Annotated in this window: 822 protein-coding genes, 24 tRNA genes, 24 pseudogenes and 1 riboswitch (1 of these 871 running past the window's edge); of the genes and pseudogenes, 469 read left to right on the top strand and 401 right to left on the bottom strand. The window is 58.2% G+C overall.

Going from position 1 to position 913,794, the window contains the following annotated elements:
- The 27 genes from ihfB to AC0J6G_RS10455 form a co-directional block, all read left to right on the top strand.
- Positions 1-268 carry the 3' portion of an integration host factor subunit beta gene (ihfB, locus tag AC0J6G_RS10585; protein ID WP_475247527.1) on the top strand. It extends 17 nt beyond the left edge of the window, so only the last 268 of its 285 coding nucleotides appear in the window; its start codon lies beyond the left edge, outside the window; its stop codon occupies positions 266-268.
- Positions 269-751: 483 nt separating this feature from the next.
- Positions 752-2,041: a UDP-N-acetyl-D-glucosamine 6-dehydrogenase gene (wbpA, locus tag AC0J6G_RS10580; protein WP_475253687.1), complete on the top strand. Its 1,290-nt coding sequence runs from the start codon at positions 752-754 to the stop codon at positions 2,039-2,041.
- Between the two features lie 17 nt (positions 2,042-2,058).
- Positions 2,059-3,009 (top strand): UDP-N-acetyl-2-amino-2-deoxy-D-glucuronate oxidase, encoded by a 951-nt coding sequence (wbpB, locus tag AC0J6G_RS10575; RefSeq protein WP_475247525.1) that lies wholly within the window; start codon positions 2,059-2,061, stop codon positions 3,007-3,009.
- Between the two features lie 7 nt (positions 3,010-3,016).
- The gene (wbpD, locus tag AC0J6G_RS10570; protein ID WP_475247522.1) at positions 3,017-3,601 is read left to right on the top strand and encodes a UDP-2-acetamido-3-amino-2,3-dideoxy-D-glucuronate N-acetyltransferase; all 585 of its coding nucleotides are present in this window, start codon (positions 3,017-3,019) and stop codon (positions 3,599-3,601) included.
- Positions 3,598-4,689, top strand: a complete 1,092-nt coding sequence (locus AC0J6G_RS10565; protein WP_475247520.1) for a DegT/DnrJ/EryC1/StrS family aminotransferase — start codon at positions 3,598-3,600, stop codon at positions 4,687-4,689. The genes wbpD and AC0J6G_RS10565 overlap by 4 nt, the downstream gene beginning before the upstream one ends.
- The gene (gene wecB / locus AC0J6G_RS10560) at positions 4,686-5,780 is read left to right on the top strand and encodes a non-hydrolyzing UDP-N-acetylglucosamine 2-epimerase (RefSeq protein WP_475247519.1); all 1,095 of its coding nucleotides are present in this window, start codon (positions 4,686-4,688) and stop codon (positions 5,778-5,780) included. The genes AC0J6G_RS10565 and wecB (AC0J6G_RS10560) overlap by 4 nt, the downstream gene beginning before the upstream one ends.
- Before the next feature lie 90 nt (positions 5,781-5,870).
- Entirely contained in the window at positions 5,871-6,860 is a 990-nt protein-coding gene (locus AC0J6G_RS10555) for an NAD-dependent epimerase/dehydratase family protein (protein WP_475247517.1), read from the top strand.
- 2 nt (positions 6,861-6,862) lie between these two features.
- A complete protein-coding gene (locus AC0J6G_RS10550; protein WP_475247516.1) occupies positions 6,863-7,972 on the top strand; it encodes a DegT/DnrJ/EryC1/StrS family aminotransferase in 1,110 nt (369 codons plus the stop codon).
- A 3-nt stretch (positions 7,973-7,975) separates the two neighbouring features.
- Positions 7,976-8,515: an acyltransferase gene (locus AC0J6G_RS10545; RefSeq protein ID WP_475247515.1), complete on the top strand. Its 540-nt coding sequence runs from the start codon at positions 7,976-7,978 to the stop codon at positions 8,513-8,515.
- A complete protein-coding gene (locus AC0J6G_RS10540) occupies positions 8,508-9,743 on the top strand; it encodes a glycosyltransferase family protein (protein ID WP_475247513.1) in 1,236 nt (411 codons plus the stop codon). Before AC0J6G_RS10545 ends, AC0J6G_RS10540 begins: the two co-directional genes overlap by 8 nt.
- Positions 9,736-11,157 carry a lipopolysaccharide biosynthesis protein gene (locus AC0J6G_RS10535; protein ID WP_475247512.1) on the top strand — a complete coding sequence of 474 codons (1,422 nt, stop codon included), beginning with the start codon at positions 9,736-9,738 and terminating at the stop codon, positions 11,155-11,157. The genes AC0J6G_RS10540 and AC0J6G_RS10535 overlap by 8 nt, the downstream gene beginning before the upstream one ends.
- 11 nt (positions 11,158-11,168) lie before the next feature.
- A complete protein-coding gene (gene asnB / locus AC0J6G_RS10530) occupies positions 11,169-13,052 on the top strand; it encodes an asparagine synthase (glutamine-hydrolyzing) (RefSeq protein WP_475247511.1) in 1,884 nt (627 codons plus the stop codon).
- 18 nt (positions 13,053-13,070) lie between these two features.
- Positions 13,071-14,195: a glycosyltransferase gene (locus tag AC0J6G_RS10525; RefSeq protein WP_475247510.1), complete on the top strand. Its 1,125-nt coding sequence runs from the start codon at positions 13,071-13,073 to the stop codon at positions 14,193-14,195.
- 74 nt (positions 14,196-14,269) lie between these two features.
- Complete coding sequence (locus tag AC0J6G_RS10520) at positions 14,270-15,466, top strand: glycosyltransferase family 4 protein (protein WP_475247509.1); 1,197 nt, start codon at positions 14,270-14,272, stop codon at positions 15,464-15,466.
- A gap of 3 nt (positions 15,467-15,469) precedes the next feature.
- Positions 15,470-16,702 (top strand): glycosyltransferase family 4 protein, encoded by a 1,233-nt coding sequence (locus AC0J6G_RS10515; RefSeq protein WP_475247508.1) that lies wholly within the window; start codon positions 15,470-15,472, stop codon positions 16,700-16,702.
- 1 nt (position 16,703) lies between these two features.
- Entirely contained in the window at positions 16,704-17,564 is an 861-nt protein-coding gene (locus AC0J6G_RS10510) for a dTDP-4-dehydrorhamnose reductase family protein (RefSeq protein ID WP_475247506.1), read from the top strand.
- A 69-nt stretch (positions 17,565-17,633) separates the two neighbouring features.
- Positions 17,634-18,644, top strand: coding sequence for a polysaccharide biosynthesis protein (locus AC0J6G_RS10505; RefSeq protein ID WP_475247504.1), 1,011 nt, complete (start codon positions 17,634-17,636; stop codon positions 18,642-18,644).
- Entirely contained in the window at positions 18,637-19,764 is a 1,128-nt protein-coding gene (gene wecB / locus AC0J6G_RS10500; RefSeq protein ID WP_475247502.1) for a non-hydrolyzing UDP-N-acetylglucosamine 2-epimerase, read from the top strand. Before AC0J6G_RS10505 ends, wecB (AC0J6G_RS10500) begins: the two co-directional genes overlap by 8 nt.
- Positions 19,765-19,768: 4 nt before the next feature.
- Entirely contained in the window at positions 19,769-20,731 is a 963-nt protein-coding gene (locus tag AC0J6G_RS10495; protein ID WP_475247500.1) for a UDP-glucose 4-epimerase family protein, read from the top strand.
- Positions 20,728-21,744 carry an MraY family glycosyltransferase gene (locus AC0J6G_RS10490; RefSeq protein WP_475247498.1) on the top strand — a complete coding sequence of 339 codons (1,017 nt, stop codon included), beginning with the start codon at positions 20,728-20,730 and terminating at the stop codon, positions 21,742-21,744. The genes AC0J6G_RS10495 and AC0J6G_RS10490 overlap by 4 nt, the downstream gene beginning before the upstream one ends.
- 20 nt (positions 21,745-21,764) lie before the next feature.
- Entirely contained in the window at positions 21,765-22,154 is a 390-nt protein-coding gene (locus AC0J6G_RS10485; RefSeq protein ID WP_475247496.1) for a PglD-related sugar-binding protein, read from the top strand.
- Between the two features lie 183 nt (positions 22,155-22,337).
- Positions 22,338-24,344, top strand: coding sequence for a polysaccharide biosynthesis protein (locus AC0J6G_RS10480; RefSeq protein WP_475247494.1), 2,007 nt, complete (start codon positions 22,338-22,340; stop codon positions 24,342-24,344).
- A gap of 262 nt (positions 24,345-24,606) precedes the next feature.
- On the top strand, positions 24,607-24,927 hold the full coding sequence (locus AC0J6G_RS10475; RefSeq protein ID WP_475253685.1) for a ComEA family DNA-binding protein: 321 nt from the start codon (positions 24,607-24,609) through the stop codon (positions 24,925-24,927).
- 124 nt (positions 24,928-25,051) lie between these two features.
- Positions 25,052-25,423 carry a DUF2784 domain-containing protein gene (locus AC0J6G_RS10470; protein ID WP_475247492.1) on the top strand — a complete coding sequence of 124 codons (372 nt, stop codon included), beginning with the start codon at positions 25,052-25,054 and terminating at the stop codon, positions 25,421-25,423.
- 104 nt (positions 25,424-25,527) lie between these two features.
- Positions 25,528-26,334 carry an SDR family oxidoreductase gene (locus AC0J6G_RS10465; RefSeq protein WP_475247490.1) on the top strand — a complete coding sequence of 269 codons (807 nt, stop codon included), beginning with the start codon at positions 25,528-25,530 and terminating at the stop codon, positions 26,332-26,334.
- Positions 26,335-26,463: 129 nt separating this feature from the next.
- A complete protein-coding gene (locus tag AC0J6G_RS10460) occupies positions 26,464-27,627 on the top strand; it encodes an MFS transporter (protein ID WP_475247487.1) in 1,164 nt (387 codons plus the stop codon).
- A 109-nt stretch (positions 27,628-27,736) separates the two neighbouring features.
- Entirely contained in the window at positions 27,737-28,165 is a 429-nt protein-coding gene (locus AC0J6G_RS10455) for a hypothetical protein (RefSeq protein ID WP_475247485.1), read from the top strand.
- An 8-nt stretch (positions 28,166-28,173) separates the two neighbouring features.
- On the opposite strand, the gene AC0J6G_RS10450 is transcribed toward AC0J6G_RS10455, so the two are convergent.
- From AC0J6G_RS10450 to AC0J6G_RS10430, 5 genes are all read right to left on the bottom strand, one after another.
- The gene (locus AC0J6G_RS10450) at positions 28,174-28,422 is read right to left on the bottom strand and encodes a YheU family protein (protein ID WP_475247483.1); all 249 of its coding nucleotides are present in this window, start codon (positions 28,420-28,422) and stop codon (positions 28,174-28,176) included.
- Positions 28,423-28,535: 113 nt separating this feature from the next.
- Positions 28,536-31,286: a hybrid sensor histidine kinase/response regulator gene (locus tag AC0J6G_RS10445; protein ID WP_475247481.1), complete on the bottom strand. Its 2,751-nt coding sequence runs from the start codon at positions 31,284-31,286 to the stop codon at positions 28,536-28,538.
- A gap of 81 nt (positions 31,287-31,367) precedes the next feature.
- Positions 31,368-32,558: an osmoprotectant NAGGN system M42 family peptidase gene (locus AC0J6G_RS10440; protein ID WP_475247480.1), complete on the bottom strand. Its 1,191-nt coding sequence runs from the start codon at positions 32,556-32,558 to the stop codon at positions 31,368-31,370.
- Positions 32,559-32,619: 61 nt separating this feature from the next.
- Positions 32,620-34,359, bottom strand: coding sequence for an N-acetylglutaminylglutamine synthetase (gene ngg / locus AC0J6G_RS10435; RefSeq protein ID WP_475247478.1), 1,740 nt, complete (start codon positions 34,357-34,359; stop codon positions 32,620-32,622).
- A gap of 88 nt (positions 34,360-34,447) precedes the next feature.
- The gene (locus AC0J6G_RS10430; RefSeq protein ID WP_475247476.1) at positions 34,448-36,217 is read right to left on the bottom strand and encodes an N-acetylglutaminylglutamine amidotransferase; all 1,770 of its coding nucleotides are present in this window, start codon (positions 36,215-36,217) and stop codon (positions 34,448-34,450) included.
- A gap of 111 nt (positions 36,218-36,328) precedes the next feature.
- Here AC0J6G_RS10430 and AC0J6G_RS10425 point away from each other — a divergent pair, with 111 nt between their 5' ends.
- Positions 36,329-36,802 carry a MarR family winged helix-turn-helix transcriptional regulator gene (locus tag AC0J6G_RS10425; RefSeq protein ID WP_475247474.1) on the top strand — a complete coding sequence of 158 codons (474 nt, stop codon included), beginning with the start codon at positions 36,329-36,331 and terminating at the stop codon, positions 36,800-36,802.
- Here the strand turns inward: AC0J6G_RS10425 and dacB are convergent.
- Entirely contained in the window at positions 36,799-38,253 is a 1,455-nt protein-coding gene (gene dacB / locus AC0J6G_RS10420) for a D-alanyl-D-alanine carboxypeptidase/D-alanyl-D-alanine endopeptidase (protein WP_475247472.1), read from the bottom strand. The genes AC0J6G_RS10425 and dacB overlap by 4 nt on opposite strands.
- Positions 38,254-38,487: 234 nt before the next feature.
- Between dacB and AC0J6G_RS10415 the strand changes: the two genes are divergently transcribed.
- On the top strand, positions 38,488-38,829 hold the full coding sequence (locus AC0J6G_RS10415) for a YggL family protein (protein WP_475247470.1): 342 nt from the start codon (positions 38,488-38,490) through the stop codon (positions 38,827-38,829).
- 53 nt (positions 38,830-38,882) lie between these two features.
- Here the strand turns inward: AC0J6G_RS10415 and AC0J6G_RS10410 are convergent, their stop codons facing one another.
- The 7 genes from AC0J6G_RS10410 to AC0J6G_RS10380 form a co-directional block, all read right to left on the bottom strand.
- Positions 38,883-41,846 carry an HD domain-containing phosphohydrolase gene (locus tag AC0J6G_RS10410; RefSeq protein WP_475247468.1) on the bottom strand — a complete coding sequence of 988 codons (2,964 nt, stop codon included), beginning with the start codon at positions 41,844-41,846 and terminating at the stop codon, positions 38,883-38,885.
- Positions 41,847-42,056: 210 nt separating this feature from the next.
- Positions 42,057-43,133 (bottom strand): FUSC family protein, encoded by a 1,077-nt coding sequence (locus tag AC0J6G_RS10405; RefSeq protein WP_475247466.1) that lies wholly within the window; start codon positions 43,131-43,133, stop codon positions 42,057-42,059.
- Positions 43,134-43,136: 3 nt separating this feature from the next.
- The gene (locus tag AC0J6G_RS10400) at positions 43,137-44,468 is read right to left on the bottom strand and encodes a deoxyguanosinetriphosphate triphosphohydrolase (protein WP_475247465.1); all 1,332 of its coding nucleotides are present in this window, start codon (positions 44,466-44,468) and stop codon (positions 43,137-43,139) included.
- Positions 44,469-44,544: 76 nt separating this feature from the next.
- Positions 44,545-45,708: an EAL domain-containing protein gene (locus AC0J6G_RS10395; protein WP_475247463.1), complete on the bottom strand. Its 1,164-nt coding sequence runs from the start codon at positions 45,706-45,708 to the stop codon at positions 44,545-44,547.
- A gap of 74 nt (positions 45,709-45,782) precedes the next feature.
- Positions 45,783-46,139, bottom strand: a complete 357-nt coding sequence (locus AC0J6G_RS10390) for a hypothetical protein (RefSeq protein ID WP_475247461.1) — start codon at positions 46,137-46,139, stop codon at positions 45,783-45,785.
- Positions 46,136-46,519, bottom strand: coding sequence for a phage holin family protein (locus AC0J6G_RS10385; RefSeq protein WP_475247459.1), 384 nt, complete (start codon positions 46,517-46,519; stop codon positions 46,136-46,138). The genes AC0J6G_RS10390 and AC0J6G_RS10385 overlap by 4 nt, the downstream gene beginning before the upstream one ends.
- 11 nt (positions 46,520-46,530) lie before the next feature.
- On the bottom strand, positions 46,531-46,848 hold the full coding sequence (locus AC0J6G_RS10380; RefSeq protein WP_475247457.1) for an ElaB/YgaM/YqjD family protein: 318 nt from the start codon (positions 46,846-46,848) through the stop codon (positions 46,531-46,533).
- 377 nt (positions 46,849-47,225) lie between these two features.
- Between AC0J6G_RS10380 and AC0J6G_RS10375 the strand changes: the two genes are divergently transcribed.
- Complete coding sequence (locus tag AC0J6G_RS10375) at positions 47,226-48,434, top strand: ammonium transporter (RefSeq protein WP_475247455.1); 1,209 nt, start codon at positions 47,226-47,228, stop codon at positions 48,432-48,434.
- A gap of 78 nt (positions 48,435-48,512) precedes the next feature.
- Here the strand turns inward: AC0J6G_RS10375 and AC0J6G_RS10370 are convergent, their stop codons facing one another.
- Positions 48,513-49,763 carry an OprD family porin gene (locus tag AC0J6G_RS10370; protein WP_475247453.1) on the bottom strand — a complete coding sequence of 417 codons (1,251 nt, stop codon included), beginning with the start codon at positions 49,761-49,763 and terminating at the stop codon, positions 48,513-48,515.
- Between the two features lie 256 nt (positions 49,764-50,019).
- Between AC0J6G_RS10370 and AC0J6G_RS10365 the strand changes: the two genes are divergently transcribed.
- Genes AC0J6G_RS10365 through AC0J6G_RS10355 form a run of 3 tightly spaced genes read left to right on the top strand, consistent with a single transcriptional unit; the run spans position 50,020 to position 52,397 of the window.
- A complete protein-coding gene (locus tag AC0J6G_RS10365; protein WP_475247451.1) occupies positions 50,020-51,174 on the top strand; it encodes a DUF5610 domain-containing protein in 1,155 nt (384 codons plus the stop codon).
- 47 nt (positions 51,175-51,221) lie between these two features.
- Positions 51,222-51,464, top strand: coding sequence for a glutaredoxin family protein (locus AC0J6G_RS10360; RefSeq protein ID WP_475247449.1), 243 nt, complete (start codon positions 51,222-51,224; stop codon positions 51,462-51,464).
- Between the two features lie 48 nt (positions 51,465-51,512).
- A complete protein-coding gene (locus tag AC0J6G_RS10355; RefSeq protein WP_475247447.1) occupies positions 51,513-52,397 on the top strand; it encodes a chemotaxis protein CheW in 885 nt (294 codons plus the stop codon).
- 152 nt (positions 52,398-52,549) lie between these two features.
- Here AC0J6G_RS10355 and AC0J6G_RS10350 read toward each other — a convergent pair.
- The 3 genes from AC0J6G_RS10350 to AC0J6G_RS10340 form a co-directional block, all read right to left on the bottom strand.
- Positions 52,550-52,626, bottom strand: a tRNA-Pro gene (locus AC0J6G_RS10350).
- A 9-nt stretch (positions 52,627-52,635) separates the two neighbouring features.
- Positions 52,636-52,711: transfer RNA gene (locus tag AC0J6G_RS10345), tRNA-Asn, on the bottom strand.
- Between the two features lie 64 nt (positions 52,712-52,775).
- Entirely contained in the window at positions 52,776-53,972 is a 1,197-nt protein-coding gene (locus tag AC0J6G_RS10340; RefSeq protein ID WP_475247445.1) for an amino acid aminotransferase, read from the bottom strand.
- Between the two features lie 187 nt (positions 53,973-54,159).
- Here AC0J6G_RS10340 and uvrB point away from each other — a divergent pair, with 187 nt between their 5' ends.
- Complete coding sequence (gene uvrB, locus AC0J6G_RS10335) at positions 54,160-56,175, top strand: excinuclease ABC subunit UvrB (protein ID WP_475247443.1); 2,016 nt, start codon at positions 54,160-54,162, stop codon at positions 56,173-56,175.
- Between the two features lie 76 nt (positions 56,176-56,251).
- On the opposite strand, the gene AC0J6G_RS10330 is transcribed toward uvrB, so the two are convergent.
- Positions 56,252-57,148, bottom strand: a complete 897-nt coding sequence (locus tag AC0J6G_RS10330; protein ID WP_475247441.1) for an EamA family transporter — start codon at positions 57,146-57,148, stop codon at positions 56,252-56,254.
- Between the two features lie 240 nt (positions 57,149-57,388).
- Here AC0J6G_RS10330 and gltX point away from each other — a divergent pair, with 240 nt between their 5' ends.
- The 5 genes from gltX (at position 57,389) to AC0J6G_RS10305 (ending at position 59,498) form a co-directional block, all read left to right on the top strand.
- A complete protein-coding gene (gene gltX / locus AC0J6G_RS10325; protein WP_475247439.1) occupies positions 57,389-58,870 on the top strand; it encodes a glutamate--tRNA ligase in 1,482 nt (493 codons plus the stop codon).
- Positions 58,871-59,016: 146 nt separating this feature from the next.
- Positions 59,017-59,092, top strand: a tRNA-Ala gene (locus AC0J6G_RS10320).
- 63 nt (positions 59,093-59,155) lie between these two features.
- Positions 59,156-59,231: transfer RNA gene (locus tag AC0J6G_RS10315), tRNA-Glu, on the top strand.
- A 51-nt stretch (positions 59,232-59,282) separates the two neighbouring features.
- A tRNA-Ala gene (locus AC0J6G_RS10310) sits at positions 59,283-59,358 on the top strand.
- A 64-nt stretch (positions 59,359-59,422) separates the two neighbouring features.
- Positions 59,423-59,498, top strand: a tRNA-Glu gene (locus tag AC0J6G_RS10305).
- A 200-nt stretch (positions 59,499-59,698) separates the two neighbouring features.
- Here AC0J6G_RS10305 and AC0J6G_RS10300 read toward each other — a convergent pair.
- Positions 59,699-61,567 (bottom strand): sensor domain-containing diguanylate cyclase, encoded by a 1,869-nt coding sequence (locus AC0J6G_RS10300; protein ID WP_475247437.1) that lies wholly within the window; start codon positions 61,565-61,567, stop codon positions 59,699-59,701.
- Positions 61,568-61,662: 95 nt separating this feature from the next.
- Between AC0J6G_RS10300 and AC0J6G_RS10295 the strand changes: the two genes are divergently transcribed.
- From AC0J6G_RS10295 to AC0J6G_RS10270, 6 genes are all read left to right on the top strand, one after another.
- Positions 61,663-62,343, top strand: a complete 681-nt coding sequence (locus AC0J6G_RS10295; protein ID WP_475247435.1) for a 6-phosphogluconolactonase — start codon at positions 61,663-61,665, stop codon at positions 62,341-62,343.
- Positions 62,344-62,391: 48 nt separating this feature from the next.
- On the top strand, positions 62,392-64,200 hold the full coding sequence (edd, locus tag AC0J6G_RS10290; RefSeq protein ID WP_475253683.1) for a phosphogluconate dehydratase: 1,809 nt from the start codon (positions 62,392-62,394) through the stop codon (positions 64,198-64,200).
- A 36-nt stretch (positions 64,201-64,236) separates the two neighbouring features.
- Positions 64,237-64,887: a bifunctional 4-hydroxy-2-oxoglutarate aldolase/2-dehydro-3-deoxy-phosphogluconate aldolase gene (locus tag AC0J6G_RS10285; RefSeq protein WP_475247434.1), complete on the top strand. Its 651-nt coding sequence runs from the start codon at positions 64,237-64,239 to the stop codon at positions 64,885-64,887.
- Positions 64,884-65,333, top strand: a complete 450-nt coding sequence (locus AC0J6G_RS10280) for an acyl-CoA thioesterase (RefSeq protein ID WP_475247432.1) — start codon at positions 64,884-64,886, stop codon at positions 65,331-65,333. The genes AC0J6G_RS10285 and AC0J6G_RS10280 overlap by 4 nt, the downstream gene beginning before the upstream one ends.
- Before the next feature lie 111 nt (positions 65,334-65,444).
- Complete coding sequence (locus tag AC0J6G_RS10275; RefSeq protein WP_475247430.1) at positions 65,445-66,425, top strand: tRNA dihydrouridine synthase; 981 nt, start codon at positions 65,445-65,447, stop codon at positions 66,423-66,425.
- Positions 66,426-66,685: 260 nt separating this feature from the next.
- Positions 66,686-67,132, top strand: coding sequence for an Hsp20 family protein (locus AC0J6G_RS10270; protein ID WP_475247428.1), 447 nt, complete (start codon positions 66,686-66,688; stop codon positions 67,130-67,132).
- A gap of 48 nt (positions 67,133-67,180) precedes the next feature.
- Here AC0J6G_RS10270 and AC0J6G_RS10265 read toward each other — a convergent pair whose 3' ends face one another.
- On the bottom strand, positions 67,181-70,480 hold the full coding sequence (locus tag AC0J6G_RS10265) for a sensor domain-containing protein (protein ID WP_475247426.1): 3,300 nt from the start codon (positions 70,478-70,480) through the stop codon (positions 67,181-67,183).
- 103 nt (positions 70,481-70,583) lie between these two features.
- Complete coding sequence (locus tag AC0J6G_RS10260; RefSeq protein ID WP_475247424.1) at positions 70,584-71,477, bottom strand: LysR family transcriptional regulator; 894 nt, start codon at positions 71,475-71,477, stop codon at positions 70,584-70,586.
- Between the two features lie 230 nt (positions 71,478-71,707).
- Here AC0J6G_RS10260 and leuC point away from each other — a divergent pair, with 230 nt between their 5' ends.
- From leuC to AC0J6G_RS10190, 14 genes are all read left to right on the top strand, one after another.
- Positions 71,708-73,135 (top strand): 3-isopropylmalate dehydratase large subunit, encoded by a 1,428-nt coding sequence (gene leuC / locus AC0J6G_RS10255; protein ID WP_475247422.1) that lies wholly within the window; start codon positions 71,708-71,710, stop codon positions 73,133-73,135.
- 10 nt (positions 73,136-73,145) lie between these two features.
- Positions 73,146-73,793 carry a 3-isopropylmalate dehydratase small subunit gene (gene leuD, locus AC0J6G_RS10250; RefSeq protein ID WP_475247420.1) on the top strand — a complete coding sequence of 216 codons (648 nt, stop codon included), beginning with the start codon at positions 73,146-73,148 and terminating at the stop codon, positions 73,791-73,793.
- A 109-nt stretch (positions 73,794-73,902) separates the two neighbouring features.
- Positions 73,903-74,985 (top strand): 3-isopropylmalate dehydrogenase, encoded by a 1,083-nt coding sequence (gene leuB, locus AC0J6G_RS10245; protein WP_475247418.1) that lies wholly within the window; start codon positions 73,903-73,905, stop codon positions 74,983-74,985.
- Positions 74,986-75,039: 54 nt separating this feature from the next.
- Positions 75,040-76,152 (top strand): aspartate-semialdehyde dehydrogenase, encoded by a 1,113-nt coding sequence (gene asd / locus AC0J6G_RS10240; protein ID WP_069521323.1) that lies wholly within the window; start codon positions 75,040-75,042, stop codon positions 76,150-76,152.
- A 143-nt stretch (positions 76,153-76,295) separates the two neighbouring features.
- Positions 76,296-77,306, top strand: a complete 1,011-nt coding sequence (locus AC0J6G_RS10235; protein WP_475247415.1) for an aspartate-semialdehyde dehydrogenase — start codon at positions 76,296-76,298, stop codon at positions 77,304-77,306.
- 154 nt (positions 77,307-77,460) lie between these two features.
- The gene (locus tag AC0J6G_RS10230) at positions 77,461-80,247 is read left to right on the top strand and encodes a motility hub landmark protein FimV (RefSeq protein ID WP_475247413.1); all 2,787 of its coding nucleotides are present in this window, start codon (positions 77,461-77,463) and stop codon (positions 80,245-80,247) included.
- Positions 80,248-80,250: 3 nt separating this feature from the next.
- On the top strand, positions 80,251-81,117 hold the full coding sequence (gene truA / locus AC0J6G_RS10225) for a tRNA pseudouridine(38-40) synthase TruA (RefSeq protein ID WP_475247412.1): 867 nt from the start codon (positions 80,251-80,253) through the stop codon (positions 81,115-81,117).
- 51 nt (positions 81,118-81,168) lie between these two features.
- Positions 81,169-81,789 (top strand): phosphoribosylanthranilate isomerase, encoded by a 621-nt coding sequence (locus AC0J6G_RS10220; protein WP_475247410.1) that lies wholly within the window; start codon positions 81,169-81,171, stop codon positions 81,787-81,789.
- 223 nt (positions 81,790-82,012) lie between these two features.
- Positions 82,013-82,897, top strand: coding sequence for an acetyl-CoA carboxylase, carboxyltransferase subunit beta (gene accD, locus AC0J6G_RS10215; RefSeq protein ID WP_475247408.1), 885 nt, complete (start codon positions 82,013-82,015; stop codon positions 82,895-82,897).
- Positions 82,894-84,201 carry a bifunctional tetrahydrofolate synthase/dihydrofolate synthase gene (folC, locus tag AC0J6G_RS10210; protein ID WP_475247406.1) on the top strand — a complete coding sequence of 436 codons (1,308 nt, stop codon included), beginning with the start codon at positions 82,894-82,896 and terminating at the stop codon, positions 84,199-84,201. Before accD ends, folC begins: the two co-directional genes overlap by 4 nt.
- On the top strand, positions 84,185-84,796 hold the full coding sequence (locus tag AC0J6G_RS10205) for an SPOR domain-containing protein (RefSeq protein WP_475247404.1): 612 nt from the start codon (positions 84,185-84,187) through the stop codon (positions 84,794-84,796). Before folC ends, AC0J6G_RS10205 begins: the two co-directional genes overlap by 17 nt.
- Positions 84,797-84,943: 147 nt before the next feature.
- A complete protein-coding gene (locus AC0J6G_RS10200) occupies positions 84,944-85,498 on the top strand; it encodes a CvpA family protein (RefSeq protein ID WP_475247402.1) in 555 nt (184 codons plus the stop codon).
- 43 nt (positions 85,499-85,541) lie between these two features.
- Positions 85,542-87,047 (top strand): amidophosphoribosyltransferase, encoded by a 1,506-nt coding sequence (purF, locus tag AC0J6G_RS10195; RefSeq protein ID WP_475247400.1) that lies wholly within the window; start codon positions 85,542-85,544, stop codon positions 87,045-87,047.
- A 46-nt stretch (positions 87,048-87,093) separates the two neighbouring features.
- On the top strand, positions 87,094-88,305 hold the full coding sequence (locus tag AC0J6G_RS10190) for an O-succinylhomoserine sulfhydrylase (RefSeq protein WP_475247398.1): 1,212 nt from the start codon (positions 87,094-87,096) through the stop codon (positions 88,303-88,305).
- Positions 88,306-88,378: 73 nt separating this feature from the next.
- Here AC0J6G_RS10190 and gspD (AC0J6G_RS10185) read toward each other — a convergent pair whose 3' ends face one another.
- From gspD (AC0J6G_RS10185) to gspD (AC0J6G_RS10160), 6 genes are all read right to left on the bottom strand, one after another.
- On the bottom strand, positions 88,379-90,322 hold the full coding sequence (gspD, locus tag AC0J6G_RS10185; RefSeq protein ID WP_475247396.1) for a type II secretion system secretin GspD: 1,944 nt from the start codon (positions 90,320-90,322) through the stop codon (positions 88,379-88,381).
- Positions 90,323-90,326: 4 nt separating this feature from the next.
- The gene (locus tag AC0J6G_RS10180) at positions 90,327-90,965 is read right to left on the bottom strand and encodes a type II secretion system protein N (RefSeq protein ID WP_475247394.1); all 639 of its coding nucleotides are present in this window, start codon (positions 90,963-90,965) and stop codon (positions 90,327-90,329) included.
- A gap of 100 nt (positions 90,966-91,065) precedes the next feature.
- Positions 91,066-91,539, bottom strand: a complete 474-nt coding sequence (locus AC0J6G_RS10175) for a type II secretion system protein N (RefSeq protein WP_475247392.1) — start codon at positions 91,537-91,539, stop codon at positions 91,066-91,068.
- Positions 91,540-91,596: 57 nt separating this feature from the next.
- A complete protein-coding gene (locus AC0J6G_RS10170; RefSeq protein ID WP_475247390.1) occupies positions 91,597-92,043 on the bottom strand; it encodes a hypothetical protein in 447 nt (148 codons plus the stop codon).
- An 11-nt stretch (positions 92,044-92,054) separates the two neighbouring features.
- Positions 92,055-94,715, bottom strand: coding sequence for a M66 family metalloprotease (locus tag AC0J6G_RS10165; protein ID WP_475247388.1), 2,661 nt, complete (start codon positions 94,713-94,715; stop codon positions 92,055-92,057).
- A gap of 389 nt (positions 94,716-95,104) precedes the next feature.
- Positions 95,105-97,354 carry a type II secretion system secretin GspD gene (gene gspD / locus AC0J6G_RS10160; protein WP_475247386.1) on the bottom strand — a complete coding sequence of 750 codons (2,250 nt, stop codon included), beginning with the start codon at positions 97,352-97,354 and terminating at the stop codon, positions 95,105-95,107.
- Between the two features lie 292 nt (positions 97,355-97,646).
- Between gspD (AC0J6G_RS10160) and gspE the strand changes: the two genes are divergently transcribed.
- The 12 genes from gspE to AC0J6G_RS10100 all read left to right on the top strand — a co-directional run bounded on the left by gspE (position 97,647) and on the right by AC0J6G_RS10100 (position 105,565).
- Complete coding sequence (gspE, locus tag AC0J6G_RS10155; RefSeq protein WP_475247384.1) at positions 97,647-99,134, top strand: type II secretion system ATPase GspE; 1,488 nt, start codon at positions 97,647-97,649, stop codon at positions 99,132-99,134.
- The gene (xcpS, locus tag AC0J6G_RS10150) at positions 99,134-100,351 is read left to right on the top strand and encodes a GspF family T2SS innner membrane protein variant XcpS (RefSeq protein WP_475247382.1); all 1,218 of its coding nucleotides are present in this window, start codon (positions 99,134-99,136) and stop codon (positions 100,349-100,351) included. Before gspE ends, xcpS begins: the two co-directional genes overlap by 1 nt.
- Positions 100,352-100,448: 97 nt before the next feature.
- Positions 100,449-100,868, top strand: coding sequence for a type II secretion system major pseudopilin GspG (gspG, locus tag AC0J6G_RS10145; protein WP_475253681.1), 420 nt, complete (start codon positions 100,449-100,451; stop codon positions 100,866-100,868).
- Positions 100,869-100,874: 6 nt separating this feature from the next.
- Positions 100,875-101,417 (top strand): type II secretion system minor pseudopilin GspH, encoded by a 543-nt coding sequence (gspH, locus tag AC0J6G_RS10140; protein ID WP_475247380.1) that lies wholly within the window; start codon positions 100,875-100,877, stop codon positions 101,415-101,417.
- Complete coding sequence (gene gspI, locus AC0J6G_RS10135; protein WP_475247378.1) at positions 101,414-101,803, top strand: type II secretion system minor pseudopilin GspI; 390 nt, start codon at positions 101,414-101,416, stop codon at positions 101,801-101,803. Before gspH ends, gspI begins: the two co-directional genes overlap by 4 nt.
- Positions 101,800-102,447 carry a type II secretion system minor pseudopilin GspJ gene (gene gspJ, locus AC0J6G_RS10130; protein WP_475247376.1) on the top strand — a complete coding sequence of 216 codons (648 nt, stop codon included), beginning with the start codon at positions 101,800-101,802 and terminating at the stop codon, positions 102,445-102,447. Before gspI ends, gspJ begins: the two co-directional genes overlap by 4 nt.
- Positions 102,444-103,409, top strand: a complete 966-nt coding sequence (gspK, locus tag AC0J6G_RS10125; protein ID WP_475247374.1) for a type II secretion system minor pseudopilin GspK — start codon at positions 102,444-102,446, stop codon at positions 103,407-103,409. The genes gspJ and gspK overlap by 4 nt, the downstream gene beginning before the upstream one ends.
- Positions 103,406-104,542: a type II secretion system protein GspL gene (gspL, locus tag AC0J6G_RS10120; RefSeq protein ID WP_475247372.1), complete on the top strand. Its 1,137-nt coding sequence runs from the start codon at positions 103,406-103,408 to the stop codon at positions 104,540-104,542. Before gspK ends, gspL begins: the two co-directional genes overlap by 4 nt.
- Complete coding sequence (locus tag AC0J6G_RS10115) at positions 104,539-105,060, top strand: type II secretion system protein M (protein ID WP_475247371.1); 522 nt, start codon at positions 104,539-104,541, stop codon at positions 105,058-105,060. Before gspL ends, AC0J6G_RS10115 begins: the two co-directional genes overlap by 4 nt.
- A gap of 144 nt (positions 105,061-105,204) precedes the next feature.
- Positions 105,205-105,280, top strand: a tRNA-Val gene (locus AC0J6G_RS10110).
- A gap of 33 nt (positions 105,281-105,313) precedes the next feature.
- Positions 105,314-105,390: transfer RNA gene (locus AC0J6G_RS10105), tRNA-Asp, on the top strand.
- 98 nt (positions 105,391-105,488) lie between these two features.
- Positions 105,489-105,565: transfer RNA gene (locus AC0J6G_RS10100), tRNA-Asp, on the top strand.
- Positions 105,566-105,926: 361 nt separating this feature from the next.
- Here AC0J6G_RS10100 and AC0J6G_RS10095 read toward each other — a convergent pair.
- Entirely contained in the window at positions 105,927-106,967 is a 1,041-nt protein-coding gene (locus AC0J6G_RS10095; protein WP_475253679.1) for an AraC family transcriptional regulator, read from the bottom strand.
- Between the two features lie 236 nt (positions 106,968-107,203).
- On the opposite strand from AC0J6G_RS10095, the gene AC0J6G_RS10090 reads away from it, so the two are divergent.
- The 5 genes from AC0J6G_RS10090 to AC0J6G_RS10070 all read left to right on the top strand — a co-directional run bounded on the left by AC0J6G_RS10090 (position 107,204) and on the right by AC0J6G_RS10070 (position 113,526).
- On the top strand, positions 107,204-109,237 hold the full coding sequence (locus AC0J6G_RS10090; RefSeq protein ID WP_475247369.1) for an oxidoreductase: 2,034 nt from the start codon (positions 107,204-107,206) through the stop codon (positions 109,235-109,237).
- A gap of 63 nt (positions 109,238-109,300) precedes the next feature.
- The gene (locus AC0J6G_RS10085) at positions 109,301-109,732 is read left to right on the top strand and encodes a nuclear transport factor 2-like protein (protein WP_475247367.1); all 432 of its coding nucleotides are present in this window, start codon (positions 109,301-109,303) and stop codon (positions 109,730-109,732) included.
- Positions 109,733-110,066: 334 nt separating this feature from the next.
- Positions 110,067-111,437, top strand: a complete 1,371-nt coding sequence (locus AC0J6G_RS10080; RefSeq protein WP_475247365.1) for a chromosome partitioning protein ParA — start codon at positions 110,067-110,069, stop codon at positions 111,435-111,437.
- A gap of 2 nt (positions 111,438-111,439) precedes the next feature.
- Positions 111,440-112,375, top strand: a complete 936-nt coding sequence (locus AC0J6G_RS10075) for a 1-aminocyclopropane-1-carboxylate deaminase/D-cysteine desulfhydrase (RefSeq protein ID WP_475247363.1) — start codon at positions 111,440-111,442, stop codon at positions 112,373-112,375.
- A 41-nt stretch (positions 112,376-112,416) separates the two neighbouring features.
- A complete protein-coding gene (locus AC0J6G_RS10070; protein ID WP_475247361.1) occupies positions 112,417-113,526 on the top strand; it encodes a cyclic nucleotide-binding domain-containing protein in 1,110 nt (369 codons plus the stop codon).
- A 10-nt stretch (positions 113,527-113,536) separates the two neighbouring features.
- Here AC0J6G_RS10070 and AC0J6G_RS10065 read toward each other — a convergent pair whose 3' ends face one another.
- The gene (locus AC0J6G_RS10065; protein WP_475253677.1) at positions 113,537-114,481 is read right to left on the bottom strand and encodes a DUF1853 family protein; all 945 of its coding nucleotides are present in this window, start codon (positions 114,479-114,481) and stop codon (positions 113,537-113,539) included.
- 97 nt (positions 114,482-114,578) lie between these two features.
- On the opposite strand from AC0J6G_RS10065, the gene AC0J6G_RS10060 reads away from it, so the two are divergent.
- The 10 genes from AC0J6G_RS10060 to AC0J6G_RS10015 all read left to right on the top strand — a co-directional run bounded on the left by AC0J6G_RS10060 (position 114,579) and on the right by AC0J6G_RS10015 (position 128,845).
- Entirely contained in the window at positions 114,579-115,466 is an 888-nt protein-coding gene (locus AC0J6G_RS10060; RefSeq protein ID WP_475247359.1) for an NAD(+) kinase, read from the top strand.
- Positions 115,466-116,440, top strand: coding sequence for a metallophosphoesterase (locus AC0J6G_RS10055; protein ID WP_475247357.1), 975 nt, complete (start codon positions 115,466-115,468; stop codon positions 116,438-116,440). The genes AC0J6G_RS10060 and AC0J6G_RS10055 overlap by 1 nt, the downstream gene beginning before the upstream one ends.
- The gene (locus tag AC0J6G_RS10050; RefSeq protein ID WP_475247356.1) at positions 116,437-117,306 is read left to right on the top strand and encodes a rhomboid family intramembrane serine protease; all 870 of its coding nucleotides are present in this window, start codon (positions 116,437-116,439) and stop codon (positions 117,304-117,306) included. The genes AC0J6G_RS10055 and AC0J6G_RS10050 overlap by 4 nt, the downstream gene beginning before the upstream one ends.
- A 45-nt stretch (positions 117,307-117,351) precedes the next feature.
- Positions 117,352-117,615, top strand: a complete 264-nt coding sequence (locus tag AC0J6G_RS10045; RefSeq protein WP_475247354.1) for a YeaC family protein — start codon at positions 117,352-117,354, stop codon at positions 117,613-117,615.
- Positions 117,615-118,451, top strand: coding sequence for a DUF2797 domain-containing protein (locus AC0J6G_RS10040; RefSeq protein WP_475247352.1), 837 nt, complete (start codon positions 117,615-117,617; stop codon positions 118,449-118,451). The genes AC0J6G_RS10045 and AC0J6G_RS10040 overlap by 1 nt, the downstream gene beginning before the upstream one ends.
- A 54-nt stretch (positions 118,452-118,505) precedes the next feature.
- Positions 118,506-121,181, top strand: a complete 2,676-nt coding sequence (pepN, locus tag AC0J6G_RS10035) for an aminopeptidase N (RefSeq protein WP_475247350.1) — start codon at positions 118,506-118,508, stop codon at positions 121,179-121,181.
- A 631-nt stretch (positions 121,182-121,812) separates the two neighbouring features.
- Complete coding sequence (locus AC0J6G_RS10030) at positions 121,813-123,756, top strand: DUF1302 domain-containing protein (protein ID WP_475247348.1); 1,944 nt, start codon at positions 121,813-121,815, stop codon at positions 123,754-123,756.
- Positions 123,757-123,822: 66 nt separating this feature from the next.
- The gene (locus tag AC0J6G_RS10025; RefSeq protein ID WP_475247346.1) at positions 123,823-125,193 is read left to right on the top strand and encodes a DUF1329 domain-containing protein; all 1,371 of its coding nucleotides are present in this window, start codon (positions 123,823-123,825) and stop codon (positions 125,191-125,193) included.
- 196 nt (positions 125,194-125,389) lie between these two features.
- Entirely contained in the window at positions 125,390-126,475 is a 1,086-nt protein-coding gene (locus AC0J6G_RS10020; protein ID WP_475247344.1) for a WD40/YVTN/BNR-like repeat-containing protein, read from the top strand.
- Positions 126,476-126,490: 15 nt separating this feature from the next.
- Positions 126,491-128,845, top strand: coding sequence for an efflux RND transporter permease subunit (locus AC0J6G_RS10015; RefSeq protein ID WP_475247342.1), 2,355 nt, complete (start codon positions 126,491-126,493; stop codon positions 128,843-128,845).
- Between the two features lie 336 nt (positions 128,846-129,181).
- Here the strand turns inward: AC0J6G_RS10015 and AC0J6G_RS10010 are convergent, their stop codons facing one another.
- The 10 genes and pseudogenes from AC0J6G_RS10010 to AC0J6G_RS09965 all read right to left on the bottom strand — a co-directional run.
- Positions 129,182-130,822, bottom strand: coding sequence for a BatD family protein (locus tag AC0J6G_RS10010; RefSeq protein ID WP_475247340.1), 1,641 nt, complete (start codon positions 130,820-130,822; stop codon positions 129,182-129,184).
- Positions 130,819-132,582: a VWA domain-containing protein gene (locus AC0J6G_RS10005; RefSeq protein ID WP_475253675.1), complete on the bottom strand. Its 1,764-nt coding sequence runs from the start codon at positions 132,580-132,582 to the stop codon at positions 130,819-130,821. Before AC0J6G_RS10005 ends, AC0J6G_RS10010 begins: the two co-directional genes overlap by 4 nt.
- Before the next feature lie 5 nt (positions 132,583-132,587).
- Complete coding sequence (locus AC0J6G_RS10000) at positions 132,588-133,619, bottom strand: vWA domain-containing protein (protein ID WP_475247338.1); 1,032 nt, start codon at positions 133,617-133,619, stop codon at positions 132,588-132,590.
- Positions 133,612-134,106: a DUF4381 domain-containing protein gene (locus AC0J6G_RS09995; protein WP_475247336.1), complete on the bottom strand. Its 495-nt coding sequence runs from the start codon at positions 134,104-134,106 to the stop codon at positions 133,612-133,614. Before AC0J6G_RS09995 ends, AC0J6G_RS10000 begins: the two co-directional genes overlap by 8 nt.
- Entirely contained in the window at positions 134,103-135,044 is a 942-nt protein-coding gene (locus tag AC0J6G_RS09990; RefSeq protein ID WP_475247334.1) for a DUF58 domain-containing protein, read from the bottom strand. Before AC0J6G_RS09990 ends, AC0J6G_RS09995 begins: the two co-directional genes overlap by 4 nt.
- 5 nt (positions 135,045-135,049) lie before the next feature.
- Positions 135,050-136,030, bottom strand: coding sequence for an AAA family ATPase (locus AC0J6G_RS09985; RefSeq protein WP_475247332.1), 981 nt, complete (start codon positions 136,028-136,030; stop codon positions 135,050-135,052).
- A gap of 31 nt (positions 136,031-136,061) precedes the next feature.
- Positions 136,062-137,126, bottom strand: a complete 1,065-nt coding sequence (locus tag AC0J6G_RS09980; RefSeq protein WP_475253673.1) for a tyrosine-type recombinase/integrase — start codon at positions 137,124-137,126, stop codon at positions 136,062-136,064.
- A complete protein-coding gene (locus tag AC0J6G_RS09975; RefSeq protein WP_475247330.1) occupies positions 137,027-137,362 on the bottom strand; it encodes a hypothetical protein in 336 nt (111 codons plus the stop codon). Before AC0J6G_RS09975 ends, AC0J6G_RS09980 begins: the two co-directional genes overlap by 100 nt.
- A gap of 140 nt (positions 137,363-137,502) precedes the next feature.
- Positions 137,503-138,114, bottom strand: a complete 612-nt coding sequence (locus tag AC0J6G_RS09970; RefSeq protein WP_475247328.1) for a hypothetical protein — start codon at positions 138,112-138,114, stop codon at positions 137,503-137,505.
- Positions 138,115-138,626: 512 nt separating this feature from the next.
- A pseudogene (locus AC0J6G_RS09965) lies at positions 138,627-139,764 on the bottom strand (DNA cytosine methyltransferase); the annotation flags it as partial.
- A gap of 109 nt (positions 139,765-139,873) precedes the next feature.
- Between AC0J6G_RS09965 and AC0J6G_RS09960 the strand changes: the two are divergent.
- Positions 139,874-140,644: a hypothetical protein gene (locus tag AC0J6G_RS09960; protein WP_475247326.1), complete on the top strand. Its 771-nt coding sequence runs from the start codon at positions 139,874-139,876 to the stop codon at positions 140,642-140,644.
- 28 nt (positions 140,645-140,672) lie between these two features.
- On the opposite strand, the gene AC0J6G_RS09955 is transcribed toward AC0J6G_RS09960, so the two are convergent.
- From AC0J6G_RS09955 to AC0J6G_RS09915, 9 genes are read right to left on the bottom strand one after another with little or no spacing between them, the layout of a single operon-like run.
- Positions 140,673-140,990, bottom strand: coding sequence for a hypothetical protein (locus AC0J6G_RS09955; protein WP_475247324.1), 318 nt, complete (start codon positions 140,988-140,990; stop codon positions 140,673-140,675).
- Positions 140,990-141,388 carry a hypothetical protein gene (locus tag AC0J6G_RS09950; protein ID WP_475247322.1) on the bottom strand — a complete coding sequence of 133 codons (399 nt, stop codon included), beginning with the start codon at positions 141,386-141,388 and terminating at the stop codon, positions 140,990-140,992. Before AC0J6G_RS09950 ends, AC0J6G_RS09955 begins: the two co-directional genes overlap by 1 nt.
- Positions 141,389-141,434: 46 nt before the next feature.
- Positions 141,435-141,902 (bottom strand): single-stranded DNA-binding protein, encoded by a 468-nt coding sequence (locus tag AC0J6G_RS09945; RefSeq protein ID WP_475247320.1) that lies wholly within the window; start codon positions 141,900-141,902, stop codon positions 141,435-141,437.
- A 20-nt stretch (positions 141,903-141,922) separates the two neighbouring features.
- Positions 141,923-142,540 (bottom strand): lambda exonuclease family protein, encoded by a 618-nt coding sequence (locus AC0J6G_RS09940; protein ID WP_475247319.1) that lies wholly within the window; start codon positions 142,538-142,540, stop codon positions 141,923-141,925.
- 1 nt (position 142,541) lies between these two features.
- The gene (locus AC0J6G_RS09935) at positions 142,542-143,291 is read right to left on the bottom strand and encodes an ERF family protein (RefSeq protein WP_475247317.1); all 750 of its coding nucleotides are present in this window, start codon (positions 143,289-143,291) and stop codon (positions 142,542-142,544) included.
- A 7-nt stretch (positions 143,292-143,298) separates the two neighbouring features.
- A complete protein-coding gene (locus AC0J6G_RS09930) occupies positions 143,299-144,336 on the bottom strand; it encodes a hypothetical protein (protein ID WP_475247315.1) in 1,038 nt (345 codons plus the stop codon).
- Positions 144,320-144,481: a hypothetical protein gene (locus AC0J6G_RS09925; RefSeq protein ID WP_475247313.1), complete on the bottom strand. Its 162-nt coding sequence runs from the start codon at positions 144,479-144,481 to the stop codon at positions 144,320-144,322. Before AC0J6G_RS09925 ends, AC0J6G_RS09930 begins: the two co-directional genes overlap by 17 nt.
- Positions 144,478-144,687: a hypothetical protein gene (locus AC0J6G_RS09920; protein ID WP_475247309.1), complete on the bottom strand. Its 210-nt coding sequence runs from the start codon at positions 144,685-144,687 to the stop codon at positions 144,478-144,480. Before AC0J6G_RS09920 ends, AC0J6G_RS09925 begins: the two co-directional genes overlap by 4 nt.
- Positions 144,684-144,998, bottom strand: coding sequence for a hypothetical protein (locus AC0J6G_RS09915; RefSeq protein WP_475247303.1), 315 nt, complete (start codon positions 144,996-144,998; stop codon positions 144,684-144,686). Before AC0J6G_RS09915 ends, AC0J6G_RS09920 begins: the two co-directional genes overlap by 4 nt.
- Positions 144,999-145,113: 115 nt before the next feature.
- On the opposite strand from AC0J6G_RS09915, the gene AC0J6G_RS09910 reads away from it, so the two are divergent.
- The 4 genes from AC0J6G_RS09910 to AC0J6G_RS09895 all read left to right on the top strand — a co-directional run bounded on the left by AC0J6G_RS09910 (position 145,114) and on the right by AC0J6G_RS09895 (position 147,987).
- Complete coding sequence (locus tag AC0J6G_RS09910; protein WP_475247301.1) at positions 145,114-145,368, top strand: hypothetical protein; 255 nt, start codon at positions 145,114-145,116, stop codon at positions 145,366-145,368.
- Between the two features lie 1,604 nt (positions 145,369-146,972).
- Positions 146,973-147,281 carry a DUF1654 domain-containing protein gene (locus tag AC0J6G_RS09905; protein ID WP_475247299.1) on the top strand — a complete coding sequence of 103 codons (309 nt, stop codon included), beginning with the start codon at positions 146,973-146,975 and terminating at the stop codon, positions 147,279-147,281.
- 99 nt (positions 147,282-147,380) lie between these two features.
- The gene (locus AC0J6G_RS09900; protein WP_475247297.1) at positions 147,381-147,563 is read left to right on the top strand and encodes a type II toxin-antitoxin system HicA family toxin; all 183 of its coding nucleotides are present in this window, start codon (positions 147,381-147,383) and stop codon (positions 147,561-147,563) included.
- A 19-nt stretch (positions 147,564-147,582) separates the two neighbouring features.
- Positions 147,583-147,987, top strand: a complete 405-nt coding sequence (locus AC0J6G_RS09895) for a type II toxin-antitoxin system HicB family antitoxin (RefSeq protein WP_475247295.1) — start codon at positions 147,583-147,585, stop codon at positions 147,985-147,987.
- 48 nt (positions 147,988-148,035) lie between these two features.
- On the opposite strand, the gene AC0J6G_RS09890 is transcribed toward AC0J6G_RS09895, so the two are convergent.
- Positions 148,036-149,166 (bottom strand): hypothetical protein, encoded by a 1,131-nt coding sequence (locus tag AC0J6G_RS09890; protein ID WP_475247293.1) that lies wholly within the window; start codon positions 149,164-149,166, stop codon positions 148,036-148,038.
- A 445-nt stretch (positions 149,167-149,611) separates the two neighbouring features.
- Between AC0J6G_RS09890 and AC0J6G_RS09885 the strand changes: the two genes are divergently transcribed.
- The 3 genes from AC0J6G_RS09885 to AC0J6G_RS09875 all read left to right on the top strand — a co-directional run bounded on the left by AC0J6G_RS09885 (position 149,612) and on the right by AC0J6G_RS09875 (position 150,782).
- Positions 149,612-149,971, top strand: a complete 360-nt coding sequence (locus AC0J6G_RS09885; protein ID WP_475247291.1) for a lysozyme inhibitor LprI family protein — start codon at positions 149,612-149,614, stop codon at positions 149,969-149,971.
- An 88-nt stretch (positions 149,972-150,059) separates the two neighbouring features.
- On the top strand, positions 150,060-150,293 hold the full coding sequence (locus tag AC0J6G_RS09880; protein WP_475247289.1) for a hypothetical protein: 234 nt from the start codon (positions 150,060-150,062) through the stop codon (positions 150,291-150,293).
- A 78-nt stretch (positions 150,294-150,371) separates the two neighbouring features.
- Positions 150,372-150,782 (top strand): hypothetical protein, encoded by a 411-nt coding sequence (locus tag AC0J6G_RS09875; RefSeq protein ID WP_475247288.1) that lies wholly within the window; start codon positions 150,372-150,374, stop codon positions 150,780-150,782.
- A 503-nt stretch (positions 150,783-151,285) separates the two neighbouring features.
- Here AC0J6G_RS09875 and AC0J6G_RS09870 read toward each other — a convergent pair.
- From AC0J6G_RS09870 to AC0J6G_RS09840, 7 genes are all read right to left on the bottom strand, one after another.
- Positions 151,286-151,723: a hypothetical protein gene (locus tag AC0J6G_RS09870; RefSeq protein WP_475247287.1), complete on the bottom strand. Its 438-nt coding sequence runs from the start codon at positions 151,721-151,723 to the stop codon at positions 151,286-151,288.
- Positions 151,689-152,582: a DUF6731 family protein gene (locus tag AC0J6G_RS09865; RefSeq protein ID WP_475247285.1), complete on the bottom strand. Its 894-nt coding sequence runs from the start codon at positions 152,580-152,582 to the stop codon at positions 151,689-151,691. Before AC0J6G_RS09865 ends, AC0J6G_RS09870 begins: the two co-directional genes overlap by 35 nt.
- 24 nt (positions 152,583-152,606) lie before the next feature.
- Complete coding sequence (locus AC0J6G_RS09860) at positions 152,607-152,999, bottom strand: hypothetical protein (protein ID WP_475247283.1); 393 nt, start codon at positions 152,997-152,999, stop codon at positions 152,607-152,609.
- A gap of 108 nt (positions 153,000-153,107) precedes the next feature.
- The gene (gene yecR, locus AC0J6G_RS09855) at positions 153,108-153,602 is read right to left on the bottom strand and encodes a YecR family lipoprotein (RefSeq protein WP_475247281.1); all 495 of its coding nucleotides are present in this window, start codon (positions 153,600-153,602) and stop codon (positions 153,108-153,110) included.
- Between the two features lie 113 nt (positions 153,603-153,715).
- Entirely contained in the window at positions 153,716-154,408 is a 693-nt protein-coding gene (locus AC0J6G_RS09850; RefSeq protein ID WP_475247279.1) for a thermonuclease family protein, read from the bottom strand.
- A 74-nt stretch (positions 154,409-154,482) separates the two neighbouring features.
- The gene (locus AC0J6G_RS09845) at positions 154,483-155,016 is read right to left on the bottom strand and encodes a hypothetical protein (RefSeq protein ID WP_475247277.1); all 534 of its coding nucleotides are present in this window, start codon (positions 155,014-155,016) and stop codon (positions 154,483-154,485) included.
- A gap of 100 nt (positions 155,017-155,116) precedes the next feature.
- Positions 155,117-155,983, bottom strand: a complete 867-nt coding sequence (locus tag AC0J6G_RS09840) for a LexA family transcriptional regulator (protein ID WP_475247275.1) — start codon at positions 155,981-155,983, stop codon at positions 155,117-155,119.
- Positions 155,984-156,091: 108 nt separating this feature from the next.
- Between AC0J6G_RS09840 and AC0J6G_RS09835 the strand changes: the two genes are divergently transcribed.
- Entirely contained in the window at positions 156,092-156,286 is a 195-nt protein-coding gene (locus tag AC0J6G_RS09835; protein ID WP_475247273.1) for a Cro/CI family transcriptional regulator, read from the top strand.
- Between the two features lie 73 nt (positions 156,287-156,359).
- Positions 156,360-156,653 (top strand): CII family transcriptional regulator, encoded by a 294-nt coding sequence (locus AC0J6G_RS09830; protein WP_475247271.1) that lies wholly within the window; start codon positions 156,360-156,362, stop codon positions 156,651-156,653.
- A 150-nt stretch (positions 156,654-156,803) separates the two neighbouring features.
- On the opposite strand, the gene AC0J6G_RS09825 is transcribed toward AC0J6G_RS09830, so the two are convergent.
- The gene (locus tag AC0J6G_RS09825) at positions 156,804-157,127 is read right to left on the bottom strand and encodes a hypothetical protein (protein ID WP_475247269.1); all 324 of its coding nucleotides are present in this window, start codon (positions 157,125-157,127) and stop codon (positions 156,804-156,806) included.
- 322 nt (positions 157,128-157,449) lie between these two features.
- Here AC0J6G_RS09825 and AC0J6G_RS09820 point away from each other — a divergent pair, with 322 nt between their 5' ends.
- From AC0J6G_RS09820 to AC0J6G_RS09715, 22 genes are all read left to right on the top strand, one after another.
- On the top strand, positions 157,450-158,244 hold the full coding sequence (locus AC0J6G_RS09820) for a helix-turn-helix domain-containing protein (RefSeq protein ID WP_475247267.1): 795 nt from the start codon (positions 157,450-157,452) through the stop codon (positions 158,242-158,244).
- Positions 158,231-159,034, top strand: coding sequence for an ATP-binding protein (locus tag AC0J6G_RS09815; RefSeq protein WP_475247265.1), 804 nt, complete (start codon positions 158,231-158,233; stop codon positions 159,032-159,034). Before AC0J6G_RS09820 ends, AC0J6G_RS09815 begins: the two co-directional genes overlap by 14 nt.
- Positions 159,034-159,546 (top strand): hypothetical protein, encoded by a 513-nt coding sequence (locus AC0J6G_RS09810; protein ID WP_475247263.1) that lies wholly within the window; start codon positions 159,034-159,036, stop codon positions 159,544-159,546. Before AC0J6G_RS09815 ends, AC0J6G_RS09810 begins: the two co-directional genes overlap by 1 nt.
- Positions 159,543-160,154 carry a recombination protein NinG gene (locus AC0J6G_RS09805; protein WP_475247261.1) on the top strand — a complete coding sequence of 204 codons (612 nt, stop codon included), beginning with the start codon at positions 159,543-159,545 and terminating at the stop codon, positions 160,152-160,154. Before AC0J6G_RS09810 ends, AC0J6G_RS09805 begins: the two co-directional genes overlap by 4 nt.
- A 93-nt stretch (positions 160,155-160,247) precedes the next feature.
- Complete coding sequence (locus tag AC0J6G_RS09800; RefSeq protein WP_139213961.1) at positions 160,248-160,766, top strand: hypothetical protein; 519 nt, start codon at positions 160,248-160,250, stop codon at positions 160,764-160,766.
- 162 nt (positions 160,767-160,928) lie between these two features.
- Positions 160,929-161,132 carry a hypothetical protein gene (locus AC0J6G_RS09795; protein WP_475247259.1) on the top strand — a complete coding sequence of 68 codons (204 nt, stop codon included), beginning with the start codon at positions 160,929-160,931 and terminating at the stop codon, positions 161,130-161,132.
- A 99-nt stretch (positions 161,133-161,231) separates the two neighbouring features.
- Complete coding sequence (locus AC0J6G_RS09790; RefSeq protein ID WP_475247257.1) at positions 161,232-162,077, top strand: terminase small subunit; 846 nt, start codon at positions 161,232-161,234, stop codon at positions 162,075-162,077.
- Positions 162,077-163,660 (top strand): terminase, encoded by a 1,584-nt coding sequence (locus AC0J6G_RS09785; RefSeq protein ID WP_475247255.1) that lies wholly within the window; start codon positions 162,077-162,079, stop codon positions 163,658-163,660. The genes AC0J6G_RS09790 and AC0J6G_RS09785 overlap by 1 nt, the downstream gene beginning before the upstream one ends.
- Before the next feature lie 9 nt (positions 163,661-163,669).
- Positions 163,670-165,970: a portal protein gene (locus tag AC0J6G_RS09780; RefSeq protein WP_475247253.1), complete on the top strand. Its 2,301-nt coding sequence runs from the start codon at positions 163,670-163,672 to the stop codon at positions 165,968-165,970.
- Positions 165,971-165,972: 2 nt separating this feature from the next.
- The gene (locus AC0J6G_RS09775) at positions 165,973-166,335 is read left to right on the top strand and encodes a Gp49 family protein (protein ID WP_475247251.1); all 363 of its coding nucleotides are present in this window, start codon (positions 165,973-165,975) and stop codon (positions 166,333-166,335) included.
- Between the two features lie 219 nt (positions 166,336-166,554).
- Complete coding sequence (locus tag AC0J6G_RS09770; RefSeq protein ID WP_475247249.1) at positions 166,555-167,562, top strand: hypothetical protein; 1,008 nt, start codon at positions 166,555-166,557, stop codon at positions 167,560-167,562.
- A 33-nt stretch (positions 167,563-167,595) separates the two neighbouring features.
- Positions 167,596-168,888, top strand: a complete 1,293-nt coding sequence (locus AC0J6G_RS09765; protein WP_090242842.1) for a phage capsid family protein — start codon at positions 167,596-167,598, stop codon at positions 168,886-168,888.
- A gap of 56 nt (positions 168,889-168,944) precedes the next feature.
- Positions 168,945-169,424, top strand: coding sequence for a hypothetical protein (locus AC0J6G_RS09760; protein WP_475247247.1), 480 nt, complete (start codon positions 168,945-168,947; stop codon positions 169,422-169,424).
- Between the two features lie 47 nt (positions 169,425-169,471).
- Positions 169,472-170,323 carry a RyR domain-containing protein gene (locus tag AC0J6G_RS09755; RefSeq protein ID WP_475247245.1) on the top strand — a complete coding sequence of 284 codons (852 nt, stop codon included), beginning with the start codon at positions 169,472-169,474 and terminating at the stop codon, positions 170,321-170,323.
- The gene (locus AC0J6G_RS09750; RefSeq protein WP_475253523.1) at positions 170,323-170,994 is read left to right on the top strand and encodes a phage adaptor protein; all 672 of its coding nucleotides are present in this window, start codon (positions 170,323-170,325) and stop codon (positions 170,992-170,994) included. Before AC0J6G_RS09755 ends, AC0J6G_RS09750 begins: the two co-directional genes overlap by 1 nt.
- The gene (locus AC0J6G_RS09745) at positions 170,991-171,281 is read left to right on the top strand and encodes an HP1 family phage holin (protein WP_475253521.1); all 291 of its coding nucleotides are present in this window, start codon (positions 170,991-170,993) and stop codon (positions 171,279-171,281) included. Before AC0J6G_RS09750 ends, AC0J6G_RS09745 begins: the two co-directional genes overlap by 4 nt.
- Positions 171,278-171,841, top strand: coding sequence for a glycoside hydrolase family protein (locus AC0J6G_RS09740; RefSeq protein ID WP_475253519.1), 564 nt, complete (start codon positions 171,278-171,280; stop codon positions 171,839-171,841). The genes AC0J6G_RS09745 and AC0J6G_RS09740 overlap by 4 nt, the downstream gene beginning before the upstream one ends.
- A 1-nt stretch (position 171,842) precedes the next feature.
- Complete coding sequence (locus tag AC0J6G_RS09735) at positions 171,843-171,983, top strand: hypothetical protein (RefSeq protein ID WP_475253517.1); 141 nt, start codon at positions 171,843-171,845, stop codon at positions 171,981-171,983.
- On the top strand, positions 171,971-172,462 hold the full coding sequence (locus AC0J6G_RS09730) for a lysis system i-spanin subunit Rz (protein WP_475253515.1): 492 nt from the start codon (positions 171,971-171,973) through the stop codon (positions 172,460-172,462). Before AC0J6G_RS09735 ends, AC0J6G_RS09730 begins: the two co-directional genes overlap by 13 nt.
- Entirely contained in the window at positions 172,455-173,087 is a 633-nt protein-coding gene (locus AC0J6G_RS09725) for a hypothetical protein (RefSeq protein WP_475253513.1), read from the top strand. The genes AC0J6G_RS09730 and AC0J6G_RS09725 overlap by 8 nt, the downstream gene beginning before the upstream one ends.
- Complete coding sequence (locus tag AC0J6G_RS09720) at positions 173,084-174,574, top strand: hypothetical protein (RefSeq protein ID WP_475253511.1); 1,491 nt, start codon at positions 173,084-173,086, stop codon at positions 174,572-174,574. Before AC0J6G_RS09725 ends, AC0J6G_RS09720 begins: the two co-directional genes overlap by 4 nt.
- A 23-nt stretch (positions 174,575-174,597) precedes the next feature.
- The gene (locus tag AC0J6G_RS09715) at positions 174,598-175,305 is read left to right on the top strand and encodes a hypothetical protein (RefSeq protein WP_475251893.1); all 708 of its coding nucleotides are present in this window, start codon (positions 174,598-174,600) and stop codon (positions 175,303-175,305) included.
- Between the two features lie 494 nt (positions 175,306-175,799).
- On the opposite strand, the gene AC0J6G_RS09710 is transcribed toward AC0J6G_RS09715, so the two are convergent.
- Entirely contained in the window at positions 175,800-176,030 is a 231-nt protein-coding gene (locus AC0J6G_RS09710) for a hypothetical protein (protein WP_475251895.1), read from the bottom strand.
- Between the two features lie 23 nt (positions 176,031-176,053).
- Between AC0J6G_RS09710 and AC0J6G_RS09705 the strand changes: the two genes are divergently transcribed.
- The 9 genes from AC0J6G_RS09705 (at position 176,054) to AC0J6G_RS09665 (ending at position 195,030) form a co-directional block, all read left to right on the top strand.
- Complete coding sequence (locus AC0J6G_RS09705; RefSeq protein WP_475253509.1) at positions 176,054-177,337, top strand: hypothetical protein; 1,284 nt, start codon at positions 176,054-176,056, stop codon at positions 177,335-177,337.
- Complete coding sequence (locus AC0J6G_RS09700) at positions 177,327-177,845, top strand: hypothetical protein (protein ID WP_475253507.1); 519 nt, start codon at positions 177,327-177,329, stop codon at positions 177,843-177,845. The genes AC0J6G_RS09705 and AC0J6G_RS09700 overlap by 11 nt, the downstream gene beginning before the upstream one ends.
- Positions 177,846-177,875: 30 nt before the next feature.
- Positions 177,876-178,295 carry a hypothetical protein gene (locus AC0J6G_RS09695; protein WP_475253505.1) on the top strand — a complete coding sequence of 140 codons (420 nt, stop codon included), beginning with the start codon at positions 177,876-177,878 and terminating at the stop codon, positions 178,293-178,295.
- A 303-nt stretch (positions 178,296-178,598) separates the two neighbouring features.
- On the top strand, positions 178,599-180,158 hold the full coding sequence (locus tag AC0J6G_RS09690) for a hypothetical protein (RefSeq protein ID WP_475253503.1): 1,560 nt from the start codon (positions 178,599-178,601) through the stop codon (positions 180,156-180,158).
- 1 nt (position 180,159) lies between these two features.
- Entirely contained in the window at positions 180,160-181,092 is a 933-nt protein-coding gene (locus AC0J6G_RS09685; RefSeq protein WP_475253501.1) for a hypothetical protein, read from the top strand.
- A gap of 85 nt (positions 181,093-181,177) precedes the next feature.
- Positions 181,178-182,956: a hypothetical protein gene (locus tag AC0J6G_RS09680; RefSeq protein WP_475253499.1), complete on the top strand. Its 1,779-nt coding sequence runs from the start codon at positions 181,178-181,180 to the stop codon at positions 182,954-182,956.
- Between the two features lie 2 nt (positions 182,957-182,958).
- Complete coding sequence (locus AC0J6G_RS09675; RefSeq protein ID WP_475253497.1) at positions 182,959-183,882, top strand: hypothetical protein; 924 nt, start codon at positions 182,959-182,961, stop codon at positions 183,880-183,882.
- A gap of 76 nt (positions 183,883-183,958) precedes the next feature.
- The gene (locus AC0J6G_RS09670; RefSeq protein WP_475253495.1) at positions 183,959-186,001 is read left to right on the top strand and encodes a DNA polymerase III subunit gamma/tau domain-containing protein; all 2,043 of its coding nucleotides are present in this window, start codon (positions 183,959-183,961) and stop codon (positions 185,999-186,001) included.
- The gene (locus tag AC0J6G_RS09665) at positions 186,001-195,030 is read left to right on the top strand and encodes an LPD1 domain-containing protein (protein ID WP_475253493.1); all 9,030 of its coding nucleotides are present in this window, start codon (positions 186,001-186,003) and stop codon (positions 195,028-195,030) included. Before AC0J6G_RS09670 ends, AC0J6G_RS09665 begins: the two co-directional genes overlap by 1 nt.
- A gap of 32 nt (positions 195,031-195,062) precedes the next feature.
- Here AC0J6G_RS09665 and AC0J6G_RS09660 read toward each other — a convergent pair whose 3' ends face one another.
- Positions 195,063-195,305, bottom strand: a complete 243-nt coding sequence (locus AC0J6G_RS09660; protein ID WP_475253491.1) for a hypothetical protein — start codon at positions 195,303-195,305, stop codon at positions 195,063-195,065.
- A 228-nt stretch (positions 195,306-195,533) separates the two neighbouring features.
- On the opposite strand from AC0J6G_RS09660, the gene AC0J6G_RS09655 reads away from it, so the two are divergent.
- The 3 genes from AC0J6G_RS09655 (at position 195,534) to AC0J6G_RS09645 (ending at position 196,576) form a co-directional block, all read left to right on the top strand.
- Positions 195,534-195,734 carry a hypothetical protein gene (locus AC0J6G_RS09655; protein WP_475253489.1) on the top strand — a complete coding sequence of 67 codons (201 nt, stop codon included), beginning with the start codon at positions 195,534-195,536 and terminating at the stop codon, positions 195,732-195,734.
- 2 nt (positions 195,735-195,736) lie between these two features.
- Entirely contained in the window at positions 195,737-196,216 is a 480-nt protein-coding gene (locus AC0J6G_RS09650; protein ID WP_475253487.1) for a type II toxin-antitoxin system YhaV family toxin, read from the top strand.
- A 201-nt stretch (positions 196,217-196,417) separates the two neighbouring features.
- Positions 196,418-196,576, top strand: coding sequence for a YHYH domain-containing protein (locus tag AC0J6G_RS09645; RefSeq protein ID WP_475253485.1), 159 nt, complete (start codon positions 196,418-196,420; stop codon positions 196,574-196,576).
- 47 nt (positions 196,577-196,623) lie between these two features.
- On the opposite strand, the gene AC0J6G_RS09640 is transcribed toward AC0J6G_RS09645, so the two are convergent.
- On the bottom strand, positions 196,624-197,139 hold the full coding sequence (locus AC0J6G_RS09640; protein ID WP_475253483.1) for a hypothetical protein: 516 nt from the start codon (positions 197,137-197,139) through the stop codon (positions 196,624-196,626).
- Positions 197,140-197,538: 399 nt separating this feature from the next.
- On the opposite strand from AC0J6G_RS09640, the gene AC0J6G_RS09635 reads away from it, so the two are divergent.
- Entirely contained in the window at positions 197,539-202,395 is a 4,857-nt protein-coding gene (locus AC0J6G_RS09635; RefSeq protein ID WP_475253481.1) for an NAD-glutamate dehydrogenase, read from the top strand.
- A 103-nt stretch (positions 202,396-202,498) separates the two neighbouring features.
- On the opposite strand, the gene rnt is transcribed toward AC0J6G_RS09635, so the two are convergent.
- Both rnt and pyrC read right to left on the bottom strand, forming a co-directional pair.
- Positions 202,499-203,173: a ribonuclease T gene (gene rnt / locus AC0J6G_RS09630; RefSeq protein ID WP_475253479.1), complete on the bottom strand. Its 675-nt coding sequence runs from the start codon at positions 203,171-203,173 to the stop codon at positions 202,499-202,501.
- Positions 203,170-204,216: a dihydroorotase gene (gene pyrC, locus AC0J6G_RS09625; RefSeq protein ID WP_475253477.1), complete on the bottom strand. Its 1,047-nt coding sequence runs from the start codon at positions 204,214-204,216 to the stop codon at positions 203,170-203,172. Before pyrC ends, rnt begins: the two co-directional genes overlap by 4 nt.
- Positions 204,217-204,410: 194 nt before the next feature.
- Between pyrC and AC0J6G_RS09620 the strand changes: the two genes are divergently transcribed.
- The 3 genes from AC0J6G_RS09620 (at position 204,411) to gloA (ending at position 207,262) form a co-directional block, all read left to right on the top strand.
- Positions 204,411-205,328, top strand: coding sequence for a flagellar protein MotY (locus AC0J6G_RS09620; protein WP_475253475.1), 918 nt, complete (start codon positions 204,411-204,413; stop codon positions 205,326-205,328).
- A gap of 247 nt (positions 205,329-205,575) precedes the next feature.
- On the top strand, positions 205,576-206,793 hold the full coding sequence (locus AC0J6G_RS09615) for an argininosuccinate synthase (RefSeq protein ID WP_475253473.1): 1,218 nt from the start codon (positions 205,576-205,578) through the stop codon (positions 206,791-206,793).
- A 76-nt stretch (positions 206,794-206,869) separates the two neighbouring features.
- Positions 206,870-207,262, top strand: a complete 393-nt coding sequence (gene gloA, locus AC0J6G_RS09610) for a lactoylglutathione lyase (RefSeq protein WP_475253471.1) — start codon at positions 206,870-206,872, stop codon at positions 207,260-207,262.
- 85 nt (positions 207,263-207,347) lie between these two features.
- On the opposite strand, the gene AC0J6G_RS09605 is transcribed toward gloA, so the two are convergent.
- The 9 genes from AC0J6G_RS09605 to metG form a co-directional block, all read right to left on the bottom strand.
- Positions 207,348-207,527 (bottom strand): PA3496 family putative envelope integrity protein, encoded by a 180-nt coding sequence (locus AC0J6G_RS09605; RefSeq protein WP_475253469.1) that lies wholly within the window; start codon positions 207,525-207,527, stop codon positions 207,348-207,350.
- A 107-nt stretch (positions 207,528-207,634) separates the two neighbouring features.
- Positions 207,635-208,273, bottom strand: coding sequence for an endonuclease III (gene nth, locus AC0J6G_RS09600; RefSeq protein ID WP_475253467.1), 639 nt, complete (start codon positions 208,271-208,273; stop codon positions 207,635-207,637).
- Entirely contained in the window at positions 208,270-208,983 is a 714-nt protein-coding gene (locus AC0J6G_RS09595; RefSeq protein ID WP_475253465.1) for an electron transport complex subunit E, read from the bottom strand. Before AC0J6G_RS09595 ends, nth begins: the two co-directional genes overlap by 4 nt.
- Entirely contained in the window at positions 208,976-209,590 is a 615-nt protein-coding gene (gene rsxG / locus AC0J6G_RS09590; RefSeq protein ID WP_475253671.1) for an electron transport complex subunit RsxG, read from the bottom strand. Before rsxG ends, AC0J6G_RS09595 begins: the two co-directional genes overlap by 8 nt.
- A 29-nt stretch (positions 209,591-209,619) precedes the next feature.
- Complete coding sequence (locus tag AC0J6G_RS09585) at positions 209,620-210,651, bottom strand: RnfABCDGE type electron transport complex subunit D (RefSeq protein ID WP_475253463.1); 1,032 nt, start codon at positions 210,649-210,651, stop codon at positions 209,620-209,622.
- Between the two features lie 39 nt (positions 210,652-210,690).
- Positions 210,691-213,378, bottom strand: coding sequence for an electron transport complex subunit RsxC (rsxC, locus tag AC0J6G_RS09580; protein ID WP_475253461.1), 2,688 nt, complete (start codon positions 213,376-213,378; stop codon positions 210,691-210,693).
- Positions 213,375-213,950 carry an electron transport complex subunit RsxB gene (gene rsxB / locus AC0J6G_RS09575; protein ID WP_475253459.1) on the bottom strand — a complete coding sequence of 192 codons (576 nt, stop codon included), beginning with the start codon at positions 213,948-213,950 and terminating at the stop codon, positions 213,375-213,377. The genes rsxC and rsxB overlap by 4 nt, the downstream gene beginning before the upstream one ends.
- Positions 213,947-214,531 carry an electron transport complex subunit RsxA gene (rsxA, locus tag AC0J6G_RS09570; protein WP_475253457.1) on the bottom strand — a complete coding sequence of 195 codons (585 nt, stop codon included), beginning with the start codon at positions 214,529-214,531 and terminating at the stop codon, positions 213,947-213,949. The genes rsxB and rsxA overlap by 4 nt, the downstream gene beginning before the upstream one ends.
- 155 nt (positions 214,532-214,686) lie before the next feature.
- The gene (metG, locus tag AC0J6G_RS09565; RefSeq protein ID WP_475253455.1) at positions 214,687-216,729 is read right to left on the bottom strand and encodes a methionine--tRNA ligase; all 2,043 of its coding nucleotides are present in this window, start codon (positions 216,727-216,729) and stop codon (positions 214,687-214,689) included.
- Between the two features lie 167 nt (positions 216,730-216,896).
- On the opposite strand from metG, the gene apbC reads away from it, so the two are divergent.
- On the top strand, positions 216,897-217,988 hold the full coding sequence (gene apbC / locus AC0J6G_RS09560; protein WP_475253453.1) for an iron-sulfur cluster carrier protein ApbC: 1,092 nt from the start codon (positions 216,897-216,899) through the stop codon (positions 217,986-217,988).
- A 110-nt stretch (positions 217,989-218,098) separates the two neighbouring features.
- Here the strand turns inward: apbC and AC0J6G_RS09555 are convergent, their stop codons facing one another.
- On the bottom strand, positions 218,099-218,308 hold the full coding sequence (locus tag AC0J6G_RS09555) for a cold-shock protein (protein ID WP_090242762.1): 210 nt from the start codon (positions 218,306-218,308) through the stop codon (positions 218,099-218,101).
- A 326-nt stretch (positions 218,309-218,634) separates the two neighbouring features.
- Between AC0J6G_RS09555 and dcd the strand changes: the two genes are divergently transcribed.
- Entirely contained in the window at positions 218,635-219,201 is a 567-nt protein-coding gene (dcd, locus tag AC0J6G_RS09550; RefSeq protein WP_090384763.1) for a dCTP deaminase, read from the top strand.
- 57 nt (positions 219,202-219,258) lie between these two features.
- On the opposite strand, the gene nadE is transcribed toward dcd, so the two are convergent.
- The 5 genes from nadE to AC0J6G_RS09525 all read right to left on the bottom strand — a co-directional run bounded on the left by nadE (position 219,259) and on the right by AC0J6G_RS09525 (position 224,277).
- Complete coding sequence (nadE, locus tag AC0J6G_RS09545) at positions 219,259-220,086, bottom strand: ammonia-dependent NAD(+) synthetase (protein ID WP_475253450.1); 828 nt, start codon at positions 220,084-220,086, stop codon at positions 219,259-219,261.
- Positions 220,087-220,440: 354 nt separating this feature from the next.
- Entirely contained in the window at positions 220,441-222,954 is a 2,514-nt protein-coding gene (locus AC0J6G_RS09540; protein ID WP_475253669.1) for a penicillin acylase family protein, read from the bottom strand.
- 160 nt (positions 222,955-223,114) lie between these two features.
- A complete protein-coding gene (locus AC0J6G_RS09535; protein ID WP_475253448.1) occupies positions 223,115-223,570 on the bottom strand; it encodes a DUF2489 domain-containing protein in 456 nt (151 codons plus the stop codon).
- 6 nt (positions 223,571-223,576) lie between these two features.
- Entirely contained in the window at positions 223,577-223,774 is a 198-nt protein-coding gene (locus AC0J6G_RS09530) for an SEC-C metal-binding domain-containing protein (RefSeq protein WP_475253446.1), read from the bottom strand.
- Positions 223,775-223,779: 5 nt separating this feature from the next.
- Complete coding sequence (locus tag AC0J6G_RS09525) at positions 223,780-224,277, bottom strand: LEA/WHy family protein (RefSeq protein WP_475253444.1); 498 nt, start codon at positions 224,275-224,277, stop codon at positions 223,780-223,782.
- A 112-nt stretch (positions 224,278-224,389) separates the two neighbouring features.
- On the opposite strand from AC0J6G_RS09525, the gene AC0J6G_RS09520 reads away from it, so the two are divergent.
- Complete coding sequence (locus tag AC0J6G_RS09520; RefSeq protein WP_475253442.1) at positions 224,390-224,965, top strand: hypothetical protein; 576 nt, start codon at positions 224,390-224,392, stop codon at positions 224,963-224,965.
- 60 nt (positions 224,966-225,025) lie between these two features.
- On the opposite strand, the gene AC0J6G_RS09515 is transcribed toward AC0J6G_RS09520, so the two are convergent.
- Positions 225,026-225,493 (bottom strand): YchJ family protein, encoded by a 468-nt coding sequence (locus AC0J6G_RS09515; protein ID WP_475253440.1) that lies wholly within the window; start codon positions 225,491-225,493, stop codon positions 225,026-225,028.
- A 4-nt stretch (positions 225,494-225,497) separates the two neighbouring features.
- The gene (locus AC0J6G_RS09510) at positions 225,498-225,995 is read right to left on the bottom strand and encodes a DUF6231 family protein (protein WP_475253438.1); all 498 of its coding nucleotides are present in this window, start codon (positions 225,993-225,995) and stop codon (positions 225,498-225,500) included.
- A 436-nt stretch (positions 225,996-226,431) separates the two neighbouring features.
- Between AC0J6G_RS09510 and AC0J6G_RS09505 the strand changes: the two are divergent.
- From AC0J6G_RS09505 to AC0J6G_RS09490, 4 genes and pseudogenes are all read left to right on the top strand, one after another.
- Positions 226,432-226,785 (top strand): annotated as a pseudogene (locus tag AC0J6G_RS09505) (OmpA family protein); the annotation flags it as partial.
- A gap of 126 nt (positions 226,786-226,911) precedes the next feature.
- Positions 226,912-227,658, top strand: coding sequence for a PA1041 family peptidoglycan-binding anchor lipoprotein (locus AC0J6G_RS09500; RefSeq protein WP_475253436.1), 747 nt, complete (start codon positions 226,912-226,914; stop codon positions 227,656-227,658).
- A 179-nt stretch (positions 227,659-227,837) separates the two neighbouring features.
- Complete coding sequence (locus AC0J6G_RS09495; RefSeq protein ID WP_475253434.1) at positions 227,838-228,155, top strand: DUF1145 domain-containing protein; 318 nt, start codon at positions 227,838-227,840, stop codon at positions 228,153-228,155.
- Positions 228,148-228,909, top strand: coding sequence for a collagen-like protein (locus tag AC0J6G_RS09490; RefSeq protein ID WP_475253432.1), 762 nt, complete (start codon positions 228,148-228,150; stop codon positions 228,907-228,909). The genes AC0J6G_RS09495 and AC0J6G_RS09490 overlap by 8 nt, the downstream gene beginning before the upstream one ends.
- A 53-nt stretch (positions 228,910-228,962) precedes the next feature.
- On the opposite strand, the gene AC0J6G_RS09485 is transcribed toward AC0J6G_RS09490, so the two are convergent.
- On the bottom strand, positions 228,963-229,427 hold the full coding sequence (locus AC0J6G_RS09485; protein WP_475253430.1) for a CopD family protein: 465 nt from the start codon (positions 229,425-229,427) through the stop codon (positions 228,963-228,965).
- Positions 229,428-229,526: 99 nt separating this feature from the next.
- Between AC0J6G_RS09485 and dinG the strand changes: the two genes are divergently transcribed.
- Together dinG and AC0J6G_RS09475 are read left to right on the top strand one after the other, a co-directional pair.
- On the top strand, positions 229,527-231,671 hold the full coding sequence (dinG, locus tag AC0J6G_RS09480; protein ID WP_475253428.1) for an ATP-dependent DNA helicase DinG: 2,145 nt from the start codon (positions 229,527-229,529) through the stop codon (positions 231,669-231,671).
- Between the two features lie 171 nt (positions 231,672-231,842).
- Complete coding sequence (locus tag AC0J6G_RS09475) at positions 231,843-234,005, top strand: beta-agarase (RefSeq protein ID WP_475253667.1); 2,163 nt, start codon at positions 231,843-231,845, stop codon at positions 234,003-234,005.
- 6 nt (positions 234,006-234,011) lie between these two features.
- On the opposite strand, the gene mnhG is transcribed toward AC0J6G_RS09475, so the two are convergent.
- Genes mnhG through mbhE form a run of 6 tightly spaced genes read right to left on the bottom strand, consistent with a single transcriptional unit; the run spans position 234,012 to position 239,767 of the window.
- Positions 234,012-234,353 carry a monovalent cation/H(+) antiporter subunit G gene (gene mnhG / locus AC0J6G_RS09470; RefSeq protein ID WP_475253426.1) on the bottom strand — a complete coding sequence of 114 codons (342 nt, stop codon included), beginning with the start codon at positions 234,351-234,353 and terminating at the stop codon, positions 234,012-234,014.
- Positions 234,350-234,658 carry an MrpF/PhaF family protein gene (locus tag AC0J6G_RS09465; RefSeq protein ID WP_475253424.1) on the bottom strand — a complete coding sequence of 103 codons (309 nt, stop codon included), beginning with the start codon at positions 234,656-234,658 and terminating at the stop codon, positions 234,350-234,352. The genes mnhG and AC0J6G_RS09465 overlap by 4 nt, the downstream gene beginning before the upstream one ends.
- Positions 234,655-235,143, bottom strand: a complete 489-nt coding sequence (locus AC0J6G_RS09460; protein ID WP_475253422.1) for a Na+/H+ antiporter subunit E — start codon at positions 235,141-235,143, stop codon at positions 234,655-234,657. Before AC0J6G_RS09460 ends, AC0J6G_RS09465 begins: the two co-directional genes overlap by 4 nt.
- Complete coding sequence (locus AC0J6G_RS09455; protein WP_475253420.1) at positions 235,144-236,637, bottom strand: proton-conducting transporter transmembrane domain-containing protein; 1,494 nt, start codon at positions 236,635-236,637, stop codon at positions 235,144-235,146. It lies immediately after the preceding gene.
- Complete coding sequence (locus AC0J6G_RS09450; protein WP_475253418.1) at positions 236,634-237,050, bottom strand: sodium:proton antiporter; 417 nt, start codon at positions 237,048-237,050, stop codon at positions 236,634-236,636. Before AC0J6G_RS09450 ends, AC0J6G_RS09455 begins: the two co-directional genes overlap by 4 nt.
- On the bottom strand, positions 237,050-239,767 hold the full coding sequence (gene mbhE, locus AC0J6G_RS09445; protein WP_475253416.1) for a hydrogen gas-evolving membrane-bound hydrogenase subunit E: 2,718 nt from the start codon (positions 239,765-239,767) through the stop codon (positions 237,050-237,052). The genes AC0J6G_RS09450 and mbhE overlap by 1 nt, the downstream gene beginning before the upstream one ends.
- Before the next feature lie 242 nt (positions 239,768-240,009).
- Between mbhE and AC0J6G_RS09440 the strand changes: the two genes are divergently transcribed.
- The 3 genes from AC0J6G_RS09440 (at position 240,010) to pdxH (ending at position 242,671) form a co-directional block, all read left to right on the top strand.
- On the top strand, positions 240,010-241,155 hold the full coding sequence (locus AC0J6G_RS09440; RefSeq protein ID WP_475253414.1) for a serine hydrolase domain-containing protein: 1,146 nt from the start codon (positions 240,010-240,012) through the stop codon (positions 241,153-241,155).
- Positions 241,156-241,248: 93 nt separating this feature from the next.
- Complete coding sequence (locus tag AC0J6G_RS09435) at positions 241,249-241,935, top strand: OmpA family protein (protein ID WP_475253412.1); 687 nt, start codon at positions 241,249-241,251, stop codon at positions 241,933-241,935.
- Positions 241,936-242,023: 88 nt separating this feature from the next.
- The gene (pdxH, locus tag AC0J6G_RS09430) at positions 242,024-242,671 is read left to right on the top strand and encodes a pyridoxamine 5'-phosphate oxidase (RefSeq protein WP_475253410.1); all 648 of its coding nucleotides are present in this window, start codon (positions 242,024-242,026) and stop codon (positions 242,669-242,671) included.
- Positions 242,672-242,678: 7 nt separating this feature from the next.
- Here the strand turns inward: pdxH and AC0J6G_RS09425 are convergent, their stop codons facing one another.
- Positions 242,679-242,915, bottom strand: a complete 237-nt coding sequence (locus AC0J6G_RS09425) for a hypothetical protein (RefSeq protein ID WP_475253408.1) — start codon at positions 242,913-242,915, stop codon at positions 242,679-242,681.
- 175 nt (positions 242,916-243,090) lie between these two features.
- On the opposite strand from AC0J6G_RS09425, the gene AC0J6G_RS09420 reads away from it, so the two are divergent.
- From AC0J6G_RS09420 to AC0J6G_RS09385, 8 genes are all read left to right on the top strand, one after another.
- Positions 243,091-243,552, top strand: a complete 462-nt coding sequence (locus tag AC0J6G_RS09420) for an outer membrane lipoprotein (protein WP_475253406.1) — start codon at positions 243,091-243,093, stop codon at positions 243,550-243,552.
- Between the two features lie 329 nt (positions 243,553-243,881).
- Positions 243,882-246,674 (top strand): monovalent cation/H+ antiporter subunit A, encoded by a 2,793-nt coding sequence (locus AC0J6G_RS09415; protein ID WP_475253404.1) that lies wholly within the window; start codon positions 243,882-243,884, stop codon positions 246,672-246,674.
- A complete protein-coding gene (locus AC0J6G_RS09410) occupies positions 246,674-247,000 on the top strand; it encodes a Na+/H+ antiporter subunit C (RefSeq protein ID WP_475253402.1) in 327 nt (108 codons plus the stop codon). The genes AC0J6G_RS09415 and AC0J6G_RS09410 overlap by 1 nt, the downstream gene beginning before the upstream one ends.
- On the top strand, positions 247,000-248,505 hold the full coding sequence (locus AC0J6G_RS09405) for a monovalent cation/H+ antiporter subunit D (RefSeq protein ID WP_475253400.1): 1,506 nt from the start codon (positions 247,000-247,002) through the stop codon (positions 248,503-248,505). Before AC0J6G_RS09410 ends, AC0J6G_RS09405 begins: the two co-directional genes overlap by 1 nt.
- Positions 248,502-249,014 (top strand): Na+/H+ antiporter subunit E, encoded by a 513-nt coding sequence (locus AC0J6G_RS09400; RefSeq protein WP_475253398.1) that lies wholly within the window; start codon positions 248,502-248,504, stop codon positions 249,012-249,014. Before AC0J6G_RS09405 ends, AC0J6G_RS09400 begins: the two co-directional genes overlap by 4 nt.
- Positions 248,999-249,268 carry a K+/H+ antiporter subunit F gene (locus tag AC0J6G_RS09395; RefSeq protein ID WP_475253396.1) on the top strand — a complete coding sequence of 90 codons (270 nt, stop codon included), beginning with the start codon at positions 248,999-249,001 and terminating at the stop codon, positions 249,266-249,268. The genes AC0J6G_RS09400 and AC0J6G_RS09395 overlap by 16 nt, the downstream gene beginning before the upstream one ends.
- A 155-nt stretch (positions 249,269-249,423) precedes the next feature.
- The gene (locus AC0J6G_RS09390) at positions 249,424-249,756 is read left to right on the top strand and encodes a Na+/H+ antiporter subunit G (protein ID WP_475253394.1); all 333 of its coding nucleotides are present in this window, start codon (positions 249,424-249,426) and stop codon (positions 249,754-249,756) included.
- An 82-nt stretch (positions 249,757-249,838) separates the two neighbouring features.
- On the top strand, positions 249,839-250,744 hold the full coding sequence (locus AC0J6G_RS09385) for a DMT family transporter (protein WP_475253392.1): 906 nt from the start codon (positions 249,839-249,841) through the stop codon (positions 250,742-250,744).
- Positions 250,745-250,955: 211 nt separating this feature from the next.
- On the opposite strand, the gene AC0J6G_RS09380 is transcribed toward AC0J6G_RS09385, so the two are convergent.
- The 3 genes from AC0J6G_RS09380 to AC0J6G_RS09370 all read right to left on the bottom strand — a co-directional run bounded on the left by AC0J6G_RS09380 (position 250,956) and on the right by AC0J6G_RS09370 (position 254,508).
- Entirely contained in the window at positions 250,956-252,572 is a 1,617-nt protein-coding gene (locus AC0J6G_RS09380) for an NAD(P)/FAD-dependent oxidoreductase (RefSeq protein WP_475253390.1), read from the bottom strand.
- A 154-nt stretch (positions 252,573-252,726) separates the two neighbouring features.
- Positions 252,727-253,734, bottom strand: coding sequence for a type I glyceraldehyde-3-phosphate dehydrogenase (gap, locus tag AC0J6G_RS09375; protein ID WP_475253388.1), 1,008 nt, complete (start codon positions 253,732-253,734; stop codon positions 252,727-252,729).
- 102 nt (positions 253,735-253,836) lie between these two features.
- Positions 253,837-254,508 (bottom strand): COG3650 family protein, encoded by a 672-nt coding sequence (locus tag AC0J6G_RS09370; RefSeq protein WP_475253386.1) that lies wholly within the window; start codon positions 254,506-254,508, stop codon positions 253,837-253,839.
- A 442-nt stretch (positions 254,509-254,950) separates the two neighbouring features.
- Here AC0J6G_RS09370 and earP point away from each other — a divergent pair, with 442 nt between their 5' ends.
- Together earP and efp are read left to right on the top strand one after the other, a co-directional pair.
- Positions 254,951-256,084 carry an elongation factor P maturation arginine rhamnosyltransferase EarP gene (earP, locus tag AC0J6G_RS09365; RefSeq protein WP_475253384.1) on the top strand — a complete coding sequence of 378 codons (1,134 nt, stop codon included), beginning with the start codon at positions 254,951-254,953 and terminating at the stop codon, positions 256,082-256,084.
- Positions 256,085-256,131: 47 nt separating this feature from the next.
- Complete coding sequence (gene efp, locus AC0J6G_RS09360) at positions 256,132-256,704, top strand: elongation factor P (protein WP_475253382.1); 573 nt, start codon at positions 256,132-256,134, stop codon at positions 256,702-256,704.
- A gap of 146 nt (positions 256,705-256,850) precedes the next feature.
- On the opposite strand, the gene AC0J6G_RS09355 is transcribed toward efp, so the two are convergent.
- A complete protein-coding gene (locus AC0J6G_RS09355) occupies positions 256,851-257,807 on the bottom strand; it encodes a LysR family transcriptional regulator (RefSeq protein WP_475253380.1) in 957 nt (318 codons plus the stop codon).
- 106 nt (positions 257,808-257,913) lie between these two features.
- Between AC0J6G_RS09355 and AC0J6G_RS09350 the strand changes: the two genes are divergently transcribed.
- On the top strand, positions 257,914-258,669 hold the full coding sequence (locus tag AC0J6G_RS09350; protein ID WP_475253378.1) for a sulfite exporter TauE/SafE family protein: 756 nt from the start codon (positions 257,914-257,916) through the stop codon (positions 258,667-258,669).
- Here AC0J6G_RS09350 and AC0J6G_RS09345 read toward each other — a convergent pair.
- Complete coding sequence (locus tag AC0J6G_RS09345; RefSeq protein WP_475253376.1) at positions 258,659-259,513, bottom strand: LysR substrate-binding domain-containing protein; 855 nt, start codon at positions 259,511-259,513, stop codon at positions 258,659-258,661. The genes AC0J6G_RS09350 and AC0J6G_RS09345 overlap by 11 nt on opposite strands.
- A gap of 97 nt (positions 259,514-259,610) precedes the next feature.
- On the opposite strand from AC0J6G_RS09345, the gene AC0J6G_RS09340 reads away from it, so the two are divergent.
- The 4 genes from AC0J6G_RS09340 to queF all read left to right on the top strand — a co-directional run bounded on the left by AC0J6G_RS09340 (position 259,611) and on the right by queF (position 262,097).
- A complete protein-coding gene (locus tag AC0J6G_RS09340) occupies positions 259,611-259,844 on the top strand; it encodes a DUF1127 domain-containing protein (protein ID WP_475253374.1) in 234 nt (77 codons plus the stop codon).
- Between the two features lie 94 nt (positions 259,845-259,938).
- Positions 259,939-260,409 carry a DUF3291 domain-containing protein gene (locus AC0J6G_RS09335; RefSeq protein WP_475253372.1) on the top strand — a complete coding sequence of 157 codons (471 nt, stop codon included), beginning with the start codon at positions 259,939-259,941 and terminating at the stop codon, positions 260,407-260,409.
- Positions 260,410-260,535: 126 nt separating this feature from the next.
- On the top strand, positions 260,536-261,237 hold the full coding sequence (gene pyrF / locus AC0J6G_RS09330) for an orotidine-5'-phosphate decarboxylase (RefSeq protein ID WP_475253370.1): 702 nt from the start codon (positions 260,536-260,538) through the stop codon (positions 261,235-261,237).
- Positions 261,238-261,266: 29 nt separating this feature from the next.
- The gene (gene queF, locus AC0J6G_RS09325) at positions 261,267-262,097 is read left to right on the top strand and encodes an NADPH-dependent 7-cyano-7-deazaguanine reductase QueF (protein ID WP_475253368.1); all 831 of its coding nucleotides are present in this window, start codon (positions 261,267-261,269) and stop codon (positions 262,095-262,097) included.
- Positions 262,098-262,228: 131 nt separating this feature from the next.
- Here the strand turns inward: queF and AC0J6G_RS09320 are convergent, their stop codons facing one another.
- Together AC0J6G_RS09320 and AC0J6G_RS09315 are read right to left on the bottom strand one after the other, a co-directional pair.
- A complete protein-coding gene (locus AC0J6G_RS09320) occupies positions 262,229-262,495 on the bottom strand; it encodes a DUF4404 family protein (protein WP_475253366.1) in 267 nt (88 codons plus the stop codon).
- 145 nt (positions 262,496-262,640) lie between these two features.
- Positions 262,641-263,351, bottom strand: coding sequence for an HAD family phosphatase (locus AC0J6G_RS09315; RefSeq protein ID WP_475253364.1), 711 nt, complete (start codon positions 263,349-263,351; stop codon positions 262,641-262,643).
- 233 nt (positions 263,352-263,584) lie between these two features.
- Here AC0J6G_RS09315 and AC0J6G_RS09310 point away from each other — a divergent pair, with 233 nt between their 5' ends.
- Positions 263,585-264,286, top strand: a complete 702-nt coding sequence (locus AC0J6G_RS09310) for an MlaA family lipoprotein (protein ID WP_475253362.1) — start codon at positions 263,585-263,587, stop codon at positions 264,284-264,286.
- A 259-nt stretch (positions 264,287-264,545) separates the two neighbouring features.
- Here the strand turns inward: AC0J6G_RS09310 and rimO are convergent, their stop codons facing one another.
- From rimO to AC0J6G_RS09285, 5 genes are all read right to left on the bottom strand, one after another.
- Positions 264,546-265,868, bottom strand: a complete 1,323-nt coding sequence (gene rimO, locus AC0J6G_RS09305) for a 30S ribosomal protein S12 methylthiotransferase RimO (RefSeq protein ID WP_475253360.1) — start codon at positions 265,866-265,868, stop codon at positions 264,546-264,548.
- 250 nt (positions 265,869-266,118) lie between these two features.
- Positions 266,119-266,195 (bottom strand) — tRNA-Met (locus AC0J6G_RS09300).
- Between the two features lie 122 nt (positions 266,196-266,317).
- Positions 266,318-266,394: transfer RNA gene (locus AC0J6G_RS09295), tRNA-Met, on the bottom strand.
- Positions 266,395-266,516: 122 nt separating this feature from the next.
- A tRNA-Met gene (locus AC0J6G_RS09290) sits at positions 266,517-266,593 on the bottom strand.
- 123 nt (positions 266,594-266,716) lie between these two features.
- A tRNA-Met gene (locus tag AC0J6G_RS09285) sits at positions 266,717-266,793 on the bottom strand.
- A 201-nt stretch (positions 266,794-266,994) separates the two neighbouring features.
- Here AC0J6G_RS09285 and AC0J6G_RS09280 point away from each other — a divergent pair.
- Positions 266,995-267,210 carry a hypothetical protein gene (locus tag AC0J6G_RS09280; protein WP_475253358.1) on the top strand — a complete coding sequence of 72 codons (216 nt, stop codon included), beginning with the start codon at positions 266,995-266,997 and terminating at the stop codon, positions 267,208-267,210.
- 16 nt (positions 267,211-267,226) lie between these two features.
- A complete protein-coding gene (dinB, locus tag AC0J6G_RS09275; protein ID WP_475253356.1) occupies positions 267,227-268,288 on the top strand; it encodes a DNA polymerase IV in 1,062 nt (353 codons plus the stop codon).
- Positions 268,289-268,370: 82 nt separating this feature from the next.
- Here the strand turns inward: dinB and AC0J6G_RS09270 are convergent, their stop codons facing one another.
- Genes AC0J6G_RS09270 through purM form a run of 3 tightly spaced genes read right to left on the bottom strand, consistent with a single transcriptional unit; the run spans position 268,371 to position 270,816 of the window.
- Complete coding sequence (locus tag AC0J6G_RS09270) at positions 268,371-269,087, bottom strand: DUF3108 domain-containing protein (RefSeq protein ID WP_475253354.1); 717 nt, start codon at positions 269,085-269,087, stop codon at positions 268,371-268,373.
- An 8-nt stretch (positions 269,088-269,095) separates the two neighbouring features.
- Entirely contained in the window at positions 269,096-269,746 is a 651-nt protein-coding gene (gene purN / locus AC0J6G_RS09265) for a phosphoribosylglycinamide formyltransferase (protein ID WP_475253352.1), read from the bottom strand.
- A gap of 11 nt (positions 269,747-269,757) precedes the next feature.
- On the bottom strand, positions 269,758-270,816 hold the full coding sequence (purM, locus tag AC0J6G_RS09260) for a phosphoribosylformylglycinamidine cyclo-ligase (RefSeq protein WP_475253350.1): 1,059 nt from the start codon (positions 270,814-270,816) through the stop codon (positions 269,758-269,760).
- A 321-nt stretch (positions 270,817-271,137) separates the two neighbouring features.
- On the opposite strand from purM, the gene AC0J6G_RS09255 reads away from it, so the two are divergent.
- The 3 genes from AC0J6G_RS09255 to hda all read left to right on the top strand — a co-directional run bounded on the left by AC0J6G_RS09255 (position 271,138) and on the right by hda (position 274,107).
- On the top strand, positions 271,138-272,187 hold the full coding sequence (locus tag AC0J6G_RS09255) for a DUF2066 domain-containing protein (protein WP_475253348.1): 1,050 nt from the start codon (positions 271,138-271,140) through the stop codon (positions 272,185-272,187).
- Between the two features lie 127 nt (positions 272,188-272,314).
- Positions 272,315-273,406, top strand: coding sequence for an AI-2E family transporter (locus AC0J6G_RS09250; protein ID WP_475253346.1), 1,092 nt, complete (start codon positions 272,315-272,317; stop codon positions 273,404-273,406).
- Positions 273,403-274,107 (top strand): DnaA regulatory inactivator Hda, encoded by a 705-nt coding sequence (gene hda / locus AC0J6G_RS09245; RefSeq protein WP_475253344.1) that lies wholly within the window; start codon positions 273,403-273,405, stop codon positions 274,105-274,107. Before AC0J6G_RS09250 ends, hda begins: the two co-directional genes overlap by 4 nt.
- Before the next feature lie 45 nt (positions 274,108-274,152).
- Here hda and AC0J6G_RS09240 read toward each other — a convergent pair whose 3' ends face one another.
- Genes AC0J6G_RS09240 through arsC form a run of 3 tightly spaced genes read right to left on the bottom strand, consistent with a single transcriptional unit; the run spans position 274,153 to position 275,511 of the window.
- On the bottom strand, positions 274,153-274,563 hold the full coding sequence (locus AC0J6G_RS09240; protein WP_475253342.1) for a DUF2069 domain-containing protein: 411 nt from the start codon (positions 274,561-274,563) through the stop codon (positions 274,153-274,155).
- The gene (gene wrbA, locus AC0J6G_RS09235) at positions 274,556-275,161 is read right to left on the bottom strand and encodes an NAD(P)H:quinone oxidoreductase (protein ID WP_475253340.1); all 606 of its coding nucleotides are present in this window, start codon (positions 275,159-275,161) and stop codon (positions 274,556-274,558) included. Before wrbA ends, AC0J6G_RS09240 begins: the two co-directional genes overlap by 8 nt.
- Positions 275,158-275,511, bottom strand: coding sequence for an arsenate reductase (glutaredoxin) (arsC, locus tag AC0J6G_RS09230; RefSeq protein ID WP_475253338.1), 354 nt, complete (start codon positions 275,509-275,511; stop codon positions 275,158-275,160). The genes wrbA and arsC overlap by 4 nt, the downstream gene beginning before the upstream one ends.
- A gap of 99 nt (positions 275,512-275,610) precedes the next feature.
- On the opposite strand from arsC, the gene AC0J6G_RS09225 reads away from it, so the two are divergent.
- Positions 275,611-276,840: a virulence factor BrkB family protein gene (locus tag AC0J6G_RS09225; protein ID WP_475253336.1), complete on the top strand. Its 1,230-nt coding sequence runs from the start codon at positions 275,611-275,613 to the stop codon at positions 276,838-276,840.
- Positions 276,841-277,099: 259 nt separating this feature from the next.
- Here the strand turns inward: AC0J6G_RS09225 and AC0J6G_RS09220 are convergent, their stop codons facing one another.
- On the bottom strand, positions 277,100-278,509 hold the full coding sequence (locus AC0J6G_RS09220) for a PilZ domain-containing protein (protein WP_475253334.1): 1,410 nt from the start codon (positions 278,507-278,509) through the stop codon (positions 277,100-277,102).
- A 30-nt stretch (positions 278,510-278,539) separates the two neighbouring features.
- On the opposite strand from AC0J6G_RS09220, the gene AC0J6G_RS09215 reads away from it, so the two are divergent.
- Positions 278,540-279,019, top strand: coding sequence for a TlpA disulfide reductase family protein (locus tag AC0J6G_RS09215; RefSeq protein ID WP_475253332.1), 480 nt, complete (start codon positions 278,540-278,542; stop codon positions 279,017-279,019).
- A 3-nt stretch (positions 279,020-279,022) separates the two neighbouring features.
- Positions 279,023-279,298, top strand: coding sequence for an acylphosphatase (locus AC0J6G_RS09210; protein ID WP_475253330.1), 276 nt, complete (start codon positions 279,023-279,025; stop codon positions 279,296-279,298).
- A gap of 18 nt (positions 279,299-279,316) precedes the next feature.
- Here AC0J6G_RS09210 and AC0J6G_RS09205 read toward each other — a convergent pair.
- A pseudogene (locus AC0J6G_RS09205) lies at positions 279,317-279,490 on the bottom strand (lytic transglycosylase domain-containing protein); the annotation flags it as partial.
- 561 nt (positions 279,491-280,051) lie between these two features.
- On the opposite strand from AC0J6G_RS09205, the gene AC0J6G_RS09200 reads away from it, so the two are divergent.
- Positions 280,052-281,293, top strand: a complete 1,242-nt coding sequence (locus tag AC0J6G_RS09200; protein ID WP_475253665.1) for an O-antigen ligase family protein — start codon at positions 280,052-280,054, stop codon at positions 281,291-281,293.
- Between the two features lie 94 nt (positions 281,294-281,387).
- Here the strand turns inward: AC0J6G_RS09200 and AC0J6G_RS09195 are convergent, their stop codons facing one another.
- From AC0J6G_RS09195 to AC0J6G_RS09105, 19 genes and pseudogenes are all read right to left on the bottom strand, one after another.
- Positions 281,388-281,801 carry a hypothetical protein gene (locus AC0J6G_RS09195; RefSeq protein ID WP_475253328.1) on the bottom strand — a complete coding sequence of 138 codons (414 nt, stop codon included), beginning with the start codon at positions 281,799-281,801 and terminating at the stop codon, positions 281,388-281,390.
- Between the two features lie 156 nt (positions 281,802-281,957).
- Complete coding sequence (locus AC0J6G_RS09190; RefSeq protein WP_475253326.1) at positions 281,958-282,311, bottom strand: VanZ family protein; 354 nt, start codon at positions 282,309-282,311, stop codon at positions 281,958-281,960.
- Positions 282,312-282,518: 207 nt separating this feature from the next.
- A complete protein-coding gene (galE, locus tag AC0J6G_RS09185) occupies positions 282,519-283,541 on the bottom strand; it encodes a UDP-glucose 4-epimerase GalE (RefSeq protein ID WP_475253324.1) in 1,023 nt (340 codons plus the stop codon).
- Between the two features lie 32 nt (positions 283,542-283,573).
- The gene (locus tag AC0J6G_RS09180) at positions 283,574-284,722 is read right to left on the bottom strand and encodes an NAD-dependent epimerase/dehydratase family protein (RefSeq protein ID WP_475253322.1); all 1,149 of its coding nucleotides are present in this window, start codon (positions 284,720-284,722) and stop codon (positions 283,574-283,576) included.
- A gap of 133 nt (positions 284,723-284,855) precedes the next feature.
- Complete coding sequence (locus AC0J6G_RS09175) at positions 284,856-285,929, bottom strand: glycosyltransferase family 4 protein (RefSeq protein WP_475253320.1); 1,074 nt, start codon at positions 285,927-285,929, stop codon at positions 284,856-284,858.
- A 58-nt stretch (positions 285,930-285,987) separates the two neighbouring features.
- Entirely contained in the window at positions 285,988-286,788 is an 801-nt protein-coding gene (locus AC0J6G_RS09170) for a glycosyltransferase (RefSeq protein WP_475253318.1), read from the bottom strand.
- Between the two features lie 30 nt (positions 286,789-286,818).
- Positions 286,819-288,090, bottom strand: coding sequence for a hypothetical protein (locus tag AC0J6G_RS09165; RefSeq protein WP_475253316.1), 1,272 nt, complete (start codon positions 288,088-288,090; stop codon positions 286,819-286,821).
- Between the two features lie 990 nt (positions 288,091-289,080).
- Positions 289,081-290,271, bottom strand: a complete 1,191-nt coding sequence (locus AC0J6G_RS09160; RefSeq protein WP_475253314.1) for a capsular polysaccharide export protein, LipB/KpsS family — start codon at positions 290,269-290,271, stop codon at positions 289,081-289,083.
- Between the two features lie 8 nt (positions 290,272-290,279).
- Entirely contained in the window at positions 290,280-291,491 is a 1,212-nt protein-coding gene (locus AC0J6G_RS09155; protein WP_475253312.1) for an oligosaccharide flippase family protein, read from the bottom strand.
- A gap of 51 nt (positions 291,492-291,542) precedes the next feature.
- Positions 291,543-292,892, bottom strand: coding sequence for an undecaprenyl-phosphate glucose phosphotransferase (locus AC0J6G_RS09150; protein WP_475253663.1), 1,350 nt, complete (start codon positions 292,890-292,892; stop codon positions 291,543-291,545).
- A 326-nt stretch (positions 292,893-293,218) separates the two neighbouring features.
- Complete coding sequence (locus tag AC0J6G_RS09145; RefSeq protein ID WP_475253310.1) at positions 293,219-293,986, bottom strand: hypothetical protein; 768 nt, start codon at positions 293,984-293,986, stop codon at positions 293,219-293,221.
- Complete coding sequence (locus AC0J6G_RS09140; RefSeq protein WP_475253308.1) at positions 293,983-294,708, bottom strand: tyrosine-protein phosphatase; 726 nt, start codon at positions 294,706-294,708, stop codon at positions 293,983-293,985. The genes AC0J6G_RS09145 and AC0J6G_RS09140 overlap by 4 nt, the downstream gene beginning before the upstream one ends.
- 176 nt (positions 294,709-294,884) lie before the next feature.
- Positions 294,885-297,125, bottom strand: a complete 2,241-nt coding sequence (locus tag AC0J6G_RS09135) for a GumC family protein (protein WP_475253306.1) — start codon at positions 297,123-297,125, stop codon at positions 294,885-294,887.
- An 81-nt stretch (positions 297,126-297,206) separates the two neighbouring features.
- On the bottom strand, positions 297,207-297,749 hold the full coding sequence (locus AC0J6G_RS09130) for a polysaccharide biosynthesis/export family protein (protein ID WP_475253304.1): 543 nt from the start codon (positions 297,747-297,749) through the stop codon (positions 297,207-297,209).
- Between the two features lie 82 nt (positions 297,750-297,831).
- Positions 297,832-298,995: an outer membrane beta-barrel protein gene (locus tag AC0J6G_RS09125; protein ID WP_475253302.1), complete on the bottom strand. Its 1,164-nt coding sequence runs from the start codon at positions 298,993-298,995 to the stop codon at positions 297,832-297,834.
- Positions 298,996-300,440: 1,445 nt separating this feature from the next.
- On the bottom strand, positions 300,441-301,265 hold the full coding sequence (locus AC0J6G_RS09120; protein ID WP_475253300.1) for a PilZ domain-containing protein: 825 nt from the start codon (positions 301,263-301,265) through the stop codon (positions 300,441-300,443).
- Positions 301,266-301,588: 323 nt separating this feature from the next.
- A pseudogene (locus AC0J6G_RS09115) lies at positions 301,589-301,801 on the bottom strand (lytic transglycosylase domain-containing protein); the annotation flags it as partial.
- A gap of 6 nt (positions 301,802-301,807) precedes the next feature.
- Positions 301,808-302,761: a hypothetical protein gene (locus AC0J6G_RS09110; protein ID WP_475253298.1), complete on the bottom strand. Its 954-nt coding sequence runs from the start codon at positions 302,759-302,761 to the stop codon at positions 301,808-301,810.
- Between the two features lie 26 nt (positions 302,762-302,787).
- Positions 302,788-304,503 (bottom strand): proline--tRNA ligase, encoded by a 1,716-nt coding sequence (locus tag AC0J6G_RS09105; protein ID WP_475253296.1) that lies wholly within the window; start codon positions 304,501-304,503, stop codon positions 302,788-302,790.
- A gap of 63 nt (positions 304,504-304,566) precedes the next feature.
- Here AC0J6G_RS09105 and AC0J6G_RS09100 point away from each other — a divergent pair, with 63 nt between their 5' ends.
- Complete coding sequence (locus AC0J6G_RS09100; protein WP_475253661.1) at positions 304,567-305,025, top strand: PaaI family thioesterase; 459 nt, start codon at positions 304,567-304,569, stop codon at positions 305,023-305,025.
- 67 nt (positions 305,026-305,092) lie between these two features.
- Here AC0J6G_RS09100 and AC0J6G_RS09095 read toward each other — a convergent pair whose 3' ends face one another.
- A complete protein-coding gene (locus AC0J6G_RS09095) occupies positions 305,093-306,328 on the bottom strand; it encodes an OprD family outer membrane porin (RefSeq protein ID WP_475253294.1) in 1,236 nt (411 codons plus the stop codon).
- A 753-nt stretch (positions 306,329-307,081) separates the two neighbouring features.
- Here AC0J6G_RS09095 and AC0J6G_RS09090 point away from each other — a divergent pair.
- On the top strand, positions 307,082-307,507 hold the full coding sequence (locus AC0J6G_RS09090) for an HIT family protein (protein ID WP_475253292.1): 426 nt from the start codon (positions 307,082-307,084) through the stop codon (positions 307,505-307,507).
- Positions 307,508-307,510: 3 nt separating this feature from the next.
- A complete protein-coding gene (locus tag AC0J6G_RS09085; protein ID WP_475253290.1) occupies positions 307,511-307,714 on the top strand; it encodes a SlyX family protein in 204 nt (67 codons plus the stop codon).
- Positions 307,715-307,774: 60 nt separating this feature from the next.
- On the opposite strand, the gene AC0J6G_RS09080 is transcribed toward AC0J6G_RS09085, so the two are convergent.
- The 5 genes and pseudogenes from AC0J6G_RS09080 to AC0J6G_RS09060 form a co-directional block, all read right to left on the bottom strand.
- Complete coding sequence (locus AC0J6G_RS09080; protein ID WP_169852850.1) at positions 307,775-307,999, bottom strand: cold-shock protein; 225 nt, start codon at positions 307,997-307,999, stop codon at positions 307,775-307,777.
- 57 nt (positions 308,000-308,056) lie between these two features.
- Positions 308,057-308,377: pseudogene (locus AC0J6G_RS09075) on the bottom strand (cold shock domain-containing protein membrane protein); the annotation flags it as partial.
- Positions 308,378-308,541: 164 nt separating this feature from the next.
- A complete protein-coding gene (locus AC0J6G_RS09070; RefSeq protein WP_475253288.1) occupies positions 308,542-309,609 on the bottom strand; it encodes a GGDEF domain-containing protein in 1,068 nt (355 codons plus the stop codon).
- A gap of 265 nt (positions 309,610-309,874) precedes the next feature.
- Entirely contained in the window at positions 309,875-310,345 is a 471-nt protein-coding gene (locus AC0J6G_RS09065) for a Dps family protein (protein WP_475253286.1), read from the bottom strand.
- A 217-nt stretch (positions 310,346-310,562) separates the two neighbouring features.
- The gene (locus AC0J6G_RS09060; RefSeq protein ID WP_475253284.1) at positions 310,563-311,681 is read right to left on the bottom strand and encodes an HD-GYP domain-containing protein; all 1,119 of its coding nucleotides are present in this window, start codon (positions 311,679-311,681) and stop codon (positions 310,563-310,565) included.
- 292 nt (positions 311,682-311,973) lie between these two features.
- On the opposite strand from AC0J6G_RS09060, the gene aspS reads away from it, so the two are divergent.
- From aspS to nadA, 16 genes are all read left to right on the top strand, one after another.
- Positions 311,974-313,749: an aspartate--tRNA ligase gene (gene aspS / locus AC0J6G_RS09055; protein WP_475253282.1), complete on the top strand. Its 1,776-nt coding sequence runs from the start codon at positions 311,974-311,976 to the stop codon at positions 313,747-313,749.
- Positions 313,750-313,854: 105 nt separating this feature from the next.
- Positions 313,855-314,604 carry a YebC/PmpR family DNA-binding transcriptional regulator gene (locus AC0J6G_RS09050; protein WP_475253280.1) on the top strand — a complete coding sequence of 250 codons (750 nt, stop codon included), beginning with the start codon at positions 313,855-313,857 and terminating at the stop codon, positions 314,602-314,604.
- Positions 314,605-314,843: 239 nt separating this feature from the next.
- Positions 314,844-315,368, top strand: coding sequence for a crossover junction endodeoxyribonuclease RuvC (gene ruvC, locus AC0J6G_RS09045; protein ID WP_475253278.1), 525 nt, complete (start codon positions 314,844-314,846; stop codon positions 315,366-315,368).
- A 21-nt stretch (positions 315,369-315,389) separates the two neighbouring features.
- A complete protein-coding gene (ruvA, locus tag AC0J6G_RS09040; protein ID WP_475253276.1) occupies positions 315,390-315,995 on the top strand; it encodes a Holliday junction branch migration protein RuvA in 606 nt (201 codons plus the stop codon).
- Positions 315,995-317,047 carry a Holliday junction branch migration DNA helicase RuvB gene (gene ruvB / locus AC0J6G_RS09035; protein WP_475253274.1) on the top strand — a complete coding sequence of 351 codons (1,053 nt, stop codon included), beginning with the start codon at positions 315,995-315,997 and terminating at the stop codon, positions 317,045-317,047. The genes ruvA and ruvB overlap by 1 nt, the downstream gene beginning before the upstream one ends.
- Positions 317,048-317,098: 51 nt before the next feature.
- Positions 317,099-317,551, top strand: a complete 453-nt coding sequence (gene ybgC, locus AC0J6G_RS09030) for a tol-pal system-associated acyl-CoA thioesterase (protein WP_475253272.1) — start codon at positions 317,099-317,101, stop codon at positions 317,549-317,551.
- A 2-nt stretch (positions 317,552-317,553) separates the two neighbouring features.
- Complete coding sequence (tolQ, locus tag AC0J6G_RS09025) at positions 317,554-318,249, top strand: protein TolQ (RefSeq protein ID WP_475253270.1); 696 nt, start codon at positions 317,554-317,556, stop codon at positions 318,247-318,249.
- Positions 318,250-318,283: 34 nt separating this feature from the next.
- Positions 318,284-318,736, top strand: a complete 453-nt coding sequence (gene tolR, locus AC0J6G_RS09020; RefSeq protein ID WP_475253268.1) for a protein TolR — start codon at positions 318,284-318,286, stop codon at positions 318,734-318,736.
- Positions 318,736-319,722, top strand: coding sequence for a cell envelope integrity protein TolA (gene tolA, locus AC0J6G_RS09015; protein WP_475253266.1), 987 nt, complete (start codon positions 318,736-318,738; stop codon positions 319,720-319,722). The genes tolR (AC0J6G_RS09020) and tolA overlap by 1 nt, the downstream gene beginning before the upstream one ends.
- Positions 319,719-321,017, top strand: coding sequence for a Tol-Pal system beta propeller repeat protein TolB (gene tolB / locus AC0J6G_RS09010; protein ID WP_475253264.1), 1,299 nt, complete (start codon positions 319,719-319,721; stop codon positions 321,015-321,017). The genes tolA and tolB overlap by 4 nt, the downstream gene beginning before the upstream one ends.
- Before the next feature lie 63 nt (positions 321,018-321,080).
- Positions 321,081-321,578 (top strand): peptidoglycan-associated lipoprotein Pal, encoded by a 498-nt coding sequence (gene pal / locus AC0J6G_RS09005; protein ID WP_090237783.1) that lies wholly within the window; start codon positions 321,081-321,083, stop codon positions 321,576-321,578.
- A gap of 6 nt (positions 321,579-321,584) precedes the next feature.
- Entirely contained in the window at positions 321,585-322,394 is an 810-nt protein-coding gene (gene ybgF, locus AC0J6G_RS09000) for a tol-pal system protein YbgF (protein WP_475253261.1), read from the top strand.
- A 192-nt stretch (positions 322,395-322,586) separates the two neighbouring features.
- The gene (queE, locus tag AC0J6G_RS08995; protein ID WP_475253259.1) at positions 322,587-323,234 is read left to right on the top strand and encodes a 7-carboxy-7-deazaguanine synthase QueE; all 648 of its coding nucleotides are present in this window, start codon (positions 322,587-322,589) and stop codon (positions 323,232-323,234) included.
- 1 nt (position 323,235) lies between these two features.
- Positions 323,236-323,910, top strand: a complete 675-nt coding sequence (gene queC, locus AC0J6G_RS08990; protein WP_475253257.1) for a 7-cyano-7-deazaguanine synthase QueC — start codon at positions 323,236-323,238, stop codon at positions 323,908-323,910.
- Positions 323,911-323,968: 58 nt separating this feature from the next.
- Positions 323,969-324,044: transfer RNA gene (locus tag AC0J6G_RS08985), tRNA-Lys, on the top strand.
- 182 nt (positions 324,045-324,226) lie between these two features.
- The gene (nadA, locus tag AC0J6G_RS08980; protein ID WP_475253255.1) at positions 324,227-325,285 is read left to right on the top strand and encodes a quinolinate synthase NadA; all 1,059 of its coding nucleotides are present in this window, start codon (positions 324,227-324,229) and stop codon (positions 325,283-325,285) included.
- A gap of 55 nt (positions 325,286-325,340) precedes the next feature.
- Here the strand turns inward: nadA and AC0J6G_RS08975 are convergent, their stop codons facing one another.
- Positions 325,341-326,774: a M48 family metalloprotease gene (locus AC0J6G_RS08975; protein ID WP_475253253.1), complete on the bottom strand. Its 1,434-nt coding sequence runs from the start codon at positions 326,772-326,774 to the stop codon at positions 325,341-325,343.
- Positions 326,775-326,880: 106 nt separating this feature from the next.
- Here AC0J6G_RS08975 and AC0J6G_RS08970 point away from each other — a divergent pair, with 106 nt between their 5' ends.
- On the top strand, positions 326,881-327,132 hold the full coding sequence (locus tag AC0J6G_RS08970; RefSeq protein ID WP_475253251.1) for a sulfurtransferase TusA family protein: 252 nt from the start codon (positions 326,881-326,883) through the stop codon (positions 327,130-327,132).
- A 69-nt stretch (positions 327,133-327,201) separates the two neighbouring features.
- Entirely contained in the window at positions 327,202-328,266 is a 1,065-nt protein-coding gene (locus AC0J6G_RS08965; RefSeq protein WP_475253249.1) for an AI-2E family transporter, read from the top strand.
- A 52-nt stretch (positions 328,267-328,318) separates the two neighbouring features.
- On the opposite strand, the gene AC0J6G_RS08960 is transcribed toward AC0J6G_RS08965, so the two are convergent.
- Both AC0J6G_RS08960 and AC0J6G_RS08955 read right to left on the bottom strand, forming a co-directional pair.
- Positions 328,319-328,792, bottom strand: a complete 474-nt coding sequence (locus AC0J6G_RS08960) for a peroxiredoxin (RefSeq protein WP_475253247.1) — start codon at positions 328,790-328,792, stop codon at positions 328,319-328,321.
- Between the two features lie 11 nt (positions 328,793-328,803).
- Positions 328,804-329,361 carry a glycine cleavage system transcriptional repressor gene (locus AC0J6G_RS08955; RefSeq protein ID WP_475253245.1) on the bottom strand — a complete coding sequence of 186 codons (558 nt, stop codon included), beginning with the start codon at positions 329,359-329,361 and terminating at the stop codon, positions 328,804-328,806.
- Between the two features lie 228 nt (positions 329,362-329,589).
- On the opposite strand from AC0J6G_RS08955, the gene dapA reads away from it, so the two are divergent.
- The 4 genes from dapA to AC0J6G_RS08935 all read left to right on the top strand — a co-directional run bounded on the left by dapA (position 329,590) and on the right by AC0J6G_RS08935 (position 332,845).
- Positions 329,590-330,468 carry a 4-hydroxy-tetrahydrodipicolinate synthase gene (gene dapA / locus AC0J6G_RS08950; protein ID WP_475253243.1) on the top strand — a complete coding sequence of 293 codons (879 nt, stop codon included), beginning with the start codon at positions 329,590-329,592 and terminating at the stop codon, positions 330,466-330,468.
- A gap of 17 nt (positions 330,469-330,485) precedes the next feature.
- The gene (gene bamC / locus AC0J6G_RS08945; RefSeq protein WP_475253241.1) at positions 330,486-331,604 is read left to right on the top strand and encodes an outer membrane protein assembly factor BamC; all 1,119 of its coding nucleotides are present in this window, start codon (positions 330,486-330,488) and stop codon (positions 331,602-331,604) included.
- Positions 331,605-331,691: 87 nt separating this feature from the next.
- The gene (locus tag AC0J6G_RS08940) at positions 331,692-332,561 is read left to right on the top strand and encodes a phosphoribosylaminoimidazolesuccinocarboxamide synthase (protein ID WP_475253239.1); all 870 of its coding nucleotides are present in this window, start codon (positions 331,692-331,694) and stop codon (positions 332,559-332,561) included.
- Positions 332,562-332,755: 194 nt separating this feature from the next.
- A tRNA-Ser gene (locus AC0J6G_RS08935) sits at positions 332,756-332,845 on the top strand.
- Between the two features lie 52 nt (positions 332,846-332,897).
- Here AC0J6G_RS08935 and AC0J6G_RS08930 read toward each other — a convergent pair.
- From AC0J6G_RS08930 to AC0J6G_RS08920, 3 genes and pseudogenes are all read right to left on the bottom strand, one after another.
- Positions 332,898-333,539: pseudogene (locus tag AC0J6G_RS08930) on the bottom strand (phage integrase); the annotation flags it as partial.
- Between the two features lie 82 nt (positions 333,540-333,621).
- Complete coding sequence (locus AC0J6G_RS08925; protein WP_475253237.1) at positions 333,622-334,404, bottom strand: OmpA/MotB family protein; 783 nt, start codon at positions 334,402-334,404, stop codon at positions 333,622-333,624.
- Positions 334,385-335,215 carry a motility protein A gene (locus AC0J6G_RS08920; RefSeq protein WP_475253235.1) on the bottom strand — a complete coding sequence of 277 codons (831 nt, stop codon included), beginning with the start codon at positions 335,213-335,215 and terminating at the stop codon, positions 334,385-334,387. The genes AC0J6G_RS08925 and AC0J6G_RS08920 overlap by 20 nt, the downstream gene beginning before the upstream one ends.
- A 556-nt stretch (positions 335,216-335,771) precedes the next feature.
- Between AC0J6G_RS08920 and AC0J6G_RS08915 the strand changes: the two genes are divergently transcribed.
- The 29 genes and pseudogenes from AC0J6G_RS08915 (at position 335,772) to AC0J6G_RS08775 (ending at position 373,247) form a co-directional block, all read left to right on the top strand.
- Complete coding sequence (locus tag AC0J6G_RS08915; protein ID WP_475253233.1) at positions 335,772-336,728, top strand: AraC family transcriptional regulator; 957 nt, start codon at positions 335,772-335,774, stop codon at positions 336,726-336,728.
- A 258-nt stretch (positions 336,729-336,986) separates the two neighbouring features.
- Positions 336,987-338,348 carry a benzoate 1,2-dioxygenase large subunit gene (benA, locus tag AC0J6G_RS08910; RefSeq protein WP_475253231.1) on the top strand — a complete coding sequence of 454 codons (1,362 nt, stop codon included), beginning with the start codon at positions 336,987-336,989 and terminating at the stop codon, positions 338,346-338,348.
- Positions 338,349-338,837, top strand: a complete 489-nt coding sequence (gene benB / locus AC0J6G_RS08905) for a benzoate 1,2-dioxygenase small subunit (RefSeq protein ID WP_475253229.1) — start codon at positions 338,349-338,351, stop codon at positions 338,835-338,837. It begins immediately after the preceding gene.
- A gap of 109 nt (positions 338,838-338,946) precedes the next feature.
- Positions 338,947-339,957, top strand: a complete 1,011-nt coding sequence (benC, locus tag AC0J6G_RS08900; protein ID WP_475253227.1) for a benzoate 1,2-dioxygenase electron transfer component BenC — start codon at positions 338,947-338,949, stop codon at positions 339,955-339,957.
- A gap of 94 nt (positions 339,958-340,051) precedes the next feature.
- Positions 340,052-340,822, top strand: a complete 771-nt coding sequence (locus AC0J6G_RS08895; RefSeq protein WP_475253225.1) for a 1,6-dihydroxycyclohexa-2,4-diene-1-carboxylate dehydrogenase — start codon at positions 340,052-340,054, stop codon at positions 340,820-340,822.
- A gap of 67 nt (positions 340,823-340,889) precedes the next feature.
- Entirely contained in the window at positions 340,890-342,230 is a 1,341-nt protein-coding gene (locus tag AC0J6G_RS08890) for an MFS transporter (protein WP_475253223.1), read from the top strand.
- Positions 342,231-342,258: 28 nt separating this feature from the next.
- Entirely contained in the window at positions 342,259-343,380 is a 1,122-nt protein-coding gene (locus tag AC0J6G_RS08885; RefSeq protein WP_475253221.1) for a muconate cycloisomerase family protein, read from the top strand.
- 17 nt (positions 343,381-343,397) lie between these two features.
- Positions 343,398-343,688 (top strand): muconolactone Delta-isomerase, encoded by a 291-nt coding sequence (gene catC / locus AC0J6G_RS08880; protein ID WP_475253219.1) that lies wholly within the window; start codon positions 343,398-343,400, stop codon positions 343,686-343,688.
- Between the two features lie 30 nt (positions 343,689-343,718).
- On the top strand, positions 343,719-344,660 hold the full coding sequence (catA, locus tag AC0J6G_RS08875) for a catechol 1,2-dioxygenase (RefSeq protein WP_475253217.1): 942 nt from the start codon (positions 343,719-343,721) through the stop codon (positions 344,658-344,660).
- 117 nt (positions 344,661-344,777) lie between these two features.
- Positions 344,778-345,995, top strand: a complete 1,218-nt coding sequence (locus tag AC0J6G_RS08870; RefSeq protein WP_475253215.1) for a benzoate/H(+) symporter BenE family transporter — start codon at positions 344,778-344,780, stop codon at positions 345,993-345,995.
- A gap of 142 nt (positions 345,996-346,137) precedes the next feature.
- Entirely contained in the window at positions 346,138-347,427 is a 1,290-nt protein-coding gene (locus tag AC0J6G_RS08865) for an OprD family porin (RefSeq protein WP_475253213.1), read from the top strand.
- 107 nt (positions 347,428-347,534) lie between these two features.
- The gene (locus tag AC0J6G_RS08860; protein WP_475253211.1) at positions 347,535-348,728 is read left to right on the top strand and encodes an ABC transporter substrate-binding protein; all 1,194 of its coding nucleotides are present in this window, start codon (positions 347,535-347,537) and stop codon (positions 348,726-348,728) included.
- 240 nt (positions 348,729-348,968) lie between these two features.
- Positions 348,969-349,829, top strand: coding sequence for a branched-chain amino acid ABC transporter permease (locus AC0J6G_RS08855; RefSeq protein ID WP_475253209.1), 861 nt, complete (start codon positions 348,969-348,971; stop codon positions 349,827-349,829).
- 22 nt (positions 349,830-349,851) lie between these two features.
- Positions 349,852-350,883 carry a branched-chain amino acid ABC transporter permease gene (locus AC0J6G_RS08850; protein ID WP_475253207.1) on the top strand — a complete coding sequence of 344 codons (1,032 nt, stop codon included), beginning with the start codon at positions 349,852-349,854 and terminating at the stop codon, positions 350,881-350,883.
- Entirely contained in the window at positions 350,880-351,638 is a 759-nt protein-coding gene (locus AC0J6G_RS08845; protein ID WP_475253205.1) for an ABC transporter ATP-binding protein, read from the top strand. The genes AC0J6G_RS08850 and AC0J6G_RS08845 overlap by 4 nt, the downstream gene beginning before the upstream one ends.
- On the top strand, positions 351,638-352,366 hold the full coding sequence (locus AC0J6G_RS08840) for an ABC transporter ATP-binding protein (protein ID WP_475253203.1): 729 nt from the start codon (positions 351,638-351,640) through the stop codon (positions 352,364-352,366). The genes AC0J6G_RS08845 and AC0J6G_RS08840 overlap by 1 nt, the downstream gene beginning before the upstream one ends.
- 635 nt (positions 352,367-353,001) lie before the next feature.
- Positions 353,002-353,397: pseudogene (locus AC0J6G_RS08835) on the top strand (methyl-accepting chemotaxis protein); the annotation flags it as partial.
- A gap of 121 nt (positions 353,398-353,518) precedes the next feature.
- A complete protein-coding gene (locus AC0J6G_RS08830; protein ID WP_475253201.1) occupies positions 353,519-354,370 on the top strand; it encodes a CoA transferase subunit A in 852 nt (283 codons plus the stop codon).
- A complete protein-coding gene (locus AC0J6G_RS08825; RefSeq protein ID WP_475253199.1) occupies positions 354,370-355,152 on the top strand; it encodes a CoA-transferase subunit beta in 783 nt (260 codons plus the stop codon). The genes AC0J6G_RS08830 and AC0J6G_RS08825 overlap by 1 nt, the downstream gene beginning before the upstream one ends.
- Positions 355,149-356,354: a 3-oxoadipyl-CoA thiolase gene (pcaF, locus tag AC0J6G_RS08820; protein ID WP_475253197.1), complete on the top strand. Its 1,206-nt coding sequence runs from the start codon at positions 355,149-355,151 to the stop codon at positions 356,352-356,354. The genes AC0J6G_RS08825 and pcaF overlap by 4 nt, the downstream gene beginning before the upstream one ends.
- Positions 356,355-356,477: 123 nt before the next feature.
- Complete coding sequence (pcaD, locus tag AC0J6G_RS08815) at positions 356,478-357,266, top strand: 3-oxoadipate enol-lactonase (RefSeq protein ID WP_475253195.1); 789 nt, start codon at positions 356,478-356,480, stop codon at positions 357,264-357,266.
- A 435-nt stretch (positions 357,267-357,701) separates the two neighbouring features.
- Positions 357,702-358,544 (top strand): IclR family transcriptional regulator domain-containing protein, encoded by an 843-nt coding sequence (locus AC0J6G_RS08810; protein ID WP_475253193.1) that lies wholly within the window; start codon positions 357,702-357,704, stop codon positions 358,542-358,544.
- Positions 358,545-358,821: 277 nt separating this feature from the next.
- Positions 358,822-359,949 (top strand): HDOD domain-containing protein, encoded by a 1,128-nt coding sequence (locus AC0J6G_RS08805; protein WP_475253191.1) that lies wholly within the window; start codon positions 358,822-358,824, stop codon positions 359,947-359,949.
- Positions 359,950-359,970: 21 nt separating this feature from the next.
- Positions 359,971-364,458 carry a PAS domain S-box protein gene (locus AC0J6G_RS08800; RefSeq protein ID WP_475253189.1) on the top strand — a complete coding sequence of 1,496 codons (4,488 nt, stop codon included), beginning with the start codon at positions 359,971-359,973 and terminating at the stop codon, positions 364,456-364,458.
- Positions 364,459-364,484: 26 nt separating this feature from the next.
- Positions 364,485-366,374, top strand: a complete 1,890-nt coding sequence (locus AC0J6G_RS08795) for an ATP-binding protein (RefSeq protein ID WP_475253187.1) — start codon at positions 364,485-364,487, stop codon at positions 366,372-366,374.
- Positions 366,371-368,329, top strand: a complete 1,959-nt coding sequence (locus AC0J6G_RS08790) for an ATP-binding protein (protein WP_475253185.1) — start codon at positions 366,371-366,373, stop codon at positions 368,327-368,329. Before AC0J6G_RS08795 ends, AC0J6G_RS08790 begins: the two co-directional genes overlap by 4 nt.
- Positions 368,326-371,196, top strand: coding sequence for a CHASE domain-containing protein (locus AC0J6G_RS08785; RefSeq protein ID WP_475253183.1), 2,871 nt, complete (start codon positions 368,326-368,328; stop codon positions 371,194-371,196). The genes AC0J6G_RS08790 and AC0J6G_RS08785 overlap by 4 nt, the downstream gene beginning before the upstream one ends.
- Positions 371,189-371,575, top strand: a complete 387-nt coding sequence (locus AC0J6G_RS08780; RefSeq protein WP_475253181.1) for a response regulator — start codon at positions 371,189-371,191, stop codon at positions 371,573-371,575. Before AC0J6G_RS08785 ends, AC0J6G_RS08780 begins: the two co-directional genes overlap by 8 nt.
- Positions 371,568-373,247, top strand: coding sequence for a diguanylate cyclase (locus AC0J6G_RS08775; protein WP_475253179.1), 1,680 nt, complete (start codon positions 371,568-371,570; stop codon positions 373,245-373,247). The genes AC0J6G_RS08780 and AC0J6G_RS08775 overlap by 8 nt, the downstream gene beginning before the upstream one ends.
- A gap of 103 nt (positions 373,248-373,350) precedes the next feature.
- Here the strand turns inward: AC0J6G_RS08775 and cysB are convergent, their stop codons facing one another.
- The 5 genes and pseudogenes from cysB to AC0J6G_RS08750 all read right to left on the bottom strand — a co-directional run bounded on the left by cysB (position 373,351) and on the right by AC0J6G_RS08750 (position 377,296).
- On the bottom strand, positions 373,351-374,325 hold the full coding sequence (gene cysB, locus AC0J6G_RS08770) for an HTH-type transcriptional regulator CysB (RefSeq protein WP_475253177.1): 975 nt from the start codon (positions 374,323-374,325) through the stop codon (positions 373,351-373,353).
- A gap of 108 nt (positions 374,326-374,433) precedes the next feature.
- Complete coding sequence (locus tag AC0J6G_RS08765) at positions 374,434-374,934, bottom strand: universal stress protein (RefSeq protein WP_475253175.1); 501 nt, start codon at positions 374,932-374,934, stop codon at positions 374,434-374,436.
- Positions 374,935-375,086: 152 nt separating this feature from the next.
- Positions 375,087-375,992, bottom strand: coding sequence for a 5'-nucleotidase (locus tag AC0J6G_RS08760; RefSeq protein ID WP_475253173.1), 906 nt, complete (start codon positions 375,990-375,992; stop codon positions 375,087-375,089).
- A 9-nt stretch (positions 375,993-376,001) separates the two neighbouring features.
- Positions 376,002-376,949 (bottom strand): putative 2-dehydropantoate 2-reductase, encoded by a 948-nt coding sequence (locus AC0J6G_RS08755; RefSeq protein ID WP_475253171.1) that lies wholly within the window; start codon positions 376,947-376,949, stop codon positions 376,002-376,004.
- Positions 376,949-377,296 (bottom strand): annotated as a pseudogene (locus AC0J6G_RS08750) (YbbN family protein). The gene AC0J6G_RS08755 and the pseudogene AC0J6G_RS08750 overlap by 1 nt, the downstream one beginning before the upstream one ends.
- Positions 377,297-377,333: 37 nt before the next feature.
- On the opposite strand from AC0J6G_RS08750, the gene AC0J6G_RS08745 reads away from it, so the two are divergent.
- Together AC0J6G_RS08745 and AC0J6G_RS08740 are read left to right on the top strand one after the other, a co-directional pair.
- Complete coding sequence (locus AC0J6G_RS08745; protein ID WP_475253169.1) at positions 377,334-377,756, top strand: PilZ domain-containing protein; 423 nt, start codon at positions 377,334-377,336, stop codon at positions 377,754-377,756.
- Between the two features lie 164 nt (positions 377,757-377,920).
- A complete protein-coding gene (locus tag AC0J6G_RS08740; protein ID WP_475253167.1) occupies positions 377,921-378,997 on the top strand; it encodes a 3-deoxy-7-phosphoheptulonate synthase in 1,077 nt (358 codons plus the stop codon).
- Positions 378,998-379,143: 146 nt separating this feature from the next.
- On the opposite strand, the gene AC0J6G_RS08735 is transcribed toward AC0J6G_RS08740, so the two are convergent.
- From AC0J6G_RS08735 to AC0J6G_RS08725, 3 genes are all read right to left on the bottom strand, one after another.
- On the bottom strand, positions 379,144-380,340 hold the full coding sequence (locus AC0J6G_RS08735; protein ID WP_475253165.1) for a benzoate/H(+) symporter BenE family transporter: 1,197 nt from the start codon (positions 380,338-380,340) through the stop codon (positions 379,144-379,146).
- Positions 380,340-380,951, bottom strand: a complete 612-nt coding sequence (locus AC0J6G_RS08730; protein WP_475253163.1) for a LysE family translocator — start codon at positions 380,949-380,951, stop codon at positions 380,340-380,342. Before AC0J6G_RS08730 ends, AC0J6G_RS08735 begins: the two co-directional genes overlap by 1 nt.
- Before the next feature lie 137 nt (positions 380,952-381,088).
- On the bottom strand, positions 381,089-381,532 hold the full coding sequence (locus AC0J6G_RS08725) for a MarR family transcriptional regulator (protein WP_475253161.1): 444 nt from the start codon (positions 381,530-381,532) through the stop codon (positions 381,089-381,091).
- Between the two features lie 110 nt (positions 381,533-381,642).
- On the opposite strand from AC0J6G_RS08725, the gene AC0J6G_RS08720 reads away from it, so the two are divergent.
- The 3 genes from AC0J6G_RS08720 (at position 381,643) to AC0J6G_RS08710 (ending at position 385,481) form a co-directional block, all read left to right on the top strand.
- A complete protein-coding gene (locus tag AC0J6G_RS08720; RefSeq protein WP_475253159.1) occupies positions 381,643-382,800 on the top strand; it encodes an aminotransferase-like domain-containing protein in 1,158 nt (385 codons plus the stop codon).
- A 29-nt stretch (positions 382,801-382,829) separates the two neighbouring features.
- Positions 382,830-383,432: a glutathione S-transferase family protein gene (locus tag AC0J6G_RS08715; protein ID WP_475253157.1), complete on the top strand. Its 603-nt coding sequence runs from the start codon at positions 382,830-382,832 to the stop codon at positions 383,430-383,432.
- A gap of 114 nt (positions 383,433-383,546) precedes the next feature.
- Positions 383,547-385,481 (top strand): UvrD-helicase domain-containing protein, encoded by a 1,935-nt coding sequence (locus AC0J6G_RS08710; protein WP_475253155.1) that lies wholly within the window; start codon positions 383,547-383,549, stop codon positions 385,479-385,481.
- 1 nt (position 385,482) lies between these two features.
- On the opposite strand, the gene AC0J6G_RS08705 is transcribed toward AC0J6G_RS08710, so the two are convergent.
- From AC0J6G_RS08705 to AC0J6G_RS08695, 3 genes are all read right to left on the bottom strand, one after another.
- On the bottom strand, positions 385,483-386,007 hold the full coding sequence (locus AC0J6G_RS08705; RefSeq protein ID WP_475253153.1) for a cytochrome b: 525 nt from the start codon (positions 386,005-386,007) through the stop codon (positions 385,483-385,485).
- Positions 386,008-386,035: 28 nt separating this feature from the next.
- Positions 386,036-386,326, bottom strand: coding sequence for a DUF2218 domain-containing protein (locus tag AC0J6G_RS08700; protein ID WP_475253151.1), 291 nt, complete (start codon positions 386,324-386,326; stop codon positions 386,036-386,038).
- Between the two features lie 181 nt (positions 386,327-386,507).
- Positions 386,508-387,323, bottom strand: a complete 816-nt coding sequence (locus AC0J6G_RS08695) for a DODA-type extradiol aromatic ring-opening family dioxygenase (protein ID WP_475253149.1) — start codon at positions 387,321-387,323, stop codon at positions 386,508-386,510.
- A gap of 109 nt (positions 387,324-387,432) precedes the next feature.
- Here AC0J6G_RS08695 and AC0J6G_RS08690 point away from each other — a divergent pair, with 109 nt between their 5' ends.
- Complete coding sequence (locus AC0J6G_RS08690) at positions 387,433-388,347, top strand: LysR family transcriptional regulator (RefSeq protein WP_475253147.1); 915 nt, start codon at positions 387,433-387,435, stop codon at positions 388,345-388,347.
- 217 nt (positions 388,348-388,564) lie between these two features.
- Positions 388,565-389,062: a hypothetical protein gene (locus AC0J6G_RS08685; RefSeq protein WP_475253145.1), complete on the top strand. Its 498-nt coding sequence runs from the start codon at positions 388,565-388,567 to the stop codon at positions 389,060-389,062.
- A gap of 44 nt (positions 389,063-389,106) precedes the next feature.
- On the opposite strand, the gene AC0J6G_RS08680 is transcribed toward AC0J6G_RS08685, so the two are convergent.
- Positions 389,107-389,508, bottom strand: a complete 402-nt coding sequence (locus AC0J6G_RS08680; RefSeq protein ID WP_475253143.1) for a hypothetical protein — start codon at positions 389,506-389,508, stop codon at positions 389,107-389,109.
- Positions 389,509-389,656: 148 nt separating this feature from the next.
- On the opposite strand from AC0J6G_RS08680, the gene AC0J6G_RS08675 reads away from it, so the two are divergent.
- The 6 genes from AC0J6G_RS08675 to AC0J6G_RS08650 all read left to right on the top strand — a co-directional run bounded on the left by AC0J6G_RS08675 (position 389,657) and on the right by AC0J6G_RS08650 (position 394,402).
- On the top strand, positions 389,657-390,037 hold the full coding sequence (locus AC0J6G_RS08675; protein ID WP_475253141.1) for a hypothetical protein: 381 nt from the start codon (positions 389,657-389,659) through the stop codon (positions 390,035-390,037).
- A 121-nt stretch (positions 390,038-390,158) separates the two neighbouring features.
- Positions 390,159-390,476 (top strand): hypothetical protein, encoded by a 318-nt coding sequence (locus AC0J6G_RS08670; protein ID WP_475253139.1) that lies wholly within the window; start codon positions 390,159-390,161, stop codon positions 390,474-390,476.
- The gene (locus AC0J6G_RS08665) at positions 390,415-391,890 is read left to right on the top strand and encodes a TolC family protein (RefSeq protein ID WP_475253137.1); all 1,476 of its coding nucleotides are present in this window, start codon (positions 390,415-390,417) and stop codon (positions 391,888-391,890) included. Before AC0J6G_RS08670 ends, AC0J6G_RS08665 begins: the two co-directional genes overlap by 62 nt.
- Before the next feature lie 16 nt (positions 391,891-391,906).
- The gene (locus tag AC0J6G_RS08660) at positions 391,907-393,319 is read left to right on the top strand and encodes a multicopper oxidase family protein (protein WP_475253135.1); all 1,413 of its coding nucleotides are present in this window, start codon (positions 391,907-391,909) and stop codon (positions 393,317-393,319) included.
- A gap of 129 nt (positions 393,320-393,448) precedes the next feature.
- Entirely contained in the window at positions 393,449-393,949 is a 501-nt protein-coding gene (locus AC0J6G_RS08655; protein ID WP_475253133.1) for a cupredoxin domain-containing protein, read from the top strand.
- 120 nt (positions 393,950-394,069) lie between these two features.
- The gene (locus tag AC0J6G_RS08650) at positions 394,070-394,402 is read left to right on the top strand and encodes a copper-binding protein (protein ID WP_475253131.1); all 333 of its coding nucleotides are present in this window, start codon (positions 394,070-394,072) and stop codon (positions 394,400-394,402) included.
- A 38-nt stretch (positions 394,403-394,440) separates the two neighbouring features.
- On the opposite strand, the gene AC0J6G_RS08645 is transcribed toward AC0J6G_RS08650, so the two are convergent.
- Complete coding sequence (locus tag AC0J6G_RS08645) at positions 394,441-394,812, bottom strand: glutaredoxin family protein (RefSeq protein ID WP_475253129.1); 372 nt, start codon at positions 394,810-394,812, stop codon at positions 394,441-394,443.
- 146 nt (positions 394,813-394,958) lie between these two features.
- Between AC0J6G_RS08645 and AC0J6G_RS08640 the strand changes: the two genes are divergently transcribed.
- From AC0J6G_RS08640 to AC0J6G_RS08625, 4 genes and pseudogenes are all read left to right on the top strand, one after another.
- Positions 394,959-395,195 carry a DUF3820 family protein gene (locus AC0J6G_RS08640; protein ID WP_475253127.1) on the top strand — a complete coding sequence of 79 codons (237 nt, stop codon included), beginning with the start codon at positions 394,959-394,961 and terminating at the stop codon, positions 395,193-395,195.
- A gap of 611 nt (positions 395,196-395,806) precedes the next feature.
- Positions 395,807-396,088: pseudogene (locus AC0J6G_RS08635) on the top strand (PAS domain-containing protein); the annotation flags it as partial.
- Between the two features lie 162 nt (positions 396,089-396,250).
- On the top strand, positions 396,251-397,372 hold the full coding sequence (locus AC0J6G_RS08630; RefSeq protein ID WP_475253659.1) for a methyl-accepting chemotaxis protein: 1,122 nt from the start codon (positions 396,251-396,253) through the stop codon (positions 397,370-397,372).
- Between the two features lie 21 nt (positions 397,373-397,393).
- Positions 397,394-399,145, top strand: coding sequence for a putative bifunctional diguanylate cyclase/phosphodiesterase (locus AC0J6G_RS08625; RefSeq protein ID WP_475253125.1), 1,752 nt, complete (start codon positions 397,394-397,396; stop codon positions 399,143-399,145).
- 63 nt (positions 399,146-399,208) lie between these two features.
- On the opposite strand, the gene AC0J6G_RS08620 is transcribed toward AC0J6G_RS08625, so the two are convergent.
- Positions 399,209-399,745, bottom strand: coding sequence for a DUF3087 domain-containing protein (locus AC0J6G_RS08620; protein WP_475253657.1), 537 nt, complete (start codon positions 399,743-399,745; stop codon positions 399,209-399,211).
- Between the two features lie 194 nt (positions 399,746-399,939).
- Here AC0J6G_RS08620 and AC0J6G_RS08615 point away from each other — a divergent pair, with 194 nt between their 5' ends.
- Positions 399,940-400,512, top strand: coding sequence for a COG3904 family protein (locus tag AC0J6G_RS08615; protein WP_475253123.1), 573 nt, complete (start codon positions 399,940-399,942; stop codon positions 400,510-400,512).
- A 19-nt stretch (positions 400,513-400,531) separates the two neighbouring features.
- On the opposite strand, the gene AC0J6G_RS08610 is transcribed toward AC0J6G_RS08615, so the two are convergent.
- Entirely contained in the window at positions 400,532-400,747 is a 216-nt protein-coding gene (locus tag AC0J6G_RS08610) for a CsbD family protein (protein WP_475253121.1), read from the bottom strand.
- A gap of 244 nt (positions 400,748-400,991) precedes the next feature.
- On the opposite strand from AC0J6G_RS08610, the gene AC0J6G_RS08605 reads away from it, so the two are divergent.
- Positions 400,992-401,720: a S1 family peptidase gene (locus tag AC0J6G_RS08605; protein ID WP_475253119.1), complete on the top strand. Its 729-nt coding sequence runs from the start codon at positions 400,992-400,994 to the stop codon at positions 401,718-401,720.
- A gap of 12 nt (positions 401,721-401,732) precedes the next feature.
- Here AC0J6G_RS08605 and AC0J6G_RS08600 read toward each other — a convergent pair whose 3' ends face one another.
- A complete protein-coding gene (locus AC0J6G_RS08600; RefSeq protein ID WP_475253117.1) occupies positions 401,733-402,287 on the bottom strand; it encodes a hypothetical protein in 555 nt (184 codons plus the stop codon).
- Between the two features lie 355 nt (positions 402,288-402,642).
- On the opposite strand from AC0J6G_RS08600, the gene AC0J6G_RS08595 reads away from it, so the two are divergent.
- From AC0J6G_RS08595 to AC0J6G_RS08585, 3 genes are all read left to right on the top strand, one after another.
- Entirely contained in the window at positions 402,643-402,783 is a 141-nt protein-coding gene (locus AC0J6G_RS08595; RefSeq protein WP_475253115.1) for a hypothetical protein, read from the top strand.
- Between the two features lie 135 nt (positions 402,784-402,918).
- Positions 402,919-403,293 carry a DUF4398 domain-containing protein gene (locus AC0J6G_RS08590; RefSeq protein ID WP_475253113.1) on the top strand — a complete coding sequence of 125 codons (375 nt, stop codon included), beginning with the start codon at positions 402,919-402,921 and terminating at the stop codon, positions 403,291-403,293.
- Positions 403,290-404,081 carry an OmpA family protein gene (locus AC0J6G_RS08585; RefSeq protein ID WP_475253111.1) on the top strand — a complete coding sequence of 264 codons (792 nt, stop codon included), beginning with the start codon at positions 403,290-403,292 and terminating at the stop codon, positions 404,079-404,081. The genes AC0J6G_RS08590 and AC0J6G_RS08585 overlap by 4 nt, the downstream gene beginning before the upstream one ends.
- A 66-nt stretch (positions 404,082-404,147) precedes the next feature.
- Here the strand turns inward: AC0J6G_RS08585 and AC0J6G_RS08580 are convergent, their stop codons facing one another.
- From AC0J6G_RS08580 to AC0J6G_RS08520, 13 genes are all read right to left on the bottom strand, one after another.
- Complete coding sequence (locus tag AC0J6G_RS08580) at positions 404,148-404,363, bottom strand: TOBE domain-containing protein (RefSeq protein WP_056842174.1); 216 nt, start codon at positions 404,361-404,363, stop codon at positions 404,148-404,150.
- 36 nt (positions 404,364-404,399) lie between these two features.
- Positions 404,400-405,200 carry an aliphatic sulfonates ABC transporter ATP-binding protein gene (ssuB, locus tag AC0J6G_RS08575; RefSeq protein ID WP_475253108.1) on the bottom strand — a complete coding sequence of 267 codons (801 nt, stop codon included), beginning with the start codon at positions 405,198-405,200 and terminating at the stop codon, positions 404,400-404,402.
- Positions 405,197-405,991 carry an aliphatic sulfonate ABC transporter permease SsuC gene (gene ssuC, locus AC0J6G_RS08570; protein ID WP_475253106.1) on the bottom strand — a complete coding sequence of 265 codons (795 nt, stop codon included), beginning with the start codon at positions 405,989-405,991 and terminating at the stop codon, positions 405,197-405,199. The genes ssuB and ssuC overlap by 4 nt, the downstream gene beginning before the upstream one ends.
- A 107-nt stretch (positions 405,992-406,098) precedes the next feature.
- On the bottom strand, positions 406,099-407,247 hold the full coding sequence (gene ssuD, locus AC0J6G_RS08565) for an FMNH2-dependent alkanesulfonate monooxygenase (protein WP_475253104.1): 1,149 nt from the start codon (positions 407,245-407,247) through the stop codon (positions 406,099-406,101).
- Between the two features lie 77 nt (positions 407,248-407,324).
- Positions 407,325-408,317 carry a sulfonate ABC transporter substrate-binding protein gene (locus tag AC0J6G_RS08560; protein ID WP_475253102.1) on the bottom strand — a complete coding sequence of 331 codons (993 nt, stop codon included), beginning with the start codon at positions 408,315-408,317 and terminating at the stop codon, positions 407,325-407,327.
- Positions 408,318-408,407: 90 nt separating this feature from the next.
- Positions 408,408-409,001: an NADPH-dependent FMN reductase gene (ssuE, locus tag AC0J6G_RS08555; RefSeq protein ID WP_475253100.1), complete on the bottom strand. Its 594-nt coding sequence runs from the start codon at positions 408,999-409,001 to the stop codon at positions 408,408-408,410.
- A gap of 9 nt (positions 409,002-409,010) precedes the next feature.
- The gene (locus AC0J6G_RS08550) at positions 409,011-409,649 is read right to left on the bottom strand and encodes a peroxiredoxin (RefSeq protein WP_475253098.1); all 639 of its coding nucleotides are present in this window, start codon (positions 409,647-409,649) and stop codon (positions 409,011-409,013) included.
- Positions 409,650-409,944: 295 nt separating this feature from the next.
- The gene (locus AC0J6G_RS08545; protein ID WP_475253096.1) at positions 409,945-411,276 is read right to left on the bottom strand and encodes an OprD family porin; all 1,332 of its coding nucleotides are present in this window, start codon (positions 411,274-411,276) and stop codon (positions 409,945-409,947) included.
- Positions 411,277-411,944: 668 nt separating this feature from the next.
- Positions 411,945-412,778 (bottom strand): sulfate ABC transporter permease subunit CysW, encoded by an 834-nt coding sequence (gene cysW, locus AC0J6G_RS08540; RefSeq protein WP_475253094.1) that lies wholly within the window; start codon positions 412,776-412,778, stop codon positions 411,945-411,947.
- Complete coding sequence (cysT, locus tag AC0J6G_RS08535) at positions 412,775-413,623, bottom strand: sulfate ABC transporter permease subunit CysT (protein WP_475253092.1); 849 nt, start codon at positions 413,621-413,623, stop codon at positions 412,775-412,777. The genes cysW (AC0J6G_RS08540) and cysT (AC0J6G_RS08535) overlap by 4 nt, the downstream gene beginning before the upstream one ends.
- A gap of 69 nt (positions 413,624-413,692) precedes the next feature.
- Positions 413,693-414,706 (bottom strand): thiosulfate ABC transporter substrate-binding protein CysP, encoded by a 1,014-nt coding sequence (gene cysP, locus AC0J6G_RS08530; RefSeq protein WP_475253090.1) that lies wholly within the window; start codon positions 414,704-414,706, stop codon positions 413,693-413,695.
- A gap of 163 nt (positions 414,707-414,869) precedes the next feature.
- Positions 414,870-415,550 carry a sigma 54-interacting transcriptional regulator gene (locus tag AC0J6G_RS08525; protein ID WP_475253088.1) on the bottom strand — a complete coding sequence of 227 codons (681 nt, stop codon included), beginning with the start codon at positions 415,548-415,550 and terminating at the stop codon, positions 414,870-414,872.
- Positions 415,551-415,636: 86 nt separating this feature from the next.
- On the bottom strand, positions 415,637-416,218 hold the full coding sequence (locus tag AC0J6G_RS08520) for an alpha/beta hydrolase (protein ID WP_475253086.1): 582 nt from the start codon (positions 416,216-416,218) through the stop codon (positions 415,637-415,639).
- Between the two features lie 261 nt (positions 416,219-416,479).
- Between AC0J6G_RS08520 and oscA the strand changes: the two genes are divergently transcribed.
- The 5 genes from oscA to AC0J6G_RS08495 all read left to right on the top strand — a co-directional run bounded on the left by oscA (position 416,480) and on the right by AC0J6G_RS08495 (position 420,718).
- Entirely contained in the window at positions 416,480-416,662 is a 183-nt protein-coding gene (gene oscA / locus AC0J6G_RS08515; RefSeq protein WP_233684666.1) for a sulfur starvation response protein OscA, read from the top strand.
- A 177-nt stretch (positions 416,663-416,839) separates the two neighbouring features.
- Entirely contained in the window at positions 416,840-417,850 is a 1,011-nt protein-coding gene (locus AC0J6G_RS08510; protein ID WP_475253083.1) for a sulfate ABC transporter substrate-binding protein, read from the top strand.
- Between the two features lie 170 nt (positions 417,851-418,020).
- Positions 418,021-418,839, top strand: coding sequence for a sulfate ABC transporter permease subunit CysT (gene cysT, locus AC0J6G_RS08505; protein WP_475253081.1), 819 nt, complete (start codon positions 418,021-418,023; stop codon positions 418,837-418,839).
- A 10-nt stretch (positions 418,840-418,849) separates the two neighbouring features.
- Positions 418,850-419,722 carry a sulfate ABC transporter permease subunit CysW gene (gene cysW, locus AC0J6G_RS08500; protein ID WP_475253079.1) on the top strand — a complete coding sequence of 291 codons (873 nt, stop codon included), beginning with the start codon at positions 418,850-418,852 and terminating at the stop codon, positions 419,720-419,722.
- Positions 419,723-419,725: 3 nt separating this feature from the next.
- The gene (locus AC0J6G_RS08495) at positions 419,726-420,718 is read left to right on the top strand and encodes a sulfate/molybdate ABC transporter ATP-binding protein (protein ID WP_475253077.1); all 993 of its coding nucleotides are present in this window, start codon (positions 419,726-419,728) and stop codon (positions 420,716-420,718) included.
- A gap of 192 nt (positions 420,719-420,910) precedes the next feature.
- On the opposite strand, the gene AC0J6G_RS08490 is transcribed toward AC0J6G_RS08495, so the two are convergent.
- From AC0J6G_RS08490 to AC0J6G_RS08480, 3 genes are read right to left on the bottom strand one after another with little or no spacing between them, the layout of a single operon-like run.
- Positions 420,911-421,255 (bottom strand): YdbL family probable chaperone protein, encoded by a 345-nt coding sequence (locus AC0J6G_RS08490; protein ID WP_475253075.1) that lies wholly within the window; start codon positions 421,253-421,255, stop codon positions 420,911-420,913.
- Positions 421,256-421,266: 11 nt separating this feature from the next.
- Positions 421,267-421,458 carry a YnbE family lipoprotein gene (locus tag AC0J6G_RS08485; RefSeq protein ID WP_475253073.1) on the bottom strand — a complete coding sequence of 64 codons (192 nt, stop codon included), beginning with the start codon at positions 421,456-421,458 and terminating at the stop codon, positions 421,267-421,269.
- Positions 421,459-421,480: 22 nt separating this feature from the next.
- Positions 421,481-424,069, bottom strand: coding sequence for an intermembrane phospholipid transport YdbH family protein (locus AC0J6G_RS08480; protein ID WP_475253071.1), 2,589 nt, complete (start codon positions 424,067-424,069; stop codon positions 421,481-421,483).
- A 553-nt stretch (positions 424,070-424,622) separates the two neighbouring features.
- On the opposite strand from AC0J6G_RS08480, the gene AC0J6G_RS08475 reads away from it, so the two are divergent.
- Together AC0J6G_RS08475 and AC0J6G_RS08470 are read left to right on the top strand one after the other, a co-directional pair.
- Complete coding sequence (locus AC0J6G_RS08475) at positions 424,623-425,030, top strand: tetratricopeptide repeat protein (RefSeq protein ID WP_475253069.1); 408 nt, start codon at positions 424,623-424,625, stop codon at positions 425,028-425,030.
- Between the two features lie 176 nt (positions 425,031-425,206).
- The gene (locus AC0J6G_RS08470) at positions 425,207-426,571 is read left to right on the top strand and encodes a DNA recombination protein RmuC (RefSeq protein WP_475253655.1); all 1,365 of its coding nucleotides are present in this window, start codon (positions 425,207-425,209) and stop codon (positions 426,569-426,571) included.
- A gap of 79 nt (positions 426,572-426,650) precedes the next feature.
- On the opposite strand, the gene AC0J6G_RS08465 is transcribed toward AC0J6G_RS08470, so the two are convergent.
- Complete coding sequence (locus AC0J6G_RS08465; protein WP_475253067.1) at positions 426,651-427,907, bottom strand: MgtC/SapB family protein; 1,257 nt, start codon at positions 427,905-427,907, stop codon at positions 426,651-426,653.
- A gap of 149 nt (positions 427,908-428,056) precedes the next feature.
- Here AC0J6G_RS08465 and AC0J6G_RS08460 point away from each other — a divergent pair, with 149 nt between their 5' ends.
- The 8 genes and pseudogenes from AC0J6G_RS08460 to AC0J6G_RS08425 form a co-directional block, all read left to right on the top strand.
- Complete coding sequence (locus AC0J6G_RS08460; protein ID WP_475253065.1) at positions 428,057-428,770, top strand: AzlC family ABC transporter permease; 714 nt, start codon at positions 428,057-428,059, stop codon at positions 428,768-428,770.
- Positions 428,770-429,099, top strand: coding sequence for an AzlD domain-containing protein (locus AC0J6G_RS08455; protein ID WP_475253063.1), 330 nt, complete (start codon positions 428,770-428,772; stop codon positions 429,097-429,099). The genes AC0J6G_RS08460 and AC0J6G_RS08455 overlap by 1 nt, the downstream gene beginning before the upstream one ends.
- A 106-nt stretch (positions 429,100-429,205) precedes the next feature.
- Complete coding sequence (locus tag AC0J6G_RS08450; RefSeq protein ID WP_475253061.1) at positions 429,206-431,080, top strand: MFS transporter; 1,875 nt, start codon at positions 429,206-429,208, stop codon at positions 431,078-431,080.
- Between the two features lie 172 nt (positions 431,081-431,252).
- Positions 431,253-434,888 (top strand): PAS domain S-box protein, encoded by a 3,636-nt coding sequence (locus AC0J6G_RS08445; protein WP_475253059.1) that lies wholly within the window; start codon positions 431,253-431,255, stop codon positions 434,886-434,888.
- Complete coding sequence (locus AC0J6G_RS08440) at positions 434,885-435,883, top strand: HD-GYP domain-containing protein (protein WP_475253057.1); 999 nt, start codon at positions 434,885-434,887, stop codon at positions 435,881-435,883. The genes AC0J6G_RS08445 and AC0J6G_RS08440 overlap by 4 nt, the downstream gene beginning before the upstream one ends.
- Positions 435,884-435,997: 114 nt before the next feature.
- A pseudogene (locus AC0J6G_RS08435) lies at positions 435,998-436,540 on the top strand (dienelactone hydrolase family protein); the annotation flags it as partial.
- A gap of 63 nt (positions 436,541-436,603) precedes the next feature.
- A protein-coding gene (locus AC0J6G_RS08430; protein WP_475249676.1) for an IS3 family transposase occupies positions 436,604-437,754 on the top strand; the annotation gives its coding sequence in 2 pieces (ribosomal slippage) (positions 436,604-436,847 and positions 436,847-437,754; 1,152 coding nt in all).
- A 17-nt stretch (positions 437,755-437,771) separates the two neighbouring features.
- Positions 437,772-438,017 (top strand): annotated as a pseudogene (locus AC0J6G_RS08425) (dienelactone hydrolase family protein); the annotation flags it as partial.
- 41 nt (positions 438,018-438,058) lie between these two features.
- Here the strand turns inward: AC0J6G_RS08425 and AC0J6G_RS08420 are convergent.
- The 5 genes from AC0J6G_RS08420 to AC0J6G_RS08400 all read right to left on the bottom strand — a co-directional run bounded on the left by AC0J6G_RS08420 (position 438,059) and on the right by AC0J6G_RS08400 (position 441,612).
- Positions 438,059-438,850, bottom strand: coding sequence for a DUF4394 domain-containing protein (locus AC0J6G_RS08420; protein ID WP_475253055.1), 792 nt, complete (start codon positions 438,848-438,850; stop codon positions 438,059-438,061).
- Between the two features lie 154 nt (positions 438,851-439,004).
- A complete protein-coding gene (locus AC0J6G_RS08415; protein ID WP_475253053.1) occupies positions 439,005-439,718 on the bottom strand; it encodes an anti-sigma factor in 714 nt (237 codons plus the stop codon).
- Positions 439,715-440,263 carry a sigma-70 family RNA polymerase sigma factor gene (locus tag AC0J6G_RS08410; RefSeq protein WP_475253051.1) on the bottom strand — a complete coding sequence of 183 codons (549 nt, stop codon included), beginning with the start codon at positions 440,261-440,263 and terminating at the stop codon, positions 439,715-439,717. Before AC0J6G_RS08410 ends, AC0J6G_RS08415 begins: the two co-directional genes overlap by 4 nt.
- 90 nt (positions 440,264-440,353) lie before the next feature.
- Entirely contained in the window at positions 440,354-441,214 is an 861-nt protein-coding gene (locus tag AC0J6G_RS08405; protein WP_475253653.1) for a pirin family protein, read from the bottom strand.
- Positions 441,214-441,612: an OsmC family protein gene (locus AC0J6G_RS08400; protein WP_475253049.1), complete on the bottom strand. Its 399-nt coding sequence runs from the start codon at positions 441,610-441,612 to the stop codon at positions 441,214-441,216. The genes AC0J6G_RS08405 and AC0J6G_RS08400 overlap by 1 nt, the downstream gene beginning before the upstream one ends.
- A 180-nt stretch (positions 441,613-441,792) precedes the next feature.
- Between AC0J6G_RS08400 and AC0J6G_RS08395 the strand changes: the two genes are divergently transcribed.
- The 4 genes and pseudogenes from AC0J6G_RS08395 to AC0J6G_RS08380 all read left to right on the top strand — a co-directional run.
- Positions 441,793-442,815: an amidohydrolase family protein gene (locus AC0J6G_RS08395; protein ID WP_475253048.1), complete on the top strand. Its 1,023-nt coding sequence runs from the start codon at positions 441,793-441,795 to the stop codon at positions 442,813-442,815.
- Positions 442,816-442,881: 66 nt separating this feature from the next.
- Positions 442,882-443,346: a DUF3859 domain-containing protein gene (locus tag AC0J6G_RS08390; RefSeq protein ID WP_475253047.1), complete on the top strand. Its 465-nt coding sequence runs from the start codon at positions 442,882-442,884 to the stop codon at positions 443,344-443,346.
- 184 nt (positions 443,347-443,530) lie between these two features.
- Positions 443,531-444,010 (top strand): annotated as a pseudogene (locus AC0J6G_RS08385) (MCP four helix bundle domain-containing protein); the annotation flags it as partial.
- 27 nt (positions 444,011-444,037) lie between these two features.
- Positions 444,038-445,156, top strand: a pseudogene (locus AC0J6G_RS08380) (methyl-accepting chemotaxis protein); the annotation flags it as partial.
- 139 nt (positions 445,157-445,295) lie between these two features.
- Here AC0J6G_RS08380 and fabB read toward each other — a convergent pair.
- From fabB to AC0J6G_RS08355, 5 genes are all read right to left on the bottom strand, one after another.
- Positions 445,296-446,516 (bottom strand): beta-ketoacyl-ACP synthase I, encoded by a 1,221-nt coding sequence (gene fabB / locus AC0J6G_RS08375; protein ID WP_475253046.1) that lies wholly within the window; start codon positions 446,514-446,516, stop codon positions 445,296-445,298.
- 12 nt (positions 446,517-446,528) lie between these two features.
- The gene (gene fabA, locus AC0J6G_RS08370; protein WP_274088616.1) at positions 446,529-447,044 is read right to left on the bottom strand and encodes a 3-hydroxyacyl-[acyl-carrier-protein] dehydratase FabA; all 516 of its coding nucleotides are present in this window, start codon (positions 447,042-447,044) and stop codon (positions 446,529-446,531) included.
- Positions 447,045-447,254: 210 nt separating this feature from the next.
- Positions 447,255-449,162, bottom strand: coding sequence for a response regulator (locus tag AC0J6G_RS08365; protein ID WP_475253045.1), 1,908 nt, complete (start codon positions 449,160-449,162; stop codon positions 447,255-447,257).
- Entirely contained in the window at positions 449,159-450,040 is an 882-nt protein-coding gene (locus tag AC0J6G_RS08360; protein ID WP_475253044.1) for an ABC transporter substrate-binding protein, read from the bottom strand. Before AC0J6G_RS08360 ends, AC0J6G_RS08365 begins: the two co-directional genes overlap by 4 nt.
- 38 nt (positions 450,041-450,078) lie before the next feature.
- Entirely contained in the window at positions 450,079-452,232 is a 2,154-nt protein-coding gene (locus AC0J6G_RS08355) for a TonB-dependent receptor plug domain-containing protein (RefSeq protein ID WP_475253651.1), read from the bottom strand.
- Positions 452,233-452,354: 122 nt separating this feature from the next.
- Here AC0J6G_RS08355 and AC0J6G_RS08350 point away from each other — a divergent pair, with 122 nt between their 5' ends.
- The 11 genes from AC0J6G_RS08350 (at position 452,355) to AC0J6G_RS08300 (ending at position 462,836) form a co-directional block, all read left to right on the top strand.
- On the top strand, positions 452,355-453,377 hold the full coding sequence (locus AC0J6G_RS08350) for an NAD(P)H-dependent glycerol-3-phosphate dehydrogenase (RefSeq protein ID WP_475253043.1): 1,023 nt from the start codon (positions 452,355-452,357) through the stop codon (positions 453,375-453,377).
- Between the two features lie 35 nt (positions 453,378-453,412).
- Positions 453,413-453,760: a DUF4389 domain-containing protein gene (locus AC0J6G_RS08345; protein WP_275962814.1), complete on the top strand. Its 348-nt coding sequence runs from the start codon at positions 453,413-453,415 to the stop codon at positions 453,758-453,760.
- Positions 453,761-453,785: 25 nt separating this feature from the next.
- Complete coding sequence (gene sixA / locus AC0J6G_RS08340) at positions 453,786-454,250, top strand: phosphohistidine phosphatase SixA (protein ID WP_475253041.1); 465 nt, start codon at positions 453,786-453,788, stop codon at positions 454,248-454,250.
- 113 nt (positions 454,251-454,363) lie between these two features.
- Positions 454,364-456,031: an AMP-binding protein gene (locus AC0J6G_RS08335; protein WP_475253039.1), complete on the top strand. Its 1,668-nt coding sequence runs from the start codon at positions 454,364-454,366 to the stop codon at positions 456,029-456,031.
- A gap of 58 nt (positions 456,032-456,089) precedes the next feature.
- On the top strand, positions 456,090-456,536 hold the full coding sequence (locus AC0J6G_RS08330) for a hotdog fold thioesterase (protein ID WP_475253037.1): 447 nt from the start codon (positions 456,090-456,092) through the stop codon (positions 456,534-456,536).
- A gap of 245 nt (positions 456,537-456,781) precedes the next feature.
- Positions 456,782-457,591 (top strand): alpha/beta fold hydrolase, encoded by an 810-nt coding sequence (locus AC0J6G_RS08325; protein ID WP_475253035.1) that lies wholly within the window; start codon positions 456,782-456,784, stop codon positions 457,589-457,591.
- Positions 457,588-458,451, top strand: coding sequence for an alpha/beta fold hydrolase (locus AC0J6G_RS08320; RefSeq protein ID WP_475253033.1), 864 nt, complete (start codon positions 457,588-457,590; stop codon positions 458,449-458,451). Before AC0J6G_RS08325 ends, AC0J6G_RS08320 begins: the two co-directional genes overlap by 4 nt.
- Before the next feature lie 50 nt (positions 458,452-458,501).
- A complete protein-coding gene (locus AC0J6G_RS08315; protein ID WP_475253031.1) occupies positions 458,502-459,164 on the top strand; it encodes a glutathione S-transferase family protein in 663 nt (220 codons plus the stop codon).
- Positions 459,161-459,973: a DUF4892 domain-containing protein gene (locus AC0J6G_RS08310; protein WP_475253029.1), complete on the top strand. Its 813-nt coding sequence runs from the start codon at positions 459,161-459,163 to the stop codon at positions 459,971-459,973. Before AC0J6G_RS08315 ends, AC0J6G_RS08310 begins: the two co-directional genes overlap by 4 nt.
- A 90-nt stretch (positions 459,974-460,063) precedes the next feature.
- On the top strand, positions 460,064-461,143 hold the full coding sequence (locus AC0J6G_RS08305; RefSeq protein WP_475253027.1) for an AI-2E family transporter: 1,080 nt from the start codon (positions 460,064-460,066) through the stop codon (positions 461,141-461,143).
- A 127-nt stretch (positions 461,144-461,270) separates the two neighbouring features.
- A complete protein-coding gene (locus AC0J6G_RS08300; RefSeq protein WP_475253025.1) occupies positions 461,271-462,836 on the top strand; it encodes a YdgA family protein in 1,566 nt (521 codons plus the stop codon).
- Between the two features lie 72 nt (positions 462,837-462,908).
- Here AC0J6G_RS08300 and AC0J6G_RS08295 read toward each other — a convergent pair whose 3' ends face one another.
- Entirely contained in the window at positions 462,909-463,934 is a 1,026-nt protein-coding gene (locus AC0J6G_RS08295; protein WP_475253023.1) for a patatin-like phospholipase family protein, read from the bottom strand.
- Between the two features lie 231 nt (positions 463,935-464,165).
- On the opposite strand from AC0J6G_RS08295, the gene AC0J6G_RS08290 reads away from it, so the two are divergent.
- On the top strand, positions 464,166-464,444 hold the full coding sequence (locus AC0J6G_RS08290) for a hypothetical protein (RefSeq protein WP_475253021.1): 279 nt from the start codon (positions 464,166-464,168) through the stop codon (positions 464,442-464,444).
- Positions 464,444-465,049: a flavin reductase family protein gene (locus AC0J6G_RS08285; RefSeq protein ID WP_475253019.1), complete on the top strand. Its 606-nt coding sequence runs from the start codon at positions 464,444-464,446 to the stop codon at positions 465,047-465,049. Before AC0J6G_RS08290 ends, AC0J6G_RS08285 begins: the two co-directional genes overlap by 1 nt.
- Here the strand turns inward: AC0J6G_RS08285 and AC0J6G_RS08280 are convergent.
- Positions 465,046-467,733 (bottom strand): HAD-IC family P-type ATPase, encoded by a 2,688-nt coding sequence (locus AC0J6G_RS08280; protein WP_475253017.1) that lies wholly within the window; start codon positions 467,731-467,733, stop codon positions 465,046-465,048. The two genes, AC0J6G_RS08285 and AC0J6G_RS08280, sit on opposite strands and share 4 nt — an antisense overlap.
- Positions 467,734-467,900: 167 nt before the next feature.
- Here AC0J6G_RS08280 and AC0J6G_RS08275 point away from each other — a divergent pair, with 167 nt between their 5' ends.
- The 5 genes from AC0J6G_RS08275 to AC0J6G_RS08255 all read left to right on the top strand — a co-directional run bounded on the left by AC0J6G_RS08275 (position 467,901) and on the right by AC0J6G_RS08255 (position 473,511).
- Entirely contained in the window at positions 467,901-468,818 is a 918-nt protein-coding gene (locus AC0J6G_RS08275) for an AAA family ATPase (RefSeq protein WP_475253015.1), read from the top strand.
- The gene (locus AC0J6G_RS08270; RefSeq protein WP_475253013.1) at positions 468,815-469,771 is read left to right on the top strand and encodes a DUF58 domain-containing protein; all 957 of its coding nucleotides are present in this window, start codon (positions 468,815-468,817) and stop codon (positions 469,769-469,771) included. The genes AC0J6G_RS08275 and AC0J6G_RS08270 overlap by 4 nt, the downstream gene beginning before the upstream one ends.
- A complete protein-coding gene (locus tag AC0J6G_RS08265) occupies positions 469,768-471,762 on the top strand; it encodes a transglutaminase TgpA family protein (protein ID WP_475253011.1) in 1,995 nt (664 codons plus the stop codon). The genes AC0J6G_RS08270 and AC0J6G_RS08265 overlap by 4 nt, the downstream gene beginning before the upstream one ends.
- Positions 471,763-471,831: 69 nt before the next feature.
- A complete protein-coding gene (locus AC0J6G_RS08260; protein WP_475253009.1) occupies positions 471,832-472,602 on the top strand; it encodes a CHAD domain-containing protein in 771 nt (256 codons plus the stop codon).
- A gap of 111 nt (positions 472,603-472,713) precedes the next feature.
- Positions 472,714-473,511: an acyl-CoA thioesterase gene (locus AC0J6G_RS08255; protein ID WP_475253007.1), complete on the top strand. Its 798-nt coding sequence runs from the start codon at positions 472,714-472,716 to the stop codon at positions 473,509-473,511.
- A gap of 18 nt (positions 473,512-473,529) precedes the next feature.
- On the opposite strand, the gene AC0J6G_RS08250 is transcribed toward AC0J6G_RS08255, so the two are convergent.
- From AC0J6G_RS08250 to AC0J6G_RS08240, 3 genes and pseudogenes are all read right to left on the bottom strand, one after another.
- Positions 473,530-474,285, bottom strand: coding sequence for a methyl-accepting chemotaxis protein (locus AC0J6G_RS08250; RefSeq protein WP_475253649.1), 756 nt, complete (start codon positions 474,283-474,285; stop codon positions 473,530-473,532).
- Positions 474,286-474,399: 114 nt separating this feature from the next.
- Positions 474,400-474,561 (bottom strand): annotated as a pseudogene (locus AC0J6G_RS08245) (HAMP domain-containing protein); the annotation flags it as partial.
- A gap of 632 nt (positions 474,562-475,193) precedes the next feature.
- A complete protein-coding gene (locus AC0J6G_RS08240; RefSeq protein ID WP_475253005.1) occupies positions 475,194-476,018 on the bottom strand; it encodes a TatD family hydrolase in 825 nt (274 codons plus the stop codon).
- A gap of 235 nt (positions 476,019-476,253) precedes the next feature.
- On the opposite strand from AC0J6G_RS08240, the gene AC0J6G_RS08235 reads away from it, so the two are divergent.
- Together AC0J6G_RS08235 and AC0J6G_RS08230 are read left to right on the top strand one after the other, a co-directional pair.
- A complete protein-coding gene (locus tag AC0J6G_RS08235; RefSeq protein ID WP_475253003.1) occupies positions 476,254-477,639 on the top strand; it encodes an MltF family protein in 1,386 nt (461 codons plus the stop codon).
- 123 nt (positions 477,640-477,762) lie between these two features.
- Positions 477,763-478,197, top strand: a complete 435-nt coding sequence (locus AC0J6G_RS08230; protein WP_475253001.1) for a DoxX family protein — start codon at positions 477,763-477,765, stop codon at positions 478,195-478,197.
- A 164-nt stretch (positions 478,198-478,361) separates the two neighbouring features.
- Here the strand turns inward: AC0J6G_RS08230 and AC0J6G_RS08225 are convergent, their stop codons facing one another.
- Positions 478,362-479,225, bottom strand: a complete 864-nt coding sequence (locus AC0J6G_RS08225) for a universal stress protein (protein ID WP_475252999.1) — start codon at positions 479,223-479,225, stop codon at positions 478,362-478,364.
- A gap of 261 nt (positions 479,226-479,486) precedes the next feature.
- Here AC0J6G_RS08225 and AC0J6G_RS08220 point away from each other — a divergent pair, with 261 nt between their 5' ends.
- Complete coding sequence (locus AC0J6G_RS08220) at positions 479,487-480,092, top strand: MiaE family protein (RefSeq protein WP_475252997.1); 606 nt, start codon at positions 479,487-479,489, stop codon at positions 480,090-480,092.
- A gap of 38 nt (positions 480,093-480,130) precedes the next feature.
- On the opposite strand, the gene AC0J6G_RS08215 is transcribed toward AC0J6G_RS08220, so the two are convergent.
- Together AC0J6G_RS08215 and AC0J6G_RS08210 are read right to left on the bottom strand one after the other, a co-directional pair.
- Positions 480,131-480,853: a UDP-2,3-diacylglucosamine diphosphatase gene (locus tag AC0J6G_RS08215; protein WP_475252995.1), complete on the bottom strand. Its 723-nt coding sequence runs from the start codon at positions 480,851-480,853 to the stop codon at positions 480,131-480,133.
- A complete protein-coding gene (locus AC0J6G_RS08210; RefSeq protein ID WP_475252993.1) occupies positions 480,850-481,344 on the bottom strand; it encodes a peptidylprolyl isomerase in 495 nt (164 codons plus the stop codon). Before AC0J6G_RS08210 ends, AC0J6G_RS08215 begins: the two co-directional genes overlap by 4 nt.
- A 305-nt stretch (positions 481,345-481,649) precedes the next feature.
- Between AC0J6G_RS08210 and AC0J6G_RS08205 the strand changes: the two genes are divergently transcribed.
- Together AC0J6G_RS08205 and cysS are read left to right on the top strand one after the other, a co-directional pair.
- Positions 481,650-483,314, top strand: coding sequence for a glutamine--tRNA ligase/YqeY domain fusion protein (locus AC0J6G_RS08205; RefSeq protein WP_475252991.1), 1,665 nt, complete (start codon positions 481,650-481,652; stop codon positions 483,312-483,314).
- A gap of 62 nt (positions 483,315-483,376) precedes the next feature.
- Entirely contained in the window at positions 483,377-484,759 is a 1,383-nt protein-coding gene (gene cysS / locus AC0J6G_RS08200) for a cysteine--tRNA ligase (protein ID WP_475252989.1), read from the top strand.
- A gap of 57 nt (positions 484,760-484,816) precedes the next feature.
- Here the strand turns inward: cysS and AC0J6G_RS08195 are convergent, their stop codons facing one another.
- Both AC0J6G_RS08195 and folD read right to left on the bottom strand, forming a co-directional pair.
- Positions 484,817-485,302: a polysaccharide deacetylase family protein gene (locus AC0J6G_RS08195; RefSeq protein ID WP_475252987.1), complete on the bottom strand. Its 486-nt coding sequence runs from the start codon at positions 485,300-485,302 to the stop codon at positions 484,817-484,819.
- A gap of 365 nt (positions 485,303-485,667) precedes the next feature.
- Complete coding sequence (gene folD, locus AC0J6G_RS08190; RefSeq protein ID WP_475252985.1) at positions 485,668-486,522, bottom strand: bifunctional methylenetetrahydrofolate dehydrogenase/methenyltetrahydrofolate cyclohydrolase FolD; 855 nt, start codon at positions 486,520-486,522, stop codon at positions 485,668-485,670.
- 268 nt (positions 486,523-486,790) lie between these two features.
- Between folD and AC0J6G_RS08185 the strand changes: the two genes are divergently transcribed.
- From AC0J6G_RS08185 to AC0J6G_RS08145, 9 genes are all read left to right on the top strand, one after another.
- Positions 486,791-486,867 (top strand) — tRNA-Arg (locus AC0J6G_RS08185).
- Between the two features lie 34 nt (positions 486,868-486,901).
- Positions 486,902-486,977, top strand: a tRNA-His gene (locus AC0J6G_RS08180).
- A 52-nt stretch (positions 486,978-487,029) separates the two neighbouring features.
- A tRNA-Leu gene (locus AC0J6G_RS08175) sits at positions 487,030-487,114 on the top strand.
- Positions 487,115-487,244: 130 nt separating this feature from the next.
- A complete protein-coding gene (gene tig / locus AC0J6G_RS08170; RefSeq protein WP_475252983.1) occupies positions 487,245-488,555 on the top strand; it encodes a trigger factor in 1,311 nt (436 codons plus the stop codon).
- 90 nt (positions 488,556-488,645) lie between these two features.
- Positions 488,646-489,281, top strand: coding sequence for an ATP-dependent Clp endopeptidase proteolytic subunit ClpP (gene clpP, locus AC0J6G_RS08165; protein ID WP_090241800.1), 636 nt, complete (start codon positions 488,646-488,648; stop codon positions 489,279-489,281).
- A 108-nt stretch (positions 489,282-489,389) separates the two neighbouring features.
- Positions 489,390-490,670, top strand: a complete 1,281-nt coding sequence (gene clpX, locus AC0J6G_RS08160; RefSeq protein WP_475252980.1) for an ATP-dependent Clp protease ATP-binding subunit ClpX — start codon at positions 489,390-489,392, stop codon at positions 490,668-490,670.
- Between the two features lie 149 nt (positions 490,671-490,819).
- On the top strand, positions 490,820-493,213 hold the full coding sequence (gene lon, locus AC0J6G_RS08155; RefSeq protein WP_475252978.1) for an endopeptidase La: 2,394 nt from the start codon (positions 490,820-490,822) through the stop codon (positions 493,211-493,213).
- A 137-nt stretch (positions 493,214-493,350) separates the two neighbouring features.
- Positions 493,351-493,623: a nucleoid-associated protein HU-beta gene (gene hupB / locus AC0J6G_RS08150; protein ID WP_010490206.1), complete on the top strand. Its 273-nt coding sequence runs from the start codon at positions 493,351-493,353 to the stop codon at positions 493,621-493,623.
- Between the two features lie 218 nt (positions 493,624-493,841).
- Positions 493,842-495,719 carry a SurA N-terminal domain-containing protein gene (locus AC0J6G_RS08145; RefSeq protein ID WP_475252976.1) on the top strand — a complete coding sequence of 626 codons (1,878 nt, stop codon included), beginning with the start codon at positions 493,842-493,844 and terminating at the stop codon, positions 495,717-495,719.
- Between the two features lie 66 nt (positions 495,720-495,785).
- Here AC0J6G_RS08145 and fabI read toward each other — a convergent pair whose 3' ends face one another.
- From fabI to AC0J6G_RS08115, 6 genes are read right to left on the bottom strand one after another with little or no spacing between them, the layout of a single operon-like run.
- Positions 495,786-496,580, bottom strand: coding sequence for an enoyl-ACP reductase FabI (fabI, locus tag AC0J6G_RS08140; protein ID WP_475252974.1), 795 nt, complete (start codon positions 496,578-496,580; stop codon positions 495,786-495,788).
- Positions 496,581-496,611: 31 nt separating this feature from the next.
- Positions 496,612-498,219: an ABC transporter ATP-binding protein gene (locus AC0J6G_RS08135; RefSeq protein ID WP_475252972.1), complete on the bottom strand. Its 1,608-nt coding sequence runs from the start codon at positions 498,217-498,219 to the stop codon at positions 496,612-496,614.
- 1 nt (position 498,220) lies between these two features.
- Entirely contained in the window at positions 498,221-499,240 is a 1,020-nt protein-coding gene (locus tag AC0J6G_RS08130; protein ID WP_475252970.1) for an ABC transporter permease, read from the bottom strand.
- A 1-nt stretch (position 499,241) separates the two neighbouring features.
- Positions 499,242-500,315 carry a microcin C ABC transporter permease YejB gene (locus AC0J6G_RS08125; protein WP_475252968.1) on the bottom strand — a complete coding sequence of 358 codons (1,074 nt, stop codon included), beginning with the start codon at positions 500,313-500,315 and terminating at the stop codon, positions 499,242-499,244.
- A gap of 1 nt (position 500,316) precedes the next feature.
- The gene (locus tag AC0J6G_RS08120) at positions 500,317-502,170 is read right to left on the bottom strand and encodes an extracellular solute-binding protein (RefSeq protein WP_475252966.1); all 1,854 of its coding nucleotides are present in this window, start codon (positions 502,168-502,170) and stop codon (positions 500,317-500,319) included.
- A complete protein-coding gene (locus AC0J6G_RS08115) occupies positions 502,167-503,996 on the bottom strand; it encodes an extracellular solute-binding protein (RefSeq protein ID WP_475253647.1) in 1,830 nt (609 codons plus the stop codon). The genes AC0J6G_RS08120 and AC0J6G_RS08115 overlap by 4 nt, the downstream gene beginning before the upstream one ends.
- A 327-nt stretch (positions 503,997-504,323) precedes the next feature.
- On the opposite strand from AC0J6G_RS08115, the gene AC0J6G_RS08110 reads away from it, so the two are divergent.
- Positions 504,324-505,748 (top strand): HDOD domain-containing protein, encoded by a 1,425-nt coding sequence (locus tag AC0J6G_RS08110; protein WP_475252964.1) that lies wholly within the window; start codon positions 504,324-504,326, stop codon positions 505,746-505,748.
- Here the strand turns inward: AC0J6G_RS08110 and AC0J6G_RS08105 are convergent, their stop codons facing one another.
- Together AC0J6G_RS08105 and gloB are read right to left on the bottom strand one after the other, a co-directional pair.
- A complete protein-coding gene (locus AC0J6G_RS08105; protein ID WP_475252962.1) occupies positions 505,749-507,326 on the bottom strand; it encodes a lytic transglycosylase domain-containing protein in 1,578 nt (525 codons plus the stop codon).
- Positions 507,327-507,424: 98 nt separating this feature from the next.
- Positions 507,425-508,198 carry a hydroxyacylglutathione hydrolase gene (gloB, locus tag AC0J6G_RS08100; protein WP_475252960.1) on the bottom strand — a complete coding sequence of 258 codons (774 nt, stop codon included), beginning with the start codon at positions 508,196-508,198 and terminating at the stop codon, positions 507,425-507,427.
- Positions 508,199-508,395: 197 nt separating this feature from the next.
- Here gloB and AC0J6G_RS08095 point away from each other — a divergent pair, with 197 nt between their 5' ends.
- From AC0J6G_RS08095 to nudC, 7 genes are all read left to right on the top strand, one after another.
- The gene (locus AC0J6G_RS08095; protein ID WP_475252958.1) at positions 508,396-509,157 is read left to right on the top strand and encodes a methyltransferase domain-containing protein; all 762 of its coding nucleotides are present in this window, start codon (positions 508,396-508,398) and stop codon (positions 509,155-509,157) included.
- Positions 509,158-509,194: 37 nt separating this feature from the next.
- The gene (gene rnhA, locus AC0J6G_RS08090) at positions 509,195-509,647 is read left to right on the top strand and encodes a ribonuclease HI (RefSeq protein WP_475252956.1); all 453 of its coding nucleotides are present in this window, start codon (positions 509,195-509,197) and stop codon (positions 509,645-509,647) included.
- Positions 509,640-510,383, top strand: a complete 744-nt coding sequence (gene dnaQ / locus AC0J6G_RS08085) for a DNA polymerase III subunit epsilon (RefSeq protein ID WP_475252954.1) — start codon at positions 509,640-509,642, stop codon at positions 510,381-510,383. The genes rnhA and dnaQ overlap by 8 nt, the downstream gene beginning before the upstream one ends.
- Positions 510,384-510,512: 129 nt before the next feature.
- Positions 510,513-512,771 (top strand): Orn/Lys/Arg family decarboxylase, encoded by a 2,259-nt coding sequence (locus AC0J6G_RS08080; RefSeq protein WP_475252952.1) that lies wholly within the window; start codon positions 510,513-510,515, stop codon positions 512,769-512,771.
- A 237-nt stretch (positions 512,772-513,008) separates the two neighbouring features.
- Positions 513,009-513,821: a crotonase/enoyl-CoA hydratase family protein gene (locus AC0J6G_RS08075; protein WP_475252950.1), complete on the top strand. Its 813-nt coding sequence runs from the start codon at positions 513,009-513,011 to the stop codon at positions 513,819-513,821.
- Positions 513,822-513,871: 50 nt separating this feature from the next.
- Positions 513,872-515,551, top strand: coding sequence for a FimL-related protein (locus AC0J6G_RS08070; protein WP_475252948.1), 1,680 nt, complete (start codon positions 513,872-513,874; stop codon positions 515,549-515,551).
- A 2-nt stretch (positions 515,552-515,553) separates the two neighbouring features.
- The gene (gene nudC / locus AC0J6G_RS08065; RefSeq protein ID WP_475252946.1) at positions 515,554-516,381 is read left to right on the top strand and encodes an NAD(+) diphosphatase; all 828 of its coding nucleotides are present in this window, start codon (positions 515,554-515,556) and stop codon (positions 516,379-516,381) included.
- On the opposite strand, the gene AC0J6G_RS08060 is transcribed toward nudC, so the two are convergent.
- Complete coding sequence (locus AC0J6G_RS08060; RefSeq protein ID WP_475252944.1) at positions 516,349-517,134, bottom strand: TSUP family transporter; 786 nt, start codon at positions 517,132-517,134, stop codon at positions 516,349-516,351. The genes nudC and AC0J6G_RS08060 overlap by 33 nt on opposite strands.
- Before the next feature lie 189 nt (positions 517,135-517,323).
- On the opposite strand from AC0J6G_RS08060, the gene AC0J6G_RS08055 reads away from it, so the two are divergent.
- The 5 genes from AC0J6G_RS08055 (at position 517,324) to guaD (ending at position 524,730) form a co-directional block, all read left to right on the top strand.
- Positions 517,324-517,971, top strand: coding sequence for a hypothetical protein (locus AC0J6G_RS08055; protein WP_475252942.1), 648 nt, complete (start codon positions 517,324-517,326; stop codon positions 517,969-517,971).
- A 455-nt stretch (positions 517,972-518,426) separates the two neighbouring features.
- Positions 518,427-519,866, top strand: coding sequence for a xanthine dehydrogenase small subunit (gene xdhA, locus AC0J6G_RS08050; protein WP_475252940.1), 1,440 nt, complete (start codon positions 518,427-518,429; stop codon positions 519,864-519,866).
- Positions 519,859-522,258 (top strand): xanthine dehydrogenase molybdopterin binding subunit, encoded by a 2,400-nt coding sequence (gene xdhB, locus AC0J6G_RS08045; RefSeq protein ID WP_475252938.1) that lies wholly within the window; start codon positions 519,859-519,861, stop codon positions 522,256-522,258. The genes xdhA and xdhB overlap by 8 nt, the downstream gene beginning before the upstream one ends.
- A gap of 247 nt (positions 522,259-522,505) precedes the next feature.
- The gene (xdhC, locus tag AC0J6G_RS08040) at positions 522,506-523,342 is read left to right on the top strand and encodes a xanthine dehydrogenase accessory protein XdhC (protein WP_475252936.1); all 837 of its coding nucleotides are present in this window, start codon (positions 522,506-522,508) and stop codon (positions 523,340-523,342) included.
- A gap of 59 nt (positions 523,343-523,401) precedes the next feature.
- Positions 523,402-524,730, top strand: a complete 1,329-nt coding sequence (gene guaD / locus AC0J6G_RS08035) for a guanine deaminase (RefSeq protein WP_475252934.1) — start codon at positions 523,402-523,404, stop codon at positions 524,728-524,730.
- Positions 524,731-524,796: 66 nt separating this feature from the next.
- Here the strand turns inward: guaD and AC0J6G_RS08030 are convergent, their stop codons facing one another.
- Both AC0J6G_RS08030 and AC0J6G_RS08025 read right to left on the bottom strand, forming a co-directional pair.
- A complete protein-coding gene (locus tag AC0J6G_RS08030) occupies positions 524,797-525,108 on the bottom strand; it encodes an SCP2 sterol-binding domain-containing protein (protein ID WP_274086652.1) in 312 nt (103 codons plus the stop codon).
- Between the two features lie 59 nt (positions 525,109-525,167).
- On the bottom strand, positions 525,168-525,878 hold the full coding sequence (locus AC0J6G_RS08025) for a histidine phosphatase family protein (protein WP_475252932.1): 711 nt from the start codon (positions 525,876-525,878) through the stop codon (positions 525,168-525,170).
- Between the two features lie 210 nt (positions 525,879-526,088).
- Here AC0J6G_RS08025 and sohB point away from each other — a divergent pair, with 210 nt between their 5' ends.
- The gene (gene sohB / locus AC0J6G_RS08020) at positions 526,089-527,108 is read left to right on the top strand and encodes a protease SohB (RefSeq protein WP_475252930.1); all 1,020 of its coding nucleotides are present in this window, start codon (positions 526,089-526,091) and stop codon (positions 527,106-527,108) included.
- 25 nt (positions 527,109-527,133) lie between these two features.
- The gene (locus AC0J6G_RS08015; RefSeq protein WP_475252928.1) at positions 527,134-528,123 is read left to right on the top strand and encodes a YhdH/YhfP family quinone oxidoreductase; all 990 of its coding nucleotides are present in this window, start codon (positions 527,134-527,136) and stop codon (positions 528,121-528,123) included.
- Between the two features lie 57 nt (positions 528,124-528,180).
- On the opposite strand, the gene AC0J6G_RS08010 is transcribed toward AC0J6G_RS08015, so the two are convergent.
- From AC0J6G_RS08010 to AC0J6G_RS07990, 5 genes and pseudogenes are all read right to left on the bottom strand, one after another.
- Positions 528,181-528,678 carry a DUF934 domain-containing protein gene (locus tag AC0J6G_RS08010; RefSeq protein ID WP_475252926.1) on the bottom strand — a complete coding sequence of 166 codons (498 nt, stop codon included), beginning with the start codon at positions 528,676-528,678 and terminating at the stop codon, positions 528,181-528,183.
- The gene (locus tag AC0J6G_RS08005) at positions 528,662-530,320 is read right to left on the bottom strand and encodes a nitrite/sulfite reductase (protein ID WP_475252924.1); all 1,659 of its coding nucleotides are present in this window, start codon (positions 530,318-530,320) and stop codon (positions 528,662-528,664) included. Before AC0J6G_RS08005 ends, AC0J6G_RS08010 begins: the two co-directional genes overlap by 17 nt.
- A 487-nt stretch (positions 530,321-530,807) precedes the next feature.
- Positions 530,808-531,425, bottom strand: coding sequence for a hypothetical protein (locus tag AC0J6G_RS08000; RefSeq protein ID WP_475252922.1), 618 nt, complete (start codon positions 531,423-531,425; stop codon positions 530,808-530,810).
- Between the two features lie 7 nt (positions 531,426-531,432).
- Positions 531,433-532,203 (bottom strand): annotated as a pseudogene (locus AC0J6G_RS07995) (methyl-accepting chemotaxis protein); the annotation flags it as partial.
- Between the two features lie 135 nt (positions 532,204-532,338).
- Positions 532,339-533,001: pseudogene (locus AC0J6G_RS07990) on the bottom strand (cache domain-containing protein); the annotation flags it as partial.
- Between the two features lie 399 nt (positions 533,002-533,400).
- Between AC0J6G_RS07990 and AC0J6G_RS07985 the strand changes: the two are divergent.
- The 3 genes from AC0J6G_RS07985 to AC0J6G_RS07975 all read left to right on the top strand — a co-directional run bounded on the left by AC0J6G_RS07985 (position 533,401) and on the right by AC0J6G_RS07975 (position 536,035).
- On the top strand, positions 533,401-534,231 hold the full coding sequence (locus tag AC0J6G_RS07985; RefSeq protein WP_475252920.1) for an undecaprenyl-diphosphate phosphatase: 831 nt from the start codon (positions 533,401-533,403) through the stop codon (positions 534,229-534,231).
- An 84-nt stretch (positions 534,232-534,315) separates the two neighbouring features.
- Positions 534,316-535,284: an alpha/beta fold hydrolase gene (locus tag AC0J6G_RS07980; protein ID WP_475252918.1), complete on the top strand. Its 969-nt coding sequence runs from the start codon at positions 534,316-534,318 to the stop codon at positions 535,282-535,284.
- Positions 535,285-535,315: 31 nt separating this feature from the next.
- A complete protein-coding gene (locus AC0J6G_RS07975) occupies positions 535,316-536,035 on the top strand; it encodes a DUF1294 domain-containing protein (protein ID WP_475252916.1) in 720 nt (239 codons plus the stop codon).
- A 293-nt stretch (positions 536,036-536,328) separates the two neighbouring features.
- On the opposite strand, the gene AC0J6G_RS07970 is transcribed toward AC0J6G_RS07975, so the two are convergent.
- From AC0J6G_RS07970 to AC0J6G_RS07940, 7 genes are all read right to left on the bottom strand, one after another.
- Complete coding sequence (locus tag AC0J6G_RS07970; RefSeq protein WP_475252914.1) at positions 536,329-537,915, bottom strand: ABC-F family ATPase; 1,587 nt, start codon at positions 537,913-537,915, stop codon at positions 536,329-536,331.
- Between the two features lie 198 nt (positions 537,916-538,113).
- Positions 538,114-539,304, bottom strand: a complete 1,191-nt coding sequence (locus AC0J6G_RS07965; RefSeq protein WP_475252912.1) for an MFS transporter — start codon at positions 539,302-539,304, stop codon at positions 538,114-538,116.
- 101 nt (positions 539,305-539,405) lie between these two features.
- Entirely contained in the window at positions 539,406-540,335 is a 930-nt protein-coding gene (locus AC0J6G_RS07960) for a LysR family transcriptional regulator (RefSeq protein ID WP_475253645.1), read from the bottom strand.
- Positions 540,336-540,467: 132 nt separating this feature from the next.
- Positions 540,468-540,776: an AzlD family protein gene (locus AC0J6G_RS07955; protein ID WP_475252910.1), complete on the bottom strand. Its 309-nt coding sequence runs from the start codon at positions 540,774-540,776 to the stop codon at positions 540,468-540,470.
- Positions 540,773-541,483, bottom strand: a complete 711-nt coding sequence (locus AC0J6G_RS07950) for an AzlC family ABC transporter permease (protein WP_475253643.1) — start codon at positions 541,481-541,483, stop codon at positions 540,773-540,775. Before AC0J6G_RS07950 ends, AC0J6G_RS07955 begins: the two co-directional genes overlap by 4 nt.
- Before the next feature lie 224 nt (positions 541,484-541,707).
- Positions 541,708-542,745, bottom strand: a complete 1,038-nt coding sequence (locus AC0J6G_RS07945; protein ID WP_475252908.1) for an AraC family transcriptional regulator — start codon at positions 542,743-542,745, stop codon at positions 541,708-541,710.
- Positions 542,746-542,755: 10 nt separating this feature from the next.
- Positions 542,756-543,673, bottom strand: coding sequence for a GGDEF domain-containing protein (locus tag AC0J6G_RS07940; RefSeq protein WP_475252906.1), 918 nt, complete (start codon positions 543,671-543,673; stop codon positions 542,756-542,758).
- Between the two features lie 401 nt (positions 543,674-544,074).
- Here AC0J6G_RS07940 and AC0J6G_RS07935 point away from each other — a divergent pair, with 401 nt between their 5' ends.
- The 6 genes from AC0J6G_RS07935 (at position 544,075) to AC0J6G_RS07910 (ending at position 552,665) form a co-directional block, all read left to right on the top strand.
- Entirely contained in the window at positions 544,075-546,582 is a 2,508-nt protein-coding gene (locus tag AC0J6G_RS07935) for a TonB-dependent receptor (protein WP_475252904.1), read from the top strand.
- A 71-nt stretch (positions 546,583-546,653) separates the two neighbouring features.
- A complete protein-coding gene (locus tag AC0J6G_RS07930; protein ID WP_475252902.1) occupies positions 546,654-548,579 on the top strand; it encodes a phytase in 1,926 nt (641 codons plus the stop codon).
- A gap of 99 nt (positions 548,580-548,678) precedes the next feature.
- On the top strand, positions 548,679-549,389 hold the full coding sequence (tolQ, locus tag AC0J6G_RS07925) for a protein TolQ (protein WP_475252900.1): 711 nt from the start codon (positions 548,679-548,681) through the stop codon (positions 549,387-549,389).
- Between the two features lie 10 nt (positions 549,390-549,399).
- On the top strand, positions 549,400-549,843 hold the full coding sequence (tolR, locus tag AC0J6G_RS07920; protein ID WP_475252898.1) for a protein TolR: 444 nt from the start codon (positions 549,400-549,402) through the stop codon (positions 549,841-549,843).
- A gap of 11 nt (positions 549,844-549,854) precedes the next feature.
- Complete coding sequence (locus tag AC0J6G_RS07915; RefSeq protein ID WP_475252896.1) at positions 549,855-550,646, top strand: energy transducer TonB; 792 nt, start codon at positions 549,855-549,857, stop codon at positions 550,644-550,646.
- Between the two features lie 63 nt (positions 550,647-550,709).
- Positions 550,710-552,665 carry a PhoX family protein gene (locus AC0J6G_RS07910; RefSeq protein ID WP_475252894.1) on the top strand — a complete coding sequence of 652 codons (1,956 nt, stop codon included), beginning with the start codon at positions 550,710-550,712 and terminating at the stop codon, positions 552,663-552,665.
- Between the two features lie 140 nt (positions 552,666-552,805).
- Here the strand turns inward: AC0J6G_RS07910 and AC0J6G_RS07905 are convergent, their stop codons facing one another.
- Positions 552,806-553,174 carry an MmcQ/YjbR family DNA-binding protein gene (locus tag AC0J6G_RS07905; RefSeq protein WP_475252892.1) on the bottom strand — a complete coding sequence of 123 codons (369 nt, stop codon included), beginning with the start codon at positions 553,172-553,174 and terminating at the stop codon, positions 552,806-552,808.
- A 17-nt stretch (positions 553,175-553,191) separates the two neighbouring features.
- A complete protein-coding gene (locus AC0J6G_RS07900) occupies positions 553,192-553,470 on the bottom strand; it encodes a peptidylprolyl isomerase (RefSeq protein ID WP_090253882.1) in 279 nt (92 codons plus the stop codon).
- Between the two features lie 142 nt (positions 553,471-553,612).
- Between AC0J6G_RS07900 and AC0J6G_RS07895 the strand changes: the two genes are divergently transcribed.
- Positions 553,613-554,839, top strand: coding sequence for a PilT/PilU family type 4a pilus ATPase (locus tag AC0J6G_RS07895; RefSeq protein ID WP_475252889.1), 1,227 nt, complete (start codon positions 553,613-553,615; stop codon positions 554,837-554,839).
- Between the two features lie 18 nt (positions 554,840-554,857).
- Here AC0J6G_RS07895 and AC0J6G_RS07890 read toward each other — a convergent pair whose 3' ends face one another.
- The 10 genes from AC0J6G_RS07890 to AC0J6G_RS07845 all read right to left on the bottom strand — a co-directional run bounded on the left by AC0J6G_RS07890 (position 554,858) and on the right by AC0J6G_RS07845 (position 566,727).
- Positions 554,858-555,586: a substrate-binding periplasmic protein gene (locus tag AC0J6G_RS07890; protein WP_475252887.1), complete on the bottom strand. Its 729-nt coding sequence runs from the start codon at positions 555,584-555,586 to the stop codon at positions 554,858-554,860.
- A gap of 70 nt (positions 555,587-555,656) precedes the next feature.
- A complete protein-coding gene (locus AC0J6G_RS07885) occupies positions 555,657-557,612 on the bottom strand; it encodes an acetoacetate--CoA ligase (protein ID WP_475252885.1) in 1,956 nt (651 codons plus the stop codon).
- A gap of 295 nt (positions 557,613-557,907) precedes the next feature.
- Positions 557,908-558,810 carry a hydroxymethylglutaryl-CoA lyase gene (locus tag AC0J6G_RS07880; protein WP_475252883.1) on the bottom strand — a complete coding sequence of 301 codons (903 nt, stop codon included), beginning with the start codon at positions 558,808-558,810 and terminating at the stop codon, positions 557,908-557,910.
- A 137-nt stretch (positions 558,811-558,947) separates the two neighbouring features.
- Entirely contained in the window at positions 558,948-560,909 is a 1,962-nt protein-coding gene (locus AC0J6G_RS07875; RefSeq protein ID WP_475252881.1) for an acetyl/propionyl/methylcrotonyl-CoA carboxylase subunit alpha, read from the bottom strand.
- Positions 560,910-560,973: 64 nt separating this feature from the next.
- Positions 560,974-561,768: a gamma-carboxygeranoyl-CoA hydratase gene (locus AC0J6G_RS07870; protein WP_475252879.1), complete on the bottom strand. Its 795-nt coding sequence runs from the start codon at positions 561,766-561,768 to the stop codon at positions 560,974-560,976.
- Between the two features lie 91 nt (positions 561,769-561,859).
- On the bottom strand, positions 561,860-563,467 hold the full coding sequence (locus AC0J6G_RS07865) for a carboxyl transferase domain-containing protein (RefSeq protein WP_475252877.1): 1,608 nt from the start codon (positions 563,465-563,467) through the stop codon (positions 561,860-561,862).
- 104 nt (positions 563,468-563,571) lie between these two features.
- Positions 563,572-564,735: an isovaleryl-CoA dehydrogenase gene (locus AC0J6G_RS07860; protein WP_475252875.1), complete on the bottom strand. Its 1,164-nt coding sequence runs from the start codon at positions 564,733-564,735 to the stop codon at positions 563,572-563,574.
- A 29-nt stretch (positions 564,736-564,764) separates the two neighbouring features.
- Positions 564,765-565,166: a MerR family transcriptional regulator gene (locus AC0J6G_RS07855; protein WP_475252873.1), complete on the bottom strand. Its 402-nt coding sequence runs from the start codon at positions 565,164-565,166 to the stop codon at positions 564,765-564,767.
- A gap of 291 nt (positions 565,167-565,457) precedes the next feature.
- Positions 565,458-565,679, bottom strand: coding sequence for a hypothetical protein (locus AC0J6G_RS07850; RefSeq protein ID WP_475252871.1), 222 nt, complete (start codon positions 565,677-565,679; stop codon positions 565,458-565,460).
- 130 nt (positions 565,680-565,809) lie between these two features.
- A complete protein-coding gene (locus AC0J6G_RS07845; protein WP_475252869.1) occupies positions 565,810-566,727 on the bottom strand; it encodes a LysR family transcriptional regulator in 918 nt (305 codons plus the stop codon).
- Positions 566,728-566,884: 157 nt separating this feature from the next.
- Between AC0J6G_RS07845 and AC0J6G_RS07840 the strand changes: the two genes are divergently transcribed.
- Positions 566,885-568,114 carry an acyl-CoA dehydrogenase gene (locus AC0J6G_RS07840; RefSeq protein ID WP_475252867.1) on the top strand — a complete coding sequence of 410 codons (1,230 nt, stop codon included), beginning with the start codon at positions 566,885-566,887 and terminating at the stop codon, positions 568,112-568,114.
- Between the two features lie 74 nt (positions 568,115-568,188).
- Here the strand turns inward: AC0J6G_RS07840 and AC0J6G_RS07835 are convergent, their stop codons facing one another.
- Complete coding sequence (locus AC0J6G_RS07835; RefSeq protein WP_475252865.1) at positions 568,189-569,568, bottom strand: phosphate ABC transporter substrate-binding/OmpA family protein; 1,380 nt, start codon at positions 569,566-569,568, stop codon at positions 568,189-568,191.
- Between the two features lie 103 nt (positions 569,569-569,671).
- Positions 569,672-570,487: an exodeoxyribonuclease III gene (gene xthA, locus AC0J6G_RS07830; RefSeq protein WP_475252863.1), complete on the bottom strand. Its 816-nt coding sequence runs from the start codon at positions 570,485-570,487 to the stop codon at positions 569,672-569,674.
- A 143-nt stretch (positions 570,488-570,630) separates the two neighbouring features.
- On the opposite strand from xthA, the gene AC0J6G_RS07825 reads away from it, so the two are divergent.
- From AC0J6G_RS07825 to AC0J6G_RS07785, 9 genes are all read left to right on the top strand, one after another.
- The gene (locus tag AC0J6G_RS07825) at positions 570,631-571,272 is read left to right on the top strand and encodes a GNAT family N-acetyltransferase (protein ID WP_475252861.1); all 642 of its coding nucleotides are present in this window, start codon (positions 570,631-570,633) and stop codon (positions 571,270-571,272) included.
- A 93-nt stretch (positions 571,273-571,365) separates the two neighbouring features.
- Entirely contained in the window at positions 571,366-573,093 is a 1,728-nt protein-coding gene (locus AC0J6G_RS07820) for an autotransporter assembly complex protein TamA (protein WP_475252859.1), read from the top strand.
- Complete coding sequence (locus AC0J6G_RS07815) at positions 573,090-576,758, top strand: translocation/assembly module TamB domain-containing protein (RefSeq protein WP_475252857.1); 3,669 nt, start codon at positions 573,090-573,092, stop codon at positions 576,756-576,758. The genes AC0J6G_RS07820 and AC0J6G_RS07815 overlap by 4 nt, the downstream gene beginning before the upstream one ends.
- A 292-nt stretch (positions 576,759-577,050) precedes the next feature.
- Positions 577,051-578,394: an alanine/glycine:cation symporter family protein gene (locus AC0J6G_RS07810; protein WP_475252855.1), complete on the top strand. Its 1,344-nt coding sequence runs from the start codon at positions 577,051-577,053 to the stop codon at positions 578,392-578,394.
- A 141-nt stretch (positions 578,395-578,535) separates the two neighbouring features.
- A complete protein-coding gene (gene tpx / locus AC0J6G_RS07805) occupies positions 578,536-579,036 on the top strand; it encodes a thiol peroxidase (RefSeq protein ID WP_475252853.1) in 501 nt (166 codons plus the stop codon).
- A 160-nt stretch (positions 579,037-579,196) separates the two neighbouring features.
- Positions 579,197-580,426, top strand: coding sequence for an MdtA/MuxA family multidrug efflux RND transporter periplasmic adaptor subunit (locus AC0J6G_RS07800; RefSeq protein WP_475252851.1), 1,230 nt, complete (start codon positions 579,197-579,199; stop codon positions 580,424-580,426).
- Entirely contained in the window at positions 580,423-583,521 is a 3,099-nt protein-coding gene (locus AC0J6G_RS07795; RefSeq protein WP_475252849.1) for an MdtB/MuxB family multidrug efflux RND transporter permease subunit, read from the top strand. The genes AC0J6G_RS07800 and AC0J6G_RS07795 overlap by 4 nt, the downstream gene beginning before the upstream one ends.
- Complete coding sequence (locus tag AC0J6G_RS07790) at positions 583,518-586,625, top strand: efflux RND transporter permease subunit (RefSeq protein ID WP_475252847.1); 3,108 nt, start codon at positions 583,518-583,520, stop codon at positions 586,623-586,625. The genes AC0J6G_RS07795 and AC0J6G_RS07790 overlap by 4 nt, the downstream gene beginning before the upstream one ends.
- Positions 586,622-588,121, top strand: a complete 1,500-nt coding sequence (locus AC0J6G_RS07785) for an efflux transporter outer membrane subunit (RefSeq protein WP_475252845.1) — start codon at positions 586,622-586,624, stop codon at positions 588,119-588,121. Before AC0J6G_RS07790 ends, AC0J6G_RS07785 begins: the two co-directional genes overlap by 4 nt.
- On the opposite strand, the gene AC0J6G_RS07780 is transcribed toward AC0J6G_RS07785, so the two are convergent.
- Positions 588,069-588,920, bottom strand: coding sequence for a LysR family transcriptional regulator (locus AC0J6G_RS07780; protein WP_475252843.1), 852 nt, complete (start codon positions 588,918-588,920; stop codon positions 588,069-588,071). The genes AC0J6G_RS07785 and AC0J6G_RS07780 overlap by 53 nt on opposite strands.
- 108 nt (positions 588,921-589,028) lie before the next feature.
- Between AC0J6G_RS07780 and AC0J6G_RS07775 the strand changes: the two genes are divergently transcribed.
- Positions 589,029-589,487 (top strand): nucleoside deaminase, encoded by a 459-nt coding sequence (locus tag AC0J6G_RS07775; protein ID WP_475252841.1) that lies wholly within the window; start codon positions 589,029-589,031, stop codon positions 589,485-589,487.
- Complete coding sequence (locus AC0J6G_RS07770) at positions 589,471-590,712, top strand: cyanate transporter (protein ID WP_475252839.1); 1,242 nt, start codon at positions 589,471-589,473, stop codon at positions 590,710-590,712. Before AC0J6G_RS07775 ends, AC0J6G_RS07770 begins: the two co-directional genes overlap by 17 nt.
- A 59-nt stretch (positions 590,713-590,771) precedes the next feature.
- Here AC0J6G_RS07770 and AC0J6G_RS07765 read toward each other — a convergent pair whose 3' ends face one another.
- Both AC0J6G_RS07765 and AC0J6G_RS07760 read right to left on the bottom strand, forming a co-directional pair.
- The gene (locus AC0J6G_RS07765) at positions 590,772-591,272 is read right to left on the bottom strand and encodes a disulfide bond formation protein B (RefSeq protein WP_475252837.1); all 501 of its coding nucleotides are present in this window, start codon (positions 591,270-591,272) and stop codon (positions 590,772-590,774) included.
- A gap of 302 nt (positions 591,273-591,574) precedes the next feature.
- On the bottom strand, positions 591,575-591,766 hold the full coding sequence (locus tag AC0J6G_RS07760; protein ID WP_475252835.1) for a hypothetical protein: 192 nt from the start codon (positions 591,764-591,766) through the stop codon (positions 591,575-591,577).
- Positions 591,767-592,020: 254 nt separating this feature from the next.
- Here AC0J6G_RS07760 and katG point away from each other — a divergent pair, with 254 nt between their 5' ends.
- Together katG and AC0J6G_RS07750 are read left to right on the top strand one after the other, a co-directional pair.
- Complete coding sequence (gene katG / locus AC0J6G_RS07755) at positions 592,021-594,231, top strand: catalase/peroxidase HPI (protein WP_475252833.1); 2,211 nt, start codon at positions 592,021-592,023, stop codon at positions 594,229-594,231.
- A gap of 156 nt (positions 594,232-594,387) precedes the next feature.
- Entirely contained in the window at positions 594,388-594,939 is a 552-nt protein-coding gene (locus AC0J6G_RS07750; protein WP_475252831.1) for an ATP-dependent zinc protease family protein, read from the top strand.
- A gap of 218 nt (positions 594,940-595,157) precedes the next feature.
- Here AC0J6G_RS07750 and AC0J6G_RS07745 read toward each other — a convergent pair whose 3' ends face one another.
- The 3 genes from AC0J6G_RS07745 to AC0J6G_RS07735 form a co-directional block, all read right to left on the bottom strand.
- Positions 595,158-596,408, bottom strand: coding sequence for an OmpP1/FadL family transporter (locus AC0J6G_RS07745; RefSeq protein WP_475252829.1), 1,251 nt, complete (start codon positions 596,406-596,408; stop codon positions 595,158-595,160).
- Between the two features lie 161 nt (positions 596,409-596,569).
- Complete coding sequence (locus AC0J6G_RS07740; protein ID WP_475252827.1) at positions 596,570-597,049, bottom strand: hypothetical protein; 480 nt, start codon at positions 597,047-597,049, stop codon at positions 596,570-596,572.
- Between the two features lie 230 nt (positions 597,050-597,279).
- Positions 597,280-598,134, bottom strand: coding sequence for a sulfurtransferase (locus AC0J6G_RS07735; RefSeq protein WP_475252825.1), 855 nt, complete (start codon positions 598,132-598,134; stop codon positions 597,280-597,282).
- A gap of 164 nt (positions 598,135-598,298) precedes the next feature.
- On the opposite strand from AC0J6G_RS07735, the gene AC0J6G_RS07730 reads away from it, so the two are divergent.
- The gene (locus AC0J6G_RS07730; RefSeq protein WP_475252823.1) at positions 598,299-598,976 is read left to right on the top strand and encodes a spermidine synthase; all 678 of its coding nucleotides are present in this window, start codon (positions 598,299-598,301) and stop codon (positions 598,974-598,976) included.
- A 42-nt stretch (positions 598,977-599,018) separates the two neighbouring features.
- Here the strand turns inward: AC0J6G_RS07730 and AC0J6G_RS07725 are convergent, their stop codons facing one another.
- Together AC0J6G_RS07725 and AC0J6G_RS07720 are read right to left on the bottom strand one after the other, a co-directional pair.
- Complete coding sequence (locus AC0J6G_RS07725) at positions 599,019-599,846, bottom strand: HDOD domain-containing protein (RefSeq protein WP_475252821.1); 828 nt, start codon at positions 599,844-599,846, stop codon at positions 599,019-599,021.
- Positions 599,847-600,028: 182 nt separating this feature from the next.
- Positions 600,029-601,090, bottom strand: a complete 1,062-nt coding sequence (locus tag AC0J6G_RS07720) for an SMP-30/gluconolactonase/LRE family protein (protein WP_475252819.1) — start codon at positions 601,088-601,090, stop codon at positions 600,029-600,031.
- A 138-nt stretch (positions 601,091-601,228) separates the two neighbouring features.
- On the opposite strand from AC0J6G_RS07720, the gene rnd reads away from it, so the two are divergent.
- From rnd to AC0J6G_RS07680, 8 genes are all read left to right on the top strand, one after another.
- Positions 601,229-602,362, top strand: a complete 1,134-nt coding sequence (gene rnd / locus AC0J6G_RS07715; RefSeq protein ID WP_475252817.1) for a ribonuclease D — start codon at positions 601,229-601,231, stop codon at positions 602,360-602,362.
- Complete coding sequence (locus AC0J6G_RS07710) at positions 602,359-602,652, top strand: YcgL domain-containing protein (protein WP_475252815.1); 294 nt, start codon at positions 602,359-602,361, stop codon at positions 602,650-602,652. Before rnd ends, AC0J6G_RS07710 begins: the two co-directional genes overlap by 4 nt.
- A 29-nt stretch (positions 602,653-602,681) precedes the next feature.
- The gene (locus AC0J6G_RS07705; protein ID WP_475252813.1) at positions 602,682-603,614 is read left to right on the top strand and encodes a D-2-hydroxyacid dehydrogenase; all 933 of its coding nucleotides are present in this window, start codon (positions 602,682-602,684) and stop codon (positions 603,612-603,614) included.
- An 85-nt stretch (positions 603,615-603,699) separates the two neighbouring features.
- The gene (locus AC0J6G_RS07700; protein ID WP_475252811.1) at positions 603,700-604,149 is read left to right on the top strand and encodes a YcgN family cysteine cluster protein; all 450 of its coding nucleotides are present in this window, start codon (positions 603,700-603,702) and stop codon (positions 604,147-604,149) included.
- Positions 604,150-604,213: 64 nt separating this feature from the next.
- Positions 604,214-605,440, top strand: coding sequence for a hypothetical protein (locus AC0J6G_RS07695; protein ID WP_475252809.1), 1,227 nt, complete (start codon positions 604,214-604,216; stop codon positions 605,438-605,440).
- Between the two features lie 18 nt (positions 605,441-605,458).
- The gene (locus tag AC0J6G_RS07690; protein WP_475252807.1) at positions 605,459-606,343 is read left to right on the top strand and encodes a LysR substrate-binding domain-containing protein; all 885 of its coding nucleotides are present in this window, start codon (positions 605,459-605,461) and stop codon (positions 606,341-606,343) included.
- 100 nt (positions 606,344-606,443) lie between these two features.
- Positions 606,444-607,556, top strand: a complete 1,113-nt coding sequence (gene aguA, locus AC0J6G_RS07685) for an agmatine deiminase (RefSeq protein WP_475252805.1) — start codon at positions 606,444-606,446, stop codon at positions 607,554-607,556.
- Positions 607,556-608,647: an extracellular solute-binding protein gene (locus AC0J6G_RS07680; RefSeq protein WP_475252803.1), complete on the top strand. Its 1,092-nt coding sequence runs from the start codon at positions 607,556-607,558 to the stop codon at positions 608,645-608,647. The genes aguA and AC0J6G_RS07680 overlap by 1 nt, the downstream gene beginning before the upstream one ends.
- Before the next feature lie 15 nt (positions 608,648-608,662).
- Here AC0J6G_RS07680 and AC0J6G_RS07675 read toward each other — a convergent pair whose 3' ends face one another.
- Together AC0J6G_RS07675 and AC0J6G_RS07670 are read right to left on the bottom strand one after the other, a co-directional pair.
- A complete protein-coding gene (locus AC0J6G_RS07675) occupies positions 608,663-609,133 on the bottom strand; it encodes an RNA methyltransferase (protein ID WP_475252801.1) in 471 nt (156 codons plus the stop codon).
- A gap of 174 nt (positions 609,134-609,307) precedes the next feature.
- Positions 609,308-609,679: a YajD family HNH nuclease gene (locus AC0J6G_RS07670; protein WP_475252799.1), complete on the bottom strand. Its 372-nt coding sequence runs from the start codon at positions 609,677-609,679 to the stop codon at positions 609,308-609,310.
- A gap of 127 nt (positions 609,680-609,806) precedes the next feature.
- Between AC0J6G_RS07670 and AC0J6G_RS07665 the strand changes: the two genes are divergently transcribed.
- A complete protein-coding gene (locus tag AC0J6G_RS07665) occupies positions 609,807-610,106 on the top strand; it encodes a hypothetical protein (protein ID WP_475252797.1) in 300 nt (99 codons plus the stop codon).
- Positions 610,107-610,142: 36 nt separating this feature from the next.
- Here the strand turns inward: AC0J6G_RS07665 and AC0J6G_RS07660 are convergent, their stop codons facing one another.
- Positions 610,143-612,173: a S9 family peptidase gene (locus AC0J6G_RS07660; protein WP_475252795.1), complete on the bottom strand. Its 2,031-nt coding sequence runs from the start codon at positions 612,171-612,173 to the stop codon at positions 610,143-610,145.
- Between the two features lie 353 nt (positions 612,174-612,526).
- On the opposite strand from AC0J6G_RS07660, the gene AC0J6G_RS07655 reads away from it, so the two are divergent.
- The 3 genes from AC0J6G_RS07655 to AC0J6G_RS07645 all read left to right on the top strand — a co-directional run bounded on the left by AC0J6G_RS07655 (position 612,527) and on the right by AC0J6G_RS07645 (position 614,512).
- Positions 612,527-613,000 carry an MFS transporter gene (locus tag AC0J6G_RS07655; RefSeq protein ID WP_475252793.1) on the top strand — a complete coding sequence of 158 codons (474 nt, stop codon included), beginning with the start codon at positions 612,527-612,529 and terminating at the stop codon, positions 612,998-613,000.
- 196 nt (positions 613,001-613,196) lie between these two features.
- Positions 613,197-613,973, top strand: coding sequence for a class II glutamine amidotransferase (locus AC0J6G_RS07650; protein WP_475252791.1), 777 nt, complete (start codon positions 613,197-613,199; stop codon positions 613,971-613,973).
- 14 nt (positions 613,974-613,987) lie between these two features.
- A complete protein-coding gene (locus tag AC0J6G_RS07645) occupies positions 613,988-614,512 on the top strand; it encodes a DUF2937 family protein (RefSeq protein WP_475252789.1) in 525 nt (174 codons plus the stop codon).
- Between the two features lie 108 nt (positions 614,513-614,620).
- Here AC0J6G_RS07645 and AC0J6G_RS07640 read toward each other — a convergent pair whose 3' ends face one another.
- From AC0J6G_RS07640 to AC0J6G_RS07630, 3 genes are all read right to left on the bottom strand, one after another.
- On the bottom strand, positions 614,621-615,799 hold the full coding sequence (locus AC0J6G_RS07640) for a vWA domain-containing protein (RefSeq protein WP_475252787.1): 1,179 nt from the start codon (positions 615,797-615,799) through the stop codon (positions 614,621-614,623).
- A 250-nt stretch (positions 615,800-616,049) separates the two neighbouring features.
- Complete coding sequence (locus AC0J6G_RS07635) at positions 616,050-616,895, bottom strand: AAA family ATPase (protein WP_475252785.1); 846 nt, start codon at positions 616,893-616,895, stop codon at positions 616,050-616,052.
- Between the two features lie 139 nt (positions 616,896-617,034).
- Positions 617,035-618,099 (bottom strand): DUF748 domain-containing protein, encoded by a 1,065-nt coding sequence (locus AC0J6G_RS07630; protein ID WP_475252783.1) that lies wholly within the window; start codon positions 618,097-618,099, stop codon positions 617,035-617,037.
- Between the two features lie 121 nt (positions 618,100-618,220).
- Between AC0J6G_RS07630 and cysK the strand changes: the two genes are divergently transcribed.
- Entirely contained in the window at positions 618,221-619,195 is a 975-nt protein-coding gene (gene cysK / locus AC0J6G_RS07625) for a cysteine synthase A (protein WP_475252781.1), read from the top strand.
- Between the two features lie 270 nt (positions 619,196-619,465).
- On the opposite strand, the gene AC0J6G_RS07620 is transcribed toward cysK, so the two are convergent.
- Together AC0J6G_RS07620 and metH are read right to left on the bottom strand one after the other, a co-directional pair.
- A complete protein-coding gene (locus AC0J6G_RS07620) occupies positions 619,466-620,791 on the bottom strand; it encodes a leucine-rich repeat-containing protein kinase family protein (RefSeq protein WP_475252779.1) in 1,326 nt (441 codons plus the stop codon).
- Positions 620,792-620,894: 103 nt separating this feature from the next.
- Positions 620,895-624,611, bottom strand: a complete 3,717-nt coding sequence (gene metH / locus AC0J6G_RS07615; RefSeq protein WP_475252777.1) for a methionine synthase — start codon at positions 624,609-624,611, stop codon at positions 620,895-620,897.
- A 167-nt stretch (positions 624,612-624,778) separates the two neighbouring features.
- On the opposite strand from metH, the gene AC0J6G_RS07610 reads away from it, so the two are divergent.
- Positions 624,779-627,058 (top strand): fatty acid cis/trans isomerase, encoded by a 2,280-nt coding sequence (locus AC0J6G_RS07610; protein WP_475252775.1) that lies wholly within the window; start codon positions 624,779-624,781, stop codon positions 627,056-627,058.
- A 43-nt stretch (positions 627,059-627,101) separates the two neighbouring features.
- Here AC0J6G_RS07610 and AC0J6G_RS07605 read toward each other — a convergent pair whose 3' ends face one another.
- Positions 627,102-628,667: a methyl-accepting chemotaxis protein gene (locus AC0J6G_RS07605; protein ID WP_475252773.1), complete on the bottom strand. Its 1,566-nt coding sequence runs from the start codon at positions 628,665-628,667 to the stop codon at positions 627,102-627,104.
- A gap of 360 nt (positions 628,668-629,027) precedes the next feature.
- Here AC0J6G_RS07605 and rlmM point away from each other — a divergent pair, with 360 nt between their 5' ends.
- Complete coding sequence (gene rlmM / locus AC0J6G_RS07600; protein ID WP_475253641.1) at positions 629,028-630,083, top strand: 23S rRNA (cytidine(2498)-2'-O)-methyltransferase RlmM; 1,056 nt, start codon at positions 629,028-629,030, stop codon at positions 630,081-630,083.
- A gap of 84 nt (positions 630,084-630,167) precedes the next feature.
- Positions 630,168-630,419 (top strand): sulfurtransferase TusA, encoded by a 252-nt coding sequence (gene tusA, locus AC0J6G_RS07595; protein WP_475252771.1) that lies wholly within the window; start codon positions 630,168-630,170, stop codon positions 630,417-630,419.
- Positions 630,420-630,469: 50 nt separating this feature from the next.
- Here tusA and AC0J6G_RS07590 read toward each other — a convergent pair whose 3' ends face one another.
- Both AC0J6G_RS07590 and AC0J6G_RS07585 read right to left on the bottom strand, forming a co-directional pair.
- Entirely contained in the window at positions 630,470-631,549 is a 1,080-nt protein-coding gene (locus tag AC0J6G_RS07590) for a DUF3080 family protein (protein ID WP_475252769.1), read from the bottom strand.
- Positions 631,549-632,928, bottom strand: coding sequence for an MATE family efflux transporter (locus AC0J6G_RS07585; RefSeq protein ID WP_475252766.1), 1,380 nt, complete (start codon positions 632,926-632,928; stop codon positions 631,549-631,551). Before AC0J6G_RS07585 ends, AC0J6G_RS07590 begins: the two co-directional genes overlap by 1 nt.
- Positions 632,929-633,095: 167 nt before the next feature.
- On the opposite strand from AC0J6G_RS07585, the gene pdxB reads away from it, so the two are divergent.
- Positions 633,096-634,250, top strand: coding sequence for a 4-phosphoerythronate dehydrogenase PdxB (gene pdxB / locus AC0J6G_RS07580; RefSeq protein WP_475252764.1), 1,155 nt, complete (start codon positions 633,096-633,098; stop codon positions 634,248-634,250).
- Between the two features lie 31 nt (positions 634,251-634,281).
- Here pdxB and AC0J6G_RS07575 read toward each other — a convergent pair whose 3' ends face one another.
- Positions 634,282-634,443, bottom strand: a complete 162-nt coding sequence (locus AC0J6G_RS07575) for a PA1571 family protein (RefSeq protein WP_475252762.1) — start codon at positions 634,441-634,443, stop codon at positions 634,282-634,284.
- A gap of 154 nt (positions 634,444-634,597) precedes the next feature.
- Between AC0J6G_RS07575 and AC0J6G_RS07570 the strand changes: the two genes are divergently transcribed.
- The 3 genes from AC0J6G_RS07570 (at position 634,598) to AC0J6G_RS07560 (ending at position 639,295) form a co-directional block, all read left to right on the top strand.
- Positions 634,598-635,713, top strand: a complete 1,116-nt coding sequence (locus tag AC0J6G_RS07570; RefSeq protein ID WP_475252760.1) for an ATP-NAD kinase family protein — start codon at positions 634,598-634,600, stop codon at positions 635,711-635,713.
- A 120-nt stretch (positions 635,714-635,833) separates the two neighbouring features.
- Complete coding sequence (locus AC0J6G_RS07565; RefSeq protein ID WP_475252758.1) at positions 635,834-637,609, top strand: ABC transporter transmembrane domain-containing protein; 1,776 nt, start codon at positions 635,834-635,836, stop codon at positions 637,607-637,609.
- Positions 637,610-637,741: 132 nt separating this feature from the next.
- Entirely contained in the window at positions 637,742-639,295 is a 1,554-nt protein-coding gene (locus AC0J6G_RS07560) for a phospholipase D family protein (protein ID WP_475252756.1), read from the top strand.
- 15 nt (positions 639,296-639,310) lie between these two features.
- On the opposite strand, the gene rhtA is transcribed toward AC0J6G_RS07560, so the two are convergent.
- From rhtA to puuE, 9 genes are all read right to left on the bottom strand, one after another.
- Complete coding sequence (rhtA, locus tag AC0J6G_RS07555; protein ID WP_475252754.1) at positions 639,311-640,183, bottom strand: threonine/homoserine exporter RhtA; 873 nt, start codon at positions 640,181-640,183, stop codon at positions 639,311-639,313.
- A 243-nt stretch (positions 640,184-640,426) separates the two neighbouring features.
- Complete coding sequence (locus tag AC0J6G_RS07550; protein ID WP_475252752.1) at positions 640,427-641,194, bottom strand: SDR family oxidoreductase; 768 nt, start codon at positions 641,192-641,194, stop codon at positions 640,427-640,429.
- A 38-nt stretch (positions 641,195-641,232) separates the two neighbouring features.
- Entirely contained in the window at positions 641,233-642,300 is a 1,068-nt protein-coding gene (locus AC0J6G_RS07545) for a phosphotransferase family protein (protein ID WP_475252750.1), read from the bottom strand.
- 310 nt (positions 642,301-642,610) lie between these two features.
- A complete protein-coding gene (locus tag AC0J6G_RS07540) occupies positions 642,611-643,462 on the bottom strand; it encodes an outer membrane protein OmpK (protein ID WP_475252748.1) in 852 nt (283 codons plus the stop codon).
- Positions 643,463-644,114: 652 nt separating this feature from the next.
- Positions 644,115-645,464, bottom strand: a complete 1,350-nt coding sequence (locus tag AC0J6G_RS07535) for a nucleobase:cation symporter-2 family protein (RefSeq protein WP_475252746.1) — start codon at positions 645,462-645,464, stop codon at positions 644,115-644,117.
- A 140-nt stretch (positions 645,465-645,604) separates the two neighbouring features.
- Positions 645,605-646,906 carry a urate hydroxylase PuuD gene (locus tag AC0J6G_RS07530; RefSeq protein ID WP_475252744.1) on the bottom strand — a complete coding sequence of 434 codons (1,302 nt, stop codon included), beginning with the start codon at positions 646,904-646,906 and terminating at the stop codon, positions 645,605-645,607.
- A gap of 48 nt (positions 646,907-646,954) precedes the next feature.
- Positions 646,955-647,458 (bottom strand): ureidoglycolate lyase, encoded by a 504-nt coding sequence (locus AC0J6G_RS07525; RefSeq protein WP_475252742.1) that lies wholly within the window; start codon positions 647,456-647,458, stop codon positions 646,955-646,957.
- 120 nt (positions 647,459-647,578) lie between these two features.
- The gene (gene uraD / locus AC0J6G_RS07520; RefSeq protein ID WP_475252740.1) at positions 647,579-648,094 is read right to left on the bottom strand and encodes a 2-oxo-4-hydroxy-4-carboxy-5-ureidoimidazoline decarboxylase; all 516 of its coding nucleotides are present in this window, start codon (positions 648,092-648,094) and stop codon (positions 647,579-647,581) included.
- The gene (puuE, locus tag AC0J6G_RS07515) at positions 648,091-649,035 is read right to left on the bottom strand and encodes an allantoinase PuuE (RefSeq protein WP_475252738.1); all 945 of its coding nucleotides are present in this window, start codon (positions 649,033-649,035) and stop codon (positions 648,091-648,093) included. Before puuE ends, uraD begins: the two co-directional genes overlap by 4 nt.
- A 412-nt stretch (positions 649,036-649,447) precedes the next feature.
- Here puuE and uraH point away from each other — a divergent pair, with 412 nt between their 5' ends.
- Entirely contained in the window at positions 649,448-649,801 is a 354-nt protein-coding gene (gene uraH / locus AC0J6G_RS07510) for a hydroxyisourate hydrolase (protein WP_475252736.1), read from the top strand.
- Between the two features lie 138 nt (positions 649,802-649,939).
- Here the strand turns inward: uraH and AC0J6G_RS07505 are convergent, their stop codons facing one another.
- Positions 649,940-650,566, bottom strand: a complete 627-nt coding sequence (locus AC0J6G_RS07505; RefSeq protein ID WP_475252734.1) for a LysE family translocator — start codon at positions 650,564-650,566, stop codon at positions 649,940-649,942.
- Between the two features lie 66 nt (positions 650,567-650,632).
- A complete protein-coding gene (locus tag AC0J6G_RS07500; protein WP_475252732.1) occupies positions 650,633-651,982 on the bottom strand; it encodes an NCS2 family permease in 1,350 nt (449 codons plus the stop codon).
- Positions 651,983-652,603: 621 nt separating this feature from the next.
- Between AC0J6G_RS07500 and AC0J6G_RS07495 the strand changes: the two genes are divergently transcribed.
- The gene (locus AC0J6G_RS07495; protein WP_475252730.1) at positions 652,604-653,362 is read left to right on the top strand and encodes a GntR family transcriptional regulator; all 759 of its coding nucleotides are present in this window, start codon (positions 652,604-652,606) and stop codon (positions 653,360-653,362) included.
- Between the two features lie 227 nt (positions 653,363-653,589).
- On the opposite strand, the gene AC0J6G_RS07490 is transcribed toward AC0J6G_RS07495, so the two are convergent.
- The 4 genes from AC0J6G_RS07490 to AC0J6G_RS07475 all read right to left on the bottom strand — a co-directional run bounded on the left by AC0J6G_RS07490 (position 653,590) and on the right by AC0J6G_RS07475 (position 660,506).
- Positions 653,590-654,993, bottom strand: a complete 1,404-nt coding sequence (locus tag AC0J6G_RS07490; protein WP_475252728.1) for an efflux transporter outer membrane subunit — start codon at positions 654,991-654,993, stop codon at positions 653,590-653,592.
- Positions 654,990-658,169 (bottom strand): efflux RND transporter permease subunit, encoded by a 3,180-nt coding sequence (locus AC0J6G_RS07485; protein WP_475252726.1) that lies wholly within the window; start codon positions 658,167-658,169, stop codon positions 654,990-654,992. Before AC0J6G_RS07485 ends, AC0J6G_RS07490 begins: the two co-directional genes overlap by 4 nt.
- 13 nt (positions 658,170-658,182) lie before the next feature.
- Positions 658,183-659,424, bottom strand: coding sequence for a multidrug efflux RND transporter periplasmic adaptor subunit MexE (gene mexE / locus AC0J6G_RS07480; RefSeq protein ID WP_475252724.1), 1,242 nt, complete (start codon positions 659,422-659,424; stop codon positions 658,183-658,185).
- A gap of 164 nt (positions 659,425-659,588) precedes the next feature.
- Positions 659,589-660,506 carry a LysR family transcriptional regulator gene (locus AC0J6G_RS07475; RefSeq protein ID WP_475252722.1) on the bottom strand — a complete coding sequence of 306 codons (918 nt, stop codon included), beginning with the start codon at positions 660,504-660,506 and terminating at the stop codon, positions 659,589-659,591.
- A 259-nt stretch (positions 660,507-660,765) separates the two neighbouring features.
- Here AC0J6G_RS07475 and AC0J6G_RS07470 point away from each other — a divergent pair, with 259 nt between their 5' ends.
- Entirely contained in the window at positions 660,766-661,779 is a 1,014-nt protein-coding gene (locus AC0J6G_RS07470) for a zinc-dependent alcohol dehydrogenase family protein (protein ID WP_475252720.1), read from the top strand.
- A 61-nt stretch (positions 661,780-661,840) separates the two neighbouring features.
- Here AC0J6G_RS07470 and AC0J6G_RS07465 read toward each other — a convergent pair whose 3' ends face one another.
- The 4 genes from AC0J6G_RS07465 to gorA form a co-directional block, all read right to left on the bottom strand.
- Complete coding sequence (locus AC0J6G_RS07465; protein WP_475252718.1) at positions 661,841-663,094, bottom strand: dicarboxylate/amino acid:cation symporter; 1,254 nt, start codon at positions 663,092-663,094, stop codon at positions 661,841-661,843.
- Positions 663,095-663,495: 401 nt separating this feature from the next.
- Complete coding sequence (locus AC0J6G_RS07460; RefSeq protein ID WP_475253639.1) at positions 663,496-664,341, bottom strand: site-specific integrase; 846 nt, start codon at positions 664,339-664,341, stop codon at positions 663,496-663,498.
- 283 nt (positions 664,342-664,624) lie between these two features.
- Positions 664,625-665,248 (bottom strand): trimeric intracellular cation channel family protein, encoded by a 624-nt coding sequence (locus AC0J6G_RS07455; protein WP_475252716.1) that lies wholly within the window; start codon positions 665,246-665,248, stop codon positions 664,625-664,627.
- Between the two features lie 7 nt (positions 665,249-665,255).
- On the bottom strand, positions 665,256-666,614 hold the full coding sequence (gorA, locus tag AC0J6G_RS07450) for a glutathione-disulfide reductase (protein ID WP_475252714.1): 1,359 nt from the start codon (positions 666,612-666,614) through the stop codon (positions 665,256-665,258).
- A gap of 81 nt (positions 666,615-666,695) precedes the next feature.
- Here gorA and AC0J6G_RS07445 point away from each other — a divergent pair, with 81 nt between their 5' ends.
- Positions 666,696-667,118, top strand: coding sequence for a VOC family protein (locus AC0J6G_RS07445; protein ID WP_475252712.1), 423 nt, complete (start codon positions 666,696-666,698; stop codon positions 667,116-667,118).
- Positions 667,119-667,171: 53 nt separating this feature from the next.
- On the opposite strand, the gene galU is transcribed toward AC0J6G_RS07445, so the two are convergent.
- Complete coding sequence (galU, locus tag AC0J6G_RS07440) at positions 667,172-668,011, bottom strand: UTP--glucose-1-phosphate uridylyltransferase GalU (protein ID WP_475252710.1); 840 nt, start codon at positions 668,009-668,011, stop codon at positions 667,172-667,174.
- A gap of 641 nt (positions 668,012-668,652) precedes the next feature.
- Between galU and AC0J6G_RS07435 the strand changes: the two genes are divergently transcribed.
- A complete protein-coding gene (locus tag AC0J6G_RS07435; protein ID WP_475252708.1) occupies positions 668,653-670,146 on the top strand; it encodes a hypothetical protein in 1,494 nt (497 codons plus the stop codon).
- A 148-nt stretch (positions 670,147-670,294) separates the two neighbouring features.
- Here AC0J6G_RS07435 and AC0J6G_RS07430 read toward each other — a convergent pair whose 3' ends face one another.
- Positions 670,295-670,522, bottom strand: a complete 228-nt coding sequence (locus AC0J6G_RS07430) for an antitoxin Xre/MbcA/ParS toxin-binding domain-containing protein (protein WP_475252706.1) — start codon at positions 670,520-670,522, stop codon at positions 670,295-670,297.
- Between the two features lie 13 nt (positions 670,523-670,535).
- The gene (locus AC0J6G_RS07425) at positions 670,536-672,944 is read right to left on the bottom strand and encodes a hypothetical protein (protein WP_475252704.1); all 2,409 of its coding nucleotides are present in this window, start codon (positions 672,942-672,944) and stop codon (positions 670,536-670,538) included.
- A gap of 220 nt (positions 672,945-673,164) precedes the next feature.
- On the opposite strand from AC0J6G_RS07425, the gene AC0J6G_RS07420 reads away from it, so the two are divergent.
- The 12 genes and pseudogenes from AC0J6G_RS07420 to AC0J6G_RS07365 all read left to right on the top strand — a co-directional run bounded on the left by AC0J6G_RS07420 (position 673,165) and on the right by AC0J6G_RS07365 (position 685,111).
- Positions 673,165-673,249: transfer RNA gene (locus AC0J6G_RS07420), tRNA-Leu, on the top strand.
- Between the two features lie 976 nt (positions 673,250-674,225).
- Positions 674,226-675,713 (top strand): SulP family inorganic anion transporter, encoded by a 1,488-nt coding sequence (locus tag AC0J6G_RS07415; protein WP_034023912.1) that lies wholly within the window; start codon positions 674,226-674,228, stop codon positions 675,711-675,713.
- Between the two features lie 14 nt (positions 675,714-675,727).
- Entirely contained in the window at positions 675,728-676,579 is an 852-nt protein-coding gene (locus AC0J6G_RS07410) for a universal stress protein (RefSeq protein WP_475252702.1), read from the top strand.
- On the top strand, positions 676,579-676,938 hold the full coding sequence (locus AC0J6G_RS07405; protein ID WP_475252700.1) for a TraR/DksA family transcriptional regulator: 360 nt from the start codon (positions 676,579-676,581) through the stop codon (positions 676,936-676,938). Before AC0J6G_RS07410 ends, AC0J6G_RS07405 begins: the two co-directional genes overlap by 1 nt.
- A 46-nt stretch (positions 676,939-676,984) precedes the next feature.
- A complete protein-coding gene (locus AC0J6G_RS07400) occupies positions 676,985-677,947 on the top strand; it encodes an SdiA-regulated domain-containing protein (protein WP_475252698.1) in 963 nt (320 codons plus the stop codon).
- 218 nt (positions 677,948-678,165) lie between these two features.
- Entirely contained in the window at positions 678,166-680,724 is a 2,559-nt protein-coding gene (locus tag AC0J6G_RS07395; RefSeq protein WP_475252696.1) for an NERD domain-containing protein/DEAD/DEAH box helicase, read from the top strand.
- A 1,196-nt stretch (positions 680,725-681,920) separates the two neighbouring features.
- Positions 681,921-682,217, top strand: a complete 297-nt coding sequence (locus tag AC0J6G_RS07390) for a hypothetical protein (protein WP_475252694.1) — start codon at positions 681,921-681,923, stop codon at positions 682,215-682,217.
- Between the two features lie 241 nt (positions 682,218-682,458).
- A complete protein-coding gene (locus tag AC0J6G_RS07385) occupies positions 682,459-682,806 on the top strand; it encodes a hypothetical protein (RefSeq protein WP_475252692.1) in 348 nt (115 codons plus the stop codon).
- A gap of 821 nt (positions 682,807-683,627) precedes the next feature.
- Positions 683,628-683,816 carry a hypothetical protein gene (locus AC0J6G_RS07380; RefSeq protein WP_475252690.1) on the top strand — a complete coding sequence of 63 codons (189 nt, stop codon included), beginning with the start codon at positions 683,628-683,630 and terminating at the stop codon, positions 683,814-683,816.
- 108 nt (positions 683,817-683,924) lie between these two features.
- Positions 683,925-684,497 carry a hypothetical protein gene (locus AC0J6G_RS07375; protein WP_475252688.1) on the top strand — a complete coding sequence of 191 codons (573 nt, stop codon included), beginning with the start codon at positions 683,925-683,927 and terminating at the stop codon, positions 684,495-684,497.
- 59 nt (positions 684,498-684,556) lie between these two features.
- Positions 684,557-684,859, top strand: a pseudogene (locus AC0J6G_RS07370) (helix-turn-helix domain-containing protein); the annotation flags it as partial.
- A gap of 51 nt (positions 684,860-684,910) precedes the next feature.
- Positions 684,911-685,111 carry a hypothetical protein gene (locus AC0J6G_RS07365; RefSeq protein ID WP_475252686.1) on the top strand — a complete coding sequence of 67 codons (201 nt, stop codon included), beginning with the start codon at positions 684,911-684,913 and terminating at the stop codon, positions 685,109-685,111.
- Between the two features lie 82 nt (positions 685,112-685,193).
- Here the strand turns inward: AC0J6G_RS07365 and AC0J6G_RS07360 are convergent, their stop codons facing one another.
- The gene (locus AC0J6G_RS07360) at positions 685,194-685,553 is read right to left on the bottom strand and encodes a hypothetical protein (protein ID WP_475252684.1); all 360 of its coding nucleotides are present in this window, start codon (positions 685,551-685,553) and stop codon (positions 685,194-685,196) included.
- 201 nt (positions 685,554-685,754) lie between these two features.
- Complete coding sequence (locus AC0J6G_RS07355) at positions 685,755-686,528, bottom strand: hypothetical protein (protein ID WP_475252682.1); 774 nt, start codon at positions 686,526-686,528, stop codon at positions 685,755-685,757.
- Between the two features lie 377 nt (positions 686,529-686,905).
- Here AC0J6G_RS07355 and AC0J6G_RS07350 point away from each other — a divergent pair, with 377 nt between their 5' ends.
- The gene (locus tag AC0J6G_RS07350) at positions 686,906-691,789 is read left to right on the top strand and encodes a DEAD/DEAH box helicase (RefSeq protein WP_475252680.1); all 4,884 of its coding nucleotides are present in this window, start codon (positions 686,906-686,908) and stop codon (positions 691,787-691,789) included.
- A 154-nt stretch (positions 691,790-691,943) separates the two neighbouring features.
- Here the strand turns inward: AC0J6G_RS07350 and AC0J6G_RS07345 are convergent, their stop codons facing one another.
- Complete coding sequence (locus AC0J6G_RS07345; protein WP_475252678.1) at positions 691,944-692,366, bottom strand: type II toxin-antitoxin system YafO family toxin; 423 nt, start codon at positions 692,364-692,366, stop codon at positions 691,944-691,946.
- A 10-nt stretch (positions 692,367-692,376) separates the two neighbouring features.
- Positions 692,377-692,538, bottom strand: a complete 162-nt coding sequence (locus AC0J6G_RS07340) for a hypothetical protein (RefSeq protein ID WP_475252676.1) — start codon at positions 692,536-692,538, stop codon at positions 692,377-692,379.
- Between the two features lie 85 nt (positions 692,539-692,623).
- On the opposite strand from AC0J6G_RS07340, the gene AC0J6G_RS07335 reads away from it, so the two are divergent.
- Genes AC0J6G_RS07335 through AC0J6G_RS07315 form a run of 5 tightly spaced genes read left to right on the top strand, consistent with a single transcriptional unit; the run spans position 692,624 to position 695,536 of the window.
- Positions 692,624-693,148, top strand: a complete 525-nt coding sequence (locus AC0J6G_RS07335; RefSeq protein ID WP_475252674.1) for a LexA family protein — start codon at positions 692,624-692,626, stop codon at positions 693,146-693,148.
- A complete protein-coding gene (locus AC0J6G_RS07330; RefSeq protein ID WP_475252672.1) occupies positions 693,145-693,345 on the top strand; it encodes a hypothetical protein in 201 nt (66 codons plus the stop codon). The genes AC0J6G_RS07335 and AC0J6G_RS07330 overlap by 4 nt, the downstream gene beginning before the upstream one ends.
- Positions 693,342-694,616: a translesion error-prone DNA polymerase V subunit UmuC gene (gene umuC, locus AC0J6G_RS07325; protein WP_475252670.1), complete on the top strand. Its 1,275-nt coding sequence runs from the start codon at positions 693,342-693,344 to the stop codon at positions 694,614-694,616. Before AC0J6G_RS07330 ends, umuC begins: the two co-directional genes overlap by 4 nt.
- Positions 694,617-694,670: 54 nt before the next feature.
- Positions 694,671-695,039 (top strand): hypothetical protein, encoded by a 369-nt coding sequence (locus tag AC0J6G_RS07320; RefSeq protein WP_475252668.1) that lies wholly within the window; start codon positions 694,671-694,673, stop codon positions 695,037-695,039.
- Positions 695,006-695,536: a hypothetical protein gene (locus AC0J6G_RS07315; protein ID WP_475252666.1), complete on the top strand. Its 531-nt coding sequence runs from the start codon at positions 695,006-695,008 to the stop codon at positions 695,534-695,536. Before AC0J6G_RS07320 ends, AC0J6G_RS07315 begins: the two co-directional genes overlap by 34 nt.
- Positions 695,537-695,892: 356 nt before the next feature.
- Here AC0J6G_RS07315 and AC0J6G_RS07310 read toward each other — a convergent pair whose 3' ends face one another.
- Positions 695,893-697,704: a DUF4365 domain-containing protein gene (locus tag AC0J6G_RS07310; protein WP_475252664.1), complete on the bottom strand. Its 1,812-nt coding sequence runs from the start codon at positions 697,702-697,704 to the stop codon at positions 695,893-695,895.
- Positions 697,705-698,070: 366 nt separating this feature from the next.
- On the opposite strand from AC0J6G_RS07310, the gene AC0J6G_RS07305 reads away from it, so the two are divergent.
- Entirely contained in the window at positions 698,071-700,629 is a 2,559-nt protein-coding gene (locus AC0J6G_RS07305; protein WP_475252662.1) for an AAA family ATPase, read from the top strand.
- 357 nt (positions 700,630-700,986) lie between these two features.
- Here the strand turns inward: AC0J6G_RS07305 and AC0J6G_RS07300 are convergent, their stop codons facing one another.
- Together AC0J6G_RS07300 and AC0J6G_RS07295 are read right to left on the bottom strand one after the other, a co-directional pair.
- Entirely contained in the window at positions 700,987-702,099 is a 1,113-nt protein-coding gene (locus AC0J6G_RS07300; RefSeq protein WP_475252660.1) for a M48 family metalloprotease, read from the bottom strand.
- A gap of 342 nt (positions 702,100-702,441) precedes the next feature.
- Positions 702,442-703,164, bottom strand: a complete 723-nt coding sequence (locus tag AC0J6G_RS07295; RefSeq protein WP_475252658.1) for a DUF5677 domain-containing protein — start codon at positions 703,162-703,164, stop codon at positions 702,442-702,444.
- Between the two features lie 309 nt (positions 703,165-703,473).
- Here AC0J6G_RS07295 and AC0J6G_RS07290 point away from each other — a divergent pair, with 309 nt between their 5' ends.
- Positions 703,474-703,695, top strand: a complete 222-nt coding sequence (locus AC0J6G_RS07290) for an AbrB/MazE/SpoVT family DNA-binding domain-containing protein (protein ID WP_475252656.1) — start codon at positions 703,474-703,476, stop codon at positions 703,693-703,695.
- On the top strand, positions 703,679-703,897 hold the full coding sequence (locus AC0J6G_RS07285; protein ID WP_475252654.1) for a hypothetical protein: 219 nt from the start codon (positions 703,679-703,681) through the stop codon (positions 703,895-703,897). The genes AC0J6G_RS07290 and AC0J6G_RS07285 overlap by 17 nt, the downstream gene beginning before the upstream one ends.
- 140 nt (positions 703,898-704,037) lie before the next feature.
- Here AC0J6G_RS07285 and AC0J6G_RS07280 read toward each other — a convergent pair whose 3' ends face one another.
- From AC0J6G_RS07280 to AC0J6G_RS07265, 4 genes are all read right to left on the bottom strand, one after another.
- Positions 704,038-704,769 (bottom strand): hypothetical protein, encoded by a 732-nt coding sequence (locus tag AC0J6G_RS07280; protein ID WP_475252652.1) that lies wholly within the window; start codon positions 704,767-704,769, stop codon positions 704,038-704,040.
- A 451-nt stretch (positions 704,770-705,220) separates the two neighbouring features.
- Positions 705,221-705,694 carry a hypothetical protein gene (locus AC0J6G_RS07275; protein ID WP_475252650.1) on the bottom strand — a complete coding sequence of 158 codons (474 nt, stop codon included), beginning with the start codon at positions 705,692-705,694 and terminating at the stop codon, positions 705,221-705,223.
- A 70-nt stretch (positions 705,695-705,764) separates the two neighbouring features.
- Positions 705,765-707,189, bottom strand: coding sequence for a relaxase/mobilization nuclease domain-containing protein (locus tag AC0J6G_RS07270; RefSeq protein WP_475252648.1), 1,425 nt, complete (start codon positions 707,187-707,189; stop codon positions 705,765-705,767).
- Between the two features lie 24 nt (positions 707,190-707,213).
- A complete protein-coding gene (locus AC0J6G_RS07265; protein ID WP_475252646.1) occupies positions 707,214-707,576 on the bottom strand; it encodes a hypothetical protein in 363 nt (120 codons plus the stop codon).
- Positions 707,577-708,142: 566 nt separating this feature from the next.
- On the opposite strand from AC0J6G_RS07265, the gene AC0J6G_RS07260 reads away from it, so the two are divergent.
- Complete coding sequence (locus tag AC0J6G_RS07260) at positions 708,143-709,075, top strand: hypothetical protein (RefSeq protein ID WP_475252644.1); 933 nt, start codon at positions 708,143-708,145, stop codon at positions 709,073-709,075.
- A 72-nt stretch (positions 709,076-709,147) separates the two neighbouring features.
- Positions 709,148-709,513, top strand: coding sequence for a histone-like nucleoid-structuring protein, MvaT/MvaU family (locus AC0J6G_RS07255; protein WP_475252642.1), 366 nt, complete (start codon positions 709,148-709,150; stop codon positions 709,511-709,513).
- A 49-nt stretch (positions 709,514-709,562) separates the two neighbouring features.
- On the opposite strand, the gene AC0J6G_RS07250 is transcribed toward AC0J6G_RS07255, so the two are convergent.
- The 8 genes from AC0J6G_RS07250 to AC0J6G_RS07215 all read right to left on the bottom strand — a co-directional run bounded on the left by AC0J6G_RS07250 (position 709,563) and on the right by AC0J6G_RS07215 (position 715,013).
- Positions 709,563-710,429 carry a DUF5677 domain-containing protein gene (locus tag AC0J6G_RS07250; RefSeq protein ID WP_475252639.1) on the bottom strand — a complete coding sequence of 289 codons (867 nt, stop codon included), beginning with the start codon at positions 710,427-710,429 and terminating at the stop codon, positions 709,563-709,565.
- Positions 710,426-710,914, bottom strand: coding sequence for a hypothetical protein (locus AC0J6G_RS07245; RefSeq protein WP_475252637.1), 489 nt, complete (start codon positions 710,912-710,914; stop codon positions 710,426-710,428). Before AC0J6G_RS07245 ends, AC0J6G_RS07250 begins: the two co-directional genes overlap by 4 nt.
- Positions 710,915-711,263: 349 nt before the next feature.
- Positions 711,264-711,337 (bottom strand) — tRNA-Cys (locus tag AC0J6G_RS07240).
- Between the two features lie 38 nt (positions 711,338-711,375).
- Positions 711,376-711,451: transfer RNA gene (locus tag AC0J6G_RS07235), tRNA-Gly, on the bottom strand.
- 67 nt (positions 711,452-711,518) lie between these two features.
- On the bottom strand, positions 711,519-712,079 hold the full coding sequence (gene pgsA / locus AC0J6G_RS07230) for a CDP-diacylglycerol--glycerol-3-phosphate 3-phosphatidyltransferase (RefSeq protein ID WP_475252635.1): 561 nt from the start codon (positions 712,077-712,079) through the stop codon (positions 711,519-711,521).
- A gap of 33 nt (positions 712,080-712,112) precedes the next feature.
- Positions 712,113-713,954 carry an excinuclease ABC subunit UvrC gene (gene uvrC / locus AC0J6G_RS07225; protein ID WP_475252633.1) on the bottom strand — a complete coding sequence of 614 codons (1,842 nt, stop codon included), beginning with the start codon at positions 713,952-713,954 and terminating at the stop codon, positions 712,113-712,115.
- Complete coding sequence (gene gacA / locus AC0J6G_RS07220; RefSeq protein ID WP_475252631.1) at positions 713,941-714,585, bottom strand: response regulator transcription factor GacA; 645 nt, start codon at positions 714,583-714,585, stop codon at positions 713,941-713,943. Before gacA ends, uvrC begins: the two co-directional genes overlap by 14 nt.
- 340 nt (positions 714,586-714,925) lie before the next feature.
- A tRNA-Ser gene (locus tag AC0J6G_RS07215) sits at positions 714,926-715,013 on the bottom strand.
- 235 nt (positions 715,014-715,248) lie between these two features.
- On the opposite strand from AC0J6G_RS07215, the gene AC0J6G_RS07210 reads away from it, so the two are divergent.
- The 7 genes from AC0J6G_RS07210 (at position 715,249) to AC0J6G_RS07180 (ending at position 719,546) form a co-directional block, all read left to right on the top strand.
- Complete coding sequence (locus AC0J6G_RS07210; protein WP_475252629.1) at positions 715,249-715,917, top strand: Bax inhibitor-1/YccA family protein; 669 nt, start codon at positions 715,249-715,251, stop codon at positions 715,915-715,917.
- Positions 715,918-716,098: 181 nt separating this feature from the next.
- On the top strand, positions 716,099-716,491 hold the full coding sequence (gene tusD / locus AC0J6G_RS07205) for a sulfurtransferase complex subunit TusD (protein WP_475252627.1): 393 nt from the start codon (positions 716,099-716,101) through the stop codon (positions 716,489-716,491).
- 1 nt (position 716,492) lies between these two features.
- Entirely contained in the window at positions 716,493-716,852 is a 360-nt protein-coding gene (tusC, locus tag AC0J6G_RS07200) for a sulfurtransferase complex subunit TusC (RefSeq protein WP_475252625.1), read from the top strand.
- Positions 716,852-717,151: a sulfurtransferase complex subunit TusB gene (tusB, locus tag AC0J6G_RS07195; protein ID WP_475252623.1), complete on the top strand. Its 300-nt coding sequence runs from the start codon at positions 716,852-716,854 to the stop codon at positions 717,149-717,151. The genes tusC and tusB overlap by 1 nt, the downstream gene beginning before the upstream one ends.
- Entirely contained in the window at positions 717,148-717,483 is a 336-nt protein-coding gene (locus AC0J6G_RS07190) for a TusE/DsrC/DsvC family sulfur relay protein (protein ID WP_475252621.1), read from the top strand. The genes tusB and AC0J6G_RS07190 overlap by 4 nt, the downstream gene beginning before the upstream one ends.
- The gene (locus AC0J6G_RS07185) at positions 717,480-718,463 is read left to right on the top strand and encodes a glycosyl transferase family protein (RefSeq protein ID WP_475252619.1); all 984 of its coding nucleotides are present in this window, start codon (positions 717,480-717,482) and stop codon (positions 718,461-718,463) included. The genes AC0J6G_RS07190 and AC0J6G_RS07185 overlap by 4 nt, the downstream gene beginning before the upstream one ends.
- Before the next feature lie 84 nt (positions 718,464-718,547).
- Complete coding sequence (locus AC0J6G_RS07180) at positions 718,548-719,546, top strand: glutathione S-transferase family protein (protein WP_475252617.1); 999 nt, start codon at positions 718,548-718,550, stop codon at positions 719,544-719,546.
- 43 nt (positions 719,547-719,589) lie between these two features.
- Here AC0J6G_RS07180 and cysG read toward each other — a convergent pair whose 3' ends face one another.
- The 6 genes from cysG to ftsK all read right to left on the bottom strand — a co-directional run bounded on the left by cysG (position 719,590) and on the right by ftsK (position 727,247).
- A complete protein-coding gene (gene cysG, locus AC0J6G_RS07175) occupies positions 719,590-720,984 on the bottom strand; it encodes a siroheme synthase CysG (RefSeq protein ID WP_475252615.1) in 1,395 nt (464 codons plus the stop codon).
- Positions 720,985-721,056: 72 nt separating this feature from the next.
- Positions 721,057-722,337, bottom strand: coding sequence for a serine--tRNA ligase (gene serS, locus AC0J6G_RS07170; protein ID WP_475252613.1), 1,281 nt, complete (start codon positions 722,335-722,337; stop codon positions 721,057-721,059).
- A 113-nt stretch (positions 722,338-722,450) separates the two neighbouring features.
- Positions 722,451-722,831 (bottom strand): fluoride efflux transporter CrcB, encoded by a 381-nt coding sequence (crcB, locus tag AC0J6G_RS07165; protein WP_475252611.1) that lies wholly within the window; start codon positions 722,829-722,831, stop codon positions 722,451-722,453.
- Complete coding sequence (locus tag AC0J6G_RS07160; protein WP_475252609.1) at positions 722,828-724,153, bottom strand: replication-associated recombination protein A; 1,326 nt, start codon at positions 724,151-724,153, stop codon at positions 722,828-722,830. The genes crcB and AC0J6G_RS07160 overlap by 4 nt, the downstream gene beginning before the upstream one ends.
- A gap of 33 nt (positions 724,154-724,186) precedes the next feature.
- On the bottom strand, positions 724,187-724,813 hold the full coding sequence (gene lolA / locus AC0J6G_RS07155; protein WP_475252607.1) for an outer membrane lipoprotein periplasmic chaperone LolA: 627 nt from the start codon (positions 724,811-724,813) through the stop codon (positions 724,187-724,189).
- 28 nt (positions 724,814-724,841) lie between these two features.
- Entirely contained in the window at positions 724,842-727,247 is a 2,406-nt protein-coding gene (gene ftsK, locus AC0J6G_RS07150) for a DNA translocase FtsK (RefSeq protein ID WP_475252605.1), read from the bottom strand.
- 232 nt (positions 727,248-727,479) lie between these two features.
- Between ftsK and trxB the strand changes: the two genes are divergently transcribed.
- The 4 genes from trxB (at position 727,480) to infA (ending at position 730,256) form a co-directional block, all read left to right on the top strand.
- A complete protein-coding gene (gene trxB / locus AC0J6G_RS07145) occupies positions 727,480-728,430 on the top strand; it encodes a thioredoxin-disulfide reductase (RefSeq protein WP_475252603.1) in 951 nt (316 codons plus the stop codon).
- Positions 728,431-728,493: 63 nt separating this feature from the next.
- Positions 728,494-729,174: a leucyl/phenylalanyl-tRNA--protein transferase gene (aat, locus tag AC0J6G_RS07140; RefSeq protein WP_475252601.1), complete on the top strand. Its 681-nt coding sequence runs from the start codon at positions 728,494-728,496 to the stop codon at positions 729,172-729,174.
- Between the two features lie 55 nt (positions 729,175-729,229).
- Entirely contained in the window at positions 729,230-729,937 is a 708-nt protein-coding gene (locus AC0J6G_RS07135) for an arginyltransferase (protein WP_475252599.1), read from the top strand.
- 100 nt (positions 729,938-730,037) lie between these two features.
- On the top strand, positions 730,038-730,256 hold the full coding sequence (gene infA / locus AC0J6G_RS07130; protein ID WP_002553999.1) for a translation initiation factor IF-1: 219 nt from the start codon (positions 730,038-730,040) through the stop codon (positions 730,254-730,256).
- 98 nt (positions 730,257-730,354) lie between these two features.
- Here infA and clpA read toward each other — a convergent pair whose 3' ends face one another.
- The gene (clpA, locus tag AC0J6G_RS07125) at positions 730,355-732,625 is read right to left on the bottom strand and encodes an ATP-dependent Clp protease ATP-binding subunit ClpA (protein ID WP_475252597.1); all 2,271 of its coding nucleotides are present in this window, start codon (positions 732,623-732,625) and stop codon (positions 730,355-730,357) included.
- Positions 732,626-732,654: 29 nt separating this feature from the next.
- Positions 732,655-733,017, bottom strand: coding sequence for an ATP-dependent Clp protease adapter ClpS (clpS, locus tag AC0J6G_RS07120; RefSeq protein WP_475252595.1), 363 nt, complete (start codon positions 733,015-733,017; stop codon positions 732,655-732,657).
- A gap of 227 nt (positions 733,018-733,244) precedes the next feature.
- On the opposite strand from clpS, the gene cspD reads away from it, so the two are divergent.
- Entirely contained in the window at positions 733,245-733,508 is a 264-nt protein-coding gene (cspD, locus tag AC0J6G_RS07115; RefSeq protein WP_475252593.1) for a cold shock domain-containing protein CspD, read from the top strand.
- 73 nt (positions 733,509-733,581) lie between these two features.
- Here the strand turns inward: cspD and icd are convergent, their stop codons facing one another.
- Complete coding sequence (gene icd / locus AC0J6G_RS07110; RefSeq protein WP_475252591.1) at positions 733,582-734,838, bottom strand: NADP-dependent isocitrate dehydrogenase; 1,257 nt, start codon at positions 734,836-734,838, stop codon at positions 733,582-733,584.
- A gap of 363 nt (positions 734,839-735,201) precedes the next feature.
- On the opposite strand from icd, the gene AC0J6G_RS07105 reads away from it, so the two are divergent.
- From AC0J6G_RS07105 to AC0J6G_RS07060, 10 genes are all read left to right on the top strand, one after another.
- Entirely contained in the window at positions 735,202-737,427 is a 2,226-nt protein-coding gene (locus AC0J6G_RS07105) for an NADP-dependent isocitrate dehydrogenase (protein ID WP_475252589.1), read from the top strand.
- 121 nt (positions 737,428-737,548) lie between these two features.
- The gene (locus AC0J6G_RS07100) at positions 737,549-737,989 is read left to right on the top strand and encodes an NUDIX hydrolase (protein ID WP_475252587.1); all 441 of its coding nucleotides are present in this window, start codon (positions 737,549-737,551) and stop codon (positions 737,987-737,989) included.
- Positions 737,990-738,049: 60 nt separating this feature from the next.
- Positions 738,050-739,168: a tRNA 2-thiouridine(34) synthase MnmA gene (gene mnmA / locus AC0J6G_RS07095; protein WP_475252585.1), complete on the top strand. Its 1,119-nt coding sequence runs from the start codon at positions 738,050-738,052 to the stop codon at positions 739,166-739,168.
- On the top strand, positions 739,165-739,785 hold the full coding sequence (gene hflD, locus AC0J6G_RS07090; protein WP_475252583.1) for a high frequency lysogenization protein HflD: 621 nt from the start codon (positions 739,165-739,167) through the stop codon (positions 739,783-739,785). Before mnmA ends, hflD begins: the two co-directional genes overlap by 4 nt.
- Positions 739,786-740,033: 248 nt before the next feature.
- The gene (gene purB, locus AC0J6G_RS07085; RefSeq protein WP_475252582.1) at positions 740,034-741,404 is read left to right on the top strand and encodes an adenylosuccinate lyase; all 1,371 of its coding nucleotides are present in this window, start codon (positions 740,034-740,036) and stop codon (positions 741,402-741,404) included.
- A 78-nt stretch (positions 741,405-741,482) separates the two neighbouring features.
- The gene (locus AC0J6G_RS07080) at positions 741,483-742,649 is read left to right on the top strand and encodes a ribosomal protein uL16 3-hydroxylase (protein WP_475252580.1); all 1,167 of its coding nucleotides are present in this window, start codon (positions 741,483-741,485) and stop codon (positions 742,647-742,649) included.
- Positions 742,642-743,067: a GNAT family N-acetyltransferase gene (locus tag AC0J6G_RS07075; RefSeq protein ID WP_475252578.1), complete on the top strand. Its 426-nt coding sequence runs from the start codon at positions 742,642-742,644 to the stop codon at positions 743,065-743,067. Before AC0J6G_RS07080 ends, AC0J6G_RS07075 begins: the two co-directional genes overlap by 8 nt.
- 8 nt (positions 743,068-743,075) lie before the next feature.
- The gene (locus AC0J6G_RS07070) at positions 743,076-743,717 is read left to right on the top strand and encodes a DUF7931 domain-containing protein (protein WP_475252576.1); all 642 of its coding nucleotides are present in this window, start codon (positions 743,076-743,078) and stop codon (positions 743,715-743,717) included.
- On the top strand, positions 743,714-744,523 hold the full coding sequence (locus AC0J6G_RS07065) for a secretin N-terminal domain-containing protein (protein ID WP_475252574.1): 810 nt from the start codon (positions 743,714-743,716) through the stop codon (positions 744,521-744,523). The genes AC0J6G_RS07070 and AC0J6G_RS07065 overlap by 4 nt, the downstream gene beginning before the upstream one ends.
- A 628-nt stretch (positions 744,524-745,151) precedes the next feature.
- Positions 745,152-746,747 (top strand): isocitrate lyase, encoded by a 1,596-nt coding sequence (locus AC0J6G_RS07060; RefSeq protein WP_475252572.1) that lies wholly within the window; start codon positions 745,152-745,154, stop codon positions 746,745-746,747.
- A gap of 237 nt (positions 746,748-746,984) precedes the next feature.
- Here the strand turns inward: AC0J6G_RS07060 and AC0J6G_RS07055 are convergent.
- Together AC0J6G_RS07055 and AC0J6G_RS07050 are read right to left on the bottom strand one after the other, a co-directional pair.
- Positions 746,985-748,271 (bottom strand): annotated as a pseudogene (locus AC0J6G_RS07055) (methyl-accepting chemotaxis protein); the annotation flags it as partial.
- A gap of 130 nt (positions 748,272-748,401) precedes the next feature.
- Positions 748,402-749,721 carry a Na+/H+ antiporter family protein gene (locus tag AC0J6G_RS07050; protein WP_475252570.1) on the bottom strand — a complete coding sequence of 440 codons (1,320 nt, stop codon included), beginning with the start codon at positions 749,719-749,721 and terminating at the stop codon, positions 748,402-748,404.
- Between the two features lie 272 nt (positions 749,722-749,993).
- On the opposite strand from AC0J6G_RS07050, the pseudogene AC0J6G_RS07045 reads away from it, so the two are divergent.
- From AC0J6G_RS07045 to AC0J6G_RS07035, 3 genes and pseudogenes are all read left to right on the top strand, one after another.
- A pseudogene (locus tag AC0J6G_RS07045) lies at positions 749,994-751,280 on the top strand (PDC sensor domain-containing protein); the annotation flags it as partial.
- 102 nt (positions 751,281-751,382) lie between these two features.
- Positions 751,383-752,138 (top strand): methyl-accepting chemotaxis protein, encoded by a 756-nt coding sequence (locus tag AC0J6G_RS07040; protein WP_475253637.1) that lies wholly within the window; start codon positions 751,383-751,385, stop codon positions 752,136-752,138.
- 104 nt (positions 752,139-752,242) lie between these two features.
- On the top strand, positions 752,243-752,839 hold the full coding sequence (locus AC0J6G_RS07035) for an NADPH-dependent FMN reductase (RefSeq protein WP_475252568.1): 597 nt from the start codon (positions 752,243-752,245) through the stop codon (positions 752,837-752,839).
- Between the two features lie 26 nt (positions 752,840-752,865).
- On the opposite strand, the gene AC0J6G_RS07030 is transcribed toward AC0J6G_RS07035, so the two are convergent.
- The 4 genes from AC0J6G_RS07030 to AC0J6G_RS07015 are packed head-to-tail and all read right to left on the bottom strand — an operon-like array spanning position 752,866 to position 755,476.
- Positions 752,866-754,185 carry an ATP-binding protein gene (locus tag AC0J6G_RS07030; protein ID WP_475252566.1) on the bottom strand — a complete coding sequence of 440 codons (1,320 nt, stop codon included), beginning with the start codon at positions 754,183-754,185 and terminating at the stop codon, positions 752,866-752,868.
- Positions 754,182-754,850 (bottom strand): response regulator transcription factor, encoded by a 669-nt coding sequence (locus tag AC0J6G_RS07025; protein ID WP_475252564.1) that lies wholly within the window; start codon positions 754,848-754,850, stop codon positions 754,182-754,184. Before AC0J6G_RS07025 ends, AC0J6G_RS07030 begins: the two co-directional genes overlap by 4 nt.
- The gene (locus AC0J6G_RS07020; RefSeq protein WP_475252562.1) at positions 754,851-755,168 is read right to left on the bottom strand and encodes a PepSY domain-containing protein; all 318 of its coding nucleotides are present in this window, start codon (positions 755,166-755,168) and stop codon (positions 754,851-754,853) included. It abuts the gene before it with no gap.
- Entirely contained in the window at positions 755,168-755,476 is a 309-nt protein-coding gene (locus tag AC0J6G_RS07015) for a PepSY domain-containing protein (RefSeq protein ID WP_475252560.1), read from the bottom strand. Before AC0J6G_RS07015 ends, AC0J6G_RS07020 begins: the two co-directional genes overlap by 1 nt.
- A 197-nt stretch (positions 755,477-755,673) precedes the next feature.
- Here AC0J6G_RS07015 and AC0J6G_RS07010 point away from each other — a divergent pair, with 197 nt between their 5' ends.
- The 4 genes from AC0J6G_RS07010 to AC0J6G_RS06995 all read left to right on the top strand — a co-directional run bounded on the left by AC0J6G_RS07010 (position 755,674) and on the right by AC0J6G_RS06995 (position 757,923).
- Complete coding sequence (locus tag AC0J6G_RS07010) at positions 755,674-756,753, top strand: patatin-like phospholipase domain-containing protein (RefSeq protein WP_475252558.1); 1,080 nt, start codon at positions 755,674-755,676, stop codon at positions 756,751-756,753.
- A gap of 284 nt (positions 756,754-757,037) precedes the next feature.
- Positions 757,038-757,307, top strand: a complete 270-nt coding sequence (locus AC0J6G_RS07005; protein WP_475252556.1) for a hypothetical protein — start codon at positions 757,038-757,040, stop codon at positions 757,305-757,307.
- Positions 757,308-757,425: 118 nt separating this feature from the next.
- Complete coding sequence (locus tag AC0J6G_RS07000; RefSeq protein ID WP_475252554.1) at positions 757,426-757,653, top strand: DUF1272 domain-containing protein; 228 nt, start codon at positions 757,426-757,428, stop codon at positions 757,651-757,653.
- A gap of 54 nt (positions 757,654-757,707) precedes the next feature.
- Positions 757,708-757,923, top strand: a complete 216-nt coding sequence (locus AC0J6G_RS06995; protein ID WP_475252552.1) for a DUF2970 domain-containing protein — start codon at positions 757,708-757,710, stop codon at positions 757,921-757,923.
- A 1-nt stretch (position 757,924) separates the two neighbouring features.
- On the opposite strand, the gene AC0J6G_RS06990 is transcribed toward AC0J6G_RS06995, so the two are convergent.
- Positions 757,925-759,037, bottom strand: a complete 1,113-nt coding sequence (locus AC0J6G_RS06990) for an ABC transporter substrate-binding protein (RefSeq protein ID WP_475252550.1) — start codon at positions 759,035-759,037, stop codon at positions 757,925-757,927.
- Between the two features lie 145 nt (positions 759,038-759,182).
- Here AC0J6G_RS06990 and pnuC point away from each other — a divergent pair, with 145 nt between their 5' ends.
- Both pnuC and AC0J6G_RS06980 read left to right on the top strand, forming a co-directional pair.
- Positions 759,183-759,749 (top strand): nicotinamide riboside transporter PnuC, encoded by a 567-nt coding sequence (pnuC, locus tag AC0J6G_RS06985; RefSeq protein ID WP_475252548.1) that lies wholly within the window; start codon positions 759,183-759,185, stop codon positions 759,747-759,749.
- Positions 759,746-760,297 carry an AAA family ATPase gene (locus tag AC0J6G_RS06980; protein WP_475252546.1) on the top strand — a complete coding sequence of 184 codons (552 nt, stop codon included), beginning with the start codon at positions 759,746-759,748 and terminating at the stop codon, positions 760,295-760,297. The genes pnuC and AC0J6G_RS06980 overlap by 4 nt, the downstream gene beginning before the upstream one ends.
- Here AC0J6G_RS06980 and AC0J6G_RS06975 read toward each other — a convergent pair.
- Positions 760,265-760,732: a DUF3429 domain-containing protein gene (locus tag AC0J6G_RS06975; protein WP_475252544.1), complete on the bottom strand. Its 468-nt coding sequence runs from the start codon at positions 760,730-760,732 to the stop codon at positions 760,265-760,267. The two genes, AC0J6G_RS06980 and AC0J6G_RS06975, sit on opposite strands and share 33 nt — an antisense overlap.
- Before the next feature lie 250 nt (positions 760,733-760,982).
- Here AC0J6G_RS06975 and queD point away from each other — a divergent pair, with 250 nt between their 5' ends.
- Positions 760,983-761,339: a 6-carboxytetrahydropterin synthase QueD gene (gene queD, locus AC0J6G_RS06970; RefSeq protein WP_090241991.1), complete on the top strand. Its 357-nt coding sequence runs from the start codon at positions 760,983-760,985 to the stop codon at positions 761,337-761,339.
- Between the two features lie 123 nt (positions 761,340-761,462).
- Here the strand turns inward: queD and ligA are convergent, their stop codons facing one another.
- The 4 genes from ligA to AC0J6G_RS06950 form a co-directional block, all read right to left on the bottom strand.
- Positions 761,463-763,832 carry an NAD-dependent DNA ligase LigA gene (gene ligA / locus AC0J6G_RS06965; RefSeq protein WP_475252541.1) on the bottom strand — a complete coding sequence of 790 codons (2,370 nt, stop codon included), beginning with the start codon at positions 763,830-763,832 and terminating at the stop codon, positions 761,463-761,465.
- 61 nt (positions 763,833-763,893) lie between these two features.
- Positions 763,894-764,715: a cell division protein ZipA gene (zipA, locus tag AC0J6G_RS06960; RefSeq protein WP_475252539.1), complete on the bottom strand. Its 822-nt coding sequence runs from the start codon at positions 764,713-764,715 to the stop codon at positions 763,894-763,896.
- Positions 764,716-764,897: 182 nt separating this feature from the next.
- Positions 764,898-768,386, bottom strand: coding sequence for a chromosome segregation protein SMC (gene smc / locus AC0J6G_RS06955; protein WP_475252537.1), 3,489 nt, complete (start codon positions 768,384-768,386; stop codon positions 764,898-764,900).
- An 11-nt stretch (positions 768,387-768,397) separates the two neighbouring features.
- Positions 768,398-769,057, bottom strand: coding sequence for a GntR family transcriptional regulator (locus tag AC0J6G_RS06950; RefSeq protein WP_475252535.1), 660 nt, complete (start codon positions 769,055-769,057; stop codon positions 768,398-768,400).
- Positions 769,058-769,307: 250 nt separating this feature from the next.
- On the opposite strand from AC0J6G_RS06950, the gene AC0J6G_RS06945 reads away from it, so the two are divergent.
- Entirely contained in the window at positions 769,308-770,447 is a 1,140-nt protein-coding gene (locus tag AC0J6G_RS06945; protein ID WP_475252533.1) for an alkane 1-monooxygenase, read from the top strand.
- Positions 770,448-770,494: 47 nt separating this feature from the next.
- On the opposite strand, the gene AC0J6G_RS06940 is transcribed toward AC0J6G_RS06945, so the two are convergent.
- From AC0J6G_RS06940 to ttcA, 20 genes are all read right to left on the bottom strand, one after another.
- On the bottom strand, positions 770,495-771,046 hold the full coding sequence (locus AC0J6G_RS06940; RefSeq protein ID WP_475252531.1) for a glutathione peroxidase: 552 nt from the start codon (positions 771,044-771,046) through the stop codon (positions 770,495-770,497).
- A gap of 40 nt (positions 771,047-771,086) precedes the next feature.
- Positions 771,087-771,212, bottom strand: coding sequence for a hypothetical protein (locus AC0J6G_RS06935; RefSeq protein WP_475252529.1), 126 nt, complete (start codon positions 771,210-771,212; stop codon positions 771,087-771,089).
- Positions 771,209-772,417 (bottom strand): MFS transporter, encoded by a 1,209-nt coding sequence (locus tag AC0J6G_RS06930; RefSeq protein ID WP_475252527.1) that lies wholly within the window; start codon positions 772,415-772,417, stop codon positions 771,209-771,211. Before AC0J6G_RS06930 ends, AC0J6G_RS06935 begins: the two co-directional genes overlap by 4 nt.
- A gap of 128 nt (positions 772,418-772,545) precedes the next feature.
- On the bottom strand, positions 772,546-773,271 hold the full coding sequence (locus tag AC0J6G_RS06925; RefSeq protein WP_475252525.1) for an adenosylcobinamide-GDP ribazoletransferase: 726 nt from the start codon (positions 773,269-773,271) through the stop codon (positions 772,546-772,548).
- Positions 773,268-773,843, bottom strand: a complete 576-nt coding sequence (gene cobC / locus AC0J6G_RS06920) for an alpha-ribazole phosphatase family protein (RefSeq protein WP_475252523.1) — start codon at positions 773,841-773,843, stop codon at positions 773,268-773,270. The genes AC0J6G_RS06925 and cobC overlap by 4 nt, the downstream gene beginning before the upstream one ends.
- Positions 773,840-774,895: a nicotinate-nucleotide--dimethylbenzimidazole phosphoribosyltransferase gene (gene cobT / locus AC0J6G_RS06915; RefSeq protein ID WP_475252521.1), complete on the bottom strand. Its 1,056-nt coding sequence runs from the start codon at positions 774,893-774,895 to the stop codon at positions 773,840-773,842. Before cobT ends, cobC begins: the two co-directional genes overlap by 4 nt.
- Positions 774,892-775,413, bottom strand: coding sequence for a bifunctional adenosylcobinamide kinase/adenosylcobinamide-phosphate guanylyltransferase (gene cobU, locus AC0J6G_RS06910; protein ID WP_475252519.1), 522 nt, complete (start codon positions 775,411-775,413; stop codon positions 774,892-774,894). The genes cobT and cobU overlap by 4 nt, the downstream gene beginning before the upstream one ends.
- A gap of 87 nt (positions 775,414-775,500) precedes the next feature.
- A complete protein-coding gene (locus AC0J6G_RS06905; protein ID WP_475252517.1) occupies positions 775,501-776,949 on the bottom strand; it encodes a cobyric acid synthase in 1,449 nt (482 codons plus the stop codon).
- Positions 776,949-777,938, bottom strand: a complete 990-nt coding sequence (cobD, locus tag AC0J6G_RS06900; protein ID WP_475252515.1) for a threonine-phosphate decarboxylase CobD — start codon at positions 777,936-777,938, stop codon at positions 776,949-776,951. Before cobD ends, AC0J6G_RS06905 begins: the two co-directional genes overlap by 1 nt.
- Positions 777,931-778,839, bottom strand: coding sequence for an adenosylcobinamide-phosphate synthase CbiB (cbiB, locus tag AC0J6G_RS06895; RefSeq protein ID WP_475252513.1), 909 nt, complete (start codon positions 778,837-778,839; stop codon positions 777,931-777,933). Before cbiB ends, cobD begins: the two co-directional genes overlap by 8 nt.
- Positions 778,836-779,489 (bottom strand): 5,6-dimethylbenzimidazole synthase, encoded by a 654-nt coding sequence (gene bluB / locus AC0J6G_RS06890; RefSeq protein WP_475253635.1) that lies wholly within the window; start codon positions 779,487-779,489, stop codon positions 778,836-778,838. The genes cbiB and bluB overlap by 4 nt, the downstream gene beginning before the upstream one ends.
- Positions 779,480-780,793 carry a cobyrinate a,c-diamide synthase gene (locus tag AC0J6G_RS06885; RefSeq protein ID WP_475252511.1) on the bottom strand — a complete coding sequence of 438 codons (1,314 nt, stop codon included), beginning with the start codon at positions 780,791-780,793 and terminating at the stop codon, positions 779,480-779,482. The genes bluB and AC0J6G_RS06885 overlap by 10 nt, the downstream gene beginning before the upstream one ends.
- Positions 780,793-781,404, bottom strand: coding sequence for a cob(I)yrinic acid a,c-diamide adenosyltransferase (cobO, locus tag AC0J6G_RS06880; RefSeq protein WP_475252509.1), 612 nt, complete (start codon positions 781,402-781,404; stop codon positions 780,793-780,795). The genes AC0J6G_RS06885 and cobO overlap by 1 nt, the downstream gene beginning before the upstream one ends.
- 107 nt (positions 781,405-781,511) lie before the next feature.
- Positions 781,512-781,756: riboswitch (cobalamin riboswitch) on the bottom strand.
- A 72-nt stretch (positions 781,757-781,828) separates the two neighbouring features.
- On the bottom strand, positions 781,829-782,149 hold the full coding sequence (locus tag AC0J6G_RS06875) for a hypothetical protein (RefSeq protein ID WP_475252507.1): 321 nt from the start codon (positions 782,147-782,149) through the stop codon (positions 781,829-781,831).
- A gap of 6 nt (positions 782,150-782,155) precedes the next feature.
- A complete protein-coding gene (locus AC0J6G_RS06870) occupies positions 782,156-782,818 on the bottom strand; it encodes an O-methyltransferase (RefSeq protein ID WP_475252505.1) in 663 nt (220 codons plus the stop codon).
- A 27-nt stretch (positions 782,819-782,845) separates the two neighbouring features.
- Positions 782,846-783,367: a C40 family peptidase gene (locus AC0J6G_RS06865; protein WP_475252503.1), complete on the bottom strand. Its 522-nt coding sequence runs from the start codon at positions 783,365-783,367 to the stop codon at positions 782,846-782,848.
- 159 nt (positions 783,368-783,526) lie between these two features.
- Positions 783,527-784,141, bottom strand: coding sequence for a C40 family peptidase (locus AC0J6G_RS06860; protein WP_475252501.1), 615 nt, complete (start codon positions 784,139-784,141; stop codon positions 783,527-783,529).
- 76 nt (positions 784,142-784,217) lie between these two features.
- On the bottom strand, positions 784,218-784,976 hold the full coding sequence (locus AC0J6G_RS06855) for an NAD-dependent deacylase (protein ID WP_475252499.1): 759 nt from the start codon (positions 784,974-784,976) through the stop codon (positions 784,218-784,220).
- A gap of 137 nt (positions 784,977-785,113) precedes the next feature.
- Positions 785,114-785,785: a DNA-3-methyladenine glycosylase I gene (locus AC0J6G_RS06850; RefSeq protein ID WP_475252497.1), complete on the bottom strand. Its 672-nt coding sequence runs from the start codon at positions 785,783-785,785 to the stop codon at positions 785,114-785,116.
- A 30-nt stretch (positions 785,786-785,815) separates the two neighbouring features.
- A complete protein-coding gene (ttcA, locus tag AC0J6G_RS06845) occupies positions 785,816-786,640 on the bottom strand; it encodes a tRNA 2-thiocytidine(32) synthetase TtcA (RefSeq protein WP_475252495.1) in 825 nt (274 codons plus the stop codon).
- A gap of 97 nt (positions 786,641-786,737) precedes the next feature.
- On the opposite strand from ttcA, the gene AC0J6G_RS06840 reads away from it, so the two are divergent.
- From AC0J6G_RS06840 to AC0J6G_RS06830, 3 genes are all read left to right on the top strand, one after another.
- Positions 786,738-787,340 (top strand): DNA-J related domain-containing protein, encoded by a 603-nt coding sequence (locus AC0J6G_RS06840; RefSeq protein ID WP_475252493.1) that lies wholly within the window; start codon positions 786,738-786,740, stop codon positions 787,338-787,340.
- Between the two features lie 158 nt (positions 787,341-787,498).
- Positions 787,499-788,098, top strand: a complete 600-nt coding sequence (locus tag AC0J6G_RS06835) for a Yip1 family protein (protein WP_475252491.1) — start codon at positions 787,499-787,501, stop codon at positions 788,096-788,098.
- Positions 788,099-788,212: 114 nt separating this feature from the next.
- Positions 788,213-788,707, top strand: a complete 495-nt coding sequence (locus AC0J6G_RS06830) for a SprT family zinc-dependent metalloprotease (RefSeq protein ID WP_475252489.1) — start codon at positions 788,213-788,215, stop codon at positions 788,705-788,707.
- Positions 788,708-788,719: 12 nt separating this feature from the next.
- Here AC0J6G_RS06830 and trhA read toward each other — a convergent pair whose 3' ends face one another.
- From trhA to AC0J6G_RS06810, 4 genes are all read right to left on the bottom strand, one after another.
- The gene (gene trhA, locus AC0J6G_RS06825; protein ID WP_475252487.1) at positions 788,720-789,337 is read right to left on the bottom strand and encodes a PAQR family membrane homeostasis protein TrhA; all 618 of its coding nucleotides are present in this window, start codon (positions 789,335-789,337) and stop codon (positions 788,720-788,722) included.
- 105 nt (positions 789,338-789,442) lie between these two features.
- On the bottom strand, positions 789,443-790,624 hold the full coding sequence (locus AC0J6G_RS06820; protein WP_475252485.1) for a CaiB/BaiF CoA transferase family protein: 1,182 nt from the start codon (positions 790,622-790,624) through the stop codon (positions 789,443-789,445).
- Positions 790,625-790,713: 89 nt separating this feature from the next.
- The gene (locus AC0J6G_RS06815; protein ID WP_475252483.1) at positions 790,714-792,351 is read right to left on the bottom strand and encodes an AMP-binding protein; all 1,638 of its coding nucleotides are present in this window, start codon (positions 792,349-792,351) and stop codon (positions 790,714-790,716) included.
- Between the two features lie 57 nt (positions 792,352-792,408).
- Positions 792,409-793,548, bottom strand: coding sequence for an acyl-CoA dehydrogenase family protein (locus AC0J6G_RS06810; RefSeq protein WP_475252481.1), 1,140 nt, complete (start codon positions 793,546-793,548; stop codon positions 792,409-792,411).
- Positions 793,549-793,708: 160 nt separating this feature from the next.
- On the opposite strand from AC0J6G_RS06810, the gene AC0J6G_RS06805 reads away from it, so the two are divergent.
- Positions 793,709-794,707 carry an AraC family transcriptional regulator gene (locus AC0J6G_RS06805; RefSeq protein WP_475252479.1) on the top strand — a complete coding sequence of 333 codons (999 nt, stop codon included), beginning with the start codon at positions 793,709-793,711 and terminating at the stop codon, positions 794,705-794,707.
- A 72-nt stretch (positions 794,708-794,779) separates the two neighbouring features.
- Positions 794,780-796,117, top strand: coding sequence for a serine hydrolase domain-containing protein (locus AC0J6G_RS06800; RefSeq protein ID WP_475252477.1), 1,338 nt, complete (start codon positions 794,780-794,782; stop codon positions 796,115-796,117).
- Between the two features lie 141 nt (positions 796,118-796,258).
- Here the strand turns inward: AC0J6G_RS06800 and AC0J6G_RS06795 are convergent.
- Positions 796,259-796,693 (bottom strand): annotated as a pseudogene (locus AC0J6G_RS06795) (methyl-accepting chemotaxis protein); the annotation flags it as partial.
- Positions 796,694-796,843: 150 nt separating this feature from the next.
- Positions 796,844-797,482: pseudogene (locus AC0J6G_RS06790) on the bottom strand (PAS domain-containing protein); the annotation flags it as partial.
- A 375-nt stretch (positions 797,483-797,857) separates the two neighbouring features.
- Between AC0J6G_RS06790 and AC0J6G_RS06785 the strand changes: the two are divergent.
- The gene (locus AC0J6G_RS06785; protein WP_475252475.1) at positions 797,858-798,430 is read left to right on the top strand and encodes an SOUL family heme-binding protein; all 573 of its coding nucleotides are present in this window, start codon (positions 797,858-797,860) and stop codon (positions 798,428-798,430) included.
- 73 nt (positions 798,431-798,503) lie between these two features.
- On the opposite strand, the gene AC0J6G_RS06780 is transcribed toward AC0J6G_RS06785, so the two are convergent.
- Positions 798,504-799,688 carry an MFS transporter gene (locus AC0J6G_RS06780; RefSeq protein WP_475252473.1) on the bottom strand — a complete coding sequence of 395 codons (1,185 nt, stop codon included), beginning with the start codon at positions 799,686-799,688 and terminating at the stop codon, positions 798,504-798,506.
- 373 nt (positions 799,689-800,061) lie between these two features.
- On the opposite strand from AC0J6G_RS06780, the gene AC0J6G_RS06775 reads away from it, so the two are divergent.
- Both AC0J6G_RS06775 and AC0J6G_RS06770 read left to right on the top strand, forming a co-directional pair.
- Positions 800,062-800,772 (top strand): 4'-phosphopantetheinyl transferase family protein, encoded by a 711-nt coding sequence (locus AC0J6G_RS06775; protein WP_475252471.1) that lies wholly within the window; start codon positions 800,062-800,064, stop codon positions 800,770-800,772.
- A gap of 71 nt (positions 800,773-800,843) precedes the next feature.
- Positions 800,844-802,133, top strand: coding sequence for a M18 family aminopeptidase (locus tag AC0J6G_RS06770; protein ID WP_475252469.1), 1,290 nt, complete (start codon positions 800,844-800,846; stop codon positions 802,131-802,133).
- 105 nt (positions 802,134-802,238) lie between these two features.
- Here AC0J6G_RS06770 and AC0J6G_RS06765 read toward each other — a convergent pair whose 3' ends face one another.
- Positions 802,239-802,955 (bottom strand): UTRA domain-containing protein, encoded by a 717-nt coding sequence (locus AC0J6G_RS06765; RefSeq protein ID WP_475252467.1) that lies wholly within the window; start codon positions 802,953-802,955, stop codon positions 802,239-802,241.
- Positions 802,956-803,295: 340 nt separating this feature from the next.
- Here AC0J6G_RS06765 and AC0J6G_RS06760 point away from each other — a divergent pair, with 340 nt between their 5' ends.
- Genes AC0J6G_RS06760 through AC0J6G_RS06735 form a run of 6 tightly spaced genes read left to right on the top strand, consistent with a single transcriptional unit; the run spans position 803,296 to position 808,475 of the window.
- On the top strand, positions 803,296-804,354 hold the full coding sequence (locus AC0J6G_RS06760) for an ABC transporter substrate-binding protein (RefSeq protein ID WP_475252465.1): 1,059 nt from the start codon (positions 803,296-803,298) through the stop codon (positions 804,352-804,354).
- A gap of 55 nt (positions 804,355-804,409) precedes the next feature.
- Positions 804,410-805,216 carry an alkaline phosphatase family protein gene (locus tag AC0J6G_RS06755; protein ID WP_475252463.1) on the top strand — a complete coding sequence of 269 codons (807 nt, stop codon included), beginning with the start codon at positions 804,410-804,412 and terminating at the stop codon, positions 805,214-805,216.
- Positions 805,216-806,055, top strand: coding sequence for an ABC transporter permease (locus AC0J6G_RS06750; protein WP_475253633.1), 840 nt, complete (start codon positions 805,216-805,218; stop codon positions 806,053-806,055). The genes AC0J6G_RS06755 and AC0J6G_RS06750 overlap by 1 nt, the downstream gene beginning before the upstream one ends.
- Positions 806,042-806,836, top strand: a complete 795-nt coding sequence (locus AC0J6G_RS06745; RefSeq protein ID WP_475252461.1) for an ABC transporter permease — start codon at positions 806,042-806,044, stop codon at positions 806,834-806,836. The genes AC0J6G_RS06750 and AC0J6G_RS06745 overlap by 14 nt, the downstream gene beginning before the upstream one ends.
- On the top strand, positions 806,833-807,822 hold the full coding sequence (locus tag AC0J6G_RS06740) for an ABC transporter ATP-binding protein (protein WP_475252459.1): 990 nt from the start codon (positions 806,833-806,835) through the stop codon (positions 807,820-807,822). The genes AC0J6G_RS06745 and AC0J6G_RS06740 overlap by 4 nt, the downstream gene beginning before the upstream one ends.
- The gene (locus AC0J6G_RS06735; RefSeq protein WP_475252457.1) at positions 807,822-808,475 is read left to right on the top strand and encodes an HAD family hydrolase; all 654 of its coding nucleotides are present in this window, start codon (positions 807,822-807,824) and stop codon (positions 808,473-808,475) included. The genes AC0J6G_RS06740 and AC0J6G_RS06735 overlap by 1 nt, the downstream gene beginning before the upstream one ends.
- Here AC0J6G_RS06735 and AC0J6G_RS06730 read toward each other — a convergent pair.
- On the bottom strand, positions 808,472-809,341 hold the full coding sequence (locus AC0J6G_RS06730; protein ID WP_475252455.1) for a LysR substrate-binding domain-containing protein: 870 nt from the start codon (positions 809,339-809,341) through the stop codon (positions 808,472-808,474). The two genes, AC0J6G_RS06735 and AC0J6G_RS06730, sit on opposite strands and share 4 nt — an antisense overlap.
- A 162-nt stretch (positions 809,342-809,503) precedes the next feature.
- On the opposite strand from AC0J6G_RS06730, the gene AC0J6G_RS06725 reads away from it, so the two are divergent.
- Positions 809,504-810,340: a bifunctional allantoicase/(S)-ureidoglycine aminohydrolase gene (locus AC0J6G_RS06725; RefSeq protein ID WP_475252453.1), complete on the top strand. Its 837-nt coding sequence runs from the start codon at positions 809,504-809,506 to the stop codon at positions 810,338-810,340.
- A gap of 108 nt (positions 810,341-810,448) precedes the next feature.
- On the opposite strand, the gene ahpF is transcribed toward AC0J6G_RS06725, so the two are convergent.
- From ahpF to AC0J6G_RS06710, 3 genes are all read right to left on the bottom strand, one after another.
- A complete protein-coding gene (gene ahpF / locus AC0J6G_RS06720; protein WP_475252451.1) occupies positions 810,449-812,002 on the bottom strand; it encodes an alkyl hydroperoxide reductase subunit F in 1,554 nt (517 codons plus the stop codon).
- Between the two features lie 162 nt (positions 812,003-812,164).
- A complete protein-coding gene (ahpC, locus tag AC0J6G_RS06715) occupies positions 812,165-812,728 on the bottom strand; it encodes an alkyl hydroperoxide reductase subunit C (protein ID WP_475252449.1) in 564 nt (187 codons plus the stop codon).
- A 116-nt stretch (positions 812,729-812,844) separates the two neighbouring features.
- Complete coding sequence (locus AC0J6G_RS06710; protein ID WP_475252447.1) at positions 812,845-813,819, bottom strand: NAD(P)H-quinone oxidoreductase; 975 nt, start codon at positions 813,817-813,819, stop codon at positions 812,845-812,847.
- Positions 813,820-813,947: 128 nt separating this feature from the next.
- Between AC0J6G_RS06710 and AC0J6G_RS06705 the strand changes: the two genes are divergently transcribed.
- A complete protein-coding gene (locus tag AC0J6G_RS06705) occupies positions 813,948-816,026 on the top strand; it encodes a carboxy terminal-processing peptidase (protein ID WP_475252445.1) in 2,079 nt (692 codons plus the stop codon).
- A gap of 95 nt (positions 816,027-816,121) precedes the next feature.
- Complete coding sequence (locus AC0J6G_RS06700; protein ID WP_475252443.1) at positions 816,122-817,882, top strand: bifunctional diguanylate cyclase/phosphodiesterase; 1,761 nt, start codon at positions 816,122-816,124, stop codon at positions 817,880-817,882.
- Between the two features lie 15 nt (positions 817,883-817,897).
- On the opposite strand, the gene AC0J6G_RS06695 is transcribed toward AC0J6G_RS06700, so the two are convergent.
- The 7 genes from AC0J6G_RS06695 to AC0J6G_RS06665 form a co-directional block, all read right to left on the bottom strand.
- The gene (locus AC0J6G_RS06695; RefSeq protein WP_475252441.1) at positions 817,898-818,368 is read right to left on the bottom strand and encodes a sel1 repeat family protein; all 471 of its coding nucleotides are present in this window, start codon (positions 818,366-818,368) and stop codon (positions 817,898-817,900) included.
- Positions 818,368-818,733, bottom strand: a complete 366-nt coding sequence (locus tag AC0J6G_RS06690) for a hypothetical protein (protein WP_475252439.1) — start codon at positions 818,731-818,733, stop codon at positions 818,368-818,370. The genes AC0J6G_RS06695 and AC0J6G_RS06690 overlap by 1 nt, the downstream gene beginning before the upstream one ends.
- Positions 818,730-819,059 (bottom strand): helix-turn-helix domain-containing protein, encoded by a 330-nt coding sequence (locus AC0J6G_RS06685; protein WP_475252437.1) that lies wholly within the window; start codon positions 819,057-819,059, stop codon positions 818,730-818,732. Before AC0J6G_RS06685 ends, AC0J6G_RS06690 begins: the two co-directional genes overlap by 4 nt.
- A gap of 247 nt (positions 819,060-819,306) precedes the next feature.
- A complete protein-coding gene (locus AC0J6G_RS06680; RefSeq protein WP_475252435.1) occupies positions 819,307-819,762 on the bottom strand; it encodes a YkvA family protein in 456 nt (151 codons plus the stop codon).
- 370 nt (positions 819,763-820,132) lie between these two features.
- A complete protein-coding gene (locus AC0J6G_RS06675; protein ID WP_475252433.1) occupies positions 820,133-820,840 on the bottom strand; it encodes an FKBP-type peptidyl-prolyl cis-trans isomerase in 708 nt (235 codons plus the stop codon).
- Between the two features lie 197 nt (positions 820,841-821,037).
- Positions 821,038-821,114, bottom strand: a tRNA-Asp gene (locus tag AC0J6G_RS06670).
- Positions 821,115-821,133: 19 nt separating this feature from the next.
- Positions 821,134-821,209 (bottom strand) — tRNA-Val (locus AC0J6G_RS06665).
- Between the two features lie 264 nt (positions 821,210-821,473).
- Here AC0J6G_RS06665 and rdgC point away from each other — a divergent pair.
- Together rdgC and sugE are read left to right on the top strand one after the other, a co-directional pair.
- Entirely contained in the window at positions 821,474-822,394 is a 921-nt protein-coding gene (gene rdgC / locus AC0J6G_RS06660) for a recombination-associated protein RdgC (protein WP_475252431.1), read from the top strand.
- A 154-nt stretch (positions 822,395-822,548) separates the two neighbouring features.
- Positions 822,549-822,863, top strand: a complete 315-nt coding sequence (sugE, locus tag AC0J6G_RS06655; RefSeq protein WP_475252429.1) for a quaternary ammonium compound efflux SMR transporter SugE — start codon at positions 822,549-822,551, stop codon at positions 822,861-822,863.
- 190 nt (positions 822,864-823,053) lie between these two features.
- Here the strand turns inward: sugE and htpG are convergent, their stop codons facing one another.
- The 4 genes from htpG to AC0J6G_RS06635 form a co-directional block, all read right to left on the bottom strand.
- Positions 823,054-824,958: a molecular chaperone HtpG gene (htpG, locus tag AC0J6G_RS06650; protein ID WP_475252427.1), complete on the bottom strand. Its 1,905-nt coding sequence runs from the start codon at positions 824,956-824,958 to the stop codon at positions 823,054-823,056.
- Positions 824,959-825,136: 178 nt separating this feature from the next.
- Complete coding sequence (locus tag AC0J6G_RS06645) at positions 825,137-826,387, bottom strand: MFS transporter (protein ID WP_475252425.1); 1,251 nt, start codon at positions 826,385-826,387, stop codon at positions 825,137-825,139.
- A gap of 58 nt (positions 826,388-826,445) precedes the next feature.
- On the bottom strand, positions 826,446-826,892 hold the full coding sequence (locus tag AC0J6G_RS06640) for a PaaI family thioesterase (RefSeq protein ID WP_475252423.1): 447 nt from the start codon (positions 826,890-826,892) through the stop codon (positions 826,446-826,448).
- Positions 826,889-827,353, bottom strand: a complete 465-nt coding sequence (locus tag AC0J6G_RS06635; protein ID WP_475252421.1) for a PaaI family thioesterase — start codon at positions 827,351-827,353, stop codon at positions 826,889-826,891. Before AC0J6G_RS06635 ends, AC0J6G_RS06640 begins: the two co-directional genes overlap by 4 nt.
- A 189-nt stretch (positions 827,354-827,542) precedes the next feature.
- Here AC0J6G_RS06635 and AC0J6G_RS06630 point away from each other — a divergent pair, with 189 nt between their 5' ends.
- A complete protein-coding gene (locus tag AC0J6G_RS06630) occupies positions 827,543-827,833 on the top strand; it encodes a hypothetical protein (protein ID WP_475252419.1) in 291 nt (96 codons plus the stop codon).
- Between the two features lie 57 nt (positions 827,834-827,890).
- Here AC0J6G_RS06630 and AC0J6G_RS06625 read toward each other — a convergent pair whose 3' ends face one another.
- The 12 genes from AC0J6G_RS06625 to sdhC all read right to left on the bottom strand — a co-directional run bounded on the left by AC0J6G_RS06625 (position 827,891) and on the right by sdhC (position 842,124).
- Positions 827,891-828,283: an MAPEG family protein gene (locus tag AC0J6G_RS06625; protein WP_475252417.1), complete on the bottom strand. Its 393-nt coding sequence runs from the start codon at positions 828,281-828,283 to the stop codon at positions 827,891-827,893.
- Positions 828,280-829,014: a DUF599 domain-containing protein gene (locus AC0J6G_RS06620; RefSeq protein ID WP_475252415.1), complete on the bottom strand. Its 735-nt coding sequence runs from the start codon at positions 829,012-829,014 to the stop codon at positions 828,280-828,282. The genes AC0J6G_RS06625 and AC0J6G_RS06620 overlap by 4 nt, the downstream gene beginning before the upstream one ends.
- Positions 829,015-829,127: 113 nt before the next feature.
- The gene (gene brnQ / locus AC0J6G_RS06615; protein WP_475252413.1) at positions 829,128-830,441 is read right to left on the bottom strand and encodes a branched-chain amino acid transport system II carrier protein; all 1,314 of its coding nucleotides are present in this window, start codon (positions 830,439-830,441) and stop codon (positions 829,128-829,130) included.
- Between the two features lie 297 nt (positions 830,442-830,738).
- Positions 830,739-831,626 carry a succinate--CoA ligase subunit alpha gene (gene sucD, locus AC0J6G_RS06610; RefSeq protein WP_475252411.1) on the bottom strand — a complete coding sequence of 296 codons (888 nt, stop codon included), beginning with the start codon at positions 831,624-831,626 and terminating at the stop codon, positions 830,739-830,741.
- Positions 831,626-832,792, bottom strand: coding sequence for an ADP-forming succinate--CoA ligase subunit beta (sucC, locus tag AC0J6G_RS06605; protein WP_475252409.1), 1,167 nt, complete (start codon positions 832,790-832,792; stop codon positions 831,626-831,628). The genes sucD and sucC overlap by 1 nt, the downstream gene beginning before the upstream one ends.
- A gap of 210 nt (positions 832,793-833,002) precedes the next feature.
- Positions 833,003-834,439 carry a dihydrolipoyl dehydrogenase gene (lpdA, locus tag AC0J6G_RS06600; protein ID WP_475252407.1) on the bottom strand — a complete coding sequence of 479 codons (1,437 nt, stop codon included), beginning with the start codon at positions 834,437-834,439 and terminating at the stop codon, positions 833,003-833,005.
- A gap of 66 nt (positions 834,440-834,505) precedes the next feature.
- The gene (gene odhB / locus AC0J6G_RS06595; protein WP_475252405.1) at positions 834,506-835,729 is read right to left on the bottom strand and encodes a 2-oxoglutarate dehydrogenase complex dihydrolipoyllysine-residue succinyltransferase; all 1,224 of its coding nucleotides are present in this window, start codon (positions 835,727-835,729) and stop codon (positions 834,506-834,508) included.
- A gap of 69 nt (positions 835,730-835,798) precedes the next feature.
- A complete protein-coding gene (locus tag AC0J6G_RS06590; RefSeq protein ID WP_475252403.1) occupies positions 835,799-838,630 on the bottom strand; it encodes a 2-oxoglutarate dehydrogenase E1 component in 2,832 nt (943 codons plus the stop codon).
- A 247-nt stretch (positions 838,631-838,877) separates the two neighbouring features.
- On the bottom strand, positions 838,878-839,585 hold the full coding sequence (locus AC0J6G_RS06585) for a succinate dehydrogenase iron-sulfur subunit (RefSeq protein WP_475253631.1): 708 nt from the start codon (positions 839,583-839,585) through the stop codon (positions 838,878-838,880).
- A 26-nt stretch (positions 839,586-839,611) separates the two neighbouring features.
- Positions 839,612-841,384, bottom strand: a complete 1,773-nt coding sequence (sdhA, locus tag AC0J6G_RS06580; RefSeq protein ID WP_475252401.1) for a succinate dehydrogenase flavoprotein subunit — start codon at positions 841,382-841,384, stop codon at positions 839,612-839,614.
- A gap of 3 nt (positions 841,385-841,387) precedes the next feature.
- Complete coding sequence (gene sdhD, locus AC0J6G_RS06575) at positions 841,388-841,756, bottom strand: succinate dehydrogenase, hydrophobic membrane anchor protein (RefSeq protein ID WP_475252399.1); 369 nt, start codon at positions 841,754-841,756, stop codon at positions 841,388-841,390.
- A complete protein-coding gene (sdhC, locus tag AC0J6G_RS06570; protein WP_475252397.1) occupies positions 841,750-842,124 on the bottom strand; it encodes a succinate dehydrogenase, cytochrome b556 subunit in 375 nt (124 codons plus the stop codon). The genes sdhD and sdhC overlap by 7 nt, the downstream gene beginning before the upstream one ends.
- Before the next feature lie 361 nt (positions 842,125-842,485).
- Between sdhC and gltA the strand changes: the two genes are divergently transcribed.
- Complete coding sequence (gene gltA, locus AC0J6G_RS06565) at positions 842,486-843,760, top strand: citrate synthase (protein ID WP_475252389.1); 1,275 nt, start codon at positions 842,486-842,488, stop codon at positions 843,758-843,760.
- A gap of 74 nt (positions 843,761-843,834) precedes the next feature.
- Here gltA and AC0J6G_RS06560 read toward each other — a convergent pair whose 3' ends face one another.
- Both AC0J6G_RS06560 and AC0J6G_RS06555 read right to left on the bottom strand, forming a co-directional pair.
- The gene (locus tag AC0J6G_RS06560) at positions 843,835-844,098 is read right to left on the bottom strand and encodes a YkgJ family cysteine cluster protein (protein ID WP_475252387.1); all 264 of its coding nucleotides are present in this window, start codon (positions 844,096-844,098) and stop codon (positions 843,835-843,837) included.
- A 175-nt stretch (positions 844,099-844,273) separates the two neighbouring features.
- Positions 844,274-845,152: an NAD(P)-dependent oxidoreductase gene (locus AC0J6G_RS06555; protein WP_475252385.1), complete on the bottom strand. Its 879-nt coding sequence runs from the start codon at positions 845,150-845,152 to the stop codon at positions 844,274-844,276.
- Positions 845,153-845,489: 337 nt separating this feature from the next.
- Between AC0J6G_RS06555 and ppnP the strand changes: the two genes are divergently transcribed.
- Together ppnP and AC0J6G_RS06545 are read left to right on the top strand one after the other, a co-directional pair.
- On the top strand, positions 845,490-845,771 hold the full coding sequence (gene ppnP / locus AC0J6G_RS06550) for a pyrimidine/purine nucleoside phosphorylase (protein WP_475252383.1): 282 nt from the start codon (positions 845,490-845,492) through the stop codon (positions 845,769-845,771).
- A gap of 372 nt (positions 845,772-846,143) precedes the next feature.
- On the top strand, positions 846,144-846,788 hold the full coding sequence (locus AC0J6G_RS06545; RefSeq protein WP_475252381.1) for a TetR/AcrR family transcriptional regulator: 645 nt from the start codon (positions 846,144-846,146) through the stop codon (positions 846,786-846,788).
- 163 nt (positions 846,789-846,951) lie between these two features.
- On the opposite strand, the gene AC0J6G_RS06540 is transcribed toward AC0J6G_RS06545, so the two are convergent.
- Positions 846,952-847,392, bottom strand: coding sequence for a GlcG/HbpS family heme-binding protein (locus AC0J6G_RS06540; protein WP_475252379.1), 441 nt, complete (start codon positions 847,390-847,392; stop codon positions 846,952-846,954).
- A 338-nt stretch (positions 847,393-847,730) separates the two neighbouring features.
- On the opposite strand from AC0J6G_RS06540, the gene gcl reads away from it, so the two are divergent.
- The 7 genes from gcl (at position 847,731) to AC0J6G_RS06505 (ending at position 856,300) form a co-directional block, all read left to right on the top strand.
- Complete coding sequence (gene gcl / locus AC0J6G_RS06535; protein WP_475252377.1) at positions 847,731-849,506, top strand: glyoxylate carboligase; 1,776 nt, start codon at positions 847,731-847,733, stop codon at positions 849,504-849,506.
- A gap of 110 nt (positions 849,507-849,616) precedes the next feature.
- Positions 849,617-850,399 (top strand): hydroxypyruvate isomerase, encoded by a 783-nt coding sequence (gene hyi / locus AC0J6G_RS06530; protein ID WP_475252375.1) that lies wholly within the window; start codon positions 849,617-849,619, stop codon positions 850,397-850,399.
- A gap of 26 nt (positions 850,400-850,425) precedes the next feature.
- A complete protein-coding gene (locus tag AC0J6G_RS06525; protein WP_475252373.1) occupies positions 850,426-851,316 on the top strand; it encodes a 2-hydroxy-3-oxopropionate reductase in 891 nt (296 codons plus the stop codon).
- 309 nt (positions 851,317-851,625) lie between these two features.
- Complete coding sequence (locus tag AC0J6G_RS06520) at positions 851,626-852,900, top strand: glycerate kinase type-2 family protein (protein ID WP_475252371.1); 1,275 nt, start codon at positions 851,626-851,628, stop codon at positions 852,898-852,900.
- Positions 852,897-854,312: a pyruvate kinase gene (gene pyk / locus AC0J6G_RS06515; RefSeq protein ID WP_475252369.1), complete on the top strand. Its 1,416-nt coding sequence runs from the start codon at positions 852,897-852,899 to the stop codon at positions 854,310-854,312. The genes AC0J6G_RS06520 and pyk overlap by 4 nt, the downstream gene beginning before the upstream one ends.
- Positions 854,313-854,449: 137 nt before the next feature.
- Positions 854,450-855,403: an urea transporter gene (locus AC0J6G_RS06510; protein ID WP_475252367.1), complete on the top strand. Its 954-nt coding sequence runs from the start codon at positions 854,450-854,452 to the stop codon at positions 855,401-855,403.
- A 60-nt stretch (positions 855,404-855,463) separates the two neighbouring features.
- Entirely contained in the window at positions 855,464-856,300 is an 837-nt protein-coding gene (locus AC0J6G_RS06505) for an ion transporter (RefSeq protein ID WP_475252365.1), read from the top strand.
- Between the two features lie 60 nt (positions 856,301-856,360).
- Here the strand turns inward: AC0J6G_RS06505 and argR are convergent, their stop codons facing one another.
- The 9 genes from argR to AC0J6G_RS06460 form a co-directional block, all read right to left on the bottom strand.
- Positions 856,361-857,341 carry a transcriptional regulator ArgR gene (argR, locus tag AC0J6G_RS06500; RefSeq protein WP_475252363.1) on the bottom strand — a complete coding sequence of 327 codons (981 nt, stop codon included), beginning with the start codon at positions 857,339-857,341 and terminating at the stop codon, positions 856,361-856,363.
- A 67-nt stretch (positions 857,342-857,408) separates the two neighbouring features.
- Positions 857,409-858,173 (bottom strand): ABC transporter ATP-binding protein, encoded by a 765-nt coding sequence (locus AC0J6G_RS06495; protein ID WP_475252361.1) that lies wholly within the window; start codon positions 858,171-858,173, stop codon positions 857,409-857,411.
- Positions 858,174-858,191: 18 nt separating this feature from the next.
- Positions 858,192-859,304 carry a succinylglutamate desuccinylase/aspartoacylase family protein gene (locus AC0J6G_RS06490; protein WP_475252359.1) on the bottom strand — a complete coding sequence of 371 codons (1,113 nt, stop codon included), beginning with the start codon at positions 859,302-859,304 and terminating at the stop codon, positions 858,192-858,194.
- 10 nt (positions 859,305-859,314) lie between these two features.
- Positions 859,315-860,013, bottom strand: a complete 699-nt coding sequence (locus AC0J6G_RS06485) for an ABC transporter permease (protein WP_475252356.1) — start codon at positions 860,011-860,013, stop codon at positions 859,315-859,317.
- A 15-nt stretch (positions 860,014-860,028) separates the two neighbouring features.
- Complete coding sequence (locus AC0J6G_RS06480) at positions 860,029-860,718, bottom strand: ABC transporter permease (protein ID WP_475252354.1); 690 nt, start codon at positions 860,716-860,718, stop codon at positions 860,029-860,031.
- A 118-nt stretch (positions 860,719-860,836) separates the two neighbouring features.
- Complete coding sequence (locus AC0J6G_RS06475; protein ID WP_475252352.1) at positions 860,837-861,616, bottom strand: ABC transporter substrate-binding protein; 780 nt, start codon at positions 861,614-861,616, stop codon at positions 860,837-860,839.
- A gap of 571 nt (positions 861,617-862,187) precedes the next feature.
- Entirely contained in the window at positions 862,188-864,143 is a 1,956-nt protein-coding gene (gene acs, locus AC0J6G_RS06470; protein ID WP_475252350.1) for an acetate--CoA ligase, read from the bottom strand.
- 255 nt (positions 864,144-864,398) lie between these two features.
- Positions 864,399-865,307, bottom strand: coding sequence for a DUF4824 family protein (locus AC0J6G_RS06465; protein ID WP_475252348.1), 909 nt, complete (start codon positions 865,305-865,307; stop codon positions 864,399-864,401).
- Entirely contained in the window at positions 865,304-866,377 is a 1,074-nt protein-coding gene (locus AC0J6G_RS06460) for a DUF2157 domain-containing protein (protein WP_475252346.1), read from the bottom strand. The genes AC0J6G_RS06465 and AC0J6G_RS06460 overlap by 4 nt, the downstream gene beginning before the upstream one ends.
- Positions 866,378-866,561: 184 nt before the next feature.
- On the opposite strand from AC0J6G_RS06460, the gene AC0J6G_RS06455 reads away from it, so the two are divergent.
- Positions 866,562-867,119, top strand: coding sequence for a nucleoside deaminase (locus tag AC0J6G_RS06455; protein ID WP_475252344.1), 558 nt, complete (start codon positions 866,562-866,564; stop codon positions 867,117-867,119).
- A gap of 4 nt (positions 867,120-867,123) precedes the next feature.
- Here the strand turns inward: AC0J6G_RS06455 and AC0J6G_RS06450 are convergent, their stop codons facing one another.
- Positions 867,124-868,677 carry a sigma-54-dependent transcriptional regulator gene (locus AC0J6G_RS06450; protein WP_475252342.1) on the bottom strand — a complete coding sequence of 518 codons (1,554 nt, stop codon included), beginning with the start codon at positions 868,675-868,677 and terminating at the stop codon, positions 867,124-867,126.
- 257 nt (positions 868,678-868,934) lie between these two features.
- Here AC0J6G_RS06450 and phhA point away from each other — a divergent pair, with 257 nt between their 5' ends.
- The 6 genes from phhA (at position 868,935) to ggpS (ending at position 876,702) form a co-directional block, all read left to right on the top strand.
- On the top strand, positions 868,935-869,720 hold the full coding sequence (phhA, locus tag AC0J6G_RS06445; RefSeq protein ID WP_475252340.1) for a phenylalanine 4-monooxygenase: 786 nt from the start codon (positions 868,935-868,937) through the stop codon (positions 869,718-869,720).
- A gap of 81 nt (positions 869,721-869,801) precedes the next feature.
- Entirely contained in the window at positions 869,802-870,155 is a 354-nt protein-coding gene (locus AC0J6G_RS06440) for a 4a-hydroxytetrahydrobiopterin dehydratase (RefSeq protein ID WP_475252338.1), read from the top strand.
- The gene (locus AC0J6G_RS06435; RefSeq protein ID WP_475252336.1) at positions 870,152-871,348 is read left to right on the top strand and encodes an amino acid aminotransferase; all 1,197 of its coding nucleotides are present in this window, start codon (positions 870,152-870,154) and stop codon (positions 871,346-871,348) included. The genes AC0J6G_RS06440 and AC0J6G_RS06435 overlap by 4 nt, the downstream gene beginning before the upstream one ends.
- A 97-nt stretch (positions 871,349-871,445) precedes the next feature.
- Complete coding sequence (locus tag AC0J6G_RS06430; protein ID WP_475252334.1) at positions 871,446-872,834, top strand: DUF2254 domain-containing protein; 1,389 nt, start codon at positions 871,446-871,448, stop codon at positions 872,832-872,834.
- A 217-nt stretch (positions 872,835-873,051) separates the two neighbouring features.
- Positions 873,052-874,338, top strand: coding sequence for an MFS transporter (locus AC0J6G_RS06425; protein ID WP_475252332.1), 1,287 nt, complete (start codon positions 873,052-873,054; stop codon positions 874,336-874,338).
- Between the two features lie 96 nt (positions 874,339-874,434).
- A complete protein-coding gene (gene ggpS, locus AC0J6G_RS06420; RefSeq protein WP_475252330.1) occupies positions 874,435-876,702 on the top strand; it encodes a glucosylglycerol-phosphate synthase in 2,268 nt (755 codons plus the stop codon).
- A gap of 62 nt (positions 876,703-876,764) precedes the next feature.
- On the opposite strand, the gene arfB is transcribed toward ggpS, so the two are convergent.
- Positions 876,765-877,178 carry an alternative ribosome rescue aminoacyl-tRNA hydrolase ArfB gene (gene arfB, locus AC0J6G_RS06415; protein ID WP_475252328.1) on the bottom strand — a complete coding sequence of 138 codons (414 nt, stop codon included), beginning with the start codon at positions 877,176-877,178 and terminating at the stop codon, positions 876,765-876,767.
- Positions 877,179-877,450: 272 nt separating this feature from the next.
- On the opposite strand from arfB, the gene AC0J6G_RS06410 reads away from it, so the two are divergent.
- Positions 877,451-877,672 carry a co-regulatory protein PtrA N-terminal domain-containing protein gene (locus tag AC0J6G_RS06410; protein ID WP_475252326.1) on the top strand — a complete coding sequence of 74 codons (222 nt, stop codon included), beginning with the start codon at positions 877,451-877,453 and terminating at the stop codon, positions 877,670-877,672.
- A gap of 148 nt (positions 877,673-877,820) precedes the next feature.
- Here AC0J6G_RS06410 and AC0J6G_RS06405 read toward each other — a convergent pair whose 3' ends face one another.
- Positions 877,821-878,246 carry a hypothetical protein gene (locus AC0J6G_RS06405; RefSeq protein WP_475252324.1) on the bottom strand — a complete coding sequence of 142 codons (426 nt, stop codon included), beginning with the start codon at positions 878,244-878,246 and terminating at the stop codon, positions 877,821-877,823.
- Between the two features lie 39 nt (positions 878,247-878,285).
- On the bottom strand, positions 878,286-878,543 hold the full coding sequence (locus AC0J6G_RS06400) for a heavy-metal-associated domain-containing protein (protein ID WP_475252322.1): 258 nt from the start codon (positions 878,541-878,543) through the stop codon (positions 878,286-878,288).
- A gap of 320 nt (positions 878,544-878,863) precedes the next feature.
- Between AC0J6G_RS06400 and AC0J6G_RS06395 the strand changes: the two genes are divergently transcribed.
- Positions 878,864-880,117 carry a ferredoxin reductase family protein gene (locus AC0J6G_RS06395; RefSeq protein ID WP_475253629.1) on the top strand — a complete coding sequence of 418 codons (1,254 nt, stop codon included), beginning with the start codon at positions 878,864-878,866 and terminating at the stop codon, positions 880,115-880,117.
- Between the two features lie 161 nt (positions 880,118-880,278).
- The gene (locus AC0J6G_RS06390; RefSeq protein ID WP_475252320.1) at positions 880,279-881,559 is read left to right on the top strand and encodes a sensor domain-containing diguanylate cyclase; all 1,281 of its coding nucleotides are present in this window, start codon (positions 880,279-880,281) and stop codon (positions 881,557-881,559) included.
- A 142-nt stretch (positions 881,560-881,701) separates the two neighbouring features.
- On the opposite strand, the gene AC0J6G_RS06385 is transcribed toward AC0J6G_RS06390, so the two are convergent.
- From AC0J6G_RS06385 to AC0J6G_RS06370, 4 genes are read right to left on the bottom strand one after another with little or no spacing between them, the layout of a single operon-like run.
- Positions 881,702-882,430, bottom strand: coding sequence for an LrgB family protein (locus tag AC0J6G_RS06385; RefSeq protein WP_475252318.1), 729 nt, complete (start codon positions 882,428-882,430; stop codon positions 881,702-881,704).
- On the bottom strand, positions 882,423-882,791 hold the full coding sequence (locus AC0J6G_RS06380) for a CidA/LrgA family protein (RefSeq protein ID WP_475252316.1): 369 nt from the start codon (positions 882,789-882,791) through the stop codon (positions 882,423-882,425). The genes AC0J6G_RS06385 and AC0J6G_RS06380 overlap by 8 nt, the downstream gene beginning before the upstream one ends.
- Positions 882,792-882,802: 11 nt before the next feature.
- Positions 882,803-883,315, bottom strand: a complete 513-nt coding sequence (locus AC0J6G_RS06375) for a DUF934 domain-containing protein (RefSeq protein WP_475252314.1) — start codon at positions 883,313-883,315, stop codon at positions 882,803-882,805.
- The gene (locus tag AC0J6G_RS06370; protein WP_475252312.1) at positions 883,312-884,982 is read right to left on the bottom strand and encodes a nitrite/sulfite reductase; all 1,671 of its coding nucleotides are present in this window, start codon (positions 884,980-884,982) and stop codon (positions 883,312-883,314) included. The genes AC0J6G_RS06375 and AC0J6G_RS06370 overlap by 4 nt, the downstream gene beginning before the upstream one ends.
- 395 nt (positions 884,983-885,377) lie before the next feature.
- On the opposite strand from AC0J6G_RS06370, the gene AC0J6G_RS06365 reads away from it, so the two are divergent.
- Positions 885,378-886,034 (top strand): DsbA family oxidoreductase, encoded by a 657-nt coding sequence (locus AC0J6G_RS06365; RefSeq protein ID WP_475252310.1) that lies wholly within the window; start codon positions 885,378-885,380, stop codon positions 886,032-886,034.
- Between the two features lie 66 nt (positions 886,035-886,100).
- Here AC0J6G_RS06365 and AC0J6G_RS06360 read toward each other — a convergent pair whose 3' ends face one another.
- The 3 genes and pseudogenes from AC0J6G_RS06360 to AC0J6G_RS06350 form a co-directional block, all read right to left on the bottom strand.
- Positions 886,101-886,814: a methyl-accepting chemotaxis protein gene (locus AC0J6G_RS06360; RefSeq protein WP_475253627.1), complete on the bottom strand. Its 714-nt coding sequence runs from the start codon at positions 886,812-886,814 to the stop codon at positions 886,101-886,103.
- Between the two features lie 141 nt (positions 886,815-886,955).
- Positions 886,956-887,888, bottom strand: a pseudogene (locus tag AC0J6G_RS06355) (methyl-accepting chemotaxis protein); the annotation flags it as partial.
- Between the two features lie 428 nt (positions 887,889-888,316).
- Positions 888,317-889,507 (bottom strand): GGDEF domain-containing protein, encoded by a 1,191-nt coding sequence (locus AC0J6G_RS06350; protein ID WP_475252308.1) that lies wholly within the window; start codon positions 889,505-889,507, stop codon positions 888,317-888,319.
- 384 nt (positions 889,508-889,891) lie between these two features.
- Between AC0J6G_RS06350 and ccoG the strand changes: the two genes are divergently transcribed.
- The 5 genes and pseudogenes from ccoG to AC0J6G_RS06325 all read left to right on the top strand — a co-directional run bounded on the left by ccoG (position 889,892) and on the right by AC0J6G_RS06325 (position 895,984).
- Positions 889,892-891,307, top strand: a complete 1,416-nt coding sequence (gene ccoG, locus AC0J6G_RS06345) for a cytochrome c oxidase accessory protein CcoG (protein ID WP_475252306.1) — start codon at positions 889,892-889,894, stop codon at positions 891,305-891,307.
- A 64-nt stretch (positions 891,308-891,371) separates the two neighbouring features.
- A complete protein-coding gene (gene mapR, locus AC0J6G_RS06340; protein WP_475252304.1) occupies positions 891,372-892,781 on the top strand; it encodes a GntR family transcriptional regulator MpaR in 1,410 nt (469 codons plus the stop codon).
- 349 nt (positions 892,782-893,130) lie between these two features.
- Positions 893,131-893,646 (top strand): annotated as a pseudogene (locus AC0J6G_RS06335) (MCP four helix bundle domain-containing protein); the annotation flags it as partial.
- Between the two features lie 240 nt (positions 893,647-893,886).
- Positions 893,887-894,768, top strand: coding sequence for a methyl-accepting chemotaxis protein (locus AC0J6G_RS06330; protein ID WP_475253625.1), 882 nt, complete (start codon positions 893,887-893,889; stop codon positions 894,766-894,768).
- A gap of 154 nt (positions 894,769-894,922) precedes the next feature.
- Positions 894,923-895,984, top strand: a complete 1,062-nt coding sequence (locus AC0J6G_RS06325) for a metal-dependent hydrolase (RefSeq protein ID WP_475252302.1) — start codon at positions 894,923-894,925, stop codon at positions 895,982-895,984.
- A gap of 11 nt (positions 895,985-895,995) precedes the next feature.
- On the opposite strand, the gene AC0J6G_RS06320 is transcribed toward AC0J6G_RS06325, so the two are convergent.
- The 12 genes and pseudogenes from AC0J6G_RS06320 to AC0J6G_RS06265 all read right to left on the bottom strand — a co-directional run bounded on the left by AC0J6G_RS06320 (position 895,996) and on the right by AC0J6G_RS06265 (position 908,702).
- Complete coding sequence (locus tag AC0J6G_RS06320) at positions 895,996-896,709, bottom strand: methyl-accepting chemotaxis protein (RefSeq protein ID WP_475253623.1); 714 nt, start codon at positions 896,707-896,709, stop codon at positions 895,996-895,998.
- 144 nt (positions 896,710-896,853) lie between these two features.
- Positions 896,854-897,012: pseudogene (locus AC0J6G_RS06315) on the bottom strand (HAMP domain-containing protein); the annotation flags it as partial.
- A 1,383-nt stretch (positions 897,013-898,395) separates the two neighbouring features.
- A complete protein-coding gene (locus tag AC0J6G_RS06310) occupies positions 898,396-899,856 on the bottom strand; it encodes a sodium-dependent transporter (RefSeq protein WP_475252300.1) in 1,461 nt (486 codons plus the stop codon).
- Positions 899,857-899,937: 81 nt separating this feature from the next.
- Positions 899,938-900,597, bottom strand: coding sequence for a maleylacetoacetate isomerase (maiA, locus tag AC0J6G_RS06305; protein WP_475252298.1), 660 nt, complete (start codon positions 900,595-900,597; stop codon positions 899,938-899,940).
- Positions 900,587-901,570, bottom strand: a complete 984-nt coding sequence (locus AC0J6G_RS06300; RefSeq protein WP_475252296.1) for a fumarylacetoacetate hydrolase family protein — start codon at positions 901,568-901,570, stop codon at positions 900,587-900,589. The genes maiA and AC0J6G_RS06300 overlap by 11 nt, the downstream gene beginning before the upstream one ends.
- A complete protein-coding gene (locus tag AC0J6G_RS06295; protein ID WP_475252294.1) occupies positions 901,570-902,709 on the bottom strand; it encodes a homogentisate 1,2-dioxygenase in 1,140 nt (379 codons plus the stop codon). Before AC0J6G_RS06295 ends, AC0J6G_RS06300 begins: the two co-directional genes overlap by 1 nt.
- Before the next feature lie 55 nt (positions 902,710-902,764).
- The gene (gene hppD / locus AC0J6G_RS06290) at positions 902,765-903,847 is read right to left on the bottom strand and encodes a 4-hydroxyphenylpyruvate dioxygenase (protein WP_475252292.1); all 1,083 of its coding nucleotides are present in this window, start codon (positions 903,845-903,847) and stop codon (positions 902,765-902,767) included.
- A 380-nt stretch (positions 903,848-904,227) separates the two neighbouring features.
- Positions 904,228-906,006: an ABC transporter ATP-binding protein gene (locus AC0J6G_RS06285; RefSeq protein ID WP_475252290.1), complete on the bottom strand. Its 1,779-nt coding sequence runs from the start codon at positions 906,004-906,006 to the stop codon at positions 904,228-904,230.
- Positions 905,999-906,631, bottom strand: coding sequence for a DsbA family protein (locus AC0J6G_RS06280; protein WP_475252288.1), 633 nt, complete (start codon positions 906,629-906,631; stop codon positions 905,999-906,001). Before AC0J6G_RS06280 ends, AC0J6G_RS06285 begins: the two co-directional genes overlap by 8 nt.
- A gap of 2 nt (positions 906,632-906,633) precedes the next feature.
- Entirely contained in the window at positions 906,634-907,572 is a 939-nt protein-coding gene (gene trhO / locus AC0J6G_RS06275) for an oxygen-dependent tRNA uridine(34) hydroxylase TrhO (protein ID WP_475252286.1), read from the bottom strand.
- A 323-nt stretch (positions 907,573-907,895) separates the two neighbouring features.
- Positions 907,896-908,189, bottom strand: a complete 294-nt coding sequence (locus AC0J6G_RS06270) for a BolA family protein (RefSeq protein WP_475252284.1) — start codon at positions 908,187-908,189, stop codon at positions 907,896-907,898.
- 12 nt (positions 908,190-908,201) lie between these two features.
- On the bottom strand, positions 908,202-908,702 hold the full coding sequence (locus AC0J6G_RS06265; RefSeq protein ID WP_475252282.1) for a DUF2059 domain-containing protein: 501 nt from the start codon (positions 908,700-908,702) through the stop codon (positions 908,202-908,204).
- A 246-nt stretch (positions 908,703-908,948) separates the two neighbouring features.
- Here AC0J6G_RS06265 and AC0J6G_RS06260 point away from each other — a divergent pair, with 246 nt between their 5' ends.
- From AC0J6G_RS06260 to AC0J6G_RS06245, 4 genes are all read left to right on the top strand, one after another.
- Positions 908,949-909,959, top strand: coding sequence for a DUF2804 domain-containing protein (locus AC0J6G_RS06260; protein WP_475252280.1), 1,011 nt, complete (start codon positions 908,949-908,951; stop codon positions 909,957-909,959).
- Between the two features lie 109 nt (positions 909,960-910,068).
- A complete protein-coding gene (locus AC0J6G_RS06255) occupies positions 910,069-911,463 on the top strand; it encodes a class II fumarate hydratase (protein WP_475252278.1) in 1,395 nt (464 codons plus the stop codon).
- The gene (locus AC0J6G_RS06250) at positions 911,456-912,076 is read left to right on the top strand and encodes an NAD(P)H-dependent oxidoreductase (protein WP_475252276.1); all 621 of its coding nucleotides are present in this window, start codon (positions 911,456-911,458) and stop codon (positions 912,074-912,076) included. The genes AC0J6G_RS06255 and AC0J6G_RS06250 overlap by 8 nt, the downstream gene beginning before the upstream one ends.
- 188 nt (positions 912,077-912,264) lie before the next feature.
- Entirely contained in the window at positions 912,265-912,474 is a 210-nt protein-coding gene (locus AC0J6G_RS06245; RefSeq protein ID WP_475252274.1) for a DUF6316 family protein, read from the top strand.
- Positions 912,475-912,536: 62 nt separating this feature from the next.
- On the opposite strand, the gene AC0J6G_RS06240 is transcribed toward AC0J6G_RS06245, so the two are convergent.
- Positions 912,537-913,721, bottom strand: coding sequence for a thiolase family protein (locus AC0J6G_RS06240; RefSeq protein WP_475252272.1), 1,185 nt, complete (start codon positions 913,719-913,721; stop codon positions 912,537-912,539).
- Positions 913,722-913,794 lie beyond the last annotated feature (73 nt).

The raw sequence follows: 913,794 nt of genomic DNA, 5'->3' as shown, positions 1-913,794 counted from the left end.
GATCGAGCGCATCGTCACGCAGCAAGGGCAGCTTTCGTCCAAGGATGTAGAGTTGGCGATCAAGACCATGCTTGAGCAAATGTCGCAGGCGCTCTCGACAGGTGATCGTATCGAAATCCGCGGCTTTGGCAGCTTCTCACTGCACTACCGTGCGCCGCGCGTGGGGCGTAATCCGAAGACCGGTGACTCGGTTCGGCTAGATGGCAAGTTTGTGCCGCACTTCAAGCCTGGCAAGGAATTGCGTGATCGGGTGAATGAGGATGAGTAGTTGCTGCGTTGGTTTTCTGATCTAAGATTGCGCATCGTCCTGATTCTATGAGGCTGCATTTATAAGTGCCGTAGCCCGATTTTCTGATTTTCGTCAAAATATCTGTCTACTCATATCGCTCTCCGGCTTTGGATGCTGGTGTGATTGCTCGCTCATCTGGTGATTTCTTGTGAGTTCACTGCTGTCCTCGTCTTCTGTCTTTTTGCGATTTCTCTGAAGGCAGGGTCGATGCAAGTGCTGGGTCGGGTTAGGGGGCTTGAATGCATGCCGTGAACCGGTATTTTTCGAAAGTGGTTGGTGTGTGTTGTGGTTGATATGCGAAAATTGGGTTCAGGAAATTTCGTGCATTGGGTGTTGGGTTAGGCTGGTTGCCTAGTAGGGTCGTTTTCGGCAGTGAACTGCACACCGCTAGCCGTGTTCGTGTATTTTTAAAGAATTAGAAATGGAGTGTTATCTGTGAAGGCTGATTTACGACAGGCGTGTATTGATAAATTCAAGAGTAGGAATGCGCTGATTGGTATCGTTGGTCTGGGTTATGTCGGCCTTCCATTGATGTTGCGTTATAACTCCATCGGCTTTCGTGTGCTAGGTATTGATATCGATGAGCATAAGGTTGCTAGGCTCAATTCAGGGGAAAGTTATATTGAGCATATACTTGGCGAACATATTGCTAAAGCGCGTAGCAGTGGGTTTGAAGCAACTACTGATTTCATACGAGCAAGTGAGTGCGATGCACTGATTCTTTGTGTGCCTACGCCGTTGAATAAATATCGCGAGCCTGATATGAGCTTCGTGATTGATACTACAAATGCGATTAAGCCTTATTTTCGAGCAGGTCAGGTTGTCTCCCTCGAGAGTACAACATATCCAGGAACAACCGAGGAAGAGTTGTTGCCACGTGTGCAGGAGAGTGGGCTAGTAGTAGGGCAGAATATCTTCCTGATCTATTCCCCGGAGCGTGAAGATCCAGGTAATCCAAACTTTGAAACTCGCACCATACCCAAGGTGATCGGCGGTCATACGCCTGCATGCTTGGAAGTCGGGATTGCATTGTATGAACAAGCAATCGACCAAGTGGTACCGGTCAGCTCAACCAAAGCTGCCGAAATGACCAAACTGTTGGAGAATATTCATCGGGCGGTCAACATTGGTCTGGTCAACGAAATGAAGATCGTAGCCGACCGTATGGGCATTGATATTTTCGAAGTTGTCGATGCTGCGGCTACCAAACCGTTCGGCTTCACTCCTTATTACCCCGGGCCAGGCCTTGGCGGCCATTGTATTCCGATTGACCCTTTCTATCTGACATGGAAGGCCCGCGAGTATGGCTTGCATACTCGCTTTATCGAGCTTTCTGGTGAGGTCAACCAGGCTATGCCTGATTACGTCGTCAATAAGCTGATGGATGGTCTAAACGACAGTGCCAAAGCTCTGAAAGGCAGTAGGGTGTTGGTGCTGGGCATCGCTTATAAGAAGAACGTTGACGATATGCGTGAGTCACCGTCGGTTGAGATCATGGAGCAGCTCGAAGCCAAGGGTTGTGTCGTCGCCTACAGCGATCCTCATGTGCCGGTGTTCCCGAAAATGCGCGAGCATCATTTTGAGCTGTCCAGTGAACCGCTGAGTGCGGAGAATCTTGCGAGCTTCGACGCAGTGGTTCTTTCGACTGACCATGATAAGTTCGACTACGAGCTGATTCGTCAGCACGCTCGCTTGATTGTCGACAGTCGCGGCAAGTACCGCACCCCTGAAGCTCACATCATCAAAGCCTGATTGCCGGAGAGTCGCTCTTGAAACGTTTTGCCCTTATTGGTGCTGCGGGCTACATCGCCCCGCGGCACATGCGTGCCATCAAGGACACCGGTAACGAGCTGGTTTTGGCCTACGATATAAATGATTCGGTCGGTATCATTGATAGCCTGTCACCACAAAGCGAGTTTTTCACCGAGTTTGAGCGTTTCGTCGAACATGCAAACCGTATCAAACGTGATTCGGCGACTGCTCTGGATTATGTAGCAGTCTGCTCCCCGAACTATCTGCATCATGCGCACATCGCTGCCGGCCTACGTCTCGGTTGTGATGTGATTTGCGAGAAGCCTCTGGTGCCAACGCCAGAGGTGTTGGATGAGCTGGCTCGTGTAGAAAAAGAGACTGGCAGGCGCGTCTACAACATTCTGCAATTGCGTCATCACCAGGCGATCCTAGACCTTAGGGCGAAGGTTGCTGGTGAAGACCGCGATGGCAAATATGATGTTGAACTTACGTATATTACATCCCGTGGCAAGTGGTACATGGAGAGCTGGAAGGGTGACCCACGCAAATCCTACGGTGTGGCCACCAATATCGGCGTGCACTTCTACGATATGTTGCACTTCATCTTTGGCAAATTGCAGCGCAACGTGGTGCACTTCGCCAATGACTACAAGGCGGCTGGCTATCTAGAGTACGAAAAGGCGCGCGTGCGCTGGTTCTTGTCGATTGATGCCGATGATTTGCCGGAGTCGGTCAAGGGCAAGAAGCCGACCTATCGCTCAATCACTGTCGATGGTTCCGAGATAGAGTTCTCGGAAGGTTTCACCGATCTACACACTACAAGCTATGAGGAAATTCTCGCAGGTCGTGGTTACGGTATTGAGGATGCACGTCATTGCGTCGAGACGGTTAACACGATCCGTTCTGCCCAGATCGTTGTACCACTGGAGGGTGAAGGTCACCCATTCCTTGACATCTTAAAGCGCTGAGGTTGGCATGAATTATCAGGTCCATACCTCAGCCATCGTCGACGATGGTGCGCAGATCGGCGACGGTTCCCGAGTCTGGCACTTTGTGCATGTCTGTGCTGGGGCGCTTATCGGCAAGGAGGTGTCTCTTGGGCAGAACGTTTTCGTCGGTAACAAGGTATTGATCGGCGATAACTGCAAAATTCAGAACAACGTCTCGGTTTACGACAACGTGACCTTGGAAGAGGGCGTTTTCTGTGGTCCGAGTATGGTGTTCACCAACGTTTATAACCCACGCTCGTTGATTGAGCGTAAGAGTGAATACCGCGATACCCTGGTCCGCAAAGGTGCAACTTTGGGTGCGAATTGCACCATCGTCTGCGGCGTGACAATTGGCGAATTTGCCTTTGTTGGCGCTGGTGCGGTTATTAACAAGAATGTTCCGGCATATGCCTTGATGGTCGGTGTGCCGGCACGACAGATCGGCTGGATGAGCGAGTTCGGCGAACAGCTGGAACTGCCGTTGGAAGGCGAGGGCAGTGTTGCCTGCATTTATACTGGTGCACGTTACGTGCTGCGCGGTAAAGAGCTGATCAAGGAGAACGGTGCGTGATCGAGTTTATCGACCTCAAGGCGCAGCAGGAGCTGATCAAGGAAAAGATCGACGCCGGCATCCAACGCGTTCTTGCGCATGGCCAGTACATCCTCGGCCCTGAGGTGAGCGAGTTGGAAGAAAAGCTCGCGGCTTTCGTCGGCGCGAAGTACTGCGTTAGCGTGGCCAACGGCACCGACGCCGTGCAGATTGCCCAGATGGCGCTGGGCATCGGACCGGGCGACGAGGTCATCACCCCCGGCTTCACCTATATCGCCACTGCCGAGACCGTCGCGTTGCTGGGAGCCAAGCCGGTTTACGTGGATGTCGATCCGCGCACCTACAACCTCGATCCGACGCTGCTTGAAGCTGCTATCACCTCGCGCACCAAGGCGATCATCCCTGTGTCGCTGTATGGCCAGTGCGCTGACTTCGATGCGATTAACGCTATCGCTGCCCGGCATGGCATACCCGTGATCGAGGACGCCGCGCAGAGCTTCGGTGCCACGTACAAGGGCAAGCGCTCCTGCAACCTGACCACCATTGCCTGCACCAGTTTCTTCCCAAGTAAGCCCTTGGGGTGCTATGGCGACGGTGGAGCAATCTTCACTAACGATGACGAATTGGCCAAGGTAATGCGCCAGATCGCCCGTCATGGGCAGGATCGTCGCTACCACCATATTCGTGTGGGCGTGAACAGTCGTCTGGATACCCTGCAGGCGGCCATCCTGCTGCCCAAGTTAAAAATCTTCCCGCGCGAGCTTGAGCAGCGCGAGCGGGTTGCTCAGGGTTATTCCCGCCTGCTCGGCGAGGCCGGCCTCGCCGCGCCGTTCCTCGAGGCGCACAACCTCAGTGCCTGGGCTCAGTACACCGTGCAGGTCACCGACCGTGACCAGGTGCAGGAGCACCTCAAGGTTGCCGGCATTCCGACTGCGGTACATTACCCGATTCCGCTCAACCGCCAGCCGGCGGTGAAGGATGACGCCGCGCGCCTGCCGGTGGGCGATGCTATTGCCGAGCGGGTGATGAGCCTGCCGATGCATCCTTACCTAGGCGTGGAGCAGCAGGCCACTATCATTCAGTCCTTGCAGGATAGCCTGCGCGCATGAGCAAGAAAATTGTCACCATCGTCGGGGCGCGCCCGCAATTCATTAAGGCTGCTGCGGTCTCGCGCGAGATTCTCAAGCATCCTGGCCAGCTCGAAGAAGTCATGGTGCACACCGGCCAGCACTACGATCCGAACATGTCCCAAGTGTTCTTCGACGAGCTGGAGATCCCTGCGCCCAAGTACAACCTGGAAGTCTCCGGCGGCGGCCACGGCGCCATGACCGGGCGCATGCTCGAAGGCATCGAGCGCATCCTGCTCGACGAGAAACCGGACTGGGTGCTGATCTACGGCGACACCAATTCGACCCTGGCCGGCGCTTTAGCGGCGGCCAAGTTGCATATCCCGGTGGCGCATGTTGAGGCAGGCTTGCGCTCGTTCAATATGCGTATGCCCGAGGAAATCAACCGCATTCTAGCCGATCGTGTATCGAGCCTGCTGCTTTGTCCGACAGATGTGGCCGTTGAAAACCTAGCCCGCGAAGGCATGATCCAGGGGGTAAACAATGTAGGCGACGTGATGTACGACGTTGCCCTCTATTATCGTGAGCGCGCCCGGGTTGGTAGCTGTATCATGCAAGCGCTCGGTTTGAGTGAAAAGTCATTTGCTCTGGCGACCTGCCATCGGGCCGAGAATACTGATGATCCCTTGCGCCTGGAGGGCATTCTCAGCGCCTTGGAGCAGATTGTCAGGGACATGCCAGTGGTTTTGCCGCTGCACCCGCGTACCCGTAAGCTACTAAAGCAGTTCGGTCTGGAGCGATATCTGGATGCGCTCACGATTGTCGAGCCGCTGTCCTATCTCGATATGGTGGCGTTGGAGCAGGCCGCTAAGGTTATCCTTACCGACTCCGGCGGTGTGCAGAAAGAGGCGTTTTTCTACCGAGTGCCGTGCATCACCATGCGCGATGAAACCGAGTGGGTCGAGACGGTCCAGCTGGGCTGGAATCAATTGGTGGGTGCAGACCCCGAGCGTATTGGGGCAGCCTATAAGCAGATTGAGCACCTTGTTGCTTGCAACAGTCTTGCACCTTACGGTGAGGGTATTGCTAGCGAGAAGATTATCGAGGTTCTGATTTCAACTAGCTTGAGTTGAACGCCTTTTGGTGCTTCTATTTTTTAATTTGGCTTCCCCTATGCAACAGGTGGGGGAACTCTACGGCTTTAAACCTATCGGAGTGTATGAATGATTACGGGCAAGAAAATCTTTATTACCGGCGGCGCGGGCTTCATTGCCAGCATGCTTATTTCTCGCCTTGCAGATCAAAACGAGATTGTGGTGTATGACAACTACACCCGTAACACACTAAAGGACACTGCCTTTGCTAATCATCCAAACGTACGCCAGATCCAGGGTGACGTTTTGGATTATCCGGCTCTCAAAGCAGCTATGACTGGTGCTCAGCTTGTTGTGCATGCAGCAGCGATTGCTGGTATCGAATCGACGGTTCGCAATCCCGTTACCACCATGCGGGTCAATATGATTGGTGCTGCCAATGCTATGGAAGCTGCCCAGGAGCTGGGCGGCGTGGAACGATTCGTCGACTTTTCGACCTCGGAAGTATTTGGCTCCCATGCGTTCAAGGTGGACGAAGGCCAGCAGACCGTCACCGGTGCGGTCGGTGAAGCACGGTGGACCTATGCGGTCAGCAAGTTGGCCGGCGAACATCTGGCGCACGCTTATTATAAAGAGTTCGGGCTGCCTACTGTTACCGTGCGGCCTTTCAACGTCTATGGCCCGGGTCAAACCGGCGAGGGGGCCTTGTCAATCTTTGTGCGTAAAGCGCTTAAAAATGAAGATATTCTGATCTTCGGTGATGGCAGCCAGATTCGTGCCTGGTGCTACGTCGATGACATGGTTGAGGGTGTGCTTTGTGCACTGGAGCATCCTGATGCAATAGGCGAGTCCTTCAATATTGGTAACTCACGCGCAGTCACTACTGTGTATGGCCTGGCTCAGGCTGTTTGCCGGATTGTCGGTAGCTCTTCGAAGATTCTTTTCCGTGATGCTCTGTCGGCTGATATCGAACTGCGCATTCCCAAGGTTGGTAAGGCCCGTGACCTTATAGGCTTTGAGGCCAAAGTTGATCTGGATGAAGGGCTGCGCCGCACAGCAGCCTGGGTTGCCGAAAATGAGGCTTCCTTACCGCAACTCTCAAACCTGTTTAAGAGCTGACCATGCTTAAGTTATCCCTGCCCAATATCAGTGAAGCGGCCATCGCAGCGGTTGGTGATGTGCTCCGTTCCGGCCAACTTGTGCATGGTCCCGAGTGCGAGGCCTTCGAACGCGAACTGGCGGCCTACCTGGGCTGCCGCGAGGTGATCCTGGTATCTTCCGGCACGGCGGCGCTGCATGTGGCACTGTTGGCGCTGGATGTTGGTCCTGGGGATGCCGTGGTGGTGCCGGACTTTACCTTTCCGGCCACTGCTAACGTAGTGGCGATGACCGGAGCAAAGGCGGTCATCGTGGACGTGATGCCAGGCACCTATGCCCTGGATGCTGTCCAGTTCGAAGAGCTGGTGCGCAATTGGAAGGGCCCGGAGCGCTTGCGTGCCGTGATGCCGGTGCACGAGTTCGGCTGTATGGCCGATATGCCGGAAATCAACCGGATCGCCCGCGAACACGGCCTGGCCGTGGTGGAGGACGCCGCGTGTGCTCTGGGCGCCAGCCTGACGGATCGCAAGGCGGGCACCTGGGGGGATGTCGGTTGCTTCTCGTTCCACCCGCGCAAGACGTTGACCACTGGCGAGGGTGGTGCCATCTCCACCGATAACGCCGAGTTGGCCGCACGTATGCGCCGCCTGCGGAACCACGGCATGGAGCGCACCGAAGAAGGCATGCGCTTCTTTGAACCGGCCACCAACTATCGTCTGACCAACTTCCAGGCTGCACTTGGACGGGCTCAATTGCCGATGCTGGATAGCTGGATTGGACAGCGTGAACTTTTAGTCGCGGCTTATGCGCGTTTGCTAGCACCGCTTCATGAGGAAAGGTTGCTTACGTTGCCTGATCTGGTGCCTGGCCATAGTTGGCAGACTTTTATGGTCGTTCTGGCTGATTCGTATAATCGAGATGAGGTGATAGCCAAGCTCCGTGAGCAAGGTATCGAAACCAATCTCGGTGCTCAGAGCCTTTCGGGAGTTGGAATATATGGGGAGCCAGGCGCTTATTCCGCCCAAGGTAAGGTTCTCTATTCTCAAGGTTTGGCATTGCCTTTGTTCGAACGAATGACCATGTCTGACGTTGAATGCGTCGTGGCGAAAATAGCGGCCGTTCTGCGAGGCTAGTTCATGTTGGATTTCTTCAAAGAACTCAAGAGCTTCTGGTTATCCCGGCGGCGAGAGATCAACGAGAAATACACGCGTACGCTGCCCTTTGGCGATTACGTTGTTGACCGATGGGAAAAAGCTCAGGAGTTGGGGTTCGGCAAAGGGACGTCCATATACGACAGCAGTTTGGTTTTAGGTGATGTCCGCGTGGGCGAAAACACTTGGATCGGACCGTACACCATTCTGGACGGGACTGGCGGGGGCTTGCAGATAGGTTCCAATTGCTCCATTTCTGCAGGGGTCCAGATTTATACGCATGACACCGTAGAGCGCTCGTTGAGCGGAGGTGTTCACTCTATAGTCACTGCTCCCACTTCGATTGGTTCGAACTGTTATATCGGACCCAATGTGGTGATTGTCAAAGGTGTGACTATCGGTGATGGGGTTGTTGTTGGCGCAAATAGTTTGGTCCTCAAAGATATTCCGGCAGGTTGTAAGGCCTATGGGACTCCCTGTGCCATAGTTTCTTCCGAGGTTAAAGGGATGTGCCAGCATGGCTGATGGCGGTTGCGAGCGCTCCTTTGCTGTGTTTCTTACAGCAAAGGCATATAAGAATAACCCAATGCTAAAGATGTATGGTGCAGCTTTAAGCTGTAGCTATGGGAACGTTTTTTCGTGCATTGATTACGCACGCCAAGTAGTGCCGGGTTCCCGTTTTATTTCATCGCCTCGTTTTCTATGGGGCTATTTTATTTATGTCTTGGCGAAAATTCCGTTTGGAGCGAAGCATCAGTGTGCCCCCAAAAAAAACAGTGTTAAACTTTTTGCTTGGTTGGTTTCGCCAGTATTTTTTTTGGATTACATAATTGCAAATCTGCGTCAGTTGTACGTTGCGCATGTTCGTGTGCGTAATCAGAAAGTGGATTTTGTTGTGGCGGTAGACGGGGACTTCTTACTCGCTGCTTTCATGCTTGCCAAATTCAAGCGCGCCCGATTTCTCTACTCGGTGTACGAAGTCTGGCCCGATCAGATAGCACCCTCTGGAGTGTGGGAGCTTTCCGCGAAATATGCCAGAACTTGCATTGAGGCCTTTTTTTGTCGGAGGGCGTTTAGCATTATTACTGTAACTCGGGCTTGGAGTAAGCTCGTACGTAGGCGATATGCATTGCCTCAATCAAAGTTTATTGAGGTCCCAGTTTGCCCTGAGCCTGTCTCGTTGCTGGATGAGACGGTTTATGACCCTGTTCGGTTTCACTACCATGGTGCGTTTTTACTGTCCAGAGGGTTGACCGAACTTCTGCGTGCTTTTCAAGGGGTGCAAGGCGCTCATTTATATTTGCGCGGATTTGGTCCGGATGAACAGAAACTCAAAGAACTCGTGGCCGAGTTAAAGCTTGATGATCAAGTCTTCTTTTTGCCACCTGTAGATGTTGGTGAGTTGGTTGCTCAGGGGCGAGAGTACGATGTTGGTGTAATTATAGCTAAGCCAGATACGGCGAATGGTCGAATGTGTACGGGGTTTAAATGTTTTGAATATTTGAATTCTGGATTAGCACTGCTCGCGCCCTCATCTTTACCATTGTTAGCGTTAATTAAAGATAATGGTTGTGGATTGAATTATGGGTGGCCTGATGAATTTGCCTTTCGCGATATAATTCAGCACACAGTCGCGCATAGGTCGGATTTGCTTGGTCTAAAGAGGGCGGCCCGTAGCGCATCTACTAAATTCAATGCTGAAATTCAGGCTGCATCTTTGCGCGCTGCTTTGCATGGTGTGGTCGATGGTTAAGGCATACAAGGAAATGGCTCTGTATGCGTTGGCAGAGCTGTTATTTAAGGCGGCTCCGGTTGTAATTATTCCTTTTTTGCTTAAGTTAATATCGCCCTCTGAGTTTGGGGTGATAGAGCTTTTTTTGACAGTGTTTTCTGGTGTTCTAGGTTTTTTGGGGTTGGGGGCAGGTAGCGCGATCCATCGTTATTATTATGATGAGGGGTATGTTGAAGATGATAGGCAATCTATTGTTGCTTCCGGTTTGTTTTGTGTTGTGCTCGCTTCTTTTTTATTTTCTATAACTTTTTTTTTGACCTTTGACGATTTTGTTGATTACTTAGGCGTGGTGGTAGGTCGAGAGTTTAAGTTTTTTTTGTACGGGTACGCGCTGTTTTCTTTGTATACCCAAGTTCTATTGGATTTGGTGAGGGTGGGGCGGGGTGCAGCAAGTTATCTGCTAGCGGCTGGCGTGAGTAAGATTCTTGGGCCGATATTGGCTCTTCTGTTAGTGGCGTATTTTTCAACAGGCCCGTCTGGCTATTTTCTGGCGCTGGCGTTGGCTGCAATTGCGGGTTTTCTTGCGGCTTTTTATTTTTCGTTGCCCTTGTTAAAGGGTGTCGTTGTACGGCGCAAGAATATATTACTCGTTCTAATATATGGCTGGCCGTTTGCTGTGATGGCGCCCTTGCAGTGGTCGATATCGGGTTTCGACCGTTTTTTCTTGGCTAGGGAGGCAGGCTTTGAAATTATGGGTGGCTATGCTTTAGCTGCGAAGTTTTCATTCGTAGGGGTGGCTTTATTTTCTGCTTTCCTAGCTGCGTGGGGGCCGGCCGCGTTTCGGTACCGAAATAGTGGCGAAGCTGTTTTTCGAGTGCTTCATGAACTAATATATGCATGTCTGACATGTGTTTTCTTTGTAGGGCTTGCGTCGGTAGCCGTTTTTGGGGAGTGGTTTTTTGATATCATGTTTCCGGCGGGCTACTCTGGATCTGTCGCATATCTCCTGTTATTAGTGTATGGGTCCGTTGTTCCACTTATTTCGGCCTCGCTATATGCGTATATTTCCATTTTTGGGCGTACCCATGTTTTTCTGATCATCACTGCGATTGGCGGTATTTTTTCATTGCTTTTGAATTACACCCTAATCGGTTTGTATGGCGGTATAGGCGCGGCGGCAGCAGTGGCATTGGTAGGGTGTTTGTTGTTTGGCCTAAATCTTTTTTTCTGCTTTAAATCCGGCGCGCCGAAGCCCCCGTTCTATCTTTATGCGTTAAAAATTTTGTGTCTCTTAATGCTGTTCGTTTCTGTGTTGTGTGGCGGTATTTTTGATCATCTATTGTTGGCCTTTTGTGTCGTCGCGGGCGCTTTGGCTTTCCGTCGATTTTATCATTTGGCCAGTAATAACAAACAGATGCTAATTTCCATCGGCTGAGAGAAACTTGTATGTGCGGTATAGCGGGCGGATGGTGGAAAGAGGCCGGACAGCTGGATGCGCGCCTGTCCGGGGCGCTTGAGAAAATCCGCTATCGCGGGCCCGATGACAGGGGCTATGAGCTCTATCCCATGGGTGATTCGGTGGTCGCCCTGGGTCATACCCGTCTGTCAATTTTGGACCTGTCTTCTGCCGGGCATCAGCCGATGTTGTCGGCGGACAAGCGTTTTTCGATCGTCTTCAATGGCGAGATCTACAACTATCGAGAACTGCGTACAGAACTGCAGGGTCTGGGGCACCGCTTCGTCTCCGACTCGGACACCGAAGTGCTGCTGGCTGCCTGGATCCAGTGGAGGCAAGCCTGCCTGATGCGGCTGATCGGTATGTTCGCCTTTGTCGTGCTGGATCGGCATGCAGGCACACTGACCTGCGTGCGCGACGCATTCGGCATAAAACCCTTCTTCTACGCGGCGAAAGGCGGAGAGTTTTACTTCGCCTCGGAGATGCCGGCGCTCAAGGAACTGCTGCCAGGCAAGCCGACGCTGGACTGGCAACGTGCCTACGATTACCTGGTACACGGGGACTACGACAGCGGGACCGGCACCTTCTTCGAAGGCATCCATCATCTGCTGCCCGGCCACCTGTTTATCGTCGATCTGCAGGAAGGGCGGGTTACCGAACCTGAACGCTGGTGGGCGCCGAGCATTGTCGAGCGCACCGATCTCTCGTTCGATAGCGCGACTGAGCTGGTCCGCGAGCAGTTCCTGCAGAATATCCGGCTGCACTTGCGCAGCGATGTTGCCTTGGGCGCTGCGCTGTCAGGGGGTATTGATTCCTCTGCGGTGGTCTGCGCGATGCGTCACGTCGAGCCGGACCTGCCTATCCATACCTTCAGCTATATCGCCGCGGGCAGCGATATGAGCGAAGAGGTTTGGGTAGATCGCATCAACGCTCATGTCGGCGCGGTGCCGTACAAGATTTCGGTGGGCTCCGATGAGCTGGTGCGCGACCTGGATTCGATGATACTGGCCCAAGGTGAGCCATTCGGCAGCACTAGTATTTATGCACAGTATCGGGTCTTCCAGTTGGCGCGCGAGTCGGGGGTTACCGTTACCCTCGACGGGCAGGGCGCCGATGAAATGCTGGCTGGCTACAACGGTTACCCCGGGCATCGGCTGCGTAGTTTGGTCGAAAAGGGACGGCTCGCCGAGGCGCTGAGCTTCCTTAACGAGTGGGCCAAGTGGCCGGGACGAGACCGCATCGGCGGTGCCAAGCGGCTGGCTGCGGAAATGACCGAAGGCTGGCTCTACGCGCTGCTGCGCAAGATCAATGGCTCCGATGCGCTGCCCAGCTGGATCAACGGCGAGCCGTTGGTGGAGCGCGGCGTCATCAGCCACTTCCCCAGGCAGCGTTCGCCGCAGAGCGAAGCGGGGCGCCGCGTAGTTGCCGAGCTGGCACTGTCGCTGATACGGCGCGGCCTGCCGGCACTGCTGCGGCACGGCGACCGCAACTCGATGCGTTTCTCGGTGGAAAGCCGCGTGCCCTTCCTGACTCTGGATATGGTCAATCTGCTCTTGTCGCTACCCGAGTCCTACCTCATTTCTTCCAAGGGCGAGACCAAGCACGTCTTTCGTGCTGCAATGCGCGGCATTGTGCCGGATGATGTTCTTGATCGGCGCGACAAGATCGGATTTGCAACGCCGGAGCAAGCCTGGCTGATTTCGATGGCGGACACCGTGCGCGGCTGGCTGCGTGAAGATTTGCAGTTGCCGTTCTTCAATCAGGCGCAAGTGCTACGCGAGTTTGAGCTGATCATCGCGGGCAAGAAACCCTTCTCTTGGCAGGTCTGGCGCTGGATCAATTTCTGCCGCTGGTACAGCCACTTTATTGCATGACATCGGATCTATAAAACCTTGAAGTCTGTTCTGATCATTTCGTTTTCGGTCATTCATAGCGATCCGCGCGTAATGCGCCAGGTGCGCCTGCTCGAGCATGGCTATCAGGTGACCGTAGCTGGTTTTGGCCGTGCGCCGGACGCGAATATCGAGTTCCTGGCTCTCGACAAACCGCCGGCCGGGCTCGTGCGAAAGGGCATCTGGGCCGGCAAGCTGCTGTTGGGTGCCTTCGAGAGCTACTACTGGAACCTGCCGCTGGTGCGACACGCCGTGCGTCTGCTGAGCGAGCGTCGGTTCGACCTGATCGTCGCCAATGATATCTCCGCGTTGCCGCTGTCCCTGCAGCTGGCGCAAGGCCGGCCGGTACTCATGGATGCGCACGAATATTCGCCCCGGGAGTTCGATGACAAGCTGCTCTGGAAGCTGCTGTTCGGCCGCTATCACCACTCCCTGTGCAAGCGCTACCTGCCCCAGGCGGCGGCCATGACCACCGTCTGCCAGGGTATAGCCGAGCAGTATGAACGTGAATATGGCGTGCCGTGCAACGTCATCCATAACGCGCCGCTGGACCAGAAGCTCTCGCCGTCAGGGGTGAATGCCCAATGCATTCACCTGGTCCACCATGGTTCAGCCATACGTTCTCGCCACCTGGGTGTCATGATCGATATGATGAAGCACCTCGATGCGCGCTTTACGCTGGATTTCATGCTGGTCGAAACCGATGCGGCCTACATGGCTGAGTTGCGGACGGCGGCCAAGGCGAACCCGCGGATCCGCTTCATCGAGCCGGTGGCTATGCAGGACATCTGTCAGCGTCTGAACGAGTTCGATATCGGGGTCTATCTATTGCCCCCGGTCAACTTCAATCATGAACACGCCTTGCCGAACAAGTTCTTCGAGTTCATCCAGGCCCGTCTGGCCGTGGCGATTGGACCATCCCCGGAAATGGCGACATTGCTCCGTCAGTATGGTTGTGGCGTGGTAGCCGAATCCTTCGAGCCTCATGCGCTGGCGGCTGTGATCCAGCAGCTGGATGCTGCGGCTGTCAGTGGCTTCAAACAGGCATCGGATGTCGCCGCGCAGGAGCTCAACTACGAGCGCGGCGGTCAGCTTCTGCTGGCGGAAGTCGAGAGGCTGGTATGACCTTCGGGCAACGCTCGCCTGTCTCTGCAAGGCGGGCTCGGACGGTATTGGGTTATGGAGTACGGGGTTAGCCTATGCGAGTGCTCTACTTGCATCCAGCCGGGGCCTTCGGCGGCGCCTCGAAAAGTCTTATCGAGCTGTATCGGCAGTCGGCCGGATATGGTGTCAGTGGTACTGTCCTGACTCCGGCCGGCTCGGCCCAGGGGGCGTTTGCAGCGGCTGGGCTGGATGTGCAGACTGTGCGAGGACTGAGTCAGTTCGATAACACGCGCTACGGCTTCTACCGGCGCCTACGCTGGCTGATTCTGTTGCGTGAGCTCTATCTGCTGCCGTTTTCGCTCCGGGCACTCTGGCGCCTGCGCCATCAGACCTTCGATCTGATCCATGTGAACGAGTTGACCTTGCTGCCACTCGGTATCGTTTCCAAGTGGCTTTTGCGCGTGCCGATGGTGGTGCATGTGCGTTCGCTGCAGCGCCCGCCTGGCGAGGGGCGGCGCACGCGCTTGCTTACCGGCCTGCTTCGGCGCCACGCCGATGCGGTGGTGGCGATCGATCAAACGGTGGCGGCGACGCTTGCCGACGATCTGCCGCTGAGCGTCATCCACAATGGGCTGAGTATCGATGCCGCCACATCCCTCGCCCGCCCGGTATGCGAAGTCAAGCCGGTTAAGGTCGGTTTTCTCGGTGTGCTGGTCGAGTTGAAGGGTATCTTCGAGTTGCTTGAAGCCATGCGTATTCTCAAGCAGCGAGGGGTTAATATCCGTTGCCTGGTGGCCGGCGAGAACGCCCGCCAGCTGTCACGCTGGAAGGCTTGGCTATTGGCGCAGTTTGGCTTCGGACGTGATGTCCGGGTCGAGTTGGAGGCATTGATCGAACGCCACGGTCTTCACCAGCAGGTCGAGCTGCTTGGGTTTGTCACGGATGTGCGGACGTTGTACCCACAGCTGGATATTCTCTGCTTTCCATCGCACCTGAACGCTGCAGGTCGGCCGGTTTTCGAGGCGGCCTTCTATGGTATTCCCAGTGTCGTTGTGGTGTGTGATCCGGTTGCGGATGCTGTGATTCATGAGGTAACAGGGTTGGCGGTTGCGGAGCCGCAGCCACTGTTGATTGCGGACGCGTTGCAGCGGCTGGTCGAGGACGCCGAATTGCGCAGACGGCTTGGCGCTCAGGCTAGGGTCTGGGCGAAACAGACCTTCACTATCGAGTCCAATGCGGCGCGTATGATAGAACTCTACCAAGCCATTGTCTCTCCAGCGAGGAGGCCCTAAATCATGCGGATTCTGGTGCTTTCCCAGTACTTCTGGCCGGAAAGTTTTATCATTAATGACATCGTGCGCACGCTCGACGAGCAGGGCCACGACGTGGTGGTCGCCACCGGTAAGCCCAACTATCCCGATGGCAAGGTCTTCGATGGCTACCACGCCGCAGGTACCCAGCGCGAACGCTACCTAGGGCGCATCGAAGTGCTGCGGGTGCCGCTGTGGCCGCGAGGGCAGGGTGGATCGAAGAGTCTGATCCTCAATTACCTGTCCTTTGTTTTCAGCGGTCTATTGTGCCTGCCGTGGATGCTTCGGAGGCGCGAGTTCGATGCGATTATGGTATTTGCGCCATCGCCGATCACTCAGGCGATTCCGGCTATCCTCCTCAAGTGGTTGAAGAAGGCGAAGCTGGCCCTGTGGGTGCAGGACCTGTGGCCGGAGAGCCTCTCGGCCACAGGCTTCGTGCGCAACCCGCAACTGCTGCGTGCGGTAGGCTGGATGGTGCGCGGCATTTATAGCCAGTGCGACACTCTGCTGGTGCAGTCACGGGCGTTCGTTGAGCCGGTGGCGCACTATGCTGACCGTGGGAAGATCCAGTACTACCCCAATTCTATGGACGTCAGCAGCAAAGCCGTGGTGCCGGTGCCTGGCGAGCTGCTTGAACTGCTTGAGCAGAACTTCTGCGTGGTATTCGCCGGTAACCTGGGTACTGCGCAGTCGCTGGAAACCATTGTGCAGGCGGCGGTCCTTCTGCGTGACGATCCGCAGATCCGCCTGGTGCTGGTGGGCAGCGGCAGTCGCCTGGCGTGGCTCAAGGCACAACAGCAGGCGCATGTACTGGACAATCTGATTATGCCCGGCCGCTTTCCGATGGAGTCGATGGCGCAGATCTTCGAGCGATCTTCCGCGTTGCTGGTGTCGCTCAATGATGAGGAAGCCTTTGCTCAGACGGTGCCGAGCAAGATTCAGGCGTATCTTGCGGCAGGGCGGCCGATCATCGCCTGTCTTAACGGCGAAGGCGCGCGAGTGGTCAGCGAGGCACGTGCCGGGCTGTCTTCGCCGGCTGAGAAAGTGCTGCCGCTGGTGGCGAACATTCGCTGCATGAAGGCGCTGGGCGAGGTCGAGCGGGCCTCAATGGGGTGCTCCGGCAGGGCCTATTTCGATGGCAACTTCGAGATGGGGCGGCAGGTTAAAATTCTGGTGAAACATTTGGCGGGAACGCCTTCCAGCAAAGGTTTTGAGTGACATGAAGATTCTGATTCTTGGCGCCACCGGCATGCTTGGCAATGCCGTTTTTCGCGTGTTCGGTGCTGATGCCGCGCACCAGACCTGGGGTACGCTGCGAAGTGCTTCAGCCCTTCGCCAATTTTCGCAGGATAGCCAGGCACGCTTGCTTTGCGGTGTCGATGTACTCGACCAGGATGTGCTGACTGCAGTGATGGCAAAGGTTCAGCCGGATGTGGTAATCAACTGCGTCGGCCTGATCAAGCAGTTGGCCGATGCCCAGGACCCACTCACCGCATTGCCTATCAATGCCATGCTGCCGCATCGGCTGGCGCGACTGTGCGAGCTGGGTGGTGCGCGGTTGATTCATGTCAGCACCGACTGTGTATTCTCTGGGCGTAAGGGCCTGTACCAGGAGAGTGATTTGTCTGACGCGGAAGACCTCTATGGCAAATCCAAGTACATCGGTGAGCTGCATGACCTGCCACATGCGATCACTCTGCGTACCTCAATTATCGGCCACGAACTGGGCTCGAACCACGCTCTGATGGATTGGTTCCTCTCCCAGGAGGGTAGGGTCAAAGGTTTCACCAAGGCGATTTTCTCTGGGCTGCCGACGGTCGAACTGGCTCGGGTGATGAAGGACTTCGTTGTTCCGCACCCCCAGCTCAATGGCCTGTATCATGTCGCCGCTAAGCCGATCGACAAGTTCCGGCTGCTCAGTCAGGTAGCTGCTCAGTATGACAAGACAATCGATATCCGGCCCGACGATGCGTTGGTGATTGATCGTTCGCTGGATGGTTCTCGGTTCCGCGAAGTGACCGGTTATGTGGCACCTGAGTGGCCGGAGCTGATCCGGCGTATGTACGAGCAGTGCCGGTAAGCACTCCGGCGTGCTGGTGAAAAGGAATCCACGCAGCCTCCGGGCTGCGTTCACGTTCTGGAAGGTTATATGTTTGATAACAAGGTATTGATGATCACCGGAGGCACCGGCTCCTTCGGTCATACGGTGTTGCGGCGATTCCTCGATACCAATGTGCGCGAGATCCGCATCTTCTCCCGTGACGAGAAGAAGCAGGAGGACATGCGTATCGCTCTGGCCAGCGACAAGGTCAAGTTCTACATCGGCGATGTACGTGACTACGACAGCCTCAAGCAGGCAATGGTCGGGGTGGACTATATCTTCCACGCGGCGGCGCTCAAGCAGGTACCGTCCTGTGAGTTCTATCCGATGGAAGCAGTGCGTACCAACGTCAATGGTACTGAGAACGTGCTCAATGCTGCCATCGCCAGCGGCGTCAAGCGCGTGGTGGTGCTTTCTACCGACAAGGCCGTGTATCCGATCAATGCCATGGGCATTTCCAAGGCTATGTCTGAAAAACTGATGGTCGCCAAGTCGCGGATGATTCCTGTCGGCGGCACAGTGGTGTGTGCCACTCGCTACGGCAACGTTATGGCCTCCCGAGGCTCGGTTATCCCTTTATTTATTGATCAACTGCGCAGTGGCGAACCGCTGACCGTCACCGATCCCAACATGACGCGTTTCCTGATGTCGCTTGAGGACTCCGTCGATCTAGTGCTGCATGCCTTCGAACATGGCGAACAGGGCGATCTGTTTGTGCAGAAAGCACCGGCATCCACCGTCGGTGACCTAGCCCAGGCGCTTAAGGAGTTGTTCGGGCATGGCAATGCCGTGCGTGTGATCGGCACCCGTCATGGTGAGAAACTCTACGAGTCCTTGGTCTCCCGTGAGGAGATGGCCAAAGCCGAGGACATGGGCCGCTACTACCGTATTCCTGCGGACAATCGCGATCTGAATTACAAGAAGTACTTCGTCGAAGGTGAGGAAAAGATCGCCGAGTTCGATGATTACACCTCGCACAATACCGAGCGCCTGGACATTGAGGGCATTAAGCAACTGCTGCTCAAGCTCGACTACATCAAGGAGCAGCTCGATGCTTAAGGTTATGACCCTGGTAGGGACGCGTCCGGAACTGATCAAAATGAGTCGGGTGATTGCCGAACTTGACCACCAAGTTAATCATGTGTTGGTGCACTCCGGGCAGAATTACGACTACGAGCTGAACCAAGTCTTCTTCGATGACCTAGAAATCCGTAAGCCTGATCACTTTCTTGGCGCTGCCGGTGAAACTGCTGCACAGACTATTGCAGAGGTAATCGCCAAGGCTGATGCCGTGTTCGAGCTGGAAAAACCCGATGCACTGTTGCTGTATGGTGACACCAATACTTGTCTCGCGGTCATTGCGGCCAAGCGTCGGAAGATTCCTGTGTTTCATATGGAAGCAGGAAATCGATGCTTCGATCAGCGCGTGCCGGAAGAGCTCAACCGCAAGGTGCTCGACCATCTCTCTGACATCAACATGGTGCTCACCGAGCATGCTCGCCGTTACCTGATCGCCGAGGGCATTCGCCCCGAGACCATCATTAAGACCGGTTCGCACATGCATGAAGTGCTGGACTACTACCGGCCAAAGATCGAGGCCTCTGACGTGCTTGCTCGCGAGGGGCTGGAGGCTGGCAAGTTCTTTATTGTCAGCGCCCATCGCGAGGAGAACGTCGATACTCCGGATAATCTTCGCGATCTGCTTGCCACTCTGCGTGCACTGGCCGATGAATATGGTTATCCGCTGATCGTGTCGACCCATCCGCGTACTCGCAAGCGTCTGGAGGCGCTGGGTGAATCACTGGAGCACCCACTGATTTGCTTCTCCAAGCCATTCGGTCTTTTGGACTACATAAAGCTGCAGGTGAATGCGTTCTGTGTGCTATCCGACAGCGGCACTATTACTGAAGAAGCCTCTCTACTCAACCTGCCGGCAGTGACCCTGCGCAACGCTCACGAACGTCCGGAAGGCATGGACCAGGGCACTCTGATAATGAGTGGATTAAAGAAGGATTCGGTGTTGTCGGCGGTCAAGGTTATTACCAGTCAACATCAACCCGTATCGCGTCGTATTCCGCTAGTTCCTGATTATGAAGGTGGCCCGGTTTCGTTGCAGGTTGTGCGAGTTGTGCTCAGCTACACCGACTATGTAAATCGTACTGTCTGGCACAAGGGCTAAAACCATGCGTGTTTTGCTTACGGGTGCCAGCGGTTTCGTTGGGTGCGCAGTGCAGGCACGCCTGCTAGTCGACGGTGTACATGATTTGCGCTGCGCCATGCGCCAGTTACCGCCTACTTTCCCGGCTAATTGTGAAGTTTGCCTGTCCCCAGGGCTGGCTTTGGATGCGGATTGGTCGGCGGCATTGGCCAATGTCGATGCTGTCATCCATTGCGCCGCTCGGGTGCATGTGATGAGCGAGCAATCCATTGACCCGCTTGGCGAGTTTCGTCAGGTCAACGTTGAGGGCACTCTGCGGCTGGCTTGCCAGGCAGTGGAGGCTGGCGTACGTCGTTTCATCTTCGTCAGCTCGATCAAGGTCAATGGTGAGCAGACCTTGCCAGGGCATGCCTATTGTGCAGATGACTTGCCTGAGGCTGTAGACCCATATGGCATATCCAAATATGAGGCCGAAGAAGCGTTGAAGGCGTTGTCCTCCGAGACAGGGCTGGAGGTGGTTATTGTTCGTCCACCGCTGATTTATGGGCCAGGCGTGAAAGCAAACTTCCACAGCATGATGCGTTGGCTGCATCGCGGCATACCACTGCCCTTGGGGGTCATCAACAATCATCGTAGTTTTGTGGCGCTGGATAATCTGGTGGACTTACTGGTGTTGTGTCTTACACATCCGGCGGCAAGTGGTCAGCGTTTTCTTGTGAGCGATGGTGAGGACCTGTCCACTACTGAGTTGTTGCGCCGCTTGAGTAGCGCCTTGGGACGCCCGGCTAGATTAATTCCTATTCCTCAATCATGGATCGAGCATGGCGCGGCTTTATTGGGGCGTCGAGCACTGAGCCAACGGTTATGCGGCTCGCTACAGGTGAATATAGATAAAACTCGCGAGCGTCTAGGCTGGGTGCCACCACTTACTGTGGAGCAGGCGCTGGCCAAGACTGCTGCGCACTTCCTGGAGGACACCCGTTCATGAGTGTTCTGATCTTTAGCTTTTTAGTGGCTGTCCTTGCTTGGATATTGACAGCTTGGTTGCGGCGTTATGCGTTGTCCCGCAGCTTGATGGATGTTCCCAATGCGCGCAGCTCCCATAGCCAGCCCACGCCGCGGGGCGGTGGAATGGCCATTGTAGTAGCGTTCCTGTTTGCGCTGTGCGTAGCGTTCTTTATGGAGATGGGAGTTCAATCTGAGTATTTTTATGCGCTGATCGGTGCTGGTACGGTTATCGCGGCCCTTGGTTTTCTTGATGACCATGGTCATATAGCTGCTCGCTGGCGTCTGCTTGGACATTTTACGGCTGCTGCTTGGGTCCTGTTCTGGCTCAATGGTTTGCCGCCTTTGCAAGTGTTAGGCCATATAGTTGATTTGGGCTGGCTCGGCTATTTGCTGGCCTCACTCTATTTGGTATGGCTGCTCAATCTGTACAACTTTATGGATGGTATTGACGGTATTGCCAGTGTCGAGGCGATCAGCATTTGCCTTGGTGGTGCCCTGATGTATGGCCTGCTTGGGCATTTAAATATGCTTCTCTTACCGCTATTGCTGGCAGCTGCGGTTGCAGGTTTTTTGTTCTGGAACTTTCCGCCCGCCCGTATTTTTATGGGGGATGCAGGCAGTGGCTTCCTCGGCGTAGTGTTGGGCATCCTCTCTTTGCAAGCTGCGTGGACCAACGCATCATTACTCTGGGGTTGGTTGATTCTGTTGGGGGTCTTTATTGTCGATGCGACCTTCACCCTTTTCCGGCGGTTGTTACGTGGAGATAAGGTTTATGAAGCCCACCGTAGCCATGCCTATCAATACGCATCACGTCACTTCGGTCGTCACTTACCAGTGACGTTGACAGTCGTTGCGATTAATTTGTTCTGGTTAATACCAATTGCACTCTGGGTTGCATCAGGTGGTAACGGCTTGTTTGGGCTGTTGCTGGCCTATACCCCTTTGCTGATCTTGGCTGTCAGGTTTCGAGCTGGAGCGCTTGAGCGAGTATAGGCCCGTTACGAACGTTGTTAGTGCTTAGCGCGGACGGAAATGGCAAGGCTGTTGCCGAGGCTGCATTGCTATCTGGTGAGCGGCAACGCGTCTGTTTTCTCGATGATCGCTGGCCGCAATTAAAGGTGGTCTGCGGAATTGAGGCAGTTGGTGACCTGAATAGTTTGCTGGCTTTGGGTTTGTCAGTCGCGGGAGGTATTGCCGCTGTGGGTAATAAGTCTTTGCGTGAAGCTTGGGTTGCGCGGATTAAAGCTGCAGGTATTGAGTTGGTAAGCATTGTACACCCGCGCGCCTGGGTTAGTCCGTCCGCTCACATCGGGCAGGGATCGGCTGTACTTGCGATGGCAGTGATTGGGACTGACGCTAGGCTTGGGTCAAAGTGCAATTGTCAATGTCGGCGCTGTGGTTGATCACGATGTTTGCATCGGTGACTTTGCCCATCTTGGGGCGGCGTCAATTTGGTTAGTGGTGTTCAGGTGGGTGCTTCAGCATGGCTGCAGGCCGGTTGTAGTGCAGGCTATGGTGTTAGCGTTGCATCAGGTGATGTAGTTGTCCCGGGCACCGCATTGCAAGCCAGATATTAAGGAATAAATATGATTCGCCAGCGGATAGACGCTCTACGTCAGGGACTCTTGCAGTTACCGCGTAGACAAAAGCGGTTTTTGCAAGTGGTAACTGATGTCGCGCTGATCTGGTTAGCGCTTTGGCTTTCATTTGCTCTGCGCCTAGGAGAGCTGGATGCAGCCCAACCGTTTGACGGTCATAGCTGGCTATTCCTCCTGGCACCCATTATTGCTTTGCCGATCTTTATTCGTTTGGGTATGTATCGGGCGGTGATGCGCTATGTGGGTAATGATGCTCTGATCACTATCGCTAAGGCCGTGACGTTATCGGCCTTGGTGCTGGCTTTGGCGGTCTACTGGTATCGCGGCCCTACGGCTCTGGTACCGCGCTCGATGGTATTCAATTACTGGTGGTTGAGCCTTTTACTTTTAGGCGGTTTACGCCTTGCCATGCGCCAGTATTTTGTAGGTAATTGGTTCGAGTTAAATCCAGGGCGAACAGCTGCAGTAGCTCCGCTTCTGCCTAGAGTTGCGGTTTACGGTGCTGGTTCAGCGGGTAACCAACTGGTGGCTGCCTTGCGTCTTGGGCGTGCCATGCGCCCAGTGGCTTTTATTGATGATGATTCAGGCATCGCTAATCGCACCATTGCTGGGCTACAGGTTTACACCTCCAAACACATTCTGCAGATGATCAATGAAACCGGCGCCGATGAAATTCTCTTGGCTATGCCTTCAGCCTCGCGTGGGCGGCGACGGCAGATTCTTGAGGAGCTAGAGCGTTTTCCACTTCACGTGCGCAGCATTCCTGGTTTTATGGACCTGGCCAGTGGGCGGGTCAAGGTTGAGGATGTTCAGGAGGTGGATATCGCTGACTTGCTGGGGCGCGATTCCGTCCCTCCGCAGCAGGTTCTGTTTGAGCGCTGCATCCGTAATCAGGTGGTGATGGTAACCGGCGCCGGTGGCTCGATTGGTGCTGAGCTTTGTCGGCAGATTGTGTTGAATGAGCCTGCAACCCTTATGCTGTTTGAGCACAGTGAGTTCAATCTATACAGCATCCACAGTGAGCTTGAGGCTAGGATCAAGCGTGAGTCTTTGCCGCTGCGCCTGGTGCCTATTCTTGGCTCCATTCGCAATCCTGATAGGTTGTTGGATGTTATGCAGGCTTGGAAAGTGGATACGCTCTATCACGCTGCAGCCTATAAGCATGTGCCGATGGTGGAGCACAATATTGCCGAGGGTGTGCTGAATAATTTGGTGGGCACGCTGAATACTGCACAAGCAGCGATTAGGGCTGGCGTGAGTAACTTTGTGCTGATCTCCACCGACAAGGCAGTCCGTCCTACCAATGTTATGGGCAGCACTAAACGTTTGGCTGAGATGGTGCTCCAGGCCCTTAGTCGCGAGTCTGCGCCAGTCTTGTTCGACGATGACAAGGCGCTGCGTCAGTTAAATAAAACGCGCTTTACCATGGTGCGCTTTGGCAATGTGCTGGGCTCATCCGGCTCGGTAATACCTCTGTTCCATGAGCAGATTCGTAAAGGCGGGCCGGTTACGGTCACCCATCCCAATATCACTCGGTACTTTATGACCATCCCGGAGGCCGCTCAGCTGGTGATCCAGGCGGGCGCCATGGGTAAAGGCGGTGACGTATTCGTGTTGGACATGGGCGAGCCGGTTAAGATTGCTGAGCTGGCGGAAAAGATGATCCATCTCAGTGGCTTGAGTGTTCGGTCGGCGAAGAGTCCACAGGGCGATATTGCTATCGAGTTTTCCGGCCTGCGCCCGGGTGAGAAGCTCTACGAGGAGTTGCTGATCGGCGATAACGTCAGCCCTACCGAACATCCGATGATCATGCGGGCGAACGAAGAGCATCTTTCCTGGGATGCTTTCAAGGTGGTGTTGGTTGATCTGCTGGCAGCGGTTGCGCGTGATGACTATGATCGGGTACGCCAGTTGCTGCGTGAGACTGTTAGCGGCTATAAACCCGAAGGCGATGTTGTCGACTGGATTTATCAGCAGCGGAGAATTGAGCCATAAGTGGAGTTACACAGCAAATTTTCACTGCAGGGGTGAATTCGGTCGTTGGTGTTTTTTGTCTTTCGCCAGCAATTCCGTTGCTACAGGTTTGCTGGAGTTCTAATTTCAGGATCAGTTAGTTTTTGCGTGACGCATATCAGTTTCGCGGAGTGAAAATTTTAGTTAGGTCAGTTTGACAGTTTCGTAACAGCGTCTAGTTTTGAGAAAGCGTGGAGTGGAATACCCCATGCGTTTCTATAAAACTAACGAAAGGACGCACACGATGCTTAACACTAAACTCTCGTCTCTACTTTTTGCTCTGCTGGCCACCTTCTCGCTGATGGTTTCAGCTGCGGAGGTGTCCAGTCCATCTGGCGCTGAAGCACCGAGTGCTGAAGTCGCTGTCACCAAAGTCAACCTGAATACGGCCGATGCTGTCACTCTGCAACGCGAGTTGACGGGGATTGGTGAGGTCAAGGCGCAGGCGATTGTTGCTTATCGGGAAGAACACGGCGACTTTGCTTCGGTGGATGAGTTGCTAGAGGTCAAGGGGATTGGCGAAGCAACGCTTGAGAAGAATCGCGACAAATTGAGTATTAACTAACGCGCTCAGTTGTTTTAACGAAGGCCGGTTACCAACCGGCCTTTTTGCTTTCTGGCGATCATCTTTTTAATACTGTTTGCGTGTGCCGCTGCAATAGGCGCGAGCGTTAACAGCGAGGCGGTTTATGTTTTGGGTAGCGATGGCGGCAGATGCGCTGGTGATTGTGCATCTGCTGTTTATTCTGTTCGCGGTTTTAGGTGGGTTGTTAGTGTGGCGTTGGCGCGGGTTGGGCTGGCTGCATGTGCCGGCGGCCGTGTGGGGTGTGTTAGTGGAGTTGATGCGTTGGCCCTGTCCGCTGACGCCGTTGGAGCACAGCTTGCGTGTGGCGGCGGGGCAGGCCGGGTACAGCGGTGGTTTTGTTGAGCACTATCTGTTGCCGATCATCTATCCGGCTGGGCTGACGCCGCATGTTCAGATTGGTTTAGGGGTATTTGTTCTGCTGCTCAATGGCCTGATTTATGGCGTGTTGCTTTGGCAGCGCAGGCGTCGGCCGTGAGTTGAGCTTAGGCCGCCTTATTCAGATGGATGATGGTATGCCGGCTCGATAATTTACCCGGCTACACTGGACCCACCAATCACAGCAGCAAAGGCAGTCTCCGTATGCAAAATCGCATGATGATCACGGGCGCAGGTTCAGGTTTGGGGCGTGAGATGGCCTTGCGTTGGGCGCGTGAGGGCTGGCAGTTGGCGCTCTCGGATGTCAACGAGCCAGGCCTGGCGGAAACCCTGCAGATGGTGCGTGAGGCGGGCGGCGATGGTTTTACCCAGCGCTGTGATGTGCGTGACTATAGCCAGTTGACCGCGTTTGCTCAGGCCTGCGAGGAGAAGCTTGGCGGTATCGATGTGATCGTCAACAACGCCGGTGTGGCTTCAGGTGGCTTCTTCAGTGAGTTGTCACTGGAGGATTGGGAGTGGCAGATTGCGATCAACCTGATGGGGGTGGTCAAGGGGTGCAAGGCCTTCCTGCCGTTGCTGGAAAAGAGCAAAGGCAAAATCGTCAACATCGCCTCCATGGCGGCTTTGATGCAAGGCCCAGCAATGAGCAACTACAACGTAGCCAAGGCCGGCGTGGTGGCGTTGTCGGAGAGCCTGCTGATTGAGCTGAAGATGCAGGAAGTCGGCGTGCATGTGGTGTGTCCCTCGTTCTTCCAAACCAATTTGCTGGACTCCTTCCGCGGCCCAACGCCGGCGATGAAGGCTGCGGTGGGTAAGCTGCTGGAAAGCTCTCCGATCAGCGCGGCGGACATTGCCGATTACATTTACCAGGCGATTGCCAAGGGCGAGTTTATGATTCTGCCGCATGAGCAGGGCCGCATGGCTTGGGAACTGAAGCAGAAGAACCCACAGCTGCTGTACAACGAAATGACCGCGATGGCCGATAAGATGCGTGCGCCACGCAGTAAATAATAGTGCCCTGCTGAGGCGAGATTATTGATTTGACGGTCAGCTTAATCATCGTTCGGGCTTGTTTACGATGAGTTCGCGCTCTAAGGTTTGCGGTCATGTCGGCATGGCCGCGTAACTGATGGATGTTCTGTGAAACCTTTCCCCCGGGCCTTACTGTTGCTGGCCCTCGTTCTGGCTGCAATCAACTTGCGGCCCGGTATCACTTCCCTGGCTCCGCTGATTGAGCGGATTGCTACCGAAATGGCCCTGAGCCGAGGCTTGATCAGCCTAACCACTGCGCTGCCTGTGTTGTGTATGGGTTTGCTGGCACCTTTCGCGCCACGCTTGGCGCTACGACTGGGGCTTGAGCGCACGATAGCCGTGTGCATGGCGCTGATTGCGCTGGCATTGCTGCTGCGCGTGATGGCCCATGCCAGTGTGGTTTTGATTGGCAGTGCGGTGCTTTTGGGCGCCGCTATTGCGGTCGCCGGGCCGTTGCTTTCGGGCTTTATCAAACGCCATTTTGCCGGGCGTATGGGCAGTGTGGTGGGCTGGTATTCGTTGAGCATGGCCATTGGCGGCGCTGGAGGTGCGGTGCTAACCGTGCCTGCTACGCAGTGGTTGGGCGATGACTGGGCCCGAGGGCTGGCCTTTTGGGCGGTGCCGGCGTTAGTCGGGCTGGTGTTATGGCTGTGCCTGCCCAATCGCATTGAGAGCGATACGGGCGCTGCAGAGGGTTTGCCCTGGCGGCAGCCACGGGCATGGTTGATCAGTGGCTTCTTCGCGCTTCAGGCTGGGTTGTTTTATGCCCTGGCCACTTGGGCGGTGGCGCGCTATCACGAAGCTGGGCTGAGCCTAATCCACAGTAACAGCCTGTTCAGTGTGTCGATGTTGATGGGCTTGCCCAGCTCGTTTCTGTTGCCCTGGTTGGCGCAGCGCTTCCAGAACCGGTATGCCTTGTTGATGGGGTGCGGCTTGTTGTCGTCGATCAGTCTGATGATGATCACTTTTCAGCCCACTGTTTTGCCTGAGCTGTGGGCGGTCACTGTTGGTTTCGGTTTGGGGGGCTCGTTTGCGTTGTCATTGGTGTTGCCGCTGTATGAGGCAGCATCGCCGATCGCCGTCAGTCGCTGGACCGCGATGATGCTCTGCATGGGCTACAGCCTGGCCTGCCTGACGCCCGTCTTAACAGGGCTGGCGCGAGATCTGGCCGGTAACTATCAGCTGCCGTTTATGGTGTTGACGGCGCTGGCGCTGATGATGACGTTGCTGGCTTGGGTGTTGGGGCATGGGCGTGCTCGCAAGTCCGGCTGAAATGAGTTGCGCGTGGTTTTTTGCGGCAATACCCCTTATTTAGCCGCCGTTCCTTCCTTGGCTTTTACGACTGTGGTAGAAGGCAGCCTTGATTTGCTGGAGTGCCTGCGTGGAGTCCGAATCCATCGTTTATGGTTGTATCCGTGACTGGCCGTCGGACAGCCCAGCGGAAAGCCGTTTGCGCCGTGACATCAATCGGCAGGTACTTGCCGACCTGCCGGCGGGTGACGCTTGGGGCTTGCTGGGGGGGGGAATGTTCGCCTGTTGTGAGCAGCCGGGCGATGGCGTGTATCAAACCCAAGTGATCCATTTCGGCGCCAGCTATCGCACGGTGGAGTACGAGTGGAGCCTGTGGATCAAGCAGTTCGAGGCACTGCTCAAACGCTTGTATTGGGCCAGCGCGGTGGTGCATCTGGAAACCGAGCTGAACGGCACGCACACCTTTCGCTGGGAGTCGGATAACGGCTTTCACAGCCCACAAGAAGGTGAGTTGCGCGTGCGCTGCGCGTGGGAGCGCGAAGGCGGCTTGCGCGGTTAGCTGGCTACTTAACCCTCTAGATCTTCAAGTGCATCCAGCCATTCTTTAGGCACATCGCGTTTTAGCGCCAGTTGGCATTGCTGGCTTTCTGCGTCAAAAACAATCACGGCCTGGCCTTTGCTCAGGGCATGGCGTACCCGTTCGATGCGGGTATCCAGCGGGGTTTCGTCGCCGTTGTCGGTGCCGTCGCGGGTGACAAAATCTTCGATCAGGCGGGTCAGGGTGTCAGCTTCGAGCAGGTGATAAGGGATCAGCACGGCATGGCCTCCAAAGCGCAGCGGCAATGCTAACAGGCCGTTGCAAAACTACCTATGTCAGGCGCATGAGGGTTATGTGAGCGGCCTGCTAAAGCATCTTGGCAGCGTGTTACTTAGGTGCCCGCAACAGTGGGTTGTAGGTAGGCGTCGAGGGTGAGGTAGAGCTTGGCGCTGTCCAGCGGTTTACCGAGAAAGTCATTCATCCCAGCTGCGAATCCGTGCTGGCGGTGTTCATCGAGAATGTGCGCAGTGAGGGCGATAATCGGCACCGCAGGCAGGTTGTTCTGGCGCTCTAGGCGACGAATCTGCCGAGTGGCCTCAAAGCCATCCATTTCCGGCATTTCACAGTCCATCAAAATCAAGTGCGTTGCGCTTGGGTCGCGCTGGTATTCATTGAGGGCAGCCAAGCCGTTGGTCACCAGGCGCACGTTGTAACCGCGTTTCTTTAAAAAGCCCTGCACCACCAATTGATTTACCGGGTTGTCTTCAGCCACCAGAATGCACGGCGCACTGTCTGTGTGGTAAGTGCGTTTCGGCAATGGTTCGGCTTCGACAATGCGCGGCTCCTCGTAGAGCTCCACCAGGGCATTACGCAGTGCGTTGATCGCCAGCGGTTGCGCCAGGGTCAGCACCTGCAGGCCAGCGGCGTTAGTTAGTTGCTGGCACTGCTCGGGCGCGCAGAGCAGCAGCACACGTTGGCGCGGTTGCAGCAGCGGGCGCAGCGAATCGAGCCAGTGTTGGAGGCTACCTGGCCAGGGCGCCATCAGTACCAATAACGGCGGGGCGGCGAAATCCTCCAGGTAGCTGAGCAGGCGTTCGGGGTTTTGGCAACGCTCGGTGCGCATGCCCCAGCGCCCTAGCATGCGGCTCAGTGCGTCCAGGCCGAGGCCATCAAGGGAGGTGAGCAATGCCGTGTGCCCCTTGAGCAGTTCATACAACGGGTCGACCTGCACAGACTCATCGGTCAGCGGTATCTCGAAAGCGAAGCGCGTACCTTGGCCGGGTGTGCTCTGCACTTCGATGCGCCCACCCATCATCTCCACCAGCTCCTTGCTGATCGACAGCCCCAGGCCGCTGCCGCCGTAACGGCGGGTGGTGCTGGAGTCGCCCTGGACGAATGATTCAAACAGCTGGCTAAGGGCTTGATCGCCGATACCGATACCGCTGTCACTGATGGCAAATACCAGGTTAGGGTTGCCCTGAGAGTCATTGCGCCTGCTCACATTCAGCGCCACGTGGCCTTCTGCGGTGAACTTGAGGGCATTGCTGAGCAGGTTCATCAGCACCTGTTTGAGCCGCGTCGGGTCACCTGTGATGCGCCGGGGTACGCCATTTTCTAGGCTGACGTAGAGGCGCAGGCGCTTGTCCAGTGCCTGGCCGGTAAACAGGCTGAGGGTGTCGGAAATCAATTGCTCAAGGTCATACTCAATGTTTTCCAAGCTGAGCTTGCCGGATTCGATCCGCGCGTAATCGAGGATGTCGTTGATCACCGCCATCAGCGAGCTGCCGGAGCTGGAAATGGTGTCGACGTAAAAGCGCTGGCTGCGGTCCAGCGCGGTTTCCTTGAGCAGTTGCAGCATGCCCAACACGCCATTGAGTGGGGTGCGGATTTCGTGGCTCATCTTGGCCAGAAAACGGCTCTTGGCGCGGTTTTCGATTTCCGCCTGTTCAGCGGCGCGCCGTGACTGGAAGCCTTCCTCTTTCAGCAGGTTGATGCGGTCGGCAAGGCCAATGGACAGGGTGAGCAACTCAATGGTGACGCCGATCTTGACCACTGCGGCGCCATACAACCCAAACAGCTCAACCCCCAATGAACCAGAGGTGGCGATTATGAACGAAGCCAGCAAAACGCCCCAAGCCAGGATGTAGTAAGAACCGTAGCGCAGCCCTTGCCGCCAGACATAGGCGCCGCAGAGCAGCAGCGCCAGCGACACCGCCAGCACGGTTAGGCTGGCCAGGATATTCCAAGCTTGCAGGCCGATCAGTGGCACCGAAACCAGGCAGGCGCCCACCAGCAACATAAATAGACGCAAGCCTAGGTCCAGGCGCGGGAAGTATTGCGCGGTGTGCAGAAAGTGGCGGCTGAACTGGGTGGCCGTCAGGCAGTGGATATACATCAGGATGTAGATGCTCACCGACTGCAGGCCGACATGTTCGGGTAACAGTTTGAACAGCATGCCGTCGAAGCTGGCGGCGAACAGCCCAATATTCAGGTTGTACACCAGGTACCAGAAATAGGCCGACTCACGCAGTGAGATAAACAAAAACAGGTTGTAGCAGAACATCGCAAACAGCACGCCGTAGAACGCACCGTTGATGCCCATCTGGCTTTCCTGGGCGGCAGCGCTGGCTTGGTAGGTGCTGAAAAACAGGGGGATAAAAATTGTGCTGGTGGTTTCCACGCGCAGTAGCAAGGCGCTCTCGCCAGGAGCCAGGGTTACCGGAAACCAAAAGTTGCGCACTTGCACCGGGCGCTGGGAGAAGGCGAAGTGGTCACCGCTTTCCTGCACTTGCCACTGGCCGTTGTTGGCGGCAGAGAAAACCTGCAAGTGATCGAGCAGCGGATAGTTAACTTCCAAATAGCCGGTCAGGTTTTGCGTCAGGCTGTTGTTAAACCGTACTTTGAACCACCACACCGAAGCATTCTTGCCAAGGTTGGCGTGTTCGCCGTTAACCGGAGTAAAGCGCTCATCGGCCAGTGCGCCGACCTGCTCAATACTCAGCTCACCTTTGGGGTCCTCCAAGTAGGCCATGGAAGGCCCCAGTGATAAGCGCAGGTTGGTACTGTCCAGTGCTGCAGGCAATAGCGCCCAAGCCGGCCCACACAGCCAGAAGAGCACCACCGCCAGCCATATCCGAGGCATTTACTGACCTCATTATTCTTATCCAGCAGGCCTGACCAGGCACCGCGTTGGCCGTCACTTTGCCCGGATGCGCGCAGCCCTTCAAGCGTCCTGATCGCGTGGGCGCAGCAGGCTATCGACAGTCGGGACGCGGGTATCACTTTCCATCTGCGCATCGTGCTCCAGTTGGTGGCTAAAGCGCTCTAGCGAGCCCTGCGCGGGCTGGGCATCGCTGGAGAATACCGGCGGGCTGAGCACGTAAGCGGCAAGCAAACGGCTGAGAGACTTGAGGCTGTCGATATGCGTGCGTTCATAGCCGTGGGTGGCGTCGCAGCCGAAGGCCAGCAGGGCGGTGCGGATGTCGTGGCCGGCGGTGACCGCCGATTGTGCGTCGCTGTGGTAGTAGCGAAACAGGTCGCGGCGTACCGGGATTTCATGTTCGCTGGCCAGGCGCAGCAGCTGGCGTGACAGGTGATAGTCGTAAGGCCCGCCGGAATCCTGCATCGCCACGCTGACGGTGTGTTCGCTGGACTGCTGGCCCGGCGCAACCGGGGCGATGTCGATGCCGACAAATTCGCTGACATCCCAGGGCAGGGCGGCTGCGGCTCCGGAGCCAACTTCCTCGGTGATGGTGAATAGCGGGTGGCAGTCGATCTCCGGTTCCAGGCCGCTTTCCTTGATGGCCTTGAGCGCGGTAAGCAGGGCAGCGACGCCGGCCTTGTCGTCCAGATGGCGGGCGCTGATATGGCCGCTTTCGGTGAACTCGGGCAGTGGGTCGAAGGCGACAAAATCACCTACCGAGATGCCCAGTGATTCGCAGTCGGCGCGGGTGCTGCAGTAAGCATCCAGGCGCAGTTCGACGTGGTCCCAGCTGATCGGCAACTGGTCCACTGCGGTGTTGAAGGCGTGCCCTGAAGCCATCAGCGGCAGTACGCTGCTGCGAATCACGCCGTGATCGGTAAACACGCTGACGCGGCTGCCTTCGGCGAAACGGCTCGACCAGCAGCCGACTGCGGCCAGGCCAAGGCGGCCGTTGTCCTGCAGTTCGCGGACGATCGCGCCAATGGTGTCCAGGTGCGCCGACACTGCGCGGTCGGGGCTGCTCTGCTTGCCTTTGAGGGTGCCGCGAATGGTGCCGCGACGGGTCATCTCGAAGGGGATGCCAATCTCCTCCAGGCGCTCAGCGACGTAGCGCACGATGGTGTCGGTAAAGCCGGTGGGGCTGGGAATGGCGAGCATTTCCAACAGCACTTTCTGCAGATAGGCGAGGTCGGGTTCGGGGAGTTGCTGCATGGAGTCTCCTCTGGGGCGATTGCGCCCCTCAGCCGTTTCCGGAGAGGGGCTGGGGAAGGGGTTAGCTAGGCGTTTGGCTCAAGGGGAACAGCAGGTCGATAAAACGCTCTGCCGTGGGTTGCGGCTGGTGGTTGGCCAGGCCGGCGCGCTCGTTGGCTTCGATAAACACGTACTCGGGTTGATCGGCCGCAGGCACCAGTAGGTCGAGGCCGACCACCGGAATATCCAGGGCGCGTGCGGCTTTTACTGCAGCATCGGCCAGCACCGGGTGGAGGATATCGGTTACGTCCTTCAGGCTGCCGCCAGTGTGCAGATTGGCGGTCTTACGCACGGGCAGGCGTTGGCCGGCGGGCAACACGCTGCTGTAGTCCACCCCGGCGGCATGCAGGGTGCGCAGGGTTTCGCCATCTTTGGGGATACGGCTTTCGCCCTCGGTGGCGGCTTGCCGGCGGCGGCTTTGCGCATCAATCAGCTCACCAATGCTGTGCTGGCCATCGCCGATCACTTCGGCCGGGCGGCGAATGGCGGCGGCCACGACGGCAAAGCCGATCACCAGAATGCGCAGATCAAAGCCTGGGTGAAAACTCTCAAGCAATACGCGGCTGTCGAAGGTGCTGGCGCGTTCGATGGCGTCCTGCACATCTAGCGGTGCGCGCAGGTCTACCGCCACCCCCTGGCCCTGTTCGCCATCCACCGGCTTGACCACCAGGCTGCCATGCTCGGCGAGAAACGCGGCGTTGTCCTCGGCGCTGCCGGCCAGGCGCTGGGCGGGCAGGTGCAGACCGGCGCGGGCCAGGGCGCGATGGGTCAGGCGCTTGTCCTGACACAGGGTCATGCTTACCGCGCTGGTCAGGTCGCTCAGGGATTCCCGGCAGCGGATGCGCCGGCCGCCGTGGCTCAAGGTGAACAGCCCGGCGTCGGCGTCGTCGACCTGCACTTCGATGCCACGGCGCAACGCTTCATCGACGATGATCCGCGCGTAAGGGTTCATCGGTGTATGCGGGCCAGGGCCGAGGAACAGGGCTTCGTTGATGCCGTTTTTGCGCTTGATGCTGAAGGTCTGCAGCTCGCGAAAGCCCAGCTTGGCGTAAAGGCTCTTAGCCTGTTCGTTGTCATGCAGTACGGACAGGTCGAGGTAGCTCAGGCCGCGGCTCATAAAGTGTTCGATCAGATGACGCACCAGCACCTCGCCGACCCCTGGCCGGCTGCAGCGTGGGTCGACTGCCAGGCACCATAGGCTGCTGCCATAGTCCGGGTCCTGATAGGCCTTGTGGTGATTGAGGCCCATCACGCTGCCGATCACCGCGCCGCTATCCTCATCCTCGGCCAGCCAATACACCGGCCCGCCAAGATGGCGCGGAGTGAGCTTGCCGGGGTCGATCGGCAGCATGCCGCGCAGTTGATACAGCTCGTTGATCGCCTGCCAGTCCTCGGCATTCTGTGCACGGCGTACTCGGTATCCGCGAAAGCCGCGGCGTGCCGGGCGGTAGTCGGTAAACCACAGGCGCAGGGTATCGGAGGGATCGAGAAACAGCTGCTGCGGGGCTTGCGCCAGCACCTGGTGCGGCGCGGCGACATACAGGGCGATATCGCGCTCGCCGGGCTGCTCGGTCAGCAGATCACTGGCCAGGGCGGCAGCATCCGGGTAGGTGTGGCCGAGCAGCAGGCGGCCCCAGCCGCAGTGCACGGCTTGCGGCTCGCTGCGCGGGGCGTTGTGATCCTCGGCCAGGCGCGCCTGCAGGCGCTCGTAGGAAGGCGCTTGGCCGCGCAGCAGGCGTTGATTAAAGGCAGTGGCACGCATTGGAGAGTTTCCTTTGCCGTGAGCAGATTGCATATTTCAGGGTTTAAACACTGCGGTGGATGCGCTTGTGCTCATCCACCGCAGCGCTCTACAGGCCGTGTTCGTTCAACCAGAGATTCAGCGCGGCTAACTGCCACAGCTTGGAGCCGCGCAAGGGCGTCAGTTGACCGTGCGGGTCACTCAGCAAACGATCCAGCATGGCCGGGTTGAACAGGCCGCGATCCTGGCTGGGGTCGAGCAGCAGGTCACGCACCCAGCCGAGGGTTGCGCCTTCCAGGTGCTTGAGGCCAGGCACCGGGAAATACCCTTTGGGTCGGTCGATGACGGCGCTGGGGATCACCTTACGTGCCGCTTCCTTGAGCACATGCTTGCCGCCATCGGGCAGCTTGAAACGCCCAGGGATACGTGCCGAAAGCTCGGCCAGGCGATAGTCGAGGAACGGTGTGCGCGCCTCCAGGCCCCAGGCCATGGTCATGTTGTCGACCCGTTTGACCGGGTCATCGACCAGCATCACCGTGCTGTCCAGGCGCAGCGCCTTGTCCACTGCCGCTAGGGCGCCGGGCTGGGCGAAATGCTCACGGACAAAGTCTCCGGCCATGTCGCCGGTCAACCAGGCGGGCTGCACGCAGGCGGCGTATTCGTCGTAATCACGGTCGAAGAACGCCGCGCGGTAAGCGCCGAAGGCATCTTCGGCGGCGTCCACCTGCGGATACCAGTGGTAGCCAGCGAACAGCTCATCGGCGCCCTGGCCGCTCTGTACCACTTTGCAGTGCTTGGCTACCTCGCGTGACAGCAGGTAGAAGGCGATGCAGTCGTGGCTGACCATCGGCTCGCTCATGGCGCGAAAGGCCGCTGGCAGTTGTTCGAGAATCTCGTGCTCACCGATACGCAGCTGATGGTGGTGGGTGGCGAAGTGCTCGGCGATCAGGTCGGAATACTGGAACTCGTCGCCGCGCTCGCCGCCGGCATCCTGAAAACCGATGGAGAAAGTGGAGAGGTTTTCCACCCCGGTCTCGCGCAGCAGGCCGACCAGCATGCTCGAGTCGACGCCGCCGGACAGCAGCACGCCGACGTCCACGGCAGCGCGCTGGCGGATCGATACCGCCTCGCGCATGCCGTCGAGCACGCGTTCTTGCCATTCTTCCAGGCCGAAGGCGATTTCCTCGCGCTGCGGGCCGAATGTCAGGTTCCACCAGGTCTGCTGTTCACAGTTGCCCTGGGCGTCGATACGCATCCAGCTGGCAGGCGGCAGTTTTTCCACCCCAGCCAGCAGGGTGCGCGGCGCGGGCACCACGGCGTGGAAGTTCAGGTAGTGGTTGAGGGCGACGGGGTCGAGGGTCTTGCCGATATCACCGCCGGCCAGCAGCGCCGGCAAGCTGGAGGCAAAGCGCAGGCGCTCGCCCGTGCGTGACACGTACAGCGGCTTGACCCCGAGGCGGTCGCGGGCGATGAACAGCTGCTGGCTGTCACGCTCCCAAATGGCGAAGGCGAACATGCCATTGAGCTTGGGCAGCATGTCTGCGCCCCAGGCGTGGTAGCCCTTGAGCAGCACTTCGCTGTCGCCATCGGAGAAGAAGCGATAGCCGAGGGCTTTCAGCTCTTCGCGCAGTTCCGGGTAGTTGTAGATGGCGCCGTTAAACACCATCGTCAGGCCCAGTTCGCTGTCGATCATCGGCTGGCCGGAGGCTTCAGCCAGATCCATGATCTTCAGGCGGCGGTGGCCGAGGGCTAGCGGGCCCTGGCTGTGAAAGCCGTGGGCATCGGGGCCGCGGGCGGCCATGTGGTGGGTGATTCGCTCGACTGCAGCCAGGTCGGCCGGTCGTTGATCAAAACGTAATTCTCCAGCGATTGCGCACATAATTCCTTACCGGTATAGCCGTTGGGGAGTGATTCGGGGTTGCCGAACCTTTTACACCAAAACAAAATAATGATTTCATGTCAAAGTTTTATATCGAATTAAAAGGCATATATGGTCGATAAAAAGGTTTCTACTGAAATAGATTTGTCATCTATTTCGGCCTTCGAACTGCCGCTGTTTCAGGCCTTGCGGCGTTTGCAGCAGGCCGGTGAAGTGCATGCCAAACGGCTCGGCCGCTTTGGTGGGCTGACGCCGATGCAATTGATGATTCTGCAGGTGTTGGCGGGGGAGACGCGGCTGACTGCCAGCGACCTGAGTGGTCGTGTCAGCCTGACGGCGGCCACCTTGTCGGGCATGCTTGATCGGTTAGAGGAGCGCGGGTTATTGCAGCGTCAACGCGACGACCAAGACCGGCGCAAGCAATGGTTATTGCTCAGCGAGCAAGGCCGCGCGCTGCTAGAACAAGCGCCCAGCTTGCTGCCGCCGGAGTTTGTTGAGCACTTTGCCGGGTTGGCAGAATGGGAGCGCCACAGCCTGACCGCCGCGCTGTTACGCGCGGCGCAGCTGTGTGGGGAGATGGATTAACGCTGGGCGCTGAGTTTGCTTTTCGGCTGGCGATAGAGATCCAGCAGCACCTGATCGAGAATCGACGAGGCGCCCCACGGGCGTGGGTCGTTAAGGATGGCGACCACGGCCCAGCTGTTGCCATTGCTGTCGCGGCTAAAGCCGGCGATGGCGCGCACGTTATTCAACGTACCGGTCTTGATCCGCGCCTCGCCCACTAGCGGGGTGCGGTGCAGGCGTTTGCGCATGGTGCCGTCCATTGCCACCAACGGCAGCGAGGCCATGAACTCGGCGGCATAAGGGCTCTTCCAGGCCGCTTGCAGCAGTTGCGCCATTTCCCGCGCGCTGACGCGTTCAGCGCGTGACAGCCCGGAACCATTCTCTATGACCAAGTGCGGCGCGGTGATGCCCTTACGCGCCAGCCAGCTGCGAATTACCCGTTGCGCCGCCTTGCTGTCGTCCTGATCGGCGCTGGTGCGAAATTGCGCCCCGAGGCTGAGGAACAGCTGTTTAGCCATGGTGTTGTTACTGTACTTGTTGATGTCGCGGATGATCTCCACTAGGTCCGGGGAGTAGGCGCGGGCCAACAGGCGGGCTTTTTCTGGCACCGGGGCGAGGCGGTCCTTGCCCATGATGTTGCCACCCAGTTCCTGCCAGATGGCGCGGATGGCGCCGGCGGCGTAACTCGGGTGATCGAGCAGTGACAGATAGGTCTGTGAGCTGCAGCCCTGAGCCAACTTCCCGGTGACAATCACCGTAGTGCCGTCGAACTCGGTCACCGGGTTATAGCGTACATCCGGCCAACCCGGGCATTTGGCCGCAGGTAAGGCTTTGACGCGGTTGTCGATGCGGATATTAGCGATGGGCGGTTCTGCCACGATAAATACGTTGCCGCCTTCGTTGCGCGCAATAAAACGCAGCGCTTTGAGGTTAACCAGCAGCGAATCGGGCGTTACCAGGAAGGGCTTGTTACCGTCGCCACCGTCGTCGTTAAAGCTGGGCAGCTGCGGTTGCACAAAGTGGCTGCGGTCGAGTACCAGGTCACCGTTGACCTGCTGCACGCCATTGGCGCGTAAGTCGCGCAGCAGCAGCCAGAGTTTCTCCATATTCAGCTTGGGGTCGCCGCCGCCTTTGAGGTACAGGTTGCCGTTGAGCACGCCATTTTTTAGCTGACCGTCGGTGAAAAATTCGGTTTTCCACTGGTGGGTCGGCCCTAGCAGCTCAAGCGCGGCGTAGGTGGTGACCAGCTTCATGGTGGACGCTGGGTTGACGGAAATATCAGCATTGAAAAAGTTGCTACTGCCGGGGCCATTGAGCGGCACGGTGGCCACCGATAGCGACTGGCTGCTGATCTTGTTGACCTTCAGCGATTGCTGAACCTTGTTGGAAATACCACTGGTGGCGGCTGCCAGCGGCAGACAAACAGGCAGCAGCAGGCCGGCGATGGCCAGTTGACGTAGGGTTTTGATCATGGGCGGTTACCCTCCAGCTGAGGGGCAAAAGTGACGCGAGGCATGTAAAGAGGTTCCGTCGCGGATTGAGAAGATGTTGGCAATTATGCCCTAGGAAAGGACCGGCTGACTGGCAGTAAATGCCCTTGGCAGGGCTTTTCTGTGGCTAATCGAGCGACCTGTCGTCTTCGAAGCGGGCGCGCAGGCCGCGAAACTGCTAGAGTGCCGCGCGTTATCACTTTTGAGGATTGTTCCATGGCTACTAACCGTTCCCGCCGTCTGCGCAAAAAACTCTGCGTGGATGAATTCCAGGAGCTGGGTTTTGAGCTGAACCTGACCTTCAAAGAAGATCTGGCTGATGAAGCCATTGATGCCTTCCTTGAAGCGTTCTTGCACGATGCCATGACCGCTAATGGCCTGGGCTATGTTGGCGGCGATGACTTCGGTCTGGTGTGCCTGGCCAAGCGTGGCTCGGTCAGCGAAGAGCAGCGCACTGCTGTTGAAGCCTGGCTGAAAGGCCGTGACGAGTTGGTGGAATTCACCGCCAGCCCGCTGATCGACGTCTGGTACCCAGATAGCCCGATCAAACAGGCTTAATGGTTTAAGCCGAGTATGCATCGCGCATGCTCGGCTGCACTTCCTCCTGCGCTCTAGTTATTCCCGCCTGTCAGGCCAGCCTCGGCCAGTAACCCCGCCTCATCCACCGGATCAATCTGCTCGCCACGCAGAAAACGCTCGGCGTAGTGGCGATAAATCTTCTGACGTACAAACAGTTCAAATAGCTGTACGTCGATGTGCTCATTGCGGCACATGCCCGCCATGATATGCAGCGATTCAGACAAGGTTTTGCCCTTTTTGTAGGGGCGGTCAACGGCAGTCAATGCCTCAAAAATATCCGCTATCGCGATCATCCGTGCCGGTAAGCTCATCTCGGCGCGCGTCAAGCGTTTCGGGAAACCACTGCCGTCCATTTTCTCGTGATGGCCGCCGGCAATTTCCGCAACAGTTTGCAGGTGCGGCGGGAAGGGCAAGCGCTTGAGCATCTGGATGGTTTGTACGATGTGGTGGTTGATGATGTAGCGCTCTTCGCCGGTCAGCGTGCCGCGGGTGATGCTCAGGTTGTGTAGCTCGCCACGGTTGAACTTGTAGCGGGGCACCTCCAGCTTGAAACCCAACGGGTTATCCGTGGGGATAAGCTCATGAACTGAGTGTTCGAGTAAGTGCTCGACCTTGTCGGCCAGTAGGTTTTCCTCGGCGGGTAGCGGTTGTGGCGGGGTGTGTTGATGGCGCAGGCTTTCTTCCCAAGACAGCCCCAGGCGATCATCCAAGGTGCGCAGCCAAGTTCGTGCCGCAATTTGCTGCAAGCGTTGCAGGTCCTCCTCGGCCATGCTTTCGCCGCCCAGGTTGATCCGCGCAATAAAGGCGAACTCATCGTCCAACGTGCCGAGTAACTGGTCGCGGCTGGTGGCCAACGGCTCGGGATTTTCCCCTTCAGCGCAGCCTTGCCAATAACGAACCCAGGCATCACGTTTGAGCACTTCAAAACGCATGCGCACCTCGTGGATGCGGTCGTACAGGGTTTCCAGTTTGGTGGCCTTGTCGACGACATATTCGGGTGTGGTGACTTTGCCGCAGTCATGCAGCCAGGCGGCAATATGCAAGGCTTCCCACTCATCGTCTGTGGGGTGGTAGTCGAGAAATGCTGGGGCGTTACTCTCTGCCGCCGCGCGGGCGATCATCAGGGCAAGCTCCGGCACCCGTTCACAATGACCGCCCGTGTGCGGGCTTTTGGCATCGATGGCGCCTGCCAGTAGCTGGATAAAGGCATTCAGCAGGTCTTTCTGCCGTTCCAATAAACGCTGGCTTTCAATACAGGCTGCAGCCACCCCCGATACGGCCTCGATAAAGGCAATGCGTTGCGGGTTGTGTGCCAGCATTTTCGCGTCATCACCCTCGTCCTGGTGCAGCAATACCAGTACGCCCAGCGTTTCCCCCAGGCGGTTGTGTAGGCCGGTGGCAACCAAATGAATCAGGGGACTATCGAGGGCCTGCAACACGCGTTGGAAGTCTCCCGCCTTATCAAACCCGATGGTGCATACGGCGCTATCGCCACCACTGGCGGGCTGCCGCAGCCAATGCGGCATTTGCGCGTGGCTCAAGTCGTAAGGTTGGATGCCATGTAGATCAAGGTTGCACTGTTTGCCGTTGATGATCAGCACGTGCGGCTCAAGCACGTTGTTGTCAGTGTTGATGAGGTAGATCAAACCGCTGTCTGCGGCGCTGATGGCGACGGTTTCTTCAAGTACGCGTTTTATCAGGGTGTCGAAGCGTGTTTGCGCGGACAGGCTCGCGGTGATTTCCAGGAAGCTGGAAATGGTTTCCTTCATCTTTTGCATGGCAACCGCCAGTTGATCGACTTCGAGTATGGGTGAAGGCGTTCTCGCGGGGCTGTTGAAGTTGAAGCTGCGAATGGCCTCAGACTCGCGCACCAGTGCCTGCAGGGGCTTAACAATAAGCCGGGAGCTGAACCAGCCCAGCGGCAAACACAGCAACAAGATGGTGAGGGTGACCAAGGCATTTTGCCAACGAATGCGATAGGCATCGCTGAGCAGTTCGTCTTCGGGCACCAGCAAGGCCAGGTTCAGCCCCTCAGGGCCGCCTTCCTGCAGATGGCTGCGTGAAACCACCCAGCGACGGTTATCCAACTCCAGCGTGATTTGCTGCTGATCGCCTGTATTGTTGGCTAAAAGCGCCGCAAATACCGGGCTGATATCGCGGGCCAGCGCCAGGCGCTGTTTGCCGTCATTTACGACCAGGCGGGTGCTATCTGGGTAGGCCACCGCCTGGCCTTGGCCATCGAACAGGATGACTTCAGCGGAAGGGGTAATCTTGTGCGCCGCCAAGGTGCTGGATAAATCCTTGAGGGTCAGGTCAGCCCCCAACACGGTGGTCAGCCCCGTATACCTGGCCAGGGTGGTGCCGACTTCGGCTGTGGAGAAAAACGCATAAGGGGTGGTGGTGATTTGTCCGCCGTTGGCACGGGCATTGGTGTACCAACTGCGGATGCGTGGATCGTACTGTTCCTGCAGCCGTTGGCGGCGGCTCAGCAGTTGCAGTGAGTCATCAAAAAACAAGTAGTGGCTATCCGTGCCGCTGTCACTGCGGTCAATCGACCAGACCTGAAAGGCGGCATTGCTGGGGGCTTCGAAGCGTTGCTTGAGTGCATCGCTGCGCAGTGGGCGGAGCATAAAAAAATCGCCGTCGGCATACCCCAAATAAAGCGATGCCAGTTTGGGGTTGTCACGCAGCGCTTGCGCCATGGGCTTGAGCAGGGCCAGCCGCGCCTCAAGATTGGTGGCTTGGGTCGCGTCGTGCAGGGCTAGCCAGCTCAGCAGGTGGCGGATGGGTTGATAGGTTTGCCGCACATCTTGCTGCACCTGCTGTTCAATCCGCTGGAATAGCACGTTGCTGCCGGAGAAGATGATTTGCGTGGTTTGCAGGTAGTTGAAGGTGCCTAAGATAATCCCGCTGAACAGCAACAGCGCGGTAAACAATGCGCTGATGTGGATATGCAGTGGCACACGCCACTTACCATCACGGGCTTTAACAGGCATACCTTCACTCCTTGTAGTGTGCGTGCTCAGCATAGTGTGCTGGCGGTGACCTGGCGGTCAACGCGCAGGTTGAGGGCCTGTTTTCATCGGCTGTTGTGCTACCTGTGTGGCGCCGGCGCTTGAGTAAACGCCGCCTGATTTACCTGCTGAGTACAGGGTCGCCCCGTGAGGGCGACAACTCAGGAGAATGCTGAAAGATACGGGGCTGGATTACTGATCGGTTTCGGTTTGCGGGTGTTTGCCTTGGGCGTGCTCGCTGCGGTTGTGAAGCAGCTGACGCAGCCCATGGGTGATCAGGGCAATCAGCACGGCCACCACCACGCCGATCAAGGCGTTGAGCAGACGAACCTCGGCCAGGTGCCAGTCTTGCGACAGGCTTTCGGCCAGCAGCACAAAACACACGGTGGTTTGCATCACATACAGGCCGTAATGGTTTGCCTGTACTGCGCGGCTGAGGGCTATCAACGGCAGCAACAGCATGACCATCAACGCGGGGCTCTGCACGCTGTGGCCGAGCAAAATCAGCAGCCCGGCAGCCGCTACCCCCGCGAGTATCGACTGCAGCGCGCGCACCAGGCTGCCCTGGAAATCCAACTGCAAAGTAGTCACCACGGTCAGCGTGAGCCAGTAGCCACGTTCCAGGCCCGCCAGGTTGACGATTAAGCCTGCCAGGGCAAATGCCACGGTACAGCTCAGCGCATGCAGCTGCCATTGCTGCTGTGGCAGCCGTTTGGCGTGGCGTTTGAGCACTTTGAAGATGCTGATAAAGCGCGGCATGTAAGGCCACATGCGCAGCCCGTGCATGCCGCGCAGGCCGAATGCCAGGAGCATTACCCAAAGCCCACCGAGAATAAACAGCATGGCGATGGCGTAAGGATTACCCAAGGTGCCCAAGCCCTGTTGGCCTTGGCCCATGCACAAACAAATGGCCAGACCGATGCCCAGCTTGCCGGCTTCACTGCCGAAACGTTGCAGCCACGCCAGCAAAAAGCCAAAGCAGGCGAACAGCCCCAGGCTCACCAGCGGGTGGCTGGCTGACCAGAACCCCAGGCCTGCACTGCAAGCCCCCAGCCCGCACAGCAGCAGCATGCGCAACATGCCAAAGCGGTGCAGCGGGTTGGCTTGAGCCGCCTGGAACGCGCCGACAGAGGCCCAAAGAAAACCGGGGTGAGCGCTGAACAGCCCCAGCAGCAAGGGCAGCGCACAGCCTAAGCCCGCCACCATCGCCGGCCCCCAGGCGGGAGGGCCCGCGTGCCAGCTAAAGGCTTGTCGTAGCAGTTGTTTCATGGGCTATACCGGGCTTGAGCGGCCGGTCATTTCCCGGGCCATTTCAGTTGCGTAGCTGTCAGTCATGCCCGCGATAAAGTCGATCATGCGCAGGAATGATTTATACAACGGCCAATCAGGATTTGGCGCGTTGTTGCCGAGCAGGTCGAGAATACGCCGGTTCTTGAAGGACGGCGTGCGCCCACCATGCTGCTCCAGCGCCGCGCCGCAAAAAGCGTTGAGCAGGATTTCCAGGGTGGTGTAGGCGCCGATCTCGTGCAGGGTTTTGCGCTTGTCCTGGAAGATTTTCTGCCGGGCCATGTCCTTGGCGCTCTGCACGCAGCGCTTGGCGGTGCCGTGCATATGCTCGACCAGATCGCCCTGCAAGGTGCCGGCGAGCAAGGCATCTTGCTGCTCAACAAAAGCCTCGGCGGCGGCATTGGTCAGGTGTTCGATGGCTTTGCCACGCAGAATCGCCAGCTTGCGCCGTTTGGAGTCATCCGGGCCGAGCTGGCGGTAGGTTTCCGGCAGGTCGTCGCCCACCAGGTCCAGCAGCAGCGACTCGACCTCGCCATACTCAAGCAGCTCCATTTCCAGGCCGTCTTCCAGGTCGATCAGGCCGTAGCAGATGTCATCCGCCGCTTCCATCAAGTACACCAGCGGGTGGCGCGCCCAGCGCTGTTCTTCCAGCTGTGGCAGGCCGAGTTTGCTGGCGATTTGCTCAAGCAGCGGCAGCTCGCTCTGGTAGCAGCCGAACTTGTGCTTCTTATAGCCTAGGGCTTCCGCGTGGCGGGCGGTCCAGGGGTATTTCAGGTAGGTGCCGAGGGTTGCGTAGGTCAGCCGGGTACCGCCGTCGAACTGATGGTATTCCAGTTGGGTGAGTACACGAAAGCCTTGGGCATTGCCCTCGAAACTGAGGAAGTCACCGCGCTCGGCCGCGCTCATTGAGTCCAGCCAGCCGCGCCCGGCGGCCTGCTGAAACCAGTGGCGGATGGCATCTTCACCGGAGTGGCCGAAGGGCGGGTTGCCAATGTCGTGGGCCAGGCAGGCGGACTGCACAACCATGCCCAAATCGCTGGGCTCACACCAATCGGGCAGGGCATCGCGAATCATCTCGCCAACGCGCATACCCAGGGAGCGGCCCACACAGCTGACTTCCAACGAGTGGGTCAGGCGGGTGTGGATATGGTCGTTGCTGGACACCGGGTGTACTTGGGTCTTGCGCCCCAAACGACGGAACGCCCCAGAGAAAATGATGCGGTCATGGTCTTTATGAAACGGGGTGCGGCCCAATTCGGCGACGCTGTGCGTCGGTTTGCCGAGTCGTTCACGGTTGAGCAGGGTTTGCCAATCCAAGATAAATCCTCGCCGTTACCTGGCTAATGTCGGCTAGCTTCGGGGTTCTATGCCGCTGATGCAAGGCGAGGCACCGTTAAAACCCGGCGGCATCAATATCGATCAGCAGCAGCCGTTTGCCGTTGTCGATAAATTGCCCGGCCGTCAGGCAATACTGGTTGGTGGTGGCATCACGGTAGGTGCTGGAGAGAATCAGCCGGCGGTCATCCCAGCCTTCAGCCAGCAGCTGGTAAAAATACGGCCGCCACGACCAATTGTGCCCAACGTAGCGCGCATCGCTGTGCCAGCCATGCCCACGCCACTCCAGGTTGGCCGTGAGCTGGGTGCCGTGGCGGTCACACTGGAAGATGCGCAGCAGCCAAGGATGGGCGTGCGGTTGCGGCAGCTGAGCAAGGTGGGAGCCGCCGTCGATCCAGCTTTTGAAGCTGTTCATCAGTTCACCCAGTTGCTGACGAAGGCTCATCAGGCACGCGCGTTCGGCGAGTTTTTGCTGCACATAATGATCACGCAATTGGGCAAAGCGTTTAACGAAGGTATCACTGCTGTAAAAAGCCTCTTCGGGCTTGGCAAACAGGTAGCCCTGCACATAGCGCGCCCCGCACTCCAGAGCAAAATTCAGCTCGGCCTCAGTTTCCACACCTTCGGCGATGATCCAGCAACCGGTCTTTTCCGCCATCTGCGCCAGGGCTTTAACGATCTCACTGCTTGGCCCGCCACGGGCAGCCTGTTGAAACAGGCGCATGTCCAGTTTGAGGATGTCCGGTTGCAGGGCCAGCACGCGGTCGAGCTGCGAGTAGCCGGCGCCGAAGTCGTCGATGGCAATGCGTGCGCCGGCTTGCCGATAGCGTTCCACCACGCCCGGCAGGCGCGTGCTGGCGCCACCCAGTTCGGTGATTTCAAAGACGATACGCGCCGGGTCGATGCCGCTGCGTTGCAGCTGTTTAAGGCTCGGCAGGGCTTGCTCGGGGCGCAGCCGGCTGATCCAGCGTGGGGAAATATTCAGGCTGAGGAACCAGTCCTGCGGCGCTTCATGGAAGCGCGTCAGGGCTTGTTCGCGCACCTGACGGTCGAGACGGCGCAAAGCGGTCGGTGGGGTTTTCGGGTCGCTGAACAAGGGGCCTGCGGAGTGCAGCTGGCCATCACCACTGCGCAGGCGCGCTAATGCTTCGACACCGGCAATGCGGCCGGTGGCGGTATCGATAAACGGTTGGAAAACAGCAAGGGGATAACCGTTGAACACTGCGCAGTTCCTTAGCCCGGCAAGACGCCCTAGCGGGCGACGTAGCCGGGTGACTAAGCAAGATCGTGGCCAGTTTAATCCCCTGTGCGGGGATCTTTGCTTGTGTCTGCCGATGTGTCCGAGTGTTGCGGTGGGTTGCGTCTTAGCAACGGAAAGGCGATCAGGGCGATGCGTAGCCAGCGTCGCCAATGGCCACGACGGATACCGACGGTGGCCATTAGCAGCGCACTGCCGGCGACCCAAAATGGAGCGTTACTATCGCCGAGTTCTTCACGCCAGTGATGGCGCCAGTAGTTTGCCTGGCGCAGGGGTTGCAGCATCACCAGGGTTTCGTGGCGCAGTTCTTGGCGGTGCATTTGCAGTCGCATGCGCAGCAGGGTTTTACGCAGCTCGCGGCGCGAGGCCTTGGCAGGTAGTTCAGGCAGGGTCATGGCAGCAGTTGCTCACGGTCACGGGCCAGTTCTTCAAGGCTGGCACTGAAAGGGGCAGGCGCATTGCGTACACGCTGTAACAGCGTGATCAGGGTGCCGAGCATGCCCAGCGCATAAAAAACGCACAGGCCGCTGATGACCAGCAGGCGATGTTCGTCCCAGAAGACAATCAACAGCGCTGCCGATGCGCCGATGATGAGCAGCAGGCCAAACAGCAGGCTCAAACTGGTGAGTACCAGCAGGCTGACTGTGTGGCTTTGCTGCTCTTTGAGTTCTTCACCAAACAGCGCAATGTGGCCCTGCAATAACCCCAGCAAGGCGCTGGCAAATCGCCGTGGCGAGTTGCCGCGACTTGGCGGGGTAGGCGGTGTTGCATCCATTGATGTTCTCTTTAACGGCGGGTAATCAGCATGCCCAGCAGCAGGCCGATAGCGGCAGCAATGCCGAGGGTTTGCCAGGGGTGAGTCTGTACATAGCCTTCGGTGGCTTCAATCGCCGCCTTGCCACGTGCATGCAGGGCCTCTTCAGCGCTATGCAGGGTGCCGCGCGCACGGCCCAGGCTGCTGCGAATCTGCTCACGCAGCTCCTCTGCCTGCTCGCCCGCGAGGCTGGCGGAGTGCTGCAGTAGGCTTTCGGTGTCGCGTACCAGTGCCTGGAATTCGTTAAGTAACTGATCTTGGCTGGACGAAGCTGGAATTTTACGGGCCATGGTGTCTCTCCTTATGACGTGAGCAGTGTAGGGGTTCTGAGTCGTGAGCGTATCAATGGTTCCGTTTTTCTTCGCTGCGCGGCGAGCGTGATGGCGGCTACGGCTGGTACAGCGCTTGCATTGTGCTGGTGCGCGCCCTTACGCGTACGCGCTCTTATGGGGCTGTACAAGGGTTGGCCAGGACGCCGTGGTGCATCAATAACTGACTAATAACTATGGAATAAGTACCTGGATGTCAGGTTTCGGCAGCGCTCATTTAGGGCAGTGCTAGGCCTGCAGCGAAAAGTGGACTGGGATAATTGCTGCTATCTGGTGCGCATTTATTCGTGTGTGACCCGCTTTGGTGCTTTTTCCCCGCGACGGAGTTTTCTTTGCAAATGGAAAACATCAACAGTGCTGTGGAAACCCTGATTCACGGCTCCAATACCCTGTTTATCCTGCTCGGTGCGGTGATGGTGCTGGCCATGCACGCCGGCTTTGCCTTCCTTGAAGTGGGGACGGTCAGGCAGAAGAATCAGGTCAACGCCTTGTCGAAGATCATTTCCGACTTTGCCGTGTCGGCCCTGGCCTATTTCTTTGTCGGCTATTGGATTGCCTACGGCGTGACCTTCCTTGAGCCGGCCAGTGTGCTGACTGAAGGCAATGGTTACGCGCTGGTGAAGTTCTTCTTCCTGCTGACCTTTGCAGCAGCCATCCCGGCGATCATTTCTGGCGGCATCGCCGAGCGCGCCAAGTTCGGCCCGCAGCTGTGTGCCACGGTGCTGATCGTGGCCTTTATCTACCCCTTCTTCGAGGGGATGATCTGGAACGGCAACTACGGCGTGCAGGCCTGGCTGGAGGCGCAGTTTGGCGCCACCTTCCATGACTTTGCCGGTTCGGTGGTGGTGCATGCGATGGGCGGCTGGCTGGCCTTTGGCGCGGTGATTTTGCTGGGGCGTCGTGATGGGCGTTACCGCGAGGGCCGTTTAGTGGCCTTTGCCCCGTCGAATATTCCGTTCTTGGCGCTGGGCTCGTGGATTCTGATTATCGGCTGGTTTGGCTTTAACGTGATGAGCGCACAAACCCTGGGCAGCGTCAGCGGCTTGGTGGCAGTCAACACCTTAATGGCGATGGTTGGCGGTACGGTGGCGGCGCTGCTTGTTGGTCGTAATGACCCAGGCTTTCTGCACAACGGTCCGCTGGCGGGACTGGTGGCGGTGTGTGCGGGTTCCGACCTGATGCACCCAGTCGGCGCTTTGATGACCGGGGCCATTGCCGGTGCACTGTTCGTGTGGGCGTTTACCGCCACGCAGGTGAAGTGGAAAATCGACGACGTGCTCGGCGTTTGGCCACTGCATGGCCTGTGCGGTGTGTGGGGCGGGATTGCGTGCGGCATCTTCGGTCAGCAGGCGCTGGGTGGTTTAGGCGGCGTTAGCCTGGCCAGCCAATTTATCGGCACCGCGCTGGGTGTGGTGGTGGCCTTGATCGGTGGCGTGCTGGTATACGGCGTGCTGAAAGCCACCGTGGGTATTCGCCTAAGTCAGGAGCAGGAGTACTACGGCGCCGACCTTTCGGTGCATAAGATTGGCGCGCTCAGCCAGGACTAGCCAGGACTAATAGTTACGCGGCAATGCAAAAGGCCCGGACAGTGTCCGGGCCTTTCTAGTTCAGCCGCTGAAAGGGTTTTACAGCAGCGGCAAGGTGTAGCTGACAATCAGGCGGTTTTCGTCGAGGTCGCCGATGCTGGCATTGGAGCGCACCATCGCATTACGCCAGCGGAACGCTAGATTTTTGAATGTCCCTGCCTGAACGGTGTAGCTGACGTCCAGGTCGCGTTCCCATTCCTTGCCATTTTGGCCACCCGCAACATCGAAGCCATCACCGGTGACGTAGCGCACAAACGCGGTCAGGCCTGGCAAACCATAGGTGGCAAAGTTGACGTCATAGCGCGCCTGCCAGGAGGTTTCATCCGCGCGGGTGAAGTCGAGAATTTGCAGGTAGCTGGCAATGGCCGGGTCGGTTTCGTTCAGGAACGGGAAGGGGTTATCGCCGTTGCTGTCCTGGTAGCCCAAGCGGAAAGTATGCGCACCAATACCCGCTGAAAGCATCAGCGAGGTGAGGTCGTTATCAATCGTACCGGCTAGGTTGCGGCCGTTTTCCGATGAGTCGAAGTACGCCAGGTTGGCGCCCAGCTTCCAGTCGCCAATGGGCTGGGTATGGATCAGGTTGTACATCTTTTGGTCGTAGACATCTTGTAACTCGCCGTACCACAGACCTGCCGTGGTGTTGCCTGAGTTGAATAGGTAGGTGCCGCCGCCAAAGTTGTAACGGTCGCTGACGACACCCGCGTAGTTAGTGGCGCTGATATCTTCGCTGTTAGTCGAGTTACGGAAGTTGGTTTTTCGCAACTGACCGCCATTAAGCGTCAAGCCTTCGATTTCCTGCGAGGTGATCATGGCGCCTTCGAATACCTGAGGCAGCAGGCGTGAATCACCGGAAGAGACGATCGGCAGCTTAGGCATCAAGCCGCCCACTTTGAGTACGGTATTGGACAGTTTGGCTTTGACGGCCGCAGTGGCTTCGCCGAAGCTATCGGGGCCCTCATTCCCAAAACTGTTGGGCAGCAGGTTGGTGCCGGCGCGCGCATCAGATGAGTCGAGCTTTAGCCCCACCCCAGCATAGGCATCCAAGCCAAAACCCACTGTGCCTTCGGTGAAGCCCGACTCAGCCTTGAACAGAAAACCCTGCGCCCATTCTTCGCGCTTGGATTGCTGAATAGCGGTGCTGTTGCGCAGATCGCGGTTCATGTAGAAATTGCGCGCTTCAAGGCTGGCTTTGCTGTCCTTGATAAATTCAGCCTGGGCCAGTGAAGGCAGGGTAAGGCTGGTGCCCAGTGCGGCGAGTGCCACAGCGCGGGCGAGGTGAGATTGAGTCATTATTATTAGCTCCTCATGTGTGCGGGTCGGCTTGTTGCCGATCTATTACATCGGGGCGCAATAAAACATAGGACGGCCAGAGGCAGCCTTTAGACTTTGGTCTGCTGTCCCGGCTTGATGTGGCTGGGCTTACGCGTGTTGGCGTTGCAGCCGCTCTAGCCGGCTGGCCTTGCCATTGATCGGACAGCCTAGTGCCGAGCTAAAGTTTCATGCCACGCAGCCGCCAACCTGACATACACCGCCTCGGAACTTTGCCATGAACCCCCTGGCCGCAAACTTATCCTCTGCTTCACGCCTGTCTTCCGCTACTGCTCAGGCTGCTACGCGCAATGCGCCTGATGCCCAAGCAACGCTGGCGAATCGCTTGGCTGAGCGTCTTGGTCTTGAGCCCGGCGCTCTGGCCGGAAAGGCGAATGACTACTCCCCGGAGAAAGTCGCCGAGCGCATTCTTGGGTTTATCGAGCAACGCCTTCAAAGCGAACAAGCGGCAGGCGCTGATCCCGACAAACTGAAAAAGCTACTTGATCAAGCCCGTGATGGGGTCGAAAAAGGTTTTGCCGAAGCGCGCAAGATTCTTGATGGCATGGGCGTGCTGCAAGGCAAGGTGGCGAGCGATATCGACGACACCTACCAGAAAATCCAAGATGGTTTCAGTGGCCTGGATAAACGCTTTAATCCGGACGCAGCCTTGGTTGAGGGTTCAACCAATATTGCTGCCTACAGCGAGCGCTTTAGCGCTCAGGCAGAAACCTTCGAAATGTCGGTCACCACTCGTGATGGCGATCGCCTGCGTATATCCATCGCCCAGGCCTCGGCTAACTGGTCGCAAAGTGGCGTTGTCGCCAGCAGCAATGGCAACGGCAGCTCGGTCGTTGCCAGCAGCCAGTCGGGCAGCGTGCAGATCGGCGCTTGGCAGGTCAGTGTCGAAGGCGAACTGGATGATGAAGAGCGCGCCGCGCTAGAGAAGCTCTTCGGCCAGGTGCAGGATCTTTCCAATAAATTCTATGCCGGTGATATGTCAGGGGCCTTCGATCGCGCCATGGCACTGGAGCTAGATGGCGAGCAATTGGCCTCGATGTCTTTGCGTCTCACGCAAACCACCGTACGCCAGGCTACCGATGCTTATAGTGCCGTCGCGCAAGACGGTGGCCAGGCCGCTAGTGCAGTCAACGGTTCGCTGATTGAGTACGCCCAAGGATTGCTTGAAGCCTTGCGCAGCGCTAACGAGCTGGTTGAGGAGGGCGGTGCCAAGTCCAGCCTGCTGGATCTGCTCAAAGGTGGTTTCTCGCTGGATGAGCGTTTCGACAGTGCGCGCCTGGACAAGGCGCAACAGCTCAACAGTCGCTTACTCGATGGGCTGCAAAACCTGCTTAGCCCCGCCCTAGAGAGCGGTAAGTCCGCAGGCGTCTAGGGCTTGGGCGGTGTTAAACTGCACCACCCGTCGTCCGAGGTGCGCAGATGCTCCCTGAATGCCAATTGTTCGGAACCCTAGGCTGCCACCTCTGTGAGGTGGCGGAAGCGTTGCTAATGCCATTTGTCGAGAATGGCCTGCTGGTCGAGTTGGTCGATATTGCCGAGCATGAACATTGGGTGGAGGACTACGGTCTGCGTATTCCAGTGCTGCGGCGCAGCGATAGCGGGGCCGAGTTGAACTGGCCATTCGATGCGGAGCAAATTGCTAACTTCCTGCGTAGCGCCTGACGTTTAATGGGCGTGTGCGGGTCAATGCGTTATTGAAGGAAAAGATTGATGAGCGTGGTGCACGGAGACGCCTTGTCGCTGCTGCTGTTTCGTTTGCACAGTGGTCGCCTGCTGGGGATTAACCTGCTCAAAGTGCAGGAAATTATTCCCTGCCCGGCGCTGACCAAATTACCCAGCCGCCATCCGCATGTGCGTGGTGTGACCACCTTGCGAGGGTCGGCTTTGACGGTGATTGATCTGTCCAAAGCCATTGGTGAGCAAGGTGTGCCGGGTAATAACGACGGCTGCCTGATCGTCACCGAGCTCAGTCGCTCGCGACAGGGTCTGCATGTGCAAAGCGTAGAGCGCATTGTGCAGTGCTACACCCGCGATGTAAGGCCGCCGCCTGCTGGCGCTGGCAGTAAAGCGTTCATCACCGGCGTAACGCAGATTGACGGCAAGATTGTGCAGATCCTCGACATCGAGAAAGTGCTGCACGAGCTGGCCCCTGCGATTGTTGAGGAACTTGACGAGCAACTGCTGTCAGAGAGTGAGCGTGCGTTGCTCAGAGGCCGCCGCGTGCTGGTGGTGGATGACTCCCACGTGGCGTTGCACCAGACCATGATTACCCTGCGCAAGCTGGAGCTGGATTGCCAGATGGTGCGCAGCGCTGCTGACGCGCTCGTGCTCCTGCAGGCTCAATATGATGCCGGGATGCCCATTGAGGTGCTGGTGTCGGACATCGAAATGCCGGAAATGGACGGCTACGACTTGGTACGTACCCTGCGCCAAAAGCCGGATATCGGGCAAATCTATGTGCTGCTGCACACCTCGCTCGACAGCACCATGAACACCGAAAAAGCCAAAGCGGTCGGCGCCAATGATGTACTGACCAAATTCTCCATCGTCGACCTGAGCAAGTCGCTGGTGCGCGCGTTCGAGAGCCTGCAATAGCGTTCACTCGCGGAAAATAGCCAATAAAAAACCCGCACTAGGCGGGTTTTTTATTTTCAAGCGGGCTTGAAGGTGTGGGTATTGCGAGTGTCAGCTTGCGGCTAATTGCTTGAAAACCAATTACTCTGCTGGCTGAGCTAACGACCCAAAAATGGTCGGGGTAGGGGGATTCGAACTCCCGACATCCTGCTCCCAAAGCAGGCGCGCTACCGGACTGCGCTATACCCCGATGAACTACTGGCTCCGCGACCTGGACTCGAACCAGGGACCCAATGATTAACAGTCATTTGCTCTACCGACTGAGCTATCGCGGAACATTTGCGCGTATCCTACTGATTAGAAAGGGGAAGTCAAGCCCTGATCGACTTCCCTTGCGCGTCAGAGGACGGCTGCAATCGCCTGAGTAACAGCAGGCAGGTTGCGCTGGTTGAGTGCGGCGACGCAGATACGCCCTGTGCCGACGGCATAAATGCCGAATTCGTTGCGCAGGCGTTCTACCTGTTCGGTGGTGAGGCCGGAATAAGAGAACATGCCGCGTTGTTGCGCCACAAAGCTAAAGTCGCGCTTGGCGCCCAAGGCCGTCAGCTGCTCGACCATGGCCATGCGCATGCCGCGAATGCGCTCACGCATTTCACCCAGCTCGGCTTCCCACATGGCGCGCAGCTCAGGGCTGTTGAGCACGGTGGCTACTACGCTGGCACCGTGAGTCGGCGGGTTGGAGTAGTTGGTGCGGATCACGCGCTTAACCTGCGACAGCACGCGACCGGTTTCTTCTTGCGAACCGGTAACGATGGACAATGCGCCCACACGTTCGCCGTACAAGGAAAACGACTTAGAGAACGAACTGGAGACGAAGAAGGTCAGATCGGACTCAGCGAACAGGCGCACGGCCTCGGCATCCTGCTCGATGCCATCGCCAAAGCCCTGGTAGGCGATGTCGAGGAAGGGCACGTGCTCGCGTTCACGAAGGATTTCCAGCACGGCTTTCCAGTCGTCCAGCGTCAGGTCGACACCGGTCGGGTTGTGGCAGCAAGCATGCAGCACCACGATGGAGCGCACCGGCAGATTTTTCAGGTCTTCGAGCAGGCCGCCACGGTTAACTCCGTTGCTGAACGCATCGTAATAGCGGTAGTTACGTACCGGGAAACCAGCCGCCTCAAACAGGGCGCGATGGTTTTCCCAGCTTGGGTCGCTGATGGCTACGGTGGCATCAGGCAGCAAGCGCTTGAGGAAGTCTGCACCCACTTTCAGTGCGCCCGTGCCGCCAATGGCTTGGGTGGTGATCACGCGGCCTTGCTCCAGCAATGGCGAACCCTTGCCGAAAAGCATGGTCTGTACGGCTTGGTCGTACGCGGCAATGCCTTCGATCGGCAAGTAACCACGGGGCGCATGCGCGGCCGTCAGGATGGTTTCTGCTTCGGCGACGGCGCGCAGTAACGGTATGCGCCCCTCTTCGGTGGTGTAAACACCGACGCCCAGATTGACCTTGGTGGTGCGAGGGTCGGCGTTAAATGCTTCGTTGAGGCCCAGGATTGGGTCGCGCGGCGCCATTTCGACGGCAGAGAACAGGCTCATGGGATGCGGCAACTCGAAGAGGAAGGTAAGTATCAAGCAACACCCCGCTACGACTGGGGCTAGGGGTTGCGTAAGTGGCCCGGTAGTATAACGGGCCATAACGCGTGTCGCGACAGCGCGAGCACGCATTTCAGCAGTTATGACGTAGGCGTTTAGATCGCGTCACAGCCGCTTGTCGAGGTCAGTCATGTCCGAGTTTCAATTGGTCACCCGTTTCCAGCCGGCCGGCGATCAGCCTGAAGCCATTCGGCAGATGGTCGAAGGCCTGGAGGCTGGCTTGTCTCACCAGACCTTGCTGGGCGTAACGGGCTCGGGCAAGACTTTTTCCATCGCCAATGTGATCGCCCAGATCCAGCGGCCAACCTTGGTGCTGGCGCCGAACAAGACCCTGGCGGCGCAGCTGTATGGCGAGTTCAAGAGCTTCTTCCCGAACAACGCGGTGGAGTATTTCGTTTCCTATTACGACTACTACCAGCCGGAAGCCTATGTGCCGTCCTCGGATACCTTTATCGAGAAGGACGCCTCAATCAACGATCACATCGAGCAGATGCGCCTGTCGGCGACCAAGGCGCTGCTGGAGCGGCCAGATGCGATCATCGTCACTACGGTGTCGTGCATCTATGGTTTGGGTAGCCCCGAGAGCTACCTGAAGATGGTGTTGCACGTCGACCGTGGCGACAAAATGGACCAGCGCGCGCTGCTGCGCCGCCTGGCTGACCTGCAATACACGCGCAATGACATGGACTTCGCCCGCTCCACCTTCCGTGTGCGTGGTGATGTGATCGATATCTTCCCGGCCGAGTCGGACTTGGAAGCCATTCGCATCGAGCTGTTCGATGATGAAGTGGAAAGCATCTCGGCTTTCGATCCGCTGACGGGCGAGGTGATCCGCAAGCTGCCACGCTTCACCTTCTACCCCAAGAGCCACTACGTCACCCCACGCGAAGTGCTGCTGGAAGCGGTGGAGAAGATCAAGGTCGAATTGGTCGAGCGCCTGGAGTACCTGCGTAGCAATAACAAGTTGGTCGAAGCTCAGCGCCTGGAGCAGCGTACCCGCTTTGATCTGGAGATGATCATTGAGCTGGGTTATTGCAACGGCATCGAAAACTACTCGCGCTACCTCTCGGGGCGTGATTCTGGCCAGCCGCCACCGACGTTGTATGACTACTTGCCGGACGAAGCGCTGCTGGTGATCGATGAATCCCACGTCTCAGTGCCGCAAGTGGGCGCGATGTACAAAGGTGACCGTTCGCGCAAAGAAACCCTGGTCGAATACGGCTTTCGCCTGCCCTCGGCGCTGGATAACCGGCCGATGAAATTTGAAGAGTGGGAGGCCGCCAGCCCACAGACCATCTTCGTTTCCGCGACGCCTGGCAATTACGAAGCCGAGCATGCCGGGCGGGTGATTGAACAAGTGGTGCGGCCGACTGGCTTGGTCGACCCGCAGATCGAAGTGCGTCCGGCGTTGACCCAGGTCGATGACCTGCTCTCGGAAATTCACAAACGCGTGGCCATCGAGGAGCGCGTGCTGGTGACCACCCTGACCAAGCGCATGGCCGAGGATTTGACCGATTACCTGGCTGATCACGGCGTCAAGGTGCGTTACCTGCACTCGGACATCGACACCGTGGAGCGGGTGGAGATCATCCGCGATCTGCGCATTGGTGCCTTTGATGTGTTGGTGGGCATCAACCTGCTGCGCGAAGGCCTGGATATGCCGGAGGTGTCGCTGGTGGCAATTCTCGATGCGGACAAAGAGGGTTTCCTGCGCAGCGAGCGTTCGCTGATCCAGACCATCGGCCGCGCTGCGCGTAACCTCAATGGTCGCGCCATTTTGTATGCCGACCGCATGACGGGTTCGATGGAGCGGGCCATTGGCGAAACGGAGCGCCGGCGTGACAAGCAGATTGCCTTCAACCTGGCAAATGGCATCACCCCTAAAGGCGTGTTCAAAGACGTTAAGGACATTCTCGAAGGCGCCGTTGTGCCGGGTGCGCGTAGCAAGAAGCGCAAGGGCATGGCCCAGGCCGCGGAAGAAAGCGCGCGTTATGAGAACGAGCTGCGCTCGCCGAGCGAGATCACCAAACGCATTCGCCAGCTCGAAGAAAAAATGTATGCCCTGGCCCGCGATCTGGAGTTCGAAGCCGCGGCACAGCTGCGTGACGATATTCAAAAACTGCGTGATCGACTGCTGCAGGTTTGATCGAACGAGTGTGGGGGGCTTTAGCCGCGACAGGGTTTTTCTTTGATCGCGGCTAAAGCCCTCTCACACATACTGTTTAGCGCCTACCGAAAATAATCAGCATCACCCCACCGAGGGTGATCCCGCAGGCCAGCAGAGCCATCAGGCTGAGTCGTTCACCGAGCAGCAGGTAGCCCAGCAGCAACGCCACCACCGGATTAACGAAGGCAAAGGTCGACACCAGGCTCGGCCGCACCTCGCGCAGCAACCAGAAATATGCCGGGTACACGCCCAGGCTCACCGGCAGCACCAGATACGCCAACCATAACCAGGCATTGCTGCTGATGGCGCGCAGGTCGAGTGCTTGCCAATCGCCATGCCATAGGCCGAGCAGTGCCAGCAGCAACGCGCCGATCAGCATTTGCAGGCTCAGCCCTAGCCAGCTGGAGCGGAACGGTGGCCGTTGGCGCATCAGCCAGGCGCCAACAGCCCACAGCAGCGTGGCAAATACCACCAGCAGCCCAGCGAACCACTGCTCGATGGACGCGCTGTGGTCCAGCGCGTTATTCATCAGCAGCACAATGCCCGCGCAGGCCAGTGCCAGGCCGCTCATCACCCACAGCGGCGGGCGCTCGCCGAGCAGCCATTCCAGCGCCACGCTCCACAGCGGCAGGGTGGTGTAGAGCATCGCCAGCATGCCTGTCGGTAAATACTGGTTGGCGTAGATCAGCGCGCCCTGGCCCACCGCAATCAAGGCCAGGCTGCCAATCAGTACGCCGCCCCAATCACTACGCTGCATGCGCAGCTGGCCGCTGAGTACCACCCAGGCCAGGGCGAGCAGGCCGGCAATCGAGAAGCGCAGGCTGCCGATGACAAAGGGCGGCACTTCCAGCAGAAGAAAGTGGTTGGCCAGGTAGGTGGTGCCCCAGCCGATATAAATAGTGGCAAAGGCGACGATCAGCAGCAGGCTGCGGGTGCGTGATGGCGTGGACATGGCGATCTGATTTGACGAGTCGGCAGGGGGCGGAAAGAGCTGCAGGACCCGCCGTAGAGGGCGTCAGTCTAAGCGGGCTGGCGTTGTTGTCCAACCTGCTGCGCACTACAAGACAACGTCTTAACCCGCCACAGGCGCTGACACAGCTGAAATAGCCGCGCTGGCTGGAGCCGTTGGCGGCCAGCCTGTTAATATCGCGGCCTTGAAAGATTGCCCGTTGCACATTCTCTGAGAGCCGCCATGACCACCGTTCGTACCCGTATCGCGCCGTCGCCCACTGGTGATCCGCACGTAGGCACCGCCTATATCGCCCTGTTTAACCTGTGCTTTGCCCGTCAGCACGGTGGCGAATTTATCCTGCGTATCGAAGATACCGATCAGGTGCGTTCGACCCGCGAGTCGGAACAACAGATCTACGATGCCCTGCGCTGGTTGGGCATCGAGTGGAGCGAGGGCCCGGACGTCGGCGGCCCACACGGTCCGTATCGGCAGAGTGAGCGCGGCCCTATTTATCAAAAATACAGTGCTGAGCTGGTGGAGAAGGGCCATGCCTTCCACTGCTTCTGCAGCGCCGAGCGCCTGGATAAAGTCCGCGCTGAGCAGACAGAAGCCAAGCAAACGCCGCGTTACGACGGCCATTGTATGAACCTGTCGGCTGCCGAGGTGCAGCAGCGCTTGGCCGCCGGTGAGCCGAACGTGGTGCGCATGAAGGTGCCGACTGACGGCGTGTGCGTGGTGCCAGACATGCTGCGTGGCGACGTGGAGATCCCGTGGGATCGCATGGACATGCAGGTGCTGATGAAGACCGATGGCCTGCCCACTTACTTCCTGGCCAACGTGGTCGATGACCACCTGATGGGCATCACCCACGTGCTGCGCGGCGAAGAATGGCTGCCGTCAGCACCCAAGCTGATTTTGCTTTATGAATACTTCGGCTGGGACAAGCCGCAGCTGTGCTACATGCCGCTGCTGCGCAACCCGGACAAAAGCAAGCTGTCCAAGCGTAAGAACCCGACTTCGATCACTTTCTACGAGCGCATGGGCTTCTTGCCCCAGGCAATGCTCAACTACCTTGGGCGTATGGGCTGGTCGATGCCGGATGAGCGCGAGAAGTTCAGCCTCGACGAGATGGTTGAGCACTTCGATATCAATCGGGTTTCCTTGGGCGGGCCGATCTTCGATCTGGAGAAGCTATCCTGGCTCAACGGCCAGTGGATGCGCGAACTGAGCGTCGAAGAATTCGCCGCTGGCGCGCAGAAGTGGGCATTCAACAGCGACTACCTGATGCAGATCGCCCCGCATGTGCAGGGCAGGGTGGAAACCTTCAGCCAGATCGCGCCATTAGCCAGTTTCTTCTTCGCTGGCGGCGTGGCGCCAGATGCCGCGCTGTTCGCGCACAAGAAGCTCTCGGCTGAGCAGGTGCGTCAGCTGATGCAGCTGATTCTGTGGAAGCTCGAAGCGCTGCGCCAGTGGGAAAAAGACAAGATCACTGGCTGCATTCAGGCCGTGGTTGAACACCTGGAGCTGAAACTGCGTGACGCCATGCCGCTGATGTTTGCCGCGATTACAGGCCAGGCCAGTTCGGTGTCGGTGCTCGATGCCATGGAAATCCTGGGCCCGGACCTGACACGTTTCCGTCTGCGTCAGGCCGTCGAGCTGCTTGGCGGCGTGTCGAAGAAAGAGAACAAAGAGTGGGAGAAGCTCTTGGTGGCTATCTCCTAAGCAGCTACTTGCCCCGCCCGATCGTGATTAATGCGTGTCGGGGTGGGGTAAGTGGTTGTTCTGTCAGCATAAAGAATAAGCATGTGGGTGAAAATTTTGTTGACAGGTGAGGGGCGTGCTCTTAACATGCGCCCCGTCCTTGAGATGGGGCTATAGCTCAGCTGGGAGAGCGCTTGCATGGCATGCAAGAGGTCAACGGTTCGATCCCGTTTAGCTCCACCATCTTCAAAGCCGAAAGGCTTGCCACAACTAGCTCTTGTAGCTGGTTGGTTGTAGAAGGGTTACGTCCCCTTCGTCTAGTGGCCTAGGACACCGCCCTTTCACGGCGGTAACAGGGGTTCGAGTCCCCTAGGGGACGCCAGTATTAAAAAGCAGTGCCGGTTTGGGCTGTGAGCCGAGAGGCGATAAATCTGGGGGTATAGCTCAGCTGGGAGAGCGCTTGCATGGCATGCAAGAGGTCAACGGTTCGATCCCGTTTATCTCCACCAATTTTGCAGTCGTAACAACTGCCACGGGGCCAGCGTAAAGCTGGCCTTGTTCTTCGAAGGTTTCGTCCCCTTCGTCTAGTGGCCTAGGACACCGCCCTTTCACGGCGGTAACAGGGGTTCGAGTCCCCTAGGGGACGCCATTTTTCCCGTTTTGCGGGATTTTGAAGGGTCATTCTTAATTGAATGGCCCTTTTGTTTTTCTAGCGCCTGATAAGTCTTACGACGAAAAATGCGTTGCGTTTGGCGCGTGTTCAATTCCCTGCGCCGCTCGATTGCCTCTGCCGCTTTATAAGCGCTCGTTTCGTTCATAGCACTGCAAGCCGCGATGCAACGGCGCTTTTTAGTTTAAGGCGTCATCCAGCGCACTGCTTTCCTGGCCAATTACTTGGTTGCGCCCAGCGGCTTTGGCCCGGTAAAGCGCTTGGTCGGCTTGCTGCAGCAGGTGCTCGCGACTGCTCTTGGCGTTTGGAATCTGCGCATAAACACCAATGCTCAGGCTGAGGCTGATGCTCAGCCCCTGGTGAAGGCACGGATGCGTGGCCAGGTCGTCACGTAACTGCTCAGCCAGGTCCATCGCCCCGAGTAGGTCAGTGTCACAGAGCACCACTGCAAACTCTTCACCGCCAAAACGAACCAGTAGGTCGTTGCTGCGCATGCGCTGCAGCATGCGCTGGGCGGCATGGTGAAGGCAGGCGTCGCCAACCAAGTGGCCGTATTGATCGTTGACCCGTTTAAAGTGATCCAGGTCCATCATCAACACGGCGATTGGCTGCCGGCTGCGCCTGGCTTGCGCGAGCATGCGCTCCAGTTCTTCGTTGAGCACCTGGCGATTGAACAGGCCGGTCAGGTTGTCCCGGCGGCTCAGTTCGGCCAGTTGTTGGTTGGCGGTTGAGAGTTCTTCGAGGGCATGTTCCAGCGAAGACGTGCGTTCCTGTACGCGCGCTTCCAGCCCTTCATTGATCTCTCGTTGCAAGCCTAGGCTTTTGGCTTGCTCCATGCGCAGTTGGTGCTCTTTGGTGAACAGGCGTACCTGAGCCAGTTGGTAATCGTTCTGGGCCTGGCGAATACGTGAGCCGAGGGCAATCGAGAAAATCACCAGTTCGATCAGGCTGCCGATCTGCTGGGCGTGCAGGGTCAGCAGTGAATTGGCAATCACCCCGGTGCCGCTGAGCACGCTAAACAGGCTGGCGAAAATCAGTACAAACCAGCCCAAGGCAAACAGCTTGGCTTGGGCATATCCCGCGCGCCAGCGCAGCGCGGTGATGATGCAGCCGGCAATCGCGCAGGCTATCAACAGTGCAAAACTGCCGAAGAGCGCCACTTGGTAAGGCGCCGTCAGCGCCAGGGCCATTACCAGCAGGCTGCAACCCAGTAGGGTGCGAGTGGTCCAGGTATAGGCTGGGTGTTGGCTCTTGAGATCGAGAATGCCGTAGGTGAAATAGATGCCGAACAGGGTCGCCAGGGCTGAGCTGAAGGGGAAGCTCAGCTGGTGCCAGGCCAGTGCGTTTGGCCAAAGCCACTGGAAGGCAAACCCCAGCTGAATAAATTGATAGAAACTGAAGCTGGCGACAAACAGGCTGTACCAGAGGTAGTTGCGATCACGGGTGATGCTGAAGATCGATAGGTTGTAGATCATCATCACCAGCAGGGCACCAAAAAATAACCCTTGCAGCATGAGCATGCGCTGTTCGTGATGATTGAAGGCTTCTGCGCTCATCAAGCTGGCGCTGAGATTGGCAGCGCCTTCGGTTTGCATGCGCAGTATGAGTTCGCGCTCCTCCCCGGCGGCCAGGCTAAACGGCAGCACCAGTTGGCGGTTATCGACCCAGCGCTGGTGAAAGGGGCGCTGATCACCGGCTTTATAAACGCGCTCGCCGTCTAGTCCGTAAGCATCCAGCCGGTCCAGCAGCGGGTTGCCGATCAACAGGACCCAGTTGATCGCCTCATTGGTAGGGTTTTGAAGGGAGATGCGCAGCCAGTAGGCGTATTGGCTGTAGCCGAAGCTGGCATCGCGACGCGCCACCGGTTGCCAGGCGGACTCTGGCAGTTGGCGTACCGTGTGAATATCTGCTGTGCCCTCAGGGTCGACCCAGACTTGCATGCTGGGGCCTGCCAGCAGCGGCGCATTGCTGGCAATCAGGGGCAGGCTTTTGGCCTGAACCAGCGTCGGCAGCAGCACCACTAAGAGGACACGCAGTAACAAAGTCAAAACAGGTTTCTCATGGCAAGAACGTTAGCTACGTCTGCAAAAGGTGCATTATTGCGGGTGCTTGTGACAGGTCGTTAGCTTAGACGAGGTTACTTATGGGCTGTAATTTGTGGCATCGCCATGCCGAGCGCAATCTTTGTTTACAGGCGCTGGCTGTCGACCTGTCAGCGCACATTCAGGCTACATTGGCGCAGCAGGCCCGCGCCGGGTTGATCCTACCCGGCGGCAGCAGCCCGCAAGCGTTGCTGCCGTTGTTGGCGCAGCAGCTGGAGGGGCGACGTATTGATCTCAGCCCCAGCGATGAGCGCTGGGTGCCGGCGCAGGCGGCCGAGAGCAATTGGCAGTTGTTGCGCCAGGGTTTACCTGAGGCCAACTGCCTTGACCCGCGCCAAGGCTCGACGCTGGCGCAGGCGGCGTTGGCCTGGGGTGAGCAATTGCAGCAGTGGCAGCCGTTTAGCGCGGTGCTGCTGGGCATGGGCGAAGATGGTCACATTGCCTCGTTATTTCCCGCCATGCCGGGCCTGGCGGCGGCGCTCGATCCAGCGGCAGAGCCGGCAGCATTGCCCGCGCAGGCACCCCACGCGCCCCGTGAGCGCTTATCGCTGAACCTGGCCATGCTGCAACGTGGGCAATGGCTGGGGTTGCTGGCGTTTGGCGAGCGCAAGCGTGAATTAATTGAAGCCGTGTTGGCAGACGAGGCAGCGGCCCGAGACCTACCCCTTTATGCCTGGCTGCAGTGCAGCCCCACGCCGGTAAACATCTACTGGGCACCTTGAGTCGTTACACTGCACGCCTGTACCTCGCAAATAAAGGAAGCCGCCATGTTGCATCCGGTTGTTGAGCAGGTTACCGCTGCGCTTGAGCAGCGCTCTGCCAGGCGCCGCGAGCGCTATTTACAGCGCTTAGCGCAAGCCGCCGGACGTAGCGCGCATCAAGCACTGGGTTGCTCCAATCTGGCCCATGCGCTGGCGGCGCAGCCGGATGAGGCGCGGTTGATTATGAAGCATGGGGGCTCGCCGCATGTGGCGATTATTTCCAGCTACAACGACCTGCTCTCGGCCCACGCGCCGCTCAGGGACTATCCCGAACGCCTGAAAGTGGCGTTGGCCAAGGCAGGCGCGACTTCGCAGTTCGCCGCCGGGGTGCCGGCCATGTGCGATGGCATCACTCAGGGGGAGGGCGGCATGCAGCTGTCGCTGTTTTCCCGCGACCTGATTGCCCAGGCCACAGCCATCGGCCTGACCCACGGTATCTTCGACGGCGCGTTGTACCTGGGCGTGTGCGACAAGATCGTTCCGGGTCTGCTGATCGGCGCGCTGCACTTCGGCCATCTACCGGCAATATTTGTACCGGCCGGGCCCATGCAGTCGGGGTTGCCTAACAAGGAAAAAGCCGCTGTTCGCCAGCGTTACGCCCGTGGCGAAGCCAGCCGCGATGAGCTGCTCGCCGCCGAGCTGGCCGCTTATCATCAAGCCGGAACCTGTACCTTCTATGGCACCGCCAATACCAACCAGTTGCTGATGGAAGCCATGGGGCTGCATGTGCCAGGCAGCGCCTTTATCCACCCTTACACGCCGCTGCGCGACGCGCTGACCGATGAGGCCGCGCGCCTGGTGGCGCATAACAGTCGCCAGGGCGAGCGCTATCTGCCGGTTGGCCAGCAGATTGATGCTCGGGCGCTGATCAACGCAGTGGTGGCGTTGCTTGCCAGTGGTGGTTCGACCAACCACACCCTGCACCTACCGGCTATTGCGCGCGCAGCGGGTTATGAGTTGAGCTGGGACGATTTTGCCGCGCTGTCCAAGGTGGTGCCTTTATTGGCGCGGGTGTATCCGAATGGCGCGGCGGACGTTAACCAGTTCCAGGCTGCCGGTGGGCCGGCCTGGTTGCTGCGTGAGCTGCTAGGCGCCGGCCTGCTACATCACGATGTTGCCACCGCTGCCGGCCATGGTTTACGCGCCTATACCCGCGAGCCTTGGCTGGATGGTGAGTATCTGGCCTGGCGTGAGCTGCCGGCACAGAGCCCGGCTCCGGATATTGTCCGTCACGCGGCCGAGCCGTTTGCCGAGGAAGGCGGGCTGGTGCTGCTGGCGGGTAACCTGGGCCGCGCCATTCTAAAAACCTCAGCGGTGGACCCAGCGTTCTGGCAGATCCGCGCCCAAGCGCGCGTTTTTGATTCAGAAGCCGCTGTGCAAGCGGCCTACAGCGCCGGCGAGCTGCAGGGCGATCTGGTGCTTGTGGTGCGTTTTCAGGGGCCGCAAGCCAATGGCATGCCTGAGCTGCATAAGTTAATGCCCCTGTTGGCCAATCTGCAGCAGGCGGGCCAGCGTGTTGCGTTGGTGACTGATGGGCGTATGTCCGGCGCATCCGGGCAGGTTTGCTCAGCCCTGCACGTAACCCCGGAAGCCGCAGCGGGCGGGGCCTTGGCGCGGTTGCAGGATGGCGATTGGCTGGTGCTGGACGCACAGCAAGGCTTGTTGCTCGTGGAGTTAAGTGAGCCGCAACTGGCTGCGAGACCACTGGCATCGGCCAGTGCCGAATTGGAATTGGGCTATGGTCTGGAAATGTTCGCTGCTCAGCGCCGCCTGGTCGGTTCGGCCGAGCAAGGCGCCAGCAGCCTGTTTGAAGAATGAGCGCGACGATTGAACTTTGAAAGCGGGGAGTAACGTATGAACCTGACAATGGATGCAGTGCTGCAACAGGCACGCCCGGTACTGCCGGTGTTGGTGATTGAAGACGTCAGCCTGGCAGTGGAGTTGGCGCGCGCACTGCACGCGGGTGGTATTCGTGTACTGGAAGTGACCTTGCGCACGCCACATGCGCTGGACGCGCTGGCGGCCATGCGCAAGGAACTGCCGGACCTGTTGATCGGTGCCGGTACGGTGATTCATGCCGAACAATTTGGCGAAGCCCGTGATGCCGGTGCCCAGTTCGCCGTCAGCCCAGGTTGCACGGAGCGCCTGGCGGCGGCGGCGGAAGATTCCGGCTTGCCTTATCTGCCAGGCGTGATGACGCCGTCCGAAGTGCTGTTGGCGTTGGAATATGGCTACCGCTCGCTCAAGCTATTTCCGGCTGACGGTGCCACCAGCATCAAAATGCTCAAAAGCTTCAAAGGGCCGTTCACCGGTATCCGTTTCTGCCCGACGGGCGGCGTTACCTTGGACAATTTGTTGGGCTTTTTGCGCCTACCGAATGTGGCCTGTGTTGGCGGCACCTGGATCGCGCCCAGCAACTTAGTGCGCGCCCGCGCCTGGGATCAAATCACCCAGTTGGCCGCCGAGGCGCGCGCCTTGGCGGGCAGCCTAGAGCAGTCAGCATGAACTGGGATCGACCGGACCCCTTTGTCATTGATATCGAGGTTGTCGCGGACGATATCGATGGCCTTGGTCATGCCAATAACGCGGTGTATGTCAGCTGGCTAGAGCGTTGCGCCTGGCGCCATTCACAGTTTCTTGGCCTGGATTTGGCCGAATACCGCCGTCTGGACCGCGCCATGGCCGTGCTGCGCCACGAAATCGACTACCTGGCCAGCACCTATGAAGACCAGCAGCTGCAGATGGCCACTTGGATCGTTGAGTCCGATCAGCGCTTGAAAATGGATCGCTGTTTTCAGCTGATTCGGCCTGCAGACGGCGTGACGCTGTTGCGTGCGAAAACCACCTTTGTCTGCATTGAGCTCTCCAGTGGTAAGCCCAAGCGTATGCCGCCAGAGTTTGTTGACGGCTACGGCGCTGCGCTGCAGCCCGCGTTTCCTGTGGCGCTATGAGTGGCCGTTGAGCTAAAGCCTGACCGCTGATCTGCAACGCCGCGTACACTGCGCGGCGTTTTTCTACCGGCAGCTTTCAACGTGCTGCACAGAATATTCAAGAGACTGCCTATGCAAATCGCCCTGGCCCCGATGGAGGGCCTAGTCGACGAAATCCTCCGTGATGTGCTGACCCAGGTCGGCGGCATTGATTGGTGCGTGACGGAATTTATTCGGGTAACCGAGCGTGTGTTGCCCGTCAGCAGCTACGAGAAGCTTGCACCGGAATTATTCAGCGGTGCGCAAACGGCCGCTGGCACGCCGCTGCGCGTGCAGTTCCTCGGTTCCGATCCAAGTTGTTTGGCGGATAACGCCGCCTTTGCCTGCAGCCTGGGTGCGCCGGTGATTGACCTCAACTTCGGTTGCCCCGCCAAAACAGTCAACAAATCCCGTGGCGGCGCGGTGCTGCTCAAAGAGCCCGAGTTGCTCCATGCCATTGTGCGTGAGGTGCGTCGCACCGTACCGCCCGCCATCCCGGTGACGGCCAAGATGCGCCTGGGCTTCGACCACAAGGACGATGCCCTGGAATGCGCGCAGGCCTTGGCCGAGGGTGGCGCGGCGCAGATCGTGGTGCATGCGCGGACCAAGGTCGAAGGTTACAAGCCGCCAGCGCATTGGGAGTGGGTGGCGCGCGTGCAGGAAGCGGTGAACGTGCCGGTGTTCGCCAATGGTGATATCTGGGATCTGGACGATTGGCGACGCTGCCGGCAGATCAGCGGCGTAGAGGACATCATGCTTGGCCGTGGCCTGGTGGCGCGACCGGACCTGGCGAGGCAAATCGCCGCCGCCAGGGCCGGGCAGGATGTTGCACCCATGAGCTGGGTTGAGCTGCAGCCGTTGCTGGCGGGCTTTTGGCTGCAGGCGCGGCGCAAGATGTCGCCACGCTACGCGCCGGGCCGGCTCAAACAATGGCTGGCGATGCTGACTCGCAGCTATCCCGAGGCCACTGAGCTGTTCAACCTGCTGCGCCGCGAGAATGATTGTCTGCGTATCGACGGCTTGCTGGGTATCCAGTTTGTCGACGCGCCAACGCACCAATCCGCGAGCGCTTGAGGGGGCTGCGAATTGCTACTGCGATGAGCGTTCGCCGACGACACCAAGCCCCGCAAAGCCCTTCGGCTCAAGGACTGCTGGGTGACGCACTGCCGTTGCCGGCTGTGATATTCAGCACGATCATGTTCATCACGCGCCTTGCCTGTAAGAAAATTTTGCAGAGGCTTGAAATCTTTCTGAGTAGCCACATTTTCGGTGATGTGGGATGCCGAAGCCGGGTCCTGCGATTATCCACTCGCTGATATTCAGGAGATTTCACGATGAGCACTGCATTTTCCATGACTCCACTGCTGCGTCAGTCCGTTGGTTTCGACCGTTTCAATGACTTGTTCGAGTCGGCCATGCGCAATGAGGCGGGCAGCAGCTATCCACCCTACAACGTTGAAAAGTATGCCGATGACCAATACCGCATCGTGGTGGCGGCGGCAGGCTTCCAGGAAGATGACCTGGAGCTGCAAGTCGAGCGTGGCGTGCTGACGGTGACCGGTGGCAAGCGTGAGACCAACACCGAGAACGTCACCTACCTGTACCAGGGCATCGCCCAGCGGGCGTTCAAGCTGTCGTTCCGTTTGGCTGACCATATCGAGGTCAAGGCGGCGAGTCTGGTCAACGGCCTGCTGAATATCGACCTGGTGCGCCTCGTGCCGGAAGAGGCCAAGGCTAAGCGCATCCCGATTGGGGCAAGCCGTCCGGTACTTAACAACTAACGAGTAAGCGGCATGCAATCAAGGGCACCTTCGGGTGCCCTTGTTGTTTTAACGGGCTGCAGGCGTTGGGTTGTTGTCCAGCAGTTGGCGGAACTGCTCCAGCGGTACGGGCTTGCTGAACAGGTAGCCCTGGTAATGATGGCAGCCCTGTTGCTGGAGAAATTCCAGCTGGTCGGCGTGTTCAACGCCCTCAGCAATAATGCCCAGGCCCAGGCTGTGGGCCATGGCGACGATGGCGCGGATAATTTCCGCATCGTTGGCATCCAGGGTGGCGTCGCGCACAAAGGATTGGTCGATCTTCAACACATCCACCGGCAAGCGTTTGAGGTAGGTCAGCGAGCTGTAGCCGGTGCCAAAGTCGTCCATGGCGAAGGTTACGCCGCCGCGCTTAAGGCGGTTCATCTTGGCGATGGTGTCGTCGATATTCTGGATCACGATGCCTTCGGTGATTTCCAGTTTGAGCATGTGCGGCGGTAGATGACTGTTGGCCAGGCTGCTTTCTACGCGGTCGACAAAATCGTTTTGGCGGAACTGCCTTGGGCTGATGTTCACACACAGGCTGAACTGCGTGGCGTCGACCATGCCCTGCTGGAGCAGTTGCGCGCAGGCATGGCAGGCTTCGGCAAGCACCCAGCCGCCGACTTCGAGAATTAATCCGCTTTCTTCCAAAATATGGATAAACAGTGCGGGCGACTGCGCGCCGAGCGTCGGGTGCAGCCAGCGCAGCAGCGCTTCAGCACCAATGATCTGGTTGGTGCGGGCGTCCACCTGGGGCTGGAAATACAGCTCAAATTCGCCGCGGGCTAGCGCCAAGCGCAGGTCGTTTTCCAGGCGCAAACGCTCGCTGGCGGCCTTCTGCATGGTGTGGCGGAACAGCTGGATGCAGTTACGCCCCGAATCCTTGGCGCGGTAAAGGGCAATATCGGCACGCTTGAGCAGGTCGGACGGGGTGTCGCCGTGGTCGGGAATCAGGGCAATGCCGATGCTCGGGGTGACTTGCAGTTGGTGCCCGTCGAGCGGCATCGGCTCGGCCAACAGATGGCGCAGTTTCTCCCCCAGGCTGCGGACCTGGTTGACGACCATCGAGCGATTGCCTTCCAGGCCAGATATCAGCACGACAAATTCGTCGCCGCCCAGGCGCGCCACGGTGTCTTCCTGGCGTACGCTGGCTTCCAGTCGCGCGGTGACCAATTTGAGCACGGCATCGCCAACCGGATGGCCGAGCGAGTCATTGATGTGTTTGAAGTGATCCAGGTCGATAAACAGCAAGGCGCCGCGCAACTCGTGGCGTTTTAGCAAGGCAATTTGCTGAGTGAGGCGGTCGAGCAGCAGCGCGCGGTTGGGCAGGTTGGTCAGCGAGTCATGGTAAGCCAGATGCTGCACCTGGGCCTGGGCTTCTCTGAGTTCAGTGGTGTCGCGGGCGGTCAGCAGCAGGCAAGGGGTGTTGTTGAGCTCAATCGGCTCGACCGACACCTCGACCAACTTGATCGTGCCGTCGCGGTGTTTACCGTGCATTTCCATGTGGTAGACGTGGCCGTCACGCCGGAGGGTTTCCAGCATCAGCTCACGCTCTGTTATGTCGGCCCAGACGTTGAGCTCTATGGCGCTGCGCCCGATCACATCCTCGGTGTTGTAGCCGGTCAGCCGGCCAAAGCCTTCGTTGACCTCGATGTAGCGGCCGGTGTCGCGTTCGGTGATGGTGATGGCGTCAGGACTGGAGTGGAACGCCAGGGCAAATTTCTCTTGGCTGGCCTGGAGGGCTGCCTGGGCTCGTTGCCGCTCGCTGATGTCGCGGAAGGTGGTCAGGATGCAGGTTTGATTATTCAGCCGCATGGGCCGTGAGGAGATCACGCAGGTAATCACCTTGCCCTGTTTGTCGAGGTAGTCGGCCAGTTCATTGTCCAGGCATTGCTCGCGCTCCAGTTTGCTGTACAGCGCGGTGCGTGTATTGAGGTCTGCCCAGAAGTTCAGGCTGGTCAACGTGTTCCCGATCACCTCGTCCTGCTTCCAGCCGAAGGTCTGGCTGAAACTGGTGTTGATTTCCAGAACAACGCCGTCCGGTAGGGTAGTCAGGGCCACAGGGTCGGGGCTGGCTTGGAACAGGTTGGCAAACTTGGCTTCTGAGGCGGCCAGACGCTGTTGGCGGCGAACCCGTTCGCTGATGTCGATAAGGATGCCAGCCATGCGCTCAGGCTTGCCATTGGCATCGCGGTAGAGCTTGGCCGTGCTCTCCAGGTAATGCACTTCCTGGTTATCGTACAGCGCCCGGTAAGTGACCTGATAATCCTCGCCAAGGCCCTGCACCAGTTCGTTGTAGTGCGTGCGCATGGCGTGGCGATCTTCCAGTGGAACGCAGCTGAAGAACAGGCGGAAGTCATCATGGAAGGGCTCGTCGGCTAAGCCATGCAGTTTGGAGGCGCGTGCCGAGCCAAACAGCATATTGCTGGGGATGTGCCAGTCCCAGGTGCCCAGGTCGGCCGAGTCTATTGCCAGGTTAAGGCGCTCTTGGCTGTCGCGTAGCGCCTGCTCCTGCTGGCGTTGCTGGGTGATATCGCGCAGCGAAAGAACCAGGCAGGGCGAGCCTTGCAGCACTATTTCACCGCCGAATAGCAGGTTGCGGCGAATGCTGCCGTCGCGGTGATACAGCGACACTTCTAAGCCGTTAAGGCTGTTGCTGTTGATTGCATCCATCATCCGCCGACGGTCTTCTAGGCATGCCCAGATGCCGATTTCCAGCGAGGTGCGGCCAAGGGTTTGTGCGCTGCTCCAGCCAAACTGATGCTCGAAACCGGCGTTAACTTCGATAAAACGGCCGCTGGCTTTGTCGGTGATGACCACCGCGTCCGGGCTGTAGTTGAAGGCTTGGGCGAACTTGTCCTCGCTACTGCGCAGGGCTTGCGCGCGGGCCTGCTGCTGGGTGATGTCGCGAATGACGCCCACGACGCGCTGTTTGCCATCAGCATCCAGTTGCAGGCTACCGCTGATCTCTAGCCAGTGTAGGCTGCCGTCCGGCCAGCGCACACGGTGACGAAACGTGCTGTTGCTGGAGTTGCCTGCGAGCAATTGCTCGAAGAGCTGCAAGACTTCGGCGCGATCTTCGGCGGGGATCAGCTCGATGTAGTCGACCTGCTTTTGCAGAGGCTGTTTGGGGTCAAGACCGAAAAGCGCCTGAGCGCCGCGTGACCAACTGACTCGACCACTCTCGATGTCCCAGTACCACGTGCCCAGTTTGGCGCTGTTCAGTGCATGCAGCAGACGTGGTGCATCATTCCAAGAACTTTCAAATTCGGCAGGGTCCAGTGCTGGAATAAATGGCAGGGGGGGACGGCGATCACTGGATTTAGCCACGACCAACTCTTCCTTTATCTACATGGGTTTCGTGGTTGCTGGCTGAGCGGTTGGGCTGAGTCATGCTGAACCCCTTTTTATCGTTATGGGGTCACGTTAGCCGTTAGTCACCGGCCAGTGCAAGGCCATCACGCTGTGCATCTAGCAGGTTCATAAACGCCCGTGCGGCATTGGATAAGGTGCGTTCGGTGTGGCAGATATAGCCCAGTTGGCGTGTCAGCTGGATACCGGCCAACGGCAGCCGCGCGACCTGATCATCAAGCATGGTGCGCGGCAGTACGCTCCAGGCCAGGCCGATGGAGACCATCATTTTGATGGTTTCCAGGTAGTTGGTACTCATGGCGATATTCGGCGTCAGCCCCTGGGCTTCGAACAGACGCTGCACAATGTGATGGGTAAAGGTATTGCCGCCTGGGAAGACCGCTGGATGATGCGCGATATCGGCCAGGCTGATTGCACCCTGGCGCGCCAGCTCGTGCTCGGGGGCGGCGACAAAATCCAGCGGGTCGTCCCACACGGCGACGGCATGTACGGGCTCGCGGGTTTCCGGGGCGAGGGTAATCACCGCCAGTTCGGCGCGGCCGTGTAGCACCTCTTCGTAGGCCACTTCGGAGTCGAGAAACTGAATATCCAACGCCACTTGCGGGTGCGCGCGGGTAAAGGCGCGCAGCAGCGGCGGCAGGCGATGCAGGCCGATATGGTGGCTGGTGGCCAGGGTCAGGCGTCCGCTGATCTCGCCATTCAAGTTGGTCAGCGCGCGGCGTGTATCGTCGAGCACGTTGAGAATTTGATACGCGCGCGGTAGCAAGGCACGGCCAGCCTCAGTGAGGCTGACCTCGCGGCCCAACCGGTCGAACAGGCGAACATTGAGCTGTTGCTCCAGGCTGGCGATGCGTTTGCTTACCGCCGGCTGGGTCAGGTGCAGGCGTTCTGCCGCTTCAGAGAAGCTGCCCAGCTCGGCGATGGCGATAAAGGCGTTGAGGGTGGCGAGATCCATGCGATGGGCCCTGATGATGGTTTTGGGGGGGCGGCAGTGTGCGCGTCATAATCTATTAATATTCCATTGTGGAATCCAATGAATAAAAAATATGAATTTGAGTAATTTAACTCAAGCCCATAGGATTACCTCATAAGCCAAAGGGCTATTTGCCCAGGCATAGAAAGGGCACCTCTAAAAACGCAGATAGTTTTAGAGGTGGCCGAAAGACGTTGATGAGGAAACCGCTGATGGCCGGCAAAACGCTCTACGACAAGCTCTGGGAAATGCACGAAGTGAAGCGCCGCGACGATGGTTCGTCGCTGATCTATATCGACCGGCATATCCTCCACGAAGTGACCTCGCCCCAGGCCTTTGAGGGCTTGCGTCTGGCCAGCCGCAAACCGTGGCGCATCGACGCCAACATCGCCACCCCGGACCACAACGTGCCGACCACCAAGGCTGAGCGTCAGGGCGGCCTGGAAGCCATCGCCGATGAAGTCTCGCGGATTCAGGTGCAAACCCTGGATGAGAACTGCGATGACTTCGGCATCCTCGAATTCAAGATGAACGACATCCGTCAAGGCATCGTCCACGTGGTTGGTCCGGAGCAGGGCGCGACCTTGCCGGGCATGACCGTGGTCTGCGGCGACTCGCACACCTCCACCCACGGTGCCTTCGGCGCGCTGGCCCACGGCATCGGCACCTCTGAGGTCGAGCATGTGCTCGCCACACAGTGCCTGGTGGCGAAGAAGATGAAGAACATGAAGGTCGCGGTCGAAGGCAAGCTGCCGTTCGGCGTGACCGCCAAGGACATCGTGCTCGCCGTAATCGGCAAGATTGGTACCGCCGGTGGTAACGGCCACGCGTTGGAGTTTGCGGGCAGCGCGATCCGCGACCTGTCGCTAGAAGGGCGCATGACCATCTGCAATATGTCGATCGAAGCCGGTGCCCGCGTGGGCCTGGTGGCGGTGGATGAGAAAACCATCGCCTACGTCGAAGGTCGTCCGTTTGCCCCGAAAGGCGCCGATTGGGCCGCCGCTGTGGCGCAGTGGCAAGATCTGGTGTCCGACGCCGATGCGCATTTTGACACTGTGGTTGAGCTGCGCGCTGAAGACATTAAGCCGCAAGTCAGCTGGGGCACTTCGCCGGAAATGGTCTTAGCCGTCGATCAGAACGTGCCGGACCCGGCTGCTGAGAGCGATCCGGTGAAGAAGGACTCGATCACCCGTGCCCTAAAATACATGGGGCTGACCGCTAACCAAGCGATCACCGATATCCAGCTGGATCGCGTATTTATCGGCTCCTGCACTAACTCGCGCATCGAAGACCTGCGCGCTGCTGCTGAAGTGGCCAAGGGTCGTAAGGTCGCCAGCACCATCAAGCAGGCGATGGTGGTGCCGGGCTCCGGCCTGGTCAAAGCCCAGGCGGAAAAAGAAGGGTTACACCACATCTTTATCGAAGCCGGTTTTGAATGGCGCGAGCCGGGCTGTTCCATGTGCCTGGCGATGAACCCGGACAAACTCGGCAGTGGCGAGCATTGCGCGTCCACCTCCAACCGCAACTTTGAAGGCCGTCAGGGCGCCGGTGGACGTACTCATCTGGTCAGCCCGGCAATGGCTGCTGCTGCTGCGGTGACCGGCCGCTTTATCGATGTGCGCGAATTGATCCAGGCCTAAGGAGCTGACGATGAAAGCCTTTACTCAACACACCGGCCTGGTCGCTCCACTGGATCGTGCCAACGTCGACACCGACCAGATCATCCCCAAGCAGTTCTTGAAGTCGATCAAGCGCAGCGGTTTCGGCCCCAACCTGTTCGATGAGTGGCGTTACCACGATGTTGGTCAACCGAACCAGGATAACTCCAAGCGCCCGGTGAATCAGGAGTTCGTACTGAACTTCGCCCGTTATCAGGGTGCCAGCGTGCTGCTGGCGCGGGAGAATTTTGGTTGCGGTTCATCCCGCGAGCACGCGCCATGGGCGCTTGAGGAATACGGTTTCCGCACGATCATCGCGCCGAGCTTTGCCGATATCTTCTTCAACAACAGTTTCAAGAACGGTCTGCTGCCGATCATCCTCAAGGAGGATGAAGTCGATGCGCTGTTCCAGCAGGCCGAAGCCACTGTCGGCTATCAGCTGACCGTCGACCTGGCCGCGCAAACCGTGACCCGTCCGGATGGCGTGCAGTACAGCTTCGAGGTTGATGCCTTCCGCAAGCATTGCCTGCTCAATGGCCTGGACGATATCGGCCTGACCCTGCAGGACAGCGACGCGATCAAGACTTTTGAAAGCACTTACCAGCAGCGCAGCCCCTGGCTGTTCGGCGCCATCAAGTAATACATGAAAGTAGGGTGGATAGGGCGCGTAGTTGGCGCTTCATCCACCGTGCTGGGTTTCGGTGGATGAAAACAGCGTCATCCACCCTACGGATAGATTGAGGGATGCAATGAGCAAACAGATTCTGATTCTCCCCGGTGACGGTATTGGCCCGGAAATCATGGCCGAAGCGGTCAAGGTGCTGAACCTGGCCAATGACAAGTACAATCTGGGTTTCGAGCTGAACTTCGATGACCTCGGTGGCGCAGCCATCGACCGCTACGGCGTGCCGTTGGCTGACGAAACCCTCGCTAAAGCTCGCGCCGCCGACGCCATTCTGCTGGGCGCTGTCGGTGGCCCGAAGTGGGACGCCATTGATCCGGCGATCCGTCCAGAACGCGGCCTGCTGAAGATCCGTTCGCAGCTCGGCCTATTCGGCAACCTGCGTCCGGCGATTCTCTACCCGCAACTGGCCGATGCCTCCAGTCTCAAGCGCGAAATCGTCGCTGGCCTGGATATCCTGATCGTGCGTGAGCTGACCGGCGGGATCTATTTCGGCCAGCCGCGCGAGAGCAAGGTGCTGGAAAATGGCGAGCGCATGGCTTACGACACTCTGCCGTACAGCGAGAGTGAAATCCGCCGTATCGCCCGCGTCGGCTTCGACATGGCCCGCGTGCGCGGCAAGAAGCTCTGCTCGGTGGACAAGGCCAACGTGCTGGCCTCCAGCCAACTCTGGCGCGCCGTGGTGATTGAGGTGGCCAAGGATTACCCGGACGTCGAACTCAGCCACATGTACGTCGACAACGCTGCCATGCAGCTGGTGCGTGCGCCGAAGCAGTTCGACGTGATGGTCACCGACAACATGTTTGGCGACATTCTTTCGGATGAAGCCTCGATGCTCACCGGCTCCATCGGCATGCTGCCGTCGGCGTCGCTGGACGCCAATAACAAGGGCATGTACGAGCCGTGCCACGGCAGCGCGCCGGATATTGCCGGGCAGGGCATTGCTAACCCCTTGGCGACCATTCTGTCGGTGTCGATGATGCTGCGTTACAGCTTCAGTCAGACGGCAGCAGCCGATGCCATTGAACTGGCCGTGAGCAAGGTGCTGGATCAAGGCCTGCGCACCGGCGACATCTACAGCGCGGGTACGACCAAGGTCGGCACTGCCGCAATGGGTGATGCGGTAGTCGAAGCGCTGCGTAGTCTGTAATCTTCCTGGCCCGCCGGAGGTCTCCGGTGGTCAGCTTATATAGGTGTAGTGGTTATGAAACGTGTAGGTCTGATCGGTTGGCGCGGCATGGTCGGTTCCGTGCTGATGCAACGCATGCTGGAAGAGCAGGATTTCGACTTGATCGAACCGGTGTTCTTCACCACCTCCAATGTCGGCGGCCAAGGCCCTGCTATTGGCAAGGAAACGGCGCCCTTGAAGGACGCCTACAGCATTGACGAGCTGAAAAGCCTGGACGTGATTCTCACCTGCCAAGGTGGCGACTACACCAGCGAAGTCTTCCCCAAGCTGCGCGAAGCCGGCTGGCAGGGTTACTGGATCGATGCCGCCTCGTCGCTGCGCATGGATGACAGCTCGGTTATCGTGCTCGATCCGGTTAACCGCAAGGTGATTGATCAGCAGCTGGATGCTGGTACCAAGAACTACATCGGCGGCAACTGCACCGTCAGCCTGATGCTGATGGCGCTGGGCGGCCTGTATGAGGCTGGCCTGGTCGAGTGGATGAGCGCCATGACCTACCAGGCAGCTTCTGGTGCTGGTGCGCAGAATATGCGCGAGCTGATCAAGCAGATGGGCGCGATCAACGCTTCCGTGGCTGATGAACTGGCCGACCCGGCCAGCGCCATCCTGGATATCGACCGCAAAGTGGCCGAGGCCATGCGCGGCGAGTCCTTCCCGGTCGACAATTTCGGTGTGCCGCTGGCTGGCAGCCTGATCCCCTACATCGACAAGGAGCTGCCGAACGGCCAGAGCCGTGAAGAGTGGAAAGGCCAGGCGGAAACCAACAAGATTCTCGGTCGCTTCAAGAACCCGATCCCGGTCGACGGCCTGTGCGTGCGCATCGGCGCCATGCGCTGCCACAGCCAGGCGCTGACCATCAAGCTGAACAAGGATGTGCCGCTGTCGGATATCGAAGGCTTGATCAGCCAGCACAACCCTTGGGTCAAGCTGGTGCCGAACCAGCGTGAAGCGAGCATCCGCGAGCTGGGTCCGACGGCTGTAACGGGTACTCTGAGCGTGCCGGTCGGTCGTCTGCGCAAACTCAATATGGGTTCGCAGTACCTCGGTGCGTTTACCGTTGGTGACCAGCTGCTGTGGGGTGCGGCCGAACCGCTGCGGCGCATGCTGCGTATCCTGCTGGAGCGTTAATCGCGCTGCGCTAATACATAATCAGGCTGTCCAAAGGGGCGGGCTGTTGGGTATTCGAGTCAAATCGAGCGCCCGGCAGTCCGCTCCTTTGCATTTGGCGGGTGCGCCTATACAGTGCTGGGCTTATTTATTCGAGCCTTGTCATGACCCGTACTTTTGATACTGCCATTATCGGCGCCACCGGTAGTGTTGGCGAAACCCTGGTGCAGCTGCTGGAAGAGCGCGAGTTCCCGGTAGCTAATCTGCACTTGGTCGCCAGCGGCGAGTCGGCCGGGCGCTCGTTGTCCTATAAGGGTAAGAACCTGCGTGTACGTGATCTGGACACCTTCGATTTTTCCAGCGTGCGCATAGTTTTTTTTGCCGCCGGCAGCAAAGTGACGCAGAAATACGCGGCGCAAGCCGCTGCGGCGGGTTGTGCGGTGATTGATCTGGCCAGCGGTTTGCCCGCTGCGCAGGCGCCGCGGGTGATCCCCGAGGTCAACCCTGCCGTATTGGCGAACCTGTCCGCGCCCTATCTGTTGACCAGCCCAAGTGCCCCCGGTATTGCGCTAGCCGCCGTGCTGGCGGCGTTGCCTGAGCAAGTCAGCATTAAGCGAGTAACCGTGACGGCCTGCCTGGCGGTTTCCAGTCGTGGACGGGAAGGGGTGTCCGAGCTCGCGCGACAAACCGCCGAGCTGCTCAATGGCCGCGCGTTCGAGCCGCAACTGTTTGATCGGCAAATGGCCTTCAATCTGCTGGCGCAGGTCGAGCAGACTGATGGCGCAGGGCACGCCGCGTTGGAACGGCAGATTGCCGGCGAGCTAAAGGAGTTGCTGGCCTTGCCCGATTTGCAGGTCGCGGTGACCTGTATTCAGGTGCCGGTGTTTTTTGGCGACAGCCTGAGTGTTTCACTGCAGACCGAATCGGCTATCGACCTGAAGCGGGTGTACGCTGCTCTCGATGCAGCTTCAGCGCTGGAATTGGTTGAGCTGGACGATTATCCAACGGCTGTGGGCGATGCCGTTGGTCAGGATGTGGTCTATGTCGGCCGAGTCCGTGTTGGTTTAGATGATCCCGCCGAACTCAATTTGTGGATTACGTCTGATAACGTGAGAAAAGGCGCTGCTCTGAATGCTGTGCAATTGGCCGAGTTGTTGATAAAACACTATCTGTAAAAGATACTTACCTAGAAATTTGAAGAATCTTTCGAGCTTGGCAATACTGGCCGAACTGATTGCTGAATGGGGTTGCGCGTTCGCGCGTAATAGGCGGCAAGTTTCAGGATCCTCTCGCCAGTCGAGAAAAAAAGATAAAACAAGGGATAACGCTATGGTTCGGGTTCGCAAACTGGTGCTGGCAATCGCAGCTGCTTCGGCTCTGTCATCCGGTATGGCGCACGCACTGGGGCTGGGTGAAGTCACTCTGCAGTCAGCGCTCAATCAACCGTTAGTGGCCGAAATCGAGTTGCTGGAGGTGCGTGACCTCACTTCCAATGAGCTCTTGCCGACCTTGGCGTCCCCAGAAGCATTTACCAAAGCCGGTGTGGATCGTCAGTACTTTCTGACTGATCTGAAATTCACCCCGGTACTTAAACCCAATGGCAAAAGCGTCATTCGGGTCACTTCCAGCAAACCCATGCGTGAGCCTTACCTGAATTTTCTGGTTGAAGTGCTCTGGCCCAATGGCCGCTTGCTGCGTGAGTACACCGTGCTGCTTGATCCGCCGCTGTATACCCCACAAAACGTGACGCCAGCTGCTGCCCGCTTACCCGTTGCCGCAGCTGCTCCTGTGCAGCGCGTGCAGACTCCAGCTGTTGCACCGCGTCCCGTTGTAACTGCTCCGAACCCTGTACGCCCAGCCGCACCGGTTGCGCCAGCGGCTAGATCGCTGGATGGCAATCAATATAAAACCACCGCCAACGATACCCTCTGGGAAATTGCCCAGCGCACTCGCGCAGGCGGTAGCGTGCATCAAGCCATGTTGGCGATTCAGGACCTCAACCCTGATGCCTTTATTGGCGGCAATATCAACCGCCTGAAAAGTGGCCAGGTGCTGCGCCTGCCTGATGAGCAGCAGGTTAAGAGCCGTGCCCAAGGTGACGCCATCGCTCAGGTCGCTGCGCAAAATGCAGCCTGGCGTGAGGGTCGCAGCGTTGCTGCCAGCGCCCGTCAGCTGGATGCCACCAAACGCACCAGTGCTGCAGCCACTCCGACGCAGGTTGAAACGGGCGATAGCTTGAAGCTTGTTGCTGCAGACAGCGGCAAAGCCACTGCTGGCAGTGACAAAGGTGCCGCCGACAGCAAGGCGTTGACTGACAAGCTGGCTGTGACCCAGGAAAGTTTAGACTCCAGCCGTCGTGAAAACGATGAGCTGAAAGGTCGTATGACGGATCTGCAGAGCCAGCTCGACAAGCTGCAGCGCCTGATTCAGTTGAAAGACAGTCAGATGGCCAAGCTGCAAGCTGACCTGGCGGCGCAGGGCAATGCTCCAGCTGCCGCGGTTGTACCTGACGTTGCTGAGGCGCCGGTTGAACCCGCTCCCGTTGTTGAAGCCCAAGAACCTGTTCCGGCCACCCCTGAAACGCCCGTAGCCCCTGTTGCTACAGGCGAGGCCGACTTTAATTACAGTGAAGAGCCTGCTGCAGCGCCAGAAGCTGCTGCGCCGGTCGTTGAGCCGGCGCCGGTTGTGGCCGCTCCGGTGGTTGATACCCCTGCAGTTGAACCTCAGGCCGAAAGCAGCACCATTGATGAACTGTTGGCCAATCCGATGTTGCTGGGCGCTGCCGGTGGTGGTGCGCTGCTGGTATTGCTGATCGCGCTGATGATGCTGTCGCGCCGTAATGCGCTCAAAGAAGCCGAACTTCAGCAAAACTTGGCTGCTGAGAATCGTCCGTCCGATTTGGGTGCTGATCTGGATTTGCCGGACGATGGTTTTGCCGACCTGGTTGACGACCTCGAGGGTCGTGCAGACGAGTTGCCAAAAGAAGAACGTGTTACCGCACAAACCGCCGATGCCCTAGGTGAGGCAGATATTTACATCGCCTATGGCCGCTTCCCTCAGGCCGCGGAACTGCTGCAAGGGGCTATCAACGAAGAACCGCAGCGCAGCGATCTGCGCCTGAAGTTGATGGAGGTCTACGCCGAAATGGGTGACCGTAATGGCTTCGCCCGTCAGGACAGCGAATTGCGTGAAATTGGCGGGAGCGCCGCCGAGCTGGATCAAATCAATGCTCGCTACCCAGCCATGGCTGCTGTGGCTGCCGTCGGTCTAGCGGCTGTGGCTGCTGACGATGGGCTGGATAGTTTCAGCCTGGATGACCTGGCGCTGGACGAGCCAAGCCCGAAAGCAGTAACTGGCGATCAGGACGATGCATTCGATCTGAGCCTGGATGATCTTGAGTCCGAGTTGGACCGCGACCTGCAGGCCGCAGGCAATACTGCGGCGTTGGATGATCTGGACAGCTTATCGCTCGACAGCGACTTGGATTTCAGCTCGCCGGTTGAGCAGGCTGAGAGCAAAGATGGCGTCCTAGACTTTGATCTGGACCTAATGGGCAGCAGTGACAGCGCGGGTGGTTTGAGCCTGGGTGATGATCTGGCTGACTTCAGCCTAGATCTGGATGAGCCCGCCAAACCAGCAGCCGTTGCCGAAGACGATTTCCTGCTCAGTTTGGATGACGAGCCAAGTGCTGCGCCTGCCGCTGCTGAGCCCAGTTTTGAGCTGCCACTAGATGCATTGGGCAGCGAATTCGACCTGTCGGCTGATTTCGACTTGTCGTTGAATGATGAAGCGCCTGTGCAGCCTTCGAGCGATAGCTTTGCTGCTCAGTTGGACGAGGTAAGCGCTGAGCTTGATCTGCTATCTGACGATATGGAGCAACCGGATAGCCTGGAAATGCCGACAAGCGCTGCACCTGCCAGTGCCGCACTGGATAATGACGATGACTTCGACTTCCTTTCGGGTACGGACGAGACGGCCACTAAGCTTGATCTGGCTCGTGCCTACATCGATATGGGTGATACCGAAGGTGCTCGCGATATCCTCGATGAAGTCATCACTGAAGGTAACGAAGATCAGCAATTAGAAGCGCGTGAGCTGATCACTAAATTGGTTTGATACATGTCTGATGGTTCTACTACGACGGCAGCCGAATTGGCTGCCGTTGGCGTTTTCAAGATAGCCCTGGGTGTTGAATACAAAGGTTCGCGCTATCGCGGCTTTCAGCGCCAGCGCGCTGGTGTGCCTTCAATTCAGGAATCACTGGAAAAGGCCTTGGCCAAGGTCGCTGGCGGCGTTCCCGTAACCCTAAGTTGCGCAGGGCGTACCGATGCACTGGTGCATGCCAGCGCTCAGGTCGTGCATTTCAATACGCCGGTTGAGCGCTCCATGCATGCTTGGGTGATGGGGGCGAATATGAACCTGCCCGGCGATATCAGCGTGACTTGGGCCAAGTCGATGCCGGCGCACTTTGATGCGCGTTTTTGCGCCCAGGCACGGCGTTACCGTTATGTGATCTATAACGACCAGATTCGCCCGGCGCATATGGCCGAAGAGGTCACGTGGAATCATCGGCCGCTGGATATCGAGCGCATGCGCCAAGCCGCGCAGTGTTTTATTGGTACCCATGATTTCAGTGCGTTCCGCGCACGGCAATGTCAGGCCAAGTCGCCGATCAAAACGGTGCATCACCTCGAGTTATTGCATCACGGACGGTTTATCGTGCTGGATATCCGCGCCAATGCCTTTCTGCATCATATGGTGCGCAATATCGCCGGGGTGCTGATGACCATTGGCGCCGGTGAGCGACCGATTGAGTGGGCGCAGGAAGTGCTGGAAACCCGAGTGCGGCGTACCGGTGGGGTAACGGCGCATCCTTATGGGTTGTATCTGGTGCAGGTCGACTACCCTCAGGAGTTCGACTTGCCCAAGCGCTACCTCGGGCCGCACTTTCTTTCCGGTCTGCCGGATGTTGCGGCTGACGCTTGAAAGGCTATTTGCTAGCATCCGATTTTCACTGAGTTAGCCGAGGTCATCCCGTTGCCAGTCGTTCGCAGCAAGATTTGTGGCATTACCCGCATTGAGGATGCATTGTCGGCTGTCGAGGCGGGCGCCGATGCACTTGGCTTGGTGTTTTACGCCAAGAGCCCGCGGGCTGTGACGGCGCAGCAGGCACGTTCGATCATTGCCGCGTTACCCCCCTTTGTGACCACGGTGGGCTTGTTCGTCGATGCCACTCGGTGTGAGCTGGGTGAAATCCTTGATGCAGTGCCGCTTGATTTGCTGCAGTTCCATGGCGATGAGAGCCCGGCGGACTGCGAGGGTTACCATCGTCCCTACATCAAGGCGCTGCGCGTCAAGCCGGGTGATGATATCGCCGCGCAAGTCGCGCGTTTCAAGAATGCCAGCGGGGTATTGCTGGATACCTATGTGCCAGGTGTTCCGGGTGGTACAGGTGAGGCATTCGATTGGTCGCTGGTGCCAAATGATTTGGCTAAACCGGTGATTCTGGCTGGTGGCCTGAGCGCGGCGAATGTTGCACAGGCTATTGCGCGCGTGCGCCCCTATGCGGTGGATGTCAGTGGCGGTGTAGAAATTGCCAAGGGCATTAAGGATGCCGAGAAGATTCGCGCTTTTATGCGGGCAGTAAAAGCCGCTTGAGTTGTGCTGGGTTGATGTGACGGCGCTGCAGGCTGGGCCGTCCATACCCCTGTTGCAGGTTATATGAAGACTGCAGGCGGTCGTTCGAGGTGGTGGGTGCGCTCGCACTGTTGTACGGGCAATACACCGGCCCCTGAAACGGCTGTACTCATGAATTTTCCCGGACAGGCCTGGTCGCACAGCGCGTAGCCCCTTCGGTAAACAGCTTTGGAGAGTTAAGAGCATGAGCAACTGGTTGGTAGATAAACTGATCCCTTCGATCATGCGTTCCGAGGTCAAAAAGAGTTCGGTGCCTGAGGGGTTGTGGCACAAGTGCCCGTCCTGCGATGCAGTGCTGTACAAGCCTGAGCTGGAAAAGACCCTTGATGTTTGCCCCAAGTGCAACCACCACATGCGCATCGACGCGCGCGCACGCTTGGATATTTTCCTGGATGCTGAGGGGCGCGAAGAGCTGGGCGCCGATCTGGAGCCGGTTGATCGTCTGAAGTTTCGCGACAGCAAAAAGTATAAAGATCGCCTCGCCGGTGCACAGAAGCAGACCGGTGAGAAGGATGCTCTGATTGCCATTCGTGGCACATTAGAAGGCATGCCGATCGTGACCTGTGCCTTTGAGTTTTCCTTTATGGGCGGCTCGATGGGGGCGATTGTTGGTGAGCGCTTCGTTCGTGCGGCCAATGCGGCGCTGGAGCAGCGTTGCCCGCTGGTGTGCTTCGCTGCCTCCGGTGGTGCGCGCATGCAGGAAGCGCTGATTTCACTGATGCAGATGGCCAAGACGTCGGCCGTACTGGCGCGCCTGCGTGAAGAAGGTATTCCGTTTATTTCTGTACTGACCGACCCGGTGTACGGCGGCGTATCTGCAAGCCTGGCCATGCTCGGTGATGTCATTGTTGCCGAGCCTCGCGCCCTTATCGGCTTTGCCGGCCCGCGTGTGATTGAGCAAACCGTGCGCGAGAAACTGCCGGAAGGCTTCCAGCGCAGTGAGTTCCTGCTGGAGCACGGCGCTATCGATATGATCATTCATCGCGCCGAGCTGCGCCCGCGCTTGGCGCGTCTTCTGGCGCAGTTTATGGGTCTGCCATCACCTGTCTCGCTGCCGGCGACGGCATGAGCGAGCGCTCCCTTGCCGATTGGCTGAGCTACCTCGAGCAACTGCACCCAAGTGCCATCGACATGGGTTTGGAGCGAGCGCGCGATGTGTTGCAACGCATGGGGCTGAGCAAATTGGCGCCGCGGGTGATTACCGTCACCGGCACCAATGGCAAGGGTTCGACCTGCGCATTTATCGCCGCGTTGTTGCAGGCGCAGGGGCTCAAGGTTGGCGTTTACAGCTCGCCGCACCTGCTGCGTTATAACGAGCGCGTGCAGATTGCGGGTGTTGAGGCCAGCGATGCCGAGCTTTGTGAGGCCTTCGCCGTGGTCGAAGCGGCGCGCGGTGAAACCTCACTGACCTATTTTGAAATGGGTACCTTGGCGGCGTTCTGGCTTTTTCAGCAGGCTGGCTTGGATGCTTTGGTGTTGGAAGTTGGCCTGGGCGGTCGATTGGATGCAGTGAATCTGTTGGATGCCGACATTGCGGTTGTCACCAGTATCGGCATTGATCACATCGACTGGCTGGGCGACAGTCGCGAGTCGGTAGCGTTTGAAAAAGCCGGCATCTTTCGCGCAGGCAAGCCAGCATTGTGCGGCGACCTCGATCCCCCGCAGCCGTTGTTAGACCAGGTTGCATTGCTCAATGCGCCATTTTTTTTGCGCGGTCGAGACTATGACCTGAGCATAAACGCGCAGGATTGGTCCTGGTTCGGTCTCGATCACCAGAGTGCAGTTGTGCGCCTTGCGCACCTGCCGCTGCTTGATCTGCCCATGGAAAACGCTGCTCTGGCTTTGCAGACCTATGCCGTGATGCAGTTGCCCTGGCAGCCAGAGGTGATCGCCCAAGCCTTACAACAAACACGCGTAACCGGGCGTCTGGACCGCAGGGTGCTGAATTGGCAGGGCAAGTCACTCACGCTGTTGCTCGATGTTGGGCATAATCCTCACGCGGCTGAGTATCTTGCAAGGCGTCTGGCTAGCCGGTCGATACTAGGTAAGCGTTTGGCAGTCTTTGGTTTGCTGGCGGACAAGGATTTGCCGGGTGTTGTGGCGCCCTTGTTGAGTGCGGTGGATAGCTGGGCGGTAACGGCCTTGCCGATCAGCCGCACACGATCAGCCGCCGAGCTGCACGCGCACTTGCATGAAACTGGGGCGCAAGTGGCTGCTTACAGCAGTGTGCAAGCGGCGCTTGAGGCGCAGTGTGAGCAGGCTGCCGATGGCGATGAAGTGTTGCTGTTTGGATCTTTTTACTGCGTGGCTGAAGCCCTGGGTTGGCTGGCCCGCCAAGCCAATGGGGGCGTGCAGGATGGCTTTGCTGGATAAGGGATTGAAACAGCGCATGGTGGGTGCGCTGGTGCTGCTGGCGTTGGCAGTAATTTTTTTGCCGATGTTGCTGTCGCGTGAAGATGAGTCGCAGCGGGTTCAGGTTGATGCGCCGGCAATGCCGGTTGCACCCGAGGTTGCAGAGGTGGAATTGAAACCGGTGGCCGTTCCCCAGCCGCAAATATTGCCCGATGAGCCCGTGGGGGCCGAGGCTACGCAAAGCCTGGAGCCAGCCGAGCCCGCCGTGGTTGAGCAACCGGCGGTGCCAATCACTCCGGCTGCGCCGGCTGCAGTGCCTGAGCCAGTGGTAACCCCGCCTCAGCCTGCTGCGCCGAGTAAGCTGGATGCCAACAGCCTGCCAATCAGCTGGTCGGTGCAGCTGGCGAGTTTGTCCAGCGGTGATGGTGCACAAAAGCTGCAGAAAACTTTGCGCAGCCAGGGCTACAACGCCTATATCCGCACCTTTGACGGCATGAATCGTGTGTTTGTTGGGCCATTGATCGAGCGTGCTGAAGCCGATCGCCTGCGTGATCAGCTCAACCGTCAGCACAAGCTCAATGGTTTTGTAGTGCGTTTTCAGCCTGAAGCTGGCTGACCATATGGATCACACTCAGCCTTAGATCGATGTGTTGGGCCTGCTGTGAGGCTGGCCTGACATTTCAGGGGTTGGCGAATCCTTTGCTTACTCCCCGCACAGGTGCTCTGCTAAAATGCAGCGCCTTTCTTGTCGGTAGCCTGCATCGTGGCATTCACTTGGGTCGATTGGGCGATTATCGCCGTTGTCGCCGTTTCAAGTTTAATCAGTCTGAGCCGAGGCTTCGTTAAAGAGGCCCTGTCACTGCTGACCTGGATTATTGCTGGCGTGGTCGCCTGGATGTTTGGCGGTGCAATGTCGCAGCATCTCGTGGATTTTATTGAAACGCCCTCGGCGCGGGTAATTGCAGGGTGCGCCATTCTGTTTGTAGTCACTTTGTTGGTCGGCGCCTTGGTTAACTACCTGATCGGTGAGTTGATTCGGGTGACGGGGCTGTCAGGGACTGACCGTTTTCTTGGCATGGTCTTCGGCGCAGCACGCGGTGGCCTGTTGGTGGTGGTGCTGGTTGGCCTGGTTAGCCTAGCCCCGGTTCAGCAAGACAGCTGGTGGCAAGAATCAGCGCTCATGCCGCATTTTCTGATGGTCGCCGATTGGTCGAAAAATCTGATTCTCAGCTTGTCCAGTCAATGGCTTGCCAGCGGTATTAGTGCGCCGGCGGAGTTACCGTTCAAAGAGGCGCTGCTGCAGCCAAAGCTGCCGTAGCGCATACAGAATTTCTTGTTCCATTGCGTAGGGGTTGCGTTACATGTGCGGCATTGTCGGTATCGTCGGTAAATCGAACGTCAATCAGGCGCTGTATGACGCGCTCACCGTCCTTCAGCACCGCGGCCAGGATGCTGCCGGTATTGTCACCAGCCATGACGGCCGCCTGTTCCTGCGTAAGGACAACGGTCTGGTCCGTGACGTGTTTCAACAGCGCCATATGCAGCGCCTGGTCGGCCATATGGGCATCGGCCATGTGCGTTACCCGACAGCCGGTAGCTCCAGCTCCGCTGAGGCGCAGCCGTTCTATGTCAACTCGCCGTATGGCATCACTTTGGCGCACAACGGCAATCTGACCAACGTTGAGCAGCTGGCCAAAGAGATTTACGAATCCGACCTGCGCCACGTCAACACCAATTCCGATTCGGAAGTGCTGCTTAACGTTTTTGCCCATGAGTTGGCGCAGCGCGGCAAGTTGCAGCCCACCGAGGAAGACGTGTTCGCAGCTGTGACGGATGTGCATGAGCGCTGTGTCGGTGGTTATGCGGTGGTAGCGATGATCACCGGCTACGGCATTGTCGGCTTCCGTGACCCCAACGGCATCCGCCCGATCGTCTTCGGTCAGCGTCATACCGACGAAGGCGTGGAATACATGATCGCCTCGGAAAGCGTGTCGCTCGACGTACTCGGCTTCACCCTGATTCGTGACCTGGCTCCGGGCGAAGCGGTGTACATCACTGAAGACGGCAGGCTCTACACCCGTCAGTGCGCCACGAATCCCAAATATGCCCCGTGTATTTTTGAGCACGTCTACCTGGCCCGTCCGGACTCGATCATGGACGGTGTGTCGGTGTACAAAGCGCGCCTGCGCATGGGTGAAAAACTCGCCGAGAAGATTTTGCGCGAGCGCCCTGAGCATGACATTGATGTGGTGATCCCTATTCCGGACACCAGCCGCACGGCGGCCCTGGAGCTGGCCAATCACCTGGGTGTGAAGTTCCGCGAAGGCTTTGTGAAGAACCGCTACATCGGTCGTACCTTCATCATGCCGGGCCAGGCAGCGCGCAAAAAATCCGTGCGGCAGAAGCTCAACGCCATCGAACTGGAATTTCGCGGCAAGAACGTGATGCTAGTGGATGACTCTATTGTGCGCGGTACTACGTGCAAGCAAATCATCCAGATGGCCCGCGAAGCCGGGGCGAAGAATGTGTACTTCTGCTCAGCGGCGCCGGCGGTGCGTTACCCGAACGTGTACGGTATCGACATGCCCAGCGCCCATGAACTGATTGCGCACAATCGCAGCACCGAAGAGGTGGCCGAGCTGATTGGTGCTGATTGGCTGATTTACCAAGACCTGCCGGATCTGATCGAGGCGGTCGGCGGCGGCAAGGTGAAGATCGAGAATTTCGATTGCGCGGTGTTTGACGGCAAGTACGTCACTGGCGATGTTGACGAGGCCTACTTGAACAAGATCGAGCAGGCGCGCAACGACATGTCGAAGATCAAGTCCCAGGCGGTCAGTGCGATTATCGGCCTGTATAACGACTAATTACGCTGCACAGCCTGCTTAGGCAGGCTGGTTGAGGGGATGGGCAATGACGATTGAATGGCAGGCCGGGCGCCTAGACAGCGATCTTGATGGCGTTGGTTTTGACACCCTGGCCGTGCGTGCAGGGCAACACCGTTCGCCGGAAGGTGAGCACAGCGAGGCGATCTACCCAACCTCCAGCTATGTATTCCGCACCGCTGCCGATGCTGCCGCACGGTTTGCCGGTGAAGTGCCGGGCAACGTCTATTCGCGTTACACCAACCCTACAGTGCGCGCCTTTGAAGAGCGCATTGCGGCGCTGGAAGGCGCCGAACAGGCGGTGGCCACCTCATCTGGGATGTCGGCCATCTTGGCCATGGTCATGAGTCTGTGCAGCGCCGGCGATCATGTGTTGGTATCGCGTAGCGTGTTTGGTTCGACCATCAGCTTGTTCGAGAAGTACCTCAAGCGCTTTGGCGTGCAGGTCGATTACGTGCCGCTGGCCGATCTGGAGGCCTGGTCGGCTGCATTCAAGCCCAATACCAAGTTGCTGTTTGTCGAGTCGCCGTCCAATCCGTTGGCCGAGCTGGTTGATATTGCGGCCTTGGCGGATATCGCCCACAGCAAAGGCGCTTTACTGGCCGTTGATAACTGCTTCTGCACCCCAGCGCTGCAGCAGCCGTTGAAGCTGGGTGCGGACATGGTGATGCACTCAGCGACCAAATACATCGACGGTCAGGGCCGCAGCATGGGCGGCGTGGTGGCCGGTTCAGCCAAGCTGATGAGCGAAGTCGTTGGTTTTCTACGCACCGCCGGGCCAACGCTAAGTCCGTTTAATGCCTGGATCTTCCTCAAGGGCTTGGAAACCCTGCGCATCCGCATGCAGGCGCATTGCGCCAGCGCGCTGCAACTGGCGCAGTGGTTGGAGCAACAACCGGGTATCGAGCATGTGTATTACGCCGGCTTGCCCAGCCACCCGCAGCATGAGTTGGCCAAGCGTCAGCAAAGTGCTTTCGGTGCGGTGGTGAGCTTTGAGGTTGAGGGCGGTAAAGAGGCTGCCTGGCGCTTTATTGATGCCACGCGGGTGATCTCCATTACCACCAACCTTGGTGATACCAAAACGACCATCGCGCACCCGGCGACCACCTCCCATGGTCGTTTGAGCCCAGCCGAGCGGGCTAATGCCGGTATTCGCGATAACCTGATCCGCGTTGCGGTTGGCCTCGAAGACTTGGCTGATTTGCAGGCCGATCTGGCCCGAGGCTTGGCAGCGCTCTAAGCAGCCTTTCTGTTAGGTGAGGTCAACAGACAAGGCCCTGCTTTTAATTGAGCAGGGCCTTTTTCTTGCGGGTCTATTCGCGCAGATCGATAGCGGCTGGGTCGGCCTGGTCGAATAGCTGCAAGGCGTCGCGGGGCAGGGCGCCGGGGCGATAACTCTCGCGGATGTCGCCCAGCACGCGGATATCGCTGTATTTCTTCCCGGACAACGCCGCCATACCGGCCGCATCACGGATGACGGTGGGCCGTAGAAACACCATCAGGTTGCGCTTGATCCGCGTTTCCTTGGTTGAGCGGAACAGCCGGCCGAGCAGGGGAATGTCGCCCAGCAGCGGGACCTTGGAGTCGGCTTGACTGACGTCATCCTGAATCAAGCCGCCCAGCACGATAACCTGGCCGTTTTCGGCGAGGATGGTGCTCTTGATTGAGCGTTTGTTGGTGATCAGATCAACCGCGTTGACCCCTTGGCTAGTGGGAGCGATGGAGGAAATCTCTTGCTCGATTTCCAGGCGCAGGCTGGCACCGTCGTTGATGTGCGGGGTGACTTTCAGGGTTACGCCGATGTCTTGGCGCTCGATGGTGGTGAAGGGGTTGTCGGCACCCGAGGCACTGGTGGTGAAAGAGCCGGTTTGAAAAGGCACGTTTTGCCCGACCAAGATTTCAGCTTTTTGGTGGTCCAGGGTCAGCAGGCTGGGCGTCGACAGCAGGTTGCTCTTGCTGTTAGCGGACAGCGCCGTCACCAGCACGCCAAAGCTGTCAGTGCCCAAGCCGATGATTGCGCCATCCGGCAGGTTACTCAGGGTGTTGTTGTCGGTGTCGTTCTTATTGTCCTGTATGGCTTGCAGGACTCGGCCAATCGATAATCCGCTGCCGCTGAAATTGGTACCGCCCAGGCCCCCGCTACCGCCACGGGCATCCACCGCCCACTGCACGCCCAGCGCATCGCTGATATCGCCTGATACTTCGACAATCGCCGCCTCGACCATCACCTGGGCGCGCGGCACATCGAGCTGGCGCACGATGTCTTCCAAGGTTGCCACTACATCCGGTTCTGCCAGCAACACCAAGGCGTTAAGGCTTTCGTCGGCGCGAATCAGGATGGCTTGCGGTTTACCTGGCGTTTCGCTGGTGGTTTCGGGTGTGAGCTTTTCGGAAATCTCCCCCAGAGTTTGCGCCATGCTTTTCGCATCGCCATGGCGCAGGCGGATCACTCGGGTGTTGGCTGAGCGGCTGGTGGGGCTGTCCAATGATTGTGCCAAGGCCAGCAGTTTGGCGCGTGCACCGGGCGGGCCGAGCAGGATCAGGCGATTGGTACGACCGTCCGCAATCACTTGCGTACTGGCTGCCCCTTTGGCCTGGCCACGCTCAAGGGTGTTGCGCAGCACCTCGGCCGTGTCCATGACCCAGGCATGCTGCAAATTGAGCACGCTGTAGTCGTGCTGGCCTTTTTGGTCGAGCTGGCGCAGCAAGTTTTCAATCCGCTCAATGTTGGCGCTGCGGTCGCTGATGATGATCGCGTTGGCGCCAGTCATTGCCGCCAGGTGGCCGTAGGGCGGTACCAACGGGCGGATTAGCGGGATCAATTCGGCCACTGAGCCGTGTTGAACCTGGATCAAACGGGTTTCCAGAAGATTTGGTGCGGGCCGGCCAGCGCCTGCATCCGATTTGGCCTCGGCATTGGGCACGATGCGCACCTGCTCGCCCTGAGTGATCACACTGAAACCGTGAGTGGCCATCACCGACAGGAACAGCTGATAAACCTCTGACAGCGTCAGCGGGCTGCTGGAGATCACGCTCACGTGGCCTTTGACCCGGGGGTCGATAACCATGGTTTGCCCGCTGATCTGCGCCACCTGCTCGATAAATTCCCGGATATCGGCGCCCTTAAGGTTGATGGTCCAGCTCTCTTCCTGTTGGCTGGCGCTTGGCGCCGCGGCGGTTACGGCAGCGCTCAGTGGCAGCGGGCCGCAGGCGAGGCCGGCAAGCAAAACGGCGAAGTTAAGGCGCAAGAATGTCATCGGCTCAGTTGTCTTCCGTAGGCTGTTCGGTGGATTCAACAGTCTCTGGCAGGCTGTCCGCGTCTTGCAGCTGCTGGCGCAGTGCTTCCAGGCGCTCGTGCAGTGAGGTCAAGTCGTCAGTGGGCCTATCGTTGAGTTGTTCAGCCGCGTCGGCCCTGTCGTCCTGAGGGGTGTTTGGCGGGCTATCGGCGGTCGAGCTGTGCTGGGGGAAACGCAGGCTCTCACGACGGCCATTGCGCATCAGCTCAACGTGATCAACAGCCACCGAGTGCAGGCTTACGCCGCTGCTGATTTCGCTATTGAGGCGATAACGCTGAGCGGCACTGCCTTCGCGGCGGATAATCGCGCTGGAGCGCTGCGGGTCCGCATGCACAAAGCTGCCCAGCAGGGTCAGCTGTAAGTGGGTGTCGGGGGCAGGCTGATCACGGGCGACGCGGCTGGCGAATAATTGACCGATTTCAGGGGCGCTTGCGGTTACCGCAGGTGTGGCGGCGCTGTTGCTTGTTGCTTCGGGGGCACGCAATGTGCGCAGCCAGTCGGCGCTTTGCCAAGCAAAGCTGATGCTCATGGCAGCCGCCAGCACAAGGCTTACCGCGCTGGCGGCGTGGCGCTGGAACCAGGGTTGGCGAGCCAAAAGGGGCAAGGGCGTCACTCCGAAACGTGTGACTATGCGGCGCGTCCTTCGCGCGGGTCATAGGCCGTACGGATGTTCGACAGTCCTGTTGCAGTAATGTGCGGTTGCTTTACTGAGTTTCAGCGAAGTAGAGCGTTTCGCTGCGGTTATTGCGCGTCAGCGTGACGTGTTTGGGGAAGACGCCACTGAGCACGATTCCATCGCGAATGGTCTCGCCCACCCTAATTCGCCGCGCCGGTTCGTCGGGTTGGCCGATGATGGCGCTGGAGCGGGCTATGTCCGGGTGGGTGAAACTGGCCAGAAGCGTCAGGTGCAGAGGCGTGGCTGGCGGCGCGTTGTTTGCGCGGGTTTCGCCGAATAATTCGGCCATGTCGGCCCATCGGAATGTTGTCGGCGCCTGCCGTTCGGCGTGTGGCGGTGTTATGGCGACAGGTTGCAGTTGCTGCCAAAACTGCTGCGCCTGCAGGGCCAGGGATGTGCCACAGGCACAAAGTACGAGCACGCCCACAAAGGCTGCCGTGCGGCTGGAAGTTGGTCGTGGGGCGGCTGGGGCAATAGACAATGGACTGTTCCTGATAAACATCTAACACCATCAATTGGAGCAAGCGGGCGGTGGGTGGGGGCCGGCAAAAGCCTTCATTTATTGCGTGGCCAGGCACAGCCCTAAGGCTTGCAGCTCCTCGCGTTGCGCTGGGCTCATGGCAGCTTGTTGCTGCGCTGTGCATAAGGCCGGTGGAGGCTCAGGCGGGTTGACCGGCGCTCGGGTGAACTGTGCCAACGGTTTATCCAGTGGCTGCAACCGGCTTTGCAGCCGTAGTTTGGCCGTCTCGTGAGTGCTGAGACGCACCAGGATGTAGTCACGGCCAATGTGCAGCACTTCACCTCCTGCTGGCAGGGGCTGGCCGACGCTGAGGCGCAGCGGGGCGGCGCTACCAACCTGCAGCAGCGCCGAAGAGCGCGCTTGGGTGGCATGCACCATGGTCCCCAGCAGGCGCCAGTCAGCTGAACCGGCCATGCTGGTGACACTGCCGCTAAGCAAGGTAAGCCCCACCAGAGCAGGCAGGCCATGGCTACGCCACAGCGCCATACGCCTGCGCTTCATTCGGGTTGAGCCAATTGCGCAATAACGGCCATGTGTCTGGCCTCAACCAAGGGCAGCAGCAAATTGTTGTTTTGGCTCAGGTTGCTCCATTGTTGATTGCCGCCACCGCTGCAGCCGTAGGTGATCAGCTTGCCGCGACCATTGGTGAGAAAGCCACCGGACAGATCGAGGCAGCGTTCGGCGCGCTTGATTCGGGGCAGAGCACTGATGTCCCAGCGTTGGTTTTGTTTGCGGCTATCACAGCGGGTGAGCGTGACCGAGCCATGATCAGTAAGGCATTGGCTGAGGTCTAGAGCGCTGCGGATACGCCCGTTGGCGTCAGTGACCCACTGCTCGTTCGCGCCTTTGGTGCACTGCGCTTTCGCGGACACATACACCGACTCGGTGGCATCCCCCGGCTGGGCCTTGATGCAGTTGCCGTTCACCATGCTAAACAACTCGGCGGCGGGCAATAACGGTTGCGGGTTCAGTTGCAGGTGTTCGAGCAGGTCGCGCAAGGCTTGTTCAGCGTCCGGGTCGCGGGCATCAAGTTGGGCTTTGTAGGCATCCATCCAGCGATTGAGGCGCAGGCCCAGGCTTTGTTGTTGCTGGTAGCGCTGCGCTACACCGGCCGCCGCAGTCGACAGACCGCGCAGGTCGTCGGCATAGCTGTCGAGCAGCACTTGAGTGGCATCGCTCAGGCTGATGAAGGGCTGATCGACAGCCGCCTGCAGGCCCGCCTCAAGGGTCGGAAGTTCGACTGCGCGCAGCGCATCAAAGGCGTTTTCCTTGCCCACAATAATGGCTGGTGCCATGGCTGGCAGGCCCTGGGGGAAGTCTACTCGGGCTAACTCCTCAGCAACGCCGGCGGCTTCTTGGCAAGACAGCGCGGCGTTTAAAGGCTGTTCATCTTGAGCCAGGTTGATGTGCAGTTTGTTGGCATTACTGCCCATGCGATTCGGCGCTACGGCAATATTCTGGTTTGTGCCATTGGCAAAATTCACGCTGACCCAGCAGGTTTTGCGGGTGTCTTGGTTAATCGGGGCGGGCAGCGCGAATACATGGCCCCAGTTGCCGCGTGCTGGCGGGTAAAGAATCGCCGCCTTGCTGACCGGGTCATAGCCGCCCAACAGGGTAAATACCGCTACGCCAATGCGGCGTGGCGCCAGGTAGTTGCCGTCGGCGCTGTTGTACCAAATGTTAGTTGAGTTCGGCACGCGAGCCGCGAACACCTCCATGCGGCGTGTGCTGGCGTTCCAATTGCGATAGCCGGTGGGCGAGCTGGCGCTGACCATGGCCTTGTCCATCGCCGGCTGAATTTTATTTTTAGTGCTGTAGCCGGTGTAGTGGGTGTAACTCGACAGGCTACTGGCGTAATGCCCGCCCGACATGGCATCAGTGCCAAAACTGTAGGCATCGGCGTACACAGGCATGCCGCTCATGCCGGCGTTTTTGTCGCGGTTCCAGTGCAGGTTGGCGCGCATGCGTTTGCGGTAAGCGATATAGCCCCAGCCGCTGTCGTGGTGATGCCCGGCCCAAAAGTAATTAGTGCCTTGTTGGCCTGGGTAATGGCCAAGGCCATAGTGATGACCAATCTCATGGCTGAATTCGTTACCCACCGAGTCGATCAGCGTCAGCTGGCCATTGCCGCCACTCAGGCCATGGTTGTGTACACCGTTTATATAGCGCCCACGGGCATGGTGAATAACGGCCGACTGAGTCAGGTGGGGGTTTTCCTGGCTGACCATGCCGGCGCTGGTGACGCCAATATTGGCCAGGTTGATGCCCGTACTGAATGTCGATTTGGCGGTGTTTTCACGCATGTCGCCTTCGTACACGCCGCCGTTGGACGCGCTGCTGCCGTCGATATCGACATCGTAGATTTTCCCGCTGCCGATCATGACCCGTGGCAGGTACATGTCCTCGTACTGGCTGGCTACCAGGCGTGCAATGGGCAGTGTCTGGAAGTAGTCCGTGGCGGCGCGAGCGGGCTGAGTGAGAAACCAATGGCCGTTGCTGACGGGCGGCGGTGTAAGTAGGCCCAAGCGAATGGACTGCACCACTAATTCGCCGGGCGGGGCAAAGTCGATGGCGCTGTCATCAATCTGGCCGCTGCGGCCTTGGCCGTCATTCAGGCGCAGTGTGATGCCGGGTTGCACCCAGTTCCACGGCAATACCGCTGACCAAGCGCGGCGCGAATAGACCACGTCGGGGCGCGCATCGGCGCTGCTGCGATCGGCCCTGAACAACTCATCGGGGTGGCGCATCGCCAGTTTGCCCAGCGGCTCGCCGTCGAGCGCAACCTCAATCTCAAGTTGCTGCAGGGTGCCTAGGCTGGGGTCTGGCGTGACCAGCAGCAAGGCCTCACGTTCGCTGGTCAGGCGCGGCATATTGCGCGCTTCGTTGCCGCTGGGGTCTACCGAATGGCTTTGCACAAACTGCAGCATGGCCGGCAGGTTGCCGGTCAGGTCATTGCGGACCGGACGTGGCTGGCCGTTTTGATCCTGATCATAAAAGCCCAGCGCGTTGACCTCATCGATCACCGCAATCGTGGGCTCGGGGAACTCCGGTTTTGCCAAGGGCGGAGGAACCGGTACAGGGTCCGGCGTGAGCGGCTTGTCGGCCTCCGGAGGCGTCGGATCGGTGGGGGTATCCGGTTTATCTGTCGGCTCGTCCACGTCAGGTTGCGTTTGTTCCGGAGGTGTTTGCGGGGCATCTGCCGATGCGCCGCCGCCTCCGCCGCCTTTTTCTAGGCAGCCCCCCAATAAGCAAGCCAAACACAACACTGAGAGAACATTCACATAAGCAGGCATGGCCAAATCCGCAGCTAAAAATATGGCCGGCATACTGCCTATGTCGCCGGCAAACATACCTCTACTGGTTCACGTTCAGAAAGCTTGCGATAGTTTATTTAGATCGTTTTTAGGTCGCTGATAGCGTTACTTGTTAGTAAGTGTCATTTTTTGTCAGCGGCGTGCAGGGGGCGGGTTTAACGCCAGCACACCCGGCGAAACCGTCGCTTGCCGTGACAGGCGCCGAGGTTAACCAAGGCGCCTGTCACGCGGCGTTATTCGGCGATGATTACTGCGCGGCGCTTGGGCAATTGTTGCGGCAATGCCGCCAGGGCTTGCTCGGCCAGCGTGCGGTTGGGGTAGCGGCCGTAACGCACGGCGTAGTGACCGCTACCGCCTGTTTGCGGTTCGTGCAGGCGCAATGGCAAACCGGTATTGCGCTCCAGCAAGGCCTGCATAAAGTCAGGATTGCTGCCCTGTATCAGCTCAATGGTGTACTGCTCAGGGGCGCTTTTAGGCGGGCTCAGCGTTTCACCCCCGAGGCCATTACCCAGGGTGTTGGGGTCGACCGGTTTGGGTTTTTCAATCAGGGTTGCGCTGGGTACGGCGAAGCTTTTGGGGGCTTCTTGGCGCACGTCCACCGAAGGCTCGGCGCTGCCGGGGTTGAACAGCTGGTTAGCATGTTCGGGCAGGTTATTGTGGCCGCCGGCGTTGCCCAGCAGCCTGAGGTCGCGGTATTTGCCCAGGCTCAAGTTGGCCAGGCCCACACCGTCACGCGCCACGCTGGGGCGTAAAAACACCATCAAATTACGCTTTTGCCGCACATCGCGGGTTGAGCGAAACAACCGGCCAAGCCCGGGAATATCACCCAGCAGTGGCACCTTGCTTACGGTGCTGGTGACATCGTCCTGAATCAACCCCCCGAGGACGATGACCTGACCGTCATCGGCCAATACGGTGCTCTTGATTGAGCGTTTATTGGTGACCAGGTCCACAGCTTGGGCGTTCAGCCCCGAGCTTGGGGCGATGGAGGAGATTTCCTGCTCAATGACCAGGCGCAGCGTCGCACCTTCGTTGATATGCGGCGTGACCTTAAGCGTCACGCCGATATCTTTACGCTCGATTGTGGTGAACGGATTGCTGGAGCCCGCAGCATCGGTGGTGTAAGACCCGGTTTGAAAGGGCACGTTCTGCCCAACCAGGATCTCGGCAGCCTGATTGTCGAGGGTCAGCAGCGTTGGTGTGGACAACAAATTGGTCTTGCTGTTGGCCGACAGCGCCGTTACCAATGCGCCGAATTTGTCATTGCCCAGGCCCAGAATAGCGCCGCTGGGTAAGCCGGCAGCCAATGCGGCGTCCTCACCGCTGGCAATTGCACCGAGCAGGGTGCCGACGGACAGGCCCGTGTCATTGAAGTTGACCCCGCCCAAACCCGCCGTGCCGCTGCGCCCATCAATCGCCCATTGCACGCCGAGGGCATCGCTGATGTCGCCCGACATTTCCACAATCGCCGCCTCAACCAGCACCTGAGCACGCGGCACGTCGAGCTGGCGCACCAAGTCCTCGAACATGCTTACGGTATCGGCTTCAGCCATGATCACGATGGCGTTCAGGCTTTCGTCAGCGCGAATCATCAGTTTGAGTGGCGCAGCGCCGGGGCCCTCACTTTGCTGCAGGTTTTCGCCGAAGTCGCCCAAGGTGCTGGCCATTTCTTTGGCATCGCCATAGCGCAGGCGAATCACCCGGGTATTGGCTGAGCGCGAGCTGGGGGTGTCGAGGCTCTGGGCCAGTTTCAGCAGGCGTGCGCGGGCGTCGTGTGGGCCGAGCAGCAGCAGGCGTTTGGCGCGGGTGTCGGCAATCACCTGAGCGCCGCTGGTTTGGCTGTTTTTCAGCGAGCGGTTGATCACCTCGCTCATGTCGTGTACCCAGGCATGGCGCAGTTCGTAAACGCTGAAGTCGTCCTGATTGCTGCTGTCGAGCTGCGCAATGATGGTGCTGATGCGGCTGATATTGGCCGGTGTGTCGCTGATGATCAGTGAGTTAGAAGCGCTGACCGCTGCCAGGTGCCCATAGTTAGCCACCAGCGGGCGGATTAGCGGGATCAGATCATTGGCCGCGCCATGCTGCACTTGGATAACCCGGGTTTCCATAGTGCCCTGAGTGCCCGCCGCCGCACGGGCCTCGGTGCTGGGAATAACACTGAGTTGATTGCCGTCGGGCATCACCGCGTAGCCATGGGTGGTCATGACCGAAAGGAATAATTTGTACACCTCCGCCAGCGCCATGGGCTCTTGAGCGATGACCGTGACGTGGCCTTTGACCCGTGGATCAATCACAAACGTTTGATTGCTGATTGTGGAGATCTGTTCGATGAAGTCGCGGATGTCCGCATCCTTCATGTTGATCGTCCAGCTGTCCGCCGTCTGTGGTTCTGCGGCATGGGCCAGAGAAAGTGCAGTGCTGGCCAAAAAAGCAATAAGCGGCAGAGCCAGGCGCAGAACAGGTCTGCTGGAAAGTTTGATCATGGGGCGTGTTGTCTCTTTTGTCCGCGCGTGGGCGGTGCTTGCTCAGCCAAGATGGGGTGTTAAAAACGTCGGGTCGAGGGCCGGTATGTCATGTGTTTGAGTGCAGGGACTTAGTCTGCTGCCGGCGGGTCTAAGGGTTAATTGCGCGGATAATATCAGCTGTGGGCAACTTTCTAAGTTGGCTTCCGCGATCTGCGATGTAAATCGCATTTTGCAGTTTATTCTGCGCAAAGCGCGAGAATGCCGGCAAGATAGCCGCCCTTTTACGTACAGACAGCTCTGGTGTCCCCGCATGCGGTCCTCCGTTTTAACCGTTCAGCCGCCGCGCTTGCCGTTTGCTTTTGCCCGTCGTCAGGGGGTGTTTTTCGTTCAGCACGCGCAGCAGTGGCAGTTGTGCGTGCGTGAGGGCAGCGACCTGTGCGCGGTTCAAGAAGCGCAGCGCATCGCCGCTTCGGTGCTGGCGCTGCGGTGGTTACCGGCGGATGCTTTTGAGCAGGCCTTAAGCAAGGCCTACCAACACGATTCAGCCTCCATGCAATTGGCCGAAGAGCTGGGCGGAAGCCTGGATTTGGCCTCCCTGGCCGAGCAGATTCCAGAAACCGAGGACCTGCTGGAGCAAGCAGACAACGCGCCGATCATCCGGTTGATCAACGCCATCCTCGGTGAGGCGATTAAGGAAAACGCCTCGGATATTCACCTGGAAACCTTTGAAAAACGCCTGGTCGTGCGCTTTCGCGTGGATGGCATTCTACGTGAGGTGCTGGAGCCCAAGCGCGAGCTGGCGGCCTTGCTGGTGTCGCGGATCAAAGTCATGGCGCGCCTGGATATTGCCGAAAAGCGCATCCCCCAAGACGGGCGAATTTCCCTGAAGGTCGGCGGCCGTGAGGTGGATGTGCGGGTATCAACCCTGCCGTCGGCCAATGGCGAGCGGGTGGTGCTGCGCCTGCTCGATAAGCAAGCCGGCCGCCTGAATTTGCAGCACCTGGGCATGAGCGCGCGTGACCGTGATCTGATGGAAGCCACCGTGCGTAAACCACACGGCATTCTGCTGGTCACCGGGCCCACCGGCTCGGGTAAAACCACCACGCTGTACGCCAGCCTGGTCAGCCTGAATGACCGCACGCGCAACATTCTTACCGTCGAAGACCCGATCGAATACCACCTCGAAGGCATCGGCCAGACCCAGGTCAACACCAAAGTCGACATGACCTTCGCCCGCGGCCTGCGCGCCATCCTGCGCCAGGACCCGGACGTGGTGATGGTCGGCGAGATTCGCGACCAGGAAACTGCCGAAATCGCCGTACAGGCTTCCTTGACCGGTCACCTGGTACTTTCGACGCTGCACACCAACAGTGCCATCGGCGCGATTACCCGTCTGGTGGACATGGGCATTGAGCCGTTTCTGTTGTCATCATCCTTGCTCGGCGTGCTGGCCCAGCGCCTGGTGCGGGTGCTGTGTCCGCACTGCAAAGCGGCCTACCTAGCCGATGAAGCCGAGTGCACCTTGCTCGGCGTGCCGTTCACACCGCCACCAACCCTGTACCGCGCGCGCGGTTGTGTTGAGTGTCATCAGCAGGGCTATCGCGGCCGAACCGGCATTTATGAGGTGGTGGTGCTTGATGATCACTTGCGCACGTTGATCCACAACGCCGCCTCTGAGCAGGACATGACCCGCCACGCCCGCAGCCTCGGCCCGAGCATCCGTGAAGACGGACGGCGCAAGGTGCTGGACGGCGTGACCACGGTTGAGGAAGTGCTGCGCGTGACTCGAGAAGAATAATGGCCGCGTTCGAATACCTCGCCCTCGACGGTAAAGGCCGCCAGCAGAAAGGTGTGCTGGAAGCCGACAGTGCGCGTCAGGTACGGCAGATTCTGCGTGAGCGACAACTGGCGCCGCTGGACGTTAAAGCCACCCGCACGCGTGAATATGCCGGCGCCGGCTCACATTTTAGTTTTGCCCGCAGCATGTCGGCGCGTGATCTGGCGTTGATTACCCGGCAACTGGCGACGCTGGTGCAAGCCGCTTTGCCTATTGAAGAGTCGTTGCGCGCGGCGGCTGCGCAGGCCAGCTCGCCGCGCATCCAGAGCATGTTGCTGGCGGTGCGTGCGCGGGTGCTGGAAGGCCATGACTTGGCCAGCAGCCTGAAAGAATTCCCTTCGGCTTTCCCAGAGTTGTACCGCGCCACCGTAGCGGCCGGGGAGCATGCCGGCCACCTTGGACCGGTATTGGAGCAGCTGGCTGACTACACCGAGCAACGTCAGCAGTCGCGGCAGAAAATCCAGCTGGCACTGCTGTATCCGGTGATTCTGATGTGCACCTCATTACTCATCGTCGGGTTTCTGCTCGGTTATGTGGTGCCGGATGTTGTGCGCGTGTTTATTGACTCGGGCCAGCAACTGCCGGCGCTAACCCGCGGTCTGATTGCGTTGAGTGACTGCGTTAAAGGCTGGGGCTGGCTGGCGGTACTGGTCGTCATGTTGGCCGTGTTCACCCTGCGCTGGGCGTTGCGTGATGATGCAGTCAAGGTGCGCTGGCATGGCTTCTTGCTGCGCATTGCGCTGGTGGGGCGCTTGATTCGCGCCACCGACTGCGCGCGGTTTGCCTCGACTTTGGCGATTCTGACGCGCAGCGGTGTGCCGTTGGTGGAAGCGCTCGGCATCGCCGCGCAGGTGATCGCCAACCGGGTGATCCGCGCCGAGGTGGTGATTGCCGCGCAGCGGGTACGTGAAGGCGGCAGCCTGACCCGCGCGCTTGAGGCCAGCGGCCAGTTCCCGCCGATGATGCTGCACATGATTGCCAGCGGTGAGCGCTCGGGCGAGCTGGACCAGATGCTGGCGCGCACGGCACGCAATCAGGAAAACGATTTGAGCGCTCAGGTGGCGCTGCTGGTGGGGCTGTTTGAGCCTTTTATGTTGGTGTTTATGGGGGCGGTGGTGCTGGTGATCGTACTGGCCATTCTGCTGCCGATTTTGTCGCTCAATCAGTTGGTGGGGTAACCACGTGGATAACAGACCGTTGCAACCTATGGGCGACGCCGTCTTGGCGGTTACTCACCTCCGCCCGACGGCGCAGGTGGCCGGGCAACGCTCTGCCATGCGCCAAGCAGGGTTCACCTTGATTGAAATCATGGTGGTGGTGGTGATCCTCGGCATCCTTGCCGCGCTGGTGGTGCCGCAAATCATGAGCCGGCCTGACCAGGCCAAGGTCACCGTAGCCAGGGGGGATATCAAGGCTGTGGCGGCCGCGCTGGATATGTACAAGCTCGATAACCATGGCTACCCCAGCACCCAGCAAGGCTTGGAGGCGCTGGTGAAAAAGCCCCCCGGCAACCCGCAGCCAAAAAACTGGAACCGCGATGGCTACCTCAAGCGTATGCCGGTCGATCCGTGGGGCAACGTCTACCAATACCTGGCGCCCGGCACTAAAGGGGCTTTCGACCTGTACTCGCTGGGCGCAGATGGCAAGGAAGGCGGCAGCGACCACGATGCCGACATCGGTAACTGGGACCTCTGATCAGTCATGCGTCCGTCAGCGAACCCGGCCCATGGCTTCACCCTGATAGAGCTGCTGGTGGTGCTGGTGATTCTGGGCAGCCTGCTCGGCCTGGCTGTCTTCAGCCTGGGCATTGCCGGGCCTGAACGTGAGCTGCGCAACGAAGCCGAGCGGCTGGCCGGTTTAATTGGCGTGTTGGCCGAGGAGGCCGTTCTGGATAATCAGGAATACGGCCTGCTGCTGAGCCGCGATGCCTATCAGGTGCTGCGCTATGACGCGCTCACGCAAAGTTGGCTGGCCCTGGCCGAGCAGCCCCATCGGTTACCGGGCTGGGCCGAGTTGAGTCTTGAGCTGGACGGCGCGGCGCTGGCCCTGCCGCTGCCTGCAGGGCAGACGCCTGGTGAGGAGGCGTTGACGCCGCAATTGTTGCTGCTGTCGAGTGGTGAGATCAGCCCGTTTCGCCTGCGGTTGGCCGAGCGCCGTGCCGATGGCTTGCGTTTGCGCCTGGTCAGCGATGGTTTCCAGTTGCCTGCGGTCGAAAGCGAGCAGCCTGCGGTGCATGCGCCATGAGGCGTGCTGGCGGTTTTACCTTGCTTGAGGTGTTGGTTGCCCTGGCGATTTTTGCGCTGGTGGCGGCCAGTGTGCTGACGGCCACTGCGCGCAGTCTGCAAATCGCTGCGCGGCTAGAAGATAAAACCCTGGCGATGTGGGTTGCTGATAATCGGTTGACCGAGCTGCAGCTGGAAAAGCAGCCCGTCGCCACTGGTGATGAGCAAGGCGAAGTGATGTTGGCCGGGCGTCGCTGGCAATGGCAAAGCGAGGTGAAAACCACCAGCGAAGCGGATATGCGCCGGGTCACCCTCTGGGTCGCGCCTGTGGATCTGTCGGGTGCCACCGGGGGTGTACGCGAGCGTGCGGTGGTCAGCCTCAACGGATTTATTGGGGGGATGCAATGAAGTGGCAGCGCGGCTTCACGCTGCTCGAACTGCTGATTGCCATCGCCATCTTTGCCCTGCTTGGGCTGGGCACCTACCGCATGCTCGACAGCGTGCTGCGTACCGACCAAGTCACCCGCGCGCATGAGCTGCAGTTGCGTGAGCTGGTGCGCGCCATGGCCGCATTTGAACGCGATGTGCTGCAGGTGCAAGCCCGGCCGGTGCGTGACGCCTGGGGCGAGCCGCGCGCCGCGTTGCTGAGTGACGATGGCGACAACGCCGCCATCGAGCTAACCCGCAGCGGCTGGCGCAACCCGTTGGCGCAACCTCGGGCCGACTTACAGCGGGTGCGCTGGCAGCTCAGTGGTGAGCAATGGCAGCGCCACTACTGGTCGGTGCTTGACCAGGCTCAAGACAGCCAGCCGCAGATCCAGCAGGCGCTAAATGGCGTGACAGCGTTGCAGTTTCGTTACCTGGATCAGCAAGGCGCTTGGCACGCGAGCTGGCCCCCGCTGGATCAAAGCCCACAGGCCGCACTTAAACTGCTGCCGCAGGCCATCGAACTCGTGCTGCAGCACCGCCGCTATGGTGAGGTGCGGCGCGTGTTGCGCCTGCCCGAAGGCTTACCTGAACAACCCGTAGTGCAGTCGGAGCGGCAACCATGAACCGGCAGCGTGGTATGGCGCTGATCACCGTGCTCTTGGTCGTGGCGGTGGTAACGGTGATCAGCGCCGGCATTATCGCCCGGCAGCAGTTGTCGATCCGCAGCAGTGTCAACCAGCTGCATGTGCGTCAGGCCTGGCATTACGCGCTGGGGGGCGAAACCTTGGCCAAGGCGCTTTTGCAGCGTGATTGGCGCCAGGGTGACCCGCAAGCGCCAGTCGACCACTTGGCTGAAACCTGGGCTAAGCCGCGAGCGCCGTTTGCCCTGGAGGAGGGGGGCGCGCTGCAGGTGCAGATCGTTGACCTCAGCGGCCGTTTCAACCTCAACAGCCTGTTGCAGCAAGGGCAGCCCGATGAGGCTGCCGTGACTCAATTTCGTCGTTTATTGCTGGCTTTACAGCTCAACGCAGCCTACGCCGAGCGCTTGCTTGACTGGCTGGATGGCGATGATCAAGCCACCGGCGGCTATGGCGCGGAAGACAACCAATACGGGCTGGCGCAACCGCCATACCGCGCGGCAAACCGTGAGCTGAGTGACGTTTCCGAGCTGCGCCTGCTGCTGGACATGACCGCAACGGATTATCAGCGCCTGCTGCCCTACGTCAGCGTTTTGCCGGCAGCGGCCCCCCTTAACGTCAACACTGCCAGTGCGCAGGTGCTTGCTAGCTTGGCTGATGGCCTGACAGTGGCGCGTGCCCAGCAGCTGGTCAGCACTCGCGGCAGCGAAGGTTACCGTGACGTGCCACGTTTTATGGCGCAGCTCACCGGTTTGCAGGTGCAAGGCCAGAACTTGGCCGTTGCCAGTGAGTATTTTCAGGTGCTCAGCGAGGTCACAGTCGGCGAGCGCCGCCAGGTTTTGCGCAGTTTTTTGCAGCGTGCCAGCGATGGCCAGGTGTATGTCCTGGCGCGTGATTTGGGGCAGAGCGGTTTACCGCCGGTGCCCGTTGAGGAAGCCCAACCATGAGTCAAGCCTATGTGTTTCTGCCGCCCGCTGCTTGTGCCGGGGCGCAGGCGGAGCTGCCCGTGCAATGGGTGGCCGACGGGGTGAGCAAAACCCTGACATTCACTGAAGCACAAACCCAGTTAAGCGGCAGCTGGACCCTGGTCCTGCCGGTTGAGGCCGTAACGTCCTGCGCGGTCAAGCTGCCCACGCGCAAAGCGCGTTGGTTGCGTCAGGCGCTGCCCTTTGCCGTGGAGGAACAGCTGGCTGAGGAGGTCGAATTACTGCACCTGGCGTTGGGCGAGCAATTGGCTGATGGTCGGCATCGAGTGTTTGCCATGCGCCGCAGTTGGTTAGCCGGTTGGCTGGCGTTGTGCCCGGCTGCGCCCCAGGCGATTGCCGTGGATGCTGATCTGTTGCCAGGGCCTGGCACTGCACTTCTGCCGCTGCACGGCCGCTGGCTGCTGGGCGGCGAGAATGTCACGCGAATGGCGCTGCAGGCGCCGGACTGGCCGCAGCTGAGCCCTCTCTGCGCGCAACCGCAGCTTGCCTGGTGTGATGCCCAGCACCCGGCACTGCAGCCGGTGGATGAATGCATGTTGGTGGCCGAGCCCTGTGTGTGGCTGAGCCAGCAGCCGTTGCGCAACAACCTGGCGCAGGGTGAGTTCGCCGTGCACAGCAAGGGGGGGCGATGGCGGCGCTGGCGTCCAGTGCTAGGCCTGGTGGGCCTATGGCTGGTGCTGCAGTGGGGCTTTAATTTCGCACAGGGCTGGTACCTGCAGCGTCAAGCCGATGATTACGCGGCGGCCAATGTCGCTCTCTATAAGGCGCTGTTTCCGCAGGACAGCAAATTGGTCAACCTGCGTGCGCAGTTTGATCAGCATCTGCAAGCCGGCGCGAGCAGTGGGCAAAATCGTTTGCTTGGCCTTCTGGCACAGGTCAGCGGCGCGCTGGCAGCTGAGGGCGGCCAGGTGCAAATCAGCCAGGTGGATTACAGCGCTGCGCGCGGCGATCTGGCCATGCACGTACAGGCTGCCGGCTTTGCCGAGTTGGAGCGTTTGCGTGAACGCCTGCAGGAAAGCGGCTTGGCAGTGCAGTTGGGGTCGGCCAGCCGCGAAGGGGCGGGTGTCAGTGCGCGCGTGGTGATCGGAGGATGAGCATGCTAAACCACGGTAAAGGCTTTACCGCCCAGTTGGATAATTCACAACTGCTGCGGCGTTGGCGAACCCTGGCGCGGCGTGAGCAGTTCGCGCTCGGCAGCCTTGGGGCGTTTCTATTGGTGGTGCTGCTTTACCTCATGCTTTGGCAGCCGACGCAAACGCGCTTAATCGCCGCGCGCCATGCATTTGAGGCGCAGCGTGAGTTAAACGCTTATTTACATCGCCAGGCGCCGGCAGCACGCAATTTGCTCAGTACACCTTCGCAGGTTATTGATCCTGTTCGGTTGCAGGGCATGGTTACGGCCACGGCTGCGACTCAGGGCTTAACCATCGAGCGTTTGGACAATGCGGGTGACGGTGCCCTGCAACTCAACTTGCAACCCGCGCCCTTTACCCAGTTGCTCCGTTGGTTCACGGTGCTGCAGGAGCAGGGCGTACAGATCGTTGAAGCTGGGTTGGATCGCGCTGAAGACAACAAGGTGGCCGCTCGGCTAAGCCTGCGTGTGGGGCAGTAGCGACCGGGCTAGCTGCATATTGGTGCAGGGCCTGTGTACCTATGCCAAAGGCGGTCAGCATTTTTTGCACTTTTTTAGAAAAACTTGAGGCGGGGTATTGACTTAGGTGCGGCCCTTGCGTAAATTTCGCGCCTCACAAGCAGCGGGTGATTAGCTCAGCTGGGAGAGCAGCTGCCTTACAAGCAGCGGGTCGGCGGTTCGATCCCGTCATCACCCACCACTCTTGTGAAACCGGACGAAAGTCCACCGACGCGCAGCGGTAGTTCAGTCGGTTAGAATACCGGCCTGTCACGCCGGGGGTCGCGGGTTCGAGTCCCGTCCGCTGCGCCACATTTTCCAACCTGAGTCGCTTCAGGTTGAGATGAAAAGCCCTAAAAAGCAGCTCATCAGATGAAGCAAGAGTTGTACGGACGAAAGTCCACCGACATGCAGCGGTAGTTCAGTCGGTTAGAATACCGGCCTGTCACGCCGGGGGTCGCGGGTTCGAGTCCCGTCCGCTGCGCCATATAGGAAGCCCGCTGATAGCGATATCAGCGGGTTTTTTATTGCCTGTCATCCATGGTGGCCACCCTTCGGGCCGTCGCTGCGCGACGTTACAAATGGCTCCCAGCCATTTTTTATGGCCTGTAATTTCCCGTGATTGGCCTGAATCTGCTTGTGCGACACTCTGTCATCTTGCCTTCATCGATCTCCTCTAGCCTGATTGGCATGCTCTTTGTAAAGGCAATGAGCAGTCACTGACCTATCGAGTGGGGGAACAAACAATGGATGACTATCAAGAAGAGCTGCTGGAAGCCCGCGCCACCGAACAGGATGTGCCGGAGCGTGATGAAGACGCGACCGAGCTCTGATCTGTTTTAAGGCTGTCACAGCGCCCGCCGTTGTTCGCGGCGATAATCCCCTGGGGTTTGCTGCTTCCAGCGTTTAAATGCGCGTTGGAAGGCTTCGGCTGAAGCAAAGCCCAGCAGGTAGGCGATTTCCCCGAATGCCAATTCGGTGTCGCGAATGTAAGCCATGGCCAGGTCGCGGCGAGTGTCGTTGAGGATGCTGCGAAACTGCGTGCCTTCCTCGGCCAGCTTGCGCCGCAGGGTCCAGGTTGGCAGCTGGAGGCGCGCCGCCACTTCGGCCAGATCTGGCTCGCGGCCATGCAGTAGCGGGCCGAGCAACTGCGTAATGCGTTCGCGCAGGTTGCGTGTGCGGGTCAGTTGCTGCAGTTCTTGTTCACAAATTTCCAGCAAATGTCGCCAAGTGCTCGGGCAATGTTCGGGGTTACGCAGGTTTAGGCTCTGTTGATTCAACCGCAGCTGGTTATGCGCGCAGGCAAACTCCACCGGGCCGGCAAACAACTCGCCGTACTGCGCCGCGTACTCGGGTGCGGGGAATTCGATCTGTACTTTTTCTACAGGCAACCGTTGCTGCGCCAGTGCCCCCAGATGCTGTGCCCAACTTGCCAGTACCGAGTCGACAACAAAGCGGTTGTAGGCGTTATAGGGGCTGATTGAGTAGAAGCGCAGCCAGGCCCCGCGTGCGTCTTCGTGCAGGCTGGACTGGCCGCGGTAGTTGGCGGCATATAAGGGCTCAAAGCGGGTCAGTGCGCGCGCGGCTTCGCGCACTGTTGGTGCTTGCATCGCCGTAACACCCGCCAGGCCCAGTTGGCTCAGGCGGCTGGTCTTACCCATGAGCAGCCCGAGTGCTGGCTGCGAACATTGCTCAATTGCGGCATGGCCTAAGCGCATATAGCGCGGGATCGACAGCCGTGCGCGTGGCTCGGCCAGGCGCGCCGCATCCAGGCCGTAGCTATCGAGCAGCGGTTGTGGGTCTTGGCTGCAGCAGCGCATGGCGTCCGCCAAGCTGCCGACAAAACCGACCGACAGATCGCCGAGTTTGACCCGCGTATTTTTTATCATCACGACGTAATCCGGTTTGCGCTCAGTTTTTGCTGGTGCAGAGCTTTGACAGAGGTCGTCAGGGTAGGTAGACACTCAGCGTTTGCCAAGCCTTGCTGCACTTTATGATCAGTAGGTTGTTACTTTAAGTCATTGAGGCGTTGGGCTTGGCTGATTATCGTCTAGACCATATCGACCGCGACCCATTAAGAGGTTGCGGCATCCGTGTAATGCCTTTGTTCGATGTGGAGATTTTCATGACTGCTCACTACCCGCACTTGCTGGCCCCGCTTGATTTGGGCTTCACCACGCTTAAGAACCGCACCCTGATGGGGTCGATGCACACCGGGCTGGAAGAAAAGCCAGGTGGTTTTGAGCGCATGGCGGCCTATTTCGCTGAGCGTGCTCGTGGTGGTGTTGGCTTGATGGTCACCGGCGGCATTGGCCCGAACGAAGAGGGCGGTGTGTACTCCGGTGCAGCCAAGCTGAGTACTCCTGAAGAAGCGGAAAAGCACAAGATCGTTACCCGTGCAGTGCATGAGGCGGACGGCAAGATCTGCATGCAGATCCTCCACGCTGGCCGCTACGCCTACAGCCCGAAATCGGTGGCGCCGAGCGCGATTCAGGCACCAATTAACCCGTTCAAGCCCAAAGAGCTGGACGAGGAAGGCATCGAGAAGCAGATCCAGGACTTTATCAACTGCTCCGTGTTGGCTCAGCAAGCTGAATACGACGGCGTGGAGATCATGGGCTCGGAAGGTTATTTCATTAACCAGTTCCTTGCCGCGCATACCAACCACCGCACCGACCGTTGGGGCGGCTGTTACGAAAACCGCATGCGCTTGCCGGTGGAAATCGTGAGCCGTGTGCGTGAGGCCGTTGGCCCGAACTTCATCATCATCTATCGCCTGTCGATGCTTGATCTGGTTGAGGGTGGCAGCACCTGGGATGAAATCGTGCTGCTGGCCAAGGCCATTGAGAAGGCGGGCGCAACCCTGATCAACACCGGTATCGGCTGGCACGAAGCGCGTATCCCGACCATTGCCACCAAGGTGCCGCGGGCAGCGTTCACTAAAGTTACCGCCAAATTGCGTGGCGAAGTCGGCATTCCGCTGATCACTACCAACCGCATCAATACCCCGGAAATCGCCGAGCAGGTACTGGCCGAAGGCGACGCCGACATGGTGTCGATGGCGCGGCCGTTCCTGGCTGATCCGGAGTTCGTTAACAAGGCCGCAGAAGGCCGCAGTGATGAAATCAACACCTGCATCGGCTGTAACCAGGCCTGTTTGGATCACACCTTCGGCGGCAAGCTGACCAGCTGCCTGGTCAACCCGCGTGCCTGCCACGAGACCGAGCTGAACTACATCCCGACTACCACGGTGAAGACGATTGCGGTCGTGGGCGCGGGACCCGCTGGGCTGTCTGCGGCCACGGTTGCGGCGGAGCGTGGCCACAGCGTGACCTTGTTCGATTCGGGCAGCGAGATTGGCGGCCAGTTCAACGTGGCCAAGCGTGTGCCGGGCAAAGAAGAGTTCTTTGAAACCCTGCGTTACTTCAAGCGCAAGCTGGAAACCACAGGTGTCGATCTGCGTCTGAATACCCGCGTATCAGCTGACGATCTGGTCAAGGGTGGCTACGACGAAATTATTCTGGCCACCGGCATCGCACCGCGCACCCCGGCTATTCCGGGTATCGAGCATGCCAAGGTGATCAGCTACCTGGACGCCATCCTGCAGCGTAAACCGGTCGGCCAGAAGGTTGCGGTGATCGGGGCTGGTGGTATTGGTTTTGACGTCTCCGAGTTCATTACCCATCAGGGCGAGGCGACCAGCCTCAATCGCGATGCATTCTGGAAAGAGTGGGGGATCGATGCTTCGCTTGAGGCCCGTGGCGGTGTGGCAGGTATTCAGGCGCATCCGCACCCGGCCGCGCGTGAAGTGTTTCTGCTACAGCGCAAAAAATCTAAAGTCGGCGACGGCCTGGGCAAAACCACCGGCTGGATTCACCGTACCGGTTTGAAGAACAAGAATGTGCAGATGCTCAACGCGGTCGAATACCTCAAGGTTGACGATGCTGGTTTGCACATCCGCATCGGTGAGGGCGAGCCACAGCTGCTGCCGGTCGATACCATCATTGTGTGTGCTGGGCAGGACCCGTTGCGCGAGCTGCAGGATGATCTGGTTGCGGCTGGGCAACATGTGCATTTGATTGGCGGCGCCGATGTAGCCAGTGAGCTGGATGCGAAACGTGCGATCAATCAGGGCTCGCGCCTCGCTGCCGAACTCTGACAAGCAACGCCCCGCCTAGTGCGGGGCGTTTTGCATGTGGTCTAAAACAATAAGGAGACGCCCATGTCCAGCCATTCATTACTCAACCCTGCAGCGGCCGCCACACTCGCGCAGTGGCATGCTTTGATGCAGAAAAACGACCTCGGCCAGCTGCCAGAACTGCTGCACCTGCAGGCCATATTCCGTTCGCCCATGGCTTTCAAGCCTTACGTGGGGGCGCCTGTGGTGTCGCTGATTCTCAACACCGTGAGTCAGGTGTTTGCCGACTTTACTTACCACCGTGAGTTGGCCAGTGCCGATGGCCTCAGTGTGGTGCTGGAATTCAGCGCCAAGGTGGCCGAACGCGAGCTAAAGGGCATCGACATGATTCGCTTTGATGAGGCCGGCAAGATTGTTGAGTTCGAAGTGATGATTCGCCCCATGAGCGGCTTGCAAGCCCTGGGCGATGAAATGGGGCGGCGACTGGCGCCTTTGTTGGCAGCGGCGAAAGGCTGAGCGCCTGCTCCAGCTCTTTTACCCGTGGGCTCGGTCGCTGTAAAACAAGCGGCGGGGCGTTGAGCTGATGCCGTAGGTTGCACCAAACCCATCACAGTTTTGCTCTGTCTGTCAGCATTAATCACGCGCTGGCCGGACGACTGCCAACCCAGTCACATTGCTGGGGTTGTCTTTTCCCCTAGACTTGCCCGCACACAGGTAGGGCGTCTGACAGCTAGGCCTTGCTTAACCCGCCAGAATGTTGGCAGTCTTGCCCTGTGCGCCAGTTTTGCGCACCCTAGCGCGATACGCCACACGCCGGGCGCAACGCCCGTTTCGGCCTAGAGGACAACCCATGAGCATGCAGAACAAGCCGAAAATGGTTGAGGCCGTACTGTTCTTCAGTGAGCGCGGCGGCATCTGTAAGCAGATGTTTTTCCCCGAGTTCGAGGCCCTGCTCGATGGCGTGGTGAATATGCCAGAGTTCGCCGACCAACAAATGCGTGTGGCTTACGTATCCATCAACCCGCGTTTGCTGATCAAGGCACTGGTGTTTTTCTACTTGGACTTCGACGAAAAGGGTGCGCCGGACTCCGGTTGGAATATCCCTTTGCAGGCATTGGCCGAGCGTGCCGGGCGCGGGCCTGACCTCGGCGCTGGGCCGATTCGCCTGGCCTGCCGCAGCCAGTGTCCGGTGTCTTGGCACCAGATGCACCTGTGGGACCCCAGTTTGGCGCCGGGTAATAACGACTTAGCCCTGCTACGTGATGTGATCAAACGCAATAGCCTTGGCTTACTGGTTGAAGATGAACACAGCCAGGCGGTTGCACCCGAGCGGCTGCAAATGGCCTCTGAGGATAAGTGGTACGCGGCCGATTCCGCCCAAGAAGACAGCGCCAAGGCCAGCCACAAAGATGATCAGGCGCAGCGCCTGAAGGCCGCGCAGCTGATTAAACAACAGCGTTTACGCATCAGCAGCCTGACCCAGCAACACGAGGAAGAGCTGGCCAAGTTCAAGCTGGCCAGCGAGGAGCAGAGCAAGAATCTGCAGGCGCAACTTCACGGCTTGCACCAGGCGCTGCGCCAGCAACAAGAACATAACGCGGTACTGAAGGCGCAATTGGCGGCGCAGGCGGCGAGTTTCCAAACGGCTCGTGAGGAGATGACCGAGCAACTGCGTGCACTGGAGCACGATGGTCGCAGCGAGAGCGACAGCCTGCGTGCGCAATTTGAAGGTGAAATGCAGGCCAAAATTGCCTCGGCAGTGGCCGATTACAAAGAGCAGATAGCCATTCGCGACGTTGAACTGGCCTATCGCAGTGAGCAAGACACCCACTCGCTGCAGGAAATTAATCGTCTCAAGCGTGCTTACACTGACTTGGCCAGCCAAGGGGGGGATCAGATTCTTGAGCGCCTGGCCAAGCTCGGTGTGGTTTTTGTGGTGTATCACCCCGGAGCCGGCCATCTGACCATTGCGCTGCAGGACATTGCGGCCTACCAGGACAATCCGCTGGCCTTTGCCGCCGCCAAATGCTTTGTCAGTGAAGAGCAGTACCGCCAGTGGTTAGCGCATTATCAGCAGCCGAGTTGCGAGGCCCTGCTGCCCAGTGGCGAGCGTTGTGCCATTCCAATTGACCGGGTTGATACGCCCAGCCGTTTCACCCTGGCGGAATCCAATTGTTGCGCCCGGCACAAAGCCAGTAGCCGCTTGCGGACTGTCAGTTAACCTTGTCTGTTGTCCTGCCTGACTGGTCGCCGCGCGCGCCCTTGCAACCCCTGCGGCTGGCCTGGTCGGTTGCGGCCGGTGTCGAACTGGCGGTGCTGCGCCTGGACCTGATTGATCCGCTGATCAGCGGCAATAAGTGGTTCAAACTTTCCCATCATCTGCGTGCAGCGCAAGCCAGTGGCGCATCCGGTGTCATCAGCCTGGGCGGTGCGCACTCCAATCACCTGCATGCCCTGGCCGCTGCCGGTAAACGCTTCAATTTCCCGACCGTCGGGCTTTTGCGTGGTCATCCACAGCAGACGCCGACTGTGGCGGATCTGCAAGCCTTTGACATGCAGCTGCATTGGCTGGGGTATGCCGGCTACCGCGCGCGGCATGCGGCCGACTTTTGGTTGCCTTGGCAGGCGCACTATCCCGGGTTTTATCCGTTGCCTGAAGGTGGCGGCGGGCTGCCCGGTGCTTTGGGCTGCATGGGGTTGGTGCAGCAGGTTCGAGAGCAGTTGCCAGGCTTGGGTTGGCGCGATTACGACGGCTGGTGGGTGGCGGCGGGCACGGGCACCACTGTGGCCGGCCTGCTGTTGGGCGAAGCCGCGGCGCATCCGGTGCACGCGGCGCTGGCCGTACCGGCTGACCATGGTGTTGAGCAACAGCTGCAGGCGATTATGCAAGCGGCCGGTGTGCCAGTCGGGCGTTATCAGTTGCATGAGGCCAGCCGTGGCGGATTTGCCAAAGTGGATGCCGACTTACTCAACTTTATGCACGCTGCAGAGGCCGAAAGCGGCGTGCTGCTGGAGCCGGTCTATACCGCCAAGGCCTTAATGGCGTTGCGCCAGCAGGTGGCGGCCGGTTACTTTGCTCGCGGCAGCCGTTTGGTGTTCGTCCACACGGGCGGCTTGCAAGGCCGTGCGGCGGCGTTGTTGCAGCCGTCGTGGATCTAACGTGGCTACACTGAACTCCACCCGCGGAGCCTTGATATTCCATGAGCGAACCCCTTAACCCCGAGCAGTTACGCAGCCTGACGCCACTCAACGTGCTGTCTGACCAGCAGTGGCGCGAGCTGCGCGGGCAATTGGTGCCGCAGCCGTTGCTGGCAGGGCAGCTGCTGTTTCGTTCGGGGGATCAGGCACGCCTGACCTATTACCTACTGGCGGGCGAATTACTGCTGCAATCGGCCGATGGGCAGGCGCAGCGCTTACAGGCAGGCAGCGAGGCCAGTTGCCATCCGCTATCGCCAAGCCTGCCGCGTTTGCATGAAGCCCGCGCGCTGACCGATGCCAGTGTGCTGGCGCTGGATACCGCCACCCTCAACCGTTTGCTCACCTGGCGCTTGGCTTATCAGGACCTGTTGCTGGAGTTGGGGCAGGGTGATGAAGAGGTTGAGTGGCTGGAGCGTTTGCTGGAAAACCCGCTGTTTGCCAAGGTGCCACCTTCTAACGTGCGCGCCATGCTCGAGCGTTTGCAGCGTGTTGAATTGGCCGCTGGCAGTACCGTGCTGCAGGAAGGCGATATGGGCGACTGCTGCTACTTTCTGAAAAATGGCCGGGCTGAAGTGATTCGCGGTGCCGGCAGCGCCCAGCAAGTGTTGGCCGAGCTCGACATTGGTGCGTGTTTTGGTGAAGAAGCGTTGCTGGCGGACAGCCCACGCAATGCCACTGTCACCATGCTGGATGGTGGGGTTGTATTGCGCCTGGATCGTCAGGATTTCTTTGCCTTGCTCAAAGCGCCGGTAGTCAATGAAGTGTCGCTGGGTGAGGCGTCGAGATTGCTGGCCGCTGGCGCGCAGTGGCTGGATGTGCGCCTGCAGGAAGAATACGAACGCGCCCATGCACTGCAATCGCTGAACATGCCGCTGCAGCTGTTGCGCCTTAAAGCTCGTCTGCTGGATAAAGCGCGCACTTACCTGTGTTACTGCGACAGCGGCAAACGCAGTACCAGTGCGGTGTTTCTGCTTACGCAGCTTGGCTACAGTGCTTACGCCTTGCGTGAGGGCGTGGATGCCTTGCCGGCGATCCAGCGTGATGCATTGTTGTGTGAGAGTGGTTCGGGGTATTTGGCCCGTTCGGGTGGCCGGACCGAGCGCAGCCAGTAAGCATTCCTGCCTAGCTATCCGGCTGTGCAGGCCAGCGATCATTAACCAAAAATACCCGCTCGGCTTCTAGCCAGTCTTTCTCTGGGCCTTCAATCAGGCGTACGAGCAGTTGCGCGTTGGCATCACTCGGCAGGGTGTTGAGCCACTGGCTGAGCTGTTCGCGGGTGAGCACGTGCTGCTCTTCAATACGCGCAGGCGCCAGCCACGCGTGGCGTTGCAAGGGCTGCCAATGGCCTGGGTTTTGGCTGGCAAAGTGTGCCCAGTCAGCGCGATGCAGCCAGCGGCCACGCAAATGCGCTGGGTTGCTGCCTTGCGGTGCGCTATAGGTGTGCTGCCAGGGGGCGAACAAATAGCCCGCGAGCCACAACGCTGCCTGAGGGCGGTGAATATCCAGTTCAGCCAGCCTGTGTTGGGCGTGCACATTGGCCGACAGCGGCAGTTGGTGCTGGCCCAGGTGTGCCAGTTTGATATCCAGCCGATCACGGCTGCCTGGGCCGAGCCAGTGCGTGAGGTCGGCGCCGCTGCAGCGCGGCTGGCCCAGGTACAGCTTGATGGCCAGCTCCAGATGATGCACGCCTTCCTCATCACGCAGCAGCATATCCAGCTCACCCAAGGTATGGCCCTGCTCGCGGATGGGCAGGTTGGCGGCTAACACCTCGATACCGGGCGCGGCATGCAGCGCAAATTGCCAGAGCCGCTCGTAATAAAGGCCCAGTCGGCGCACCGAGCGTTGGCTGAGCCACTGCTGCAGCTCGTGGCTGTTGGCATCCAAGCCCATTAACCAGTCAGCCAGTTTTTCGGGTTGCTGGCTCCAGTTGCAGGCTTTGAGTGGATGACGTTGTGGCCACGGCGACTGCGCCAGCAGCGGTGGTGAAAGCAGCGTCCAGGCGAGGTCTCGCACAGCGGGTTGGCGCAGGTGCGAGGGCAGCTCGGTGAGTGAGTGGAAGGGCATCATGGTGCGAGCATAGCGCAGTGCCGGTTCGCGGTTTGCCGCGTCCATAGGCTTTCACCCATAATCCGAACCACTAGATACAGAGCCTTGTGGGAGCAACATGGAGCAATTTCGTAATATCGGCATCATCGGTCGACTGGGCAGTACCCAAGTTCTCGACACCATTCGCCGGCTGAAGAAGTTTCTGCTTGCTCGACACTTGCATGTGATTCTTGAGGACACCATCGCCGAAGTGTTACCGGGCCATGGCCTGCAAACCTCGTCACGGAAAATTCTCGGCGAGGTGTGTGACCTGGTGATTGTGGTCGGCGGTGATGGCAGCATGCTCGGCGCGGCACGCGCTTTGGCGCGGCATAAGGTGCCGGTGTTGGGCGTTAACCGCGGCAGCTTGGGGTTTCTGACCGATATTCGCCCCGACGAACTGGAAATGAAGGTCGCTCAGGTGCTCGAAGGGCATTACCTGACCGAAAACCGCTTTCTGCTGGAAGCAGAGGTGCGTCGTCATGGCGAGGCCATCGGTCAGGGCGATGCGCTCAATGACGTGGTGCTGCACCCTGGTAAATCGACACGGATGATCGAGTTTGAGCTGTACATCGACGGTCAGTTTGTTTGCAGCCAAAAGGCAGACGGCTTGATTGTCGCGACGCCGACCGGCTCCACCGCGTATGCCCTGTCTGCCGGCGGGCCGATCATGCACCCCAAGTTGGACGCCATCGTTATTGTGCCGATGTACCCGCACACCTTGTCCAGCCGGCCGATTGTGGTGGATGGCAAGAGCGAGCTGAAAATCGTTGTGTCTAAGGATCTGCAGCTGTATCCGCAGGTGTCTTGCGACGGGCAGAATCATTTCACCTGTGCGCCGGGCGACACCATCACCGTGGCCAAACGGCCACAAAAGCTGCGCTTGATTCACCCCCTTGATCACAATTTCTATGAGGTCTGCCGCAACAAGTTGGGTTGGGGTAGCCGGCTCGGCGGGGGTGACTAATGCACCTCGACCCCGCGCGCGGCTATGACCTGATTGGCGACATTCACGGCTGTGCGAAAACCCTGGAGCATTTACTCAGCACCCTCGGCTATCGCCGGCAGGCGGGGGTATGGCGTCACCCACAGCGCATGGTGATTTTCCTCGGTGACCTGGTCGACCGTGGTCCGCGCATCCGTGAGGCGCTGCACCTAGTGCGTGATATGGTCGTGGCCGGCCAGGCGCTGTGCATTATGGGTAACCATGAATTCAATGCGCTGGCCTGGAGCACGCCGGCCGCGCCTGGCAGCGGTCGGCAGTTTGTTCGCGAGCACACGCCGCGGCACGCCCGGCTGATCAAGGAAACCCTGGAACAGTTCGAGGCTTACCCAGCGGAGTGGCAGGCATTCCTCGACTGGTTCTACGAGCTGCCGCTATTTATCGATGCTGGGCGTTTCCGCGTGGTGCATGCCTGCTGGGACGACAGCCTGATTGAGCCGTTGCGCGCGCAGTTTGCTGATGGCTGCATCGACGAGCATTTTCTCCAAGCCGCTGCCGTGCATGGCAGTTTTGCCAATACCGCGCTGGATCGCCTGCTGCGCGGCACCGACATGCGCCTGCCGCATGGTATGACCCTGACCAGCGATGACGGCTTTACCCGCGCGCACTTTCGCACCAAGTTCTGGGAAGAAGACCCACAAACCTACGGCGATATCGTCTTCCAGCCCGATGCATTGCCGGAGCTGGCAGCGCAGATGCCGCTCAGCGAGATGCAGAAAACTGAACTGCTTAAATACGGCGCTGATCAGCCGCTGCTGTTTGTTGGCCACTATTGGCGCAGCGGCAAGCCCGCGCCGATTCGCAGCAACTTGGCCTGCCTGGATTACAGCGCGGTATTGAATGGCAAACTGGTGGCGTATCGACTCGATCAGGAAGCGCGTCTGGATGCCAGCAAGTTCGTTTGGGTCGATGTTGAAAGCCCGGAGGCACGACCATGAGTGCAGTAGCGGCGATGCGTCTGCCTGAACAGGTTGATTTGCGCGGCTTTATCACCTTATTGCAGCGCCTGCAGGTGCCGCATCGGGTGTCGGAAGAAGCGGGCGAGCAGGTGCTTTGGGTGCCCGACGAGCAGATAGCGGAGCAGGTGAGTGCGCTCTATGCGCGCTACCCGCAAGGTGATGCTGCCGCGGCCCTTGAACCACCTCAGTGCGCGACCAATAGTTCCTCTGGGTTTATCCAGCAAGTGCGCGCCAGCCGCATGACCTCAGCTGTTCTACTGCTGACGTTTATTGTCGCGGCCATCACCTTGTTGGGCGATAACCTGACGACGGTGAGCTGGCTGAGCTTTGTTGATTACCGCCTCCAGGGCGACTACATCTACTTCAGTTACCTCACCGAAACCTTGGCCAGCGGCCAGTGGTGGCGGCTGCTGACGCCGATGCTGGTTCACTTCGGCATGCTTCATCTGGCCATGAATACCCTGTGGTATTGGGAGCTGGGGCGACGAATTGAGGCGCGACAAGGGCCGTGGATGCTGCTCTGGCTGACGCTGTTATTCAGTTTGGCAGCCAACTTTGCGCAATACCTGTATGCCGGCCCGTCGGTGTTTGGCGGCTTGTCCGGGGTACTTTATGGTTTGCTGGGGCATTGCTGGATTTTCCAACGTATGGCGCCCTGCAATGCTTATCGACTACCGCCCGGTGTGCTGGTGATGATGCTGGCGTGGTTGCTGATCTGCATGACGGGTATTTTTGAGTTGCTGCAATTCGGTGCTATTGCCAATGCCGCCCACGTCGGCGGCCTGCTGGCCGGTTGCCTGAGCGGGCTGCTGGGCGGTGTGCTGGCACGTCGCCAACGCAGTTAGTTAATCAACAGGCTGGTAAACTGCCACTTTGCATTTGGAGGCGCTATGTCGTCCTTTATCGAAGCGATTGAAAACATCACCCCTGAGATTTATCAAAGCCTCAAGCTGGCCGTCGAAATCGGCAAATGGCCCGATGGCCGCAAGCTGACTCAGGAGCAGAAGGAGCTGACCTTGCAAGCCCTGATTGCCTGGGAACTCCAAAACCTGCCGGAAGAAGAGCGCATCGGTTACATGGGGCCGCAGGAATGCAGCTCCAAGTCTGCGCCGGTTCCCAACCTGTTGTTCAAGTCCTCGGATACCCTGCATTGATGAATGAGCTAGGCCGTGGTGCCCTGAGCAAAATGGCGGCGCAGTTGGGCGCGCCGGTGCAGTACAGTTTTCGCCTGGGTGATGAGCTGTTACCGGTTAATCCGCTGATCGGTAAGGCTCTGCGCTTGGAGTTCTTGGGGGCCATCCATTGCAGCCATTGCGGGCGCAAAACCAAGAGCAGCTACAGCCAGGGCTATTGCTACCCCTGTATGCAAAAGCTGGCCCAGTGCGACATCTGCATCATGAGCCCGGAGCGCTGCCACTATGAGGCCGGCACCTGCCGCGAGCCGAGCTGGGGCGAGCAGTTTTGCATGACCGATCACGTGGTCTACCTGGCCAATTCCAGTGGCGTGAAAGTCGGTATCACCCGCGCCACGCAGATCCCGACGCGCTGGATCGACCAAGGTGCGACCCAGGCACTGCCGATTCTGCGCGTCGCCACCCGTCAGCAGTCCGGGTTTGTCGAAGACCTGCTGCGCAGCCAGGTGGCGGATAAAACCAACTGGCGCGCGCTGCTCAAGGGTGATGCTGCGCCGGCTGATCTGCTCGCCGTGCGCGAGCAGTTGTTTGCCCATTGCAGCAGCGGGCTTACCGAGTTGCAGCAGCGCTTTGGCATCCAAGCCATTCAGCCGCTCAGCGATCAAGCCGTGGTGCAGATTGCCTACCCGATTGAGGCTTATCCGGCCAAGATCACCAGCTTCAATCTGGATAAGAACCCGCTGGCCGAGGGCACGTTGCTGGGCATCAAGGGCCAGTACCTGATGTTCGACACCGGCGTGATCAATATCCGCAAATACACCGCTTATCAGCTGGCCGTCCACGAACTGGCCGCCTGAGTTACTTATTCGCGAACCCGGCGCCCGCGCGCCGCAAACAAAGGGCCACAAGCCATGCGCACCGAACAGCCGAAGATGATCCACCTCAAGGACTACCAGGCCCCGGATTATCTGATCGATGAAACGCACCTGACCTTCGAGTTGTTCGAGGACCACACCCTGGTGCACGCGCAACTTGTGATGCGCCGCAACCCGGCTGCCGGCAGCGGTCTGTCGGAAGCCCGCATGCCGCCGCTGGTGTTGGACGGTCAGCAGCTTGAGCTGCTCAGTGTGGCGCTCGACGACCGCGAGTTGACTGCGGACGATTACCAGCTAACGGACAGCCACCTGATCCTGCAGCCCACTAGCACTAGCTTTGTGATTGACAGCAGCGTGCGCATCCACCCGGAGAGCAACACCGCGCTGGAAGGGCTGTACAAGTCCAGTGGCATGTTCTGCACCCAGTGCGAGGCGGAGGGCTTTCGCAAGATCACCTATTACCTCGACCGCCCGGACGTGATGAGTAAATTCACCACCACCCTGAGCGCGGAGCAGCACCGCTACCCGGTGCTGCTCTCCAACGGCAACCCGATTGCCAGCGGCAGCGAGGAAGGCGGTCGTCACTGGGCGACCTGGGAAGACCCGTTTATGAAACCGGCCTACCTGTTTGCCCTGGTCGCCGGTGATCTCTGGTGTGTCGAAGACAGCTTCACCACCATGAGCAAACGCGACGTGGCGCTGCGCATTTATGTCGAGCCGGAAAATATCGACAAATGCCAGCACGCCATGGACAGCCTGAAAAAATCCATGAAGTGGGATGAAGAGGTCTACGGCCGTGAATACGACCTCGACATCTTTATGATCGTCGCGGTCAACGACTTCAACATGGGCGCCATGGAAAACAAGGGCCTGAATATCTTCAACTCCAGCTGCGTACTGGCCCGCGCCGAAACAGCGACCGACGCCGCCCACCAGCGCGTTGAGGCTGTGGTGGCCCACGAGTATTTCCACAACTGGTCGGGCAACCGCTTGACCTGCCGTGACTGGTTCCAGCTGTCGTTGAAAGAAGGCTTTACCGTATTCCGCGATGCCGAGTTCAGTGCTGACATGCACTCGCGCACGGTTAAGCGTATTGAAGACGTAGCCTACCTGCGTACTCATCAATTCGCCGAAGATGCCGGCCCAATGGCCCACCCGGTTCGCCCGGATGCGTACATGGAAATCTCCAACTTCTACACCCTGACGATTTATGAAAAGGGCTCGGAAGTGGTGCGCATGATCCGTACCTTGGTCGGTGCTGAGGGCTTCCGCAAAGGCAGCGACCTGTATTTTGCGCGACATGATGGCCAGGCCGTGACCTGTGATGACTTTATTCGCGCGATGGAAGAGGCCAATGGCATCGACCTGACCCAGTTCAAGCGCTGGTACAGCCAGGCCGGCACGCCGCGTCTGGAAGTCAGTGAAAGCTACGACGCCGCTGCCAACAGCTATCGCCTGCACTTCCGTCAAAGTTGCCCCGCCACGCCGGGGCAGGCGGAGAAGCTGCCTTTCGTGATTCCCGTTGAGCTGGCGCTGCTTGATGTACAAGGCCGTGAGCTGGGCCTGCAGTTAGTCGGTGAAGATGCCGCAGTAGGAACTGCTCGTGTACTGCAGGTGACCGAGGCCGAGCAGGCGTTCACCTTTGTCAATCTGGCAGAGCAACCGCTACCGTCCCTGCTGCGTGGCTTTTCCGCGCCGGTCAAACTGAGCTTCCCCTACAGTCGCGATCAACTGATGTTCCTGATGCAACACGACAGTGATGGCTTTAACCGCTGGGAAGCGGGGCAGCAACTGGCCGTGCAGGTGCTGCAAGACTTGATCGGTCAGCATCAACGTGGCGAGCCGCTACTGCTCGACCCGCGCTTGGTTGAGGCTTTCCGTAGCCTGTTGGCGGATGACTCGCTGGATCAGGCCATGGTCGCCGAAATGCTTTCCCTCCCAGGGGAGGCGTATCTGACTGAAATCAGCGTGGTGGCCGACGTTGAGGCGATCCACGCGGCGCGAGAGTTCGCCCGTCAGCAACTGTCGGATGCGCTGTTTGATCTGCTGTGGCAGCGTTATCAGCGCAACCGTGAGGTTTCCCGTACCAGTACGTATGTGGCGGCAGCGGAGCATTTTGCCCGGCGCAGTCTGCAGAACATCGCGCTGTCCTATCTGATGCTCAGTGGTCAAGCCGAGGTGTTGGCGGCGTGTTTGGAGCAGTTCGAGAACGCGGACAACATGACCGAGCGCCTGGCGGCCTTGGCCGTGCTGGTCAACTCGCCGTTTGAGGTCGAAAAGGCCGTTGCTTTGACCAGCTTTGCTGATTTCTTCAAAGACAACCCACTGGTCATGGATCAGTGGTTCAGCGTGCAAGCAGCTTGCGCCTTGCCGGGTGCGCTACAGCGTGTTGAGCAGTTGATGCAACACCCGGCATTTACCCTGAAAAACCCGAACAAGGTGCGTGCCTTGATCGGTGCATTTGCCGGGCAAAACCTACAGGGCTTCCATCAGGCCGATGGCAGTGGCTACCGCTTCCTGGCCGATCAGGTGATCACCCTGAATGCCCTCAACCCGCAGATCGCTTCGCGGCTGTTGGCTCCACTGACCCGTTGGGCTAAATATGGCAGCGCCCGTCAGGCTCAGATGAAAGCTGAATTGCAGCGCATTCTGGCCTCGGGGGAGTTGTCCAGTGACGTCTATGAAGTGGTGAGCAAGAGCCTGGCGGATTAGTAGCAGCGCCGTAACAGGGTGGGGTGTCAGCACCCCACATAAAGGTCTGCGCCAGTCGCTGGTCTGCTTTTTGAACCACTGTCGTAATACTTAAGACCTATGCAGCGGATCTATGTGCAATGCATAGATCCGCAGGTTTTCATTCAGGCCTCATTAATCACAGAAAAGTGTTACTCGCTCAGGGCAGGTAACACTTTTTTGTTACCTGCCCAAGTACAAGATAAGCCTATGTGGTTTTTATTGGCTGTTCAGCTTGACCTCAGCTGAATAGCTTGAAGCGTCTGGCCGCTCTATCTGGAGGGTGAGTGGCAGAATGCGCCAGATCGTAGGACAAAATAAGCTAAATACGGTTTTGTCATTCGTCATTTGTTTGCTGGATGATCAGTCAGGTTACGGTTTGTCGGTGCTAGTTATGCATCAGGTTATTTTTTATACGCTTGTTTGAATTGGCACCATGGTTGCAGATGCTAAGCGGATTTGACCTCGTCATGGTGCATGCCAGCAGTGAGGTGCGTGTAAGCGCGTTGGGGTTGCCCTCCAATCAACATGTAAGGTCGTCATCAGTACGGCCATAACGTACCCCGGCAGTTGGGGTGCAAAAAAGATGATCCGTACACGGAGAAGCGTTTCGATGGAATTTAAGTCCCGTAAGCCCGTATTGCGTTTTGCGCCTGCCAAGGCAGGTTTTGCTTTTGTTGGCATTCTTCCTTTGCTGGTGGCCGCCCATGCCCAAGCTGTGGAATTCAGCTTCGCCGACAATGAAATCACCGGCTCCATCGACTCAACCGTGTCCTACGGTCAACTCTGGCGCGTACAGGGTCAGGACAAGACTAACAACGACATCAACACCAACGACGGTAACCGTAACTTCGATACCGGCCTAGTTTCTGAAGTGTTCAAGATCACCACTGACATGGAAGCGCGCTATCAGAACTACGGCGTTTTTGTCCGTGGTACAGCGTTCTATGACACCCAGATCATGGATAAACGCAACGATTATCTGAGCCAGAACAACCCCTCGCAGCCAAGCCAGAGCTTTCCGCGCGACAACAGCTTTACTTATGAGACTCGCCATAAGGCCGGCCGTGGCGCACAAATTCTTGATGCCTACCTATATGGTAATTGGGATATTGCGGATATGCCGGTCACTGGGCGTATTGGTAAGCAGGTGTTTAACTGGGGCGAAGGCTTGTTTTATCGCGGTGGTATCAACACCACCAATCCTCTGGACGCGGCTAAGTTTCGTCTGCCGGGTTCAGAACTGAAAGAAGTACTAGTGCCAGTCGAGGCACTGAGCTTTAACCTCGGCCTGAGCGATAACCTGTCGATGGAGACTTTTTACCAGTTCAACTGGAAAGAAAGTGCTATTGACCCGGTTGGGACTTTCTTTTCTGAAACTGATCTATTTGCCGATGGCGGTAATACGGCTTACAACGAGAGTGGCGCATTGGCCGGGTTGTTGACGCCTAATCCTTTACTTGGGGGTGGGACGGTTTATGGCCTTGCCTCCCAAAATCCTCTTACTGGTTTGAGAGGCAGTAAATATGCCAATGCCAATGCATTTAAGGTTGCAGAAATTGGTAGTGATATAAATGCAAAAAACGATGGTCAGTATGGTGTTAACTTCAAATATATCGCCGAAGAGTTAAATTCGACGGAGTTCGGTGCTTACTTTGTCAACTACCACTCCAAAGAGCCTTATATCTATGCAGATGTAAATAGCGCCTATGATGGTATTACACTCGCTGAGTATGGGCAGATTTTGGCTTCGCCAGGGGTGGGAGGTAGTGCAACTACTGCAGGCGGTCTGTTGGCGATAGATCTTGGTAATCAGATCCAGGCGCGTCGCGAATACGCAGAAGATATTCGGATGTACGGTTTCAGTTTTAACACCACTGTTAACGAGACCTCAGTGTTTGGTGAAGTTGCTTATCGCCCGAATATGCCAATTGGCATTGCAGCCACTAACGATGCTCTAGGGCAGTTCCTTGGGCAGGCTACTCGTTTCGCTCTTGGCCAAAAAATCAATGTTGCTGGTCAGGAACTGTCCATGGGTGGACAGTTGCATAATAATGAACGCGTAGAGGCCTTCAATACCTCCTTGGGCGCGATCCATAACTTTGGCCCAGTCTTGAGTTTTGATTCTCTTTTCGGTATTGCTGAGTTGGCGTCCGAGCATTTGCGTGGTAGTGATCTGAAATACACGGATTACGAAGGTGAACTTCGCTACTATGCTGGCCGCGGGAATAGCTCCTATATCAGTGGTGCGGATCGCGATGATCAAGTTAACAAGAATGCCTATGGGTATACCTTGGTACTCTCGGGTACTTGGAACGACGTATACGCTGGCGTGAACGTTTCTCCTTATGCTGTGTACAAGGACGACTTCGAGGGTAATTCGCATCAGACCGGTAACTTCATCGAAGGGCGCAAGGCGTATACCCTTGGTGTAAAAGCCAGCTACCTGAATAGCTTGGAGGCTGAACTGGCGTATACCGAGTTCTTCGGCGGTGGTCAGAACAACGGCAGCCGCGACCGCGATAATGTCGGCGTCAACGTCAAGTACTCCTTCTAAACATAACTGGAAAATACCGAGTGCCCACGGGCGCTCGGTTGATGACTTATTTCACGGAGAATTAAGATGCTGAAAAAGCACACGCTGATAGGGGCTGCTATTGCGCTGGCCTTGTCCGCAGGCAGCGCGCTGGCTGCAGTTTCGCCTGCAGAGGTGGCCAAGTTGGGCGCAAGCCTCACCCCGTTTGGTGCAGAAAAAGCCGGTAACGCAGCCGGTACCATTCCTGAGTGGACTGGCGGTATTACTAAAGCCCCGGCCGGTTACACCAAGCCTGGCCAGCACCACGTTGATCCTTTTGCTGATGACAAGCCGTTGTTCACCATCACCAAAGCCAACTTGGACCAATACAAAGACAACCTGACCCCAGGTCAGGTTGCGATGTTCAACACCTACCCCAATAGCTACCAGATGCCGGTCTACCAGACCCGTCGTTCCGGTTCGGCGCCGCAGTGGGTGTATGACAACACCATCAAGAACGCCAGCACCGCCAAGTTGCTCGATGGCGGTAACGGCTTCTCCGACGCCTACGGCGGCATCCCGTTCCCTATTCCACAAAATGGCGTTGAAGCGCTGTGGAACCACATCGCACGCTACCGTGGTACCTACATTGTGCGTCGCGCATCGGAAGTGGCCGTGCAGCGTAATGGCAGCTACTCGCTGGTGACCTCGCAGCAGGAAGCCATGTTCAAGTTCTACGACCCAAAAGGGACGGCAGCTGACCTGAACAACATCATGTTCTACTACCTGTCCTTCACCAAGAGCCCGGCGCGTTTGGCTGGCGGTGCAGTACTGGTACACGAAACTCTGGATCAGGTAAAAGAGCCACGTCAGGCGTGGGGTTATAACGCCGGTCAACGTCGCGTGCGCCGTGCGCCAAACCTGGCTTATGACACCCCGATCGCGGCGGCTGATGGCTTGCGCACTGCAGACGACACCGACATGATCAACGGCTCGCCAGATCGTTATGACTGGAAGCTGGTGGGCAAGAAGGAAATCTACATTCCCTACAACAGCTACAAAGTCACCAGCCCAGACGTTAAGTACAAGGACCTGTTACAAGTGGGTCACCTGAACCCAGCCATGACGCGCAACGAATTGCACCGTGTGTGGGTGGTTGAGGGCACGTTGAAGTCAAGCGCGCGCCACATCTACTCAAAACGTACCCTGTTCCTTGATGAGGACAGCTGGCAAGCGGCAGTGGTTGATCAGTACGACGGTCGTGGCGAGCTGTGGCGCGTCTCGATTGCCTACCTGAAAAACTACTACGACCTGCCGACCACGTGGTCTGCGCTGGATACCTTCCACGACCTGCAGGCGCGCCGTTACCACGTGCAGAACTTGGATAACGAAGAGCCAAGCACCATCGACTTCAGCCAGGCTGTGCCGGATGACGGTTATTTCAAGCCTGCTGCACTGCGTCGCCGTGGCACGCGTTAATTCGCGACTCGATTAAGCAAAAGGCCGCTACTGTTGTAGCGGCCTTTTGCTATTTGTCAGTCGAACAGGGCATGGTAGACGGCCGGGTTTAACAAAACATAACGTCGCGCTGATTGTCAGGCCTTTTGAAAGCTCAGTAGGATAGGTGCACTGCAATTAAGCCTAGTGCGACCTATAAGAATAAGGGGGAAGGTATATGAGTGAGCCCGTTATGCGGCGCACCCGAACCGGTCATGCTGTGGGGTTTTCCCGCACGCCGGTGCTCCGCCACTCACCGATAGCCAAAGCGTTGTCGCTGTGCGGTGTGCTATCCATGCTGATGCTTGCCAGTGCGCCACTGCAAGCGGCCAGCGATGAAAACAGCAAGTTTTCAGTCATGTCTGCCAAAGCCTCACACACGCTTCTGCTCGATGTAGCCAGCCTCGGTAAGCGCCTGGTCACCGTCGGTGATCGCGGGCACATCCTCTTCTCCGATGACAATGGCGCGAGCTGGGTTCAGGCCAAGGTGCCAACCAAGCAGATGCTCACTGCCGTGTTTTTTATCGATGACAGCCATGGTTGGGCGGTGGGTCACGATGCACAGATTCTTGCCAGCACCGATGGTGGCGCTACCTGGGTCAAGCAGTTTGAAGACCTTGAGCGTGAAGCACCGCTGCTGGATGTCTGGTTCAAGGACCACAACACCGGTTATGCCGTCGGTGCTTACGGCGCCTTGTTGGAAACCACCGATGGTGGTGCCAACTGGGAAGACGTCAGCGACCGCATGGACAACGAAGACGCCTATCACCTCAACGCCATTGTCGAAGTCAAAGACGCCGGCCTATTTGCGGTGGGCGAGCAGGGCGTGATGTTCCGCTCCCCAGACTGGGGGCAAACCTGGGAAACCCTCGAAGGCCCTTATGAAGGTTCACTATTCGGTGCCCTAGGCACTGATGAGGCCGGCGCGCTGCTGGTGTATGGCCTTCGTGGGCATCTGTTCCGTTCGGCCGACTTCGGTACCACCTGGCAGGCGATCAGCCTGAATACTGCGAACAACGGCCCGTTGGAATTTGGTCTGGCTGACGGCAATCGTCTGCCCGATGGTTCCATTGTGGTGGTTGGGCATGGCGGTACGGTACTCAAGAGCACCGACAACGGCCGCACTTTCAATGTGACCAATCGTGCCGACCGGCTTTCGCTGGCAGGCGTTGCAGCAATGGAAAACGGCAATCTGATTCTGGTAGGGCAGGGTGGCGTTCACGCGGCTGCGCCTACTGGCGCCGATCTGGGCCAACAACAATAAGCCGGGAGCCTTTGCATGAGTAAGCATCAACAACAACCTGCCTCCTTTTTGGAGCGGTTGATCTTCAACAATCGTCCGGCCGTGATTCTGCTGTGCTTGTTGATCAGTCTGTTTCTGTTCTTCCAAGCGGCGCAAGTGCGCCCGCAAACCAGCTTCGAGAAGATGATTCCGCTGGGGCATCCCTACATCCAGAAGATGCTTGAGCACCGCAACGACCTGGCGAACCTGGGCAACACCGTGCGTATTTCGGTGGAAGCGGTGGATGGCGACATCTTCAGCAAGGAATACATGGAGACGCTGCGTCAGATCAACGACGAAGCCTTCTATATTTCGGGTGTCGACCGTTCCGGCCTGAAGTCGCTGTGGAGCCCAAGCGTTCGCTGGACCGAAGTGACTGAGGAAGGCTTTGCCGGCGGCGAAGTGATCCCGCAAACCTATGACGGTTCCTCCGAAAGCCTTGAGGAGCTGCGCAGCAACATTCTCAAGTCCGGGCAGATTGGTCGTCTGGTGGCTAACAACTTCAAGTCCAGTATCGTCGACTTGCCGTTGCTGGAGACCTACGCCGACCCTGAAGACCAGAGCAAGCAGATCCCGCTGGATTACCAGAAGTTCTCCCACGAGCTGGAAGAGAAGATCCGCGACAAGTACGAAGCGCAGAACCCCAATGTCAAAATTCACATCATCGGTTTCGCCAAGAAAGTTGGCGACCTGATCGATGGCCTGATGGGTGTGGCGCTGTTCTTTGCCGTGGCGATTGCCATCACCTTCGTTCTGTTGCTGTGGTTCACTCACTGCTTCAAGAGCACACTAGCAGTGGTTTTGACGACACTGATCGCGGTGGTTTGGCAGCTGGGTCTGTTGCATACCTTGGGCTTCGGGCTTGACCCCTACTCGATGCTGGTGCCGTTCTTGGTCTTCGCCATCGGTATTTCCCACGGCGTGCAAAAGATCAACGGCATCGCCATGGCCTCTGGCGAGGCAACGGATTCGTTGTCAGCCGCGCGGATGGCTTTCCGCCAGCTGTTTATCCCGGGCCTGGTGGCGCTGCTGTCGGATGCTGTGGGCTTTATCACGCTCTTGCTGATCGATATCGGTGTAATCCGCGAGCTGGCCATCGGTGCATCCATGGGTGTGGCGGTTATCATTCTGACCAACCTTATTCTGTTGCCGGTGATGATCTCCTACGTCGGCATCAGTAAGAAGGCGGTGAGAATCAGCCGTGAAGACGCTGAAAAAGATCATCCGTTCTGGCGCTTTATCTCCAACTGCGCGCACCCGATGGTGGCGCCGATTTCCGTAGTGGTAGCAGTCATCGCCCTGGCGGGTGGCGTCTGGTACGGGCAGAACCTGAAGATCGGTGACCTCGATCAGGGCGCGCCTGAGCTGCATCCGGATTCGCGCTACAACCTGGATAACGATTTCGTCATCCGCAACTACTCCACCAGCTCCGATGTACTGGTGATCATGGTCAAGACGGCGGCTGAAGGCTGCTCGACTTACCCGACGTTGTCGGCCATGGATGAGTTGATGTGGAAGATGGAGAACACCGAAGGCGTGCAGTCGGCCATCTCTATGGTCACCGTGTCGCGCCAGGTGATCAAAGGCATGAACGAGGGCAACCTGAAATGGGAAACCCTGTCGCGTAACCAGGACGTGCTGAACAACTCCATTGCCCGCGCCGACGGCCTGTACAACGGCGATTGCTCGGTGGCGCCGGTGCTGGTGTTCCTCACCGACCACAAGGCAGAAACCCTGTCGCGTGCGGTCAAGGTGGCGGAAGACTTTGCCAAGGAAAATAACAAGGACGGTCTGGAGTTCATCCTGGCAGCTGGTAACGCCGGTATCGAAGCGGCTACCAACGAAGTGATCGCCAAGTCTGAGACCACCATGCTGCTGGCGGTATACGCTGCAGTCGGCATCATGTGTCTGCTGACCTTCCGTTCCTTCGCGGCGACGCTGTGCGTGATGCTACCGCTGGTACTGACATCGGTGCTGGGTAACGCCCTGATGGCCTTTATGGGCATCGGTGTGAAGGTGGCAACCCTGCCGGTAATCGCCCTGGGTGTGGGTATTGGTGTTGACTACGGCATCTATATCTACAGCCGTCTGGAGACTTACCTGCGTCAGGGGCTGTCGCTGCAGGACGCCTACTACGAAACCCTCAAGTCGACCGGTAAAGCCGTGTTGTTCACCGGCGTCTGCCTGGCGATCGGCGTAGCGACCTGGATCTTCTCGGCGATCAAGTTCCAGGCCGATATGGGCCTGATGCTGACCTTTATGTTCCTCTGGAACATGATCGGCGCGATCTGGCTGCTGCCTGCACTGGCCCGCTTCCTGATCAACCCGGAGAAGCTGCGCAACAAGGCCTAAGCCGACTACGCAGTAGCAACACTAAAAACCGCGGCCTTTGGGTCGCGGTTTTTTATTGCCTGGGCGTTAGGTTGGTATTTGGTTGTGAGGTGCGCCGCGCCGGCGTGTGGTCCGGATTGAGGGAGAGGGCGTGCAGGTGAATGGTGTCAGGCCTAAGCAGCTGATTGGACAAATTCGCTCCCACATGGGCTATGTGCCACTTATTGTTCGAGGTAAACGCGCTTAGCGTTCGCTGGGTTATTCGGCACAGCGTTTACAGCCGCATTCAACCGCGGTGTAGAGCAGCACTCCAACCCAAACATAGCGGCGCTGCGGCCTGCGCTGCAAGGCTAGCGCTTAGCGCGGGTACAGCGGAGGCAATGCGCTGCTGTCTGGGTTGGTGGTGCTTTCGAGGTCCTCAATGGCAGGCAGGCTGCGAATCGCCAGCCACAGATTACGGCCTTGCCAATGCTGGCCGCTCTCGCTGTACAGCGCGCCATTCAGGCCGTCGAGCGCGTCAGACAGCGGGGTAAAACGTGCTGCCATATCGGCGAGGGTTTCCGGTTGTTGCCGGGCCCAGGCGTCCAGCGCGTGGCGGGTGGCTTGCGAGTCGTTAGCCAGGCAGGTGCGCTTGAGGTCTTCGAGTAAGTCGCGCGGGCTGGGGCCTGTTTGCTGGTTGGGCATTACGGCAGGCTGCCGGCGTGCGCGCCACCAGAGGGTAAAGCCGAGCAGGGTGGTCAGGCTCAGCAGCCCCGTACTCAACTGCCAGGGCCACAGCGGCACTGTCGGGGCGCTAACGGGGGCAGTTTGTACTGCATCGACTGTTAGGTTTTCCAAGCTTGGGTTGGCGGCCACTTGCAGGGTGCGCGCCGGCACGCTGCTGCGCTCCAGTTGATCGGTCGCGGTATTCCACCACAGCACTTCCACAGCCGGTAGGGCGATGGTGCCCTCACGATTGGCCACCAGCGCTTCGCGTTCTTCACGGCTGGCGACCAGCCCGTTGTCATTGGCCTGGTTGGCCAACTGCGGTTGATCGGGGTAGCGCCGCAGGCCGGCAACCTCTGTGGCCGGTAGGGGCGGCAATTGCGCGCTGGACAGGCCTTCAACTTTGAGCAGCAAGCTGCGAGTCAGTGATTCTCCAACGCGGGCGGCCTCCGGTTGCGGGCTCCATACTTCACTCAAGCTGAGGGCTCGCGCTGGTAGCCAAGGGGCATTCGCCGGGTAGCTGGCCGGTTTGGCTTTGACCGTCAGTGGGATTTGCGGTGACCTGACCCGTACCACCTTGCCCGGGCGCGGGCCGAACGGGTTGTAAGCGTTACTGGCGGTACGATCAACCGCTGTCGCGGAGAAAGCCTGCGACGGGATCATCAGTGCGCCACTTTGCTGGGGGAAAATCGCGTAGCGCAGCTCGATTACGCCATGGCGTATGCCATTGATGTCTTTCTCATAGGTGCGTGGTTCACCCAGCGGTTCAATCCGCGCCTGAGGCATTTCCAGGGGGCTTAGGCTGCTGTCGTCATACAGCGAAACGGAGTGGTAAATACGCAGCGTGAGCACGGTTTGCGCCTGCACGTAGACGCTTTCCTGATCCAGGCTGGCATCGATAAATACCGGCGCCATCCGGTTGTTATCAGCCTCTGTAGCCTGCTGTACGTGTAGGGTGATCGGTGCGCTTTGCAGTTGCCCCAGGCTCAGCGGCGGGATCACCACGTAACCACTGTGCTTGGGTTGCAGGGTGATGATCCAGCGGGTACTGGCCTGAGCACCACTGCCATCGTTAGTCAGGCGATTGACTTGGCGGGTGCCGAGGACCTCGAATAACTCGTTGAGGGGCTGCAGGTCCGGTTTACCGAATAGCGTGGTGTCCTGTGACTCCAGGGTGAGTTCTACGCTTTCACCGGCATTCAGGCGGGTGCGGTCGACAGTGGCGTTCAGGCTCTGCGCGCTGGCGTTCAGGGCCAGCAGGCCGAGTAAAAGGGTACAGAGCAGTCGGCTCATTGCAGTTGTTCCTGGCGCTGTTGTTGTTCCAGCCTGAATTTACGCCGCAGCAGCTCACCCGGATCGTCGGGGATCTGCCGCAACCATTGTTCTAATGCCTGACGCCGCTCGCCGTCGAGAGTCGGTTCGGCGTTGGCGATTTGTTCTTCCTTGCTCTCGCTGTCGTCTTCGGCGGGCGAAGCAGGTGGTGTCTCGGTGCCATCGTCGTCAGGGCTGGGTTGTGCGGGCTGTTGGCTCGGTTCTGCCGGTCCTTGCTGAGCTTCTGCCGGCGAGGCGGGCGGTTGTTCGCTCTGCTGCTGAGCATTCTGTTCGGGCTGGCCCGTTTGCGGCTGCTCAGTCGGCAGATTTTGCGCGGCGCTGGAGGATTCTGAGCTGTCTGGTTGATCGGGTTGCTGCTGCTTTTGCTGCAACAAGCTTTCTACCAGGGCTTTGTTTTTTTGCGCCTGGCTCAGATCTGGCTGCAACTCCAAGGCTTGGGTATAGGCCTCGATGGCAGCTTCTAACTCATTACTGCGCGCCAGGGCGTTGCCACGGTTGTAGTGGTCGCTGGCGCTTTCGGCATGGGCGAAACGCTCTGCGGCCGCCGCGTAATCACCCGCTTGATACAGCGCCAGGCCTTGCCAGCGCGGGTCGTTAAAGCGTTGCGCGGCTGCCGCCGGTTGTTGCGCCTCAAGCAGGCGCAGGCCTTGTTGGTCGGCACGCAGCCAGAGGTCGTCGAAGCTGAAGGCGTAGCTGTTCTGCGGCAGGCCTAGCAAAAACAGTGGCAAACACAGCAGCCAGCCCCGACGCGCGGCACAGGCAGCGAGTAATAACAGCGGCAACAGCAGCCAGTGGCTTTGGTCAGCCCAGGCTTGTAGGCGGGTTAGTTCGCCATCGCGGCGCAGCTGTTGCGGTGCATCGAGCAGGCCCAGGTTGCGCAGGTCGCGATCATCCAGTGTCATGCCCTGGTATTGCCCGCCGAGTTCATTGGCAACGCGTTTGAGGCCATTGCTGTCCAAACGCGGCAGAAGAATGGTGCCCTGAGCATCCTTGAGGAATGAACCGTCTTCCTGAATGATCGGCGCGCCCTGGGCGCTGCCGATACCGAGAATACGCAGGCGTTCACCACGGCGGCCAAGCGCCTGGCTCATACCCTGACGCTCCGTTTCGCTGATGCTGCTGGTCAGTAACACCATACGGCCGTTGCCCTGGGCGCCTTGTTCGAGTAGCTGCAGCGCCTTGACCACGGCCAGATCGGCGCGTTTGCCAGGCTCCGGCATGATTCCTGGGCTTAGTGCGTCAAGTAGGTTACGGCTGGTGGCCAGGTCATCGGAGAGCGGTACCACGGTGTGTGCGCTACCGGCGTAGACGACGATGGCGGTTTGCGCATCTTGTCGCGTCGTCAGCAAATCGAGCAGTTTGCGTTTGGCCTGGGCCAGGCGATTGGGTGAGGCGTCGCTGGCGAGCATCTCGGGAGTCAGTTCCAGCAGTACCACCAGCGGGTCGGCCGGCTTGGGGTTTTGCTGCTCGATGCGTTGCCAGCTCGGGCCGAGCAGCGCCAACAATGCCAGCAGCCAGGCCAAACCGAGGGCCAGCCAGGGCAAGCGACTGTTGCGCCCGCCGGTTGCCGTCAACAGGGCCGCCTGGAATGCGGCTGGCAGCAGGGCTTGCCAGCGACCTGCGCGTTTTTTTCGGTGCCAGAGCTTCCACAGCAACACGCCCAGTAGCGGGGCCAGCAATAACCAGAAAGGGCGCTGCCAGTAAGGCCAGAGGCTGCTCAGTTCACTCATGACTGTTTGCCCCGCAGCGCTGCCAGTGGGTTACGCCAGCGTTGATGCAGTGTTGGCCAGAGCGTTTGGCTGACCAGCAGCACGCTCAATACCAAGGCCAAAGCCAGCGGCCAAGGGTAGAGAGGCAGTGTCGGGCGCGCCAGGGTTGGTTTTTGCGCCACCGGCTCCAGGCGGTCGAGGGTGGCTTCGATGGCTTGCAACTCTTCGCTGTCGCGCGCACGGAAGTATTCGCCGCCGGTGGCGTCAGCAATCGCGCGCAGGCTCGGTTCGTCCAGGTCTATGCCGGGGTTAAAGCCCAGCATGCCGAGTACGCCGCCTTGTTCGGGGTCGGCGCCGATGCCAATAGGGTAAATGACGATGCCTTCTTCGGCAGCCAGGCGTGCGGCGGTCAAGGGGTCGATTTCGCCGCCATTGTTGGCGCCGTCGGTGACCAGCACCAGCACGCGGCTCTGCGCTGGGCGCTCGCGCAGTCGCTTGACCGCCAGGCCAATGGCATCGCCGATGGCGGTCTGCGGCCCGGCGATGTTCTTCTGCGCTTCATCCAGCCAGGTGTGCACGGTCTGCCGGTCGAAGGTGAGTGGCGACTGCAGGTAGGCACGGCTGCCGAACAGGATCAGGCCGACCCGATCGCCCTCGCGGCCATCGATGAAATCGCCGAGCAGGTGTTTGACTAGGGTCAGGCGACTGACTTCCTGGTCTTCCCAGATCATGTCGGCGTAATCCATGGAGCCAGAGACATCCACCGCCAATAGCAGATCACGGCCGCTGGCGGGTAATGGCAAGGGTTCGCCCAGCCATTGTGGGCGGGCGCAGGCGAGCAACAATAGGAGCCAGATCAGCCCAAAGGGCGCTTGTTGGCGTAAGGCCGGTAGACGCGGCCGCGCGCGGCGGCCGCTGAGGCTTTCCAGTTCCGCCAGAAAGCTGACCTTCAAGGCGGCCTCACCACTGTCTGCAGGCGGCAACCAAGCACGCAGTAGCCACGGCAGCGGCGCAAGAAGAAAGACCCAGGACCAGGCAAACTCAAACATGTTTGCGAATCCATATCGCTACGGCCTGGTTCAGCCCGGCGATGGCCTTGTCATCCAAGCTGCAATGCGGGCGATAGGCCCCTTCAACCAGGATCATCCAGCGGGTTAAACCGGCTGCGGGGCAGCGGCTGTCGAGAAAGGCCAGCCAGGCGCGGCTACTCAGTGTGTGGCTGTGGCTTTGCGGGTAACGCTCGCGGCACAGGCGCTTAAGAATCGCGTTGAGGTGTTGCAACCAAGGCCCGGCATCAACGCCGTCGTAAGGTTTTTTCAGTTGGTCGAGTTCCACCAGTGCGGCTTGGCGCAAGGGATCAAGAGGCGCTTCAGCCTGCGTGCCCGCTGTTTTGCGCGGCAACTGTTTAAGTAACTTAACGCCCCCCCACAGTAGCAACGGCAGCAGCAGTGCCAACAGCCACCAGCCGGGCGCCGGTGGCCACCAATTGATGGGCGGCGGGGTGATCAGGGGTTCGAGCTGATCCAGCGGGTTCACAGGGTTTTCCTCGCCCGCTGGGCATTTAGATGCTCACGCAGCTGCTCAACCATTTCGCTTTGAGTATTCAGGGCCAGTAACGGCACGCCGAGCTTTTGCGCCAAGCGCTGCCAGCGCGCCTGCCGTGCATCGGCCAGGCTGCGGTAGGCCTGGCGCAGTTCGGCGTCTTGGGTATCCAGTTCCAGCTGCGCACTGTGTTCGGTAAAGCGCAGCAGGCCGGCGTTGGGCAGTGCATGGTCGAGGGCATCAGAAAGCGGCAGCAGCAGCAGGTCGGTATGCCGTGCCAGCAGCTGTAACTGCTGTTCGCTGCTGTCATTAAGGGTGCGCTCATCACACAGCACCACCACCAGGCTCCCCGGGCGCAGCACTTCGCGCGCACGGCGCAGGGCCAGGCCGAAACTGTCGCGCACGCCCTGGCCGTCGTTGTTTAACGCCTGATTGGCTTTAGCCAAGCGGCTAAGCAGTTGCAAGAGGCTTTGCTTGCTGCGCCGCGGTTTGATTTCGTGGTGTTCCAGGTCGCCAAACACCAAGCCGCCGATGCGGTCGTTGTGGCCCAGCGCCGCCCAGCCAATCAAGCTGGCGGCCTGGGCGGCGAGTACTGACTTGAACATCAGCCCCGAGCCGAAAAACAGTTGCCGGCTTTGTTCGACCATAATGTAGATCGGCCGCTCGCGTTCCTCATGGAACAGCTTGGTGTGCGGTTCTTGAGTGCGCGCGGTCACGCGCCAGTCGATGGTGCGCACATCGTCGCCGGGCTGATAAACCCGCACCTGGTCGAAGTCCACACCGCGCCCGCGCAGTTTGGAGTGGTGCAGGCCAATCAGCGGGCTGCGCTGCGCTGGGGTAGAAAACAGCTGCACCTCACGCACACGGTGACGCATCTCGATCAGTTCACCGAGGCTGACGCGGATGCCGTGTTGGGTGGGCTGGTCGTGCATGACGATTAGGCGACCGCTACAACGTCGAGAATGCGCTGCACCACACGGTCTTGGTCGATGCCGGCGGCTTCTGCTTCAAACGACAGAATGATGCGGTGACGCAGCACGTCGAACAGTACGGCCTGGATATCTTCCGGGCTGACGAAATCCCGCCCGGCCAGCCAGGCATGCGCGCGCGAACAACGGTCCAGGGCAATTGAGCCGCGCGGGCTGGCGCCGTAGGCAATCCACTCCGCCAGCTCGGGGTCGAACTTGGCCGGGGTGCGCGAGGCCATTACCAGTTGCACCAAATACTCTTCCACGGCATCGGCCATGTACAGGCCAAGGATTTCCTGGCGCGCGGCAAAGATTGCCTGCTGGCTGACTAACTGCTCTGGCTTGGTTTCGCCGTTGAGCGCCTCGCCGCGAGCTTGGGCAAGGATTTTGCGCTCCACGCTGGCGTCGGGGAAACCAATCTTCACGTGCATCAGGAAACGGTCGAGCTGGGCTTCGGGCAGCGGGTAGGTACCTTCCTGCTCGATGGGGTTCTGCGTGGCCATCACCAGAAACAGTGGCGACAAATTGTAGGTGCTGCGTCCAACACTGACCTGGCGCTCGGCCATGGCTTCGAGCAGTGCCGATTGCACCTTGGCCGGCGCGCGGTTGATCTCGTCGGCCAGCACCAGGTTGTGAAAAATCGGCCCTTGCTGGAAGACAAAACTGCCGGTCTCCGGGCGATAAATCTCGGTGCCGGTGATGTCGGCGGGCAGCAGGTCCGGGGTGAACTGAATACGGTGAAACTCGGCCTCGATACCTTCAGCCAGTTCCTTAATCGCCTTGGTCTTGGCCAGCCCAGGAGCGCCTTCAACCAGCATGTGGCCATCGGCAAGCAAGGCAATCAGCAGCCTTTCGATGAGTTTTTCCTGGCCGAGGATCTGGCTTGAAAGAAAATGTCGCAGCTCAAGCAATGCGCCCCGATGGTTCGGGCCTTTCACGTCATCTGTCATTTTCTAAATACCAATTTTGTACCAATTCGCCTTAAAGCTTGTTCAGCTCGGTCCAATCTGACGCAGAGCTGAGCCACTTGGCATATGTCGTGAGAAGCATCTGAACGCTATGGCCAAGCTGGCCGGCGATAAATGCAGGGTTCATGCCCGCCATAAGGCACATGGTCGCATAAGTGTGGCGGGCATCGTACTGACGCCGTGCGCGAATTTTCAATGCGGCCAGTGCCAGTTGGAAGTAATGCTTGGGCGTGTTCTCGGAGCGGATGTATGGACCACTGCCGTCGACGGGTGCGAAAACAAACTCTCCGTCGTGCAGCTGCTTGGCCACGCCAAGCGCGTGAAGTGCCCGCTCATTCAGCAGAACCTCGCGCGTGTACTTGGTTTTAATCCGTTCTTCGATGTTGCCGTCGGACACCAGGCGGCAGATATGTGCGCGGCGCTCGGCCTCCTTGACCTCTGAACGCTTGAGCGCCAATTGCTCGCAGGGCCGCAGCCCAGTGTAGAAAGCAAACTCAAAGTAAGCCGCATACATGCGGAGCGGCCCCGCCAGGTTGTCGTACAGCCAGGCGATCATCCTGTCGGCTTCCTCGCGCGTAAATGGGTCGACCGGCCGACGCGGCACCTTTGACCGAGGGATCGAGGCTGCCGGGTTGCGGCCGGTCAACTCGTCAGCCACTGCAGAGCGGAAGATGCTGGCGAGAAGTACCGTGCTGTTTTTACGGTGCGACGGTGACGCCCAGGATATAGCAGCCGCCACCTTGCGCAGATCGGCCGCACTGATCATATCAATGCGCTTACTGCCCAGGTGCGGTACCCATATGTTGTTGAGGATGCTGCAGTAATTGCGGCGGGTTGCTTCGACTATCTGCCGGCTGTCTATCCACAGCTGGGCGTACTCAGTGAAGGTTGGCTTGAGTGACGCCACGGCATAGCTGGAGTTGGGGAAAAGCTCAGCGTACTTATCTTCGCTGAGCATGTTCAGTTTCTTGAGCTGGGCTACTTGATCACGGATTGCGACGGCCGCGGCAATACCCTTTGGCGTTTGCGGATAGGGGAGGGTTTCACAGCGACGCGAACCTGCCCAGGTGAACCGTATCCGGAGTTTATCGCCGACGGGCTCGATGCCAGCAGGCCACTCCATTGGCTTTCTAGCCATTCGTTATACCTCGCGATGCTAAACATGATGCGACCATGTACTAGGAGCCATACCCCTTCTGGAATGAGGCCGCGCTGGCGACGTCGCTCCAGTGCTTTCTGTGTGGTGCCAATGATTTCGGCCATCTTGCCTTCAAAGACAAAGCCGGCTGCCTCCACCTTTTCTGCTGTCTTCATAGCTCTCTCCACCCAGCGCGGCTGGGGAGTGTGGGTTAATCCATTCGTTGGAATGAGTTACTTGTTGGTGATGGGTGTGCAGCGCAGGCACTGGCATTCGGCTGCAGGCAGGCGCTGGGTGCGGCAGTAGGTGGGGCGGCTCATGGGCGGTTCTCTGCTCCGCAATTCGGGCATGTGGTGTAGTTCTGGTATTCGGTGATGAATCGCCCGCACGGCTCGCAGCGATAGCGTTGGCGCCTGAACTTCTGCGGCTTGATCTTCTTCAGTTTCAAGCTGACCTCAGCTAGCGCCTGCGGATGGTCAAGCAGTCGGGCCTGCACAACGCGCCGGCTTTTGCTGTCGATGTAGCTCGCCGGCCAGATGACGCTGCCGCCGATTGCTTCGGAGGTGCTGAAGATTCGGGCATGCTTCAGGTTGGCGGTGTAGCCGTTATCCAGCGAGCTGCGCCACAGCAGATCGTTACCGTCCCAGTCGCGTGGCGCTGCGGCGTAGTAGCCGGCCGTGAGGTCAGCTTGTTCTGCTTCGAGGCGGGATATGTACTGGTGATCTACGCCCACATCAGCCCAGCGGCGAACGTATGCGACCGGCCACGGCAGGTCGGTTTCGCGGCATTCGTACTGACTAACCGCCTGCTCGCGGCTGAATTGCTCGGCTTCGTCCAGGTTTGAGGTGTAACCGCCGCCGTTGCGCCAGAACATCGCCCGGCTTCCGACGTTGCTACGGCTGTCTTGCAAGTAGAAGAGGTCGGTCATGCGGCAATGCCTGCGCGATATGCTTTCAGTTCATCCCGATGAGCCTTGAGCGCTGCTTTATAGCTGGCCTTCGCCTCTTTCTTAGTGCGGCACCATTCACCGCCCACTTCGGAATGAACGCGACTGTAGCGGCAGCGTGACATGCGGTATTCGAACGAACCCCAGCGGCCTCTTTGCTGATACTCCGGTTTCATCGGCCCCAAGAGCCAGTCACCGAATGGGTCGTTCGATTCGTATGCGCAATACTCATCCCAGTTGGTGCGTTTCTTTGGGGGCGGTGCTTCCGGGCTCAGAAGCGCAACAGCATCAACGCCAGCCGGCGTTACGTTGAACCAAGGATCGCCACCGCTAAGTGCCGAACCTGCGCGCTCCCTCATGTAGCCAAGTGACATAAGCTCTCGGCAGCGCTCAACATCGATGCCGCCGGCAACATAGTGATTGCGGAATTGATTACCCTGACCGTACTCATCGACGCCAAGCTCTGCGGTTGCGCCACCTTCCCGGCCACGCAATGCGACCGAGACAATCGGCTGCCCCCGTCCAGTGCCATCCTCGCTGCCATCGAAGCCATCGGCTTTCAGTGTGTGGGTAATGTCGCCGGTTACGCATACAGCGTGCTGGCTAGCTTGATCAAGCGTGTACATCGGCGCATCACTGGTGATGCCCAAGCCGTTCTGATCCTTCCCGCGTGTGGCGTTCTGGATTGCGAAGACTGCATTCTCCTGCCCGCTGTTACGACCAAGTGTGTGCGCTTGCTCATAGCGAAGGTCGGGGTCTTGGGTGCCGTGAACGCAAAATGTCTCGACTTCAAAGTCGCACTTCTGCCCTTTCGCCACCAAGCAAGCAGCCACGTCTACAGGGCCGCTAGTTCTGCCCCCCCCCGTATGCGCTGACCGATTGAAGCTGGCCGGCTGTGCTTCCGCAGTCTGGTGTTCCGCCACGCCGGCCAAGGCTTGCCGTAATTGATCCGGCAACGTCTTCCCCCTCGCCTCGGCGCGGCGCAGTATCCCGGCGCACGCCTTCGCGCTCAAAAAGTACCGCGGCGGGATCGAACCCTGCTCTAGCACTTGCGATAACGAACACACGGCGGCGGCGTTGGGCCAGGCCGAAATATTGGGCGTCAAGAACCCTCCACGCGATTGTTCTTTTGGGTCCATACACACAACCAGCGTCCGCCCACCTTTTCCCTGCTGGCTGCAGCTCACAGTCTTCCCCAGCAAGCGCGCCAAGAAAGCATCCGAAGGCGTTGCCTTTGTCGGAAAGGACACCAGGGACGTTTTCCCAAACGATAACGGCCTCGGGCTCACCTCTTCGAGTGCGAATAAGGTCTGTTGCATCGGCTAGCTCCACGTATTTAATTGTCAGGGCACCGCGCGGATCAGCAAGGCCTTCGCGCATGCCTGCCACGCTGAATGCCTGGCAGGGCGTGCCACCAACCAGAATGTCAGGAGCTGATATGCGGCCCGCCAGCACCTGCGCGGCCAGCTTGGTCATATCGCCCAGGTTCGGCGTGTTCGGGTAGTGATGAGCAAGAACTGCAGAGGGGAATGGCTCAATTTCTGCGAACCATTCAGCCTGCCAGCCCAACGGGTGCCAGGCGCAGGTGGCCGCTTCGATGCCGCTGCATACTGAGCCGTATGTGATCGGCATAACTTTCTCCAAGCAATAGCAGCCCGTTGCGCTGCTGGCGCTGGGCTTGTTAATTGAAAATTGGGGGTGGCAATATGCCGGCTATAAACCAACGATCAGGGATAGATAAATGATTCTGAAAACATTGCTTCCGCTAATACTGCTTAGCCTTTCTCTGAAAGCATTTGCGGCTCTACCTTCTGCGACGTTTGATCAGCGCTCCTTCGAAGCTATCGAGTATGCATGGGCGCAGAACCAAGCTGGCTTCGCCGCTGACTTGGCCGGCCTGCAGCCCGGATCTCCAGAGGCCAGTTTCATCCTTGGGCGTTACATGGCTGCTGCTTTCGAGGGTGCTGGGTACAGTCTCGATGAAACGCTTTACACATACACCTCGCAGGCTGGGCCAGGCTCCATCAACATGCACCAATTCATGCAGGCGCTTAATCTTGGGAGCATATTGATTCAGCTAGGTCAGCCAGAGCTGGAAGCGGCCTATCTTCAGTCAGGAGCCGTATCCCAAAGGACGATCCAGACTATTGCCAAATTTAATCCTGATGCCCCTATCACAGAGGCCGATTACTTCATTGAAGGCGATACCAACCCGTTCCCGATTGCTGAAGATGCCAGCCGTAATAGCTACCGCAAAATTGGCCGGATAATTCATGGTGAGGACGAATGGCAGGGCTGGATTGTCTTTGCTCCTGGTCAGTTGGCTAGTGGCAGTACTTACGCAATCGGGATTGTTGAGACCGCCACAATGGATGAGGGTCTGACCTCTATTCTCGGGCGATTAGCTGATGCGAAGAGCTTAGTGAAGGTCCAAGGCGCTACTGTTCGAAATCCCGGGGCAGATGTTTTTATTGATCGCTCCCAAGATTTCCTTATCCAAACCCTTAGATAAGTCGCGGCATTTTCTTTTGCTAAATCGATCAGCGCTGGTCGATTGCATCAAGTGCTGCGCTTCGCATCGCACCCTGGTGGTATAGGTCTCGCGCCACGTTTTCGGTTATCTCGAAAGTGTGGCGCGGGGTTTTGAGTGCATGGGCTGAGCCTTCCGGACCGAGGGCATGCAGGTTGATGATCATGTTCTGGACGGCTTCGGATATAACCGTGATGCCGTGCCAGCGCATGAGGTCGGCAAGCATGGCGCGCGTGCCAGGGCGTACCTTGTTGCGCAGTTCTTCCTCGCCGGCTGCTGCCGCCTTTTTTGCCGAGTTCGCTGAGCGCTCCTGGGTGGACTTGGCCATCACGCCTCCAGATCAGTTTGGCGGCCGCGTGGGATGCGGTGGGTCCAGATCATGTTGAGCACGTACTTGGGCGTGAGCTTTGGCGTGAAGGGCGCTTGGTCGGCGATGTCTTCAATGGTCAGGCCCTTGCCGGCCAGCTCGGTGATGGCGGCGATCTTTCTTTGCTTGAGCACCATGTTGGGCCGTGGCTTGCGCTCGCCTGCCGTCTTGCGCACACGCACCACCGGGATTGCCTTGGGCTTGTCGGGGCAGTTGATGCGGAAAGCCGGCATGGGCTCGTTGCCGATGCGGATGGGCAGCGTTTGAACGGGGCCGTTGTGGGCTTCGAATGCGGCCATTTTGGCGGCCAGGTTGTGGCGCAAGCTGTTGCGCGCCTCGATGCTTGATTGGTCGATCATGGGGTGACTCGCAAAGAAAAGGGCGCTGTGTGCGCCCTGGTGTTGGTTAGATGAGAAGGCAGCGGATGCCCCGATAGGGGTCCGCGAAGGGAATGTCGTCATCGAAGCTGTCGAAGTCAGAGGCCGCTGCTTGCTGGGCTGGCTGAGGGCGCGGCGCCTGCTGGCGTTGCTGCTGCGGCTGCTGCCCTTGCTGCTGTGGCGGGCTGCCGGCGAACTCGATGTTGCTCACCCGGCCCACCAGCTTGAAGCCCTGGGAGTGGTCTGCCTTGGTGAAGGTTTCGATATGCACCTCATCCAGGGTCACGCCGACCTGCTGGCCTTTAAGCAGGTAAGGCGCCATGGCCTCGCCGCGTTTGCCCCATAGCGCCGCATCAACCCACTGCACAGGCTTCTTGTTGTCTACCTTCTTGCCATACTCAAAGGCCAGCGAAAGCGACACCACCGCATCGCCAGCAGCGGTATAGCGAACCTCTGCATCCCGACCGATCCGGGCAACTCCGAACATCTGGGCCATGCGGCCTCCTACTTGACTGATTAAGCTGCAATGCCGAGAACGCGATGCATGCGCTCTTCGAGCAATTCGTGGAAGGTTTTGACGCGCTCAGCGATCTTGCGAATCAGAACCTCATCCCGGTAGGCGCGCTTTACAAACATCGGCATTCCAGGCCAGTAGCTGATGAAGTCGATCCACTCGCGCTCGGCCACCCACAAACCGCCCTGGCACTGCGCGATGTGATCTTTCGGCACCTCGCCAGCCAGGATCACGCCGACTTGAAACTTGGGTAGCTTGGTTTTGATTTCAGTCAGCCCATCAGGGCCGACAAGCGCGTCTGGCGAGTAGCCAATGCCGTGATTGAGGATGATCCCGACAGCCTGTGTCGTGACTTCTTCGCGCGCCTCGTACAGGCCGCGTGCTACGCCTTCCAACTCATGACCGCGAATCGTGGCCTTGGTCTGGAATGGAAGCTCAGCCGCCTCACCAGTGATTCGCTCGCCGATCAGTTGGTCCATATAGGTGAACGCCGCCACGCCAAAGCCTGCTTCACCCTTGCCAGCCACCAGCAGGGCGTCCAGCTCGGAACAGGTGACGATGCCAAGTCGCATTGCCAGCCATTCAGGCGTGCCCTGATCAATGTCGGTAATTATCTGCATATCAAGACTCCTGAGTGTTTTGCTTGGCCGACTTGGAAAGCATGCCCAGTACTTGGTCAAAGGCAGCTTTCTCGACGCTGGCCGGTGTGCCGTGGATGCCAGCAAACGCCGCCTTGGCCTTGTCGCTGCACTTTTCCAGCAGCTCGGCCAATTGGGCGGCCTGCACTGATGTGACGCGCGGCGTAACCACCGCGCCGTTGCCGTCATCATCCTCGCCGGTAGTGGTGAAGTTGAGCAGCGCACCTGCCGTGTAGCGCTTGCCGTAGCTGACGCTGGAGGCAACCGCCTGTACGCCGTTTTTGCTTCCGGTAGTGTCTGCTGGCAGAACAAGGGAGGTTGTTTCACGGTGGCCGCCGCGATGGCTCAACACTCCCTCGACCTCAATGCCTCGCTCGTTGCGTGGCGTGCGGAATGAAAGGGCAAACCCGTACTTGGCCAGCACCGGCTTGATCATTTCGTTAATGTCTTCCCACAGCGCATAGGTGCTCTGGATGCGACCGCTTTTGTCGCGGATACCTCCACGTTCGCCTATTACAGGCAGCTCTTCCTGCATCTGCGCCAGTGCTTCGTCGTACTGCTGCTTGGCTTGTTGAGCTTGGAAGCGCTCATGCATGGCCATTAGCCGCTCCATCTTGTCGATGTCGGCGGTTGGGCTCATAGCGACTTGCTGGATGATCTGCAGGATGGTGGCGGACTCGCCAACTACAGCGACCGCGCCTTCCTGTTGGTTTACCCGAGATACTTGGTTCATGGCGACCTCAGTATTGAATGCTGATGTTTGGAACCTGGCGCTTGGCGATCAGGGTGATGGCCTGCTTGGCGCAGTCTTCAGGCATGCCGCCTGCGATAAATGCGGCCAGCGCTGCGTTATTGATGGCCTTCTTGTGCTCAAGGTCCGCCTCGCGGCGTTTGGCTTGACGTACTTCATCAGCCACCGCGTCGGCGTGACGCTGGCGTTCAGCCGCTGCTGCTGCGTCGGCCTTTGCCTGGGCGTTGCGCTCTGCCTGTTCGGCACGTTGCTGGGCTTCAAGGTTTTCACGTTTGGCGCGCTCAGCCTGCAGCTCAAGATCGCGCTCGCGCTGTGCTGCTGCGTCACGTTCAGCCTGTGCGCGCTGCTCGGCTTCTCGGGTTGCGCGCTCCGCCGCCTCTCGAGCAATGCGGTCGCGCTCATCTTGAGCGTCACGCTCGGCCTGCTGTCGGCGCAGCTCGGCAAGTTCAGCCTGCTCGGCTTCCTGCTTCTCGCGAGCAGTCAGGGCGGTGCGCAGTGCGACAAGCGCCTTATCCTTGGCTCGGGCGGCTTCGGCCTCAAACTCTTCCAAGTGCTCGCCGATAACGACTGATTCAACCGTCGCTATAGAGCCGCGCAGGTATTCAGCGTCATAGGTGCCTGCCTCTGCGCCGCGTTCATTCAGTTCATCGATCAACGCCTGGTGGCGATCAATCCGCGCGTCTTCGGCGGCTTGCCAGTCGTCCAGCGGTTTGCGTGTTGCATCGCGCAGTGCGTCCATGGCGCCGGTGAACTCGCGCAGCTCTGCCTCAACTACCTTGGGCAGCTCCTTTAGCCGCTTCAAGTATTCACGGCCAGGCTTCTCTACAGCCGTCTTGGACTTGCTGACTTTCGCGGCCAGGGAGGCAATGCGCTCACGGCCCTTGCGTGTGGTGGTGTCAGGAACCTCGGTAGAAACCTCGGCAGCCACCGCATCCAAAAACTTCTTGAGGCCGCCAGTGACATAAATGGTCGGGGCGCTCGCTTCGCTAATATCTTCGATCAGCTGCACGTCAGTTGCTGCGTTCATTGTGTTCTCCCTGCGCTGGGCGCTGGCTTGCTGGCTCATCGTCGACGTAATCAAGTGCGAAGGCGAAGGCGGTAAAAACGAGAAGGGCCAGCGCGAAGCCGCGCCAGATACCACAGCGAGGTTGACGCTGGCGGGCGGTGCTCATGGCCGCACCTCATAAACCAGCGTCCACTGCCCACCTGAGCAGTATTTGAAATCAGGCTCGCGGCGCGGCTCGATACCTTGTTGGTAGGCCAGCGACTTAGCGCCAAGAAGGCTGCTGGCGCTGACGGCTATGCGCTCAACAACGCGACCAGCCTCAATGGCGGCCAACTGGTCTTCGATCAGGGTAGGGAAGGGCATGCGGCTCATAGGTCAAACTCCTTTCTGACTTGGGCGTCGACGGCCAGGGCGACGGCTTCTTGAAGCGGCCCAGCGATCAGTGACACGTTCTGCTTGGCGATGAATCGAGGGTCTGTATCGATGAACCCGAGCATCTGCGACCAGAACTCTTTGCGCTGAGCGGTGGGTGCTTCTGCCATGGCTTCTTCGATCTGCAGCCAGGTAAGCCCGTCGCGGGCGCGGTCACAGAGCTGGCCAAACGAACGTGCGCGGCTGTCGCTGGTTTCATCTGCGGCGTAGCGGCCAGCCTCAAGCGCGCCGGCATTGCTGATTGCGTGCATGGTGATTACCTCGGTGCATGGTTGCCGGTGATGGCGTGGCGAAACGAGCCCTTAAGGCTTCCGCAATCCTGCGATCGCTCTGCATATCTGCGTATGCGCATGCAAGGGAATGCTTATGCTTTCGCCATGCCTCGTGCGCATCTTCTGGAGTGCCGAATCGGCCAAGATGATCATTTCTGCCAGTGAACGGATTGCTGCATTGGGCTATGAACGCCCCGGTTTTTCTGCCTTTGTCCCAATGGACGCCTACTGGCCATTTCCTGCGCAGCGCCTCATTGGCGTTAAGGAATCTATTCAGCTGGAGGGGGATAAAGACGCAATTCTCAGGGCTGTATATTTTGTTGCCGGGAACCAGAATGTCTTTGTCTAGCTCCTTACCCTGATAATCCTGGGTGAGCACCCAGGCCCTGAAAGCCGAAAACTTAAACCACTCAGGCGTAACAGAGCAGCTGGCGTATGTTGGCCTGTATGTGTCAGGGCTTTTCCCGTAACACCGGTCAATCATTCCCTTCCAGAGCGAGTAAATCGGGCATATCCAGGCGCGCCTAGATCTGCCGTTAATAACTGAGTAAGAGGTCACCTTGTAGTCGGCGTCGTTTATTCCGACGCCGCACATCAGTTTCCTTTCAGTAGGCATGCGCGCCTCCAAAGCCTTTAGGCTTTCTGCTTATGGGTACGGGGTAGGGAGGGGAAAAGAGCCCGCCGAGTGCAGATTGGCGGGCCTTAATGTCCGGTTACGCTGTCCGGATGCCGTGGGTCATCTAATCCCAATGGCCGCGCATCATGCTTGGCCTGGCTCGGTGTGCGTGTCGCCTCTCGGCGAGGCTGCCCTGTTCGGAATGAACGATTCGTCTAGGGTTGTGATGCGCGAAAGTGCGCATCGGGGTGTGATCTTGCCGGTCGCTAATCCGGCTCGGGGTCACTTTTATCCCCGTGGCTGCCCGGCCTTCACCCAATGGTTTGGGAGGTGCATGCCGAGTAATCGTCGGTCGCTTACGCCAGAACTACGTTTCACTTCGTTGAGGTCCTGTGGCCACAGGTTTTCCTCACCCCCGATCAAACGCCGTAACGAAACCGGACTTACACCGCTTCTGGTTGCATTTGTCACAACGACTCCCGATGCGTGTCTGCTTTCCACGCCGAAGATCACACCCCGATACGCCCTGCATGCAGGTGATCGGTGCCTTATGCCCAGGCGGCAAACCTGCTTATTACCGGGCGCTGCTTCATGCATTGCCCGGTGGCATCCCGGTCGTGTTGCGGGATTGGTTAATCGTCACAGGATCGGCGCTGAGGACAGCATGTCTTGCCCTTGCACTGTTCTGGTCGATAGCAAAAGGAAGGGCAGGTAACACCCTCCCGGTAGCTGTGTGTGTTGATTCGCGGGTTAGCTGGGTAAGGGAGGCGGTCGCACTCCAGCACCGCAACGCCCATCGATTCGGCGCCAATACGCTTGGCGTCTTCTTCGCTCGCTGCTTCAACGCAGCCGGGCGGCTTACCTTCAAATTTCAGCCAGTACGCTTGCATGGTCATTGCTCCGGTTGTTTTCCCAATGCGCCCTGTTGCCAAGGCGCATCAGTGAAAACTTGGTGTTGCTCTCCACTACGCGCATCGCCTCGATTTCCCCATCTGCCAACGTCACGCATTTCGTGTACGGCGTTCTTCGTTGGTGGCTTGCGTAGCTTCGCGTGACTGCATATGGAGTCACGGCCAGTTCCAGAGCTGGCATGGACGACGGTTTAGCTTTTCGCCACCCAGGTGATTGCCTGGGTACGTCGTTGGTTTCGTCAGGTTGTGAAAGAGCGTTCCGGTTGCCCGAGGCATCGCTGCCTTTCCTGCTGCCGGTGTTGGCCGGCGATGGAGTGACATTAACCGCCGGTATATTTGCAGTCAATACCGGCGGTTAATTATTTTTCAGAAAGAAGCGGTTATGATTCTGTTTTGCTGTATGTATATCCAGTATTGGAGTTTTGAATGGCCAGGACGAAAACACAGCAACAAGAACCGCGAGAGATGACTGGGCTGGAAAAGCTGGGACTGCGGGTGTCCGCGATGATCGGGTCCCCCAAGGCTCAGCTAGAGCGCCAAGCGAGGATTCACCGATTGGATTCAGATACGGATGAGGCTTGGGATGGCGTGATGGAGTTACTAGGGGAGACAGACGGCTTGTATTTAGAGTTTGCGGACGATGGTGACGTTATCGTGCGTTGGGATTTGCTGGCCGATGATGATCGGGTTGCGGATGTTGAAGAGACTGCGCCGGAGGAGGCCGCACCTTTTTGAGGGCACAAAATGCCCGCTCGATGAAAGGCTGCCAGGCTTGATCTTTTAGGTGGTGTGTATAGTGTGTATTATTGCGAAAGAGCAGCAGTTGGGACACCTATGAAAAGCCGCGAGGTGATTGAGCTGCTTGAAGCGGACGGCTGGTATGAGGTGGCAGTAAAAGGCAGCCATCACCAGTTTAAGCACCCGACGAAACCCGGGCGGGTGACGGTTCCGCACCCAAAGTCAGATATGGCTAAGGGAACGCTCAACAGCATATTGAAGCAGGCCGGTTTGAAATAAGGCCGGTAGGAGGGCAGGTATGAAATTCCCAGTGGTGCTGCACAAAGACGCCGATAGCGATTACGGGGTGACCGTTCCGGACGTGCCAGGTTGCTTCTCCGCAGGGGAGACAATGGCCGAGGCGCTAGACAACGTGCGTGAAGCTCTTGAGCTTCACTTTGAAGGCCTGGTGGTTGATGGCGAGCGCTTGCCGCAACCTCAAGAGATAGACGTTCACGCGACCAATCCTGACTACGCGGGCGGTGTGTGGGCGCTTGTTGATTTTGATGTGACGCCTTACCTGGGTAAGGCTGTGCGCTTCAATGCAACCCTGCCAGAACACTTGCTGGCCCGCATTGATGCTTACGTGAAGAACCACCCGGAGCAAAGAAGTCGGTCAGGCTTTTTGGCAGACGCCGCCATGCGGGTTTTGCAGCACGGTTGATAGTAAAAAGCCCGCTCATGTAGCGGGCTTTTTTGAGTGTCTTGGTGGCTACAAAGAGCCAGTTGCCCGAGTGTTTTGCTCGTCGGTGCAGGTCTTATAGTTGGAAAACGAATACTGAAGCGCAACGTATCCTTCGCTGCCGTTTTGAGCTCGGGCGACCATGGTTATGCCTTCAATTCCGTTCTTAAGGGGTGATGCTGGCGTGCTGTTCCATTCAGCAATCAGCGAACGATCGTTTTTGTGCAACCCCATCATCCAGTCCCTACCATCATCCCAAATACTACCCGGCATAAGATGGTCGAGAACCTGCGGCTGTCCGTAAACGGATGACAAGGAGGTTTGGAGGGTGGAAAACTCATCCTTTAGTTGGTGCCCGAAATTATTCGTGTCGATGGTCTTGCCAATCGCTCTAATCTGACAAAGGCCAACAGTAGGTGAAATGACCAGTGCATATTGCTCAAATGCATTGTTGGGCTTAGGAGGTGTTGTTAGAAGGTAGAGGCTTTGCACTTTGTCAGTCAGCACAAGAGCTTGGCCGCTCATTTTCTCGATCAGATCATTGCTCAAGCCGGCCTCAAGGCCAAACGGCCCATTGCCCGGAGGAATGTCTGGAACTTGCTGAGGAGCTGCCGGTGCAGGCGTGCTTGCTACCGGTTGGCTTTCTTGACCAGCTTTTGGGGCTGCAGGGTTCAGGCCATACTTAGCTACTAGATACCTGTGCTCGAGCATAGCCAGGGTCTGCTCTTGGGTCGCTGCCGCTACCGACTTCATGGCGCCGACTAGACCGCCATGAGTCAATGCGTCGAGCTTGGCCTCTGCAAGTTCTTCGCGAGCAACTGAGATTTCGGCTTCAAGCTGTTTGGCCAGCTCCGGGTCTGCCAGCGAAATTTGTGTGACCTGCTCAACAGGTGATCCGCTCTCGATTGCGTTGATACGCTGCTTTAGCAGCTCTGTATTGGTCGAGAGTAATTCCACTCTAACGGCAACTAGGGCTTTAACTAATCCCCCTGCTAGGCCTGCATCTTTTGCTTTTGCTTCTTCGAGCTCACTCTGAGTCTCAGTAAGCTCACTGCGGAGCACATCTACCAGCGCCTTCTCCTCTGGAGTAAGTTCCTTTTTTAGACAACCTGACGTGAATGCCGCGATGGCAATCAGCAGTGCTACCCCTAGCTTCCGCATGACCAGCTCCTTGTGATGTTAGGTGGCTATCATAATCAGTTCAGGGCTAAATGAGGAACAGGTTGGCTTATGTCAGAGGTGTGGTGGTGCGATGCGGCATCTTGAAGACCGCTATGGCGGCTACAGCAAGTTGAATCGCCCCTAGTTTCGTAGGCGCATCTGGGATCGATTCTCGGCTAACTGCACTCTAATCGGCACTGGCCGCTTTTGGCCGTCTCCCGCCTGATACGACAGGCTAGTCCCGGCCAGAAGCAGTCCTCCGAATATGTCTACGAAACCGGTGGCGGTTCATTCCACCCATGGTGCATAACTCCTTATACGGTCATCCGGCCACTGTAACACCCGGACTAGATAGGGAACGCAAAGAGGACAAGGAATGTTATCCACCAAACCCGTGAAAGCGTTATCACACCAATTGGTGTCTATTTATAGTTGGAGGCAAAAAATGTCTGACCGCAAAGCCTCAACAATTGCCGTCGCCATCTGCATATTTTTAACAAGTAATTACGCACTGGCTGAGTCACAGGCTGAGTACTCTGAAGTCTCAAATAACTCATGGCAAAAACAGAACGAGGTAACGGAAAAAAGTTACCAGCGCCTCTTACTAGAAACTGGTGCAGAACAAAATAAAGAAGCAGTTAAACAGCTTAAAGAAGCAAAAGAAAAGTGGGAAGAGTTTAGAACTCTACTTTGTAATTCCGTAAGCAGTACATACGGCGGGCAATGGACTTCCGTCCACAAGTCCGAGTGCAGGGTAAAAATTGCAGCGCAGCTACAAAGCACTACCGACAGTTACGGGTGGTAGCCTCTAACTAGTGGTTCAAGCCGTTCGCTTCGCTCACTGGGACGGGCTAAAGCCCGCCCCTTAACCAAACGTTATACGCTGGAGACACATGGAAGATCTTCTCAGCCTCGCAGTCCGATTTTTTGGCTACTTAGTAACGGAAATAATACTTGGAACATTTTTCTACGCCATAGGGTGGCCATTTGTAAAAGCGGCCACACTTGGGAAATACCCCAAAAACGAGTGGTTAAGCGGCTCCAGAAATGAGGCTTATGTATGCTGCGTTGGAGTACTCGTATTTGCCCTTTTGCTAATGGTCGTTCTTGGGCAGTTCAGCGCATAACAATTGATTCAAACCGTTCGCTGCGCTCACTGGGACGGGCTAAAGCCCGCCCCTTAACCAAACGTTAGGTTCTACAACATGGAAGTATCAGCAACATCACCATCTCTACAGAAAATTAGCTTTATTCGTGGGAGTCAACCGCTATGGAAGGCATTCTGGGTTTTGTATGTTCTAGGTAGCCTTTCTTTCACGGCCATTTTCGTAGTGTTAATAAAATCTCTCTCTACAAGCTATTTGCTATTACCAGCAAGTCATATTTTAAATCTACAAAAAGAAACAGCTTTATTGATGGCCGCAACTACAGTTGTAGTTATCTACGTTATGTATTTCTTGGTTTGTTCAATTTCTGTCTGGCGTTGCGCCAAAAATACCATGAGAAAATTATGGTCTAATCTTGCAAAAATAATAATCTCAATAAATTTTGCGTGGATTTCTTGGAAAGCATTTGTCGCCTTCGGCTCTTTATTAACGTATTTTTCTCATCAGTGAATTGCGTAAAGACCTAACAAGTGGTTAAAACCGCTCGCTTCGCTCACTGGGACGGGCTAAAGCCCGCCCCATAACAAAAGCGTTAAGCAAAAACCGGTTGGGTCGAAAGCGGCCTGATGTGACTGGCTGCTTCTGGCCGAAAGCGGCTGATTACGAGAGGCTGCTTTGGGTCGCTCTCTGCCAGTCAGGGCTACAAAGCATGCCGGTCAAATCCGATGCAAATGGCTGGTCAGGTCGAAGGCAAATGGGCGGGCATGTCTGTGCAATTAACCACCCAGCGCTTCAATGGCTGAGCCCCGGGCGTTCTGGTTTTGATTGAGGCGATAGAGCAGGGCGGGGAGCAGATCAGGGCTGGCCATGCATACCTCTGGGGTGGAGGTGTCTGTGTAGATCGGAGTGCAACAAGGGGCAGAAAAAAGCCTCGCTGGGCGGGACTTAGCAGGTCATGGTACTAGGATGTAGTGGTGGCGCCAGGAGGAATGGTCGATAGCTCGTCATTAGGGCTATAGCTTGCTGATCGTAACAATGATCCTGCAAAACGATATGCCGGTGAGGAAAAGATGGATTGATGCTAGAGCGCCAGTGAATACGATTGCCAGCAGTAGCGACTTGCTTTCAACTCCCCATGGCAGCAAAAGACAGAGAGATAGGACCAAGAGAATAAGGTAGAGGGCCGCACAGACGAAGCTCCGCACTATCAGTACCTTGTAGCCGCCGGTAGCTCGAAGGTTCTGCATCAGGTCGCGATCCATGATAGCCGCCAGCAATGCAATGGCGGTTATTAGGAACCCTAGGATTGTTCCAGAGCTGCTTGCAATTGCACTTGCAAGCGTAGTGATATCGCTAGGAATAAAATTGAAATCGCGCTTATAGAATGCGACTGCAATTAAGGCGGCAGCCAGTATCTTAAATGATTCTTTTAATTTTACCGAAATACGCATTTAGCGATTCTCTCTTCTCTGCCCTAGATTTGTCAGCAAGTTCGTACATTACTGTGCTTGCAGGGAACTGTGAGTTTGAGTTGGTATATTGTGTTGAGTATAGGCGATCGGCAATTAAATCAATAGGGTATATTTTACCATTTTCATCGGTTTCTAATTTTGCTTTAGTCGCGCCAAAGGCGAGCAGGCTACGCACTGCCGACTGAATAGCCCCTGTTAACCTTCCTGCGCTTGACTCCACCTTGGAGTCAATTGAGAAAGTTACCTCAAGTGTATCGGCCCCAGACTTGTTCAATAGCTCAATAGTACGGGCACCTATATCATCTGCTGGATAGCGATCAGGGTTGGTAGGTCTAGGTATCTTGAATGAGAAGCGCTTTATCTCAAGATTGTCTTTTATCAACATCTCCGCTTGCTCAGGCCTTATTACTGGAGTCGCATGGTAGGGCACGCCGCCGGCAGCCATTAAGACAGCAGCAAGATGGCTTGCAGTATTACCGTCATCGTTTCTATGCATTACAAGCAAAGATTCATCGACGTAGTATACGAAGAAGTTCTTTTCAATCACTCCCTCGTCCGACTCAAGCTGGAGTTTTTTGCCATCTTTTCCAATTGTGCCAATTTCAGGTAAGTCGGCTTTGCGTATTTTTCTTATCTGACCAGTGTAAGAGTTGCTTTCATCTCGAAACTTAAGTCCAAATACTTCTCTGGTAGAACCGTAATGGGTATGGCTAGACTGTTTGGTGTCAGCAATTATTCCGTCGAATATCTCTCGAACAGATAAGGCAAACAGATCGTCGCCGTCTGGGCTCAGTAAGAAAAAATCAAAGTGGTAACTGCGCCGCCTTTCCTTTCGCACTGACAACTCCTTACTTGAGTGAAATTAATTAATTAGCAAACTCTTGGCTAGCGTACTAGTCTGCGGGACGTTACAGGCCCCACCCACCAATTCATCCCGCAACACCAGCAAATCTCTCGGCGCTTTAACCCTCAAGGCCGCCTGGATGCTGTGACTCTCTGCGAGCCCAACAAGCACGCCACCCTCTACTAGGGCTGCCATTGCGTCAGCCGGCACAGCGCCTGGCTTAATGGTGATCACTATCTCTTCGCTGCAGGCACGGTTCAGCGCCAGGCTACCCTGCATATTAGCCTCCCCAACAAACTCAGAAGTTAAGCCGGAAGGTGCTCGGGTGTTGATTTTGGTACGGCCTGGCTTGTGGGATGCAACGCGGATACGGATGCCGTCGATCTGCATCCGCTGCTCCAGTTCGGCCATATCCGCATCCTCATTCACGCAGATGCGGATTGCTTGGCCAGGGGTGAGGCTTTTTGACAAGAAGCCCATAAGTAACACCTCCCTGTGCACTAATTACCGGTGAGAGGCTTACTGCCCCATGATCTGCCGGTACCGCTTCTGGTATTCCTCGTAAGACAGCCCTGACTCTTGCTTGAGCTGGTTGAGTTGGATCTGTTGCCATTCGCCTTTGCTGAGGCTGCCTGCTGCTGCAGGAGCTGCTGATAGTGGGGCGGCCGCTGGCTGGATCATCGGCGCTTCGCTGAGGTTGCCGATGCACTGGTATTTGTGAACGATCTGGCCGGCAATACAGGTTCCGTAGCCATTGGTCTGGTGACAGTTCTGCTGCCTACCACCAAATGCCTCTGCATCGTTGTAGCCCCACACCCGACACTTTGACTTGGCCACAGCTTTAGCCTGAGCAATGTCGATCACAGGCTGCTCGAATTGAGCAAAGTCATATGCCATATCGACCGTGCCGTCTGCTCGGCTTCCGTCAGTGGCGTAAAAATCCTTTTTGGTGGCGCAGCCGGAGAGGGTGGCTAAGACGGCGGCGAGAACCAGTAATTGTTTGACTGTTGGCATAGCTACTTCCTTGTTTTGTTGTTCATTTTTGGATTTATGTTCACTGCTGAAACTAGGCCGAGGCCTTTTTTGAACTGGGAGACCCTTCCACGCGGATCAAGCAAAGCAGAGCCTTAACGGCATATCGCTTCGCAAGGTACTCCGTCCCGATCCCCATCAATTTGCGGGTTTCTGCAGACTCGTAACTGGTGCATGGCTTCAGCGCAGCCGCTCATTTGTGAGCAGCGCTTGATCTTGCTGCAAGAAAAGCCACCGGCCGCACTACTCGCAACAGACCCTGCTCTAGGAAAGGACGGTTTGCGCTCCGACTCTACCTGAGGTGCTGCTGCGACTCGTTTGCCTGCTCGCCAATCCCAGGGTGCGACCTTAGAGCCATCGGGAAGCGCCCAAAGGCCCTGCTCCATATTTCTGGCCAAGGTTTGAGCGTCTTGCAGTTTTTGGTCTTTCAGGTACTTCGTGTAAGCCCATGCCGCGCCGCGCGCTACCAGCTCATAGTTGACGTCGACACTGCCTGATTGCACGCGAGCGACTGTCCTGCCGTAGCGGTCTGTATCTTGAATGCTCAAGACAACCAGCTTGCCGAAAACAAGGTCGGAAAGGATTCGTTTCGACTTCGCACCATATGGCTGCTTCGACTCAGGCGCATCAATCTCTGCCAGCCGAACCTTGATCTGCTTGTTTCCTGATGCAAGGCAGGTGAGGGTATCCCCGTCACTGATGCCCACAACCTTACAGCTGATTTGCTCGGCTGAAGCCAGTGACGGGAAAAGCACAGCAAACAGAAAAGAGATAATCAGTGACCGCACGCGATGTCCTTATCTATGGCCTTGTGGCGGTTAACGCTAACTGGAGCCATTTACGATGCCCCAGGTGTAATCAGTCAGGACTTGGTGAAAGAAAAGCCGTCCAGATTCTGCGCATCGATGTACAGCTCGCCGTTCTCAACACCGATTGTCATCGTAATGCCCTTCTTCATAGCCTCCTTGAAGGCTTCAATATCAGGTTCGCCGCGCAGGCTTAACGTGACGGGCTGACCTTCGGTGAGGACCAGGGGGACTTTGGCAGGGCGCACAGGTTTAAGTAGGGTTAAAAGGAGTGCAAAAGATGTTGCCAAGTAGGCGAGTAAATTGAAGGCGCTTAGGAGAAGCATAAATACGTCTTTCCTGGCGAGTGGCTCCACACTTGTCTGGAAGTCGTAAATTTCTCGAGCTGATAAGTACACAATGCTGGCAGTCAGAGCGAATGCCAGTAGAAGGCCCAAGCGAGTTAGCAGTTTTAGGGTTAGAGGCTTAGCACGCTCAAAGTGCTCTGCTACCCATTGCCTAAAGTCAGCGCGCCGAGCTTCTCCAGCCGAGCCATAGGTCCAAGCCAGAGCTGCAATGGCAGCAAAGGCTGATATTGCTTCCAAAATCATCGCAACGATCCTTGTCGTTCGGTCAATTGATGCCTATCTGAAAAAACGCCGGTCAATTAACGGCAATCAAGGAAGCTGGGTTGCCAAATATGGTGAACCGCTACAGCTTCTGCGCATTCCAGACCAACAGAATACGTGCCTGGATGTACGTTTCATCGATCCTGATTATCTCGGGGTCGTGATGCTTGTTATCCGAGATCATTTTGAAATGATCAGAGTCTTTGATCTGTAAGCGCTTGATGTAAAAAAGCCCCTGCCAAACAAATGCGTAGATGCCGTCACCGGTAAACTCACGGATGCTGGCGTCCGCGATAAGCGGGTCTTTGTCCTGAATCGTCGGCTCCATGGACTGGCCATCGCCGGTGATCAGCTTCAGGTGCGCAGGGTCTTGGTACTTTACGCCGAGCTCTTTCAGGTGCTGCTGGCTCACTGTCACGTCGCGGAACATTTCCGGAAAATCGTGGACGAGCTTGCCATTCCCCATCGCGCCCTGGACGTCATAGTGCGCGATTCGGATTTCATCGCCGACCATGCCGGTGCGGCGGAAGTCGCCAGTGACGACGTTAGAGCTGCCACGATCAGCATCCACTGAGGCCGCGCGGATGATCTGCTCACGCGCATCGTCTGTCAGGCTTTTCCCTACCTTATCTAGCATCTGACGGACTTTGTCCGCAGCGCCAACGCTTTGCGACTGAGGCGCGCTCTGCATTTGCTTGAGCTCACTTGCCAGTCGCGGGCTGAACTTCTCAACCGGCTCGCCAATAAGGCGCGACAGGACAGCGGCAAATTTCGCGTTCAGCGGGTTTTGGCCATTCAGGTACATCGCCACTGCGGCGGGCGAAATATCAGCCGCCTCTGCGATCTTGGCCTGAGTCAATCCCAGGGAATTTTTCCGAGAGGTGAAAAGGGCTTTGGCCGCGTCGCATTCAGCTTTCATGGCTGGGGATAGATCTTTCTTTTTACTCATTGGCTGAATTTAACCGGAGGTTAATTAATTCACATCAACCGCCGGTATTGCCACAATAATAACCGCCGGTTAATATTGGCATTAATGGACCTGCTCCCGAGGCATGAAATGAAGAAAGTAGTGTTGAAAGACGTTGTTGCTCGGCTCGGCCAGGCGGCGGTGGCCAAAGGGCTCGGCGTAAGTGCCCCCGCGATTACCAAGGCGCTAAAAGCCAAGCGCGAGATTTTCGTTACAGAGCACTCAGACGGCTCCCTGACTGCAACAGAAATCAGACCGTTCCCACACCAGGCTGCACCAAATTAGTCCGCCGCTTAGCCGCCAATGAAAACAGACCCACCTAAAAGGCAGCAAATCAGCCTGCTTGAGGCCATTAAAGATGATCACCACCGACAAAGCACGCAAGAACGAAGCGGCAATCTTGAAGGCACTTGCAAGCCTTGGGCAGGTGCATCTGGCAAAGCTGATGGGTGTGGATGAAACCCTGATTAGCAAGCAGAAGTCGAGCGGCCAGCTGGCCAAGACCGCCGAAATGCTCGCGCACCTAGGCCTAAAGGTCGTGCCGGTCAGCATGAAGTGCTTTGACCCGGAGTACGTCGAGCACTTGCGGGCACTTGCACAGATCGGCCTCAAACAGCCGTCGAGTGGGCAAGAGCTGAGCTGGGAAGAGTAGGGCCTGAATCGCATGCACAAAAAAGCCGCTGGTCTTGAGCGGCTTCTTCACAACAACTTGGAGGTATGAGGCGAATGAGTAGCAATGAGAATCACGCAGGCGTAAAGGCTGCCATTGCCTCATGCGAGCTGTGCCAGTGCCCTGGCGGCGCTATTGCTCGACTGGCCGATTTACTTTCAGGTCGCCAAAAATCCGTAACTCTTCTGTTGCAGATCGATCTGACATCGCCCAAAGCACCTGTTTCAAGGGGAGCAGAAAGTGGTGCCCTGTGTGCGGATCAAGACCCGGATTGGCGTGTTTGATGATGCGCTCGACTTTCTCTGACAAGCCTTGCACGTCCACTGCTGTGGATTTTTTCAGCGCTTCGGCCAGGGCAAATATTGCAAGCGCCGTGCCTTCCTGGGTGGCTTTCAGGGCTGCCGCCAAGTCCGGCTCGTCGCCACTTGATTCGCTCAAATCGTTTTCTTGGTTCATGCCTGGCCTCCGTGGCCTTTTCGTGTGGAAACAAAAAGTTATCACGGATGCGCCAGGCGCCTACATCGCCTGAATCGCAGGCACAAAAAAGGCGCCGGACAGGGCGCCTAGTTCGTTACAACAATCAGGCAGGAATTATGGCCAACGACAATCCAAACAGCAATACCAGTAGCAGTCAGTGCGCAGCTATCCGGCGACACCTGGAAGCCGGTAAGACGATAACGGCCATAGGGCTTGCGGTTGAACGCACCCTGGTGGCAGTCATTAACCGCGACGGTAAGAAGGTCAGGGTAGCCGAGTACAGCATGCGGAGTGCCATGCAATGAGTGTTCAGGCAATGACCTGGGCGCTTGAGCAGCGCGTCGTTACTACGCCATCCGCGCGTCACGTTCTGCTGTGCCTGGCCAACTATGCCGACAAGAACGGGAAGGCGGCATTCCCTTCGGCCAACAGTTTGAGCGAGGACACCGGGCTCTCTGTTCGCACCATTCGCACCGCCCTGGAAGTCTTGCGCGAAGCTGGCGTGATAAGCCTTGGCAATCAGGCCATTGCCGCTGCCTATATCGACCGCCACGACCGTCGCCCAGTGGTTTATGACCTGGCTATGCAACGGGGTGCAGCTACTGCACCCGGAGTAGAGCGGGGTGCAACTGCTGCACTCGGTAGCGCCGAACGGGGTGCAATTGACGCAGCAACGGGGTGCAATCCTTGCACGAACGGGGTGCAACTGACGACCGAACGGGGTGCAGCAGCTGCACCCAATCCGTCCTTTAACCATCCATTAACCATCAATAAACCAAAGAGCAGTAGCGCGAAGGGTTCGCGCCTCGCTGCAGATTGGATAATTCCTGCTGACTGGCTCGAGCAGAGCGCAGCGAATCACCCCGAGTTTGACCAGCAGGCATTGCTCGCCATCGCTGAAGACTTTCGCGACTACTGGACGGCGAAGACTGGCAGCCAGGCAACAAAGCTCGACTGGCATGCAACCTGGCGCCGATGGATGCGAAGCCAGAGGCCGCACCGCCAGCCGCCAACTCGCCGCCTCGTTACCCATGGGCCGAGCGCAGCGCCAGAAGGACTAGTACCCAGGGAGGACGGCAGCTATGGCTTCGCTTGATCTGAATATCAGCGACATTGAGCGCAATCTCTGCGGCGTGATCGACAAGCAGCTCGGCCATTGCGAGCTCCACGGCGATTTTGTGTCGGTCACTTCTAGCAAGACCGATCACCCAAGCGGATGCCCGGCCTGCGCCGAAGAGGATCGCCGCCGTCGTGAAGATAGGCAGGTGCTTGAGCAGGCAGCCAGGGCTAAGGCTAAGAAGCTGGAGCAACGCCTGGGCTCAGCAATGATCCCCAAGCGGTTTGCTGAGAAGTCATTCACCGAGTACCACTGCGCGAGCAAGAAGCAAGAGGCGAACCTGGCAGCATGCCGCGCCTATGCGCAGCACTTTGTCGAACACGCTGCAGCTGGCCGTTGCCTGGCGATGTTGGGCAACCCCGGCACTGGCAAAACCCACTTGTCCGCTGCTATTTCGCGTCACCTGATTCACCGCCTTGGTATGGCCGCGGTTTATCGCACCGTCAGTAGCCTGCTGCAGTACGTCAAGGGTAGCTATGACCGCAACTCCGACTACACCGAGGCGCAGGCTTTCGCCAGCTTGGTCGAGCCAGACCTTTTGATCATCGATGAAGTGGGTGCGACCAAAGCCAATGACTTTGAGCAGGCAACCCTTTTCACCGTGATCAACGGACGCTACGAGGCGATGCGTCCAACCGTTGTGATAAGCAACCTGTTCCCGACAGACCTACGCGAGGTACTTGGCGAGCGCAGTTTTGACAGGCTGAGCGAGGCGAGCGGGATTGTTCTGGTGTTTGACTGGGCATCTGCCCGTAAGGACATCCTGTAATGGCTGACCGCAAGCCCAAACAGATGCCGGTTTATCTGGTGCTGCGTCGTTTGGTTGACCCAGTAACAGGCAAGGAAGTGGCCGCATTCGTCGCCGCCTCCGATGCCGATCGATCATTACTGCGCGAGCGCGATTACAAACTCAACGCGAAGATTCGCGCCGAACTCAAGCAGCCTCGCAATCCGCGTTTTAACGGCTTGGTGCACGGGCTGGGCAAGGTTCTGACCCAGAACATCGACCGGTTCACTGGCAAGCAATCACACGACGCGATCAAAGCGCTGCAGCTGGAGTCGGGTGTGTATTGCGATCAGGAGGTTTTCGATCTGCCGGGCCTGGGAAGGCTGACCCGCCAAACCCCGAGAAGTTTGAGCTATGACTCGATGGGCGAGGAGGCATTTCAGGACTTTTGGCGGCAGTGCTGTTCGTATCTGGTGGCGAAAGACTGGCCAACTTTGACCGAGGAAAGGTTGACCGAAATGGCCGAATTTGAAGCATTTAGGGAGGTTGCATGATCGCCGCCCGCAAGCCCCTGAGGGCGGTCAGCGAGAAACCGAAGAAGTGTGCTGTGCGCGCATGCCGGGCGCCGTTCATACCCAAGCAGAGCTTTCAGACCTGGTGCAGCCCTGACTGCGGCGTGCTGATCCTTCAGGCCAAGGAGGCCGAGAAGCGCCTGGCTTTTGAGCAGCGCGAGCGCCGGGAAATCAAAGTGCGCAAAGAGAAGCTGAAGTCTCGCAGCGACTTTATGCGTGAGGCTCAGCAGGCGTTCAACGAATACATCCGTTGGCGCGACCGTGCTGCCGGGCATGCCTGCATATCCAGTGGCCGTCCGCTCGACTGGGCTGGTAATGCGGTGGACGCGGGGCACTACCGCAGCGTGGGTTCTGCCCCACACCTGCGTTTTGATGAGCGCAATTGTCATGCGCAGAGCAAGCAGGACAACCGCTACCTATCGGGCAATGCCGTGGATTACCGGATTGGCTTGATTGTCCGCATTGGCTTGGATGCTGTTGAAACGCTGGAGGCTGATCAACGCCCGCGCAAGCACACCATCGAAGAACTGAAGGCCATCACGGCTGATTACCGCGCGAAGGTGCGCGAGTTGAAGAAGGCGGTCCAGTGATTGCTCAAGTCGGAATTGCCCTGAAAGCCACGTCTTTACTGGCTTTAAAGGTGTTTTTTTAGTGAAATTCAGCATGAGATTTTGGGGGTGTGCATGACCACAAGCCGGATAGTTGCAACGTCCGATCTGAGCAGCCAGTCGTCGACCGGGCGCGTGCTTGAAGCGGTGCAAGAGCTGCACGCGCTGGAGCAGATCGTGACCCGCGAAGCGCTGATTGAGCTGCTTGATCTGCCGGCGACGACCATCGACGATCGGGTGGGCACGCTGGTGAATGCCGGCATGATTGTCAGGGTGCGCCGTGGCATCTATGCCCCTGCCGAGGTCCATGACGCCGCCCGCGTGATCAGCAAAACGATCCTGCCGTGCGGTACGGTCAAGATCGACATAGGCGACGACGTGCTCACGCTCACGCCGAAAGAGGACCGCATGCTGGCCGCAATGCTGGCGGGTGTAGCAATGCAGGCCGTCGGTATCGAGCAGAGCCGTAACGTGGCGATGATTGCCGCTGACTTGTCGTTGCAGGTCAAGAGCCTGCGCCGGGAGTTGCGTGCAGTGAAGACGGCGCTCAAGGGGAAGGGGTGCGACGAGCAGCTAGGACTGGCAGGGTTCTAGGTTGGTCGTGATGGTGCCGTAAGGCGTCGTCATTCCTGCGCATTTGCTACGACTGAATGATCCTGCATAGAAAGAAAGCCTGCCTAGTGCGGGCTTTCTAATCATTGTCTTTATTTTTTCCAAACATATAGGCTGGAGGTCCAATCATTAGGAGTTGCCTGTATGTCGCTTGTATTGTTGGATGATGAGAAATCGGTGTGGGACCAATTCGTATGTGCTGCTTTGCCCTCTGTGTTGGCATCCCGGCCAATTAACGGTGATGAAGCAGCTCGCATCTCAGCCAAGGTCGCCGACATGCTAATCCTCGAACGCCGAGAACGAGGTGGTGAGCCGAAGAAGGCAACGTTCACCCGCGATATGTTGTAACCATTTCAATGAGCCCGCCTGATGCGGGCTTTTTCATGCATGACCCCTCACCCCCTGTAGGGTTCGACACCCGCTCTGCCTCCCGTGAACACTCGCGGCATGAAGACAGAGCAAGCGGCCAAGAAGTCCGCCACCCCGAAAGCGAAGAAGACGCCAATAGCCAAGAAGGCCGCTGGTGCGTCTGTGCGTGCGCGCAATACCGTGAAGGTGCAGAGCGCTGAGGTAGCGCTGACGGATAAGGAACAGCAGTTCGTAGATGAGTACCTGGTAGACCTGAACGGTACGCAGGCAGCTATACGAGCTAAGTACGCTGAGAGTTCAGCACGCCAGACTGCTACCAAGCTGCTGTCAAAAGCTTACATTCAGGCCGCAATCGCTGAAGCCAGGGTGAAACAGCAGCAGCGCACAGGAATCACCGCTGACCGAGTGCTGCGTGAAGCCTGGAACCAGGTGACAGCAGATGCTCGCGAGCTAACCGAGCTGATTGTCGTGTGCTGCCGACATTGCTATGGCCTTGGCCACCAGCGGCAGCGTACTGAGATTGAGCGCGACTATGCCTTTGACCAGTGGTTGAGCGATGGAGAAGACCCCGACAAATTCCCCGAAGAGGGCGGCTTAGGCTTCGACCCTAATCGTGAGCCGTTCCATAGCTGCCCTGAATGCGGTGGCCACGGCCACCCACGTGTTGTGCTCAAGGACACCAGAAAGCTATCTGCCGGCGCAGCTTCGCTGTTCGCAGGCGTGAAACAGACTAAGTTCGGCATTGAGGTGCAGACGCACTCGAAAGACGCCGCCATGGAGAAGTTGTTCAAGCACCTTGGCCTTTACGAGCTGGACAACCAGCAGCGCGTCGACCCGCTCGTGGCCGTGCTGGACCGGATCAATGCAGCCGGCAACGTCGGCTTTATGCCTGTGGCGCACGACCCTGAACACGGCGAGGGTTGATGATGGCCGCGACTGTCTCCAAGCCGCTGGCCGAGCTGCCATCTAACGCCGAAGAGCTGGAGCGCTGCCTGTCTGATCCTGAATGGCGACTGTTCAGCGGCTGCCTGTACAAGATCATGATTAAGGGCGATGACGGCGAGGACAACCTGGTCATGCCGTTTGCGCCCAACCGCGCACAGAAGCGGTTTATTCGTCGGCTGTGGCACCGCAACCTGATCCTGAAGGCACGCCAGCTGGGTTTCACCACGCTGATTGCCGTGATGTGGCTGGATCACGCCCTGTTCAACGCCAACCAGCGCTGCGGCATCATCGCCCAGGATCGCGAGGCAGCCGAAACGATCTTTCGGGATAAGGTCAAGTTTGCCTACGAGAATCTGCCGCCAGAGATTCGTGAGCGATTTCCGCTGGCCAGGGATAGCGCGGTAGAGCTGCTTTTCGCGCACAACAACAGTTCGGTGCGCGTGGCCACGTCAATGCGTTCGGGCACCATCCACCGCCTGCACATAAGCGAGTTCGGCAAAATCTGCGCGAAGTACCCGGACAAGGCGCAGGAAGTGGTGACCGGTTCGATACCGGCTGTGCCAACCAACGGCGTGCTGGTGATCGAGAGTACCGCTGAAGGCCGTGAAGGCGAGTTCTTCAACATGGTCGGCATCGCGCAGGCCAACCATGCCAGCAAGAAAGTGCTGACGCCCAAAGACTACCGCTTCCACTTCTACGCCTGGTGGCAAGAGCCGCGCTATCGCCTGCCCGTCACAACCGTGGCTATCACCCGCGATGAGCACGACTACTTCGACAAGATCGAAGCTGAAATGGATTGCAGGATCGACCCGGACCAGCGCGCCTGGTACGTCGCGACCAAGCAGGCCGACTTTGCCGGCGCTGAAGAACGGATGTGGCAAGAGTATCCGTCGACACCGGCTGAGGCCTTCCAGGTCAGCACCGAAGGCAACTACTACGCCAAGGATATGATCGCTCTGCGCAAGCGTGGTGGCGTCACGCGCTTGCCGGTCCTCGATGTGCCGGTCAACACCTACTGGGACATTGGCAAGAAGGACGGTTGCGCGATCTGGTTCCAGCAGGAGAGCCGTGGCGACGACCGCTTTATCGACTACTACGAAGACCACGACAAGGACTTGCGCCACTACGTCGCCGAGCTGCGCGCCAAGGGCTACATCTTCGGCACGCACTTCCTGCCGCATGACGCCGCGCATGAGCGCCTGAGCGATTACAACAAGAGCACAGAACAGATGCTGCAAGACCTGATGCCAGGTGAGCGGTTCTTTGTGCTGCCCCGCATAAGCGAGCTGATCACCGGTATCCATGCCGTGCGCAAGCACCTGAAGGGCGCCTACTTCGACGAGGTGCGCTGCAAGAAGGGCATCGAGCGGCTGGAAGGCTACAAGAAAGTATTTAGCCGCGCCGCCAACGGTTACATCGACACGCCCAACAAGGCCAACGGCTGCAGCGAGGGCGCCGACGCCTATCGCCAGTACGCCCAGGCCAAAGAGCTGAACCTTATCGACGGCGCGACCCGCGCAACCACTTACCAAGAAGCCCCGCCGCCCGACTGGCGCACTTGAGGAATCACCATGGACGCCACCGCGATTAAGTCGCCAGACACCCAGGCCGCCGACGAACTGGCAATCACCCTGGAAGAGTACGCCGAGTTCCTGATGGAAATCGAAGAACAGCCGCACTGGCGCGCTACGGCTGACAAGGAAATGGACTACGCCGACGGCAACCAGCTGGCCAGCGACTTGCTGCAACGCCAGCGCGAGCTGGGCATTCCGCCTGCTGTTGAAGACTTGGTAGGCCCGGCGCTGCTGTCGATCCAAGGCTACGAGGCGACCATCCGCAGCGACTGGCGCGTGACGGCTAACGGCCAGACGGGCGGCCAGGACATAGCGGATGCGCTGAACTTCAAGCTGAACGAGGCTGAGCGACACAGCAAGGCCGATGCCGCGTGCAGTAACGCCTTTCGGCCGCAGATCGCCGTTGGCCTGGGCTGGGTGGAAGTGAAGCGCGAGAGCGACCCATTCAAGTACCCGTACCGCTGCACGGCTGTGCATCGCCGTGAAATCGATTGGGACTTTGCCGCTACGGAAGATGACCTGAGCGATGCCCGCTACCTGCGCCGCAAGCGCTGGCTGGTGCCCAAGCGCATTGCGATGGTGTTCCCGCAGCATAAGGAGCTGATCTTGTCGATTGACCGCCATGGTCCGAGCTGGTGGGCTGAGCAGTCGATTGAGGCTGTAGACGGTGGATCATCGACAGGCTTGGGCAATGCTTGGGGCGAGGCGCGCAATCGAACCGTGCAGGAAGACCGCTGGTACAACCCGGTGAGCAAGCAGGTGTGCCTGGTGGAATTGTGGTACCGGCGCTGGGTGAGCGTGGCCGTGATCACCAGCCCCGACGGCCGCGTGGTCGAGTACGACGAGAACAACCTGGCACACAACGTCGCCGTGGCCAGCGGCACCGTGAAGCACAGCATGGCCGTGGTTGCCCGCGTGCGCCGCAGCTACTGGCTTGGGCCGCACCTGATGCACGACGGCCCGACGCCTTACACCCACAACCACTTTCCTTATGTGCCGTTTTGGGGCTTCCGCGAGGACAGCAGCAGCGTGCCGTATGGCTATGTGCGCGGCATGATTTTTCCCCAGGACAGCCTCAATAGCGGCATATCGAAACTGCGCTGGGGCATGGCGGTGGTCCGTACCGAGCGTACCAAGGGCGCAGTGGATATGACCGATGCACAGTTCCGCCGCCAGGTTGGGCGCGTGGATGCTGACATTGTGCTCAACGCTGATCACATGGCTCGCCAGGGCGCACGCTTCGAGGTGAGGCGCGACTTTCAACTCAACGCCCAGCACTTCCAGCTGATCCAAGACAGCCGCCAGGCCATTCAGCGTGTATCGGCGGTGACGGCCGGCTTTATGGGCAAGGAGGGCACCGCACGCAGTGGACTGCAGGAGCAGACCCAGGTAGAGCAGAGCAACCAAAGCCTGGCCCGGATGATGGACAACTTCAGGGTGGGCCGTTCCATGGTCGGCGAGCTGCTACTGGCGATGATCGTTGAAGATCTGGGCGATAAGCCGCAGACCATCATCATCGAGGGCGATGCCGTGCGTGAGGATCGCGAGGTGGTGATCAACAAGCCCGAGGTTGACGAGCTGGGCTATGCGTACCTGAGCAACGACCTGCAGCGCACTCGCCTGCAAGTGGCGCTTGAAGACGTGCCGAGCACCAAGAGCTATCGCGGCCAGCAGCTCAACGCTATGTCCGAGGCGGTCAAGTCGCTGCCGGCGCAGTACCAGGCGGCCATGCTGCCGTTCATGGTTTCGCTCATGGACGTGCCGTTCAAGAAGGATGTGGTCGAGGCCATCCGCGCCGCTGCCGAGCAGGAGTCTCCCGAGTCTGTCGAGAAGCGCATCGAGCAGGCCGTGAAGGACGCACTGCAAAAGTCGGGTGTGGACGTGAAGATGCGCGAGCTGGCGATGAAGGAGCGCAAGACCGAGAGCGAGATTGCCGAAATCCAGGCGCGTGCTGTGCAGATCGGTGTGCAGGCTGCGTACTCCGCGATGCAGGCCGGCGCACAGGTGGCGCAGATGCCGCAGATCGCGCCGATTGCCGATGCTGTGATGCAGGGCGCTGGCTACCGCGAGCCGACACCAGGCGGCGACGACCCCAACTTCCCGACGGCAGAAAAGGCCGCGGCGATGAACATTCGCAGCCCCTACATCCAGGGCGAAGGCGCGCAGCCAGGCAGCGAGCAACTGCCGCCAGACGTGCAGCAGAACACCAGCCCGGCTTATCCCCCGGTACCGCAGCAAGGCGGATCGCCCATGCAGGGCATTGAGACACCCACCACCACTGACAACTTAGGAGCATGACCATGAATGACAACGCCATCGAGCAGGAAATTATCGCCAAAGGCCTGACCGCGCCGCGCATCACGCCGGCTGATATTGAGGCAGCCATTGCCAGTGAGCACTGTTTCACTGCAGCCGAGGCGGCCAAGTGTGGCGGTACCGGGCCGCACCCGCTCGACCTGCTGACGATTTGCGTGCTGGTACTGCGTAACGGCTTCACCGTCACCGGTGAGTCAGCGTGCGCCAGCCCGGAGAACTTTGACGCCGAGATTGGCCGCCAGATCGCTCGCCAGAATGCCGTCCAGAAAATCTGGATGCTGGAAGGCTATTTGCTGAAAGAGCGCCTGCATGCCCGTCGTGATGTGGGCGAGTGCGGCACTGCTTAAAACGAACAGCGTGCAAGACCTTGACCCGCTTCGGCGGGTTTTTTTTCGCCTGCAATTTGACCTGGCAAAACCCTGTCCCCCTGTAGGGTTCGCTCGGAAAACCCCCTGTCTTGACACTTGTTCGCAAGTTGAGCGCACCGCGCGCAGCGATGAGTAGGCCGTGGTTTGGCCTGCATTGCTAAGCCCCAAGCGGCCACGGCGATATGTGGCGGGACAGGCATGAATACCGAACAAGAAGCGTTTTTACAGCAGCACGCCAGTGGCGAAATGACTCCGCAACAGGCCGCCCAGCTTTTAGAGCTAGGCGAGGGCGATACCGGCTTGCCGGAAATTGGTGGCGAGCCCAGCGCCACCCCTGCGAACGACCAGATGCCAGGCGATGCAGCGGCCAGCGACGAGCCCGAGCTAACACCGGATAACGCGGTGATTTTGGCGCGGGACGGCAAGCACACCATCGACTACCAGAAGTTAGTGGATGAACGCGAAGCCGCGAAGACAGCCCGCGAGGGTGAGGAACGGGAGCGGCAGCGAGCAGAGGCCGCCCTGCAGGAGTTAGCCGAACTAAGAGCCCAGTCTCAACAGCGTGCGGACGCCGGGATAGCGCCCACCAAAACCGACAACCAAGTGGCTGCTGCTGAAGCGGCTATCGAGGCCGGTGTTGATCCTGAGTTGTTCGGCGACTTCAGCGTGGAAGACATTGCCAAGGGCGTCACGCACCTGGTTCGGCAGCAGACCGCAGCACTGCAACAGCAGTTTGACGAGAAGCTGGCGAACGCCCTCAGCCCCTTGCAGCAGGAAAAGGTGCGCACCGTCGAGGACGCCCACTTTGGCGCGATCTACGCCGCCCACCCTGACCTCGACTCAATCACCGAAAGCAAAGAGCTGGCCGACTGGCTCAAGGCTCAGCCCGCGTATGTACGCGCCGGGTATGACCACCTGAGCCAGAAAGGCACCGCCGCCGAAGTGATCGAGTTCTTCGACACGTTCAAGCAAGCCACTGGAAAAACGCAGGCCGCGCCATCGGCTGACCCGAAGGCCGCCGCCAAAGCCGTTATCGCCCAATCACGCCCCGCTGTGCCAGCAAGCCTCTCGGACATTCCGGGCGGCACCGCAGGACCAGCTTCGCGTGATGAGGCGCTGGCGCAAATGGGGAGCGTGGAAATGGCTGAAGCCATGGCCTCGATGACCCCCGAACAAATCGAAGCCTATTTGAACCGGCAGCTTTAACGCGCCGCCGTCCCGACTACAGGAGGTCATCACATGACCAACAAAACGAATACCCCTTACGGTGATAAGACCGCGCAGATTCAACAGGCCGTTGGCTTGTTTGCATCGCACAACCAGCGCAATACCACCATGAACCGCCTGACCGGCAAGATGCCGACGGGCACGGCCGGCGCCGAAATGACCCTGCGCAAGCAGAGTTCTTCGCATATGCCCATCGTCAAGTGTATGGACCTGGGCAAGAGCACTGGCGACGAGGTGACGTTCCACCTGCTGAACCCGGTGGGTGCCAAGCCGATCATGGGCAGCGCCAACGCTGAAGGCCGTGGCGTCGGCATGAAGCTGTCCGAAGACCGTCTGCGCGTGGATCAAGCGCGTTTCCCGGTTGACCTGGGCAACGCCATGACCAGCATCCGCAGCCCGGCCGACTTCCGCAAGCTGGGCCGCCCAGTAGCGCAAGGCCTGGCTGACAAGTACGTCGACCAGAGCAACCTGGTTCACATGGCGGGTGCGCGCGGCTTTAACGACAACATCGAGTGGGTGGTTCCGACCACCGCCGACTCGGACTTCGCCGCCATCATGGTCAACCCGGTGAAGGCGCCGACCAAGAACCGCCACTTCATCGCTGACGGCGGCAATGGCGTGAAGCCGTTCACCGTCAACGCTGGCGAAGTCGACCTGGTATCGACTGACCTGCTGAAGATGGACACCGTGGACGGTATCCGCACCTACATGGAGCAGATCGCGCTGCCGCCGCCACCGGTCATTTTCGAGGGCGACGAAGCCGCCACCGACTCGCCGCTGCGCGTGTTGCTGGTTTCGCCGGCGCAGTACAGCACCTTTGCCACCGACCCGAACTTCCGTTCGTTCCAGGCCAGCGCTATGGCGCGTGCCAGCCAGGCGAAAGGCCACCCGCTGTTTAAGGGTGACGCGGGCCTGTGGAACGGCGTGTTGATCGTCAAGATGCCGAAGCCGATCCGCTTCTATGCGGGCGACACCATCAAGTATTGCGCCTCCTACACCAGCGAAGCGGAAACCAGCTGCATCGTGCCGGCCTCCTTTGGCACTACGCACGCGGTGGACCGCGCCATCCTGCTTGGCGGCCAGGCCGTTGCTGAAGCCTGGGCCGCCTCGGACAAGTCGAAGATTCCGTTCTTCTGGTCTGAGAAGGAGCTGGACCACGGCGACAAGTGCGAGCTGCTGCTGGGCATGATCCGGGGCGTTTCCAAGATTCGCTTCGATGTGGATCACGGCGACGGCAGCCAGTTCACCGACTACGGCGTGACGGTATTCGATACCGCCGTGCCGATCATCGGCGCCCGCAAGTAATGCGATGGGCCTGCTAGCCAGGCCCATCCGTTCCATCTGATTTGAAGGAGGCCATCATGGCTAAGGTAACGATTAACCAGTTTCGCGGTCGCCAATTCGGCGGCGCTTCCCCGTTCGGCAACCTGTCGGTGCTGACCTACGCGCTGGCCACTGCTGCCAATGGCGGCGCGGTTGGTGCTGACTCTGCTGCGCCACTGGCAGTCGATGACAAGGTAGTCCTCGGCACTCTGCCGGCTGGCATGCGCCTGGATGACTGCACGCTGGTGATTTCCACTGCAATGTCCGCCACCGTCACCGGCTCGCTCGGCTTTGAGTACGAGGATGGTGAAAACAGCGCTGCTGTGCCGCAGGACGCGGCGTACTTCGGCGCCGGCATTGCCCTGAGTTCTGCCGCTCGCCTGCGCAACGCATCGAGCAAGGCCGTCGTGACGCTGCCCAAAACGGCGAATCTGGTCCTGACCATCGCAGGCGCCCCAAACGCCAAGTCGAGCAAGATCGACGTAGCGGTCATCGGCGAGCTGCTTGGCCCGAAGTAATCCACTAGCGGGAGGGCTTCGGCCTTCCCGCGCTCAGGAGTAATGCCGTGTCTAAGTTAATGAGTGTTGCGCTGATGGCGATGGTTTGCCATGAAGCGAATCGCGCGTACTGCCAGTCGCTCGGCGATGACAGCCAGCCTGCATGGGCAGACGCACCGCAATGGCAGAAGGACAGCATCGAGGCGGGTGTGAAAATGAACCTGGCCAACCCGGATGCAACCCCGGCTGACTCGCACGCTTCCTGGCTGGCGGGTAAAGAGGCCGACGGCTGGACCTATGGCCCGGTCAAGGATGCCGACGCCAAGACCCACCCTTGCTTCATGCCGTATGACGAACTGTCGCCCGAGCAGAAGGCCAAGGACTTCATCTTTCGTGGCGTAGTGCATGCACTGGCAGCCGTGCCGATCACCGTCGAGGCAGAGCCTGAACAGCGGCCGAGCAGCGCTAAGGTGCTGATCGTAGACGACGTGCAGACGGGCTATGCACTGGTGGAATACATCGGCCGCCGCGAGTCGTGGAAGGACCACCTGTACCAAACCGGCCTGACCTTTGAGCGTGGCCAGGTGCGTTCTGTGCCTCACGACATTGCGCGCAAGCTGCTGCGCCACGGCGATATGTTTGCTGTTGGCAAGACGGCCCCGCGCACCGCTAAGGCGCCCAAGGCGGCCAGCACGGACGATACCGCCGCCCTACTGGAAGAAGCCGGCAAGCGGCAGGAAGAGCAGCGCAACGAGCTGTCTGACCTGCAAGACCTGCGCGACCGCGTGATGCTGATGGACAAGGCCGCCCTGCGCGAGTTTGCCACCAACAACTACCGGCAGACGCTCGGCAGCCGGGACACGGTAGACGTTATGCGCACCAAAGCTATTGGTTTCATTGACCAGTACGGGGCTGTCTGATGACGCGCGACGAGCTGACCAAGGCGTTTCGCATCGACGTGCAGGACACGGTTAAGCCGTACCTGTTCAACGACAGCACGGTGCATGGCTGGCTGGCTGAGGCCGAGGCAGAAGCGGCTATTCGTGGGCGCTTACTGCATGAGTCGAGCAATGCGCTTGTGTGCGAAATCGACGCCGAGGTCGGCACGTCGGTGTATCAGCTGCATCCGGCGCTGTACGAGATAAGCAGCATTGGTTTCCGCCTGGCCGGTGCGCCACGGCGCGAGCCGGTCAAGCTGGTGTCCGTCGAGTACCTGGATGACCGGGTGCGCGATTGGCGCGATCTGGACGGCACGCCGACTTACGCCATTCAGTCCGAAACATCTATCCGCTTGGTGCCGCGCCCATTGGCGGCCGGCACTTTGCTGATGGAGTGCTACCGCCTGCCGCTGAAGTCGCTCGCCGAGAACGGCACGGCCAAGCCAGAGATTCATGTGGCGCACCATCGTCACCTGGTCGACTGGGCGTTGTTCCGTGCCTACGGCTTGCCTGACTCCGAAACCATGAACCTGGGCAGCGCTGATGCAGCTGAGCGCCGCTTTACCAACTACTTCGGTGTACGTCCGGACAGCAATCTGCGCCGGATCACGCGCGAAGACGGACCACACCACAACCAGGCGCACTTTCTATGAGTCAGACAGCCGACAAAGTAATGAGCGCGGTCAGTTATGCAGGCGGCGCTGTGTCCGTGGCAGCAGGGCTGACGCTGACCGAGTGGGGCATCATCGTCGGCATCGTGACAGCGCTGCTTACGTTCCTGGCCAATCAGTGGTGGCAGGCGCGCAAGTACCGGATGGAGCTGCGCATGCAGGAGGCTGCTAATGCTCGGGCACAGCGCATCCATGACCTTGAGGTCCAGCGCCTGTGTCGCCAGCTGCCAGGCTCAAACACTTGCGAGCTGCAGGGAGGTGGCGAGTGACAGGGCGCGTTAGGACGCTTGCTGCTGCTCTTACGTTGAGCGCGATAGGGTTTGCCGGATGGATTGCCAGCGAAGGCAGTAGCCCCGCAGTCAAGCAGGATGGTGCTGAGTTACTGGCGCCGCACATCCCTACCAAGGGCGATGTGCCCACCATCGGGTATGGCTCAACCCGCTATGAGGACGGTACGCCTGTCACGCTGGCTGACCGCCCGATTACCCGCGAGCGCGCTGACCAATTGGCGCGAGCACTTCACAGCGAGGAAGAGCGGCGTTTCCGCGCCACGCTTCCTGGCGTGAAGCTGTACCAAGAGGAATACGACCTGTACCTGGATTTTACGGGCCAGTACGGCATTGGCAATTGGAGCCGGTCAGCCATGCGCCGTGAACTGCGTGCAGGAAATTACGGCAAGGCCTGCGCCGCGCTGCTGTCGTATCGACGCGCCGCAGGTTACGACTGCTCAACCCTGGTCAACGGCAAGCCTAACCGGCGCTGCTGGGGCGTGTGGGAGCGGCAATTGAAACGCCATGCCAAGTGCATGGCGGCTCAAGGAGGGGAGTGATATGCGCCTACGTCAACGCAAGCGCGTAGTCGCTCGCCGAAAGCCAGTGCTGACGCCTGAGAAAGTGCAGGTGCCCACTGACGAAATGCCGGTAGGCCTGACCTACCCAATCGCCAAAGGAGCAAAGCCATGCGCGTATTGATCGCCATTGCGGCCGCTCTTGGCGTCCTGTTGATCCTGGCGCTGTGGCGTATCGATAGCGTCACCAGTGAGCGCGATAGCGCGGTAACGGCGGCCGACCAGAGTGCCGCTAAGGCGGAATCACTGCGCGTCACGCTGCGTATCAGTCGTGAGCTGATCACCGACTACCAGGCCGCCGAGGCCGAATACCAGAAGGAAACGACCGATGCTCAAGATGAGGCTGATCGTCTGCGCCGCTGTCTTGCTGATGGCACTTGCGGGCTGCGAGTCAATGCCACCTGCGTGCGAGTGGACCGACCCACCGCCACTGCCGGCGAGTCTGATGGAGGAACCGCAGAACTTACAGCCGCTGCTGGATGGGATTATTCAGCCCTACAGCAAGGGCTCAAAGAGCAGCGCGCCCAAATAAAGAGGCTGCAGAAAACGCTTAGCGGCCTGCACAGCAGATGCAAGATTATCGGAGTTGGCAGCAATGGCTGAGCAGATCGATTTAACCATCACGCGCGGTAAGACGTTTGAGTTCGGCTTTCTGTATGCCGGGGATGAGCCGCGCCAGATGTTGATCACTGGCATGCCGAGCAAGGTGCCGCTTCGACTCACTGTCCCCGGGCACGGCCTGCCTGACGGTTGGCCGTTTTGGGTATCGTGCGTGAAAGCGCCGGCCGAGCTGAACACCGCCATCGATTCCGACGATGCGCATGAGGTGATGAGCGCTGACCCGTACTTTGTGAAGGTGGTCGATGCGGACACCATCGAGGTGCCTGGCGTTATCGCTGCCTGCTGGAAGTCGCTGAATGGTTCAGGGGTGCTGCTTACCTTGCCGCCCGTTGACCTGACAGGCTGGCAGTGCCGCGCCCAGGTACGGGACAAGGTAGGCGGTGAGGTGCTGTTCAGCTGGCATAGCGACCCGGCAGAAAACCCTGACGGCGAAGCGGTTGTCGATGTTGCGCTGAGCACCTTCTTTCTCAAGATGGATGCAGCCACGGCAACAGCGCTGACCTGGAAGAAAGGCGTCTATGACTTCGAAGCCATCGCCCCGGGCGGTGAGGTGTACCCGCTGACGGCGATCAGCAGTATCACCGTAGAAGATGAGGTGACTGCATGAGCCGGGTAATCGTGGTGCGCGGGGGCAGTCGGCGGTCTGTTATCAAGGCCGGCATGCGTGGTGCGCCCGGTGCTGGTGGCGGTAGTGCTGGTGTAACTAAGTTCAACAACAGAACGGGTGCTGTGGCCCTGACTGGCGCCGATGTGACCGGTGCTCTCGCGTACACGCCAGCCAACAATGCCAGTCTGGCCGCTGTTGCGTTCAGTGGCGAATACGGTGATTTGTCGGGAAGGCCATCGCTGGCAGCTGTGGCGCTCAGTGGTGCCTATGCAGACCTGTTGGGCGCGCCGTTCATTCCGGCAGCACCTGGTGATATAGGCGCTGCATCTGCTGCCCAGGGCGCGAAGGCAGATACAGCCCTTCAGCCTGGGTCACTTGCAGCAGTGGCTACTAGCGGCAGTTACGCTGACCTGGCAGTCAAGCCGTTTATCCCTTCGACACCGGGTGATGTAGGGGCTGCGACAGTGGCGCAGGGAGCGCTTGCTGATTCAGCGGTACAGCCGCCCGCACTTACTTCCGGATTAGCTCTGAAGGTAGATAAGGCTGTGGGTTACGGCCTTAGCCAAGAGAATTTCACACCTGCGGAGAAGTCGAAGCTGGCCAGCCTTGAGGCTGCACTGTATCTCGGCACCTACACCAGCCTGGCCGCACTGCAAGCAGCGCATGCGTCGGCGGCTCCTGGGGCTTATGCCGACGTTGATGCTGGGGTTGGCTCGCCGGTACTACGCTACATATGGGATGACAACGACAGCGAGTGGGTAGCGCAGGCAGGCAGCGCTGATCCGGTAACGGCGGCGCAGGTAAAGGTGCTGTATGAGGCCAATCCGGACACTAATGCGTTTGGCGATGCCGACAAGACCAAGCTGGCCGGGATTGCAGCCGGCGCCACCGCCAACGCAGACACAGACAGCCTGAGCGAAGGCAGCAGCAATCTCTACCACACGGCCGCGCGCGTCATTGCTGCCGTGCTAAGCGGCCTCAGCCTTGCGACTGGAGAGCCGGTAGTAAGCACCGACAGCGTATTGGTCGCTATCGGCAAGCTGCAGAAGCAAATCAGCGACCTGACTACAGTGGTGGAGGGCAAGCAGGCCGCGCTGGTCAGCGGCACCAATATCAAGACCGTCAACGGCCAGTCGCTACTGGGGGCTGGCAACCTGACCGTTTCAGCAGCGCCGGCACCCGTCACCACCGAGTCAACCACCGCTCGCACCCTTGGCGTGAACGATGCGGGCGCTTACATCCGGTTCACAAACGCAGCAGCATCCACCGTCACGGTTGCTCCGCAAGGCCAAGCGGCATGGGCTGCCGATACCGAGGTACACATTCGGCGCGCTGGCGCCGGCAATCTAACCCTAGCCGCAGGCGCAGGCGTAGCCCTAAACGCTCCGAGTGGAGGAACCTTAGTTATGACGGATCGCATGAGTGCAACCATTAAGCGCGTAGCGCCTGATGTGTGGGATGTGATCGGCCATACGGTGCCGGCATGATCCCCGGCATAACAGCGGGTCAAATGCGCCTGACAGCCGCCGCAACGGACTCTTTGTGGGCTTCCGTAATGGGCCTGTGGCATTTTGATGGTGCCGCCGGGGGCACTACCTTCATCGATAGTAAGAATGGCCAGATTGCAGAGAGAGTCGGAGCCTGTGTCTTGGACGATACAGTTAAGGTTTTCGGGCCGACAGCACTAAGGCATCCGACTGGAACATACCTGCGCGCCCCTAAGAGCCCGAACACGGCTGGGTTCGGCTATTCGGACGCTTGGACGGTAGAGGGTCGGGTTTACTTCGATGTCGAGGGAACGGGGGATGTTGACGCCGGTGTTTTTGAGCTTTCCGCTAGCGGCCCTTACCAGGCGGGAATGTATTTCAGCCGGTATCTCGGTAACTGGTCTGCCTTTTGCTATGCTCAGGGGTCCGCGACCGCTTACGCGGCGTATAATTTGCCCATATCGCATAGGCAATTTTTCTCCTTCAGACTAGTTAGCACTGGCAGCAGTTTTGCTATTTTGATTAACGGTGTATTGATTCCGCTAACTCCGTTTTCTTTCGGAGCCCGGAATTCTTCCGATTACGGTTTGCTAATCGGAACGGCCAAGGCTTCACTGGCCAGCGAAGGAAATTTAGCGGTAAACGGTGTGATTGACGAACTGCGAATTACTAAAGCATCTCGCGGGGTTGAGGCATATACACCGGACGCCGTGCCGTTCCCGAACGGGTAATAGCCGTTGTGTAAAATCGGGTATATCTGCCCGCCCCGCGCGGGCCTTTTACGATGTGGATGTTTAGCGCTTACGGGTAGAGCGTGATCGGCTCGGCATAGTAGCCTTCCTCGCCCACGGCGAAGCCTTCGGGCGCGGCGTTTAGTTCAGGCGTCTGCTGAGTTTCGTAGGCTCTTATAGGTTTTGGGCCGTCGCCTGCTCTGAGCGGACAATCCAGATTTGTTTGCTCACGTTCGCTCCGTGGGTGCCTGGAGGCCCCCAGAATATACCCCTACAAGATAACTACTAAGGCCCAGAGTAGTCCGTTTGATGATTTATTAAGTGCCCGCACAAGTGCTATTGTCCAAGCAACATCGCCAAGACAGGAAGTCACGTGCGCACGTTTATCATCACCGCTGCCCTAAGCCTTATTCTTCTCCGGGTCATCCTGAGTATCGCCGGTTATCACGTAATGCCGCCGTTCTAGCGCCTCGCGCTACGTTGTATCGGGTGCGTTAATCCGTTGGCATCTGCAGCCTGGCCTCGATCTGCTCAGCTTCAAGTAGCAGCTTGTTAGAGATCGATCTGATCTCTGCATAAATGGCCACGCGCTCTTCTGCCGTGAGCCGGTCTTCTTTGTTGAAGTCGTGTTCGTTCAGGTCGATATCGGCCAGTGCCTCGGCTGCGAGCCTGGTTGCTGTTGCGCGTATCAGGCTCGTTCGCTTTCGCCCAAATCTGAGTGCCATTACCACCTCTTATCAATGCCCGCTTGTTCGGGCTTTTTATTGTGTGCACGGCTGTAGGGTTCGCTGCAATCCAGTCGGCAAGAACAGAATCTCGCCATCATTGGGTGAGATGCAGCATGAAACCAATACGCACCGACAACTGGTCGAAGGGAGCGAATAACGTCGCCAATCCTGAGCGGCTGCCTGACGGCTTTGTGCGCGAACTGGTGAACCTCGATCCAACCGAGGGCGGCCAGCTTGAGCTGCGCGCCCAGGAAGAGCTTATTTATCCAGCGGGCAATATGCGCCTGGCGGTTGCACTGCCCGGGCGTGTGGTTTTCGTGGATGGCGACAGCGTGCAGTGTTTCTCCGAAGAGACAGGCATGGCCGCACCGCTTGGGAGTCTGTCGCCAGCAGGCCCGGTGGCTGGCGCTGTGCTCAACGGGCAGGTTTATCTGAGCGGCACCTACGACAGCCTGCGTACAGATGGCCGCACCCTGAAGCCGTGGGCAATTCCTGCGCCCGCGTTCGACGTCGAGTTGATTGGCGGGGCGTTACCAGCCGGTTATTACAAAGTAGCAGTGACCGCGTTTGGCGTAGACGGCGAAGAGTCAGGCGCCGAGCCCTTACTTGTTCGCATTGCTGAGGGCCAGGCGCTGCGTGTTAGTAGCACCGATAGCCGCGCCCTGCGCGTATATGTGAGTCCGGCAAACGCTGCAACGCTCTACAGCCAGGGGCCGCTTATTGGCGGCGCAATGGCCATCACGAAAGTAGATGATCACCTTGCCGCACTGACGACCGCAGGCCTAGTACCGCTGCCGGCGTGCTCGCAACTCACGGCGCATCACTCAGTTCTTATAGGTATTGCCGAGCGCTGCGTGGTGTTTACATCGCCCATGTGCCCACACCTTATGGACCCGGTAGACGGGTTTTTTCAATACCCCGAGCAGCCGTCCCTAATCGCCTCGACCGAGGGCGGCGTTTATGTCGTCGCTGATCAGACCTACTTCATTACTGGCCTGGGCACACCTCAGCCCAGCCAGGTTGTCGTGCTCGATTTGAGGGGCGTGCCTGGCTCAGCCGTGCAACTACCGGATAAGCGTGTTGCCTGGTTTACCCGCTACGGGCAGGCCATCGGTAATAGCAATGGCGAAGTGTCGCTGCCGAACAGACAGACATATGCGCCCGACCTGGCGAGTAGCGGCGCTGCAGGCGTGATTGAAAACAACGGCATCCCAATGGTGGTAACCACCATGCGCGGCGCTGCCAAGCCAAACAACCTTGCTACCGGCGACTTCGCCGATTTGGAGATAGGCGATGAATTTTGACGGCCTGAAAGTATTGGGTTTTCGCCATGATTTTGAGCAGTTCTGTGCTGCTACGGGCGAAGTGATACACCGCGAGGTGAAATACAACCGCATACCGCAACAGGGGATAGATTTCCTGATTCAGTCACCATTTGGCGACGTGGCTGCGATACCTAATTTTTACTGCGCCTTGTTCCGAAATAACGTGCTACCGACGGCGGAAATGACTGCTGCAGACCTGCCAAGCGTACTGGGTGAATTTACTGAATACAGCGAAACCACTCGCCCTGCATGGGAGCGCATCTACAACGGCGCAGGTACGTGGGACAACGTGGCCAGCAAGGCGCTTTTTACAGCGACTGCAGAGCGTGACATTTACGGCTCAGTAATTGTTTCCAGCCCAGTTAAGGGCTCAAGCACGGGCCTGCTTCTGTCCGTTGTGCGCTTCTCAACCGTCAAGAAAATCAGCCCTGAGCATCCGGGACGGCTGGTTTGTGGCTTGACATACATCCCGACTAACGTGCTCTGAGGCCTGACCATGATCAAACAAAGTACCGGCATGCGCGTGGCGCTTGCCATCACCGGCTCCATGAAGCAAACCCTGGACGGCGGCTTAATTCGGGTTTACTCCGGTCCCGTTCCTGCCAATGCCGATGCGGCGCTTGGCGGTGCTGTGCTGCTGAACGAAATCAGTGCTGGTGGTAATGGTGCACCGCTAACCTTTGAGGACACCGCGCCGCTCGGGGTCTTGAAGAAATCAGCCGCGCAAAACTGGACCGGAAATAACTCGGCTGGCGGTTCGCCTAGCTTCTTTCGTTATGTGCTTGCGGGTGACGCGGGCGATGCAAGCGCTACTGCCGTGCGCTTTCAGGGCACGGCCGGGCCGCTTGGCAGCGATATGTTTATCTCGTCCTTGCCATTGGTTCAGGCCCAGCCGCTCTCGTTCCAGCAGTTTGAGCTGGCCATGCCAGAGCAATAAGCCATGGCTAACCGCCTTCAGAGAACTCCGCGCCTAGTCTACATTCCAGGCGTACCAGCCGTGCCTGCCCGCGCGCCGTATTGCATTACGCGCCAAGTGATTAGCAGCTCAAGCGGGGGGCTTTTTTTTGGCGGCGGACCAGACTCTGGCGCATATCAGCCGTTCGGTGATATTCCAGAGGGCTGGTCTGGCGTAAAGCTTGAGGGTGGATACGGCTCCAGCTTCAGCTCGCTGAGGCCTGTCACCCGAACCGAGCAGGTCTGCTACCCCGGCGTTATCGGAAAGCCGGCGATAGAAGCGCGCATGGATCAGCTTGATCACGTTGGGTGGACCGCAGGTGGGCGCTCGGTGAGCCAGGTGCCAAATGACGGATATTTCCAGTGCAGCCTGCCAGGCTCTCCGGTTGGCGTGCAGGTAGGCCTGTGCGGCAGGCAGTTGCAGCATAACTATGCAGACATGAAGCACAGCCTGGTAGCGCGCCGAGAAACATTCAGTATTGTTGAGTCTGGGTCCACGGTGTTTGGCCCTGGCGTACTGCCAGCTGGCGCTCAGGTGGAAATTCGGCGGGGTCGCGGGGTGGTGACGTACTGGGTCAATGGCGCCCAGGTGTATGAGTCGGGCGTGTCATCCGCTGGCGAAGCATACGCAGGAGTTGTGCTTTATAGCGTGGGCGACTTTGTTGATTCGCCCAGGATCGAATCAACTATTGCGCCCGTCTCATTCGCCGCCCGACTGCCGGCGCTGGTTGCAGCAATAAGCGATGAGGGCGGCCAGAACGCCATGCTGGGGCGCTTGCCCTCCATCCACCTCAACGCCCAACTTGACCCGGTTGCGGGGACCGCCTCGTTCTCGATTGTCATGCCAGCACTGGTAGTAGCTATCAGCGAGGCGGGCGGGATAAACCGCATGCTTGGCACCTTGCCTTCTCTTGTATTGACCGCAACGCTTGGGCTTGCAGAGGAAATACCATCCAGCATGGTTGCAATCATGCCGCCGCCGATTCTTTCTACAGTGGGGCTGGCAGGCCAGAGCATATCGTTCTCCGCGCAGCTGGCCCCAATGATTGCGGCGGTTGCCGATGCGCCCCTCAACCGCGTGATCGCTACGATGACAACCAGACTGATGGCTAACATCGTAGAGCCGTACATGCCAGCAGGCGAGACAGACGGCAGCGATGCGATGTTTTTGAATGAGACGGCTGTGCTGGAGACGGCGCTGCTGCTGATTGCAATGGATTCACTGGAGGCATCCAGCACCCAGGCAACACTGACGTTAATTCTTGAGCTGTCGGGCTTAGACTCGCTCGGCGTCAGCAGTGATGCCTCTATTGGGTGGGTTGTTGAAATGCTGGCCCTGGAGCAGGTGGCCATCGTAAGTCGCGCCGGCGCGGCCCGCCAGCAAGCGCTGCAGTATGCGGTCAATTTTATGACCGGCGCCCTGACCACTTACCGCGACTTCGACTTTCTTGGCTTCACCTATGACGATGGCCATGCCTACGGCTGGCGCAAAGATGGGCTGTATCGCTTGGGGGTTGAAGGCGAGAGCGGCGATGTAATTCGCGCCTTAGTGGACTTTGGTGCTTCTGACTACGGTGACGCGCACAGAAAGCGTATGTCCACCGCATTTGTTGGCGTGCGCACTGACGGTGATTGCTATCTCAGGCTGTGCGCAGATTCGGGGCCTGAGCAGGTCTACAGGCTGATCGGCACCGAGCCGCAGAAGCGGGCATTGCTGGCAAAGGGGGTCACTGGCCGAACGTGGAATGTGCGCCTGGAATTGACGGATGCGTCGTATGCGTCAGTAGACAATATTGAGCTGGAAGTCGGGGTGTCTCAACGTCGCGGCTACGGCAGGGGTAAGTGATATGGCAGGCATAGACGATAACGTCACTCGGTTGTTCGAGTTCGCCAATGATGCGTTAGGGCGGGCGGGAGCTGCATCAGGACGAGTCAGCACCTTTATTCCGAATATAGGCGGGGCGAATCTGGATTTCACGGCCAGCGTGCCGCAGATGACAAGGCCTACCGCGATTGCAGATTTTCTGCCGGTGGACAACAGCAGCAGTACGCTGCAGTTTCTCAGCGCTGAAACTGAAGGGCTCGTTGACCAGTACTTTCCTGAGATTAACGGCTGCTTGCGCTATCCGCCAGAAGAGTGGCTGTGCGGAATTATTACCGGGCAGAAGCCATTTGGCTTGAGCAAGGAAGTCTTTGAGGCTGTGTGGCATGAAAGTCGCGACCGTGAGTATCGTGCGCGCAACAGTGCTGTTGAGCAGATTCGCTCGGAGTTCTCTGCGCGAGGGTTCAGTTCTCCGCCAGGAGCAATGTTCAAAGCGATTATGCGCACCGAAGAGCGTGCAAGTGATGCCATTGGCGAGGTAAATCGCGCGCAGACCGTGCGCGACGCAGAGATTAAATTGGACCTGCTAAAGTTCGCTGAAGAGCAAGCTATACGGCTGAAACTGGGTATCTTCCAGTCCATTGCGGATTACTACCGCGTATTGATGGACCTGCCGAGCAAGGACATTGAGGCTTCGCGCATGAAGGTGGCGGCCTATGCCTCCCTCAATGATTCTCTGTCGCAGTATTACCGTGTGCAGCTTGGCTTTGAAGAGCTGCGCTTGCAGGCCGCAAACCTGCGAATGAATGGAAAACTGGATGAAAACCGCCTGCGCGTAGCGGCGGCGGACGGGTCGAAGAATGGCGCGCTCGGTCAAATTACCAGCGCCTTTGCATCGGCTGCCGAGGGCGCGGTGAACGCTGCCGGTACGCTAAATGCAAACATCGTGAGTCAATAGCATGGGCAAGCGTGTGGCCGGTGGTCTTGCCTCGGGCCGCTCGATCACGCCAATGGGAGCGGTGTGGGTTGGCAGAGCCAGGGCGATGGCTAAGTCGCTACTGGATTACGGCCGGCACCGTACCAGCGAAATCCACGATGGCTACCTGATCCGCGCAACGCGCAGCGGCAGGTATGCGCGCGGTACGGTTATCGACATGCCGCAAATGATTGCATGCCCCAGCGGCATGCGCGTTCCGCTTGGGGATGGCCAGGCTGTTTCTGGCGGGCTGTTGTTCCCTGCTGGCATGCGTGACGCATGGCAGGCCGGATACTCCCCAGCTGCAGGCGGACCAGCCTTGCCTTCCCCCAGGATCGAGGAGTGGCGCATCGCGGCGAATGTCGGCTATTCGTTTGGCGGCGAAGGGGCGGCCTGGAGTGGCGCTGTATCCATACAGTTTTCCGCATTGACTCCGCGCGGCACCGGCTATGAGCAAACAGCTCAGCAGCGCGATCTGGCCAATGTGGCCGGGTTTTACAATGCGTCTAACCCTTCCAAGCAGCGCTTTATAACCCGGCTATGGGCATCGCCAAGTAGTGCATCTCGCGAAGTAACGGAAGCGGGGGGCGGCAATATACCGATCCCCGCCATCCATGCAGGCAGCCTGACGTTTAGTACCGACTATCTCGACACGCTATTGACGGACTGGGTTGCAGTTCCGCGCGCCAGTGCCGATTTTGACCGAGCCAGCCCGCCAGGATGGGCTAATCCCGCGGGGGTATGGGGGCGCTCATATCGGGTTGCGCAGGATGAGTCAGGGCGTGTGCGCTATTTGGTGCTGGCGCGGCTTTTTGATAATGCAACCTACGACAGCAACGGACGGCCCTACTTTGAGCCTGGCGCGGCATGGGTGGCGACCGCCGACGTTATACCGACCCTAGTAGATGGCACTTACAGGCATGCTGGCTCGATACTCAGCACGCAGGTATACAAGGCGGCACTGCCGTCCCGGTTTCGAAACCCTGATGCTTGCGATGTTGATAACGGAGTTCATGTACTCATGCACGCCGAGGTCGTGAACAACCCTGCCCAGCCGAACGCCTGGGACGGCGGCAACATTTATACGGTGGTTCATGCGAAAGCTGATGGCGAGTCTGTTTCGATCAGCTATGCCCCAGCTACTAGCGCGAATGACAACCGGCAGGCACGTCATTTCTATGGTGGCGTATCGCTGGATGGCGTGACAAGCACATGGCTTTACCCGCATTACAACGATGTGCCAGCGGAGAGCCCTGGCGGGATAATGCGAGTCTTACTGTCTGACGGTGTGACGGCGACGATAATCGATCTTGCCACGCCTGTGCAGTTTCAGGCGCCAGGCTGGGGCATACCCGCCATCACTGGCCTTGTCTGTGATGTGGGCGTCGGCTGCATAGGGTTTCTGGTTACGCTGGCGCCAATACCAGCATCCGGCAGCCTTCTGCTTGCCCCTTTTGACGTGAGTTTCTGCACCTATGAGACCGCAACGGGCGTGGTTACTGTGCGCGGAGTGATCGCGCAAGCGACCATTGGATTTGTAGAGGGATTCCCTTCAGCAGCCGGAGGCATCGGCGCGGTCACAGTTGTACAGCGTGCTTTTTATGATCCAAACGCAGCGCCAGGAGCCGCCAGGACCGAGGCAGTGCTGTTGTGGTCAACAAACAGCGGGGGTAATCCGCCCAATGGCGGCGCTAGCTTCGTAGGCGCTACTTACGTTAGCTACGACTCAGGTTACAACTGGCACCAGATCAGCGACACCATAGGTGATTTTCGCGGGGCCGTGCTTGCGGGAAGCCAGTTGCGGCCAGTGAAGCCCGGCATGGCATGGAACAAAACAGAGGTATAACCATGGAATACATTGTACTTGTCGACATGGGGGCTTCCGTAGAGGTCCACCGCCACAACACAGAGGGCGGTAGCCAGTTTGTCGGCGTCGCGGTGAAGCCCAATGGGTATACGGTCGAACGAGCTTACATAGCCCCAGCGTGCAGCGAGGTTGTTTGGTTCGGCAAGGAGTTAGATGAAGCGTCGGGCAGAAACATGCTCTTTCCGGCGTGGCGCTCACAGGTCAGCTCTGGCCTTCCGCCAGTCCCAGTCAGTTTTGCTGGATACTATCAAACGGGTTTAATCCAGGCCGATGACGTTCTTGTGCTTTGGAACTCTCAATTTTCAACGTCGTCAACAGTTGAGCTAGACCCGCCGTCCTTGCTGCAGCCGTCAAGCCTGGCTGTTGAGTTTGGTCGACGCGTGAACGCTAATCAGGCCATTCCCGCCAGGTGCGCAGACGGCGCTATTCGGCTGGTCGCCCTCAATGCCTCGGGCACCACCGGCTATGTATCAACCGATGTTAGTGTGGCCCCGATAAGCGTGGCGGCATCATTCGTAGTGCCGCCCGTGAGCGGCCCTAGCAGCATAGCCATGGGGGCCGCTGTGATGCTGGCCGCGTCCGCGGCTTCGCCCAGCCCATTTACAGTGGTGGGGAGCTGCCGGATTTACGATGGCGAATCTACTGAGTCGGGCTGGCCTGAACTTGGCGGCCTCTTTGGCTTCGGGCACGATATAGCGGCTGGCACCGTTGAGATTGTAGCGGCGGTCGGCTTTTTTCCGCCGCTCACTTATACCTATGAGAAATACGCGGTTGACACCACTGCCATGACGCAAACACTGGTCAGGTCGCAGGTTATCGATCAGCCAAGTAACGCTTACTACGCAACCCCTCCCGCTGTGCCACCTTTCTGGACCAGCCTAGTGTCGGCAGTGGAGGTCATTTAGCGGTGCTCCCCTTGTAGGGTTCGCCCCCAAAACGCCCGGCCAGCACACTCCCTCTATACACATAGAGGGCTTCCCCATGTTTGGCTTCCCCAGCGCTAAGCGCGCAAAGCAAAAGGGCGGCGGCCCTATCGTCGGCCAGGGCACTGGCACATCTGACTCCATCGACAAGCGGGCGCCGGTTGGCAGTTACATCATGCCAGCCGACTCAACTGCTGCCGTTGGTCATGACGGCCTGGCCAAGCTGGGCTTGAGCAAGAAAAGCGCCCCGATCAGCGTCAGCAATGGCGAGCATGAAATGCCGCCCGAGCAGGTGCATGCCGTGGGCGTGCAGGCGCTCAACCAGCTTAAAGCAGCCACACACCAGCCCGTTGCAGCGAATGACCAAGGCCCGCGCCAGTTCTTTGCCAATGGCGGCCTGGTCGTAGACCCTGAAGAGCTGAAGCAGCGTGCCGGGCTCGGTATTCCCTCTGCGCGCCCAGGCTACGACATGAGCCCGGCCATTCGCGGCGCCCAGGCGGCTGCAGATCGCAATATGCAGGCCGGCGCCATGCCGGCAGCGACCGCACCCGGGGCGAGCAGCGCCAATGGCGCCGTTGACTCGGCCATGCAATCCGGCTCGGTGCGCAATGCTGAAACGGCCCAGCGCGGCCTGCTGGGCGAGGCTGTTACCACTGCCGCAGGCCAGCAGGCCATACAGACGGCGCTGACGCCCACCATGCCAACGCCGGGCAACCCTGAGCGCGCTGCACGCATGCAAGCGCAGTTCGATCAGCCGGTCACCAAGGGCGGTCAGCCAACAGCGAATCAGCCTGTGGCAGCCGGCATTCCATCACCCAAAGCTGGCGGGCCGGTTAGCGAAGGCTTGCGGGGCGCCGCTGAAGCAGGGCTGGGCATCGCTGCCTATCCGGCATCTACCGTTTGGGACGGCGTGCGCAATGCGGCTGGCTACCTATCGGGCGGTGATACAGACCAGCTGACGCAGTACCGCGATGGCGTGGCTGACTTAATTGGCGCTGGCGTGGACCGCATGAGCGATAGCGCTGCGCAGTTGCGCGAGTCAGCGGGAGCCACTGTGCGCGGCGCGCTTGGTATCGAGAAGCGCACTCAGGCTGCCAGCACTGGCCAGCCATCGGCCGGCAACCCATACAGCGGCGAGCCGTTTGACCAGTGGGCGAAAAGCCAGGGCGCAACGCCTAGCGCCTCACCTACTACGCCTAATAACTCACCCGTTAGCGCTGACGCACCCGGCGAGCAGGGTAATGGCTACACCCGCACCGGCATTGGCCAGGGGCGCCAGGGTGGCGAAATCGTCGGTCGTATGGGCGCCAATGGCGTGCCTGAGTTCACCAACGAGGCGGCAACACTTGGAGCTGTTACTGGAGCCGGATCGGTTGGCGGCATTGGTCGCGTGGGCAATGGCCAGGGCGGCACCTTCTCGGTCGGCACTGCAGGCGATGCGCAGTTGGCCTATGACCGCAACGAGCGCGCTATTTCCGAGCGCGACAAGATGATTGGCCTAAGTCGACGCGGCGAAATTGGCGAGGGCGGCGGGCGCGTGACCGTGGTGCGCGATAGCTCGCGTTCCCCAACAACTACCGACATACAAAACGCCCGCCTCGATGGGCGCAAAGCTGAAACCGAAGCGCTACGCACCGACGCTCAGCTGGGCCTCAAGCGTGAAGCCCGAGAGGCGGCAGATAGCCAGCTCAATCAGAACGTACAGCAGCAACAGCTGCAAGTGGGCAACCTGGATATGGCGGACCGCCAGCGCATCCAGAACCTCTACGCACAGTACGAGAGTGCCGCCCCGGGCGAGCGCGCTGCGCTGGCTGAGCAGATTCGCGTGCTCACCGGCAAGGATCAACCAGCTCGGTTCACCGTTGCGGCTGGCGGCCAAGAGTTCGATGCAAAAGCAAATGCCCTAGTTAATCGGCCTGCGCGAGTATTCAACAGCCAGACAGGCGAGTTTGTTGATCAGCAGGGCGACCAGGCGGCGACCAGCGACGCTCAGCCTTTGGCTAATCACGTAAAGGCACTCAAAAGTAACCCGTCGCAAGCCGCGCAATTTGATGAAATTTACGGACAAGGCGCCGCTGCGCGCATCTTGGAGGCGCAGTAATGGCTGGTGAAAACCCGTTTAGCAACCCGTCGTATGGTCTTGAGCCGGGCGATGAAAGCGCTCCCAACCCGTTCGCGGATAGCGAGTACGGCAAAGAGACAGAGCTGGGTATAAAGGGCACGCTATGGCAGGGCGCCAAGAGCGCCGCGCGCGCGCTTGATTCTGCCGGGCGCACCTACACCGGCAACGGTGATGCGGTTGTCGATAACGCACAAGCACAGCAGGAAGCGCCGAAGGATTACCGGCTGGAAAACTTCTACGCCGACGTGCAGCGCAACAAGGAAGACGATGCTGAAGACGCCGGCCTATGGGACGGCATAAAGAACGTAGGCGGTGCCATTGGCGACAACCCGGCCGGCGCTGGGCTGGCCATTGTTGAGCAGCTGCCCAACTCGGTCCCAACCCTGGCGGGCGGCTTTGCGGGCTTTAAGGCCGGCGCATTGGCAGGCGGCGCACTGGGCACCGCGGTACCGGTTGTGGGTAACGTCGCGGGCGCGGCGGTCGGCGGCGTCATTGGCGGCCTGACCGGTATGTTCATCGGTAACACCGCCATCGAAACCGGGCACAAGGCGATGGCAGCCTCTGATGACGGCCAGTTCACCCCGGACGAAATGGACCAGGTTCAGCGCGAGGGTGCAATCAAGGGTGGCGTGATTACCGCCATTGACGGCCTGACCCTTGGCCTTGGCGGCAAGGTCGCCAGCGCTATGCAGCGCACCGTAACAACCGCAATGGAAACCGCAACGCGCAAGGTGCTGGTTGATCGCGGCATTGATGTGGCGGACGAGGCGGCCGTGCTGGCTGCGCGCCAGAGCCCTGAAATCTCCGCTGCAGTGCGCGCCGCACAAGACGGCGCAATTAAGGTGACCGACACGCTCAAGCGTCGCGCCACTGAAGCCGGCACCTTGCTCGGCATGGAAAGCGTGGGCGAAGGCCTGGGCGAGTATCTGGGCGAACTGGCGGCAACCGGCGAGGCTGACGTTACTGACGCCGTGATGGAGGCGGCGCTGTCGCTTGGCCAGTCCGGCGCTGAGGCGGCCTGGACCATAAGCCGCAACCGAGCGGATCGAGGCCAATGGGAACCGGCGAAGATTCAGCCCATGCCCACGGCTGACAACCCAAACCCGGCACCGATTGATCGGCCAGACCCAAACGCGGGAAGCCTGTCACGCGCCGCCAACCTGCTGCCGGCGCCAGAAGCCCAGGGTGACGTATTTGTCGACGGCAGCGGCAATGCTTCGACCAATCGACCAGCATGGGTAAACCCCGACAACGACCCGAACGCACAGAGCTTTGGCCCAGGCATGGACCAGCAGGCTACGCGCGGTGAGCCTGTACTGCAGGGCGATTACATGGCGCGTCCGCGTTTTGCGGAAAAGCCAGGCCTTCGCGCCGGCGCTGTGGAGGTGGCAGACGCAGCATTCCCAGCGCTGACCGACCAGCGCGAGCGGGTTTTCTTCACTGACGAGCAGGGCAATACCACGCAAGGTCGCTCGCCGAGTGTGCCGCCGCGCGATTACGTCCAGGGCGGGCGCGGCATGGATCAGCAAACCCCGGCCGGCAAGACCTTCAGCAACGTACTGGCCGCCAAGAACGCGATCAGCAAAGCGGCGCAGCCGGGCGCGCTGGAAGTGGTCAAGCTGGGTGATAAGCAGTTTGAGGTGCGGCCGACTGCTGAAGCACAGGAGCAGACGAAGCCGGTCCTGCAGAACCGCGACCGCTCAACCCCGGCCAGCGTTACGCAGATGCGTGGCATTGCTGCCAAGCCGGATTACCAGCGCGTGAGCATATCCCGCGACTTCGCCAACGGCGCACCAGTGGTTGAGCCTGGCGCCTCGGTACCCGCCAGCCGCAAGGGCCGCTCCGAAGTGGTCAGCACGGCCAGCGGGCGCAAGATCAACGCGCAGTACGCCGTGATCGAGGCCGCCGACCTGTTGCCGAGCCACGACATTAACGGCAGCCAGAATGCTGACTATGAGAACGGCGCCCCGGGCAAGAGTCGCGCAATTGCGGGCAACGGTCGCGTAACCGGCATCAGTCACGCCTACACCCAAGGCACAGCCGGCGAGTACCGCCGAGAGCTTGAGGCGGACGCAGGCGGGCACGGCATCAGCCCGGCAGCCATCAAAGGCATGAAGAACCCGGTACTGGTGCGGATCATGCCGCAGGACCAGATCACCCAGGACATTGGCGACGAATCGAACACTGCCACCGTGTCGGCGCTATCGGGGGCCGAGCAGGCACGCAACGACGCCAAGCGCATCGACGCTGGCAGCATGGCGTTTGACGACAATGGCGAAATCAGCGAAGCCACTGTGCGCCAGTTTATTCAGGCTATGCCCGAGGCTGAGCGCAGCGCTTTGTTGGATGGCGGGCGCCCGAGCCGTCAAGCCTATGAGCGCGCGGCGTCTGCTGTATTTGCCAGCGCCTATGAAAGCGATGAGCTGGTGCGCCTGCAAGCGCAGGCCACAGACCCCGAGGCGCGCACCGTGCTGGCGGGCTTGTTGGCTGCTGCTTCCAAAATGGCACGCTTGAAAGGCCAGGGGCAGTGGGATATTCGCGGCCTGGTGGTTGAGGCGGCACAGGCTGCCGTGAACGCCATGCGCAACGGGCAGACGCTTGCCGCCTACGCGCAGCAGCTCGACATTGAGCGTAACCCTGAAGCCACTTACTTTATTGACCTGTTTGCGGCCAACAGCCGTTCGGGCAAGCGCATTGGCGAAGAGCTGTCAGCCATCGCTGATACCTTCTATGCTGAAGCCTCAAAGGCCGAAGCCGATATGTTTGGCGCAGTCCCGCGCCGTAACCGCCAAGAGATACTGGGAGAGTTAAATGGAGCCGCCGAAGGTCAGCCAGGCAGTGCGCAACCTACTGGGCAGCAAGCAGGGCCAGGAGCTACTGAAGCAAGCCGGCCAGCAGCAGCCATTGAGCGACCAGAGCAAACAAGTGCTGGAGGAAATGCACAAGCTGAAACCTTCCAGCTAAACCAGCAGACCGAGGAAGAGTTGGCTGCTGCCGATGCGGCCAACAAGGCGCGCATCAAGGCAGAGGAAAAGGCCCAGGCCGAGGCCGACGAGAAGCAGCGCAAGGCCGATGAGCAGGCGCAGATCAAGGCGCAGAGCGAAGCCCAGGCCGATAACTTCACCCTTGGCGCGAATGCGGAAGACAGCCTGTCCGGGCAGGGCGGCATGTTCGACAGTCAGCCAAGTCTGACCGAGCTGGGCGGCAAGCCTGGCGTGTCAGCCAAAGACGCGATTCCAGCGGAGCCAAAACAGACGCCTACAGCTGAGCCTGGTCCGCTAAAAGCAGCTGCGACCAAACCAGAAAAAACTAAACCCCAAGTAATGCCTGCAGCCAAGGTCGAGGACTTTGGCGAGAAAATTGGTGGCGCGAGAAAAGACACGTCTACCCCAGGTAAGAAGAAGGCCGCCAAGGAAACGGACAGCCGCCCAGCCTGGCAGCGCCGCTATGAAGTCACTCAGGTGGTCACCAGCACTACGCCTGGGGAAGCTGGCCGCTGGGTGATCAGTGACAAGCGCAAACTCGACTGGAAGAAGCAGCCTAGGCAGTTGCGCGGTAACTACGCGACCGAAGAAGAAGCCATGCAAATGCTGCCGGTAATTGCGGTGGCGCAGAAGCATCGTGTTCTGTCTGTTCGCGACGGTGATGGTACCGGCTTTGAAATCTGGCGGGATGTGACTGACCGCAAGCGCGTTAAGGTTGTTGACCAAGTGTTCCCGTCCAGAGAGGCCGGGATGGAGTACATGGCGAAGAACGCCGAGGCCATCATCGAAACCAACACCACGTTCGGTGAGGCCGACTTGCCGCGGCCTGATAGCACTGTGCGCCAAGGCGCTGAGCGCCGCACTGGCCCGGTGAAGGACAGTGCATTTACCGAGGCCTTTGGCTTCCGTGGCGTGGAGTTCGGCAACTGGAACAATCAGGAAGAACGTCAGCAGCTTCTGGATGATGCATTCGATGGTCTGATGGATCTGGCTGAAGTGATGGGTATCCCGCCGCGCGCTATCAGCTTGAATGGCGATTTGGCATTGGCGTTTGGTGCGCGGGGTCAAGGTCTGAGCGGTGCCAGGGCACACTATGAACCTGGCAAGGTGGTTATCAACCTCACCAAAATGAACGGTGCCGGCTCGTTGGCGCATGAGTGGTTCCATGCACTCGATCACTACTTTGCCCGTCAGGATGGAAAATCATCGTCGGCATGGGCGGTTGATAAGGACGGCACGCGGTCGCTCAAGATTACGAGCAACTTCGAGAACGATGCTGCCAGTTCTGGCTTTTTGCGTAACAACTCTGGTGTGCGCGAAGTGCTGCGCGATGCGTACACCGAGCTGATGAAAACCATGTTCAGCAAGGGCGAAAGCTATGTTGAGGACACGGCCCGCGTTGATGAGTTTGTGGGGCGCGCCCGTAAGGAACTGACTGACCGCCTTGATGAAATCCGCCGTGACCTAGCTGAGCAGAAAGATCCAAAGTATTGGAAGCGCAACAATAAACCGGCCAGCGCTGAGCAGCTTGCCGAGTTCGATACCGTTGCCCAGCTTGTGCGGGATGGCACAGCGCTAAGTACCGAGCTGCGCGCGAATCCTGGTAAATCGCGCTCCGTTCTAACCAGCATGCGCTGGACCAACGATGCCTTGGAGAAGATGAGCGAAATCTACAAGGCTGTGCGTGGTCGCACCGGTTTTAACGCAGAAACTAATGGTGTGTTCGACCGGCTGCGCCAAACCATGGGTGCGTATTCATCACGCCTCAAGATGCTTGCCGATGCTCAGACTGGCGAGGAAAAGGTCAAGAAGGTGCCAACCCAGTTTGCCATGGATGCCAAAGAGCTGGATCAGGGGCGAGGCACCGACTACTGGACCACTCCGCATGAAATGGCAGCGCGGGCTTTCCAGGGGTATGTGGAAGATAAGGTTGCAGAGCGGGGCGGCCAGAGCCCGTTCCTGAACTTCGGCCCAGAGAATGTGGGAATCCTTACGCCGTGGGGCTGGAAGCGACCGTTCCCTTCAGGTGAGGAGCGGAAGGCAATCAACAAAACCTTCGATAAGCTGATTGGTGTTATCCAAACCCGTGAGACTGAGAGCGGCAATGTAGCCCTGTACCGGCTGAGCCCTGAGCAGGAATCTGGTATCCCGCTGTTCAGCGCCCGAGCCATCGCCAAGAAGGTCATGGCTGCCACTGGCCTTAACGCTACGGTAGTGAATACCGAAGCCGATCTACCGGCTGACCTGCAGGCGCAGATCAAGCGCGACAAGGCGACCGGCCGAGTGGCGGGCATCTACCACAACGGCACCGCTTACTTAGTGGTCAGTAACCTACGCGATACCCAGCATGCCATTAGCGTGATGCTGCATGAGGCCATTGGCCATGGCGGTGTGCAAAGTGTCCTGGGCGATAAGCTAGGCGCGGTGATGCGTGAGATTTACCGCGATATGCCCAAGGCCATGCGTGCCGAGCTGGAACGCCGCTATGCCGGGCAAATGGCGGGCATGAGTCAGGCTGAAGCTGAAAGCATGATTGCTGAGGAATACGTCGCTCACCTGGCCGAGACTGATCCGCAGCACAGCGTTATCAATCGCTTGGTGGCGCTGCTGCGCAAATTCATCCGCGCTACCTTTGGCGATGCGGCCGCGCTCAAGTGGTCGCGCAATGACCTGGTGCAGCTGTTGGCAGAGGCCCGCATGGCCGCTCGCAGCAATGACAGTGGGCCGAAAGGCTCCAGCCGTTACCGTGAAACCAACGCCGCCATGGCGCTGGCAGAGCTACCTGACGTTTCTGAAGCCGACGAATCGGCATTCGTGACCAGCCTCAAGGGCGACGCTGCCACACGCAGCTTTGCCAACGCCATGTACCAGGCTCGCCGTACGGAGTCGCCATTCTTCAAGGGCTGGTTTGGCAAGAGCCGCATGGTCGACAAGCAGGGGCAGCCGATTGCCTTTGTGCATCGCAGCTACGGCGAGCGAGACACCTTCGCCGACGTCGACCTGGGCAAGAATACCGGCACTCCGACTGCTGCACTCGGTCACTTCCTAGCACGCAAGGACGTGGGCAACGTCGAGCGCTACGGCCCGGTGGTCGAGCAGTTCTATATCCGCATGACCAAGCCGAAGGTGGTGACCCAAGCGCAGTTTGAGGCCATGGGTGACTGGTCGTTGACCCAAGTGCAGGCGTATCGCAAGACCCTGATGGAGCAGGGGCATGACGGTCTGTACATTCAAGGCCTGGCCTGGCCAGTAGTGTTTGAGGGCAAGAACATCAAGGCCCGGCGCAACCAAGGTACATTCGATGAAACGGCCAGCACCCGCTACAGCCTGACCGGAGCCCGCGACCTATTCGACCGCGCCACCGGCCCGGCCCCGCTGGAAAATAACGACCCGTTTGCAGAAGAGAACCGCCGTCTGCGCGAGGGCGACAAAACCCTGTGGCAGAAAGCCAAAAAGGTGTTTGCCCGCCAGTTCGCCCCGGGCGGCCTGCTGCCTGAAGCGGTATTTAACGAGAAGATCACCCGCGACAGCGAGTTCCAGGCAGTCGAGTTTGATGTGCGCCACCTTTCCAGCACGCTGAGCAAGGCAGTTAAGGGTGACTTCGGCGTGGATATTGAGAGCCTGACCCCGGCGCAGATGAAACCTCTGGCCGAAGCCTTGGCTGGGCGCGTTGATCCAACCATCCCTGAGTCGACTAAGGTGGCCATTGTGGCCATGCGCCAATACATCGACAGCCTGTCTGGTGAGTACCTGAGCATCCTGCAGCGGCAGGTTGAGGCCAACATGGAGGGCGCTGACCAGGCGCTGATCGACAAGATCACCGGCAACCTGGGCGCTTACGTCAACCGTTCGTACCAGGCGTTCGATGATCCTAAGTGGTTCAAGACGGTGCCAACTGAAGTAGTTAATGCTGCCCGTTCCTACTTGGCCAACGGCTACATGGAGCAGGGCGAAACCGCTGCAGAGGCGCGCCGCCTGGCGGACGTGACCGTGAATGAAATGCTCAAGAACGGCACCGCCTACGACTCGATGGGCGCATTCATCGCCGAGGGTAAGCTGGGTGCCAAAGACCTGACCGTGCTGATTAAGCGCAAGGAGATTGTTCCGGAGATACGCGCGCTGCTTGGCGAGTACATGGACCCGCGCCTGAACTTCGCCAAGTCAGCAACCAAGATGGGACGCCTGGTGTGGAATCAGCGCTTCCTTGACCGCGTGCTGGACTTCGGGATGGGCACCCTGTTTTTCGAGGGTAAGAACCGCCCGGCCGACGCAACCACACAGATTGCCGGCGACCAGTCGGAAACCTACGCGCCGCTCAATGGCCTATGGACCTTCCCCGAAGTGGCTCAAGCCTTCCAAGATGCGCTGGGCAAGGAGCAGATGAGCGATCTGTACCGCACCGTTGTGCGCCTTAACGGCATGGTGAAGTACGGCAAGACCATCCTGTCGCCCACTACCGCGATGCGTAACTGGCAGTCGGCGATGTTCTTCAGCCTGGCCAACGGTCACTTTGACCTGACACAGATGAAAAAGAGCTGGGCCGCTATGCGCGAGCAGGTGACGCAGAACGCGACCGGCGAAGACCTGGTGTACCTGCGCAAGCTGAAGCAGCTCGGCGTGGTCTATGACACGCCTTACGCCGGTGAAATGATGGCGCTGCTGCAGGATGCCCGTATGGACGAACTGCTGAGCAGCAAGAGCGGTACCGGGCTCAAGTGGCTGCGCAAGGCCAACCAGTTTGCCCAGGGCTTCTATTCGTTCGGTGACGACTTCTGGAAGATCATCGGCTACGAGAACGAGAAAGCCAGCCTCATTGGCGCGGGTATTGCCGAGGCCGAGGCGGAAGTGATGGCGGCCAAGCGCATCCGCGACACTTATCCAACCTACTCGATGATCGGCAAGGCCGTGCAATGGCTACGCCGGTTCCCGCTGGCTGGTACGTTTGTCAGCTTCCCGTCGGAGATTATTCGCACCAGCGTCAACATGTTCCAACTGGTGCAGGCCGACTTGAAGAGCGACAACCCGAAAATCCGCGCCCTTGGACGCAAGCGCGCACTCGGTATGGTGATGGTGTCAGGCGGTTTCTATGCCCTGGCAGCGCTTAGCGCGGCAGCGGCAGGTGTCGGTGATGATGAAGAAGAGGCGTTGCGCGATCTGGCCGCGCCTTGGTCGAAGAACTCCACGTTCCTCTATACCGGGCGCGATGCCGACGGCAAGTTGCGTTACTTCGACTTGAGCTTCCTTGACCCCTACGGGTACTGGAAGCGACCTCTCACTGCGATGATGCGTGACCAGCCTTGGGAGAAAGCGGCCGTAAGCGGGCTCAGCGATCTGCTGTCTCCGTTCTTTGGGGCCGACATTACCGCTGGTGCCATCTTTGAGGTGTTGGCCAACAAGAAACCCACAGGCGGCGCGGTGTTCAACCCGGACGCTGGCAGCGTTGATCAGCTGCAGGACATTACCAACCATATGCGCAAGGCTTTGCAGCCTGGCTTTGTGAGCAACGGTGAGCGCCTATGGCTGGCCTTAAAGGAGGCGCGGCGCGAAGGAAGCGGTCAGCCTTACGATATGCGCGACGAGCTGGTCAGCCTGCTTGGCTGGCGCGCGTCCACGCTGGATACGCAAACCGGCCTGTACTACCGATCGTTCGATTTTACGGACGGCCTGGCCAATGCGAAGAAAACACTGACGCGCAAGCTACGCAGCAGTAATAAGGTTTCAGAGGGTGATATTCGTGAGGCGAAGCAGGCGGCGGATGCGCAGTATCAAAAGGCATTCACCGAAATGGGCAGGCTGGTTAGCGCTGCAGGGGCTGCCGGTATGAGTCGTTCTGAAATTGTGCAGACGCTCAAGCTAAGCGGTGTAGCGCAGCGCAATATTGCTGCACTGGTCAATGGCAGGGTTCCGCCGATGGACATTGGCTTGCAGGCGCAAACCAAGGCGGTGCGTCAGGCGGTGGTGATGCGTGACCAGGAGCATGGCGCAGAGATTGCGCGGCGCTTCAGGTTGGCTAGGGAGGAATAAAAATGGGCACCGCAATGGCGCCCCTTCTTGTTTTAGTAGCAGCTGCTGGCGCCGCGCGCGGGATTGCAGTCGCCGTCCATGCCTTCATCGAAATCTGGGCCGCGCTCAATTACAGCCAGGGTAAGCAACAGGGAAAGAGCGGCTGCCACGGAGAGGATTATTTTGTTGCGGTTAGCATTGCGCGGCATGAGCCAAGCCATAAACGAACCCACTACCAACAGCACCCAAACGAAGTTAGCGCCCCAATAGAGTAAAAAGCCGAAAACAAGCAGCATGAAGCCTCCGAGAAATCTAGGATAAAAGTAGTTGGTGTTGGGTTTGGTGTGAGCGTAGCGGCGCCGCAGTGGCGGGCCAGTTATGAGCTTGCGGGCCAGAAGAGAGTCGAGTCTTTGTGCGCTGTGACGACTTATCGTGACGCGTCTACTTGATCAATCCTGCCGCCACTACGATAATCAGGGCGCAACTATTTGCTAATGGTTGTTTCTTCATCAAGGATTTTGATCATGTCCCGAGGCAAAGTCGTCTCTTTTGCTGACCATAAAGCCGCTGCTCTTGAGCAGACCGCTTTCCTGCAGCTATTGGATGCTGATATTGCAGCGAACCCTGAGCAGGTGCAGCCATTGGCGCCCAGCCTGTTTCGGCGCATGGACGCCATTCGTGCGCGCGCTGAGGCGAATCGCCGCGAAGAGCTGTTAGAGGGCTAGGCTTGACCGATAGCGAAATCAGAGTATCGAACGGGTGGGCACTTTACGGCCACCCGTTTTTTATTGCCCGCCTAACAGCGCTCATTGAGGATGTTGAGTCTTTGATGGAGTCTGACCCGCACGAGTTTCATCACCACCCAAACTACAAGCTGTTTGAGTGCGTGCAAGAGCAAGTCGAGATGGTCGTGCCGATAAACCCAGGCGCTGACAGGTTTGTGCAGGGCAATACGCTGGGGAAAGACCATCGACACTGGCGCCGGGTTAAGAAAGGACTGCCGAACAGGTATCGCCTGTTCTTCCAGTTTAGATCCAGTGCACCACAGACAATCATCTACGCATGGCTGAATGATCGGGCCACGCTGCGCAAATCTGGCAGCCGCAGTGACGTATATGTCGTTTTCCAAGCCATGCTGCGCTCTGGAAAAATGCCAGGCTCATACATCGAGCTGCTCGATGCGGCCAAGGCTCTGCCAGCGTCCTAGCAAAGAATAGGCACCGAAACGCCTATCGCCCTTAGACGCGCTGCGCGAGGGCTAGTTAAGCTCGCAAACCTGACGCCCGCATCTGCTTGAGCAGCAAACTCTGGTTGCCCAGCCCTGTCATCTGGTTCTTTAGATCTGCGCAGCTGGCCAAACGCCATTGCGTCATGTGTGGTCAGAAGCTAAATTCGGTGTGCGCTACTTATGGCGCGTCAATGGATCGACAAAATGAAAAGACTATCAGCCGCTTTAATGGCCACCTTGATCGCTCTAGCAGCCTCATCGGCTTTTGCACACGGTGGTGGCACTGACTCTAAAGGCTGCCACCGTAACCACAAAACTGGCGACTACCACTGTCATTAACCAGCAGGTTGATCGCTGCCGGCGCTTGGCCCGGCAGCGATACTCAGCTATTTAAGACCGTGCTTGGATCGCAGTAATTCGTTAGTGGTTACCGGTGCGGAGCTGTCTTTAATGACGGTTATGCCAGGCGTCTTGTTGGAATCGCCTCGCATTGCTTCTCGTTGTGCCATGCGCGATCGCAGTATTTCGTCTCTTGTCACGGACCTGCCGCTGTCCTTGATAACGCTAACCTTTGTTTTTTCTGCTTTTGGTTTTGGTTGGCCCATTATATTGGTTGAAGCCTGATTCCTCAGGTGCGCCACCTCCGACTCTAGCCTGTCTATCTCATTAGGCTGAGACTGTCGCTTGACCGCCAGGCTTGCATCCCCCTCGTCAGCGTTGCAAGGGATCGAAGAAAACTCCATGGCGCCATCTGGCTTCACGCACTTGAAGATCTGCGCATTGGCTGCGCCAGACAGGCCAAGCAGTATTCCGACAAAAGCTACCGACCTCAATAAGCTGCGCTCCCGCTCAATACTGCCAGCCTTCTCACTGGTACGCAGGTTGTCATAGTGTGTACGCATACAGACTCCTTTCTGATTTGTCGGGCAAAGATAACAGCAACGCCAGACGGCTTATCTCTCACAGATTCCTGTACCAATTCCTGTACCAATTAATGGGTTTTAAGGGGTGTCCATGTTTGCCAGATGCCTCTCCAGCCCAGCAAACACGTTTAGGCACTTACCCCTAAATACCCCCTAATCTAGAAAGAAAATGTCGCAGCGCGATAAGCGCTTCACGGTGTTCCATCGTTAAGCTCACTCGATGAATGTGACCGGCGAGTCTTGAATCTCGCCTGAGTTATGTGGCGGCCACTTTAATGCAATCGCGGCCTCCTAGACTAACGTTGAACAACAAGGTTGTGGCGAAGGTCCTTTTCGCGGCTGCCCCTAGTCGAATCACAAGCCAAATGGAGTACACCCATGGCGTTCTTTACGGCGGCCAGCAAAGCCGATTTTCAGCATCATCTGCAAACGGCACTGGCGCAGCACGTTAGCGAACAGGCACTGCCACAAGTAGCCCTGTTCGCCGAGCAATTCTTCGGCATTATCGCCCTTGAGGAGCTGACCCAGCGTCGCCTCTCTGACTTGGTTGGCTGCACCCTGTCGTCCTGGCGGCTGTTGGAACGGTTTGCCGCGAGCAAGCCCGAAGTGCGGGTTTTTAACCCTGATTATGAAAAGCACGGTTGGCAGTCCACCCACACGGCCGTAGAAATTCTGCACAGCGACATCCCGTTCTTGGTTGACTCCGTGCGCATGGAGCTCAACCGCCGTGGTTACAGCATCCACACCCTGCAAAACAGCGTATTCAGCGTGCGCCGCAACAAGAGCGGTGAGCTGCAGGACATTCTGCCCAAGGGCGCCCAGGGCGCTGATGTACAGCAAGAAGCTCTGATGTTTCTGGAGATCGATCGCTGTTCTAACGTCGGCGAACTGAAGGCTCTGGAAAAAGCCCTGCAGGAAGTCTTCGGCGATGTGCGCCTGAGTGTGGCCGACTTCCAGCCGATGAAAGCCAAGGCCAAGGAGCTGCGCGCCTGGTTGGACAAGGTCAAGCCAGGTCAAGCCGGGCTCAAGGTTGAAGGCGCCGAGCTGGAAGAGGTCAAGGTGTTCATGAGTTGGTTGCTCGATGACCACTTTACCTTCCTCGGCTATGAAGAATTCACCGTGGCTGACAGTGCCGACGGCGGCAGTCTTGTTTATGACGAAAAATCCCTGCTGGGTTTGTCCAAGCGTCTGCGCACGGGGCTAAAGGCCGAAGACACGCACATCGAGCCGGAGGCCGTCAGCTACCTGCGTGAAGCGCAGTTGCTGTCGTTTGCCAAGGCGGCGGTACCGAGCCGGGTGCATCGTCCGGCTTATCCGGACCTGGTGTCGATTCGTGAGCTGGACAGCAGTGGCAAGGTCATCAAGGAATGCCGCTTTATGGGGCTCTACACCTCGTCGGTGTACGCCGAGAGCGTGTGGAACATCCCCTATATCCGCCGCAAGGTCGATGAAATTGAACGCCGTTCTGGCTTTGACAGCAGCGCGCACCTGGGTAAAGAACTGGCTCAGGTGCTGGAAGTGTTGCCCCGTGACGACTTATTCCAGACCTCGGTGGATGAGTTGTTCAGCACCACCATGGCGATTGTGCAGATTCAGGAGCGCAACAAGATTCGCGTGTTCCTGCGCCGCGACCCTTATGGCCGTTTCTGCTACTGCTTGGCCTATGTGCCGCGCGATGTTTACTCCACCGAAACCCGCATGAAAATCCAGCAGGTGCTGATGGAGCGCTTGCAGGCCACCGATTGCGAGTTCTGGACTTTCTTTTCCGAGTCGGTGCTGGCGCGGGTGCAGTTTATCCTCAAGGTCGACCCGAAAAACCGCGTACAGATCGACCCGGTGCGCCTGGAAAAAGAAGTGATCCAGGCTTGCCGTTCGTGGAAGGACGATTACACCAGCCTGATCGTCGAAAGCCTCGGCGAAGCCCAGGGCACCGAAGTGCTCAGCGAATTCCCCAGCGGCTTCCCGGCCGGTTACCGCGAGCGTTTTGCCCCGCACTCGGCAGTGGTGGACATGCAGCACCTGCTCAGCCTGAATAACGACCGTCAGTTGGTGATGAGCTTCTACCAGCCGCTGACCCAGGGCGAGCCGCAGTTGCACTGCAAGCTGTACCACGCTGACACGCCGCTGCCGCTGTCAGACGTACTGCCGATTCTGGAAAACCTCGGCTTGCGTGTACTCGGCGAGTTTCCCTACAAACTGCGCCGCGCCGATGGTCGTGAGTTCTGGATTCATGACTTCGCCTTCACCTATGCCGAAGGTCTGGATGTCGACATCCAGCAACTCAACGACACCCTGCAGGATGCCTTCGTTAACACCGTCGGCGGCGCGGCGGAGAACGACGGCTTCAACCGTCTGGTGTTGATGGCGGCTATGCCATGGCGTGACGTGGCGCTGCTGCGTGCCTATGCCCGCTACCTCAAGCAGATTCGTCTGGGCTTTGACCTCAGCTACATCGCCAGCACCCTGGTCAACCATGCCGACATCGCCAAGGAACTGGTACGCCTGTTCAAAACGCGTTTCTACCTGGCGCGCAAGCTCACCGCCGATGATTTGGAAGATAAGCAGCAGAAGCTTGAGCAGGCGATTCTCGCTGCGCTGGACAACGTTGCGGTGCTCAACGAAGACCGCATCCTGCGTCGCTACCTGGACCTGATCAAAGCCACCCTGCGTACCAACTTCTACCAGAACGATGCCAGCGGTGCGCCGAAGAGCTACTTCAGCTTCAAGCTCAACCCACGGGCGATTCCGGAGATTCCACGGCCGACACCGAAGTTTGAAATCTTCGTTTATTCGCCGCGTGTTGAAGGCGTGCACCTGCGCTTTGGCGACGTGGCCCGTGGCGGCCTGCGTTGGTCTGACCGCGAGGAAGACTTCCGCACCGAGGTGCTGGGCCTGGTCAAGGCGCAGCAGGTGAAGAACGCGGTCATCGTGCCGATGGGCGCCAAGGGTGGTTTTATCCCACGGCGTCTGCCGCTGGGCGGCAGCCGTGATGAGGTATTGGCCGAGGGCATTGCCTGCTACCGCATCTTTATCAGCGGCCTGCTGGATATCACCGATAACCTCAATGAAGGGGCCGTGGTTCCGCCGCAGAACGTGGTACGTCACGATGGCGACGATCCGTATCTAGTGGTGGCGGCTGACAAAGGCACGGCGACCTTCTCAGACATTGCCAACGGCATTGCGGCTGAATACGGCTTCTGGCTGGACGACGCCTTCGCCTCGGGCGGCTCGGCCGGTTACGACCACAAAGGCATGGGCATTACCGCCAAAGGCGCTTGGGTGTCAGTGCAGCGTCACTTCCGCGAATGCGGCATTGATGTGCAAAAAGACAACGTCACCGTGATTGGCATCGGCGATATGGCCGGCGACGTGTTCGGTAACGGCCTGCTGCTCTCGGAAAGCTTGCAACTGGTCGCGGCCTTTAACCACATGCATATCTTTATCGATCCCAACCCGGATGCTGCCAAAAGTTTTGTTGAGCGTCAGCGACTGTTTGACCTGCCGCGCTCCAGCTGGGCCGATTACGACGCCAAGCTGATTTCGGCTGGCGGCGGCATCTTCCTGCGCAGCGCCAAGAGCATCGCCATCAGTGCGCAAATGAAAGAGCGCTTCGACATCAGCGCTGACAAATTGGCGCCGACTGAACTGTTGAATGCCTTGCTCAAAGCACCGGTGGATCTGCTGTGGAACGGCGGTATCGGCACCTACGTGAAATCCAGCAAGGAAAGCCACGCCGATGTTGGCGACAAGGCCAACGACCTGCTGCGCGTGGATGGCCGCGAACTGCGCGCCAAGGTGGTGGGTGAGGGCGGTAACCTCGGCATGACCCAATTGGGCCGCGTCGAGTACGGTCTCAATGGCGGTAAGAGCAACACCGACTTTATCGACAACGCCGGTGGGGTGGACTGCTCCGACCATGAGGTAAACATCAAGATCCTGCTCGGCGAAATCGTCGGTGCCGGCGACATGACCGGCAAGCAGCGCAACAAGCTGCTGGTGGAAATGACTGATGCAGTAGGCGGTCTGGTGCTGGGCAACAACTACAAGCAGACCCAGGCGTTGTCGCTGGCCGAGCGCCGCGCCCGCGAGCGGGTGGGTGAGTACAAACGCCTGATGAGCGCCCTGGAAGCGGCCGGCAAGCTGGACCGCGGCCTGGAGTTCCTGCCCACTGATGACGAGCTCAACGAGCGCGCTGCCAATGGTTTGGGCCTAACTCGGCCGGAGCTGTCGGTGCTGATTTCCTACAGCAAGATCGACCTCAAGGAGTCGCTGCTCAAATCTCAGGTGCCGGACGATGAGTACCTGGCGCGGGAAATGGAAACCGCGTTTCCGCCGCTGTTGGCAGAAAAGTTTGGCGAGTCGATGCGGCGTCATCGCCTCAAGCGTGAAATTGTCAGTACGCAGATTGCCAACGATCTGGTCAACCACATGGGTATTACCTTTGTGCAGCGGATGAAGGAGTCCACGGGCATGAGCGCGGCGAATGTCGCAGGCGCTTATGTGATTGTGCGCGACCTGTTCCGCTTGCCGCATTGGTGGCAGCAGATCGAGTTGCTGGACTCCAAAGTCCCCGCTGAGCTGCAGCTGCAATTGATGGATGAACTGATGCGACTGGGCCGTCGGGCCACCCGCTGGTTCCTGCGCAGCCGCCGTAACGAGCTGGATGCAGCCCGCGATGTGGCGCATTTCGCACCGCGCATCGAAGCGCTGGTTGGCCGTCTCGACGAACTGCTCGAAGGCCCGGCCCGTGAACAGTGGCTGGCACGTTTCCAGGGTTATGTCGAAGCCGGCGTGCCGGAAGAGCTGGCGCGTGTGGTCGCCGGTACCAGCCATCTGTACACCTTGCTGCCGATCATCGAGGCGTCGGACGTGACCGGGCAGGTGCCTGACCGTGTCGCGGCTGTGTACTTCGCCATTGGTGGCTCGCTGGAGCTGTCGTGGTACTTGCAGCAGATCACCAGCCTGCCGGTGGAAAACAACTGGCAAGCGCTGGCCCGTGAAGCGTTCCGCGATGACCTGGATTGGCAGCAGCGCGCCATCACCGTGTCGGTCCTGCAAATGGCTGAAGGCCCGGCGGATATCGAAGAGCGCGTCGGCGTGTGGCTGGATCAGCATCGCCGTCTGGTGGATCGCTGGAAGGTCATGCTGGGCGAGTTGCGTGCCGCCACCAACACCGATTACGCCATGTACGCTGTGGCTAACCGTGAGTTGATGGATCTGGCGCAAAGCGCCTGATACAAGCAGCGCAGGCCTGGCCTGCGCTGTTCCTGACCCAATAAAAAGCCCCGCCAAGTGCGGGGCTTTTTTATGTGCGATGGTTATGCTGCGACCGAGGCTATCAGTCGTCGAAATCCATCCAGCCGCCCATCTCTTTCCAGCGATTGACGATGCCGCAATACAGCTCGGCGGTTTTCTCAGTGTCGTAGCGGGCTGAGTGTGCTTCCTTACCGTCGAAATCAATGCCAGCCGCTTGGCAGGCCTTGGCCAATACGGTCTGGCCATAGGCAAGGCCAGCCAGGGTGGCAGTGTCGAAGCTGGAGAACGGGTGGAACGGATTACGCTTGATGCCGGTACGCGCTACTGCCGCGTTGAGGAAGCCCAGGTCGAAGCTGCTGTTATGCCCGACCAGAATCGCCCGCTTGCAGCTGTTGGCTTTGAGCGACTTACGCAGGCTACGGAAAATCTCCGTCAGGGCGTGCTCTTCGCTTACGGCCATACGCAGCGGATGATCCAGTTTGATCCCGGTGAAGTCCAGTGCTGCCTGCTCAATATTGGCGCCAGCGAAGGGCTCAACACGGAAGAACTGGGTGTGCTCTGGATAAAGGAAGCCGCCCTCGTCCATGCCGATGGTGGTGGCGGCGATTTCCAGCAGGGCATCGGTGGCACAGTTGAAACCACCGGTTTCTACGTCCACGACTACCGGCAGATAGCCACGAAAGCGCGCGGCCATTGGATGGCGCGGGCCTGAATGGCCAGTGTTTTCCGGCTCGTCGTCGTACAAGTCTTCACTCACGCTTGGCTCTCCAGCAGGCGCCAGCGCAGGGTTTCACCGGCGCGCAGCGGAATAACGGTTTGCTCGCCCAATGGCAAGCTGGCAGGTGCGGTCCAGTCTTCACGCACCAACGTGATGCTGTCGCTGTTGCGCGGCAGGCCGTAGAAATCTGGGCCGTTCAAGCTGGCAAAGGCTTCCAGCTTGTCCAGGGCATCACGTTGCTCGAAGGCTTCGGCATACAGCTCAATGGCGGCATAGGCGCTGTAGCAACCGGCGCAGCCGCAGGCGGCTTCCTTGGCGTGCTTGGCGTGCGGCGCTGAGTCGGTGCCGAGGAAGAACTTGGCGTTACCGCTGGTGGCCGCATCCAACAGCGCGTCCTGGTGGGTGCTGCGCTTGAGAACCGGTAAGCAAAAGAGGTGCGGACGAATACCGCCAACCAGCATATGGTTGCGGTTGTACAACAGGTGATGGGCGGTGATGGTCGCGCCGACGTTGGCCGAAGCACCCTGCACGAACTCCACCGCATCACGGGTGGTGATGTGTTCGAACACTACTTTTAGGCTCGGGAAGCGCTCGACCACACGGCTCAGGTGCTCACCGATAAAGATTTTTTCGCGGTCGAATATATCGATCTCGCTGCGTGTCACTTCGCCGTGTACCAGCAGCGGCATACCGACGTCGGCCATGGCCTCCAGCACCGGGAAAATCTTGTCGATGCTGGTCACGCCAGAATCAGAGTTGGTGGTCGCGCCAGCCGGGTAGAGCTTGGCTGCATGCACAAAGCCCGAAGCCTTAGCTGTGCGTACATCGTCAGGTTGGGTGAGGTCGGTGAGGTACAGCACCATCAGTGGTTCGAAGCGGCTACCGGCGGGACGCGCGCTGAGAATGCGCTGGCGGTAGGCATCGGCTTCGCTGGCGTTGCGCACGGGCGGCACCAGGTTGGGCATGATGATGGCGCGGCCAAAGGTGCGGGCTACATCGGCGACGGTATGGGGTAGAACGCCACCATCGCGCAGGTGGATGTGCCAGTCGTCGGGACGCAGCAGGGTAAGGCGGTCAGTCATGGAAGCTTCCAGGCGGGCAAAACGTGGCGAGAATGCTACCGGAAAAGCCCCGTGGCAGCACGTTGAAAGCAGGCGTAGCGGACAAAGGTAGATGCAAGGTCGCGGTTCGCTGCTTAGGCGCGCTAAAGCGCTGCTCAAGTTTTCCGCCAGTGCACCGATAGACACAGGGTAAGCCGTATTCCCTGGAGCCTGTTGTGCGACCCTATTCACTCGCAGTGCTTTGCCTGCTGGCCAGCCAGCCCGTCCTTGCGATCAGCTTCCAGACCCGCCTAGAGAAAATTGAGTGGCAGGTCGACGGTGATCAGTTCGAGTGCCGTCTGTCGCAGCCCGTCACCGACTTTGGCCACGGAGTATTCGTGCGCCGGGCTGGCGAGCAGGTCACCTTTAGCCTGAAAGCTCGCGAACGCTGGCTAGGCGCTGGCAACGCAACTTTGCTGGCGGCCGCTGCGCCCTGGCAGCCTGGGCGGGGCGATATCAACTTGGGTTCGGTCAACGTGCTACCCGCCGAGGTGCTGTTCAACAGTTCCCAAGAGCAAGGCGTGCGTTTACTCACCGGGCTGCTTGAAGGGCGCAGCCCCGTGGTACGCCACCGTGCGGCAATGGGCGGTGATGCGGTTGAAGTGCGTTTGCTGCCGGCCAAATTCAACAAGGCCTACAACGACTACCTGGCTTGCACGGCCAAGCTACTGCCCGTGAACTTTGATCAGGTGCGCAAAAGCCAGGTGGGCTTTCCGGGGGGCGGTGTCGCGCTGGAGCCGCTGGCTCAGGCCAAGCTGGATATCATCCTGAGCTTTCTTAAGGCCGACCCCAGCGTTAACCGCATCCAGCTCGATGGGCATGCTGACAACAGTGGCAATCGTCTGACTAATCGTGATCTGTCGCGCCGCCGTGCCCTGGCTGTGATGGAATACCTCAAGGCGAGTGGCATTCCGGCTGAGCAGATCACCATGCGCTTTCACGGCGAGCGCTATCCGCTGGCACCCAATACCAATGAATCCAACCGAGCGAAGAACCGCCGGGTAACCCTTGTTCTTGATCGGGTACCTGAAGCGGCAGTGCCGCCGGCCTCTGCTCCAGCGCCTGCTGCGGCTGATCCTGCGGCGACCTCCTAGCCAGCCGGAGCTGCCTGCGTTGGCGTCAAGGCTCATTTAAAACGAGTAGACGCCACTTTACCGCCCATTACTGGCCTGTCCTGCCCGCTTCGTTTGCATTTTTAACGACCTGCTAGCGGCTACGATTCGCCTGTTGTCGAACAATTATCCGTCGCTTGTTCGTCACAAGCTGTCGCGCCTCTGTAAATCAGGCGGCATGGGCAGTAGAATCGTCGGTTTTCCCGCACAACCCCGTGGAGTTGATGGCATGGCCGACGTAAACAAGGTAGTCCTGGCATATTCCGGTGGCCTGGACACTTCCGTGATCCTCAAGTGGCTGCAAGACACCTATAACTGCGAAGTGGTGACCTTCACCGCTGACCTCGGCCAAGGTGAGGAAGTCGAGCCGGCACGCGCCAAGGCACAGTCCATGGGCGTCAAGGAAATCTATATCGACGACCTGCGTGAAGAGTTCGTCCGCGATTTCGTCTACCCAATGTTCCGCGCCAACACCGTCTACGAAGGCGAGTACCTGCTGGGCACGTCCATCGCTCGCCCGCTGATCGCTAAGCGTTTGATCGAAATCGCCAACGAAACTGGCGCCGACGCTATTTCCCACGGCGCGACCGGCAAGGGTAACGATCAGGTGCGTTTCGAGCTGGGTGCCTACGCGCTCAAGCCCGGCGTTAAAGTCATCGCCCCATGGCGTGAGTGGGACCTGCTCTCGCGTGAGAAGCTGATGGATTACGCCGAGAAGCACGCCATCCCAATCGAGCGTCACGGCAAGAAGAAGTCGCCGTACTCCATGGATGCCAACCTGCTGCACATCTCCTATGAAGGCGGCGTGCTGGAAGACACCTGGACCGAGCACGAAGAAGACATGTGGAAATGGACTGTCTCCCCTGAGGCCGCGCCAGATGCACCGACCTATATCGAGCTGACTTACCGCAAGGGCGACATCGTTGCCATCGACGGCAAGGACATGAGCCCCGCCACCGTACTGGCTGAACTCAACCGCATCGGCGGTGAAAACGGTATCGGCCGTCTGGATATCGTCGAAAACCGTTTTGTCGGCATGAAGTCCCGTGGCTGCTACGAAACCCCGGGCGGCACCATCATGCTCAAAGGCCACCGCGCCATTGAGTCGATCACGCTGGACCGCGAAGTCGCTCACCTGAAAGACGAGCTGATGCCGAAATACGCCAGCCTGATTTACAACGGTTTCTGGTGGAGCCCTGAGCGTCTGATGTTGCAGCAGATGATCGACGCTTCCCAGGCCAACGTGAACGGCGTGGTGCGCATGAAGCTGTACAAAGGCAACGTCATCATCACCGGCCGTAAGTCCGATGATTCGCTGTTCGACGCCAATATCGCGACCTTCGAAGAAGATGGCGGCGCGTACAACCAGGCTGACGCGGGTGGCTTTATCAAGCTCAATGCACTGCGCATGCGCATCGCTGCGGGCAAAGGGCGCAAGATGCTCTGATAGACTTGAACACCTGAGCCATATCAAGCCCCGGCCATAAGCCGGGGTTTGCATTTATACGATGAGGAGATACCTGATGAGACTGCTGCATACCATGCTGCGCGTCGGCGATATGGATAAATCCATCGCGTTCTACACCGAAGTACTCGGCATGACCCTGTTACGCCGTAAGGACTATCCAGACGGTAAGTTCACCCTGGCATTTGTCGGCTATGGCGATGAAGCGCACAACAGCGTGATCGAGCTGACCCATAACTGGGGCGTGGAGAGCTATGAGCTGGGCACGGGTTACGGCCATATCGCCCTGGAAGTGGCTGATGTGTACAAGGCCTGTGAGGATATTCGCACCCGCGGCGGCAAGATCACCCGCGAGCCGGGTCCGATGCAGCATGGCAGCAGTATCCTGGCCTTTGTTGAGGACCCGGATGGCTACAAAATTGAGCTGCTTTCGCCTTCGCGTGCTGATTGAAGCCAGTGCCAGGCAAGATGTTCGTCACGGCCGGTGAGTAACAAAAAGCCCCGCAATCTAGCGGGGCTTTTTGTTGTTAGCGTGCCTAAAGGTCGAAGTCGTATTCGGCCAATTGCTTGTGCAAACGGCGTTCCTCGAGGAAGTTGTCGATAATACGGCGCTTGGTCAGGTTGGTTTTAGCAACCTCTACCGGGACTTCAGCGTCATCCGCTTCTTCGGCAACAAAATCTTCGTCGAGCTCAAGTTCTTCTTTATCAGTGCTCATCAATTCAACTCCAGGCGACTAAGGCCATTTGCGCACCTTATAACGGCAAAACCTGGGCGGGTAAAAAAGATTTTTTCAATCAGCCGATTGAGCGGCTGAATAGCGGCTCAATCGTCGGAGGTTTTCTGTTTGTATTCGCACAGATCTTCGATGCGGCAGCTGCCACAGCGCGGCTTACGCGCTTGGCACACGTAGCGGCCATGCAGGATCAGCCAGTGGTGTGAGTCGAGGAGAAATTCTTTGGGCACAAACTTCATCAGCTTCTTTTCCACCTCCAGCACATTCTTGCCAGGGGCGATGCCGGTACGGTTGCTGACCCGGAATATATGTGTATCTACCGCCATGGCCAGCTGGCGGAACGCGGTGTTGAGCACCACGTTGGCGGTCTTGCGCCCAACCCCAGGCAGCGCTTCGAGGTCTTCGCGGTTGTCCGGCACCTGGCTGCCATGCTTCTCGATCAGGATGCGACAGGCTTCGATAACGTTCTTTGCCTTGCTGTTGTACAGGCCGATGGTCTTGATGTATTGGCTCAACCCCTCGATACCCAAGGCGTAAATCGCCTCGGGCGTATTGGCCACCGGGAACAGTTTGGCGGTGGCCTTGTTGACGCTGACGTCGGTGGCCTGAGCGGACAGGGTGACCGCGACCAGCAGCTCGAAGGGCGTGCTGTAGGCCAGCTCGGTTTTCGGCTCGGGGTTGTCTTCATGCAGGCGGCGGAAGATTTCGTAGCGCTTGGCGGCGTTCACTCTATCACTCCGGTCACCCGCACGCGGCGGCTTTGCACCGGGGTATCGACCTGCTGCGCTTTGGCTCGCTCAGCTAGCACCTCGTCCACACGGTTTTTGCAGGCGATCAGCAAGCCCAGCACGATAAATGCGCCCGGCGGTAGGATGGCCAGCAGGAAGCCCTTGTACTCGGGGATCAGCGTCAGCTGCCAGTTGGCGGCGATAGGCCCGAACAGCAGGTGCATATTGGCGAACACCGCACCGGTGCCGAACAGCTCGCGTAGGGCGCCGATCATCACCAGCACCACGCCAAAGCCCAGGCCCATCATCAGGCCATCATAGGCGGCGCGGGCCGGGTCGTTCTTCGCCGCGAAGCCATCGGCGCGGCCGAGGATTACGCAGTTGGTGGTGATCAACGGGATAAAGATGCCGAGAATCTGGTACAGCTCGTAGGTGAAGGCTTGCATCAGCAGTTCGATGCAGGTGGTCAGGGCGGCGATGATCATCACAAAGGCCGGTAGGCGCACTGCGGTGTTGACCACGCCGCGCACCAGCGAAACTGCGGTGTTGGAGCACACCAGCACCACGGCGCTGGCCAGCGCCAGGCCGAGGGCGTTGACCGCCGAGTTGCTCACCCCGAGCAGCGGACAAAGGCCGAGCAGCTGCACCAGCGCCGGGTTGTTCTTCCACAGGCCGTTAAGGGTGATTTCGCGGTAGCTGGGACTAGCCATTGGACTTCACCTGGGCTGCGAACAGCTGCTCTTGATTGGCATCGAAATACTGCAGGGCCTTATGCACGGCTTTGACCACCGCGCGCGGGGTGATGGTGGCGCCGGCGAACTGGTCGAACTCACCGCGATCTTTCTTCACGGCCCAGCCGTCTTCGTTGGGGTTGCTCAATGACTTGCCGTCGAAGCTACGAATCCATGCACTCTTGGCCAGCTCGATCTTGTCGCCCAGGCCGGGGGTTTCCCGATGGCCTAGTACACGCACGCCGGCCAGGCGACCATCTGCGTGGATGCCGATCAGCAAATGGATCGCACCGCTGTAACCGTCCGGCGCGGTGGCGCGCAGGATCACCGCGCTGGGTTTGCCGTCTTTCAGGGCGATATAGGCAGTCTGTGGCGACTTGCTGCCGAGCAGCGGGTCGTGCAGCTGGATGCTGTTATCCAGCAAGTGGTTGTCGTAGCTACCCTGGGGCAGGATTTCGCTCAGGGCGCGCACTTGGGCTTCGCGCTCGGCGTTGGCGATGCGCCCGGCAGTGGCTTGTTGCAGCACGGCCACCAGGCCCACAGTGGCGATGGCAAACAGCCCGAGCACTAGGGCGTTCTTCAGCATCGAGCGGCTAATTTCAGGCAGGGCCACGGTTACTCTCCCAACTTGAAGCCGCGTGTCGGCTTGCGGTGGCCGTAGGTGCGCGGCCGCGTGTAATAGTCGATGGTCGGGGCTGCCAGGTTCATCAGCAGCACGGCGAACGCCACACCATCCGGGTAGCCGCCCAAGGCGCGGATCACATAGATCAACACGCCAACGCCTATGCCGAAAATCAGCCGGCCGAGGTTGCTGGTGGCGCCGCTGACCGGGTCGGTGACGATAAAAAAGGCGCCGAGCATGGTCGCGCCGGTCAGCAGATGAAACAGCGGCGAGCCGTTAGAGTCCGAGCCTGAGCCGTTCCAGAACAGCAGGCTCATCACGGCCAGGCCCGCGAGCATGCCCACTGGCGCATGCCAGGTGATCAGACGCTTGTGCAGCAGGTACAGGCCGCCAGCGAGAAAGGCCAGATTGACCGCCTCGGTGGCGGCGCCGCCGAGGTAGCCGAACGCCGGGTTCTGCGCCCACAGCTCATCCACAGTCAGGCTCTTATTGACCTTCAGTGCGTCCAGCGCAGTGGCCTGGGCCCAGCCGTCAGGCAGGTTGGCGATGCCGAGAATTTGTTGCAGCCCCTCAAGCAGGCCGACCGTATGCGGCGCTGGCCAGCTGGTCATCTCCACCGGGAAGGAAATCAGCACCACCACATAACCGAGCATGGCCGGGTTGAAGGGGTTCTGCCCGAGGCCGCCATACAGCTGCTTGCCGAACACCACGGCAAAGCCGGTGGCCACCAGGGTCAGCCACCAAGGCGAGTAGGGCGGCAACGCCAGAGCCAGCAACACGGCGGTGACCAGTACGCTGTAGTCCTTGAGGAAGAACAGCACCGGGCGTTTACGCAGGGCCAGGATAGCCGCTTCAAAACCCAGTGCGCAGGCGCTGGCCCACAGCAGGTTGATCAACGTGCCGGCGCCGAACAGCCAGGTCAGGGCGAGAATCCCCGGCACCGTAGCCAGCAGCACCTGCAGCATCACTTGCTGGGTGCGATTGCTGCCCTTGGCGTGGGGCGATGTGATGCGGGGCAGGGCCATTGGCACTCCGGTTGTTGAGTTGGCTACGCAGGGCTGTTATCAGCTGCCAGCGTGCTCCTGTAATTGGCGTTCGGCATCGGCCAGGCGTTGACGTGCAGCCGTCAGGGCGTCTGCTGGGCTGTTGGCGTCACGTTCAAGCTTGCGCAGATCCGCACGGGCAAAGGCCACTTCGGTCTTCAACGCACGAGTGGTTTCATCAATCGGTTTTTTGTCGGTGCGCACCAGCTCAGGTGCCGGCTTGCCGGATGCGTCCTCGGCCTGGTGCAGCGCTTGCTCGGCGGCTGCCAATGCCTCGCGCAGGCTGATAAGCGCGGCTTCATCGCTGCCGGATTTTTCGGCCTTTTTCAGTTCGGCGCGTTTCATCGCCAGTTCGATCTTGGCTTTTTTCAGCGGATCGGAGGCTTCTGCATCGGGCGCTTTTGCGGGGGCGGTCGGTGCCTGGGCTTCCAGGCTGGCCAGCAGTTTTTCGGCGGCTTCCAGCTGGCTGCGCAGCTGCTGCAGTTCGCTTTGTTGTTCGTCGCTGGGTGATTCAAGTTTTTCCAGTTTGCGCACCTGAGCGCGGAGCATGGCAGCGTCAATCTTGGCCTTTTTCAGTGCGCCATTGTCGGCAGCCGGTTTGGCGGCTGGTGCTGGCGCCTGGGCCTCCAGGCTGGCCAGCAGCTTCTCTGCTGCTTCCAACTGGCTGCGTAGTTGCTGCAGTTCGCTTTGTTGTTCGTCGCTTGGTGATTCAAGTTTTTCCAGTTTGCGCACTTGGGCACGCAGCATGGCAGCGTCGATCTTGGCCTTTTTCAATGCGCCATCGTCGGCAGCGGGCTTGGCGATTGGTGCTAGCGCCTGGGCTTCCAGGCTGGCCAGCAGCTTTTCTGCGGCTCCCAGCTGGCTGCGCAGTTGTTGCAGTTCGCTTTGCTGTTCGTCGCTTGGCGCTTCGAGCTTTTCCAGCTTGCGCACTTGGGCGCGCAGCATGGCGGCGTCGATTTTGGCTTTTTTCAGTGCACCATCGTCGGCAACTGGGGCAGCAGCCGGGGCAGGCGGGTTGGCGGCCATGGCGCTGTCGAGCGCTTGCTGGGCGATGGCTGCAGCGCTGCGCAGTTCGTCGACCTGGGCCTGTAGCTCGGGACTGGCGTGGGTTGCCAGCTGCTTTTCGGCTTTTTTCAGGGCGACTTGGGCCATGCTGGCTTCGATCTTGAGTTTCTTCTGTTCATCACTCAGCCCGGCCGGTTTGGCCGCTGCTGTATCACTGCTAGCCGCCGCTGGTGCAGCTTGGGCTTGAGCGGCCTTGGCTTGGGCTGGTTTGGCAGCGCGGGCCTGGCGTTCGGCTTCCTTCTGTTCTTCGGCGCGGCGCAGGCGTTCCTGACGGAGCTCAAAGCGCTGCTTGGACTGCTCGGCCTTGAGCTGCTTCTGCTCCAGGTCGCGAATCTCGCCCTTGGCGGCGCGGTAGTACTGCACCAGCGGAATGCTCGACGGGCAGACATAGGCGCAGGCGCCGCACTCGATGCAGTCGAACAGGTTGTGTGCCTTGAGTTGCTCGTGTTCCTGGCCGATGGCGAAGAAGTGCAGCTGCTGCGGCAGCAGGCTGGCCGGGCAGGCTTCGGCACACTCACCACAACGAATGCACGGCATGGCAGGCGGTGGTGGCGGCAGCTCGGCGCTGGTCGAGGCCAGTAGGCAGTTGGTGGTCTTGATCACGGGGACGGCGAAGTCGGGCAGGGTAAAGCCCATCATCGGGCCGCCTATGATCAGGCGGTTCAACTTGCTGCGGTCGAGGCCGGCAAACTCCAGCAATTCACCCACCGGGGTACCGAGCAGCACCTCGACGTTCATCGGTCGGGCCAGGGCCTCACCGGTCAGGGTGGTAATGCGCGAGATCAGCGGTTTGCCGTGCATCACCGCGTCATGGATGGCTACGCAGGTGCCAACGTTCTGGCAGAGCATGCCGATATCCGCCGGCAGACCACCGCTGGGCACTTCCACGCCGGTGAGAATTTGGATCAGCTGTTTTTCGCCACCGGACGGGTATTTGGTGGGGAATACCTTGAGCTGATAGCTGCGCTCGTTCAGCGCGCTGCGCACGGCGGCGATGGCTTCGGGCTTATTGTCTTCGATGCCGATCAGCACCTGATCCGGCTGAATCAGCTGCATCAGTATGTCGATGCCGCTGATCATCTCGTTGGCGCGTTCGCGCATCAGCAGATCGTCGGCGCTGATATAGGGTTCGCACTCGGTGCCATTGATGATCAGCGTGTGGATCTTCTGCGTCGGCCGCGCGTTGAGTTTCACAGCGGTGGGGAAGCCCGCGCCGCCCAGGCCGCTGATCCCTGCCTGGCGAATCAGCTCAACCAGAGCGCTGCTTTCCAGGTGACGATAGTCAAGCTGTGGCGTCAGTGCGATCCACTCATCCAGCCCATCGCTGTCGATGACGATGGCTGGGGCGAGCATGCCCGAGGCATGCGGGTAAGGCTGCGAGCCGATAAAACTCACGGTGCCAGAGGTCGGCGCATGCACGGGCACGCTGACAAAACCATTGGCAGCGGCGATCAGCTGGCCTTTCAGCACGCGCTCACCCACGGTGACCACAGGTTCTGCGGGCGCGCCGATATGCTGGTTGAGCGGCAGCGTAAGGCGCTTGGGCAGCGGCGCCGGCTGGATCGGCGTGCGGTTGGACAGCTCCTTGCGCTCGGCCGGATGAATGCCGCCGGGGATATCCCAGATACGTTCCTGCGCACTCATGCCGCTTGCTCCCGGTCACTGGCAATCAATTGGCCGGGGGCCAAGGGTTTTTCCCATTTCCAGCTTTGCACGGTGCTGCCCACTTCGATCATGTCGATGCAGTCCACCGGACAGGGTTCGACGCACAAATCGCAGCCGGTGCACTCGCTGACGATCACCGTATGCATTTGCTTGGCCGCGCCAACGATGGCGTCCACCGGGCAGGCCTGGATGCATTTGGTGCAGCCGATGCACTCGGCTTCGCGAATGTAGGCGACCATCTGCGGTTTTTCGCCTTCGACAGCGTCGAGCGGCTCGGCTTCAACGTCGAGCAGGTCGGCCAGGGCCTGGATGGTGGCTTCGCCGCCGGGCGGGCATTTGTTGATCTTGTCGCCGCCAGCAATTGCCTCGGCGTAGGGTTTGCAGCCGGGGTAGCCGCATTGGCCGCACTGGGTTTGCGGCAACAGGGCATTGATCTGCTCGGCAATCGGGTTGCCCTCGACCTTGAAGCGCACGGCGGCGAAACCAAGGATGGCGCCGGCTACCAGGCACAGGGCGAGCAGGGCGATAACGGCGATCAGCACCAGGCTCATAGCTTGATCAGCCCGGTAAAGCCCATAAAGGCCAGGGACATCAGCCCAGCGGTGATCATGCCGATGGCCGCGCCCTGGAAGGATTTCGGCACGTCGGCGATGGCGATGCGCTCACGCATGGCGGCAAATAGCACCAGCACCAGGGAGAAACCGAGGCCGGCGGCAAAACCGTTGGCGGTAGCGGTGATAAAGGTGAATTCGGCCTTGTTGGCGTTGAGCAGGGCCACGCCCAGAACGATGCAGTTGGTGGTGATCAGCGGCAGGAAGATGCCCAGCACGCGGTACAGCAGGGGGCTGGTCTTGTTCACCACCATTTCGGTGAACTGCACCACCACAGCAATCACCAGAATAAAGCTGATGGTGCGCAGGTATTCGATATCCAGCGGCTTCAACACGAACTGCTGCACCAGGTAGCTGCACATGGCGGCCAGGGTCAGCACGAAGGTGGTGGCCAGCGACAGGCCGATAGCCGTCTCGATCTTCTTCGAGACGCCCATAAAAGGACACAGGCCAAGGAACTGGACCAACACGAAGTTGTTGACCAGGATGGCGCTGACCATGATCAAGGCGAGTTCGGTCATTGCAGGTTCCGTGAATGGACGGGCAAAGGCCGCAGGAAAGGGGTGGCTATTATCGGTAAGCCGATCCTGCCATACAAGCCGGATCAGCCTTCCTGAGGTGCTGCCATAAGGCTAGCGCAGCCTGATCAGAGTGGCTGCGCTATTGGGTCGCAGGTTTACTTGACCCGCTGACCCGGTTTGGCACCGCTGTCCGGGCTGAGCAGGTAGATTTCCTCGCCGCCAGGGCCGGCCGCCAACACCATGCCTTCGCTGATGCCGAACTTCATCTTGCGCGCGGCCAGGTTGGCCACGTACAGGGTCAGGCGGCCTTCCAGCTTGCTCGGGTCCGGGTAGGCGCTCTTGATGCCGCTGAACACGTTGCGCTTGGCGTCACCGATATCCAGGGTCAGGCGCAGCAGCTTGTCGGCACCTTCAACGAACTCGCACTTCTCGATCAGGGCGATGCGCAGATCGACCGCAGCAAAAGCGTCAAAGGCGATTTCGGCGGCCAGTGGGTCTTTCGTCAGCTCGCCATTGCCAGTGGGTGCTGGAGCGGCTTCGCTGGCAGCTAGGTCTTCTTTGGAGGCTTCGATCATGGCGTCGATTTTCGCAGGCTCGATACGGGTCAGCAGGGCGCTGAACGGGTTCAGTTGGTGGTCGGCCAGCAGCGTCTGGTGATCGTCCCAGGTCAACGGCGCGACCTTAAGGAAGGTCTCGGCGTCGCTGGCCAGCTGCGGCAGCACTGGTTTCAGGAAGATCACCAACTGGCGGAACAGGTTAACGCCAAGGGCGCAGATGGCCTGCACTTCATCCTGCTTGCCGTCCTGTTTGGCCAGGGACCAGGGCGCTTTGTCGGCGATCCAGGCGTTGGCGCGGTCTGCCAGGGCCATGATCTCGCGCATGGCGCGGGCGAAGTCGCGGGCCTCGTAGGCTTCGGCGATGCTCGGTGCGGCGGCCTGGAAGGCTTCGGTCAGTTCCGGCGCGGCATTGCCGGCCACCAGCAGGCCGTTATTGCCTTTGTGAATAAACCCGGCGCAGCGGCTGGCGATGTTGACCACCTTGCCGACCAGATCCGAGTTGACCTTCTGTACGAAGTCTTCCAGGTTCAGGTCGAGGTCATCCACGCCACGGCCCAGCTTGGCCGCGTAGTAGTAACGCAGGTACTCGGGATTCAGGTGATCCAGGTAGGTACGCGCCTTGATAAAGGTGCCGCGCGACTTCGACATCTTCTGCCCGTTGACGGTCAGGTAACCGTGTACGGCCACGGCGGTGGGTTTGCGGTAGCCCGCGCCTTCGAGCATGGCCGGCCAGAACAGGGTGTGGAAGTTGACGATGTCTTTGCCGATAAAGTGGTACAGCTCTGCGGTGGAGTCTTTGCCCCAGAACGCATCAAAATCCAGCTCCGGGCGCTTTGCGCAGAGGTTCTTGAAACTGGCCATGTAGCCGATCGGCGCGTCCAGCCAGACGTAGAAGTACTTGCCCGGCTCGTCGGGGATTTCAAAGCCAAAGTACGGCGCGTCGCGGCTGATGTCCCATTCCTGCAGGCCGGAATCCAGCCACTCGGCGATTTTGTTGGCCACGGCATCTTGCAGGGCGCCACTACGGGTCCATTGCTTGAGCATGGCCTCGAAGTCCGGCAGTTTGAAGAAGAAATGCTTGGAGTCGCGCAGCTCCGGCACCGCGCCAGAGATGGCCGAGCGCGGGTTCTTCAGCTCGGTCGGCTCGTAGGTGGCACCACACTTTTCGCAGTTATCACCGTATTGGTCTTCGGCTGCACACTTGGGGCAGGTGCCTTTGATAAAGCGGTCGGCGAGGAACATGCCCTTTTCAGGGTCGAAATACTGGGTCACCGAACGGGTGGCGATATGGCCTTTGTCGCGCAGAGCGAGGTAAATCGAAGACGCCAGCTCGCGGTTTTCGTCCGAGTGAGTCGAGTGGTAGTTATCGAAGGCCACGCTAAAGTCGGCGAAGTCAGCGGTGTGTTCCGCCTGCACGTTGGCGATCAGCTGTTCTGGCGTGATGCCTTCTTTCTCGGCGCGCAACATGATGGCTGAGCCATGCGCATCGTCGGCGCAGACGTAGATGGCCTGGTTGCCGCGCAGCTTCTGGAAACGCACCCACATGTCGGTCTGGATGTACTCGAGCATGTGGCCAAGGTGGATGGAGCCGTTGGCGTAGGGCAGGGCGCTGGTAACGAGAATCTTGCGGGCTTGGCTCATGGGGATCGACTGCGCTGGTGACTCAAGGAAGCCGGTAACTATAAAGCAGCTGCAAGCTGCAAGCCATAAGCCACCGGTAAAAGCCGGTGAGGTTGCTGCTTGAAACCGCCGGCTTGTCTCTGCTGGTATGATGCCCGCCTGATTTACTCAGTCTTTCGGAGCCTTGCATGAGTGTCGTTACCCGAGCAGCAGTCGAAGCCGCGTTGTCCCAATACACCGATCCGCACCTGAATCAGGACCCGGTCAGTGCCGGCTGTGTGCGTGACGTGGACATTCAGGGTGGGCAGGTCAAGGTGCGCCTGCAATTGGGTTACGCCGCCGGCCTGTTCAAAAGCGGCTGGGCGCAGATGCTGCAGATGGCCTTGGAAAATCTCGACGGTGTTGAGCGTGCTCAGGTGCAGGTCGATTGCGTGATCGAGGCGCACAAAGCGCAGGATCAGGTGCCGGCGCTGGCCAATGTGAAGAACGTGATTGCCGTAGCATCCGGCAAGGGCGGCGTGGGCAAATCCACCACGGCGGCCAACTTGGCGCTGGCGCTGGCACGCGAAGGTGCCAAGGTCGGCATTCTCGATGCCGATATCTATGGGCCGAGCCAGGGCATCATGTTCGGCATCGCGGAAGGCACGCGGCCGCAGGTGAAGGATCAGAAATGGTTCGTGCCGCTCAAGGCCCACGGTGTGGAAGTGATGTCCATGGCCTTTCTCACCGACGAAAACACCCCGGTGGTGTGGCGCGGGCCGATGGTTTCCGGCGCGCTGCTGCAGTTGATCACCCAGACCGCCTGGGATGACCTGGATTACCTGGTGGTCGATATGCCGCCAGGTACCGGCGATATCCAACTGACCCTGGCGCAGAAGGTACCGGTGGCCGGCGCTGTGATTGTAACCACTCCGCAGGATCTGGCGCTGCTGGATGCGAAAAAGGGCGTGGAGATGTTCCGTAAAGTGAATATCCCGGTGCTCGGTGTGGTGGAAAACATGGCCGTGCATATCTGCTCGAACTGCGGGCATGCCGAGCATCTGTTTGGCGAAGGCGGCGGCGAGAAACTCGCTGCGCAGTTTGGCGTCGATCTGCTGGCCTCGCTGCCGCTGTCGATGGCTATCCGTATGCAGTCCGATGGCGGCAAGCCAACTACCATCGCCGACCCGGAAAGCCAGATTGCGATGATCTATCAAGAAACGGCGCGTAACGTCGGTGCGCGTATCGCTCAGGGCGCAGCGCAGCAGGCGATGCCGAGCATTGTGATCAGCGAAGACTGATTCGGATGTGACGCACGCACGTGCGCCACATACTGCTCGCAGATAAATTAAGCGCCCATAAAAAAGCCCCACACTAGGTGGGGCTTTTTATCAAGCGGGGTTAGTGCAGGTTATACAACCTGAACTTCCTCAGCTTGCATGCCTTTCTGACCGCGGGTAGCGACGAAAGTCACTGCCTGGCCTTCTTTCAGGCTCTTGAATCCATCGCTCTGGATAGCTTTGAAGTGTACGAAGAGGTCGTCACCGGACTGTGGGGTGATGAAGCCGTAGCCTTTTTCATCGTTGAACCACTTAACGGTGCCATTCTGACGATTCGACATGTTATGTCTCCTAAAAATAATATTAACAGCCCTGGAAAAGCCCAGGCCGGGACTGAGTTGCAACGAGTACTAGGAGTCGTACGATGTTTGGATCGAAATCTAGGCATCATGAAGCGATTCGCGGTGACACATGCAGCACAGTGAGGAACACCATACCCGCTTTTAGCGCTAAGCGCGAATGCTCTGTGCATCTTTTTGTTATTTCGCCACAGGCTGATTCTGAGTGGGGTGTGCTCTGGGTGTTTTCAACAGTCTTTGAACCCAATCGCCCGGCCCGGTAAGATGCCTGCACTTTCAATTCTTCGCCTATAAGTAGGACACCCGCCATGAGCATCAAATCGGATAAGTGGATTCGCCGCATGGCTCAAGAGCACGGCATGATTGAGCCCTTTGTTGAGCGTCAGGTACGTGCCGAAGGTGCACAGCCACTGATCTCCTACGGTGTTTCCAGCTACGGCTACGATGTGCGCTGCGCCGATGAGTTCAAGGTGTTCACCAATATCAACTCGGCGACTGTAGACCCGAAGAACTTCGACGAAAAAAGCTTTGTTGATGTGAAAAGCGATGTCTGCATCATTCCGCCAAACTCCTTCGCTTTGGCGCGTACCGTAGAGTTCTTCCGTATTCCTCGTGATGTGCTGACCATTTGCCTCGGCAAAAGTACTTACGCGCGCTGCGGCATTATCGTCAACGTCACCCCGCTGGAACCTGAGTGGGAAGGCCACGTGACCTTGGAATTCTCCAACACCACCACTTTGCCGGCGAAGATCTACGCCAACGAGGGGGTGGCGCAGATGCTGTTCCTGCAGTCCGATGAAGCCTGTGAAGTTTCCTACAAGGATCGCGGTGGCAAGTACCAAGGGCAGCTGGGCGTTACTTTGCCTAGAGCCTAAGCAACCGATACAACAAAAAAGCCGGGCAATGCCCGGCTTTTTTGTTGGGCGCAGAAGTTACGGTGCTAGTGGCAATTCACGCTTGTGGCGGGTGTTGTCATAGGTGCGCACGATGATGGCATAGGCTTCCTCGCGTACTGGCTGGCCATGCAGGAAGGCGTCGATTTCGGCGTAGCTAACGCCGTGGGCTTCTTCATCGGGCTTGCCGGGGCGCAGTTCTTCCAGATCTGCGGTTGGAACTTTGAATACTAAGTTGTCTGGAGCGCCAAGATGCTTGGAAATGGCGCGCACCTGATTTTTTACCAGGCCGGACAGTGGTGCGAGGTCACAGGCACCGTCGCCGAATTTGGTGAAGAAACCCATCACCGCTTCGGCGGCGTGGTCGGTGCCGATCACCAGGCCGCTGTTAGCGTTGGCGATGGCGAACTGAGCAACCATGCGAATGCGCGCTTTGATATTGCCGGTGACAAAGTCGCGCCGGGCGTCGCTAAGCTTCTGCAGGTGAGTAACTTGTTCGCCGAGGCCCTGTACGCTGTCCGCGATATTCACGGTGTCTTCTTCATCGGCGCGAATGAACTGCAGCGAGGCCTGGGCGTCGTGCTCGTCGTGCTGAGTGCCGTGAGGCAGGCGCACGGCGATAAAGCGATAGGCGTTGTCGCCTGTCTCGCTGCGCAACTCTTCCACCGAAAGCTGCGCCAGACGGCCTGCGGTCAATGAATCGACGCCGCCACTGATGCCCAGTACCAGCACCTTCAGCCCAGAGTTACGCAGGCAGTGCTTGATAAACGTTTTGCGGCGCTCAATTTCAGCGACGAGCGTGCCTTCGTCAGTAAAAGGAGGCACCACATCGAGGGCGGCGGCAATTTCGGCTTGGCGGTTGCTCATTTCAAAGTCCTCATAGGGAGCAGAACACAGCTTATGCGGTCACGCGGCAGAAATATCCGGCTGTGTGGCATAAAGCCTTATCAAGTCGCAAAGCTTACGCTGAACGGGCTACAAAGTGCATGCCAGAGCTGCATGCACGTAGGTGGCTAATTCGCAGTAAAGTTACTCCAAGCCATTTTTAACCTAGCGATGCAACAGCCCGAAGGGCGGCTGCCGTGGATGGCAAGCATAAAAAAAGGGCGCTAAAAGCGCCCTCAAATGATCATCTGTGGAGTAAGTCCACTGTTTCGGAGTAGCAACTCATGCGGTGGTTCAATCACTGCCGACGAGCGGTCATTTAGCGATCGCTGCGCTTCAGTTTGTCGGCGTCAGCAGCAGGCGCTTGTTGCCATACACCTTGTCGAGGTTTTGCGACTGGAACGGGAAGCTCATATAGCCGCCCTTGAGCCAGGCATCGATGCCATCGGCATAGTGTTTGCTGGCGGGGTTGCCGGATTGTCCGGAGCTATTGAGGCCGATTAGCGGCTCTTCGCGGCCGAAATCGACGACAATGCGCATGGCCGGAATCAGCCAGGTGTCGAAGTTCTCGCCCCAGTTGTAAGCCGCCACGTTCAGCGTGCTGTGATCGCCGCCTGCCGGATAGGGGCCGCGATCCAGATAGCCTTTGATGGCGTTGATGCTGCTGCGTTGGCTGGAACTCATGTACTGCGCCAGTTGACTGGTTTCGGTGGTCCAGTTGTAAGTGTGCAGTTTGCCCCATTGCCAGGTGCTGCGTTCGCTGCCCAGTTTGCTTTCCAGTAGCGTCACTGCCCCAGCAAGGCTGCGAGCGAGGATGGTCGGTTTGTCTTCACGCTGCGCGGTGCGGGTGTCGTTCCAGAACGGGCTGTCTTCGCGGCCCAGTAAGTGGTCGGCCTGGGCGGAGTAGGAGCTGTTGGCGGTCTCGACCAAAGCCTTCCAGGCAGGTGTGCTGTCTGGCCCCAGTTCATCGAAGAAGGTGTCCCGTGCGCTCTGGTAGAGGAAGACGCTGTACAGCGCTGCGTCTGCCGAAGTGGCGGCCATTTTGCCGTCGAACTTCATCAGACGGCTGTGTGCTTCACGGGCTTTGCTGCGCTCGGCTGTCGGTAATGCGTCGATAGCCGCTTGCAGGCCTTCGGCCATGCCCGGCGCGCTGAACATGCTCTGTAGCTTGGCGACAAAGGGCGAGGTTTGGTCGTACTGCATGGCGATCATGCTTTGGGTGTCGTGCCGGCCAGTTGCGGCCAGCGCAGCGATGCGCTCGGCGCGTTCCGGGTAGAACCAGGAGTTGGACAGTTGCATGCCATAACCGCGCGGCACGGTGCGCTGGTTGGCGGTGCCCAGCCAGCCCTCTGGCGGGTCCTGGTCGTAGGGATGCAGCATCGGGTCGGCGAAACCGTCCCACTCATATTGGCTATCCCAGCCTGGGGAGGGCATCAGACCCAGGCCCGCACGGCGATTGGGGAAGCGTCCGGTGACTTGCCAGCCGATATGCTGGGCATCGGCAAACACGATGTTCAGCGGCATGGCGCGTACTTCGCGAGTGGCTTCAAAGGCCTGCTCGACCGACTGCGCGCGCGACAGGTCGAAGAAGGCATCGAGGGTTTTATCCGCTTCGAACTGGGTGGTTTTCAGCGCTAGGCCATAACCGCTGCTCAGCTGCATGGGTTGCAGCATATGTTTGCGTTCGCCAAGCACCGAATTCAACAGCGGGCCGTGGCGGGTTTCGAAAATGGTTTCGCGGATTGGCCGCTGGCCTTTGATAAAGAAGGTTTCCTGGCGTTCCTGCGCGGGTAGCCATTTGCCGTCGGCCAGGTAGTGCAGGCGGCCGCCCTGGCGTCTGACCTGCTCGAGGAACAGGTCCTGGTTGTCGCCCATGACCATGGTCATGCCCCAGCCCAGTTTGCCGTTGAAGCCGGCCACCACTGCCGGTACACCGGCAATCGACACACCGGCTGCCTGGTATTTGGGTGAGCGGATCTGTACGAAATTCCACACCGAGGGCATCGATAGCGGCAGGTGGGTGTCGTTGGCCAGCAGGCTTTTGCCGCTGCGCGTGCGCTGCGGGGCAAAGGCCCAGTTGTTCGACGCTGCCACGCCGAGCATATGCGCATCGGCAAACTGGCTGACGGCCGCGCTGACGTTGCTCAGGCCAGCCAGCTGGCCCTTGAGGTCGAGGCCTTTGAGTTTGGCAGCTTCTTCAACTGGCAGCGGCTCATCAGGGTAGGTTGGCAGCAGCCAGGCCAGTTGCTCGCTGCCGACTTTCTGCGCGAGCACCAGTGAGGCGATTTCTTCCTGCAGATTGACCGCCAGGCCGAAATTCAGCAGGCAGAACACCAGCACCGAATCTTCGGCCTTCCAGTAGGCCGGGCGATAGCCGGACTCGGCCAGGTCCATCGGCAGTTTGTCGCGGTAGCGGAACAGGTAGGCGTTGACCCCGCGGGCATAGACCTCGAAGAAACGTTTGATCCGCGGCGAGGCGTTGCTATAGAGCACTTCGGCGCTTTTCTTCAGGTTGACCGTACGCATGAAGCGGTCCATTTCCAGCACGCCGGGGCCGGCCATTTCGGCAAGGCGCCCCTCGGCCATCAGACGCAGGCCGACCATCTGGCTGAGACGGTCGCTGGCATGCACATAGCCCAGGGCGAACAGCGCGTCATGGAAGGTGGTGGTTTCGATCAGCGGCATGCCCAGCGGGTTGCGACGGATGACCACGCTCTGCGCCAGGCCCTTGACCTTTACGATGCCGTGGTCAGGGTGCACGCTGTCGCTGTAACGGCCGTTGAGAAATGACTGGCAACCCGTTAGCGCGACAACGGCCGTAAGAACGGCGGCGAGGCTGAGATGGGCCATGGGGCGAAACACGCGCGCTAGCATGCAGCAGGCTCCTTACGGATGAGTAGGGTCTATGGGGGCGCCTTCCGGCAAGTGCCTTGGCGTGCAGAGGCCGACGCTCTACGTTAGCCAGCGACCCCGCGACTGACAAGGCGCAGGGGTGGTGAATTCATGCGTTTTAGCGGGGTTGCGGCAGCGCGTCATCAAGCAACCAACGAGCCGCCGCGCGAGCCGCGGCTTTGTGCTGCAGTTCCAGTTCGCTGAAACGCTGCTCATGCTGGCGACGCACGCTTTTGTCCAGAGCCTTCCACTCGGCGTGGGTTGGCACTTGCGCGGTTGCCGCGAACAGTTGGTGAAAAACCTCACACTGCGGATTCTGGCTGAGGCTGCTGTCGTAATTATCCAGCAGCACCTTGATCCGGATCGCGCCTTCGATCAGCGGTAACTGGCCCTCGAGCAAGCTGCCTACCAGGATGCGCAGATCGCCCCCAATGCGGTCGCGCTGCGCGTTGAGCGCTTCGGCCTGGGCTTTCTCCCTGCGCCACACGCGCCGCCATAAATACAGGGCATACAGCGCCAGCCCGGCAATTAGTAAGGTGCTGGCGATCAAAGCGAGCAGAGTGAGGTCATTCATTTGTGTTTATGCACCGTGGCATTTTTTGAATTTCTTCAAGCTGCCGCAAGGGCAGGGATCGTTGCGGCCAACGTCTTTCAGGGCGTTGCGAACAGGCTCTTGATGGCCGTGATTGCAATCCGGGCCATGGACGTGGCCATGATCATGGTTGTGAGCGTGGTCGTGATTGCAGTCAGGGCCGTGAACGTGATCGTGCTGGGTCATGCGAATTACTCCGGGATAAAGTCACCGGGAATTATCTCGCCATTACGCGACATGTGCACGCTCCGTCCGAACATCCAGCCGGTTTTTACCGCACCTTGCAGCCGGTAGGGGATCGGTTCGTCGGGTTTTTCCAGCGCTTTGACGATTTGCCGCAGGTGTCGCCAAAGATTGGTGCGCACAGGAACGTTAAAGCTGTGGTGGCTGTGAGCCGGCACAGTGAAGGATACGTTTGACTCGCCCTCGGCGAGCTTTACCTGGTTTAGATGCACCACGTAGTCCAGCCCGCGCACGGGCAGGCTGAAGCTGTTGGGGTTATCGATACGAAAGCGCAGCGTGAAGTGCTGCTCCAGCAATTTGGCCTTGACCACATCGACTTTGACCAAGCGGACCTCAGGGTCTTTAAAATCCCCCGATGACCATGAGGAGCAACCGCCGAGGCCAGAAAGTAGGCCGAAATAGAGTAAAAGGCTGAGAATTCTTATCGTTTGCGCCTGATAAAACATTGCATACTCCGAATGACGCATCAGTGTAACAAGCAAGTGCTTGGCTGCAACCTGTTGTGAGGGTAAAAAAACCTGCGCCATACTGGGCTTCAAATAGGACAGGAGTGTGACCATGGCTCGCTATGAAATTGCCTTTAGTGCGCAACTGGTTCCAGGGGCTCAATTGACATTGGTCAAAGCCAACCTGGCGAAGTTGTTTCAGGCCGATGAACAGCGTCTGGCGTTGTTGTTTTCCGGGCGGCGTATCGTGATCAAAAGCAACCTGGATGCAGCCGGGGCGGAGAAATATCGCTCGACCCTAGAGCGCGCTGGAGCGGTGGCCGAAGTAACTTGCCTGGACGATGAGATCGAGGAAATCGAATTGGCACCGCCGCCTGTTGTAGCCTCCGCTCCAGTTGCTATGCCGGTTGCGGCGTCCGTTCAGGCTGTGGTTCCCAGTAAGCCCGCGGGGCGTCTAGAGGTGACGCCGCGCGATGAATACATGGCCGCATTCGCTGAGGTGGATGCGCCGGATTTCGGCATTGCGCCGTTGGGTGATGATGTACAGGACGGGAAGCCACAGGTGCAGGCTCCAGCCTTGGATTTGTCGCAGTTCAGTCTGGCGCCAGCCGGCAGCGATATGGGCGAGGCGAAAAAAGCCCCGGCTGCGCCTGCGCCGGATATTTCCCATCTCAAATTGCAGGATTAGTCTGCTGCGTGCAGAGAGTGTCTACGCGGTGCTTTTTGCGGGATTGATCCGCTTCAGCAGTCAAAAATAACTGGCGCAGCACTTCTTGAATTTCTGCCCGCTGTCGCAGGGGCATGCGTCATTGCGGCCACATTTCAACTCGACTGTGGGGTCAATGAAATACCAGCGGTCACTACGCACGAATGCCGAACGTTCGCGGTGGCTGTGCGCGCCGCTTCCGTCACGCCAGTGCGCGGTGAACGTGACATAGGCGTGCTGAGGTTCGCCCTCGACCAGTTGCGCCTCCTCAACCTCCAGGCTTAGCCAGGTGCTGCCCAGGCTCCAGGCCCGGATGGCGTCGTGGTCGAGCCCCGCTTGTTGGGCCGGTAGTGTGCTGCGCACAAGATAATCGACTAGCCCTAAGGCGTAGGCGCTATAGCGTGAACGCATCAAGGCTTCGGCGCTGTTTGGTGCCGCGCCTGCGTGATAGCGGCCGCAGCAATGCGTTAGCGATTGGGCGCTGCCACAGGGGCAGAGTGGGGTGTTCATGGGTTCACCACCAAAACTTGCCAAAGTTTTCCGGGTTGGCCCAAAACTTGGCATTCAGCCAGTCCGGCACTTGCTTGTAATCGAGTAGGTCATACGTGAACAGGTTCAGTGTCTGTTCATTGCGCTGGAAGCACTCACTGGCCTGCAGAGCCAGAGCAAAAAAGTCGGTCTCTTGCCATTCGCAGGCCTGCAGATCGACCAGTACCGCCATACGGCTGGCATTCAAGTTGCGAATACCGCCGAGTAATTGTAGTGCTGCCCGTTTGGGCAGGTGTTCGAGGCAATCGACCACTAACGCTAGATCAAACCGTTGTGCGGCCACCTCGTCTGGCAGTGTTGCTAAATTTGTGTGGGCAATATGACAGCTGGGATGTGCTTGGATAAATGCATCAATAGCCGGTAGTTCGCGGCTTCCAACGAGAAGCAGGCGTTCAGGGGTATAGCGCGCCAATAAGGCGGCCAGGGCTTGTTGGGGTGTTCGGGATGATAGCGCTGCAGGCATTACGACTCCTCACTTAATGCATAAAGACTAACGCGCGACGACTCCTTGGCCTAGCGTGGGTCGCATTACTAATGTGTGTGCATGTTCTCTGGCGTATTCAGTTTCTGGCGTCTTTACTTTGTCAGTATCGGTTTTTGCCGATTTACCAATGGGAGACGTATATATGAGCATCACCAGGAAAGCATTACCCCTGATTGTCGCAAGTACTTTTTTGACCGGCTGTGCCGGGGTGCAGAAAACGGATTGGCCAACCTGTGCCGCAGTCGGCGGTGTGGGCGGTGCTGCTCTGGGGGCGATTGAAAGCTCTAGCTGGGCGGGTGGTGGCGCAGTAATCGGCGCTGGCATGGCTGCTGCGTATTGCTGGGTGCATGGCGCCAGTGATGAGCAGGTTGTGGTGATTGAAGAAGTAGTTGAAGAAGTGGTGGTTGCCGAACCGGCCGAAGCCGTGCGCGTTGAGCTGGACGTTAAGTTTGACTTTGACAAGGCTCAGGTCAAACCAGAAAGTTATGGCGATATCAAAAACCTGGCTGACTTCCTGACCCAATACCCGCAAACCACCACGGTGGTTGAAGGTCATACCGACTCTGTGGGTAGCGATGCCTACAACCAGACCTTGTCTGAGCGCCGCGCCAATGCAGTACGTGACGTGCTGGTTAATCAGTACGGTGTAGGCAGTGATCGTGTCAATGCTGTGGGCTATGGCGAAACTCGTCCGGTTGCGGACAACGCCACTGCTGACGGTCGCGCTGTCAACCGCCGTGTAGAAGCTGAAGTAGAAGCTCGTCCTTGATCGTCTGGTCCCAGATGCTCTGAAGAAAACAAGCCAGACCCTCAGGGGTCTGGCTTGTGCAGCTTGAAGGGTAGGTCTTTACTCCTAAGTGACCGGCAGTAGCCGGTACTACAGGAGATTTCTACCATGAGAGTTAGAACCATCATGGGGGTAGCCCCCATTCTCTTGGTCAGCAGTGTTCTTTCAGGTTGCGTCACAACTTCCAGTACGGGAGATGCGCCACTCAACCAAGGGAACTGGCCCCTGTGCAGTGCAATTGGCGGTCTGACCGGTGCGGGTCTGGGCGCAATTGAAAGTTCTACGTGGGCAGCAGGTGGAGCCGTGGCCGGTGCGGTCATTGGTACGCTTATTTGTTACGCCCAAGATGGTGATGAAGACGGCGATGGCGTGTTTGATCGTCGTGACCGATGCCCAGGAACCCTTGCCAATACGCCGGTGCATCACAACGGCTGTCCGATCAAAGAATATGCCAGTACGCCAGCTGAAGCAGAGCCTGACCCCATCGAAGTTGTGGACCCGGTTCGGGTAGAACTGGATGTGAAGTTCGATTTCAACAAATCCGATGTTAAAGAAGACAGCCAGGCTGATATCAAGAGCCTTGCCGACTTTATGAAGCAGTACCCACAAACCACCACAACCGTTGAAGGCCATACCGACGCCATAGGTAGCGATGCCTATAACCAAGGATTGTCCGAGCACCGGGCCAATGCGGTGCGCGATGTGTTGGTCAATCAGCACGGTATCGACAGCGGTCGGGTTTCTTCTGTCGGATACGGTGAGTCGCGGCCCGTCGCCGATAATGACAGCGAGTCTGGGCGGGCGATTAATCGCCGGGTTGAAGCGCAGGTCGAGGCGCAGCCATCACCGATGTGACGTGCTGGTAAGCCGTTGCGAACGTACCCGCTGATTCGTCACGGCCTGCCAGGTAAAGGTAGCGTTAACCCAGTAAAAGCCATGAAGGTACTCAACTTTCATGGTTTTTACTGGGCTTCTGGCAGCACACACCCAAAGCAGATAAGGTGCAGCGAAATAAAAAACTGCTGGGGGGAGATATGAAAACATTTCTGACGTTGGGTAAAGCCCTGACGGCATTGTTCTGGGGCGTCGTAGTGGCAAATCTGCTGCAACCTTTTGCACAGCCTTTCGCGCTGCTGTTGAACAGCGCTGGAACTTTTATTCTGCTGGTCCATGCACTTGAGCTGTGGTTTTTTGATAAGCGCATCGCCGCTTGCCCCAAGCCAGTTCAAGAACAGGTTCAAGTCATGTTGTTCGGGATTTTTCAACTGCTTGGCTTGCCCACTGCGCAAACGGCTGTTGACGGCGCAGCAGAGCCTGAGCAATCGCTGCAGATGGAGGCAGAAAATGCGTAAGTTGCTCGCCCTCGCTGCGCTCTTCAGTCCACTGGTGCTCGCCCAAGCGGTGATTGAAGTTGACTCCCATACGGTTATGCGTCTGCCGAGTAATACCAGCGTGCTGCTGCTGGACCGCTTGGAGATTGCCGATCACGGCACCTTGTTGATTCCGGCTGGTTTAACCGAAATCCGTGTGGCGCAGCTAAGCCTGGGGCGCGATGCGCGGCTGGCGATAGCGCCCAGTGATCAAGCACTACGCCTTGAAGTGGCTGCTGCCGAGATTGCCAGCGGCGCACAGATCAGTGCGCGCGGCGCCAAAGGCAGTGCTGAAAAACCGGCGTTGCCGGGGCGTAACCTAAGCCTGCGTTTGCAGGCCGTAACTCTGGAAAGCCTGGTGCTGGATGCCCGCGGCGGTCCAGGTGCGCCTGGCTATGCCGGCCTTGCCGGTGCCGATGGCAAAGCGGGTGGCTGCACCTGGGGTGAAGCCAGTCGCGGTCACGATGGCCTGAATGGCGGTGACGGCCAGCCGGGTGCTGCCGGCGCACAGGTGCGCTTGGAAGTCCCGCAAGGTTTCCCGGTTGAGCAGGTCCAGGTGCGTTTGGACGGCGGCAGCGGCGGTCAGCCGGGTGCGCCGGGTGCGGGTGGCGAAGGTGGCGTGAGCAAAGGGTGCTGGTTGTACAGCACCGATGGCGCTCGTGACGGCAAACCCGGGCGGGCAGGGCGGGCGGGTGAGCCAGGCCCGGCAGGCGCTCTGAATGTGGTGCAGTTCTAATCGATCATGTGTGCCCAACCGCTGTCGCTCGGGCAGCGGTTGCCAAAGCCTAGTTAGAACGTAGGACGGATGCCGGCGACTGCCACCACTAACATCCCGATCAGCAAGTTGATACCGACCAGCCGACGAATACGGCCAAGAACCGCGCCGCCGTTCGGCCAATCCTCCGCTGCAACTGCGCGGCGCAATTCAGGCAATTGCAGTATCTGAATGCGCAGAAACAGCGCCAGCATGACGATATACAGCCCCATCATGATGTGCACATAGCGCGGCGCGGTGTCGAAGCCGCTAAAACGTAAATGCAGCATGCCCACGCCGGTCACCGGCAGCACAAGCACCGCCGCCCATACCCAGTAGAAAAATCGCGGGAAGACTTCCAGCCAGAGTTTCAGGCGGGGCGGGGCTTCTAGTGCGGCAACGGCGGCCGGGCGCAGAATCATCCAGGCGAAGAACATGCCGCCCACCCAGACCAGAGCGGCCAGCAGGTGTAGGCTGTAAATGAAGGCGTAAGGGGTCATGCGGCACTCCTGATTCTCAGCGCTGTATCGATTAGCGCGCTATGATAGCCGCCGCTTACAAACACTGAAAATTTATCCAGCCTTTCGCACCTAGATCCCATGCTCAGTACCGAACTAAAGTCCCAGATCCAGGGCGCCTATTCTCGTTTTCTCGAAGCCAAGTCGCTTAAACCGCGCTATGGCCAGCGCCTGATGATTGCCGAAATCGCCAAGGTGCTGGGTGCGATCAAAACTGATGAAGAGGGCCGCCGCCTGGGTGATCCCGCGGTGGTGGCAGTGGAGGCAGGCACCGGTACGGGCAAGACTGTGGCCTACAGTTTGGCGGCGATCCCCACCGCCAAGGCAGCAGGTAAGCGCCTGGTGATCGCTACGGCCACCGTGGCTCTGCAAGAGCAGATTGTGCACAAGGACCTGCCGGACCTGATGCGCAACAGCGGTCTTAACTTCAGTTTCGCCCTGGCCAAGGGGCGCGGGCGTTATTTGTGTTTGTCCAAGCTGGATATGCTGCTGCAGGAAGGCCAAGCGCAAAGCGCCACCGCTCAGCTGTTCGAGGAAGAAGGTTTCAAAATTGATGTGGATGAGCAGAGCCAGAAGCTGTTCACCGCGATGATTGAAAAACTCGCCGGCAATAAATGGGACGGTGATCGCGACAGCTGGCCGGAAGAGCTGGAAGACGTTCGCTGGTCGCAACTGACTACCGATCACAGCCAGTGCACCAGCCGCCACTGCCCTAACTTTCAGCAGTGTGCTTTTTATAAGGCGCGCGAGGGTATGGGCAAGGTTGACGTCATCGTCACCAACCATGACATGGTCCTGGCTGACCTGGCGCTCGGCGGTGGCGCGGTGCTGCCGGACCCGCGCGACACCCTTTATGTGTTCGACGAAGGTCATCACCTGCCGGACAAGGCCATCAGCCATTTTGCTCATTTCACTCGCCTGCGATCGACCGCTGACTGGCTTGAGCAGACGGCCAAGAACCTCAGTAAATTGCTTGCCCAGCATCCGTTGCCGGGTGACTTGGGCCGTTTGATCGAGCAAGTGCCAGAGCTGGCGCGGGAGCTCAAGACCCATCAGCAGTTCATGTTCGCCGCCTGCGAGCAGGTCGCTGAATTTAAGCCGGGTGAGGATATGCAGGGGCGTGAGCGGCCGCTGCACCGCTTTGTCGGTGGTGTGGTTCCGCCGCACTTGATCGAGCTGGGCGTGGAACTGAAGAAAGGCTTCTCCAAGCTGACCGAACTGTTTACTGGTGTGACCGAGCAGCTCAAGGAAGCCATGGACGGCGAGGCCACCGTTGGCATTGCTAGTCATCAGGCCGAAGAATGGTATCCGCTGTTCGGCAGCTTACTGGCCCGTGCTCAGGGCAGTTGGGAGTTGTGGCTGGCCTTTACCGCCGAAGACCCGGAGGAAAGTCCGCCGATGGCGCGTTGGCTGACCCTGGCTGACAGCGGAGCGTTATTCGATATTGAGGTGAACGCCAGCCCCATTCTGGCGGCTGAAACCTTGCGCCGAAATTTATGGAATGTCGCCTACGGTGCCCTGGTGACCTCGGCGACTCTTACGGCGCTGGGCACCTTTGATCGCTATCGCATGCGCGCAGGCTTGCCCAAAGTGGCGGTTACCGCCGTCGTCCCCAGTCCGTTTCACCATGCCGATGCCGGCGTACTGCGGGTGCCCAACCTCAATGCAGACCCGCGGGATGCGGTGGCACACACGGCCGCGATTATCCGTGAGTTACCGAGTTTGGTTGAGGGCTCGCGCGGCACCCTGGTGCTGTTTTCCTCGCGCAAACAAATGCAGGACGTTTTCGAGGGGCTGGATCGTGATTGGCGCAAGCGGGTGTTTATCCAGGGCAACCTGTCTAAACAGGAAACCCTCAACAAGCACAAAGCGCGGGTCGATTCCGGTGAGGAAAGCGTGCTGTTTGGTCTGGCCAGCTTTGCCGAGGGCGTCGATCTGCCGGGTGCCTACTGCGAGCATGTGGTGATCGCGAAGATCCCCTTTGCGGTGCCGGATGACCCGGTGGAAGCGGCGCTGGCCGAGTGGATCGAAGCGCGCGGCGGCAACCCTTTTATGGAGATTGCCGTGCCGGATGCTTCTTTGCGCCTGGTGCAGGCATGCGGCCGCTTACTGCGTACTGAAGCGGATCGCGGCATTATTACCTTGCTGGATCGGCGTGTGGTTACGCAGCGCTACGGTAAGTCGATTCTTAACGCCTTACCGCCGTTTCGGCGGGAAATCAGCTAGTACCCGCCTGTCGGTATAGAGCAACTCGGAGCGCTGCGCACGCTCCAAATGGCACATGTACAACGCCCTGATAGCTTCAGGGCCAGAATTTCGCTCCGGGCATTCTTGCCTGGAGCGGTCGAAACAATGGGGGAGTGGTTCGTGAAGGTTAAACGCAGGCTGCAGACAGGTGTGTTGCTATCAGCGCTGTTGGGGTATTGCGGTGTTGTGCTGGCGGCTGAACAGCAGGAGTTGTTCAACTTTGTCCGGCCGATGGATGCCGTACAGGTGACCACGCAGGATGCTGATCTGCCCAATCGCATCGGCGAACCGACTCCGCAAGGCGAGGTGCTGCGCCGGGTAACCTTCCACCCTGCCGATCAGCCGAGCCTACGGCTGACCCCGCAAAACGCTAGCTGGGACTGGTCGCAGCAGGCATCGGTTAGCCTGCGCGTACAAAACGCCATGGATTGGGCGCTGACCCTGGATGTGCTGATTGAGAGCGCGGACGGCCAGCGGCTGAGTACGCGTATCGCCCTGCCAGCCGGCCCTGCGCAAACCCTGTTGATTCCTTTGCAGGCGACCTCGCCCCGTGATCAGGGTATGCGTGCCGGCGTGCCGATGCCTTGGACGCATAAAGGTCAGCGCCTGCTGTTGGCGGATACGGTCGCTGGTGCACTGGACCTGAGCAAGGTCAGCGCGGTCACCCTGTCCATGCCGCAGCCGAAAGCGGCGCAACATATTCTGATCAGTCAGTTTGGCGTGAGCACCGAGCCGCTGTCGGCGGCAGCCTATGCCGGAATCGTCGACCGTTACGGCCAGTTCACGAGGGCCGATTGGCCGGGCAAGGTCAAGAACGATGAGCAGCTGAAGCAGGCGGTGGCTCAGGAACAGAAGCAACTAAATGCCTGGCTGGCTCAACGTCCGGCGCAGGACAAATTTGCGGGCTGGACTGGTGGGCAGCCGTTTGAAGCGAGCGGCTTCTTCCGTACCGAAAAGCGCGACGGCCGTTGGTTTCTGGTGACGCCTGAGGGTAACCCGTTCTATTCACTCGGCGTCAATGCGGTGACCGCGCAGCAGAGCGCTACCTACGTTGAGGGGCGTGAGGCGATGTTTGCCGGCTTGCCGCAGCAGGGCGAGGCGCTTGCGGCTTATTTCGGCACCTCTGACAGTCGCAGCGATACGGGCGCCAACCAGGGCCGGGCTTTTGCCAGCGGGCGCTGGTTTGATTTCTACAAGGCCAACCTGCAGCGCAGTTATGGCCAGGTTGACCCGGTTGCCTGGCGTACGCTGAGCCAGGACCGCCTGCAGGCCTGGGGTTTCAATACCCTGGGTAACTGGAGCGAGCCTGCCTTTGGCGGCGATACGCGCATGCCGTTCAGCATTCCGCTGTCGATCCATGGTGATTACGCCACCATCAGCACTGGCGTCGATTGGTGGGGCGCGATGCCTGACCCGTTCGACCCGCGGTTTGCCATGGCTACCGAGCGCGCGGTGGCAATCGCTTCGCGCGATCACCGCGACAACCCCTGGCTGCTCGGCTATTTCGCCGATAACGAGCTGGCCTGGGCCGGCCCTGCGGAGGACCCCAACGGTCGTTACGCCCTGGCGTACGCCACGCTGCGCCTGACCACCGATGTGCCGGCCAAGCGTGCGTTCCTCAAGCAGCTACGCGACAAATACCGCAATCAGAATGGCCTGTCCCGTGCCTGGGGCATCGAGCTGCCGGCCTGGGAACTGATGGAAGATCCGGGCTTTAAAGCGCCACTGCCAAGTGCCGAATTCCCGGCCATCGAGAAGGACATGCAGGCATTCTTGCGCCTGTATGCCGACACCTACTTCAAAACCATCGCCGACTCGCTTGATTGGCACGCGCCCAATCACTTGCTGCTGGGCGGCCGTTTCGCCAGCAGCATTCCCGAGGCGGTGAATGCCTGTGCAAGTTTCTGCGATGTGTTGAGCTTCAACTTCTACACCCGCGAGCCACAGCACGGTTATGACTTCGCCATGTTGCGCCAGCTGGACAAGCCGCTGATGGTCACCGAGTTCCACTTTGGTTCGCGTGACCGTGGGCCGTTCTGGGGTGGCGTTGCCGAGGTATACAAGGAAGAGGAGCGCGGCCCGGCCTATGCGCATTTTCTGAGCAAGGCTCTGGAAGAGCCGCAGATCGTAGGCTTGCACTGGTTCCAGTACCTCGATCAGCCGGTTACTGGGCGTTTGCTGGACGGTGAGAATGGTCACTTGGGCCTGGTCGGGATCACCGATCGGCCGTGGGAGTGGTTTGTCAAAGCCGTGCGCCAAGCCAATCTGGACGTGCCGGAAGCCCTGCTCAAGCCAGCTGCGGCGACGCCGTAGCTGAGCTTATTCCGTGTTCCGCTTCTGCTGCAGTTCGTCGCCCAGGCTGCCGCACTGCGGTTTGATTCCTGCCCGGTAGGCCGCCCGCGACAGCACGTGGGCTGCCAGCGGACCGCTGGCCAGCAGCACCAGCACACCCAGTAGCACTTCCAGCGCGACCTCGGCGTTACTTGCCACCGCGACGCCAGACAGCACCAGCACCGCGCCCAGCCCCCCAGCCTTGCTCGCCGCATGCATACGGCTGTAACTGTCTGGCAGGCGCACCACGCCTATGGCCCCGAGCAGGGAAATCAGCGCTCCGGCGAGCACTAAAAACGAGGCCAGCCATGCCAGCAGAGGGGCAGTCATTTGGGCTCCTTGTCGTAGGACTTTGGCTCGGGGGCATCACCAAACAGAAAGGCGAAGGCAGCGGTGCCAAGGAACGACACCAGCGCCAGCAACACCGCGACATCAACCAGTGCCGCCTGGGCACTGAACAGCGCAGCCAAGGCCATGGCCGCGACGGCCAGCAGGGTCAGCGCATCGATGGCCACTGCGCGGTCGGGGCGGCTGGGGCCGCGCAGCAGGCGGTAGACAATCAACAGACCGCTCAGCCCCAGCAGCGCGGCGGCCAGGGGCAGCACCCAGAAGGCGCCAGCCAGTTCGACAGTCATTGGCGTTCTCCATCATCGGCGGGTTCAAGCCAGTCCAGCAGGCGGCTTTCCAGGTCGCGCACCATGCTTTCGACCTCGATCTGCTGACGGGCATCGAGGGCGTGGACAAACAGGGTGCCATCGGCTGCCCGATACTCCAGGGCCAGGGTGCCGGGGGTCAGGGTCAGCAAGCCGCCGAGCAGAGTCACTCTATTCGCGTCGCGGCTGCGCAGACGCACCGCGACTATCGCTGGCTCGACGGCTACTTGGCGCGCCAGTACCAGCCTAGCTACCTGCAGGCTGGAGAGAAACACTTGGCCGATAAACCAGGGGATAAAGCAGCTACCCCGTTCCACTCGGCGTGCGTACTGGCGCAGCCGTAAGCTGGGCCAGGCCAGTTTGCACAGCAGGTAGAGCAGGGCGAAGGCGCTCAACACGCCCCAGCCGTGCAGATGCCCGGTAAGTGCAGCCAGCGCCAGGCTCAAAAACAGGTGCAGCAAGAACATTCAGTCACCTCCCGGCGGCGTGAAGCCCTGGAAATAGGCCTGCGGGTCGGCCAGTTGCGCGGCGGCTGCGCTGGCGTAGTCGATCACCGGGCCCGCTGCCAGGCCGATGGCGACGGTAAGCAGGGCTAGCGCGCTGATACTCCACCAGGCCGAACGCAGGCCGATGGCGCTCTGCAGGCTGTCGTCGCCATCCGGGTGGGATTTAAGGAAGGCCTCGTTCCAGATCTTGTTCATCGACAGCAGGGTGAACACCCCGGTAAGCAGGGCGATGGCAGCGGCCCACCAGGCGGCGCTGTCGAGGCTGGCTTTGACCAGCAGAAACTTGGCCCAGAAACCCGACAGCGGCGGAAAGCCGGCCAGCGACAGCGCCGGTATGGCGAACAACAAGGCCAGCCAGGGCCAGCGCGCATACAGCCCGCCCATGGCGGCCAGGCGCTCGGAGCCGCAGATACGTGCGGCCAGGCCGCCGATAAAGAACAGGTTGGCCTTCACCACAATATGGTGGATCAGGTAGAACACCGCGCCGGTCAGGGCCAGCGGGGTGGCCAGGGCCAGGCCGAGGATCATGTAGCCGACCTGGCTGACGATATGGAACGACAGGATTCGCCGTATCTCGGTCTGCGCCGCCGCCCCCAGCACGCCCACCAGCATGGTGGCGCAGGCGACCCACAGCAGCACCTCGTGGACCAGGCCGTAATCGGGCCAGAGCAGCGTCACCAGACGGATCAGCGCATACACCCCGACCTTGGTCAGCAGCCCGGCGAACATCGCCGACACTGCGGTAAAAGCCACGTGGTAGGTGGCCGGCAGCCAGCCAAATACCGGAAACAGCGCCGCCTTGATCGAGAACGACAGCAGCATCAGCAGCAAGGCCGGGGTGGTGCCCGGTGGTGCTTCGCCTGAGCGTACTAGCAACGCCAGCTGGCCCATATTCAGGGTACCGCTGGCGCCATAGATCATCCCCGCCGCCAGGAGAAACAGCAGGGTGGCGAACAGATTGAGGATCACATAGGTCATGCAGCCGGACAGCCTACGTTTGCCGCCACCCAAGGCCATCAGGGCGAAGGAGGCGATCAGCAGCACCTCGAACCAGACGTACAGGTTGAAGATGTCGGCGGTGATAAAGGCCCCGCCGATACCGGTCAGCAGACCATGCACGAACAGGTGGAAATCGCCGCTCAGCTGTTCGTCGCTGTCGCGGCTGATGCCGTAGACCAGGGTGGCCAGGCCGATCAGCGCGCTGATCGCGATCATCGCGGCGGACAGTCGGTCGATCACCAGGCTGATACCGAAGGGCGCTTGCCAATCACCCATTTGTCCGCTCAGTACGGCACCGCCGGCGGCCAGCCAGACCAGCCCCAGGCCTAGACACAGAAGCAGCACCGAACCGCCCAGACTGACCAGTTTCAGCAGGCGCGCGTGGCGGCGCAGTAGCAGACACAACACTAGGGTGAGCAGGGGCAGCAACACCGGCCCGACCAATAGTGCGCTCATGAGCGAGGCTCCGCATGTTCGCTGGCGATTTTCGCGTTCTCGTGCTCGCTGGCGGGCCAGTCTGGGGCAGGCTGCTCGGTGACTGAGCTGATCGAATCGGTCGAGTTGTCGCCATGCAGTTCGCGGGTGCGCTTGAGTAGCGCCAGGGCGAAGATAAACAGGCTGAAGCCGATCACGATGGCGGTCAGCACCAGAGCCTGCGGTAACGGGTTGGCCAGTTCGCCGGTTGCACCACTGGTGCCGATGAAGGCCGCCTGCTGCGCGCCGAAGCGCCCAGCGGTGAGCACGCCCAGGTTGATGGCGTTACCCAGCACTGCAACCCCGAGCACTACGCGCTTGAGGTTGCGGTCTAGCAGCATCCAAATGCCGAAGCCGGCCATGCCGCCGGTGGTGATGGCCGCGATCCATTCCATTAGCGTTGCGCTCCCGTCAGTTGTTTCAGCATGTGCATAGCCGAACCGAACACGGTCAGAAATACCCCCACATCGAATAACAGCGGAGTGCCCAGCGGCAGCCCACCCGGGAAGACCCATAGGCCGGTGAGAAATGGCTGGTCGCTAAACAGCGCGAGGATGCCGGCCAGGGCGGCGCAGCCCAGACCAAGGCCGATCAACGTGTTCGGACTTATGGCATAACGGCGCGGACTCTGGCTGTTACCGAAGGTCAGCAGTAGCAGGGTCATGCCACAGGCAGCGACCAGGCCACCGATAAAGCCACCGCCGGGCAGGTTATGGCCGCGCCACAGCAGCAGCAGAGCGACGATCAACAGCAGGGCCGCGAGCGGGCGCATGCATTGCTGCAGCAGCAGCGAGGTGAACTCTGCAGCTCCCGCGGCTTGTTGGGGGTGCTTGCCGCACCCCAGCAAGGTGGCGGCGGCCAGGGCCGAGAGGGCCACCACCAGGATCTCGCCGAGGGTATCGAAGGCGCGGAAGTCCACCAGGATCACGTTGACCACATTGCGGCCATGGCCGCCGCTCAGGCTGTTGTCCAGGTACCAGTCGGCGATAGTGCCCGGCAGCGGCAGGCTGACAGCGAGGATCAGCGCACCGGCCACGCTGACGCCAAAGAGAATCGCCACCGCAGCATGCAGGCGGCGCTTCCACGGCCTGCGCGCGCCGCTGCTGGGCATGCTCGGCATGCGCCGAAACACCAGGGCGAGAAAGATCACGCTGAGGGTTTCCACCATCAGCTGGGTCATGGCCACATCCGGTGCATTGACTGCGACAAAGAACAGCGCCAGACCCAGGCCGCAAGCCCCCAGCGCGGCTACCAAGGTTAGGCGGCCGGGCAGCAGGGCTGCGGCCGCGGCACCGGCCAGGGCCAGCAGGCAACCGGCTATGCCGAGCGGGGAAATCGGCGAGAAACTGGCGTCGCTCAATACCTGGCTGGCCGGCACCAAACTGAACAGCAACAGGCCACCGATGGTCACCCCCAGGAGCAGTAGATGCTGGCGCAGTGAACCATGCTGGAAGCGTGCGGCGAGCATCCCGGCAAACAGGAAGATGCGCTTGAGCAGGCGATCCCAGAGCAGGTCACCGCTGAAATTCCAGGCGCTGTTGATCCGCTCGATCAGCGCGCGTAACGGGTCGCGCAGGCAATAGAAGAGGGTGCCTAGGCCAATGGTCAGCAGGCTGGCCAGCAGCGCCGGGGTGATGCCGCCCCATAAGTACAGGTGGACATCCACCGAGCCGCGCGCCACGGCCTGCACCGCAGTATTCACCAGCCAGGTTTCCGGCCAGGCATTCCAAGCCCCGAGCAAAAAGCCGCCAACGGCCAAGAGCATCGGACCGATCCACATGGCCAGGGAAACCTCGTGGGGCGTTTTCGGGTAATCGCCTTGGCGGCCGAGAAAGCTCTGGATAAACACCAGGCAGGCGGCGGCGAACAGCAGGGCATTGGTCAGGATCATCACCAAGGTGACCGCCCAACCGATGGTGCCCATTTCAATCAGGCCGCTGTACTTGAACTCCTTGGCGATAAAGCCGAAGAACGGCGGCAGGCCGGCGTTGGAGAAAGCCGCTAGAGCAACCGCCGCACCGGTTAGCGGCATAAAGCGGATCAAGCCGCCCAGGCGTGCCAGTTCGCGGGTACCGGTGGCGTGGTCGATGGCGCCCACGGCCATAAACAACGCGCCCTTGTACAGCGAGTGGGCCACCAGATAGAGCACGAAGGCCTGCAGGCCGTAGCTGGTGTTGGTGCCGATCAGCATGGTCAGCTGGCCCAGCACGGTGACTGTGGTGTAGGCCAGCAGGCGTTTCAGGTCGGTCTGGCGAAACGCCAGAAAAGCCCCGAGCACGGCGGTCGCAGCACCGAAGGTAATCAGCAGGGTGCCCCAGCCGACGGAGCCGCCTAGCACCGGGTTGAGGCGCGCCAGCAAGTAGATGCCGGCTTTAACCATGGTCGCCGAATGCAGGTAAGCAGACACCGGGGTCGGTGCATTCATCGCATTGGGCAGCCAAATATGGAAAGGCACCTGGGCCGATTTGGTAAAGCAGCCGAGCAACACCAGCAGCATGATCGCCGGCAGCAGCGCGTGCTCTTCCACCTGGCTGGCATCAAGCTGGGAGAACTGCCAGGTTTCACTGACGCTGCCCAGCAGGATTAGCCCCGCGAGCAGGGCCAGGCCGCCGCCACCGGTGATCAGCAGCGCCTGCAGGGCCGCGCGGCGTGATTCGCCTTTCTTATGATTGAAGCTGATCAGCAAAAAGGAGGTGATGCTGGTCAGCTCCCAGAACACGAACATGGCGATAAAGTCATCGGCCAACACCAGTCCGAGCATCGCCAACATAAACAGCAGCAGGTAGGCATGAAAGCGCCCGAGCTGATGGTGATCCACCAGGTAGGCTCCGGCATAAAGCACGATCAGCGCCCCGATGCCGCTGATCAGCAGGGCAAATAGCAGTGATAAACCATCCAGGCGCAGGCTCAGTTGGATGCCCAGGGCTGGCACCCAATCGAGGGTCTGGAATAACACCTCACCGCCGGCGATCAGGGGCATCTGACTGGCCAACCAGGCGAAGGTGACTAGCGGCGCGAGCATCAGTACCCAGCCGGCCCGTTGCGGCAGTCGCTGTGTCAGCCAGGGTGCCAGCAGAGCCGCCAGCGCAATGATGGCTAACAGGTAAAACACGGCAGTCTCCTGTGTCGTTTTTCTACGGTAGCCGGTGCGCAATGGCCTGTCGGCACGCTCGGCAAGTGCCCCGTATTTGAGCCTCGGTTAAGGCAAGTCTTTTTCAGCATAGAGAATTGTGCAGGCGCATCGCTATTTCGTGAGGTTTCAGAACGTTGCATGATTGGCCCACTTTGCCGCTGGCATCTTGTGCAAGGCTCGTTCAAGGTCGCGGTATTTCGGGATTCAAGGAGTGTAGGTTGATGCAGGTTCAGGGTTATTTCGACCTCAAGTTCGAGGCGGTCAAAGAGGCATTCGCGGCGCTGTTCGATGATCCGCAGGAGCGCGGCATGGCGCTTTGTGTGCAAGTGGGTGGCGAAACGGTGCTGGATATCTGGGCCGGCACGGCGGACAAGGATGGCCAGCAGGCCTGGCACAGCGACACCATCCTCAACCTGTTTTCTTGCACCAAGACCTTTACTGCGGTGACTGCGCTGCAACTGGTGGGCGAGGGCAAGCTCGAACTGGATGCACCGGTCGCACGTTACTGGCCCGAGTTCGCCGCCGCCGGTAAGGACAAGATCACCCTGCGTCACTTGCTCAGCCATCAGGCCGGGCTGCCAGCTTTGCGCCACATGTTGTCGGCCGAAGCGCTGTATGACTGGCAGACCATGACCACGGCACTGGCCGCCGAACAGCCCTGGTGGCCATTGGGCGAGGGCCATGGTTACGCGCCGATTACCTACGGCTGGCTGGTCGGCGAAGTATTGCGCCGGGTCGAGGGGCGCGGGCCTGGGGAATCCATCGTTGCGCGTACGGCTAAACCGTTGGGCCTGGATTTCCACGTCGGTCTGGCCGATGAAGAGTTCGACCGCGTGGCGATGATCTCCCGCGGCAAGGGCAACTTCGGCGATGCGGCGGCTCAGCGTTTGCTCAAAACCATGATGAGCGAACCAGCAGCCATGAGCACGCGGGCCTTCACGAACCCGCCGTCGATCATGACCAGCACCAACAAACCTGAGTGGCGGCGTATGCAGCAGCCGGCGGCGAACGGCCATGGCAATGCCCGCAGCCTGGCCGGTTTTTACAGCGGCCTGCTCGATGGTCAGTTGCTGGAAAGTGAGTTGCTGGCCGAGCTAACCCGTGAACATGCGGTGGGTGAGGATAAGACCTTGCTGACCCGCACTCGCTTCGGTTTGGGGTGCATGCTCGATCAGCCGCAGGTCGCCAATGCCACCTACGGCGTGGGGCCGCGTGCCTTTGGCCACCCGGGTGCTGGCGGTTCTATCGGCTTTGCCGACCCGGAACGGGACGTAGCGTTCGGTTTTGTCACCAATAATCTAGGACCGTTCGTCCTGATGGACCCCCGAGCGCAGAAACTTGCGCGTCTATTGGCTGCCTGTTTATAACTCGCTCAGCTAAACTGCTGCGCAACAAGGCATGGCCTGCGGTATCTGCAGGCTGCCGACCGGCTCATTTTGTTTATCACGTGTGGATTCCCGATGCTCGCCAACAAAACTCTCGCCATCGCTTTATGTGTGCTGATCAGCGGTTGCAGCCTTTTCGAAAAATCTGCAAAGCCTGCGCCGAAAGCAGTGCCCATGCCGCCACCGGCAGTCACCCAGGCTTGGTTGGATGTGTATGAGCCGAAGGTTAAGGAAGCAATTAAAGGCACCCACTTTGAGTTTGAGCGCCGTGAAAACCTGCTCGTCGTTACCGCTCCAGTGCACGGCTCGTTTAACCCGGACCGCCCGAACATGATGCTGCCCAGCACCCTCGGCCCACTGAGCCGCATGGCTAAGTTGCTGGAAAGTGATGAAACCATCGGCGTACTGATTCTTGGCCACGCTGACAGTAGCGGCCAGGTGACAGCTAACCGTGATCTGAGCCAGCAGCGTGCTCGTGCGTTCACCTCGATTTTTCGCCTCAGTGGCCTCAAGCAAAACCGTCTGATGGTCAAAGGCCTCGGTTCGGATATGCCTCGCGCCGCCAACGACAGTCAGGAAGGTCGTGCGCTGAACCGTCGGGTTGAGATCATGCTGACCTCTAAGTCGACCCTCAACGCGCTGATCGCCAAGTACAGCCAGCCCGCAGCTGCGCCCACAACCGCTGTCGCTGCGGCTAAATCTGTCACTGATAAAGGTGCGAAAACCGTAGCCAAGGCGGATAAGCCCGCTAGCGGCCAATAATCCACGGCAAGCGGCGTGTTGCCGCAGATCAAGCCAGTTTGAGTGCTCGCAGGTAAGCTAGGCACTACCTGATCGAGAGGATTTGCCGATGACTCAAACCTTGGCTGATATGCGCCGTGACTACACCCGTGATGGCCTAAGCGAGGCGCAAGCGCCCGATGAGCCATTTACCTTGTTCGAGCAATGGTTTGCCGATGCGGTAAAAACCGAACAACTGCCGGTTGAACCCAATGCCATGACCCTGGCGACTGTTGATGCTGAAGGGCGTCCGCATTGCCGGGTGTTGCTGCTCAAGGGGTTAGATGAGCGCGGCTTCACCTTCTTCAGTAACTATGAAAGCGCCAAAGGCCAACACATGGCGGCCAACCCCTTCGCGGCCATGACGTTCTTCTGGCCCAGCCTGGAGCGGCAGGTGCGTATCGAGGGGCGCGTCGAGCGGGTGAGTGCCGAAGAGTGCGATGCCTACTTTCAAGTCCGCCCGCTGGGCAGCCGCCTCGGCGCTTGGGCTTCTCCGCAGAGCCGGGTGATTGCCGACCGCGCTGAGCTGGAAGGCTTGCTGGCCGAAACCGAGCAGCGCTTTCTCGACCGTGCGCCGCACTGTCCACCGCATTGGGGTGGTTATCGCCTGCTGCCAGAGCGCATTGAGTTTTGGCAGGGACGTTCCAGCCGTCTGCATGACCGCCTTAATTTCCGCCTGCAAGACGGCGCCTGGTTACGTGAGCGTCTGGCGCCTTAAGCGCGCTTTAGTTACCGGCGTATTGCGCAGCGGCCTGCTCCAGCCAGGAGGCCAGGTCGCTGCGTTTGATGCCAGCGGTATGCGCTTCAGTCAGGCGGGTGAGCATGTAGCTGCGCTTGGCAGGTGAGTCGCCTGCCAGTGACAGGGCCAAATCGCGGTCCATCCAGCGTTTGATCCGCACATACAACCACCAGTGAAAGTACAGCCCAGCCACGCTGGTGATGACGACGATAAAGTAATCCATAAATCCCCCTAGCCAAGCCTAAGCTTAGGCTGATTGGATGCTGCAATTGCACGCGGCGAAGTGTCGCGCCAAAGCCCTGCGCTGACACTGAAGTAAAGCCTTGCCGCATATTGGCGGGTGACAGCGGCGCTGCGCAGGCGGTTTAATGAGTATCTGCCTAACTGGAGAAATAATCATGCGTAAACCTTTTCTGTTGGCCGCCTCGTTCGCTGCGCTGGCCCTGTTGGGCGGCTGCGCTTCCAGCCTGACGGGCGACACCTACTCGCGCGATGAAGCACGCACCGTGCAAACCGTACGTATGGGCACCATCGAAGCGTTGCGCCCAGTGAAAATCGAAGGTACGAAAACCCCGATCGGCGCAGGTGCTGGTGCGGTTATTGGTGGTGTTGCGGGTAGCGGTGTTGGCGGCGGACGCGGCAGTGCGGTAGCAGCGGTAATTGGCGCAGTAGCCGGCGGTTTGCTCGGCGCGATGACTGAGGAAGGTCTGACCCGTACTCAGGGTGTTGAAATCACCGTGAGGGAAGACGACGGCAGCATGCGCGCCTATGTCCAAGCGGTCGAAGAAAATCAGGTTTTCCGGGTCGGCGAGCGTGTACGCATCCTGACTGTGAATGGCACCAGCCGCGTTAGCCACTGAGTACTCGAGAAACCGGATCAGTCCTGGCTGATCCGGTTTTTTATTGTCTTTTTTCTAGTCAAAGCAGATTTTTTATCGGTGTTTTTCGGTTTTTTTAGGCAAGCTCGCGGTAAGCACAGTCTTTAGTAATAATTCTATCCATGACTGTTGACCGATAGTTATGGATAATCGCGCACGCTTTTGTGCCGAAGGGCCTTTAGTCGCCTGGCGGTGCAATACCCATACGTCGGTTGCAGCATAGGCGAGTGTCTGTGCTGGGCCGCCAGTGAGCAGGTTAAGGAGTCAGCCGGGTACGGATACGTGCCGGGTTCGTATTAAGGGGTTTTTCTATGACGCTTGCGCTGATCATCGCCTTGCCATTTCTCGGCATCTTTCTGCCGCTGCTGGCTGAGCGCCTGGGCCGTTCCGCTTGCGCCGCAGCCGCTGCGCTGGCGCCGCTGACGGCCATGGTGTTGTTGCTCTCGCAACAGTCTTCGGTGTTTGCTGGCGATCTGCTCAAATTCAAACTGGAGTGGTTGCCAACGCTGGGACTGAACCTCAGCCTGCGTCTTGATGGCTTGGGCTTTCTGTTTTCCCTGCTGATTTTGGGTATCGGCCTGCTGGTGATCCTCTACGCCCGCTATTACCTGAGCAAGAGTGAGCCGGCGGGGCGCTTTTATGCCTTCCTGTTGCTGTTTATGGGCGCCATGCTCGGCGTGGTGCTCTCGGAAAACCTGCTGCTGATGCTGATGTTCTGGGAGCTGACGAGCCTGTCCTCGTTCCTCCTGATCGGTTTCTGGAACGCTCGCTCGGATGCCCGCAAGGGCGCGCGCATGGCCCTGGTCGTCACCGGCGGCGGCGGTCTGGCGCTGCTCGCAGGGATTTTGCTGCTTGGGCATATCGCTGGCAGCTTCGAGCTGTCCCAGGTGTTGGCTGCCGGGCACGCGATTCGCGCCCATGAGTTATATCCCCTGGCGTTGATTCTGGTGTTGCTGGGGGTGTTCACCAAGTCGGCGCAGTTTCCGTTTCACTTCTGGTTGCCCCATGCCATGGCGGCGCCCACCCCGGTTTCGGCCTATTTGCACTCGGCGACCATGGTCAAGGCCGGGGTGTTTCTGCTGGCGCGGCTGTACCCGGCGCTTGCGGGTTCGGAGTGGTGGTTCTATCTGGTCAGCATCACCGGCCTGGTGACCCTGCTGTTCGGCGCGGGCATGGCCCTGTTTCAGCATGACCTTAAAGGTTTGCTGGCCTATTCGACCATCAGCCATCTGGGCTTGATCACTCTGCTGTTCGGTCTGGATACGCGCCTGGCGGCGGTCGCAGCGGTGTTTCATATCATCAACCACGCCACCTTCAAGGCTTCGCTGTTTATGGCTGCGGGGATCATCGATCACGAAACCGGCAGCCGCGATATGCGGCGAATAAACGGTATGTGGAAGTACATGCCGCATACGGCGGTGCTGGCGATGGTCGCGGCTTCGGCGATGGCGGGGGTGCCGCTGCTCAACGGTTTCCTGAGTAAGGAAATGTTCTTTACCGAAACGCTCAACCAGCACCTGCTGGGCAGCTTCAGCTGGGTGATCCCGGCCGGGGCGACGCTGGCCGGGGTGTTCTCGGTGGCTTACTCGCTGCGCTTTATCCACGATGTGTTCTTCAATGGCGAGCCGGTGAACCTGCCGCATTACCCACCGCATGAGCCACCGCGTTATATGAAGGTGCCGGTGGAGGTGCTGGTCTTCCTTTGCCTGCTGGTGGGCATCGTGCCGGCCTATACCGTGGCGCCCTTGTTGGCAGCGGCGGCGGCGTCGACTCTGGGCGGTCCGCTACCCGAATACAGCCTGTCGATTTGGCATGGGTTCAATTTGCCGCTGTTGATGAGCTTTATCGCCCTGTTTGGCGGCATTTTGGTCTACATATTCCGTCAGCCGCTGTTTCGCTGGTACGCCGGCCTGCCGCAACCAGACGCCAAGTTGGTGTTCGAAAATGCCATGCAGTGGCTGGTAATGGCCGCCAAGTGGATCACCCACTTGCTGGAAAACGCCTCGCTGCAACGCTATCTGGCGCTGATGCTGCTGGCATCTCTGGCCGTGGTGACGGTGGCGCTGGGGCCGCTGTCCAGCCTGCAGGGGCCGCAAGATTTGAGCCCGGTGGATGTGGTGACCGGCTTGAGCATGGGCATGCTGGCGTTGTCGGCGGTGATTACCGTGGTGTTCCACCGTCGCCGCTTGGTCGCTTTGCTGATGCTCAGTGTGGTCGGTTTGCTGGTGGCCCTGGCCTTTGTGCGCTTCTCCGCGCCGGACCTGGCGCTGACTCAGCTGTCGGTGGAAATGGTCACCATGGTGTTGCTGATGCTGGCGCTGTTCTTCCTGCCGGCTACCACGCCGGCTGAGTCCAGCAGCTTGCGTGGCCTGCGCGACTTTATCCTGGCCGGCGGCTTCGGCACCCTGGTGGCGCTGCTGGTGTATGCGGTGCTGACCCGTCCTTACGAGAGCATTGCCGACTACTTTATCGCCAACAGCGTGCCGGGCGGCGGCGGTACCAACGTGGTCAACGTCATCCTGGTGGACTTCCGCGGTTTCGATACCCTCGGTGAAATCAGCGTGCTGGCCATTGCCGGCATGGGCATTTACGCCTTGCTCGGCGGCCTGCAGTTGTTCCAGCCCAAACAGGATGCCGACGGTCACGAGTGGGCGCGTGATCGTCATCCGCTGATCCTTGCCACCTTGTCACGCCTGTTGCTGCCGCTGGCACTGTTGATTTCCGCGTTTATCTTCCTGCGCGGGCACAACCTACCGGGCGGCGGCTTTATCGCGGGCTTGATCACCTCCATTGCCTTGATCCTGCAGTACGTGGCCAATGGCGTGCAGTGGACGCGTTCGCGTCTGGCCCTCAACTATCACCAACTGGCCGGAGCCGGGGTGCTGATTGCGGGTATCACGGGCTTGGCCAGCTGGCTATTTGGCTATCCGTTCCTGACTACCACTTTCGGCCATTTCAATATTCCGTTGGTGGGTGAGGTTGAGCTGGCCAGCGCCATGTTGTTTGACCTGGGTGTGTACCTGACCGTGATCGGCGCCACCCTGTTGATTCTGGCCAACCTGGGCAAACTGACCCAGGACGACACCGCCAAGGAGGTGCATTGATGGAAGCGCTATTTGCCGCAACCCTGGGCATTCTGGCCGCCAGCGGCGTCTACCTGCTGCTGCGGGCGCGTACTTTCCCGGTGGTGATGGGGCTGATTCTGCTGTCCTACGCCGTCAACCTGTTCCTGTTTGCCATGGGCCGGCTGAAGACCGGTATGCCGGCGGTGATAGGCCGTAGCGCCGAGTACGCCGACCCGCTGCCCCAGGCTCTGGTGTTGACTGCCATCGTCATCGGCTTTGCCATGACTGCCTTTATTTTGGTGTTGGCCCTGCGCGGGCTGGGTGAGCTGAAAACCGACCATGTTGATGGCAAGGAGCCGCGTTGATGAATCACGTTTTGATTCTGCCGGTGCTGTTGCCGATGTTTATCGCCAGCGTGCTGCTATTCGCACCGCGTCTGTCGCTGGCCGTGCAACGCAGCTTTAGCTTGGCGTCGGCCGTGCTGTTGGTGTTGATCAGCGTCTATCTGCTGGGTGTGGCCGATCAGGGGGCGCTGCACACTTATGCAGTGGGCAACTGGCAGGCACCGTTCGGCATTATCCTGCTGCTCGACCGCCTCAGCGCGTTGCTGCTGATGGTTACGGCGGTGCTGGCGCTGTTTGCCCTGATCTATGCGGTGCGCGGTGATGATCAGCGTGGCAGCAACTTCCATTCGCTGTTTCAGTTTCAGCTGATGGGGATCAACGGTGCTTTCCTTACCGGCGATCTGTTCAACCTGTTCGTGTTTTTCGAAATCCTGTTGATCGCGTCCTACGCCTTGCTGCTGCATGGCGGCGGCGCTGAGCGCGTACGTGCCGGTATCCACTATGTGGTGCTCAACCTGCTCGGTTCCAGCCTGTTTCTGCTGGCGGTGGGGGTGATGTATGGCATTACCGGCACTCTGAACATGGCCGATATGGCGGTTAAGGTGGCAGCGGCCTCTGCGGATGACGCCGCGCTACTCGGCGCCGCCGGCCTGCTGCTGTTGGTGGTGTTCGGTCTCAAGGCGGCGTTCCTGCCGCTGTATTTCTGGCTGCCACGGGCTTATGCCTCGGCCAGTGCGCCGGTGGCCGCGTTGTTCGCGATCATGACCAAGGTTGGCCTGTACTCGATCATGCGCGTTTACATCCTGATCTACGGCGAACAGGCTGGCAGCATCGCCAACCTGGCCGCCGACTGGCTGTGGCCATTGGCATTGTTGACCATCGTTTGCGGGGTGATCGGCGCTCTGGCGGCGGTGACCGTGCAGGGCCTGTTGGCCTATCTGGTGGTGGCCTCGGTGGGCAGCCTGCTGGCCGGTATCGCGCTGGGCACACCCGAGGCACTGAGCGCGGCATTGTTCTACCTGATCCACAGCACCTGGGTTGCCGGCGCGATGTTCCTGGTCGCTGACCTGATCAGCCGCCAGCGCGGCGAAAAAGCCGGCGCCCTGGTACAGGGGCCGATGCTGCTGCAGCCGTTGCTGCTCAGCGCGCTGTTCTTTATCGGCGCCATTGCCCTGGCGGGGCTGCCGCCGTTCTCCGGCTTGTTCGGCAAGCTGTTGCTGCTGCGCGCTGTCGAGCCCGGCTCGCAGGCGCTGTTGTTGTGGTCCGCCCTGTTACTTGGCGGCCTGGTCACCCTAGTGGCGCTGAGCCGTGCCGGCAGCACCCTGTTATGGCGTACCGGGCGCGATGTGCTGGGCAGTGCCGAGCGTGACGGCGTGCGTACCTTGGCGGCGGCGGGCTTGTTGTCGAGTTGCATGCTGCTGGTGGTGTTTGCCGCCCCCGTGCTGGCGTATGTGCAAGCCACTGCCGCGCAACTGCTCGATCTCGCACCCTATATGCAATTGGTGCCAGCTGGAGAAACGCCATGATGACTGTGTTCGCCAATCGCTGGCTGCCACAGCCGCTACTTAGCCTGTGCCTGCTGTTTATCTGGCTACTGCTAATGAACGACCTTGGTCTGGGCCACTGGCTGTTGGGCGCCTTGCTCGGCTGGGGGATTCCGATGCTGACCCAGCTGTTCTGGGAGCGCACGCCACGCCTGTATAAGCCGGTCAAACTGTGTCTGTTCTTCCTGCGTATCCTTGGCGATATCGTCTTCGCCAACCTGGAGGTGGCCAAGCTGATCATCGGTTCCAGTAGCAAGCTGCGCCCCGCCTTTGTTGAAGTGCCGCTGGAGCTGGAAGACGACCTTGCCCTGACCATGCTCGCCAGTATCGTTTCCCTGACCCCCGGCACCGTCTCCGCCGACCTCAGCGACGACCGCAAGACCCTGCTGGTGCATGGCCTGGATGTGGCTGATGAAGCCGAGCTGATCGCCCAGATCAAACAGCGCTACGAGGCCCCATTGAAGGAGGTGTTCACATGCTCTACTACGTGATTCCCCTGTGCTTGGCGATCATGACAGTGGCGCTGGTACTGACCCTGCTGCGCCTGATCAAGGGCCCGGATTTACCAGATCGCATCCTTGCCCTCGACACCCTGTATATCAACGCCATTGCCCTGATCGTGCTGTTCGGCATCTGGCTGGGCTCTGATCTGTATTTCGAGGCGGCACTGCTGATTGCTGTTATGGGCTTTGTCGGTACGGTGGCGGTGGCCAAGTACTTGCTGCGCGGTGACATCATCGAATGAGAACGAGCTTACGATCTGCTGCGCGTCGGCCCTGCTGCGTTAAAAACAGGCTCGGAATGCTCATTTACAGCTCGTAAACTCCGCTTCCTCGCCTGTTTTTGCCTTGCATGGCTTTAGCTCGCCAGATCGTAAAAACGTTCTACGGAGACTGCTTAATGAATACATGGATCGAAGGCTTGGTGGCCATCAGCCTGCTGATTGGCAGTCTGTTTGCGTTTGTCGGCGCATTGGGGCTCTACAAACTACCGGATTTCTTCATGCGCCTGCACGGACCGACCAAGGCCACCACTCTGGGGGTGGGCGGCATGGTGGTGGCGTCGATGCTGTATTTCAGCAGCCAGGGCAACGGTATCAGCCTGCATGAACTGTTGATCACTCTGTTTTTGTTTATCACCGCACCGGTTAGCGCCCATATGCTGGCCAAGGCTGCCCTGCAGCAGAAGCTGCGCGTGAGCGACAAGACCCGCGGCAAGCCCTGGGATCAATAAGCCTGCACAGTTAGCGGCGTTGACTGTACCTGTCGGCGCCGCGCCGGCCTCTCTACACTGCAGCCTTTGATCAGGAGGCTATATGCAGGAGCAGGGTAGAAGTGTGGCGGTGATCTACCTGGTGATCGCCATGGCACTGTGGGGCAGTTCCTTTATCGCACTAAAACTGGCCTTCGCCGAATTGCCGCCGCTGTGGGTGATCTTCGGCCGCATGGCCTTGGGCAGCCTGGTGTTTCTGCTGGCCTGGCGCTGGCGTGGACAGATGCACTACCGCGCCGGTGATTGGAAGTACCTGCTCGGCTTGGCCGCCTGCGAACCCTGTTTATATTTCCTCTTCGAAGCCCTAGCCCTGCAGCACACCAGCGCTGCTCAAGCGGGTATGGTCACGGCCTTGTTGCCGCTGCTGGTGGCGGTTGGCGCGTTTATTTTCCTGCGTGAACGGATTAGCCGCATGACTCTGGCAGGTTTTTTTCTAGCCCTGATCGGTGCCGTTTGGCTGAGCCTGGCCGGCAGCGCCGATGAGCATGCCAGCAACCCCATTCTTGGCAACTTCTACGAGCTGCTCGCGATGCTCTGCGCCATGGGTTACACCTTGCTGCTCAAGCACCTGTCATCGCGCTATTCGCCCTTTTTGCTGACGGCAATGGTGGCGTTTGTTGGCACGCTTTTCTTTCTGCCGATGGCCTTCCTCAGTGCGCCGCTACCCACCAGCGTCAGTGCGATGGGCTTAGGCGCAGTGGCTTACCTGGGCATCGTGGTGACTGTGGGGGCATACGGGCTTTATAACTTTGGTGTCAGCCGTTTGCCGGCCAGTCAGGCGTCGGGCTTTACCAACCTAATTCCGGTATTCACCTTGCTCTTCGCCATCGTGCTTTTGGGGGAGCGTTTAAATACGACCCAAATGCTGGCTGCGGCTTTGGTGTTTACCGGCGTAGTGCTGAGTCAGTGGCGCGGTACTCGCGTGGTTCCGGCAGGCGTGCTGGATTAAGCGTAACTAACCGCCAGGCGGCGTTTTATGCGGCTCAACGTGCCGCCGTTTGCCCGGTGATGCCTGGTTATGGCTTACGTATGGAAGATGCCTGCCGGCGACGACTCGCCGGCTCAGCGTGTTGGCTTTGTTGCACGGATGGCTGCCGCTTGCAGCGGCAGCTCAGTTGACCCGCGTCGTTAGGCCGGCGCAATGCCAGCCGTTCCACCAATCAGGCTTCGGCAATGCCCAGCATGTCGCGAATCAGCGCTTCCGCCACGCGTATGCCGTCCACGCCGGCGGAGAGAATGCCACCGGCGTAACCGGCGCCTTCACCCGCCGGGTACAAGCCACGCACGTTCAGGCTCTGCATGTCCGCGCCACGGGTGATGCGCAGCGGTGAGGAGGTGCGGGTCTCGATGCCGGTCAGCACCGCATCATGCAGGTCGAAGCCCTTGATCTGCTTGCCGAAGGCCGGCAGCGCTTCGCGGATCGCCTCAATGGCAAAATCCGGCAGCGCCAGGGCCAGGTCGCCCAGTTTAATCCCCGGTTTGTAGGAGGGCTCGACACTGCCCAGCTCGGTGGACGGCCTGCCGGCGATAAAGTCGCCAACCAGCTGCCCCGGCGCCTCGTAGGTGCTGCCGCCGAGCAAGTAGGCCTGGGATTCCAGGCGCTCTTGCAGCTCTACGCCCGCCAGCGGACCACCGGGGTAATCCTGCTCCGGGGTGATGCCGACGACGATACCAGCGTTGGCGTTGCGCTCGTTACGCGAGTATTGACTCATGCCGTTGGTCACTACACGGTTCGGCTCCGAGGTCGCTGCCACCACGGTGCCGCCTGGGCACATGCAAAAGCTGTAGACCGAGCGGCCGTTTTTGGCATGGTGCACCAGCTTGTAGTCGGCGGCGCCCAGCTTCGGGTGGCCCGCATATTTGCCCAGGCGGGAGCGGTCGATCAGCGACTGTGGGTGTTCAATACGAAAGCCCACTGAGAACGGCTTGGCTTCCATAAACACGTTGCGCTTGTGCAGCATGCGGAAGGTGTCGCGCGAGCTGTGGCCGAGTGCCAGGATCACCTGGCGGCTGAGAATCTGCTCACCACTGTCGAGCACCACCCCCTTGAGTTGACCCTCTTCAATCAGCACATCGCTGACACGCTGCTGGAAGCGCACTTCACCGCCCAGTGCCTTGATTTCTTCGCGCATGGTGGCGACCACGCCGGTGAGGCGGAAGGTGCCGATATGCGGTTTGTTGACGTAGAGGATTTCTTCCGGCGCGCCGGCTTTGACGAACTCCTGCAGCACTTTACGGCCGTAATGCTTGGGGTCTTTGATCTGGCTGTAGAGCTTGCCGTCGGAGAAGGTACCGGCACCGCCTTCGCCGAACTGCACGTTGGATTCGGGCTTGAGTATATTCTTGCGCCACAGGCCCCAAGTGTCCTTGGTGCGCTGGCGCACTTCGGTACCGCGCTCCAGCACAATCGGCTTGAGCCCCGCCTGAGCGAGAATCAGCGCAGCAAAAATCCCGCACGGGCCAAAGCCGACCACCAGTGGGCGCTCGGCCAGGTCTTCTGTAGCCAGGCCGACGGGTTTGTAGGCGGTGTCCGGGGTGATGTTGATATGCCGGTCATCGGCCAAGCGATTCAGCAGCGCCGCTTCATCCTGCAGGCTGCAGTCGATGGTGTAGATGAAGTGTATTTCGCTGGATTTCTTGCGCGCATCGTAGCTGCGCTTGAACAGGCTGAAGTCGAGCAGCTCGCTGTCGGCAATCCCTAAACGCTGGATGATGGCGGGGCGCAGGGCCTCTTCGGGATGGTCGAGCGGCAGCTTGAGTTCGGTGATGCGTAACATGAGGGGGCGATCCACTATCAGGGCCGGAGGCAACCCGGCAGCATTTTAGGACCGGCGATTATACCTGCGATTACCCTACCTGCGCCGCCCCTGCGCACGGTGCCCGCCGTATGGCGTGTGCCGGCTGGGGGCGGCTAGACCAGGCTAATGCGGGCTAGCGGGCGTGCGGCTTCACCCAGGCCAGCATTACATCGAGCATGCGGTTGGCGAAGGCCCACTCGTTGTCATACCAGGCCAGCACTTTGACCAGATCGCCCTGTACGCGGGTGTGATTGAGGTCGACCACGCAGGACATTGGGTAGCCGTTGAAGTCACTGGAGACCAGCGGCAGTTCGTTGCACTCCATGACCCCTGCCGGCAGTTGCGCGGCCCCACGTTGCAGCGCGGCGTTGATTGCCTCGCGGCTGGTTGGGCGCTCGCAGGTGAAGGTCAGGTCAACGAGTGACACGTTGGGCGTGGGGACGCGCACTGACAGGCCATCCAGGCGACCCGCCAGCTCGGGCAACACCAACCCGATGGTTTTTGCCGCGCCGGTGCTGGTGGGGATCATCGACAGCGCGGCCGCGCGGGCGCGATACAGGTCGCTATGGGTCTTATCCAGCAGGTTCTGGTCGTTGGTGTAGGAGTGAATGGTGTTGAGCAACCCCTGGCGAATGCCCACGGCTTCGTGCAGCACCTTGGCCAAGGGCGCCAGGCAATTGGTGGTGCAGGAGGCGTTAGAGACAATTTGCTGATCGCCCAGCAATTGGTGGTTAACCCCGTACACCACGGTCAAGTCGGCGCTGTCGAGCGGATGCGAGAGCAACACGCGCGGGCTACCGGCCCTGATGTGCTGTTCAACCAGCTCACGCTTCTTCAATTTGCCGGTGCATTCAAGCACCAGATCGACCGCGTGTTCACGCCAGGGCAGATTCGCCACCTCGCGTTCACGCATTAGTTGGATTGAATGACCATCAACCTGTAATACATCGCCGTCCAGGCTGATATGCCCAGGAAAGCGGCCGAAGGTGGAGTCGAAGCGAGTGAGGTGGGCGAGGGTGCTTTGCTCACCCAGGTCATTGATTGCAGTGAGGTGAATCTGCTGCTGTAAGTTGCGCTCAAACAACGCGCGAACCAGGCAGCGACCGATACGTCCATATCCATTGATGGCAATGCGCAGCATAGTGATCTTCCTTTGGCTGACTTCCCTGTCAGCTTAGGCCAATCGTCTAGCGGCCGGCTGATCTATCGTAGCTCGCTGTGCATTGTGTGTTTGCCGATGTGTCTAGTCGTTGCGCGCGCCGCCGAGGTAAGCACAGCCGCGCATGGCTTGCCCATTGAGGCGCAATTCGGCGCTCATGTGCTGCACCGCACCACTCATGCCGTCGACACAGCGTTGTGGTGCGAGCCACAGCTCAAGACGTTGGCCGTTGGCCTCGCTGCTGAGGTTGATACGGCCTTCCGGCAGCTGCTCCTCTAAGTAGGGCAGCGCTTGGGGTTCCTGACCAGCACGGTTGAGGACCAACCCTTGATTGCTCACGGCGATATTCCAGTCCGGCTCATAGCCGCTGGCGCGCAGTACGGTGCGGGCAAAGTTGATATCCGTGCAGCCATGGCCTTCAGCCTGAACGCGGTAGACCTTGCTGGGGGTAACGGTGCCGTCCACTCCCGATTTACTACTGCCCGATAATGCGCCCTGCATGTCGACATACAGCTGCTGTGCGCCGTCGCTAAACAGCCCTGCCGCATCGCTGGTTAAGGCGGTTTGCCCGCCGTTGGCGATTACAAAGCGGCGTTGCTCTTGGCAGGGGCGAAACAGCAATTGCCCGTCAACCTGACTGAGTTCGCCCTGCAGGCGAGTGTGTTCTAAGGCGTTTTCATGCGGTTTTTCGCTGAACACCTGGCAGCCAGCAAACAACGGCAACAAGGCAAAGACTAAGGTACGGCTAACGCGCATGGGGCTCTCCTGGCTAGAGCGGGTAAGTTACCGAGGCGCTTGAGTGATCACAAGCGCAAGCAAAGGCATTCCCCGAATGCCGACCTAGGCGAAGGTGAAGCGCTTTTGCAGTGGTGGGACACCTCGCAATGCCACGATAAAGACCGTCCCTCAGATACAGCTGGGTGTTTATGCCGCATGTGCTGCTGGCGGTAGCGTCAAAATTTACAAAATGGCTGGCCAGTAAAGGCTGTTAATCGCCAAAATGGCGCCCTGAAAGGCTCCACCAACTGATCTTTCACCGCAGGTTGGCAGTAGCTGAGTGTTGCAAAGGGTTTACGGCGCTCCTGCGCTGCCCGATCAACTGAAAAAAGCTCGACGCCGTGTCGGGCTTTTTCGTTTCTGTTGATTGTTGCGGGCTGGTTGGTCTTTATCGTGTGTTGAACATTTGACGGAGCGGCGCATGCGTGCAACCTGGGATATTTTCTGCAGCGTTGTCGATAACTACGGTGATATCGGTGTTACTTGGCGCTTGGCGCGGCAGTTGGTCGCCGAGCATGGCCTGGCGGTGCGGCTGTGGGTGGATGACTTGGCGGCCTTTGTACGCCTGTGTCCGCAGGCTGATGCACTGGCGCTGCGGCAAAGCCAGCAGGGCGTTGAGGTGTGTTTATGGCGCACCGAGTGGCAGGCCGTTGAGCCTGCTGATGTGGTGATTGAAGCCTTTGCCTGTGAGCTCCCTGCCGCCTATATCGCGGCAATGGCGGCGCGCCAGCAGAAAGTGCTCTGGCTTAATCTGGAGTACCTCAGCGCCGAGGCGTGGGTGGAGGGCTGCCATGGCTTGCCGTCGTTGCAGGCCGGTGGATTAGCCAAGTTTTTCTTCTTCCCAGGTTTTACCGCTGGCAGTGGTGGATTGCTGCGCGAGCGTGAACTGCTGACGCAGCGCCGCGCATTTCAGGCAGACCACAGCGCTTGCGATGACTTTCTGCGCAGTATTGGCGTTGCCCCGGTGGCAGGCGCCCGGCGAATTTCCTTGTTTGCATATGAAAATACAGCGCTGGGCAGCTGGCTCCATGCCCTGTCACAAGGCGCGCAGCCTACGCAATTGCTGGTGCCTGAGGGGCGCATTTTGAGCAGCTTGCAAGGTTGGTTGGGCGGCCCTGAACTGCAGGTCGGCGACACCTATCAACGTGATCAGCTGCATATTCAAGTGCTGCCATTTTTGCAGCAAGACCAGTATGACCGGCTGTTGTGGAGCTGCGACTTCAATGCGGTGCGCGGTGAGGATTCCTTCGTTCGGGCGCAATGGGCCGGGCGGCCGCTGCTTTGGCATATCTACCAGCAGGCTGATGATGCCCATCTGGAAAAGCTCGATGCGTTTTTAGCACTTTATAAAGAAGGCCTGTCACCAACCGCGCAGGAGGCCCTGGCCGACTTGTGGCTGGCTTGGAATACTGGACGGGCGGTCGAGGAAAGCTGGAATAGGCTGCTGCAAAGCTGGCCTGAGCAGCTGCAACACGCACAGGAGTGGTCTCTAGGGCGGGGCTCTCAGCCGGATCTTGCGGCTGCGCTGGTGCAGTTTTACCTAAATTGGCTATGATACGCGGCCAAGAATTTTGTAATTCCATCCAATACCCGGATATTCGTATGAAAACCGCACAAGAAATGAAGCCCAACAGTGTGGCCCTGATCGACGGCCAACCGTGGCTGATCCAGAAGGCCGAATTCACCAAATCCGGTCGTAACAGCGCCATCGTTAAAATGAAGTTGAAGAACCTGCTGAGCGGTTCCTCGACCGAAACCGTTTACAAAGCCGACGACAAAATGGAGCCGGTGATCCTTGATCGCGTAAACGTGACCTACTCGTACTACAGCGAGCCGAACTACGTCTTTATGGACGAAGAGTTCAACCAGTACGAACTGAACAAAGACGATCTGGAAAGCGTTATGCCGTACATCGTCGACGGCATGACTGACGTCTGCGAAGCCGTGTTCTTCGAAGGTAAAGTGGTTTCGGTTGACCTGCCGACCACCATCGTTCGCCAGATCACTTACACCGAAGGTTCCGCCCGTGGTGACACTTCCGGCAAAGTGATGAAGCCAGCCAAGCTGAGCAACGGTACCGAGATCAAAGTCGCTGACTTCTGCAACATCGACGACTGGATCGAAATCGACACCCGTACCGGTGAGTACAAATCCCGCGCTAAAGCTCCGGTCTAAGATCGGCTTTAACGGCGAGAGTAAAAAGCCCGACCTTGAGTCGGGCTTTTTTATGGCCAGCCATTCATGGCGGCCACCCTTCGGGTTGTCGCTGCGCAACGTTAAACATGATTCCCGATCATTTTTTGTGCCTGCTGTTTCAGCCTTTAACCACGTTGTAGGCCGCTTTGCAGCGCCAGGTCCCAGGGCGCTACCGGGCCGAAGCGGGCCTTGAGAAACTCCAGCAACAAACGGCTGCGCGAGTCGGTTTCACGTTCTAAGCGCAGGGCGTAGATGCCGCTGGGCTCGGGAGCGGGCAGGCCGTTTTCGCAGAACAGCGGCAGCAGTTCGCCGCGCAGCAGGTAGTCGCTGATCAGCCAGGTGGGTAAATGAGCAATGCCCAAGCCGGCGAGGGCGCTGAATAGAAGCGCTTCGGCGTTGTTGGCGGTCATGCGCAGGCGCTTGGGGCGGCACAGCTGCAGTTTGCCGTCCTGCTCGAAGCGCCAGGCGTAGGGCGGCGCTAGGCTGTCCCAGTCGAGACCGTCATGCTCCAGCAACTCATCAGGGCTGCGCGGTACGCCGCGACGCGCTAGGTAGTCGGGGCTAGCGCAGACGACCCGGACCATGGGCGATAGCGCGGTGGCGACCAGGCGGGTGTCGGCCAGGGGACCGATGCGCAGCACCAGGTCGACTTCACCCAGGTGCGTGCCATGCAGATCGACAAAGCTGTCGATCAAGCGCAACTGCACATCCAGCCCCGGATAGGCGACCAGAAACTCAGCAATTGCCGGGGCCAGGTGGCGCCTGCCGAACGGTGCCGGCGCGTCGATGCGAATCAACCCTTCCGGGGCGCTGCTCAACGATACGGCTTCAGCGCGGGCCAGATGTAACTCGGCAAGAATGCGCCTGGCCCGTTCTGCAAACGCCAAACCGGCGGAGGTGGCGCGCACGGCATGGGTGCTGCGGCTGAACAGGTTGCTGCCCAGCGAGCGTTCCAGGGCATCGATGCGCCGGGCCACGGCCGAGGGCGTCAGTGGGTGGCGGCGGGCCGCAGCGGAAAAGCTGCCGGTTTCCAGCACATCAAGAAACAGGCTGAGTTGGTCGGTCAGGCTATCGGGGTTCATGGTCAGCCTCTGTTGTGCGTTGAATGCACAGCCATTTTGCGTTGCTGTGCGTTTCGCGGCCAGTGACGAATCACTAGGCTGTGCAGCCTCACTTTGGAGCCTATCAATGATCTTGCTCGACGTTGCCTTGAACCTACTGCTGGGATTGGCCCTCGGCACCTTGGGCGGTCTGTTTGGGATTGGCGGTGGGCTGATCGCCATTCCGGCGCTTGGCGTGCTGTTTGGCCTGGATCAGCAATTGGCCCAAGGCACGGCGCTGGTGATGGTGGTGCCCAATGTGCTGTTGGCGCTGTGGCGTTATCACCAGCGCAACCGCATCGATTGGCGGCATGCGTTGGCCCTGGCGGTGCCCAGCCTACTATTTGCCTTACTGGGCGCAGGCTGGGCGGTCACGGTGGATGCCGAGCGCATGCGCCTGGGGTTCGTAGTTTTCCTGGTGCTGCTGGCGGCCTACAACCTCGCTCGGTTGTACAGCCAGCCGGCCATGCTCTCGGCTGGCCTGCGTTACCCCTGGCCCTGGCTGACGCTGCTGGGCAGTGGCGCCGGCTTGCTCGGTGGGTTGTTTGGTGTGGGCGGCGCGGTGCTGGCGACACCGGTGCTGACTTCGCTGTTCGGTGCCGGTCAGGTGATGGCGCAGGGGCTTTCCCTAGCTCTTGCCGCGCCGAGCACGGCCGTAACGCTGGCGACCTACGCGGCCCATGATCACGTTGATTGGCTGATGGGGGCGCCCCTGGCATTGGGCGGTTTGCTCAGCATCAGTTGGGGCGTGAAGTGTGCCCATGCGCTGCCAGAGCGCGTTCTGCGCGGGCTGTTCGCGGGCTTTCTGCTGCTGTGCGCGGTGTTGCTCGCGCTTAAAGCCTGAAACCTTCGACGATTTGTTCGGCCAGGGTTTCGGTGACCTGGGTTTGCGTGTTGCTGTTGCGCAGCAGCACGATACTGGCGGAGGGCAGGGCGGGCATGCCTTCGGCTTCACCAATCACCTGCAAGTCCGGGGTGATCAGGCTTTGCAGCTGAGCAGTAATCGCCAGGCCGGCGCTGACCGCCGCCATAATCGCCGACAGGCTGGGGCTGGTGTAGGCAATACGGAAGTTGCGCCCCAGCGCGTCCAGGCCATTGCAGGCCCAGGAGCGGCAGAAACACTGTGAGTTGAACATCGCCAGCGGCAGGGTTTCCAGCTCATGCAGATTGGTGTTGCGCGCTTGTGCCCAGACCAGATGTTCCTGGCGCAGCAGTTGGCCGATCTCGGTGCCCGGCTCGCGGGTGACGATGGTCAGGTCGAGGTCCTGGCGCTGCAGCAGTTGGAAGGATGGTTCGCAGTGCAGCTCGACCTGCACCAGCGGGTAGGACTGGGCGAACCGTACCAGAATGCCCTGCATAAAGCGCATCACATAGTCGTCCGGGGTGCCGATGCGCACGGTGCCGACCATATGCGGCTCACGCATGCTGTTCATCACTTCGGCGTGTAACTTGAGAATGCGCCGCGCATAGCTCAAGAGCAGCTGGCCCTCGGCGGTGAGGCTGAACTGGCGCCCGTCGCGTAGAAACAACGGGCGCTGCATCACGTCTTCTTCCAGGCGCTTCATCTGCATGCTGACGGCTGACTGGGTGCGATTGACCATTTCTGCGGCGCGGGTAAAACCGCCGTGATCGGCAATTGCAACAAAGGTGCGCAGCAGTTCGCTGTCGATGCTCGGGTAGCTGGCCATGCATCAATCTCCGAGATGTATAGCATAAGAAACATTCGTTGGATTGATCATAAGTCGAGCGCGAGACTGTCGCCAACCCCACAAGGAGGGTGACGAGATGAACAGTCAAAAAGGTTACGCATTAGCCAGTGCCGGGCACTTACAGGGCCGCCGGCTGTTTGAAAGTTTGCGTGCAGTTGGCCGCCAGCTTCTGCGTTGGTGGCAGCTGGCTGAACAACGGCGGCGCCTGGTCATGCTCGATGACGCGGCGTTGAAAGATATGGGTATAAGCCGCGCGGATGCGATCCAGGAAAGCGAGCGCTCATTCTGGGACGATCCTCTTGTGCGCTGAGTCGCGGACTATGTGCATCTAAACGGTGATGCGCGTGTAAGGCTCAGTCAGGGCCGTGGTTATTCAGGGATTTATAGAGATAAGGAGAGCATGGATGTCTAGCTATCAACTCGCGCAGTTGAATATCGCCGCAATGAAAGCGCCGCTGGAGTCGCCAAGCATGGCCGACTTTGTCGCCAATCTGGAGCGCATCAATGCGCTGGCGGAAGCCTCACCCGGTTATATCTGGCGTTTGCAGGACGAGGCGGGCGATGCCACGATGTTTCGCCCGTTTGGTGATGAGGTGCTGGTGAATCTGTCGGTATGGCGCGATATGCAGGCGCTCAGTGATTACGTCTATAAATCCGCCCATACCGAGATGCTCAAGCGTCGCCAGGAGTGGTTCAGCAAAGTTAGTGCGGCGCATATGGTGCTGTGGTGGGTGCCAGCGGGGCATCGCCCTAGTGTCGAAGAGGCCGCCGAGCGCCTGGCATTACTGCGTGAGCAGGGTGCCAGCGCACAGGCGTTCAGCTTTCGTCAGGCATTTGCGGCGCCGGATGCGCGCGTGGCTGAGCCTGCTGAGTAGCGCTCAGTCATGGTCGGCCGCGGCTCTGGGTGAGCCGCAGGCGAGGTGCGCGGATCACCGTAGCGGCAAGCGTGCGGCGCATCCGCTACAATGCGCGCCGAATTTGTCTTGCCCGAGAGCCCACCCATGTCCGCTTGCCAGACCCCGATCATTGTTGCCCTGGATTTCCCGACCCGTGATGCCGCGCTGGCATTGGCTGATAAGCTCGATCCCAAGTTGTGCCGGGTAAAAGTGGGCAAGGAGCTGTTCACCCGTTGCGGGCCGGAGATCGTCAACGTGCTGGCCGGCAAAGGTTTCGAGGTGTTCCTCGACCTGAAATTCCACGATATTCCCAACACCACTGCCATGGCGGTTAAGGCTGCGGCGGAGATGGGCGTGTGGATGGTCAATGTGCACTGCTCGGGTGGCCTGCGCATGATGGCGGCCTGCCGCGAAACCCTGGACAAGCTCACCGGGGCCAAGCCGCTGCTGATCGGGGTAACCGTGCTGACCAGCATGGAGCGTGAAGACCTGGCGGGCGTTGGTCTGGATCTTGAACCGCAGGCGCAGGTGCTGCGTCTGGCTGGGCTGGCGGCGCAGGCCGGTCTGGACGGCCTGGTGTGTTCGGCTCAGGAGGCGCAGGCACTGAAAGCCGCTTACCCGGCGCTGCAACTGGTGACGCCGGGGATTCGTCCCGCCGGCAGCGCTCAGGATGACCAGCGCCGTATCCTTACGCCGCGCCAAGCGTTAGATGTAGGGTCGGATTACTTGGTAATCGGCCGGCCGATTAGCCAGGCTGCTAATCCCGCCCAGGCCTTGGCGAGCATAGCCGCCGAACTGGGCGCCTGAATTTCCTTCTTTTTGATCAGGTGATTACCATGCATCCCGCCGCCGAAGATTCGCCTCTGGGCAAATCCAGCGAGTACATCGCTACTTACACTCCGTCACTGCTGTTCCCCATCCCGCGTGCGGCGAAATGGGCCGAGCTGGGCCTGAGCGCCGACACGCTGCCGTATCAGGGCTTGGATTTCTGGAACTGCTTCGAGTTGTCCTGGTTGTTGCCGTCCGGCAAGCCGGTGGTGGCCATGGGTGAGTTCGCCATTCCCGCCGACTCGCCCAATATCATCGAGTCGAAATCCTTCAAGCTGTACCTCAACTCGCTGAACCAATCGGTGTTCAATACGGCGGATGAACTGGTTGCAGTGCTGGTGCAGGACCTCTCGGTGGCGGCTGGTAAGCCGGTCGGTGTGCGCGTGCGCAGCTTGGCCGAGGTAACGGCTGAGGGCGTTGCAATAGCCCCGGGTACCTGTATCGATGAGCTGGATGTGGCTATCAGCAACTATGCGCAGCCGCAGCCCGAACTGCTGCGCTGTGATGCCGCGCGGGTGGTGGAGGAGAGCCTGCACAGCCATCTACTCAAGTCCAATTGTCCGGTTACCGGCCAGCCGGACTGGGGCACGCTGGTGGTGCAATACCGTGGTTTGGCGCTGGATCACGCCAGTCTGTTGGCCTACTTGGTGAGCTTTCGTCAGCATGCGGATTTTCATGAGCAGTGCGTGGAGCGGATATTCCTCGACCTGCAGCGCCTGCTCAAGCCTGAGCACCTGACGGTGTATGCGCGTTATGTTCGCCGTGGTGGATTGGACATTAATCCTTATCGCAGCACCGCTGCTATCCATCCGGATAATCAGCGATTGGTGCGCCAGTAATGCAAAACCCCAGCTGATGCTGGGGTTTTTGTTAGGGCCTGGCTTGGATCAGCTGCGCGTCGGCGCGGTTGCGATAAACCTGCCTTGTCTTGCACGGGTACGCGAGATCTCAAAGGCTCTGTGCAGGTGGTTTAAATGCCCATGTTGGCCAGGCTCTGCACGATATTGCGCAGTGTGCCAGCAATGGTCGGATGGCTGGCTTCGAAGCGCTCTACCGCTAAATTAACCCCGTCGACCAGGGTGGCGTCGGGCGCAGCAGCGGCCTGGCGGGCTAGCTGCAGCTCGATTTCCTGAGTCAGTACAAACAGTTCGGCGCGTTCTTCTTCAGTCAGCGGTGGTTGCTCGGCCAGTTGGTCGCGCAGGTCTTGCAGTTGTTGCTGCAGACGGCTTGCAGGCATGGAATTCTCCCTTGGTTAATCGATAAATTGACTGACCCTGCGCCAAGGCGAAGGGGCTACATGGGTTTAGGGTAATCCAAGCTCGTCAGCTTTGCTTGCTTTGGGTCAAATGCAGGAGCTGGCTGATAAGCAGTCTGCTGCTGGCTTAGGGTTTTTCACCTTTGTGGCGACGCAGGCTGAGGTCATCTAGGCAGGTGGGGAGGTCACTGAGTTGATCAATTACCGAGTGCACCCCAAGTCGATAAAGGCTCAGTGTGGCTTGGCTGCGTAATTGATCGCGCGCACTCATGCTAAGGCTCTGCCAGTCCGCAAGTGCCAGGCCGCACAGCGGTCCGCTGATGGCCAGGCCGATGGTCCAGATGCCCGCATTCAGCGCTGCCTGAAGCAGGCGCGGCTCGCCACTGATTAACACGCAGCCTTCAAGCTGATTAACCTGTAGCGCCATCAGGCTAAGCCAAATGGCGTCGGGCGCCGGCCACGGGCGACAGGTGTAGTCAGCGGTGCCATGCAGCCAGCCCGGCAGCAGATTGGCTAGACGCGCGCTTGCATCGTCTGGCAGCTCATCCAGCCAGGTGCACGGCACTGTTTGCTGGTGCAATTGCTCCAGCACAGATAACGCGCCAGGGGTGGCCTCAGCATGCTCACGTGCGCTCTCGCAAAGGGCTTGCCGATAGGCCAGCAATTCTTCGGGCCGAGCTTCACGACCGAGCAGCTGGTTTAGGTTGTGGTGACTCTCTGCCGTTGGATGCAGACGCTGCAGCGCCAATGGACGAGTGCGTGCGCCAAAATCAACCAGGCACCCGGAGAGGCTAAACAAGATGGCATTGAAGGAGGATTTAGTGACGGGCGTTTGCATGGGCCTTCCTTGGGACATATCCGTCAGGTTATCCGGCGCAGGTTGCAGGAAGATGAACGCGATACTCACAGGAGGCTTGGCTATCCACCGCTTAAGGCTGAGGCAGTGGGCGGCAAGGTTTTTCAGGTGCTTGTTCGTTCGCTATGCTGCCTATTCAGCCAGTTGCCGACTTATACTGCGCTGCCTGATTTAGCTGCCTGCAGCAGCCTGAGCATTTTCAAGGAGTAACTGTGATGCGTGTAAGCGGTGCGAGCTGGACTAAACGTATAAGCCTGTTGGTTGCCTGTACTGGCGTGCTACTGCTGCCTGCACTGGCGCAGGCCAGCGAGGATGACCCTTGGCAGGGCTACAACCGGTTTATGTTCCGAATCAACGACAACATTGATCGGTATACCCTCAAGCCGTTGGCCAAAGGCTATCAAGCCGTTACGCCGCAGTTTCTTGAAGATGGCGTGCACAATGTTTTTAGCAATATTGGCGATGTCGGCAACCTGGCCAACAACCTGCTGCAAGGCAAAATGCATGATGCCGGGGTCGATACTGGGCGCTTGATTTTCAACACCACGTTCGGCCTGCTGGGCTTCTTCGATGTGGGCACTCCTATGGGTCTGAAGCGCAACGATGAAGACTTTGGGCAGACCCTTGGCGTTTGGGGCTTGGGCAGCGGCCCTTACGTTGTATTGCCACTGATGGGGCCGAGCACTGTGCGCGATGCCTTCGGCAAGGTGCCGGATGGTGCGCTGGCTGCGAATGGCTACATCAACCATGTGCCGACACGTAATGTGGTGCTGGGCGTCGACCTGATCGATACCCGTGCGCAACTGCTGTCGGTGGAGCGTTTGGTTAGCGGCGATAAGTACATATTTGTGCGCAACGCCTACCTGCAGAGTCGCGAGTTCAAGATGCGCGATGGGCAGGTCGAAGACGATTTTTAAGCCAGTTGTCTGAGCAACAAGCAAGGCCAGTCATTGACTGGCCTTTTTTATAGCCGTTGCCCGGCCTGTAAGGAGTTCACAGGCCGTACCCTTTAAGCGAAGAGCCTTGTTGAGTGTTGCGTTTTAAGGGGTATCTGATCCGCTTTCAGCGCTAGCCTAAACGAACAATCCCCGGCAGCGCAGGGCTGGCCGGGGATTGCAGATGTTGCGGTTGGGCGTGGCGCTGCAGTTCTACAGCTGTACCAGGCTGCGCCTTGGGTCAGATCAGCTCGGCCCACATGTCGTATTCATCTGCATCAACGATACGCACACGAACTTTGTCGCCAGGGTTGATGGCGGTGCTGTTGATAAACACGCTGCCATCAATTTCTGGGGCGTCGGCGTAGCAACGGGCGACTGCGCCCTGGTCGTCGACTTCATCGATCAGCACGTCCATTTCTTTGCCAATCTTCAGTTGCAGGCGTGCAGTGCTGATGGCTTGTTGATGGGCCATAAAGCGGTCCCAGCGATCCTGCTTGATCTCATCCGGCACTGGGTTTTCCAGCAGGTTGGCCGGGGCGCCTTCTACTGGCGAGTATTGGAAGCAGCCAACGCGGTCGAGCTGGGCTTCGGTCAGCCAGTCGAGCAGGTACTGGAAGTCTTCTTCGGTTTCGCCAGGGAAACCAACGATAAAGGTCGAGCGAATGGTCAGTTCCGGACAGATTTCGCGCCAGTTCTTGATCCGCGCCAAGGTCTTGTCTTCGAAGGCCGGGCGCTTCATGGCCTTGAGCACTTTCGGGCTGGCATGCTGGAAGGGGATGTCCAGGTACGGCAGGATTTTACCAGCTGCCATCAGCGGGATCAGCTCGTCGACGTGCGGGTAGGGGTAAACATAGTGCAGGCGTACCCAGACCCCCATGCTTGAAAGCGCTTCGCAGAGTTCGGTCATGCGGGTTTTCACCGGTTGGCCGTTCCAGAAATCGGTTTTGTACTTCATGTCTACGCCGTAGGCGCTGGTGTCCTGGGAGATCACCAGCAGCTCTTTGACGCCTGCTTTGACCAGGCGCTCGGCTTCACTCAACACTTCACCGACCGGGCGGCTGACCAGCTTACCGCGCATGGACGGGATAATGCAGAAGCTGCAGCTGTGGTTGCAGCCTTCGGAAATCTTTAAGTAGGCATAGTGGCGCGGGGTAAGTTTGATGCCTTGCGGCGGCACCAGATCAATCAGCGGATTGTGTTCGGTGTTTGGTGGCACAACTTCATGGACGGCATTAAGCACCTGCTCATACTGCTGTGGGCCGGTTACCGAGAGCACGCTGGGGTGAACGTCGCGAATGGCGCCTTCTTCCACGCCCATGCAGCCGGTCACGATGACTTTGCCGTTTTCCTTAATCGCCTCACCGATCACTTCGAGCGATTCAGCTTTGGCGCTGTCAATAAAACCGCAGGTATTAACCACCACAACGTCGGCGTCCTGGTAGGTCGACACCACTTCATACCCTTCCATGCGCAACTGGGTCAGGATGCGTTCGGAGTCGACCAAAGCTTTCGGGCAACCGAGGCTTACAAATCCGACTTTCGGCGTGGCGGGGGTAGACATGGTGGCAACCTCAGGCGTGTACGTATGGATGCTGGGCGCTTGGCGCGCCTCTGATCAAAAAGTGCGCAATTCTAGCGGCGCGCTCCGGCCTTTTCCAGCGTTACCGTCGTCTATTGTGCTGCGGGCGCCGGCTGCCGTTCGCCCCTTTGGGCTTGCAGCAGGGGAGGACTGAGCGCTGGCCCGTTTTTTTCAATGGGATAATGGCAGCCACAAAAAAGGCCACTCGATTGAGTGGCCTTTTTTGAGTATCTGGTTGCGGGAGCCGGATTTGAACCGACGACCTTCGGGTTATGAGCCCGACGAGCTACCAGACTGCTCCATCCCGCGCCGGTAATTCTATAGCGATAGGATCTTTTGTCAATCGATTATTGCTGATTAATCAATAACTTAAATCGCTGGGGTGCAGAAGCAAAAAAGGCCACTCGATTGAGTGGCCTTTTTTGAGTATCTGGTTGCGGGAGCCGGATTTGAACCGACGACCTTCGGGTTATGAGCCCGACGAGCTACCAGACTGCTCCATCCCGCGCCGGCAATTCTATAGCGATAGGATCTTTTGTCAATCGATTATTGTTGATTAATCAATAACTTAAATCGCTGGGATGCAGAAACCAAAAAGGCCACTCGATTGAGTGGCCTTTTTTGAGTATCTGGTTGCGGGAGCCGGATTTGAACCGACGACCTTCGGGTTATGAGCCCGACGAGCTACCAGACTGCTCCATCCCGCGCCGGCAATTCTATAGCGATAGGATCTTTTGTCAATCGATTATTGCTGATTAATCAATAACTTAAATCGCTGGAATGTAGAAACAAAAAAAGGCCACTCGATTGAGTGGCCTTTTTTGAGTATCTGGTTGCGGGAGCCGGATTTGAACCGACGACCTTCGGGTTATGAGCCCGACGAGCTACCAGACTGCTCCATCCCGCGGAGCACATATTAGCGTTTAAATATGATCTGTCAACCTAAAGGAGGAAAGGCTCTTTTTATTCAGGTGTTGACCATATTCGTCATCACCTGAGCCGATAAACCTGTGGGCGTGTGCTGGGCAGGGGCGGTACAAATATTTTCGCCATAGCCTGTAACGAGGCTGTTGGGCTAGAGTCCGTGCCCATTGAATAGGAGCAAATTATGCGTAGTGAATGTAAAGCCTGTGGGGCCAGCGTTACAGGCGACGGCAAGACCTGCCCAGGCTGTGGTGCTGCGCTGGCGGCGAAGACCAAGTTATTGCCGCTGGCGGCTTTTATGCTGATTGTTATCTTGATTATTCAGTCCTATATCAGCAAACCGGACGATGCCGAGGCTGAGATCAAGCCGGTCGCCCCTGTGAGCTCGGCTGCGCAGTAGCGACAGGGCGATGGCGATGAACAGCCGCAAGATCATCCACGTGGACTGTGACTGCTTTTATGCTGCTATCGAGATGCGTGACGACCCACGCCTGGCCAGCAAACCTTTGGCAGTAGGCGGCTCGGCAGATCGGCGTGGGGTGATTGCCACTTGCAACTACGAGGCGCGCAGTTATGGTGTGCGATCGGCGATGGCCTCAGGGCAGGCGCTGAAGTTGTGCCCCGACCTCGCGATCGTTAAACCGCGCATGGAGGTTTACAAAGCGGTTTCGCGGGAGATTCAGGCGATCTTTCGGGATTACACCGAGCTGATCGAGCCCCTGTCGCTGGATGAAGCCTACCTGGATGTAACTGACAGCCCGCATTTTGCTGGTAGCGCTACGCGCATCGCCCAAGATATTCGCCGGCGGGTGTCGCAGGCATTACACATCACCGTTTCCGCTGGTGTGGCGCCGAACAAGTTTCTGGCCAAGATCGCCAGTGACTGGAAGAAGCCTAACGGCTTGTTTGTCATCACTCCGGATCAGATTGATGACTTTGTGGCCGCGCTGCCGGTGAACAAACTGCATGGTGTAGGCAAGGTCACAGCCGACAAGCTTGGGCGTTTGGGCATTCGTACCTGCAGCGACCTGCGCGAATGGAACAAGCTGGCGTTGGTCAAGGAGTTCGGCAGTTTCGGTGAGCGCTTGTGGGGGCTGGCGCGTGGCATTGATGAGCGTGCGGTGCATAACGACAGCCGGCGACAGTCGGTCAGTGTGGAGAATACCTTCGATAAGGATTTGCCGGATCTGGCTGCTTGTCTGGAGCAGTTACCTGAATTGCTCGAGCAGCTGCATGTGCGCATGGCGCGACTCGATCCGAGTTATCGAGCGGACAAGCCCTTTGTCAAAATCAAGTTTCATGATTTTAGCCAGACCACGCTGGAGCAGGGCGGTGCGCGGCTTGATCTGGAAGGCTATACACGACTGATGAGCGCAGCCTTCGTCCGTGGTAACAAGGCTGTGCGTTTGCTGGGCGTTGGCGTGCGCTTGCATGACCTGCGCGGCAAGCATGAACAGCTGGAGTTATTCGCGCCCTGATGGCGGGCGTTGGGTTGAGGTTCTAGCGTGTTGTGAAATAAAAAAGCCGAGCTGTTTGCTCGGCTTTTTTAGTCTGGCCGTGTCAGTTCAATCGGCCTTCAACCGCTTTACTGCCAACAGTGCCCTGTTTGAGCATGATCTGGTATTCCTTGCCGTCGGTCTCAACTTGATGCAAGCGGACCAGCAGGAAATCCCAATCCTTGGCGAACCAAAGGATGGTCTTGCGGCTGCTTTGGGTGGGGTCGCGCACGCGTTCAACTTTTATCGCGTCAATTAAACCGGCTTTGGTGCGTACGGTTTCTTCGCCGAGGACGCGGAAGTCATAGGTTTCCACTTCATCGCCATCGACTACCTGGTAGCTCATGCTTTTCTTGCCGGCCGCTACGTCGTATTGCAGTGCGAGCTGGTAAGTCGATTTGTCGAGCAGGCCGCGGTTAAGCGGTAGGCGCACCGGGGTGTCGCGGTCACTGCCGATCACCTGTTTGGCGTCCCAGTCGAAGTCATGCTCGATCTTCTTGCCTTTGCCCAGGCCGTTGCGTTCGTACAGATAGGTCTGCGGCAGGAACACATCGTTATCCACGCGCAGGATACTTTCCTCAGTCAGGCTGGCAACCAGCATGGAGGCTTCGAAGTTGAGCTGCCACAGGCCGTTATCCAAGGCTTGCAGGCTGCGTTCGGCGCTGCCGCTGACTGGCAATTGCTTCCAGTCGGCGGTGTAGCTGGCAGAGAAGGGTTTCAGCTCGATGGCCAGTGCCGGCAGGCTAAACAATGCAAGTGCGAACAGTAAGGTGCGACCCATGGTGTCTCCTAAGTTCGAATAAGGTGTCCGGTGCCCGGTAGCAGTTGTTCGTCCAACATGGCCCCTTGCGGCGTGATCTGCAAACGACCTTCGGCAAACCAGCGTACGGCCAGCGGGTAAATCACATGTTCTTGCTCGTGTACGCGCTGCGCCAGGCTGGTCGCCGAGTCATTCGACTGTACCGGTACCACAGCCTGTACGACCAGTGGTCCGCCATCGAGTTCCTCGCTGACGAAGTGCACGCTGCAGCCATGCTCGCTGTCACCGGCGTCTAGCGCCCGCTGGTGGGTGTGCAAACCTTTGTATTTGGGCAGCAAGGATGGGTGGATATTCAGCAGGCGTCCGGCGTAGTGACGAACGAAGCCAGGCGTCAGGATGCGCATAAAGCCGGCGAGCACCACCAGCTGCGGGTTAAACGCATCAATCGCCTCAACCAACGCCGCATCAAAGGCTTCGCGGCCGTCGAATTGCTTGTGGTCGAGCACGGCAGTAGCGATGCCAGCCTGTTTTGCGCGCTCCAAGCCGAAGGCATTTGCGCGGTTAGAGATCACCGCGCTGATGCGTGCCGGGTTGCCATCGTGGGCGATGCTGTCGATTAGCGCCTGCAAGTTACTGCCGGAGCCGGAAATCAGCACCACCACATTGCAGTCTGTTGACATCGGTGCCGACATTAGTGCTGTTTCAGGTTGTTCAGTACGACCTGGGCAGCACCTTCGGCCGCTTCACCGATCTGGCCGATCACCCAGGGTTGCTCGCCAGCGGCGGCCAGGGTTTGCAGGGTCAGCTCGACGTGATCCTGCGCTACGCAGATAACCATGCCGACGCCGCAGTTCAACACGCGGTGCATCTCGTGCTCATCGACGTTGCCTTTTTCCTGCAGCCAGTCAAATACCGCTGGGCGCGTCCAGCTGGCTACGTCGACCACGGCCTGAGCGCCTTTTGGCAGTACGCGCGGGATATTGTCGAGCAGGCCACCGCCGGTGATGTGGGCCATGGCTTTAACTGCGCCAGTGTCCTTGATCAGCTTGAGCAGCGGTTTGACGTAAATACGCGTCGGTGCCATCAGCAGGTCGGTCAGCGGTTTGCCGTCGACCTGGGTGGTTTCGATTTCAGTGCCGGAGACTTCGATGATCTTGCGGATCAGCGAGTAGCCGTTGGAGTGCGGGCCGGAAGACGGCAGGGCGATCAGCGCGTCACCGGCGGCGACTTTCGAACCGTCGATGATTTCAGCTTTTTCCACCACACCGACGCAGAAGCCGGCCAGGTCGTAGTCTTCGCCTTCGTACATGCCTGGCATTTCAGCGGTTTCACCGCCAACCAGGGAGCAGCCCGCCAGTTCGCAGCCTGCGCCAATGCCGGTGACCACGGTGGCGGCAACGTCCACATTAAGCTTGCCGGTGGCGTAGTAATCGAGGAAGAACAGCGGCTCAGCGCCACACACCACCAGGTCGTTAACGCACATGGCGACCAGATCCTGGCCGATGCTGTCGTGCTTGTTCAGGTTCAGCGCCAGGCGCAGTTTGGTGCCCACGCCGTCGGTGCCGGAAACCAGTACCGGTTGCTTGTAGCCCGCCGGGATCTCGCACAGAGCGCCGAAGCCGCCCAGCCCACCCATGACTTCCGGACGCGCGGTGCGCTTGGCCACGCTTTTGATGCGTTCAACCAGGGCTTCGCCTGCGTCGATGTCTACACCTGCGTCCTTGTAGCTGATGGAGGGTTGCTTGCTCATAGATCCAGGCCTTTAGGGGGAAATTCGGATGGGCATCGCCGCATGCAGCGGCGGTCTGCGAAGGCGCGCGATTTTATCAGGCTTACCCGGCAGCGGCCACCCGCGAAGGTTGCGGCTGTTGGAGCGGCTGTTTAAGGTGGCCACGCGTTCACAATCTCGCCGCTACAGGTAATGGACGGCTGAAATGGCTTTGGTATGCCCCTTACCAGCCCCTAAACTCATGCCCCTGAGCAATGGCCGGCCGTCTTGTGTGATGTAGGCTGAGCGCTGTTGTTGCTACGTTTGCCCTGTGCTCCACTTACCACCCGTCGAGAGTTCTCCATGCGCGTGATTGTTCGCCTGATTGTTGTCTGTTTTTCACTGTATGGCCTGCCAGCCCTGGCCGCGCCCGTGAATGATCTGTACCAAGTTCGCGAAACGGTTAGCGGTCAGCTGCCACAAGAGCGTGCAGCTGCCTTGAGCCGTGCAATGGATACCCTGGTGCTGCGTTTAACGGGTAAGGCTGATGCGCCGCAAAGCCCAGCATTGGCGGCGCTGCGCAAGGACCCACAAAAAATTGTCAGCCAATATGGCTACGAGGGTGATCAGTTGCTGGTCGACTTTGACCCGCTGACCACCGACCGCAGTCTGCGGCAGGCGGGGTTGGCGCTGTGGGGGGCGAATCGCCCAAGCATTCTGCTGTGGTGGTTGAGTGATGCCAGCGATGGCAGCCGCCTGATTGGTGATGGGCAAGCCGCTGCTGCATCGCTCAACCAGGCCGCACAACACCGTGGTCTGCCGCTGCGTCTACCCCTGGCTGATTTATCCGAACAGCTGCTGGCCGTGCCCGAAAACCTCACGGCCAATCAACCCGTTGCCTTGCGTGAGGCTTCCGAGCGTTACGCGGCTGATGCGCTGTTGGCCGTTGTGGCGCGCGAAGCAAATGGCCAATGGCAGGCCGAGTGGCGCTTGTGGCTGGGGGATGAGCGTGAGCAGGGCACTGTGCAGGGCGCGGATGAAGCAGCGCTAGCCGACGCCATTCTATTAGCGGTCAATCAGCGGCTGGCCCCGCGCTTTATTGTTGCGGCTGGGGCGGCCAGTGGTCTTAGCGTAGAAGTGCAGGGCGTTGACCTCGCACGTTACGCCGAATTGCAGCGCATTCTCGAACCCTTTGCCGCGCAGCTGCGCAAGGTGCAGGGCGATACGCTGACCTTTGCGGTCAATGCCAATGCCGAGCAGCTGCGGGCGCAACTTAGCCTGGCACGGTTACAGGAAGTGCCAGCAGAGGCGTCGGTGGTTGATGTCAATCAGGCGGTTACGCCGTCCGTCAGCGGCACTGCGCCTGTTGCGCCAGCAGCGCCCAGCCCCACTGTGTTGAGGTTCCGTTGGTAAGCGGCGGTTATTATAAATGTTCCCCTGACGTAAAAGCTGCAGCTACAGTGCGGCGGCTTATTTTTGCCGTGAGCGCCACGCGCTTGGATATTTTCTGGATAAAGCGCGGGCATATGGAGTGCAAGGCATGATTGATTCACACCGTTGGATATGGATAACCGCCGCATTGCTGCTGGCAGGTTTGCTGTACCTGCTGACGCCCATTCTTTCGCCGTTCTTAATTGGCGTGCTGTTGGCGTATATGGGCGACCCGCTGGTAGACCGGCTGGAGCGCTGGAAGCTCTCGCGAACGTGGGGCGTGGTGGTGGTTTTTGCCTTGATTAGCTTGGCCATGGCCATCCTGTTACTCGTGCTGCTGCCCATGCTCGGCAAGCAGCTGGTGCGCTTGTATGAACTGGTTCCGCAAATGCTTGATTGGCTGCAGCATCAGGCGTTGCCGTGGGTTCAGCTCAAATTCGGATTAAACGAAGGCTTCTGGCGCTTTGATCAGTTAAAGGAAGCCCTGTCCGGACAGCTGGGTAAAACCACCGATATTGTCGGCATGTTGCTGTCCACGGCAACGTCTTCTGGTCTGGCGCTACTGGCCTGGTTGGCCAACCTGCTGCTGATACCGGTGGTGAGCTTTTACCTGATGCGCGACTGGGACTTGATGGTCGGCAAACTGCGCAACCTGTTGCCACGCGGCCGTGAAGGCTTGGTTGTGCAATTGTTCGGCGAGTGCCATGAGGTGCTCGGTGCCTTCCTGCGCGGGCAGTTGTTGGTGATGCTGGCGCTGGGCGTGATGTATGCCACCGGCCTGATGATGATTGGCCTGGAGCTGGGGTTGCTGATCGGCGTGTTGGCTGGTCTAGCCAGCATCGTGCCTTACCTCGGCGTCGTGGTAGGCATAGGCGCCGCATTAACAGCTGGCCTGTTCCAGTTTGGCGTGGATTTTTATCCATTATTGGGCATTGCGGCGGTATTTGTTGTTGGGCAAATGCTCGAAGGCATGCTGCTGACACCGCTGCTGGTGGGCGATCGTATCGGCCTGCACCCGGTTGCAGTGATCTTTGCGATCATGGCTGGCGGCCAACTATTTGGCTTCACCGGCATCCTCCTGGCCCTGCCAGTGGCTGCGGTGATTATGGTTTTAGTGCGTCATCTGCATGATTTCTATAAACTTTCCGATCTTTACGGTGAGCCAGCCCACGGTTCCGACGAGCCGCCCAAATCAGCATGACCCCCATACAACTGCCTTTAGGTGTGCGTCTGCGTGATGACGCCACTTTCGCCAATTACTACCCCGGAGCCAATGCTGCGGCGCTGGGCTATGTCGAGCGTTTGTGCGAAGCCGATGCCGGCTGGACGGAAAGTCTGATCTATCTGTGGGGGGCTGCGGGGGTGGGGTGCAGTCACCTGCTGCAGGCGGCATGTCTAAGGTTTGAGCAGCGCGGTGAGCCAGCGGTTTACCTGCCGTTGGCCGAATTGGTCACGTACGGCCCGGGCCTGCTGGATAACTTGGAACGATGCGAGCTGGTGTGCCTGGATGACCTCGAGGCGGTAGCCGGTGACGCTGAGTGGGAAGAGGCGCTTTTTCACCTGTTTAATCGCCTGCGTGACAGTGGCCGGCGTTTATTGCTCGGCGCCCGAAGCTCGCCGCGTGAGTTACCGGTCAAGCTGGCTGACCTGCAGTCGCGCCTGACCCTGGCGTTGGTGTTCCAGCTGCGCTCGCTGTCTGATGAAGACAAGTTGCGCGCTCTACAGCTGCGCGCCTCACGTCGCGGTCTGCATCTGAGCGATGAGGTTGGTCGCTTTATCCTGACCCGTGGTGAACGCAGCATGAATGCGTTGTTCGATTTGCTTGAACGTCTCGACCAGGCCTCGCTGCAGGCTCAGCGTAAGCTGACTATTCCCTTCCTTAAGGAAACGCTCGGTTGGTAAAGCCTGATTGAGCGGGTGTTTGCGCTCAATCAGAGCTTTTCAGGCTTAGTTTTCACCTGCCAATTTACGCTCGAACTGGAAGCGCCAGCGGGTGTACATCAGTGCCGCGCAGAACAGGCTCACGCTCAGCGCCGTCAGCAGCCAACCGTAGAGTGCCTTGCTCGGGTCGAAGGCCGCGAGTACGCCCTGGATAAAGTACAGGTTAACCACAAAACAGGCCCAGGCGTGGGCGCGGGCGTGGCCGAGAATGATCCCCGGAGCCAATAGCAGCAACGGCACGAGTTGAACGCCGAGGATCACCCAAAGCAGGTTGCCGGGCACGTTGGCGAACTTCAGGTTCCACACCACCAGCAAAATAGCCAGGCCCAAAAAACTCACCAGGCTGGCTACGCGGCTGATGTTCAGGCGCGGCTGGAGCCATTCCAGACTCGGTAACGGTTTGGCGGTTTTAGCCACGGGTACTCTCCAGTTTTACCGCGATGTGCGCCAAGCGCTGGCCAAGTGCACGGCACAGTGCGGTTTCATGTTCGTCGAGGGCGCGCTTGCCGTCAGCGCCGGCATGGTGACTGGCGCCATACGGTGTGCCGCCGCCGTGGGTTTCCAGCAGGGCGGCTTCACTGTAGGGCAGGCCGGTGATCAGCATGCCATGGTGCAGCAACGGCAGCAGCATCGACAGCAAGGTGCTTTCCTGACCGCCATGCAAGCTGGCGGTTGAGGTGAACACGCCGGCAGGTTTGCCGACCAGGGCTCCGGTGAGCCACAGGCCGCTGGTGCCATCAAGGAAGTATTTGAGCGGCGCAGCCATATTGCCGAAACGGGTCGGGCTGCCGAGAGCCAGGCCGGCGCAGTTCTTCAGGTCATCCAGGCTGGCGTAGAGTGCGCCCTCTGCTGGAATGTCCGCTGCAACCGCCTCGCATTCGGCCGATACTGCTGGCACGGTGCGCAGGCGGGCTTCTAAACCGCCCAATTCCACGCCGCGCGCAATCTGCCGGGCCATTTCAGCGGTTGCGCCATGGCGGCTGTAATACAACACCAGGATGTAAGGTGCGCTCACGGCAGAATCTCCAGGATATTTTCCGGTGGTCGGCCGATAGCCGCTTTGTCGCCGACGACCAGAATGGGTCGTTCAATCAGTTTGGGGTGGCTGACCATGGCAGCAATCAGCTGTGCGTCAGTCAGTTGTGGGTTGTCGAGGCCCAGGCTGGTGTATTCATCTTCGCCACTGCGCAACAGCTGCCGAGGGCTGATGCCGAGTTTATCCAGCAACGCTTGCAGTTGTGCGGTGCTCGGAGGTGTTTCCAGGTAACGCACCACAACCGGGCTCAGCCCGCGCTCTTCAAGCAGTTGTAATGCGTTGCGTGATTTTGAGCAGCGCGGGTTATGGTAGAGCGTCATATCGGCCATGTTCAGGTCGCCTGTTACCGTTGATGGCGGCTATTCTACCCGCTTACGGTAGTTGCGCCTGTAGCAGGTTGCCGCGGTTCAAATGGCTAAGGAGAGGGCATGCTGCAGCGTGTTAAAAACCTGTTGGAATTCTGGCGTTTTTTATTGCAGCGCTTCATTGCCGACCAAGGCACCAGTAATGCCGCAGCGTTGACGTACACCACCCTGTTTGCGGTGGTGCCGATGATGACGGTGACGTTTTCCATGCTCTCGGCCGTTCCGGCGTTCCAGGACACGGGCGAGCAAATCCAACACTTTATCTTCCATAATTTTGTGCCCTCAGCCGGTGAAACCTTGCAGCAATACCTGCGTGATTTCACCACGCAGGCGCGCCAGCTGACGTGGATTGGTGTGGCAGTGTTGGCCGCCACGGCGTTCTGGATGTTGGTGACCATTGAGAAAACCTTCAATAGCATCTGGCGTGTACGCCAGCCGCGCCGTGGCGTATCGAGCTTTCTACTGTATTGGGCGATTCTCAGCCTGGGGCCGTTGTTGCTGGGTGGCGGTTTTGCGATCAGTACCTACTTCACCTCGCTGTCGCTGATTTCCGGGCCGGATGCCTTGCTCGGCGTGCAGGCGTTGCTGAAATTTATGCCGCTGCTGTTTAGCGTGGCAGCGTTCACCTTGTTGTACGCCACGGTGCCGAATGCACAGGTGCCGATTCGCCATGCGTTGCTGGGTGGGTTGTTTGCGGCGGTTCTGTTTGAAGTGGCCAAGATGCTGTTTGGCCTGTATGTGCGGTTGTTCCCCGGCTACCAACTGATCTACGGCGCGTTTGCCACGGTGCCGCTGTTTCTTTTGTGGATTTATTTGTCCTGGCTGATCGTCCTGTTCGGTGCCGAGTTGGTCTGTAACCTGGGCTTTTCCCAGCAATGGCGCCGGCGTGCAGTGCCGCGGTTGTTGATGGCGCTGGGTGTTTTGCGGGTGTTCTACGAGCGTCAGCAGTCGGGTTTGAAGGTGCGCTTGCTGGATGTGCAGCGTCAGGGTTGGTCGCTGGCTGAGCATGAGTGGGAAGAAATTTTGGTCTTTCTTGAGCAGCAGAAGTTGATTGCCCCGACCGGTTCCGGTACCTGGGTACTGAGCCGCGATCTTGGTCATTATTCGCTGCAGCAATTGCTGAGCAGTAGCCCTTGGCCGCTTCCGCGAGCCGAGAATCTGCCTGAGCAGCTTGATGAAGCCTGGTACCCAGCGCTGCGCAGCGGGTTGGTCAAACTGCAGGAAGAACAGGCTGTGTTATTCGGTGAGGACTTGGCGACGTGGTTGCAAGCCGAGGCTGAGCCAGCAACGTGACGTAAAACATCAACTTACGGCCTTGTACTGGCAGCGCATGCGTTTACTGGCGTAGATGGGGCGATAAACGCGGTCGCAAAGAGGCGGGCACGTGTACGGCTGTCGGTATTGCGCTTAGCAGTGGGCATTGGCGGCATGCGAGCGCGTTATGACAGCCAGCAGCAACGGACTATAAGCCCGGCTCACCTGATGAAGCTGCGCACGTCAGACGATGGTCGGCGTGACCTCTCTCGCAGGTTTAGTGCATGCGCAGCAATGCTTAGGCCAGTTGCATTGGGTAGCGCGTGACGGATGCGGTGATGAGATTGGCTGCCGGCAGCGGCAGAATCGCCTGGTTGTGCGCGCTGGCCAGTTGAAGCCAGACATTTTCCCCCTCAACAAACTGACCATTAGGCAGCCATAGGCCATGGTGCCAGCCGTTACCCGGCGCCGGGGTGCTTTGTAATACGCCTGGGTGAGTTTGTGCGCTGGGCGCTCGACGTAGCCAAACGGGTCGAGGCAGGCCTTTTAAATAGCGCAAACCAAGGTGCAGGCCTTCGCTATTCAAATGACGCCAGCGCACCAGGGCTAGGGTGGGTGTATCACTGCCCGTGAGCAGCAGTACCAGCTGACCAATAGTCAACTGCGCTGCTTGCTCGGCCGTGGACAATAAACGCGCACCGCCCGCGCTTGAGTCCAGCATCTGGGCCGTGGTGCGCCGTGGGCGCTGTTCCAGCAGGTGCGCATGGATGCCACTCAGCCCTATAACCAGTTCGCATTCAATGCTTTGATCCGCGCGGATATGGCGCCGTTGCTGGCGACCCAGCCAGTGCGGCTGCACCCGCTCCAGAATCAGGCGCTCAGCGGTGCTTTGCAGGGGCGCCGGGTCATGCAGCGCAACCAGCAAGGCGCCCAACTCAAAACGGCGTAAGTAAGCAGCGCCACCTTCGGGCACCTGGTTAACGCTCAGGCACGGCTGGGCTTCAGTCAGGTCGACGGTTGGGCCTTCAATTTCATCGTCCTCATCCCAGGGTAGCAAGCGCGCCAGCCCAGCCAGCGGCGAGAGGGCTCCAAACAGCAGCGCACATTCACCGTCAGCAAGGTGGAAGGGATTACTCAGCGCCAGGAGCAGCATTTGTTGGTAGAGGCCACGCAGTGTACTGGCGGGTTGCGGGGTAAAGGCTGCCGCCACCGGTTCATCCAGGCAGTCCTGATGCTCGCCCATCCAATACAGCAGGTGACTGTCTCGCCACAGGCTGGGCGGTGGTTCCTGGTACAACTGATAGTGGCGCAGCATGCTTTGCGCGAGAAAATGCTGGGCCATATACAGGCACCACGCCAGATGCGGACGTGACGGCTGGCGGCCTTGAAGGATTTGCAGCAGCAAACGTTTAAAGCCAATGGCCAGTTCATTGCACAGGTGCACGAACAATGCCGTAGGAGGATTTTCGCCTTGATAAGCCTTGCTGTAGTGACGGTACTGGTCGCTGAAGCTTTGCAGGGCGCGCTGCCTTTCGAGTAAGGTCATGGCGCTGCGGTTCAGCTTGAAGAGCAGGCCAAGCGCCTGCTGCAAGGCCAGTTCTGCCGGCTGCAGGCGGGCTTGGCTTAGTTGCTCGTTAAGGTCAGCCAGTGACGCAACGTCTGTTTCGAGGATGTCTGGCACTTCCAGGCGCAAGGCATCTAATGTCATATCAACCTTATGAAATCAGGGAGCGAATGCATGGGAATGCGTTTCCAAGCGATCATTCGTGCTGTTGCAGGGGTAGGCATAGGTCTGATTCTGGCCGGTTGCGCCGAAGACCTCGGCGTCGATCAACATGGACGAAAGGTAGCGGTTGAGCGTCTGGAAGGCCAGTGGTTAGTGATTAATTACTGGGCACAGTGGTGCGCACCGTGCCGCACTGAAATTCCCGAACTCAATGCCCTTGAACAACAGCTCAAGGAGCAATCCGTACAGGTACTCGGGGTGAATTTCGATGCGCTGCAGGGGGAGAAGCTCAGCGAGGCGACGCAAGACATGGGCATCAGTTTCACGGTGTTGGCGCAAGACCCCGCAGAGCGCTATCAGCTGCCACGCGCTGAGGTGTTGCCAGTGACCTATATCGTCGACGATCAGGGGCGAATGCGTGAGCGCCTGCTGGGTGAGCAAACAGCTGCCGGCTTAACGGCTCTCCTCGCGGCACTCAAGGCAGAGGACTAAGCCGTGGCGCGTGTTTGCATGCACGGTTACGTCAGCGGCCGTGTTCAGGGCGTGCGCTTTCGTCAGGCCACAGCAGAGCAGGCTGAGCGGCTTGATCTTGATGGCTGGGTACGCAACCTGGCCGATGGCCGGGTCGAGGTGCTGTTCGAGGGTGACGAAACTGCGGTGGCTGAATTGGCCAGCTGGCTGCAGCGCGGACCGCAGACTGCCGAAATTACCGCGCTGGAGCTGCAAGAGCAGGCGCAGCAGGGCATTGTCGGGTTTGTCGTACGGCGTTGAGTTTGAGCGCTAATTGACTCAGGGCTTTACGTACCAGAAGTCGTGCCAGAACCCGACCACCTTAGCTGAGTAGGTGTGCTTGCCCAGGCTGCCGTTATAGCGCGCCAGTGCGCGGTTCAGGTCGCCATTTTCCTTGCGTAAATAGAAGCTAAGGCTGGTGCAGCCATAACGCAGATTTGTGGCGTTGCCGGTAAAGCCGGCTTATGGTTGTAATCATGTTAAATTATTGATTTTATTGTATTTTTATTGGTGGAAAGGTCTTTGCCCCCCGTCCGTTCCCCCATTTAAATGGTGCATGGTAAGCGGAACATGACCGGCTTTATTTCGCTTGGCGCTGCTGCCTTTACGCCACGCAAAGGCCAAGCATTATTCGCTACGTGGTCGTGAACATGCAGCTCGATGAAGATGCTCATGAAAGACTGCTCACGGTCATAAATAGCGCCTCGAAGAGGCGCCTATCGCTGTTCAATCAAAAGATCCGCCATGCCTCCACGTGCAGGTTGGCTCCTGCGCGTGTGTCAGCTTCGGGGCATGGTTATCAGCGCTGGAAGCCCCTACAATTGCAGCCCTTTTGAATCCGCTGGGCATCTGCTGCCTGCCGGTCATGTTTCTAACGGATTAGGCCTTTATATGCCCCAGCCGACTAGCCGTCTTGAGCGATTCCTGGTTGTTGCAACCCTCATTGTTTTGGTTTTTCTTCCCTTACCGATAGGCAGTAATCGTGACTGGTCCATAGGCGTATTTGTGTTGCTCATGGGCGCGCTGGGCAGCGTTTGGGCAGCCACTCAGCTGCGCAGTGCTACGCCCCAAGCCAGCCAGTCGTTAAGCGCTGGGCTGCCTTTGCTGGGGTTGCTATTGCTGACGCAAGCCTGGGTTGCCATCCAATGGCTGGCCGGGCTGTCGGTAGACAATGGTGCGACGTTCCAATACCTAATGCTCGGGCTGGCTTACAGCCTGCTGTTCTTGCTTGTGATCAGCCTTTTTCACACGCGTAAACGACTGAGTCTGTTGCTTGGCACACTGGTGGTCAGTGGCGCGCTGCAAGCTTTTTGGGGTGCATTCATGACCCTGTCTGGGGTTGAGTGGCTGCTTTTTGCTCCCAAAACCAGTTACATCGGCGACGCCACCGGCACCTTTGTTAACCGTAATCACCTGGCCGGATACCTGGAAATGACCTTGGCCTGCGGCATCGGCCTGCTGCTGGCCCTGCGTGATAACCGCCCCTTCAGTTGGGTCAACCTGCTGGAGCTCCTCATGGGGCCCAAAGCGCGCCTGCGTTTGGCCTTGGTAGTGATGGTCATCGCCTTGGTCATGAGCCACTCGCGCATGGGCAATGCCGCGTTCTTCGTCAGCCTGTTGCTCGTGGGCGGTTTGTTTGTGCTGCTGGAAAAAGAGCACCGTGTGCGCAACAGCCTGATTTTGGTCAGCATTATCCTTATCGACGTGTTGGTGATCAGCCAGTACTTCGGCCTGGAAAAACTCAAGGACCGACTGCTCAACACCCGCCTGAACGATGTGATGGTCAATGGCGAAGTGGTGCAACAAGCCAACGAAGTGCGCGACGACGTGTTTGGCTACGCCATCCCGCTGCTAAAAGAGCGGCCACTGGTCGGTCAGGGCGCGGGGAGCTTCGAGGCCGTCTTCCCGAAATACCCAGGCGAAGACATTCGCCTGCACTTTGACCACGCCCATAACGACTACCTGCAATTTGCCATTGAGTTCGGGCTGCTCGGCACGCTGCCATTAGCAGCCTTTATCTTGCTGGCGCTGTGGTATGCGCTAAAGGCCTTATGGCGCCGCGAGTCGGTGTATCGCAGCGGCGTTGGTTTCGGCGCTGCCATGGGCATCATCGCCTTGCTGATTCATTCCAGTACCGACTTTAACCTGCAAATCCCCGCCAACGCTGCCACCCTGGTGGTGCTCTGCGCGATAGCCGTGCTGGCTGGCAGCCATAGTAAGCCGCGCGTGCGTAAACGCCGCACGGCGCAGGACTAAACGAGTGGGGCGCCTAACAATCATCGAGGGTTTCCCGGCCCTTGTGCCAATCGCCCTCAAGTGCATGGCGCAGCGCGTGCAGCAGGCAAAATGGCTAACGTTCGCGCAGCACGTGCAGCACACACACGCCATTGACGCAGCGCGACAAACCAAAGGCCTCAGTGCCAGGTTTGTAGACGATGTGATCGACCAAATGCACATGGGTCAGTCCATCGTCACGTAGAACTACAGGCAGGGGCTGGTGGTTAGCACAGCCAGGCAACGGCACAAACGCTAATGCCGATAAACCGGGAGCCGGCCCAAAGCGCCTTAGCCAATAGCTGCAGCCGTGAGCCATTGCCGCCAAGCGCACAGCAGTGGCGCTCAATAGGCTGGCCTTGAGAACTACACCGGTGAAATAGGTACGCTGTGAAAGCCTAATGCCGGCTGGTGCAGCTGGCTCAACGGACGGACAACGCACCACTAGCCACAACGGCTGGACGTTAGTGTCACCAGGGCTCAGGTTCATGACGGATACGCTCGCTGTAAAGCACGGCCAGGGCAGCTCTATCCATTACTACTCTCAGCCACCCGCCTGTGACGCTAGGTGTAGCCGGATGCAGGGGCGTTCAAGGTTACGCAGGCAACGCGCCGCTGAACGGCATGCAAGGCTTGGTGTTTATCATCAAGCGCGCTGCAGAAGCGCAAAGCGCTTGCGCAAAGCGCACCAGCCCCACCAAGCGATCAGCCCTAGCAGTACACCAAGCAGATTGGCCAGTATGTCCTCCAGGCTGAACTGGCGGCTCGGTTGCAGGCGATGCTGCAGCCACTCCAATAACGGCGCAAGCAAAAACAACAGCCCCCAGAACAGCCACGCTGAAACTCGCGGAAATGCCAACCGACTGTTAAACGCCACCGCGCCAAATGCCAACAGATGCAAGAACTTGTCAGATTGTTCGAATAAATCTGGCGGTGATTCCGGGCGGAATAGGCCATAACAAAGCGCCAAAATACAGGCCGTGAACAGTACATACCTCACGCTAATACCCCGCCAATATTGCTCGGCTGTCCTTGCACGGTTAACGGCCGCTGCGGCCTGTAACCCCACTTCGCAGGCGCAGCAACAGGGGCTACGCGGTAGGGCGCAGCAGCATTACAGGGGCTGCTCAATCGCGCGGGCAGGGCAGGGGGCTTTAAGCTGGTTGGGCTGTTCATCAAACGCATCATTCTCTATTTAATAACCGGCTTACTGCGAATACCCCTGAGGGTTGGCGCACTGCCAGCGCCAGGTGTCAGCCATCATTTGCGGCAAGTCGCGTTCAGCTTTCCAGCCCAACTCTTTGGCTGCTTTTGCGGGGTTTGCCCAGCACTCGGCTATGTCACCAGGGCGACGCTCGACCACCCTGTAAGGCACCGGCTGGCCGCTGGCAAGTTCGAACGCACGAATCATCTGCAGCACGCTGTAGCCGGTGCCAGTGCCCAAGTTCCAGATATTCACCCCAGTTCGCTGGCTGATTGCCTGCAGCGCCTTCAAGTGTCCATCGGCCAGGTCCACCACGTGTATGTAATCACGCACTCCGGTGCCGTCTACTGTCGGGTAGTCGCCACCAAACACCGATAACTGTTTGAGCTTGCCGATTGCCACCTGGCTAACATAGGGCAGCAAGTTATTGGGGATACCATTTGGGTCCTCGCCGATCAGCCCGCTAGCATGTGCGCCCACCGGGTTGAAGTAGCGCAGCAGGGCGATGCTCCAGCGCGGGTCTGAATGCGCCAAATCCCGCAACAACTCCTCAACCATCAGCTTGGAGCGGCCATAGGGGTTGGTCGGTACGCCTGCGGGGAAGTCCTCGCGGATCGGCATCTGCGTTGGCTCGCCATACACAGTGGCAGACGAGCTGAACACAAGGCGGAACACTCCAGCCTGTGCCATGGCCTGGCACAGGGTCACACTGCCGGCAACGTTATTCGCGTAGTAATCGAGGGGCTGTTGCACGCTCTCGCCCACCGCCTTCAAACCGGCAAAGTGCAACACCGCGCCGATCTTGTGCGAGACGAACAACTCATCCAGCAAGGCGCGGTCGCGAATATCACCTTGAATAAACAGCGGCGTCTTACCGCAAATGCGTTCGACCCGGCGCAGCGACTCCAGCGAGCTATTGCACAAGTTGTCCAGCACCACTACGTCGAAACCGGCTTCGAGCAAGGCCAGGGTCGTGTGCGAACCGATATAACCAGCGCCGCCGGTTACCAGAATTTTGTCAGTCAAAAGTCAGCATCCATAAAAAGCAAGGGATATGGTCAGCGCCACTCTTCTGGGCAATCAGTTTTCCAGTCGGCTAGCGCAGACTCTAGGGTGTATTGGTAGGTATAACCCTGCTCAACCAAATATCCCGGATGGATGTTATTGGAGCGCACCAGTTTGCGAATACGCACCGGGCTAAACGGGTGCTTGATACCCAGCGGACGGGCAATCAGGTCGATGCCATAGGCGATGGTCAGCAGCAGAGGGTAAGGAATGCCCGGCACCCTGCGCTGAACACCAGCCACTTTGCAGATCGCCTGCACATATTCCTGGATGGAAGGACCGGGATTCATCGACATATTGAATAGGCTGAAATGCTGGCCCTGCGCCTTCTGACGCTGCAGCACCCAGCACATGGCAGCGCACAGCTCTTTAACATAGGTACCGGCTTTGCGGGTGTCGCGGTTGCCCATATAAAAGAAGTAGCGATTGAGCACGGCCTTAACCAGACGCGAGACATTGCCGCCTTCGCCGGGGCCGAACACTACGCCAGGGCGAACGATCACTAGATGGCGATGCACCCGGTCGGCTGCCAGCCATGTCTGGTGGATCTTCTCAGCTACCAGCTTTGAGCCGCCGTAGGCAGTGAGTGGAACCGGCAGGGAGCGTTCGTCCTTCTGCTGCTCACTTGCGCCATAAGGCGAGATGGAGCTGGTAAAGATGATCTCGTTACAACCGACCCGTTCAGCCCAGGCGCAGACATTCTCGGCGCCCAGTAGGTTGGTTTCGTAGTACTCGAAATCTTCGTGTCCCGGCTCGCGATGCACAGCTGCGAAGTTGGCGATCAGGCAGACCTTTTCCTCCGGCTGCCAAGCAATCGCCTGACGCACATCACCGCTGACCTCGACGATGAAAGGCTCTGCCCTGATCAACTGGGTACGGTAAGCAAAAGTTTTGTCGGCGACCTGTTGTTGGTCAAACAGGTAAACCTTGTTAACACCCAACTGAGAAAGGAGTTGATTGGCAAAGAAAGCGCCAATAAAACCGGAGCCTCCGAAAATGACAGCGCAGTTCATCTGAATCCTTATTTGATAGTAGTTTTTTGGGCGGACGTAAGGCCTGCCAACACAACCAGTACCGACCTCAACTCTCCACGCCAGAACGGTTGGAGGAGAGTCGCGCGGCTTGCAGTTTGCCGCAACCATACTCAGACCAGGCAGAGTCCTCAGAGTAAATGGCCTGAAAGATGCCAGCAGATGTATTACACCCTAACCGGATCAATTTTACTTGCTGCTGAAATGCAGAATTTCATTTGCTAATGAATACGAGATAAAATATTTATTCTGCTCGTTTTTTCTCTAGTAATGCTTTATATATTTCTTCGAAAGAATAAATCATTTGCTCAAGCGAGAATTTGGGTAGAGTGTTCAGTTTTTTTTCTCTTGATGGTGATTGAAGTGCATCATCTATTGATAACGCCAATGAATAGGGGTTCTCTGGGGTGAAAAAATATACGCCGTCATAATCCGAAAGAGTTTCTTCGAATGCTGGGATCTTAGAGGCTATAATTTTGTTGTTGATCATACGTGCTTCGATCGGCACATAACCAAACGATTCAGCCCTAGACGGTATTACGATTGCATCGCTGTATGTATAGAAAGGTAGAAGATCAGTCTCATCGCCCCATAGTTTGTGATCAACACCCTCTAGTAATGGTCGAATTTCTTCTAAATAGTCTGGTTCGCTGGGCCCTACAATTAATAAAAAAATATTATTTTTAGTAAGAGAGCATGCATTTAGAAGTGTGTCATGTCCTTTTATATGGCGCACTCTGCCAATAATGGTTATGATTTTTTTTGATTGAGCTGATTTTGATTTAATAAACTCTTCAGCTTTAATTGGGTTTTTTCCTGTTTTTGAAATCTCGACAAAGTTGTAAATGACGTTGCACTTGTTAGGGTTTGTGTTGATGATATCCAAGTACATTTTTTTTGCGTAAAAGCTTTCGAAAATTAATGCTGTAGTTAGCTTCTCGAGTATTTTTTCAAGGGTAGATATTATATATGACATTTTCCCTTGGTTTTGTTTATGGAAAGCCCCCCCGTGAGGACTATAAATAACATTAAGGTTCCATTTAAATATTTTCGCTAAGCGAAGATATAGGCCTGCTTTAGCACAATGGCAGTGCGCGACGGTGACTTTGAATGAATATAGGTAAAAAAGTATTAAGAAAAAATTGTAAGCATCCCTGGGTCCCAGCGATTTATTTATATACAGTCCTCTCCATTGGTATATCCCTTTTTTCCTGGTGGCAAACAATTCATCTTGCTGGTTCTTAGGGAAAACGATAAGTCTGCATCTGTCGTTAAGTAATTTGCTGTTTTCAAGAAGATCAAGTACGTGTTTGCGCACGCCACCTTCGGCGGATGATATGAAGAAAGCTATCATAATAATATAATGCTTATTTATGTTAATGGGTTTTTGAATCGACCAATTTTTTTATCTTTAAGCTAACGGTTCTTGGGACTAATAGCAGCGCAGTAGATCGAGCTATGCCGAGGAATGCATAAGGTGTGAATGAGAAATTCGCTAGCATAATCTTTATTCTGGAAGCTATCTGGCGATGCCTCTTCTTTGTTGATATCCCTAGCGGGTTAACAGTGCATTTAACTAATATCTCGCCGATGTTGGCCATTTTATGGGTTTTGATTATTTTTGAAAAAAGCGCATAGTCCTCGGCTGCCGGCGTATCAGTTGGGTAGAATCCAACTTGTTTAAAAATTGATGCTCTGAACATTGCAGACACATGGACTATCATTGAATTGATCATAAATCCTTTCTTGATTTCATTGTGTTCAATTGGATGCCTAATAGTTAGTATGTGGCGCCCTTCCATGTCAGTGAACTCTGCCCAAGACCCAACAACCTGACACTCGGGATTGGCGTCAAGATAAGATATTTGTTTTTGTATTCTGTTGTTCACGCAGGTGTCGCCACAATCTAATCGTGCAATGTATTCGTAATTATCTGAAAATAGCTTTAATCCAGAATTTAATGCATGTTCGATACCTTGGTTTAATGGAAGCACAACTAGATTTATTTTCAGCGTTCCTTTGTACTCTTTAAGTACGTCTTTTGCTTTGATTTCCTTGCTGCCATCATCCACAACTATTACGTCGACTTGTGTGCTCGCTTCGTTCACGCTATCTAATGATGATATTAGTGCCGGTCCATCGTTGAAGTAAGGTATGAGTACGCAGCATTTTTTCATAATAAACTTCCAAGTGATTGGTTTTAATAATCAATCTGTCGTGTTGCGTGGTATATTATTCTGCCTATGGTTTTTAATAATTTCGGGTCGCCTAAATTTCGATATGTTTGATAAATATATGAATGTCAAAAGAATCCAGAATGTACCCTGTAGTATGTGGAATTTGAAAAGCAAAATCACCAGCACGCAGAGTAGTGGCAAAAAGTCACCTCTAAGTGATGTAAAAATAGTAATAAAAAATAACCCGCTGCCTATAGCTCCCACAGTATAAAATATATAAACATAAAAAGAAGAGTCTCTAATTTGGGCACCAGAAAGTGAGTATTTACCTACCGGGTGACGATCGTCCCAAAGTATACCGCCCCCAAATAAATTTTTGATTAAAGGTCTTTCTTGGATCTCTTTAAATACTAGTGTTCTGCTTCCCAGAGCATCATAGTCAGTTGATTTGTTAATGCGTGCGTCATAGTAATTATACAGGTGGGGTGCGATGAATAATGAAATTAGTAGAGCGCTAATTTTTATAGTTTTATGTTCTTTAAAATTAAGAAGAAAGATTAAGAATAAAGTTGATGTAATAATTATCGCGGCTACTGAAAGGCTTAGAAGTGATGTGATAAAAGCTAAAATAACTACTTTAGATATTTTTCTCTCCTGTAGCACTAATACGATTGCAGAGGTTAGAACAGTCATTGAATAAAAAGAAGGCTCGGTAAAAGCGCCTGTAGCCCTTATGGGAATCAAAAGTCCTTCTAGTGCTTTTGATTGGTATAATGAAATTGCTTGGCTATCACTTATAATTAAATTTATGTCCAAATATTCCCTGAATAGTAAGAAGTAAGATAGCTGGTAAATAAAAATAAAAGAATGAGCGAGTATTGTGAATCGTGCTGCAAGATTAATAGCTCCTGGTTTTATAAGTCCGCTCTTAAAACAGGCTATGACTAGAAGTGAGTAAGCCTGTAACCCCAATAGTTTGACCAGATTATTGGCATGGAAATCCTGCCAAACAGCATTCAATATTATAAAAGCATTAACCGACAAAAGGAGTAATATTTCTTTTTTTATTTTTGGTCGTGCAATAGTTCTCGGTTTGATTAGCACAATCAGAAGAAGGAGAGAATAAGCTGTCGCGGTGGCTACTATGCTAAATGTATTAATTGTTATAAGAAATATACTGAGCGAGAAGGTTAGTAGAATAAATTTATCTTTAGGCGGCAGCTCACTAATTTTATATTTTTTTGGTCTGCGACCTATCATTGAAAGCTCTTGCATGTGTTTATCTTCTGCTATCACATTCATTTAAAAGTTCACCATTATCAGTTGTAGCGTGAAGCTTTGCTGGGAATTCTGTACGTAGGCTATGATCGAAAAATCGGCAAGTCCATGAAATTTAAGCTGCAGTAGGAATCTAATATACGATGCACATTGGGCGATTTAAATAGCTAAAAAAATTACGTTGTACTTGTGTTTAAGGTTTTTCGTCGATTCGATGAAGACCTAATAAATACTCACCGTGAATAATTACTTAATATAATCCTGGTCGCCGATCGTAGCGCTGACAATACTGGCGTATGGGCTACTGTCATCATGCTTAGGGGAATGTACTCGTGCCTGAGTGAGTAAAATTGATTACAACCATCCAGTACCTCTAGTAAAGCTCTATCGAGGGCAAGACTTACATGGGGTTTCTCACTAAATAACCCGAAAAATATCTCAGCCGCAAAGTAAGTTACCTTCCAGACGGAAACGTATAGCTTTCTACTAAAGAATGCCCTACATGTTTAACTTCAAGAATTACGAGTTAATCTACTCTTCGATTATTTTCTGTTTCCACTGCCCCTAAGTTCGATACTGTTAACAGGCTAATCTGCTGAGTGATTTTTTACTACATCGAAAATGTGCACCTGTTTAGTCGAATGAGTTTTTTCAACGCCTATGATTGTTCTGCTTGCGCTTCGTCCGGACGTTTAATTTGCCACTATCATTTTTTGCGATTCGCTTGGCTAAAAAGGGAGCTACTCGTAATATTAATAAAAACTGGGTCTGAAGGCGCTCGGCGTTATTGTCTCGGGGCTAATGTAGGTTCCAGTTTATCCGCTTACCCTGCAACGGAGAAGAGCGTCTGCTTTATTGATTTTTCAGGAAATCGCATACTACATATCTCGTCAGATCAGGTCAGCCTACAAAGTTGTAGAGCCCTCCAAGGGCTCAAGTCCGGTTAAAAAATTGGACTTATACAGGTCGGAAATCGGTGCGCTTGATATGAAGTTAAAATTTTTAAAATGATAATTAGATTCCAATAAGTTTCTGTGCGCTTATATTACTTATCTGTTCGGAGCTAAAATAATTGATGTCGCTGACCAGATAATGATGGATATATTTTTTTAAACTTTCTTCGTTGAAATTTTTGTATAAGCTTCTTCCGAGTGTCGTGACTTGCTTTCCATATAATAATGCTTCCATTCCAACAGTTGAATTTATAGTTATTATAGTGCTGGCCCCTTTTATTAGTTCAACTGTGTTCTTGGTGCTTAGTAGAAATCCGAGCTTTTTCTGCAGTCTCGTTATTTTCTCGATTTCATCGGGGTCATCTTCAGCAGGATGGATTTTAACTATTAATAAAAGGCCTTTTTTTTGAACTTCCGAATGGGAGTAGCGAATAGCATCGATATTGTTATATTCAGAGTGAAGCTTTATTTGTGTGTCAGACGATACTTGCAGGGGTAAGAATATGTAGTCGCTCGACCGTGCATTCGAATTTATTCCAACTTCTGGAGTCGGAGATCGAAAAGATGGTTTTCTCTTTTTGCTGAGAGGAACCAGGCATGCACTATTGAAAAGATATTTAGCCCCATAGTTAACTATGGATAATATTTCTTCTTTAATATTTTTTTTAGATTGTGGTAATATTTTTTTCTTTTCGTTCTCATAAAGAACAAGCCAGTTTTGATGGTCTTTCTTGTTTACAGTAGGTAATCGATCGATTATTGCTATATCGTGAGCTATGCTAGAAAGAGCATTAACTCCCTTAGGGTCAGAAAATATTTTTCCAGGTAGGTTAGATAGTTCTAAGTATTGGCAAGATATGCTGGCCTTAAGTGCAGAAAGCTTAACTGCGCGCCCTATGATTTGCTGGCCATTCCAAATTATAATTTTTTGAATTTTTTGTTTTTTTATGTACGCGTACAAGCCTTCAGCAATGAGTTCTATTTGTCGGGCAGCTTCACTTACTGTAAATGCACCATTCAATACCTCAATTGATTTCTCCGAAGCTTCGATAAGCGCTGCTCTAGAGAAACTCCCTTGGCACTGTTCGTTTTGCGTGAGATGTTTTCCATCTATTCCTCCAAGCCGTGCTAGGAAAATAGATAGTGGCTCTGAGCTTGAGAAGAAAATCTGATGATCGTTCTTTAATGCAGTAGCAACTCTAGAGAAAAAAAGATGGCGCTGCATTGAGTCGACAATAAATAGAATTCGCATATTTCGGCTTAACGGTTAGTTACTTGGCTGTTTGAGAATGTATGAATTGCTTTGTAAGTTGTCAATATTCCTAGAATTAGGGTCGCTGTACTGGATGCAGAGAATATTAGCAATGTTGTCTGGATGTCGAGGGACAGTTTGAAAGAAAAATAGAGAGAACCTGCTGCAGCAAAGAAGATAATTACCTGGATTGCCAAGTCCTTTTGCTGGCTGTTTGTAGAAATAAATACTTGTGATAAAGGGATGTATATAATTTGAATTGCGTAAAGAGGTGATAATATTCTGAAGTATGTAGCTGCGTCCCCCCAGTCCTCGCCTAGTAGAAATATAATTAGCGGCTCAAAAAAAACGTTGCCTATTACTAGATATGACAGAGCTAATAATGCTAATAATTTAGCATGGCTTTTGTAGATTTTTATGCCGGAGTTGCTATTTGATTGTGCTGCTGCGATTAGTTCTCTTCTAAATATACCGCTTATGCTTTGCGCAGCTAGTGATACTGGGAAAAAACCAAACCGCTGTGCGGCAGCAAAAAAACCAGCGGTAACTGAGCCAAATAAAAAAGGTATTATGATTGGTAGCGAGTAAGTCAAAGTTGCGTTTAGTATAGTTGCTGGGAGGGTGTACTTCGGGAACTTGACGTTTTTCTTGAAGAAGTCTAGTTTTAAATTAGGCTTTTTAGATTTTTTCATGATTATTACAAGTAGCCCGAAGCTGACAAAAAGATTGATATAAGTGTAGATTTCAAATGTGGTTGATGTGTGCTCTACTACTGTTAAAGTAATTAAAGAAATAGCGAATCCAAATGATGTTGTGATCTTTATTAATGCTATATTTTTATATTCTCTTAGGGTGTTAAGGTAAAGGCTGCACGACTGCTGTGTTATAAAGGTCCCTGCGAATATAAGGATTGTAGTGGCTTCGGCTAAGCTCCAGATTTGGGTGAGTAGATATAGAAAAATCAATGTCGATAAGCTTATCAGTAGTGTATGCACAAGTGCGCTGTATGACTCTTTGCAGTTGTCTTGTATGCAGGCAAGCTCATATCTAAAGGCTATTGTTGTACCAATAAAAACCCCAAGGCTTAAATTTAAGTTTAAATTACCAAGTTCCTCTGCTCCCCAGTTTCGTCCAACCAAAATGAAACATGCAAAAAGTAGAGCTTGACTAACTACTACGCCTGCTAGGGAAATTGTTGTTTCTTTCTTTTGGATGGTCATGTTTTATTGTGCCGATATATTGTGCGGTTTTATGTTGCGCACGGACTGCTTTTAATAAACATCTTTGGATAACAACGTAAACGGCGTCTTGATTAGTATTTTGATATCCAGCCACAGCGACCAGTTGTTGATATAGGCCAGGTCCAGCTCTACGCGTTTTGCCATTTTGTCGAGGGTTTCGGTTTCCCCTCTATAGCCATTGATTTGTGCTAAGCCGGTGATACCCGGTTTGATGCGGTGGCGGGCCATGTAGGCGTCGATTTTGCCGGTGTAGTAGTCGTTGTGGGCCACGGCGTGCGGACGCGGGCCAACCAGGGACATGGTGCCCTGCAACACGTTAAACAGCTGCGGCAGTTCGTCGATGGAAGTGCGGCGGATAAAGCGGCCGACGCGGGTGATGCGTGGGTCTTCACGGCTGGCCTGCTTGACCTGGGCGTCGTCGTGCACGCGCATAGAGCGGAACTTCCACACCTTGATGATGGTGCCGTTCCAGCCGTGGCGTTTTTGTTTGAACAGCACCGGGCCGGGCGATGAGCGCTTGACGGCAATTGCAGTGCCCAGCAGCAGCGGGCTAAGGGCAACTATGGCCAGTAAGGCGATTACACGGTCCAGCACGGCTTTGGTGGTGGCGGCTGTGGGGTAGGCGGTGAGCGGGCTTTCATTCAGGTGAATAGCTGGCAAGCCTTCAATCTCAGAAACTGAGTGGTTGAGCAGGGTGAGGCTTTGTAAATCCGGTATCCACACCACGTCGACGTTGGCATCGAGCAGGTCGATATACAGGCCTTCAACCAATTCGGCTTCGGCCAAGGGTAGGGCGATATACAGGCGACGGATGCGATGGCTGGCGATCAGGTCACGCAGGTGGGCGAGGGTGCCGATAATCGGGTACAGGTTAGTGTCAGGCGGCAGTTCATCATTGGAGGCCACCAGGCCGAGCATGGGCTCTTTTTTATGGCGCACCAATTTATCGGCTAGGTTTATGGCCAGTTCGCCGGTGCCAATAATCAGCGAGGTGAGGGTGGCTTGCTGATTCTGCTGATAGCGCCGGGAGAGATGATGCAGTGGCACATAGCTGGCCGCCTGCAGCACAAAACCCAGCAGGCTCCAGGTGAGGATTACTTCACGGGAGAACAGCTCACTGGTTTTAGTGGCGAAAGCGGCGGCGATCAGGCACGCCAGCAGGATTAACCAAGCGCCGAGCAAGCGACTAAGGCCTATCAGGTAACCATGCTGTTTGTGGTAAACGCGCATCAGCGAATACACCGGTACTGAGGCGAGCAGTACGATGACCGCCATTACCCGGTAGTGGGTGGCCAGTTCGCCGGTCTTGAGCAGGGCGAGCACGCTGAGCAGCAGCAATTGCAGGCTGACAGCGACTAACCATTGGCCCCAGAAGGTCATGCCGCGCCACTCGGCGGTGCGCGATTCACGCGGGCCAAATGTGTGGCTGGGCGCAGGGGCGTGCTGAGCACGTGCGGCCGTGCTGGCTGACGCCACGCTATTTAGGCGCCTGCAGGCTCTGTGCGGCGTGCTGGATGTAGCGGCGTTACTCGGCGTCGTCCCTGGCATGTGAAAATCCTGGTGAATAGGTTCGGCAATGGCAGTGGTGCCTGTGATGCAGTTGTGTGTTTACGCGTACTCATGCTGGGTGGTTGGCATTACTGCGGCGTTACGGGTGTGGTTACAGCCTTGCTTGCCACCCAGCGGCGCTTTGCTGAGTTGTGGGGTTAATTCAGGCATGGGCTGAGCTTGCGAACGGTTTTGAGTTCATCACTTAAGCTGTTGCACAGCTCGCCAACTCGGCCGGTTACTTGGGCGATCTTGAGTATGTGCTGGGCGTCGCTGGGCCCATAGGCAACGCTACGGCGGGCTGCTTCACGTATTGTCAGGCGCTGGCTGGGTGTGAGGTGTGGCCAGGCGCTAAAGCCGATTTCTGCGAGCTGACGGTTTACGCCGATGCGCCAGGGGCCGTATTGGAAGGCTTGGTTGAGGGCGTGATCGAACTCGTCGTCAAATTGCTGCAGGTGCAGTTTGGTGTTAGCCAAACGTTCCCAGGTGTAGGGCGAGGTGGCGCGTGCGGCAACTGCTGCGCGGTAGGCTGCAAGGGCGCCTTGGCGCGAGCTGTCGGCCGCTGGGGCGGCATAGGGCTGGCGGAATTGTTGCCAGCTGTACACGCGGCCCAGTTGGTCGAGGTAAACGCCATTGGCCACTGGGTAGAGGTGGTTGGCACGCTGCGCGGCGTTGTGCGCGACTTGCCAGGCGCGCGCGCTGGGCTCATTGCCAGTCTTTTCCCAGGCAGTAATAAAGGCGTCCGCCTGGTAGCTGGCAATGCCCGCCACACTCATGCGCACACCGGCAACCAGCAAGGCCACCGCCAGCAACAGCACCAACAGTGCCGGCAGGCGTTGCGTGAACAGGTTCACAGTTTGCGGTTGTGCATGCGTGGCTTGGCGCTGCCGGCGGCTTGGCCGGCCCTGGGTTTGGCTGGCGTTCATTGGAAATGCTGCTGGGCGATTTGCCAAGGCGTGTGTAGCACCAAGGCTTCTGCCTTGGCGTCACCGATGATGCGTGCCGCCGCTTGCATACCTTCGCTGAGCAACGGCGGACGATGCTCCAGATTGTGCGCGTCGCTGGCGATGATGGTGACTACGCCCTGTTCCAATAAATCATGGGCGATGTCTTCGGCGGCAGGGCCGAAGTGGCCGGCCACTGAAGACGCTGTAACTTGCAGCAAGCAGCCCGCCTCCAGAAACGGCTTGAGTTTGGACGGCGTGCGCATGATGCCTTTGTTGCGTTCCGGGTGCGCGAGCATGGGTGTGATGTTGCGCTGCAGTAACCAGTCAATCAGTCGCTCGGCGCCGAAGGGTACTTCGCCGTGAGGGAATTCCAGCAGCAGAACGTTTTTACCCTGCCATGCGCCAAGGAAAGGAACAGTGCCTTGGGTTACGCCGACCATGAGCTCCATGCCAAAGCGCACCTCGGCGGCGGCGCTTACCTGCAGGGGAATCTCGGCCTGCTTGAGCGCTGCAGCAAAACTGGCCAGGGCCGGTTGGATGCTGGCTGGGCTGTTGTCATAGCGACCGGGATGGATATGCGGCGTGCACACCATGTGGGTAATGCCGTCTTGCACGGCCACGCGCGCCAGTGCCAGCGAGGCTTCGAGGTTTGGTGCCCCGTCGTCGATGCCGGGGAGCAGGTGGTTATGCAGGTCGATCATGGCAAACTCGTTTATTCGTTCGTAGGGTGGGTTAGCCGTAGGCGTAACCCACCAACAATGCTGAACGTGCAGCGCTGTCGTGAACCTTGTCCGTCGCTGCCCCGCCGATGGGTTACGCCGCTTTGCGGCTAACCCACCCTACACAAGCTGCGGCTCGGTTCAATCTGGCGCTCTGTTCAAGCCTGTTTGGCGTTGCTGTAGCCGTAGTAGTCGTAGTAACCGCCGTAGCTGTAGCCGTATTTCTTGGCCTTTTTGATATCGACTTGGTTGAGCACGATACCGTTGACTGGTGCGTTGTTTTGCAAGAGCTGGCCGACGCCTTTTTCCACCAAGGGGATGTGCGTGGAGTCCGACTTGATCACGTAGATCAGCGAGTTGGCGAAGGTCGACAGCACCACTGCATCACTCACAGCCTGGGTAGGCGGTGAGTCGATGATGATGCGCTCGTACTTGGTTTTAAGCAGTTCGATGGCTTTGGCAAAACGCGGCGAAGACAGCAGCTCCAGCGGGTTAGGCGGCACGGTGCCGGCGCTGAGCATGTCGATACCATCAACCGTGCGGATGCAATCTTCGAGCTTGGCTGTACCGGCGATGAGGTTGGCAAGGCCTGGTGTACCGACCGGGAACTCGAAGCTCTTGGCCAAGGTTGGGCGACGCATGTCGGCGTCGATCAGCAGTACTTTTTCCATCTGCCCCAAGGCGAATGCAAGGTTGACGGAGACGGTACTTTTGCCCTCGCCAGGAATAGAGGAGGTGACAACCATGACCTTGTGTGGGTTGTCGATGCCCGACAGCACCACACCGGTACGGATGGTACGGACCGACTCGGAGAAGCTTTTGTCTTTATCGCTGGTGAACATCCGTGCGAGGTCTTTGCGCTCCAGATTTTTAATCATCGGCAGAATGCCCAGCACTGGCACATTCAGGCGTCCTTCTACTTCTTCGGTGCTCTTGAAGGTGTTGTTCAGGGCATCCAGTAGCAGGGTCAAACCGACGCCGATAAAGGCAGCCAGTAGGGCAGCGATGATAACGATCAAGGATTTCTTCGGCTTGATTGGCTCTGTCGGTACTACAGCTCTGTCGACAACGCGTGCATTGGCGCTGTCCAGGTCTGAGGTCGCGGCGGTTTCTTTCAGGCGCGTCATGAAGGTGTCATAGAGTGCGCGGTGGCCATCCACTTCGCGTTGCAGCTCGCGCAGTTTGAATTCTTTACGCGAGATCTCTTGGATCTGTGATTTGTTGTTGTTGAACGAGGCCTGCAGGGAGCTTTCGTTGGCCACTGCCAATTGGTAGTTACGCTCGATACCGGCGACTACTTGCTCAACCTGGCTGCGCAAGCTGGCGGAGGCTGCGTTCAGGTCAGAACGAGCTGCAGCCATTGCCGGGTGGCGCTGACCGTAGCGACGCGACATTTCTTCGTACTTGGCGCGCGCCTTGGCTTCTTCACCTTTGAATTGCTGGATCAGTGGGTGACCCAGTACGGCTGGAATACTGGCCAGTCGCTCCCAGTTACCTTTACCCATGGCCTTAACCTGGCGGTATTGGCTTTCTGCCTCCGCACGCTCACGGCGGGCGTCGATCATACGGTCGCCGGTCAGGGAGAGTTCTGTGGCGCTAATGGTGCCAACACCGTTTACGTCAACCAGGTTTTCCGCTTCGCGGTAGGCCTGCAGGCGGTCTTCGGCATTTTTGAGTTTGTCACGCAGCTCACCCAGGCGGCTGTTCATCCAGTTGGTCGCGGTCATGGACATTTCCATGGTGGCTTCCAGCTGACCTTCAATAAAGCCATTCGCCAAGGCGTTGGCGGCGCGCGCTGCCATCTGAGCGTCGGCCATGTCCACCTGAACTTTGACCAACTGGCTCTTGCCTTGCGGCTCGATGCTGATGCGTTCCATGAACGCCACGGTGACTTCGTCGAAAATTTCCGCTTCTGTGGCCAGCGCTTCTGCTTCGAGGTCTTCAGGCAGGGTCGCGGGCACGATCTTGTTGAAATCAAAGTTAGCGATCAGCCCTTTGATATCAATTAGGGGCTCGGGCTGCTGGCGCGGATCAAACTCGGGGTGCGTGGTCAGGTTCAGCTCACGCACTACGCGCTCGGCCAGCGAGCGTGCCTTGAGCAGCTCGAACTGGGTTTGCAGGAACTCGCTGCCCGAGCCTTCTAGGCCATACACCTGTTCGATCGACACTACTTTGGCGGCGCGCTCTTCAATGATCAGCGTGGCGGCGGCGCGGTAGATCGGCGTAATGGCGAACACAGCTAGGATGGTGACCATGGTCACTACCAAGACCAGGGTCAAGATGCTCCATTTGCGGTGCCAGATGGTTTGCCACAACTTGAGCAAGTCGATTTCGTCATCGTCCGCATCCTGGCGTTGGGCAAGCACGTTACGCTCGTTGATCTGGGTGTTATTTTCCATGCGTGGCAAAACTCTGAATGTGTTGAGGCCGCTCGTGCAGTTATTAGAGCGTCGTAGCGAAGCTTGAAGACGGGTTGGCGGCTAGAAAAAACCTTGATCGATGGTGATGGTGTCGCCAGGCATTACTAAGGTGTCGAGGGTAGCGGCGACGGCAGTGCGGTTCTCATCCTGATCACGGATGATGGTGATGCGGTTTTGCGAGGCGCGTTCGGTCAAGCCCCCGGCCAGTGCAACGGCGCGGCGCAATGTCAGGCCCGGCTGGAAGGGATAGCCTCCCGGTGTTTTTACTTCGCCGCTGATGAAAAATTCGCGGTATGTCAGCACGCTAACCGAAACGCGTGGGTCGACCAGGTAATCACCCTGTAGTTTGTCGACGATGATCTGTTCGATCTCTGCAGCGGTTTTGCCTTTAGCTTTTACCTCACCAATGAACGGGTAGGAAAAGGTACCGGCGTCGGTTAGGCGTAACTCTTCAAAGCTGAGGTCAAGTTCACCGAAAACATTGATTCGGATGACATCTCCCGACGCCAACTTGTACTGGGAGTTGCCTTCTGCTGCCTGCGCGTAGCTGCTGGTGATCAGCAGCATGCCAAGAACCAGGCTGAAAAAAGTGCGAATGTTCATATGTTTCGGTGCCCTTGAAAATCTGGGGTGCAATGCGATCACAAAGGAGGGGTTGCCCCCTCCTTTTAACTACATTTTTTGCTTACAGGCTGGCGGTGAAGCTGATCGAGTAAATGTTGCGCTCGTAGCTTTCGTTCGCAGCGGTTGAATCATTCTCGGAGTACTTGTAACCCACCCCGATGTCCAGCCAGCGACGCATTTCGTAGGTCAGGCCCAGACCCAGGGTCTTAATTTTGTCGTCACGCTTAACGTCCTGGTACTCCTGGTCGGAGTAGGTGTAGCTGACGTCGGAGCTCAGGCGATCAAGCCACTCGTGATTCCAGCTCAGGGTGGTGCTCTGCGACTGGATCGAGGAGGCGCCACTATCACCTTCGTCGAGTGCACGGCGGGTGTTCAGGTTGAACGTCGAGTAGGTGCGCGGTGCCCAGCTGGCGCCCACTTCCCACAGCGAACCGCTCTTGTCGTCGATGCTGGAATCATCAAAACGTTTCTTCTCAGCACCGATCTTGACGGTACCTGTGGTTTTGGCTGTTGCTTCCCACGTCACACCGCCGAGCAGGGCGACGTTGTTGCTGTTGAGACGAGTATTGGTGACGTAGTCGTAATCTGTGTGGCGAGCTTCAACCAGCAAGCGGGTTTTCGGCGCTACACGGTAGTACGCAGTGCTGCTCAGTGCGGTGGTGTCACGCTCTTTGTCAGCATTAAGGTTGTTGCTGTTCTGGTAACGCAGCTCTTCGTAGTTGGCGCCGAAGTCCAGCTGGGTACGCGCAGTCTCTGCACCAAAGGTGTACAGGCCACCAATGTTGCTGGTGCTGTATTTGTCGTTTTCTGCGTTTTGGTCGAGCGATGCGGTCTCTTCAACCTTGTGATGGCCAGCGCTGAGCACCAGGCGATTACGCGCATCGAACTCAAAGCCCGCGTTGGCGGTCAGGTGATGATCGGTGTTGTCGTCGTTGTGGCTCGAATGAAAGATGTCGGTGTTGGCCGAGTAGGTCAGTTCGTAGGCACTTTTGCGGCCTTCAGCGGCGAGGGTGAAGGTTGGTGTAATACCGGTAATCCAAGAGGACTCTTCGTTGTTTTCAACGGCGCGGAAGTTGTCGTCGTAACGCTCGCTGACCTGAAGGGTCGGCGTGAAGGTCAGGCCGTCACCCAGCTTGATGCTTTGTGGCTCAAGTGCCCAGGCATTAGCGCACAGCGCAACCGAAACGGCTGCCGCCAGTGAACTTGTTTTGAAATTCATGCTCATAAAAAACGCGATCCTTACTCGTGGTTTTGCTGTTTTAAACAGCAAAACAATGCGAGCACCTTGGGGCCTCGCATTGATGTTGATTGAGCTAGCGCTAAACCAATAGCTTATTAGTTAGGGCTAGCAGTACCGCTACCGCTACCGCCGCCACCGCTGCCGCTTGGTACGCCAGAAGTGTTGACGCTTGTGCCGGAGCTGGTTACGGCCGAAGGAGCGTTAGTGCTGGCTGCGCTAGCTGCAGAAGCGATAGCTGCAGCTTGAGCTGGTGCAGCAGCGGTGGCAGCAGCGGTAACTGCAGCAGCCTGAGCCGGCGCAGCAGCTACAGCGGCAGCTGTGATGGAAACAGCCAACGATGGGTTAGCGGACACTGCAGCGCCAACAATGGCAGCGGCAGCTTCTGGGTTAGCGCTAACCAGGCTAGCGATGGCAGCAACCAGGGCTTCGCCTTCTGCTGCGGCTACCACTTGAGCTTGCTCGGCGGTCAGTGCTACGCCTGCAGTCTGCAAAGCGGCTAGGGTGGCTTCATCTGCAAAAGCGGCACCTGATGCCAGCATTACAGCTAGGGAAAGACCAGAAAGAGTTTTACGCATATCAAACGTCCTCGTTGGATGTTGCTTGGAGTCCTGTCCCTCTTCTGCAGTGAGTAGTGGGCAGTTTTTGGGGTTGTTAGTTAGCCGTTTACACAGGTCGCGCAGTTAACGCTCGTGTTGGGTGCAATGGGTTTCGGGGTTTACAGCATCAATACGAAGCCTGCCCTGCGAAGGGCGGCGTACGATTTGATAGGGGTAACAGGCACATGCAGGCGATGGATGCAGGCTGGTGCTGGGCTAGCGGGGGATGTGCTGTAGAGGCTTTCATTGTGTTAGTCCATTAACAATAGTCAGATCTTGCACTTAGGCACCGCAGGTCGCGGCACTAGGTTGAGCACTAAGCAGCTCTTCAGCTGAGAATTTTGCGTAAACAGCTTTGTTGATGCAACTACTCTGTGTGCTGCTGACGTTGTCCCGCTACTAGCTCGCAGCGCGTTAGGTCAGAAAACAGCACCTCGGGCAATCGCGTAAGCGGCGTGAGCCCGAGTTTCCAAAATCGCTGTGCAGTCGAAATGCCATTATAACCAGTCGTGCGCTTGGGTCGAGCACTGAATCAGGATGTTGGCGCCAAAAATAAAAGTGATCCAGAGCTTACAGAGCTGGCCGCCGTTGCGAAATCTATCTACCCACTCATTTCTGCGAAGACGCTTGCCTTTGTTGGTCTCATTCTCACCCTTGACGATCACCAGTACGAATAAGCGAGTTGGGGATTCAAGCGTGCGTAGCCGTTCTATGTCAGCGCGAACCGGCCAACTGCCTTCTAGGTATTTGGGCTGTGATCCGTGGCCCAGGCGTGAAATCTTTGTTCTGGGCGATCCAAAGGCCGAGAGTGATTTACTGCGAGTGATCCCGGTTTTAAATCTGAGTGCGCAAGGCGTTCTTAGCGGAGCTAAATCGCACGCCCAAACCATTGCTGCCTACGCGCACTGCCACCCCGCGTACAGCCATTGATTCAGCAGGTAGGTCGCTGACCTGCACGGTAAGCAACTCGCCTTCGATGAACGTCTTGTCAGCATCTTTTAACTCAATGAACACGCCCGTGCCGGAGATATCTCTGGTCACGCCCGTCAACATGCCATTCTGGCCTTCTACTGTGACTGTCAGTTTTACGTTAGAACGCAATGCCTTGCGGTGGGCTTTGGTCTGTGTGGCTTTTTTACGCCACATGTCTAACTGTAAACGCTCCTCAACCAGTTGGTTTTGTAGTTGCTCCTCTACCCAGTTGGACCGCGCGCTGTTAATGCTGGCTTTGGCTAGGTATATGGCCCTATCGTTTTGTGCAATTGCTGTGAGCAGCTTAGAGCTGGTATCAAAGGAGGATGCTTTAGCTCCTGGGCTGTTCAGGAGAATGTCATTTTGCAGCTGCTCGATGCGCTCACTAATGGCCGATAGATGTTGCGCCGCTGCCGACATACTTGCAGACGACAACGGAGTACCCAGCTTCAAGCGTAATTTGTCAGCGATGGTCAGTTTGGCTTTGGTTTCTTGCTCCAGCCGTTGCAGGCTCGCGAGTTCACGACGCAGTTGTTCACAATGCTCAGCGGCGTCTTTGAGTGCAGAGAGGAAAGCCTCGTTGATGCGTTCGAGCTCCTGCTCAATCCAGCGTTGATTTAGCTCAACTCTGATCTGTTCAAGTCGCACAGCTTTCGTAGTTTCGGCTGTGGAGCGGTCGGTAGTCATAGATTCAGCGCCATACATTCAGTCCATTTTTTGAGTATGACCGTTGAGTTTTAGACTCAACCGGTTGAGCAACACTTAATCGTCCCGAGCTTTGTAGACGTGTTTGAACAGCGTTTCTGGTAGCTGGTTTGCGTACGCTAAAGGCAGCTATAGGGCGCTCCCTGTCCGATGTTGCTAGGTGATTTTGGCCGATTTATGCCAGTTTAGCGACATAGGTCTGAGGGCAGCACAAATGCAACTGTTTGGTCAGGTGAGTGCAATTACGTATCAAGCTAATGTTGTTTTCTTTTCATCGTTTTTTGCACACTTCCCGCTTAAAAACACCGCTGCTCGGCATCGGGGATATAGCGGCGCATGCGTGTGGACATATCCAGCAGCCAGACTTCAGCCTCGAAGCGATCCTGAAAGTTGTCCGCTTGGGCAACGGTCTGCTGCAGCAGTTGGCGCAGTTCCGGCTCCGGCGCCTGACGCACGTCGGCATAAACTGCACTGCAGAGCAGCAGGCCGATTAAAGCGCAGGTTAGGCGCTGCCGCACGGCGTGTCAGTCGTTGCCGGGGTCGGCAACCAAGCGGCCAGCGTCTTTGGTCAGGGCTTGGAGGAAAATCTTCTGCAGTTCAGGATCGTTACGCGTTAGCTCGATCAAACTCTGTTCTAGCTCGCTGGCTTCCTCTTCCAGACCCAATTCCGACAGGCGTTTGACCCGATGCACCCATTGAGCAACGTCGTCACCTTCTAGGTCGTTGTAAATCAGGTCGTGGGCTTCCTGCAGTTTGCCGCGCAGGGTACGGCTAACCAATAGCGAGGCATCGGCGCGTGCCGAACCCTGATCGTCTTCAACGGTCAGCAACAGGGTACTGATAAGGGTGACATCCTGCTCAGCAAATGGGCTGTCGAGTAGGTTCAGGCGCAGAATGCCGTTACGGTCGGTCAGCAGTTCGTGGCTTTGCTCGCCGGCTTTGACCTGCACCGGGCGCTCAGCCCATGGCAGGCTGGAGTACTCCATGCGGGCGTCTTGGCGATGCTCTTCCAGGCTGGCGAGGTTCTGCTGCGAGCGGCCGTTGGACTCGACGTTCATTGCTGGGTTGAGTCCGGCAAAGCCGTAACTGATCCAGTCTTTGGTGGCACTGTCGGGCAGGCTGCCGAGCAATGCCACGTTCAGCACGTTGGCACCGATACCGCCGACCACAGCCAGTGCCCCCAGCGGCACTTCATACAGCTCACGCCAGGGCTGGTAGGGGGTGTAGCGGTCGTAGCGGCGCGTCACATCAAACGCCGTGACTTCAAACGTCTTCTGTTCATGCACGCGTACACGGCGTTGTGGCAACTCCAGTACGCGTGGCTCACCGACATCAATTTGCAGGCTGTGATCGAGCAACTTACGCTCGACGCGTTCCTCATGCTCGCTGCGTTGCGGCAACTGGTTGGCGCAACCGCTGAGTAGCAGAGAGCCACCCAAAAGGGTGGCGATGAGGCTGAAGGTGTTTCGCTTGAACATGACGACTCTTGCTTAAAGGGCTGAGATCAGTTGTCGATGCGGGCCTGGATAAAGCTGAGGATCTCGGCCACTGGCATAGCCTGGGCTTCGGTTTCCTTGCGGCTCTTATATTCCACGTTTCCATCGGCTAGGCCGCGATCACTGATGACGATGCGATGTGGGATACCGATCAGTTCCATGTCTGCGAATTTGATGCCCGGACTGGTCTTTTTGTCACGGTCATCCAGCAATACTTCAAAGCCCGCAGCGGTAAGTTCGGCATATAGCGCGTCGGTCGCTTCGCGCACAATATCGGTTTCGTAACGCAACGGCACCAAGGCAATCTGGAAGGGTGCCAAGGCGTCATTCCAGAGAATGCCTCGCTCATCGTTGTTCTGCTCAATGGCTGCAGCCACTACGCGGGAAACACCAATGCCATAGCAGCCCATGGTCAGCGTGACCGGTTTGCCGTTCTCGCCCAGCACCTGACAGTTCAGTGCCTCGCTGTACTTGGTGCCCAGCTGGAAGATATGCCCGACTTCGATGCCGCGTTTGATTTCCAGGGTGCCCTGGCCATCCGGGCTCGGATCGCCAGCCAGCACGTTGCGCAGATCCGCTACTTCCGGCAGCGGCAGGTCGCGCTCCCAGTTCACGCCGAAAAAGTGTTTATCGTCGATATTGGCGCCGCAGGCAAAGTCGCTGATCAAGGCTACCGAGCGGTCGATGACGCAAGGGATCGGCAGATTGACTGGGCCCAACGAGCCAGGACCGGCACCGATGGCCGCGCGAATTTCCGCTTCGCTGGCAAATACCAGTGGGCTGGCGACTAGTTCCAGGTTGGCGGCTTTGATTTCGTTGAGTTCGTGGTCGCCGCGTACGATCAGTGCAACCAAGGTGCCTTCTTTAGCGCCATGCACCATAAGGGTTTTGATGGTTTTCTCGATTGCAATCGTGAACCCCTGAACCAGTGCATCAATGGTCTTGGTATCCGGGGTGTCGATCAGGCGCATGGCTTCGCATGCTTCTGTACGTGCGGTTTCGCGGGGCAGGGCTTCGGCTTTTTCGATATTGGCGGCGTAGTCTGAGCCACTGCTGAAAGCGATATCGTCTTCACCTGACTCGGCCAGCACATGAAATTCGTGGGAGCCAGTACCACCAATGGAGCCGGTATCAGCCTGCACCGGACGGAAGTTCAGGCCCAGGCGAGTAAAAATATTGCAGTAAGCCTGATGCATGCGGTCATAGGTTTGCTGCAGCGAAGCCTGATCGACGTGGAATGAGTAAGCATCCTTCATGATGAACTCGCGACCACGCATCACACCGAAGCGCGGACGCGTTTCGTCACGGAACTTGGTTTGGACCTGGTACAGGTTGATCGGCAGCTGTTTGTAGCTGTTTAGCTCATTGCGTGCCAGGTCGGTGATCACCTCTTCATGGGTCGGGCCGGCGCAAAACTCACGGCCATGACGATCCTTCATGCGCAGCAGTTCTGGACCGTATTGCTCCCAGCGCCCAGATTCCTGCCACAGTTCGGCTGGCTGAATGCCTGGCATCAGCACTTCTAGTGCGCCGGCGGCATTCATCTCTTCGCGTACGACCTTCTCCACCTTGCGCAGTACGCGCAGCCCCATGGGCAGCCATGTGTAGAGGCCAGAAGCCAGTTTGCGGATCATGCCGGCACGCAGCATCAGCTGATGGCTGATCACCACGGCATCGGATGGAGTTTCTTTCAGGGTCGAGAGCAGGAACTGGCTGGTACGCATATTTGGCTGTTCTGTCGGTTGCAAGAGATTTTGAATGGCGCGCATTGTACGGTGCCTGTACAGATGCGTACAGGATGCTGGCGTGTACCTATAAAGGAGGGGCGTGTGTCGAAATCGACGGCGGATCAAGTGCAGGCACTGATCCGGGCGGGGCTGCCAATGGCTGAAGATATCAACCTGTGTATCGATCGACTGGACGCTAAGGGCGCGCTGGCGCGGGTGCCGTTCCACAGCAAGCTGGTGCGCCCAGGCGGCACTTTGTCTGGGCCAACTATTATGGCGCTGGCGGATGCAGCGATGTATGCGGTGGTGCTGGGCAGCCTCGGGCGGGTGGAAATGGCTGTGACGTCGAATTTAAATATTAACTTTCTGGTTAAGCCAAAGCCGGTGGATCTATTAGCTGAGGCACGCATATTGCGCTTGAGTCGCAGGCAGGCTGTGTGCGAAGTGTCGGTCTATTCGCAGGGTAATGAAGATGAGTTGGTGGCGCATGTGACGGGGACTTATGCACTACCGTTGTAGGTTTTCAGCAGACAATAAAGAAAGCCCGAACTAGGTCGGGCTTTCTTTACCTGCTAAGCGGTCTGAATTACAGAACGCTCAGTGGGTATTCGATGTAAGCACGCACTTCGTTGGTATCGGTGCCAACTTCCGAGTTGCTGCGCAGTACTGAGGAGCGAACGCGGAAGGACAGATCTTTAGCCGCACCATCCTGGACTACGTATTTAACTTGGTTGAAGAACTCGTGCTCTTTACCATCGTCACCTGCACCAGTGGCAATGTTGTCAGACCAGATGTAGGCAGTTTTAAAGCTGAGGCCAGGCATCCCGAATGTAGCCATGTCTAACTCATAGCTAGCCTGCCAAGAGCGCTGGTCTTCAAGGTTGAAGTCAGAAAGGAAGCTGTTGGCTACGAAAATAGAGCCACCACCATCGCCAAAGCCATAATCGAAGCCGCGATCACCGGTGTTACGCTGATGGGCAAATATAAAACCATGAGCCCCTATAGTATATTTGGTCGCCAAGCTCCAGATGGTGTTGTCACCACCACCGAATTGACGGTCATAGTCGCTCTTGTAAATGTTGAAGTCAAAACCAAGAGACTGCTCTTCAGCAAGAGCCAGATTGTAGTTTAGATTTGCGTACTTGCGCTCATAGAAGTCTTCAAGATCACTCCAGTAAAGTGCAGCACTGAAGTCATCGCTGAAAGCGTAAGAGCCACCAGCTACGTCGATAGATTTGAGGCCGAAGCTATCGCTACCTGACTGGTTCATTGAATTTTGAGCAGTGAAGCGCCCAGCATTGAGTTCAAGGCCTTCAATCTCGGTGCTGGAAACCATCGTTCCTTCGAAGGTTTCTGGAAGCAGGCGGCCATCATCATATGCGAGCACTGGGAGTGAAGGCATTTGCGAGCCGTATGTGAGCACGGTATTGGAGATGCGCGCCTTGATCGCTGCGTTAGCAATAGTCAGATCTTTCCCTTCATTTTCCGGGAACATGCCGACACCGCGGCGACCAGTGCCTGTGTCCAACTGGAACAGGGTGCCAGCATAAGCATTCACGCCAACACCTACTGTGCCTTGGGTAAAGCCTGATTCGAATACTGCACGGGCGCTGCCGCCCCACTCTTCGGAATAACCGTTATCACGTGCGCCGCGGGAAGCACCATTACGCGCATCGCGGTTGTAATACATGCTTCGTGCGAGAAGCGACAGACTGCTGTCTTCGACAAAACCTTTGGACTCTGATTGGTCAGAGGCCATGGCAATTTGGGTGGTGCCCGCTGCTACTGCGAGGGCGATTACGCTCCACTTCATCACTTGCATCGTGATTGCTCCTTTGGTTTAGAAAACTTGCGCTGTCCTGTTGGTTGTTGTATGGACAGCTCTTTCTTTTTGTGTCGGCGATAACTTATAGCACGCTGCCAATGTTGGCGATAGTTGCAGCCTATACGTGACGAATTCTTCACGGCGGTGTCGCAAAAACTTATGGGGCATGTCGCAATTTTGTAGCTGCTACTGGCGTGCTTGGAGCTAAGGCGAACAGGTTTTTTGCGCATGCTCTCGGGTTGCGTTGGCAGCCTGTCGGTGCAATGCGCTTACGGCGAATCACTAAGCAATAGTCGTGCACAAAATACAGAAAAGGCTCAGGTTCTGGCTCGGTGCTCACCCGCGCCGCCCAATTTTCGGTGGTTGCTTGGGTTTTTAAGTGATTTTTTAGCGGTTATTTCTGTTTTTCTGGTGATGAAAAGGTGTTTTTAATCGTGTGCTTTGGCGTGAGTCTTAAGTAATTGCTGTCCTGCGACTGCTGTATCGAATGGGCAGTAGTGTGAGGATTACTGAAGGGAACGGTTTTGGTGCGCTGATGTGTGTCGGTTTTGCAGAGTGCTGTGTATTGGTGCGTGATTTGTGAGGGCTATGGTGAATGCCTGAGTTGTGGCTTCGGCGTATCCTTGTCGTAAGCTTTGTTCGTGCGAGTTGATGCTTGGTCTTAGCAGGCAGGCTGGAGATGTGACGGTCGTTGCTTGATCTTGATCCTCGTCACGCCCGATCAGTGGGTTCGTTTTAAGGGTAGGTTTTATGTTTGCTCTAGATTCGCGTTTGCAGCTGGACACCGTCTGTTTGGGGGATTACCCCTTGTGCCGTCTCCTGCTGATGAATGATGCGCAGTACCCTTGGTTTATTTTGGTACCGCGCCGTGGGGCTGTTAGCGAGTTATTTCAGCTGGATGCAGGCGATCAATTGCAGTTCTGGCGGGAAACCAACGGGCTGGCTGAAGTGCTTAAAGGCTGTTTTGCAGCTGACAAAATGAATGTCGCAACGCTGGGTAATGTGGTCAGTCAGCTGCATATGCATGTGATAGTGCGGCGATGCGGCGATGCGGCCTGGCCGGCGCCTGTTTGGGGGCGGCATCCGGCGCAGGCCTATACGGCTGAGCAGATAGCGGCCGTGAGGGCACGTTTGCGCCCGGTGCTAACCGGTGATTTTTGTTTTAGTGAGAGTTAACCGGTGGACATAGAAGAACGCATTAACGACTTGCAAAGCCGTTTGGCTTTTCAGGACGACACTATTCAGGCTCTTAACGATGCGCTGGTGGCGCAGCAGCGTTTGTTAGAACGTTTGCAGTTACAGATGGCCGCATTAATCAAGCGTCAGGATGAGGTGGGCTCACAGTTTGGCTTGGCTGAAGATGAGGCGCCGCCTCATTACTAAACGCAGAACGCAAAAGGCCCGCATTATGCGGGCCTTTTGCGTTTGGGGTGGGCTGAGCGACTAGCGTCGTGCAGGCAATGCAGCGATTACGTCTTCGGCTTGTAGGCCTTTGTCGCGCTGCATTACCGCGAATTCGACCCGCTGACCTTCCACCAGAACGCGGTGACCTTCGCCGCGAATGGCACGAAAGTGCACGAAAATATCGTCACCTGAGTCACGTGAGATAAAGCCAAAACCCTTCGACGTATTGAACCATTTCACCGTACCTGTCTCGCGATCACCCAAATCTTGCGAGCCAGAGATATGGCGCTGCTTTAGGCGCAGGTTAGTCGCCAGATGCACCGCGACGGCTGCAGCGATGATGAGCAAGCTGAAAAGGTTGGAGGGTTGATTGGCGATTTCTGCCAGAGGAGCCAGCAGGATCAGAGCTTGCAGCAGCGTGCCGATTACCAGCAAAGCGGAAACTACGTTCTGTGCCTGATGGCGCAAGCCTGCATGCCAAATTGGCAGTTGCGGGGCGAGCAATAAGTTCAACAGGCCGAACAGTGCAAGGTACAGCGCGTTTGGCTGCTCTAGCAGTGGCTGTGGCGTGGTGCTGAGGGTCGGGGCGAAAGAAAGTAACAGGGCAATGGCGCCTGTCAGGAGATGGATGGTTTTCAACATTTTGGATTAGCTCGCTTAATTTAAAGAGTCAACAGAAGGGCTGGCTGCGCGTAGTGGGTGTTCCAAGAGGGGAGTAAAAGCGCGTGATACCAGTTTGTGCGCCAAACCAAACTATGGTTCAGCCGCACGGGCAGTATTTAACAGCAAAGAGGTGGGCTTCTCAATCAAGCTCTGAGCGCTGTGCCACTTGGGTTGGGGTTTACCTGGTTGCGACCATCACGCTTGGCCTGATAAAGCGCATCATCGGCACGGGTGAGCAGAGTTTCTAGCGTGTCGCCTTGTTCAGCAAGGGCGAAGCCAAAGGAAGCGGTGATGCTGTCGAGCACTTCATCGGTGCGGCGTACTTTAATGCGCAACGACTGGATTTTTATCCGCAACTGCTCGGCAAAAGTGTATGCGGCAGCGCTGTCAGTGCAGTCGCGCAGGATGATGCAAAACTCTTCTCCGCCGTAGCGGGCTGCAATAGCGCGTGCGGGCAACGCCTCGCGCAGTAGCTGGCCGACATGCTGCAGCACACGATCACCAAGTGGGTGACCATAGTGGTCGTTGAACTGTTTGAAGTGGTCGATATCCAGCATCACCAAAGCAACACCGCTATGCCCCGCGTTCAGTGTTTGCTCAAGTAATCGGCTAAAGGCATTACGGTTGAATACTTGTGTCAGGTTATCCAGCGTCGCTGCAATGTGGGCGCGCTCGAGCTGGTTGCGCAAAACTTTAATTTCTTCCTGCGCGGCATTTAGGCAATAAAGAAATTTAGTTTGCTGGTCCTGCATTAGTTGCGTGCTTTCTTGCAGTTCGGTCAGCACGCTTGGTAATTCGTCGATGATCGGCTCTTGAAGTGCAGCCAGGCCTTGCTCCAGGCTGGCTTGGTAGTGACTGCCGCCGGTGATGCTGCGCGAGACATTGCCTTCTATATCGTCGATCAGATCGACGATCAGTTGTTGGCCCGCTCGGGCTTCTTCGAGCTCGCCGTGGATGATGAAGTCGCGAAAAAGCTTGGCAGCGGTTTCCGGAGGGAAGCTGTCAAAGTCGGCGATGGTTTTGTCCAGGCGGCGATTGAGTTCGGGCTCAAGACCTTTGCTGTAGGTGTACCAGAGGGCGTAGTGCACCGGGTTGGGGGGGATGTCGTGTCGCATCATTAGCGGCACTGCTTTTTTTAAAAGCGCAGCTGCATCGCGTGTTTCTTCGGGATACAGCTCTAGGATGCTGCTGGCTTTTTTGGGGGAGTTCATGCGTGTCACTGTGGCAAGGTTGCAATTAGCCAGAGCATAGAACAGCTGTTGTCTATTCGCCTAGCAAAAGGCCGCGGATACCTGAACGCTGGGTTAATGGTTTATTTAAACAAGGACTACATTCGTCTGGGGCGTGCCTTAAAACAGAAAACCCTCGGTAAGCCACCGAGGGTTTTTTCTACCGCAAGCCGAGCAGGTTTACGAGCCAATGCACCGGCGCCCAATACAGGCGATTTTTGCAGAAGCAGGTCTGTTAGTGATTTGTTTAAGCAGCCAACAAGCTTCGCAACATCCAAGCGGTCTTTTCATGCACTTGCATACGTTGTGTCAGCAGGTCTGCAGTAGGTTCGTCGCTGACTTTGTCCAGCAGTGGGAAGATGCCGCGAGCCGTGCGCACGACCGCTTCCTGACCTTGCACCAGCTGCTTGATCATGTCTTGCGCGTTGGGTACGCCTTCCTCTTCTTTGATCGACGAGAGGCGGGCATAGGCAGCGTAGGTGCCTGGGGCTGGGAAGCCCAGTGCGCGAATACGCTCGGCGATCTGGTCGACGGCCAGCGCTAATTCGGTGTACTGACCTTCAAACATCAGGTGCAGCGTGTTGAACATTGGGCCGGTGACGTTCCAATGAAAGTTATGGGTTTTTAGGTAGAGGGTGTAAGTGTCGGCGAGTAGGCGCGACAGACCATCGGCGATGGCAGCACGATCTTGCTCGGCTATTCCAATATTAATTTCCATACCGTTTCTCCTTTCAGACGATTGAGGCTGGTTGCCCAGTTTTAATGGGCAAAGCCTAGCATGGCCGTTGTTATCTTTTATTGGGGTTTAAATCAACAAACGTGCTGTTTGGACGCTGAGGGTTGCTCTGGGTTCAGTTTCTGTGTCGTCAGATGCGTTTGTTCCTGCTTGGGTGTGCAGCTTTGTACGGCAATGTATCGAGTACTTTTTGCTGGGTTTAGCGATGTGCTAATTCGGGTTGTTGCTGCAGTGTCTGATTGAACACTTCGACCCAGTGCGTGCTGAATTGACTCCCGGCAAGGTTATTTATTTCCAGAATGGCGCGTAACAGTGGGCGTTTGTTTAGGGTTTGATGGGCGCGCTCATGGGTGCGGGCTTCAAATGTGTCGACGATGCCGATAATCAGCGCGCCGGGGCTGGTTTCGGCTTCTTTTAAGCCTTTCGGGTAGCCACTGCCGTCGGCGTGCTCCTGGTGTTGCAGGGTTATTTCCGCCGCTGCACTCCAGCGTGGCAGGCGCTTGAGTAAGTCATAGGCAAGGCGCGGGTGTGATTGCATCTGGCGGCGCTCGTCTCGACTGAGGTTGGCCTCTTTGTGCAGTAAGTTAAGCGGCAGAAACGCCATGCCTATGTCATGCAGGCAAATGGCCGCTGCCAGTTGCTCGGGTTGTTCGAGGTTGCCACCGTGCCGATTGATCGCCAGCGCTAGATCAAGTTGACGTAGGCCGCGCCCTTGCCAGAAGTGCGAGCGGCGCTCGCTGGCTTGCATAAGGTCAATAAAAAACAGCAGGTCGGCGTCGGGCTCAATGTCATAGTGCTTGAGTAAATCAGCCGCGCTCGGTTGGTCCTCAATGGTGGCGGTTAGTAGTTGTGAGCTGGGGTCGAGTTGTTGCAAAAGCGCGCTGCGCGTTGCGGTCTGTTGTGCGTGTGGGGTAATCGCCAGGGCGCCGAGTGCCTGGCTAAGGCTTTTGCTCTGCGCTGCATCAAGTTGTGCCTCGGGTGTTCCGAGTGCGTGCTGGATTTGCTCTCTCAGGTGGTCGAGGGTCAATAGAAGGATATCGCCCAGCAGGCTGTCGAAATGTAACTGGCCCTCGCGCAGGCAGGACAGTACGTCCTCCATGGCTTGCGGCACGCTCATCAGCGTATTGAGGCCGATATAACCCAGGTTGCCCTTGAGCGTGTGCACCAGGCGAAACAGCTCGCGCAGGCGCTCGTGGTCATCGGGTGTGTGTTCAAGCTCGATCAGCAATTGCTCGCAACGCTGGAATTGTTCGCTGGATTCCAGGCGAAAGTCTGCCAGCAAATCGCTGGGGATTTCTGCCAGGTTCGGCGTGGCCATAAGCCTCTCCACTATTCGATGGTCAGAGTGCTGCATGCCTGAGTATAGGAAGGGCTGGCAAAAGCGCGTGGGCCGGCGGCTGCACGTGACGGCTTAACCATATATAATCTCGCGCTTTACCGCGTTTTGTCGGGCGAACAGTCGGCTGCGTATGCGCCGCTGATCGTTTCGCGCCCTTTAAAAGCAGCACAATTGCGGAAAATGGCGCGTGCGCCAGCCGGTCATCCGGCCAACGAGCGTCGCAGTTATTGCGGCCCAACGAATTCAAGACTCAAGAGAAGCGACCACCACCATGATGCGCAGCCATTATTGCGGCCAACTGAACGAGAGCCTGGACGGCCAGGAAGTCATCCTTTGCGGTTGGGTACATCGCCGTCGTGACCATGGCGGGGTGATTTTCCTCGACATTCGTGACCGTGAAGGCCTGGCGCAGGTGGTATTTGATCCGGATCGAGCGGCGACCTTCGCCACCGCCGACAAGGTGCGTAGCGAATACGTGGTCAAGATCACTGGCAAGGTTCGCCTGCGCCCTGAGGGTGCGCGTAACGCCAATATGGCGTCCGGCGCTATTGAGGTGCTGGGCTATGAGCTGGAAGTGCTGAACGAAGCGGAAACTCCGCCGTTCCCGCTCAACGAATACACCGACGTAGGTGAAGAGACCCGCCTGCGCTACCGCTTTATCGACCTGCGTCGCCCGGAAATGGCGGCCAAGCTGAAGCTGCGTTCGAGCATCACCAGCAGCATTCGTCGTTACTTGGATGACAATGGCTTCCTCGATGTGGAAACGCCGATCCTTACCCGTGCCACCCCAGAAGGTGCGCGTGACTATTTGGTGCCGAGCCGCACCCATGCCGGCAGCTTCTTTGCGTTGCCACAATCGCCGCAGCTGTTCAAACAACTGCTGATGGTCGCGGGCTTCGACCGCTACTACCAGATCGCCAAGTGCTTCCGCGACGAAGACCTGCGCGCTGACCGTCAGCCGGAATTCACCCAGATCGATATCGAAACCAGCTTCATGGATGAGGCCGACATCATGGCCATCACCGAGAAGATGGTTCGTCAGCTGTTTAAGGAAGTACTGGACGTCGAGTTCGGTGAGCTGCCGCACATGACCCTGGCCGAAGCCATGCGTCGTTTCGGTTCCGACAAGCCGGACCTGCGCAACCCGCTGGAGCTGGTGGATGTGGCTGACCAGCTGAAAGATGTCGACTTCAAGGTCTTCGCCGGCCCGGCCAACGATCCCAAGTGCCGCGTCACCGCGTTGCGCGTACCGGGCGGGGCGAGCATGCCGCGCAAGCAGATCGACGACTACACCAAGTTCGTCGGTATCTACGGTGCGAAGGGCTTGGCCTATATCAAGGTCAACGAGCGTGCCGCTGGCGTTGAAGGCCTGCAGTCGCCGATCGTCAAGAACATCCCGCTGGACAACATCAATGTGATCCTTGATCGCGTCGGTGCCGTAGATGGCGACATCGTGTTCTTCGGTGCCGACAAAGCCAAGATCGTCAGCGAGGCCCTGGGTGCGCTGCGCATCAAGCTCGGTCATGACCTCAACCTGCTGACTTGCGAGTGGGCGCCGCTGTGGGTCGTCGACTTCCCGATGTTCGAAGAGAACGACGACGGCAGCCTGACCGCTATGCACCACCCGTTCACCGCACCGAAGTGCAGCCCGGCCGAGCTGGAGGCCAATCCGGCCGCCGCGCTGTCGCGTGCCTACGACATGGTGCTCAACGGCACCGAGCTGGGCGGCGGTTCGATCCGTATCCACGACAAATCGATGCAGCAGACTGTGTTCCGCGTACTCGGCATCAGCGAAGACGAGCAGCAGGAAAAGTTCGGTTTCCTCCTCGACGCGCTGAAGTTCGGCGCGCCACCCCACGGTGGGTTGGCTTTTGGTCTGGATCGCCTGGTCATGCTGATGACTGGCGCCAGCTCGATCCGTGAAGTGATTGCCTTCCCGAAAACCCAGAGCGCGGCTTGCGTCATGACTCAGGCGCCGGGCGAGGTGGATAACAAATCGCTGCGTGAGCTGCACATTCGTCTGCGTGAGCAACCGAAAGCAGAATAAAACGTCACAAGAAGCCTGGTTTTCCAGGCTTCTTCTTTATGGCGGGGCGGAGAGACTCGAACTCTCACGCCTCAATATTGACTATTGAAACAAACGGAGTGAGTTATGGCTGGTCATTCCAAATGGGCCAATATTAAACACCGCAAAGGCCGTCAAGACGCCAAGCGCGGCAAGATTTTCACCAAGATCATTCGTGAGCTGACTGTTGCAGCCAAGCACGGTGGCCCCATTCCTGCGGATAATCCGCGCCTGCGTCTGGCGGTGGACAAGGCGCTGACCGCCAATATGTCGCGCGATGTGATTGATCGGGCGATTGCTCGCGGTGCTGGCAATAACGACGCCGATAACGTCGTTGAGCTGAGCTATGAAGGTTACGCGCTGGGTGGTGTCGCCATTATCGTTGAAGCTATGACCGACAACCGTAATCGCACCGCCGCCGAAGTGCGCCATGCCTTTACCAAGTGCGGGGGCAACCTGGGTACCGATGGTTCGGTGGCTTATATGTTCGACCGCAAGGGGCAGATCAGTTTCGCTCCGGGCGTCAGCGAAGATACGCTGATGGAAGCGGCACTGGAGGCCGGTGCTGACGATGTTGAGATGGCTGAGGATGGTTCAGCGCTGGTGTCTACCAGCTTTGCCGATTTTCATGCGGTTAACGAGGCGCTTTGTGCGGCCGGCTTTAAACCGAGCGATGCAGAGATTGCGATGATCCCCTCGATCAGTGCGCCTGTTACCGAATTGGAAACTGCGCAAAAAGTCATCAAGCTGATCGACATGCTGGAGGACCTCGACGATGTACAGGAGGTCTATCACAACGCCGAAATATCTGACGAGCTGATGGAGCAGCTTGGCTAAGTATCGGCGTACATAAAAAGCCGGAGGTGTTTGGGTGAGTGGCCCAACTGCTTCCGGTTTTTTTATGGCCCTAACGCCCTCGTAGCACCTGGTTACGGCGCGACCTGAGAAAGAGCGCCGTGTCATCTTTATCGGTGTTGCCTGGGTGACGTGGATATGGGCTGGCCCTATACTTGGCGACTGGATAAATAGACAGTGTTCCAGCCCTGTTGGCTGGCCTCTTGAGTGGGCGTTAATGCATGACCTTGATTCTCGGCATTGATCCCGGTTCGCGCATCACGGGTTACGGTGTAGTGCGTGATAACGGGCGCAGTTGCGAGTATGTGGCCTCTGGCTGTATTCGCACGGGCAATGGTTCGATGCCAGAGCGTTTGCAAGTGGTGTTCCGTGGCGTGCGTGAAGTTATCGAAACCTACGGGCCGGTGACCATGGGCATTGAGCAGGTGTTTATGGCGCGCAACCCGGATTCCGCGCTCAAGCTCGGCCAGGCGCGCGGTGTGGCCATCGTTGCGGGAATGGAGGCGGGGCTGGATATTGCTGAATACACCGCCACGCAGGTCAAGCAGGCCATTGCCGGCAGCGGCGGGGCGGATAAGGAGCAAGTGCAGTTGATGGTCATGCACTTGCTCAAACTGGTGCAAAAACCACAGATTGATGCATCGGATGCTCTGGCGATTGCCCTGTGTCATGCCCATCACCGGCAAAGCCTGATTCCCCATGGCCTAGTAGGCGCCAAGCGGCGCGCGGGTCGCCTTCGTTTGTAACGTAATTTTAAGGAAGCAGCGGTGATCGGACGTTTGCGTGGCACCTTGGCGGAAAAGCAACCGCCGCATGTGATTATTGACATAAATGGTTTGGGTTATGAGCTGGAAGTGCCGATGACCACTCTGTACCGTTTGCCATCGGTCGGTGAGCCGCTGACCCTGCATACCCATCTGGTGGTGCGCGAAGATGCGCATCTGCTTTATGGCTTTTTTGAAAAGCGTGAGCGTGAGCTGTTCCGTGAGCTGATCCGTCTCAATGGTGTCGGCCCGAAGCTGGCGTTGGCTTTGATGTCCGGTTTGGAGGTCGATGAGTTGGTGCGCTGCGTGCAGGCACAAGACACCTCCGTATTGGTGAGAATCCCAGGGGTCGGTAAAAAAACCGCTGAGCGGCTTCTGGTTGAGCTGAAAGATCGCTTCAAAGCCTGGGAAACTGTGCCGGGCATGTCGGCACTGGTGACGGAACCTCGCACAGGCGCGGCAGTCTCAAGCGCGGAGAGTGACGCGGTTAGCGCTCTTATTTCGCTTGGCTATAAACCTCAGGAAGCCAGTCGTGCGGTCTCTGTAATTAAGGAAGACGGTTTGAGCAGTGAAGACATGATTCGTCGAGCCCTTAAGGGAATGGTCTAGTGCTAGAAGCAGATCGCCTGATTACGGCTGCTCCCCGCGACCGCGACGAGCAAGTTGATCGTGCCATTCGCCCGTTAAAACTGGCCGAATATATCGGCCAGCCAAGCGTGCGCGAGCAGATGGAGCTGTTTATCCAGGCGGCTCGAGGGCGCAGCGAAGCGCTCGATCACACCTTGATCTTCGGCCCGCCTGGTCTGGGCAAGACCACCCTGGCCAATATCATCGCCCAGGAAATGAATGTTTCGATCAAGAGCACCTCAGGTCCCGTGCTGGAGCGGCCGGGTGATCTGGCGGCGCTGCTGACCAATCTTGAGCCGGGTGATGTGCTGTTTATCGATGAGATTCATCGCCTGTCGCCGATTGTCGAGGAAGTGCTGTACCCGGCCATGGAAGACTTCCAGCTCGACATCATGATCGGCGAAGGCCCGGCCGCGCGTTCGATCAAGCTCGATCTGCCGCCGTTTACCTTGGTCGGTGCCACCACGCGCGCGGGTATGTTGACCAATCCGCTGCGTGACCGTTTTGGCATTGTGCAGCGCCTTGAGTTCTACAACACCGACGATCTGGCGACCATCGTCATGCGCTCTGCTGGGATTCTCGGCTTGCCGATAGAGCCGCGCGGCGCATTTGAGATCGCGCGGCGTGCTCGCGGTACGCCGCGTATTGCTAACCGCCTGCTACGCCGCGTGCGTGATTTTGCTGAAGTGCGCGGGCGGGGCGATATCACCTGTGAAATTGCCGACCTAGCACTGAACTTACTCGACGTCGATGAACGCGGCTTCGACCATCAGGATCGTCGCCTCTTGCTGACCATGATTGAGAAGTTTGACGGTGGTCCGGTTGGGGTGGACAACCTCGCTGCTGCCATCAGTGAGGAGCGCCACACCATCGAAGATGTGCTGGAGCCCTACCTGATTCAGCAGGGCTATATCATGCGTACCCCGCGCGGACGCGTGGTGACGCGCCATGCCTACTTGCATTTCGGCCTGAATGTGCCCAAACGCATGGGCGAGCTGTCGGTAACGGAACAGTTTGATAGCACATCGGAGTAAGAAAAATACTTGCTGTACCCAATTGGCAAGACCGGGAGCTAAGACTAGAGTATGCGCGCGCAAAACGGAGTTCAGCTGTCCACCTTTCGTTGTCGGGTTTATTTCGAAGACACCGATGCAGGCGGCATCGTCTACTACGTCAATTACCTCAAATTTATGGAACGGGCTCGTACCGAGCGCCTACGTGATCTGGGTTTTCTCCAGTCGACGTTGGCTGAGGACGGCCTGTTGTTCGTTGTGCATTCGGCTGAAGCGCGTTATCACGCGCCAGCCAGGCTGGATGACGAGTTACTGGTAAGCGCTGATGTTATTGAATTAAACCGTGCCAGCCTGCGTTTTCGTCAACAAGTTAGGCGGGCTACGGATGATGTGCTGCTCTGTGAAGGGCAGTTTATGGTGGCCTGTGTGCGCGCCGACAATTTGAAACCCCGGGCCATTCCCCAAACTCTGCACGCGGCCTTTGCCGGGCAGGGCGGTGCGGGTACATCTAGAGCAGGAGAGTAAGCGTGGAAGCCAACGCCGTTGACCACATGTCGATGTGGAGTCTGATCAGCAACGCCAGCCTGGTGGTGCAACTGGTAATGCTGACGCTAGTGGCCGCATCGGTCATGTCGTGGGTCATGATCTTCCAGCGTACGGCGCTGCTGCGTGCGGCTAAGCGTGCGTTGGATAACTTCGAAGAGCGCTTCTGGTCGGGTATCGACCTGTCCAAGCTGTACCGTCAGGCAGGCAGCAACCCGGATCCGGACTCAGGCCTGGAGCAGATCTTCCGCGCCGGTTTCAAAGAGTTCTCGCGTCTGCGTCAGCAAGCTGGTGTGGATCCAGATGCGGTGATGGATGCGGTGGCCCGCGCCATGCGCGTGGCGATTTCCCGCGAGGAAGAGAAGCTTGAGCAAAGCCTGCCATTTCTCGCCACTGTCGGTTCGACCAGCCCCTACATTGGCCTGTTCGGTACTGTGTGGGGGATCATGAACTCCTTCCGCGGCCTGGCCCAAGTGCAGCAAGCGACCTTGGCCACGGTAGCGCCGGGTATTGCTGAAGCGCTGATCGCCACTGCAATCGGCCTGTTTGCTGCGATTCCTGCAGTAATTGCCTACAACCGTTTTGCTTCGCGTGGCGAAATGCTGATCGGGCGTTACTACACCTTTGCCGACGAATTCCAGGCAATCCTGCACCGTAAAGTGCACACCAGCGACGACTAAGCCTTAGGCATTCTCAATACAGGTTTTTCAAGCCATGGCCAGAATTCGCAATAGACGCAAGCCCGTCGCCGAGATGAACGTAGTGCCTTACATCGATGTGATGTTGGTACTGCTGGTTATCTTCATGGTGACCGCGCCCATGCTCAATCAGGGCGTTAAGGTTGATCTGCCGAAAGTCAGCAGTGAAGCCTTGCCGCAGGACAACAATGCCCAGGTCTTGACCATCTCAATCAAGGCCGACAAGACCTACTTCTGGAATATGGGCACTGAAGTCGATGTGGATACCGTGCAGGACCAAGCGCTGACGCTGGAAGAAATGACCCGGGCGGTGACCGCCATCATTAGCCAGAGCCGCGCCACCGGTAAGCAGGTTCAAGTGTTTGTTCGTGGTGACAAGACTGTCGATTACGGCACCATCATGGCGGCCATGGGTGGTTTGCAACAGGCCGACGTGGGTAACGTCGGGCTGATTACCGAGGCCCCCTGATGCACTACCAGCGCGAGCGTTCGCCCTCGGAAAGTCTGTTCTGGCCTGTCGTCTGGGCTGTGGGTCTGCACGTCATCATGTTTGCCATGCTGTTCGTCAGTTTTGCGTTTGCGCCGGACTTACCGCCGGCCAAGCCGGTGGTGCAGGCCACCTTGTATAAATTGCAGTCGCAAAGCCAGGCCACTACCCAGACCAACCAGAAAATTGCTGGCGAAACCAAGAAAACCACTGCGCCGGTGTATGAAACCGAACAGCTTGAACAGAAAAAGGCTGAGCAGGAAAAAGTAGCGGCCAAAGCAGCGGAACAAAAGAAAGCACAAGAGGCTCAGAAGGCGGAGGTTGAGAAGAAAGCCGAAGCAGACAAAAAAGCGGAAGCAGCCAAGAAAGCCGATGCTGAGAAAAAAGCGGCAGAGCAGAAGAAACTTGCCGACGTAGCTAAAAAGAAAGCAGCAGAGGAAGCGGCCAAGAAAAAAGCCGCTGAAGACGCCAAGAAAAAAGCAGCAGAGGATGCGAAGAAGAAAGCCGCTGCTGAAGCTGCGAAGAAGAAAGCGGCTGATGATGCCAAGAAAACGGCAGCCGAATCAGCCCAGCGCAAAGCGGTAGAAGACAAAAAAGCCGCCGCGTTGGCCGAGCTGTTATCCGAGGATGTCGGTCGCCAGCAGGCCGTTGCCGATACCTTTGGCGATGAGGTGGCCGGCAGCCTTGATGATTTGATTGTGATGCTGGTCAGCCAGCAGTGGCGACGTCCGCCATCGGCGCGTAATGGCATGAGCGTAGAAGTACTGATCGAAATGCTGCCGGATGGCACCATTACTAATGCTAGCGTGACACGCTCAAGTGGCGATTCACCTTTTGATAACTCGGCCGTACAAGCGGTGCGTAACGTTGGCCGTATTGCTGAAATGCAACAGCTGGATCGCGCCACTTTTGATCGCCTTTACCGGCAGCGCCGCGCTGTCTTCAAACCGGAGGATTTAGGCCTGTGAATACCCTGATGCGCATTGTTTTGCTCGGACTGACCCTGCTGGTCGGGGTCGTTCAGGCTGCTGATCCGCTGGTGATCAGCAGTGGCACCGACCGTGCTACACCCATCGCTGTGGTGCCTTTTGGTTGGCAGGGCGGCAGCGTATTGCCTGAAGACATGGCTGAAATCATCGGCAATGACCTGCGCAACTCTGGCGTGTTCGAGCCGATCCCTCGGCAGAATATGATCAGCCTGCCGACTCAGGCCAGTGAAGTGATTTACCGCGACTGGCAAGCGCTGGGCGCACAATACGTGCTGGTCGGCAGCATTGTGCCGAGCGCCGGTCGTTTGCAGATTCAATTTGGTCTGTTCAACGTCACCACTCAGCAGCAGGTCATGACCGGCAGTGTTGGCGGTGGCGTTGATCAGCTGCGAGACATGGCGCATCACATTGCTGATCAGTCGTTCGAGAAACTCACCGGTGTGAAAGGCGCGTTCTCTACGCGTATGTTGTACGTGACGGCGGAGCGTTTCTCGGTCAACAACACCCGCTATACCCTGCAGCGCTCTGACTATGATGGTGCGCGGGCCGTTACCCTGCTGCAGTCGCGCGAGCCGATTCTGTCGCCTTCATTCGCTCCGGATGGCCGTCGTATTGCCTACGTATCGTTTGAGCAGAAGCGCCCACGTATTTTCGTGCAGCACATCGACACCGGCCGTCGTGAGCAGGTCACCAATTTTGAAGGCCTCAATGGTGCGCCTGCCTGGTCGCCGGACGGCAACCGCCTGGCATTCGTGCTGTCGCGTGACGGCAATCCGGAAATTTACGTGATGGACATGGGCACTCGCCAGTTGCGTCGGGTAACCAATCAGGCATCCATCGACACCGAGCCCTTCTGGGGTAAGGACGGTCAGACGCTGTACTTCACGTCGGATCGTTCGGGTAAACCACAAATCTATAAAACCAACATCAATGGCGGCGCGGCAGAGCGTGTGACCTTTATCGGTAACTACAACGCCAACCCGAAGCTATCTGCTGATGAGAAGACCCTGGTCATGATTCACCGCCAGGATGGTTACACCGTGTTCAAGGTGGCTGCACAAGACCTGCAGCGCGGCAATTTGCGCATTCTTTCAGACACAAGTCTGGATGAGTCGCCTACTGTTGCGCCCAACGGCACCATGGTAGTCTACGCCACCCGCCAGCAGGGCCGGGGAGTCTTGGTACTAGCGTCCACCAATGGACGTGTGAGGCTCCCTCTTCCTACCGCTCAAGGCGAAGTTCGAGAGCCTTCTTGGTCCCCTTACCTGAACTGATGCGGCGCTATACCGTTGTTTGAAATACTGCTTAACACACTGGGGTTCATTAGGAGTTACATGATGGAAATGCTGAAATTTGGTAAGTTCGCTGCACTGGGTTTGGCTCTCGCCGTGGCTGTAGGTTGCTCCTCTAAAGGCGGCGACGCTGCTGGTGAAGGCGCTATCGATCCTAACGCTGGTTACGGTGCCAACACTGGCGCTGTTGATGGCAGCCTGAGCGAAGAAGCAGCTCTGCGCGCGATCACCACCTTCTACTTCGAATACGACAGCTCCGACCTGAAGCCAGAGGCCATGCGCGCTCTGGACGTGCACGCCAAAGACCTGCAAGGCAATGGCGCTCGCGTAGTTCTGGAAGGCCACGCTGACGAGCGCGGTACTCGTGAATACAACATGGCTCTGGGCGAGCGTCGCGCCAAAGCTGTACAGCGTTACCTGGTACTGCAGGGCGTTTCCCCGGCTCAACTGGAACTGGTTTCCTACGGTGAAGAGCGCGCTATCGCCACTGGTAACGACGAGTCCTCGTGGGCTCAAAACCGTCGCGTCGAACTGCGTAAGTAATTCGATATGCGTACGTGCCGCCGTGCTTTAACCGTTTTGGCGCTCAGCCTGCCGCTTGCGGCGTGGGCTGAGGTTCCCGTGGTAGACAACAATGCCGGTTACGGCAGTAGTTATCCGCCTGCTGGTTACGGTACGTCCGGCACCTCCGTCGCGACAGGGGCTTCGGCCCCTGTCTCGGCGCAGGGCATGCTGTTCAACCAGTTGCAGCAGATGCAGGATGAAATCGCGCAGCTGCGCGGTACGCTGGAAGAACAACAGAACGAAATTCAGCGTTTGAAGCAAGAGAGCCTGGAGCGTTATCAGGACCTTGATAAACGTTTGAGTAGTGGTGCAGCAGGTGCTGCAGCCAACCAGAATTCTTCAACCGCCGGCGCTATTAATGCCAGCGGTACACCGACCCCGCCGACGGCGGGATCGGCAGGCACTGAACCAGCTGATCCTGCAAAGGAAAAGCTGTTTTATGAAGCTGCTTTTGACCTGATCAAAGCCAAAGATTTTGACAAGGCCAGCCAGGCCTTTGCTGCGTTTTTGCGCAAGTATCCGAACAGTCAGTACGCTGGCAATGCTCAATACTGGCTGGGTGAAGTCAACCTAGCCAAGGGCGATCTGCAGTCAGCAGGTCAAGCGTTTGCGCGAGTTAGCCAGGCTTACCCAAGCCATGCCAAGGTGCCGGACTCGCTGTTTAAGTTGGCGGATGTCGAGCAGCGTCTTGGCAATAACGACAAAGCCAAAGGCATCTTGCAGCAAGTGATTGCCCAGTACCCGGGCAGTTCTGCAGCGCAGTTGGCGCAGCGCGATCTACAGCGCCTGCCTTAATAGCTGAGCGAGTCATTCAAAAGCCCGTGCCATGCGCGGGTTTTTTATGGGCGGCTTCCCTGGCTGCGATTCTGCGAACCGTCGCTGTGCGACGTTAAAGGCTGCTCCCGGCGGTTTTTTCGTATACAATCCGCGCCCCTTTTCCCGCAACGGAGGCGGACAGCCTGTCTAGCTGTTACGCCCGTGGCTGATATGCAAGAAACCCTGCGAATTACCGAGATTTTCTACTCGCTGCAGGGCGAAACGCGCACCGCCGGCTTGCCGACTGTGTTCGTTCGCCTGACCGGCTGTCCTTTGCGCTGCCAATACTGCGACACCGCCTATGCCTTTAGTGGCGGCGAAATCATATCGTTGGATGCCATTGTCGATCAGGTGGCCGGCTACAAGCCGCGCTATATCTGCGTGACGGGCGGCGAGCCGTTGGCGCAACCTAATTGCATTCCTCTGCTCAAGCGTCTGTGTGATGCCGGCTATGAAGTATCGCTGGAGACCAGTGGCGCGCTGGATGTCGCGGCGGTTGATCCGCGGGTGAGTAAGGTCCTTGACCTTAAAACCCCAGGTTCGGCCGAGGTTGCTCGCAACCGCTACGAGAATATTTCGCTGCTAACGCCGAATGATCAGGTCAAGTTTGTGATCTGCTCTCGTGAGGACTATGACTGGGCGGTAAGCAAGCTGATCCAGTACGGTCTGGATTCGCGCGTCAGCGAGGTGCTGATGTCGCCGAGTCACCATGAACTGGATGCGCGCTCGTTGGCTGAGTGGATCATTGCTGACAACTTGCCCGTTCGCCTGCAGATGCAACTGCACAAGATTCTCTGGAACGATGAGCCGGGACATTGATATGAGTGAGAAAAAAGCGGTAATCCTGCTGTCTGGTGGCCTGGACTCGGCCACTGTAGTGGCCCTGGCTAAAGCTGACGGCTACAGCTGTTACACCATGAGCTTTGATTACGGCCAGCGTCATCGTTCCGAGCTGCATGCCGCCGAGCAAGTGGCTCAGCAATTGGGCGTGATTGAACACAAAGTGATTGGTTTGAATCTCAATGGTATGGGCGGTTCAGCACTGACCGACACTAGCATTGATGTGCCGGAAGGGCCCGGCGAAGGTATTCCGGTCACTTATGTGCCGGCGCGCAATACTGTGTTTCTGTCCCTGGCGCTGGGGTGGGCTGAAGTGTTGGGCGCGCGCGATATTTTCATTGGCGTGAACGCGGTGGATTACTCCGGTTATCCGGATTGTCGTCCGGAGTTTATCGAGTCCTTTGAACGTATGGCTAACCTCGCCACCAAGGCGGGCGTAGAGGGGCAGGGCTTCCGTATTCAGGCTCCGCTGCAGAATATGAGCAAGGCTGAGATTGCTCAGGCTGGTATTCGGCTGGGTGTGGATTATGCGCTGACGGTTTCCTGTTATCAGGCGGATGATCAGGGGCGTGCGTGCGGTAAGTGTGACAGTTGCCGTCTACGTGCAGCTGGCTTTGCCGCCGCTGGGGTCACCGACCCTACCCGTTATTTCTAAATTATTTTCTGTAAGGTGTTGAAATTCTGAATTAAATCAGTATTATACGCCTCGCTACGGGTCGTTAGCTCAGTTGGTAGAGCAGTTGGCTTTTAACCAATTGGTCGTAGGTTCGAATCCCACACGACCCACCATATTCCCTTCCTCGGAAGGTCAAGAAAGCCTGAAAGTTCTGCAACTAGAATTTTCGGGCTTTTTTGTATCTGTAACTTTTATCTCGACCATCTTGATTGTGGCCACTACCCGACTGCGCTCGCGCTAAAGCGGCGGGTATACTGGTGCTCCGCGCTGATAGACCTTCACAGGGCCTGATGACATGACACAGATTTCCGAACGCCTGTTGGTGCAGGCCCACCTTGATGCTAAGCAACCCAGGCCGCTCACGCCTGAGCAGGAGGCCTTCTACCGTGCCGAAATTGCGGCCGAGCTGAAAAAGCAGAACGCTGTATTGGTGGCGCACTACTACTGTGATCCGGTGCTGCAGGCGTTGGCTGAGGAGACCGGTGGCTGCGTTTCCGACTCGCTGGAAATGGCCCGCTTCGGCAATCAGCATCCGGCGCAGACGGTGCTGGTGGCCGGCGTAAAATTTATGGGAGAGACGGCGAAGATCCTTAACCCGGAAAAGCGCGTGCTGATGCCGACCCTGGAAGCGACCTGCTCGCTCGATTTGGGTTGCCCGGTAGAAGAGTTCTCGGCGTTCTGCGATCAGCATCCGCAGCGCACGGTGGTGGTGTATGCCAACACGTCGGCGGCGGTGAAGGCGCGCGCTGATTGGGTGGTGACGTCTAGCTGTGCGGTAGAGATCGTCGAGCACCTGATGGACAACGGCGAAAGCATCATCTGGGCACCTGATCAGCACTTGGGTCGTTACATCCAGAACAAGACGGGCGCCGATATGCTGCTGTGGGACGGTGCCTGTATCGTTCATGAGGAGTTCAAGGCCAAGCAGCTGGAAGACATGATGGCGTTGTACCCGGACGCTGCCGTGCTGGTTCACCCTGAATCACCGACCGCTGTGATCGATCTGGCTGACGCAGTCGGTTCTACCAGCCAGCTGATCGCTGCCGCGCAGCGTTTGCCGAACAAAACCTTTATCGTCGCCACCGATGCCGGCATCTTCTACAAGATGCAGCAGCTATGCCCGGACAAAGAGTTTGTCGCCGCGCCCACGGCCGGCAACGGTGCTGCTTGCCGCAGTTGTGCGCATTGCCCATGGATGGCGATGAATACCCTGCAGCGCACCTTGGAGTGCCTGCGTGAGGGCAGTAACGAGATAGTTGTTGACCCTGCGTTGATCCCGAAAGCGATCAAGCCCCTCAAGCGCATGCTCGATTTCACCCAGGCGGCGCGCTTGAAGCTGAGCGGCAACGCCTAAGCCCGCTGCATAAAAAAGCCAGGCATGTGCCTGGCTTTTTCTTTTCTGTGCTGCGCTAGCGCAGCATTTGTTCGATGATGCGTTTCTCTTCCATCAGCTCGCGCTGCCTGGCGTCGATGCGCGAAGCCAGTTGGAAGTTGTTGCTGGCGCGACGTTTGGCGAAGTCGAGCTGTTCTAAGGCCTGGTTGTAGTCCCCAACTAGCGCAAAGAACTCACCGCGGGCTTGGTGCAGGCCGATGGTGTTGCCGCTCAGGCCGCGAACCTCTGCCACCTGATACCAAACGTCCGGGTCCTTACCACGGCTTTTCAGCATCTCGTCGAGCGCGCGCTCGGCTTCCTGGGTGCGTACCTGCTTCATCAGTAGGTCGATATGCGCCTGATTGACCGGGTAGTTGTTGGGGTAGAGGGTCAGCAGCCGGGTTACACGTTTTTGCGCGTCATCCAGGCGGTTGGCGGCCATATCCAACTCAATCTGCGCCAGGTTGTAGGTCACATCGTTTGGCGCACCATCAAGCAATGGTTGCAGGGACTCGCGTGCTTGTTTGTATTGGCCGCCTTTGAGTTGCGCAATCGCCAAGCCGTAACGGGCTGCTTCCATTTTCGGATTTTCGTCGAGCATATTGCGAAAGCGCTTGGCGGCGACCCCAGGGGTTTCTTCGTAGGTCAACTGCACGCGGGCGCGCATCAGCTGGTAGCGCACGCTGTCGGTAATACCCTCGGCTTTGTACTGTTCGGCACGGTTGCGGGTGTCGGCGATGCGTGATTCGGACACCGGGTGAGTCAGGAGAAATTCCGGCGGCTTGCGGTCGTAGCGGTACTGGCGCATCAGGCGCTCGAACATGCTGGGCATGGCGCGCGGGTCGAAGCCGGCTTTTTCCAGGTTGACCAAGCCAATGCGGTCGGCTTCCTGTTCGTTTTGCCGGGAGAAGCGCCGTTGCTCCTGCATGGCGGCAGCCTGGGTTGAGGCGATGGCGGCGATGCCTACATCACCAGCCCCGGCTGCTGCGGCCACAATGCCGGCAAGCAGGCCGGCCATCACAGGGAGCTGCATACGCTGTTGGGCTTCCAGGCCGCGGGCGAAGTGACGTTGTGACAAGTGCGCCAGTTCGTGAGCCATAACCGAGGCGTATTCGGCTTCGGTTTGTGCGTACAGAAACAAACCGCCATTCACCCCGACAATCCCGCCCGGCGCGGCAAAGGCGTTGATCTGTGGACTGTTGAGCAGCACGAATTCCAAGCGGCGGTCTTGCAGCTGGCTGGTTTCGCTCAGGCGGTACACGCTGGTTTCGATAAAGTCTTTGAGTTGAGGGTCATCCAGCTGGCTGACTTGACCGCGTACCAGGCTCAGCCAAGCACGCCCGAGCTGATGCTCTTGCTGCGGCGATACGATGGCAGAACTGGAGTCGCCAAGGGACGGCAGGTCGCTGGCCATGGCGGGGGCTGCCAGCAGGCAGGCAAGCGTCAACAGGGTAGGGCGCAGAAGGCTCATGCACAAAGCTCGTGTTGAACAAAGACGCTACTGTAGCTGGCTGGCGGCTGTGCTGGCCAGGGTTGTGCGGCCTTGGGTATTCTTGCGGCCTGACTGGAGTAGCTCAATGACTGATTTGCAATGGCGTGCCGAGGACTTCGACGCGCAACTGGATACCTGCGGGCTCAATTGCCCACTCCCTTTGCTTAAGGCCAAGCTCGAACTCAATCGCCTGGCCAGTGGTGCAGTGCTCAAGGTTGAGGCCACCGATGCTGGCTCGCAGCGCGACTTCCGCGCCTTCGCAACCCTGGCCGGGCATAGCCTGCTGCGTGAGGAGGTCGACGAGGGTGTTTACCGCTATTGGCTACGCAAGGCTTAGGGTTTGTTGCCGCGAGTCAGTAGCGATTGTGAGGCGGGCCCAATAGGGCGAGGCCACTAAGGAGTGATGATGTTCAAGGTGTTTCAGGATTGGCTGCATCGCTACTTTTCCGATGAGCAGGCGGTAGTGCTTGCGGTGCTATTGGTGCTTGGTTTTGCCGCGATTTTGAACCTGGGCGGCATGCTGGCTCCGGTGTTGACGGGCCTGATTTTGGCGTTTTTGATGCAGGGGCTAGTGAATGCCTTTGAGCGTCTGCGCTTGCCGCAGGTGGTAGCGGTGTGGATTGTGTTCACCCTGTTCGTCAGCATGTTGGGGCTGTTTTTACTGGTGCTGATGCCGCTGCTTTGGCAGCAGCTGAGTACCTTGTTCAATGAGCTACCGCGTATGGCGGCAGAGTGGCAGTCGGTATTTCTGCTGCTGCCCGAGCGCTACCCAAACCTGATTACTGATGCGCAGATCGTGCAGCTGATTGATGGCTTGCGCGGCGAAGCGGGAAAATTCGGTCAGTGGGCGCTGTCGCTTTCTCTGTCCAGCCTGCCGATGCTGGTCGCGATCATGATCTACCTGGTGTTGGTGCCGATTCTGGTGTTTTTCTTCCTTAAAGACCGCGAGCTGATCGGTCGCTGGTTTCGCGGCTACCTGCCGCGCGAGCGCGCGCTGATTACCCAAGTAGCGCAGGAGATGAATCAACAAATCGCCAACTACATCCGTGGCAAGTTCATCGAGATCCTCATCGTTGGCGTAGTCAGCTATATCGCTTTCGCTTACCTAGGGCTCAACTACGCCGCGCTGCTGGCGTTGTTGGTCGGCTTGTCGGTGGTGGTGCCCTATATCGGCGCGGTGGTGGTGACGGTGCCGGTGGCGCTGATCGGCCTGTTCCAGTGGGGCTGGAGCGACCAGTTTTTCTACCTGATGGTGATCTACGGAATCATCCAGGCGCTGGATGGCAACGTCTTGGTGCCGCTGTTGTTTTCCGAGGCGGTCAACCTGCACCCGGTGGCGATTATCTGCGCGGTGCTGCTGTTTGGCGGCATGTGGGGCTTCTGGGGCGTATTCTTCGCGATTCCGCTGGCTACGCTGTTCAAGGCGGTGATCGACGCCTGGCCGCGCAGCGAACAGGTGGCGGCGGATTAATCTGCAGACATTAAAAAGCCGGTCAAATGACCGGCTTTTTAATGTGAATGTTTCAGGCTTTATTCAGCGCCTGGGCGGCGGCCAATACCGCATCTACATGCCCTGGTACTTTCACGCCACGCCATTCCTGGCGCAGTACGCCGTCTTTATCGATGAGGAAGGTGCTGCGGTCGACGCCCAGGTATTCCTTGCCATACAGCTTCTTCAACTTGATCACATCGAACAGCTGGCAGACGGCTTCATCCTTGTCGGAGATCAGCTCGAAGGGGAATTCTTGTTTGCACTTGAAGTTTTCGTGGGATTTCAAACCGTCTCTGGACACGCCAAACACCACCGTATTGGCCGCCTGGAACGCTGGGTATTGATCACGAAAATCCTGTCCTTCAGTCGTACAGCCCGGGGTGCTGTCCTTCGGGTAGAAGTAGAGCACTACTTGCTGGCCCTTGAGAGCGGACAGCTGGACGGTCTGGCCGCCAGTAGCCTGCGCCTGAAAATCTGCAACCGGGGTATCGAGTGCTACGGCCATAACGTGCTCCTTTACGGGGTCTGTGGGCGCCAAGGTTCGATCAGGGCGTCCAGGTTCAAGGCGTCGGCAAAGTCGAGGAACTGATCACGTAGCCAGCTGATCTGTGTGCCGGCTGGCAGGGTTACGGTCAGTGTGGCGTTAAGCATGGTGCCGCCAGTCTGCGGCGCCTGATAGGTGTCGCAGGTGAGGTTCTCCAGCTCGACGTGGTGGTCGAGGAAGAACTGGCACAGCTCATTAAGGATGTCCGGGCGGTAGGCCGAGCTGACATACGCCACGTATGGCAGGGCTTGCGGGCGGCTTTCCGATGCGGCGCTGCGAATCACATTGACTGAGAAGCTGTGCTTTTTTGCCAGCGCCGGTAGGCTCGACTCCAGGCGTGCCAAGGCATCCCAGCTGCCGGAAATCTGCAACACCAGTGCGCTGTACTCGCCATGCCGGCTCAGGCGGGTGCTGACCACGGCGCAACGGTTCTCATGGCTGGTACGGCAGAGCACATTGGTCAGTTCCATGGCGTTGGGGCCAAGTGCGCTGATAAGCAGGAATTGTTCGCGAACTAGGGGGGTGGACATGCAGCCTTCCTAAACGATGAGCGGTCGGCCCGCTTGCACGGTGCCGATCAAAGCCAGAAGGGTAGCGAAAAGCACCGCCTAGGGGAATGCCGGTTGGGCTTACCTTTGTGCGAATGTGCCGCGTCTGAACAATTAAAGATTGTATGCGCATAGCCTCGGTACTTCGCTTGTGCAAGCCTGGTGGCACCAGTACCATTGCGGCTCTCTTTTTTCGGCAGGAGCGGTTGCATGATTGCGGGCAGTATGGTGGCACTGGTTACGCCCATGGATGCGCAAGGTGGTCTTGATTGGGACAGCCTGAGCAAACTGGTGGACTTCCACCTGCAAGAGGGCACCAACGCCATCGTTGCGGTCGGCACCACCGGTGAGTCAGCGACCCTCGAGGTGCCTGAGCACATCGAAGTGATCAAGCGCATCGTCGATCAGGTGGCCGGGCGCATTCCGGTCATCGCCGGCACCGGTGGTAACTCCACCCGTGAATCGGTCGAGCTGACCCGCGCTGCCAAAGATGTCGGCGCTGACGCCTGCCTGCTGGTCACCCCGTACTACAACAAGCCGACTCAGGAAGGCTTGTACCTGCATTTTCGCCACATCGCCGAATCGGTGGCCATCCCGCAGATCCTCTACAACGTGCCAGGCCGTACGGTCTGCGACATGCTGCCGGAAACGGTTGAGCGCTTGGCCAAGATCGACAACATCATTGGCATCAAAGAAGCCACTGGTGACCTGCAGCGCGGCCAGGAAGTACTGGACCGCGTGAGCAAGGACTTCCTGGTTTACTCCGGTGATGACGCCACCGCCGTCGAGCTGATGCTGATGGGCGGTAAGGGCAATATCTCGGTAACCGCCAACGTTGCCCCGCGCGCCATGAGCGACCTGTGTGCTGCGGCCATGCGCGGTGAAGCAGCCATTGCCCGCGCGATCAACGACCGCCTGATGCCGCTGCACAAGGCACTGTTTATCGAATCCAACCCGATCCCGGTGAAGTGGGCGCTGCATGAAATGGGTTTGATGCCGGACGGTATCCGACTGCCATTGACTTGGCTCAGCCCGCGTTGTCATGAACCGCTGCGTCAGGCCATGCGCCAGTCCGGCGTATTGGTTTAATTGAGGAATTACGACGCATGAAGCGACTCACCGGACTCTCCGCCCTGGCCCTGATAATTGCGAGCACCAGCGGTTGTGGCTGGATTTATGGCGAAAACGGCTATTTCCGTGACCGCGGCAGTGACTACCTCGAAGCCCGTCAGACGGCCACGATGCAACTCCCGCCGAACGTTGAGGCTAAACGTATTGACCCGCTGCTGCCCGTGCCGCAGCAGGTAGCGACCACCACTGATACCGGCGAGTTTACCGTGCCGCGCCCACAGTCCCTCGCGTTGGCTGCTGACGCCAGTGATTTCAGCCTGCAAAAGAGCGGTGAGTCTCGCTGGGTAGTGGCGCAGCGCGTACCTGCTGAAGTTTGGCCGGTAGCGCGTCAGTTCTTTACTGATAATGGCTTTGAGATTGCTGAAGAACGTCCGCAAACCGGTGAGTTCAGCACCGCCTGGCAGCGATTTGATGCTCTGCCTGAGTCCATGGCCCGTCGTTTGACCAGGCGCGTATCCGGTGTGCCTGCGGATGCCGAAACCCGCGTGCGGGTGCGTATCGAGCCGGGTGTGCAGCGCAACACCAGTGAGATCTTTGTGGTCAGTGCCGAGCGTCCAGCCGGCAGCACGGCTGATGTTGCATTCACCAACCGCAGCAGCAACACCAGCCTGGATGCTGCGCTGCTCGATGAAATGCTCGTGACGCTGGCGCGCAGCGCCGAGCAGGGCGGTTCAGTCTCCTTACTGGCGGCCCGCGATTACGATGCACCGAACCGCGTCAGCCTGTCCGAAGACGGCAACGGCAACCCGGTGCTGAGCCTGGGGGCTGATTTCGACCGCGCCTGGTCCGGCGTGGGTCGCTCGCTTGAAATGGCTGATGTGCGCATCGATGACATCAACCGCAGCTTGGGCGTGTATTACATCAACCTGGCCGAGCGTGCGCAAAAGCCGGACGACAAGCCTGGCTTCTTCGGTAGCGTATTTGGCAGCGAGCCGAGCAAGGAAGAGGTCGACGCTCGCGCCGAGCGCTATCAGGTGCGCCTGACTGCGGTTGGCGACAGCGTGCAGGTCACCGTGGAAAAAGACCTCAACACCATTGCCCCCGCCGACTTGGCGCGCAAGGTGCTGGACCTGATCCAGGAAAACCTTGGCTGACAGCAGGCAACTGCTGCACCGGCACTTTCAATAGGCGAAACCCAGCGGGTTTCGCCTGTTTTGTTTACCAAAGGCGGAAATTCCGACATGAGCACAGCCACCACCCTGAGCCTGAAGAAAATCTATTCGGGTAAAGTCCGTGATCTTTACGAGATCGACGACAAACGCATGCTGATGGTCGCCACTGACCGTCTTTCTGCATTCGACGTGATCCTCAACGAGCCAATCCCGGAAAAGGGCAAGATCCTCACGTCTATCTCCAATTTCTGGTTCGACAAGCTCAAAGACCTGGTGCCCAACCACTTCACTGGCGACAAGGTCGAGGACGTCGTCTCGGCTGCCGAGCTGCCGTTGGTAGAAGGCCGTGCAGTGGTGGCTAAGCGCCTCAAGCCAGTGGCGGTAGAAGCTATTGTGCGCGGCTATATCGTCGGCTCCGGTTGGAAGGAATACCAGAAGAGCGGCACCGTCTGCGGCATTCAACTGCCAGCGGGCCTCAAAGAAGCGGCCAAACTGCCGCAGCCAATCTTCACCCCCTCGACTAAGGCCGCCGTGGGCGACCACGACGAGAACATCAGTTTCGAGCAGTGCGAAGCCATCATCGGCGCCGAGCTGGCCGCTAAAGTGCGTGACACCTCTATTGCCCTGTACAGCGCAGCTGTCGAATATGCTGCCACGCGTGGCATCATCATCGCTGATACCAAGTTCGAATTCGGCCTGGACGAAGACGGCACCCTGACCCTGATGGACGAAGCCCTGACCCCGGACTCCAGCCGCTTCTGGCCGGCGGACAGCTATGCAGAAGGCACAAACCCGCCAAGCTTCGACAAACAGTTCGTGCGTGACTGGCTGGAATCCACCGGCTGGAACAAAGAGCCACCGGCTCCAGCAGTTCCCGCCGACGTCGCGCAGAAAACCGCCGACAAATACCGCGAAGCCCTGACGCGCCTGACCGTCTAAACGCCGCAATACGCGTGTAAGCGCGATACAGAGGGGCGCTGCGGCGCCCCTTTTTGTGGGCGACTGTTTAGCCTCCCACCAGCCAGATTTCGGTGCTGTCACCACCTTTGATCGCAAGCATCTGAAAGTATGTGAAAAACTTCAAAACTGGGGTTCGCCAAACGCACTTCAGCTGTTATCATGCGCGCCGCCACGGGAAGATGCCGGAGTGGCCGAACGGGACGGATTCGAAATCCGTTGTATCAGCGATGGTACCTAGGGTTCAAATCCCTATCTTCCCGCCATATGCAATACGTAAGCCCCTGAAATTCATAGAGTTTCGGGGGCTTTTTCGTTTCAGTCAGGCCAAGTGTCGAAGAAGTGTCGAAAATCCGATACCGGCCCAAACCTAACAGCGTCCTGCAGGTGATCCGGTGCCAAGTGCGCATAGCGCATGGTCATAGCCAAAGAGGTGTGGCCTAGGATTTTCTGCAAGGTCAGGATGTTTCCGCCATTCATAACGAAGCGACTGGCGAAGGTATGACGGAGTACATGGGATGACTGGCCAGCCGGCACAGGTATCTTTGATGCACCAAGGGTCTTATCAAAACTGTTCAGGCAATTGCTGAATACGCCGTGACGTTTGAAGTGGCCGTGAATACGGGCTTCTAGCTCGGGGTCTATCGGGATTGCCCGCACTCGCTTGCCCTTGGTGTTGATGAATGTCACCAAGCCACCTCTGACCCTGTCCGGTGTTAGTGCCTGTGCCTCTCCCCAGCGGGCACCAGTAGCCAAGCAAATAGCCGCAACCATGGCGACGTGGGGCGTCTTGCATCGATCGTGGATGGCCTGAAACAGTTGGATGACCTGATCGCTAGTTAGATACGAGAGTTCTTTTTCTTGCAGGCGAAGAGGGCGCACACGGGCTAGTGGGTTTGCATAATCAATTTCACCCAGCTGATGCAGGACGTTGAACACGGAGCGCAGGTAGCCAAGGCGGGGTTCTGTTTACCGCTTAAGTGATATCGAGCGGTAATGCGAGTTGCGGAAACTCAAAGTATTTACGTGGTTATTAAAATTCCTATTTTTCAAGGATCAGCTCCACACGGCGATTACTCGCTCGTCCTTCGACGGTGTCATTTGTGGTCAATGGGCGCGTGTCTGCGTAACCGACAGCACTCAGCCGCTGGTTGGGTATGCTGTTGGCTTCTAGATAGCGAACCACGCTACCTGCTCGCGCACCGGACAGTTCCCAGTTGGAGGGGTATCGTAAACTGCGAATAGGCACGTTATCGGTATGTCCGACAATGGTGATGCGATGCTCACCCTGGCGAAGAACGGGCAGCAGTTTGCGCAATACTGCCAAGCCTTCAAGGCTCAAATCCGCTTGGCCAGGCGCAAAAATGATTTCACTGCTGATGCGAAAGCTCACGCTTTGCTCGTTAACAATGACCTCAATGTCATCGCCCAGAGCGCTTGTATCAAGACCTGACAATGGGTCAGCTTGCGGCGTAGTTTCGATAGGCGCCGGAATCGGAGGTGTTAGCACCTGCAGCGGGTCAGGGCGGTCGCTCAACAGGCTGGCCATTGGGCTTGCGGGCTTTGATTCGTGGTTGTTACCTGCAAACGTCAGCATCACAACGAGCAACACCAGCATCAGGGTGAGCAGATCGAGGTAAACGGTTAACCAGCCTTCTTCCTCACTGTTTTCATAAATGGCATGTGTGGCCTGTTGACGCCGCAGTCGATGCCGACTGATGTCGTTGGAGCGCTTTGCGCGCTGCAGTTCTAGCTGAAGAAGGCTCAGCTGCTTTTCAAGCAGTTTCCTGCGCTGTAATTCATCCTCACCGTGGGCGTCGGTCATTTTGCGCCTCATCATTATGCAGACCGGACTTTCCTTTGCTGCCGTCGTTGATTTCGTCCTGATAGTGGGCCATGAACGATTTAAGCATTTCGCGCATCAGGGCCGGACTGCACTTACGATTCATCATCGAAATTCCCTGCATGATCGTGTTCATCAGCACGACCCGGTCTTCTGTGCGGCGCTCTAATTTGACTGCTACCGGTTTGAATATGAGGTTGGCGAGCAACACACCATAGAACGTCGTAATCAGAGCAATCGCCATTTGTTGGCCGATGCTGGTGATATCACCGTCGCCCAGCAGGAACATCAAATTAACCAGGCCGACCAGCGTACCGACCATGCCGAATGCCGGTGCATAGCCCGCCATAATTCTAAAAAGCTGTGCTTCGGCGTGCTCTCTTGCACGAAGACGCGCGATTCGCCATTGCAGTAAGTCCATCACGTCCTCCTCAGGCGTCATGTCCACTACCAACTGCACACCGGTCTTAAGGAATGGATTGGCCACTTGTTCCAACGCGTTTTCGACTGCTTTCAGATCACCAGACATCCAGATGCGGTAAAGCTTGATGAGCTCCTCAATGTCGTTTTTTGCATAGAGGCGTTCGTTGCGCATAACTGTCGCAAGCAAGCTGAAGATGCGCACGACTTCGCGCAATGGGTAGCTGATAAAGGTGGCCGCCAGTGTTCCAAACAACACAATGCCTAAGCCAGGTAGATTGAGAAAAAGCGATGGATCTTCCGTAGAGAAAATCAGAACAGTCGCGAGTAGCAGAATGCCCGAAAGCATGCCAATAAGCGTGGAGGGGTTCATGCAAACTCCGTACGGAACTATGGAAACAAGGTGGCCATAGTAATCAGTCTAGTGACAGGTGTATCAGAATAGATAGTAGCCAAACTACCTAGAGCGCTTTGCCTTGATCCGTTGAAGGAACACTGCGCGGGAGGCTTTCTACCGACGTTTTGTTGTGAGCAAAAATGCTGGATACAGGTCTGGTTTTTTCTCGACCAGCACTTTGGCCTTTACTGGCTTTTGTAGCCGGATTAGGCCGGGGATGATGCCCGTCATGATCAGTATATGTGCCATTGCGCGTGCTCCGGCCCTGAACCAGGTGAGTACGTACCGTGTGTCGAGAACTGCGTGCGATAACCGCACACTTGGCTGAAGGTTGAATTGAGTTATATACCCAGCTCCGCTTAATGTGACCTGCATAGCTGTGTATATCGATGATGCCTCACGTCTTGACCGTTCATCTCTCTGGTGCTGATCACCGGAATGCTTGGCTTAGACTAACCAGTAGCCTGAAGAAACACCGCACTGCAATTCTATGTAGTGACATAAAAATAAATAGAAACCGAGTGCCTTGATCATGAACAGCTGCCTGCTCAGCGATACGAGTTGCGTGTTCGACCGTGCAGACCCCTACGCGGTGTCTGATTATGTTAACCAGCACGTTGGTGTGCACGGTATCCGTTTGCCAAAAATTGGGCAGCCTGAGGCGTCGCTCAATCATCGTAAGTTTGCCAGTTTGGATCTTTGCCGTATCTGCTATGGCGGCAGCGTAAGGGTCACTTCGCCAGCGTTGGAAACCATCTATCACCTGCAGGTACTGCTGCGCGGCCATTGCCTGTGGCGCGGACACGGTGAGGAGCACCAGTTCAGTCCCGGTGAGCTGCTGCTGATAAATCCGGAAGACCCTGTCGACCTGACCTATTCAGACGACTGTGAGAAGTTCATTGTCAAATTGCCATCTGCTCTGCTCGACAAGACCTGTCGCGACAGTCAGTGGCAGCGGCCTGAGGCAGGCATCCGCTTCGCGGCGCGGCATAGTCTGCAACAACTAGAAGGCTTTACCGGCTTGCTGCAGTTGGTTTGCAGTGAGGCAGAGAGTGCGCAGACCGTACAGCAGGTTCAGGAGCAGTACGCCCGGATCATCGCCACCAAGCTGCTGACGTTACTGGATAACAACGTCAGCCGAATGGTGCCGGAGCAGGGCGCCGCCAGCTTCGAGCGTATCCTGCAGTTCATAGAGGAAAATCTGAAGCAGGACATCAGCGTTGAGCAGCTTGCGCAGTTGGCCCATAGCAGCCCGCGTTCGCTGTATGCACTGTTTGAACGGAACACCGGCACCACGCCGAAGAGCTTTATTCGGCAGAAGAAGCTCGAGCAAATCCATTCCAGCTTGAGCGATCCAGCCTCACGGGTGCGCAACATCACCGAGGTGGCGCTGGATTACGGTTTTCTTCACCTTGGGCGCTTTTCGGAAAGCTATAAGAGTGCTTTTGGCGAGTTACCCTCCGAAACCTTGCGTCGCCGCGAGACGTAATCATCTGCGTTGATGCTGAGGCTGTTGCAGTGCATCGCCCCCGGTTTTTTATCTGTGTAACGCTCTAGCCGGCCTGTTCTGGGGCGGCTGAATGTCCGCTACTCCCTCAGTCAACGTATCCCCTGACTGCCGCGATCGTGACCGACCGTTTGGCTCATTGCAGAAAACGGATAAAGGTTCTGTATAAAGCGGATATTGTCGAACAGTCCTACGCCATAGCCTTCATACCGTTGAAACAATAACAACGGAGCCATGGCGATGAACCTGGGACTCGACTACCTGAACGGCCTGCTGCAAGAAGATAAAGACAAGGGCATTTTCCGCTGCAAGCGTGAGATGTTCACCGACCCGCGTCTGTTCGATTTGGAGATGCAGCACATCTTCGAGGGCAACTGGTTGTATCTGGCCCATGAAAGCCAGATACCCGAGAACAACGATTACTACACCACCCACATGGGGCGTCAGCCGACCTTTATCGCGCGCAACAAGGAGGGGGTGTTGAATGCCTTTATCAACGCCTGCAGTCATCGTGGTGCCATGCTCTGCCGTTTCAAAAGCGGCAATAAAGCGACCTACACCTGCCCGTTCCATGGCTGGACCTTTAACAACTCGGGCAAGCTGCTCAAGGTTAAGGACCCCAAGGAAGCGGGCTACCCAGACAGCTTCGATTGCGACGGTTCGCATGACCTGAAAAAGGTCGCGCGCTTCGAGTCCTACCGCGGCTTCTTGTTCGGCAGCTTGCGTGAAGACGTCGCTCCGTTAGAAGACTTCTTGGGTGAGTCGAAGAAGATCATCGACATGATCGTCGACCAGTCCGCTGAAGGCCTGGAAGTGCTGCGCGGCTCTAGCACCTATGTCTACGAAGGTAACTGGAAGCTGCAGGCCGAGAACGGTGCTGACGGCTACCACGTCACCGCTGTGCACTGGAACTACGCCGCCACCCAGCAGCAGCGCAAGCTGAAAGAAGCGGGTGACGATATCCGTGCCATGAGTGCCGGTGGCTGGGGCAAGAAGGGCGGTGGTTTCTACTCCTTTGAGAACGGCCACTTACTGCTCTGGACCCGCTGGGACAATCCGGAAGATCGCCCTATGTTCGCCGAGCGTGAGCGCTTGGCCGGCGAGTTCGGTGAGGCGCGTGCCGACTGGATGATCGGTAACTCACGCAACCTCTGCCTGTACCCGAACCTGTACCTGATGGATCAGTTCGGCTCGCAGCTGCGCATCGCTCGGCCGCTGTCGGTGGACAAGACCGAAGTGACCATTTACTGCATCGCGCCGAAAGGCGAGTGCGCTGAGGCTCGTAGTCGCCGGATCCGTCAGTACGAAGACTTCTTCAATGTCTCCGGTATGGCCACCCCCGATGATCTGGAAGAGTTCCGTGCCTGCCAGCAAGGCTTTGCCGGCCGCGCCATGGAATGGAATGACATGTCGCGCGGTGCTGAGCACTGGGTGGATGGCGCAGATGAAGCAGCCAAGGAAATCGATCTGCATCCGCTGATGAGCGGCGTACGCACCGAGGATGAAGGCCTGTTCGTGCTGCAGCATCACTACTGGCAACAGCAGATGATCAGGGCCCTGCAGGAACAGCAAGACCAACTGATTCACGTGGAGGGCGCGTAAATGAGCCTGACATACGAAGCCGCTCGTGACTTCCTCTACCGTGAAGCGCGCTACTTGGATGACAAACAGTGGGATGAGTGGCTGGCGTTGTATGCCTGTGACGCGACTTTCTGGATGCCAGCCTGGGACGACCGCGACCAGTTGGTGGAAAACCCGCAGACCGAGATATCGCTGATCTGGTACGGCAACCGCAGCGGGTTGGAAGACCGCGTGTTCCGCATCCGAACTGAGCGCTCCAGCGCGACCATCCCGGATACCCGCACCTCGCACAACATCAGCAATATCGAGCTCATCGAAAACGCTGACGGCCTGTGCAAGCTGCGCTTCAACTGGCACACCATGAGCTTTCGTTACAAGGTCGTTGATCACTTCTACGGCACCAGCTTCTACACCCTCGACACCAGCGGACCGACTCCGCTGATCAAGGCCAAGAAGGTGGTTCTGAAGAACGACTATGTGCGTCAGGTCATCGACGTGTATCACCTCTGAATACGGCCCGTAGCCAGTGTCGGCTCGGGTCCCCCGGCATTCGTGCCGGGGACAGAACCGTCTACTAGTTGCCCGCCGCGGTACTACGACTGCTCAAGCGAGGTGTGCCATGAGCCACAAGATCGCCCTTAATTTCGAAGACGGGGTTACCCGTTTCATTGATACCAATGTCGGCGAAACCGTTGCCGATGCTGCCTACCGTCAGGGTATAAATATTCCGCTGGACTGCCGCGACGGTGCCTGTGGCGCCTGCAAGTGTTTTGCCGAAGCCGGCCAATATGACCTTGGCGAAGAATACGTCGAGGATGCCCTGAGCGAGGAAGAAGCCGAGCAGGGTTACGTGTTGACCTGCCAGATGCGCGTCGAGAGCGATTGCGTGATACGCGTGCCGGCTTCCAGCGATGTGTGCAAGACACAGCAGGCTAACTACGAGGCGGTCATCAGCGCGGTGCGTCAACTCTCCGACAGCACCATTGCCTTGTCGATCAAGGGTGAGGCGCTGAGCAAGCTGGCGTTCCTCCCTGGCCAATACGTCAACCTCAAGGTGCCGGGCAGCGAGCAAACGCGCGCGTATTCGTTCAGCTCGTTACCCAAGGATGGCGAAGTCAGCTTCCTCATTCGCAATGTCCCGGGCGGGCTGATGAGCAGCTTCCTGACAGGCTTGGCCAAGGCCGGTGACAGCATGACCCTGGCGGGTCCCCTGGGCAGCTTCTACTTGCGTGAAATCAAGCGCCCACTGCTGTTGTTGGCCGGTGGCACTGGCCTGGCGCCCTTCACTGCGATGCTCGAGAAGATCGCGAGCGAGGGCAGTGCGCATCCGCTGCACCTGATCTACGGGGTGACCAACGATTTCGACTTGGTGGAAATGGATAGGCTCGAGGCCCTAGCCGCGCGCATCCCCAACTTCACCTACAGCGCCTGCGTCGCCAATCCGGATAGTCAGTACCCGCACAAGGGGTACGTCACCCAGCACATCGAACCCAAGCACCTCAATGAGGGTGAAGTAGACATCTACCTCTGCGGTCCGCCGCCGATGGTCGAGGCGGTCAGCGGTTACATCCGCGAGCAGGGCATTCGGCCCGCCAACTTTTACTACGAAAAGTTCGCCGCCAGCGTCTGAAGGCTCCTTTGGTCCGCTGTCCCCTTGGGCGGACCTTTTTTATTCGCGGCGCCGCTCGCCGAAGCGTCGCCACCCCTCCACCGAGGTCGGGATTATGAATATGCGTTTTCAAGACAAGGTCGCAGTGGTCACGGGTGCCGCTCAAGGTATCGGTCGCCGGGTTGCCGAGCGGCTACTGGAGGAGGGGGCGCTCGTGGTGGCGGTGGACCGCTCTGAACTGGTCTTTGAGCTTGCTGAACAGTTTGGCGCCAAGGTGTTGTGCCGGACTGCCGACCTGGAACAGGCCAGCGATTGTCAGGGCGTGATGCATGCCGCGGTCGAGGGTTTCGGTCGCCTCGACATTCTGATCAACAACGTCGGCGGCACCATCTGGGCCAAACCGTTCGAGCACTACGCCACCGAGCAGATCGAGGCCGAGGTGCGTCGTTCATTGTTCCCCACGCTGTGGTGCTGTCACGCCGCTCTGCCGCAGATGCTGGCGCAGGGCAGTGGTGCCATCGTCAATGTTTCCTCCATCGCTACTCGCGGGGTCAACCGTGTGCCCTACGGCGCGGCTAAGGGTGGGATCAACGCGCTGACTGCCTGCCTGGCGTTTGAGACCGCCGAGCGCGGTATCCGCGTTAACGCGACTGCACCCGGCGGCACCGAGGCACCGCCACGGCGCATCCCGCGCAACAGCGCCGCGCCGAGCGATGAGGAGCAGGGCTGGTACCAGCAAGTTGTCGACCAGACCGTGTCCAGCAGCTTGATGAAACGCTACGGCAGCATCGATGAACAGGTCGGCGCCATTCTCTTCCTGGCTTCTGACGAGGCCTCCTATATCACCGGCGTCACCTTACCCGTGGGTGGTGGCGATTTAGGTTAGCGGCTGCTCAATGCCGTTCACCTCCTCAATGAGCGTTACACAATAAAAACAACAGAGAACCGATGCCATGCGACAGATAGATGTACACCAAGTCATCGACAACGCGCGCTTTAGCCGTTTTCACTGGATGATCATGGCGCTTTGTGCGCTGCTGTTGATCTTCGACGGCTACGACCTATTTATTTACGGTGTGGTGCTGCCGTCAATCATGCAGGAGTGGGGCCTGACCCCGCTGCAGGCCGGTGCCCTGGGCAGCTATGCGTTGTTTGGCATGATGTTCGGTGCTTTGGCGTTCGGCACCCTGGCCGACAAGATTGGCCGTAAGAAGGGCATCGCTATCTGCTTTGCGCTGTTCTCCAGCGCCACCATCATTAACGGCTTTGCCAGCAACCCCACTGAGTTCGGTATCTGCCGTTTCCTCGCCGGCCTTGGCTGTGGCGGTCTGATGCCCAATGCCGTTGCGCTGATGAATGAGTACGCGCCCAAGCGCCTGCGCAGCACCCTGGTGGCCGTGATGTTCAGCGGCTATTCGGTGGGCGGCATGCTCGCTGCTGGCGTCGGCATCTACATGCTGCCGCGCTTTGGTTGGGAGTCGATGTTCTTCGCCGCCGCCGTGCCGCTGCTGCTGTTGCCGCTGATCCTCTGGAAACTTCCCGAGTCGGTGGGCTTTTTGGTACGCCAGGGGCGACATGAACAGGCCCGCGCGGTGCTGCAAAAGATTCAGCCTGATTTACAGATTGAGCCGACCGACCAACTGCTGATGAGCGACAGCAAAGGTCAGGGCGTGGCGGTGTTCGAGCTGTTCCGCGACGGCCGTGCTCTGCGCACCCTGTGCCTGTGGCTGGCGTTCTTCTGTTGCCTGTTGATGGTCTACGCACTGAGTTCCTGGCTGCCCAAGCTGATGGCCAACGCGGGCTATAGCCTGGGTTCCAGTCTGTCATTTCTGCTCGCCCTGAACTTCGGCGGCATGGCCGGGGCGATTCTCGGCGGCTGGCTGGGTGATCGCTTCAATTTGAGCAAGGTGATGGTTGGCTTCTTCGTCGCGGCGGCCGTGTCGATCAGTCTGCTCGGTTTCAAAAGCCCGACACCGCTGCTGTACGGCCTGATCTTTATCGCCGGTGCCACCACCATCGGCACACAAATTTTGCTCTATGCCGGGGCCGCGCAGTTCTACGGCCTGTCGATCCGCTCCACCGGTCTGGGTTGGGCCTCGGGTATTGGCCGCAACGGCGCCATCGTCGGGCCGCTGCTGGGCGGAGCGCTGATGGGCATCAACCTGCCGCTGCAACTGAATTTCATGGCTTTTGCCATTCCCGGTGCCATCGCCGCCCTCGCCATGTGCGTGTTTGCCATCAGCGCCAAACGACAGCCCAGCCCAGACGCTGTGCTTATTGGCGCCAAGGCCTGAGCCTTAACTGTCTAACTGGAAGAGTGAAATGAGCCAAGTCCTGATCGAAAGCATATCGGCGGTGATCGTCGACCTGCCGACCATCCGCCCGCACAAGCTGGCTATGCACACGATGCAGAACCAGACCCTGGTGGTGATTCGTGTGCGCTGTAGCGATTGCATCGAAGGCATCGGTGAGTCGACCACAATCGGTGGCCTGGCTTACGGCAACGAGAGCCCGGAAAGCATCAAGCAGAACATCGACAGCCACCTCGGCCCTCTGCTGGTCGGTCAGGACGCGGCCAATATCAATGCCGCCATGTTGCGTCTGGACAAGGCGGCCAAGGGCAACACCTTCGCCAAGTCCGGTTTGGAAAGCGCGCTGCTCGACGCCCAGGGTAAACGCCTGGGCCTGCCGGTCAGCGAGCTGCTCGGCGGCCGCGTGCGCGATAGCTTGGAAGTGGCCTGGACCCTGGCCAGCGGCGATACCGCACGCGACATTGCCGAAGCCGAACAAATGCTCGGCCTGCGTCGCCATCGCATCTTCAAATTGAAAATCGGCGCCAACCCGGTAGCGCAGGATCTCAAGCACGTCATTGCGATCAAGCAGGCCTTAGGTGACAGCGCCAGCGTGCGCGTCGACGTCAACCAGGGCTGGGACGAATCCCAAGCGATTCGCGCCTGCCAGGTGCTGGGTGACAACGGCATCGATTTGATCGAGCAGCCGATTGCGCGGATCAACCGGGCAGGGCAGGTGCGCCTCAATCAGCGCAGCCCGGCACCGATCATGGCCGACGAATCGATTGAAAGCGTTGAGGACGCCTTCAGCCTGGCCGCTGATGGGGCGGCCAGCATCTTCGCCCTGAAAATCGCCAAGAACGGCGGCCCACGAGCGGTGTTGCGCACGGCGCAGATTGCCGAAGCGGCGGGTATCGCCCTGTACGGCGGCACCATGCTCGAAGGAGCCATTGGCACCCTGGCTTCGGCCCATGCCTTTGTCACCCTGCGCCAGCTGACTTGGGGCACCGAATTGTTTGGTCCGCTGCTGCTGACCGAGGAGATCGTCACCGAGGCTCCGGTTTACCGCGACTTTGCCCTGCAGGTGCCGCGTACCCCTGGCCTCGGCCTGACCCTGGACGAAGAGCGCCTGACGTTCTTCGCCCGCAAGTGACCTGAGAGGAAACCACCATGCTGTTCCACGTAAAGATGACGGTAAAACTGCCAGTCGACATGGACCCGGCCAAGGCCGCCAAGCTCAAAAGCGATGAGAAGGAACTGGCGCAGGGCCTGATGCGTGAAGGCAAGTGGCGCCACCTGTGGCGCATCGCCGGCCACTACGCCAACTACAGCGTATTCGACGTGGAAAGCGTCGAGGCCCTGCACGACACCCTGCTGCAGCTGCCGCTGTTTCCCTACATGGATATCGAAATCGACGGCGTCTGCCGCCATCCCTCATCGATTCACAGCGACGACCGCTGAGCCCTGACAACAACAAACGAGGAAATCATCATGACCGTCACAGTTAGCCACACTGCCGAAGTTCAAGAGCTGTTCAAAGAGGCCAGTGGCCTCAACAACGACCAGGGCAACCAGCGTCTGAAGCAGCTCACCCTGCGCATCATCAGCGACATCGCGAAGATCGTCGAAGACCTTGAAGTCAGCGATGACGAATTCTGGAAGGCGGTGGACTACCTCAACCGTCTGGGCGGGCGTAACGAAGCTGGCCTGCTCGCCGCTGGCCTGGGTCTGGAACATTTTCTTGACCTGCTGCAAGACGCCAAAGACGCCCAAGTAGGCCTCACCGGCGGTACTCCACGCACCATCGAAGGCCCACTCTACGTGGCTGGTGCGCCGCTGGTTGAAGGCGAAGCGCGGATGGATGACGGCAGCGAGCTGGACAATGCCACCGTGATGTTCCTCGAAGGCGTGGTGCGTGACACCGACGGTCAGCCGGTCGCTGGCGCGGTCGTCGACCTGTGGCACGCCAACACCCAGGGCAACTACTCGTATTTCGATAAGAGCCAGAGCGACTTCAACCTGCGCCGCCGTATCGTCACCGATGCCGAAGGCCGTTACCGCGCTCGCAGCATCGTGCCGTGCGGCTACGGTTGCTCGCCAGACGGCCCTACCCAGGAATGCCTGGACCTGCTCGGCCGTCACGGTCAGCGCCCGGCGCACATCCACTTCTTTATCTCCTCGCCGGGTCATCGTCACCTGACCACGCAAATCAACCTGGCCGGCGAGCAGTACCTGTGGGACGACTTTGCCTACGCCACCCGCGACGGCCTGGTGGGCGATATCCAGTTTGTCGAGGATGCCGAGGCAGCCCGCGCCCGTGATGTAGAGGGCAACCGCTTCGCCACGCTGGAGTTCAACTTCCAGCTGCAAAAAGCGCCGGCTGCCGCAGACGAGCAGCGCAGCCAGCGCCCACGCGCTCTGCAACAAGCTTGATGTGTTACCCGGCGGTTGCCCCACACAACCGCCGGGTTGTTTACGTGTTTTATCCATAACAAGAGCGATCCGGACCGCGCGTCACGGATGGCCTGATGCACCTTGCAGCGAGGTTCCATGAAAGCCTTGATCAACGATTTCTCTTTGTCCGCCATTGTGGCCGGTTTTATTGCCACCGTGATTTCTTATGCTGGCCCCCTGGTGATCATTTTCCAGGCGGCCGAGAGTGCGGGCATGTCGCATGCTGTGTTGTCGTCCTGGGTCTGGGCGATTTCGATTGGCAGCGCCGTGCTTGGCATCGGCCTCAGCCTGCGTTACCGGGTACCGATCATCATCGCCTGGTCGGCCCCAGGCTCGGCATTGCTGGTTGCGCTTCTGCCGCAGATCAGCCTCAACGAAGCGGTCGGTGCCTACATCGTCGCCAGCCTGATTATCTTTCTGGTGGGGATCAGTGGCGCCTTCGACCGCATCATCAGCAAACTCCCCGCCGCCATTGGGGCTGGCATGCTGGCTGGCATCCTGTTCAGTTTCGGCACCGGTCTGTTCGTCTCGCTCCAAAGCAAGCCGCTGCTTGTTTTGGCGATGTTTGCTACCTATCTGTTAGTCAAGCGTGTGCTGCCGCGCTACGCGGTGATGGCGGTGTTGCTTGTCGGCTGCACGATTGCCTTTGTGACGGGCGACCTGCGCCAAGAGGCGTTGGTTATTGGCCTGGCCATGCCGGTATGGATCAGCCCCGAGTTTAGCCTGGCCGCTTGCCTGAACATTGCGCTGCCGTTGGTGATGGTGGCGCTCACCGGTCAGTTCGTCCCTGGCATGGCGGTGCTGCGCAACGCCGGTTATCACACGCCGGCCAGCCCGATCATTACCAGCAGCGCTGTGGGTTCACTGTTGCTCGCGCCCTTTGCCTGTCACGGCCTCAACCTGGCTGCGATTACGGCAGCGATCTGCACCGGTCGTGAAGCCCACGAAGACCCTTCCAAACGTTACGTCGCCGGCGTGGTAGGCGGTCTGGCCTACCTACTGTTGGGGTTATTCGGCGCCACGTTGGTGTCGCTGTTCACCGCCTTTCCTAAAGAGTTGATCGCTGCCCTGGCTGGTTTGGCGCTGTTCGGTGCGATTGGCGGTGCGCTGGCGAGTGCAATGGCCGAGCCGGATGACCGCGAAGCGGCGCTGATTACCTTTCTGGTAACGGCTTCAGGCATGTCGTTTCTCGGTCTCTCGGCGGCTTTTTGGGGGCTGATGTTTGGTCTCGCCGCGCACTTTTTGCTGGGTTCACGACGCGCTAAACGCGCGCCGCGGGCAGCGGCTGCTGGCGCACATGAGGCCGTCCGCTAAGCGTTCAGTTTTATTGGTTATTTTCGCCCTGCAAGGCGTAGCCGTGCAGGGCGAGGTAAGACCGCCTGTTTGCATTGTCGCGCCTCGCTGCCGGCAAGGGTGGAAGTCTGCATCACTACAACAACTACAAAAGAGTGAAACGATGAAACAACCAACCTCTGCACTTCGTGTGCTGCGTGCACCCCTGTCTCTGGCTGTTGCCCTGGCGTTGCCCTCGACCTTGATGGCGACCGAAGGCGGCTTTATCGAAGACAGTACCGCGACCCTCACCGCGCGTAATTACTACTTCAGCCGCGACTACTCCGACATCGTTGGGCCTAGTCAGCAATCCAAGGCCGAAGAGTGGGCGCAGGGTTTTATCCTTAACTCTAAATCTGGTTATACCCAAGGCCCTGTTGGCTTCGGCGTAGACGCTGTCGGTCTGCTCGGGATCAAACTCGACAGCAGCCCTGACCGCATCAATACCGGCTTGTTGACAGTCAACGATGACGGCCGGGCGACCGATGATTACAGCCGTTTTGGCGCGGCGCTGAAGGCCAAAGTGTCGAAGACCGAGCTAAAACTCGGCGAGCAACAACTGGTGTTGCCGATCCTTTACTTCGGTGATATTCGCCTGCTGCCGCCTACTTACCAAGGCGCCACGGTGGTCTCCAACGAGATCGATGGTTTGACGCTGCAAGCCGGTCGGTTGAACTCCACCAGCCTGCGCGATGAGGCGGGCGATGGAAAAATGGGCGCTATGGTCGGTTTCGTGCCGCGGCGTCAGGCCGGCAAGTTAGTCACCGCTGAGCACTTCAATTACAGCGGTGTTGATTACGCCTTCAATGACAAACGCACTACGGTGGGGGCCTGGTACTCGCAATTAGAAGACCTCTATAACCAGCGCTACGTCAGCCTTAAACACAGTGAGCCGGTAGGTGATTGGGTCTTGGGGGCCAGCCTCGGTTACTTCGATTCAAGCGAGGACGGTAAAAAGCTGATCGGTGAGCTGGACAACCAAGCGGTCTATTCCCTGCTGTCGGCCAAGTACGGCGCTAGCACCTTCTACCTGGGCTACCAGGCGATGTTCGGTGACGACGGCCTGCCGCGCGTGTTCGCCAACGTCAGCCCGCTGGGTAACGAAGTGCCCACCTACACCTTTGACGCCGCTGACGAGCGTTCATGGCAGGCACGTTATGACTACGACTTCGCCGGTTTGGGCCTGCCAGGCCTGGTGGCCGGCGTGCGCTACCTCAAGGGTGACAACGTCGATACAGGGCGAGGTTTTGAGGGGCAGGAGTGGGAGCGCGACCTGGATGTCAGCTACACGGTCCAGAACGGCTCGCTCAAGGGGCTTAACGTCAAATTGCGCAACGTCACCGCGCGCTCCAACTACCGCACCGACGTTGACGAGAATCGCCTGATTTTCAATTACACCTGGAACCTACTTTAAGCCTCAACCACCTATCGGCCCTCGGTCGGTCGGTAGGTCGCAGCTACAACGGTAACCCTGATGGTTTTCCTTGCATGCTGCGCCGCAGAGCGCCGCTGGAGATAACAATGAAAAACAATAACAAGATGCTTGGCTCGTTCCGCACTACCTTCACTACCAGCGCACTGGCGCTGGCCCTGAGTGCTGCTATGAGCAGCCAAGGCCATGCTGCCGAGCCGGTGAAAATCGGCTTGCTGCTGCCCTACACTGGTACGTTTGCGGCGCTTGGCGAAGCCACGACAAATGGCATGAAACTGGCGATCGAGCAGCAAGGCGGTAGCCTTGGTGGTCGTCCGGTTGAGTACGTGGTGGTCGACAGCGAGGCCAACCCCGGTAAAGCAGTGCCGAATATGCAGAAGCTGATTTCCGGCTCGCAGGTGGATGTCGTGGTTGGCCCCGTGCATTCCGGCGTCGGCATGGGGGCAGTCAAGGTCGCCCGCGAAACCGGTGTACCGCTGATCATCCCCAATGCCGGCTTTAACGTTGCCACCGGCCCGTTGTGCGCGCCGAATATTTTCCGCACCTCTTTTACTTCCTGGCAGACCGCTTACCCGATGGGCCAGGTTGCGGCGGATAAAGGCTACAAGAATATTGTCACCGTGGCCTGGCGTTACGGGTTTGGTACTGAGTCGGTTGACGGCTTCAAGGAAGGCTTCGAGAAGGCCGGCGGTAAAGTCAGCAAGGAAATCTATGTGCCGTTTCCTGATGTGGAATTTCAGTCGCAGCTGACTGAAATCGCCGCGCTCAAGCCTGATGCTGTGTTTGTGTTTTTCGCCGGCGGCGGGGCGGCTAAGTTTGTGCAGGATTACGCGGCGGCTGGCCTGCAAGGCAAGATCCCGCTGCTGGGCTCGGGCTTCCTCACTGAGGGTACTTTGGAGGCACAGGGCGCCTCTGCAACGGGTGTGCTGACGACGTTGCACTACGCAGACAGCCTTGATACCCCGCAGAACAACAGGTTCCGTGCGAACTACCGGCAGAAGTTTGGCAAAGAAGCCGATATTTACGCCGTACAGGGTTATGACACGGGCCTGCTGTTGGCGCAGTCGTTGGCCAAGGTTAAGGGCAATACCCAGGATCGAGCGGCCTGGAGTGCGGCGATGGCGCAAGCCAAAATCGACAGTCCACGGGGCGAGTGGAGTTTCTCCAAGGCGCATAACCCGGTGCAGAACATCTATCTACGCGAGGTACGTGAGGGTACCAACGTAGTGGTCAGCACGGCCGCGACGGCGCTGGCCGATCCTGCGCGCGGCTGCAAGCTCTAACACGCAGCGTTTACCCGCACCTTGGCCGCTAGTTGTGGGTCGGTGGGGCGGGTTGGTTGTGTCGTGTTGGCTTGCCGTTTTTTGGATACCGCGGTGTCGCACTTGGTCATAGCCGGCTATGACCCGTCGCACCGCCTGATCCAGAGACGCCTGCTCGTTTAACCCGACTCAATCGACCTGCTTTGCCAGCCATTTTTGGCCAGGGGGCGGCCTGCCTCATTTCCGACCTTGGTATTCACGATGGAAGTTTCCACCATTCTCATCCAGACCATGAACGGTCTGCAGTACGGTCTGCTGTTGTTTCTGATCGCCAGCGGTCTGACCTTGATCTTCGGCATCATGCACATCATCAATCTGGCCCACGGCGCGCTCTATATGGTCGGCGCGTACTTGGTGTATTGGCTGACGGGGCTAGTGGGTGATCTGTTTATCGCCATCCTCATTGGGGTGCCGCTGGCGGCGCTGCTGGGGGTGCTGATCGAGCGCTTTTTGATCCAGGCGCTATATCGGCGCGACCACCTCGATCAGGTGCTGATGACGTTCGGCTTGATCATGGTGATCGACTCGCTGCGCAGCATCATCTGGGGCAATGACGTACACAGCGTGGCCATCCCGGAACTGCTCAGCGGCTCGATCCAGCTGACCGAAACCCTCGAATACCCGGTGTACCGCCTATTTATTTCAGCGGTCTGTGCGGTCATCGCTTTGGCCATGTACCTGATCCTGCAACGCACCCGACTGGGCATGATCATCCGTGGCGGTTCCAGTAACCGCGAGATGGTGCAGGGCTTGGGCATCAACATTCGGGTTATTTACACCCTGGTGTTCGCCGCCGGTGCGGCACTGACGGCCTTCGCCGGGATGATTGCCGCACCCGTGTCGTCGGTTTATCCCGGCATGGGCAACCAGATTTTGATTATCGCGTTCGTGGTGGTGGTCATCGGCGGGCTGGGTTCAATTCGTGGCGCGTTCCTCGGCGCTTTGCTTGTGGGGCTTACCGCGACCTGGGGCGCGGTGCTGGTGCCGCAGTACGCCGGCATGGCCGTGTATGTGCTGATGGCCGTGGTGCTGTTGTTCAAGCCGCGCGGGTTGTTCGCCTAATTACCATTTCGAGGACATTTTCATGCACGCAATACCTCGCTCAATTCAGCTACTGCTACTGGCCCTGCTGCTGCTGATGGTCGCGTATCCGCTTTTCGGTGCCGGCCTGGCCGGTGAAAAGCACGACTTCTTCCTCCAGCAACTGACCAGCATCATGATCCTGGCCATTGTCGCCCTGGGCCTCGACCTGCTGGTCGGCGTTAGTGGCATGGTCAGCCTGGCCTCGGCGGCCTTCTTCGGCATGGCCGGTTACGCCCTGGTGCTGTTCGCTCCTGAGTATGAAGCGGTGAGCATCTGGGTAGCTTTGCCTGTATGCCTGGGCATCACGGCTCTGGCTGCACTGCTGATGGGGGTTCTGATCATCCGCACCTCGGGGATCTTCTTCATCATGGTGACAATTGCCTTCTCGCAGATGCTCTATTACCTGTTTCACGATGCGTCTTTTGCCGGTGGTTCGGACGGCGCCTACCTGTTTATGAAGCCGCAGGTTGCCATCGCGGGTGTGCAGCTGCTTGATCTGGAGAATCGCACCACCTTGTTCTATGTGGTGCTGACCTCGTTGACGCTGTTGTTTGTGCTGTTGCGCACTTTCTTGAGGGCGCCATTTGGTCGGGTTTTGTTGGGCATCAAGGAGAACGAACAACGGGTCTGCGCCATGGGCTACAACCCGTTGTTTTACAAACTGGTGGCGTTCGTCATCGCCGGCACCATCGCCGGCTACGCAGGCATGTTGTCGGCCACGCAGTATGGCTTCGTCAGCCCCGGCCAACTGAGCTGGCAGATGTCGGCACATATTCTCGTGATGGTTATTCTCGGCGGGATGGGCACCTTGTTCGGGCCGATTCTTGGCGCCTTTGCTTTTGAGGTCCTGCACCACTGGTTTGCCAGCTTAACGCCGCATTGGGAGCTGCCGATGGGCGTGGTGGTGATCTGCATGGTGCTGTTGCTGCCGCGCGGGATTGCTGGGCTGCTGTTGCAGTTGGCCGCACGCAAGCGCAACCAAACAGACGCGGTGAAAGGTCCCCGAGTGAGCAAGCAGGAGGTCGAGCAATGAGCGGATTAATTCTGGAAACCCGCGGCCTGAGCAAAGCCTTCGGTGGCTTGCGTGCCGTCAGTGATATCAGCCTGCAAGTGGCACCCTGCGAGATTCACGCGATCATCGGCCCCAATGGTGCCGGCAAGAGCACGATGGTCAATCTGTTATCCGGTCACCTGACGCCGAGCAGCGGCCAGGTGATTTTCAATGGCCAAGACATTACCGGCTTGGCACCTAACAAGGTGTCGCACCTGGGCATCGGCCGCAGTTTTCAGCGCACCAATATCTTCCCCAGCTTTAGCTGCTTGGAAAACTGCATGCTCGCCGCGCAGTCGCGGATGAAAAACTCCTTTCGCTTCTTCCGCCGCAGCGACCGCTATCCGGCGGTGCGTGAGCGCGCTGAGCAGGCGCTGCAGGCCTGCGGCCTGAGCAGCAAGGGGCACAGCATTGCCAGTTCCATGAGCTACGGCGAGCAGCGCCAACTCGAAATCGGCATGGTGCTGGCCACCGAGCCGAGCTTTTTGTTGCTGGATGAACCCATGGCCGGCATGGGCAAGGAAGAGTCGAGCCGGGTGGTCGAGCTGCTTGCCGACTTATCGCGTGAGTACTCGTTGGTGCTGGTTGAGCACGACATGGACGCGGTGTTCAGCATCGCCAAGACCCTGACTGTCATGGTCAACGGGCAGATGCTAGCCAGTGGCCCGCTGGATCAGGTGCGTAACGACCCTGCAGTGCAGGAAGCCTATCTCGGCGATGGTGAGGAGCAATTCTGATGACCAGTACAACGGCAGCAACCCCCTTGGTCGAGGTGCGCGGTGTGCACACCTTTTATGGCAACAGCCATGTGCTGCATGGCGTCGACCTGCAAATCGCCCCAGGCGAAACTCTGGCGCTGCTTGGGCGCAATGGCGTGGGTAAAAGCACCACCATTCGCTCGCTGCTCGGCCTGACCCCGCCGCGCAGTGGCGAGGTACGGATCAGGGGCGAAAACCTTACTGGGAGCGCCGCGCATAAGGTGATTCGTCGTGGCATCGGTTACGTACCTGAAGGGCGCGGCATGTTCCCCAACCTGACGGTGCGTGAAAGCCTGGTGATGGCTGCGCGGGCGGGCCTTGACGGGCGTCGCGACTGGGATCTCGACCGCGTGCTGCAGACCTTCCCGCGTCTGGCCGAACGCTTCAGCCATCTCACCGGCAACCTGTCTGGCGGAGAGCAGCAGATGGTCGCCATCGGTCGCGCGCTGATGACCAACCCTGATTTGATGATTCTCGACGAGGCCACAGAAGGCCTCGCGCCGCTGATACGCAAGGAAATCTGGGACGTGATTCGCCTGATTAAGGCCAGCGGTATAGCCACGTTAGTGGTCGACAAGAACGTCAACGTGCTGCTCGACCTGACTGACCGCAGCATGATCATGGTCAAGGGGCGGGTGATGTATGACGGCCCCAGCCAGGCGTTAAAGGCCCAGCCCGAGATCCTCCAGGCCCATATCGGCCTGTAACACCCACCCCGCGCCGCACGTTGGTAGCAGCCGAGCACAGGCCCCTGTGCTCGGCTTTCTTGCATGTGTGAATAAGTAGAGATGCTATGGATAATTTTCGCGCCGACAGCGCTGCCCGCAACTGGAAAAAACCGCTGGCCAGTCTGTTGTTGATAGGCAATGTGCTGGGGACTGTCGTATTAGGTGTTTTCGGCAGTGGCAGTTGGGAGCCAGGCTTTGCGTTGCTGCTGGTGGTGCCCGCGTTACTGGCGGGCTTCCTCTATTCGACCCAGCCGCCTCAGGTCATTGAGCGTGTGCTGCAAAACTGCGATTGGTCACAGCCGCCTTCACCCGAGGAGACTGCGTTGGCGGTGGTGCCTGCCGCTGTGGTGGATAGCACGCCTCAGCTTTTGCTTGACCCGGCGCTGAGCCGGCACCAACACGAACTGCTTAACGCCATCGAGCAGAGTCAGGCCGACATGCAGTTTGCTACCGAACTGGCGCAGCAGTCCGGCCAGAAGGTGACTAGCAGCGCCGAGAGCATTCAAGCGGCCAGTCAGTCGATTAGCGAGCTTGCCGATTATCTGCAGCGCACTGGGGAGGTGTTCAACACCCTGGGTGAGCAATCTCAGCGCATTGGGGCGATTGTCAGCAGCATTCAGGATATCGCCCGGCAGACCAACTTGTTGGCGCTTAATGCGGCCATTGAGGCCGCGCGAGCAGGCGAGAACGGCCGAGGTTTTGCCGTGGTGGCCGACGAGGTGCGCAACTTGGCTGTGCGTGCCAACGATTCCAGCGAACAGATCCGCCAGATCGCCGGCAACCTGCAGCGTTCGGCCGACGAAGCGCGGCTTGGCATGCAGCATGCCACCGACTCTACGCGCCACGGTCTGGACACCACCAGCGCTGCCCTGCAGGCCATGGCCGAGATGCGCGCAGGGGCCAAGGCGCGCCAGGAAATCGTACTGCGCATCGTCGCCCAGCTCGTCGGCCAGCGCGAACGCATCCTGCAGATGCAGGCGCTGTGTGCGGCAGCAGAAACGGCAGACTGAATGCGTAAGTTTGTTCGATTATCGAACAATAAGTCGATTATCGGATTGTTTGCGTGTCGGTCCGCGGGTACTTTTTCTCTGCCCGGCGTGTTGCTACGTCCCGATAACAACCGAGATCACCATGGCTGAAATTATTTCCCTGCATGACGCGGTTAAACGCTTCGTCAACGACGGCGATACCATCGCCCTCGAAGGCTTTACCCACTTGATTCCGACTGCGGCGTCGCACGAGATCATTCGTCAGAACAAGAAAGACCTGACGTTGGTGCGCATGACGCCCGACCTTGTGTATGACCTGCTGATCGGTGCCGGTTGTGCCAAAAAGCTGATTTTTTCCTGGGGTGGGAACCCCGGTGTGGGCTCGCTGCATCGCCTGCGCGACGCGGTTGAGAAGGGCTGGCCGCACCCGCTGGCCATCAGCGAGCATAGCCACGCGGCGATGGCCAATGCCTATGTCGCCGGGGCCTCGAATCTGCCGTTTGCGGTGCTGCGTGGCTACCAGGGCTCGGACTTGGTCAAGGTCAATCCAGATATCAAATTTATCGCGTGCCCTTACACCGGCGAGCAGCTGGCCACTGTGCCGAGCGTGCGCCCGGATGTGACCATCATCCACGCGCAGAAAGCCGACCGCGCAGGCAACGTGCTGATCCAGGGCATTCTCGGGGTGCAGAAAGAGGCAGCCTTGGCGGCTCAGCGTTGCATCGTCACCGTCGAAGAAATCGTTGATGACCTGCAAGCACCGATGAACGCCTGCGTATTGCCGAGCTGGGCGCTAACCGCCGTATGCGTCGTGCCGGGTGGTGCGCATCCGTCCTATGCCCACGGTTACTACGAACGTGACAACCGCTTCTACCAAGCGTGGGACCCCATCGCGCGAGACCGCGAAACCTTTACCGCCTGGATCGACGAATACATCCGAGGCACTGAAGATTTTGTGCAGTTCCAGGCGAAATTGAACGGGAAGGCCCAGTGATGAACGATTTCAACACCAATGAAATGATGACCGTGGCGGCTGCGCGCAATTTAGGTAACGGCAGCGTCTGCTTCGTCGGCATCGGCCTGCCATCCAAGGCGGCCAACCTGGCGCGCCTGACCCATGCCCCTGAAGTGGTGCTGATTTACGAGTCCGGCCCCATCGGTGCCAAACCGACCGTGCTGCCACTGTCCATCGGTGACGGCGAGCTGGCCGAAACCGCTGACACCGTAGTGCCGACTAGCGAGATTTTCCGTTACTGGCTGCAGGGCGGGCGCATTGACGTCGGCTTCCTCGGCGCTGCGCAGGTCGACAAGTTCGGCAACATCAATACCACGGTGATTGGTGACTATCACCAGCCCAAGGTGCGCCTGCCAGGCGCCGGTGGCGCGCCGGAAATTGCCGGCAGCGCGAAGAAAGTGCTGATCATTCTCAAGCAGGGCCATCGCACCTTCGTCGATAAACTGGCGTTCATCACCTCGGTTGGCCATGGCGAAGGCGGTGATCATCGCAAACGCCTGGGCCTGCCTGGCGCCGGGCCGGTGGCGATCATCACTGACCTGTGCATCATGGAACCGGAAGCGGGCAGCAACGAATTTATCGTCACCTCGATGCACCCCGGCGTGACCCGCGAGCAGGTGATTGAGAACACCGGTTGGCAGATTCGTTTCGCCGATGTGGTGACTACGACCGAGGCGCCGAAAGCCGAAGAACTGGCCGCACTGCGCGACCTGGAAGCCCGCACTGCCGTTGCCCACGGGCAGAAGGGGAGTGACGAATGAGCCGCGAGGTTTTCATTTGTGACGCCATCCGCACCCCCATTGGCCGTCTAAACGGTGGCTTGGCGCCAGTGCGCGCCGACGACTTGGCCGCCATCCCGTTGCGGGCGCTGATCGAGCGCAACCCTCAGGTTGACTGGACGGCCGTAGACGAAGTGTTTATGGGCTGCGCTAACCAGTCCGGCGAAGACAACCGCAATGTGGCGCGCATGGCGCTGCTGCTCGCCGGTTTGCCGGCCTGCGTGCCGGGTGTGACCCTTAACCGCCTCTGCGCTTCGGGCATGGAAGCCATCGGCGCGGCATTCCGCGCCATCACCAGCGGTGAGATGGAGCTGACCATCGCGGCTGGCGTTGAGTCCATGACCCGCGCCCCGTATGTGATGGGCAAGGCCGACAGCGCCTTTGGCCGCGCGCAGAAACTGGAAGATACCACCATGGGTTGGCGTTTCATCAACCCGGCGCTGAAACAGCGATACGGTGTCGAGACGATGCCGGTCACGGGCGACAACGTCGCCGAGGACTACGGCATCAGCCGCGCCGATCAGGACGCTTTCGCCCTGCGTAGTCAGCAACGTGCGGCTGCGGCCAAGGCCTCGGGTTATTACGCCGAGGAAATCGTTCCGGTACTGATCAAAGGCAAGAAGGGCGATACCGTCATCGATACGGATGAGCATCCGCGTGGCGACACTTCGCTCGCCGCGCTGGAAAAGCTCAAGCCGGTCAATGGTGAGGGTAAGACCGTCACCGCCGGTAATGCCTCAGGCCTTAACGACGGTGCCTCGGCAATGATTCTGGCCAGCGCCGAGGCTGTAAAGAAATATGGCCTCACGCCCCGCGCCAAAGTATTGGGCATGGCCAGCGGTGGCGTGCTGCCGCGCGTCATGGGGGTTGGGCCGGTACCGGCCGTGCGCAAGTTGCTGGCGCGCCTTGACCTCGATTTACAGGCGTTCGATGTGATTGAACTGAATGAGGCGTTTGCCGCGCAAGGCCTGGCGGTGACCCGTGAGCTGGGGCTGGCCGACGACGATGCGCGGGTCAATCCCAACGGCGGTGCCATTGCCCTCGGTCATCCACTGGGCATGAGCGGTAACCGCCTGGTGCTGACCGCTGTGCATCATCTGCAGAAAACCGGCGGTAAATATGGTCTGGCGACCATGTGCGTGGGTGTTGGGCAGGGCTTGGCCTTGGCGATTGAGCGCGTTTGAGCGGCTGAGTAACAGCCATAATCCACCGGTGATCCCCGGGCATGAACATGCCCGGTGTGACGGGCGCCTCGAGCGTCATGAGCGGTGGCCTCACCTCCAGACTTTCTCCCTTTAGGAGCCTGTATGACTGCCGTACAACTCGCCGATGGCGAACTGAATTACCTGCTCGAAGGCCCGGCGCAGGCACCGGTGCTGGTGCTGTCCAATTCCCTGGGCACTGACTTGCACATGTGGGACGCGCAAATGGCTGCGTTCACCGATCACTTCCGGGTGCTGCGCTACGACACCCGTGGGCATGGCCAGTCATCGGTCACTGAGGGACCTTATAGCATCGAGCAAAATGGCCGTGACGTGCTGGCCCTTCTGGATGTCCTGCATATTGATCGTGCGTTTTTCTGCGGGCTGTCTATGGGCGGGCTGATTGGCCAGTGGCTGGCGATTAATGCGCCGCAACGGCTGCAGCGTATAGTGCTGTGCAATACCGCCGCGAAAATCGGTAACCCGGATGTGTGGAACCCACGCATCGAAACCGTCCTGCGTGATGGCGCTGCGGCGATGCTGGCGCTGCGTGATGGTTCCATTGCCCGCTGGTTCACCCCGGCGTTTGCGGCTGCCCAACCCAGCCAGGTTGAACCGATTGTCGGGATGCTGGCGCAGACGTCGCCGCAAGGCTATGCCGCCAACTGTGCAGCTGTGCGTGATGCGGATTTCCGCGAGCAACTGGCCAGCATCACACTGCCGGTGCTGGTGGTTTGCGGCAGCGAGGACGCTGTCACTACGTCTGCCGATGGACGCTTTATGGTCGACCGTATTCGCGGCGCGCAAATGCTTGAATTGCATGCTGCGCACCTGTCGAACGTCGAAGCCGGTGCATTGTTTTCCAGCCGCGTGCTGGATTTCCTGCTGGCTTGAGAGCGACTCACTGCACGGCAGTGAGAACCACGTTTCTAAGCTGGCATGCCGGGGCGCGTGCTTTGTGCACCTCTGTTACACCGGTGCCGCGCGCCTCGAAGGTAACGGCAACGCTTTCATTCACTCACTGACCCGTTTTGGGGGCTAAGAACAGGCTACACACGTAGCCACATTGCTGAATGTGCACCGCGCTGATGACATCCGCGAGCCACTCTCCACCACGCGAGTAGCGTGATGGAGGAGGCCGCCGAATGGGGAGCATGGCCCTACCTTGTGGGCAAGGTCATGGCGCTGTGGCGCAAGGCACCTGCCTGTAGACAGGGCGGGCGACAGCGGCGGCGCAACGGTAGAGTGATGCTGAGCAGTGGTCAATTGCGATTATCGAGCTATGGTTCGATAATCGCTCATAACAGCCGTTCTGTTCAGGACAAACCAATGAGTGATGAACACTATTTGCCCCTGTCGACCCTGGCCCCGCCCATTGTCGCGTCGCCGGCCAAGCGTATCGAAGCCCTGACCGGCGACCCCAATTTCATGACGTCACTGGCGCGCGGACTCGCGGTTATCCATGCGTTTCAGGAGCGCAAGCGTCACCTGACCATTGCCCAGATCAGCCACCGCACCGAGATACCCCGCGCGGCCGTGCGGCGTTGCCTGCACACCTTGATGAAACTGGGTTACGCCACCAGCGATGGCCGTACCTATTCCCTGTTGCCCAAGGTATTGACTCTGGGCCATGCATATCTGTCGTCGACGCCGCTGGCGGTTACTGCCCAGCCTATTCTCGACCGCATCAGCGAGCAGCTGCATGAAGCGTGTTCGATGGCCACGCTGGAGGGAGATGAGATTCTCTACATTGCCCGTTCGGCCACGCCACAGCGGTTGATCTCGGTGGATCTCAGTGTTGGCAGCAGACTGCCGGCCTATTGCACATCCATGGGACGGATTCTGCTGGCCGGGCTGGCTGATCAGGCGATTGAGGAATACCTGAGCAGTGCCGATCTGCAGGTCAAGACCAGTCGCACCGTGCATACGCCGCAAGGGCTGTGGGACAGCATTGCACAAATCCGTGAGCAGGGCTGGGTGATCATCGATCAGGAACTGGAAGTGGGCCTCCGGTCGGTCGCCGTTCCGCTGAAAGATTCGGCAGGCCAGGTACTAGCCGCGTTGAATGTCGGCACCCACGTTAGCCGTACCTCGCGTCAGGAGCTCGAATCGAAGTTCTTGCCGGTGTTGTTAGAGGCCAGCACAGCCTTGAGTGAGCAGTTGTTTCATTAGACGTTCGTGATTAATTGGTAAGCATTTATGAAGTGCGCAACCTAGCCCATCGCACTCAGGGGGCGGCGCAGGAAATCGAAAAAATAATCGAAGTCGTGCAAGCATTTTCTGTTGTCCAGTCTCTGAACAGAAACGTGACACGCTAGCTATTGATATGAATCCGCAGCGTTCATTTTTTATGCGAGAGCTATCAGTAGTGCTTGCAAGCTTCTCAGCGCATACGTACAAGAATCAGATGCTGCACTAGCCTCAAGGGTTGAGACTGTAGGAGTGTCAGATGCGTGTGATGATTCTCGAAGACGATGTCTGGATTGCCGACCTGCTGCGTCAGATTGTTCACAGCTTGCGCCCTGAGGCTTTAGTCAGTTGCCAAGCTACGCTCAGTGATGCGCTAGCTGAATGGCTGCGCAATCCTGCCGATCTGGTCATTTGTGACTGGAACCTACCCGATGGCCCCGGCACTCGTTTGCTTGAGCAGGTACGTAAGCAGGATACCCAAGTCCCTTTAATCATGATCACCGGCCGTTCTGATCGGGACAGTGTATTGGCGGTTCGTTCACTGCATGTGAGCGCGTTTATCAGTAAACCCTTCCAGGTGCCAAAGGTTCTGGACTGCCTGGATCGCTTTCTACCTGTCGCGAGTTCGCCCAGTCCCATAGAAGCATCCAGTACCGGTAGCTTCGCGGAATTTATCAGCAAGCAAACCAGTGAGAATCTCTACATACCGCTGCAAGTGGGTGTGCTGGCTAAGCTCAAAGCCTTGGCTCTGCAACCTGCCGAGATGCGCAGCTTGCATAACCTTGCGCAGAATGAACCGGCGATTACCGCGCACTTATTGGCCGCCGCCAACAGCGCTCAATACCGCAGTGGCGGGCCACTCTGCATGAGCTTTGCTGAGGCTTTACGGGTGCTAGGAGCAGCCACTGGTTTGAACTTAGTGTTGGGTATCAGCCTGTGCCCTGGGGTTGAGCTTCGAGAGGTGGAGCTTGTGCTGTTGTCCTACGAGCAGCACGAGCAAATCCGGGCGCTGTGCAAGCGATTGGATGAGTTGGCAGTCGCCTGCCGTATTGACCCTGCGCCGCTTCACAGCGCGGCCTTGCTGCATCGTATAGGCGAGTTGTGCGTGTTGCAGCAAGCTCAGCTATGGCGCGATAAAGGCCATAGCTTGAGTCTGGAAGAATTAAGCGATGCTTTGGACACGTTCAGCAGTGGCCTCGCTGGGCGCTTAAAGTCGCAGTGGCGACTGCCCATCCCTTTGCGTGACCTTATTGGGGCTTTTTATGCGCTTCCCGCTATTAATACGCGGCGCGAAGCCATACTCATGCACCTTGTCGCCTGTGAAATCAGCACACAACCCGACCCTGCCAAGCTTGCTCGGTTGCGACGGCTTGCAGGCCTGAACTGACTAAAAGGTGCCTGACAACGCATGCGCAGACACAGCAGATTTATCACGCGTTCTATTGCACTGGGTGGCTGCTTTTGCCTGACGCTTGTGTTTGTGGGGTTGGCCTGGCAGGCACTAAATGAGAAAGAAAGCCTTTGGCAAGTTGCCCGCTATGGCGAACAACAGCAGTCAGCACAGCTAAACGCTGCCCGCGTTGATGAAGTCGAGAGTCTCCCTGGCGAACTGCGTAACTCAGATGGTGCGCTCAACCTGCACGACGACTATCCACAACACGCTAAACGTTTACTGCTCGGTCAATGGACAGTCGCCTGGCTTGGATCGGTTGTGCTGATGCTGTTGATGCTTTGGGCCAGCCGCTACAGTGCGCGCCAGCTGACGCGCAGCCACCAAACCGAACTACAGAAACGTGATCAGAGTAGCGAGCGTGCTCGTGAACTCATGGCGCTTATTACCAAAGCGCAAGCGGTCTACATCCAAACAGACAACCAACGCGAAAGCTTCAATGCACTGCTCAGCGACATCCTGCTAATGACAGCCAGCCAGTTTGGCTTTATTGGCGAGGTACTTCGCGATCGCCAAGGCGCGCCCTATTTACGTACCTATGCCATCAGCAATATTGCTTGGGACCAGGCCAGCGCGGATTTTTATTCTGAGCGTGTTGACCTAGGCATGGAGTTTCACAATCTAGACACTCTGTTTGGTCGTGTTATCCGAGAGGCCGCCCCACTGATCAGCAATAGCCCCGCCGAGGATCCTCGACGCGGTGGCTTACCTGCTGGGCATCCGCCACTGACTGCTTTTGCTGGATTACCGCTGTTCGCCAGTGGTCAATTTGTCGGCATGCTGGGCTTGGCCAACTGCCCGGGTGGATATGCGGAAGAGTTGCCCGAACAGCTCAAACCACTCTTGTCGACGTTGGGGCAGCTAATCGAGGCGCTACGGCGTGACATCTACCGCCAACAGACTCAGCAGCGTTTGCAGCGTCAAGAAAAAGCCTTGCGGGCGCTCAACGAGATTACGGCCTTGCCCCATTTGGACAGCCAGCAGCAACTGCACGCTGCCCTGCGCTTGGGTGCTGAGTTCTATGGCACCCCATTAGGTTTGATCAGCCGGATTGAGGGCGAGGATTATCACGTGCTGGCCCAGTGCTCTGCGTTGGGCGGTCTGGAGGATGGCCAGCATTTTAATTTGGGCCAAACCTACTGCAGCATTGCATTAGGCACTTCTGGCGTGCTGGCCATTGATCATATGGGCAATAGCCAATACGCCAGTCACCCGTGTTATTCGCAGTTCCGTTTGGAAACTTACATCGGAGCGGCTATCGAAGTCCGTGGGCAGATATTCGGCACATTGGCGTTTTGTTCTGAAGAATGCCGAGCCATCCCTTTTGACGATGCTGAGCTGGATTTTCTGCGCCTGTTTGCCCGCTGGGTTGGCGCAACACTGGAGCGCCAACAACAGGAGCTGGCCAGCCAAGCCTTGCTGCAGCGCCTAGATGAGTCTCAACGCATTGCCCGTTTAGGTCATTGGGAGGCCAATCTGGAGGACGGTAGTTTGTTCTGGTCAGAGCCCATCTATGGCATTTTTGGCTTTGATCCTGAGCATTTCACCCCCAGCGTGGAGGGCTTCAAGAGTTGCATTCATCCCGAGGACCTGGCCCTGGTCGAGGCCAGTGAGGCGCGGGTAATGGCCGGTGGTGAGCATGATGTGCGTCACCGCATCATTCGCCCCAATGGTGAGGTGCGCTGGGTACAGGAGTTGGCCTGCCTTCAGCCCAATCGAGACGGCAAAATGCTACGTCTGGTTGGCACTGTGCAGGATGTGACTGAACAGGTCAGGACTGAGGCTGCACTCAAGAATCAAAGCGAGCGCCTGCAAAGCATCATTGAAGGCACCCATATTGGTACTTGGGAATGGAACGTGCAGAGCGGCGCCACTGTGTTTAACGAGCGCTGGGCGGAGATCATCGGCTTTCGTCTGGATGAACTGGCCCCGATCGATATCAATACCTGGCTTAGTAAGGCTCATCCTGACGACTTGGAACGCTCCGGTGACTTGTTGCAGGCCCACTTCCGCGGGGAAACTCCCTACTACGACTGCCAATGCCGGATGCGCCACAAAAACGGGCACTGGGTTTGGGTGCATGATCGTGGGCGAGTGGTCAGTTGGAGTGCAGACGGGCAACCGTTGATGATGTACGGCACGCATGCTGACATCACTGAAGCCCGGCAACAGGAGGAGGCGGTTCAGCAGGCGCGCGTGTTCCTGCAGGCGGTGCTCGACTCAGCAACCGGGGTCAGCGTTATCGCCACCGATGCGCAGGGGCAGGTCACGTTGTTCAACCGGGGCGCCGAGCGCTTGCTTGGCTATAGCGCCCATGAAATTGTCGGCCATCACACGCCAGCGCTGTTTCACCTCGCCGAAGAAGTTGAGCTTCGGGGCAAGCAGTTAAGCCAGCAGACAGGGCTGCAAATCGAAGGTTTTGAGGTGTTTGTTCACCAGGCACGTAACGGAGAACCGCAAACCAGCCAGTGGACCTATCGCTGTAAGGACGGCAGCCAGCACCGGGTTAATCTGACCGTTAGCGCCATGTTCGACGACCAAGAGCAGATTACCGGCTTCCTCGGAATTGCCAGCGATATCACTGAGCTGCAAGCCGCCGCTCGCGCATTGCAGCTGAGCGAGGGGCGCTTTCGTGGCCTGGTGGCGAACCTGCCCGGGATGGTTTATCGCTGTGAAAATGATGCCGACTGGACCATGCGTTACATGAGTGAGGAAATCGCTCAACTAACCGGTTATCCAGCCAGCGACTTCATCGATAACCGCATAAGAACCTACGCCAGCGTTATACATCCCGACGATTTGCATATTACTTACCAGTCCGTCGATGCTATTGAGCGCAAGGAGGCTTTCGAGCTTACCTATCGCCTACTGCACGCAGATGGCCGTAGCGTATGGGTGCGAGAGCAGGGGCGGGGCGAGTATGGCCCGGATGGCGCCTTGCTGTGGGTATCCGGTTTTGTATGGGATATCAGCGACCGCAAAGCAACCGAGGATGCCTTGCGCGTTAGCGAGCAGCGCTTCAGCGGCGCGTTCAACACCGCGCCTCAGGGGATGGCAATGGTGGGCTTGGATGGCCGCTGGCTGGAGGTGAATGATGCGCTTTGCCGCATGCTTGGCTACAGCCGTGCCGAATTACTGCAGCTGGACTTTCAGCACATCACCCACCCCGACGACCTCGCGACTGACCTGCAGCTGCTCAATCGCCTGCTAGATGGCGACATCAGCGACTACCAGCTGGAAAAGCGTTATTTGGATAAACAAGGCGTGATTCTGTGGATACTCCTGAGCGTCTCCTTGGTGCGAGACGTATTGGGCAAACCGCTGCATTTTGTCTCGCAAATACAAAACTTCAGTGAGCGGGTCGCGGCAGAAAAGGCTGTGCGAGAACGTGAGGCGTACTTGAGCACACTGCTCGATAACGTTGTGGATGCCATTGTCACGTTCAACGAGCAAGGCCTTATCGAGACATTCAACCCAGCTGCTCAACACATCTTTGGTTATCGCCTCGATGAAATCCTGGGGCGCAGTATCCGGCTTCTTATGCCTGCAGAACGTGTGAGCGATGAGGGCCGGCTCACGAATTATCTGCAGCAAGATGTTGCGCGCATTCTGGACAAGAACGTTGAGTTAACGGCCCTGCGGTGTAATGGCGAACAATTTGTTATGGAGCTGGCGCTGTCGCAAATCACCCATCAGGGGCAGATCCGTTTTATTGCCGTGATCCGCGATATCAGCGAGCGCAAGCGTATTGAGCAGATGAAAAACGAGTTTGTTTCCACAGTCAGTCATGAACTGCGGACACCGCTAACCGCCATTGCCGGAGCCCTTGGGCTAATCAACGGGGGCGCATTGGGGGCGGTGCCGGTGGCAATGCAGGAAATGCTCCGTATCGCTCAGGGCAACAGCCTACGTCTGGGCAATTTGATTAATGACCTGTTGGATATGGATAAATTGGTCGCGGGCAAAATGACGTTTGAAATGCGTGAGCAAGCTCTCATGCCGCTGCTGGAAACCGCCATTGAGTCCAACCAACCCTATGCCGAGCAGCATGGGGTTGTGTTGCATCTACTTGAACCCGCGAGTGATCCACACGTTCTGGTGGACGCCCAGCGCCTGGCGCAGGTGTTGGCTAACTTGTTGTCGAATGCGGCCAAGTTTTCCCCGGCGGGCAGTACCGTTGACGTTGCGGTTGCCATTCAGGGGGATCACGCGCGCATCAGCGTGCGCGATCACGGCTCGGGTATACCGCAAGCGTTCCGCTCAAGGATATTCAGCAAGTTCTCTCAGGCAGATGCGACCGATACACGACAGAAGGGCGGAACCGGCCTTGGCCTGGCCATCAGCAAGCAGTTGATTGAGCAAATGGGTGGTCACATCGGCTTTGATTCGGTTGAAGGGCAGGGCAGCACCTTCTGGTTTGACCTGCCAGTGGAGGGTGAGCGTTGAGAGCCTCCAGCCCTCGCGGGCTTACTATGGCTGTGGCCTGCAGCCTGGCCATATTGCTGATGCTCGGTTTGGCTGTGGAGCTGTTGCTGCGCCAGTACAGCCTGCGCCAGCAACAGCTTGAGCAACAGCGGTTGCTGGCCAATGCCTATGAAGTGCGTGCGGTGTTGCTGGCAGAACTCAATGCCACTTTGCACCTGGCCACCGGTTTGGCCAGCTACATTCCCGCCAAGCAGGGGGAAATCGATGAGGCAGAACTGCAGCCCTGGCTGGTTGGGCTTTTTCAGCAGGGGCGCTACATCCGCAACATAGGTTTGGCCCCGAATAACCGTATCGACTTCCTTTACCCACTGGCCGGTAATGAAGCGGCTTTAGGGCTTTATTACCCCGACCAACCCAACCAGTGGCCAGCGATCCAACGCATCATCAGCAGTCGCCAGCCGCACCTCGCCGGCCCGGTCCCCCTTGTCCAGGGCGGGCAAGGGCTGATTTACCGCGTGCCGGTGTATCTAGACACTCAAGCCTATTGGGGGTTGATCAGTACCGTTATCGATTTTGACCGCCTTTCTGCGCAGGTCGAAGCAATCGCGCGCAAGCGCGGCATCGCAATAGACCTTCTGCCGCTTACTCACACAGCATCTGCTGAGCAAAATGGCGCTGTAGAACTGCCCGTTTCGCTTGCCGGTGCCCAGTGGCACCTTGTGGCCAGCCCCTTAGTCGCGACACATAAAGCGCTGTTCTGGCTGCGGGCACTGGGCTGGGGGCTGGCTCTAGTTGTCAGCGGTCTTATCGGTTTTGCCCTGTATACACAACAGCGCCGAGCCGGTTTGTTAATGGAGCTGAACCGGAGTCAAAAGGATTTTCTGCAGGCCTTCGAACTTGCCCCGCAAGGTATGGTTTTGCTGGATGCGAAAGGCGTGCTGCTGGTCGTAAACCAGGCCTTTTGCCAGTTGCTCCAACTAACGCCGGCGCACTTGCTGCAGCGTAACCTTCAGGCGCTATGCCCGCCTGCAGAACGTGAAGCGCTTCTAGAACACCTGGCCGCCATTCAAATGGGGCAAAACAGAAGCTGGTGTTTAACGCTGCTCGATGCCGACCAACTACCGATAGCCGTGGAATGCAGCGCCGCGATTCTTGGCCCCATGGGCTCTGCCGAGGGTATTCGCATTCTGCATGTGCAGGACATGCGCGAGCGCTTGCGCTTGCAACGCTTGCAGAGTGAGTTTGTTTCCAGTGTTAGCCATGAGTTGCGCACCCCATTGACTGCCATTGCCGGGTCCCTGGGCTTGATCAATGGCGGCGTGCTGGGCGAGGTGCCCCAGACCATGCAGCAACTGCTGCAAATCGCGTATACCAATAGCCTGCGGTTACAAGAATTGATCAATGACCTGCTGGATATGGAAAAACTTATGGCAGGCAAGATCCGGGTTGAGCTACGTGAGCATCAGCTCTGGCCATTGTTGGAGGATGCCGTGGTGCACAATCGTCCCTACACCGATCAGCATCAGGTTCAGCTGAAGCTACTGGGCCATGCTTGCGGGGTAAAGGTACTCGTCGATGAACAGCGGCTTGCCCAGGTGCTGGCTAACCTATTGTCTAATGCCGCGAAATTCTCCCCGCCCGGTGCAGTAGTAGAACTGTCGGCGCAAGTGCTGGATGGGCAAGTCCGGGTCAGCGTGAAGGATCATGGGTTAGGCATCGACGAAGGTTTCAAATCGCGCATTTTCAGCAAATTTTCCCAGGCCGATGCCAGCGACAGTCGGCAAAAAGGCGGTACTGGTTTGGGGCTCGCCATCAGCAAAGAGTTGATAGAACGCATGCATGGACGTATCGGTTTTGACTCAGCCCAACGCCAGGGCAGCACCTTCTGGTTTGAGCTTCCCATCAGTACAAACACCGTACAGGGTGTCAGCCTATGAACAGGCAACCGGGTCATCCATCTGCTCCGCCAAATGAGATCAGCCGACTGGCCGCGCTGCTGGCATTCGAACTGCTGGACACGCCAGCGGAGGCGATGTTCGACACGATTACCACGCTTGCGGCGCAAATCTGCGGTACGCCAATAGCGCTGATCTCGCTGGTTGACGCTGAGCGCCAGTGGTTCAAAAGCCGCTTCGGCCTCGATGCTGCGCAAACCCCAAGGGAGTTGGCGTTTTGTGCCCATGCAATTAACCATGACGACCTCTTCGAGGTGCAGAACGCCTTGCTTGACCCGCGCTTTTGCGACAACCCCTTGGTAGTCGGTGCGCCGGATATTCGTTTTTACGCCGGCATGCCGCTAAACGATGGCCGAGGGCATAACCTTGGCACGTTGTGCGTAATTGACACCTTGCCGCGTCAGCTCAGTGAGCAGCAGCGCAAGAGCCTGCAAATGCTCGCTCAGCAAACCGTGCAGCTTTTCGAGCTGCGGTTGCAGGCGCGCCATCAGCGCGAACAGGCGGCCCTGCACAAGGCCATGCTGGGCAGTGCAGGTACGGCGTTATTGGTGGTTGATCCCAACGGCTTGATTCAGCAAGCCAGTTCCGGTGTGACCACGCTTTTGGGCTACAACGCTGAAAAATTGCTGGGGCAACCGCTGGCATTATTGCTACCCAAGACGGCTGGCCAACTGCCTGATGCGCCGATGCGCCTTGCAGCACCTCGTGACGGCACTCAAACCCAACTGCACGAAGGGCAGATGCGTCACGAGTCCGGCGAGGCCGTGCCAGTGCTGCTGAACTTCTCGCCGATCTGTTTGGACGAAAAGTATGAGCTGGGCTATTTGTGCATCGTCCATGACCTGAGCTACCGCGAAGAGGTTCTGCAGCGGTTACAACTGCTTGCAGCCCAACTTCCCGGTGTGGTCTATCAGTTCCAGTTATTTGCCGATGGCCGCAGTTGTTTCCCTTATGCCAGCCAGGGGATTGAGGCTGTTTATGGCGTCAGTCCGGAATCAGTTAAGGATAATGCGGATGCTGTTTTTACCCTGATTCACCCGGATGATTTATCGACAGTGAGTGACAGCATTGCCAACTCCGCTGCTAGCCTGGGCGTGTGGCATCAGGAATACCGCATTTTACATCCGAGCAAAGGGCTCATTTGGGTGGAGGGGAAGGCCGCGCCGCAACGTCGCAGTGACGGTAGCGTGCTCTGGCATGGCTTTATCAGTGATATTAGTGAGCGTAAGCGTTTAGAGCAGCTTAAAAGTGAGTTTGTCTCTACGGTCAGTCACGAGCTGCGCACGCCGCTGACGTCCATCACCGGCTCGCTAGGGCTGATCAACGGCGGAGCATTGGGACCGGTGCCCGATAACATTCAAGACATGCTTCGCATCGCCGAAGGCAACGGCAGCCGTTTGCGTCAGTTGATCGACGACCTGCTGGACATGGATAAGCTGACCGCGGGAAAAATGTCGTTTAGCCTCCAGCCCATCGCGCTCAATCCCTTGCTGGCAGAGTGCACTGCCAGCCACCAAGGCTTCGCTCAGCAGCATGACGTTAGCTTGTTGCACAACGACGGTGACGACTTGTATCTACTGGCAGACCCGCTGCGCTTGCAGCAAGTGCTGAGTAACCTGCTGTCCAATGCCCTCAAGTTCTCGCCGGTGCACGGCGAGGTTAACCTTCACAGTGAACGCCATGGCGCTAACGTGCGCATTTTGGTCAGTGACCAGGGGCCGGGTATACCCGCAGATTTCACCAGCCGCATCTTTCAGAAGTTCTCCCAGGCAGATGCCAGCGACCGTCGAGAGAAAGGCGGAACAGGGTTGGGCCTGGCCATCAGTAAACAGCTTATCGAAGGTATGGGCGGCAGCATTGGCTTTACCAGCGCACCGCAACAAGGCAGTACGTTTTGGATCGAGCTGCCATTGGCTGTTAAGGAAGAGGCATTGTGAACACACTCGCTAAAGTGCTCGCTCAGCGTCCCAGGATGATGCCGTTAATTGTTCTGCTATGCGGCGTGCTCACTACGCTGGGGGCTTGGTACGGCCTGCGCCAGAATCAGCAAGCGGCTGCTGAGTTGCACTTTCAACAGCTTGCTGGCGAAGTGCTCGAAGCCATTGAAAAGCGCATGAACAATCATCGGCAAATTTTGCTGGGCGGCGCTGCTTTGTTTGATGCCAGTGATGCGATCAGTCGCGAAGATTGGCAGCGTTATGTCCGGCGGCTGGATTTGCAAACGCTTTATCCCGGCATACAGGGCCTTGGCTTCAGCCAGGTGATTCGCCCCAATCAGTTAGCCGATTTTGAGTCGCAGGTCCGTCAGGAGGGTTTTGCTGATTTTGCTGTGCGTCCCCCCGGCACGCGGGAGCTGTATACATCTATTCTTTACTTGGAACCGTTTACCGGGCGCAATCTGGCTGCATTTGGCTTCGACATGTATTCGGAGCCTATGCGCAGAGCGGCCATGCTCAGGGCGGCTCAAACCGACACACCGCAACTCAGTGGCAAAGTGACGCTGATGCAAGAAACCACCGGCTCTGCGCAGGCGGGGTTGCTGATGTACGTTCCCGTATACCGCGCAGGTGCGTCGCTGACCAATGCCAAGGAGCGGGTTGAGGCGTTGCGCGGGTTTGTCTACAGCCCATATCGGGTTACCGATCTGATGGCGGGTATTCTTGATGGCCATGAGTTGCAGATCGATTTTGCCCTGTTTGCGGGGCCAGAGGCCGACCCAGAGCAGCTGCTATTTATCAATGATTCCCGTGTCGATTTATCCCGCGCGGCCTTGAGCCAAGCGCAACTTCAATTGTTTGGCCAAACCTGGACCGTGGCCTTTCATGCGCAGCCTGGATTTTTCAAAGGCTTTCAGCAAGGGCAGGGTATTTTGCTGTTTCTGGGTGCGGTCATAAGCTTGCTGCTGTTTTTCTTCACGCGAGTGCTCGCGCAGGGGCAGCAGCAGGCTCTTGCACTGGCCAGTGAGATGACCGTGAAATTACGTCACAGCGAGGCACGGTTGCAGCGAGTTCTGCAAGGTGGCCATGATGGTTGGTGGGATCTGGACCTGGTGAGCCAAACCTTCTTTGCATCGCCCCGCGCCTGGCAGCTGCTTGGCTACCCGGAAGAGGGCCCGCAGCCGGCGCTGAGCGATTGGGCGCAAGTGATACACCCCGACGATCTACCTGCGCTAAAAAAACTGCTGCTCCCGTGGGGCGGTGAGCGCGAGCAATACCTGAACCATGAATGCCGCCTGCTAATGAAGGATGGTCAGTGTTTGCCGGTATTGCTGCGCGCATTGGTTCAGTATTCAGACGACGGCCAAATACTTCGTGCCAGCGGCACTGCGATGGACCTTCGCGAGCAAAAGCGTATCGAGCAGCTGAAGAACGATTTTGTCTCCACCGTCAGCCACGAACTGCGCACACCGCTGACGTCCATTTCGGGCTCGCTCGGCCTGGTCAATGGCGGGGCGCTGGGTAGCGTTCCAGAAGGCATGCGGCCGATGCTGGAAATTGCGCAACAAAATAGTCTGCGCCTTTGTCACCTGATTAATGACCTGTTGGACATGGACAAGCTTGCCGCAGGCAAGCTGAGTTTCGAGCTGAGCAACCTGGAGCTGGGCGCGCAACTCACTGAAGGTTTGAACAGTAACCAATCTTATGCCAGGCAACATCAGATCGAGCTGCAGCTTGACGCCGTACCAGCGGTGCACGTGCGAGCAGACCCCATGCGCTTGCAGCAGGTCTTGGCCAACTTTCTTTCGAATGCCATTAAGTTCTCCCAACCCGGTGCTCAGGTGCGCCTGCACAGTACGCTCCGTGATGGTCGCGTCCGGGTCAGTGTGACTGACCAGGGGCGCGGTATCCCTGAGCATTTTCGCAGCCATATCTTCCAGAAGTTTTCCCAGGCCGACACGGGTGATCAGCGTCAGAAAGGCGGTACGGGGCTGGGACTGGCCATTAGCAAAGAGTTGATCGAGCGCATGGGCGGGCACGTTGGTTTTGACTCATCAGAGGGTAACGGCAGCACGTTCTGGTTTGAGTTACCGGTGCTCGCCAGCCATACGCCACTGCAGGACCGACTGCGGCCAAGCATTCTGGTGGTAGAGGACGAGGCCGATATCGCGCGCTTACTGCAAATGCTGTTGCAAGGCGCGGGCTATCGGGTATTACTGGCCTATGACCTTGCTCAGGCCCGGCAGATACTTAACAGCGAACCCGTTGCCGCCATCACGTTGGATCTTCGTTTACCCGACGGCAATGGTATGGAGTTCATTCAGGAAGTTCACCGCGACTTCGCCGCGCGCGAGCTGCCAATTTTGGTGATCTCGGCCGCAAATGAGCACGGTCAGCTCAGCTTGCAAGGTGGGCTGCATGTCGTTGATTGGTTGGACAAGCCGATTGACCCAACCCGTTTGTTGGGTGGCTTACGTCGAGCCCTCAGTGGTCTGCGTGAAAAACCACGCATCCTGCATGTTGAAGACGACACAGACCTGCGCGCGGTAATTGCAGAGCAGGGGCGTTTTCTGGCGGATTTTGTGGGTGTGGCATCGTTAGGCGAGGCCCGTGAATTCCTTAACGCGGGTAGCTTGGACTTAGTGTTGCTGGATTTAAACCTGCCCGATGGCAGTGGCTTGGACCTTATCGAAGAGGTGCACCAACTCTGTCCTGGGTTACCAATAGTGGTGCTTTCATCAACGGACCTGACAGCCGAACAACTCAGCCGTGTGGAGGCCGCACTGGCCAAATCGAGAACGGAGGCGCAAGACTTCCTTGATGTTCTGGCCCGCCTGCTTCCAACCAAGGAGAACAACCATGCCTGAGCTCAAACGTATTTTGCATGTTGAGGACGATCCCTCAATCCAGGCTGTTGCCAAGGTGGCTCTAGAAGCCGTGGGTGGCTTTCAGGTTTTAAGCTGCAGCAGTGGCCAAGACGCTCTCGATCAGGTGCTGGGCTTTGCGCCCGATTTCATCCTGTTAGACGTGATGATGCCCGGCATGGACGGCCCCCAAACGCTTGAGCAGCTCTGTCGCTTGGTTGATATCACACAGATTCCAGTGGCCTTTATGACCGCCAAAGTGCAACCAAACGAGATAGAGCACTACAAAGGGCTCGGTGCACTGGATGTGATCATCAAACCTTTTGACCCCATGCAACTGGCGGCACAAGTGCGGGCTATTTGGAGTCAGTCACGTGGATAAGCGACAACAGCAAATGGCAGATCTGCAAGCTCACCTGCAGCTGCTGGGTGAGCAATTCACTCAGCGGCTAAGGGAAGAACTGCCGCAATTGGCGGATAAAGCGCTACTGCTTAAAAACTGCTCAAACCCCAATGAGCAATTGCAGCACTTAAATGCGTTGCGCGATCAGTTACATAAGCTGGCCGGCAGTGCGGGTACTTTTGGTTTCAGCGATTTGGGAGACCGGGCTCGTTCACTCGAACAACAGACTCAAGAGTGGCTCAGCAGCATCACGTTTCAGAACCGCGGCCTGCTGACTTTGGTTGAAGAGTTGCAGCAGCTGGCGTGTATTGACCCATCTTCGCCAACTGTAGCCAAGGCTACGGCACCCGCCCTCAAAGCTCCTGTCAGAGGACCTCGGGCTGAGGGGGCTTATAAAATTTACATCCTCGAAGATGACGTCAAGGTGGGTGAAGTCATCCGCTTAACACTCAATACCTTCGGCTATCAGGCGTGGCATTTCTCGACCATTGCCGCTCTCGATGCCGCTTTAGGTCAGCAATTGCCTGATGCACTCATCATTGACGTTAACTTGGGCGATAGCCAACAAACTGGCTTGGACTACGCCGCCTCGTTGCAGCAGCGCCTGGAGCAGCAACTGCCACTTCTCGTACTAACAACCCAAAACGATTTCCACACTCAGCTGCAGGCCGCCCGCATTGGCGCCATGGGTTTTTTTAGCAAACCGGTGGATGTAGCCAAACTGGAAAATCGCCTGGAGCGTTGTTTCACCCAGCAGAATGGTGAGCCCTATAGGGTTTTGATTGTTGATGACGACCTTGAGCTATCCAATCGCTATCGGCTGGTGCTGAGTGACGCCAATATGCTGGTCGAGGTTGTCAACGACCCCTTGCAGCTGTTTGACATCATGGCCAAATTCCACCCTGAGGTATTGGTCCTGGACGTCAACATGCCCGGCTGTTCGGGGCCTGAGCTGGCGCAGATGGTTCGCTTCAATGATGACTGGTTGCGGGTGCCGATTATTTACCTCTCTGCTGAAACTGACATTGCTCTGCAGATGAGCGTTTTAATCAGGGCCGGGGACGACTTTGTTACTAAGCCAATTTCCGACAACAGTTTGATCGCGACGGTATTCGCCCGTGCGCAACGTGCGCGGTTGCTCAGTAATGCACTTTCACGCGACAGCCTTACGGGCTTACTCAAGCACGCCGATATTAAAGAGCAGGTGGCTATCGAGCAGGAGCGTGCCCAGCGAAGCGGCAAACCGTCGAGTGTAGTTATGTTGGATATAGACCACTTCAAAAAAGTCAACGACACCCACGGCCATGCGATTGGAGACAACGTCATACGTGCGCTGGCCAATCTGCTGCGCCAGCGCCTGCGCAGGATAGACAGCCTTGGGCGTTATGGTGGGGAAGAGTTTATGGCGGTGTTGCCAGACTGTAACGGTGAGCAGGCGGTGCGGATTCTCGATGAAATTCGCCAGCAGTTCTCAAGCATCAGCTTTGCGGGTAATCAGTGCGATTTTCACGTCACCCTGAGCGCTGGCGTTGCTTCTAGCCAAGGGCGTACAGCCAATGAGCTAATGGAAATGGCTGACCGAGCGTTGTACACAGCTAAGAATAACGGCCGTAATCAGGTGCGACTGGCCACTGAGGAAGCGGACGCCTAATTCCCTTGCCTACCAACACTGCTCACCGGCTGTATGACTCCACCGGAGACTAAATAAGAAAAGCCCGTCACTTAGACGGGCTTTTTTGTTGCTGTGGGCGCGATCAGTGCAGCGGTAGCTCAACACCTTCGAACAACTCCTCCAGCTCGGTTTTGCTGTGGCATTGCACAGCCTTAGCCATGACCTCACGGGTCAGGTGTGGGGCGAATTTCTCGATAAAGTCGCACATAAAGCCACGCAGGAAGGTCCCGCGTCGGAAGCCGATTTTGGTCACGCTGGATTCAAACAGGTCGCCAGCATCCAGCACCACGAGGTCCGGGTCGAGCTTGGCGTCAATGGCCATTTTAGCCACGATGCCCACGCCCAGGCCCAAGCGCACGTAGGTTTTGATCACGTCGGCGTCGGCGGCGGTAAACACCACTTTTGGCGTCAGGCCGCGATGGCTAAAGGCTTCGTCGAGTTTGGAGCGGCCGGTAAAGCCGAATACATAGGTGACGATGGAGTATTCGGCCAGCGCTTCCAGAGTCAGCCTGGGCAGCTTGGTCAATGGGTGGCCCTGAGGCACGACCACGCAACGGTTCCAGCGGTAGCAGGGCATCATGATCAGGTCGTTGAACAGCTCCAGGCCTTCGGTGGCGATGGCGAAGTCGACAGTGCCATCGGCCGCCATTTCGGCGATCTGCATGGGTGTGCCCTGGTGCATATGCAGGGCCACGTCGGGGTATTGCTTGATAAAGGCGCTTATCACCGGCGGCAGGGCATAGCGCGCCTGGGTGTGGGTGGTGGCGATGGACAGGGTGCCTTTCTTCTCGTTGGAGAATTCCTGGGCGATTTGTTTGATGCTTTCGACTTTGCGCAGGATTTCCCCAGCGGTGTTGATGATGCGCTCGCCCGCCGGGGTGATGCGAGTCAGGTGTTTGCCGCTGCGGGCGAAGACTTCAACCCCCAGTTCGTCTTCGAGTAGGCGAATCTGTTTGCTGATGCCGGGCTGTGAGGTGTAGAGGCTTTGCGCCGTGGCTGAAACGTTGAGGTCGTGATGCGCGACTTCCCAGATGTAGCGCAATTGCTGAAGCTTCATAAAAATCCCTCAAAGCAGAAAGACAGCCGTTCAAGATACCGGCGTTTATATAACCATAATGCCTAGTAAAGCATTAAACCTAGACCAAAAAGCAAAAATAACGTTTATCTAAAGCTCGCCTCGGCTGCGATGTTGCAACATAGGCACTAGGTATACCGGTACTTCCGACAATTGCACCAGCCGGGAAGCGGTGCGTCCCAGTGGGATGTCCATGTCCGTGCCATGGCTGTGGCTGCCCAGCACGAGCAAATCCACGCCGAATTGCTGCGCCTCATCGAGTATCACCAGCGGCGGATCGCCCTGTACCACACGGACGGCCTTGATCAGTTGCATGTCCTGCAATGTTTCGCCAATTTCATCGCGGAAACCTTCCAGCACCCGCTGCTCGATACTCGCCATCACTGTGCTCAGGCCATTCGTGCGCAGCTCTTTAAGCCGCTCCTCATCGAGGTAGGTCTGCAGCACCGATTCGGCAAACAGACCCATGGGCTCCACCGCGTGCACCACATACAAGCTGGCATTGAAGGAGCGAGTTAGCGCTAGCGCATGTTGCAGGACGTAAGGTGCGTAAAGACCGAGGTCGGTGGCATAGAGAATCGAGCGGATCATTCGGCCTCCTTGACTGCCTGACTGGCGGGCCCTGATTTGAGCTTAGCAGCGCCATCGATAAGTCAAAGAAAGCCGAGGTTTTGAGGACGAATGGTTATATACGAGGAGACGGGCTGAATGGCGAGGGGCGGTTGAGCGCCCTCGCGCGGGGGCTAAAGTTGCGGCTCGTTGCTGATGCCGTGTGGGACGTGACCGGTGGCAACCACTTTACTGGCTTTTTCGCAGTGGCCGGTTTGGTCGTCGAAGAATACGTCGGCACCGAAAGTTTCCAGAATCGCCGCCTTTTCCAGGCCGCCGAGAAAGAACGATTCATCCAAGCGGATATTCCATTCGCGCAGCGTGCGAATCACTCGCTCATGGGCTGGGGCCGAACGTGCGGTGACCAGCGCTGTGCGAATCGGGCACTGCTCTTCGGGAAACTCCTGTTGCAGGCGGTGCAGGGCGGCGAGGAATGGCTTGAATGGGCCGCCGCCGAGCAACTCACGCGCCGACTGGCGCTCGTGACTCTGGAAGGCTTCCAGGCCGGCCTGCTGATAGACCCGTTCGGACTCATCGGAAAACAGCACGGCGTCACCGTCGAAGGCGATGCGCAGTTCATTACTCGCTGCCCGTCGAGCACCGCCGGAGAGAATGGTCGCCGCACCGAAACCGGCACGCAGCGCGCTGCGCACATCTTCCGCGTGGGTGGAGAGGAACAAGTGACAGCCGAATGCAGCCAGATACGGGTCGGGGCTGCGCCCGCCGACAAAAGCCGCGCGGGAGATGCCCAAACCGTAGTGCTGGATTGAATTGAACGCGCGCAGGCCAGTGTCGGCGCTGTTGCGCGAGACCAGAATCACCTCGACCCGCTGCTGCTTGAGGGCTGTATTCAGCGCGAGCAACTTCTCGACCAGGGGAAAGGCATCACCGGGGGCGAGTATCTCGTCCTCATGTTCAATCTGGTATTGGCGGTAGGCCGCGACGCCCTGGCTTTCATAGATGCGGTGGCTTTCGCTGAGGTCGAACAGCGCCCGCGAGGAGATCGCCAGCACCAGTTTGTCGCCTAATCCTTTGCTCATGGCAGTGTCCTATTGCGCGCGTTGTTCGAGGAAGCGCAGCGTCTGATAAAGCATCTCGGTGCGCGGCATGGCGCAGCCAGCCTGGGCCGCAGCGGCCAACGGCGCGGCGTAAATAGCGTGCAACTCCATCAGGCGCTTGAGCATGAAGTCGTGGTACATGCTCGGGAGGTAGTCGGGCATGCGGTCGGTGGCTGCCAGCAGTTTGCCGGCAAAGCCTGCGGGTAACTGATAGCCGCAGGCGCCGGCGGCATCCACCACTTCTTGCATGATCGCTTCGATCAGCGCACGGCTGTCAGCATTGCCCATCAACGCCGTGGTAGCACTGTTCAGCAGCACGGCCAGGCCGTTATAGGGCACGTTCCACACCAGTTTCTGCCAGCGCGCCTGGTTCAGCTCAGCCATGGCGGTGGAGTCCAGCCCCGCTGCCTGAAACAGCGCGCAACCTTGCTCGAGGATCTGCTGACGGCTCTCGGCATCGTTCGCCGGACCTGAGTGGTAGCCCAGGTTGACGCTGCCCAGGGCCTGGTGCTCGACCACTCCCGGTGCGCTGCGATGGGCGCAGATATAACAGAGGCCGCCCAGCAGGTGCAGCGAGTCCGGCAGCAGTGGGCGCAGCTCGTCTTCTACGGCCAGGCCGTTCTGCATCAGCACCACCTTGGCGCCGGGCGCGGCGGCCTGGCTGATCAGCGGGGCGAGTTCGGCGTTGCTGGTGGTTTTAGCACCGATCAGCAGCCAGTCGCATGGCGGCATATCGGTAACCGACTGGTATGCCTGCACCGGTTGCAGGTGCAGGTTACCGTGCACGGCGCTGTTGACCTGTATGCCCTGGCTGGCAACTGCGGCAAATTCGCTGCGCAACAAAAAATGCACATCAAAGCCGGTGCGGGCCAGCATCAGGCCATAAAAACCGCCAATCGCGCCGGAGCCGATAATGCCGATACGCGGTGCTGTATTCATCAAGGTAATTCCTCTGCGGGGCGTGACAGGGCAGTGTCCAGCGCCTGAATAAGTGCGGCGGTATGCAGAGGGCTCTGCAACGCGCCTTAAAACTGACCATCGCGTACCACGAATAACGCAGGTAGATGAAATACCTCATAACGCGTCACTAAACCGCTGCTGTTAGCCGCGTCGACCCAGGCCAGACGCTGGATCGGCAGCGGCAAAGTAGGCAGCTCACGCCGCGCCCAGCGGCAACTGGCACAACCTATGCTGGTAAATATCAGCAGTGAAGTGCCAGACAAGTCGAGCAGATGGCGGTCTGCATCTAAGTCAGTCAGTTCCAGCTCAGTCACTATACTGGCCATTGTGGTATCAAATTGATGGCATCCGAGGTGGTCATAGATGCGTCACTTTCTGCGTCATCCCAGTGATATGCCGGTGGAGTTGGTCTTGCGTAAGCAGGCATGTGTGCCCAAGCAGCGGCTCAACAATATCAGCCTCGGCGGTGTGGCTTGCAACTCCAGCCGTGCTTTTCGCCGTGGCACAGCGGTTGAAATGCGCATCCCGTTGTTTGGTGAACAGGCGCGCTACCCTGGGCTGGTGGCGTGGTGCCGTAAACAGGGTGAGCATTATTTAGTGGGTATCGCTTTTATTGATGAGGACACCCTGTTCCGCGCGCGCATGGTTGAGCAGGTCTGTCAGATCGAACATTACCGCCACCAGCGCGAGCAAGAACTGGGCTGCAGCCTGTCTGTTGAGGCTGTGGCGCAGGAGTGGATCAGCCAACACGCCGCTGAATTTTCCCGCGACAGCCTCAATCAATGACTCACGCACCGCCCTTGCTTAAGCCTTTAAGCCCATTGTCGAGCCGGGCCTTTACGCGCTAAGGTTCGGCTTCCCCGCTGTGCTCATATTGCTGTGCTCCGCCACACGGGGATCGCTGGCGGCCGGCACCCGTGACCTGATGACTCTAACTGATGAATAGCACGATGGCTGATTTACCGATTGATGACCTGAACGTTGCCTCCAACGAGACCCTGATAACCCCCGCACAGCTCAAGCGTGAAATTCCGCTGACCGATGCTGCTTTGCGCACGGTTGCCAGCGGTCGTGAGGTGATCCGCAATATTCTCGATGGCAAGGATCATCGCCTGTTCGTGGTGGTCGGGCCGTGCTCGATCCACGATATCAAGGCCGCTCACGAGTATGCCGAGCGCCTCAAGGCGCTGGCTGCCGAGGTGTCGGACAGTCTGTATCTGGTTATGCGCGTGTATTTCGAGAAGCCGCGTACCACTGTCGGCTGGAAAGGTCTGATCAACGATCCATTTATGGATGACTCGTTCAAGATTCAGGATGGCCTGCATATCGGTCGCCAGTTGCTGCGTGACCTGGCTGAAATGGGTCTGCCGACGGCTACCGAAGCCCTCGACCCGATTTCCCCGCAGTACCTGCAGGACCTGATCAGCTGGTCGGCCATCGGCGCGCGCACCACAGAATCGCAAACCCACCGCGAAATGGCCTCAGGGCTGTCTTCGTCTGTTGGCTTCAAGAATGGCACCGACGGCGGCCTGACTGTGGCAATCAACGCCCTGCAGTCGGTTTCCAGTCCGCACCGTTTCCTCGGTATCAACCAGGAAGGCGGCGTGTCCATCGTCACCACCAAAGGCAACGCCTACGGGCACGTGGTGCTACGCGGTGGCAACGGCAAGCCGAACTACGACTCGGTCAGCGTGGCCGTGTGCGAGCAGGAGCTGACCAAAGCTGGCATCCGCCCGAACATCATGGTCGACTGCAGCCACGCAAACTCCAACAAAGACCCGGCCCTTCAGCCGCTGGTCATGGACAACGTCGCCAACCAGATTCTCGAAGGTAACCAGTCCATCGTCGGCTTGATGGTGGAAAGTCATTTAGGTTGGGGCGCTCAGTCGATCCCTAAAGATCTGGCGCAGCTTAAATACGGCGTGTCGATCACCGATGCCTGCATCGATTGGGACACCACCGAGAAAACCCTGCGCGGCATGCACGCCAAGCTCAAGGATGTGCTGCCGAAGCGTCAGCGCGGCTAAGTTCAGCGGCTGCAATAAAAACGGGCTTATGCGTGATGCATAAGCCCGTTTTTTATTGAGCGATTGAAAGGGATGCTGTGTGGGAGGGGCTTTAGCCGCGAACCTTTATCGCTGTTGTCGCGGCTAAAGCCCCTCCCACGTGAGACTCAATCGTCCCGCTTGCCCCAATTAAGAATTACCAGGGTCAGCAACCCTGCAACAATCCCCCAGAACGCCGAACCCACCGAAAACAGGGTCATGCCTGAAGCGGTGACGAGAAAGGTGATCAGCGCCGCTTCGCGTTCTTTCGGCTCGCTCATGGCTTGGGTCAGGCCGCCGATGATTGAGGCGAACAGGGCGAGGGCGGCGATGGACAGGATCAGCGCTTTCGGCAATGCCGCAAACAGCGCGGCCAGGGTCGCACCGAAAATACCGGCAATACCGTAAAACACTCCGCACCAGATAGCGGCGGTGTAGCGCTTTTTTGGGTCTTCGTGGGCTTCCGGGCCGGCGCAGATCGCCGCGCTGATGGCGGCCATATGGATGCCATGGCTGCCGAACGGCGCCAGTAGCATCGACGTCAGTCCGGTCGTAGTCAGTAACGGGCTGGCCGGCACGTCATAGCCATTGGCGCGCAGCACGGCCATACCTGGCAGGTTCTGCGAGGCCATGGCGACGATAAACAGCGGGATGCCGATACTGACGGTTGCGGCCACGGAGAAGCGTGGCGTCGACCATTCCGGCACCGCCAGTTGCAATTCGAACTGCTCAAAGTTGAGCAGGCCAAAGAACGCGGCCAGTACGCTGCCGACTATCAGCGCAGCGAGTACCGCGTAGCGTGGCAGCAGACGTTTGCCCAGCAAGTAAGCGAGCAGCATGGCCACCACCAGCAGCGGTTGTTGTTCGGCGGCCACGCAAATCTCCAGGCCGATCTTGAACAGCACGCCGGCGAGCAGGGCGGCGGCGATGGAGGCGGGGATGCGCCGCATCAGGCGATCAAAGCTGCCGGTCAGGCCAATCAGCACAATCAGCCCGGAGGCGAGGATATAGGCGCCAATCGCTTCACTGTAGGGCACGCCAGGCAGGCTGGTGATCAGCAGGGCGGCGCCAGGCGTGGACCAGGCAATCATGATTGGTGCGCGGTAGCGCAGCGACAGGCCGATGCAGCAGATCGCCATGCCAATCGACAGCGCCCAGATCCACGATGAAATCTGCCCGTTAGTTAGACCGGCAGCTTGGCCGGCCTGGAACATCAGCACCAGCGAGCTGGTGTAACCGGTAAGCATGGCGATAAACCCGGCGACTACCGCCGAGGTTGAGGTATCGGCCAGCGGCCTTAGGCGGGCTTGCGGCAGGTCGTGCATCAGAGCAGTCCGGTATCAGCGAAGATGGGGTACAGCGAGGCGACCAGCAGCAGCGCCATGCCGATATTAAACACGCGCAGGGCGCGAGCATTGCTCAGCCAGTTACGCAGCAGGCTACCGGCGATAGTCCACAGGCCGACGCTGGGGCAGTTGACCAGGGCGAACAGCGCGGCAATCAGCAGCACGTTGACCACGAAGTTTTCCTGCGGGGTGTAGGTGGTGATAGCGCCAATGGCCATGATCCAGGCTTTCGGGTTGACCCACTGAAAGGCCGCTGCCTGCAGAAAGGTAAACGGCTTGCCCACCGGCTTTCCGCCATCCTGCGGTGCACCGGAGCCGGCAATCTTCCAGGCCAGGTACAGCAGGTAGGCCGCGCCCAGATAGCGCAACACCTCATACAGCAGCGGCACTTGTTCGAACAGCTGGCCCAAGCCGAGGCCGACCGAAGCCACCAGCAGCATAAAGCCCAGGCTGATGCCAAACATATGCGGCAGGCTGCGGCGCAGGCCGAAGTTCACCCCGCTGGCCAGCAACATCATATTGTTCGGCCCCGGCGTCACGGAGGTGACAAAGGCAAAGGCGATAAAGGCGAGCAGCAGTTCGGCGGTCATGGCGCGGCACTCAGAGGCAGTGCGGGTCAGCCTAGGGGCAGATGGGCTGGGCGTCGCGGTACAGCCGCGCGGCCAATCAACGGTACAGTTTTAGCTGGCTTGGTTGCGGCATCAGTACAGTTTCCAGACTTGGACCGTCAGCTTTCATTGGCGCTGTTGTGCAGCGCTTGATTGACCAGCAGCCAGCCACTGACTGCAGTTTCACCGGCTTCACTGAAGGCTCTTTGCAATAATTTTGTCTGTTCGCGGTGCAGGGCTTTTTCCAGCTTGGCGCCTTCTTTGGTAAAGCCAAGCAGGCGTTTGCGCTTGTCATCTTCGGCGGCCAGGCTCTGCACCAGCCCCATTTCCAGCAACTGGCGCAGTGGGATGTTCAGCGCTTGCTTGCTGACGCCGAGGTAGCCCAGCAGCTCTTTCATGCTCAAACCGGGATACCGGGCGATAAAAAACAGGATGCGGTGGTGCACCCGCGACAAGCCGCGGCGTGCCAGCATTTCATCGGCTTTGGCAGTAAAGGCCTGATAGCCGAAGAAGAAGGCTTCCATCGCAGTTTGCTGAGCGGCGATACTCTTGAAATCAATCATTAAGGTCAAGCCTATTGACGTATGTGCGGTGGCCGGCGTAGTTTCTGGCAACACGAGTTTCGGTCAAACAGTTTGACCTATTTTTATTTGCCTTTGCTACCGGTGTATCCATGGCCTTCTCCGAACGTGTTGCCCGCCTGAAAAGCTCCCTGATCCGTGAAATTCTGGCTGCAGCGCAGCGTCCGGAAGTGATGTCGTTTGCCGGCGGTTTGCCCGCCGAACCGATGCTGCCGAAGGTCGAGTGGGACGCGATGCCCGCGAGTATGGGTCAGTACGGCACCAGTGAAGGTGAGCCGGCGCTGCGCGAGGCGATTGCGGCCGATGCCCGTGCCCTCGGCGTGCCGTGCGACGCCAGCCAGGTGCTGATCGTCAGTGGTTCGCAACAGACCCTGGATCTGGCCAGCAAGCTGTTTATTGATCCGGGTACCGAAGTGCTGCTCGAGGCGCCGACCTACCTCGCCGCACTGCAGGCCTTCCAGCTGTTTGGTGCTGATTGCATCGCCGTGCCGCAGGAAGCCGATGGCCCGCAGATTGATGCGTTGCGCGAGCGGCTGCAGAACCACAAGCCGGCTTTCGCCTATCTAATCCCAACTTTCCAGAACCCTTCGGCGGTGCGTTACAGTGAAGCCAAGCGCGACGCCGTAGCGGCCTTGCTCGATGAGTTTGGCGTGACCCTGCTTGAAGATGAGCCTTACCGTGAGCTGGTGTTTGACGACGGCAGCGCCACACCGATTGTCAGCCGCCTGCAGAAGGCCAGCTGGATCTACACCGGCACCGTGTCGAAAACCCTGCTGCCAGGGCTGCGCGTCGGCTACCTGATTGCCACACCGGATCTATACCCCTACCTGCTGCGCCTCAAGCAATCTGCAGATTTGCACACCAACCGCATTGGTCAGTGGCAGGCGCTGCAGTGGCTGGGCAGTGAGAAATACCGTGGTCACCTGGCCGAGCTGCGCGACTTCTACCGCATCCGTCGCGATGCTATGCAGGCGGTGCTGGAAGAGCATTTCAGTGACCTGGCCGATTGGCAGGTGCCTCAGGGCGGGCTGTTCTTCTGGCTAACCCTCAAACAGCCGCTGGACACGCGCACCTTGCTGGCCCCAGCCCTGGCGCAGAACGTAGCGTTTATGCCGGGTGAGCCGTTCTTTATCGATCCCGATGCCCATCCCGGTCATCTGCGGCTGAACTTCAGCCACGTGGCGCCGGAGCGCCTAAGTGAAGGTCTCAAACGCTTGGCCGTTGTGATTCGCGAGGCGCAAGCACACTAGCTAGAAAGGTTTCGTCGGAGGAGGGCGATATGTACAAGGTTTATGGCGATTACCGCTCGGGCAACTGCTACAAGGTCAAGCTGATGCTGCACCTGCTGGATCAGCCCTATGAGTGGATACCGGTCGATATCCTCAAGGGCGAGACCCAGAGCGAAGCGTTTTTGGCCAAGAACCCCAACGGCAAGATCCCGGTGCTGGAGTTGGACGATGGCACCTGTTTGTGGGAGTCCAACGCCATTCTCAACTTCCTCGCCGATGGTAGTGCGTTTCTGCCCACTGAGCCGCGCTTGCGCACCCAGGTTCTGCAGTGGCAGTTTTTCGAGCAGTACAGCCATGAACCCAATGTTGCAGTGGCGCGGTTTATCCAGCTGTATCAGGGGCTGCCGCCAGCACGTCGCGCCGAGTACGAGGCCTGTCAGGCGCTGGGTTACAAGGCGCTCAAGGTGATGGAGAAGCAGCTGCAGCGCACCTCCTACCTGGTTGGCGAGGATTTCTCGATTGCCGACATCGCCCTGTATGCCTACACCCATGTGGCAGAGGACGGCGGCTTCGACTTGACGCCATTCCCCGCCATTCGTACATGGCTGGCGCGGGTGGCTAGTCATCCGCGTTATATCGGCATGCTCGACTGACCATCTGCTGAGGCCAGTTGGTGCATAGGGATGTGCCCGTTGGCTAACGGGCATCGCCAGCTCGGCGTAAAAAAACTTATCATTCAACGATCTATCTACATGACTGGGTCGCGGATGCCATCTGCTGTTCAGCGCTACACGCGGCGTATTGCTGCTGCCCTGGCGCGCTACTTCCCCCACACCACGGCGTACTTGCGTGCCGACCGCGAGGCGACCGCTTTATTAAAAAAGCCAACCGCTCGCGCAAAGAAGCCCGCTGCGGGCAAAGCTAAATCAAACGCTGCAAAGCCGTCGGCTAAACCCCGCCGAGCGCCCAGCAAAACCAGCACTTGCGGTATTTATGGCCCGGCCATGCTGCCGGTTGATGCTGCGCAGAGCCTGGCGATGCGTGAGCAAGTGGCGCGCGCGGTACAGGCTGGGCTAATCAGTGCGCCTTCGGATGAGCAGTGGGCGATGATCCTCAGCCATCATCCGCTCACGCGCATCTTCGCCGGTGCCGGTTCGGGCAAGTCCACCACGCTGGTGCTGCGCGTGGTGTTTATGCTCTGCCATCTGGGCATTAAACCTGAACAGTTGACGGTGATTTCCTTCACCAATGCGTCTTGCGCCGAGCTGCGCGCACAGCTGCTCAAGGTGCTGGGTTTCTTCAACTATCCCTTTGATGAAGCCCTGGCGCGGCAATGTGTGCGCACCTTCCACTCGGCCATGGGTGCTATGGCGAAAAGCCTGCTCGACAGCCCACGCTGGTTTGAGCAGTTAGACGATAAACAGGCGGCCGGCCGCGAGCTGGATAACCCACTGATGGCAAGTCGTTTACGGCCCGCGCAGCAGCGCTTGCTGAAACATGCCTACCAACAGTGTTATGCCGAGCATGACGTGTTTCGCCAGCGCGTGCACAGCCTGCTGCAGCTGCCTATGCTATTGGAGGCCGGCAAGCGTCAGCCCAAGGCGCCGCTGGATGCGTTCACGTTGCAGGGCGAGTTCAGCGCTGCGCCGCTGTATGAAGCGTTCTTCGCCCAGGCTGGCTTTGCCGAGAGCATCGGTATTGAGGTCGCCTCATTACAAGCACAGGCGCTAGATGGCTCGCTCCAGGTGCGCGAGTTCTGTGAGGCCTTGGCGCTGTTCTGGCCGTATGTTGATCGCAGCCTGCAAGAACAGGGGTTGATGACCTTCAATACCGCGTTCAAGCAGTTGACGGCACGGCTGAATAGCGATGGGCAGGGCGTGCCGGCCGAGTTACTGGCGCCCTTTAATCATCTATTAATCGACGAATTTCAGGATATCTCGCCGCAAATCGTGCAGTGGCTGCAGGCCGTGCAACGCGCCCAAGCCGGGCGGGGCAGCGCCGTTAGCCTGATGGCCATTGGTGATGACTGGCAGTCGATCTACGGCTGGCGCGGCAGCTCACCCGAGCTGTTTATCGACTTCGACCGGCATTTTCCCGGCAAGGGACGGGCCAAACACAGCGCCGTGCTGACGCTGGCGAACAACTACCGCTCGATTGAGCCGATTATCCGTGATGCCGAAGCGCTGCTTGGCGGCGTACAGCATAAGCAGGCAAAGGCCAGCCTCGCGATCAAACCCACCCAGCCAGGCGACCATGGTGTGCACCTGATTCAGCGTTTCGACAGTAAGGCGCGTTTGCCCGAGTTGCTCAAACAGATTGAGGAGCAGTGCGCCTATGCCGTGCAGCGCAACAGCCGTGAGCGCACTGCAGTGCTGTTGCTCAGTCGGCGTAACGAGCCGTTAAAAGCCATCACCGCACTGTTGGACAAAAAGCTGCCGGTCAAGGCGTACACCATTCACCGCGCCAAAGGGCTACAGGCTGAGGTGGCCATCATCCTCGACGAGTGCATGCCGCCCACGCCCCACCCGCTGCGCAACGCGCTGTATGCCTATTCGGGGTTCTTCAGCAACAGCTACGACCAGGCGATGCGGGATGAAAGCCTGCGCCTGGCCTATGTGGCGGTTACGCGTGGCGTCAGTCGGGTGTTCTGGTATTGCCAGAAAACCCAGGGTGCGACGCAGGTCTTGGCGCAGCGCCGCTGACTTAACCGGCCATGCGTTTTAGCGTGTCATCCTTTTTAATGAAGTGGTGAAACAGCGCCGCCCCTATATGACCCACCACCAGAGCCAGTAATAGCCAAGCCAGTGGCGAGTGCAGGTTGCCGAGGCTGATCATCCACTCGGTTTTCAGGCCGGTCTTGGCGATCAGTTGCAGGCCAAATACCTTCATCCCGTAGCCGTTGCCGAGCATCACAAAAAGGCCAGTGAGCGGCATCAGCAGCATACTGGCATAGAGCAGCCCGTGGCCGGCTTTGACCAATAGCGCGGTTGGCCCATCATGCTGTGGGCGTTGGTGCCGTTGAGACAACGCCCACAGCAGGCGCAGCACGATCAGCACCAGCAGCAGGCTGCCGATGGACACATGCCAGGGCACCAGCGTTTGGCCGACCCAATGCTCACCGTCGTTAATACGGTCGCCGAGTTTGAGCAGTTGCCAGCCGATCAACAGGGCCATGCCCCAATGCAGAAGCCGGGAAATACCGCCATAACGGTGGGCTGAATCATTCATGTTGCTCTCCTTGTGGTGCGGGTAAAGGTCAAAACGCCTGTTGGTCCCAAGTGAATGCGGGCAGCGGCGCGGTCGCCATGCGGTGTAAATGCTCCGCGACTACCGATTGCAGGCGCACAAGCGGCTCGCTGTCGGCGGCCTGCACGCGTACATGCAGGCTGCCCTCTAGCGCCTTGAGCACGCAGGTGCCTAAACCAAGCTGAATCTCACCTTGCTGCTCATCGAAGCTGACCGGGAACTTGTGGCTCCAGTGCTTGCACAGGCGCGTGATCAGGCGTTGCGGATTGTCTGTGGGTATCTGTGCAGTTGAACTCAACATGATAAAGCTCCTTTTAGCGCGCCCTCATCGGCGGCGGTGTGGCAACGGCTGCGGCTAGTCAGCATGCTTTCTGCCTTAACACCCTCAACCCGCAAGGCTCAACCCTTGGTCGCAGCCCCCGTAGACCGGTGATACGAGTGGTTTGCCGAAAAGGGTGATGACCATGAAAACGCCTTTGAAATTATCCAAAACGAAACGCCGACAGCGCGGTTTCCATCACGTGGTCGGTGAAGATGCAGTCACCGGTGTCCTCGCCGGCAGCCCCCGCCACCACCATCAGCGGCAGTAGGTGTTCCTCTGCGCGTGGCGGATGGCTCAGCCGCGCCGAGGGTGCCTGCGCCCAGTTAATCAAGGCGTGCTCGCGTTGCGCCGGAGTAAGCGCGACCGCCTGAGCCAGCCAGCGGTCGAAGGTTTCGGAAATCGGCCCGAAACGGGCGTCGCCATACCCGCGCATGTTGTGAAAACTCATACCGCTGCCGACGATCAGCACGCCTTCATCGCGCAACGAGGCCAGTGCTTGGCCGGCGTGCAGGTGCGCTTGCGGGTCTAAGTCATGACGCAGGGACAGTTGCACCACGGGAATATCGGCCCCTGGGAATATCAGCTTCAGCGGGATGAACATGCCGTGATCGAAGCCGCGCGCGGGGTGTTGCTGCGCAGGTAGGTGCGCTTGGCCGAGCAGCTCACTGATGCGCGCCGCCAGGTGGGGCGCACCGGGCGCCGGATAAGTCAGCGCGTAGGTGTGTTCCGGAAAGCCGTGGTAGTCATAGATCAGCGCCGGTTGCGCGCCGCTGGTCACGCTGAACATCGGTTCCAGCCAGTGCGCCGAGACCAGCACGATGGCTTTTGGGCGCGACGGTAATGTGGCGGCCAGGCTCTTGAGAAAATCGGCCATGCGCTGCCATGCAGTCGGCGGGCTCCAGTCCATAAAGAAGCAAGGCCCCGCGCCATGGGGGACGAACAGCGTCGGCATACGCGGATTGCTGAGGGCAGTCATGATCACCTAGCGCACGGTTGAATAGGATGCCGACAAGTATCGCTTGAATCATTTACATTGATAATTCATCAAATAATGCATTCACTTCCTGCTGATAGGGGGAAATACCATGCTCGATCGTGTCACGGGTATGCGCATCTTTGTTCGAACGGTCAGTGCCGGCAGTTTTTCTGCAGCGGCCCGGCAGATGGGGATCTCACCGGCGATGGCCACCAAGCATGTGGATGCGTTAGAGGAGCACTTGGGCGTCAAACTGCTTCACCGGAGCACACGTCGCCTGAGCCTGACCGAAGCCGGGGGCGATTATCTGGAGGCCTGCCAGCGCATACTTCCCGAGATCGACGAAGCCGAAGCCATCGTCGCCTCGCAACGGATCGAGGCCCGCGGCTTACTGCGCATGAGCCTTCCGCTGTCGTTTGGGAGCCGATTTATCGCGCCTTTGCTGCCGGCCTTCAACCGTCAGCACCCGGCGCTGAGTATCGAACTGGGGCTGACTGACAGCAGGGTCGACCTGGTTGACGGCGGCTGGGACCTGGCGGTGCGTATCGGCCGCCTGGCTGATAGCCCGCTGCGGGCACGCAAGCTGGGTGACTGCGCGATGCTGGTTTGTGCCGCGCCAAGTTATCTCGACGCGCGCGGTGTGCCCCGGCGGGTGGCTGAGTTGGCCCAGCATAATTGCTTGGGGTACACCCTTTCGTCTTGGGCTGGCGGCAGAGAATGGGCTTTTGCTCACGATGGCAGTGTGCGTGTGACGATTAGTGGTGACCTTGCGGCCAATAATGGCGACGTTTTGCTGGCCGCTGCGGTGGCGGGGCAAGGGGTGATTTATCAGCCGGACTTCATCGTTGCTGATGCGCTCAAGCGCGGCCAACTGATTGCCCTGCCACTCGATCATCCACCCCATGCTCTGGGCGGGATTTATGCCGTTTATCCGCAGGATCGTCGCCCACCGGCCAAGGTGCGGCTGATGATCGACTACCTGGCTGAAACATTTTCGCCGCCCTCAGGAATGCCGCGTGCGTGAGCGTTGGGTCGATCAATGCCCTCAGCTTTAAACTGTGATGAGCGCGAGCCACTGGCCGGTTTGGTTACTCGCACAGCGGGCTTTGTATTACTGCGGACGTGTAACGCAGAAAAAAATCTGTGCCCTGTGGCCGTCGAACCCCGGCACATTGAATACACTGTGCGCCTCAATAACCCGGGCCATGTATATGGCTGCACCGGACAAGGAACTCACCTCCATGGCTTCCCCTGATAAACAGCAAAAACGTGCCCGGCGGGCTAAAACCAAAGCCAAACAGAACCGTTCAGGCAAGCCCAAAGCCCAGGTGGTACATCCGCTCCTGGCCAATCCGTTGCTTAATGAGCCGTTTGATGATGTTGAAATCGACCTGAGCACCTTTGACTTCAAGGACATCGAAGAGAACGGCTTTGACCCGGCGCACTTCGACGATTTATTCCAGGCCATGAACGTCGGCGAAGGCATCAGCCTGCTGGCGATGTGCCTGATTTTCCTGCAATACCCGGTGCTGGAACTGGTGGTTGCGGAGGAAGCAGAAGACGCAGCGACCGACTTTATGATGGGGCTGCTGATCACCTATCGCGGGATCTTCCATGATGAAGACGAAGAGGCAGCCGTGCTGTGGATTGGCGGTGAAGCCTTCCAGCAGGCCTATAACGAAGCGTCGATGATCCTGCAGCAGAAGAACGCTCGGGGTACTTCAGGCGCTCGCGCTTAACCAGCTAAGCGCCACAGGCTGGGTATGGCAGTTCTTGCGGGCTTTTAAATATCGCGAAACAGGTCGTGAGCGTTAAGCAGGCCGTAGGCGATTTCCGGGCGTTTTTCCAGGCCGCGGCGGATGGCCGTGGGAATGGCCTGGCGGGTTTTGCGGCACAGGCCGGGCAGTTTGGCGATATGGATGCCAATACCGCGCATGCTGCGCACCTCGTTAAAGCCCGGCGCCACTGTCAGGTGGAGGCCGAGCTGCTCGTGCAGACGCCGTTGCATCTTTTCCAGATCAGCCAGGCTCTCCAGGTTTTCCAGGCGTTCGAGCAGGCGTTTTTCTTCTATGCGGGTGAGCAGCAGGATGCGTGCATCGCTGCTGGGGGCCTCCAACAGTTGTTCACGCCCGCAGTTGCAGGCGCCAGGTGGGCAGGGTTGGCGCAGCGGTGGTGTGCTGGTCATACCCCGATCATAGCCAGCTGTGTAGGCGTTTGCCCATCACAGACATAGACAAATCAGCCATTGGGTGGATAATCCGCTTTACCGACCGTGCCGAAGACACCCCTGCGCCATGTGTAAAACCCTGCGTACTGCTCTGATCTGGATGCTAATGCTCGCCCTCCCGGCGCAGAGCATGGCGGCTATCAGCATGCAGTTATGTGCGGTCACCCAGCCCAGTGGTTTAGCCGCCCAGGCTGAGCCGCAAATGGCGGCGCATCATCCGGGCGCTCTGCGGATGAGTCCGTCCATCGATAGCGGTCATGCTGAACATCACACCGCCTCAGCTAAACAAGCCGACGCCGGTGCAGCCGCTGCCGACAACAGCCTGTGCAGCCTGTGCGCGTTTTGTGTCGGCGCTGTGGCCCTGAGTTCGGTCATTATCACCACCGCTGCGCTACACCCCGCTGAGCCGTCTCTGGCTCGCTTGCAGCAGTTTGTCGGTTTTATCGCCGAAACCCCCGATAGACCCCCACGCCTGTACATCGCCTAAGCCAAACCGCGCGTTGATGTGCCCGCTGTAGTTAATTCTGTGGCCACTAATACGCGTATTTAGCTATCAGCCGGTGTTCGCCTGTACTGCGCAGGCGCGCCGTTGCACGCGAGAGTATTTGATGATGCCTTTCCCCTTAATTCGCCGGCAGGTCTTGTTCTGCCTGGCGCTGCTGATGCTGCCTATCAGCAGTTGGGCTGCTCAGCCCGACCCACTCAATAGCGAGGCCGCCACCCCGGCCTTGAACTATCAATCGCCGCTCAAGACCTATCAGGGGTTTAGTGAGCAGCCGCTGCATGACTGGCGTGAAGCCAATGAATTGGTTGGCCGTATCGGCGGCTGGCGTACCTATGCGCAGGAGCCTTGGGAGCAGCCGAGTGACAGTGCCCCTGCGCCTGCTGAAAAGCCAATGGGGGGTAGCCCGCATGGCCATCATTGATGTGCGATCGATGACGTTCTGCTCACGCGCCAAGGGCGGTTTACTCCTGGCAATGTTCGCGCTGCTGAGCGGTTGCGCCAGTTTTACCGAGGATGGCGGCTTCACTGACGTGGAGCAGGCCGGCGCGCAACTGGACAAACAGGTGGTGTGGGCGAAAACGCCCGAACAGCGTGACCAGTTGGCTGAGCGGGTTAATGAGTTACTTGCCCAGCCCCTCACGGTGGATGCTGCGGTGCAGGTCGCGTTGCTGAATAACCGCGGCTTGCAGGCCAGTTTCGACGCGCTCGGCATCAGTGAAGCTGAGCGTGTGCAAGCCGGGCGTATCCCCAACCCGGGGTTTTCTTTCGGTCGGTTGGATAAAGGCACCGAGGTCGAGTATGAGCGCGGCCTGCATATCAACCTGGCCCGCTTGATCGCCATGCCGCTGACCTCCGGCATGGAGGCCAAGCGTTTCGAGCAGGTGCAGCGCCAGACCAGCCTGGCGCTGTTCGAGCTAGCCAGCCAAACGCGTAAAGCCTGGTACCGCGCGGTAGCCGCACAGGAAAGCCTGGGCTTTATGCAGCAAGTGATGGACTCGGCCGAAGCCGGCGCCGAGTTGGCTCGGCGCCTGGCTGCAGTGGGCAACTACAGCCTGCTGCAGCAGGCGCAGGAGCAGAGCTTTTATGCCGACGCCGGATTAAACCTGATTCGTGCCGAGCAAGCGCGCATGCAGGCACGCGAGCAACTGACCCGCCTGCTGGGCCTGTGGGGTGAGCAGATTGATTTCCGCCTACCCGAGCGCCTGCCCGAGTTGCCAGTCACCGCCGAGCTGTTACCGGATGTTGAGCGCCTGGCCATGAGCCAGCGCTTGGATATTCAGGCGGTGCGTTTGGACGCCGAGCGCTTGGCCAGCAACCTGGGGCTGAGCAAAACCACACGGTTTATCAATGTGCTGGAGCTGGGTGTGGTGAATAACCGCTCTAATGAGGAACCGACCCAGCGCGGCTACGAAATCAGCGTCGAGTTACCGTTGTTTGACTGGAGCGGGGCCAAGGTGGCCAAGGCCGAGGCGCAGTATCGGCAGATGCTTAACCGTGCCGCCGAAACGGCGATCAACGCCCGTTCGCAGGTGCGCGAAGCCTATCTGGGCTATCAGGCCACGCATGAACTGGCGCGGCATTATCGCGATGAGGTACTGCCGCTGCGCGCGCGCATCGCCGAAGAAAATGTTCTGCAGTACAACGGCATGTTTATCAGCACCTTCGAGTTGCTGGCCGATGCGCGCAAGCAAATCCTCGCGGTTGATGGCTACCTGCAGGCGCAGCGTGATTTCTGGGTCGCCAAGGCTGATCTGGATATGGCCCTGGTGGGCACGCCTAACCTGTCACCCACTATGGCGGCTACGGCCGCTGCCGATGAGCCCGCTGGGCACTGATCAAGGATAATTTGCCATGGTTTCACGACGTGATTTTTTCCTCGGTGCCAGCGCCATTACTGCAGCGGTTGCTACCTCGGCCGTCAGTCGGGTGTCTTTGGCTGGCATTCCCGAGGCGGTGTCGCAAAGCAGCGCCGACACCATGCCGCCGCTGCAACCGCAGAACGGCCTGCCCTATAACCCGGTAGTCACCCTCAACGGCTGGACCCTGCCGTGGCGCATGAACAACGGCGTCAAAGAGTTTCACCTGGTGGCAGAACCGGTGGTGCGCGAGCTGGCCCCTGGTTACAAGGCTCACCTGTGGGGCTATAACGGCCAGTCGCCAGGGCCGACCATTGAGGTGGTGGAGGGCGACCGGGTGCGCATCTTTGTTACCAATAAACTGCCCGAACACACCAGCATCCACTGGCACGGTCAGCGCTTGCCCAATGGCATGGATGGCGTTTCCGGCCTGACTCAGCCGGCGATACCGGTGGGTAAAACCTTCGTTTACGAATTTGAGGCGCGCCGCCCTGGCACCTTTATGTACCACCCGCATGCCGACGAAATGACCCAGATGGCCATGGGCATGATGGGCTTCTGGATCACCCACCCGAAGGCGCACCACCCGCTGATCAGCGAAGTGGATCGGGACTTCTGCTTTCTGCTCAATGCCTATGACATTGAACCGGGCGCTCACACGCCGAAAATCATGACCATGCTCGACTTCAACCTGTGGACCTTCAACAGCCGCATCTTCCCCGGCATCGACCCGCTGGTGGTACGGCACAACGACCGCGTGCGCCTGCGAGTCGGCAACCTGACCATGACCAACCATCCAATTCACCTACATGGTCACGAGTTTGAGGTCACCGGCACCGATGGCGGGCCGACGCCGATGGGCTCGCGCTGGCCAGAAGTCACCACCGATATCGCCGTGGGGCAGATGCGCCAGGTTGAGTTTCTTGCCGACGAGGAGGGCGATTGGGCCCTGCATTGCCACAAGAGCCACCACACCATGAACGCTATGGGCCATGACGTGCCGACGCTGATCGGCGTTGATCACCGTGAGATGACCCGCAAGGTCGCCAAGCTGATCCCCGACTACATGGTGATGGGTGAGCGCGGCATGGCCGATATGGCGGAGATGCAGATGCCGCTGCCGGCCAACACTGCGCCGATGATGACCGGCGATGGCCCCTTTGGCTCGGTGGAAATGGGCGGCATGTTTACCATGCTCAAAGTGCGCAAGGAGCAAGCACCAGGCGATTACCGTGACCCCGGCTGGTTCAAACACCCAGCCGGCACTGTGGCCTATGAGTGGCGGGGAGCGTTGGCCAAACCGGCGCGCTCAAACGATGCTGGTGGCCAGTCGATGCCGCTTAAACAACCGCCCGTTGAGCCGGTCGAAGTGCAAGTGCGTAAACCCAGCGCCCATGCGGACCATTAATGGCAGGGCTTTTGTGGCAATGCTTGGGCGGCACTCCGCTGGGCGGCATAACGCTTCAGGCGCGAGCGTTGTGCTTTAGTCGCGGCTAATGCCCCGCCCACAAAACGTGATGAATGAGGAGATGAATCAATGAATCAGGCAAATCGTTTGGCCTTGGCCCTGGCGGTGGTGGGTTTATTGGCCAGTGGCTCAGTACTGGCCCACAGCGAACAACACCCCGAGTCGCACAACACCGAGGTGGTCAAAGAGCAGAAGCCCTGGGGCATCGCTGGTGAGCGCGAGCAGGTCAGCCGCACCATCGAAATAGGCATGAGCGACCAGATGCGCTTTAACCCCGACCAACTTGAGGTCAAGCAGGGCGAGACCATCCGCTTTGTGCACCGTAACGAGGGCAAGTTACTGCACGAGTTCGTACTCGGTACCCAGGCGGATCTGGATGCGCACGCGGCGATGATGGCCAAGTTCCCCGGTATGCAGCACGACGAGCCGTATATGGCCCATGTAGGGCCGGGGCAGAGCGGCGAGATCATCTGGACCTTCAACCGCACTGGCGAGTTTGATTTCGCCTGCCTGATCGCCGGCCACTACCAGGCGGGAATGGTCGGCAAAGTACGGGTGGTGGCGAACTGAGCGAGGCGTGTGAACCCAGGTCAGCCTGTGCTGGCCGGGTGATAACGGCAGCGCACTTTTAGCGCGGGCCGATAACTGATCAGGGCGGCCGTTGGGTCGCCTTATTTAAGGAGCAAGACCATGAAACAACTACTGATTGCCTGCCTGCTGGGCAGCCTGGCGTTTAGCGTGCAGGCCAGCGATGACCACAGCGGCCATAAGGGCCATGAGGCCGCGCAGGCTAACGCCAGCATGAGTCAGGCCGAGGTGCGCAAGATTGATACGGCCAACCAGAAAATCACCCTGCGTCACGGTCCGTTGGCAAATCTGGGCATGCCGCCGATGACCATGGTGTTCAAGGTGGAAAATGCTGCCGAGCTTGAGGGGCTCAAGGTGGGGGATAAGGTCAGTTTTGTCGCGCAGCAGCAGGGCAGTCAGTTTGTTGCACGTGAGCTGCAGCCTGCGCAGCCATAGCGGAACAAGCGGGGCCCTTTGCGGCCCCGCTTACGCGATCAGACGGCGGCGAAGCGCTCGTTGAGGTAGGCAATGATCGCCTTGGACTCATAAAGCCAGGTGCTCTGACCGTTCTCTTCAATGCGCAGGCACGGCACCTTAATCTTGCCGCCTTGCTGTTCTAAGTCGCGACGGGCCTGAGGATCGTTCTTGGCATCACGCAGCGTGACCGGCACGTTGAGTTTGTGCAGCGTGCGACGGGTTTTCACGCAGAACGGGCACGCGTGAAACTGATACAGCGCCAAGTTGGCGGCGTTTTTCTCAACCTCGGCCTGGGCTTCAGGGGAGCGTTTGAGCTTGGCTGGACGGCTGATCCAGTCGAGGAAAATGATCAACTGGCCGAGGCCGACGCGCAGTGCCTTGATAATCATGCTGATGCAAACCTTGGGTGGATTAAATACGGGCGCGAAGCTTACCCGAGTTTTCTGAACCTGGCCTGCATCCGAGCCGGGCGGCATACTTTGCAGCCTGACGCGCACCAAGCCACTGTGCGAGCACATAGTGCCGTGAGAGCCTGATGAAACCTGACGATCTGCTGTTGCTGGTAACCCGTGAAATGCCCTTCGGCAAATACAAAGGCCGTTTGCTCGCCGACCTGCCGGGTAATTACCTCAACTGGTTCGCCCGTGAGGGTTTCCCCAAAAGTGAGATCGGCCGTTTGCTGGCGCTCATGCAGGAGATCGACCACAACGGCTTGTCAGGCTTACTTGACCCGCTGCGGACCAAACCACGCGTGCCACTCAGCGGGCGGTAAGTCATTTACCCAAAACAGAGAAGCAGTGGCCTGCTAATACATTAGGCTCATTGATATTTATCATGTTTATCAATAGTATGCGCGCCTGAAAAGTTGATTGTATGCGCTTTTTGTGCCGAATAAATTCAGTTTCTATTGGGATTTGTGTGCAAAACAGCGGGCCAACGTTGTCTTGATCAAGTGCTGCACGTAAGCGATGTCGTTCCGCGTTTATCGCCTGACTGCGCTCATGGCTCCCCTGGAGCCCCGTATTGCAGTCACAAGATGCCAGGCGGGCCAACGTGACCGACCCTCTAGATGCAGCTCGATAGCCGCCGGCCAGCGAAGCGATGCGCTGCCGTTTTCCCACGCGACAGCTGTTTAGCTGGCTCAATCTCGACATGACTAACTAGCTTCCCGGCGTTTAGCCGCATTGGCGTGCTGTACATGACCAATAGACCCCTGCATCTCTTCTCAGGTGTGAAAAAAGACACAAGGCATAACTAGTAATCCAAGGTCGAGTTTCTGCGTACAGGTATTAGTCCGTGTGCGTAGGGTTTTACTGCTGAAAACATGACAAGCCCAGACTGTTGGGTGATTTATCTTTAGCGAAAAATACCAAGGAACACGTGATGCGCAGCAACAGAGCGGTAACTAATACCGAGCAGACGTTTTCCAGTGGCCAGAATTTAATCTCGGTTACTGATATTACTGGGAAAATTATCTACTGCAACAAAGCGTTTATAACGCTCAGTGGGTATTCAGAAGCCGAGTTGCTGGGCAGTCCGCATAATTTAGTTCGCCACCCCGACATGCCAGCTGCTGTTTTTGCTGTGATGTGGAGGTATTTAAAGGCGGGCAAAAGCTGGATGGGGGTTGTTAAGAATCGCTGCAAAAATGGTGATTATTATTGGGTCAGTGCTTATGTGACTCCTGTTGTCGAAAATGGCAAGGTTGTTGGTTATGAATCTGTTCGGATAAAACCGACTCGGGAACAGGTGGATCGCGCGCAAGCAATATATAAAAGAGTGAGCGCAGGGCAAACGCCTCGCCCTTTGTTTAGTTCAGTTGCAAGCGTGTTAGCGGGTTTTGCGGTCCCGGCAGGTGCGGTGTTGAGTTCGGTTTTTGCAATCGGCTATTTGCCTGTTTTATATGCGCAGGCCGCAACTGTTGCAATTTTTACCCTGTCCGGATTGTGGGCCCATGCTCGGTTGGGTAAACAGCTGAAGAACATACTCAGTCGCGCGCCGGATGCATTTTTTGACCCTGTTAGCGCAGCGGCCTACAGCGATGCAGCCGGTGTGTTTGCACAAATGGAAATGGCCCTGATCAGCGAGGATGCGCGGCTTAAAACGGCCCTGACACGTTTCAGTGATCTCGCTGTACTAGTGGACGATTCAGCAAAGCATTCTTCCTCATTGTCCAGCCAGACAGAATCATCATTGCTCGCGCAACGAGCAGAAATTGATATGACTGCCGCTGCCATGACGGAAATGGCTGCGTCTATTACCGAAGTTGCCGGCCACGTTCTGCAAACGGCTACCGAAGCCCAACATGCCAATCATCTTGCCGCCCAAGGTGATCATGTTGCAGAAGAATTACATACGGCCATTCAATCGCTGGCCACAACCGTTACCCAAATAAGTTCTGCGGTTGATCATCTTGCAAATGAAACGCAGCAGATTATGACTGCTGCTGGGGCGATCCAAACAATTGCCGATCAAACCAATCTTCTTGCGCTCAATGCCGCGATTGAAGCGGCTAGGGCGGGTGAGCAAGGCCGAGGCTTTGCGGTGGTGGCGGATGAAGTGCGTGCTCTGGCTCTTAAAACACGGGAGTCTACCCAGCAAATTCATCACGTAATTAAAACCCTGAAACAGGGCGCTGATGAAGCGGTCGCTATTGCCCGACTGGGTATAAATGAAGCCGATCACGGTGTGCAGCAAGTTATTGAGGCACAACGCGCACTGCAAGGTATTCGCGAGGCCGTGGATAAAATCAGTGGCATGAGCCAGCAGATGGCTGCTGCCTCAGAAGAGCAAGCGCATGTGGCTGAGGACATCGCGAAGCAAATCAACAACGTTGCCGTCACCGTTGAAAACACGGCGGCTAATGCGACCTCTGCCGTGGGCTGTGGTGCTGAGCTAGAGCAGTCTTCGAAAGGGCTGCGGGCCTTGGTTGATCGTTTTAACCGATAGTTGATGACGTTGGAGTACCTCGTGGTAGACACCTATCGGACAGCGGTTGATAACGCAGCCATATTTTCTGAGACGGACTCACACGGAACTATCGTGTATGTCAACGATATGTTTTGCACTATCTCGGGCTATAGCCGGGACGAGTTGATGGGGCAGAACCATCGGCTGCTTAATTCCGGTACTCATGGCGCTGCTTTTTTTGAAGACATGTGGCGAACGATTTCTTCCGGTTCGACCTGGAAGGGCGATATTTGCAATCGCACCAAAAGCGGCACGCTTTATTGGGTGCACAGCGTTATTGTGCCGGTAGTCAATGCGGGCAGCAGTCGTGTTGAGAAATATATTTCGATCAGGTTTGATATCAGCGAAAAAAAGGAGTTGTTGAGAGACTTGGAATGGCGCGCCGCGCATGACGTACTCACCGGCCTGCCGAATAGAGCCCTGTTGACGCGGCGCGCGAAAGAGACCTTTGCTGAACAGCGCTCACTGGGTAAATCCGTTGTGGTCGGCATGCTTGATCTTGACAGTTTTAAGGAGGTCAATGATCGCTATGGGCATGGCACAGGAGACAAACTTTTAATTATTGCCGCTAACCGTATAAAAGATGTGTTGCAACCCGGCGATATAGTGGCGCGTATCGGTGGCGATGAGTTTGTATTGATTCTCAGTGATTTACTCGACCCCTCTGCCATCAGTGCGGCCGTTATTCGCATCATGGCCGCTGTGAATGCCCCGTGCAAAGTGAATGGTGTTGAGTTTCGGGTGACGGCCTGCATAGGCTTAACGGTTTACCCTAAAGACGATCGCAGTTTAGATACCCTGCTGCGGCATGCGGATCAAGCCATGTATGTGGCCAAACAAAAAGGCCCGATGGCGCATCATATTTTTGATGTTACTCATGACCGCAAAGTTAAGAGCAGTTTTAAAATAATAAACAGGGTCAAACAAGCGCTTAGGCTTGGTGAACTGTCACTCTATTACCAACCTAAAATCAGTCTGACGGACTGCACTATTGTTGGGTTTGAAGCGTTGTTGCGCTGGCATGATCCAGAAAGAGGCTTGGTCTCACCGTTAGACTTTTTGCCGCAGATCGAGAACGATAAAATAATCTGCGAAATCGGTGAGTGGGCCATTGAACATGCCATTTCACAAATTGCTGAGTGGAATGCTATCGGCCGTAATTGGTCGGTGAGTGTGAACATTGCCGCGCGGCATTTTCAGGAGAAAAATTTTACAGAGCGTCTGGCTTCGGTGCTGAACAGCGCGGGGCAGGTGAATGCGGGATTGCTGGACATTGAAATTGTCGAGTCGGTGGCCTTGGACAATATTGACTATGTCAGTCAGTGCATTGTGGGCTGCCAGGCGCTGGGCGTTACATTCTCGATTGATGATTTTGGTACGGGTTATTCATCGCTGAGTTATTTGAAAAGACTGCCAACACAAACCCTTAAAATTGATCAGTCTTTTGTGCGGGATATGCTGCATGACCCGGAAGATTTCTCTATTACGTCCGCTATTATCGGCCTGGCCAAAGCCTTTGATAAAGTTGTTGTCGCAGAAGGGGTCGAGACGCAAGAGCACTTTTTCGCGCTTAAAGAGTTGGGTTGTGATCTTGTCCAGGGCTACTTGATCGCCAAACCGATGCCGGCGGCAGATGTGCTGCAATGGGAAGCCGAATACTTGCAAAGCGCCTGCTATAACGCCCTAAGGCAACGGGATGGCGACTGTGGCCACGCCAGCGCATCAGCGCGCTGCGCAGCCCTTTCCGTATAGCCGCTTTGGCGCCTTTATTACCGGCGGTCCAGGTTTCCTGAGGCAAGACGGCCGCGCGCTGACTTACCCAGGCAGCGCGCTGATTTTTTTCACGGCTTCGAGCCAGTCTCCCTCCAGACGCGGTTGGTCGACGTCCATGCCCAGTTCTTCCATGCGTTCTTTGTGCTGGTTGATTTCGGCCACCACTTCACTCAGTGAGCTGGTGTTACCGTCCAGTTGATGCATCTGCGTCAGGCCTAGGTGGTAGAAACGCAGCAGCTGCATCGCGACAGGGTCGCGGGCCGCGACACCGGCTTTGACGTGGTGCATCAGGTTGGTGATGCGCATCAGGCTGCGCTTGAGTCGCCAGCCATAGACGGCGGCGGCCATAAAGGGCTGCGGCCACAGCAGCCAGCGCACCAGGGCTACGGTGACGGCGAGGGCGGCAATTACGCCGCCAAGGTTCCAGCGGAAGTTATCGCCGTCCGGTGCGCCGAACAGCAGCACGGCGGCGCTTGAGAGCAGCATGGCCAGGGCAACGAATATGGCCGCAATGGTCAGGGTGCTGCGGCGGGTTTGCTGACGATAGGTTTCAGGGTTGAGCTGCTGAATTTCAAACATCACGGCCACGGAAGGTCTCACTTGATCGGCTGATAATCGGCGGCGGGCACCGCTGTGTAGCGTTAGTTACGGCAATGCTTGAGTGCCATGGTTGAAGCCAGGTGGGGTTTAACGCTGCAAAGTATGCGCGATTCGCCGGCAACGGGTATCTTCCCCCATCCGTTGACCGCTCCGCTAAAGGATTTACCCGGTTTATGAGTCGTAGTGTGTTTCAGGCAGTGATGATCAGCGCCGTGATGCTGTACTCGGGCGCGGCGCTGGCCCAGGTTGAGGTGCAAGCCGGGCAGCATAAGAGCCTTGGGCCGGTGTTGCTGGCCAAGGTCTCCGAGGATATTGCCCTGGGGGACTATGAGGCACTGCTTAAAGGCATCCAGCGCCACCCTGGGAAGTACGCAAAGAAAATTGTCATGCTCGATAGCATCGGCGGCAGTGTGGCCGAAGCCATGCGCATGGGGCGGCTGCTGCGCGAAACTGGGTTCGACACTCTGGTGCCCTCTACAGGCCTGTGCCAAGGCAGTTGCGTCTACCTGTTGGCCGCTGGGCACCGAAAAAGCGTGCGCGGCCCTGTCGGTATTCATCGGCCGTATTACACCGGCAGCGATTCCGTGCATTCAGCCTCAAGCGCCGGGGCAGCCAGGTCCAGCCAGGCGGCCTATTTCAAAGACATGCAAATCCCGCTGAAGTTGCTTGACGCTATCCACAGCACCGAGCCGCGGCGCATGCGTGTGCTGACGCCAAGTGAGCTGACCCTCTACGGGTTGAACTGAGCTGCCGCATGGATACACGTCAGCTGGTGCGGTGCCGTTCGAAAAAGCTCAGCACCTGTTTGCTGGCATCGGCATGGGGCATGTTGTAGCGCTGCTGCACCAGGTTGGTCAGTTTCTGTGCATCACCTTTGGATTTGATCAGCTCATCCAGCGTCAGCTCGTCCCAGACAATCAGGGCAAGGCCGGCGAGTTTGCGCCAGTTGTTTTGGATGATTTCGGCAAGTGGTCTGTTCATGCGGGTGCTCCTGAAGGGGCCGTGCCAGGCCGATAGTCTGCCGTGCGCGGAATTGTCTTCGGCCCAGCCTGTCAAAACCAACCTGTTAAGTCGGTTCGCTACAGCGCTTATGCGTGATTGCGACTGAGGTGCTTTGCGCATGGCCGCCAGCCGGGTGCCGCACGGCGCTGGCGTGGCAATTGCTCTGCTTAAGGGCATACCGGTTTGTTCTGGCATACCTGCCGTCACTCAAGGATGTACTGCGATGCCGATGATCGAACCTGTGCTGCTGACTGCCGCACGCGTCTGTACGTTTGCCGGGCAACAGCTGCTGACCAACGCCAGTGGCTTCTACTTTGCCCGCGACCAGCGTTTGTTTCTGGTGACCAGCCGGCATGTGATGATCGATGAGCCGAGCCAGCATTTTCCCGATCGTATTGAGATCGAGGTGCACACCGATTTAAACAACCTGGCGCAAACCACCGGTTTTTCCATGCCGCTGTATCGGGAGGGGCAGAGCCTCTGGCGGCAGGCCTGCGACAGCGCCGGTGAGGTGGACGCGGCAGTGCTGGAGATTGAGCGCGCCGCGCTGCCCGCCAGCATGATTTACCACGCCTTCACCCCGGCCCACTTGCAGCCACCGCAAGAGCCGGTTGAGGTGGGCAGCTCATTGCTGGTGGTGGGTTTCCCGCTGGGCTTTCACGACACCCTGCACCATATCGCGGTGGTACGGCATGCCGTGGTGGCGTCGTCGTTCGGCCTGCGCTTTCAGGGGCAGGGGTATTTTCTCACCGATGCCCGCACGCACCGTGGCACCAGTGGCGCCCCTGTGGTGATGCGCACACCCGGCTCCGGCACGGATGGCCTGCCGTGGCGGCTGCTGGGCGTGCACTCGGCGCGGCTTGACCTCGGCAGCCGCGATGTTGATGTGGACGAGGCCCTGGGCCTTAACTGCACCTGGTATGCCGATATTCTGCTGACCCTGACCGAATAAGGCGCCGCGCGTTTAGCGAGGCGATTGTGGCGCCGGGGCATCGGCCATATTGATGTCCTTGACCAGGCCGGCGCTGGCCGTGATCACCTCACGGGCCATGCTGGTCTGCTGCTCGTTGTGGGTGCGCGCCACCAGCACCACGTCGCTGTGAGTGATGGCCTCGTCGACCCGTTTGGCAACGCGCCCGTGATGCTGACCTGCACCGGCTGACGCGCCGATCACGCTGCCGAGAAAACCCCCAATAAACCCGCCCATGCCCATCAGGCTGAAGGGCGCGAGCAGCGGGCTGGCATAAAACAGGCTGGCCTCGCTGACAATCAGCGCCACGGCAATCAGCGCGCCGATGCCGATACCAATGCCGGTACCAATGGCGATGTCGATCAGCATGTCCCGCAATACCTTATTGCTTCTGGCTTGCGGGGCCGGCGCGGGTGGGGCATCTGCGTTGTTGGCCACAATCTGCAACTGCTCGCGGCGCATGCCGCGTTTGATCAGTTGGCTTAAAGCCTCTTCGGCGGTACTGCGTTGGCTAAATAAACCTGATACGTGGTGACGGTAGGTGTCCATGGTGCTGCTCCTGATCGTGGGCCATCACTGACGACCGATGCATCAGCGTAGGTTGCACGCCCGGGCATGTCTGTGCGCCGGCGTACGCAGGCCACGAGGCTATTTCAGCCTGATTTCCACTATGCGCGATAGCGTACCGACAGAGCCTTAAACGGCTGCGATGCTCCCTCCCGCGAGCTGCACCGGGGCCCAAGCGTGCGCGTGCATTGCCTTGGTTTGCTGCATTGCCGGCGCGTTATGGCCGCGCGCCGTGGCAAAGCAGAGGCTCAGGGCGCAGGCCCTTTTGCATGCAACGCCAGCGTGAAAGTCGCTGCGTTCGAGCCCACGCGGTGGGCCAGTAGATGGGAGAAACACGATGAATATTAACTACCGCCCGCTCTTGCTGGCGTTTGCCATTGCCTATGCCGGGTTGGCCGTGAGCAGCCTGCTGATGGCCATAAGCCTGGCGCAGAGTGCTCCGCCCAGCTGTTTCGTCAGCCACTGTGCCGACCGCTAAGAACGCTCCCTGCAGCACTGCCAGGGCGCTGCAGCCACGCCAACCTGGACGTGCGCGCGAAGTATTCGCGTCAGGTCCATCTGTACCACCTTTGAGGACACATCAATGAACAGGACTCCATCCATGGTTAACAGCATGACCACGTTACGCGTGGCCGGCCTTTTTACCGGGTTGCTGCTGCTTAGTGCTTGCGCGTCGCCGCCGCTGCCGCCGAGCCAGGCACTGCAAGCTGCCGAGTCGGCAATCAGTAACGCCGAACAGGCGCGCGTGGCGGACTACGCCTCGCCAGAGCTGGGCATCGCACGGGCAAAACTCACCGCAGCCAATGCCGCGGTGCAGCGTGAAGAGATGCTAATGGCTGAACGCCTGGCTGATCAGGCGCGCGTTGAGGCCGAGTTGGCTCTGGCTAAGTCACAAGCGACCAAGGCCAAGGTTGTAAATGACGAGATGCAGAAAAGCACCAACAGCCTGAAACAGGAAATGCAGCGCAACACCGGAGCTCAACAATGAACACTGCCCACAATGTGAAGTACCTGGTACTGGCTGGCGCCATCAGCCTGACTCTGGCCGGCTGCGCTTCACCGCCAAGCATGCCGCAAGGCGCGGCGGATACCCGCAGCAAACTCACTCGCCTGCAGGCTGACCCACAGCTCAATACCCGCGCGCCCGTGGCACTCAAGGCCGCCGAACAAGCGGTAATCGTGGCTGAACAGCCGCGCGAAGATCAGCCAGAAGAGCAGGCCCTGGGCCAGCATCTGGTGGTAATGGCCGACCGTAAGGTGGAAATTGCCAGCGCTTTGGCACAGACGCGCTTTTATGAAGACCAGCGCAAAATCCTCAGCGAACAGCGCGAAGGCGCTCGCCTGGATTCGCGTACCCGTGAAGCGGATCAGCTGCAGCAGCAACTTGATGAACTCAATGCCAAGCAAACTGAGCGTGGCCTGGTCATGACCTTGGGTGACGTGCTGTTTGCCACGGGCCGCGCCGAGTTGCGTGCAGGTTCGGCGAATAATCTCAGCAAACTGGCGACCTTCCTTAACCAGAACCCTGAGCGTCGAGTGATGATCGAAGGGCATACCGACAGCGTGGGTAGCGAGGAAAGCAACCTAAGCTTGTCTCAGCGCCGCGCAACCTCGGTGATGAGTTACCTGACCAGCCAGGGTGTTGCCCGCAGCCGTTTGAGCGCTGCGGGTAAAGGCGAAAGCATGCCGGTTGCAGGCAATGAGTCGGCTTCAGGTCGGCAGATGAATCGTCGTGTCGAAGTCATCATCAGCCAGGACACCAACTCGCAGATCTGATGACCGATTTGTAGGTTGAGTTGTCCCAAGCCCGCGCAGCGTTTCGACCTGCGCGGGCTTTTTCGTTCACAGTTTGGCGATCGACACCTCGGTGGATTTGACGAAGGCAATCACTTCGCTGCCCACGCCCAGCTCCAGCTCTTTGACCGAGCGAGTGGTGATCACTGAGGTGACGATGCCGGAGGCGGTTTGTACGTCGATTTCCGAGAGTACGTCGCCCAGGACGATTTCCTTGATGGTGCCCTTGAACTGGTTGCGTACGTTGATGGCTTTAATGGTCATGGTGATGCTCCTTGGTTTTAAGAGTGGTCATGCGGTTTAAAGCGCCCAGCGCAACTGCGTGGGCAAGGGTGAAATGGGTTCGGGTTGCGCTGGCAGTTCGGGCAGCGACAGCACGCGATTAAGTACCTGTTCCTCAACGGCTGCCAGGCGGGCCGAGGCGCGCTGACGCGGGCGGGGTAGGTCGACGTTGATATCCAGGCCGACGTGGCCGTCTTCGATCAGAATCACCCGGTCGGCAACCGCCACCGCTTCGCTAACATCGTGAGTCACCAGCAGTACGGTGAAACCATGCTGTTGCCACAGGCGTTCGATCAGTTGCTGCATCTCGATGCGGGTCAGGGCATCCAGTGCGCCGAGCGGCTCGTCGAGCAGCAGCAGGCGCGGTTGGTGGATCAGCGCACGGGCCAGGGCCACGCGCTGTTTCTGTCCACCAGACAAAGCGGCAGGCCATTCATTGGCGCGATCCGCCAGGCCAACGGCTTCCAGCGCCTGTTGCGCTTGCGGCCGCCAGTTGCCGGACAGACCCAGGCCGACGTTGTCGATCACCCGTTTCCAGGGCAGCAGACGCGAGTCTTGGAACATCAGGCGAATGTCTTCGCGCGATGCCGACAGTGCGCCGTTACCCGCCTGCAGTTCGCCCTCAGTTGGCACGTCGAGACCGGCCAACAGGCGCAGCAGGGTACTTTTGCCGCAACCGCTGCGGCCCACGATGGCGACAAATTGCCCAGCCGGAATGTGCAGCTGAACATTCTTCAGCACGGCACGCGCGCCGAAGGCCTTGTGGATGCCGTTGATCGCCAGCGGCAGGCCACGTTTGAGTGTGTGCAGCGCAGTCATTGTCCACCTCCCTTAACCTGATAGGCCGGATGCCAGCGCAGCCACACACGTTCCAGCCCCCGGGCGGCGAGGTCCGCCAGTTTGCCGAGCACGGCGTACAGTAGGATCGCCACGACCACTACGTCGGTTTGCAGAAACTCGCGGGCATTCATCGCCAGGTAGCCGATGCCGGCGCTGGCAGAAATGGTCTCGGCGACGATCAGCGTCAGCCACATAAAGCCCAGGGCGAAACGCACGCCGACCAGGATCGAGGGCAGGGCGCCGGGCAGGATTACCTGACGGAACAGGCTGAAACCGGACAGGCCATAGCTGCGCGCCATTTCCACCAGCGCCGGGTCGACGTTACGGATGCCGTGGTAGGTGTTCAGGTAGATCGGGAACAGCGTGCCGAGAGCGACCAGGAAAATCTTTGCGCTCTCGTCGATGCCGAACCAGAGGATCACCAGCGGAATCAGCGCCAAGTGCGGCACATTGCGGATCATCTGCACCGAACTGTCGAGGAAGCGCTCGCCCCATTTGGACAGACCGGTGATAAAGCCCAGCAACAGGCCGAGGCCGCCACCGATGGCAAAACCGATGCCGGCGCGCCAGCCGCTGATGGCCAGGTGGGTCCAGATTTCACCGCTGCGCAGCAGCTCCCAGCCGGCACTGATCACCGCGCTGGGGGCTGGCAGAATGCGCGTGGACAGCAGGCCGCTGACCACCGCCAGTTGCCAGGCTGTCAGCAGCGCCACCGGCAAGGCCCAGGGGGCCAGGCGCAGGGCCAGGTTGTTGAGGGTTATGTTGCTCATCGTTTACCTCGAAGAATCCTTGTCCACCTATCGCCGTAGCCCGGATGCAATCCGGGGAAACCGGAGTGCAGAGCCCCGGATTGCATCCGGGCTACGAAGTCTTCAGATCAACTGGCCGAAGCCGCCTTGGGCAGGATGTCGCTGGAGATCATCTCGCCGAACGGGCTGACATAGCTGGCACCGCTGGGTACCTCTGGGCGGTTGACGTCCAGATGCGGGAACAGCAGTTCGGCGACTCGGTACGACTCTTCTAGGTGCGGATAGCCGGAGAAGATAAAGGTGTCGATACCCAGGTCGGCGTATTCCTTGACCCGTGCGGCCACGGTCGGGCCATCGCCAACCAATGCCGTGCCGGCACCGCCACGCACCAGGCCGACCCCGGCCCAGAGGTTGGGGGACACTTCCAGGTTATCCTTGCTGCCGCCGTGCAGGGCGGCCATGCGCTGTTGGCCGACCGAGTCGAAGCGCGCCAGGGAGGCCTGGGCACGGGCGATGGTGTCGTCGTCAACACGGCTGATCAGCTTGTCGGCGGCAGCCCAGGCCTCGGCATTGGTTTCGCGCACGATCACGTGCAGGCGGATGCCGAAGCGCACTTCACGGCCTTGGGCGGCGGCTTTCTCACGCACTTGGGCGATCTTTTCGGCGACCGCAGCCGGTGGCTCGCCCCAGGTCAGGTACAGCTCGACCTGCTCGGCGGCCAAATCCTGCGCAGCTTCTGACGAGCCGCCGAAATACAGCGGCGGACGCGGTTGTTGGATAGGTGGGTAGAGCAGTTTGGCGCCTTTGACTTGAATATGTTTGCCGTCGTAGTCGACCACTTCACCTTCCAGCACGCGGCGCCAGATGCGGGTGAATTCCACCGAGGCTTCGTAGCGTTCGGCGTGGGACAGGTTGAGGCCATCGCCGGCCAGCTCATCCGGGTCGCCACCGGTCACCAGGTTGAACAGCGCGCGGCCATTGGACAGGCGATCAAGGGTTGCAGCCTGACGCGCGGCGACCGTCGGGGAAATGATCCCGGGGCGCAGGGCTACGAGGAATTTCAGGCGCTGGGTCACCGGAATCAAGGAGGCGGCTACCAGCCAGGAGTCCTCGCAGGAACGTCCAGTCGGGATCAGTACACCGCCAAAGCCAAGGCGGTCGGCTGCTTGGGCAATCTGCTGCAGGTAACCGTGATCGACGGCGCGTGCGCCCTCGGCGGTGCCCAGGTATTTGCCGTCGCCATGGGTGGGCAGGAACCAGAAAATATTCAAGCTCATGGAGTGGTCTCCTCTTACGAAATCGTGGGCGTAGCCCGGATGGCTCCGGGCTACGGTGGTGCTGCTGTCGCGAGTGGTTATTGGGCTGTTGCGACCTTGGCCGGGGCCGCTTGAGTCGGCGCGGTCCAGATCACATCCTTGATTACCAGGCGCTTGGGGATCAGTTTCAGATCGGTAAAGGTGTCGGCGATCTTCTGCTGCGCCTCGATCACTTCCGGGGTGATCAGCTGGGCGCCATAGCTCTGGCGCTCGACGGCAACACGGGTGATTTCTGCCGACAGACCCAGCAGTGGAGCGACCTGGGCGGTGGCTGCAGCGCTGTTGTTTTTGGTCCATTCGCCAATGCCGCGGATCTCGTCGATCAGCACTTCAACCACTTCCGGGTTTTTCTCGGCGTAGGGCTTGGTCGCCAGGTAGAACTGGTGGTTGTTCACCAGGCCTTGGCCATCACGCAGGGTGCGTGCTTGCAGCTGATTTTCGGCGGCGGCCTGGAAGGGGTCCCAGATCACCCAGGCGTCGACGCTGCCACGCTCGAAGGCGGCGCGGGCATCGGCAGGCGGCAGGTACACCGGTTGGATGTCGCTGTATTTCAGGCCAGCATCTTCCAGGGCGCGTACCAGCAGGTAGTGCACGTTGGAGCCTTTGTTTAGGGCGATTTTCTTGCCCTTGAGATCGGCGACCGATTTCAGCGGCGAGTCTTTCGGCACCAGAATGGCTTCGCTGGTCGGCGCCGGTGGCTCATAGGCGACATACAGCAGGTCCGCGCCAGCGGCCTGGGCAAATACCGGCGGGGTTTCGCCGGTGGTGCCGAAGTCTACGGAGCCGACGTTCAACCCTTCGAGCAGCTGCGGGCCGCCGGGGAACTCGGTCCATTTAACGTCGATGCCTTTGTCGGCCAGACGCTTTTCCAGCGTGCCCTTGGCTTTGAGCAGAACCAGGGTGCCGTATTTCTGATAGCCGATTCGCAATACGCTTTGTTCTGACTGGGCTTGTGCTTGGGTGATGGCGCCGAAAGAAATGGCCGCTGCAAACAGGGCGACCAGACTCCGACGCAAAGTGATAGTGCGCATAGCGCTCTCCTTTGCTAATGGGGTTATTGGGTGGCGACCTGCTTGCCCGTTGGCGGGCGAGTAAGGTGGGGTAAAGCGTGTTGCGGTGTGTCAGATACTCCAGCGGGCGTTGATCAGTCGATCATTCAATACGCCCGGATCAATCGGTGCCGGCCGACGGGCCAGGGCTTGCTGGAAGTGCTGCAAGGCATCATCCAACCGTTGTTCCAGCGCCGGTGCTAGCTGCGCCGCAGCGCCGTTCTCGCCGTAGGCAATCTGGCTGTCGTCAGCAAAGATGGCGTGCAGCATTTCCTGGGCTTTCAGCGCCGCCAGTACCGGCTTGAGCGCGTAGTCCACGGCGAGCATGTGGGCGCTGCTGCCACCGGTAGCAATGGGCAGCACCACCTTGTGGTTGAGTGCGCGCTCAGGCAGCACATCGAGCAGTGTCTTCAATGCGCCGGAAAACGAGGCCTTGTACACCGGCGTGGCGATAATCACGCCGTCGGCGCGGCCAACCTGCTCGATAAGCTGCTGCACGGCCGGGCTACTGAAATTAGCGAACAGCAGGTCTTCGGCATTGAAATCACGCACCTGGTAGCTGATCACTTCAATGCCGCGCAGTTGTAACCATTGTTTGGCGCGCTCCAGCAGGATGTTGCTGCGTGATTTCAGGCTTGGGCTGCCGCCCAGGGATACGACAAGCATCTTCAGTCCTTAGCGGTTCGGCTGCGGGGTCAGACGTAGGTAAGGTTTGACGGCGCGGTAGCCTTTGGGGAAGCGCTGCTTGATTTCGTCTTCATCCTTGAGCGACGGCACGATCACCACTTCATCACCATCCACCCAGTTGGCCGGGGTGGCGACCTTGTGGTTGTCGGTCAGTTGCAGCGAATCGATCACCCGCAGGATCTCGTGGAAGTTGCGCCCGGTGCTGGCCGGGTAGGTGATGATCAGGCGCACTTTCTTGTTCGGGTCGATGATGAACAGCGAACGCACGGTCAAGGTGTCGTTGGCGTTCGGGTGGATCAGGTCGTAGAGGTCGGAGACCTTGCGATCGGCGTCGGCCAGGATCGGGAAGTTGACCGTGGTGTTTTGCGTTTCGTTGATGTCGTCGATCCACTTCAGGTGCGAGTCCACTGGGTCAACCGACAGGGCGATGGCCTTGACGCCGCGTTCGGCAAACTGCTCTTTAAGCTTGGCGGTAAAGCCCAGTTCGGTGGTGCACACCGGGGTGAAATCAGCCGTGTGGGAGAACAGCACGCCCCAGCTATTGCCCAGCCATTCGTGGAAGCGAATGCGGCCTTCACTGGAGTCCTGTTCGAAGTCGGGGGCGATATCGCCGAGTCGGATGGTCATGGGTGTTCTCCTTGGGTATGTGATGGCGTGGGAATTACTATGCGCAGTCTTTTTATAATTTAAAAAGAATAAATAGCCATTTATTTAGATCGTAAATGCATATCAGATTTCTGTCGTCAGCAGGTCAGACGCTGCTGTGAGTGTGGCTTCAGCGGTGAAAAACAGTGTTCGCGACAGGAGCCGTCACTGAGGCGATCCCACCGCTCATTCGGGTAAAAGCACTCACCACACATTCAGGCCATAGCTGTTGCAGAGCTAAAGCCGGCCTGTGCTCAGGCCGGTTGCCACCCAGGCGTTACAGCAGCGGCACGCTGTAGCTGACGATCAGACGGTTCTCGTCCAGATCGGTGGCGACGTTGCTGCGCAAGGTCGCGTTACGCCAGGAAAAACCCAGGCCTTTTAGCGGGCCGTTCTGCAGGGCGTAGTCCAGGCGGAAATCGCGCTCCCATTCCTTGCGGTCATTGGCGGCAGCGTCGATGTGGCTGCCGGACAGGTAGGTCACGCTGGCTTTCAGGCCCGGAATGCCAGCGTTGGCAAAGTCATAGGCGTATTCGGCCAGCCAGGTGCGCTCCCCGGCGCTCAGGAATTTACCGATCTGGCGGTCGGTAATCAGGTAGGCGGTGGCGCCATCGCCCTGGTTGAGGAAGGGGATGGCGCTGTCGCCGGACACCTGCTGGTAGCCGGCGCTCAGTGCATGGCCGCTGAGGCTGTAGGTGAACAGCGCGCTCCAGGTTTGGTTGTCGATCTCGTAACGATCGGGGTCGGCTGCACCGGCTGCCCAATAGCCACTGCTGCGATAACCTTGCGCACGGCCTGCGGCGCTGGCGTTTTTGCCGTCAGACGTGCTGTTGAAGTAGCGCAGGTCGGTTTTCAGCGCGCCCAGCGGCAACGCCCAGTTGTGGGTCAGACCAAGGAAGTGCTGCTGGTAAAAGTCTTCAAGGTTGCCGAAGTAGTACTGGGCCAGCAGGTTGTCAGTGACCTTGTAATCGCTGCCGGCAAAGTAGAAGGCGTTGCTGAATTGCCCGGTCTTGGCGTTGTTCGCACCGCCAATAGACAGGCCGCGTGCGTCGCTCGAGTTGCGCCCCTTGGCATGCTCCAGTTGGCCACCGGTCAGGGTCAGCCCCTTAATTTCGGAGGAGGTGATCTGCCCACCTTCGAAGGTTTGTGGCAGCAGGCGACCATCGTTGAAGGTCACCACCGGTAGTTTGGGCTGCAGCGTGCCAAGGTGCGCTTCGGTCTTGGATATGCGCACTTTGCCGGTCAAACCAAGGCTGCTGAAGTCATCCACTGCGCGGCCGTTTTCATCGGTGGGGAACACGATGCCGCCGTAGTTGTTGCTGGTCGGGTTGCCATGACGGCCCTTGCCGGAGTCCAGCTTGACCCCAAGCAAGCCCAGGGCATCAACGCCCACCCCAACGGTGCCTGCGGTATAGCCAGACTGGTAGTTGAAGATAAAACCTTGGCCCCATTCTGCCTGGGTAGTGCCGCCGCCGTGACGCTGGTCGGCATTGATATAAAAATTACGCAGGCCGAGGCTGGCTTTGCCGTCTTCGATAAAGCCGGCGGCGGTGGCCTGATGGGTGATGGCAGCCAGGCTAATGGCCAGGGCCAGGGTGGATATGTTCATGGGCGATGCTCCAAATGCAGGTCTGTGCGGACTAAGTGGCACTGCAGGAGGGGCTCGGGCGGACGGCGTGCGTTGTGCCGATCTCAGCGAAACAAGGAGCCCCTGTTATGGGCCCGATGCGGTGGTCCGCTGTCGGCTTGAGCGCACTGTAGGGATTATTTGTAATCCCTAAAAAGAATTTATTTTCACCTTGTAGTAACTAAAAAGAATAAGCATTGGTTAGTCATGATGCCCATAAGCTAATGCCTAAAAATTATTGGCATGGTCTTTTTTAGATCATTTAGCGTGTGCTCAATGGCTCGCCGGCCATCCTGTTTAACCCCGATTTTTGTTGGGTTCCGGCGTGTGCAAAAGGCCGTTACGCCCTCGTCGAGGCTTGTAATACCCACGTGAAGCGTTGAGCGCTTGTAGCGCCATGCGCAGATGCACGGAGGGCACAACCCGCTCGGTCACCAGGTGTGCGATTTTTTGGGGCGGGTCGTTCAACGGCGAGGCACTGGCGTTTTCGCTGCGGGCGTGTAGACAAGCGCCGGTCAGTGACCGGCGCAGCAGTGATGGCATGAAATCCATGCCCCGTTTTTAAGGTGAGCGTTCAGGCAGGGCGCTCATCTTTTTTTATTGGCCAGGGGCTGCCTCTGAGTATGAGGGGCTGGCCGCTGCAGTATTGGTCAGTGAGTCGCCTCGGCGCGTTGCATCAGGCTGCGCTGACGCCATTCCATAAAAGTTTTCAGCAACAGCGTCAGCAGAGCCATGCAGGCCAGCAGCGCGGCGGCGGTAAAGGCGGCGGCGGGTTTGTAGTCGTTGTTCAGCTGATCGACCAACAACGGCAGGGTCAGGGTTTGGTTGAGGATGGTGCCGGACACCACCGACACCGCACCGAACTCGCCCACTGCGCGGGCATTGGTGATAACCACGCCATACAGCAGCGCCCATTTAATCTTCGGCAGGGTGATATGGCGGAAGATTTGCCAGCCGTTGGCACCCAGGCACAACGCAGCAGTCTCTTCATCCTGGCCTTGGGACTGCATCACCGGAATCAGGATGCGCGCCACATAGGGCGCGGTGACGAATACCGTCACCATGACGATACCCGGCCAGGCAAACATCAGTTGCATGCCGTTATCGTAGAACCAGCGGCCCAGGGCGTGCTCCAGCCCATACACCACCAGGTAGCACAGACCGGCCACCACCGGTGATACCGCATAGGGGATGTCGAGCAAGGTGGTCAGCAGCTTGCGCCCGCGAAAGTCGTAATGGGTCACGCACCAGGCCAGCAGAATGCCGAAACACAGGTTGATCGGTACCGTCAGTGCCGCCACTAACAGAGTGAGGCCGATGGCGTGAAGCATGTAGTCCTCGCCAAGGTTGCCCCATAGCAAGGCCAGCCCACCGGAAAACGCTTTACTGAAAATCAGCGCCAGCGGCACCAGCAGAATCAGGGTGATCAGGCTTAGCCCGAGGCCGATCAACAGCCATTGATGCCAGTATTGAGGTTTTTTCATTTGCCTTGCCGTTGCCATTTGAACAGGCGGCCTTGCAGCACTTGCAGGGTAAACAGCAGTACCAGTGAGGCCAGCAGAATGACTGAGGCAATTGCCGCAGCCGCTGGGTAGTTGAACTCCTGCAGACGCACGAAAATCATCAGCGAGGACACTTCGGTTTTGAACGGGATGTTGCCGGCAATCATGATCACCGCGCCAAACTCGCCGAGGCTGCGGATAAAGGATTGCGACGCCCCGGTAACCAGGGCCGGGATCAGGGTTGGCAGCACCACGTAAAAGAACGTTTGCAGGCGATTGGCGCCCAGGGTGCTGGCGGCTTCTTCATAGTCGCGGCCCAGGTCCTGCAGCACCGGCTGCACCGTACGCACTACAAACGGCAGGCTGGTAAACACCATGGCGATGAGGATGCCCGGGTAGGCATAGGCCAGCTTGATGCCCATCGGTGCCAGCCACTGCCCGAGCCAGCCGCCCGGCGCCAGCAGCGTCGCCAGGGTCAGGCCGGCGACGGAGGTGGGCAGGGCGAAGGGCAGATCGATCAGCGCATCCACCAGGCGGCGGCCGGGGAAGTCATAGCGGGTGATGATCCACGCCAGCAACATCCCAATCAGCACGGTGGCGATGGTCGCGTAGAACGCGCCGCTAATGGTCACCTTGTAGCTCTGCACCACGCGCGGGTCGCTGATGGCACGCCAGTACTGCGCCCAGCTCATGTCGCTGACATACAGCAGCAACGCCGACAGCGGAAACAGGATCACCAGCGATATATAAAACGTGCTGAAGCCGAAGCTCAGGCCAAAGCCTGGCAGCAGCGGGTTCTGCAAAAAGAAGCGGGGAGTCTTAGGCACACACAGATCTCTAAATGCACAAGCCGCCGTAAGTACGGCGGCTTGTTTTGTTCCTTAATCCAGTAGGGCCTAGCGACCCTCAGCGAGCAGCTGGTCAAGAATACCATCGGCATCAAAGTGTTTGGCAGTGATCTCATCCCACGTGCCAAGGACTTCGGTCGGGTTGATCAGGCGGATCTGCGGGAACTGCGCAGCGGTGGCCGCCACCACTTCCGGGTTGTGCACGCGGTAGTTGTAGGTGGTCAGCAGTTGCTGAATGTCCTTGCTGTACTGGAAGTCCAGGTAGGCTTTGGAGACGTCACGGGTGCCTTTTTGATCGACCACTTTGTCGACCAGCGCCACCGGGAACTCGGCCAGCACGCTGACCGGCGGCACCACGATTTCGTATTCGCCGGACTTAAATTCCTCACCATTGGCAATGTTGACCACTTCCGATTCAAAGGTCAGCAGCACATCACCCTGGCCATTTTGGGCAAAGGCGACGGTAGCGGCGCGGCCACCGGTGGGGAAGTTTTCGACGTTGCGCAGCACGCTGCCAACAAAGGCCTTGACCTGCGTTTCATCGCCCTTGAACTGCTCGTTGGCATACAGCCAGGCACCCAGGTAGCTGTAACGGGCGTTGCCGGAGGTTTTCGGGTTAGGGAACACCAGCTTCACGTCTTCGCGGGCCAGGTCGTTCCAGTCCTTGATATTCTTCGGGTTGCCCTTGCGCACCAGAAACGCCGTGGTGCTGTAGTAAGGCGAGCTGTTGTTGGGGAACTGTTTGGCCCAGTCTTCACGCAGCAAACCGCGCTTGGCCAAAATGTCCACGTCGGTGACTTGGTTAAAGGTCACGGTATCCACTTTCTTACCCTGGATGATGTCCTGAGCTTGGCGCGAGGAGCCGGCGAACGACTGGTCGATCTTCAACTCTTTGCCGGTTTGCTCTTTCCAGTGGGCCACGAATTTAGGGTTGATCTCGGCAAACAGTTCGCGGGCGATGTCGTAGGAGGCGTTCAGAATGGGTGTGTCTTCGGCCAGTGCCGCAGCACTGCCCAACAGGCTTGACGTAATGGCGCTGGCCAGCAGAATTTTCTTGAGCATGATGCAGACGTTCCTCGTCACTGCGCCGATCAATCAGCGCGGGGTTGAATGCCTGACCCGTTGGCCAGTGTGTGGGGTGCGATACTGCACAAGTTTTTTATTCTTAAAAAGTAACTTTTTAAGCTATTGATATAGCTAAATGTTAATTCTGCGCCCGTACACCTCAGGGCCCGAGGAGCCCTTGCAGGCGTTCGCGGCTGTGTTCAAGCAGTTGCTGCAGCGCGTGCAGCTGCTCGGGTTGGGCTTGGTTAAACAGCTGCTCAAGGTTTTGCTGCAACGCCGTCAAGGGCGCCACGCTGCCCGCCAGGTTGAGGTGCTGGCTGAGGATTTCCTCACCGCTGCTAACCAGCAGGGCGAAGTGGATGACGTTTTCCAACTCGCGGGTATTGCCTGGCCAGCTGTGGGCCTCTAGGAGTTGCTGTGCGGCATCGCTGATGACTGGCAGCGGCAGGCTTAGACGCTGGGCGTAGATGCCGAACAGTTCTGCCCGGGCATGCTGGCTGCTGAGGCCGCTGCAGCTGAGCGCGACAAACAGCCCCGGCCGTTCGCTGGCGCGGTGGATATGCCGCGCCAACAACTCTTTACCGGTGCCGGTTTCGCCTTCAATCAGCAGCGGTAAAGGTTGTGTGGCAAGCAGTTCGACCTGGTCGCGTAGCTGCCGGGAGCGGGGATCGATAAACACCAGCGCTTTGGCGCGGATGCTTAGCGGGCTTTTTAGGGCCTGCCATCCATGGCTGCCCCCCTGCGGGCCGTCGCTGCGCGACGTTAAAAATGCTTCCTGATCATTTTTTTCTGCATCGGGGAAGGTCAGCAGCGGCTGGCCACTGAAGCTGTTCTGGCTCATAAACGAGTCTCCAGCCCGGCTCGGGCTGCGAGCGGGCAGGTTGCATGATCTTTACAGGGCCTGCGGCCGTTCAGGCGATTGGCTATTCAGGCGTGGCGGCGGTCGGCTTGTTCGATACGGCTCTGCAGGCGATACAGGTAGGCAAAACCTTGCTCCCAACGCTGATGCCCGGACTGCACATTGATATGCCCAGCGCCGCTGAGAATCGCCACATCACTGCCCCAATCGCGGGCCATCTCGATAGCCCGCGCGGCACTGGCCGCCGTGTCGTTATCCGAGCCGACCAACTGGCTGGGGAAGGGCAGCTGGTGCTGCGGAATCGGCGCAAAGTTCTGCAGCGCTGGCGGGCAGTTGGCCCGTTCCACATCGGCTGGGGCGACCAGCAAAGCCGCGCGCACTCGGCGTAGCGATTCCAGCGGTGCCTGGGCTGCCCAATGCGCCACGGTGATGCAGCCCAGGCTATGGGCAATCAGGATGGTCGGACGCGGATCACTGGCGATGCTGCGCTGCAGTTCGGCGACCCAGTCTTCACGCGTGGGGTTTAGCCAGTCGGCCTGTTCCACCCGGGCGCTGTTCGGCAGGCTGCGCTGCCAGTGGCTTTGCCAATGCGCGTCGGCCGATCCTTGCCAGCCCGGCACTATCAGGTAACGGATAGTTTCGTTGCGCATCGTGCGCCCTCCTGCAGATATGAATGGCTGCAGTGTAGGAAGGGCTGATGAATATCAAAAAGAATAAGAACTTATTTGCTTATGCCCTAAATCTAACTTCTCTGTGCGAGAAGGTCATGAATTGGTATATGCAAAAAAGCATATAAATGTTCTTAAATAATATTTTTAAGAATATCTACTGCTCTCTACTATCCGCTCCACGCCCACTGACCACGACCCGTTTTCGTCACTCGCAGTGGGGCTATTTCAAGGAGCACCACCATGACCGCAACCCTTCGTAACCTTGAAGGTCAGGACGACGCCAGCATCCTGCGCGAGATCCAGGCTGCGCTGAATGGCCTGAAGTTTGGCTCGGTGGAAATCACTGTGCACAACGGCCAGGTCGTGCAGATCGAGCGCAAGGAAAAATTCCGCTTGCAGGCCCCGGCCGGCAAGAACGCCTGACCCGTTAAACCAACACCGAGCCTCAAAACCCGACTGGACCACCGGAGGGTGTGAGCATGAACCGAGCAGAAACCATGAGCACACACCGGTATTGCAGCTGTCACTCGCGAATGCGCTGTTGACCGCCACCCCCTAAAGAAAAAGCCAACAAACACTCAAAAATTTAGGAGCTGCACCATGTCCATTCGCCGTTTTGCTTTTGCCGCCCTCGCCAGCGCACTGACTATTGCCGGAGCCGCAGGCCCGGTGGCAGCCGCAGAAACCCTGCTCAACGTGTCCTACGACCCGACCCGCGAGCTGTACAGTGAATTTAACGCTGCCTTTAACAAGTACTGGCAAGCCCAGGGTAATGAAGCCATCACCATTCAACAGTCCCACGGTGGCTCGGGCAAGCAGGCCCGTGCGGTAATCGATGGCCTGCGTGCCGATGTGGTAACCCTGGCGCTGGCCGGTGATATCGATGAGCTGCACAAGCTCGGCAAGCTGATCCCGGAAAACTGGCAAGAGCGTCTGCCGCAATCGAGCACGCCCTACACCTCGACCATCGTGTTCCTGGTGCGCAAGGGCAACCCTGAAGGCATCAAGGACTGGGATGATCTGGTCAAGCCGGGCGTGGAAGTGATCACCCCGAACCCGAAAACCTCCGGCGGTGCGCGCTGGAACTTCCTCGCCGCCTGGGCCTACGCCCAGCAGAAATACGGCAGCGAAGCCAAGGCGCAAGAATTTGTCGGCCAGCTCTATAAAAACGTGCCGGTACTCGATACCGGTGCCCGTGGTTCGACCATCACCTTCGTCAACAACCAGATCGGTGATGTGCTGCTGGCCTGGGAAAACGAAGCCTTCCTGGCATTGAAAGAAGAGGGCGGCGACAACTTCGAAATCGTCGCACCGTCGCTGTCGATCCTGGCCGAGCCACCGGTGGCTGTAGTCGATGAGAACGTCGACAAGAAGGGCACCCGTAAAGTGGCTGAGGCCTACCTCAACTACCTGTATAGCGATGAAGGCCAGCGTCTGGCGGCCAAGCACTTCTACCGTCCGCGTAACCAGGCCATTGCCAGTGAGTTCGCCAAGCAGTTCCCGCAGCTGAAACTGGTGACCATCGACAAGGACTTTAACGGTTGGAAAACCGCACAGCCGAAGTTCTTTAACGATGGCGGGGTTTTCGATCAGATCTACCAGGCCCAGTAGTTAGTAGTTCGTAGGGTGGATGGCCACCCCGTGGATCACGCTTCACCGATCCCCCATCGACTTGCGTGAAGCCACCGTTGGTGGAAGTGAAAAGCGACTTCCACCCTACAGTCTGACCTTCGCTCGCCACGCGTCATTCGTTCGCCGCATAACCAGTACAAGGCCAAACCATGTCTCGTCGTACTTCCCCGGTCATACCCGGCTTCGGGCTGACGCTGGGCTACACCCTGGTGTACCTCAGCCTGTTGGTGCTGATTCCTCTGGGTGCCATGTTTGTTCACGCCGCTCAGCTCACCTGGGCTGAATTCTGGGCCATCATTTCCGCACCGCGGGTGCTGGCCGCGCTCAAGCTGAGCTTTGCCACGGCCTTCGCGGCCGCCATCATCAACGGCATTATCGGCACGCTGTTGGCGTGGGCGCTGGTGCGTTACACCTTCCCAGGCCGCAAGATCATCGAAGCGATGATCGACTTGCCCTTTGCTTTGCCCACCGCCGTTGCCGGTATCGCCCTGACTGCTTTGTATGCCCCCAGCGGGCTGGTCGGCCGGTTTGCGACCGACTTGGGCTTCAAGATTGCCTATACGCCCATCGGTATCACCCTGGCGCTGACCTTTGTCACTCTGCCGTTTGTGGTGCGCACTATTCAGCCGGTGCTGGCTGACATCCCGCGTGAGGTCGAAGAGGCTGCGGCCTGTCTCGGCGCCAAGCCGCTGCAGGTGTTTCGCCATGTGCTGCTGCCAGCGTTGCTGCCGGCTTGGCTGACCGGCTTTTCCCTGGCCTTTGCCCGTGGTGTTGGTGAGTACGGTTCGGTGATTTTTATCGCCGGCAATATGCCGATGAAGACCGAGATCCTGCCGCTGCTGATCATGGTCAAGCTCGACCAATACGACTACACCGGTGCCACGGCGATTGGCGTGTTAATGCTGGTGGTGTCCTTCATCCTACTGCTGCTGATTAACCTGCTGCAGCGCCAGATCGCCAAGTCCTGAGGAGGTCGCCATGTCTTCTATCACCCTAAGCGCGTCAGCCTCGGCCAACGCGGCACGACGCGGCAACGTGCTCGGTCGCCGGCTGCTGATCCTCAGCGCCTGGCTGGTGTTTGTGCTGTTCCTCGTGTTGCCGCTGTTTATCGTGCTGAGTGAGGCGTTAAAGCACGGCTTCGGCACCTTCTTTGGCGCGATCTTCGAGCCCGACGCGATCAGTGCGCTGAAGCTGACCCTGCTCGCGGTGGGCATTTCGGTGCCGCTCAACCTGGTGTTCGGCGTGGCCGCCGCCTGGTGCGTAAGCAAGTATGAGTTTCGCGGCAAGAGCCTGCTGGTCACCCTGATCGACTTGCCGTTCTCGGTGTCGCCGGTGATCGCCGGTCTGATCTATGTGCTGCTGTTTGGGGCCCAGGGCTTCTTCGGCCCGTGGCTGCGCGAGCACGATATTCAGATCATCTTCGCCTTGCCGGGCATCGTCCTAGCCACGGTGTTTGTCACCGTGCCCTTTGTTGCCCGCGAGCTGATCCCGCTGATGCAGGAGCAGGGCACTCAGGAAGAGGAGGCCGCGCGCTTGCTCGGCGCCAACGGCTGGCAGATGTTCTGGCACGTGACCCTGCCCAATATCAAATGGGGCCTGATCTACGGCGTGGTGCTGTGTACCGCGCGGGCCATGGGTGAGTTTGGCGCGGTGTCGGTGGTCTCCGGGCATATCCGTGGTTACACCAATACGCTGCCACTGCATGTCGAGATTCTTTATAACGAATACAATCACGTCGCCGCGTTCAGCGTCGCCAGCCTGCTGTTGCTGATGGCGGTGTTTATCCTGCTGCTCAAGCAGTGGAGCGAGTCCCGTATCAACCGCCTGAAAGCCAGTGCTGGCGAGGAATAAGTCATGTCGATCGTAGTCTCCAATGTCAGCAAGAACTTCAATGCGTTCAAAGCGCTTAACGACATCAACCTGAATATCCAGAGCGGCGAGTTGGTAGCCTTGCTCGGCCCGTCCGGCTGCGGCAAAACCACCTTGCTGCGCATCATCGCCGGCCTGGAAACCCCGGACAGCGGCAGCATCGAGTTCCATGGCGAGGATGTCTCCAACCACGATGTGCGCGACCGTAACGTCGGCTTCGTGTTTCAGCATTACGCGCTGTTCCGCCATATGACTGTGTTCGATAACGTCGCCTTTGGCCTGCGCATGAAGCCCAAGGGCGAGCGGCCGAACGAGAACACCATCAAGAAGAAGGTCCACGAGTTGCTCGACTTAGTGCAGCTCGACTGGCTGGCGGATCGCTACCCCGAACAGCTTTCCGGTGGCCAGCGTCAGCGTATCGCCCTGGCTCGCGCCCTAGCGGTTGAGCCGAAAGTGCTGCTGCTCGACGAACCCTTCGGCGCCTTGGATGCCAAGGTACGCAAGGAATTGCGCCGCTGGCTGGCGCGCTTGCACGAAGAAGTGCACCTAACCTCGGTATTTGTCACCCACGACCAGGAAGAAGCCATGGAAGTGGCTGATCGCATTGTGGTGATGAATAAGGGCGTAATCGAGCAGATCGGCTCGCCAGGTGAGGTGTACGAAAACCCGGCCAGTGATTTCGTCTATCACTTCCTCGGTGATGCTAACCGTCTGTACGTCGGTGATGACCACCACGTGCTGTTCCGCCCACACGAGATTCACCTCTCGCGCCAGGCCGAAGAGGGCCACCAGGCTGGCGAGGTGCGCGACATTCGCCCGCTTGGTGCGATAACCCGCGTGACCCTCAAGGTCGCCGGCCAGAGCGAGCCGATTGAAGCCGAAGTGGCCAAGGATCACCTTAGCCTGGCCAACCTCACTCGCGGTGAAACCCTGTATTTCAAACCGAAAGCGGGGCAGCCATTGATTCAGCAGCGCTGAGAGCCTGCATACGATCTGCTGCGCGTCGGCCCTGCTGCGTTAAAAACAGGCTCGGAATGCTCATGTACAACAGTACACTCCGCTTCCTCGCCTCTTTTTGCCTCGCAGGACTCTAGCTCGCGAGATCGTAAGTAGGCTCTAGGTAAAACCAACAAGGAGCGCAATGCGCTCCTTGTTGGTTCTTGCGACAAGCTATTTGCGCTGCCACTTGCCTTGCAACTGGATGAACTGCCCAGCGGGGGTTTTGTCGATGGCTTTCTGCCCGGCAATGGCTTCCACGTCACTGAGCTGGATGCCGTTCTGCGCCGCCAGCTTCTGGTATTCAGCGCGGCGCGCCTGGTTGATCAGCTGGGCGATTTCGGCGGCCTGACCGCCATTGCTCACCACGCCCAGATAACCATTAGGCATTTCGCCCAATTGGCCGCTGGCCTTGGCATCACTCAGGGCGGACATGGCTTCATTGAGGTTAAGGGCTACGGCCGGCAGGCTCAGGCTCAGTAGCAACAACAGGCTGGCAAGGCGTTTATACATATTCATGCGTGGGCTCCTTAGAACAATCCGCTGGATTCACTGAACATGCTGTCCAGGGCTTTATCCACCTTGATATAAATTTCGTGCTCGATCTTCACATTGAGGTTGATGTTGATCGGCTCGTTGGGCATCGCCAGCTGCACGGTCGGGGTGCAGGCCGCGCTGAAAACGACCAGCAGCAGGGCGGCGAAACAGTTACGCAAGCGCATGGCGCTTCTCCTTGATCATGAATCATGGCTCTGTCGGAGCCTTCTTGGCATTGCGCTCCAGCATACGCTGTTGCACGCGTTGCTTGATGATGTCATTGACCTTGTCAGTCAATTGCAGGCTGGCCATCAGCGTTGGAATATCTTCTTCCAGGTTGATGTTGAAGTGAATCGGCCGGCCCTGCTCGATCGCTGGGTTTTGTCCTTCCAGGCGCATGGCCAGATTCAGCTTGCCGTGTTGGTCGTAATCGACCTGGCTGCTGAGGGTGGTAAAGCGGAAGTCTTCCAGTGACTGCGTAACCAGCTGCATGGCCGAGTTACTGCGACCCAGCGCGCGGATACGTTCAGATTGAAACTGCAATTGGCCGCCCGGCGTGCGGGCGTTGAGTTGACCCTGTGCAATGGTCACGCCCTGGCTGCTGAACTGCAGCGGTAAATAACCGTCGATGGTGCCGGTACCCGCCAAGCCTTCGGTCGGGTAGAGGATAAACAGTTGCTCAAGCTCGAGGCCTTGCACCTGCACCGGGAATAACAGCGGCGCGCTCGCCAGGTCCCATTGTCCGGGTGTCAGTTTCAGCTTGCCGCCCATCAGCGCGGCCTCGGTTTGCTCTAGCTTTAACTGGCCCTGAGTCGGCGTGTTTAACGGGGCGCTGTAGCGACCACTGAGCTGAATAGGACCCAGCGGCATACCCGGATTGACCTGCGCCAGGCGCAGCTGCGCTAACTCCAGTTGCAGCTGCTTAGGGTCGAGTCGCATAACCAAGCGGCCGTCCAACCCCTCCAGCGCGGTGCGGTCATAAATCCCGGCCAAGCCCTTAGCGCTAAGTTCAAGGTTGACCGTGGGCCGCTGTTGATCACTGGCTAGGGTCAGGCTGGCGCTGGCATTCAGGCGTCCGTTATTCAGCTCTAGCAGGGGTGGCCAGGCGGTAAAGCTGTTGTGCAAGGGGTTGCCGCTGCGCAGGAATAATTCTGCCAGTTGCGCTTGCAGGCTCAAGCCTTTGGCGCTGCTGTGTTGCGCCTGCAGCTTGAGTTGCAGCCCGGCATCGTTGCGCAGTGTGCCATCCAGTTCGGCCTGCAGCTGGCTGGCATTTACAGGGCCTTGCCAGTACCAGCGGTGGGGCTGCAGTTGCTCATGTTGCAGCTGCGCACTTAGTTCGAGCGGGCCTTGCAGCTGCCAGCCCTGCAGCGTACCCGCCGCCAGTTGTGCCTGCAGTTTTATCCCGCTGCTGTTGGCCTTGAGTTGCTGCGCCTGCATATCCGCACCGCGCAGGTGCTGCAGGCTGAGCTGCGAGCCTTTACCAAGAGCGAGCTCCAGTTGCTGTGCGTCCAGGTAAGCGTCGAGCTGCAACTGCGTTTGCAGTGCGCCGATTTCCCAGCCCTGCAGTTGAAATGCCGGGGTCGAGGTTTTAAGGCTGCCGGCCAGCAGCTGCATTCCCCAAGGCAAGCCATTGGCCAGCGCCAGCGTACCCTGCAGTTGAAATTGGCTGCGGCCTTGGCCACTCAGCTGGAGTTGCAGGGGCAGGGCGCGATCAATCAGCTGCGGCGCCAGGTTGTCCGGCATTGGCGTGGCCTGGATCGTTAGCTGCAGTGCATCGGGATGTAGTTCGGTCGGCACGCCACTGAAAAGGGCAGGAGCAAGCCGTTTGAGGTTGAGATCGGCGTTGAGGCTTTCGGCCAGCCACTGCCCATCCAGTGCCTGGGCGGACAAATCGAACCTGCCCTGCAATTGACCAAGCGCCGGAATGGGCCACGGCTCGGGCAGGTAGGCGCGTGCCTGCAATTGACCGCTGGCCTGCTGCAGCTGCGCCACATTAAGGGGGCCAGGAGCCAGTTGCAGTTGCCAACTGGCTTGCAGCTGGGCTGCCGCCGGCGTTTGCGGTTGCGTACCTTCTGAATTGGGCAGCCATTGGCTCAGCCAGCTTTGCAGCGCCGCGCTTTGTTGCAGGTCGCCGGTGAAGTCGCCTTGCCAGAATGGGCCGGCAGCACGCTGTTGCAGGCGGCTGCTGAGCTGCAGTTGCGGTTGCTGATTGATCGCCAGGTTCAGTTGCAGCGCCGCCGTTTGTGCGTCGCCCTGCAACTGCGCGTGCCAGCTCAGTTGGTCCTGCTGATGGCGCAGGTTGAGCTGCGCATCAAGCTGGGTTGCATCTCTAAGTAGCTGCAGGTCGCCGAGCAACTGGCAGCGCGTATCGGCGCAGGGCAGCTCGATGTGCAGCGCATCAATCTGCACATGTTGCGGCAAGAGGCGGGTAACGGCGGCGAGTTGCTCAAGCGGTAGCTCAACGTCCGTGCTGTCGTCGGCTGCTGGTACAGGTTGAGCGGGCAGGTTCAGGTACAGGTTGGCGATCTGCACGTGCTGCCAAAAGGGCGGCGCGAGGCTAAAGCCGCGCCACTGCAGTCGCAGGTGTTGCAGCTGCACTGCACCGCTTGGGTGCTGCAGGCTGAGCTGGTCAAGCTCGATGCCCTGGGTATTGAGGCCCAGCCCTTGCCATTTGAAGGTTTCGATGTGCTCGCGTTCGAGCAGACGATTCAGGCTCAGGTAGCCGTAGGCGCCAAGAAGGGCGAGCAGTAAAACCAGGCAACTGATAAGTCGCAGCCAGGTGCGCCGGCTGGGCATAAGCACTGATCCATCGTGAGGGAGTTGCGAGGCGGGACGGTAACCCATGTGCGCGATGCTGCCAATCACGAGGCGCGTGTGCGCTTCAGCAAGGCATCCTTGCAGCATCAGCCTTCGGTCTTTCATTCATTGAGTGCTGATCAAGCGCTTCTGCAAAGGCCGCTTGAGCCTAGATAAAACGGCTCTTACAGCTGATTTTGCCCTGAAAAAGGGCAGTGCGACGGTGTGCCGCATCGACTTGTGCACAATCGCGATGCGCGCCGTCAAGCAAAATCCAATGCTTGACGTAAACCTTTGATTCTTTTTGTTGATTTTATAAGTCAATGAAATATATGGTTTTTTTAAGCTGGTGAAAAAATCACCAGTTTGACCTTGAGTCCCACAGCATAGGCGCTCAGGGCGCTTGCTCCCATGTTATCCACGAAGTTATCCACAGCTTCTGTGGATTAAGCCAAGCACTTGCTCTAGCTCGCTGCTTAGCGCTTTTTACAAGGCTTTACCTTGGCAAAAATAAGAGTAGAGTGGCGCGCCTTCCCAGCTACCACTGCTTTTTATGCCTCGCGTAATCACTCGTGTCCCTGCTGCTCACTCCGTTACCCCACCTCGTTTGCCTACGCGTGTTGCGCTTTGGTTACTCGACAGCCCACGTCTGGGCGATGCGCCGAGCGTTAAACGCTTTGCCGGTCACCTGCTTAAGCAGCCTGCTTTGCAGGGTGTGGTGCAAGCGCAAAGCCGGTTGGGCCAAATGCTCTGCCGTGACTGTGGCAACCCGCGTGACCGGCGTATGGGTTTTGAGCTGCTGCGCCAGGCCGCCCGCGCCGGTGACATGGGCGCTCAATTGGAGCTTGGCCAGCTGTACTGCCAGTCGCGCCACAACGAACCGCAAAAAGCCCGGCATTGGCTGGAGATGGCGGCAGGGCAGGGCTCGCTAGAAGCGCAGCAACTCCTTAAACAGCTCTAACCTCAGCGCAGGTACTGGTTATACTGCCAGTACTTTTTGCGGAGCTGCTTATGCCCATCGATCTTTCCACTGCGCTGGTACCTGCTTTGCTCGGCATTGTTGCTGCAGCATTGCCTCTTTTATACCTGGCCTGGTCGCTGCAGCGCCGTATGGCCAGCCAGCAAGTGGCGTTCAGCTTGCTACAAGAGCGGTTGAGCCATGCCCAGCTGGCTCAGGCCGGTTTGACTGCGCAGCTGGATGATTGCCGGGCCGAACTGGCCGAGATCAGTGAGATCAAGGCCGATCAGCAAGCCGAATTGGCAGCCCTGCGCCGTGAAACCGATTTGCTGCAACAGGAACGGCAGATCGCCCGAGAAGCCGTACAGGCCTCAACCCAACAGCGCGAACAACAGGAAGGCGAAATCCGCCGCCTGGATGCTCAACGTGCAGCCCTCAGCGCCGAACTCAAAGAACAGCACGACAACCACCAGCAGCGCCTAAACGATCTGCAGGGCGCGCGTGATGAGCTGCGTGCGCAATTCGCCGAGCTGGCCGGGAAGATCTTCGATGAGCGCGAGCAGCGTTTTGCCGAAACCAGCCAGCAGCAACTCGGCCAGTTGCTTGATCCGCTCAAGGAGCGCATTCAGTCCTTCGAAAAACGTGTGGAAGAAAGCTACCAGCAAGAAGCGCGCGAGCGCTTTTCTCTGGGCAAAGAGCTGGAGCGTTTGCAGCAGCTCAATCAGCGCTTGAGTGATGAAGCAACCAACCTGACCCGTGCCCTCAAGGGCCAGAAAACCCAAGGTAACTGGGGCGAGTTGGTGCTGGAGCGGGTGCTGGAACACGCTGGCCTGGAAAAAGGGCGTGAATACCACACTCAAGTCAGCCTGAAGAGTGCCGATGGTGAGCGCTTCCAGCCCGATGTACTGATCCAGTTACCCGGCGACAAACAGGTGGTGGTGGATGCCAAAGTCAGCCTGACGGCCTACCAGCAGTTTATTGGCGCCGAAGATGAGCCAGCCCGGCAAGTGGCCTTGAAGCAGCATGTGCTGTCGTTACGCAGCCACCTCAAGGGCCTGTCGCTGAAGGACTATCAGCGCCTGGAAGGGCTGCACAGCCTGGATTTCGTGCTGTTGTTTGTGCCGATCGAGGCGGCTTTTGCTGCAGCGCTGCAGGCCGATCCGGGTTTGTTTCAGGAAGCCTTCGATCAGCATATCGTGATCGTCAGCCCGACAACCTTGCTCGCCACGCTGCGGGTGATCGACAGCCTGTGGCGGCAGGAACGGCAAAGCCAGAACGCCCGAGAAATAGCCGAGCGCGCCGGGGCGTTGTACGACAAGTTTGTCGCCTTTATTCAGGATTTGGATGAAGTCGGTGCGCGTCTGCAGCAGCTGGATAAAGCCTATGCGGGGGCGCGCAATAAACTCTGCGAAGGTCGCGGCAATATCATCAGCCGGGTGGAAAACCTCAAGCTGCTCGGTGCCCGCGCCAGCAAGAGCCTACCGGCCGACCTGCTTGAGCAGGCAGTCGGTGTGATGGTGCTGGATGATGAAGTGGCTCAGTAGAGCTGTGTGCCAGCCGCAGGCAGCAGAGGCTTGTGCGGCGCCGTACGCATGGCCCAAGAATCTGGGCTGTAACGCTGAGCTAAAGCAGTAGCAACACCGACGCACCTGCCAGCATGCCGGCCGCCATGACGGGTAAGGTCATCAGCGCCAATTTGCGGCCGCCAATCAGGGCGACCAGTGCCGCTTTGACCAAGCTGTTACTCAAAGCCGCGAGAAAGATCCCCTGCACCGCGACCTGTGCGTCCAATTCGCCCAAGGCGCTGCGAGCCAGCGACAGGGTAATGGCATCCACATCGGCCATCCCCGAGAGCACCGCCACCAGGTAGACGCCGACATTGCCGAGCGAGTGCTGCGCGCTCTCGACCATAAATAGAATCAACGCCAACAGCGCGGCAAAGCGCAGGGCCGGGCCCAGTTCAAACGGGTTTTTTAGGGGAGGCTCGGCCGCTTCTTCAGTCTCCGTGCCGGCGCGTCGGAAGTACAGCAAGGCACCGCTGGCATACACCAGGGTCGCGATGCCCAAGGGCCACGCCAACTGGGGCAACAGGCTGGCGTTAATCAAACCAACTTCCAGCAAGATGCGCGGAAACATCAGGGCTGAAGTGGCGAGCAAGCCGCACGCGAGGATCGCTTGCAGGTTACGGCCGGCGGCCAGTCGGGCCAGGGTCACGGTCATTGCCGTTGACGACACCATGCCGCCGAGCAGTGAGGTAATCAGCAAACCGCTGCGCATCCCCACCAGGCGGATTGCCACATAGGCAGCAAAGCCGATGCCGGCGATCAACACCACCATCCACCAGATGGCGTAAGGGTTAAATGTCTGCCACGGGCCGTAGCCTTGATTCGGCAGCGCGGGCAGTAGCACCAGGGAAATAAATAGCAGTTTCAGCGCCCCGGACAGCTCTGCTTCACTGAGCCGCTGCAAGGCACCGTGCAATGACTGCTTGAGGCTCAGCAGCAGAGCCACCGCCACCGCACCCGCTGCCGCGACGCCGGCGTACCCGGCCATGGACAAGCTGCCGAGGAGAAAGGTGATCAGCAGCGCCACTTCGCTGGTCAGGCCCGCATCGCCCAGGCGTTTTAGTTCGCCAAAGTAGGACGCCACCACCAGGATGGCAAAACCGGCAAAGATGACCGCCCAAGCGATAACACCGAAGTGGCTGCTGAGCAGCATGGCAAAGGCTCCGAGCAGGCTGCTCAGGGCAAAGCTGCGAATCCCGGCTACCAGCTGAGCATCATCGCTGTTGCGGCCCTGCCAGCCGCGCTCGGCACCAATCAGCAAGCCAGCGGCCAAGGCGCTGGCAAAATTCAGTAAGGTGTCGAGGGCTTCTGGCATGAGTACGTCCTGGCAGGTCAATGCCGGCAGTTTAGCCAGTGAGCCTCTGGCTGTGTTGCGGCAAATCAGTCCGCTGTTAGGTTGCTGCGCAAGATTGTTCAAGACCCCGTGCCGGCGATGCGGCAGGCTAGTGGCAACAAGGAGGGCACATGAGCCGTTTGCAGCATTTTCTTTATGGCAGTCGCGACAGCATTCCAATGATCGTTGGGATTCTGCCGTTTGGGTTGATTTACGGTGCGTTGGCCAGCCTAGCGGGGCTTAGCCTCGGTCAGGCGTTGGGGATGTCGTTGTTGGTGTATGCCGGCTCTGCGCAATTTATTGCCATCAGCCTACTGACGCTGGGCAGCGGGACTGTGGTGATTCTGCTCACCACCTTGGTCGTTAATTTGCGCCATGTGCTCTACAGCGCGGCGCTGCAGCCCTATGTGGGGCCGCTTGCGCAGCGCTGGCGGATACCGCTGGCCTTCGGTTTGACTGATGAAACCTTCGCGGTGGTGCAGCGCCGCTACCTGGCGCGTGGCATGACGGAGCATGGCCAGTGGTATCACGCCGGTGTGGCGTTGGCGCTCTACGTGGCGTGGGTATCAAGCTCGCTGGTGGGTGCGCTGTTTGGCCAGAGCGTGCCTAACCTAGCGGGCTGGGGGCTGGATTTCGCCATGTTGGCGACCTTTATTGGCATCGTGGTGCCGGCGCTGCGTAGCCAGCCACAAATTGCCGCGGCTCTGGTGGCCGGTGCCGTGGCGCTGGTGTGCCATGTCTGGCCTTACAAGCTGGGGCTGATGGCGGCCGCGTTCAGTGGTATTGCCATTGGCGTGCTGCTGGAACGGCGTGAGACGCCCGTCACTGCTATGGAGGGGGTGTGATGAATATCTGGCTGCTGATTCTCGGCATGGCGCTGATCACCTTTGCCATCCGCTACAGTTTGTTTGCCTTTCCTGAGCTGCGCTTCCCGCCGCTGATCCGTCAGGGGCTGCACTATGTGCCGACAGCGGTGTTGAGTGCCATTGTCGTGCCTGGCATGTTGATCCCCGATGGCCAGCAATGGGCTTTCAATCTGCACAACGCCTACCTGTTGGCGGGGCTGGCGACAATTGCCATCGCGGCGCTGACGCGGCACCTGCTGGCAACCATTGGTGGCGGTTTGTTGGTGTTCTTTGTGCTGCGTGGCGTGTTGGGGCAATTGCCGCTGTGACCAGGCTTTTTTGCTAAAAGCGCTGCAAAAAGCCTGTGTGGTTGTGGCTTTGCCGGGTGTTCTTGCAGTCAAATGCCTGACCACCTCGCAGACAGGTACACGGACGATGACCGAACAATCTCAATTTGCCTTGCTGGGTAAAAAGCGCTTTTTGCCGTTTTTCATTACCCAACTGTTGGGCGCTTTCAATGACAACATCTTCAAGCAGTCACTGATTCTGGCCATTCTGTTCAAGATCAGCTCCGGCACCGATAAGGCCTTGCTGGTCAACCTCTGCGCCTTGCTGTTTATCCTGCCGTTCTTCTTGTTCTCTGCCCTGGGTGGGCAGTTTGGGGAGAAATTCGCCAAGGACGCATTGATCCGCAAGATCAAGTTCGCTGAGATCGTAATCATGCTGCTGGGCGCTGCCGGGGTGTTGCTCGGCAACCTGTCGCTGATGCTGGCGGTGCTGTTTGCCATGGGCACCCAGTCGGCCCTGTTTGGACCGGTGAAGTATTCGATCTTGCCTCAGCACCTTGAGGAAAAAGAACTGGTGGGCGGCAACGCGCTGGTGGAAATGGGCACGTTCCTGGCCATTCTCGCCGGCACCATTGGCGCGGGCGTCATCATGGCCAGCAGTGGGTACGCGCATATCGTTGCGGCCAGCGTGGTGCTGGTGGCGGTGCTGGGCTACCTGGCCAGCCGCAGCATCCCCGCTGCCTCAGCTGCTATGCCTGAACTCAAGCTGGACTGGAATATCCTGCGGCAGTCCTGGCTGATCATGAAGTTGGGGCTGGGCCAGCGCCCAGCGGTGTCGCGCTCACTGGTGGGCAATTCGTGGTTCTGGTTTCTGGGGGCGGTGTACCTGACGCAGATCCCGGCGTATGCCAAGGAGTGGTTGTACGGCGATGAGAGCGTTGTGACGCTGATTCTCACCGTGTTCTCCTTAGGGATTGGCCTAGGTTCCATGCTGTGTGAACGCATGAGCGGGCACAAAGTGGAAATTGGTCTGGTGCCGTTTGGCTCGATCGGTCTAACCGTATTTGGCATTTTGCTGTGGTGGTTTTCCGGTGGTTTCCCCCAAGCAGCGCAACCGCATGACTGGTTGGCTGTGCTGAGTTTTGGCCAGGCGTGGTGGATTCTCGGCGCAATTCTGGGCATCGGTATGTTTGGCGGCTTTTATATTGTGCCGCTGTATGCATTGATCCAGTCGCGCACAGCGGAACATGAGCGGGCGCGGGTGATTGCCGCCAACAACATCCTTAATGCGTTGTTTATGGTGGCCTCGGCCATTGCCTCGATTCTGTTTCTCAGCGTCGCCGAGCTGTCGATCCCGCAGCTGTTTTTAACCATTTCGCTGATGAACATCGCGGTTAACAGCTACATCTTCAAAATCGTTCCTGAATTCAGCATGCGCTTTATGATTTGGCTGCTCAGCCACTCGATGTACCGGGTTGAGCACAAGGGGCTGGAAGCGATTCCCGATGAAGGCGCGGCGGTGCTGGTGTGCAACCACGTATCGTTTGTTGATGCGCTGCTGATCGGCGGCGCGGTGCGCAGGCCGGTGCGCTTTGTCATGTACTACAAAATCTACAACCTGCCGGTGCTCAACTTTATCTTCCGTACCGCCGGCACCGTGCCGATTGCCGGGCGCAACGAAGACCTGCTGATCTACGACGCTGCGTTCAAGAAAATTGCCGAATACCTGCGCAACGGTGAAGTGGTGTGCATCTTCCCGGAAGGCAAGTTGACCTGCGATGGCGAACTCAATGAGTTCAAAAGCGGCATCGAGCGCATCATCGCGGACAATCCGGTCCCGGTGATTCCCATGGCATTGCAAGGCTTGTGGGGCAGCTTTTTCAGCCGTGATCCGCACAAGGGGTTGTTCAAGCGTTTGTGGTCGCACATCACGCTGGTGGCGGGCACGCCAGTTGCGCCCGAGCAGGTCAAATGCGAGTTGCTGCAAGCTCAGGTGGCGGCGTTGCGCGGTGAGCGGCTGTAACACGGCTCAATTAACCCTCGGCCACTAAGGGTTTACTCGGTGGCTGATTGACAGGCTAGTCGTTCTCGTTTGTCATGCCACAGTTGCGTCACACAGTGCGTGTGGAACGATGCAGTCTTGGGGTGGTATGCCGTTTTTTGATCAGATGTTTATAAGCAATACCGATCCCAGTGTGCTGGTACTAAGCAGTCATGACCCGCTGTTGGTTGTGATGTCGTTGTGCATTGCCGTGTTTACTTCAGGTATGGCCCTGCAGTTGGCCGGGGTCGCCCGCGATAGCCAGTTAGCCTGGTGGCGGCAGGTGACCATCTTCACTGGTTCGCTGGCGCTCGGGGCTGGGATATGGGCGATGCACTTTATCGGCATGCTGGCGTTTCAGTTATGTGCCGAGGTGCGCTTCGATCTCGGCGTAACCTTGTTGTCGATGCTGCCAAGCTTGGCAGCATCCTGGGTGGCACTGAGCCTGCTGGCATGTCGAGAGGTGAGCGTCACTCAGCTCTGTGTGGGCGGTCTACTGGTCGGCGCCGGCATCGGTGCAATGCACTACAGCGGTATGGCCGCGATGCAGATGGCGCCGCTGCTGCGTTATGACCCCTGGATGTTTGCCCTGTCGATTTTGGTGGCGGTGGGCCTGGCTATTCTTGCTCTGTGGGTACGCTTTGGTCTGGAAGGCCGCCTACCGGCGCTCTGGGCCTTGCTGATTAGCGCGTTGGTGATGGGCTTGGCGATCAGTGGCATGCACTACACCGGTATGGCGGCGGCACGTTTTGTTGGCGTGGCCGAGTCCGAGCAGCCGATTGCGATGGTCGACAGCCTGTACCTGGGCAGTGCGATTTCCCTGATCACCGTTGCCCTGACGGTCTTTGTGGTGGCTGCCAATGCGCTGCTGCGCTATCGCCGCCTGAGCCTGCAGCTGCAGGCCAGCGAGCAGCATTTACGTTCAATCTTCGACACCGCACTCGACTCGATCCTGACTGTCGACCACAGCGGCATGATTCGCTCGGCCAACCGTGCCGCGACCCGTTTGCTGGGCTGGCAGCCCGATGAGCTGGTCGGCCTTTCAATCCGCTGCCTGCTCAATGAACACGATGCCAGCGTCTATGAAGCGCATCTGCGCAACTACCTGCATAACGGCACTCTGACATTGTCGGGAGCCGAGCAGGAGTTGCACTGTATTGCCCGCGATGGTCAGAAAAAGCCTGTGCGTATCAGCGTCGGTGTGACCCGCTCGGGCAATCATCCGCTATTCGTGGTGTTCGCCAACGACATCAACGGGCGCCTCCAGATGGAGCAGGCGCTACGTGAGAGTGAACAGCAATACCGCTCGCTGATCAGCAACATACCTGGGGTATCCTTCCGGTGCCTACTGGATGATCAATGGACCATGCTGTTTGTCAGCGATGCGGTACAGGGACTCACAGGCTGGAGTGCCGATGACTTCATCAGCAAACGACTGTCCATTGCGGCGCTCTATCACCCTGACGATTACCAGCCGGTAGTCGAGCAGGTGCTAGCCGCCATCGAGCAGCGGCGCAATTACACCGTCGAGTACCGTTTATTCGACCGCGATGGTAAGGAACACTGGATCTGGGAAAGCGGCAGTGCCGTATGCGATGAGCAAGGCATACCTCGCTGGATCGACGGTGTGCTGCTCGATCAGACCGAAACCAAACTGCGTAACGCCGAGTATGAAGGCAAGGTCAACGCCATCAGCAAGGCCATGGCAGTGATCGAGTTTGACCTGCTCGGCCATGTGCTGGAGGTTAACGAAAACGCGCTGGATCTATTCGGTTACGCGCGTGCCGAGGTGATCGGTCAGCATCACCGCCTGTTCTGCGACCCGCTGTATGCCGACAGTGACGACTACCGGCAATTCTGGGTCGACTTGGGCAATGGCCAGTTCTCCGCGGGTGAATACCGGCGTATCGCCCGCGGCAGGCGCGAGGTATGGGTTCAGGCGACCTACAACCCGATTCTCGATACCGATGGCAAACCCTTCAAAGTGGTCAAGCTGGCCACTGACTTGACCCCGCGGCGCTTGATGGAGCAGGAAACCCGTGCGGCCCGTGACCGTGCTGAGGCGGCAGCGGCGGCACGCAGCAGTTTCCTGGCGAATATGAGCCATGAGATTCGCACGCCAATGAACGCCATTATCGGCTTTACCGAGCTGCTGATCGGGACGCAGTTGGCCGACGATCAGCGTCACCATCTGCAGACTGTGCAGCAGGCTTCGCGCTCGCTGCTCGGCTTGCTCAATGACATCCTCGATACCGCCAAGCTCGACCGTGGCGCGATTGAACTGGAAGACCTGGATTTCTCCCTGCGTGAGCTGTGCGAGCAGGTCTGCGCCACCCAGCGTTTGGCGGCGGAAAACAAGGGCCTGGCGTTGCAGCTGGAGTACCCGGCGCAGCTGCTGGATTTCTTTCGTGGCGATGCCCTGCGCCTGCAGCAGGTGTTGACCAACTTGCTTGGTAATGCGGTCAAATTCACCGCCCAGGGCCGGGTTTGCCTACGGGTGCAGGGCCAAGCTGGCGCGATCCGCCTGATCGTTGAAGACAGCGGCATCGGCATTGCCACCGACCGCCTGGAGAAAATCTTTGAACCCTTTGCCCAGGCGGATGCGTCGATGAGTCGACGTTTTGGCGGCACGGGGTTGGGCACCACCATTTCGCGGCAGCTGGTCGAGCTGATGGGCGGGCGCTTGCGGGTGGAAAGTACCTTGGGCGAGGGTAGCCGCTTTATCGTCGAGTTGCCTTTGCGCGCCGGTCAGCGGCTGGCCCCACAGGTACGCCAGGCGCTGCCGCAACTGGCGGCATTGCACATTCTGGCCGCCGACGATGTGCCGCAGAACCTGGAGCTGTTGCAGCTCAATCTGCAGCGCCTGGGCCACCAGGTTACTTGCGTGGCCGATGGGCAGGCGGCAGTCGAGGCCTTTATCAGCGGCCGCTTTGATCTGGTGCTGATGGATGTGCAGATGCCCTTGGTCGACGGCCTTGAGGCTTCACGGCGTATCCGTGCGCTGGAGGCCACTCAGCAGCGTGCACCAATCCCGATTATTGCCCTGACCGCCAGTGTGCTGGATCAGGATCGCCAGGCTGCGCTGGATTCCGGAATGAACGGCTTTGCCTCCAAACCGCTTGATTTACCAGCCCTGCTAACAGAAATGGCGCGTCTGCTGGGCGCGACTCAGGCACAAGGCGCTGTGGAGCTTACTGCAGCGGCAACGGCCGGGCTGTTTGACTGGCAGCGCGGGGCCAGCCTTTGGGGCGGGCCGGTACAGATGAGTCAGGCCATTCAGCGGTTTTTGGCCGAGCAGGGCTCGCTGGTCGAACATCTCGGCAGCATGCTGGAGAAGAATGATTGGGATACCGGGCGCAGCTTGGCGCATCGTTTCCGGGGGGCGGCGGCCAATCTAGCGCTGACCCATTTGTCCGGTTTAGGGCTGGCAATCGAGCAAGGGTTCAACCAGCGCGAAGGGCTGCACCTGCGCAGCCTGCTGCAAGAACTGTCGCGTGCGCTGGCGGCTGTTGTCGAGGCTCTACCGCAGGTACCGGACATGACCACCCAGGCGCAAGTGCTCGATCCTGAGCAGCTGCATGCAGCGCTGCTACGCCTGCAGCACGCCGTTAGTCGTGGCGGCCTGGATGATCAGGCGTTGGACTGTTTGAGCCAAGGGCTGCAGGACGTGCAGCAGAAAAAGAGTGTGGCGCGTATCCGCCAGGCGCTGGATGATTTTGACTTTGACAAGGCGCAGCAAGCACTTAGTGAGCTGCAGCAGTTGCATGACGAGGACCGCCCTAAACCATGATCACTCCAGTCGATGCTCGACCGCTGCTCCTGCTGGTCGACGATGAGGCCACCAACTTACAGGTGCTGCGGCATATTCTGCAGGAAGACTACCGGCTGCTGTTTGCCAAGGACGGCACTAAGGCGTTGGAAATGGCCGAGCGTGAGCGCCCGGACCTGATTCTGTTAGATGTGATGATGCCAGGTCTGACTGGCTATGAGGTGTGCCAGGCTCTCAAGGCGCAGGCTCATCTGGAACCGGTTCCGGTGATCTTTGTCACCGCTTTGGCCGATGCTGAGGATGAAGCTCAAGGCTTTGCCGTCGGTGCAGTCGACTACATCACCAAACCGGTTAGCCCGCCTGTTGTGCGTGCTCGGGTGCGTACGCACCTCTCACTAGTTCGCATGGATGAGTTGCGTCAGACCCGTTTGCAGATTGTCCAGCGCCTCGGTATGGCTGCCGAGTACAAGGACAACGAAACCGGCCTGCACGTGATTCGCATGAGCCATTTCTCCAAAGTGCTGGCCTTGGCTGCGGGTTTCAGCGAAGCAGCGGCTGAAGACCTGCTCAACGCGGCGCCCATGCACGATGTCGGCAAGATCGGCATTCCCGATGCCGTGCTGCGCAAACCGGGCAAGCTCGATGAGCAGGAGTGGGCGGTGATGCGCCAGCATGTCGAAATTGGCGCGCGGATTATTGGCGAGCATGCCTCAGGCCTGCTGCGTACCGCGCAGCGCATTGCCTTGTCGCACCACGAAAAATGGGATGGCAGTGGTTACCCTAATGGTCTTAGCGGGGAGGACATTCCGCTGGAAGGGCGCATTGTGGCGATTGCCGATGTGTTCGATGCGCTGACCAGTGTACGTCCCTACAAGGCGGCCTGGTCGGTTGAGGACGCAGTAAACCTACTGCAGAAGGAAAGTGGCCGACATTTCGACCCGCAGCTGGTCGAGCTTTTTATCCAGCAACTACAGGTGATCCTAGAGATCAAGGCGCGCTGGGCAGAGCAGGGTTGAGGCGGTAATAGGCTGAAACCTTTGTGGTTGATCCCATGGGCGCCCACGCTTGGTCATCACGGCGCTGCGGTCTATGGTTGTCGCTGCGCTTAATCCATCCAGAGGAGCCTCGCCATGTCCACGAAATCCCTGTTGCCACTGCTGTGTGCCGGCATGCTTGGCGTTGCCGAAGCTGCCGTGGTGGTTAAACCAGTGCCTTATGAAATCGACGGAGAAGCCTTTGAAGGCTTGCTGATTTACGATGACGCGGTAACTACGCCGCGCCCAGGCCTGCTGATGGTGCCCAACTGGATGGGTGTAAACGAGGATTCGGCGAAAAAAGCCGCCCGTGCGGCTGGCGATAAATACGTGGTGTTTATGGCCGACATGTACGGTAAAGCTGTGCGCCCGAGCAATGCCGATGAAGCCAAGGCAGCTGCGACTCTGGTGCGTGGCGACCGGCCGCTGATGCGTAAACGTGCGCAAGCCGCCGTGGAGGTGCTTAAAGCGCAAACTGCGCAGGTGGCGCTGGATGCGAGCAAGCTGGGCGCGATTGGTTTTTGCTTTGGTGGCACGACGGTGCTGGAACTGGCCCGTTCCGGTGCCGACTTGAAAGGCTTTGTGTCCTTCCACGGCAACCTGGATACACCCAACCCGAATGATGCACAGAACATCAAAGTGAATCGCCCCTAGTTTCGTAGACACCTCCAGGCCTCATAATACGGCCCATTAGGAGGTGCCATGAGCAACCCGCGTTATCCCGAAGAATTCAAAATCGAAGCAGTCAAACAGGTGACCGAGCGAGGTCTGCCGGTGGCTGAGGTAGCTGCTCGTTTGGGCATGTCTACACACAGCCTGTATGCCTGGGTGAAGCGCTACAGCAAGCCCCAAGAGCAGCGAGCGCAAGAGGACGACCAGCAAGCTGAGCTACGTCGTCTGCGTGCTGAACTCAAGCGCGTGACCGAAGAGCGAGACATCCTAAAAAAGGCCGCCGCGTACTTTGCCAAGGAGTGCGGCTGAAGTACGCCTTCATCAATCAGCTATCCGCAGACTATTCGGTTCGTCGTCTGTGCCTGACTCTGAAAGTACATGCCAGCGGTTACTACGCCTGGCTGGCTGAACCGAAGTCAGCACGAGCCAAGGATGATCAACGTCTGCTTGGTCTGATCAAGCACTCGTGGCTAGAGAGCGGTGGTGTGTACGGCTACCGCAAAATCCATGACGATCTGCGTGAGCTTGGAGAACAGTGCGGAAGGCATCGCGTTGCTCGGCTAATGCGCCAGGAAGGGCTGCGTTCGCAGACGGGGTATCGGCGGCGTCCGGGACGTTATGGTGGCAAGCCACCAGTGGCCTCGCCGAATCATCTTGAGCGTCGATTCAATGTCACCGAACCCAACAAAGTCTGGGTCACGGACATAACATACATCCGCACCTATGAGGGCTGGTTGTATTTGGCGGTGGTGCTAGACCTGTTTTCGCGGCAGGTAATCGGTTGGTCAATGAAACCGCAGATGACCTGCGACCTGGCTATTGATGCCTTGCTGATGGCGGTTTGGCGACGCAAGCCAAAGCAGGAAGTGATGATTCACTCAGACCAGGGCAGCCAGTTCAGCAGCGGCGACTGGCAGAGTTTCCTGAAAGCCAACAACTTGCTTGGCAGCATGAGTCGACGTGGCAACTGCCATGACAACGCGGTAGCAGAAAGTTTTTTCCAGCTGCTGAAGCGGGAGCGGATCAGGCGGAAGATCTACAGCACCAGGCAGGATGCCAGAGCCGATGTGTTCGATTACATCGAGATGTTCTACAACCCAAAACGCCGGCATGGTTTCAACAACCAGCTGTCACCGGTAGAGTTTGAGAAGCGACATTTACTGAGCCTGGAAAGTGTCTAGGGAATCCGGGGCGATTCAAAGCGCCGGTATTGGTGCTGCATGGCGCGGATGACCCTGCCGTGCCGCAGGCGCAAGTTGATGGTTTTGTCGCAGAAATGAAAGTCACTAAAACCGATTGGCAGCTGGTCAGCTACGGCGGTGCGGTGCACTCCTTTACCAATCCGCTGGCCAATGTGCCGGGGCGCAACGAGTACCACCCGGTGGTGGCCGCGCGTGCCTTTAAGGCTATGGATGATCTGTTTGCGGAAACCTTCGCCAAATAAACCGTGAGCGGGAAGGCCGGGCGGCCTTCCCGTATGCGGATTTACATGCCTGGCAACACGGCGATATCAATGATGTTATCTGGCAGACCGACGACCTCACCTAATGTGGTCGGTTTGCCCGTTGCCAGCGCCAGGGTATGCAGGGTGGTGCCGGTCAGCAGGTAGGCGGTGTTGCCGCCTTTGCCGTCACTGGCGATATCCAAAGCTGCATTTTTCAAACCATCAACGATCTTGCCCACGGCTTGCTGAACGCCATCGTTCGGCGGGTTTTGCAGCATCAGGCTGCTGCTGGCCAGGTCGATGGTGTACAGCGCGGTAGCCTGAGTGCCGGCGTAGGCGTTGCTGTAAGCACCGGCAACCACTTGCGCGCTTTTACCGGCGTAGGGGCTTTCTGCGGCGTAAGCCACGCTGCCATCGACGACCACTTCACCGGTTTCGACGTTGACGCGAAAGCTGGTGCCGTCGGCGGCAAGCATGCGCAGTTTGTCGGCCACCGGGTTGAAGTCGATCACCGCCTGGCCGCTGCCCGGCAGCTGTTTGTTGAGGCCGGCAACTTTGCTGGCTGCGCCAGTGGCCACGTCCAAGGTGTAGAGCTGATGATCATTGCCCAGCGCATAGAGCATGCCGTTGGCCGGCCGTACATCGATGCCACGCAGTGGGCTTGGGCTGCTGGCGGGCATGGTAGCGGTGACTTTCAGGCTGTCGCTGTCCACTTTGAACAGCTGACCATCGGCGCTCAGGGCCAGCAACGTGGCTGCGCTGGCAGTGCCAGCGGCGAGGCTGAGGGTGGCAGTGGTAACGGCAGCGGTCAGCAGGGTATTAAAGCTGTTCATATGCGTTCTCTCATCTGTAGTAATCCAGCATCGATGCAAGGCCGGCTTAGGCCTGCCTTGCAGGTGCCTCGATGAAACACCTGATAGCTATACCCACGAGAACGCATCTGGATGTCGCTGGCTGAAAATAAATTCAGTTTTTTTGCTGATGGCTTTAGTTGATCGAAGCCATCACCGCGCGACCGATATATAGCACCTTGCCGGTTGGTCGATCCTTCGGCGAGCCGCCGGCCGGTTCCAGGGTCAGTTCGAACAGCTGGCCGGGTTGCACTGCGCCAATCTGTTCGGCAGACAGTTGCAGCGGCTTACCCGGTTCGACCAGGCCGAGGGAGCGCGGGCCAATGGCGGGGTCGATCAACGTCCAGAGTTGCACGGAACGATCGGCCGGGATCTGATCTTCCAGCAGCGGTTGCAGGTGCAAACCACCTTCGGCATTGATATGCACCACCCAGCCCGGCTTGGCCGCTTCACCCGGGGCTTGCAGCACCACGGTGTAGCTGCTCACGGCTGTGTCAGTGCGCCAGAGATCAGGCAGCAATGTGACGATCAGGGCCAGCACCAGGGCGGCGCTGGTGAGTCGCCAGGTGGTCAGGCTTTGCCACCAGGCCGGCCAGCTGTTTACCCGGCTGACAGCTGGCGTCAGGCCAAGGCTGTCCTGCAGGCGTTGCCATAATTGCGCCGAGGGTGTTTGCGGCGGTAGCTGATCGCTCAGTTCAAGAAAGTGCTGTTGCCACTGCAGGGCCATTTGCGCGGCTTCGGCATCCTGCTCGATCAGCTCGTGCACCTCAGCGGCTTCGGCTTCATCGAGCAGGCCCAGAACGTATTCGCCGATCAAGGCGCGGCGTTCGGCAGGTTGCTGCGAAATCATGCGTGCAAACACTCCTGCAGCGCGCGCAGACCTGCGCGGATACGGCCTTTGATGGTGCCCAACGGGGTGGTCAGGCGGTTGGCAATCTGTTCATGGGTCAGGCCGCGGTAGAACGCCAGTAGGATCGGGTGGCGGCGATTGCGTTCGATATTTTGCAGGCAACGGCGCAGTTGCTGCTGTTCGCCCTGCTGCTCCAGCAGTTCGACGGCCTGCGGGCTATCGTCGGCAGCGCGCTCGATAAAGTCGTCATCCAGTTCCACCGTGCGGCCACGGCTGCGCAGCTGATTCAGCGCGCGGTAGCGCAGGATGCTGTAGATCCACGCGCGGCCGCTGCCAAGCGCTCGTTGAAAACGCTGGGCGTTGCGCCAGATCTGCACAAAGGCATCGTGCACGCAGTCTTCGGCTTGATCACGACGGCCGAGCAGGGTGATGGCCAACCCAAGCATTTGCGCAGCCTCCTGTTGGTAGAGCGCCTGGAATGCGCGGTCGTCCTGCCGGGCGCAGGCTTCCAGATGGCTTTCGTAATCAAACAGCGGCTGCGCCATGCACAGGATTCCTGAATGTGTGAGCGTGCCAAGGGTTATACCCGAGCACCTGCTGTCTGGATGTTTTGGGAGTGCAACAAATTTTCTCCGTCAGCGCGGCAGTTCGATGCGTTCGGTCTCGCCCGGCACGGTTGGCCAGTCCTGCGCCGCCCAGCGCTCACGCGCCTGATCAATCAAGGCCGGGTCGCTGGCGACGAAGTTCCAGTTGATTCGCCGTGGGCCAATCGGCTCACCGCCAATCAGTATTAGCTGGCACTCGCTGCAGGCGCTGAAGGTGTGGGTTTCGCCTTCGGGCAGCACCAGCAGGCTGCGTAGCGGCAGTTGCTGATCGTCAAGGGTGGCCTCGCCGTCAATCAGGTACAGCGCGCGTTCGGCATGTTCGGCGGGTATCTGCAACGTGCTGCCTGCGGTCAGCTTGATCTCGGCATAAACAGTGGGCGATAGCACCGGCACTGGCGATTGCAGGCAGAAACCCGTGCCGGCAATCAGGCAGATGTCCACACCCATACTGGTGCTGCGCGGCAGGCTGTCGGCGGGGTGATAGCTGTAACTGGGTTCGCCTTGTTCATCAGCAGCGGGCATGGCCAGCCACACCTGCAGACCATGCATGTGTGAGCCGCTTTCCCACAGCGTTTGCGGGGTGCGCTCAACATGCGCGACGGCGCGGCCTGCAGTCATCCAGCTGACGTCGCCGGCGCCGACCACTTGATTCGAGCCCAGGCTGTCCCTGTGCTGCAATTGCCCCTGGAATAGGTAGGTGAGGGTCGACAGGCCGATATGCGGATGTTGGTTGATGTTCATGCCGCTGCCGGCTGGGTAGGTGTTTTCCAGAATATGGTCAAAGAACACGAACGGTCCGACGCTGCGGCATTTGGCCGAGGGCAGGGGGCGCAGGATAGGTTGCCCGCCGAGGTTTTGCGGGCGCGGTTTGATCAGCAGAAAGTTGCCCATCATGCGCCCTCGCTCAACTGGGTGCTGATCTGAATCTCGCTGCTGGTCATCAGCTTGTGGATCGGGCATTTATCGCCGATGCGCAGCAGCTGCTGACGCTGCGCGTCATCCAGCGCGCCGTGCAGGGTCAGCTCGACAGCCAGGCGATAAAGGCCCTGGCGCTCCTGGCTGTTATCGCGGTTGAGCTTCACATCGAGGCCGGCCAGCGGTATGTCGCGCTGCTTGGCATACAGCGCTAGAGTCAGCGCCTTGCACGCGCCCAGCGCAGCATCAAACAGGTCATGCGGGTCAGGCGCTGAACCTTCGCCGCCCAGCTCCAGTGACACGTCGCTGTGTAAGGTGTGCGGGCCAATGCTGATGCGCTGCAGCAGGCCCTTTTCATTACTGATGCTGATCATATGAACTCCACGCTCTGGGCTGATGGGGCAGCCTAGCCTATGTCAGTAGCCAATGAGTCAAGCCATTCTGGCAAAATTCTAAATCAATAATCCCCAGTCGCCGCTGAACGATGAGCTGGGGGTGAACTTGCACTAAATGCTTAGGGTCTAAGCTGCTCAGACTGTCAGGAAGACACCCGTTTGCATGCATTTCAAATCAGTGTTGTCTTGGTGTTGGCGCTGGTAGCGCAGTTTGCCCACGCACGCGATTACCGTTTTAGCGATGCTCATCTGCACTACGTCGACTTCTTCCAGGAAAGCGCCGGCATGACCGAGTTGTTCGAGCAGATGGCCGCCGGCAATATCGAGCACGTGATGCTTTCGGGGATTCCGGTGGCGAAGAAGTGGGATGAGAACGAGCCCAAGCGTCCACGTTACTACGCCGGCGACGATGCCAATGCCTATTGGTACAGCGCCACCGATGTGCTGGTGGCGCATGCCTACAAGCAGGTACCCGCCGAGCAGCGCAAACGCTTACACCCGTTTCTCTCCGGTTTTAATCCGAATGACAAAAATGCCGATGCGCACATCCGCCGCATGCTCGAACTCGACCCCGGCCTGTGGCAGGGCATCGGTGAGATTTTCACCCGGCATGACGACCTTACCGCGTTGATCCATGGCGATGCGCCACGGGCTAATAACGAGGCCCTGGCGCGAGTCTTTCACCTGGCCGCCGAATACGACTTGCCGGTGATGCTGCATTCCAATATCACCTCCAAGCGCGAGCGCAATCCGCTCTATTTGCAGGAAATAGAGGACCCGCTGCGCAACCATCCGCACGTGCGGTTTATCTGGGCGCATGCCGGTACCAGCATGGAGATCCACCGGCATCAGGAAAAGCTGGACTTCCTCCTGCCCACCCTTGAACGGATGCTCAAGCAGTACCCCAATCTGTATATCGATTTGTCCTGGACCGTGCTGCAGCCGTATTTGCTGGATGCAGACGGCACGCCTGATCCGGCCTGGGTGAAGCTGGTCAGCAGTTACCCGGCGCGCTTTATGCCCGGCTCCGATGTGGTCGGCCGCTTTACCAGCCTGTCGGAGTCTATGAACGGCTTTAAACCGTTTCTCGATGCCTTGCCGGAGGATGTTGCCCATCAGGTGGCGCGCGATAACTTCCTTGCGGTGCTGCCGCGCCGGGTGCAGGCCGAGTTGACGGAGTAGGGTTGTCATTGCGCTGTCACACGAGTGTCATAGGCTCGCGCTATCTCAAAAAGGAGCACGAGCGACATGCCATACACCCGTTTCAGTACCTTGGCCGCACTTATGTTGATCAGCAGCCTGACGCAGGCCGAAGTGCGCGTGGAAGGCCCGGTTGAGTTCGGCGTTTTCGCCAGCAATTACCAGGATTTTCAGGCCGGTGAGCGGGTGTTGACCCGTAGCAATCAGCCGATCGAACCCGGCGAGGTGATTCCCGCCAAGCTCGGTACCAAATTCGGCCTGCGCTACACCCTCGCCGGCAAATCGGCCAGTGAGTCGCCATTGACCCTGTTGTACCTCACACCAGGCGTGATCAGCCCGGACGGCACGCGCCACGACAAATTTGTTGTTACGCAAAAGCTGGTACCCGACGCGCCGCAGGATGTAATGGCATTCGAGTTCACTGAGCATCACGAAGTGGTGCCAGGGGAATGGCATTTCTTGCTGTTTCAGGACGATCGCAAGTTGCTCGAGCAGCGGTTTATCGTGCGCTAATCATCCTGAGCAATAACTATAAAACCGAGCCCAGGCTCGGTTTTTTATTTTTCCGGGTTAAAGAAACCTGTGTCTTAGTCGTTAATATGAATGACTAGTTTTTTGCGTCAGGTTGTAAGGCAACCTTAAATCTAAAGGCCTTGTGTGGCTGACATCACAACTCAAATCGGAAAGGGCTGCTCTGATGACTCTCAGAAACCTCAACATCGCCCCTCGGGCAGCACTTGGCTTTGGCCTAGTTGCTCTACTGGTACTGCTACTTGGCTGTTTCTCGCTCATTCAAATGTCAGAAATGAACAAGCAAACCGAGAAGGTGAGTGAAAACTGGCTGCCGAGTATCCAGGGGTTGAATGATTTCAGTCAGAATTTTCTCCGTCTGCGCGCCCTTACACTTCGCGTAATGCTCAAGCGAGATCAGGCCGGTGCTGAGCAGGAAATAAGCGGTGCCGTGGCGATGAAGGCCGAGATGCAAAAGGCCCAAGCAACCTACACAGCGCTGATCGTTAACGATGAAGAAAAGGCGCTGTTTGACAAGTACCTGAGCGCTCAAGAACTCTACCTGCAAGAGCAGACAAAGATATTTGAGGCTGTGCGCAGGGCAGACACAGATGCCGTTTTGGCGTTGGCAGATGGCCCGCTTAACGGTTATGCCTCAGACGTTACCCGCAGCCTGCTTGCGCTGTCTGATTTCAATCGAACCGGCGCCAATGAGGCCGCAGCACTGAGCCGCAGCGTATTTGAAAGCGCTTGGTTTTGGGTGGTGGCAATGATCATCGTGACGCTGGTGCTAACCGTGGTATTGGCCCTGTTGCTGACCCGTAGCATCGTTGCTCCGTTGGCAGACGCTGTGCGTGTCGCTGAGGTGGTGGCCAGCGGTAACTTATCGCAAACCATTGACGTACAGGGTTCGGATGAACCTGCGCGCTTGCTGATTGCACTCAACAATATGCAGAGAAGTCTGCGTACAACCATCCAGAGCATTTCCGACTCTTCCAATCAACTGGCCTCAGCCTCGGAAGAGTTGAGCGCGGTGACCGAAGATTCGACGCGCGGTCTGCACCAGCAGAACAATGAAATTGAGCAAGCGGCCACGGCGGTCAATGAAATGACCAGCGCGGTCGAAGAGGTGGCGCGTAACGCTGTGAGTACCTCTGAGGCGTCCAGCGAGTCCAATCGCACGGCGCAACATGGCCGCGAACAGGTCCGCCAGACCGTGGATTCGATCAGCCATTTGGCTGATGACGTGACCAATACCGCCACCGAGGTTGAGCAACTGGCCGGCCAGGTGCGTGATATCAGCAAGGTGCTGGATGTGATCCGCTCGATAGCCGAGCAAACTAACCTGTTGGCGTTGAACGCAGCGATCGAAGCGGCGCGGGCCGGTGAAGCCGGGCGCGGTTTTGCCGTGGTGGCGGATGAGGTACGCGCCCTGGCGCACCGCACTCAGCAGTCGACCCGAGAGATTGAGCAAATGGTCAGCGGTATTCAGCAGGGCACCGACAAGGCGGTCAACGCCATGCAGAACAGCAACACCCGTGCACGTTCAACCCTGGATGTGGCCAAGGCGGCCGGGCAGGCGCTGGATGAGATTGCAGCCGCTATTTCGCAGATCAACGAACGTAACCTGGTGATTGCCAGCGCCTCCGAAGAGCAGGCCCAGGTGGCCCGTGAAGTGGACCGTAACCTGGTGAATATTCGCGACCTGTCGATGCAGTCGTCCGCTGGGGCGAACCAGACCAGCGCGGCCAGTCAGGAGCTGTCGCGCCTGGCGGTGGATTTGAATGCGCTGGTAGCGCGCTTCTCTATCTGATGCCGGGTTAAACAGTGCTCAAGCTGCCGTAAGCGCGGCAGTCTTAAGCGCTGGTTTAAGTCGCTGCAGTACAAGCAACAAGGCCACCCAATTGGGTGGCCTTGTTGGTTTCAAGCCCTCGCGGGCCAGTATGTTGCGCCTACTGACCTGCCCAGCGCTTGAGCACCAGCGTCGCGTTGGTGCCGCCGAAACCGAAACTGTTGCTCATCACAGTGTCGAGCTTGGCGTTTTCCACGGTAGTGCGCTGGATCGGTAGGTCGGCGATTTCCGGGTCAACTTCGTCGATGTTGACCGAGCCTGCGATGAAATTGCCTTCCATCATCAGCATGCAGTAGATCGCTTCCTGTACGCCCGCAGCGCCAAGTGAGTGGCCAGACAAGCTCTTGGTCGAGCTGATGGCTGGCGCCTTAGCACCGAACACTTCGCGCACGGCGCGGCTTTCCGCGACATCGCCGACCGGGGTCGAAGTGCCGTGGGTGTTCAGGTAGTCAATGGGTGTATCGACGGTGGCCAGGGCTTGCTGCATGCAGCGCACCGCGCCTTCACCGCTCGGAGCAACCATGTCGTAGCCGTCGGAGGTGGCGCCGTAACCGACGATTTCCGCATAGATCTTGGCGCCACGCTTAAGGGCGTGTTCCAGTTCTTCTACCACCACCATGCCGCCACCACCGGCGATGACGAAACCGTCACGCTTGGCGTCGTAGGCGCGGGAGGCTTTCTCCGGGGTGTCGTTGTACTGGGTGGAGAGGGCGCCCATGGCATCGAACAGGAAGCTCTGGCTCCAATGTTCTTCTTCGCCGCCGCCAGCAAAGACGATGTCTTGCTTACCGAGTTGAATCTGCTCCATGGCATTGCCGATGCAATGTGCGCTGGTGGCGCAGGCCGAGGAGATGGAGTAGTTGACGCCCTTGATCTTGAATGGCGTAGCCAAGCACGCGGAAACGGTGCTGCCCATGGTGCGCGGCACGCGATACGGGCCAACGCGCTTGACGCCTTTTTCGCGCAGGGTGTCCAAGGCTTCCATCTGGTTAAAGGTCGACGCGCCGCCGGAGCCTGCGATCAAACCCACACGCGGGTTGGAGATGTCGTCGGCGCTGAGGCCTGCGTCCGCAATGGCCTGCTGCATCGACAGGTACGCAAAGGCGGCGGCATCCCCCATAAAGCGGTAGACCTTGCGGTCAATCAGCTCTTCCAGGTTCAGGTCAATTGAGCCGGATACGTGGCTGCGCAGGCCCATTTCGGCATAGGCGGGGTTAAAGCGGATGCCTGACTTACCATCCCGCAGGCTGGCAGTGACGGTGGCTTTGTCATTGCCCAGGCAGGAAACGATGCCGAGGCCGGTAATTACGACGCGACGCATGCAGAGAGTCCTTTAGAAATTATCGGTGGAGGTGAACAGGCCAACCCGCAGGCCTTCGGCGCTGTAAATTTCGCGGCCATCAACGCTGACGGTGCCATCGGCAATAGCCAAGACCAGAGAGCGGGCGATGGTGCGTTTGATATGAATGTTGTAAGTAACTTTCTTGGCAGTCGGCAACACTTGGCCGAAGAACTTCACCTCGCCCGAACCGAGGGCACGGCCACGGCCGGGATTACCCTGCCAACCGAGGTGGAAACCTACCAGCTGCCACATGGCATCCAGGCCCAGGCAGCCAGGCATTACCGGGTCGCCTTCAAAGTGGCAGGCAAAAAACCACAGGTCAGGCGTGATATCGAGCTCGGCGACTATTTCGCCCTTGCCGTACTTGCCGCCGGTGTCACTGATGTGGGTGATGCGATCGATCATCAGCATGTTCGGCGCGGGCAGTTGCGCATTACCTGGGCCGAACAGTTCGCCACGGCTGCAGCGCAACAGGTCTTCCCGGGTGAAGGCGTTTTGTTTGGTCATGCGAGCTCCTCAATATGTCCCATGCGCCAAGGCTGGGCGAATCATCCTGGCTGGCGGCGCAGTCTGCTGCGCCTGCCGGTAGCCTAGTCATAGACTGTTGCGTTGTAGTGAAAGTCACAGCGTTGTGAGTACAGTTGTACTCCGCTCCTGCTGACCTGTCCTAGCGCCTATTTGGTTAGCCTGCAGCAGTTGAGCCTTCTTGACTACCCATCAAAGGTCGAGGGGCAGCCAGCGTTGTAATAATTTTTGTAAATCCGCCCGTTTGAACGGTTTTGCCAGGTAGTCATTCATGCCGCACGCCAGGCAGGTTTCGCGGTCGCCCTGCAACGCGTTGGCAGTCAGGGCAATGATGGGGAGTTCAGCGCACCCCGGTAGGCGGCGGATCTGCCGAGTGGCTTCGTAGCCATCCATGATTGGCAGGCGACAGTCCATCAGGATCGCGGCATACCGCTGCTGGCTGGCCTGGTGCACGGCCTGGGCGCCGTCTGCGATCAGGTTGACCTGATACCCCAGGCTGCGCAGCATGGCTTCGATCACCGTCTGGTTAACGGGATTGTCTTCCACCAACAGTACCGGCTGGCCTTTACCCTGATCGGCTGGGTGCACCAATTGACTGGCCACCGGTACGCTCTGCTGAGAAAACGGGAGGGGGACTTCAAGGGTGAATACTGAGCCCTGGCCTTCCTGGCTGACCGCCCGCAAGGTGCCGCCCATGCGTTCCGCCAGGGTGCGGGCGATGGGTAAGCCCAGCCCGGTGCCACCGTAACGCCTTGAAATAGATGTATCGGCTTGCTGGAAAGCATCAAACATATGTTCCAGACGCTCGGGCGCGATGCCAATACCACTGTCATGCACCGCGCAGCTGAACCACAACACCTGATTATCCAAAGCCTGCCAGGTTGTGAGTACACGAATGCTGCCGATATCCGTGAATTTCAGGGCATTACCAATCAGGTTGACCAGAATTTGCCGGATGCGTGTCGGGTCGCCCTGCACCTGCAGTTGCTCCAGGCCGCCCTGGGTGTCCAGTTGCAACTGCAGACCACGCTGTTGGGCGCTATGCTGGAAGACCTGAATCGAGCTTTGCAGCAACTCGAGCAGGTTAAAGGGGATGCGCTCCAGCTCCAGGGCGCCGCGTTCGATGCGCGAGAAATCGAGAATATCGTTAACGACTTTCAGCAGGTGCTCGGTGGATTCGGTGGCCAGCGCTGCGTATTCGGCCTGCTCCGGCGTCATTTCCGTGGTTTCCAGCAGCTGCAGCATGCCCAGTACGCCATTCATCGGGGTGCGCAGCTCGTGGCTCATCATGGCCAAGAAGTCAGACTTGGCGCGGTTGGCTAATTCTGATTGTTCACGCGCTTGAATCAGCAGGTTCATGGCCCGTTGCTGTTCTTCGCTGGCGCTGGCCAGGCCATGGGCGAGGTTATTGATGTGCCGCGCCAGGGCTCGCAGTTCACCTTCGCCGACTTCGGGCAGGGTGGTTTGGTAGTTGCCAGCTTGAATCGCGCTGACAGCTTCTCCCATGGCGCTGAGGGGTTGCGACAGGTGGCGAGCAAGGCGGCGAGCAAGAATAAAGGTCAAGGCAAGGGCAAACAGGGCGATCAGCGCAGCCTTAAGAAGAATTTCCTGCTGGCGAGTGTTGAATGCATCGTTTGCGATGCCGACGACTACACGGCCCAGGTAGTCATTCGGCACGGATGACTCATTGGCGTTATCACTGAGCATAAAGTCCGCCTCAAGGGTGACTTTCTGCAGCAGGATTGGCGCTTCGAATACGCTTACCTCGGCACGGTTAAGCGCATCAATGCTGGGCTGTTCGACGTAGATTAGGATGCGATTGTCGTGGTCGCGCACTTCCAGAAAGCGCACATGCGGGGTCTGTAACGTCACCCCGAGAAGCGACTTGAGCACCGTCAGGTTGCCCGAAATAACCCCGTATTCGGTCGCGGGTGCCAGTTGGCTGGCAATCAGTTGGCCGGTCTGCTTGAGCTCTTCCTGCAGTTCCTGAATACGGGTAAAGGTGAAAAAGCCGGTTAGCAGCACGGTCAAGAGCAATGCCGGCCCAACGCTGATGAGCTGCGTGCGGGTGTGGATATTCCAGTGGCGTGGCAGCTTCATGGGTGTCTTCCTTCAGCGAGCTTCTGTGCCAGTGATTCGTTGTTAGGCAATTCAATTGCCAGGGAGCGCGCGACGCGGGGGTTGCTGATGACCTTGAAATGACTGGGATAGGCACTCTGCGGCCACTGCGCGGGAGGCTGATCGAGGTACTCTTCAAGGCTATCCAGCCAATCACTTTGGTCGCTATAAACGCTGGCCAGACTGCCGGCTTGGACGAAGCTGGCGCTGGGGCCAATCACCGGACGTTGATGCGTATAGCTGGTCAGCAGCAGATTTTTCACGGTGTGGGAGTTAAACAACCCAACGTTGCTCATGCCCAGCAACAGATCGCTGTGCGAGAGCAGATAGAGCAGCGGGCGGCTATCGCGAGTGTCGTTCCAGCGCCGGGTTACCAGCGCCATGCCTTGGGCTGTTGCAGCCTGGCGGTACTCATCCACAAGGAACTTACTGTTGGCGTCATACAACAGGCCCACACGCTTCGCGGCAGGTAGCAGTAAACGCGCCAAGTGCATCTGCAGTTGCGGCGAGGGGTCACTCCAGAGCAGGCTCAGGTGTGCGGGGAGGGCGGTAGGTAGGCTGCTGGCTTGTAAGCGGCTGATGCGTAGGGCCAGGGTCGGTGGGCCCATAGGGTTGGTCAGGCGCCAGTCCAGCGATGGCCTGTCCAGCAATATCAGCCGAGCTGAATCAGGCAGTTGCGCGGGGGGCGGAAGCTCGTTTAGGCCAACAAAGGTTACCTGGTCGTTCGGCCTGCGTATTTGCATCTCGCGCACGAACGCGCGAGTGGCTGGGTTGTCAGTGCTGCTGCTAAAAATTATCTCGGTGGCCCAAGCGGGCAGCGCGACGAACACGCAACAGCAGAACACTATCAGGCGGCTCATCCATTAGCCTCGCTAGTTATCCTTAAGCAGCTGGGCATCTAAAACTCTAGCTGCGCACTGACATACACCAGGCGGCGCTGGTCATACAGATTCTCCCGCCAGGTTAGCGCTTCATCATCCAAGCGCTGTTGCATCATCAACGCCAGTTCCAAATCGCTTTCACCTATGTTGAAGCGCTTGGCAATACGCACGTCGGCTCGCTCAAAACGCCGCTCATTGAGCAGGTCTGCACCGTAATAAAACAAGCTGCTCGACCAGCCGTTGCCCCACTCGTGTAACCAACCTGCTGAGCCACTGTAGCGTGCGGTGAGACGTTGGTAGGTTTTTTCCGACGCTTCGAAGTCCACGTAGGCATAGGTCAGGCGTAAACGGTCTGAGGCTGTAAAGGCCCAGTCGACCTCGGTTTCCGCACCGCGGAACCACATGTAATTGTCATTGTTTTGGTTGAATTCAGTGATATCCAGCGGTTCGGCGATCAAGCGGTGAATTTCTTCATTGAACAGTTTGATGTCGACCTGAAGGCCGAAATCGAATTGGCCGTTATAGCCAATTTCCCGTGAGCGCATGATTTCCTGCTGCAGATTGCCGGGCCCTTGCGCAGTGGCATAGTAAAAAGCCGAGTCACTGCCGTTAACGGGCTGTGACAGGTTTTCGAGACGATAGGCCCAGTTAACGTTGTTTTCCTGCATGTCGGGTGAGCGGATCGCTTCCGAATACACAAAGCGTATGCCGTGGCGTGGGGTAATCAGGTAGTTGAGAGCGATGCGTGAGGTCAGTGAGTCACCGCTCAATGTGTCGGTTTCAAACATGCTGCCGCCCTGCAGAACGAAATGTTCACTCAGGTGCCATTCCAGGTGGCCGAATAAGCGCCAAATCTCATTGCTCAGGCTGCCTTGGAAATAGCTTTGCGAGTCGGCGCTGTCCTTGCGGTAGCTGGCGCCGCTTAGCAGGCGTAGATCGTCGCTGAGGCTGAGGGTGTCTTGCAGCTCGATGTCATAGCGGGTTTCGTTGATATTGGCGTTGATGTCGCCGCATACCGGCGCCTGCAATGCTCCGCCGTTTTTGTAGAAATTATTGCCGATAGCTGAAGCCAGGGGGCCCAAGAAAGCGGGTATCTGGTTACCATTTCGAAGTAATCGAGCCACTGTATCGAGCACGTCCGGATCTAGTTTTTGCAGCGCTGCCACCTCAGGCGTAAAGGATAGTGCCAGATCACAGGTACGCCATTCCTGTACACGCTCCCAACGCTGGGCATATGCCTGTAATTGCAGGTTGTGCGTGCTACTTGTGTCCACGCTCCAGCGCATCGATGCGGAATAATCGCGCGCCTCGATGTCCTTGTCGGTATCGCCAGCCGGGACTATGCCTCTGACGAGCGCTTCCTCATCGGAGTAGAAGTTTTTTTGATTGCTGCCTTCCTTAGCCGCTAATTGCCAGTCGAGGGTTTGGCTGTCGTCCAGCGTGTGCGTGGCGCTGAGTTGCATGCGCGTGCTGCGGCGGCTGTCGCGGTAGGGTTCATCCTCATCAGTGTGGTCAAACCCACTGTCTTTCTGGCCGGAGAGTGACAGGCGGAAATCCCCGTTGCCGCTTCTAAAGCCGTGGCTGCCATACCAATCATCAATGCCGCGTTGGCCGTGAATGTATTTGAGTCGCGTGCCATGGCTATTGGCGGGGTTGCGTGTGGTGATGCTGATCACGCCGGTCAGCGCGTTGGCGCCGTAACTAACCGTGTTAGGGCCGCGAAAAACTTCAATACGTTCGATGTCTTCGATGGCCAGTGGCAGGTCGGTCCAGTCAACGGTTGCCAGGCCCGGGCGGTACACCGAGCGGCCGTCGATAAGCACTTGCATGCGCCTAGCTGAATCGACCTGGCCGCCGTGGTAGTTGACTGTGATTTCGTTACCTTTGACATAGCCGACCATCATGCCCGGCACTAAACGCATCAATTCAGGAATGTCGCGTGCGCCGCTGGCGTCAATCAGGGCGCGGTCAATCACTGAAACACTGCCTGGCACTGCCGCAGGCGATTGCTTCAAACGCGTCGCGCTGAGGATTTCAGGTATCGCTTGTTCTTGGTCAAACAGGTCTTCGGCTGCGGCCAGCGAAGGGGCCAGCACAGGCAACAGGGCGATCAATACCGCCGGGGAGGAAGTGTTAGCCACGCAAACGCTCGAATGGTATGCAAAGGCCATCATGGTAACTGAGGCTCCACGCTTTTGCAGTTGCTGCCGCCAACGGCATAAATTGGTCGCGCCCGTTTAGCACCGTATAATGCGAGCGATTCGCCACTTCAATGGTTTACCACGGATGCGTTATGACTGATCAGCAACCCATCGCGGTGCTCGGCGGCGGTAGCTTCGGCACTGCGATTGCCAATTTGCTGGCCGAAAATTGCCAGCACGTCCTGCACTGGATGCGCGACCCACAACAGGCCCAGGCGATTCGGCTGACCCGTGAGAACCCGCGTTACCTCAAAGGCATCAAAATTCACCCAGGTGTTGACCCGGTTACCGATTTGGCTGCGGCCCTGAGCGCTTGCCAGCTTGTGTTCGTCGCCTTGCCCTCCAGCGCGCTGCGCCAGGTGTTGCAGCCAGTGGCTGAGCTGCTGAGCGGCAAACTGCTGGTCAGCACCACCAAGGGCATCGAGGCGCAGAGTTTTCTGCTGATGAGCCAGATTCTCGAAGACATCGCCCCGCAGGCGCGCATTGGCGTGCTCTCCGGGCCGAATCTGGCGCGCGAAGTGGCCGAGCATGCGTTGACTGCGTCGGTCGTCGCCAGCGAGGACGAAGACCTCTGCCAGCAAGTACAGGCCGCGCTGCATGGGCGCACCTTCCGCGTGTACGCCAGTGGCGACCGTTTTGGCGTCGAGCTGGGCGGGGCGCTGAAGAACGTCTACGCGATCATCGCCGGCATGGCGGCGGCCATGGGCATGGGCGAAAACACCAAGAGCATGCTGATTACCCGCGCCCTGGCGGAAATGACCCGTTTTGCGGTCAAGCTGGGCGCCAATCCCATGACTTTCCTGGGTCTTGCCGGTGTGGGCGATCTGATCGTCACCTGCTCCTCGGCAAAAAGCCGCAACTACCAGGTCGGCTTTGCCCTCGGTGAGGGCCTGAGCCTGGAAGATGCCGTGGCGCGCCTGGGCGAAGTGGCGGAAGGAGTGAACACCATCAAGGTGCTGAAGGCCAAAGCCGAAGAATTGCAGGTTTATATGCCGTTGGTGGCCGGCTTGCATGCCATTCTGTTCGAGGGGCGCACGCTGAGTCAGGTGGTTGGCGCCTTGATGAGCGGCGAGCCGAAGACTGACGTCGACTTTATCCCCACCACCGGTTTCTGAGTTTTTAGCCTACTAAACCTTGCAAGGAGATGAGCATGAGTGATGACAATCAGCAATTGCAGCGCGAGTCGATCCTGTTGCGCATCCTCTGGATGGTGATCTTTACCATCGTCTGGCAACTGGCGGAAATCCTCTTGGGCGCCGTGGTGCTGCTGCAACTGGGTTACCGCTTGTTTTATGGGGCACCGAATGCCGGCTTGCTGGGTTTTGGTGACAGCCTGAGCCAGTACTTGGCGCAGATCGGCCGCTTTGGCACCTTTAATAGCGATGAAAAACCCTGGCCGTTCGCCGATTGGCCAACCCCGCAGGCACCACAAGGTGAAACGCCACACAGCATTCCACCGGCGGCCCACCCGGTTCGCGACGAAGAGCCGAAGCTTTGAGTCGTCGGTTTAATGGGGTGAGCCTGTGAAGCTCTGGCTACTGCGTCACGGTGAAGCGGAGGCGATCGCGCGCACTGATTCCGAGCGCAACCTGACTACCTATGGTCGTCAGCAGGTGCGTGAGGCTGCAGAACAATTGCGGAGCCGCCCGCTGCAGGCCGTGCTGGTCAGCCCCTATGTGCGGGCGCAGCAGACGGCGGATTTGTTTTGCGAAGTGTTGGCATTTAACGGTAACCGGCAGACCGTGTCCTGGCTGACGCCCGAGAGTGACCTGCGCCAAGCACTGCGGGAGTTGAACGGCTATGCATTCGATGAGCTGTTGCTGGTCACTCATCAGCCGCTGGTCGGCGCCCTGGCGGGCTTGCTGATACACGGCCATCGCCAGCAGCCGCTGTCGATGAACACCGCCAGCTTGGCGTTATTGTCAGGCGATGAGCTGGTTGCAGGGTTGATGGAGTTATCCGTGCATCAGCATCCAAGCCGCTCCTGACACCTCACTACACACCGAAACATTTCTTCTCTTGCGGGTTGCCTTTGTGCGTGGAATAGTCAAACCAAGCAATTGCTTGGTTGGCTCCACAAAAATAACAAAGGAGAAGCCCTGTGGCTGATGCGATCCGTTTGCCGCTTGAGGTGTTTTATGAGCGTGAGGCTCGGCACCCGAATAAACGCTACATGGTGCAGCCGCTGCCGGGTGGTCAGCTGCTGGAACTAAGCTGGGCCGATGTCGGCGAGCAGGCGCGCCGTGCGGCCAACTGGCTGCGCAGCCGCGAACTGCCGCCGGGCAGCCGCATTGCGATCATTTCCAAGAACTGCGCGCACTGGATCGTCACCGATTTGGCGATCTGGATGGCCGGGCACGTCTCGGTGCCGCTCTATCCCAATCTCACCGCCGAGTCTGTCGGCCAGGTGCTGCGCCACTCCGAGGCGGCGCTGGTGTTTGTCGGCAAGCTGGACGATTGGCCGGCCATGGCCCCCGGTGTGCCGCAGGATATGCCGACCATCGGCCTGCCGCTGCGCCCGCAGGGTGAGTTCAGCTTTACCTGGGATGACCTGCAGGCCTGCACGCCGATTCAGGACAACCCTACGGCGGCTGCCGATCAGCTCGCCACCATCATCTATACCTCCGGCACCACCGGTACGCCGAAAGGGGTGATGCACCACTTTCGTAATTTCGGCTTTGCCGCCAGCTGTGCCACTGAATTATTTGGTGTGGGTGAAAATGACCGGGTGTTGTCCTACCTGCCGCTGTGCCATGTGGCCGAGCGCATGTTTGTCGAGCTGGCATCGATCTATGCCGGGCAGACGATCTTCTTCGCCGAAAGCCTGGACACCTTCCTCGAAGACCTCAAGCGTGCGCGGCCCACGGTGATGTTCGGCGTGCCGCGGATCTGGACCAAGTTCCAGATGGGCGTCTACAGCAAGATGCCGGCTGAGAAGCTGGATTTCCTGCTCAAATTGCCAATCATCGGCCGCATTGTCGGCAAAAAGGTGCTGGTCGGCCTGGGGCTGGATGCTGTGCGCTATGCGCTGTCGGGCGCGGCGCCGGTGCCTGAGGCGCTGCTCAACTGGTACAAGCGCCTAGGCCTGGATGTGCTGGAGGTGTACGGCATGACCGAGAACTGCGGTTATTCGCATGTGTGTCGTCCGGGCAAGTTCAAACAGGGCTGGATCGGCCAGAACAGCCCAGGCGTCGAAGTGCGAATTGCCGAGGATGGCGAAGTGCAGGTGCGCAGCGGCGCGACCATGCAGGGCTATTACAAAGACCCGGAGAAAACTGCGGAAACCATCACTGCAGATGGTTTCCTGCGCACCGGCGATAAGGGCGAGCAGGATGCCGAGGGCAACCTGCGCCTGACCGGACGGATCAAGGAAATCTTCAAGACCAGCAAAGGCAAATACGTCGCCCCGGCGCCGATTGAAAACCGCCTGGGTGAGCATTCGCGCATTGAACAGGTGTGTGTGGTCGGCGACGGCATGGCCCAGCCGATGGCACTGTGCGTGCTGTCTGATGTGGGTCGCAGCGAAGCCCTCAACAGCGCACGAAGCGATTTGGAAAACAGCCTGAAAAAGCTGCTGGAAGAGGTCAACCTACGCCTCGACAAGCACGAGCGCCTGCAACGCCTGGTGTTGGTCAAGGAGGTGTGGGCGGTGGATAACGGCTTCCTCACGCCGACGCTGAAGATCAAGCGTGCGGTGGTTGAAAGCACCTATAACCAACGCTTCGACGAGTGGACCACCCGCAGCGAAGTTGTGCTCTGGCACGAGTGATTAGCGCGCGACCGGTATGCCGGTCGCGTCCTGGCTGAATCGACCCTAAGGACTGACTATGGCTATTTGGCAGCAAACCCCGAATCTCGAACAGCTTAATGCGATTTTGAAAAACACCATCGGCGAGCAACTGGATATCCGCTTCGAGTCGTTCGATGACGAGTCGATTACCGCCAGCATGGTGGTCGACGCACGCACTCATCAGCCCTACGGCCTGTTGCATGGCGGCGCCTCGGTGGTGCTGGCGGAAACCCTCGGTTCCACCGCCAGCCACCTGTGCATCGACAGCAGCACGTTCTACTGCGTCGGCCTGGAAGTGAACGCCAACCACCTGCGAGGTTTGCGCAGCGGCCGGGTGACTGCGGTCGCCCGTGCCGTGCATCTGGGGCGCACCACCCACGTCTGGGACATCCGCCTGAGCGGCGAGGATGGCAAGGCCAGCTGCATTTCCCGGCTGACCATGGCCATTGTGCCGCTGGGTGAGAACGGCCCGGCGCTGCGCTAGAACCTGCCCAAAGTCTGCCGCGCGTTGGCCCTGCTGCGTTAAAAACAGTCTTGCATGGCTCTAGCTCGAGAGACTTTGCACCAACTCTTAGTGTTACCAACCCAATAACCCGTCAGCGTAGAGTCAACTGGCGGGCCTCCCATTCATTTTGGCCATAGCGCCGTCATTCACTGGCCGTTTTGTCATTGCCGCATTGCTGGTGCTGCCGGACAATCATCGGCAACTTTCCAGATAAGCCCGCCGCCATGACCCAGTCTGTGTTCTTCGCCCATGCCAACGGCTTTCCCTCGGCCACCTACGGCAAGCTGTTTACTGCGCTGGCACCTGACTACTCGGTGCAGCACTTGGACCAGCATGGCCATGACCCACGTTTTCCGGTGAACGATAACTGGGGCAACCTGGTCGATGAGCTAATCCATCACCTTGAAGCCAACCCGCAGCCGGTGTGGGGCGTTGGTCATTCCCTGGGCGGCGTGTTGCATTACCACGCCGCTTTGCTGCGCCCCGAGCTGTACCTGGGCGTGGTAATGCTTGATTCGCCGGTGTTGACCCTGGCTGACAAGATGGTGATTCGCGCGGCCAAACGCTTTGGCTTTATCGACCGTATTACCCCGGCCGGGCGCACCCTGGGCCGGCGTGAGGAGTTTGTGGATGGCGTGGAGGCGCGTGGTTATTTTGCCGCTAAAAGCTTGTTCCAGCGCTTTGATCCCGAGTGCCTGGACGCCTATGTGCAACATGGCCTGCAAGCGGCGGGCAATAACCTGCGCCTGCGTTTTGATCCGGCCACGGAAATCAGCATCTACCGCAGCGTGCCGCACACCAGCCCAGGTCGTGCGCAGCAATTGAAGGTGCCGCTGGCCATGGTCCGTGGTCGTCAGAGCCGGGTGGTGATGCGGCATCACACCCATTTGGTGCGGCGGGTGCCCAAAGGCGAGTACCTGACGCTGCCCGGCGGCCATATGTTCCCCCTGGAACGCCCGCAGGACACCGCCGATCTGCTGAAAAAGCTGTTCAAACGTTGGGCCGACCAACCTGCAAGTGAGCCACGCAAATGAGTATGGATTTTCAAGAAGTGCGCCTGCGACTGCCGCATATCGAGCTGGCCGCTCACCTGTATGGCCCTGAAGACGGCGTGCCGGTGATCGCCCTGCATGGCTGGCTGGACAATGCCGCCAGCTTTGCCCGCTTGGCGCCGCTACTGCCGGGTCTTCGCATCGTCGCTCTGGATTTTGCCGGCCACGGCCATTCTGATCACCGCCCGCCTGGTGGCAGTTACGCCATTTGGGACTATGCCCACGATGTGCTGCAGGTTGCTGAGCAGTTCGGCTGGCAGCGCTTTTCCCTGCTCGGGCATTCCATGGGCGCAATTGCTTCGGTGTTGTTGGCGGCAGCCATGCCAGAGCGTATCGAGCGCCTGGCATTGATCGACGGGCTGATTCCCTATACCGGTGAGCCAGACACGGCACCGCAGAAACTCGGTGAAGCGCTCAAGGCGCAGCTGGCCCTGGCCGGCAAGAGCAAGCCGGTATACGCGCAGTTTGATCGCGCCGTGGAAGCGCGCATGCGTGGCGTCGGTGCCGTTAGCCGGGAGGCCGCCGCCATACTTGCTCAGCGTGGCTTGATGCCGGTGCCCGGTGGCTACACCTGGCGCACTGACAGACGCCTGACGTTGCCGTCGCCGCTGCGTCTGACGCACGCCCATGCGTTGGCCTTTGTGCGCAGCCTGCAATGCCCGACCAAGCTGGTGATGGCGCAGCAAGGCCTGTTGCTCGCGCAGCCAAGTATTACTGAGCTGGTTGCAGGTCTGCCTATCGACGTGGCGCAGCTGCCTGGCGGCCATCATTTGCATTTGGATGATGATGTGGGCGCTGGCTTGGTAGCAGACTGTTTCAAAGCATTCCTGGGTGCGCCTTGACTTGCTAAAGGCAACTGGGGAAGGTGTGGCCGATAGCCACGGAGATTCGCATGATCGACCTGTATACCGCCGCCACCCCCAACGGCCATAAAGCGTCCATCGCACTGGAAGAGTTACAACTGCCGTACACCGTGCAGGCTTTGAGCTTTGATAAGCAGGAGCAGAAGGCTGCGGCCTTTCTCAAAATCAACCCTAACGGCCGCATTCCTGCGATTGTTGACCGCGCTAATGATGATTTCGCGGTGTTCGAGTCCGGCGCCATTTTGCTGTATCTCGCCGAGAAAACCGGTCAGCTGCTGCCCAGCGACGCCAAAGGCCGCTCGCGGGTAATCCAGTGGTTGATGTTCCAGATGGGCGGCGTCGGCCCGATGCAGGGGCAGGCCAATGTGTTTTTCCGCTATTTTCCGGAGAAGCTGCAAGGCCCGATTGACCGTTACCAACATGAAACCCGCCGCCTTTATGAAGTGCTCGACACGCGCTTGAGCGAGTCGCAGTACCTGGCCGATGACTACAGCATCGCCGATATCGCCACCTACCCGTGGGTACGCATCCACGATTGGGCTGGCGTTTCTGTCGACGGTTTGGAGCATTTGCAGCGCTGGATGGCTGAGCTGGCCGCACGACCTGCTGTGCAACGCGGGTTGCTGGTGCCACAGCGCGAAGCAGACGGCGAAAAAGTCGTCAAAGCCGCCCAAGCGATGTTGATCAAATGAGCCGCCTTAATCGTTACGGCCTCGGTCTGAGCCTGCTGCTGGCCAGTGCCGTTGTCAGGGCCGACGTGACCGGCAGTCAGGACCTTGAAGTGCTGCCGCGCTTTGCCGGAAGCACGATTGTCAGCTTCAAGGATGTTGCCGACCAGGAGCGCATCTACCCGCAAGGGGCGATTCGGCGCATCAGTGGCACCCTGCGCTTCGAGCGCGAACTGGCCGCTCAAGGTCAGTTGACCGCTGTGACTTATGAGCTGCCGCGCACCCATTCGGCCAATGAAGTGTTTGCTAAAGCCCGTGGCGATTTGCAAGCCCAAGACGCCGAGTTGCTCTACTGGTGCGTGGGCCGTGAGTGCGGTTCCAGCAGCCTGTGGGCCAATGCGGTATTTAGCTATGCCACCCTGACCGGCTCCGATGACCAGCAGACCTATGCACTGTTGCGTCTGGCCGAACCGCGCCAGGACAGCCTGCTGGCGCTGTACAGCATCACCCGTGGCAATAAGCGCGCCTACCTGCACGCCGAGTTGCTGAGCGCCAATGCGCCGTTGGGTGACGTGCTGCCGACCCCAGCTACTCTGCAGCGTCAGCTGAAAAGCACCGGTGAATTGCGCCTGGTCAAGCAGGCCGAACCCAGCGCTGCCTGGGTCGAACTGCTGGCGCGTAGCCTCAAGCTCGACAGCACCTTGCGTGTCACCCTCAGCGGTGCACAAGCCGAAGCCTGGCGTACCGCACTGGTTGAGCAACGTGTGCGCGCCAGTCGGTTGGAGCTGGGTGAAACGGATGTAACTGGCCTACAACTCAACGTGCTGCGCTAAACCGTTAGTGACGTTACTCTAGTCGTCGTAAATTCTTGCGGCTCTGTCCTTTGTGGCAGAGCCGTTTTTGTTGTGCAGGGAGCGGGTTGAATGGCCAATAACGATCGTTTGCTGGTGCAGATACTGTTGCTGCTCTTGCTGGGCGCCAGCTTGTGGGTGTTGGCGCCATTTTGGTCGGCGTTGTTCTGGGCCGCTGTGTTGTCGTTTGCCAGTTGGCCGGTGATGCGTGTGCTGACGCGTCTGCTGGGTGGTCGTCAAGCGTTGGCCGCAGGTTTGCTGACGCTGGCCTGGACCGTGATAGTGGCTGTACCGCTCGTGATGCTGGGCTTGAACCTGGCAGACCACATCAAGGACTTCACCGAGGTGCTCAAGGGCTTTCAGGTTGAAGGGCTGCCGCCGGCACCCACCTGGCTGGCGGGCGTACCGCTGGTGGGCGAACGCCTGCTGGGTTTTTGGCTGACCATCGACCAGCAGGGTGCGGCGTTTTTCGCCACTGTGCGGCCTTACCTCGGGCAGGTTGGTAACTGGCTTCTGGCGCGCAGTGCGCAGATCGGTGGCGGCATGCTGGAACTGGCCCTGAGCCTGATTCTGGTGTTCTTCTTTTACCGTGATGGGCCGCGTCTGGCGGCGTTTGCCGAAAGCCTGTTGCAGCGTTTGATCGGTGATCGCGCCGAACATTACCTGGAGCTGGTCGCCGGCACCGTGCAGCGAGTGGTCAACGGGGTGATCGGTACTGCCGCCGCGCAGGCAATCTTGGCCTGGATCGGGTTCACCATTGCCGGTGTGCCGGGTGCGCTGGTACTGGGGATGCTGACCTTCGGCTTTAGCCTGATCATGGTTCCACCGCTGATCTGGGCCCCGGCTGTGGCGTGGCTGTTCTGGCAGGGCGAAGTCGGCATGGGCGTGTTCCTACTGATTTGGGGCTTTCTGGTGATCAGCGGCGTCGACAACATCCTCAAACCCTACCTGATCAGCCGGGGCGGTAACCTGCCGTTGATCGTGGTGCTGCTCGGGGTGTTTGGCGGCATCCTGGCGTTCGGCTTTATGGGCCTATTCCTCGGCCCAACGCTGTTAGCAGTGGCCTACAACTTGCTCAGTGACTGGGTGGGCAGCCCGGTCGGCAGCTCGGTGCTGAGCCGCGCTGAGCCAGCGGACAAGCCGCGTAGCTGATTATCCACTGCGCCCCGGCCGGCGCCGCTGGGGCGCCTGCTGGTTACATTTCCCCATTGGCCTCAGGCTCTCCGCGCGTTGCAGCAGGGAAGCCCATACGTTTAACGAATCCGTAGGATTTAGCCCCATGAAGAAAATTGCAGGCAGCGCCCTTGGTGCAGTTGTCGGTCTCGGCGCATTGAGCACCGCAGGCGCCTGGTATACCGGTCAGCAGCTTCCAGCAGTGCTGGAAACCTCGATTCAGCAAGCCAACCAGGATATGGGCAAAACCCTGCCAGCCTTGGGCCTCAGCGCCACCATCGAACTGGTTTCCCTGGAGAGTCAGCTGTTCAGCAGCAACGCGCGCTACCGCATTCAGTTTGCCGGCAGCCTGGATGGCGAATCGCCGAGCAACATCGAATGGTTTGTCACTGACCGCATCGAACATGGGCCTTTCCCGCTGTCGCGACTGCAAACTTTCAAGCTGCTACCCGTGATGGCCACCAGCAATTACGTGCTGGAGCGCAGCCCGGAGCTGGAGAAGTGGTTCGCCGGCAGCCAGGGCGGTGCGCCGCTGCAGGGCCAGGTCAGCCTCGGTTATGACCGTTCGCTGAGCGGCAACCTATGTGTGCAACCGCTGCAAATGGCACTGGATGAGCAAACCAACATCGACTTCAGCGGTTTGGTGATCGACTTCGACAGCAGCGCCAATGTCGAGAAGATCAGCGCCAGCGGCGTGATGGACAGCTTCAAGGTCACCTCAACCCTGGCCACCGATGAAAGCATGCGCCTTGAATTCAAGGGCATGAACCTCACCAGCAACACCCGCAAGGGCATCAGCGATTTCTACCTGGGGCAGAACGAGGTGCGTCTGCAGCAGATCGAGCTGCAGATTGGCGAGAGCGCACCCATCCTGTTCAAGGATTTCGTCCAGCGTGATGAAACCAGCGAAGCCAACCAGCAGCTGTCGGCGCGTTACAGCTATGACGTTGGCATGATCAGCTATCAGGGTAATGACATCGGCTCCTCGCAGATGCTCTGGACCGTGAAGAACCTCGACGCGGCGGCCCTGCAGTCGATGATCGAGCTGTACGGCACGCTGCTGCAGAGCGGCAAGGTCGACAGTGAAAGCGGTATGCCGGAACTGACCGACGCGCAGACGGCGCTGTTCAAGACTGATCTGGAAAAACTGCTGGCCGGCAAACCGGGCCTGGCCCTGGAAAAACTGGCGTTCAAGACCGCCAACGGCGAGAGCAGCTTCAGCTTTGGCTTGGACCTGGCCAAGCCGGCGTCCTTCGACCTGCCGGCGCCTGAACTGGCCAAGCAGTTGATCGCTCAGTTGGATGCCAAGTTGCTGGTGTCCAAGGCGATGATTACTGATGTGATTGGCGTGCAGGCCACCCTTGCCGGGGAAACGGACAAGGAAGCGATTGCTCAGCAGGCTGCGATGGTGGGTGAAATGGCCAGCGGTATGGCGGTGGCCAGCGAGCTGGCCGTGCTGCAGGGCGAGGACATCAGCTCCAGCCTGCATTACGCCAACGATCAAGTGACCTTCAATGGCAAGCAGATGACCGTGGACCAGTTCGTGGCGCTGGCGATGAGCAGTGGCGGCGGTCTGGCGGGCATGGCCCCTGAAACCCGGCCGATGAAGCGCTGCTGGACGAAAGCGAGGTTGAAAGCACCATTCCGTAACGCCTTCAGCGCTACGCTCTAGGCGTAGCCTGCGCGGTAAATACGGCCAGACGACCTGTAAAGCAGGGCGCCTGGCCGTTTTTTTGCTCAGGATTTAACGATCACCGCGCTCATATTTGTCCAGCGTATCGCTGGCGATCTGCCGGCCGAGCATGATCAGTTCCGGCGCCTTGTAGAACTCGAAGAAGCGGCACACCCGCTTGGGCACGTTGATCAAGATGTCCGGTGGGTAGCCGGCGATCTTGTACTGGGCTAATGAGGTTTGCATCACCTCGAAGCTCTGGTTGATCAGCTCCAGCAGCGAGGCCGGGCCGCTAAGGTCTGCGACTCTTGAGCCGCTTGCGGATTTCGGCGCAGCAGGTTTGTCCAGGTTGCCGCGGGCGTTCTGCTGCCAGGGGTTGATAGCTTCGGGCTGTACTGAATGGTTCTGGTTTTCCAGCAAAAGCAGTTCGTCGTCTTCGCCGGGTTTGCGTCTGAACGAAGGCAGGTGCGAGCCGAGTGAACTCATTAGCAGGTCAAAGCGGCCTTTAAGCGCTGGCGCACGTTCAATAATCGGCAGCTCGTAGTGTTTTTGATGGGCTGAGTTGAGGTTGACCGCAACAATCAGGTCACAGTGCGCGGACACCACCGGAACGATGGGTAAAGGGTTGAGCAGGCCGCCATCAACCAGCATGCGCTTGCCTTGCACCACCGGGGTAAACAGGCTGGGAATCGCCGCCGAGGCGCGCATGGCCTGGTGCAGGCAGCCTTCCTGAAACCAGATTTCCTGTTGGTTGGTGAGGTCAGTGGCCACTGCCGTGAAGGGGATGCGCAGGTTTTCGATGTCGACCTCACCGACGATTTCACGAATTTTGCCAAAGACTTTTTCACCGCGAATCGCGCCCAAACGAAAGCTCACATCGAGTAGGCGCAGTACGTCTAGGTAATCCAGGCTTTGCGTCCAGTCGCGGTATTCATTGAGCTTGCCGGCGGCATAGATGCCGCCGACCACCGCGCCCATTGAGCAGCCGGCAATGCAGGCAATTTCATAGCCGCGGGCTTCCAGCTCTTCGATCACGCCGATGTGCGCATAGCCACGCGCGCCACCGGAACCCAGTACCAGCGCAATGCGCTTACTCATCCGTAGGTCCTCCGTAACTATTTGTGCTGTGAACATACGCGCGCGGCAGCGTACCGCCAAGGCGTGATTTGCTAGTATTCACGGCATTCGAGCATGAGTGCGCAGCTGTTTAAGGCATTGGCACTTTTATCGGGTTTGCGCGTCTTAGTGGCTGTGCTGACGGCCGGCATTGCTCTTGGCGATACTGGCTGATACCTGCCAATCGTATGTTTATCTTCTGGGAGTTACCTGATGAAACTGTGGATCGTATTGCCTATGGTGCTGCTGGTGCTCAGCGGTTGTGCCGGTAAAACGGCTTATCGCAACAGCTGCGCCACCCAGCTCGACGCCGCCTGGCGAGAGTTGGATTTGGCTAAGGCTGAGGGGTTTGCCGGTACGGTAAGTTATTCCAAAGCGCTGTCGCTGCTGACGGCGGCCAAAACCCAGCAGCAGTTTGAAGGCTATGAGGGCTGCACCGCGAAGTCCGAACGGGCGCGCTTTTATATCCGCGAATCGCGGGCCGGTCGCTGATGCAGCTGGATTTCAGCCGCCTTGAACCGCTTGAGCGCTACCGCTGGTTGGCTTCAACCATCACCCCGCGACCGATTGCCTGGGTTTCCAGCGTATCGGCCGACGGGGTCAGCAACCTGGCACCGTTTAGCTTTTTCACAGTGATAAGTGATGACCCCGCGACTCTGCTGATCAACGTCAATCACCGTGCGGATGGTGGCCTCAAGGACACCCTGCTGAATGTGCAGGCCAGCGGTGAGTTGGTGATTCAGCTGGTGTCCTTCACCCAGGCTGAGGCGATGAATGCCAGTGCGGCGCTGTTGCCGTATGGCATCAGCGAGTTCGAGCAGTGCGGTATCGCCAGCCTGCCATCCGTGCAGGTTAAGCCGCCGCGCGTAGCCGGGGCTGCGATTGCCTTTGAGTGTCGGTTGGTTGAGGCCATGCCTTATCCAGCGGCCTCGCCAAACTGTCATTTGTTGTTTGCCGAGGTGCTGCTGGCGCATATCGACGATGCGGTGCTCAATGAGCAGGGCCGCATCGACAGCCAGCAGCTCGACCTGATTGGCCGCCTTGGCGGCAGCGGCTATACCCGCACCCTGCAGCGCTTTGAGTTGCAACGTCCTTAAGGGCGTTGCCGTCGCCGCAACAGCCACTTTTCCGCTTCGACAGCAGCGCACACACCCAGCGCCGCCAGCAGGCACCAGCCCCAGGCGAGTGCTGGTATGGCAGCAGTGGCGAAGATGTGTTGCATGGCCGGCCAGTAGGTAAGCAGCAGTTGCAGGCTAAGTAACAGGCCCACCATGCTCCAGACCATTGGGTTGTCACGCAGGGTGAAACTGGCCGGGCCTGCAAGGCGACGGCTGCTGAACAGGTAGCCGATTTCGCAGGCGACCACCGCGTTGACCGCCAGGGTGCGGCTGCTTTCCAGGCTCCAGCCCAGCGTTTGCGTGTAGAGAAACAGGCCGAGGCTGGCCAGGGTCATCAGCACCGCGATAAACACCACGCGCCAAAGCAGATGCTGGCTAAGCAAATTGACCTTGGGGTCGCGTGGCGGGCGGCGCATCAGCTCGGCTTCTGCTGGTTCAAACGCCAGGGCCAGGGCCAGGGTTACGGCGCTGATCATATTGATCCAGAGAATCTGCAGCGGGGTGATTGGCAGGGTCATGCCCAGGGCGATGGCGGCCAGCAGGGTGAGTGACTGCCCACCGTTGGTGGGGAGAATAAACAGAATGGATTTTTTCAGGTTGTCGTAAACCACCCGGCCTTCTTCGATGGCGTGGGTGATGGTGGCGAAGTTGTCGTCGGCCAGGACCATCTGCGCCGCTTCTTTGGCTGCTTCAGTGCCCTTGATGCCCATGGCCACGCCGATGTCGGCGCGTTTCAGCGCGGGCGCATCGTTGACCCCATCGCCGGTCATGGCCACTCGCGCGCCACAGGCTTGCAGGCGTTCAACCAGGCGCAGCTTGTGCGCCGGGCTGGTGCGGGCGAACACAGAGGTGGTCGGCAGTAGCTGATCCAGCTGATCGTCGCTGAGGGTGTCGAGGTCAACGCCAGTCAGCGGTTTGCCGTCGCCCAAGCCCAGGCGCTGGGCGATGGCGCTGGCGGTGCCGGCATGGTCGCCGGTGATCATCTTTACCGCGATGCCGGCGCTGTGGCATTCGGCGATGGCGGCAATGGCTTCCTCGCGCGGCGGATCAAGCATGCCGACCAGGCCGAGCAGCACGTAATCGCCGTCAAGGTCCTGATAATCGAGGCTCTGCTGGGGTTCGCCGAGCGGGCGGATGGCCAGGCCAAGCATGCGCAGCCCCTGGCGTGCGCCGCTGTCCAGGGCCTGGTGCCAATGCCGTGGGTCGAGGGGCTCGGGGCGGCCGTCGCGCCATTGGCGGTTACAGGCTTCGAGCACGCGTTCCGGTGCGCCGATCATGTAGATCAGGCCGTGGTGGGCATGGTCATGGTGCAGGCTGGCGGTGCAGCGTTGTTCGGAACTAAAAGGAATGGCATCGACCTGCGGCAGGTTGCGCGCCTCATGCTGCAGCTCCAGGCCGACCTTGCCGGCCAGGGTCAGCAGGGCGGCTTCGGTGGGGTCGCCCGTGATGCACCATCCGTTCTCGCCGCTGCGCAGGCTGGCGTTATTGGCCAGCAGTCCGGCGCGTGCGAGTTCACGCAGATCATCGGCGGCATCCAGCTGGCAGAGCTGGCCGTCATCGCAGTGAATGCTGCCCTGCGGTGCATAGCCGACGCCGTCGACGCGGTAATGGTGAGCGGCGGTGAACACCTGCTGCACGGTCATCTCGTTGCGCGTCAGGGTGCCGGTCTTGTCCGAGCAAATCACCGTGACCGCGCCGAGGCTTTCCACCGCCGGCAGGTGGCGAATGATCGCCCGGCGTTTGGCCATGCGCTGCACGCCCAGGGCGAGGATGATCGTCAGCACCGCCGGCAGGCCTTCGGGAATGGCCGCCACTGCCAGGCTGACTGCTGCCAGCAACATGGCTTCTGCGCTGTAACCGCGCAGCAGCACGCCAAAGGCAAAAGTCAGCAGCGCCAGAACGAGAATACCCAGGGTCAGGTGGCGGGCAAATTTGGCCATATCGACCAGTAGCGGCGTTTGCAGGCTGACCACGTTTTCCAGCATATGGCTGATCTTACCCAGCTCTGTCTGCTTGGCTGTGGCGACCACCACGCCCGCAGCGCTACCGGCACTCACCAGGGTGCCGGAATAGGCCATGCAGCGGCGGTCGGCAAGGCTGGCTTCGGCGGCAACGGCGTCATGGTGTTTGTCCACGGGTAGGGACTCGCCGGTCAGCGCGGCTTCGTCAATGCGCAGGTCGCGGGTTTCCAGCAGGCGCAAATCGGCGGGCACGCGGTCACCGGCTTCCAGCAGCACCCAGTCGCCAGGGACCAGTTGCTCGGCGGCAATGCTGTGTACTTGGCCGTTACGCCGCACCCGGCTTTCCAGGCTGAGCATTTGCTGAATCGCCAGCATGGCCTGTTGGGCTTTACCTTCCTGGACAAAGCCCACCAGGGCATTGATCAGCACCACGGCAAAGATCACCGCGCTGTCGAGCCACTCACCCAGCAGCAGGGTGAGCAGGCAGGCACCGAGCAAAACGTAGATCAGCAAGTTGTGAAACTGCAGGGCAAAGCGCTTTAACGGGCCGCTGGCTTGTTGTTGCGGCAGCAGGTTGGGGCCGTGCTCACTGAGGCACTGGGCGGCATCAGTGCTGGAGAGGCCCGCCGTGCTGCTGTTGAGCTGCTCCAGGCTTTGTTGTGCGGGTAGGGCATGCCAGTCATGGTCAGGTTGCGCGTGCATGGTGTGCTCCAGCGCTGTTTGGGCTTTTAGCCTAAACACCACAACGAAGGTGGGAGTGGATTTGGATCAATTGAATGACGCATAAGTTCGTCAGTAAAGGTTTCCAGCGGCTATGCCATGGCAACGCGGCGCAGTAGCATCACCGTTCTGTCTTATAGGAGTGACTCATGCGCACCAAACTGGACGCTGTGCTGCAGGCGGTTAATCACGTGCTTTTGGGCAAGGAGCCGCAGGTGCGTCTGGCCCTGACCTGCCTGTTGGCTCAGGGGCATTTGTTGATTGAAGACTTGCCTGGCATGGGTAAAACCACCCTCAGTCATGCTCTGGCCAAGGTACTGGGCTTGAGTTTTCAGCGCATCCAGTTCACCTCCGACCTGCTACCTGGCGACATTCTCGGCACCTCGGTGTTCGACAAGGATACCGGGCAATTTATCTTCCACCCGGGGCCGATTTTCGCCGAGCTGGTGCTGGCCGATGAGATCAACCGCGCCACGCCGAAAAGCCAGAGTGCGTTGCTCGAAGCCATGGAAGAGGGCCAGGTCACCATCGAAGGCGCGACCCGGCCTTTGCCCGAGCCGTTCTTTGTCATCGCCACGCAGAACCCGGCTAGCCAGGGCGGCACTTTCGCCTTACCTGAGTCGCAGCTGGATCGTTTTTTGATGCGCCTATCGCTTGGCTACCCCGGCAAAGCGGCGGAGAAAGCCCTGCTGCTGGGTGACTCGCGCCGTTCGCTGTTACCCACGCTGCCGGCACTGCTCGACCACACCGAGCTGGCGCTGGTGCAGGCGGAAATCCCCAAGGTACGGGCCAGTGATGCTTTGATCGACTATGTACTGCGCTTGGTTGATGCCACCCGCACCCAGCCGCAGTTTGCCTGGGGCCTGTCGCCACGGGCCAGCCTGGCGCTGCTGGCAGCGGCGCGGGCTTGGGCCTTTCTCGCTGGGCGTGATTATGTGATTCCGGAGGATGTGCAGGCGGTATTGCCGTCGGTGGTTGGCCACCGTTTACGCGAGCGCGCCGACCCGGCGGGGCACGGCGCGGGCAGCCTGGTGCAGTGGCTGCTGCTTGAGGTGCCCGCGCTTTGATCGCTCAGCTGCGCCCGCGTTGGAACCGCTGGCTGGCCAGGCGTATTCCAGCTGCCAGCAGCGTGCGGCTGAGTCAGCGACGAATCTTTATCATCCCCAGCCGTGTCGGTGGTGCTTTTATCCTGGCGCTGCTGTTGATGCTGCTGGCGGCGATCAACTACCAGAACAGCTTGGCCTATGGCCTGACCTTTCTGCTGGCCTCGGTGTTTGTCGTGGCCATTCTGCACACCTACCGTAACCTGGCCGGATTGATCCTCAAGGCAGGCAGCGCGCCGGCGGTATTTGTCGGTGAGCCCGCCGGTTTTCGCGTGCGCCTGGAAAGCAGCCAGCGGCCCCATCAGGCCGTTAGCCTGGGTTGGCCGCCGGCCGAGTTGCAGACCCTGGATGTGCCGGCCGAGGGCGTGACTGAATGTCAGTTAAACCTGCCGGCGTTGCAGCGCGGCTGGCTGCGCCCCGGTCGTCTGCGCGTTGAGAGTCGCTTTCCTCTGGGCATTTTGGTGGCCTGGAGTTGGGTCGATCTCGATCAGCGTGTGCTGGTTTATCCACGCCCCCTGCCGGGTGAGCTGCCGCTGTCCGCTGGCGCCAGTGACGATCAGGATGAGGAGGGCAGCCGCCCTCATGGTCAGGGTGTGGATGATTATCAGGGGCTGAAGACTTATCAGCCGGGGGACTCCAAGCGCCGTCTGCACTGGAAAGCCTATTCCCGTGGTCAGGGGTTGCTGGTGAAGGACTTTGCCTCGATCACAGGGCGCGATCTGTATCTCGATTTTGATGCCATGGGCGGTGATGTCGAGACTCGCCTGTCGCTGCTTTGCCATTGGGTGCTGCAGCTGTCCGAACGCCAGCAGCCGTTTGCCTTGAGCCTGCCGGGCCAGGTGCTGGGCGCCGACAGCGGCGAGTTGCACCGCGATGCCTGTCTGCGTGCCCTGGCGCTATTCGGGCGTGCGCCATGAGCCGCGTTGCAACCATTCCTCGGATCAGTCTGACCTGGCTGCTGGTGGCGCAGGTGCTGGTGATCATTCCCCACCTGAACCATTTGCCGCTATGGATCATCGGCCTGTGGCTAGGCAGCGCGGTCTGGCGTATTCAGATTTTTCGCATGCGTGCGCGCTACCCGAATGCCTGGGCCAAGGGCGGTTTGATGCTGGCGGCGGCGCTCGGGGTGTTCCTTTCCCGTGGCAGCCTGATCGGCCTGGATGCCGGGGTGGTGCTGCTGATTGCGGCGTTTGTGCTCAAGCTGCTGGAGATGCGCACGCGGCGTGATGCGCTGGTGCTGATCTTTCTCGGCTTCTTTGTGGTGGTCACCGCCTACCTGTTCGATGACAGCATGCTGATGGCCTTCTACAGCCTGTTGCCGGTTACCGCTTTGCTCGCCGCCCTGATTGGCTTGCAGCAGAGCAGCCTGGCCGCGCAGCCCTGGCCAACCGCGCGCCTGGCTGGCGGGTTGCTGCTTCAGGCGCTGCCGGTGATGTTGCTGCTGTTTGTGTTTTTCCCGCGCATGGGGCCGTTGTGGTCGTTGCCGGTGCCAAATGACAAGGCCACCACGGGCCTGTCTGACAGCATGGCCCCGGCGGATATTGCCGATCTAAGTCGCTCCGCAGCCTTGGCGTTTCGCGCTAGTTTTACCGGTGAAACTCCGCCGCGCAGTGAGTTGTACTGGCGCGCGCTGACCCTGGATCGCTTTGACGGGCGGCGCTGGTCGCAGTCTGATTACGCTGAGTTTGGCCCGGGTGCGCAGTGGCAAAAGCGTGGCGAAGCACTGAGTTACAGCATCGTCATGCAGCCGAGTTCACAACGCTGGCTGTTTGCCCTTGATGTAGCGGAAACCACGCTGGAACAGACCCGGCAGATGAGTGATTTCCGTCTGCAGCGGCGGCAGCCAGTGGATCGCTCGCTGATCTATCAAGCCACCTCTTGGCCGCAAGCCTTGCGTGAGCCACAGCCGTCTCAGGAAGCCCTGCGCCGCGCCCTGCAGCTGCCGGCGCAAGGGGAACCGCGCAGCCGCGCCTGGGCCGAGCAGCTTAAGCGTGACTACCCGCAACCTGCGCAGTTGGTGCAGGCAATGCTCAGTCATTTTAACCGTGAGCCTTACGCCTACACCCTGCGCCCGCCCGCGCTGGGGGTGAATAATATCGATGACTTCCTCTTTGAAACCCGCAGCGGCTTCTGCGCCCATTACGCCGGGGCCATGACCTATGTGCTGCGCGCTGCAGGCATTCCGGCGCGGGTGGTGGCCGGTTATCAGGGCGGCGAGTACAACCCCGCGGGTAACTATGTGCAGGTGCGTCAGTTCGATGCCCATGCTTGGGTCGAGTACTGGCAGGCAGGGCAGGGCTGGACCAGCGTTGATCCAACGTTCCAGGTGGCGCCCGAGCGCATCGATATGGGCTTGGAAGAAGCCTTGGCCGGTGAGCAGAGCTTTCTCGAAGACTCGCCGTTCTCGCCGCTGCGCTACCGCAACCTCAGTTGGCTGAATGAATTACGCCTGGCCTGGGATAACGTCAATTACGGCTGGCAACGCTGGGTATTGGGTTACCAAAGCCAGCAGCAGTTGGAGTTTCTCCAACGCTGGTTGGGCCGCGTGGATGCGCAGTCACTGGTGATCGGCTTGGTCGGCAGCGGTGCGTTGTTGCTTGGTTTGCTTGCACTCTGGTTATTCAAACCCTGGCAGCGTGAGCGTGATGTGCAGCAGCGGCTATTTCGTCGTTTCGAGGTGATGCTCGCGCGGCATGGTGTGCCGCGCAACCCCGGCGAGGGGCCGCGTGACTATGCCGCCAGGGCCGGGCAGCAATTGCCAGCGCAAGCGCAGGCGATTGCTGATTTTGTTGCAGCTTTTGAAGCGCAGCGTTACGCCGGGCATGCACTGTCTGCAGTGCAGCTGCGTCAGCGCTTGAAGGCGCTGCAGCGGGCATTGCCATGGCGATTTACTCGTTCACAGGTGTAGCGACCATTAGCCACTTGTAGCTATACCCTTGGCGCGTAAGCTGAGGGGCGATTTCACAGGAGTGAGGCGATGCACGGCTTGATTAATGAAGTCCCACAGCACGTATTGCGCATACAGGTGCGTGTGTTTGCCTGCCGCGAGCGCCTGCTCGCGGGCACTGACGATGAGGCGCTGCATGACCTGCGCATTGCTTTACGGCAACTGCGCAGCCTACTGCGACCGCTGGCTGCAATCCCGGCGTGTGCTGATTTGCAACAGCGCGCGGCTGAGTTGGGCCGCTTGACCGGCCCGCTGCGCGACCTTGAGGTGCTGCACGGTTACTTGCGCGAGCAAGGGCTCGAAAGCGCCGCACAATCACGTCAGCCACTGTTGCTACAGGGTTATAGCCAACTGCTCGGCAGTGCGCCGTTGGCGCAGTTGCTCCACGCTCTGGATACCTGGCCACAGGAGTGGCGAGACGCAGCTAGCAATGGACAACTGAACGACCTGCAAAAGCTGATCAGGCAGCGCTTGCGTAAGGACCGCAAGCGTTTGGCGCAGGCGCTGCTTGATCCCGCCCACGACCGTCATCGCCTGCGCTTGCTGGTCAAGCGCCTGCGCTATGCCGCCGAAGCCTATCCGCAGTTGGCGAAAATGTCCGGGCACACTCGTATACAACTCAAGCAGGCGCAGTCGGCGTTAGGCGACTGGCATGACCATTGGCAGTGGCTGCTAAGTGCTGAGGCTGATACGGATTTACAGCCTTGCGTGCCGGCCTGGCGAGAAGCGATGCAGAGTGCCGAGCAGCAGGCCGATCTGGTCCTGCAGGCATTGACCGCAGGTTTTGCTCGCACTCAGTAACTGAGTTGGCTGAAAAGTCGTTATACCTTCGGCTTGTTTGGCTGAAATGTCGTGTCATCGCTGCCTGCCTTTGCCCTAAGATCACCCGCGTGTTTAGTGCGTGAGGTGGTTATGGGTTTTTCCGAGTTGCTGCAAGCTGTACGTGATAATCCGCAGGCCGTGCAAATTCCTGCGCAGTGGGGGCAGGGCCGCGCGAGCTTTGGTGGCCTGGTGGCCGCATTGGTGTACGAGGCCATGCGTGCCCATGTGCCAAGCGGTCGCCCGCCACGTTCTCTGGCGATTACCTTCGTTGGCCCCGCCGCGCCGGATGTGCCCGTGAGTTTTGAGGTGGAAGTGCTGCGCGAAGGTAAGGCCGTCAGCCAAGTGCTGGGCCGCGCCGTGCAGGATGGTCAGGTGGTGACCATTGTGCAGGGCAGCTTCGGTGCAGGGCGTGAGTCACGTATCGCCGTACAGGCCGAGCCGGCGCCACCCGCAAAGGCGGTGGAAGATTGCCAGGAGCTGCCGTACATCGCCAATGTCACACCGGAATTTACCCGTTACCTGGCGATGCGCTGGGCCTTCGGCGGCATGCCTTTCAGCGGTAATACCTCCCGGGAAATGGGCGGCTGGGTGCGTTTACGTGATCAAGCCAGCGTCGAACCGGCGAATGAGGCTCATCTGCTGGCCCTGGTTGATGCCTGGCCGCCAGCCGTTTTGCCGCACTTGAGTGCGCCGGCACCGGGTAGCTCGTTGACTTGGACTATTGAGTTTATTCAGCCTATCAGCACCCTGAACACCCAGGATTGGTGCCTATACCGTGCGCAAATTGAACATGCCCGTGATGGCTACGGGCATGTTGCTGCCGCGCTTTGGTCGCCTGCCGGTGAGTTATTGGCCATTAGCCGGCAGACGGTGGCGGTATTTGCCTGACACTGTTTGATGCGTCGGTTAAAGCTTGAGCTGACGGATTGCCTTGTTCAGCTCTCCAGCCAGGTTGGCCAGGTGGGTGCTGGTCAGTGCTGACTGGCCGGTCTGGCTGACGGTTTGCTCGGTGACATCGCGAATGCGGATCACCGCACGGTTCATCTCTTCGGCCACTTGGCTTTGTTGTTCGGCCGCCACAGCAATCTGCGTATTGCTTTCACGCATGTGCGCCACGGACTCGGTGATAGCAACCAGGGCTTGCCCGGCTTCATCAGCTTGCTTCACGCATTCATCGGCCTTGATCGAGCTGTCCTGCATAAACTCCACTGCGTCACGGGTGCCACTCTGCAAGGTATTGATCATCTTGGTGATGAGGTCGGTGGAGTCCTGAACGCGCTTGGCCAGGTTGCGTACTTCATCGGCGACTACGGCAAAACCACGGCCCATTTCCCCGGCACGCGCCGCTTCGATTGCCGCGTTCAGTGCGAGTAGGTTGGTTTGTTCGGCGATGCCATGAATCTCACTGACCACACCGCCGATCTTCTGGCTGTCGGCCGCCAGCTGTTCGATCATCACTGCGGTTTGCTGCACGCCACTGGACAGCCCGGAAATCGACAGGGTCACGCGGTTAACGGCTTGCTGACCGCCGCGCGCCAAGTGCTCAGCGTTTTGTGATTGATCGCGGGTGTCGGCGGTGTGCTCAGCAATGTGGTGCACCGTGGCGGACATTTCGTTAATCGCGGTGGCCGCTTGTTCGGTTTCGCTTTGCTGTTCGAGCATGCCCTGGCGCACATCGCGCATATTGCCCGCCAAGCGTTCGGCGCCTTCATCCAGCTGCGCCGCTGATTGCGCAACAATACCGACCACCCGCTGGTAACCGGCTTGCATGGCATTGAAGGCGCTGGCCATCTGGCCCACTTCATCTTTGCAATCGAGAGGGACTCGGGCGCTGAGGTCACCGCTTTTTTCCACCTGCAGCATCACGTCTTTGAGGGTGTTGAGGTGGCTGAGGAGAAAGCGAATCAGCAATTGTGAGGCCGCCAACAGCAGCAGCATCAACAGTGCAACGACCCAAGCGTAGCTGGGTGCACGATCGAAGAGTACGTCAGGCAAGCTCGGCGCCGAAGCGGTGATGGCCAGACGCTGACCGTCTTCACGCACGATCACTTGCGCCCCGATCAGCCCGCCACTGCCGTTTAAATCAACCCAGCCCCGCGCGTTGAGCAAGGCGTTACCTTGGTTATCCGGCAGGCGTGGCGCCTGGTCGGCAGCAACGCTCAGCAGGTTGTTACTGCGCGGTAAGGCTTGGTCCTGCGGCCATTGGCTCAGGAGTTCGGCCTGTTGTTGAGCGGCCTGCTTGGCGGCGTCATGAAGCGATTGTTGTTCCAGATGCAAGGCATAGAGCACCAACAGCAGGGTGGTGAAGAAGGCCACGGCGTTAACCGCCCAGAACTTGTATTTCAGGGAAAGGTCGCTAATCCAGTGACTCATGCACATCTCTTCCTTGCGCAGGTTGAATGCCTAATATTCAGATCTGTTGCGTTATCGAACATGTGTACTCGATAAGCCTTCTATCGGCTGAAATGCCATTGGGTTTAGGCCGATGGTGTGCAGCGCGTTTGGCAAAGTGCCAGCAGTATCGAGTAAAGCCAATAAATCCCCATTGATCCTTATCAACACGCGTCGATTCAAACCGGTGATTTAGCGCTGCTGATGCTCGGCAGATTAAAGAACGCCTGTGCGCTGGCGCTGCTGTGAGCCGCGACTATGTGCTCGGTTTCGCCGCGATGCAGGGCCACCTCACGCAGCACCTCAACCAGAAAGGCCGGTTCATTTCGACCGTTTTTCGGTTTTGGCCGTAGGCTGCGGGGTAACAGGAAGGGCGCGTCGCTTTCCAGCATCAGGCGGCCCATGGGGATTTCCTTAACCAACGGGTGCAGGTGGCTGCCACGGCGTTCATCGCAGATCCAGCCCGTGATGCCGATGTGCAGGTCCAGGTCTAGGTAGTTGAACAGCGCGCGTTTTTCCCCAGTGAAGCAGTGCACCACGGCAGCCGGCAGCTGGTCACGGTAATGGCGCAGGATGGCCAGCAGGCGTTCATCGGCATCACGCTCATGCAGGAAAACCGGCAGTTGCAGCTCCACAGCCAAGGCCAGCTGCTGCTCCAATACCTTTTCCTGTTGCGCGCGCGGGGAGAAATCACGGTTAAAGTCCAAACCGCATTCGCCGACGGCACGTACTCTCGGGTCTGTCAGTAGCGCTTTGAGTTCGTTGTAGCTGTCGCTGTTCCAGCTGCTGGCATCGTGAGGGTGAATGCCGGCAGTGCTGAACAAACGTTCAGCGCTCGCATCCAACTGCTGGCACAGGGTGAGTGCATGCTGACTTTCCGTCAGGCTGGTGCCGGTCAGCAGCATTTGTTGGATGCCCGCTGCATAGGCGCGAGCGAGCAGGGCTTCACGTTGTTCGGCAAAGCTTGGGTGAGTCAGATTGACGCCGATGTCGATGAGTTGCATGGTGCTACCTGTTGGATGGTTTAGCGAGCATAGCAGAGCTATTTTCAATAGAAAAAAGTCAATAAATACAAAGATTTAAAGCATTTACATGATGTCCTGTGTAATTGTCGGCTGGCATCCATGGATGGGCTGTGCGAACCTCCGCGCCCCGCGCGAGTGGTCAGTTGTTGTGTACGCAGCCTGTTTAGGTGAGCCGTTGTACTGATCGGTCGGGCAATTCTGCTCTGGAGCTTTGATGGTACGAGTGCTGCTCACCTGCTGCCTACTGCTGCTGTCCTGCACAGCAGTGGCGCGCTTGGCTGGGCCGCTGGAAGTTGAGCAAGCCAAAGCCGCTCGTGACCTAGCAAGCATTCGTAGCAGTGGTGAGTTGCGGGTGCTGGTTAACCAAAGCCGCAACAGTTCCGGTGAGGTGAAGGGCCAGAGCATTGGTGTGGAATACCAGCGCATGCGCGCCTTTGAGCAGTACCTCAACCGCAACGCGCGCGATGGCCGCACGCTCAAGCTCAAAATCATCCCCCGTGCCAAAGACCAACTCCTGGCTGCCCTGCAGCGCGGTGAAGGTGATCTGGTCGCCCCCGGTGAACTGCTGAACATACCGCGCGGTAGCAAACTTAGCGCCAGCAAGGCGATCCGCAGCGACGTGCCGTTGATCATTGTCGCCAAGCAAGGTAACCGGCGTTACCAAAACCTCGAACAACTTTCCGGGCGCAGCTTAGCGTTGCCTGCGGGCAGCGTGGCCGGGGAAGCCGTTCGGGCAGTCAACCAGCGCCTCATCGACAGTAAGCGTTCACCCATCATTGTTGAGTGGGTTGACCCGACTCTGGCCGTCGAAGATGTGCTGGAAATGGTTCAGGCGGGCATTTTCAGCGTTACAGCGGTCGAGCAACCGATCGCCGAGCGCTGGGCTAAGGTGATGCCCAAGCTGCGTCTGGATCGTCATCTGCAATTGGCGAACGATGGGGATATGCGCTGGTACGTGCGCCGTGACACCCCCATGCTGGGTGCGAGTATTGACCGTTTTCTCAAGGGCTACCAGGACCCTGCGGACCTCGATGCAGCGTTTCAGCGCGTTTACCGGCGCTTGTACAAAGTGCATTACCCGCTGGGGCGCGCCGAACGCCAGCGTTTAGAGAAAGTGCGCCCCGTGCTGCAACGCCATGCCAGCCAGCACAATTTTGACTGGCTGGCCCTAGCGGCTGTGGCCTTTAAAGAGTCGACCCTAAACCCGGCTGCGCGCGGCGCGGGTGGTGCGACCGGGCTGATGCAAATTACCCCGGCGGCGGCGCGCAGCGTTGGAGTTAGCAATATCGGTGTATTGGATAACAATGTGCAGGCCAGCGCGAAGTACCTGGCGATGATCCGTCGTAATTACTTCAACAGCCCGCAGCTTAACGAGCGCGAGCGCATGGCGTTTGTTCTGGCTGGTTACAACATGGGCCCGCAACGGGTGCAAAGCCTGCGTGCGGAAGCGCGTCGACGGGGTCTGAACCCTAATCAGTGGTTCTTTCAGGTAGAGCGGGTGGCAATGGAGCAGTTGGGCATGGGCGTGGTCAGCTACGTAAATAGCGTGAACAAGTACTACCTTGCCTATGACCGCGAGCGCTATTTACTCGAGCCCTAATCAACAGAATAACGATGGAAATATCAGTTATGTCGATCGTTTAAGGCGATTTATTGCGCTTTTAATATTGGCTTATTCGTTTAGTCTGCCTGCCATTAACCCGCCCTACATGGACTGCTGAAGATGAATACGTTGATCAAATCCGTTGTTGCTACCCAAGCAGGCTATGGCCTGACCGTGCTGCGTATTGTCGCCGGCATTACCTTTGCCGCTCACGGCGCGCAAAAACTGTTTGGCTGGTTTGGTGGTTACGGCCTTGAAGGCGTTGGCCAATGGATGGAAAGCCTCGGTCTTACGCCGGGCTACCTGCTGGCGCTGATGGCGGGCAGTGCGGAGTTTTTCGGTGGTTTGGCGCTGATCATCGGTTTGCTGGCACGCCCAGCTGCTGTGGTACTGGCGTTGACCATGGTGGTGGCCATTGCCACTGTTCACTTAGCGAACGGTTTTTTTATGAGCAACAACGGCTATGAGTTCGCCCTGGCATTGCTGGCGATTAGCGTCGCGATTCTGATTGAAGGCGCCGGCAAGTTGTCGCTGGATAAGCGCATCGCCGGTTGAGCGATAAACGATCTGACACCCTTACATAAGCAAACGCTCCGACTGGTTCGGGGCGTTTGCGTTTAAGGCGAAGGACCCACTGTGCACACCGGGGTAGTGACTTAGTGTGTGCTGCAGCGGGATTTATGCGCTTGCCAGATGCTACCTACCTATTGGATGTGGGCTTAGCGTTGGGCAACCAGCTCTTCGAGGTGGGCGATAATGTCGTCCGGTTTGAGCACCAGGATGTCGCTTTCCAGCGAGTCAAGAACCACCTCGGCCGTATTGCCGATCAGTGCGCCGGAGAGGCCGGTGCGCGCTACGGTGCCGATCACGGTGACGCCTACTTTCAGTTGGCGTGCGAGGTGCGGGATCAAGGCATCAGCCGGGCCTTCGACGATATGCAGGCGGTCATCACTGATGTCGTACTCCGTCTGGAAGGCTTTGCATTGCTGGCGATAGCGCGCTTCGATGGTTTCCTTGAGTTGAAAGGTCGGGTCGGCGGCGGAGAGCATGGGCGCTGGATGAGCGCTGATCACATGCAGCTCTGCCTTGGCCAGGGTCGCAATGTCGTAGCCGTGGCTGACAATGCTGGTGTGCAGGGTACGGTGTTCGCCATCGGCATTACCCACATCAACGGCGGCCAAGATAATGCTGCCGGCCCAGGGTTTATCGGTTTTCACCATCAGCACTGGGGCAGGGCAGTGGCGCAGCAGCTTCCAGTCACCGGGAGTGAGCAGGGCTTTTTTAAGTGGGTTGTCAGGGAAGTGTTGTTTGATGACCAGGCCGCAGCCTTCAGCCTGTTGTGCATTGATGATGGTCTGGTGCTGGTTTTCATCCCAGGCCTGTTGGCTGGAGGTACTAAAGCCTTCGCTGTTAAGCAAGCTGGTGAGGTCACGCAGGTAATCGCTGTGGTCACTTTTTTTGTCGCACACCAGCAGGTGCAGGTGTGATTGAGTGACCCCGGCAATTAACTTGGCGCGTTTCAGGGCCAGGTTTTCTGCGTGATTGGGTTCCATTACCACCAAAATGCTGCGAATTGCTTGCATGATCATCTCCATGTGCTGTCAGTTTTACTGCTTATCACTATAGATCGCCGTCATTAGCCTGCTGCTTGATCGACGTCAATCGAGTGGCTGTTCGCGCGCTCATTCGTATAATGGCCGCGCTCTAGCCATATCATTCCCGCCTGCCTAGTTTTGTGAATTTATGTATCCGTTAGCTGAAACCCATAATCTGTTCCGTTGTTCTGTCCAGCTGCCTAAACCCTGCTCGTTTACCGGATGCAGCATTGTTGCGGACGTGTACCGATGAATCTGCCGGAAATTCATGATTTTCTCGGCTGTCGCACGCCAGATGCCTGGATCAGGGCTGCCCTGGCTGACCAGCAAACCCTGCTGATTGATCATAAAAACTGCGAGTTCAAGGCCGCCAGCACAGCGCTAAGCCTGATGGCCAAGTACAGCACTTATGTCGACCTGCTTAATGCCATGTCACGCCTGGCCCGAGAGGAGCTGGTGCACCATGAGCAAGTGCTGCGCATCATGAAACGCCGCAAAATTGGCCTGCGCCCAGTGTCGGCGGCGCGTTATGCCTCAGGTCTGCGCAAGGTAGTACGCACCCATGAGCCGTATAAATTAGTGGACACCTTGGTGGTGGGCGCATTTATCGAGGCGCGCAGTTGCGAGCGGTTCGAAGCGCTAGTGCCGCATTTGGATGAGGAGCTGGGGAAGTTTTACTTTGGCTTGCTGAAAAGCGAGGCGCGGCATTTTCAGGGTTACCTGAAGCTGGCTTATCAATACGGCGACGCGCGGGATGTCGAGCAGACCATCGTGCGGGTGAGGGCGGCAGAGCAGGAACTGATCGAGTCCCCAGACACTGAGTTCCGCTTCCACAGTGGCGTGCCAACTGCTTAAACAGCTCACTTACGGTTTGTGTGGGTTACGCAGGGGCGCTAAGTAAAGTTGAAAGCGCTCTGCTGGAAACCTTGCCGATCGACCTGCAGTGCCCAGCCCTGTTTGTCCCAATCACCCAGCACGATACGTTGCGCCATTTCACCCTTCACCGAGAGTTGGTGCGTGGCCGGGCGATGAGTGTGGCCATGAATCAGGGTGCGCACATGATGGGCGGCCATCACTCGCGGTACTTCATCCGGGGTTACGTCGACTATTTCGCTGGCCTTCATCCGTGTTTGCGTGCGGCTTTCATTGCGCAGCTTGCGCGCCAGTTTTTGTCGGGTGCTCAGCGGCAGGTTGCGCAGGATAAACAGCGAAATCGGGTGGCGCAGCCAACGGCGCAGTTTCATATAGCCGATGTCCTGGGTGCACAGGCTGTCGCCATGCATCAGCAATACGCGCTCGCCATTCAGTTCAATCACGCAAGGGTCGGGTAGCAGGGTACAGCCGGCTTCCTGGCAGAAAGCTTTGCCGATGAGGAAGTCGCGATTGCCATGCATCAGGTAAACACGCGTGCCGCGCTCGCTGAGTTGACGCAGGGCCTGGGCAATCGTGCGTTGAAAGGGGCTGATGGCATCGTCGCCAATCCACACTTCGAAGAAGTCGCCGAGGATATACAGCGCCTGGGCATGAACTGCGCGGGTTTCGAGAAAATGCAGAAACGCCCGACTAATGTCCGGGCGCTCCTGTTCAAGATGCAGATCGGAGATCAGTAAGATCACTCAACGATCTCGGCACGCTCAATGATTACATCGTCCACTGGCACATCCTGGTGGCCGGATTTGCTGGTAGTGGCCACAGCCTTGATCTTCTCAACCACATCCATGCCTTCAACCACTTCACCGAACACTGCGTAGCCCCAGCCTTGCACCGTCGGTGCGCTGTGGTTGAGGAAGCTGTTGTCGCCCACGTTGATAAAGAACTGCGCAGAGGCCGAATGCGGCTCCATGGTGCGGGCCATGGCCACGGTGCCAATTTTGTTGGCAACGCCGTTGTTGGCTTCGTTTTTGATCGGGGCGCGGGTGGTTTTCTGCTTCATGCCAGGCTCGAAACCGCCGCCTTGGATCATGAAGTTGCTGATTACGCGGTGGAATACGGTGTTGTCGTAATGACCTTCTTGGACGTACTGCTTGAAGTTGGCCACGGTTTCCGGGGCTTTGTCTTCGAACAGGTTGAGGGTGATAACGCCGTGGTTGGTGTGCAGCTTGATCATGTAGGTAATCGCTCTGTCGATAAATCCGTGAGCCGCTGAATTTCCAGCAAAGGGCGTTGCAGCGGTTCTTGGGCCTGTCAGGGGGTTGACAGCTTCGGCTATGATAAGCGCTTTGTATAAGACGGCCTACCCTGAGAGCCTGCCTACAACCTGCTGCGCATTGGCTAAATTGCGTTGAAAACCGCCGGGAATGTTCATTTGTGTGAATGAACGCCGCGTCCTTGGTCTTTCCGCCATCGTTTAGCCCTAGCTTGTAAGCGTTGTGAGCAGGCCCTGAATCGTGCCACGCACTCGCCAAGGACCCCATGAGCAAGCCAGAAACTGTCGCCGCCGCTAATATTTTTCGTCCCATCGTCCAGGCCGATCTGGATGCAGGTAAGCACGCGAAGATCATTACCCGCTTTCCGCCGGAGCCCAACGGCTACCTGCACATCGGCCACGCCAAGTCGATTTGCCTGAATTTTGGCCTGGCCAAAGAGTTTGGTGGTGAGTGCAACCTGCGCTTTGATGACACCAACCCGGCCAAGGAAGATCAGGAATACATCGACGCCATCAAGAGCGATGTACAGTGGCTGGGCTTTCAGTGGGCAGGCGAGGAGCGCTATGCCTCCAACTATTTCGACCAGCTGCATGACTGGGCCATTGAGCTGATCAAGGCTGGCAAAGCCTATGTCTGTGACCTGTCGCCGGAGCAGGCCCGCGAATACCGTGGCAACCTCACTGAGCCGGGCAAGAACAGCCCATTCCGCGAGCGCAGTGTCGAAGAAAACCTCGACCTGTTCGCCCGCATGAAAGCCGGCGAGTTTGCTGATGGTGTGCGCGCACTGCGGGCGAAGATCGACATGGCCTCGCCGAACATGAATCTGCGCGACCCGATCCTGTACCGTATCCGTCACGCGCATCACCACCAGACCGGTGATAAATGGTGCATCTACCCCAGCTACGACTTCACCCACGGCCAGTCGGATGCCATTGAAGGCATTACCCACTCGATCTGTACCCTGGAGTTTGAAGATCATCGCCCGCTGTACGAGTGGTTCCTGGCGCAACTGCCAGTGCCATCGCAGCCGCGTCAGTACGAATTCGCTCGCCTCAATCTGAATTACACCATCACCAGCAAGCGCAAGCTCAAGCAGTTGGTCGATGAGAAGCACGTTAATGGCTGGGACGACCCGCGCATGTCGACGTTGTCGGGCTTCCGCCGTCGTGGTTATACGCCAGCTTCGATCCGTGCTTTCTGCGACATGATCGGCGTCAACCGCGCCGGCGGCGTGGTGGATATCGGCATGCTCGAATTCGCCATCCGTGATGACCTGGATGCGAATGCCGGCCGCGCCATGTGCGTGCTCAAGCCGCTCAAAGTCGTGATCACCAATTACCCGCAAGGCCAGGTCGAAAACCTTGAACTGCCGCGTCACCCCAAGCAGGACATGGGCGTGCGTGTATTGCCGTTCAGCCGCGAAATTTACATCGATGCAGGCGACTTCGAGGAGGTCCCTCCAGCCGGCTTCAAGCGTTTGACCCCTGGCGGTGAAGCCCGTCTGCGCGGCAGCTACGTGATTCGCGCTGACGAAGCGATCAAGGATGCCGACGACAATATCGTTGAGCTGCGTTGCAGTTACGACGAAAACACCCTGGGCAAGAACCCGGAAGGCCGCAAGGTCAAAGGCGTGATTCACTGGGTGCCGGCGGCTGAAAGCGTCGAGTGTGAAGTGCGCCTGTACGACCGCCTGTTCCGCTCCGCCAACCCGGAGAAGGACGAAGACGGCGGCAGCTTCCTCGACAACATCAATCCGGATTCGCTGGTGGTGCTCACTGGTTGCCGCGCCGAGCCATCGCTGGCCGAAGCGTTACCGGAAGAGCGCTTCCAGTTCGAGCGCGAAGGTTACTTCTGCGCTGATATCAAGGACAGCAAGCCGGGCGCGCCGGTGTTTAACCGCACTGTGACGCTGCGCGATTCCTGGGCCTAAGGCTCAGTCGCTCTGATTAAAACCGGGCCGGTACGCTGGCCCGTGGTTTTCAAGGAACTGCAATGCTCTCGATCTACAACACGCTGACCAAAAACAAAGACGTCTTCAAACCGCTGGTGGGTAACCAGGTGCGCATGTATGTGTGCGGCATGACGGTTTACGACTTCTGCCATATCGGTCATGCGCGGGTGATGGTGGCGTTCGATGTGGTGACTCGCTGGCTGCGCCATCGCGGCTATGAGGTTACCTACGTACGCAATATCACCGACATCGACGACAAGATCATCAAGCGCGCCAACGACAACGGCGAGCCTTTTGAAGTGCTGGTCGAGCGCATGATTGCGGCTATGCACGAAGACGAAGCGCGCCTGAATGTGCTGCGCCCGGATCAAGAGCCGCGTGCCACCGGGCATATCGCCGGCATGCACCAGATGATCCAGACCCTGATCGACAAGGGCTTTGCCTACGCGCCGGGTAATGGCGATGTGTATTACCGCGTCGGTAAGTTCGTCGGCTACGGCAAACTGTCGCGCAAGAAGATCGAAGACCTGAAGATCGGCGCGCGCATTGAAGTCGATGAAGCCAAGCAAGACCCGCTGGATTTCGTGCTGTGGAAGGGCGTTAAACCGGGCGAGCCGAGCTGGGCGTCCCCGTGGGGCGCGGGCCGTCCGGGCTGGCATATCGAGTGCTCGGTAATGTCGACCTGCTGCTTGGGTGAGACCTTCGACATTCACGGCGGCGGCCCGGACTTGGTGTTCCCGCACCACGAAAACGAAATCGCCCAAAGTGAGGCGGCCACTGGCAAGCTCTATGCCAACGCCTGGATGCATGCCGGCGCGGTGCGCGTGGATGGCGAGAAGATGTCCAAATCCCTGGGCAATTTCTTCACCATCCGCGAGGTGCTGGAGAAGTACCATCCAGAAGTGGTGCGCTACCTGCTGGTGTCAAGCCATTACCGCAGTGCGATCAACTACTCCGAAGACAGCTTGCGCGAAGCCAAAGGTGCCCTGGAGCGTTTCTATAACGCACTCAAGGGCATGCCCAGCGTGGCAGCTGCGGGGGGCGAAGTGTTTGTTGAGCGCTTTGCGGCGGCCATGGATGACGACTTCAATTCGCCTGAAGCCTGCGCGGTGTTGTTCGAACTGGCCCGCGAGATCAACCGCCTGCGTGAAGCCGATGTACAGGCTGCGGCTGGCCTTGCGGCTCGTTTGCAGGAAATGGCGGCGGTGTTGGGTGTTTTGCAGCTTGAGCCGGAGGCCTTTTTGCAGGCAGGTGCTGCTGGCAAGGTTGATGCTGCCGAGGTTGAAGCGCTTATTGCCGCGCGGCTACAGGCGCGCGCGGAGAAAAACTGGGCAGAGTCTGACTTTATCCGCGACCAGATCACGGCCATGGGGGTGGTGCTGGAAGATGGGAAGGGTGCTACGACTTGGCGTTTGGCGGACTAAGTCGCCCGCTGTATCCGAAGGCCGCTCTCGAGCGGCCTTTTTAATAGCCGTTGTCCATCAGTTCCAGATCCAGTCCCACAGACCGGGTAGCCGTGCGTATTGCTTCGGGTCGCGCAGGGTGCGTTTAAGGGCTGCGCGCTGCAGGCCGTGTGCTTGGTAGGCGGTGAGTGTGCGCTCGTCGTAGTTCCAGAAAGGCGGACGCACCAGCTGCGGTGCTGCGCCGCTGATGACTGTCAAATCAGCTATGCCGTCTTTTAACGATTGATCCAGAACTGCCGGATTAAGAAAGCGGTGGTTGGCATGGCCTGGGATGGCAGTGTGAAAGCCCAGCAGATGGTCTTCACGCTGTTGGCGGCGTAAAAGCGCCTTGCCCCGAGCGCTACCACCTGCTCTGGTGACGCGGGTTTGTACAAAAAACAGCGCCTTGATTACCGGTTGAATGGGGTTGTCCGTCAGTGCGTCGAGTATTTGCGCCGTTGGGTTGCGGCCAGTGCTTGCGCTGGGGCCGTCATCGAAACTTAGAAGAAAGCGTATCGGCTCCACGTTATGTTGCGATGGTGGCGCAGTAACGCTCGCGCAGGCACTCAACAACGTTGCGATAAGCAAGGTGCTGAAGCATGAGCGCAGCCGCTTTGGCACTCGCGAATAAGTTGTCGTAAGTGATGCGCGGGCGCGCATTAGGCTTTGACTCGCAGGATGGGCGGGGCTTGCGGTGTGTGGGCCAAATGAGCAGTTGTTGCAGGCAGCTTCTGAAGCCGCCCGCTCGGCATCAAAGCCTATGGTGCGGCCGGGTTTGATAAGGTTTTGCTGACCAGCAGCATAAATCAGTGGTCTATCAGTCCCTCATCAATTACCCGGCCTAAGATCATTCCCTGTTTCTATCCAGGCTGTATGTCGTGCAAAGGTTCTTAGTCGTGCAGGTGCTCGGCGGCATGCAGGGTATTTTCCAGCAGGCAGGCGCGTGTCATAGGGCCAACGCCGCCCGGCACTGGCGTAATCCAGCCGGCGCGGGGCAGGGCGGTTTCATACACCACATCACCAATCAGTTTGCCATCATCCTGGCGGTTGATGCCGACGTCGATAACGATTGCGCCTGGCATGATCCACTCGCCATGCACCAAGCCAGGCTTTCCAGCCGCGACTACAACAATATCCGCCTGGCCGACATGCGTAGGCAGGTCTTTGGTAAAACGGTGGGTTACGGTGACAGTGCAGCCAGCCAGTAGCAGCTCCATCGCCATCGGCCGGCCGACAATGTTTGAGGCGCCCACTACCACTGCGTGCATACCGTACAGGTCGACGCCGGTGCTCTGCAGCAGGGTCATGATGCCTTTTGGGGTGCAGGGGCGTAACAGTGGCATGCGCTGGGCGAGGCGCCCGATGTTGTAAGGGTGGAAACCGTCAACGTCTTTATCCGGGCGGATACGTTCTAACAATAAAGAAGCGTCGAGGTGTTCCGGCAATGGCAGCTGCACCAGAATGCCATCAATGCTCGGCTCATCATTTAGACGGTCGATCAGCGCCATTAGCTCGGCCTGTTCAGTAGCGGCGGGCAGGTCGTAGGCTTGTGAAACGAAGCCCACCTCTTCGCAATCTTTACGCTTGTGCGAAACGTAAACCTGAGACGCAGGGTCGCTGCCGACCAGAATTACAGCAAGACCAGGCGCGCGCAGGCCCTGTTGGCGTCGTTCAGCGACACGTTTGGCGATCTGCTGGCGCAGGCTGGCGGCAATTGCTTTGCCATCGATCAGTTGTGCGGTCATTGCGCTTGGTTAACCATAAAGAAAGGATGGAAAAAGGACGCGCATTCTCGCATGGCCATGCTGTGGGGCAAAGGCGGCTGCCAGGGTTTTCGCGTAACTCCTTTAAATAGCTGATTTTTTTTATCTTTTACTGTTGACGACCTGTGGTCACCTCTATAACATTCGCCCCGCTTGTCGAGCACAGCAAGTCGCTGGGTAAGACGGTCAAGGCAAGAAGATAATTTTTGCGTAGATCGAAAGCTTTGAGTCTGCTTATGCAGGTGGATAAGTGCCCGTAGCTCAGCTGGATAGAGCATCCGCCTTCTAAGCGGATGGTCGCAGGTTCGAGTCCTGCCGGGTGCGCCATTTGGCGGTCTTGGCTCAAGCAAAATGCAATATGGTGGGCGTAGCTCAGTTGGTAGAGCGCAGGATTGTGACTCCTGTTGTCGTGGGTTCGATCCCCATCGTCCACCCCATATTCTAAAGCGCCAGGTTAATACCTGGCGATTTTATATAAAGCTTTACCACGCGGATGTGGTGGAATTGGTAGACACACTGGATTTAGGTTCCAGCGCCGCAAGGTGTGAGAGTTCGAGTCTCTCCGTCCGCACCATCTTTTTAGCTCCCTCCCGTTTGCCGCTTGCATCTAGGGTGACTTCTGCAAATTGACCCTCTAGAATGCATGCCCTTCAAATAGGGGGCGGGCAAACGGCCGGCTTATGTCTGTGCAACGAGGATTATTCATGCAAGTTTCTGTTGAAAATACTTCTGCTCTCGAGCGCCGTATGACCGTTGGTGTCTCTGTCGAGCGTATTGAGACTGAAGTCAACAAGCGTCTGCAGCAGACTGCCCGTCGCGCAAAAGTCCCTGGCTTCCGTCCTGGCAAAGTGCCAATGAGCGTAATTCGTCAGCGTTATGAAGACGCTGCACGTCAAGAAGCGTTGGGCGATCTTATTCAGTCCACATTCTACGAAGCCGTTGTCGAGCAGAAGCTTAACCCTGCTGGCGCACCTGCTGTCGAGCCGAAGTCCTTCGAGAAAGGTCAGGGGCTTGAGTATGTTGCGACCTTTGAGGTGTTCCCAGAGTTCACTGTCGCCGGCTTTGACTCCATTGCTATCGAACGTCTGCAGGCTGACGTGGCTGAGAGTGATGTCGACAACATGCTGGAAATTCTGCGCAAGCAGAACACTCGTTTCGAGAATGTTGAGCGTGCTGCCGAGAATGGCGACCAGCTGAACATAGACTTCGTTGGCAAGATCGACGGCGAAGCCTTCGCGGGCGGCTCGGCCAAGGGCACTCAGCTGGTTCTCGGCTCCGGCCGCATGATCCCTGGCTTTGAAGATGCACTGTTGGGCGCCAAGGCTGGCGAAGAGCGCGTAATCAACCCGACTTTCCCGGCTGATTACCAGAATCTGGATCTGGCTGGCAAAACTGCCGAGTTCACCGTCACCGTTAACAGCATCGCAGCACCTAAGTTGCCTGAGCTGAATGATGACTTCTTCGCCCTTTTCGGGGTGAAAGAAGGCGGCCTGGAAGGCTTCCGCGCTGAAGTGCGCAAGAACATGGAGCGTGAGCTGCGCCAGGCGATCAAGTCCAAGGTTAAAAACCAGGTGATGGACGGCCTGCTGGCTGCCAACCCGATCGAAGTGCCGAAGGCACTGATCAGCAACGAAGTTAATCGCCTGCGTGTACAAGCTGTCCAGCAGTTTGGCGGCAACCTGAAGCCAGAGCAGCTGCCGGCTGAGCTATTTGAAGAGCAGGCTAAGCGTCGCGTAGCGCTCGGTTTGGTTGTGGCGGAAGTGGTTAAGCAGTGTGAGCTGAAGCCAGACGACGCCCGTGTTCGCGAAATGATTCAGGAAATGGCTTCTGCTTACCAAGAGCCTGAGCAGGTTGTGGCTTGGTACTACAAAAACGACCAGCAAATGAACGAAGTGCGCTCGGTTGTACTGGAAGAGCAAGTTGTAGATACTGTTTTGCAGAAGGCCAACGTGACTGACAAAACAGTCTCGTACGAAGAAGCTGTCAAGCCGGTAGAAGCACCACAAGCCGCCTGATTTCTTTACCTCGTTCGACACGCCATAAGCCAGCCTTCGTGCTGGCTTATGCGTATTTGTGAAATGACTATTTAGGGAGCGAGTGCACGCATGTCCCGCAATCCTTTTATGCAACAAATGCCCGATATCCAAGCCGCTGGCGGTTTGGTGCCCATGGTTGTTGAGCAATCAGCTCGCGGTGAGCGCGCCTACGACATCTATTCGCGCCTGCTCAAGGAGCGCGTGATCTTTCTTGTTGGCCCTGTAGAGGATTACATGGCCAACCTGATCTGCGCGCAATTGCTGTTCCTTGAAGCGGAAAATCCGGACAAGGACATCCACCTTTACATCAATTCCCCAGGCGGTTCAGTGACAGCGGGTATGTCTATCTATGACACCATGCAGTTCATCAAGCCTAACGTGTCGACCACCTGTATTGGTCAGGCATGCAGCATGGGTGCATTCCTGTTGACCGCTGGCGCCGAGGGCAAGCGCTATTGCCTGCCTAACTCGCGCGTTATGATTCACCAGCCACTGGGTGGTTTCCAGGGGCAGGCATCGGATATCGAAATCCATGCTAAGGAAATCCTCTTCATCCGCGAGCGTCTTAACACGCTGATGGCTAAGCACAGTGGACACACCTTGGAGGAGATTGAGCGCGATACCAATCGTGATAACTTTATGAGCGCCGAAGCCGCTCGTGAGTACGGGTTGATCGACGCAGTGATTGAAAAGCGCCCCGCTTAATAAGCAGCTCAAAATAGGGTGGGTCGGTGTGTCCGCCCCCGGCGGGCTTGAAAAAGCCCGCATAAGCCCTCATCTTGTGTTTCAAGCCTATCGGATTGGATTGAACGAATGACTGACACCCGCAACGGCGAGGACAACGGCAAGCTGCTCTATTGCTCCTTCTGTGGCAAAAGCCAGCATGAAGTACGCAAATTGATTGCCGGCCCCTCGGTCTTTATCTGCGACGAGTGCGTCGACCTGTGCAACGACATCATCCGCGAGGAGGTGCAGGAAGCCCAGGCAGAGAGCAGCGCGCATAAATTGCCTGCCCCCAAGGAAATCAGCGGCATTCTCGACCAGTACGTGATCGGTCAGGAACGCGCGAAAAAGATTCTGGCGGTAGCGGTCTATAACCATTACAAACGCCTCAACCAGCGCGATAAGAAAGACGACATCGAGCTGGGTAAAAGCAACATTCTGCTGATCGGTCCGACGGGCTCAGGTAAAACCTTACTCGCTGAGACCCTGGCTCGCTTGCTCAACGTACCGTTCACTATTGCCGACGCCACCACCCTGACCGAGGCTGGCTATGTGGGTGAGGATGTAGAGAACATCATCCAAAAGCTGTTGCAAAAGTGCGACTACGATGTAGAAAAAGCCCAGATGGGTATCGTCTACATTGACGAAATTGACAAGATTTCACGTAAGTCTGATAACCCGTCGATCACTCGTGATGTATCTGGCGAGGGCGTACAGCAGGCGCTGCTCAAGTTGATTGAGGGCACGGTGGCATCAGTACCGCCGCAAGGCGGCCGCAAGCATCCTCAGCAGGAATTCCTGCAGGTTGATACGCGCAATATCCTGTTTATTTGCGGTGGTGCGTTTTCAGGGTTGGAGAAGGTTATTCAAGGCCGCTCGACCAAGGGCGGAATCGGTTTTAATGCCGAGGTTCGCAGTAAGGAAGAGGGTAAGAAAGTCGGCGAGTCACTGCGCGCCGTTGAGCCTGATGATTTGGTCAAGTTCGGTTTGATTCCTGAGTTCGTGGGCCGCTTGCCGGTTATTGCCACCCTGGATGAGTTGGACGAAGCTGCTCTGGTGCAAATTTTGACTGAGCCGAAGAACGCGCTAACCAAGCAATATGGCAAGTTGTTCGAGATGGAAGGTGTTGAGCTGGAATTCCGGCCTGATGCCCTGAAGTCGGTTGCGCACAAGGCACTTGAACGTAAAACCGGTGCTCGTGGTCTGCGTTCGATTCTCGAAGGCGTCCTGCTTGATACCATGTACGAGATTCCGTCGCAGTCCGACGTCAGCAAGGTGGTCATCGATGAGAGTGTTATCGAAGGTACCTCCAAGCCGTTGCTCATTTATGAGAATAACGAGCTGCCAGCCAAGGCTGCGCCTGACGCGTAACAGCGTTGTAACATGTTGAAAGCAAGGGGCCTGTGGGCCCCTTTGCTTTTACTGCTGCAACGCTTGTTTTTTGTATGGGCTGCCCCCATCTTAGCTGCAAGGGTCATCCCATCTGTTTGAGGCCGTATGGCCGTCGTAGAGCCGAAATCATGAAGACAACCATCGAATTGCCTCTCCTGCCGTTGCGCGATGTTGTGGTCTATCCGCACATGGTCATTCCGTTATTCGTCGGGCGTGAAAAATCCATCGAAGCCCTTGAGTCCGCCATGGCGGGCGAGAAGCAAATTCTGCTTCTCGCGCAGAGAAACCCTGCGGATGACGATCCCGATGAGGCTGGCCTCTATCGCGTCGGTACCGTAGCGACGGTGTTGCAGTTGCTGAAGTTGCCGGACGGCACCGTCAAAGTATTGGTCGAGGGTGAGCAGCGCGGTGAGATTGAGCGTTTCATTGAGGTTGATGGCCACTGCCGCGCAGAGGTCCAGCTGATTGATGAGGTTGATGCTGCAGAGCGCGAATCCGAAGTCTTCACCCGAAGCCTGCTTAGTCAGTTTGAGCAATATGTGCAGCTTGGCAAAAAGGTGCCTGCAGAGGTTCTTGCCTCGCTGAACGGAATTGACGAGCCTGCACGCCTGGTCGACACCATGGCGGCTCATATGGTCCTGAAGATCGAGCAGAAGCAGGAAATTCTAGAAATTACCGACCTGGCAGCACGTGTTGAGCATGTCTTGGCACTGCTCGATGCGGAAATTGACCTGCTTCAGGTTGAAAAGCGCATTCGTGGCCGTGTTAAGAAGCAAATGGAGCGCAGCCAGCGCGAGTACTACCTGAATGAGCAAATGAAGGCCATTCAGAAAGAGCTGGGTGACAGCGAAGACGGCCACAATGAGCTCGATGAGCTGAGAAAGCGCATTGATAATGCGGGACTGACTGCCGAAGCGCTGACCAAGGCGAATGCCGAGTTAAACAAGCTCAAGCAAATGTCGCCCATGTCGGCCGAAGCCACTGTGGTGCGTTCTTACATTGACTGGCTAGTTAATGTGCCGTGGAAGGCCCAGAGTAAGGTTCGCCTTGATCTGGCGCGTGCTGAAGCGATCCTTGATGCCGATCATTACGGTCTGGATGAGGTCAAGGAGCGCATTCTTGAATACCTCGCCGTGCAAAAACGCGTGAAGAAAATCAAGGGGCCAGTGCTTTGCCTGGTCGGTCCGCCTGGCGTGGGTAAAACCTCGCTGGCCGAATCCATTGCCAGTGCCACCAATCGAAAATTCGTGCGTATGGCCCTTGGCGGCGTACGTGACGAGGCCGAGATTCGTGGCCATCGCCGCACCTATATCGGTTCAATGCCGGGGCGTCTGATTCAGAAAATGACCAAGGTTGGCGTGCGCAACCCACTGTTCCTGCTTGATGAAATCGACAAGATGGGCCAAGACATGCGCGGCGACCCTGCGTCAGCCCTGCTTGAGGTGCTGGATCCGGAGCAGAATCATAACTTCAATGATCACTATTTGGAGGTCGACTACGACCTGTCCGATGTAATGTTCCTCTGCACGGCTAACTCGATGAATATTCCAGGTCCGCTGCTGGACCGTATGGAGGTCATTCGCCTACCGGGCTATACCGAAGCCGAGAAGACCAATATCGCGATCAAATACCTGGCGCCCAAGCAGGTTGCGGCCAATGGCTTGAAGAAAGCTGAGCTGGTGTTTGAAGAGGCGGCAATTCGCGACATTATTCGCTACTACACCCGCGAAGCGGGGGTGCGAGGTCTTGAGCGGCAAATTGCTAAGGTGTGCCGCAAGGTGGTTAAGGAACACACCGCCGAGAAGCGTTTCCACGTCACGGTAGTCGCTGATTCGCTGGAGCATTTCCTTGGTGTGGCCAAATATCGCTACGGTTTGGCTGAGCAACAGGACCAAATCGGTCAAGTAACCGGATTGGCGTGGACCCAGGTGGGCGGTGAGCTGTTGACCATCGAAGCCGTGGTTGTTCCAGGTAAAGGCCAGTTGATCAAAACCGGCTCACTGGGTGATGTGATGCTGGAATCGATTACGGCTGCGCAGACCGTTGTACGCAGTCGAGCCAAGAGCCTGGGCGTGCCTGTGGACTTCTATGAGAAGCAGGACATCCATATCCATATGCCTGAGGGGGCGACCCCAAAAGATGGCCCCAGCGCTGGCGTTGGTATGTGTACGGCGCTCGTTTCAGCGCTGACTCAGATTCCTGTGCGTGCCGATGTAGCAATGACCGGTGAAATAACCCTGCGGGGTCAGGTGTTGGCGATTGGTGGTCTGAAAGAAAAACTACTGGCCGCACACCGTGGCGGAATCAAGACGGTCATAATTCCCGAAGAGAATGTGCGCGATTTGAAAGAGATTCCGGAGAACATTAAGCAAGACCTGCAGATTAAACCGGTTAAATGGATTGACGAGGTCCTGCAAATTGCGCTGCAATACGCGCCGGAGCCCTTGTCTGATGCGGCTCCCATAGCTGCAAAGGATGAAAAACGCGAGACTGATTCCAAGGAGCGAATCAGCACGCATTAGCCGGAGGGGTTTCTTGACACATTTTTGAAGCCCTTGTTATAAAGCGGCTCTTATTGTGTCGGCAGGCTCTCCTGCATAAACTTCGCTTACATTTAAAAGCAAGAAATAAACTCAACAGAAATTAAGGGGACTTAAGAGTGAACAAGTCGGAACTGATCGATGCCATTGCTGCATCTGCTGATATCCCAAAAGCTGTTGCCGGCCGCGCGCTGGACGCAGTAATTGAATCCGTTACTGGCGCTCTGAAGGCTGGTGATTCTGTAGTACTGGTTGGTTTCGGTACTTTCGCTGTTAAAGAGCGTGCTGCTCGCACTGGTCGTAACCCGCAAACTGGTAACCCGATCAGCATCGCTGCTGCCAAGATTCCAGGCTTTAAAGCCGGTAAAGCTCTGAAAGACGCTGTCAACTAAGTCTCTTTAGGTTTTGCCCAGCAGATCAGTTGAATGATTGATCTGAAGCGGGGCGGGATGTTCAGTCAGTTTTATCCGTCTGAGCGCTACGAATCTGTTATTTGAGTTCGATCCGCTTCGCCAGTTATGAGAAGGCGCATCCACTGATGCGCCTTTCTTCTATCCGGATTTTACCCACACTGCGCGGCTGCTTTTTTTACAGTCGTTCTGGGGGACGCATGCTGCAAAATATCAGGGATAATTCACAAGGGTGGATTGCCAAAACCATCATCGGCATCATTGTCGCGCTGCTCGCGCTGACGGGTGTTGATGCGATTTTTACCAGTACCAGCAACAGTCAGAATGCGGCTGAAGTGAATGATGTGAAAATCACTTCTGCCGAGCTCAGCCAGGCCGTAGAGATGCAACGTCGGCAGTTGCTGCAGCAGTTAGGGCGCGACTTCGATGCGTCCTTGCTTGATGAAAAGCTGCTACGTGAAGCGGCTCTGAATGGCCTGATCGAACGTACTTTGTTGCTTGATAGTGCCAAAGACGCCAACTTTGCCTTTTCGCAACAAGCACTGGATCAGTTGATCCTGAAAACACCTGAGTTTTTGGTCGATGGTCAGTTCAATGCTGAGCGTTTCGATCAGGTGATCCGTCAGCTGGGTTACAGCCGCTTGCAGTTCCGCCAGATGCTCGAGCAGGAAATGCTCATTGGTCAGCTGCGTGCCGGCTTGGCCAATAGTGGTTTTGTTACGGACGCCGAAGTGCGGGCATTTGCTGCACTGGAAAAGCAGACTCGCGACTTTGCCACCCTAACGCTTAAGGCTGATCTTGACGCTGTCACGCTCAGCGATGACGACATCAAGGCCTACTACGAGGCTCAAGCCAGCCAGTTTATGAGCCCTGAGCAGGTGGTGCTGGAATACGTCGAGATGAAAAAAGACGCGTTCTTTGACCAAGTCGAAATCACTGATGAGGCGCTGCAGAGTGCTTATCAAAGTGAAATCGCTAACCTTGCCGAACAGCGTCGTGCCGCGCACATTCTGGTCGAAGTCAACGACACACTGAATGACGAGCAAGCTCAAGCCAAGTTGCTCGAGGTGCAGAAGCGTGTTGAACAGGGCGAAGATTTCGCCGCGCTGGCCAAAGAGTTCTCTGATGATTCGGGCTCGGCGGGCGCGGGCGGTGATCTGGGCTTTGCCGGCCCTGGCGTTTATGACCCGGCCTTTGAAGAGGCGCTGTATGCGCTGGACGAGAATGCCGTATCGGCTCCCGTACGCAGCGAGTTTGGCTGGCACCTGATCAAGCTGCTGGGCGTTCAGGCGCCGGAAGTGCCGAGCTTCGCCAGTCTGGAAGAAAAACTGCAGCGCGACCTTAAAACACGTCAGGTTGAACAGCGCTTTGTCGAAGTCTCCAAAGACCTCGAAGACGCTGCGTTTGAAGCGTCTGATCTGGCTCAGCCCGCGCAAGAGCTCGGTCTTGAAGTCAAAACCACTGAGGCGTTTGGTCGTCAGGGTGGGGCTGAAGGCCTGACCGCTAACCGCCAGGTGATTCAGGCGGCCTTCAGCGCGGAAGTGCTCGACGACGGCAGCAACAGCAGCCTGATCGAGCTTGACCCGAACACTGTCGTGGTTGTGCGTGTTAAACAGCACAACAAGCCTGAGCAACTGCCGCTTGAGCAGGTTGCCGAGGGTATTCGCGCGCAATTGACCCAGGTTCGTGCAAGCGAGGCCGTCAAAGCCAAGGCGCAGGAGCAGCTGGCAGCGTTACGTGAAGGTCAAACGCCGGTTACCCAGGCGGATGCTCAGCAGAGCTGGACTGTCGTCGAGGCGGCAACACGCAGCCAGGAAGGCGTAGAGCCTGTTGTGCTGCAAGCGGTGTTCCGCATGGCTAAGCCTGAGGCAAGCGATAAGCCGACCTTCGCCGGAGTGAGCCTGAGTAACGGTGATTTTGTGATCATTCGTCTCAATGGCGTCAGCCAGCCGCAACAGGCACTGTCGGATGAGGATAAGGCCATGTACAGCCGTTTCCTCGCTTCACGCATAGGTCAGCAAGACTTTGCTGCGTTCCGTAAGCAGCTAGAAGAAAGCGCGGATATCGAGCGCTTCTGATTGCGACACGCTTAATAAAAAGGCCGCTTAATTAAGCGGCCTTTTTTATTGCTGCAATTTAACGGCTTACTCTTCCATGGCGCCCATGGCGGTGGTGTTGAAGCCGCCGTCAACATACATAATCTCGCCGCTGACGCCTGAGGCCAGGTCCGAGCAGAGGAAGGCGCCGGCGTTGCCGACTTCATCGATGGTCACGTTACGGCGCAGTGGGGTTTGCTTCTCGTTAGCCGCGAGCATCTTGCGGAAGCTCTTGATCCCGGAGGCCGCCAAGGTGCGGATTGGGCCTGCGGAGATGGCATTGACGCGGGTGCCTTCTGGACCGAGGCTGCCGGCCAGGTAACGGACACCGGCTTCCAGGCTGGCCTTGGCCATGCCCATGACGTTGTAGTTGGGCATGGTGCGCTCGGCGCCCAGGTAGGAGAGGGTCAGCAGGCTGCCATTGCGGCCTTTCATCATCTCGCGGCCGGCTTTGGCCAGGGCGACAAAGCTGTAGGCGCTGATGTCGTGAGCGATGCGGAAGCCTTCGCGGGTGGTAACGTCGGTAAAGTCACCGTCCAATTGGTCGCCCGGGGCGAAACCAACGGAGTGAACGATGCAATCCAGGCCGTCCCACTTCTTACTCAGGGCTTCGAATACCGCCGCAATTTCTTCGTCGTTGGCGACATCGCACGGGAAGCACAGCTCGGCATTTGAGCCCCAGTCAGCAGCGAAGCCTTCAACGCGGCCTTTAAGCTTTTCGTTCTGGTAGGTGAAGGCCAGTTCGGCACCTTCACGGTGCATGGCTGCCGCGATGCCGGAGGCGATGGACAGTTTGCTGGCGACGCCAACGATCAGTACGCGCTTGCCGCTTAGAAAACCCATGGGTGTTGTTCCTCTTCCTGTTTGCAGGTAATTAGTTGGCTGGGGCCATAAAGGCCGCTTCCAGCAACTGCTGTGTATAGATGTCCTGTGGTGCTGCAAAGACACGTGCTGCCGGGCCTTGTTCGACCACTTTGCCCTGTTTAACCACCATCACCTGATGGCTCAAGGCCCTGACCACTGCTAGGTCGTGGCTAATAAACAGATAGGTCAGGTTGTATTTAGCCTGCAGCGAGCGGAGCAGTTCGACTACCTGGCGCTGAACGGTGCGGTCGAGGGCTGAGGTCGGCTCATCCAGCAGGATCAAAGCAGGTTTGAGTACCAGTGCACGGGCAATGGCGATGCGTTGGCGCTGGCCACCGGAAAACTCGTGCGGGTAGCGATGGCGGGTTTCTGGGTCCAGTCCCACTTCCACCAGTGCGTCGATAATGGCCTGCTCCTGCTCGGCTTCGCTGCCCATGCGGTGAATCTGTAAACCCTCGCCGACAATCTGGCCCACCGACATGCGCGGGCTGAGGCTGCCGAAGGGGTCTTGAAACACCACCTGCATTTGCCGGCGTAGCGGGCGAACATCCTCTTGCGACAGGCCGTCGATTGCTTGGCCCTGGAAGCGGATACCGCCCTGGCTGCCGAGCAAGCGCAGAATTGCCAATCCCAGGGTGGATTTACCCGAGCCGCTTTCGCCGACGATGCCCAGCGTATGGCCCTGCGGCAGGCTGAAGTTGATGCCGTCCACGGCTTTGACATGGTCGACAGTACGGCGCAACAAACCCTTCTTGATCGGGAACCAGACGCGCAGGTTGTCGATTTCCAGCATGGTCTTACCCGGCGGCTGATCGACCGGGCCACCGGTGGGCTCGGCGCCCAGCAGCTCACGGGTATAGGGGTGTTGTGGGTCTTTAAACAGCGTTTCGCAGGCCGCCTGTTCGACGATATGCCCGCGCTGCATCACGCAAACGCGGTGGGCAATCCGTCGTACCAAATTGAGGTCGTGGCTGATCAGCAGAATCGCCATGCCCAGGCGTGCTTGCAGTTCCTTGAGCAGCTCAAGGATCTTCAGCTGCACGGTGACGTCCAGCGCGGTGGTCGGTTCGTCGGCGATCAGCAATTCCGGCTCGTTTGCAAGGGCCATGGCGATTACCACACGCTGGCGTTGCCCGCCCGACAACTCATGTGGGTAGGCCTTGAGGCGCTTGTGCGGCTCAGGAATGCCGACCAGTTCCAGCAACTCCAGGGTGCGCGCTGTAGCCGCCTTGCCGCTTAGGCCTTTGTGCAGGACCAGCACTTCGTTGATTTGCTTTTCGATGCTGTGCAGTGGGTTCAGCGAAGTCATGGGCTCCTGAAAGACCATGGCGATACGGTTGCCACGGATGCCGCGCAGTTTGTTCTCGTTCAGTTTGAGCAGGTCTTGCCCGGCGTAGTGAATGCTGCCGCTGGGGTGCTGAGCAATCGGGTAGGGCAGCAGACGCAGGATTGAGTGCGCGGTGACCGATTTGCCCGAGCCGCTTTCGCCAACTAAAGCCAGAGTTTCACCGCGCTTGATGTCGAAGCTGACGCCTTCCAGCACGCGCTGTTTCAGGCTGCCGGTGACGAACTCGACAGCCAGGTCGCGTACTTCGATGAGGGTGTTGGAGTCGGTCATGTTATTTCCTCGGATCGAAGGCATCGCGTGCCGCTTCGCCGATAAACACCAGCAGGCTGAGCATCAGGGCGAGCACGGCAAAGGCGCTGATACCGAGCCAGGGCGCTTGCAGGTTGGATTTGCCCTGGGCCACCAACTCGCCTAGCGACGGTGCTCCAGGCGGCAGGCCGAAACCGAGGAAATCCAGTGCGGTGAGGGTGCCGATTGCGCCGGTGAGGATAAACGGCATAAAGGTCATGGTGGAAATCATCGCGTTGGGCAGGATGTGGCGGAACATGATCGAGCCGTTCTGCATGCCCAAGGCGCGTGCGGCGCGTACGTATTCCAGATTGCGCCCGCGCAGGAACTCGGCGCGCACCACATCCACCAGGCTCATCCAAGAAAACAGCAGCATGATGCCCAGCAGCCACCAGAAGTTCGGTTGCACGAAGCTGGCGAGGATGATCAGCAAATAGAGCACTGGCAGGCCGGACCAGATTTCCAGAAAGCGCTGGCCGACCAAGTCAACCCAGCCGCCATAGAAACCCTGCAACGCGCCGGCAAACACGCCGATGACCGAACTGGCCAAAGTCAGGATCAGGGCAAACAACACGGAAATGCGGAAGCCATAAATCACCCGCGCCAGTACATCGCGGCCTTGGTCATCGGTGCCCAGCAGGTTTTCCGCCGAGGGTGGCGCCGGGGCAGGTACTTGCAGGTCGTAATTGATGCTGGAGTAGCTGTAGCGGATCGGCGGCCAGATCATCCAGCCGTCCTTTTCCTTGATCAGCTCCTGGATGTAGGGGCTTTTGTAGTTGGCCTGCAGCGGGAATTCACCGCCGAAGGCGGTTTCCGGGTAGCGCTTGAATACCGGGAAATACAGTTCGTTGTCGTAGCTCACCACCAGCGGCTTGTCGTTGGCGATCAGCTCAGCACCGAGGGTGACAAAGAACAGCACCAAGAAAATCCACAGTGACCACCAGCCGCGCTTGTGCGCCTTGAACAGCTGGAAGCGGCGTTGATTGATGGGGGACAGTTTCATCTCAACCCTCCCGGCTTTCAAAGTCGATACGTGGATCGACCAGGGTGTAAGTAATGTCGCCGATCAATTTCACCACCAGGCCCAGCAACGTAAAAATAAACAGGGTGCCGAACACCACCGGGTAATCGCGGTTGATTGCCGCCTCGAAACTCATCAGGCCCAGGCCGTCGAGGGAGAAAATCACCTCGATCAGCAAGGAGCCGGTAAAGAAAATGCCGATAAAGGCCGCTGGGAAGCCGGCGATGATGATCAGCATGGCGTTGCGGAACACATGGCCATAGAGCACGCGGTTGTTGCTCAGGCCCTTGGCGCGGGCGGTGACCACGTACTGTTTGTTGACCTCATCGAGAAAGCTGTTTTTGGTCAGTAGCGTCAGAGTCGCGAAGTTGCCGATTACCAGTGCGGTAACGGGCAGCGCCAGGTGCCAGAAATAGTCGAATATTTTCCCGGTGAGGCTCAGCTCGTCGAAGTTGTTCGAGGTCAGGCCGCGCAGCGGGAACCAATCCCAGTAGCTGCCGCCGGCAAACAGCACGATGAGCAAAATGGCGAAGAGGAAGGCGGGGATGGCGTAGCCGACGATGATCAGTGAGCTAGTCCAGACGTCGAAGGCGCTGCCGTGGCGGGTGGCTTTGGCGATGCCCAGTGGAATCGACACCAGGTACATGATCAGCGTGCTCCACAATCCCAGGGAGATTGACACCGGCATCTTCTCGATGATCAGGTCGATAACCTCGGCATCACGAAAGAAGCTCGAGCCGAAATCCAGTTGCGCGTAGCTCTTGAGCATCAGCCAGAAGCGTTCCGGGGCGGATTTATCGAAGCCGTACATGCGCTCGATTTCTGCCACCAGTTCCGGGTCTAGACCCTGCGCGCCACGGTAGTTGGAACCGGCCACGGACACCTCGGCACCGCCGCCGGCAATCCGGCTGGTGGCGCCGTCAAAGCCTTCCAGTTTGGCGATCATCTGCTCGACCGGGCCACCGGGGGCGGCCTGGATGATGACGAAGTTGATCAGCAAAATGCCGAACAGCGTGGGGATGATCAGCAGCAGCCGACGAAAGATATACGCCAGCATCTTATTGCTCCACGTCTGCAGCCGGGTGAGCGGCGGCTTCGTCGGCCACCGCTTCTGGCGATTTCGCACGGGCCCACCAGGTGTGCAGGCCTATGTCGTATTTCGGGCTGACCTTGGGGTGCTCGAAGCGGTTCCAGTAGGCCACGCGCCAGGTTTTGATATGCCAATTGGGCACCACGTAATGGCCCCAGAGCAGCACACGGTCGAGGGCACGAGTGTGGGTGATCAGGCTTTGCCGTGAGTCGGCATTGATCAGTCCGTCTACCAAGCTGTCCACCGCCGGGTCTTTCAGGCCAATAAAGTTGCGGCTGCCGGGGTTGTCGGCGCTGCTGGAGTGCCAGTATTCGCGCTGCTCGTTACCGGGTGAGTTGGACTGGCCAAAGCCACTGACGATAAGGTCGTAATCACGCGAGCGCAGGCGGTTGATGTACTGCGAAACGTCAACGCGGCGAATCACCAGTTCAATGCCAAGGTCCGCCAGGTTGCGCTTGAATGGCAGCAAGACGCGCTCAAATTCGGTTTGTGCCAGAAGAAACTCAAGGCTTACTGGCTGGCCGTTGCTGTCGAGCATGTTGTCACCATCCACACGCCAGCCGGCTTCCTGCAGCAGTTGGTAGGCGCGGCGTTGTTGCTCGCGAATGATGCCGCTGCCATCGGTGACCGAGGGTTGGTACTCGTCGGTAAATACCTGGGGCGCAACCTGTGTGCGCAATGGCTCCAGCAGCTTTAACTCATCAGCAGAGGGCAAGCCGACAGAGGCCAGTTCTGAGTTGTCAAAATAGCTGCGAGTACGGGTGTAAGCGCCATTGAACAGCTGACGGTTGGTCCACTCGAAATCAAACAGCAGGCTCAGGGCTTCGCGCACGCGGCGGTCACTGAACAGCGGGCGGCGGGTGTTGAAGATAAAACCCTGCATGCCCGTGGGGTTGTGGTTGGCGATTTCTTCTTTAACCAGCTGGCCGTTGGCTATGGCTTCGGTGTTGTAGGCCGTGGCCCAATTTTTTGCACTGGTTTCCAGCCAGTAATCGAACTGTCCAGCCTTGAGTGCTTCAAGGGCCACGGTGTTGTCGCGGTAATAGTCGATTTCCAGGGTGTCGAAATTGTAAAAGCCGCGATTGACCGGTAGGTCCTTGCCCCACCAGTCCTTGACGCGCTCATAGCGGATGGAGCGGCCGGCCTGCACATTCGCCACCTTGTAGGCGCCACTGCCCAGGGGCACTTCGAGGTTGCCTTTGCTGAAGTCGCGTTCCGCCCACCAATGTTTTGGCAGCACCGGCAACTGGCCGACGATCAGCGGCAGCTCACGGTTACCGGCATGTTTGAACACGAAACGCACGCGGTGAGGGCTTTCGATTTCCACCTTGTCGACATCGGCGTAATAGGCGCGGTACATCGGCGCGCCTTGGCTCATCAGGGTGTCGAAACTGAATTTGACGTCTTCGGCGGTCACCGGTTTGCCGTCATGAAAACGTGCCTCAGGGCGCAGATAAAAGCGCACCCAGGCGTTATCTGGGGCTTTCTCAATTTTCTCGGCCAGCAGGCCGTATTCGGTGAAGGGCTCATCCAAACTGTGGCGGGTCAGGGTGTCGTAGATCATCCCGATATCGTCGGCGGCAACACCCTTGTTTATAAACGGGTTGAGGCTGTCGAAGCCGCCGAAGCCGGCTTGGCGCAGGGTGCCGCCTTTGGGCGCATCCGGGTTGACGTAATCGAAGTGGGTGAAGTTGGCCGGGTATTTGGGCGGCTCGTCATACAGCGTTTGTGCGTGTTTGGGGCCGGCCAATGCCAGGCTGGCTACGCCAAGCAGGGCAATGCCACTGACGTGGATAAACAGGGCGCGCAATGCATGGGTCATTCAGCGTTCTCCATGGATTTCAGCCACCAGGTACGCAGGCCCAGGGTGTAGGGCGGCGTGGTGACGAAGGCAAATCGGTTGCGGTAGGCCAGGCGGTGGTAATCGATGTACCAGTTCGGGATGCTGTAGTGCTGCCACAACAGCACGCGGTCAAGTGCACGAGTGGCAGCAACTTGTTCGGCTCGGGTTTGCGCGGCCAGAAGTTTTTCAATCATCGCATCAACCACCGGGTGGGTAACCCCGGCGTAGTTGCGACCCCCTTTGATCTTGGCTTGTGAGGAGTGGAAATACAGCGACTGCTCCAGGCCTGGGCTGAGGGTTTGCGGCAGGGTCAGCAGAATCATGTCGAAGTCGTATTGATCGAGGCGCTGCTTGTACTGGGCGCGGTCGACGGTGCGCAGGTTAGCTTGAATGCCAATGCTGGCAAGGTTCTCGGTAAAGGGCTGGAGAATGCGTTCAAGGTTGGGGTTGACCAGCAGTATCTCGAATCGCAGCGGTTGCCCTTCACTGTTGAGCAGGCGTTGGCCGGAGGGCTTCCAGCCGGCTTCGGCCAATAGACCGAGAGCGCGGCGCAAGGTTTCTCTAGGGATGCCTCGGCCGTCAGTCTGCGGCATGCTGAAAGGCTCGCTGAACAGGCGTGACGGCAGTTGTTTGCGATGGGGCGAGAGCAACAGCCATTCCGCGCCTTCCGGTTTGCCGCTGGCCGAGAACTCGCTGTTGGGGTAGTAGCTGTTGGCGCGGGTGTAGGAACTGTTGAACAGCGCGCGGTTGGCCCACTCGAAGTCAAACATCAGGCCCAAGGCTTCGCGCACTTGGCGCTCGGCAAATACCTCGCGGCGGGTGTTCATAAACAACGCCTGGGTCTGGGTTGGAATCTGATGAGGGATCTCGGCGCGGATCACTTCGCCACGGCTCAATGCCGGAAAGCGATAGCCGTTGGCCCAGTTCTTCGCCTGTTGTTCGATATAGATGTCGAATTCACCGGCCTTAAACGCTTCAAAAGCCACATGGCTGTCGCGGTAGAACTCCACGTCGACCTGGTCGAAATTGTATTTGCCGCGATTGACTGGCAGCTTGGCGCCCCACCAGTCCTGGACCCGCTCAAAACGCAGGCTGCGACCGGGGCTGACCTGGGTAATGCGGTAGGGCCCGCTGCCCAGCGGTGGCTCATAAGTGGTGGCCTTGAAGTCGCGGCCTTTCCAGTAGTGCTGCGGCAGCACTGGCAATTCACCCAGGCGCAAGACCAGCAGGGAGTTGCCGGCACGCTTGAGCACAAAACGGATGCTGTGGCGGTTGAGGATGTCGACCCGCTTAACTTCCTGCAGATTGGTGCGGTATTGCGGGTGACCCTCCTTGAGCAGCAGGCGGTAGGAAAAGGCCACGTCATAGGCGGTGATCGCTTTGCCATCGTGAAAGCGCGCCTCGGGGCGCAGATTGAACACCACCCAGCTGCGATCATCGCTGTATTCCACCGACTCGGCGATCAGGCCATAGCTAGACGCCGGCTCATCACCGGAGGGGTCATAGGCGCCGGTGCCGACCATGAGCGGTGCATTCAGCTCGTTGACCCCGTACTGCAGGAAGTTGGCACTGCTGATCGGGCTGCTGCCCTTGAGTGTGTAGGGGTTGAGCGTGTCGAACGTGCCGTTGGCCATCATCCGCAGCGTGCCGCCTTTCGGGGCTTCCGGGTTGACCCAGGCGAAATGGGTGAAGCTGGCGGGGTATTTCAGCTCGCCAAACTGGGCGTAGCCGTGGCTTTTATACAGAGTGGCCCAGGCAGATGAACTGATGGCCATGCAGAGAAGTAACGAGAGGAGGGGACGTATCAAGTGAAATATCCGATCCGTGGCGTCTTATGGGCTGCTGGTCAGGCACATTAACAGCTTGTATCGGCTGGAAAAAGGGTAGGCTCGCGCCTCGTTCTGTTGGCGTTTCGCGCAACCTGCGCGGGCGAGTCAATTTTTGCGCAATGTGGCCTGTATCGACGCTCATTGAGTACCAGCCAACTGCGCTTCCAGTGCACTGCATTGGGCACAAAACCTGCTGCGATGTTGCCGACAATGAAGCAAGACGACCCTAAACAATAGTGGCACTTTGGCTACACTGAATTAACTAATTCCGAGGGCATTATTTTGGTACCAGCCTGCCATGGTTTGCAGTCATGGATTGATCACTTCAACCAAGCCGAATTACCTGCCCTAGGTGCGGTGGTGCAGGATTTGCACCGTCTTACTCAGGGCGACAAATCGTCTGTGCAGCAATTGGCAGATGTACTGCTACGCGACGCCGCCTTGACCACCAAGGTGCTGCGTATCGGCAATAGTGTGTATTACAACCCGTCCCAAGAGCCCATCCGCACCATCTCCCGTGCGATCGTATTGATTGGCTTCGATAACGTGCGTCAGATCGGCCTATCCGTCAGCCTTATCGACGGCTTGCTCGCGCGCAGCTCTCGCGATCAACTCGGCGAGCTGCTGGCGCGTTCTTTTCATGCCGCTGTGCAGGCCCGCAATATCGCCGGTTATGTGCTGAGCAGAAATGATGAGGAAGTGTTTATCGCCGCTTTGCTGCATAACGTCGGCGAATTAGCGTTTTGGGGCTGCGCCGGGGATGCGGCAGATGATCTGGCCAGCGCACTGGCTCAGCCGGGTGTTGATGGCGATGAGGTGGTGATGCAGCTGCTGGGCACCAGCTTTCGCCAGCTGAGCCTGGCGTTGGTGAAAAGCTGGAACCTGGGCGACACCGTTAGCCTGGCGCACCAGTCAACCAGTGAGAATGACCCGGCCGTCAAAGCCGTGATCCTGGGCGCGAAGATCAGCCAGGCCGCGCTGGATGGCTGGGACACGCCCGCCATGGAAGCACTGGTCGGCCAGCTGGCCACCTTTATCGGGGTGACGCCACAGGAAGCCATGCAGCAGGTGTTGGCCAGTGCGGAAGAGACCGTGAAGATGGCGACGACTTTCGGCGCCAGCCAGCTGTGCAAGCTGATCCCCAATACCGATCCGGAACAGATTCGCTTGCAGCAGGAACAGCGCAAGGCGCGCCTGCTGCAGCCCAATATGCTGATTTTGCAGCAGGCCTTGCAGGACCTCGGGCTGCTGGTCTCGCGCAGGGGGGATTTGGGCTTGGTGCTTGATACGCTGTTCAAGGGGCTGCATCAGGGGGCGGGGCTGGAACGCATCATGTTGGTGGTGCTAGCAGATCAGCAGAGCTGCTTTCGCGCCAAACGGGTGATTGGCGAAGGCACCGACAGCTGGGCGCATGACTTTACCTTGCCGGTTTCGCAGCGCGAACAGCCGCATATATTCAGTTACGCGCTGCGTAACAAAGAGGCACTCTGGATGGGCGTGCCGGCCAGTTACAACCTCAATGAGCTGGTGACTCAGCCGATTCGCCAACGCCTGGGGCAGGGTATGTTTTTTATCGCCCCGCTGTTGGCCGGCACCCGGGAAATTGGCTTGCTGTATGCCGATTGCCGGGTATCCGGGCGGGCGTTGAAGCATGAACAGTTTGTCGCTTTTCAGCGCTTTACCCAGTTGACCGGGCGTTGCCTGGAGGCCATGAGCAAAAAGGCTTAATCAGTCCGCGCTGTACAACGTCAACGTTTGGCCTGGTTTGAGCGCCTTGCCGGCTTTGGGGTTCCAGGTTTGCAGGCTCTTCATCGGCACCTTGAAGCGCTTGGCGATCAGGTACAGCGAGTCGCCGTGGCGCACCTTGTAATAGGTCGCGCTTTGGCGTGCTGAGTTAGCACGGCTGCCGCTCCCGCCAGTGTTAGGTGTAGCCGCTTGCACGGTAAGCACCTGACCGACGCGCAGGCTGTTACCGGAAAGCTTGTTCCAGCGCTGCATATCCTTGACGGCAACCTTGTGGTTTTTGGCGATCTGCCAGAGGTTGTCGCCGTTTTTCACCCGGTAGGTACGGTTGGGCGCGCTGTGGGCGACACTGCGCTGAAATATTGGCTCGCGCGTCGGTACACCGGGTTGCGCAGGGATACTCAGCATCTGGCCGATGCGCAGGTTGTTGCCGGCCAGCTTGTTGATGTCCTTCAAGGTGTTTACGGTCAACTGATGGCGGTTGGCGATGCTGTGCAGGCTGTCGCCTGAGCGCACGCGGTATTGCTGCCAGTCCACCCGCTCCTGCGGCTTCATCAGGGACAGGTTGGCGGTGAGTAATTCGGCCTTGTCGGTCGGCACTAATAGATGCTGGGGGCCGTCCAGGGTGATGCCCTTTTTGAACGCGGGGTTGAGCAGGTACAGCTCGTCCTCATCCAGGTCAGCCATGGCGGCGACGCGTGAGAGGTCCATGCGGCGAGTGAATGCGACCTTCTCGAAGTACGGCTCGTTGGCAATCGGCGCGAGGCTGACGCCATAGGCTTGCGGCGCCATGACCACCTGCGACAGAGCCAGCAGCTTGGGGACGTAATGCTGGGTTTCAGCCGGTAGCGAGAGGTTCCAATAATCAGTCGGTAAACCGAGTTTCTGGTTGCGTTCAATCGCTCGGCTGACGCGGCCTTCACCAGCGTTGTAGGCCGCGAGTGCCAGCAGCCAGTCACCGTTGAACATTTCCTTGAGACGCATCAGGTAGCTGATCGCCGCATCGGTTGAGGCCATTACATCGCGGCGGCCGTCGTACCAGCTGGTCTGGCGCAGGTTGAAATGGCGCCCGGTGGAGGGGATGAACTGCCAGAGCCCGACGGCATGGGCGTGGGAATACGCCAGCGGGTTATAGGCGCTTTCGATCATTGGCAGCAGCGCCAGCTCCATCGGCATATTGCGCTGCTCCAGGCGCTCAACGATGAAGTGGATATACGGGCTGCTGCGCTCGCCGGCTTTTTCAATAAAGGAGGGATTGCTGACAAACCACAGGCGTTGCTGCTCGATACGCGGGTTGAGGGTAATGGTGTCCTGCAGCTGATAGCCGTTGCGTACCCGCTCCCAAATGTCTTTGGGTTCATCGGGGGGCGGCGCCACGCTGCTGTTGAGCCATTCCGGCTCTTGCTCTAAACCAATGGCGCGGTCAGTGTCGCGGCCGCTGTCAGGGCGGTACTGGTTGCTGGTCTGGCAACCGGCCAGGGTTACACACATGATCACCACAAGCGTCTGAGCGCTTTGTGCCAATGCCTTTAAATTCAAGGTCTTGCGTGGTGATAGAGGCATTGGCGGCGATGTACTTCCCGGCGAAAAGGTCGAGCGATTCTAGGAACCAGCATGGCCCTGGTCAAGTTTTAACCAGCCTTTTGTGGGTTCGTCGAGGTTTAGAAGTGATCCTTCCAGGCACGTAACGCTGCGAACACCTGCACTGGTGAGCGGCTTGCAGGCCCCTCGCGCTCGCTGATACGGGCGCCGACCGACGGTTGCGCGCTGCGCAAAAACGGATTGGTGACACGCTCCAGGCCAATCGAGGACGGCAGGCTGATTTGCCCAGCCTCGCGCCATTGGCTGACCTGCTCTAGGCGTTGGCTGATGTCTGGATTATCGGGCTCAACGGCTGCGGCAAAGCGCAGGTTGCTCAGGGTGTATTCGTGGGTGCAGTACACCTGAGTCTGTTCGGGGAGGGCGGCCAGGCGACTGAGCGAGTGATGCATCTGCTCGGGGCTGCCTTCGAACAGGCGACCACAGCCGCCAGCAAACAGCGTGTCGCCACAGAACAGCCAGTGCTGCTCGGGCTGGATATACGCGATATGGCCAAGGGTATGCCCCGGCACTTCAATGATGTCAAAGCGGTATCCGAGGATCTCGGCCTGGTCACCGTCCTTTAGGGCCAGATCACGCCCGGGGATTTTCTCGTTAGCCGGGCCGAGCACACGTGCCCCCGTAACAGCCTTGAGGCGCTCGACACCACCAACATGGTCAAAGTGATGGTGGGTAATCAGGATATCGCTCAAGCGCCATTCGGGATTGGCCGCCAGCCAGGCCTCCACCGGCGCGGCGTCACCTGGGTCGACAACCGCGCAGCGTCGCTGTTCAGCGTCCTGCAGGAGCCAGATATAGTTGTCAGAGAATGCAGGCAGTGCGTCGATTTTAATCATGAGTAGGTCGCTAAGCAGGGCACAAAGGTGCATCTTAGGGTGCAAAGTTGGTGCTGGCTACGCTGCACAATCTGCTGTGTGTCGGCCCCGCTGCGTTAAAAACAGGCTGGGTACGCGGTGGGCGGTTAATGCGCTGAAGCGCAGCCCGCCACGAGCCATATTCGAGCCCGGTCGTGATTAATAAGGAAGTCGCCCCTATGTCCGATCACCCTTTTGCCCACGCTGACAGTGAATGGCTCAGTCTTATCGCGGCAGCGCGCGGCTGGTTGGAGGGTCCGCTCGGGCAGTTGCTGCTTGAGCAGGAACGACAGCTATTGGAAGACGAACTGGTGCGTTTCTTCGGCGGCTTTCTGGTGCATTACGGCCCAGCTGCCGACGCGCCGCCAAATGCCCAACAGATCCAGCGCAGTGTGCGCGTGGGTGCACCGTTCAAGGGCGTGGAGATCGTCTGTGAGGAGCAATCCTGGCCATTGATCGAGCATGCCGCCGATGTGGTGGTGCTGCAGCATGGCCTGGACTTCAGCCTGTCGCCCCATGGTTTGCTGCGTGAAGCTGCGCGCAGCGTGCGTCCCGGTGGCCATTTGTTAATCGTGGGCATCAACCCGCTCAGCAGTTGGGGCGTGCGTCATTTATACACGCGTGACGCCCTGCACCAGGCCCGCTGCATTGCGCCTAGCCGTGTATCTGACTGGTTGCGCCTGCTGGGGTTCGCGCTGGAGAAACGCCGCTTCGGGTGCTATCGTCCGCCGCTTTCTTCGCCGGCCTGGCAGGCGCGTACCGCTGGCCTGGAGCGTTTCGGCGCGTCCTGGCAGCCCCCAGGTGGCGGTTTTTACCTGCTGGTTGCACGCAAGCTGGTGGTCGGTCTGCGTCCATTGCGTCAGCCGAGCCGGCAAAAGGTCGGCCAGTTATTACCGATGCCCGTGGCAAAGGTCAGTCGCCGCGAGACAGAGCCGAAATAAAACCGGTTGGATTAATTGAGCGAGAGATTGCAGATACATGAGTGAACAGGTCGAGATCTACACCGACGGTGCCTGCAAAGGTAACCCTGGCGTTGGTGGCTGGGGCGCGTTGATGATTTTCAAGGGTGTGGAAAAAGAGCTGTGGGGCGGCGAGAGCGACACCACCAACAACCGTATGGAAATGACCGCCGCCATCCGTGCCCTGGCCGAATTGAAACGCTCGTGCGATGTACGCTTGGTGACCGACTCGCAGTACGTGATGCAAGGCATTCAAGACTGGATGCCCAACTGGAAGAAGCGCGGCTGGAAAACTGCCGCCAAGCAGCCGGTGAAAAATGCGGATTTGTGGCAGCAGCTCGATGAGCAGGTTAATCGGCATAACGTCACCTGGCAGTGGGTGCGCGGCCATACCGGCCACCCCGGTAACGAGCGCGCTGACCAGTTGGCCAACCGCGGTGTTGATGAAGTCAGAGGATTGAAGCATGCGTAGTGTGGTACTGGACACGGAAACCACGGGTATGCCGGTGGCCGATGGTCATCGGATCATCGAAATCGGTTGTGTTGAGCTGATTGGTCGACGCCTGACAGGGCGGCATTTCCACGTGTACCTGCAGCCGGATCGCGAGAGCGACGAGGGTGCTATCGCCGTTCACGGTATTACCGATGAATTCCTCAAGGATAAACCGCGCTTTAAAGAAATCGCCGATGAGTTTTTCGAGTTCATCAAAGGCGCGCAGCTGATCATCCATAACGCCGCGTTCGACATCGGCTTTATTGCCAACGAATTTAATTTGTTGGGCCAGAGTGAGCGTGCCGAGCTTAGCGATTACTGCTCGATCCTCGACACCTTGATGATGGCCCGTGAGCGCCACCCAGGGCAGCGCAACAACCTCGACGCCCTGTGCAAGCGTTACGGTGTCGACAACTCCGGCCGTGACCTGCACGGCGCCTTGCTCGATGCCGAGATCCTGGCCGACGTCTACCTGACCATGACCGGTGGGCAGACCAATCTGTCCCTGGCCGGCGATGGTTCGGAAGGCGACAGCAACGGTCGCCAGCAACCCAGTGCAATCCGCCGCTTGCCCGCTGAGCGAGCGCGCACGCGAGTGATCCAGGCCAGTGCTGCCGAGCTGGCCGAGCATGCCGCGCGCCTTGCAATCATCGAAAAGTCTGCGGGTGCGCCGCCGCTGTGGGTGCAGATGGAGCAGCCAGCAGCCGAGGCTTGATAGCACCGCGAGTTATCCACTCGCGACCTTTTCGTACAGCGTCACACAGAGGGGGTTCCGCCTGGCGGAGCCAGCCTCTAACCTGAGGCCATCGGCAGGCCCGTACCTGCCAGTCTCAGGGACGCCACAATGTATAAAGACCTAAAGTTCCCCGTCCTCATCGTGCACCGTGACATCAAGGCCGATACCGTGGCCGGTGATCGCGTACGCGCTATCGCTCAAGAATTGGAGCAGGACGGCTTCAGTATTCTCTCCACCAGCAGCTCCGCCGAGGGGCGCATTGTTGCCTCCACCCACCATGGTTTGGCCTGCATTCTGGTGGCCGCCGAAGGGGCGGGTGAGAACAGCAACCTGTTGCAGGACATGCTTGAGTTGATCCGCATTGCTCGCCGTCGTGCGCCGCAGCTGCCGATTTTTGCCATTGGTGAGCAAGTCACCATTGAGAACGCGCCGGCTGAGGCGATGATTGATCTCAACCAGTTGCGCGGCATTCTTTATTTGTTTGAAGACACTGTGCCGTTCCTCGCCCGCCAAGTGGCCCGCGCGGCGCGCAATTATCTGGATGGTTTGCTCCCCCCTTTTTTCAAGGCGCTGGTGCAGCACACCGCACAATCCAACTACTCCTGGCACACGCCCGGTCACGGCGGCGGCGTGGCCTATCGCAAGAGCCCGGTGGGGCAGGCGTTTCACCAGTTTTTCGGCGAGAACACCCTGCGCTCCGACCTGTCAGTGTCGGTGCCGGAGCTGGGTTCACTGCTCGATCACACCGGCCCGCTCGCTGAGGCTGAAGCCCGCGCGGCGCGCAACTTTGGTGCGGATCACACCTACTTTGTGATCAATGGCACCTCGACCGCCAACAAGATTGTCTGGCACAGCATGGTTGGCCGCGATGACCTGGTGCTGGTCGATCGCAACTGCCATAAGTCGATCCTGCATTCGATCATCATGACCGGCGCGATCCCGCTGTACCTGTGCCCGGAACGTAATGAGTTGGGGATTATCGGACCGATCCCGCTGAGCGAATTCAGTCGAGAATCGATCCAAGCCAAAATCGATGCCAGCCCGCTGGCGCGCGGCCGCGTGCCGAGCAGCAGCGGGGCGATGGTTAAGCTGGTGGTGGTGACCAATTCGACCTACGACGGCCTGTGCTACAACGCCGAGCTGATCAAGCAGACCTTGGGCAACAGCGTCGAAGTGCTGCATTTCGACGAGGCTTGGTACGCCTACGCGGCGTTTCACGAGTTTTACAGCGGGCGTTATGGCATGGGTACCGCGCGCACCGAAGACGCGCCGCTGGTGTTTACCACCCACTCGACGCACAAGCTGCTGGCGGCGTTCAGCCAGGCCTCGATGATTCATGTGCAGGATGGCGGTGTGCGCCAGCTGGATCGGGATCGTTTCAACGAAGCCTTTATGATGCACATCTCCACCTCGCCGCAGTACGGCATCATCGCTTCGCTGGATGTCGCCTCGGCGATGATGGAAGGGCCGGCAGGTCGCTCGCTGATTCAGGAAACCTTCGACGAAGCGCTGAGCTTTCGCCGCGCATTGGCCAATTTGCGGCAGAACCTCAGTAGCGACGACTGGTGGTTCAGTATCTGGCAGCCGGCCAAGGCCGAAGGCACCGATGATGTGGTGACTCAAGATTGGCTGCTGCAGCCGCAAGCCGATTGGCATGGCTTTGGCGATATTGCTGAAGATTATGTGCTGCTCGACCCTATCAAGGTGACCCTGGTAACGCCGGGCCTGACCGCCGATGGCAAGCTGGCCGAACGAGGTATTCCGGCCGCAGTGGTCAGCAAGTTCCTCTGGGAGCGCGGCCTGGTGGTGGAGAAGACCGGGCTGTATTCCTTCTTGGTGCTGTTCTCAATGGGCATTACCAAGGGTAAGTGGAGCACGCTGCTGACCGAACTGCTGGAGTTCAAACGCAGCTATGACGCCAACCTGCCGTTAAGCGATGTGCTGCCCTCGATTGCCCAAGCCGGCAAGGCGTTCTATCAGGACATGGGGCTGCGTGACCTGTGCGATGCCTTGCATGCCTGCTACCGCGAGAACGCCACGGCCAAAGCCCTCAAGCGCATGTACACGGTGCTGCCAGACGTGGCGATCAAACCGGCCGATGCCTACAACCAGCTGGTGCGTGGTGAAGTGGAGGCGGTGCCGATTGAGCAGCTGGAAGGGCGTATTGCGGCGGTGATGCTGGTGCCGTATCCGCCCGGTATTCCACTGATCATGCCCGGCGAGCGTTTTACCGCGCAGACCCGCTCGATCATCGATTACCTGGCCTTTGCCCGTACGTTTGATCGCAGCTTTCCGGGTTTTGATGCCGACGTGCATGGCCTGCAGCGTGAAGGCGGGGTTTACACCGTCGACTGTATCAAGAGCTGATGCTCGCTGGCCGGCTGCTTACCCAGTCGGCCAGTGGTGGGCGAGCGTAACCGTGCGTGGTTACCTCAATAGATCAAGCGCTTATCCCCGCTAGGTAAAAACGAGCTTAAGGTGAATGACGTGTTGTGCGTCACAGTGGCCAGCATCGACATTTGTCGGTTGGTTGTTATAGTTGCTCGATTTTTAGCATAAGAACCCGTTCGTTGCGCGCCTGCGCCCCAGCTGAGGATGACTGCCGTGTCCGACTACAAAGCCTTTAATGTCGTGTTGGCAGATAAGGTCGCCCATGTGGTGATCAATCGCCCGGAAAAAGTTAACGCGATGAACGCCGATTTCTGGTGTGAAATCATCGACATCTTCTGCTGGATTGATGACACCGATGAAGTGCGCGCGGTGGTGATCTCGGGGGCGGGTAAGCATTTCTCCTCAGGCATCGACCTGATGATGTTGGCTTCGATCGGTAGCCAGCTGGGCTCTGATGTTGGGCGTAATGCGGAAAAATTGCGGCGCAAGATTCTTGACCTGCAAGCCTCGTTTAACGCCGTGGATAACTGCCGTAAGCCGGTATTGGCCGCTATTCAAGGCTATTGCCTCGGTGGCGCGATTGATTTGATTTCAGCCTGTGATATGCGTTACTCGACGGTCGATGCACAATTCTCGATCAAAGAAATCGACATCGGCATGGCCGCCGACGTCGGCACCTTGCAACGCCTGCCACGCATTATTGGCGACGGCATGATGCGCGAACTGGCCTTTACCGGCCGCACCATTGCCGGTGAAGAAGCGCGCAGCATCGGTTTGGTCAACCGCACCTATGCAGACGCCGATGCGCTGCTTGACGGGGTTATGGGCATCGCCCGTGATATCGCCAGCAAGTCGCCAGTGGCGATTCGCGGCACCAAACAAATGATTCGCTACATGCGTGATCACCGCGTAGATGACGGCTTGGAATACATCGCCACTTGGAATGCCGCGATGCTGCAATCGGCGGACCTGCGCGTGGCCATGGCCGCTCATATGAGCAAGCAGAAGCCGGAGTTCGCGGACTGATGCTGCCCTTCCAGCTGTTTTTATTACCCACGCGGGAGGTGCAATAGCTCATGGTTTCTGGAGCCACGTCGCTTAATCTGGTGCGCGATGAATTGTTCACCACGATGGAGGAGGCGGAGTCGAGCCTCGAACACTTCATCGCCGACCGCCATAACGGCAGCTTGCTGCAACAGGCCGTGGAAAACCTGCATCAGGTTCGCGGTACGTTGAACCTGATCGAGCTGGCAGGTGCCGAGCTGCTGGCGCAGGAAGTACTGGATCAGGCCACTGATATCCCTGCTGGCGCCGGTGAAGAACGCGATGTGCAGCTTTCTGCCTTGAGTAATGCGCTGCATGTGCTGCGTCGGTATTTGGAAACCGTCGAAGCTCATCGCCAGGAAATGCCCGAGTTGTTGTTGCCGGCGATCAATGACCTGCGCCAAGCCGGTGGTCAGCCCGCTTTGCCGGAGAGTTTCTTTTTCAGCGTGCGTCTTGACCACGCCCGTCCACGTACTGCACCGCCCACCCTTGATGGTGCTGCGCGCGAGGGCGAAAGCCGGCGTCTGCGGCATATGTACCAAGTGGGGTTGCTGGGCTTTATCCGCGAGCAGAACCCGCAGGCCAGCCTCAAGTTGATGGGGCGCGCGTTGGGCCGACTCGACGGCCTATTTGCCAACGAGCCGCGTGGTCGCCTGTGCTGGGTCGGTGCGGCGGCAGTAGAGGCGCAGGGGGATGGTCAACTGCTGGCACGCAAGTCGCGCAAACAGCTGTTTGCACGATTGGATCGTGAGTTCAAACAAATGTTTGCCAACGATCAGTACGAAGCGCCCCGCGGCCTGCTCAAAGAATTGCTTTATTTGGTCGCCCTGGCGGATACCCGCGGGCCGCAAGCGGCGGCGTTGAGTGAGGTGTTTGGCCTGACCCCGCTGCCTTTCACCGACCACTTATTAGAAGAGGAATACCAGCGCCTGGCCGGGCCAGGTCAGGCCGTGATGCGGTCGCTGAGTTCGGCAATCCACGAAGAGCTCAACAGCGTCAAAGATATGCTCGACCTGATCGAGCGCGGTACGCTGCAAAGCGACAACCTGATCAGCCTCCATGCCTTGCTGGGTAAGTTGAGCAAGACCCTCGGCATGGTCGGTCTAAGTTCTGCCGGCAACGCCCTGAACGCTCAGCTGCCGACTGTGGCCAGCTGGAGCGAGGCCAACGCGCCGCAATCGCAAGCCTTGAACAAGTTGGCCGATGCCGTGTTGTACGTTGAAGGCATGGTCGCCAGCCTGGAGAGTGGCGAGCGCCGAGAGGCGCGAGTGACCCAGGCGCAACCGGGTAATGAAGCCGAATCCTTTGCGCTGCATCAGCTCAATGAGGCGCGCATTGTCGTGATCGATGAGGCGCAGGCAGGCTTGGCCTTGGCCAAGCGAGCCATCACCGCGTACCTAGAGTCGGGTGGCGAGCGCATGCACTTGTCCAATGTACCGTTCAGCTTGCAAGCCGTGCGTGGCGGGTTGTGGTTCCTCGGTCAGGAGCGCGCCGCCTTGCTGGTTGGTGCCTGCGCCGATTACATCCAGCAGCACATGTTTGACGCGCCGCAGATGCCATCTGAGCAGATGCTGGAAACCCTTGCCGATGCCCTGAGCAGCCTTGAGTACTACCTGGAAGCCGGCGCAGTGATGCGCCCCGACACTCAGCCAAGCGTGCTCGACCTTGCCGCCGAAAGCGTGCGGGTACTCGGTATGCCGCTGGAGGCTTAACTATGCAGCACTGGCAAGCCAGTTTTCTCGATAACCAACAACCGGGTGGCTGGGTTGTTGTGCACTTCAAGCAACACTTTCTCGCCGACAGCAACGGTGTGCTGTTCCCCCGTGAATGGTTGAAGAAGCAAGACCTGCCGATTATTGCTGAGCATGGCCTGGGCTATTTTAAGGGGGATGCGATTTACCTGTTGGAGTTGGGGCAGCCCTCTGACTTGCCAGGTTGCACTTGGCAAAGCCTGCGCCAATTCATGTTGCACGGTGATGCTGATACCTTCAAATTGCTCAGCTATGCCACGCAAATCGGCACCTGGGCTAGCCAGCATCGCTTCTGTGGCAGCTGCGGCGGGGGCATGCAGCATGTGCCTGGCCAGCGCGCCATGCATTGCCCACGGTGCGAGCTGCAGCATTACCCACGGCTTTCCCCAAGCATGATCGTGCTGGTTACGCGCGGCGATGAAATCCTGCTGGCCCGTTCCCCACGCTTTGTCTCAGGGGTCTACAGCACCCTCGCAGGCTTTGTTGAGGCAGGGGAGTCAGTCGAGCATTGCGTGGCCCGAGAGGTGCGGGAAGAGGTGGGCGTCGAAATCAACAACCTGCAGTATCTGGGCAGCCAGGGTTGGCCTTTTCCGCATTCGTTGATGCTGGGGTTTCATGCCGAATACGTCTCGGGCGATATCGTCATGCAGGTCGATGAAATCGAGGATGCGCAGTGGTTCAGCGTGTATGACCTGCCGCCATTACCAGCGGCACGCTCGATTGCCCGTCACCTGATTGATGTGTACGTGGCGCGCCGATTAGGCCAACCCGAACCAGTGCTGCCAGGCTAGACGTAAGGTTAGGCCGAGTACCACCAAGATAAACACCGGGCGGATAAACTTCGAGCCGCCCTTGATCGCGGTGCGTGCCCCCAGAAACGCACCGACCATCAACGCCAACCCCATGCACAGGCCCAGCAACCAGGCCACTTGCCCGCTGATGATAAATACGCTCAGGGCGCAGATATTGCTGACAAAGTTCATGCTGCGCGCCACGCCGCTGGCTTTGACCAGATCGAGCGGGTAGAGCAGCAGGCTGCTGACCGTCCAGAATGCGCCTGTGCCAGGGCCTGCAACCCCATCGTAAAAGCCCAGGCTCACACTTTGCGGCCACTGCCTACCCTTGGCGATAGGCGCATCGGTGAGTAACGGCGCGGTCGGGGTTTTCCCCAGTAACAGGTACAAGCCGCAGGCAAATACCACGGCTGGTAGCAACTGGTTCAGCCATTGCGATGGCAGCCATTGCGCCATGGCCGCGCCCAGCAATGCGCCTACTGCCGTGCCGATTAGTGCATTACGCCACTGGCTGGGATCAAATAATTTACGCCGGTAGAAGGTGTAACTGGCAGCGGCCGCGCCAAAGGTCGAGCTGAGTTTGTTGGTGCCCAGCGCCAAGTGGGGCGGTAGGCCGGCAGTCAGCAGCGCAGGAATGGTCAGCAAGCCGCCGCCGCCGGCAATGGCATCGATAAACCCTGCTATGAATGCGACCAAGGCGAGAATTGCCAGCGTCGACAGGTCAACGCTGAGCTCAAAGGGGAAAATCATCAGAAGTTACCGGAAGAAATAGTGAGCGCGTCTGGTGATGGTCTGAGCGTGCGGCGGTTAACCGCCGCGTCGACCCAATAGCCGGGCATAAAAGCATGTTCTGCGTCTAATTGTGCCGCTCTCTTGCTGTTCGCCAGCTGGCGAGCTGCGCATAATGCCGGCAATTTCAAGCATAAGGAATGCACAGCAATGCAATACGGCGGTCTGGCATGGGCAACAGCATTGTTGGCGCTACTGGTGGCGTTGGTTGCGGCGCGCATTTTGTTTAACCGCCACTGGTTTCTGGGTTGGTTGCGCGGCACCTGCGGCCTGGCATTTCTTGCATTAGCGGTGCTGATTGGGGTGCTGGCTAACGATTTGCGCAGCTATGTGCCCATTGCCGAGGATAAGCCGCTGGCAACCCTGAGCTTCAAGGCCGACGGCCCGCTGTATCGGGTCACGCTGCTGGAGGGCGATCGCGAACGTAGCGTCACCCTGGAGGGGGATCTCTGGCAGTTAGATGCGCGCTTCCTGCAGTGGAAGGGCTTGGCAGCATTGATTGGCCTGCAGTCGGGTTATCGCTTGGAAAAACTCTCGGGACGCTTCCTCTCCATTGAGCAGCAAAGCCAGGCGCAGCACACCCGTGTCGAATTGGCGCGCAGCCCCTATGGCATCGATTTATGGCGCTGGCTGCGGCTGGGGCAACATGATCTGTTTGTGTTTGATCCGCAGGCGCGCCGGGTCACCTACCTGCCGCTCGCCGATGACGCGGTTTACAGCATCAACCTGACCCCTGCAGGTTTGCTCGCAGAGCCGATGAATACAGCGGCCAAGCAGGCATTGAAAGACTGGCAGTAGGGCAGCCAGCGCCCATCAGTCGTCGCTCCGCGGTGGATGGCGCACCACATAACGGCGCGTGAATGCGGTCTTCTGCCAAGGCCGTGCACGGTTTAGCTGTGTAAGCGCCTCCGTTTGCGTTTTCCACCCCGGTTTGCGCGTCAAAAAACGTAAATCACTCGCTTATCACTCCCTCGCAGCTGGCTAGCGTAGCGTGCGTCACGTATATATTTGTGTCGGCAGCGCAGCCCACTTGGCACAAAAGCCGCTTGCGTTTGACCATGCTGGCTAATTCCCTCACGCAAAACTCAGTCGTGTGCCCGTTCGCTGACCTCAGGGTCAAATATTAGTTGACCATAAAGTCAGAAAAACCTAGATTCGCCTCATGCCAAGCCGTTTGGAAACGCTGTGCTGCCCAGTGCAGTGGTTTCAGCAGCGCCTGATACGACAACAATAAAAATGCCTGGAGGTCGTCCTTGATCCAGTTTTTACTCAACCGGGAGTTGCGTGCCGAGCATGCCCTGGACCCTAACGTCACCGTGCTCAATTACCTGCGTGAGCATCTCGGTAAATCTGGAACCAAAGAAGGCTGCGCCTCAGGCGATTGCGGTGCCTGCACCGTGGTAGTTGGCGAACTGGATGGGGAGCGCGTGCGTTATCGCACCCTTAATTCCTGCCTGACCTTCGTTTCCTCGCTGCACGGTAAACAGCTGATCACGGTGGAAGACCTTAAGCACCAAGGCCAACTGCACAGCGTGCAGCAGGCCATGGTCGACTGCCACGGTTCGCAGTGCGGCTTCTGTACCCCAGGTTTTGTTATGTCGTTGTTCGCTTTACAAAAAAACAGCAATGGCTTCGACAAGGCCGACACCCTGGAAGCCCTGGCCGGCAACCTGTGCCGTTGCACCGGTTACCGCCCAATTATCGATGCCGCCGAGCAGGCCTGTTGCCAGAAGCAGCCGGACCAGTTCGACGCTGCCGAAGCGCAAACAATTGCGCAATTAAAAGCCATCGCCCCGCAAGACACCGCCGAGCTCAACAGTGGCGACAAACGCTGCCAGTTGCCGTTAACGGTCGCTGATCTAGCCGATCTTTACGCCGCCAACCCGCAAGCGCGCCTGCTGGCTGGCGGCACCGACCTTGCGTTGGAAGTAACGCAATTCCACCGCGAGCTGCCGGTGATGATTTACGTCGGCCATATCGAAGCAATGAAGCGCGTTGATGTGACCGAACACAGTATCGAAATCGGCGCGGCCACTGTGCTCTCCGATTGCTACGCAGCGCTGGCCGAGGATTACCCGGATTTCGGCGAGCTGCTGCACCGCTTCGCCTCCCTGCAAATCCGCAACCAGGGCACCCTGGGCGGCAATATCGGCAACGCCTCGCCTATTGGCGACGCCCCGCCGCTGCTGATCGCCCTTGGCGCGCAGATCGTGCTGCGCAAAGGCAACAGCAGCCGCACCCTGCCGATCGAAGACTACTTCCTCGACTACAAGGTGACTGCACGTCAGGAAGCCGAATTTATCGAGAAGATCATCGTGCCGCGCCAGCAGGCCAACCAGGCGTTCCGCGCCTACAAGGTGTCCAAGCGCCTGGACGACGACATTTCCGCCGTGTGCGCTGCCTTCAACCTGGTGGTCGAAGAAGGTGTGGTGCACAGCGCGCGCATCGCCTTTGGCGGCATGGCCGCGATTCCGAAACGCGCCGCTGCCTGTGAAGCCATACTCAAGGGTGGGGCATTTAATCAAGCGCAGATCGAACGTGCTTGCTCCGCGCTGGCCGAGGATTTCATCCCGCTCAGCGACTTCCGCGCCAGCAAGGAATACCGCCTGCTCACTGCACAGAATCTGCTGCGTAAATGCTTCCTCGAACTGCAAGCTGCCGACGTTGAAACCCGGGTGAGCGCCTATGTCTAGTCATCACAAAACCAGCAAAACCCAAGCCGAACTGGCTGAGCTGTTCCGCGCCGACATCACCACTGGCGTCGGTCGCAGCGTCAAACACGAGAGCGCGGACAAACATGTGTCCGGTGAAGCCGTGTATGTCGACGACCGCCTGGAGTTCCCCAATCAGCTGCACGTCTATGCGCGCATGAGCGACTGTGCCCATGCGCGCATCGTCAGCATCGACACCGCGCCCTGCTACGCCATTCCTGGCGTGGCCATTGCGATCACCAGTAAGGATGTACCCGGTCAGTTGGACATCGGCCCGGTGGTCGCCGGTGACCCGCTGCTGGCGGACGGCAAGGTCGAGTACGTTGGCCAAGTGGTGATCGCCGTTGGCGCCGACAGCCTGGAAACTGCACGCAAAGCGGCCATGGCCGCAATCATCGAATACGAAGATTTGGAGCCGGTACTCGACGTGGTCGATGCGCTGCGCAAGAAGCATTTCGTCCTCGACAGCCATCAGCACAAGATCGGTAACTCCGCCGCCGAGCTGGCGACTGCACCGCGTCGCCTGCAAGGCAGCCTGCATATCGGCGGCCAAGAACACTTCTACCTGGAGACGCAGATTTCCTCGGTGATGCCGACTGAGGACGGCGGCATGCTCGTTTACACCTCGACGCAGAACGCCACCGAAGTGCAGAAGCTGGTGGCCGAAGTGCTCGGCGTGCCGATGCACAAGATCGTCATCGACATGCGCCGCATGGGTGGCGGTTTTGGCGGCAAGGAAACCCAGGCCGCAGGCCCGGCGTGCCTGTGTGCGGTGATTGCCCGCCTCACCGGCCGGCCGACCAAGATGCGCCTACCGCGCGTTGAAGACATGCAGATGACCGGCAAGCGCCATCCGTTCTATGTTGAATACGACGTTGGCTTCGATGACAACGGCCTGCTGCACGGCATCGAGATCGAGCTGGCTGGCAACTGCGGCTACTCGCCGGACCTGTCCGGCTCGATCGTCGACCGCGCGATGTTCCACTCGGACAATGCCTACTTCCTCGGCAACGCCACCATCAATGGTCACCGTTGCAAGACCAACACCGCGTCGAATACCGCTTACCGTGGTTTCGGCGGCCCGCAAGGCATGGTCGCCATTGAGGAAATCATGGATGCTGTCGCCCGCAGCCTGGGCAAAGATCCGCTCGAGGTACGCAAGCTCAACTACTACGGCAAGACCGAGCGCAACGTCACCCATTACCACCAGACCGTCGAGCACAACGTTATCCACGAGATGACCGCCGAGCTGGAGGAAAGCAGCGAGTACGCCAAGCGCCGTGAAGATATCCGCGCGTTCAATGCCAAGAGCCCGGTATTGAAGAAAGGCCTGGCGCTGACCCCGGTGAAATTCGGCATCAGCTTTACCGCCACCTTCCTCAACCAGGCTGGCGCGCTGATCCATATCTACACCGACGGTTCGATCCACCTGAACCACGGCGGCACCGAGATGGGCCAGGGCCTCAACACCAAGGTCGCGCAGATCGTCGCCGAAGTGCTGCAGGTGGATATCTCGCGCATCCAGATCACCGCCACCAACACCGACAAGGTGCCGAATACCTCACCCACAGCGGCCTCCAGCGGCACCGACTTAAATGGCATGGCCGCAAAAAACGCGGCGGAAACCATCAAACAACGGCTGGTGGATTTTCTGGTGCGTGAGTACAAGGTCACTGCCGAGGATGTTGAGTTCCGAAACAGCCAGGTGCGCGTACGCGATCTGTTCCTGAGCTTCGAGGAAGTGATCCAGAAGGCCTATTTCGGCCAGGTATCGCTCTCCAGCACCGGTTTCTACCGCACGCCGAAGATCTTCTATGACCGTGACAAGGCCGCCGGCCGTCCTTTCTACTACTTCGCCTATGGCGCCGCCTGTTCGGAAGTGATCGTCGATACCCTGACCGGTGAGTACAAGATGCTGCGCACCGACATCCTGCATGACGTCGGCGCATCACTGAACCCGGCGCTGGACATCGGCCAGGTCGAAGGTGCCTTCGTTCAGGGCATGGGTTGGCTGACCATGGAAGAGCTGGTGTGGAACGGCAAAGGCAAGCTGATGACCAACGGCCCGGCCAGCTACAAGATCCCGGCCATCGCCGATATGCCGCTGGACCTGCGCGTCAACCTGGTGGAAAACCGCAAGAATCCGGAAGACACCGTGTTCCACTCCAAGGCCGTTGGTGAGCCGCCGTTTATGCTCGGCATCGCCGTGTGGTGTGCGATCAAGGACGCCGTGGCCAGCCTGGCTGACTACAAGGTGCAGCCGAACATCGACGCCCCAGCAACGCCTGAGCGCGTGCTCTGGGGGGTGGAGCAGATGAAAAAACTCCAGCAACCGGCCAACGCCGAAAATGCGACCGAGGTCGAACTGGCCTAACGCGAACCGCCGATCTGGTGGATGTGCTGCGCGACATCCACCCTACGCGAGGTAGGGTGGCTAACCGCGAAGCGTTGTCCACCAGAGGCGCGAATGAACAACAAAACAGGTGTACAACAATGACAAAACACACCGAGTCGAAACCGCAAACACCGCAGCCGACGCAGGTACCGATACTGGACCCGTCGCCGAGCAACTGGCGCTTACCGCCACCCGGACAACTGCCACCTACCTGGAGGCTGAGTAAATGAGTTGGATCAGCGCCCTCGTAGAACTGCAGCAGCAAGGTCAGCCTTGTGTGCTGGTGACCATCATCGAAGAGCGCGGCTCAACCCCGCGCAATGCCGGCTCGAAAATGGTGGTCACCGCTGACCGTATCTTCGAGACTATCGGTGGCGGTCATCTGGAATTCAAGGCGATGGAGCTGGCCCGCGAAATGCTCAGCAGCCGCAGCCAGGATACCCGCCTGGAGCGTTTCAGCCTGGGTGCCAGCCTCGGCCAGTGCTGCGGCGGTGCCACGTTGCTGCTGTTTGAACCCATGGGCCAACCCCAGGCGCAGATCGCCGTATTCGGCGCAGGCCACGTCGGCCGCGCCCTGGTGCCGCTGCTCGCCAGCCTGCCGTGCAAGGTGCGCTGGATTGACTCGCGGGAAAACGAATTCCCCGAGCAGATTCCCGTCGGGGTCGACAAGGTGGTCAATGAAGACGTCATCGACGAGATCGAGCAGATGCCCGCCGGCAGCTACTTTATCGTCATGACCCACAACCACCAGCTCGATCTGGAGCTGACTGCAGAAATCCTCAAGCGTAACGATTTCGCCTACTACGGCCTGATCGGCTCGCAGACCAAACGCGTCAAATTTGAACACCGCCTGCGTGATCGCGGCTTTGACCCAGCAGTGGTGGCGCGCATGCGCTGCCCCATGGGCCTGGCCGAGGTCAAAGGCAAATTACCGGTGGAAATTGCCGTATCCATCGCTGGCGAAGTGATCGCCACTTATAACGCCACCTTTGGCCAGAACCTGAAAAAGGGCGACACCAGCGTCGCTAAACTGTTACCCGTCAGCCGCCGTAGCAACGCATAGCCTTCATAAATACGTTTAACCGACACCATCTACACATTCATCGCCTTATCGAGATCAGCATGAGCCCCAACGTAAAAGCCTACCGCGCCGCCATCCTGCACAGCATTGCCGACCCTGCCGTGGTGGGCGTTGAGCAATCCTATGAGTATTTCGAAGACGGCCTGCTGGTCATCGACAACGGCCGGGTGGCCAAAGTCGGTCACGCCGCCGACCTGCTGCCCAGCCTCAAGGGCGTTGAAATCACCGAATACCGCGACGCGCTGATCACCCCCGGTTTTATCGACACCCATATCCACTACCCGCAAACCGGGATGATCGCCTCCTACGGCGAGCAGCTGCTGGACTGGCTGAACACCTACACCTTCCCCACCGAGCAGCAGTTCGCCGACAAGGCCCATGCCGCCGACGTGGCCGGCATCTTCCTGAAAGAGTTGCTGCGCAACGGCACCACCACCGCCCTGGTGTTCGGCACCGTGCACAAGCAATCGGTAGACGCCTTCTTCGAAGCCGCCGAGGCACTGAACCTGCGAATGATCGCCGGCAAGGTATTGATGGATCGCAACGCTCCGGACTACCTGACTGACACCGCGGAATCCGGCTACGCCGACAGCAAGGAGCTGATCGAGCGCTGGCACGGCAAGGGCCGCCTGCACTACGCGGTGACCCCACGCTTCGCCCCGACCAGCACCCCGGAGCAACTGACTCTGGCCGGCAAGCTGCTGGGCGAGTACCCGGACCTGTATATGCACACCCACCTGTCCGAGAACCTCAAGGAAATCGAATGGGTCAAGGCGCTGTTCCCCGAGCGCAAGGGCTACCTGGATGTGTACGACCACTACAAGCTGATCGGCGCCCGCTCGGTATTCGCCCACGGCGTGCACCTGTGCGACGACGAATGCAAACGTCTGGCCGAAACCGGTTCGGCCGTGGCTTTCTGCCCAACCTCCAACCTGTTCCTTGGCAGCGGCCTGTTTGACCTGAATAAGCTGGAAGCGCACGGCGTGCGCGTCGGCCTGGGCACCGATGTCGGCGCGGGCACCAGCTTCAGCCAGCTGCAGTCGCTGAACGAGGCGTACAAAGTGATGCAGTTGCAGGGCAAGAAGCTCGACCCGTTCAAGTCGCTGTACCTGGCTACTCTCGGCGGCGCCAACGCGCTGTACCTGGACGATAAGCTCGGCAACTTCGAGAGCGGCAAAGACGCCGACTTCGTGGTCCTCGACTACAACGCCACGCCGCTGATCAGCTACCGCATGCAGCAAGCCAAGACCCTGGACGAGAAGCTGTTCGCCCTGACCATGCTCGGTGACGACCGCGCCGTGATGGAAACTTTCGCAGCCGGCCAATCCGTACACCGCCGTGATAGTGCGAGCGCGACTGAGCATGTGTAGCCGGCAGGCATAAAAAAACCGGAGTCAGAGACTCCGGTTTTTCATGCAGCGCTGGTGCCGTACTGCTTAAACCGGGAACAGTTCGCCCAGTTTCATGGCCAGCATCATGTCGCCTTCGGCGCGCAGTTTGCCGGACATAAAGGCCTGCATACCGTCGGTTTCGCCGCTGGTGATGCCTTTCAGGGTTTCGGTGTCCATGATCAGGGTTACGCTGGCGTTAGGGTTGTCGCCTTGTTCAACGGCGCAGGTGCCGTCCTTGACGATCAGGGCGTAGTTTTCGCCGTCTTCGATGTTGAATTGGAACACCAGATCCAGGCCTGCAGCGGCACCGGCGTTGAATTTGGACTGCATGGTATTGACGATGTCTGCAACGCTCATGGTTTCTTCCTTTTTCTCAGGTTTTTCTAGCGCCCGTGATGGGTGCAGTGGGCCGCAGCTCAGCGATAAGTGATGAGCTCCGGCGCCTTCAACAGCTGTAAATGCACATGGCTGTTGAAGGAAGCCAGGCTCACTTGGCTGCCGCGAAACTTCAGGCAGCTCAGTGAGGTGTTAACAATTTGCCAGTTCAGCTCGAAAGCCTGCGCGGGCGCAATACCTGTAATCAGATGCAGCAGGGCGGTAATAGTGCCGCCCGAGGTGAATACGGCGATGTTCTGTTTGCTGTCGGCCTGCTCCAGCATTCGGGTAAGGCCGCCCTGAACCTGCTCAACGAAGCCTTGCCAGCTTTGCAGCTCCGGCTGATCGTAGTCGCCGGAAATCCAGCGGCCAATCAGCTTGGCGAACAGGCGCTGAAATTCAGCGCGGTTCTGCGCGCCATTGCGCAGGGTATGCAGGGCTTCAGGTTCTTCGCCAAGCATGCCTGGTAGCAGGCTGCGGATCACCGCGTCGGCATCGAACTCATTGAAGGCAGAGTCAATTTCCAGGGGCGGGATGGCGAGGCCGGCATCGTGCAGCTGTTGTAAGGCACTGTTAGCAGTGTGTTGCTGACGGCGCAGATCACCGCTGACACTGCGATCAATACGCGTGCCGAGTTGCGCGAGGTGTGCACCCAGCACTTCAGCCTGGCGAATACCGATGGGCGACAGCACGTCGTAATCGTCTGCGCCGAATGAGGCTTGGCCATGTCGAATCAGGTAAATGCTGCCCACGTCCGCTCGATTCCGGTACGGTGAAAGTTTGGCGAGGGTATGAGGAAGCTCGGGGGCTGTCAACGTAAAAACATACGCTTGTTTGAATTGCATGAATGCGCTGAATGTCTGGGCCTTGCTTGCTGGTCGCCAATCCATGGTCTCGGTATGCTGGCTGACATTCAGCGTTAATGACGAACGGGCGCTGCCATTGGTGTAAAGGGGGAATACGTGGAGTTTTTTGCAGAGTACATCGGCTTTTTGGCGAAGACCGTAACGATGGTCATAGCCATTCTGGTGGTGTTGGTAACGATTGCCGCACTGCGCAGCAAGGGCCGCCAGAGCACGGGCCAGCTGCAGGTGAACAAGCTCAATGATTTCTTCAAACAATTACATCAGCGTATGGAGCACGCTGTGCTCGACAAGGATCAGCTAAAAGCCGCTGGCAAAGCCGAGGCCAAGGCTGCCAAGCAAGAGAAAAAGGCGGGTATCAAAAAGCCGCGCGTCTACGTGCTGGATTTTGATGGCGATATCAAAGCCTCGGCCACCGACAGCCTGCGCCACGAAATCACGGCATTGCTGACAATGGCGACGCCAGAGGATGAGGTGGTGCTGCGCCTGGAAAGCGGTGGCGGCATGGTGCACAGCTACGGTTTGGCCAGCTCGCAACTGGCGCGGATTCGTCAAGCGGGCGTACCGTTGACCATTTGCATTGACAAAGTCGCGGCCAGCGGCGGTTATATGATGGCGTGTATTGGTGAGAAGATTATTTCCGCGCCGTTCGCCATTCTCGGCTCAATCGGTGTGGTAGCCCAGCTGCCCAACGTGCATCGTTTATTGAAAAAGCACGACATTGATTTCGAGGTGCTGACTGCCGGGGAGTACAAGCGCACCCTGACCGTGTTTGGCGAGAACACCGACAAGGGGCGGGAGAAGTTCCAAGAAGACCTGGAAACCACCCATGAGCTGTTTAAAGGCTTTGTTGCACGTTACCGGCCACAACTGGATATCGACCAGATTGCCACCGGTGAAGTCTGGTTGGGCCTGGCGGCGCTGGAGAAGCAACTGGTCGATGAGCTGAAGACCAGTGACGAATACCTGGCAGAGCGCGCCAAGAGCGCCGAGCTGTTTCATTTGCACTATGTCGAGAAGAAAACCCTGCAGGAGCGCGTCGGGCTGGCGGGCAGCGTGGCGCTGGATCGTTTTGTCCTCAACTGGCTGAGCCGGTTGAACCAACAGCGCTTCTGGTAATTGATCTGAAATACAGAGGAAGAGCATGAGCAAGTTCAGTGCATTGCAGGCCCGTGAAAACGCGGCGGGTGGTTTCGAACAGGTGATTGTGCAACGCGAGATCGACGACTTGCCCGCCGGCGAGCTGCTGATTCGGGTTAAGTATTCCTCGCTCAATTACAAGGACGCCTTGTCCGCCAGTGGCAACCGCGGCGTAACCAAGAGCTTTCCTCACACCCCTGGCATCGATGCCGCCGGTGTGGTGGAAGCGTCCAGCGTGGCCGAGTTCAGTGTGGGCGATGAGGTGATCGTCACCGGTTACGACTTGGGCATGAACACGGCCGGCGGTTTTGCCCAGTACATCCGCATACCCGCTAGCTGGGCGCTGAAACGCCCCACGGGGTTGTCATTGCGTGAGGCCATGGTGCTTGGCACAGCAGGGCTGACGGCGGCGCTGTGTGTGGCCAAGCTTGAGCAGACCGGGCTGAGCCCTGATGCTGGACCTGTATTGGTTACTGGCGCTACCGGTGGCGTTGGCAGTGTCGCCGTGGCTCTGCTGACCTCACTGGGTTACCACGTGGCGGCAGCGACCGGTAAGGCTGAGCAAACGGAGTACCTCAAAGCGCTGGGTGCGCAGCAGATTGTACTGCGCGCAGACCTGCAAGAAGGTGCCGATAAGCCGATGCTCAAGGAGCAGTGGGCGGGCGCGGTGGACTGCGTGGGCGGGGATATTTTGTTCAACGTGGTCAAGTCGCTACGCTATGGCGCCAGCGTTGCCTGTTGCGGCCTGACGGCCGGCGTGGGTTTTAAAGGCAGTGTGCTGCCGTTTATCCTGCGCGGGGTGAATTTGCTCGGGGTCGATTCGGTTGAGCTGCCGCTGGTGGTCAAAGCATCGATGTGGGACAAGCTGTCGCTGCAGTGGAAGGTCAAGCTGGATGCACTGGTCAGCGAAGTGACGCTTGAGCAGTTGCCCGAGGCTATTGCCAAGGTGCTAGCGGGCAAGCAGGTTGGACGCGTGTTGGTCAACGTGAGCTAAACCGCACAGAGACAAAAAAGGCCCGGATTTCCGGGCCTTTTACGTTGCAAGCCTGAGTCAGGCGCGGCGGCGGAACAACGGCAGTGGCTGGTCCGTGGAGGCCTGATACACCTCGCTGAACTCCTCGAAGGCTTTCAACGCGTCAAGCGGGTCTTTGTCCTCGCGCAGGGCGAAGGCATCAAAGCCTACGCGCTGGTAGGAGAACAGCTGATCGCGCAGTACATCGCCGATGGCGCGCACTTCGCCTGTGTAACCGTAGCGGTTGCGCAGCAGGTAGGCGGTGGAGCAGTGGCGGCCATCGGTAAAAGCGGGGAAGTTCAGCGCGATGACCTGGAAGTTATCCAGCTGATCGGCGATTTCTTCGATTTCCTCGCCGGCATCCAGCCACACACCTAAGCCGCCATCGCGGGCCTTGAGCGCGGTGCTGTGTTCAACCCACAGGCCAAGCGGCACAATCAGGTCGTCACAGTTGGAAACGCCGTCCAGCGTGGCGTTCTTGGGCAGCAGGTGCCAGCTTTCATCAACCAGCTGACCGTTCTTAATGATTCGCTGCATATACGCGCTCCTTGAACGGGGCGACACCGATACGGCGGAAGGTGTCGAGGAAACTCTCTTCTTCGCTGCGGCGCTCGACATAAACCTTGACGATCTTGTCGATCACATCGGCCATATCCGCTTCGGCGAAGGAGGGGCCAAGGATCTGCGCCAGGCTGGCATCGCGGCCTGCGCTGCCGCCGAGGGAGACCTGATAGAACTCCTGACCTTTTTTATCCACCCCGAGAATGCCGATGTGGCCAACGTGGTGGTGACCACAGGCGTTCATGCAACCGGAAATGTTCAGGTCGATATTGCCGATGTCGAACAGGTAATCCAGGTCATCGAAACGACGCTGGATGGCTTCGGCAATCGGGATCGACTTGGCGTTGGCCAGCGAGCAGAAGTCGCCGCCCGGGCAGCAGATGATGTCAGTCAGCAAACCAACGTTCGGTGTGGCGAAACCGTGTTCACGCAGCTCACCCCACAGCGTGAACAGCTGCGCCTGCTCGACATCCGCCAGAATAATGTTCTGGTTATGGCTGTTGCGCACTTCGCTGAAGCTGTAACGATCAGCCAGGTCGGCAATCGCATCAAACTGCTTGTCGGTAACATCGCCGGGTGCCACGCCAGTCGGCTTGAGCGACAGGGTGACGGCAACGTATCCGGGCTTCTTGTGGGCGAAGGTGTTGCGCTGACGCCAGCGGGCAAAGCCTGGGTGTTCGGCATCCAGCGCAGCCAAGGCAGCGTCCTGGTCGTCGAGAGCTTTGTAGCTGGGGTCAATAAAGTGTGCGGACACACGCGCTACTTCGGCTTCGGTCAGGGTGCTCGGGCCATCTTTCAAGTGGGCCCACTCGGCGTGCACGCGCTCGGCGAACACTTCCGGGGTGAGGGCCTTGACCAGAATCTTGATGCGCGCCTTGTACTTGTTATCACGACGGCCATAGCGGTTGTACACACGCAGGATGGCGTCGAGGTAAGTGATCAGGTGCTGCCACGGCAAGAATTCGTTGATAAAGCTGCCAACAATCGGCGTGCGGCCCAAGCCGCCACCAACGGACACGCGGAAGCCCAGCTCACCGGACTCGTTCTGGACCGCTTCCAGGCCGATGTCGTGCACTTCGATGGCGGCACGGTCGCTGACTGCGCCATTCACGGCAATCTTGAACTTGCGCGGCAGGTGAGTGAACTCGGGGTGGAAGGTCGACCACTGACGGATGATCTCGCACCACGGGCGTGGGTCGATGAGTTCATCCTTGGCCACACCGGCGAACTGGTCGGTGGTGGTGTTGCGGATGCAGTTGCCGCTGGTCTGGATCGCGTGCATCTGCACGGTGGCCAGCTCGGCGAGAATATCGGGCACATCTTCCAGGTCCGGCCAGTTGAACTGCACGTTCTGGCGGGTGCTGATGTGTGCGTAACCCTTGTCGTAGTCACGGGCAATCTTGGCCATCATGCGCACTTGTGCGGACGACATCAGGCCGTACGGCACGGCAACGCGCAGCATCGGCGCAAAGCGCTGGATGTAAAGGCCATTTTGCAGGCGCAGCGGGCGGAATTCTTCACCGCTCAATTCACCCGCCAGGAAGCGGCGGGTTTGATCGCGATACTGCTTGACGCGGTCTTCGACGATTTGTTGGTCGTACTGGTCGTATACGTACATGGGGTGTCCTGTTATCAGGCTTTTAGAACCTGTTTACGAACGGCTGCGCGTCATCGGAAACAGGCTCTCACAGCTAATCAGCGCGCACGGCCGCGCACTCCCTGCGGAGCCGGAGGAAGATACCAGCTCGGAGATATGCGCAAAAGTGATGTTTGAGTATATGGAAAGAACTTAATGGGATAAGGCTGGCGCCGAGCATCGCTGTTCGGCTTGAGCAAGCGGGTGCGCTGGTCTTAACTGTATTAGGTAACTCACCCACAACCATAACAAGAGGAACAGTTATGACCGAACATAGCGACACCGACAGTGCTGACAGCCTGGCTGACGCCAAAGCCATATTTGCTCTAATTCTTATCTTGGTTGTCAGCGCGGTGTTTTGGGTTAGCCAGCAATAGCGAGCGACCGCACAGCCATTTAACCTTAAGCAAAACCCAGCGGGCCCTCCTTACGAGGGTCTGTTTTTTTTATAGCGGGTAAGCCACGCGATTTATTGGCAGTTGAGGCTGTCTGCCTGGCGATAGAGCATGAGCAATTTGCGCGTAATGGTTTGCTGAATATCGTCGCGCTCAAAGGTGGACAGGCGAGTGAGGCGGCTAACTTGCAGCCGATGCAGGTGGATGTAGGGCATCTGCTGATCCAGCTCGCGCAAATCACCTTTCATCATAATTGGTAGGAAAACATCACCGGCTTTCTTCTGGTTGCTGATGATCTGCGCCAGCGCGGGTTTAAAGGCCATGGTTTTCGGTGCTGGCCCGCCTTCCTGGATCAGGGTACTCAACAGCAATCCAGGTTTGTGCAAGACCACACCGGGCAATACGCACAGCCCCGTTCTACGTACCGCATGCGCTTCAATCCCGTGCAAGGTGTCGTGAAACGCATACGGGTTGGGCAGCACCACCATCTTGCGGCCCAGGTCACTGGGGAAGTGCAGGTCGTAATTGGTGTACAGCTGGCGCGTTGATTCCGAGTAAACGCACAGCCGGTTGGCAAACAGTTGGATAAAGCGCTCAGCCAGCTCGCGCCGGGCAATGCTGTCCAGGTCCCAGATCAGGTCCTGGTTCTGCGGTTTGCTCAGGTCGACTTCCTGGTGCTCCATGTTGCTCATGTATGCCCTATACCCTGAACTGCCCAAGTAGGCGGTTTAACTGCTCGGCTAACTGCCCGAGGTGTTGCCCAGCATCACTGGATTGTTGCGCTGCCACCGCGTTGTTGTGGGCCAAGCTAGCGGCTTGGGTGACGTTTTGGTTGATGTCTTCAACCACATGCGATTGCTGCAGCGTGGCACTGGCGATGGAGGCGTTCAACCCTGTGAGGTTGCGCAGCCCGCTGGCGATTAACGCAAGGCTGGCACCGGCTTGGCTGGCTTGCTCGATGGTCAGTTGCGAAGCGTGGCTGCTGTCATTGATGACCTTGACTGCGGCCACTGAATTGCCCTGTAGGCGTTCGATCATCACTTGAATTTCAGCTGTGGATTTTTGCGTGCGCTGCGCCAGCAAGCGAACCTCATCAGCGACAACGGCAAAACCACGGCCTTGCTCGCCGGCCCGCGCGGCCTCAATGGCGGCGTTGAGCGCGAGCAGGTTGGTCTGCTCGGCAATTGAGCGAATCACCTCCAGCACGCTGCCAATCTGGGTGCTCTCTTGAGCCAGGGCCTGAATCACCGCCACTGCCTGGTCAATAGTGCCGGACAGCGCGTTGATTTGGCGCAGGCTGGCCTCGATGTTCTGCTGGCCTTGCTGGGCCTGTTCTTCCGCTGCGTGCACTTCCGTCGAGGCATGCTCAGCATTCTTTGCCACATCCTGTACGCCGTAGGTCACCTCGTTGATGGCGGTGGCAACCAATTCCATTTGTTGTGATTGCTGCTCACTGTGCTGCTGGGCCTGGCCGGATATTTGCCCCAGCTCCCGAGCGGCCACATCAAGCTGGCCGGCAGAGTCGAGAGACTGCTTGATCACAAAGCGCAGTTTGTCGGTAAACGCATTGAAGTGGCGGGACAGGGCGGTTAGCTCATCGTTACCGTGGGTATCGAGGGTGCGCGTCAGGTCGCCATCACCGCTGGCGATATTGGCCATGGCACTGACGGCTTGCTGCAACGGCTGGGTGATACTGCGCAAAATGAGGACCACCAGGGCGATCAGCAGCGCGGTAATAACCAGGCCAATCATCAGGGTCTTTATGGCCTGGGTCTGGAATTCGGCCTGCAAGTCATCCACATAAACGCCCGAGCCGATAATCCAGCCCCAGGGTTCAAATAGCTGCACGAAGGAAATCTTGGCTACCGGCTCGCTCGCCCCTGGCTTGGGCCAACGGTAATTAACCTGGCCTGCGCCTTGGCTCTTGCTGATGGCGACCATTTCATTGAACAGCGCCTTGCCGTCCGGGTCCTTGAAGCCAGACAGGTTCTGGCCTTCCAATTTTGGGTTGGTCGGGTGCATGACCATCACTGGGGTCTGGTCATTGATCCAGAAGTATTCTTGGCCGGCATAGCGCAGCCCGCGAATCGTCTCCATCGCCTGCTTCTGCGCGTCTTCGCGGCGCAGGCTGCCAGTTGTTTCCAAGCTGTGGAAGTGCTGCAGAATGCCGGCAGCACTCTGAACCACGTGCTGAGTTTTCTCTGCTTTGGCAGCGTACAGATCGGTGTTGATTTGCTTGAGGAGTAAAGCGCCCTGAATAACTAGCATGGCGATGGCTACCACCAGAATTAGCCATAAACGACGGTTGATGGGCAGGCTGCGCAGGCTATTCATGGCGTCATTCTTCCATTTTGGTTAAGCATTGATTGCCCCTTATAGGTTAAGAGGATTGCTTGGCTGTCTTAGACTTTAGGCTAATTGGCTGGTGGTGACGTTTGCATGAGGTGGGTCAAGGTATGGTCAGGCGCTTAAACAGCGGCCGGCACAGCGCGGTATGCGTCATCGGCACAGATTCTCTGCTAGGATTTGCGCCCTCACGGATTAAGTGTGTGATTTGCCTGTTCTTTCTGCCCCCAGGGTTTGATAACAGAGCGCCCTCAGCGCGTTCTGGCAAGGCAGCCATCATCTGTTGTTTAGGCCATTTAAGGTAAGTATTTAGGAGTTGGGATGGATCTGTGGGTTGCCGTACAGGCACTGATTTTGGGCATCGTTGAAGGCATCACTGAGTTTCTGCCGATCTCCAGCACCGGGCACCAGATTATTGTTGCCGACCTGATTGGCTTTGGCGGTGAGCGGGCGATGGCCTTCAATATCATCATCCAGCTTGGCGCGATTCTCGCGGTGGTCTGGGAATACCGGCGCAAAATTCTCGATATTGTTGTGGGGTTACCCAAAGAGCCTCAGGCGCAGCGCTTTACCGCCAATTTGCTTATTGCCTTTCTGCCGGCCGTGGTGCTGGGGGTTATGTTTGCTGATTTGATTCATCATTACCTGTTTAACCCGATTACCGTGGCGCTGGCCCTGGTGGTGGGGGGCGTGATCATGCTCTGGGCCGAGCGCCGCACGCACTTGGTGCACGCGGAGAGCGTGGATGAGATGACCTGGAAAGATGCGCTGAAAATTGGTTTCGCCCAATGCCTGGCAATGATCCCTGGGACTTCACGTTCAGGCGCGACGATTATCGGTGGCCTGCTGTTTGGCCTGTCGCGCAAGGCCGCGACGGAGTTTTCCTTCTTTCTGGCCATGCCGACCATGGTCGGCGCGGCGGTGTATTCCGGCTATAAGTACCGTGATCTGTTTCAGGCCGGCGATCTGCCGGTATTTGCCATCGGCTTTGTCACCTCCTTTATATTCGCGATGATCGCGGTGCGCGCTTTGCTCAGCTTTATCGGTAAGCACAGCTATGCGGCGTTTGCCTGGTACCGCATCGGCTTCGGTCTGCTGATTCTGGCGACCTGGCAGTTGCAGTGGATTGACTGGAGCACGGCGCAAGGCTGAGTGCTGCAGCTGTATTCGGCGGGTGAATAAAGGCGCATCTTCGGGTGCGCCTTTGTCATAGTGGCCGCCTTAACGGAGGCGCATATGGATCAGCTTGAGCATCAACTTCTTAAGGTCAATGGTATTGACCTCAGCCTTTACGCGGCCGGGCCTAAGGCAGGTAAACCGGTCTGGCTGCTGCACGGTTTCCCCGAGTGTTGGCGTTCCTGGCGGCAGCAAATCGCACCGCTGACAGCCGCAGGTTACCGCGTACTGATCCCGGAAATGCGCGGCTATGGCCAGAGCAGTGCACCGCGCGATCCTGCCGCTTATGACGTGTTAACGATCTGCGCCGATATCCAGGCGGCCATGGATCAGCTTGGTCATCATCGGGTGTGTGTGGTGGGGCATGACTGGGGCGCGCCGATTGCCTGGCACTTGGCCTTGCTAGAGCCGGCGCGGGTAAAGGTGGTTGTCGGTATGGCGGTGCCGTTCGGTGGGCGGCCCAAACAGCCGGCCATCGAGATCATGCGTCAGCTGTATGCCGGGCGTTTTCATTACATCCTGCACTTCCAAGAGCCAGGCATCGCTGAGGCAGAAATGGATGCCGACATCGCCCGAACCCTGCGCATGATGATGTACAACACCTCGGCGGCCGCACCCAAGGATCACTTTCTGCAGGAAAAGCCCGCCGGGGCAGGGCTGTTTGATGGCATGCACGACCCAGGCACGCTGCCCGCTTGGTGCGACGACGCGGCATTTGAGCATTACCTGAACACGTTCACAGGACGAGGGTTTTACGGCGCACTCAACTGGTACCGCAACTTCGAACGCAACTGGCAGCGCAGCGAAGCCTTGGCTGAACGGCAGATTGAACAGCCGGCGCTATTCCTGCTCGGCGATAAGGACCCCGTCGGTACTCTGGAGGCCTATACCCTTAAGCAAATGCCCAAGCGCTTTGTGCAATTGGAACAGCGTGTACTGAAGGATTGCGGGCACTGGATTCAGAACGAGCAGGCCGAGCTGGTTAACCAGTTGCTGTTGGCGTTTCTGAGTCGTGATTACCCGGTCTAGAATGCGCGCTTTCATTTTGGGATAGCACGCCATGGAACAGCGCGGTGTATTACGCAGCTGGAATGACGACAAAGGCTTTGGCTTTATCCAGCCGGAGCAGGGTGGGGCCGAGTTGTTCGCGCATATCTCCGCCATGCGCGGTGATCGCCGGCCGGTGGCGGGCGATCAGGTCATGTACCTGGCCGGTAAAGACGCCCAAGGCAGGGCCCGTGCGCAGCACATTCGCTTAGCCGGTGAGTTATCACTCGACCAGCCGGCTATTCGGCGCAAACCGCGATCGAGCAAACCCGCAGCGCCACCAGTCGCAAAAGCCAGCAAGCGTCAGCGCACGGCGCATCGGCATGTCGGCGCTATTCAATCGCCGGGGCGCAAGCTTGTGTTGCTCGCGGGGCTCTGCGTGCTGCCACTTCTAGGTGGTTTGCAGTTGCTGGTGCAGTCGGGTTTTGCCTGGGTGTTGCTGGCCTACCCGTGCGCCAGCATGGTGAGTTTTCTGCAGTATTGGTGGGACAAGTCCAGTGCACAGGCTGGCCGCTGGCGCACGCCGGAAAACAGCCTGCATCTGGTTGAGTTGCTAGGCGGCTGGCCGGGGGCCTTGATCGCTCAGCAGTGCTTTCGGCACAAAACGCGTAAACCTTCTTTCCAGATGGTGCTTTGGCTAATTATTGCGGCGCATCAGCTGGTGTGGATCGATTGGCTGTTGCTCAATGGCCGGTTGTTCGGTGAGCTGCTGGGGCGTTACCTGCCGTTGTAATGCCCTCAACCGACAATTCGAGGGGCGTTACAAAACCCGGATTACGCCTACGGTTAATCCAGGCTACAGGTACTCGCAAGCTAATGGTTGCTAGGGTGGGCATGGTGCGGCCACGATCTACCATCGTGCTAGCTGGTGGACAAGCCTACGGCTGAAGCAATTGCAGGCTGCTGCACGGCAGCGTTCTGTCGAGAACTGTGGGTCAATTTCTAAAGTGAATAGCTGCGCACAACAGACAAACGGCCACTAAAAAGCCCGCTCAGTTGAGCGGGCTTTTTAGTGCTACTGGGGCTTTAGACGATCACGCCCTGGCTGCGCAGGTAGTCATCGTAGGTGCCGCTGAAGTCGGTGATGCCGTTGGCCGACAGCTCGATGATGCGGGTGGCCAGGGAGCCGACGAACTCACGGTCATGGCTGACGAAGATCAGCGTGCCCGGGTAGTTTTCCAGCGCCAGGTTCAGCGCTTCGATGGACTCCATGTCCAAGTGGTTGGTTGGTTCGTCCATGATCAGCACGTTCGGCTTTTGCAAAATCAGCTTGCCGAACAGCATGCGGCCTTGCTCGCCACCGGAGATGACCTTGACCGACTTGAGGATCTCGTCGTTGCTGAACAGCATGCGCCCCAGGGTGCCGCGGATCATTTGCTCGCCGGTGGTCCACTGGCCCATCCAGTCGAACAGGCTGACATCGTCTTCGAAGTCGTGGGCGTGATCCTGGGCGTAGTAACCCAGTTCAGCGCTGTCAGTCCATTTCACATGACCGGCATCCGGGGTCAGTTCGCCGACCAGGGTGCGTAGCAGGGTGGTTTTACCGATCCCGTTCGGGCCGATAATCGCCACGCGCTCGCCGGCTTCAACCTGGAAGCTGAAGTTCTTGAACAGCGCCTTACCGTCAAAACCCTTGGCCAATTTGTCGATCATCACAGCCTGGCGGTGCAGCTTCTTGTTCTGCTCGAAGCGGATAAACGGGCTGACGCGGCTGGATGGCTTGACCTCGGCCAGCTGGATCTTGTCGATCTGCTTGGCGCGCGACGATGCCTGCTTGGATTTCGAGGCGTTGGCCGAGAAGCGGCTAACAAAGCTTTGCAGCTCGTTGATCTGTGCCTTTTTCTTGGCGTTATCCGACAACAGTTGCTCGCGTGACAGGGTCGCGGCAGTCATGTATTCGTCGTAGTTGCCCGGGAACAGGCGCAGCTCGCCGTAATCCAGGTCAGCCATGTGGGTGCACACGCTGTTCAGGAAGTGACGGTCGTGAGAAATGATGATCATGGTGCTGTTGCGCTGGGTGAGGATGTTTTCCAGCCAGCGGATGGTGTTGATGTCCAGGTGGTTGGTTGGCTCGTCGAGCAGCAACACTTCTGGATCAGAGAACAATGCCTGCGCCAGCAATACCCGCAGTTTCCAGCCCGGCGCGACTTCGCTCATCGGGCCAAAATGCTGCTCCAGCGGAATACCCAGGCCGAGCAGCAATTCACCGGCACGGGACTCGGCGGTGTAGCCGTCCATCTCGGCGAACTCACCTTCGAGCTCGCCGACCTTCATGCCATCTTCTTCGCTCATTTCCGCCAGCGAGTAGATGCGGTCGCGCTCGGCTTTGACCTTCCACAGCTCTTCGTGGCCCATGATCACGGTGTCGATTACGCTGAATTCTTCGTAAGCGAACTGATCCTGGCGTAACTTACCCAGGCGCACGTTCGGCTCCAGCATCACCTGGCCACCACTCGATTCCAGGTCGCCGCCGAGAATCTTCATAAAGGTCGACTTGCCGCAGCCGTTGGCCCCGATAAGGCCGTAGCGGTTGCCGCCGCCAAACTTGACGGAAACATTCTCGAACAGGGGTTTAGCCCCGAATTGCATGGTGATGTTGGCGGTGGAGATCACGAATCTTGGTCCAGGTAAACGGGCGCACGGGCGCGAAAGGGGCGCGATTGTAGCGGTTTACGGCCACAAAAGGCAGCAGATGGGACAGGCGGAGCGACTATTCGATGTGTTTAGCAGTGATCGGCTCTCGGAATGATGCGTGAGCTTCGCCTTGGCTAAACCGCAAACGCTGCGCTGAAAAGGCGCAAAGTAAATGCATCATTTCGGGTTTGCCAGACAGCTGACCAGCGGCACCACAAGCAACGCAAGGCCTGCAACGGCGGCGGCCACATAGCCCACGCTGGCGATACCTGCGGTTTGAATGGTCAAACCGCCGATGATTGCGCCGATGCCTATCCCGGCGTTGGCTGCAGAAACGTTGGTCGTTCCGGCAAGTGCCTGGGAATGGCTGACCGAGTTCATGACCCGCACCTGGCAGATCGGATACAGCGCTGTATTGGCGATACCCCAGAGTGCTAACGCGATACAAACAAATAGGCCTGAGCCCGCCAAGGGCGTAACGGCAGCCATGCCCGCCGCTAGCAGCAGCAAAAACAGGGCGGTGGCCTTGAGGGGCGAGTGGTCCACTGCTTTGCCGCCAATCCAGTTGCCAATCAGGCCAATGGCGCCGAAGCCCATCATCCACCAGCCCACATGCGCTGGTGCCACGCCTAAGATGCGTTCAAGCATATCGGCCAGGTAGGTGTAGGCCACGAACATGGCGCTGAAGATGATGATCGACAACGCGACGTTGGCCAGAAACAGCGGTTCTTTGAAGATGCGTGCTTGCTTGAGAAAGTCGACCCGTGGGCTGCGCGCGACGGTCGGCATGTAGAGCGTGATAGCAATCGCCATCAGCAGTGACAGCCCCGCCAGCAGCCAGAAGGCTCCCCGCCAGCCTATGCCATTGGCAGCCAGTGTGCCGAGGGGAATGCCCAGCAGTAGCGCTGCGGTGATACCCAGATAGACCCGGGCAATTGCCTGTCCGCTTTTTGCCGGGCCGGCCAGCTGGGCGGCCGTTTCACTTGCGGTGCCCCAGAAGACCGGCAGCATCAACGCCGGGATAAAGCGTGCGATTGCCAGTACCCAGATGTTTGACGACAGCGCCGCCAGGCCGTTGGCGAAGGCGAACACCAGCAGGATCGCGATAAACAGCTTCTTTCTGTCTAGGTGGGCGAGGGCTGCGGTCAGCGGTGGGCCAAAGAGCATGACGGTAAAGGCGAACAGCGTGACCAGCTGACCGGCGGCGGCAATCGAAATGCCAAGGTCGCGGGCCATGGCTGGCAGCAGGCCGATAATCAGAAATTCGGTGGTCACGATCAGAAAGGCCGAGATGGCCAGGAGAGTGATGCTCAGCGTGGAGCTGCCTGCAGTGGCAACTCGTGGCTGGGGGGATTCGATAGCACGCATGACGCCGCTCTTCAGTAAGAAAGGCGTCATGGTATTGGTTCTCTAGATTCTTATTAATGGCGTTTTTTCTGGCTATTACTGAGCTTAATTCACTTATCCGCTTATTCAGGCAAGCTGTGGCCTGCGGGAGTCAGGCAGATCGCGAGCGCTTCCAGCAGGACGCTGACCTTGGGCAGCGTCTCGCGTTTCTTTAGCCAGACCACGTTCATTGGCAGGCCGTCGGTGGCCAGCTGCGGCAGCACCTCGACCAGTGCGCCGCTCTCCAGATGCCTCTGCACCAGCCAGGTAGGTAATTGCGCAATGCCATAGCCGGCGACAGCGGCCAGTGCTTCCCCTTCACCATCACCGACGGCAATTCGCGCCGGCATGATTTGCCGCTTCTTGTCGCCCGGCTCAGGGCCTTCCCGATACCAGGGGCTTACGTGACCATCGCTATGGCCGTAGAGCACGCAGTCGTGCTGTTCAAGCTCCGCTTCGCTTGCCGGGGTACCGCGCCTGGCCAGGTACTCGGGCGCAGCGCAGTAAATCAGGCGCTCGGCGCCTAGGTAGCGGTGACCCAGGGTGGCCGGCCAAATATCCGAACCGCCGATGCGCACCAGAATGTCGATGCCCTGATCGGCCGGGTCGACAAAGCTATCTGTAAAGGAGATATGCGGCATCAGCAGCGGATGCTGTTTGGCCAGTTGCAGAATCACCGGTAGCACGTGCATACGTCCGTAAGAGGCCGGTAGGTCGATGCGAATCCGCCCGCGCGGCTCGAAAAACTCGGCATGCAGCGCCAGCTCCGATTCTTCCAGGTCGGCGAGTACTCGCGTGCAGGTTCGGTAGAAGGCCGTGCCCGCATCCGTCAACGCCAGCCTGCGCGTGGTGCGTTCGAAAAGGCGTATACCCAGGCGGGTTTCCAGGCGCGCGATGCCTTTGCTCACTGCCGAGCTGGTGAGGTTCAGGCGTTCAGCCGCTGCGGCAAAACTGCCGAGTTCGGCGGCGCAGACGAATACATCGATGCCTTTCAAACGCTCAGAGGAGAACACGGCATGGCCTTGAATAGCTGTGGGCTGGGCAGGCAAACCTGACCTTCGGCCAATGGTCGTTGATCAGGGCTGCCAGGTACAGCCTTTGCGCAGGGTTACCCCAGCGTGCAGCGCGGCAGCGTTCTACTGTATTCAGAATTGCCTGCTGATAGCCGCGACCAATATGCCCGCAGCGATCGCCGGCAGAGGCTTTTTCACCAGTAGCATGACGATTGCGGTAGTCAGCAAGGCCAGCCGCGCACTCATATCGCCGTCAATCGCCAGGGGCGTAAGAATGGCCACCAGCACCGAACCGGACATGGCGCTGATGAACTGCTTAACCCTGTAGTTGATCGGCACATACGACATCACAAACACGCCACCCCAGCGGGTTGCCAGTGTCACTGCCGCCATGAGTAAAACGATGATCAGCGGGCCAAAGCCCGTCGTGGCCATGCTCATTTTGTCTTCTCCATCCACAGCGCACCCAGCACGCCGCCTGCCAGTGCGCCGACAACCACATGGCTATTGTCCGGCAGATACCAGTAAGCCAGCAGCGAAGAGCCGGCGGCGACTGTCCAGATCAGCAACAGCCGCAGGTTCTTCTCGCCCCCCACGGCCATCGCCAGCAGAAAACAGCCCATCACCATGTCCAGGCCGAAACTCTTGGGGTCATGGATGGCACCGCCAAAATAGATGCCCAGCCAGGTGCCAAATATCCAGAATGACCACAACGCAAGACCGCCGCCCAGCAGTAAGCCGAAGCCCGGCTGACCGCGATTGAAGGCCTGAATAGACAAGGCCCAGTTGGCATCGGACGCCACCAGCATCACCCCATAGCGCTTTGCCGGTGATAAATGGCGCAGCCAGGGATAGAGCGATGCGCCCATCAGCAGGTGGCGCGCATTGATGGCAAATACGGTGAGGGCCAGCGGGACAAGGGGAATGTTTACGCCCCACAGCTCCAGCGCGGCAAACTGCGAGGCTCCGGCGAACACCAGCGTACTCATCAGCAGGCTTGACGGGTTATCCAGCCCAGTCTGGACGGCTGCGAGGCCAAACGCTGCGCCGAAGGCGATAACAAAAATGGAAAGGGGGACGAGTTGCTTGAAGCCAGCCCACACATCCTGGCGGCTGAATTCATGCAACTGGGTGGTGCTGTCCGACATCTGCAGCCTCTGTTTCGGTTCACGTGTGTTGGTTGCCGGGATGGCCTTGCGCGTCCTCACGGGCCATTCAACGGGCAGCACTGTGCGGCTGACGCGGGCTGAAAAAACGCATCATTCAGCAGCCAGTTAGCTGTCGTCCTACGGGCAAGCGCGCAGCAGTTTATTAAAACCTTCGGCTAAAAACGATCAGCGATGTCGGGTATTTATCGCCTGAGCGTTATCAGCTAGCGCGCTTCAAATAACTGGCGCAGCGCGCTGGGTGAAAGCCCGGTCCAGCGTTTGAATGAGCGGCGGAAGTTGGTCGCGTCGTGGAAGCTGAGGAATTCAGCGATTTCCTCATTGCTGTACGCCTTGATTCGGTAGAGGTAGAGCGCTACGTGCTTACGCACCCGGTCGTGCTGTTCCTGATAGTGCGTGCCGTGTTTCTGCAGTTTGCGCTTGAAGGTCGCGGGGCTCATTTCGAAGGCGTGCGCGGCCTGCTCCAAACTCGGTGACTGACGCACGTTGGCTTGCAGCCAGGCATATAAACGGTCCAGCAGGCTGGCTTGATAACCAAGGTTATGCAGTTGCCGCGTGGCTTCCTGGCGCGCCACCGCACCGGCGGTGTGTGCGGCGTTGGGCCAGGCAGCGGTCATAAATTCGCGGGGCAGGCGCAGCATGTCCAGCTGGCTGTCGAAGTGCAGGTCTTCGCCTAGGTGCACCCAGTACTGTTCGATATAGCGCGGCTGCGCATGGGCGAAGTGGAAGCGCCACGGCAGCCGTTGCCCGGACAACCAGCGGGCCATCGCCACCACCGCCGTCATGCAGGCCTCGACCAGAAACCGCCAGTGCGGCCCGGCGCCGCTGCTGTCGACCCAGTAGAGGTAGGCGTGCTGTTCGTCGAGCAACAGCCGTGGTGCCAGCAGCGGGCTGAACAGCGCGCGCATCTCGATCAGCAGTTCCAGCGCCTGTTGCAGGTTGCCGGCCTGCTGTAGCGCCTGGCTGGCCGCGCCGTAGTAGCCAGGCAGCAAACGCTGGCCGAAGAGGAAGCTGGTGTCGTCGGCCTCCAGCAGCCGTTGTGCGTTATCGATCAGCGCCAGGAACTGCTGCGGGCTGATGCGTACCTCGCCAGCCAGGATGTCGTCGTAGAACAAGCCGGTGCCGCGCAGCAGGCGATGGGTATCGATCTCACGGCTGATGGCCAGGTCGATCAATGCCGCAGGTTGGTAGTGGGCGGCAATAAAGCGGCTGTCGCATTCGTACCAAGGCGTTTTCACGGTCATGGCATCCGCCTCAGGCGCGTTTGATAAAGGGCGGTTGTTTGGCTCGCGCCAGCGCCAGGTTAAGCCGTTGTAACAGGCTCTCGGGGCTGTCCTGCTGCGCCATCACCACCGCCACGCTGGCGCTAAGTTGCAGGCGCTCGCCATGCAGGTGGCTTTTATAGGCCAGGTGCTGCATGGCGGCTCGCAGTTCCAGGGCCAGATGCCGGGCCTGTTGTTCGCCGGTATTGGGCAGCAGCACAACGAAGCGATCGCCGGCCAGGCGACAGAGCAGGTCCTGGCGGCGCAGGTTGAGTACCATCACCTGGGACACCACCTGCAATACGCGGTCGCCCTCGGCGTGGCCGTATTCACGATTGATCCGGCTGAAATCGTCCAGGTCGAGGATCACCAGCGACAGCGGTTGTTGCTCGCTGTGCGCCTCCTGCAAGGCTTGCTGCAACTGCAAGCGCAGGTAGTCGGCCCCGCCCAGCGGCGTGACCTTGTCGAATAGGCGATGTTCGCGAAACAGACGCTCGCGTTTTTCCATCTGGCCGCTGATCGCCAGCTGTTCGCGGTGCCAGTGATAGATGCCCAGCGTCATCAGGATAAACCCCACGGGCATCGGTCCCGATTCCAGCCACTTGTCCCAGGCGATGCTTTCCGAAAGTTGCACGAACTCGTCGAGGGTATCCATCCACAGCGAGAAGAACAGGCATGCCAGGCCGTAGAACAGCAGGGTGGTGACTTGCCCGGCCGGGCGACTTTTCAGCAATAGGCCGATCCACACCAGCACCAGCAACGCCGAGCCGCCTTCACCGCCGATATCGGTCCAGTTCCATTCGCTTAGCGCCTTGAGCGTGCCGGCGCCGAGGTAGGCGAGCAGGCCGAAGTTGGCCGCCAGCAACAGGCCGGTGAGTTTCCATACGTGCAATTTCAGCAGTGGCGGCATGGCCAATAGGCTCCGCAGAGGGTAATGGCCGCCAGCACAACAGATGCAGATGACGGTTTGGTTGCAGTGGGGGAGGTCAAATTGGCTCAGGGTTGTTCGCGGATTTATTGCGCTTTACGGCGATCAGGCGGTTTCTGCCGGTGCGTGTGGGCGCATTTCTACCGAGCTATAGATGAAGAACTGCGCTAAACAGCGCACCGGCCTGCCGGGTAGTTGGCCGCTCGGCTGCGACGTTGCGGTCATTTCAGCTCAATTACGCACAAAAGCCCGCTAAAACCCGCTGATTTAGCGGTATTGCCGCACGTGCTGTCACAGAAGCGTCATCACTCCTGCCTAGCTTTCGCTCCCCAATAGCCCGGCCATTGCAGCCTGGCAGCGATCAATCTTGGGGAGGGTAGGTGATGAAGGTTCGCAGCAGTTCCGCTCGCAATTCGGGTTTGCATATCAGCGTGCTGGCCCTGGCGATTGCCTCTAACAGCCAGCTGATGGCGGCTGAACCGGCCACCGAATATGTCGAGGTGGTCGGCCAAGCTGTGAGTATCGACAAGGCGCTGAAAGAGCAGCGCAGTTCCGACAACGTCGAGAGCGTGGTGCACGCCGATGGCATCGGCCAGCTGCCGGACGACAACGCCGCCGAAGCGCTGCAGCGTATTCCCGGCCTGTCGGTTGAGCGTGACCAGGGCGAGGGGCGCTTTGTCAGCGTGCGCGGTATTGGCCCGGACCTGAACAGCGTGACCATCAACGGCACCCTGGTGCCCTCGCCGGAAAGCGACCGCCGCGCCGTGGCCCTGGATGTATTGCCCTCAGAGCTGGTGCAGTCGCTGACAGTGGTCAAATCCCTGACCCCGGACATGGACGCCAACTCCCTGGGCGGCACGGTGGAGGTGGAGAGCCTGTCGGCCTTCGACCACGAAGGCTTGTTCTACACCGGCAGCGCCGAAGGCAGCTACGACGAGAACACCGAGCAAACCAGCCCGAAGTTCTCCGGCGCGATCAGCGACCGTTTCAGCCTGGGCGACGGTATCGACAACTTCGGCGTGGCCGCAGCGTTGAGCTGGCAGGAGCGCGACTTTGGCTCGGACAACGTTGAAACCGGAGGCGCCTGGGACTTCGACAATGGCGCGCGGCTGGAAGAGCTGGAGCAGCGCGATTACGAAATCACCCGTGAGCGCACCGGCTTTGGCCTGAACTTCGACTACAAACCCGATGATCTCTCCAGCTACTACCTGCGCACCCTGTATAGCCGCTATCAGGACAGCGAAATCCGCAACGCCGCAGGCGTCGAATTTGCCGATGCGCAGTTGCCCGGTGAGCGTGGCGACGCCGAAGGTTACCGCGAGCTGAAAAGCCGCGAGGAAACCCAGGAAGTACAGTCCTACGTGCTGGGTGGCGAGCGCATGCTCGGGCTCTGGACCATCGGCGCCCAGGCTGGTTACAGCCGCTCCAGCGAAGACAGCCCGGAAGGTATTGCCGGCGCGACCTTTGAGGGCAATGACGACTTCACCGACGCAGGCTTCAGCGACAGCAAAAAGCCGCGGCTGAATATCGACTCGGCGTTCTACGACCCGAACAACTTCACCCTCGATAGCGTCGATTGGGAAAAGCAGAAAACCACCGATACCGAGCAGAACATCAAGCTCGACCTGGCACGCGACTACGACCTCAGCGGTTATGCCTCCCAGGTCAAGTTCGGCGGCAAGCTCAGCCGCCGGGAAAAGGACAACGATCTGGAAGCCTGGAGCTATGAGGACTTCGACACCTTTGGCCTTACCGATGCTCAGCTCAACCTAAGTCAGTTCACCAAGGGCTCGGTGGATTACGGCCTGGGCCGCTTTGGCCCCGGAATCAGCGACAAGGCCATCGAACGCCTGCTCGGCGGCTTGAACAAAGCCGACTTCTATAACGAAGAAGAGTCACGGGTGAATGACTTCGAGATCAGCGAAGACATCAACGCTGCCTATCTGATGAACAGCCTCGACATCGACGACTGGCGCTTTATCGCCGGTATGCGTTACGAGGGCACCGAGTTCGATGCCAAAGGCACCGGCATTCGCGATGGCGAATACGAGGCGACCCAAAGCGACACGCGCTATGAGCACTGGTTGCCTGGCCTGCATGCGCGCTATCAGCTCAACGCCAGCACGCAACTGCGCGCCGCCTGGACCAACACCGTGGTGCGGCCGACCTTTGGCCAACTGGCGCCAGGTTTCGTGATCGATGGTGGCGATGCCAGTTTTGGTAACCCGGAGCTTGATCCGCTGGAGTCGATGAACCTCGACTTTGGCATCGAGCATTACATGGGCCGTGCGGGCGTGATGTCGGCGTTCGTGTTCTACAAGGACATCGACAGCTTCGTCTACAACACCGACCTGGCTGGCACCGGCGAATGGATCGGTTTTGATGAGGCGCTGAGTTTTGCCAATGGCGACAGCGCCGAATTGTATGGCCTGGAGCTGGCCTACTCGCAGAAATTCGACTGGCTGCCCGCACCCTGGAACGGTTTGCTGGTAGGGGCCAACGCCACCTTTAGCCGCTCCGATGCGAGCATCGAAGCGCAGGGCCTGAGCCGTGACATCGACCTGCCGAATCAATCGGACACGGTCGGCAACCTGATGCTCGGCTGGGAAGACGACACGCTCAGCCTGCGTTTGTCCGCCAATTACAAGTCCGCTTACCTGGCCGAAGTCGCCGCCATCGACGACAAGGCCCATGACCTCTACGCCGATGAGCAGCTGTTTGTCGACTTCAGCGCCGGCTACTTCCTGACTCCTGCGCTGCAGTTGACCTTCCAGGCGCAGAACCTGACGGATGAGTCCTTCTACGTCTACAGCGGCCGCCGCGACTTCAACGCCCAGTACGAAGAGTACGGCCCGACCTACAAGCTCGGCCTGACCTTCACCCACTTCTGACCTGTATGCCGGCTGGGTGCGCCATGGGCGTGCCCGGTTGGCGGTTAAGTTTTCAGTAAGGATTTGCCTGTATGCATCTTTCGTTTGTTAAGAAAAACCTGTTGCTCGCCAGCCTAATCGCCTTGAGTGCTTGCCAGAACTCGGTGGCCGATAAACCCGCTGCAGCCTTGAGCCTGCAAGCGCTTGCCAGCCCAAGCATGAAGTCGGTCGAGGCGGCGCAATGGCTCGCCAGCGACAGCTTCTGGCCAGGTGCCGAGCGCCTGCAGAGCAGTGAGAAGCAGGGCCTGTTCGTGCTCGATGGTCAGGGCGCGACCCTGAGCCAACTGTCCGGCACCTTTGCCAGCATCGATCACCGCGTTGGCCCGCGCGGCCTGCTGGTGGCGGCGCTGGACGTCGACCGTCAGCAGGCGATGCTGGTCAACCTGGCGAACCAGCGCTGGGGCGAGCAGCTGTACCTTCCACAACCGGCGTACAAAATCGACGGCCTGTGCCTGTACCGCGATGCGGCGCACAACGCGTTTGTCTTCCTGATCGGTGAGGAGGGTATAGGCGAGCAGTGGCTGGTGGCCCAGCATGAAGTACCGCTGGCAACGCCCAAGCGTGTGCGCGGTATGAGCCTGCCACCGGCCAGTGAGCACTGCCAGGTGGATGATGTCGCCGAACGGCTGTACGTCAACGAAGAAGGCGTCGGTCTGTGGGCCTACGCCGCCCATGCCGAAGCTGATCTGGTACGCGAACCGGTAGGCCTGGTGCAACCGTTCGGTGATATCGGCAAGGCGCTCGCCGGTATGGCCGTGGTGCCGGGCGGCGTGCTGGCGCTGGATCCGGACAGCAACAGCCTGCACCGCTATCAGCATGGCGAAGCCGGTTGGCAGGCTCAGCCGGTACTGCCCCTGGGCAAGCTGAGCGAGCCGCAAGGTATTAGCGTGCGTGCCGTGGCTGGCGGCCTGGAGCTGTTGGTACGCGATGACGACGGCCTTCAGCGTGGGCAGTTGAACTGGCAGGCGCAAGCCCCTGAAGCGCAGCCGGCACTGCCGATTCTGCCGGTGCAGGTGCAAACCGACCCGGTACCGAGTTTGGGCGATGCCGCCGATGATCCGGCGATCTGGGTGCACCCGAGTGACCCGCGCAAGAGCCGCGTATTGGGCACCGACAAGCAGGGCGGCCTGCTGGCCTATGACCTGGCCGGCAAGCAGCTGCAGGACCTGCGCGTCGGGCGGATGAATAACGTCGATGTACGCGCAGGTTTTGATCTCAATGGCCAGCTGGTCGACCTGGCCGTGGCCAGCAATCGCGATCAGAACAGCCTGCAGGTGTTCGCCATCGACCGCAGCAGCGGCGAGTTGCGCAATCTGGGCCAGCTGCCCACGTCGCTCAAGGACATCTATGGCCTGTGCATGTTTAAGGATGCCGCAGGCGCCATCTATGCAATTCCCAATGACAAGGACGGCACCTTCCTGCAGTACCGCCTGAGTGCGGACGCGGGGCAGATCAAGGGTGAGCTGGTGCGCCAGTTCAAGGTGGCAAGCCAGCCAGAAGGTTGCGTCGCCGATGACCGCAACCAGCGCTTGTTTGTCGGCGAAGAAGATGTCGCGGTCTGGGCGCTGGATGCCCGCGCCGATGCGCCAACCCTGCTGGAGCAAGTGATTGCGGCCGGTGAGGTGGTTCATGACGACATCGAAGGCCTGGCTATTTACCAGGGCGCGACCCGTAACTACCTGGTGATTTCTAGCCAGGGCAACGACAGCTATGTGGTGCTTGATGCCACTGCACCTTATGCCGTGCGCGGTGCGTTTCGCATCGGCCTGAACGCACAGCTGGGCATCGACGGTGCCTCCGAAACTGACGGCCTGGACGTTACCTCGGCCAACCTCGGTGGCATCTGGAGCGCCGGCCTGCTGGTGGTGCAGGACGGTCGCAAGCGCATGCCCGAAGACCGGCAGAACTACAAATACCTGCCCTGGAGCGCGGTGGCTGAAGCCCTGGGCCTGGAATAGCCACGAGCGGAATACGCGAAGCCGTCATCAATCGGCAACACAAACGTAATCGAATAGCGGCCGAGGGTTTTCCTCGGCGCGCGATGCAAGGAGACACCCATGCACAACACCCTCGAACAGATGACCGTCTGGAGTCTGATCAGTGATGCCAGCCTGCTGGTGCAGGCGGTCATGCTCATTCTGCTGCTGGCCTCGCTGCTTAGCTGGTACCTGATCATCCAGCGCAGCGCCGTATTGCGCCGCAGCGAGCACCTGATGAAAGAATTTCAGCTGCGGTTTCGCAGCGGCCATGATCTGGCCCAGCTGTACCGTGAAGGCAGCGATAACGTCGATGAAGATGCCGGCTTGCAGCAGATCTTTCAGGCCGGTTACCACGAGTTTGTCCAGCTCAAGCGCGAGCCGGGGATTGCTGGTGAACTGGTGATCGACGGTGTCGAGCGCTCGCTGCTGGTGGCCATCAGCGAGCAGGAAGAACGCCTGGAGAAGGGCCTGCCGTTTCTCGCCACGGTCGGTTCGGTCAGCCCCTATATCGGCCTGTTCGGCACCGTCTGGGGGATCATGAATTCCTTTATCGGCCTGTCCCAGGTGCAGCAGGCGACGCTCTCCACGGTCGCCCCAGGTATCGCCGAAGCGCTGATCGCCACGGCCATCGGCCTGTTCGCAGCGATTCCTGCGGTGATCGCCTACAACCGCTTCAGCGCCCGTGTGGCCACCCTGACCACGCGCTACTACGGCTTTGGCAACGAATTGCAGGCGCGTCTGCACCGCAAACTGCACGCCGCCAGCAGCCACGTCAGCGCCGCCGCCTGAGGAACCCGCCATGCGCAAGCCGATAAACAAACACGCGCCCAAAGCCGAGATGAACGTGGTGCCTTACATCGACGTGATGCTGGTGCTGCTGGTGATCTTTATGGTCACGGCGCCGATGCTTACCCAGGGTGTCAAGGTCGAGCTGCCCAAGGTCGCCAGCGAAGCGCTGCCCACCGATACCCAGCAGCAGATCCTTACACTCTCGGTGCAGGCGGACGGTGGCTATTACTGGAACCTGGGCAGCGAGCTGAACACCGAACAGCAGACCGACCGCACCGTGGGCCTGGAGGAAATGACCGCTCAGGTCACGCAGATCATCGCCGAGCGGGGTGACACCCAGGTGTATATCCGCGCTGACGAGGCCGCCGACTACGCCACCGTAGTGGCCGGTATTGCTGCCTTGCAGAAGGGCGGGGTGAGCAACCTTGGCCTGATCACCGAGGCCCCGCAGTGAGCAGCGCGCTGATGGAAAATCCCGTTTCTGTTGTCTGGCCCAGATTGCCAATCTCGCGCCTGCGCAATGCCCAGGCCGCGCTACTGACTCTGGCCCTGCATGCATTGGTGCTGGCGTTGCTGCTGGCCAACTGGCCGGTGGAAAAGCCCGCAGCGCCGAGCGTCAGCACTATCAGCATGCAGCTGGTCAGCCTGCCGCCACCGGCGCCGGTGGTGGAAACCGCGCCTCCGCTGCCGGTCGAAGCCCCACCGCCGCAAGTGCGTGCGCCGGTGGAGCCGCAGATCGACCCACGTATCGCCCAGCAAAAACTGGAGCAGGCGGCTCTGGCGCATAAGCGTGTCGAGCAGGAGAAGCTTGCGCAGGAACGCCAGCGGATTGAACGCAAACGTCAGGAACAGGCTCGGCAAGAACAGCAAGAGCGCGAGCAGGCGCAACAACGCCAAGCCGCCGAACAACTTGCCGCGCAGCAGCGTCAACAGGCCGCCGATGCGGCTGCCGAGCAGGCGCGTAAAGCAGAAGCCGCTGCGGCGGCCAGCCGTCAGTACCTGCCGATTGCCAAGCAAGCACCGGCTTATCCGCAGCGGGCGCTGGACAAAGGCATTGAGGGTGAGTGCACCGTCAGCTACACGGTCAACACCCAGGGTCGGGTTGAGCAGCCGCACGTGGTCGGTGCCTGTCATCCCTTGTTTATTCGCCCGTCCTTGGCCGCGGCGCAGAGCTTTCGCTACCAGCCACGGGTGATCGAGGGCCGCGCCGTTGCTGTGCCCAATGTGAAAAACACTTTTACCTACCGCATCGAATAAACCCATGCCGCCACCCGTCCGTTCAATAGCGGGCGATGTGCGCCAACCTTTACGAGAGCCGTGATGAACCAGGATCACCAACAGTTTCACGCCAGCCTTGAAGCCCACGACGATGTGACCATCAACCCCAGTACCAACCCGGCGCTAAGTGACTTGCTCAGCCCGGCGCGGCGCAATGTGCTCAAGGGTGGCCTCACCTTGGCCGCGCTCGGTTTCTTCGCTGGCGGTATCAGTGCCTGCCGCAGTGCCGGGGCCAGCCCGCTGCTGGGTTTCAAGGGCGTACCGGTGCAGATTGACCCGCAATTCGACCGCGTGCTGGTTGCCGAAGGCTATAGCGCCACGCCGTTCTTCTCCTGGGGTGACCCGGTTGAGGGCGGCGCACCGCAGTGGAACCCGGACGGCAGCGACGACTGGCAGGCGCAGCTCAAGCAAGCCGGCGACAACCATGACGGCATGGATTTTTTCGCCTTCGACGGCGAGACCGATCGCGGCCTGCTGGTGATGAACCACGAATACGTCAACCCGCCGCTGCACCCCGGCAACCAGATCGACCAGAGCAAACCACGGCCGCTGAGTGAGGTGCGCAAAGAGCAAGCCGCCCATGGCGTGTCGGTGATCGAAGTGAAAAAATCCGCCGACGGCCAGTGGCAGCGGGTGATGGATTCTCCCTATAACCGCCGTATCAGCGCCCTGACTGCCATGCGCATCGCCGGCCCGCTGGCTGGGCACGCGCTGATGCAAACCGTTGTCGACCCGACCGGCTTGGAAGTGCTCGGCACGCTCAACAACTGCGCCACCGGCGTTACGCCCTGGGGCACCTTCCTCACCTGCGAGGAAAACTGGCACAACTACTTTATCAACCGTGATCAGGCCGACTACGCCACGCGCGTGTCGCACAAACGCTATGGCCTGGCCAAAGAGGGCACCAGCAAGAACTACGCTTGGGAAACCGCCGACCCGCGCTTCAACGCCACCCCCGATCCGCAGCAAGCACACGGCGGTTACGTCAACGAGCCGCATCGCTTTGGCTGGGTGGTGGAAATCGACCCCTTTGACCCGCAGGCGCAGCCGATCAAACGCACGGCTTTTGGCCGTTTCAGCCGCGAATGTGCGGCCCTGAGCCTGGGCGGTGACGGGCGCATGGCCTTCTACTCCGGCGACGATGCCAAGGGCGAGTACGTCTACAAGTTCGTCCCCAGCGGGCGCTTCGATGCGGCCAACCCCAAAGCCAACCGCAACCTGCTCGATGAAGGCACCCTCTATGTCGCGCGTTTCGATGCCGATGGCAGCGGTCAGTGGCTGGCCCTGGTGCACGGGCAAAACGGCCTAACCCGCGCCAGTGGCTTTGCCAGCCAAGCCGAGGTGCTGCTTAATGCCCGCGCCGCCGCTGACTTGGTGGGTGCAACGCCGATGGATCGCCCTGAGTGGGCAACCGTGCACCCCGCCAGCCGTGAGGTGTATGTGGCCCTGACTAATAACGATGGTCGTGGCGACAAGCAGCCCACCGACAAAGCCAACCCGCGCCCGCAGAACCTGCACGGGCAAATCCTGCGCTTTAACGAGCAGGGTGCAGACCCTACGGCCGAAACCTTCACTTGGGAGCTGTTCCTGCTCGCTGGTGAGCCGAAAGGTGCTAGGGATGGCAACGGCAAGGCGGTACCCGCCAACCTGACCGGCACCATCAACGGCGATATTTTTTCCTCGCCCGATGGTCTGGCCTTCGACAGCCATGGCCGCCTGTGGATTCAGACTGACTACGGTGACGATGAAGCGGCGATGCAGGCCATGGGCTGCAACCAGTTGCTCTGCGCTGACCCGAGCACCCGCGAGGTGCGGCGCTTTCTGGTCGGTCCGCGCGGCTGTGAAGTCACCGGCCTGGCCTGGAGCCCGGACGGCAAGGCGCTGTGGGCGAATGTGCAGCATCCCGGTATCAGCTACCCGGCCAGCGATGGCCAAACCCGGCCGCGCTCGACCACGGTGCTGATTACTAAAAATGATGGCGGGGTGATTGGCAGCTAAGCCAGTTTCCAGTGAGAGGGTGCATTACGAAAAAGGCAGCGATTACGGCCGCCTTTTGTCGTTCGGTGTTGCAGCCCGTGGCTGGACGAACTGCAGGACACTAAGACCTGCCAAGCTACTTTTGTGGGTTATCGCAGCGGCTAAGAGCCTGCTGCGGCTGGGTCGAGCAACAGGGCCAACTTCAGGCGTTTTGGAAGTTTACCGACGACCAGTTGGTGCGAGCGCGTCAGCAACTCTTGCAGTTCACCATCGCTCAGCGGGTAGGGCGCGGCCATGCTGATCCAGCGGGCGCGGGCCAGATAAGGAGCAGGGCGGATGCCGGGGCGGTCGCAATAACCGAGAAACAGATCGGCATCGACTTTAAACGCGAGCCCATCGCGGCTGTCCAGGTGGAACAAGGCAAACATCTTGCTCTCGGCCACCGAAAACACCCGTACGCCGCCCCATTTAATGTCCTCACGGGCACCCGGCAGGCTCAGGCAGAACGCGGCGATTTGCTCAAGGGTCATGCCAGAACGCTCTTGTGTTACTCGCGGTAGAAAACCTGCACCAGGTGATAGCCAAACTGGCTCTTCACTGGGCCGTGGACTTCACGCACCGGCTTTTTAAAAATCACCTGATCAATGGCGCGCACCATCTGGCCTGGGCGGACTTCACCCAGGTCGCCGCCTTTCTTGCCGGATGGGCAGGTCGAGTATTTGCGCGCCAGCACGTCAAACGCCTCGCCGGCGGCAATACGTTTTTTCAGCGCGGCGGCTTCTGCTTCAGTTTTCACCAGAATATGGCGGGCCATTGCCTTTGCCATGACGCAGTCCTCGTTTAGTAAAGGGCTATTGTGCCAGTATTTTCAATTGCTTAGCGCCAACCTTGAACGCCTGAATATTTCCCCAGGAAGGCTGGCCGATCTTGGCCTAACGTCATACATCCAACTTGTGGAATAGCGCCTTATGGACCTCAACGCCATGCTGAAAATCCTGTCCAGCCAGGACGGGTCTGATCTTTATCTGTCTACCGGTGCGCCGCCCTGCGCCAAGTTCAATGGCGTGCTCAAGGCGCTCAGCGCTGAATCACTGAAAGCCGGTGAGGTGGCGCAAATCGCCGACTCGGTGATGGACAGTGCGCAGCGCGAGGAATTTGAGCGTGAGTTGGAGATGAACCTGGCCATCTCGATTGCTGGGGTTGGACGTTTCCGTATCAACATTTTCAAGCAGCGCAACGAGGTGTCGATTGTCGCGCGCAATATCAAATTAGATATTCCCAAATTTGAAGACCTCAAACTGCCGGAGGTGCTGCTCAAAACGGTGATGGAAAAGCGTGGCCTTGTGCTGTTTGTCGGCGGTACTGGCTCGGGCAAGTCGACCTCCCTGGCGGCGCTGATCGACTACCGCAACCGCAACAGCGGCGGCCATATCATCACCATCGAAGACCCGGTGGAGTATGTGCACAAGCACAAAAAGTCGATCATCAATCAGCGCGAAGTGGGCGTGGACACGCGCAGCTTCCATGCCGCGTTAAAGAACACCCTGCGCCAGGCGCCGGACGTGATCCTGATCGGTGAGATTCGCGACCGTGAAACCATGGAGCATGCCCTGGCCTTTGCTGACACCGGCCACCTGGCGATCTCCACGCTGCACGCCAACAACGCCAACCAGGCGCTGGACCGTATCATCAACTTCTTTCCGGAAGACCGTCGCCCGCAGCTGCTGAATGATCTGGGTAACAACCTCAAGGCGTTTGTTTCGCAGCGGCTGGTCAAGACCATCGACGGCAAGCGCCGCGCGGCGGTGGAGGTGCTGCTGGGCACGCCGACTATTCGTGATTTGATCAAGCGCAATGAGTTTTCCGAGATCAAAGAAATCATGGAAAAGTCGAAAAACCTGGGTATGCAGACCTTTGATCAGGCGCTAATCGACCTGGTCAACGACGGCTCGATTGATGAAGAAGAAGCGGTGAAGAACGCCGATTCAGCGAATAACGTGCGGTTAAAACTTAAGCTTTATCGCGAGACGCCCGCTGCCGTGACTGCACCGCCTGCAGCCAGCGTGGCTCCAACACCCGCTGCTGCGCCGGCCGTTGCAACCAGCAGCTCTGCGGCCAATTGGGGCCTGGAATTAACGCTTGAAGATATCGATGAAGAACTGCCGCCAGAAGATCCAGGACGTGCGGGTATCTGAGGGCGATCAGTAAAGCCGTCAGCGCTGTTGCAAATAAGCATCCTGAATGGACTGGGCAACGCCTTCACGGCGAAGGGATTCAACTGACTGGCGCAGTTCTTCGACGATGACCTTGTCACAGCGCTTGGAACAAGCCAGGTAGAGGTCGTCACTCGACATGACGGGGCTCATGCGCAGCATATTCTGGCTACCGGGCCATTGGTATAAACCCTCGGGAACGCTGGTAAACCAGGCGTCCACGCGGCCCAGTTCAAGCATGCGCTCGGGGTTATCACCCAGTTTAAGACTGACGATTTGCTCGTCCGTAAAACCTTGGCTTTTAAGGATGTCTGCTTGTGCCGTGCCATGGCCAACGGCTACACGTTGATAGCGTTTGCGGGCCTCGGGAAAGTTTGCAACGGGCGCATCCAAACTGAAAAAAGCGCGCTCCATCACCATGATGGGCGCAATCCAGGTGTAGAGGCTCTCCCGCTGGGGTGAACGCGACATGGGGATAATCAACATGTTTTCCCCTCTGCTGACGCGCTGCTGAGCTCTGGGCCAGGGCGTTAGGTGCAGATGACTCAGGTAACCTGCCCTAGAGATGGCTGACAGCGCGACATCGCCGACCATGCCATATCCACCCTGAAAACTGATAAAGGTCAGGGGCGGGGCATCCGGCATATGTAGCTCAAGTATTTCCTTTGCATAAGCACCCCGGCACAGGGGTAAGAGCGAGATCGCAAGCACCAACCAACGTAAAACCACAGCATTACTCCAACGGTTCGTAGTTGGAGTATATGCACGATTTTAGTGACACGTTTGCAGTTGTTTGAGCTCAAACCAATAGTTCGGCAAGATCGCGATACAGCTCCAGCGCCTGCGGGTTGGCCAAAGCGTCGGTGTTTTTCACCGGTTTTCCATGCACCACGTTGCGCACCGCCAGCTCGACGATCTTGCCGCTGATGGTGCGCGGGATATCCGCCACGGCGATGATTTTGGCCGGCACATGGCGCGGTGTGGTGTTGGCGCGGATCACCTGGCGGATTTGCGTTTGCAACGCATCGGTTAGCTCGACACCTTCGCGCAACCGCACAAACAGCACCACGCGCACATCGTCGTCCCACTCCTGGCCGATGGCGATGGATTCCAGCACTTCTTCGACCTTTTCCACCTGACGATAGATTTCCGCGGTGCCGATACGTACGCCGCCGGGGTTGAGCACCGCGTCACTGCGGCCGTGAATCACCAGGCCGCCATGGGCAGTGATCTCGGCGTAATCGCCATGGGCCCAGATGCCGGGGAAGGTGTCGAAGTAGGCGGCCTGGAACTTGCCGCCATCTTCATCCTTCCAGAAGCCCACCGGCATGGACGGGAAATGCTGCGCGCACACCAGTTCGCCTTTTTCGCCGGTCACAGGCGCGCCTGCGTCATTCCACACCTGTACGTCCATCCCTAAGCCCTTGCACTGCAATTCGCCGCGCCACACCGGCAGCACCGGGTTGCCGAGGGCGAAGCAGGAAACGATATCGGTGCCGCCGGAAATCGACGACAGGCACAGATCGGCTTTGATCTCGCGGTAGACGTATTCGAAGCTCTCGTGAGACAGCGGCGAGCCGGTCGACAAAATGGCTTTAAGCCGCTGCAGCCTGTGCGTGTTGCCCGGTTTGGCACCGGCTTTTTCCAGCGCCGCGAGAAACTTGGCGCTGGTGCCGAAGATGCTGATGTTTTCCGCGTCGATCAGGTCGATCAGGCGCTCGGCGCCCGGGTGGAAGGGCGAACCGTCGAATAGCACCAGGGTCGCGCCCAGCGCCAGGCCAGAGACCAGCCAGTTCCACATCATCCAGCCGCAGGTGGTGTAGTAGAACAGGGTGTCGTCGGCTGTCAGATCGGTGTGCAGGCCGAGTTCCTTGACGTGCTGCAGCAGGGTGCCGCCGGTGCCATGCACGATGCACTTGGGCACGCCGGTGGTGCCGCTGGAATAGAGGATATACAGCGGGTGATCGAAGGGCACTTGAGTGAATTCGGGCTCGCCAACGGCCTGGTAAAAGTCCTGCCATAGCGCGACTTTTGCCGCCGAATGGAAGTCGGCGGCTTTGGCTTGGCTGTTGGCGTAGGGCACCACAATCAGCTGCTCGAGCGAGGGCAGGCGTTCGAGGATTTCGTTGAGTTTGGCGGTCAGGTCGAGATGTTTGCCCGCATAGCGGTAACCGGCGGCGGCGATCAGTACTTTAGGTTCTATTTGGCCGAAACGGTCAATCACGCCCTGCGTGCCGAAGTCGGGTGAGCAACTCGACCAGGTCGCGCCGAGGCTGCTGGCGGCGAGCATGCCCACAACGGTTTGCCAGGTATTGGGCATAAAGGCCGCGACGCGGTCACCGATACCGACGCCAGCGGCGCGCAGGCTGCGTTGCAGGCCGGCGACATGGGCGGCCAGTTCGGCATAGCTCAGTTGTTCGCGCGCGCCGTCCTCGCCAATCGCGATCAGGGCAGGGTGGTTATCGCGGCGGCGCAGCAGGTGTTCGGCAAAATTCAGCGTTGCACCAGGAAACCAGTGCGCATTGGGCATGGCGCGGCCTTCTTGCAGCACAGCTTCGGGCTGGCTGCTAAAGCGCACGTCGAAGAAGTCGACCACCGCCTGCCAGAAGGCTTCACGCTGCGTAACGCTCCAGGCGTGCAGGGCCGGGTAGTCGGCCAGTTGCAGGCTGTGGCGCTGATTGACGAAGCGGCGAAAGCTGTCCATCCGCGTGGCGGCGATACGTTCGGCCGAAGGCGTCCACAGGGGCTGTTGCATGGTGCTTCCTCATCATTGTTATTGTGCCTGCGCGATGAGCGGGCTGATTGCTGCAAGCCTACTGGCTGGCACTGGGCTTGCGTCGAACTGCGCGAGACTGATCCTGATCGGCAGCCAGCGCGCCTGTAGCCACGGTGTAACGCTGCCCGGCAGCCTGCAGAGAACCTGACGGGTGCGCTTTACGGTACGTAAATAAAACCTTACAGCTAACGTAGCGCGGATAAGCCTTGGAGCAATCCGGGGCTGCTTTTGGACGACAATTCCCGGATAAGCCGCGTGCCGCGGCTTATCCGGGCTACGCGCTTGCAAGGCGCGCCCGCGCCACCCGTGAGCCGTTGGGTTTATCCAGTACCGTGCAAATGCGCTGGCCAGCTGCGATCAGCCGTTCCATATCGATACCGGTTTCGATGCCAAGACCCTGCAGCAGGTACAGCACATCCTCCGTCGCAACATTACCGGTAGCCCCCTTGGCATAGGGGCAACCGCCCAGCCCGGCAACTGAGCTGTCAAACACGCTGATGCCTTCCAAGAGACTGGCGTAGATATTGGCCAGCGCCTGGCCGTAGGTGTCGTGGAAGTGCCCGGCCAATTTCTCGCGTGGGATATCACGGCCCACCACCTCGAACAACCTGCGCGTATCGCCAGCAGTGCCAGCCCCGATGGTGTCGCCCAAAGACACTTCATAGCAGCCCATGGCAAACAGCTCGCGGGCGACCATGGCGACTTGCTCGGGCGGCACAGCGCCGTCATAGGGGCAGCCCAGCACGCAGGAGACATAACCACGCACACGGATGCCATGTTGTTTGGCCGCGTCCATGACCGGAATAAAACGATCCAGGCTCTCGCGGATTGAGCAGTTGATGTTCTTCTGCGAGAAGGCTTCCGACGCGGCAGCAAACACCGCCACTTCGCGCACGCCTGCTTCCAACGCGCTTTCAAAACCTTTCAGGTTGGGGGCTAGGGCCGCGTAGGTAATGCCGGGGTGTTGCTCGATCTGCGCAAACACGTCGGCGCTGCCCGCCATTTGCGGCACCCACTTGGGCGAAACAAAGCTGCCCACCTCGATGTAGCGCAGGCCAGCAGCGGACAGGTCATCGACCAGGCGCACCTTGTCGGCCACGCTGATCGGCTGTTTCTCATTCTGCAAACCATCACGCGGGCCGACTTCGACCAGGCGGACTTGTTTGGGTAGGATCATCGTTGCCTCGTTGTTCTCCGTGATGGGTATCGCGTTGCTCAACCCATCCTACATTGCTGTGCTTTGCCTGTAGGAAGGGCTTTAGCCGCGAGCTTTTTATCGCTGTTGTCGCGGCTAAAGCCCCTCCCACATATCCGCTAATCGCTGGCTTCTTCCAGCTCCACCAGCACGGCACCTTCGCTGACCATTTCGCCCTCGCGGCAATATAGGGCCTTGACCGTCCCGGCCTGTGGCGCGCGGATGCTGTGTTCCATCTTCATCGCCTCCAGCACCACCAGCGCGGTGCCGGCTTCTACGTCCTGGCCGGCTTCGACCAGCACCCGCACGATACTGCCGTTCATCGGGGCTGTCAGGCCGCCGTGTTGCTGATGGCTGGCTTCGACTTCGGCAATCGGGTCGAAGCGGGTGACCGTGTGCAATTCACCGGCATAGTGCAGATAGAGGATATCGCCCTGGCGAATGGCGCGCAGACGACGCGCCACCTCTGCAGGAGCAAGCTCGCTCCTACAGGTCAACCAATCGCCGTTCAGGCGTGCGCTATTGTTGGGGCGCACTTTGCGCTCGCTGCCGTTGCAACTCAGGTGCAGATCGATTTCAGCCGGTAAACCCAGGCGCAGGCCGTTGTTATGTGACCAGGGCGAGTGATAGTCATCATGGCGCTGCAGCGGCGCTTCGCTCTGCACAAAGGCATCGGCCGCCAGTTGCCAGAACTCGTCCGGCAGCTCAATCACCGGCGGCAGCAGTTGGGCTTCATGGCGCGGGATAAAGCCGGTGTCCAGTTCGGCAGCGGCAAAGGCCGGATGGGCCAGCACACGTTGCAGGAACGCCAGGTTGGTTTTAACGCCGCCGACGCAGGTTTCCTTGAGCATGGCCAGCAGGCGCAGCCTGGCTTCCTCGCGGTTCTCGCCCCAGGCGATGAGTTTGCCGAGCATCGGGTCATAGAACGGCGAGACTTCATCACCTTCGCTCACCCCGCTGTCGACCCGGCGGCCTATGCCGGGCGCAGCTTCGCGGTAGAGTGCCAAGGTGCCGGTAGCAGGCAGGAAGTTGTTGTCTGGGTCTTCGGCGTACAGGCGCACTTCAATGGCGTGGCCCATCAGCGGCACCTGTTCTTGAGTGATCGGCAGCACCTCGCCGCGGGCGACGCGGATCTGCCAAGCAACCAGATCCAAGCCGGTGATCAGCTCGGTGACAGGATGTTCCACTTGCAGACGGGTGTTCATCTCCATAAAGAAGAAGTCGCCGCACTCATCCAGCAAAAATTCCACGGTGCCCGCGCCGACATAACCGACAGCCTGCGCCGCCTTGACTGCCGCTTCGCCCATGGCGCGGCGCAGTTCGACGGACAGTCCCGGCGCTGGGGCTTCTTCGACGACCTTCTGGTGACGGCGCTGGATCGAGCAGTCACGTTCATTCAGGTACAGACAATGGCCATGGCTGTCAGCAAACACCTGAATTTCCACATGGCGCGGCTTGAGGACGTATTTTTCCACCAACATGCGCGCGTCGCCGAACGACGATTGTGCCTCGCGCTGGGCGCTGGCCAGGGCTTCGGCCAGTTCGCTTTCACGCTCGACCACCTTCATACCTTTGCCACCACCACCGGCAGCGGCTTTCAGCAGCACCGGATAACCAATCTGCTCAGCCGCCGCACGGAAGGTTTCAACATCCTGTGCTTCGCCGTGATAACCCGGCACCAATGGCACACCAGCGGCGTCCATCAACGCTTTGGCGGCGGATTTGCTGCCCATGGCGTCAATGGCAGAGGCGGGTGGGCCGAGGAAGATCAGCCCGGCGGCTTCAATGGCACGGGCAAAATCGGCGTTCTCTGAAAGAAAGCCATAGCCCGGATGGATCGCCTGAGCACCGCTGGCCTTGGCCGCGGCAATGATCTTGTCGATCAACAGGTAGCTGTCCGCCGGCTTGGCACCGCCCAGGTTCACCGCCAAATCGGCTTCGCGCACATGGCGGGCGCCTGCGTCGATGGCGCTGTGGACCGCCACGGTTTGGATGCCCATGGCCTTGGCCGTGCGCATCACGCGGCAGGCGATTTCACCACGATTGGCCACCAGCAGGGTGTCGATAGGCTTGAGGCTCATGGGTTTGGCTCCTGCCGGAGGTATGGGCGTTCAACCAGCCGGCTATTGCGGGGGATATTCATGCTTATTGCTCCTGCCAGGCGGGTTTACGTTTATCCAGAAAGGCGCGCAGACCTTCCTGACCTTCAGCGCTGACGCGGATGCGGGCGATGGCGTTTTCTGTGTAACGGCGCAGCGCCGGGGTGAGCACGCCGCTGCCGACTTCGCGCAGTAAATCCTTGCTTGCCAGCATGGCCTGCGGGCTATTGAGCAGCAGCGTGTCGACCCACTCGACCACGGCTTGCTCCAACTCCTCGCTGGCATAGCACTCGGCAAACAACCCCAGTTCCTGAGCACGCTCACCGCTAAAGCGCTCGGCCGTCAGGGCATAGCGCCGTGCGGCGCGCTCGCCAATCGCCTGCACGACAAAGGGGCTGATCACCGCCGGTGCCAGACCGATGCGTACTTCGGACAGGCACAATTGGGCGTCAACGGTGCCAATGGCCATGTCGCAGCAGCTGATCAACCCGAGCGCGCCGCCAAAGGCCGCACCTTGCACCACCGCCAGCGTGGGGATCTTTAGCTGATACAGGTTGTGCATCAGCTCGGCCAGTTCGCGCGAGTCGGCCAGGTTGGCGGTGTAGTCCAGGGTCGCCGCGTGTTGCATCCAGGCTAAATCCGCGCCGGCAGAGAAGTGCTTGCCACGGCCGCGCAGCAGCAGGAAGCGCAGGCTTTTGTCAGCCATCACCGCGTCGAGGGCGAGAATCAGCTCGCGGATCATCTCGGCGTTAAAGGCGTTGTTCTTCTCTGCGCGGTTGAGCCAGAGCGTGGCAAAGCCGCGTGGGTCTTTCTCAAGTTGTACGGTGGTGAAGTCGTTCATTGTGTTCGACTCGAAGAATGAGTTGGCTCTGTGGGAGGGGCTTTAGCCGCGACAAGGCGAAAAGTATCGGGGCTGAAGCCCCTCCCACGAATTACATGCGGAACACGCCAAATCTGGTCGGCTCGATTGGCGCATTCAGGCTGGCAGACAGCGCCAGGCCGAGTACGTCGCGGGTTTGCGCCGGGTCGATTACACCGTCATCCCACAGGCGGGCGCTGGAGTAGTAGGGGTGGCCCTGACGTTCGTACTGTTCGAGGATCGGCTGCTTCAGCGCGGCTTCTTCTTCGGCGGAAAAGTTCTGCCCGGCGCGGGCAGCCTGTTCGTGTTTGACCTGCACCAGCACGCCAGCGGCCTGTTCGGCACCCATCACGCCGATGCGTGCATTCGGCCACATCCACAGAAAGCGCGGGTCATAAGCGCGGCCGCACATGCCATAGTTACCGGCGCCGAAGCTGCCGCCGATGATCACGGTGAACTTCGGCACCTTGGCGCAGGCCACGGCGTTGACCAGCTTGGCGCCGTGCTTGGCGATGCCGCCGGCTTCGTACTTCTGCCCGACCATAAACCCGGTGATGTTCTGCAAAAACAGCAGGGGAATGCCGCGCTGGCAGGCCAGCTCGATAAAGTGCGCGCCTTTTTGTGCGGACTCGGCAAACAAAATGCCGTTATTGGCCAGGATCGCCAGCGGGTAGCCGTGGATATGCGCAAAGCCGCACACCAAGGTTGCACCAAACAGCGCCTTGAACTCATCGAATACGCTGCCATCGACGATGCGGGCAATCACTTCGCGCACATCAAAGGGCTGCTTGGCGTCGGCCGGAATCACCCCGTACAGCTCATCCAAGCTGTACAGCGGGTTGATTGGCGCACGAGCGTTCAACACGCCGAGCTTGCGCCAGTTCAGGTTGCTGATGCTGCGCCGTGCGAGGGCCAGAGCGTGTTCGTCGTTGTCGGCGTAATGGTCGGCCACGCCTGAAGTTTTGCAATGCACATCGGCGCCGCCGAGGTCTTCGGCGCTGACCACCTCACCCGTGGCGGCTTTTACCAGCGGCGGGCCGGCGAGGAAGATGGTGGCCTGGTTACGCACCATGATCGCTTCATCCGCCATGGCCGGCACATAAGCGCCGCCCGCAGTGCAAGAGCCCATGACCACGGCGATCTGCGGGATGCCCATGGCGCTCATATTGGCCTGGTTGAAGAAGATCCGACCGAAGTGCTCGCGGTCCGGGAACACTTCATCCTGACGCGGCAGGTTGGCGCCGCCGGAATCCACTAGGTAGATGCACGGCAGGCGGTTCTGCTGGGCGATGGTTTGCGCGCGCAGGTGCTTTTTCACGGTCAGCGGGTAGTAGCTGCCGCCTTTTACCGTGGCGTCGTTGGCCACGATCATGCATTCCACACCCTCGACCCGGCCGATACCGGCCACTACGCCAGCCGCCGGCACCTCTTCGCCATACACCTCATGGGCGGCCAGCTGGCCGATCTCAAGAAACGGTGAGCCGATATCCAGCAGGCGGTTGATTCGTTCACGTGGCAGCAGCTTGCCGCGCGAGGTGTGACGCTCCTGAGCCTTGGCACCGCCGCCTTCATGAACGCGGGCGAGTAGGGCGCGCAGGTCGTTGACCTGGGTGAGCATCGCCGCACTATTGGCGGCGAACTCCGGCGAGCGGGTGTTGATCTGGGTGTGCAGAATGGCCATCGAGTTGGCTCCGGTTCAATGCGTAGGGTGGATGGCGCTTTATCCATCCACCGTCTCTGGTGGAAAACGCTTTGCGGTTTTCCACCCTGCATCAGGCAACTGCCTTACTTCGTTTCGTTAAACAGTTCTCGCCCGATCAACATGCGCCTGATTTCGCTGGTGCCAGCGCCGATCTCGTAGAGCTTGGCGTCACGCAGCAGGCGGCCGGTGGGGTAGTCGTTGATATAACCGTTGCCGCCGAGAATCTGGATCGCATCAAGGGCCATTTGTGTGGCGCGTTCGGCGGTATAGAGAATCACCCCGGCGGCGTCCTTGCGCGTGGTTTCGCCCCGGTCGCAGGCTTGCGCGACGGCGTACAGGTAGGCGCGGCTGGCGTTGAGTTGGGTGTACATGTCGGCGACTTTGCCCTGAATCAGCTGGAACTCACCGATGCTTTGGCCGAACTGCTTGCGGTCGTGGATGTAGGGCACGATCACGTCCATGCAGGCTTGCATGATCCCGGTTGGGCCGCCGGACAGCACCACGCGCTCGTAATCCAGGCCGCTCATCAGCACGCGCACGCCGCCATTAAGCTGGCCGAGCACGTTCTCCTCTGGCACTTCAACGTTGTCGAAGAACAGCTCACAGGTGTTGGAGCCACGCATGCCGAGCTTGTCGAACTTGTTGCCGCGACTGAAACCCTTCCAGTCACGCTCGACGATAAAGGCGCTGATACCGTGTGCGCCCTTGTCCAGGTCGGTTTTGGCGTAGATCACGTAGGTGTTGGCGTCTGGGCCGTTAGTGATCCAGGTCTTGCTGCCGTTGAGCACATAGCGATCGCCATGCTTATCGGCGCGCAGCTTCATGCTCACCACATCGGAACCGGCATTCGGCTCGCTCATCGCCAGAGCACCGATATGCTCGCCAGAGACCAGCTTGGGCAGGTACTTGGCCTTCTGCTCAGGCGTGCCGTTGCGTTTGATCTGGTTAACGCAGAGGTTGGAGTGTGCGCCGTAAGAGAGGGCGACCGAGGCCGAGCCTCGGCTGATTTCTTCCATGGCGATCACGTGGGCCAGGTAGCCCAGGCCAGAACCGCCGTATTCCTCTTCAACGGTGATGCCGAGCAGGCCCATGTCGCCAAACTTCTTCCACATATCGGCGGGGAACTGGTTTTCGCTGTCGATAGCGGCGGCGCGTGGGGCCAGCTCACTGGCGACGAAAGCCTGGATTTGCTCGCGCAGTATGTCGATAGTTTCGCCAAGGGCGAAGTTGAGGGACGGATAGCTCATGGTTCCACCTGTAAGAATTGTTATTAGGTTTAGGAGGTAATTAATTGTTTTTGATCAGTTTCAGCTAGAGCCGCCAAACAGCGTTCTTCGGCAGTGTCCAGTTCAAGCTGCATCTGTTCGATGTCCAATAACTGCTGCTGCAACTGAGCACGACGCTCGGCGATCTTGGCCATAAAGGTGTGCAGCTGCTTGTGATTGCCGTGCACGGGGTCGTACAGCTCGATCAGCTCCTTACATTCGGCAAGCGAGAAACCAATGCGCTTGCCGCGCAGAATCAGCTTGAGGGCGACTTTGTCTTTAGCGCTGTAGACACGCTCCTGGCCACGGCGCTCGGGGCTGAGCATCTGCTGCTCTTCATAGAAGCGAATGGCGCGGGTGGTGATGTCCAGCTCGCGGGCCAGGTCGGAAATGGAGTAGGTGATAATGGGCATACGGCGGCGCTCTTGCTTACCTTTACGTTAACGTAAGCTTGCAGGTAAGTTTAGTCAACCCGCGTGAGTGAGCATCAAGCGAGGGGCGTTTTTAGTGGTGTGGGAAGGTTTTAAAAACAGTGGCTTAGCGTTTTAAGCTAAATATTTGCTGAGGTGTAAGGCCGCTCGCTAGCGGGATATGGCTGCTCTGGTATGAGCTGTGGCTAGGTACTGCGCAGCATGAAGGGGGGGGATCGCTCAGCACCCGAGCCTGAGCGGTTAATCCGCCGGGTGCTACAGCTTAATAAAGGCTTACGGCTTTCTACCGGCAAAACCGAACAGCAAGCCGCCCGCGAGTATGGCGCCGATGCCGGCCCAAACCGGAACGTTAACGCGTTCTTTCTCCTGCACCGAAAATTCGATGGGGCCGAGCTTCACTGCAGTGCTGTCCTTGGTGTAGCTGAAACCGCCGTACAGCAGCCCCAACAAGCCCGCCACGATCAGCGCGATAGAGATAAGCCGGATTGAATTCATGGTGTGATCCTCGTGCGGCGCCTGAGCTAATCGCCTGCGGTTTCAAAGGCAGGGCCGTCGGGCATTGAAACACAGTGATGGCCACTGCAAGGCGATTTCCTTCACCGCTGATGGTGCGATGCACCCACCGTTAAGCTTTCTTTTCCCGGGCCACAGCCTGTTGGGATATTTCGATGATCTGCTCACGCATCCAGCGGTTGGCCGGGTCCTGATCAGTGCTTTCGTGCCAATAGATGTGAGTTTCCAGCGGAGTCATGTCCTTGATCGGCAGTTCAACGAAGTGCAGATCATTACGCCGAGCGAAGCGTTCCGGCACGGTCATGGCCATGTCGGTGCTCTGCAGCACGGTGGTGGCCATCAAGTAATGCTGTGAGCGCAGGGCGATCTTGCGCTGAATACCCATGCGGCCCAGCGCCAGGTCAACATGACCGAGGCCACTGCGGCGGCTGGAGATATGGATATGGGTCAGGGCCATGTATTCGTCCAGGCTGATTTTATCTTTAGCCATGGGGTGGCCACGGCGCAGGGCGCAGACGTAGCGGTCTTCCATCAATTTAACGTGGCGCACCTGCGGGTCGGTGTTAAGCGGTGCGTCCACTGCAAAATCCAGGCGGCCGGCGGCCAGCTCCTTGGTGGTTTCGCGACGCCGCGCGAGCATGCTCTCGATATTTACGTTGGGTGCCATGCGCCGTAGACGCTGGAACAGCGGCGGCAGGATGATCGCTTCAGTCAGGTCGGTCATGCTGATGCGGAAGGTCTTGTTGGCCTGTGCCGGGTTGAAAATACGGCTTTCCTGCACCGAGATGCGCAGCTGCTGCAGCGCGTTGCGCACCGGGCCGATGATGTTCTGCGCCATTGGCGTGGGCACCATGCCTTGGGCGGTGCGCACGAACAGCGGGTCATTAAAGGTTTCACGCAAACGAGCCAGGGCGTTGGAAACAGCAGGCTGGGTAATGCCGACGATTTGCCCGGCGCGGGTCAGATTGGCCTCGGTGTAGATGGCATCGAAGACGACAAAGAGGTTGAGGTCGACCTTGTTGAGATTCATGACACGCTCGCTCCGCAGATTGTTGTTATCGATGGATCATATATCGGTGATGAATGTTTATACACGCTGAGAATAGATTAGATAAATTTTTAGCCCTGCTCTAGCATCATTTCACCTCATCGAATTCCCTAAAAATCAGTGTCAGAAGGTAGCCACCATGGATTTCGCCTACTCCCCCAAGGTTCAGCAGCTGCGTGAGCGCGTCACCGCGTTTATGGAGACCCATGTCTATCCCGCCGAAGCCGTGTTCGAGCAACAGATCAACCAAGGCGACCGCTGGCAGCCTACGGCGATAATGGAAGAGCTGAAGGCCAAGGCCAAAGCCGAAGGCCTGTGGAACCTGTTTCTGCCGGACTCAGAACTTGGGGCTGGGCTGACCAATACCGAATATGCGCCGCTGGCCGAGATCATGGGCAGTTCGCTGATCGGCCCTGAGCCGTTCAACTGTGCCGCGCCGGACACCGGCAATATGGAAGTGTTGGTGCGCTACGCCAACGACGCGCAGAAAGAGCAGTGGCTCAAGCCGCTGCTGGACGGCACCATCCGTTCCGCCTTCGCCATGACTGAGCCCGGTGTAGCGTCCTCGGATGCCACCAATATGCAGGCCAGCGCCGTGCGCCAGGGCGATGAATGGGTGATCAACGGCCGCAAATGGTGGACTTCCGGGGCGTGTGATCCGCGCTGCAAAATCATGATCTTCATGGGGCTGACCAACCCGGATGGTCCGCGCCACGCCCAGCATTCGATGATTCTGGTGCCGATGGACGCCCCCGGCGTGAAGGTTGTGCGCCCGCTGCCGGTATTTGGTTACGACGACGCACCGCATGGCCATGCCGAAGTGCTGTTTGAAAATGTCCGCGTGCCCTACGAGAACGTGCTGCTGGGCGAGGGCCGAGGGTTTGAGATTGCCCAGGGTCGCCTTGGCCCAGGCCGCATTCATCACTGCATGCGCTCCATCGGCATGGCTGAGCGTGCATTGAAACTGATGTGCGAGCGCTCGATCAGCCGCACCGCCTTCGGAAAGCCGCTGGCGCGTCTGGGCGGCAACATTGATCACATCGCCGACTCGCGCATGGAAATCAACATGGCACGTCTGCTGACGCTGAATGCGGCGTACATGATGGACACCGTGGGCAACAAGATCGCCGCCAGTGAGATCGCCCAGATCAAGGTGGTCGCACCGAACGTGGCGCTGAAAGTGATTGACCGCGCCATCCAGATTCACGGCGGCGCCGGGGTTTCCAACGACTTCCCGTTGGCCTACTGGTACGCCATGCAGCGTACCCTGCGCCTGGCTGACGGCCCGGACGAAGTGCACCGTGCAGCGATTGGTAAGTTTGAAATTGGCAAATACGTGTCGAAAGACGTGATGAAAGCCAGCCGTTAAGGCGTTTCAGCTGCACAGCACAAGGCCCGCAAATGCGGGCCTTGTGCGTGATGGCGGGCGGTCAGCAGCATCGATCAGTAAACCCAAACCTCGACCCGGCGATTCTTGATCCGGCCTTCATCGGCGCTGTTGGTGGCTACGGGCAGTTCATCGCCGAGGCCGATGATGTCGCGAAAGACGACCCCGTTCTTGCTCAGCTCACGGCGAACTGCCATGGCGCGTAATTTGGAGAGTAATTCGGCGCGCGCGGGGTCGGCCTTGGCATCGCCGAAGCCAACCAGCACCACGCTGCCCTGGAGTTTATTCTGCGCTTGCAGGTAAGCCAGCAGGCGGTCGAGGTCGCGCTGAGCCTTGTTGTCTAGGCTGGCGCTGCCTTCCTGAAAGCGAAAGTTGACCGACAGACGTTGGGCGTTTTCCGCCAGGGCCTTGTAGCTCGCCGGCATTTGCGCCAGGGCGGGGATGTTTACGGCCTGCACCGTCTGCGCAATAAACCCGCTCTGCTCGACAATGGCTTGACCGCGCGGGCTGTGGGCGAACTGCACCAGGGCACGTGCCCAAGGGTTACTTGACTGCGGCTGGTTATACAAAAATAGCCGGCGTGACAGCGGGTAATCCTCGGTGGCAATCAAGGTCAGGCTGGGCAGCATGGGCTGCGATTCGCCGGCCGCAATCGCCACAGCCTTGGCCTGGCGGATATAAGGCAGGCCAATAAAGCCAATGCCGTTACGGTCCTGGCTCACCAAGTCGGAAAGCGCTTCGCTGGATTCAAAACGCTTGGCGGTGCTGGCCAGGGTTTTGCCGTTGGCGCTTAGCACCAGCTCTTTAAAGGTGTCGAAAGTGCCGGACTTGTCATCGCGGGCGTACAGGGTTATCGCGCCGGCGGGTGCGCCGAGTTGCGCCCAGTCGCTGATTTCACCGGCAAATACCTGTGCCAGCTGCAGGGTGTTCAGGGCGGGAAGGGGATTGTTTGGGTGCAGGATAATGGCCAGGCCGTCTAGCGCGATGATCTGTTCGGCATCGGCGCTTTTCAGGTCGCCCAGGCTCAGCAGGCTGGAGGCTTCGCTGTCCTTGATCGGTCGTGAAGAAGCCGCCAGCTCGGCGCTGCCATCAGCCAGCGCGGTGAAGCCCGTGCCTGAGCCGTGTGCCGCGACATCAATGCTGACGCGTCGGCCATCGGTGGTTGTGCCAATAATCGTCTGCTCGTTTTCCGCCGTGCCCGCCTCGATGCGAATAGCGCTCAAACCCTGTTCTTCCAACAAGCCTTTGACCAGCGCTGGGCCAAGCCGCGCGCCAATGGTGTTGGAGCCTTGAATGCGCAGCAAGCGTGTCTCGCTGGACACGGGTAGGGCGGCAAATACCGACCAAGGCAAGGCGTAGCAAATGGAGCCGAGCAACAAAAAACTGATGGCACGGGTCCATGTTTCACGATCAGAAGCAGAGCGGGCGCGCGGCATGCGGCAAACACCTTGTATGGGTGAGTGAAAGTGCCGCGACGATAAGACAAAAAAGTGACTGCAAGATGACAGTCAGTTTCCAGCTAAGCGCTCTGGTGCAGGGTTATTCGCTCAGTTCCAGCCAGATCGGCGCATGATCGGAGGGCTTTTCCATGCTGCGCAGGTCGTAGTCGATGCCGGCATCTTTGATCCGTGCCTGCAACGCCTGAGAGGCGAGAATCACGTCGATACGCAGGCCACGCTTTGGCTCATCCTCGAAACCGCGGCTGCGATAGTCAAACCAACTAAAGCGGTCATTCACGCTCGGGTTGAGGTGGCGGAAGCTGTCGACCAAGCCCCAGCTCTTCAGGGTCGCCAGCCACTCGCGTTCTTCCGGTAGGAAGCTGCACTTACCGGTTTTCAACCAGCGCAGTCGATTAGGCTCGCCGATGCCGATGTCGCAATCTTCAGGGGAAATATTAATGTCACCCATCACCACCAGCGCCTGCTGTGGAGTGAATTGGCTCACCAGCAGGTTCTGCAAATCGGCATAAAACCGCTGTTTCGCCGGGAACTTAGTGGGGTGGATACGGCTTTCGCCCTGCGGGAAATAGCCGTTCATTACGGTTATCGGGTTGCCCTGTGCATCGGCAAAGGTGCCGTAAATAAAGCGTCGTTGGGCATCTTCAGCATCACCGGGGAAGCCTTTGTGCAGGCTCAGCGGCGCTTGGCGCGAGAGCAGGGCCACGCCGTAGTGGCCCTTTTGGCCGTGGTAATGCACGTGGTAGCCCAGCTCGCGGATTTCTGCTTCAGGGAACTGCTCATCGGCCACCTTGGTTTCCTGCAGGCCAATAACATCTGGCTGGTGCTTGTCGATCAGTGCGGCCAGTTGATGCGGTCGGGCACGCAGGCCATTGATATTGAAGGAGACGATCTTCATGGGCGGCTGTCCTGAATGGTGTTCTGGAAAAGCCGCGATGCTAGCCCATTGCGCGCGTGACCGGCCAGCCTGTAGCGGCGGGTGATGTGCGGTGCTAACGTGACCGCAGGCCCACCACATCAAGAAAAACAGAGGTCAAGCAGATGCCTAATAGTCTCGCCGAAGTTCGTATGCTCGACAGTGGCTATGCCCGTGAAGCACGCTCGCTGCTTTACCACGCTTACCGCCATGACCCCACCTTTGCCTACCTGCTTGAAGCTGAGCGCCCAGGCTATGACCAGCGTGTGCGCGCCACCGTGCGCGAGTTGGTGCAGCAGCACTTTAGCGAAGATTTGCCGGCCATTGGCTTGCTGATCGACGATCGCCTGATTGGTATGGCGCTGATCGCACCCCCGCAACGGCGCATGGACATCACCGAAAGCTGGGGCTGGCGTATGCGTATGCTGCTCACCACCGGTTTTCGCTGCACCAAACGCTACTTGGAATACCACGATGCCGTAATTGCCTGTTTACCGCCTGGGGCGTATCACGTGTTGCCTTTGTTGGGGATTCACCCGCAATACCAGGGCCAGCGTTTGGGCGAACAACTGCTCGAAGCGCTGCATAACTGGTGCGCCGAGGACCCCAGTTCGCAGGGCGTGGTGCTCGATACCGGCAATGCTCACTACCTAGCGTTCTACAAACGCCAGGGGTATGAGGAAATTGGCGAAATTGCCATTGGCCCGGTTATCGAGCACATCTTCTTTCATCCCAGCCCGCAAATTGCGGTTAAGGCCAGCGCTTGAGCACGGGTCAGGGCGGTATAGGGCCTGCCGCAGCGCAACTTAAACCTGGGCAGGTGCTCTAAATCGGCCACTGGCTCGTGCTAGCATCGCCCCATGTCTGTTTTTCCCAACCTTCTTACAGGGCTTTTTCTTCTGCTGCTGAGTGCTACGGCCCTGGCCGAAGCCCAGCTGCGTGTGCGGGTTGAACCAGCCAATGGCGCACTGAAAACCAATGTTGAAGGCTATATCGGCAGCCTCGGTGAGCGCGATGCCGAGGCGCTGCAGCGCTTTCGTCGGGTGGCTGAAAACCAGGCAGAAAAAGCCGCCCAAGCTCTGGGCTATTACCAGGCGCAGATCAGCTCTGAGGTCAGTGAGGGCAAAACACCGCGCCTGACGGTACGCATCCAGCCCGGTGAGCCGGTTCATCTTCGTGATGTGGTGGTGCGTGTCGAAGGGCCTGCCGCGCAACTCGCCGTGTTTCGTACCCCCGATGATTCGCACCTGCGCCGTGGCGCGCAGCTCAACCATGGGCGTTACGATGCGGCCAAGCGCGAGATTCAGAATCAGGCCTCGCGCTATGGGTTTTTTGCCGGACGCTTTAGCCGCCAGCGGCTCACCATCGATCCCGAGGCCGGGGTTGCCGATATCGAGCTGGTGTATGTCAGCGGCCCTCGCTACCAACTGGGCGCTGTGCACTTTGTCGGTGATGCGCCTTTTGATGAGCAATTGCTGCAGCGCATGGTGCCGTTTCCGGCGGATACGCCCTATGACTCGGCGTTGATTGCCGAGCTGTATCAGGCGCTGCGCTCCAGTGGCTATTTTGAAGCGGTGCAAGTGGATGCCAACCCCACCAGCGCGTCTGCCGAGCAGATCCCGGTGCAGGTTCAGCTGCAGGCGCGCAAGCCGCGCAGCATGGGTTTAGGTCTGGGGTTTTCCACTGACGTTGGCCCGCGCGCGCGCGGTAATTGGACCCGGCACTGGGCCAACCCGCAGGGCCACAGCTATGGCGCTGAGTTTGAACTGTCGGCGCCACGGCAGAATGTCGGACTGTGGTACGACGTGCCGCTTGATCCGCCGCTGACCGACAAGCTGCGCATTGCCGGTGGTTATCAGGCCGAAGACCTGGCCAATACTGACAGCAGCAGCCGCCTGCTGACCGTCGGCCCCGAGTGGCACAGCAAGCTCGACAGCGGCTGGCAGCGGGTACTGTCATTGAAGTGGCAGCATGAACAGTACGATCTCGGTGACGATGCCGGCACCAGCACGCTGTTGATGCCGGGTATGAGTTACTCCTACCTGCACAGTGACAACCAGATCGACCCCAACCACGGCTATCGCCTGCAACTCGATCTGTCCGGTGCGGCCAAGGGGCTGTTGTCCAACGCCAATGTGCTGCACGGCAATGTCCAGCTCAAAGGGCTGACCACGCTATTTGCCCGGCACCGGCTACTCGGCCGGGTGCAGGTGGGCGGCACCGAATCCGATGGCTTTGCCAAGGTGCCGCCGTCGCTGCGCTTCTTTGCTGGTGGCGACCAGAGCGTGCGCGGCTATGACTACCAGAGCCTGTCGCCGGAGAACGCTGCCGGTGACAAGATCGGCGGGCGTTATCTGTTTACCACCAGCCTGGAATACCAATACAGCCTGACCGAACGCTGGCGCCTGGCGAGTTTCTTCGATCAGGGTAATACCTTTGACTCGCTGCAGCTTCCGTCGCTGAAAAGCGCGGTGGGCGTTGGCGTGCGCTGGGTGTCGCCATTGGGGCCGTTGCGCCTGGATCTGGCGCATCCGCTGGATGACCAGGGTGGCGTGCGCCTGCATTTCTCCATGGGGCCGGAACTGTGAAGCGCGGGCTACGCAATGGGCTGTTCAGTCTGCTGGGGTTGCTGTTGGTGCTGGCCATCAGCCTGAGCCTGCTGCTGGGCACCCAGGGCGGCAGCCGCTGGCTATTGGCGCAAGTGCCGGGCTTGCAGGTGGACGACTTCGATGGCCGCCTGGGCGGTAGCTGGAGCGCGACACAGCTGCGCTGGCAGCAGGGCGCTAATAGCGTGCAGGTTATGGCGCCTCGCCTGGATTGGGCGCCTGCCTGCCTGCTGCGTCTGACCCTGTGTATCGAGCAACTGCACAGCGGGCCGATCAGCTTGGTTTTCCCGGATGATGAGCAGCCCAGCAGCGAGCCGTTCAGTCTGCCGGACCTGAGCCTGCCGCTGGCTTTGCAACTGGGACAGGTGCGTATCGACAGCCTGCAGCTTAACGGCGTCGAACAGCTGCAAGGCTTGCAGCTGGCCGCGCGCTGGACTGCGCAGGGCATTCAGATCGACAACCTCAGCCTGAACACTGCTGATTTGCAGGTGGCGTTACAAGGCCAGGTGCAAACCTCCGGCAACTGGCCGCTGCAACTGAGCGGGCAACTGCAACTGCCCGCGCCGGAGCAACAGGCTTGGCTGGTGGCGCTGCAGCTCAACGGTGAACTGCGCGAGCGGGTGCAACTGACAGCCAGCAGCAGTGGCTATCTGCACGGTGAACTGACGGGCTGGCTGCAGCCGCTGGCTGAGCATCTGCCGGCGCAACTGCGTTTGCAGGTTGGCGCCTTCAAGGCCAGCGCCGAGCTACCCGACACGCTCACGCTTGAGCAGGTTGAGCTCAATGCCCAGGGCGATCTGCAGGCCGGCTATCAAGTCACCGGCAGCGCCAGCCTGCCGGCCACCGAAGGGCCTATTGTCCTGGCAGTGGCGGGGTTACTCAAGGCGGACGGTGCGACCATCAGCAACCTCAGCCTCACGGCCGAACCTGAGCAACAGGTACAGCTCAGCGGTGAATTGAACTGGCAGCAGGGGCTGAGCCTGGACAGCCGCTTTAACTGGCATAACTTCCCCTGGCAGCGCCTGTATCCGCTGACCGAACCCGTGCCTGTGGCATTGCGGGTGCTCAAGGGTGAGTTGGCCTATCAGAATGGTAACTACCTCGGCCATTTCGCCGCCGAGCTTGACGGCCCTGCCGGTGCTTTTAGCCTGCAGAGCCCCCTGAGCGGCGATCTGCAAAACCTCTACCTGCCCGAACTGCGCCTGCAGGCGGGTCAGGGACGCGCCGAAGGCCAGGTCAGCCTGGGTTTTGCCGAGCAACTGAGCTGGGATGTACGTTTGCAATTGCGTCAGCTTGATCCGGCGTACTGGCTGGCCGAACTGCCTGGCACGCTGGCCGGGCCGTTGAACAGCTCCGGTAGCCTGATTAATCAGCAGCTCAACCTCAGCGCTGATATCGACCTTACCGGCCGTTTACGCGGCCAGCCGGCCACGTTGCTGGCAAAATTTGCCGGTAGTTTGCAGCAGGGTGAGCTGAGTGCGCTGGATATCCGCCTGGGCGATAACCGCATCAGCGGAAAAGTCGCCTTGCAGGAGCAGCTAAGCGGCCAGTTGTTGCTGGCAATGCCAAGGCTGGGGCAGCTGTGGCCGGGGCTGCAAGGGCAGCTCAATGGTCAGCTGGACCTGGCCGGCAGCCTAGACGCGCCGCAAGGCCAGTTACAGCTGCAAGGTCAGCGTCTGGCTTTTGAGGCCCAGCGCCTGCAAAAGCTCACCCTCGACGCCAGCTTGAACAAAGCCCAGCGTGGTCGAGTCACTTTGGAGGCATTGGGTATTCAACTGGGTGAAAGCGAACTGGGTCGCCTGGATGCCACTGCCGCCGGAGATCAACACCAGCAAAGCCTTGAGCTGCAGCTACAGGGCCCTGTGCTGAACAGCCAATTGGCCCTGGCCGGCAAGCTGGATAACGGCAACTGGCGCGGCAGTCTGAGCCGAGGCCAAGTACAAAGCGGCGGGCAGGACTGGCGCCTGCAACAGCCGGCCACCCTGGTGCGCCTGGCTAATGGGCAGCTCAACCTAGGCGCACATTGCTGGCGCGCCGGCAGCGCTAGCCTGTGTGGCGGCGAACAACGCCTGCTGCCGGAGCCAAAGCTGAACCTTACGCTCAGTAATTTTCCGATGGACAGTCTGGCGCAATGGTTGCCCAACGACTTCACCTGGCAGGGCCAGCTCAATGGCCAGTTACAGCTCGAACTACCTGCCAGCGGGCCGAAGGGCCGCCTGGAGCTGGATGCCGGCCGTGGCGTATGGAGAATTCGCGATCAGCAGCAATGGCTTGAATTTACCTATGACAGCCTGCGTCTTAGCAGCACATTGCGCCCGCAGCGCATAGACACTTCGCTGGCGTTAAGCGGCCCAGCCATTGGCGAGTTGGCGCTGCAAGCTCAGCTTGACCCGCGCCCAGCCAGCAAGCCGTTGTCCGGCAGCTTCCGCCTCAATGGCCTGGACCTGGCGCTGGTTCGTCCGTTTGTGCCGAGGGTCGAGCGTATTGCTGGGCAGCTTAATGGTGCGGGCACACTATCGGGCAAGCTGCTCGCCCCGCAGATCAACGGCAACCTGCGTGTGGTCAATGGCCAAGTAGCCGGTGGTGAGCTGCCAATGAACCTAGAGCAGTTGCAACTGCAAGCGCAGATCGCAGGCGAGCGCTTGCTGTTGGAGGGCGATTGGCGCAGTGGTGAGCAAGGGCAGGGCAGCCTGAATGGCGAGCTGAGCTGGGCCGACGGGCTGGTGGCGGACATGCAGCTGCGGGGCAGCCGGCTGCCAGTTACGCTGGAGCCTTATGCCGCACTGGAGGTCGAGCCGGATTTACGCTTAAGCCTGCGTGATCAGCAGCTGTCGCTGGCCGGCAAGGTACTGGTCCCCAGCGGCGCGATCGAAGTGCGCGAGCTGCCGCCTTCCACTGTGCAAATTTCCAGCGATGCTCAGGTGATTGGCCGTGACAGTGCGCCGCAGCAAGCACCAGCGATTGCCATGGACATTGAGGTTGAGGTCGGTCAACAGCGCCTGACGTTCAGCGGTTTTGGCTTAAACGCCGAGCTGCAAGGCCGCGTGCACATTGGTAATGACATGGACACCCGTGGTGAGTTGAGCCTGAACAAAGGCCGTTTCCGCGCCTATGGCCAGCGCCTCAACATACGCCGGGCGCGCTTGCTGTTTGCCGGGCCGATTGATCAACCGTTTCTCGATATTGAGGCGGTGCGCCGGGTCGATGATGTCACTGCAGGCCTGCGCCTGAGCGGCAATGCTGCTCAACCCACTAGCACGGTGTTTTCCGAGCCGGCCATGAGCCAGGAGCAAGCGCTGTCGTATCTGATAATGGGCCGACCGCTGGGGCAGGGCGGTGGTGATAACACCATGTTTGCCCAGGCTGCATTAGCCCTCGGCATGGCCGGCAGTGCACCGCTGCTCAACAACTTGGTACAAGGTTTGGGTATCAGTGATTTTCAGCTCGACACCCAAGGCTCAGGCGTCACCACCAGCGTGGTGGCCAGCGGCAATCTGTCTGAGCGCTTGAGCTTGCGTTACGGCGTGGGGGTGTTTGAGCCGGCGAACACCATTGCATTGCGTTATGAATTGAGCCGCAAGCTATACCTTGAAGCCGCCAGCGGCCTGGCCAGCTCCCTGGATTTATTCTATCGGCGGGATTTTTAGCGGCTTTTTGTGCGGACAAATGCTGGATTAAGCCACTAAGTTCGCGTTTAAATTGCGCCCCTCGCTCAAAACGTCTGAGCGTTCAAATCTAAACAGTGAAAACCACTATCACAGTCTTCATATACTGGCCGCCGCTGAATACTGCGCAGTCGGTGTACCGACTGGTATAGCCCGATCCGCTGTTGCAGATGTGCCATCCGGCTCGCGTTCTGTGTAACAGCTTGGCCTACCCGGCGATCGGATAAGCGAAGGCTATCCGCCTCGCGTTCACTACAAGAATAAGGAAATGAGCATGGAATTCGTCAACACCCTGGTTAACCAACTCAATGGCGTGGTTTGGGGGCCGCCCATGTTGGTGATGATTCTTGGCACCGGTCTGTTCCTCATGTTGCGCCTGAAGTTTATGCCGCTGACCAAGATCGGCGCTGGCTTCAAACTGATGTGGCAAGGTCGCCAGAAAGGCGACAGCGAGAGCGGCGAAATCAGCCCCTTCCAGGCGCTGATGACCTGCCTGGCTGCCACCGTCGGTACCGGTAATATCGCCGGTGTCGCCACCGCGATCTTCCTCGGCGGCCCGGGCGCACTGTTCTGGATGTGGTGCACCGCATTGGTCGGCATGGCCACCAAGTACTGTGAAGTGGTGCTGGCCGTGCATTACCGCGAGAAGGATAAGCGCGGCGAGCACGTTGGCGGCCCGATGTACGCGATCAAAAACGGCTTGGGCAAGAAGTGGCTGTGGCTGGGCACTGCGTTCGCCATCTTCGGCGGCTTTGCCGGTTTCGGCATCGGCAACATGGTGCAGGTCAACAGCATGGCTGCCGCCCTGCAAACCACCTTCAACATCCCGTTGTGGGTGACCGGTGTGGTGACCATGGTGATTGTCGGCATGGTTATCCTCGGCGGCATCAAGCGTATCGGTAAGGTTGCCGCGACCCTCGTGCCCTTCATGTGTGTGGCTTACATCATCGCCGCCATGGTGGTGCTGGTGGTCAATGCTGCGCAAATCCCAGCGGCCTTTGAAATGATCTTCACCTATGCCTTCAGCCCAGCAGCGGCTACCGGTGGTTTTGCCGGTGCGGCAGTGATGGCGGCGATTCGCTTTGGTGTGGCGCGCGGTATTTTCTCCAACGAAGCAGGCTTGGGGACTGCCGGTATCGCTCAGGCCGCCGGTACCACCAACAGCCCGGTGCGGTCGGGGATGATTGGCATGCTTGGGACCTTTATCGACACCATCATCATCTGCTCGATGACTGGCCTGGCGATCATCACCTCCGGCGTGTGGACCAGCGGTGCCAGCGGTGCGGCGCTGTCGGCTGCAGCCTTTGAACAGGCCATGCCAGGTGTTGGCGGATATATCCTGACGTTGGCCCTGGTGGTGTTTGCCTTCACCACCATCCTCGGCTGGAGCTACTTCGGTGAGAAGTGCTGGGAATACATGGTCGGCACCAAGTCGATCCTGCCGTTCCGCATTCTCTGGGTCGTGGCTGTGCCGTTTGGCGCGATTGCCCAGCTGGATTTTGCCTGGCTGGTGGCCGATACCCTCAACGGCCTGATGGCGATTCCTAACCTGCTGTCGCTGCTGTTGCTCAGTCCGATCGTGGTCAAGCTGACCAAGGATCACTTCGCAAAAAATTGATGTGCCGCCTGAGCGGGCAGGGTAGTCTGACTCGTTGGTCAGCTCTGCTTTCCTGCTCTTTTGGGCGCGAGCTTGCCATTTGTCGGGCTCGCGCCCTTACTGGTTCACCGTCTCCACTTTCGCTGAAAAAGGATCGTTCCAATGGCACAAGTCACCCTTAAAGGTTCCCCGGTTGAAGTTGCTGGTCAACTGCCGCAGGTTGGTCAGCAAGCCCCGGCATTTAGCCTGGTTGCTGGCGATCTGAGTGATGTCAGCCTGGCCAGCCTGGCCGGCAAGCGCAAAATCCTCAATATTTTCCCAAGCGTTGATACCCCGACCTGCGCCACGTCCGTGCGCACCTTCAACGCCGGTGCCAGCAAACTGGCCAACACCGTCGTGCTGTGTATTTCTGCAGATCTGCCGTTTGCTCAGGCCCGCTTCTGCGGTTCAGAAGGCTTGGAAAACGTCATCAACCTGTCGACCATGCGCGGCGCTGAGTTTCTGCAGGACTACGGCGTAGCCATCGCCAGCGGCCCGCTGGTGGGTGTGGCTGCCCGTGCGGTGGTGGTGCTGGATGAACACGACAAGGTGCTGCACAGCGAGCTGGTCGGCGAAATTGCTAACGAGCCGAATTACGATGCGGCAATGGCTGTGCTCAAGTAAGCACACCTGCGGATGTGTCGACGGCCTGCTCTGCAGGCCGTTTTTATATGTGGATCAGACATTTAGTAACGTAAGGAAAAGGTAAATAGGCAGTAAAGAGCCTTTGCAGACTGGCTGATAGTGAATATCGTTTAGGCTCTCCAAGGAAGTGATCCCCGCCATGCCTGATACACAGTCCACCCTCCGTCCTCGTAACCTGTCGCGCCAATGGCTGATCGGCTTACTTTTGCTAGCTGCGCTGATCCTGCTGCTCTGGTGGTTCTGGCCCAGTAAACCGCAATCGGCGCCAATGGGCCGTGGGCCTTTTGGTGACATGGGGCCGGTGCCCGTGCGCGTGGCCAGTGTCAGCCAGGGCGACTTCCCGGTTGAACTCAAAGCCCTGGGCACGGTGACGGCCTACAACACGGTGAATGTGCGCGGCCGCGTGGATGGCGAGTTGGTCAAGCTGATGTTCAAGGACGGCCAGCAGGTCAACGCCGGTGAGTTACTCGCGGTGATTGACCCTCGCCCTTACGAGATTGCCCTGCAGCAGGCTCAAGGCGCACTGCAAGAGCGCCAGGCGCAACTGCGCAATGCCGAGCTGGACTTACAACGTTACCGCGGCCTGTACGCCGAAGATTCAATTGCCAAACAGACCCTCGACACCCAGGAAGCCTTGGTTAATCAGTACCGCGGTGGCCTTAAAAGCCTGCAGGCGGATGTTGCCACCGCGCGGCTGAACCTGGATTTCACGCAGGTGCGGGCACCGATCAGCGGCCGTCTGGGCATTCGCCAAGCGGACGTGGGCAACTTGCTTAGCGCCGGCGATGCCCTGCCGCTGGTGGTGATTACCCAGACGCTGCCCATTGCGGTGATGTTTACCCTGCCTGAAGCCGAATTACCGGCGGTGGTGCAGCAGCTGCGCAGCGGCGCGACTCTTGCGGTCGAGGCCTGGAACCGCAGTGAAAAACTCAAGCTGGCCGAAGGCGAGTTGGAGAGCGTGGATAACCTAATTGATACCGCCACGGGCACGATCAAGCTCAAGGCGCGTTTCGCCAACGCCGAGCAAATGCTTTTTCCCAACCAATTCGTTAACGTGCGCCTGCGGGTGAAAACCCTGCAGAACGTCACCCTGATGCCGGCCGCCGCGCTGCAATTCGGCGCCAGCGGCACCTTCGCTTATGTGGTGGACGCTGAAGACAAGGTGCAGTTGACACCGATCAGCGTGGGCGCCAGCGACGGTCAGTTCAGCGTGGTCGAGCAGGGCCTCAACGCGGGTGATCGCCTGGTGTTGGAAGGCACTGATCGTCTGCGCTCTGGCAACAAGGTCGAAGTGATCAGCGATAAACCGGCCCCTGCCCAAACCGAACCCACCATGCCTGAGCGCAAACGAGCGCCGCGCGCCCAATGAACGCCTCTCGTCTGTTTATCCTGCGCCCGGTCGCCACTACGCTGATCATGCTGGCGATCTTCCTGAGTGGCCTGATCGCCTATCGCTTGCTGCCCGTTTCGGCACTGCCGGAAGTGGATTACCCGACCATTCGGGTGATGACCCTGTATCCCGGCGCCAGCCCGGATGTGATGACCAGTGCGGTCACCGCACCGCTGGAGCGTCAGTTCGGGCAGATGGCTGGGCTGAAACAGATGTCCTCGACCAGCTCGGGTGGCGCCTCGGTGATTACCCTGCGCTTTAACCTGGAAGTAAAACTGGATGTCGCCGAGCAGGAAGTGCAGGCGGCGATTAATGGCGCGAGCAACCTGCTGCCCAGCGATCTGCCGGCACCGCCGGTGTACAACAAGGTCAACCCGGCGGACACCCCGGTACTGACCCTGGCCATCAGTTCGAAAACCATGCCGCTGCCGCAGGTGTTCGACCTGGTCGACACCCGCCTGGCGCAGAAACTGGCACAAACCAGCGGCGTTGGTCTGGTCACCCTGGCCGGCGGCCAACGCCCGGCGGTGCGTATCCAGGTCAACCCGGAAGCGCTGGCTTCCTATGGCTTGAACCTCAGCGATGTGCGCACGCTGATCACCGCCAGCAACGTCAACCAGCCCAAGGGCAATTTCGATGGCCCGACGCGGGTGTCGCAGCTGGATGCTAATGATCAGCTGAAATCCGTCGACGAATACCGCGAGCTGATTCTCGGCTACAAAGATGGCGCCACGCTGCGCCTCAAAGATGTCGCCGAAATCATCGACGGCGCGGAAAACCAGCGTCTGGCCGCCTGGGCTAATCGCAACGAAGCGGTGCTGGTCAATGTGCAGCGCCAACCCGGCGCCAACGTGATTGAGGTGGTCGACAGTATTCAAGCGCTGCTGCCGAATCTGACCCAGGGCCTGCCGGCCAGCGTCGAAGTCAGCGTACTGACCGACCGTACCGAAACCATCCGCGCGGCGGTCAAGGGCGTGCAGCATGAGCTGCTGCTGGCCATCGCTCTGGTGGTGCTGGTGACCTTCCTGTTTCTGCGCAAGGTTTCGGCCACCATCATTCCGTCCATCGTTGTGCCGCTGTCGCTGATCGGTACCTTCGGTGTGATGTATTTGGCCGGTTTCACCATCAATAACCTGACGCTGATGGCGCTGACCATCGCCACCGGCTTTGTGGTGGACGACGCCATCGTCATGCTGGAGAACATCGCCCGCCATTTGGAAGAGGGCGAAACCCCGCTCAATGCCGCGCTGAAAGGCGCCAGGCAAATCGGCTTTACCCTGGTTTCGCTGACCATCTCGCTGATCGCTGTACTGATTCCGCTGCTGTTTATGGCCGATGTGGTGGGGCGGCTGTTTCGCGAATTTGCCATCACCCTGGCGGTGGCCATTCTGATTTCCCTGGTGGTGTCGCTGACCCTGACGCCGATGATGTGCGCACGTCTGCTCAAGGCGGAAAAGCCCGAGGAAGAAGGGCGTTTCTACCGCGCTGCCGGGGCGGTAATCGACGGCATGATCGCCCGTTACGGCGTGTGGCTGACCTGGGTGCTCAAGCATCAGCCGCTGACCTTGCTGGTGGCCATCGGCACCCTGTTGCTGACCGTGGTGCTGTATCTGGCCGTGCCCAAGGGCTTCTTCCCAGTGCAGGACACCGGGGTGATTCAGGGCATTTCTGAGGCGCCGCAGTCGATTTCTTTCCGCGCCATGAGCGAGCGCCAACAGCGCCTGGCCGAAGTGATTCTGCAGGACCCGGCCGTAGCCAGCCTGTCGTCCTATATCGGCGTGGATGGCGACAACCCGACGCTGAACAGCGGCCGCCTGCTGATCAACCTGACGCCACGGGCCGAGCGCGATGTTAGCGCCAGCCAGATCATCGAACGGCTAAGGCCGGAGTTGGCGCGAATTCCCGGAATCGAGCTGTACCTGCAGCCGGTGCAGGACCTGTCCATCGAAGACCGGGTCAGCCGCACGCAGTTCCAGTTCAGCATGGAGTCGCCGGATATCAGCCTGCTCGAAGAGTGGGCGCCCAAGCTGGTCAGTGCGCTGCGCGAGCAGCCGGAGCTGACGGACGTGGCCAGCGACCTGCAAAACCGTGGCCTGCAGGTGTTTCTGCAGATCGACCGCGACATGGCCGGACGGCTCGGCGTGAGTGTTGCTGACATTGATAATGCGCTGTACGACGCCTTCGGCCAGCGGCAGATTTCCACCATCTACACCCAGGCCAGCCAGTACCGCGTGGTGCTGGAAAGCGAGAACGCCGGCAGCATCGGCCCAGCGGCGCTGCGACAGATTCACGTCAAGGCTGCCGATGGTCAGCAGGTTGCGCTGTCGAGCCTGGCCCAGGTGGAAGAGCGCGCCGCCAGCCTGCTGATCAACCATATCGGCCAATTCCCGGCCGCCACGCTGTCATTCAACTTAGCTAGCGGCGTATCGCTGGGCGAGGCGGTGGCGGTGATTGAGCGGATCAAGCAGGAGATCGGCATTCCGCCGGCGGTGCAGACACGCTTCCAGGGCGCGGCCGAAGCCTTCCGCGCCTCGTTGTCGAGCACCTTGCTGCTGATCTTGGCGGCCATCGTCACCATGTACATCGTGCTCGGCGTACTCTACGAGAGTTACATCCACCCGATCACCATCCTCTCCACCCTGCCCTCGGCGGGGGTTGGCGCGCTGCTGGCGTTGCTGATCAGCGGCAACGAGCTGGGGTTGATCGCGATCATCGGCATCATCCTGCTGATCGGCATCGTCAAGAAGAACGCGATCATGATGATCGACTTTGCCCTCGACGCCGAACGCAACCAGGGCATGCAGCCGGAAGCGGCGATTTATCAGGCGGCGCTGCTGCGCTTTCGGCCGATTCTGATGACCACCTTGGCCGCGCTGTTCGGCGCAATTCCACTGATGCTGGCCACCGGCTCCGGGGCCGAACTGCGTCAGCCGCTGGGCCTGGTGATGGTTGGCGGGCTGCTGCTGAGTCAGATTCTCACCTTGTTCACCACGCCGGTGATCTACCTGTACTTCGATCGCCTGTCGCGGCGCATCAGTGGCCGTAGCGCGGCCGGGCTAGTGGTCAACCCATGAACCTCTCCGCGCCCTTTATCCGCCGGCCGGTAGCCACGCTGCTGCTGAGCCTGGCGATTCTGCTGCTCGGCGGTGTCAGCTTCGGCCTGCTGCCGGTCGCGCCGCTGCCGCAGATGGATTTCCCCACCATCACCGTGCAGGCCAGCCTGCCGGGGGCCAGCCCGCAGATCATGGCGTCCAGCGTGGCCACGCCGCTGGAGCGCTCGCTCGGCACCATCGCCGGCATCAGCCAGATGAACAGCCGCAGCAGCCAAGGCAGCACGCGGATCATGATCCAGTTCGACTTGGACCGTGACATCAACGCCGCCGCCCGCGAGGTGCAGGCGGCGATCAATGCTTCACGCGAGCTGCTGCCCAGTGGCATGCGCAGCATGCCGACCTACGCCAAGGTTAACCCGTCGCAGGCGCCGATCATGGTGCTGTCGCTGACCAGCGATGTACTGAACAAGGGCCAGTTGTACGACGTGGCATCGACCATCCTGGCGCAGAAGCTCGCCCAGGTAACCGGCGTCGGTGAAGTACAGATCGGTGGCAGCTCCTTGCCCGCCGTGCGCGTAGCCCTGGAGCCGCGCCTGCTTGATCAGTACGGCATTGCCCTGGATGAAGTGCGCCAAAGCATCAGCGCCGCCAACGCCAAACGGCCGAAAGGCGCAGTGGAAGATGGCGAACGGCACTGGCAAGTGCAGGCCAGCGATCAACTGGAAAAAGCCGCCGATTACCTGCCGCTGATCATTCGCTATCAAAACGGCGCAGCGGTGCGCCTGGGCGATGTCGCGACCGTTACCGATGGTGTCGAAGACCGCTACAACAGCGGTTTCTTTAACGATGAGCAGGCGGTGCTGCTGGTGGTCAACCGCCAGACCGGGGCCAATATCATTGAAACCATCGCCGGCATTCGTGAGCAACTGCCGGCCCTGCGTGCGGTGATCCCCGCCAGTATTGAGCTGGAAGTGGCGATGGACCGCTCGCCGGTCATCAGTGCCACCCTGCATGAGGCAGAACAAACCCTGCTGATCGCCGTGGTGCTGGTGATTCTGGTGGTGTTCGCCTTCCTCGGCCGCTGGCGCGCCGCGTTGATTCCCGCACTGGCGGTGCCGGTGTCGCTGGTCGGCACCTTTGCGGTGATGTACTTGCTGGATTTCTCCCTGAACAACCTGTCACTGATGGCGCTGATCATCGCCACAGGCCTGGTGGTGGACGATGCTATCGTCGTGTTGGAAAACATTTCGCGGCATATCGAGGCCGGCGAAACGCCGATGGCGGCGGCCTTCAAGGGCGCGCGCGAGGTGGGCTTCACCTTGCTGGCGATGAACCTGTCGCTGGTTGCGGTGTTTATCTCGATTTTGTTTATGGGCGGCATCGTCGAGCGGCTGTTCCGCGAGTTTTCCATCACCCTGGCCGTGGCCATCGTGATTTCCCTGCTGGTGTCGCTGACCCTGACGCCCATGCTCTGCGCGCGCTGGCTCAAGGCTGAAACCGCCGAACACCAACCCAGCGCGATGCAGCGTTGGGGCGCGGCCGTGCAGACGCGTGTTCTAGCCTTTTACCAGCGCAGCCTAGACTGGGCATTGCGTCACTCGCTGCTGATGCTGTTCAGCCTGCTGGCGACCATCGCCCTGAACATCTTCCTGTTTGTCAGCGTGCCGAAAACCTTTATGCCGCAGCAGGACACCGGTCAGCTGATCGGCTTTATCCGCGGCGATGACGGCCTGTCATTCCAGGTGATGCAACCGAAGATGGAAATCTACCGCCGCGCGGTGCTGGCTGACCCAGCGGTAGAGAGCGTGGCTGGGTTTATCGGTGGCAGTGGCGGTATCAATAACGCCTTTATGATCGTGCGCTTGAAGCCTGTCACCGAGCGCAAGGCCAGCGCCCAAGAGGTCATCAGCCGCCTGCGCCAGTCGGTGCCGAAAGTGCCCGGCGGGCGGATGTTCCTGATGCCTGATCAGGACCTGCAGATCGGCGGGCGGGAAGGACGCAGTTCGGAAAACGAATACATGCTGCTGTCCGGCGACCTCGACGAATTGCGCAAGTGGTTGCCGCCGGTGCGTGAAGCGCTGCGTGCGCTGCCGGAACTGACCGATATCGACGCCAAGGAAGCTGAAGGCACTCAGCAGATCCGCCTGGTGGTTGACCGCGACATGGCCAAACGCCTGGGCGTGGACATGAACATGATCACCGCCGTGCTCAACAATGCCTTTAGCCAACGGCAAATCTCGACCATCTACGACAGCCTCAATCAGTACAGCGTGGTGATGGAGATCAACCCGCAGTTCGCCCAGTACCCGGAAACACTTGATCAGATTCAACTGATTACCGCCGAAGGTGCGCGCGTGCAGTTGTCCAGCTTCGCTCGCTGGGAGCGCAGCCTGGAAGAGGACCGGGTTAGCCATCAGGGCCAGTTTGCCGCTGAGAATATCGGCTTTGCCCTGGCCGAAGGCGTCAGCCTGGATCAAGCCAGCCTGGCGATCAATAAAGCCATTGCCCGGGTCGGTTTACCGACTGAGGTGCAGGGCATACTCGGCGGCACCGGCGGCGCGTTCCAGCAAACGCAGCAGAACCAGCCGTGGATGATCCTGCTGGCGTTGGTGGTGGTGTATATCGTGCTCGGTGTGCTGTACGAGAGCTATATCCACCCGCTGACCATTCTTTCCACCTTGCCTTCGGCGGGCGTCGGCGCGCTGCTTGCGCTGCAGCTGATGAGCGTTGAGTTCAGTCTGATCTCATTGCTTGGCCTGTTTTTGCTGATTGGTATCGTCAAGAAAAACGCCATTCTGATGATCGATCTGGCCCTGCAACTGGAACGCCAGCAGCACCTGAGCCCGGACGAGGCCATCCGCCAAGCCTGCCTGCTGCGTTTCAGGCCGATCATGATGACCACCCTGGCGGCGATTCTCGGCGCGCTGCCGCTGATGCTGAGCAGCGCCGAGGGCTCGGAAATGCGCCAGCCGCTGGGTATCACTATTGTCGGCGGGTTGGTGTTGAGCCAGCTGCTGACCCTCTACACCACGCCGGTGATCTACCTGTATTTCGACCGCCTGCGTCACCGGGTCAACCGCTGGCGCGGTGTGCGCACTGACGCTGCTCTGGAAACCCCGTTATGAAGGCTTTATCCGTTTACCGTTTACCGACCCTGCTGGTGTTGACCCTGGCCCTGAGTGCTTGTGCTATCGGTCCGGATTACCAGCGCCCGCCGCTGCAAACCCCGGCGCAGTTCAAACAGATTGAAGGCTGGACACAGGCAACGCCCGGTGATGTGCTGGAACGCGGCAGCTGGTGGCAGTTGTATGACGATGCGGAGCTGGATGCCTTGGTTGAACGCCTTAATGTCTCCAACCAGAACCTGGCTGCCAGCGAGGCACAGTATCGCCAGGCCCGCGCCCTGGTGCGTGGCGCGCGCGCTGCGTTCTACCCGAGCCTGTCGAGCAGCGCCGGGGCCAGCCGCAGCGGGCAAGGAACTGGCAGCCAGAGCGCGTCCAGCGGCACCAACTCGAACAGCAGTGGCGTGTCCACCAGCTATGACCTCAGCCTGAATGCTGCGTGGGAGCTGGACATCTGGGGCAAGCTGCGTCGCTCGCTGGAATCCAGCCGCGCCGGTTTCGAGGCCAGCGCTGCGGATCTGGCCGCGCTAAAGCTCAGCCTGCAGGCGGAACTGGTGCAGAACTACCTGCAACTGCGCGTGCTGGATGATCAGCAGCGCCTGCTCGATGCCACGGTCGCGGCCTACGCGCGCTCCCTGAAGCTCACGGAAAATCAGTACAACGCCGGCATCGTGCCGAAATCCGATGTCAGCCAGGCGCTGACCCAGCTGAAAAGCACCCAGGCCCAGGCCATCGACCTCAAGTGGCAGCGCGCCCAGTTGGAACATGCGATTGCCGTGCTAATCGGCGTACCGCCCAGCGAACTGAGCATTGCCCAGCGCGAGCAATTACCCGCGTTGCCGGAAATCCCCGTTGCATTGCCGTCGCAATTGCTGGAGCGCCGTCCGGATGTCGCCGCCGCTGAACGTCGGGTGATAGCCGCTAACGCCGAGATCGGCGTCGCCGAAGCCGCCTGGTACCCGGACCTGAGTATCTCCGCCAGCGGCGGCTACCGTGGAAGCAGCTTTGCCGACTGGATCGATCTGCCCAACCGCTTCTGGTCGCTCGGCCCGCAGCTGGCGCTGACGTTGTTTGATGGTGGCGCGCGTAGCGCCGAGTTGGAACGCAGCGAAGCCGCTTACGACCAGACCGTGGCGCAATACCGCCAAGCGGTGCTCGACAGCTTCCGCGAGGTGGAGGACTACCTGGTGCAACTGCGCGTGTTGCAGCAAGAAGCCGTGATTCAGCAGGAAGCGCTGGATGCCGCCCGCGAATCCCTGCGCCTGATCGAAAACCAGTACCGCGCCGGTACAGTGGACTTCAACAGCGTGGTCAACGTGCAGGCCACGGCGCTGAACAACGAGCGCAGCAACCTCAGCCTGCTGGGCAGCCGCCTGACTGCCAGCGTGCAGTTGATCGCGGCACTCGGGGGCGGGTGGCAGCTTGAGCAATTACTGCAAGCGCAGCCTACGGCCGCGAGCCGGCCTGCTCCAGGCACAGCTGGTACAGCCGCTCCCTAAGGGCGCTGCCCGCTGGGCTCAGGTTTGGCCGGGCATACAACACCAGGTGCATGCCCTCAATGGCCGGCAGGCCTGCGATGATCTGATGCTCCGCCTGGAGCACGCGCCGTGGTAGCAGGCTGATACCCAGCCCAGCAGCCACGGCCGCACAAACGCCGGCCAAGCTGGTACTGGAGTAGCTGATGCGCCAGTTACGCGCCTGCATCTCCAGTGTTTGAATCATTTCCTGGCGGTACAAACCACCCGTGGCAAACACCACCAAGGCCAACGGTTCACGCTGCCAGGCTGGTCGGCTACGGCTATCGACCCAGCACAGTGGCTCCTGCCATGCGGCCAGGCAGTCACTGCCCGGGTTCATTTGCTTGCTCAGCAGAAGATCAAATTGGCCTTCGCGGTATTGCCGCAGTAACTCCGGGCTGAGCCCGCTTGTGATCTCCAAGCGCACGCTGGTTTGTGCCTCGGTAAAGTCTGCCAGCAGAGGCATCAAACGTTCGGCGGCAAAATCTTCAGGTACGCCAAGTCGCAGCACACCCTCGCTCTGGCGGTTGCGCAGCACATCGTCGGCCTCATCGTGCAGGGCCAGAATGCGCCGCGCATAGCTGCACAGTTGCTCACCTTCGGCGGTCATACGTACCTGTCGCGCGCTGCGGTCGAGCAGGCGACAGCCCAGGCTGTCCTCCAGGCGGCGCAGCTGCTGGCTTACGGTGGACTGGGTAAGGTGCAGACGTTCGGCTGCGCGGGTGAAATTGCCGCAATCCGCCACGGCCACAAAGCTGCGCAGCAGCAGGTGATCAAGCATTTAAGTATTCCTGATGCAAATGGTAGGCATGCTTACATTTAATTTCAGCATACTTTGCGCGCTCGGGATAATCAGCCGCTTATTGATCAACCCAGTGAGGTAAGCGCCATGCGCGGTGACCATGATTTTCTTCAACAGGCGATTAGCCTGGCCGCGGCCAACGTCGCCGAGGGCGGCCGACCTTTTGGGGCGGTGTTGGTTCGTGAAGGCCAAGTGGTGACCGAAGCGAGCAACCAGATGCACCTGCGGCAAGACCCCACCGCGCATGCTGAATTGCTGTGCATCCGCCAGGCCAGTCAGTTATTGGCCAGCAATCGCCTGGACGGTTGCGTGATTTATGCCAGCGGCCAGCCGTGCCCAATGTGCCTGAGTGCTATGCACCTATGCGGTATCAGCCGTGTGGTGTTTGCTGCGGCCAATGCTGACGGCGAACCTTTTGGCCTGTCCACGGCTGAGGTGTACCAGCAACTGGGCTTGCCACTGGCGCAGCAGAGCCTGTGTATCGAGCACGTTGCGCACAGCGCGATGCCGGCACTCTACCAACGCTGGCATGCCCTGCATGCTTAGCCGTCTGTCACGCCATGCTGGGCCTGGCCTGCGCACCTGCGCCTGGTTGAGTGTGTTGATAATTGTGGCGCTTAATTTACGGCCGAGCCTAACGTCTCTCAGTCCGTTGCTTAACGACATCCGCAGCAGTGTTGGCCTGGGCTTTCAAATGGCTGGCTTGCTCACCACCTTGCCGGTTGTTTGCATGGGGCTGGTGGCATTACTCAGCGCCCAGGTCGAGTCGCGCCTGGGGGAAGGGCGCGGCATCGGCCTTGGCTTGTTGTGCATTTTGCTGGCCTGTGCGGCGCGCGGGGTTATCAATAACAGCACGCTGCTACTGCTCACTGCGCTGCTGAGTGGGCTGGGTATCGCGCTGATTCAGGTTCTGCTGCCGGGGCTGATCAAACGCCGATTTGTGGGGCGTGTGGCGCTGGCAATGGGGATTTATTCGGCGGCATTAATGTGTGGCGGCGGCTTGGCTGCCTGGTTCAGCCCGCGCTTGGCGAGCTATTTTGGCCATTGGCACATGGGGTTGGCGATTTGGACCTTGCCCGCCGTGTTGGCGTTGCTGCTGTGGTTGCAGACTCCCTGGCGTGCGGCCCAGGTGTTAGCGGCCGATCAGCGCTTAAGCCGGTTTATCCGCAATAAACGCGCCTGGACGTTGGCGGTGTATTTCGGCTTCAGTAACTGCGGCTATATGGCGGTGGTGGCCTGGCTGCCGGCCTATTACCAGCACTTGGGCTGGAGCAGCGAGAACAGCGGTGCGCTATTGGCCTGGATGACGCTGTTTCAGGTTTTGGCGGCCCTGGGCATGCCGGCTCTGGCCCAGCGCATGCGTGAGCGCCGTGGTCTGCTAAGCGTGAGCCTAGTGGCACAATTGCTCGGTTTTGCCGGGTTATTGCTTGCGCCGCAACAGGGCGCTCTGGTTTGGGTGGCGCTGATTGGCTTCGGCTTGGGAGCGTGTTTTGCTCTGAGTCTGCTCCTTACCCTGGATCACGTGCAGGAGCCTCGCGCGGCCGGTCAGCTAGCCGCATTCGTGCAGGGTTTTGGCTTTTTGATCAATGCGCTAGCGCCCGCTGTCGGCGGAGTGCTGCGCGAGTTCACCGGGAGTTTTGCCACCACCTGGCTGCTCATGGTGGTGTGCATCGCGCTGATGTTGGCGCTGACGCCGCGCTTTGGCCCGGCCAGTTATTGGCGCATTACGACCAACGCTCAACAGCCCCATGCCTCAGCCGCTTGCGGGTAGCGCCTGAGCGCATGCGGCTATTAGTAACCGCAAACGCTCTCTGTACCAGCGTGTCGTGCTTAGCGGCGCGCGGCACGCCAGGCGGTGAATAGACTCAAGGCCAGCAACAGCGCAACGCTGAACAGGGTCCAGTAAGTAAACGACAGGCCAAGGATGGTGTAGTCGTTCTCCCCGCACACGCCCGCGCTCATAAATACGCCAGGCAGCCACTCATGCAACGGCAGGTAGAAGGCATAAAAAGGGAACGGCGAGCAGCTGGAGCTTTCCAGCACTCCGCTTTCGATCAGCACTAAATGTGTGTTGTCGTATACCGCCATAGCGCTTGCAGCCAGCAGCAACGGCCAGAGTGGCAATGTAAGCCAGCGCAGCTCGAAAGCTTCCAGCGCCAGGATCAGCAGGCTGATAACGCCGCCGCAGAGCAGCCACAGCCGAATCTGAATACACAAGGTGCAGGGTTCCCAGCCCAGCAGATGCTGCAGCAATAATGCCCCGCCGAGCATGGCAAAGCAGGCAATGGCAATCAGGGCGAGCAGGGGTTTGAGTGAGGCGGCGCGGGACATCTGAATCTCCGAAGGGGCCTGAAACAGCTCAGGCAGATACTGTGCCGGCATCCAAGATACGCGGCGCAGGCTTAAGGTGTAATGCGCGGTGGTCGCGTAGCTATAGAGCTAGTTACTCAAGGATGATCGCCACTGCATAGGCAAACAAGCCCAGATTGATAATCTCGGCTGATTTTCCCGAATGGTTTGCTCAAGGTTGATAGCACTTGGCGATAAACCTTATTACAGAAATATTCGCCCGAAGTTCAAGCGCTGCCACCACCGTGCTAACACGCCAACACGTAAAGCAATATCGCCGAGGACTAGCGCTTGAGTAATGCGCTATCCAATTGGTTAAAACATTGCACGATGCGTTCATGGCTGACATCGGCAAAGCGCTGCTGGGTCAGGCTAACCAGAACGCTGGGTTTGACTCGGCCAGAGCTTAATTGGCGCTGCATATAGGCCAGTACTTCGGCGTCACTGATGTGGAGAATTGGGCTGGAGTTTTCCATGGCATGATGCTCATTATTTATTCAATTAAGGCTGCCGTTTCGGCTGAGCAATGCGGCCAGCAACTGCCCCATTGCACGCCTAATTGGCGCGTTTGCACAGCATGTGTTTGAGGGTATTTCTCGGGCGCAACTTTATCCTCATTGCGACATATTCCCCGGCTACTATAAGGGTCATACCAAAATCCTATTGGCCCGATTGCAGTCCAGCCACCAAGCTGGCTTCACGTAATAAGTAAATACAACAGGAGTGAATCATGTCCAATGAAGCCAAATGCCCGTTCTCAAGTGGCGCAGGTAAAAATACTGTCAATGGCGGCGCACCGAAAAATGCCGATTGGTGGCCTAACCAGCTCAACCTGAAAATACTCCACCAGCACTCTTCCAAATCCGACCCCATGGGTGTGGATTTTAATTACGCCGATGAATTCAAAACCCTTGATCTGCACGCCGTGATCAAGGATCTCACCACCCTGATGACTGACTCCCAAGACTGGTGGCCAGCAGACTGGGGCCACTATGGTGGTTTGATGATCCGTTTGTCCTGGCACGCTGCCGGTACCTACCGTATTCACGATGGCCGTGGCGGCGCAGGCACCGGCAATCAGCGGTTTGCCCCGCTTAATAGCTGGCCGGATAACGGCAACCTGGACAAGGCCCGTCGCCTGCTTTGGCCGATCAAACAGAAGTACGGCCGCAAGCTGTCTTGGGCGGATTTGTTCGTGCTCGCCGGCAACGTTGCCCTGGAATCCATGGGCTTTAAGACCTTCGGCTTTGCCGGTGGCCGCCCCGATATTTGGGAGCCGGAAGAAGACACCTACTGGGGTTCGGAAACCGAATGGCTGGCTACCAGCGACAAACCGCACAGCCGTTACACCGGTAACCGCGAACTGGAAAACCCATTGGCCGCTGTGCAGATGGGGCTGATTTACGTAAACCCGGAAGGCCCGGACGGTAACCCGGACCCCGTGGCATCCGGCCGTGATGTGCGCGAAACCTTCGCCCGCATGGCCATGAATGATGAAGAAACAGTGGCACTGGTTGCCGGTGGCCATACCTTTGGTAAAGCCCACGGTGCTGGTGACCCATCACTGGTTGGCCCTGAGCCAGAGGCTGCCGGGATTGAAGAGCAAGGCCTGGGCTGGATCAATGCCTTCGGCAGCGGTAAGGGCGTACACACCACCACCAGTGGTATTGAAGGCGCCTGGAAGCCCAACCCAACAACGTGGGACAACGGCTATTTCGACATGCTGTTCGGCTACGAGTGGGAATTGACCAAGAGCCCAGCCGGTGCTCACCAGTGGACCCCGAAGAATGTTAAAGCCGAGCACCTGATCCCGGACGCGCATGACCCCTCGAAGAAGCATGCGCCGATGATGACCACCGCCGATATGTCGCTGCGTATGGACCCGGCGTACGAGAAAATCTCGCGTCACTTCCACCAGAACCCACAGGCGTTCGCCGATGCCTTCGCCCGCGCCTGGTTCAAGCTGACCCACCGCGACATGGGCCCGCGTGCCCGTTACTTGGGCTCACTGGTGCCTGCTGAAGTGCTGATCTGGCAAGACCCAGTACCAGCCGTCGACCACGCCCTGGTAGATGCGCAGGACATCGCTGGCCTTAAGGCCAAGGTGCTGGCATCCGGCCTGTCGATTGCGCAACTGGTTAACACCGCTTGGGCGTCAGCTTCTACCTTCCGTGGCAGCGACAAGCGTGGGGGTGCCAACGGTGCGCGTATTCGCCTGGCTCCGCAGAAGGATTGGGAGGTCAACCAACCCGCTGAGCTGGCCAAGGTGCTGGCTGCGCTGGAAGCCATCCAGCATGACTTCAACGCATCGGCTGCGGGTGGCAAGAAAGTTTCCCTGGCGGACCTGATTGTTCTGGCTGGGTCTGCCGCGGTAGAAGCTTCCGCCAAGCTGGGCGGTGTGGATGTCGTGGTGCCGTTTATGCCGGGTCGTACCGACGCTTCGCAGGAGCAGACCGACGTCGAATCCTTCGCGGTGCTGGAGCCTAAGGCTGATGGCTTCCGTAACTACGCCCGTTCGGGTTACGAAACAGTTGCCGCCGAGTTGCTGGTCGATAAAGCGCAACTGCTGGAACTGACTTCGCCAGAGATGACTGTGCTGGTTGGTGGTCTGCGTGCGCTGAACGCCAATGCCGGGCAAGCCCAGCATGGTGTATTTACCAAGCGTGCGGAAACCCTGAGCAATGACTTCTTCGTCAACCTGCTCGACATGAGCACCAAATGGCAGAAGTCCGCCAGCGAGGGTGTGCTGGAAGGCCGCGACCGCAAAACGGGTGACTTGAAGTGGACTGGTACCCAGGTTGACCTGGTGTTCGGCTCCAACTCGCAGTTGCGTGCTCAGGCTGAGGTCTACGCCACCAGCGACGCTCAGGCGAAGTTCGTTAAGGATTTCGTGGCGGCCTGGACCAAAGTGATGAACCTGGATCGCTTCGACATCAAGTGACCCGTATAGAGGCCTAACAAGCCTCAGATGAAACCACTTCGCCCCGCCATGGTCAGCCATAGCGGGGCGAAGTTTTTTATAAGTGCTTGATTAAGCTTGAATTCATCCAGCACCGGTAAACTAGCCTAACTTTCTAAACGTTTTTGGAGTTTCCCTATGCCAAGCCTTGCCTGCGTATCACTTAAACAGGCGCCGGTCGCATTCGCACTCTGTGCTGCACTGTTCACCACTGGCGCGATGGCCAGCCAACCACAGATCTACGGGCTGCACGAGCAGGTTTCGTTGCATGAACTGGCCCTGGAGTTGCCCGCCAAGCTGGATACCGGCGCCGAAACCGCCTCGCTGAGCGCTAAGAATATTGAAATGTTCAAGCGCGATGGGGGCGAGTGGGTGCGCTTTCAGCTGGGTATGGAAAACGCCAAGCAGGCGCAGGTCATCGAAAAACCACTGGCGCGCATGAGTTACATCAAACGTCGTGCCGACGACCGCAAACCCGGCGACAAGCAGCTGTATACCGCGCGCCCGGTGATTGAGATGGATGTTTGCGTGGGGGATGAGTTGAAGAACATTGAGGTCAACCTGACCGACCGCAGCGCCTTTGAATTCCCGCTGCTGATTGGCTCATCAGCGCTGAAAGCGTTTAACGCCGCCGTCAGCCCGGGTGTGCGCTATTCAGCTGGGCAGCCAAATTGTATGCAAGCGAGCTAACGTGCACGGTGGCCTTGCGTGCTTTTACAGGCAGCCTCGGCGTTGCCCATTTGTACGACAGTACAGAGAGGCAGGGGCCTGCGAGAAATAGCTGATGCTTATTCGCCCGCAACAGGCTGAGGTGTTCGGCTAAAGGATGTGCAGGGTGCAGAACTGTCTCGGCGGCATTTTTTATTCTTGTGAGCGCCGCGCGAGTGTCGCCTAAACCGCGAGTTGAATCAGAAGCGGTAGGTCACTTGAGTGCCCAAGCCATGGGCGGAGTTCTTGTAGGTGGAGCTGTAGTCGCTTCTTTGAATCGAGGTGTCGGCTTCCTTGAGGTAGGAATAGGCCACATCGATGGTCATATCATCGTTCGGGCTCCACGCAGCGCCCAGGCTGAAGGCCTTGCGATCACCGGTGGGGATGCGCGGCGAACGATTGGTGTTGTTGGTTGGCGACTGGTCTACGGCCAGGCCGGCGCGCAGGGTCCACTGTGGGTTCAGCTTGTAGGCGGCGCCCACAGCGTGAGCCCAGGTGTCGTGCCAGTTTTGCGGTTCGCTGATGCTGGTCAGGCCGGGAGCCAAGACGCCACTTACGCCTTTGTTATCAGCGCGGATTTCTTCCAAACGGCTCCAGCGGGTCCAGGTGCTACCGGCGTACAGGGTCCAGTCGGCATTCAGTTCGTGGGTTACTGAGAAGTCCACCGACTCTGGGGTGGTCAGCTCCAGTGAGGCGTCGTAGGTGCCAGCAGAAGAGCCTATGACCACGCCCGGGCCGGACACTGTGGTGTCACCCTTCAGGCGGTAATCCACCTTGGAGTGGTAGGTCAGGCCGAAACGGGTCTGTGGGGTGATTTCAAACAGCACGCCGACGTTGTAGCCCAGCGCGGTGTCATCGCCCTTGATTTCGACCTTGCCGTCACCCGCGCTAGGAATGAAATTTTCGAGGGCAGAAGTCAGCTCACCGTCAATGCGGTTGATGGTTGGGCCGAATCCCACCGACAGCTGCTCATTGACCCGATAGCTCAGGGTTGGTTGCAGGGTAATCACCCGCACTTCACTGCGGTCGCCGTGATAGCGGCCCTGGAAGTTACGCTCGTAATCGGTCACTAGGCCAAACGGTACATACATACCGAGGCCGAAGCTCCAGTTGTCGTCCAGCGGTTTAACGTAGTAACCCATGGGCGCGCCGATAAACGGCACCATGTCGCCATCATTGCTACCACGGGTAGAGCCGCGGGCATCATCGATATCGGTTTTCGCGTTGATCAGCGCAATACCGCCACTGACTTGTTCGCGCTTGATGCGGGCCATGCCGGCGGGGTTGCCGAACACTGTACTGGCGTCTTCGGCAGACGAAGAACGGCCAGCAAAGGCGGTGCCCATGCTGCTGACACTTTGTTCATTGATGGCAAAACCACCGGCAAAGCCAGGGCCGGTGACAGATGCAAGGGCAAGAAACAGGCTGGTCTTGACGACTCTTTTGGACACGGAGGAATCCTAGGTTTTAGCGGGGGACGGAAACTAGCAACTTTCCATGACCCTTACCAGCCTTTGAAGTTCTATGAATGGTGCGAATTTACCGGCTCAACTGCAGCTATGTTCTGCTAATTACCACAAAATTGTCGGACAACTGCAGTGGTCGTAAGCGCTCACGCCACTTGGCTGAGGTTGCCAATGCACCGTTGCCAGGCGGCGATAAAGTCCTTGTTGCGACCATGCGGTTTGAATACGCGTCGCCAAATCTGCGCCATACCGAGCAGGTCATCGGCGGCTGGTAGTTCGCGGTGTTCGGCTTCAATCAGCATCCAGGCAATGGCTGTGGCGTAGCGCAGGTTTACGGTGAGTTCCAGATGCGGTGCGGCGAGGAAGGCATGCTGGCTGGCGAGGCCACGGATTTGGCTAGCCAGATCCGGATCAAGCGCCAGGTGCTGATCCCAGAGTTGCTGGTGGCGCTGGGGCGCGATGCGGTAAAGGCCGTGCCCATGTCGGTCATCCAGGGCTGAGCCAAGCCCGGATTGGCTGGCAGCTGTGCCGAGCAGCAAGGCTTCGGCGGCTGTCGAGTAACGGCCTAAGTAGAGCAGGGTAGGGCGGATGACATACTGGCTTAACTCGCAGGCGGCAATTCCCATAAAGCCCTCGACGACAAGTGACCGATGGGGCTGGGGCGCTGGCAGCTTGGTTTGTCGTGGTAAAGGCCCCATCGGAAGCGGGGTTAGCCGCTTAAGCTCAAGTGTAGTGTGAGCTTGTCGCAGTAAAGCTCTGTTTTTAAATTGTTATCGGCTTTCGATTGTGACCTATATTTCATTTGGTACTAAACAGCTGGCCGGCTTGCGTTAAGCGCACTGCCGGTCAGTGGGCTTCAGCCGCCAGTAGCGATGGGCCTGGCTGGATCAGTAATCCACTCGCTCCACGAACCTGCATACAGCGGAGCCAGCGGGTAGCCCGCCAGGCATAAGGCAAACAGGTTGTGGCAGGCGGTGACGCCCGAGCCGCAATAGGCCACCAAGTCACTGGCTGAGCGCTCGCCCAGCTGAGCAGCAAAGCGCCGGCGCAATTGCTCTGGGCTGAGGAAGTGGCCGTCACTGTCTAGGTTGTCAGTGAATACTGCGCACTGCGCCCCTGGGATGTGCCCTGCGACGGGGTCAATGGGCTCCACCTCGCCTTTGAAGCGCGGCAGGCCGCGAGCATCCAGCAAGGTCATCTGCTTATCACCCAGACGCTGCTGCAACTGGGCGGCGCTCACCAGTAAGGTGTCGTCAGCGTTGCCGCTAAGGGTGCCGGGAGTAACTGTGGGGTGGTCCTGAGTCAATGCGCCACCGGCTTCGCGCCAGGCCTTGAGGCTGCCATCAAGTAGGTACACACCTTCACGTTTACCCAGCCAAGCCAGCAGCCACCAAGCTCGGGCAGCGAATGCGCCGGGGCCGTCGTCATACAACACCACGTCACTGTGCGAGCTAAGGCCCCATTCACGCAAGCGTTGCAGCAGCTGGGCGGGGGCTGGCAGTGGGTGACGGCCAGTGATGCCGGGTTTAATCGGCCCAGACAGGTCGCGTTTCAGGTCGACAAATTGCGCGCCGGGGATATGCCCTTCGGTGTAACTGCGCTGGCCATAGGTCAAATCATCCAGCGCAAAACGGCAATCGAGTATGCGCAGGTCGGGCTCAGCAAGGCGCTGTTGCAGTTGGGCGGCGCTGATTAATTGGGCGATAGGCATGCCAGTCATCCTGTGGGCAGAGGGGTTGCGGGGATCATAAACCCTGGCGTGGGGCTGTCGAGGCTGCGTCTGCAGAAGATTTTCTACTAACAGGGCGCTGCATCTTGGTTCATTTATGGGCATGCTGCCTGCCCGTTTTGCTATGAACCAGGTTGCCGCCCCCCATGAAGCGTTTTGTATTGCTCGACACTGCCCCGATTCCTGATGGATCTGGTGCGCTGTGCCTGTACGAGTACGGTGAGGATTTTGTAATCAAGATTGCCGGCGGCGATGGCGGTCAGTTAATGAACACGCGCATGCATGGCTCTGAAGACGCCCTCGCTGCGATTCCTTGTAAAAAGGTTGCCGGAAGACCGGATTCGCGGGTGTTGATCGGCGGTCTTGGCATGGGCTTTACCTTGGCCGCCGCGTTACAAAACTTGGGGAAAACCGCTGAAGTGGAAGTGGCTGAGCTGGTGCCTGGGGTGGTGGAGTGGAATCGCGGCCCATTGGGGGCCAAGGCGGGTTACCCGATTCTTGATCCGCGAACACGGGTGATTCAGGACGATGTGGCTAATTGCCTGAAAAGTGCCGATCAGCGTTATGACGCCATCATGCTGGACGTCGACAACGGCCCTGAAGGCCTAACGCAGAAGCGTAATGGCTGGTTGTACTCGGCTCAGGGCTTGCAACGTTGCTTTCAGGCGCTACGGCCCAAGGGAATATTGGCGGTGTGGTCGGCCAGTGCTGATCGGGTATTTAGCGAAAAAGTACGCAAGGCAGGCTTTAAAGTGGAAGAAGTGCAGGTGTATGCCCATGGCAACAAAGGCACCCGGCACACTATTTGGATTGCCAGTAAATAGCAGGCCCCACTGAGCGCGGGCAGGCGCCCAGCGGGGCGGTGCTCAACTCAGCAGCTCGGCAAAGCCTTTGTCAGCATCCAGAATCGCCGGTAGCTCGTCCAGCAGGCCGGCCATGTCCAACCCTTCAAACAGCGGCCCTTGTAGGGTGGCCACTGCCTCAGGTATGGCCCCTGGGTGCTCGCGCAGTGCCTCGGCAATCGACACCGCCTGAGCCAGCACGCGAGGTAATGGCATGTCCGCAGGTGCCTGGAACGGTCGGCTCTGGTAGGCAATGGCATGCTGGATCAGCTCGGGCAGCTGCCAGCGCCGCGCCAGTTCCGCGCCCACCTCAGGGAAGCCAAAGCCCAGCTGCAGGGTCTCCTGTGCAACCCGCTGGGCAGCGCCGACGTCCTTGCCGTTCTGGTTGAGCCGCTCTGCCAGCTCGGGGGCGCCGGTCTGGATCAGCAGTTCGCCAATGTTGTGCATCATCCCGCAGGTGAACGCGATCTCCGCGGCCACGCCGCGGGTTTTGGCCAGCAAACGGCTGATGCTGGCCACCTGAAAGCTGTGTATCCAGAAACCCTTGAGGTCAAAGCCGGGCGGGGCCTGAAATGCGCCGGTTACTGCTGATGCCAGAACCAGGGTGCGCAGGGTATTGAAGCCCAGCCGCATGGCCGCATCCTCAACGCTGGCGGATTCACGGGCGCCGCGAAAGCGAGCGGAGTTGGCCAGGCGCAACACCTTGGCCGCGATCACTGGGTCCAAAGCGATATTGCGCGCCACGCTGTCTAGGCTGGTGTGTGGGTTATCAAACTGCTGGATGAGGTCTTGGGCGACGCGGGGGATGGAGGGCAAGCTATTTAGTTGCGAAAACAGGGCGTTTATATCCATGACAAAGCCTGCAGAGAAGGTTTGAACTCTCACGATAGCAGTGATTTTCGTGTCAAGACGTGCCGCTTAGGGCGCGCTGAGTAACTTCAGAACAGCTGCGCCAAAACTTTCCGAGCAAGGCGTGTTGGCAGCGGAGAGAGGCCCGCTGGCGAAGCCGCCAGGAGCCTCTTTTAACCAAGGGTTTAGCGGATTTTCAGCTTGCCGATGCGGTCGTTATCCAGGCTGCCGAAATACAGGTAATCGCCCACCGGCTTGACCGAGGTGATCATGCGCAGGTGCGTGCCACTGGTGTCGTGCAGGCTTTGGGTGATTTCGCCTTGCTCGTTAAGCGCGATGGCAAAGCCATAGGGCACGGCCTTGGGCCAGAAGGCGCGGGGCAGTTTGGCCAGCTGCGCTTTGGCCCAGGGCGAGCGATGCAGCAGGTCGGCGTCGGCTTTGCGCGGGGTTGGCAGGGCCACCCAGAAGGTGCCATTGCGGTCGCCCTGCAGGTTGTCCGGCAGGCCCGGTAGGTTGTCGATAAAGATGTCGTGGGTGCCGGCCTTGTCGCCGCTCAGCCAGTAACGGGTGATGCGGTAGCGGTAGGTTTCGTTGACCAGCACAAAGTCTTCGTTGGCCGACAGCGCCACGCCGTTGGCGAAGTACAGGTCCTTGAGCAGCACCTTAGTTTCACCGCTGGCCGGGTTGTAGCTGAGCAGGCGGCCGTGTGGGCGGGCTTCAAGCAGGTCGAGCAGGTAATCCGGCTGTTCGAAACGCTGGCTGGCATCGCTGAAGTAGATGGTGCCGTCGCGGGCGATATCCAGATCGTCGGTGAACGTGAAGGGCACGCCTTCGGCCTCGGTGCTAAGTACCGTGATCTGCCCCTGAGGTTCGATGCTGAGCAAGCCTTTATAAGCATCGGCGACGATCAGGTTACCGGCCGCGTCAAAGTCCATACCCAGTGGGCGGCCTTGGGTGTCGGCAAAGGTTTCTACGCTGCCATCAACGTTGATCCGCACGACTCTGCCGTCATGCAGGCCGGCATACACCAGGCCCTGGGCGTCTACGGCAGTGTCTTCCGGGCCGTGCACCTGACCGCGGCCGATTAGCTCGGCTTTCATCAAGGTGTCGTTGGGTTCCAGCACGCCAGTCATCGGCGGGATGGCCGGCGCATCCCAGGCCAGCGGATCAATCGGGCTGGGCGTGACGGCGAGGTAAAGCGCCGCCGCCGCAATCAAGGCCACAAGCAGGCCAAGCAGTTTCTTCATTGTTGTTATTCCCTCTGGTTAATGCGGTGCATGCACGCGTCGGCAGAATAGCGCTTCTGGGTTTACAGCGCGTAACGCGAATGACCGGCCATGTGGCCTGGCGTATATACTGCGCGCCATTAATGAAGGGAGAGCCGTGTGGCGATTGATATTCAGTGGGTTGGGGACGATGCCAGCCTGGCGCAACATTGTGCAACCTGGCGCACGCTGCCGTTTGTGGCGGTCGATACCGAGTTTATGCGGGTTGACACCTTTTACCCGATTGCCGGCCTGCTGCAGGTCAGCGAAGGCGAGCGGGCGTACCTGATTGATCCGCTGTTGATCAGTGACTGGCGCCCTTTTGCTGAATTGCTGCAAGACCCTGCCGTGGTCAAGGTGCTGCACGCCTGTAGCGAGGACCTGGAAGTCTTCCTACGCCTGACCGGCAGCCTGCCCACGCCGCTGTTTGATACCCAATTGGCTGCTGGCTACCTCAACCTCGGTTTCTCCATGGGCTACTCGCGGTTAGTTCAGGCCGTGCTGAATATCGAGCTGCCCAAGGGCGAGACCCGCTCTGACTGGCTGCAGCGGCCGCTGTCAGCCACTCAAGTCAGCTATGCCGCCGAAGACGTGCTGCACCTCGCCGAGGTGTATGCGCAGCTCAAGGCGCAGCTGTCTGCCGAGAAATACGCCTGGGTGCTGGAAGACGGTGCCGAGCTCGTCGCCAACCTCACCCGCGAAGTCGACCCGACGCTGGCTTACCGCGACGCCAAACTGGCCTGGAAACTCAACCGGCAACAGCTGGCGGTGCTGCAAGCGCTGTGCACCTGGCGTGAAGAGCAGGCGCGCAAACGCAACCAGCCGCGTAACCGGATTATCCGTGAGCATTCGTTGTGGCCCTTGGCACGCACCCAGCCGGATAATCTGGTGGCCTTGGCGCGGATCGAGGACATGCACCCCAAAACCGTGCGTCAGGACGGCGAGTTTCTTTTGCAGCTGATCAAGCAAGCCGCCGCCACCCCGGCCGAACATTGGCCCGAGGCGTTGCCCGAGCCCTTGCCGCTGGAAGCTGCCGCGTTGCTGAAAAAGCTGCGCGCCATTGGCCAGCGTGAAGGTGAGCGCCTGAACATCGCCCCCGAGCTGATGCTGCGCAAGAAAACCCTCGAAGCCCTGCTGAAAACTGGCTACCCGCATGGGCCATACCAGCTGCCGGAGTCGCTGCGCGGCTGGCGGCGTGAATTGATGGGCCAGGCACTGCTTGATTGCCTGGCTGCAAACGGAGATTCCGCGTGAAACGCATCTGTTCGATCTACAAGAGCCCGCGCAAAAGCGGCATGTATCTTTACGTGCTGCGCAGCGAAGCCCTCAAGCGCGTGCCGGAAAACCTCCTAGCCGCCTTTGGCCCGCCGGCCTTGGCCTTCGAAATGGTGCTGACACCGCAACGCACCCTGGCCCAGGAAGACATCCACAAAGTGCTGGCCAACCTCGACGAGCAGGGCTACCACCTGCAGATGCCACCACCAGAAGATGAGTACATCGAGCACTTGCCCGATGAGTTGCTGCGCCGTAACGACCCGATGTAACCCGAATGCCTGCCGCAGCGAATGCTCCCATGCGTGTGTTGATTGCCGAAGCCGAACACGGGCTGTATGCCGAGTTGCTGCGCCAGCAGGCACCTGAGCTTGAGCTGTGCGGCAGCAATCAGCCCGACGCGTTAGCGCAATCCGCCGCGAGTTGTCCGTTATGGCTGGGGCAGCCGGACCTGCTTGCGCCCCTATTGCGCCGGGGGCTGCAGCCGCAGTGGCTGCAATCGACCTGGGCAGGTATCACGCCGCTGCTGGCAACGGGCCTGCCGAGTCACTACGCGCTAAGCCGTGCCGTCGGCATCTTTGGCCAGGTGATGGCTGAGTATGTGCTGTGCCATATGTTGGCCCATGAGCGGCAGTTGCTGGCGCGGTTGGCCGCGCAGGCCGAACGCCGCTGGGACAATCGCCAGCCGCGCAGCCTGGCTGGGCGCACGGTTCTGATCATCGGCACGGGCGATATTGGCTTGAGCGTGGCGCAGTTTCTGGCGCCGTTTGCCATTCAGCTACTGGGCATTGCCAGCCGCTCGCGCAGCCTGTCGCCGTTTCGTCAGGTGGCGGGGCTTGATGCGCTACCACGCCTGGTGGGCGAGGCGGATTACCTGATCAACCTGCTGCCCGATACCCCCGCCACGCGTGATATCTATGACGCCGCGTTGTTCGCCGCATGCAAGCCCAGCGCGTTGTTTATCAATGCCGGGCGCGGTGGTGCGGTGGTTGATCAGGCGCTGGTCAGTGCGCTGCAACAAGGGCAGCTGGCCGGCGCGGTGATTGATGTCTGCCGTGAGGAGCCATTGCCCGTCGACCACCCATTTTGGGGTGCGCCGCGTCTGCTGCTGACTGGGCATAGCGCCGCCCCGACGAACCCGCGCCTGCTGGTGCAGCTGTTTGTCGATAACCTGGCGCGCTGGCGTGCAGGTGAGCCATTACGCGGGCGGGTGGATTTCGCGCGTGGTTACTGAATACAGCTATTAGCTATGCCGCTCTTGGCCGCCGCTAGCCCAGCGGCTAGACTGCCGGCCTTTCCACCCCGCACGTACCCTCGCCATGGCCGCCAAAGTCGAACCCTTCTGGAAACGCAAAACCCTCGCACAACTGGATCAGGACGAGTGGGAATCGCTGTGCGATGGCTGCGGTCTGTGCTGCCTGCAAAAGCTTGAGGATGAGGACGATGGCAGCGTGTATTACACGCGCATCGCCTGCAAACTGCTCGACCTGAATACCTGCCGCTGCACTGACTACAGCAACCGCCGCCAATTCGTTGCTGATTGCATCCAGCTCACTCCGGCTCAGGCCGATCAGTTTCAGTGGTTACCACCGACCTGTGCCTACCGTTTGGTCAGTGAAGGTAAGGATTTGCTGCTCTGGCATCACCTGGTGTGCGGTGACACTGAGCAGGTGCACAAACAAAAAATATCCCAGGCTGGGCGTATGCTCAGTGAAAACAGCGTGGCCGAAGAGGATTGGGAAGACCATATGATCTTCCGTTCCGGCTGAACCGCGTTTGCGTAACGTTGCCTAAACGCCTCTGTGCCAATGATCAGCTTTGTGGAGCTCTGCCATGTTGATTCGCCGTCTGTTGCTGTCCGCTGTTTTGCTGAGCCTGAGCACGCCGCTATGGGCGAAGAAAGTCGACCTGGATTACCACGTGCGCTTTCTGCCAGACACTGAGCAGGCCGAGGTCAGCCTGACCTTGGAAGACGGCGCGCAGGTCATCAGTCTGGCCTTCAACCTTGGCGAGCAGGGTGCCTACAGCGATTTCAAGGCCGATGGCCAGTGGACGCAAAACAGCCCTGAGCTGGGGACCTGGCAGCCGGGCAAAGGCAAGTCGACCCTGAGCTACCGTGTGCGCATCAACAATGAGCGCAGTCCGGGTCGGTTTGATGCGCGGATCACCCCGGACTGGGCGTTGCTGCGCGGCGACGATCTGGTGCCGGCGGTCAAGCTGCGCCAGGAAGATAAAACCGTGCTGGTCTCGCGCCTGCATTTCGACCTGCCCAAGGGCTGGAAGAGCGTCGAAACCGGCTGGCCGCGCATCGGCAAGAACAAATTCCGCATCGACAACCCGCAACGCAAGTTCGATCGTCCGACTGGCTGGATGGTGGCCGGCAAGGTCGGTACGCGCCGCGCCAAGCTAGGCGAAACTGATGTAGCCATTGCCGCACCAGTGGGTGAGGGCATGCGCCGCATGGATGTGATGACCCTGCTGACCTTTATCTGGCCGCATGCCCAGGAAGTGTTTCCGCGCGACCCCGCCAAGCTGCTGATCGTTGGCGCCGGCGACCCAATGTGGCGCGGTGGCTTATCGGCGGCCAATTCCTACTACATGCACACGGACCGTCCGCTGGTCAGCGAAAACGGCACCAGTTCCCTGGTGCACGAATTGGTGCATGTGTTCAGCCGGATCACGGCGCGTGATCGCAGCGACTGGATCACCGAAGGCATCGCCGAGTACTACGCCATCGAGTTGATGCGTCGCGCCGGTGGCCTCAGCGAGGAGCGTTACCAGAAAATCCGTGAGCAGCTGATCACCTGGAGCAAACCGGTAAAAAGCCTGCGTACGGACAATTCCAGCGGCGCCGTCACCGCCCGCGCCGTGCTCTTGTTGCAAGAGTTGGATCGGGAAATCCGCCAAGCCACCAAAGGCACCACCCAGCCGCGCTCGCTGGATGACGTGACCCGTGGCCTGATGCGCCTGGACAAGGCCACCACCCAAGACTTTATCAAGATCAGCGAAAACGTCATGGGCGGAGCCTCTGATGTGCTGGATAACAAGCTGCTGCGTTAAGCCTAAGGCCGAACCCGCATGCGCCGCCTACCGTCTCTCACCGCCTTGCGCACCTTTGAGTGCGCTGCTCGGCACGCCCACTTTGGTCGGGCGGCGGTCGAGTTGTGCGTGACCGACAGCGCCGTCAGCCATCAAATTCGCCAACTGGAAGATCAACTCGGCACCGTGTTGTTTACACGCGAGGGCCGACAGGTTGTACCAACGTCCGCCGCACGGCGTTTGCTGCAGCGTTTGCAGCAGGCGTTTGAGTTGATCGGCGAGGCGTGTGACGAGCTGCGTGATCCCGGTTCCCAGGCGGTGCTGCGCATCGCGGTCACGCCTGAGCTGGCGCAAAAGTGGCTGGTCAGTCGTCTGGCCGACTTCAGCGACCGCTATCCATACATCACTTTGCATCTACACGAGCAGCCGCTGGACGCCAGCCTGCCGAGTCCGGATATCGACCTGGCCATCACTTACGGCACAGGGCCCGAGGATGCCAGCGCTTACTTTGTGCGGCCGTTGCCGACCTTGCAATTCTTCCCGGTGTGCAGCCCCAGCCTGTTTAACCAGGGCGGCCTCAAACACCCGCGTGATCTGGCCCGGCACGGCCTGCTGCATGACGATCAGGACGGTAAAACCTGGACCGCCTGGCTGACCACCCACGCCGGTGACATTCAGCCGGCGCGTCATCTGTATCTCGGCCATGCCGGTTTGGCGCTTGAGGCCGCCGCGCAAGGGCAGGGCGTGGCCATGGGCGACAACCTCACGGCGGCTGAAGACCTGGCCAGTGGCCGCTTGATGCGGCCCTTCAATGCCAGTGTGGCGGCGCTTGGGCAATACGCACTGGTCTGTGAACGCATCCGCCTGGAAAAACCCGCAGTGGCTGATTTCTTAGATTGGCTGAGTGATCACTTGGCTGAGTGATGAATTAAATTCAGCTATCCCGCAATTTTCGTCGTTGGAATCCGTGCCGGGGCGCCGCGTACTGTGTGGTCATCTTCCTCACAGGCGCAGGGTGTATACGATGGCACGTTCACTGACTTCTCTCCCAAAAACAGACGGCTTCCGTTTGCCCGGCGAATTCGAACCCAAGGCCGGTTGCTGGCTGGGCTGGCCCGAGCGCACCGACGTTTGGCGCAACGGTGCCAAGCCGGCGCAGAAGGTTTGGGTCGATATCGTCACGGCCATTGCCAGCAGTGAGCCGGTCACCGTTTGCGCGTCGGCCAGCCAGTACACCAACGCCCGCCGCCAGTTGCCGGCCCATGTGCGCGTGGTGGAAATGACCTGCAACGACACCTGGTTCCGTGACAGTGGCCCGGCCTTTTTGGTCAATGACGACAGCGGCGAAGTGCGCGGTGTGGACTTCGAATTCAACGCCTATGGCGGCCTCGACGGCGGCTTGTACTACCCGTGGGACAAGGACGACCAGATCGCGCAGAAGATTCTCGAGATCGAGGGCTACGACCGCTACCGCGCGCCCTTTATTGCCGAAATGGGCGGTATCCAGACCGATGGCCAGCGCACCCTGCTGACCACCGAGCAGTGCCTGCTCAACCGCAACCGCAACGCCCACCTAGGCAAGGATGAGATGACTCGCCGGCTGAGCGACTACCTGGGTGCCGAGCAGGTGATCTGGCTGCCGCGCGGTTGCAAGTTTGATGAAACCGACGGCCATATCGACGATTTGGCCTGCTTCGTCCGCCCCGGCGTGGTGGTGATGCAGTGGACAGATGACCGTAACGATCCACAGTGGGAAATCTACCAGGAGGCCTACGACATCCTGCGCAGCACCCGCGACGCCCAAGGCCGCGCGCTTGAAGTACACAAACTGCCACAGCCGCGTGTACTGGAATGGACGGCGGAAGAAGCCGAGGGCCTCGATCAAGATGAATCGACCCACACCCGTCAGGCCGGGACGCAGATCTGCGCGTCTTACATCAATTATTACGCCGGCAACTCGGCCATCGTCGTGCCGCTGTTCAACGACCCGTGTGACCGTATTGCCCAAGCCACGCTGGCCGAGTTGTTCCCCAAACACCGCATCCTCGGCATCGACAATTCGCGGGAGATTCTCCTTGGCGGCGGCAATGTCGCCTGCATCACCATGCCGCAATACGCCGCGCCTAGGGGGCTCTGATGAAACTCCATGCCAGTCTGTTGGCCCTGGGTTTGGCCGCCAGCGTTCAGGCGCTGGCGGCCGAAGCGCCGAAGCAGGTCAATTTATTTATCTGGGGCGAGTACCTGGCCCCGGACACCCTCAGCAGCTTCGAGCAGAAGACCGGTATCAAGGTAGTGGCCGACCACTTCGACTCGCTGGAAACGGTGGAAACCAAATTGCTTACCGGGCGCAGCGGCTATGACCTGGTGCTCACCGCTGGGCAGCATCTGCAGCGGGCGATTAAAAGTGGCGCATTGCAGCCGCTGGACAAGGCCGCGTTACCGCACTTCGCTGGGTTGGACCGCGAGTTCACCGGGCACATGGCCGCGTTCGACCCTGACAACCGCTACGCAGGCTTGTACGTCTGGGGCACCACGGGGTTTGGTTATCAGCAGCAGGCCATTGCCAAGCGCATGGCCGATGCGCCCACCGACAGCTGGGCCATGCTGCTTGACCCGGCGGTGGTGGCGAAGTTTGCCGACTGCGGCGTGAGTTTTCTCAATGACCCCAATGAAGTGTTCGCGGCCACCTTCCGTTACCTGGGCCTGGATATCAACAAGCAAAGCCTGGATGACCTGAAGCGAGCCGAAGCCCATCTGGCCAAGGTGCGCCCGTCAATCCGCTACTTCGACAACGACCGCAATATCTCCGACCTGGCCAACGGCGATACCTGCCTGGCCATGTCGTGGAACGGCAACGTGTCGATGGCGGCCGGTCAGGCTGTGCAGGCGGGCAAGTCTTACAACCTGCACTACAGCATTCCGCGCGAAGGCACGTTGATCTGGTTTGATGCGTTGGTGATTCCCAAGGACGCACCGCACCCCGAGGCCGCGTTGGCACTGATGGATCATCTGATGACGCCTGAGGTGATCGGTGCGATCACTAACAGCATCTACTACGCCAATGCAGTGCCGGCGGCCAATACCACGGTTGATCCAGCCATCCTCGCCGACCCTGGCACCTATCCACCGGCCGTTGTGCGTGCCCAGCTGTACACCAAGAACGACAATGCCAAGGCTTTCAATCGCGCATTGACCCGCGCTTTCAGTCGGCTCAAATCGGGGTTGTAGCGGCTGGGTTATGACTTACTTGAGACCCAGGCCGGACTTGGTGTTCAAGCCCTTGGCCATGCGGTCGTAGAGCACGACGTTAACGGTGGCGGCGAGGTTCATGCAGCCCTGGGTGGGGATGTAGATCACGTCCTCACACCAGTCGAGCACTTCCTGGCTTAGCGAGCCGTCTTCGGGGCCGAAGATGTAGATGGCGCGGTCGGGGTGGGTGTATTGCGGCAGGGGCCGCGCGCCTTCAACCAGTTCCACGGCGACCGGGGTGCATCCCAGGGGGATGATCTGTTTCAGGTCTTCCACGCCGATCAGCGGAATGTCCATGTAGATGCGCTGGGTGTCGGTAATAAAGTCGCGGGCGCGGGCATAACGCTTGCCGCTGTAAAACACCGAAGCGGCGCTGTAGCAGCCTGCTGCGCGCATCACCGCGCCGACGTTTTCCGGAGATTTGGGGTTGAACAGGCCGATGCAGGCGTATCTCTTATTGGCCACGGTGGCACTCACACAGAATTTTCGAAGGGTTTTTTGCAGCCGCGCCAAGGGGGGCGGGCGACAAAAAAGACGCGAGTATACCTGTATGGCAGCGGCCTGATTTTTTGTAGGAGCCCGCTTGCAGGCGATGCGACTGACGCTTAGAGCGTCAGCCAGCGGGCTCAGGGCATTGCGCTACTGCTTTTTCAGCCGTGCAGCCAGGTCAGCGAAGGGGTTGTGGGTGGCCTGGGCGGTTTTCGGTGTGCTAAGCGAGCCTTCGCTGAAGTACTGCTGGTCGGTGTAGCGTGAGTGTTCGTTGTCATGGCAGAACAGGCACAGCAACTCCCAGTTGGAGCCGTCCTGCGGGTTGTTGTCATGGTTGTGGTCACGGTGGTGCACGGTCAGCTCGCTCAAGCGCTTGCCGGAGAATTCACGGGCGCAGCGGCCGCACACGTGCGGGTACATTTTGAGTGCCTTGTCGCGGTAGCCTTCTTCGCGAGAACGCTGATTGTCAGCGAGGATGCGATCAAGCTTGCTGGTGGCGGAAGGGGTTTTATTGATGCTCATCAGGAATCTCGTGCAATAGGGCTTATGCCATCAGTCTAGCCTTGCCAGCGGTCAGAGAGAACTGCCAACCGGGCACTTAACGGCATTGCCGTGGCCCAATCAGTTAACTGTTATTGGAGCTATCAGCATGCCTCGGATTATTTTGCTTTGCGCTTTATGCGTTCTGGCTAGCACCACGGTATTGGCCCAGCAGCCGGTTGGTAACAGCCGGCCGCCCCCCGCTACGGGCGCTCCCGGTACGGCCACGCCGCAACCTTATGCGCCGGTTGCACCGCAACATTTGCCTAGCGCGCCGGCTTACAGTGCGCCATTGCTCAAGCACGCGCCGTTGCCGGAGCGCTCTCAGCCCCGAGCGGATCAAGATGTGCCGTTACTGCGTGAACAACGCGAGCGCAATGCGCAGCCGCCGAAGAAATTGTCCGAGTAACGGCTAACTTCGTCGGCGACCGGCAGCTGCTGGAATTTAGGTCAGCCCCAGCACTTTGAGGATAAAGGCGTACTCCAAGGCCACATCCTTAAGCGCTTGGTAGCGACCACTCATACCGCCGTGGCCGGCGTCCAGCTCGGTTTTCAGCAGCAGCAGGTTGTTATCTGTCTTGTGGGCACGCAGCTTGGCCACCCATTTGGCGGCTTCCCAATACTGCACGCGGCTGTCGTTGTAGCCGGCCACCGCGAGAATCGCCGGGTAAGCCTGGGCCTGCACGTTCTCGTAAGGCGCGTAGCCTTTGATCCGCTCGAAGACCTCGGGCTGATTGGGGTCGCCCCATTCGTCGTATTCAGTGACGGTCAGCGGCAAGTCGGGGTTTTGCATGGTGTTGAGCACATCGACAAACGGCACTTCGGCAATGGCCGCGGCAAACAGCTCGGGACGTTGGTTGAGCACTGCGCCCATCAGCAAGCCACCTGCACTGCCGCCGCTAATGGCCAGCTGTGCCGGGCTGGTGTAACCCTGTGCGATCAGGTGTTCGGCGCAGGCGATAAAGTCGCTGAACGAATTGTGCTTGTGTTCCAACTTACCAGCGCGATACCAGGCCTCGCCCAGTTCACCGCCGCCACGTACGTGGGCGATGGCGAAGATAAAGCCGCGCTCCAGCAATGACAGGCGTGCGTGAGAGAACCAGGGGTCGAGGCTTTCGCCGTAAGCGCCGTAGCCATAAAGGTAGAGCGGGGCGCAGGTGCCGAGCACTTCGCGTTTGCCTACCAGGCTGATCGGCACCTGGCTGCCATCTGCGGCCGTCGCCCAGAGGCGCTGGCTGACATAATCGTCGGCATCGAAGGGGCCGAGTACCGGGGTTTGCTTGAGTACAACCTGCTCACCAGAGGCCAGATCGAGTTGACGCACCTGTGCCGGGCGGTTGAGCGCTTCATAGCGCAGACGAATAACGGGGCTGTCGAATTCCAGGCTGTCTTGCACATACAGGCTGTAAGCGGCGTCCGGTAGCTGCACGCGGTAGGCCGCTTGCCCCTGCGGTTGTACTTCGATAATCGGCAGGCCGCCTTCACGCAGGCTAAGCACCAGCGCTTGCTGATTAAGGCTAAAGCCGTCCAGCATTACATCGGGGTCATGGGCGCGCAGCAATTGCCAATGGTCGCGACTGGGTGCTGCTTCGCTGGCACTGAACAGGGCGAAATTGATGCCGTGTTGGTTGCTGCGGATCAACCAGCGCCACTCGCCATTCAGCGTGCCGTGGTCGACGTCATATTCGTGGCCTTCTTCGCGTGGCGCCACGCAGCTGAACGCGGCGTGCGGGGTAGCAGCATCCAGCACCCAGGCTTCGCTGGTGGTTTTGCTGCCCAGTTGCAGGATCAACTGGCGCTCGGAGCTGCTGCGGTAGCAGCTGAGAAAGAAGCGCCCATCCGGCTCGTGGAACACCAGTTCAGCTGCATCGGTGCCGAGGCGGTGGCGATACAGCTTGTGTGGCCGGTGGGTGTCATCCAGTTCGCCGAAAAACAGCGTCTGGCTGTCATTGGCCCAGGTCATGCTGCCATCGCACTCCTCAAACGGCAGTTCGATCAGGCAGTCGTCGGCCAGCTCTTTGACAAACAGCTGATAGGTTTCCTCGCCGCTGGTGTCCAGGCTATAGGCCAGGCGCTGATGGTCTGGGCTGATGCTAAAGGCGCCGAGCGAGATAAACCCACCATCGGCCAGGGCATTGGGGTCGAGCAGCAGCTGTTCGCTGGCCTCATCGACAGTCAGCGAGCCATCGGCAGGTTTGCGGCAGCGGTAATGCCGTGGGTATTCGTCACCCGCTGTGGTGCGTTGGTAATACAGATAAGGGCCCCAGGGCGACGGTAGGCTGAGGTCGGTTTCGCGGATGCGCCCCTTGATCTCCTGAAACAATGTTTCGCGCAGCTCCAGTTGCTCGCTGAGTTGCTGTTCCAGGTAGGCATTTTCCGCCTTGAGGTAATCCAGCACATCAGCGCTGTCGCGGTTTTCCAGCCAGCGATACGGGTCGGCAACGTTGTCTGCGCAGGCGATGGGGGCGTGTTGCATGGGGGTAACTCCGTTAGATGACGACCAACAGCGGGGGCGCCGAAGAACCTGTGCAAAACCTGCTGCGCGTCGGCCATGCTGCGTTAAAAACAAGCTCGGCAAGCGGCTTGTAGTTAACGCGCTTTAGCGCGGCCCGAAGGGCGAGCGAAGTGAGTACTGCTCATTTACACCTTGTAAACTCCGCGTCCTCGCCAGTTTTTGCCTTGCATGCCTCTAGCTCACGAGCTTTTGAACAGGTTCAAAGCAGGCAAAAGCCGTTATCATAAACGCCCCTTCGTCTGTCGGTTGCTGAAATCTGTGCGCTATGTGTTTGCCCAGCCGACCGCTTTTCAATACCAGAGACTTTGCGTGTTATGACTGAAAACGACTACCTGCTTGCCTGGGGCGCCTACGCAGTGGCAGCGCTTGGCTGTCTGTTGGTGTGGTTTCGTCTAACCAGTTGGATGTGGCGCTACCTGCGTGAGCCGTTGCGTGTGCTGGTTGTGGTGCTGCTGTTCACCCCGACGATTGTCGATCCCGGTAAAGAGCAGTTCGCCCCGGCGATCGCTATCACCGCCATGGACCTGCTGCTGGATGTGGGCAATAACGTCTGGCGCGCAGTGGCCGATCTGAGCATGTACGCGTTGATCGCGTTTGCTGTGTACCTGCTGTTTGTGGCCATCCGCTGGCCCGTGGAGCGCTGGTTGCAGGCGCGCAAAGGCCCTGCACCGATTGCCGATGATGAGCCAACCTTGCGCGAGATGATGGCGCGCGACCCTGAGGATGTTGACGACACGCGCTACGATGCCCGTGGCGATCGCCGTTTACGGGTTGAGCCACGCTTGTAAGTGGCACCGCTAAGCCAGCTCGGCAGCAGACCCGCCTGAGCGCTGTGATTTCGCCGGCGTTATCTGTATTTCGTCCCTGTCGCATCGCTGCCATGCCATTGCCGTGGTTCGCTGCAGCGCGTTTTATCATTGCGGCGTAAGCGCCCGGAGGCCAGATTGCAGCGAGAAGTGGAATACCTGCGCGGAGCGTTACGCCATGTGTGAATTGCTGGGCATGAGCGCCAATGTGCCGACCGATATTGTCTTCAGCTTTACCGGCCTGATGCAACGCGGCGGGCGCACGGGCCCGCACCGCGATGGCTGGGGCATTGGTTTTTATGAAGGGCGCGGCCTGCGCCTGTTTCAGGACCCGCGCGCCAGCAGCGAGTCAGAGGTGGCGCAGCTGGTGCAGCGCTACCCGATCAAAAGCGAAGTGGTGATTGGCCATATCCGCCAGGCCAATGTCGGCCGCGTCTGCCTGGCCAATACCCATCCCTTTGTGCGTGAGATGTGGGGGCGCAACTGGTGCTTTGCGCACAACGGTCAGCTCGCTGACTTTGCTCCGGTCCCAGGTTTCTATCGGCCGGTTGGCGATACCGATAGTGAGGCTGCCTTCTGTGATCTGCTCAATCGCCTGCGTCAGGCGTTTCCCGAGCCGGTGGCGGTGGAGGCGTTATTGCCCACTTTGGTCAGTGCCTGCGTTGGCTATCGGCAGCACGGCGTATTCAACGGCCTGCTTAGTGATGGTGACTGGCTGTTCAGTTTTTGCAGCAGCAAGCTGGCGCATATCACCCGGCGCGCGCCGTTTGGCCCGGCGCATTTAAAAGATGCCGATATGCAGGTGGATTTCCAGGCGGAAACCACGCCCAATGATGTAGTCACGGTATTGGCGACCGAGCCTTTGACCGATAACGAGAGCTGGACGCTGTACCAGCCGGGCGAGTGGCGTTTGTGGCGGGGCGGTGAATGTGTGGCGCAGGGCCTAACGGACTGAATGGGGGGCGGGACATGTTTAGAAGCTATCTGCGGTTGGCCTTGTTTGCCCTAGGGTTGTTGGTTGGGGTGCAGGTGCCGGGGTTTATCGACGACTACAGCAAGCGCGTCGAAGCCCATCGCATCGAATCGGAGTTGGGGCTTAAGGGCTTTCGTGAAACGGCCAGGCGCTTTTTCAAAGACGATCTGGTGGCGTTGGTTGGCCATTACCAGGCCAGCGCCGACCCGGTAATGCGCAGCGATGCGCAGAGTCTGGGCACGCTGGTTGAGCGCTCGGCATTCCTCGAACGTGAATCCAAGGCCATGCAAGGCCCCTGGTACGGCCAGGTTTGGCATCTGGCGACCGCTGCAGACCATGAGCTGATGGCTGAAACCTTCGCCGCCTATCGTTACCAAGTGCTGCTGGCGCCCGAGGCCATCGCCTGGGGCATTGCCTGCGCGATGTTACTGGCCTGGCTGTTGGAAAGCCTGGCGCTGCTGGTCGGCATGTTGTTGGGTGCGGGCCGCAGCCAGAAGGTGCAGCAGCGGCACTGGCGATAGGCTGGGCGGCTAGGTCCGCTTCGGTTGCTCGCGGTACTGAGTGCATTGCGGCGCAAGCGCTACCGGCTGTAGCCAACATAACAATGGGCCCTGCAGGGCCCGTTGGTTTTACTTGGAGAGAAACTTCATCCCGTCTTCCAGGCCCTGCAGCGTCAGCGGGTACATCTGGTCTTCCAGCAGCTCACGCATAAGGTTGGTCGAGGCGGTGTAGCTCCAAGTGTCCTTGGGGTAGGGGTTGATCCAGATGAGCTTTTTGTACTTCTCCATAAAGCGCTTGATCCAGACGTAACCCGGCTCCTCATTCCAGTGCTCGACGCTGCCGCCGGCCTGGGTAATTTCGTAAGGGGCCATGGCCGCATCACCGACGAACACCACTTTGTAGTCTGCGCCGTACTTGTGCAGCAGGTCTTGCGTGGAGAAACGCTCAGACGTGCGGCGCAGGTTGTTCTTCCACACCGATTCGTACACACAGTTATGGAAGTAGAAATACTCCATATGCTTGAACTCGGTCTTGCAGGCGCTGAACAGCTCTTCGCAGACCTTGACGTGAGCGTCCATCGAGCCGCCGATGTCGAACAGGATCAGCAATTTCACCGCGTTACGCCGTTCCGGGCGCATCTGGATATTCAGCAGGCCGCCGTCTTTGGCGGTGTGGTCGATGGTGCCGCCCAGATCCAGCTCGTCTTCAGCGCCCTGGCGAGCGAACTTGCGTAGGCGGCGAAGGGCCACTTTGATATTGCGCGTGCCCAGCTCAACCTGATCGTCGAGGTTCTTGTACTCGCGCTGGTCCCAGACCTTAACCGCCTTACCCTGACGCTTACCGGCGTCACCCACGCGGATGCCTTCCGGGTTAAAGCCACCGGAGCCGAACGGGCTGGTGCCACCGGTGCCGATCCACTTATTGCCGCCTTCGTGGCGTTCTTTTTGCTCTTCGAGGCGCTTCTTGAATTCCTCGATCAGCTTGTCCAGGCCGCCGAGGGATTCGATCTTGGCGCGTTCCTCATCGGTCAGCGAACGTTCGAACTCCTTGCGCAGCCATTCATCGGGGATCAACGCCTCGATGTGCTGATTAAGGTTTTCCAGGCCCTTGAAGTAGGCCCCGAACGCGCGGTCAAATTTGTCGAAGTGACGTTCGTCCTTGACCAGAATGGTGCGCGCGAGAAAGTAAAACTCGTCCATGTCGGCGAACACCACGTTGTGCTTCAACGCGTTGATCAGGTCGAGCAGCTCGCGCACCGATACCGGCACCTTGGCGGCGCGCATTTCGTTAAACAGGTTGAGCAGCATGGCTGCATCCTCGTGAGTTCATTGGTTCTAGGGGCCAACCGTGGTGTGGGTCGGCTCCTTAGTCACTCGGTGCAAGGGCTCGCGAGCTAGAGCCAGGCAAGGCGGAATCAGGTGAGGAAGCGGAGTTTACGTCTGTAAGCATTACTCGCTTCGCTCGCCCCTTCGGGGCCGCCCTTTGGGCGCTCAGTGGCAAAGCACTGTCCGAACCGGATTCCAACGCAGCATGGCCGACGCGCAGCAGCCCGACAATTTAACGACTGGCGCGGCGGCTCATAAACGCCAAGCGCTCCAGCAGCTGCACATCCTGCTCGTTCTTAACCAGGGCACCGGCCAATGGCGGGATGGCTTTGGTCGGGTCGCGCTCGCGCAGCACTGCTTCGCCGATATGGTCGGCCATTAGCAATTTCAGCCAGTCCACCAGCTCGCTGGTGGAGGGCTTCTTCTTCAGGCCCGGCACTTTGCGCACGTCGAAGAATACGTCCAGCGCTTCAGCTACCAGGTCTTTCTTGATGTTGGGGTAGTGCACATCGACGATCTTCTGCAGGGTCGCGCGATCCGGGAAGGCGATGTAGTGGAAGAAGCAGCGGCGCAGGAAGGCGTCCGGCAGTTCTTTTTCGTTGTTAGAAGTGATGATGATGATCGGGCGTTTAGTCGCCTTGATGGTCTCGTCAGTCTCGTAAACGTAGAACTCCATCTTGTCGAGTTCTTGCAGCAGGTCGTTGGGGAACTCGATGTCGGCCTTGTCGATTTCATCGATCAGCAGGATGACTCGATCTTCCGACTCAAAGGCTTCCCACAGCTTGCCCTTCTTGATGTAGTTGCGCACATCGTGGACTTTGTCCGAATCCAGCTGCGAATCGCGCAGGCGGCTGACCGCGTCGTACTCGTACAGGCCTTGGTGGGCCTTGGTGGTGGATTTGATGTGCCAGGTGATCAGGCGCGCGCCAAAGGACTCGGCCAGCTGCTCGGCCAGCATAGTCTTACCGGTGCCCGGCTCGCCCTTGACCAGCAACGGACGCTCCAGGGTGATGGCGGCATTGACCGCGAGCTTGAGGTCGTCGGTGGCGACGTAGGACTGGGTGCCTTCGAACTTCATCGGTAAATCCTCGAACGGTAATGCGCAGGGCTTTACCTGCGGGTTCAGTATTTGAAAAACAAACTATAACGCGCAGCCCCGGTGACTGTGAACGTAGACGGGCCATTCAGTCACTGAATGGCGAGTCACTTGTTTGTTGTCACGGTTGCTGGCTGTCAAATCGGCTGTCGAAGGCGCGCACGAAGGCGTTGCGCAGGATGGCCTTGAAGGCCTGCCAGCGGCTGACGTCATAGGCGTTGAGGTCGCCGTCGATGTTGATGCGGGTGGCAAACTGGTCCTTGCGTTGGTTTTTCAGCAGCCAGCTGCCGCCACCGACTAGGGCCTCCCACGCGCCGGTAAGCAGGTTTTTGTACTTGGCTGCGACATCTTGCTGCCAGTCGAAGACTTCCATGTTGCGCAGCAGCGGTTTGGCGTAGCCCTTGATTTTGCCTTGGTGGGCATCCAGCTCCATGACGAAGTCGCCCTGGCCGGCGGCAAAGTCAAAATCGGCATACGCGCGGGTAAAGCTGTTGAGCTGCTTGAGCTGGATATCGGTGATACGCAGGCGCAGGTCGAAGTCATTCAATTTGCCGAGTGGGTCGAAGTTGGCACTGGCTTGCACAGGGGCTTGTTCGAATACCTTGGCGGTGGCTTTGAGGCTGGCAGGGCGAGAGTTATCCGCGACGCTGACGTTACTCAGGTTAAGCAGGTGGCCATTGATCTCGCTGGCCTGCAGGTCTACCGGCGGCTTGGCGGTGAAGTTGCGAAAGGCCAGGGTGCCATCGATTACACGGATTTCATTGATGTGAATTGGCAGCAAGCCCCTGAGTTGCGTGCGCCAGTCAACGCCTTCACCAGTTTGCGAGTTGGCCGCGTTACCGCCGTCGACAAAGGTCAGCTGCGGCCGTTCAAAGGCAACTTCGGCGACCACCGTGCGGGTTTCCCACAACGCTCGCCAGCTGATGGCCAGGTCGATGGCGGGCGCTTCAAGCAGCGGCACCGGCACTTTGCCATTGACTTTGACGATGCTCAGGCCGTTGATCCGGTAGGCTCCGCGCCACAGCGCCAGATCAATGTCACTGATCTGCCCGCGGTAATCGCCCATATGGGCCAGCCGGTCGTTCAGGTAATCGCGCAGCAGCCAGGGCAGGGCGATATACAGGGCTATCAAGCCGATGCTCAGACCGAGCAGGGCGCATAGGGAAATTCGGTAGCGATTGTTCATATACAACTGACTAGTCCAGCGGCGATAGGTTTCCAAGCATGCTCTGTGCAGGCTGGACTGCTGCCCGAACGCACCTTAGGCTTGGCAGCTTACTCGGCAACGCATGAACAAGGACATCGCCATGAGCCGCATCTACGCAGACAACGCGCAATCCATTGGCAACACACCGTTGGTGATGATCAACCGGCTGGGGCCCAAGGGCGTCACCATTCTGGCCAAGATTGAAGGGCGTAACCCGGCCTATTCGGTGAAGTGCCGCATTGGCGCCAGCATGGTCTGGGATGCCGAGGAGCGCGGCGTGCTTAAACCCGGCATGACCATTGTTGAGCCAACCTCGGGCAACACCGGCATCGGCCTGGCCTTCGTTGCCGCCGCGCGCGGTTATAAGTTGCTGCTGACCATGCCTGCTTCCATGAGCCTAGAGCGGCGCAAGGTGCTCAAGGCGCTGGGCGCCGAGCTGGTGTTGACTGAGCCAGCCAAGGGCATGAAGGGCGCTATCGACAAGGCGGCGGAAATTGCCGCTTCCGACAGCGCCACCTACTTTATGCCGCAGCAATTTAACAACCCGGCTAACCCGTCCATCCACGAAAAGACCACTGGACCGGAGATCTGGAACGACACCGAAGGCTCGATTGATGTGTTGGTCTCGGGCGTTGGCACCGGCGGCACCATCACCGGTATTTCGCGCTATATCAAACAGACCCAGGGCAAGCCGATCCTGTCGGTTGCGGTAGAGCCGATCAGCTCGCCGGTTATCACCCAGACCCTCGCCGGTGATGAAGTCAAACCCAGCCCACACAAGATTCAGGGTATTGGTGCGGGTTTTGTGCCCGGCAACCTGGATTTGAGCATGGTGGACCGGGTTGAACAGGTCAGTGATGACGACGCCAAAGCGGTTGCCCTGCGCCTGATGCGTGAAGAAGGCATCCTCTGCGGCATCTCCTGCGGCGCAGCGATGGCTGCCGCCCTGCGTATTGCTGTCGAGCCTGAGATGCAAGGCAAAACCATCGTCGTGATCCTGCCGGATTCCGGCGAACGCTACCTGTCGAGCATGCTCTTCAGCGACATGTTCACCGATCAGGAATTGCAGCAGTAAAGGTCTGCACCCACAAAAGACCGCCAAATTCTGGCGGTTTTTTGTGGGCGGTTAGTGAGTAGGTAATTCACAAGCCAGCGCTGCAGATTGATTAGGCCTATAAACGGTGTAGATGGTTGTTCGGCAGAAGTTCTTACGCATCTTGTGTCACGAAGCAATTAGCTCGGACAACCATCGTAATGGTGGATGGATAAAGCGTCATCCACCCTACGCGCGGCATCCGTAGGGTGGACAACGCGAAGCTTGTCCACCGGTATGTCAAAGCCTCAATTACCAACCTGCGCAGGCTTGCAGGCACGCTTGAATCTCGGCAAAAAACGGACGTTCGGCAGGTTGAGGGTGGTTGCAGCGCGTATGCAGGTGCCACAAGCGGGTTTGCTCAGTGGGCTGGTCGTCTTTGTTGCAGCGCGCTAACAACTCCTCCAGCAGGCAGGCAAACGCCTTAGCCTCAAGCTGTTGCAGGGCGATCCCGCTGCTGCTCTGTGGGTCAAAAAACGACGCTGCGCCGAAGTCGCCCAGGAGGGTGTGCCCGGCTGGGTTGACCAGCAGGTTATGGGCATACAAATCGCCGTGGAGGATGCCGCGTTGATGCAGGTGAACGACGGCCGCCGCTGTGTCGCGCAAAATGCGTAAGGCTTCTGCCACGCTGAAACGACGCGGCTCGGCATAGCAGTCGCGCGTGCAGCTGGCGAGTGAGGGCGGCCCGGCCAGCGCTTGGAAAGTCGGTGCAATACGCGCCAGTAGCAGGCCGGGGGGAGCGTCCTGCTGCGGTTCAAGTGGGCCGGCAACGCTGATCAGGTTGCTGTGCTCACCGGCGGCTATACAGGCGGCCATCTCACTGTGGGCAAGGCCGTCGCTGGTGACATCACCTTTGAACAGTTTGACCGCCATGGCCTGCGCGGGCTGGTTGGGCTGCTGCCAGGTCGCACAGCGGATGATCCCCGAGGCACCCTGGCCGAGTACTTCACCCAGCTCAAGGGTGTCGCGCGCGATTGTTGGCAGTGGATGCTGCTGGAGAGTTGCAGCTTCGCTGGCGTCACTGAATGGATTGCCGGCAAAGGCCAGCCAGCACAAAGAGGGTAATTGCGTGAGCCATACCGGCAGATGGTCGAGCAGGTTAGCTGCAATGCGCAGCAACTCCAAGCGCTGCAGCTTGGCCAGGCTTGCGGGCAGTGCGCGCAGCTGGTTGCCCGCCAGCATCAGTTTTTGTAAGTAGGTGCAGTCACCTAACTCAGGTGGTAGCTGCTGCAGTTGATTGTCGGTCAGGATCAGCCAGCGCAACGCGGGCGGCAGTGCCGCAGCGGGCAGGTGCTGAATGCGGTTGCTCTTGAAGCCGATCATTTCGAGTTGCGTGCAGCGGCCCAATACCTCAGGTACTGAGGTGAATAGGTTGTCTGAGCAAAACACAATGCGCAGTTTATGCAGGCGCGCTAAGTCAGTAGGGAGTGCGCTGAGGCGATTGCCTGAGAGGTTAAGCACTTCGAGGCTGTCGGCCAGAGAGAAAATTTCCTCTGGGAAGTCGTGCAGATCGCAGCAAAGGTCTAGCCGAGTAATACCGGTCAGTTCTCCGCTGCGAAGTTGTTCAAGGCTGTGCATAGGAAGGGGCTCGCGCACCGAGGCAAGGCCCAGCAGTGGTTGGCTGAGAAAGGCCTTATCACAACGACGGAGGGCTCAGCTACAAGCCCTCCGCTGCCGTGTGTTAGTTGTCGTAGCCGAGGTTGGGAGCCAACCAACGCTCGCTGACATTGAGGTCCTGCTTTTTCCGGGCGGTGTAGCTTTCCACCTGATCCTTGTCGATTTTGCCGACGGCAAAGTATTGCGCTTGCGGGTGGGCGAAGTACCAGCCAGATACAGCCGCTGCCGGGAACATCGCGTAGTGCTCGGTGAGGAACACGCCGCTGTCGCCGGCTTTGTTGAACTCGGCCGCTGGGTCGAGCAGTGTGAACAGGGTCTTCTTCTCGGTGTGATCCGGGCAGGCCGGGTAGCCGGGAGCGGGGCGGATGCCTTTGTAGGCTTCCTTGATCAGCTCATCATTGCTCAACTGCTCGTCCGGCTCATAGCCCCAATAGGTGGTGCGTACTTCTTTATGCAGCCACTCGGCGCAGGCTTCGGCCAGGCGGTCGGCGAGGGCTTTGACCATGATCGAGTTGTAGTCGTCGCCAGCGTCCTGATAGGCCTTGGCCACTTCTTCTGCACCGATGCCAGCGGTGGTGATAAAGCCGCCGACATAGTCGGTGACGCCGCTGTCTTTCGGCGCAACAAAGTCAGCCAGCGAGCAGTTCGGCTTGCCGTCCGGCTTGATGGTTTGCTGGCGCAGGTGGTGCAGCCTGGCGATGGGCTGGCCGTCGCTGCCATAGACTTCCAGGTCGTCATCTTGCACCTGGTTGGCGGGCCAGAAACCGAATACTGCACGGGCGCTGATGAGTTTTTCGTCGATCAGTTTTTTCAGCATGGCCTGGGCATCGGCGTACAAGGCCGTTGCCGCTTCGCCGACCACTTCATCGGTGAGGATGCGCGGGAATTTGCCGGCCAAATCCCAGGAGATAAAGAACGGCGTCCAGTCGATGAACTCGGCCAGGGTCGCTAGGTCGATGTTGTCCAGCACCTTGGCACCGGTAAAGCTCGGCACACTGGGCTGGTAGCTGGCCCAGTCGAATTGCGGCTTGTTCTCGACCGATTTGGCGTAGCTCAAGCGTTCGGTGCGGGCGCTGCGGTTGGCGGTGCGCTCGCGCACTTCAATGTAGTCGAGGCGGGTGCGCTCAACGAAGTCCGCTTTCAGCTCTTTGGACAGCAACTGGGTGGCCACGCCGACCGCGCGCGAGGCGTCGGTGACGTAAACCACGGCATCGTTCTGGTACTTGGGCTCAATCTTCACCGCGGTGTGGGCCTTGGAGGTGGTCGCGCCGCCGATCATCAACGGCAGATGGAAGCCCTGGCGCTGCATTTCACGGGCAACATGCACCATCTCGTCCAACGACGGGGTGATCAGGCCGGACAGGCCGATGATGTCGCACTTCTCGTCCTTGGCCACCTGCAGGATTCTCTCGGCAGGCACCATAACGCCCAAGTCAACGATGTCGTAACCGTTACAGCCGAGCACCACGCCAACGATGTTTTTGCCGATGTCGTGCACATCGCCCTTGACCGTGGCCATGAGGATTTTGCCTTTGGCTTCCGGCTTGTCGCCCTTTTCGGCTTCGATAAAGGGGATCAGGTGCGCCACCGCTTGTTTCATCACGCGGGCGGATTTCACCACCTGCGGCAGGAACATTTTGCCCGCGCCGAACAGGTCGCCGACCACGTTCATGCCGGCCATCAGCGGGCCTTCGATCACTTCGATGGGGCGCGCGCACTGCTGGCGGAATTCTTCGGTGTCTTCGACGATGTGCGTGGTCACGCCTTTGACCAGCGCGTGCTTGAGACGCTCTTCAACGCTCAGGTTGCGCCACTCTTCGGTCTCGGCTTCTTTAACGCTGCCATCGCCTTTGTACTTGTCGGCAATAGCCAGCAGCGCTTCGGTCGCGCCGTCGTTGCGATTGAGCACCACGTCTTCCACGGCGTCGCGCAGCTCTTTAGGAATCTCATCGTAGATTTCCAATTGGCCGGCGTTGACGATGCCCATGGTCAGGCCGTTCTGGATCGCGTAGTACAAGAAAACCGAGTGAATGGCTTCACGCACCGGGTTGTTGCCACGGAAGGAGAACGACACGTTGGATACACCGCCCGAACTCAGGGCGTGGGGCAGGTGGTCGCGGATGAAGGCGCAGGCCTCGATAAAATCGACCGCGTAGTTGTTGTGCTCCTCAATGCCGGTGGCCACGGCGAAGATGTTCGGGTCGAAGATGATGTCTTCCGGCGGGAAGCCCACTTCGTTGACCAGAATGTCGTAGCTGCGCTGGCAGATTTCACGTTTGCGCGCAGCGGTGTCGGCCTGGCCGAGTTCGTCGAAGGCCATCACCACCACGGCTGCGCCGTAGCGCTTGCACAGGCGGGCGTGGTGCTTGAACTGCTCGACGCCTTCCTTCATGGAGATCGAGTTGACGATGCCCTTGCCCTGGATGCACTTCAGACCCGCTTCAATCACCTCCCACTTGGAGGAGTCGATCATGATCGGCACGCGGGAAATGTCCGGCTCACCGGCAATCAGATTCAAGAAGGTGACCATGGCCTTCTGCGAATCCAACATGCCCTCGTCCATGTTGATGTCGATGATCTGTGCGCCGGCTTCCACCTGCTGCAGAGCGACTTCCAGGGCTTCGGTGTAGTTGTCCTCACGGATCAGCCGGGCGAACTTGGCCGAACCGGTGATGTTGGTGCGCTCGCCGACGTTGATAAACAGCGAGTTGCGGTCGATGGTGAAGGGCTCCAGGCCCGACAGGCGGCAGGCCTTGGGAATATCCGGAATGGCGCGCGGCGGGTATTTGCTCACCGCTTCGGCAATCGCCTGGATATGCGCGGGCGTGGTGCCGCAGCAGCCGCCGACGATGTTCAAAAAGCCCGAGGCGGCAAATTCTTCGACCACCACAGCCATTTCCGCCGGGGTTTCGTCGTATTCACCGAAGGCATTCGGCAGGCCGGCATTGGGGTGCGCGGACACAAAGGTTTCAGCCTTAGCCGCTAACTCTTCCAAATACGGGCGCAGGTCTTTAGCACCCAAAGCGCAGTTCAACCCCACGGAGATCGGCTTGGCGTGGCGCACTGAGTTCCAGAAGGCTTCGGTGGTTTGCCCAGACAGGGTGCGGCCGGAGGCGTCGGTGATGGTGCCGGAAATCATGATCGGCAATTCGACACCGTCATCCTCGAACACCTGCTGCACGGCGAAGATTGCCGCTTTGGCGTTCAGGGTATCGAAGATGGTTTCGATGAGGATCATGTCCGCACCGCCTTCGATCAGGCCGCGGGTTGCCTCGGTGTAGTTGTCCACCAGCTCGTCGAAGGTGACGTTGCGATAGCCAGGGTTGTTGACGTCCGGGGAGAGCGAACAGGTGCGGCTGGTAGGGCCTAAAACGCCAGCGACAAAGCGCGGGCGATCCGGGGTTTCCAGGGTCTTGGCATCGGCCACGCTGCGGGCCAGGCGCGCGCCTTCAACGTTGAGCTCATACACTAGGCTTTCCATGCCGTAGTCGGCCTGGGACACCTGGGTGGCGTTGAAGGTGTTGGTTTCGAGGATGTCTGCGCCGGCATCCAGGTAGGCCTTTTCAATCGCGCCGATCACGTCCGGGCGGCTGAGGATCAGCAGGTCGTTGTTGCCTTTGACATCCTGCGGCCAATCAGCGAAGCGCGTGCCACGGTAGTCTTCTTCCTCCAGTTTGTAGCCCTGGATCATGGTGCCCATACCGCCATCGAGGATCAGGATGCGTTCCTTGAGGGCTTGCTGAAGTGCATTAAGGCGGGCGCTGCGATCGGACAGAGACATGGGGAGTACTACCTGAGACGCGTGAAAAAAGATGCGCGATGATAGCAAAGCTGCATGCTTTTGCAGTGCTCTGTGCTTTTACATGAATCTCGCTCATGTTCGCGGGTTGGCCTTGCTGGGCTGAGGCCAGCTAGAATCGGCACTTAAGCCTTTTTAGAGACACTTCCATGCTCGCGCGCATACTGCTTAGTACGTGTTTGTTGTTCATCGGCGCAGTACACGCGGCCCAACCCATCTCGTACAGCCGCGACATCCAGCCGATTTTTACCGCGCACTGTGTGGCCTGCCACGCCTGTTACGACGCGGCGTGTCAGCTCAACCTGGGCAGTGGTAAAGGCGTACAGCGCGGCGCCAGCAAGGCCACGGTTTACGCCGGAACTCGCACCCAGGCGCAGGCCACCAGCCGTTTGTTTATCGATGCCCATGGCGCCACGGCCTGGCAGCGCAAAGGCTTTTTCTCGGTGCTCGACCAACAGGGCAGCCAGGCTGCTTTGCTGGGGCGCATGCTCGAGTTGGGTCACCAGCAGCCGTTTGCCGCCAACAGCAAGCTGCCGGCTGAACTGAAGATCGACATCACCCGGGTTAACCAGTGCCCGCAGCCGCAAGAGTTCGACGCGTTTGCCCGCAATAATCCACAAGCCGGCATGCCGTTCGCGGTGACCGGCTTGAGTGAGGCCGACTACCAAACGTTGCAGGCGTGGATCGAGCAGGGCGCGCCGGTCGATCAGCAGACGCTGCAGGCCAGCGCGGCCGAAGCCCAGCAGATCGCCACCTGGGAAGCCTTTATGAACGCCCCCGGTGCCCGCGAGGCGCTGGTTTCACGCTGGCTATATGAACATCTGTTTCTCGCCCATCTGCACTTTGCTGGCGGCGAGCCTGGGCATTTCTTCCAGATGGTGCGTTCGCGCACGCCCAGTGGCAAACCGGTGGACATCATTGCCACACGCCTGCCCAACGAGGATCCCGGCAATACCTTCTATTACCGCCTAATCCCGGTGCAGGGCGTGATCGTACACAAGACCCACATCACCTATGAGCTGAGCGCGGCGAAGTTGGCGCGGGTCAAACAGCTGTTCTTCGCCACGGATTGGCAGGTGGATGCGCTGCCCGGTTACAGCCCGCTGCGCCGCGCTAACCCGTTTGAGACCTTTGCCGCGATTCCGGCGCAGGCGCGTTACCAATTTATGTTGGATAACGCCGAATACTTTGTACGCACCTTTATTCGTGGCCCGGTGTGCCGTGGGCAGATCGCTACGGATGTGATTCGCGATAACTTCTGGGCGGTGTTCCAAGACCCGCAACACGACCTCTACCTGACCGACCCTGAGTACCGCGAGCAGGCGAAAGACTTGCTGGCAATCCCTGGGCAGCTCGACAGCATTGGTGATTTGCTCGGGTTGTGGCACACCTACCGCGACAAACGCAACGCGTACGAAGCGCTGCGCACACAGCGTTATGCTGAAGCGCCGGCGCCGAGTTGGTCGCACATTTGGGCGGGTAACGACAATGCGCTGCTGTCGATCTTCCGCCAGCATGACAGTGCATCCGTGCGCAAAGGGCTGATTGGCGAGGTACCGCAAACCCTTTGGTGGCTGGATTTCCCGTTACTGGAACGCACCTACTACCAACTGGTGGTGAATTTCGATGTGTTCGGCAACGTGTCCCATCAGGCGCAAACGCGGTTGTACTTTGACTTGATCCGCAACGGTGCCGAGGTCAACTTCCTGCGGTTAATGCCCGCAGACTCGCGCCAGGGCTATCTCAGTGACTGGTACCAAAGCAGCGGCAAGCTGAAAGTCTGGCTCGACTATCAGCCCATCGATAGCAAAACCCCGAGTGCCTTGCGATTGGCCGGGTCTGACCCCAAGCGCAGCTTTGCCCAGGCCTTGCTCGAACGCTACGGCAGCTTGAATGCGCGGCCTGACCCGATCAACCGCTGCAGCGGCGCACATTGCCACCGCCCTGGTATCGACGCTGAACTGCAGCGTGCTGAACAGTCTCTGAGCCGCCTGACTGCCAAGCCAGCCGGTGCCTTCAAGGTGATTAACCAGCTGCCGGAGGCGACCTTGCTGCGCGTGGAAATGGCCGATGGCCAGCGCGAGGTGTACAGCTTGCTGCGTAACCGCGCGCACAGCAACGTGGCCTTTATGATCGGTGAACAACTGCGTTACCAGCCGGCGCTGGATACCCTGACGGTGTATCCGGGCGTACTCAGCAGCTACCCGAACTTTATCTTCAATGTTCAGGTGGAGCAGGTGGCCGAGTTTGTTGCGGCACTGGAGCAGGCGCGTGATGCACCGCGCTTTGAGCGGGTGGTTGAGCGCTGGGGGATTCGCCGCACGCATCCCGCGTTCTGGCGCTATTTTCACGACATGAGCGCATATACCCAACAAACCGAGCCGCTGGAAGCGGGCGTGCTGGATATGAACCGTTACGAGAATTTGTAACAGCGAGGAGGGCCGCGCACTGCATGCAGTGCGCGGTTACTGGCTAGCGGTTGAAGCGTTCCACCAGCGCGTACTGGCCATGAGCCGTGGCGGTGAGCGCCTCACTGAGCAAGGCAGTTTCATGCGCTTCACCGGCGGTTTGGTCGGCCAATAGGGCGATGGTGGTGATGCTGCGGTTAACTTCATCGGCCACGGCGCTCTGTTCCTCAGCGGCTGCGGCAATCTGGTTGGTCATGTCGGTGATATTGGCCACTGCGTCGCTGATACCGGCCAACGCCTCGTCGGCTTGCTGGACGCGCTCAACCCCTTCATCAGCCTGTTTGCGGCCGATTTCCATGGTCAGTACCGCTTCTTCGGCGGTGCGCTGCAGCTTAGCAATTAGCTGATGAATCTGCCCGGTGGATTCGGCCGTGCGCTGCGCCAGTGAGCGCACTTCATCTGCGACCACGGCAAAGCCACGACCCATTTCGCCGGCACGCGCCGCTTCAATGGCCGCGTTGAGGGCAAGCAGGTTGGTCTGGTCAGCGATGCCTTTGATCACATCAACCACGCCGCCGATTTCGTTGCTGTCCTGCGCCAGGCGGGTCACGGTTTCACCGGTATCACCGACCGATTGCGACAAGCGCTGAATGGCCAGGCGGGTTTCGCTGGCAATGCTGCGGCCGGCGCTGGTCAGACGGTTAGCGTCCTGGGTGGCGATGGCGGTACGCGCGACATTGCTTGCCACTTCCAGAGTGGTGGCGGCCATTTCGTTAATGGCGGTGGCCACTTGATCAGTTTCGTTGCGTTGGCGCTCAAGCCCGGCCGAGCTGTTGTGCGCCAGGGTATCGGCTTGTTTGGCTTGCAGGGCAAGCTGTTCGGCGGTGTCTTGCAGGCGCGTCAGGCAGGTTTTCAGGCGTGCTTCCTGGCTGAGGATGGACATTTCCAGGCGGCCCTGTGCGCCACGGCTGTCGGTGTACATCTGCGCAATCAGCGGGTCGGAGGTGGTCTGATCAGCCAGGCGTAGCAAACGCTTGAGGCCACGTTGCTGCCAGTTCAGGCCCGCCAGGCCTAGCGGCACCGACAAGCCAGCCGCGATGGCAAACCCCCAGCTGGAATCAAGCCAAATACCAATAAGGAAACCGACCTGGCTGACCAGGATAAACGGCAGCCAATCCAGCAGGGTCGGTAGCCAGCGATCGCGCTTGGGGATGGCTGACTTGCCGCTGTTGATGCGCTGGTACAACGCCTGTGCGCGGCGCACCTGTTCCGCAGTCGGCTTGACCCGTACGGACTCATAACCGATGACTTGATTGTTTTCAGTGACTGGGGTGACGTAGGCATTGACCCAGTAATGGTCGCCACTCTTGCAGCGGTTTTTGACGATGCCCATCCATGGCCGGCCCTGTTTCAGGGTGTCCCACATATGCTGGAACACTGCTGGTGGCACGTCAGGGTGGCGCACTAGATTGTGCGGCGCACGAATCAGCTCTTCGCGGGTAAAACCACTGATTTCAACAAAGGCATCATTGCAGTAGTTGATCTGGCCTTTGAGATCGGTGGTAGAGATCAGCCGTTGCTGGGCTGGAAAACTACGTTCGCGTTGAGTAACCGGCTGATTATTGCGCATGGCTTATCTAGTCCTTTGATCGACATCGTATGATCGGCCATTACCAGCATAAATTGAATAGAAAAAGCCGCACGCATCAGGCACGGCATGTTTCTGGGGAAGAGTGCCGTGCTGTCATTGAGCCATACGTGCCGCCGTTAAGTGAGTGGTGATCAATGAGCGCAGCACTGAGTTGTAAGGGGTATGCCTGGTTAATAGTCCGCCTATTTTCCCCAGCTCAGTGCCACCAGGCAGTTCATTAAAGGATCTGTGTGGGATAAACGACCATGGCTGTAGGCACCGCAGAGGTCGCGGGGGCCAATGGGGGCCGACTCGGCTATGATGCGCGCCTTGAGGAGAACACCGATGACTACCCCCCCGATCACTACATTGCTACTGCACTGCCGCCCCGGTTTCGAGAATGAGGTGTGTGCCGAGATCGCCGAGCATGCGGCGCGCCTGGATGTGGCCGGCTATGCCAAGGCCAAACCGAGTACTGCCTGCGCTGAATTTATCTGCACCGAAGACGATGGCGCCGAGCGGTTGATGCGTGGGGTACGGTTCAATCAACTGATTTTCCCACGGCAGTGGGCACGCGGGATGTTTATCGACCTGCCGGAGCTGGACCGCATCAGCGTACTGCTCGGGCATCTGGCCAACTCACCGGTATTCGGCAGCCTGTGGCTGGAAGTGCTGGACACCAACGACGGTAAAGAGCTGTCGAACTTCTGCAAAAAATTCGAAGCGCCGCTGCGCAATGCCCTGACCAAGGCTGGCAAGTTAGTGGAAGACGCGCACAAACCGCGCCTGCTGCTGACCTTTAAAAGCGGCCGTGAAGTGTTTGTCGGCATGGCTGAAAGCAATAACTCCGCCCTGTGGCCCATGGGCATTCCCCGGCTGAAGTTCCCCCGCGAGGCGCCGAGCCGCTCGACCCTCAAGCTGGAAGAAGCCTGGCATACCTTTATCCCCCGCGAGCAATGGGATGAGCGCTTGTCCGGTGAGATGACCGGGGTCGACCTCGGTGCGGCGCCTGGCGGCTGGACGTATCAGTTGGTCAAGCGCGGCATGTTGGTGACCGCCATTGACAACGGCCCAATGGCCGAGAGCCTGATGGAGACGGGTTTAGTCCAGCACCTGATGGTCGATGGCTTCACCTGGAAGCCCAAGCAACCGGTCGACTGGATGGTGTGCGATATCGTCGAAAAACCGGCACGCAGCGCTGCCTTATTGGAAACCTGGATCGGTGAGGGGCATTGCCGTGAGGCGGTGGTTAACCTCAAGTTGCCCATGAAACAGCGTTATGCCGAAGTGCGCCGTCTGTTACAGCGCCTCGAAGACGGCTTTGCCGAGCGCAAGATCAAGGTCTCGATTGCCTGCAAGCAGCTCTACCACGACCGCGAAGAAGTCACCTGCCACCTGCGCCGCTTAAGTAAATAAGCGGTTCAGCTGTTTTGGCGCCGTGTTGGGTGACCTTCAACTCAACTTTGCGCCAAAATAGCGGCCTGCAACTGGAGCCCTCTGATGTCTTTGCAATCCACCGCTATTCCCGATGACACCCTCGACGCCACCGGGCTTAACTGCCCGGAGCCCGTGATGATGCTGCACAACAAGGTGCGCGGCCTGCAGGCCGGCGGTCTGCTTAAGGTGATCGCCACCGACCCCTCCACCCGCCGCGACATCCCAAAATTCTGCGTATTTTTGGGCCATGAACTGGTGGAACAAGCCGAAGACGGCGCGACCTATCTGTACCTGATCCGCAAGAAGCTCGACTAATCGGCGGGCATTACACCCCTGTTGGTCGGGCGTGATCAGGTTCCTGACGCTTACTCTGCCTCGACGGCGGTGCCAGCCCATCCTGACTGGCCAGGCGCCAGGCCGCAGCTGCCGAGCAGGTCTTGCCAGCTGCGCACATGGCGCGCGGTGGCCAGCTGGAAATCTGCCCACAACGAATCGTCTTGGCCACTCAAATGCTGAAGGTACTGCCGGCTTGTCAGCGGGGCCTGCGGCACAGCGCTGAGGCTCTGCAGGCTGCTGCTCCAGGCGTGCCCGCGTTGATCCACTTGAGTGAGATAAGGCTGCAGGCTGCCGGCGTAATACTTGACGAAAATATTCTGCAGAATGCGCCCGCGCTCGGTGGCTCGGCCCGTGGGGCAGAGTGGCCGCTGTTGCAGGCGACTTTCCAGCATTCGGCTGCCCTGGTTGAGGGTATGAGTCAGGCTGGCCAGGCTGCTGATTAACTGCCCGCCTTGATCGCTGGCATGCAGGGCGAATAACAACGGATCAAGCTGCTCAGCGCCCGGCGGCAGCGAGGTGGGTAGATTGGCGCCGATGGCGGCCAATTGTGCCAGGGCGTCCAGAGCGGCGTTGTCCTCGGTAGCCTTTGCTGGCAGCGCTTGTTTGGCAAATCGCAGGTAGCGTTCGATCTCCGGGCTGGCATTTATCGCATTCCAAAACACGGCAGGTAGTTGCGCGCGTTTGTCCCGCGCCAGTTGTTCGAGGGTGCTGAGCAGTTGCAGTTGGTCCTGGCCACGTAAGTGCTCAATACAGCTGTCGATGGCGCGCAGCAGATCGCCTTCATAAGCCAAACGGCTACTGGGCGTGAGCTGTTTGCCCAGGCTGTTGTTACGCTGGCTGATCTGTTGCTGCAAGGTTGGGCAGCGGCGTACCTCAACCAGCAGCTCAAGCAGGCTGATACGCAACTCGGGAATGTCCAGCAGTCGCTCACGGCGCGCGGGCAGGCGGTAGCGGGTGAGTTCGCCGTGGTCAAAAGCCACGGCGGGTTCGGCATCCAGGGCGTTGCCTAAACGCTTTAAATAGTCAGCTTGCAGCGCCAGGCCATCATCGGTCGGGGTGCAGGCGCACAAAAAAAGCGCAGTGATCAATAACAGCAGACGGGCGTTCATTAGGCCATCTTAGCGGCTCGAATGCGTTTGCGCGCGCTGCCAGCTAGGCGCACGGCGAGCATGCCAGCGGCGCAGGTCAGGCCGACGACCAAACCCTGCCAAAGCCCGCTGGGGCCGCTAGGCTCGCCAAACCAATCGGTCAGGCCCAGTGAGTAACCCACTGGCAGACCAATGCCCCAGTAAGCAAACAGGGTCAGGATCATGGTTACGCGGGTGTCCTGATAACCGCGCAACGCGCCGGCTGCCGTCACCTGAATTGCATCGGAAAACTGGAACAGCGCCGAATACACCAGCAGGGTGGTGGCCACCGCAATTACGGTTGTGTCAGGGGTATAAATCTGGGCAATTTCTTCGCGCAGCAGCAGCATAAGGCTGGCGGAGAGGCAGGCGTAACCGAGCGCAGCGGCCATGCTCACCCCCGCAGCGAAGCGTGCTTCACGCGGTTCCCCCCGGCCCAGCGCCTGGCCCACGCGCACGGTGGCGGCCATGCCTAGGGAATAGGGGATCATAAACACCATGGAACTGAAGTTCAGGGCGATCTGGTGGCCGGCCACCACGGTGGCCCCAAGACCGCCGATCAGCAGGGCGATCACGGCGAAGATGCTCGACTCGGCAAACACCGCAATACCAATCGGCATGCCGACCGAAAGCAGACGCTTGAGCACCGGCCACTGCGGCCATTCAAAGCGGCTAAAGATCTTGCTCGGCTGATAGAAGGGCGCCCATTTCACCCACCAAAGCATGCTCAAAAACATAAACGTCATGACCAACCCGGTGGCCCAGCCGCAGCCGACACCACCCATGGCCGGTAGGCCGAGCTTGCCGTAGATGAAGATGTAATTGAGTGGAATATTCAGCGCTAAGCCGCACAGGCCAATGACCATGCTCGGCCGGGTATGCCCCAGGCCGTCACTGAAACAGCGCAGCACGTGGTACAGCGCCACGGCGGGAAAGCCACAAGCCACGGCGCGCAAATAGCCCATGGCGGGTTCGATCAGCGCCGGATCAACATTCATCAAGCTGAGGACGATTTCCGCGTTCCACAAGATCACTGCTGCAGCCATACCCACCGCCACGGCCAGCCACAGTGCCTGGCGTACCAGAGGGCCAATCTCGGTGTGCGCGCCGGAGCCAAAACGCTGGGCCACCTTGGGCGTGGTGGCCAACAGAATGCCGGTCATTAGCAGAAACACCGGCACCCAGATCGAGTTGCCCAGCGCCACCGCCGCCAGATCCTGCGGGCTGACCCGGCCTGCCATCACGGTGTCAACAAAGCCCATGGCGGTATTGGCCAATTGGGCAATGATGATCGGCGTTGCCAGCTTCAGCAGGTTGCACAGTTCTGTGCGGGAGCGTTGCAGGCGGGTTTGGGCAAGCATGACGATTATCCAGCTGGTCTTCAGGAAACCGCGCAGTCTACGCCTTGACGGCGCAGTCAGGAATCCTAACGGGCAACATCTTCATGTGATCAGATGATGGCGGCGCCGCAATCTAGCCAACCTGGCGCAGCGGGTTAGAATGCCGGCCTGAATTGCGGAGCATAGCCATGCGCATAGTCGCTGATGAAAATATTCCCCTGCTTGATGAGTTCTTTGCTGATTTTGGCGAGATACAGCGCATGCCCGGTCGTGGCATTGATGCGGCGGCGGTTGCCACTGCCGACCTGCTGTTGGTGCGCTCGGTAACGCCGGTTAACCGTGCGCTGCTGCAGGGCTCCTCGGTGAAGTTTGTGGGCACCTGCACCATCGGCACTGACCATCTTGACCTCGACTACTTTCAGCACGCGGGCATCACCTGGGCCAGTGCGCCGGGCTGCAACGCCCGTGGCGTCGTCGACTACGTATTGGGCAGCTTGCTCGTGCTGGCTGAGCAGCAGGGTGTGGACCTGGCCTCGCGCTGCTATGGCGTGGTGGGCTCGGGCCAAGTGGGCAGCCGGTTAGTCAAGGTGATGCGCGCATTGGGCTGGCGGGTGCTGGTTTGCGACCCACCGCGCCAGGCCGCCGAGGGCGGTGATTACGTCAGCCTGCAGCAGGTGCTGGATGAGTGCGACGTAATCAGCCTGCACACCCCGCTGGAACGCGCTGGTGAGCATCCAACGCATCATCTGTTTGATCACTCACGCTTAGCGGCGTTAAAACCGGGTAGCTGGCTGATAAACGCCAGCCGTGGTGCAGTGGTGGATAACCAGGCCCTGCGCGAGTTGCTTGCCCAGCGTGCTGATCTGCAGGTGGTGCTGGACGTTTGGGAGGGCGAGCCGCAAGTTGATGTCGAACTGGCTGCGCTGTGCCGCATCGCCACGCCGCACATCGCCGGTTACAGCCTGGATGGCAAGCTGCGCGGTACGGCGCACATCTACCAGGCGTTGTGCCAGCATTTAGGCGTGGCGCCGCGCGTTGAATTGGCGCAATTGATGCCAGCCGCCTGGCTCAGTGATCTGACTATTGATGCCAGCGCAGATCCGGCCTGGGCCTTGGCCAGCATCTGCCGCGCGGTGTATGACCCGCGCCGTGATGATGCCGATTTTCGCCGCAGCCTGCTCGGTGATGCCGCCGCTCGGCGCGTGGCTTTCGACCGGCTGCGCAAGCACTACCCCATGCGCCGGGAAATCGACGGGCTTAAAGTCGCTATACAAGGTGATGCGTCAGCCTTGGTCAGCCTGGTGCAGGCCTTGGGCGCGCAACTGAGGGAGTTGGGTGGATGAGCAAAGCGCTGTCCACCCTGTAACGCGCTGCTTACTTTTGCTTAACCGCTTGCTGCTGAGCTTTTTCCAGTGCGCGGCAGGCCTGTTGGATCATCTCTTCAGTGATAGGGATCTCACGGCCCTGAGCATCAATGACAAAGCCACCGAGCGGCATTGGCGAGATTTTTTGCGGGTTCTGTTGTGGGCTGTGCATGGCTTGTCTCCTTGGCGGTTAGCGCGATTTTATGAGTGTTAGATGAAGGCGCTATGACAACTGCGACGGCGCAAAGCCGGCGCAAGATACAGGGCAAAGTGGCCTAGCAGGCACTGTGCCAAGGCGTCGTCAGGTATTCAATTAAGAGGGTGTTATGGGGCGTTTGCATATTGGGCTGATCATCAATCCCTTGGCTGGGTTGGGCGGCCCTGCTGGCTTTAAGGGCAGTGACGGTATGGCGGCGCAGGCCCTGGCCCTGGGGGTTGAGGCTAAAGCCGCCGGGCGCACACAAATTGCACTTGAGGTGCTGTTGCCGCTGCGCGAACGCCTGGAATTTGTCACCTTCCCCGGCGCTATGGGCGCCGACCTGCTGGCCCAGATGGGGTTTACCCACCGCGTAGTGGGTGAGTTGGACCCAGGCCCGAGCGGTGCGAGCGACACACGCAAGGCCGTCGAGTTGCTGCAGGATGCCGGCGTAGCGCTGATCCTGTTCGCCGGCGGCGACGGTACAGCGCGCGATATTTGCGCGGCCGTGCGTGCAGACCAACCGGTGCTGGGCATTCCGGCCGGGGTGAAGATTCAGTCCGGGGTGTATGCCATCAGCCCGCGAGCCGCCGGTGAGTTAACCGCGCGCTTGGTCGAGGGCGGCCTGGTGCGCCTAAGCAGCGGTGAGGTGCGCGACATCGATGAAAGCGCCCTGCGCGAGGGACGGGTTAGCGCACGCTGGTATGGCGAACTGACGGTGCCGCAAGAGGGCGGCTATGTGCAGCAGGTCAAGCAGGGCGGAGTGGAATCTGAAGAGCTTGTACTCGGTGACCTGGCCGACTGGCTGCAGGACAGCTGGGAACGTGATGTGCGCTATGTGTTCGGCCCCGGCTCGACGCTGCACGGTTTGGCGCAAAACCTCGGATTGCAGACCACCTTGCTCGGCGTTGATGTGATCGAAAACGGCCAGGTGCTGGCCCACGATGTGACCGAAGCGCAGCTGTTTGAGCTGGTTGCTGGCCACCCCACGCGTTTGTTGGTCACTGCTATTGGCGGCCAGGGCCACATCATCGGCCGTGGTAACCAGCAGATCAGTCCACGGGTGTTGCGTGCCATCGGCCTTGAACACCTGCGGGTGGTGGCCACCAAACGCAAACTCGGCACCCTGGAAGGGCGACCGCTGCTGGTTGATAGCGGCGATGTACAGCTGGACGATGCCTTCCCTGACGTAGTGCGTGTGTGGGCCGGTTATAAGGAAGAGTTGCTGTATCCGGTCGGGAACTAATACCAGCCGGGCTGCTTGATGTACCGCTGAACGTCCCCATCTACTGCTGCAGGCGTTCAGCCCGCTGTCCTGCCATTGCCGCTTCATCACCAATTGGCGTTAGCGCCCTAGCGAGTGTGCATGCTCTCGATTCTCTCCAGCCGTCAGCGTACCGCCCTGCGTATGGCTTGGCGCTTTATTGCGCCGTATCGCGGGCGCGTGCTGGGTGCCTTACTGGCGCTGATGTTTACGGCCGCCATCACCTTGTCCATGGGGCAGGGCATCAAGCTGCTGGTAGACCAGGGGCTGTCGACTCAGTCACCCGCTGCGCTTCAGCAATCGATAGGGCTGTTCTTTGTGCTGGTACTGGCGTTAGCCATTGGCACCTTTACTCGGTTTTATCTGGTGTCGTGGATCGGCGAGCGCTTTGTTGCAGACATCCGTAAGCGAGTGTTTAACCACCTGATCGAGCTGCACCCGGGCTTTTATGAGAGCAACCGCAGCTCGGAAATCCAGTCCCGGCTGACGGCCGACACCACGCTGCTGCAATCGGTGATTGGCTCTTCACTGTCGATGGCGCTGCGTAACTTAATCATGCTGATCGGCGGCAGCGTGCTGCTGGTGGTCACCAACGCCAAACTCAGCGGCATCGTGTTGCTGGCACTGCCGTTGGTGGTTGCGCCGATTCTGATTTTCGGCCGCCGCGTGCGGGCGTTATCACGGCAGAGCCAGGACCGCGTCGCCGACGTTGGCAGCTATGTTGGGGAAGTACTCGGGCAGATCAAAACCGTGCAGGCCTACAACCATCAAGCCGAGGACAAACGACGCTTTGGCCTGTCTGCGGAGGCGGCTTTTGATACGGCGCGCAAACGCATTGCCCAGCGTGCCTGGCTGATTACCGTGGTGATTGTGCTGGTACTGGGCGCAGTAGGGGTGATGTTGTGGGTCGGCGGCATGGATGTGATTGCTGGGCGTATTTCCGGCGGCGAGCTGGCTGCATTCGTGTTTTACAGCCTGATTGTCGGTTCGGCTTTCGGCACCCTCAGCGAAGTGATTGGTGAATTGCAGCGTGCCGCCGGCGCCGCTGAGCGGATTTCCGAACTGCTGCAAGCACGCAATGAAATCAGCACGCCACTGGCCGGCGGCGTGCAGCGGGTGCAGCCGGTACAGGGCCGCATTGAGGTGCAGGGCCTGCGTTTTGCCTACCCCTCACGCCCCGGCAGCTATGCCATAGACGGTATCGATTTGCAGGTCGCACCCGGAGAAACCTTGGCCCTGGTTGGCCCATCGGGCGCTGGTAAATCGACGTTGTTTGACTTGCTGCTGCGTTTTTTCGACCCGCAGGAGGGGCGCATCCTTATTGACGGCCAGCCGATCCAGCTGCTCGACCCTGCGGAACTGCGCCGCAGCTTTGCCTTGGTTGCGCAGAACCCAGCGCTGTTCTTCGGCTCGGTGGAGGACAACATCCGCTACGGCCGAACAGACGCGACCTTGGCGGAGGTGGAAGCTGCGGCCAAAGCGGCGCATGCCCACGAATTCATCATGAAGCTGCCAGAGGGCTACCAAACGCACCTCGGTGATGCCGGCCTAGGGCTGTCGGGCGGTCAGCGTCAGCGTTTGGCGATTGCCCGCGCATTGTTAGTGGATGCGCCCATTCTGCTGCTTGATGAAGCCACCAGCGCGCTCGATGCAGAGAGCGAACACCTGATCCAGCAAGCGCTGCCGCGCTTGATGCAAGGCCGCACTACGCTGGTGATTGCTCACCGCTTGGCCACGGTAAAAAGCGCCGACCGGATCGCCGTGATCGAGCACGGCAAACTTGCCGCCATTGGCAGCCACAGCGAGTTGCTCCTCAGCAGCCCGCTGTATGCGCGCTTGGCCGAGCTGCAGTTCAGTAATGATGAGGTGTCGGCTTAAACGCCGCGCTGCGTGATCAGGCTGGCTGCAATGTTCGCCCAACCCAGAGCAGTGCTGGAATGTGCAGCGACGTTTCAACCTGCAGCCTAATTCGTTAGGCTGCAGCGCTTGATGGACGGTAAGGGCAATGCGATGGCCAGAATAAGCAAACGTTCCAGCGCTGCGGCTCTGTTGGGTCTCGCACTGCTGCTCGCCGGCTGCGCCTTGCCAAGCCTGGAAGGGCGCTCAACGTCGTTCGCCTTGCCCGCCGAGCAGGCGGTGCACACAACCCTGGGTCGCGGTATTACAGCGGTGCTGGAACCCCATGGCGACCTGAGCGGGTTTTATGCGTTGGCCGACGCGCAGGATGCATTCGCCGCCCGCGCGTTACTCAGCCACGTAGCCGAAAAGACGCTGGACGTTCAGTACTACATCTGGCGCGATGACATCACCGGCATCTTGCTACTGGAAGAATTGCACGCCGCTGCGCAGCGGGGCGTGCGCGTGCGTCTGTTGCTTGATGACAACGGCACCTCGGGGCTGGATACCTGGCTGGCCGCACTGGACAGCCATCCGCAGATTGAGGTGCGGCTGTTCAATCCATTTTCACTGCGCAGCCCCAAATCCTTGGGCTACCTCACGCATTTTTCCCGTGCCAATCGGCGCATGCACAACAAATCACTGACCGCTGATAACAGCGCCACCATCGTTGGCGGGCGCAATATTGGTGACGAATACTTCGGCGCCGGCGATAACGTGCTGTTTGCTGATTTGGATATGCTCGCCATCGGCCCCGTGGTGCAGGCCACCTCGAATGAGTTCGACCGTTACTGGGCCAGTGCCAGCGCTTACCCCGTATCAGGGCTGCTGCCTGCAGCGGCGCCGCGGCACCTTGACCAATTGCAGCAGCGCGCCCGCACAATTGAGCAGCAGCCAGCCGCCGCCCAGTATGTGCAGGCCTTGCGCGAACTGCCGTTCATCCAGCAATTAGTCGACGGCCAACTTCCCTTGCAGTGGGCGCCTGCGACTATTGTCAGCGATGACCCAGCCAAGGGCCTTGGGCAAGCGGCTGATAAAGACCTTGTGAGCCAGCAACTGGCGGTGATTCTGGGCGAGCCCCAGCAGCATGTTGAGCTGGTTTCACCGTACTTCGTGCCCACTGCCGCTGGCGTGAAAGCATTTACCGCGCTAACTGAGCGCGGTGTGCGGGTGCGTATCTTGACCAATGCCCTGGAGGCCACAGATGTTGTCGCCGTGCATTCGGGTTACGCCAAGCGGCGTAAGGCGCTGCTTGACGGCGGCGTTGAGCTGTTCGAAATGCGCCGTGATTCCCAGGCCGTCAAGCCGCAGGGTAAAGCGTCAGTCTTTGGCAGTTCCGGTTCCAGCCTGCACGCCAAAACCTTTGCCGTAGACGGCGAGCAACTGTTTGTCGGCTCGTTCAATTTTGATCCGCGTTCCGTGCGCCTCAACACCGAGCTTGGCTTTGTCATTCAAAGCCCGCTGTACGCCCGCCAGCTGCAGGCCGTATTCGACCAAGGCATGCTGCAGAGTGCCTACCAAGTGCTGTTATCAGATGACGGTCAGCTGTACTGGCTTGAGCATCAGGGCGAGCAGGTTCGGCGCCTGGATCAGGAGCCGGGAACCACTGTTTGGCAGCGCGCCGGGGTGAAACTGCTGAGCTGGTTGCCGATCGAGTGGCTGCTTTAATCGCACGCCCGCAGATTAAAGCGCCTTACTCTGCGGTTTGATGGTGGCGGCGGCGCCGGCTGAGGCGAGGATGATCGCGCTGATGGCCAGCCACTGGTTGAGGGTTAATTGTTCGCTGAGAAACAGCAGCCCTGAAAGCGCGGCAATGGCCGGCTCCATGCTCATCAAAATACTGAACGTGCGGGCTGGCAAACGCGTCAGGGCGACCATCTCCAAGCTGTAAGGCAGGGCTGAAGACAGCACCGCCACGCCGAGCGCTACAGGTAGCAAGTCCAGAGAAAACAGGCCGCTGCCGGCCTGCCACAGGCCAATCGGGAACACCAGCAACGCCGCAACGATAGTGCCCAAGGCCACGGTTTGTTTGCCATGTTCGGCGCCGGCTTTTTGCCCGAAGACGATATACAGCGCCCAACACAGCCCAGCGGCCAACGCCAGGGCCATGCCCATGGGGTCCAGTGGCACTTGATTGATGCCGCTGGGCAGCAGCAGCCACAGGCCGAAAACCGCCAACGCGACCCAAACGAAATCCAGCACGCGGCGTGACGACAGCAGCGCCAACCCCAACGGCCCGGTAAATTCCAACGCCACGGCAATGCCCAGCGGGATGGTTTTCAGCGACAGATAAAACAGCAGGTTCATGCTGCCCAGCGACAACCCATACGCCAGCAGCGAGCGACACGATTTCAGTGTCAGCTGCGCCTGCCAGGGCCGCATCAGCACGCATAAAATCAGCGCGCCAAGGCCCAGGCGCAAGGCCGTGGTGCCGCTTGCGCCAATTTCCGGGAACAGACCTTTGGCCAGGGACGCACCGCTCTGGATTGAGGTCATGGCGACCAACAGCAGCACAATGGGCAAGATCACCAGGGAAAATTGGCTTGAACGCGGCATGAGAACCCTTTTATCGACAACAGCAACGTAATGGACGGGTAGGCTGAATTAAGCCCGAGGTATGGGGATGGCGGCGCGGTTAATCCTGACTGCGCGTGGCTTCGGTGCATGCAGGTGACGCATTTAACCTGCATAAAAAAATCCGCAACCAGTATTGGCAGCGGATTTTGATTTGTTACGGCCAAAGGTCAAGCGGCAGGGATGAACTGAGCCGCATTAATCCTTTGGTGAGGTGTTCTCGGCTTAGGAGAGGAAGCCGCCATCGACATTCAGCGCCACGCCCGTGGTGTAGCTGGATGCGTCGCTGGCCAGGTACAACACGGTGCCCGCCATTTCGCTAGGGTCTGCTACGCGCTTGAGCGGGATACGCTGCAGGGCAATTTTCAGGATGGCGTCATTTTTGGTCAGTGCCGAGGCAAATTTAGTATCGGTCAGGCCCGGCAGCAGGGCATTACAGCGAATGCCGAACTGCGCGCATTCCTTGGCGAAAACCTTGGTCATGCTGATGACGGCAGCTTTTGTGACCGAGTAAATGCCCTGGAACTCGCCTGGGGATACGCCATTGATCGAGGCCACGTTGATGATGCTACCGCCGCCATTGGCCTTCATCAGTTTGCCGCCCTCGATGGACATGAAGTAGTAGCCGCGGATGTTCACATCAACGGTCTTCTGGAAGGCGCCGAGGTCGGTATCCAGCACGTTACAGAATTGCGGGTTGGTGGCGGCGTTGTTGACCAGAATATCGAGGCGACCGAACTGCTCTTTGATCTGGGCGAAAACGTTGCTGATCTGCTCCATTTCGCCGATGTGACAGGCCACCGCGGTGGCGTTGCCGCCGTCGGCGATGATGGCGTCAGCGACTTTCTGGCAATCGTCGATCTTGCGGCTGGACACAATCACATGAGCGCCTTGCTGGGCCAGCAGCTTGGCGATGGCCTCGCCGATGCCACGGCTGGCACCGGAAACGAATGCGATTTTGCCGTCGAGGTCGAACAGTTGGGTCTTGGACATGGGCTTTTCCTTATCGGGTGAGAGGCCTGTTCGGCCGTTTACAGCTGCGATTTATTAATGACCTGCAGGCTCATCTGCTCCAGCAGCTTGTTCATGTGAATGAACTGCGCGAAGCGTTTGTCCTGGGTCTGGCCGTGGAAATAGCGGTAGTAGATCTGCTGCACGATGCCAGCCAGGCGGAACAAGCCGTAGGTGTAGTAGAAGTCGATGCTCTTGATTTCAATGCCCGAGCGCTCGGCGTAATAGTCGGCGAACTGCTGGCGAGTCAGCATGCCCGGCGCATTGCTCGGCTGGCGGCGCATCAGCTGCACCGGCGCCGGATCCGCCGCTTCAATCCAGTAGGCGAGGGTGTTGCCCAGGTCCATCAGCGGGTCGCCGATGGTGGTCAGTTCCCAGTCCAACACACCGATGATCTGACTCGGGTCCTGCGGGTTGAGAATCACGTTATCAAAGCGGTAATCGTTGTGGACGATGCCGGGCTTGTGGTGGTCGGCCGGCATCTTGTCCTTGAGCCAGGCTTTGACCGGCTCCCACAGCGGCGCGTCGGGGGTCAGGGCTTTGTCGTAGCGGTCACTCCAGCCGCTGATCTGCCGCTGCACGTAACCTTCAGGTTTGCCCAAATCACCCAGGCCGCAGGCTTTGTAGTCGACGTTGTGCAGTTCGACCATTTTGTCGATAAAGCTTTTGCACAGGTTGCGGGTTTGTTCTTCGCTGAAATTCAGCTCAGCCGGCATTTCTGAGCGCAGGATGATGCCGTTGACTCGCTCCATCACATAGAACTCAGCACCGATCAACGACTCGTCAGTGCAGTGCACATAGGCTTTCGGGCAGTAAGGAAAGCCGGCGTTGAGCTGATTAAGGATGCGGTACTCGCGGCCCATGTCATGCGCAGATTTGGCCTTGTGACCGAACGGCGGTCGGCGCAGCACAAATTCCTGGTTAGGGTATTCGAGCAGGTAAGTCAGGTTTGAAGCACCACCGGGGAATTGACTGATTGTGGGTTCGCCGGTCAGGCCGGGGATATGCGCCTTGAGATACTGGTCGATGACCGCAGCGTCGAGTTCTTCGCCTTCGCGGATACGGGTGGACTGGTCAGTAAGCGCCATGTTTATCCCTTCTGCTTATGATGGGTGCCTAAGATAATTAGCTAATCTAATGCGCCAGTGAAGCGCTCACAACCACTATGGGATGTTATAGGCCAGCGTGTTGCTGCCCAATCAAGCTGCCTGATTGATTGGGCTGAAATGGCCCACGGAACAACGGGCACAACTGGAGGTAAGCAGTGAGTCAACAAGGGGGAGTTTGAGCGCGTGTGGCGAGGCATCGCACCGGCTCAACAAAAAAGGGGGATGGCCAGTGAGCCATCCCCCTTTTTTATTAAGGGCTGCCGCCTACCCGGCAACCCTTAGCACGCGCTTAGAAGTGGTACTTCACCAGCGCTTGGAATGCGTTTTGATTGAAGCCATGACCGGAGCCATCGAGTGGTTTGGCACCGTAGCGGTTATGCCACATGTTGACCTCAGTACCCACGTAAAGCTTGCGGCCCTCGCCAAACAGCGCCTTGCCCGCATCCCATTTGACCTGAATCGAAGAACCGACCGAGGTGCGTGTGTTGGAGGTCGACGTGCCAGCGCGCCAGTCAATAAAGCCATCAACCAAGAAGTCCTGATCGCCGACGGCGAATGGGTACGCGCCGGAAAGAGTCAGTTGATAGGTGTGTGCGTTGTGGTTACCCCGTGAATTATCAAAATACACGTTGTTGTTGACCTTAACCCTGTACAGGTTGGCATTGAAATAAGCGAAGCCTGGGACATTCCAGGCCGAGCCGATGCCGTACAGGTAGTTCTCTGTGCCTGCGCCGCCATTGCCCTTCTCATAGGTAAAGGCGGCATAAACGTCTTTGAGTGGCCCGGCGGAAAGCGTCTGGCCGCTCAACCAGCTGAGGCTGACCCGGGGGGCAAACTCCAGGTAGTAATAGCTGTCTTTCTGCTGGTTAAAGTCGCCAAAGCGCGATTGCTTGTTATCGGCAAGCACGTAATCAGCAAAGCCAAATACATCGCCCCAAACCCAGCCACTGGCATGTTCGGCGGTAAAGGTAGTTTGGGTTTTCTGCTGCTCGTCGTTGCGTTGACCTCTGTTGAAGTTTTCTCCGTAGAGGTAAGAAAGGCTGTTGTTTTGCCAGAGCAGGGCGTCAGCGGCCAGCACTTGCTGGCAGCCGACAATCCCCGCAGACAATGCAACGAAGCGCGCTAGAGACTTAGCTTTCATTGAGTTTTCCTTATTGTGTGGACTTACAACGTTTTAGCGCCCACGACCGCGAACAGCCGTGGGTTTCTGGCGAAAGGGCTGTTCAGTGGGTACGGCTGACACGGCCGGCGTGAAGGCGGATTGAACGCAGAAACCGCTCGCGCGCGGCGCAGCGTAAGAGCTGCAGCGCGTGAGGATGAGGCGGCCGAACATGCAAATGCGCGGGCTTTGTCCCATGCCCTCTGCGCGCAAAGATGGGGTGGCGAGTGCTGCTGTAGGCGTTATCTGGCAGGGCCGCAAAAAGGGCTGTGCTAAAGCGACGATGACCCGTTAATGGGTTAATCCGGCCGCTGCTATCGACAGACGCAGCTGTGGCATGTGCGGAGCGAGTCGTGGTCATTTCAGAGCCTGCCAGTTGTTTTTATATGGTCTTGGGCTTGATGAGGCTGCGCAGTGCCTCGGTTCTGGCTGCAGATGGAAAGCTGTCCAGCTGATCAGAGTGCGCCTGACTATAACAAGTTGTGTACATACAAAAAAACAATTTATTTATTAGTTGTGCACAATAAATTGACCGTCGGACAGATGGTGCAGGCGGTGCAATGACGCGACATCTATAGACACGCAGATACACAACAGCCCGGCGTACCGGGCTGCTGATGCTTACAGGGGGGGGTTAGTGATGCGGCTGAGGATTGAGTAACGCTGCGCGTTCCGGCCCGCCGAGGATATTGAACAGCAGGTTGAGCAGCACTGCGCTGATGGTGGCCAAGGCAATGCCGCTGTGGGTAATCGGCTCCAGCCAGGCTGGCAAGTGCGCGAAGAACTCCGGGCGGACAATTGGGGCCAAGCCCATACCGATACTCACAGCCACCAACAACTGGTTGCGTCGGTCCGCAATGTCCGCTTCATGAAGAATCTTGATCCCCGTGGCGGCGACCATGCCGAACATGGCAATACCGGCGCCGCCGAGCACGGCCGGCGGAATCGAGGCCACCAGATAAGCAGCTTTGGGCAACAGGCTCAAACCGATCAGAAACAGCCCGGCAGCCGCGGTGACATAACGGCTGCGCACGCCTGTCATCTGCACCAGACCGATGTTCTGCGCGAAAGATGAGTGGGTGAAGGTGTTGAAGAAACCCGCAAAGAACGAGGCGCCGGCATCACACATCAGCCCGCGGCGGAGCATCTCTGGGGTGATTTCTTTACCTGTGACCTTACCGAGGGCAAGGAACATCCCGGTGGACTCAACAAAGATAATCACCACCACCAGGCACATGGAGAGAATCGGCGCCAGGTGAAACTCCGGCATACCGAAATGCATCGGTTTGACCACTGCAACCCAGGCGCTTTGCTCCAGGCCGCTGAGGTCAACCATGCCCAGACCGCCCGCCACCACGTAGCCGATCAGCATGCCAATCAGCACCGAGACATTGACCCAAAAGCCGCGTAAAAACCGGTTGATCAACAAGATACTTCCCAGTACCAGAGCGGCAATCGCCAAGTACTGCAAACCGCCGAACTCAGTGGCAGCGCTACCGCCACCCGCCCAGTTAAGCGCCACGGGGAATAGTGATAAGCCGATGGCGGTAATCACCGTACCGGTTACCAGCGGTGGGAAGAAATGCACGATGCGCGACATAAACGGCGCGATCAGCATGCCGAAGAAGCCTGCGGCAATGGTTGCGCCGAAAATTCCCGGCAAGCCAATACCGGGCGAGCCGGCCATGGCCACCATGCTGCCGACAGCGGCAAAACTGGCGCCCATCATCACCGGCATACGAATGCCCATGGGGCCGATGCCGAGTGACTGCACGAGGGTGGCAATACCCGCGACCAAGAGGTCGGCGGTGATTAGAAAAGCGATGTCTTCACGGGACAAACCGACGGCTTCACCGATGATCAGCGGCACCGCCACTGCACCGCCATACATCAGCAGCACATGTTGAAAACTCACCAGAATCATTTGGAGCAAGGGCAGGCGTTGGTCGACCGCGCAGGTCGAAGTTGAATTCAACTGGGTCATGCAAATACCTCAGGCGCTTTTATTGTTGTAAGTCGCTATTCGGTGCAGGCGTCGATGCGCCTATGCCGGGTCAAACTTATTAGCTACACACGCACGCAAAAAAATGCCGCGCTCATTGCTGAGCGCGGCATTTATGTGGATCAGTTTATCTGTGCGCCCTGATCAATCCAGGCGCCGATCAGATCGCGTTCTTCCTGGGTCATCTGGGTGATGTTGCCCAGCGGCATGATCTGCGAAGCAACGCTCTGTGCGTGGATCTTCGCCGCCTGGCCCTTGATCTGCTCAGGCGTATCAAGCATGAAGCCCAAGGGGGCAACACTGAACATCGGGCTGCTTGGTGTCGCCGAGTGGCACACGCTGCAGCGTTCCTGAATCACGCTGTTGACCTTGGCAAACTCAACGCCCGCAACGGCTGCAGCAACTGGCTCTGCAACTGTGCTGGCTGGCTCTGCAGCCTCAGTCGCAGCAGGGTTAGCACTGACCGCTGTAGCCGGCACCGGAGCGTACGTGATCTCGGCCGCTTTTGGCGCAGGCGCCGGGGCAGCCTTCATGCTTGGGCCCGTGACAAACGCCAGGCAGATCATGCCCAGCGCGGCAGCAGGCAGGGTCCAGACGTATTTGTTGCTGTCATGACGAGTGTTGAAGTAATGACGCACCAATACCGCCAGAATCGCGATACCCGCCAGTACCAGCCAGTTGTACTGGCTACCGTAGGTACTCGGGAAGTGGTTGCTGATCATGATGAACAGCACCGGCAAGGTGAAGTAGTTGTTGTGGCGCGAACGCAGCAGGCCTTTGGCGGGCAGCTTAGGGTCCGGGGTGGTGCCATCTTCAATGGCTTTCACCAGTGCGCGTTGCGCCGGCATGATGGTGAAGAACACGTTGCCGACCATGATGGTGCCGATGATGGCGCCAACATGGATGTAGGCCGCGCGGCCGCTGAAGATATGGCTGAAGCCATAGGCTGCCGCGATCAACAGTACGAACAGCACGGCACCCAGCAGTGCAGGGCGCTTGCCCAGTGCCGAATCACAGAGGAAGTGATAAGCCACGTAGCCGCAAATCATCGAGCCGAAGCCAATGACAATCGCCAGTCCCGGTGCCAGGTCAACGCCAGGCTTAACCAGATACAGGCTTGGGTTGAGGTAGTACACCACCAGCATCAGGGCGACGCCCGACAGCCAGGTGAAATAGGCTTCCCATTTGAACCAATGCAGGTTCTCCGGCATTTTCGGCGGGGCCAGTTTGTATTTTTCCAGGTGGTAGATACCGCCACCGTGGATCGCCCACAAGTCACCGGACAGACCGTCCCGTGGATTGCTGCGGTTTAGGTTGTTTTCCAGCCAGACGAAATAGAAGGATGCGCCGATCCAGGCCACGCCGGTGATCATATGGACCCAGCGAATGCTCAGGTTCAGCCACTCAGTCAAATGTGCTTCCACAATCCGTACCTCTTTCCCAGTGCCGACACGCCGGCATTTGGGCTTCTCTTATTGGTGGGGGGCGAGGAGCAGTTGCTCGTCGTCGGTAAAGAAATGCTCATCGCAGTTGTTACCAGAACCACTGCGATCAACCACCAGGAAGTCATCCCGCTTTTCGATCGTAAGCACCGGGTGGTGCCAAACGCCGCGATGGTAATTGACGCCCTGCCTGCCGTTACTGCGGAAGGCACGGACAAACTCTGATACAGGAGCATCGCCAACTGGCGCGACCACGATCAGAAAGGGGTTGCCGAGCAGCGGTATAAACGCTTGGCTGCCCAGCGGATGTCGTTCCAGCATGCGAATAGTCAACGGCATTGGCAGTGTTTCGGCACTGAAAATACTGATGATGGCCTTATCGTCTGGCTGAGCGGTCTCGACCGTGGCCAGTTTGTGATAGCGGCGGGTTGAGCCGTTGTTGATCATGAAAAACTCGCTACCTTCGGTTTCAATGACATCACCAAAGGGGGCGAATGCTTCTTTTGTTAAGGGCTCAATGATCAAATTGCGCATGTTGGTCTTCTTATAGGTTAGCTATGCCCAAGCCCGTTGGCAGGCATAGGCTTTGGTGTCGGCGCAGTCCGGGCCTTTAGCGAGTTGACGCTGCTCAGGCACAGGCCATTCCCGTAAGGCTTACAGCTGCTGCAAGCGGAACAGCGCGATTTTGTTGATTTCGGCCAGGGCGCAGGCAAATTCTTGCTCAGGGGCGTTGTGAATGCGCTCCTCGAAAGCCGCCAGGATCTGGTGCCGATTGCTGCCCTTCACCGCCATGATGAAGGGGAAGCCAAACTTGGCTTTGTAGGCATCGTTCAGCGTGGTGAAACGCACAAACTCTTCTGCGGTGCATTCGTGAATCCCCGCACCGGCTTGTTCCGAAGTAGACGAAGCCGTCAACTCTCCCTGCACCGCGGCCTTACCGGCGAGGTCCGGGTGGGCATTGATCAAGGCCAGCTGTGCTTCATGGCTGGCCGTGAGCAACAGGTTGGCCATGCGCTGATGCAGGCTCTCGATGTCGTCGATGCTGGCATCAGTGCCAAGGTCAAAAGCCTGTTCGGCGACCCAGGGCGAGTGCTCATAGATGTCGGCAAAGACCTTGACGAATTCTTCCCGGTTGAGCTGCGACGGGGTCAGGGTTTGAAAACGGCTCATTTCGAACTCTCCTTGGACGGCTGTTCTTGCAACGGATGGGTTGCGTGCCAGTGTTTGGCGATATCGACGCGGCGCGCGCACCAGACTTTTTCATGGCCCTGCACGTATTCAATAAAACGCGCCAGGGAGGCCAGGCGCGCAGGGCGGCCGAGCAAGCGGCAGTGCATGCCGATGCTGAGCATTTTCGGTGCGCCTTCCACGCCTTCGGCGTACAGCACATCAAAGGCGTCTTTGAGGTACTCGAAGAAGTCATCACCCTTGTTAAAGCCTTGCACCTGGGTGAAGCGCATGTCGTTGGTGTCGAGGGTATAAGGGATCACCAAGTGCGGTTTAGCCGCAGTGCTGGCCGGGTCCCAGTAGGGCAGGTCATCGTCGTAAGTGTCGCAGTCATACAGAAAACCGCCTTCTTCACGCACGATGCGCCGGGTGTTTGGCCCGGTACGGCCGGTGTACCAACCCAGTGGGCGTTCGCCGGTCAGCTCGGTAAGGATGCGAATGGCTTCGTGCATGTGCTCGCGCTCTTGCGCTTCGTCCATGTACTGGTAGTCGATCCAGCGATAGCCGTGGCTGCAAATCTCATGGCCGGCCGCGACCATCGCCTTGATCACATCCGGATGACGCTGCGCGGCCATGGCCACGGCAAAAATGGTCAAGGGAATGTCGTGTTTCTCAAACAGCTTGAGCAGGCGCCACACGCCCACGCGGCTGCCGTATTCATAGAGCGATTCCATGCTCATGTTGCGTACGCCTTGCAGCGGCTGCGCGGAAACCATCTCGGACAAAAACGCCTCTGACTCTTTATCACCGTGCAACACGTTACGCTCACCGCCTTCCTCATAGTTGAGGACAAACGACAGCGCGATGCGTGCATCGTTGGGCCAGTGCGGGTGGGGCGGGTTGTTAGCGTAACCGATCAGGTCGCGTGGGTAGTCAGCGCTCACTGCAGTCTTCCTTCTTACTATGTGTGGCGGTCATTCGGCAGGCATAGATGCGTTGCGCGACCGTGATGGGTCAATTGTATACAAAAGGCATTGCATCTTGTAAATCTAAAAATCACTTATTTTTCTGCATTCTGCACTCACAACAAAACTGTCCAGTGCCTCATCTTTCGCTGGGCAAAGGCCGCGCGCACGCGGCCTATTGGCTTTACGGCTGCACCATTAGGGTGCGGTTAAACGATTTACTGTTGCAGTTATTGTGTACAGTTTTTTACTAAAGTGTCTTATTTTTGATTTTCAGCATGCTATGCTTCAGCTCAGTCGAGGCTGCTTAGCCTGATAAATCTGCCGTATTCAATAAAGTAGAGGAGGTGCGGCGACTGTGTTGGCTTGCCTGCGCAGAAGCCCATAAGCGATGGGACGATTAACCACACACGTACTGGATGCCGCTCATGGTTGCCCTGGCAGCGAGCTGAAAATCGAGCTGTATCGCGTTGTAGGCAATCAGCTAGAGCTGCTCAACAGCGTTGTCACCAACCACGATGGCCGCTGCGATGCGCCCGTGTTGCAGGGCGATGATTACCGCAGTGGCGTTTACCAGCTGCATTTCCACGCCGGCGATTACTACCGCGCACGCGGCGTAACGCTGCCAGAGCCAGCCTTTCTTGATGTGGTTGTGCTGCGTTTTGGCATTGACGCCGGGCAAGAGCATTACCACGTTCCTCTGCTGATTTCCCCTTACAGCTACTCCACCTACCGCGGTAGCTGAACCGAATGCTTGTCACCCTCTGACTCAATTTAAGAGTCCCTAGCCCGTACACACTGCGGGCTTTTTTTGGTCTGCAATTTGCCGGCTCCATTGCACAGGCGAGCGCGCCGATTTGGCCATGCGCGCCTGTGCCGGCACTTAACGGCTAAGCAATGAAGCGGCGCCGGCGCCACCGAACAGCGTGGCGCTGAAGCGGTTGAACCACACCTGACCTTTACCCGAACGCAAGTAGCGCGCAGCGCCTTGGGCACCGCCGGCGTAGAACAACTTGCAGGCCAGGTCCAACACCGTCCAGGTGACAATCATGACCAGCAGTTGGTTGAGCAGGGCGTGCTCGGCACTGAGGAACTGCGGCAAAAAGGCTGCAAAGAACAGAATGTCCTTAGGGTTGCTGGCACCCAGGCCAAAGGCTTTCCAGAACATGGCGCGCACGTTCGGATTGACAGGTTGCTCGTCGCTTACCAGCGGTGCAGCTGCCTGGCGTGAGGCCTGCCAGCTTTGCCAGGCCAGATAAAACAGGTAAAGCGCCCCGGCCACCTTCAGCCCGCTAAACAGCTGCTCCGACGCCAACAGCAAGGCACCAAGGCCAAGCGCAGACGCACTCAACAGGCCGATCGAGGCGCAGACGCCTCCTATAAAGGCAGGTGCCGAGCCGCGCAGGCCATAGTTCAGGCTATTGCTCACCATCAGCAACGACAGCGGCCCTGGAATCAAAATCACCACCAATGCAGCACTTGCGAACAGCAGCCAGGTTTCCAGGCTCATGACTTACATCTCCATATGTAGAAAGCCCCGACGCAAGTGCCGGGGCTGTATTTCAGGCTATGTGTTTTACAGGAAAGCGAACTTGGCAATAAAAATGATGCACAGCACATACAGGCTTATGGACACTTTTTCGTGCTGACCCGTCAGCAGTTTCAGCGTTGCATAGGTCAAAAAACCCAGGGCAATACCGTTGGCGATGGAGAAGGTCAGCGGCATCATTACCACCGTAACGATGGCCGGGATGGTGTCGGTGAGGTCGTCCCAGTCGATATGCGCCATGCCGCTCATCATCAACATCGCCACGTAAATCAGCGCGCCTGCGGTGGCGTAAGCCGGGATCATTCCGGCCAACGGCGCAAAGAACATCGCGCCCAGAAACAACACGCCAACCGTCACGGCCGTCAGCCCGGTACGTCCGCCCGCGGCTACGCCGGCTGCGCTTTCTACATAACTGGTCACGGGCGGACAGCCCACCAGAGAGCCGATAACACTGGAGGTACTGTCGGCTTTCAGCGCCTGCGACAGGTTCTGGATCTTGCCATTGGCATCCACCAGGTTGGCGCGATGAGCAACGCCCATCAATGTGCCGGCCGTGTCGAACATGTTCACGAAGAGGAATGACAGCACCACGCTGATCATCGAAACCTGGAAGGCGCCGGCAATATCCATCGCCAAGAAGGTCGGCGCCAAGCTTGGCGGCATCGACACCAGGCCCTGGTATTCGACCAAGCCCGTGGCCATACCAATACCCGTGACCGCCAGCATGCTGAAAAGAATGGCGCCAAACACGTTGCGATGGCTTAGCACCGCAATGAGCAGAAAGCAGATAGCGGCCAACAAGGCGCTCGGGTTGGCAAAGCTGCCCATGGTCAGCAAGGTGGCCGGGCTGTCGACAACAATGCCAGCGGTTTTCAGGCCAATCAGGCCGAGGAATAACCCCACCCCAGCGCCCATGGCAAACCGCAGGCTCATGGGGATGCTATTGAGCAGCCACTCACGGATGCGCGACAGGCTCATGATCATAAACAGGATACCGGACAAAAATACCGCGCCGAGGGCGGTTTCCCAGCTGTACCCCATGTCGCCGACCACGGTGAAGGTAAAGAACGCATTGAGCCCCATGCCCGGCGCTAGGCCCACGGGCCAGTTCGCGTAAAGGCCCATCAGAAAACAGCCCAAAGCCGCACCGACGCATGTCGCCACAAACGCAGCACCCTGATCAACGCCCGCCATCGCCATGATGCTGGGGTTGACGAAAATGATGTAAACCATGGTGAAGAAGGTGGTTAAACCCGCAATCAGTTCAGTTTTGATGCTCGTGCGGTGCTCGCTTAGCTTGAAAAAACGATCAAGCACGCCGGGTTTTCCCGGGCCATGCAGCTGTGTCGCCGATTGTTCTTGGTTAGCGTTTTCCACAGGGGTATTCCTCATCTCTTGTTATGTGCCACCCAGAGCCTCTACTGCGCAGGGCTCGGCTCTCTGAGGTAGGTGGTGTAGGGGGTTGCGAGCGCACTTAGCTGACCTAAAGGTCAAGAAATAACGCTGAGGCGGATTATGGTGTTGTATACAAGAAATGCAAATAATGTTTGTGCTCAATGCCATGCTGTTTTTATCAAACGGCAGCGATGCTCCGGCACGTTATTACGCCAATGTGTGCCCAGAATATTCAGGGAAACCTTCGCGCAGACGCTGTTATCCATATAAGACGCAAAGTCTCGCCCTAACTGGTGCAGGCAGGCACCTATTACAGGTTATCTGCACTGCGTTTAACTTGATTTCTTAATAGAAACAGTCGACCCGCCAGTAGCTGCTCTAGCACGCGGGTTAGCGCCTAAAAAGCGCGCCTTGCCACAGGTAATAATGGGCGATTATTGGCTCGTATTGCTTTGCCGGATGTGTACGCACTGGTCACATTGTGTACAATGCCGGGGACTTTTTTATCGATGACCTTTCACCGACCTGCTGCTTGCCAGAAGGTGGGTAACACGCAGTACAGTTGCATCAGCCAACTGCCGAACCTTGACCACGCGAGCCACAATGAACGAACAATTGCAGCCCCTTAAGAAGCAGACGCGCGAAGGCAAGATCATTCGCAGCGGGACTCAGGATGATGTCGTGTACGCCCATATCTTCGATGCCATTCTTGAGCAGCGCCTAGCGCCTGGCACCAAGCTTAGCGAAGAAGCCCTCGGTGAAATCTTCGGCGTGAGCCGCACTATCATTCGTCGCGCGTTGTCTCGCCTGGCCCACGAAGGCGTGGTGTTGCTACGACCTAACCGTGGTGCGGTGGTCGCAAGCCCTGGGGCCGAAGAAGCCCGACAGATCTTCTATGTGCGTCGCATGATTGAGCGCGCCATTACCGAACTGGCATGTAAAAATGCCAAGCCCGAGCACATCGCGGCACTGCGTCAGATGGTTATCGATGAGCGTGAGTGCTTTGCGCGCGGTGACCGTGGTATGGGCATTCGCCTGTCCGGCGAATTTCACCTGAAACTTGCTGAAGCGGCGGGCAACCTGACCCTGCTGGGTTTTTTGCGCAGTCTGATTTCGCAGACGTCGCTGATCATCGCCTTGTATGAAAGCAACAGCCGCGCGCATTGCTCGGATGCGGAACATGATCAGGTGATTGACGCCATCGAGGCCGGTAACGTTGATGTGGCCGTGGAACTGATGATGCGCCACATGGACAGCGTTGACGCCAAGCTCAACCTGGATGGCGAGACCGCATCAGATGACCTGCACGCGGTGTTCTCGCACCTGCTACCCAATACCAAGAAGAAAGCGGCTACCCGCTGATTGCACTGCCCGGCGCGCCACCACCTTTCGGCCTGCATTCCCGCAACCCGGCGCCTCTTACCACCAGTGTTAGCGATAAGCATCGCTAACACTGGACGGCAACGTCCCCCCGCGATTGTCCCAGCCTGCACCCACCCTTGCGCGCGCACATAAAAAACCCCACAACAAGGAGCAACTGTCGTGGGGCTGAAAAGGTTGTCTATACAAATCAGGCGCGTTACTCAGGTTTAGGCGCTAGGCTGCCATCCGCCGCCGAGGGCCTTGTAGATGGCGACGATGCCGCGATAGAGCTCGACTTCGGCCTGAGCCTGGGCGTCTTCGGCGCTTAGGCGTTCGCGTTCGGCGTCGAGCAGCACGAGGAAGTCCACTTCACCTTCGCGGTAGCGCACGCGGGCTTGTTCGGCAGCGGCGCGGCTGGCGTCGGATTGGCGTAGCAGGGCTAGCAGGCGTTGTTGACGTTTGCCGTAGTCGCTAAAGGCGTTAGCCGATTCCTCCAGGGCCAGCAGTACCTGTTGTTCATAGTTGGCCAGCGCGCCATCGGCTTCGGCTTCAGCCCCACGCAGGCGTGCACGCACGCTGCCCAGATCAAACGCCGCCCAGCTGATAGTCGGTGCCAGGCCCCAGGCCTGCGCCTTTGATGCACCCAGCTGCGAGCCACGCCCGGCGGTAAAGCCGAGGAAACCTGACAGGCTCACCCGTGGAAACAGATCCGCCGTGGCCACGCCGATAGTGGCGGTGGCGACGGCCAGTTGCCGTTCTGCTGCACGGATATCCGGACGGCGGCGCAGCAACTCGCCGGGGTCGCCAACTGGCAGGGCCTTGGCGATGGCGGGCAGATCCTGGGCGGAGAGGTCCACGCTCAATTGATCCGGGCGTTGGCCGAGCAGGGTGGCGATGCGGTGCTTGGCGCGCTGCTGCTGCGCTTGCAGTTGCGGCAGGCTGGCTTCGGTGCCGGCCAGGCGTGCGTCGCTGCGCAGTACATCGAGCTGGCTACCGACGCCGGCTTCACGCAGTTGCTCGGTGATGGCGAGGGATTCCTGCTGGTTTTTCAGGTTGTCGCGGGCGATACGTTCACGCAGTTGCGCGCCGCGCAGGCTGCCGTAGGCATCTACCAGTTCGGCGATCAGGCTGACCTGTAGCTGCTGGTAATCAGCTTCTGCTACATCCAACTCGGCATCGCTGGCTTCCAGTTGACGCTGGATGCGGCCAAATAGATCCAGCTCCCAGAGCATGTCCAGGCCCAGGTCGTAACGTTCGCCGCGCACGCGCTGCTCGGTGACGCCGGGTTGCTGGGCTTTGCCAAATTCACCGCTGGCGCGGCTGGTGACGGTCGGCAACTGATCGTTGCCGAGGTCATCACGAATGGCCTGGGCCGCCCGCAGGCGGGCAAAGGCCACTCGCAGCTGGCGGTTTTCCTCCAGCGATTGTTGCACCAGTTGGTTGAGGATCGGGTCATCGAACTGCTGCCACCAGCTGACTTCGAAACGCGAACGGTCGAAGCTGACGCTTTTCGCGCTTTTCAGCTGGGCATCTGCGGTTTGCGGGGCCTGGTAATCCGGGCCGACGGCGCAGGCTGTCAGCGCCAGGGTCAACAGGCTGATGGCCAGCGGTTTGGCGTTAAAGCTGTTCATGCCTGCACCTCCTGCAAACGCGCGGCTTTCTGTGCTTCGCGTTTCTCCACAACACCGCGAATCAACACATAGAACACCGGGGTCAGCAACAGGCCGAAGAAGGTTACGCCGAGCATGCCGCTAAACACCGCAACACCCATGGCATGGCGCATTTCCGCGCCGGCACCGGAGGACAGTACCAGCGGCACCACACCCATAATGAAGGCAAAGCTGGTCATCAGAATCGGCCGCAGACGCAAGCGGCAGGCTTCCAGCACCGCGCTGACGCGGTCCATGCCTTCTTCCTGTTTCTCCTTGGCGAACTCGACGATGAGGATGGCGTTCTTGCAGGCCAATCCCACCAGTACGATCAATCCGATCTGGGTAAAGATGTTGTTGTCGCCTCCAGCCAGGATCACACCGGTAATTGCTGACAGCAGGGTCATCGGCACGATCAGGATCACCGCCAGCGGCAGGCTCCAGCTTTCGTACTGCGCCGCCAGCACCAGAAAGGCCAGCAGTACGCAGAGCGGGAAGATAAAGATCGCGCTGTTGCCGGCGAGAATCTGCTGGTAGGTCAGGTCAGTCCATTCGAAGCTCATGCTCGTCGGCAGTTCTTCCTTGAGCAGTTGAGCAATCGCCGCCTCGGCCTGGCCGGAGCTGTAGCCGGGGGCTGCAGCTCCGTTGATTTCAGCGGTGAGGAAGCCGTTGTAATGCATCACCCGATCCGGACCCGAGCTGGCACTGACCTTGAGGAAGGCCGACAGCGGCACCATTTCGCCACGGTTGTTGCGCACTTTGAGCTGGCCGATCTGCTCCGGCTCCAGGCGGAACTGCTGCTCGGCCTGCACGTTGACCTGATAGGTACGACCAAAACGGTTGAAGTCGTTGGCGTACAGCGAACCCAGGTAGATCTGCATGGTGTCGAAGATGTCGCTGATCGCCACGCCATGGGTCTTGGCCTTTTCGCGGTCGATGGCCGCATCGATCTGCGGCACGTTGACCTGGTAGCTGGTGAACACCGACATCGGGTCCAACTCCGGCAGCTGGCGGGCCTTGGCGATGACGTTCTGGGTTTGTACGTACAGCTCGTCATAACCGAGGTTGCCACGGTCCTGCACCTGCAGGCGGAAGCCGCCGATGGTGCCCAGGCCCTGCACCGGTGGTGGTGGGAAGATCGCCAGATAGGCTTCCTGAATACCCGCGAACTGGCCGTTAAGCTCAGCGGCAATGGCCCCGGCCGACAGGCTTTCGTTTTTGCGCTGATCAAAATCCTTCAGCGCGACGAAGACGATGCCGCTGTTCGGGCTATTGGTGAAACCGTTGATCGACAGACCCGGGAAGGCAATGGTGTTGGCCACGCCCGGATGTTTACCGGCGATTTCCGACATCTGTTTCATCACATCTTCGGTGCGATCCAGGGTTGCGGCGTCCGGCAATTGGGCGAAGGCCACCAGGTACTGCTTGTCCTGCGCCGGGACGAAACCGCTCGGCGTAGTGGCAAACCCAAGGTAGGTCAGGCCCATCAGCCCGGCATAGAGGAACAGGGCGATACCGCTGCCACGCAGCACGTGCTTCACGGTGCCGACATAGCCATGGCTGGCACGATCAAACGCGCGGTTGAACGGTTTGAACAACCAGCCGGCAAACAGCTTGTCGAGCAACTTGGAGAAACGGTCCTTCGGCGCGTCGTGGCTTTTCAGCAACACAGCGGCCAGGGCAGGGGACAGGGTCAGCGAGTTGATCGCCGAGATCACCGTGGAGATAGCGATGGTCAGCGCGAATTGCTGATAGAACTGTCCGCTAAGCCCGGAGATAAAGGCGGTGGGGATAAACACCGCGCACAGCACCAGGGCCGTTGCGACGATGGGCCCGGTTACTTCCTTCATCGCCTGCTTGGTGGCTTCCAGCGGGGTTTTGCCCAGGCCGATATTACGTTCGACGTTTTCCACCACGACGATGGCGTCGTCCACCACGATGCCGATGGCCAGCACCAGGCCGAACAGTGACAGCGCGTTGAGCGAGAAGCCGAACATATGCATCACAGCAAAGGTGCCGATCAAGGACACCGGCACGGCGGCCAGCGGAATGATCGAGGCGCGCCAGGTTTGCAGGAACAGAATCACCACCAGCACCACCAGGATGATGGCTTCAAGCAGGGTATGCACCACCGCCTCGATGGAGCCACGCACGAAGATGGTCGGGTCATAGACGATTTCGTAGTCCACGCCCTGGGGGAAGCTCTGCTTCAGCTCGGCCATGCGTGCGCGCACCGCATCGGAAATCTCGATGGCGTTGGAGCCGGGGCGCTGGAATACCGGGATGGCCACTGCCGGCTTGTTGTTCAGTAGGGAGCGCAGGGCGTACTGGCTGGAGCCCAGTTCGATGCGGGCAATGTCTTTCAGGCGAGTGATTTCGCCATTTTCACCGGCGCGGATGATGATGTTTTCGAACTCTTCCTCAGTGACCAGACGGCCTTGGGTGTTGATCGACAGCTGAAAGCTGTTGCCCGCATCCGATGGCGGCGCCCCGAGGGAACCGGCGGCGACCTGACGATTTTGCTCGCGGATGGCGTTGACCACGTCGGCGGCAGTCAGGTTACGCGAGGCCACCTTGTTCGGATCGAGCCAGACGCGCAGCGAGTAGTTGCCCAGACCAAACAGCTGCACATCGCCGATGCCATCCAGGCGCGCCAGCTCATCCTTGATGTTGAGCGCGGCGTAGTTAGACAGATAGAGCATGTCGTAACGGTCGTCCGGCGAGGTCAAGTGCACCACCATGGTCAGGTCGGGCGAGGCCTTGTCGACGGTTACACCGAGGCGCTGCACTTCAGTGGGCAGGGTCGGCATGGTGCGGGTGACGCGGTTCTGCACCTGCACCTGGGCTTTGTCCAAGTCGGTGCCGAGGGCGAACGTCAGGGTCAGGGTCATCTTGCCGTCGGCAGTGCCCTGGGACGACATATAAAGCATGCCTTCCACACCGGTAATTGCCTGTTCCAGTGGCGAGGCGACGGTTTCGCCGATCACCTTGGGGTTGGCACCAGGGAAGGTGGCGCGGACCACCACGGTGGGCGGCACCACTTCCGGGTATTCGCTGATCGGCAGCTGGAACAGCGAGATGGCGCCGCTGATCAGGATCAGCAGTGACAGTACGGCGGCGAAGATCGGCCGCTGAATAAAGAATTGCGAGAAATTCATCGTCGTCTACCTATTAGCCGCGTGGCGCAGTGCTGGCGGGGCTGTTTTTCGCAGCAACCCGGCGGCTGTTCTGGCGTTCGATGGCCTGGCGTTGCTCGGTCAGCAGCGCCTGGGTCTTTTCATCGGCCATGGGCACGCTTTGCGGATCCACCGTGGAGCCGGGGAACGCGCGCTGTAGACCGTTAACCACGATCTTCTCGCCCTTGGCCAAACCGCTGCGTACGATGCGCAGGCCTTCCAGCTTCAGCCCCAGCTCAACGGCGCGGTACTGCACGGCGTTGTCCTTATCGAGGATCAGCACGTACTTCTTGCCCAGGTCCGTGCCGACCGCTTCATCCTTGATCAGCGCAGCAGCGTACTGGCCGCTGCCGACCAGCTTGAGGCGGGCGTAGAGGCCAGGGGTGAAGCGCTCGTCACGGTTGTCGAACACCGCACGGCCACGGATAGTGCCGGTTTGCGGGTTGACCTGGTTGTCGAGAAAATCCAGCTCGCCCAGGTGCGGGTGGCCATCCTCGCTGGATAGGCCAAGGTACACCGGGCTGGCATCGCGGGTCTGACCGCCGGCCTGACGCGCCAGCTCGACATATTTGAGGAACACGCGCTCATCGGCATCGAAATAGGCATACACCTTGTCAGTACTGACCAGAGTGGTCAGCAGGCTTTGCCCGGCATTAACCAGGTTGCCTCGGGTGATTTGCGCCCGGCTGACGCGGCCATCAATCGGCGCAGTAACCTGGGTAAAGCTGAGGTTGAGACGGGCGTTATCCAGTTCCGCCTGGATGCCGGCAACTGCGGCCTTGGCTTCAGCGGCGGCGCTGGCGCGAGCGTCGGCCAGTTCGGCGGAAATGGCGTTGCTCTGACGCAAGCGCTCGCCGCGATTGGCTTCACTCTGGGTGCGTGCCTGGCTGGCGCGAGCCTGTTGCAGCTGGGCTTCAAGGCGTTTGACCTCGGCCTGGAACGACCGTGGGTCGATCTGGAATAACAGGTCGCCTTTTTTCACCAGGCTGCCTTCGTTGAAGGCTACGCGATCAATGAAACCAGATACCCGTGGGCGAATTTCCACCGACTCTGGCGCTTCCAGGCGACCGGTGAACTCGTCCCATTCATTGATCGGTTGTTCAATGACTTCGGCCACGCTGACTTTGGCAGCGGGGATTTGTTGTGCACTTTCCGGCGCTTTGCCGCACGCACCCAGTACCAGCACAGCGGCAAGGGCCAGGGGGAACTGCCAGAGTTTTTTATTGGGCTGTTGCATGCGTACTTCCGCCAAAGGGTGTTTTGAGGAGGCGGAGTCTGCTGCGGCGAGGCTAAGGCGACGAATCGAACGATTCGAAGATATGTATCAATCAGAATGATTATTTACAGGCTTGTATCGACAAATACATATGTGAGCACGCTGTGGTTTTGTGCGTAACACGCTTAGTCCAGGCTATCGGGGTCCCCACAAAACATCTGGATGCGTGAGCGCAGCCAACGTTCGGCCGGATCGTTGTCCTGAGCGCCGCGCCAGGCCATGTGCAGCTCAAACGTCTGCGAGGGGATGGGGAGTTCCTCAGCGCGCACACCGCCCACTGCGCTCAGCGCCGCGGCGGTGTAATCCGGCACGATGGCGAGAATATCGGTGCCGGAGAGCAGGGTGCTGAGGCCATTAAACTGGGGCAGGGCCAGCACGACCCGGCGCTTACGCCCGAGCTTTTCCAGCTCAACATCAATAAAACCACTGAGGTCGCCAGCAAACGACACCAGCGCATGCGGCCGCGAACAGAAGTCGTCCAGGCTAAGTAGCCCTGGAGCAGTGTCCGCACGCAACAGCTTGGGTTTGCTCCGGCGCAGTACCTTGCGCTTGGCATTGGCCGGCAGCTCTTCGGTGTAGGCCACACCCACGGAAATTTCGCCGGAAGCCAGCAAAGCGGGCATCAGCAGGTAGTTGCTACGGCGAATCACCAACACCACGCCAGGAGCCTCAGCCCGCAGGCGCTTGATCAGCGGCGGCAGCAGACCAAACTCAACGTCATCTGACAGGCCAATGCGAAACACCGCAGTACTGGTCGCAGGGTGAAATTCAGCCGCGCGGCTGACGGCGGTGGAGATCGAATCCAATGCCGGCGAGAGCAGGGCGGCAATCTCCATGGCCCGCGCAGTCGGCTCCATGCTGCGTCCCGTGCGCACGAACAACGGGTCATCAAACAGGCTGCGCAAACGGGCGAGGGCAGCGCTGATGGCCGGCTGACCGAGAAAGAGTTTTTCCGCCGCACGGGTCACGCTGCGTTCATGCATCAGCGTTTCAAAGACGATCAGCAAGTTGAGATCGACGCGGCGAAGATCGTTACGGTTCATCCGTTATCCATTCTGGCGTGGCTGCGGTTTGGCGCGGCTCAGGCTAATGCCGAATAGCGCTGACAGGCAATATGCAGGGAGAAAAGAGATGCGGCTGACGCATCATCATCAACAGGCATGGTGAATATCAGCCCTGGGCGGTGGAATTGCAGGCAAAGCCCGGATAAAGTCCGTGGCCATAAGAGGTTGTCTGTGATTGTAAGCGCATAACTGCGCGCCAGTTACCACGACCTGAATGGGTCAACCGAAGAGGTTTGCGATGTCCCGCGTAGTGCGTTTCCATGAGTTTGGTGAGGCTGATGTCCTCAAGATCGAAGAGCGAGCCATCCCTGCGCCGGCAGCGGGTGAAGTGCTGGTCGGTGTTGAGGCTATAGGCGTCAGCTGGCACGACGTACTCTGGCGGCAGAACCTGGCACCTACGCTGGCCCACTTGCCAGCCAGCCTCGGCCATGAAGTGGCTGGCGTGGTGTTGGCGCTCGGTGACGGCGTATCTGACCTGGCCGTGGGCGATCGAGTGGCCAGCTTCCCAGGGCACAGCGCCAATCATTACCCGGGTTATGCCGAGCACGTGGTTTTACCGCGCAGCTCGCTGGCCCGTTACCCCGATAACCTCACGGCCCAGCAAGCGGCTGTGCACTATTTGCCTTCGATGGTCGGCTGGTTTGGCTTTGTTGAACTGGCTCACTTGCAGGCCGGCGAAACCGTACTGGTAACCGCCGCCAGTCGCTGCTGGGGCCCTTATATTGTGCAGATGGGTAAAGCCCTGGGCGCGACCGTGATCGCCGCCACTGCCCATGCCGAAGACCGTGAGTTTCTTAAGCAACTGGGCGCTGATCACATCATCCTTACTGAGGAACAAGACTTGGTCAGTCGTGTTAGCAAACTGACTGACGGGCAGGGCGTCAATGTGGTGATGGACGCACTCGGCGGCCCACAAATGTGTCTGCTGGGAGACGCTATCGCGCCGCGTGGCCGGCTAATTCTGTTTGATCTGCAGGGCGGCAATGAAACGCCATTCCCGGCCTGCGCTGCTTTTCAAAAGAACATTCAATTCTTCGTGCATTGCATCGGTAATTTCACCGGTAAAGAAGAGCTGAATATTCCGCAAGACCCGGTGGCCGTGGCCAAGGCGGTGCAGGGTATTAATCAGCTGACCTGCGACGGGTTGCTGCGTCCGTTGATCGACCAAGTGTTTGCCTTCGACCACGTTGTTGAGGCCCATCGCCACATGGAAACCTGTCCAAGTCGTGGTCGAGTGGTGTTACACGTCTGATCAACACTTTGTGTATTGGTGTAGCAGGGGAGGCAGCGCCTAGCTAAGGCAGAATAGCGCCTCAACTCGCTGATTTTTCTGCCTCATTCTCAGGCGTAAATAGCGTTGCCTGGTCGCCATCCAAGCGATCAAGCAAAGCCGCGTTCGCACAGTTACCCATCACGTTGAGTGCCGTACGCAGCCCATCAGTGAATCGGTCTACACCTGCCACAACCGCAACGCCCTCCAGCGGTAGACCAGCCGCACCCAGCACCGTTGTCATCGCCACCAGCCCGGCACCGGGTACGCCTGCAGTGGAAAAGCTGACTAAAAGGCCGGTGGTAAACACGGTGATCAGCAATGAGGTGGTGATATCGATGTTGAATAATTGGGCGACAAATAGCGCGTTGAAGCCTTGTAGCACGGCGGCACCGTCGCGCTTAAGGGCCGTGCCGAAGGGCAGGGCAAAGCTGGCTAACGACTCACTCATGCCGTAGCTACGGGCGTTACCGAGTGCCAATGGCAAGGTGGCACCGGAACTGGCTGTACCAAAGGCAAAGCCCAAGCTTTGCCCAAAGCTTTTCACGAACGCCAACGGCCGAGCGCCCGTAATACCCAGCAGTAGCAGGTAAAAAATGGCCATCAGCGCCAGTGCCAGCGTGAGGCCGACCACATACATACCCAGGCGCAGCAACAGGTCCAGCCCCTGACTGGCAATCACCGAAGTGATCAGGGCAAATACGCCCAAGGGTGCCAGTTTGAGCACAAACTCCAGCACTTTAAGGGTGACCGTGTAGCCGCTCTCAATCAGCCGGCGTAACGGCGCACTGTCTGCAGGCAACGCACGCATGGCAATGCCGATCAGCGCCGCCGCAAAAATGACCTGCAGCAAGCCGCCACTGCTCAACGCGGTAAATGGGTTATTTGGCACCAGCTCGACTAGCCACCGGCTGAGGCTATCAGCATGGCGCGCCTCAGGCGCTTGACTGAGCAAGCTTTCAGTGCCGCTGCCAGGGCTAAGCCACTGCGCGACCAGCATGCCAAGTGCCAGCGCGATGGCGCTGGTCAGTACATAGCTGATGAGTAGACGACCGGCATGACGCCCAACAGCAGCGCCGTGCTCATGGTTTGTGAGGCTAAGGATAAGGGCGCCGAAAACCATGGGGACCACCACAAACTGCAGCAGGCGCAGGAAAATATTGCCCACTGGGGTCAGCACGTTTATGTCCAGCCAAGTCACGCTGCCTGCAGGCAGAGCACCGGCGCTGGTATTCAACACGAGTCCGGTAATAATCCCGAGCACAAGGGCAAGCAAGATCTGGCGAGTGACTGACATGCGACCTCCAAAAGTCTCAATGTGCGGCAAGCAAGTCGCATTAAACAGGGCTAACAAGGCGCGCCATTCTGATTACCGAAAAGCTCTATATCAATGAATTCATTAATATTTTTATGGAATAAGCTCAGACGCAAGTACCGCAGACAGAGCGATCATTGTGGCTGAAGCAAACGGCCAGGCGGTCAGTAATCAACGGTACATTTCACGCAAAGATATGAGGTTGCCGATGCACAAATCTCTTAATTTTTGCGTTCAGCAGAGCGCAAAGCACAGCGCATGGCTGCTGCCTTCCTGATATAAGACTTCGTATAATGTATATTATGTTAAATGATATGTGTTGACTGATAGTAAACCGATGCATTGAGGTAACTGCTGCACAAGCGCTCCATCACTCACCTCGATTAAAACGTGTAATTGTCGATAGCCCGACGCCGTTCGTTTTCATCGCGTACGTCATAGTTTGCAGTCGTTTGAATATTCGTGTGGTGCGCGAGCTTTTGCGCCAGCGACAGATCGTGCTCTTCAATCACGCGAGTAATAAATGACCGGCGGAAATCATGCGGCATGATTTTCACGCCGACCTGGAGCCCGCGTTGTTTAGCTATGAAGTAGATCGCGTGCTTGCTGATGCGTTCACGGGTTATATGGCTGCCGCGGCGAATTCGGTTAAATAAAAAAGTGTCGTCAACCTGGCCTGTGGCTAGCTGCGAGCGCCGGAACGCAAGCCAGGTATTGAGCTTGTCGAATGCCCAGGTTGGCGCGTACTTAACCAACTCTTTATTACCTTTGCCCAATACACGCAGGCTGCGCTCGGCAAAGTCGATCTGGCTCAGATCAAGGTTCACCGACTCAGACTTACGCATCCCGGAGCCATACAAAATGGCAATAATGGCTGCATCCCTTAGCCCCTGGGGCCTGGGGTCAGCGGCGCAGACGTCCATCAGCTCGCGAATCAAGCTGCGCTTGAGATTACGCCCCTGGATAATCCGGCTACCGCTGCTGGGCTTGACCGAGCGAATTTTTAGTAGATGGTCCTGATCAATCAAGCTCAGTCGCCAGGCCTCATTCAGCACGCCGCGTAGAGCATTGACGTACAACGATGAGGTGTTAGGCGCGTAACCGTCTTCACGCAATGCTGCAACCAGTGCGGTTATATGCCCGGGTTGCAGTAGGTGCCAAGGGGTTTCGTGAAGGTCGAGATCGTCGAAACCCAAACGGTATGCGGCGTCCTGCAGCACATACCTCATGGTCAATTGGCTAGAAGGTGCTAACCGCGCAAGGTACTGAAGCAGTGGGTTGCGCAACGCGGGTAATGCGCCCCCTGCCCCGCCGCAGGGTATTTCGACTTGTTGCGGTGGCGAGTGGTTTGCGCTGTCGCGGTAATCGGCCAATGGGAAATGACTCTAAATGAATTTAACTCAACTAAATGACTATTTAGTTGAGTTAAATTAACTATGGTTAACCTGCGCTCTACCCCAGAGCGCACCTTTCTTGTTCAGGTTAGAAAAGTGCGCGCCTCTGATGTGGTTGTCAGTCGCGATCCAGCAAGTGAAACCGTGGCAAGCCGATGTGCCACCGAATGGCGGCAAGGCGAATCAGCAATACCGTAAGCATGGCGACGCCGGTATCCAGCCAGTGCGGCGTACCCAGCTCGCGCATGGTGATAAAGACCAGAGCCCCTGCTATGCAAGCTGTGGCATAGATTTCCTTCTGAAAGATCAGCGGAATCTCATTACAGATCACATCGCGCATAACCCCCCCCGCCACTCCGGTCATCACGCCCATGATAATGGCCGTGCTATGCGGAACTTCGTGCTGCATGGCGACTTCGGTGCCGATCACGGTAAACACAGCCAGGCCAAAGGCATCCGCCAATAGCAAACCTTTTTCGTGGATTGGTTGCGTCAACCGTACCCAGATAACAGTCCCAATCGCCGCCAGCGAGGCAACAACGATATACAGGTCGTTGCGAATCCAGCTCACGGGATGATTGTCCAGAATCAAGTCGCGCAGGGTGCCGCCCCCCAGTGCGGTAATGATGGCAATCACCAATACACCGAACAGGTCCATGGACTTGCGCCCCGCCATCAACGCGCCGGTGATGGCGAACACTGCAACGCCGAACAGGTCGGCTAGATAAAACAATTGCTCCATGCTGACCTCAGGACGATACGGGCGTGCGCATAGTGACGAACTCTTCGGCCGCTGTCGGGTGCACGCCGATCGTTTCATCAAATAGCTGTTTGGTTGCTCCCGCTTTAAGCGCAACTGCGAGGCCCTGAACGATTTCACCTGCCTCAGGGCCAACCATATGGCAGCCAAGTACGCGGTCTGTCTTGGTATCCACCACAAGCTTCATTAATGTGCGCTCCTGACTTTCGGTCAGGGTCAGTTTCATCGGCCGAAAACGGCTTTCGAAAACGCTGACGCTGTAGCCCTCCTCCCTCGCCTGATCTTCGCTCAGCCCAACCGTACCGATATTGGGCAGGCTGAATACGGCAGTCGGGATCATCTGGTAATCAACCGGGCGATACTCATCAGGTTTGAACAAGCGCCTGGCCACCGCCATGCCTTCAGCCAGAGCCACAGGAGTCAGTTGTACGCGCCCAATCACATCACCAATAGCCAGGATCGACGGCGTGCTGCTTTGGTACTGCTCATCCACCTTGATAAAGCCGCGTTCATCCAAGGCTACATCGGTGTTTTCCAGGCCAAGGTTGTCCAGCATGGGCCTGCGCCCAGTTGCGTAGAAAATACAGTCGGCCTCAAGTACTCGACCATCCTTGAGTGTGGCTTGCAGGCTGCCATCGGCTTGCTTGTCGATCCGCGCAATATCAGTGTTGAACTGCAGATCAACCCCGCTCTTGGTGAGTTCTTCCTGCAAGTGAGTACGTACGGCTTTATCGAAGCCACGCAGGAACAATTCGCCGCGATAGAGCAGTGATGTCTGCGAACCAAGGCCGTTGAAGATCGAGGCAAACTCCACGGCAATATAGCCGCCGCCGATTACAAGAACGCGCTTGGGCAACTGCTCGAGGTAGAACACTTCATTGGAGCCAATCGCATGTTCATGCCCCGGTATTTCGGGAATCTGCGGCCAGCCACCGGTGGCAATAAGGATGTGTTTGGCGCTGAAGCACTTGCCTCCCAGTTCGACGCTGTGGTCGTCAATAATTCGGGCATGCCCCTCAAGCAACGTCACGCCACTATTGACCAGCAAGTTGCAGTAGATACCGTTGAGCCGTTCAATCTCGCGATTTTTGTTGGCAATCAGGCTTGCCCAATCAAAGCTGGCTTCTTTCAGCGACCAGCCAAAGCCCTGCGCGTGCTCAAAATCACTGGCGAAATGGGCGCCATAGACCAGCAGTTTTTTCGGTACGCAGCCAACGTTAACGCAGGTACCGCCGAGGTAGCGGCTTTCTGCAACCGCCACACGTGCACCGTAACTTGCGGCAAATCGCGCCGCACGTACACCACCGGAACCGGCACCGATTACAAACAGGTCAAAGTCATAGGTCATTTCAGCCTCCGAAACAGGCTGCAAGCATACCCCAAGCCGGTCCCGCATCTAAGCTTGAACACCTGTAACAGGAGAAACGTGATGCGCCCAACACTTACTCACCTGGCGTTACATGTCCCTGACGTGGGTGCCTGCGTGGCCTTTTATGAGCAATTTTGTGGGATGCGGGTGATTCACCGGCGCGCTGGGAAAGGCGCGATGATTATCTGGATGGCCGAGGTGGGCAAAGAGCACCGCTTTATCTTTGTGATCATGCCCGGCGGGCAGGACCGCCAATTGGCGACTGATGATTACAGCCACTTTGGCTTTGCTATGGAGAGCCGAGAACAGGTCGACAGCATTGCAGCGCGGGCGCGTGCATCCAATTGCCTTGTATGGGAGCCGCGCGATGAGCCCTACCCTGTTGGCTACTACTGTGGCGTGCGCGACCCGGCGGGTAATTACGTGGAGTTCAGTTACGGACAGCCATTAGGGCCTGGCCCTGCGCACGCAGCAATGGCCTGAATGCACACAGCCACCCGCGGGTGGCTGTGTGCGTTAACGCGCCGGGGGCTTAATCAGAAAGCCTTGCCGGTTTTGTAGAGGTTTTCAAAGCAGAAGTTAGTGGCGTCGATATAGCCTTCCGCACCACCGCAATCAAAGCGCTTACCCTTGAATTTATAGGCCATGACGCAGCCGTTCTGCGCCTGCTTCATCAAGGCGTCAGTGATCTGAATTTCTCCGCCCTTGCCGGGTTCGGTTTGCTCGATCAAATCAAAAATGTCGGGCGTGAGGATATAGCGACCGATGATAGCCAGGTTTGATGGAGCATCTTCGGGCTTAGGTTTCTCGACCATGCTGTTAACCCGGTAGATGTCGTCGCGGATCATCTCACCGGAGATCACACCATATTTATGGGTCTCTTCTGGTGGCACTTCCTGAATGGCCACGATCGAGCAGCGGAATTGGTTGTACAGCTTGACCATTTGCGTCAGCACCGCATCACCATCCAGGTTCAGGCACAGGTCATCAGCCAGGACCACGGCAAAAGGCTCGTCACCAATCAGCGGGCGCCCACAGAGAATCGCATGCCCTAAGCCCTTCATCTCAACCTGACGGGTGTAAGAGAAGCTGCATTCGTTAATCAGGCGGCGAATGCCAACCAGGTATTTCTCTTTATCCGTGTCACGAATCTGGTGTTCGAGCTCGTAGCTGATGTCGAAGTGATCTTCCAGCGCGCGCTTGCCGCGGCCGGTAATCATAGCGATTTCCGTCAACCCGGCTTCCAGCGCCTCTTCAACGCCATACTGGATCAACGGTTTGTTCACAATCGGCAGCATTTCCTTGGGCATAGCCTTGGTTGCTGGCAAAAAACGAGTGCCGTAACCGGCTGCTGGGAACAAACATTTCTTGATCATGAGGACCCTTGAGCAATGGTGTGAAAAAACGTGCGCAGTCTATCAGGCTGCATTGGCCTTACGCTGCCCCGGCGCGGGGGAAAATAGATGTGTAGCGAAAATCCAGCTCAACTGACCGCGCAGCGTTCGGCTGCAGCGCGTCACAGTCTCTGACTCCCGTCAGAATGCTTGGTTCGATAGCTTTTTGTTTAGCGCAGCGAATCCGCGTGCAACCACAAATCACAGGTGCGAGGCCGGGCGTCGGGTGTGGTCATTCCACTGGGCAGATTTAGGGCACAAAAAAACCGGCTACGAAGGCCGGTTTAGTGGTTTCAGATTCATACAGGAACATCTGAAATCATGTACATGGTGCCCGAAGCCGGGGTCGAACCGGCACGTCCTTACGAACGAGGGATTTTAAGTCTCCTGCGCCTATTACATGTATGTTTAATATGTTATGTAGATAACTATGTATAACTGCAAAACCGCCAGAAAGCCAGCATTTAAAAGGATAATCAGTCAACCACTTAAACACTGTCAATTTATTATCTAGTTTTGTTGCGTCCTGAATGCACCCCGGTGTTACCAAAAAGTTACTAAGAGTTTGGCTAGACACAAAAGACATACTAGACTTTGTTACCAAGTTAATTCGGGTGAGCATTATGGCAGAGAAGCAGGCAGTTCCAGTTGTCGTATTCAAGAAGAAGGAAATCGACAAGATGCCCTTTGCCAAAGCTGGTTGCGAGATCCAGCTTCGGGATGATGGCTCTCCCCTGCGACTCAGGATCGGTGCGAAAAAGAAGACATTCTACGTCAATGATCGCAACGCCTCGGGCAAGCTGATCAAGCGCAATCTGCCCCATGACCCTGCATCGTATGACCTTGATGAGTTACGGGAGGCTGCCAAGGCTGCGCTGGCCGAGAAGGATGCTGAGATCGAGTTTGCCAAAGCAGGCGGCAAGATCACTCTGCTTAATGCTCTAGATCTACGATTTACGACTATTGGAAAGCGCACAGCATCAAACATTGATGGCCTCAAAGACTCTACAAAAGCGCATTACGAAGAAATTCTTAGGCGTTATGTGGAAGACTGGCTCGATCTCGATATGCGCCAGATCACTGAGCAAATGTTCCAAATAAGATACAACGCACTGCGTGATATGACTCACATAAAGCGCAAGGCAGGAGCGCCGATACTTGATGAAAATGGAAATACAATTCCAATTCTAGATGATGCCGGAAAGCCCAAGCGCAATAAAACAGCTGCTAGGCACTTGCGGGTATACACATCCTCTCTTTACAAATTTGTACGAGAGAATAAAGAAGACGCTTCATTTAAAGACCCAACCGATGTCTTAAGGCGAAGCAAAGTCAAAGAGACTGTTCAGCGCCGTACATTCGAGATTAACACTGAAATTGCAGGAAAATTCCTGGAAGCAGCCGTGAAGTTTCGTGACGAACGACCATTCCAGGGGCGAAAAACTAACCAATCCAGGACTTGCACAAACCTTATTCTCGCAAATCTTTTTGTCGGAATGAGGAGCGGTGAGCTAAGAAATACGCCAATAAGCAAGCTGATTCTTTCTTCGTCAGCAGAAGCGATAGGGTTTGAGTATGACGAAGACTATGCAGCCGAAACACTGAAAACACCTGGAAGATATACTGTTGCTTTCTCTGATGTATTGAGATCAATCATTGCTGACCAATACGATCCCAGTCAGCGGTTTTTGTTTGAAAGCAAGGTCAGGGAGGCACCGATATCTGATTCATCTGTGCGGCCATATATGTCAGAAATTTGCGACATTGCTGGAATTAAGAGATACCCACTTAACGCCATGAGAAACTTTTTTATTAACCTCGGTAAGCGTTCCGGAGTTGGCGATGTTGAGATGAAGCATCTGGTTAATCATTCTACGAAGCAAAACGTTACTGATGGTTATACTGGCCTGAAGAATGATTTTGACTACTTATTAAAAAACACACAGAAAGTAACTGACTTCATCATGCGTGAGTGCGGTATCAGCAAAACGGTTTTTGGAATTGAGCAGACTGAAACTAATCAGCTAGAGAATGCGATGGATCTACTAAGCAAGTTTGATCCAGAAATTCTTAAGCTTGCACTGTCAATGCATGGGAAAAGGGAAAATAATTCATAAAAACTGGTTATTAAATTGACAAGTATGGTTTTGCTTGTCATAATAGTAAGTGTAGGTTTAGTTCATTTTCCTGCAACTCAAGCAACTCAATTGGTTTGGCGACCATAAAAAGGGCTCTCGATGAGAACCCTTTTTCTTTGTCTGCAAATCACACAACTACTCCGTTTTCCAGGTTCCAGATAAGCCTGATCACTTGGTGACGGCCCTCCTCTGTTTTCAGAATATCTATTGGGCGCATATTGCCAAGAGCAAGGACTGGGGTTTCAAGCCATGTTTTTGTTGCCAAATCATTGTCGCTGAAGAAGCTTGTGACTAGATCCAGGGCCTCTTGGGCCTCGGCTGGGAGGCCGAGGCTGGTGAGCATTTCTTTATTCACATGTGCTCCTTGATTAGGCATTGCTTATGTAAAATTTAGCAGCATCATTGAGTGATGTATCTAGTGTATTACCGTTAACGCGCTGTTCGCCATCCTTAACCTTTATGTTTTTGTTTGACACGAGACGATATCCGGCGATACCAATGATCGTATTTGTAGCTTTTCTCGCATCTTTAAGATCAATATGCAGCATGAAATAGTTTTTGATCAGTGTTAATTTACTTATCTGTTTGCCGTTGTAAACCGCTTTTTCACCTTTTAATTTTTTAATGAAATCCTCCATAGATTTATTCTGAAAGCCGTCCTTAATTCTTTCCTGAGATTTTACAAAATCAACAACATCCCTTATCAACAAAGCCTTATTCAAAAGGTCGCGAGTGAAGTTAACAGTCTTAAATTCCGAAACTAAAGAGATATTAGCAATCACAGAAAGACCGTTTTTCTCAACAAACTCATAATCTTCTTCAGTAAAATTAGACTTAATACCCATCATTTTTGCTGCTTTGAACTTTTCTAGAAGGCGTGAATTATGAAGCGACAGAAGAGCAGACTTATCTGAGAGCATTGATTCTGCCAACTTAGAATCTAAAACTTCTTCAGAAAGAAATACCTGCTTCACCTCTTCTTTCTCAGCTCTAATGCGAGCAATCTTGTTAGGTTTTTCGCACGACACGTTATCAGCATCTGTAAAGGCATTAATCATGGTAAAGCCAAGAAGCTTCATTGCTGTAAGAGTAAATTGCTTGTAGCGATTACGTGACCAGTTTTCGAGCGCTTTAAAATCAAATGCTGCGCACAAATTTTTATCTTCCAGGAGCTTGTTATGCTTTTCATTCATGTAAGTGATCTGAGTATGTAAGCCATGCCAAACTTCGTCTTCTGAAAGCAGGCTAGACTCTTGGATTGTTCTGTAACACACGTCTGATCGAGTTTCTGGATAGTCGCAAGCGGGCTTTCTAAGAGAGAATGAAATATAGATATCTTCTACACACCTGAAGCGTAAAGCTGTCTGAATCAAGGAAATAGGCGACACGGTTCCGCAACAATCCATCAGAATAGTTTTGACTTTAGGCAAGCGTGCGCTGAAGCCTGGACCAATGGCTGGTGTAAAAAAGATCATGGATTTATCAGACAGCTCAGCGTCAGGATTCACAGTTGCTTTAAATGCTTCACCAGTTTCGTCAGACATTTCTGCTGCGTTGATAAGTATTGTTTTAAGACCTTCAGCTTCCGCAGAACCAGCAAGCTCTTTATATATAGAAATAGCATCTTGCTGCTTTCTGTCTGAGTAAAAGGCAAATGATTCACCAGCTTTCAATAGTCTTTTGGCGCGGTGCATAAGATCTTCCGCCTTGAGGTTCCCTGCATGCACATTTGTATTTTGATATGCGCCTCTAGGCATCTCGACTGCCTGAATTTCTCGACCAGTAACCGACTGAATAATGTCAATATAAGCCTGACCAAAGTGCGCATCTGAAATAGCCACATCCGGAGATGATCTCATTTGATCAAAAAAAAATTTAAAACCAGCTTTCTTGTCTGAGATTTTACCGTCAAAAAAAGCATCGCCGTTTATATGCTCGAAAAGCTTTATAGCCTCATCAAATATTTTGACGCTGCCGTTCTCAATAAGATCGGTGTGAGCTTTGATTCTTGCAGAGTTAATTGTAGTGATAGCGCCCTGCTTTACAATCGCCCTGCCATCTTCGTTACATATGTTTTTATAGTGCTCATCGCGCATTGAAAATGGGCTGGCAAGCGAAATATTTGGAACAAAGACCATGGGCTTGCGGCCATCCTTGAGCGCAGAATCGAAGAGCTTGATATTAGATTCTGATTTCGAAGTTCCCATTTCAGATGTGTTTACAACGAATCCCGAAGGCACAAATGTCTTATTGTCGATCTGACGTGGTGCAGCAGGGAAAAGCATTGACCGCACTTTTGATTCGAAAGTGTCAGCATGGGATTTGTACGCCGAGATTACATATTCATATATTTGCTGAGACCTTGCTGAATCTTTTATAATATCTCGCAATGTATCTAGGCTAATAAAATCAACGTTACTATCGATCATCTTGCAGATGTGGTGGCTATTCTTGGTAGCCTCTTTAACGCTTGAAATTGACTCAATCAAGGCCCTAATTTTCATTTGCTTAACTGTGTAGAAGACATCTGATATGGCGTCGGTATTATCAGCATCAAGCACTGAGTACATAGACTCACATCGAGCGTTAACTACAACATAGGACTTTTTATAAGCGAAAAGAACAGCTTCAGCGCAAGTATTCATAATTACGAAACGCTCATGCGCATACTTAAACATGTTGGTAGCAGATTCAAGATCAGAAATGTTCTTAACGTATACAGCTGTGTAATTTTGCGGCAGCACAATCGGCTGCGAAGAAAAGATTAATACATTCATTTATTATTACTCAATTTATTTTTGGCTGATTACAGTATAACCACCTTTTACGTTAGATGCAAGTCTAATAACATACTTTATTATCAAATAAATAAATTTTCCAAAAAATATTTCTGCTTCTACCTGCTGCGCAGAAACTGGCCAGCGGAGGGTTGTGTTGGTTGGGGTGATCTAAGATATGACAAATCGCTGAAAAATCAGTATGATCCGCTGCGATTCTGCGGGGTTGGCGGAATTGGTAGACGCATCGGACTTAAAATCCGACGGTTTAGGCCATGCGGGTTCGATTCCCGCACCCCGCACCATTTCTTGCACCATTCTCTCCTTCTCCTCCTCCTCCCGCATAGACAACCGAGCCCTCCCCTGGCCACTTTCTGCGCAGCAGGTAGCTGTCGTCATTCACAAATCTTCTTATATAGAACACTAATGCAAAAAACGACAGCTCAAAGCCTTGCAGCACTAAGGCTACAGCTAGAATTACGCTCAAAATTTCGGCCCCGAATTTCCGCCCTCCACTCCTCTCTTTTCTCCCGAAATGTCAACAAAGCAAACCGTTGCTGCCATCTTACATTACGTTATAATTAATTCAAGAGGATTAAATGTATGAGAATACTTGGTATAGACCCTGGACTGAGCGGAGCCCTGCCACTAATAGACGATTGCAAGCTGATCGAGCTGAACGACATCGAAGCTTCAGACAGCCGAATCAACGAAGCGCAAATGGCTTGCTTACTACAGCGCTGGAAGCCTGACTTTGCCGTCTGTGAAGTTGTCACAGCTCGCCCAGGCCAAGGCGTCACTTCGATGTGAATCGCCCCTGATTCCCTAGGCACTTTCGACTGACTTTTGGTCGCTTTGAGCCTGTCGCATCAGGCAGGAGTCGGCCAAAAGCGGACACCCGTGAGTTTCACCGAGCAGCGCAAGTAATTGAGATAGTGCACGAGGGACTCAGACAGAGATCCAAGCAGGACGCCCGGCCATGCGGGACTCGCAAAAACAGCTCTAATCCTGTAAGATCGTCATCGTTTTAGCTTCTAAAGACACTCGATTAGGCCTCATGCTTACTTTGCAAAACATCATCTGGCTGCCTACGCCGCCATAGCGCTACGCCCCCCCGCATCATCTGTGATTGCTTGCTAAGCCAGCGGTCGCACTCTGCTGTGCACTCGGTTTCATCGCCTGCCACAGCTCCCCGACATCCGACAATTTGACCTCGTATCGACCAGCTGCACTTGGCCTGCGCCATGCTGTGCTGCGCGATCCATTGCCTTGGGAATTCTGATGCTCCACTCGTTAAAGCAAACCTGGTTATCCAACATCCGTGGCGACATCCTCGCCGGTCTTGTGGTCGCACTGGCCCTAATCCCTGAAGCCATCGCCTTCTCGATCATTGCTGGCGTCGACCCCAAGGTTGGCCTGTACGCATCCTTCTGTATCGCTGTGGTGATCGCCTTTGTCGGTGGCCGCCCCGGAATGATCTCGGCAGCAACCGGGGCCATGGCACTGCTGATGGTCACCCTGGTCAAAAACCACGGTCTTGAATATCTGCTGGCCGCCACGTTGCTATGTGGCGTGCTACAGATCGCTGCTGGCTACCTGAAGCTCGGCTCACTGATGCGCTTCGTCTCGCGCTCGGTGGTGACCGGCTTCGTCAATGCCCTAGCAATTCTGATCTTTATGGCTCAGCTGCCCGAGCTGACCAATGTCACCTGGCACGTCTACGCCATGACAGCCGCAGGCCTCGGCATCATCTATCTGTTCCCCTATATCCCCAAGATCGGCAAGCTCATCCCATCGCCGCTGGTGTGCATCATCGTGCTGACCGCCGTTGCCATGTCGGTTGGGCTGGATATCCGCACTGTCGGTGATATGGGTCAACTGCCGGATACGCTGCCAATCTTTCTCTGGCCTGACGTGCCGCTGACGTTCGAGACGTTGGCCATCATCTTCCCTTACTCGGCAGCGCTTGCCGTGGTCGGCTTGCTGGAGTCGATGATGACCGCGACCATTGTCGACGACCTGACCGACACCCCCAGTGACAAGAACCGCGAGTGCAAGGGCCAGGGCGTGGCCAACATTGCTTCGGGTCTGATCGGCGGTATGGCCGGCTGCGCGATGATTGGTCAGTCGATCATCAACGTGAAATCTGGCGGTCGTTCTCGCTTGTCGTCCCTTGCCGCAGGCGTATTCCTGCTGCTGATGGTGGTATTCCTTGGCGATTGGCTAAAGCAGATCCCGATGGCTGCGCTGGTGGCAGTGATGATCATGGTGTCCATCGGCACTTTCAGTTGGGATTCGCTGCGTAACCTGAAGAAGCACCCGCTGTCGACCAACATTGTCATGGTCGTCACCGTTGTGGTCGTGGTGGCCACCCACAACCTTGCCTTCGGCGTGTTGGCCGGCGTGCTGCTGGCCGCGATGTTCTTCGCCAACAAGGTTGGCCATTACATGGCGATCAGTTCTTCGCTGGACGAAGCCGGCGAGCATCGTAGCTATAACGTCACCGGCCAGGTGTTCTTCAGCTCGGCTGACAAGTTCGTCGCGGCCTTCGACTTCAAAGAAGCCCTGAACAAGGTAACCATCGACCTGAATCGCGCCCACTTCTGGGATATCACCGCCGTTGCCGCTTTGGACAAGGTGGTTATCAAGTTCCGCCGCGAAGGCACCGAAGTTGAAGTGCTGGGCCTCAACGAAGCGAGCGCCACTATCGTGGATCGCTTCGGTGTACACGATAAACCCGACGCCATTGATCAACTCATGGGCCACTGAGAAGGAGAACAACAATGACCCAAGTAATTGCTTGTATCGACGGTTCCGCCTCGGCACCAGCCGTTTGTGACTATGCAGCCTGGGCAAGCCTGAGCCTTGAAGCCCCGCTGACCTTCTTGCATGTGCTGGATCAGCGCCAGTACCCGGTTATGGCCGATCTGAGTGGCAATATCGGCCTTGGCAGCCGCGAGCATCTGCTCGATGAGCTTGCTTCCCTGGATGAACAGCGCGGCAAGTTGGCCCTTGAACAAGGGCGGATCATGTTAGTGGCCGCGAAAGAGCGGGCCATGGCGGATGGTGTGACCGCGCCTGAGTCCAAGCAACGTCATGGCGATCTGCTGGAAAGCTTGCAAGAGCTGCAAAGCGAAACGCGCCTGCTGGTCATCGGTCGCCAGGGCGAGTCTAGCGGTGGACTGAGTCAGCATGTCGGAAGCCAGCTGGAGAGCGTGATTCGTATCATGCACCGGCCAATCCTGGTTACCCCGGCCAGCTTCCAAAAGCCCAAGAGCGCGATGCTTGCATTCGATGGCGGCGCTACTACCCGCAAGGGTGTGGAGATGCTGGCAGCCAGCCCGCTGCTTAAGGGGCTGCCGATCCATCTGGTCATGGTTGGGCCCGTGAGCGATGAAGCGTCCGCGCAGCTGGACTGGGCGCAGAAAGTGCTGATCAATGCCGGATTCACTGTTCGTGCCGAGACCCGGAACGGCGAGATAGAGCCTACCCTGCACGCCTATCAGAAAGAGCATGGCATTGATCTGCTGGTGATGGGGGCCTATGGCCATTCACGTATCCGGCAGTTCCTGGTCGGTAGCACCACGACCAACATGCTCCGCACCACCACCAGTCCGCTGTTACTGCTGCGCTAATGGCCATGGACGACGCCCTTGATCTTGCACATTTCAAGACCTTGCTGGAACAGCGCGCTGCCGAGCTGGATCGATTGCTGGAAGACGCTGAGTCTCGCTCGCAATCGGTAGAGCTGGATCAAAGCAAGGTAGGGCGTCTGTCGAGGATGGATGCGCTTCAGCAGCAAGCAATGAACGATGCCATCCGCAGTCGGGCGCAGCATGAACGCGTCCGCCTCCAGCTGGCCCTCAAGCGTTGGCACGAGGGTGAATATGGCTGGTGTAACCAATGCGGCGAGTTGATTGCTTCGGGCCGCCTGGAGTTTGATCCGGCCTCGCTGCTGTGCATCACCTGTGCGAGTCGCACTGAGTCGGGTTGAAACCCATCACGGCTCTTGGCGTCAGCCCCAATTAACGAGGCTTCTAATGTATTTGATGGCTAAAAACTGGCTGGGCCGAACACGGAAAACAAGCGTTTGGATGTGGGCACTGCTGTGCTTTGTGTTGCTCACCGTATTTCAAGTCCGCACCCATCACCTTGATGATCGCTTGTACTTCTGGATTAAGACCAGCTGGCACACTGACGATTGGCAGGAGCACTCTGTGTGGCTGCCTGGCTATTGGGTTGAGCTGGATGCTAAGGCGGTTCCCGGTGTGGACAACAATCTTTCGGGCCTGACCTTCGACCCTGACCTAAATCTGCTGTGGGCGGTCACCAACGGCCCAAACGAACTATTGGCCCTTGGTCGTGACGGTGATGTGGAAAGGCGTTACAACCTGGACGGTTTCCACGATGTGGAAGCTGTGTCCTATGCCGGCAACGGCCAGCTGGTAATCGCCGAAGAGCGCCGGCAGAGCTTGGTTGTCGTGGATGTCCCCATCGCCGAAGACGGTAAACTTTCTCCTGGTCGACCATTGAGCCGAGACCAGTATCCAGCGCTGACCCTGGCGCTTGGCAAGGAAGACAACAAAGGCCTTGAAGGGCTCGCCTACGACCTGAAAGGCGACCGCCTGTTTGTGACCAAGGAGCGTGACCCTCGCCAATTACTGGAAGTGAGCGGCCTTCGTGCCAGCCTGACCGGGGGCTTTTCCCTGCACGTCCGCGACATGTCCAGCCAGGTAAAAGACAAGGTGTTTGCGACTGACTTGTCTTCGGTCGTCTTCGATCAACAGAGCGGCCATCTGGTTCTGCTCAGCGACGAGTCGAAACTGCTGATTGAAATGACCGATGAGGGCAAGGTGGTGAGTTTCCGCTCCTTGGCGAGGGGTTTTGCTGGTTTGCTGAAAGGCATACCCCAAGCCGAAGGCGTAACCATCGACGATGAAGGGTATTTGTACGTGGTCAGCGAGCCGAACTTGTTCTATCGCTTTAGCCGAGAAAGAGACTGATCGGTTGTCAAGCTACTGCCCGCTCTAACCCTGAAGAGGTGCGTCAAGAGCCAGTTTGGCGCGCCCCCATTCCGTCCGCTTTTGGCCGACTCCTGCCTGATGCGACAGGCTCAAAGCGGCCAGAAGCGGTCAGAGGAGCGGTAAATAAATCTATCCCGTTTTCGCCCATTCAGGTACATCTGCGGTTTTCAGCTTAATCTGTAGAAGGTGCTGTATCGATGGCAAGGATGATCCCGGACAATGGACCCCGTGGCACCGAGAGCAAAGGTGAGCGAGATATTTACAGCATCCTCAAAGCGGAGTTAACGGACGACTACGTTGTCATCCATAGCCTTCCGTGGCTTTCCTCCGCTGTGAGGAAAGTCGACCCTCGGGCAAAACCAACCGGGGAGATTGACTTCTTGATCATCCATCCGGAGAAAGGGCTGCTCGTCCTAGAAGTGAAGAGCGGCAAATACGGCGTCAAAAACAACGAGTTTGTGCATCTCAAGAATCATTACTCCATAGACCCCATCGGTCAAACTCGCAACAACGTGCATGGGATCGCAAGATGGTTGGGGGCGGATCCGACATTGCACCTCCTGATCGGCTACGGATTTATTTTCCCGGACTCCGATTTCGCAGGAAAGGCAATCGCGCCTGGCATGTACGACACGACATCAGGTCCCCAACAACCGCTCTACATCGACTATCGCGAGATGCCGAACGTTACGCAGCGGGTCATCGACTTGATGGACTACTGGAAAGCCGCTTTGGGTAACGCGGATTTAGGAGAATCTCGTGCCGCTCGCGTCATTGAATATCTCACGCCAGAAATCGACGGCAGGCGGGGCTGGTCCAGCCGCATCATCTTCGACAACAAGCAGTGGCTCCAGCTAACAGGGGAGCAGAGCACAGTTGTCACCAGGGTGCTGAAGAGCCAAACGTCGCTCGTGACCGGCTGGCCCGGAACCGGTAAAACGCTAATCGTGATCGAAACCGCGCGGCGATTGGCCTCCCAGAAACAAAAGGTGCTGGTGGTTTCGTTCAACAACAAGCTCACGGAGTATGTCCGCACCCAGCTTGTTGATTCAAAAGGCTGCGATGTAGTGACCTGGCATGGTCTATGTGGCCAGGCGCGCAACGCTTTGGGCCGCACCAGTGAACCAGGCAAAGAGGACGAATGGTATAGGCAGCAATGCGTGCTCGATCTGAACGACGCTATTGAGCAAAGGCGTATGGCCGATTACAGCGCCCTGCTTGTCGACGAGTCTCAGGCCCTCCTCCCATCCTGGTGCGAAACCCTCACTAAATGGTTCCAGGACAAGCCCAAGGCTTTTTTCTGCGACGAGACGCAGGTCTTCCCGTACGAGCATGACAACATCCCGTTGAAAGGCCTCAGCGAGCTGCTTGGTGTAGATCCGTTTCCACTCACCATCATCATGCGGATGCCAAAGGCAGTAACGAGCATACTCGAAGAGGCGGTGCCACCCAAACTCCAGCATTCGACCCCACGGATATTGGAGCACGACACTGCCGTCGAGATAATTACCGCAGAACCATGCCTGAAAATATCTCAGATCAGGCAAAAACTGATTGATAGCGGGGTGCGACCTGAGGATATTGTAATTTTGATCCCTAGGTTCCTTTCAGGACAGTACATTGAGTATTTGCAAAGAGAGAAACCACGTTGGGAACCGATCACGAAATTTCGTGGCTTGGAAGCGCCTATTGTCTTGATCCTTGGCTCGGAGCTGCTTGATACCGCTGAGTTGTTTAGCGCCTACTCTCGGGCAACTTCAAAATGCATAGCAATTTACGACGCTCTCAACGACAACTGGTCCAGCGATGAGGTCTTTAGAACCCGGCTGAAATGCGTTCCTGAGAACCTTAAAATCCTGGAGGATGAACAGGAAAAACTGCGTATTCATAACAGAATCGCGCGCACCACTGACAGAATGTCACTGAATTTCGTCACCCTTAACATTTCGTGGGCCGAATCCTGGAAAGCCTGGCTCATAGAAACCGACGACAAACAGTCACTAACAGAAATGTGGATCGCTTATCTGGCGCACAAGCTGCCTCAGCCAATTTTTCATTGGGTGAAAGATTCAAAAAGGTATTTGAACCTAGCTAAGATCAATTCGTCATCGCTAGACTCTACAGACTCCCTATATTCGTATTCTTCAAAGACGCTAGCTTTCTATGCGTGCAAAGAGTGCACCGACCTCACACCCCACTCTTTCGATAGCAAGCGCAGTTGTGCGCTATGTGACACCAAGAAAATTAGAACGCCCTATCCGGACCAGTCGATCATAGATGAAATCCGGCTTATGGATGCAGTAGTGTCCGATAGATTGGCGAAAAATCGCATTCGTGAACTGCAACCCGATCTGCCCATCAATATTGCCGCAGCCGCCTCGCTGTTTCGTGCAGAGCGAACCAAGATGCGCTCGAATGTACTCAGGGTTCAACTACCAGAGGGGCGCAAATTCTATTTGATCGCGTATATTTTCGTACAGGTAAGAATCGCCACTGCCAAAGCCGAAGCAGTCATGGAGGCCAATGCCCTCGCGGATGAACTCTATGATCGCTTCAATGAACTCAAATCCATATCTTCAACTGAGTGGAGGAAATTTTTCGCCAGCGCCATGGGCACGTTCTATTCGAAAGGCTATATGACGAAGATCAGCAAGGGATTTTACTCCCCAGTGGAGGACGACCATGCGCCCCCGCCACTCGGCTCACCCGATTTCTCCCCTGATTTGAGTAGTGCTCAGCTTCAGAGTCCAGCCTGAGCAGTCAACTCAGAACTGCAAGAGAACTGGCTGGTTCAGGCTGGTTGCGACAAGCTGCTTTTGGCCGATTCAGTTGAAAAAGTCGGTTTTTGAGAGCGCTGCTTTTCGGCAGCTCGAAAATTGCTCGATTTCGGCGTTGCTGCGTAAAAACCAATACAGCTCCGTCTTCTGAGCGAACCAGATTTCAACGTCGCTAAGGATCTTTCATGGGGAAAAATCGCGACGGGACTTTTTCAACAGAATCGGCCGGTTTCTGCCGGTCGTCACTACGGCAAGCGCTGGTCAAGTCGAATGCAAACGCTTGGTCAGCTGGAATGTAATTGACTGGTCAGTGGTTGTGCAAATTGCTGGTCAAATCACTGCAATTTCGCACGCTAGTATGCCGTCGGAGGCTTTTCGTGATGCTCATGCTTCTAAACCAAAACCCAAGTCCAAGCTAAAGAAGTTCAAGAAACCCAATTCCGTAACTACGACTATCGCTTTGTAAAAGGAGAGGCTTCATGTGCACTCTGACTCACTCAAAATAACTATCTATTTGCGCCAAATTCCCCGCCGCCCCCTCCCCCCTCACATCCTATTTGGCAAAAACAAATCCATTGTTGCCAAAAAATAAGTTCCACATATATTCCCACCACATAGCCATGCATTAATATTTTATAATTAAAATACTTGCAATCATTTTGACCTTCCATGTTAAAAAGTTAAATAAGTACGTTATACTTTAAGCATGAAAGCAAATAAGCTTTCGAATATAAATGCAGGAAAAGGATATGGGTAATACAAATACTAAAATTACTTTCGATGTAAGTGACCTCGAAGACAACCTTAAAGCTTTGCACAAATTCCATGGCAGAGATTATCTAATCAATATAATCGGCACAATCGCTAAAAATCACGTGCCAATTTATATGAAAGGCAAAGACCACCTAGAACACAGAACACGCGCTATAGGAATCAAGTCTTCATATTATCAAGCATTAATGAGAGTAGCTGTTGACTCGAAATTTAGGGGGAAACGTTTACATGCTGAACGGCTCTACACATCTAACGGCGCTAACTCTTACAATCTGATATTCAATAAGTACGTGTACGAGGATGTCATGAACCACATTTATGCAATGCGCAAGACACTGGGCATTTGAGTCAAAAATAACTATACCTATACCAATAAACAAAAAACTAAAGGAAGAACAAAAATGAGTCACATACACTGTACAAACAGAGAGACAGGCGACTTCATAGCTCACATCGATAATTTTGGCACGACTTATGGTGTTGTTGTCAGAGAAGGCAATATTGAAGAAGTTGTTAAAATTCATAGAATCGAAGTCTACGTTGAAAACTCATACAGCGGTCTTGTCATCCACACAGATCCAGGCGATCAATCATTCATCAGCCATAAGCTCACTCCGATGATTACTGCTCATGCTGAAGATATTGATGTTGCTAAACGCTGTGCTAGGAATTTCATTCAGCAACACTACCGTCACTAAAGTCACTCCGGCCCAGCCGGATTTTCTTCGCCCAGCAAACAATCGAACTTAGACACGCTCCGCAATCTTTCCGCGCCCTACTCTCCCGCATCGGCAGCCTGCAAAAAATATATCTCCGCATATAAATACCCTGCCCTACCTGCCCCCAAACCCAACTCCAAACCATGGGGGAATGTCAATTGTTTTTGGTAAAAAACTTCGATATAATGCAAGTATTACCAATATAAATTGATGTTATCTAATGATTAAAAATTTCAAGATTTATACTGATCTGAACGACGATAAAACCTACGCATATTGCACATACGAGCTGTTAAGAAATCGTGGGCAGCACAAAGAAAGCTTCAGAATTGAGCTTCTTTACACTGACAAAGAAACTGGACCTGACGATTTTGTTGAAGGCGCGCACTGGTATGAAATTCATCTGACACAGAGCATCGAATCTCGCCGCTACAAATCAGATGCAAAACCAAATCCTGTCGTTTTTGGCTTTGTGTCCCGTGGTTACGACCAGCATACAATTCTAGAATTTGTTGGCGATTGCGCTGAGCACCGGGAGTTTTTGGAGCAGGTCGGTATCCGCAGCTGATTCACAAGATTCAAGCCTCAGAGGTCGGGCCAAGGCCTCAAAATCTAATAAAATAATAATAAGGATAAAACCATACCACTCCCCTTCTCTCTATTGCGCTCCTATCCTCGTTCTCTGCTAATGCTCTTGAGACGCAAATCGACGAGCTAATCAAGTCTACAATCAGCTTGTGTGACGCCAAAATCGATGTTTCTCAGTTCACTTTCAACCTTTATGATCGCGACCAGTTTATGGAAATTCAAGAGCGCTCTTCTGGTAACGGTGACTACGAAAACTAGTGTGAAAAGCAAAATTTGTTTCACCCAAAATCTATGAAAACGTCAGCAGTATTTACTAATATATTTTTCAGAATGCCTTGCAGAAAGAACTAAAGTTTCGATAAATTATTTAGGGAAATAATCAATATCTTAGTTGATTCAGCGTAATTGATTACTTAATTTCGCATATACTAAATATACAAATACAGATAATAAATAATAATTTATGTCAATGGAAAAAACAGTAAGAGTTAGAGCCAGATTAATACTCACCAATTTGGCCAATAAATTCAAAGAGAAGAACTCATTTCTCGTCAACGAGTGCAGCTTCTCGCGCTACGAAATCCACTATTCAATCGTCGTCAACATCTACAATTACAGCATCACCACCACGATCAAGCTCCCCCTGGATTTTCAGCTATGGCTGTTGTTTGCTGGATTCCAGATTAGAGACGACTCACCTTGTTCGTGACCACAAGGACGCCAGGACAGGCTGAGTACGCGCTTCAATGGCTATGCCGAGGCCATTGCGTTTCCTGCCCTTCGCAACGCAGTAGTGACAGCATGAACAATGTAGTAAGACTTCAAGAACGCTTGTACGCGACCAGGATCAGCGATCTGCTGTACTTCGCGTACGGGTCAGGTTACAAGAAGAAGATCGAGCAAGCGGCCAGCTTGGCTTCTCGTGATGTTCATACTGGTTTCACTGCAACAGAACTTGTCGAAGCAGAACTTGTAATTTTGTCATCATGACACTTTATTTTGTTACTGCGTGACAACTGTATTTGAGTTCTGTCACTAGATTGACTTCCCGTTTTTGCTATCTATATTACGACCTCTTTATTCTAAGTGGGGTTGTATATGAGCGCTTTTGACACTGCACCATTACTCAGCAAGATCAATGATATTCAGCCAGATTCCGGGACCATCTCAGATATGCGGAAGGCGCTTGCATCAACAATAGTGTGTGACAGTGAAATCAGAGAGTATCGGCCGAATCCATCCATGCCTAAAGGCAAATTCTTCAACTCAATTCGACTTGAATCAGTTGTTCTTTATCCTCGCTTCTATATCGAATCAGTAGAAGATCCTTTTCCCAACTTCTCTTTCTGCTTTTCTTTCGTTGATAAGAGAGGCGGCATTGCTGGCCTTGTCGAAACAGAAGACTGTAGAGAATGCGGAAAGCCTGACAGCAACTCGTTCCCGCAGATTTACTTTGCTCACTGCTACAGGGTGAACGGCCTAAATTGTCTTCAAATAACTACAAGCTACGAGATATCACAAGTATATGATGTTCCTGATCTCAGTCTTATTGAGGAAGCTGCTTCGTTTGTTTTGACCCAGAATTCTGGTCTTTATGAACTTTATGGATTGTTGCCAGATATTCACCTACAAGCTGATTGCTCCAATTTTTTCAACGCCGGCGCTGATTAGAGTTAGCGGTGGCAAAAACCGGGTGCAACATCTGACCATTTCGGTACGGTGCTGCACCTATGTCTTATCCCGAACTCAGCGTTGAAGAGTGCGCCATCATTCAAATCGGTCATGCCCAAGACTTCAGCCTGCGTAAGATTGCCGGCCTGATCAACCGATCCCACTCGACCATCAGCCTGTAGCTGAGCCGCAATCGAGTTGCCAGTGGTGGCTACTCGTCCCGTGCGGCTCAGCGGAAGATGTAGGCCTGCCGACAGGTTTGTTGGCCGATGTGAAAGCTGTTTGACCGGGTGGCGACGGATTCCAGTTGGTGGGCCATATGATGCTTCGTGAGTTTTTTGTCTCCCGAGCAGATTGTCGGCAATTCCACTCTTTAACTGATACGCTAATACTTATGAATCATGTGGCTCAAAATGAAAATTCAGGATGAGGATTCGAATCCAGACTTCGCTGAATTGATTGCTAAAAAGCAGGCAAATGCAGCGCTTAAATTCAATCACTTGCGAAGCTTGAGTGACGATGATCGCCTTGCTCTCAACGAGCGATCGGCTGAGATTTGCGAGAAAATCGCATCTGATTTCAGTAAAAAAAGTCGCAGACTGATAATTAGCTGACTACCAGCTTTGCTTAAGGAGGCTATTTATTTGCTCCCTTAACCTCCTCTGGCCCTCTTCTGCCCCGGCAGATGAGGCTTGGTTAAGCAGCAACGCTGTTGATTTCGTCTCTGGAATTGCAAACAACCTCCAGCTCTACAAGCATCCCTTGGGCACGTAGCAATTCTTTCATAGTTTCAATTTCAGCTCTTACTTCAGCTCTTGTGATTTCGATACGAGCCGTAGCACGTCCATTGTCATCTCTTGCGCAGAAAATCCAGACAGGTGATCTCGTATTACTTGGATGATAGATTCTTCCAGTAATTCGCTTACGATCAACAAACGCCCCTCCTCCCTTATCATTCGTCTCATAAAAACCAACTATAAATTTTTCACCATTGTTCTCGCTAATAAAGTGCTCTACTGATTGATAAGCACTTGCCTTCGCCTTAAAAGCCCACATATAAATAGCCCCATATATATTTATATTAAATATAACATGCGCGCCTAGTTAAACAACACCCCGCAGTCATACATTTGCAATATGGTTATATATTTATGTGAGTTTAATTATCTGTGTATGAGTGGTTAAAAGCGGGGCGTATGATTCAGCGATCTAAAGTAAAGAAGTGAAGAAGCCCCAATGAGGGGCTTCTTGGAATGGCTAGGCGCAGTATCCTCCTGCATATCCTCTTTGCGGGTCTCCGTAACAATCAACAAGAAAGCTCTTAGCCCAGTCCATCCAGACGTTAATTTTCTCAGCGTCTCCACCGAGCACACCAACTTTTTTGCGGCGCGACTTCGGGTCAAAAATTTCATAAATTATTGAATCTCCGATGATTGCAGCCGCCTCTGCAAACTCTTTCAGCTTGATACCTCTAGCATCTACGAATTCATGTTCGCCAATAAAAATTCTGGGTTGATTTTCCAATTCCGCTACCGCCAATATCACGTCTGCTTCCAACTGTTCTACTGGAATGCGCTGAAATGCTGCACGAGATTTAGCTCTCCACTTTCTAAGCATTTCCGGTTTAACGCCAGGGCATTTTGATTTGTATGCGTGACTCAAGCAGTGATCTGCTGCGGCTATTATGCTCAGTTCATCAGACCGTTCATGCCCAATAAGCAGGCAAAGCTGTCCAATACTACTACCCTCCCAATATTTTTCAGGCGGCAAACCGAATCCTGGATCACCTTCGCGATGATGATCAATTACAATTTGTCCGTCTCGATAATTTTTGGATCGACATTCGACCCATACTGGAATAAGACCATTGTGATTTGAAAAATCGATGTGGTCAGCTTGATAGGCATTCCCTGGATGAACACGCCGTTTTTGTGCAAGCGCATGTATAACTTTAAATCCACCTTCTTTACAGATTTTCTCAATAGCGGCCATTTCAGGATCGCCAGCGCCCAGAATAAAAAGATAACTCATAAATTTCTCCGTTGTTAACGGAGTCTTATACTGACAATCAAAATATAAAACGTAAAGTAATTTATTTTACTGGTAAAGTAAATGTAGCTATTGACTACCTTGAAACCCCTGCACGGCAAGGCTTTTAAAAAGTCAATCCCAATGAAAATTAAATCCATCGGCTGCTGATCTAACCTAGGCACTCGGCTTCACGTCTTATATATCTTGGGTTGTTAACCACCTATGGGACACGCACAACTGTTTTTCCCGTGTAAGAGGCTGACAACGCAGGTTTAGTTCTGAGGTTTCTTTTGGCTGCTCGCTGGGGCTTCAATTGATAGACTGCGCTGATTTTGCGTTCATAGCGCAACCGGCGTATTCAAAAGGAATTCATACAGATGTCCGCCCTTTTTGTCCTGCTCAACACCTACCGCGCCGCCTCCGCTTCCGAACGCGAAAAAGGCACCTATTTTGAAGAGCTGATCTGCGCCTACCTTCGCAACGAAGCCACCTATCGCGACCTCTACGACAAAGTATGGATGTACGGCGACTGGGCCAAAGAACAAGGGTTGGACGGTCGCGACACTGGTATCGACCTGGTGGCGCGCACTCAGGGCACGGGCGAGTACCACGCCATCCAGTGCAAGCTGTACGCCGAGGATTACCGCGTCCAGAAAAAGGACATCGACAGCTTCTTCACCGCCTCGGGCAAGGCACCGTTTTCGCATCGCATCATTGTCACCACGACCAACAACTGGAGTGAGCACGCCGAGGATGCCCTACAGGGCCAGCAGCCCCCTGTCAGCAAGATCGACCTGCAAGCCCTGGAAGACAGCCAGATTGACTGGGCCAAGTACCAGCCCAACCAAGCCGTTGCCCTCAAAGCGCGTAAGCAACTGCGCGATCACCAGCAAACTGCACTGAATGCCACCGCTGCCGGCCTCAAAGATGCCGAGCGCGGCAAGCTGATCATGGCCTGTGGCACGGGCAAGACCTTCACCAGCTTGAAGATTGCCGAGCGCCTGGCTGGCAAGGGCAAGCGCGTGCTGTTCCTGGTGCCCAGCCTGTCTCTGCTTTCGCAGACTCTCACCGAATGGACGCAAGAAAGCGACACCCCGCTTCACAGCTTCGCCGTTTGCTCTGACAGCGACGTAGGCAAGAAGCGCAAGGCCGATGAAGACACCGTGCAGGTCTTCACCCACGAACTGCGCTACCCAGCCACCACCAAGGCGGATCGCCTCGCAGCGGAAATGCTCAAGCGTCACGATGCTGAGCACATGAGTGTGGTGTTCTCCACCTATCACTCCATCGACGTGATCAGTCGCGCCCAGCATGACTATGACTTGGCAGCGTTCGACCTGGTGATCTGCGACGAAGCGCACCGCACAACCGGCGCGACCTTCGATGACGATGACGAAAGCACCTTTGTTCGCATCCATGACGCCGACTACATCCGTGCCACCAAACGCCTATACATGACCGCTACACCGCGCATTTATGGCGACAACGCCAAGATCAAGGCCGAGTCCGGTGAAGTCACCCTGTGCTCGATGGATGACGAGGCGCTGTACGGCAAAGAGCTGTTCGTCATCAACTTCTCCGAGGCCGTTCAGCGTGGCCTGCTCACCGACTACAAGGTGCTGGTACTCACTGTTGAAGAGAGCGTCATTAGCCGCCGTCTCCAGGAACTGCTGAAGGACGAAGACAACCAGCTGAAGGTGGACGACGCCGCAAAAATCGTCGGCTGCTGGAAGGCACTGGCCAAACAAGGTCTCGCCGAAAACCTGGTGGGTGATGACCAGCCCATGAAGCGCGCTGTCGCCTTCTGTCAGGTGATCTCGCCCAACTACAAGGGCACCAAGCACAAGGTCAGCTCCGTCAACATCGCTAGCATGTTCCAGTCGGTGGTGGAGGCTTACCAGGAGTCAGAAAACATCGACGAGGCCTCACGCATCATCTGCGAAGCCGCACACGTCGATGGCGGCATGAATGCAAGCCAGAAAGAAGCCAAGCTCAACTGGCTGAAGGAAGAAGCCCCGGCCAATACCTGTCGCATTCTCAGCAACGTGCGCTGCTTGTCTGAAGGTGTGGACGTACCGGCGCTGGACGCCGTGCTCTTCCTCACCCCGCGTAACTCTCAAGTGGACGTGGTGCAATCCGTAGGCCGTGTGATGCGCAACGCACCGGGTAAGAAGCGCGGCTATGTCGTGCTGCCCGTGGTCATTCCAGCCGGCATGGAGCCGCACGAAGCCCTCAACGACAACCAGACCTACAAAGTGGTCTGGCAAGTGCTCCAGGCGCTGCGCTCGCATGACGACAGCTTTGACGCCATGGTCAACAAGCTCGACCTGATTGGTTCAGACCCGCGCAAGATGGAAGTTATCGCCATCACTGACAAGGCCGACAAGAAGGCCAAGAAAGCCAGCAGCACGAGCAACGGCCAGGCCGGCAAAGGCAAGTTCGGTATCGGTAGCAAAAACCACGATGCCGAAGGCCAGCTAACCCAGCAGGCCGAGCTGACCTACGAAGTGGGCGAAATCGAAAAAGCCATCTACGCCAAGATCGTCGATAAGTGTGGCAACCGCCACCACTGGGAAGACTGGGCCAACGACATCGCCAAGATCGCCCGCACCCACATCGACCGTATCCAGGGCATCCTGGAGAACCCGGCCAATACACAGGAAAAGGCCGCCTTCAATGCCTTCGCCGCCGAGCTGCGCGACGATCTGAATGACAGCATCAGCGATGGCGAGATTGTCGAAATGCTCGCCCAACACCTGGTAACCAAGCCGGTGTTCGATGCCCTGTTCGATGAATACAGCTTCGCCAGCCACAACCCCATGTCCAAGGCCATGCAAGGCGTGCTGGACGCGCTTCACGAACACCACCTGGCCAAGGAAGCGGACACCCTGGATAAGTTCTACGCCAGCGTGCGTCAACGCGCTGCCGGCATCAATAATGCCCAGGGCAAGCAGAAGATCATCGTCGAGCTGTACGACAAGTTCTTCCGCAACGCCTTTCCCAAGATGACTGAGCGCTTGGGCATCGTTTACACCCCGGTCGAGGTCGTGGACTTCATCCTCCACAGCGTCAACCACCTGCTAAAACAGGAGTTCGGCCAGACCCTGGGCAGTAAGGGCGTCCATATCATCGACCCATTCACAGGCACAGGTACGTTCATCACCCGCCTGATCCAGTCGGGCCTGATCAAGCCGGAAGAGCTGCCGCACAAGTACAAGCACGAGATTCACGCCAACGAGCTGGTACTGCTGGCCTACTACATCGCTGCGATCAACATCGAAGCGGCCTATCACGGTGAAGTGATCGACGACTACACGCCGTTTGAAGGCATCTGCCTGACTGACACCTTCCAGATGTATGAGAAGGACGATTTGGTAAGCGCTTTGCTGGAGGACAACAGTGCCCGGCGCAAGCGGCAGAAGGATTTGGATATTCGGGTGATTGTGGGTAATCCGCCGTATTCGGTCGGGCAAGGAGATGCCAATGCCAACAACGCCAACATCCCTTACCCTGGCCTGGATGAGCGTATTCGGACAACCTATGCCGCTCGTTCAGATGCTAACAACAAGAACGCGCTCTATGACAGCTACATCCGCTCAATTCGTTGGGCTAGTGATCGGGTTGGTGATGCAGGGGTGATTGGCTTTGTCACCAATGCGGGTTTTGTCGAAGCGAACAATGCCGACGGCCTGCGCAAGTGCCTAGTCGATGAGTTCTCCACCCTTTATTTCTTCCACCTGCGCGGTAACGCGCGTACATCTGGCGAAACGCGCCGAAAAGAAAAGGACAACGTTTTTGGTATGGGCAGCCGTGCCCCGATTGCCATATCTCTTCTGGTTAAGAACCCCGAGGCGGAGGCCAATGGCCAAATCTATTTCCACGATATTGGCGACTACCTTAGCCGCGAAGATAAGTTAGAGAAGATCATCAGCTATGCTAGCGTCGCCGGTATCGAGCAGTGGCAACAAATCACCCCAGACGAGCACGGTGATTGGCTTAACCAGCGAGATAACAGCTTCAGCGATTTCATTGTCATGGGTGATAAAGACGGAAGCTCTGTTAATTCGCTGTTTGCGAATTTCTCAAGAGGTGTCGCAACAAGCCGTGATGCTTGGTGTTACAACGCATCGAGAGACAAGTTAGCGCTCAATATGACGCGCATGATTGGCTTCTACAACGGCGAGCTGGCACGTTTCAACGCCGCTCACCAAGGGTTAGAAAAGAAAGCGCGCGAATCAAAGCTTGATGGTTTTATTAACACCGATCCAATTCAGATCAGCTGGAACCGAAGCCTCAAACAAGAGCTGGTTAAAGAGCGAGCCTTTGCTTTTGAAAAAGAGTGTCTTAAGCCAAGTCTGTACCGCCCATATACCAAGCAATGGCTCTATTTCAACCGTCAACTTAACGACATGATTTATCAGATGCCGCGCCTTTTTCCGGATGCTTCGGCCAAAAATCTTGTGATTTGTGTTTCAGGCAAAGGGGATAAAGTCGGATTCAGCAGCCTTATCACGAATACAGTGCCTTGCTTGCACATGGTCGATATTGATGGCTCGCAATGCTTTCCCCTCTACCTTTACGACGAAGCTGCTCAGACCTCAGATAATGATCTCTTTGCCGAGCCGGTTGAAGGCGGTTTGCGCCGCCGCGATGCCGTCACAGACACTGGACTGGCCCACTTCCAGTCGGCTTACCCAGGCGAGGTGATCAACAAAGAAGACCTGTTCTACTACGTCTACGGCATCCTCCATTCGCCGGACTACCGCGAACGCTTTGCCGACAACCTGAGCAAGGAGCTGCCACGCATTCCCGCAGTTAAGAAGGCTGCTGACTTCTGGGCTTTCAGCAAAGCAGGCCGCGCCCTGGCCGACCTTCACCTAAACTACGAAACCGTCGAGCCTTATCCGCTGACCATCGAGGCCAAGGGCACGTTGGCCGATGCCGACTACCGCGTAGAGAAGATGAAGTTCGCCAAGAAAGGCGACAAGACCACCGTCATCTACAACCACCGCATCACCCTCAAGGGCATCCCCGAGGCTGCCTGGGACTACGTGGTCAACGGAAAGGCCGCACTCGATTGGGTGATGGAGCGCCAAGCCGTACGCACCGACAAAGCCAGCGGCATCGTCAACGACGCCAACGACTGGGCCAACGAAACCATGGGCAACCCCAAGTACCCATTGGAGTTGTTCCAGCGCGTAGTCACCGTGAGCCTAGAAACAATGAAAATCATCAATGCGCTGCCAGCACTGGATATCTGATAAGCCTAGTTAAGTAGAGAGCCCGGACGGGCTCTCCTTTTTGCTTACGTGTGGTTTATGGCTAAAGCAATGTGCATGCAGATGCTCTGCATGCGACCCACGTTGATTTTGGCAACAACTGATGACCGGCGATGCCGAAGGTGGCCAGCGGGGGTTATTCGTCTTCGTCGGGGTCTGTGTAAACGAGCTGACCCTTTATCCATGGATCAACAATATCGTTGGCAATATCGCGCAGGTACGATCCCCACTTTGCCCTGTCGTGAGCGCCAGGAGTCAGAATGGTTAGAAGCAAATATTCATCACGAAACTCGTCATGTGCGTAGATCAACCAAAGATCGTTCTCTGGTTCGCCGAGCGGGTTTGTTCTGTAGAACTGATCGCTCTTCTTGCTCCAAATCGCCTGAATTTTTGCACTGCCGGCAATATGGATATGACGCATATCATCGAGATCAAGCTCTGCATCTCTGCCAAAGATTGCAGGCAGGTCGCCGCAAAGCTTGTAGTTGTAGAAGTGTGAGTAGAAGTTGTACCAACCTTGGTACTCTTTGAAGAGATCTGAAACTTTTACAGACGACAATTAGGCTCGCTTAGCGACCGGTAATCACTTTTCCAGTCGCAACGTACTTTTCAAATGCCTCATCGCCGGCCTTTGCGGCTGCACGTGCGTCAGCGAAAGTAAGCTCATGCTTGATTACCTTGCGCTTTACCACTGCCTTGGCTGACGGCTTGACTGCGTTTCTGGTGGTCATTTCCTCACCTCCTTAGCTCGTGACACCGTTACATTCATCATAGAGGTACGAAGGTTGGGGTGCAAGTCCGCTGGAACCCCCGCCGTTGCTGCGCTCCATCATTTTTTGGTACTGGCCAGAATTTGCCTATACTGTACATCCACACAGCCTATTATTGAGCAATGAGATGTACGCGACTCAAATCCGCCCGTTGATTCCTGCGAACGAGCCAGAGCTGATGCAGCAGCTGGGCCAGCTAGCCTGCGGCTTCCCCTCACCTGGCCTCGACCATGAAGAGCCAGCACTGAGCTTGGACGAGCTGGTTGGGATGCGTGCTCCATCAATGTTCGTGGGTCGTGCTGCCGGCCATAGCATGCGCGGTAAGGGCATCTTCGACCGCTACTACCTGATCATCAATCGCGCTCTCGACCCTGCTCCGGATGACGTAATTGTGGCTCGTATTGGCGCTAATTTCACAGTCAAAACATTTGTTGTGAATGGTGCGATCAAGATGCTTCAGGCCGAAAACCCGGACACGCCACCTGTTCGTATTGGTGAAGACGAAGAGGTCGAGGTGTGGGGAGTCGTAACGTTCAACCTGCACCCACTGCGCGGAGGGGTGGCAGCATGACAAAGGAACTGACATTTCAGGATCTTCTGGATATGAAGCGTTCGGGCGAGCAGCTCAAAATCCTGATTCTCAACACCCTTTCAGTTGAAGACATCATTCGTCTGAACAACGAAGGCATCGAGCACCTGGAGCGCCTTCAGTCGGCAATGGGTCAGCGCACGCAACTGCGTCTTGTCATCGACAATGGTGACAAATGAAAAATCGCTTCGGGCTCGTTGATTGCCACTGCTTTTACGTCAGCGCCGACCGGCTATTTCGCCCAGAACTTCTTGGTAAACCCGTCGTTGCCCTATCCAACAACGACGGGTGCGTGGTGTCTCGTAGCGACGAAGCAAAGGCGCTGGGCGTGAAGATGGGCCAGCCCTACTTTCAGCTCAAGGAACTGATCGCACACAAAGGCCTCATCTGCGTGTCGAGCAACTACGCGCTCTACCAAGATCTGTCGAATCGCGTCATGCAGGTACTGCGACGAGAAGCTCCGCAGATCGAAGTTTACTCAATTGACGAAGCCTGGCTCGATCTCACCGGCATCCCAGACCGTGACCTCGACGCCTTCGGTCGCCACCTTCAGTATGCCGTTTACCGCGAAGTAGGCATCCCAGTCGGCGTAGGCATTTCAACGACTAAGACCCTCACGAAGCTTGCCAATTGGTCATCAAAAAAATGGAAAGCCAAAACAGGCGCGGTCGTTGATCTTGTTGATCCATTGAAACAAGAGAAGCTGCTCAGATACACCGATGTTGGCGAGGTATGGGGCATCGGCAGTCAGCTAAAAACGCAACTCAATGCTATGGGTATCAACAAGGCATGGGATCTAGCAACGTTCGACCATAAAACGTTACGTAGACAGTTCAATATCAACATTGAGCGCACATCGCGTGAGTTAGCGGGTGAATCTTGCTTGTCCCTCACTGAAGACACAGTGCCAAAACAAATGATTGCGTGTACGCGCAGCTTTAGCGAAAGAATCACCGATTTCCATGGCCTCCGTACAGCTATCTCTACGTTTGTTGCCAATGCAGCCATTAAGCTCAGGGCACAGAATCAGTACGCTTCATGCATTCAGGTCTTCATTCGCACAAGTCCATTCGACACCAAAGGCATGCAATACGGTCGCTCGATTAGCGTACCTCTCACCTGCCCCACTTACGACACCCGCGACCTACTGGCGGCTGCGCTGGCTGGCTTGCAGGAGATTTATATCCCAGGACCTAAATATGCAAAGGCCGGTGTGATCCTGAGCCAGTTTTTTGATCAAGGGATGTTTACTGATGATCTATTCGCTCAGCCACTGCGAAAGAACACAGAACAGCTGATGAGCGTACTCGACAAGATCAACATGAAGCATGGTCGCGGCGTTGTCAGATTTGCGAGTGAACCTGCCGTCGCGTCATGGCACATGAAGCAGCAGATGCTGAGCCCAAATTTCACAACGCGTTGGAGTGACGTGATGCGGGTGAATGCTTGACGTTGGATTTCAGCCAGCGGAGGAAGTGATCGTGCACGACACGGGGTATTCAGCATGAGTGATAACAGCAATGATCCAGTGGATGCCCTGGCTCCGATTCGGCACCTGTTGCCTGATTTGCCACCAGAGGCCGGCTGGCTTGGAGAAAATTACAAAGGCTGGCAGCGTTATGCTGACGCGATGAAGATCGTCAGCGCTGAGTACGATTTCCCTGTGACAGTGAAGACAAAGAACGGCTATCTGCATGTCGATTACCACTCCGCACCGCCACAACTCGCCTCGCTCGGATTCGCTATAGAGATGGCTACTGATCAAATCTGCCAATACTGCGGAAGCCGCCCTGCGCGCGAAGAGGTAAGGAGTCAGTGGATCTGGAAGCTGTGTGACAGATGCATTTTGACCGAAGCGGGATTGTCAAAATAACGAAGCATAAGGCTGGTGTGTTGAATGCGTCGATGCCGGATATATCAGTGGCGATGCCACTGAATGCCGGGCACCTATTCGTATCAAACATATGCACAGCTTCGCTGCAATTTATCCGGGGGGTTGGAGTGGGTGCAGATGGAAAAAAGCCGGTCGATCCACTTTCGTCTATTCGACACATGTTGCCTGATTTGCCCGAAGAAAAGCATTGGTTGGGTGATGACTTCAAGGGCTGGCAGCGTTTTGCTGATGCGATGAAAATTGCGAGTGAAGAATACGATTATCCGATGCTTGCCCAACCAGGCTGCGGGTATTTGAGGATCGATTATCCATTTGCGCCACCGCATCTGATCTCGCTGGCCTACGCCATTGAAATGGCGACGGATCAGATCTGTCAGCTATGCAGTCGTCACCCCGCTCGTACAGAGAAAATTGATGGGAGACTCTGGAAGCTTTGTGAGAGGTGCGTCCGGCAAGACGGCGGACAGCAGAGTTGATGTAATGAAATTGTGGCGGAGTAACCTAATGAATATCTGAAATAAGAGCAGGAGCACCACTCCTATGGAACACTACACATTGCCTCATCAAGTAACTCGGATGGAAGCTCAATAATAACGTGTTCGATTCCATCTCATGCGTCCTGGCACACAACTCGCCACCTATCAGGTGTAGTCATTGCTTTGCCCCTACGCTATGAAAGACAAGTATTGCAGCTTGAATCCGTGTGTACGGATCTAGGCACGGGTGTGTAACGTGAAGCGAATAGGGTGAAGTGGTGTATTTCTGGGGTCATAGCCTCATAGGCGCATTGAAAGTAAAATCCTTGATAAGTCGCCTATTCGTATAAGAGGGCTTACCAATCCTTGAAGAGTTTCAATATCTCAACATGCTTCAATTTTTCGATTTCATGCCAAGCCAAGGACCATTGCCAGTCGGATGCCCGAGGTGTGCAGTCAGAGCATGTATCGCAGTGGGATTTCTTGAATCCGTGCCCTGGGATATCGATCACTGGATTGTAGAGAAGATGCAACAGATTGCCTGTCCCGTGAGCGTATTTGTGTTTCAGGCAGACGATCATATGCATGCCTCCGGCGGAGTGCATTTGTAATGTCTGTGCGACTATACCGCCGGGCTTGTAGTGAACAAATAAATATTCACAGTTTTTTACTATATCTGTCGGGTCGAAGTTAATCAGTGCTCTAGCAACGATTTGCCCCATCACATTTTCTGGGTCTTCAGGATCCATCCCCATACTTCGCGCTGTATTTCGAAAATATGCCTTTTGTTCCTCTGTGCTAATTTTTAGAAAATCTCTTTCGACCTTGGGTTCATGGTTTTCTTCAATAGTTGAAATGAGCTGAAGGGCGTCAGGGGTAAGATTGCTAAGAACCACCTTTAGCGATTTTATCTCTTCGTCGCTGAAGAGGTTCGAATGGAGAGCCAATGAGTACAACTTTTCCGCTCGCACGAGATCCTCGGAGAGGAAAGAATAAATTAGGCAAAACTGGAATATGGCCACCATCCAGTTCTGGAAATAATCAATCGAAGCTTCACTACCTCGCTCCTTTTGGATGATGCGAAATAGTATCAAAGATGTCACGGACTCAAGATACGTCTCGTAAAGGATCTGGTATTGCCCATTTGTAGCTATCAGACTGAGAAGGTCGATTATTTTTTTAATACTAGTACAGACACTTTTGTACTGCCTGTGCAGTTCGATTCGAAAAATATAGCCTTCAGCAGTGTTGTTCAGTGCTTTTGCAGCACTATTGTTTGCCATTAAACTGTCAATTTCGAATTTTAGCTTGGCAGCTCTAGCTAATCCGAAAGCGTAATGTCTGAGATTGGCAGATTTCTCTTCTCTAGCAAGAGCAATAATTATCATACTTATGCGTGCAACGTCGTGAGCTTGATCAACCATAGCTTGATGCAAAGGCGCTGCTCTCAACGCTATACGGTAGTAGAGTCCAGCAACAAATCGGTCTGCTGCGGGCACGATTGCTGAAGTTATCAAGTTTGTTGCGACTTCGTAGATTTTTGAGAAATCTTTTTTACGAAGGAGGTTGTCTAGATGTTGGTGATGAGCTTTGTACAGAGCATTACCCATCTCTGCAATTCTTCTTTCTAATCGCTGTGGGTCTAGATTGGAGAATCGCAGGATTGAGCCTTTAACACCTTTGAGCGCTAAAAAGTCCCAAGAAGCTATCACCGCATTGAGCACATTCTGAGCTAGTTTTTCATCACGCCTTTTTATGAGGTTCTGTGTGGGAATATGTATCTGGATAGAGCTGGTCTCAATGCTTTTCGCTTTTGAGATAAGCTCATCATTGTCGGTAATAGAAAGCCAGTAAATGGTTTCGCTCGTTACTTCCACGACCACCAGAATGACTGGGATATTGAATGATAGGTAGTATCTGAGTTTACTGGTCGGCAAGTTGAATGAGACGACTTGCTGGTTTTTGAGGTAGGTACAGTTGGCTTCGCCTTTGATTTGCACCTTAAAAACGAATTCACTGCCCTGAGCTACCCCTTTCTGGTCGGTGACCTCAATTTCCGCGTCGATCCCATGGTCGTTCTGATCCTCTTGGGATCTGAATAACCAGTTGGACGGGAGATTGTAAGTGAAGATCCTTCCAGCCTCGATGCCAATTTCACCTGGTGTCATTCACGGCATCCCGATCCAGCTAATATTTTCCATCTCAGAATATGCCATTCGGGTGCTACATCTGGCAACCCACCAAACCCGTCGATAGAAGCGGCACTAGGCAAGCGTCCTCTTGGTGACATACTGCAATCGACCCAAAGCAGCCTACGACTAGTTATGTGCTTCCGACCCAAGGCAGGCAATGTGGAGGAGCGCTTGATTATCATATCTACAATGAGGCAGAGCCAGGTCGGCTAGGTGCATACTGTCGCTATGTCGCTGAAATGGATTAGAGGTGCTTTGACCACCGTCCGTGTTCAGCAGGCATAAACTAGGCGGCTCTACCGTAAAAACTCAGATGAGCACTAACGTACAAGGACGCACGCAATGGCAACGCACAACGATGCTACCGGGTATCTCCTCGCCTATCGCGATACCGTCAATGAGGTGTGGTTCCACGCCATCTGCGACCACGCAATACAGTCTAATGGGGAGCCACTCGTTGACTCGGATCTCGAAAAGCTCTGGAACTACTTTCTCGGAAACGAAGCGTTCAGCCCTGCGGCTGCCACACCTCCTCAGTTGGCTTTACCTGCCAAGGCCGCCGCGCAGACTTACCACCTAGAGCAGCTAACCGCATTCCGAGACTTCAAGCGTCTGAGTCCATCTCTTACGCTCGACTTGCCTAAGAAAGTAACTTTGATTTTCGGTAAAAATGGCGCGGGGAAATCCAGCCTCTGCCAGGCACTGAAAGTGCTATCTAATCCCGAAAAGCCAAAAGAGCCGCTTACCAACGTCAGAAGCAAAGCAAAGGTACTGGCCTCGTTTGGATATAAATTCAAAGACTCACCGAGCATACAGAACTGGAGTGAGCTAGATGGCTACGGCGTGCAAGCACAAGCACTAAAGTATTTTGACTCAACCATTGCCATCAAACACGCGACAGGCTCGTTAAACCCAGAGGCTGTCGTTGAGATCTCTGTATTCCGGCTGGAGTGCTTCGAGTACGCAAAGAATTACATCAAGCAATTTCAACAGTTTTGCCTGACAAAAATCGACGCAACACGAAATAGTACAAATCTGGCGATCACTGCTCTTAAAAACAGGGTCGTTACTTCTATCGACATTGCCACTGGCGAGTTCGCCAGTTGGGAGGCGACCAATACGCGCCCCATGTTGACGTGGATATCAAGCATACCCGCCTACGACCCAGCTAAAAAAGAAACTAGAACCCAGCAACAGCAGCAACTCCAGCAACTTACTGCCGCTACGAGCCTGGAAGGGAAAAAATCGCTTCAAGCAGAACAATCACTGTTATCTCAGTTCGCGTCCACCCTGCGTTTGTTTAAGTCAACTTGCGAAAATTATTCCCCTGCCGAGGTAGTTCTGGTCACGAACACACTTCAGCAAAAGCAGGCCGCAAGCATAGAGTTAGGCCGCGCCGTTTTTCCTGAAGGGACTGACCCTCAACTGCACCAGAAATTAATCTTTGCAGCAAATAACTCGGCGCCGTTGTTAACGGCGCAGTCATGCCCACTCTGCCTTCAGGACGTTTCGCAGACACGCAGCGTGCTCTTCAAAAGCTATCATGAGTTCCTGATATCTACTCTGCATGCAGAAATCGACCAACTCAAAGCACGCGAGGATAAATTAAATGAAGCTTATGCTGTGGTCTACAATCTTCAGAAACCAGATACTCTGATTTACACACCTCACTTTTCGCCCGAGTTCATACTGGGTTTGAATGCCACTTTAGATCGCGTTGACCGTGCGATTCGCGAGAAAACCATAACCGATGAAGTGATCGAAGATTACTCGCAATACCTGCAAATCGATGACTATATTGACAAAATCTCCGAGCGCCATACGCAAATTACTTCAGCTCTTTCGCTAGCCTCTGCCGACCTCGATAAAACACAAGCCGAAATTAAGAGGCTGCAAAATGCGATTAATTTAGATATCGTCTATGAGGCCGCCTTCAGCATTAAGGAGGATGCCGTCGTGCTATGCAATGCAGCTATTAGCTTCGAGGAGGCAGCAGAAGTTGTAAACGGCTTCAACTTCACTCCCCGCCAGGCTGCGGTGACTGCAAGGATGAAGGAAGCCCACACCGAGTTGGTTTTGAATTCGTTTATTCCTCACCTTGATAACGAATATAAAAGGCTGAGCGGCTCATCTTTAGAGCAGATGGGCGTCAAACTCGCCACCCAGGGGGCGGAGGCCATCGTTACACCTAAGGTTGGTGACAGCCCAGTACACCGGGTACTCAGCGAAGGTGAACAGAAGGTGCATGCACTAGCAGTATTTATGTGCGAGGCATCGACCACGGCACATCAAGTGCTAGTTCTGGATGATCCCGTCACCAGCTTTGACTACAACTACGTCTCAAACTTCTGCGAAAGACTGAGAGACTATGTACGGGACAACCCCAGCGCCCAACTTATCATCCTTACCCATAACTGGGACTTTTTTGCCAATCTTCAGTCGACGTTTAACCGCTCAGGCTTGGATCATTGCTTGTCAGTGCAGGTGCTTGAAGACTGTTCAACAGTGTCTGAGTACGTCGAAAAATGGGACGAATTGTGCTCACAGATAGAAGCGTACACCGGCTCGCCCCATGAGCCCTCCAGCGCCGAGAAAGAACACCTTTCCGGCCTCCTTCGCAGGCTGATTGAGCGCATCACTAATGGCTATGTATTCAACGAACAGCGCCATCAGTACAAACACAAAGGTCTGAATATTTCGACCTTCCATCAATTTACAAAGCTTGTCCCTCTTCTGCCTCAAGAGGCTGACAAACTCAGAGATCTTTATTCAAACCTCAGTCCCACCGAGCATGATGATATTCGCAACTTTTATTCAGGAAAGTCGCGCGACCAATTTAAATCTTGGTATGACGATCTAATTGCGATGAAGGCCGCTTTAGTAGCGAGGAAGCCGAAATGAATGTAGATAGTTTCGAAGTAATTCTGAACGCGACCGAATGTAGGAGTTGGTTTTCCCTAGTCTGAGCGTCCGCTTCTGGCCTATTGTGTTGAAAAAGTCGACCCTGCTTGACCAGTTATGCATAGAGAGGGATAACACCACTTACGCTCGCTGCCGCGTCAAATCTGAGTCCTGAATCCTGTGCTCAATAAGTGGATTTCAGTCTCAGGGCCGCACTTTCCTACCGTGGAAATCAAAACCGATTTTTCAAAAGAATCAGCCAGACGCGGACCTTCCCAAGTAAAGAGGCGAGGCTATCAGCCCGCCTTCTTAAACGAGTATAAGAGACTCGTTTTGCTTATGATGTTGCTCGTCCCTTCAGGCCCCAAAGCGACCCATGGCCTCCAGAGTTTTTTTTGCGTGAGTTGCGAAGCTCTCTCGATTCGGTACTGCACCAACCATTGTTCTGAACTCATCTGTGAAATATAGCACTGAGAGCGCCCCACCATACCGGCGCGCGTCTCGTGCCGTTTCATCGTGCAGAGTCCATATATCTATGACGTGCCTCATATAGTTTGCATGATTTGGATGGGCTGAAGAGCCTTTGCAGAAGTCACTGTAATCGGGAGCATCCACCCACTGGCCACGGGTCAACCAGCTAAGGATCGCGACAAACGCGGCATCCGAAAAGCGTTTCACGATAGCGGGTTTGTCCTCTGTAATCTGCAATCGATTAGAAAAAATGACTGTTCGCTCTGCAAACAGGCGAACCCAATAGTCCATCCTAATTACCGGATACGGATGGGTGCCAACTGGTTCGGCATCAAGCCGAACTGGCCTATCGCCGTTGAACAGAAACATTATGCAACTGACCATCGCACAATGAAGGTAGGCGTGATCCAAATAGTCACTTCCCTTAAAGCACTCTAGTTGCGTCGCCATCCAATCCAGTGCTTCAGCGTCCGCTGCAAACTCTGTGGTATGAGAGATCGCTGCCTCCGCCCCTGAAATCGGTTCATCACCGGCAATCTCGAAATCATCGATGGTGCAGCTAGCTATACCAGTTCCGTATAGACCTCGAATCGCCCCATGGTTCTGATTGAGATGGCCAATCTCGTGATAGATCACGAAAAGAACCCCGGCCATGAACATATGATCCGCTGCCTCCAGCAGATCGAACCGTGCTGGAAGCATATGCACTCCCTGATGAACGCCCTGCTGTTCGGGACGCCCTATCGCGAAGCGGGCGAACTCAAAAGCGATGGAATAAAGCTCTTGGATCAGCCCATAACTCAGAGAGATAACATGCCGATTAACCCTATCAAGTGAAGGCTCGACGGATGCGGTTGCTCGGACATCAGTTGTCTCCAGCCAGCTAATGCAAAGCTCAATGTCGGAGGCTGCGTACCATCGCGAGTCCAAGTCCCCCTTAATGTGGTGTGCGAATTGGACTGCACGGTCTATAAGCTCAGGTAACTGGGGTAGCGTCATGACAGTCTCAACAACTGAGAAATGAACATTAGAACAGAGAAAGGTCAGTCAACTGAATCACCCTTGCGTGCCAGGTGTTTACAATGACGAGGAACCTGCGGCACGCCCTCACTGCGCAGAAACTGCTGGTTATCAACTCCAGCCCATTGGCCTGCGCTGTGCACTGAGGCGTACCAGAAGATTCTGGCCGTGAGCAGCCTTTCACCCTACACATCTGGTAGCGCTACTCGGCACTCAGAATACAAATTTCGCAATAGTGCTCTTTATCGGATTGTCCCGCCGGGGTTCTAGCAACAAACGGACTCGAAAACACGGCTGCCTTTTATCTGCCATGTAGCTGCTCTAAGCCCCTAAACTAATTTGCGTTTCGCGATGCCTCTGGATGCCGATCCCAATGCAGGTGTCTACGAGTCCGAGCAACCACTCAAGGCGCTTGGTGGTAGGATGAAATCGTAAGGTGAGCGCCTCATCGGGATGAACGCCATGATAGTCATCAAGACTTCTCGGCGTAGCGTGCGCACCCGCAAGTCCAAGTCCTCGGTACACCGTTTCATATTCGAACCTTAACCCGGCGATGCTCGCGGCCGCTTGATGAGACCAGTCGCTCTTTGGGGTCGCTTCCTCGGCTATGGCTTTCAAATCCGCGAGCCGACCAGGCTGCACACGCGTATCTGCCCCCGCCGCTAACATTCCTTTTGCTTGCTTGATGCGCTCCCTGTGATGCCAATTCTCCATCTTGTCCACGACAGTTGGATCCCGCCAAAGTGCACAGGCTGCAAATAGGCACTCGAAGGCCGTACGGAGAGTCGAGTAAGGCGTTGTCGCTAGGCCACGTTCAGCTAACAGCACTGTGGCTTGGCAAGACTCGATGCAGCGAAGCCAAAACGCTGCTCCGACAAAATTGCTCTCCGACATTGCGCCGTCTACTTGTCGGAGTTCGCCGATGGACATAGAAATCATATGCTCAATTTTCGCGAAATCGGCAGCAAGGCGAGCACGTTCGGTTTGTCGAAGCTCGTCAATATCCGGTGAGAAATACCCTAAAAATTCAAATGATTTCGTCATGGGAGCCTGCTATCAGACCGAGTTGTACAAGGTTGACCTGGCTCATGGACTACTGAACCGCCAAACCTAAGCAATTCTAGTTCCATCAGGGCAAGGATTGGGCGTCTAGTCGCCTGAAGAACTGGATTGGAGGATATTTCTCATAGAGTGGCCACCAAGTTCCTGACGAATTATCCGGGTTGACGACGTCTGCTTGAACGCTATAGAACATAGCTCAATCCACAGTTTTACCTGTGAGTAGCTTGGATGACCATGCGAGTCTTCGAAGCTGTGTGACAGGTGCATTCGAGATGTTGCGGGGTTTACGAAATGAGCAAGAAAAAGCTAGGGAAAGTGCCGCTTAGAAGGTGGACGGTGCCGCTTCACGATACGGACGACGGTAGCGGTGATGGAGTTGTTGATCTTCCACAAGAAATAATCGATGAACTTGGGCTCAAAGTGGGCGATACGCTGATTTACACAGTTGTGAAGGATCGCAGCGTGGTCATGCTTAAAAAGAAGACAGAAACCAGTGATGACTTTGAAAGATAAAAAAGGATGGATCACTGTTTATATTGAAGAAGAAAGTGGAAAAGGTGCATTGCCAATCGAAATGCCGACTGAGGCGCTTGAAAAGCTGGGAGCAAAATCCGGAGATGAGCTGGTCTGGCTGGTCGAAAATGGCAAGACAATCGTTAAGAAGCGAGTAATGACCAAGAAATTACGCCCTGGGGGCGTATGTGGTAACTCATGAAATGAATCCACAAAATGTGGTTTGAGCGAGCAATCAAGCGGATTTGAGGAACAAGGTCAGTACATGTGTCTACTTGTGTATTGGAATTGTACTGGCCTCAACCAAAAGCGCACCCATTTACACCAATTCAGACTTGCCGTTTAATTCCTCAGTGCGTCTAGCATCTGTGCGTACAGAACCTCTGCCTCCTCTGATGGATTTCGTAAGAATACAGATCCATCATCTAGCTCGAACGCTACATTGCCCGAAACTTTGCTGTAGCTCATACTCTTAGCATCAGATGCTTTACTGAAAAGTGCGTGCGCAGCTCTCATGTCAACAACTTCTTTGAGAGAGTATAAGTCGCATCCTTTCTTTTCGCTTAGATGAATTCTTCGCATAAATTTTTCTGTGATTTCGAAGAATTTGGCACAGATGCTTTCCGACGAACACTCTTCAGCCAATGTCTTTGTTTTTGGTATCTCAACAGGCTCCTTGCAATTCATAACGTTTTTGATCATCCCTGGCTGCACTTCGATCATTGTGCTGATGACGCCACTAAACTCTCCGATTTTGTACGCTGGGTTGCCGAAATTATTCTTGGCCTTCACCAGCGGATATCCGCCAAGCTTTCCAGAAGCCGCATTCTCGATAAATGCTTTTTCTATACGAACTAGCTGAGTCGCTCTCCAACCCTCAAACGCCAGCGCTTTGTCTTCCGTAATGTCAGGATGACTAATGGGCTCGTTGTGCTCGAAAACTGCGACTTGAACGGTTGTGCTCTTTCTAAGGCCTTTCAGCGGATTTCCCTCAGCATCAAACGCTTCTACAGCAACCGACACTGACTTTAAGATAGCAACCTTGTCGCAATATTGAGTCATTCTAATATACATAGCATGCAACTCCTTTTATTATTATTCTATATTTTTATTATAACACGCCGATACTGGACTCTTAACGCACACACATTAAAATAATAAAACAAATTAAAGACAGTTAATGCTATGTTACCCTGCGCTTCTTATACCGCCCTGAAAAAGTTACTACATTTAAAGTGCTCAAGTGCATCTTCAAAATATATCATATATATTATTGAATAACTTTCTGAGTGATTTTATAATAGGAAGTATGAAGAGATGATCTCGGCCAATATTTCCCATGATTTCTGACTGTCGAGAAAGTTCGGCGGCCTAGCATCTCTCCATACTATTTATAAGCAACATGACAGGGGTACTGAAAAGATACTTTATCCGACACAGTCTCTTCACTTATTTGGATGAGAATTTTTATTCGAATATACCTGAGCGCTGTACCCCAACAAGCTTTAGATTTCGCTGTGGTGTTCTATTTTTTAAGGATAGTGCAATAACCCGCGTAAGCATTTATAGCGCCATCACTATGCGCGTAGCCGTAAAATCTCTGTTTTGCCCAGTCAATATGAAAGAAGGAGCCTTGCATATGGCCCACAAGGTTCAGAAAGCCGCTGCTGTCACCCCACCCAGGATCTGAATACGGAAAAATGTCTTGCTGCATATCGATGAAGTCTTTCGAGTACACAATTTTCTCTTTGAGCGTATAGAAAATCTGGCCTTTACCGTACTCATAGTGAGTTTTTGTACCGCTTGTAGTGATAGTGACTTTTCCACTGCGCTCAAAGAGAAAGGCTTCAGATCCAGGGAGATTGAGCTTTTCGGTGCCAACGCGGTGGTGTTCATCTGTCGTGCAGAGGATCTGAGAAGGGAGTGGCGAGGTTGCGGCGGATGCAGCTGCTGCTGAGAATGACAGGGTTGCTAGGGTGAAGGTGATACAACGTCTCATTCAGTTGCTCCATGCTATGAGCCCACATTGTGTCGATTTGCGTGCTCTGGAGCAATAACGCCTGACTGTACTAGCGCTCTAGCACCTGCCCTGCCTCGTTTTTGAGGATATTAGATACGTGTGCAAGCTGCTTTTCTACTTGCTCTTCTATTGCGTCTTCCATTTCGAATTGTTGTTCAAAAGATGTGTCAGCATCAACAGTGACTGGTACATTTAGCCGAACGGCTGTTTCTGTTAGATCTAAATCAGAACTCAGATCTTCAAACTGCACTTCTAAGCCATCAAAAAAATCTCTCAACGCACTCTTCATAAGTCCAATCAATGCATTCATCATGCGCACAACTCGCTCAGCTTCAATCTCTGCCTCAACTTCAGTCTTTGTCTTCTTGCGAAGATTTAAGCTAGAACGCACATTAAATCCAAGATAACTTTCATTATTTGCATAAATACCGAAAGTTCTTCCGCGATTCTTTACGTAACTAGTGATACGCTTGTTACTTACTGGAATCTTTACGTACACACGGGTTAACGCATCTTTACTGCCAGCATGTGAATAAGCTGTAGCTTTGGGTGCAGGGTTACTCACGAGTGTGTAGGCACCAGGGGAGATGCCCAAAATAAGATTGTCTCTTTCAGAGCTGTAGTTAACGCCGTGCCTTATAAGAGCGGGAAATGTATACATAGTGCTTTTCACCGCTGTGCCAGAAATTGGCCTACCGTCTGGCCTGTCAAGCTGATAATAAATCCCCTTAATTAAGTTTGGGCTCCCCTCTTCCATCGAAATTTTTACAAGAACCCCCCTCTCATGCAGGCGATCAACAAATTCTGAAAAGGTTTTGGGGATGCCTTCTTTCCACACGTCTCCAATTACCCCTCTGAGAACCTTTGCCTGATCAGTGCTTTTTCTGAATAAATCGCCATTTTTAGCAAAGCATTCGTCTGGGTTATCTACAATCTGGAGATTAAATTTTTTCTCCAGTTCTCTGCATGCTGTCCAGCCTTTTTGGTATGAGTTGCTGTCTTTTACAATTGAGAATTGAGGAGGCCTTGGGCGACCGTCAGGAGACACTTCGCTGTGCTTCATATGCGCACGACACGCAACGATATGAACGTGTACGTTGTCAGTGTCATAGTGGACTGTAGCGAACCATTTAGAGCCGTTTCCGTACCCCATGGATTTCATGTAGTGGCGGGCACACTCCAGAAGATCTTTCCTTGGTAGATTTTCTCCAGTAGCAAGGGAGAGGACAAAGTGAGCACAAAGATTTTTGGCGGGGCCTTTATACTTAGCGGCATGGGTATCAAGCTCAGTGATCAGCTCTGACGTATCTATTTCAATTACTTTCCCATTTCTGATGAAAGGATCACCAGCGACAATGTTGCCGCCCAGGAATCCCACAAAAGGCCTTTTGCCAATATCCTTCTCAAGCGCTGCGCAGACATAATCTACGCGAATGCCAAAACCTACTGAGTTCTCTAGTTGTTCGTTAATCATGATTTATATCCTTTTTTATTTTTGCTATTGGATTAGATATGTTTCGATATTTTCAATTTTACCGCGAAGCCCCACTGACGCTTCGTACACATCGCCCGGAACCTTAAACTCTTGAACGAACTGCTCGAAGACAGAGCAGGCAAATGCGAGATCGCCGAGATAGGCGCAAGCAGCTTGAATCATCGGATTGTTAGATGTGCTGATTCTGCCCTTATTGCAAAATTCACAGAGCTTGTCTCTAATGAATCCCGAAACTGTCGGATATCCCAGCTCCCCTGAAATCATTTTGATCTGCAAGAATTCTTCTTCGGTCAGATACACTTTAAATGCTTTTGATTGACGTATTTCCTTACGCGGGGCTCCGCCCTTATTTTTAACTTTTTTCATTACTGCACCATTTATTATTTTTATTGTTTGGTTTTTGCTATTGACCTTATTCGCGCAGAACTCACCGAGTTTGAGCAGAAGCCGTCGAACACCCTGTGCAGCTGAGGAACGAAGGAAGCACGGGGCTGTGAGACATAGCTTGTCGAGCTTGTCAATATAATTGTTATATCATTAAAATAAGTCTTTCCTTGACTGTATATTAAAAATCATTAATTATTTTCTTGCTTTCTATCTTTTCTTTACTAAGCTTTTGGGTATGAGCAAGGTTTTCATAACGTAATGTCAGTAGATAGATGTTCGTTTTTTAACCGGCTTACGCCAAAATGTGACCAGCGACTTTCTTTTGTTCACTGGTGATGTATGTGTAATCAGCTCACTAAGCGCAGTACATGCCCAACAACATGGCGTTGGCATGAAGGAAAGCGAGGTAGAGAGATGAGCACGCATACATCAACTGACAACGCTTTGCGTATGCAGCCACCTACGCACATCCATTTATCGATATGTTGCGTACAGTTTTTGGTCACAGGCCCAAGGAATCAGGGCCTCAGGCGGGAGTAAATGCAGTGAGACCCAAAAAAGACCCTATCCAAAAGCTCGCGGATAAAGCCGGTGTTCTGTACTGGAAGTGGCAAGAGCTGCTCGAAAAAGACGAAGACGCAGTTGAAGCTGAGCGCCAGGGCAACAAGAAAATGGGTCGGCCACCCGTTGCCCTCTCTGTTCTCCGACAGCGCGCAAAAGACGCATATGAAGCTCAGATCGTCGAGCTACGCCAAGCGGAGCAAGCCGAAGGCCGCGAACCTATTCCTGAAGACGTACTCATCACCAAAGGCGAACAACTTCGTGAGAAAGGCCCTGGTCGCCCGGCTATCAGCGAAGTTGGCCGTAAGTTCCGCCACCTGCGTCGTAAGCTGAAAACGCTTGAAGACGCCATGGCTGGTGTAGACGAAGCAACAAGCCCCGAATATGACGGCCTGGGTCGCCCCGCTATGTCGGCCCGTGAGCGCATTGCTTACTACCAGCGCGACATTGATGCAGTGAAGAAAGACATTGATAAAGCACTTGCTGAAATGCCAGCTGAAGAGCGCCTAAAGGTGATGCTCGACAACGCCAGAATCGACAGGCGTGACGCTGGGATGCGCCTGAAGCGAGTTGAGAGAGGCGAAAGCAGCGAGGATGCCACTTCACTACAGGGTTTGCTAAATGGCCTGGAACACGAGATCCAGGCGCTTGAGAAGCAGCTTAATGATGAGCGCCAGACCAAACCGCGCATTTCGATGGGCTCATCAATGCAAGCCGAGGTGCAACGACCAATCGGCAAAGAATACAGTCCTGGCCTGTTGGCGATAATTGCTCAGCTTGAGTCGCAGCTGATCGTTCCGCCACCACCAGCTTCACTAACACCCGAAAGTCTCGAAAAGTACAAAGTAGATGTAGCCCTGGCGCAAGAATTTAACGCAACAATTCTTTCGCAGATCGAAGCGCTTAAAGCCGGTTAAGGCTCTGGCCATGGACGGCCAACACTGAATAAACTGACAATCATACAAACACGCCTTGGGGGCACCAATAACATGTCTAAACTCGCTGAATTCAAAGCACTCGAAGCTCAACTCGCTGAACAGCTCGCTCAGCTCGACGCTATGAAGAATGACGATGGTCTGAAAAAAGAAATCGAATTTGAAAGCAAGCTTCGCGCTCTGATGGCTGAGTACGGCATGCACCTGGGCAACGTGAAAGCCATCCTAGATCCGCAATCTGGTCGCACTCAGACTGCTGTGAAAGAAGACCGCGCACCGCGTCGTGAGCGCAAAGTTAAGGTGTATGTAAACCCGAACAATGGCGAAAAAATCGAGACTAAGGGCGGCAATCACAAGCTGCTGAAAGAGTGGAAAGAAGAGTTCGGTGGTGATGTTGTAGAAGGCTGGCTACAAGACTAATCAGCTGCCAGATTCGCCCGAGGCACCCTTCCCGTCCGGATCGGTGCCTTTATTTTGCCTGCTGGCTTTTGCCGCTGTAGAGATGCTCCATGTCCTCCGCTTTAAAATACCAGTGGTCAGCAACCTTTTTAGCCTCATCACTACTCTTGTCAAATGCAGCCTGAGCCGAAGGAAATAGCTTGGCGTAAAAATGAATGAAGTGCGACATGATGTGAACAACTGATTGTACGCTTGCACACCCCAGTCGATATTGAACATCCAAATCCTTTGATGCCTCACGTATCTGGAGTGTGCTAATCCAGCTGCTGTGTGCATAACCACAAAAATGCGTGTACACATTTTTAAAGTATTTTGGATGAAAGCCAGCCCGCTCAGCTTCGTGATGCCAGTGCCATCCGGTCCTCCAAACTCCTCTCAGCACATCTTTCTTCTGATCCTTCGAGTAATTTTCGAAAAACGGAGAGGCTTCAATCTCTTTAATCAGCTCTTCTGCCATGGCAGCGGCACGGGCGATCTTATATTGAAACTCCACTGTCAACGTTTGCATCTTCATCCTGTCTTTGAGGCCGCCAAGCTTCCAAACGGAATGCCGAAATTTCCTAAGCTCGATATCGTCACTCTGAAATATCCAGTGCAGCACGATGTAGCCTTCTATGCATGCTCTGGCAAGAATCGTGGTAGAAGCATGATCAATGAACTCGTAGCAACTGCCGTCAGGCATCACGAAATCAACGGTTGATAAGGTGCTTCTCGTTGTACAGAGCTGCTTGAAAAGCTTGATGGCCAGAACCTGCGCATCAGTTATCCAGCCCTCTCCTTCAGCTATGGCAACACCCATTTGAGCATCGATCATTTGTGACGTAAGACCTATCAACAGATCGAAATCACGCTCAATGTTGGTCATTGTGCTTTTCATGCCAGATATGCGCTCCTTTTCCGCCAGACCCTTGCTCGAACAACAAGGCTCTTCCAAACAGGCGTGTCATAGCTGAAAGCAAGCTTTGGGCGACTCTGGAGATTCGTCAGCGCAAAACAGCCGATCACAGCTTTGTTTCGACAGTAACCCACCTCAAGGCTGTCACCACGCTTCTCAAGCTTCGTAGAGCCCCTGAAAAGTCCTTCCTGAGCAATGTAGCTAATCAGCTCATCTTCCATTGGAATCGACGCGAGGCGACCATCCAGCTCGATGAAGCCATAGTCGGAAATTTTGATGGGGTGATCACTTATGCTGACGACATGCATGATGACCTCGGGCAGCACTTCTGGACTGATCGTTCCCATACCAACCTTAAAGCTGTCTCGCTTGCCACGAAGCTGAATGAGTAGGCTCCATACCCCAGAAACCGCCGCAATCACAGCCCCGGCTAGGGTTGCTAGCCTCGTCCAGAAATCAACGTCCATGCGCCCTCCCAGGCTTTTGTGATGGCATATTGTTACCAAAGTCGGCCAATTTGATTAGAAGAATTTCCTGGCCCTTCCCTAGTGTTACCAATCTGTTACCAAGCCACTTTTGGCCTAAAAGTAAAAAACCCGCTAAGGCCTAGTGCCCTGCGGGTTTCGTATACTTACTTGATTACATAATAACTAATACAAAAGAGATTTTAAGTCCCTTGCGTCTACCAATTTCGCCATTCGGGCGGTAGCGCTGAATTGCGAGGCTTAGACTATATACAGCCTTTACCCGCCTCACAAGGCTTCAAACTTAAATCAAAAAGCCTCGTAAATCATTGACCTACGAGGCTTTTCTATTTGGAGGCTGAGGTCGGAATCGAACCGGCGTTCACGGATTTGCAATCCGGTGCATAACCACTCTGCTACTCAGCCTTAAATCTGCGTAGCTCGTACAAACGAACTACTGAATATGGAGCGGGAAACGAGACTCGAACTCGCGACCCCGACCTTGGCAAGGTCGTGCTCTACCAACTGAGCTATTCCCGCTTGTCGTACTGACGGGCTGCATTCTATATCTTCAGCGCTGTCCGTCAACCCCTTGATTCAAAAAAGTTTATTTCTTTTCGGCAGTAATCCGCAGGTGCGGCCATGCAGCTAGCAGGTACTGCACCATCGACCACAAGGTAAGCACCGCGGCGATGATCAACAACGCATAGCCAAATACGACCCAAGCGGTAAAAGTCGGCGGATTAGCCAACAAAACCACCAGGGCAACCATTTGTGCAGCGGTTTTCCACTTAGCCAGTTTTGATACTGCAACGTGTGCGCGGGCGCCAAGTTCTGCCATCCATTCGCGCAAAGCAGACACCACGATCTCACGACCGATGATGATTGCGGCAGACAAGGTCAGCCAGAGGTTGGAGTGCTCGTCCACCAACAATACCAGAGCAACAGCCACCATCAGTTTATCGGCAACAGGATCGAGGAATGCGCCAAAAGGCGTGCTCTGCTCCCAGCGCCGGGCGAGGTAACCGTCCAACCAATCAGTGGCAGCGGCAATTGAGAACACTGCACTGGCCGCCCAATAGCTCCAGCTAAAGGGCAGATAGAACATCAGAATAAAAACCGGTATCAGTAAGACACGGAGAACGGTAAGCAGGTTGGGGATATTCATCGACACAACTTGGCGGTAAAGAGAGCCGGCATTCTACTCACTGTGCAGGGCTGCATAAATCAACTCAGCGAGTTTTTTACTAATGCCAGGTGCTTTGGCGATTTCTTCGATGCTGGCGCGCGACAGTTCTTGCAGCCCGCCGAAGTGATTGAGCAGTTCGCGGCGGCGTTTGGGGCCGACGCCCGCGACCTCCTCAAGCGTTGAGGTACGGCGAGTTTTGCCACGGCGGGCACGGTGCCCAGTAATGGCGAAGCGGTGCGACTCATCGCGGATCTGCTGAATTAAATGCAAGGCCGGCGAATTACCCGGCAGGGTGAATTCATGCGCAGCGTCATTTAGATACAAGGTTTCCAGGCCAGGCTTACGGGTCGCCCCCTTGGCCACACCGAGCAAAATCAGGTCTGGCACCGCCAGCTCGTCAAGTACTTCGCGGGCCATGGCCAACTGACCTTTACCGCCGTCGACCAGCAGAATATCCGGCAGTTTGCCTTCGCCATCCTTGATCTTACTGAAGCGCCGCATCAGCGCTTGATGCATGGCGGCGTAATCATCGCCTGGCGTTATGCCCTCGATGTTGTAACGCCGATAATCAGACTTGAGCGGGCCTTCCGGGCCGAATACCACGCAAGAGGCCACGGTTGCTTCGCCGCTGGAATGGCTGATATCGAAACACTCAAGTCGTTGCGGCACCTCATCCATATCCAGCGCCTGAGCTAGGGCATCAAAGCGTGCGGCAACGTGCTGCCGATTAGCCAGGCGCGCCGCCAGGGCCTGCTCGGCATTGGTTACGGCAAGCTGCTGCCAGCGGGCACGAGTGCCACGCACGCGGTAGCTGATGCTCAGTTCACGACCGCGCAGTTCATCAATAGCGGCGATCAGCGTGGGGAAATCTTCGTGCTGCGCATTGACGATCAGCTCGCTCGGCAGGTCGCGCTCTTGACTGCTCAAGTAATACTGCGCCAGGAAAGCCAGCAATACGCCACTGCTCTCCTCTTCGATGGCGACCTGCGGGAAGAAGTTCTTGCTGCCGAGCACGCGACCACCGCGCACGCTGATCAGGTGCACGCATGCACCGCCAGGGTTGACCATGGCCGCAACAACGTCCACATCCCCCGTACCACCCTCCATGCTCTGCTGATCCTGCACCCGGCGCAGCAGCGATATCTGATCACGCAGCGCGGCAGCACGCTCGAAGTCGAGTGCCATGGCGGCGGCCTGCATACCGCTGGACAACTCATCGGTCAGGGCATTGCTGCGGCCTTCTAGAAACATGACCGAATGACGAACGTCATCGGCGTATTCAGCTGGATCAACCAGGCCGACACACGGGGCTTTGCAGCGCTTGATTTGATACTGCAGGCAGGGTCGCGTGCGGTTCTTATAGAAACTGTCTTCGCACTGCCGCACCAGAAAGGTCTTTTGCAGCAGGTTGAGGCTTTCACGAATAGCCCCGGCACTGGGATAAGGACCGAAGTAGCGGCCTTTGAGTTTTTTTGCGCCGCGATGAATGCCCAGCCGCGGGAACGCACCGTCAGAAAGCAGCACGTAGGGGTAGGACTTATCGTCGCGCAGCAGAATATTGTAGGGCGGACGCCATTCCTTGATGAGCGTCTGCTCAAGCAGCAGCGCCTCTGTCTCGTTGGCAGTAATGGTGGTTTCGATCTGCGCGATCTTGGCCACCAGCGCGGCTGTTTTAGGAGCCAGTCCGGTTTGTCTGAAGTAACTGGCCAGACGCTTTTTGAGGTTTTTAGCCTTGCCCACATAAAGCAGTTTGGCCTCCGCATCGAACATGCGGTAAACGCCAGGACGACCACTGCAGGTGGAGAGGAATGCGCTTGAGTCGAAAGTCACGGGGCTGTCGTCAGTTGCTGGCATCAATCATGCCGTGGCGCACAGCCAGCAGGGCCAGCTCAACATCGCTGGAGATCGAAAGTTTTTCAAAGATGCGATAACGGTAGGTGTTCACGGTTTTCGGCGACAGGCACAACTTGTCTGAAATCGACTGCACCTTCTGGCAGCCCGCAATCATCAAGGCGATCTGTATTTCGCGCTCGGACAGCAGATCGAAAGGCGAATTACTGCTCTGCGGCTGGAATGACTTGAGCGCGAGCTGCTGGGCAATCTGTGGGCTTATGTAGCGTTGCCCGTTGAACACCATGCGAATGGCCCTAACCATCTCTTCCAGCGCCGCGCCTTTGGTTAGGTAGCCGGCCGCGCCGGCTTGCAGCAAGCGTGTAGGAAACGGATCTTCTTCGCAGGCTGTTACAGCAACCACCTTAAGGGCTGGATGGCTGCGAATTAGCTTGCGCGTGGCCTCAAGACCGCCAATACCCGGCATCTTAATGTCCATTAAAACAACATCGGGCTTAAGCTCGCGGGCTTTCTGCAGGGATTCTTCGCCTGATTCGGCTTGACCCACTACCTGCAAACCGTCGATGTCTGACAGCATGCGAGAAATACCGGTACGTACCAGGTCATGGTCATCAACAACGAGCACCCTGATCATGCATCACCCCGGCTTACGTCAGCCGCTAAGGATTGCGGACTTGGTTGGAATGTCAAAAAGTGTACTAAATCCCAGCACGCCGCATAAGCGTCAAAATGCAAACGCCAATAAACGTGTGCAGACGATGCTGATCATCGGGGTGTGCCACCGTCGCTTCTATCTAACAGGCCGCTACACCATCTACCCGCACCTCGAACATCAGGGTCAGAAGGCCACTTTGAGCTAGCAAGCTGCGGGAAAGTGCTGTCGCAGCGTACGGAAAAAGTGCACAAAAGCGGGAAAAAAATAAGCGCATGAAAAAAGGGCTAGGTTTTCACCTAGCCCTTTCAATAATTCTCGGCGGGAAACCAGGGATTCGAACCCTGGGAACGCTATTAACGTTCGCCGGTTTTCAAGACCGGTGCATTCAACCACTCTGCCAATTTCCCGTTACTTCCGTGATGCGTACTGCAGCAACTCTTCAGAACTCGAACCTGCTGAGGTTCTTTTTTCACGCTGTAGACTGTTTAACCAAACCGCCTGTAGCGCTTACTGCGATTGCGGGCAGCATATTACCCGAACGCAACACGCTGTCAAACTCTACGTGTTGGCACTTTATCGGCCTCTGCTATGATCGACCCTGATCTTGGTCACAGAACCATCAGCAATTACAGGAGTGTCGCCATGAACGAACACAATTATGCACTTGACCATAGCCAGGTTGAGCAGCAGGAAGTTAGCCGCGTTTTGCGTAATACCTATGGCCTACTGGCCATTACGCTGGCGTTCAGCGGCTTGGTGGCCTACCTCGCGCAGCGCGCCAACGTGCCTTACCCGAATATTTTCGTGGTGCTGATTGGCTTTTACGGGCTGTTTTTCCTTACGGCCAAGCTGCGTAATACGGCCTGGGGCCTGGTATCGACCCTCGCGCTGACAGGTTTCATGGGCTACACCCTTGGTCCGATCCTCAACCGCTACATGGGCATGGCCAACGGTGCTGAAGTCGTCAGCTCAGCTTTCGCCATGACTGCATTGGTTTTCTGCGGCTTGTCGGCCTATGTGCTGACCACCCGTAAAGACATGAGCTTCCTCAGTGGTTTTATCACTGCAGGCTTCTTTGTGTTGCTGGGTGCGATGGTTGCTGGCTTCTTCTTTCAGATCAGTGGCCTGCAACTCGCCATTAGCGCGGGCTTCGTCCTGTTCTCCTCGGCTTGCATCCTGTTCCAAACCAGCGCCATTATTCATGGCGGCGAGCGCAACTACATCATGGCAACCATTAGCCTGTATGTATCGATCTACAACCTGTTCATCAGCCTGCTGCAGATTTTCGGCATCATGGGCAGCAACGACTGAGTGTACTGCTGCGAAAAGCCCGCTTCGGCGGGCTTTTTTATGCGTGCCATATGTCGCAGGTACTCTACGGGCCGCCTCTGCGCGATACCCAAAATAACTCACGGTCATTTTTTATACCTGCTGCGCGCATCTTGGCAGCTCAGGCTTTATCATTCCGGCAAATCGGCTTACCGGGTTTGCTATGAAGTTCGCTATCGCCCTCCTATCCCCGCCCCACGCGCCCTCATCGCGCCGTGCCTTACGCTTTGCGCAAGCTGCATTGGCGGACGGCCATGAAATTGTGCGTGTGTTCTTCTATCAAGATGGGGTGCACAGCGCGTCGAGCAATGTGGTTGTCGCGCAGGATGAAGTTGACCTGCCCCACGAGTGGCGTGGACTTGTGCAGGCGCATCAGTTAGACGGCGTGGTGTGTATTGCCGCCGCGTTGCGCCGCGGTGTGCTGGATGCCGATGAGGCGCAGCGCTATTCGCGCTCAGCAGCCAACCTTGATGCGCCCTGGGCACTTTCCGGGCTTGGTCAGTTGCATGAGGCTGCGCAGCTAGCCGATCGTTTAGTGTGTTTCGGAGGGCCTTGAGGTGGCTAAGTCACTGCTGATAATCAGCCGCCAAGCTCCCTGGGCCGGCCCTGGTGCGCGGGAAGCACTGGACATCGCTCTGGCCGGCGGCGCCTTTGACCTGCCGATTGGCATGCTGTTTCTCGATGATGGCGTGTTTCAACTGAACGCCGCACAACAGCCTGCCACGCTGCAGCAGAAGGACCTCAGCGCCAACCTGCAAGCATTGCCAATGTTTGGCGTGGAGGCGCTCTATGTTTCACAGCGCAGCCTTGACGAACGCGGCCTCCAAGGGCAGCCCAGCAGCCTCGTGACCGAGCGACTGAACGATGCTCAACTCCGCGCGCTGATTGACCGCTACGACCAGGTGATTACGCTCTGATGGCTACCTTACACGTACTCTCGCACTCCCCCTTTACCGACAGCCGGCTAAGCACTTGCCTGCGCCTACTCGGCAGCCAGGACGGCTTGCTGCTGTGCGGTGACGCGGTATACGCATTGCAGGCGGGCAGCGCTCAGCGCCAGGCGCTTGAGCTAATGCCAGAAGCCATTGCGCTGTATGCCCTCGATGAGGATGTGCAGGCCCGCGCCCTTGACTGGCCTGCACGCCTGAACCTGGTGGATTACCCAGGTTTTGTTGCACTCAGCTGCCAATACGACAAGGTAAACACCTGGCTATGACCACGCTGAATGTTGATGACCGCAGCCTGGCGCTGGACAAGGACGGTTATCTGCTCAACCTGGCCGATTGGTCCGAAGCTACCGCGCAGGTTCTTGCGCAAAGTGAAGGCATCAGCCTGAGCGCTGAGCACTGGGAAATTCTCTGGCTGGTGCGCAGTTTTTACGACGAGTTTCAGTTGTCGCCAGCCAACCGCCCGTTGATCAAATTTATTGCCCTGAAGATTGGCCCTGAGAAAGGCAATAGCCTGCATCTCAATCGCCTGTTCAATGGCGCTCCCGCCAAACTCGCCGCCAAGCTGGCGGGCCTGCCCAAGCCGAGCAATTGCCTATGAACCTCGTGCCCCCGCCGGAACATCCCTTCGCGCAATTTGTGCGCATCCTTGGCAAAGGTAAGCGTGGCGCGCGCAATCTGACCCGCGAAGAAGCCCGCGCAGCGATGGGCATGCTCCTTGATGGTTTGACCGAGGAAAGTCAGCTGGGCGCGTTTCTGATGTTGCTGCGGCACAAAGAAGAGAGCGCCGAAGAAATGGCCGGCTTTGCGCAAGCGGTGCGCGAGCGATTGCAGGCACCGGCAATCCCGGTAGACCTGGACTGGCCAAGCTATGCCGGCAAAAAACGTCACCTGCCGTGGTTTTTGCTGGCAGCCAAGGCATTGGCCAATAGCGGTATTCGCATCTTGCTGCATGGCGGCGGCCCGCACACGACCGGGCGCCTGTACAGCGAACAGTTACTTGAAACACTGAGCATCCCGCTATGCCGTACGTGGGTCGATGTTGAGCACGCACTCAACCAACAGCAACTGGCGTTTTTTCCTTTGGGCGACTGGATGCCGCCGTTACAGCGGATGATTGATCTTCGCAACATCCTCGGCCTGCGCTCGCCAATCCACTCACTGGCACGCATCCTCAATCCACTGGCGGCGCGTTGCGGCCTGCAGAGCATTTTCCACCCCGGGTATCAGGCTGTGCACCGTGAGGCCAGCCAGTTGCTGGGGGATACCGCCATCGTGATCAAGGGCGAAGGCGGTGAAATCGAGATCAATCCGGACGCTGCCAGCCACCTATATGGCACCGCGAATGGTGAGAACTGGGATGAAGAGTGGCCAGCACGCTCAGCGTTGCGTCACGTCAAACCCGACGCGCTTGAGCCCGCTCATCTGCTTGCGTTTTGGCGCGGCGAGGTGGCCGATGATTACGGGCAACTGGCCGTAATTAGCTCCATGGCTCTGGCGTTACGCGGGCTGGGCCACAGCCGTGATGCCGCTTTTGCAGAAGCTGAGCGCTGCTGGGGTGGACGGAACGTATCGGATTGACCAATAGGTTGATGCGTCTTTTTGCACTTATCCAGGCTGTGCAGGTCGTTAGACTGAACCCTCACACGTGAAGGAGCCAGTTTTATGGGCCTGCTAGTAGACGGAAAATGGCGAGATAAATGGTACGACACCGGTGACACCGGTCACTTTCAGCGTGAAGACGCGCAACGCCGACACTGGATCACCCACAACGGTGCAGCCGGCCCCAGCGGCGAAGGTGGTTTTATTGCCGAATCAGGCCGCTACCACCTGTATGTTTCACTTGCCTGCCCTTGGGCGCACCGTACGCTGATCATGCGCGCGCTCAAAAGCCTGCAGCCGGTGATCGGGGTTTCGGTTGTCAGCTGGTTAATGCGCGACCAAGGCTGGACTTTCGACACAGCTCAGGGGGCCAGCGGCGATGCTTTAAACAACCTGACATACCTGCATCAGCGTTACACCGCCGACGATGCGCAATACAGCGGCCGGGTCACGGTGCCCCTGCTGTGGGACACACAGCGCGAACGTATCGTCAGTAATGAATCTGCCGACATCATTCGGATGTTCAATGGCGCCTTCAATACGCTAACCGGTAATCACCTGGATTTTTACCCTGAGCACCTGCGCCAACAGATCGATACCCTGAATGAGCGCATCTACACCGCCGTAAACAATGGGGTTTACCGTGCCGGCTTCGCCACGCGCCAGGCAGCTTATGAAGAGGCGTTTGATGAGCTGTTTCAGGCCCTCGATAGCCTAGACTCTCGCCTAGGCAACCGTCGTTACCTGGCTGGTGAGTACCTGACTGAAGCCGATATACGCTTGTTCACCACCCTGATTCGCTTCGATGCGGTCTACTACGGCCACTTCAAGTGCAACCTGCAGCGGCTGGAGGACTACCCTAATTTATCCAACTGGCTGCGTGAGCTGTATCAATGGCCAGGTGTTGCTGAGACTGTTGACTTCACCCACATCAAAAATCATTACTACGCCAGCCACGCCGCGATTAACCCAACGGGGATAATCCCCGCAGGGCCACGTTTAAACTTGGATCGGCCGCACGACCGTGAGCGCCTGCCAGGCAAAGGTATCTACCAAGGCTAAGCACGCCCTGGCCAAAGCTGGGGCGCAGGGCAGCTACCACCACTCAGTCGCGTTGAGCGGCGTCTTCAAACCACGCGAGTTTTTCGCGTAACTGCACCACACCGCCAACAATCACCAGGGTTGGCGCACGCACTTCATGCTCAGCCACCAACTCAGCCAGGTTGGCCAATGTGCCGGTAAACACCCGCTGGTTCTGTGTGGTGCCCTGCTGAATCAGCGCCGCCGGTGTTGTCGCGGCACGCCCGTGGGCGATCAGCTGCTGACAAATCATCGGCAGCCCCACCAGCCCCATGTAGAACACCAGGGTTTGGCTGGATGAAGTGAGTTCGTCCCACGGCAAATTGCTGCTGCCGTCCTTCAGATGCCCGGTTACAAAACGCACGGACTGCGCATGATCGCGGTGGGTTAAGGGAATGCCGGCATAAGCGGCGCAGCCAGAAGCGGCGGTGATGCCAGGCACCACCTGAAATGGAATGCCGTGAGCGGCCAGTTCTTCGATTTCTTCACCGCCGCGGCCAAAAATAAACGGATCGCCGCCCTTCAGGCGCAGCACACGCTTACCTTCTTTAGCCAGTGCAACGAGGCGCTGATTGATCTGATCCTGCGGCACGGCATGCTCAGCGCGCTGCTTACCGACATAGATACGCTCTGCATCGCGGCGGCACAGCTCGATAATCGCCGGGGCCACTAGGCGGTCATAGAGCACCACATCGGCCTGCTGCATCAGGCGCAACGCGCGGAAGGTCAATAGGTCTGGATCGCCCGGCCCGGCACCGACCAGATACACCTCGCCCAATGCACGCGGGGCAATCCCGGCAATTTTATCTTCAAGCAAGCGTTGACCTTCTTGCAGCTTGCCCGCGAACACGCTTTCAGCCACCTGCCCCTGAAACACATCTTCCCAAAACACGCGGCGCTGCTGCACATCAGGGAACAACCCTTTGACCTGAGCGCGAAAGCGCTTGGCCAAGCCCGCTAATTGGCCATAGGTTGCAGGAATCCAGGTTTCGATTTTGGCGCGGATCAGCCGTGCCAGAACCGGTGCATCACCGCCGCTGGTAATCGCCACAATTAACGGCGAGCGGTCGACGATGGCCGGGAAGATCACGCTGCACAGTTTCGGCGCATCCACCACATTGACGGGGATGCCCAAGGCTTGAGCTTCGGCTGAGATTTGCGCATTCAGCGGCTCGTCATCCGTCGCAGCAATGATCAGCGTTACCCCTTGCAGGTCGACCGACTGATAATCGCGCAGCAATACCTCGCCCTGGTTAGCTGCAGCCATTTCGCGCAATTCATCACGGATATCAGGGGCCACCACCCGCAATTTGGCACCGGCATCACTGAGTAAGCGCGCCTTGCGCACGGCGACTTCGCCGCCACCGACCACCAGTACCAGGCGATCCTGCAGTTTGTGGAACAGGGGCAGAAAATCCATCACGTACGCTCTCAATCGGGTAAACAAAACGGGGCGGCACTGGCCGCCCCGTCGCAGGTAACTGAAGCCGGCTTAGCCGATAACTTCGATACCGCCCATATAGGGCTTCAGCACGTCCGGCACGCGGATGCTGCCATCAGCCTGCTGGTAGTTCTCCAACACAGCTACCAGGGTGCGACCGACTGCCAGGCCGGACCCATTGAGGGTGTGCAGCAGCTCTGGTTTACCGGTTTCCGGATTGCGGTAGCGCGCCTGCATGCGGCGCGCCTGGAAGTCGCCGCAGTTGGAGCACGAGGAAATTTCGCGGTATTTGTCCTGGCTCGGCACCCAAACTTCAAGGTCGTAGGTTTTAACCGCACCAAAGCCCATGTCGCCGGTGCACAGCGCCAATTTGCGGTACGGCAGCTCTAGCAGCTGCAGCACGCGCTCGGCGTTGCCGGTGAGGCTCTCCAGCGCGTCAAAGGACTGGCTCGGCTCGACAATTTGCACCATCTCAACCTTGTCGAACTGGTGCTGGCGGATCATCCCACGGGTATCACGGCCGGAGGCGCCCGCTTCACTGCGAAAGCACGGGGTATGTGCAACAAGCTTCAGTGGCAGCTGTTTCGGATCAAGGATTTCGCCTGCGACGATATTGGTCAGCGACACTTCGGCTGTCGGGATCAGGTACAGATCGGCTTCGCCTTCGCGGCTGATCTTGAATAGATCTTCTTCGAACTTGGGCAGCTGGCCGGTACCCTGCAGTGCCGGAGCCTGTACCAAATACGGCGTGTAGGCTTCTTCGTAGCCGTGCTCGCTGGTGTGCAGGTTGATCATAAATTGTGCCAGGGCGCGGTGCAGGCGGGCGATAGGGCCACGCAACAGGGCAAAGCGTGCGCCGGAGAGTTTGGCGGCGGTCTCGAAATCCAGCCAGCCGTGCTGCTCGCCAAGGGCAACGTGATCCTGAATCGGGAAATCAAAACTGCGCGGCGTGCCCCAGCGCGACACTTCAACGTTGCCGTCTTCGTCGGCGCCAACCGGTACTGACTCATGCGGCAGGTTAGGGATATTCAGCAGCAGGATGTCGAGTTCGCTCTGAATGGTATCGAGCTCGCGCTTGCCAGCCTCCAGATCGCTGCCCATCTGGTCCACTTCCGCCAGTAGCGGTGCGATGTCTTCTCCGCGCTGCTTGGCTTGGCCAATGGATTTGGAGCGGCTGTTGCGTTCAGCCTGCAGTTGCTCAGTGCGGGTCTGCACAGTTTTGCGCTGGGCTTCGAGCGCTTCGAAGCGGGCAACATCAAGGACAAAACCACGGGTGGCCAGGCGCTCGGCCACTTCATGGAGCTGGGTACGAACGAGTTTGGAATCAAGCATGTTCTGGTCTCAACACATCACAAGGGTTTTCATGGCCGCAGCCATGGCGCGCAATGCGGCGCAGTTTAAGGCTTTAACAGGGTTGGGTGCCACACCGCGCGCAGCCAGTGTGGTTACTGATAGAGGCGCGCCAGGGCAAAACCGCCCCAGACAGCGAGCACACCGCCGACCACGCTGCATAGCAGGTAGGCGAAGGCTTCATTGTGGCGGCCACTTTCAAACAGCTTGAGCAGTTCAAGACTGAACGATGAAAAAGTAGTGAAACCGCCGAGCAAGCCGATGATCAGGCCGCTACGTAACTCGATTGGCAGATCGCTGCGCAGCAGAAACAGGCCGGACAACAGGCCGATTAACAGGCAACCGACGATATTGACGGTGAACGTGCCCAAGTAGAAATGCCGAGGCCACTGCGCCACCAGCCAGCTGGCAGTCAGAAAACGCAGCACCGAGCCCAGCGCACCACCGAGCGCAACTGCCATGGCCACGCGAATCATGGTTTTCTCCGCTGGCGAGGGCTGTTGCGGTCTTGGTTTTGTAGGTGCTGCAACTTGTCGCGAATTTTCAGCTCAAGGCCACGCGGCACGGGTTGGTAATACTCGCGCGGCTCGAAACTCTCGGGAAAGTAATCCTCCCCCGCCGCATAGGCATCGGGTTCATCGTGGGCATAACGGTACTCGTCGCCATAGCCCAACTCTTTCATCAGTTTGGTTGGCGCATTGCGCAGGTGTAGCGGCACTTCTTGCGACCCATACTCGGCGGCATCGCGCTTAGCGGCGTTAAAAGCGTTGTACACGGCATTACTTTTCGGCGCGCAGGCTAGGTAGACAATCGCCTGGGCCACGGCCAACTCGCCCTCGGGGCTGCCCAGACGCTCCTGCACATCCCAGGCATTGAGGCACAGGGTCAGCGCGCGTGGGTCGGCATTACCGATGTCTTCACTGGCCATACGCACCACGCGCCGGGCGATATACAACGGGTCACAGCCGCCATCGAGCATGCGCGCAAACCAGTACAGCGCGCCATTCGGGCTGGAGCCGCGCACGGATTTATGCAGCGCCGATATTTGGTCGTAAAAGGCTTCGCCGCCTTTGTCAAAGCGCCGGCGGGTATCACCCAGCAGGTTGAGCAAAAGCTCACTGCCGATCTCGCTGCCGTCTTCAGCCAAATCAGCGGCGTTTTCCAGAAAGTTGAGTAAACGCCGGCCATCGCCATCCGCGGCGGCCTGGAGAATCTTAAAGCTGTCTTCCGGCAGGCTGAGCTGACGATCGCCCAGGCCCTTAGGATCGCTCAAAGCGCGATCGACCAGCTTGCGCAGGGCGTTCTCATCGAGGCTTTTCAGCACATACACGCGCGCCCGTGAAAGCAAAGCGTTGTTCAGTTCGAACGAGGGGTTTTCCGTGGTGGCGCCGATAAAGATCAGCGTGCCGTCTTCCACGTAGGGTAGGAAAGCGTCCTGCTGCGACTTATTGAAGCGATGCACTTCATCAACAAACAGAATGGTCTGCCGGCCGTATTGCGCGGCATGCTGCTGCGCCACTTCCACGGCCTGGCGAATTTCCTTCACCCCGGACAATACCGCTGAAATCGTCTCGAAATGCGCGTCGGATACCTGGGCCAACAACCGCGCCAAGGTGGTTTTACCCACACCAGGCGGGCCCCAGAAGATCATCGAATGCAGCGCGCCTTGCTCCAGCGCTTCACGCAGGGGTTTGCCCCGTGCCAGCAAATGTTCCTGGCCGACATACTCGTCCAGGCTGGCTGCACGTAAACGCGCGGCCAGGGGTTGAGCAACGGGGGCTTTGCGAAACAGATTCATGGCTGCGGTTTAACGCCTCTTGCTGGTGGGTACTTACTCTTGAATCACGTCCGCGCCAGCCGGAATCTCGAAGATGAACTGTGCATTATCTTGCGGCTCGTTCATCTTCACATTGAGAAACAGGATATTGGTGCGCTGACCAATGCTGTCGATCAACTGCATGTCGTTGAGAACTTTGTTGCGAAACGACAAACGCAGGCTGTCAAATAAGGTGTCCTTGGATTTCGGTTTGAGGATAAAGTCGACGACGTTGCCCGCTTCCTTGTGGCTGATCTCGAAGTTCTCACGAATCTTCGACACATCCCCGGAGAGCAACAGCGCTGGGGTGTGGGTCAAGCGCTGGTCAAGGGTCTGGATGGTTACTTGCTGCAGATCGGGGTCATACAACCACACTTTCTCACCGTTAGAGACAAGCAGCTGCTCCATCGGTGCGTCGGTGTGCCAGCGGAACAACCCAGGACGCTTGAGTACAAGCTCACCCGCCGTTTCTTGCAGCTGAGTACCACTGCCATCGAGGGTTAGCTGGGAAAACCGGGCGGTAATCGTTTGCGCCTGGTTAAGTAGCTCGGTCAAGCGCTGCACAGCAACCTCATCGTCAGCCATGGCGGCAGCGCTGGTAAAGCTCAGTACGGTCAGCAACAGCATGCGAATCAGGCGCATGGGACTCCTCATCAGTTAGGGCTGGGTATTAATCGCGAACGGGGCTCGGTGCTATGACCTCGCGAGATCCATTGGTGTTCATTGACGTCACTACGCCGGCCATCTCCATGGCCTCGATCATCCGCGCGGCGCGGTTATAACCAATCTTAAGCTTGCGCTGTACCGCAGAAATAGAAGCGCGACGGCTTTCCAACACGAAGTTGACGGCTTCGTCATAAAGCGCGTCGGATTCACTGCCCTCACCGCCGCCCTCGCCGCTGCCGCCCTCGAAGCCGCTACCCGCCTCTTCAGCGCCGTTGAGGATGTCATCGATATAGTCAGGTGTGCCGCGCTGCTTCCAGGCTTCAACCACACGATGAACTTCTTCATCAGAAACAAAGGCGCCGTGTACCCGGATCGGCAGACTGGTGCCTGGCGGCATGTAGAGCATGTCGCCGTGACCCAGCAGCTGTTCAGCGCCGCCCTGGTCGAGAATGGTTCGTGAGTCGATCTTGCTCGAAACCTGAAACGCCATACGCGTAGGGATGTTGGCTTTGATCAAACCGGTGATGACATCCACCGAGGGGCGTTGGGTCGCAAGAATCAGGTGAATACCTGCGGCACGGGCCTTTTGCGCAATGCGTGCTATCAGCTCTTCAACTTTCTTGCCGACAATCATCATCATGTCGGCAAATTCATCAACCACCACCACGATAGTGGGGAGTGGTTTCAGCAGTGGCGCCTCGTCCTGCATGCTCTCGCGTTTATACAGCGGGTCGGACAGCGGCTCACCGGCCTCGATGGCGTCATTCACCTTGCGGTTGAAGCCGGCCAGGTTACGCACCCCCATCTTCGACATCAGCTTGTAGCGGCGTTCCATCTCCGCTACCGACCAGCGCAAGGCATTAGCGGCCTCCTTCATGTCCGTGACCACCGGGCACAACAGGTGCGGAATACCTTCGTAGATCGACAGCTCGAGCATTTTCGGGTCGATCATGATCAAGCGCGCCTCTTCTGGCGTGGACTTGAATAGGATCGAGAGAATCATCGCGTTAACCCCGACCGACTTACCCGAGCCAGTGGTACCGGCCACCAGCAGGTGGGGCATCTTCGCCAGATCGGTGATCACCGGCTTGCCGCCGATGTCATGCCCGAGCGCTAGAGTGACGGGCGACTTGGCCTCATCGTACTCAGGCGACGACAACACTTCAGAGAAGCGCACGATCTGCCGATCTTCGTTGGGGATTTCAATGCCAACAGTGGTTTTACCCGGAATCACTTCCACCACTCGCACGCTGATGATCGCCATCGAGCGCGCCAGGTCTTTGGCCAAGCCAGAAATACGGCTGACCTTGATACCGGCCGCCGGCTGAATCTCAAAGCGTGTAATAACCGGGCCTGGATGAACGGATTCAACGATAACTTCAACACCAAACTCCTTGAGCTTGATCTCGAGCAGTCGCGACATGGCTTCCAAGTATTCGGGCGAGTATTTCTTTTGGACCTTTTCCGCCACATCGAGGATTGAAATCGGCGGCAAACTACCGGCCAGGCCATTGTCTTCGAACAAATTGACCTGCTTTTCTTTGAGTACACGCTTACTCGGCTCAGGCGCTTGGGGCATTGCGGGCTGCGCGATCACCGGTGCCGGGCGATTAACCCGCTCACTCATGTGCTTGCTTAGCGATTCTTCACGCGCAATCAGGCGCTCTTTGACTTTGGCCTGCTCGCGCCGATCCAGGGCAATCGGTGTGGACACTTCACTGACGCGCTCATCCACCTCACGCAACTGAGCCACCAACTGCTTGCGCTCAGCCCGCGCGTTCCACCAGCGGTTGGCTAGCCCCTGAATCAACTCGATTAAATCAAGGGTGATCTTCCCGGTCAGGTCCATCACCTTGAACCAGGAGAGGTCGGTGAAGACGGTCAAGCCAAAAAGAAACAGTGCGATTAATAAAAGCGTGCTGCCCTGTACGTTTAGCGCCGTGATCGCGAGCTGCCCCAGGCTTTCACCCAGCGCACCGCCGGCAGAGGCTGGCATGCTGGCACCAGCCTGAAAATGGATATACGCCAGCGCAGCGCCGGACAAAACCAAAAAGATCAGGCCAATCAACCGCCACGAGAACAGCCAACCGCTCCACTGCCAGGGCTGATGTCGTCCACGAAACACCTGTAGGGTTTTAACACCCAGCAGTAACGGGAATAGATAGGCGAAGTAGCCGAGCGCCATAAATAAAATATCGGCAAACCAAGCGCCGGCCCGGCCAGCGGCGTTCTGTACTTGCGCCACGTTGCTGGTGTGGGTCCAACCTGGATCGACTGGGTCGTAGGTAAGCAAAGCCATCCACAAATACAGGCAGAGTGCGCCTAAGCCAATTAGCGCGCCTTCTTTCAAACGAAAGGGCAGCTGCTGACGCCAGAGAGGGACTTGTGCGGTTGGGCTAGATTTCTTCAAAACGCATCTGTTCCTGCGCCAAGGGCGCCGAATAATTGATTAACAACAAAATATGTAGCAATTGTACGGGTTTAGCCAAGTGATGCCAGGCTCGGCACATTCGCTTACGCAGGCGTCAGCGGTTGACTCCCGCTCTTTGTCTGCTTCGGTGTAGCATATCGGCCAATATCTTCCGTGCGGCTCAATTGGAGCATGCATTCTCTTTTGTGACAAAGGCTTATGAGGTGTTTTTATGAGCGAAGTCAAGCATTCACGCTTGATCATCCTGGGCTCCGGCCCTGCCGGTTATAGCGCTGCCGTATACGCTGCCCGCGCCAACCTCAAGCCTGTAATCATTACCGGCATTCAACCCGGCGGTCAGCTGACAACCACGACTGAAGTGGATAACTGGCCAGGTGATGTGGAGGGTCTGACCGGCCCCGCATTGATGGAGCGCATGCAGAAACATGCAGAGCGTTTTGATACCGAGATTGTTTACGACCATATCCACACGGCAGAGTTGCAGTCGCGCCCTTTCACACTCAAAGGTGACAGTGGCACGTACACCTGCGACGCCCTGATCATCGCCACCGGGGCATCGGCGCAGTATCTGGGCCTGCCTTCGGAAGAGGCCTTTGCCGGCAAGGGTGTTTCAGCCTGCGCCACGTGCGATGGCTTTTTCTATCGCAACCAGGTTGTTGCAGTGATCGGTGGCGGTAATACCGCTGTCGAAGAGGCTCTGTATCTGTCGAATATCGCCAAGGAAGTTCACTTGGTGCATCGCCGCGACAAGCTTCGTGCAGAGAAAATCCTTCAAGACAAGCTGTTCGAGAAGGCCGCCAATGGCAATGTGGTCTTGCACTGGAACCATGCGTTGGAAGAAGTACTCGGCGACAACAGCGGTGTTACCGGTGCTCGCCTGAAAGACACTCAAAGTGGCGAGAGCAAAGACCTGCCGCTGGCAGGGGTATTTATTGCGATCGGGCACAAGCCCAATACCGAACTGTTCCAGGGTCAACTGGAAATGCGCGACGGCTACCTGCTGATCAAAGGCGGCAATGAAGGTAATGCGACTGCCACTAGCATTGGCGGTGTATTTGCCGCAGGCGACGTGGCCGACCATGTTTACCGCCAAGCCATTACCTCCGCGGGTGCAGGCTGCATGGCTGCGCTGGATGTCGAGAAATTCCTCGACGACAACTGAGTCCTAACAGGGCGAGCCGGTGGCCCGCCCTATCCTTCTCACCGTCCTGATACGGCCTTGCACATGCTCACGTGGCTGCAACGCGACTCGCTGGCTTTCCCCCCTCTTAATAAAGCCCTTCGCGAGCCTAATGGCCTGCTGGCGGCGGGCGGCGATTTAAGCCCTGAGCGCTTGATTGAGGCTTATCGGCACGGCTGCTTTCCGTGGTTTCAGGATGGCCAGCCGATTCTCTGGTGGTCGCCAGACCCACGCACCGTACTGCGACCTGACAAGCTGCACATCTCGCGCAGCCTCGCCAAGGTGCTACGCAAGGGCCAGTATCGAGTGACCTCTGACCAGGCGTTTGCCGATGTCATTCGCGCCTGCTCCGAGCCGCGCCGCTATGAAGCGCAAACCTGGATTACCAGCCCCATGCAGGAGGCCTACCTTGAGCTGCATCGGCGGGGTATCGCTCATTCGGTTGAGGTTTGGCACGAAAGCCAGCTGGTCGGCGGCCTTTACGGTCTGGCGATGGGGCAGCTGTTCTTTGGTGAATCGATGTTTAGCCGTGCGGATAATGCATCCAAAGTGGGGTTTGCCACTCTGGTTGAGCATTTGCGGAACTGGGGATTTGTCTTGATCGATTGCCAAATGCCAACTGAGCACCTGCTCAGCCTTGGGGCTGAGACAATTTCGCGCACGGAGTTTGCCCGCTACCTGAGCAATCACCTTGATCAGCCTAGCCAGGCCGAGTGGACCGCCTAGGCGAGTTGAAGCGCCTGGCTTACACTGCATTCAAGACCGATCACGAGAGTCGATCATGACTGAGCTGGCCCGCCTGAAGTTTTATGCCACTCAACCGCACCCTTGCAGCTATCTGCCCGACGAGCAGGCTACAACCCTGTTCCTCGACCCCAGCCAGCCTATGGATGCGGATGTTTACGCTGAGCTTTCGGAAATGGGTTTCCGCCGCAGCGGCGACCACCTCTACCGCCCTCATTGCCAGCGCTGTTCGGCCTGTCTTCCAGCGCGTATACCTGCTGCACAGTTCAGCCCAAGCCGCCAACAGCGTCGAATACTAAAACGTAACCAAGACATCCAGGTGCGTTTGGTGCGCCCAGCATTCACCGAAGAATATTACGCGCTGTACGTGCGCTACATCGAACAGCGCCATGCCGACGGCGATATGTATCCGCCAAGCCGTGAGCAATTTTCGACATTTCTGGTGCGCGATCTGGCTTTTTCGCGCTTTTATGAGTTCCGCGATGACAACCGCCTGCTGGCAATTGCCGTAACGGACGTTCTGCCCAATGGGTTATCGGCGGTTTACACCTTTTATGAGCCAAGCGAGGAACGGCGCAGCCTCGGGCGCTTTGCCATCCTCTGGCAAATTGCTGAAGCGCAGCGTCTGGGTCTGCATGCGGTCTACCTTGGCTACTGGATCAAGAGCTGTCGCAAGATGAGTTACAAGACTCAATACCGACCGATAGAACTGTTCATCAATCAGCGTTGGAGCTGTCTTGACTGAAGCCCTTGGCGCAAACAGCAAATTTCGGGCACAATGCACGCCGCTTTTGCCTGGCGCCAGTTGCACCGGGCCATTCATTGGATACCGAGGGCTTTACTGCATGTCGAAAGAAGACAGCTTCGAAATGGAAGGCACTGTCGTCGACACCCTGCCCAACACCATGTTTCGTGTGGAGTTGGAAAATGGGCACGTCGTTACTGCGCACATCTCCGGAAAGATGCGCAAAAATTACATCCGCATTCTGACTGGCGACAAAGTTCGCGTTGAACTTACGCCTTATGACTTGAGCAAGGGCCGCATTACTTACCGCGCCCGTTAACAGGCCAGCGAAACTTCGTTTCCTAGCATCTGTTACACCAAGCTCCAGTAAAAACGCCCGGCATTGCCGGGCGTTTTTGTGCGCGCAGTAAAACTGCGCTAGGCCATTTCCGCCGCGGTTTCGAAGTCGAAAGTCAATTCACCATTTTCGATATCGATATGCACTACACCACCATGATCAGCCAGCTCGCCAAACAGAATTTCTTCTGCCAGCGGCCGCTTGATCTTATCTTGGATCAAGCGCGCCATCGGCCGAGCCCCCATCTGCACGTCGTAACCGCTTTCCGCCAACCAGCTTCGCGCGGCATCGCTGACTTCCAGTGTGACGCGCTTATCCTCAAGCTGCGCCTGCAGTTCGGTGAGGAACTTGTCGACAATGCTTTTGATCACTTCATGGCTCAGGCGGCCGAACTGGATAATGGTATCCAGGCGGTTGCGGAACTCCGGCGTGAAGCTCTTCTTGATCACTTCCATGGCATCAGACGAGTGGTCCTGATGGGTAAAGCCAATGGATGCCCGCGCCGCAGTTTCGGCACCAGCGTTGGTGGTCATGATCACGATCACGTTGCGGAAGTCCGCCTTGCGGCCGTTGTTATCGGTCAGGGTGCCGTGATCCATGACCTGCAGCAGCAGGTTAAAGACTTCCGGGTGAGCCTTTTCGATTTCATCGAGCAGCAATACGCAGTGCGGCGTTTTCGTAATAGCCTCGGTTAGTAGACCCCCTTGGTCAAAGCCAACATAGCCCGGTGGTGCACCGATCAGGCGCGACACTGTGTGGCGCTCCATGTACTCAGACATGTCGAAACGAACCAGCTCAACACCCATTGCCTTGGCCAACTGACGGGCGGCTTCTGTTTTGCCAACACCCGTAGGGCCGGCAAACAGGAAGGAGCCTACCGGCTTGTCAGGCGCCTTGAGCCCTGCGCGTGACAGCTTGATCGCGGTCGATAGCGAGTCAATTGCAGCATCCTGACCAAACACCGTGAGCTTGAGGTCGCGCTCAAGATTGCGCAGCAGTTCTTTGTCGGAGCTGCTGACGTGTTTTGGCGGAATACGGGCAATCTTCGCCACGATGTCTTCGACCTGTGCGACGTCAATGCGTGTCAGGCGTTTTTCAAGCGGCTGCAAGCGCTGATAAGCACCGGCCTCATCGATTACATCAATAGCCTTATCCGGCATGTGGCGGTCATTGATATAGCGCGAAGCCAGCTCGGCAGCGGCGCGCAATGCTTCATCGCTATATTCAATGCTGTGATGCTGCTCGAAACGGCTTTTCAGGCCGCGCAAAATGCCAATGGTGTCTTCAACGGACGGCTCGACCACATCAACCTTCTGAAAGCGCCGCGCTAGCGCACGGTCTTTCTCGAAAATACCGCGGAACTCTTGGAACGTGGTTGAGCCTATGCAACGAATCTCCCCTGATGACAACATAGGTTTGAGAAGATTCGATGCATCCATCACGCCGCCAGAGGCCGCGCCAGCGCCAATGATGGTGTGGATTTCATCAATAAACAAAATGGCGTGCGGGCGCTTACGCAGCTCATTGAGCAGCGCCTTCAAGCGCTTCTCAAAGTCACCGCGGTATTTGGTGCCGGCCAGCAGTGCGCCGAGATCAAGCGAGTAGACCACGCTGTCCGCCAGAAGATCAGGCACTTGGTTGTCGACAATACGTTTCGCCAAACCTTCTGCGATGGCCGTTTTACCGACGCCAGCTTCACCAACCAGCAGCGGATTGTTTTTACGCCGGCGCGCCAGGATCTGCGCCACGCGCTCCACCTCAAACTCACGCCCAACCAGCGGATCGATACGACCCTGACGGGCCAACTCATTCAGGTTACTGGCATAAGCATCTAAAGGATTGCTGGAGCTAGTGGACTCCCCCCCTTCTTCGTCCTGATTTTCCTGCTCGGCTTCAGCATGACCGCCGTGGCCTGGAACCTTAGAAATGCCGTGAGCAATGAAATTAACCACATCAATGCGCGCGACGCTTTGCTGCTTCAGCAAAAATACTGCTTGGCTTTCCTGCTCGCTAAAAATCGCAACGAGGACGTTGGCGCCCGTCACTTCACGTTTGCCAGAACTCTGTACATGAAAAACCGCGCGCTGCAATACACGCTGAAAACCAAGCGTTGGCTGCGTCTCGCGCTCTTCATCATTATGGGGGATCAGCGGCGTGGTGGAGTCGATAAACTCCTGCAGGTCATTACGCAGCTTGTCTAGGTTGGCTGCGCACGCTCGCAATACGCTGGCGGCGGCCTCGTTATCTAAGAGGGCCAGTAACAAGTGTTCAACCGTCATGAATTCATGACGCTTGGTACGAGCCTCCTTGAAAGCCAGATTGAGGGTGACTTCGAGCTCTCGATTTAACATAGCTTCACCTCATGCCCAAGTGGCCGGCGTTAACCGTCCTTCTCTATTTCACAGAGTAGCGGATGCTGGCTCTCTCTCGCGTATTGATTCACCTGTGTTGCTTTGGTTTCAGCAATGTCGCGGGTAAACACACCACACACTGCCTGTCCTTCTGTATGAACGGCCAGCATAATTTTGGTTGCCTGTTCTCGATTCAGGCTGAAAAAAGCCTCGAGTACCTCGACCACGAAATCCATGGGCGTGTAGTCATCGTTAAACAGGATTACTTTGTACATAGGCGGCGCCTGCAAAGCAGGCTTGGACTCTTGAACAGCCACGCCAAAGGAGTCGTCCTCATGCTCTGCGGGACCACCCTGATTGAATGTTAGTCGAATCTGGCTACGTGCATGCATGCTGAATAGCTTCGTTGATGGGCGAATAGTCTGTGCGAGACAGAGTTTGAACGGCTTCTCAGCCACTTACAGCATTGCCTTGACTATCGGCAAAACGGTGTTACAAACAATGAATACCCTGTGCGGGTATCAAGGGCTCCACGGCCTGTACAGCTAGTAAACAGCAAGCCGTGGAATTGAGTTGGATGATACTCCAGTGATGGAGTCCTTTGCAGAGGGATATCAGCATGGTTAGCGGTAAGGTCAAGTGGTTCAACAACGCCAAAGGCTATGGGTTCATCCTGGCTGACGGTCGAGATGAGGACCTGTTCGCCCACTATTCGGCGATCCAAATGGACGGCTATAAAACGCTGAAGGCGGGTCAGGAGGTAAGCTTCGACATTATCCAGGGCCCCAAAGGACTCCACGCTATAAATATCAGTGCCGCTACTGTCGCCAGCGAAGCGCCCGCTGTGGTTACGCATGGTCAAGGCCTAACGGTTGAAGCCTGAATAGTCACACAAGCGGATAATCGCCCACAAAAAAGGCCGGTCATTTGACCGGCCTTTTTTGTTACTGGATAACTTACATGTGTGAAATCAGTGCGTCGCCGAATGCCGAGCAGGACAGCAGCTTGGCGCCGTCCATCAGACGCTCAAAATCATAGGTCACGGTCTTGGCCGAGATAGCGCCGTTGGTGCCTTTGATGATCAGGTCTGCCGCTTCAATCCAGCCCATGTGGCGCAGCATCATTTCAGCAGAAAGAATCAAAGAACCTGGGTTCACCTGGTCCTTGCCAGCGTACTTCGGAGCAGTACCGTGGGTGGCTTCGAACATGGCAATGGTGTCGGACAGGTTGGCGCCTGGCGCAATACCGATACCACCGACTTCAGCTGCCAGGGCGTCAGACAGGTAGTCGCCGTTTAGGTTCAGGGTGGCGATTACGTCGTACTCGGCCGGGCGCAGCAGAATCTGCTGCAGCATAGCGTCGGCGATGGCGTCTTTAACGATGACATTCTTGCCGTTTTTTGGGTTCTTGAACTGCATCCAAGGACCGCCGTCCAGCAGGGTCGCACCGAATTCTTCGGCAGCAATTTCGTAGGCCCACTCTTTGAAGGCACCTTCGGTGAACTTCATGATATTGCCTTTGTGCACGATGGTCAGCGAGTCGCGGTCGTTATCGACGACGTACTGCAACGCTTTACGTGCCAGGCGCTTTGTGCCTTCTTTGGATACCGGCTTAACGCCGATACCGCAATCCTGATCGAAGCGAATCTTGGTTACGCCCATTTCCTCTTTGAGGAACTTGATGACCTTGTTCGCTTCAGGCGAGCCGGCCTTCCACTCAATACCGGCATAAATGTCTTCGGAGTTCTCACGGAAGATGGTCATGTCGACATCACCGGGCTTCTTCACCGGGCTCGGCACACCCTCAAACCAGCGCACGGGCCGCAAACAAACGTACAGGTCAAGCTGCTGACGCAGTGCAACGTTCAGTGAGCGAATACCGCCGCCAACAGGCGTGGTCAGTGGGCCTTTGATAGACACGACGTAATCTTTGACCGCGTCCAAGGTTTCCTGAGGCAACCATGTGTCTTGATCGTAAACCTGAGTGGCTTTCTCGCCGGCATAAACCTCCATCCAGGAGATTTTACGCTGGCCGCCGTAGGCTTTTTGGACGGCAGCATCAACGACCTTGATCATCACCGGACTGATATCAACGCCGATGCCATCGCCTTCGATAAAAGGGATGATTGGATTATTCGGTACGTTCAGAGATGTATCGGCATTGACAGTGATTTTGTCACCGCTTGCTGGCACCTGGATCTTTTGATATCCCATGCTGGACTCCGTCTTGTGGTTAAAACGTCAGATCGCCCGAGAGTAACCCACTTGAATCGGGCGAAACCATATGTTCATTGGTCTTATGCGCCAAGGCATTCTGCGACGCGCTGCCGCAGTGATATACTGCGTGCCTGACCAACAGGTCATAAGGCGTAGACACCCCAAATAAGTGCCTCGCGCCTTGAACCCGTCGAACTGCTACAGCGATTCAACGGTTCGAAATGCTCAACACTCTACTGGTGCATCCATCATCACCGCGGCAAGACCTCGATTTCAGGCCCGCTCACCACTGGGCTCCGGCGCTTACCTGCGCATGTCGAGTGCTTATGCACGCTCAGCAAAGAAGAGAGTTAACTCTAAATGTCCACCCCTTCGAAGATCATTTATACCTTCACTGACGAAGCCCCAGCCCTTGCGACTTACTCGCTCCTACCTATTGTAGAAGCCTTCGCAGCCTCTGCTGGCATTGCCGTCGAAACCCGCGACATCTCTCTTGCAGCGCGCATCCTCGCCAGTTTTGCTGACCAACTGGATGCCGATAAGCAGGTCGATGACGACCTCGCCAAACTGGCAGTGCTGGCAACTTCGCCTGAAGCTAACATCATCAAACTGCCTAACATCAGCGCCTCAGTACCGCAGCTCAAAGCGGCCATCGCCGAGCTGCAGGCTCAGGGCTACAACATCCCGAATTTTCCTGAAGACCCGCAAACGGATGCCGAAAAAGAAGCCCGTGCGCGTTACAGCAAGGTGCTTGGCAGTGCGGTAAACCCGGTACTGCGTGAAGGCAACTCCGACCGCCGCGCGCCGGCAGCAGTCAAAGCCTTCGTCCGTAAACACCCCCACTCGATGGGTGCGTGGAGCATGGCGTCACAATCTCACGCAGACTACATGCGTGGCGGCGACTTCTTCTCCAGTGAGCAATCCATCACCATGTCCAAGGCCGGTGATGTGCGTATTGAGTTTGTTGGCAAAGACGGCAAGGTTGAAGTCAAGAAGCAGCTCGCACTCCAGGAAGGCGAAGTCTTCGACAGCATGTTTATGAGCTGCCGCAAGCTGCGTGAATTCTTCGAGAAGACCCTGCAGGACTGCAAGGAAACCGGCGTAATGTGGTCCTTGCACGTCAAGGCAACCATGATGAAGGTCTCTCACCCGATCGTCTTCGGCCACGCCGTCAGCGTTTACTACAAGGATGTGTTCGACAAATACGGCAAGCTGTTTGAAGAGCTGGGCGTCAACCCGAACAATGGCATCAGCAGCGTCTACGACAAGATCAAATCCCTGCCGGCTTCGCAGCAGGAAGAAATCCTTGATGACATCCATGCCTGCTACAGCGGCCGCCCAGAAATGGCCATGGTTGATTCGGTTAAAGGCATCACCAACCTGCACATTCCAAGCGATGTGATCGTTGACGCGTCGATGCCAGCGATGATCCGCAGCTCCGGGCAGATGTGGGGCAAGGATGGCAAGCTCAAGGACACCAAAGCGGTGATGCCGGAAAGCACTTACGCCCGCATTTATCAGGAAATGATCAATTTCTGCAAAACCAATGGCGCGTTCGACCCAACCACCATGGGCAGCGTACCGAACGTTGGCCTCATGGCGCAGAAGGCCGAAGAATACGGCTCTCACGATAAAACCTTCGAAATGACTGCCGATGGCAGCATGCGCGTGGTGCTGGCTGATGGCACTGTGCTGATGCAGCATGAGGTTGAGGCTGGCGACATTTGGCGCGCCTGCCAGACCAAAGATGCGCCGATCCGTGATTGGGTCAAGCTGGCAGTGACCCGTGCACGTCAATCCAACACACCAGCCATTTTCTGGCTTGACCCTGAGCGTGCTCACGACCGTGAGCTGCAGAAGAAGGTTGAAATCTACCTGCAGGACCATGACCTCAGGGGCTTGGATATCCGTGTGATGGGCTACAACGAAGCCATCCGCGTAAGCATGGAGCGTCTGATTCGTGGCCTGGACACCATTTCGGTCACCGGTAACGTACTGCGCGACTACCTGACTGACCTGTTCCCGATCATGGAGCTGGGCACGTCGGCAAAAATGCTTTCTATCGTTCCACTGATGGCGGGCGGTGGCATGTACGAAACCGGTGCCGGCGGTTCTGCACCCAAGCATGTCCAGCAATTGATCGAAGAAAACCACCTGCGCTGGGATTCGCTGGGCGAGTTCCTCGCGCTGGCAGTTTCTCTTGAAGAAACCGGCATCAAGACCAACAACCCGAAAGCCAAACTGTTGGGTACAACCCTGGACGCCGCTACCGGCAAGTTGCTCGATACCAACAAGTCGCCATCGCGCAAAACCGGCGAGCTGGATAACCGTGGCAGCCACTTCTACCTGGCCCTGTATTGGGCACAGGAACTGGCAGCACAAAATGAAGACATGGACCTCAAAGCGCAGTTTGCTCCGCTGGCCAAAGCCCTGACAGAGAACGAGGCAACTATTCTTGCCGAGCTCAGCGCTGTACAAGGCAAACCGGTGGACATTGGCGGCTACTACCGCGCCAATCCGCAACTGACCAGCCAAGTCATGCGCCCAAGCAGCACCTTTAACACAGCCCTAGCCGCACTGGCGTAAGCCACGCGTCTGGTAAGCAATGCAGTAATAACGCAAACCCCGGCCACTGCCGGGGTTTGTGCATTCTACGTCAGCAGAACCACGTTATGATCGACATTTCACTCATCAATTAAGGACGCATATGGACTGGCAGCCGCATATCACCGTCGCCACCGTCATTGAAGATCAGGGGCGTTTTCTCTTGGTCGAAGAAATGGCCGAAGGCCGTGCAGTCTTCAATCAACCCGCTGGTCATTTAGAGGCAAACGAAAGCCTGTTGCAGGCCGCCATTCGTGAAACCCTCGAAGAAACAGGCTGGGATGTTGAGTTGACCGGTATCACCGGCATCTATCTGTACACCGCGCCCAGTAATGGCGTGACCTACCAGCGAGTGTGCTTTGCAGCCAAGGCCTTGCAGCATCACCCCGACTACGTGCTGGATAAGGGCATCATTGGCCCTCGCTGGCTCAGCCGCGATGAACTGGCCGCGCAGCCTGAGCGCTGGCGCAGTGAGTTGGTGTTGCGGTGTATTGATGACTACCTCAGCGGCGAGTGTTTTGCACTGACACTCATCCGTGATTAACGACCTCAGGTCTCGGCCTGTTAGAATTGCCCTCTTTTTCAGCCCGTGCCCAGTATCCCCATGCCAGATCCTACTACCCAGCGCGTAATCGTCGGCATGTCCGGCGGCGTCGATTCCTCTGTTTCCGCCCTGCTCCTGCTTGAGCAGGGGTATCAGGTCGAAGGCCTGTTTATGAAAAACTGGGATGAAGACGACGGCACAGACTACTGCACCGCCATGGACGATCTGGCCGATGCTCAGGCCGTGTGCGATAAAATTGGCATCAAGCTGCACACCGCCAATTTTGCCGCCGAGTACTGGGACAACGTCTTTGAGCACTTCCTCGCCGAATACAAGGCCGGGCGTACGCCCAACCCGGACATTCTGTGCAACCGCGAAATCAAGTTCAAAGCCTTCCTCGATTACGCCCTGATGCTGGGCGCTGACCTGATCGCCACCGGCCATTACGTGCGCCGCCGCGACGTCGACGGGCGCACCGAGCTCCTCAAGGGGCTAGATCCCAACAAGGATCAGAGCTACTTCCTGCATGCGGTGGGCGGTGAGCAGATCGCCAAGACCTTGTTCCCTATTGGCGAACTGGAAAAACCTGCGGTGCGTGCCATCGCCGAGAAATACGCCCTGGCCACTGCCAAGAAGAAGGATTCAACCGGCATCTGCTTTATCGGCGAACGGCGCTTTAGCGACTTCCTCAAGCAGTACCTACCCGCTCAGCCTGGCAATATAGAAACCACCGAAGGCGACGTCATCGGCCGTCATCACGGCCTTATGTACCACACCATCGGCCAACGCCAGGGCTTGGGCATTGGCGGGTTGAAAGATGCCAGTGATGAACCGTGGTATGTGCTGCACAAGGACCTGGCTCGTAACGTGCTGGTAGTGGGCCAAGGCAATGAACACCCCTGGCTGTTTAGCCGAGCCCTGCTCGCTTCAGAGATTTACTGGGTTAACCCGATAGACCTAAGCACGCCACGCGAGCTGACCGCCAAGGTGCGTTATCGCCAAAGTGATCAGGCCTGCACCCTGGAGAAAACTGCCAGCAGCTATCGCGCCGTATTCAACGAGCCGCAGCGTGCCGTTACCCCGGGCCAGTCCGTGGTGTTCTACGACGGTGAAATCTGCTTGGGCGGCGGCGTCATAGAAATTGCCGAACCCTGGACCGCACGGGAGCAAGTGGCTTGAACCCAATTCGTGAGCAACTGATCGCCCTCGGCGCGGTATTCGAATCAGCCGTATTGGTCGACAAACTGGCGCGCACCGGCCAAGTCGGCGAACCGGCCGTAGCCTGCATGATCAACAGCCTGCTGGTACGCGACCCAAAAGATACATTGGACGTCTATGGTGGCGATGACCTCAACCTGCGCGACGGCTACCGCGCACTGGCCAGCGCCCTAGAGCGCGATCCCGGCAGCTTGCAGCGTGACCCGCTGCGCTATGCCCTAGCCCTGCTGGCGCTGGAGCGCCAATTGAATAAGCGCGATGATATGCTGCAAATCATGGGCAGCCGCCTCGATCAGGTGCAGCAGCAGGTCGAGCACTTCGGTCCAACCCATGAAAACGTGATATCCAACTGCGCCAGTCTTTACCAGGACACCATCAGCACCTTCCGCCAACGCATCCAGGTGCAAGGCGATATGCGTCATTTACAGCAGACCAACAATGCCGCGAAGATTCGCGCCCTGCTGCTTGCCGGCATTCGCTCCGCGCGCTTGTGGCGCCAACTGGGTGGTCATCGCTGGCAGATGGTGTTTAGCCGTAGCAAGTTACTCAAAGAACTTTACCCACTGCTACGCGATTGATCACGCCTGATAGATGGGCTTACCCACCATGCTGGTGACGCTATGTGCCGGGCGGATTGCCTAGCAATGCATGAATTAGGCCCAGCCGTGAGCCCCTTCGGCTGATGCTGCACGGGCTTTTACAGCAAACCGACTAAGTTTTATCCAAGCGCACGCAGCTGAACGGTAACAGCCAATCACGGCCTGACTGCCGATTTCATGTATGATATGCGCCCTTTTCAATGCCCGATTGTCCGAGAACGCCTCCCATGCAGCTTTCCTCGCTCACCGCGGTTTCCCCCGTTGATGGCCGCTATGCCGGCAAAACCAGCGCACTGCGCCCAATTTTCAGCGAATACGGCCTGATCCGTTTCCGCGTCCTTGTTGAGGTCCGCTGGTTGCAGCGCCTGGCCGCTCATGAAGGTGTTGCCGAAGTGGCGCCCTTCTCCGCCGAAGCCAACGCAGTACTCAATGAGCTGGCGGATAATTTCGCCATCGAACACGCTGAACGCGTGAAAGAAATTGAGCGCACCACCAACCATGACGTCAAAGCCGTGGAGTACCTGCTCAAGGAACAGGCGGCCAAGCTGCCTGAGCTGGACAAGGTCAGCGAGTTCATCCACTTCGCCTGCACCAGTGAGGACATCAACAACCTGTCCCACGCCCTGATGCTGCGCGAAGGCCGCGACAGCGTGCTGCTGCCACTGATGCGCCAAACGGCCGAAGCCATTCGCGAACTGGCGATCAAATTTGCCGACGTACCGATGCTCTCGCGCACCCACGGTCAGCCAGCTTCGCCGACTACTCTGGGCAAAGAGCTGGCCAACGTGGTCTACCGCCTTGAGCGGCAGATCGCTCAGGTCGCAGCCGTACCGCTGCTGGGCAAGATCAACGGTGCCGTGGGCAACTACAACGCGCACCTATCGGCTTACCCGCAGATCGACTGGGAAGCCAACGCGCGCCAGTTCATCGAAGGTGACCTGGGCCTGCAGTTCAACCCCTACACCACGCAGATCGAACCGCACGACTACATCGCCGAACTGTTCGATGCCATCGCTCGCTTCAACACCATCTTGATCGACTTTGATCGCGATATCTGGGGCTATATCTCCCTGGGCTATTTCAAGCAGCGCACCATCGCCGGGGAAATCGGTTCCTCGACCATGCCGCACAAGGTCAATCCAATCGACTTCGAGAACTCCGAAGGCAACCTGGGTATCGCCAACGCACTGTTCCAGCACCTGGCCAGCAAGTTGCCAATCTCGCGCTGGCAGCGCGACCTGACCGACTCCACCGTGCTGCGTAACCTCGGTGTCGGCTTTGCTCACAGCGTTATTGCTTACGAGGCCAGCCTCAAAGGCATCGGCAAGCTGGAGCTGAACGAAGCGCGTATCGCCGCTGACTTGGACGCGTGCTGGGAAGTACTCGCCGAGCCGATCCAGACGGTGATGCGCCGCTACGCCATCGAAAACCCCTACGAAAAACTCAAAGAGTTGACCCGTGGCAAAGGCATCAGCTCCGAAGCCCTGCAGACTTTCATCGATGGCTTGGACATGCCCGCTGCGGCCAAAGCCGAGCTCAAGTTATTGACCCCCGCCAACTACATCGGCAATGCAATCGCTCAGGCTAAGCGTATATAAACAGTAGTAGCCACCCGGACGCCCGGCTGCGCCGGGCGTTTTTATTTATGGGTATTTATCTCTTTCAAGGGCTTAGCAATGAATCCTGATATTCCACTGCAACTTCTGGGCGGCATTACTGCACGCGAATTTATGCGTGACTACTGGCAGAAGAAACCCTTACTGGTACGTCAAGCCATACCTGGCTTTGAGAGCCCCATCTCCCCGGATGAGCTGGCCGGCCTGGCGCTGGAAGAAGAAATCGAATCGCGCCTGGTGATTGAACATGGCGAGCACCCGTGGGAGCTGCGCCGCGGCCCGTTTGCCGAAGACGCCTTTGCCGAACTGCCCGAGCGCGACTGGACCCTGCTGGTGCAGGCGGTCGACCAGTTCGTTCCGGAAGTGGCTGAACTGCTGGAAGAATTCAAATTCCTGCCCAAATGGCGCATTGATGACGTGATGGTCAGCTTCGCCGTGCCGGGTGGCGGCGTGGGTCCACATTACGACAACTACGACGTCTTTCTTTTGCAGGGTTACGGCAAACGCCTCTGGCAGGTTGGCCAAGTGTGCGATTCCGATAGCCCCATGCTGCAACACGCGGATCTAAAGATCCTTGCTGAATTCGTTAAAACTGAAGAATGGGTTCTGGAGCCCGGCGACATGCTTTATCTGCCGCCGCGCCTGGCCCACTGTGGTACCGCTGAGGATGATTGTATGACGTATTCCGTAGGCTTCCGTGCGCCGAGCGCTGCTGAAGTTCTCACCCATTTCACTGATTTTCTCGGCCAGTTCCTGCCTGATGAAGAGCGCTACAGCGACGCCGGCGCCGAGCCGACCAACGACCCGACGCAGATCCAGCGCGACGCCCTGGACCGCCTTAAGGCCCTGCTCACCGAACACATGAGCGATGAGCGCCTGCTGATGACCTGGTTTGGCCAGTTTATGACCGAGCCTAAGTATCCGGAGCTGATTGCCGGCATCGAGATCGATGAAGAAGCCTTTCTCGCGGGTCTTGAAGATGGCGCGATCCTGATTCGCAACCCGAGCGCACGCCTGGCCTGGTCGGAAGTCGGTGAAGACCTGGTGCTGTTTGCCAGCGGCCAGAGCCGTCTGCTTTCGGCCAGTCTGCGTGAGCTGCTCAAGCTGGTGTGCGCAGCTGATGCGTTGCATATCGAAAACCTCGGTGCGTGGCTCGCCGATGATGAAGGGCGTAACCTGTTGGTAGAACTGGTCAAACAAGGCAGCTTGGAGTTTGCTGATGAGTGAGATACACGTTCGTCTGGCCAACTGGCAGAAGGACAACGCTGACCTGCGGCGCATTCGCGAAACCGTGTTTATCGCGGAGCAAGCGGTACCGCCGGAGCTCGAATGGGACGCTGAGGACGCTGAAGCTCTGCATTTTCTGGCATTCGAAGGTGACTACCCGATCGGCACCGCGCGTTTATTACCCGATGGCCATATTGGCCGGGTGTCAGTGCTTAAAGACTGGCGCGGCATGAACGTGGGCGTGGCACTGATTGAAGCGGTGATCGCCGAAGCGGAAAAGCGCGACCTGACGCAACAAATGCTCAGCGCCCAGGTGCACGCCACGGCCTTCTATGAAAAGCTCGGGTTTGCCATCGTCAGCGGGGAATACCTGGACGCCGGCATTCCTCACGTAGATATGGTGCGTCACAGCGCCTAGAGGCCAAGATGAACGACGAAAACGCCCCGAGTGATGCCACCGAGCCGCTGGAACCCATAGAGCTTCCCGCCATCGAGTTTCAGTCACCGGGGCGTTTTGCTGTGCACAATCCGGGCGGCCCTCGCTCGGATAGCCCGCAGGCGGAGCCGGCTCCGTTTATCCTCGGTGCGCATACAACTCTGGAGCGATTCAGCCAACCCGAGCAAGCCCGTGCCCATGCCCTCGCCCTGCTGCAACAAGCGCAGCGCAGCCTGTGCATCTACAGCCATGACCTTGAGCCCTGGCTCTACCACCACAGCAGCGTGCAAGATGCCTGTACGCGTTTTCTCCTGGCCAGCCCACGCAATCAATTGCGCATTCTGCTGCGCGACCCCAGCCGGGCAGTCAAGGAAGGTCACCGTTTGCTCAGCCTTTCACGCCGGCTCTCAAGCAACCTGCAGATACGCAAATTGCACCCGGACTACCCTAGTGAGGCCCTCGCTTTTTTGCTGGCTGATGACCGCGGCTTGTTACTTTTGCCCGACATTGGCCAAGCCAGCGGCTATGCCCTATACCAAGACCCCGGCCGCAATCGCCAGCGCCGTGCACAGTTCGACCAAGCCTGGGACACCAGCATTACCGACGCTGATTTACGGAGTTTTCTGCTATGAAGGTTCGTGCCCTGCTCGCCGCTGCGCTACTGAGTTGTAGTCTGTCCCTTAGCGCCGCTACCGAAGTGATTCCGCTGAATTTCCGCACCGCTGATGAGGTGCTCAACGTGGTGCAATCGGTACTCGGCCACGAGGGCAAGGTCAACGCTTATGGCAACCAACTAATCGTCAATGCCGAGCCGGCAAAAATTGCCGAGGTGCGCGCCCTGCTGCAGCAACTCGACACCGAACCGCGTCGCCTACTGATCAGCGTCGACACCAATGAATCGGGCTTTCAGTCCGATCGCGGCTATCGCGCCGACGGCACGATTAGCGCCGGCAATGGTGAAATCCAAATCGGTCAGGGTGAAATCAATGGCCGCGACCAGGTGCGCATTATCCGCCGCAGCACCGACAGCCGCAGCGGCGGTGTCCAGCAAGTACAGGCCACCGAGGGCTACCCGGCACTGATTCAGGTTGGCCAGAGCGTCCCCCTGACCACCCGCGGCCTTGATGCCTACGGCCAGCCCTACGGCAACACTCAATACCGTGATGTCACCCGCGGTTTCTACGTGACCGCTAGCCTCAGTGGCGAGCGGGTGCACATTAGTATCAGCAGCAACCGTGACAGACTTAGCCAATCACAACCCGGCGCTATCGATGTGCAAAGCACCGACACGCGGGTTAGCGGGCGACTGGGTGAGTGGATCAGCATTGGCGGCGTGAGCGAGCAGAGCCAAGGTGAGGAAGGCAACTTTCTGCAACACCGCTCGACCCAGGGCCGCGAAGACATAAATATACGCGTCAAGGTGGACGTCGTGAACTGAGGCCCACAGGGCCTAGACGCTGCACCGGCGCAGGTGCAGCGTCTATCAACCACAACGCAGCCCCATAGCCCCCCACCACCCGCTACCGCGCGCATGCAGCCCCTGCACCGTAACACCCCTAAATAGAGCTGCTCACGCTGAGTTATTGGTCGCTTTTAGACTTATGTAGTAGTCACTCGAAAAGCACTACAAAATAATTGACGAACAGTTTTGACAGAGGCATGATGGCGTCGCTCCCGCTAATCAGAGGTGCTGAAAGGCCCTCCGAATCGCGCTCCAAGTTACCCTCAGAGCCGATTTGCGTTGTAAAGCCCACAAGGCCGTTCGATGAGATTGCGACTGGAACGAAGTTGTCCTGAGGGACGGGGAAGCGTTTAGCAACAGCACGCATTAAGCACAGCAGGTTGAGTCGTCTAACGGTATCTGTAACGCCGATAAACGCGAATGGCCCCGCCATTTACAGCAGCTGATGCCCGCGAACTGTTTAGCTGGTCACCCTCCTCCCGGATCAATTCCGTCTCAAGTCGATGTCTCGGCGTTCTGCAGTTGGCTACAACAACCTCCAGCAACACAGGTGTTCAGTGGGGAAGTCGGTGCTCAACCAAACACATACTTTGAAGGATTGACCATGTCAGCTTATCAAAACGACATCAAAGCCGTTGCCGCCCTTAAAGCCGCTGCCGGCAGCAGCTGGAGCGCTATCGACCCTGAGTCCGTAGCCCGTATGCGCGCCCAGAACCGCTTCAAAACCGGTCTGGAAATCGCCCAGTACACTGCTGATATCATGCGCAAAGACATGGCTGAGTACGATGCTGACTCCTCCGTCTATACCCAGTCGCTGGGTTGCTGGCATGGTTTCATCGGTCAGCAGAAGCTGATTTCGATCAAGAAGCACCTGAAGACCACCAACAAGCGCTACCTCTACCTGTCGGGTTGGATGGTTGCTGCTCTGCGTTCGGATTTCGGTCCGCTGCCGGATCAGTCCATGCACGAGAAAACCTCGGTTTCCGGCCTGATCGAAGAGCTGTACACCTTCCTGCGCCAGGCTGACGCCCGCGAGCTGGACCTTCTGTTCACCGCGCTGGATGCAGCCCGCGCTGCTGACGATAACGCTAAAGCGGCTGAAATCCAGAACCAGATCGACAACTACGAAACTCACGTAGTGCCAATCATCGCCGACATCGACGCGGGTTTCGGTAACCCGGAAGCCACCTACCTGCTGGCCAAGAAGATGATCGAAGCGGGTGCTTGCTGCATCCAGATCGAAAACCAGGTTTCCGATGAGAAGCAGTGCGGCCACCAGGACGGTAAAGTAACCGTTCCTCACGCCGACTTCCTGGCAAAGATCAACGCTGTTCGCTATGCATTCCTTGAGCTGGGCATCGACAACGGCGTGATCGTTGCGCGTACCGACTCCCTGGGTGCTGGCCTGACCAAGCAGATCGCTGTTACCAACCAGCCGGGCGACCTGGGCGACCAGTACAACTCCTTCCTCGATTGCGAAGAAGTGTCCCCTGCCGATCTGAAGAACGGCGACGTGGTTCTGAACCGCGAAGGCAAGCTGCTGCGTCCTAAGCGTCTGCCATCCAACCTGTTCCAGTTCCGTGCTGGCACCGGCGAAGCGCGCTGCGTACTGGACAGCATCACCTCGCTGCAGAACGGCGCTGACATGCTGTGGATCGAAACCGAGAAGCCACACGTCGGCCAGATCGCAGAAATGGTTAACGAAATCCGTAAAACCATCCCGAACGCCAAGCTGGTTTACAACAACAGCCCATCGTTCAACTGGACGCTGAACTTCCGTCAGCAAGCATTTGACACCATGGCTGCCGAAGGCAAAGACGTTTCCGCCTACGACCGCGCCAAGCTGATGAGCGTTGACTACGACGAAACTGAGTTGGCCAAGTTCGCTGACGAACGTATCCGCACCTTCCAGCGTGATGCGTCTTCCCAGGCCGGTATCTTCCACCACCTGATCACTCTGCCGACTTACCACACCGCCGCGCTGTCCACCGACAACCTGGCCAAAGGGTACTTCGCAGACCAGGGCATGCTGGCCTACGTGAAAGGCGTTCAGCGTGAGGAGATCCGTCAAGGTATCGCCTGCGTTAAGCACCAGAACATGTCCGGCTCCGACATCGGCGACGCTCATAAAGAGTACTTCGCAGGTGAAGCAGCCCTGAAAGCCGGCGGCAAAGACAACACCATGAACCAGTTCAGCTAAGAACCGGCTCACTCAACCGAGGCCACGATCAAGGTTGAGGGTGTGAACAAACCCCAGCAGAAATGCTGGGGTTTTTTTATGTGCGCAGCACCCGCTCACCGCTTTTCGCCAGAGCCGATGCGCCTGGTACCCAGCCATCTCAGCACCGCGTTTTACCTGTCTTCGTCAGTATGAGCGGCTGAATTCGGCGCTGAAAAAAGGGAAGCAACGCTTCCCTTTATGGCGATACACAAGCGTTTAAATGCGGAACTGACGCACCAACGCGCCCAATCGTTCTCCCAGCGCAGCCAGGTTGCGCGCGGTATGTGCGCCTTGCTGGGTTTCGTCGGCCACGCTGTCTACCGCCACGGCAATCTTGTGCACGCTGCGGTTGATCTCTTCGGCTACGGCGGTCTGCTCCTCGGCGGCGCTAGCGATTTGCGCGTTCATCGCGTTGATGGTGCCAATCAGTTGCGCGATGGCATCCAGCGACGTGCCAGCGCGATTGGCTTGTTCGCTGGTGACATCGCCGGCATCAATGGAGCGGCGCATCGCGGTCACCGCATCCTGGGTGCCCTTTTGCAGGCGGTCGATCATGCCCTGAATTTCCTGGGTGCTTTGCTGCGTGCGGCTGGCCAGCGCCCGCACTTCATCGGCGACCACGGCAAAGCCGTGCCCTGCTTCACCCGCGCGCGCAGCCTCGATGGCGGCGTTGAGTGCGAGCAGGTTGGTCTGTTCGGCGATGGAGCGAATCACGTCGAGCACGCTGACAATCGGCGACACGTCTTTCTGCAGGGTGTCGAGGGACACGCCGCTGTCGCGAATGTACTGCACCAGGGTGTGAATGCGTTCGATGCTGCCATCGACCACCTGTTTCGCCGCCTGGCCTTCGGTATCAGTCTTCTGCGCCGCTTCTGCCGCGCCCTGAGCGCTTTGCGCGACTTCATGGGCGGCGGCGGACATTTCATTAATAGCCGTGGCCACCTGATCGGTCTCATGACGCTGACGCTCCATGGCCTCTTCGGAGCGCTGCGCCTGGGTCGATACCTGGCCGACTAATTCGGTCAGTTGGCCGGTCATGTCGACAATTTGCCGCACCAGACCGTGGACTTTTTCAACAAACCGATTGAATGAACCCGCCAGCTGGCCAAGCTCATCATCACCATTAATCGGCAGACGCCGAGTCAGATCGCCTTCTCCGGCGGCGATGACATCGAGGTTGTCTTTGATCTGCTGCAGCGGCCGCAGGAAAGTGTTGCTCAGTACCACGCCGACAATGCCGAAAATCACCAACAGCACGGCGGCAATCACCATGATGCTGGTGATGATGGTGCTTATGCGCTCGTCGATTTCACCCTGCACCTGAGCAATCTGGGCCTCGACACCGTCGAGATTGATCGCCGTACCTAAGGCCATATCCCACTTGGGCAGGTAATAGCTGTAGGCCATTTTCGGCACGAGAATCGTGTCATCGCTCGGCAGTGGCGAGCTGTAATTGACGTAGTAACTGTTGTTCTTAGCGACATTCACCAGCTCACGGTTAATGTCAGACGCATCAGGCAGGCCCTTGCTTGGCGGTACAGCGAAATAAAAACGGGGCTACCGATAAACCGGTAGCCCCGCTGAAAGATTGAATAGCCTGGCGATGGAGCGCGTCAGGCGAACAATACTCCGGTTAAATCACCATAGCTGCTGCCCAACCGAATACCAGCAGTGGCAAGTTGTAGTGCAGGAAGGTCGGTACCACGCTGTCCCAGATATGGCTGTGCTGGCCGTCAACGTTAAGCCCGGCGGTTGGCCCGAGGGTCGAATCAGAGGCTGGTGAGCCGGCATCACCCAGCGCGCCGGCAGTGCCGACGATGCAGAGGATGGCCAGTGGGCTGAAGCCCAGCTGCAAACCCAGCGGCACGAAGATCGCTGCAATGATCGGTACGGTGGAGAACGATGAGCCGATGCCCATGGTCACCAACAGGCCGACTAAGAGCATAAGCAAGGCACCCAGTGCCTTGTCGTGCCCAATCAGCTCGGCAGCGCTCTCAACCAGACTTTTCACTTCGCCGGTAGCCTTCATCACTTCGGCAAAACCGGCGGCGGCGATCATGATGAAACCGATCATGGCCATCATTTTCATGCCTTCAGTAAACAGGCCATCGGCCTCTTTCCAGCGCACCACACCTGACACCGAAAAGATAATGAAACCGACCAGAGCACCGATAATCATCGAGTCCAGCCACAGCTGCACCACAAATGCGGCCATGATCGCCACACCGGCCACCAGCAGGCTCAGTGGGTTGTAGGCCACGTCCACACGTTCGGCCTGCTCGATCTTACTCAGGTCATACACGCGCTTTTTGCGGTAGCTGAATAGCACCGCCACCATTAGGCCGAACAGCATGCCCAGTGCTGGAATGGCCATGGCCTTGGTCACATCCAAGCCGCTGGTATCGACGCCACCACTGGCGACATTGGCCAGCAGAATGTCATTGAGGAAAATCCCGCCAAAGCCCACCGGCAGAAACATATACGGGGTAATCAGGCCGAAAGTCAGCACGCAGGCAATTAAGCGGCGGTCGAGTTGTAGCTTGCTCAGCACGTAGAGCAGCGGCGGTACCAGCAGTGGGATAAAGGCGATGTGAATCGGCAGGATGTTCTGCGAGGAAATGGCGACCACCAGCAGCAGACCGATCAGCAGCCATTTAAGCAAACCCGCACCTTTGGCGTCCTGTTTACCCACCATGGCCAAGGCTTTGTCAGCCAAAGCGTGGGCTAAGCCGGATTTGGCAATCGCCACGGCAAATGCGCCGAGCAAGGCGTAGGACAGCGCCACCGTTGCACCGCCACCCAAGCCTTTATTAAAAGCCGCCAGCGAGCCTTCAATCCCCAGACCACCGAGCAGGCCACCCGCCAATGCGCCGATAATCAGGGCCACTACCACATGCACGCGGCACAAGCTGAGAATCAGCATGATCCCCACTGCCGCAACGACTGCGTTCATCGATTTTCTCCCGCCATTAAGTAGGTCCGCGAAGGGGTGAGCCTTCGGTGGATGCTGCGCCGGTTAGGCGAAGGGCGCGTACTCTGCACAATGCTGACCGGCCTGTCAAAACAGCTGTAAAATATTTTGTACAAGGCGTAACAAATTTCGATTAATCTGACCCTTAGCGTGCCACCTGGCCTAATAATTGCGCGTTAACTTGATGTAAAACTTCAGAAAAGTGGCTCAGCGCCGATAATCGCGTTAAGCCTCATTCATAAAAGGTCCTGAAAATGCTGTTCAGCCGACTCTCCATCCAGTTGAAAATCACCCTGTTGGCAGGCCTGTGCTTGCTGGCCATTGTTGCCGTGCTGGTTTCGGCCTCGGTCATTCAGGCCTCGCGCAGTGCCAGTCTGGTCAAGCAGGCCAGCTCGGACATGCTGCAGGAATCAGCGCAGTTGCGTATGTCAGCGCGCGGAGAGTCTCAGGCGCTGCAAATGCAGCGTTATTTTATGGATGCCTATCAATATGGGCGCGGTGCAGCCACCCAGGTGCTATTTATCCGTGAGCAGGCAGAGAAGCGCTTTCTCGATGCCTTTGACCTGCGGGAAGACCTAACCCGTCAAGTGCGCAGCGCGCTAGAGGCTAACCGTAGCCTACTGGGCGTCTATGCGGTGTTTGAGCCCAACGCATTGGATGGCAAGGATGAACTCTTTGTTGACCAAGCTGAACTGGGCAGCAACGACAAAGGACGTTTTTCGATCTACTGGTCCCAGAACGAAAAAGGCGAGTTGAGCGCCGATGCCATGAAGGAAGAGAGCCTCAATGACTCAACCCCAGGCATCAGCGGCGCACCTTATAACGCCTGGTATACCTGCCCGCGTGAAAGCAAGCAGGTGTGCCTGCTCGATCCCTATATCGATGACACCGACGGCGTGAAAACCCTGATGACCAGCATCGCCTTCCCGCTGATTCAAGACGGTAAGGTGATCGGTGTACTGGGTGTGGACATCAGCTTGGCCAGCTTGCAGGAACTCAGTACCAGCGCCCACAAGGGTCTGTTTGATGGCGCCGGGCATGTCAGCATCATCAGCCCTGCTGGCCTTCTCGCCGGGCACAGCCGTGACAGCAGCCTGCTCGGCGGAAAACTGGCCGCTGCTTTTAGTGACCAGCACAGCGAGATGATCCGCCTGCTGGCCGCTAATCACCCTGAATTTATGCACCATGATGGCGCGCTGCAAGTGCTACAACCTCTGCTGCCTATCCCGGGTGCCAAACCCTGGGGCGTGTTGCTGGAAGTGCCAGAGAAGGTGCTGCTGGAACCGGCCACCCGCTTGGAAGCACAAATGGATGAAATGGGCACGCGCGATACCAGCATATCCCTCGGTTTGGGCCTGGCCGCCGGCGTGATCGGCATCCTACTCATCTGGCTGACGGCCCTGGGCGTCACGCGGCCGATTCTCGGTGTAGCGGCGATGCTGAAGAATATTGCCAGTGGTGAAGGTGACCTGACCCGTCGCTTGGAATACGCCAAACAAGATGAATTGGGCGAGCTGGCGAGCTGGTTCAACCGCTTTCTCGACAAGCTGCAGCCAATCATCACCGACGTAAAAAACAGTGTGCAGGACGCTCGCAGCACTGCGGATCAGTCTGCACTGATCGCCAGCCAAACCAGCGATGGCATGCAGCAGCAATACCGCGAAGTTGATCAGGTCGCCACCGCCTTCCAGGAAATGAGTGCCACCGCGCAAGATGTTGCGCACAACGCCGCTCAGGCCGCAGAAGCCGCGCGCAGTGCTGACCAAGCCAGCCGCGAGGGGATGGATGTAATCGGTAAGACCACCGCCAGTATTGAGTTGCTGGCGAATGAAATGAATGTGGCGATGCAGGAAGTCGAAGGCCTGGCGGACAGCAGCGAGAAAATCGGCTCAGTGCTTGAAGTGATTCGGTCCATCGCCGAGCAGACCAACCTGCTGGCCCTCAACGCGGCGATCGAAGCCGCCCGCGCGGGTGAAGCCGGCCGTGGTTTTGCCGTGGTTGCCGATGAAGTGCGCAACCTGGCCAAACGCACCCAGGACTCGGTGGAGGAAATCCGCCAAGTCATCGAAGGCCTGCAAAGCGGCACCAAGGAAGTGGTCAGCACCATGCACAGCAGCCATCGCCAGGCCCAGGGCAGTGTCGAGCAGGTTGAACAGGCCGTGGCCGTGTTGCAACGCATCAGTCAGGCCGTCAGCGTGATTACTGACATGAACCTGCAAATTGCCAGCGCGGCCGAAGAGCAGAGTTCGGTGGCCGAAGAGATCAACCGCAACGTGGCCTCGATTCGTGATGTCACCGAGTCAATTTCCGCCCAGGCTGATGAGTCGGCAAAAATCAGCCAGAACCTGAACAAACTGGCCAACCACCAACAAAGCCTGATGGATCAATTCCGCGTATAAGCGCCAGGTATTGCCGCCATCATGTTGTCGCCCTGGCGGCAATATTCTTGTGACGCAGGCTCGCAATCGCTAGCCTGCGTTTTTTTATATTAAAGAGGTGCCGCATGCTCAATATCGCTCTGGTGGCCGGGTCTGGCCGCACTAACAGTCAATCAGGCAAAGTTGCCCGCTTCTTGCGTCAGCGTCTGATTCAATTGGGTTACACCGATGATGCGCAGAGCAGCGTGATTGATCTGGGCCTTGCGCCACTGCCGCTCTGGCCAGCGGAAGATGCAGGCCCTTGGGGGCTGTATAGCAAGCAACTGGCGGCCGCCGATGCAGTGGTGATCATTTCGCCAGAGTGGAATGGCATGGCTTGCCCGGCTATCAAGAACTTCTTTATCTACGCCAGTAAAGCAGAACTGGCGCACAAACCAGGCCTATTGGTCGGCGTGTCGTCGGGGGTGGGTGGCGCTTACCCAATCAGTGAGTTGCGCGCCTCCAGCTACAAGAACTGCCGCCTTTGCTACCTGCCCGAGCACTTGATTGTACGCAACGTCGAGAAAGTGCTGAACACGCCGGAGCCGAGCAGCGAAGACGATCAGCGCCTGCATGCCCGTATTGATTATGAGCTGGATATTCTGGCCAAGTACGCGCATGCCCTACTCCCGGTTCGCGCCGGTATTGACATGAGCAACCCGGCATTTGCCAACGGCATGTGAACCTTGCCTTGTGCGTACCTGGAACCTCAGGTGCGCTTCAAGGGCAATGTGACCGTAACCCGCAAACCAGCCAGCGGGCTCTCACCCAACTGCAATTGGCCACCCCAGGCATCGACGATGTCACGCACGATGCCAAGCCCCAGGCCATGTCCAGCGACTTGCTCATCCAGGCGACTGCCGCGACTGAGTACTTCGTCGCGCTGGGCCGCATCGATACCCGGCCCGTCATCATCAATCAGCAATTGATAGCCGTGCTTCTCGCGGCTGATTTGTAGCTGCACCTGGCTATCAGCCCATTTGCAGGCGTTATCCAATACGTTGCCCAACAGCTCCAACAGATCTTCACGGTCCCAGGGTAAGCGCAGCCCAGGCTCGGCCTGCCAGACCAGTTCCAGGTGTTTGCCATGGATCATCGCCAGGGTCGAGAACAGCTCTGGCAGCTCGCTGGCGCAGTCGAAATGTGCCCCAGGTAGCACCTCGCCAGCCAGGCGTGCGCGGCCGAGCTCACGAGCGATGCGCTGCTCGATCTGTTGCAATTGCCCATTGAGGCTCGCCTGTAACTCGGGCAACTGGTTGAGTTCTTCACGGCCAGCCAGGCTGATCAATACCGCCAAGGGGGTTTTCAGCGCATGGCCGAGGTTACCGAGGGCGTTGCGTGAACGTTTCAGGGTGTCTTCGGTATGCGCCAGCAGATGGTTGATTTGCGCCACCAACGGCTCAAGCTCCAGCGGCACCTGCTGATCCAGCTGGCTGCGCTGGCCTTGCTGCAGTTGCATGATCTGTAGGCGGGTTTGTTCCAAGGGGCTCAGCGCCCGGCTGACGATCAGGCGCTGCAGCAACAGAATCAACACCAGCGCGGCGATGCCAAGGCCCAGGACAATTTTCTGCATATGGCTGAAGTTATTCAGCATCGGGGTGTAGTCGCGCGCCACATGAATCACGATCTGCTGGCCATAGCGTTGATAGTCAGCGCGGTACACCAGCCACTGTTGGCCTTGCGGCCCGTTGGCCAGGGTCTTTTGCAAACCAGCAGCCTCTGCAACGGGCAATTCATGGTCCCAGAGCGAGCGTGAACGCCAACTTTGCTGGCCAATATCAATACGAAAATACAGGCCCGAGTAAGGCCGCTTAAACACGGCGCTCAGGCGCCGCTCATCCAGTTGCAGGCCGTTAGGGCCACGTACAATCGCGCCCAACAGGGTTTGCGTTTCATCCTGCAAGGTTGTCTGCAGGTAACTGCGCAAGCTGCGGTCAAACAGCCAGAGGCTGCTTTGCGCCAGCAGCAAACCAACAATCAACAATACGCTGATCAAGCCCAGGCTCAGACGCCGCTGAATCGACCTCAAGCGATATCCCCATTAAAGCGATACCCCTGGCCGCGCCGGGTTTCAATGATCTCGCGGCCCAGTTTGCGCCGCAGGTGATTGACGTGAACCTCGATGACATTCGAATCGCGCTCGCTTTCGCCGTCATACAGGTGCTCGGCCAAATGGCTCTTCGACAGCAACTGCCCGGCATGCAGCATGAAATAGCGCAGCAAACGAAACTCGGCAGCCGTCAGCTGCACCTCGTCACCGTTGCGCTTAACCGTTTGCCGACTTTCATCCAGCTGCAAACCCGCCGCTTCCAGTTGCGGCTGGTTGGCTAGACCATGGGCGCGGCGCAACAAGGATTGGATGCGCAATTGCAACTCTTCCGGGTGGAAGGGTTTGCTCAGGTAATCATCAGCGCCGGCCTTGAGCCCTTCGATACGTTCGGCCCAAGAGCTGCGCGCGGTAAGGATCAATACCGGTGTGGTCAGGCCGCCAGCGCGCCATTCCTGCAACACCTCAAGCCCCGGCTTGCCAGGCAAGCCGAGGTCTAGAATGATCAGGTCATAGGGTTCGGTCGCCCCTTGGTAGGCGGCGTCACGGCCATCGGCCAACCAGTCCACCGCATAACCCTGGCGGTTCAAACCGGCAAGCAGTTCATCAGCCAGGGGGACGTGGTCTTCAACCAGCAATAAACGCATTCAGTCTTCTACCTCGTCCTTGAGCACTTCGCCGGTACTGGCGTGTAACTCCAGCTCACGCACGACGCCTTGTTCGGTCAACAGTTCGACTTCGTACACCAGCACGCCGTCCTCTTCTTCCAGCTCGACTTCCAGCAGCACCGCCCCCGGATGAGGCTGCAAGGCCATCTGCAATAACTGCTCAAGGGGGATGATCAGCCCCTCGCGGCGCAGGCGTAATGCTTCATCTTGATCTAGGTCGCGTGCGCTGCTGCTGAACGTCACCGTCAGCAGCAGGCAGGCCAGGAATGCGCGGGTAAGCCAAGCAGTGGTGTTCATCAATCGTCTCGTTGGTTCTTCAATACTTGCCCGTTAGTGGCGTCCAGCTCAACATCCCACTGCACGCCTTGGGTGTCACGGACTTCGACCTGATAGATATAGCGGCCGTATTCTTCTTCCAACTCAGTGTCTTCTGTCTTGCCGCCTGGGTGCAGGGCCAGTGCAGCTGCATTAAGTTTTTCGAAGGACTGGATGGTTCCTGCGTCACGCAGCTTGAGGGCTTCGTCTGGCCCCAAATCGCGGGCCTGAACCAGGCCGGCAGTCAGGGTTAAGGCGGCAGCAGCCAATACAGCGGTCAATGTTTTCATCTTCAAGTTCCTTATGGAGTTTGCTTTCGACAGGGCTCACGTTACTGCAGGCGACTTAACTCAAGCTGAATATGCCTCACGTGAATAGTTACACAGGCCAATTCACCTCAGGCATGCCTGCATCATTCATGGGCTGAAGTTACTTGGCCTGAGCACAGAGCACTTTATAATCGCGGCCCTGCGCAATGGAGGCCAATATGAGTGCGATAGTCATCAAGTCCCCTGCCCTGACAATTAAAGCAGGCAAGCGCGCCCTTGTACGCATTCGCGAGCAGGGCCTACAACCGGGCGATGTTGGTATTTTGCCGGGTGCAGCAGGGGGACCAAAGGCCTTGGGCATTCAGGGATTGGACCTGGCCTTGTTCGGCGACTGGCTGCAACGTACGCCTCGCGAGCGTTCATTGATTGGCGCCTCCATTGGTTCCTGGCGCTTCGCCAGTGCTTGCCTGCCGGATGCCGCGGCCGGCATTCGCCGCCTTGGCGAGCTTTATACCTCACAGCGGTTTGCCAAAGGCGTGAGCATGGCGCAGGTGTCCAGCAGCTGCAGCCTGATGCTCGACCAACTGCTGGGTAACGACGCCGCCAGCATTCTCAGTAATTCGTATTACCGCTTGAATATCGTCGTGGTGAAAAGCCATGGCTTGCTCCAGCACGATCATCGCGGCGCACTGGGCTTGGGACTGTCTTCGGTGATTGGCAGCAACCTGCTGGGCCGCCCACGCCTGGCTAAGCACTTTGAACGGGTGATTCTGCACGATGCCCGCCTGGCGCCGCCGCTGGGCGCGCTTAGCGACTTTCCGTCGCGCTGCCTGCAACTCGACAGCGGCAATTTACGCCATGCGTTGCTGGCCTCAGGCTCCATCCCGATGATCATGCAAGGGGTGCGCGATATTCCCGGTGCCGGCCCTGGCACTTACCGCGATGGCGGTCTACTCGACTATCACCTCGACCTGCCGTACAGCGGCGAAGACATTGTGCTCTACCCGCACTTCACCGATAAGGTCATCCCCGGCTGGTTCGACAAAGGCATGCCCTGGCGCCGTGGCGATGCGGGTCGCCTGCAGGATGTGTTGCTGCTGGCTCCTTCGCGCGATTATTTGGCGCGCCTGCCGCACGGCAAACTCCCAGACCGTAAGGACTTCAGCCGTTACCTGGGCGATGACGCCGGCCGTGAGCGTTATTGGCGCAAAGCCATGAGTGAGAGCCAGCGCCTCGGCGATGAGTTTCTTGAGCTGGTTGAGAGCGGCCGTCTCGGTGAGCGCCTACAGGCACTTTAAATTATCGAGGGTGCGCAGGTTTCGATGCAGGCGCTCCCTTCCAAAGCCGGATTGCAAATCCGTCAGCACCTATTACTGGCGGTGTGCAAGCATTCTTGGCTCAGTGTTTTCGCCTTACTTCTCTGCTTGCGCCGATAAAACTGTGATTTATCGGACAATTTCTTGCATTTTTCGGCCGACATGTGACTTAACGGTCAGCATCGCTCATCAACAGCTATGACTGGCAAGCGTGAATCCACCGTTTGCTCTTGTGTATTTGGGATCACCTCGGAGAAACCGACCCCATGAACGCACCGCTGCGTTTTAATGAAGCCCTGCTGATTGCTGACCGTGCTTTTCAACCGTTCCAATGTGTCGCCTGGGCCCCGCAAGACGGCACTGGCAACCTCAGCCTGAGCGTAATTGATCGCACCAACACTCGCGTGCTGGGCCGTACTCAGTTGTCCAGCAGCGTTTACAGCGACCCGGTGCAATTTGCCGACCTGCTCAAAAATTCCCGTGAGCAACTCTGCCAGCAAGGCTTTACTTTGGACGCGTGGAGCATGCCGGAGTAAATCGCTGCCACTCCAAGGGCTCTGAGCCACCAGCCACTCATCCTAATCAGAGCCCCTTTTGCTGCTCCCGCGCGTTAGCGTTTATGCTCAACAGACTCGCCCTACCCTGGAGTCTGCCATGCTGCAAGTACGCCCCAACTGTGAACGCTGTGGCCGTGACCTGCCTGCAGACTCAGTGGATGCACTGATTTGTTCATTCGAATGCACGTTTTGCCGTGAGTGCGCCGAGCAGACCCTCTTGGGCGCCTGCCCGAACTGTAGCGGAGAGTTGCTGCAACGCCCGCGCCGACCGGCCGCGAAACTGTTGCAGTACCCAGCGTCCACCGTGCGCGTCAACAAGCCCTGAACCCTGGCATTGATCGCTGCAGCAGCTACGCTGTGCAGGCAGGAGGATCGCGCAATGGACGAAGAGCAAAACAAGCCACTGACGCTTTGGGAAATGCTGCAAAGCGTATTGAGTGCGGCACTTGGCGTACAAAGCGGTAAGAATCGTGCACGCGACTTCTCGCGCGGCAAACCCAGCCACTTCATTATTCTGGGTGTGCTATTTACTGCCGTATTTGTGCTGGTGATTTTCACTGTCGTCAAACTGGTGCTGCACTTCGCAGGCGTCTGAATTACTGCAAAAACGCCTTGATGGAAAACGCGTAATCCTTGATCTGCGGGCGGTATACCGCGCTGAATTGACGGAAGTCCAGTGCATAACCCGGCAGTTTAAGCCGCCGTTGCATCTGCGCGGCCTGCTGCGCATCCAGCATGCTAAACAACTGGTCGACTCTATCCTTGCCACCGCGCGCGGCAAAATCCAGCCCGGCGTGGTAGTCATGCAGCATCACCATGGCCCAACCCCCCAAGGTGAAATGCCCGCCAACAAGCACGGAAATTTTGCCGTCAATGCGCGCCTGTAAGACTTCATCTGAGTTATTCAGCGCAGCTAGGTAAATGTCTTTACCGGGTTGTCTGCCCAACTCCTGCGCGGCCTGCATCACGCCAAAGGCCATTTCATCATTACTCGCCCACACCAGCTGTGCGTCGGGATAGCGCGGCAGCATCAATTGCGCCTGTTCATAAGCGCGCTGGCGCAACCAGTGCCCATATAGAATCTGTTGCAGCTTTACCTCGGGATGCTCACGCAAAGCGCGCCGCAGCCCGTCTTCTCGCAGCGTGGACGAGGGTGTGTAGCGCACGCCGGCAAAAGCCAGCAGGCTGCCGGGTTTACCGTCCAGCTTGGCGATCAGCGCCTTAGCCATCGAGTAGCCCGCTTGCTCATCGTTGGGAACCAGGCTGCCGATCCAGTTGCGGTACTGCCCGCGCGAACCACCCACCATCTGTTGTTGCTCAGGTGTCAGGGTGCTGTGCAGGGAAAACAGCTTGATTGGACTGTCGGCAAACAGCCTTAGCAGTTCTGGCGCGGTATACATTTCGTTGACGAATAGCAGATAGTCCGGCTTCTTTTCGCGCCTCAGCACGCCCCGGGCCTTCTCCAGCAGCTGCTGCGGATTGCGCTCGCCATAGATGACCTCTAACTGCATGCCCAAATCATCCGCCGCCGCCTGCATAAATGCGCTGTAACCCGTCCAGAAAGGCTCGTCAGAGAATCCTGGGTTGAGGAATACCACCGACGCCGGCAGCGTGTTCGCCGCACGTGCACTGGCTGCGACCGCTTGAGTGACGGGGGAAACAATTAACCAGCACAGTGCAGCAATAACCGCGAAAACAGACCTAGACACAGCACAGCTCCTGAAGGGGAGCGAAGTATATCGGCAAAATCCTGGCGATTAGCCATCTATCCGACATGTGCCATCAGGCTGCAAGACTCAGCACCGTGCAGTCGCTACAATCGCCGCCCACGTCCTTTCGCTTACCGGAATTTTTATGTCGCCCCTGGAAATCGTCGCGTCAGCCATTGGCGTATGGGCCGTCTGGTTAACCGTGCGGCAGAACCGCTGGTGTTGGCCGCTGGGCTTGCTGATGGTGCTGATGTACGCCTGGATTTTTTATGACGGCAAGCTGTATTCGAACATGCTGCTGCAGGGCGTTTATGCCGTGCTGCAAGGCTACGGCTGGTGGCAATGGACACGGGGGGGCAGTAGCCATTGCGGGGTACAGGTCAGCCGATTAACGCTTCAGGGGATACTGATCAGCCTTGCCGTGGGCGCAGTCGGTGCGCTGATACTCGGTTACCTGATGGCAACTTTCACCGACGCGACTGCACCCTGGCAGGATGCAGCGCTCAGCGCTTTTAGCCTGGTGGCCCAGGTATGGATGGCGCAAAAACGGGTTGAATGCTGGCCCCTATGGATTGCCCTAGATCTACTGTTTGTCGGCCTATTTGTACAACAAGGCCTCTACCCAACGGCAGCGCTGTATGGCGTCTTTACGTTGCTGGCGGTACACGGCTGGCTAACCTGGCGACATGATCGCGGCCTGGTTAACGCATGAAAGTGCTCGTGCTTACCGGCCCGGAGTCCAGCGGTAAAAGCTGGCTGGCTGGGCAGATCCAGGCAACCTTTGGTGGGCAGTTAGTTGGCGAGTACGTGCGCCACTTTATTGAGCGTGAACAGCGTGACACCTGTTATGCCGATATCAGCACCATTGCACAAGGCCAACTAGCCTGGGAAGACCAGGCCAGGGCAGCAGCCCCCGAGCTGCTGATTCTCGACACCCATTTGTTGAGTAACCTGCTCTGGAGTCGAGCGTTGTTTAGCGACTGCCCGGCCTGGATTGAACAAGCGCTACTTGACCGTGACTACCACCTACACCTGCTGCTCAATCCGGTGGATGTTCCCTGGATCGATGATGGACAGCGCTGCCAGCCCGAATTAGCTCAACGGCTGGCCTTCTATCAGCACTGCGAGCATTGGTTGCGCTTACACCAACAGCCGCTGCAGTGCATTCAGGGCGACTGGGTGCAACGGCGTGAGCAAGCGCTGGTGACGGTGGAGCGTTGGTTTAACTCAGTGCAGCAGCACACTGGCCCAGGCCAGTAGCAAGCTCAGGCACACAACAATCGTCAACGGCCGGCGCAGGCTGGGGTACCACTGCGGCGCCAAACCCAGTTTGACCGCGCGTAGATCTGCCGCATACAAACCGCCAAAGGCCAACAAACACAGCGGCAAGGCCAGCCCAATCGGCATGCCGCTACTGATCGCCAACCAGCCCAACAATGGCGGCACGACAGACAACCCAAGCTGCAACTGAGCTGGCTCATTCGCATTCTCTGCGCGCATGGCCAAGCCCCAGTGAATCGCACCCATGAAGGCCAGAATCACTGCGGCATAATCCAGCAGCGCCGTCAGCACCACCACCCGCCAGCCTTCTGGGGTGATCCAAATACCCAAAGCCCCGCTTACAAAAGGCACCAGACCGGCATAACCGAGCAGCAGCGCCAATTTAGGCGGATGCGGCGCGTCAAATGGATGCATGTAGTCACTCCTGTTGATCAATCCTGAATAAACCGTACTTTACGGCCATGCTCGGGGGCAATAGAAGGAGATTCCTCTTTTGGGCCGCTAATGGCTGCGCGCCATGGACCACTGCAATTTGTAGCGAGGCGGCAAACAGCCATAAAGCACGATGCAATTCTGCGCAGCGCTCGGTTAACCGCGCTTGAGCTGGTAACATTCGCTCCTTGTTAAGCGCGCTGTTGGCCGCCGACCACCTGAGAGAAAGACCGTGGAATTGTTCAAAGAGTTTATGTTCGAGGCCGCGCATCGCTTGCCTCACGTCCCTGAAGGCCATAAGTGCGGCCGTCTGCATGGCCACTCCTTCAAGGTGGCGGTGTATATCGAAGGTGAAGTTGATCCCTATACCGGCTGGATTCGCGATTTCTCTGAGATCAAAGCGATTTTCAAGCCGCTCTATGAGCAACTTGACCACAACTACTTGAACGATATCCCTGGCCTGGAAAACCCCACCAGCGAAGTGCTAGCCAAGTGGATCTGGCAGCAACTCAAGCCGCTGCTGCCTGAGCTGTCACGTATTCGTATCCACGAAACCTGCACCAGTGGCTGTGAGTACCGCGGCGATTGATCACCGCGGCGGATACCTGCTTGAGCACACTAGGCAAGCCTATTTAACCGACTCACCGTCAATCTAAGCGCGTACTCAATTACGGATCTGCCCTAAAGCCTGTTTGGGGCAGGTCGCCACGCGTTAAAGGCCAAAGCCTGCCAGTGTTTGTAAAAACTGCGACTCATCCATTACCTGCAGACCCAGCTCACTGGCTTTTGCCAGTTTTGAGCCAGCGCCTGGGCCCGCTACCACGCAGCTGGTTTTCGCGGATACCGAACCAGCCACCTTAGCCCCCAGGCTTTCTAGTTTCTCTTTGGCGACATCACGACTCATCATCTCCAAGCTGCCGGTCAGCACCCAGGTCTGCCCAGCCAGCGGCAGGCCTTCAATAACTTTCTTTTCGCTGTGCCAGTGCATGCCAAAGGCTTGCAACTGAGCCTCAATAGCACGCGCCCGCTCGGCATTGGCGGCACTATCGAAAAACTCACGCACCGCCTTGGCTTGTTTCTCGGGCAGGGTTTGCCGCATGTCCAGCCAGTCTGCTGTCAATATCGCGTCCAGGCTGGTGAATTTATCCGCCAGCTTTTGCGCACCGCCAGGCCCAACAGAGGGGATATGCAGCTTGTCGAGCATGCCCGCCAGCGTGGCGCTGGCACTGAACTCAGCACTCAGCTCGCCCTGCTCCTGTAATTGCAGCCCGCACTCGTCGCCGCTCAGTAAGGCCGCTATCACCTGTTGGTTATGGCTGTCTGCGAAGAAGCTGTGAATCTCGTGCGCCACTTCCAAGCCGATATCCGGTAGATAAGTCAGCACTTCCGGCAGGGCTTGTTGCACGCGCTCTAGGGAGGCCAACGAGCGGGCCAGCACCTTGGCGGTCTCTTCCCCTACATCGGGTATACCGAGGGCGTAGATAAAGCGCGCCAGGGTCGGCTGCTTGCTGTTAGCGATGGCCTGCAGCAGCTTGTTGCTGGACACCTCGGCAAAGCCTTCCAGGTTGATGACCTGCTCGTAGGTCAGCCTATAGAGATCGGCCGGTGAGGCAATTAGCTGCTCATCAACCAGCTGCTCAATCGTCTTGTCGCCCAAGCCTTCAATATCCATGGCGCGGCGCGAAACAAAGTGGATGATTGCCTGCTTGAGCTGCGCCGCGCAGGCCAAGCGACCCACACAGCGATACACCGAGCCTGCACTGAAGGTTTCCTTGCCCTTGCTGCGTTTGACCAATTGGGTGCGTTCAACGTGGGAGCCGCACACCGGGCAGCGCTCGGGAATCTGCACAGGCTTGGCATCCACTGAGCGGCGCTCAAGCACCACTTGCACTACCTGCGGAATCACATCGCCCGCGCGGCGGATGACTACCGTATCGCCGATCATCACCCCCAGGCGAGCCACTTCATCCATGTTGTGCAGCGTGGCATTGGACACCGTAACGCCCGCTACCTTAACCGGCTTCAAGCGCGCTACCGGGGTGACCGCACCGGTGCGGCCCACCTGAAACTCCACATCCAGCAGTTCGGTCAATTCTTCCAGCGCGGGGAATTTGTGGGCAATCGCCCAACGCGGCTCGCGGGCCCTAAACCCCAGCTCACGCTGATAGGCGAGGTTGTTGACCTTGAACACCACCCCATCAATCTCATAGGCCAGTGAATCACGGCGCTCGCCAATATCGCGGTAATACGCCAGGCATTCATCCACTCCGTTAGCCCGCTTCAATTCACGACTGATCGGCATCCCCCAATGCTTCAAGGCTTCAAGAATGCCGATATGCGTCTGCGGTAACTCGCCCTGCACCTGGCCGATGCCATAGCAGCAGAACTCCAGCGGTCGGCTGGCAGTAATTTTCGAATCCAGCTGACGCAGGCTGCCCGCAGCGGCATTGCGCGGGTTGGCAAAGGTTTTGCCGCCCTGCTCCAACTGCCGCGCATTCAGCGCTTCAAAACCGGCCTTGGACATAAAGACTTCGCCCCGCACTTCAAGTACGGCTGGCCAGCCATCACCCTGCAGTTTTAACGGCACATTACGGATGGTGCGCACGTTGACACTGATGTCCTCACCGGTGCTGCCGTCCCCGCGAGTCGCGCCGCGCACCAGCAAACCATCGCGGTACAACAGGCTGACAGCCAAGCCATCAAGCTTGGGCTCGCAGCTGTACTCGACCTCAGCACCGCCGCCAAACAAATCGCCCGCAGGTAGATCAAGCCCCTCACGCACGCGCCGGTCGAAATCCAACAAATCAGCTTCTTCGAAAGCATTACCCAGACTGAGCATCGGCACTTCGTGCTTGATCTCGCCAAAAGCTGAAAGCGCCAGGCTGCCCACACGCTGGGTGGGGGAATCGGCGGTGACCAGCGCCGGATACTGCGCCTCAAGGGCTTTCAGTTCATGAAACAGACGGTCATATTCGGCGTCAGGAATACTCGGCTCATCGAGAACGTGATAGCGGTAGTTATGTCCATCCAGCTCGGCGCGCAGTTGCAAAATGCGCTGGGCGGCAATAGTGGCGTCAGTCATTGCAGTGTGCTCTCAAACGAAAAGAGCAGCCTTGGCTGCTCTTTCTACTTCACGGGTTAATTCAGCGTTTATTGGTCAGTTGCTTGCGCTCATATTCAACAATGCGCTGACGATAATGCTCGATGGTTTGCGCGGTCATCACGCTACGCTGGTCATCTTTCAACTCACCACCCAGTTCATGGGCCAGTTTGCGTGCAGCCGCCACCATCACATCAAAAGCTTGTTTGGGATGACGCGGGCCAGGTAACCCCAGGAAGAAGCTCACGGCGCGGGTGCTGAAACCTTCAATATCGTCGAGATCAAAGGTGCCAGGTTTCAACGCATTGGCCATGGAGAACAGCACTTCGCCATTACCCGCCATGCTTTCGTGGCGGTGGAAAATGTCCATCTCACCAAAACGCAAACCGCTTTCCAAAATATTCTGTAATAACGCCGGACCCTTGAAGCCTTCTTCATCACGGGCGATGACATTGATCACCAATACTTCTTCCACTGGCGGCAATTCTTTGAGGCTTTCTTTGTCTGGGTTATAGGCTTTAACCGGCTCATCACCAACCGGATTGAGCAGAGTTGGCACAGGCTCTTCTTGGCCCAGATTAAGGTCACCTTGATGCGGTTCACTGCTACGACGCGTCAACTCACGAGCGCTTAACGACGGCAGGTCTTGTTCATCGAAAGCCGGATCATGATCGCGATCAACAACCCGGGGACGACTGAGCAATTCAGGCGCGCTGTCGTCATCCGGCAGGTTGGCGAAACTGCGATCAAGTTTGAACTTAAGCTTGCCCTTACCACCGCGCATCCGCCGCCAGCCATCAAATAGAATGCCAGCAATCACAATAATGCCGATGACTATCAGCCATTCGCGCAGACCGAATTCCATGAAATACCTTAACCCCTAAAATAAAAATGTGATGAAAAGGCCATCCTAGGCCATTTTACTAATTCTATTAACCACGCCAAGTCTATGTTCCGACAGGCCTTTCCCTGCCTTTAGCGGTCACACCCAATAACGATGCGCATTAAGCTAGCACGACGAAAGATAACTTTACACCGCCTCACGCATCACGACTCCACTAACGTCAGCGCTTCTTCTACATCCACTGCTACCAAACGCGAACATCCGGGTTCATGCATGGTCACGCCCATCAACTGATCGGCCATTTCCATGGCGATTTTATTGTGGGTGATATAGATAAATTGCACCGTTTCCGACATCTCTTTTACCAGCCGCGCATAGCGCCCGACGTTGGCGTCATCCAGCGGTGCATCCACCTCATCGAGCATGCAAAACGGAGCAGGGTTGAGCTTAAAGATGGCAAATACCAGGGCCAATGCCGTCAGCGCCTTTTCCCCACCAGAGAGCAAATGAATAGTGCTGTTTTTCTTGCCCGGCGGACGCGCCATAATGGTTACGCCGGTATCCAGCAAGTCTTCACCGGTCAGTTCCAGATAAGCGTTGCCGCCACCGAAGACTTTCGGGAATAGCGCTTGTAGGCCACCGTTAATCTGATCGAAAGTTTCTTTGAAGCGATTGCGGGTTTCCTTGTCGATCTTGCGAATCACGTTTTCCAAGGTATCCAGCGCCTCTACCAAGTCAGCGTTTTGCGCATCTAAGTAACGCTTACGCTCGGATTGCTGCTGGTACTCGTCAATGGCTGCTAGGTTGATCGGCCCCAGGCGCTGGATACGAGCAGCCAGGCGCTCCAGCTCATCTTCCCAAGCCTTCTCGTTGGCCTCTGCAGGTAAGGTCGCTAAAACGCCATGCAAATCGTAATTGTCTTCCAGTAGCTGATCCTGCAACGCCTTGCGCCGCACGGTCAGCGACTGCCAGTCCATACGCTGTTGTTCCAGCTGGCCGCGCAACAACTGTGCCTGCTGCTCGGCCTGGGTACGGCGTTTTTCTGCGTCACGCAGTTCGCGGTCGGCATCTTCCAAGGCCAGACGCGCCAGCTTGAGTTCGTCTTCCACCGCCATGCGCTTGTCGAGCTGTTCTTCGAGCTTCATGCGCAGCTCTTCCAGTGGCGCTTCGCCCTCCTCCAGATTGAGGTTGAGCTGCTCGCGTTTCTCATGCAGACGCTCGGCCTGCAGTTCCAGGCGTTCCAGGGCCTGGCGAGTGGAGTCATATTGGGCTTTCAGCGAACCCAGACGCACTGCCAACTGGTGGGCATGATCCTTGTGCTGGCGGGCTTCCTGGCGCACGCGATCGAGGCGTTCACGCAGGCTGTCGCGGCGGGCCAGCAGGCTTTCGCGTTGCTCGTTGTCGGTCGCCATGGCATCCAGAGCATCCTGCAGTTGCAGACGCGACTCACCCAGCTGCTCATGCTCGATTTCGCGTTGTTCGCCCAACTCCAGCAGCTCGCTGTCCAGGCGGGTACGCCGCAGTATCAGCTGCTCGACTTTAGCCTGGCCGGCAGACAGCTGAGCCTTCAACTCACCAAGGCGACGGGCAAGGTCCTGCGCTTGGCGGCGCTGCTGCTCGCGTTGTTCTTCCTGAGCGCGCTGGTTTTCACGCAAATGCGTTAACCGCTCATCCAGCACAGCCAGCGCCGCTTCGCGCTCATCGCGCTCAATGCTCAGCCGCTCGATCTCCTGACCACGGGCCAGCACACCGCTTTCCGCTTCACTGGCGCGGCGCACGCGCAAAAAGTGCCGGCCGACCCAGTAGCCATCACGACTGATCAGGCTTTCGCCTTCGGCCAGGCTCAAGCGCGCGGCCAGGGCTTCATCCAGGCTCTGCACTGGCTTGACCTTGGCCAGCCAGGGGGCCAGATCGACACTGGCCTCAACCTTGTCCAGCAAACTGCCAGCCACCCGCGCGCCGCCCTTGTTCGGGCTGGCCAGACGCAGGTCGCCCTGGGTCAGGTCGGCAAAATCCAGCCCCTGGAAATCATCCAGCAGCACAGCCTGCAAGTCGGCACCTAGCACGGTTTCCACCGCCAGTTCCCAGCCGGCTTCAACCCGCAGGCCTTCAGCCAGGCGCGGGCGTTCGCTCAGTTGCTGCTCGCGCAACCAGTCGCCAGCGCCTTTACCAGGGTCAAGCGCTGCTTGCTGCAGCGCTTCCAACGAAGCCAGGCGGCCATTCAGGCGTTGCAACTCGCCTTGTGCCTGCTGCTGGGCCTGGCCGCTGTGCTGCAGATCATTACGCAGCTGCTGCAGACGCTCGGCCTGCTGCTCTTCTTCCAGCTGCAGGTCTTCCTGGCTGATTTCGCCGGCGGCAATCTGCTCGCTCAATTCGATAATCGCCGCATCTTCCGGGTCGGCGGCCAGTTGCTGCAGCTCATCATTAAGACGGCGCTGACGCTCGGCCAGGCGCTCCAGACTCTGTTCCAGCTGGGCGATGCGTGATTGCTGCACCTCGGCCTGACGCCGTGGTTCGGCACTGCGCTGGTTGAAGCTGTCCCACTGCTCCTGCCAGCCCTGCATCGCCGTTTCGGATTCTTCCAGCCAGGCGGCGGACTCTTCGGCTGCCGCAGCTGTCATTTCCTGCTCGGGTTCAAGCATGGCCAGTTCTTCACCCAGGGTCGCCAGCAGCGTGCGGTCGTGGCCAAGGTGCGATTCGGTTTCCAGGCGCGCGCGCTCGGCTTCGTTGAAGTCATCCTGTAGCTGACGCAGGCGCTGCTGACCGTGTTGGATGCTCTGCTCGATGCGGGCGATATCACCACCCACCGAGTAGAAACGCCCCTGCACCAAGTTGAAACGCTCGCTCAGCTCATGGTGGCCATCGCGCAGGCGCTCGATACTGGCATCGGCATTACGTTGCTCGGCCACAAGCGCTTCGAAGCTGACTTCCTGATTGCTGATCACCGCTTCGCGGCTACCCACCTGCTCATTCAGCGCCTGCCAGCGCAAGGCAGTGAGCTGAGCCTTGAGCTGACGCTCCTCGGCCTTGTATTCCTGGTACTTCTCCGCCGACTGAGCCTGGCGGTGCAAGCGGTCGAGCTGGCGCTCCAGCTCTTCGCGCAGGTCGGTCAGGCGCGCCAGGTTTTCATGGGTGCGGCGGATGCGGTTTTCGGTCTCGCGGCGGCGCTCCTTGTACTTGGAGATGCCGGCGGCTTCTTCGATAAAGTTACGCAGGTCTTCCGGCTTGGCTTCGATCAATTTGCTGATCATGCCCTGCTCGATAATCGAGTAACTGCGCGGGCCCAGGCCAGTGCCGAGGAAGATGTCGGTGATGTCACGGCGGCGGCATTTGGTGCCGTTAAGGAAATAGGTGTTCTGGCTGTCACGGGTGACCCGGCGGCGGATCGAAATTTCGTTGTAGCCAGCGTATTCGCCGGTCAGGGTGCCGTCGGAGTTGTCGAATATCAGCTCGATGGACGCCTGAGTCACCGGCTTGCGCGTATTCGAGCCGTTGAAGATGACGTCGGTCATCGACTCGCCACGCAGGTTCTTCGCCGAACTCTCGCCCATCACCCAACGCACGGCGTCGATGATGTTCGACTTGCCGCAGCCGTTAGGCCCAACCACTGCCGCCATATTGCTGGGGAAGGTGACCGTGGTGGGATCGACGAAGGATTTAAACCCCGCGAGCTTGATGCACTTAAGCCGCATGCAGCGTTCCCTTAGGCCTCGGCCAGTGCAGCCAGCACCAGCTGACAATTGTGCTCGCCGTAGCCCAGCAACACCTCACGGATGGCCTGGTGGTCACGGGCGATGATGGCCTGCAGCAAGGCTGCAAAGGTACTCAGAAACTGGACCATCTCACCTTTGCGCCGCTCCAACGCCAAGTGATACGTGCGGCTGATGGCCGGGAGCAGGTTCTCTACGGTGTCCTGCAAATAAGGATTATTGGCGAACGGAAAGGCGGCACGCATGATATCGAAACTGGCCTGTACGAAGCCGTGGATATCCTCGCGCTGCAGGCTTTCTTGCAAACGCTGCTGAATAACTAGGAACGGCCCGAGATCCGCCTCATCGTGCCAGCTATCAGCCACCGCCTTGCCCAGCAGGATGTACAGCTCCATCACCAGGGCATAGAGGCTGGTAACGTTGTGCGGCGTGAGCTCGGCCACCTGCGCGCCACGGCGCGGCGGAATCACGATCAAATGGCGACGCTCAAGAATCAACAACGCCTCACGCACTGAACCGCGGCTGACATTTAACGCCTGGGTAACTTTTTGCTCCTGAATCCGCTCGCACGCCTTTAACTCACCACGAATGATGCGTTCAGCAAGGTAGTGGGCGATCTGCTCAGCGAGGCTATCCGGTGCCTTGAACGTCATGATGATCCTTAGGCGCTATGTAACCTAATTAGGTAGGCAAACGAGGTTGGCATAAAGCGGTTTCAGCCCCGCTAGGCGGGCGCTGTGGGCTGCTGCGCGGGGCGCGAGTGTATCACAGGGCCTGGCAGGGCAAAGACTGGCTGAACATGGCTTTCAGCACAATAAGTGGCCTGCAAAGGCGTAGACATTGCGGATTATTGTCCTACAATCAGTCAATCATTCCTACCAGTAAACACAAACCGGAGCCACCATGTTCGAGCGCCTGCCCTCCAATTGGATGCTTGCCATAAAAAGCATCGGCTACTGGTTTTGGTTGATCCCCGTATTGGGTATCCCCATGAGCTATAACGCGTCGCTAAACAGCCATTACAGCAACGCCTGGCCGTGGCTGGTGGTGTTTGTGGTGTTCGGGATCATTCCGCTGCTGGACGTTGTCATCGGCCGAGATCCAGCTAACCCTGACGAGGCCGTGCAGGTGCCACGCATGGAACAACAGGCTTACTACCGCTTGTTGAGCCTGGCCGCTGTGCCCGCCCTTCTCGGCATGCTGGGCTGGGCCGGCTGGGTATTTGTAAACCACGAAGCCTGGAACTGGGTGGGCCGCTTGGGCTGGTTACTGTCGGTTGGCACCGTTACGGGCTCGATAGGCATCACCGTAGCCCATGAGTTGATACATAAAGACCCGCAGCTGGAACAAAATGCCGGCGGTTTGATGCTGGCCGCCGTCTGCTATGGCGGCTTCAAGATTGAGCATGTACGCGGCCATCACGTCCATGTATCGACGCCACAAGATGCCAGCTCCTCCCGCTATGGCCAGGGCCTTTATGCTTTTTTGCCGCACGCATATCTGCACAACTTTCTTAACGCCTGGAAGCTTGAAGCGCAGCGGTTGCAACGCAAAAACCTGCCCGCCCTGCATTGGCGTAATGAACTGATTGCCTGGTACAGCATCAGCGCCACATTTTTGCTTGGCTTCAGCTTGGCGTTTGGCTGGCTCGGCGCGCTGTTCTTTCTCGGCCAATCATTTGTCGCGTTTACCCTGCTGGAAATCGTCAACTATGTGGAACATTACGGCTTACATCGACGCAAGCTTGACGATGGCCGCTACGAGCGCACCAACCCTACGCATTCATGGAACAGCAACTTCCTCCTGACCAACCTGTTTCTCTTTCACCTGCAGCGCCATTCTGACCACCACGCATATGCCAAGCGCCGCTACCAGGTGCTGCGCCATTTCGACGACAGTCCGCAGTTGCCCAACGGCTATGCCGGCATGATCGTTCTAGCGCTGTTCCCGCCATTGTGGCGTGCCGTTATGGACCCACGCGTGCGTACCTATTACGCCGGTGAAGAACACCAGCTGAGCGCGTCGCAACAGACGCGCCCTTGAGCGCAGCGGTATGGATTTACGGCGGACTTATGAACCAGGTGGCGTAATCAACGCTGTGAGGCTATCGCCTGCTCAACAGCGGCTAGCAGTGCCGGATCATCAGGTGTGGTCGTGCTGGTGAAGCTGGCTACGACCTGGCCTTGTGCATCGACAACGTACTTGGAAAAGTTCCAGCGTGGCGCTTCGCTTTGAGCGGCCAACATCTTGAACAACGGCACTGCATTGGCGCCACTGACATGCTGGGTCTCAGTCATCGCAAAGGTCACGCCGTAATTGACGTAGCACACCTTGGCAGTTTCTTCGCTGCTGTCGGCCTCTTGGCGAAAATCATCCGAAGGCACACCGAGCACCTGCAGGCCCTGATCCTTATAGCGCTGATAAAGCGCTTCAAGGCCTTTGAACTGCGGGGTAAAGCCGCAGAAGCTGGCTGTATTCACCACGACGAGCGGCTTGCCCGCGAACGTTTTGCACAGGTCGATACGCTCCTGGCTGCGCAGTTTCTGCAACTCGCCTTGCAACAGCGCCGGGCACTCAGCGGCCTGCACCGAACCCGCCCAGGCACCCAGCATCACAACAACCAGCAGAGAAGAACGCCACATAGGAATCACCTTGATTGAGTAAGCAAAACCGAGCTGCGCGTTAGCACACACCCAAACCCAGCTGTAGAAACGCCAAGCCGCTTTGCAGCCAGCCCCACCAGGCCAGGCCCAGGAGCAGCATACCGACCATTACCAACGCAGTACTCACGCCATAGTCCGTATTCATACCCTCGCCTCTTGTTGTTGCAAGCGTGCCACCGGCTGTTCACGCACGGGCCAATTCAGCGCCGCGGCCAGCAGGCTGAGCAGCACGGCAATCTGCCAGACCCGATCATAACTGCCGGTTTGGTCATACAGGTAGCCGCCCATCCAGCCGCCGAGAAAAGCGCCGAGCTGATGGAAGAGAAACACGATACCGCCCAGCATCGACAGGTTACGCACCCCAAACAGCGTAGCCACCGTGCCATTGGTCAGCGGCACCGTTGACAGCCACAGCAAGCCCATGGCGACACCGAAAGCGTAAGCACTCCAGACCGTCAGAGGGGTCAGGATAAATGCCGCAATCACCACTGCACGGGCCAGGTATAAAGCGCTGAGCAGTCGCGGTTTGGACATTCGCCCTCCCAGCAAGCCAGCAATGTAGGTGCCGAAAATATTAAACAGCCCCACCAGTGCCAAAACCGTGGTGCCTACTAGGGCCGGTAGATGTTGATCGACCAGATAGGCTGGCAGGTGCACGCCAATAAACACCACCTGAAAACCGCAAACAAAAAAGCCCAAGCCCAACAGCCAGAACCCCGAGTGCCCGCAGGCTTCTCGCAGCGCCTGCGTCAGGGTTTGCTCCGGGCCGGTATGTGCTAACGGGGTGTCCTTGAGCATGGCTGCCAACGGCAGGATAAATGCCACCAGAAAGCCCAGTGCCAGCAACGCCAACGACCAGCCCAGCCAGCTGAGCAACCCCAGCGTGCCGGGCAACATAACGAACTGACCGAAGGACCCTGCCGCTGCCGCAATGCCCATGGCCATGCTGCGTTTTTCCATCGGCACCGCGCGGCCTACCGCACCGAGAATCACCGAGAATGAAGTACCGGACAATCCGAGACCGATTAAAACCCCAGCACTCAGCGACAGGCTCAGTGGCGAATCGGCCAAGCCCATGCAACCTAGGCCGATGGCATACAGAATGCCGCCGACAATCACCGTGCTGCGGGCGCCGAAGCGATCAGCCAGCGCACCGGTAAATGGCTGAGTCAGGCCCCAGATCAGATTCTGCAAGGCGATGGCGAAGGCGAACACTTCACGCCCCCAACCGAACTCGGCGCTCATCGGCGGCAAGAACAAACCAAAGCCGTGACGGATACCCAGCGACAGCGCGAGAATCAGCGATGCCCCCAGCAGAATCCACAGGCTGCTGCGCCCGATTGTCTTCATCCAAACTCCCTTTAACACGTTCTACCGCTTGATCATCCCCCGCCAGGTTGAGCCTTGGCCGCGCGCCAAGCAAGACGACTATCGGCTACTCGCGGTGCGCGGCAAGGGTCACAGCGTCAGCGCCAGGGCTAGCAGGCCAAGGCAACCAGCACCGCGCATTCGGCCAACTCCAGCAGCGCACCGGCGGTATCTCCCGTGGTGCCGCCCAGGCGTTTAAGCATCAGGCCACGCAACCAGAGGAAAACGCTGCCCGCCACCAGCAGCGCAAGCAACGCCGCCCAGCCCAGCAGCAGCATTGCCAACACATGCGCGGCTAACACCCAGGGCAGCTGCCGGCGCGGCAGGTGTTCAGCGAGCGCTTGCCCCAGCCCCCCCGCACGCACATAAGGCGTGGTGAGAAACAGCAGCGGCAATAGGCTACGCGCCAGCCAAGGCACTAACAGCAGCAACAGCCCGCTGCCGTTCTCCAGCAAAACCACCAAGGCCGCGAACTTGAGCAGCAGCAGTAAAACCAGCACCACCACCGCAATGGGGCCACTGCGAGGGTCTTTCATGATGCTGAGGGTGCGTTCCTTATCACCCAAGCCGCCCACCCAGGCATCGGCACTGTCGGCCAGGCCATCGAGGTGCAGCCCGCCGCTGATACCGACCCACAACGCCAGCAGCAGCGCCGATTGCAACAGCACAGCGACCTCACTCAACAGAAACTGTGCGGCGAGCAGCAGCACGCCGATCAACAGCCCTACCAGCGGATAAAACAGCAGCGAGCGGCCATTCTGCTCAGGTGTCGGCATGCCGGCTAAGGTCACCGGCAGCCGGGTGAGGAACTGCAGGGCAATCCACCAAGGCGTCATACCATCTCCCGCAGTACACCTTGATGATCCAGGCACAGCTTAAAGCGCTCGGCATGACCGACCACCACCTGCAGCAGATCGTTACGCGGCAAGCCGCGTGCGCGCGCCAATAGCAGACGGATCACCCCACCATGGGTGACCAGCAGCAAACGCTCGCCGGCATGACGGGCTTGCAAGCGTTGTAACGCAGCCAGTATTCGCGCTTCAAACGCTACCAGCGGCTCGCCCTCGGGCGGAGTAAAGCCGTAGGGATCGCTCCAGAAACGGCCAAGCTCTGCAGCGCTGGTTTGCATCAGGTCGGCCGTATTGCAACCTTCCCACAGGCCAAAATGCAGCTCTTGCAGATCAGGCTCCAGGCTCAGTGGCACGCAATGTTGTGCCGCCAGCTCTTCAGCAAACCGTGCGCAGCGCTGCAAGGGTGAGCTGATCAGCCGATCCCAACGGCTGCCGTCGGCGACCGCTGCGCGCAGCTGCGCCCAGCCTGTTTCGGTCAGCGCATCGTCGAGGCTACCGCGCAGGCCGCCACCGAGCTCGGTTTCACCGTGGCGCAGTAATTCCAGATAGACCGTCATAGCGGCCGATCGGCTACAGCCGCCTCGGCAAAGGTGGCCATCTCGTTGTGCAGGCTGCAGGCCAGTTGCAGCAGCGGTACGGCCAGGGCAGCACCACTGCCCTCACCCAAACGCAGGCCCAGGTCAAGCAGCGGCTCGGCCTGCAGCGCCTTGAGCACACGCTGATGGCCCGGTTCAGCACCGCTGTGGGCAAACAACAGCCAGTCACGACAAGCCGGATTCAGACGCACGGCCAACAACGCGGCAACGCTGCAGATAAAACCATCGACCAGGACCGTAATCCCCTGCTGCGCACAGGCCAGATAAGCGCCACTGAGGGCTGCTATCTCGAAACCGCCCAGGCGCTGCAGAATATCGATGGGCTCGCTGATCGCCGGGCGATGCAGCTCCAGCGCGAGCTCGATGACCTCGGCTTTGTGCGCCACACCTGCGCGGTCCAGGCCAGTGCCTGGGCCGACCAGGTCCACCGCAGGGCATTCCAACAGCAGGCAAGCCATGGCCGTGGCCGCCGTGGTATTGCCGATGCCCATCTCGCCGCCGATAAACAGCTGGCTGCCGGCTTCACGGGCGCGCTGCACACTGGCTTGGCCGACATCCAGGGCCATCAGCATCTGCACGGCAGTCATCGCCGGGCCTTGGGCGAAGTTCGCTGTGCCCTCACCGATATGTAGATGACGCACACCGCGCAGCGGCTCCACTGCGACGGCAGTGCCGAGGTCGATCACGTCCAGCGTCGCGCCGAGCTGCTTGGCCAATACGCTGATCGCCGCGCCGCCGCTAACAAAGTTGCGCAACATTTGCCCGGTCACGGCCTGGGGGAACGCCGATATGCCCTCGGCGACCACACCATGGTCACCGGCAAAAATGCTGATCCACAGCCGCTCAAGCTGCGGCCTAGCGCTTCCCTGCATGGCCGCCAAGTCAATGGCCAGCTGCTCCAGCTGGCCGAGCGAGCCTGCGGGTTTGGTCAGCTGTTGCTGGCGCGCTTGAGCGTTGCTGCGCGCCGCACTATCCAGCGCCTGACAGCTCTGCTGCCACCATTGCTCAGTCATAACGCTCCCCCTTTAAGAACCATCGGCAAACCCGCCACGGTAAACACCACACGCTCACAACGCTCGGCCAATGACTGATGCAGCCAGCCGGCTTCATCGACAAAACGGCGGGTCAGCTCGCCCAGCGGCACCACACCCAGACCGGTTTCATTGCTCACCAGAATAATCCGCCCCGGCAAACCACTCAGGCACTCCAGCAAGGCCTCACGCTCGGCGCTTAGGCGCGACAAGTCATCGAGCATTAACAAGTTGGTCAGCCACAGGGTCAGGCAATCAACCAGCAAGCACTTATCCGCAGCGGCTTGTTCACGCAGCACCTGCGCCAGGGCCAGAGGCTCTTCCACCAACCCCCAATGCAGCGGGCGGCGCTCGCGGTGATGCTGAATACGGGCATTCATCTCGCCGTCCAACGGCTGACTGGTGGCGATATAGGTCACGGCCAAGCCGGATTCAGCCGCCAGGCGCTCTGCCAAACGACTTTTGCCAGACCGTGCACCGCCGAGTATCAATTCATGCATGGTTCACCTTGGCTCACTGTGAGTGGAGGTCGCTTTTTACATCCACCACCCGGCCGCAAAAGGTGGATCGGTAGAGCGTGATCCGCCCTAAAGGCCACATAGCGTTCGCAGTTTTGTCGTATCCAGATGCGCCTCGACCAGATCGGCCAAACGCTCGATGTCACGCTCACGCAGGGCGTGGTAATCCACCTGCTGCACCTCGCGTAGCCCGGCCCAACGCAACAAGGCGCTGCACGCCTCTGGGGTTTCAAATAGACCGTGCAGGTAGGTGCCGAGCACCTGGCCGTCCGCGCTCAGGCCACCATCGGCACGGCCATCGTCGAGTCGCACCGCCGCATTCAAACCTGGACCAGAGCTGACCCCAGCATGAATTTCATACCCGCTAACCGGAGCATTTTCCAGACATAGATGGCCACGCACATTACGCAGCTGCTTCTCCGGTTCCAGCACGGTGCTGAAATCCAGCAGCCCCAGCCCCGGACTTGAACCCGCCGCACCTTCCAGGCCATGCGGGTCTTCGATCTGGGTGCCGAGCATCTGCAGCCCGCCGCAGATACCCAGCAGCTTGCCGCCATAACGCAGGTGTTTGGCAATGGCCGCTGGCCAGCCGTGCTGACGGAGAAAAGCCAGATCGCTGCGCACGCTTTTCGAGCCAGGCAGGATAATCAGATCAGCTGGGGGAATCGCCTGACCCGGGCCGACAAAGGTCAGCTCGACCTGCGGGTGCAAGCGCAGCGGGTCGAAGTCTGTGTGGTTGCTGATGCGCGGCAACACCGGCACCACCACCTTGATCACCTCGGCCGCCTTGACGCTCTGGCGAATGTCGATGGCGTCTTCGGCTTCCAGATGGAAATCCATCAGGTAGGGCAATACGCCGAGCACCGGTTTGCCGGTGCGCTGCTCCAGCCAATCCAGCCCCGGCTGCAACAGGGCGATATCGCCGCGAAAGCGGTTAATTACAAAGCCCTGCACCCGCGCCTGCTCGCTTTCGGAGAGCAACGCCAAGGTGCCGACCAGATGGGCGAACACACCGCCTTTGTCGATATCAGCAATCAGAACCACCGGGCAGTCCACGGCTTCGGCAAAGCCCATATTGGCGATATCGCCAGCACGCAGATTGATCTCCGCTGGAGACCCGGCGCCCTCCACCATCACCACCGGGTAAGCCGCGCTCAGGCGTTGGTGCGACTGCAACACCGCCTGCATCGCCACCTTTTTGTAGTCGTGATAGGCCACGGCATTCATGCTGCAGACCGCGCGGCCATGAATGATCACCTGAGCACCGGTGTCGCTATTAGGCTTGAGCAGCACCGGGTTCATGTCGGTATGCGGCGCCAGCCCAGCGGCTTGGGCCTGCACCGCCTGGGCGCGGCCGATCTCGCCGCCATCGGCCGTGACGGCCGAATTGAGCGCCATATTCTGTGGTTTAAACGGCACCACGCTCACGCCCTGGCGCTTAAGCCAGCGGCATAACGCGGTTACCAAGGTGCTTTTGCCGGCATCCGAGGTGGTGCCCTGCACCATCAAAGTGGTCATTAGGATTCCTTGGCAAAGGCTGCGAGGGCCTGCTGTAAACGCTGCCAACCGACCTCATCTGCCGGCAGCCCAAAACGCAGGCTTAGCGGGCTGGCAAACAGCCGGGTAAGGATGCCCTGCGCGGCAAGAAACTCATGCAACTCGGTGGCATTGGGCGTGCAGCAGAACTGAAACAGCGCGCAGCCACCCGTGGGAGCAAACCCTTGCGCGCTGAGTAACGCGGCCAGCCGCTCACCATCAACTAACAAGCGCTCACGCTGCACACGCTGGCCCGCGTGATCCTGCAGCAACGCGGTGGCCACCACCCGGCTTGGCCCACTGATTGCCCAGGGCCCAAGCAGCTCAGCCAGTTGTTCCAGCACGGCCGGCTGGGCCAACACAAAGCCCAAGCGAATACCGGCCAAACCGAAGAACTTGCCGAACGAGCGCAATACGATCAGCCCTGGCCGCTCGCTAAAGGCCGCCAAACTGAATTCGGGGGTGCAATCGATAAAGGCTTCATCCACCACCAGCCAGCCGCCGCGTTCGGCCAGTCGTGCGTGCCAGTCCAACAAACGCTGGGGTTCGATACGCCGCCCGGTTGGATTATTGGGATTAACCAGTAGCAGCACATCCAAGCGCTCCAGCGCCCGCTCGATGCCGCCTTCGCTGAGCTCTAGCAAACGATGGCCTTCACGCTGCCAGGCAGCGGCGTGTTCGGCATAAGCAGGCGAAACGATGCCGACCGTGACGTTGCGCAGCAACCGCGGCAGCGCCTGAATCGCCGCCTGGGAGCCGGCCACCGGCAGCAGGTTGCTGACACCGTAGTAATCGCGGGCAGCGATTTCCAGGCCATCGTGCTGCTCGGGCAGGCGTGTCCAGGCACTCGCTGCAATCGCGGGCAGCGGCCAACCGTAAGGCGCGATGCCCGTTGAAAGATCGAGCCATTCCGCCAGGGCAATGCCATAACGCAAAGATGCCGCGCGCAGGCGACCGCCATGTTCAAGCATAAAAAAGCCCCCAGAGAAGCAACAACGCTAACCACAACAGCACACCGGCGTTAACCAAATTGAGTGCCCGTTCGATATCGCGCGCCTTGGGCTGTGGCCCCGCACCCAGCTCAGGTCGTACATGCAACTCACCGTGATACTCCGCCGCGCCGCCTAGGCTAACGCCCAGCGCCCCGGCTCCAGCGGCCATGACCGGCCCCGCGTTCGGGCTGTCCCACACAGGTGCTTGCGTGCGCCAGCAGCGCAGCGCCAAGGCGGTTTTGCCGAGCAGCGCATACGTCAGGGCAACCAATCGGGCGGGCAGGTAATTAAGCCCATCATCGATCTTCGCAGCGGCCCAGCCGAAGCGCTCAAAGCGCTCGTTGCGGTAGCCCCACATGGCATCCAGGGTATTACTCAGGCGATACAGCACCACACCCGGCGCACCGGCAATCACAAACCAGAACATGGCGGCAAATACCGCATCGCTGCCGTTTTCCAGCACCGATTCAGTGCCCGCGCGGGCTACCCCGGTGGCATCCAACTGCGCAGTATTGCGGCTGACCATATAACCGACGCGCTCACGGGCCAGGCGCAAATCTCCCAAACGCAGCGCCTGGGCCACTGGCATGGCGTGCTCACCCAGACTGCGCAACCCGAGCGCCGCATACAGCGCAACAATCTCCACCGCCCAGCCCAACCCGCTGATCTGCGACAGCAGCCAGGTCAGCAGTGTCAGCGGCAATACCGCCAGGAACCAGGCGCTAACGCCGTGGCTGCGCCAACCGCCCCCCGCTGGGTTGAACCGCTGCTCAATGCGCTCAGCCAACTGCCCAAACGCCACTAACGGGTGCCACCCCTTGGACTCACCAAAGGCTGCATCCAGAGCAACCCCCGCACAGGTGCTCAGAACCAGGCTCATGTGTTGCCCCAGTGGTTTTCAAACAACAGTTCACTCAGTGGCCGCGGCGTGGCCCAACCTTCTTGCACCAACATTGGTGCGTCATAAAACGCTTCAACAGGCCCCAGGCATAGCACTGCCAGCGGTTTGCTGCCAGCTGGCATGCCGAGTAAATCCGCCAGCGCTTGCGGTTCGAATAGCGAAACCCAGCCAAGCCCTAAACCCTCGGCGCGGGCCGCCAGCCAGAGGTTTTGGATGGCGCAGGCCAGGGATGCCTGGTCCATTTCAGGCAAAGTGCGCCGGCCAAAGACGTGGGCCTCGCGCCCCTCCATCAGGGCCACCACCAACAGCTCGGCACAGTCGCGGATGCCCTCGACTTTCAGCCGCATAAATTCATCACTGCGCTCGCCCAACGCCTCGGCAGTACGCACACGTTCCTCTTCGACCAGGCCGTGAATCGACTCACGTAGAGCCGGGCGAGTGATGCGGATAAACCGCCAGGGCTGCATCAAGCCGACGCTGGGAGCCTGGTGCGCCGCTTCCAATAAGCGCGCAAGCAGCTCAGGGGCCACTTCACCGCCGCTGAAATGACGCATATCACGGCGCTCGGCGATGGCGCGATACACCGCAGCGCGCTCCGCCGGGCTGAAGGCGTGCTCACTCATAGCGATGCTCCGGGGTGGAATAGCGCGGCGGCGGCAGCCGGATCGGACGGCAAATAAAAGTGGATATAAGAAGCCGTCAGCCGGCCCTGGCGATAGACCGCCTCACGGGTGCGCTTGTAATTCGGGCATTCGCCACGGGTCAGTGGTTGCAGCTCGCTGCTGAGCGCCGAGTAATGGAAGCTGTGACCGCGCAGCAGCCCTTCCGGCAGCTCGGCCTGCTGCAAGGCCATGGCGGTCATGCGTGGTTGCAGAGTCGCCTCGCCGCTTAACAAGCCAAGCATCTGCCCACTGACGCCCTGCTTGTCGGTCAGTTTGTCGAGCAGATAAAGCATGCCGCCGCACTCGGCGTGGATCGGTTTACCGGCTTCATAATGGGCATGAATCGATGCGGCCATCAGTTGGTTGGCTTCAAGGCGGGCCAGGTGCAACTCCGGATAACCGCCAGGCAGGTACAGGCTGTCGACATCCGGCAACTGCTCATCGTTGAGCGGTGAAAAGAACTGCAAATCAGCGCCCAGCTCGCGTAGCAGGTCGAGATTAGCCTGATAGAGAAAGGCAAACGCGCTGTCGCGCGCCACGCCGATCCGCACCCCTTTAAGCAACGCTGTCGGTCGCGCCTGTTCCGGTGCGGCAAAGCTGACGGGCGGCGGCAAATCGGTATCCGCGCTGGCGGCCAACGCATCGGCGGCGGCGTCCAGGCGGGCATCCAGGTCAACCAACTCGCCCGCCTGCACCAGGCCCAAATGCCGGCTGGGTAAGCCGACTTCGGCGCTGCGCGGCAAGGCGCCATACCACCGGATCGAGGCTGGCAGTGCATCGCGCAATATCTCGCCATGCCGCACGCTGCCGACCCGGTTACCGAGTACGCCGGAAAACGGCAAATCGGGCTGAAACGTTGCCAGACCATGGGCCATAGCGCCAAAGGTCTGCGCCATGGCTGAGCCGTCGATCACCGCCAGCACCGGCACGCCAAAGTGCCGGGCCAGGTCGGCCGCCGATGGCGTGCCGTCGAACAAGCCCATGACCCCTTCAATCAAAATTAGATCAGCCTCACCGGCGGCCTCCCACAGCAAGCGGCGGCTTTCCGCTGTGCCGACCATCCACAGGTCAAGCTGATACACCGGCGCGCCGCTCGCGCGGGCGAGAATCATCGGGTCGAGAAAGTCGGGGCCGCACTTGAACACCCGCACCCGCTTGCCTTGGCGCGAGTGCAAGCGCGCCAAGGCAGCGGTGACCGTGGTTTTGCCCTGGCCGGAAGCCGGTGCGGCGATCAGTAGCGCTGGGCATGACCGCGCAAAGGACTGATTCATTAAAACTCGATTCCTTTCTGCGCCTTCACCCCGGCCTTGAACGCGTGCTTGACCAGGCTCATCTCGGTGACGGTATCTGCCGCGTCGATCATCCCCGGGAGCGCACCTCGACCGGTTACCACCACATGCTGCAGCAGCGGCCGCGCTTCAATATCAGCAAGAACCGCGTCAAGTTCCAGGTAGCCGTATTTCAACGCAATGTTCAGCTCATCGAGCACCACCAGGCCGATGGCCGGGTCGTTGAGCAGCTGCGCCGCCACCGCCCAGGCTTCGCAGGCCTTGTCGATATCGCGTTGGCGGTCCTGGGTTTCCCAGGTAAAGCCCTCGCCCATCACGTGGTAGCTGACCTCATCGGGAAAACGGCGGAAGAAAGCTTCTTCACCGGTGCTGGCTGCGCCCTTGATAAATTGCACCACGCCGACCTTGAGACCGTGGCCCAGCGCGCGGGCAACCATGCCAAAAGCGCTGCTGCTTTTGCCCTTGCCATTGCCGCTGTGCACCAGTAACAGGCCATATTCGTCCTGGGCTTGGGCGATTTTCTCGTCGATAAGGGCTTTCTTGCGGGCCATGCGCGCCTTATGCCGGGCGTCACGTTCAATCGATTCAGTCATCGCACTGCTCCACCGCCACAGGGCGATTGGGCTGAAAAAAGCATGCGGAGGTAGAAAAAGCGCGGGCGCGCGCACGCAAAACCCACGCCAGCCATCGCCCTCCGCGATGCCGTGGACTGCAGCAGGCCGGTCTCCGGGCTTGTGAGCGAACCCTTAGGTCCTCAGAACCTGCCGACAGGGCTCTGAACCGCACCTTCCCATGCTTGAGCACAGTGGCATTTGCGGCGTTTAACTCACTTACCGTTGCGGGGGCAGCGTCGGAATGGCTGGCGTAAAACGCACAGCGCACCGACTTCCCAGTTTCACCCCGCGCACGCACAGCGTCGGGGGCACCTGCTACAAGCCGCGAAGGGTAGAGAGTTCGCGATTAAGCGTCAAACGAATGCGCTGCAGGCAGCCGCCCTTCCGCCCACAACGCGACGCATCAGTGCTTGGGCATAAAGCCCGCTGGCTTACTGGCCAGCCATTCGACAAAGGTACGCAAGCGTTCGTCGCTGAGCAGGCTGTCACGATTGTTATAGGTCAGCGCCAGTTCTTTTTCGCTGAACAACCGGTGGATCTGGTTGTGGCAGGCGCGGCAAACCCAGAGCGTGGCACTGATGCGTTCACTTTTACCGAAGCGTTTCTGCACAAAGACCTTGTTGTGCAGCGCTTTGGGAATCAGGTGATGACGCGTCAGAACCGCCGCGCGGGCGCAAAGCTCACAGGCATCGGGTTGTTCAGGCAGGCGAATCGGTTCGGGCATAAGGGTTCAGCGTTTACGGCACAGGCTCAGGCCATCGCCCAGTGGCAACAGGGACAAGTCAATGCGTGGATCATCACGCAACGCCAGGTTGAGCGCCTGGATCGCACGCGTGTCGGCGCTCTCGGGGCTTGTCTCGAGCACACGACCACTCCACAAGGTGTTATCGAACAGAATCAACCCGCCCTGGCGCACCAAGCGCAGGGCATGCTCAAGGTAGGCCGGGTAATTGGCCTTGTCGGCATCGATAAACAGCAGATCAAGGGTGCCTGCCAGGCCTTCTGCCTCCAGCGCCGCCAGGGTTTCCAGCGCCGGGGCCAAGCGCTGCTCGATACGCGCATTCAACCCCGCCTCGCGCCAGTAACGCTCGGCCGTGGCGTTGTATTCGCCGGGGATGTCACAGCAAATCAGCCGGCCATCTTCACCCATGGCCTGGGCCATGCAAATGGCGCTGTAGCCGGTAAAGGTGCCGACTTCGACAATTCGCTTAGCGCCCATCAGTTGTACTAGCAAGGCCATAAACTGCCCCTGCTCGGGGGCAATTTGCCAACGCGCCGTGCTCAGCTGCGCGGTTTCCTCACGCAGGCGTTTGAGCAGCGGGGTTTCACGCAGGGAGACATCCAGCAGGTACTGGTACAGGGCGCAATCAAGGTTGAGCGTTCGGTTGGTCATGCGGACTCCCTCTACAAACCACGGCTATCAGGGGTTGCTTGCCAACTCCTGAGAGAGCACGCGCTTGGCATTCAGATAAGTGCGCTGCCAATAGGTGTTGCTCATGCTGTCCAGGCGCACGGTGCCGCCGCTGGAAGGCGCATGAACAAAACGACCATCACCGACGTAAATACCGGCATGGCTGACCTGACTGCCGCCGTTGGTGGCAAAAAATACCAAATCGCCACTTTGCAAAGCATCACGCCCGACACCAGGCGCGCGCATGCTAATCAACTCACGGGTGGTACGCGGCAAGCGAATGCCTGCAGCATCGCGATAGACGTAGCCGATAAGGCCGCTGCAATCAAAGCCCGTATCGGGGGTATTACCGCCGTAGCGGTAAGGCGTGCCGACCAAGCCAAGGGCGCGAAACAGCACATCATCAGCGTTGCCGTTAAAGCTGCTGGGAGCTTGGATAACCGGTTGCGGGTAGGGAGCAGGTGCGCGACTGGAACAGGCGCTGAGCAGCGCGACAATTAGCAGCAGGCTGAAACGGGCGGTTGCGGTCATGGACAGGCGATCCTGAGCCGGGATGCGACCTACTCTGCCGGCTTGCACATCGCAGTGCAAGCTTTAGCTTTACCTGGCAGGTTGTTGAAAAATATCAGGATGCACTGATTGAGTGCAGACTACGCAGCGGCCTTAGTGTTTCGACCGCTGCATAGTGCTTCAAGGATGCAGGACTATCTGATCGCTTGGCGCCATAGCGAGGGCGCGTTTGGCTTCGATGAAGGTGCGCTTCCAGTAGCGGTCATCCAGGCTATCGACCCGCACGCCGCCACTGCGACTGCTGGAAGAATGGATGAACTGATCATCCCCCAGGTAGATGCCGGCGTGGCTGACACGGCCGCGACCGGCAGTGCTGAAGAACAATAGGTCACCGGGCTTAAGTTCGTTACGGTCAACCAACGGCGCATCGATATTGATCATGTCGCGGGTCGAGCGCGGCAATTTCATACCCGCTTCTTCCTTAAACAGGTACCCGATAAAACCACTGCAATCGAAACCTGAGCTCACCGAGCCACCGCCAAAACGGTAACGCGTTCCGACCAGAGATAAACCGTGGGAAAGGATGCTGTCTGCCAATTGCGGCAGTTTGTAAGATTTTTCTTCAGTGAAGTCGCCCAGGGCGGCTTCTTTGGCTTGGTCATCAAACACTGCGAGATCAGTCGAAGAAAACACTGCAGGTTGAGTGGTCAATTCCTGCTGCGGCGCATGGTTGGCGCAGGCGGCGAGAGCCAGGGAAAGTGCGATAGGCACGAGGGGTGCGAGGCGTTTGAGCATGGGCACGACCGTGTCGGTGAATTTCACAAGAGCGCGACTATGCCCTCTATGGCATGCATTTGCAAATTCTATGGCCCTAAATGTGACTCACTAGTTCCGGCAAAACATCTAAAGCGCGCCCTTGCAGGTGGACAGCCACCCGAGCGCTCAAGTCAGTGCGCTGCGGGTTGATCTCTACAGTGAACCCACCTTTTTGCCGCGTCTGCTGCAAGGGTTCGACGATATAGGGGAAGCTCGCGCTGGTGCCGATGCTGATTACCACCTCGAAGCCTTTGCGCATTTCAGCGTAAAGCGTATCGATGGCCTGCTCGGGGAGCATTTCCTCGAACAGCACCACGGGCGGGCGCAACACCCCGGCACACTGCCTACATTTGGGTGGCAGCGGCCGCTCAAGATGAGCCGCCAGCTCGCCATCGACAGCACCACACGACTGGCAATACAGCGGCGCCAGCTCACCATGAATCTCGATCACTCGCTCCATCGGGCTGCCAGCCGCGCGGTGGTAGCCGTCGATATTCTGAGTCAGTAGCCAGCACTGCGGCTTTCTGCGCTGTAGCTCAGCAATTGCGTAATGCCCCGCGTTGGCTTGAGCGCCCAAGCAGGCGCGGCCCAGCTCCGCCAGGTATTTCCAGCACAGCGCGGGGTCACGCTGCAGCATCGAACCGGACAGCGCCGCCTCAATTGGCAAACCTTCGGCGGTATGGCCGTTATACAGACCACCAAGGCCGCGATAGGTGGGTAACCCGGAATCGGCAGACAGCCCAGCACCGGTAATCAGCAGGATGCGTTCAGCCTGCTTGATTGCTTGGGCAACACGGACAAGACGCTCGTCCATCTCGAATCCTTATGGGTGAGTGGACGACGCTCTTTTCGTCCAGGGCAACAGCGCCATGGTGGATGAAAAAGCGTCATTCACCCTACTCCACTGCTCGGCGATGCGCTTAATGGTTGCTGCCAGGGCGCTCTCTAGCATCAGTGGTTGACTGTATGCGCCAGCATCACCGAGAGCTGACACAGCGGCCGTCCGCTCTGTTCCTGCCACTGATTGAAGGCCTCCTGAACCGCGGCGCGCTCTTTCAAGCTGGTTGGTACTTTGTCGACAATCTTCTGCGCCTTCAATGCCGCTACCAGATCATCGGAAGGGACAAAGGTGTCTTTGCCGACCATGCGCAAAAAGCGTGGCGCAGACAGACCGCCGAGCTGACTACCGTGTTTGGCCAAGTACTTCCACAGCCCAACAATATCGCTGATGGGCCAATCGGCGATCAGCGCACCAAAGCTCCCCTTCTCCTTCTGCACGTCGAGAATGAACTGGGCATTACGCGGCACACTTTTGAGCTTGCCCAGGTGACGGATGATGCGCGCATCCTGCATCAGGTTTTCCAGGCGTTCGGCGCCCATCAGCACGACTTTCTCCGGATCGAAACCGAAGAACACCTGTTCAAACGCCGGCCACTTGGCATCGACTAAGCTATGCCTGAGCCCCGCACGAAAAATTCGCAGGCTAATAACTGACAGGTAGCGGTCATCAGTGATTTCGCGCAACTCGCTGGCGCTTCGCGGCTGCGGCAGCATTGACTCCAGAGCCGCAACAGAGCCAAAGCGGTTCAGGCAGTATTCATTAAGCCATTTATAATCACGCATCGAACATTCCTTGAGCCGGGAAACGCTGGATCAGAGGTTCATTACATCAACAAAACGCGGGGTCGCACTGTCGTCGATTTTCAGGCTGGTGAAATCGAACAGGTTACGGTCAGCCAGCTGCGACGGCACCACGTTCTGTAACGCGCGAAACATGATTTCAGTTCGCCCCGGCGACTTGCGTTCCCACTCGTGGAGCATTTCCTTGACCACCTGACGCTGCAGGTTTTCCTGGGAACCACAGAGGTTGCACGGGATGATTGGGAATTCCTTGAGCTGGCTATAAGCCTCGATATCGCTCTCGCTGCAATAGGCCAATGGGCGAATCACCACGTTGCGACCGTCGTCGGCGCGCAGCTTGGGCGGCATGGCCTTGAGCGTGCCGCCGTAGAACATATTAAGGAAGAAGGTTTCCAGAATATCGTCGCGGTGGTGCCCCAGGGCCATCTTGGTCGCGCCGATCTCGTCGGCGAAGGTGTACAGCGTGCCGCGGCGCAGGCGCGAGCACAGCGAGCAGGTGGTCTTGCCCTCCGGGATTTTTTCCTTGACCACCGAATAGGTGTCCTTCTCAACGATGTGATACGGCACACCGATGGATTCCAGATAGGCCGGCAACACATGCTCAGGGAAGCCTGGCTGCTTCTGGTCCATGTTCACCGCAACGATCTCGAACTTGATCGGCGCAACCTTTTGCAGGTGCAGCAGCACGTCGAGCATGGTGTAACTGTCTTTGCCGCCAGACAGGCAGACCATAACCTTGTCGCCATCTTCGATCATGTTGAAGTCGGCAACGGCTTCACCGGCCTGGCGACGCAGGCGTTTTTGCAGTTTGTTCTGATTGACCGAGAGGGTACCCATGGTGCACTGGAATCCGGAAGTCATTGAAGGTACGGCATTTTACGCAGAAAGCGTGACGCGCCCTACCCCGTAGTTGGGGAAATGCTAGGCTCGGCCGATGAACGACGATTTAGACCCAAACCTCGACTTGTCCGAACATGTGCTTCAGCTGCTACGCGTAACGCCTGCCGGCCTGGGCGAGTACTCCTTGATTCAGCAACTAAAAGCCAACCGGTGCGTGCACATTCCCAACCTGCCGCTGACCGATCACTTAGTGCTGTTCCGTACCCACTTTCTGCTATTTAACGCGCTCTATCGCTTGCGCGACCGGCTGTGGGCAACGCATAGCGGTCATTTGCACATCAGTGCGCTGCACATTCAGTTGATGCCCTATCAACCAGGCAGTGCGCAGCTAAGCGAGCATGATCCGCTGCGCGACTATTACTTGGACATGAGCCAGCTCAGGGACACCGATGAGCTGGCTGTAACCAAGCTGTTAGGCAGCTTTTGGTCGCGCCTGCAGAGGGGCGAGCAACAGCAAGCCGCCTTGGAACTCTTTGAGCTTAGCGACAGCCCGCACACGCTCACGCCTGCCCTCATCAAACGGCGCTACCGGCAACTGGTCAGCCTGCATCACCCTGATCGCGGCGGCAGCACAGAGCGTTTGCAGTCAATCAACAAGGCGATGGAAATCCTAGAACGTTATTACGGTCGCGCTTGAGAGTCCGATTTGCTCTAACGCCCCCCCTTTGTAGGTTGTAATGGCTGCCTATACTGCGACATACGGTCGCATAGGTTCGGCCTCGCACCTGATGATGCTGGTCATGCAAATCAGGCGCTGAGCTGGGGGGCGACTGCTACAAAAACAGGAGGTCTGGCATGATCCATCACGTTTGGGGACTGTTCACCCACCCTGACCAGGAATGGCAGGAAATCCGTGGCGAAGAAGAAACTATCAGCCACATGTATCTCACCCACGTGCTGATTCTTGCGGCCATTCCCGCAGTATCAGCCTACATCGGCACCACCCAGGTTGGCTGGGCCATTGGTGACCGAACACCGGTTATGCTGACCGAATCCAGCGCACTGCAAATGACCGTTATGACTTACCTGGCCATGCTGGCCGGCGTGGCCGTAATGGGGGCGTTTATCCATTGGATGGCACGCACGTACGATGCCAGCCCGAACCTGACGCAATGCGTGGTGTTTGCTGCTTACACCGCCACACCACTGTTTATCGGCGGCCTAGCGGCGCTCTATCCACATCTTTGGCTGGCCATGATGGTGGGCACGGCAGCCATCTGCTACACGGTTTACCTGCTATATGTCGGTATCCCGAGGTTTATGGGCATACCCGAGGATGAAGGCTTTATGTTCTCCAGCTCGGTGCTTGCAGTGGGCCTGGTGGTGCTGGTGGCGATGATCGCCAGTTCGGTGATTCTCTGGGGCTTTGGGGTCGGCCCGGTCTACACCAGCTAACGCAACACTTGATGACACAAGACGAAACCACCTGCGGGTGGTTTCGTCGTTTCAGGGCTGTGATCGCTGCGCTGCTTGGGCATAATCGCTGCCCCGATCCTGATCACCGCACTTATGTCCGAACACCTTCTAAGCCGCGTAGAACAGTGCTACCAGCAGGCTGAAGCCTTTTTCAAACGCCCCTTTGCCCGCGCCGAGGTGAGTTTCAAGCTGCGTGGACAAAAGGCCGGTGTGGCTCACCTGACGGAAAACAAGCTGCGCTTCAACCCGCAGCTGTACCGGGAAAACCGCGAAGACTTTCTCAAACAGACCGTGCCGCATGAAGTGGCGCACCTAATCGCCCATCAGCTGTTCGGCCTAAAAATCCAGCCCCATGGCGAGGAATGGCAACTGATTATGCGCGGCGTGTATGAGCTACCGCCCAATCGCTGTCACACCTACGCGGTGCAGCGGCGCACGGTCAGCCGCTATATCTACCGTTGCAGCTGCCCACAGGGGGAATTCCCGTTTTCCGCCCAGCGTCATTCCCTCGTCAGCAAAGGCCGGCGCTACTACTGTCGGCGCTGCAAAGTAACCTTGAGCTATACCGGCGAACAGCGGGTCGAATAACCGCTGCTGGAATTACAGGACGTAACGTAACACCGCGACAAAGTGCATCAGACTGCCGCCCATCACGAACAGGTGCCAGATGCCGTGCCAGTGGCGAAAGCGGCTGTCATAGGCGAAGAAGATGATCCCCACGGTGTACAGCACCCCGCCACCGGCCAGCCAGATAAACCCCGCCATGCCCAGGGCAGCGATCAACGGTTTGACCGCAATCAACACAATCCAGCCCATCACGGCGTAGATCACAATCGACAGCACCCGCGCCTCGGAGCGCGGCTTGATCTCCTGCAGCATACCGATCACCGCGAGCGTCCATACGATGCCGAACAACGTCCAGCCCCAGGCACCTTCGAGGGTCACCAGGCAGAAAGGCGTATAGCTACCGGCAATCAGCAGGTAGATCGACAGGTGATCGAGCTTACGCATCAGCACTTTCGCCGGGCCCTGCACGCTGTGGTACAGCGTGGAGATGCTGTAGAGCAGCACCAGAGTCAGGCCATAGATCGCCACGCTGATGATCGTGCGCAGCTCACCGTCCAGGCTCGCCAACACCAAGAGCCACACTGCACCCGCGCAGGCCAGAAGCGCCCCGACCAGATGCGTCCAGGCGTTGAAGCGTTCCCCGTGATACATGTTTACCGTTCCCGAACAGTCAGCCGACTCGAATGCACCAGGCTTATGCCGGAAAATCAGCTATTTGACGAGCATCCTTTTTACCCACGAAGCGAGTGGGCCGAGTTAGGCCACCACCTTGTCGGCCTTGAGCTGGGCGATCTGCTCGACGCTGTAGCCCAACTCTGTCAGTACTTCTGCGGTGTGTGCACCCAGGGTTGCGCCGATATGTCGAGGCTCAGGTAAGCCGCTAGAAAATTTGATCGGGCAGGCAATCTGCGCCTGTGGCGCATTGCCTGCCCGCGGCACTTCGGTGACCAGGCCGCGTGCCTTGATCTGTGGGTGTTCGACCGCCTCGCTGAGGTTGAGCATCGGCTCGACACAGGCATCCAGGCCGGCGAACACCTGGCGCCACTCGGCGAAATCGCGTTTTTCGAACTCGATTTCGATCTCGCGCTTAAGCGCCTGCTGATCTTCGGGCTTCTGCGACAAGCCGCGCGCCGCCAGCTCCGGACGGCCGATGGCGGCGCAGAACTGCTGCATAAACTGCGGCTCCAGGCTGCCGACCGAGAACCAGCGGCCGTCGCGGGTGCGGTAGTAGTCGTAGAAGCTCCCGCCATTCAGCGCCTGGTTTTCCATCTCCGGTTCAACCCCGGCGGCCAGATAGCCCGCGCCGGCCATGCCGTGCAGGCTGAAGGCGCAGTCGGTCATGCTGATATCCACCTGCTGCCCCTGCCCCGTGGCCTGACGCTGGATCACCGCCGCCAGCAGGCCGATCACTCCGTGCAGAGAGCCGCCAGCAATATCCGCCGCCTGAATGCCCAGTGGCAGCGGCCCGGTTTCACGTCGACCGGTGTAGCTGGCAATACCGGCCAACGCCAGGTAGTTGATGTCGTGGCCAGCGCGGTCCTTGTAGGGCCCACTCTGGCCGTAGCCGGTGATCGATACATAAATCAGCTTCGGGTTGATCGCCTTCAGCGCCTCATAACCGACGCCGAGCTTGTCCATTACCCCCGGGCGAAACTGCTCCAGCACGATGTCGTACTCGGCCACCAGCTGCTTGACCATCTCCACCGCTTCGGGCTTTTTCAGGTCCAGAGCGATGCAACGCTTATTGCGGTTGAGGTAGGCGTGGCTGGCCGATACGCCGCCGTCATGCGGTGGCAACACGCGCACCAGATCCATGCGCGAAGGCGACTCGACCCGCAGCACTTCCGCGCCCATGTCGGCTAGCAGCAGCGAGGCAAACGGCCCGGGCAACAGGGTGGAGAAATCCAGGACTTTCAGTGACGACAACGGGCCTTGCATAACAGCTCCTCGGGGAACTCAATCCCGTAGCCCGGATGCAATCCGGGAATATCAACAGGCTCCCGGATTGCATCCGGGCTACTAAGCGCTTACTGCCAATGCAGCGGCTGCTTGGCATCCAGTTCGCTTAGCTGATCGGCAAAGCGAGCTTCCAGTACGTTGCGGCGAATCTTCATGGTCGGGGTCATGCAGCCGTTGTCCACGGTCCAGGCCTCGCGCACCAACACAAAATGGCTAAGCCGCTCGTGGGCCTCAAGCTGAGCATTGAGCTGCGCCAAAGTCTGCACCAGATCGGCCGTCACCCGCTCGCGAGCGTGCTCACGAGCCGCGGGCGACAGTTCGATCAGCGCCAGCGGCTGATCCAAGTTGCTGCCCATCAGGCACACCTGCTCGACCCAGAGGTTCTTGGCAATCTCGCCTTCAATCGGTGCCGGGGCGATGTACTTGCCCTTGCTGGTCTTGAAGATGTCCTTCACCCGCCCGGTGATTTTCAGGTAACCGGCCGCATCCACCTCGCCCTTGTCGCCGGTGTGCAGCCAGCCATCGCTGATGGTTTCGGCGGTTTTCTCCGGGCCCTGGTAGTAGCCCAGCATCAGGCTCGGGCAGCGCAGGAGAATTTCGCCATTCTCGGCGATACGCAATTCATTACCCGGCATCGGCCGGCCCACGGTGCCAAAACGCACCTGCCCCGGCCGGTTGAAACAGCCATAAGCCAGGTGCTCGGTCATACCGTAACCCTCGCAAATGGTGATGCCGATGCTCTGATACCAGTCGAGCAACGCACGCGGAATCGCCGCCGCGCCGCTGACCAGAATGCGCGCACGGTCCAGCCCCAGACCTTTGCGAATTTTGCGCCCCACCAGGCCGCCGATCAGCGGAATGCGCAGTAATCGCGCCAGCTTGGGTTGCGGCAGTTTTTCCAGCACGCCCTGTTGAAAGCGCGTCCACAGCCGTGGCACGGAGAAAAACACGGTTGGCCGCACATGGCGCAGGTCGCTGGCAAAAGTTTCCAGCGATTCAACAAAGGCCACCCGCCCGCCGCTGTAAAGCGCATTCATTTCCACCAGAAAACGCTCGGCGGCATGCGACAGCGGCAGGTAGGAGAAGTACTGATCTTGCTCGGTGATTTGCAACTCCTTCACCGAGCGCCCACCGGCAATGGCAAACGCCTTTCCCGAGAGCATCACGCCCTTGGGCTGCCCGGTGGTGCCGGAGGTGTAGAGGATGCTCAACAGCGCATCGGGCGACTGCGTGTAGCCATCGCGTAACGGCTGATGCACCGCCAACAGGTCATGCCAGTCGTGACAGGCCGAGAGCGTCGGGTACGGCATCGCGATACGGATGATCTCAGCCGGGATGCCTGGCGCCAGCTTGACCGGCTCATCCAGCTTGCCGAGAAAGATCACCTTGCACTGCGAATGGCGCAGCACGTAATCGATGCTTTCCGCCGATTGCAGCGGATACAACGGCACGCTGACCAGCCCGGCGAGCATGATCGCCAAGTCAGCGATGATCCACTCGGCGCAGTTTTTCGCCAGCAACGCCACCCGATCACCCGGCGCGCAGCCTAGCGCCTGCAAAGCCGTGGCCATGCGCCGCGCCTGGTCATCCACCTGGGCCCAGGTGAAGTCATGCCACTGACCGTTTACCGGCTGGCTGAGCCAGACCGCACCGGGGCGTTTTTCAACCCAGATCGCCAGGCGCTCTAGGGGTAGTTGATCATCCATGTGCAGACCTCTTGTTGTTATTGTCTGTCTCGCCTCTGCTCAGCCACTAGCCCTCTATCAAAGCTTCATCCCACGGCTGATGATCTCTTTCATGATCTCCGAAGTGCCGGCGAAAATGCGCTGGATACGCGCGTTCGCGTACATCTTGCAAATCGGGTATTCCCACATATAACCCCAGCCGCCGTGCAGTTGTACGCCTTCGTCGACCACCTTGCACAGCAGCTCGGTGGTGAAGAGCTTGGCTTCGGCCGCCACTTCCGGGGTCAGTTTCTTCTGGTTGTGGTCTTCCACACAGCGATCGACAAACACCTGCGCCACGTCGATCTGCGTGCGCATCTCGGCCAGTTTGAAACGGGTGTTCTGGAAGTGCGAGATCGGCCGGTCGAAGGCCTTGCGCTCGCGCACGTAATCGATGGTCACCTGCAGCGCAGCCTCGGCCGCTGCCACGGCGCCGCAGGCGTTGGTCAGGCGTTCCTGAGCGAGCATATTCATCAGGTAAAAGAAGCCGCCCTTGGCGTCGCCCAGCAGGTTGGCCTTAGGCACTTTGACGTTATTGAAGAACAGCTCGGCGGTGTCCTGGCTCTTCATGCCGAGTTTTTCCAGGTTCTTGCCGCGCTCAAAGCCTTCCATGCCGCGCTCAACCAAAAACAACCCCATGGCGTGTTTATTCGCTGGGTCGGTCTTGGCCGCGACAATCACCACATCGGCTAGCAAGCCATTGGAGATAAACACCTTGGAGCCATTGAGCAGGTAATGATCGCCCTGATCCACCGCGCTGGTGCGCATGCCGGCCAGGTCGGAACCGGCGCTCGGCTCGGTCATCGCCACCGCCAGAATCAGCTCGCCGCTGATAATCCCCGGCATAAAGCGTGCTTTCTGCTCAGCATTGCCGTACTCAGCGATATAGGGGCCGCACAGCGCCGAGTGCAGCGGCAGCATAAAACCCGGCTCGTTAATCTTGGCCAGCTCCTCGCACATGATCTGCTCGTAACGGAAATCCTTGAGCCCGGCACCGCCGTACTCCTCATCCGCCCAGGGCAGAAGAAAGCCCATGTCGCCGGCCTTCTTCCACACCTCACGGCTGACCACGCCGGCCGCTTCCCATTCGTCCTGATGCGGCACCACTTCCTTTTTCAGAAAGGCGGCAAAAGCGTCGCGAAACATGTTGTGTTCGGTGTCGAAAATAAGGCGCTGCATGCGGGTGTGCTCCCTGAGCTGAAGTCGTGCAGCAGGTTAGGCCTCACGCCCCCGCCGCCTCAATGACCCATGCGCTCAGCCTGGATTGACCCAATCGCTCGACCGGCTTGTCGGCGGCGCCGAGAGCTGCCTACCATCGGCGAACTTTCAAGGAGCCGTCATGCGCGAACGCACCATCGCCAGCCACTTTGTCCGCGCTGCCTTGCGCGGGGCCGAGCGCCAGGGCCACGACTGCACGCCGCTGCTGCGCCAACTGGGCATCCAACCGGCGTTGCTCGACGAGCCCCGCGCGCGGGTCGCCCCCGAACAGTTCGCCCGTTTGGTACAACTTTTGTGGGAAAGCCTCGACGACGAATACCTCGGCTTCGGCCGCCTGCGCAGCAAACGCGGCACCTTCGCCATGATGTGTTACGCCATCATCCACTGCCGATCACTGGAAAAAGCCCTGGGCCGCGGCGCGCTGTTTTACAGCCTGTTTCCCGAGGCCCCGACCATCAGCATCCAACGCGAAGGCGACTGGGCGCGGCTGAGCGTGGACGATTCCACTCTGTGGGACCCCGATCACTTTCTGGTGGAAAGCCTACTGGTGATCTGGCATCGCCTCGGCAGCTGGCTGATCGGCCAGCGCATCCGCCTGGAAGAAGCCACTTTCACCTACGGCCAACCCGCCCACGCCAGCGAGTACGAGCTGCTCTTCCCCTGCACCCGACGCTTCTCGGCCGGGCGCACCAGCCTGCTGTTCCATGCGCGCTACCTGGCCATGCCGCTGCTGCAGGACGAACGCACCCTCAAGCAATTCCTTCAACACTCCCCCGCCGACCTGCTGGCCCGCCCGGATGGCGGCGACAGCCTGATCAGCCAGATCCGCCGCCTACTCGGCCGCGACTGCAGCCACTGGCCGGATCTGGATGCCGTCGCCCAGCAACTGCATATGAGCCCACAGACCCTGCGCCGGCATTTGCGCGAGGAAGGCTCGAGTTTTCAGGAGTTGAAAGACCATCTGCGCCGCGACCTGGCGATTTACCACCTGGGACGTGACGAGTTGGCGATTCAGGATATTGCCGAGCAGCTGGGGTTTTCCGAGCCGTCGGCGTTTCATCGGGCGTTTAAGAAATGGACGGGGTTAACGCCTGGGGCTTATCGGGCGCAGGAAGGCTAACATTCATCACTCAACACACGTTGGCTAGCGCGGTGCTGCTGCACGCAGCCGGCATACACAGAGGATTATGTAATGGACGTACGCACGCTAAAGGGATCATCGCCAACCCGCTGGTGCCTGTTGCTCGTTGTATTCACCTGCTCGGCCTACGCCACTGAACAGGCGCAGTACCCCGATGCCCAAGCCAGTGACCCGGCCAAACTTGCCTGGATGGTTGGCTCTCCGCCACCGCCTGAACGCGTTCTACGTTTCGATGACGGCAGTTATTTCCGCTTCCCACAGATGCGCTGGAGCGTGTCCAACTTCCGCCAACTAATGCCTACCATTAATGTGTCGCGCGCGCTTAACGAGCCTTCACCGCTGCAGCGAGCACTGCGCGAAGACATCGATGCGCTCTCATTCGTGCCGCTCGGTGCTGCTGCTCCCATGACTTGGAAGCAGTCGTTGCAAGCCAACTACACCGACGGCATCGTCGTGCTCCACCGCGGCAAGGTGGTCTACGAGCGCTACTTGGGTGTTCTCAAGCCAGACGGCCAACACGGCGCCATGTCCGTTACCAAAACGTTTATGGGCACGTTGGCAGCGCTGCTCGTCGCCGAAGGCACACTGGACCCTACGCGTAAGGTTGCTGAGTACGTGCCTGAGGTTGCAGCCTCGGCTTTTGGCACCGCGACAGTTCGCCAGCTGATGGATATGACCACTGGCATTCGCTTCAGCGAAGACTATGCCGACCCCAACGCCGAGGTCTGGGCACATGCCGCCGCCGGCAATCCATTGCCCAAGCCTGCGGATTATCAGGGGCCCAGAACCTATTACGAATTTCTACAGACGGTAAAGCCGCAAGGGCGCCATGGCGAAGCCTTTCATTACCGCACTGCAAATACTGATGCACTCGGCTGGGTGTTGGCACGAGTGACTGGTCGTAACGTGGCGCAGCTGTTGTCGGAGCGTATTTGGAGCAAGCTGGGCACAGAGCAAGATGCCTACATGTCCGTGGACTCCAGCGGCACACCGTTTGCCGGAGGCGGACTCAACAGCGGGCTGCGTGACCTCGCGCGCTTTGGAGAAATGGTGCGTAATAATGGCCGCTACAACGACCAGCAGATCCTACCGGCAGAGGTTGTGGCAGACATCCGCAACGGGGCGAGCCGCGAAGATTTTGCCAAAGCGGGCTACGCACTGTTGCCCGGCTGGAGCTATCGCAATATGTGGTGGGTCAGCCATAACGCGCATGGAGCCTTTATGGCGCGCGGGGTGCATGGTCAGGCGATTTATATCGACCCAACGGCAGAGATGGTCATCGCCCGATTCGCAAGCCACCCAGTAGCCGGCAATGCGGCGAACGATCCAACGTCGCTCCCTGCTTATGAGGCCCTGGCCAAATACCTGCTTGAATCGACTGAGCGTTAAACATGAGGTGCCGGTAGCGTTCGCGCTACTGGCACAGGCATTGAAGCCGCGTAGCCCCCTAACGCATCGCAGGCCCATCAAGCCGTTGATAGAACCAAACGCTCTGCGCCGATTAACCGGCGATCACGGCTCTAGCATGGCTTATTTCAATTGATCAGAAAACCGCTCCACAGCGGCGAGCACCTGTTTGGCGCCTTCCTGAATTTCGACAATCAGCGCACCGGCTTCATTGGCCAGCAGCAAGCCTTGTTCAGCCTGACCTCGGCTGTTGGCCATACCGCGCACAGCATCATCGACCAGCTTTTGGTTCTGCTGCACAACACTGACGATTTCTTCGGTCGCGGTGCTGGTGCGCCCGGCCAGTTGTCGGACCTCATCAGCCACCACAGCAAACCCCCGCCCCTGTTCACCGGCACGTGCAGCCTCAATGGCAGCGTTGAGTGCCAGCAAGTTGGTCTGCTGAGCAATACCCCCGATGGTCTGCACAATAGAGCTGATTAATAGCGATTGCTTACCCAGTGCCTCAATGCCGGTCGAGGCGAACTGCATCTCGTCAGCAATTTTGTGCATGGTCTGAACAGTATCCTGCACCACTGCCGCCCCACGCTGAGCGCTGAGATCGGTTTGCTGGGAGATTTCAAAAGCAATACCCGCTGCCTGACTGACCTCCTCCTCACGCGCCACTTGATCAGTGACCAAAGTGGCGAACTTAACCACTTTGTAGAGTTTGCCTTGAGCATCGCAAACAGGGTTGTAGGTCGCTTCCAGCCATACCACGCGGCCACTGCCGTCGATGCGTTTAAAGCGGCTGGCCACAAACTCGCCGCGGTTGAGCCGATCCCAGAAGGTTTTGTACTCGGCTGAAGAAACCTCATGCGGGTCGCAAAACATGCTGTGATGTTTGCCCTTGATCTGGCCGAGGCTGTAACCCATACCCCTGAGAAACTGATCATTGGCTGTGAGTATGTGGCCCTCAAGATCAAACTCGATTACTGCAGTGGAACGTAACAGGGCCCGGATGAACGCGCTGTTCTCGGCGGCCACGTCAATTGTTTCGGTAATATCGGAGCCATAGCAGTGGATGCTCAACAGCTTGCCGTTGTCATCCAGCACGGGCTGCCACATCGCGCGTACCCAGGCCAAGCTGCCGTCCGCTTTCAAAAAGCGGTAGTTGTCCATCACTGACTCGCCTTTTTGCACCGCATTTCTGAGGTTGCGGTAGCAATCGAGTTGCTTGACGTACTCCGGGACCATTTGATCCATGCTGCGCCCTTCCAGCTGTTGCGCTGTATAACCGAGCATGCGGATGAAATTGCCGTTGACGTGTCTAATGCAGTAATTGTTATCAAGCGTGATCGACACCATGCGTGCGTCCATGCCCTTTTGCATCTGCCGGAACACCGAAAGCTCAGCCTGCAGCGCCTGTAATTCTATTTTCAAATGCTTGTTAAACATGACAACACCAATGCGGGCAGGATTGATCTGATTATCGGCACAAGCGTAGGTGGCATTAGCGCGACTCGCTTGTGACGGCTTAATTTACTTAGGTTAGACGGGGAGCAGCCGATCGAGGGGCCCCAGCCGCCTGGCAGCCGGCCATTAAGCGCATAGGCAGCAGAACCAATTGCAAGCTGAATGAACAGTGAAAATTCCCGATAACGCTAAGAGTAAACGCTAATGACATACCTTAAGCAGGCCACGGGATTCATGGTTGCCGCGATGATTGGGAGTGGAAATGCAATGGCCGTTGAAGAAGCGCAGTACACCCTCGTGCTCAAAGAGCAGCATTTTGAGGTGCGCGACTATGCGCCCCACGTTGTTGCGCAAACCCTGGTAGACGGCGATTTTGATCAAGCAGGCAGCAAGGCGTTTAGTCGACTGTTTGATTACATCTCCGGCAATAACACCTCAAGCCAAAAGATTGCGATGACGGCCCCAGTTGCCCAAGAGAAAACTGGCGAGAAAATTGACATGACCTCGCCCGTGGGCCAACAGCAGGTTAACGGACGCTGGGCGGTGAGTTTTATGATGCCGGCCGCTCAATCACTGGAAACCCTGCCCACACCCAAAGATCCGCAAGTGACCTTACGCCAAGTGCCCGCCCAAATGATGGCGGCGGTGCGCTACTCAGGTTTTTGGAGTGAAGATTCCTACACGCGCAACGAACGTGACTTAAATGCCTGGATCAAACAAAACGCCTACCGCATCGTGGGAGAACCGGTATGGGCCCGCTACAACCCGCCATTTATGCCCTGGTTTTTACGCCGCAATGAGATATTAATCCCCATTGAAATGCCGGCGAATGACAGCTGAAGCGCTCGCCCGCTGAGGGGCCGAGCCGCTCAACGATTAACACTGGCTCAATCAAGCCTCCAACAGGGTTGCTTTATAAGCGGCGCGCACTGACCCCGGCGGCGAGAAAAAGAGCAGCCAATACCGCCAGCATCGGCAGCCAACCGGCATGCTCCCAGATGTACCCGGCACCGTAACCAATTACGCTGGAGCCCAGGTAATAGGCGCACAGATACAGCGCCGAGGCCTGGGCTTTAGCCCCCGTAGCCCGCTGCCCTACTTGCCCACTGGCCACCGCATGCGCGGCAAAAAAGCCCAGAGTGAATAAGGCTAACCCCGCCACGGCGGCGCTCAACCACGGTGTAGCGCACAGTGCCACGCCCAGCAGCATAATGCCGATACCGCCTTGCATTACGTGCCGCGCACCCAAGCGTGGCACCAAACGCCCGGCCCACCCCGCGCTGAAAATCCCCACCAAATAGACCGTGAACAGCAGGCCGATCAAGCTGGAGGACAGGTTGAACGGCGCTGCAGCTAAGAGAAAACCCACGTAGTTGAACATCGCAACAAAGCCGCCCATCAACAAAAACGCCATCAGAAACAGCCGGCGCAATTCAGGGTTACTCAGGTGCACAACAAAGTTACGTAACAAGCCACGGGGCGATAGCGATTGCGCATGGAAGTGCCGCGAAGGCGGTAATAGCCAGACAAACAGCGCCAAGGCCAGCAAGCCCATACCGGCAATACCAGCCAATGCCAGGGGCCAACCACCCAGGTCGCTGAGCAAGCCGGCGAGCAAGCGCCCAAGCAAACCACCCAGTGCGGTACCGCCAATATACAGCCCCATCGCTGCCGGTAAGGCATCGGGGTCGAATTCCTCGCCTACGTAGGCCATAGCCAAGGCAGGCAAGCCACTTAGAGCCAAGCCAAGTAAGGCACGCAGCCATAACAGGTGGTCCCAGCTATCCACCAGCGCGCAGGCAATCCCCAGCAGTGACGCCAACCCCAACGCTGCCGCCATCACTGGCTTGCGCCCCCAGCTCTCGGCCAGCGCGCCGGATACCAACAGGCACACGGCCAAACTCAGGGTGGTCAAGGACAACGCCAGGCTGCTGCCAGCGGCCGAAACAGCGAAATGCTGCGCCAGCAACGGCAACAAAGGCTGCACGCAGTAGAGCAACGCGAAGGTCGCAAAACCGGCGCAGAACAGCGCCAGGGTGGCACGTCGGTAGGCGGCAGTGCCGCGCATCAAGTGCACAGATGAATCGACAGCAGGCATTGGCAGGCTCGCAAAATGGCTCTAAATCGGCTGTGCCAGCAGATTAACACGCGGCCAGACGAGCCGGTTGTGCCTGCGCGGCAAAGCCGTTATGCCGAAAATGAGCGGCACGAACAGGCGCTCAGCGATGGCTAAACGCCGCTCATAAAAAAACGGGAGCCCAATCGGGCTCCCGTACTCATTTGCAGAGAAATGCCGGAACACACCTCACGTACGTTTCGGCTACAACCTCACCTGCGCCCCCTAAGAAACGCATAACTGAGTCTGACAAAAAACACCTGAAGGCTTCGTTTAGCTTTGTAGCTGCTCTGCAAAGAATTGTAACCGGCGCACACTGCTGGCCGATGCGCCCAGCACGCGGCAAAATGCGCCCATGAATAGAAACTACCTGCCTGCGTGCTGCACGCCGCTGAGTCAGCACTGGCCATTGCCTCATCCGCTGCCCACGCTGCACTTGATCAGTACCTGTTTTGAACATGCACAGTTACACAGCGATGACTTCAGCCGCTGCGCCATTGAGCCGGTTAGAGGCGTGGCCAAGCGGCAAACTGAATACTTGGCTGGGCGCCTGTGTGCACGTCAGGCGCTGGCGCAGCTCACTGGCACCGCCGCTACACCGGGAAGCGGCGATGACCGTGCCCCGCAATGGCCAGCTGGCACGCTTGGTTCCATTACGCATGGCAGCGGTTGGGCCGGTGCCGTGGTGGGCAGCGGCGCTGACTGGCGTGGTCTTGGCCTGGATGTTGAGCGCATCATGTCGGGCAGTCGGGCGCAGCGCCTGGCTGGCGAAATCCTTACGCCGGCTGAGTGGCTGCGTTTGCAAAGCATGCCGGTTGAACAGCACGCCCAGCGCATCAGCCTGACCTTTTCACTCAAGGAGAGCCTGTTCAAAGCGCTCTACCCTCAGGTGCTGCGCCACTTCTACTTTCAAGACGCCGAAGTGCTTAGCGTCAGCCCAGACAACAGAGTGCAACTGCGCCTGCTGATTGACCTGCACACCGATTGGCCAGCGGGCAGCGAAGTGGCCGGCCAATTCGTCGAGTTTGATGGTTATCTGCTCAGCCTGGTCAGCATCCCGCGCTGATCTATTAGTCGCCACGCCCAATGCCTGGGGCAAATCCGCTAAACTCGGCCGATTGTCGTCTGGAGTGCCCTATGCGCGAAGATTTGAATCAAGGCCTAATCGATTTCCTCAAGGCCTCACCCACCCCTTTTCATGCCACCGCCAGCTTGGCCTTGCGCCTTGAAGCTGCAGGTTTTCAACACCTAGACGAACGCGCGAGCTGGCACACAGAAGCCGGCGGTCGTTATTACGTGACGCGCAACGACTCCTCGATTATTGCCTTCAAACTGGGCAAACGCGCACCGCTGGAAGGCGGCATTCGCCTGGTTGGCGCACACACCGACAGCCCTTGCTTGCGGGTTAAGCCGCAACCGGAACTCCAGCGTCAGGGCTTTTTCCAGCTTGGCGTAGAAGTGTATGGCGGCGCCTTGTTGGCCCCTTGGTTCGACCGTGATTTGTCGCTGGCTGGCCGCGTAACGTATCGCCGTGACGGCAAGGTAGAAAGCCAGCTGATCGACTTCCAATACCCCATTGCAGTGATTCCCAACCTGGCCATTCACCTTAACCGTGAAGCCAATCAGGGCTGGGCGATCAACCCACAGAGCGAGCTACCGCCCATTCTCGCGCAACTGGCGGGCAGTGACGCCGCCGACTTCCGCGCGCTGATCACCGATCAACTGGCGCGCGAGCATGATTTCAGTGCCGATGCGGTGCTGGATTACGAGCTGAGCTTTTATGACACGCAAAGCGCTGCAGTGATTGGCCTCAATGGCGACTTTATCGCCGGCGCGCGGCTGGACAACTTGTTGTCCTGTTATGCCGGCCTGCAGGCGTTGCTGGCAGCACCCGATGAAGAAAGTTGCGTGCTGGTGTGCACTGACCATGAAGAAGTTGGCTCCTGCTCTGCGTGCGGCGCCGATGGTCCGATGCTTGAGCAAGTCCTGCGTCGCGTGCTGCCAGACGGCGACGCGTTTGTCCGCACCATCCAGCGCTCCTTGTTGGTTTCGGCAGACAACGCTCATGCCGTGCACCCCAACTACGCCGACAAGCATGACGCCAACCACGGCCCGAAGCTCAACGCCGGCCCAGTGATAAAAATCAACAGCAACCAGCGCTACGCCACCACCAGTGAGACGGCTGGCTTCTTCCGTCACCTGTGCCTGGAAAATGAAGTGCCGGTACAGAGCTTCGTCACCCGCAGTGACATGGGCTGCGGTTCAACCATCGGCCCAATCACCGCCAGCCAGCTGGGCGTGCGCACTGTGGACATCGGCCTGCCGACCTTCGCCATGCACTCGATCCGCGAACTGGCTGGTAGCCAAGACCTGGCCCACCTGGTGAAAGTGCTGACCGCGTTTTACGCCAGCGCCGAACTGCCCTGACGCCTTTAGCTACAAACTCGCGACATCGTAGGGTGGATGGCGCTTTTTCCATCCACCTGGCTGCGATGCTGGATGAAAAGCACCATCAAACTTACCTAATGACCGTCACTCCGGCACCTCGACGCTCACATGCAGGGCGTCGTGGCGCCAGAACTCCAGGTCGCAATCAATCAACCGGCCATGTTGGTCGCGGTTGATCCGCACAATGCGCAGTGCCGGGCTGCCCACCGCGACTTTCAATGCCGACGCGGCTTCGCTATGCAACGCCGTGGGCACCATATCGAACCGCACGCGGCCGTAATGAATGCCGTATTCACTGGCGTACAGCTCGGTCAGCGAACGGGTCAGGTCGAAATCCAGGATGCCAGCGAAGTAATTCGGGTTGAGATAGTGCTCGACATACAGCACCAAACGCCCGTCGATGCGCCGCGCACGACGGATCTGGTACACGCTGGAAAGTGCCGGCAAAGCCAGTAGCTGACAGATCTCGGCGCTGGCCGGAATCAGTTTGGCGCTAAGCACTTCGGTGGCCGGCACCCGGCCCTGCTCGCCGACCATGGCGTGAAAGTGGCTGCGCACCAGCGGGTTATAGGTTACGCGCGGCGGCGAGACGAACCAGCCGCGACGCTCCTCGCGATAAATCAAACCCTGGGCCTCAAGTTGCCCTAGCGCCTCACGCAAAGTAATCCGCGTGGTATCGAATACCTCGCTGAGCTTGCGCTCGGCTGGCAACTGACTCCCCGACGGCAGCAGGCCGTGTTCGATCTGCTCCTCCAATGCCCGGCATATCGCTGTGACTGCCCGCGGCGCTTCATCGCGCATCAAGACCTCCAAATTTGGACTAGTCCAGCCCCAAGAGGGAGCACAAACTCATTCATGTGACTGCAAAAAACATGTTTCAAGTTTAAGCACTCTAGATGACTGCAACATGACAGCGTGCTGACTAACAGCGCTACCGCCCACCAAATCAGGCCTGTAGTCCGCGCAATGGTGGTTTTAATCATGGTCTACGCTAATGATGCGCCGGATTTAACGGCGCGGTTATAACCACAAACTGTGAGCCGTACATAAAACTGTCATTTAACCCGCCTAAATTGGCCTGGGTATTGCTGATCTAGACCAGCACCGCTTACCACGTACTTCAATCGCAAAGGAGTTTCCAATGAAACAACTGCTGCTGGCTTCACTGATGGGCTCAGCCATCGCCCTGGCCACCTCGGCCATGGCTGCTGAAACGGATTTGCAAGCACTGGGAAAAGCTGCACGCGCTGAAGGCGCGGTGAACAGTGTGGGCATGCCGGACAGCTGGGCTAACTGGAAAGACACCTGGGTAGACCTGAACACGCTGTATGGCTTAAAGCATATGGACACCGACATGAGCTCGGCGCAGGAAATCGCCAAGTTCGCCGCTGAAAAAGAAAATGCCACCGCCGACATCGGTGACGTAGGCGCTGCATTCGGCCCCATTGCCGTGCAGCAAGGTGTTACCCAGCCCTACAAACCCAGCACCTGGGCACAAATCCCGGATTGGGCTAAAGATGCCGACGGCCACTGGATGCTTGCCTACACCGGCTCCATTGCCTTTATCGTCAACAAGCAACTGGTCAAAGATATTCCGCGCTCCTGGGCGGACCTGAAAACAGGCACTTACAAAGTCTCTGCCGGTGACGTCAGCACCGCTGCACAAGCGGTAAACGGCGTGCTGGCGGCCGCCATCGCCATGGGCGGTGACGAAACCAATGTGAAACCGGCGCTGGAATTCTATGGCGAGCTGGCCAAACAAGGCCGCCTGTCGTTGGCCAACCCGACCATCCAGACCCTGGAAAAAGGCGAAGTGGAAGTGGGCGTGGTATGGGACTTCAACGGCCTGAGCTACCGCGACCAGATCGACCCCGAGCGTTTCGAGGTGCTGATCCCTTCTGATGGCTCGGTGATTTCCGGCTACAGCACCATCATCAACAAGTGGGCGAAAAACCCCAACGCAGCCAAACTGACGCGTGAGTACATCCTCAGCGACGCCGGTCAGATCAACCTGGCCAAAGGCAACGCCCGCCCCATCCGCGCTGAGCACCTGACCCTGCCTGCCGAAGTGCAAGCCAAGCTGCTGCCGCAAGAGCAGTACGCTAAAGTGCAGCCGATCAAGGATGCGGCTGCCTGGGAGGCCACCTCCAAAGCACTGCCGCGCCTGTGGCAGGAACACGTCATCATCAATATGAACTAACGCAATCTGGCCCCGGATTCACGCCGGGGCCGATTCGTTGCTAAGGCTTTCAATCATGTCGCACAACGTCATCCTCGTGGTTCTGGATGGCTTGAGCTATCAGGTGGCCCTGCACGCGCTGGGGCATCTGCAGGCTTACTGCCAGGCTGGACGCGCCGCACTGTACAAGCTCGACTGTGAACTTCCCGCGCTGTCACGCCCGCTCTATGAAGCCATCCTGACCGGTGTTACGCCGATCGAGAGCGGCATCGTCAATAACGATGTAGCGCGCCTGTCGAACCAGCGCAGCCTGTTCCACTACGCCCGCGAAGCCGGGCTGATTACCGCTGCGGCGGCCTATCACTGGGTCAGCGAGCTGTATAACCGCTCCCCATTCCAGGCTGCGCGCGACCGTCATACGGCAGACGCCAACCTGCCGATTCAATACGGCCACTTCTACTACGCCGATCATTACCCGGATTCGCACTTGTTCGCCGATGCGGAAAGCCTGCGCCTGCGCCACGCGCCCAATCTGCTGCTGGTGCACCCGATGAATATCGACGACGCCGGCCACAAACACGGCCTCGACAGCGCGCAATACCGCAACAGCGCGCGCAAGGCTGACGTGTTGCTGGCCGAGTACATTCAGCCCTGGCTCGATGCCGGTTACCAGATCATGGTCACCGCCGATCACGGCATGAACAACGACCGCAGCCACAACGGTTTGCTGCCAGAAGAACGCGAAGTGCCACTGCTGGTGCTCGGCAGCGCCTTTAGCCTGAACCCCAACGCGCAGCCCAAACAGCTGGAGCTATGCGGCACCGTCTGCGAATTGCTCGGCGTGGCCCACGACAAACCTGTCTGCCGGGAGCTTTTATCGTGATACCTGCCCTGCGCGGTAAATGGCTGGCGCTGCTGTGCCTGCTGCCCTTTGCCCTGTTCTTTATCGCCTTCCAGATTGCCCCGCTGCTGTGGGTGGCCAGCAACAGCCTGCAAAGCGCCAACGGCTGGGGGCTAGGCAACTTCAAAGACGCCTTTAGCTCACCGTTTTACCGCCAGGCCATGCGTCACAGCCTGGAAGTGGCGTTCTGGTCGAGTGTGTTTGGCATTGTCATCGCCATCATCGGCAGCTACTCGCTGCGCCAAGTCGACAGCAAGCTGCGCGACTTCGTCATGGCGTTTTCCAACATGACCAGTAATTTCTCCGGCGTGCCGCTGGCATTTGCCTTTGTCATCCTGCTGGGCTTCAACGGCGCGCTGACCATCCTGCTCAAACAGGCGGGGATCATCGAGGACTTCAACCTCTACTCGAAAACTGGCCTGATCGTGCTCTACACCTACTTCCAGATTCCCCTCGGTGTACTGCTGCTCTACCCGGCCTTCGACGCTCTGCGTGAAGACTGGCGCGAATCGGCCGAATTGCTCGGCGCAAGTAACTGGCAGTTCTGGCGGCATATCGGCTTGCCGGTGCTGACCCCAGCGCTGCTCGGCACCTTCGTGATTCTGCTGGCCAACGCCCTCGGCGCCTACGCCACGGTGTATGCGCTGACCACCGGCAACTTCAACATTCTGCCAATCCGTATTGCCGCGATGGTTTCCGGCGACATCTTCCTTGACCCGAACATGGCCAGCGCCCTGGCGATGATTCTGGTCGGCCTGATGACCCTGATCACCATCGTTCATCAATGGCTGCTGCGCCGGAGCTACCATGTCCCACGCTGAAAAACGTTCACCGCTGTTCCATCAACTGGTGGTCTACAGCCTGCTGCTTATCCTTATGCTGCCCTTGCTCGGCACCCTGCTCTATTCGTTCTCCACCAGTTGGTCGGCCAGCGTGCTGCCCAGCGGGCTGACCTTCAAGTGGTACCTGGCGCTGTGGAGCGATGCACGCTTCCTCGCCGCCTTCGGCCGCTCGCTGCTGGTTTGCCTGGCAGCGCTGGCGCTGTCACTGGTGCTGATTCTGCCGCTGCTGTTTGTGGTCAGTTATCACTTCCCTAAGCTCGACGCGGTGATGAACGTGCTGATTCTGCTGCCGTTCGCCATTCCGCCCGTGGTGTCCTCGGTCGGCCTGATGCAGCTGTTCGCTGGCGGCCCGCTGCCAATCCTCGGTACGCCGTGGATTCTGATTGGCTGCTTCTTCACCATCGCCCTGCCTTTTATGTACCGGGCCATCAGCAACAACCTGCAGGCGATCAACCTGCGCGACCTGATGGACGCTGCACACCTGCTTGGCGCCAGCACTTGGCGCGCGGCCTTTATGGTGGTGCTGCCCAACCTGCGCAAGGGCCTGATGGTTTCAGTGTTTCTCTCCTTCAGCTTCCTGTTCGGTGAGTTTGTGTTTGCCAACCTGCTGGTCGGCAGCCGCTATGAAACCCTGCAGGTGTACCTCTACAACATGCGCAACGACAGCGGCCATTTCACCAGTGCGCTGGTGATTTCCTACTTTATGTTCGTGCTGCTGATGACCTGGGCGGCCAACCGCCTGAATAAGGACAAATCATGAGTTATCTGAGTATCCAAGGCCTGCATAAAAGCTACGGCGACACGGCGATTTTCAGTGACATCAACTGCGAGATTGCCAAGGGCGAATTCATCACCCTGCTCGGACCGTCCGGTTGCGGCAAGTCCACCCTGCTGCGTTGCATCGCCGGTTTAACCGGGGTCAATGGCGGCAAAATCGTCCTCGATGGTGAAGACCTAGTACCCGTCGCCCCGCAAAAGCGCGGCATCGGCATGGTGTTCCAGAGCTACGCGCTGTTCCCCAACATGACCGTGCAACAGAACGTCGCCTTTGGCCTGCGCATGCAAAAGGTCAAGGGCAGCGAAGCCGAGCAGCGGGTAAAGGAAGTGCTGGGGCTGGTCGAGCTGAATGATTTTTCCGGCCGCTACCCGCAGCAATTGTCCGGAGGCCAATGCCAACGCGTGGCCCTGGCTCGTTCGCTGGTCACCCGCCCGCGCTTGCTGCTGCTTGATGAGCCGCTGTCGGCGCTGGATGCGCGGATTCGCAAACACCTGCGCGAACAGATCCGCAGCATTCAACAGGAACTGGGCCTGACCACCATTTTCGTCACCCATGATCAGGAAGAAGCGCTGGTCATGAGCGACCGTATCTTCCTGATGAACGCCGGCAAAATCGTCCAGAGCGGCGACGCCGAAACCCTCTACACCGCGCCGGTGGATGCCTTCGCAGCCGGGTTTATCGGCAACTACAACCTGCTGGATGCTGATGTAGCTAGTCGGTTGTTGCTGCGCCCGATCAACAGCCGCGTGGCCATCCGCCCGGAGGCCATTCAGATTGCCAGCCATGGCAGCATCGAAGGACAAATCCGCAGCCATCGCCTGCTCGGTAACGTCATTCGTTACCGCGTAGAAGCACGTGGCGTCGAACTGCTGGTGGACGTGCTCAACCGCTCAGCCGCTGACCTGCACGCCAGCGGGCAGCGCATCAACCTGAACATTGAAGACAACGCAATCTGTGAGGTGGCCTAATGGCCCTGGCAATTTTCGACCTTGATGAAACCCTGATCGGCGGCGACTGCGCCAGCCTGTGGACCCAGGAAATGGTCAAAATCGGGTGGGCCGATGGCGAGAGCTTTATCGCCCGCGAGCAAGAACTGATGCGCCAATACGCAGCGGGCAGCCTGGCCATGGAAGACTACATGGGCTTCACCCTGTCACCGCTGGTGGGGCGCACGCCGGAAGAAGTCGCGCATGTCGTCGAACCCTTTGTTGAGGACGTGATTGAGCCGATTTTCTACAGCGACGCCACTCGTTGCCTGGCCAACCACCGCGCAGCCGGCGACCGCATTCTGGTGATCTCGGCGTCGGCGCATTTTCTCGTCAGCGCTGTTGCCGCACGCTTGAAAATCGAAGACGTGCTGGCCATCGACCTGGAAGAGCAACACGGCCACTACAGCGGTCGCACCCAAGGCGTGATGACCTACCGCGAAGGCAAAGTCACACGCCTACAGGCATGGATGAAGGAACAGGGAGAAGTGCTCGACGGTGCTTACTTCTACTCCGACTCACGCAACGACCTGCCGCTGCTGCAAGTGGTTGACCATCCGCACGTGGTCAACCCTGATCCGGCATTGCTGGCATACGCTCAGCACGCCGGCTGGCCGATCCTCAACTGGCGCTAACTTAGGCCCTCAAGTGGCTGCATGATGCGTTCACACGCGCCAGTGAGCGCCACCGCCAATTCGCGGGCATAGGCCGGAAGCTGCTGGCGGGCATGCAACGCCACTTCTACATCCGCCACAGGGGCAAAGCCTTCGGCGGCGCCCAACTCGCGGTGCCCGGGGGTAAGCAGCCGTCGTGGCAGAAGCGTCAGCCCCAGCCCGCCTTCAGCGGCAGCACTGACCCCGGATAAGTTGCTGCTGACATAGGCAATGCGCCAGGGTTTACCCATGGCGTCCAGGGCGTGGGTCATTTCGAGGCGATACAAGCCGTTAGGCGGAAACACCGCCAGCGGCGCGGGATTACGCGCTAGCACTGGCCGAGCGCGGCTGTCCATCCAGGCCAGCGGTTCCGGCCAACTGGCTAAGCCTTTGACGCTGCCGATACGCTGCTTGATCAACGCCAGATCGAGCTCACCGGCATTAAAGGCGCTCCACACGTCATGGCTGAGCCCGTTGATGATTTCCAGGCGAATACCCGGATGGTTATCGGCAAAGTCAGCCAGGCAGGAGGTCAAGCTGTCAGCTGCGAAGTCGTCCGGCACGCCAAGGCGTACTTCGCCCGCTGGCTGATTACGGCCCATGGCCAGCTCGGCTTCATCAATCAACGAGACGATACGGTTGGCGTAACCGAGCAGGCGTTCACCCTCCGTGGTGGTCACCACATAGCGGCCGCCGCGTTCAAGCAGCTCCGCACCGACCTGCTCTTCGAGGCGGCGGACCTGTTGGCTGACCGTCGACTGGGTCAAATGCAGGCTCGCCGCGGCACGAGTAAACCCGCCCGTCTGCACCACGGTTATAAAAGCGCGTAACAACACCGGATCAAGCATGACCACACCCATTCATAAAGCCACTGGCCGGGATTCTACTATTTAATTTCAGAATCTACGCGCAAGTTCCTATAGTGAAGCCACGCCGGGATACCAAGCCACGGCTTGCTTATTTCGCTTTCCCGTCGGCCTACTGCCGACACTTCACAGAGGTCTGTCTCGATGAGCCAAACTTACTACGCCCCACATGGTGGCCACCCGGATCAGAAACAACTGCTGACCGACCGCGCCATGTTCACCGAAGCCTATGCCGTAATCCCCAAAGGGGTGATGCGTGACATCGTCACCAGCCACCTGCCGTTCTGGGACAAGATGCGCATGTGGGTCATCGCCCGCCCGCTGACCGGTTTCGCCGAAACCTTCTCGCAGTACATCGTCGAAGTCGCCCCTGAAGGCGGCAGCGAGCGCCCCGAACTGGACGCGAACGCCGAAGCGGTCCTGTTCGTGGTCGAAGGCCAAATCGACATCACCCTCGAAGGCAAGCACCACACCCTGGCACCGGGCGGCTACGCCTTCCTCGCGCCAGGCGCCGAGTGGAGCCTGCGCAACAACAGCAAGGCCAACGTTACCTTCCACTGGCTGCGCAAGCACTACCAGAAAGTCGAAGGCCTGCCAGCGCCAGAGTCGTTTGTCACCCACCGCGACAACGCCACCGTCATCGAGATGCCGGGCACCGACGGTGCGTGGAAGACCACCCGCTTCGTCGACATGGCCGACATGCGCCACGACATGCATGTCAACATCGTGACCTTCCAGCCCGGCGGCGTGATCCCGTTCGCCGAGACCCACGTGATGGAACACGGCCTGTACGTGCTCGAAGGCAAGGCGGTGTACCGCCTGAACCAAGACTGGGTCGAAGTCGAGGCCGGCGATTTCATGTGGCTGCGCGCATTCTGCCCGCAAGCCTGCTATTCCGGCGGCCCAGGCCCGTTCAGCTACCTGCTGTACAAGGACGTCAACCGCCATATGCCACTGACCCTGACCGGCCAGCCACGCTAAGCGCTGAAATCCGCACAAAAAACGGGCCACCCCTTGGGTGGCCCGTTTTTTATTTAGCGTAAATCAGCTTCGCAGCGCCGACCAACAGCCGACGTCCGAACGGCATGATCAGCTGCGGATCAGGTGATCAAAAGCACTCAACGATGCTTTGGCACCCTCCCCGATGGCGATCACAATCTGCTTGTAAGGCACGGTGGTTACATCGCCTGCGGCGAAGATGCCCGGCACGCTGGTGCTGCCTTTGGCATCGACAATGATCTCGCCACGCGGCGACAACTCGATCACGCCCTTGAGCCAATCACTGTTGGGCAGCAGGCCGATCTGCACGAAGATGCCTTCCAGCTCGACGGTGTGCAGCGTTTCGCTGGTGCGATCCTTATAAACTAGACCACTGACCTTCTGACCATCGCCTTTGACTTCAGTGGTCAGCGCGCTCTTGATAATGGTCACGTTAGACAGGCTGTTGAGCTTGTTCTGCAACACCGCATCGGCACGCAACTGGTTGTCGAACTCGATCAAAGTGACGTGGGCAACAATACCAGCCAGATCAATCGCGGCCTCAACGCCGGAGTTACCCCCGCCAATCACGGCCACACGCTTGCCTTTGAAAAGCGGCCCGTCGCAGTGAGGGCAGTAGGCTACGCCCTTGCCACGGTATTCCTGCTCGCCAGGTACATTCATCTCTCTCCAGCGGGCGCCGGTGGCCAGAATCAGGGTTTTAGCTTTCAGTGAGGCGCCGCTTTCAAAGCGCACCTCATGCAGCTCACCTGCTTGCTTGGCTGGAATAATGGCGCTGGCACGCTGCAGGTTCATGATGTCGACGTCGTACTGCTTAACGTGCTCTTCCAGGGCGCGAACCAGTTTCGGGCCTTCTGTTTCCTGCACCGAAATAAAGTTCTCGATAGCCATGGTATCCAGCACCTGGCCGCCAAACCGCTCGGCGGCAACACCGGTACGAATGCCTTTGCGCGCGGCATACACAGCCGCTGCAGCGCCCGCTGGGCCACCGCCAACCACAAGAACGTCAAAGGCATCTTTAGCATTAAGCTTTTCAGCATCGCGCTTGGAAGCACCGGTATCGATCTTGGCGAGAATTTCTTCCACACCCATGCGGCCTTGGCTGAACAGCTCACCGTTGAGGTAGATGCTCGGCACCGACATGATCTGCCGCTCTTCAACTTCCGCCTGAAACAGCGCACCATCAATGGCCACATGGCGAATGTTCGGGTTGAGCACGGCCATCAAGTTCAGTGCCTGCACCACATCCGGGCAGTTCTGGCAGGACAGGGAGAAGTAGGTTTCGAAGCTGAACTGACCTTCAACACCTTTAACCTGCTCGATCACGTCTGCTTCGAGCTTGGAAGGGTGACCGCCGACTTGCAGCAGCGCCAGTACCAGGGAAGTAAATTCGTGGCCCATGGGGATGCCGGCAAAACGTAGGCTGATGTCTGCACCCGGGCGATTCAGCGCGAACGAAGGCACGCGGCTGTCGCTGCCGTCTTCACGCAAGGTAATTTTGTCAGTCAGGCTGACGATGTCATGCAACAGAGCACTCAGCTCACGGGATTTATCGCTGTCATCAAGGGACGCGACGATCTCGAACGGTTGCGTGACCTTTTCCAGATAGGCCTTCAATTGGGCTTTCAGCGTGGCGTCCAACATGATTCAGGTACCCCTTAAACAAAATTCAGGAACAAAAACGCCCGGACGGATTGCGCCCGGGCGTTCGGGCACTTAAGAGGCTGGGTTACAGCCCTAAAGCGCAGAGCAGATTCAAACAACTTCAGCGTACTGCCTGCCGAAGCAAGGCAGTGCTGAGGTGTTTTAGATCTTGCCAACCAGGTCCAGCGACGGAGCCAGGGTCTTCTCGCCTTCTTTCCACTTAGCTGGGCACACTTCACCTGGGTGAGCAGCGGTGTACTGAGCCGCTTTCAGCTTGCGCAGAGTTTCCGATACGTCACGAGCGATTTCGTTGGAGTGGATTTCAACGGTCTTGATCACGCCATCTGGATTGATCAGGAACGTACCGCGCAGAGCCAGACCTTCTTCGGCAATGTGCACGCCGAAAGCGTTAGTCAGCTGGTGAGTAGGGTCACCGATCAGCGGGAACTGAGCCTTACCAACAGCTGGCGAGGTTTCGTGCCAAACTTTGTGCGAGAAGTGGGTATCGGTGGTGACGATGTACACCTCAGTACCGGCCTTCTGGAACTCGGCGTAGTTGTTGGCAGCGTCTTCAATCTCAGTCGGGCAGTTGAAGGTAAAAGCGGCTGGCATGAAGATCAGTACCGACCACTTGCCCTTCAGGGACTGTTCGGTGACTTCAATGAACTTGCCGTTGTGAAAAGCGTTGACCTTGAACGGTTGAACTTGAGTGTTGATGAGGTTCATCTCTGATTCCTTCTGAGGGTTAAGAAATTTACAGGGCGCATTTTAGCGCCTTAGACGAAAAAAGCTTATTAATTGCCAGCATCGTATCGATTGACTAAGACAATCGATACAACCCTTCACACTAAGGTTGGGTCTATCACCAGCACCAGTTTGCCATTGACGCCATTGACGCCATTACCTGCCAGCTCGGCAAACGCCAACTCGGCATCTTTGATAGCAAAACTGCGTTGCAGTTGTGCGCGCAAACGCCCCTCGGCGAACAGCGGCCAGACAAACTGCCGCACATCACGCATTAGATCGGCCTTGAACTGCTCGTCGCGGTTACGCAAGGTTGAGCCTATTAACTGAATGCGCTTACCCAGCACCACTGCCAGGTCCACCTCAGCCTGACGCCCACCCAGCAAACCGATGTTCACCCAGCGGCCATCAAGGGCGAGTAACTCCAGGTTAAGCGCGGCATAACTGCCGCCCACGGGATCAAGAATCACATCGAAGGGGGCAAAATCGCGTAACGCCTGCAGCTGTTCGTCACCACGCAGTACGCCGCCCTGGGCACCAAGGCCTTCGCAATAGGCCAAGCGCTCCGCAGAACCGACACTGACCCAGCTCGGGCTGCCGAAGGCCTTGCACAGCTGAATGGCTGCAGAACCGACACCACTGGCCCCCGCATGCAGCAATACTTTCTGTCCAGGCTTGAGGCCAGCTAGCTGGAAAAGATTGAGCCAGGCCGTGGCGTACACCTCCGGTAATACCGCCGCCTCATGCAGCGTCAGGCCTTCAGGGACGGGCAGCGCGTGACGCGCATCGACCACCACCTCCTCAGCCATGCCGCCACCGCTTAACAGGGCGCAAACCCGATCACCCACTTTCCAGTCACAGCCTGCGCCGACTTCACTGACAATGCCGGCACATTCCAGCCCAAGCACCTCAGTGCTGCCTGGCGGTGGCGGGTACAAACCGGTGCGCTGCAACAAGTCGGCACGATTGAGCCCAGCCGCCGCTACGCGGATGCGAATTTCCCCTACATCACAGGCCGGTGCAGGGTGCTCTGCCCATTCCACACGGCCTTCAACGCCTTGCAATGCTTTCACGCTGCCTCCATAGTGCATTTGAACCGAGCCCGGCGCTTAGCGCCGGGCTTTTGCATTGCGCCGATGCAACCGGGCGCCCTTAAAGACGGCCTAATATGCGTTATCAACAGCCCACACGTCGAATTAGCATGAAGCGATCCTTACTCAGCGTCACCCTCGCCTTTTCGTTCGTCTTCAGCGCTCTGCCGCTTGCAGCGAAAACCACCAGTGACTCTTGGGAGTACCTGCAGCCTGATCGCGAGCAGGTCATCGCCAGCCTTAACGTAGTGGAGCTATTAAAGCGCCATCACTACAACAAGCCGCCGCTGAATGACGAGCGCTCGGAGAAAATCTATCAGGGTTACCTGATGATGCTCGACCCCTCGCGCAGCTACTTTACCGCCACTGATATCGCCGAGTTCGACCAGTGGCGCACGCGCTTTGACGACCTGCTGAAAAATGGCGATCTGCAACCTGGTTTTGCCATTTACAAGCGCCATCTGGAGCGCCTGCAAAGCCGCTTGCAGTTTGCGCTGAACATGCTCGACAAGGGCGTCGAAAATATTGATTTCAGCGTCGATGAAAGCCTGCTGATTGACCGTGAAAACGCACCTTGGGCCAAAGATATCGCCGAGCTGGATGACCTGTGGCGCAAGCGGGTTAAAGATGAAGTGCTGCGCCTGAAAATCGCCGGTAAAGAGCCCAAAGCCATTCAGGAGCTGCTGACCAAGCGCTACAAGAATCAACTCGCACGGCTTAATCAAACCCGTGGTGAAGACGTGTTCCAGGCTTACATCAACGCCTTTGCCATGTCCTACGACCCGCACACCACCTACCTGTCTCCGGACAATGCCGAGAACTTCGACATTAATATGAGCCTGTCGCTCGAAGGTATTGGTGCCGTGCTGCAAAGCGACAACGAACACGTCAAGGTCGTGCGCCTGGTACCTGCCGGGCCAGCGGAGAAGAGCAAGCAGATCTCCCCTGCCGACAAGATCATCGGCGTGGCCCAGGGCAGCAAAGAAATGGTCGATGTGATCGGCTGGCGACTGGATGAAGTGGTCAAGCTGATTCGTGGACCGAAAGGCTCGCAAGTGCGTCTGGAAGTGATTCCAGCGAGTAACGCGCCAAACGATCAAACCAGCAAGGTGGTCTCCATCACCCGTGAAGCGGTCAAGCTGGAAGAACAAGCCGCGAAAAAATCCATCCTCAACCTCAAGCACGACAACCGCGACTACAAGCTCGGCGTCATCGAGATTCCGGCCTTTTACCTAGATTTCAAAGCCTTCCGTGCCGGCGACCCGAACTACAAAAGCACCACCCGCGACGTCAAACGTCTGCTGACCGAGCTGGAAAAGGAAAAAGTCGACGGCGTGGTAATCGACTTGCGCAACAACGGCGGCGGCTCGCTGCAGGAAGCCACCGAACTGACCGGCCTGTTTATCGACCAGGGCCCGACCGTGCTGGTGCGCAACAGCGATGGTCGCGTCGATGTACTGGCAGATGAAAACAGCGGCATTTACTACAAGGGCCCACTGGCTGTGTTGGTCAATCGTCTGTCAGCCTCTGCCTCGGAAATTTTCGCCGGCGCCATGCAGGACTATCACCGCGCACTGATTCTCGGCGGACAGACCTTCGGCAAAGGCACCGTGCAAACCATCCAGCCGCTCAACCATGGCGAGCTGAAGCTGACCCTGGCCAAGTTCTACCGCGTCTCCGGGCAGAGCACCCAGCACCAGGGCGTGATTCCTGACATCCAGTACCCGGACATCATGGACACCAAGGAAATTGGCGAAAGTGCGCTACCCGAAGCGCTGCCGTGGGACAGCATCAAACCGGCAATCAAGCCGGAGCTGGACCCAATCAAGCCGTTCCTGGCTGAACTGCAGAGCCGCTTTGAAAACCGCAGCGTGCAGAACCCAGACTTCACCTTTGCCCGTGAGCGCCTGCAGCTGGCGCAAAAACTGATGGAAGAGAACACCGTCAGCCTCAATGAAGCCAAGCGTCGTGCTCAGCACGCGGATATCGAAGGCATGCAACTGGCCATTGAAAACAGCCGCCGCAAAGCCAAAGGCGAAACGCTGCTGAGCAAGCTCAAGGAAGAAGACGAGGACGCTCTGCCGGAAGAAGATGAGAAAACCAAACCCGAAGACGATGCCTACCTGGCTGAGAGCGGGCGTATCCTCCTCGACTATCTGGGCCTGAACACGCGCCTGGCTAAGCAGTAACTACCGGCCGTCATTAAAGGTTCATCAAACTGTCGTGAAATGCGGGGACTGGTAGCAATGCCAGTCCCCGTTTTTTATATGCACAGAGAGCCACCATGATCGTCACCGAGCAGTTCAGCGCATTGGACGTCATCCTCGCCAATGGCGATCTGCACAGCCTGTTTCAACCGATTTTCTCGCTCTCCGAACGACGCATTCTCGGCTATGAAGCCCTTAGCCGCGGCCCTTCCAATGGCGCCCTGCACTCACCGATCAATCTGTTTGCTGTCGCACGCAGTGCGGGGCGTTTGAGTGAGTTGGAGCTGCTGTGCCGCAAAAATGCTTGCCAGCGTTTCAGCCAATTACAGCTTGAAGGCAAGCTGTTCCTGAATGTCTCGCCAGATTCGCTGATGGAACCCAAGCATCAGCCGGGGCGAACCTTACAACTGCTACAGACTTTGGGCATTCCCCCCAGCCGGGTGGTTATTGAGCTGACCGAACAATCGCCGACAGATGACTTCGCGCTGCTCGATAAAGCCTTACATCACTACCGCGCCATGGGCTTTTCCATTGCCCTGGATGACCTCGGCGCGGGCTATTCAAGCCTGCGTCTGTGGTCTGAACTGCGTCCGGACTATGTGAAGATTGATCGCCACTTTATCGACGGCATTCATCAAGACGCCGTCAAACGCGAGTTCGTCGGTTCCATCCTGAAAATGGCCAAAGCATCTCGCGCCCAAGTGATTGCCGAGGGCATTGAATTGCCCGAGGAACTGGCCGTGCTGGCGGAAATGGGGGTTGATCTGCTGCAGGGCTATCTACTTTGCCGCCCGCAGGAGCAACCTCCACGCGTGGCCAATAACCTACTGCCCAGCACCACGGCGAATAGCCCGATCAGCGAAGACGTCAGCGATCTGCGTGACCTGCTCAACCCGCAACGTGCAGTGGCCGTAAGCACACCTACCAGCGACGTACTGGAGATGTTTCGCGCGCAAGCCAATCTGAACTCGCTGGCGGTACTTAACGAGGCGCAGCAACCGGTCGGTATCGTGCACCGGCACTCGCTAGCCGAAGCCTTGCTAAAACCTTTTGCCAACGAACTGTTCGCCCGCAAACCCATCAGCCGCCTGATGAGCGATGACTATTTGGCAGTAGAGCGCAGCCAGTCGCTGCAACAGGTCAGCCGCTTGCTTACCAGTAGGGCCAGGCAGCGGATCGAAGAGGACTTCATCATCACGGACGATGGCTGCTATGTCGGCCTTGGCCGAGTGATCGATGTGCTCAAATTAATCACCGAACTTAAAATCCAACAAGCCCGCCACGCTAACCCGTTGACCCTGCTGCCAGGCAACGTACCGATCCAGCAGTGCCTAACTCGCTTGCTGCAGCAGGGCCGTGAGGCCGTGGTGTGTTATGTCGATATCGATAACTTCAAGCCGTTCAACGACATCTACGGCTATGCCAAAGGTGATGAGGTGTTGCTTAGCTTGGCGCAGTGCCTGAATGACCGGGTTGATCCAACACGGGACTTTGTCGGGCATATTGGCGGCGATGACTTTCTGTTGGTGCTTGGTTCGCAGGACTGGCGCGCCCGACTCAATCGCCTGCTAGAGGACTTCCAGGGTCAATGCCGGCGCTTTTACCGCGAGCAAGACCTGCACGCCGGCTGCTTTGTCGCCCATGACCGTAATGGCAAACGCCAGGAATATGCCCTGCTGTCATTGTCGCTGGGCGTGGTGCATGTGCACCCCGACCAATGTGCACAACTGGATGCCAGCCAACTGGCGGCGCTGGCCTCAGAAGCTAAACGTCACGCCAAGGCGGTGCCCGGTTACAGCTTGCACATCATCGACACCCGGACCGATACGGCGGCCTGAGCACAAAAGCCGGCATCAGAGGCCGCTGAGGCGATTAGACAGCGCTGAGTAGTGCTCAGCGCGCACTGCATCGGCAGCAATACCGTGCGCGCCGCTGCGGTACAACTCAGCCAAACGATAGGCCGCCGCCGGGTGACCGGCCTCGGCGGCCAGCGTCCACCAGTCGATGGTCTGCTGCGCATCCGCGGCATGCTGTGTATCACCGGACATGCTTAAAACACCGAGCTGGTAAGCGGCCTTGGCATCGCCCGCCTTGGCAGCTAAACCGAGCAGCCTGCGACCCTCATTGCGTGCGCCCAAACCCTGACCGCGAAACAGCAGGATATGCCCGTAGAAACTTTGCGCCTGACGATCACCCAGGTTGGCCATACGCGAGAACTGCCCCTCAAGCCAGCGCCAGACACGCGGCTGCTTGACCAGCCAAGACCAATGAAACAAGCGGCGCGCTGACAGATAGCCGATACGGGCACGCAGGGCGATAAACATCACGCGTCTTCCGGGTAGCTGAACTCGAACACCCGAGCCACTTCGGACGCATGCCAAGACGCGGCGGCAATACCATCGGATGCGCCAGTGAAGCGCCCCAACCGGCCAACGCACTCAAAGAAGCCCGTACGCGGCAAGCGGCTAGCTCCCTGGCTGATCACCAGCGCGCTGCGCAGGGGCCGTTCAGCACGGGCATCGAGCGCGGCTAAATGCTCCAACGCTGCTGCCAGGGTTTGCATGGCCGGGCTCGGCAGAGCCAGACGCTCGATCAACGCGCGATAGGTCAGCAGATGACGCTGACGCTGGGCATCTTTAAGTTCATCGAGCAACGCCTGCCAATGTTGCCGACTGATGCTTACGCTCAAGGTTGCGCCTCCCAGCCATTGACTCCCAGGTGCCACGCCAGCGCCCGCTGGATGGCGGCATCCGGCTGGCGCTCGCCGCTTTCAATCATGGCCAGGTAATGCGGGCTGATGCCTACATTGCGCGCCAGCTGCTCGGCACTCATACCTTTAGCGTCACGCAGCATTGCCAGCTGGCTCAAGCTTGGCTTGCTAGCAGCAACCGCATCTGCTGAGACGGCTTCTGCTTCAGGCACCTGTCCGGCGGCTTGCAGCAACGCCTGGTACTGCGCCCAAGGCAGCACTGCATACTCCGGCGCACCATCGCGCTCAATCACTTGCACACTCATCTGTAGATCTCCATGTAGAGCGCTTGCATCACTCTCAGCCACTCCAGAACAGGCGCCCATCTTAGCAGCCCAACACGATAAAGAGCGCGATCAGTACTGCCTCGGGCTATAAAGCTGCACCTGCTAAGCCGCTTGTTCGCATTGATCACAAATGCCGTGTATCACGTCTATTGCCGAGCTGTAATGATGGGTAGCGCTGGCACATCGGCAATGCTGCCGCTGGCCTGAGCGCTAATCGCGAATGCCGCTACTCCAGGCGCTCGGGCATCGGCGCGAGCGACTCTTCAGCGTCGGGCAACCGCTCAACCACCTGCAACACCTCTGGGGTCTGAGTCGCTCGCCATTGCTGAAAAGCCTCAAGCTCGACCTGCCAGGTGCGCAGTACCCAGGCCAGCACAGCCAGGTCATCAATCAGGCCCACCCCCAATAACCAATCGGGAATAGCATCCAGCGGCGTCACGAAGTACAGCAAGGCTGCCACCACTGCCACCAGTGCACGAGAGTCGATAGCCCGATACTCACCGCGCCACCACGCGAGGCAAAGGGCCTGCATAAGCTTCAGGTGAGTGGCCAGCTCAGCAAAGCGACTGCCCAGTTTGTCACGCTTTCGAGCGACCGATACCAGCAGAGCGGGTAACCGCCCTGCCCTGAGGAAACGCTTAGCCAAAAACTGATAACGGCCGAAATTTTTAAGTGCTTTCATCGCTTTCTCCTGGCAACCCCGCAGCCGCACTGGGCTGGCCTGGGTTATCCACTAAAGCTGTGGATAACCTTGTGAACAAATTCTCGATAACCCCGGCAAACGCCCACCCCACGCGGCCTCGCCACAGATCGGACATTTTTTGCCCACACAGTAAAAACCCATATAAATCAATAGCTTGAAAATGGCAAAGGGTTTCTGCCACAGCACTACTTTATCCCGCCACGACCCATCGCGAAAATGTGCATAACCGTAACACCGCCGGGACTAAACATGCCTTTTAAGACTCCCCAGTCAAGCGAAAAGTGCAATTTCTAACCCACAAAAACGACAACGCCCCGTCGAGACGGGGCGTTTTAGGAAGCGCTAAAAATTACTCTTGCGCGGCCGGATCTTTGATTGCAATCAGCTCTAGGTCAAATACCAGCACCGAGTTGGCTGGAATGGCCGGCGTCGGGCTTTGCTCGCCATAGGCCAGCTCGCTTGGAATGTAGAGTTTGTACTTCTCACCAACGTGCATCAGCTGCAAGCCTTCAACCCAGCCTGGAATCACGCCGTTGACTGGCAGATCAATTGGGCTGCCACGCTCAACAGAGCTGTCGAATACGCTTCCATCGGTCAGCTTGCCTTCGTAATGAACAGTCACCACGTCAGTGGCTTTTGGCTGAGCACCCTCGGCCTTCTTCACGACTTCGTACTGCAGGCCAGACGCAGTGGTGGTTACGCCGTCACGCTTGGCGTTGTCTTCGAGGAATTTCTTGCCCGCTTTGGCCGACTCTTCGTTCAGAGTGACCATGCGCTCTTCGGCACGCTTTTGCAGGAAGGCGAAGGCTTCAATCAGCTCTTCGTCTTTCAAGCGCTGTTCTTTCTTACCGATAGCGTCTTCGATGCCCTGAGCAACGGCGTCGGAGTCCAAGTCATCCATACCTTCCTGAGCCAGGCTTTTGCCCATATTCAGACCGATACCATAGGACGCTTTCTGCGCTGGGGTTTCCAGGGTGATGTCGCTGGTTTGCGAATCACAACCTGCGAGTACCAAACCTACCAGGGCGACCGCCGCCGCTAAACGATGCTGTTTCATGCTTGTTCCTTGTCCGGTGCGCCCTAGGGCTTTTGGGGTGAAAGAGCGAGCTTAGCAGGCTGCCGCGATCACTGGCTACCGTGATAGGAGACAGAAAACCCTTACAAGTTCAGATATTTAGCTGAGTATTCGGAAGATTTTGCGGAGCTTTGAGAAATTTCGCGGCGTGTCACAGAGGGGATGAAGCGAGGATAAAATGGCGCAGCGGACGGGACTCGAACCCGCGACCCCCGGCGTGACAGGCCGGTATTCTAACCGACTGAACTACCGCTGCGCGTAACTTCAAAAACGAGTGGTGGGTGATGACGGGATCGAACCGCCGACCCGCTGCTTGTAAGGCAGCTGCTCTCCCAGCTGAGCTAATCACCCTTCTCTCTCGAAGTGGGCGCATTCTAGACAGCAACTCGAACCTTGGCAAGCACTGTTTTAAAATTTTTTATTGATACAGCAAAGGCTTAGCGCAGACTTGGCCTCAAGCACTGCTCGGGGGAATAATGCACGCCCAATGAAACGCACGGGTTATTGATGGGGTCGTATAACCTCGCAGAGCCTGCAACGGAACATTTACCCGCGACTGACAACTCGCGATGCCTGCCGCTGCCGGCAGCTCAGTTAATGGAGATTCACCCTCTTATGTGGTTTCGTAACCTGCTGGTTTACCGCCTCACCCAAGATATTCCTTTTGATGCCGAAGCACTGGAAACCGCGTTGTTAGCTAAACCGGCCCGTTCGTGTGCCAGCCAAGAACTCAGCACCTACGGCTTTATTGCACCTTTTGGCAAAGGCGATGATGCCCCGCTTGTGCACGTCAGTGGTGACTTCCTGCTGATCGCTTCACGCAAGGAGGAACGCATTCTGCCGGGCAGCGTGGTGCGCGATGCACTAAAGGATAAGGTCGACGAGATCGAAGCCGAGCAAATGCGCAAGGTTTACAAAAAAGAGCGCGACCAACTTAAAGATGAAATCATCCAGACGTTTCTACCGCGCGCTTTTATTCGCAAGTCTGCCACCTTCGCCGCCATTGCACCCAAGCAGGGCCTGATTCTGGTCGACTCTGCGAGCGCCAAGCGCGCCGAAGACTTGCTGTCGACCCTGCGTGAAGCTATTGGCTCGCTGCCGGTGCGCCCACTGACTGTGAAGATTGCACCGAGCGCCACCTTGACTGAATGGGTTAAGACCCAGCAAGCCGCTGCCGACTTCCACGTACTCGACGAATGCGAGCTGCGTGACACCCATGAAGACGGCGGCGTAGTGCGCTGCAAGCGCCAAGACCTGACCAGCGACGAGATTCAGCTGCACATGACCGCTGGTAAGCAAGTCACACAACTGTCCCTCGCTTGGCAAGACAAATTGTCCTTTGTGCTGGATGACAAGCTGGTGGTTAAGCGCTTGCGCTTTGAAGACCTGCTACAAGATCAAGCCGAGCAGGATGGCGGCGATGATACCCTCGGCCAGCAGGATGCGAGCTTCACCCTGATGATGCTGACGCTGGTGGAGTTTCTCCCTGCGTTGTTTGAAGCATTGGGTGGCGAGGATATCCCTCAAGGCATCTAACACCCGCACCCAAGCGCGGAGGGTCAGACTGCTGACCCTCCGCGACGTGCCCTAACCCAGCAAGCTGCGCAGTGCTGCACACCGTGAGGACGACCTCACCACTCTAGGAGTGACCACCAAGGGACGGCCCTCCTTAATAACGATGGAGGTTCCCATGTCTTGGATTATCTTACTGCTGGCCGGTCTTTTTGAGGTGTGCTGGGCTGTCGGCCTGAAGTACACCGACGGCTTCACCCGCCCCCTTCCCACCCTGCTTACTGTTGCAGCGATGATCACCAGCGTGGCGCTGCTAGGCCTGGCCATGAAGGAACTGCCACTGGGTACCGCCTACGCCATCTGGACCGGCGTGGGCGCAGTCGGCGCGGTGATCGCAGGCATCCTGTTGTTTGGCGAGTCCGTGACGCTGATGCGCCTCGGCAGCGTGGCATTAATTGTTTGCGGGCTGATCGGCCTAAAACTCAGCCACTGAGCGATCGGCTCAGCGCCATTCGCGTCAGGTAGCTAAGCGCCGATTTAGAACCCCAGCCGCCATTAAAAATGGCATAAAAAATCCGACACCTGAGATGCGGGTGTCGGATTTTTCTTGGGCAGTACTGGCGAAACTTAGCGGTTTAGATCCGCTGTGTTACGCCAGCACCAGAGGGAGCAACCTGCATAGATCAGGCAGACAGCTCAACCAACAGCTTGTTCAGCCGCTGTACGTAAGCAGCCGGGTCTTTCAGGTTGTCGCCTGCAGCCAACGCGGCTTGGTCGAAGAGGATATGACTGAGGTCGGCAAAGCGGTCTTCGTCGGCCTCGGCGTCAAGCTTCTCGATCAGCGGGTGGCTTGGGTTGAATTCAAAAATCGGCTTGGAATCCGGCACCTTCTGCCCACTGGCTTCGAGGATCTGGCGCATCTGCAGGCCCAGGTCCTGCTCACCAATGGCCAGAATCGCCGGCGAGTCGGTCAGACGATGCGACACGCGCACCTCTGCCACCTGTTCACCCAGCGCAGTTTTCAGACGCTCGACCAAGCCTTCTTTGGCCTTGGCGACTTCTTCCTGGGCTTTCTTATCTTCTTCCGAATCCAACTTGCCGAGGTCCAGATCGCCACGGGCAACGTCGACAAAGTGCTTGCCGTCGAACTCAGTCAGGTAGCTCATCAGCCACTCATCGATACGGTCGGTGAGCAGCAGCACCTCGATGCCTTTCTTGCGGAACACTTCCAGGTGCGGGCTGTTTTTAACCTGAGCGTAGGACTCGCCGGTGAGGTAGTAAACCTTGTCCTGACCTTCGGTCATGCGCGCGGTGTACTCGCCCAGACCGACGCTCTGCTCGCCATCTTCGCTGCGGGTAGAGGCAAAGCGCAACAGGCCGGCGATCTTCTCCTTGTTAGCGAAGTCTTCTGCCGGGCCTTCCTTGAGCACCTGGCCGAAGTTCTTCCAGAAGCTCTTGTATTGCTCGGGCTCGTTCTTCGCCAGTTTTTCCAGCATGTCCAGCACGCGCTTGGTCAGCGCCGACTTCATCGAATCGATGATCGGGTCTTTCTGCAGAATCTCACGCGACACGTTCAGCGACAGGTCGTTGGAGTCGACCACACCTTTGATAAAGCGCAGGTACAGCGGCAGGAAGGATTCCGCCTGATCCATCACAAACACGCGCTGCACGTAAAGTTTCAGACCGCGTGGCGCTTCGCGCTGATACAGGTCGAACGGTGCGCGAGCCGGTACATACAGCAGCGAGCTGTACTCCAGCTTGCCTTCAACCTTGTTGTGGCTCCAGCTCAACGGGTTCTCAAAATCGTGACCGATGTGCTTGTAGAACTCTTGGTATTCCTCGTCCTTGATCTCGGTACGCGGACGGGTCCACAGGGCGCTGGCGCGGTTGACAGTTTCCCACTCAACTTCCGCTGGCTTGTCCTTCTCTTCGCCATGGAACTCTTTCGGCAATTCGATCGGCAAGGCGATATGGTCGGAGTACTTCTTGATGATGTTGCGCAGACGCCAGCCATCGGCGAACTCGTCTTCGGCCGCTTTCAGGTGCAGGACGATACGGGTGCCGCGCTCGGCTTTTTCCACGGTGGCAACTTCAAACTCGCCCTCGCCCTTGCTCGACCAGTGCACGCCTTCGCTGGCCGGGCTACCGGCGCGGCGGCTGTACACATCAACCTTGTCGGCGACGATAAAGGCCGAGTAGAAGCCCACGCCGAATTGACCGATCAGGTGCGAGTCTTTTTTCTGATCGCCAGTCAGGTGTTGCATAAAGTCAGCAGTGCCGGACTTGGCAATGGTACCCAGATGAGCGATCGCCTCATCACGGCTCATGCCAATACCGTTGTCTTCGATCGTGACGGTCTTGGCGTCTTTATCGAAGCTCACGCGAATTTTCAGATCCGCCGCGCCTTCCAGCAGCTCAGGCTTGGCCAGCGCTTCGAAACGCAGCTTGTCGGTGGCATCCGATGCGTTGGAAATCAACTCACGAAGGAAGATTTCCTTATTCGAATACAGCGAATGGATCATCAGGTGTAGCAGTTGCTTCACCTCTGTCTGGAAGCCCAGGGTTTCTTTTTGAGTTTCCACACTCATGCTCTCTTACTCCACGTTATTGACGAAGCCGCAGCGCGGCGGATGTCGTAAAGGTGGGGGCATGTTATGAGATTTCAAGTGCTTGGCTGTTGCTTGGCGCAGCAACCCGCCGGGGTAGCTGCGGTGCTGGACTGGCGTTTAACGCACAAGCGATACGCGGCTGAGCGGATACAGGCGCTCAGGGCTCGAGGAGTTCGATGCGGACAATTTCTTCCGGAAGCAGGCTGTAGCTGACTTCACCCTGCCCGCTCATACGCTGACGCAGGATGACCCGGCCATTCTGATCGATGCCCTGAAAGCGCCCCTCGGCGCTGTTACCGCGCTCAGTGGCCACGCGCATGCTGAGGTTTTGATAACGGTTGGGGCTGCGCAGCAAACCCTCAAGGCTAAAACGCAGGCGGCGATCCAGGGGCCGTGCCGCGCGCTCAGGGGCTACGGCGACAATTGGCGCCGCTTTATCGGCAGTGAGCGGCGCAGGGTTGCGAGGTAACGCTGCAAAACTATCACCTACAACCTGCCAGCCACGACGATCGAGCTTATGCAGCGTAATCGGCAACTGCTGCAGTTCGCCGTTAATTCGTGCCTGCACGTTGAGCTCGATGCGTTGCAAGGGAAAGTTCAGGTTGCCAATCGGCTGCAGTTGCACCTGGCGGGTGACAAAGCGGCGCCCCAGGTAATCCTCAATAACGTGACTAACGGTGTCGACCGAGTCGAACTGGCGGTTGACCTTATCACCTTGATAACGCAGACCATTGCTGAACAGTTCCAACTTGCCGCTCAGGGTGGTTTTGAATTTTGCTGGCAACACCAGATGGAAATCACCTGCCAGCTTATTCGGCGCAACCGGCTGTAAATCCAGGTGTAAGGTGTAGCCCCGGCTCAGGCGGCGTGCTTCGGGCAGTTCCTGCTCCGGCAACAGCCAGCTGATTTCCACTTCCGGCAGTATGCCTTTATCGGCAGGCAACACATCGACCCGCACGGGCCTTTTGTCGGCATGGGGCAGGCGAATGACCAACTCGCTTTGAGCGAAGAAATCTTGCCCCTCACGCAAACTCAATACGCCATCCTGCAGCTCGGCCTGTTGCGGCGCAAAAGGTCGGCCATTGAGTTCACCGCGCAGATCGATGGCCAGCTCGGCTGGGGCCTGTACCTCAGGCTTGAGCCACTTAAGGCTCAAGATGGCCTCCAGACGCTGTGCATCATGGCTGGCCAATAAAGTCAGGCCGACCACCAGCGGAATAAAGCCTAAGCTGGCCAACACCAGTGCCGGCCGCGCCGAACGCCAGTGACGCAGCACATACAGCAAGGTCAATGGCGGCAGAAAACTGGCCCAGCCCCACAGCAGACTGGTGGCAAAGGCGCGCATCACCAGCCAGACCAGCCCGGCGAGTATCAGCAGCAAGCCACCCAGAATCAGCAGCGCATCCATTCAGTCGTCCTTAGCGGTGGTTAAACACGTAATGGCAAGGGCTGCGCGCAATCGACGCTCAGGGCTCATCAACCTTGAAGTGCGCGCGGGCAGTGGCAATGGGTTCGGCTTGCTTGGTTTGCCAGGCAGTAATCGCCACGTTGGCGACCCGGCGACCCTGACGCCACACCTGGCACTGCACGAAGGTGTCACGATAATGGCCGGCGCGAAGGTAATCTATCGAGAAGTCGATGATTTTCGGTAAATGTGGAATACCCATAAACATCAGCAAGTGCAGCATCGCTGAATGCTCCATAAAGCCGGCGATCACCCCGCCATGCAGCGCGGGCAAGGTTGGGTTGCCAATATTGTCTTGGTTGGCGGGCAGACGAAAGACCATGTCATCACCCATGCGCAAACACTCGATACCGAGCAACTTGGCATAAGGGATCAAGCTGATCAGCGGGTCATAATTATTATGCTCGTGGGCTTCGCGCACCAGCTGGTTGAGGTCCAAGGTGCTCATTGGCCGGTGCCCTTATCAGTACGCTGCAAATCAGCGGGTTTACCCATACGCATGAATGCCCCCACAGCATGGGCAATCGGCTCGTCGGGGTTGTCTTGATAGGCATAACCGCGGGTGAAGATGATGTTCTCCGTCACGCGGTAACACTCAGCGAAACCAAATACGTCCTTGTTCGGCTCAGCCGGGCGCATGTAATCAATGCGCAGATCCAAGGTTGGGCAGATTTCAAACTCAGGCAGCACACAGACCGTGGAAATACCGCAGGTGGTGTCCATCAATGTGGTGATAGCGCCCCCGTGGACCCCACCGGTTTCCGGGTTACCCACGATCTGCTGGCTATAGGGTAAACGCAGGATCAGGCCCTGCGAGTCAGCGCTGTGCACGCGCATGCCCAGTAACTGGCAATGGCGCAATACCGAGAGAAAACGCTGCGCCCGCTCAACAATAGAGGAATCGCTCATGATTTCAGACCCAGGACAACCACACAAAGGGCGGGCATGATACCCGCTGATGGAACGCTCAGCACCACGGCGCATGCCTACGAGTGGGAACTGCCGAGCAATTAAGAGGGAACTTCGGCGAAAAAGTGCTGTTTAATGGCTATGCCTGAGTTACTAGGCATTCATTACCCATTACAAGGAGCACACACCGTGCAAAAGCCGTTCACCTATGCCCTGCTTCTCGCTGCCACGCTTGCCCTGGCCGCTTGTGAGAAAACCCCGGAAGACAAAATGGAGTCGGCCAAGGAATCCGCATCTGAAGCCATTGAGTCCATGGGTGATGCTGCAAAAGATACTGGCGATGCCATCGAACAGAAAGCTGATCAGGTTATGGGCACCGAGCCGACCTTTGGCGAGAAAGTTGATGACGCTACCGATGATGCAGCCGATGCCATCGATGACGCTGCCGATGAAATGAAGGATGCGGTTAAAGGCCAATAAGCCAACCGCTCAAACAAACAGGCCCGCTTAATGCGGGCCTGTTTGTTTGTGGCGCACTCAAAGCGCCGGCGTAAGCATCAGCAGCAAGCTGCACAGCAGCCCTATCACCCAGACCACACTGCGCTGCCAGTGTAGGTCAGCCCAGTAGAAAAAAAGATACAGCACCCGTGCCACAACAAAGGTCACGGCCAGTACGTCGACCAGAATGCCGTGATTGTTGGTCACATGGGCCATCAACACACCCGCAACAAATAACGGAAACGCCTCAAAACTGTTCAGGTGCGCAGCCAGCGCACGCGCGCCAAAACCCGTCAATCGCGCTTGTTGTGCACGCGGGTGATGGTTGTCGTAGCGACCCGCGCCCTCCTTCGCCATGGCTTTGGCTACTGGAGCCTTGGCAATAAAGATCAATACTGCGCTGATAAAGATGCACCAGAACGGAATACTCATTCACTTTTCTCCTTGGGCGACTCGAACGCTGGGGTCTGGGTGTAAACCATCACTTTCAGTACATCAGAATGAAACTCGCGGCGGTACAACACCAAGACCACACCCGTGCTGACCAGCATGAAAAACCACGGGTTAATAAACCAGGCCAAGGTCGCCATGCCGAAGTAATAGGCGCGTAAGCCCTGGTTGAACTGGTTGGCGGCCATCGAGATCACCCGCGCGGTTCGCTCAGCAAAGGCTTTACGCTCCTGCTCGGTAACATGCCGCTCACCAATCATCGGCGCCGAGCCCACCAGTACCGCCGCAAAGTTGTACTGACGCATACACCAGCTGAACGTGAAGAAGGCATATACAAACACCACCCCCAAACACAGCAGCTTGACCTCGGACAGGCCGCGGCTGGCGGCTTGAACAAAGGGCAAATCGGCCAACAGTGATAACGCGCGATCAGAAGCGCCGAGCACGGTAAGAATACCCGCGAGAATAATCAGCGTACTGGACGCAAAAAACGAGGCATTACGCTCCAGGTTACCGATCACATTGGCATCGGCAATGCGGTTATCACGCAACAGCATGCGGCGCATCCAGTCCTCGCGGTACAGGTGCAGCACGCTGGCCAGACACGGCGTGGTAAGGGCTTTTGCCTGGGCATATCGGGTGTAGCCGCCCCAGCAGACAACAAACCAAATAGCGGCCAGCAGGTGCGGCAGATAGTAGTCACTTATTGGCATGCGAACTCCTTATTAACCTGCGGCGATTATAGACAGGCCTGGCTTTCAGCTGGCCAACAAAAAGGCCGCTCAATGAGCGGCCTTAGGTAAACAGCAAAGGTAAACGACAGAACTTAAGCCACCTTAGCCTTGGGCGCGCCCAAAGCACGGTCCACCACGACAGCCAACACCAGCGTTACCAGCACCGGCAACAACCAGCCGAGGCTTTGGTCCGCCAGCGGCAGTTCAGTGAAAAAGCTTGGGATCAGCGCCTTACCGCCCGCTGCAGCGATCCCGTCAACCAAACCAAAAATCAAGGTGACCGCCATCACCGGGCGGAACACCCGGGCTGCGGAGCACCACCAACCATCGAGCAGGCTCAGCCCCACCAGCACAATCGCCAGCGGGTACAAGCCGACCAGAACCGGAATCGAGAAGCTGATCAACTGAGTAAGGCCCTGGTTAGCCACCAGCATGCTGAATAAGCCCAATGCGATCACTACAGTGCGGTAGGACACGGGCAAAAGCCCGCTGAAGAACTCACCACAAGCCGTCAGCAAACCCACTGCGGTGGTCAGGCACGCCAAGGTAATCACCACGGCCAGCAACAAGCTGCCTGCCGTACCAAAGGTGTGCTGCACATAAGCGGTGAGAATCTGCACGCCATTCTGCGCTTCGGCAGCAATCCCCTGGCTGGTAGCACCGAGGTAGAACAACGCCAGATACACCAACGACAAACCAACCGCAGCGATCAAGCCTGCAATCACCGAATAACGGGTAATCAGCTTACCGTCAGTCACCCCATGATCACGAATCGCGGTGGCAATCACGATGCCGAATACCAGCGCACCGAGGGTATCCATGGTCAGGTAGCCCTGCAGAAAACCCTGCACGAATGGCGTGCTTTGGTAATCAGACGATGCCTGGCCGATCTCGCCCGCCGGTACCAACAGCGCCGCACCGCCCAATACCAGCAATGCCGCCAGCAGCACCGGGGTGATGTACTTACCGATGCGATCCACCAGTTGGCCTGGGTTCAGAGACAGAAACAGCACTGCCGCGAAGTACGCCAGGGTGTAAAGCAGGAGTGCTGTACTGCTATTGCCGCTGAAGGGTGCGATGCCCATCTCAAAAGACACCACTGCAGTACGGGGCGTGGCAAACAGTGGGCCTATAGCCAGGTACACCGCTACCGCGAACAGCACACCCGCCTTCTTGCCCAAGGGTGCAGTGAGCAGCGCCATACCACCACCGACGCGCGCCAGCGCAACGATCGTCAGCAACGGTAAGCCAACGCCCGTGAGTAGAAATCCCAGAGCAGCTGGGCCGATGTTCTCACCTGCCGCCATACCCGCACTGGGTGGGAAGATGATGTTACCTGCGCCCAGGAACAGCGCAAAAGTCATAAAGCCGAGGGCCAGGAGATCCGAGCCTTTCAAACGAGTCATAGAAGGGAACACCACAGGCAGAAAGTTGGAAGTTGAAAACCGAAAGTTCCGAGGGTTTCCCGATGGATCGGGGGAAACGTCGCCCTGCCGGTTAAGCGGAGCCACTGCAGCGCCCTGAGCCGCTTGTGGCGGAGCAGGCGCTAATAGTTGCAAGCCTAACGAAATTGATGCATCAACGGCACTGGCACAGGTCAGGCTGTCGGACTGGTGAAAATAGCTGTCGCATCGACAACAGTTCATCACTGGCCGCAATAAAAAAGGCCACCCGCAGGTGGCCTTTCTCAGGTCTAAAAAGCCTTAGGCTTTTTTGACTTCCCAACCGGTCAGCTCGGCCAAGGCCTTGCCGATGTCAGCCAGGGAACGCACGGTTTTTACGCCCGCGTCTTGCAGGGCTGCGAACTTCTCGTCTGCAGTGCCCTTGCCGCCGGAGATGATTGCACCGGCATGGCCCATACGCTTGCCCGCAGGAGCGGTTACACCAGCGATGTAGGACACAACTGGCTTGGTCACGTGAGCTTTGATGTAGGCAGCTGCTTCTTCTTCAGCCGAACCGCCGATCTCACCGATCATCACGATCGCTTCGGTCTTCGGGTCTTCCTGGAACAGCTTCAGGATGTCGATGAAGTTGGAGCCTGGGATCGGGTCACCGCCGATGCCGACACAGGTGGACTGACCGAAACCGGCGTCAGTGGTCTGCTTAACAGCTTCGTAAGTCAGGGTGCCGGAACGCGACACGATGCCTACTTTGCCTGGCAAATGGATGTGACCCGGCATGATGCCGATTTTGCACTCGCCCGGGGTGATCACACCTGGGCAGTTAGGGCCGATCAGGACCACGCCCAACTCGTCGCACTTAACCTTGGCGTCCAGCATATCCAGGGTAGGAATGCCTTCAGTGATGCAAACGATCAGCTTGATGCCGCCGAACGCTGCTTCAAGGATGGAATCCTTGCAGAACGGAGCTGGAACGTAGATCACGCTGGCGGTGGCGCCAGTGGCGGCTACAGCGTCTTTCACGGTGTTGAACACCGGCAGACCCAGGTGCTCGGTACCGCCTTTACCAGGCGTTACACCGCCGACCATTTGGGTGCCGTACTCCAGAGCTTGCTGGGTGTGGAAGCTACCTTGCGAACCGGTAATACCCTGGCAGATAACTTTGGTGTCTTTATTAATCAGGACGCTCATTATTTGCCCTCCGCAGCTTTGACGACTTGTTGAGCAGCGTCGGTCAGGCTGGTAGCAGCGATAATATTCAAGCCGCTTTCTGCCAGTACTTTAGCGCCCAGTTCAGCGTTGTTACCTTCAAGGCGCACAACAACCGGGATTTTCACGCCGACTTCTTTCACCGCACCGATGATACCTTCGGCAATCATGTCGCAACGAACGATGCCGCCGAAGATGTTGACCAATACTGCAGCGACATTGGTGTCGGACAGGATGATCTTGAACGCTTCAGTGACGCGCTCTTTGGTTGCACCGCCGCCAACGTCAAGGAAGTTAGCTGGCTTGCCGCCATGCAGGTTGACGATGTCCATGGTGCCCATGGCCAGACCAGCACCGTTGACCATGCAACCAATGTTGCCTTCCAGCGCTACATAGTTCAGTTCGAACTTGGCAGCGTGCGCTTCGCGCGGATCATCCTGCGACGGATCGTGGAAAGTTTTCAGCTTAGGCTGACGGTACATGGCGTTAGCGTCGATGTTGATTTTCGCATCGAGGCAGTGCAGATCACCGTCAGTTTTGATAACTAGCGGGTTCACTTCCAGCAGAGCCAGATCGTGATCCTGGAACAGCTTGGCCAGACCTACGAAGATCTTGGCAAACTGAGCAACCTGCTTACCTTCCAGACCCAACTGGAATGCCAGCTCGCGGCCCTGGAATGGCTGAGCGCCAACCAATGGGTCGATGGTTGCCTTGAGAATTTTCTCAGGAGTGTCGTGAGCAATTTTCTCGATGTCCACGCCACCTTCGGTGGACGCCATGAACACGATGCGACGGCTCGAACGATCAACGACGGCGCCCAGGTACAGTTCCTTGGCGATATCGGTGCAGGACTCGACCAGAATCTGGTTGACCGGCTGACCGTTGGCATCAGTCTGGTAAGTCACCAGACGCTTGCCCAACCAGTTGGCGGCAAAAGCCTTGGCGTCTTCTTTGCTCTTGACCAGTTTCACGCCGCCCGCTTTACCGCGGCCGCCAGCGTGGACCTGGGCCTTAACAACCCACTCAGTGCCACCGATTTTTTCGCAGGCTGCTGCGGCTTCTTCCGGGGTGTTTACCGCGAAGCCCTTGGATACGGGCAGGCCGTATTCAGCGAACAGCTGCTTACCCTGATACTCGTGGAGATTCATGCTTGTCTACCGTCTTCGTTTAGGTATTGCGCATACGGTGCTGCACTTGTGATGCCGCACCACCTGTGACTGCTTCTGGAGCAATCCGACAAACTTTCCGCGCAGTAACCTAAGGTGTACGCGGGCAGTCTGCCGTGGTTCTTCCTGCTGAGCGCTTGTCTTCGCCGGTACACAACGCCGCCGAAGACAAACGCTCAAGCCAACAACGACTTAACGCTTTTTGCGATTAGCGATGTGGATGGCTTGGCCATTCACTGCCAAGGCAGCTTCGTGCAGTGCTTCAGACAGCGTCGGGTGGGAGAACACCATCATCCCCAAATCCTCGGCGCTGGTGCCGAACTCCATACCGATTGCACCCTGCTGAACCAGTTCAGCAGCGCTCGGGCCAATTACGTGTACGCCCAGAACGCGGTCGCTTGCAGCATCGGCGATCACTTTGACCATACCGCCGGTGTCGTTGGCCGCCATGGCACGGCCGCTTGCGGCGAACGGGAAAGTACCGACCTTAACAGCAACGCCTTCAGTCTTCAGTTGCTGCTCAGTCTTACCTACCCATGCGATTTCTGGGTGAGTGTAAATAACCGATGGGATCAGATCGTAGTTGATCTGCGCTTTATGGCCGGCAATGCGCTCAGCAACCATCACGCCTTCTTCAGACGCTTTATGGGCCAACATCGCGCCGCGCACCACGTCACCGATGGCGTACACGCCCGGCACGCTGGTGGCGCACTGGTCGTTAACGAAGATGAAACCACGCTCATCCATGTCAATGCCACTGTCAGCCGCCAACAGGTCGGTGGTCACTGGACGACGACCAACTGCAACGATCAGCTTGTCAAATACGATCGTCTGCTCACCTTCAGCGTCGGTGAAGTTGACCGTAACCTGCTTCTTCTTCACTTCAGAACCGGTCACGCGAGCACCCAAACGGATGTTCAGACCTTGCTTGGTGAAGGTCTTCAGCGCTTCTTTGGAAATCTGCTCATCAGCCGCTGGCAGGAACTTATCCAACGCTTCCAGCACAGTCACTTCGGAACCCAGACGCGCCCAGACCGAACCCAGCTCCAGACCGATTACGCCAGCGCCGATCACGCCGAGTTTCTTTGGCACACTCTGGAATTCCAGAGCGCCCGTGGAATCAACGATTACATCCTGATCAACCGGAGCCGGCGGAATATCAATCGGCTTGGAACCAGAAGCGAGGATCACATTCTCAGCTTCGACGATCTGCGTCTTGCCGTCGGACCCCGTGACTTCAACCTGCTTGTTCGCCAGCAGCTTGCCGTGACCTTCGAGCAGGGTCACACCGTTAGCCTTGAACAAAGTAGCAACGCCACCGGTGAGGTTTTTTACGATGTTGGCTTTGCGGCCGATCATCGCCGGTACGTCAATAGTGACGCCCTTAGCCTCGATACCGTGAATAGCGAAATGGTCCTTCGCCTCGTAGTACTTCCAGGAGCTGTCCAGCAGCGCTTTGGACGGAATGCAACCGACGTTCAGGCAAGTACCACCGAGGGCGACTTTGCCCTCCTTATCCTGGTACTTCTCGATGCATGCGGTCTTCAAACCGAGTTGAGCTGCTTTAATGGCGGCTACATAACCGCCAGGGCCGGCACCGATGACTACCACGTCGAATTTCTGGGTCATAACGTATTCCTTCTCGAATAAACCGGACGGCCCTTGTTACAGGGCCGCCGTGGGAGAAACTGGCTTTTAGATATCCAGCAGCAAGCGCGCTGGGTCTTCCAGCAAGTTTTTGATGGTCACCAGGAAGGTCACGGCTTCCTTACCATCAATCAGGCGATGGTCGTAAGACAACGCCAGGTACATCATCGGACGGATCACCACTTGGCCATTGATAGCCATTGGGCGTTGAAGGATGTTATGCATCCCCAAGATCGCCGCCTGTGGTGGGTTGACGATTGGCGTCGACATCATCGAGCCAAAAGTGCCGCCGTTAGTAATAGTGAACGTACCGCCAGTCATCTCGTCGATGGACAGTTTGCCGTCACGGGCTTTCTTACCAAAAGTGGCAATGCCATTTTCGATTTCAGCCAGACTCATCAATTCCGCATTACGCAGCACAGGAACGACCAGACCACGGTCGCTGGATACCGCTACGCCAACGTCTGCATAGCCGTGGTAAACGATATCAGCCCCATCAATCGAGGCGTTGACTGCTGGGAAACGCTTGAGCGCTTCGGTGGCCGCCTTGACGAAGAACGACATAAAGCCCAGGCGCACGCCATTGTGCGACTTCTCGAACAGGTCTTTGTACTTCGAACGCAGCGCCATAACTTCGGTCATGTCGACTTCGTTGAACGTGGTCAGCATGGCCATGTTCGACTGTGCCTCGACCAGACGACGGGCCACAGTGGCGCGCACACGGGTCATTGGTACGCGCTTCTCAGTACGGTCACCGCTGGCGAATACTGGAGCGGCAGCAGCCGGCGCGGCTGGTTTGGCAGCGGGTGCAGCCGCTGGCGCGTTCTTCTTCGCGTCAACGGCGGCAACTACGTCTTCTTTGGTTACACGACCGCCTTTGCCGGTGCCGGCAATGCTGTTCGGGTCGATGCCGTTTTCTTCAGCGATCTTGCGTGCAGCCGGAGACAGGATCTGATCGTCGCCTGCTGCAGCAGCAGCCACCGCAGCGGGTGCAGCTGCCTGAGCAGCAACGGCCGGCGCAGGAGCAGCAGCGCCACCTTCACCCAGGCTACCCAGCACTTCATTGCTGAGTACGGTGTCGCCTTCATTTTTAATGATTTGCGCGAGGACGCCATCGGCCTCGGCCAACACTTCAATCACTACTTTGTCGGTTTCGATGTCGACGATCAGTTCGTCACGCTTGACCGCATCGCCCGGTTTCTTGTGCCACGTGGCCACGGTGCCATCGGCAACCGATTCCGGGAAAGTTGGGGCTTTGATATCGATAGCCATTGTGTGTAATTCCTTAAATTCGGTTTCTTCTGGCAGGCGGCCCAGTCGGCCGCCTGCTGCGCAAAGGCGTTAAACAGTAAAGGCGTCTTGCAGGAGTTTTTCCTGCTGTTCCGCGTGCATCGATGCATAGCCACAAGCTGGAGCAGCGGACGCATCACGACCAGCGTACTCAAGGAACAAGGCCTTCTTGTGCGCGGTGATCACGCGACGCATATGGTGCTGGCTGCAATACCAAGCCCCTTGGTTCATCGGCTCTTCCTGACACCAGACGACATGCTTGAGGTTCTTGTACGGCGCCAGTACCTCAGCCAGATCGTCTTCTGGGAACGGATAGAGCTGCTCGATACGCACAATGGCAATATCTTCACGACCTTCGTTGCGACGCTTTTCCAACAAATCGTAATAGACCTTACCGCTGCACAGCACCAGGCGTTCGACCTTCTTCGGATCGAGCGCGTCGATCTCTGGAATTACTGTCTGGAACGAACCGTCAGCCAAGTCTTCCAGTGTCGAGATAGCTAACTTGTGGCGCAGCAGAGACTTCGGCGTCAATACGACCAATGGTTTGCGCAGGGGACGAATCACCTGCCGGCGCAGCAAGTGGTAGATCTGCGCAGGCGTGGTCGGTACCGCGACTTGCATGTTGTGCTCAGCGCACAGTTGCAGGTAGCGCTCCAAACGTGCCGAACTGTGCTCTGGCCCCTGCCCCTCATAACCGTGCGGCAGCAACATGGTCAGACCGCACAAGCGACCCCACTTGTGCTCACCGCTGGAGATGAACTGGTCAAACACCACCTGAGCACCGTTGGCAAAATCGCCAAACTGAGCTTCCCAGATCACCAGCGCGTTGGGCTGGGTTGTGGCATAGCCATATTCAAAGGCTAGGACGGCCTCTTCCGACAGGAAGGAGTCATACAGCTCAAAGCGTGGCTGACCGTCGTACAGGTTCTTCAGCGGCAAGTAGGTGCCGGCATCTTTCTGGTTGTGCAACACGGCATGGCGGTGCGAGAAGGTGCCACGCCCGATGTCCTGACCGGTCATGCGGATCGGGTGACCTTCAAACAACAAGGTGGCGTAGGCCATAGTTTCGGCGTAGCCCCAGTTGATCGGCAGCGCACCGGCGCTCATCTTCTGGCGATCTTCAAGAATCTTGGCAACCTGGCGCTGAACCACAAAGCCCTCAGGAATTTCCAACAGCTTATTGGACAGTTCCTGCAGGGTTTTCAGCTCAAAGCTGGTGTCATGGCGAGCGGTCCAGGCATGGCCCAGGTATGGACGCCAATCAACGAACAACTCTTTGTTCGGCTCCTTAACTAAGCTCTTAACAACATGCTGACCGTTGTCCAGCGCAGTGCGGTACTCATCAATCTTGGCCTGAACATCATCCGTCGATTGACGTGCGGCATTGATCAGTACTTCGGCATACAGCTCGCGCGTGGTGCGCTGCTTGCTGATTTGCTGATACATGATCGGCTGGGTGCCATTAGGCTCGTCTGCTTCGTTGTGGCCGCGGCGGCGGTAGCACACCAAATCAATCACCACATCACGCTTGTACTGCATGCGGTAATCGACAGCCAGCTGGGTAACAAACAAAACAGCTTCAGGATCATCGCCGTTCACGTGCAGAATCGGCGCTTGAATCATCTTGGCAACGTCCGTGCAGTACTCGGTAGAGCGCGAGTCCAGCGGGTTGCTGATGGTGAAGCCAACCTGGTTGTTGATCACGATGTGGATGGTGCCGCCCGTTTTAAAACCACGGGTTTGCGACATCTGGAAGGTTTCCATAACCACACCCTGACCGGCGAATGCCGCGTCACCGTGTAGGGAAACTGGCAACACTTTCTCCCCAGATTCATCACTGCGGCGATCCTGGCGAGCACGCACCGACCCTTCGACCACCGGAGAAACGATCTCCAAGTGCGACGGGTTAAAGGCCATAGCCAGGTGTACTTCACCGCCCGCCGTCATCACGTTGGAGGAGAAGCCCTGGTGATATTTCACGTCACCAGACGACAGGCCAGCGGTTTTCTTACCTTCAAACTCGTCGAACAGGTCGCGCGGGTTCTTGCCGAAGGTATTAACCAGCACGTTGAGGCGGCCACGGTGAGCCATGCCGATAACGATTTCCTTGGTGCCGTAGGAACCGGAACGCTGGATCACTTCATCAAGCAGTGGAATCAGGCTTTCACCGCCTTCCAAACCAAAACGCTTAGTACCCGGGTACTTGGTGCCCAGGTATTTTTCCAAGCCTTCAGCTGCGGTCAGGCGCTCAAGCAGATGGCTCTGCATATCGGCAGAGAAATCCGGACGACCACGTACGCTTTCCAGACGCTGCTGGAACCAGCTGCGTTGCTCGGAATCGACAATGTGGGTGAACTCAGCACCGATGGTGCGGCAATATGTCTGCTGCAGCGCATCGCGAATTTCGCGCAGAGTAGCCTCTTCCTTACCAATAAACAGACCACCGGTACGGAAAGTGGTGTCTAGATCGGCGTCGGTAAGACCATAGTGATTGATTGCCAGATCAGCCGGAGCAGGACGTTGCCAAAGGCCAAGCGGATCGAGCTGAGCAGCCTGATGGCCGCGCATGCGATAAGCCTGAATAAGGCGCAGCACTTCAACCTGCTTCTTCTCGTGCTCACTGCTCACGCTTCCAGCAGACACCGGCTGAGCGCGGCGCTGATTTTTAGCGAGCAGGACGAAATGATCGCGAATCGTTGAGTGCGATACATCTGTGGCGGCGCTGCCGTCAGTCGGCAACTTCTGGAAGTAGGTGCGCCACTCTTCTGGCACAGCGTTGGGATCGTGCAGGTAAAGCTCATAGAGCTCTTCCACATAGGCAGCGTTGCCACCGGATAGGTGGGCACTGTCCCACATGCGCTGCATCACGCTTTCTTGCATGCTTGGTCACCCTCGGTAAGGGGACACCACCGGCGAGGAAACCGTATGGCCGTCAGTCCTGAAGCAGCGACTGGTAAGCCACTACGGATCCCGCAGATAGTCCGGGCACCAGCCCGAATGCCCCTGCTGGTCGTCATATTTTTCAAAGTAGGAACCACCGCTTTGTGAGCAGCAGCCCTGGCTAAAACTACGGCGCTGGCATTAAACCAGCGCCGCAGGTGTTACGGGTTTAACACACAACCGCGAATCAGGTACCGCTCTGCAGCAACATGTTGCGCACGTGACCGATTGCCTTGGTTGGGTTCAGACCCTTAGGGCAAACATTCACGCAGTTCATGATGCCGCGGCAACGGAACACGCTGAACGGATCATCCAGCGACGCCAGACGTTCTTCAGTCTTGGTATCACGGCTGTCCGCCAGGAAGCGATAAGCCTGCAGCAATGCAGCTGGGCCGAGGAACTTATCAGGGTTCCACCAGAACGACGGGCAGCTGGTCGAGCAGCAAGCGCACAAGATGCACTCGTACAGACCGTCCAGCTTCTCGCGTTCTTCCGGGGTTTGCAGGCGCTCAATAGCGGGCGCCGGCGTATCGTTCTGCAGGTAAGGCTGCACCTTCTCGTACTGCTTGTAGAAGATGCTCATATCAACCACCAAGTCACGAATGACCGGCAGACCTGGCAGCGGACGAATCACCAGCTTGCCGCCAGTAAGGCCGGTAGACGACAACGGTGTGATGCAGGCCAGGCCGTTCTTACCGTTGATGTTCATGCCGTCAGAGCCACATACACCCTCACGGCAGGAACGACGATAAGAGAAACCCTGATCCTGTTCCTTGATCAACGCCAGCACGTCAAGGACCATTACGTCCTTACCGCCCGTGTCAACCTGGAACTCCTGCATAAACGGGGCAGAATCCTGCTCCGGGTTATAACGATAAACGCTTACTTGCAACAGATTGGCTTGCGACATATCGGCCACCCTTAGTAAGTACGAATCTTGGGTTCAAACGCTGGAACGGTCTTGGGCGTGAAGTTAACCGCACGTTTACCGACGCGCTTCTCACCTGGGAAGTACAGGGAGTGGCACAACCAGTTCTCGTCGTCACGCTCTTCAAAGTCTTCACGGGCGTGAGCACCACGAGATTCCTTACGGACCTCAGCTGCCACAGCAGTTGCCTCAGCAACTTCGAGAAGATTTTGCAATTCCAATGCTTCAATACGCGCAGTGTTAAACGCCTGACTCTTGTCTGCGATTTTAACGTTCGAGATACGCTCACGCAGGTCGGTCAGTTGTTGGATGCCCTTTTGCATGTACTCGCCGGTGCGGAACACACCGAAGTAGTTTTGCATGCAGTTCTGCAATTCTTTACGCAGCGGCGCAACGTCTTCGCCAGTGGTGCGCTCGTTGACACCCGCCAGACGCTTGAGCGACAGCTCGATGTCAGTTTCGGAGGCGTTACGTGCTTCTACGCCTTCTTTCAGCGCTTTCTCCAAGTGAATGCCGGCTGCACGACCGAATACCACCAGATCAAGCAACGAGTTACCACCCAGACGGTTAGCACCGTGAACAGATACACAAGCCACTTCGCCGACCGCAAACAGACCGTCGATGATCTTGTCGTTGCCGTTAGCATCTTGGGTGATGGCCTGACCATGAATGTTGGTCGGCACACCGCCCATCATGTAGTGGCAGGTCGGCACGACCGGAATCGGCGCGACCACAGGATCGACGTGAGCGAAGGTCTTGGACAGTTCGCAGATACCTGGCAGGCGGCTATGCAGCACTTCCTCACCCAGGTGGTCGAGCTTCAGCATCACGTGATCGCCGTCAGGACCACAGCCGTTACCGGCAATGATTTCCTTAACCATCGAACGCGCAACCACGTCACGACCCGCGAGGTCTTTAGCGTTCGGCGCATAGCGCTCCATGAAACGCTCGCCGTGCTTGTTGATCAGGTAACCACCTTCACCACGGCAACCTTCGGTCACCAAGGTGCCCGCACCCGCGATACCGGTAGGGTGGAACTGCCACATTTCAATGTCCTGCACCGGCACGCCAGCACGCAAGGCCATGCCCACGCCGTCGCCAGTGTTGATCAGGGCATTGGTAGTCGATGCGTAAATACGACCGGCACCGCCGGTGGCCAAAACAGTAGCCTTGGAGCGGATGTAGACGGTTTCGCCAGTTTCGATGCAGATGGCGATAGTGCCGACCACAGCACCGTCCTGGTTTTTCACCAGATCAACTGCATACCATTCATTAAGGAACGAAGTACCGGCTTTCAGGTTCGCTTGGTACAGGGTATGCAACAGCGCATGACCGGTACGGTCAGCTGCAGCGCAGGTACGCGCCGCTTGAGTTGGGTTATCTGGACCTTTGGACTGTCCGCCGAACGGGCGCTGATAAATACGCCCCTGCTCGGTACGGGAGAACGGCAGACCCATGTGTTCCAATTCAAATACGGCTTCCGGACCCACAGAGCACATGTATTCGATAGCGTCTTGGTCACCGATATAGTCGGAACCCTTGACGGTGTCGTACATGTGCCAGCGCCAATCATCATTCGGATCAGCCGAGGCGATGGCGCAAGTGATGCCGCCTTGCGCTGACACAGTGTGCGAGCGCGTTGGAAAAACCTTGGTGACAACAGCGGTCTTGTGACCACCCTGAGCCAGTTGCAATGCAGCGCGCATACCCGCGCCGCCGCCACCAATGATGATGGCGTCATAAGATAGAGTGCGAATGCTTGTCATGGATTAATTACCCCAAAAAATCTGCACGCCCCAGACGAAAAACGCGAACATGACAACGCCACACGCGGCCTGGAACAGAAAACGCACAACAGTCGCCCACTTACCCAGCGCCATCGGCGTCAGGTAGTCGGTGGAAATTGTCCACATGCCAACCCAGGCGTGAACGCTGAGCGCCACCAGTGTTAACAGACTGAAGATACGCATTGCGTTATTGGAGAACAGCGCCTGCCACTCGGCGTAACCCATACCCGGGTTGAACACGATAAAACCGAGCAGAAACAGCACATAAGCCGCGAGGACGACAGCAGAGACACGCTGCGCCATCCAGTCATAAAGACCCGAACGCGAGAAGTTAGTGACGTTGGTTACCATATCCACACCCCCAGTAGCACGATCACGACCGCCGATACGACGAGAACGATTTTCGAACCCAGCTTGCCGCCTTCCAGCGTCTCACCGATGCCCATGTCCATGATCAGGTGGCGTACGCCGGCCACCAGGTGGTACAGCAGAGCAGACAGCAAACCCCAAATCACGAATTTGGCCAGCGGACTGGTCAAACATTCAGACACCTGGGCAAAACCCTCTTCGGAGGTCAGCGACTTGTCGAGGCCATACAACAGGATGGCGATACCAACAAAGAGAATGACACCGGAGATACGGTGAAGAATGGACGTGTAAGCAGTGATTGGGAGTTTGATAGTCCTAAGGTCTAGGTTTACAGGTCTTTGGCTATTCACGGCTTTTCATCACACTGAGAGCCCCAACTATCAGGGCAAAGTTGTCGGGAGGTGCACTGGTCAGGTACCCATCACCCAAGGAGTGACAACTACCAAAATACGGGCGCAAAGCCCTTGGTAGTTGGGCGCAGAGTATAGACAGTTAGGTTACTAATGACAATGCAAAGCCCCCTACCTAAAAGCGCATTGCACCGTACTAAAAAATGGCGTAAAGGGCGCTTTTTATAGCCCATAAATCCCCCGCAAACCCTTCTGCCGCCTGGGTTTTCGCAAATTGACATTCGGATTTATCTCACTATAGTGGTGCGGGCCCTGCGTGGGGGGCAGTCAGATGATTTCAAGCATAACTAGGAGGCCAAACATGGCTGACAAAAAAGCGCAGTTGATCATCGAGGGCGCAGCCCCCGTCGAGCTGCCCATTTTAACCGGCACCGTTGGTCCCGATGTAATTGACGTGCGGGGCTTAACCGCCACGGGCCGTTTCACTTTTGATCCTGGCTTTATGTCCACCGCCTCGTGCGAATCGAAGATCACCTACATCGATGGCGACCAGGGCATCCTGCTGCACCGCGGCTACCCCATTGAACAGCTGGCAGAACAATCCGACTACTTAGAAACCTGCTACCTGCTGCTGAACGGCGAATTGCCGAACGCAGAACAAAAAGCCACATTCGTTAGCACCATCAAGAACCACACTATGGTTCACGAGCAACTGAAGACCTTCTTCAACGGCTTCCGCCGCGATGCTCACCCGATGGCCATCATGTGCGGTGTAGTCGGCGCCCTGTCGGCCTTCTACCATGACTCCTTGGACATCAATAACCCGCATCACCGCGAAGTCTCGGCCATGCGCCTGATCGCCAAGATGCCAACCATCGCCGCCATGACCTACAAGTACTCCATGGGTCAGCCGATGATGTACCCGCGCAACGACCTGAACTACGCGGAAAACTTCCTGCACATGATGTTCAACACCCCGTGCGAGATCAAACCGATCAGCCCGGTACTTGCCAAGGCTATGGATAAGATCTTTATCCTGCACGCCGACCATGAGCAGAACGCCTCTACCTCTACCGTACGCCTGGCAGGCTCCTCGGGCGCTAACCCGTTCGCCTGTATCGCTGCTGGTATCGCCGCCCTCTGGGGTCCGGCGCACGGCGGCGCCAACGAGGCCGTACTGAGCATGCTGGATGAGATTGGCGATGTGTCCAACATCGACAAATTCATCGCCAAAGCCAAAGACAAGAACGATCCGTTCAAGCTTATGGGCTTCGGTCATCGCGTTTACAAAAACCGCGACCCGCGTGCCACCGTGATGAAGCAGACCTGCGACGAAGTACTGAAAGAGCTGGGCATTAAAAACGATCCGCAGCTGGAATTGGCGATGCGTCTGGAAGAAATTGCCCTGACCGACCCGTACTTCAAAGAGCGCAACCTGTACCCGAACGTTGACTTCTACTCGGGCATCATCCTCAAGGCTATCGGTATTCCGACCAGCATGTTCACCGTGATCTTCGCCCTGGCGCGGACCGTCGGCTGGATCTCGCACTGGAAAGAAATGCTCTCCAGCCCTTACAAGATTGGCCGTCCACGCCAGCTGTACACCGGCTACCCGCAGCGCGACCTGAACAAGTAATCCAGGTCTCACCGCACAAAAAAGGCTGCCCTCGGGCAGCCTTTTTTGCATCTGCGCAGCCAGTTATAGAGGTGTTAACCAACTGACGCAGAAGTGCTCTGCTCCAGCCAGCCAATCAACTGCAGAGCCTCTGCAGTGCTGCTACCACACACGTACTCGGCGGCATGAAACGCCGAACACACCGCCGGCCGTTCAGGCTGGCCGAAGATCTGGCAATAGTTATTGGCTTCTAACTGCACGCAACGCACACCCGCTGGCTTTCCAGCGGGCATACCCGGGATGGGGGAACTGATCGAAGGGGCAATGCAGCAGGCGCCGCAGCCGGCACGGCAATTCATCAAAAGCAGACCTCAGGTACGCATAAGCAATAGTAAAGCGGCAGTTTACGACGCCTTGCCTGCAAGCAGTATTTGACAGCTAACGATTCGGACGAAAGAAAAGAGCAATGCGGTAAGCATTGACACTCACCACCCAAAGCCTGTGAGCGGTGCTTTACGCATCGATGGATAATCCTTAGCTCAGCGTACGGCCCTGTAAACGAGCCAGCAGGCTGGATGTGTCCCAGCGCCCGCCCCCCATGTTTTGCACATCCGCATAAAACTGATCAACCAACGCCGTAACCGGCAACTGCGCACCGTTGCTGCGCGCCTCAGCCAGCAGGATAGACAAGTCCTTACGCATCCAATCGACGGCGAAACCGTGCTCGAATTCGCCCGCCAACATCGTTTTGTGACGGTTTTCCAGCTGCCACGACTGCGCCGCACCTTTACTGATCACCTCCATCGCCCCCTGCGCATCAAGCCCGGCGCACTGAGCAAAATGCAGCGCCTCAGACAAGCCTTGCACCAGGCCAGCAATACAGATCTGGTTGACCATTTTGGTCAGCTGACCGCTACCCGCCTCGCCCATTAGGCGAACCATGCGTGCGTAAGCCTGAAGAATCGGCTCAGCCTTGGCGTAGACCGCTGCCTCACCACCGACCATAATGGTTAACACACCGTTCTGCGCGCCCGCCTGACCGCCGGACACTGGCGCATCGAGAAAGCCCAGCTGCTGATCAGCTGCCAGCGCCGCCAGCTCGCGGGCGACCTGCGCCGAGGCTGTAGTGTGATCAATCAGCACCGCACCGGGCTGCATACCAGCAAAGGCGCCCTGCTCGCCCAACACTACGCCGCGCAGATCATCGTCATTGCCAACGCAAACCATTACATAATCAGCGCCCACAGCCGCTTCACGCGGGGTCGGCGCATAACTGCCAGCGTACTCAGCGTCCCACTGTTGAGCCTTAGCAGCAGTGCGGTTGTACACACAAACTTGATGCCCAGCACGGGCCAAATGCCCAGCCATCGGGTAGCCCATTACGCCCAACCCGATAAACGCCAGCTTTGCCATATACACCTCTTCTTTGAATTACTGCTCAAGTCCGCCGTCAGCCACCGGCAAAGGCCCACCTAAACGCGCCGTGCAGACACCTAGCCGTAGCATGACCGCCACACGGGACGAGCGCCAGTACAGCCACAGGGCAAAACGGTGGAGAAGCGCCCAACACACCTGCTTACCCACTGTCGTTGGGATTACCACGCAAAGCAGATGACGAAGAAATAGCGCTTGGGCATACTGGCGTGCCTTTTTATGCTCAGCGATAGGCGGGTTAAATGTGGCTGCAGGCCATGTTTAATTTCCTGCCGTTGCTGACAGCCAGCCTTTAATCCACTTCGAGGAACTGCAGATGTTTAAGGTCAATGAGTACTTTGATGGCACTGTTAAATCCATCGCCTTCGGTATGGCGCAAGGGCCCGCCACCATTGGTGTGATGGCTGCCGGCGAATATGAGTTCGGTACCAACCAACTGGAAGTGATGCACGTAGTCGCTGGCGCCCTGACCGTGAAGCTGCCGGGCAGCGAAAGCTGGGAAACCTTCACCAGCGGCAGCCACTTCACCGTGCCGGCCAACAGCAAGTTTCAACTCAAGGTGGCAGCAGATACCGCCTACCTGTGCGAATACCGCTAAGTCACACGGCACCTGAAAATACCCCAGCGCGTCCGCATTCTCTCTCGGCGCTGGGGTGTTGGGCGCAACAATGCAAAAGCCCGATGCCGCAATGGCATCGGGCTTTTAGTTTTTCAGCGTGAGCACCGAGCCCCCCCCCAAGGCCCTGAACACTCACGGCCTCCCTTCTGACGCCAAGCAGGCCGAGTTTTTTGTCGCGAGGCGATAAAGACGGTTAGAAACAGAAAAGCTAAATCGTGTATACAACAGCCTGACTCACAAGTCAAATAGCGCGCTAAACCCCGCCTGGCGCGCCTTGAGCGCTGCGCAAAGCCGGTGCTACCATGCCCGCCGCTGCCCAGCGCCGGGCGATTGACAGAAGCAACGAGGCTTATGACCAGTATTCGCGAACGCAACAAAGAGCTGATTTTACGCGCAGCCAGTGAGGAGTTCGCCGACAAAGGCTTTGCTGCCAGCAAAACCAGCGATATCGCGGCCAAAGCCGGAGTGCCCAAGCCCAACGTTTATTACTACTTCAAGTCGAAAGAAAACCTCTATCGCGAAGTGCTTGAAAGCATCATCGAACCGCTGCTGGAGGCCTCTGCACCGTTCAACCAGCCGGGCAAACCTGCCGACGTGTTGCGCGCCTATATCCACTCAAAGATCCGCATCTCACGCGAACTGCCGTCGGCCTCCAAAGTGTTCGCCAGCGAGATCATGCACGGTGCGCCGCACCTGTCCGCCGACCAGACGGCGCAGCTCAATGCCCAAGCCAAACACAATATCGCCTGCATCCAGCGCTGGATCGATCAAGGCCTGATGGCCAAGGTGGATCCGCATCATTTGCTGTTCAGCATTTGGGCGGCCACTCAGACCTATGCCGACTTCGATTGGCAAATTTCTACCGTCACCGGCAAAGCTCGCCTGGATGAAGACGACTACGAAGCGGCAGCGCAGACCATCATTCGCCTGGTGATCAAAGGTTGCGAGGTCGACGAAAGCCAAACCAGCCCATCCGAGCAGGTCATTAGCGCGTAAGCCTGGCATCCACCCTGCCGGAGCAAACGACTTGAATAAAAACGGTGAGTGCCGCACAGCACTCACCGTTTTTTATTGCTTACGAAAACTGTAGAAGGTGCTTTAGCGGCCGCGCTTAATTGCTTCGGCAGCAGCTGAAGCATTCCCCACAAGCCGCGTATCGTTAGGCGGCGATGCCTGCATCCGGCTTGAGCCCCACCGACTCCACAGCGCTGATTGCGCACTGCTCATCGATGTCAGAGGTGTCGCCAGTGATACCCACAGCACCGATCACCTCGCCGCGCTCATCACGAATCAACACACCACCCGGTGCTGGCACCAGTTGGCCGGCGGCCAAGTTGTTCACCGCGCCAATAAAGGCAGGGCGCTGCTGAGCATCAGCGGCGATCAGGCGTGAACCCTTGCCTAATGCCAACGCGCCCCAGGCTTTACCGATAGCAATTTGCGGGCGTAGCAGGCTCGCACCGTCTTCACGTTGCAGGCTAATCAGGTGGCCACCTGCGTCTAGCACCGCCACCGTCAGCGGTGCGGCAGAGATTTCACGGGCAACCGCCAGGGCGCGATGGCTGATAGTGGTGGCGATGTGCAGATTCAACGTACTCATGTTGGGTCTTCCTCGATGCTGATAAATCCTACGAAACGCCCGATGCAGCGCCACCTCCACAGCAGCCAGCAAACACCAAGCCATCCAAAACTGAACACCACTATCTCACCAGAAACAAAAAACTCAATAGACGAATACAATACACGTAGTATTTGTATACATAAACAAACACTCACATCCACACAAACTCAGGTTACGCAGCTAAAACAGGTGTTTTAAAAGAATTTTGCCAAGGGCTCACCTCGACAACAAAACGGGTTGACCTGAAGGTCAGGCCATGAATAGAATCTCAGCCAGATGTTTTGTATACAATTTGATAACAATAGAGGCACAAGACAATGGCCAAAATGAGAGCAATCGAGGCCGCCGTACTGGTGATGCGCCGCGAAGGCGTTGAAACTGCGTTCGGCGTTCCAGGCGCTGCCATCAACCCCCTGTACGCTGCACTGGAAAAAATCGGCGGCATCGACCACGTACTGGCTCGCCACGTCGAAGGCGCCTCGCACATGGCTGAGGGCTACACCCGCACCAACGCCGGCAATATCGGCGTGTGCATCGGCACCTCCGGCCCAGCCGGCACTGACATGGTGACCGGCCTGTATTCGGCCAGCGCCGACTCCATCCCGATTCTGTGCATCACCGGCCAAGCGCCGCGTGCCCGCATGCACAAGGAAGACTTCCAGGCCGTCGACATCACCAGCATCGTCAAGCCGGTGACCAAATGGGCGACCACAGTCATGGAGCCGGGCCAAGTGCCGCGCGCCTTCCAGAAAGCCTTTTATGAAATGCGCAGCGGCCGCCCTGGCCCTGTGCTGATCGACTTGCCGTTCGACGTGCAAATGGCCGAGATCGAATTCGACATCGACGCCTACGAGCCTCTGCCACTGGCCAAGCCGGCGGCTAACCGGGTTCAGGCTGAAAAAGCCCTGGCCATGTTGAATGACGCCGAGCGCCCACTGCTGGTTGCCGGCGGCGGTATTTTCAACGCTGACGCAGCTGACAAGCTGGTCGAATTTGCTGAATTGACCGGCGTGCCGGTTATCCCAACCCTGATGGGCTGGGGCGCGATCCCGGATGACCACAAGCTGATGGTCGGCATGGTTGGTCTGCAAACCTCGCATCGCTACGGCAATGCCACCCTGCTGGAATCCGACCTGGTGTTCGGTATCGGTAACCGTTGGGCCAACCGCCACACCGGCAGCATCGATGTGTACACCCAAGACCGCAAATTCATTCACGTCGACATCGAGCCGACGCAGATTGGCCGCGTATTCAACCCGGACCTGGGCATTGTTTCTGATGCCGGCGCCGCGCTGGATGCCTTTATCGCGGTGGCTAAAGAATGGAAAGCCGCTGGCAAACTGAAAGACCGCAGCGCCTGGGTTGATTCCTGCCGGGATCGCAAGCGCACCCTGCAGCGCAAAACCCACTTCGACAACGTGCCGGTCAAGCCGCAGCGCGTTTACGAAGAGATGAACGAGTTCTTCGGCAAGGACACCTGCTACGTCAGCACCATCGGCCTGTCGCAGATTGCCGGTGCGCAGTTCCTGCACGTGTACAAGCCGCGTCACTGGATCAACTGTGGTCAGGCCGGCCCACTCGGCTGGACCATTCCGGCGGCGCTGGGTGTAGCCAAGGCTGATCCGACCCGCAACGTTGTAGCGCTGTCCGGCGACTACGACTTCCAGTTCATGATCGAAGAAATGGCCGTAGGCGCGCAGTTCAACCTGCCCTACATCCATGTGGTGGTGAACAACTCCTACCTGGGCCTGATCCGTCAGTCGCAGCGCGGTTTCGACATGGACTACTGCGTGCAGTTGGCCTTCGAAAACATCAACGCGCCGGAACTCAACGGTTACGGCGTTGACCATGTAGCAGTGGTTGAAGGTCTGGGCTGTAAGGCTGTGCGCGTATTCGAGCCGAACGATATTCAGGCCGCATTCGCCAAAGCCAAAGCCCTGATGGAAGAGTTCCGCGTGCCGGTCATGGTTGAAATCATTCTGGAGCGCGTCACCAACATCTCCATGGGTGTTGAAATCAATGCGGTTAACGAGTTTGAAGAACTCGCTGAGCGCGGCATCGACGCACCGACCGCGATTTCACTGCTGGATTGATGCAACCGTAGGGTGGATGGCCACCCCAAGGAAAACCGCGAGCGTTTTCCATCACCATTGGTGGATGTGCTGCGCGCCGTCCACCCTACGAATTTTAAAAGGAGCACACCATGCCCCGTTTTGCCGCCAACCTGTCCATGCTGTTCACCGAAGTGGACTTTCTGGACCGTTTTGACGCTGCCGCAGCCGCCGGCTTTAGCGGTGTCGAATACCTGTTCCCTTACGACTACCCGGCTGAGGTGATCAGGGCCCGCCTGGACGCCAACCAGCTTGAGCAAGTGTTGTTCAACCTGCCGGCCGGCGATTGGGCCAAAGGCGAGCGCGGTATCGCTTGCCACCCCGACCGTGTGGAAGAGTTCCGCGCAGGCGTCGTGCAAGCCATCGCCTACGCCAAAGTGCTGGGCAACCAGCAGATCAACTGCCTGGCCGGCATCCGCCCGCAGGGTTACGACTGCGCCACCGTCGAGGCGACCTTTGTCGACAACCTCAAGTTTGCTGCAAGCAAGCTCGAAGCGGCCGGCATCAAGCTGGTCATGGAAATGATCAACACCCGCGACATCCCTGGCTTCTACCTGAACACCACCGCACAGGCGCTGGCTGTTCGCGACAAGGTCGCCAGCAGCAACCTGTACCTGCAATACGACATCTACCACATGCAAATCATGGAAGGTGACCTGGCGCGCACCGTCGAAGCCAACTTGGCCGTGATCAACCATGTGCAGTTGGCCGACAACCCAGGCCGTAACGAGCCGGGTACGGGCGAGATCAACTACCGCTTCCTCTTCGAGCACCTGGACCGCATCGGCTACCAGGGCTGGGTCGGCTGTGAATACAAGCCAGCCACCACCACTGCGGCCGGCCTCGGCTGGATGAAAGCGCACAACGCAATCTGAGCCCCACTCTTTAGGAGCGTTTTTTCATGGCTAAAATCGGATTTATCGGCACCGGCATCATGGGCAAGCCTATGGCGCAAAACCTGCAAAACGCCGGGCACACCCTGTTCTTCTCGGAGCATTTTTCCAAGGCGCCGGCTGACCTGCTGGGCGACAACGGCGTTGGCCTGGCCAATCCGCGCGACGTGGCGCAGGAAGCCGAGTTCATCATCATCATGGTGCCGGACACCCCACAGGTTGAAGACGTCCTGTTCGGCAAAGACGGTATTGTCGAAGGTGTAGGCGCAGGCAAAGTAGTGATCGACATGAGCTCGATCTCGCCGACGGCCACCAAGGTATTCGCCGACAAGATCAAAGCAACAGGCGCGGCCTACCTCGACGCGCCGGTTTCTGGCGGTGAAGTGGGCGCCAAAGCGGCCACCCTGTCGATCATGGTCGGCGGCTGCCCGAAAGCCTTCGAGCGCACGCTGCCGCTGTTCCAGGCGATGGGTAAGAACATCACCCACGTCGGCGGTAATGGCGACGGCCAGACCGCCAAGGTCGCCAACCAAATCATCGTCGCCCTGAACATTCAGGCTGTCGCTGAAGCCCTGCTGTTCGCCGCCAAAAACGGTGCCGACCCGGCCAAGGTGCGTGAAGCACTGATGGGTGGCTTCGCCGGTTCGAAGATCCTTGAAGTGCACGGCGAGCGCATGATCAAAGGCACCTTCAACCCAGGTTTCCGCATCAGCCTGCACCAGAAAGACCTTAACCTGGCGCTGGCCGGGGCTCGCGAGCTGGGTCTTAACCTGCCTAACACCGCCAATGCCCAGCAAGTGTTCAGCACCTGCGCAGCCATCGGTGGCAGCAACTGGGACCACTCGGCGTTGATCAAAGGCCTGGAACACATGGCTAATTTCAACATCCGCGGTGAGTAAGTAATAGGTTTCAGGGCGGGGTCAGCCGCACTGAAACAACCCTTTCGATCTGCCCGGCAGGCGGTGTCACGGCCTGCCTGCCGGGTGGATCGATTCTAGTGCGCAGCGTCTTTAATAAGGACACTGCGCACTAGAATCGAAGGGCCTATTTAAAGGTCCGCAAGCGAGAGCCATGCCAGGCGAAAATAGGCGAGCAAGCGCTGTGTACGGCTGTACATAGGCTTTGCCAACCTATTTTTAACGCAGCACGGCTAACGCGCAGCAGACCTCAAACAGGTTCTAAGTTGATCCAGCCCCAGAGAGATCGCCATGTCCATCGATCCGCAAAGCCTGCTGCGCGACCTATTCGCCAGCGCCATCAACGCCGCCCATCCGCGCCAGGTTCTGGCTGACCATCTACCCGCTGACCGCAGCGGCCGCGTCATTGTCATCGGGGCCGGCAAAGCCGCAGCGGCGATGGCCGAAGTCATCGAACAAACGTGGCAAGGCGAGGTGTGCGGCCTGGTGGTTACCCGCTACGAACACGGCGCCAATTGCCAAAAAATCGAGGTGGTGGAAGCCGCGCACCCGGTGCCGGATGACGCTGGTGAGCGCGTGGCCCGCCGCGTGCTGGAACTGGTGAGCAACCTCAGTGAAAGCGATCGGGTGATTTTCCTGCTGTCCGGCGGCGGCTCTTCCCTGCTCGCCCTGCCTGCCGCCGGCATTTCACTGGCCGACAAACAAGCTATCAACAAGGCACTGCTGAAATCCGGCGCCACCATTGGCGAGATGAACTGCGTGCGCAAGCACCTTTCGGCCATCAAGGGCGGTCGTTTGGCCAAAGCCTGCTGGCCGGCCAGCGTGTACACCTACGCGATTTCCGATGTGCCGGGTGATGAAGCCACGGTGATTGCGTCCGGCCCAACCGTGGCCGACCCAACCACCTCCGCCGAAGCCTTGGCGATTCTTGCCCGTTACAACATCGAGATTCCCGCCAACGTGCGCTGCTGGTTGCAAAATCCGGCCTCGGAAACCGTCAAACCTGGCGACCCCTGCCTGGCGCGCAGCTACTTCCAGCTGATCGCCCGCCCGCAGCAGTCGCTGGATGCCGCCGCTGCCGTGGTGCTCGCCGCCGGCTTACCAGTGCTGATTCTCGGCGACCTTGAAGGTGAATCGCGGGAAGTGGCCAAGGTACACGCGGGCATCGCCAAGCAGGTGCGCCTGCATGGCCAACCGCTGCAAGCGCCCTGCGTGATTCTTTCCGGCGGCGAAACCACCGTGACGGTGCGCGGCAATGGCCGTGGCGGCCGCAATGCCGAGTTTCTGCTCAGCCTCACCGACAGCCTAAAAGGCCTGCCTGGGGTTTATGCGCTGGCGGGTGACACCGATGGCATCGACGGTTCAGAAGACAACGCCGGGGCCATCATGACCCCCGACAGCTATGCCCGTGCCCAAGCGCTGGGCCTGAGCAGCAGTGATGAACTGGACAATAACAACGGTTATGGCTACTTCGCCGCCCTCGATCAGCTGATCATCACCGGGCCGACACGGACCAACGTCAACGATTTTCGCGCCATTCTTATTCTCGAAGGTTCTGCCCAATGAACGCCGATAAAAAAGTAAAAATCCTCGCCACCCTTGGCCCTGCGATTAAATCCATCGACGATATCCGTCAGTTGGTGGAAAACGGCGCCAACCTGTTTCGCCTCAACTTCAGCCATGGCGAACACGCCGATCACGCAGAGCGCTACAACTGGGTGCGCGAAGTTGAACAACAGCTGAACACCCCGATCGGCATCCTGATGGACCTGCAAGGCCCGAAACTGCGCGTGGGTAAATTTGCTGAGGGCAAGGTGGTGCTAGAGCGCGGCCAGAGCCTGCGCCTGGACCTGGACAGCACGCCGGGCAACGCGCAGCGGGTGAATCTGCCGCACCCGGAAATCATCGAAGCACTGCAGCCGGGCATGAGCTTGCTGCTTGATGATGGCCGCTTGCGTTTGCAGGTCACCGCTAAGCATGCCGATGCCGTCGATACCTGCGTAATCGCTGGCGGTGAGTTGTCTGACCGCAAAGGCGTCAACGTGCCAGAAGCGGTGTTGCAACTCTCGCCGTTGACCGCAAAAGACCGCCGCGACCTGAGCTTTGGCCTGGAGCTGGGCGTAGATTGGGTGGCCCTGTCGTTTGTGCAACGCCCGGAAGACATCCTCGAAGCCCGCGAGCTGATTCAGGGTAAAGCCTTGCTGATGGCTAAAATCGAGAAGCCCTCGGCGGTGACTCACCTGGAGGCTATCGCCAAGCTGTGCGACGCGATCATGGTTGCCCGTGGCGACCTGGGCGTGGAAGTACCCGCTGAAAACGTGCCGCGCATCCAGAAAGACATCATCCGCACGTGCCGCCAACTCGGCCGGCCGGTGGTGGTGGCCACACAAATGCTTGAATCGATGCGGTTCTCCCCGGCGCCGACACGTGCCGAAGTCACCGACGTGGCCAACGCTGTGGCTGAAGGCGCGGATGCGGTGATGCTCTCGGCAGAAACAGCCTCCGGTGACTACCCGCAAGAAGCCGTGCAGATGATGAGCAAAATCATCCGCCAGGTGGAAAGCGGCCCGGACTTCCAGGCCCAACTCGACGTCAGCCGCCCACAAGCCGAAGCCACGGCATCGGACGCCATCAGCTGCGCGATCCGCCGCATTAGCACCATCCTGCCGGTGGCTGCACTGGTTAACTACACCGAGTCGGGTAGCTCCAGCCTGCGCGCCTCCCGTGAGCGCCCCAAAGCGCCGATCCTCAGCCTGACGCCGAGCCTGAATACCGCACGCCGCTTGAGCGTGGCCTGGGGCGTGTACTCGATGGTCAACGCGCGCCTGAGCAAAGTGGAAGACGTCACCCGCACAGCCATGGAGTTGGCCCGCGCCACCGGCCTGGCGAAAACGGGCGACACCGTGGTGATTACCGCAGGCGAACCCTTTGGACAGCCGGGCAGCACCAACAGCCTGCGCATCGAGATTCTGCATTGAGTGATGCCTGCGGCGGCGCCTAGCCGGCGTAGCCAATACCGCTCCCCCTGGCTTTGCCAGTTTGAAGGCACCCCCTGTTCCCGCAGTGGGTGCCTCTTTTTGTCGCGCCCGGTGATTGTTTATTCAGGTGTACCCGTATGTCTCCCCTTCCGCTGTCCGGCCACGCCGTACAGGGCTTTCGCGCCTTACTAAACGGCTTTAGCCAGATATTTCTCCAAGCCCACCCCGGTTGCGGCCTGCTCGTGCTGTTGGCCATCGCTATTGGCGCACCGCAGCTACTGGGGGCTGCACTGCTCGGCGGCCTCAGCAGCACACTGACGGCGCAGCGCCGCGGTTATGCCCGTGCGGATATCGAACTGGGTCTGTACGGCTATAACGGCATTTTGTTGGGCATGCTGATCAGCCTGCAATTTGCCTGGTCAATCTTGCTGCCACTGCTGATCATGCTCTGTGCTGGGCTTTCCAGCCTGATACTGCAGCCCTGGATGCAACGTATGCGTGAGCGGCAGTGGCTGCCGGCCTTCACCTTCCCTTTTGTGCTGCTGAGTTGGCTGCTGTTATGGCTGGCTCCAGCCCTGCAATTAGAGCTGCTTGCGCCTGGCCCGAGCCTACCCCTGCCGCTCGATTGGCCAACCGCACTGCTGGCCATAGCCCGGGGCCTGGGTCAGGTGATCTTCCTCGACCATCCCCTAGCCGGCGTGTGCATCTTACTGGGCGTACTGCTGGCTGATCGACGTGCCGCGCTGTGGGCGCTGCTGGGCTCTGCTGGCGGCTTAGCCCTGGCGTTGAACCAAGGGTTAGCGCAACACAGCGCGCTTATCGGGCTGTATGGCTACAACGCAGCACTGGCAGCCATTGCACTCAGCCAAGTGCAGCGCCGGGTCTGGCTGCCCGCCTTGGGTATCATTTTGGCCCTAATATTACAGCCGGGCTTCAGCACCCTAGGCCTGCCAGCCCTGACCATGCCGTTTATTCTCGCCTGCTGGCTGGTGAGCGCCGCCCAACGCCTGCTGCGCCGGGCAGCAATGGAGTGCACGCCACGGCCCCCCAGCAAACGCAAAGCCTTGCATCGTCAGGACAAAACTCCCTAGGCTGCACGCCGAGTCGTTCACCTTTGGCAAGAACGACGCCAACGGAGCAGCCAGAACACTATGGACACGCCGCACAACCTGCGTCAGCAGCTGCACAGCATCATCTTCTTTACTGACACACCGGCCGGGCAGCGTTTCGACCGTTACCTGCTGCTGGCCATTTTGGCCAGCCTGATCGTGGTGATGCTGGACAGCATTGACAGCGTTCACAGCCAGTATGAAGCGCTGCTGGCCGGTATTGAGTGGGCGTTTACCCTGCTGTTCGCCATCGAATACCTCGTGCGCCTGTACTGCTCGCCAAAACCCTTGCGCTACGCGTTCAGCTTTTTCGGCCTGATTGATTTGTTGGCGATTCTGCCGGGCATCTTGGCGCTGTTTTATGGTGACGCTCAGTACTTACTGATCATCCGAGTGATCCGCATGCTGCGGGTCTTCCGCGTGCTGAAACTCAGCCCTTATCTGCGCCAGGCTAATTTCTTGCTGACGGCGCTGCGCGGCAGCAAGCAGAAGATCATCGTATTCTTCGCCTGTATTGCCATCCTGGTGACCGTGTTCGGCACCCTGATGTACGTGATCGAAGGTCCCGCACACGGGTTTACCAGCATTCCCAAGAGCATTTACTGGGCAGTGGTCACGCTCACCACCGTAGGCTTTGGCGATATTGTGCCCAGAACGCCATTGGGTCAGGCCCTGTCGAGCCTGGTGATGATCACCGGTTACTCGATCATTGCAGTGCCCACGGGCATCTTCACTGCTGAACTGGCGAATGCCATGCGCGGCGGCGACCAACTGAACCACGATTGCCCGAGCTGCGCGAAAAACGCCCACGAATATGCGTCCGCCTTTTGCAGCCGCTGTGGCAATCCACTGTTCCCACGGCAAAACCAACAGGAGTGAACCATCAGCACACATAAAAAACCGCAGCTCGCTGCGGTTTTTCGTGGCTACACAGTTATTTCAGCCGCGCTCAACCGAGCTCGACGTCAGCTCGAACGGGCTGTTACTGCGGCGCTGGTTGCGGTCTTCACGCGGGGTGGCGCCGAAGAAATTACGGTAGGCGCTGGAGAAGTGCGGGCCCGAGGAGAAGCCGCAGGACAAGCCGATCTGGATGATCGATTTGCTGGTTTGCATCAACAACTGACGCGCCTTGTTCAAGCGCAACTCAAGGTAATACTGGCTGGGCACACGGTTGAGGTATTGCTTGAAGATGCGCTCCAGCTGACGGCGTGACACGCAGACATGCTGGGCGATTTCGTCGGTGGTCAGCGGCTCTTCGATATTGGCTTCCATCAGCAGCACCGCCTGAGTCAGCTTGGGATGGCTGGAGCCCAGGCGATTCTGCAACGGAATGCGCTGACGCTCGCCGCCTTCGCGAATACGCTCCACCACCAATTCTTCCGAGACCGCGCCCGCCAGCTCCGCGCCATGGTCACGAGCCAGCAAGGCCAGCAGCAAATCGAGCACCGCCAAACCACCGCACGCGCTGAGGCGATCACGGTCCCAGTCAAACAGGTGACTGGTGGCAATCACCTTGGGGAAGCGCTCAGTGAAATCGTCCTGCCAGCGCCAGTGCACCGACGCGCGATAACCATCCAACAGCCCCAACTGCGCCAACGGGTAAACCCCAGCCGCAATCGCACCGATCACACAACCGCCGCGCACCACTTGTTTGAGTGCGGCCGCGAGTGTGGCCGGCATGGCGCCCGGTGGCTCATCAGCAAGTAGAAAGAGCTTCTGGCAGCCCTCGAGCTTACCCAGCCAGGGCTCGCCCGGCAGTTGCCAAGCACCGTCAAGCGGCGCTTCAGCCTGCAGGAACACCAACTCGTAGACCACTTCAGGGTGGACGCGCTGGGCGACGCGCAGCGCTTCCTCAGCCAAGGCCAGCGTCAGGGGCTTGGTGGAGGGCCAAAGCAGGAAGCCAATTCGGTGGGCAGTCATGGGGGGCAGTTTAGGCTCTGATGGCGATTATGGGCATAGCACGGAGGCGCACGTTTGTTGCCGCAGGTTATTTCAGGCTACCCGAGAGGAACTGCTGCAAGCGCTCGGATTGCGGGTTGGCCAACACCTCACGCGGGCAACCGCGCTCTTCTACGACGCCCTTATGCAGGAACACCAGCTGGTTGGACACTTCGCGGGCAAAGCCCATCTCGTGGGTCACCACCACCATGGTACGGCCTTCCTGGGCTAAGTCCTGCATCACCTTGAGCACTTCACCGACCAATTCTGGATCGAGGGCCGACGTTGGCTCGTCAAACAGCATCACCTCAGGCTCCATGGCCAGGGCGCGGGCAATCGCCACACGCTGCTGCTCGCCGCCGCTCATGTGCGCGGGGTAGGCATCTTTACGGTGGACCACGCCAACCTTATTCAGGTAGTGCTCAGCCTTTTCCAGAGCCTCTTTCTTGCTCATGCCGAGCACGTGCACCGGGGCTTCCATGACGTTTTCCAGGGCGCTCATGTGCGACCACAGATTGAAGTGCTGAAACACCATGGACAGGCGCGAACGCATGCGCTGCAGCTGCTTGGCATCGCCTGCCTTGAGGCCACCGTCTTTGTTGGCGACTAATTTCAGCTCTTCGTTGTTGAGCAGAATTTTGCCGCTGTGCGGCTGTTCCAGCAGGTTGATGCAGCGCAGGAAGGTGCTTTTGCCTGAACCACTGGAGCCGATGATGCTGATCACATCGCCGGCCTTGGCCGCCAATGACACGCCCTTCAGCACTTCATGGCTGCCGTAGCGCTTGTGCAGATCCTGAACTTCAAGTTTGTACATGGTTTCCACTCTCTTGAATCAGTCGCTGAGCAAGCGACCCTGGCGAATAGGGGTACGACCGGCCACCTTGGCCAACCACAAACCGGGCTGGGCAAAACGCAACCGTTCACGCGCATAGAGCACACCATCTGTAACGGCACAGACGGTTGTGTGGCGATCGTCCAGAGGATCGATCACCTCAAACAAGGGATCGCCGGCCAACACCCGCGCACCCACTGGCTGCAGAAAACTCACCACCCCAGCGTGCGGGGCATAGGCATATTGCGCACCGTCAAAGGGCGTGGCGTCACAGGCCACACTCGGTGCGGGCGGCCAGTCACCGGCTATCAGTCCCTGCCCAGCCAGAAAAGCCAAAATACTCTCGGCGCTGGTGTGTGCCTCAGGCTTGCCTGTGTCAGCCATGCCACCCAGCTCGACCGTAACCGCCAGGCAGGCCAGCGGCACCGCGGCCTCTGGGAAGAGCCGTGCCAGACGCACCCAGGGTAAAGCGCAGGCTTCATCGAAGGAGTTGCCGCCGGAATCTTCCACAGTCAACGCCGCGCTGGCACCCAACCGAGCAGCCAACGGGCGCAGCTGAGCCCATTGTTGTGGCAGCAAATACAGGTGCACTGCGGCATCAAAATCACAGTGCAGATCGAGCACCACATCCGCATCGCAAGCATGCTTGAGCAGCAGGCGCTGCAAGCCTTGCAACTCCGAGCCCGCCGGCGGCAAGGCTTCTAGCGCGGCCTGCATCGCAGCGCGAATCAGCCGCACATTGCTGGGGCCATCAGTGCCCAGGCAGCCATCCAGCGCTGGTGCGATGGCATCTGCCAGGTCAGTGAAATCGCGATTGAAGTTCTTGCCGCTGGCCAGTTCAAAACGCCCCTGATGGGCCGCCTGAAACACCTGCCCCAAGCCAATCGGGTTGGCCACGGGCACCAGTTCGATCACACCCGTTAGGCGGCCTTGAGCTTCCAATTCACGCAAGCGCTGTTTGAGCTCAACCGCGACGCGCATCCCAGGTAGCTCATCGGCGTGCAAAGAAGCCTGAATATAGGCCTTGCACGGACCACTGCCGAAACGGAATACGCTGAGGCGGCGCTCAGTACCGGGGCAGCCCCAGGGCAATGGATGGTCGATACGCTGCATGGCTCGTTCCTCAGGCTTTGCGCGGCGCCAGGTAAGCCAGCCAGCGACGCTCGGCCAACTTGAACAGGCGTACGAGGATAAAAGTCAGGCACAGGTAAAACAGGCCGGCGGTGATAAACGCCTCAAACGGCAAGTAATACTGCGAGCTGACAGTCCGAGCTGCGCCGGTGATATCGATCAGGGTCACAATCGAGGCCAGCGAGGTGGTGTGCAGCATCATGATCACTTCGTTGCTGTACTGCGGCAGTGCACGGCGCAGCGCGGAGGGCAACAGGATGCGCCGGTACAGTTTGCCGCGCGACATGCCCATGGCCTTGGCGGCCTCAATCTCACCGTGCGGGGTCGCTTTCAGGCTACCGGCCAAAATCTCGGCGCTGTAAGCGCTGGTGTTAATGGCAAACGCCAAACATGCACAGAAGGTGGCGCTGGAGAGGTACGGCCACATGAAGCTGTCACGCACCGCATCAAATTGGGCCAGGCCGTAATAGATCAGAAACAGCTGCACCAGCATCGGCGTGCCGCGAATCACGTAGGTGTACAGCCATGCGGGGAAGTTAACCCACGCCGACTTAGACACACGCATCAAGCCCAGGGGAATAGCCAGTGCCAGGCCGAACGCCAGGGCAATCAGCAGAATTTTCAGGGTAACCAGTACACCGCCAAAGTACAGCGGCAGGTTTTCCACGATTACGTTGTAGTCAAAGATCATCGCTGCGCTCCCCGCTTACAGATCAGCGGCTTTGATGCCGACCGAGTAACGTTTTTCCAGGTAACGCAAAGCCAGCAGCGAGACGCTGGTCAGCACCAGATACAGGGCCGCAACAGCCAGGTAGAAGGTGAATGGCTCGCGGGTGGCATCGGCGGCACTTTTCGCCTTGAACATCATGTCCTGCAGGCCGACCACGGAAATCAGTGCGGTGGCCTTGGTCAGCACCAACCAGTTGTTGGTGAACCCAGGAATGGCGAAGCGAATCATCTGCGGCACCAGAATGCGGAAGAACACCTGCATGCCACTCATGCCGTAAGCCGCACCGGCCTCGGCCTGACCTTTGGGGATGGCCATAAAGGCCCCACGAAAGGTCTCCGACAGGTAAGCACCAAAAATAAAGCCCATGGTGAACACGCCGGCAATAAAGGGGTTGATATCGATGTAGTCGTCGTAACCGAACATGGGCGCCAGACGATTCACCATGTCCTGACCGCCATAGAAAATCAGCAGGATCAGTACCAGATCGGGAATCCCGCGGATCACCGTGGCGTAGGTTTCACCCAGCAGCGCCAGCCACTTGATCGGCGACAGGCGAAACGCTGCACCCAGCAAACCCAACACGATGGCCACTGCCATCGACGTCAGCGCCAGAATCAGGGTGAGCCAGGCACCCTCCAGAATGGTCGAGCCGTAGCCGTTGAGCATGCTCTTATTACCTCATGCAAACGCCTGGCGGCGCCTGGAAGTACAACGAAAAAGTGGCGCATAGCCTACACAGAGCAAGTTTGCGCCACTTTCAGTGAAGACGACGGATCGAACTCAATCAGTCGCCGTAGACGTTAAAGTCGAAGTATTTATCCTGCACTTCTTTGTATTTGCCATTGGCACGGATGGCCAGGATGGCTGCGCTGATTTTGTCAGCCAGCGCTTTGTCACCTTTGCGCACGGCAATGCCCTGACCTTCGCCGAAGTATTTGACGTCGGTGAAGTCCGGCCCAACAAAAGCAAAACCTTTACCGGCATCGGTCTTCAGGAAGCCATCGTCAATATTCACTGAGTCAGCCAGGGTGGCGTCCAAACGGCCAGAGTTCAGGTCAAGGAAGATTTCGTTTTGCGAGCTGTAACGCACGATTTCAGCGCCCGATGCGGCAAATACATCGGTAGCAAAACGGTCGTAAACAGAAGAGCGCTGCACGCCAATTTTCTTACCTTTCAAATCGACGGCTGGATCTTTCAGCTCAGTACCGGCTTTCATCGCCAGTTTCGCCGGCGTGGCGTAGTACTTACCGGTGAAGTCCACAGATTTTTTGCGATCGTCAGTAATCGACATCGACGACAGCACCGCATCGAACTTGCGAACTTTCAGCGCAGGGATCAGGCCGTCAAACTCCTGCTCGATCCATTTGCATTCCACTTTCATCTCTTCGCACAGGGCGACGCCAATGTCGTAGTCAAAACCGCTGATGGCCCCTTCAGGGGTTTTGAAGGCAAACGGCGGGTAAGCCGCTTCGATACCAATACGCAGCGGCTTGGACTCTTCAGCCATGGCCAGCGGCGACAGCATGGACAGCGCCAGTGCGCCGAGAAGTGCAATCTTCTTCATCTTGTGACTCCTTCGAATGGGTATGGCCTTACATCGGCATAAGGCTGTTGGCGTAAACAGTGTCAGCAAGTGGTGTAGCGCACCCAAGCTGCATCAATTCTAGTAAGTCACCACCAAGCTGCGCACCGCACACTACTCAGACGGACCTGCGCCGGGTGAGCGGCATTCTAGCGACAGCTCGAAAGTCGATATTTCTTCAATGCGACAAGTAATTACAAAAGACCAGGGCGGGCACTGCGGGGATATTGACAACCCTTCTAAAACATGAAGGACAGAAAAGATAGCAAACTAATTTATAAAGCAATAACCGCGCCCAGTTCCAAAAACCCAGTGTTTTAGGGGCTTCATCGCGGCTTTTACTTTCCACCCCCCGGCAAAGCGGCGCGCTATTCTGGCGCAAAACGTTCCCGCACACCCCATAAAAGTGCGCATTGTTACGCCAAGGCAACAGCTAAGTACCCAGATGAAAATCGATAAGTGGATATCAGCACGTGATCATCCCCCAAAAAGCACAACGCCCTGCCCGGCTTGTGACCGAAACAGGGCGTTGTTTACAGGGGGCTAAGCTAGGTTAGGCAGCCTGCATGTCGCGGTGAGTGTCGATGAGGTGCTGCACCACGCTAGGATCGGCCAGCGTGGAGATGTCGCCGAGTGAATCATATTCGGCGGTTGCGATCTTGCGCAGGATACGGCGCATGATCTTGCCCGAACGAGTTTTCGGCAGGCCTGGGGCCCACTGAATAACATCCGGTGTAGCAATTGGGCCAATTTCCTTACGCACCCAGTTCTTCAGCTCCTGACGCAGTTGCTCGGATGGCTCCTGCCCCTGGTTCAGGGTTACATAAACATAAATGCCCTGACCCTTGATGTCATGCGGGACACCCACCACTGCCGCTTCTGCTACGTGCGGATGAGCGGCTATTGCGCTTTCCACTTCGGCGGTGCCCATACGGTGGCCAGAGACGTTGAGCACGTCGTCCACTCGACCGGTGATCCACCAGTAGCCGTCTTCGTCGCGGCGAGCACCGTCGCCGGTGAAGTACATGCCTTTGAAGGTTTTGAAGTAGGTATCGACGAAACGGTCGTGATCACCATAGAGGGTGCGCGACTGACCCGGCCACGAATCAAGAATCACCAAGTTGCCTTCAGCCGGACCTTCGATCAGGTTGCCCAAGTTATCCACCAGTGCGGGAACCACACCGAAGAACGGACGGGTCGCCGAGCCCGGTTTGAGCGCTGTAGCACCCGGCAACGGGGTAATCATGAACCCACCGGTTTCAGTCTGCCACCAGGTGTCAACGATCGGGCAGCGCGACTGGCCGACCTTCTCGTAGTACCACTGCCAAGCTTCTGGGTTGATCGGCTCGCCCACCGAACCCAGTAGACGCAGGCTGGAACCATCCGCACCGTCCACAGCCGCATCGCCTTGAGCCATCATGGCGCGAATAGCGGTCGGCGCGGTGTAGAGGATGTTGACCTTGTGCTTGTCGATGATCTTCGACACACGGGTGACATCGGGATAGTTAGGAATGCCTTCAAACATCAGCGTGGTCGCGCCGTTAGCCAACGGGCCATAGACGATATAACTGTGGCCGGTGACCCAGCCAACGTCGGCGGTGCACCAGTAAACATCACCCGGCTTGTAATCAAATACCCGCTCATGGGTCAGCGCGGCATACACCAGGTAACCACCAGTGGTGTGCAGCACGCCTTTGGGCTTACCCGTAGAGCCGGAGGTGTAAAGGATAAACAGCGCTTCTTCGGCGCCCATCTCTTTCGGTGCACAGACGCTACCGGCTACCTTCAATAGGTCTTCGTACCAGATATCGCGATGCGGGTTCCACTTGATATCTGAACCCGTGCGCTTAACCACGATGACTTTCTGGATGCTGCGCGTTTCTGGGTTAGTCAAGGCGTCGTCAACGTTCGCCTTGAGTGCAACCTTCTTGCCGCCACGCAGGCCTTCATCCGCAGTGATGACCACTTTGGACTGACAGTCGATGATGCGCCCGGCCAGCGCCTCTGGGGAGAAGCCGCCAAACACCACCGAGTGAATGGCACCGATGCGGGTACAGGCCAGCATGGCGACCACGGCTTCGGGGATCATTGGCATGTAAATGGTGACGACGTCGCCGCGGTGCACATCCTGGCCGCGCAGAGCGTTGGCCAGCTTGCAAACTTCTTCATGCAATTCGCGGTAGGTGATATTGCGGCTGTCTGCCGGGTCATCGCCTTCCCAAATGATCGCGACTTGATCACCGCGCTCAGCCAGGTGACGGTCCAGACAGTTATAAGAAACGTTCAAGGTGCCGTCAGCAAACCATTTGATGTCAACGCGATGATCGTCAAAAGAAGTTTGTTTGACCTGGGTGAACGGCTTGATCCAGTCAAGGCGCTGAGCCTGCTCACGCCAGAAGCCATCAGGGTTGATGACTGACTGCTGGTACATGGCTTTATAGGTTGCCTCGTCGGTCAACGACTGGGCCGCCACCTCAGGGCGCACGGGATACAAGGACGCAGCACTCATTAGAAACACCTCGATGGGTAGTTGTTGTTCTATGCCCCATTCTGTAGCCAGCACCCCAGCCTAGGGCCATTCGACCATGGTCTTAACACTTAGAGACAATAGTGCTGAGGGCTGAACAGGACTTTTCACGCGCAAAAAAAAAGCGACCTAAGCAGGTCGCCACTCAAATCATTCCGAGGGGGAATGCAGAAACGTTTACATCCAAACCACGCAGGATTGGAACGTTCTCAGTCTCTGCCAACAGATTGTGCCCGGCTATTGCACCATGGTCGTAGGCAGCGGTGGCCTGGCGCTCAGGTCGATCACCCAAGGCTCCAACCGCCGACCGAATGCGAGCTCGGCAGTGAAGCGTTTCTGGTAATTCGGGTATTGCGCATCTGGCTGATCAGCCCGCTGCGGCAAGCTATCGAACGTCGCGTACCAGCGTTGCGGCAGGTTGATACTGTGAAGCCCTGGGGTATTGGCTGTGCCACCCAGCTGCCAGGTAAAACGCTGGCTTGCTGGCCGCGGATCGGCACCCTCGCCCGCCCACGCCGTGATCACACTCGTGGCCTGTACCTCGACAATGGCGCGCACGATGGCGTAACGCTGCCGGTCCGGATAGCGCGCACGCAGCGCCTGCTGATCCAGCCCCACATCCACCACCAGCAGGCGGCTGGCGCGGTGTTGTTCTTGCTCCAGGGCCCTCGCCGCGCTCTCGGCTGCCGTCTGCAGCTCTTTGCTGTCGGGTACGGACGTATACAGCCGCTGAGCCTCTGTATGTGCCGCGCGAACTAACGCCAACTCGCGCTGAAAAGCGCTGCCGTCCAACTCCAGCACCAGCAATGCCTCACGATCTAACTGACGTCGATAGCGGCTTACCGCTTGTTCATTTAACTCATCGGGTAGCTGGAAACCCAACCCGGCCATTTTCTCGGCACTGATCGCAAAGGAGTCAGGGAGATCGCCCGTGCGAGTCGGCCAGCGGTAATCCAAGCGCAGCGCCAGGCTGCTGTTGTCCTTGCGCCAATAGGTGTAGGCATTGCCAAGCTCGCGTTCGGACAGCTGCAGGCGGCTTTCCTCAGGCGGCTGGCGATTCCAGGCCACGCCCGCCAGGACAATGGCGTTGACCAGGCCAATCATCACTAGGCCGGCAACCAGATAACGCACACGTACGCCGCTCATTGCCCACCTCCCAGCAAACCGTGACGGCTACGCAAACGCCGCAGCACCAGCAGAATCAGCACCGCACTCAAGCCCAGCACCAGGAAGAACAGGTACTTGGGCATGCTCTGCCACCACCAGTCGAACAGTTTGATGTAAAGGAAAATCACAAAGAAGCTCAGCCCGGTGTTCACCACATCCGTCCATTCGCGGCGCACACCTAACCAAATCACCAGCGCCGCGAGGATAAAGCCGCCAATCTGGTAGGCATTCTCGATGTACTCGGGCGAATAATCGACGTAGCTACCCGCGCCCCAATGCGACAGCACCAGCACCGGCACAAACACCCCGAGCAGGCCAAATACCCGATAGATCACCGCAAAGCCATCAAAACGACGCTGATCGACCAGCAATGGCACCACGAAGATCAGCAGCGCCGGCGAGATGAAATTCTCCGGCCGCTGGGCAAACCCCAGCCAGTAAATGCCGCCCCAGCTGCCAAGCCGCGCCGCGACAAACGCCAGCAGACAACTCAAGCCGATCGCCAGCAGCAGGCGCGCGCTGCAGGCATAGGCCAGCAGCAGCGCGTAGAACATCCAGGGCAGCAAGGCGTTGTTAGACGGAGTGATATTGAAGATCTGTCCGAGCATGACGATATTCAGCACAAAACAGGTAAAGGCCACCAACGCCGCCAGCTTGCTGAAGTAACCCGAGCTATCGAGGCGCTGCACCCACAGCGTCATGCCGAATGAAGCGATGCTCGCCGTCAGCAGAATCGTCACCTGGCTCTGGGTGCCGAACAAACCCCAGAACTGGTAGAACAGAAAAAACACACTGGCCGCCAACGCCAACGCGCCGAGGAACGAGGCAATACGCATGCCCAGCGACAGCTGCCGCGCCTGAATATCGTGATCGATATCGAAAGCCGACAGGTAGCGGTTGAGCAATTGCTGATGATGGCTGTACAAAGTGGCGCGCTGGCTATCCGTCAGGCTCAACACCTGCTCCGCCTCAAGGCGCGCCAATTCACGGTTGAAAACACCAATGTCATCGGCACGTTGCTGGGCATCACTGCGGTTTAAGGTTGGCATGGCAATCCTTGCGGCGGGTCCATCAGGTTATAGGTTGATCAGCACACTCTAGCGCTAAAGTTTCCGCGATGGGCTGACCCAGTAGAGGGTTCGCAAAGGCAAATAACGCTCGCGGCTAAAGCCCCTCCTACAAACAACATGTCCATGGCTAAACTGCCCTAAGCATTTAGCCCACGGAAGACCGATGAAAAGCGTCCATGCCGATCTACTGCAACACGCCCCTCCCAGCCTAAAACCAGCCGACACCTGGGCCAGGCTGTGCTGTGAACAGGCGCTGTTGGCAGTAGAGCAAGGCTGCTATGGCGTAGGCGCGGTGCTGGTTAACCGGGATCAGGAACTGCTGTGCAGCGCGCGCAATCAGGTATTTGTCGATGGCTACTACAACAGCGCCGCTCACGCCGAAATGTTGCTCCTCGATCAACTGGAAACTGAGTACTCAAAGCAGGACCGTAGCGCCCTCACCCTGTACGTCAGCCTGCAACCTTGCCTGATGTGTTACGGCCGCATCCTGCTGGCAGGCATCACCCGGGTGCGTTACCTGGCTCGTGACAAGCCAGGCGGCTTTAACGGCAAATACCTTCCCGCAGCCTGGGCCGACCTGGCCGCACACACCTCGGTATACCAGGCAGATGTAGACCGCTACTGGATCAACCTGGCTGAGCAGGCGATCAACCAATTGCAGGATCGTCAGGCGTTACGTGAACGCGTGGTAGCGGCATGGCGTGGTAAGCCGCAGGGTTGAAGCTCTATTCCTTGCCCAATCCATGCTGACGCAACTTATTAGCAATCGTGGTGTGTGACACGCCAAGACGCTTGCCTAGCTGACGGCTGCTGGGATGATCGTGGAATAAGCGCTCCAGCACGGCTTTTTCAAAGCGGCCGAGAATCTCATCCAGGCCGCCCTCTACCGAGAACTCGCCCAGCGGCTGCGGCGCACCGTAGTCTGGCAGGCGGATATGCTCACCTTTGACCACCCCGCCGTCACACAGTGAAACAGCCTGGAACAGCACGTTCTCCAGTTGGCGCACGTTGCCCGGCCAGTGGTAGTGACCGAGTTTATCCAGCACTTGTGGTGCGAGCTTGGGCAGCGGGCAACCGATCTGCCGGCTGGCCTGGTCGAGAAAGTGCTCCACCAGCGGCGGCAAGCCGTCCAAGCATTCACGCAGCGGCGGAATGTGCAGGCTGAGCACGTTGAGGCGGTGATACAGATCCTGACGAAACTCGCCCTTGGCACATAGCTCGGACAGATCGACCTGGGTGGCGCACATTACCCGCACATCCAGGTAGACCTCCTCATCACTGCCGACCCGGCGGAAGCAGCCATCCTGCAGAAACCGCAGCAGCTTGGCCTGCAGGCGCGGGCTCATCTCACCCACCCCATCAAGAAACAGCGTACCGCCGGCAGTCAGTTCCAGCAGGCCGAGTTTGCCCTCGGGGCGAGCGCCTTCGAAGGCGCCGGGGCCGTAACCGAACAGCTCGGTTTCGGCCATGGATTCCGGCAGACCGGCGCAGTTCAGCGCCATAAACGGCGACTGCCCACGCGGGCTGGCCAAGTGGCAGGCACGCGCCAGCAGTTCCTTGCCGGTGCCGGTTTCGCCCTCGATCAACAGCGGCGCATCCAGCGGTGCCATACGCCGCGCTTCGCGCACCACCGCTGCCATGATCTTGGAGCTCTGGAATATCGAATCGAAGCCGCGCAGTTCCTGCTTGCGCACGTTGTAGATGCGCTCGCCCACCCGATCCGCCCGGTGCAGGGTCAACACCGCGCCGGCCATGGCATCACTCTCTTCATGCTCGGTTTGCAGCGGCGCGATATCGGCGAGAAACACATCGCCCTTCACTTTCACCCGCAGGCCATTGATCCGCGACTTGTTGGCGCGCACCAGCTCCGGTAGGTCGAAGTCCTCGGCATAACGCGACAGCGGAATGCCCGGCACCTCATCCACTCGCACCCCAAGCAACTGTGCGGCGCTGCGGTTGGCCGCGACGATTGAGCCACCCATATCGATCGACAGCACCGGAAAATCCAGCGCGCCGAGCAAGGCATTCAGCTCCAGATGCCGACGCTCGCTGGGCATCAGGCCCACCCGTTTGACACCGAACACCCCGGGAATCGCCTCGAACTTGGGCCGTAATGACTGAAATTGCAGGTTGATCAGGTTCGGGCAGTGCAGGTAGATGGCATTGCCCTGCTCGCCACCGACTTCGCCGCGGGCGACGTTGATGCCGTATTCGACCAGCAGGTTGAGGATGTCGCGCAGGATGCCAATTCGGTTCTGGCAGTGGACTTTGATACGCATGGCAGGGCTCTTGTGGGTCTTGTTATGACCGTCAACGGCGAACAATCGACGTTGGCGGCGGATTATTCGTCAAGAATATGTGACAGATTAGCGCAGCAGCAAGACGATACTTCGCCACGCCGGCACATACGTAATCAATTCTTTACGAAATACCCACCCTTTCCTACTGCATCCACTCCAGGTCATGGCTGCATAACTGCACGAGCAGGCGTATTCCTGAGTCCAATACAACAACAAAGCCCCAGCAGGAGGCAGCGATGAAGAGCACGCAATACTTGGCGCGCGAACCGGATGACAGTGGCTTTATCAATTACCCGGAGGCCGAGCATCAGGTATGGAATACCCTGATCACCCGTCAGCTCAAATTGATCGAAGGGCGCGCCTGCCAGGAATACCTGGACGGGATCGAGCGGCTCGGCCTGCCCCATGAGCGCATTCCGCAGCTCGGCGAGATCAATCAGGTGTTGCAGGCCAGCACCGGCTGGCGCGTGGCGCGGGTGCCGGCGCTGATTCCGTTTCAGACCTTCTTCGAGCTGCTGGCCAGCAAGCAATTCCCGGTGGCGACCTTTATTCGTACGCCTGAGGAACTGGACTACCTGCAAGAGCCGGATATCTTCCACGAGATCTTTGGTCACTGTCCGCTGCTGACCAACCCCTGGTTCGCCGAATTCACCCACACCTACGGCAAGCTCGGTTTGGCCGCCAGCAAGGAAGAGCGCGTGTACCTGGCGCGCCTGTACTGGCTGACCATCGAGTTCGGACTGGTCGACACCAGCCAGGGTCGCAGGATTTATGGCGGCGGCATCCTCTCCTCACCGAAGGAAAGCGTGTATTGCTTGTCCAATGAGCCGCAGCGTTTGGCTTTCGACCCGATTGAGGCGATGCGTACGCCCTACCGCATCGACATCCTGCAGCCGCTGTATTTTGTCCTGCCCGAGCTCAAGCGCCTGTTCGAACTGGCCCATGAAGACATCATGGGCATGGTCCAGCAGGCCATTCGCCAGGGCTTGCATGCGCCGAAGTTTCCGCCGAAAGCCGCGTAAGGTGGACATGCCGCCACTCCAACAAACGGTGGGCAAACTGCGCATGCCCACCCTACAAAATCTTATATTCAGGAGAACCCCATGAGCCTTGCCCAAGCCAAATGCGAAGCCTGCAGTGCCGATGCCCCGAAGGTCAGCGATGACGAGTTAGCTGAACTGATCCGTGAGATCCCCGACTGGAACATCGAAGTACGTGACGATCATATGGAGCTGGAACGGGTTTACCTGTTCAAGAACTTCCGCCACGCCCTGGCCTTTACCAACGCGATCGGCGCCATCGCCGAGGAAGTCGGCCACCATCCAGCGCTGCTCACCGAATGGGGCAAAGTCACCGTGACCTGGTGGAGCCATGAAATGGGCGGCCTGCACCGCAACGACTTCATATTAGCCGCACGCACCGATGTGCTGGCTGCAGGTGCCGAGGGCCGCAAGTGAGCCATTTCCAAAGCATAGTGCGAGTGCCTGGCGACCCGATTCTCGGCCTGATGGACGCCTATCGGCTTGATCGCAACCCGGCCAAGCTCGATCTCGGCGTCGGCGTGTACAAGGACGCCCAGGGCCTGACGCCGATTCCACGCGCAGTGAAACTGGCCGAACAGCGGCTGGTGGAAAGCGAAACGACCAAGAGCTATATCGGCGGCCATGGCGACCCACTGTTTGGCAGCCTGCTCAGTCAGCTGGTACTGGGTGCCGACAGCCCGCTGCTGGCCGAACGCGCTGGCACCACCCAGACCCCTGGCGGCACCGGTGCGCTGCGCCTGTGTGCGGACTTTATCGCCCACTGCCTGCCGGGCCGTGGCATCTGGCTGAGTGACCCGACCTGGCCGATCCACGAGAGCATCTTTGCTGCCGCCGGCCTGCGCGTTGGGCATTACCCCTATGTTGGCGCGGACAACCAGCTGAATGTCGAGGCGATGATCGCCGCCCTCACCCACGTGCCCAAGGGCGATGTGGTGCTGCTGCACGCCTGCTGCCACAACCCCACCGGCTTCGATCTCACCCCGCGCGACTGGAAGCGCGTGCTGGAGGTGGTCAAAGCCCGCGAGCTGCTGCCGCTGATCGACTTCGCCTACCAGGGTTTTGGCGATGGTCTGGAGCAGGACGCCTTTGCTGTGCGCCTGTTTGCCGCCGAGTTGCCCGAACTGCTGATCACCAGTTCCTGCTCGAAGAATTTCGGCCTGTACCGCGAACGCACTGGTGCGCTGATCGTCTGCGCCGAGACTGCGACAAAGCTGCAGGATGTGCGCAGCCAGCTGGCGTCTATCGCCCGCAATCTGTGGTCCACTCCGCCCGCCCACGGCGCGGCAGTGGTCGCCACTGTCCTGGCTGACAGCGAGCTGAACAGCCTCTGGGTCAGCGAGCTGGACGCCATGCGCCAGCGTGTTGCCAGTCTGCGTGCCAGCCTAGTTGAAGCCTTGCAGCCTTATGGTCTGAGTGAGCGCTTTGCGCATATCGCGCTGCAGCGCGGCATGTTCTCCTACACCGGCCTGAGCCCAACCCAGGTGCAACGCCTGCGTGATGAGTTCAGCGTGTATATGGTCGGCTCAGGTCGGGCCAATATGGCCGGGCTCGACGCCGAGCGCCTAGATCAACTGGCCAGCGCCATTTCGCGCGTCTGCAGCGACTGAAACGTACCTGAGCCCCGCCACAGCACCGGGGCTCGGGTAGAAGTATGTGCCGACAAGCTTGCTATAGTCGCCGCACGCCCATAGCACCGAGACGCCCGTGCCCCGCTTGTTGAATTTTGCCTTCCGCCTGTACCAGCGCATCTTGCACAGCCTGGCCCTCTATCCAACGCTGATCGCGTTGGGTTTCTTCGTTTTGTGCCTGCTGAGCATGAGCATCGAATACCAGCCCTGGATGATGTCGCTCAAAGGCGAGTTTGATGTCGGCCTGGTGCGCAATGCCGACAATGCCCGCTTGATTCTCGGCACGCTGGTCGGCGGCATCCTCTCGCTGATGGTGTTCAGCTTCTCCATGGTCATGGTGGTGCTCAACAATGCCGCCGCCGCGCTGTCACCGCGCGTAGTGCCTGGCCTTATCAGCGATAAAAGCCATCAGAAGACCCTGGGCTTCTACCTCGGCACCATCCTTTTTTCGCTGCTACTGATCACCACGATTGAACTGGATAACTCAACCCAGGTACCCAGCCTTGGCGTGCTGATGGCATTAGCGATGGGCATCGCCTGCCTCGGCCTGTTTGTGCACTTTATCCACTCGATTTCCCGCTCGATTCAGGTGGAGTACATCCTCAACAACCTGTACCACACCACCCTGGCCAAACTCGCCGCACGCGAAGCCAAGCTGGCCGCTATCGACAACCTGCCCAGCTGGCCAGAGGATCAAAACTGGCAGGAAATCTGCGCGCAACGCAGCGGTTATTTCAAAGAGCTCAACGTCGACACGATCAACACCATCTTGTGTGAGCACGATCTGCGCATGACCGTGATGATCCACCGCGGGTTCTTCGTGATGAGTGGCCGGCCGCTGTTCAAGCTTGACCGCCAGGTCGATTCGGCAATCACCGATGCGCTGCTCGACTGCTTCGATTTCTTTCTCGAGGAATACGCCCACACCCACTACCTGTTTGGCTGCACGCAGATGTCAGAAATCGCCGTCAAGGCGCTCAGCCCCGGTATTAACGATCCTGGCACGGCGATTACCGCCATCGACCTGCTCAGCGTGCTGTTCAGTAAGCGTCTGGCGTTGCCGGACCTGGATGTCACCCTGGCGAACGATGGCCCGCCACGCCTGCTGCATTACGAGCTCTCGCTGGATGAGTTGCTGCAACGGGTATTCGGCCCAATTCGCCACTACGGCTGCGCCGATGTGAGTGTGCTGATTGGTTTGCTGCAGGCCTTCAAGAACCTGCTCTACCAGCCGCTGCGCGCTGCGCAGAAAACCGATCTGCTGCGGCATGTGCGCAGCGTGCAGGAAACCGCCGATCAGCACCTGAGCAACAGCCGTGATCGCGACGCCATCAACCAGCTGCTCGAACGTATCAACCAGAACAGTGCAGCCCTGGAGCCGATTGCCCTGCTTGGCATACAGGGCAGCAAGAGCGCTGAAAACAACACCCAGCAACCTTCGACCGGCTCGCGGGAAGCCTTGTAAGCGCGACGGGGAAGCCGAGGCCTGACCACGAGCAGTATGGGTGCAGCACGGCGTTTCAGCGCCCTCGGCGCACGCACAGGCAATGCCTGGAAAAATCAAAAGACCGTTTATCTATAAAAATAACCTTTTAGAAACAATTACTTAGTTCGCTACCCGGCTAAGCACTGGCACCCTTCATGCTTGCACTCAGCGGCATAGTTCCCTAGGGTAGGTCGCCATGTGGTCCCTGATTGCCCCTATCAGCTCGTTGCTCGGTGGGGTTGCTTTACTCCTCCTCGGCAATGGTCTGCTCAACACCCTACTGACCCTGCGTGGCGTCGCCGAAGGCTACTCCACCTCGATGCTCGGCCTGATTATGTCCGGGTATTTTGTCGGTTTTCTCCTTGGCACGTGGCTGGCGATTCCGCTGGTCCGCCGCGTTGGGCATATCCGTGCGTTTGCCTTTTGCGCCGCCCTCGCTGCCATAACCGCCCTGCTGCATGTGCTGATTATCGACCCGTGGGTCTGGCTGGGCCTGCGCGTGCTCTATGGCCTGGCGCTGGTCAGCCTGTATATGGTGATCGAGAGCTGGCTTAACGCGCAGGTGCCCAACGACAAACGCGGCCAGGTGTTTGCCGTATACATGGCGGTCAACCTCGGCGCACTGGCCGCTGCGCAGCAGCTGCTCAATCTGGCCTCGGCGAGCGACTTCGTGTTGTTCGTGCTGGCCGCCATGCTGATCAGCGCGGCCTTGATGCCCATTACCCTCACCCGGCAGATCCAACCCAGCGTGCCGGACACCTTGCACACCAACCTGCGGCAGATCGCCGGTATCGCCCCGCTGGCGCTGGCCGCCGCTGGCTTATCCGGCCTGGCCCTCGGCGCGTTCTGGGGCATGGCGCCGGTATACGCCAGCCTGAACGGCTTCGATGCCACCGGCGTGGGTTTGCTGATGAGCAGCACGATTCTCGGCGGCGCGTTGCTGCAATGGCCGATTGGTATCTACTCGGATAAACACGACCGCCGCCTGGTGCTGTTCTGGGTGGTCGCGCTGGCCGTAGTGGTCGCCGTGCTGATGAGCCTGTTGCCGGCCGGTCGCCTGCTGCTTGGGCTGATGTTTATCTGGGGCGGCCTGGCCTTTGCCATCTACCCGATTGCCGTGGCGCAGTTGATCGACCAATTACACAGCGATGAAATCCTCGCCGGTTCCAGCAGCCTGCTGATGGTCAATGGCATTGGCTCGGTGTGCGGCCCGCTGCTCGCCGGCCTGCTGATGCAGCACCTCGGCGCTCAGGCGCTACCGCTGTATTTCGCCGCCACGCTCGGCCTGCTCGCGGCTTACACGCTGTACCGCCTGCGCCATGTCAGCGACCTGGTCAGCGAACCAGCCGGGCACTTTATGCCCATGCTGCGAACCAGCCACACGGTGCTCGAGCTGATGCCCGACGCACCGCCAACAGACGACCCAGACCAAACTGACTCAAATGAGGACCCGCCCAACCCGGCACTGCAGACGCCGGGGTAAACCAAGAGACGAACGCCCCGTGGCGCAATCGTCCATAGCTCGTCGGCCTTTGTCGGCGCGTCACTGCACCCACTTAACTGGACAGGAAGACAGCGCATGTTACTTGCCACCGATCTCGATGGAACCTTTCTCGGCGGCGATCCCAAGGATCGCCTGAGCCTCTATCAGACCATCGCCGCTCATCCGGAAATCCGTCTGGCCTACGTCACCGGCCGCAGCCTGGAGTCGGTGCTGCCACTGCTGGCAGACCCGACCCTGCCGCAACCGGATTTCATCATCTCCGACGTTGGCGCCAGCCTGGTGCATGGCGACACCTTGCAGCCGATTCAGCCGCTGCAAAGCGCGGTGGACGCCCTCTGGCCCGGCGACAGCCAGGTTGCCAGCGCCATCGAACGCTTTGCCCTGGAGCGCCAGGACGTGCCGCAGGTGCGCCGCTGCTCCTACTTCTGCGGCCCGGAGCAGGCGGCCAACCCGGCCCTGCTGGAAGTCGCAGAAAGTTTGGGCTGCGACCTGCTCTACTCGGCCGAGCGCTACCTGGATTTTCTGCCCAAGGGCGTCAATAAGGGCAGCAGCCTGCAAGCGTTGATCGACTGGCTGGAACTGGACAACGACCAGGTGCTGACCGCCGGCGACACCCTGAATGATCTGAGCATGCTCAGCGGCCAGTTCAAGGGCGTGTGCGTCGGCGCGTCCGAGCCGGGCCTGCTGCAGGCCACGCGGCAGTACTCGCGGGTATTCCACGCCGAGCGCGCCGGTTGCGGCGGCATTCTTGAGGCCTTTGTGCATTTTGGCTTTCTCGGCAAACAGGGCATCGCCGCCGAAGGCAAGCAAGTCGCCGACCCGGGCAAGGCCGATCTGGTGATGGTCTACCACCGCCTGCCCTATGAAGAATACCGTGGCGCCGATGGCAAGCTGCAACGCCGCCGCCCGACTTCACCCAATGGCATTATTCCGACCCTGTTGAGCTTCTTTGGCGATGGTCGCGCCGGCTCCTGGGTAGCCTGGGCCGAGCATGACGAAAACAGCGGCGAAACCTTCGACAGCCACACCACAGTAGATGCCGAACGCTACCCAAAGCTGACCGCCGCACGGGTGGCGCTGAGCAAGGAAGAAGTCGACATTTTCTACAAGCGCTTCTCCAAGGAAGCCTTCTGGCCGACCCTGCATACCTTCTGGGAGCGCGCGCAGTTCCGTGAGGACGACTGGCAGGTATTCCTCAAGGTCAACCGCGCCTTTGCCGAACGCACCGCCCTGGAAGCTGCTGAGGGCGCCACAGTCTGGCTGCACGATTACAACCTGTGGATGGTCCCCGGCTACCTGCGCGAGCTGCGCCCGGACCTGCGCATCGCCTTCTTCCACCACACCTACTTCCCCTCGGCGGATGTGTTCAACGTACTGCCATGGCGCCGGCAGATCATCGGCAGCCTGCTGCAGTGCGACTACATCGGCTTTCATATCCCGCGCCAGGTGGAGAACTTCGTCGATGCCGCGCGCGGCGTGATGCCGCTGCAAACCGTCAGCCGGCAGAACTGCGCGCCACGCTTTATCACCTATGGCTGCGCCGTGGGCCTGGAGCGCATGACCACCGCCGTGGACACCGGCAACCGCGTGGTCAAACTCGGCGCCCACCCGGTGGGCCTGGATATCGAGCGGGTGCGCAGCGCCCTGGCCGCACCGAAGATCAGGCAAATGATGGAACGTCTGCGGGCTGAGCTTGCTGGGGTCAAACTGATTCTCTCGGTGGAACGCCTCGACTACACCAAAGGCATTCTGGAAAAGCTCAACGCCTACGAGCGCTTGCTGGAAGAAAACCCCGAGCTACTGGGCAAAGTCACCTTGGTCACCGTGTGCGTGCCGGCCGCCAAGGAAATGACCATCTATGACGAGCTGCAAGGGCAGATCGAGCAGGCCGTGGGCCGTATCAACGGCCGCTTCGCCCGCATCGGCTGGACGCCGCTGCAGTTCTTCTTTCGCAGCCTGCCGTTCGAGGAAGTCAGCGCCTGGTACGCCATGGCCGACGTGATGTGGATTACCCCATTGCGCGACGGCCTTAACTTGGTGGCCAAGGAATTCGTCGCCGCTCAGGGCTTGCTGGATGGGCGTGGCGTGCTGGTGCTCTCAGAATTTGCCGGCGCCGCCGCCGAGCTCAAAGGTGCTCTGCTGACCAACCCGCACGACCCCATGGATATGACGCAAACCTGTTACGTGGCGCTGAATATGCCCAAGGCCGAGGCTCAAGCGCGCCTGCGTGAGCTGTTCGATATCGTCAACTACAACGACATCCGCCGCTGGGGCGATGAGTTCCTTGCCGCTGTCAGCGACCCGCAGGAGCAACTGGACCGTGTTCTCGGCCTGGTCGGCTAGCGAGCCCACCAACATTGGCAGGGGAAGTTGGGCCTGTGTCGCGCGATTGGCTGACGCAGCCCTCAGAAATCCACTTTGCCCCTGCCCGCCTTAATCGCGCCGCGTTTGGTTTTGCCTTCCAGGCGGCGCTTCTTTGAACCCAGGGTTGGTTTGGTGGGGCGGCGGGTTTTCTCGGTTTTACCGGCGCTGCGAATCAGCTCGGCCAGGCGCTCAAGCGCATCCGCGCGGTTCTGCTCCTGCGTGCGGTATTGCTGGGCCTTGATGATCACGACACCTTCGGCGGTGATGCGATTGTCGCGCAGCGCCAGCAGCCGCTCTTTGCAAAACGGCGGCAGAGACGAAGCCTGGCTGTCGAAACGTAGGTGCATCGCGCTGGAGACTTTATTGACGTTCTGCCCGCCTGCACCCTGAGCGCGGATGGCCGTCAGCTCAATTTCGTCATCTGGCAGATGAACGCTGTTGGAAATAACCAGCATGAGCAGGCTTCAACACAGAAAGGGGCGTTGAGGATAACGCGAACGCTCTGCCACTGATATTAGGCATGCGCGGCAGACTCACGCAGAGCCAAGCGAGGTGTGACCAAGGGCCCGTCTACCAGCCGCGCGTAAATGACGCCAGCAGCGCAGGTTACGCAAATGTAATCCTGGCTTCAGCTTACTGACAGGGTGTGTTGGTTAACGTGGCGTCGAGCCTAACGCTCGCCCCCTGTTTTGATCAGGGGCCGCCTTACACGATGAGAATGAGTGCAATGAAATCAATCAAGACCCTGTTGGTAGTCGCCGCCCTGAGTGTTTCCGGTTTAGCCATGGCCGAAGGTGGTGCCGAACGCACCCTGGCGCGCATGGAACAGGCCCGCCAGGTGTCGTTGCAAGCCTATCAGGCCGCTAAACAGCAAGCCGAAGCGGCTGTTGCCGACAGCCATGCCGAGCACGGTGAGCACGCCAGCAGCGACAGCAATAACGGCGCGTAACCGTGAGGGCCAATACTGTTGCGGCATAAACACCGTTGGGCCAACGCGATGCCGCTCAGGCTTGCCTACGCCAAATGGTTGCGATTGTGCGACGTCACCGGCAGCACAGCGCGCACTTCCAGCCCAGGCTTAGTGCTGTGTAGCGCCCCTACTGGTTAGTAGGAGCCTGCAGGTCCATCATCAGCTGCATCATCGCGTCCATCATGCGCAGGTGACTGTCCATGTGAGCGCAGTCCATCGATGTGGCGGTGGACGTGCCGCCCATGTGGCTACCCATGCCGGCCCCCATTCCTTTACGCATTTGCCCCATCATGGCCATGCCATTCTGCATCGACGCCATGCCTTCTTGCTTCAAGGCCGCACGTTCTTGCGCGGTCTTGGCTGCCATCATCTTTTCATGCAAGTCCTGCATCGCTTGGGTGTGCTGCTCAAGCGTGGCGGCATCCGGCTGTGAGGCGGACGCCGCCTCAGCCGGGTGATGAGCCGAGTGCTCACTGGCTGCCTCGGGGGTGGCTGCATGGGCGCTGGCCGCTAATGCGAATACCAGTGTGGCGATCAATTGCTTAGTGTTCATGGCTATCTCCATTGAAACGGGACGTACAGTCAGCGCCGCTTAATGGCAGCAGCAGCCGCTCTTGGCTTTTTTGATCGGCGCGGAAGGTGTCGCTGCCGCACTGACCGCCACCGGGGAGTAGCCCGCACTCACAATGGCCTGGCTCAGGTCAGCGTCACTGCTTACAGATTCAATGTGCGCCCAGTGCGATGGCAGGTCGATTTGCACTTGGGCGGCCGGGTCCAACGCCTGCACCGCGTGGGTAATGGCTTTTATGCAGTGGCCGCAGGTCATGTCTTTTACTTCGAAGGTGGTCATTGCGCGCTCCTTTGAGAGCAGTGGGTGATGATTCACTTTCATCCTTGCCGCCGTGGCAAGGTCAAGCGAAAAATCACTCATTGGCAATGATTTAAAATGCCCCCGCATCTGCACGGGGCATTCCCCCGGCCGGGCACTATCAGCGCGTGGCATCCACTGGTTTTATGGATAAGCGTTGCTTGCTTCTACCGTGGCCATATTGTTGTGGCCCAGACCATTGGTGTTATTCGGTAAACTACAGCGCGGCGGCAGGCCCAAGTCATTTACAGGTGGACTGTCTGAAAGCGTATTCACGCTGGGTAGATAGGGGAGCGTTCAGATTGAAAACGTGGCAGTGCATCGTCGGTCTTTTGCTCATCACAACATTAACGCTGCTGCTTGAAATACCGCCCCATACTTGGTTGACCTCAGCGAGCCTCAGCCTGATTCTCGGCACTACAGCGCTGGTTTATATGGCCGCCTCTTGCCTGCTGGCCAGCCGCTGGAGCGTTGTAGAAAGCGCGTTTGGTGGCCTGGACCGGGTCTATGAAACGCATAAATGGTTAGGCGTGTGGGCACTGGTATTTGCCTCGTATCACTTTGTGTTTAAGGCCAACCTGGATGAGTGGAACAGCGTCGCTATTGTCGAGCTGCCCAAATACTGGACGCGTCTGGTACGCCAGCTGAGTTTCATCGCATTGGGTTTAATCGTCCTGCTCGCGTTGAACCGCAATATCCCTTATAGCCAGTGGCGCTGGTGGCACAAACTTTCCGGCCCGTTATTTCTAATCGTTATCTTGCACTGGCTGAGCTTTAAATCCCCGATCACCTTGAACAGTCCTTCGGGTATTTGGCTGGGGGTATTCTGCGCAGCCGGTGTTGTCGCAGCCTTATACAAACTGGTGCTGTACCCGTTTGTAGCGCGGGCGGGCGAATATCGCGTGGTGGCAGTTGCCCGCGACAAAGGTGCGCTGCACTTGACGCTGGAACCGCTGCACAAGAAGTTTGATTTTAAAGCCGGGCAGTTTGCGTTTCTGGCGATGCAGCAAAAAGGCCTGCGCGAGCCGCACCCTTTCACGATTGCCAGTGCCAATACAGCCAACGGGCAGATTGAGTTTGTGATTCGCGGGCTGGGGGATTACACCAAAAAGCTTTGCGAGTGCGCCCAGGTGGGCATGCACGCAGATTTATACGCGCCTTATGGCCGCTTCAAACGCCCCGCTCAGGCCGAACGTGAGGTATGGATCGGCGCCGGTGTCGGTATTTCACCCTTTATTTCCTGGCTGCAAGACCCGGATGCTAAGGACTTCGATAAGGCGACCTTGGTTTATTGCTTCAACCCCTCGCGCGCTTTTCCGCCTCTCGAGACAATGCAGGCCATGGCGCAACAGCGAGGCGTGGCGTTTGTCGCTAACAGCGGCGGCCTTGAGTTGCTGGCTGACACACTGCGCCAGGCGGTCACCCAAACTGAGCCCCACAAGGTTCATGTGAGTTTTTGCGGCCCTAAGGGATTACTGGCCAAAGTCGCTGAAATGATGGCTGCCAACCAGATTCCAGCCGCCAACCTGCACACCGAGTTATTTGAATTCCGCTGACCACAGGGGCGCTGTTAAAGCGCCGTGGTGCTGCGGCAAATTATGGCGCTAACGCTGAGCGGGGAATCAGCCGTGCAGGCACAGATTGCGACGGCCTACCCTATCAGCGTTAACCCTCAGTCATCGTCGAGCCCCCCACTCGCATGGAGTTTTTTCCCATCATGAATGCGATTGCTAGCCACATCGACCCGAGCCTGATTACCTTTGCTCTTGAGCAGTCGTACAACGCTGTTTTAATGACAGACGCCAACGCTGACGGCCAAGGCCACCGCATCGTTTTCGCCAATCAGGCGTTTCTGCGCATGACCGGCTACAGCGCAGAAGAATTACTGGGGCAAAACCCGCGGATACTTCAGGGCCCGGAAACCGATCGTGCGGTGATTGAGCGGCTGCGCCAGTGCCTGCAAGAAGGCACTTATTTTCAGGGGTGGACGGTTAACTACCGCAAAGATGGGCGGCCGTACTCTGTCGAATGGAATATCTCCCCCGTGCGTAATCCAACCGGAGAGATTACCCATTTCATCTCCATACAACATGACATCAGCAACCTGATGGCTGCCCAGAAAACGACTCAGCTCCTCGCTCGCGTTCTTAACGCCACGGATGATGGCGTGGTCATCACTGACAGCCATGGAACCATCGAGTTTGTGAACAAAGGCTTTGAGCAGATCACCGGCTACGGCATCACCGAAGCACTGGGTCGTAACCCGAGCATGCTCGCGTCAGGCAAGCAGGACACTGCGTTCTATAAAGACATGTGGGATACCTTGAAACAAGGCCGCTCCTACAAAGGTACGTTTGTTAACCGCAGCAAGAACAATGAGCTGATCTACTGCGACGAAACCATCACGCCACTGACCGATGAGACAGATAACGTCACCCATTACGTAAGCATTTTCCGCGACCTGACGACCCGCGTACTGGAAGAACAGATGTTCCGAGAAATGGCGCGCATTGATGGCTTAACGGGGGCCATAACCCGAGACGCCGGAGAACTGGCACTCGAAAATGCCTACATGCAATACCGCGAAAGCAAACTGCCCATGTCGATCGCGCTCGCCGATATTGACCACTTCAAACAGGTCAACGACCGCTTGGGGCACGCCACGGGCGATGCCGTGCTCAAGTCGGTTTCGGGCAGTATGATTGCCACACTGCGGGCGAACGACACGGTCATACGCTGGGGCGGCGAGGAGTTTCTGCTTATTTTTGGCGGCTGCGACCTGGATCAGGGGCTGCGCCTGGCAGAACGTTGCCGGCAGACGGTCGAAGGCCTACAGCACGAAGACGTTGGGCCGATTACCACCTCGATCGGCTTGGGTGAGTTGCAGCCGGACGAAGCGTTGGCAGACTTTATTGAGCGGGTGGATAAAGCCCTTTACCGCGCCAAAAACACGGGCCGCAACCGGGTACAGGTGTCTGAGCCGGCGCAGCCATCCTAAACAGTACTTGCGGGCGGTAAGTGGCTTGTTTAGGTATTTGCTGAGCGCCGGTCGTGGCAGCGATTCACGGCTTTAGATCAACCCGAGTACAACAGAAGACAGCGCGGGAGTCTTGCTCCCGCCTGCCCTCCGGATCGCCCCATCACAGGCTGGCCAACACCCAGCCCATCAGCAACGGCAGCAGGACCGCGCTAATCACGCCCAGCAGGCTCATACCCAGGGCGGCAAATGCGCCACATTCCGAACCTTCTTCCAGCGCCCGCGCCGTGCCGATTGCGTGCGCGTTAATGCCATAGCTCAAGCCGCGCGCAGCCGGGTGAGTGACATTGAACAGGCCCAACAGCCAAGGCCCCAGTGCCGTGCCGATAACCCCAGTCAGCATAACGAAGACCGCCGCGAGCGATGCCAAACCGCCGAGCTGTTCCGCCGCCAGCATGGCGATGGGCATGGTCACCGACTTGCCGGAGAGGCTGGCCAGCACCGGCAGTTGTGCGCCCATGGCATGAGCGATTAACAGCGTCAGCATAACCGTCACCGTACCGCCCACCAGCACGGTCAGCAGCACCGGCCAGGCCAACTGGCGAATGCGTTTGATGTTGTTGTACAGCGGTACAGCCAGGGCGATGGTCACCGGGCCAAGCAGGAAGGCGATGGGGGCGGCGCCTTCACGGTAGGTGGCGTAATCCATGCCACACGCCAGCAGCGTGCCCACCACCAGCAACATGGAAACCATCACCGGTTGCAGCACCAGCCAGCCACTGCGCCGGTACAGCCACAGAGCAAACTGGAATGCCAGCAGGGTCAGCCCCACGGGAAATAGAGGGTGGTCAACCACCAGTTGACTCACGGTCATCCACGACCACTCACTCATGGCCGTCCTCCACGTTCTGCTCAACGCGAATGGCCAAACGTTGCATCATCCAACCGCACAACGGCACCGTGACCAGCAGCGACAGGCAGAGCGCCGCCATGATGGCCGGCAGGTCGGCAAGCAGTTCATCGCTGGCCAGCATGATCCCGGCGGCGGGCACAACAAACAGCAGCGGCAGATACTGCAGTAGGATGCTAGAGGCTTGGCCCACCGGCTCACTGACCTCACCGCGTAGCAGCAGATAGCCAAACAGCAGCAGCAAACCGATCACGCTGCCCGGCAGCATGGGTAGCAGCAACTCACTGACGAGGCTGCCAACAATTTGCAGGAGGACCAACCAGGTCAATCCTTTCAACACCATGAGAACACTCCTTAAGTACGACGGCGAAACAGTGGCCGTGGCTCAATCGCTGAACGCCCATATACCACACTCACGCCAGGCAATCCCTTGAGGGCATCCTCGACGGACTTGTCCTCACGCACCGCAAATGCATCAAAGCCGCACTGGCGCATGTGGCTAAGCTGGTCACGCAACACATCGCCGACCGCGCGCAACTGGCCCTGCCAGCCAAGCCGCGTGCGTAGCAAGTAAGCCTGGCTGTAGCCACGGCCATCGCGAAAGCTGGGAAAGTCGATGGCAATCAGCGGCAGGACTGGCAGATAAGGTTGCACGTTTTCCACCTCGTCGTCCGGCGACAGGCAGATGCCATCGACGCTCAAGGTTTCGCCCTGCAAAACGGCCTCGTCTTGTCGCTCCAACCAGGCGCTCAACGAGAGGATTAACGGCTCGTGGCGGTGCAGCGCGAGGTTGTCACCGGGCAGCTGCCACGGGTCGTCCGCGACGATGCGGGGCGTGCCGTCAATCAACCTGATGAGGTTCTTCATGCGCGCTCCTGCTGTTTGCGGTAGACCTGCTCCTTGAACGGCTCCAGACCGATGCGCTGCACGGTATCGACAAAACGCTCGTCAGCCTCGCGGTAGTCGGTGAAGGTGCGCACCAGCCCATCAATCACCTCCGGAATCTGCGCCGCACTGAACGCCGGGCCAATCACTTTACCCAAGGCACTGGCCTTGCCCTGCGCCCCGCCGATGGTCACCTGATACCACTCACTGCCGTTCTTATCGACGCCAAGAATGCCGATATTGCCAATGTGGTGATGGCCACAGGCATTTATGCAACCGGAGATATTCAGGCTGATATCGCCCAGGTCATGCAGGTAATCCAGGTCATCGAAGCGCTGCTGAATCGCCTGAGCAATGGGGATCGATTTGGCATTGGCCAGGGCGCAAAAATCGCCACCGGGGCAAGCAATCACGTCCGTCAGCAAGCCGATGTTCGACGTCGCCAGGCCCACCTCAGCTGCGGCCTGCCACAGCGCATACAGATCCGCCTTGCGGATATCGGGTAGCACCACGTTTTGCTCGTGAGCAATGCGCAGCTCAGCAAAACCAAAACGCTCGGCCAGGTCAGCCAGCACCTCCATCTGCTCGGCGGTGACATCACCCGGTGGTGCACTGATGCCCGGTTTGGTCGACAGCACCACAGCGGTATACCCCGGCACCTTGTGCGCCAGGGTATTGCGTGACACCCAGCGGGCAAATTCGGCGTCCTGCGCTAAGGCGGTGCCAAAGCCCAGGTCAACCTCAGGCAGTGACTGGTACGGCGGTGCGATGAACGCATCGGCCACCCGCTGGTATTCCTCTCGAGTTAATTCAGCTGGGCCGTCTTTGATGTGCTGCCACTCGGCTTCAACCTCACGGGCGAACGCCTCGATGCCCAGGGCTTTGACCAGAATCTTGATGCGCGCCTTGTACTTGTTGTCACGCCGGCCATGGCGGTTGTACACGCGCAGCACCGCCTCGACGTAGGACAGCAAATGCTGCCAGGGCAGCGCCTCACGAATCTGCTGGCTGAGAATCGGCGTACGTCCCAGGCCACCGCCGACCATGACTCGCAGCAGCAATTCGCCGGCCTCGTCGCGGTACAGGTACAGGCCGATGTCATGCATCATTACCGCCGCGCGGTCTTCCTCGGCGGCGCACAGAGCGATCTTGAACTTGCGCGGCAGGTAGAGAAATTCCGGGTTAATGGTTGACCACTGGCGCAGAATTTCCGCCAGCGGGCGCGGGTCGAGTAACTCATCGGCCGCAACACCGGCGAAGGCCTCGGTGGTGATATTGCGCACGCAGTTGCCCGAGGTCTGGATTGCATGCATCTCTACAGCCGCCAGGTGCTCAAGGATATCTGGCACCTGCGCCAGCTCGATCCAGTTGAACTGGATATTCTGCCGGGTGGTGAAATGCCCGTAGCCGCGATCATAGTGCCGCGCAATATGCGCCAAGGCGCGCATTTGCCGCGCGGCCAGCGTGCCGTAGGGAATGGCCACCCGCAGCATGTAGGCATGCTTTTGCATGTACAGGCCATTTTGCAGGCGCAGCGGCAGAAACTCTTCTTCGCTCAACTCACCCCGGATACGCCGCTCAACCTGATCACGAAACTGCGCCACCCGTTCGCGCACCAGCGCCTGGTCGTATTCATCGTATTGGTACATCGGCGGCCTCAGCTGATATCGGGAGGGCAACACTATGCCCACGGCCCTGATACCGAAACAGCCGCAGATTCAGCAGAAAAATACGGATCAGATGCCTTCTTCGCGAACCCGCGAGGGCCACAGCCAGGTGATTGTTTTCACTGCGCAGCACGGTGGCGAGCAATTCAACTGCACACAGGTGGCAATCGCAGCACTCGCTGAATAATCAACCTTGCCCATCTGATAAAGACAACAGGCGGCATTTCCAGCAGTGGCTATCCGGGCTACCGTGTTGCGCACACCCAGGCACAATTAACGTGCGCAGGGTTATTTGCGTGAAACGCGGACACCCGCCGGCTGGAGCGCCAAAGCCTGGGCACGGCTCACTTCATTGAATGCAACCAAAGGAATCAACGATGGCCACCCCTACTGCAAACACACTGCACATCGACATCGTCTCTGATGTGATGTGCCCGTGGTGCATCATCGGTTACCGTCAGCTGGCACAGGCGTTGGAAGCCAGCGGCAGCGCCTATGAAATCCAGTGGCATCCATTTGAACTGAACCCGGATATGCCCGCCGAGGGCCAGAACCTGCGCGAGCATATCGCCGAGAAATATGGCGCGACCCCGGCGCAATCGCAGCAGAACCGCCTGCACATGACCCAAGCCGGCAAAGACGTAGGTTTTACCTTCGACTTTGCCGACGATATGCGCATGCACAACACCTTCAATGTTCATCAGCTCTTGCATTGGGCCAACCTACAAGGGCGCATGCACGATTTAAAACAGGCGTTGTTTATCGCTCATTTCAGCCATCGTCGTAACCTTTCCGACCACAGCGTGCTGGCAGATATCGCGGCCGAAATTGGCCTGGACCGCGACGAAGCGCTGGCCATATTGGCTGACCAGCGTTTTGCCAGCGCCGTGCGCGCGGCCGAAAAAACCTGGATCGCGCAGGGCATCAGTGGCGTACCCGCTGTGGTCTTCAACCATCGCCACCTCGTCACCGGTGCGCAGGGTGTCGAGAACTACACGCGCATTCTGCAACAGTTGGCCACGGCAGAAGGCTGAGCGCGGCGATAGCCACTAACTACCGAGCCGCCCCAGAGTGCTGGGGCGGCTCGGCATGGCTAGCGCCTACACGCGGAAACGACTGACCAGCGCCTGCAACTGACTGCCCAAGCGCGCCAACTCTGCACTGGAGGCCGCGGTCTCGTTACTGGCCGTAGCGGTTTGCTCAGAAATGTCGCGCACGCTGAGGATACTGCGGCTGATTTCCTCGGCCACAGCACTTTGCTCTTCGGCGGCTGCCGCAATTTGCTGGTTCATCGACTGGATGCTGGACACCGCCTGGGTAATGTTGCCCAGCGAGTTGCCGGCCTTGCGCGTCAACTCAACGCTGCTATCGGTGAGGCTGCAACTGCTGCGCATCGCTGCAGCCACCTGTTTGGTGCCGTTCTGCAGGCCAGCGATCAGCGCTTCGATTTCCTCAGTGGACTTCTGCGTGCGCTGAGCCAGACCGCGCACTTCGTCGGCGACCACGGCAAAACCACGTCCAGCCTCACCAGCGCGCGCCGCCTCAATAGCCGCATTGAGCGCCAGCAGGTTGGTCTGCTCGGCTACCGCCTTGATCACGTCCATCACACTGCCGATCTTGTTGCTCTCCTGCTGCAGGCCGTTCATGGCCTCGCTGGAACGGCTGACCTCGGTGGCCAAACGCTCGATCTGCGCGATCACCTCGCCCACCACCTGATCACCCAGGCGTGCCTGACCGTCCGCCTCGTTGGCAGCCTGCGAAGCTTGTTCGGCGTTGCGCGCCACTTCCTGCACGGTGGCCGACATTTCATGCATGGCGGTGGCCACTTGGTCAGTCTCACTTTTTTGGCTGTTGGCCCCCGCGCGGGTATGCTCGGTCACGGCAGACAGCTCCTCGGCGGCACTGGCAATCTGGCCTACGCCATCGCGGATGCCGCCAATCAGCTCACGCAAAGTCGTGGCCATATGCTGGATGCCCTGCTGCAATTGGCCCATTTCATCGCGCCGGTCGACCTGCACGCTGGCGGTCAGGTCGCCTTCGGCAATGCGCTGCACCGCATACAGGGTGTCCTGCAACGGGCGGGTGATCTGCCGGGTGATGATCCAGGCAGCCAGTACGCCGAAGAGCATCGCCAACAAGGTGGTGCCGATCTGCAGGTTGCGTGCTTGCTCGCTCTCGATGGCCATGCGATCAATTTGGAACTGATACAGCGTGTCGCTGATACGCACAATTTCACCCTGTTGCGCAGTCATTTCTTGGCGCGTACGGGCGATGTCGGCGGTGGCGAGCTTGAACGCCTGCAGCGTCTCCTGGTATTGGCCCAGTGCGCCGGCAATACGGCGCAGCGCATCCTGCTGAGCGAAGCCAAAAGCCTGCTGCAGAGGCTCTAAGCTGGCGTTGGCTGCGGCAATGCCGGCCACCAATGCCTGCTCACGCTGTGCATCAGGGGCGCTGTCGTAGCGCTCAAGCAAATAACGCAGGCGCAGCAGTTCAGCTTCAGTGCGCGTCAGCGCCTGCAACTGGGCGAAACGGTCGCCATCGTCCTCGGGCAACGACTCAACGCTGCGCTGCATGGTGCCCAACAGCTCGCTGAGCTGCTGCGTCTCGTCCGCCACTTCGCGCCGTGCGGCGTCGGCAGCAGCATAGGCAACACGCATGCCGGCCAGCGAACGCTGATACGCCTGGTTATAGCCGTCCTGCTCCTGCAGCAATTCGACGTTGACCGGGTTGGTAAAGCTGCCAAGCAGCTTTTGTTGCTGCTGCAAATAGGCCGCGAGATTATTCAGTACACGCTCGCTGCTGGGGGCATCGCCCTTGGCCAGCATAAATTGCAAACGGGCAATGCGCAGATTGGTCAGCGTGGTGTTGAGCTGAGTGATCTCGCTCATCCAGGCGCTGCGCTGGATCACGCTGCCCAGGCCCGTCCAGGCGCCCCATGCGAGGGCGAGCGTCAGGGCCAGCACCAGGCCGAAGCCAAGGGCCAGCTTGCGGGTAACGCTTAGGTTGGCAAACCAGGTGTTCATACGAATTCTCCAACTGTTACTAAAACAGGCTGTTCGGGTTTCGCTGGAGAATTGTTGTTGTGGAAGCCAGCACAAGGCTTGTGCTGACGTTCTAACACGCGAATGCGACACATATTGATGGCGCCTTGGCGCTCAAACAAATTCGCAGAATCGCAATAGATTCAAAAGCCTGGGAGATACGCTGGATGAAACAATCAATGCCTTACAACGTGTGGAACGAGCAACTGGAAAACAATGAGTCAGTAGTCTGGTCTGCCAGTCACTAGATGGCATGGATTTAAATTCAAACCACTCTACAGGTCGTGTATGGCCTGCTCCCCCCTCTGCGCATACGCCAACTCAACCCGGTTGCGCCCTGCCGTCTTGCCTCGGTATAGCGCGGCATCTGCCTGCTGTAAAAACTCGCCAAACGTCTGCGCGCTGGTGAAATGATCCGAGACTCCAATGGTTGCTGTGCAACGGATTAACTGGCTGTTGCTGGAGCCAGGTACTTCGCTGTATTCAATTGCCGCCCGTGTCCGTTCTGCAAGTTGCGCGGCGCCAACACTGCCAGTATCCAGAGCGATAATCACGAATTCCTCACCGCCCAGCCTGCAGACTAGATCGCCCTGCCGGGCGGTGGCCTTGAGGACTTCGGCAACGTGGCAAAGGACAAGATCGCCGACATTGTGACCATGGGTATCATTAATAAGTTTGAAGTGGTCGATGTCGACGATCAGCAGGTACGCAGGCCCGGCAGTGCGTGAGCGGAAGTGCGCGTCCATTGCATCCATCAGCCCACGTCGGTTCAGCAGCCTGGTGAGCGGGTCATGTGCGGCCAAGGTACGCAGTTCATCCGTAAGACGGCGCAGCACCAACCAAACCGCGCAAGGTGGTAGTACGGTCGCCAGGAAGGACATGTAGATATAAAAGACCTTCTGGAAACTGCTGCTCATATCGAGCGCCGCCATTCCGCCATCGACAATCAACACAAACTTCGCGGCATTGAGGATGCAGATGCCGCCGATCAGCACGGCAAACACGATCATTTCAACGCTCAGGTCCCTGGCAAAACTTCGCCTGCCATAAAGCACTGCCACTGTCATGCCCAAAAAAAGCAATGCGCACATGGCTGCCAATAATGCATGACGGGCCGCGTCCCCGAGCAATAATTGCACCAGTACCTGCACCACCGAGTAGATAAGAGCCAAAACGAGCAGTGGACGCAAAACCGGAGTTGTCCGATCAAAAAAGCGCATGGCGCCCAAGACATACGCAACAGGAGCGCTGAGGGTCAGCGTATGGTTGACGACACTCATGAAGCCCCAACTCGAGGGGCCGCCGAACAATTGAAGAATATAAGCGAGCCCAAGCAGAAGATTACCGAGCGCCAAAACCTCCATGCCCATCTTCTTGCCATTCAGCCGGGTGCTGATCAGCAGGAACATCACGCAAAAGCAGAGTAGGTGCACGCAGAGCATGCCAAGAATAACGGTGGTGGTCATAGGCGCCGCGTATATAGAAAAATCGCAATAGCGGAGAAATACAAAGGGCTAGCAAAACCACACGTTTGCTGGGATCCCTCAGTACTCCCTAGATGTTTGGTATGGCTATTTAACACTAGTGCTGGTGCTTGCCATAGCCACAATAGCTTTGTGTCTCCAGCCTGATGTTTCAAAGCGACAGACTTATATCAGTAGCGTAACGATTGAGGCAGCACAGGTTCATAGCCAGTATCCGCGTTGCCCCCAAAGTTCTGACAATGACTCGCCGCCATTACCACTGCCCTGACTATCTGATCCGCTTTTTATTGGAAAACCTGAGTCTGTTATCGGATCAGTCTCGCCGGCATCATTCGTATCGCCTGATAAAGCCCGACGAGGCCCGTAATGAGCGAACGTATCCCCGCGCAGATTATCGATACCATCGACCCGCGCAGCCCCATCCGCCTAACCCCTGCGCAAGCGGGTGGCCCGATTCACACCCGCAGCTTCAGCGGCCGTTTTCGTAACCTGCGCCTGTACGGTGCAGGCCTGCTGTTTCTGATTTTCTTTGGCACGGCCTGGCTCGATTGGGACGGTCGCCAAGCCGTGCTGTGGAACCTGGCTGAACACCGTTACTACATCTTCGGCGCAACCTTCTGGCCGCAGGATTTCACCCTGCTCTCGGCGCTGCTGATCATTGCCGCCTTTGGCCTGTTCACCATCACCGTGGTGGCCGGACGGGTGTGGTGCGGTTACACCTGCCCACAAAGTGTGTGGACCTGGGTCTTTATGTGGGCCGAGAAGGTCACCGAGGGCGAGCGCAATCAGCGCATCAAGCTCGATGCTGCGCCCTGGTCACTGAACAAGCTGGCGCGGCGCAGCGCCAAGCACACGATCTGGCTCGGCGTTAGCCTGCTGACGGCGCTGACTTTTATTGGCTATTTCACCCCAATCCGCGAATTAACCCGCGACCTGCTGCACCTGCAACTGGATGGCGGCACGCTGGTGTGGGTGCTGTTTTTTATGGCCGCCACCTACCTTAATGCCGGCTGGCTGCGCGAAAAAGTCTGCGTGCACATGTGCCCGTATTCGCGCTTTCAAAGTGCGATGTTTGACGATGACACCCTGCTGGTCGCCTACGACGCCAAGCGCGGTGAAGGCCGAGGCCCACGCAAGAAGGATAGCGACCACAAGGCCGAGGGCCTGGGCGATTGCATAGACTGCACTATGTGCGTGCAGGTGTGCCCCACCGGGATCGACATCCGTGATGGCCTGCAGATTGACTGCATCAGCTGCGGCGCCTGTATTGATGCCTGCGACGCGGTGATGGACAAAATGGGCTACGCCAAAGGCCTGGTCGGCTATCACTCCGAACGAGAACTGCAAGGCGGCAAAACCCACTGGCTACGGCCTCGGTTAATTGGCTATGGCATCGCGCTGGTGCTGATGTTCGCCGCCTTTGCCTGGGCCTTGAGCGCGCGCTCGATGCTGTCCATTGATTCGGCCAAAGACCGCAGCATGTTCCGCGAGAACCAGCTGGGGCAGATTGAGAACACCTACCTGCTCAAGGTCATTAACAAAACCCAGCAGCCGCAGCGCTATGGCCTGACGTTGATCGACAGCCCCGGCCTGCGCCTGGATGCCCCGCCGCAGCTGCAGTTAAACCCAGGGGAAATTCTCGATGTGCCGGTAACCCTGGTGCTGGAGAGTGAAACGGCCAACACCAGCACGATGCCGGTGAGCTTTGTGATTCATAACCTGGCCGATACCAGCGAGCAGGCGCAAACGCAGAGCATTTTTCTCTCGCCGCACGGGCGCTGACAGTCGCATGGCCCCGCAAGTCCCCGTAAAGTGCGGTCATCTCCTGGCCGCACCGATGGACACGATGAAACGCTACGAGAAATTCGCCGACCAGATTGCCGAACTGATTCGCACCGGAGTGCTCGCCCCAGGTGAGCGTGTGCCTTCGGTGCGTCACGCCAGCCGCACCTACGGGGTCAGCCCGTCCACGGTGTTCCAGGCTTATTACCTGCTGGAAGACCGTGGCCTGATTCAGGCACGCGCGCGCTCCGGCTATTTTGTGCGCGAGCTGGCGCAGCATTCACTGGCCGAGCCGGAGACCAGCCAGCAGCCGACGCAAACCACTGACGTGGATGTCAGCGAGCTGGTGTTTTCCGTGCTGGCTTCATTAAAAAACCCCGACACGGTGCCGTTTGGCTCGGCGTTCCCCAGCCCGCAGCTGTTTCCCTTGCCGCGCCTGGCCCGCTCCATGGCGCACAGCGTGCGCGATATGCAGCCGCAGGCAGTGATCGCCGATATGACCGAAGGCAACCCCAACCTGCGCCGGCAGATTGCCCTGCGTTATATGGTCAGCGGCGTGATGCTGCCCCTGGAAGAGCTGGTGATTACCAGCGGCGCCATGGAGGCACTCAATCTGTGCCTGCAATGCGTAACTCAGCCGGGCGATCTGGTAGCCATCGAAGCCCCGGCCTTCTACGCCACGCTGCAGGTGCTGGAACGCCTGAAACTCAAGGCCGTGGAAATCCCGGTCCACCCGCGTGAAGGTATTGATCTCGACCTGCTGGCCGAGCGCCTAGACGGCCTGCCGATCAAAGCCTGCTGGTTTATGAGCAGCCTGCAAAACCCGCTCGGCGCAAGCATGAGCGACAGCAAGAAAGAGGCGCTGTATCAGTTACTGCAGCGCCATCAGGTGCCATTGATTGAGGACGACGTATATGCCGAGCTGTATTACGGCAGCCAACCGCCAAAACCGGTAAAGAGTTTTGACCGTGACGGTTTGGTGATGCACTGCGGCTCGTTCTCCAAGTGCCTGGCGCCTGGCTATCGGGTCGGCTGGGTGGCGGGCGGGCGCTATGCCGAACAGATCAGTCGGCTGAAACTGATGACCACCATTTCGCCCTCCGTCCCTGCGCAAGCCGCATTGGCCGATTACCTGCAACACGGTGGTTATGATCGCCACCTGCGCAAACTCCGTCATGCTCTGGAAGCACAACAGGCGTCGATGCTGGCTTCGGCCGCGCGGCACTTCCCGGCCAGCACCAAGGTCACCCGCCCCAGTGGTGGCTACTTTCTCTGGTTTGAATTCCCTGAACAGGTCGATGCGCTGCGCCTGTTCCAACTGGCGCTGGCCCAAGGCATCAGCCTGGCACCGGGGCCTATCTTTTCGGCCGCGCGGCGCTTTGGCAATTGTGCCCGCCTCAACTACGGCCACCCTTGGGATGCGCAGAGTGAAGAAGGCATGATCGTGCTCGGACGCATCCTCAACTCCTTCTAACCCCACCCGCCGCCCGTTTGAAGGGCTGCAGTGCTCCAGCCTCAGCCGCCGCGCAACTTGTACAACCGCTGTACAGGTGGCGTTGTGCCTCGTGCCCCTCACCCAAGCGCTCCATTCCATCACCCACAAACAGCCAACAGCCGAAATTACAGGGTTACGGAACGCCTGCCCGGGTGTTGGTTGTGCGACTTAAAAGCGACGACGAACCGGAGTCGGCCCTAAAACATAATTGTACAAAACTAAAACAGTGTATAAGATTTGCACAAGCTAACCCGACTCGCTCGCGTAGCCCTCGTTTTCTAATCGCAACACGCTGTCGCCGCCCAACAGGGCAAGAGGAATTGATCTCATGCAATCACAACTGAGCATCGCACAACGCCTGAGCCTTGGATTTGGGCTCATTCTGTCGCTGATGGTGCTGATTACGCTCATTGGTGTGATGCGCGTGGGCTTTATCGATCAAACCCTTACGGCGGTGAGTGAAGGCGCAGCGCTTAAACAGCGCTATGCAATCAACTTCCGTGGCAGCGTGCATGACCGTGCCATCGCCATCCGTGATGCCGTGCTGGTCGACAACGCCCCCGCCTTAGACCTGCAACTGGCAAATATTCAACGGCTCAGGGACTTTTACCAGGCGTCGGCTAAGTCCATGAACAGTTTGCTGGATGAACAGGCGGCAACCGCCACCGAGCAACGTTTGCTAGATGATATCCAGGCAATTGAACGCAGTACCCTGACCTTGACCGAGCAGCTGATCAGCCTTCGCCGTACAGGCGATACGGATGCTGCTAAAGCCCTGCTGATGGCACAGACCTCGCCGGCTTATGGCGAATGGCTCAAGCGTATCAACGCGTTTATCGACCACCAGGAAGAGGTCATCAGCCGTGATCTTGGCGAGGTGCGTGACGTAGCGGGCGGTTTCCGTCTGCTGATTCTGCTGGTAACTGCCGCCGCTGTGCTGCTGAGCATTGGGGTGTCGCTGCTTATCATCAACAAGCTGAAATCCACTTTTGGTGCCGAGCCCTACGAAGTTGCCCAGGTGATTCAGCGCCTGGCCAATGGCGAGCTTAACCAGCACATTGAAACGCGCTACCCGAACAGCGTCATGGCTGACCTGAAGAACATGGTCAAACACCTGGCCGAAACCATTGCCCAAGTGCGCAGTGCCGCCAGCGAGCTGACCTTGGCCTCCGAGCAGCTGCTGACCACCTCTGACAGCAACAACCAGCAAATCCGCCTGCAGTCCAGCGAAGCTGAGCAAATGGCCACCGCGATTAACCAGATGGCGGCCACCGTCAATGAAGTGGCCAACTATGCCGCCAGCGCTGCATCTGCCACCCGCACTGCTGACAATGAAGTGGCCACCGGTAACCACGTCGTCAGCGCCACCGCCAGCGCTATTCAGAACCTGGCACGCACCTTGGAGAGCGCGGCTGAAAGCGTGCAACAGGTGTCTACGGACAGCGAGAGCATCGAGAAAATCATCGAGGTTATTACCGCCATCGCCGAACAAACCAACCTGCTCGCGCTCAACGCCGCCATTGAGGCCGCGCGGGCTGGCGAGCATGGCCGTGGCTTTGCCGTGGTGGCCGATGAGGTGCGCTCACTGGCAACACGCACCCAAGACTCCACCCGGGAAATTCGCGGCATGATCGGCAAACTGCAGGAAGGTGCCGGCAAAGCCGCCGAGGTGATGCGTAACAGTCGCCAGCTGGCCCAACAAACGGTCGAGCAAACCGGCCAGGCCGAAACAGCGCTGAACAAGATCCGCAGCGAAGTCACCGCCATCAACGAAATGAACGCGCAGATCGCCAGCGCCTCGGAAGAACAGAGCGCGGTGGCCGAAGAGGTTAACCAGAACATCAACCGCATCCACAGCGCCACCCTGGAAACCTCTGCCGGCTCCGAGCAGGTCGCCGCTTCCAGTCGCGAACTGGCCACCTTGGCCAATCGTCTGACCAACAAAGTGAGCTTCTTCAAGCTGTAAGAAGTACCTGTAAGCGCTGTATCCGGCGCTTGCAGGCCCGTTGCACACAGGCCAACGGGCTGCGCCAATTGAAATCTTTGCTTGAACATTAGCCGCAGCCAGCGGCCTGCGGCTCGGTTAACTTAGCCGTTTGTTAAGCCCGAGACTGATCGCAATGGACTCAATAACCCAAGCCGTACTGGGCGCCAGCATTCAAGGCGCCCTGCTCGGTCGCTGGCAAGGACGCAAGGCGCTGCTGTACGGCGCCATACTCGGCACCCTGCCGGACTTGGATGTGGCGATTGATTACGGCGACGCCGTGGCTGATATGACCTTCCACCGTGGCTTCAGCCATTCGCTGTTTGTACTTACCGGTGTGGCATTCCTGCTCACCTGGCTGACCCGACGGTTCAGGCACAACCCTGGTTACTCGGCGCAGCGCTTGTTTCTAACCGTCTGGCTGGTGCTGATGACCCACCCGTTGCTAGACGCCTTCACCAGTTACGGCACGCAGTTGTTCTGGCCATTCATGCCGACGCCCACGGCCTGGTCGAGCATTTTTATCATTGACCCGCTGTACAGCCTGCCGCTGCTTGTGGCGGTGGCCTTGGGTATGTTTTTCGGCCTACGTGACCGGGCGGCCAAGGCACCCGCCGTGGCCCTGCTGCTGTCGAGCCTGTACCTGGCGTTTACTCTGGGCGGTAAGCACATGGCCGAACAACGGGTTGAAACCGAGCTGGCCCGCCAAGGCATCGACGCGCAGCAATTGTTCAGCACGCCAACGCCCTTCAATAGCCTGCTGTGGCGAGTGATCGTGCTGGATGGCGAGGACTACCATGAAACCCTGGTCAGCTGGTTCGACGATGCGCCGCCGACGCTGGAGCGCATCCCGCGAGGCACGCACCTGGCCGCGGCGCTCGCCGACTCGTCGGCACACGCGCGCCTAGCCTGGTTCACCAACGGCGTACTGCGTTACGACCAATTGGGCGACGAGCTGGTGGTCACTGACATACGCCTGGGTATGACCGGCTTTCACCCGTTCCGCTTTGCCTTTGCCGCGCGCGAAAACGGCCAGTGGCGGGTACATGACAACATCCAGCGTCTTGCAGCAGAGCGCGGCGACCTGACACGCCTACAACTGCTGTGGGCACGTACCTGGCAGCCGGATGTGCAAGTACCGCTTCTGGCTTGGGCCAATGAATTGCGTAAGCCGCCATTGGCCAGCAGCGTGCAGTAACAGCGCGCTGATCAGCTGCGAAACTGCGCCACCAGCCCCTGCAGCTCAACGCCCAGGCGCGCCAGCTCGGCACTGGAGGCTGCAGTTTGCTGGCTGGCGCTGGCACTCTGCTCGCCGATATCGCGCACCCGCGTCACGCTTTCGCTGATGGTTTCCGCCACCGCGCTCTGCTCTTCCGCAGCGGCGGCGATCTGCTGATTCATCTGCTCGATGGTGCTCACCGCCTGGGTGATACGGCCCAGGGCGGCGCCAGCTTCACCGGCCAACGTGACGGTGCGCTGGGTCAGAGTGCGGCTGCTGTCCATTTTCTCCACCGCGCCTTTGGCTAAGTGTTGCAGGCTGGCAATCAGCCCCTCGATTTCTTCGGTGGAATCCTGCGCGCGCTTGGCCAAGGCGCGCACTTCATCGGCCACCACGGCAAAACCACGGCCCTGCTCGCCCGCCCGCGCGGCTTCAATGGCGGCGTTGAGCGCGAGCAAGTTGGTCTGTTCAGCAACGTTGCGAATCACCTCCAACACGCCACCAATCCGCGCGCTTTCTTGATTCAGCGCGGTAATGGCCTCGGCAGACGCCTCCACTTCAGTGGCCAGGTGGCCGATCTGGCTGACCGCCTGTTGCACCACGCGATTGCCTTGCTGCGCTTCCTGATCAGCGATGCAGGCCGCCAAGGAAGCCTGCTCGGCGTTCTGCGCCACCTCCTGCACCGTCGCGGCCATTTCATGCATGGCGGTGGCGGTCTGTTCGGTCTCCATCTTCTGGTTCTGCACGCCGGCGCTGGTTTGCGCGGTAATCGCCGACAGCTGCTCAGCAGCAGCGGCAATCTGGCTGACGCCACCGCCAATGCGCCCGACCAGGGTGCGCAGGCTCACGCTCATTATTTGCATGGCGGCCATCAACTGGCCTGGTTCGTCGCGGCGATCCTGCGGCAAATCGTGGGTCAGGTCGCCCGCAGCAATGCGCTGGGCAAACAGCACGGTCTGCTGCAAGGGCGCGACAATCAGGCGGGAAATAATCAGCGCTGCCAGCATGCCAATAATGATCGCCGCAACGCCCATAGCACCCAGCAACAGCATGGCCTGGCGGCTGTCCGCGGTCATGGCCTGTTCTTCTTGGGCTTTGGCCTCCTCCACCAAGGCCAGCACGGCCTGAGCACGCTCCACCATGGCCGCCTCGCTCTGCTGGCTCTGCCCGCGTACCTGCTGGTAATTGGTGAAGGCTTGCTGGTACAGGGTCAGCGCTTTCAGGGCGGCTTCGATGGCACCTTTCTGCCCATCATCCAGCCAAACCATCAGGCTGCGCGCGACGGTTTGCAGGTCGTCGCTGATATAGGTCCACTCTTCCAGCGCGTCGGCCGAACCATCGATGATGAACTGGCTCTCGTGGCCTCGCAGATCGAGCATGCGTTTGCTCAAGCCCGAAGCCGTTTCCGCCAGGGTCAACGGGTCGCTGCCGCGCAGCTTGTCGCCGGCAAGGCGCAACTCACGCACGGCGTCGTACATGTCCAGCTCGATCACATCAAACTGATCACGCGCTTCGCCGGCAGCCTCACGCATTTGCGTGCGCGCCGCACGGGCATTGTTCTGCTGCTCGACAAAGCTGTCGAACTGGCGGCGATAGTCGTCGATGGCCTGCTGCATGCTTTGCAGGCGCGCCTGATCGGCACTGGGCGCAGCCTTCAGTTGCTGAGCGACAGCGGCACCGACCCGGTCCAGCTGTTCGTGCACCTGGGCGGCGGCTTCGCTGGTTTGCCGCAGGGCGAAATCACGCTCGGCACGGCGCGCCTGCAACACCTGGGCATCGATGGCCGACAGGCCACTGGTTCTGGCGTATCCGTCCAACACCGCTTGCACCGCTAAAAAGCCACTGCCGGTAACGGCCACCGTGAGCAGCAGCACCAGGCCGAAGCCACACATAAGCTTTTTACCGACAGACAGATCGGCGAACAGGCGAGCGGCAGAAGAGGACATGGCGACAACTCCGTTTTTATTATCGTGCGCAGTGTGGCGGCGCGATGGCGGCCCAGGCATGCACATGAGCGACTGGTGGCAGTTTAGCTGCGCTTTATTGCAACCCTTGCGCCAGAGGTCTGATCGGGGCTCAGGTAACAGCGCCAAGGCCTACAACAGAGGCGTTGGCGGCTACTGTGCAAGATAAAACCGCAGGCCACATGCGGCGTATAACCCGGTTTATCGGCAGGTTTCCGCTGATGCTTTATCCAGAGTGGCGAGTTATCGCCGGAAATAACGCGCCAAGGTTATGGCGAACTGACCCGCAGGGCTAAAAAGCCTGCAGCAATATCCAACGCGCTACCGCGACAGCCTGAACAGTCGCCGTTTGCGGCTGCGAACATAAAAAAGGCGCACGGCTTTTGCCCGTGCGCCCTTCTCGACTACCGCTCAGCTGTGGCGTGATTAACGCCCGGCAAGCGCCGGCACAACCCGTGGCCGCAACACTTCACCGAGCACCGCCAGCAGGCCGATGGCGCCGGCAATCCAGTACCACTGGCCGATCGGATCAAACATCAACCAGCCCAGGGCGTGCAGGAACACCACCATGATCAGCACCGGGCTGACATAGCGCACCATAAACAGCCACAGGGCGTAGCCCAGCGGCGGCAGGCCCAACTCATCGCGCATGATTTCGCTGCGCAGGGCGTAACCGGCCAGCAGCACCATAAAGATCCCGCCCAGCGGCATCATCCAGCGAGAGGTCAGGTAATCCAGCCAATCGAAGAAGTTCTTGCCCAGCGGCGTCCAACCGGCCAACAGGTTGAACGAGAGCATCGCCAACAGGCTGATCACCAGCAGCACTGCACCGGATGCAGCGGCAGCCTTGAAGCGGCTGATGGCGTACTTCTCGTTGAGGTAGGCTACCGTGGCTTCGATCATGGAAATCGCCGAAGTCAACGCAGCAATCGACACCATGGCGAAGAACAGCACGCCGAAAGCGGTGCCAAATGGCATTTGCTGGAAGGCCAGCGGCAGGCTCATAAAGATCAGCCCAGGTCCGGCGCTCGGGCTCATGCCGTTGGCGAAGATGATGGGGAAGATCGCCAAACCGGCCAGCAACGCCACACAAGTGTCGCAAATAGCCACGACAAAGGTGGTACGCGCCACCGACTGACCATCCGGCAGGTAGGAGCCGTAAGTCAGAATCGCCCCGGAGGCCAGGCTCAGGGTAAAGAACGCATGACCCAGAGCGGCCAACAGCGCTTCACCGGTGATTTTCGAGGCGTCGAAGGTAAACAGGAAGTCAAAGCCTGCGCTAAAGCCACCGCTGGTAAAGGCATAGCCCACCAGAATCAGCAGCAATACGGCCAGGCCCGGCATCATCCAGCGCACGGCATTCTCGATGCCTTTCTGCACGCCCTTGGCGACGATCCACAGGGTCAGCAGCGCGACCAATACGCTCCAGCCGCCGAGCTGCCAGGGGTTGGCGTTATGCGCCTCGAACACCGCGCCGAGCGCCTCAACGCTGGTTGCGGCCAAAGAACCGTCGAGCATTTTCACCGTGTAGGCAAAGGCCCAACCGGCGACCACCACGTAGAAGCACAGGATCATAAACCCGGCGAGCATGGCCATGCCGCCCACCGCCCTCCACAACGGACTGCCGCCACTCTCCTTGACCACCCGGCTGATCGCATCAATGGGGCTGCCACGGCCGCGGCGGCCAATAGCAATTTCGGTCATCATCACCGGGATACCGATGGCCAGGATGCAGGCCAGGTACATCAGTACAAACGCACCACCGCCGTACTCGCCGGTGATATAGGGAAATTTCCAGATATTGCCCAGGCCCACAGCGGAGCCGGTTGCAGCAAGGATGAAGCCCCAGCGCGAAAGCCAGAGGTTTTTGGGTTTTTCACGAGTCATGCGTCACCTGTTTGTTTTTATCTGTGACGAAATAGAACCCGCAGCGCTTGTGGCGCGGCGGAGTGGCAAGGCTGGTCCGCCTTAAACGGCGTCCGATTGCACCTCCGGAACTGCTTGCGCAAAGGCTTCGAAGGTTTCACAGCGCGCCGCCATGGCGAGGATGCGCGGGTACGCATCAAGGTCACAGTTAAAACGGCGCGCATTATACAGCTGTGGCACCAGACAGGCTTCCAGATATCCGGGCCGTTCGCCGAGCGACAGGCGATCATTGAATACCGCCAGCCCAGCTTCGACCGCAGTCAGGCCCTTGTGCAGCCAGTGCTGATACCAGGCGTCCTTGGCCGCCTCGCCCACCCCCAGCTCGCCGCTCAGGTACTGCAGCACCCGCAGGTTGTTCAGCGGATGCAGATCACAGGCGATATGCAGCGACAGGGCACGCACCTGAGCACGCTGCGCCGGATCGCTGGGCAGCAGCGCCGGCGTCGGAAACACCTCGTCGAGGTATTCGAGAATCGCCAACGACTGGGCGATACGCACCCCGCCGTTGCACTTGTCCACCAGCAGCGGCAGCAGCGCTTGCGGATTCAGCGCCTGATACTCTGCCGAGTGCTGCTGACCGCCGTCCTTGACCAGGTGCACCGGCACTTGCTGGTAGGCCAGGCCCTTGAGGTTCAGCGCGATACGCACCCGGTAGGCCGCGCTGGAGCGCCAGTAGCCGTAGAGCGTCAACTCAGTGTTCATAGCGCTCTACCGCCTGGTCGATCGCGCCGAACAGGCTATGGCCGGCGGCGTCGAACATCTCGATGCGCACGCGGTCACCGAACTTGAGGAACGGGGTTTTCGCCTCGCCGCTCTCGATGATTTCCAGCATGCGCTTCTCTGCCAGGCAGGAAGAACCGGCGCTGCGGTCGTAGTTGGACACGGTGCCAGAACCGATGATAGTGCCGCAGCCCAGCGGCCGAGTCTTGGCGGCGTGAGCGACCAGGGTCGGGAAGTTAAAGGTCATGTCCACGCCGGCATCCGGTTGGCCGAACAGCGCGCCGTTGATATGAGAGACCAGCGGCCGATGCACCTTGCCATCGCGCCAGGTGTCGCCCAGCTCATCCGGGGTAATCGCCACCGGCGAGAAACTCGACGACGGCTTGCTCTGGTAGAAGCCAAAGCCCTTGGCCAGCTCACCGGGAATCAAATTACGCAGCGACACATCGTTGACCAGCATCAGTAACTGGATATGCCCGGCGGCCTCGGCAGCGGTCGCGCCCATTGGCACGTCATCGGTGATCACCGCGATCTCGGCTTCCAGGTCGATACCCCAGGCTTCATCGGCCATCTGAATCGGGCTGTGCGGCGGGATAAAGGAGTCGGCACCGCCCTGGTACATCAGCGGGTCATGCCAGAAGCTTTCCGGAATTTCGGCGCCGCGCGCCTTGCGCACCAACTCCACATGATTGACGTAGGCGCTGCCGTCGGCCCAGTGATAGGCGCGCGGCAACGGGCTGTGGCAGGCGGCTTGATCGAAGGCAAATGCGCCCTCTTCCAGGCCATCGTTCAAACGCTGATACACCGCTTCCAGCTTGGGCTTGGCCACCGTCCAGTTATCCAGCGCGGCTTGCAGGGTAACGGCAATCGCCGAGACTTCAATGGCGCGGCGGAGGTCGCGCGACACCACGACGAGTACACCGTCGCGGCCTTGCTTCAGTGATGCGAGTTTCATCAGGATTCCTTGCCCGGCGCACGCCAGGAATTCACATATTCGGGAACATCTACACCGGCGGCGGCTTCGCCGACTTCCAGGGCGCGACGGGTATCGATCATCACCGCCACTTCATCGATAAAGGTCGCCGGTTCGGTCTGCGCCTTCTTCAGCGCCTTAGGATGCGGGCCGTGGGGGAAGCCGCACGGGTGCAGGGTGACCATGCCCTGCTCGATATTGTCGCGGCTGAAGAAGTTGCCACGGTGGTAAAACAGCACTTCGTCGTAGTCGTCGTTGTTGTGATAGAACGGCACCTTCAGCGCGCCGGGGTCGCTTTCCACTGGGCGCGGGGTAAAGGTGCAGATCACAAAACCGTTGGCCACGAAGGTGGTGTGCGCCGAGGGCGGCAGGTGATAACGGTGGCTCATCAATGGGCGGATATCGCGCCAGTTGAGGCGCACCACGGTGTTGTCGCCATGCCAGCCGACCACATCCAACGGGTTGTAGGGATAGGTCACGGTGCTGATCTGGCCGCGCCGCTTGATGCGAATCTGCCAGGTGTTCTCGTCCTGCTGGGCTTTGAAGGCGTCATCGATACGCGGATGATCGAGCACCGCCGGATCGAAGATCGCCTGCGGCCCAAGCAGGCCCTTGTCTGGCAGCTGATAGGCGCCATCGGTACTCTCGATCAGCAGCATAAAGGTCGGTTCGCTGGCCTCAATACGCCAGGCGGTGCCGCGCGGTATCAGCAGGTAATCGCCGTCGCGGTAGGTCAGGTGACCGAAGTCGCAGTAGAAGTGCCCGGCTCCCTCATGGATAAACAGCAGGTCATCGCCATCGGCGTTGCGTACCAGATGGTGCATGGCGCCGTGAGTTTTCCACACGCGCAGCTTCACATCGCTGTTATGCAGGGTCAGCGGCGCGGCCAGCGGGCAGTCGCGCTCGCTGGGAATATCATTGAAGTTGAACGCATGCGGGCGCAGCGGCCCCTGCCAGTCGATCCAACCAGTCGGCGGATGCTTATGATGCAGGTGCGCCGTCGGCCCGAAAAAGCCTTCGCGGCCCATCTCGCGTTCGTAGGTGCCTTCGGGAAAGTCGCAGTGCGCCTGACGCGAACACTCGCCTTCACGCAGGGGAAAACTGATCCAGTTACGGCTCATAACAGAACTCCATCGTGGGATGCATCCGGCCCCGGTTGCGGGGCCAAACCCGCTGTCAGTCCGCGGAAATCACGCCGCGCTTGATCTGGTCTTCTTCAATCGACTCGAACAGCGCTTTGAAATTGCCTTCACCAAAACCCTGGTTGCCCTTGCGCTGGATGATCTCGAAGAAGATCGGGCCAATCACTGTGTTGGTGAAGATCTGCAAGAGGATGCCGTCATCGCCCGGCGCGCCGTCGATCAGGATGCTCAGCTCGCGCAGCACATCGGTCGGTTCGCCATGCCCGGCCACACGGGTGTCAACCTTGTCGTAGTAGGTACCGGGGGTGACCATAAACTGCACGCCATTGGCCCGCAGCTGGCGCACGGTGGCGTAGATATCCTCGGTGCTCAGAGCGATGTGCTGGATGCCCTCGCCCTGGTATTCGCGGATAAATTCTTCAATCTGCGATTTGTCGTCGGCCGACTCGTTGATCGGGATGCGGATTTTGCCGCACGGCGCGGTCATGGCGCGCGACAGCAGGCCGGTGAGCTTGCCTTCGATGTCGAAGTAGCGGATCTCGCGGAAGTTGGCGATGCGCTCGTAGAAGCCTGACCACACGTCCATCTGCCCGCGTTTGACGTTGTGGGTCAGGTGATCCAGCTCTTTCAGGCCAACCGAATTGTCGTTCGGTGTGCGGCCTTCGATGTATTCGAAATCGACGTCGTAGATGGTCTTGTCGCCGAAGCGGTCCACCAGATACAGCAAGGAACCGCCGATGCCCTCTACGCAGGGAATATTCAGCTCGCCGAAGTTGGCGTGGCTACCGACCAGTTTGGCGCCCTGGGATTCCACATAAGCCGCTGCCTGGGCGGCGTTCTGCACGCGGAAGGCCATGGCGCAGGCACTTGGGCCGTGCTTCAGACCGAACTCGCGCACGTGCCCGGTGGGGCTGCCGTTGAGCACGAAGTTGATGTCGTTCTGCTGGAACAGCCAGACCTCTTTCGAGCGGTGCTTGGCGGTTTCGGTAAAGCCCATGGCAGTGAACAGCTCACGCAGCTGCTGGATGCCTTCCGGGGTCGGCGCAGTGTATTCAACGAACTCGAAGCCGTCGGTACCGATAGGGTTGTGCTGTTCGATCTTGTTCACGGCGTTCATTGCGCCTCCTCGTTGTTGTTTTGATCAGCCGCTGCGTCAGCGGGATTGACCTCATAACAACCGAGCGCAGGCCCGCTAACAAGCCGGCCCAGAGCGCCCTGCCCCAGACTTGGCCAAGGCTTTCGGCAAGTTTTTAATACAGCTAGAGAAACAGCGGGAATGTTGACCGAAAGCACCCGCCCTGCGTAACGATAAATTTACAAAGCGGTCGATTTAACTGCCAGGTGCGGTGCCGCAGGGACTCAGGCCTGATTGAAACCCGCGAGGCGATGTTGCGATCAGAAGGCACCGTAGGGTGGATGACGGCTTTTTCATCCACCGCGAGACCGCACAGGTGGATGAGTAAAGCGTCATCCACCCTACGCTGCCCAGCGCCGCTATCAGTGCTGCAGATGGCCGTAGAGTTTGGCGTAGAGTCCGCCTTCGGCAATCAACTCTTGGTGACCGCCGTCTTCGGCGATGCTGCCACCATCGAACACCAGCACCCGATCCGCCTGCTTCACCGCGCTCAGGCGGTGGGCGATGATCAGCGTGGTGCGGCCGCGCAGGAACTGATTAAGCGCTTGATGCAGGGCATATTCGGTTGCCGCATCCAACGCCGAGGTGGCTTCGTCGAGAATGACCACTTTCGGTTCCGCCAGCACCATACGGGCGATCGCCAGCCGCTGACGTTGCCCCCCCGACAGGCGTACCCCGGAGCGTCCAACAATGCTGTCCAGCCCTTGCGGCAGAGCGCGGATGGTGTCAGCCAGTTGGGCGATTTGCAGGGCTTGCCAGCAGGCTTCGTCACCGCGCTCGCGACCCATGCACAGGTTGGCGCGCACCGTGTCGTTGAACAGCGCCGGATGCTGCAGCACCACCGCGACGTTCTCGCGCACAGTGTCCAGGCCAATCTCTTGCTGGCTGCCGCCGCCAAAGCGGATGATCCCAGCCTGCGGTGTATAGAGGCCCAGCAACAGCTGCACCAACGTGCTTTTGCCACCGCCGCTGGCACCAACGATGGCCACCTTCTCGCCGGGGGCGATACTCAGGTTGAGGTTATCCAGCACCGGCTCATCGTTGTAAGCGAAGGTCAGCCCGCTGACTTCAATGCCCACGGTGTCGCGACCTTTGAACGGGTCAAGACGGCCGGGGTATTGCGGCTCGTCTTTACGCGCCAGCAGCTCGTTAATCCGCGTCAGCGCGCCACCGGCGGCGTAATAGGCGTATTGCAGGCTGAGCAGCTGTTCGACCGGGCCGATCATGAACCACAGGTAGCTGAACACCGCGAGCATCTGGCCGATCGAGAGGTCGGACAACAGTACGGTGAGCATCGCCGCCGCGCGGAACACGTCGATACCAAACTGAAACAGCAGGCCACTGGCACGATTCGAGGCATCGGTCTTCCACTGCGAGGCTACGGCGAAGTCGCGTACTTCCTTGGCGCGGCCACCGAGGCGACCAAGGAAGAAGCCCTGGCGGTTACCGGCACGGATTTCCTGAATCGCGTCGAGGGTTTCGGTCAGCGCCTGGGTAAAGCGCGAGGTGCTGTCGTTTTCCAGCTTTTTCAGGTGTTTGACCCGCTTGCCGAGCTGCACCGTGGCGTAGATCACCAGCGGGTTGAACAGCAAAATCAGCAGCGCCAACTGCCAGTGCATCCAGATCAGGATCGCCGACGTACCGGCCAGGGTGAGCATGGCCACGAGGAAGCGACTGAGGGTTTCCCCGACGAATTTGTCGAGGGTGTCCAGGTCGGTGACCAAGTGCGTGGTGACGGTGCCACCTCCGAGGCTCTCGTACTCCGCCAGGGAAATTCGCTTGAGCCGCTCAATCAAGCGAATGCGGATGCGGTAGACGATGTCCTTCGATAGCCGGGCAAACAGCCGCGCCTGCAGCACGTTGAACACCAGCGCGCCACCGCGCAAAAACAGGGTCAGCACCAGCATCAGGCCGATATAGCCAGCGGCAGTTTCCCAGTGGGCTGGCAGGAAGTTGTCCATCACCTTGAGCGCGGCGTCACCGTCGTTGAGCAGCACTTCATCGACCAGCAACGGCAGCAGCAGCGGAATCGGTACGCTGCAGAGCGTGGCCAGTACCGCGACACAGTTAGCCCAAATAAGCGCCCTTTTGTGCTGCAGAGCCAGCCGGCGTACTTCTGCCCAGCTCAAGCGATCAAGCATGTTCAACCCGCTCCAGCCAGCGCGCCAGCAAGGGCTGCAGCACGTCAAGCGGCTGGTAGCCGTTGGTCAGCAGCGCCAGCATGCCGTTGTGCTGGGCAAGCAAGGTGGGAAAGCCGGCAATGCCGAGGCCTTGGGCCCAGGTGAAATCAGCGCTGGTATTGGCCCGTTGCGCGCTGCTGTCAAAGGCTTCAGCAAACTCGGCACGGGCAAGCCCGGCACGCTCGGCCAGGTCCACCAATACGCTTGCGCGGGTGACATCGACGCCCTCGGTATAAAACGCACGTTGAATCAACTGCGCCAGCGGTAAAGCCTGCTCCGGGTTCAGGTTGCGGGCGGTGACCAAGGCGCGACACGCCGGCTCGGTGTCGTAAACCAAGCCTTCGGGCAAACCTGCAGTGAAGTTGAATAACTGGCCGGTGCTGGCATTCACCGCCTGCCAATAGCCCAGGTAACGCACCCGCGCGGCAGCATCAATGGCCACACTGTCACGGCGCAAGCCGCCCAGCACCAGCTGCACGCCCACACCGGCCGCGGCGGCCTGCTGAGCGAGGGACTCCAGCACTGGGGCAAAGCCCCAGCACCACGAACACATCGGGTCCATCACGTACAGCAGGCGTGCGTGCATGCTTAAGCCTCGCGCGCTTGGCGGTGGTTGTAGCCCAACGGGTGCGGCTGATTGCGGGCCTTGGCCAATTCGATCTGACGCTGACGCTCACGGGCGCCGGCGCGGGTTTTCTCTGGCAGCGACTCCCAGCAATGCGGGCAGCTGACGCCTGGGCTGTAGAACTCGGACTGACGGTCTTCCACCGATACCGGCGTGCGACAAGCGTGGCACTGGTCGTAGTCGCCTTCCGTCAGGTCATGGCGCACGGTAACGCGGTTGTCGAAGACAAAGCAGTCACCCTGCCACTTGCTCTGCTCCTGCGGCACTTCTTCTAAGTATTTGAGAATGCCGCCCTTGAGGTGAAAAACCTCTTCAAAACCTTCGCCAAGCATGTAGCTGGAGGCCTTTTCGCAGCGGATACCGCCGGTGCAGAACATCGCGACTTTCTTGTGCTTGGCCGGGTCAAAGTGCGCCTTGATGTACGCCGGGAACTCGCGGAACGACTTGGTTTTCGGGTCTACAGCGCCCTCGAAGGTGCCAATCGACACTTCATAGTCGTTACGTGTATCGATCAACAGCACTTCAGGGTCTGAGATCAGCGCGTTCCAATCCTTGGGTTCGATGTAGGTACCAACCTGTTGGTTCGGGTCGACGCCCGGCACACCGAGGGTGACGATTTCTTTCTTCAGCTTGACCTTGGTGCGATAGAACGGCTGCTCATCGCAGTAGGATTCTTTGTGGTCGATATCGGCCAGGCGCGTATCTTGGCCAAACCAGGCCAGCAGGCCATCAATGCCGGCGCGGCTGCCAGACACGGTACCGTTGATGCCCTCTTCGGCAATCAACAATGTGCCCTTAATACCGTTGTCCAGCATGGCTTGTAGCAGTGGCTCACGCAGCTCATGGAAGTCAGGTAGGGAAACGAATTTATACAGCGCGGCAACAACGATTTTGTCAGTCATGCAGATGTCCTTCAGTAGTCGCCCACGTAAAGGGCGGACTGGGATAAATAAAAACGCCGGCCAAGGGCTATTCACCTCGAGCCGGCGGTGGCGCAGTTTACGTTTGTTGGGGCTGGCCGTGTAGGGGCCAATTGTCTCAGCGGCGATTTACGCATGGCGCGGTATTGGCTCTGCTGCATCAAAGATAGAGCCAACACACCGTCTGTGGCGAATGCGCACGCGGTCACGGACAACCTGGGCTTGCCCGCCCCCGGAGGCGTTGGCGCGGTTCACCCAGGCACGCGCAAGTGCCCGGCAGACCACTAACCCAGTGGCTCAGTGGCTCAGTGGCCGCCTTTGCAGGTTGGCGAGGCAGGCGCGATGCCTTGTTGCGACCATTCATCTGGCGTGTACGTGTGCAGCGCCAGGGCATGGATCTGGCCCATCAGCGCTCCCACACAGGCATAAACCTGCTGGTGACGCTTGACCGCATTCAGCCCAGCGAACTGCTCGCTGACGATCACCGCCTTGTAATGGGTTTCCAAGCCACGGCTGTGCATGTGGCTCTCATCCAGCACTTCGAGGTGTTGGGGTTGCAAGCTGGCCAAGGCTGCCTGCAACAAATCGATCTTCGGCATCGGGCAATTCACTCAGGGCTTTTTCGGGGTTAATTTGGCAGTCATCTCAGCCAACAGCTGATTGACCTTAGGCACAGCCGCTTCCAATTTGCCCTGGGTCAACTGCGCCGATTGAGCGGTCAGCATGGGCATCTGCTCCAGCACTTTTTTGCCCAGCGGCGATTCGTAGAAGCGGATCAGGTCCTTCATTTCCTGCTCGTTGAAGGTGCGGGTATAGAGCTTGACCATATCCGGCTTGAGTTTGTCCCAACCCACCGCCTGTTCAAGGGCCACATTGGCCTGGGCCTGGTAGGTTTCCAGCACGGCCTTGTCGCTTTGCGGCGCATTGGTCTCGGCAAAGCGCTGGGCAAACATCTGCTGCACCTGTGCATACACCGGCACCGCCAACTTATCCGCACGCGCCAACAACAGAAAACGCTCGGCATCGGCGGCGTGGCTCTTGGCATCAGCCAGCACCTGAGCACTCCCGCACATCAGTATTAAGGCAGCGCCGAAGGCGGTTAAACGTGACATGTACCACTCCTGAACCAGAGAAAGAGTCCAGATTGACTCAAGTGCCGGCATTTTGTGCCCAAGCACAGGTCCTACTCAAGGGCTAAGGACGCAGCAGCGAATTGAAGCTACAGCTGTGCACTGGCGCGCAGCCTGTTTAAGCGTCAAAATGCCAGCAGCTGCCGCGCCGACTCAGACCCGCGCACGCTGGAGTAACACCCGTTGCTAACGCCGGCCGGCGAAGCATTCGTACACATGGACGTGCCGATGAACAGTTTTACTGACCCAGAGCCCCTTGCCGCTATCGCCTTGTGCGACAGCCGCGGCCGACTCAACCCGCATGCAGTCGGCTGGTCGCCGCGGCCCATGGTTGATTGCGCCCTGCCCGGTCACTACGGCCGCCGCAAGCGCTGGAACCACTGGTGCATCACGACGCCGCACTGGATGCTCTCGTTTACTCAGGCCGACCTCGACTACTTGGGTTACGCCGCCGCTTATTTTCTTGACCTGCAAAGCGGTCAAGCCCTCGCCTTCAGTCAATACCGCCTGTTCGGCCGTGGCTGTGAGTTACCCAACCAACCGCAGCAAGGCCATGAATTCAACCACCCACGCTTGCACTTACGCGTAGCCGAGTACGCGGGTCGATGCCGCATCACTATTCATGCAGCGAATCTGGGTGAGCCACCGCTGCAGGTTGACCTGGACATCCAACGCCCCGCTCATTTGGAGTCGGTCAACCTGGTCGCGCCACTCAGTCGAAATGGCTTTCACGCCACCAGCCGTCACCTTGGCCTGCCCTGCAGCGGCAGCGTGCAGTTGGGTAACTGCCAGTACAGCTGCGTAGCCGGACAAAGCTTTGCCTCACAAGACTTCGGCCGCGGTGTTTGGCCGCTCAATAGCGATTGGACTCGCGCCGCTTTTGCCGCGCCTGGGGGCATCGCCGGTAACTTTGGCGCCGGCTGGACAGACTACAGCGGGCTGTCGGAAAACACCCTGTGGTTTGGCGGTGAGCTGCTCCACCTAGGCACCGCCATCACCCTCACTCAAGCGCCGCATAACCCACTCGCGCCCTGGCAACTGCGTAGCGCCGATGATGCGGTTAACCTGACCTTCACCCCGCGCCAGCGCCACCAGGCCAATCGCCGGCTTGGGCCATTTTTTGCTAACACGCAGCAGTGGTTCGGCGCTTACGAAGGTGTTTTGCGCGGCCCGCAGGGCGAGCACGTACCGGTCAACAACGCGCTAGGCTGGCTTGGTGAAACCCGCGCACGCTGGTGATGGAGTATCGCGGCGGAACCTCTGCGCATAGCGGGCAACCTAAGCTGTGATACTGCCGGGCCAGGCAATGGCCCCTTACCCAGCATGTGCAACGCTCAGGAGAGCCGCGATGAGCCGCATTGAAACCGACAGCCTAGGCCCGATTGAAGTCCCGGATAACGCCTATTGGGGCGCGCAAACCCAGCGTTCACTGCTCAACTTTGCCATTGGCCAAGAGCGCATGCCTGTTCAGGTTGTGCATGCGCTGGCTCTGATCAAAAAGGCCGCGGCAAGGGTCAACCAGCGCATTGGCGAGCTACCCGCTGACCTCGCCCGACTGATCGAGCAGGCGGCCGATGAGGTGCTTACCGGTCAACACGATGAGCAATTTCCATTGGTGGTTTGGCAGACCGGCAGCGGCACGCAGAGCAACATGAACGTCAATGAGGTAATCGCCGGTCGCGCCAATGAACTGGCCGGTAAGGGTCGGGGCGGCAAAACCCCAGTGCACCCGAATGACCACGTCAATCGCGCGCAAAGCTCCAACGACAGCTTCCCCACCGCCATGCATATCGCCGCCGTGCAGGCTGTGCAGCAACACTTGCTACCGGCCGTGCGCGAACTGCGTGACGGCTTGCAGGCACAGGCCGAGCGCCATGCACGCCTGGTCAAAACCGGGCGCACCCACATGATGGATGCCACCCCCGTAACCTTCGGCCAGGAGCTGTCAGCTTTTGTCGCGCAGCTGGGTTATGCCGAGCGCGCCATCCAGACGGCCCTGCCGGCAGTCTGCGAATTGGCCCAGGGCGGCACGGCCGTCGGCACCGGTTTGAACTCACCGCAGGGTTTTGCCGACGCCATGGCCGCTGAATTGGCCGCATTAAGCGGCCTGCCGCTGGTCAGCGCCCCAAACAAGTTTGCCGCGTTGGCCGGTCACGAGCCGCTGGTGGCGCTATCGGGTGCAATGAAAACCCTGGCAGTCACCCTTATGAAGCTGGCCAATGACCTGCGTTTGTTGAGTTCAGGGCCACGCGCAGGTTTTGCTGAGGTGCGTTTGCCAGCCAATGAGCCGGGCAGTTCAATCATGCCGGGCAAGGTCAACCCGACTCAGTGCGAGGCGTTGTCGATGCTGGCGTGTCAGGTTCTGGGGAATGACACCTCAATTGCTTTCGCCGCCAGTCAGGGGCATCTGCAACTTAACGTGTTCAAGCCGGTGATCATTCACAACCTGCTGCAATCGATACGCTTACTCGCGGACGGTTGCCACAACTTCCAGCAACATTGCGTCGCCGGCCTGCAACCGGACACAGCAAAAATGGCCGAACACCTGGAACGCGGCCTGATGCTGGTGACCGCACTAAACCCACACATCGGCTACGACAAGGCCGCGCACATTGCCAAGCAGGCTTACCAGGATGGCACCACCCTGCGTGAAGCCGCGCTGCAACTGGGTTACGTGAGCACTGCACAATTCGACGCATGGGTGCGCCCTGAAAACATGCTGGAGGCAGGTCAACATGAGTGAAACGGTAAAGAGCGGCGCCACGCCACTGGAAGGCGACGGCAAACGCATTCTGATGATTCTCGGCACCCCAAAAGCCAGCAGCCTGTGCCACGCGCTGGGCGAAGCCTATGCCCAAGGTGCACGCAGCAAAGGCCATGTGGTGCGACAGTTGAAATTGGGCGAGATGACCTTTGATCCGGTGCTGCGCGATGGTTACGAGCACAGCCAGGCACTGGAACCCGACCTGCTCGAAGCGCAGCGACAGATCCACTGGGCCGAGCACTTGGTATTCGTCTACCCAGTCTGGTGGGGAGGAATACCGGCCCTACTCAAAGGTTTTTTTGACCGCACCTTTCTGCCGGGTTTCGCCTTTAAATACCGCAACCGCTCATCACTCTGGGACAAGTTATTAAGCGGCCGCACCGCCGATTTACTGGTGACTATGGATACGCCGCCCTGGTATTTCCGCTGGATCTACGGTGCGCCTGGACATCGGCAAATGACCCGCACCATCCTCGGTTTCAGCGGCATCAAAACCCGTCGCCTGGCAGAGTTCGCCCCTGTGCGCCCCTCCTCTGAAGAACAGCGCCAGAGCTGGCTGCGCCGCGCTGAAGCACTGGGCGCGCGGGCCTAAAATGCCGCTAACAAACGGCTGCGTTAAACAGCCGGTGCAGGATCAAACCATGAGCCTGGCGGCAAACCGATCAACTGCGGGGATAAGGCACCCAATCTCAGCCAAATGACCATTTGTCGTTATTTCATGCAGCCAGAAAAACGCCGCTTAGACTGACTTCATCGGCTCATCTTGCGGGAGATTTACTTATGTTCGGCCAACGTCATATCGACCATAACCCCGGCACCCATTACCGCAGCGACCGCGTTAGCGCGGTCAATGGGCAATACTTCTTCTCCACCCGTGAGGGCACCCTGGAAGGGCCTTACTTCAACCGAACCGATGCCGAGCGCGAGATTGCCTTTTATATCCGCCGGATGATTCAGGCTAACGAAATCATCGAAAGCCGCGCATTTTGAACATAAAGACCCGCCATTAAAAAACCGCGACACGTCGCGGTTTTTTATTTAGCGCCGGACGATCAACGCACGGCTTCAAACAACCCGGTTGCGCCCATACCGCCGCCCACACACATAGTGACGATGCCGTAGCGCAGGTTGCGCCGCTGCAGTTCACGTACCAAATGGCCCACCTGACGCGACCCGGTCATGCCGAACGGATGACCAATGGAAATAGAGCCGCCATTGACGTTGTACCTGGCGTTGTCGATTTCCAGACGATCGCGGGCGTACAGGCACTGCGAAGCAAACGCCTCGTTAAGCTCCCACAGGTCGATATCGGCCACGCTCAGGCCTTTAGCCTTGAGCAGCTTGGGTACCGAGAACACCGGGCCGATGCCCATCTCATCCGGCTCACAACCAGCGGCAACAAAGCCACGGAAGAACGCCAGTGGCTTGAGGCCCAGTTCGATGGCTTTTTCCAGGCTCATCACCAAGTTCATCGAGGCGCCATCGGACAACTGCGAGGCATTGCCTGCGGTGACCGAGCCGTCATCGGCAAACACCGGCTTAAGCGCCGCTAGGCTTTCCAGGGTGGTATCGGCACGGTTGCAGTCGTCATGGGCAACGATGCCGTCAACAATGCTTTTTTCACCGGTGGCTTTATCTTCGACCTGGTACTTGACGTGCATCGGCACGATTTCATCGTCGAACAGACCTTCGGCCTGGGCCCGCGCCGTGCGTTGCTGACTCTGCAAGGCGTAGGCGTCCTGCGCCTCGCGGCTGACGTTATAGCGGCGAGCAACGATTTCAGCCGTTTGCCCCATCGGGTAATAGATGCCCGGCACCTCTTGTTGCAGCCGCGGGTTGAACAGGTTCTGCGTGTTCATGCTTTTCAGGGTCATGGTGATCGACTCAACGCCGCCCGCCACAATCACATCACTGCAGCCGGACGCCACCTGGTTAGCGGCAATCGCAATGGCTTGCAGGCCTGAGGAGCAAAACCGGTTGAGGGTCATGCCCGCCACGTTGGTGCCCAGGCCGGACAGCACCGCGACGTTGCGGCCGATGTTCATGCCCTGGGCGCCTTCATTGGAGCCGGCGCCGACAATGCAGTCATCCACCAGCGCCGGATCAATGCCCGTGCGCGCCAAGAGTGCATTCACACAATGGGCGGCCATGTCGTCTGGACGGGTCAGATTGAACTTACCGCGGAAGGACTTGGCCAGCCCCGTCCGAACGCTGTCAACGATCACCACTTCACGCATGCCGCACCTCATTGTTATTAGGTTGAATGGCCAATAAGAATAAGACCGGACAATCTCACTCGGCGATGATCAT

This window comes from Pseudomonas sp. TS_SC_3 (genome assembly GCF_056156225.1).
Note: the sequence above shows the minus strand (reverse complement) of the source record. Positions and strands in the feature narration are given on the sequence as shown.

Coding starts and splice junctions, on each gene's coding strand:
- queE (WP_475253259.1), top strand. CDS start 322,587: ATGCAAGAAACCCTGCGAATTACCGAGATTTTCTACTCGCTGCAGGGC.
- AC0J6G_RS07080 (WP_475252580.1), top strand. CDS start 741,483: ATGAATCCTGATATTCCACTGCAACTTCTGGGCGGCATTACTGCACGC.
- AC0J6G_RS06480 (WP_475252354.1), bottom strand. CDS start 860,718: ATGCTCAACGGCTACGGCTCGACCATTCTGGAGGGTGCCTGGCTCACC.
- rsxC (WP_475253461.1), bottom strand. CDS start 213,378: ATGAGTGCGCAGGAACGTATCTGGGATATCCCCGGCGGCATTCATCCG.
- AC0J6G_RS08705 (WP_475253153.1), bottom strand. CDS start 386,007: ATGAATGATTCAGCCCACCGTTATGGCGGTATTTCCCGGCTTCTGCAT.
- AC0J6G_RS07160 (WP_475252609.1), bottom strand. CDS start 724,153: ATGAATCTGTTTCGCAAAGCCCCCGTTGCTCAACCCCTGGCCGCGCGT.
- tolR (WP_475253268.1), top strand. CDS start 318,284: ATGGCCAGAATTCGCAATAGACGCAAGCCCGTCGCCGAGATGAACGTA.
- AC0J6G_RS08485 (WP_475253073.1), bottom strand. CDS start 421,458: ATGCGCTTGCGTAACTGTTTCGCCGCCCTGCTGCTGGTCGTTTTCAGC.
- argR (WP_475252363.1), bottom strand. CDS start 857,341: ATGACTGCCCACCGAATTGGCTTCCTGCTTTGGCCCTCCACCAAGCCC.
- AC0J6G_RS10040 (WP_475247352.1), top strand. CDS start 117,615: ATGAATGAGCTAGGCCGTGGTGCCCTGAGCAAAATGGCGGCGCAGTTG.
- AC0J6G_RS08305 (WP_475253027.1), top strand. CDS start 460,064: ATGGCCAATAACGATCGTTTGCTGGTGCAGATACTGTTGCTGCTCTTG.
- AC0J6G_RS10230 (WP_475247413.1), top strand. CDS start 77,461: ATGGTTCGGGTTCGCAAACTGGTGCTGGCAATCGCAGCTGCTTCGGCT.
- uraD (WP_475252740.1), bottom strand. CDS start 648,094: ATGAGCCGTTTTCAAACCCTGACCCCGTCGCAGCTCAACCGGGAAGAA.
- AC0J6G_RS09415 (WP_475253404.1), top strand. CDS start 243,882: ATGACGCTTGCGCTGATCATCGCCTTGCCATTTCTCGGCATCTTTCTG.
- AC0J6G_RS07825 (WP_475252861.1), top strand. CDS start 570,631: ATGCCTAATAGTCTCGCCGAAGTTCGTATGCTCGACAGTGGCTATGCC.
- cysS (WP_475252989.1), top strand. CDS start 483,377: ATGCTCTCGATCTACAACACGCTGACCAAAAACAAAGACGTCTTCAAA.
- rsxA (WP_475253457.1), bottom strand. CDS start 214,531: ATGACCGAACTCGCCTTGATCATGGTCAGCGCCATCCTGGTCAACAAC.
- ggpS (WP_475252330.1), top strand. CDS start 874,435: ATGTTACTTGCCACCGATCTCGATGGAACCTTTCTCGGCGGCGATCCC.
- AC0J6G_RS09730 (WP_475253515.1), top strand. CDS start 171,971: ATGCGCGTATTGATCGCCATTGCGGCCGCTCTTGGCGTCCTGTTGATC.
- AC0J6G_RS10465 (WP_475247490.1), top strand. CDS start 25,528: ATGCAAAATCGCATGATGATCACGGGCGCAGGTTCAGGTTTGGGGCGT.
- lolA (WP_475252607.1), bottom strand. CDS start 724,813: ATGCGCCTGATTCGCATGCTGTTGCTGACCGTACTGAGCTTTACCAGC.
- AC0J6G_RS09165 (WP_475253316.1), bottom strand. CDS start 288,090: ATGAATGTGATAGCAGAAGATAAACACATGCAAGAGCTTTCAATGATA.
- AC0J6G_RS09830 (WP_475247271.1), top strand. CDS start 156,360: ATGATCACCACCGACAAAGCACGCAAGAACGAAGCGGCAATCTTGAAG.
- gspI (WP_475247378.1), top strand. CDS start 101,414: ATGAGGCGTGCTGGCGGTTTTACCTTGCTTGAGGTGTTGGTTGCCCTG.
- hyi (WP_475252375.1), top strand. CDS start 849,617: ATGCCCCGTTTTGCCGCCAACCTGTCCATGCTGTTCACCGAAGTGGAC.
- AC0J6G_RS08560 (WP_475253102.1), bottom strand. CDS start 408,317: ATGCGCACTATCACTTTGCGTCGGAGTCTGGTCGCCCTGTTTGCAGCG.
- AC0J6G_RS07620 (WP_475252779.1), bottom strand. CDS start 620,791: ATGCACAGCCTTGAACAACTTCGCAGCGGAGAACTGACCGGTATTACT.
- uvrB (WP_475247443.1), top strand. CDS start 54,160: ATGTCCGAGTTTCAATTGGTCACCCGTTTCCAGCCGGCCGGCGATCAG.
- AC0J6G_RS09465 (WP_475253424.1), bottom strand. CDS start 234,658: ATGACTGTCGAACTGGCTGGCGCCTTCTGGGTGCTGCCCCTGGCCGCC.
- AC0J6G_RS09905 (WP_475247299.1), top strand. CDS start 146,973: ATGGCCAGGACGAAAACACAGCAACAAGAACCGCGAGAGATGACTGGG.
- dapA (WP_475253243.1), top strand. CDS start 329,590: ATGATTGCGGGCAGTATGGTGGCACTGGTTACGCCCATGGATGCGCAA.
- AC0J6G_RS08450 (WP_475253061.1), top strand. CDS start 429,206: ATGACCGAACAATCTCAATTTGCCTTGCTGGGTAAAAAGCGCTTTTTG.
- AC0J6G_RS08755 (WP_475253171.1), bottom strand. CDS start 376,949: ATGAATACAGCACCGCGTATCGGCATTATCGGCTCCGGCGCGATTGGC.
- AC0J6G_RS07630 (WP_475252783.1), bottom strand. CDS start 618,099: ATGAACAATCGCTACCGAATTTCCCTATGCGCCCTGCTCGGTCTGAGC.
- AC0J6G_RS07865 (WP_475252877.1), bottom strand. CDS start 563,467: ATGGCCATTCTGCACACCCAGATCAACACCCGCTCGCCGGAGTTCGCC.
- AC0J6G_RS10030 (WP_475247348.1), top strand. CDS start 121,813: ATGGAATTTAAGTCCCGTAAGCCCGTATTGCGTTTTGCGCCTGCCAAG.
- AC0J6G_RS07850 (WP_475252871.1), bottom strand. CDS start 565,679: ATGAATTCAATCCGGCTTATCTCTATCGCGCTGATCGTGGCGGGCTTG.
- AC0J6G_RS07730 (WP_475252823.1), top strand. CDS start 598,299: ATGAAGCGTTTTGTATTGCTCGACACTGCCCCGATTCCTGATGGATCT.
- AC0J6G_RS08670 (WP_475253139.1), top strand. CDS start 390,159: ATGATGCCTTTCCCCTTAATTCGCCGGCAGGTCTTGTTCTGCCTGGCG.
- clpX (WP_475252980.1), top strand. CDS start 489,390: ATGACTGACACCCGCAACGGCGAGGACAACGGCAAGCTGCTCTATTGC.
- AC0J6G_RS08220 (WP_475252997.1), top strand. CDS start 479,487: ATGAATCTGCCGGAAATTCATGATTTTCTCGGCTGTCGCACGCCAGAT.
- aguA (WP_475252805.1), top strand. CDS start 606,444: ATGGCACGTTCACTGACTTCTCTCCCAAAAACAGACGGCTTCCGTTTG.
- AC0J6G_RS09925 (WP_475247313.1), bottom strand. CDS start 144,481: ATGAGCACCGCCCGCCAGCGTCAACCTCGCTGTGGTATCTGGCGCGGC.
- AC0J6G_RS07425 (WP_475252704.1), bottom strand. CDS start 672,944: ATGAATGTATTAATCTTTTCTTCGCAGCCGATTGTGCTGCCGCAAAAT.
- AC0J6G_RS09440 (WP_475253414.1), top strand. CDS start 240,010: ATGCAGGTTCAGGGTTATTTCGACCTCAAGTTCGAGGCGGTCAAAGAG.
- AC0J6G_RS08000 (WP_475252922.1), bottom strand. CDS start 531,425: ATGAGCAACATGGAGCACCAGGAAGTCGACCTGAGCAAACCGCAGAAC.
- AC0J6G_RS09225 (WP_475253336.1), top strand. CDS start 275,611: ATGCTGCAGCGTGTTAAAAACCTGTTGGAATTCTGGCGTTTTTTATTG.
- AC0J6G_RS06640 (WP_475252423.1), bottom strand. CDS start 826,892: ATGAGCACCTTGGACCTCAACCAGCTGGTGCGCGAAGCCCACGAGCAT.
- ssuD (WP_475253104.1), bottom strand. CDS start 407,247: ATGAGCTTGAATATTTTCTGGTTCCTGCCCACCCATGGCGACGGCAAA.
- AC0J6G_RS09485 (WP_475253430.1), bottom strand. CDS start 229,427: ATGACCCCTTACGCCTTCATTTACAGCCTACACCTGCTGGCCGCTCTG.
- AC0J6G_RS08440 (WP_475253057.1), top strand. CDS start 434,885: ATGATCACTCCAGTCGATGCTCGACCGCTGCTCCTGCTGGTCGACGAT.
- AC0J6G_RS06675 (WP_475252433.1), bottom strand. CDS start 820,840: ATGAAACAGCATCGTTTAGCGGCGGCGGTCGCCCTGGTAGGTTTGGTA.
- AC0J6G_RS09500 (WP_475253436.1), top strand. CDS start 226,912: ATGAGAGTTAGAACCATCATGGGGGTAGCCCCCATTCTCTTGGTCAGC.
- benC (WP_475253227.1), top strand. CDS start 338,947: ATGAGCCACAAGATCGCCCTTAATTTCGAAGACGGGGTTACCCGTTTC.
- AC0J6G_RS10050 (WP_475247356.1), top strand. CDS start 116,437: ATGAGTGCAGTAGCGGCGATGCGTCTGCCTGAACAGGTTGATTTGCGC.
- AC0J6G_RS08870 (WP_475253215.1), top strand. CDS start 344,778: ATGAAAGCCTTGATCAACGATTTCTCTTTGTCCGCCATTGTGGCCGGT.
- phhA (WP_475252340.1), top strand. CDS start 868,935: ATGAAGAGCACGCAATACTTGGCGCGCGAACCGGATGACAGTGGCTTT.
- AC0J6G_RS10555 (WP_475247517.1), top strand. CDS start 5,871: ATGATTACGGGCAAGAAAATCTTTATTACCGGCGGCGCGGGCTTCATT.
- AC0J6G_RS07905 (WP_475252892.1), bottom strand. CDS start 553,174: ATGACCCTTGAGCAAATCGCCGCGTTCTGCCTGAGCCTGCCGGGTGCC.
- AC0J6G_RS07380 (WP_475252690.1), top strand. CDS start 683,628: ATGAACAATGTAGTAAGACTTCAAGAACGCTTGTACGCGACCAGGATC.
- AC0J6G_RS08510 (WP_475253083.1), top strand. CDS start 416,840: ATGTCCATTCGCCGTTTTGCTTTTGCCGCCCTCGCCAGCGCACTGACT.
- tpx (WP_475252853.1), top strand. CDS start 578,536: ATGGCACAAGTCACCCTTAAAGGTTCCCCGGTTGAAGTTGCTGGTCAA.
- crcB (WP_475252611.1), bottom strand. CDS start 722,831: ATGATTCGCGTGGCCATGGCAGTTGCGCTCGGTGGTGCGCTGGGCTCG.
- AC0J6G_RS08545 (WP_475253096.1), bottom strand. CDS start 411,276: ATGAACATATCCACCCTGGCCCTGGCCATTAGCCTGGCTGCCATCACC.
- AC0J6G_RS06450 (WP_475252342.1), bottom strand. CDS start 868,677: ATGCGTATCAAAGTCCACTGCCAGAACCGAATTGGCATCCTGCGCGAC.
- truA (WP_475247412.1), top strand. CDS start 80,251: ATGTCTGATGGTTCTACTACGACGGCAGCCGAATTGGCTGCCGTTGGC.
- AC0J6G_RS08330 (WP_475253037.1), top strand. CDS start 456,090: ATGGCTATTTGGCAGCAAACCCCGAATCTCGAACAGCTTAATGCGATT.
- AC0J6G_RS10480 (WP_475247494.1), top strand. CDS start 22,338: ATGATTCGCCAGCGGATAGACGCTCTACGTCAGGGACTCTTGCAGTTA.
- AC0J6G_RS09745 (WP_475253521.1), top strand. CDS start 170,991: ATGAGTCAGACAGCCGACAAAGTAATGAGCGCGGTCAGTTATGCAGGC.
- cobD (WP_475252515.1), bottom strand. CDS start 777,938: ATGCTTGAACATGGCGGTCGCCTGCGCGCGGCATCTTTGCGTTATGGC.
- AC0J6G_RS09670 (WP_475253495.1), top strand. CDS start 183,959: ATGTTTGGCTTCCCCAGCGCTAAGCGCGCAAAGCAAAAGGGCGGCGGC.
- AC0J6G_RS10520 (WP_475247509.1), top strand. CDS start 14,270: ATGCGAGTGCTCTACTTGCATCCAGCCGGGGCCTTCGGCGGCGCCTCG.
- gspD (WP_475247396.1), bottom strand. CDS start 90,322: ATGACATTCTTGCGCCTTAACTTCGCCGTTTTGCTTGCCGGCCTCGCC.
- AC0J6G_RS09345 (WP_475253376.1), bottom strand. CDS start 259,513: ATGGCCAGCTACCCGAGCATCGACAGCGAACTGCTGCGCACCTTTGTT.
- lon (WP_475252978.1), top strand. CDS start 490,820: ATGAAGACAACCATCGAATTGCCTCTCCTGCCGTTGCGCGATGTTGTG.
- AC0J6G_RS07330 (WP_475252672.1), top strand. CDS start 693,145: ATGACAAAGGAACTGACATTTCAGGATCTTCTGGATATGAAGCGTTCG.
- AC0J6G_RS08060 (WP_475252944.1), bottom strand. CDS start 517,134: ATGATTTTCCCCTTTGAGCTCAGCGTTGACCTGTCGACGCTGGCAATT.
- AC0J6G_RS09910 (WP_475247301.1), top strand. CDS start 145,114: ATGCTTTCGCCATGCCTCGTGCGCATCTTCTGGAGTGCCGAATCGGCC.
- pcaF (WP_475253197.1), top strand. CDS start 355,149: ATGAGCCGCGAGGTTTTCATTTGTGACGCCATCCGCACCCCCATTGGC.
- fabB (WP_475253046.1), bottom strand. CDS start 446,516: ATGCGTCGCGTCGTAATTACCGGCCTCGGCATCGTTTCCTGCCTGGGC.
- apbC (WP_475253453.1), top strand. CDS start 216,897: ATGAGTGTCGTTACCCGAGCAGCAGTCGAAGCCGCGTTGTCCCAATAC.
- AC0J6G_RS06465 (WP_475252348.1), bottom strand. CDS start 865,307: ATGAGCGGCGTACGTGTGCGTTATCTGGTTGCCGGCCTAGTGATGATT.
- yecR (WP_475247281.1), bottom strand. CDS start 153,602: ATGCCAACAGTCAAACAATTACTGGTTCTCGCCGCCGTCTTAGCCACC.
- AC0J6G_RS08345 (WP_275962814.1), top strand. CDS start 453,413: ATGAGTGATGACAATCAGCAATTGCAGCGCGAGTCGATCCTGTTGCGC.
- purM (WP_475253350.1), bottom strand. CDS start 270,816: ATGAGCAAGCAACCCTCCATCAGCTACAAGGACGCAGGTGTAGACATC.
- AC0J6G_RS06735 (WP_475252457.1), top strand. CDS start 807,822: ATGGCCCTGGCAATTTTCGACCTTGATGAAACCCTGATCGGCGGCGAC.
- AC0J6G_RS09675 (WP_475253497.1), top strand. CDS start 182,959: ATGGAATACATTGTACTTGTCGACATGGGGGCTTCCGTAGAGGTCCAC.
- gcl (WP_475252377.1), top strand. CDS start 847,731: ATGGCCAAAATGAGAGCAATCGAGGCCGCCGTACTGGTGATGCGCCGC.
- AC0J6G_RS06885 (WP_475252511.1), bottom strand. CDS start 780,793: ATGAATCAGTCCTTTGCGCGGTCATGCCCAGCGCTACTGATCGCCGCA.
- uvrC (WP_475252633.1), bottom strand. CDS start 713,954: ATGCCAGCAACTGACGACAGCCCCGTGACTTTCGACTCAAGCGCATTC.
- xdhB (WP_475252938.1), top strand. CDS start 519,859: ATGTCTAGTCATCACAAAACCAGCAAAACCCAAGCCGAACTGGCTGAG.
- arfB (WP_475252328.1), bottom strand. CDS start 877,178: ATGCTGGTTATTTCCAACAGCGTTCATCTGCCAGATGACGAAATTGAG.
- AC0J6G_RS07020 (WP_475252562.1), bottom strand. CDS start 755,168: ATGAACACCACTGCTTGGCTTACCCGCGCATTCCTGGCCTGCCTGCTG.
- AC0J6G_RS06805 (WP_475252479.1), top strand. CDS start 793,709: ATGCGCGAACGCACCATCGCCAGCCACTTTGTCCGCGCTGCCTTGCGC.
- sucC (WP_475252409.1), bottom strand. CDS start 832,792: ATGAATCTCCACGAGTATCAGGGTAAGCAGCTGTTCGCTGAATACGGC.
- AC0J6G_RS08120 (WP_475252966.1), bottom strand. CDS start 502,170: ATGACCCATGCATTGCGCGCCCTGTTTATCCACGTCAGTGGCATTGCC.
- xdhC (WP_475252936.1), top strand. CDS start 522,506: ATGAGTTGGATCAGCGCCCTCGTAGAACTGCAGCAGCAAGGTCAGCCT.
- AC0J6G_RS07550 (WP_475252752.1), bottom strand. CDS start 641,194: ATGTCCAAGACCCAACTGTTCGACCTCGACGGCAAAATCGCATTCGTT.
- AC0J6G_RS09775 (WP_475247251.1), top strand. CDS start 165,973: ATGAATGACAACGCCATCGAGCAGGAAATTATCGCCAAAGGCCTGACC.
- gspD (WP_475247386.1), bottom strand. CDS start 97,354: ATGATCAAACTTTCCAGCAGACCTGTTCTGCGCCTGGCTCTGCCGCTT.
- AC0J6G_RS07875 (WP_475252881.1), bottom strand. CDS start 560,909: ATGAGCCTCAAGCCTATCGACACCCTGCTGGTGGCCAATCGTGGTGAA.
- AC0J6G_RS08730 (WP_475253163.1), bottom strand. CDS start 380,951: ATGACCGCCGAACTGCTGCTCGCCTTTATCGCCTTTGCCTTTGTCACC.
- AC0J6G_RS09660 (WP_475253491.1), bottom strand. CDS start 195,305: ATGCTGCTTGTTTTCGGCTTTTTACTCTATTGGGGCGCTAACTTCGTT.
- AC0J6G_RS09985 (WP_475247332.1), bottom strand. CDS start 136,030: ATGACAGATGACGTGAAAGGCCCGAACCATCGGGGCGCATTGCTTGAG.
- AC0J6G_RS07705 (WP_475252813.1), top strand. CDS start 602,682: ATGCGTGTGTTGATTGCCGAAGCCGAACACGGGCTGTATGCCGAGTTG.
- AC0J6G_RS09070 (WP_475253288.1), bottom strand. CDS start 309,609: ATGAACTCCCCCAAAAAAGCCAGCAGCATCCTAGAGCTGTATCCCGAA.
- AC0J6G_RS07455 (WP_475252716.1), bottom strand. CDS start 665,248: ATGGAGCAATTGTTTTATCTAGCCGACCTGTTCGGCGTTGCAGTGTTC.
- AC0J6G_RS08610 (WP_475253121.1), bottom strand. CDS start 400,747: ATGAACAGACCACTTGCCGAAATCATCCAAAACAACTGGCGCAAACTC.
- AC0J6G_RS06590 (WP_475252403.1), bottom strand. CDS start 838,630: ATGCAAGAAAGCGTGATGCAGCGCATGTGGGACAGTGCCCACCTATCC.
- queC (WP_475253257.1), top strand. CDS start 323,236: ATGAGTGAGAAAAAAGCGGTAATCCTGCTGTCTGGTGGCCTGGACTCG.
- nudC (WP_475252946.1), top strand. CDS start 515,554: ATGCAGCACTGGCAAGCCAGTTTTCTCGATAACCAACAACCGGGTGGC.
- AC0J6G_RS10270 (WP_475247428.1), top strand. CDS start 66,686: ATGAGCACTGCATTTTCCATGACTCCACTGCTGCGTCAGTCCGTTGGT.
- AC0J6G_RS08795 (WP_475253187.1), top strand. CDS start 364,485: ATGGCTGTGGCCTGCAGCCTGGCCATATTGCTGATGCTCGGTTTGGCT.
- AC0J6G_RS06870 (WP_475252505.1), bottom strand. CDS start 782,818: ATGACCAACCGAACGCTCAACCTTGATTGCGCCCTGTACCAGTACCTG.
- AC0J6G_RS09780 (WP_475247253.1), top strand. CDS start 163,670: ATGGACGCCACCGCGATTAAGTCGCCAGACACCCAGGCCGCCGACGAA.
- AC0J6G_RS10280 (WP_475247432.1), top strand. CDS start 64,884: ATGAACTGGGATCGACCGGACCCCTTTGTCATTGATATCGAGGTTGTC.
- AC0J6G_RS07435 (WP_475252708.1), top strand. CDS start 668,653: ATGGCAGAGAAGCAGGCAGTTCCAGTTGTCGTATTCAAGAAGAAGGAA.
- ccoG (WP_475252306.1), top strand. CDS start 889,892: ATGAGCGAACGTATCCCCGCGCAGATTATCGATACCATCGACCCGCGC.
- AC0J6G_RS10190 (WP_475247398.1), top strand. CDS start 87,094: ATGACGATTGAATGGCAGGCCGGGCGCCTAGACAGCGATCTTGATGGC.
- AC0J6G_RS06800 (WP_475252477.1), top strand. CDS start 794,780: ATGGACGTACGCACGCTAAAGGGATCATCGCCAACCCGCTGGTGCCTG.
- rdgC (WP_475252431.1), top strand. CDS start 821,474: ATGTGGTTTCGTAACCTGCTGGTTTACCGCCTCACCCAAGATATTCCT.
- AC0J6G_RS08550 (WP_475253098.1), bottom strand. CDS start 409,649: ATGACCATCCGACTCGGCGATATCGCCCCCGACTTCGAACAGGACTCC.
- AC0J6G_RS10380 (WP_475247457.1), bottom strand. CDS start 46,848: ATGGCCCGTAAAATTCCAGCTTCGTCCAGCCAAGATCAGTTACTTAAC.
- AC0J6G_RS09525 (WP_475253444.1), bottom strand. CDS start 224,277: ATGTTTTATCAGGCGCAAACGATAAGAATTCTCAGCCTTTTACTCTAT.
- xthA (WP_475252863.1), bottom strand. CDS start 570,487: ATGAAGATCGTCTCCTTCAATATCAATGGCCTGCGTGCCCGACCGCAT.
- infA (WP_002553999.1), top strand. CDS start 730,038: ATGTCGAAAGAAGACAGCTTCGAAATGGAAGGCACTGTCGTCGACACC.
- AC0J6G_RS08645 (WP_475253129.1), bottom strand. CDS start 394,812: ATGATTATCAAGGCACTGCGCGTCGGCCTCGGCCAGTTGATCATTTTC.
- AC0J6G_RS09270 (WP_475253354.1), bottom strand. CDS start 269,087: ATGGGTCGCACCTTACTGTTCGCACTTGCATTGTTTAGCCTGCCGGCA.
- AC0J6G_RS09535 (WP_475253448.1), bottom strand. CDS start 223,570: ATGAATGACCTCACTCTGCTCGCTTTGATCGCCAGCACCTTACTAATT.
- AC0J6G_RS09390 (WP_475253394.1), top strand. CDS start 249,424: ATGAATACATGGATCGAAGGCTTGGTGGCCATCAGCCTGCTGATTGGC.
- AC0J6G_RS07185 (WP_475252619.1), top strand. CDS start 717,480: ATGAACCTCGTGCCCCCGCCGGAACATCCCTTCGCGCAATTTGTGCGC.
- AC0J6G_RS08965 (WP_475253249.1), top strand. CDS start 327,202: ATGTTCAAGGTGTTTCAGGATTGGCTGCATCGCTACTTTTCCGATGAG.
- AC0J6G_RS09405 (WP_475253400.1), top strand. CDS start 247,000: ATGAATCACGTTTTGATTCTGCCGGTGCTGTTGCCGATGTTTATCGCC.
- AC0J6G_RS10170 (WP_475247390.1), bottom strand. CDS start 92,043: ATGGCGCTGTGGCGTAGCCATGGCCTGCCTGCTCTGGTGGGGCTTACC.
- AC0J6G_RS06360 (WP_475253627.1), bottom strand. CDS start 886,814: ATGCATGAAATGTCGGCCACCGTGCAGGAAGTGGCGCGCAACGCCGAA.
- AC0J6G_RS06350 (WP_475252308.1), bottom strand. CDS start 889,507: ATGACCACCACCGTTATTCTTGGCATGCTCTGCGTGCACCTACTCTGC.
- asd (WP_069521323.1), top strand. CDS start 75,040: ATGAAACGTGTAGGTCTGATCGGTTGGCGCGGCATGGTCGGTTCCGTG.
- AC0J6G_RS10540 (WP_475247513.1), top strand. CDS start 8,508: ATGGCTGATGGCGGTTGCGAGCGCTCCTTTGCTGTGTTTCTTACAGCA.
- AC0J6G_RS09605 (WP_475253469.1), bottom strand. CDS start 207,527: ATGAGCACTGATAAAGAAGAACTTGAGCTCGACGAAGATTTTGTTGCC.
- AC0J6G_RS06375 (WP_475252314.1), bottom strand. CDS start 883,315: ATGAAGAACCTCATCAGGTTGATTGACGGCACGCCCCGCATCGTCGCG.
- AC0J6G_RS07605 (WP_475252773.1), bottom strand. CDS start 628,667: ATGCGCAATAATCAGCCGGTTACTCAACGCGAACGTAGTTTTCCAGCC.
- AC0J6G_RS09680 (WP_475253499.1), top strand. CDS start 181,178: ATGGCTAAGTCGCTACTGGATTACGGCCGGCACCGTACCAGCGAAATC.
- AC0J6G_RS09050 (WP_475253280.1), top strand. CDS start 313,855: ATGGCTGGTCATTCCAAATGGGCCAATATTAAACACCGCAAAGGCCGT.
- AC0J6G_RS09825 (WP_475247269.1), bottom strand. CDS start 157,127: ATGAACCAAGAAAACGATTTGAGCGAATCAAGTGGCGACGAGCCGGAC.
- AC0J6G_RS10205 (WP_475247404.1), top strand. CDS start 84,185: ATGGCTTTGCTGGATAAGGGATTGAAACAGCGCATGGTGGGTGCGCTG.
- AC0J6G_RS06325 (WP_475252302.1), top strand. CDS start 894,923: ATGGACTCAATAACCCAAGCCGTACTGGGCGCCAGCATTCAAGGCGCC.
- AC0J6G_RS08860 (WP_475253211.1), top strand. CDS start 347,535: ATGAAAAACAATAACAAGATGCTTGGCTCGTTCCGCACTACCTTCACT.
- AC0J6G_RS10060 (WP_475247359.1), top strand. CDS start 114,579: ATGGAGCAATTTCGTAATATCGGCATCATCGGTCGACTGGGCAGTACC.
- ahpF (WP_475252451.1), bottom strand. CDS start 812,002: ATGTTGGACGCCACGCTGAAAGCCCAATTGAAGGCCTATCTGGAAAAG.
- AC0J6G_RS07385 (WP_475252692.1), top strand. CDS start 682,459: ATGATTAAAAATTTCAAGATTTATACTGATCTGAACGACGATAAAACC.
- leuC (WP_475247422.1), top strand. CDS start 71,708: ATGGCCGGCAAAACGCTCTACGACAAGCTCTGGGAAATGCACGAAGTG.
- AC0J6G_RS07765 (WP_475252837.1), bottom strand. CDS start 591,272: ATGTCCCGCGCCGCCTCACTCAAACCCCTGCTCGCCCTGATTGCCATT.
- AC0J6G_RS08840 (WP_475253203.1), top strand. CDS start 351,638: ATGACCAGTACAACGGCAGCAACCCCCTTGGTCGAGGTGCGCGGTGTG.
- queF (WP_475253368.1), top strand. CDS start 261,267: ATGCATCCCGCCGCCGAAGATTCGCCTCTGGGCAAATCCAGCGAGTAC.
- AC0J6G_RS06865 (WP_475252503.1), bottom strand. CDS start 783,367: ATGACCGCAACCGCCCGTTTCAGCCTGCTGCTAATTGTCGCGCTGCTC.
- cysB (WP_475253177.1), bottom strand. CDS start 374,325: ATGAAGCTTCAGCAATTGCGCTACATCTGGGAAGTCGCGCATCACGAC.
- AC0J6G_RS07445 (WP_475252712.1), top strand. CDS start 666,696: ATGCGCCCAACACTTACTCACCTGGCGTTACATGTCCCTGACGTGGGT.
- AC0J6G_RS09885 (WP_475247291.1), top strand. CDS start 149,612: ATGTCTGACCGCAAAGCCTCAACAATTGCCGTCGCCATCTGCATATTT.
- galU (WP_475252710.1), bottom strand. CDS start 668,011: ATGATCAAGAAATGTTTGTTCCCAGCAGCCGGTTACGGCACTCGTTTT.
- cobC (WP_475252523.1), bottom strand. CDS start 773,843: ATGACGGTCTATCTGGAATTACTGCGCCACGGTGAAACCGAGCTCGGT.
- AC0J6G_RS06810 (WP_475252481.1), bottom strand. CDS start 793,548: ATGCAGCGCCTTATTTTCGACACCGAACACAACATGTTTCGCGACGCT.
- AC0J6G_RS09130 (WP_475253304.1), bottom strand. CDS start 297,749: ATGAACATTCGCACTTTTTTCAGCCTGGTTCTTGGCATGCTGCTGATC.
- AC0J6G_RS09315 (WP_475253364.1), bottom strand. CDS start 263,351: ATGCAAACGCCCGTCACTAAATCCTCCTTCAATGCCATCTTGTTTAGC.
- AC0J6G_RS09255 (WP_475253348.1), top strand. CDS start 271,138: ATGCGCGTGATTGTTCGCCTGATTGTTGTCTGTTTTTCACTGTATGGC.
- AC0J6G_RS07490 (WP_475252728.1), bottom strand. CDS start 654,993: ATGAACAGCTTTAACGCCAAACCGCTGGCCATCAGCCTGTTGACCCTG.
- AC0J6G_RS06380 (WP_475252316.1), bottom strand. CDS start 882,791: ATGGTGTTGAAAGGATTGACCTGGTTGGTCCTCCTGCAAATTGTTGGC.
- tolA (WP_475253266.1), top strand. CDS start 318,736: ATGCACTACCAGCGCGAGCGTTCGCCCTCGGAAAGTCTGTTCTGGCCT.
- AC0J6G_RS08800 (WP_475253189.1), top strand. CDS start 359,971: ATGCGCAGACACAGCAGATTTATCACGCGTTCTATTGCACTGGGTGGC.
- AC0J6G_RS07265 (WP_475252646.1), bottom strand. CDS start 707,576: ATGAAAAAAGTTAAAAATAAGGGCGGAGCCCCGCGTAAGGAAATACGT.
- maiA (WP_475252298.1), bottom strand. CDS start 900,597: ATGAACACTGAGTTGACGCTCTACGGCTACTGGCGCTCCAGCGCGGCC.
- gspE (WP_475247384.1), top strand. CDS start 97,647: ATGCGGTCCTCCGTTTTAACCGTTCAGCCGCCGCGCTTGCCGTTTGCT.
- AC0J6G_RS10260 (WP_475247424.1), bottom strand. CDS start 71,477: ATGGATCTCGCCACCCTCAACGCCTTTATCGCCATCGCCGAGCTGGGC.
- AC0J6G_RS10235 (WP_475247415.1), top strand. CDS start 76,296: ATGACCCGTACTTTTGATACTGCCATTATCGGCGCCACCGGTAGTGTT.
- AC0J6G_RS08680 (WP_475253143.1), bottom strand. CDS start 389,508: ATGACCAGCACACCACCGCTGCGCCAACCCTGCCCACCTGGCGCCTGC.
- AC0J6G_RS10390 (WP_475247461.1), bottom strand. CDS start 46,139: ATGACCCTGCCTGAACTACCTGCCAAGGCCTCGCGCCGCGAGCTGCGT.
- fabA (WP_274088616.1), bottom strand. CDS start 447,044: ATGACCAAACAAAACGCCTTCACCCGGGAAGACCTGTTGCGCTGCAGC.
- AC0J6G_RS07040 (WP_475253637.1), top strand. CDS start 751,383: ATGCAGCAGCAATACCGCGAAGTTGATCAGGTCGCCACCGCCTTCCAG.
- AC0J6G_RS06300 (WP_475252296.1), bottom strand. CDS start 901,570: ATGAAACTCGCATCACTGAAGCAAGGCCGCGACGGTGTACTCGTCGTG.
- AC0J6G_RS10515 (WP_475247508.1), top strand. CDS start 15,470: ATGCGGATTCTGGTGCTTTCCCAGTACTTCTGGCCGGAAAGTTTTATC.
- AC0J6G_RS09735 (WP_475253517.1), top strand. CDS start 171,843: ATGCGCCTACGTCAACGCAAGCGCGTAGTCGCTCGCCGAAAGCCAGTG.
- AC0J6G_RS07415 (WP_034023912.1), top strand. CDS start 674,226: ATGCTCCACTCGTTAAAGCAAACCTGGTTATCCAACATCCGTGGCGAC.
- AC0J6G_RS07665 (WP_475252797.1), top strand. CDS start 609,807: ATGCCTCGGATTATTTTGCTTTGCGCTTTATGCGTTCTGGCTAGCACC.
- AC0J6G_RS08970 (WP_475253251.1), top strand. CDS start 326,881: ATGACTGATTTGCAATGGCGTGCCGAGGACTTCGACGCGCAACTGGAT.
- AC0J6G_RS08275 (WP_475253015.1), top strand. CDS start 467,901: ATGCGCACCAAACTGGACGCTGTGCTGCAGGCGGTTAATCACGTGCTT.
- AC0J6G_RS08080 (WP_475252952.1), top strand. CDS start 510,513: ATGTATAAAGACCTAAAGTTCCCCGTCCTCATCGTGCACCGTGACATC.
- AC0J6G_RS07900 (WP_090253882.1), bottom strand. CDS start 553,470: ATGGCAAAGGCAATGGCCCGCCATATTCTGGTGAAAACTGAAGCAGAA.
- AC0J6G_RS07035 (WP_475252568.1), top strand. CDS start 752,243: ATGCTCAATATCGCTCTGGTGGCCGGGTCTGGCCGCACTAACAGTCAA.
- AC0J6G_RS06560 (WP_475252387.1), bottom strand. CDS start 844,098: ATGAATTGCCGTGCCGGCTGCGGCGCCTGCTGCATTGCCCCTTCGATC.
- AC0J6G_RS07390 (WP_475252694.1), top strand. CDS start 681,921: ATGAGTCACATACACTGTACAAACAGAGAGACAGGCGACTTCATAGCT.
- AC0J6G_RS09950 (WP_475247322.1), bottom strand. CDS start 141,388: ATGATCGACCAATCAAGCATCGAGGCGCGCAACAGCTTGCGCCACAAC.
- AC0J6G_RS07210 (WP_475252629.1), top strand. CDS start 715,249: ATGAACGAACACAATTATGCACTTGACCATAGCCAGGTTGAGCAGCAG.
- AC0J6G_RS07985 (WP_475252920.1), top strand. CDS start 533,401: ATGGATCTGTGGGTTGCCGTACAGGCACTGATTTTGGGCATCGTTGAA.
- AC0J6G_RS07360 (WP_475252684.1), bottom strand. CDS start 685,553: ATGTGGGCTTTTAAGGCGAAGGCAAGTGCTTATCAATCAGTAGAGCAC.
- AC0J6G_RS07965 (WP_475252912.1), bottom strand. CDS start 539,304: ATGCGTGCTATCGAATCCCCCCAGCCACGAGTTGCCACTGCAGGCAGC.
- cysP (WP_475253090.1), bottom strand. CDS start 414,706: ATGCTCAAGAAAATTCTGCTGGCCAGCGCCATTACGTCAAGCCTGTTG.
- ppnP (WP_475252383.1), top strand. CDS start 845,490: ATGTTTAAGGTCAATGAGTACTTTGATGGCACTGTTAAATCCATCGCC.
- AC0J6G_RS10065 (WP_475253677.1), bottom strand. CDS start 114,481: ATGATGCCCTTCCACTCACTCACCGAGCTGCCCTCGCACCTGCGCCAA.
- AC0J6G_RS08580 (WP_056842174.1), bottom strand. CDS start 404,363: ATGACCATTAAAGCCATCAACGTACGCAACCAGTTCAAGGGCACCATC.
- AC0J6G_RS09940 (WP_475247319.1), bottom strand. CDS start 142,540: ATGCAGATAATTACCGACATTGATCAGGGCACGCCTGAATGGCTGGCA.
- AC0J6G_RS09760 (WP_475247247.1), top strand. CDS start 168,945: ATGGCTAAGGTAACGATTAACCAGTTTCGCGGTCGCCAATTCGGCGGC.
- lpdA (WP_475252407.1), bottom strand. CDS start 834,439: ATGACCCAGAAATTCGACGTGGTAGTCATCGGTGCCGGCCCTGGCGGT.
- pal (WP_090237783.1), top strand. CDS start 321,081: ATGGAAATGCTGAAATTTGGTAAGTTCGCTGCACTGGGTTTGGCTCTC.
- AC0J6G_RS07835 (WP_475252865.1), bottom strand. CDS start 569,568: ATGCCGCGCGCCCGCTCTGCTTCTGATCGTGAAACATGGACCCGTGCC.
- AC0J6G_RS10330 (WP_475247441.1), bottom strand. CDS start 57,148: ATGTCCACGCCATCACGCACCCGCAGCCTGCTGCTGATCGTCGCCTTT.
- AC0J6G_RS06400 (WP_475252322.1), bottom strand. CDS start 878,543: ATGACCACCTTCGAAGTAAAAGACATGACCTGCGGCCACTGCATAAAA.
- AC0J6G_RS10445 (WP_475247481.1), bottom strand. CDS start 31,286: ATGCCTCGGATATGGCTGGCGGTGGTGCTCTTCTGGCTGTGTGGGCCG.
- AC0J6G_RS06245 (WP_475252274.1), top strand. CDS start 912,265: ATGTTCGGCCAACGTCATATCGACCATAACCCCGGCACCCATTACCGC.
- AC0J6G_RS07395 (WP_475252696.1), top strand. CDS start 678,166: ATGGCAAGGATGATCCCGGACAATGGACCCCGTGGCACCGAGAGCAAA.
- AC0J6G_RS09250 (WP_475253346.1), top strand. CDS start 272,315: ATGATTGATTCACACCGTTGGATATGGATAACCGCCGCATTGCTGCTG.
- AC0J6G_RS08805 (WP_475253191.1), top strand. CDS start 358,822: ATGCGTGTGATGATTCTCGAAGACGATGTCTGGATTGCCGACCTGCTG.
- AC0J6G_RS07750 (WP_475252831.1), top strand. CDS start 594,388: ATGCCAAGCCTTGCCTGCGTATCACTTAAACAGGCGCCGGTCGCATTC.
- AC0J6G_RS06310 (WP_475252300.1), bottom strand. CDS start 899,856: ATGACTCGTGAAAAACCCAAAAACCTCTGGCTTTCGCGCTGGGGCTTC.
- AC0J6G_RS08210 (WP_475252993.1), bottom strand. CDS start 481,344: ATGATCAAGCTGCACACCAACCACGGCGTTATCACCCTCAACCTGTTC.
- AC0J6G_RS08320 (WP_475253033.1), top strand. CDS start 457,588: ATGAGTATGGATTTTCAAGAAGTGCGCCTGCGACTGCCGCATATCGAG.
- AC0J6G_RS10055 (WP_475247357.1), top strand. CDS start 115,466: ATGCACCTCGACCCCGCGCGCGGCTATGACCTGATTGGCGACATTCAC.
- AC0J6G_RS07645 (WP_475252789.1), top strand. CDS start 613,988: ATGTTTAGAAGCTATCTGCGGTTGGCCTTGTTTGCCCTAGGGTTGTTG.
- AC0J6G_RS10355 (WP_475247447.1), top strand. CDS start 51,513: ATGAGCGTGGTGCACGGAGACGCCTTGTCGCTGCTGCTGTTTCGTTTG.
- sucD (WP_475252411.1), bottom strand. CDS start 831,626: ATGAGCGTCCTGATTAATAAAGACACCAAAGTTATCTGCCAGGGTATT.
- AC0J6G_RS07070 (WP_475252576.1), top strand. CDS start 743,076: ATGAACGACGAAAACGCCCCGAGTGATGCCACCGAGCCGCTGGAACCC.
- AC0J6G_RS06240 (WP_475252272.1), bottom strand. CDS start 913,721: ATGCGTGAAGTGGTGATCGTTGACAGCGTTCGGACGGGGCTGGCCAAG.
- AC0J6G_RS06875 (WP_475252507.1), bottom strand. CDS start 782,149: ATGCCCGAACCGATTCGCCTGCCTGAACAACCCGATGCCTGTGAGCTT.
- AC0J6G_RS07680 (WP_475252803.1), top strand. CDS start 607,556: ATGAAACTCCATGCCAGTCTGTTGGCCCTGGGTTTGGCCGCCAGCGTT.
- katG (WP_475252833.1), top strand. CDS start 592,021: ATGTCCAATGAAGCCAAATGCCCGTTCTCAAGTGGCGCAGGTAAAAAT.
- AC0J6G_RS07295 (WP_475252658.1), bottom strand. CDS start 703,164: ATGACGAAATCATTTGAATTTTTAGGGTATTTCTCACCGGATATTGAC.
- AC0J6G_RS09930 (WP_475247315.1), bottom strand. CDS start 144,336: ATGAACGCAGCAACTGACGTGCAGCTGATCGAAGATATTAGCGAAGCG.
- AC0J6G_RS08365 (WP_475253045.1), bottom strand. CDS start 449,162: ATGAAGCTGCCACGCCACTGGAATATCCACACCCGCACGCAGCTCATC.
- asnB (WP_475247511.1), top strand. CDS start 11,169: ATGTGCGGTATAGCGGGCGGATGGTGGAAAGAGGCCGGACAGCTGGAT.
- AC0J6G_RS07540 (WP_475252748.1), bottom strand. CDS start 643,462: ATGAAAGCTAAGTCTCTAGCGCGCTTCGTTGCATTGTCTGCGGGGATT.
- gorA (WP_475252714.1), bottom strand. CDS start 666,614: ATGACCTATGACTTTGACCTGTTTGTAATCGGTGCCGGTTCCGGTGGT.
- wecB (WP_475247502.1), top strand. CDS start 18,637: ATGCTTAAGGTTATGACCCTGGTAGGGACGCGTCCGGAACTGATCAAA.
- folD (WP_475252985.1), bottom strand. CDS start 486,522: ATGACCGCACAACTGATCGATGGCAAAGCAATTGCCGCCAGCCTGCGC.
- AC0J6G_RS09495 (WP_475253434.1), top strand. CDS start 227,838: ATGAAAACATTTCTGACGTTGGGTAAAGCCCTGACGGCATTGTTCTGG.
- AC0J6G_RS06950 (WP_475252535.1), bottom strand. CDS start 769,057: ATGACGTTCAAGGCACCGGATAGCCTCGCTGAGCAGATCGCCCACTAC.
- clpS (WP_475252595.1), bottom strand. CDS start 733,017: ATGCATGCACGTAGCCAGATTCGACTAACATTCAATCAGGGTGGTCCC.
- AC0J6G_RS09425 (WP_475253408.1), bottom strand. CDS start 242,915: ATGGATTACTTTATCGTCGTCATCACCAGCGTGGCTGGGCTGTACTTT.
- AC0J6G_RS06695 (WP_475252441.1), bottom strand. CDS start 818,368: ATGTTTATCGCCCTGCGTGCCCGTATCGGCTATCTGTCAGCGCGCCGC.
- AC0J6G_RS07720 (WP_475252819.1), bottom strand. CDS start 601,090: ATGAAGAAACTGCTTGGCCTGCTTGTGGCCTTGATTGCGGCGGCGGCG.
- AC0J6G_RS09400 (WP_475253398.1), top strand. CDS start 248,502: ATGATGACTGTGTTCGCCAATCGCTGGCTGCCACAGCCGCTACTTAGC.
- AC0J6G_RS09945 (WP_475247320.1), bottom strand. CDS start 141,902: ATGGCCCAGATGTTCGGAGTTGCCCGGATCGGTCGGGATGCAGAGGTT.
- AC0J6G_RS06820 (WP_475252485.1), bottom strand. CDS start 790,624: ATGCAAGGCCCGTTGTCGTCACTGAAAGTCCTGGATTTCTCCACCCTG.
- cobU (WP_475252519.1), bottom strand. CDS start 775,413: ATGCATGAATTGATACTCGGCGGTGCACGGTCTGGCAAAAGTCGTTTG.
- AC0J6G_RS09695 (WP_475253505.1), top strand. CDS start 177,876: ATGCGCGTGGCGCTTGCCATCACCGGCTCCATGAAGCAAACCCTGGAC.
- AC0J6G_RS08225 (WP_475252999.1), bottom strand. CDS start 479,225: ATGCAAGCAATTCGCAGCATTTTGGTGGTAATGGAACCCAATCACGCA.
- gspH (WP_475247380.1), top strand. CDS start 100,875: ATGCGTCCGTCAGCGAACCCGGCCCATGGCTTCACCCTGATAGAGCTG.
- AC0J6G_RS08420 (WP_475253055.1), bottom strand. CDS start 438,850: ATGAACAGCTTTAATACCCTGCTGACCGCTGCCGTTACCACTGCCACC.
- AC0J6G_RS08265 (WP_475253011.1), top strand. CDS start 469,768: ATGAGCCGCGTTGCAACCATTCCTCGGATCAGTCTGACCTGGCTGCTG.
- AC0J6G_RS08845 (WP_475253205.1), top strand. CDS start 350,880: ATGAGCGGATTAATTCTGGAAACCCGCGGCCTGAGCAAAGCCTTCGGT.
- AC0J6G_RS09870 (WP_475247287.1), bottom strand. CDS start 151,723: ATGCGTATTTCGGTAAAATTAAAAGAATCATTTAAGATACTGGCTGCC.
- AC0J6G_RS10550 (WP_475247516.1), top strand. CDS start 6,863: ATGCTTAAGTTATCCCTGCCCAATATCAGTGAAGCGGCCATCGCAGCG.
- nadE (WP_475253450.1), bottom strand. CDS start 220,086: ATGAGCAACCGCCAAGCCGAAATTGCCGCCGCCCTCGATGTGGTGCCT.
- AC0J6G_RS10495 (WP_475247500.1), top strand. CDS start 19,769: ATGCGTGTTTTGCTTACGGGTGCCAGCGGTTTCGTTGGGTGCGCAGTG.
- AC0J6G_RS07880 (WP_475252883.1), bottom strand. CDS start 558,810: ATGATCCTACCCAAACAAGTCCGCCTGGTCGAAGTCGGCCCGCGTGAT.
- cspD (WP_475252593.1), top strand. CDS start 733,245: ATGGTTAGCGGTAAGGTCAAGTGGTTCAACAACGCCAAAGGCTATGGG.
- AC0J6G_RS09920 (WP_475247309.1), bottom strand. CDS start 144,687: ATGAGCCGCATGCCCTTCCCTACCCTGATCGAAGACCAGTTGGCCGCC.
- AC0J6G_RS10410 (WP_475247468.1), bottom strand. CDS start 41,846: ATGCCTGTTAAAGCCCGTGATGGTAAGTGGCGTGTGCCACTGCATATC.
- AC0J6G_RS07270 (WP_475252648.1), bottom strand. CDS start 707,189: ATGATTAACGAACAACTAGAGAACTCAGTAGGTTTTGGCATTCGCGTA.
- AC0J6G_RS08690 (WP_475253147.1), top strand. CDS start 387,433: ATGCTCGATCGTGTCACGGGTATGCGCATCTTTGTTCGAACGGTCAGT.
- AC0J6G_RS10020 (WP_475247344.1), top strand. CDS start 125,390: ATGAGTGAGCCCGTTATGCGGCGCACCCGAACCGGTCATGCTGTGGGG.
- AC0J6G_RS08890 (WP_475253223.1), top strand. CDS start 340,890: ATGCGACAGATAGATGTACACCAAGTCATCGACAACGCGCGCTTTAGC.
- AC0J6G_RS06295 (WP_475252294.1), bottom strand. CDS start 902,709: ATGAGCCGTAACTGGATCAGTTTTCCCCTGCGTGAAGGCGAGTGTTCG.
- AC0J6G_RS08605 (WP_475253119.1), top strand. CDS start 400,992: ATGCCGATGATCGAACCTGTGCTGCTGACTGCCGCACGCGTCTGTACG.
- AC0J6G_RS07820 (WP_475252859.1), top strand. CDS start 571,366: ATGTCTGTTTTTCCCAACCTTCTTACAGGGCTTTTTCTTCTGCTGCTG.
- AC0J6G_RS10385 (WP_475247459.1), bottom strand. CDS start 46,519: ATGGATGCAACACCGCCTACCCCGCCAAGTCGCGGCAACTCGCCACGG.
- folC (WP_475247406.1), top strand. CDS start 82,894: ATGAGCGAGCGCTCCCTTGCCGATTGGCTGAGCTACCTCGAGCAACTG.
- AC0J6G_RS07560 (WP_475252756.1), top strand. CDS start 637,742: ATGGCCAGAATAAGCAAACGTTCCAGCGCTGCGGCTCTGTTGGGTCTC.
- AC0J6G_RS08250 (WP_475253649.1), bottom strand. CDS start 474,285: ATGCTCGAACAGCAAAGCGAAACCGAACAAGCGGCCACCGCGATTAAC.
- purF (WP_475247400.1), top strand. CDS start 85,542: ATGTGCGGCATTGTCGGTATCGTCGGTAAATCGAACGTCAATCAGGCG.
- AC0J6G_RS07405 (WP_475252700.1), top strand. CDS start 676,579: ATGGCCATGGACGACGCCCTTGATCTTGCACATTTCAAGACCTTGCTG.
- wecB (WP_475247519.1), top strand. CDS start 4,686: ATGAGCAAGAAAATTGTCACCATCGTCGGGGCGCGCCCGCAATTCATT.
- AC0J6G_RS08925 (WP_475253237.1), bottom strand. CDS start 334,404: ATGACCGACGCCCACGGTGAGGATGAATTACAGCGCAGGAAACTGCTT.
- AC0J6G_RS10360 (WP_475247449.1), top strand. CDS start 51,222: ATGCTCCCTGAATGCCAATTGTTCGGAACCCTAGGCTGCCACCTCTGT.
- AC0J6G_RS09105 (WP_475253296.1), bottom strand. CDS start 304,503: ATGCGTACCAGCCAGTTCCTGCTCTCGACCCTGAAAGAAACTCCATCC.
- tolQ (WP_475252900.1), top strand. CDS start 548,679: ATGCACAACACCCTCGAACAGATGACCGTCTGGAGTCTGATCAGTGAT.
- AC0J6G_RS09380 (WP_475253390.1), bottom strand. CDS start 252,572: ATGTTACGCATCACCGAACTCAAGCTGCCGCTCGACCATCCCGAAGAG.
- AC0J6G_RS07375 (WP_475252688.1), top strand. CDS start 683,925: ATGAGCGCTTTTGACACTGCACCATTACTCAGCAAGATCAATGATATT.
- AC0J6G_RS08400 (WP_475253049.1), bottom strand. CDS start 441,612: ATGATCAGCATCAGTAATGAAAAGGGCCTGCTGCAGCGCATCAGCATT.
- mnmA (WP_475252585.1), top strand. CDS start 738,050: ATGCCAGATCCTACTACCCAGCGCGTAATCGTCGGCATGTCCGGCGGC.
- tusA (WP_475252771.1), top strand. CDS start 630,168: ATGTCTTTGCAATCCACCGCTATTCCCGATGACACCCTCGACGCCACC.
- AC0J6G_RS09510 (WP_475253438.1), bottom strand. CDS start 225,995: ATGCCTGCAGCGCTATCATCCCGAACACCCCAACAAGCCCTGGCCGCC.
- AC0J6G_RS08325 (WP_475253035.1), top strand. CDS start 456,782: ATGACCCAGTCTGTGTTCTTCGCCCATGCCAACGGCTTTCCCTCGGCC.
- AC0J6G_RS08285 (WP_475253019.1), top strand. CDS start 464,444: ATGCAGCTGGATTTCAGCCGCCTTGAACCGCTTGAGCGCTACCGCTGG.
- AC0J6G_RS08725 (WP_475253161.1), bottom strand. CDS start 381,532: ATGATTGATTTCAAGAGTATCGCCGCTCAGCAAACTGCGATGGAAGCC.
- AC0J6G_RS07840 (WP_475252867.1), top strand. CDS start 566,885: ATGGATTTCGCCTACTCCCCCAAGGTTCAGCAGCTGCGTGAGCGCGTC.
- AC0J6G_RS07075 (WP_475252578.1), top strand. CDS start 742,642: ATGAGTGAGATACACGTTCGTCTGGCCAACTGGCAGAAGGACAACGCT.
- AC0J6G_RS07135 (WP_475252599.1), top strand. CDS start 729,230: ATGACTGAGCTGGCCCGCCTGAAGTTTTATGCCACTCAACCGCACCCT.
- AC0J6G_RS09640 (WP_475253483.1), bottom strand. CDS start 197,139: ATGCGTACACACTATGACAACCTGCGTACCAGTGAGAAGGCTGGCAGT.
- ssuE (WP_475253100.1), bottom strand. CDS start 409,001: ATGCTTGTCGTATCCCTGGGCGGCAGCCCAAGCCTGAAATCACGCAGC.
- AC0J6G_RS06705 (WP_475252445.1), top strand. CDS start 813,948: ATGAAGCGATCCTTACTCAGCGTCACCCTCGCCTTTTCGTTCGTCTTC.
- AC0J6G_RS09335 (WP_475253372.1), top strand. CDS start 259,939: ATGTCTAGCTATCAACTCGCGCAGTTGAATATCGCCGCAATGAAAGCG.
- AC0J6G_RS09540 (WP_475253669.1), bottom strand. CDS start 222,954: ATGGCCCATCTCAGCCTCGCCGCCGTTCTTACGGCCGTTGTCGCGCTA.
- AC0J6G_RS09320 (WP_475253366.1), bottom strand. CDS start 262,495: ATGCCTGCAAGCCGTCTGCAGCAACAACTGCAAGACCTGCGCGACCAA.
- AC0J6G_RS09750 (WP_475253523.1), top strand. CDS start 170,323: ATGACGCGCGACGAGCTGACCAAGGCGTTTCGCATCGACGTGCAGGAC.
- AC0J6G_RS06390 (WP_475252320.1), top strand. CDS start 880,279: ATGAATGCGATTGCTAGCCACATCGACCCGAGCCTGATTACCTTTGCT.
- AC0J6G_RS06270 (WP_475252284.1), bottom strand. CDS start 908,189: ATGCCGAAGATCGATTTGTTGCAGGCAGCCTTGGCCAGCTTGCAACCC.
- AC0J6G_RS08615 (WP_475253123.1), top strand. CDS start 399,940: ATGAGTCGTAGTGTGTTTCAGGCAGTGATGATCAGCGCCGTGATGCTG.
- AC0J6G_RS09195 (WP_475253328.1), bottom strand. CDS start 281,801: ATGAACCTGAGCCCTGGTGACACTAACGTCCAGCCGTTGTGGCTAGTG.
- ttcA (WP_475252495.1), bottom strand. CDS start 786,640: ATGGGTACCCTCTCGGTCAATCAGAACAAACTGCAAAAACGCCTGCGT.
- AC0J6G_RS08710 (WP_475253155.1), top strand. CDS start 383,547: ATGCCATCTGCTGTTCAGCGCTACACGCGGCGTATTGCTGCTGCCCTG.
- AC0J6G_RS07845 (WP_475252869.1), bottom strand. CDS start 566,727: ATGAATCTCAACAAGGTCGACCTCAACCTCTTTGTCGTCTTCGATGCC.
- gspL (WP_475247372.1), top strand. CDS start 103,406: ATGAGTCAAGCCTATGTGTTTCTGCCGCCCGCTGCTTGTGCCGGGGCG.
- AC0J6G_RS09875 (WP_475247288.1), top strand. CDS start 150,372: ATGGAAGTATCAGCAACATCACCATCTCTACAGAAAATTAGCTTTATT.
- AC0J6G_RS08830 (WP_475253201.1), top strand. CDS start 353,519: ATGGCTGAAATTATTTCCCTGCATGACGCGGTTAAACGCTTCGTCAAC.
- AC0J6G_RS09915 (WP_475247303.1), bottom strand. CDS start 144,998: ATGCACGCAATCAGCAATGCCGGCGCGCTTGAGGCTGGCCGCTACGCC.
- AC0J6G_RS10375 (WP_475247455.1), top strand. CDS start 47,226: ATGGAAAACATCAACAGTGCTGTGGAAACCCTGATTCACGGCTCCAAT.
- AC0J6G_RS06765 (WP_475252467.1), bottom strand. CDS start 802,955: ATGCGCGATGAAGCGCCGCGGGCAGTCACAGCGATATGCCGGGCATTG.
- AC0J6G_RS10115 (WP_475247371.1), top strand. CDS start 104,539: ATGAGCATGCTAAACCACGGTAAAGGCTTTACCGCCCAGTTGGATAAT.
- AC0J6G_RS07275 (WP_475252650.1), bottom strand. CDS start 705,694: ATGAGACGTTGTATCACCTTCACCCTAGCAACCCTGTCATTCTCAGCA.
- ssuB (WP_475253108.1), bottom strand. CDS start 405,200: ATGACTGCGCTGCACACACTCAAACGTGGCCTGCCGCTGGCGATCAAC.
- AC0J6G_RS06520 (WP_475252371.1), top strand. CDS start 851,626: ATGTCCATCGATCCGCAAAGCCTGCTGCGCGACCTATTCGCCAGCGCC.
- AC0J6G_RS07525 (WP_475252742.1), bottom strand. CDS start 647,458: ATGCGCAATTTGATCATTGAGCCCTTAACAAAAGAAGCATTCGCCCCC.
- arsC (WP_475253338.1), bottom strand. CDS start 275,511: ATGGCCGATATGACGCTCTACCATAACCCGCGCTGCTCAAAATCACGC.
- AC0J6G_RS08735 (WP_475253165.1), bottom strand. CDS start 380,340: ATGCACGACCTGCCGCAAGCCCGCCTAAGGCCGCTGGCCGATACCTCA.
- AC0J6G_RS07780 (WP_475252843.1), bottom strand. CDS start 588,920: ATGCTTGATCACCTGCTGCTGCGCAGCTTTGTGGCCGTGGCGGATTGC.
- AC0J6G_RS09790 (WP_475247257.1), top strand. CDS start 161,232: ATGAAGACAGAGCAAGCGGCCAAGAAGTCCGCCACCCCGAAAGCGAAG.
- AC0J6G_RS06685 (WP_475252437.1), bottom strand. CDS start 819,059: ATGAGTGTGCAAGTGATTGAGCGCGATGGTGCGCCGGAGTATGCAGTG.
- cysW (WP_475253094.1), bottom strand. CDS start 412,778: ATGAAAAAACCTCAATACTGGCATCAATGGCTGTTGATCGGCCTCGGG.
- AC0J6G_RS08460 (WP_475253065.1), top strand. CDS start 428,057: ATGAGCCGTTTGCAGCATTTTCTTTATGGCAGTCGCGACAGCATTCCA.
- AC0J6G_RS09530 (WP_475253446.1), bottom strand. CDS start 223,774: ATGACCCAGCACGATCACGTTCACGGCCCTGACTGCAATCACGACCAC.
- AC0J6G_RS09725 (WP_475253513.1), top strand. CDS start 172,455: ATGGCTGAGCAGATCGATTTAACCATCACGCGCGGTAAGACGTTTGAG.
- AC0J6G_RS06860 (WP_475252501.1), bottom strand. CDS start 784,141: ATGCTCAAACGCCTCGCACCCCTCGTGCCTATCGCACTTTCCCTGGCT.
- gap (WP_475253388.1), bottom strand. CDS start 253,734: ATGCTGCGCATTGCCATCAATGGATATGGACGTATCGGTCGCTGCCTG.
- AC0J6G_RS07290 (WP_475252656.1), top strand. CDS start 703,474: ATGAGCAAGAAAAAGCTAGGGAAAGTGCCGCTTAGAAGGTGGACGGTG.
- AC0J6G_RS09220 (WP_475253334.1), bottom strand. CDS start 278,509: ATGACATTAGATGCCTTGCGCCTGGAAGTGCCAGACATCCTCGAAACA.
- AC0J6G_RS10025 (WP_475247346.1), top strand. CDS start 123,823: ATGCTGAAAAAGCACACGCTGATAGGGGCTGCTATTGCGCTGGCCTTG.
- AC0J6G_RS10295 (WP_475247435.1), top strand. CDS start 61,663: ATGGGCTGTAATTTGTGGCATCGCCATGCCGAGCGCAATCTTTGTTTA.
- AC0J6G_RS07650 (WP_475252791.1), top strand. CDS start 613,197: ATGTGTGAATTGCTGGGCATGAGCGCCAATGTGCCGACCGATATTGTC.
- AC0J6G_RS09555 (WP_090242762.1), bottom strand. CDS start 218,308: ATGTCGAATCGTCAGAATGGCACCGTTAAGTGGTTCAACGATGAAAAA.
- AC0J6G_RS09655 (WP_475253489.1), top strand. CDS start 195,534: ATGTCCCGAGGCAAAGTCGTCTCTTTTGCTGACCATAAAGCCGCTGCT.
- AC0J6G_RS10440 (WP_475247480.1), bottom strand. CDS start 32,558: ATGCAGCAACTCCCCGAACCCGACCTCGCCTATCTGCAGAAAGTGCTG.
- AC0J6G_RS08415 (WP_475253053.1), bottom strand. CDS start 439,718: ATGATTTCGCAGCAACCTGCCGAACGCCGCGCCTTGATCGGCGAATAC.
- AC0J6G_RS09140 (WP_475253308.1), bottom strand. CDS start 294,708: ATGATCGACCTGCATAACCACCTGCTCCCCGGCATCGACGACGGGGCA.
- AC0J6G_RS06280 (WP_475252288.1), bottom strand. CDS start 906,631: ATGCACGCACGCCTGCTGTACGTGATGGACCCGATGTGTTCGTGGTGC.
- AC0J6G_RS08695 (WP_475253149.1), bottom strand. CDS start 387,323: ATGACTGCCCTCAGCAATCCGCGTATGCCGACGCTGTTCGTCCCCCAT.
- AC0J6G_RS07410 (WP_475252702.1), top strand. CDS start 675,728: ATGACCCAAGTAATTGCTTGTATCGACGGTTCCGCCTCGGCACCAGCC.
- AC0J6G_RS08480 (WP_475253071.1), bottom strand. CDS start 424,069: ATGCCCAGCCGGCGCACCTGGCTGCGACTTATCAGTTGCCTGGTTTTA.
- AC0J6G_RS09100 (WP_475253661.1), top strand. CDS start 304,567: ATGCGTACAGGATGCTGGCGTGTACCTATAAAGGAGGGGCGTGTGTCG.
- AC0J6G_RS09765 (WP_090242842.1), top strand. CDS start 167,596: ATGACCAACAAAACGAATACCCCTTACGGTGATAAGACCGCGCAGATT.
- cysG (WP_475252615.1), bottom strand. CDS start 720,984: ATGGATTTTCTGCCCCTGTTCCACAAACTGCAGGATCGCCTGGTACTG.
- AC0J6G_RS09490 (WP_475253432.1), top strand. CDS start 228,148: ATGCGTAAGTTGCTCGCCCTCGCTGCGCTCTTCAGTCCACTGGTGCTC.
- AC0J6G_RS06285 (WP_475252290.1), bottom strand. CDS start 906,006: ATGCTTGATCGCTTGAGCTGGGCAGAAGTACGCCGGCTGGCTCTGCAG.
- AC0J6G_RS07485 (WP_475252726.1), bottom strand. CDS start 658,169: ATGAATTTCTCGCAATTCTTTATTCAGCGGCCGATCTTCGCCGCCGTA.
- AC0J6G_RS07980 (WP_475252918.1), top strand. CDS start 534,316: ATGGATCAGCTTGAGCATCAACTTCTTAAGGTCAATGGTATTGACCTC.
- AC0J6G_RS07940 (WP_475252906.1), bottom strand. CDS start 543,673: ATGCCGCCACTGCTGAAATTGCACGTATGGAAACTCACCGGCCTGTTG.
- AC0J6G_RS09215 (WP_475253332.1), top strand. CDS start 278,540: ATGGGAATGCGTTTCCAAGCGATCATTCGTGCTGTTGCAGGGGTAGGC.
- AC0J6G_RS10470 (WP_475247492.1), top strand. CDS start 25,052: ATGTTTTGGGTAGCGATGGCGGCAGATGCGCTGGTGATTGTGCATCTG.
- catC (WP_475253219.1), top strand. CDS start 343,398: ATGCTGTTCCACGTAAAGATGACGGTAAAACTGCCAGTCGACATGGAC.
- AC0J6G_RS06485 (WP_475252356.1), bottom strand. CDS start 860,013: ATGATCTTTGACTACAACGTAATCGTGGAAAACCTGCCGCTGTACTTT.
- AC0J6G_RS08070 (WP_475252948.1), top strand. CDS start 513,872: ATGGTTTCTGGAGCCACGTCGCTTAATCTGGTGCGCGATGAATTGTTC.
- AC0J6G_RS06940 (WP_475252531.1), bottom strand. CDS start 771,046: ATGTGGCGTTCTTCTCTGCTGGTTGTTGTGATGCTGGGTGCCTGGGCG.
- AC0J6G_RS07910 (WP_475252894.1), top strand. CDS start 550,710: ATGAACCAGGATCACCAACAGTTTCACGCCAGCCTTGAAGCCCACGAC.
- AC0J6G_RS10510 (WP_475247506.1), top strand. CDS start 16,704: ATGAAGATTCTGATTCTTGGCGCCACCGGCATGCTTGGCAATGCCGTT.
- AC0J6G_RS06725 (WP_475252453.1), top strand. CDS start 809,504: ATGAGCCAAACTTACTACGCCCCACATGGTGGCCACCCGGATCAGAAA.
- AC0J6G_RS08410 (WP_475253051.1), bottom strand. CDS start 440,263: ATGGCGCAGCCGCTGTTTGATTACGAAAGCCATCTGGAAGCCTGCGCC.
- AC0J6G_RS06320 (WP_475253623.1), bottom strand. CDS start 896,709: ATGCATGAAATGGCCGCGACGGTGCAGGAGGTGGCGCAGAACGCCGAG.
- gacA (WP_475252631.1), bottom strand. CDS start 714,585: ATGATCAGGGTGCTCGTTGTTGATGACCATGACCTGGTACGTACCGGT.
- AC0J6G_RS06510 (WP_475252367.1), top strand. CDS start 854,450: ATGTCTCCCCTTCCGCTGTCCGGCCACGCCGTACAGGGCTTTCGCGCC.
- AC0J6G_RS08765 (WP_475253175.1), bottom strand. CDS start 374,934: ATGATCCGCTCGATTCTCTATGCCACCGACCTCGGTCTTTACGCACCT.
- dacB (WP_475247472.1), bottom strand. CDS start 38,253: ATGATCAAAACCCTACGTCAACTGGCCATCGCCGGCCTGCTGCTGCCT.
- AC0J6G_RS08525 (WP_475253088.1), bottom strand. CDS start 415,550: ATGAGCCAGAACAGCTTCAGTGGCCAGCCGCTGCTGACCTTCCCCGAT.
- AC0J6G_RS09805 (WP_475247261.1), top strand. CDS start 159,543: ATGATCGCCGCCCGCAAGCCCCTGAGGGCGGTCAGCGAGAAACCGAAG.
- AC0J6G_RS10090 (WP_475247369.1), top strand. CDS start 107,204: ATGACTGCTCACTACCCGCACTTGCTGGCCCCGCTTGATTTGGGCTTC.
- AC0J6G_RS08495 (WP_475253077.1), top strand. CDS start 419,726: ATGTCGATCGTAGTCTCCAATGTCAGCAAGAACTTCAATGCGTTCAAA.
- nadA (WP_475253255.1), top strand. CDS start 324,227: ATGACACAGATTTCCGAACGCCTGTTGGTGCAGGCCCACCTTGATGCT.
- AC0J6G_RS09455 (WP_475253420.1), bottom strand. CDS start 236,637: ATGAGCGCACTATTGGTCGGGCCGGTGTTGCTGCCCCTGCTCACCCTA.
- AC0J6G_RS06330 (WP_475253625.1), top strand. CDS start 893,887: ATGGCTGACCTGAAGAACATGGTCAAACACCTGGCCGAAACCATTGCC.
- AC0J6G_RS09110 (WP_475253298.1), bottom strand. CDS start 302,761: ATGTTCAAGCGAAACACCTTCAGCCTCATCGCCACCCTTTTGGGTGGC.
- uraH (WP_475252736.1), top strand. CDS start 649,448: ATGGGACGATTAACCACACACGTACTGGATGCCGCTCATGGTTGCCCT.
- AC0J6G_RS06625 (WP_475252417.1), bottom strand. CDS start 828,283: ATGAGTATTCCGTTCTGGTGCATCTTTATCAGCGCAGTATTGATCTTT.
- AC0J6G_RS08125 (WP_475252968.1), bottom strand. CDS start 500,315: ATGCTGGCGTATATCTTTCGTCGGCTGCTGCTGATCATCCCCACGCTG.
- AC0J6G_RS09615 (WP_475253473.1), top strand. CDS start 205,576: ATGGCCGACGTAAACAAGGTAGTCCTGGCATATTCCGGTGGCCTGGAC.
- AC0J6G_RS08855 (WP_475253209.1), top strand. CDS start 348,969: ATGGAAGTTTCCACCATTCTCATCCAGACCATGAACGGTCTGCAGTAC.
- rsxG (WP_475253671.1), bottom strand. CDS start 209,590: ATGCTGAAGAACGCCCTAGTGCTCGGGCTGTTTGCCATCGCCACTGTG.
- ybgF (WP_475253261.1), top strand. CDS start 321,585: ATGCGTACGTGCCGCCGTGCTTTAACCGTTTTGGCGCTCAGCCTGCCG.
- catA (WP_475253217.1), top strand. CDS start 343,719: ATGACCGTCACAGTTAGCCACACTGCCGAAGTTCAAGAGCTGTTCAAA.
- cobT (WP_475252521.1), bottom strand. CDS start 774,895: ATGACTGAGCAATGGTGGCAGCAGAGCTGTCAGGCGCTGGATAGTGCG.
- AC0J6G_RS07300 (WP_475252660.1), bottom strand. CDS start 702,099: ATGACGCTACCCCAGTTACCTGAGCTTATAGACCGTGCAGTCCAATTC.
- AC0J6G_RS07050 (WP_475252570.1), bottom strand. CDS start 749,721: ATGAACGCAGTCGTTGCGGCAGTGGGGATCATGCTGATTCTCAGCTTG.
- AC0J6G_RS10545 (WP_475247515.1), top strand. CDS start 7,976: ATGTTGGATTTCTTCAAAGAACTCAAGAGCTTCTGGTTATCCCGGCGG.
- pyk (WP_475252369.1), top strand. CDS start 852,897: ATGAACGCCGATAAAAAAGTAAAAATCCTCGCCACCCTTGGCCCTGCG.
- guaD (WP_475252934.1), top strand. CDS start 523,402: ATGAGCCCCAACGTAAAAGCCTACCGCGCCGCCATCCTGCACAGCATT.
- AC0J6G_RS07535 (WP_475252746.1), bottom strand. CDS start 645,464: ATGACCCAGTTGAATTCAACTTCGACCTGCGCGGTCGACCAACGCCTG.
- AC0J6G_RS09975 (WP_475247330.1), bottom strand. CDS start 137,362: ATGAAGACAGCAGAAAAGGTGGAGGCAGCCGGCTTTGTCTTTGAAGGC.
- AC0J6G_RS07660 (WP_475252795.1), bottom strand. CDS start 612,173: ATGCAACACGCCCCCATCGCCTGCGCAGACAACGTTGCCGACCCGTAT.
- AC0J6G_RS06700 (WP_475252443.1), top strand. CDS start 816,122: ATGATCGTCACCGAGCAGTTCAGCGCATTGGACGTCATCCTCGCCAAT.
- AC0J6G_RS06490 (WP_475252359.1), bottom strand. CDS start 859,304: ATGCAGCGTATCGACCATCCATTGCCCTGGGGCTGCCCCGGTACTGAG.
- AC0J6G_RS07245 (WP_475252637.1), bottom strand. CDS start 710,914: ATGGACGTTGATTTCTGGACGAGGCTAGCAACCCTAGCCGGGGCTGTG.
- AC0J6G_RS06405 (WP_475252324.1), bottom strand. CDS start 878,246: ATGAACACTAAGCAATTGATCGCCACACTGGTATTCGCATTAGCGGCC.
- AC0J6G_RS08520 (WP_475253086.1), bottom strand. CDS start 416,218: ATGCGCAACGAAACTATCCGTTACCTGATAGTGCCGGGCTGGCAAGGA.
- sugE (WP_475252429.1), top strand. CDS start 822,549: ATGTCTTGGATTATCTTACTGCTGGCCGGTCTTTTTGAGGTGTGCTGG.
- AC0J6G_RS07465 (WP_475252718.1), bottom strand. CDS start 663,094: ATGTCAGTCACTCGCCAGATCTTGCTTGCCCTTGTGCTCGGGATTATT.
- AC0J6G_RS07945 (WP_475252908.1), bottom strand. CDS start 542,745: ATGACCGTGAAAACGCCTTGGTACGAATGCGACAGCCGCTTTATTGCC.
- AC0J6G_RS06545 (WP_475252381.1), top strand. CDS start 846,144: ATGACCAGTATTCGCGAACGCAACAAAGAGCTGATTTTACGCGCAGCC.
- dinG (WP_475253428.1), top strand. CDS start 229,527: ATGCTCAGTACCGAACTAAAGTCCCAGATCCAGGGCGCCTATTCTCGT.
- AC0J6G_RS09795 (WP_475247259.1), top strand. CDS start 160,929: ATGTCGCTTGTATTGTTGGATGATGAGAAATCGGTGTGGGACCAATTC.
- pcaD (WP_475253195.1), top strand. CDS start 356,478: ATGACTGCCGTACAACTCGCCGATGGCGAACTGAATTACCTGCTCGAA.
- AC0J6G_RS10095 (WP_475253679.1), bottom strand. CDS start 106,967: ATGATAAAAAATACGCGGGTCAAACTCGGCGATCTGTCGGTCGGTTTT.
- AC0J6G_RS07885 (WP_475252885.1), bottom strand. CDS start 557,612: ATGCAACAGCCCCTGTGGACGCCTTCGGCCGAACGTATCGCCGCCACG.
- ruvC (WP_475253278.1), top strand. CDS start 314,844: ATGACCTTGATTCTCGGCATTGATCCCGGTTCGCGCATCACGGGTTAC.
- AC0J6G_RS06365 (WP_475252310.1), top strand. CDS start 885,378: ATGGCCACCCCTACTGCAAACACACTGCACATCGACATCGTCTCTGAT.
- AC0J6G_RS09955 (WP_475247324.1), bottom strand. CDS start 140,990: ATGGCCAAGTCCACCCAGGAGCGCTCAGCGAACTCGGCAAAAAAGGCG.
- cysW (WP_475253079.1), top strand. CDS start 418,850: ATGTCTTCTATCACCCTAAGCGCGTCAGCCTCGGCCAACGCGGCACGA.
- AC0J6G_RS06540 (WP_475252379.1), bottom strand. CDS start 847,392: ATGAGTACGTTGAATCTGCACATCGCCACCACTATCAGCCATCGCGCC.
- AC0J6G_RS06460 (WP_475252346.1), bottom strand. CDS start 866,377: ATGCCAACCTTAAACCGCAGTGATGCCCAGCAACGTGCCGATGACATT.
- tusB (WP_475252623.1), top strand. CDS start 716,852: ATGGCTACCTTACACGTACTCTCGCACTCCCCCTTTACCGACAGCCGG.
- AC0J6G_RS09900 (WP_475247297.1), top strand. CDS start 147,381: ATGAAAAGCCGCGAGGTGATTGAGCTGCTTGAAGCGGACGGCTGGTAT.
- AC0J6G_RS08010 (WP_475252926.1), bottom strand. CDS start 528,678: ATGCAGCGAATCATTAAGAACGGTCAGCTGGTTGATGAAAGCTGGCAC.
- AC0J6G_RS09060 (WP_475253284.1), bottom strand. CDS start 311,681: ATGGCCACGCCGAACCTGGCAGAAATCCCCAGCGATTTGCTGGCAGAC.
- AC0J6G_RS09665 (WP_475253493.1), top strand. CDS start 186,001: ATGGCTGGTGAAAACCCGTTTAGCAACCCGTCGTATGGTCTTGAGCCG.
- AC0J6G_RS08260 (WP_475253009.1), top strand. CDS start 471,832: ATGCACGGCTTGATTAATGAAGTCCCACAGCACGTATTGCGCATACAG.
- AC0J6G_RS09970 (WP_475247328.1), bottom strand. CDS start 138,114: ATGACCGACCTCTTCTACTTGCAAGACAGCCGTAGCAACGTCGGAAGC.
- AC0J6G_RS09785 (WP_475247255.1), top strand. CDS start 162,077: ATGATGGCCGCGACTGTCTCCAAGCCGCTGGCCGAGCTGCCATCTAAC.
- AC0J6G_RS08640 (WP_475253127.1), top strand. CDS start 394,959: ATGAAACCTGACGATCTGCTGTTGCTGGTAACCCGTGAAATGCCCTTC.
- AC0J6G_RS10490 (WP_475247498.1), top strand. CDS start 20,728: ATGAGTGTTCTGATCTTTAGCTTTTTAGTGGCTGTCCTTGCTTGGATA.
- AC0J6G_RS07005 (WP_475252556.1), top strand. CDS start 757,038: ATGAACGCACCGCTGCGTTTTAATGAAGCCCTGCTGATTGCTGACCGT.
- AC0J6G_RS07915 (WP_475252896.1), top strand. CDS start 549,855: ATGGAAAATCCCGTTTCTGTTGTCTGGCCCAGATTGCCAATCTCGCGC.
- AC0J6G_RS07060 (WP_475252572.1), top strand. CDS start 745,152: ATGTCAGCTTATCAAAACGACATCAAAGCCGTTGCCGCCCTTAAAGCC.
- AC0J6G_RS09520 (WP_475253442.1), top strand. CDS start 224,390: ATGGCTCGCTATGAAATTGCCTTTAGTGCGCAACTGGTTCCAGGGGCT.
- AC0J6G_RS06780 (WP_475252473.1), bottom strand. CDS start 799,688: ATGCCTGCTGTCGATTCATCTGTGCACTTGATGCGCGGCACTGCCGCC.
- AC0J6G_RS07570 (WP_475252760.1), top strand. CDS start 634,598: ATGGGGCGTTTGCATATTGGGCTGATCATCAATCCCTTGGCTGGGTTG.
- AC0J6G_RS09450 (WP_475253418.1), bottom strand. CDS start 237,050: ATGGAATGGATCGCGGCCATCACCACCGGCGGCATGGCCGGCTTCGGC.
- trxB (WP_475252603.1), top strand. CDS start 727,480: ATGAGCGAAGTCAAGCATTCACGCTTGATCATCCTGGGCTCCGGCCCT.
- AC0J6G_RS07495 (WP_475252730.1), top strand. CDS start 652,604: ATGAACGAACAATTGCAGCCCCTTAAGAAGCAGACGCGCGAAGGCAAG.
- AC0J6G_RS06830 (WP_475252489.1), top strand. CDS start 788,213: ATGTCCGAACACCTTCTAAGCCGCGTAGAACAGTGCTACCAGCAGGCT.
- AC0J6G_RS07400 (WP_475252698.1), top strand. CDS start 676,985: ATGTATTTGATGGCTAAAAACTGGCTGGGCCGAACACGGAAAACAAGC.
- AC0J6G_RS09770 (WP_475247249.1), top strand. CDS start 166,555: ATGAATACCGAACAAGAAGCGTTTTTACAGCAGCACGCCAGTGGCGAA.
- AC0J6G_RS08940 (WP_475253239.1), top strand. CDS start 331,692: ATGAGCACAGCCACCACCCTGAGCCTGAAGAAAATCTATTCGGGTAAA.
- rhtA (WP_475252754.1), bottom strand. CDS start 640,183: ATGCCGCGTTCAAGCCAATTTTCCCTGGTGATCTTGCCCATTGTGCTG.
- AC0J6G_RS08810 (WP_475253193.1), top strand. CDS start 357,702: ATGAGTGATGAACACTATTTGCCCCTGTCGACCCTGGCCCCGCCCATT.
- cysK (WP_475252781.1), top strand. CDS start 618,221: ATGAGCCGCATCTACGCAGACAACGCGCAATCCATTGGCAACACACCG.
- AC0J6G_RS10425 (WP_475247474.1), top strand. CDS start 36,329: ATGGTCGATAAAAAGGTTTCTACTGAAATAGATTTGTCATCTATTTCG.
- AC0J6G_RS08350 (WP_475253043.1), top strand. CDS start 452,355: ATGACTGATCAGCAACCCATCGCGGTGCTCGGCGGCGGTAGCTTCGGC.
- AC0J6G_RS10370 (WP_475247453.1), bottom strand. CDS start 49,763: ATGACTCAATCTCACCTCGCCCGCGCTGTGGCACTCGCCGCACTGGGC.
- wbpD (WP_475247522.1), top strand. CDS start 3,017: ATGAATTATCAGGTCCATACCTCAGCCATCGTCGACGATGGTGCGCAG.
- AC0J6G_RS06505 (WP_475252365.1), top strand. CDS start 855,464: ATGGACACGCCGCACAACCTGCGTCAGCAGCTGCACAGCATCATCTTC.
- AC0J6G_RS08675 (WP_475253141.1), top strand. CDS start 389,657: ATGCTCGCCCTCCCGGCGCAGAGCATGGCGGCTATCAGCATGCAGTTA.
- hppD (WP_475252292.1), bottom strand. CDS start 903,847: ATGAACGCCGTGAACAAGATCGAACAGCACAACCCTATCGGTACCGAC.
- AC0J6G_RS08700 (WP_475253151.1), bottom strand. CDS start 386,326: ATGTTGAGTTCAACTGCACAGATACCCACAGACAATCCGCAACGCCTG.
- AC0J6G_RS08920 (WP_475253235.1), bottom strand. CDS start 335,215: ATGAACCCCTCCACGCTTATTGGCATGCTTTCGGGCATTCTGCTACTC.
- purB (WP_475252582.1), top strand. CDS start 740,034: ATGCAGCTTTCCTCGCTCACCGCGGTTTCCCCCGTTGATGGCCGCTAT.
- AC0J6G_RS07895 (WP_475252889.1), top strand. CDS start 553,613: ATGGACCTCAACGCCATGCTGAAAATCCTGTCCAGCCAGGACGGGTCT.
- AC0J6G_RS08650 (WP_475253131.1), top strand. CDS start 394,070: ATGAAACAACTACTGATTGCCTGCCTGCTGGGCAGCCTGGCGTTTAGC.
- AC0J6G_RS06370 (WP_475252312.1), bottom strand. CDS start 884,982: ATGTACCAATACGATGAATACGACCAGGCGCTGGTGCGCGAACGGGTG.
- AC0J6G_RS07585 (WP_475252766.1), bottom strand. CDS start 632,928: ATGCTTGCCCAAACCCGCCTGCAACGCTCCCGCACAGAACTGTGCAAC.
- AC0J6G_RS07575 (WP_475252762.1), bottom strand. CDS start 634,443: ATGCACAGCCCACAACAGAACCCGCAAAAAATCTCGCCAATGCCGCTC.
- leuB (WP_475247418.1), top strand. CDS start 73,903: ATGAGCAAACAGATTCTGATTCTCCCCGGTGACGGTATTGGCCCGGAA.
- AC0J6G_RS07955 (WP_475252910.1), bottom strand. CDS start 540,776: ATGAGCATGGCCACGACGGGCTTTGGCCCGCTGATCATCGTTTTACTC.
- AC0J6G_RS07190 (WP_475252621.1), top strand. CDS start 717,148: ATGACCACGCTGAATGTTGATGACCGCAGCCTGGCGCTGGACAAGGAC.
- AC0J6G_RS06815 (WP_475252483.1), bottom strand. CDS start 792,351: ATGGATGATCAACTACCCCTAGAGCGCCTGGCGATCTGGGTTGAAAAA.
- gltA (WP_475252389.1), top strand. CDS start 842,486: ATGGCTGACAAAAAAGCGCAGTTGATCATCGAGGGCGCAGCCCCCGTC.
- AC0J6G_RS09635 (WP_475253481.1), top strand. CDS start 197,539: ATGGCGTTCTTTACGGCGGCCAGCAAAGCCGATTTTCAGCATCATCTG.
- AC0J6G_RS07775 (WP_475252841.1), top strand. CDS start 589,029: ATGCGCGGTGACCATGATTTTCTTCAACAGGCGATTAGCCTGGCCGCG.
- AC0J6G_RS06770 (WP_475252469.1), top strand. CDS start 800,844: ATGCGCGAAGATTTGAATCAAGGCCTAATCGATTTCCTCAAGGCCTCA.
- AC0J6G_RS09095 (WP_475253294.1), bottom strand. CDS start 306,328: ATGCAAGTGATGAAGTGGAGCGTAATCGCCCTCGCAGTAGCAGCGGGC.
- AC0J6G_RS07855 (WP_475252873.1), bottom strand. CDS start 565,166: ATGCCCATTATCACCTACTCCATTTCCGACCTGGCCCGCGAGCTGGAC.
- AC0J6G_RS06440 (WP_475252338.1), top strand. CDS start 869,802: ATGAGCCTTGCCCAAGCCAAATGCGAAGCCTGCAGTGCCGATGCCCCG.
- AC0J6G_RS06745 (WP_475252461.1), top strand. CDS start 806,042: ATGTCCCACGCTGAAAAACGTTCACCGCTGTTCCATCAACTGGTGGTC.
- AC0J6G_RS08360 (WP_475253044.1), bottom strand. CDS start 450,040: ATGAGCCGCCTGATAGTGTTCTGCTGTTGCGTGTTCGTCGCGCTGCCC.
- dcd (WP_090384763.1), top strand. CDS start 218,635: ATGAGCATCAAATCGGATAAGTGGATTCGCCGCATGGCTCAAGAGCAC.
- AC0J6G_RS08295 (WP_475253023.1), bottom strand. CDS start 463,934: ATGAGTAAGCGCATTGCGCTGGTACTGGGTTCCGGTGGCGCGCGTGGC.
- AC0J6G_RS09840 (WP_475247275.1), bottom strand. CDS start 155,983: ATGAGTAAAAAGAAAGATCTATCCCCAGCCATGAAAGCTGAATGCGAC.
- AC0J6G_RS07670 (WP_475252799.1), bottom strand. CDS start 609,679: ATGAGCATCAATAAAACCCCTTCCGCCACCAGCAAGCTTGATCGCATC.
- AC0J6G_RS08475 (WP_475253069.1), top strand. CDS start 424,623: ATGCCTCGCGTAATCACTCGTGTCCCTGCTGCTCACTCCGTTACCCCA.
- purN (WP_475253352.1), bottom strand. CDS start 269,746: ATGTCAACAGACTGCAATGTGGTGGTGCTGATTTCCGGCTCCGGCAGT.
- mexE (WP_475252724.1), bottom strand. CDS start 659,424: ATGCAACAGCCCAATAAAAAACTCTGGCAGTTCCCCCTGGCCCTTGCC.
- AC0J6G_RS09395 (WP_475253396.1), top strand. CDS start 248,999: ATGCTCTACTACGTGATTCCCCTGTGCTTGGCGATCATGACAGTGGCG.
- AC0J6G_RS09935 (WP_475247317.1), bottom strand. CDS start 143,291: ATGAACCAAGTATCTCGGGTAAACCAACAGGAAGGCGCGGTCGCTGTA.
- AC0J6G_RS08255 (WP_475253007.1), top strand. CDS start 472,714: ATGGGTTTTTCCGAGTTGCTGCAAGCTGTACGTGATAATCCGCAGGCC.
- ybgC (WP_475253272.1), top strand. CDS start 317,099: ATGCGCGCGCAAAACGGAGTTCAGCTGTCCACCTTTCGTTGTCGGGTT.
- AC0J6G_RS08390 (WP_475253047.1), top strand. CDS start 442,882: ATGCCATACACCCGTTTCAGTACCTTGGCCGCACTTATGTTGATCAGC.
- AC0J6G_RS06935 (WP_475252529.1), bottom strand. CDS start 771,212: ATGAATACGGACTATGGCGTGAGTACTGCGTTGGTAATGGTCGGTATG.
- AC0J6G_RS07105 (WP_475252589.1), top strand. CDS start 735,202: ATGTCCACCCCTTCGAAGATCATTTATACCTTCACTGACGAAGCCCCA.
- AC0J6G_RS06850 (WP_475252497.1), bottom strand. CDS start 785,785: ATGCGTGATTATAAATGGCTTAATGAATACTGCCTGAACCGCTTTGGC.
- hda (WP_475253344.1), top strand. CDS start 273,403: ATGACCCCCATACAACTGCCTTTAGGTGTGCGTCTGCGTGATGACGCC.
- AC0J6G_RS07010 (WP_475252558.1), top strand. CDS start 755,674: ATGAGTGCGATAGTCATCAAGTCCCCTGCCCTGACAATTAAAGCAGGC.
- metH (WP_475252777.1), bottom strand. CDS start 624,611: ATGTCTCTGTCCGATCGCAGCGCCCGCCTTAATGCACTTCAGCAAGCC.
- AC0J6G_RS08300 (WP_475253025.1), top strand. CDS start 461,271: ATGAAGAAAATTGCAGGCAGCGCCCTTGGTGCAGTTGTCGGTCTCGGC.
- sdhD (WP_475252399.1), bottom strand. CDS start 841,756: ATGGTAACCAACGTCACTAACTTCTCGCGTTCGGGTCTTTATGACTGG.
- AC0J6G_RS09645 (WP_475253485.1), top strand. CDS start 196,418: ATGGCGCGTCAATGGATCGACAAAATGAAAAGACTATCAGCCGCTTTA.
- AC0J6G_RS06555 (WP_475252385.1), bottom strand. CDS start 845,152: ATGGCAAAGCTGGCGTTTATCGGGTTGGGCGTAATGGGCTACCCGATG.
- cysT (WP_475253081.1), top strand. CDS start 418,021: ATGTCTCGTCGTACTTCCCCGGTCATACCCGGCTTCGGGCTGACGCTG.
- AC0J6G_RS08885 (WP_475253221.1), top strand. CDS start 342,259: ATGAGCCAAGTCCTGATCGAAAGCATATCGGCGGTGATCGTCGACCTG.
- tig (WP_475252983.1), top strand. CDS start 487,245: ATGCAAGTTTCTGTTGAAAATACTTCTGCTCTCGAGCGCCGTATGACC.
- htpG (WP_475252427.1), bottom strand. CDS start 824,958: ATGAGTGTGGAAACTCAAAAAGAAACCCTGGGCTTCCAGACAGAGGTG.
- AC0J6G_RS07250 (WP_475252639.1), bottom strand. CDS start 710,429: ATGAAAAGCACAATGACCAACATTGAGCGTGATTTCGATCTGTTGATA.
- AC0J6G_RS08600 (WP_475253117.1), bottom strand. CDS start 402,287: ATGGACACCTACCGTCACCACGTATCAGGTTTATTTAGCCAACGCAGT.
- acs (WP_475252350.1), bottom strand. CDS start 864,143: ATGAGTGCTGCGTCCTTGTATCCCGTGCGCCCTGAGGTGGCGGCCCAG.
- AC0J6G_RS10505 (WP_475247504.1), top strand. CDS start 17,634: ATGTTTGATAACAAGGTATTGATGATCACCGGAGGCACCGGCTCCTTC.
- AC0J6G_RS09410 (WP_475253402.1), top strand. CDS start 246,674: ATGGAAGCGCTATTTGCCGCAACCCTGGGCATTCTGGCCGCCAGCGGC.
- brnQ (WP_475252413.1), bottom strand. CDS start 830,441: ATGACTCGTTTGAAAGGCTCGGATCTCCTGGCCCTCGGCTTTATGACT.
- AC0J6G_RS07810 (WP_475252855.1), top strand. CDS start 577,051: ATGGAATTCGTCAACACCCTGGTTAACCAACTCAATGGCGTGGTTTGG.
- AC0J6G_RS07545 (WP_475252750.1), bottom strand. CDS start 642,300: ATGGCGCTTACTGACCAGTCCACCCGTATCCGCGAAGGCGAAGAACTC.
- AC0J6G_RS09595 (WP_475253465.1), bottom strand. CDS start 208,983: ATGGCTAGTCCCAGCTACCGCGAAATCACCCTTAACGGCCTGTGGAAG.
- AC0J6G_RS08895 (WP_475253225.1), top strand. CDS start 340,052: ATGAATATGCGTTTTCAAGACAAGGTCGCAGTGGTCACGGGTGCCGCT.
- AC0J6G_RS07000 (WP_475252554.1), top strand. CDS start 757,426: ATGCTGCAAGTACGCCCCAACTGTGAACGCTGTGGCCGTGACCTGCCT.
- AC0J6G_RS09800 (WP_139213961.1), top strand. CDS start 160,248: ATGACCACAAGCCGGATAGTTGCAACGTCCGATCTGAGCAGCCAGTCG.
- AC0J6G_RS08135 (WP_475252972.1), bottom strand. CDS start 498,219: ATGACCGACTCCAACACCCTCATCGAAGTACGCGACCTGGCTGTCGAG.
- serS (WP_475252613.1), bottom strand. CDS start 722,337: ATGCTTGATTCCAAACTCGTTCGTACCCAGCTCCATGAAGTGGCCGAG.
- AC0J6G_RS08310 (WP_475253029.1), top strand. CDS start 459,161: ATGAGCCGCCTTAATCGTTACGGCCTCGGTCTGAGCCTGCTGCTGGCC.
- AC0J6G_RS09960 (WP_475247326.1), top strand. CDS start 139,874: ATGATTCTGAAAACATTGCTTCCGCTAATACTGCTTAGCCTTTCTCTG.
- gltX (WP_475247439.1), top strand. CDS start 57,389: ATGACCACCGTTCGTACCCGTATCGCGCCGTCGCCCACTGGTGATCCG.
- icd (WP_475252591.1), bottom strand. CDS start 734,838: ATGGGATATCAAAAGATCCAGGTGCCAGCAAGCGGTGACAAAATCACT.
- AC0J6G_RS07590 (WP_475252769.1), bottom strand. CDS start 631,549: ATGAACGCCCGTCTGCTGTTATTGATCACTGCGCTTTTTTTGTGCGCC.
- AC0J6G_RS09435 (WP_475253412.1), top strand. CDS start 241,249: ATGCTCGCCAACAAAACTCTCGCCATCGCTTTATGTGTGCTGATCAGC.
- AC0J6G_RS06455 (WP_475252344.1), top strand. CDS start 866,562: ATGAAAAGCGTCCATGCCGATCTACTGCAACACGCCCCTCCCAGCCTA.
- AC0J6G_RS07975 (WP_475252916.1), top strand. CDS start 535,316: ATGGAACAGCGCGGTGTATTACGCAGCTGGAATGACGACAAAGGCTTT.
- AC0J6G_RS07365 (WP_475252686.1), top strand. CDS start 684,911: ATGAAAATTCAGGATGAGGATTCGAATCCAGACTTCGCTGAATTGATT.
- AC0J6G_RS09895 (WP_475247295.1), top strand. CDS start 147,583: ATGAAATTCCCAGTGGTGCTGCACAAAGACGCCGATAGCGATTACGGG.
- AC0J6G_RS08290 (WP_475253021.1), top strand. CDS start 464,166: ATGAAACTGTGGATCGTATTGCCTATGGTGCTGCTGGTGCTCAGCGGT.
- mnhG (WP_475253426.1), bottom strand. CDS start 234,353: ATGACTGCCCCTCTGCTGGCATGGCTGGCCTCGTTTTTAGTGCTCGCC.
- AC0J6G_RS09845 (WP_475247277.1), bottom strand. CDS start 155,016: ATGATTTTGGAAGCAATATCAGCCTTTGCTGCCATTGCAGCTCTGGCT.
- AC0J6G_RS09150 (WP_475253663.1), bottom strand. CDS start 292,892: ATGACCTTCTGGGGCCAATGGTTAGTCGCTGTCAGCCTGCAATTGCTG.
- AC0J6G_RS08975 (WP_475253253.1), bottom strand. CDS start 326,774: ATGAGCCTTCTGCGCCCTACCCTGTTGACGCTTGCCTGCCTGCTGGCA.
- pgsA (WP_475252635.1), bottom strand. CDS start 712,079: ATGAATATCCCCAACCTGCTTACCGTTCTCCGTGTCTTACTGATACCG.
- AC0J6G_RS08720 (WP_475253159.1), top strand. CDS start 381,643: ATGGCCTTCTCCGAACGTGTTGCCCGCCTGAAAAGCTCCCTGATCCGT.
- AC0J6G_RS09370 (WP_475253386.1), bottom strand. CDS start 254,508: ATGCGCGTTAGCCGTACCTTAGTCTTTGCCTTGTTGCCGTTGTTTGCT.
- AC0J6G_RS10475 (WP_475253685.1), top strand. CDS start 24,607: ATGCTTAACACTAAACTCTCGTCTCTACTTTTTGCTCTGCTGGCCACC.
- cobO (WP_475252509.1), bottom strand. CDS start 781,404: ATGACTGAATCGATTGAACGTGACGCCCGGCATAAGGCGCGCATGGCC.
- AC0J6G_RS08790 (WP_475253185.1), top strand. CDS start 366,371: ATGAACAGGCAACCGGGTCATCCATCTGCTCCGCCAAATGAGATCAGC.
- AC0J6G_RS08015 (WP_475252928.1), top strand. CDS start 527,134: ATGAGCAAGTTCAGTGCATTGCAGGCCCGTGAAAACGCGGCGGGTGGT.
- ahpC (WP_475252449.1), bottom strand. CDS start 812,728: ATGAACCTCATCAACACTCAAGTTCAACCGTTCAAGGTCAACGCTTTT.
- AC0J6G_RS09310 (WP_475253362.1), top strand. CDS start 263,585: ATGCGTGTAAGCGGTGCGAGCTGGACTAAACGTATAAGCCTGTTGGTT.
- AC0J6G_RS09990 (WP_475247334.1), bottom strand. CDS start 135,044: ATGCACGACCAGCCCACCCAACACGGCATCCGCGTCAGCCTCGGTGAA.
- AC0J6G_RS08240 (WP_475253005.1), bottom strand. CDS start 476,018: ATGCAACTCATCGACATCGGCGTCAATCTGACTCACCCAAGCTTTGCC.
- AC0J6G_RS07640 (WP_475252787.1), bottom strand. CDS start 615,799: ATGCTGCTCAACCTGTTTAACGAAATGCGCGCCGCCAAGGTGCCGGTA.
- pdxB (WP_475252764.1), top strand. CDS start 633,096: ATGCGCATAGTCGCTGATGAAAATATTCCCCTGCTTGATGAGTTCTTT.
- AC0J6G_RS08230 (WP_475253001.1), top strand. CDS start 477,763: ATGAATACGTTGATCAAATCCGTTGTTGCTACCCAAGCAGGCTATGGC.
- gspG (WP_475253681.1), top strand. CDS start 100,449: ATGCGCCAAGCAGGGTTCACCTTGATTGAAATCATGGTGGTGGTGGTG.
- AC0J6G_RS10405 (WP_475247466.1), bottom strand. CDS start 43,133: ATGAAACAACTGCTACGACAAGCCTTTAGCTGGCACGCGGGCCCTCCC.
- AC0J6G_RS06980 (WP_475252546.1), top strand. CDS start 759,746: ATGAAAGTGCTCGTGCTTACCGGCCCGGAGTCCAGCGGTAAAAGCTGG.
- AC0J6G_RS07785 (WP_475252845.1), top strand. CDS start 586,622: ATGAAGGCTTTATCCGTTTACCGTTTACCGACCCTGCTGGTGTTGACC.
- AC0J6G_RS07860 (WP_475252875.1), bottom strand. CDS start 564,735: ATGAGCTATCCGTCCCTCAACTTCGCCCTTGGCGAAACTATCGACATA.
- AC0J6G_RS08620 (WP_475253657.1), bottom strand. CDS start 399,745: ATGTTTGAAATTCAGCAGCTCAACCCTGAAACCTATCGTCAGCAAACC.
- benA (WP_475253231.1), top strand. CDS start 336,987: ATGAACCTGGGACTCGACTACCTGAACGGCCTGCTGCAAGAAGATAAA.
- odhB (WP_475252405.1), bottom strand. CDS start 835,729: ATGGCTATCGATATCAAAGCCCCAACTTTCCCGGAATCGGTTGCCGAT.
- AC0J6G_RS07935 (WP_475252904.1), top strand. CDS start 544,075: ATGAAGGTTCGCAGCAGTTCCGCTCGCAATTCGGGTTTGCATATCAGC.
- AC0J6G_RS07355 (WP_475252682.1), bottom strand. CDS start 686,528: ATGAGTTATCTTTTTATTCTGGGCGCTGGCGATCCTGAAATGGCCGCT.
- AC0J6G_RS08780 (WP_475253181.1), top strand. CDS start 371,189: ATGCCTGAGCTCAAACGTATTTTGCATGTTGAGGACGATCCCTCAATC.
- dnaQ (WP_475252954.1), top strand. CDS start 509,640: ATGCGTAGTGTGGTACTGGACACGGAAACCACGGGTATGCCGGTGGCC.
- AC0J6G_RS10275 (WP_475247430.1), top strand. CDS start 65,445: ATGCAAATCGCCCTGGCCCCGATGGAGGGCCTAGTCGACGAAATCCTC.
- AC0J6G_RS09340 (WP_475253374.1), top strand. CDS start 259,611: ATGAACAGTCAAAAAGGTTACGCATTAGCCAGTGCCGGGCACTTACAG.
- AC0J6G_RS09280 (WP_475253358.1), top strand. CDS start 266,995: ATGCGTAGTGAATGTAAAGCCTGTGGGGCCAGCGTTACAGGCGACGGC.
- AC0J6G_RS08145 (WP_475252976.1), top strand. CDS start 493,842: ATGCTGCAAAATATCAGGGATAATTCACAAGGGTGGATTGCCAAAACC.
- AC0J6G_RS07180 (WP_475252617.1), top strand. CDS start 718,548: ATGGGCCTGCTAGTAGACGGAAAATGGCGAGATAAATGGTACGACACC.
- mapR (WP_475252304.1), top strand. CDS start 891,372: ATGAAACGCTACGAGAAATTCGCCGACCAGATTGCCGAACTGATTCGC.
- AC0J6G_RS06385 (WP_475252318.1), bottom strand. CDS start 882,430: ATGAGTGAGTGGTCGTGGATGACCGTGAGTCAACTGGTGGTTGACCAC.
- AC0J6G_RS07700 (WP_475252811.1), top strand. CDS start 603,700: ATGGCCGCCAAAGTCGAACCCTTCTGGAAACGCAAAACCCTCGCACAA.
- tusD (WP_475252627.1), top strand. CDS start 716,099: ATGAAGTTCGCTATCGCCCTCCTATCCCCGCCCCACGCGCCCTCATCG.
- AC0J6G_RS08715 (WP_475253157.1), top strand. CDS start 382,830: ATGTACAAGGTTTATGGCGATTACCGCTCGGGCAACTGCTACAAGGTC.
- AC0J6G_RS07870 (WP_475252879.1), bottom strand. CDS start 561,768: ATGAACGACTTCACCACCGTACAACTTGAGAAAGACCCACGCGGCTTT.
- aat (WP_475252601.1), top strand. CDS start 728,494: ATGCTCACGTGGCTGCAACGCGACTCGCTGGCTTTCCCCCCTCTTAAT.
- sdhA (WP_475252401.1), bottom strand. CDS start 841,384: ATGACAAGCATTCGCACTCTATCTTATGACGCCATCATCATTGGTGGC.
- AC0J6G_RS08030 (WP_274086652.1), bottom strand. CDS start 525,108: ATGAGCGTTGCAGACATCGTCAATACCATGCAGTCCAAATTCAACGCC.
- AC0J6G_RS06250 (WP_475252276.1), top strand. CDS start 911,456: ATGAGTGAAACGGTAAAGAGCGGCGCCACGCCACTGGAAGGCGACGGC.
- AC0J6G_RS08595 (WP_475253115.1), top strand. CDS start 402,643: ATGAATATTAACTACCGCCCGCTCTTGCTGGCGTTTGCCATTGCCTAT.
- AC0J6G_RS08095 (WP_475252958.1), top strand. CDS start 508,396: ATGTCCGATCACCCTTTTGCCCACGCTGACAGTGAATGGCTCAGTCTT.
- AC0J6G_RS08280 (WP_475253017.1), bottom strand. CDS start 467,733: ATGCACGCGCAACCTGACCATGACTGGCATGCCCTACCCGCACAACAA.
- rnhA (WP_475252956.1), top strand. CDS start 509,195: ATGAGTGAACAGGTCGAGATCTACACCGACGGTGCCTGCAAAGGTAAC.
- AC0J6G_RS07695 (WP_475252809.1), top strand. CDS start 604,214: ATGTTGATTCGCCGTCTGTTGCTGTCCGCTGTTTTGCTGAGCCTGAGC.
- AC0J6G_RS07760 (WP_475252835.1), bottom strand. CDS start 591,766: ATGGAAAACTCCAGCCCAATTCTCCACATCAGTGACGCCGAAGTACTG.
- AC0J6G_RS09690 (WP_475253503.1), top strand. CDS start 178,599: ATGGATCAGCTTGATCACGTTGGGTGGACCGCAGGTGGGCGCTCGGTG.
- AC0J6G_RS09155 (WP_475253312.1), bottom strand. CDS start 291,491: ATGACCATCCAAAAGAAAGAAACAACAATTTCCCTAGCAGGCGTAGTA.
- AC0J6G_RS08465 (WP_475253067.1), bottom strand. CDS start 427,907: ATGCCAGAAGCCCTCGACACCTTACTGAATTTTGCCAGCGCCTTGGCC.
- AC0J6G_RS10070 (WP_475247361.1), top strand. CDS start 112,417: ATGAGCGAACCCCTTAACCCCGAGCAGTTACGCAGCCTGACGCCACTC.
- AC0J6G_RS09685 (WP_475253501.1), top strand. CDS start 180,160: ATGGCAGGCATAGACGATAACGTCACTCGGTTGTTCGAGTTCGCCAAT.
- AC0J6G_RS08740 (WP_475253167.1), top strand. CDS start 377,921: ATGGCTGATTTACCGATTGATGACCTGAACGTTGCCTCCAACGAGACC.
- pnuC (WP_475252548.1), top strand. CDS start 759,183: ATGTCGCCCCTGGAAATCGTCGCGTCAGCCATTGGCGTATGGGCCGTC.
- benB (WP_475253229.1), top strand. CDS start 338,349: ATGAGCCTGACATACGAAGCCGCTCGTGACTTCCTCTACCGTGAAGCG.
- AC0J6G_RS07740 (WP_475252827.1), bottom strand. CDS start 597,049: ATGGGAATTGCCGCCTGCGAGTTAAGCCAGTATGTCATCCGCCCTACC.
- AC0J6G_RS08850 (WP_475253207.1), top strand. CDS start 349,852: ATGCACGCAATACCTCGCTCAATTCAGCTACTGCTACTGGCCCTGCTG.
- AC0J6G_RS06265 (WP_475252282.1), bottom strand. CDS start 908,702: ATGTCACGTTTAACCGCCTTCGGCGCTGCCTTAATACTGATGTGCGGG.
- AC0J6G_RS06760 (WP_475252465.1), top strand. CDS start 803,296: ATGAAACAACTGCTGCTGGCTTCACTGATGGGCTCAGCCATCGCCCTG.
- AC0J6G_RS09200 (WP_475253665.1), top strand. CDS start 280,052: ATGGGCGCGCTGGGCAGCGTTTGGGCAGCCACTCAGCTGCGCAGTGCT.
- AC0J6G_RS08955 (WP_475253245.1), bottom strand. CDS start 329,361: ATGTCCACCCCCCTAGTTCGCGAACAATTCCTGCTTATCAGCGCACTT.
- AC0J6G_RS08915 (WP_475253233.1), top strand. CDS start 335,772: ATGAACAGCTGCCTGCTCAGCGATACGAGTTGCGTGTTCGACCGTGCA.
- AC0J6G_RS07310 (WP_475252664.1), bottom strand. CDS start 697,704: ATGACACCAGGTGAAATTGGCATCGAGGCTGGAAGGATCTTCACTTAC.
- oscA (WP_233684666.1), top strand. CDS start 416,480: ATGACCGCAACCCTTCGTAACCTTGAAGGTCAGGACGACGCCAGCATC.
- AC0J6G_RS09385 (WP_475253392.1), top strand. CDS start 249,839: ATGCAGGAGCAGGGTAGAAGTGTGGCGGTGATCTACCTGGTGATCGCC.
- AC0J6G_RS08760 (WP_475253173.1), bottom strand. CDS start 375,992: ATGAGCAAAGGATTAGGCGACAAACTGGTGCTGGCGATCTCCTCGCGG.
- AC0J6G_RS06930 (WP_475252527.1), bottom strand. CDS start 772,417: ATGAAGACAATCGGGCGCAGCAGCCTGTGGATTCTGCTGGGGGCATCG.
- AC0J6G_RS06635 (WP_475252421.1), bottom strand. CDS start 827,353: ATGAGCGATTCCTCTATTGTTGAGCGGGCGCAGCGTTTTCTCTCGGTA.
- AC0J6G_RS10000 (WP_475247338.1), bottom strand. CDS start 133,619: ATGTTTGAGTTTGCCTGGTCCTGGGTCTTTCTTCTTGCGCCGCTGCCG.
- AC0J6G_RS06925 (WP_475252525.1), bottom strand. CDS start 773,271: ATGACGCCTTGGTGGATTGCCCTGCAGTTCCTCACCCGGCTGCCGGTG.
- AC0J6G_RS09710 (WP_475251895.1), bottom strand. CDS start 176,030: ATGGCACTCAGATTTGGGCGAAAGCGAACGAGCCTGATACGCGCAACA.
- AC0J6G_RS07950 (WP_475253643.1), bottom strand. CDS start 541,483: ATGTCGGACAGCACCACCCAGTTGCATGAATTCAGCCGCCAGGATGTG.
- AC0J6G_RS07460 (WP_475253639.1), bottom strand. CDS start 664,341: ATGAGGTATGTGCTGCAGGACGCCGCATACCGTTTGGGTTTCGACGAT.
- AC0J6G_RS10015 (WP_475247342.1), top strand. CDS start 126,491: ATGAGTAAGCATCAACAACAACCTGCCTCCTTTTTGGAGCGGTTGATC.
- metG (WP_475253455.1), bottom strand. CDS start 216,729: ATGAGCCAAGCCCGCAAGATTCTCGTTACCAGCGCCCTGCCCTACGCC.
- AC0J6G_RS09065 (WP_475253286.1), bottom strand. CDS start 310,345: ATGGAAATTAATATTGGAATAGCCGAGCAAGATCGTGCTGCCATCGCC.
- AC0J6G_RS09125 (WP_475253302.1), bottom strand. CDS start 298,995: ATGAGCATGAATTTCAAAACAAGTTCACTGGCGGCAGCCGTTTCGGTT.
- AC0J6G_RS07655 (WP_475252793.1), top strand. CDS start 612,527: ATGACTGAAAACGACTACCTGCTTGCCTGGGGCGCCTACGCAGTGGCA.
- pepN (WP_475247350.1), top strand. CDS start 118,506: ATGCGCACCGAACAGCCGAAGATGATCCACCTCAAGGACTACCAGGCC.
- clpA (WP_475252597.1), bottom strand. CDS start 732,625: ATGTTAAATCGAGAGCTCGAAGTCACCCTCAATCTGGCTTTCAAGGAG.
- AC0J6G_RS08585 (WP_475253111.1), top strand. CDS start 403,290: ATGAACACTGCCCACAATGTGAAGTACCTGGTACTGGCTGGCGCCATC.
- AC0J6G_RS08490 (WP_475253075.1), bottom strand. CDS start 421,255: ATGAATATGTATAAACGCCTTGCCAGCCTGTTGTTGCTACTGAGCCTG.
- AC0J6G_RS08960 (WP_475253247.1), bottom strand. CDS start 328,792: ATGGCCGTAGCACTCGATACCCCGGTTGCAGATTTTCAGGCGCAGGCT.
- AC0J6G_RS07470 (WP_475252720.1), top strand. CDS start 660,766: ATGTCCCGCGTAGTGCGTTTCCATGAGTTTGGTGAGGCTGATGTCCTC.
- AC0J6G_RS07280 (WP_475252652.1), bottom strand. CDS start 704,769: ATGTATATTAGAATGACTCAATATTGCGACAAGGTTGCTATCTTAAAG.
- AC0J6G_RS10415 (WP_475247470.1), top strand. CDS start 38,488: ATGGCTACTAACCGTTCCCGCCGTCTGCGCAAAAAACTCTGCGTGGAT.
- AC0J6G_RS06945 (WP_475252533.1), top strand. CDS start 769,308: ATGTTCGAGCGCCTGCCCTCCAATTGGATGCTTGCCATAAAAAGCATC.
- AC0J6G_RS08235 (WP_475253003.1), top strand. CDS start 476,254: ATGGTACGAGTGCTGCTCACCTGCTGCCTACTGCTGCTGTCCTGCACA.
- AC0J6G_RS06425 (WP_475252332.1), top strand. CDS start 873,052: ATGTGGTCCCTGATTGCCCCTATCAGCTCGTTGCTCGGTGGGGTTGCT.
- ligA (WP_475252541.1), bottom strand. CDS start 763,832: ATGACTGACGCCACTATTGCCGCCCAGCGCATTTTGCAACTGCGCGCC.
- AC0J6G_RS06525 (WP_475252373.1), top strand. CDS start 850,426: ATGGCTAAAATCGGATTTATCGGCACCGGCATCATGGGCAAGCCTATG.
- AC0J6G_RS10175 (WP_475247392.1), bottom strand. CDS start 91,539: ATGTTTATCAGGAACAGTCCATTGTCTATTGCCCCAGCCGCCCCACGA.
- AC0J6G_RS06755 (WP_475252463.1), top strand. CDS start 804,410: ATGTCGCACAACGTCATCCTCGTGGTTCTGGATGGCTTGAGCTATCAG.
- AC0J6G_RS06410 (WP_475252326.1), top strand. CDS start 877,451: ATGAAATCAATCAAGACCCTGTTGGTAGTCGCCGCCCTGAGTGTTTCC.
- AC0J6G_RS07770 (WP_475252839.1), top strand. CDS start 589,471: ATGCCCTGCATGCTTAGCCGTCTGTCACGCCATGCTGGGCCTGGCCTG.
- gspK (WP_475247374.1), top strand. CDS start 102,444: ATGAACCGGCAGCGTGGTATGGCGCTGATCACCGTGCTCTTGGTCGTG.
- AC0J6G_RS07285 (WP_475252654.1), top strand. CDS start 703,679: ATGACTTTGAAAGATAAAAAAGGATGGATCACTGTTTATATTGAAGAA.
- dinB (WP_475253356.1), top strand. CDS start 267,227: ATGAACAGCCGCAAGATCATCCACGTGGACTGTGACTGCTTTTATGCT.
- AC0J6G_RS10285 (WP_475247434.1), top strand. CDS start 64,237: ATGAACCTGACAATGGATGCAGTGCTGCAACAGGCACGCCCGGTACTG.
- xcpS (WP_475247382.1), top strand. CDS start 99,134: ATGGCCGCGTTCGAATACCTCGCCCTCGACGGTAAAGGCCGCCAGCAG.
- AC0J6G_RS09135 (WP_475253306.1), bottom strand. CDS start 297,125: ATGGAAAATAACACCCAGATCAACGAGCGTAACGTGCTTGCCCAACGC.
- AC0J6G_RS09880 (WP_475247289.1), top strand. CDS start 150,060: ATGGAAGATCTTCTCAGCCTCGCAGTCCGATTTTTTGGCTACTTAGTA.
- AC0J6G_RS06645 (WP_475252425.1), bottom strand. CDS start 826,387: ATGGATGCGCTGCTGATTCTGGGTGGCTTGCTGCTGATACTCGCCGGG.
- AC0J6G_RS09720 (WP_475253511.1), top strand. CDS start 173,084: ATGAGCCGGGTAATCGTGGTGCGCGGGGGCAGTCGGCGGTCTGTTATC.
- cbiB (WP_475252513.1), bottom strand. CDS start 778,839: ATGAGCCTGGTTCTGAGCACCTGTGCGGGGGTTGCTCTGGATGCAGCC.
- AC0J6G_RS09120 (WP_475253300.1), bottom strand. CDS start 301,265: ATGACTACCGACCGCTCCACAGCCGAAACTACGAAAGCTGTGCGACTT.
- AC0J6G_RS07475 (WP_475252722.1), bottom strand. CDS start 660,506: ATGAACCGTAACGATCTTCGCCGCGTCGATCTCAACTTGCTGATCGTC.
- AC0J6G_RS06785 (WP_475252475.1), top strand. CDS start 797,858: ATGGCCGTTGAAGAAGCGCAGTACACCCTCGTGCTCAAAGAGCAGCAT.
- umuC (WP_475252670.1), top strand. CDS start 693,342: ATGAAAAATCGCTTCGGGCTCGTTGATTGCCACTGCTTTTACGTCAGC.
- AC0J6G_RS07320 (WP_475252668.1), top strand. CDS start 694,671: ATGAGTGATAACAGCAATGATCCAGTGGATGCCCTGGCTCCGATTCGG.
- gspJ (WP_475247376.1), top strand. CDS start 101,800: ATGAAGTGGCAGCGCGGCTTCACGCTGCTCGAACTGCTGATTGCCATC.
- AC0J6G_RS06840 (WP_475252493.1), top strand. CDS start 786,738: ATGAACGACGATTTAGACCCAAACCTCGACTTGTCCGAACATGTGCTT.
- gloA (WP_475253471.1), top strand. CDS start 206,870: ATGAGACTGCTGCATACCATGCTGCGCGTCGGCGATATGGATAAATCC.
- AC0J6G_RS09835 (WP_475247273.1), top strand. CDS start 156,092: ATGAAGAAAGTAGTGTTGAAAGACGTTGTTGCTCGGCTCGGCCAGGCG.
- AC0J6G_RS08105 (WP_475252962.1), bottom strand. CDS start 507,326: ATGCCTCTATCACCACGCAAGACCTTGAATTTAAAGGCATTGGCACAA.
- AC0J6G_RS09700 (WP_475253507.1), top strand. CDS start 177,327: ATGAATTTTGACGGCCTGAAAGTATTGGGTTTTCGCCATGATTTTGAG.
- smc (WP_475252537.1), bottom strand. CDS start 768,386: ATGCGGCTTAAGTGCATCAAGCTCGCGGGGTTTAAATCCTTCGTCGAT.
- AC0J6G_RS07610 (WP_475252775.1), top strand. CDS start 624,779: ATGCTCGCGCGCATACTGCTTAGTACGTGTTTGTTGTTCATCGGCGCA.
- AC0J6G_RS09810 (WP_475247263.1), top strand. CDS start 159,034: ATGGCTGACCGCAAGCCCAAACAGATGCCGGTTTATCTGGTGCTGCGT.
- AC0J6G_RS09820 (WP_475247267.1), top strand. CDS start 157,450: ATGAGTGTTCAGGCAATGACCTGGGCGCTTGAGCAGCGCGTCGTTACT.
- AC0J6G_RS08865 (WP_475253213.1), top strand. CDS start 346,138: ATGAAACAACCAACCTCTGCACTTCGTGTGCTGCGTGCACCCCTGTCT.
- ssuC (WP_475253106.1), bottom strand. CDS start 405,991: ATGAGCAACATAACCCTCAACAACCTGGCCCTGCGCCTGGCCCCCTGG.
- AC0J6G_RS09170 (WP_475253318.1), bottom strand. CDS start 286,788: ATGAAAAAATGCTGCGTACTCATACCTTACTTCAACGATGGACCGGCA.
- AC0J6G_RS10430 (WP_475247476.1), bottom strand. CDS start 36,217: ATGTGCGCAATCGCTGGAGAATTACGTTTTGATCAACGACCGGCCGAC.
- AC0J6G_RS09350 (WP_475253378.1), top strand. CDS start 257,914: ATGATCTTGCTCGACGTTGCCTTGAACCTACTGCTGGGATTGGCCCTC.
- pyrF (WP_475253370.1), top strand. CDS start 260,536: ATGTCCGCTTGCCAGACCCCGATCATTGTTGCCCTGGATTTCCCGACC.
- earP (WP_475253384.1), top strand. CDS start 254,951: ATGCGTGCAACCTGGGATATTTTCTGCAGCGTTGTCGATAACTACGGT.
- AC0J6G_RS07790 (WP_475252847.1), top strand. CDS start 583,518: ATGAACCTCTCCGCGCCCTTTATCCGCCGGCCGGTAGCCACGCTGCTG.
- AC0J6G_RS07565 (WP_475252758.1), top strand. CDS start 635,834: ATGCTCTCGATTCTCTCCAGCCGTCAGCGTACCGCCCTGCGTATGGCT.
- AC0J6G_RS07015 (WP_475252560.1), bottom strand. CDS start 755,476: ATGAAAACATTGACCGCTGTATTGGCTGCTGCCGCCTTAACCCTGACT.
- AC0J6G_RS10080 (WP_475247365.1), top strand. CDS start 110,067: ATGAGCATGCAGAACAAGCCGAAAATGGTTGAGGCCGTACTGTTCTTC.
- AC0J6G_RS07505 (WP_475252734.1), bottom strand. CDS start 650,566: ATGAGCCTGGAAACCTGGCTGCTGTTCGCAAGTGCTGCATTGGTGGTG.
- AC0J6G_RS10010 (WP_475247340.1), bottom strand. CDS start 130,822: ATGAGCCGACTGCTCTGTACCCTTTTACTCGGCCTGCTGGCCCTGAAC.
- AC0J6G_RS07930 (WP_475252902.1), top strand. CDS start 546,654: ATGCATCTTTCGTTTGTTAAGAAAAACCTGTTGCTCGCCAGCCTAATC.
- pyrC (WP_475253477.1), bottom strand. CDS start 204,216: ATGACTGACCGCCTTACCCTGCTGCGTCCCGACGACTGGCACATCCAC.
- pdxH (WP_475253410.1), top strand. CDS start 242,024: ATGACTCAAACCTTGGCTGATATGCGCCGTGACTACACCCGTGATGGC.
- AC0J6G_RS09420 (WP_475253406.1), top strand. CDS start 243,091: ATGCGTAAACCTTTTCTGTTGGCCGCCTCGTTCGCTGCGCTGGCCCTG.
- AC0J6G_RS06975 (WP_475252544.1), bottom strand. CDS start 760,732: ATGCATCCATTTGACGCGCCGCATCCGCCTAAATTGGCGCTGCTGCTC.
- efp (WP_475253382.1), top strand. CDS start 256,132: ATGAAAACCGCACAAGAAATGAAGCCCAACAGTGTGGCCCTGATCGAC.
- AC0J6G_RS07690 (WP_475252807.1), top strand. CDS start 605,459: ATGCGCCGCCTACCGTCTCTCACCGCCTTGCGCACCTTTGAGTGCGCT.
- accD (WP_475247408.1), top strand. CDS start 82,013: ATGAGCAACTGGTTGGTAGATAAACTGATCCCTTCGATCATGCGTTCC.
- tolR (WP_475252898.1), top strand. CDS start 549,400: ATGCGCAAGCCGATAAACAAACACGCGCCCAAAGCCGAGATGAACGTG.
- AC0J6G_RS08590 (WP_475253113.1), top strand. CDS start 402,919: ATGACCACGTTACGCGTGGCCGGCCTTTTTACCGGGTTGCTGCTGCTT.
- aspS (WP_475253282.1), top strand. CDS start 311,974: ATGATGCGCAGCCATTATTGCGGCCAACTGAACGAGAGCCTGGACGGC.
- rsxB (WP_475253459.1), bottom strand. CDS start 213,950: ATGAGCCTGGTGCTGATCGCCGTTATCGCCCTGCTCGCCCTGTGCCTG.
- trhA (WP_475252487.1), bottom strand. CDS start 789,337: ATGTATCACGGGGAACGCTTCAACGCCTGGACGCATCTGGTCGGGGCG.
- AC0J6G_RS08355 (WP_475253651.1), bottom strand. CDS start 452,232: ATGGCCTTTGCATACCATTCGAGCGTTTGCGTGGCTAACACTTCCTCC.
- AC0J6G_RS07255 (WP_475252642.1), top strand. CDS start 709,148: ATGTCTAAACTCGCTGAATTCAAAGCACTCGAAGCTCAACTCGCTGAA.
- rimO (WP_475253360.1), bottom strand. CDS start 265,868: ATGTCTACCCCCGCCACGCCGAAAGTCGGATTTGTAAGCCTCGGTTGC.
- AC0J6G_RS07065 (WP_475252574.1), top strand. CDS start 743,714: ATGAAGGTTCGTGCCCTGCTCGCCGCTGCGCTACTGAGTTGTAGTCTG.
- AC0J6G_RS06730 (WP_475252455.1), bottom strand. CDS start 809,341: ATGCTTGATCCGGTGTTGTTACGCGCTTTTATAACCGTGGTGCAGACG.
- AC0J6G_RS06905 (WP_475252517.1), bottom strand. CDS start 776,949: ATGACCACTTTGATGGTGCAGGGCACCACCTCGGATGCCGGCAAAAGC.
- AC0J6G_RS10045 (WP_475247354.1), top strand. CDS start 117,352: ATGTCGTCCTTTATCGAAGCGATTGAAAACATCACCCCTGAGATTTAT.
- AC0J6G_RS09860 (WP_475247283.1), bottom strand. CDS start 152,999: ATGGCCGAACTGGAGCAGCGGATGCAGATCGACGGCATCCGTATCCGC.
- AC0J6G_RS07795 (WP_475252849.1), top strand. CDS start 580,423: ATGAACGCCTCTCGTCTGTTTATCCTGCGCCCGGTCGCCACTACGCTG.
- AC0J6G_RS06835 (WP_475252491.1), top strand. CDS start 787,499: ATGATCCATCACGTTTGGGGACTGTTCACCCACCCTGACCAGGAATGG.
- AC0J6G_RS09890 (WP_475247293.1), bottom strand. CDS start 149,166: ATGCGGAAGCTAGGGGTAGCACTGCTGATTGCCATCGCGGCATTCACG.
- fabI (WP_475252974.1), bottom strand. CDS start 496,580: ATGGGTTTTCTAAGCGGCAAGCGCGTACTGATCGTTGGCGTCGCCAGC.
- AC0J6G_RS09815 (WP_475247265.1), top strand. CDS start 158,231: ATGGCTTCGCTTGATCTGAATATCAGCGACATTGAGCGCAATCTCTGC.
- AC0J6G_RS06995 (WP_475252552.1), top strand. CDS start 757,708: ATGGACGAAGAGCAAAACAAGCCACTGACGCTTTGGGAAATGCTGCAA.
- AC0J6G_RS07340 (WP_475252676.1), bottom strand. CDS start 692,538: ATGACCACCAGAAACGCAGTCAAGCCGTCAGCCAAGGCAGTGGTAAAG.
- AC0J6G_RS08660 (WP_475253135.1), top strand. CDS start 391,907: ATGGTTTCACGACGTGATTTTTTCCTCGGTGCCAGCGCCATTACTGCA.
- AC0J6G_RS08130 (WP_475252970.1), bottom strand. CDS start 499,240: ATGAAACTGTCCCCCATCAATCAACGCCGCTTCCAGCTGTTCAAGGCG.
- AC0J6G_RS07725 (WP_475252821.1), bottom strand. CDS start 599,846: ATGGATATAAACGCCCTGTTTTCGCAACTAAATAGCTTGCCCTCCATC.
- AC0J6G_RS06620 (WP_475252415.1), bottom strand. CDS start 829,014: ATGCCAATAAGTGACTACTATCTGCCGCACCTGCTGGCCGCTATTTGG.
- trhO (WP_475252286.1), bottom strand. CDS start 907,572: ATGACTGACAAAATCGTTGTTGCCGCGCTGTATAAATTCGTTTCCCTA.
- AC0J6G_RS10085 (WP_475247367.1), top strand. CDS start 109,301: ATGTCCAGCCATTCATTACTCAACCCTGCAGCGGCCGCCACACTCGCG.
- AC0J6G_RS08455 (WP_475253063.1), top strand. CDS start 428,770: ATGAATATCTGGCTGCTGATTCTCGGCATGGCGCTGATCACCTTTGCC.
- AC0J6G_RS06495 (WP_475252361.1), bottom strand. CDS start 858,173: ATGTACAAACTTGAAGTTCAGGATCTGCACAAGCGCTACGGCAGCCAT.
- AC0J6G_RS06475 (WP_475252352.1), bottom strand. CDS start 861,616: ATGAAGAAGATTGCACTTCTCGGCGCACTGGCGCTGTCCATGCTGTCG.
- AC0J6G_RS07350 (WP_475252680.1), top strand. CDS start 686,906: ATGTCCGCCCTTTTTGTCCTGCTCAACACCTACCGCGCCGCCTCCGCT.
- AC0J6G_RS06680 (WP_475252435.1), bottom strand. CDS start 819,762: ATGAAAGCACTTAAAAATTTCGGCCGTTATCAGTTTTTGGCTAAGCGT.
- AC0J6G_RS07735 (WP_475252825.1), bottom strand. CDS start 598,134: ATGCCTATCGCCCAATTAATCAGCGCCGCCCAACTGCAACAGCGCCTT.
- AC0J6G_RS08685 (WP_475253145.1), top strand. CDS start 388,565: ATGGCTTCCCCTGATAAACAGCAAAAACGTGCCCGGCGGGCTAAAACC.
- AC0J6G_RS06255 (WP_475252278.1), top strand. CDS start 910,069: ATGAGCCGCATTGAAACCGACAGCCTAGGCCCGATTGAAGTCCCGGAT.
- AC0J6G_RS10365 (WP_475247451.1), top strand. CDS start 50,020: ATGAACCCCCTGGCCGCAAACTTATCCTCTGCTTCACGCCTGTCTTCC.
- AC0J6G_RS09715 (WP_475251893.1), top strand. CDS start 174,598: ATGCGCCTGACAGCCGCCGCAACGGACTCTTTGTGGGCTTCCGTAATG.
- bamC (WP_475253241.1), top strand. CDS start 330,486: ATGAAGCGACTCACCGGACTCTCCGCCCTGGCCCTGATAATTGCGAGC.
- clpP (WP_090241800.1), top strand. CDS start 488,646: ATGTCCCGCAATCCTTTTATGCAACAAATGCCCGATATCCAAGCCGCT.
- AC0J6G_RS07025 (WP_475252564.1), bottom strand. CDS start 754,850: ATGCGTTTATTGCTGGTTGAAGACCACGTCCCCCTGGCTGATGAACTG.
- AC0J6G_RS09355 (WP_475253380.1), bottom strand. CDS start 257,807: ATGAACCCCGATAGCCTGACCGACCAACTCAGCCTGTTTCTTGATGTG.
- AC0J6G_RS09180 (WP_475253322.1), bottom strand. CDS start 284,722: ATGGTTGCGGCAAACTGCAAGCCGCGCGACTCTCCTCCAACCGTTCTG.
- AC0J6G_RS06740 (WP_475252459.1), top strand. CDS start 806,833: ATGAGTTATCTGAGTATCCAAGGCCTGCATAAAAGCTACGGCGACACG.
- AC0J6G_RS08655 (WP_475253133.1), top strand. CDS start 393,449: ATGAATCAGGCAAATCGTTTGGCCTTGGCCCTGGCGGTGGTGGGTTTA.
- AC0J6G_RS07800 (WP_475252851.1), top strand. CDS start 579,197: ATGCCTGATACACAGTCCACCCTCCGTCCTCGTAACCTGTCGCGCCAA.
- AC0J6G_RS10340 (WP_475247445.1), bottom strand. CDS start 53,972: ATGAGCCTGTTCTCTGCCGTCGAAATGGCGCCGCGCGACCCAATCCTG.
- AC0J6G_RS08005 (WP_475252924.1), bottom strand. CDS start 530,320: ATGTACGTATACGACCAGTACGACCAACAAATCGTCGAAGACCGCGTC.
- gloB (WP_475252960.1), bottom strand. CDS start 508,198: ATGATTAAAATCGACGCACTGCCTGCATTCTCTGACAACTATATCTGG.
- AC0J6G_RS08205 (WP_475252991.1), top strand. CDS start 481,650: ATGAGCAAGCCAGAAACTGTCGCCGCCGCTAATATTTTTCGTCCCATC.
- AC0J6G_RS09090 (WP_475253292.1), top strand. CDS start 307,082: ATGTTTGCTCTAGATTCGCGTTTGCAGCTGGACACCGTCTGTTTGGGG.
- AC0J6G_RS08315 (WP_475253031.1), top strand. CDS start 458,502: ATGATCGACCTGTATACCGCCGCCACCCCCAACGGCCATAAAGCGTCC.
- AC0J6G_RS06855 (WP_475252499.1), bottom strand. CDS start 784,976: ATGGACGAGCGTCTTGTCCGTGTTGCCCAAGCAATCAAGCAGGCTGAA.
- AC0J6G_RS06775 (WP_475252471.1), top strand. CDS start 800,062: ATGAATAGAAACTACCTGCCTGCGTGCTGCACGCCGCTGAGTCAGCAC.
- leuD (WP_475247420.1), top strand. CDS start 73,146: ATGAAAGCCTTTACTCAACACACCGGCCTGGTCGCTCCACTGGATCGT.
- AC0J6G_RS08745 (WP_475253169.1), top strand. CDS start 377,334: ATGCGTCACTTTCTGCGTCATCCCAGTGATATGCCGGTGGAGTTGGTC.
- AC0J6G_RS09460 (WP_475253422.1), bottom strand. CDS start 235,143: ATGTTCTTGCTGCACCTGTTTTTGAGCCTGGCGCTGGCTGCACTTACC.
- AC0J6G_RS08405 (WP_475253653.1), bottom strand. CDS start 441,214: ATGGGCAACTTTCTGCTGATCAAACCGCGCCCGCAAAACCTCGGCGGG.
- AC0J6G_RS07315 (WP_475252666.1), top strand. CDS start 695,006: ATGCATTTTGACCGAAGCGGGATTGTCAAAATAACGAAGCATAAGGCT.
- AC0J6G_RS06260 (WP_475252280.1), top strand. CDS start 908,949: ATGAACAGTTTTACTGACCCAGAGCCCCTTGCCGCTATCGCCTTGTGC.
- zipA (WP_475252539.1), bottom strand. CDS start 764,715: ATGGAATTCGGTCTGCGCGAATGGCTGATAGTCATCGGCATTATTGTG.
- AC0J6G_RS08825 (WP_475253199.1), top strand. CDS start 354,370: ATGAACGATTTCAACACCAATGAAATGATGACCGTGGCGGCTGCGCGC.
- AC0J6G_RS07100 (WP_475252587.1), top strand. CDS start 737,549: ATGGACTGGCAGCCGCATATCACCGTCGCCACCGTCATTGAAGATCAG.
- AC0J6G_RS09145 (WP_475253310.1), bottom strand. CDS start 293,986: ATGAACGCCAGCCAAACCCAGGGCCGGCCAAGCCGCCGGCAGCGCCAA.
- ngg (WP_475247478.1), bottom strand. CDS start 34,359: ATGCGTGCCACTGCCTTTAATCAACGCCTGCTGCGCGGCCAAGCGCCT.
- AC0J6G_RS09585 (WP_475253463.1), bottom strand. CDS start 210,651: ATGGCCCTGCCCCGCATCACATCGCCCCACGCCAAGGGCAGCAATCGC.
- AC0J6G_RS07635 (WP_475252785.1), bottom strand. CDS start 616,895: ATGAAGTTCGAAGGCACCCAGTCCTACGTCGCCACCGACGACCTCAAG.
- AC0J6G_RS10535 (WP_475247512.1), top strand. CDS start 9,736: ATGGTTAAGGCATACAAGGAAATGGCTCTGTATGCGTTGGCAGAGCTG.
- AC0J6G_RS07305 (WP_475252662.1), top strand. CDS start 698,071: ATGGCAACGCACAACGATGCTACCGGGTATCTCCTCGCCTATCGCGAT.
- AC0J6G_RS09160 (WP_475253314.1), bottom strand. CDS start 290,271: ATGCGAATTCTATTTATTGTCGACTCAATGCAGCGCCATCTTTTTTTC.
- AC0J6G_RS08055 (WP_475252942.1), top strand. CDS start 517,324: ATGCAATACGGCGGTCTGGCATGGGCAACAGCATTGTTGGCGCTACTG.
- AC0J6G_RS09515 (WP_475253440.1), bottom strand. CDS start 225,493: ATGAACACCCCACTCTGCCCCTGTGGCAGCGCCCAATCGCTAACGCAT.